The following is a 922746-nucleotide window of genomic DNA, read 5'->3' as shown; positions in this document are numbered from 1 at the left end:
GAAAAAGTAGATGAGATAGAACAACTTATCTTGGAGAATAAGGTAGATGAGATCTATATACAGTTCTCTATAATCCAAGGAGAGGATTATCATAGACTATTAGAGTTAGCAGATAATAACCTAGTAACATTAAAGTATGTTCCTACCCAGAAACAAATTATTACACATAATCTTAAGGTAGACTATTATGATTTGATAGCTATTGTCCCTAGACGTGTTATCCCTTTAGATAAACCATATAATAAGCTATTAAAAAGACTATTCGATATTGTCTTTTCATCTTTAGTGATTGTATTTGTGTTGTCTTGGTTATTTCCATTACTCGCTATTTTGATTAAAAGAGAATCTAAAGGACCTGTATTCTTTAAACAAAAGAGAACAGGAGTCAATGATGAAGAGTTTGTATGTTATAAGTTCAGGTCTATGGCTGTTAATGATGATTGTGATCAGAAGCAAGCGACTAAGAATGACATGCGTGTAACTAAGATAGGAGCTTTTATTCGTAAAACTAGTTTGGATGAGTTTCCTCAGTTTATTAATGTCTTTTTAGGAGATATGTCTATCGTTGGGCCTAGACCTCATATGGTGGTTCATACGAAGTTATATTCAAAGAGAGTAAACAAGTTCATGCTACGCCATCTTATCAAACCTGGAATTACAGGGATGGCGCAGACACACGGATATAGAGGAGAAATAGAAACAGATAGAGATATTATTAATCGATTTAAGTATGATTTGTTTTATTTAGAGAACTGGTCTATACTCTTAGATTTAAAGATTGTGTATCTTACTGTTTACAATGTTTTTAAAGGAGAAAAAAAAGCATATTAATAGGAAAGCATCTAAACTAAATTAGATGCTTTTTTCTTTAGAGTAACTTTCGTTATTGTGTTATTTATATTTATTTTTGGTGTTTAATAACAAACAACACAATTAATGAAAATTTTACTATTAGGTTCAGGAGGACGTGAGCACGCACTTGCTTGGAAAATGCTTCAAAGTTCTAAATGTGAAGAGTTATTCGTAGCACCAGGAAATGCTGGTACAGCGAAAATTGCTAAGAATATAGCGGTCAATCCAAATGATTTTGAAGCAGTAAAGAAGACTGTTTTAGAGCATAAGATTGATATGGTGGTGGTAGGACCTGAAGATCCTCTTGTAAAAGGAATTGTAGATTTCTTTAAAGGAGATGATCTAGTAAATCATATTCCTGTAATTGGCCCTTCAATGAAAGGAGCACAATTAGAAGGAAGTAAAGACTTCGCTAAAGAGTTTTTATTTAAACATAATATACCGACAGCTGGTTATGCTACATTTACAAAAGATACTGTAGAAGAAGGGAAGAAGTTCTTAGAGACAGTAAAAGCTCCTTATGTATTGAAAGCAGATGGATTAGCAGCAGGAAAAGGTGTAGTTATTTTAGAAGACATCAATGAAGCTAAGGCAGAGTTAGAGAATATGTTAGTAGATGCTAAGTTTGGTGATGCTAGTTCTAAAGTAGTTATTGAAGAATTTTTGTCTGGTATAGAATTGAGTTGTTTTGTATTAACTGATGGTAAATCATATAAGTTATTACCAACAGCAAAAGACTACAAGAGAATAGGAGAAGGAGATAAAGGGTTAAATACAGGAGGTATGGGAGCAGTTTCTCCAGTTCCTTTTGCTACTGATGACTTTTTAAAGAAAGTAGAAGAGAGAGTAGTTATTCCTACTGTAAGAGGATTACAAGAAGACAACTTAGACTTTAAAGGTTTCGTATTCATTGGATTGATTAAGGTTGGAGATGATCCATTCGTGATTGAGTATAATGTACGTATGGGAGACCCTGAGACAGAAGTGGTGATGCCTAGAGTAAAGACTGATTTAGTAGACCTTTTTGAAGCAGTGGCTAATGAAACACTTGATACAGTTGAGATAGAGTTAGATGAGCGTACAGCAACTACTGTAATGTTGGTATCGGGTGGTTATCCTGAAGACTATGAGAAAGGAAAAGTAATTACAGGTATAGATGACGTAACAGATTCTATTGTATTCCATGCTGGAACAGCGCTAAAAGATGGAGAAGTAGTGACTAATGGTGGTCGTGTATTAGCTGTTACATCTTATGGAAACAGTTACGATGAGGCATTAAAAAAATCTTATCAAAACATAGCTAAGCTAAATTTCGATAAGATTTATTACCGTTCAGATATAGGTTTCGATTTGTAAAAATCGAAACTATTTTAAAAATGAGTGGGCTGTAGTATCTTGGTCATCTTCATTATTTGCTTTGAAGATTTTTAGTTGTTTTAACCAAAAAGCAAAATAGTAGCAAGTAATAAGGATAAACGCCCAAGTAATAATATTTGCAGTCCACCAATTTGTTAATTCTAATTTTGCAAAAAGATCCATTGGAATAAATAGAACTTTTTCAAAAAGGAATCCTAATCCAAGAAAAAATGAAGTCATTGTACTTTATTTTAAATTAAATAAAATTATTTTATTAATCCGTTACTAAACTTATTCAACCGATAAAATGGAAGTATAGGCTTAATATGTACAAAAATATAAAATATATAAATGTTAGCAAGTATTTTTAGTAAAACAAAACCAATTAATTACATTATACTGACCATCTTAATTCTATTAATCAGTGTTTTGTACTTATTTATAGACCAAGATCAGTTGGTTTGGACTACTTATGAGTTTGGTAAAAGAACTGTTTTACTAGCTTTGCTAATGGTGATGATGTATTTATCACAGTTTATTGCTACTCGTAATCGATTAGTAAGGGACAATGCTTATGTACCTCTTTTATTTGTATCTTTTTTAATGCTATTCCCTACAGTTTTAGTACATAGTAAGGTTATTATAACCAACTACTTTATCATGTTAGCATTGAGAAGGATATTCTCATTACATTCATTGAAGCAGTCTAAGGAGAAGATGTTTGATACCTCTTTATGGATTTTTGTAGCAGGGTTATTTCACTTTTGGAGTGTATTATTTTTACTTCTATTGTTCTTTGCGATAACTTATTTTGGAGCAAAAGATTATAGAAACTGGTTTATTCCAATCATTGCTTTTTTCTGTGTTTCTATATTTTTAGAATTGTACTTAGTGATCACAGACGGTAGTTATTATGACTGGTTCTGGGAGAAGTGCAGAGTGAGCTTTGACTTTATGTATTTTGAGAACGTATATCAGAATATAGCTTTGGCAGTCTATGTACCTATCGCTTTATTGTTCTTTGTTAGCCAAGCAGCGAGTATTTCTTCGAAGCCTTTTAATATGCAAAGCACCTATAAGAAAATACTATTATCTTTCCTTATAGGCGTTGCTATTTATGTGATTTCTGCTGAAAAGAACAACGGAACTTTAATATTTACTTTCTTCCCATTAGCTGTTTTAGGAGCTAATTATATAGAAGATATTCCACAGAAGTGGAGAAGAGAAGCCATAGTATACAGCGTATTTGGACTAGGGGTATTCTTCTACTTCATGCAGTTAGTATTATAGTTTATGTCCGTATGCTAAATCTCCAGCATCACCAAGTCCTGGTACGATATAATTGTGATCGTCTAATTTCTCATCTAGAGTAGCTACCCATAGATTTACATTATCAGGAAGGTTTTCTTCTAAGTATTGTACTCCTTCAGGAGCAGCGATAACTACAGCTATATGTAGTTCTTTTGGCTTTTCTTCAGCCATTAGCTTATTGATTACGGCTACTAGAGATTGTCCTGTAGCTAACATAGGGTCAATAAGGATCAATATTTTGTCTTGGAATGAAGGTGCCGCTTGATACTCAACTAAGATCTCACTAGCTTCACCGTGTTTTCCATGACGGCGATAAGCAGATACGAATCCATTCTCAGCGTTGTCAAAGAAGTTCATAAATCCTGTGTGTAGTGCTAAACCAGCACGTAGGATAGAACATAATACTACATTGTCTTCAATGCATGTTGTGTGTTTTACTCCTAGAGGAGTTTGTACAGCAATATCTTTATAAGGTAACTTCTTACTTAACTCATAAGACATAATCTCTCCGATTCGCTCGATATTTTTTCTAAATCGCATGCTATCTTTTTGGATATTAACGTCTCTAAGTTGTGCTAAAAAGTGGTTTAGGATACTGTTTTCTGCTGAAATATAATGAATTTTCATCTCGGTATAATTAGTACGATAAAGGTATAAAAACTATATTTGTAAATAAAATAATTAGTATGTTTTCAGAATTAGCATTTCCAATATTCGAAGAGAGTATTCGTGACTATCATAAATTTGATAATGTTGACCAGCCAATCAACAACCCATATCCAAAAGATGATATTAAACATTTATTGTATTTAAAGAACTGGATTGACACTGTTCAATGGCATTTCGAAGATATTATCCGCGATCCACAGATCGATCCTGTAGCTGCATTAACTTTGAAAAGAAGAATTGATGCTTCGAATCAAGAGCGTACAGATATGGTAGAATATATTGATAGCTATTTCTTACAAAAACACAAAGATGTTCAAGTAAAAGCAACTGCTAAGATTAACTCTGAGAGTCCAGCTTGGGCTATTGACAGACTATCTATCTTATCTCTTAAGATTTATCACATGAATGAAGAAGCTACTAGACCTGAAGCTACTCAAGATCACAGAGATAAATGTCAAGCTAAATTGGATGTACTTTTAGAACAAAAGAAAGACTTAACTACTGCTATCGATGATTTATTAAATGATATCGCTAACGGAGATAAGTATATGAAAGTATACAAGCAAATGAAAATGTACAATGATGAGGAATTAAACCCTGTATTGTACCAAAACAAGAAATAATCATATCTTTGATAAAAAAATATAGAAAGCGTGAGTATTCACGCTTTTCTTGTTCATAACCTAATTTAACTAGTTGTGGCACAGTTGAAACATATATTGGTATTTAGATTGTCTGCTATGGGGGATGTCGCTATGACAGTGCCTGTAGTGCGTGCTTTAGTAGCACAGCATCCAGATGTACGAGTGACTGTAGTATCTCGTCCTTTTTTCAAACCTTTTTTTAAAGATATAGACAGGGTTGATTTCTTTGCAATTGACGTAAAGAAACGACACAAAGGATTCTTAGGTTTGATAAGATTATTTAGTGACTTAAAGAAGCTTAAGGTTGATTATTTTGCTGATTTTCACAATGTACTACGAGCGCAGATTATCAGAACTTTATTTAGTTTAAGTGGTACTAAAGTTGCCGCATTAGACAAAGGAAGAGAAGGAAAGAAAGAACTTACTCGAGCAGAGAACAAAGTCTTTAAACAGTTGCCTACGATGTTTTCTAATCATCAGAATACATTAGCTAAACTTGGTTTTAAAGTGGATTTAACTAATCCTCAATTCCCCGCTGTACCAGAGTTAGCTCCTGAGTTATTACAATATGTAAAGGAGAAAGATACCATATGGATTGGGATTGCTCCTTTCGCACAGTATGATACGAAAGTGTATCCTCTTAACTTGATGCAACAAGTGGTAGACTCCTTAGCAGAACGTGAGAAGTCTATTATATTCTTATTTGGTGGAGGAGAAAAGGAAATAGCTTTATTGAATCAGCTAAAACGCGATAACTATAATGTAATCGTGATGGCAGGTAAGGTGAAGTTTGATATAGAGATTAATCTTATACAGCATTTAGATGTAATGCTATCAATGGATTCAGGAAATGCACATATAGCAGCCATGCTTGGTAAGAAAGTTGTGACTCTGTGGGGAGCGACACACCCTTATGCGGGCTTTGCGCCGTTTAATCAACCTGCAGACTATTGTATCACTGCGGATAGGTCACAGTATCCATTATTACCTACGTCTGTGTATGGAAATAAGATTGTAGAAGGGTATGAAAACGCCATGCATACAATAGATCCACAAGTAGTGTGTGACAAGGTTATAGAAGTAATAAAATCAGATAAATAATTGTATTTTTACAGTATAAAATATTGACTATGAACATAGCAGATTATATTAGAGATATTCAAGATTTTCCGAAGGAAGGTATTGGTTTTAAAGATATCACTCCATTATTAAATGACCATGCAGCTATGGTAGAAGCTACTAATCAGTTATTAGCATTAGTAGGTGATAAGAAGATTGATAGAGTAGTAGGGATGGAGAGTAGAGGTTACTTTTTTGCTACTTTGTTAGCAGAGAAGCTTGGAGCAGGATTTATTCCTGTGCGTAAACCAGGTAAACTTCCTTTTGACACGATATCTGAAGCGTATGGATTAGAGTACGGAACAGATATCCTAGAGATACATACTGATTCGATTAAGCCAGGAGAGAAGGTATTAATCCATGATGACGTATTAGCTACAGGAGGTACAGCAGAGGCTGTATGTAAGCTTGTAGAGCGTTTAGGAGGTGAGATAGTACAAGTAAACTTCTTAATGGAACTATCATTCTTACACGGAAGAGATAAGTTATCTAATTATGACGTGAAAAGCTTAATTAGCTACTAATACAGTAAAAAACATACTTATAGCCCTATTCAGTGTCTTATTATAAGAGACATTGAATAGGGCTTTTTTTATTGTCTAAGGAGAGAATAATTCCTCTTTTTTAATCCATTTTATCACCGTTATTATAGGATAATTGAGTTCAATATTAGAGGTGAAAACAATGTTTTTATAGCGTTTATTTAGAGAATAAAACACCCTTTTTAATGGTGGTTTATATCCTATTTTAAATAAAGGGAGAGTGCAGAAATGACGTTCAAAATGAACTATTAGGTAAAATGAACTAAAAATATTTTGATTCAAATACTGTCAAACTCTTAGTATATAAGGTATTGAGCGATGTTTTATTTTTTTAATAAAAACCTTGCATAATCCAATTTTAATTAGAAAACTTTGTTCATGCTTATTTAAGCAGTTATAAAACTTATGAAGAGAACCGATTTAAATATTACTTTTATCTCTAACAACATTGCCTTAGCAACTGTTGCGGTTTTCTCATTGTCTACATCGCGGTCATCTCGCGCCCGGGCTTAATCTTTTTTAGCCTTTTTTTAGTATAATGCCTTTTTTGGCATTATATCTGTACATATATCATTGATTTTTAATGCTTTTCAGACAGTCTGAGGATGATTGTACCTATTCGGTATCAATATCTTGGCTCGTTTGATTCTTAATCACTTGTTTTGAAATGAATTCAAATCAGTTTATCGTAATTCCTGCGAATGAAACACACGTAGGATATGCGGAACAAATTTGTGAAGAAATGGCTCAGTCAGCTCTTGCTAGAGGGACTGGTATTGCTAGAAGAAAACCAGAGTACGTTGCCAATAAAATGGTTGAAGGTAAGGCTGTTATCGCCCTACATATTGATGGTACTTGGGCTGGTTTTTGTTACATAGAGACTTGGAGTCACGGTGATTATGTAGCCAATTCTGGACTGATTGTTAATCCTGTTTTTAGAAAAGAGGGACTGGCAAAAGCTATTAAAAAATGTGTTTTTGAATTATCTAGAAAGAAATATCCAAAGGCTAAAATATTCGGTCTAACTACAGGGTTTGCTGTTATGAAGATCAACTCAGATTTAGGCTATGAGCCTGTGCCTTACTCAGAACTTACTCAGGATGAGATGTTCTGGAAAGGGTGTGAGAGTTGTGTAAACTTCCAAATCTTACAGAGCAAAGAGAAGAAGAACTGTCTTTGTACAGCCATGCTTTGGAACCCAGAAGATAAAGAAAAAGAGCTTCGGAATAAAATAGACCAAAAGACCAAAGCAAAAGAGAGACTTAAAAATATGCAGAAAAAGTACTCATTGCTGAAACGATTGCAAATGCAATTGAAGAAAACAGTCAAAAAAACACATCTATTTTAATTTTAAAACACATCAATCATGAATAATAAGAAAGTTGTATTAGCATTTAGCGGAGGATTAGACACTAGCTTCTGTGTAATTTATTTAAAAGAAGAGTTAGGGTATGAAGTACACTCTGTAGTGGTAAACACAGGTGGATTTGATGCAGCAGAAGTGAAGGCTATCGAAGAGAAAGCGTATGCTTTAGGAGTTGCTTCTCACACGACTATCGATGAGACAGAGGACTACTATAATGACAGTGTGAAGTACTTGATTTTTGGTAACGTATTGAAGAATGCTACTTATCCATTATCAGTAAGTGCTGAACGTGTATGTCAGGCTACAGCTATTGCTAATTACGCTAAGAAGATTGGTGCCGAAGCGGTTGCTCACGGTAGTACAGGGGCAGGGAATGACCAAGTGCGTTTTGATATGATCTTTAATATATTGGTGCCTAGTATACAGATTATTACACCTATTAGAGATCTAAAATTAAGCAGAGAAGAAGAGATTGAGTTCTTACAAAAACACGGTGTCGAAATCAATGCAGAGAAAGCGAAATATTCAATTAATAAAGGTTTATGGGGAACTTCAGTAGGTGGAAAAGAAACCCTAACCTCTAATCTATATTTACCAGAAGAGGCATGGCCTACACCAGTGACTAAAGCGACTCCTGAGACAGTGGAGATTACTTTTGAGAAGGGTGAGCCAGTAGCTTTAAATGGTAAGCAACTAAAACCTACTGAGGTTATCCAACAGTTACAAGACTTAGCTCAACCATTCGGTATCGGTAGAGATATCCACGTAGGAGACACAATCATTGGTATCAAAGGGAGAGTTGGTTTTGAAGCAGCAGGGCCTATTATTTTAGTGAAAGCACACCACACTTTAGAGAAACATACGTTGACGAAGTGGCAATTGAGCTGGAAAGAGCAGTTAGCATCATTCTATGGTAACTACCTACACGAAGGACAGTTCCATGATCCAGTAATGAGAGATATGGAAGCATTCTTGAGTAGTACACAGCAGACCGTAAGTGGTAAAGTAATCGTAGAGTTACACCCACATCGTTTTGTAGTGATAGGTATAGAGTCAGAGCATGACCTAATGTCTAATAAGTTTGGTAGCTATGGAGAGATGAACAATGCATGGACAGGCGAAGATGTAAAAGGGTTCTCTAAGATCTTTGGTAACCAAGTCATGATTTGGCACAAAGTTAATAACCAAGACCAATAGAACTATGCAGACAATAAAAGCAGGAATAGTTGGAGGTGCTGGCTATACGGGAGGAGAGTTGTTGAGACTTCTCTTACCTCATCCCGCAGTAGAGATCACCTTTGTACACTCTAACAGTAGCGCTGGTAAGCCAGTATATGAGATTCACAGTGACCTATTCGGAGATACAGACTTACATTTTACGAATGTGTTGATGGAGGATATTGATGTATTGTTTTTGTGTATGGGGCATGGAGATTCTAAAGTATTTTTAGCAGAGAATGACATTGATAAGGAGATTAAGATTATAGACCTCAGCCAAGACTTTAGATTAAAAGATACAGCAGGAGAGTTCGTTTACGGCTTGCCAGAGTTGAATAAAGAGAAGATAAAGAAAGCGAATTATATAGCTAATCCAGGTTGTTTTGCTACAGCATTACAGTTAGCCTTGTTGCCTTTAGCACATGCAGCTAAGATGCCTGAGTCTATTTATATCAATGCTTTGACAGGGTCTACAGGAGCTGGACAGAGTCTATCTACTACATCTCACTTTAGTTGGAGAGCGAATAATATATCCGTATATAAAGCTTTCACTCATCAACACCTTAGCGAGATAGGAGAAAGCCTTGTACAACTACAACCTGACTATGTACAGAACATTAAGTTTATCCCAGAGAGAGGAGATTTTGCGAGAGGGATTTTTGCAAGTGTGATGTTTGAATCGGCTTTGACAGAAGAAGAGCTTTATACGATGTACAGCACATATTATGCATCGCATCCATTTACACACGTAAGCAAAAAGGGGATTGACCTAAAGCAAGTGGTAAATACGAATAAATGCTTGGTGTCTATCGTGAAGAACGGAGATGATGTATTAGTGACTAGTGCGATAGATAACCTACTAAAAGGAGCAAGCGGTCAAGCTGTTCAAAACATGAACCTGCTATTCGGATTAGACGAAAAAACAGGTTTACAACTAAAAGCTTCGGCTTTCTAACAACGATTTATTATGATGAAATTATATGATGTATACCCACTTAACCCTATCGAGATTGTAAAAGGATTAGGGAGTAGAGTATATGACAGCAAGGGTCAAGAGTATTTAGACTTATATGGAGGGCACGCTGTGATCTCTATCGGTCATACTCATCCGCACTATGTAGCGAGATTAACGGACCAATTAAACAAAATCGGATTTTATTCTAATTCTATAGAAATCCCTCTTCAGCAGCAATTAGCTGCCTTATTAGGGGAAGTAGCTGGGTTGGACAATTATCAATTGTTTTTGTGTAATTCAGGAGCAGAAGCAAATGAAAACGCTTTAAAATTAGCTTCTTTTTATAATGGTAAAAAGAAAGTTATCGCTTTTGATAAAGCTTTTCACGGGAGAACTTCTCTTGCCGTTTCTGCTACTGATAACCCAAAGATAGTTGCCCCAGTCAATCAAACAGAGAACATTGTGTTCTTGCCTTTTAACGATGAGCAAGCTCTTGAACAAGCTTTCGCGTCTTACGGTGATGAAGTTACAGCAGTGATTATTGAAGGAATACAAGGTGTAGGAGGAATACAAGTAGCTACAGATAGCTTCTTAGCGAAAATCAGAAGTCTTACTACGCAGTACGATGCGGTGTTTATCGCAGACGAAGTACAGTGTGGATATGGACGTACAGGTTCTTTCTACGCAGTGAATGACGGAGGAGTGAGTGCTGATATCTATACGATGGCGAAAGGAATGGGGAATGGATTCCCTATCGGAGCGATAGCGATAGGAGAGCAGTTTAAGCCTTGGCATGGACAGTTAGGAACTACTTTTGGAGGAAACCACTTAGCTTGTGCAGCAGCCCTATCTGTATTAGAGGTTATGAAGCAAGACAATCTAATGGCAAATACAGCACAAGTAGGGAACTACTTAATCAATGAATTAAAGAAATTAGACAAGATACAGGAAGTAAGAGGAAAAGGACTGATGATTGGAATAGACCTTGCTCCTGAGTTAAAAGAGGTTCGTAAAGAACTATTAGTGAAAGACCACATCTTCACGGGTAATGCAAGCCCTAATGTAATTCGGTTGTTACCAGCATTAAATCTGACTCAAGCTGATGCAGATTTATTCTTGGATAAATTCAACAACAGATTACAACAATTCTAAAAAGACAATTACAATGAAACAATTTTTTTCCGTTAACGATATACCTTCTCTATCTAAAGCAGTAAACAGCGCATTAGCGTGTAAGGCAAACCCTTTTGCAGAAGAAACTCTTGGCAAGCACAAAACAATAGGTTTAGTATTCTTAAATCCAAGTTTGCGTACAAGGATGAGTACTCAGAAGGCTGCTGCTAACTTAGGGATGAATGTAATGGTGATGAATATGACATCAGACGGTTGGGCTTTAGAGACTAAAGACGGCGTAGTGATGGACGGAAATACAGCAGAGCATATTAGAGAAGCTGCAGCTGTGATGGGAGAGTACTGTGATATATTAGGACTTCGTTCGTTCCCTGGACTAAAAGATGCTGAGGAAGACTATAGCGAAGAATTGTTTAGCAAGTTCGCTAAGTACTGTGGCAAACCTGTAGTGAGCTTAGAGAGCGCGACAAGACATCCTCTACAGAGCTTCACAGACTTAATCACCATAGTAGAGCACTTCGATTATAATTATGATGCTGCACAAGATAAATTAGTACCTCAAGGCAAAAAACCTAAAGTAGTATTGACATGGGCACCGCACGTTAAGGCACTTCCACAGGCAGTACCGAACTCTTTCGCAGAGTGGATGTGTAGAGCTCAGGCAGAAGGTCTTGTAGACTTTGTAGTGACTCATCCAGAAGGTTATACGCTGAAAGAGGAGTTTACAGCAGGAGCTACAGTGACTACTAATCAGGATGAAGCTTTAGCAGATGCTGACTTCGTATATGTAAAGAACTGGTCGAGTTATGAAGACTACGGACAGATAACGTGTACAGATAAGTCTTGGATGTTAACTCTTGATAAATTAGAAGCAACCAACCAAGCTAAAGTAATGCACTGCCTACCTGTTAGACGTGATTTAGTGATCTCGTCAGAAGTATTAGATAGCGAGCATGCTATCGTGATCCAAGAAGCAGGAAACAGAGTATGGGCAGCACAAGCTGTATTAAAAGAAATGCTTAAAAACCAATAAAATATGCAAAGCCTTACAGTTATTAAGATAGGAGGTAATATCGTCGATGACGAGTCTGCGTTAAACGCTTTTTTAGACATCTATGCTCGTATAGAAGGCCCTAAGGTCTTAGTACATGGTGGAGGTAAATTAGCTACGCGTATGGCTGCGCAGTTAGGGATAGAAACTCAGATGGTCAATGGGCGTCGTATCACTGACGAAGCGATGTTGCCTATAGCTGTAATGGTGTATGCGGGTTTAATAAACAAACAAATCACAGCTCAACTTCAAGCAAGAGGTTGTGATGCGATGGGAATCTCAGGAGCAGACGCTAAGCTGATACAGAGTCATAAACGCCCTACTGAGCCGATAGACTATGGTTATGTAGGGGACTTTGAAGCAAGCGATGTGAATGTGGTTCGATTACAACAATTGTTAGAGATAGGGATTAATCTTGTTTTCTCTGCGATTACGGCTGATAAGGAAGGCCAACTACTAAATACCAATGCAGATACTATTACCTCTAATATAGCCGTTGCTCTCGCTACTAAGTATAAAGTAGCCTTAGTATATTGCTTTGAGCGCAAAGGGGTACTGCAAGACATTAACGATGAGAACTCTGTGATCAATACCATTAATCAAGAGAACTTTACACAACTAAAACAACAAGGGGTGATAGCTGATGGTATGTTGCCAAAGATAGAGAATGCTTTGGCGGCTGTCAACCAAGGAGTAGATAAGGTATGTATCAAGAAAGCAGAAGATCTATTAGATATAAAAGCTGGTACTACGATTCAACTCTAATATAATATAACAAGACAACTACCCATAACTATATAAAACCACAATGAAAGACAACTTATCACAACAGGCAATAGCTTTATTAGAAAGCCTTATAGCATCTCCATCTTTTAGTAAAGAAGAGCACTTGACTTCTGATCTAATCGCTAACTTTTTAGAGTCTCATGGAGTAGCTATTCACCGAGAGCTTTTTAATGTATGGGCGTTTAATAAGCACTATGATCCGAGTAAGCCTACAATCTTATTGAACTCTCACCACGATACCGTGAGACCAAATAAAGACTATACTCGTGACCCGTTTAAGCCTGAGATTATAGATGGCAAGTTGTTCGGATTGGGGAGTAATGATGCTGGAGGGTGCTTGGTCTCTTTAATCGCTACATTTCTTCACTTCTATGAGAAAGAGGGGATGAAGTATAACTTCTGTATCGCTGCTACGGCAGAAGAAGAGATATCAGGGAATGATGGCTTAGAATTTGTAATACCTAAATTAGGTGAATTAGAATTCGCTATCGTAGGAGAACCTACACAAATGCACTTAGCTGTAGCAGAACGTGGACTAATGGTACTCGATTGTGTAGCTCATGGGCGCTCAGGACATGCAGCGCGTAATGAAGGAGACAATGCGATATTTAAAGCAATAAAAGATATAGAGTGGTTTAATACCTATCAGTTCCCTAAGGTATCTGAGGAGTTTGGACCGATCAAGATGAGTGTAACGATGATCAATGCTGGTACACAGCATAATGTGGTGCCTTCTACTTGTGATTTTGTAGTAGATGTACGTGTGACAGATGCTTATACAAACGAAGAAGTATTAGAGATGGTGAGACAGCATGTAGATTGTGAGGTCAATGCGCGCTCTACTCGATTAAAGCCTTCGTCTATAGCTAAAGATCACCCTATCGTACAGGCGGGTATAGCACTAGGTAGAGAGACCTATGGCTCACCTACTACGAGTGACCAAGCCTTGTTAAGTATTCCATCGCTTAAGTGTGGACCTGGCGACTCTGCTCGCTCACATACAGCAGACGAATTCGTCTATGTAAAGGAGATAGAAGAGGGAATAGCCTTGTATATAGAGATGTTAACGCAAATCGTGTAGCAAATGAAATTATGGCAAAAAAACACTACTGTAGATAGTAATGTAGATACCTTCACAGTAGGACAAGATAGAGTGTTAGATATGAACCTAGCGGCATTTGACGTTATGGGGTCACTAGCACATACACAGATGTTAGAAAGTATAGGATTATTAGAGTCAGAAGACTTAGTCCTTATTCAAAAAGAATTAAAACAGATATACCAAGAGATATTAGCTGGTCAATTCGAGATAGAAGATGATGTAGAAGACATACACTCTCAAGTAGAGTTATTATTGACTAGGAGAATAGGTGAGGCTGGTAAGAAGATACATTCAGGACGTTCTAGAAACGACCAAGTATTAGTAGATCTTAAACTTTATTTTCGCCATGAGATAGAGGAGATAGTCACTAAGACGAAGGAAGTATTTGATACACTACAGCAATTGAGTAATCAGTATAAAGATGTTTTACTGCCTGGCTATACGCATTTACAAATCGCAATGCCTTCGTCATTTGGCTTGTGGTTTGGGGCGTATGCAGAGAGCCTTGTAGACGATTTAGAGATGATGCTAGCTGCGTGGAAGGTTACGAATAAGAACCCATTGGGTTCAGCTGCAGGTTATGGTTCATCATTTCCACTAAACAGACAGATGACTACAGACTTATTAGGCTTTCAGTCTATGAATTATAATGTAGTCTATGCACAGATGGGCAGGGGGAAGACAGAGCGTATCTTAGCACAAGGGTTAAGTGCTATTGCAGCTACTTTAGCTAAGTTCGCGATGGATGGATGCTTGTATATGAGTCAGAACATGGGCTTTATCAAATTCCCAGATCATTTGACTACAGGTTCGAGCATTATGCCACATAAGAAGAATCCAGACGTTCTAGAGCTTATTCGTTCAAGATGTAATAAGATACAAGCCTTGCCTAACGAAATAGCCTTAATGACTACTAATTTGCCTTCTGGGTACCACAGAGATCTTCAGTTGTTAAAAGAGAACTTGTTCCCAGCTTTCACTTCATTGAAAGAATGTTTAGATATTCTGAAATTGATGTTGGACAATATAGAGGTGAATAAAGAGATATTAAGCGATCCGAAATACGACTATTTGTTTAGCGTTGAGGTAGTGAATGACTATGTACTAAAGGGGATACCTTTTAGAGAAGCATATAAAGAGATAGGGCTGTCGATAGAGGCAGGTACTTATCAACCGTCAAAAGAGGTAAACCATACACACGAAGGTAGTGTAGGTAACCTGATGAATGAAGCAATCGAAGGAGAGTTTGACCGTGTATACACGTCATTCAACTTTGACCAAGTAAATGAGAAACTAGTAAGTTTAGTGTTGTGATAGATTGAAAGAGGCTTTTCCACGCGGTGGGAGAGCCTCTTGCTATTTATTAATTTATCACTGTTAACTATAATTGATTTAGGGCTGTATGAAGTATAATGCTTCGTACAGCTCTTTTTTATTGTGTTATTGTAATGTGTTTTATATCTCGGTACGGATTTGCAATCTGCGTGTTATTTCTAAAATATTAAATGTGCTTTTATTACCTTTTTTTATGGGATGGTCGGCATGTGGTCGGCTAGTGATGGGCATTTGGTCGGCTTAAAAGTACCAAAAATAGCCTATCACTAGCCTATCATATAGGGAGCAATAGGCTATCACCTCGGAGTATTATCGCAAAAAAAAGCTCTCCACTGTGGGAGAGCTTAGATTATATCGTATATCTATTATATATCGTCGTAGTCTACATAGATTTCGTCTGATGTAACGATAGCTTGACATGATAGGATAAGTCCGTCTGCTATCTCATCATCTGTAAGGATGCTGTTCTTCTTCATCACAGCAGATCCTTTAACGATCTTACACATACATGAGCTACAGATACCTCCCTGACATGAGTATGGAGCATCTATACCTGCTTTAAGTACACCGTTTAGTAATACTTCACTCTTCGGCATCTCGAAGCTAGCTTCTTCATCATCTACTAGCGCAGTCACCTTAGTAGTACCTCCTTCTGCCTGTACAGGGTTTACACCATCTGTGTTAGGAGTGAAGATCTCAAAAGCGATTTTGTCTTTTGCAACACCTCTATCTTGTAGAGTAGCACTTACAGTATCGATCATGTCTTCTGGACCACATAAGAAGAAACGAGCGAACTCTTTTTCTTTGTGTTTGTTGTTTACTACGAAGTTGATCGCTGCTTTATCTATACGTCCGAAGATAGAATCGTTCTCTCTAATACGAGAGTAAACGAAGTGGATGAATAGACGCTCTGCGTATTGTTCTTGTAGTTTGTATAATTCGTCGTGGAAGATAGTCTCTTCCGCATTTTTATTACCGTATACTAGTACGAACTTGCTGTTAGGCTCTTGCTCTAATACTGTTTTTAGTATAGACATCACAGGAGTGATACCACTACCAGCTGCAAAGGCTGCATAGTTATTAGCTACTGAAGCGCTAGGCTCAAAAGTGAATCTTCCTTCTGGATTCTCTACTTCTAGTTGGTCACCTGCTTTCAGTGTTTCGTTTGCAAAAGTAGAGAACACACCGTGTTCTACTTTTTTTACTGCTACACGTACTTCTCCACTAGTAGGAGTAGAGCAGATAGAGTAAGCTCTACGGATCTCTTTCCCTTCGTGTTGGTGTTTAATATTAAGATATTGACCTGCTGTGAATGCAAATTCCTCTTTTAGGTTGGCAGGAATATCAAATGCTATTGATACTGCATTAGGAGTTTCTCTGCGAACTTCTTTTACAGTTAATAGGTTGAATCTTGACATAGGTAGTTTAGTTTGAACTGACAAAAATACAAAAGAGAATGAGTTAAAGGTGTATTTAATGTTATAATGACTAATTCTTTTACAGTTAATTAACGCTTTAGAACTTTCTCTACTTAGGTATTGTCTTATTCTGTGAGAGGATATAGTGGTATGAAGTCAATGAATATGAAGGTTAGCGATGTGATGAGGTATGAAGACTGTATGAGGTGTTCTGTTATTTAGTATAATATCATGGTCAAGGTGTAACAATGTAATAAATACAATGTCTAATAGTTACTATTAAACAAAACCTAACCAATGAAACAATTTGTTACACTTTTTATGCTTCTAGTTGGCTTGACTGTATTTGGCCAACTAAAAGGGAGTATAAAAGACACAGAGGGTAAGCCCATTAGTTATACTACGGTGTATCTAGAAAAAAGCCAACAGAATACAATAAGTAATGAACAAGGACTATATGAGTTGAGCTTACCTCAGAAGGGGGAGTATACAATCGTATATCAATTCTTAGGCTATAAGACGCTGCGAAAGAATATTACCTATACTGGTGCTGCCCAAGAGGTAAATGTAGTGCTAGAGTCTGAAGACTTCATACTAGAAGATATCGTGATCACAGCAGGTAAGAATCCTGCAGATGATCTGATCCGTCTAGCGATAAAGAACAAGCAGAAGAATACAGAGGGAATGTCTGCTTTCACTGCAGATTTTTACTCTAAAGGGATGCTGAAGACGCTGAAGATGTCTAAGTTTTTTCAAAAGAAGGTACAGGTGAATGGCAGTGGATTATCTGGTGTGGATTCACTAGGTAGAGGGATAGTGTATCTGTCAGAAACAGTGTCTAGCCTAAAGTACCAAAAACCACATAAACTAAAGGAGCATATCATCGCGTCTAAGGTGAGTGGGAGTAATAGTGGATATAGCTTTAATACTGCGGATGAGTCCTTCTATGACTTCTATGATAATCATATCGTGATCGGAGATATGGATACTAAACTAATTTCTCCGATAGCAGATGTAGCGTTCTCATACTATAAGTACACGCTAGCGGCTACCTTCAGAGATCAAGGGGTATTGATTAATAAAATCAAGGTAACGCCTAAGTCATCAGTTCAGCCTGTGTTCTCAGGTGATCTCTACTTAGTAGATGGGATAGGGGCTATCTATGGTATAGACTTAAAAGTAACAGGAGTAAGTGTACAGCAGCCACTAATAGAAGAGATCAATGTGAGTCAGAACTTTAGTTATAATGAGGAGAATAAGAGCTGGGTGAAGCGCTCGCAGAACCTTGACTTAGTCTTTGGAGCATTAGGAGTAAGGATACAAGCGGTTTTCTTAAGTGTGTTTAACAACTATAACTTCACACCTAATTTCACTAGAGCGAGCTTTGATAAAGAGATTTTATCCTTTGCGAAGGATGTGAATAAGAAAGGGGATGATTTCTGGAAAGAGAATAGATTATTTGCTTTGTCAGAAGAGGAGTTGAATGATTATCGCGTGAAGGATAGTATAAGATTAGTGAAAGAGTCTCCTGTGTATAAAGATAGTATCCGCAAAAAGCACAATAGATTTAAAGTAGGTGATGTGTTTGGGGGATATAACTATAGAGGAGAAGATAATAAGTATAGTATCGGCTACACAGGATTAATAGGGATGGATAAACCTGGATTTAATACTGTGCAGGGGTTCAATATGAAGACGGATATGTATGGTTCTATTTACGATAAGGATAAGATAGGGTATACGTATGGTAAAGCTAGTTTTGACTACGGGTTTGCCTCTGATAGGTTGAGAGTGTATGGAAAGCTATTGCGTCAGTTTAAGGGAGCATCTAAGTCAGCGGTATATATAGAAGGAGGAAGTAAGATAGAACAGTATAATAAGGAGAATATACCTGAGCTACTGAATACTGCATTCTCCCTATTAATGAGAAAGAACTATGCGAAGTACTATAATCACAATGATGTGTATGTGGGGTATTACGGTCAGTTCTTCAATGAAGCTCTAAAAGTACACAGTGCCATAGGGTATGAGGATAGAAGTCCGCTGTATAATAATGCGAATGGCTCATTTTATAAGGGTAGTAGAGCTTATACCTCTAATGATCCGTTAGCTCCTCTAGATATGAACAGTAGCCCGATCACGAATCATCATCTATACAAGTTTAGAGTAGGTACTACGCTATCCTTAGGCATGAACTATGTAAGCTATCCTGACAAGCGTATCTATATGCGCAATCCTAGTTATCCTCTGATAGAGATGAACTATGAAAAGGGATTCAGTGGTAGTGAGAAAGGATTAGAGTATGATAAACTAGAAGCTAGGTTTAGTCAAGGACTAACGGTGAGCAATAAAGGGAGATTCGAGTATAATGTATTGATGGGTAAATATTTTGGAGCTGATGGTATCTCTTATGTGGATAGAAAACACTTCACAGGTAACGAGACTCATCTGAATATAACGAATGATAGATTGACCTCGTTTAACTTATTGCCATATTATGCTCTGAGTACGAATAAGTCTTATGTAGAGAGTCATTTTGAGTATGATTTTAAGGGATTCTTGATTAATAAGGTTCCATTATTAAGAGAGACTGGATGGAATGTAGTATTGGGCTACCACAATGCGATGGTAAGCGATATAAAGCCATATCACGAGTTTACAGCAGGTCTGTCTAATTTCGGATTTGGTAAGATTAATTTCTTCCGTATAGACTATGTACGCTCTTATCAAGGAGGGACGTTTGCTAAAGACGGTATTATGATAGGAGTGAAGAAGAGCTTCTAGTTAATCATTCAGTATTGTTAGATATAAATAGCCCTTATAATCCATGTAGTGATTATAAGGGGCTATATGTAAAGGGATATAAAAAAACACCTCATCTAGATCAGATGAGGTGTTTTTAATATATATCGTTTTCTTATTAGAAGTTCGATTTAAATTGTTCTAAGAAACGTACATCGTTCTCAAAGAACATACGGATATCTCCGATTTGGTATAATAGCATAGCAATACGCTCTATCCCCATACCAAAGGCGAAACCACTGTACTCAGTAGGGTCGATATTACAGTTCTTAAGAACGTTAGGGTCAACCATACCACATCCCATGATCTCTAACCACCCTGTACCTTTAGTAATACGGTAGTCTGTCTCAGTCTTTAATCCCCAATAGATATCTACCTCAGCACTAGGCTCAGTAAATGGGAAGTATGATGGACGTAATCTAATCTTAGATTTACCAAACATCTCTTTAGTGAAGTATAACAAAGTCTGTTTTAAGTCAGCAAAAGAAACATCTTTATCAATGTAAAGACCTTCAACTTGGTGGAATATACAGTGTGAACGAGATGATATAGCTTCGTTTCTAAATACACGCCCTGGAGATATAGTTCTCAGTGGTGGTGTATTCTTCTCCATATAACGAGTCTGTACAGATGAAGTATGTGTACGTAATAGTTGTTCTGGATTTGTCTGAACGAAGAATGTATCTTGCATATCACGAGCTGGGTGATACTCTGGGAAGTTCAACGCAGAGAAGTTATGCCAATCATCTTCAATCTCAGGACCTTCAGAGATATTAAAACCAATGTTATTAAAGATATCAACGATTTGGTTCTTCACTAATGAAATAGGGTGTCTAGACCCGATCTCTAGAGGGTAACCTGGACGTGTTAAGTCTCCATAAAGACCTTGCACATCTTTAGATTCTAGTTCATCTTGAATAGATTTTACTTTATTCTCGACAGTGCTTTTTAATAGATTGATAGCTTGACCAAACTCTTTTTTCTGCTCATTAGGCACCGTTTTAAAGTGTGCAAATAAGTCGTTTAAAATTCCTTTTTTAGATAAGAATTTAATTCTAAATGTTTCAAGCGTCTCTTTGTTATCGGTGTTAAAGTGTTCCGCTTCACCGATGTATTCTTTTATTTTATCTATCATCTTAAGTAAAGTAAAAAGCAAATTTACTGCTTTTCAATTAGACATAAAATTATAAACAGCTATAATTTTTATAATTGTTTCTTATGTTAGTCAATAAACTTACTTTCTAAGAAGTAATTGACTATCGCTTCTTTCATTAAAACCGATTGTTCACCTGCTTTAAGGCTAGGTAGGTTTTCTTTTACATTATAGTGTGGCCATCCGTCTTGGTCAAAGTGATCAAACTCGTAATAACCATAAGGTTCTAATAGACGACAGATAGCGATATGCATTAAGTTCACTTTGTCATCTTTTTTATATCTCTTTTTGATTTTACCTAGTTCTTGTACTCCGATTAAATATATGATAGCTTCTAAGTCTAGTGTCTCTCCGTCTCCGAATCGGTCAGATACTTTCTGAACGACAGCGTCCCATCTAGCTTTTAATTGTTCATCTCTTGCCATATTGTTAGTTGTAATGGTGACAAATATACTACAGTTCTGCTCTATTGTAATTAATAGAATTGTAATATCTTCGCACAGAATATATTTGAGTATTTATGTTTTTAGATATTATATGCCTTATCGCCGTTATTTTTGCTATTATAAAAGGAGCTAGAGATGGTTTTTTTATTTCAGTAGTTTCTTTTCTATCTCTATTTATCGGAATAATAGGAGCATTGAAATTCTCAAATATTATCAAAGAATTTCTGATGAATTCTCTAGGATGGGAGTCACCTTCTATTCCTTTACTTGCTTTTATATTGGCTTTTGTGTTGGCAGTATTAGCTGCACGCTTCATCGCTCAGTTAGCAACTAAGTTTGTACAAGCAGTATTCTTAGGACTGTTCAACAGACTTTTTGGGGCTGTATTTCAGATCTTGATCGTGATACTAGTAGGAAGTATCTTTCTCTCTATATTCGATGAGGTGAACACAATATTTAAGTTCGTCAGTCATGAGACATTAATGAACTCAACTAGTTATAAAATATATGTATCTCTGTCTGAGTCATTATTGCCTAGCTTATATGACTTAGTTAAATCTCTGTTCTCTAAGAGTATTGATATGATACAAGATATAAAAGAACCGGAAACGATCTAGATATACTTAATCGTATTCTCTTCTATCCATCCTTCTTGTTGATCATCTAGTTTCACTCTGATCCACAATGCTTTTTTCTCTAAGATATACACTTTAGTACCCTCGTGTAGTTCTTTTAGTGTACGAGAGGTGTTCTTCGCTTCTTCTTTAAGGTTTACTTTTTCTGTAAATAGGATAGCAGCTGTAGTCTTAGAAGCATACTTCTGCTCAAAAGTAGCAGCGTATACGCTACCTCCTATCACTAGGATAGAAACAAGCATCAATACAAAGCTAATACGCTTAATAGTACTGCTGTGATTCAGATAGTATACCACAAAACATAATAGTACTACAAAGGCCATTACTGTGGCTAATGTAGCCCATTGGTCAACGGATAGCTTCCCTAATGTCTGATGTAGTATGTCTTCGTTATCATATTGCTTCACTATCGTAATATCGTCTATAAGCTCTTTGCGTGCATAGTTTAGATTCGTCTCTATAGCGGTGTCACTAGGATTAAGCTTTAAGGCCTTCTCATAGTAATAAACAGCATTGACATAATCACGTGTTTTATAATAAGCATTCGCTAGATTAAAGAATACTTCTGGTGAAGAAGCTTCTTGTTTCTCTATGGCTTTAAAGGCCGTGATTGCTTCACTATATTTTTCTTTTTGATACAAGGCATTCCCCTTGTCAAATTGTTGTTTCCAAGAATCCGTTTGTGCCCATGTATGAAAGCTCAAAACAAATATAAAAAGAGTGATGATGTGTTTCATGTTGGTCTATTTGAATTGTTTTTCTAGTTCAGAGATTACTGTAATCGCATTGTCATAATCCTTATTGATATTAACCTGATCAGTCGGAGCGTAACGAGCCCATTCACAAGCGTTCTTAATATCCATAAAGTTCTTAATAGCGTCTTCAGTAATATTTCTATCTGTTAGAATCTCTGTAATGTTTTCATTGCTCATCTCACTAGTCACCATGTCTAGCTTCGCTTTAAGGAAGTTGTGTAGACAGCGCTCTAGTGCTTCATAGAACAATTCTTTGTTATTGATATTTTTCTTTGCTTCTCCTAAGTATTTTCTAGCTAGTCTATTGTTGTTTCTCAATCGGATACCATCTGTGTCTGATGCATATTTACGACGCTGTATCACGACAAGTAAGAATAGCGGTATAGCTGCGAATGGCAGTACTGTAAGGACGTAGAATAACGTAGTGTCCCAATATGTGCTAGTAGAAGCTTCTACTACTGTAGGTGTAGCTTTATTCGGTTGGAACAATTCGCTCTTATCTACTACGTCTGTGTCTTTTGCTTCTGTATTAGTTGGCAGGGTAGGTCCCTCTAGTACATTAATCGCTAAACTGTCAATATGAATAGTCTTATACTTCTTAGTGCTTAAGTCAAAATACGAGAACTCCATAGGATCAATCATATAATCCCCTTTATACTGAGGGATAATGATGTAATCGTTCACTCTGCTACCTTGCATACCGTGTACTCCAGAAGTAATCTTATCTGAACTAGTAGGGTCATACATCTCTAGAGCTGAGTGTGCAGTAGGGGTAGGTATAGTCAATAAATTCAAGTTACCCTTACCTGCAACTTCAACTTTTAGGTTTAGTTGTTCACCTGATTTAAGGCTTGTCTTAGTAGGAGTTACTTTAAATGTAAATGTCCCAACACCTCCAGAGAAGTTGTCAGGTTTACCTGCTTCAGGAAGGTCTTTCGCCTTAATAGTTACTCTACCAGTACTGTATTCTTTCTCCATATACCCAAACTCAGGATATCCAAAGAAGTCACGTCTACCTGTAGGAACTTCTGCCTGTATCATTAACTCAAGAGGATCTATACTAAGATTGCCTGCTTCTTGGGCCATTAATACATCTTGCTTTAATACAATATAGTTATAATCTGTCCCTTTATACTTACCTAGCTTCACTTCAGGTCGTCTAGGGATATCTACATTGTGTACCCAGAACTTCTCATAAGTAGGTATTTTTCTTCCTGTATATCCTGCGATATTGGTATTAAAGTACAGTTTATACGTTATCGTTACAGGTTCGTTGATATAAGGATTCTGATTCGTTACTTCAGCGACTAGATGTATTTCATCTAGAGCTTTCTGCTGTACCTGATTATATTGCTGTCTAGGGTCTTGCTTTGCTACAGCATCAGATACCGTAATAGTAATCGGCTTGGTTTTATAGACCTGTCCTTCTATTTCTATAGATGCGGAACCTATAGATAAAGTTCCTTTCTTCTTCGGTTGTAAGAAGTACGAATAGGTTTTATTAAAAGACTTTTTACCATTTGTCCAAGCGTAGCTAACAGATTGGTTAGGCCCTCCAACTACAGTGAAATTGTCAAAACGAGGTGGAGAGAAGTTATCTCCATCTTGGTTCATAGCAAAGTCAACGCGAACATTGTCATTAAGCGGTATGTTATCTCTACTTACTGTTGCTTCAAAGCTGATTTGAGCTAAGATTGCTTGAGTGCAAATCAGAGCGAATAATAATATGTAGTAACGCAGTGTTTTCATTGTATTCTACCAGTCTTTTTTTCTTTGTTCATTTTGTCCAGCAGGTTGTCCTTTCTCTGGTTTACCACCTTTAGGACCTCTATTAATTAGTCTCTGCTGTACATCTTTTTCATTTTTATTCATCGCATCTAATATTCGATCCATCTGATCTTGATTAGGCGTTTTAGGGTTATTCTGTTTAGGTTGATCTTTCTTGTCTTGGTCTCCTTTATCGTCTTTATCTTTATCATTCTGACCATCTTTGTTCTTGTCATCCTGATCTCCTTTATCATTTTGATCTTGATCTTTCTTGTCTTGGTCTCCTTTATCTTTATTTTGGTCTTGATCTTTGTTGTCCTTGTTTTGGTCTTTATTCTGATCCTGATTATCCTTATTTTGGTCTTTGTTTTGATCTTGATTATCCTTGTTGTCTTGATTGTCTTGAGGATTCTCTTTGTTCATTTTCTTCGCTACAGCGTAGTTATAACGAGTCTCATCATCTTTAGGATTGTTTAATAAAGCCTTTTTGTAAGCCTGTTCTGCTGCTTGATAATTCTTAGATTTCATATAAGCATTCCCCAAGTTATGGTAGGCTTGGTGCTTAGCTTCTTTGGTTGTTGCTTTTTGTATGGCTCTAAGGTAGGCAGCTTCTGCTTCTTTGGTTAATTGTTGTTTGTATAAAGAGTTTCCTAAGTTATAATCAGCTACAGACTTACTGTCTTTAGAATTAGCTATTCTATAAGAAGATTCTGCATGAGTATAATGTTTGTTCTCGAATACTTCATTACCTGTGCTCAGCGCTCTCCCAGCAGACTGTGCAAATGAGTAAGCAGTAAACAATAAAAATATCGTGATGTAGAATGAGTTTTTCATAATTAATCGCATGCTATTCTTTTTCATTGAACAAATTAAGTTTCTTCATCCAGATAGTTTTTCTTTCTAGGATGAATAAATCGATAAAGATCAGTAAGAAAGCAAATCCTAAGAACCATTGATATTGAGATTGGTACTCTGCGATTTGTTGATCTTCAAAATCTGTTTTTTCTATTTTGCTAAGGTCGTTTTTAATAAGGTCTACAATCTCTTGTGTATTCGAGCCGTAATAATACTTTCCTCCAGTAGCATCAGCTATATATTTAAGCGTAGATGGATTGAGCTTTGTAGTAACGATCTCATTGTTCCAATCTCTTTTATATTCCACGCCTTTAGGTGTCTTAATAGGGATAGGTCCTCCTGCCTCTGTTCCTACACCAATGGTGATAATCTTTACTTTCTTTTCTTTTGCTATTTTGATAGCATTCTCCATTTCTTCTCCGTGGTCTTCTCCATCAGAGATAAGGATCATGACTTTGCTTGTATTGGGATTGTCATAGAAATTAGAAGCTACATAGATAGCGTCCTCAAATGCTGTACCTTGTGAAGAGACCATATCCGTGTTCATCGTCTGAAGATACATCTTAGCAACATAATGATCTGTAGTGATAGGTAACATCGGGAATGCCGTACCTGCATATCCTACTATACCTATTCTATCTGGTCCTAGATTATTGATAATCTGAGAGACTAGTTGTTTCATCTTTGCCAATCTATCAGGAGCCATATCTTGAGCTAACATACTCTTAGATACGTCTAATGTGAATACGATATCAACACCTTGTCTTTTGACAGTAACTACCTTTGTTCCTATCTTAGGATTGATTAAAGCGATTACAATAGATATTAGAGCTACTAGATAAATAGAAGCTTTAATGATTGGTTTATTCTTAGATTGATTAGGTGCCAAAGTTTTAATTGCTTTAGCTGTAGCAAATGATTGTTGCTTCTTTTTCTTCCACAAGATGTCCCCAATAAAGATTAAGATCAATATTGCTATGATTGAAAATAGAAAAAGATATTGTTTATTGTCTAACTCCCACATAATCTATTATATGAATCCTCTGAATAATGTTTTTTGTAATGTGAAATCAATACACAATAGAATAAAAGCAAGTAACACTAAGAATTGAAACTTGTCATCAGATTTAACGAACTTTTGTTCGTCAATCTTCGTTTTCTCTAATTGATTGATTTCTTCATAAATTGCTTTAAGCTTACTAGTATCTGTTGCTCTAAAGTATTTACCTCCTGTTGTTTTAGCGATAGACTTCATAAGCTCTTCATCTAGTTCTACAGGTACTTTCTCATATACTATTTCACCGTTCTCTCTTATTCCTACTGGAGATTCTGCTAACCCATTAGTACCAATACCGATAGTATATACTTTAATATTGTACTCTTTAGAGATCTCAGCAGCTAATGTAGGGTCTACTGTACCTGTATTATTGACACCATCTGTAAGAAGTATGATAATCTTACTTTTGGCAGGGCTGTCTTTTAATCTGTTTACTGATGTAGCTAAACCTACACCTATAGCAGTACCATCTCTTAGGACATTGTCATATTTTATACTCTTAAGGTCATTTAGTATCAGTAATTTATCACTAGTCACTGGCGTCTTAGTATATGCTTCAGCTGCATAAATAACTAATCCTATACGATCTGTCACACGCTGTGATACGAAGTCTGCTGCTACAGTTTTTAACGCTTCTAAACGGTTTGGTTTTAGATCTCGTGCTAACATACTTCCTGATACGTCCATAGCCATCACGATATCAATACCATGAGTAGAATGTATCTGTGAATCTACATTCACGATTTGAGGTCTAGCCATACCTACTATAATAGCACTAAGAGCTAGTACTCGTAAGATAATAGAAATAGGCAATAACTTTACTAATAGTGAAGTATGCTCTTGTACACCTTGTATAGTGCTTAGCTTGACAGTAGCACGCTGTTTCTTTCTGTTTTTATACCATACAAATAAGACTATTGGTAATAGTATAAATAGCCAGAAGAACTCAGGATTGGCAAAAGTTATATTCTGTATCATTGTTATTTCTCCTCTTTTTTATACTGTATTGAATCAAACATACGTTCTACTAGCTTAGGAGCTATCTCATCTTCTGCTAGATAGAATATCCATACTTGATCTTTGTTAGCACCATTGTCTGTTAATACTCCTTCGAACATTACTTTCTCTTCTACTTGATTAGTTGGATTCTTGAATGCAAACTCGCCATAAACAAGTGTCCCAAGAATACCATTTGCATTCTCAAAGCGTTCATCTTTATACTCTAAGTTTTCTATTTTATTGTTTTGTGTCAGCAATGAAATAGAATAAGTAATCAATTCCTTATCAGTATATTTATATTCCTTAGTGGTAACTACATTATTTAATACAATGTGAATAGGGTCTTCTAGTACACCATATTTAAATTGATTAAGTGATGATATACCATCAGGTTTTCCTTCTTGCAATAAAGGTTCATTCTTACGGATTAGAACTTCAGGAGTAGAGATAGTCAGTCCTGGAGCAGTACCATATGTACTAGTAATCCATTCTTTATTCATCAGTTTCTTTGTATTGTTGAATGTAAACCAATGATAATCTTCTTTAGCAGAAGTATTGATAATATACACTATCCCAGTCACAACAACTAAGAATGCTGTGATGGCTGTAGGAATCCATATACGTATTCTTTTCTTTTTCTTTTTATTTTCCTCTCTTCTTCTGATTAACTCTGTTTGTGTTGCAGCAGAGATAGGATAAGCTGTATTGATACTGTCTATAACATTCTGTATCTTAGAAGTATCTGCTGTTATTTCACCTTCAGTAGGTTGAGACTTAGCGAACTTAACTAAGTCTGCAGATTCTAGAACTCGTTTTAATTCTTTAATCACCACAGGATCTAGCTTTACCTTCTTATCATTTAAAGTAGCCTTAAGAATAGTGATAATTTCGAAAGTCGTCAATTCTTTTGCTGAGATTCCAAAAGTATCTTCTATAAACCCTCTAGTGATAATACTCATGTCAGAATAGTATGGTTTAGCATCACCTCTATTCCAGTTTTTCTTTTCTTCTAGTTTCTTAAGTTTTTTAACTGCTTTCTCATAAGGAGTTTTGTACTTATCATCCTCTGTAAGGTTCTTTTCTTGTTGTCTTCTGATATAGATATATATACCTATCCCTGCTAGTACAGCGATGAAGATAAACAATAGATAATACCAATCTGTAGAGAAAGAAGCTCCTTCTTTAGAGATTGACTTTATCTCATAAAGAGGTTGTTTTAATGTATCTACTGCTACATCTTGTACATGTATCTGTATAGAATCTGTATGAAATAGCTTAGCATCTACAATAACAGGTACAGCAGGAATACTAAAATCACCTGCATCAAACTGAGTCAAGTGATATTTCTTAATAAGCTCCTGTGTATTATCATTCTTAATCGTATCAATAGGGAATGACTCTACTACATCAAAGTTCCCTATTTGTTCTGTTGCAGGGAATGTAATTAAACTTCCTGTGTTAGAATGGGCCTTTATGGTGTATAGAAAGGTGTCTCCTATTTTTATAGCAGTAGTATCTACTTGTGTTTCTATTCTATTTTGAGCTAGAGTAGAGAAAGTAGCAACTAAAAAAATAATAGCGATATGTAGAAAATTAGATTTCATTGTCCTTATCTCGATTTAAAGTATCCTAGTAATTTTTTGACATAACTATCATTTACTTCAATATTGATAGTTCCTGCTCCACATTTTTGAAATACTTTGGTAAAGTTTTCTTCTTGCTTGTGGAAGTGAGAAGCATAGGCTTTTCTTACACTAGCATCAGAAGTATTGATTAACTGTTCTGTATGAGTCTCTGCATCGAATACATTGATAAGACCTACATTAGGTAGCTCTTTTTCTCTTTTGTCATAGATTCTTATGCCTGTAATATCGTGTTTTTTTGCCGATATCTTTAAAGTCTGTTCAAAAGAGTGTGTAATGAAGTCTGAAAGCACAAAGACAATAGCTTTCTTCTTGACTACCTTCGAAAGATACTCAAGAGCAAAGCCTACATCTGTCTTTAGACTTTTAGGTTTGAAGTCAATAAGTTCTCTAATGATTCTCAGTACATGTGTTTTTCCCTTTTTAGGAGGAATGAATAACTCTATCTGATCAGAGAACAGTATTAGACCTATTTTATCATTGTTCTGAGTAGCAGAGAAGGCAAGTGTCGCAGCTATTTCGAGTACAATATCCTCTTTAAACTGATCAGTAGACCCGAAGGCTTCCGAACCACTTACATCCACTAAGAGCATCATTGTTAGCTCACGCTCTTCTTCGAATACCTTGATATAAGGCTCATTATAGCGCGCAGTGACATTCCAGTCTATAGCCCTTACATCATCGCCAAACTGATATTGACGCACCTCTGAGAAGGTCATACCTTTCCCTTTAAAAGAAGTGTGATACTCTCCCGAAAAAATATGGTCACTTAATCGCTTTGTTTTTATTTCGATCTTCTTGACCTTCTTTAAGATATCTTTGGTTTCCATGACTATACAGCTTTCAAATTAACGAAATCATCAAAACCTATCTACACTTAACTATAAATAGGTTTTGTATATTAAAAGTTATCCTTATTCTACTAAGGAACTTCTATTTCATTTACGATTTGGTTAATAATATCTACAGAAGTAATATTCTCAGCCTCTGCTTCATAAGTAACCCCGATTCTATGGCGTAATACATCTATTACTACTGCTCTTACATCTTCTGGAATTACATACCCTCTCTTTTTGATAAACGCATAACATTTAGCTGCTAGAGCTAAGTTGATACTTCCACGAGGAGAGGCACCGAAGCTAATCATAGGTTTTAACTTCTCTAATTTAAATTGTTCTGGATAACGAGTAGCGAAGATAATATCTAAGATATACTTCTCTATTTTTTCATCCATATATACTTTCTTAACAGCTTCTTGAGCTCGTTGTATTTGTTCTAGAGTTACTACAGCATTAACTTGAGGTTTCTCACCAGCTAAGTTTTGACGGATAACAAGTCTTTCATCCTCTAATTTAGGATAATCAATAACTGTCTTAAGCATAAAACGGTCCATCTGTGCCTCTGGTAGAGGGTAAGTACCTTCTTGCTCCACTGGGTTTTGAGTAGCCATAACTAAGAATGGCTTGTCTAGTTTGAATGTGTCGTCACTGATAGTAACTTGTTTCTCTTGCATCGCTTCTAGTAATGCAGATTGTACCTTAGCAGGAGCACGGTTAATCTCATCCGCTAGAATGAAGTTAGCGAATATAGGTCCTTTTCTGATTGAAAAGTCATTTTCTTTTACGTTATAGATCATTGTACCGATAACGTCTGCTGGTAATAAGTCAGGCGTAAACTGGATACGGTTAAATGATCCATGTACTGCTTTAGATAAAGTATTAATGGCTAAAGTCTTTGCTAATCCAGGTACTCCTTCTAGAAGAATATGCCCCTGTCCTAACAAACCAATTAAAAGTCTATCGATCATATGTTTCTGACCAACAATAACTTTATTCATCTCCATGGTTAGGATATCGATAAATGCACTCTCTCTTTCTATTAATTCGTTTAGTTCACGGATATCATAATTAGATCCTGTTGTGTCCATATCTATAGTTTTTTTTCTAAAGTAATATACTTTTCTGATTCTTACCGCAAATTCAAAAAATATTCTCTATTAAGTTGTTAATGTATGGTTAAATATAACAATGGAGTTTCTGATTTAGGTCTGAATTGTGAGTTTCTTTTTATAATTTTAAGAACAAAACAAGAATGTTGTGATTAATAAGCGATTACTTATTAAAAATTTACTAGCGCATTATGATGAGAATAGCTTTTATGATAAGAAGAGGCAACTCAATCTGCACAGTAAATCGGGCAAAGCTAAGTTTTTAAAACATATCTGTGCTTTAGCGAATTCAAATCCAGACAATAGCTCCTATTTATTAGTAGGGATAGAAGATGAAGATAACGAAATAGTAGGTGTAGACTTCTATGATGACAGTAAGATTCAGAACTTAGTCAACGCTTATTTAGATAATCCTCCGCTTATTACCTATGATAATGTGGCTTTTAATGACTTACCTAAAGATAGGGTAGTAGGACTTGTGTCCATTCGATCAGGTATCGGACTAACGACGTTTAAGCGATCTATCAGTGAGATAGCAGAAGGAAGTTATTTTGTAAGAATAGGCAGTACCTCTGTTCCTGATGCAGTAGTACCTCGTAGCACAAATAGGGAAATAGTAAAAAGCATAGAGAAGAACTCTCAGAATGATCTAGCGAGTATCTTAGATAGTGTTATCACCTTTATGACAGATACACATCGAGATATGAAGCCGAGGTATAATGTCTTTAGAGAACAATTTATCATCTGTTGGGCAGGTAATAAAAAGATGGTTAGGGGAATGCCTTTTTATTCTAGAGTAGATATAGAGTTCGTCAATGAGCAGATTAAGTTGTTTTATTCAGATCTAGATTCTGTCACGATTGCGTATAATGGGCATAAGTTTGTGATAACTGAGTATTTAAATCTAGGGTTGAATGATAAGACGAGTTATTACCCATTCGAAGAAGTGATGATCTCTTTCTCAGAGAACGGGACTTATTCTATGACCAACACAGTCTTATTTAAAGCACCATCCTATAATAGGAATATCCTTGGACATATCTACGGATCTAGTCTTAATGTTATTTATAAACTTCAGAACAACCTTAAACTGACTTCTAAGGAAGAACGTGTATTAGGTAAACTATGTTTTAATATGATGTTGTGCTACCTAAACGGTTTTGAAGATGCTAAAGATGAACTAATCTCCGTTAAAGATTATCTAAAATATTCGAATGACCCTCAGCTCTTTATAGCCTTTAAAGAAGTAATGCGTATCTTGCGTAAACTGAAATACGAAACAGAAATAGATGAGTAGAACACTAGTTATAGGAGATATACACGGTGGTTATAAGGCGCTATTACAAGTAATGGAACGCGCAAAAGTAACCCCTTCAGATAAATTAATTTTTTTAGGAGATTATGTAGATGGGTGGAGTGAATCTGAGAAGGTAGTAGAGTATTTATTAGCTTTGAAGGAGACACATAATTGTACTTTCTTAAGAGGTAACCATGAGACGCTTTTAGTGAATTGGTTAGAAACAGGTAAGGAGAATAAACTATGGGAAGGCAATGGAGGAGACGCCTCTGTTAAGTCTTATTCTTTAGACAATATCACAAAAGAAATGAGAGAGAAACATCTCCATTTCTTTAGAAACTTACAGAACTATTATATCGATGAGAGCAATAGACTTTTCGTTCATGCAGGCTTTACCAATTTAAGAGGAGTGAAGGACGAGTATATTGAAGAAGGCTTTTATTGGGATAGAACGTTATGGGAGATGGTATTATCTATGGATACAACGATTAGTAAGGAAGACATTAGATATCCGAAGAGATTATTACATTATCATGAAATCTTTATAGGACATACACCTGTTACTAATTATGGTTTTAAGTATCCTATGAACTTTGCTAATGTCTGGAACATAGATACAGGAGCAGCATTTTTAGGGCGTATTTCTATTCTAGATATAGAGACGAAGGAGTATTGGCAGAGTGATGTAGTCGCTGAGCTATACCCAGATGAGGAGGGAAGGAACCATAAATAAAAAACACTTTTATTATATTTGTCACACACAATCTTGTTATATGAAGAAAATATATTTAGTACTATTACTCTTAGTAGGTACAGTAGGAGCTAGAGCACAGGCTGTTAATGAAGTAAAAGTGAATGTGTTTAATACACTTGCACTAGCATCAGTAGAGATTGGGTATGAGCACTTTATTGGGCACAACCAGTCGATAGGAGCTAATTTTAATATCAACGACCGTTTTTCTTACCACAAAGAAAAAGGAGGAAAGAACCAAAAGTTTAATACCAACAGTTTAGTTGTTAACTATAACTACTATTTTGGGTCAGGGAATGATGCACATGGCAGTGGTTATGTAGTATCTCCTTTCTTGAAATACCGCTTTGGAGATTTTAAAGAAAACCTATGGTCAGAAGCAGCTGATACATCTATCAGAACTAAAGTAGATATGAATAGCTTCATCTTTGGAGTAGGCTTCGGGTATAAGTGGGCTTTAGGAGATTCATTCACGATTCATCCTTTTGCAGATATCGCGAGAAACTTTAGTAGTGAAGTGAATGACAGATTCTCTGCTATTGAGTTTAATGCAGGGATTAACTTAGGATATAGATTCTAAACACCTAGATTATAGAATAAAATAGAGGGTGCTTACAGTTAGTAAGCACCCTCTATTTTTATAAGTATAGACTAGAAGTCAAATTTAATACCTTGTGCTAATGGTAGCTCTGTACCATAGTTGATTGTATTCGTCTGTCTTCTCATATAAGCTTTCCATGCGTCTGATCCAGACTCTCTTCCTCCACCAGTCTCTTTCTCACCACCGAATGCTCCACCAATCTCAGCACCAGATGTACCTATATTCACATTAGCGATACCACAGTCAGAGCCTGCATGAGATAAGAATAACTCCATTTCTCTCATACTATTCGTGAAGATAGATGAAGATAGCCCTTGAGGCACTCCGTTTTGCATAGCGATAGCTTCTTCGATATCTTTGTACTTCATGATGTATAAGATAGGTGCGAATGTCTCAGCCTGTATAATTTCGTAAGTATTCTTACCTTCTATGATACATGGTTTTACATAACATCCACTCTCATACCCAGCACCTTCTAGTACACCGCCTTCTACGATGACCTTACCACCTTCAGCTTTTGCCTTTTCGATAGCGTCTAAGTAATCTTTTACAGCTGCTTTATCGATAAGTGGTCCTACGTGATTAGTAGCGTCTAATGGGTTCCCTATTTTTAATTGAGCATATGCTTTTTGTAGTACATCTACTGTTTTATCATATACGCTCTCGTGTACGATCAGCCTTCTCGTACTAGTACAGCGCTGTCCTGCAGTACCTACAGCTCCGAATACAGCCCCTACTAATACCATGTTGATATCAGCATGCTCAGATACGATGATAGCATTATTACCTCCAAGTTCTAGGATAGTATTACCAAAGCGTTCTGCTACAGTTTTAGATACATGTCTTCCAATACGAGTAGACCCTGTGAATGACACTAGCGGGATTCTAGGATCCGTGTTGATTAGATCACCACATTCATTACCGATAACTAGGTTACATACACCTTCAGGGATATTGTTTTTCTTGAATACGCCTGCTACGATATTTTGACAAGCTACACCACATAATGGTGTTTTAGAACTAGGTTTCCAGATACACACATCACCACATACCCATGCGATCATGGTATTCCAACTCCATACTGCTACCGGGAAGTTAAATGCAGAGATAACACCTACCACTCCGATAGGGTGCCACTGTTCAAACATACGGTGCATAGGACGCTCAGAGTGCATCGTCAATCCGTATAACTGACGAGATAGACCTACTGCGAAGTCACAGATGTCGATCATCTCCTGTACCTCACCTTGACCTTCTTGAAGGCTTTTTCCCATCTCGTATGATACTAGCTTACCTAAGTATTCTTTTTTATTTCGAAGTTCTTCACCTATTTGTCTTACGATTTCGCCTCGTTTAGGAGCAGGCACTAGTCTCCAGCTTTTAAAAGCCTCCTCTGCAGTAGCCATTACTTTTTGGTAATCTTCTTTTGTAGAAGCTTTTACTTTTCCGATAAGTTGACCGTCTACAGGAGAATAAGATTCTATAATCCTACCATTAGAAAAAGAGTTAAGACCTGTAGAAGAACCATTGTTCTCTGCCACAAGACCTAATTTTTCTAATACTTCCGAAATACCAAATTGGTTATTAGATGTCGTCATTTGTTTTTTTATTTATAGTTTGTAATTGATTGTTACTTGCTAATATAAAAAAAAATATGACAGGGAATGTAATGTACAGTAATCTACTACTCTACGAATTTTGTATTAGTAGGCATCACAGTCTGACAACACTTACAGGTTCTCAGTTCTTCAGATGAGTAGAAATGTTTAAAATGAGGTAAGAAATCTTTCTCTATATCTGTCAATTCAAAATAGACTTCATATAGTTTATGATTACAATTTTCGCAGAACCACATTAATCCATCTTTTGCACCAGGGTCTTTTCTCTTTTTCTCTACCACTAGACCTACAGAGTTCTCTGTACGGATAGGTGAGTGAGGTACCTTAGCAGGTAGTAGATAGATGTCACCTTCGTTTAAGGTAATGCGCTTGCGTTCGTTATTCTCTTGTATATCGATATAGATAGTTCCCTCTAGTTGAAAGAAGAATTCTTCAGCTTCATTATAGTGAAAATCCTTTCTAGCATTAGGGCCACCTACGACCATAATGATATAATCAGACGCTTCAGGGTAAATGTTTTTATTGCCAACAGGTGGTTTTAATAAATCTTTATTCTCTTTTACCCATTTAAATATATTGAATGATGACTGTGTACTCATAGTATGATATATGAATTAATTACTTCTGCTCAACCAACTTTGTGGGTTATAGATATCAGTATTTCGAGACAGTAAGAACTTCAACACCGTCTGACCATTACTATTAGTACTGATAGACCCGATGTCTTGTTTTAGACTTACTTTATCTCCTTTTTTCACAGATACCTCACCTAAGTTTTGATAAACAGTTATATAATCTCCATGTTGTATTAATACAGCTTTATTACCACCAGGTAATACCTGTACCTGAAGCACATCCCCTCCGAATACCGCTCTAGCTCTAGAGCCTGCCTCAGTAGTGATCTCTACACCACTATTGTGTATCGTCAGCTGAGTCTGTACAGGGTGAGGCTGATCTCCATAAGGTAGAGAGATATATCCTTTAGCTACTGGCCAAGGAAGCTTACCTTGATTTGCTCTAAAGTTATCTGCTACGATTTTCCCTTCAGGAGTAAGCTCAAAGGCAGTAGCGGACTTCGTAGAAGCAGTAGACTTCGTCGTCTTCTTACCTTCTTTAGCTGCTTTTTCTCTAGCGATACGGTTCGCTTCTTCAATCGCTTCTTTGATCAATTGCTTGATTTTTCTATCGATTGCCTTTGTCTCCTCTTGCTTTTGCTTGATATGTTGGTTGTACTTTTGCTGATCTTTTTGTACGATAGACATTAGGTTCTTTTGTTCTCCTAGATCCTCCTGTAAGTTCTTTTCGTTCTGTTGTTGTTCAGTAAGTAGCTTTTGCTGTTTTGCTTTTTGTGTACTTAGTCTAGCTAGTGCCTCTTTTAGAGATTCAGCCTTAGCCTTAACCTCATCTGCTTGAGATTTTCTATAGTCAGCATATTGCTTCATATACTGTACTCGCTTATAAGCTTGAAGGAAGTTGTCTGATGATAATACGAACATCAGTCTACTTTGGCTAGACTTCGTTTTATATGATTTTAATACTAGATCAGCATAGTCTTTTCTAAGTTTAGCCAACTCTGCCTCTAGGGTATTAACCTCTTTTTCTGTTTTAGAGATATTGCTGTTTGTTACAGATATTTGTTTTTGAACATTGTTTATTAACTGTTTATTTAAGTTAATCTTACGGTTGTTCTCATCTATTTCTAATAGAATATTTCTCTCTTTCGTCTTTTCTTTTTTAAGTAAATCTTTGACAATATTTATCTCCACTAAGATTTGCTGCTTTCTACGCTCCAGTTGTTCTTGCGTTTCTTTCTTTTGCCCGTAAGCAAAAACAGTACATATTAATAATAAGGATAAATACGCTCGTCTCATTTGTAGATTACTTCTTGTTGATCTTATTGTTTTATTCCGACTTGTTTATAACCTGCTGGAACCTTGTAATTAAAGTTCAAGTTATCATTAAAAGTCACATTGTCATAACGAATGTTCAAATGTATGCTTTTTTCTTGTCTTGCATCTATATTTATTTCAGTAGGAGTCGTATATTTTCCCACTTTTTTATATTCTGGATAAGAAATAGTGACAATTCTATTGCTAGATGCCTGAGATATCTCTTCTTTTTTCAATAATCCATTTTGGTCTTCGAAGAAATAAGCAGATTGGATATCTTCTTCTACCTTAGCTTTGATTTTGTGCAATCCTTCTTCTATAGATGCTTCATACTTATTAGTTCCCGACTGAGCATCTAGAGCCTGACCTAATAGCAGATTCTGAAACTTAGTATAGTTAAGGTCTGTACCTAGCCATTGACTTAGCATACTGAAGTCTCCTTTGAAGAATACCTTATTCCACTTCTCATAGTACTGCACTCCTTCTGGAGTTACATATACCTTAGCTATCGGAATACCTATAAAGCGAATGTTCAGCAAGATCTGTTTATCCTTTTCGATAAAGATATCCATAGAGAACTTCTTAGAATCGTTATCCGCCTCATAAGACGCAGAAGAGCGAATAGCAGTGGTAGTGAAGTCTACTATTTGTTTATTGTGGTTGTTTAGAATCGTAAGCACAGTTTTAGCATTACTAGCCTCACTCTCGTCTAGTATACCATCCATGTTCTTCTTCTTACATCCTACAACTAGAAATAAAGTACAGATAATAAGTAGGGATATCTTTCTCATAATCGTCTAAAACTATTTTATAGTAGCAAGATAGATAAAAAAAATCCGTTTTAAATAAAGTTTAAAACGGATTTAATATTTTAGCGTCTGTTCCTGTATTAAATAAGGATGAAGATATAGTCAAATAGATATATCAACAGTATATACAGGAGACGTCTATATCATGATTTAGTCTAGTACAGAGTAGTCTCCGATACTGATACTCGTATGCTTACCGTCATAAGTAGCATGGTTACCCACCATAGCATTATCTAGATTTGCATTTCTGATTGTAGAGTTTGTTTGGATAAGACTGTTTTTGATAGTAGCATTTTCTACTTTACAGTTGTCTCCTAGAGATACATTAGGTCCTACAGTCGTATTCACTAATACTACATTCTCTCCGATATAACATGGACGGATGATCGTACTGTTCTCTAGCACTACATTATCAGATACATAGTTAGCGTTCTCTTGTTCTAAGAAGCCTAACATTCTGTTATTCGTATCTACAGTTACATTTTTATTACCACAGTCCATCCACTCATCTACCTGACCAGGTACGAAGCGCATTCCTTTTTGCTTCATATTCTCTAGAGCGTCTGTTAGTTGGTATTCGCCTCCTTTGATAATATTATTATCTAGTAAGTACTCTAATTCTTTGCGCAACGTTTCACCACTTTTAAAGTAGTAGATACCGATGATCGCTAGATCAGATACAAACTCTTTAGGCTTCTCTACGAAATCTACGATGTCGTTTTTATCATTTAGTTGTACTACACCGAATGCGCTAGGATCTTCTACTTGTTTTACCCAGATAACGCTGTCAGCGTCTTTCTCTAGGTTAAAGTCAGCGCGGAATAACGTATCTGCATACGCTACCACGATAGGCCCTTGCATAGCTTCTTTAGCACATAGGATAGCATGAGCAGTTCCTAGAGCTTCGTTTTGATAGCAGATTGTCCCTTTCGCTCCTAGTTTAGCAGCGATAGCGATTAAGTCTTCTTCTACTTTTTTTCCAAAGCTCTCGTGGATGATAAATGCAATCTCATCTATCGTATCGTTAAGAACTTTAGCGATGTCTTCTACTAATCGGTGTACAATTGGTTTCCCAGCGATAGGGATTAATGGTTTAGGTACAGTTAATGTGTGAGGACGAAGTCTAGACCCACGACCAGCCATTGGTACAATAATTTTCATTTTCTAATATCTTTATATTACAATATCTATTTTACTCCAGTGCTCCCAAAACCTCCAGCACCTCTCTCTGTATCAGTAAGTACTTCTACAGGTTGCCATTGGATTTGTTCGTATTTAGCGATTACCATTTGAGCAATGCGCTCCCCGTTCTCTATCACGAAAGGTTCTTTTGACAGATTGACTAAGATAATACCTATTTCACCTCTATAATCAGCATCAATAGTACCAGGGCTATTTAGTAAAGTGATTCCTCTTTTTGCAGCTAATCCACTTCTAGGTCTGATCTGTGCTTCGTATCCCTCAGGTAGTTCTATAAATAGACCTGTAGGTACGATGGCTCTCTCTAGAGAGTTTAGCGTGATAGGTTCTTCTAAGTTCGCTCTAAGATCCATACCTGCAGACTGATTCGTCTCATAATTCGGCAATGAATGTTTAGATTTATTGATGATTTTTACGGTAGTCATATCTATTTTTTAATGGATAACAAAGATAAAAAAGTTATACTGATTAAAAGAATATTATGCGATTAAGTATGAGTATGATATTGTGTTTTTTATGTTTTTATAGGGGTGGTCGGCTTGTGGTCGGCATGTGATAGGTATGTGGTCGGCTAAAAAGTACTATAAATAAGCCGACCACCTACCGATCAATAGCCTAGCAAATAATAATCACAAGGACTAGACTCAAAGAATGAAGTTGTAATTCTGTTGAAAAGGGGAGATGTAAGCAAGGAGTTGTTATAAATTATAGCAATTCTGCCCAATAGGGCACTTTAGACTTATTTCGGAGCTATTTTTGTGCTATTCATAAATGTAATAATGAGAAACGATGACCGTGAATTTCGTTTAGATATCTTAATAAAGATTGTATTTTTGGTCTAAAGAGTTTCTAGATTTTAAACAGATGTATATAGACAATAAGTATTATCGACTGAGCACTATCCTCTATAGAGTGAAGGATATAGTAGATAAGGCTATATCGAATAACTACTTTTGGCTAAGGGCAGAGATAGGTCAGCTAAAGGAAGACCGTAAGGGACATCTCTATCTAGAACTCGTAGAGAATAAAGATGGAGTAGTGTTAGCCAAGTGTCGTGCGAATATCTGGCAATCTAATGCCTATGTGATCAAAAAAACCTTAGGAGAGAATGCGAATGAGATACTGAAGAATGGGGCTGAGATCATGTGTTACTGCGAAGTCACGTTTAGTAATCTATACGGGATGTCTATTAATATACATCGGATAGACTTGTCTTACTCATTAGGGGAGGTAGAACGCATAAAGCAGGAGAACCTCAGAAAGTTAGTAGAGAAGGGGTATCATCAGAAGAATAAAGAACTGTATCTACCTGCTGTGCTTCAGCGCATAGCCTTAGTAAGTTCTAAGGGGACAGCGGGGCATGCCGATTTTATAAAACAACTAGAGGAGAACGAGTATAATTTCGTCTATCATATAGATCACTATGACTGTCAAGTGCAGGGTGATGGGGCTGTAGCGTCTATACAAGAGGCGCTGAGTCAGATAGAGTCAGATGCGTATGATGTGATCGTGCTGATTAGAGGGGGAGGATCTGCGCTAGACTTAGATGTGTTTAATCACTACGAGTTAGCAGTGACGCTAGCCATGAGCCATACACCAGTATTTACTGGGATAGGACATGAGACTGATAGTTCGTTAGCTGACTTTGTGGCTAATCACTATTTTAAAACGCCGAGTGCCGTAGCGGCTTATATCGTGGAGCGAACTGCTCTGTTCTATACGGATATCAGTAGGATGTATGAAGGTATTATACAGTCTTATAAACAGAATATCACTATAGAACAGCATAAGCTAGAAGTAGCGGAGAAGGAGATAAGGTTATATGGTGTGGCACAAGCCAAACAAAAAAAGCAAGAACTAGGTACGTTATCCAACAGACTGATAACAGAGGTGAGAAAACGCCTTCATACAGAAGAGTCGTTTATAGAGAGTGCAACGCAGTCTATCTCCTATCGGGCTCAACGCATAACAGGTAAAGAAAATCAGACGCTAAAAGAAAAAACGAAGCTAGTGGCTTATTTAGCACAACAGTGTATCGATGTGCATCAACAACAACTGAATACTTCGCTAGAGAAACTGGTCTATCAAGCAAAAGGACAGTTGAAGAAAGAACGTGTGCGATTAGTTACTTTCGAAGAGATTACAACAGCGTATGACCTGAGTTCTATTCTAAGGAAAGGGTTTGCGATCGTGATGCACAATGGACAACTGTTGAATGAACACAAAGAATTAAATATAGGAGATGAGCTAGAGATAGCAATCTATAATAAGAAGTATAGAATTATATTAGCAGAAATAAAAGAAGTGAAGCAATGGAACAACTTACTTATGAAAAAGCCGCTTTAGAATTAGAAGCAATTCTGAATGATTTAAAGAATGATGAAGTGACTGTAGATGAACTAGCGAGCAAAGTAGAACGCGCATCTAAACTAATAGTGTTCTGTAAAGAGAAATTGACAACTACAGAACAACAAGTAGAAGGCATTATAGAAAAACTAGGATTATAAAATAAGAACACGGCCATAAAGATACTCCATGACCGTGTTCATCGTATGTAGTGTGCTATACTTAAGTCTTTCTTTCATGTCTAAGAGAAGACAGGCTATAGCGACCTGTTATAATCATGGTAATAAGTATTCTTAGTTACCAAACGAATCATGATTAGTAGTACTGTTCTGTATGAAATGTCTTACGTCATCAGAAGAAGGCAATTCGAATACATCTAGGTGGAAATAATCTACAGCGGCTAATACGTGGTCGAATATATCTGCCATGATATTCTCATATACTGCCCATACAGTGGTATTCGTGAAGGTGTATATCTCTATCGGTAGCCCGTGCTCTGTAGGCTGTAGATGCCTTACCATCAGAGGATATTCTTTGTGAATATTAGGGTTCTGCTGTATGTATCTTGTTACATACGCTCTAAACATTCCTATATTCGTTATTCTACGTCCATTGATAGGCATAGATTGATCAGCTTGTGTTTTCTCGTTGTATTCTTCTATTTCTTTTTGGCGTTCTTCTATATACGGAGCTAATAGTTGTATCTTTTTAAGTAGTTCTATTTCATCCTTCTCTAGATAGCGGATAGAAGAGATTTTAATATTGATACTTCTCTTAATCCTTCTACCTCCAGAAGTCTGCATTCCTCTATAGTTTTTAAATGAGTCACTGATCAGAAGGTGAGTCGGTATGGTGGTGATTGTCTTGTCAAAGTTCTGCACCTTCACCGTACTTAGGTTCATCTCTAGTACTGTACCATCTGCGCCATACTTAGCCATCTCTATCCAGTCTCCTACACGCACCATATCATTAGAAGAAACTTGAATACTCGCTACGAATCCCATAATGGTATCTTTAAAGACTAATATAAGGATAGCAGAGGCAGCTCCTAATGAGATTAAGAATTTGATAGGGTCTGTACCTGTGATGATAGAGAATATAATAATTCCAGAGAAGAAATAGACTAGTATGCTAGATACCTGTGCATAGCTATCTAGAGGTTTGTCTGCTAGGCGTGGCTTGCTCTTTAGGTAGTCGCGTATACTGCGTATAGTAGATCGAATCACTAAGGTCAAGGCTACTGTGACTAAGATATCTGTCACTGACATCACAAACTTCGTTAGGTTCGGAAAGCCTAAAAAGAATATCGGAAATAAGATCTTCGCTAAGGCAATCGGAATTAAGTGTGTAACATTGTGAAAGAATTTATTCTCTACTAATAAGTCATCAAACGTCGTTTTAGTCTTAGAACTAAAAGTCTTTACTAAAACTATAAAAAAGTTCTTTAGAATATAATCTAAAATGAACATACAGATCGTAAAAGACGTTAGTAACAGAATTGCTGTCACTACATGGGTAGCATATTCTGATAGACTTAAGAAGTCCAGTAGATTATAGAACCATTGGTATAGTTTATTAAAATTTTGAGGGTCGATAATCGTATCAATATTAGTAACTAGATAGTTATTAATCATCATGTAATTATGGCTTTTATATTTATAGCTGTTTTAATATAAACATTATAGCAGACAAATACAAATAAGGACTGCTAATGTGTGTGAAAAGTAACTATTTTTTTAGAGAAATTACCTAAGAAAACTATAAACTGTTGAAAATTTAGTGAAGTAAAAAGAGAGGGTAGTGTGAGGGTATGAAAAAAGGTGAGATGTTCTACATCTCACCTTTTAGAGGGTACTTTATATCTTCTGTTATTACTATAACTGATTCAGCATAGAGTTGATTTTATCCAGATTAGGAGTTAAGATAACTTCTATACGTCTGTTCTTCGCTTTGCCCTCAGCAGTGTTGTTACTTGCTAGCGGAGCATATTCACTTCTACCAGCAGCTGTAAGATTTCTCTTATCTATATTGGGTGTTTGCTCTAGAATAGATACGATAGTTAAAGATCGTTTAGTAGATAAGTCCCAATTGGTCTTCACGCCATCTCCTAGATTACCTAATATCTTATCATTATCTGTATGTCCTTCTATCAGTACTGTGATATCGGGGTTGTCCGCTAATACCTTGCCTAGCTCTACTACTGCCTCTTTTCCTTCATCACTGATCGTCCAGCTACCAGATTTAAATAACAATTTGTTTTCCATAGAGACATAGACACGTCCATTTTTTTGTTCGATAGTCAGTCCTCTACCTTCGAATGCGTTTAGGGCATTAGATAGATTGTCTTTTAGAGTACGCATCTGTTTATCATTAGCCGCTAAGATACTTTCTAGCTCAGCTACACGTCTTGATTTCTCTTCTAGTTCCGTTTTGGCTTTAGCTAGTCTAGCAGCTTCTGCTTTTAGTGTTTCTTCACTGTGCTTCTCTAGATTGTTATAAGAACTTTCTAGGTCTCTTAGTTTGTTCTGTGCAGCAGCGATTTCAGCGTTAAGATTACTTCTCTCTTGTTGAAGTTCTTTTAACTGAGCAGCTAGTTGTCTTTTGATATTTTCTAAATCTGTATTAGAACTGTTCATAAGGTCTAATTCACTACTTAGCTGTTCGTTTTCGGCTAATGCATCTTTGTACTGTTGATCTAGTTCATTGTATAACTTGCGTGTCACACATGATGATAACATGGTAAGCGCTAATAAGCCTAGGCTAATCTTTTTAATTGACATAGTTTGTTGTTTTATTAAGGGGAAATAGGGGTTATGCGTCTATCTCTACAAGTATTGGGCAGTGATCAGAGTGCTTTACATCAGGTAGTATAGTCGCATGTTTTATCTTGCTTCTCATATTCTCTGTCACTAAGTGATAGTCTATTCTCCACCCTTTATTATTATTACGAGCATTCGCTCTGTATGTCCACCAGCTGTAGTTATGTGGCTCTTGGTTGAACATACGGAAGCTGTCTATAAAACCATTGTTGATGAACTTGTCTAACCATGCACGTTCTTCTGGCAAGAAACCTGATACTTTAGCATTGCGCACAGGGTCATGGATGTCGATAGCTTGGTGACAAATATTATAGTCTCCACAGATCACTAGGTTTGGAATCTCTTTCTTTAGGTTATCGATATAGCTGAAGAAGTCATCCATATACTGATATTTAAAGTCTAGTCTCTCTATATTAGAGGCAGACGGTAGGTATAGAGACATCACAGAGATATCGTCATAATCTACTCTTAAGTTTCTACCTTCGAAGTCCATATAGTCTATACCTGTTCCGAATACTACGTTTTTAGGCTCTTGCTTACACAAGACAGCTACTCCGCTATACCCTGCTTTCTGAGCAGAATAATAGTATTGGTATGGATACCCAGCAGCTAGAATATCTGCTACAGGTATTTGATCTTCTTTTGCTTTAATTTCTTGTAGACATATAATGTCAGGATTCTCTTCTTGAATCCATTCTATAAATCCTTTGTTTATAGCAGCACGTATTCCATTTACGTTATACGAGATTATCTTCATATAAAATGAGTATGTAGTTTAAAAAATCAAAAATATAAAAAATATATTTTTTGATTTAATATCTTATCTTTGTTTTAATCAGTTATTTATATATTTTGTAATTTCTTTTTTATGAATAATAGTACTAGTCTGACAAAATAAAATGGAATAGCTGAAGATTTTAGTATATTTGTATTACTTAATTTTGAATTTTAATGGGGTTAGTAACGGCGAAAGAAGTAGCAAAGGCAATTAACGTAGATAAGTATGGTTTTTTAGGAACCTTTACAGGGTGGATGTTGATGAAGACGCTTAAAATCACTACGTTAAATAAAATTTACGACCGCAATAAGCATTTGTCTAATCTAGATTTTTTAAATGCTATCTTAGAAGAATTTCAAATTGAATTTGAAATAGATCCAGAAGAACTTAAAAGACTGCCTAAGAAAGGGCCTTATATAACTATTTCTAACCATCCACTAGGAGGGATAGACGGTATTCTATTGCTTAAACTGATGTTAGAGCATGATCCTGATTTTAAAATTATCGCTAACTTCTTATTACATCGCATAGAGCCATTAAAGCCTTATATTATGCCTGTGAATCCTTTTGAGAACAATAAGGATGTTAAATCAAGCGTTATAGGATTAAAAGATACTTTAAGACATTTAAGTGATGGAAAGCCTCTAGGGATATTCCCAGCAGGGGAAGTGTCTACGTATAAAGATGATAAACTTATCGTAGATAAACCTTGGGAAGAAGGAGCTATTAAATTGATAAAGAAAGCAAATGTACCTGTAGTGCCTATTTATTTTCATGCAACAAATAGTAAGTTATTCTATTTCTTGTCTCAGATAAATCCTACGTTACGTACAGCTAAACTGCCTTCTGAACTATTGACTCAAAAAAATAGAGTGATCAAAGTAAGGATAGGTAGACCAATATCAGTAGAAGAACAAAGTGAACACTATGATATAAATGATTATGGTAACTTCCTGCGTTTTAAAACATACTTATTGTCTAATGCATATAAGGATGAAGATATACGTAAATGGATTAAAGTACCATCATTTAATTTCAAATTACCAAAAAGCGTGAAAGATATTATTGAGGCACAGCCAGTAGAGAAGATTTTAGAAGAGATTAATACGCTGAGAGAAGGTGATTATAGATTATTACAGAGTAAGAATTACGAGATATTCTTGTGTAAATCAGATCTAATACCAACAATCCTAATAGAATTAGGACGTTTAAGAGAAATTACGTTTAGACAAGTAGGGGAGGGAACGAATAATGAACTAGACTTAGACCAATACGATAAGTATTATCACCATATGTTCTTATGGGATAATGATACTCAACAGATTTGTGGAGCATATCGTATGGGATTAGGGACAGAGATTTATAAGAAATATGGAATCAATGGGTTCTATCTAAATGAGTTGTTCCGCTTCGAATCTGAGCTTTATCCGATGATGTCTCAGTCTATAGAGATGGGTAGAGCTTTTATTATTAAAGAGTATCAACAAAAACCAATGCCTCTATTCTTATTGTGGAAAGGTATTGTACATACTACATTGAGATATCCTGAGCACAAGTACTTAATCGGTGGAGTGAGTATTAGTAATCAGTTCTCTGATTTCTCTAAATCATTAATGATTGAGTTTATGAGATCACATTATTTTGATCCTTATATTGCCCAGTATGTTACTCCTAAGATGGAATATAAAGTAAATCTTAAGGATAGTGAGAAAGATTTAATCTTTAGTGAGACAGATTCTGATTTAAATAAATTCGATAAGATCATCGAGGATGTAGAACCAGGAAAGTTAAGATTGCCTGTATTGATTAAAAAATACATTAAGCAGAATGCAAAGGTGATTGCTTTTAATGTCGATCCATTGTTTAATAATGCTATAGATGGTCTGATGTATATCAAGATTGCTGATCTACCAGAAAGCACAGTGAAACCTGTAATGGAAGAATTCGAAGCAGAACTTGAAAGAAAGATTCAAGAAGAAAATAACAAAAGCGAAAAGCAACAGTCATAAAAAAAGGAGTTTCTATTGAAACTCCTTTTTGGTTTGTTATAGTAATTTGATTTTGTCTATAATTGTTTGAGCTAGTTTTTCTTTGCTCTCTATAGTCCATCCTCCGATATGAGGGGATAGTAATACATTCTTAGCTTGTATTAAGTATTGCATAGGTTCAGGAAGAGTGTTATCAGAAAACATATTCTCGAAAGAAGACTTCTCGTACTCTAATACGTCTAATGCAGCACCTCTTACTTTACCAGACTTTAAAGCTTCGACTAGATCTGTAGTATTGACAGACTTCCCTCTAGCAGTATTTATAAACCAGAAAGGCTTTTTGAACCCTTGGATTAGTTCCTTGTTGATGAGATACATGGTCTCCGGTGTCTGCGGAGTATGTAGACTTAGGATATCAGCTCTTTCTTGTAACTCTGCTAAGCTTACTTGTTTTGCATAGGCATTCTCTAGTCCTTCTCTGATATCGTGGAAGATTACTTCACAGTCAAACCCTTGTAGGCGTTTGGCAAAAGCATTTCCCATATTTCCATAGCCTATAATACCTACTGTTTTACCTTCTATCTCATGTCCTCTGTTTCCTTCTCTAATCCAGATTCCTTGTCTTACTTCTTGATCGACTAAGTTGAGTTTATTCATTAGGCTTAGTAGCATCCCTAAGGCATGTTCTCCTACTGCAGTTCTATTGCCTTCAGGAGCAGCGATAAGTGCTATACCTTTAGTCTCTGCATATGCACAGTCTATATTCTCTAGTCCAGCACCGACACGTCCAATGAACTTTAAATTAGTTGCTTTCTCTAAAAAAGATTGATCAATAGAAAAGCGACTTCGGATAATGATACCTTCATATTCGTTTATGCTTTCTGCTATTTCTTCTTTACTAGAAGTGTAGTTTTCTACATTTTCGTATCCTAGTTCTGCTAGTTGTGTAATCATTAAAGGATGATTACTATCTATATGTAATACTTTCTTAGTGTTCATTGTTGTGATTTAGCTTTAAATAATCTAGAAACCTAAAATAACCTTTGCAATTGAAAAGTAAATTAAGATTCCGAAGATATCATTACTTGTAGTGATAAAAGGACCTGTAGCTAAAGCAGGGTCTATACCATATTTATTCAGTAAGATCGGAACAAAGGTACCGATAAGACTAGCGATGATTATTACACTAATCAGTGCTATAGATACAGTGATACCTATGATATAATCAACTCCTAATAAGAAGTGACTTCCTAGCATCATCAGAATAGCAAGTAAGAAACCATTTAGTAGACTAAGCGTTACTTCTTTTCCTAATCGTTTCCATATAGATCCAGTGATGGAGTTATTAGCTAGTCCTTGTACGATAATAGCAGAAGATTGAACCCCGACATTACCTGCCATAGCCGCAATAAGAGGGGTGAAGAAGAATAGTACACCAAACTTCTCCATAGCTCCTTCAAAACTTCTAGATACATTAACAGCTACGAACCCACCTATCATCGCTAATATTAACCAAGGTAATCTAGCTCGTGTCAGCATAAGGATACTGTCATTAGCCTCTACGTCTTGAGAAATACCTGCTGCTAGTTGGTAATCTTTATCTGCTTCTTCTTTAATAACGTCTACGATGTCATCAATGGTAATACGACCTACTAACCTTCCCATTTCATCTATAACAGGAATAGCTTCTAAGTCGTACTTCTGCATAATACGAGCTACTTCTATATCTTTTGTGTCTACTTTTACTGAGTCTACATTTCTAATATAGACATCACTAATATGGGTAGTAGTAGAAGAGGTAAGAAGGTCTTTTAGCGACAGTCTACCTTTTAGTCTACCTTCATTATCTATTACATAGATAGAATGTACTCTAGATACGTGCTCAGCCTGTTTGCGCATTTCTTTGACACAAGTAAGTACTGACCAATTCTCATTAACAGAGACATACTCTTTGGCCATTAGTCCCCCTGCAGTGTCCTCGTCATAACGCAATAGTTCAACGATGTCCTTTGCATGCTCTAAATCTTCCAGCTCAGAAAGAACCTCTTCTTTCTTAGATTCTGGTAATTCAGAGATAATATCAGCAGCGTCATCCGTGTCTAATTCATCTAACTCCTCTGCAATTTCTTTTGGAGATAGCGTTTTTAAGATCTTTTCACGGACATCTTCATTTAATTCTAAAAGGATTTCTGCTGTTACTTCACTATCTAATATATCGAATATGTATATCGCTTCTTCTCCAGAAAGCTCATTCATTATCTCTGCTATATCGGCATAGTGTAAATCTTTAAGGATCTCTAATAATTCCTTTTCATTTTTTTCAGCGATTAAATCTTCGAATTGTTGTAAAGATTCTCTACTGATTTTAAACTCCATAGGCTTCTATTTTCTTTGTTAGTTCTATAAATTCTTTATAGTCTAATTGTTCTGGTCTTAAATTAAATACTTCTTCAGATCTTATTTCCTCTGGCAAGTTAAAGCTTTTTAAGCTGTTGCGTAATGTCTTTCTTCTCTGATTAAAGGCAGTTTTTACTACTGTAAAGAATAATTTTTCACTACATGGTAGACTGTAATCCTCTTTACGGATCATACGCATTACCCCTGATTTTACTTTTGGAGGTGGGTTAAATACGTGTTCGTCTACAGTGAATAAATATTCTGTTTCATAGAAAGCTTGTGCTAATACTGAAAGTATACCATAAGCTTTAGTTCCTTTTTTCTCACAGATACGTTCTGCTACTTCCTTTTGGAACATACCTGAGAACTCAGGGATATAGTCTCTTAGTTCTAATGCTCTAAACACGATTTGTGTAGAGATATTATAAGGGAAGTTACCGATTACAGCAAATGGTTCTTGATTAAAAGCACGTACTATATCGAACTTTAGAAAGTCTTGTGCGAATATATGGTCGTGTAGTTTGTTATAATGAGCATGTAAATAGTCTACTGATTCAGTATCTATCTCTACTACGAATGTTTCTATCGGTTTGTCTAATATATATTTTGTTAGAACTCCCATACCTGGACCTATCTCTAATACCTTCTTGTATCCTTCTAATGTCAAGGTATCAGCGATTCTCTTTGCGACACTTTCGTCAGTTAAGAAATGCTGACCTAAGTGTTTTTTTGCTCTTACTTTATCCATGGTTATCTTATTGATGTTCGCTGATTAATTCTAGTTCTGTCTTAAATGTTAGCATAAGCTCACCAAAAAGGCGTTTAGCTTCGATCTCAAAACGATCAAAGTCTTCTTTATAGAACTGATCTAGTAACTCTTTACTCTGTGTTTCGAATTGGATAGAATAAGTTTTTCCTCCCATTTCTTCTTCGATGAGTACTTTGACGATCTTAGCTTTGTCGAACTTTCCTGTTGCTAATATTCCTGGTATATAAGCATTTTTTGTCCATTGCATCCATACGTCATGTGCGCTTTCATGAATGTTGACTGTGATATTATATATGATCATAATTTTAAATACAGTGAATGAATTTATTTTGCAAAGATAAAAAAAGCACCAAATGTCTTATTTCGAATATTTGGTGCTTTTTATTTATAAGGTTATTGGTTTTAATTAGTCGATAATATCAAATCCTGTGTAAGGGCGTAAAACTTCTGGAATTACGATTCCTTCTGGTGTTTGATAGTTTTCTAAGATACCTGCTAGTACACGAGGTAATGCTAGTGAACTACCATTTAAAGTGTGTGCTAATTGGTTTTTACCATCTTTATCTCTGAATCTTAATTTCAATCTATTCGCTTGGAATGTCTCGAAGTTAGATACAGAACTAATTTCTAACCATCTGTCTTGTGCTGTAGAGAACACTTCGAAGTCATAAGTAAGAGCTGATGTGAATCCCATATCTCCACCACATAATCTTAAGATTCTATATGGAAGTTTAAGGTCGTTCAATAGTCCTTTAATATGTTCTACCATTCCGTCTAATGCTTGATAAGAATTATCAGGGTGTTCGATACGTACGATTTCTACTTTGTCAAATTGGTGAAGACGGTTAAGACCTCTTACGTGTGCTCCATATGATCCTGCTTCTCTACGGAAACATGGTGTATAAGCTGTACACATAATTGGTAATTCTGTCTCTTGTAAGATAACATCTCTAAAGATATTAGTCACAGGTACCTCTGCTGTTGGGATTAAGTATAGATCGTCAACTGTACTGTGATACATTTGCCCTTCTTTATCTGGCAATTGTCCTGTACCATATCCTGAAGCCTCATTGATTAAGTGAGGAACTTGATATTCTCTATATCCTGCTTCTGTATTCTTGTCTAAGAAGTAAGAGATTAATGCACGTTGTAGACGAGCTCCTTTACCTTTATATACAGGAAAACCTGCTCCAGTAATTTTATTCCCTAGTTCAAAGTCAATGATGTCATATTTCTTTGCTAATTCCCAGTGTGGTAAAGCTCCTTCATGTAGTGTAGGTACTTCTCCTGCTTCGAATACATTTAAGTTATCATCAGCGTCTTTACCAGCAGGTACGATATCTGTTGGTACGTTTGGTATAGTATATAACTTCTCTGTTAATAATGCAGATACATTATTAAGTTCTTCCGTTAATTGTTTGCTTTGGTCACGTAAGTTTGATGTTTTTTCTTTGATGATTTCAGCTTTTGCTTTTTCACCACTTTTCATCAACTCCCCGATGCTTTTGGATAGTTTGTTCGATTCTGCTAATACATTGTCTAATTCCACCTGTGTGCTTCTTCTTTTCTCATCTAATTCAAGCACTTCTTTTAGCAAATCGGCAACATCAAGATTTCTTTTGGCTAATCCTTTAACCACTTGCTCTTGATTTTCTCTAATAAAAGCTATCTGTAACATATTATAAATATTAATTGTAAAGCAAAGTTAGAAAATACTTTTCTATTAACAGCTATTTTACGTACCTCTTTATAAGTTTTGTAGAACATTATGCACTTTATTTGGTAGTTTATTAGCTTTTCTAAATAATAATTTAATTAATAGAGTAGCTTTGAAATAATATGTAAAGTGCTTTTTAGCTTTATTACACTTTGTTTATCTTGTTATTTATGTGAAAGAATTGATAATTTAAGCCTTGATTTAAAAAAAAGTGAGATTAGTTAAAGTAATATTTTACTTTTGTCTGAATAATATTAGAGTCTGTAAAAAATAAAAATGGATATACTTATTAAATTATCTCAATTCTTATTGAGTTTGTCGTTGTTAATTATCTTACACGAGTTAGGGCATTTTATCCCAGCTAAACTTTTTAAAACACGTGTCGAGAAGTTTTACTTATTTTTTGATGTTAAGTTTTCTTTGTTTAAAAAGAAGATAGGAGATACTGTTTATGGTATTGGGTGGTTGCCATTGGGTGGATATGTAAAAATATCTGGTATGGTGGATGAAAGTATGGATACAGACCAATTAGCAGGTGAGCCACAACCATGGGAGTTTAGATCTAAACCAGCTTGGCAACGTTTGATCATTATGTTAGGTGGAGTTACTGTAAACTTTATTTTAGCTTTTGTTATCTATATTGGGATGGCTTATGCGTATGGTGAGTCATATATTGCTAATAAAGATGTGAAGAGCGGAATCTGGGTTCAGAATCCTATCTTAGAAGACGCTGGTCTTAAAACAGGTGATAAGGTATTGACTGTTGATGGGAAGGAGATTGTGAAGTTTAATAGTCTACCAGAGGCAATCCTTATGGGGAAAGATATCGAGGTAGAACGTGCTGGTGTAGTTGAACATGTACAGTTGCCAGTTGATTTTCTTGGACAAATTACTGAAAATAAAGGAAATGGTTTCATAGGATTGCGTATTCCTTTTATTGTAGCAGGATTTGGAGAGAACTCTATTAATGAAGGTACATTAATGGTTAAAGATATTGTGAAGTCTATTAATGGGGTAGAGACACCTTTCTTTGATATGGTAAGCAATGTTTTAGAAGAGAACAAAGGAAAGACTGTTGCTGTTGTAGTGAATCGCGATGGAAAAGATACGACTGTTGATGTAAAGGTAAATCAAGAAGGTAAGATAGAGACATACTATGCTCCTGCTTTGCCATTTGATAATTTACAAAAACTTGGACTATATGAGATAAGTAGAGAGCAGTATTCCTTAGCTGAGGCTATTCCTGCGGGGTTGCACATGGGGAAAGATAGAATCATGAGTTATTTCGGACAGTTAAAGAAAATTGTACAACCTGAGACAGGTGCATATAAAGGAGTAGGAGGGTTTAAAGCTATTTATGATATCTTCCCTCAGTTTTGGAGCTGGCAAGTATTCTGGAGTATTACAGCGATGTTATCTATCATGTTAGGGGTTATGAATTTATTACCGATCCCTGCTTTAGATGGTGGACATGTAATCTTTTTATTGTACGAAATGATCTCTGGAAGAAAACCAAGTGATAAATTCTTGGGTAACGCTCAGATGGTAGGATTCTTCATACTTATTGCATTATTGTTATTCGCTAATGGGAATGATATTTATAAGGCAATTTTTAATTAGATGAAAAAAATATAAAAAAAATGCTTGTTGTGTTTGCAGAAATGAAAAATCGTATTATATTTGCATCGCAATAAAGGTAAGACATCACCTTCCTCCTTAGCTCAGTTGGTTAGAGCATCTGACTGTTAATCAGAGGGTCCTTGGTTCGAGCCCAAGAGGGGGAGCAGAGAAGCCAGTCATTGACTGGCTTTTTTCTTATAACCTTTTAGGTTATGGAATTTTAAAAACAAGAATACAAGTAAAGAAATTTACTTTTTAAGGGGATTTGAAAAGCGATATCGAATAGGTATCGCTTTTCGCTTTTCTAGAATATCTGTGATATATTATATATTAAGGTATATAAGAGAATGATTGTTTAATGCTTGAATTCTTTAAAGAAAAGAAATAATTATAGAGTAAAGCTCTTGTCGGTAGGCAAGAGCTTTTTTTTGGTCTTAGAGAAATGTTTACAACCTTAGGTTTGTGTCATCTTTTTTTCTTTCTTCAAAAAAAGCATACCTATATAAGTAGATCAACTATAAAAAGGAAGATAAAACACCTTTATATAGGATAAAGTAACATCTATACATAGACAGAAAGGCTATATGAAGGCGTATTCTCAATTATTACACATATATAATAGAGTACAATATTAAGTACTGCTCTTTACGTATATATAGTATAGAAATGCCATAAGGCTATAATCTCTAAAAAAGACAAAAAAACTTTCACTCGTAAAAGGTGATATAATAGAGAGTTATGAAATACTTTTCAAAAACCTTTAAAAAAAGGCAAAGATAAGTTTGGAAGTAATGGAAAAGATACTACTTTTGCATCCGCATTAGAGAAGTGATAACGACTCTAGAGGCAGACGATCATAAACAAAAAGTGAAGCAAGAACGACTAAAAAATAAGCTTTAAAAAATTTATAAAAATAAATTTGGATAAGTAAAAAATAAGGTAGTATCTTTGCAGTCCGCTTCAGTAAAAATGGGAGTTGAGCGAAAAAATAAAGAAAAATATTTTCAAAATAAGTTTTGCTAATTCAAAATAAGTTTTTACTTTTGCACTCGCTTTGAAAAACAAGTGAGACTTAGAAATAAGAAGACAACGTTCATAAACATATTGGATTGACAGCATACAAATAAGAGAGTAAGGCAAATCGCAAGATTTGGGATTATACTTTTTTAATTTACGAAATTAAAAATATACGATGAAGAGTTTGATCCTGGCTCAGGATGAACGCTAGCGGCAGGCCTAACACATGCAAGTCGAGGGGTAGAAAGAGCTTGCTTTTTTGAGACCGGCGCACGGGTGAGTAACGCGTATGCAACCTACCTTATACAGGGGAATAGCCCGAAGAAATTCGGATTAATGCTCCATGGTTTATCGATATGGCATCGTATTGATAATAAAGATTTATCGGTATAAGATGGGCATGCGTATCATTAGCTAGTTGGTGTGGTAACGGCATACCAAGGCGACGATGATTAGGGGTCCTGAGAGGGAGATCCCCCACACTGGTACTGAGACACGGACCAGACTCCTACGGGAGGCAGCAGTGAGGAATATTGGTCAATGGAGGCAACTCTGAACCAGCCATGCCGCGTGCAGGATGACGGTCCTATGGATTGTAAACTGCTTTTGTACAGGAAGAAACCTCTCTACGTGTAGAGACTTGACGGTACTGTAAGAATAAGGATCGGCTAACTCCGTGCCAGCAGCCGCGGTAATACGGAGGATCCGAGCGTTATCCGGAATTATTGGGTTTAAAGGGTTCGTAGGCGGCTTTGTAAGTCAGTGGTGAAATTTCCTAGCTTAACTAGGACACGGCCATTGATACTGCAGAGCTTGAATAATATGGAAGTAACTAGAATATGTAGTGTAGCGGTGAAATGCTTAGATATTACATGGAATACCAATTGCGAAGGCAGGTTACTACGTATTTATTGACGCTGATGAACGAAAGCGTGGGGAGCGAACAGGATTAGATACCCTGGTAGTCCACGCCGTAAACGATGGATACTAGCTGTTCGGTTTTCGGACTGAGTGGCTAAGCGAAAGTGATAAGTATCCCACCTGGGGAGTACGTTCGCAAGAATGAAACTCAAAGGAATTGACGGGGGCCCGCACAAGCGGTGGAGCATGTGGTTTAATTCGATGATACGCGAGGAACCTTACCAGGGCTTAAATGTAGATTGACAGATTTGGAAACAGATTTTTCTTCGGACAATTTACAAGGTGCTGCATGGTTGTCGTCAGCTCGTGCCGTGAGGTGTCAGGTTAAGTCCTATAACGAGCGCAACCCCTATTGTTAGTTACCAGCGCGTTAAGGCGGGGACTCTAGCAAGACTGCCGGTGCAAACCGTGAGGAAGGTGGGGATGACGTCAAATCATCACGGCCCTTACGTCCTGGGCTACACACGTGCTACAATGGCAAGTACAGAAAGCAGCTACCTGGCAACAGGATGCGAATCTCCAAAGCTTGTCTCAGTTCGGATTGGAGTCTGCAACTCGACTCTATGAAGCTGGAATCGCTAGTAATCGGATATCAGCCATGATCCGGTGAATACGTTCCCGGGCCTTGTACACACCGCCCGTCAAGCCATGGAAGCTGGGGGTACCTGAAGTCGGTGACCGCAAGGAGCTGCCTAGGGTAAAACTAGTAACTAGGGCTAAGTCGTAACAAGGTAGCCGTACCGGAAGGTGCGGCTGGAACACCTCCTTTCTAGAGAATAATTAATAAGTATGATACTTTACTCTCGCTGTTAATACCAAAAAAAAGAATAAAAGAATTAAGTAATACAGAGTCTAGTAGCTCAGCTGGTTAGAGTACTACACTGATAATGTAGGGGTCGGCAGTTCGAGTCTGCCCGGGACTACTAGTTTACTAGTTCAAAAAGGAATATTTTAGAGGTTGCGTTATCCACAACCCACAAGGCACAGATAACACACTATCTAACTTATGGGGGATTAGCTCAGCTGGCTAGAGCGCCTGCCTTGCACGCAGGAGGTCATCGGTTCGACTCCGATATTCTCCACAAGGACAAAAGTCCATAAGTTCATTGACATATTGATAAAACTTAACTAACAAAACAGTTAGAAAGAATAAAAAGATATAGAAATATATAGAAAGTACGATTCGAAAGAATTGTAAGCACATAAGCAAAATAAGGGCGTATGGGGAATGCCTAGGCTCTCAGAGGCGAAGAAGGACGTGATAAGCTGCGAAAAGCTACGGGGATTGGCACACACGAGTTGATCCGTAGATATCCGAATGGGGCAACCCACTATATTGAAGATATAGTATCCTAATAGGAGGCGAACCCGCTGAACTGAAACATCTAAGTAGGCGGAGGAGAAGAAAACAAAAGTGATTCCGTAAGTAGTGGCGAGCGAACGCGGAATAGCCCAAACCAAAGTTGTTACGGCAATTTTGGGGTTGTAGGACCACGACATTTCTTGCGGATTTAATGAGAATTACCTGGAAAGGTAAACCGAAGAGGGTGATAGTCCCGTATTGGTAAGAGAAGATAAGAATAGTGGTATCCTGAGTAGGTCGGGGCACGTGAAACCTTGATTGAAACTGGCGGGACCATCCGCTAAGGCTAAATACTCCTGAGAGACCGATAGTGAACCAGTACCGTGAGGGAAAGGTGAAAAGAACCGTGAATAACGGAGTGAAACAGATCCTGAAACCATACGCCTACAAGCGGTCGGAGCTTCTTTGTGGGGTGACGGCGTGCCTTTTGCATAATGAGCCTACGAGTTACCGTTGCTGGCAAGGATAAGTGATTAAGTCATGGATCCGTAGCGAAAGCGAGTCTTAATAGGGCGCTTTAGTCAGTAGTGGTAGACGCGAAACCGTGTGATCTACCCATGGGCAGGTTGAAGTTTAGGTAACACTAAATGGAGGACCGAACCGTTTAACGCTGAAAAGTTTTCGGATGACCTGTGGGTAGGGGTGAAAGGCCAATCAAACTCGGAAATAGCTCGTACTCCCCGAAATGCATTTAGGTGCAGCGATGATCGATAGTTACTTAGAGGTAGAGCTACTGATTGGATGCGGGGGCTTCACCGCCTACCAATTCCTGACAAACTCCGAATGCTAAGTAATGATAATCATCAGTGAGGGCATGGGTGCTAAGGTCCATGTCCGAGAGGGAAAGAACCCAGACCATCAGCTAAGGTCCCCAAATGTATGCTAAGTTGAAAAAACGCGGTTTGATTGCCCAGACAGCTAGGATGTTGGCTTGGAAGCAGCCATTCATTTAAAGAGTGCGTAACAGCTCACTAGTCGAGCGATCGAGCATGGATAATAATCGGGCATAAGTATACTACCGAAGCTATGGATTTGCGCAGTAATGCGTAAGTGGTAGGGGAGCATTCTAACGGCGCAGAAGGTGATTTGTGAGAATTGCTGGAGCTTTTAGAAAAGAAAATGTAGGCATAAGTAACGATAAGGGGTGCGAGAAACACCCCCGCCGTAAGACTAAGGTTTCCTCAGCTATGCTAATCAGCTGAGGGTTAGTCGGGACCTAAGGCACACCCGAAGGGGGACGTCGATGGCCAACGGGTTAATATTCCCGTACTACTAATAATTGTGATGGAGTGACACAGTGATGAAAGCACCGCGAACTGACGGAATAGTTCGTTGAAGCACGTACCTATAGGTTTGATAGTAAAATGCGTCAGACTTGGAGAAATGCGATAGTACTTTGAGTCTTCGGACAACGAGATAGTGTGCCTAAGGGCTGTCAAGAAAAGCTTCTAAACTTAGATTATTAGTACCCGTACCGTAAACCGACACAGGTAGTCGAGGAGAGTATCCTAAGGCGCTCGAGAGATTCATGGCTAAGGAACTAGGCAAAATAGACCTGTAACTTCGGGAGAAAGGTCGCCAGCGCAAGCTGGCCGCAGTGAAAAGGTCCAGGCGACTGTTTATCAAAAACACAGGGCTCTGCAAAATCGTAAGATGACGTATAGGGCCTGACACCTGCCCGGTGCTGGAAGGTTAAGAGGAGATGTTATCGATGATTTATTGTTGAGAAGCATTGAATTGAAGCCCCAGTAAACGGCGGCCGTAACTATAACGGTCCTAAGGTAGCGAAATTCCTTGTCGGGTAAGTTCCGACCTGCACGAATGGTGTAACGATCTGGACACTGTCTCAGCCATGAGCTCGGTGAAATTGTAGTATCGGTGAAGATGCCGATTACCCGCAGTGGGACGAAAAGACCCTGTGCACCTTTACTATAGCTTAGTATTGTTCTTGGATAAGTGATGTGTAGGATAGGTGGGAGACTGTGAAATGGCGTCGCTAGGCGTTGTGGAGTCATTGTTGAAATACCACCCTTTGCTTATTTGAGATCTAACTCCTTGATTGAGGAGGACATTGCTTGGTGGGTAGTTTGACTGGGGTGGTCGCCTCCAAAAGAGTAACGGAGGCTTCTAAAGGTTCCCTCAGCACGCTTGGTAACCGTGCGTAGAGTGCAATGGTATAAGGGAGCTTGACTGAAAGACTAACAAGTCGAACAGGTACGAAAGTAGAGCATAGTGATCCGGTGGTTCCGCATGGAAGGGCCATCGCTCAAAGGATAAAAGGTACGCCGGGGATAACAGGCTGATCTCCCCCAAGAGCTCATATCGACGGGGGGGTTTGGCACCTCGATGTCGGCTCGTCACATCCTGGGGCTGGAGAAGGTCCCAAGGGTTGGGCTGTTCGCCCCATTAAAGTGGCACGCGAGCTGGGTTCAGAACGTCGTGAGACAGTTCGGTCTCTATCTACTGTGGGCGTTAGAAATTTGAGTGGATCTGATTCTAGTACGAGAGGACCGAATTGGACCAACCTCTAGTGCATCTGTTGTCTCGCCAGGGGCATCGCAGAGTAGCTACGTTGGGAAGGGATAAGCGCTGAAAGCATATAAGTGCGAAACCCACCACAAGATGAGATTTCTTTAAAGGGTCGTTGGAGATTACAACGTTGATAGGCTATAGATGTAAAGACAGTAATGTCAAAGTCGAGTAGTACTAATAACCCGTAAGCTTATGTGAATCTCCCCTTGTTTTTAACAAGGGGAGGGCAACTTTCTAAAATATAGTTAAGTTTAAAATATCAATATAGTTAAAAATATTAGTTACGTTAAAGTAACAACCGATTTAAGGTGGTTATTGCAGCGGGGCTCACCTCTTCCCATTTCGAACAGAGAAGTTAAGCCCGCTAGCGCAGATGGTACTGCTAACCAGTGGGAGAGTATGTCGCCGCCTTTCTTTAGAAATCCCCAATCTCGTGTGAGGTTGGGGATTTTTTTGTTTATATAGGGTAGGTGTATTTTGTACTTATAAACGTTTTACAGGAAGAAGTATCGTTGTTTATAATAACTTTTGAAATATGTTCTAATGCTATAAAAAAGAGCCCTATAGGCTCTTATTCTTTTTGAAGATCATTTACTTTATCGAGTATATATTCCATTTCATATCCTTTTCTGTGTAGGAACCCAATTAGTTTTTGTTTTTTTTTATTTATGTCTTTATCTGTTAAAGATTGCCAACGTTGTTCTGCTAGTTTATTTAGCGTTTCGAAGTACATAGTATCGTCTATTTCAGTCATCGCTATTTTTATTAGGTTAGCTGATATTTTTCTGATTTTAAGTTCTCCAAGTATTCTATTTTTTCCCCATCCACTAATTCTATGTTTGCCTCTTGCAAAACTACGAGCAAAGCGTTCTTCGTTTAGAAATTTATTATTAATTAAATAAACTAGTATTTCATCGTGTAGATCAGAGGAAACTTTTAAATTAAATAATTTAGATATAACTTCAGTATGACATCTGTCTTGATAAGCACAAAAATGTTCTAATTTATTTTTTGCTTGTTCTAGTGTTAAGGACATGTTCTTATTCTTTATCAATTTATTTTATTCCTAGTCTTTTATGAGTATTGATTATAGCTTTTTTGTTTTTGTAATCAATCCAATCTTGTCCTTTTAATCTTCTCATGAAATTATCAAAATATCTCATTACAGTAATATTATAGATTGCTTTTCCAAGGTTACTATATTTAGAAGGGAATGCTCTTAAGCTCATAGATATACTTGGCGTAAGGTATTTCATATAGTGCCAATAACCTTCAGGCATATAAAGCATTTCTCCATGTTTTAGATTACAGATATATCCTTTTACATATTTTAAAGCAGGCCATTTATTAAAATCAGGATTGTTAAAATCAATGTCTTCTCTGGATATTAATGAATGAGGTATTTTATACATGTATTTTGTTTGGTCTGGTGAAAATAGCATACATTGCTTTTCTCCATTGAAATTAAAATGTAGTATATTAGAATAATCAATATCAAAGTGCATGAATACTTTTGAGTTTGTTCCTCCAAAGAATAACATTGGAAGTTGTTTTACTAGCCGAAGTCCTAATTTTGGCCATTTAAAATCACTCTTAAGACTTGGAACTTCTTTCATTATATTATAAAGAAAGATTCTATAATTTGTTGGGCCTTTTTCAAGTAGATCTATGTAATCAGCCATCTTCATTGTTGCATGTGCTTCATTAAACCCATCTTTATGTGAAACAGGTCTATCATCATATAGGGGTACTATTTTCTCACCTGCTATTTCCTTTATATAATTTAAGCGCCATTTTTCGTAAGCAGGCCAATCTTCAGTTAAGTTTTCTATTACAACAGGAATCTGTTTTTTAAAATATTTTTCAATAAAGTCTTTTTCAGAGATAGATTTTACTCTTTCTATTTCTTGAAGTTGTAATTCTTTCATACTATTTTACATTAATACTTCTTTTAAGTGCTTTTACATTAAATATATGTAACTTCAAATTTAATAAATCATTACTAGTTTTTAATATAAGTTATTCGTTTATTAAGTTTAATGGCTATAGAAGTTATTAGTTCTTCTGTAAGAATAAGTTCTAGGTTATTTAAAGTAGAATATGTTAGATTTATTTGTAATAGTTGTATATTTAAAATAAAAATTATGAGTATAACTAAGAGTTATTTATTAGAGTTAGGACATGAGGTAAATAGTACAAAAAAGATAGTAGCTTGCGTACCTACTGATAAATGGGGCTGGAAGCCTCATGAAAAATCTATGAGCTTAGGCGATTTAGCAAAGCATATTGTAGAATTAATAATTTGGACTGAGAATATCTTAACAAAGGATGGTTTGGATTTTCAAGTAGATTACAAGCCTTTAGAAGCCAAAACTACTGAAGAGCTATTGGTTCTTCTAGACAAGTATGAAAAGGCTGTTATATCAGCTTTAAATATGTTTGATGAAGAAAAATGGATGTCTGAGTGGAAGTTAAAATCAGGAGATCATATAATCGTTGCTATGCCAAAGGTTGGAGCTAATCGATTTATTGTAAATAACCATATTTATCACCATAGAGGACAATTATCAGTTTATTTACGTTTGTTAGATATACCTATCCCTGGTATGTATGGGCCTTCAGCCGATGATGTTAAATAAAAATATATAAATTAAAAAAGCCTAACTCTATGAGTTAGGCTTTTTTTGTGCCCGGAGTGGGAATCGAACCCACACTCCGAAGAACACGAGTTTGAGTCGTGCGCGTCTACCAATTCCGCCATCCGGGCTGATGACTTATTGTTTGTGAGTGCAAATGTAGATAAAAAAAATTAGGTACAAAGAAAAAATATAAAAAAAATCGTTTTCTCAATTTATATTTTATAAATTTGCACCGCTTAATAAATATAGTTAAGCTCTAACTCGCAACATAACAACTAATTATATAATGTCATATTTCGAACCAGACGCTAAGATTTTTGCATGTGCTCAGAGCGTTGAGCTTGCTGAGAAAATTGCAAAAGCATACGGAGTAGAATTAGGAAAAGTAACTCTATCACATTACAGTGATGGAGAGTTTCAACCTTCTTTTGAAGAATCAATTAGAGGACGAAGAGTTTTCTTAGTATGTTCTACATTTCCGTCATCAGATAACCTGATGGAATTGTTACTAATGTGTGATGCTGCTAAACGTGCATCAGCAAGACATATTACGGCTGTAATTCCTTATTTTGGATGGGCTAGACAGGATAGAAAGGACAAACCAAGGGTTCCAATTGGAGCGAAATTAGTTGCTAAATTGCTTGAATCAGCAGGGGCAACTCGTATCATGACTATGGATTTACATGCAGATCAAATCCAAGGATTCTTTGAAAAACCAGTAGATCATTTATATGCATCTACAATCTTTTTACCTTATGTAAAAAGCTTAAAACTTGATAATTTAACAATTGCATCTCCTGATATGGGAGGATCTAAGAGAGCTTATGCTTACTCTAAGTTTTTAGAGTCAGATGTTGTAATTTGTTATAAACAACGTAAGCAAGCTAATGTTATTGATAAAATGGAGTTAATAGGAGATGTTACAGGACGTAACGTAATCTTAGTTGACGATATGATTGATACAGGAGGTACTTTAGCTAAAGCAGCTGATATGATGATGGAGCGTGGAGCATTAAGCGTTAGAGCTATATGTACACATGCTATTTTATCAGGTAGTGCTTATGAGAAAATAGAACAATCAGCTATTCAAGAATTAATCGTTACAGATTCAATTCCTTTGAAGAAGCCTTGTGATAAAATAAGAGTATTAAGTTGTGCTCCATTATTTGCAGAAGTAATGCACAATGTACATGCTAATGAGTCTATTAGTAAGACTTTTGTAGTTTAGAATTTATTAATTTTTTAAATATATTTAAATGAAATCAATTACGATTAAAGGATCTGAAAGAGAAAGCGTAGGTAAAGTATCAACTAAAGCCTTACGTAATGCTGGAATGGTACCTTGCGTGTTATACGGAGGAACTGAAGCAGCTGTGCATTTTTCTGCTGAAGAAAAAGCATTCAAAAATTTAGTTTACACTCCAAACGTACACACAGTGGTAATTGAGTTGGAAGGTGGAAAAAAATTCAACGCTATCTTACAAGATATCCAATTCCACCCAGTAAGCGATAAAATCTTACACATCGATTTCTATCAATTACATGACGATAAAGAAATTACATTAGATGTTCCAGTGAAAATCGTTGGAAACTCTAAAGGAGTAATGGCTGGAGGGGTATTAAACCTAAACTTACGTAAATTGAAAGTTAAGGCTTTACCAGCTAACTTACCTGACTTCGTAGAAGTAAACATTTCTAACTTAGAAATGGGGAACAAATTATATGTTACTGATGTACCTGTTAACAATTACAAATTGTTACACACTGATAACACTGTAATCTGTCAAGTAAGAATTTCTCGTGCAGCTATGAAAGCAGCTCAAGAAGCAGCAAAAGCAGCAAAAGCTACTCCAAAGAAAAAATAATTCTTTTGAGAAGATATTTATTAAGAGCATCTGTGTTTACACAGGTGCTTTTTTTATGTCTTAAAATAAGGTTACTTCTTTCCTTTAATGTACTTTTGTAACACAATTAATTATGTCATTAATAGAAGGATGAAGAAGTTTTTAATTATAGGATTAGGAAATATCGGTGCTGAGTATATCAACACTCGTCATAATATCGGTTTTAAAGTAGTAGACGAAATAGCTAATGAGCTTGGAGGGGATTGGCAAACTGTAAAACTAGGAAGCTTAGCAGAAGTAAAGATAAAAGGTAGAACACTTTTATTATTAAAACCTAATACATATATGAATCTAAGTGGTAAAGCGGTTCAGTATTGGATGGAGAAAGAAAAGATACCAGTAGAGAATATTTTAGTGATTACAGATGATTTAAATCTAGCTTTCGGAACCATTAGAATAAAACCAAAAGGATCTGATGGCGGACACAATGGATTAAAAAGTATTCAAGGTACTTTAAACTCTGCTGCATATCCTCGTTTTAGATTTGGTATCAGCGATGAATTTAAGAAAGGACAGCAAGTTGACTATGTTTTAGGGGTATGGGATGAGAAAGAGAAAGAACAGTTGCCAGAACGTCTTAAAATGGCTTCCAAAGCAGTACAAGAGTTTGCTCTAGGAGGGTTAAATAATGCTATGAATACTTATAACGGAAAGTAGATTAAGTAAAACTTATAAAGTAAAAAAGGAGTTACTCATTGAGTAACTCCTTTTTTTATCATTAAACCTGTGGTTTTACCACATTGATATGTAATTCTTCTAATTGTTCTGGAGTGATAGTTGACGGAGCGTCAATCATTACATCTCTACCAGAGTTGTTTTTAGGGAATGCGATGAAATCTCTAATCGTCTCTTGCCCTCCTAAGATAGCTACTAATCTATCTAAACCAAAAGCTAGACCTCCATGAGGTGGTGCTCCATATTGGAACGCATTCATTAAGAAACCAAATTGTTTTTCAGCTTCTTCTTTGCTAAATCCAAGGTGTTTAAACATTAACTCTTGAGTAGCTTTATCGTGAATACGAATAGAACCTCCTCCGATTTCGTTACCGTTTAATACCATATCATAAGCATTAGCACGTACCTTACCTGGGTCTGTATCTAATAATGGAATATCTTCTACTTTAGGTGAAGTAAATGGATGGTGCATAGCGAAGTAACGCCCAGCTTCTTCGTCATACTCGAATAGAGGGAAGTCGATAACCCACAATGGTGCGAACTCATCAGACTTTCTTAATCCCATACGATTACCTAATTCCATACGTAGAGCACTTAATTGAGCTCTTGTTTTATTTGCAGGACCAGAAAGCACTAAGATTAAGTCACCAGCTTTAGCACCAGTCACCTCAGCCCATTGCTTAAGATCTTCTTGATCATAGAATTTATCTACAGAAGACTTAAATGATCCATCTGCTTCACATTTACAGTACACCATACCAGAAGCACCTACTTGTGGGCGTTTTACCCAGTCAATAAGAGCATCTATCTCTTTACGAGTGTACGAAGCAGCACCTGGTACAGCTATACCTACTACTAACTCCGCACTATTAAATACACCGAATTCTTTATGTTGAGCTACAGCATTTAACTCACCGAACTCCATCCCAAAACGGATATCTGGTTTGTCATTACCGTATTTGCGCATTGCTTCTTCAAAAGTCATACGAGGGAACTTATCAACTTCAATTCCATGAACTGATTTTAATAAATGCCTAGTCATTCCTTCGAATGTATCCATAACATCTTCTTGGTTTACGAATGCCATCTCACAGTCTATCTGAGTAAACTCAGGCTGTCTATCAGCACGTAAATCCTCGTCACGGAAACATTTTACTATTTGGAAGTATCTATCCATACCACCTACCATTAACAACTGTTTGAATGTTTGTGGTGATTGTGGTAAAGCGTAGAATTCTCCAGCATTCATACGAGAAGGCACTACGAAGTCACGAGCTCCTTCAGGAGTAGAACTAATTAAGTAAGGAGTTTCTACCTCACAGAAATCTTGAGCAGAAAGATAATTTCTTACCTCTTGAGCTACCTTGTGTCTAAACAATAAATTGTTCTTCACTGGATTTCTACGGATATCTAAGTAACGGTATTTCATACGGATATCTTCTCCACCATCAGTATCATCTTCGATAGTAAATGGAGGAACAGCAGATTCGTTTAATACTGTTAGCGTGTCTACTAAAATCTCAATATCTCCAGTAGGGATATTTGGGTTTTTAGAAGCGCGTTCGATTACTTGTCCTTTTACTTGAATTACAAACTCTCGTCCTAGGTTTTTAGCTGCTTCGAATACTGCTTTATCAGTTCTCTCTGCATCAAAGATTAATTGTGTAATCCCGTAACGGTCACGTAAATCAACCCAAATCATAAAACCTTTATCGCGATGCTTGCTTACCCATCCTGATAGGGTAACTTCTGTATTTATATCCGAAGCTCTTAAGGCTCCGCAATTATGCGTTCTGTACATTGCTAAAAATTATTTCCTACAAATTTATAAACTTATTATGAATGATAGAATAAAAGCCAAAACAATATGCCTTAGATTTTATAAATATCTATTTTTAAGCTGTTTCCCTTTTTTTCATTTTGATAAATACATAAGCCAATATCGCTCCACATAGTGCTAATCCTGCACCTACCCATTCAGGAGAATTATAACCTAATCCCATGGTGATAGGAAGTCCTCCTAATGAAGCTCCTAATGCATTACCGATATTGAAGGATGCTTGTCCAGCAGAAGCGGCCAACATTTCAGAACCTTTCGCATTATTGATTAACAACATTTGTAAAGGCGAACCGATCGTGAACGCTACTAATCCTGTGATAAGTGACATTGCATAAGCCATCCATTGAATATGTACAGTGTAATATACGATAATTAAACAAGTTGCCATGGCACAGAAAGAGAAAATAACTGCTTTAGCAGGCGGAAAGGTATCTGCTAATTTTCCTCCTACGAAGTTTCCTAAGAACATACCTAACCCTACTAAGGTCATGACTAAAGGTATCTTTGCTTCTGATATTAGAGCGATATTAGTCATCATCGGTGCGATATAACTGATCCAAGCAAAAAGTCCTCCTGTACCAATAGAGATTAACGCTACCAATACCCAGGCTATAGGTGTTTTAAAGAAAGCGGTTTGTTTCTTTAGATTTGTTTCTTTGTCTGCTTCTAGTTTAGGTATCCAAAATGCGATAGTGATAGCAGATACGATTCCTAAAGAAGCGATTAACATATAGGCTGTTCTCCATGAATATTCTTGTCCGATGTATGTACTCAACGGCACTCCTACTAGATTAGCCGTAGTAAGCCCTGCGAACATAATGGCTACTGCTTGTGCCTCTTTTCCTTTTTGAGCTAATCGTGTTGCTACCACAGATCCTACCCCAAAGAATGCTCCGTGAGGAAGTCCTGACATAAAACGCGAGATAATTAGCGTTGTATAACTTGGAGACAATACGAATAGTAAGTGAAAGAATGAGAACATCACCATTAGCGCCATCAATACTTTATGAGGAGCGTATTTATTAGAAGACATTACTAGTAATGGAGCTCCTACTACTACTCCTAATGCATAAGTAGAAATGAAGTTACCCGCTTTAGGTATGCTTATTTGTAAGTCTTTAGCGATGTCAGGTAGTAGTCCCATCATTGAGAATTCTGTCATTCCGATGGCTAATCCACCTACAGCTAATGCTATTAAACTTTTGTTCATTGTTGTTTTACTGAGTTTGATTTTATGTAATATTATTGTGTTTCTTTTCCTCTTTCGTATTGATTCGCCCATGCTAAACTCACACCTAGTTCATTAGCCGCTCTCATGACGAAGTGAGGATCTCTTAGAAATTCTCTACCGAGTAGGATACAGTCAGCTTGATTAGCCATTAGTATATCTTCTGCTTGTTGTCCTGTTTTGATTAGACCTACCGTACCTACTAGTATATTAGACTGTTGTTTGATTGCTTCAGCAAAAGGAACTTGATAATTAACCTCAACCTTTATTTGCTGATGTCTTACTAGTCCTCCTGTACTTACATCTATTAGTTCTACTCCTTTTTCTTTTACTATTTTAGAGAGTTCGATACTATCTTCTAGTGTCCATCCTCCATCAGCCCAGTCAGTAGCTGATATTCTTAACCAAAGGCTTTGAGTAGACAAGACTGATTTAACCGCTTCTATTACTTCTAGCACAAATCTAATCCTATTCTCAAAAGTACCTCCATACTCATCTGTACGTAGATTGGTTAGTGGAGATAAGAACTGATGTAGTAAGTAACCATGTGCACCGTGTAGCTCTATGATTTCATAACCTGCTTTTACAGCACGCTCAGCCCCTTGTTTAAAAGCTTCTACTATTCTCTTAATCTCTTCTCTATCCATTGCTATAGGAAGGTTTTCTCCTTCGTTGAAGGAAATAGCAGAAGGAGCTATAGTTTGCCACCCGTTCTCATTATTGGGAGCTATCTGTGCTCTATTTATCCATGGCTTGTCACAGCTTGCCTTTCTTCCTGCATGAGCTAGTTGTATACAAGGTACAGAACCTTGACTTTTTATAAACTCTGTTATCTGCTTTAGTTTACTGATATGTTTATCAGACCATATTCCTAGATCAGCATAAGTTATTCTTCCTTCCGGACTTATGGCTGTCGCTTCTTGTATAATAGCTCCCACTTTTCCTATAGCGAATTGGCCATAGTGTACGAGGTGCCAGTCACTCGCAAAACCATTATGTGCAGAATACTGACACATTGGAGAAACAATAATTTTATTGTGTAGAGTATTGTCCTTTAGTTTTAAAGGAGAAAATAGAGTTTTCATAATTTGTGTGTTGTTTGGTTGTGCAAAATTATTAAATACTAAATAAAATAGAAGGTCTTTTGTCCTAAAAGGTTGTTTTTCTTTCAATTTGTTTATACTTCATACGCAGATGTTTAAATAGGAGTTTTTATCTTTGTTTGGAATTGTTTTAAATAAAAAGGAAATGAAAAAGACCTCTAAGATTTTAATGAGTTTACTATTAACTACAGTTTTGTTTACGAGTTGTAAGCAAGAGAGTAGTAAACCAACTTCTGATGAAAAGATCTCTATCGAGAATATGGGAAGAACGATTACTTTTAATAAAGAGTTGAAGGATGTAGTTGTTTTAGATGTGGGTGCGATAGATAATATGGTAGAATTAGGTATCCCTTTTAAGGGAATGGCAAAGCTGTATAGTCCAAAGTATTTATCTAAGTATACAGATAATCCTAATATTGCTAATGTAGGAGCTGCCATGCAACCTAATTTTGAGGAAGTGAGTAAAGTGTCTCCGGATCTTATTATTATGAGTAATTGGTTTGAAAAAGACTATCCAGAGTTCTCTAAGATTGCTCCTACAGTTTCTATAGGTAGCTCAGGAAGTAACTATCTTGATAGCACTAAGGAGAATCTAAAGGTAATAGGAAGTATATTTCAAGTAGAAGTAAAAACAGATGCTCTGATTAAGAATATTGATGATAAGGTGGCCGAGATAAAAGATTTATTAAGTAAGAGTGATGAGAAGGCTTTACTTATTATGTATAATTCTAAGTCATATAGAGAGTTCGGTGTAGATTCTAGATATGGATTTGTCTTTGATAAGTTAGGAGTGAAGTCTGTAGCACCAGAGCTTAAAAGTACAAGTGATTACGGAAACTTAGTGTCAAGTGAATTTATTCTAGAGCACAACCCTGATATTATCTTCATTATCGATAGAGGAGCAGTGATAGAAGGGATTGTAGCTGATAAGGGGGAACTAGAGAACCCATTGATTCAGAAGACAAATGCTTATAAAAATGGAAAGATAGTATATCTAAATCCGGATATATGGTATCTAGCAGGGGGTGGGTATATCTCATTGAATATCATGTTAGACGAAATACATAATGCCTATAAGAAGTAAGTCAATAAAGTCTCACGTAAGTGGGACTTTATCGGTTTAGTTATAACGCTGTATGTATTAATCTTATGTAGGGAAGGCCTGAGTATGTCTAGGGTATGCTAGATTATTTAATGATTAGTTTATAGAGAAAAATCGCATTATGTTAGTGTGTTCTCAAAAAGGAAGTATATCTTTGTTATTTATAATTAATTTAAATAAATATATAATGAGAATGACTTCTAAGGTTATTACTAGCACAGTACTAGCAGCCATGCTTTTTGTAGGTTGTAAGAAGGAAAACACTAAGGCTTCTTCTGAAGAGACGATTACGATAGAGAATATGAATAGATCAGTTAGTTTTAATAAGAAACTAGAGAATGTAGTTGTATTTGACGTGGGAGCTATGGAGAATATGGCAGAATTAGGCATACCATTTAAGGGAATGGCTAAGGTATACAGCCCTAACTTCCTATCTAAATATGCAGATGATGAGAGTATCGTGAATGTAGGATCTTTTATGCAACCTAATTATGAGCTAGTAAGTTCTGTAGATCCAGATCTAATCATTATGAGTAACTGGTTTGATAAAGACTATCCAGAGTTTGCTAAAATAGCACCTACAATCTCTTTAGGTATCTCAGGAAGTAATTATTTAGCAAGTACAAAAGACAATCTTAAAACAATTGGTTCTGTTTTTCAAGTAGAAGATAAGGCAGATAAATTGATCGAAAATATCGATGCAAAAGTAGCTGAGATGAAAGAAGTGATTAATAAGAGCGATGCTAAAGCTTTATTAATCCTTTATAACAATAAGAGTTATAGTGCCTTCGGAGAAGATTCTCGTTATGGATATATCTTTAATGACTTAGGTGTGAAGTCTGCAGCTGCTGGTCTAATGGGGGGAAGCGATCACGGTAATGTAGTATCTAGTGAGTTCGTACTAGAGCACAACCCTGATATTATCTTTATCATCGATAGAGGTGCTGTAATGGAAAATGTAAATGCGGATAAGAAAGAAGTTGAGAATCCATTGATTCAAAAGACTAATGCATATAAGAATGGTAAGATTGTTTATCTAGATCCTAATGCATGGTATCTTGCAGGTGGAGGGTATATCTCTCTAAACATCATGTTAGATGAAGTAATGAAAGCGTACAAATAATAAAGTAAAAAGCTTCTCGAAAGAGAAGCTTTTTTTATGTCTATTGTTTTTTAACGAACAGATTACTTGCTATTTTTTTGGTGATGGTGATCGTATGGTCGTCTACTCTGATGGTGTACGACTGATCAAAAGGCTCTATATCTAATATCTCTAGTTTTGATCCTAATGATATTTTCTGTTTATCTAAGTATTGTAAGAACTCCGTAGAAGAGTCTTTCACCCCTACACATACTACTTCTTTATTAGCCTCTACTTCAGATAATAACTTCTTATCTATCTGTTTTATTTCTCCTTTTTCGTTAGGAATAGGGTCTCCATGAGGATCTTCTGTCGGGAATCCTAGAAATGCATCTAGTTTATTAATTAACTTTTCTGACTTTATATGTTCTAGTTCTTCTGCGACATCGTGAACTTCATCCCAATTAAATCCAAGTTTATCCACTAAGAATACCTCCCATAGTCTGTGCTTTCTCACGATCATCTTAGCAGCCATAACTCCCTTAGGAGTAAGTGTAACTCCTTGATACTTTTGATATTTAATCAGCTCCTTATCATTTAGCTTCTTTATCATATCTGTCACAGATGAGGCTTTGGTTTCGATTTTTGCAGCAATAGCATTAGTCGAAATTCCTTGAGTTTGCCCTAGTGATAAATGGAATATAGTTTTTAAATAATTCTCTTCTGAATAGGTAAGCATGGATTGTTTTTTTGTTTAAATACAAAGTTAGTGTTTTTTTAATTACAAATTAATTTTTAGCTTTGCCTAAATTTAATTAAAAGCCATGTGTAAAAGTATTTTTAAACTTGTAACAATAAATATTTTCCTTTGTCTCCTTTTTGCATTGAATTCTTATGCTCAAAATATCAAAGGAAAAGTTCTTTCTAATGGTACTGTGCTTTCTTATGCTACAGTTACCTTAGTAGGGACAGATAAGGGAGTAGTCACTGATGAGCAAGGTGGTTTTACTTTCGAGTCATTAAAAGAAGGAACCTATACTGTGAAGGCAGACTTCGTAGGTTTTGCAGCTCAGACTAAAAAGGTAACTGTAAAAGGAACTCAGACCAGTACAGTATCTTTCGATCTAAAAGAAGATGCTAATCTAGATGAGATTGTTATTTCGGGTACACTGAAGCCTGTGCTAAAGTCAGAGGCAGTAGTACCTGTAGAGATATATACGCCAGCATTCTTTGAGAAGAATCCTACTGCTAGTTTATTTGACGCTGTACAGATGATCAATGGGGTACAACCTCAGCTAAACTGTAATGTATGTAATACGGGAGACATCCATATCAATGGTATGGAAGGGCCGTATACTATGATCCTGATCGATGGTATGCCTATCGTATCTTCTCTATCGACTGTATACGGGTTATTCGGTATTCCGACGAATATGATCGAGAGAGTAGAAGTAGTTAAGGGGCCAGCCTCTTCACTATACGGAACAGAAGCGATGGGTGGTATTATCAACGTGATTACTAAAGATCCAGAGCACGCAGCGAAATTAAGCGTAGATGCGTTCAGCACGACTTGGTTAGAGAATAATATCGATTTAGGAGCTAGTTATAAACTAGGGAATAAAGTAAAAGGACTTTTCGGAGGGAACTACTTTAAGTTCGGAGAACGAAAAGATAAAAACGGGGATGGTTTTACAGATGTAACACAACAAGACAGAGTATCTCTATTCAATAAAGTATCTCTAAAGAGAAAGGATGATAAAGTAGCTAGTCTTGCACTGCGCTATGTATATGAAGACAGATGGGGAGGAGAGACTAACTGGAAGCGCAAGCAACACCGTGGAGGAGAAGAGGTATATGCAGAAAGCATCTTCACTAACCGCTTCGAAGCGATAGGGATGTACCAGCTACCGACTACAGAGAATATCTATACACAGTTCTCTTACATCTATCACAAGCAGAACTCTATGTATGGGCCAGAGTCTTATGATGCGAAACAACAAGTAGCTTTCGCTCAAGCTTATTGGGATAAGACCTTAGGAAACCACAGTCTTTTACTAGGTTCGTCATTTAAGTATACTTATTATGATGACAATACTCGTGCTACGGGTATCTATGATGAAAACGGATTAGTAAAGAATCAACCAGAAGAAACACCGATACCAGGTATCTTCATCCAAGATGAATGGACGCTTAATAAAAAGAATAAATTATTATTAGGATACCGTTTTGACTATGATAAGACGCATAAGGGGATTCACTCTCCACGAGTAGGGTATAAGTACACACCTCATCCACACCATACCTTAAGAGGAAGTTTTGGTACAGGGTTCCGCGTAGTGAATGTCTTCACAGAAGATCACAGAGCGTTATCAGGAGCTAGAGAAGTAGTATTCGCTGAGAAACTAGACCCAGAGAAATCATACAATGCTAATATCAACTATACAGTGAAAGTACCTTCTAATTTCGGAGTGTTTAATTTCGACTTGAACGGGTTCTATACTTATTTCACGAATAAGATTGATGCAGATACAGATACAGACCAGACTAAGATTATCTATGCTAACCTAGATGGGCACGCTATCTCTAAAGGAGTATCTCTTAACGTAGATGTGACATTTGACTTCCCACTGAAGTTGATGGCAGGAGCTACTTATATGGATGTATTCAGAAAAGAGGATGGAGTACGAGAGCAAATATATCACTCTCCTAAATGGTCAGGTAACTTTATCGCAAGTTATAACTTCGGTAGTGGATTCACAGCAGATTTAACATCAGACTGGAAAGGACCGATGAGATTGCCACGCGTAGAGAATGACTATAGACCAGAGTACTCACCATGGACAGTATTAGCGAATATCCAAGTGACTAAGAAGTTTAACAACGGATTCGAAGTATACGGAGGAGTGAAGAACTTATTCAACACGCTACCAAAAGAAGACCCTATCTCTAGATGGTGGGATCCATTCGGAGAGCCAGGTAATGGTGTAGCACCACCTCCAGGTAGAAATGATGTAATCTTCGAACCAAACGATTATAGTTATACTCCATTACAAGGAATAAGAGGATTCTTAGGAGTGAGATATAATATTTTTTAGTTAGCACATAAGCAGAATGACGAGATTTTATTTTTTTTTCATGTTTAGTTATTTCTTTGGGTTAGCGCTCTATGCTCAACCCAAAGAGATAATGTTTTCGGAGTTAGAGCAAGTGATGGCTACTAACCCTAAACCCGTTGTCGTATTTATGCATACAGACTGGTGTAGCTATTGTGCTCTGATGGAAAAGAAGACATTGAACAATGATAAAGTGATGCAGAAGTTAGATGAAGACTTTTATTTCATCTCTTTTAATGCAGAACAAGAAGAAGCTATAGAGTATAAAGGAAAGCGCTATGAGCTGAGAAAGACTGGTGTCCAAGCGAAGCAGCACGAGTTAGCAAAAGAATTAGCGCAGTCTAATGCTTATCCCGCTGTTATATTTCTGAATGAGAAACTAGAGATCATGTATCGACATTTTGCGTATGTACGATCTAATGATATGTATAAACTACTGAATGCTATAAAACCTTCTTAGCATTTAGAATCATAAGACTAGATACAGTACAGAACGTTAAGCGTATATGTATTGGCGATTTAATAGTTGCAGTACTAGTACATCTGTACGTATACATTTGTATTAGATACATAGTTAGTTAGAATTATGTTGCAGGCCTTACACAGTATATCACTGTGTAAGGCCTTTTTTTGTTTAGTAATATTAGATGTGTTGTGTGTTGTACAGCAGGTATTACTCCTAGTTTTCTTTTTGCTTTCTTACTTACATAAAGCCATTATGGTGTAGTTAATGCCGATTTGATTTCGATGTGCTAGGCTAGTGGTCGGCTTATTTATGGTGTTTTTAAGCCGAGCATATGCCCATCACTAGCCGACCACAAGCCGACCACCCTGTCTAAAAACATAAAAAAGACTATCTTTTGATCGTTTTGTTGGGATTAATAGGTTGGGAATGTTGTTTTTTATTGAGGTTAATGAATATTGTATGAGGAGGGAGTTTACTAGTATATATAATATAGAGTAGATAAGACGTTGGTCATACTGACAAGAAATTTAGAAAACAAAAAAAGGAGTGATAAGCATCACTCCTTTATATTGAACACGGTTTATTATTATTTTTCTAAAGCTACTTCTTGTGCTTTCACATAGCTTTCTATTAATGCTTGGTAGTTAGGCATTACAGAAGACATTCCCTTAGCGTATACAGCCGCATCTTTATGTCTCCATGTTTTTAGGATTTCACTTAATACAGCAGTCGTTGTGATAGGAATTACTCCAGCCATCATCAGTCTATTCATCGTTACTTGTGTAGACATTGGACTCATATCACCAGAAGCATCGATAACAGCGAATACTTCAAATCCTTCTGCCGCAGCTGAGATAGCTGGGAAAGCCACACATACACTTGTCAATACTCCTGCGATCACTAGTTTTTTCTTTCCTGTAGCTCTTACTGCATCTGCAAACTCCTTCGTATCCCATGCGTTTACTTCTCCGTTTCTCCCTATGTATTGTGCATGAGGAGCTAGTTGGTGAATCTCTGGCATTAGTGGCCCATTAGGTCCTTTTGGCTCAGATGCTGTTGTGATTACTGGGATGCTCTCTACAGCTGCGATTTCTGCTAATACTTTTACATTTTCTCTAAGTGTAGCTACTTCGATATCTTTTACTGTTTGGAATAATCCACTTTGGTGATCGATTAATAAAAATGCTACGTCGTCTGCGTTTATACGTGTTAACTTGTTCATGGTAATTTATATTTTAATTAATTTTCTGTATCAAAAATACATTGATACTTAGCCAAGTGCACTTAATCTAAATTAAGAAGAGATTGAGCGTATCGCTTTATTGATAAGGGATTAAAGACTGTTTAGGTATTCAGATTAGCTTATAGACCTTTATTATTTTAATTAAAAACTAAACAATTAGTTTGATAACTAATAAAATAGTTATATGTTTGTGTATATCAAATCAGGATTATGGAAAAATTGACCAATAAAGAAGAAGAGATTATGTGCATCCTTTGGAAGTTAGAAAAGGGATTTGTGAATGATATTCTAGAGCACATGCCAGAGCCTAAGCCGCATTATAATACACTCTCTACGCTAGTGCGTATATTAGAAGAAAAAGGGGTGGTGTCTTATAAAGCTTATGGCAAGTCGCATCAGTACTATCCTCTGGTAAAGAAAGAAGACTATCGAAAGATGTTTATGGAAGAGACTATGGAGAAGTACTTTGATAATTCGTTTAGCAATCTAGTGAGTTTCTTCGTGAAGGATAAAAAATTATCTAAGACAGAGCTAGAAGAGCTAATGGATATTATAGAAAAGAATAAAAAATAGTTTGATTATCAACCAACCAATCAACTGAATTATGACACCTATTCTTATATATATATTAAAGGTAAATGGACTACTGCTGGTAGTGTATTTATGCTATAAACTGTTTTTACAGAAAGAGACCTATGTCAAGACGAACCGACTGTACTTTATAAGTGGGATTTTTTTGAGTTTAATATTGCCTTTGCTTACTTATACGAAGGTAGAAACGATCAACTTAGCGCCAATGCCTCTCCCGATTATGGATGTAATGGAGGATGTGGAGCTAGTACAAGAGAAGAGTCTATGGACGATGAATGATGTGTATCAGTATACATCTTATCTTTATTTAACGATCACCCTATTGAGTCTTTTGTGGTTTGGGTATAAACTGATCAAGTTAACTAGACGTATTAGTAATATGCCTCAGACGGCTATTCATCAGAATATACGAGTAGATAGAGCGAGTAGTGATGCTTATTCGTTTCTACACTATATCGTATTGCCAAAGGATTATGAAGAGCTGAGTCAGCTAGAGGTAGTGTTGCTTCACGAGGAAGTACACGTACAGCAGAAGCACAGCTTAGACCTTATCCTCTTAGAGGGGTTAAAGCACGTATTCTGGTTTAATCCGATGATACGACTACTACAGAAAGAGGTAAACCTAAATCTTGAGTATATCGTAGATCAAGAGATTGCGAAACGAGAGGATAGTTATACCTATCAGCGTGCACTCGTACTATACGAATCTAATAAGATAGCGTGTGTACCTGTGGTGAATACTTTTGGCTCTTCAGATCTGAAGAAGCGTATATTAATGCTTAACAACCCAAAATCAACTAATATGAAACGTTTAAAATTATTATTAATCACTCCTGTATTAGCAGGGTTCTTTTTCCTTTTTCAGATAGAGGTAAAAGCGAAATATATAGAGACTCCAGCTTTTGAAGTAGATCATGCAGAAGACACTTTATTAGATGAGTATACAAGTATGACTACTGACGCAGAAGAGGATCAACTAGATCAATCTGGTAAAAAGAAGGCTCCTAGTCATGATGATATGGCAGCAATAGCGGAAGAAGCTATAAGAATAGGAGAGGAAGCGTCTAGACTAGTGGATGAAAGTGAGCGTATAAGAGAAGAGGCTGAGCGCGTAAGCAAAGTGATACTAGAAGAGAGAAAAGTAATTCTGGCTAAAGCAGAAGAAGTACGAAAAGAAGAGCTAGCTAAAGCAAAAGAAGCACTAAAAGTAGCTTTAGAAGTACGAGAAGAAGAGTTAACTAAAGCACGAAAAGTAGTTTTAGAAGTACGAGAAGAAGAGTTAGCTAAAGCAAAAGAAGCACGAAAAGTAGCTTTAAAAACACGAGAAGAAAGCCTAGCTAAAGCGGAAGCTGTTCGTTCTAGAATGCTAGAAGAGAGAAAGAAAAGGGAATCTGCAAAAGGTGATCTAGATTTTCGTTTGGAAGAACGCAGAAAGAAGTTGTCTGAAGACGCGGTAATAGATGGTAAGAATGTAGTTATCATTAAATCAGGTAAGCGCAGTAAAGGGGAGTTTGTGTATTATGTAAACGGTAAGCTATATGACGAGAGTAATAAACATGAAGCAGAGGCGCTAATAGAGAAGTATGGTACTAAAGGTATACGTGTTTATAGTAGAGCAGCTGCAGCTGATGAACTAGGCTATACGGGTAATGGTAGTGTGTATGGCTTTACATTAATGACAGATGAGGATCGTGCGAATGAAGCTAGAGTAGAAGCGATAACTAAAAAATATAAAGAAAAGGTCATCAAGGATATGACTCAAGTACAGAATAGCGACTATAAAGGACTAGTATATGTCAATGGTGTGAAGAAGTCTGCTAAGGATTTAAAAAATATGAACACAGATAAGGTTGTATCAGTGGATGTATTTAAAGGAGATGCAGCAGTCGAAAAATATGGTGAAGAAGGAAGAGAAGGGGTTATCCTAATACGTGTAAAACCTTAAGTGAGATTCTTATATAAGATTATGTTAGCGAGTGCGATCTCTATAAGAGGTCACCACTAAAAAGAGATAAAGCCAGATTACGATCTGGCTTTATTATTTAAGTAAAGTATCTGTTTAGAAAATACGTTTAATCACGTGGAATATTTGGTATACACTATTAATAGGGTATTCAAATGGTTCGTATATTTTATTACGGCTAGATAAGGTGATGACACCTTTTTTCTCGTCATAGTTCGTAATGTCTTTTAAGAAGGTAGCATCCTTAGTGATGACGATAAACCCATAAGTAGTGTTTCTAAAACCGCCTTCCCATAGGTGACGTCCTACTTCACGTCCTAGTACTTCTGCTCCATCAGGGGTATCTTCTATATTCCCTCCATTCATTGAGTCTCCTACTACATCAAATGCCTTATAATGACCAAGTCCGAACTTATCTACTCTGAACTGTACTGTGTCAAACTCTTGTATAAGTTGAGCATCATCTTGATAACAGGTAATATAAGAAGCATGAGCTGATGAAGGGATCTTCAGTACTTCTATATAGATACGCCCATCAGGGTAGAAGGTAAACTTGTTTCCGTGGTTATTATACATAATCTCAGGTACAGTATCCTTCGTGATATTAGTTGCTTCGAAGTTATAGAGCTCCTGAGTAGGAGTATCTCCAGTTAGTTCTTGTATCGCTGGAGATGTATGTGATGTTAATAACATACTCCCTTCTCCTGTTAGTAACCAATGCTTGCTCAAGCTTAGTGCAAATTTGGTTAGATTCTCTATAAAGTTATCGCTGATGTTTACACGTCCATTTACTATCTGAGAGAAAGAAGACTTAGTATACCCTAGTTTTTGAGCTAGATCTGTTTGGTTCTTCGCTAATCCCTCAAAGAAAATCCACTTGATGGCATCATTTACGCGTTGAATTCTATCCATAATAGTAATGATATTTTAAAAACTATGTTTCTAATTGTTTTTATAATCGAAACTTTGTTTGTATATTTGTAAAGGTAATAGGAACAAAATTAGTCAAAAAAAGCATAGGTAGCTAATTTTAAAGGGATAAACTGAAATAATAGCGGTAGAATACTTCGACTGATTCGAGTAAGATATTCTAAATAAGCAGTAAACTCTCCTTTATAATACGAACGATGTTTATATTTTGGGTATGTATTGTTCGATATATCAACACCAAAAAATAAATTGTTATGAAAGCAGTGATGAGTACATCAACCGTATTTGAAGCAGGAGAGCCAGCTATTCTGACTTTAAAAGAGAAACAGAGCATAGAGCGTGAACTGTATCTATACAGCGCTTTATACAGAACGAATGGCACTGGATACTTTACTTCAGGGGAGCGTATCTGCATAAACCAAGAGAGAGGATATCACCTGAGCGTAGGTGGAGAAGAAGAGCTAAAATCTTATCAAATATCTGGTGAGTTAGAACAGAAAATAGCTAGGCTAGGGAATAGAGGATAGTGGATAAGGAATAGATGTTTGTAAATAAAGTTTCGATTATTGAGTTGTTTTATCATTAAAAATAAAAGTTATGACAAAAAGAGTAGCAGGTAGTCAATTAAATAAGTTGAGAAGATATAAACTGATCTTGGATTTATACAATCAATACAAGACAGAAGACATTCCAGTGACGGTGGTATGGAAGAAATATATCTGTCCTGTGTATCCTATCTCTCGTACGACTCTATATGAAGTGCTGAATACGCCAGTGTATAAAGAACTCGCAAAAATAGAAGCAACCATGAAAGACCTAGATTAGAGTTATTAACAGCGTTTATAAGATGTGAACAGAGTTGTTCAGTCTCTTGACAACAAATAGGTTATGGTGTTGATAAGTGAGATCTTTGTAGAGTAATAATCAGGTTATCAACAGTGATTATAAGAAGTGAACAGAAGTGTTCAGTTGCTTAACAGAAAGTTGAGTTAGGGTATTAAAAGAGCGATCTTTGTAATGTAGAAATACAGCAATAAGGAGTGTTTCGAAAGACTGAACAAAAGTGTTCAGTTACTTAACAGAAAGTTGAGTAGGGGTAGTAAAAGAACGATCTTTGTAAAGTAGAAATGCAGAAATAAAAATTAGGAATATAGGAGTAGTACTTGAACAATTGGCGCCTACGTGCAATGTCTTTCCATCAGTATATTCTTTCAATTACAGATGAGAGTAATTTCATCTCAGTATTCATAATCCAATAAAAATAGAGTAAAGTGTACTTGCTGTGAATAAGCGAGCAAGGATAACTATGTCTTTATTGTTTAGAAAAATATTAACCAATCAAAAAATAAAATTATGTCAACAACAAATGAACAAAAAACAGAAACAACATGCAACCCATGTGATTCAGTAGTAACAATCCATGTAAATAAGGATGCTATCTGTGGTGATGGTGGAAAACCTAATGTAGATAAAAAGACAATCTCTTACAATGATAAGGGGGAGTTACAGTGGGGAGGAGATTTTGGGGATTACCCTAATAAGAAATTCTTGGTTGAAGTAAAGAAGGAAACTGATTTAGGTGTAAGAATTACAACATACGAAGAAGTTGTAGAAGAGAGTTCTTATCATAATAATATAGATATTGATGAGATAGATGCCAAAATGAAGTATAAAAAAATTATAACTAGTCCTACTGTATCTGAGTATGTTGATTCATTTAGTGAAAGTCAAAAGATACGTTATACTAAAGCAGATGTTAAAGGATGGTATATATATTCTTATAATGAATCTGTATCTAAAGATGATGTAGGACGTATAGATAAAAATGAATATATGTCTTATTTGGATTATAGATATAGTGTATCAGGTGCTAATAATAATTATCAATTAAGCTTAGATAATGAATCAGGAGGCTTATTAGAATTTTCTACTAAAGAAAGCTCTGTAATTATTGCAACTCCAGTCTATGGAAATGCTAGATTACAAGTAGATAATAAGAATGTGGTGCGTAGTATTAATGGAATATTAGCTAATGAAGCTGGAGAAATAGTATTCGAAGAATTCCCTAATGGAGTAGTGATGTTAAGTCCTGATAAATCTAAGTTTAGAGTAACAGTAGGTAATGATGGTACTCTATCAGCAATTAAAGTTAACTAATCAATTTTGATAAACTGAACAGAAATGTTCAGCTATCGAACAGCTAATTGATTAGGACTTGCGAAAGTCGGATCTTTGTAGAGTAGAAATGCAGAAATAAAAATTAGGAATATAGGAGTAGTACTTGCACAATTGGCGCCTACGTGCAATGTCTTTCCATCATTATATTCTTTCAATAACAGATGAGAGTAGTCTCATCTCGGTATTCATAATCCAATAAAAAATAGAGTAAAGTGTACTTGCTGTCAAAAAGCGAGCAAGGATAACTATGTCTTTATTGTTTAGGTGTAATCCAATATAAATAATTGAAAATAGGATAATTAAAGTATAACTAATCCAAAACCAGTGTGCTAATGAATGAAACAATAATAGTGACGGTAGTAGGCTTAGTTTCATCATTAGCGACATGGTGGGCGGCTAGACGTAAGAGTAAAGCTGAGGTACAAAGCTCAGAGCTCGATAATGTAGAGAAATCTCTAAAATACTATAGGGATATAGTAGATGACTTAGGGATTAAATTAAAAGAAGCTACCAATGAGCTTTATAAAACGTCTAATCTGCACCGCGAGGCTATAGATGAGCTAACTGCTGCTAAGAAGGTAATCATCAATCTAGAACAGAAACTAGAGAAATTGGCTCTACAGAATAAAGAGTTGATCGATGAATTAAGGAAATATAAACAGCTAAATGGCAAGAGAGAATGAGAACACAATTAGTTAAACAAGCTCAGAGTCAACTCCATGTACAAGAATGGCCTATCAAGAATAAGAAAGGACCTGGAGTGAAAAAGTATCTGAACAGTGTAGGGATAGGTGAGGGGTATGCGTGGTGTATGGCTTTTGTGTACTGGTGTGTACAAGAGGTGTGTGCTGATTATAAACTGTCAAATCCTTTAAAGAAAACAGGAGGAGTTCTGGCTCAATGGAATGCGAGTAAAGAGCTTCGTGTTATGAAACCTGAGGTAGGAGATATCTTCATCATGGACTTTGGGAAAGGATTAGGTCATACAGGTATCGTGATAGCTGTGAATGGTGATGTCATCACAACTATAGAAGGAAATACAAATGACCAAGCAAGTAGAGAAGGGTATATCGTGGCTGAGAAGAAACGTCATATCCAAACGATAGATAAAGGATTTATCAGCGTGTTTAGTAACTCGTGATGTTACACAGTCTACCCAATCACGTAATCAAAAAAACTATATGAATATGAAAAAGCATGATCGATATAGGCTCGTTTTTTTAGTGTTGTTGTTAGCACTTCTATTGATGAGCTGTGGTAGTTGCAAGACAGCGATTAATATGCAACCGACAACCACTGAGCAGGTAACCCAGACGGTAGAAGAAGTAAAGAGGGATACGGTATTGGTGATCTCTGCTGATAAGAGTCAGTATGTAGCTGAATTAGCTGTACAAGGAAATAAAATAGTTGTGAAAGATACGAATATAAAGCGCAGTAAAAACAAGGTGTTACAACCGCCTAGAGTACAGCTCCAAAATAATAAGCTAATCGTAGACTGTGAGTCAGAAGCTCAACGACTGTTCTTTGAGTGGAAGGATAAGTTTATCAAAGAACAAAAGATAGTGGAGACAAGAATACCCGTAGCTGTACCCCTGAGCCTATCATGGTGGCAACAGACACAGATATGGCTAGGAAGAGGGTTTATGTTGCTGGTGTTCCTTGGTACAGCAGGCTTTATCATTAAGTCAAGAATTTAAAATATTAACCAATCAATAAATGACGCATAGTTGAATAGACGCTATATGAGACTAAGTGTATAAATCAATTAATTAACCAATAAAAAAAGTAAATTATGGCAACAAATGAACAACCAGTAAAAATTAAAGGAGATACATCAACTATTGTTGAATATGAAGGAGAGAACTTTAAAATTTTAAAAAAAGAGTCTTTTAATGAATTAGACTATGAAGCAAAAATAGAAGCTACCTTTGGGATAGATGAACAGGTAGGTGAGTATGCAAAACATAGGCAGATTAGTGCCACTGGAGTTATAAGTCATGAAGAGGAGTTGAAGGATGGAGATAATTCGATTAGTTTTAGCACTGCAATAACTTCAGATAGGGTAGTCAGTAATATTGTACAAGCTCTTAAGTTTGAAGAAAATGTAATAGAGACAGGGAGTGTGTCTTATGGCTTAATGGGAAGTAATCATACTTTTTTAAATATTATATCAACTGCCTCAGATGGTGTAGGAAGCTTAAATTTAGAAGTTTCTGCATTACAAGGAGCGAGACTTACATTAGATGATAAAAATGTAGTAAGATCTGTTAATGGTGTTTTAGCAGATGAGTCTGGAGAGTTACCATTAGAACTGAATGTATTAACTAGTGCTGATGGTACGAAGTTTAAATTAATGGTTTCTAACGAAGGCTTCTTAGGAGTACAGAAGATTCAATAGAACTTATTTACTAATGTCCTAAGTTCGCTTAGGGCATTGCCTTTAATATTCCGTTCTCTAGAAGTAGTGATTTAGTGGCGATAGTGTCGACTAGATCAGTGTTTTGATCTGTGAGGATGATGATTTTATGTCTAGCAGTAGTTCTAATAGCGTCTGCTATAAACTCTTGTAGCAGGGGAGAAATACCAGCGAAGGGTTCGTCTAATAGACAGATAGGCTGAGGTAAGTTTAGAATGTAAAGTGTCTGGATGAGTTGTTGTTCACCTGTTGACAAGTCTCTAATCTTAGTTTCTAGATATTGATGAAGGGATGTGCTTCGAATCATATCTTCTTTCACAACATCTTTTACTGTAAGATGCTTAGGAAAGATATTGAATTGTGGTTTATAGCAGAAATACTGATTAAGTTTATGTCTATTGGATATAATGGTCTTGCCTATTCGGATGTAAGCATGATTTGCTTGAAGTGTACCAAATAAGATTTTCATTAATGTACTTTTACCAGCGCCATTGCGTCCACGAATATTGAGTATGTCTCCTGTGGAAGCAGTGAAGTATATGCCCCTGAGTACTGGGGGTACTATCAATCGTGTAGCTAAGGCTATCAATATATAGGGTATGGTTATAGGACATATAATAAATATTGAATGAGACATGTGATGACTAAACAGCTTAAAGCGGTTAGGAGTAAGGTTTTTATAATCGGCGTTTGATTGTTGCGATGATAGAATAGTTCGTTCTTCTTGAAGGTCAGAAAGTAGATGCTGTATAGACCTAACGTGATTATAGGGATAAAGAAAAACAGAACATTGTGCATCACTATACTTAGGATGATATTTAAGGCGAGTATAGATAGTATATTTCTCCAAGGGATAACCATGTTAGGATGCATAAATGTATAGTGGTTAGATTAATAAGGTGTAATGTACCTCTTTTTATTTATTAGAAGGGAATTAAGATAATTTTAATTTAGGAAGAGACTGATTTATTAGATTAGAGGAACAAGTAGGTTATGTTTATAAATAAAGATGATGTTTTCGTTAGAGTGTAAATTAATTGTAAAACTTCATTGTGTCCGTTGGCATTCGATAGTTTTAAGTATATTTGCCTCTAAACTAATAACATCAATATGAATTTCGGTACTATTATTAAAGAGGCACACTCAGGTGTAGCTTATTTAGCCTTGATTTTCTTAGCTATAGTAGCAGTGAATGCTTTTATGGGATTATCAGGGAACAAAGAGTTTAAAGACAAAGACAGAAAATTAGGATTGTTTGGATTGATATTCACTCATATTCAGTTATTATTAGGTCTTGTACTTTATTTTGTATCTCCAATGGTTCAAGGATTTGGAGTAGCAATGAAAGATTCTACATTAAGACTTTATGCTTTAGAGCACCCATTGATTAATATTATCGCGATAGTATTAATTACTATTGGATGGTCTAAACACAAGAAAGCGACAGATAGTAAATCTAAGTTTAAGAAATTTGCGATTTTCTATACATTAGGATTAGTGTTGATTTTATCAAGACTTCCATGGAAAGTATGGATGCCAAGTTTATTCGCTTAAGCTTATAAAAATATAGAGTAAAAAAGGATCTTCGAAAGAAGGTCCTTTTTTTATTGGTATGCTTATTGCAAATATTCGTCTGTTCTATTTTATAAAACATGAAAACATATCAATATTTACTAGCTATATCTTTTGTAATTTTCTTATCGAGTTTCGGTGGGACTACAAGAATCGTAAAAGAAAATAATGTGAAAACATTATTGACGAAAGTGACTCCGGATTCTCTAGAGTTAGACAACGATTCTATCGTAATGGGAGAAGAAGAAACAGAAGACTTTATCGTAGTAGATGATGATACACAAGCATCTTATTATCACGATAAATTCACTGGAAGAAAGACAGCTAGTGGAGAGGTGTTTGACAACCAAAAATACACTGCAGCCCATAAAACACTGCCGTTTGGGACAAAAGTGAAAGTGACTAACTTAAAGAATAAACGCTTTGTGATATTGACTATTACGGATCGTGGACCGTTCGTAAAAGGTAGAAGTATAGATATCTCTAAAAAGGCTTTTGGTGAATTGACAGACAATGTTGGTCGTGGTGTTCTAGATGTAAAAATAGAAAAGTTTATAGGAGAAAATGAAGAACAATTATAGTATAAAATATTATTTCATTGTAATCATATTAACCCTGTTTTTAGGAAGTTGTTCTTCTGTAAAAAATGGACAATACACTTCTAAAGGTAATTACAAATCGAATGTAACTGCCTCTTATTATCATAAAAAGTTTAATGGAAAGCGTACAGCGAGTGGGGAAAAATTCCACAACTCGGGGATGACAGCCGCACATAAAAGCTTGCCTTTTAATACAAAAGTAAAAGTTACGAACGTAAGTAATAAAAAATCTGTAAAAGTTCGTATTAATGATAGAGGGCCTTTTGTTAAAGGGCGCGAAATAGATCTATCTAAAAAAGCCTTTATGAAACTAGCGGATCACAAAGGCGAGGGATTACTACAAGTAGATATTAAAATCATTAAATAATACTACCATTTCTTATAAGGATGATTAGCGATATAAGAGTTATAATACTTTAGATCGCCTGTCACTTCCTCTCCTAACCATATAGGTTTCTCGAATTGTTCATTTTCAGCAGTTAATTCTATTTCAGCAAGAATTAAACCTTCATTATCTCCGTGAAAGATGTCCACTTCATAAGTGTGTTTACCAACTTGGATAAGATATCTCGTTTTAGATATTACAAAATCTTCACATAAGGTTATAAGTTGATTCGCTTCGTCATAGTTTATTTCTTTTTCCCATTCTAGACGAGAAGTACCTGCGTCATTACTCTTTCCTTTAATAGTAATATAGGCTTTACTGTCTTTTAATCTGATACGAACAGTTCTTTCTGGATGAGAGTTTAGATAACCTTGAGTTATTTTATTAGACTTAAAGGATTGCTCTATGAATTCTAGAGAGTTGACTAGAAATTTTCTTTCTATTTCGATCATGATTGTTAAGAATAAAATGTAATTTTATGCCAAAATAAACGTTTTTATTTTACTAACTATTTAAAAGTAGATTTTTTTTCAAATGAAATTACGACATATGTTACGCTCACCTCATGGGGTTGAGGAATTATTTAATAAATATGTTATTGACGGGAAGGTTTATGCTACAGAGGATTTACTTTTTATTGTTGATTTAGTACATATTTTTAGACCTAAGAATAATAAAAAAATAAATAGAGTATCTATTGATGCGCTTTTAGCTTATCTAAAGACACATGAGATAGAAAGAATAGCCTTAATGGAATACTTAAAAGAGCTGTTATCTAATCGACACTTTAGTCGTATGGTATCAGATGCTGGTATACTACAAGATGCTGATTTCTTCGATGAGGTTAAAAAGAGACTATGGGCAAAGGTACTTCCTTATCAACCAGAGAAACAGACTTATGAATACGTTTTAAATCAGGTGTTCTATAAGCATACTGATGCTGAGTGGGTAGATATGATACCTGAGGAGCAGTTAATAGAATTGTTTACCTTATTAGACTTCAATACTATCTTCACTGAAGAGAAAGATGGAGGGGCTCTTAATGAATTATTAACTTCTATAGATATCATTACTCAACGTATGAGTGGTAGAGCGATGGAAAGTTCTATTATCAATATGGTACCTGAGTATTCTCATTTAGAAAGTCCTTTTAGAGCTTTAGAACAAGAGTTTTCTATTGTACTGCAGAGCTTTCATAAAGGAGAAATGAGGTTCTTGTTAGAGAATGATATTAACTATAAGCAAATAGTGGTGTTGCATAAGCAATGTCAGGAATTTGTAAACCAAGCTTTCAAGAATAGTTCTAAGTATGGTATCTCTATGAAAGTGAATCAGAGTTTGCTTAGACTGAGACAACAGCTAGCTAGGGTGAATGTACTTATATCTGTATTAGTGATGCCAGAAGGTTCCTTACTAGAGAAAAGACAGAATACTTTAAAATTAGCTCGTAAGCTGATAGAGTACAACTGTTATAAGTATAATGTAACAGGGTTAATAAAAGAGAGTACGCAGTTGATTTCTTATGAAATTACTCAACATACCGCAAAGACTGGAGAACACTATATAACCAATACAGGAAAAGAGTATTGGCATATGTTTAAAGGAGCGATGGGAGGAGGTATTATTGTTGGGTTTATGTGTATACTTAAGGTATTTGCTCATGAGACTGATGTTAGTGGCTTTGGGCATGCAATGCTTTACAGTTTAAACTATGCATTAGGATTCTGTGTGATCTATCTATTAGGTTTTACTTTAGCTACAAAACAACCTGCAATGACTGCAGCTACGATTATTAAAGCAATAGAAGATGGTCGTAAGCAACATATGGATGATGCGGATAAACATATTGGCTTTGCTAAGTTGTTTGCTCGTTTATTTAGATCACAGTTTATCGCTTTTATTGGTAACGTTATATTAGCATTCCCTATGGCTATGTTATTAGTTTGGGGAATTGATATGTTATTTGATGTGAATATAGCAGAGCATGATTGGTCAAAAATGCTAGTTGATGCTGACCCTATCGAATCTAGAGCATTATTCCATGCTGGTATTGCTGGTATCTTCTTGTTTTTATCAGGTATTATCTCTGGTAATGTATCAAATAGAAATAAGCACAACAAAGTGTTTTATAGAATCCAAGAACATCCATGGTTAAAAAGAAATATAGGTGTTGCTAGTACAACTAAATTGGCAAACTGGGTAGATATTAAGTGGCCAGGTATTGCTTCTAATATTTGCTTTGGTTTCTTTATGGGTACTTGTGGTGCTATTGGAGTATTCTTAGGACTTGGAATAGATATACGACATATTACTTTTGTAAGTGGTAATATCGCATTAGGACTTTATGGTTCTGGATTTGATGCTCCTGTAAATATGCTTGTTTGGGCTTTTGTAGGGATGTGGTTAATAGGGTTAATGAACTTCTTAGTGAGTTTCTCTTTATCTCTATTCTTAGCATTCAGATCTCGTAATATACCTCTTAAGGAAACTAAGGATTTGATGAGAGCCACTTGGAAACACTTTAAGAGCTTTCCGATGGAGTTCTTTTTACCAACTTCAAGTGTAGTTGTTGATAAAACTGTACAACAGGCAAATGATAAGAAGGAAGATAAGGCAAAGTAATTAATTTGTATATATAAAATAAAAGAGGGGCTATTACATGTAATAGCCCCTCTTTTATTAATTGATATCATTAGAATCAGTCCCTGTTTTAGGTTGATTATGATGACTTCGAGTATTCTTTAAACTGTTTTTCAACATTTCTGATTGTTCTGCAAACTCTAATCTAGAGACATTGATGTAGTCTTCTAAATTATGTATGTTTTTGGCTAGCTTTCTGAGTGACGCTCTATCGCTTTTGATAAAAAGCTCACTTTGCATATTTGCTTCTTCATGGCTAAAGCCTAGTTTTTCGAGCATTACTCCCCCTACATATACAGCAGAGAAGAACGTCTCTCTATATACTTCTGTAAGACCGTCCTGTAAGTATTCATACGCATTCTTACGGTTCTTCGCTCTTACAATAACTTCTACATTCGGGAAGTTCTTACGAAGTACAGCTACTAATTGTTGATTTAGTTCGGGAGGATCCATTGCTGCAATAACGTAATCGGCTTGATCCACACCAATAGACTTAAGTATATTAATAGAAGTAGCATCTCCATAATAAACATTAAAGCCTAGCTTGCGTAAATGATCTACACGTTCTGCGTCATTATCAAGGACTAGTGTAGGTACATCATTGGCTTGTAATAGTCGTCCGATCGTATTTCCAAAGTCTCCGAATCCTGCAATTACAATTTTCTTTTCAGCAGTAATATGTGATAGATCGTCGTATTCTTGTTTTTCTGTAGTAGAAGGGCTTAATCCTAAGTAAGGAGCAATCCATTTCTCATTAAGAAGTAATAAGATAGGCGTCACTACCATAGACAAGGCTGTTGTAGCTAGTAAATAATCATACCACTGTTGGTTGATTAGATTAATTGTTTTTCCTAATGCCAAGATAACGAATGCAAATTCTCCAACTTGTGATAGTAAGATAGCAAATAGGAAGTTTTGATCTTTTGGGAACTTCTTCCACTTTCCAATAGCTAGTAAAACAATAGTTTTAATTGCCATAGTACCTACTAGTAAGCTAGCGATGATAAGTGGTTCATTAATTATGATCTGGAAGTTGATAGTAGAACCTACTGCAATAAAGAAGATACCTAAGAGGAGGGCTTTAAAGGGTTCTATATCACTTTCTAGCTGATGCTTATATGGGTTATTCGCTAGTACTACCCCTGCGATAAACGCTCCTAGAGCAGGTGATAAACCTACCATCTGCATTAATAGTGATACTCCAATCACTAGTAATAAAGCAGAAGCAGTATAGATTTCTCTAATCTGTAAACGACCTACTGATTTAAATAAAGGGTTTACAATGTAATTACCTACTAAGAAGATAATAGAGATAGCTCCAAGGATAGCTAGTGTTTTCATAAAAACAGGTGCTCCATCTAACCAACTATTCGCTTCAGTAGAAATAGGTGTCTTAGTCGAAACGGCTAGTAGTGGAATAATAGCCATCATCGGGATAACCATAATATCTTGGAAGAGAAGTACGGCAAAACTTGATTTACCTGCATTGGATTGGTTTAATCCCCGCTCAGATATGGTCTGTAAGATAATCGCGGTAGATGACATGGTGATTACAAATCCCATAGTCAAAGAGGTTCCGATACTTAAACCAACACCCCAATGGGCAATGGCTGCGACGATAGCCGTAGTTCCTACTGCCTGGGCGGTACCAAGTCCAATAATCTCATTTTTAATTTTCCAAAACTCTTTAGGGTCTAGTTCTAACCCCACAAGGAACAGCATCATCACAACACCGAATTCGGTAGCATGCATGATGTCAGCACTGTCATTTCCAACAAACTTTAGTACAAAAGGGCCAATTAAAACACCTGCAAAAAGATATCCTAATACAGACCCCATTCCTAATTTCTTAGAAATTAGAACACATACAACAGCTGCAAATAGAAAGACAAATGCTTGTGCCAAAAAATCATTCATTACGTATAGCTATTTTTTTAGTTAATCAATAATGATATAATTATCATTATATGTTTTCATAGTTCTTACAAAATTAAAAAAAGAGAATAGGATTATTAAGAATATATTTAAAAAAAAGAAGATTATTTTTGTACTAGACGTTTTTTAGGTCTGAATAGATAATTAGTTGATTAGATGAATCGTAAGATTATACATGTCGATATGGATGCTTTCTATGCTTCTGTAGAGCAATTAGACTTTCCTGAACTAAGAGGAAAGGCACTAGCTGTGGGTGGTAGTGAAGAAAGAGGTGTTATCGCGGCAGCTAGTTATGAAGCTAGGAAATATGGAGTGCGTAGTGCAATGAGTGCGATGATGGCAAAGAAAAATTGTCCTCATCTTATTTTTGTCAAACCTCGATTTGAAAGATATAAGGAAGTTTCTCGGATTATACGTTCTGTTTTTTATGAATACACTGATCTTGTAGAGCCTTTAGCATTAGATGAAGCTTTCTTAGACGTAACAGAGAATAAGATAGGATGTCTTAGTGCTACACTTATAGCTCATGAGATTAGGATGAAGATATTAGAACGAACAGGCTTAACAGCTTCGGCAGGTATTTCTATTAATAAGTTCTTGGCGAAAATAGCAAGTGATTATAATAAACCTAATGGACAGAAAACAATAGAACCTGATGAGGTGATTAGTTTCTTAGAAGAATTAGAGATAAAGAAGTTCTTTGGGATTGGGAAAAAGACTGCGGATAGGATGTATCATTTGGGGATTTTTACAGGTAAAGATTTAAAGGCAAAGTCAGTAGAGTTCTTAACAGAGCATTTCGGAAAGGCAGGACAAATATATTATGATATTGTAAGAGGACTTAGTAATTCTCCTGTAAGGCCTAATCGAACTATAAAATCAGTAGGAACAGAACGGACGTTCGATGAGAATCTTTCTTCTGAAGTTTTTATTGAGACAAAGCTTGATATATTAGTAGAAGAGCTCAGTTTGCGTTTAAAGAAACAAAGTCTAGGAGGTAAAACGATTACGTTGAAGATTAAGTACTCTGATTTTGTACAACAAACACGTAGTACTACCGTTCCTTATTTTGTATCAGATAAAGAGATTATTCTTGATTTAGCGAAGGTGTTATTATATCAAGAAAAACTAAAGGATTCAGTCCGATTAATAGGTGTGTCTCTTTCTAATCTTAACACAGATGAAAAGAAGAAGCCTATAGCAGTACAATTAAGTTTTGATTTTTAATTTTGTATATATCTGAGAGGTACTTTAGTATTTTGAAGATCGTAATTTTAATGTGTTTAAAAGAATGATAAAACCAGCATATTTAAAGAAAGGTGATAAAGTAGCTATTGTGTGTACTGCGAGAAAGTTTAGTCATGAAGAAGCGAAACAAGCAATCGCTCTGTTAGAATCATGGGGACTCGAAGTAGTATTAGGAGATACTATAGGTTTAGATAATTATCAACTAGGAGGAACAGATCAACAAAGGGCAAATGACCTTACAAAACAACTAAAAGATCCTAGTATAAAAGCGATATGGTGTGCTAGAGGTGGATATGGTACAGTGCGTATTATTGATGATATTGACTTTAGTGGTTTTGTTGATAATCCGAAGTGGGTAATAGGTTTTAGTGATGTTACTGTATTACATAGTCATATTCATAATCTAGGAGTAGAGACTATTCATGGACTTATGGCTTTTAGTGTAGAGAAGTCTTTAGTAGAGTCTAGAGATTCGTTATATAAAGCTTTATTTGGACAAGAACTTATTTATGAGATAGAAAGTGATAGTAGTAATAGATTGGGTATTGCAGAAGGGCAGATAGTAGGAGGAAACTTATCTATATTATATAGTCTTTTAGGCTCTAAGTCTTCAGTTGATACAAAAGGGAAAGTATTATTCATAGAAGATCTAGATGAATATTTATATCATATTGATCGTATGATGCATAATCTAAAGCGAAATGGTATGCTTGAAGGACTTGCTGGTTTAGTTGTTGGAGGGATGACAGATATGCATGATAACGCAATACCTTTTGGTTATGATGCAAAACAAATTATACTATCTATAACAGCAGAGTATGACTATCCTATTGTTTTTGACTTTCCTGCAGGACATGGAGTTAGCAATTTAGCATTAAACTTAGGAAGTCAGATTCATTTAGAAGTTAATTCAGAGAAGACTCAATTAAAGTTTATATAATATGGCTAAAAATCATGAGGTAGGTAAAGAGGGAGAGACTGCTGCTGTCGATTTTTTGATTAAACGAGGGTATGAGATTCTCGCTAGAAATTATTTTGCTGAGAAAACAGAATTAGATATTGTAGCCCTAAAGGATAATATTCTTGTTTTTGTTGAGGTCAAGACGAGAAGCTCTTTTGATTTTGGTACCCCTCAAGATTTTGTAAATAATCGGAAGATAAAATTATTGATTAAAGCCGCTAATCTGTTTATTACCGAATTTGAAAGAGAAGAAGAAGTTCGTTTTGATATTATCGGTATCCATAAGAAAGGAGACGTCTTTGATATAGAACATATAGAGGATGCTTTCTATTTTTTTTAAATACTATTAATGATAATTTCCTAAAAAATTCCCTGTTTTATAAGACCGAAATATAGGTTTTGTAAGGATTATACTCATTTGGTATAGAGTTATTTAAAAAAAGTCTTAATAAGGTTTGTTTCTTATTTAGAATCATTTTATTTTTGCACTTGTTAAATGAGTCTAAATAACATAATAAAGTATGAGATTAATCAATACTCTTTTGTTTACTATTGGTGGGGTAATAGTAAGTATAGCACAAACGTCGACAATTAAAGGACGTGTTGTGGATGAAACTAATAAACCAATTCCTTTTGCAACAGTTTTTGTAGGGGAAGGAAATGTGGCTACACAAGCTGGTGAGAATGGAGAGTTTAAACTTATTGATGTACCTAGAGGTAAAGCTTTAGTAAAAGTGTCTTCAGTTGGTTTTGTTGATGCTCAACGTGAATTAAATGTTGCAAAAACGGATGAAGTACTTAACTTCGTTCTATCTTCAGATAGTCAGTTAAATAATATTACTGTTTATGGTAGAAGTAATAAGGATGTAAAAAAACTACAATATTTAACTAGACTTCCATTAGGATTACAAGACCAAGTTCAGTCTATTAGTATTGTATCAGGACATATTATTAAAGAACAAGGGGCATTAACTATTACTGACGCTGCACGTAACGTAGCTGGTGTGGTACAGTTCTCTAACTATGGTGGGCCTGCTGAGAGTATGTCTATTCGTGGATTTAGAGGTACTCCTGTATTACGTAATGGTGTAGGTATGGACTCTGACTTTAGAACAGCATCAGCTATGGCTGATATGCAAGGAGTAGAAAGTGTTGAGGTAATAAAAGGATCAGCAGCTGTATTACAAGGAATTGGTAATGGTCTTGGAGCTGCGGGTGGTGTTATTAACTTAGTTACTAAAACACCTAATTTTCAAAATAAAAGAGAAGTTAGCTTTCGTACAGGAAGTTATGGACATGTGAGACCTGCTTTTGATCTTGAACAAGTATTAGATAAAAAAGAAACTGTATCATTCCGTTTGAACGCTGCTTATGAGAGAAATGATGGGTGGAGAACACATACTGGAAATGATCACTTTTATATTAACCCATCGTTAGCTTGGAAAATAGATGATAAAACCAAATTAACTGTTGAGATGGATTATTTATCTGGAGATTATACACCAGATAGAGGAACTGTAAATTTAGCACCTGATTATGTTGAAGCATTATATGAAATGCCTCACAATAAATTCTTAGGATTTAAAGGAGATAATCAGAGTATTAAAATGCAGAATTATGTTGCTCGTTTTGAAAGAAAACTTACAGATAAGTTGACATTCAGAACTTCATATACTGCTTCTATTTATAATGAAGATAGTCGTACTACAAGTGTTGGTACAGTGAAGAAAAAGAATGATATTACTGATTGGAATGACTTCCAGAATATTAGACGTACTGTGTCTAGAGGTGAGACAGGTGATTATAACTCAGTATTCCAAGCTGATTTAGTTGGAAAAGATATCTTTACAGGAGTTCTTAAACATACATTCCAAATAGGGTTTGACTATAGACAGACAAAAACGAATAGCGGAAGTGTAACAGGGCAAGTATGGGGGAAAGACAAAAATGGTAATCCTGCTTTAGTAAATTATACTAATGATATAAATGTTTTAGGACCGATTGACAATACATTCCCAGAGGACATTATCTTTGGTGATATTAATAAAACTAGAACGATGAGTCCAACTATTGGATTTATGGTACAAGATTATGTTGCAATTGGTGATAAATTAAGTGCAATGTTAGGAGTGCGTTATAGTAGATTAAATGGAAGTACTACTGAGAATGCTACTATTGATCGTTGGAACCCTATCTTTGGTTTAATTTATAAACCTGTTGAAAATGTTAGTGCTTTTGCTTCTTATACTACAACTTCAAGCTTAAGACAATCTAATAAACTTATTCATGGAGGAGGTACAGCAGGTGCTTCTGATACAAAACAATATGAGTTTGGATTTAAATCTAATTGGTTAAATGATCGTTTAGGATTTAACTTTAGTTACTTCTTTATTAACCAAGATAATTTATTAGCTCCTTATATTGATCCTATTACTAATGAACAATCGAAAACTGAAAGTATCTTAGTAGGTAGTTTAAAACGTAATGGTTTTGAAGTAGAAGTTAATGGAAAGATTACTAATAACTTAGAAGTAATGTTAGGGTACGCATATTTAGATGCTAGATATAAAGATAGTCCTAACTATGTAGATGGATCAGCTCCAATGAATGCACCTCATAATGTAGCTAATGGATGGGTTAATTACAAGTTCGATCAAGGAACATTAAATGGACTCTCATTAGGATTAGGAGTTTACTATGTAGGTAGTAGACCGGTTAATGAATTTACAATGACACCTGATGGACATGGTTCAAATGTAAATAAACGTCCATTTGATATGCCAAGTTATATCACAGCTAATGGACAGATATCTTATACATATAAGAATGCTACTTTAGGAGTTTATATGAATAATATATTTAATGAGTTAGGTTACACTTCATATTATAGAGGAGGATACATCAATGAGATTGCACCTAGAAATTTTGCAGCTCAATTAACTTATAGATTCTAATTATAACAGTTGAATTAGTAAACAAAAACACGACTTTACTCGCAGAGTAGAGTCGTGTTTTGTGATTATAGACCTTTTTATGAAGACAAAAAAGAAGAGCACCTTTCGAAAATTAATGAACGACTTACATTTATGGCTTGGTATAGCTAGTTCATTAATACTATTTGTGGTATGTCTAACAGGGACAATCTATACTTTTAAAAGTGAGATTCAGAAACTGTTAGCACCAGACATGTATAAGTTGACTGTTGTTAAGGATGAGGTATTACCTATTGATGAGATGAAGACTTATGTTGAATCCACTTTTCAAGGAACAGTACAACGTGTAAGTATAACCCATAAGAAGGATGCTCCTTATGTATTTTCTGTAAGTTTTGCAGAGAAAGAGAAGAAGAACGAAACGGTATATCTTAATCCATATACAAATGAAGTTGTAGGCAGTGGTAAAGGACCTGCAGACGAATTTTTTATGACTGTATTTAAGTTACACAGATGGTTATTATTAGAGAGTGAGATAGGGCGTCCTATAGTTGGAATAGCGACTATTATTTTTGTGTTTTTGTCTGTTTCGGGATTGATTCTTTGGTTGCCAAAGAAAATAAAAGGAAGGAAGAGCTTTAAACCTGGCTTTAAGATTAAGTTTAATGCAAATTGGAAACGTATTAATCACGACTTACATAATACACTTGGTTTTTATACTCTTATTATTGTGTTGATTATGTCTTTGACAGGATTGTGTTGGTCTTTCGAGTGGTATAGAGATGGGTTGAGTAAAGTGTTAGGGACAAAGGTATTCGGTGGGCGCAACGAGGTCAAACCTGAATCAGTTATTCAAGATGATAAAACGATTAGCCTAGCTCAAGCAATCGATATTGCAAATAAAGAACTTCCTTTTATGGCGAGAACTATTACGATATCTATTCCTAAAGATTCTGTAGGGAGCTATGAAATAAACAAGAATGACTTAGCACGTTTTAATGAGACTGTGACTGACAGAGTGTTTATAGATCAGTATTCAGGTGATATCATTAAACAAGATCTGTTTAATGATAAGAGTGTAGGAGAGAAGATAGCTAGTTCTATTCGTGCTCTACACTTTGGAGATATTTATGGAATGTTTTCTAAAGTTATTTACTTCATTGTCTGTTTGATAGCTACAAGTTTACCGATAACAGGTATTTTTATCTGGATAAATAAGATGAAGAAGGGTACTTCTAATAAAGTATAACATTTCTTTATAATTCAGATGTTTTTATGTTTAATAAAAAATGTAACTTTGCTTTATAACCTAATTTTAGATTTATATTATGTATCCAGAAGAAATAGTAAAACCGATGCGTCAAGAATTAGTTGATGCAGGATTTGAATCATTACATACAGGAGCTGATGTAGAAGCAGCTTTACAAAAAGAAGGGACTACATTAGTAGTTGTAAACTCAGTATGTGGATGTGCTGCACGTAATGCACGTCCAGCAGCAGTAATGAGTTTAGGAGGAGAGAAAAAACCTACTAATGTGATCACTGTATTCGCAGGAGTAGATAAAGAGGCAGTAGATGTTGCTCGTCAGCACATGTTCCCATTCCCTCCGTCATCTCCTTCTATGGCTTTGTTTAAAAATGGTGAATTAGTTCACATGTTAGAGAGACATCACATTGAAGGAAATACTGCTGATGCTATAGCAGAGAACTTAATGGATGCTTATAAAGAATTTTGTTAAGAATCAAGACCACCTTTTGGTGGTCTTTTTTTTGTCCTTTCTTCACTATTATAGTGTTAATTGATTCTGTCTAATTTGTTTATAAATAACTTTTAAGAGAATACTTTTAATACAAATTCCTATATATAATACCTTATATAAGAGTTAATTTGCGAGGTATGTTTATTGTTGTATATATGTTTAAGTGTATATTTGCGATAAACTAATCGATTAATGCAAAAAATAATATCATATCCTATATCTATACTATTTGTGATTATTATGCTAATAGTATTATGTGTATTTCACGCATTACAGTGGATTGCATTCAACCTGTTTGGATATAAAGCTCATAACGTTACTGTTAATGGACTTGTATGGTGGCTAATGGCTTGTACAGGTATCCTGGGTACAAGTTATAAGTTCCGTCAAGAAGAAGAACTTCCTACAGATCGTCCGATCATATTTGTTTCTAATCACCAGAGTATGTTTGATATTCCGATGATTATTTGGTTTTTTAGAAAGAATCACCCAAAGTTTGTTAGTAAGAAAGAACTAGGAAAAGGTTTCCCTAGTGTTTCATATAATCTTAACCATGGAGGTTCTGTATTAATAGACCGTAAGGATGCTAAGCAAGCATTAACAGCTATTAAAGGATTAGGACAATATATCACTAAGCATAACCGATCTGCAGTAATCTTCCCAGAAGGAACACGTAGTAGAGATGGTAAGCTGAAGAGATTCTCTGAGAATGGAGTTAAAATGCTTTGTAAGTTTGCACCTGATGCATTAGTTGTACCTTTGACTATTAATAATTCTTGGAAGATATTCCGTTTTGGAAACTTCCCTTATGGATTAGGAGCGAGAATAAGCTTATATGCTCATCAACCTTTTGCTGTGAAAGATTACTCTTTTGAGGAAATTATGCAGAGGTGTGAAGACAAGATTAAATCAAAAATAGAATAGAATAAATTTCTAAATATAAACTAGCCTTTTACTACTATCAAGCAAACTAAACCAAGAAGTAGTATAGAGGCATAAACATAACTGTATGTCTATAAAGAATGTTCGCCTAGAAGTAATGCAATTCTTAGAAAAGAATATTGATAGCTTCGTAGAGAGTTATCTGATCCCCGTAGAGAAAATATGGCAACCATCAGACCTATTACCAGATTCAGAAGGTGAAAACTTTTTGGAAGAAGTAAAGGAATTAAGAGAATACGCTAAAGAATTACCTTATGATTTTTGGGTTGTTTTAGTAGGTGATACAATCACTGAAGAGGCATTACCAACGTATGAATCATGGTTAATGGATGTAGAAGGAGTGAACCAAAAAGATGGTGAAGGTGGTAATGGATGGGCTAAATGGTTACGTCACTGGACTGGTGAAGAGAACCGTCACGGAGACCTTCTTAATAAGTACCTTTATTTATCTGGTAGAGTAGATATGAAAGAGATAGAGATTACTACTCATCACTTGATTAATGATGGTTTTGATCCAGGTACTGATAGAGACCCTTATAAGAACTTTGTATTTACGAGTTTCCAAGAGTTAGCGACTTATATTTCTCATAACCGTGTAGCTAAATTAGCGAAGCAGTATGGAGACCATAAGTTGTCTAAGATCTGTAGATTGATTGCAGGAGATGAGATGAGACATCACCATGCATATAGTGAGTTTGTTGACCGTATCTTTAAAGTAGATCCTAGCGAGATGTTATTAGCATTTGTGGATATGATGAAGAGAAAGATCACGATGCCAGCTAACTTAATCCGTGAATCAGGAGGTAAGATGGGAGATGCTTTTGAGCTATTCTCTGATTCTGCACAACGAATAGGTGTTTATACAGCGCATGATTATATTGATATTATGCAGAAATTAATTGACCGTTGGCAAGTAGCAGAGTTGAATAATCTTACTGATGACGCAGAGAAAGCAAGAGATTATTTAATGAAGTTACCAGCGCGTATGGCTAGAGTTGCTGACCGTATGACTATCGGTAAAGAAGAACACATATTTAAGTGGGTTAAGCCAGCCCTTATTAAATAATAAAACAATACAACACAATAGATATGGACAAGCGTATAGATCAAGTCATCCTTTATGTAAAGAAAGAGTTACAGCAAGCTGAGAGCGGTCACGACTGGTTCCACATTGAACGAGTTTATAAGAATGCTTTAAACATCGTAGAAGGAGAGGGAGAAGTGAATCTAGAAATAGTGAAGCTAATAGCTCTACTACACGATATAGCAGATAGTAAATTTCACAATGGAGATGAAACAGTAGGCCCAACGAAAGCTAGAGTATTACTAGAAAACTTAGGGTATGATGAAGATACTATTGAACATGTTGTAAAAGGAATTGAAAATATATCTTTTAAAGGAGGTAACTTTAATCAAGCTTTTCGTTCTAAAGAATTAGACATTGTACAAGACGCAGATCGATTAGATGCTATCGGTGCTATCGGTATCGCTAGAACATTTAATTACGGAGGGTATAAGAATAATTTGATTCATGACCCTAGTATTGATCCTAAGATTGGAATGTCTAAAGAAGAGTATAAGAAGAACGTAGGAACTACGATTAATCACTTCTATGAGAAACTACTTCGTTTAAAGGATTTAATGAATACCGAAACAGGAAAACAATTAGCAGAAGGAAGACATCGCTTTATGGAGTCTTTTCTTAGCCAGTTCTACGATGAGTGGGAGGGTAATGCTTAATACGTTTTATAAGAATAAGAAGAAGCCATTCGTAAGAATGGCTTTTTTTATGCCTTCTAAAGTGGTTATTTCTGATAGAAATCAAATAATAAAGCGTTTTTCTACACAATAGGTATTGTAAATTTATTTTTTTGTTAACTTTAGTTAAAATTATTAAACACGACTGAATATGCGTTTAGACTATGAGCATGAAAATCGACCACTAAAATCAAAGAGAAATTACCTTATTATTCTTTTTAATGTTATTACATTATTACTTCTTATCAACTATTTGCCTTATGAGCCACAAGTAAATAAAGGATTAGCTCTTTTAGTCTTTGTAGCTGTGTTATGGTTGACAGAAGCAATACATGTGACCACCACAGCCGTATTTGTACCTGTGCTTGCCATAGGACTCGGATTGACGGACACTAAGCCCGCTTTAGCCTCTTTTGCAGATCCTACTATATTTCTATTTTTAGGAGGTTTCGTATTAGCAGGAGCGCTGCATGTACAGAAACTAGATATGATTATAGCCAATAAGATTATGTACCTCGCTAAAGGAAGGTTGTCTTATGCTGTGTTTTATCTCTTTTTAGCTACAGCTGTATTATCGATGTGGATTAGCAATACTGCTACAGTAGCGATGATGTTGCCTCTAGTAATAGGAGTATTAGGTCAGTTAGATAAAGAGCAGTATAGAAGTACCTATGTATTTGTACTCTTAGGTATAGCATATAGCGCTAGTATTGGAGGGATGGGAACAGTAGTAGGTAGCCCACCTAATGCTATCGTAGCTTCTCAGTTAAATATTTCTTTTGCAGAATGGATGAAGATGGGAATTCCTATGGTCTTGATATTATTACCATTGATGATAGGGGTGATTTACTTTGTGTTCAAGCCTAAACTAGACTTTGAATTTAAAGCTGATACAGAGAGAATTCCAATGACTTCTGATAGATGGTTAACATTGGCTATATTTATTACTACAGCACTATGTTGGATCTTTAGTGATCAGTTAAATCCGTTAGTAGCTTCCTTAGTAGGCTTCGAAAGTAAGTTTAGTAATTTTGATACCTTTATTGCCTTAGCTGCCTTTATGTTGATCTGTGTGAGTCAGGTTTCTAAATGGAAAGAATTACAGCACAATGTAGATTGGGGAGTTCTTCTTTTATTTGGAGGAGGTTTGACTTTGAGTATGGTACTTAGAGATTCTGGTGCAAGTGAAGTTTTAGCAGACTTATTAGTATCAGTGATTAAGGATAGTAGTTATTTCACTATTGGGCTAGTAGTATCATTCTTTATTGTATTCTTGACAGAGTTTACTTCTAATACAGCTAGTGCTGCCTTGTTAGTTCCTTTGTTTATTACGATATCAGACCAGTTAGGCTTACCGCCATTAGGATTGTCTATGATTATAGGTCTAGGAGCTTCGTGTGCCTTTATGTTGCCTGTTGCTACCCCACCTAATGCCATTGTATTTGGTACAGGTGATATTCGTCAGAAGGATATGATGAAAGCCGGTTTTGTATTGAATATTATCTGTGCGGTATTAATTGCTATTATCGCGTATTTCTTTTGGTTACAATAACTAAATACAAGTTATATTATATAAAGTAAAAGGGCTGTTATCTTTTGATAACAGCCCTTTTATTATTTAGTCTCTCGTGATGAGATATGCCTTATTCTGTATTCTAGTATGGTTTTTCGTCTCTTCCTTCGTAGAAGTTAATAAAAGCTCTATTTACCACTCTATTTCCTCCTTTAGTAGGATACTCACCAGTGAAGTACCAGTCTCCTAAATTCTTAGGACAAGCGATATGCAAGTTCTCTACAGACTGGAATACGATCTTAACTTCAGACTTTATATTCACATCTTTTACCATTACAGCGATTTTATTAGATATCTCTTCATCTGTAAATGGCGCATAGATATCTTTCACATAGTTAATGACTTCACTATCTTGTAAATGCTCCTGTGCTTTAGACTTTTTATACACTTCATCCACGATATGATATAAGTTGCGCTCTTTTAATAACTCTATAGCCGCTTGGAAAGCGATTAATCCCTCTAGCTTAGCCATATCGATACCATAGCAGTCAGGGTATCTCACCTGTGGAGCAGCAGATACCACTACGATACGCTTAGGGTTAAGTCTATCTAGCATACGGATAATACTCTTTTTAAGTGTAGTACCACGTACGATACTATCATCGATGATCACTAAGTTATCAGTAGGTTTAATCACACCATAAGTCACATCGTATACGTGAGCTACTAAGTCATCACGACTACTGTCATCTGTGATGAATGTTCTCAGTTTAGCATCTTTTACAGCGATCTTCTCTGTTCTTAGTTTTACAGATAAGATCTCTTGTAACTTCGCTTCAGATAAGTCTTCTTTATTCTTTAGAATATCACTTATTTTACGTTGATTAAGGAAGTCTTGTGCTCCTTCTACCATCCCGAAGAATGATGTCTCAGAAGTATTCGGGATATAAGAGAACACAGAGTTATCCGTATCATCTCCTATCGCTTTTAATACCTCAGGGAAGATTAGCTTACCTAAATCTTTTCGCTCTTGGTATATATCTGCATCATTTCCTCTAGAGAAATATACTCTCTCAAAAGAACATGCTTTAAGAGGAAGTGGCTCTAAGATTTGTTCAAATTTTACTGAAGCATCTTTGCGGATAATAATAGCCTTACCAGGATCTAATTCTTTAATCTCTTCAAAAGGAACATTGAATGCAGTCTGTATCACAGGTCTTTCACTAGCTACTACCACGATCTCATCATTCTCGAAGTAGAATGCAGGACGTATACCAGCAGGATCACGTAATACGAATGTATCACCATGTCCGATCATACCAGCCATCGCAAAACCTCCATCCCAGTTCTTAGAAGCACGGCGTAAGATACGCGCTACATCTAGACGTTCTCCGATTAGTGGAGACGCTTTCTTTTTAGTATATCCTTCTTGTTTTATTTTATAGTATAAGTCATTTACTTCATCATCTAAGAAGTGTCCTATCTTCTCCATTACTGTAATGGTATCAGACATTTCTTTAGGATGCTGACCTAGTTCTACTAAGTCTTGGAATAAATCACGTACGTTAGTCAGGTTGAAGTTACCCGCTACGATTAGGTTTCTGTGCATCCAGTTATTCTGGCGCAAGAATGGGTGAACACTCTCGATATTGTTCTTTCCGAATGTTCCATATCTTACGTGACCTAAGAAAACTTCTCCTAGATAAGGAATATGTTTTTTCTGAAGATCTACGTTGTTTTGGTATTCAGGGTGTGCTTCCATCTCTTCATTGATACGCTCATTGATCTGCATGAAGATATCCTGAATAGGTTGTGCTTTGTTTGAACGAACACGACTAATGTATCGCTCCCCAGGTTCCATATCAAGTTTAATACTTGCTAGTCCAGCTCCATCTTGTCCTCGGTTGTGCTGTTTTTCTAGTAATAGATACATCTTTTGTATCGGGTAGAAAGCACTTCCATACTTCTCTTTGTAGTAGGATAACGGTTTTTTTAGTCTTAGAACCGCTATACCGCATTCGTGTTTTAAAGCGTCGCTCATGTTAGTTGTGTGTTGTTGTTGTTGAATAAAAAAAGCCCCATAACGAGGCTTATAATTTTACATTATTGTTTTAATTCGATATCGAATTGAGTTAACATTTTAAATTGTTGTAGTCTTCCCACCACTTCTTTGTCGTTTAATTTTTCCATCCTTGATGTTCCAAATTCTTCTACACAGAATGATGCAAGATTAGAGCCATATATAATAGCGTTCTTCATATTTCTGAACGAAACATTGCTGCTCTGTGTCAAATAACCTGTAAAACCACCTGCAAAAGTATCTCCAGCTCCTGTCGGATCGAACACTTCTTTTAACGGTAATGCAGGTGCGAAAAATACGTCTTTATCTTCAAATAATAAAGCACCATGTTCACCTTTTTTAATAACAACGTATTTTGGTCCCATAGTATGAATAACTTCAGCAGCCTTCACTAGAGAATACTCTCCAGATAGCTGACGTGCTTCTTCATCATTGATAGTGATAACATCGATTCTTTTTAGCACTTCCTTTAATTCATCTAGCGCACAATTCATCCAAAAATTCATGGTGTCTAGAACGATAAGTTTAGGCTTAGCGGTTAATTGATCTAATACTTTGATCTGAATGTTTGGGTGTAGATTACCTAGCATTACTACATCAGATTCTTTAAAATCTTCTGGTACGATAGGATTAAAATCAGCCAATACATTAAGTTGTGTATCTAAAGTATCTCTAGAGTTTAGATCATTATGGTATCTACCACTCCAGAAGAAGGTTTTTCCTTCTTTTACTACTTCTATTCCAGTAGTATCGATGTTTCTACTATTTAAAAGATCCAAGTGTTCTTGTGGGAAATCATTTCCAACCACAGACACTATAGCAGATTTAATATTAAAGTGTGAGGCAGACAATCCGATGTATGTCGCTGCACCACCTAATATCTTGTCTGTTTTTCCGAATGGAGTTTCTATTTCATCAAAGGCCACCGTCCCCACTATCAGTAATTTATTCATATTTTTTGCAAAGAAATAAGCTACAAATATATGGCAATACTCTTTTTACTACCAAATTTAAAAGCTATAATTAACTATTTTGCTAACACTGAGTGTTTTAGTATAGATTGTTGTTTTTAATGCAATTATCTAGTACTTAGTCAGTATTATTCTATAAAAAGATGATGTCGTCATCTTTATCACATGCTGTTATTTAACACAGAATTAAATAATTATAAAGTCTTTTCTCTGAAGCTTCTCTGGCTTCTTTTTTAGAAACTACCCGATGCATAATACAGCATACACAGGAGTCTATACACTAGCTTAAAGATAGTGAAATAATCATAAAGATAGCTATGTAGAAGCTTCTAAAAAGCGCCTTCTTCAAGAGTGCCACAACACCTCTTCAATATTCCTTCAAGAAAAGCTTTGTCAGCTAGAGTAATCTTGGAGAAATGTTGAAGAAGTGTTGAAGGAAATGCTTCTATTGCTTATAAATACTAAGGTTAGAGTGTGTTAAGGTTTATTGAGTGATTTGAGTTGGGTTGAATTAATTTATTGATAATTAGTGATTTGTGTTTGTTTTCTCAATAAATTAGGTATAAAAAAGAGTACTGTTTTTTCTGCTAAAAGAGGGTAAATATCCCCTAATCTCATCAAAAAATAGAAATAAGGTGTTGTAGTTAGCCTTTTATAGGTCTAGAAAGTGTTTTTTAAGGGGATAGAATAGAAAAAAGGGAAATGTTTTTTAGATTTACGATAACGAACTAACTAATAATCTTATTAATTATGAAAAAGAGCTTAATGCTTTTAATGGTGTGTGCTATGGGAACTCTCGCTAGTGCTCAGTTGCGTATTCCTTTTAGACTGACTAAGTACAATAATCTAATACTGAAGACAGTCGTGAATCAGAAGGATAGCCTAGACCTGATGTTTCAGGTGGCGATGGACGATGGCGCTATCTCGCCTGTGCGTATGAATAAGGTAGAACATATCCTATTCGATAAAGAAGATTATAGCGCTTCTAATACAGTAGAGATTAGTGGGTATGTGTGGGATGGTATTTCTTTTGTAGATAATCAGTATAGTGGATTAGAGTCAGATGGTAAGATCGGTATGGCGTTGTTTAAAGATAGTGTATTAGAGATAAATTATGATAAGGAAGAATTAGTCTCTTATACGAGTATGCCTAGTGTAGAAGGGTACCAGTCTGTTTCTGTTCATTATCGAAACGGTGCGATGTTTATCGATATGCTGAGTGAGATAGCTGGGCAGGAGTATGTACATCCTTTTTATCTTCAGTCTGGTTATTCGGGAGGGATACTATACGATGACAAGTTTGTGGAGGAGAATAGATTAAAAGACAAATTAGTTACTATAGATCATAAAGAATTAAAGAACTCAGCAGGCAAAAGTGTGATCACGAATACTGCTGAGGTGAGTAAAGTGAGTTTGGGTAGTGCTGAACTACAGCAGGTGAGAGTGGCGTACTTCTCAGGAGAATTAAAGAATCAACCTTTTAGTCTGTTTGGAGCAGATATGATGAAACGTTTTAATTGGATTATTAATGCTGATAGAACTAGGGCTTGGATAAAGCCGAGTAAGCATTATAAGGATGAATTTATAAAACTATAGAAGAGTTATGAGAGGGGTAAGTATAGTGTGGTTCATATTTTTTTTTCTTGTGCCTTCTTTAGTGTCAGCACAGGGATCACATATTATAAAAGAACCTATCGTATTATTAATGAATGCAGCAGCAGGAGAGAAAGAAGTAAGAGACGCTAAACAGCTTAGATTTATTGGTAATCCGATACGAGAGGATGGTCTGCTTAAGGAATTTCAAGTGAAAGTATATGAAAACAGTGGTGTATACTATGTGTTTAATTTCTCTGTTGTAGCGTCAGGCGTGGTATTAGATACGAAGGCAATGGGGCAGGAGATGTCGATTAGTGAGTTTTTTAAATTCGCTGAGTTAAAAGCTACTCAACATAATAAAGCTAATAAAAAAGTAGGTAGACCTTATTTCTCTTTGGCATCTGATTTGATATTTGAAAGTGTAATTCTTAAAGAAGCTAAAGAAGATGGTACATCAGTTTATTATACAACTGAGAATAAGAACAGAAGTGGAATACTTTGTTACAGAGAGGTTTAATAAAATGATTAAGAAGAGAGATAAATAGTATGAGGGAATTGACTTTAGAGAATGTGATATCTTTTTTGAATACTGATACGAGTCGACAAGAAAAGGTGATTACTGAGAACAGTGATATTGCTTATAATTTTGGATACGGTCTTGATATTGATGATTTACTTATTTCGCTAGAAGATGAGTTTGGGGTGAGTTTTGAATATTTTGAATTTGACCGTTATTTTTATCCCGAAGGCTTTGAATATAGTTTAAAGGGATGTGTGATGATGATGGTTAATGGGGTTTTGTTACCTTTTAATATTGTAACGGCTATTTTAAGATGGGTATTTAATGTTCCAGAGCAGTATAAGCCTGATCCTAATAAGGAACTGTGTACGCCTAGAATACTTTATGAGTATATGATTAAGAATAAAAAGAGGGGGTAGTCTGTTTTGCAATCATTAATATGTTTATTTTTGTTAAAAAAATATAATTAATGAAAAAAGAATACTTTATCTCTATTAATGGCGAAAGTCAGGGGCCATATCAGTTCTCTGAGTTAGGACAGTTTATAATCTCTCCAACTACGCTAATCTGGCATAGTGAATTGCATGATTGGACAGAAGCAAGATTTTTACGAGAGTTTGAGGTGTACCTTCAGAGACCGATGTATAGCACGCCAAATTATGGGTATAATCAAAATGTTAGTTTGGTTTATACTAGGGATAATCAATATGTGATTTTAACTACGCCTACAGAACGAATACACTATCGATACGCTGACTTTGGAGAGCGTTTTGTGGCAGGGTTATTAGATGGTTTGATTCTTTTGATACCGAGCCTCTTTTTTCCATTTATAGCTGGGTGGCTCTATTTTTCTTTAATGCAGAGTAACGATGGGCAAGCGACTATAGGGCAAAAGACGATGAAGATCATGTTGCTTGACTGTCAGGGACAGCGAGTGACTTTTGGTCAGGCTACAGGGCGATTTTTTGCTAGATTCCTATCTGGTTTTATATTCTGTATTGGATATTTTATGTTTTTCTGGTCAGATAAGAAGCAGACTTTACACGATAATCTGGCGGAGACTCTAGTAGTAACAGAGATTCGCAGAGAGAGGCTGTAAGCACAAAGGGTATAAATCAATAACTATAATGCTAAATTAAAAGGAATAAGATGAATGAGTTTTCTAATGATAATAAACAACTAATCCATAATGTGACGAATATTGTTGGGCTTTCTCCGAGTGTAGATACATTTCATAATCACGAACATGCTGTGCGTATAGATGTACTAAAGTGTCAATATCCTTTAAATAAAGATATTGATATTTACTGTACTGTTGGGGTGTCGGATAGTGAGAACCTTATAGAGATGAGGGATGGTAGTCTGGTGAATATACCTGTGGAGATACTAATGGAGGGGAATGTGAATTCTGATAAGTGGTATTCTATCATTTTGGCAGCAGGCTTTAGTATAAAAGTGGATAAAAATCCATGTCAACCCTATACTGTATTTAAAGATCTCATTAGAACTTATATAAAAGATACTCATTTACCTCACTTATTATTTGTTCACCCGTATTTATGGGAAGATAGGTTAGGTCAAATGGAATTAGAAGATAAGACAGTATATTTTTTACTAGCTGTACCAATATCAGATAATGAATTAGCATACTTCACAGAATATGGAGCTAGTGAGTTATGCGATAGGTTATTTAGTAGTGACTTAGATTTTTCGGATATAGAGAGACCTTCTCTTATGTAGTATAACGACAAAGAGCATCCCTTAAAAAGATGCTCTTTGTTGTTCTATTAATTTTCTTCAGACTCGTAATACTCGTCTATTAATAATTTAGTTCCTGTTGCTGCTTTTACTGCAAGGACGTCACATCGTTCGTTCATAGGGTGGTTGTTATGTCCTTTTACCCATTTAAACTGGACGTTGTGTTTGCGGTATACTTTTAAAAAGCGTTGCCATAAGTCGGGGTTCTTTTTGTCTTTAAAGGCTTTTTTCTCCCATCCGAATACCCATCTCTTTTCTACAGCGTCTACCACATATTTAGAGTCCGATACGACTAGGACATTAGTGCCTTCGTTCTTTAGCATTTCTAAGCCTACGATCACCGCTAGTAGTTCCATGCGGTTATTGGTAGTTTTGCGATATCCTTGGGATGCTTCTTTATAGACATTATGACCTGCCCACTCTAGTATCAGTCCGTATCCACCAGGACCAGGGTTACCTCTAGAGGAGCCATCGGTATATAGTATTACTTGTGGCAAATTCATTTATAATATTAAAATAGTAGTTTCTCGATTACTTGTGGGAAGTGTAGGTGTTCTAGTTTAAGTACAGCTGCGCCTACTTCTTCTGGTGTATAGGAAGGTTCTATCGGAGTAGAAGCTTGGAATATAACAGCTCCTTCATCGTAGTTTTCGTTTACATAGTGAATAGTGATTCCAGACTCTTTTTCTTTATTTTCTACGACTGCAGTGTGTACGTGATGACCATACATTCCCTTACCGCCATATTTCGGCAATAATGCTGGATGTATATTAATTACTTTATTCGGATATTTTTTAACAAGGTCATCGGGAAATTTCCATAAGAAACCTGCTAATACAATTAAATCAGGTTGAAATTGTTCTAATTTTTGAGATACAACACCATCATTTAGCATATTTCTGTCAAAAATCAGAACTGGAAGATTTCTTTTTTCAGCTTTTTCTATTACCTTAGCATTTTGGTTGTTAACCAATATAAGGTATTGATTAGAAATAGACTTGCTTTCAAAGTAGTTGATAATGTTTTCTACATTAGTCCCTGAACCAGAGGCGAATAGAGCTATATTTTTCATGTAGTTAGTTGTGTTATGAAGTTGAAAGTACAATAAATAAGTACAAAAAAAAGAATAATAACTGACAATAAATAGAAAAATAGCGATAAGTATTAATAATTTTTATAATTTCGCACCGACAATTAACATGGAAAATCAGGATTTAAAATAAAGTTTTTTATTTTTGCCTACGAAATTAAATTTAAAATTAAAGATTATGTCAGACATTGCATCAAGAGTAAAAGCGATTATCGTTGACAAATTAGGTGTTGACGAGAACGAAGTTGTAGCAGAAGCAAGCTTCACTAATGATTTAGGAGCTGATTCACTAGACACTGTTGAGCTTATCATGGAGTTCGAAAAAGAATTCGATATTCAAATTCCAGATGACCAAGCTGAAAACATTGCTACAGTTGGACAAGCTATCTCTTACATAGAAGAAGCTAAAAAGTAATAACTATATCCCGCGTGTTTATTCCATAAACATGCGGGTGTTATTATTTTTTTGAAAATGACTGATTTTTAGAAGAAACAAAAAAGGACAGATTGGCAACAATCTAACATATACAATCAAACAAACACCCCAATGTTTCCTTTTTTTACAAAAGTGAAGATTGGGATTTTTTTTTATAGTACAAACCATATAAGTTATTTTATGAAATTAAAGCGAGTTGTTGTAACCGGTTTAGGTGCCCTTACGCCAATTGGAAATAATATTCAAGAGTATTGGAACAACCTAATTAATGGAGTAAGCGGAGCTGCACCCATTACATATTTTGACGCTACCAATTTCAAAACTCAGTTTGCGTGCGAAGTAAAGAATTTTAACGTAGAGGATTTTATCGAGAGAAAAGAAGCACGTAAGATGGACCGTTATGCACAGTATGCTATGGTTAGTGCAGACGAGGCGATCAAAGATTCAGGATTAAATTTAGAGACTATTGATTTAGATAGAGCAGGAGTTATTTGGGGTTCAGGTATTGGAGGATTAGAAACATTCCAAAACGAGGTGACAAACTTTGTAGAAGGAAATGGAATACCAAAGTTCAATCCTTTCTTTATCCCTAAAATGATAGCGGATCTTGCTGGTGGACATATTTCTATGAAATACGGTCTGAGAGGACCTAACTTCACTACAGTGTCTGCATGTGCATCATCTACTAATGCTATTATCGATGCATTTAACTATATTCGTTTAGGTATGGCTGATATCTTCGTAACTGGAGGTTCTGAGGCTGCTGTAACGATAGCAGGTATCGGTGGATTTAATGCAATGCATGCACTATCTACTAGAAACGATGATCCTAAGACTGCGTCTAGACCAATGGACAAAGACAGAGAAGGATTCGTATTAGGAGAAGGAGCTGGAGCTATTATCTTAGAAGAATATGAACATGCTGTAGCACGTGGTGCTAGAATCTACTGTGAGATCGGTGGAGGAGGTATGTCAGCTGATGCTCACCACTTAACAGCGCCACATCCAGAAGGATTAGGAGCTACTAATGTGATGATCAACTGTCTTAAGGATGCTGGATTAGAGGCTAAAGACGTAGATGTGTTAAATATGCACGGTACTTCTACACCACTAGGAGATATCGCAGAATCTAAGGCTATTCTTAATGTATTCGGAGAGCATGCTTATGAGATGAACTTGAACTCGACTAAGTCGATGACAGGTCACTTATTAGGAGCTGCTGGTGTTATCGAGGCTATCTCTGTGATATTATCATTAGAGCACGGTATCGTTCCACCAACAATCAACCATTTTACAGATGATGAAGCGATAGATTCTAAGCTAAACTTCACGTTTAATAAAGCACAGAAGAGAGATGTTAAAGTTGGAATGAGTAATACATTCGGCTTTGGTGGACACAATGCTTGTGTGTTGGTTAAGAAATTAGAGAAGTAAAATCATCCTATAAAGATGAAAAAGTTACTAAATAGAATATTCAATAATTCCCGTTCCTTCAATAATGAAGACGGGAATTTTTGTCGAAAGGTGACTGAGATAGTTGGTGTAAAACCTGTAGAGCTATCTTATTATAAAATTGCATTCACTCATCGATCAATGAATAGATGTGATGAAGCAGGTCATCCCATTAACTATGAACGCTTAGAGTTCTTAGGTGATGCAATGTTAGGGTCTGTTATTGCTTCTTATTTATTTATAGAAGTTCCGAGTGGAGATGAGGGCTATTTGACTAAAATGCGTTCTAAAATCGTTAGTCGAGAAAATCTGAATCAGTTAGGTAAAGATTTGAAACTAATCTCGCATGTAGAAAGCAAGATGGGCAATCAGCAGTTCGGAGAGAATATACATGGTAATTTATTAGAAGCCATTATAGGGGCTATTTATCTAGATAGAGGTTACCCTGCGTGTGAGAAGTTTATCCATGAACAACTATTGAGTAAGGTATCTGATATCCAAGAGTTGGAAACAAAGATAACTAGCTATAAGAGCTTGCTAATCGAATGGTGTCAGAAGAGAAAGCATACGTTTAAATACGATACTTTTGAAGAAGACACGGCAGAAGAATTAAAGTACTTCGGTGTACGTCTGTTTATAGACGATAAACTCGTAGCTAAAGCGAGAGCTACATCTAAAAAGAAAGCAGAAGAAAAGGCATCACAACGTGCATACTTCGCATTTCAAGAACAGATAAAGCAATAATTTTTGTTAATTCCTTAACGTTTATATAATCTATTATGGTGAGGTTATACAAATATAGCTCGATAAAAGTTGTATATTTGTGTAACTAATTTCTTATATGGGTATAATAAAATATAAGCTTGAAGACTTTGATAGTGAGGATTATCGCTTGATCGCTATACATACTTCCAGAAAAGAAGATTATAAAGTAGTGTATTTTATTAATTCAATACTTGAAATTAATCTAGAACGAAGTAAGAGGGATGTAGACATCTTTACAGATGTGGGACATGCTTTTTTTTCATTCTATGAATATGATGACTTCGATCATCATGTGTATTGGAAGGTGGTAGCGAATAAAGCTTTTTTAATACCTGAGTCAGGATTAGATTCTCCCTTATTTGTCTCAGCCAATCATCCAGTAACAAAACAAGGGTATTTATTGCCCGAATTAAAGTCAGTCGATTATTTGATTAAGATAGAAGAAACTGATAGTCAGTTTGAAATTGGTACAATCATTGATCGGTTGAATTCAGTAAAAATTATATCTGCAGCTTATGAGATAAAGCAAGAGATATTAAAAAATAAAACGAACTTAATTTTTTAAAAATATGTTAGCACAAAAAAAGACGAAAATCGTAGCAACGTTAGGACCAGCATCTAGTACGAGAGAGGTATTACATGATATGATTAAAGCTGGTGTAAATGTTTTTAGAATCAACTTTTCACATGCTGATTATAAAGATGTTCAAGAGAAAGTAAATATAATCCGTGATCTAAATAAGGAATTTGGATATACTACTTCTATTTTAGGTGACTTACAAGGTCCTAAATTAAGAGTAGGTGTGATGTCTGAAGACGTTATCGTGAATCCTGGTGATGTGATTACATTCTCTACGAAAGAAGAGTTTAAAGGTGACGCAGAACGCGTATACATGAATTATAAAAAATTCCCAACTGACGTTAACGCAGGAGAGAGAATTTTATTAGACGATGGTAAACTTATCTTTGATGTAGTAGAAACTAATGGAGAAGATGAAGTAAAAACTGTAGTTGTACAAGGTGGACCACTTAAATCTAAAAAAGGGGTTAACTTACCAATGACGAAAGTATCATTACCAGCGTTAACGGAAAAAGATATTAGAGATGCTATTTTTGCTTGTGAGTTACAAGTAGACTGGATCGCATTATCTTTCGTTCGTACACCTGAAGATTTAATGGACTTACAGAACTTGATTAAAGAACATTCTGATCACAAGATTCCAATCATTGCTAAAATTGAAAAGCCTGAGGCAGTAAAGAATATTAAGAAGTTAGTAGCGTACTGTGATGGTCTAATGGTAGCACGTGGAGATCTAGGTGTTGAGATTCCTGCTCAAGAGGTTCCATTGATCCAAAAAGAATTAGTTCACGTAGCTAAGAATGCTAGAATCCCTGTAATCATCGCTACACAGATGATGGAGACGATGATTTCTAGTCTTACGCCTACTAGAGCTGAGGTAAATGACGTAGCAAACTCTGTAATGGACGGTGCTGATGCTGTAATGTTATCAGGAGAGACTTCTGTAGGAGCATACCCAGTACAAGTAATCGAGAAAATGACACAGATTATTCAAAGTGTTGAGACTTCTCCATTAATTAAAGTACCACAAAGTCCACCTACAATCAAAACAAATCGTTATATCACTAAAAATATTTGTTACCACGCTGCTTTAATGGCGAATGATATCGAAGCTAAGGCTATCTGTACATTGACAAATAGTGGTTATACAGCCTTCCAAATTTCGGCTTGGAGACCAAATAGTAATATATTAGTATTCTCATCTAATCGTCGTATTATTACTCAATTAAACTTGTTATGGGGAGTTCAGGCTTTCTACTACGATAAATATGTGAGCACTGATGAGACTATTGAGGATATCAATGCTATGGTAAAAGATAAAGGATTAGCAGAGACAGGAGATATGGTTATCAACTTAGCAGCTATGCCAATTATCGAAAAAGGTATGGTGAATACACTAAGAATATCTGAGGTACAATAATTATCGTACTTCCACAATATAGAAAGCTCAGGACATGGTTCTGAGCTTTTTTGTTTGCCCAAGAGCACTATAGTGTATAATGAATAAAGAAGCTGGGATTAAGGCATAAAAAAAGCTCCATTGCTGGAGCTTTTAATAGTTTGTAATGAGGTGCAAAAATTAATTATTTTGCCTCTGCGTATCTTCTTGCTACTTCCGCCCAGTTGATAACATTAAAGAAAGCATTAATGTAGTCAGGACGACGGTTTTGGTAGTTTAAGTAATAAGCGTGTTCCCAAACATCCATTCCTAAGATTGGAGTTCCTCCACAAGCAACACCAGGCATTAATGGGTTGTCTTGGTTAGGAGTACCACATACTTCTAATTTACCATCTTTAACACATAACCAAGCCCATCCAGACCCGAATTGTGTAGCACCAGCTTTAGCGAAAGCATCTTTAAAGTTTTCGAAAGATCCGAAAGCAGTATTGATTGCGTCAGCTAACTCACCTGTAGGTAAACCACCTCCGTTAGGAGTCATTACTGTCCAGAATAAGTTGTGGTTATAGAAACCACCACCGTTGTTACGAACAGCTCCATTAGACATGTCTAAGTTAGCAAGGATATCTTCGATAGTTTTTCCTTCTAAAGCTGTTCCAGCGATAGCTGCGTTTAAGTTAGTAGTATAAGCATTATGATGTTTTGTATGGTGGATTTCCATCGTACGTGCATCAATATGTGGTTCCAATGCATCGTATGCATATGGTAATTTTGGTAATTCGAAAGCCATAATTCGTATTATTTAAAGATTAATATTAATTTTATTTCAAATTTAAACAAATAAAGCCTAATATGGAAGGTTTGTAATGTTTAATATAAGTTAATAAATAGAACCTACTTCATGCTTGATAAGCCTTCATTCTCAATATATAACGCGTCTGCTGGGTCTGGAAAAACCCATACTTTAGTTAAGGAATATCTTAAGATTTTACTCCTTGATAAGCAAGATGACGCCTATAAAAAGATACTTGCTATTACTTTTACGAATAAAGCTGTAGCAGAAATGAAGACTCGTGTTGTATCTTGTCTAAATGCTTTTTCTAAAGAAGAACTAGATCCTAAATATGGAAGTATCTTTAATCAAGTACAAGAAGAAACAGAATTAGAGGAAGGATTTATAAGAGCGAAGTCAGGACGTATTATCAGAAGTATTATTCACAACTATGCTTCTTTTGATATCTCTACGATAGACAAGTTTACCCATAAGGTTATTCGCTCTTTTGCTTTTGATTTAGAACTGCCGATGACTTTTGAGGTTTCGTTAGATTCAGATGAATTGTTACAAGAGGCAGTGGACGCAGTAATCGCAAAAGCTGGTGTGGATAGTGAATTGACAGATTTGTTGATTGATTTTTCTATTGATAAAGCAGATAATGATAAGAGCTGGGATATCACGAGAGAACTTAAAGAAGTAGGAGCTTTACTATTAAATGAAAATAATAGAGAAGAAATAGCGTTGTTCTCTGAGCATACTTTACAAGACTTTGTAAAGGTGAGAGATTTTCTTCGCGAAGAGATTAAAAAGATTACAGCAGAGAGCATTGTTCTAGGGCAGAGTATAATGGACTTAATAGAGTCTAAAGGAATGGATAAAACTTCGTTCTCAGGACAGTATTTCGTCAAGCATATAGAGAATGTGATTCAAGATACTGTTGGTACAACTAAGCGTTATCACGAATTTGATGATATTAAAATAAAGAAGACTGCTAAAGATGTTGAGTTAATCGAAGCTTTTATACCAGATTTTCTAAAGGTGTTAGCGCAGGTATATGATTTGTATTCTCGTAGAGCTTTTTATACAGCATTCTTGAAAAACCTTACTCCTCTATCACTGTTAAGTACTATAGGACAAGAGATGGATAAGATTCAAGAAGAGCAGAATATATTGTCGATCACTCAGTTTAATGCGATTATTCACAATGAAATACAGAATCAACCAGCCCCATTTATTTATGAGCGTTTAGGAGAGCGATATCATCACTTTTTTATAGACGAGTTTCAGGATACATCAGAAATGCAATGGCAGAACTTGGTACCACTGATTGATAATGCATTAGCAGGAGAAGATCATACAGGAACTAAGGGAAGCCTGATGATAGTAGGTGACCCTAAACAGTCTATCTATAGATGGCGCGGAGGAAAGGCAGAACAATTTATCGCCTTGAGCAAGGATGAGAATCCCTTTGCTAATCCTGATAAACAGACTGTGAACCTTGGTCGTAATTATCGAAGTTATGCTGAGGTCATTCAATTTAATAATAGATTTTTTAAGGATGTCTCTCGTAACTTTATTAACGAGGATTATAAAGATCTATATGAGAATAATAGTTATCAAGAGGTTAATAGTAAAGCTGGTGGGTATGTAAATATTGAATTCTTACAAAAGGATGAAGGAGAAGAGGCTGAAGAGAAGAATATGCAATATGCGCAAGCTACGCTGAATACTATACAAGGTGTTTTAGAGCAGGGGTTTGATCTGAAAGATATTGTTATTCTAACACGTAAGAGAGATCACGGTGTGCTATTAGCAAATTACTTAACGGAGAATGGACTAGAGATACTTTCTTCTGATTCGTTATTGATTAACAATGCTAGTGAGGTAAGGTTAATCATTAATGTACTGAAGTTCTTAAAGACAGAGCGCGATCTAGAAGCAAAGATGATGATGCTGTACTATGTAAGTGGTAAGCAAAGTGATTTGACAAAGAAACACGACTTTATAAAAGCGGGACTTTCTTTTGAGACTGAGTTAGAATTAGAAGCTTGGTTAGTAGACCACAATGTGCCTATCTCATTTGAGGCTTGTCGCTCGAAGTCATTGTACGATGCTGTAGAGGCTATTGTTTTAGCTTTTTTACCAGATAAGAGTGCTAGTTCTTATGTTTTGTATTTCTTAGACTTGGTATTAGAAAAGTCTTTAAAGAATCAATTTGGGATTAGTGACTTCTTAGAGTATTGGAATACAAACTATCACAAGTTTAGCATACCGACACCTGAAGGTAGAAATGCTGTGCAGATTATGACGATACACAAATCTAAGGGGTTAGAATTTCCAATCGTTATATTTCCTTTTGCAGAAGAGGATTTCACACGCCCTAGTCGTGATAAACTATGGGTGAATATAGAGACGGATAAAGATCAGATAATGTTCCCCAAAGCTTTGGTTGACTCTAAGAAGGAAGTGGTGGAATATGGTGAGTATGCTCAACTTCTGTACGAGAAAAAAGAACAAGAGATGTTGCTGGATAATGTAAATGTTCTTTATGTAGCATTGACTAGAGCTGAAGAACAGTTATATATTATTAGTTATAAAAACGTAACAAGTAAGGGAGAGTTTAGAAATAATTTATCTAAACTATTCTTAGAGTTTTTAGTAACAGAAGGTGTTTATAGTGACGTAGATTTAGTCTATGGATTTGGAGAGAAGGTAAAGGTTTCTAAAAGTAAAGAGGTTATTACGGATGAAGTGAATAAAATGATTCTTCCTGTAAAGAGTGTATTGGATTTTGAAGCGATCAAAATTGCACAGAGGGAAGCTTTGATGTGGGATTCTCATAACCAAAAAGCGATAGAGTATGGTAACTTAGTCCATAAACTGATGTCGTTTATAACAGATTATCGCGATGTAGATGCTGTGGTAAGAGAAGGACTAGAAAAGGGATTGATACAGGAGGATGCAAAGGAGCGTTTTAAAGAAATTATTCAACGTATCGTGAGTAACCCTGATTTAGAGATTTTCTTTAGAGAAGATAATATTGTATTTAACGAACGAGTAATCATAGGGCCTTATCAGCGCAATACTATACCTGATAGAGTAGTGGTAAGAGGGAGACAGGCTTATATATTAGATTATAAAACAGGTAAAGAAGAAGAGAAATACAAAGACCAGGTGAAGGCTTATGGACAGTCTTTAGTGGAAATGGGTTATGAAGTCGTTAAAATGGTGTTGCTATATACAGGGGAGAACTTAAATATAATACATTTGTAGAAGAGTATAAATTGTTTAAAACTTAAAATATTATGTACGGAAAGATTAAAGATCATCTTCAGAATGAATTAAAGTCAATAGAGGATAACGGATTATTTAAAAAGGAGAGAATTATTACTTCGCCACAAGGTGCAGAGATTACTGTTTCTACAGGGGATAAAGTTTTAAACTTTTGTGCAAACAATTATTTAGGATTGTCATCACATCCAGAAGTAATTCAAGCAGCAAAAGATACATTAGATACCCATGGATTCGGAATGTCTTCAGTGCGTTTTATTTGTGGAACACAAGATATACACAAGAAATTAGAAGCTACTATTGCTGATTTCTATGGAACAGAAGATACTATTCTTTATGCAGCAGCTTTTGATGCTAATGGAGGAGTATTCGAACCATTATTAGGAGCAGAAGATGCAATTATCTCTGATAGCTTAAACCACGCTTCAATTATTGATGGAGTGCGTTTATGTAAAGCAGCTCGTTATCGTTATGAAAATAACAATATGGCTGAATTAGAAGAACAATTAATCAAAGCGAATGAGGCTGGTCACCGTTTTAAAATCATTGTAACGGATGGTGTATTCTCAATGGATGGTCTAGTAGCACCATTAGATAAAATATGTGATTTAGCTGATAAGTATGATGCTTTAGTAATGGTAGACGAATGTCATGCTGCTGGATTTATCGGAGCTACAGGTAAAGGAACATTAGAAGCTAAGAACGTAATGGGACGTGTGGATATCATCACAGGAACCTTAGGTAAAGCTTTAGGTGGTGCAATGGGAGGATATACTACAGGTAAAAAAGAAATTATTGAATTATTAAGACAACGTTCTAGACCATATTTATTCTCTAACTCTTTAGCACCAATGATTGTTGGAGCTTCTATTAAAGTATTTGAAATTTTAAAACACGATACTTCATTACGCGATAAGTTAGAGTGGAATACAAACTACTTTAAAGATGGAATGAAAAAGGCAGGTTTTGATATTATTGATGGTGATTCTGCTATTGTACCAGTAATGTTATACGATGCTAAATTATCACAAGTAATGGCAGATAGACTTTTAGAAAAAGGAGTTTATGTAACAGGATTCTTCTTCCCTGTGGTGCCAAAAGATAAGGCGAGAATCCGTGTACAATTATCAGCTGCACATACTCAAGAACATTTAGACAAAGCTATCGCTGCATTTACAGAAGTAGGTAAAGAGCTAAAAGTTATTCAATAAAAAAGGTTAATTCAATAAAAAGTACTATTCTTAACGAAATTTTTTGTAAATATTGATTGATAATTGTACTTTTGCTAGATTATTACGGTAAAGTAAAAAATAAAAGTTATGAAACATTTCAACAAATTATTTGCAGCAGCAATTCTTTGTGCAGGGCTTTCAGCTCACGCGCAAGACGCTGACCATCCGTGGGCTGTAACTGTTGGAGCAAACGCAGTTGACACAAAAGTAAGTTCAGCTAAAGGTTTTGCACACAGAACAGGAGGATATTTTAAAACTGATAACTGGAATATCTTACCATCAGTATCTTACTTAAATGTAGCTAGATACTTAGGTGATGGATTCTCTTTAGGTTTAGTTGGGTCTGTTAATAAAATTGACAAATTCATTAAACCAGAAGCAGAAGGATATGAAAAGTACAACCCTGGAGATTTAACTTACTACGGAATTGACGCAGAAGTTAAATATAGCTTCAAAGAGATTTTGAAATCGAAAGTAGTTGATCCATTCATCTTAGTAGGTGGAGGTTATACTTTTATGGGAGATGCAAGTCAAGGAACTGTTAATGGAGGAGCTGGATTAAACTTCTGGTTTACTAAAAACGTTGCTTTAACTGTGCAATCTACTTATAAGCATTCATTCTCTGATTCTAGATTACCAGACGTAGGAGTTGCTTCACATATGCAACACTTTGCAGGTATTCGTTTCCAATTTGGAGGAAAAGATACTGACGGAGATGGAGTTTTAGACAAATATGACGAATGTCCAGAGATCCCTGGTTTAGCTGAGTTCAACGGATGTCCTGATACAGATGGAGACGGAATTCCAGATCATTTAGATGAGTGTCCAGACTTACCAGGTTTACCAGAATTCAACGGATGTCCTGATACAGACGGAGATGGTATTCCAGATAATAAAGACGAATGTCCAGAGATCCCTGGTTTAGCTGAGTTCAACGGATGTCCTGATACAGACGGAGACGGAGTGCCAGATAATAAAGATGAGTGTCCAGAAGTTCCTGGTCCAAAAGAAAACAATGGTTGTCCTTGGCCAGATAGAGACGGAGACGGAGTGCCTGATCATTTAGATAAATGTCCAGACGTACCTGGTCCAGCTTCTAACAACGGATGTCCTGAAGTTAAAGAAATTGAGCCTGAGAAAGTAAAACAGCTTAATGACTACGGAAAAACATTATTATTCCACACTGGAAAATATACTTTCCAAGATGGTTCTTACGCAGTGTTAGATAATATGGTTAAAATCATGAAAGAATACCCAACTGCTAATTTCCACATCGCTGGATATACTGACAGTACAGGATCTGACAGAATTAACTTACCATTATCTGATAACAGAGCTAACGCTGTAAAAGTTTACTTAATTGAAAAAGGAATCGATTCTGCTAGATTAACTTCTAAAGGATACGGATCTAAAGATCCAATCGCTTCTAACAAAACAGTTAAAGGACGTGAGTTAAACAGACGTGTTGAAATCCAATTAGCTAAATAATTGATTTAAAACACATAATCTATAGAAAACGCTTCGAGTAATCGGAGCGTTTTTTTTGTACCTTTATTTTATGAAATCAAATACTTTTTTAGATAAGCTGAGTGCGCAGATTTATGCCGATTTTCCTAATTCCATGGACAATTTGGTGATCGTTCTTCCTAATAAAAGAGCTAAGGTCTTTTTGTTAGAAAATTTAAAGAAGTATTACAGAAATAGTGTCTTCGCTCCTGAGATTATTAATATTGAGGATTTCATTCAACAAGTGTCTAAGATTAGAGGGATAGATTTGATAGAATTACTTTTTAAGTTTTATGTAGTTTATCAAGAAATAGAGGGGGGTAATGCACAGGATTTTGATCGCTTCTCGAGTTGGGCTAATATGTTGTTAAGTGACTTTAATGAAGTCGATCGTTACTTGTTGAATCCTGATTACGTGTTTTCATATTTAAAGAATATTGAGGACATTAAACACTGGTCTTTAGACCCTGAACAAAAGACAGACTTAATTGTAAATTATTTAGCTTTTTGGGAGCAGATACCTGTGTATTATAAAAAGTTCTATGAGGTTCTATTAGAAGAGGGTATCGGTTACCAAGGATTGATATATCGAGAAGCTGTTAAGTCTCATAAAGAGTACTTGAATAGCAATAATAAGGTGTTTTATTTTGCTGGGTTTAATGCATTAAATGCAGCAGAGGAGAAAATTATTCAACATTTTTTGTTAGAGAAGAGAGCTAAGGTGTTTTGGGATATTGATAAACATTTTATGGAAGATCCTTATCACGATGCAGCACTCTTTTTGAGACGTATAAAACGCAATTGGATACATTATCAATACAACCCTTTTGAGTGGATAGTAGATGAGTTTGGCAAAGAAAAGAATATACAAGTAATACAAACTCCTAAGAGTGTAGGGCAAGCAAAGATTGCTGGACAAATAGTAGAGGGACTTGGAGAGGAAGCTTCGAGATTAGAGAAGGTTGCCATTGTTTTAGGAGAGGAGAATTTGCTATTACCAGTATTGCATAGTCTGCCTTCTTCAGTATCAAGTTTGAATATCACAATGGGGTATAGTGGTAAGAGTAACCCTATTCAGATCTTATTGAACAAGATTTTTAAGATGCATTTGGCTGCTATACGACGCTCGAGTAAGCAATATGTGGTTTACTACAAGGAAATTTTAGATGTGCTGACTAATCCTGTATTAACGCAAATTATTGTTCCTGAAAAAGTTATTAAAGAGATTAATGATCGAAACCTTAGCTTCTTTAGTATAAATCGTTTTGCAGAGTGGATAGAGGATAGTGACTTTCCTGTTCGTAAGCTTGTTTTCGGTAGATGGAATGAACGGTCATCTGTTGAGGTTTTACAAAACCTTATTGAGATTGTACTGGCTATTAAGGATAGTTTAGATGATGAGGTACACAGTGATCGAATTAGTAAAACATTCTTGTATTCTACCTATCAGATGTTGAATAGGTTAGTTTCTTATTGTCAGAAATATGATTTTATACAAAGTTATGATACTTTATATTCGTTGTATAAACAAGTGATGGATATGTCTGAAGTATCTTTTGAGGGAGAACCTTTAGAAGGGCTACAGATAATGGGGGTGCTAGAGAGTCGTGTTTTGGATTTTGACACTGTTATTGTGACTTCTGTTAATGAAGGAAAGTTCCCGGCAGGTAAGTCAGTTAATTCCTTTATACCTTATGATGTAAAGAGAGAAATAGGTTTGCCAACGTATAAAGAGAAGGATGCTATTTATAGTTTTCACTTTTATCATCTCTTGTTAAGAGCAAAGAATATTTATCTTTTGTATAACTCTCAATCAGAGGGAATGGATGCCGGAGAAAAGAGTAGGTTCTTAACGCAGTTAGAAGTAGAACAGTTAGAGGCTCATGATGTGAAATATGTTACCTATTCAGCGGATTTACCCGAAAAAGCTAATGAGTTGATTCAGATTCCGAAGTCAGACCTTTTAAAAGAAGAGCTAAAGAATATTGCTACAACTAAAGGGTTTTCTCCATCAGCTTTATCTAATTATCTCCGCAATCCTATACAGTTTTATTTGCAACGTGTCTTAAGGATTAGAGAAGTGGAGGAAGTAGAGGAGAGTGTGGCTTTAAATACACTAGGGACTATTATACACAATTCTTTAGAGAATTTGTATAAACCCTTTAAAGGCGCTAGGCTTACAGTGGAGATTATTAACACCATAAAAACAAAAGCTGATGCAGAGGTACAATTACAGTTTGAAGAAGTGTACAACAGTGATAAGGAGAAGATAGGAAAGAACTTATTAGCTTTTGAAGTAGCCAAACGAAATGTGTATCATTTTCTAGAAGGAGAGATAGAAAAGATAAAAGAAGGAGATGATATTTTATTATTGGAGTTAGAGACGGAGCTTACTTTTACACTTGAAGATCCTAGATTACCTTATCCTATTAATCTATTTGGATTTGTAGATAGAATAGAGGAACGAAATGGTATAATCCGAGTTATTGATTATAAAAGTGGTAAAGTAGAGGCAAATGATGTTAAGTTAAGTACATGGGATGGACTTACACTTGATTTGAAAAATGATAAGATTATTCAGTTATTGTGTTATGCTTTAATGTATACGAAACACAATACAAGTCAATCTGTAGAAGCTGGTATTTATTCATTCAAGAATAGAAAAGGCGGGTTCTTATTTTTTGGAGTGAAAGAAGGAAGAGAGGTTGATCATGCTATTACAAATGATACATTAGCTCTATTCAAGGATGAATTAGTTGCCTTGTTGTTAGAGATACTAAATCCTGATGAGGATTTTATAGAAAAAGAGTTATAAAATAGGGAAGCTTTTGCTTCCCTATTTTTATTTTATCGTATTTTTTAGTGCTTCTAGTAGCTCTTCTTTAGCTTCAATCTGAAGTAGGTGTCCTCCGGTGATAACAGTTAAATCTGATTCGGTATTTTCAACTTCTTTAGTAATTTCTTCAATAGAAAGAACAGGATCAGCATTACCTACAATCATACTTATAGGATATGGGGCAAAATGGAGTAGAACTTCTCTGTCATTTCTTGATTTCATTCCTTCTACAGCTGCTAGTATACCTTGTTTAGGTGTTCTAAGAGCAGTGTCTAAGTGTTCTTGTACTTCTTTAGCGTGAGTAATTTTAGTATCTTCTAAAAAGGTATTGTTAATTGCCATGGTAACAAAGAGCTCGCTATTTTTTTTAATTACTTCAGTTGCTCTGTCTCTATTAATTTGCCTTTCTGGGCTGTCAGCTCTGGTAGTAGATGAAACTAATATTATTTTCTTTACATTATCAGGATATAATTCTCCGAAGGCTAGTGATACATAACCTCCCATAGAATGACCTATTAGTGTTACCTTTTTTAGATTTAAAGAATTTGTTATTGTAAAAACAGCATCAGCCATATCTTCCATACTGTGTATGTAACCAATACAGCCTGATTCACCATGTCCTAAAAGATCTATAGCAATAACTCTATATTTCTTTGAAAAATAGTCAAGGTAATAGTTCCACATTTTACTATCCTCTAGAAATCCGTGTAGAAAGATTAAGGCACTTCCTTTTCCTTTGTCAGTATATGATAAATTGGTGTTTTTATATAGAATTTTTGTAGTAGCCATTCTTTAATTTTGTTGCAAATGTATGATATAGTATGACTTTGTCAAATCTTTTAACATTCAACAGAGCTATAGGTATTACAGTTATATTAAACCAGTCTAAATAACATAAAAGATTATCTTTGCATTTCTAATTTCAAAATATTTATTAAAATGAAAAAAATAGTTGGTGCGTTTTTGTTGTTATGCGGAATAACTTATGGACAATCAGGATTGCCTTATCAGATCTATACTAATAAGGGTAAAAAGGTTTCTTATGAGAAGATGATAAAATCACTTAGTAAAAGTGAGGTTGTTTTATTCGGAGAGTTTCACAATAATTCATTAGGACATTGGTTACAATTACAAGTAACAGAATCTTTAGGAGATAAAAGAGAGTTGACTCTAGGAGCAGAGATGTTTGAAGCAGATAACCAAGAAGGGTTGACTAAATATGTAAAAGGAAATAGTACAGAAGAGCAGTTTCAAGAAGAAGTGAGACTTTGGAATAATTATAAAACTGATTATAGACCATTAGTAGAATATGCTAAAGAAAATAAAATAGATTTTATTGCGACTAATGTACCTAGACGATATGCGAGTCTATTGTTTAAAAAAGGGACTGCTGCATTAGATACTTTAAGTGTACAAGAGAAGAGTTGGATTGCACCATTGCCATTTCCTTATGACGCTAATTTGCCTGGATATAAGAATATGATGGCGATGTTTGAGGATCATAAGGATGAGAATTTACCGAAGGCGCAAGCAATTAAGGATGCTACTATGGGACACTTTATTGTTCAAAATTTAAAACCAAACCATTTATTCTTGCACTATAATGGTTCTTATCACAGTAATAATTATGAAGGGATAGTATGGTATCTAAATCAATATAGACCTTCATTGAAGATTGCTACTATTACAATGGTAGAGAGTGATAATGTAGGTCATTTCGAATATGATAATTTAGACTTGGCTAACTTTATTATTGTTATAGATGCGAATATTTTAAAATCATTTTAACGCTTTACTATAAAAAACCTTTTTTTTTCTTAAAAAAAATCTCAATTGGTCTATTTTAGTGAATTAGCATTGTTTTATTCTTTGTTTATATCGAGTATAAATAGAAGGGCAGGCTTTGTTGATAACGTTAAGAAGGTGTATTTTTGAGAGATTTTTTCAAGAAAAACAATTAAAATTACATTATGGCAAAATCTGCACTTTTAAAGTCATCCTTAGCTAAGAAATATTGGATGGCTCTTACAGGGTTATTTTTATGCTTGTTTTTAGTAGGTCACTTGGCGGGAAACCTTCAATTGATATTTGGTGACGCTTCTGCATTTAACGAGTATGCGTTATTTATGACTACTAATCCAGCAGTAAAAGTATTATCTTATGTTACGTATATTTCAATCCTTTTCCACGCGATTGATGGTATCGTTTTAACGATTCAAAACAAAAAAGCACGTCCAATCGGATATGCAAAAAACAATGCTGCTTCTAATAGCTCATTTTCTTCAAGAAATATGGCGGTATTAGGAACTTTACTTTTAGTATTCATCGTGACTCACATGGCTAACTTCTGGGCTAAAATGCACTTTAGTGAAATGCCTTTACAAACTGTAGAAGTAAAAGTAGAGGGTCAAGATCCTGTAGTAGTATATAAAACAGTACAAGAGCAAGCTATCCCAGTAAACGCTGTTGAAATGGGACAGATAGAAGTAAAAGGTACTAAGTTTTATCAAGCAGGTACTGACTTAAAGATTGCTGATGGATATAAAGATTTACATAAAATTACAATTGAGTTCTTCCAAAACGAAAGTACTGGATTAATTGCTACAATTGCTTATGTACTTGCTATGGTGGTTTTAGGATTCCACTTATCTCATGGATTTGGTAGTGCATTCCAATCTTTAGGAGCTAATAATCCTAAATATAAGGGAGTACTTAAAGGGCTTAGCTTCTTAATTGCGTATGTTGTACCTGCGCTATTTGCTATCATCCCATTATATATTCATTTTATTAAATAGTCCTAAAGAAATTGATCATGAAATTAGATTCTAAAATACCTAATGGACCACTTGATAAAAAATGGTCTGACTATAAAAATCATATTAAATTAGTTAACCCAGCAAATAAACGTAACATTGATGTTATCGTTGTAGGAACTGGATTAGCAGGTGGTTCTGCTGCTGCTACATTAGCTGAGTTAGGATATAACGTAAAAGCTTTTTGTTATCAAGATTCACCTCGTCGTGCGCACTCTATTGCTGCTCAAGGGGGGATCAACGCTTCTAAGAACTACCAAGGGGATGGTGACTCAGTTTACAGATTATTTTATGATACTGTAAAAGGAGGAGACTACCGTGCACGTGAAGCAAACGTTTACCGTTTAGCTGAAGTTTCTGAAAATATTATTGACCAATGTGTAGCTCAAGGTGTACCTTTTGCACGTGAGTACGGAGGTTTATTAGATAACCGTTCTTTTGGTGGGGTGCAAGTATCTCGTACTTTCTACGCTAAAGGACAAACTGGACAACAGTTATTGTTAGGAGCATATTCTGCTATGAACCGTCAAATCGGTCGTGGTAAAATCCAAATGTATAACCGTCATGAGATGTTAGACATCGTTAAAGTTGATGGTAAAGCAAGAGGTATTATCGCTCGTAACTTAATCAATGGAGAGATAGAACGTCACTCTGCTCACGCTGTAGTTATCTGTACAGGTGGATATGGTAACGTATTCTTCTTATCTACAAATGCAATGGGTTCTAACGTTACTGCTGCTTGGAAAGCACACAAACGTGGAGCATTCTTCGCTAACCCTTGTTATACACAAATTCACCCAACTTGTATTCCTGTAACTGGTGACCACCAATCAAAGCTTACTTTGATGTCTGAGTCATTACGTAACGATGGACGTATTTGGGTTCCTGCAAAAATGGAAGATGCTGTAGCAATTAGAGAAGGTAGATTAAAACCAACTCAAATCGCTGAAGAAGATAGAGATTACTATTTAGAAAGAAGATACCCATCATTCGGTAACTTAGTACCTCGTGACGTTGCGTCTCGTGCTGCTAAAGAAAGATGTGATGCTGGATATGGAGTTAATGCTACAGGTGAAGCTGTATACTTAGACTTCGCTTCTGCTATTGACCGTTATGGTAAAGAGCAAGCTCGTATTCAACACTTAGATGAAAACGATGCTAAGCTAGTTTACAAATTAGGTAAAGATGTAGTTGAAAATAAATATGGTAACTTATTCCAAATGTACGAGAAGATCGTAGATGAGGATCCATATACAACTCCGATGATGATTTATCCTGCAGTTCACTATACAATGGGTGGATTATGGGTAGATTACAATTTAATGTCTACTATCGAAGGATGTTATATCCTAGGTGAGGCTAACTTCTCTGATCACGGTGCTAACCGTCTTGGAGCTTCTGCATTAATGCAAGGTTTAGCTGATGGATACTTCGTATTACCATATACTATCGGAGATTATTTAGCTAATGATATTCGTACTGGAACTATCCCAACAGATTTACCAGAGTTCGAAGCTGCTGAGAAAAATGTTCGTGATATCATTGACCATTTAATGAACAATAAAGGAACACATTCTGTTGACCACTTCCACAAGAAGCTTGGAAAAATTATGTGGGATAAAGTAGGAATGGCTCGTAACGCAAAAGGTTTAACTGAAGCTATGGCTGAGATTGCTGAGTTAAGAGCAGAGTTCTATAAAGATGTGAAAGTATCAGGTACTGCAGAGAGCTTTAACCAAGAGTTAGAGAAAGCTTTAAGAGTAGCTGACTTCTTAGAATTAGGTGAATTATTCGCTAAAGATGCTTTACACCGTGAAGAATCTTGTGGAGGTCACTTCCGTGAAGAGCACCAAACTGAGGATGGAGAAGCAAAACGTGATGATGAGAACTTCGCATACGTTGCTGCTTGGGAATACAAAGGAAACCCAAGTGATGCAGTGCTTCACAAAGAAGACTTAGTTTATGAAAACATTAAATTGGTAACTCGTAGTTATAAATAATATTGAGACTTAGGTCTTCGGACCTAGTCTTTTTGTAAAAATTCGACACAAATGAATCTTACACTTAAAATATGGCGTCAATCAAACGCTAAAGTACAAGGAAAAATGGTTGATTATAAAATCAACGATGTTTCTCCTGATATGTCTTTCTTAGAAATGCTTGATGTATTAAACAATGAGTTAATCGAGAAAGGTGATGATCCAGTAGCTTTCGACCATGACTGTCGTGAGGGTATCTGTGGTATGTGTTCTTTATTTATTAATGGTGAAGCTCACGGACCAGACAGAGGTATTACTACATGTCAGTTACACATGAGAAAGTTCAAAGATGGTGATACGATCTATATCGAGCCATTTAGAGCTAAAGCTTTCCCAGTAATTAAAGACTTAGTAGTTGACCGTACTGCTTTTGATAAAATTCAACATGCAGGTGGTTTCGTATCTGTAAATACTTCAGGTAATACACAAGATGCTAACGCTATTCCAATTCCTAAACATGATGCTGACCGTGCATTTGACGCAGCTACTTGTATTGGATGTGGTGCTTGTGTGGCTACATGTAAAAACTCTTCTGCTATGTTATTCGTATCTGCAAAAGTTTCTCAATTTGCTTTGTTACCACAAGGTAAAGTAGAAGCAGCTGATCGTGTACTTAATATGGTAGCTGAGATGGATGCTTTAGGATTCGGTAACTGTACTAATACAGGAGCATGTGAGGTAGAATGTCCTAAAGGAATTTCTTTAGAGAACATCGCTCGTATGAACAGAGAATACTTAAAAGCAAGCTTGAAATAATAGTTTTTCTTGAAATAAATGAAAAAGCAGATATAGAGATATATCTGCTTTTTTTATTTTTGTACTCTAATTTTTGGGCAAGAGAATTTGAGTTATGAAGAGAAATATTTCGATAAAACGCAGAGTATATAATTTACTGAATAATGATTCTAATTCATTTGAAAGTAAGATTGTTCAGGGAGGAATCATTATCTTGATATTACTGAATGCTATCTCATTAATCTTTGAATCAATTCCTGAATTTAGAGAAGAGTATAGTTCTTTTTTCTCTTCGTTTAATTTGTTCTCGGTTGCTTTCTTCTCGATAGAGTATGTACTGAGAATGTGGTCTATTACCTGTGATAAGCGATTTAACCAACCTTTTTTAGGAAGGTTAAAATATGCTTTTACTTCTATGCATTTAATAGATTTATGTGCGGTGTTACCTTTTTATCTAGCCTTTGTACATGTGGATCTCCGTATCATAAGATTAATGCGTGTGTTTAGATTATTACGAGTATTCAAGATTACCCGTTATGTATCAGCATTGGCTCTTGTGGTCAATGTATTTAAGAGAAAAGCGAGTGAGTTAGCGATTGCCGCATTTATGTTGATCTTTTTATTGTTGATAGCTTCTACGGCTATTTATTATGCAGAGAACCCTTCTCAGCCCGAAGCTTTTTCTAGTATACCAGACTCAATGTGGTGGTCTGTTATTACGATTTGTACTGTAGGTTATGGAGATATCTATCCTGTAACTGTGATAGGAAAGCTAATAGGAGGGGTGCTTGCTGTTATTGGAATAGGCTTTTTTGCTTTACCTACAGGTATTATCTCATCAGGCTTTTCAGAGATCTTGGCAGAAAGGAAAGAGAAGAAGTTATTGGCATTACAAAAAACGAATGTTTCTAGTTGTAATTGCCCGTGTTGTGGTAGACCTCAAGAAGAGAAGTAAGAATTATTGCTTATTTTTGGAGTATAATCTAAATATCGTAGTGTAATGAAAGTTGCCATGTTACAATCGCCATTGGTATGGGAGGATATAGAAGCGAATAAAGAACATTTTTTAGAGAAGCTTAATGCTATAGAACAAGATACAGATTTGGTAGTTTTACCTGAGATGTTTGTGTCAGGCTTTACAATGAAGCCTGAGCGCGTTTTCTTGACTATGGAAGACGAATATATCACCAAGTTACAATCGTTGTGTAAAAAGCATCTATATGCGCTTACAGGAAGTATTGTTATTAAAGAAGGAGAAGACTACTATAATAGAATGTTCTTTATCTCTGATGAAGGTGAGATCAGTACTTATGATAAACGACACTTATTCTCATTAGCAGGAGAAGAAAAGATATATAAAGCAGGGGTAGACAGATTAATAGTTAACTATAGGGGTTGGAATATATGTCCTTTAGTTTGTTATGACCTAAGATTCCCTGTTTTTAGTAGAAATAATGACGGAGTATATGATTTATTAATCTATGTAGCTAGTTGGCCAGATCAGCGTATTTATGCATGGGACTCTCTGCTAAAGGCACGTGCTATCGAGAATATGAGTTATTTGGTGGCTGTAAATAGATGTGGAAGTGATGAAAATGAAAATATTTATTCAGGTCATTCACAAACTTTAGATATGTTAGGAGGCTACTTAGTAGAACCATTGAAGGGGGAACAAGTAGTATATGTAACCTTAGATAAAGCAAAACAAGATAAAATAAGAAAGAGTTTCGGTGTACTTAGAGATGCTGATTCATTTACTATCCTATAAATAAAATAAGGCTCTTAGTTTTTATGCTAAGAGCCTTATTTGTTTATAAGTTGATTTGTTCTTTAATATCCCAGTTGGCACGGACATCTATCTGTTCAGGGAAGTAGACCGATTCTTCAGGCTGTCTTCTGTCCCAATAGTATCCTTTATCCCATACGCCATTTTTATTGTCATCATAGATAACTCTTATGTAGTACATTCTAGGTGGTAATGCTAAGAATTCAAATGTATTAGAGCTTTCACTATATTGACTAACGATTACTTTTTCTTTATCGTCTAGTAATTCAACGATGACAGGGTAACGCTTTAATCCATTTAGTGTAATGGTCAAGTTTCCATAATCTGTATAAGCTGTCGTTTTATTGTTCAGCACGATTGTATCATTTGCTTTACCAAAGAAGTCTGTAATAGCACCAGGCCATAATGTTACTTTATAATTATCTAGTTCTTCTTTTTTAAACTTTAGATAGAACTTTTGTTCTCTTGCTTTGTTCTCTATTGTAAAAGGAACAGCTACAGAATCTTTGTTAAAGATGGTGATTAGTTCTTTATTAATAGACTTAACTGGTGTAGTTGTTTCTACTAATAAATCAGATAGAAAATCAAGTGTACCTGATTTTCCTGACACGGATAGCGAATCTATTTCTTTCATCTTAGGTCTTGGTTTAACCATAAATGTCTTTGTAAACTCACCTTTAGTAGCTGTGAAGTGCAGAGAGTCTGCTTCTATCTTTGGGAACCAAACTTGTAAACTATCTTTATCTGCTAGTTGTGTATAAGCACTAGGGATTACTACCCCATCTTTTTTAACTTCTACAGTAGCACCCTCAGCATTCCCTATATACGGTAAGTACCATTTGTTTTGGGTAATCTGAGCAGGTCTAGAAGCCTCGAATTTCTCATCAGACTTGAACAGTGTCAAATCATAAGATTGATCTGTTGGAATCTCAATCGGTTCTTTTATAAAAGCTATTTTATCCTCAGTAGGATTAAACATAAAGTTACTGTTCTTATCCTTTAATGCCACTAAGTAATACTTTCCTGCTTTAATATTCTCTATAGAGAAAGTCGTAAGGCTGTCTAGTGTATTCGTTACATAAAGAGGTTTTTCTCTATAGATAGTAGAGTCTTTAAATGTCTCAGCATCGTATAGCATTACATTTACGAAGTTATCCGATTTTAACTGATGTGCAGTTCTGATCGTTCCACTTAGTTTCAGAGAGTCGATATAATCTCCTGTAGAGAAGATATATTTAAACTGCTTTAGGACATTACCTTCATTGTTATCCGTAATAGCATCCCCGAAGTTAAAACTATAAGTCGTATTCGGTTTTAAAGTGTCTATAAGATTGATCGTAACTGTCTTTCTAGCATTTCCCATTGGTAATACTTCAGGCATTCTATCCATAGGAGGAGAGATAATCAAGTTTTGATTTACGTTTTTGATCTTAACGAATTCGTCGAAATCAATAGTAATTTGCTTTTTGTCAAAATGTATAGAGTGGTTCTTAGGACTACTTCCTAGTACTACAGGTGGAATAGTATCTTTAGGTCCTCCTGAAATAAACCCTCTTTTAGCACAGTTCGAAAACGTTATAAAACAAAATACTGTAAAACAAACAATAAAGTATATACGAAACTTAGACATAGTTTTAATTTAAAAGACAAATTAACGACTATATTTTTTAGTTAGAAAATATGTATTATTAAAACTTTTAAATGCTACGAGCCAAACAGAGAATCGTGATTTTAGTATTCGGTATTTGTAATAATTTTTTACAGCATGCCTCTAAGGTATTCCCCGTAGTGAGGATATCATCTAGAAGTAAGAAGTGATTGTATTCCTCGTCTTTAAAGTTTAGGTCTAGATCAAAAACTTCTTTTGTTTGACTTTTTCTCTGAAAACGTGATTTAGTTGTCTGTGAAGAGGTCTGAAGCGTTTTGATTAGAAGTTGATTATTTATTTTGATGTGAAAGTGCTCACTTAGTGCTTTCGCGAAACCATCTACTTGATTATACCCTCTTTTCTTTTGTTTCTTTTTATGCATGGGGACAGGTATGATAGAAGTGATCTCCTTTAGACGCGTTGTTTTGGCTAATTGATGTGCATAGATAGTACCTAAGAAATAACTAAGTTCAGGATGATTTCTATATTTGAGATTATGGATGATCTGCTGCACTTTGCCTCCTTTAGAGAAGAAAAGTAAACTAGCAGCAAATTCTATGGGTATTTTGCCATAGAACTTAGCCATAGAATCATTTTGATCTATAAGATGTTCTTGTGTATAAGGTATGTCATCTCTACAATTTAGGCATAGATATTGCTCGTTTCTCAGTAATATGGAATTACAAGCCATACAGTTCTTGGGAAATAGGAGATTTAATATATCAATGATACTCATCTGTTATAGGATTAGATTAATCTTATTTCTACACAATGCTAAAATTAATGAGAACTTTCTCTACGTAATTATTAATAACAAATATCTTTGTGTTGAAATGAAGATATAGAAATGAAAATAGAAGAAGTACAACAGCAAATCATGCAATTAATGGTATTAATTGCTCAAAATAAGAAAGAAGAAGCCTCTGTAGCAATAGAGAAAATAGAAGAGAGTATCAATGATGGACTTGACTACGCACAGACAGATGACGAAGTAGTTCGTTGGGGTAAATTCTTGAAGATTATCGAAGAGTTAAAACAGAAGATAGGATAATGGAGCAGCACCAACCTTGTTATTGTTGTAGCGGTAAGGAGTATAGTGAGTGTTGTGAGCCGTATGTGACGAATACTACAGCTCCTTCTACTGCTGAGCAGCTGATGCGCTCTAGGTATACAGCCTATGCCTTAGCGAATGCGATATACATCATTAATACTACCCATCCTAAGACTAGACACTTTCATAGTAAGAAGGCAATTCTACAATGGGCAAAAGAAAATACATGGCAACGCTTAGAAATTCTTGTCAGTGAGGAGAGTCGTGTAGTCTTTAAGGCGTATTATAAAGATGCAGAGGGCAATGTGTGTGAACACTATGAAGATTCTTTGTTTGAAATGTTAGGAGGGAAGTGGTATTATGTATCAGGAACATTTAAGGAATAATCCTTGTGTTTTAGAGAGGGTAAATAAAAATTACTTCGTAACTTAGTGAAAATATAAAACTGTATAAGTATGAAACCAACCAGAATTGAAAGCGACTTAATAGGTGAATTAGAAATTCCTCAACAGGCTTATTATGGTGTACAGACACAAAGAGCAATCAATAACTTTAAGATATCGACAAGTAAGTTGTCTGATTACCCTGAGTTTGTTAAAGGATTAGCTATTGTAAAATGGGCGGCAGCTAAAACCAACTTTGAATTAAACGTTTTAGACGAAAAAATATATAAGGTTATCGCTGATGTATGTCAGGAGATAATAGACGGTAAGCTACATGCTGAGTTCCCTGTAGATATGATACAAGGGGGAGCAGGTACTTCTGTTAATATGAATGCAAATGAAGTTATCGCAAATAGAGCTTTAGAAATCTTAGGTTTCGAGAAAGGTGATTATCAACATTGTTCTCCAAACGATCATGTAAACTTATCTCAATCTACTAATGATGCATACCCTACTTCTCTTAAGGTAGCCGTATTCGAAATGAATAAGAAAGTAGTAGATAAGCTAGAGAAATTAGTAAAGGGATTTGAGGCTAAGGCTGTAGAGTTTGAGAATATTATCAAGATGGGAAGAACTCAACTTCAAGATGCAGTGCCAATGACTCTAGGACAAGAGTTCGGTGGTTTTGCTTTCACTTTGAAGAGAGAAATAGCAGTTCTTAACCAAGCTAGCCAAGCGTTCTTAGAGATTAATATGGGAGCTACTGCTATCGGTACAGGATTAAACGCTGTACCAGGTTATGCAGATCTATGTGCTAAGAACTTAGGAATGTTGATGAAACAACCTGTTACTTCTGCTGAGAACTTAGTAGAGGCTACATCTGATACAAGTGGATTTGTTGCTTATTCAGGAATCTTGAAGAAAGTAGCTATTAAGCTATCTAAGATTTGTAATGACCTTAGATTATTATCTTCAGGACCACGTACAGGACTTAACGAGATTCAGTTACCTCCTATGCAGCCAGGTTCTTCTATTATGCCAGGTAAAGTAAATCCTGTTATCCCAGAAGTAGTTAACCAAGTGTGCTTTAAAGTAATCGGTAACGATATGACTATCACAATGGCTTCTGAGGCAGCTCAGTTACAGTTAAACGTGATGGAGCCTGTATTAGCTCATACTCTAATGGAGTCTATGACATGGTTAGAGAATGCTATGGAAACATTAGTAGAGAAATGTGTAGTAGGTATTAAGGCTAATGTAGAACATAATAAGGAGTTAGTATTAGGAAGTATCGGTATCGTTACAGCGCTAAACCCTTATATCGGATATAAAGCAAGTACTAAAATCGCTAAAGAAGCATTAGAATCTGGTAGAGGAGTTTATGAATTAGTATTAGAACACAATCTATTAACTAAGGAGAAACTAGATGAGATTCTAGACCCTAAACATATGCTAGCACCACATTCGATCTAATCGATACGTGTTATTAAATATAAAAAGTCTCCTACTAGGAGACTTTTTTATTGTTTATAGATGTAACTTTTCTAAAATCTGTTGTCTCAATACAAATTGGTAAGTTTATTGTAGTGATATAATAGCTTTAAAAGGTTTGTTATGAAAGCATTAGTCATCGGAGGTACTGGAGCAACTGGTAAAGTACTCGTACGTCAACTACTTTGTGACGATGATTTTCACGAAGTAGTCATATTTATTCGTAAAGAATGGGATATTCAGCATCCTAAGTTAGTCGTTCATTTAGTTGATTTTGAACAAATCGACCAATGGAAGCATCTAATAGCAGGAGATGTCGCTTTTAGTTGTTTAGGGACTACGCTGAAACAGGCAGGCTCTAAACAAAAGCAATGGCATATAGATTATGGTTATGTCATGCAGTTCGCTCAATACGCAAAAGGGAATGGAGTAACTAACTTTGTATTATTATCAGCTAAGGCTGCTTCTGATAAGAGTGCATTCTTCTATAGTAGACTAAAGGGAACTTTAGAGCGCTCTGTATTGAATTTGAGTTTTGAGAATACTATTATTCTACGTCCAGGACTTTTATTACGTCCAGGGACTAATCGTATGGGAGAACGAATAGCTGCTAAGATTTTGTTTTTCTTTAATAAGCTGCGATTGTTTATGAAGTATAAACCGATAGAGGTGGTTAAAGTTGCCAATCGCATGCGTAGAGAAGCGAAGAATTATTGCTGTCGTCGCTTGATTATCGAAAGCAATGAGATATAATAAAAAGGCTTATCTCTTAGAGACAAGCCTTTCATTTATCTTGTATAGTATTATTTAAAGCTAGTAGCTATCTTAAGTAGAGCCTCAGGATCGCTGACACCCTCTTTTACATCCATCAGTTTTATCGTATCATCATCTCCTAGGCCAGTGCTCAGTGGTAGTTGCTGTGGAATCTTAGGAGTCTCACCGAACAGCGTTTGATATAGCACTATAGAGTTTACGAATACAGCATCATTAAGCATGTGACGTGATCTATCGGTATGACGTAGCATATCTTTGCCATCCTTAGTCGCAGTATAACCTTCTTTGCCAGCATAGGCAGCACCTAATACCGCTGAGAAGTTTAAGAATCCTGTGTTAGGTAACGCTTTAGCTACTGTGACACCATTCTCTACTAATAGAAGTTGATAATCTTTATAATCTGCACTATTGTACTCAAATGGAGCCGTCAGACCGTAGATATATGTAGCTACTTCAGGGCTATTTTTGGCTATCTGATCATGTACTTCTGCTGTGTTAGATTTATACTTGCCTAGCTCTTGTATGGCTATAGGTGTTGATTCTTGTAGAATCACATAGTCTAGATAGTTTCCATCTTTATCTGTTTGCTTAAATAATTTTTCAGCATTTTTCTTGTTTGAAGAGATGATCTGATCAATGCTTACCCCCATTTCTAAAAGGGATTTTACCTCTACTTGTTTATTGTTTTCTTTAGCTAATGCGTCTAACATTTTTGGAAAACTTGCGAAGTACTCCGTATGGCTATTCCCTACGAATAGTACTCGTATAGGGCCTTCTGCTTTAGGTGGAGTAGGTTTTGCGACTAGTTCTTTCATAGTCCCTCCGTCTCCCTCACCATTCTTGTTCTTATCTCCACACGATGTAAGAACTAATACTCCAATAAAAGCACTCAATAGAATCTTTTTCATAGCAATTATATTTGTTAATATAAATAAAAATAAGCAATATAAACGAGATAGTGTTCTTGTTTATAGTTTATTATCTTTAATTAGTTAACGATTATAGTTGCTATGTCTAAGTGCGATAGTGAATAGCTATAATGTAAAATAGGCTTCACAATAATGCGAAGCCTATTTCAGAAATTAAGTATGTGTAAAAGGATTATTTTACTTTATTGAACTCTAAGTTCACATTTATTTTTACATCTTTAGCGATAGCTTGTCCTGATGGATCATACGCTACTCCGAAGTCAAAACGGTTGATCGTAGTAGATGCTTGGAATCCTAATTTAGTGTTTCCTTGTCCATCATCTTTTAATAAACCACCATAAGTAAGGTCAAATGTTACAGGCTTAGTGATATCTCTGATAGTTAAGTTACCTTCTAATTTGTATTGATCTTTACCTACTTTTTTGATTGATTTACTCTCAAAAGTCATTGCAGGGAATTTCTCAGCTGCGAAGAAATCATCTGTTTTTAAGTGGTTGTCACGCATCTCGATAGATGTGTTCACACTGTTCATATCTACTGAGAATTTAAATGTTCCTTTCGTTAAGTCTTCAGGTGTTCCTTCGAATGTTCCCTCGTATTTATCAAAACGACCATCTACGAAAGAAATTCCTAAGTGCTTCACAGAGAAGTTTAAAAATGAGTGGTAGTTATCTACATTCCATTTTGTTTGGGCGAATGATGCAACAGAGAATAATGTTGCTACGAATAATAATGCTATTTTTTTCATGATAATAATTTTAATTGTTTTGTTATTTATTACAAATGTAGTACCACATTTAGCTCTAAGCACTTAACCTACATTAAGAAGTATTTGTATCTTGTGCAATTGTGGATTTTTATTTCTTTTGTTTAATCATAATCTTCTCTTTTATAGTAGGATAGAGGGGTTTATTATAATTGAAAATCTTTATCTGTATATAGTTTAGTGCTTTGTATTTCTTTGATGTTTTTTGCTCCACCTAAGAACATATTGATGGTCAATTCCTTATTTAACTGATCGATTACAGACGTTACCCCTTGACTACCTCCTAGGTGTAGTGCGTATAGTATAGGACGTCCTATCGCTACGATATCTGCTCCACTAGCTATAGCCTTAAAGATATGAGATCCTCTTCTCACTCCACTGTCAAAGATGATAGGTACACGCTTATTCACTGTCTTAGCTACTAGCGGTAGTACATCGAATGAAGATGGACCTGCATCTAGCTGTCTTCCTCCGTGATTAGATACCCATATCGCATCTGCTCCTGCTTGGATGGCGATTTCGGCATCTTCAGGTGACTGTATTCCCTTGATGATAACAGGTAGTCCGGTTAAGTCCTTTACATACTTAATGTCAGAAGGTTTAAAGTCTTGTTTGGCTTGAGCATATATTTCTGTAATACCAGCCCCTTTACCAGTCTTGTTGCCATCTGCTTGTTGTGCTGCGAATAATTCTAAGTTGCCCATTCCTAGTGGGAAAGTGAAGCCTGTCTTAATATCTTCTTCTCTGTACCCACCTACTGGCGAGTCTACTGTAAGGATGATAGCCTTAGCTCCGTATTTCTTAGCTCTGTCAAGCGTAAACTTGTTGAAGTCATCATTCTTACTCATGTATAACTGAAAGAAGAAAGGTGCTCCATTAATACCCTCTGCTACTTCCTCTATTGTTTTGTTACCATAAGTACTAAGTGAGAATAGTGATCCTGCTGCTATCATACCTTTAGCAGTAGCTATCTCTCCATCTACGTGTGATAGTCCTTGAGCTGCCATTGGTGCTTGTATGATAGGTGTTTTTAGAGGAATACCAAATAGAGAAGTAGATAAGTCTATATCCTCATGTTTAATCCCTTTTAGTACACGAGGCATGATGTATTTCTTATCGAAGTTCTCCGTGTTGATCTTTAAGTTATTTTGGTCTTCAGCTCCACCTACGATATACCCAAAGGCACCCTGATCCATCTCTGCTTTTACTTGTCCTTCTAGCTCATGTAGGTTTACTATTTTTAGTTTTTTATCAGCTGTACTCGCTTGGTAGCCTTTACCTTTTTTGTTTTTATCTTGAAATACAGTTTTTGTTGTAGAATCATTTGTTACTACATCAGCAAAGGCACTTGTCATTAGTGTTATTGCAGTTAATGTGAATATTGTCTTTTTCATAAAAAATCTGTTTTACATTTATTTATACGACAAAGTTACGGTGAGGGAGAGGAGTTAGTGGTTAATATAGATTAAGAACGTATTTGGTTGAATAAAAACAATATGTAGTATATTAAATTCATTATTTTTTGTTTTTTATGAGAATGTGGTAATGGTAATTGTTTTTAAAGGATTGTATATTTTATTTATTAGGGAGTGTTTTTTGTTTATTTAAATCTATTTATAAGAATGTATTTGAACATTTTTGACCTCATTTGGAGTTACTGACCTTAAAAGATCTTTTTAGGTTATTATGGAGTTTGATAGTTAGTTTAACTTGTTGTAAATTAGATGTCTGTGTGTTTTTAGATTAATATTGTTCGGAAGTTGTTCGGTAATACCCTGTGTTTACTCAGGCTAGAGACTTTTTTACCGAACTAAATCAAATCTGTACCCGAACAATCTCCTACTAAAGAAGAACTAAAAATGGGTTAAATTGTTTGTAAAGTACAGGTAATGTTTGAATTATGATATTTAAAGATAAGAAAAAATACAGATATCCGAAAGAAAAGAAATACCTTTGTGATAGGAAATAGGAGAAGAAGAAGATAGAATAACAACGATTATGAACAAGTATAGAAGTGATATGAACAATGAAGAAGAAAACGAAAACAATAATCAACATATAGATCATAATCAATCTATAAATTCTAATAATAATAAGTGTCAAACACACCCTCTTCAAGGTGATGAAGAACCTATAGACCCCTTACCACTAGTATCAGAACCAAGGTTATTATACAATAATCTTTCTAGTGATTATAAATCATGTGTCTCTCTAAATAATAAAGATATGTTAGTAACTCCAATAAATAAGATAGATTCAAGTCTACTAAATGTAGCTTCAGTAGAACTGACTTCTTTTTTTAAGAAGTTAGACAGTATTAGTGACCCTGTAGATCAGCTAGTATGGCAGACAGAGTTTATGGTAGCTTTATTTAGAGCAAAGGAGTTTAGTACAGCTAGACAACTTATGCAGGCGATGCTAGATCGTGATTTCTCAGAATCCTTTATAAAGACCATGCTCAGAGTCTCTAAATCCTTTAGAGAACACGACATGATAAAAGACGTATTTGAGAGCGGGATGGCTAAGCTACGCACATTCGGGCCAGTATATTAAGAATGAATGATCATAAGGTACCTACTGTAATGTTTAATAGCAAGGCTATATGTGCTAATGATTCTTTTGTCGGTATCTATAATGAGCTTACTTCTGATCGTGAGTGTGTACATGCAGGGCTTATCATCTGCTATGCGGGATCAGTATACCTATTTCATTCCCTATTTAATCGTATCTGTCTAGACGAACTAGAAGATGATGGTGTCTGTCGATACATCATCAAGCTCCATATCTATAATACGGAAGAACGTGTGCGCTCTTTTTTAGGGCACTGTAAGAGTCTGTATTCTGTGATTACAAATGATCTAGTGAAGAGTTGTTTCTATTTTGATAACTCTTATTTCACTAAAGACGGAGCATATTTCTTAGAAGGAAGTAGTACAGGTCTTGTATTGACTACATGTGTAGGGTTCTGTCTAAAGGTGTTAGATGGTGACCTATTAGAGAATAGATATTTAGAACTAGCAGATTGGGATAGTACTTCTTTAGATAAATGCTATTATGATCGATCAGTGACACGAATACGATATATAGTAGATAGTTATGGACTAGACTTCGATGCATTGATAGATTTGAATAATATAAAACGTGTATCACCTATAGAGCTATTGACATCAGGTCTATTCGTAAGTTATCCGATACGCAAAGTAAGTATAGATAGTAGGATAGATGAGGTAAGCATGCATCTATCTAGTATAAGTGAGTAATAAGTATGTTTTATGAGTAAGAGAAAATTGACTAAATGTGAGTGCTTTATATTGTTAAATATAGTGAGCATGTATCTGTTACATTTTATAGTATTACTTTTAATGGCGTTTGAAAAAGGAAATCGTAGTATAGATTTTGAATTTATATACATGATGCTTATAACTCCTTTCGTACTGATGGGAATGTCTTATATGACAACTATTCCTACATTGGTAATGATGCTAGTATTAACGTTGTGCTTGAAAGGTAGGTTTATACTTTCATATTGGTTATCATTAGGGTTTTACTTATATCTGACGTATTTTATGTTCGATTCTAATTTACATATATCATGTGTTACTTCTACTGTCTTAGCAGGAGCAATGGTGACGGGGATATTCTGGAAGGTTTGTAAGAGAATAGATGAGGATATAAAGTATGAAGCATGGTTAGAATCATAGTATATACATTTAAAAACATAAAAAAAGCCACTCTGATACAGAGTGGCTTTTGTGTATAGGGTAGATGATGGGTTACATCATTTTCTTTAACCAGTTTCTCATAGATACTTCGTTCTCTATGATGTTTTTAAGGTCAGCGATTGCTACACGGTCTTGTTTCATTGTGTCACGGTGACGGATAGTAACCGTTTTATCCTCTAATGACTGATGATCTACAGTGATACAGAATGGTGTACCTAGTGCATCTGCACGACGGTAACGACGACCTACTGCATCCTTCTCATCATAAGCTACATTAAAGTCCCATTTAAGCTCTTCGATTATCTCTTGAGCCAACTCTGGAAGACCATCTTTTTTCACTAATGGAAGTACAGCTGCCTTAGTCGGAGCTAATACAGATGGTAATCTTAATACTGTACGAGTAGAACCGTCTTCTAATGTCTCTTCTACTAATGATCTAGAGAATACAGATAAGAACATACGGTCTAGACCTACTGAAGTCTCTACTACATAAGGTACATAAGAAGTGTTAGTCTCGTTATCGAAGAACTGTAGTTTCTTACCTGAGAACTTCTCATGTGCTTTAAGGTCAAAGTCAGTACGCGAGTGAATACCTTCTAATTCTTTAAATCCGAATGGGAAGTTAAACTCAATGTCAGTAGCTGCATTAGCATAGTGTGCTAATTTCTCATGGTCATGGAAACGGTAGTTCTCTGCTCCCATTCCTAATGATAAGTGCCACTTATGACGAGTCTCTTTCCAGTATTCGTAGTACTTCATCTCTTCACCTGGTTTCACGAAGAATTGCATCTCCATCTGTTCAAACTCACGCATACGGAAGATGAACTGACGAGCAACGATCTCGTTACGGAATGCTTTACCTGTCTGAGCGATACCGAAAGGAATCTTCATACGACCTGTTTTCTGTACGTTTAGGAAGTTTACGAAGATACCTTGTGCAGTCTCAGGACGTAAGTATAAGTCCATAGCAGAGTCTGCAGAAGCCCCTAACTTCGTACCAAACATTAAGTTAAACTGACGTACTTCAGTCCAGTTTTTAGAACCTGTATCAGGGTCAGCGATTTCTAGCTCTTCGATAAGTGCTTTCACATCTGCTAAATCTCCTGAATCAAGACCACGAGCCATACGCTCTAAGATCTCTTTTTTCTTCGCTAAATATTCTACTACACGAGGGTTAGTAGCTACGAATTGTTCTTCGTCAAAAGATTCGCCAAAGCGCTTTTTCGCTTTCTCGATTTCCTTTTGAGCCTTTTGGTATAATTTTTCACAGTAGTCTTCGATAAGAACGTCAGCTCTGTATCTTTTCTTACTGTCTTTATTATCAATTAATGGGTCATTAAACGCATCTACGTGACCAGAAGCTTTCCAAGTGGTAGGATGCATAAAAATCGAGGCATCAATTCCTACAATATTTTCGTGCATTTGTACCATGGATTTCCACCAGTACTCTCTAATGTTTCTCTTTAACTCCACACCATTCTGAGCGTAGTCATACACTGCGCTTAGACCATCGTATATTTCACTAGAAGGGAAGATGTATCCATACTCCTTAGCATGCGAAATAACGTTCTTAAAAATATCATCTTGTTTTGCCATAGTGCAAAAGTAATAAAAGACTTTAAGATTAGGAACTCTGCCATTGGCATTTTAGTGTTAATAACCTAAAGTTTATTGATTTACTATATTAATTAATCGTTTTTAGTTGAATGTTGTTGATTGTATTCTGATAATATACGCTCAGTATTCTCGATATGCCCTGTCATATCCCATTCATCGTGTCCTGGTATAATGACTTTAGCATTCTTAAATTTTTGTTTTACGGCTTCGATAGTCTTAGGCCAAGCTATTACATCGCTATCGGATATATTACCTAAAGTCGTAGCTTCTGCACTCTTAATCAGGCACCCTCCGAATAATACTTCTTCTTTTAGAAACCAGACTACTGTATTATCTAGTGAATGTCCTTCTCCTAAGAAGTATACAGCCAACTTCTCATTGCCAAAGGTAAACTGTTTTTCCTTATTAAAAGAATGTTGAGCTTGTGGTTCATTGCGTTCTTTTAATATTTTATTGGTCAATGCGTAGGTATACGTCTGTGCTCCTGTACTATTAAAGTAACCTAAGCCTCCTGAACGATCTTCGTGAAAGTGGGTAGTGATAACCCATTTAATCTCTTTGTTATGATTCGTTCTGATGTACTCTACTAGAGGCTCGTACTGATCTTTATCCCAAGGTGTATCTATTAGAATAACACCTTCGTCTGTCAGCACATACATCGAATTACATGAGTATGTAACCCCTTGAAACTCTTGATAAGTAGTGTATATATACATATTATCATTGAGCTGTTTGATTTTTAGCTTGTCAGATTGAGCGTGTACTAATGTAGTACAGATTAACATCGCTATGGAACTAAGTATTTTTCGCATGGTTTATTTATTTCGTATTGAAATTAGTGATGAGGTTATACCCATGCTTTCTTCTTGAATTTTTGGATAACAGCTAAGAATTGGTTCATCTCTTCTGGTGTACCTAACGTTACTCTACTCCACTGTAATAGGGGAGGGAAAGGACGACCTACGATAATACCTTCTGATGCCATGCCATCTATATATTGCTGTTGATCACATTTTATCTTGTGGAATAAGAAGTTTCCTTGGCTAGGTAGATATTCTATTCCTAGTGCATCAAAGGTCTCAGTCGTGATACCAAGAGAGTTAGCATTCACTGCTCTACTGTGTACGATGAAGGCATTATCCTTTAAAGAAGCTGTACCTGCTACTGCAGTAAGTGTACTGATATTCTCTACTGCCATATAAGGAACTAATTCATTTGCTAGACTTTCTGTAGATAGACTATATCCTAATCTCATACCTGCCATGGCAAATATCTTAGAGAAGGTACGCAATACGATAACATTCTCTCTTCCTTCTCTGATAAAAGAAGTCCCACTCACGAAGCTTTTGTCAGTGATGTATTCTGCATAGGCTTCGTCCACCATAAAGAAGTTCTTCTTAGCGTCAACAGTAGTCACCCAATCTGCAATAGCACTAGAGTTAGTTAATGTCCCTGTCGGGTTATTAGGGTTGCATAAGTAGATGATAGAGATACCGTCAAAGCTATCTGCAGCTTGCTTCATCTTAGCTAGATCCATACAGAAAGCCTTGTCTAACGGAACATTAATGACAGGAATACCCATCCCCTCTGCATGACTAGCGGCTAAGAAAAATGAAGGATCTGGTGAGATAAGCTGTACTTTCTGCCCATTCTTGATTGCTTTATATACTTGTAAATTCACTGTGGCTCTGATCAAGTCAGAAGAGCCTGCACCAATGGTAACTTGGGCTGCTGACATCTTAAAGGTATCAGCTATGGTGTTTTGTAATTCTTTTATATAACTGTCAGGATATCGATTTACATTAGATAAAACGTCAATAATTGCATTTTTAGCTTTAGGAGATATACCTAAGCTATTTTCGTTAAAGTGTAAAAATAACGGGTCATCAACTGATGTTGGTAAACCTAAATCTGCAATAGATCCTAATGCTTGTGTTGTTGCAAATCCTTGTGTAAGGATACTTCCTGCGAACAACGTTCCTGATAGTTTTAATAAATCACGTCTGTTCATAGTGAATAGAATTACTGTATTATGTAAATAAAAAATGCCTCAATCGGAAGATAAGGCTCTTAGAAAAACTAAAGTTAGGGGATATCTATTGAATAATCGATACTTAGATTAGAATATTTTGGTATAATTTTATGAATTACACCAGAATTATGACGTTTGGTTGATGGTAGTGCAATAATCAAGGGGAAATAAGAGGTTGATTTATAAATAAGTAAGAATACACTAGGGGTATGTTAGTAGTGAAGAATAACATCATAATATCGCTATCCCTTATGAATAGTGGATTAGGTGTTATTATGGTAGTGTGAATATTTTGCGAAATAGTGCTACTTATTGTCAATGAGAGTGATAAATAAAAAATATTCTACTAAATATTTTGTTGTAAGTTAATTTGTGTTAATTTTACATAGACTTTAATAAGGTATATATCTTTATGATAATTAAGTAAATAAGGTATTACCTAATAATTTAAAGGTTGTTTAATTATATACAAAATTAACTATGAAAAAAATCACGTTTATGGTATTAGGAATGGCTGCTATGGTAGCTGTTGCTTGTGGTGAGAAAAAAGAAACTGCAAAAGAAGGAGAAGCTACTACAACTGAAGTAGAAGCACCTGCAAAAGAAGAGGCTCCTGCTGCTTCTGGATACGATGCAGTATTAGACAAGTATGAAAAAATCGCTGATGAGCACATCGCTTTGATGAAAAAAGTACAAGCTGGAGACACTGCAGCTCTTACTGATGCTACTAAAGTAAGCGAGGAATTAATGAAAATCGCTGAGGAGTTACAAAAAACTGATCCATCGACTATAACTAAAGAGCAAACTGCTAGATTCCAAGCTATCGCTGAGAAATATCAAAAAGCTTTAATGCCTTAATTAGGTGTTATCACGATATAATATGAATGCTATCCTTTATGGGTAGCATTTTTTTTATAATTAAGGTTTTAATGTTATAGTGTCCCATTAGTTGCGACCATTATCGACCATATAAGGTCAGGTATAGTCATAAGAGTCTATATCATCGAAGCGGTATCAATAGAGTAGTAGCTTTGTGGTGTAGTTCTTTGACATATTGTTTATTAGTGATTCCTTATTGTGTAAAAAGCAAAAGGGAGTATTATCTAGATAATACCCCCTTAGGTAGTGGATGAAAAGTGAAGTTATTCTTCCTCTTCTGTATTTTTTAGCTTCATTAGTAATGTGTAGGCTCCTTTAGCGACTATCTTCTGATTAGCTAATTGATCTGCGTTTATTATTTGTACATATCCATCTTCTTTAGGGCCGATTTGTACTGGAGTCATCTCATAAGTCTGTTTTGCTGTTTCTATAAAAACATAGTTTTGCTTTTCAAAATAGACAACACTTTCTTCAGGCAAAGCTTGTGATACAGCTGCGTGTGTATCTATGTCAGCATTCATGTACATCCCAGGAACTAGTTTCTTATCAAATGCTTCAAAGTGACAATGTACATCAGATACACCATCCGTGTTTACATCCATGCTGATCAGTATAATCTCTCCTTCATATTTCTTATTAGGTGCACCGTTAGTATAACTTACTACACGCTGTCCAACCTCTAGTTTATCAAGGTCTTTTTCGTACACTTTTAGGTTTAGATGTATATCTGTAGGGTTAATTAATTCAAACATGACATCAGAAGGGGTTACATACTTACCTACATTGACAAAAACGTTACTCACAAACCCATTAATAGGGCTGTATATATTAATAGTTCTACTAATGTTAGTATGAGTCAGTGAAGCAGGGCTAATGTTGATTAAACTTAACTGCTGTGCTAGGGCATTCATCGTGATGCGTTGATTATTCATCTCTGCTTGCGCGATTTGCATTACCTTATCACTACTTGCTTGACTTGCGTTTAGGTCTTTCTGACGGTTGTAATCTAGTTTTGCAAACTCATATTTGTCCTTAGCGATTAAGTAATTCTGTTGTAATTGAATATACTGAGGGTCTTCCATCGTAGCGATTAGTTCACCCTTTTTGATATGCATACCAGGTAATAACTTAGTACTTTTAAGGTATCCCCCTAGAGGGTTAATTATGGAGATGAGGTTCTGTGGAGGAACATCTATTTTACCATTTAGCTTTAGTGTTGTCGCTATTTTGCGCTCAGTCAGAGAGCCCGTTTCTATAGTTGTATTCTTCATCTGTGCATCAGTTAGATGTACAGTGGTTGTGTCTTTGTCTGTTGCAGAGATAAGATCTTCTTCTTTTGGCTCTGTCTTACATTGGGTGAATAGTGTGATACTCGCTAAGGCAAGTCCTAGAACAAAGTATTTGGTATTGATATATTTAGATAACATGATCATTAATTATTAGAAGTTAAGTAGTTAATCTGGATGATATTGTCATTGTACATTTTTAGGGTATCTAAGTACTTATTAACAGTTTCTAGAGCTTGGTTAATCAGCATTACATATTCTAGATAGTTGATATCTCCGTTGATGAATTGTAATTGGGCTGTCTTTGTAATTGTATTAGAGTTATCAAAAGAGAAACTTTCATATTTATTTAGAATACCTTGGTTGTTCTGATGTGCTATTAACAACTGTTGATAACGTGAGTTCATAAGGTCTCTAGTCATCGTGTATTCTGCTTCTGCTACCTCTTCAGCTACTTTAGCACTCTTAACACGACCTCTCTGCCCACTAGTGAATAGGGGTAGTGAGATACCTACTTGAAAAGAATGGAAACGATTATTCCTGTCGTAATACACATCGTTAGCCGCCATGCCCATAAAGCTACTGTTATTATAAGCAGCTTGTAGGTTAGGGAGTTGTTTAGAGCGTTCTAGTTTAGTTTGTTCTTGTGCAATTATCTTTTGATTTTCTATCAATTGTAGCACAGGGTTATTCTCTAAATCACTTTCAAGACTAGACAGTTCTAACTTCTTCTGTTCTAAAGAAGGAACGATGTTCTCAGATGTATTTAGTAAATACTGAAGCTGAAGTTGGATTAACTGTTTTGTTTTTTGTACTTCACCTAATTGTGCTTGAATACTTAGTTGTTGATTCTGAGCCATTGTTTTCTCTAAAATATTGCTCTCTCCTTTTTGTAGACGAAGAGTAGCCTTACTGTAGAAATTAGCGTACAGACTGTCTGCACGTAGTAATAGTGCCTCTTTTTCTTGCCAATAGATAAAGTCATAGAAGTTCTGAGTGACTGTTTTCTTTAGCTCATATCCCTTTAGGTTAAGGTTATAAATGCTTTGTTGATGTTCAGCTTTGTATACGTTCTTCTGTTTATTATATACCGTAGGAAAAGCAAAGTCCTGAGCAATAGAGAATTTATTGTCCGTATAAGGACCGTTTATTTGTCCAAACTCTCCTGTGATAGTTGTTTGTTGTATATCTGTGGCTGTTCTAATAAATGCTTTAGCATATTCTGTTTTTAGTTTTTCTGCACGGATAGTACTGTTATTCTCTATCGCTTGGGCTAGGGCATTCTCTAGACTTATAGGTGTCTGCGCTTGAGCAGAAAGACCTAGTCCTAAGAAGATAGCAATAGCTGTTATCGCTTTTTTCTTTTTCATAAAGCTGAAGTGTAATTTTTGTTCAAATGTGATATACAACAACGGTAGTATAAATAGGGTAAGGAATGTAGCTAACATTAAACCTCCGATTACTACTGTTGCTAATGGGCGTTGTACTTCTGCTCCTGCACCGTTACTCAATGCCATAGGTAAGAAACCAAAGGATGCAACACAGGCAGTCATTAATACTGGACGAAGTCTAGATTTAGCTCCTCTAACTACGATGAATACAATGTTTTTTATTCCAGATTTCTGAAGTCTATTAAACTCAGCAATAAGCACAATCCCGTTTAGAACAGCTACACCAAATAGAGCTATAAAGCCTACTCCTGCACTAATACTGAATGGCATGCCTCTAAGTGCTAATAAAAATACACCTCCGATGATAGAAAGAGGGATGGCAGTAAAGATCATTAAACACTCTCTGATATCTCTAAAGGCAAAGAACAACAATAGGAATATCAAGACAAGCGCTAAGGGAACTGCTATGGCTAATCGCTCTTTTGCTTCGTTTAAGTTTTCGAATTGTCCTCCATAGGTGATTTGATAACCTGTAGGTAGTTTGATTTGTGCTTCTACTTTCTCTTGTAGCTCTTCTACTATACTCTGTACATCACGATCTTTTACATTAAACCCTACGAATATTCTACGCTGTGCATTTTCACGTTGGATTTGATTAGGACCTTCTTTTATTTCTACATTCGCTAATTGATTTAGTGGAACTTGATTACCTAAAGGTGTTGGGATTAAGAGATTCTCGATATCAGATAATTTTTTTCGATTGGTCTCGTCCATACGAACAACCATGTCAAAGCGCTTTTCTCCTTCATACACCATACCTGTGCTCTGACCGGCTAATGAAGAATTGACTATTCTATTAATCTCAGCTATCGATAATCTGTAACGTGCAATAGCAGGACGGTTATACTCAATCATTAATTGTGGCATTCCTGTTACAGGTTCTACATATAGGTTAGTAGCTCCTTTTACACCATTCGCTATATTGCCTATCTTACCTGCTATTTCTGCTAATTGATCAAGGTCTTCACCGAATACTTTGACTACTACATCCTGTCTAGCTCCTGTCATTAATTCGTTGAAACGCATTTGTACAGGGAATTGGAACCCTACAGTTACCCCAGGTACTTCTTCTAATGCTTTAGTCATCTTCTCTGCTAGTTCTGGAAAAGTCTTTGCTGATGTCCATTCCTTCTTATCTTTTAGGATAACCATCATATCACTAGCGTCCATAGGCATAGGATCTGTAGGTACTTCTGCACTACCGATCTTAGTCACTACTTTCTCTACTTCAGGGAAGCGTGATTTAAGGATATGTGCAGTCTTTTGTGTACTTTCTATAGTCGTGGTTAATGTACTTCCATTTAATACTTTTGTATCTACTGCAAAGTCTCCTTCTTCAAGAGAAGGGATAAACTCTCCTCCTAAAGTAGATAAGATGTATAGGGCAATAGCAAATAAGACTCCTACAATAGCATAGATTGTTTTTGGTATTTCTAATACTTTGACAAGGCATTTTTGATAGAACTTTTCTAGTTTAGCTATTACTCTTTCAGAGAAGTTTGGTTTATGAGTTACTTTTCGGCTCATAATTAGAGAGCTCATCATTGGTACATACGTTAATGATAATAAGAATGCTCCTAATAAGGCGAAGGCTACTGTCTGAGCCATCGGTTTGAACATTTTACCTTCGATACCTTCTAATGTAAGAATAGGGATGTATACGATAAGAATGATAATCTGACCAAAGACTGCACTGTTCATCATCTTAGATGCTGAATGTACTACAGTCTTATTCATATCTTCTTGAGACAGTCTATTCATTGATTTATACCTGGCGTTATGGGAGAACTGATGGAGGACGGCTTCTACAATAATAACTGCTCCATCTATTATTAATCCAAAGTCTAGAGCTCCTAAACTCATTAGATTACCACTTACTCCGAAAAGATTCATCATACAAATAGCAAATAACATCGCTAGGGGTATAATAGAAGCTACTAGTAGTCCTGCTCTCATATTTCCTAAGAATAGAACTAGTACAAATACTACGATAAGGGCTCCTTCAGTTAGATTGGTCTCTACAGTACCGATGGCATTATTAACCATTTTAGTACGATCAAGGAAAGGTTCTATAACAACGCCTTCAGGCAAAGTCTTTTGGATTTCAGCTACTTTTTCTTTGACATTCTTGATGACATCATTACTGTTTTCTCCTTTAAGCATCATTACGACAGCTCCTGATACTTCGCCTTTATCATTATAAGTCATGGCGCCATATCGTGTAGCATGTCCTATCTGTACTTTAGCCACATCTCTTATTAAAAGAGGCAGTTCAGTATTTTTAGAAGTAATAGCAATGTTTTCTATATCTTCTATAGAGGCTACTAATCCTTCTGTGCGTATATATAATACAGTTGGTCCTTTTTCTATATAAGCCCCACCTGTATTCTCATTGTTGTTTTCTAAAGCAGAGAACACATCGTTAATGGTAATGCCATAGGCGTCTAGTTTGTTGGAATTAACAGCTATTTCATATTGTTTTAATTTCCCTCCAAAACTGCTTACTTCAGCTACTCCCTTTACAGATAGTAATTGACGGCGAACAACCCAGTCTTGTATTGATCGCAATTCTGTAAGATCATATTTATCTTCATAGCCTTCTAAGGGTCTTACTACATACTGGTATATTTCTCCTAGTCCTGTAGAGATAGGACCTAGTTCTGGTTGTCCAATATCTTGTGGAATATCTGCTTTAATTTGATTTAAGCGTTCTCCTACTTGTTGTCTTGCCCAATAGATATCTACGTCCTCGTCAAATACAATAGTTACTAGAGATAATCCGAAACGAGAGAAACTTCTCATATTCTTAATCCCTGGAATATTACTATTTGCTTGTTCTATAGGGAAGGTTACTAATCGCTCTATATCTGTAGCTCCATAAGAAGGCGCAACAGTAATAACTTGTACTTGGTTATCTGTGATGTCAGGTACGGCATCAATAGGTAGTTTAGATGTCTGGTAGATACCAACACCGATTAGAGCTAATACAAATAGCCCAATGATGAGTTTATTCTTTACAGAAAACTCAATTATTTTATTTAACATGATTTCAGTCTGTTAATACGTTAAAATTGCGTGATAGGTATAGCCAACTTCTCCATGTATAAATACACAGAAAGTTAACTTATTCTTTGCGATAAGGTATTAACAGTATTTAGGCGGTTGCCAAATAGAGGATAGGTAATTACTCTCAACTTCATCTTCGTTGAAAGCGTGTATTTTATTGTCAAGTGTATTGAACTTAATACGGTCTATTTTTAGAATTGGAGCAGGGGTAACGATACCTACTATACTTACAAAGTGTGTGTGCGTAACGAAAGGTAGTTTCTCATCCATAGGATCTCCTTCTTCTTTATGACTTTCACTGTAATGTATTTGTAAGAATCCCCAAATAGATAAATCTGGATTACTTGTCGTATGCTCAATATAATGTTCAACCAATAGAGGAAACTTCAACACCTGACCTAGCTCAGTTGTCGAAATTAAAAAGAGTGCCATAAGAAATATTGCTATTTTTCTTTTCACTTTAATTGGTTGTTTATGAATTGACTAGTACAAAGTTACTAATTCCTTGTATAATTATGACGCAAGATAGTAATTTGTATTTATTCAAAGTAAATATACTATTAAGTTCTAATGAGATTTTAATAATGAGGTTGATGTTATGTAGGTTGAATAAAAAAGCACCTATCTATTAAGAGTAGGTGCTTAGTATCTCTATGATAAAAAACTATCTTCGTCAAAGTCATATTCCTTATTGAAGAAAACAGAATCACTGTGAATAGCTTCAAAGTGTTCTTCTATTTTTTCTAAGGTATAGATAGTTTCTAATTGTCTCCAATGTTCTCTAGTTAATGGTAAGAATGCTAATGTATCTGACCCATCTGATATTTTGCAAAAGCGAATTTCATACTCAGGCTGTAATATACTGTTAAGCCATATAATCGTATCATCTCTATCTACAATGATATGAGTATGAGTCTTATTGTCATAATTTACCTTTAGTTGTAGTTGTTCATTTGGTAGGTCTTTTATAGATGCTGATAGATGCCCTGTCTGAAGACAAGTTTCTATATATTCTACTATTGCATCATCGTAATCACTCCAATCTACCCAAATCACTAAATCGCTCTGTAAAGAGTGAAAATCTTCGTATAGACCTGTTTCGAAGTACTTCTCTAAAAGTGTTATTTTGTCTTGCATATATAATGGTTAAGCGTTTATATCATCCCTAGAATACCTAACTAAATTACTGTAAATTAAGTAAAAATAAAAGGCTTAAAAGTTAAAATAAACCTTTGTATAGTTTAATACTGACACAAATATTATACTACGATTGTGGTTAATAATTCTTATTCATTAAAAGGTTCAAACTCTCTTTCTGAAAACGCCTCAGTTAGTATTCCTTTTGTACAAAGCCATTCTATAGCTTCGTATAAATTATTTCCTAAAACATAGATGTCCTCTTCATGTCTAGGCAATACAAAATAGGTGTTGTTATAGAATATAATCTCATCTCCATCAAAAGTATCTCCTATGCAAATCCCTTCTAATACCTGTTCTTTAGTTAATACATCTTTACCATCATCCCAGAAGTAGTATTGCGTTACTCGTTCTAACCATTCTTTTCTCTCTGTTATAATTCGATTAGGAGCATAGATACGGATATATGTGCCTCCTAGTACACCTACCCCATATTGTAAAATATAGGTCTTATAATCTTCTTCAAAATTAAAGTTTAGTACTTGTTCACAATTGTTAATATCCTCAACAGATGGTAATACTAGTTCTGATGATTGTGTATGGATATTAGGTATGACTGTATAGTGATTGAATTTACTCATTTATATATATTTATCTTCTATATTATTTAAACCTTCTTTAAAGTCTTTATTGATTTGATACAACTCTTCAATCGCAATAGGATTGATAGATGTAGAATCAATGTGCTTTCCTTCTTTAGTCCACATAGGAGGGAAAATATGAAAAGCCTTGTCTAACGGAAGTTGTGCCGTATCTTCTTTCCATGTATTCCATCTAAAATCTTGATAAAACTGATCTATATTACCTGCTATGAAAAAATAAATTAAGTCTGAATAACTGATATCAAGTGGCTCAAAGTCTAATGTGTCTGGTGCAAAGTAATATACTTTACCTATGTCCTCTCCTAGACCTCCACTATTGATACAGAAGTAGCCACCTAAGACATCTAATGCGATAATATAGTAACCACTAGATTGATTGTTTTGATCTATTGTTTTGCCTTTGTTCCATTGATAACTAGAAGGTAGTGTTTCTGTTCCTCCACCTAGTACTCTGATCCATCCATTGTCTATCAGTATTCCTCCAGTCTCATATACTATAGCACCTAGAGGAGAACGTGTCGTTACTTGAAGTTGTAAGAGAGCTTCTTCAGCTACCTCTTTATTGTATTGAGACAATAATGCTATTGGTCTTACTGCATCGTTTAGCCATTCATTGATAAGAGCAATTCCTGGTTCTTCTAAGTTTATTAAATCAGTAAGTGTTTTCATCCTTTATTTTTTGGCAAAATACAAAAAAAAAGGTTGTCTATTTAGACAACCTTTTTATAAAGTATGTGGGTATGTTATATGTTTAACTACCTAAGACTGCTGCTGTAGCAAAAAGAGTTAATGTCAATATAAAGAGAACAACACCTATTAGTGAAATCACTAAACCTGCAATTGCTAATCCTTTTGGTTTTCTAAATACTCCGATAGCAGAGAAAATTAATCCTAATAACCAGCATATTCCGTTTATAAAAGGAAGCCAAAATAGAAGAATTGCAACAATTGATAAAATAAATCCTGCTAATCCAAGATTATTCTTTTCTGGAACTACAGGAGGATAATAAGCTTGTTGTTGATTGTATCCTTGTTGTGGAGGAGGAGGTGTAGATCTAACTTCTTGCTCTATTTCTCTCTCAAGTTCTTTTGCAGCCTCTACTACAGGCTCAACAACTTCTTCTTTTATCGTCTCAACGATTGGCTCAACAACTTCTTTCTCTATGTTGTCTACTGTCTCTTCAATAGAAGACGTTACTTTATCAACAATAGATTCTTCGTGTTTAGTTTCTTCAGATGAAGGTACTGGAGGAGGAGTATGCTCCGTATTTTCAGGAACTTTCTTCCCTTCTAGGTTTTTATTATCTTCCATAGTGGTTTTATTTTATTAGATCAAATATAGTTTTTATTTAACAAATAAAATATACTTATATGTTTAAAAATCAATATTTAATTAACTCTTTTTGGCTAAAATAGTATTGAGTGTTCTTTTTTGCTTCTTTGGTGTTAATTTGTATAGGTGTTTTTTTAAGAAAATGAAGGCTGATTTTAAGAAATAAGAGAATAAGGATTAGGGAATAGAAAGCCTTTGAGTAGGGAGGGAGAAGTAGATAAAAAAAGCCCTTTAGTTACATATCTAAAGGGCTATTGAATTTATTAAAGAGGAATGTTTCCGTGTTTTCTGTTTGGCATATTTACTTCTTTATGTTCTAACATAGAGAATGCCTTAAGCAGTTTTCTACGAGTCTCATGAGGAAGAATTACTTCATCAATGAATCCTCGTTGTGCTGCTCTGTATGGAGTAGCAAATTTGTCTGCATATTCAGCTTCTTTCTCAGCTAGTTTTGCTACAGGATCTACTGCTTCTGCTATTTCTTTTTTAAAGATAATCTCACTAGCTCCTTTAGCTCCCATTACTGCGATTTCGGCATTTGGCCACGCAAAGTTCATATCTGCTCCGATGTGTTTAGAGTTCATTACGTCATAAGCACCTCCGTAGGCTTTACGAGTAATCACAGTTACTTTAGGCACTGTAGCTTCACTTAATGCATACAGTAACTTAGCACCGTGTACGATGATACCATTCCACTCCTGATCTGTACCAGGTAAGAATCCAGGTACGTCTACTAAGACTAATAGAGGAATATTAAAAGCATCACAGAATCTAGTGAAACGAGCAGCTTTAATAGAACTGTTTACATCTAAACATCCTGCTAAGAACATAGGATTATTAGCCACAATACCTACACTTTTACCTCCTAGTCTAGCGAAACCTACTACGATATTCTCAGCGTAGTCTTTGTGTATTTCGAAGAAAGAATCCTCATCTATGATATGATTAATTACCTCTTTCATATCATAAGGCTTATTAGAGCTCTCAGGTACTATCTCATCTAGTTCATATCTATACTCTTCGCCTGCAGTATAAGGAAGACTCATCGGCTTCTCCATATTGTTTTGAGGCATATAAGACAATAGCGTTTTTACATCCTCTAGACAGGCTACATCGTTAGGAGACGTCGTATGAGCTACTCCAGATTTCGTAGAGTGAGTACTCGCTCCTCCTAATTCTTCTGAAGTTACCTCTTCATTAGTTACTGTTTTTACAACGTTAGGTCCTGTTACGAACATATAACTAGACCCTTCTACCATCATCGTGAAGTCAGTCATCGCAGGAGAATATACTGCTCCTCCAGCACATGGTCCCATAATAGCAGATAGCTGAGGTATCACACCAGATGCTTGTACATTGCGGTAAAAGATATCTGCATATCCACCTAATGATCTTACACCTTCTTGTATACGTGCTCCTCCAGAATCGTTTAGACCTATCATTGGCGCACCCATTTTAAGTGCCATATCCATTACTTTACAGATTTTCTCTGCATGCGTTTCAGAAAGTGCTCCTCCGAATACGGTAAAGTCTTGTGCGAATACATAGACTAAGCGACCATTGATCGTTCCATATCCAGTCACTACACCATCTCCGTGATATACTTCTTTATCCATACCGAAGTCGGTCGTACGGTGTGTCACTAACATACCGATCTCTTCGAATGAACCTTCGTCTAGTAGGTATTCTACACGTTCACGAGCAGTAAGCTTTCCTTTGCTGTGTTGTGTATCTATTCTTTTTTGCCCTCCGCCTAATTTAGCTTGGGCTTGTATTTCTTGTAATTTATTTATTTTCGGATTCATAGGATTCTTAGTTTGGTAATCGAAGTTGTTTTTGGTCTTCTAAATACATTTGTAGCGCAAGGTATGCTGCTATCTCTGCTTCATCTTTATACTCTTCTTTGATTAAATCAGCATTGTAGTATTTTTTCACGAAGTTCGTGTCAAAATGACCTTCTCTAAAAGCATTGTGTTCCATTACGAACTTACCGAATGGCAATGTCGTACTAATACCTTTTACCTTATATGCTTTAATGGCTTCGATCATAATCTCTATAGCCTCCTCACGTGTCTGCCCATAAGTAATTAATTTGGCTAACATCGGATCGTAGTAGATAGGTACATCCATACCTTCTTCTATACCGTTATCTACACGGATGCCTTCTCCTTTAGGTAGTTGATAGATTTCTAAATTCCCTACACTAGGTAAGAACTCATTCAGAGGGTCTTCTGCATAGATACGAAGTTCCATAGCATGTCCTTTGATCTCTAAGTCTTCTTGTGTAAAAGGAAGCTTCTCTCCACGAGCTACCTTGATTTGCATCTCTACTAAGTCTAATCCAGTGATTAATTCTGAGACTGGGTGCTCTACTTGAAGACGAGTATTCATCTCTAAGAAGTAGAAGTTAAGGTGCTCATCTATTAAGAACTCCACCGTACCAGCTCCTACATAATCACAAGACTTAGCTACCTTAATAGCTGCTTCTCCCATAGCTTTACGCACTTCAGGAGTTAGTACAGCAGAAGGAGCTTCTTCTATTACTTTTTGGTGACGACGTTGTATACTACATTCTCTTTCAAATAAGTGAACTACGTTACCATGTTTATCCGCTAACACTTGTATCTCAATGTGTCTAGGTGAACCTATATATTTTTCAATGAAAACAGAACCATCGCCGAAAGCATTGGTTGCTTCAGAAATAGCACGTTGCATTTGACTTTCAAATTCTTCTTCTTTTTCTACGATACGCATCCCTTTTCCACCACCACCAGCAGCAGCTTTGATTAAGATAGGAAAGCCTATTTCTTTCGCTACTTGTTTAGCTTTGGCTACGTCAGTGATAGCCTCGTCTAGACCCGGTACCATAGGGATGTTATAGTCTTTTACAGTTTCTTTAGCAGCCAGTTTATTACCCATTACTTCTATAGCATGCGTATCTGGGCCGATAAAGGTAATCCCAGCAGCATTACACGCTAAAGCGAAGTTAGAGTTCTCACTTAAGAATCCATATCCTGGGTGGATACCATCTACATTTAATGATTTTGCTACTTCTAATATTTTATCTCCTAATAAATAAGATTGGTTAGAAGGAGCCTCTCCGATACATACAGCTTCATCAGCCATACGTACGTGTGGAGCATTACGATCAACAGTAGAGTACACAGCTACTGTCTTAATCCCCATTTTTTTAGCTGTAGTCATAATACGTACAGCTATTTCGCCACGGTTGGCAACTAATATTTTTTTCATCTTTATTCGAATTCAATTAACACTAATCCTTTATCAACAGTGGCACCTTTAGTCACGTTGATAGACTTAATAATCCCAGCTCTAGGAGAAGATAAGTTGTTCTCCATCTTCATAGCTTCTAAGATTAATAAGTTGTCATTCTCAGCTACTTCTTGCCCTACAGTTACCAAAATATCTAGGATAAGACCAGGCATAGGAGCCTTGATAGAATTAACCTGCTTAGTAGAGTTTAAGGAGAAGCCTAATTGATTGATTAGCTTATCGAGTTCGGTTTGGATATTAACAGAATAGTTATTTCCGTTGACATTTACAGTATAGTTTTTGTCTGTAAAGTGGTTCTCAAGTATTTCCACGTCATAAGATCTGTTGTTTTTGAGTACGTGATATGTAGATTCATTTACACGAGATACATTGATGTCTCCTTGTAATAAATCTTCACTTTCAAAAACAGTATCAGCATTCACTTTTAATTGATACGTTTTATTCATTATATTTTTAGTTTTTGGTATTCGTAAATATAATTAAATGTGTGATATATAAATAATATTTATTGATAATTTAATTTTTTACTACACTATGGCAGAAATATTGTTTTTTTACAATAATTTTGGTTGATTCTGATTGTAAATAAATAAGATAAAAGAGGTTACAAGGTATTCAATCGGAATTTTTTATACTATTCTCGTTAAGTAGAACAGACCTTCTCTGATAGCTAAACGGCTTTAATCAGCATTGAGATTTATTGCATTTGAGTCCGTAGTGAGTCCGTAATGAGTCCGTAATGACTCCGTTATTTTATACAAAACAACGGAGTCATTACGGAGGGATAATATACGTAGTTAGCTAAGGTGTAAAACTAGTCTAGAGGAGGCGTGAAGGGAATGTGGAGGGAGAATAGAGAAGGGGGGAAAAAGAAAAAGGTAATCTCTAGTTAGAAATTACCTTTTATAATAGTTATTATTCTTCGTCTTTGTTTTCTAAAGGATTCCATCCTCTTGATTTTAAAGGAATTTTAGTGTTTGCTCTTGAGATAAGATGAACACCTTCACTCTCTTGTGTTGTGTGACCTATCACTGTTAAGTTTGGATTACCCTTGATTTTGTCAAAGTCTTCCATTTTAATAGTGAATAACAGTTCATAGTCTTCACCACCATTGATAGCCATCGTAGTAGCATCGATATTAAACTCTTCGCAAGTATTCATAAACTGAGGGTCTAATGGGAGTTTCTCTTCATATAGATTACATCCTACTTTAGAACTTTTGCATATATGCATAATCTCAGAAGACAATCCATCAGAGATGTCTATCATCGCTGTTGGTTTTACACCTAGATCTGCTAATAGCTGTTTGATATCTGTTCTTGCCTCTGGCTTTAATTGTCTTTCGATGATGTATTCGTAGATAGATAAGTCAGGCTGATTATTAGGGTTTACTAAGAATACTTGTTTTTCACGCTCTAGGATTTGTAATCCCATATAAGCAGATCCTATATCTCCTGTTACCACTAATAAGTCGTTATCATTCGCTCCACTGCGGTATACTAATTCTTCTTCTTTAGCTTTACCAATAGCTGTTACGCTTATAATCAACCCTTTTTGTGATGAGGTAGTGTCTCCACCTACTAAGTCTACTTTATAATACTTACACGCTAAGGCGATACCTTCGTATAACTCATCTAAAGCTTCTAGAGGAAAACGATTAGATACTGCGATAGATACTGTGATCTGTGTAGGTACGGCATTCATCGCACAGATATCAGATAGGTTAACTACTACGGCTTTATATCCTAAATGCTTAAGAGGAGAGTAGGCAAGGTCAAAGTGTACTCCTTCTATTAATAAATCTGTAGAAACAACTACTTTATCTTCTCCAAAAGACAGTACTGCAGCGTCATCTCCGATGCCTTTAGTTGTACTCTCGTTTTCTATTGTAAAGTTTTGTGTTAAATGTTCTATTAATCCAAACTCACCTAAATGTCCTATATCTGTCTTAGATTGATTTTTATTCTCGATCATCGTATATCTGCTTTATTTTAAAGTAATGCAAAGGTAAAAAGAAAAGGCGATAGATTTATTTCTATCGCCTTTTAAACTATAAGTTAGCTCTTTTAAAATATTTAAAATAGCCATTATATGTATTGAAGTCTGGTACTAGACTAGCGTAGTAGCTAGGGTCTTCTTCTTCTATTATTTGTAACAGAGAGCGCCATATTTCTATTTCAGTAATGATCTCTCTTGCATAGTATTCGATATCATTTATCTCAAGACCTTTATAGTAAGTAAGTGATTCTTGAGATTTTTGAATTAATTCTTTAGCCATTTGACGAGCATTTTCTTTTTCGCCAACTTTATAAGAACCTTCTACAAATGGATGTACTACTTCGTATAAACCATAGTATTTGATAGGCATATTCGTCATCGCTATATCGATAACTTTCTTCGCTTTCTCATCTTTACCCTCTATTAATAGCTGCTCCATTAATCGAGCAAGGTTGATACGGTAGCTCAGTGCATTACGTCTAGTCTGAGGATCGTGATAGATTTTATCACTTCCCATATTACCCCAGTACCACTTCGTTACGATATCGTACATTCTATCTGCGTCTATAGAACCTCTATCTAGTGCATGAGAACTCTCTGTATCAGATTTCAGAGGAACTAATTTATATACTAAACCACTTAACTGTAAGTAGTCTTTCATCCAAATGAAATCATCATCTCCCCAGCTACCTCCAGAGAAGTATATAGGTCGTTCCCAGTTATTATTAGCCACTATATCTAACATGATAAGGCGGTGCTTATAGATAGCTTGGTCAGTAATGTTAACGTCTAGATAAGGTAATATATCTTTTCTTAAGTGAGGAGATACAATATTGTGTTTCGCTACATTAGCACTATCTACAGGTATTCTGATCTGATTAGTAGGAGCGATATACAATGTAGTTCCTGCCTCTGTTTTAATCTTCGTTCTATCATCATCAGATTTAATGAAGTTAAGAAGAGAGTTGATGTCTATTCTTTCTTCGATCATCTTGTTTACGATGATAGCATCTCTTTTATTACCTACATATTGATCATGTGTGAATGAGATCGGTAGAGGTTCTGAGTCATACGCTTTTGCTCTCATCTGATCAATATACCAATCTAATGGTAGTAAACTCGTACATACTACTCTTACATCTGTTCTGTATCCTTCTACGTCTTGTAAATACCACAGAGGGAATGTATCGTTATCTCCAATAGTAAATAAGATAGCATTCGGATCACATGAATCTAAGTATGCTCTAGCATTAGCAAGGGCTGTATAACGATCTGAACGGTCGTGGTCATCCCAGTTTTGTTGTGCTAATAATACAGGAGCAGCAAATAATGATACAACTAGAACAGCTGGACCAGCTATTTTTGGCTGTACATATTTTTTAAGTCCGTCGAAGATAGCATATACTCCAAATCCGATCCACATCGCGAATACATAGAATGCTGGTACTACAGCATAGTCACGTTCACGAGGTTCGAATGGGCGTTCATTCAAGAATATTTTAAGTGCAAAGCTTGTAAATAGGAATAACACTAATAATACCCAGAACATCTTAGGGTCTTTACGATAGTGGAATACAATACCGATAAGCCCAAGTATAAAAGGTAAGAAGAAATAAGTGTTTCTACCTTTGTTTTCTAATGTATCTGAAGGTAAGTTATCTTGAGAACCTAATCGTATTTCGTCTAAGAATTTGATACCACTAATCCAGTTACCATGTTGTAAGTCACCTTGACCTTGTACATCATCTTGTCTTCCTGCAAAGTTCCACATTAGGTAACGCCAGAACATATATCCGAATTGGTACTCAAACATAAAGCCGACATTACTAGAGAATGAAGGTACTTCGATTTCTAGGTATTCTCCATATTGATCTAAGAACTTGTCAAGTCCGTCATAATCAATTTCACCACTAGCAAGACCTTGTTTTACTCCAGATACTAATTCTTCTAACTCTTTTGTTCCAGCATATTGAGAAGATACTCTGAAGTCTAACGGTTTAGTGTAACGCATATAGTTGACACGGTGATTCTTGTCTGTACTCCACAGTCTAGGAAGGAATCCTTTATGAGTACTGTCGAAGTTTTGTCCTGCGTTTTTATATTCGTTTACGATTTCATACTTACCTGTTTGGTAGTTTCTTTCGTAGTTTGGTTTTTCGTCTTTCCAAGGATTGTTTTTGTCTAATCCTACATATTTTTTAGTGAAGTAAGAGTCGTAATAGATACTTTCTTCTCCATACTGTTCACGTTGGTAGTATGCTAATAGCTCAGAAGCATCAGAAGGTGTGTTCTCATTGATCACTACTTTTGCATTAGCACGGATAGGCAACATTATCCAACTTGTCAATCCAACAAATACAAAAAGAAGTGTTAGAATAAGCGTGTTCGCCATTATCTTGTTTTTCTTCTCTGTATATCTCAATCCGAATACAAAGAAGGCAACAATCAATAGGAAAGCAACAATAGTCCCACTGTTAAAAGGCATTCCTATCGAGTTCACCATAAAGATCTCTGTCTTACCAAATAAGGCTAAGGTCTTAGGGAATAAGAAAGCAAAAAGGAAGAATAAAACTCCTACAGCTGCTACATTGGCAATGATGAAGTTTTTGATAGTTACTTTTTGATATCTTTTAAAGAAGTATAGTAATGCAATAGATGGAACTGTCAATAAAGCCATTAGGTGGACTCCAAATGAAGCTCCAATAACTAATCCTATCAATAATAGCCAACGATTACCTTTAGGAGTGTTGATATCATCATACCATCTCACACCTAAGTATAATAGAAGTGATGTCAGAAGCATCGCAGAAGCATATACTTCAGACTCTACAGCATTAAACCAAAAACTATCTGTGAATGTAAAGGCTAATGAACCAACAGCAGCACTACCTAAAACGACAATAGCATTAGGATTTGTCCACTCACTTTTCGCAACGACGATTTTCTTAAGTAAATTAGATAATGTCCAGAACATAAAAAGAATGGTAAACGCGCTGGAAATAACAGCAACCATGTTTACCATTAGGGCAACTTTATCTGGAGAGGTAGCAAACATCGAGAAGAAAGCTCCTAACATTTGATAAAAAGGAGCCCCTGGAGGGTGTCCTACTTGTAGTTTAGCAGAGGTAGCAATATATTCTCCTGGATCCCAAAAGCTTACTGTAGGCTCTACTGTTAGTGTATAAGTCAATAGGGCAATAGCAAAACATAGCCATCCTCCTATAACATTCCACTTCTTGTAATTGAATGTCAACATATTTGTAATTACTAGATATTTTATCAGATTGTATATACAAAGAAAAGATTTTTTTTGTGTTGCGTGAAGGAATTAGAAAAATTTAATTTTTTTGAAAGAAAAGTTTGGAGATTATAAAAATAGTTATACTTTTGCATCCGCATTGATGAAGTAATTACGCTTTACGGTATGTAAAAAAGGTATTGGCCTATGGTGTAATGGTAACACAGCTGATTTTGGTTCAGTCGTTCTAGGTTCGAGTCCTAGTAGGCCAACAGAAAAGCCTCTTGATTTTTCAAGAGGCTTTTTTTATTTTAATTGTACGTAAAAATAAAATGTTAAATTTTTCAATACTCTCTCTTGACTATGAGTATCTTAGCAAAATAGCGGGTTGAGAGTGATTAAAAAAGGCATTTTATATTTGGAAGAATCAAAAAATGTGCTAATTTTGCATCCGAATTACTGAAGTAATTATGCCGAAGTAATGAAATGGTACTGGCCTATGGTGTAATGGTAACACAGCTGATTTTGGTTCAGTCGTTCTAGGTTCGAGTCCTAGTAGGCCAACAAAAAACCTCTTGATCACTCAAGAGGTTTTTTTATTTCAAGAATAAGGAATTGAAATAAGAAAGGTCAGAGCTTGCTCTGACCTTTTTTTGTTATTAGTTTTGACCTTTGAATTCAGGTTTTCTTTTTTCTAAGAAAGCAGTAGTTCCTTCTGTGAAGTCTTCTGTTTCGAAGCATTCTCCAAAGTTTTTGATTTCTTCGTGATATCCGTTTACACCATCTTTAAAGTTAGCATTGATAGATTTTATTGCTCTTCCGATTGCAGAAGCAGAGTTAGCAGCTATTTTGTTTGCTATTTTCTTTGTGAATGCTAATAGTTCTTCTTGTTCTACAACGTGGTTCACTAATCCATAAGATAGAGCCTTATCAGCTGTTATCATTTCTGCAGTCATGATTAGTTCCATTGCTCTTCCTTTTCCGATAAGTTGAGGTAAGCGTTGTGTTCCACCATATCCAGGGATTAGTCCAAGTGTTACTTCTGGAAGTCCCATCTTAGCGTTAGTAGAAGCAACTCTAAAGTGTGCTGACATGGCTAACTCTAATCCACCTCCTAGGGCAAATCCATTAACAGCAGCGATTACTGGTTTGTTGTAATTTTGAACATAGTCGAATAGAAGCTCTTGTCCTTTAGCAGCTAACTGTGAACCTTCACTAGTGTTGAAGCTAGAGAACTCTTTAATGTCAGCACCTGCAACGAAAGCTTTTTCTCCACTTCCAGTAAGGATGATAACACGTGTTTCACGGTCTTTTTCAAAGTGTTTAAGGGCTTGGTGAAGCTCTTCAATTGTTGGCTTGTTTAAAGCGTTTAATTTAGTTGGTCTATTAATGGTTATAATGGCCAGACTTCCCTCTTTTTCTACTAGAATATTTTCAAAATCCATAATATCTTTTATTTGATTAATTATTTATAATAGGCAAGGTAACAATAAATGTGGTGCCAAGACCTTCTTCTGTTTCGAAGACTATTGTACCGTTGTAATTTGTAATTATATTTTTTATGATTCCCAATCCTAATCCCATTCCACTTGTTTTGGTAGTGAACTTAGGTTGGAATATTTTGTTTAGATCTTCTTGCTTTATACCTGTCCCGTTATCAGCTACTTTGATGATAGCGCTTTCTTCTGTTCTAGATATGCTCACTTTTATTTGTGGGTTCTTCTGTTCAGAAGGGATAGCTTGTATTGCATTTTTGACTAAGTTAGTAATAATTCTGATTAGTTGTGTTCTATCTATTTTAGAGATGATCTCTTGATCAGTACTTTCGAACCAGATATAATCTTCATTAAAGATGTCGAGTGTTAGCCTTACAGTATTGACAATGTCAAGTGTTTCGTCTTGCTGAGCAGGCATTGCAGCAAAGCTAGAGAAAGCTGTTGCAACAGAAGTCATCGTATCTATCTGTTGTATTAATACTTGTGAGAAGTCCTTTAATTTTGTTTTGATTTCAGGATCAGTAGGATCAAATCTTCTTTCGAAGCTTTGAACAGTTAGTCGCATTGGAGTAAGAGGATTCTTTATTTCATGTGCAACTTGTTTAGCCATTTCTCTCCAAGCTTGCTCTCTTTCTGTTTGAGCTAGTTTTTCGTACGAATCATCGAGTTTCTCCACCATATCATTATATGCAGTGATAAGAGCAGAAATCTCCTTGCTTGTGTTAGTGGAATCGATTTTTTCGTTTTTTTGCCCAAACTTAGTACTTGTAATCTTGACACTGATATTGTTTAGGCTTTGGGTGATGTAGTTTGATAAGAAGTAAGAGATAGCAATAGACATAATTAGCATAATGATATATACTTGTCCAAACTTAACCATGAAGTTCTGAATCTCGTTCTCGTAAAACTCTGTTTTCTCCTCATACGGTATTTTAAGTATACCTAAGGGTTTGTACTTTAAATCTTTTAAAAAACTATATGCAATACGTATGCGGTTGCTATCGACCGTTTTTATATCTACAAAGCGTTTGTTGGGAGAGGATTGTATTGTCTTTAAGACTAAGGGAGAGATATTTTTAGAGATGCTGTCTACAGAAAAGGTACCTCTTGAGGTTATCAAGAGGCGTCCTTGTAGATCGTGTATATTGATCTCTGTATTATGTATGGCTGCGAGCTCATGTATTTTGTCTCTAAAAATGCGAGGTATATTCTCTGTTGTTAGAGGGTATTCTGAGGTTGTTAAGATGTAGTTTATATTCTCGTTGATAGAGTTTTCTGTCCTTTCTAATCTATATTGATGGTAGGTACGTGCTTCTTCTCTGAATTGATACACTGATACAGCTGATATCAATACAGATGAGATAATACTCAAAAATATAAGTGAGAAAAATATCCTATTTCTCAGAGAAAAGTTCTTTAATATAAAGTCATCTTTCATTATTTTCTGCTATCGCGAATTCGTTTGTATAAGCGTATTCCTAGCATTAATAGTATTGATAATCCTACTAGACCTACAACTCCAAATATCCAATTAAAAGTACTTTTTAAAATTACTAAAAATACTACAGAAAATAAAATCAAGGTTGCTCCTTCATTCCAAATTCTAAAAAAGGAAGATGTTTTAGTCATCGTTCTATTGTTGATTTGTTTGACGAACTGATGGCATTTTAGGTGATAAGCAATTAATAATACTACAAATAATAGTTTTACATGCATCCATGGTTGACTTAACCAAGCAGGTATTACTATCAGCATCCATATTCCAAAAACAGTTGCCAATACTGCCGCAGGCCAAGTGATGATGTTCCACAAGCGATTAGTCATAATCGTGTATTGATCTCTTAGGATGTTGGATTGTACTTCAGGCATATCCTTCGTCTCAGAGTAATAGACAAAGAGACGTACGATATAGAATAATCCTGCAAACCAGCATACTATAAAAATAACATGAAGGGCTTTTAGATATAGGTACAACATAATGTTATTTGTTTTGCCATTCTTTAATCCAAGTTACCATTGCATCTATCCACATATCATCATCATTCATACAAGGGATTGTTCTAAACTCTTCTCCTCCGTGTTTTAAGAATTCGTCATGTGCTTCCATGCCTATTTCTTCTAGAGTTTCAAGACAGTCAGCTACAAAGGCAGGAGTAACTACTGCTAGCTTTTTAATTCCCTTCTCTGCTAATCCATTTACAGTAGCATCAGTTGGAGGCTGTAGCCATTTGTCCATTCCTAATCTAGATTGGAATGAGTTAGTGTATTTATCAGCAGGGATGTTTAACTTCTCAACTACTTGTCTTGTTGTTTCTAGACATTGATGTCTATAGCAGAACTCATGTGCTTTAGAAGCTGTCTGACAGCAAGATCCGTCTATAGTACAGTGTCCCTTTGTTACATCTGATTTGCGGATATGTCTTTCAGGTACTCCATGATAAGAGAATACGATATGGTCATAGTCATACCCTTCTAAATGACCTTGTATAGTATGAGCTAGAGCATCTACATATTCTTTCTTGTTGTAGAAAGCAGGGAAGCTCGTAACTTTCATCTGAGGAAAGTGTTTTTGTCTTACTTCTTCAGCTAATACATCGATAGTCTCTGTAGTTGCCATAGCGAACTGTGGGTATAGAGGAATCATTAGTACATCATCTATGCCTTTGTCTTTTAGTTCTTGTAAGCCTGTCTTGATAGAAGGTTCTCCATATCTCATAGCTAATGCTACTGGGATATCTACTTTTGCTTGTACTTTCTTTTGTTGTCTTTCAGAAATTACGATTAGTGGTGAACCTTCTTCCCACCATATTTTAGAATAAGCTTCTGCTGATTTCTTTGGTCTAGTATTAAGTATGATTCCTTTAACTAATAAACTTCTTAGGATGTATGGCATGTCTATTACTCTTTCATCCATTAAGAATTCTCCTAAGTATGGTTTTACGTCTTTTGCTGTAGGGCTTTTAGGTGAGCCTAGGTTAACTAATAATATACCTTGCATGTTGTTAATTATTTGTGTTGAGAGACATTAAGTATTTTTTCGGTGTAGTGCCAAACTTCTTTTTAAAGGCAGCAATGAAATGACTAGCAGAACTATAACCAATCTTTAGTCCTACTTCGTTTACATTATAACTACCGTTGTCTAAGAGCTTGCGTGCGTATTCCATCTTATAGTCAAACAAGAAGCTGAATACAGAGTCACCGTAAATCTGCTTAAAGCCCATTTTTAGTTTTTTAATGTTAATACCTACTGAGTCTGCTAATTCTTGAAGAGTAGGTGGTTCTGCCATTTTACTGATGATGATATCTTTCGCCTTTTTGATTTTAACGACATCGTCTTCATCAGATAAGAATGGACAATTTTCTATATTTTGATCTTCATTCTGATTAAATAGTAAGCTAAGTAACTCGTAGGTCTTACCAGTGTAGTATAGCTTCTTGATAGTTGGATTCATATAGAAGTTAAATAACTGATTCAGGACTATAGCCATAGAGGGAGTGATTTCTTCTTCAGAGTAATACTTTTTGTCTCTATTCTCGCCAGTTAAGAAACCTATAAACTCTGCTTCTGTCGAAAATAGAGCATGAAACTTCTTAATTGAGATTAAAACGCTAATGACCCATGTATTAGGGGATATCTCTAAGTGTACGGGAAGTTCTTTTTGTGGGTTGTATAAGATCAAGAATTTCTCCTCGTTTAGAGGAAGAGAATAGGCTCCTTGATTAAATATAAATTTAGCAGATCCCTTTAATCCAAAGTAAAATTGGATAACATCTGTTCCCATTTCTCGTTGAAAAGTAATATTCTCTGTCAAGTTATTTTCAAACCTTAACATCGAAAAATTATCATCAATTATTATTTCTTCCGTAGGACTCATAGCGATACTTTTTAAACTTAAGTTAGAAACTTATCTAGTTACTTTTTATTTAGAATGATTCTATATAGGGTGTCTTTTAACCCTTGTCATTGTTGCAAATGTACTGTATTATAATGAAATGCAATGCTTTTTTTTTGAGAAATCCCTTAGCGATATAAATAGTCCTTCTAGCGTTACTTTTGTCGATTCTTTAATATTAAATTTGTTTACTTTTTTGAATTAACTCTGTGGTATGGACAAAATAGATAAGACTAAACCTGCGACTTTTTATGCAGTGGGATTAAGTTATAAGAAAGCGGACGCTGAAATGCGCGGTAAGTTTAGTCTAAGTGATGAGGCCAAAGACAATTTATTAACTCAAGCTAAAAATGAAGGAATCGAGAGTTTAATCGTGATTTCTACATGTAATAGAACGGAGATATTTGGTTTCGCACAACACCCTTTCGAACTGATTAAATTATTATGTGATAACAGTAATGGTACAGTGGATGACTTCCGCAATGTGGCTTATGTATATAAGACTAAGGAGGCGATAGAACACTTATTCCGAGTTGGAACAGGACTAGATAGTCAGATATTAGGTGATTTTGAAATTATCAGTCAGATTAAGAATGCTTTCTACTTAGCAAAGGAGAAAGAACTGACAACGAACTACTTCGAGAGATTAGTCAATGCTGTTATCCAAGCAAGTAAACGTATCAAGAACGAGACTGAGCTTAGTTCTGGAGCTACTTCTGTATCATTTGCTTCTGTACAATATATTATGGATCATGTAGAAGATATATCTAATAAGAATATCTTGTTATTCGGAACGGGTAAAATCGGTAGAAATACATGCGAAAACTTAGTGAAGCATACTAAGAATGATCATATCACACTTATTAATAGAACAAAAGAGAAAGCGTTAGAGGTAGCAGGTAAGTTTAATCTTATTGTAAAGGATTATGCAGATTTACAAGCTGAAATACGCAAATCAGATGTGCTTATCGTTGCGACTGGTGCACAGAAACCTACAGTAGATAAGGCGTTGCTTAACTTGACAAAACCTCTTGTTATTTTAGATTTGTCTATTCCTAAGAACGTGAGTGATGATGTGACTGAGATAGAAGGAGTAGAATTAATTCATCTTGATTATTTATCTCAAATGACAGATAAGACGATCGAGAGAAGAAGAGAGTTCATTCCACAAGCAGAAGAAATTATAGAAGAGATCATGTCTGAGTTTATCGCTTGGACGAAGATGAGAAAATTCGCACCTACTATACATGCTCTTAAATCTAAGTTAGAGCAGATAAAAAATGGGGAATTAGATTATCATAAAAAGAAATATGATAACTTTGATTCTGAGCAGGCTGAACTAATCAGTATGCGCATCATACAGAAGATCACTACGCACTTTGCAAACCATCTTCGTCATGAAGATACAGTAGTGGATCAGAGTATAGAATGGATAGAAAAAGTGTTTCATATAGAATCAAATTAAAATGGGTAGAATTATTCGTATAGGTACACGTGATAGTGAACTAGCAATGTGGCAAGCAAAAACAGTTGAACAATCTCTTCAGAAATTAGGGTACAAAACAGAGTTAGTACCTGTTAAATCTACAGGAGATTTAGTGTTGGACAAGCCATTATATGAGATGGGAATCACAGGAATCTTTACTAAGACTCTAGATGTGGCAATGATAAAAAAAGAGGTAGATATCGCAGTGCATTCTATGAAAGATGTACCAACAGCTCTACCACAAGGGATCGTACAAGGAGCAGTACTTAAACGTGCTAATACTGTAGACATCTTATTACATAAAGGAGATACATCTTTTATGTCAGAAGAGGTTGAGGCAGTAGTAGCTACAGGAAGTTTAAGACGTAAAGCTCAATGGTTAAACCGTTTCCCAAAGCATACAACAGTTGACCTACGAGGAAATGTAAATACTCGTATGGAAAAACTACAAAACAGCGATTGGAATGGAGCAATCTTCGCTTCAGCTGGATTAGATCGTATTAAAAAGAAACCATCGAACTTCATTAATCTTGACTGGATGATACCAGCACCTGCACAAGGAGCTATGGTAGTAGTCGTAAATGCAGATGATAATCATGCTTTAGACGCAGTAGCTCAGTTAAATGATTATGAAACAGAGATGACTACTTATATAGAAAGACAGTTCTTAAGAACGTTAGAAGGTGGATGTACAGCTCCTATCGGTGCTTTAGCTACTTATAATGATCACGATGATACGATTAATTTTAAAGGGGTACTATTCTCTTTAGATGGTCAACAGAAGTTCGAAGTGAACAAAGTAGTGGATATCGCAGAGTGGAAGAAGCTTGGATTCTTTGCAGCTAAAGAAATTCTTGAGAATGGTGGTAGTGAATTAATGGAAACACTACGTCAACAATTAAAAAAATAAAATGTCTTTTAACCCAACTATTTTATCTACACGTAAGATTAGAGCGAGTGTATTAGATGCTGTAGCTTTAGGGAAGGTGCATTTAGTAGAACAAGATTATATCTTGACAGAACACTTAGTATTCGACTTGGATGCTGTACATGAGTATGTATTGTTTACGAGTCAGAATGCAGTGAAGAGTGTGATTAGTCAAGGGTATAGAGAAGCTCTGAATAAGAAACCAGCGCTATGTGTGGGGATAAAAACAAAAGAATTGTTGGAGGAGAACGGTTGGGAAGTTAAGGCTTGGGCACATTATGCAAAAGAATTAGCTCCTATCATTGTTCAGGACTATAAAGATAGAAATATAACATTCTTTAGCGGAAGTATCAGAAGAGATCTGTTGCCAGATGCTTTTAGAGCAAATGGCTTGGTCTTTAATGAGTTCACAGTATATCAGACTGTGCTTAACCCAGTCAAGAATGAACAGAAAGTAGATGGATTGTGCTTTTACAGTCCTTCAGCGATAGAGAGTTATCTTCAGCAGAACAGCATCACGACAGAAGTGTGCTTCTGTATAGGAGATACTACAGCAGAACCATTAAAAGGAGTTACACAGAATATTGTAATAGCGAAGCAACCTACCGTGGAGGCTACATTACAAGCTTGTGTGGATTATTATAAATAGAGTCAGCTAAAAATTGACGTATTAAAATCGAATAGAAATGATTAAAAATGATTTATTCTTAAGAGCGTTAAAAGGTGAAACAGTAGAGAGACCACCTGTATGGATGATGCGTCAAGCAGGTAGATACTTACCAGAGTTTCGCGAATTAAGAGATAAGTATGATTTTTTTACACGTTGTAGAATGCCAGAAATCGCAGCTGAGATTACAGTACAACCGATTCGTATTGTAAAACCAGATGCTGCTATTTTATTCTCAGATATTTTAGTCGTACCGCAAGCTATGAACATTGATGTAGAGATGAGACCAGGAGTAGGGCCATGGGTACCTAATCCTATCCGTTCTGCTAAAGATGTAGAGCAAGTTATCGTACCTAATATCGAAGAGACATTAGGATATGTAATGGATGCTATTAAAGTAACGAAAGAGATGTTAAACGATGAAGTACCATTGATTGGATTCGCTGGTTCACCTTGGACTATCTTTTGTTATGCAGTAGAAGGAAAAGGTTCTAAGAGCTTTGACTTAGCCAAAGGAATGTGTTTTTCTGACCCAGTAGCTACACATACGTTATTACAAAAAATTACAGATACAACTATTTTATACCTTAAAGAAAAGGTAAAAGCAGGTGTAAATGCTGTACAAATATTCGATTCATGGGGAGGAATGTTATCTCCAGTAGATTACCAAGAGTTCTCATGGCAGTATATTAACCAAATAGTAGAAGCATTAGCTGATATCACTCCAGTTATCGTATTTGGAAAAGGATGTTGGTTTGCATTACCTGAAATGGCGAAGTCAAAAGCTTCTGCATTAGGAGTAGACTGGACTTGTAGCCCACAGAACGCTCGTCTATTCACAGGAGGAGATATCACATTACAAGGTAACTTTGACCCAAGTCGTCTAATGTCTCCGATCCCTACTATTAAGAAAATGGTACACGAGATGATCGATGCTTTCGGTAAAGATAAATATATAGTGAACTTAGGTCACGGTATCTTACCTCATATCCCAGTAGATCATGCTAAAGCATTTATCGAAGCGGTAAAAGAATACGAACACAAGTAAAATATTGACAGAAAAGCCTGCCGAAGTATGACGTAGGCTTTTTTGTTTTACTATATCATTTGACCTATGTTAAACAAAGGAACAAAAAGTGAAGAAGAAAGACGTATAGAGTCTATTGTTCAGAAGTTGTCTTCTATTGGATTTACTCCAGAGGACAAGAAATTTATAGAAGATCTAGACGTAGAGCTTCAAAAGATAGGCTTGAGTTATGAACAACTGTTGATAACAGAGGGTAAGGACTTAGCCTTGCACTTACATAAATTCAACTTCCCTTGGGACAAGATGGAAGAGTTCACAGATCTATTAGTGAAGTGGTCTTCTCAAGAGCCTTCATTAAAAGCAAAAGCAAAAGCTGTCTATCAATATATCCAAGATGAGAGTAAAGCATTCTCATTTAATATCATGACTAAGATTAGTCGCCTTTAAGAGAGCACTATTTACAGCAGAAACAGGTTGAGGCGTCATACGCACTATGATAGTGATATGTAGGACTAGAGGAGTCTGCTTACTATTGTTTATTTAAAGATAAGGTAGAGAGGCGCAATATAATGTATTGGCTGAACTACGGAACAATAGTTTTTTTAATGATGAGTATCCTTACAGAGAGAGGGTATGTACTATTTATAATATGAAAGAACAATTTTATCAATATATACAACAGCTTCAAGATACCATAACGAAAGGACTTGAAGATATAGATGGAAAAGCAAAATTCCAAGAAGACCTTTGGGAACGTCCTGAAGGTGGAGGAGGTCGCACACGCGTAATCGAGAATGGAGCAGTATTCGAAAAAGGAGGAGTAAATATCTCTGCCGTACACGGACCGTTACCAGTAGCGATGCAAAAGTACTTTAATGTAGGAGATGTAGATTTCTTCGCTTGCGGATTATCGTTAGTGATTCACCCGAAGAGTCCTATGGTACCTACAGTACATGCTAACTGGCGTTACTTCGAAATGTATGACAAAGATGGTACAGTAGTGCGTTCTTGGTTTGGTGGAGGACAAGACCTAACACCATACTACTTATTCGATGAGGATGCTGCGCATTTTCATACTGTATGTAAGACAGCTTGTGATAAGCATAACCCTGCGTTTTATCCATTGTATAAGAAGCAATGTGATGAATATTTCTGGAATGCACATAGAGAAGAGGCACGTGGTATCGGAGGATTATTCTTTGACCGCTTAGAAGCAACAGAAGAAATGTCTATGCAACAGTGGTATGACTTCGTAACCGAAGTAGGAGATAGCTTCTTAGAAGCTTATGCACCTATCGTAGAACGTCGTATGGATACCCCTTATAGCAATGAACATCGTACATGGCAAGAAATCAGAAGAGGTAGATATGTAGAGTTTAACCTTGTTCATGATAAAGGAACTCTATTTGGATTAAAAACCAATGGACGTATCGAATCTATCCTAATGAGTCTACCACCACATGTACAATGGGTATATGACCACCATCCAGAAGAAAACAGTTGGGAAGAAAAACTGTTGAAAGTATTGGCTAATCCTGTTGATTGGATAAAGTAGAGACGCAATATTTTGCGTGTCACAGTTAATGTTTACAGAATATATCACGGATTATAAATCCGTGCCAACAGTAGAGACGCAACACATTGCGTCTACCATAATACGTTACAACGATTGCCCGGATTTGTAATCCGTGCGTTAACAATAGTATATAAACATATAAAACCAAAAATAATTATGTTTCCATTACAAAGAGGTAGAAGATTAAGAACAAATGAGTCTATTCGTAGTTTGGTAAGAGAGACTATCGTGACTCCACAAGATTTTATGTTCCCTATGTTTATAGCAGAAGGGACTAATGTACAAGAAGCTATTCCTTCGATGCCAGGTATGTTTAGACGTTCTGTGGATTTGACAGTAAAGGAAGTAAAAGAGCTTTATGCATTAGGTATTCGCGCAGTGAATATCTATGTAAAAGTAAGTGATCACTTAAAAGACAATGCAGGTACAGAAGCATGGAATCCTAATGGATTAATGCAGACTGCTATCAAAGCGATAAAAGATGCATGTCCAGGTATGATCGTAATGCCAGACGTAGCATTAGACCCATATTCTATATACGGGCACGATGGTATTATCGAGAATGGAGTAGTAGTGAATGACCCTACAGTAGATGCACTGACGAAGATGAGCGTATCTCATGCAGAGGCAGGAGCAGACTTCGTAGCACCTAGTGATATGATGGACGGACGTATCTTGCGTATGCGTGAAGCATTAGACCAATCAGGATTTACTAATGTTGGTATTATGAGTTATTCTGCTAAGTATGCATCTGCATTCTACGGACCATTCCGCGATGCACTTGACAGCGCACCGAGAGCAGATGTAGAGATACCAAAAGACAAAAAAACATACCAAATGGACTATGCTAACCGTATCGAAGCTGTAAAAGAGGCGTTATACGATGTAGAAGAAGGAGCAGATATCCTTATGGTAAAACCTGGTATGGCTTATTTAGATATCGTACGTGAAGTGAAAGACGCTGTGAATGTGCCTGTAGCTGTGTACCAAGTATCTGGAGAGTACGCTATGGTAAAGGCTGCATCAGAGAGAGGATGGCTTGACCACGATCAGATTATGATGGAACAATTAACTTGTATCAAACGCGCTGGAGCAAGTATTATCTCAACATACTTCGCTAAAGAAGCGTCTATTCTATTGAATAAATAGTTAGAATAAGTACTATAAATAGAAGAAGCTCGTTGATTTTGTCAACGAGCTTTTTTCATTATAAACTATTGATAACTTTTTTTCTAAATAGTAGTAAGAAGTGTTTTAACTTTATCCACTAGTAAAATTATAGAATATATGATGCCTGATTTTAAAAATAAAACATATCGATTAGCAGAGTTTATCTTACTTGTTAAAGATCGAAAAGAAAGAACTACGGAGTATGATCCAGCCTATCAGTATGCTATTTATGCTGTAGAAGATGAGGCAGATGTAGAATTAGAGATTTATGTTGGTGATCCTGTTGAGGTGACTGAGGATGATGAAGAGATATATCCAGATGCTGTTACAGAACTAGATATGTGGTATCTGTGTTCTGATGAAGATATACAAGATGTAGTAGACTTAGCAGTGAGCCAGAAACCCACAGTGACGGTAGAAGAGCTCATCATGGCATTAGATTACTACCTGACGATAGATGATTTTATTGATTTTGACTAAAAGATATAAAGTCTGTTATATGTTATTTGTCCGTTTATTGCACTAAAAGGACTGTTTTGTATACTATAATGTTCATTTTGTTTCTCTATTTTTGATGGAAATAAATAAACAACAACAATGACAAAAATTATAAAAACTAGTTTACTACTTCTTGCTGCTATTAGTGTAGTAGCATGTGGTGGTAAGGATGAGAAAACACAACCTGAAGCTGTGTACGAATCAGAAAGAGGAGAAGTAGCTGAAATGACTATGTCTGAAAAAATCAAACTAGGTGAAGACATCTTTAAAGGAAAAGGGAACTGTGCTTCTTGCCATCAGACAGATAAAAAAATAATAGGACCTAGTGTCAAAGAAATATTGCAGGTGTATGATAAACACAACGCGGATCTAGTTTCTTTTTTGAGAGGAAATGAGGAACCTATAGTAGATCCGTCTCAGTTTATCATTATGCAAGCTAACTTAGAGATCACAAAGAAGTTTAGCGATCTAGAAATGGAAGCACTTATTGTCTATATGCGTAGTTTATAAGTAACAATTAAGTAGTAGGATATCGAAAAGCCTTGAGTCAATAGATTCAAGGCTTTTTTATATTCAGTAAGAGATAGATTTTACCCATTAATGTAAAATGCAATTCAAATTATATTGAATGATAAATGGGAATAAAATACTATTTTTTAGGGGGTGGTCGGCATGTGGTCGGCTAGTGATAGGCATTTGGTCGGCTTAAAAGTACCAAAAATAGCCTATCACTATCCCATCATATAGGTATCATATAGCGAGCAAGTGGAGTGGAAGTAAAAGTGTGTAAAAGGAAATTAGAATAGAAAGTATAGTAATGTGCTTAATATTAGTGTGATAGGTGGTGAAGGGATTAGGTATTGCTACATATTATAAAATGAGAATATAAAATTGTTGTCTAATATGCGAAGAAAGTGCTCATTCTTAGAGAAATAAAATGAAGAGTTCTAATATTAATCTGTAAAGTGTAAATGATCTATATCCCCTATAAACACTGACTATTTAGAAGCATTCTACGATTTTATAAGGACTTTAATTAGTAATTTTACTAAACAAAAATAAACTAACAATTCAATGGACTTCATATATCAAGATCCGTATCCGATTCAGAAAGATGATACGCAGTACAAAAAGATTTCTTCTGACTATGTAAAAGTAGAAAAATTAGGAGATAGAGAGATATTAGTGGTTGATCCTAAAGCGATTGAGATGATTGCTGAGACAGCGATGACAGATGTGTCATTCATGTTAAGAACATCGCACTTAGAAAAATTAAAAGCTATCCTAGACGATCCGGAAGCGACAGATAACGATCGTTTTGTGGCTTATAACTTATTACAAAACGCAAAAGTAGCAGTAGAAGGACAATTACCTTCTTGTCAAGATACAGGTACTGCTATCGTAGTGGCAAAAAAAGGAGAAAACGTATATACGGGATCGAATGATGCTGAGAGTTTATCTAAAGGTATCTTCGAAACATACCAAAAGAAAAACTTGCGTTACTCTCAGATCGTACCTATCAGTATGTTTGAGGAGAAAAACTCAGGTTCTAACTTGCCAGCACAGATCGATATCTATGCTACACAAGGAGCTAAATATGAGTTCTTATTCTTAGCGAAAGGTGGAGGGTCTGCTAACAAGACATTCTTATACCAAAAAACAAAATCTCTTCTTAATGATAAAAACCTAACGGAATTTATCAAAGAGAAAATCATGGACCTAGGTACTGCTGCTTGTCCTCCATATCACTTAGCATTAGTGATCGGTGGTACATCTGCTGAGGCAAACTTAGCAGCTGTAAAGAAAGCATCTGCTGGATACTATGATAACTTACCTACTTCTGGTAATATGGGAGGTCAAGCGTTCCGTGACTTAGAGTGGGAGAAAAAATTACAATTAATCTGTCAAGAGTCTAAGATTGGAGCACAGTTCGGGGGTAAATACTTTACTCATGATGTACGTGTGATCCGCCTTCCTCGCCACGCTGCTTCATGTCCTGTAGGATTAGGAGTATCTTGTTCGGCAGATAGAAATATAAAAGCGAAAATCACTGCAGAGGGATTATTCGTAGAACAATTAGAGACTGATCCAGGACGCTTCTTACCTGCTGTAGCTCCTCACTTAGAAGAGCCTGTGGTAATCGACTTGGACAAGCCAATGAAAGAACAATTAGCAGAGTTAACGAAGCATCCTATCAAAACTCGTGTAATGTTAAACGGAACTGTTATCGTGGCGCGCGACATCGCTCACGCTAAGATCCAAGAGATGTTAGACAATGGACAAGAGATGCCAGAATACTTCAAGAATCACCCAGTGTATTATGCAGGGCCAGCTAAGACTCCAGATGGTATGCCATCAGGAAGCTTCGGACCTACTACAGCAGGGCGTATGGATCCTTATGTAGATAGTTTCCAAGCGGTAGGTGGAAGTATGATTATGCTTGCGAAAGGTAACCGTAGTCAGGCGGTAACTGATGCGTGTAAAAAACACGGTGGTTTCTACCTAGGTTCTATTGGAGGACCAGCTGCTATCCTTGCAAAAGAGAATATCTTAAGCGTAGAGGTAGTTGACTTCCCAGAATTAGGAATGGAAGCTGTACGTAAGATTGTAGTGAAAGACTTCCCTGCCTTCATCATCACTGATGATAAAGGAAATGACTTCTTCGCAGATCTATAGTAATCAGAATAAACTAACAATTTATAGACGACAATGAAAAGCCGATACTAGCGACAGTATCGGCTTTTTTTAATTAGGAATTTAGAATTAGGAATTAGGAATGTCCTATTCGCTAACGGTGTCAAACAGATGGTTTTTTAAGGCTCTGTTCTGTGTCTCCCAACAGGCAAAGGAGATTACTTTACAACCAAGGTAAGTAGTCTAATGATTTGTGTATGTAAATGCTAAATGTTTGAATTTTAATGTTTTGAAAATAATAATTGTCGTAGATTTGTAGGGTAAATGAGAAGTTATGAAGAAGACAGAGGCTATTAATACAGTAAAGAACTTGGCAGAGAATAAAAATCAAGTTAGGGCTTATATGAAAGGAAAAATCACTAGAATGGAATTAGTAGAAAGAGGGGTTAAGTTGGTTAAACCTTTTTAGTAAGATTGATGTAATATTAAAAGGTATCAAGGAATAGAACAGAGTTTTAAACCTGAAGAATAATATAAGTAGCCCTATTCTTTATTAGAATAGGGCTGTTTTTTTAAAACTTACTTCTTATGTCTCAAGAGTAGTAATAAGCTAATTAGGAGTAATAAAGCTGCTATGGCAAAGGCTATACCAGGTAAGTATGGTAAGGTATTGTCCTGAGTGTATAGGTAGAAACAATAGGTAAATACTGGTGGAGCCACAATAGTCGTTAATCCATTAAGGCTTCCTAATACACCTTGTAGTTCTCCTTGATGTTGCTGATCTAGTGACTTAGATAGCATAGACTGAAAACCTGTCTGTTGTATACTTCCTAGTAAGTATAATGTGATACCTACCCAGAGTTGTATTTCAGTAACACAATAACTCAATAAGAGTAATCCTATAAAGCTGGTTAATAAACCGATGTAGACAAGTCTTTGGTCTGATAGTTTAGTAGACAAGTATTGCAATAGGTATGCTTGTACTAAGAAACCTATGATGCCTATAATGGTTAGTGAGATTCCAACTTGCTGTTTACTCCAATCAAACTGTATCATAGTATAGAATGACCACGTACTCTCCATGCTATGTGATGCAGCCGAAAGTAAAAAGAATACAATAAATAGTAGACTTAGTTGTTTAAAGCGTTTGATACTTTTTAGAGATTGTAAAGGGGAGATTTCTTTTAGTGATAATCGCTTCAGTGAACGTGAAGTATTGGTTTCTGGAAAGAAGAAATACCCATAAAGAACATTTAATAAACCTAATATTCCCGCAAAGTAAAAAGGGTAAGTAAAATGATATTCTCCTAATAACCCTCCTACTAAAGGGCCTACGATAAAACCAATATTAAAAGCTGCATTTAAGTAACCGAAGTATTTCGTTCTGTTATCTTCATCCGTAACATCTGTAATGGTAGCTGATGCTACAGCAAAGGTGGCACCTGTCAATCCTGCGATAAGACGACTGATGAATAGTATCCAATAACTATGAGCAACTGCCATAATAAAACAGTCTATAGAGAATCCAAAAAGAGAAAGTAATAATACTCGTCTACGTCCATAACGATCGCTAATAATCCCTAAGATCGGTGCAAAGATAAATTGCATAAAGGCATAAGCTAATGTAAGTACACCTCCGTACTTCGCTGCTGTGCTGAGGTCAGCATGTAGTACGTGTTCTAATAGTTCTGGTAATACTGGAAAGATAATACCGAAGCCAGCACTGTCTAATATAATGGTGATCGTAATGAATATTACGATGCTGTTAATCTTGTTTGATTGCATAAGTATATATAATAAAATAACGGTACCCTAAAGAAGGGGTACGCTTAAATAAACTGAGTCACTTACTACGCTGTAGGGTGCGACTGTGATTCGGAATGTTATTTTACTATTGCTGCATAATGGACAAAGATAATGTGTAATGGGTTTATTATCAAAGAGTAATTGCCTTTTTTTAAAATAAGAGAATAGATGTGTACAGTTCTAGAAGGTTATATTTCTATGAATTTTAGTACCTTGCTTACTCATTTGTAAGTACCATGAACGATCTATTATCTTATATATACAATAATCCTTCTAGCTTAACGAAAGGCAAGGGAGGGGACGAATTATTCTTAGCGAAGTACAGTGAGATACAGAAGAAGACTGATGCTCCATGCTTTTTTTGGGGTAATGTGAAAGACCCTTTTATGATGGCACGTTGTTTAATCACGTTGTCTAATGTGGTGAAGTCTAGTTTTAATTTATCTCCTGCTGATCTGGCTAAGCTAAAAGACCCTATTGCTACAGCTGGGGATGGTAGAGTGCGATTTGAGGGATTCTCTCACTGTGCAGGAGTGTACGCTCGTGTAGATGTATTGCCTGATGGATTAGATGGGGAGTTCTTAGAGAATGGGACTACGAATGTAGACTTTAACCAACCGATGCTTACTGCGCTGAATAGCATTAAGCAAAAGGAGAATGTACTGCTGTCAATAGGTCAGAAGGAGGTTAGTATTCAGACTGAGGATAAGAAAATAGTGGAACGCAAAGTACCTCTTCCGATTAAGTGGATTAAGGGACTGAGTACGGTACAGATCTATCTGTCTAAGGCAGAGAAAGTACATACGTTTAATAAAATACAGACTCAACAACTGTTTAGAGGTATTCCGAAAGGGGTAGTAAAGAATGATTATTACTTGATATTGAGAGGTAATATGCCTTCTTTTTCCCCTGTTAAATCAAACAATGGTATTTGTGTAGGTGCTATTCATCGTTTACGATTATTAGAACCTTTATTGCCTTATATGGATTATATGCAGGTCTTTCCTCATCCGAATATGCAGAGTACCACGTGGCAGTTGTATTTCGGAGATATTCGATTTAGTTTGTCTTTATCTCGTGAAGCTTTTAGAGGTTTCTCGGGAGAGGGAGCAGCATTAGAGTCGTTAATAGAGGATGTGGATGACGAGTGGATAGATGCGATGGATAAGTATGCTTATGCAAATCAACGCTTTAACCCGACGATGTTTGCAATGGAAGAAGGGATGAGTTTCACTGATGCAGATAGTCTGACAGGGCGATTAGCAGCTATGGGATTATTAGGGTTTGACTTAGATGACAATGCTTTCTTTTATAGAAGATTGCCCTTTAAGCTAGAGCGTATCCTAAGTCTAAATCCTCGCCTAAAGAATGCTGAGAAACTACTAGCTGAGAATAAAGTAGAGATTATTAGTGATGCTAATGGACGGATAGAAGCTCGTGTAGAGGGAACTGGTGGTGTGAGACATACAGTAGTCTTAGATAGTGACCAAGAGCGATGTACTTGTGAGTGGTATGGTAAGTATCAGGGAGATAGAGGGATGTGTAAGCATGTGCTGGCGGTGAAGAAGATGACGTCAAAGAGTTGATTTTGAGTTTATACGGCATGGCACGGATTACAAATCCGCGCCAACGTAATCCGTGCAAACACAATCTGTGTTAATGTAATCTTTGTAGACAGAAGGTTTACTTTAGCTTCTTTACATTATTGTTATAATTTTATTACAGTATTTGGCAGTCGGATAATTTGAGATTAACTTTGCGCCATGCAAATAGACAAAAAAGACATCAGAAGTTTATCTAAGGAACAATTAAGGGATTTCTTTGTTTCTCAGGGAGATAAGGCATTTAGAGGAAACCAAGTATACGAGTGGTTATGGAGTAAAGGGGCTCATAGCTTTGAGGATATGAGTAACTTATCATTGGCTACCCGTGAGATGCTAGATGCTAACTTCGTAATTAATCATATCAAAGTAGATAGTATGCAGGTAAGTACTGATGGTACTATCAAGAATGGTGTGAAGTTACACGATGGTCTTATTGTAGAGTCTGTTTTGATTCCTACAGAAACACGTACTACAGCTTGTGTATCTTCTCAGGTAGGGTGTAGCTTAGACTGTGAGTTCTGTGCTACTGCACGCCTTAAGCGTATGCGTAACTTGAATCCTGATGAGATTTATGATCAAGTATTAACAATCGACCAACAAAGTAGACAGAATCATGGACACCCGTTGTCTAATATCGTGTTTATGGGAATGGGAGAGCCGTTAATGAATTATAATAACGTACAGAAAGCCATTGAGAAGATTACTTCTGAAGAAGGGCTAGGAATGTCTCCTAAGCGTATCACAGTGTCTACTTCAGGATTGCCTAAGATGATTAAGAAGTTGGCAGATGATGGGGTGAAATTTAAGTTGGCAGTGTCTTTACACTCTGCTATCGAAGAGACACGTAATCGTATTATGCCTTTTACTAAGAACTTCCCATTAACGGAGTTGAGAGAATCACTTCAGTACTGGTATAGTAAGACGAAGAGTCGCGTTACGTATGAGTATGTGATTTGGAAAGGAATTAACGATGATAAAGCTTCTGTGGATGCATTAGTGAAGTTCTGTAAATATGTACCGTGTAAAGTAAACCTGATTGAATACAACCCTATCGATGATGGAGAGTTTCAACAGGCGGATGAACGTGCTACGAATAGCTATATAGCGGCTTTAGAGAAGAATGATATCACTGTAGTGGTACGTCGTAGTCGTGGTAAAGATATTGATGCAGCTTGTGGTCAGTTGGCTAATAAATCATAAGTTTAGTTTAGAGGAAATTACGTAAAGAATTGTTTAGCAATTTCTTAATGATTTCTATTTGAGGGAAACTATCGAATGATATAAAAAAGTCGTATTTTTGGGTGCAATGAACATAGTACAGCAAATAAAACAGCCTATACAGAATGAGATGGAGCTTTTTGAAAAGAAGTTCCGCAACTCAATGACTACTAAGGTAGCCTTACTAAACAGAATCACTTACTACATTGTAAATAGAAAAGGGAAGCAGATGCGCCCTATGTTTGTATTTCTAGTAGCGAAGATGGTGGCAGGTGAGGTTAATGAGCGTACTTATCGAGGAGCTTCTGTTATAGAGCTAATTCATACTGCTACTCTAGTACACGATGATGTAGTAGATGATAGTAATAAGCGCCGTGGCTTCTTCTCACTTAATGCTTTATGGAAGAATAAGATAGCCGTGTTAGTAGGTGATTACCTATTAGCAAAAGGGCTTTTATTGTCTATTGATAACGGTGATTTTGATTTACTTCGAATTATCTCAGTGGCTGTACGTGAGATGAGTGAGGGAGAATTACTTCAGATAGAGAAAGCTAGACGATTAGACATTACAGAAGAGGTGTATTATGAGATCATTCGTCAGAAGACAGCTACATTGATTGCAGCTTGTTGTTCATTAGGAGCTGCTGCTGTAGATCCAGATAATGCAGAACTTATAGAGAAGATGCGTAAGTTCGGGGAGTTAATCGGTATGGCATTCCAGATAAAGGATGACTTATTTGATTATACGGATGGACCTATTGGTAAGCCGACAGGGATTGATATCAAAGAACAAAAGATGACACTTCCTCTTATTTATGCTTTGAATACCTCAGAACCTAAAGAGAAAAAGTGGTTGATAAACTCAGTAAAAAATCACAATGAGGATAAAAGACGTGTGAAAGAAGTCATCGCATTCGTTAAACAAAAAGGAGGTCTAGAATACGCTACTACTAAGATGGTAGAGTATCAACAAGAGGCTTTAAATATACTACAGGAGTTTCCAGAATCTACTTATAGAGAAGCTCTGTTCACGATGGTGAATTATGTTATAGAAAGAAAAAAGTAATTTTTTTCACTTTCCTTACAACCTTTTTATTTAGAATTGCGTCTATGTATATAGATAAGCAATTCTAAGTATTATGAAAGGTATTATTTTATTTGTCACTTCAGTTATAATCCAGTTTATTATGTACATTTTAAACTTCTTTCAGTAAAGAGGTTAGATGTTGTATTTAAGTAATAGAAGATTACAACTATGAAGTTGATAAGGCTACACAAAAAGAAATTAGAAGATTATATAGATGATCTGTGTGCTCATAAAAGAGTTGCTCAGAAGGAGGTCTATGACCTTGTGTCTGGTAAGATGCTCTCTGTTTGTAGACAGTATATTAAGGACATTCACTATGCTGAGGATGTGATGATAGCAGGGTTTATGAAAGTCTTTACGAATATAGATAAGTTCGAAAGAAAAGGGAACTTTGAAGGGTGGATAAGACGTATCATGGTGAATGAGTCTATTTCTTTTTTACGTGCTCAGAAGAGCTTTCATTATATAGAGGATGTTGAGGTAAGAGAAGAAGTTGTAGAAGATGATATAGAACTGTCTATTGAGGATATACAATTATTAATAGATCAGTTACCAGAAGGGTGTAAAGCGGTGTTTAATTTATATGTAATAGAAGGATATAAACATCAAGAGATAGCAGAATTATTAAAAATACAAGAGGGGACATCTAAATCTCAGTTAGCACAAGCTAGAAAATTACTACAACAGCAATTAGCAATCTTAAAAACACAAGGAGTATGGAATGGAATAAAATAGATAAACAGTGGAAAGACCGTTTGGCAGATAGAGAGATCACTCCTTCTTCTCATGCATGGGATAAACTATCTTCTCAACTAGATCAGCAGACTAAAGTGAAGAGTAAGTCTAATGTGAAGTGGTGGATAGGATTAGCAGCTAGTTTATTGATAGGAGGATTCTCAGTAGTACAATTTATAACTACTGATGTAGATAATCAGGTAACGCCTTCTATAGAGTTGCCTACTGTGGAAGAGATTGAAAATACATTAGTAGAACAAGAAACACCCAAAGCAGATACAATCTATAATCAAGAGAAAATAACTGCGCCTAGGACATCTCCTGTGATAACAAAGGAAGAACTTAACACTTTGAAACAAGAACATAAGCAATTAGCAAATGACAATATAATGGTAGATACAATAAATCCATTAAAGCCACAAAACCTACAAGAGGTATTCATAGGACCGGTAATGAATAAGCCTTCGAAGAGAATAGTGGTGAATAGTGATGATTTATTAAATCAAGTGGAAGGGGAGATAGAGATTGAGTACAGAGAATCTGTAATCAAGAAGATTTATGACAAAACCAAAAAAGTGATTGTAGAACGATCTAATTAGTCAATTATGAAACAAAAAAACACATTAGTTATGACTCTTGCACTATTTGCTACTTTAAGTATGTATGGGCAAGTGAAAAAATTCAATAGAGAGGTAAATAGTATTGCTGTAAAGATTCAGAATAGTACAGTATCTGAAAAAGAAGATTTAAAGATTAAAGTAGATTCTCTAAACGTGTTAGTTGAAAAAAAGAAGCTTACGGAAGAAGAAGCACAAGAGCTCAAAAGTAAATTAGCTTTAGAGTCATCTACTCGATTAGAAAACACTATAAATGATCTGAATGATAGTTTATCTAATACTGTTCAGAGCCATGTACAGTATTCGATTAAATCAGGACAACTCTATGGGGTGGCTGATGAAGATCAGTCAGGCTCTGCTATTGTGATGGGGAGAAAAAACTACATACAGAGAGGTAATAGAATACTAGGCGATAGACGCAATAGATTTCAGATACAGTTTGCTTATGGGATGAGTAATCTAGCAACAGAAGGAGCTTTTGCTAATTCAGATATTCGCTATGTATCTTCTAATTTTATTCAATGGGGATTCAATATTAATAGACGTTTATTGAAAGAAAGTAACTTACTGCATCTGAGATATGGAGTTTTATTAGAGTATAATAATCTAAAGCCAACAGAGCACCGTTATTTTGAAAAACAAGCTGATGGTCAAGTAGCTATTGTAGAACATGATAAAGATTTTCGTAAGAATAGACTGGCAATACGTTCTGTACAAATACCTGTTTATCTAGAGTTTGATTTTTCAAAACCTAAGGTAAATGAGAAGACAGGTAGAACTTATTTTAGAAGCCAAGAAACTTGGAGAGTAGGTATAGGAGGGTTTGTGAATCTTAATCGCAAAGATACTTATCAAGTATACAGATATACTGATGAAGGCCATGAGTTTAGAACTAAGGAGAAGACAGACTTAGATATTAATAAGGTGCGATATGGTTTAGGTGCTTATGTTGGTAATGGAGATTGGAGTTTATTTGCTCAATATGAATTGACACCAATGTTTAAACACAATGATATTAAGCAAAATATGTGGTCATTTGGTGTAAGAGTAGATTTATAAATTACATACAAAATGAATAGTTAGGTTATAAGGAGTTGTTTTTAGATGATTTATTCTAGAAACAACTCCTTTTCTTTTACCTTTGCACTTGCCATAAATGAGTGTATATCGCAATAATTCTATATATTGAGATATAAATGAACTAAAGTAAGTATATGATTTCCAAAAGTACCATAGATGCTGTATTTGACGCTGCTCGTGTAGAGGAGGTGATAGGCGACTTTGTAACTCTGAAAAAGTCAGGGAGTAATTACAAAGGCTTAAGCCCTTTTGTAAACGAGAAGACTCCGTCATTTATGGTGTCACCTGTGAAGCAAATATGGAAAGACTTTAGTTCTGGAAAGGGAGGTAATGCGATTAGCTTTATTATGGAACATGAGCACTTCTCTTATCCTGAAGCAATACGATATTTAGCAAAGAAGTATGGTATCGAAATAGAAGAGACAGAACAGAGCGATGAGGAGAAAGAACAACTGAATGAAAAGGAGAGTATGTTCATCGTGTCTGAGTTTGCGAAGAAGTATTTCGAAGAGACATTGTTCAATGCGGAAGAAGGTAAGGCAATAGGAATGACTTACTTTAAAGAGCGTGGCTTTACTCAAGAGACAATTAAAGAGTTCGGATTAGGATATTCTCCAGATCAGTGGAGTGCTTTCACAGATGCAGCTCTTCAGAAGGGATATTCTTTAGAATACTTAGAGAAAACAGGGCTTACCATCGTAAAAGAAGACCGTAAGTTTGACCGTTTTAAGGGAAGAGTTATGTTTCCTATTCAGAGTATGTCTGGTCGAGTATTAGGATTCGGAGGACGTATTCTTATTACTGATAAGAAAGCTGCTAAATACCTAAACTCTCCTGAGAGTGATATCTATCACAAGAGCAAAGTACTATATGGTATCTATCATGCTAAACAAGAAATTGCCAAACAAGATAACTGTTTCTTAGTAGAAGGGTATACTGATGTTATACAGATGCATCAGACAGGTATAAAGAATGTCGTGGCTTCTTCAGGTACTGCATTAACGCCTGACCAAATACGTTTGATTAGTCGATTGACTAAGAATATTACGATGTTATTTGATGGGGATGCTGCAGGTATTCGGGCTTCTCTTAGAGGGGTAGACTTGATATTAGAGGCAGGGATGAACGTACGCGTATGTCCTTTGCCTGATGGAGAAGACCCAGATAGTTTTGCTCGAAAGCATTCTAAAGAGCAGCTAGACGAGTATTTCAAGAATAATGCTACTGACTTTATCCGTTATAAGGCTAATCTATTAATGGGGGAAGCGAAGAATGATCCTATTAAGAAAGCAGAGTTAATTAGAGATATGGTACAGAGTATCTCTAAGATTCCTGATCAGATACAGAGAGAAATCTATGTGCAGGAATGTGCTCGTATAATGGATATTTCTGAGGATGTAATCTTTAATTCTTTAGCTCAAATTGGTCGAAAAGAATTAGCTGAGGCAAATAAGAAATATACACAGGAGAGGAAGCAGATGGAGGTGGTGCATTCAGAGCAACAACCAAAAGAAGCAATTGATCCACAATATAATTTAGAACGCAAGATCATCGAGATATTACTATTGTATGGTAATATGGAAGAGTTGTTTATAGAGCTCTTATTAGATGTGAATGAGGACAATGAGGTAATAGAGGTAGAGCATAAAGTAGAACAGAAGGTATATGAACGTATTTACCTTAGTTTGCAGGAAGATGAGGTACAGCTAACCAATCCAATGTTCAAAGTGATTTATAAAGATATTATGGATTACTATCATCACAATACTTGGGATCTGGAGAAGTATTTAAAGACATTGGATCCAGAAATGGCTCAGGAAGTAACTAATATTATCATGGAGGATGAGAAGGAAGCTTTGCACAATTGGGAGTCTCAGAATATTATAGTGAAACAGAAGGAGCAGGGGGTATCTCAATATGTGACAGAAACGATATTGACATTAAGAATGTTCTTATTGAATACCATGATCGAAAAGTATAAGGTAAAGCTGAAAGATAGTGATGAGAAGAGGTCTTATGAGATGCTTACGCTAATTATGGATTACACAAGTCTGATGAATATGTTCTCTAAGCGATTAGGTCAAGTAACATCAAGATTTAAAACGATAGAAGACTAAAAAAGAGGCTATTGCCTCTTTTTTAATTTTTTATAATTACGTTAGTAATAACGTCATACTGATCTACTTTTGTTTTAGGGACAATAGTGTGGTAAGTGACATAATCATTTATTCTACCTTTATTTAGGAGTATATCTACCTCTAGAATATTTTTGTAGTTGTAATTACAACTCTCTTTATAGGTAGGAATAATATCAATTATGTATCTATCATTAAATTGGTTTACCCATTTTTGTCCAATGATTAAATCTTCATGTCGAAAGTCAATGATGTTTCTATAAAAATTTGCTCCTTTTACTCTTTCTTGAAATTCTCTTTCACTGCGTATTACAGTATATGAGTCTCCAACAACACCTCGTATCTCCATTCTATATGTCGGAAAGCTTGGGTTTTCTTTTAATTGTGGAGATCTATAAAATCCGTTGTTACAATAATCATCATTTGATGAACATCCTGCTAGAGATATTGATAATATTGTAAGTAAAAACAATAAATACTTTTTCATAACTAATATTTTTTTAACAAAGGTATTTGTTTTTAAGATATAGATGATAAAAAAGTATTTATTGGATAGTGATTATTTGAATTCTATAGGAATTATACAAACAGGTATAGGGTTAATCTTATGCTGGTTGATTCTATTTAATCTACTATATATTTCAAAAACTTCTTTTTCTCTTCCTGTGAAGTCTTCTGCTTTAGCTCCTTTTTCGTGTGCTAGCATAGCTATTTCTAATTCGTCATAATTAGCTCCTAGTTGGTCTTCGTCAGATCGCTCATCACCAAATAATCCATCTGTTGGTTTAGCTATTATAATACTACTAGGAACTCCTAGGTACTCTCCGATAGCACGTACTTCTGATTTCATTAAGTCTGCTATAGGGCTTACATCTACACCACCATCGCCATATTTAGTAAAGAAACCAACTCCAAAGTCTTCTACTTTATTTCCTGTTCCTGCTACTAGACTTCTGTGTAGTCCGGCATAGTAGTATAACGTTGTCATGCGCAATCTAGCACGTGTGTTGGCAAGTGTAAGATTTAAGATAGCTTCATCATTTGAAGAAGGAACAGCTGTTTTTAATGTTTCAAATGTAGACGTTAAGTCGGCCACAGTAGAGGATACATTAGTAAACTTTTCTTTTAAGAAAGAGATGTGTTCTTTTGCTCTTGATACTTGTGAGGGATCTTGATGGATTGGCATTTCAACACATAATAGCGGTAGTCCCGTCATAGCGCATAGTGTTGAGGTTACCGCAGAATCAATACCACCTGATATTCCTATTACATATCCACTTACTCTTGCATTCTGCGCATATTCTTTTAACCAATTAACGATATAATCTGTTACTGCTGAAGTATTCATTTTAGTGTTGTTTACCATGACTTTAAATATTTATGGAATAGGTTGATATCTATCTTATTATATTTGTACATTGAAAATAAAAAAAGATAGAATGACTTTTTCCAAATTTACTAATTTATCTAGTGTTGTATTACTAGTGAGCTGTGTTTTTTGGTCTAGCTGTGGAGATAAGCAGAGTGAACTTGATAAAGAGATTAATGCTATTCCTATAGATATGACTGTTACTCGTTTTGATCAAGAGTTCTTCAAGTCGAAAGATGCTGATCTTGCAAGTATTAAAAAACAGTATCCGTATTTCTTTAATGAGAATTTATCTGATGAGTTTTGGATAAAGAAAAAACAAGATACCATATTCATTGAGTTAAATGAAGAGGTAGAGAAGAAATATCAAGATTTAGGTGAATTGCCAAAGCAATTAGAAGATTTCTTTAAACATGTGAAGTATTATTATCCACATGAGACTTCGAAGAAAAAGGTAATCACATTAATCTCGGAAGTGGATGTGACTGCAAAAGCTATTTATGCAGATTCGTTAGCATTGATTGCTTTAGATACTTATTTAGGGAAGGATCATCATTTCTATGTTAGTTTTCCTGAGTATTTAAGACCATCTTTTGAGCCTACACAGATATTACCTGATTTAGCAGAAAGCTTTGTGTTACAAAAAATAGGAGGCAATAGAGATCGTACTTTCTTAGGAGGTATGGTACAATACGGTAAGGTATTATATGCTAAGAAATTATTGTTGCCTAAGGTTAATGATGCTTATATCATGGGGTATACTTTAGAACAGATGCAGTGGTGTCAGGAGAATGAACAAGAGATGTGGAGATATTTTATAGAGAATAATTTATTATTTGACACAGACAGTAAGTTGAGTAGTCGCTTTCTTACAGCTGCTCCTTTTTCTAAGTATTATTTAGATATTGATGGTGATAGCCCAGGGAGAACTGGAGCTTGGTTAGGTTGGCAAATTGTCAATGCGTATATGCAAAATAATAATGTAACTTTGCATGATCTGTTTAATACGGATGCAAAAGAAATATTTGAAAAATCAAAGTATAAACCAAAGAAGTAATGAGTAAAAATCACGTTTCTGATATAAATATTAGAGTAGAGTTAGACGAAAATAAAGTGCCAGATAAATTGTTTTGGACTGCTAAAGATGGAGGTGTAGAGAAAGCTAGTTCTAAAGCAATGTTATTATCTATCTGGGATCACAAAGCAAAAGAAACACTGCGTATCGACTTATGGACAAAGGATATGCCTGTGGATGAAATGAAGAAGTTCTTTCATCAAACATTAGTAGCAATGTCAGACACATTTGAGCGTGCTACAGAAGATGAGAAGATGGCAGCAACAATGAAAGACTTCTGTGATTATTTTGCAGAGAAATTAGATCTTTTAGAAAAGTAATTATAAGAAAAAGCCTCATACGTTTAAACGTATGAGGCTTTTTTATTATACAACCATAAGATTACAACCTCTTATGTCAGAATGGTCAAATCTTCCTAAGATTTCAAATGAACCATTACTGTATTTTTTTCCTAAGTCTTGCGTAGCGATAAAGGAGCAAGAGTTAATATTTGCTAAATCGATTACATTGACCCCGCCTGTTTTACCTTCTTCTACATAGGTCAAGGCGTCTTCTGGATCACGAGTTAAGATATCCATCCATGGAGGACATTCAAAGATACCATCACCAAAAGAATAACCTTGAGATAATAGCTCAGTCATTCCGTATTCAGAGTGTATTTTAGATACTCCGAAACCTTCACATAATACTTGGTGTAGTTCTTCTCGTATCATTTCTTTACGTCTACCTTTCATACCTCCAGTTTCCATAATAATAGTATTGCTAAGGTTAAACTTTTGCATTTCTATCATATCTAGTAAGGCATAGGTAACACCTATTAATAAGACGTTTTTACCCTCTTTATCTAAGTTTATTAGCATCTTAGCCAGCTCTTCATAGTTGTGTAGGTAGAATCCACTTTCAGGCTGATTAGAACCTTCTATAAGATCTTCTACCATATAGATTAGAGAAGAACCTTCTCTTTCTAAATAAGCTGGTAAAAGAGCTAAGACAACATAGTCTTCTATATTTCCATAGAAGTGTGAGAATGCTGCTCTAAAGCTATATTCATAATAGTCTAGATCAGTCACATGGTGCTTACTAGTTATCATTCCGGTAGTACCACTACTAGTGAATGTTATTTTTATAGGATCTATTGAAGATAAAACATCTTTGCTCTTAAAGAACTCGATAGGTAGAAAAGGTACATCAGTTAATGTCTTGACTTGCTCAGGAGTTTTATTTAGAAGATTACAGAACTGTTGATAAACAGGATTATGTTCATACTGGAATCTAAAGACTTTCATAGCTACTCTATGAAAATCTTTTTTTGTTTGTATTTGGATGATTTCTTCAGGTTTAAACACGGTCTATTATATTTAAGTACAAAAATACAAATAAAAAAAGAGCATCACTTTAGTGATACTCTTTTAAGAATATAAAATCATTAAAATGTATTTCTTATTTTACTACTATTTTTCTAGTAGCAGTAGCATTACTTTCTCTTATCTTCATAATGTAAATACCAGCATTAACACTATATGGTAAGTTCAACTCTCTGTTATTAACAGTAGTTGTGAATACTTTTTTTCCTACAACATTGTATAGCTCTACTTCTTTTGGTTCATTTTTAGTAGATTCAATGTACAATTTACCATTTGAAACCGCTGGGTTAGGGTAAATAGATAGCCCTTCGATATTCTGATTCGTAGAATATCTAGGTTCATTATTATAGCGCAAACCACTTTGCGCAAATGCTGTGCTTCCGCCTAGCATTGCAATGAACATCGTGATATAAAAGTATTTTTTTGCCATCTAACTAAAATTATGGTATAAAAGTAATTATTTAAAACGAGATAAAAAAACAAAAAAGTGCCTATTTTTTTAAATAAGCACTTTTTTTTAACATTTTTATCTTAGTATTACTATAGACCTACTGTCCAACCTTTAGTCCACTCTGGAACACCAACTCCATTTCCTGCTCCTTTAGCTTCTCCAGCAGTAAATACTTTAGATACATCTACTGCATCTCCTTTAGTGTTTTTACCAGAAGTAGCTTTACCTACATTGATAAGTTTTACATTACTTAAGATTAATGAACCATCATTAACGTTAGCAATAGTCTCATCATGCTCTACGTCGAATGCAGTTGCATAAGCTCCGATTACTACATCAGAAATATTTCCTTTAGTTCCTTCACGTAATTTCATTGCAGTTCCTTTTCCGTCTACTGCAGGTAGTAATGTAACTCCTACGATAGTTGGATTAGAGTAAGGATTTGCAGCTCTGTTTTTAGCATTGTTATCAGCTTCGAATCCTTTATCTGCTGTACCTGATTGTTTTGAATACCAGAATTTGTTTTCTTTTCCTGACCATCCTTCTGTCCAGTCAAACTGATCATCATCATTATTAGTAGACACTAAGTATTGTGCACTAACTGTTCCTCCAAACCACTCAAATCCGTCATCAGAACCTTCGTGTGCTTGTACATATTGGATTACAGTACCACTTCCTACTCCGAATAAAGAAAGTCCATTGAATTCTTTTTCAGCGTTGTAGTTAGCTCCTGCGTATTCGATTCTTAAATATTTAATAGAACCTGAGTTATCATTAGCTACTTTTCCACCGTATGTTAAGTCTGATACTTCAGCTGTTGCTGTTTCTGCCTTGTTAATAGGTGCTTTTCCACAGATTACTAGACCTCCCCAGTTTCCTCTAGTTTTTTCTACACCTGTCATTACTACAGGATTGTTCTGTTTTCCTTCTACAAAGATCTTTCCTCCTTGTCCTACTGCGATATAGGCAGAAGTACCACCTTCTCCAATAATTTTAACTCCTTCTGGAATGTTTAAAGTAGCTCCATCGTTTACTACTAATTTAGAAGTTAATTTATATGTTTTGTTTGCTTCTAAGCTTAGTTTATCTCCTTTTTTAAGTTCTCCACCTAATATGTCTCCTTTCAAACCTGGAGTAGTTGTTCCAGGATCTGTTGTTCCTCCTCCGTTATTATCATCACTTGATGAACAACTTGCTAATGTTAATGTAACTAATGCAATACTGAATCCTGCTCTTAATAATTTTTTCATGTGTAATATAGTTTTTTATATTGTTTGATACAAAGATGTCTAGAAAACAGAAAAAGTATGTTAACTCATTGTCATTGAATAATTAATAGTTTGTTTCCTCAATATTAAATAGGTGTTAAGTAGGTTAATTATAATAGTATATGGATTTGTAGTTTAAGCGAGTGTAAATAGGAAGGAAATCTGAGTGTTTTGTAAGTAATTAATAAGGATGTTTTTTTTAAAATTGCCCCTATTGAATGTAATTGTACTTCACCCATTTTAGGTAAATAAATAAAGCGAGAGCCTTATTAGAAGACTCTCGCTTTGCTTTTGGGGTATTATATGATATTTAGATTCTAGAATGAATAGTTTAGGCTTAAGCTAAAGTTTCTTCCAAGTTTATATGATCTTACTAAGACATCTTGAGTCTTGTTTTGTTGTTCTCTTTCGATTTTTGGGTCTAATAAGTTTTTAGCATTTAAACCAATACCGAATCTTTTATTGAACTTCATTTTGAAAGTAAAATCTAACATACCAAATGCTTTGTCTACTAGGTTACCACTTTGCTCTGTTCCGATAGAGTATAGCTTATCAGAGAAATGAGCATAAGATACAGTAGCCATTAAGTTTTTCTCACCCCATTCTTTGATATAAGATAAGTCAGCATTTAATAAGAAATCTGATGCACCTGTGAAGTCTGAATTGTCATGAGTAAATGAGGTAGTGATATATTTATTCTCTCTATTTACTTTTTCATTATCTAATTTTTGGTACGTCTTCATTATAGAAGCGTTTAATCCTCCTGTAAGTTTATTTGTATTTACATCATCGAAGCTGATTAAGTTTTTGCGCACTTCTATTTCTAGTCCTGCAGCGTATCCATAGTCACCTGTATTCGCATACGTGATATCATTAGAAGAAGAAGCAGAAACAATCTCGTTGATTGGGTTTTTAATATATTTACCAAATACAGAAGCAGAGAATACTTCATCATTAGTAGGGAAGAATTCCCACTTAAGATCTACATTATAATCATCAGATGCATATAAGTCTGGGTTACCTACTTTAATCTCAGTTACATCCTCATAGATAAATCTAGCTCTTTCTTTAAATTGAGGTAAAGTATATGTTTTAGATGCAGCAAAACGAAGGTTGTTTCTATCATCAACAGCATACTTTAAAGACAAGCTTGGTAAGAATGCATTTTTATCTAATGTATTAGAGCTTTTATCAGCGTCTAATTGTGTTTGCCAAGTTACTTTTTGAGTGATTGTCTCAAATCTAGCTCCGATAGTACCTGATAATCTATCTGATAATTTGTATTCTACATTTGCAAAACCTGCATGTACTGTCATATCTCCGTCATACGTTTGAGGTAATAATGCATTAGGTGTATTCGCACCTCCTCTGAACGTATATGTTTGGAAGTATCCGTTATTGAAGTTTTGTTGATTAAAGAAGTTGTCTAGTGCGTACGGATTTATATTGTTGTTATAATCAGCATTGATCTGAAACACGTATTGTGTAGCCTTAAACTCTCTGTTCTTTTGACGCAAGTTATATCCTACTGTTAACTTTCCGTTGTATAGATTCTCACTGTTTTTACCGAATTTATATGATGCAGCGATATTTGCACCTACTTCGTTTTCGATTAGATCCTCGAAGTATCTGTTATTATCAGATCTAGAGTTAGTCGAGAATTCGTAGTTATCCTCTCCTTTAACTTTGTTTAAAGTGTACATCTGTCTGTCAGGAGTCTGAGCAGAAATGTTATTAAGAGCTAACCCCCAGTTTAGGTCTATTTGATCATTTAGTTTATGATCTCCTAATAATTGGTTTACGAATAGACGATCTTGTCTGTAGTTTTGTCTTGATAGAAGTGTATTTTCATAATAGTCTTTTCTATCTGTAATATCTCTGATAAAACCAGTGTATTCATCTAGTTTTTCTTGAGTACCATTGATTAAAAGAGAATTGTATTTGATACTATTTCTAGAGTTGATATTATACTCAGCATTTAACATCGCAGTAGTATTCGTATTATACTCATAAGACTTCATGTATAAATCTTTTGTAAAACTGTTTTGAGCTTGAGCAGTACGATTAATTCCTTCTTTGAATTTGTAATTATTGTCAAATGATACAGTAGCAAAGATGTTTAATGAAGACTCTGCTCCGAAGTAGAATGATTTACCACCATTCAGTCCTAAACTCATTCCATAAGGAGATTTGTTTTTTGTCTGTGCAGAGTTTTTAAAACTAAAACTTTGAAGCGCATTGCTAGGTTGCTTTGTATTAGAGAATCCTAAAAAGTTTCTGTCTGATAGAGATCTAAATTTATCCTCTCCTACAGCATTAGAATTAATGTTTGACCCTAAGCTAATGTTGAAGAATCCCTCTCCACTGTGTTTTTTAGAGATAATATCTATATTTCCTCCTGCGAAGTCTCCAGAGTTTCTTGCACTGTATGCTTTATCTATTGAGATGTATTCTACGATATCAGTAGAGAATAAGTTTAAGTCAATATTCTTTTTCTCTGGATCATTTGAAGCTAGAGGCAATCCATTTAGCGAAGTACTGTTATATCTATCTCCTAATCCACGTACAAATATTGTTCCTGTACCTTCTTGCTTGGCTACACCTGTTGTCTTAGCTACTGCAGAAGCCACATCGCTTACCCCTTTACGAGATAATTCTTGTGAACCTATATGTTGTTTGATCTCACTAGATCTCTGTTGTTCTATAAGTAGAGCCGATTCTCTAGATTTAGAGCGTGTAGCTTCTACTACTACTCCTTCTAGTTCTACATGTTCAGAGGCTAATGTTATATTTATTGTTTTTGATTCTTTTTTTGCAACTGTGATTGATTTTTCTTGAGTTACATACCCCATATATTGAAACTGTAATATATAAGTACCTGCTTCTACCGAGATACTATAACTACCATCTAATTCTGTGTTTACTCCTTCAGAAGTATTTTTAATTGCCACGGTAGCATAGGCTAGTGGTTCATGCGTAGAGTCATCTGTTATTTTTCCTTTAATTTCGGCCTTTTGTCCATAAAAAGTGGCTGATACCATTAAGGTTAAGATCACTAAGAAATTTTTCATATAAATAAGTGTGTTGTATTATTGGTGCAAAGAACCTAGATGAATGTATAGTGAAGGTTAATCAAAGTTTAATTTTTTGCGTATATTAGGTTATCAAATTGTTAACATATTAAATTATTGTAAAGTCTATATTTAGTAATGTATTATGCTCTATATTTGGCCTACTAAAACACACAACACAAGTATGAAAAATTCTGAAATTAAGATCCTTTTAGCTGATGATGAGCAAGATATTATCGATATCATTGGATATAATTTAGAGCAAGAGGGGTATCAAGTATTTACTGCAACAAACGGTAAGCTAGCAGTTGAGTCTGCAACTCAAAACAAACCACACCTTATTATATTAGATGTAATGATGCCTGAGATGGACGGTATAGAAGCATGTGAGTTGATTAGAAAAAACAGTGGTCTATCTAATAGCGTAATCACCTTTTTAACAGCACGTGGGGAAGATTATTCACAGGTAGCAGGTTTTGAAGCAGGGGCGGATGATTATATCACAAAACCTGTCAAACCAAAGGTGTTAATGAGTAAGGTAAAGGCATTACTTAGACGTGCACGCTTCAGTGATGATACTTCTACTAATACTATAGAGGTAGGAGATATTAGAATCGATAGAGATGAGTACAGAGTATTTGTTCGCAAAGAAGAAATTGTATTCCCTAGAAAAGAATTTGAACTACTTTATTTATTAATGGCTAAGCCAGGTAAAGTGTTTACTCGTGACGAGATCTTAGATGCAGTATGGGGAAATGAAGTGGTAGTAGGCGGAAGAACTATCGATGTACATATCCGAAAACTAAGAGAAAAAATCGGAGATAGTTACTTTAAGACAATAAAAGGAGTAGGGTATAAATTTGACCACGCAGAATAGTTAATGGCTACAAAGTTTAAAAACTCTTATAAGTTTGCAATAAAGTCTTCATCTTCTATTACCTTGATAAGCTTTATTGTAACCTTTCCTATAGGTGTATTTTATCTAAACATCCCAGTTTGGATAGTGTTAGGATATCTTTTAATCTTATTTACGATGTCCTTTTTTATTCTTCAGTATCGCGTAGAACACTTTATCTACAGAAGAATAAAAAAAATATATGACAATGTCTCTCTGTTAGAACATGCTGAGCTGAGAAGTAAAGCCGTGACGACTGATATGCAGACCTTGACAGAAGAAATTCAGAAATTTGCTAAAAACAAGAAGATTGAGATTGAGTCTCTTCAAGTGAGAGAAGAGTATAGAAGAGAGTTCTTAGGGAATATATCTCATGAACTAAAGACTCCTCTATTCACAATACAGAGTTATTTAGAGACTTTACAGGATGGTGCGATTAATGATCTTAAGGTCAGAGATCGTTATATAGAGCGCGCCGCTCAGAGTGTAGATCGTCTTATCTATATCGTTAATGACTTAGATATGATTACTAAGCTTGAGTCTGGTGATCTACATCTTAATATCGTGACTTTTGATATTGTAGAGACGATTCGACATGCCTTTGACTTTTTAGATTATAAAGCCAAGAAAAGAAATATATCTCTAATCTTCGATCTGAATTATAACAAACCTATTTATGTAGTAGGGGATAAAGAACGCATAGGACAAGTCATCACTAACCTAATAGATAACTCTATTAAATATGGTAAAGACAAAGGAACTACAGAAGTAACTATCGAAGACCTAGTGAAAAACAAATTGATTATCCGTGTTACGGACAATGGTCTTGGTATTAAGAAAGAGAATGTCTCTCGTCTATTCGAGCGTTTTTATCGCATTGATAAGAGTGGAGCTAGAGCAGTGGGTGGTTCTGGATTAGGATTGTCTATCGTGAAGCATATCGTAGAGGCGCATGAAGAGCATATTTACGTAGAGAGTAGTTTCGGTTATGGATCGGAGTTCTCTTTCACTTTAGAGAAAGCTTTAGTAGACCCTACTGATAATTAATTATTATCCAATAAGGTATCTATTTGTTGCGTATAAAATTAAAATAGTATAGTTTCACTATAATTACTTAATTTTGCGCAAATTTATAATGAAGTATATCACGTGGGAAGTAAAAATAAACTAAAGCGATTCAGAGAGAACGAAACTTTTGATATTGTATATCAGCCGACTAGAGAAGACATGATAGGAGAGTTACCACAAAAAGGTAATTGGAATAAAGATGTTTTTAAGAATGATAATCCTATTGTATTAGAACTAGGATGTGGAAAAGGAGAATATACAGTAGAGCTAGCGAAGCGTTTTCCTGAGAAAAACTTTATTGGTATTGATATTAAAGGTGCTCGTTTTTGGCGTGGGGCTAAGACAGCTGTAGAGTCAGGAATGACTAATGTAGCTTTCTTACGTACACAAATCGAATTAATAGAGCATGCTTTTGCAGCAGGTGAAGTGAGTGAAATCTGGATTACTTTCCCAGACCCTCAGATTAAGTATAAACGTACTAAACACCGTCTAACGAATAGTGAATTCCTTAAGCGTTATAAGAATATCTTATCAGAGGATGGTATTATGAACTTAAAGACGGACAGCGAGTTCATGCATGGATATACATTAGGGCTTCTACATGGAGAAGGGCACGAAGTTATTTATGCTAATCACCACATTTATAAAAATGAAGGTGCACCTGCGGTAGTAACAGAAATTCAAACTTTTTACGAATCACAGTATTTAGAACAAAATAAACCTATAACTTACATTCAATTTAGAATTAAGTAAGATGGGAGTAGAAGTTGTCACACTTTTATTTTTCGGTTTTTTAGCAGCTACCTTGGGAGTTTCTCTTCCAGGGCTGCTTAATATGACAGCTGTCAAGATTGCTAAGGAAGAAGGAGGGCGCAATGCTTTTTCGTACGTCTTAGGAGCTTCAACAGTTATTTTTATTCAGACATTTATCGCCATATTCTTTTCTAAGCTTATTGATTCTAGCCCGAGTATTACAGAGGCATTACACGAAATCGGTCTAGTTATTTTTGCGATATTGACGATTTACTTCTTCTTTTTTGCAAAGAAAAAAGAGATGAAGAAAAAGAATAATCCTAAGAAGAGTAAGTCGCCTTTTGTATACGGGCTTTTCTTAGCTTCGATCAATGTATTCTTAATTCCCTACTACGTTTTTTTAAGTATCACTTTAGCTACCTATGACTATCATATCTTTGATTTGATATGTACTATATTCTTCTCATTAGGGGTAGTGATAGGGTCAGCGATGATGTTTTATCTCTATATCTCCTTTTTTAAGAAACCCTCTAGAGAAGATGCTTTTATCCTGCGCAATATTAATTACGTAATTGGGACTATTACGGGGATTATCTGCTTGATCACGATATATAAGTTATTGAAGTAATGGACAAGCAGGCTAATTTCTTTGAACGAGTTTTCTCTGTTGCGAGACAGATACCAGTAGGTAGAGTGACCACTTACGGTGCTATAGCTAGAGCTATCGGTGCAGCGCGTTCTGCTCGTATGGTAGGTTATGCGATGAATGCATCTCATGATGATGATACAGTACCTGCACATCGTGTAGTCAATCGAAATGGATTATTGACAGGTAAATTTCATTTTGATGGAACGAATCTAATGCAACAATTATTAGAGAATGAAGGTGTGGAGGTAGTAGATAATAAAGTGGTCAATTTTAAAGAACTCCTTTGGGAACCTACTGTGTACGAAGGAGAATAAATAACCTTATAAATCACTTATTTTCTCTAGTAGTGTATTTTAATCCAATTATTTAGATATTATTAGTTCATATTTTGAATTAGTTTGTTTGCTTCTTATTTTCACAGAAAGAGGTCTATTTTTCTCTTATAGACATCTGTTATTTCCTTTTTAAGAGCTTTAGAAGACTCTTTATTCACTATTTTTTTATGTATTTAGGCTATTGAAGCCTTTTTTTGTGTCTTTTTTTTAAAAACAGGCATAGTTTTTCTGCATTCATATTGAGATTTTAATAGTTTAAACTAGTGATTTTTAATTGTTTGTGGTTATTTTTGTTTTTATAGATTAAAAACCAGAATAGCCTTTAATCCTATATATAGCGTACTTTTGAGTGAACTCCTTCAAGACTTCTTCAACATTTCCCCAAGATTGCTCTAGTAGAGGGCTTATTTCTTGAAGAAGTATTGAAGATGTGTTGGTGCAGTGTTGAAGGGGGTAGAAAAAACGAATGATTAGTTAGTTGTTACTTATCAGTATAGGCTTTGTTTTTCTGATATCATTATATTTACTAAAAAATATCTGAATGAAAGAAGAGAAAGTATATTATTATGGTTCTAGTATGGGGAGAAGCCTTGTGATCATAGGTGCTATAGGTTTAATATTCGGATTAGTGCTGTGTTATTTTATACTTAGAGATGTGGAGGTGAGTATCGCGTTATTTATATCATTCTGGCAGATGACTTTATTGTTATCACTATTCATAGGGGTAGGGATAATCTGGATAACCTCAGGCATTATCTTGTTAAGAAAATCAGCAAATAGACAAGTTCTATTAAGACTTACACCCAATGAGATTATTAATTATGAGAGAGGGATTACACTCAAGTGGAGTGATATAGAAGAAGTGATATACATTGGCTTTCGCAACAAGCATGGGATAGGGGTTAAGATGAAGAATAAAGATCTTGTGTTTAATCAATTGCCTTTGTACAGTAGTGTATTTAATCGAATATTTGGATTGAGTTTATTTGATGCTCTCTCTGGAGAATATATTGAAGGTGATGGTAGAGCTATACATCAGGAGATCAAAGAATATCATGAAGAGGTGAGATAGGAGTGGACTGTAAGTAGAAGCTAATATGGTTGTAAAAAGTCATGACTCAATTTTCAGGTTCTTACATCTTACATTATCTTTATAAGAAAAAAGATTAATATTATGGGGTATACTAAAAATTTTAAAGATTTAATAGCAATAAATAAAGACGAACTTTATATTGGAAAAGGTAACCCTATGGGGAAAATATTGTTTATAGGTAAAGAAGCTGCAATTGATGTTGAAAGTAGTAGAGAGGAATATAGTAGTGAAATAAAAGGGAATTATTTGAACTGGGTAAATAATATTGATAATAATTTATCTCAAGAAGAGGTTCAGAATTGGTTTGAAGATAATACATCGTTTAATCCACTTTATCCATATAAAGGGCAAAAAAACACAGTCTATTCTATAGATGCAACTGGTAAAGTTAAAGGAGAAGGAGGTGCAAGTAAAACTTGGTTTAATTATCAAAAGTTATATGATAAGATTTATAATAAAGGAGTTAAAAGTGAGTATATTAACTTCTTAGAGAACTCTTTTATTACAGAATTAAGTGAAGCTTCTGGAAAAAAAAGTGCTAATGTAGATAGTAAGGAAAGAATAGCTAGTTTAGAAAAAAGAAAAGTATTCTTATCAAATACTTTTTATTTAGATTTTCCTATTATTATAGTGGCTGCTGGTCATTACGTTAGAGATTTTGATATAGATATTGAGAAAATATTTAATGTGAAATTTGATACTGAATGCAGTACTATTGATGTAACAAAAACAAATTATATAAATGTGCATTATGATAGTCTAAAAGACCCTAAAAGGGTTGTGATTCATACAAATCAATTAAGTATTGGAATAACAGATGAATTATTAGAAGAAATAGCTTTGAAAGTTAAACAGTTTAAATAATAACAAAACTCCACCTAATAAGTGGAGTTTTGTTATTTATAATAACCTCTTTTTGATAGTATTTATGGTCAAAAAGGTGGGGTATTAAGAAAATGTCTAGTAGACATTTTTAGTGATGTCCATTGTGTGACACGCATGATAATGCGTCTGTACTTTGACGTAGTCAGGAGGCGTGTGGGCTAAATGCGTTTGTGGCTTAGTGGATATGTTAGTGTGATTCCTCCTATCGTCGGAATGACAAGATACTGGATATTATGCCCTAGGTGTAATTCCTAACTCCAAATACCTAATTAATTTAATACAGTGGGAAGTTAAGACTGAAGACTGTTCTGTCTTCTCGTCTGTGATACGTTAGGTACCCATTGTGCATCTCTACGATATTCTTAGATAGAGGTAGTCCAATACCTGCACCTTCTTCACGGGTGGTGTAGAAAGGAATAAATATTTTTTCTTTAATCTCAGGGATGATTCCTAGTCCACTGTCTTCTATATCTATGTAGATACGATTGTTCTTTTCGTATAAGTTGATATGGATTTCTTTTACCTCTTGTTTGGCAGTGGCGTGTATCGCATTAGTCAATAAGTTGATAAATACTTGCTCCATCTGTTTAATGTCCCACTCTAGATTGATCTGCAGATTTAAGTTTGTTTGTACTTGGATACCGTTATTTTTGAATAGAGGCATCAGAGTCTCTATACTCATCTGTATGATGCGATTAACAGGGACTAACTGCTTTTTAGGAGAAGTCAGCATGGTTAACTTCCTATAGTTGTCTATGAATTGCTGTAAGTGATTAGTACGGTTAACAATCGTATTGATACTTACTTTGATATCATCCATATCTTCTTCTGACAACTCTTCCTCTTCTAGTATCTCCTGTGTATTATGAGCAAGTGAGTGAATAGGTGTAAGAGAGTTCATGATCTCATGAGAGATAATCTTCATTAGATTCTCCCAAGTGTCTTTCTCTTTTTTCTCTAATACTTTCTGGATAGAATCTAATAATACGATGAAGTACTCTTGATTTTGACTTATTGTATTAGAAGTTTGGAGCATAAAGGTTTGTTTCTCCTCATGCTCTATTTTGATATCGATAGACTCTTTAGATTCTTTAAAGTTTAGCTGTTGTAGATGATGGGTTAGTGTAGGGAGTAGCCGTTCTAGGTTTGTCCAAGACTTAATCTTCGGTATGTCGAATAGGGAAGAGAAGTAATCATTGATAAGGAATACTTCCCACTTATCACTCTTCTTCTCTAGGATTAGAATACCTGTTTCTATATTGTTTAAAATATTTAGATAGACCAGCTCGCGTATTTCGTTTTGTTGTTGTTGTGTTTGTAGTTTATGGTAGAGCTTCTGTAAGTTGTTTAGTGTCTCATTAGGTTGCTCTTTTGTTGTCTTAAGTGAATAGTCATCATACATCATCGCTAGTACGATACGGTCTATGGCTGTGTAATATTTCTTCTGAAAAAAGAAAAATTCAATGAATAAAGCGACTATCAGTATACATACCAAGACAAAGGAATACACAAGATCCTTAGTGAATAAGAACATGCCTAACAATCCTAATAGAAGGATGACTATAATGCGCAAGAAGGCTTTAAAGTGAAATGACTGCATAGGATTAAACTTAGTTTTTGATATTGTACTTTTCTAGTCTTCTATATAACGCGGCTCTAGATAACCCTAGTTCTTCAGCCGTCTGAGAGATATTGCCATCGTACTTCTCTAGTGCTTTAAGGATAGAGATACGCTCCATATCTTGTAAGGTATTCTCTTCTGTAGAGGTATCGTTAATCATAGTTGGTGAAATACCGAAATCATGAAGGTTTAGTTCATCCTCTTCTGTTAGGATTAATGCACGCTCTACACGGTTTTGCATTTCGCGTATATTCCCTTTCCAGTCGTAGTAAGTTAAGGCTTGCTGAGTAGATTCGCTAATACTCGGTACAGTACGATCATATTTATGTGCATACTCTTCCACAAAGAATTGTAGTAGAGGTAAGATATCTTCTAGGCGATCTCTTAATGGCGGTAGCTGTAGTGTCACGGTGTTGATACGGTAATACAAGTCTTCTCTGAATGACTTCTCATTGACCTCTTGTTCTATATTAGCATTCGTAGCTGTGATGATGCGGATGTCTACAGGACGAGCTTTAGACTCACCTAGTCGAATCACGCTTTTAGATTGGATGACTTGAAGAAGTTTGGCTTGTAAGTGAAGAGGTACATTGCCGATTTCGTCTAAGAATATAGTACCACCATTGGCAGCTTCGAAGCGACCTTCCGTATCTTGCTTAGCATCTGTAAAAGCTCCTTTAGCATAACCAAATAGCTCACTCTCAAAAAGATTTTCGTTTAAAGACCCCAAGTCTACATGGATGAATGGTTGCTCTTTTCGAGGAGAATTGTCATGTATATGTTTTGCTAATACATATTTACCTGTACCATTCTCTCCTAATATTAGTGCATTAACATCTGTTTTAGCTACACGACTAGCCATCGTATATACTTTCTGAATGCTAGGAGCCTGACCTATAAATACGTTATCTTCTTTTTGTGGTTTGTCTACTAGTGTTTCTTTTTTGCGCAGTTGTTTGACTACTCCTTTTACGGTTTCTATAAGTGCTTCGTTATTCCATGGTTTTAGGATATAATCTACTGCTCCGAGTTTGATACCTTCTACAGCAGTCTCTACATTACCATAAGAAGTCATCAGTATGATCTGTGTATTCGGTGCAATATTTTTAATCTCTTTAAACCAAAATATCCCTTCTTTACCATCTTCAAAGCCTACTCGATAATTCATGTCTAGAATAATCACATCTACTTCTTGTTGAGAAAGTATTTCTGCTATTTTTTTTGGGTTATTATTCGTCAATATGGTTTCAAAGTGTCTTTTTAGCAACATTTTTGCTGCGATAAGAACTTCAGAATTGTCGTCTAATACAAGAATTGTAGCGTTAGTTTTTCTCATAGTGTAAAGGTTTATTTCAAAAGCGAACGTTTTAGTGTCCGAAACTGAACAGTTTATTTTTTGATCAAATATTAAGTTGTTGATTTGTAATGAATAATGTGCTTATTAATGATTGGCACATTATTGTTATTATATCTATAAAACAATTAATAATGGATCGTACTATTCCTCGTAAAAATAGAAAAAAAGTTAAGATAATACTTGCTTCAGTTGGTATTATCGCTTTGCTATTGATCAGTTATATCACTTTTTTTCAGCATATCGCTTTAAACGTTTCTAAGAAAGAGATACGTATTCGTCCCGTAGAAGAGAACTCTTTCGAAGAGTATATTTCTTTTCAGTCTCAGGTAGAACCATTGCATTCTTTGTTAGTCAATATCACAGAAGGAGGAGCGGTGATGGAGAGATTAGTAGAGAATGGAAGTATGGTAGTACAGGGACAACCTTTAGTAAGACTGTATAACCCGAGTTCTGAGTTTAACTTTATGTCTCAAGAAGCTTCTCTGATCGATCAAATGAATAATTTGAATGTGAATAAGATGAATATTCGTAATCAAGAGTTAAATTTAACGAAAGATTTGATAAGCATCGAGTACGATTATAAGAATGCAGAGCTACAGTATGATCTAAATAAAAAATTATATGATCAGGAGATATTGTCAGAGAGTGATTGGAACAAAACAAGAGAGGCGCTAACGTATCAAAAAAAGCGTAAAGCATTGATGGAAGAGAGTATCCAAAAAGAGAAACAAAGCAATGTGCTACAAGTAAAACAGATAGATCAATCGATAGCTGTCATCAATAGAAGCTTGGAGCAGCTAAGAGAGAATAAACAGAATTTCTTATTAAAAGCGCCTGTATCAGGGAGGCTGTCATCGTTCGAGGCTATATTAGGAAAGACGTATAACGGAGGAGAGAGTATTGGTAAGATAGATGTGATGGAAGGGTATAAGCTAGTCGCACAGGTGGATGAGTTCTATCTCGATAAAATAATGCTTAAGCAGAGAGGACAGATCGATATGAAAGGGCAGATCACAAATGTAGAAGTGATAAAAGTGTTGCCTGAGGTGAAGAGCGGTAGATTCGAAGTACACCTGGCTTTCGATACAGAAAAGGAATTAAAACTACAGGAAGGGACAACCTTCGGAGTGAAGTTATTCTTGTCAGGAAAAGAGAAAGCGCTGTTATTACCTAAAGGTAATTTCTTTCAAGACACAAAAGGAGAATGGGTATATGTAGTAAAAAACAATAAGGCTACAAGAAGGAATGTAGAGATAGGACGCGAGAACCCTGCTTACTATGAAGTGATATCGGGCTTAGAAGTAGGGGAGGAAGTGATCGTATCGAGTTATAAAGATTATTTAAGAGTAGAACATTTAAACATAGAAGAATAATTATGGTAATAACTATTAATCAAATGTCTCGTGTATTTCAGACAGAAGAAATAGAGACAACAGCTTTAAATCAGGTTTCTTTAAATGTGAAAAAAGGAGAGTTTATCTCTGTTATGGGACCTTCAGGATGTGGAAAGTCAACGCTGTTAAATATCATCGGACTATTAGATAATGCGAGTAGTGGAAGCTACCTGTTATTAGACAAGGAGATGGTGGGATTAACAGAAGGTCAGCGAGCACAGATTAGAAAAGAAAACATCGGATTTATATTCCAAAACTTTAATCTAATCGATGAGTTGACAGTGTATGATAATATAGAACTTCCTCTAATCTATAATAAAGTGCCTAGCAGTGAGCGCAAGAAGAGGGTAATGGAAATAGCAGAGCGCTTAAATATAGTACATAGATTAAAACATTATCCACAACAGCTATCAGGAGGACAACAACAACGTGTGGCTGTAGGGCGTGCCTTGGTAACGAACCCTAAGATTATCCTAGCCGATGAGCCTACAGGTAACTTAGATAGTAAGAATGGTAACGAAGTAATGGAATTATTAACAGAACTGCACCAACAAGGAGCTACAATCATCATGGTGACTCACTCGAATCACGATGCTTCGTACTCAGAACGCACGATTTTAATGAAAGATGGAATGATCTTATCAGAGAAAATGAATACTAAAATCGTAGATGTTTTTGCAGAATAAAAACACAGAATTATGATACGTTTTTTATTAACACTTGTAGCTGCGTTATTGTCCTTCATTATGTATGGACAAGGTAAGCAAACGGTTACTATAGCAGGTGGAGTACAGAGTATAGAAGTATCTTCTATAGTGATAGTTAATGTTGATGCAACTAGGGATTCTAATACAGTAGAAATAGTCACTGATACGGAGAGCCCAGAAGAGTTAGTGCAAATCAGACAGGTAGGAACTAAATTGTCTATTGAATCCAAGTCTCCAAACAGAAGGTATAAAAGTATAGGAAAGATTACAGTGAATGTTTCTCAGAAGTCAGTACTTACTTATTACGCTAGTGCTATGGCTAGAATAGTGGTGTCTGGGAGAGTATCTGGTGATAGCGCTAAGATCTCTATTGATGGGGCTGGATCTGTAAATGCTAATTTCTCTGTGAATACAATCAGTATTAATGTAGACTCAGCCTCTAAGTATGTTGGTAATGTAACAGCGAAGACAATGAAGGCTAATGTAGACTCGGCAGGTCGTGTGGAAGTGACAGGAGATGTCGAATCCCTCGTAGTCAATGTGGATAGTGCAGCGACATTCGCAGGAAAAGGCTTAAAAGCAAAAATGGTAAAAGCTGAGGTAGATTCTATGGGGAAGGCAGAAGTGTATCCTACAGAAAGTCTAAATGCTTATGCAGACTCTATGGGTAAAGTGGTGTACTATAATACACCAAAAGAATTAAAGAAATATACAGATTCTATGGGATCAGTTAAGGCAGGTAATTAGTGTTATGCTAAAGAATTGGTTTAAAATATATATTAAAAATATCAGTAACTCTAGATTGTTCTTTTTGTGGAATATCATAGGGCTAGCTATTGGTATGGCGTCTGTTATCCTAGCGGTGACTTACTATAAGAGTGAGTATAGCTATAATAGATGGATACCTAAGGTAGGTAATATGTATGAAGTAGACCTAGAAATGGGAAAACAATCCAATTCTATCTATATCCCTGCCGGGGTAGGGCCTTATTTATTAGAGAATCAATTAGCTGAAGACTACTGTTACTATGCATTAGAATATTTAGATTTCTATGGGGAGAGTAGATCAGAACAGGGAGTTGTAAGTAAGATATTGAATACACAAAAGTCGTTCTTCCACTTTTTTCCTTTTGAATTTAAGCATGGGGATAAAGAACAATTGTTCGTTGATGACTATTCTATTGCGATATCTTCTAATCTTGCTACTCGTTTTTTTGGAGACACAAATCCCGTAGGTGACACACTGTCGTTAGCACATCAGAAGTATGTGATAAGAGGGGTGTATGAATTAAATCAACGGGCTACGATAATGCCCGAGGTAGTACTTGCTTCTATAGACTTTGATGAAATAGAAGAGTATGAGTTATGGCAAGAGAATGTAGGTGGACTCGTGTTTAAGAAAGCAGATGGAGTAGACCAAGTTAAGTTATTAAAAGAGCTAGAAGAGGTTTACTACAATAAGAAAAAGAAGAATAAATACTTCGATGATAGGGGAGATGAGATTACTTCTAAGTTAGTTCCATTAGCAGAAGCTCGATTTGAATCTAAGCAGACTACTCTATTAGAAGGAAATACGAAGAGAGAAACAATAGGGTTAATCAGTGGGTGTTCGTTCTTAATCTTTTTACTGACTGTAGTGAACTATATCAGTCTGAATCAGTCTAATGTCTTAAGTAGAGCAAAGGAGTTGTCTCTAAGAAGAATTATAGGAGCTTCAAAAGGACAGTTGGTATTACAATTACTTTTTGAGACGGTACTGAATGTCTTAGTTGCGTTAAGTATTTCTTTGGTTTTAGTAGAATTGAGTTTACCTATTTACAACAGTTTTTTACATCAACACTTAGTGTTCTCTTGGGAAGCTATGGGGATTGTGATTTTACTGATAGGTGGAGGAATTATTTGTTTAGGAGGTTTATTAACTGCTTTATACGGTAGTATTATCGCTAGACAACACACTAAGGGAGGACAAGTACAGCTTCATTTAAGTATCTCTAAGTGGAGAATGGCATTCGTGGGAATACAGTTGGTGATTGCTTTCTTTTTCTTAATCGCTGGATGGCTAGTGTATAATCAAGTGGATTATATGCAAAGTAAAGAATTAGGATTTAAGGGAGAGCAGGTATATCAAGTCAAGCTATATACACAACAGATTAGACGTAAGATGTATAGATCCTCTAAAGTCATAGAACAAATAGCGGATATAAAAGGGGTGAAAGGTGTAGGGCTGTCTACAATCTCTTTTAAAGGAAGTAGTATGAATACGAATCATACGGCTTATTATCAACAACAGAAAATAACGGACTTCATCATGGATGGGGTAGATGAAGGGTATATACAGATGATGGGATTCAATATGCTGGCGCTTCAGGAGGATATAGATGAAGATCTCCCAACCGTATATGTCAATGAGAAGTTTGTTACTCAACTAGGTAAACAACCTAGTGATGTAGTAGGAGAGGTCATAGCGTATGACAGTAATACATTTATCATAAAAGGGGTAATAGGAGACTTTAACCGAGACGGGTTTGAAGAGAGTATAAAGCCAATGCTTCTGTTTCACTGGAGAGATATAGAGTTTTTGCCTTATGGTATAGAGTCTCTATCTGTGCAGATAGATCCAGAGATAAGGGAAGAAACTCTAGAACGTCTACAAGCATTCTGGATAGTGAATGTCGATTATGAGTATCCGTTTGAGGTGATGGCTGTGAAGAAACAGTTTGCTCAGACTTATCAGAAAACATTATCACAGCGCAATATGTTTATGTTGTGGAATGGAGCGGTAGTGTTAATCGCTCTGTTTGGACTCTACGCGGTGATGTCCTTTGCAATAGAACAACAATTAAAGGAAATCGTGATCAGAAAAGTATTAGGGGCTAGTGAGAAAGAACTCTATCTGAAGTTACTAAAGCCTTTTATATATGCTCTGGGGATTACTTATGTATTAGTACTATACCCTACATATTGGTTGATGAGTAAATGGTTAGATAGGTTTGTAGATCATACAGATATTGCGGTTTACCCATTTGTACTTTCTTTAGTACTACTCTCTGTTTTAGTCTTTGTGGTTTTAGCAAGTAAGCTGTATAAGGCTGTTAAAATCAATATTATTAATTATATCAAATACGAATAAAAATGTTAAAGAACTGGTTGAAAATATATTGGTACAATACGATGAAGCACAAGATGTATTTCTTGTTGACAGTAGTAGGATTGACATTAGGTATTGCGTCAGTTGTATTAGCATCATTATACTATCTAGAAGAGTCTAGTTATGATCAGTGGAATCCGAATAAGGATGAGGTGTATCTCGTAGAGACTGTAGCTCCGAATTTCTCTATGACAGATCAGTTCCGTCCTATGGGAAGATATCTAAAGGATAATTATAAGGAACTAGATGATTATATGTACTATGGATATAATGGTTCTCTAAACTTCATTTATAATGAGAAGAAAATAGATGCAAAAGATATATATGCCGTACAAGATAACTACTTTGAGTTTTTTCCATTCGAGTTTGTATATGGTAATGCTGAAAAAGCGTTAGTTAACCCTAATGATGTAGCGATAGATATTAAGATCTCTGAAGCACTATTTGGGGAAGGAGTAAACCCAATAGGTAAGACAATAGAAGCTATTAATCCAGACTATGATAGTCAGGGTAACACTAATTTTATAATCTCTGGTGTATACAAAATAGGAGACCTACGTAGTTCTTTTGCTCCTAATGCAGTTATGAATAATTTGACTGAAAAGCCTAGTGAAAGTGATGATTGGGGAGATTTTGGATTAATTCTATGTGTGAAGACTAAACAGCCTGATAGAATTAAAAAGGCTATAATGGAGCTTAGAGATAAATATGTTGCCATTCCAAATGCAAAGAAGGATGGTCTAACATTAGAGCAATATAAAGAAGAAGAACCTTTTAAATACTATACAGGAGATATCGTATTAAATAAACTTGCAGATGCTCGTATGCTACCGAATCAAAGGTTATTCCCAGAAGGTAGTGCAAATGTGCAAATGCTAAACATTAGTATTTTCTTATCTATGACGATACTCTTACTTTCTATTTTTAATTATGTTAATCTATCATTAACGCAAGTAGTTAGCAGAGGAAAAGAAATAGGAATGAGAAGAGTGGCTGGTGCAGGTAAGAGAAGTTTTTATCAGCAGAGTATTTTTGAAACTGCTATTGTTGTTATCTTTTCTTTAGTATTAGCTATTTGTATCATTGAGCTCATTCTACCTTATATCAATGTTTATTTAGAGACGAATATCACATTTTCGTTTATCAATGATTTAGCTGTTCTTATCGTTATTGCCACTTTAGTGGTTCTGATATGTGGTGGTATTCCTGCTTTTTTTGTTTCAAGATTTGAGACTGTCAAACTATTAAAAGGAAATGTAATAGGGACTAAAGGAGGTAAGTGGCTTAGTAATGGATTTTTAGTTCTTCAATTTACAATAGCTTGTTTCTTTATTATTGGTTCTATCATCGTCAATGAACAAGTAAGTTATATGCTCAATAAAAGTCTGGGTTTTAAAGGAGATCAAGTTATTAATATAGAGTTTCTAAGTAGTAGTAAGTATACTGGAAAGCGCGCTATTAAGTATGCAAGCTTTAAAGCCGAACTAGAGAAGATTAAAGGAATAGAGTCGATATCTACTAGTAATGTAAGTTTTGTAGGTAATCGAGGAGGTGTATTTGGTACTTATCACAACAACGGGAAAGAAAATGTGATGATTAATAATGCTATGATTGATTATGATTTTTTCGATGCATTAGAGATTAAGCTAAAAGAAGGTAGGATGTTATCTGCTCAATTATCTTCTGATAGTTTAGATAATGTGGTGGTGAATGAGACTTTTGTTCATACGATGAATTTGGCTAAGCCTCTTGATACCCCAATAGAATTGCTAGGCAAGAAGAAAACAATAGTGGGAGTAATTCAAGACTTTAATGTTGAAGGGCTTGAAGAGAAAATATTGCCATTTGTATATTCTTATATGCCAGAGACTAAGCATAGCTATGGGATGTATTCTGTCATATACATAAAGATTGTTCCAGAATATTTTAGTAAGACTATTGTTGATATCGAGAAGCTGTGGAAGCAGTATAATATAGAAGAAAGGGATGTGTTTCAATACAAATTCGTAGATAAGCAGTTTGCAGAGACTTTCCATAAAGTACAGATGGAGAAGAGAATATTTAATATTCTAAGTATTGTAGTTGTATTCATTGCTTTATTTGGACTGTTTGCTGTATCGTCTTTTACGATAGGAACAAAGCTAAGAGAAGTAGCTATCCGCAAGGTATTAGGAGCAGATACTTTTGGACTGTTAAGACAGTTGTCATTTCAGTATGTAATCTATTGCTTAGTTGGATTTGGAATAGCAGTATTCCCTAGTTATTACTTTTTAAATAAGTGGTTAGAGAATTATGCGTATCGCATAGAGATAGGATGGAGTGTATACGCGTATAGTTTGTTGTTAATTTTAGGATTGACATTGTTGATTGTTATTAGTCGTGCTTATAAAGCGACTAGGGTAGATGTATTAAAGTATATCAAATACGAATAGAGATAGAGATGTTAAAGAACTGGTTAAAGATTTATTGGTACAATACGATGAAACACAAGATGTATTTCTTGTTGACAGTAGTAGGATTGGCGATAGGTATTGCGTCAGTTACATTAGCATCGTTATATTATCTAGAAGAGTCTAGTTATGATCAATGGAATCCTTATAAGGATGAGGTTTTTGTCTTAGAGTCTAAAAGTGATCAGATCTCTAGTAATAGTCAGCCCTTTGCACTAGGGTATTTCTTAAAAGAGAATTACCCTATAGTGGAAGATTATATGTACTATAATGGGGTGTATTTTAGAGGAAATGTAAAAATAGATGAGAAGGAATATGCTATTGAGAAAGTAATATATGCTCAGAAGAATTTCTTTTCTTTTTTTCCTTTTGAGTTTGTTTATGGCAATGAGAAAACAGCGTTTAATAATCCAAATGATATTGCTATAGAACTAGAATTAGCTGAATTATTATTCGGAAAGAATGTTAATCCATTAGGAGAAGAAATTGAGATAAAGGATGTTAAGTATAGTGTATCTGCTGTCTATAGGATAGGACATGATATAAGAAGTTCTATGAGTCCTAATATTGTAATAGATAAGTTAAGTACTGAAGAGATAGCGTCTAGAGGAGATTGGTTTAATAGTAATTTTAATTTATTGGTTAAAACCAAAGATAAAGAACAGACTAGAGTCGCTATTGATAATTTATTCTATAAACATTTTTATTCTGTTTTAGCAGAGCCTAAAGGAGTTTCTGTAGAAGAATTTGTAGAGACTACTTTTAAAAGCTTCTATGCTAAGAGTTATTTATTACCCTTGAATGGCGCTAGGATGAATGCAATAGGTTATTTTTTTCCTGAAGGGAATACTAATTTATTGATGTTGAAAATTATAGTGGGACTTTCTGTTATGATTCTATTGTTGTCCATATTTAATTTTATCAATCTAGCACTATCTCAATCTCTGAATCGAACTAAAGAAGTTGGGGTGAGAAAGGTTTTAGGCGCAAATAGAAGTTTAATTATTAGTCAAGGGCTTTTAGAGTCCTTTATAACAACTGGAATAGCTTTATTATTAAGTGTTATTATTTTAGAATTATTAGTGCCGTTCATAAATGTATTTGTGGGTACAACGATTGAGTTCTCGTTTTTTAAGTTTATAGGCTTATTATCGAGTGTATTAATAGTTGTCACTCTCTTGGTGGGTATCTTACCAGCACTATATCTCGATAAGATGGATACGTTATCAGCACTTAAAGGTTTTATCTATAAAAGCACTAGTGGAAGAGTAATAAAGAATAGTTTTTTAGTTCTACAGTTTGTTATTGCTAGTTTTTTTATCACAAGTGGGATATTGATACATCAACAGGTTAATTATATGCTTCATAAAGATCTCGGCTTTAAGGGGGATCAGGTAATAGGTGTATTATTTAAGGAAAATAGAGAATACGATGGGACTTCTGATCGATTAAATCAATACTATAATTTTAAAGAGGAACTTCTACAAATAAAAGGAGTGGAGGATGTGTCAACAGCTTCTTCACACTTTGGAAGTAATGCATTATCTAATACGTTTACTTATCATTCCTATCAATCAGAAGAGTTCTTAGTAGAACAAATAGGAATGGATTATAACTACTTTGATTTATATGATATAAAGATGAAACAAGGGAGGAATATATCTTCTCAGTTTGCTTCAGATAGTATTAATAACATCATTGTCAATGAGGCCTTCGTTAGAGAAATGAAAGAGAAAGAACCACTAGGGAAGTTTATAGAAGGCAAAGGTTTTAAGTACACAATCATAGGTGTGGTAGATGACTATAATAATGAAAGATTAGCAAACGAAGTAAAACCTAAGATTTACTACCACTTTCATACTAATCAAAGGATAAGAAATAACTTTCTGTATGTCTCTATTAAATTAAGTAAAGATAAGATAGAGCCTACTCTAGATGCTGTTGAAAAAATATGGAAGAAATATAATATAGATAGTAAAATTCCTTTTGTTTATGAATTTGTAGATCAACGTTATGCGAAAACTTTTGACCGTGTGTTATTAGAGAGAAAAGTATTTAGAGTATTAAATTATACAGTTGTATTCATTGCTTTATTTGGATTGTTTGCTGTATCGTCTTTTACGATAGGAACAAAGTTAAGAGAAGTAGCTATCCGCAAGGTATTAGGAGCAGATATTTTTGGGCTGTTAAGACAGTTGTCATTTCAGTATGTAATCTATTGCTTAGTTGGATTCGGTATAGCAGTGTTTCCTAGTTATTACTTTTTAAATAAGTGGTTGGAGAATTATGCGTATCGCATAGAGATAGGATGGAGTGTGTATGTGTATAGTTTATTGATGATTTTAGGATTGACATTGTTGATTGTTATCAGTCGTGCTTATAAAGCGACTAGGGTAGATGTATTAAAGTATATTAAATACGAATAGAGATGTTAAAGAACTGGTTAAAGATTTATTGGTACAATACGATGAAACACAAGATGTATTTCTTGTTGACATTAGTAGGGTTGGCGATAGGGTTATCAGCTGTGATTATTTCTTATTTATATTATACTGAAGAAATGTCTTATGATACTTGGCACAAGGATAGTGATTGTGTATTTATGGTAGAGACTAAGTTTAGTGAAGAGGAGAGTTGGCCAATGTTATCTTATCCATTTGGATCTAAATTAAAAGAAATATCTCCTGAAGTAGAAGCATATTCTTATGTAGATAATAGCTATGATGATGGAATGTTAGTGCATAATGGAGAACTGCTTTCTTATACCAAGGCTATTAGTGTACAGTCTAATTTCTTTACTGTATTTCCTTTTGAAATAGTAAGTGGAAGTCAACTACAACCTTTTGATGCTCCAAATCAAGCATATATAAAAGATACATATGTAGACTATTTATTTAAAGATAAAGACCCTATAGGGCAGACTATAGTGATATGGGATGTCACTTATGTAGTAAAGGGAATATTTAAAGAAGCAAATACATTAAGCTCTATCAATCCTAATATCATAATGAATGATTTAGATGAAAGGGAGAAAGAAGCAGTAGAGAAAGGGTATTGGGGAAATTTTAGTTCTGCTTTATGGGTAAAACTCAAGGATACACAGTCTAAAGAAACTATAGAGAAAAGGTTACTCGCTATATATGATGAGTATGTCATGTTGCCTGAGGCTAATAAAAAAGGTATATCTGTAGACGAGTATAAAAGAAGTAGAGGGGAGCGTTATTTTGGTTATTATCTACATGATTTAAAGGGACAACGTTTTGAGAAAAATATTGATATAAATGCATTACCAGAAGGGAGTGCTAATGTTAATAGAATATATATTGCCTTAGGTTTATCCGTGTTAATCATATTATTATCTGTATTTAATTATATCAATATTGCTACAGTACAGGTAATGAATCGAGGTAAGGAAGTGGGGATGCGTAAGACTTTTGGTGCGAATCGTTTAAGTCTGATATATCAAAACTATTTTGAATCAACTATAACGGTACTAATATCTATAGTATTGTCTTTTGCAATAGTAGAATTCTCTTTACCTAGTTTAAGAGTGTTTTTTAAGGCACAGTTAATCTTCGATTTGTTTGATTTTATACTACAATTACTAATTTTCTTAATATTAGTAGTTTTTTTAGTGGGAACTATACCTGCTCTGTATGTATCTAGTTTTAAAACAATAGAAGTTTTAAAAGGTAATATAAAGAGAAGTAAGAAAGGGGTGTGGTTTAAAAATCTTCTATTAACAGTTCAGTTTATTGTTGCTTGTTTTTTTATTATAGGATCTTTTATTATTTATCAGCAAGTGAGTTATATGTTGAAAAAAGATTTAGGATTTCAGGCTGAACAAATAGTAGGGGTGACATATAATTTTAAGAAGGGTATAAACAATAAATATGACGTGTATAAGAGATTAAAAACAGATGTTTTAAATCTAAGTAATGTGGAAGGAGCGAGTGCGTGTTTATTAGATATTGGCGGTAGTAGATATGTGTCTTCAGGCTTTAGTTATAAAGAAAAAGATGTGCAGCCTGGTATAGCTGCAATAGATTATGATTTCTTGGAATTATACCAGATTGAAATGAAAGAAGGAAGAATGTTATCAAAGGATTTAGCTAATGATAGTATTCAAAATATTTTGATTAATGAGAAAGCAATGTCCATAATGGGAGAGTCACAGCCTATAGGCAAGAATATAAAATGGAATGGAGGGGAATATACTATAGTAGGAGTAGTAAAGGATTTTAATCTAGTAGGACTTAGAGAAGATTATAGACCATTATTATTTGTTACACTGTCTAATAATCAGTGGGGAAACAATATGAAAGAGATGTCTATTAAGATAAAAGCTGACAAGGCTGAGGAAACAATGAAGGCTATTGAAGAGGTGTGGAAGAAACATAATATAACTGATTTACCATTTCAGTATGAATTTGTAGATAAGCGATTTGCTAAAAGTTTTGAACGGTCTTTACAAGAACGAAATGTGTTCTTAGTATTGAATTCTTTGGTTGTTTTTATTGCTCTTTTTGGATTGTATAGTTTGGTATCATTTACGATTAACTCTAGGTTAAAAGAAGTAGCTATACGCAAAGTATTAGGCGCAAGACCTAAAGATTTGATACAGAAGCTAACAGGTCAGTACATTGTGTTTTGTTTAATAGGCTTTGGAATAGCTGTATTTCCTAGTTATTACTTCTTGAATAAATGGTTAAGTGATTATGCTTTTAGAATAGATATGAGTGTATGGCCATTTATATTTTGTTTTGTCATTATTATGATATTGACATTACTGATTGTTATCAGTCGTGCTTATAAAGCGACTAGAGTAGATGTATTAAAATATATTAAATACGACTAGAGATGTTAAAGAACTGGTTAAAGATTTATTGGTACAATACGATGAAGCACAAGATGTATTTCTTGTTGACAGTAATAGGATTGGCGATAGGGTTATCAGCTGTGATAATTTCGTATTTATATTATACTGAAGAAATGTCTTACGATACTTGGCACAAGGATAGTGATCGTGTATTTATGGTAGAGACTAAGTTTAGTGAAGAGGAGAGTTGGCCATCATTATCTTATCCTTATGGAGAGGTTTTGAAGGATATTTCTGACCGTGTAGAAACGTATACTTATTTAGATGCTCATTACCAGGGAGGTGTAGTATTAGTTAATGGAGAGTCTAAAGCTTTTGAAAAAGCTAGTTTTGGTCAATCAGCGTTTTTTGACGTATTCCCTTTTGAGATTGTACAAGGAAATAAAATAAAACCTTTTGATGGGCCTGATCAAGTATTTATCAAGGATACTTATGTGAAGTATTTATTTAAGGATGAAGAACCTGTAGGGCAAGTAATCCTTTTGTGGGGAAAGACATTTACAGTGAAAGGAGTGTATAAGGAAGCAGAAACATTGAGTTCTATAAATCCTAATATGGTATTTAATGTTTTGGATGAACGAGTAGAAAATGCTATAGGAAGTAATGGTTGGGGAAATTATAGTTCTGCACTTTGGATTAAATTAAAAAGTCCAGAGTCAAAAGAGTTGATAGAGAAACAATTATTAAGTATATACGACGACAAAGTGATTGCTCCTGTAGCAAAAAGTAAAGGACTCACGATAGAGGAACTAAAAAAAGAAAAAGATTATGTATTGACATTTTATTTACATGATTTAAAAGGACAACGGTTAATTAATTCGAATCAAAAAAACGCTTTACCAGAAGGAATAGCGAATAGAAATAGAATTTATATTGCTATAGGTCTTTCAAGTCTTATCATGTTATTGTCAGTATTTAATTATATCAATATTACTACAGTACAAGTAATGAATAGGGGTAAAGAGTCAGGTGTACGCAAAGTATTAGGAGCTAATAAAGCAAGTACAATGCTGCAAAACTATTTTGAATCAGGAGTAACAGTACTTATATCTATTATCATTTCTTTAGTTATAGTCGAATATGCTCTTCCTAGTCTGAGAGTGTTTTTTAAAGCTAAATTGTTGTTTAATGTTTTGGAATTTGTGCCTCAGGTTTTATTGTTTTTAATAACTGTGATTTTTTTAGTGGGAACAGTACCTGCGTTCTATATTTCTAGTTTTAAAACAATAGAAGTTTTAAAAGGAAATATAAAAAGAAGTAAGAAAGGAGTTTGGTTTAAGAATACATTACTAACAGTTCAGTTTATCGTTGCTTGTTTTTTTATCATCGGTTCTTTGATTGTCAATCAGCAAGTGAATTATATGCTTAATAAGGATTTAGGTTATAATGCAAATCAGATAGTAGGAGTACCATATAATCTTAAAAGAGATCTTGTAGAGAATACTCTACCTATCTATAAAAGACTAAAGGCAGATATTCTTAAAATAAAAGGTGTTGAGGGAGCAAGTGCGTGGTCATTGGCAATAGGCGGAAAAAATTATTCATCTGTAGGATATTCTTACCAAGGCAAACAAATACAGGCAGGTGTAGCAGCTATGGATGATGATTTTTTAAAACTATTTGATATTAAATTAAAAGAAGGAAGAGCACTATCTCAAGATTTTGCTTCTGATAGTATAAAAAATGTATTGTTAAATGAAAAGGCAATAGCAATGATGGGTATTACTGACAATGCTTTAGGAAAAGAGTTTGAATGGAATGAAGAGAAAGTCACTATTGTTGGGGTTGTAAAGGATTTTAATTTGTTTGGATTGCATGAGGATTATCGCCCAATGATATTTATGTCATTAGATTTTGAACAAGGATGGGGAAGTAATATGAATGAGATGTCTATTAAGATAAACACAGAGAATGTTAAAGAGACGATGGAAGCTATAGAACAGATTTGGAAAAAACATAATATCTCTGATTCTCCTTTTACTTATGAGTTCGTAGATAAGCGTTTTGCACAGAGTTTTGAACGTTCTCTACAAGAGCGCAAAGTATTTTTAGTTTTGAATTTATTGGTTGTTTTTATTGCTCTTTTTGGATTGTATAGTTTGGCATCATTTACGATTAACTCTAGGTTAAAAGAAGTTGCTATACGCAAAGTACTAGGTGCGAGACCTGAAGATCTGATACAGAAGCTAACAGGACAGTACATTGTGTTTTGTTTAATAGGCTTTGGAATAGCTATATTCCCGAGTTATTACTTCTTGAATAAATGGTTGAGTGATTATGCTTTTAGAATAGAGATGAGTGTATGGCCATTTATATTTTGTTTTGTTATCATTATGATATTGACATTACTAATTGTTATCAGTCGAGCTTATAAAGCGACTAGGGTAGATGTATTAAAATATATTAAATACGAGTAGTATGATAAAGAACTGGTTAAAAGTATATTGGTCTAATGTGTTGAAGAATAAAGTTTATTTTATTCTAACATTAGTAAGTTTAGGAGTGGGATTTGCTTCTGTTATCTTGTCATTCGTGCATTATAGAGAAGAGTCTTCTTATGATCAAGCGAATCCGAATAAGGATAATATATTCACAGTAGAGTCTATTCTGAATGCAGATACGAGCTGGATGAAGTTACCTTATCCTTTTGGTTCTAAGTTAAAAGAAGAGTCTTCACATATCATTGATTATACTTATTGGGATAATTACTATGGTGGTGGGACAATGACTATAGATGGGGTGAAAAAAGGAGTGGAAAAGATAGGATATGTAAAGTCTAACATCTTTGAGTTTTTTCCTTATGAGATAGTAAAGGGAGATAAGAACAAGCCATTTAATGGGCCAAATACTGCTGTTATTACTGATGAGTATGCTAAGCAATTATTCAATGGAGAAGATCCGATAGGTAAATCTTTTGAGTATAATAAAGATACTTATGTAGTAAGTGCTGTGTATAAGCTAGGGAAAAACAGGAATTCAATAATGGCAAATATACTGGTTAATGCAGTAGATCAATATGAGAAAGAGGGAATAGAGCAATGGGGTAATTATAACTCAACTATTTGGTTAAAGTTAGACGATGCTAAGTATACTAAGGAAGTGGAAGGGCTAATAAAGGATATCTTGATTAAACAAGTGTATGTATCGCTAGCGAAGGATGAAGGATTGAGCCTAGAGGAGTATATGAAAAAAGAAGAAGGTGTGACACTGGAGGAGTTTAAGAATCTAAAAAATAAAGGATATAAACTACATGTCTTAGCAACACAAAGAATGCAGAAGAACTCTGACTTAAATGGTACTCCTGAGGGAGCAACTAATGTCGGGAGATTGAATATCATGATAGGCCTTTCTTTATTGATATTAGTATTATCTGTATTTAATTATATCAACTTAAGCACTGCCCAAGCGATAGGTCGTACACGAGAAGTTGGAATAAGAAAAACATTAGGTGCGACTAAGAGAAACTTGATATTACAAGGGTTAATCGAGGCTCTAGTTACCTCTATACTAGCTTGTATTATTGCTTTTGTACTGATTGAGTTTACGATGCCATGGTTAAAAGTATTCTTAGATTCACAGATGGAAATAGAAGTATTCTATATACTACCTTGGTTACTATTGTTCATTGTGATCATTGTTTTATTAGTAGGTATTATTCCTGCTTTATTTACTGCTAGTTTTAAAACGTTAGAAGTTCTGAAAGGAGAAGTAAATAAGAGTAAGAAAGGTAAGACATTAAAGAACGTCATGTTAATAGTACAGTTTACAGTGGCTTGTTTCTTTATGGTTGGAAGTTATATTGTATATGGGCAGGTAATTTATATGTTAAATAAGGATCTTGGGTTTAAAGGAGATCAAGTGGTGGTCATTCCTTTTATTAGTAAAGGCCCTTATGAAGAGAAGATTAATGTATATCAATCTCTGAAAGAAGAGATCATGAGGCTCAGTGGAGTAGAGAATATGTCTATCGCTTCGATCAGTATAGGGAGTAGTTATGGTAGTTCCTCAGGTTTTATACATAATGGAAATAGAATACAGGGTATTAATGTAGGAATGGACTATAATTATCTAAATACTTTAGATATAAAGCTGAAAGAAGGAAGAAGTTTATCACCTGAATTTGCGTCTGACTCTATCTCTAATATATTGATTAATGAACGTACTGCTTATGAAATGAAAGAAGAGAATCCTATAGGGAAAACAATAGAGTGGAATGGTAATAAACTGACAATAGTAGGTGTGGTAAAGGACTTTAATCTATATGGTCTTAAATCTAATTATGCTCCTCTAGTCTTCTTTAGTTTAAAAACAATTCCTTGGGTGGGATTAAATAGTAGACAGATCACAGTTAAGGTTAAAGGAGATAATGTAGAAAAGACAATGAATGAGATAGCGAAGATATGGGCGAATAGGGATATCTCTGACGAGCCATTTAGTTATGAGTTTTTAGATAAGCAATATGCAAAGACATTTAATAATGTAAAGAAAGAGAGAGATGTTTTCTTAACACTGAATGGAATTGTTGTGTTTATCGCTTTATTTGGATTGTATAGTCTAGCTTCTTTTAATATTAATAACCGCCTAAAAGAGGTGGCTATTCGCAAGGTGTTGGGGGCTAGTTCATCTAGCTTATTAAAACAATTGTCTGTACAGTATGTAGTGATGTGTCTGGTAGGTTTTGGTATTGCTATATTCCCTAGTTATTATTTCTTAAACAAATGGTTGAGTGATTATGCTTTTAGAATTGATATTAGTGTAGAACCATTTATCATTTGCTTGATTGTGATACTAATATTAACAGGCGTAGTTGTATTCTTAAAGGCTTGGTCAGCGACGAAGATCAATGTACTGAAATATATAAAATATGAATAACCATAAAACAAATTTAAATATGAAAAAAATAGTAATGTTCTTCCTATTAGTAGGAGGAAGTGTGTTCGCACAATCAAAAGAAACACGTCAAGTAAGTGATTTTAAATCCGTAAAAGCTTCTCAAGGAATAGAAGTGAACTTTATTTATGGAGGAGCTAAGAGTGTAGTAGTGGAAGTAGAGAAGTCTGAGAATATGAAAGATGTCAAGACAGAAACGACAATTACTGGAGGGTTAGATATCTTCATTGATCAAAAAAGCAATAAAAAATGGAAGAACGGTATCAATATAAGAGATTTTGGGAAAGTAGTAGTTACTATAAATAACCCTAGTTTAGAAGAGGTAAGATTGTCTTCTTCTGCTAAGTTTAACTTATTAAACAAAGTTGTAGCTAAATCATTTGATGTAAAAACGAGTAGTTCAGCAAGGTTTAGAGGAGAGTTAGTGCAAGCAGATAACTTATCTATAGAGGCAAGTTCTTCTTCTAAAATAGAAGGTAGTTTTGAGGTGACAAAGAAATCATCTGCAAGTGTTAGTTCTTCAGCAAGTGTAGATATCTCATTAAAGACTAAAACTGGAGACTTTGGAGCTAGTAGTTCAGCTAGGTTGAGTTTATCTGGGAATGCTGATTCTGTGAGCGCTTCTGCTTCTAGTAGTGGTTCTATTAAAGGATCTAGCTTCACAACTAAAACACTAGAAGGTAAAGCTAGCTCATCAGGTTCTATGGTGTTTAATGTAACTGATGAGGTATCTGGTAGAGCGAGTTCTTCAGGACGTGTTCAATATACAGGAGGAGCTAAGATAGTGAGTTCAAACACTTCTTCTTCAGGACAAGTAAAAAATATAGATTAATTCTTATAGTTTCTAGACTAGTGATAGATATGTTTATAATGACTATCTATCACTTATCTTAGGATATATGCATTGGGCAGTGTAATACTTCATCCGAATACTTATGATTAATAATTGGTTTAAATTATACCTGAAACATTTCTGGAAGAATAAGGTGGTTTCAATTCTAAATATTTTAGGGTTAGCTGTTGGTATGACAGCTGTTATACTTGTATTGTTGTTTTGGCATAACGAGCATAGTTATAATCATTGGAATCCTTTTAAAGAGAGAGTTTATGAAGTTGAAGGATCATCAGAGTCTTTCTTTAAGAATTGGTTTCCTGCACCTGTAGCTAACAATTTAGACAAGTTATCAGATATTGTAGAGGCATATAATTTTAGCTTTACATTTGACGATATTTCAAGTGTTGAGGTGGATGGACGTAAGGAATTTCTCTATGATATTGATGAAAAGCAAGCTAATTTTTTTGAATTCTTTCCTTTCGAGACTATTTATGGTAGTGCAGAAGAGTATAAAACGAATTATAAAGATGCTTTAGCAATAGATATAGACCAATCAGAACGTTTGTTTGGTAAAGGTATTGATCCAATAGGAAAGACAGTTATATTGGAAAATGGAAAGGTATTATCTATTCGTTTTGTTTATCGTATTCCTGGAAAAAGTTCAGTTAATTTTAAAGGATTGACTTCATTTGTTACAGAAAATCAGATTGCTTATAATAGAGAAAATAACTGGGGGGATCATAATTACACTCTATTGCTAAAGTTAAAAGAAGGTGTTCAGATTAAAGATGTTCACGAACGTATAAGAGATGTGATTTATGACGATGTCTTCCAGATGTATATGAAGAAGGAGTCCATGACTTTAGAAGAGGTGAAGAAGAACTTTAACGCTAATGCTATACTTAACTTTAATTCATTAGATACAATTCATTTAAACCCAATTTCAAAAGGGTTAGGAGGAGGAGCAGCAGCTTCTAAGGTATTGAATATAATGATGACATCTTCTGTGTTATTGCTAATGTTGAGTATTATAAATGCAGTTAATTTAGCTTTAGTAAACAGTTTTAAACGTGCAAAAGAAATTGGTATAAGAAAGGCAATTGGTGTTACAAGATGGCAACTATTTCTACAGTTTATCTTCGAATCTATTATTTGTGTATTACTAGCTTTAGTGATTGCCTTAGTGCTTGTTGAGATATTATTACCCTATTTTAATTTGTTGGTTAATAGAACTATGTCCTTCCATGTTTGGGTAATTGCTTTGCCTATTCTAGGAATTGTCTTAGGAGTTGTTTTATTATCAGGTACATTACCAAGCTTGTTCTTATTGTCGTTTGATACATTAAAAGTGTTGAAAGGAAATTATTTAAGAGGAAAAGCGGGTGTTAGTCTTCGAAATATGTTTCTGATTCTACAATTTGTAATCGCCTTTTTCTTTTTGTCAACGGCTGTTTTTATAGATAAACAGGTAGAGCATATTCTTCAAGAGGATTTAGGTTTTGATGGTGATCAGGTTGTTAATATTAATTTTAAGATTAAAGATATCCAGAGGCGAAATGATCTTTATTATGATATTGAGTCTGATTTAAAAAAGATTAAAGGTGTAAAAGAAGTAACACTTCATTCAATGGTTATTGGAGGTGGGTATAGTAGTGCTTCAGGAAATAGAATAGGAGAGGCTTCGGTACAAAGTAACAACGTTCCTGTAGGATATGATTTTTTGAAAGTATTTGATGGAGAATTGAAAGAAGGACGTTTTTTTGATCGTGGTTTGGCGACAGATAGTATTAGTAAAGTTGTTGTTAACGAAACATTTAAATCAACTTTTAATTTTTCAGATGGAATACTAGGAAAAAAGATTAAATGGAATGGAAAAGAGTTTGAAGTTATTGGTGTTGTAAAGGATATGAAGGTAGAAGGAGTTAGTCAGAATACTAATCCTGTAACTTATTTTATGCCTAATTCAGTGGATTGGTTTTATCATTTAATAGATCATATAGCAGTAAAAATAGATACTAATAATACGCAAATAACCTTACAAGCTTTAGAAGAGTTTTGGAATAAGAGAATTGATTCTACCTATCCAATACAATACAAATTTGTCAATGAAGACTTTGCTAAAAGTTACCAAAAGACATTATATCAACGTACATTATTTGTGTGTTTGATGGGGGTCTCAGTATTTATAGCTTTGTTCGGTTTGATGGCAATCGTGTCCTTTAGTATTGAAAGTAAATTAAAAGAAATTGCTATTCGAAAAGTGTTAGGAGCAAACTCAATTAGTTTGATTCTGAAATTATCTGTGCGTTTTGTTATGTATTGTCTAATTGGATTTATCATATCGATTTACCCTGTGATTTATGTGATGAATATATGGTTGGAGGACTTTGTTTATCGTATTTCGATTACCGTGTTACCATTTGTTATTGCTTTTGTAAGTTTAATGCTTTTCTCAATGTTGTTAGTGTTTTGGAAAGCTTATAAAGCGACACGTATTGATGTTTTAAAATATATAAAGTATGAGTAAGAGTTGGTGTTTAGTATTGACTATTTTGTTTAGTATTGTAGGAGTAGCTCAAGAGCAGTGGACTTTGGAGGACTGTGTAGCGAAAGGAAAAGAGAATAGTTTAAGGTTGATGGTGTCTGCCTTAGAGACTAAAGTTGCTGAAAGTAGAAAGCAAAGTGTGGCATCCTATTATTTACCTGATATAGGGTTGAATGGGACACAGTCTTATAACTTTGGTTCTGCTATTGATCCTGCTACGAATAGCCGTGTGAGTTCTAATATTCAGTCTACAAGAGCTTCATTAGATGTTGGAGTTACGCTATTTGACTTTAGTAATTTTATACAACATAAGAAAGATAACCTATCTATTGATTATGCTACGTTGGAGAGTGAAGAAGTCCTATTTCAATATCAGACAGCTATTCTTGAGTTGTTTTATGAAATTATAGGTTCTCAATCCTTTTTAGAAATACAACAACAGCAACTAATTAATAGTAAAACAAACTTAGAGCGTGTACAGAAGGAGGTAGAAGCAGGCGCAAAACCTAAGAGTGATTTCTATGATATAGAATACATATATCACAGCGAGACTATTAGTATAGAGCAAACGGAGAATACTCTATATAATCAGAAGTTAAAATTACTTCATTTATTAAATATAGAAGATTTAGGAGTGAATGAGTTTAGTGTGGTACAAAAGGAGGAATCTATAGCACAAATAGAAGGGTATGAGTTTAATCCAACACTAGAAAAGAATCGATTAAGACAACGTGTTTTAGAACAAGAGAAGAGACTAATTAAGTCTAAGAATTTACCTCGATTAGTAGGGAATTATCAATATGGTTCTTTCTATTCAAAACCCTTTAATAGTGATATAGAATTGCGTACTAATTCTTTCTCAAAACAGATGGGAGATAATAAAAGTCAGTACGTTAGTTTTGGGTTGAGTATACCTGTGTTTCAAGGTGGAAATATACGTAGACAAGTAAGAGTGAAAAATGAAGAAATTCGTTTAAATACCTTGCGTATAAAGGAAAGTGAAGTTAATCTGAACAATCAAATTGAGGAGTTGAGAACTGAAATTACACAGTTAGAGAATATAGCAAAACAACTTCAAAAAAGTATTGAGCTATCAGAAAAATCATTTAGTACAACACAAGCAAAATATGAGAATGGAAAGGTAGATATCTTCTCATTTAATGCTGCAAAGAATCAATTATTGAGCTCTCAGTTTGCTTTGATTAAGAATGATTATAATCGTTCTTTTATGGAGCGCAAGCTTAAACTTTTCAATACAAATACACTATAAATATTAGTTATAACATTATTTGTATTTAGAATATATTAACATTAAAAGTTCAAATATTCCCACTATATTTGCGTTAGTCAGAATTTATATTAAATTGTTGAAAACGAATCGCATATAATGAAATTAGATAGAAAAGAAATCCTTAAGGCTTTAGAGAGCATTTCTCTAGCTGGAGAAGGAAAGAATATGGTGGAGAGTGGAGCTGTAAGTAATGTAATGACTTTCGGAGACGAAGTAGTAGTAGACTTAGTACTGAGTACACCAGCTTTACACATTAAGAAAAGAGCAGAAGTTGACGTGATGAAAGTAATTCACGATCAAGTATATGACAAGGCGAAAGTAAAAGTAAATATAAAAGTAGAGGCTCCTGAAAAGCCTGAGATTAAAGGAAAAGCTATTCCTGGTATTAAAAATATTGTTGCTATCTCTTCTGGTAAAGGAGGAGTAGGTAAATCTACAGTTACTGCTAATTTAGCTGCTAGTTTGGCTAATATGGGCTTTAAAGTAGGAGTATTAGATGCCGATATTTATGGACCATCTATGCCAATTATGTTTGACGTAGAAGGAGCTAAACCTATTTCAGTAGAAGTAGAAGGACGTTCTAAGATGAAGCCTGTATCTTCGTATGGAGTAGAGATCCTTTCTATCGGATTCTTTACAAAAGGAGACCAAGCAATAATCTGGAGAGGACCTATGGCTGCAAAAGCATTAAACCAAATGATTTTTGATGCAGACTGGGGAGAACTAGACTTCTTATTATTAGACTTACCTCCAGGTACAGGAGATATTCATTTATCTATTATGCAGTCTCTTCCTATTACAGGGGCTGTAGTGGTTTCTACACCACAAGCAGTAGCGCTAGCTGATGCTAAAAAAGGAGTATCAATGTTTATGTCAGAGAGTATCAATGTTCCTGTTTTAGGTATCGTTGAGAATATGGCGTACTTCACTCCAGAAGAATTACCAAATAATAAATACTATATCTTCGGTGAGAATGGTGCTAAGAATTTAGCAGCAGACTTAGATGTTCCTTTCTTAGGAGAAGTGCCTATCGTACAGAGTATCCGTGAGGCTGGTGATTATGGTCGTCCAGCAGCATTACAGAATGATACTATCATCGCAAAGGTATTCGAAGATTTAAGCAGAAACGTAGTAGAACAAGTAGTGTTGAGAAATGAGTCACTACCTGCTACTGAAGCTATCAAAATTACAACTATGGCAGGATGTTCATCAGTTGCTAAAAAATAAGACTTAATACAAGAAAAATATATGGCATCACAAACTATAAAACAGAATGTAGAAAAGGCGTTAGATGAGATCCGTCCATTTTTACAAGCAGATGGTGGGGATATCACTCTTATTGATATTCAAGATGACAAAGTTGTACAAGTTCGCTTAGAAGGCGCTTGCACAGCTTGTAGTGTTAATCAAATGACCTTAAGTGCTGGAGTAGAAACTACGATTAAAAAGTATGCTCCAGAGATCGAATCTGTAGTTAATGTGGGATAAAAATAACATAGTCAATCTTGAGTAATTTATGGCTTTACTTGCACTAGTTACTTAAGATTGACTTTTATCATTTTTAATAAATTTCGCAAAGGATAACTTTGCACAAAAGAACTACATCATGATTGAGACCGATATAATAATTATTGGAGCGGGCCCTACTGGTCTGTTCGCTGTATTCGAAGCAGGATTATTAAAACTAAAATGCCATCTTATCGATGGACTTCCACAACCAGGAGGACAGTTAACAGAATTGTATCCTAAAAAACCAATCTTTGATATCCCTGGATATCCTAGTGTTGGAGCTGGTGAGCTAGTAGATAATTTAATGGAACAAATAAAGCAGTTTCAACCTGGCTTTACATTAAATGAAGTAGCGGAGAATATTGAGAAGTTGGAAGATGGTACGTTTATCGTTACAACTAACAAGGGGACAAAACATCATGGTAAAGCAGTTGCTATTGCTGGTGGTTTAGGGTCTTTCGAGCCTCGTAAACCAGAGATAGAGAATCTTGCATTCTATGAAGATAAGGGAGTAGAATACTTCGTTAAAAAACCAGAGATGTTCGCTGGTAAGAAAATAGTTATCGCTGGTGGGGGTGACTCTGCTCTAGATTGGAGTATTTTCTTAGCAGATGTAGCTGCTGAAGTAAGTCTGGTACACAGACGTAATGAATTCCGTGGAGCATTAGACTCTGTAGAGAAAGTACAGGTTCTTAAAGACCAAGGAAAGATCAATATGTTAACTCCAGGAGAAGTTGTTGAATTAAAAGGAACAGATAAATTAGAAGCAGTCGTTGTGGAAATCGAAGGAGAGAAACGTGAGATAGCTTGTGATTATTTTATTCCATTATTTGGTTTAACTCCTAAGTTAGGACCTATTGGAGATTGGGGATTAGAGATTGAGAAGAATGCTATTAAGGTTAATAATGCATTGGATTACCAAACGAATATACCTGGTATTTACGCGATTGGTGATATCAACACTTACCCTGGTAAATTAAAATTAATTCTATGTGGATTCCACGAAGCTACTTTGATGTGTCAGAGTGTGTTCAATATGTTGAATCCAGGTAAGAAATTTGTATTAAAATATACTACTGTATCTGGTATCAACGGATTCGATGGTACACGTAAAGAAGCAGAAAAAGCAGTAGTGAAATCTATAGACTAGTTATGGCTGAGGATATTAAAGTAACCATTATCGATCGCGAAGGTGAGACTCACGTTATAGATGCCCCAACAGATATGGGGATGAATATGATGGAAGTTGTTCGTGCTTATGAACTAGCAGAAGACGGAACATTTGGTATATGTGGAGGTATGTTGATGTGTGCTTCTTGTCAATGCTATATGATTAATGGAGATGAAGTAGAATTACCAGAGAAGGGTGACGAAGAAGACGCTTTGTTAGATTCAGATGCTCGTAATGTTAAACCTACTAGTAGACTTAGTTGTCAGATACCTGTAGATGAGAGAGTAGAAGGATTAGTCTTCGAGATCGCACCGATAGGATAGAATAGAGATTTAATATATCTTAATAAAATAAGGCTTGTATCGTACGATACAAGCCTTATTTTATGGTCTCATGTTAAGAGACCTTTTCTTATTAAAAGTAGCTGTAAAGGATTAAAAAAAGGAAGTAAAGTACATTGTACTTTACTTCCTTTATATATTATATTTCTTCGCTTTCTTCTTTATCCTTTTTCTTGCTTTTGATCACTTTCATTACGATAGGTAATGTAGTCACTAATACTAAGAATAAGATAATGTATTCGATGTAGTGTTTTAGGTCTATATCATAGCTATCTAATAACCATACTTGTAGGTAGTGACCCGCAAAGATTAATGTAGTAGCCCATAAGAAAGAACTAATCACATTGTATAACATGAATCTCTTGATGTCCATGTGTACAATACCTGCTATAATAGGAGCGAATGTTCTTACTACTGGTAAGAAACGAGCGAATATAATTGCTCTTCCTCCATGTCTTTCGAAGAATACCTTAGATTCGTATAAGTATTTCTTCTTGTAGATAAAGTTGTCTTTGACATTGTAGAGATAGTTTCCACTCTTTTTACCGAACCAATACCCAAAACTGTTACCGAGGATACCTGCCAAGGCGACTAGAGTAGATAATAAGGCTACATTTAAGAAGTCACTTTCTATCGGTACTACTTCAGCCATTAGAGCTGTGCTGTATATTCCTGATAAGAAAAGTAAACTATCTCCTGGTAAAAAGAAACCTGCGAATAAGCCTGTCTCTGCAAATACAATAAATAATACGACATATATACCTATTGAATGTCCTGCTATCTGTAAGTTTATATAGAATTCAGGGTTTATAAGTTGTGCTATTGAAAATTCGTCCATAGTGCTTTTATGTTCTGTAATCTAACTTAATTGTTTAGTTTGTTCATTGTTTGTTTCAAATTTATCTATCGCAGCAGTTGATAAAGCATTTCCTAATACATTAGTCATACTTCTTCCCATATCACAGAAGTGATCGATCGGTAAAATAAACGCAATTCCTTCTGGTGGGATATTAAACATAGCACATGTAGCTACGATAACGATTAGCGATGCACGAGGTACACCAGCTACACCCTTACTCGTAACCATTAGAACTAGTAACATCAAGATCTGATCTGCTAAGCTCATATGTACATCATATATCTGAGCAATGAAGATAGAGGCAAATGTTAGATACATCATACTTCCATCTAGATTAAATGAGTAACCCAAAGGTAAGGTAAATGATACGATTTTTGGTGAACAACCGTAAGCTTTTAATTGCTCTACTAATTTTGGGAATACTGCTTCACTACTTGTAGTAGAGAATGCGATTAATAGAGGCTCTTTGATTGCTTTTAATAGTCTCCATACATCTTTACCGATGATTAGATAACCTACTAAGATTAAGACAGCCCATAAGATAGCTAATCCTGATGCGAAAGCTAGTAGGTACTTACCATACGTTAAGAAAATAGAAAGACCGTACAGTGCTACTGCACTAGCGATAGCTCCTAATACCCCTAGAGGTGCAGTCCACATGATATAAGTTACCATCTTTAAGACTACCTCTGATATTTTGTCAAATAATTTGATTACTGATTTTCCTTTTTTACCTAATGTAGATAGCGCGATTCCAAAGAATACAGAGAATACTACTATCTGAAGAATTTCATTATGAGCAAAGGCTTCGAATATACTTTTTGGAATTAAGTGCTCTACGAATGATTGTAAGCTTAATGAGTCTGTTTTGGTCAATAAGTCATTCGCCCCAGAGACATTATTTAAATCAAAGTTAGCTCCGACACCTGGCTTGAACCAGTTTACTAATACTAAACCTATCGTTAGAGAGACTAACGAGGCTGAGATAAACCATCCCATAGCTTTAGCACCTACTCGCCCTACCATACTCATATCTCCCATTTTGGCAATACCTACTACTAGGGTACAGAATACTAGTGGAGCAATAATCATCTGTACTAAACGGATGAAGATAGTACCTAGTAATTTAATGTTTTCTGCAAATCCTAATTTGTATTCTGGGAATGAATAGTGATAAATACTTCCAACGATTACACCAAGTACTAGCGCAATGATGATCGCTATAAAAAGTTTATTGTTTTTCATGTAAATCAAATTTGAGCGTGAAAATACCTCTTTTTTTTTCAAATCAAGACGATTTTAAAAAAAAATAACGTACTATAATGGTGTGAAATTCAATTATTATCGTTTAGGTTGTTTTTTTACTTTTTTATTATCAATAATACTATTAATTAAATATACACTCAGTATTATAGAAGTGCATTATTTATTAGAGTACACTATTTGTTGTCGTTTGTATAAGAAAGAATGTCTAGACTAAGAGAATTAGTTAACTTTCGAGCAAAATCAAAAGAAAAGCCTATTTTTACGCTTTAATAAAACCCTAACAATGAAAAAAATATTCTTATTTGCTTTAAGCTTAGCGAGTTTATCTGCTTTTTCTCAAGAAGTAATGACTAAAGAGCTTCTGTGGAAATTAGGTAGAGTAAGTCCAGTAGGAGTTACTAAGGATGGTAAAAACTTAATCTACAAAGTAAGCCACGCTAATATGACAGAAGATAAGTTTGATTCTAAGACTTATCAAATTCCTGTAACTGGAGGTACTCCTGTTGAAATTAAGGAATACAAACACTTACTTAATGATAAAAACATTTCTCCTGATGGAAAATTAGTTTTATTCGATGAGGCTGTAAAAATCAATAAAGTATTAGGTAAAGACCTATATCCTACGATGGAGAAGTCTGATGCGTATGTATATGACGGATTAGACTATAGACATTGGGATACGTGGAACGATGGTACACATAACCACGTATTATATGCTCCTACAGATAATAAAGAAGCGAAGATAGACATCTTAGGTAATGAACCTTATGATGCACCACAGAAGCCATTCGGTGGAGACGAAGACTATGTGTGGACTCCTGATGGTAAAGGTATCGTATATGTGTCTAAGAAGAAATTCGGTACAGAGTACGCTACAAGTACGAATACTGACTTATACTTATACGACTTAGCTACTAAACAGACTAAGAACTTAACAGAAGAAAATAAAGGATACGATACACATCCTACATACTCTCCAGAAGGACACCTAACTTGGTTACAGATGAAGCGTGATGGGTATGAGGCTGATAAGAATGATATCATTGTAGACTACAATGGAATCAAAATGAACCTTACTGCAGGATGGGATGGTACTGTAGATAGCTATAGATGGAGTAAAGATGGTAAGAAGATTTACTTTATCGCAGCTGTAGGAGGTACTGTACAGTTGTTCGAAGTGAACTTCCCTGGTAGAATACGTATCGCTATCAACGTAAGACAAATCACTGATGGTAACTTTGACGTGACGAGTATCGTAGATGTGACAGGAGATGTAGCACTAGTGACTCGTACGGACTTTAACCATGCTTCTGAGGTATATGCTTATAATATGGCTAAGAAGACTTGGAATCAAGTGACTAAAGTGAATAATGACGCTTATTCTAAGATTGCATTGAGCAAGAGTGAGAAGAGAATCGTGAAGACTGTAGATGGTAAAGATATGGTTACTTGGGTAGTATATCCACCTAACTTTGATCCAAACAAAAAATATCCAACATTGTTATATGCACAAGGAGGACCACAGTCGGCATTGTCTCAGTTCTATTCTTTCCGTTGGAACTTCCAGTTAATGGCTGCAGAGGGATACATTATAGTAGCTCCTAACCGTAGAGGGATGCCAGGACACGGTGTAGAGTGGAATGAAGCAATCTCTAAAGACTGGGCTGGAAAACCTATGCAAGATTACTTAGCAGCTATCGATGACGTAGCGAAAGAGAAATATGTAGATAGAGATAGATTAGGAGCAGTAGGAGCTAGTTATGGAGGATATTCGGTATTCTACTTAGCAGGAATCCATGAGAACCGTTTCAAATCGTTTATTTCACACTGTGGAGTATTTGATTTAGTAAGTATGTATGGTACTACAGAAGAGGTATTCTTCCCTAACTTTGATACAGGTGGAGCATACTGGGAAAAAGATAATAAAGATGCTCAAAACGCTATTACTAACTTTAACCCAATTAATAATGTAGATAAGTGGAATACACCTATCTTAATTATCCAAGGTGGTAAAGACTACCGTGTGCCAATTGGACAAGGACAAGAAGCGTTCCAAGCTGCTCAATTAAGAGGAGTGAAAAGTAGATTCTTATATTTACCAGATGAAAATCACTGGGTAGTAAGACCGCAAAACGCACAAGTATGGCAAGGTGAATTCTTCCGTTGGTTGAAAGAAACGTTGTAATATATAGTATATTAATAGTTAAGAACAGTGTATCTCTAATATCAGAGGTACACTGTTTTTTTATGTCAATATTTTTATTTTATCGTTTTGGTATAATTATTTGATTTATGTTAAAAACCACTTTTAAATATGTGATTAGTATAAATGTGCAGTTATTTCAATGATAAAAATGGAATAATTATTTCATCTGTATAAAGTAGCTGCTTGTTAACTTAAATTTGCATAAAAATAAAATAGCTATGAAAAAGATTATTTTTAGTGCTTTAGCAGCACTTGCATTTGTTGGAGTATCATCATGTAGTTCTGATGATAATAGTACACCTACCACAACAGAACCTAATAAAGTCATTAAGAACATCGAGAAGATAGATGTAGTTGTTTATGAAGATGGAGATAAGGAAGAAGACAAAACGTTTAACCTGAGTTATGCAGAAGATGGTAAGCTTACTTCTATTGAATATATTGAACGTGATGAGGATGGTAGCATCTTTGAAAACAGTAAAGGAGATATAGCATATGGTAGTAATAAGAAAGTAGAGAAAATCACTACTCCTAAAGAGGTGATATTGATAAAAGATTTATTGCTATACCAAAACTCGGCTTATAAATATGGTAAAGTACTTAAGTATGACAATAAAAAGAATCCATCTGAAATCCTTGTTTATAATGAGAAGATGGAAGAGTATGTAATTAGAATTACTTATGATGATAAGCCTTTCTATGGATTCCATACATTAAGAGCTGCAGGAGTTATTGATTTATTAGATGGTGTTGAATTAAATCTTGCTAGTCCAAGCGTACCAGCAGAGTTAAAAATGGCTAAAGAATTGTTGCCTAATAACAATCCTATTGCTTATACTTATACGAATAAAGATGGAATTGTACTGGATGACTTAAAAATAACTTACTCTTATGATGAGAGTAATTATCCTACTAAAACAATTTTAAAAGGAACTAGACAAATGGATTTCTATGATTACGTTGATGGTAAATATGTTTCGAACTGGACCCCTTTTGACATAGAAGTTGTAACTACTTATACTTATTCGAAGTAAAAAATAGATGTACTCTTTCTATTAATTGAAAAGAGCCCTTATACTATTCAGTTAGTATGTTAAGACAGTGTATTCTAGAATATAGATACACTGTTTTTTTATTATACGACTTTTCGTTTAAGATAGTGATATTTACCTTTCTTATATAGGTTAATCAAAGAATGTATGTAGGGTGTTTTTTACCACTTTTTTAGGGGTGGTCGGCTTGTGGTCGGCTAGTGATAGGCATTTGGTCGGCTTAAAAGTACCAAAAATAGCCTATCACTACCCGATCACATTGGGAACATATTACTATCACAGCAACTATAGTTCAATTTAGAATGGTGCAATAGTGTCGTATAATAATGATGAGTTAAGGGGGAATGAAAGGAAAATGCAGTTTGAGAATAAAGCAGTTAATTAATGGATTTTGTGCAGTAGCGCTAAAGAAATGTAGTTTTGTGCTATAAGGTAAGGCTGTTTAAATCACTTTTTTTATCTTTACGATTCTAACAAACCTAACGATATGTATAAAAATCAATTAAAAGCATGGGTTTTAGCCCTTGTGCTGTCGGCTGGATATTCTGTTACTACTGTAGCTCAGGATAATTTAGTAAACTCATTAAAATTAAATGCAAGTGCAAAGAGTAAAGAGCTTTACACGTTTACAGATGTTGTGAATATTGAAAACACTTCTGTGAAAAATCAAGGTTCTTCTGGGACATGTTGGTCTTACTCAGCGAACTCATTTATCGAGTCAGAAATGATGAGAATGGGAAAACGTCCTGTAGAGATTTCTCAAATATTCTCTGCTCGTAATGCATATATCGAAAAAGGGAAAATGTATGTAAGAATGCATGGTGCTGTAACACTAGGAGATGGTGGTGCGTTCCACGATGTGATGAATATGTATAGAATGTATGGAGCAGTACCTCAGTCTGTATATGATGGTCTGAACTATGGTACGACTACTAATAAATTTGGAGAGATGGCTGCGGTACAAGAAGGTATCTTAAAAGCAGTAGTCTCTAACCCAAATAGAAAATTAACTCCGAACTGGGAGAAAGCGTATACTGCTGCTATCGATGCTTATTTAGGAGAGGCTCCTAAGGAGTTTACATGGGAAGGTAAAAAGTATACTCCACAGAGCTTTGCGAAAGATGTAGTAGGGATCAACGCTGATGATTATGTAGAGATAGGATCAGACCTAAACTACCCTATGTATGAGAAGTTCGTATTACTAGTACCAGATAACTGGGCTTTTAATCAAGTGTATAATGTACAGATGAACGAGCTAACAGAGATCATCGATCACGCTGTTAATAACGGATTCACTGTAGCATGGGCTGGTGACGTGAGTGAGAAATACTTTAGCTGGAAGAATGGTGTAGCTTTCGTTCCTGAGAAGGATTGGGAAGATATGTCTGCTGAAGAGAAAGAAGAAATGTTTAACGGGCCAAAACCAGAGAGAAAAGTAACTCCTGAGATGCGTCAAGAGGCATTCGATAACTATACGACTACAGATGATCACGGGATGCACATCGTAGGTATCTCTAAAGATCAGAAAGGTAGAGAGTACTATATCATCAAGAACTCTTGGGGAACTACGAATGACTATAAAGGATATATGTATATGAGTAAAGAGTTCGTGAAGTATAAAACGACGGATATCATGATCCATAAAGATGGTATCCCAAAAGGAATAGCTAAGAAAATGAAATTGTAAATAAAAATTAAAAAATTGTTATGGAAAAGATTGTAAGTAGTTTAGAGAACTTTTTAGAGAGTATATTATTATCACTTCCTAGATATGCCCTAGGGTTAGTTGTGTTATTAGGAGGGATATATATAGTTAAGTTAATTCTAAAAATAATTGGTAAAAGATTCGATAAAAGAGATTTAGATAAATCGCTGAAAGGATTTTTGCTAAGTATGATTCGAATTGCTCTATATATAGTGTTGATTGTGATTGTAGCTTCTATTATGGGCTTTAAGTCAATGAGTCTTACAGCAGTTTTTGCGTCAACAGGTTTAGCTATTGGTTTAGCACTTCAGGGGAGTTTATCTAACTTCGCAGGAGGAGTATTGATTTTACTGTTTAAACCTTTTAAGGTAGGAGAGTATATCTCTAACACAGGAGGAGTAGAAGGTACTGTAGAAAAGATAGATTTATTATATACGACGATAACAGGGGCTACAGGATTAAAGTTATATTGTCCTAATGGACCGTTAGCAAACTCAGTGATTACGAACTATACAGATATTACAGCACGTAGATATGACTTCGTAGTTGGTATCTCATATGATACTAATATTAAGACAGCACAGAATGTAATCCAAGAAGCATTAGCGAAGCATAAAGAGGTGAAGCAAGATCCGAAGCCAATCATTTTTGTGAACAGTTTAGCAGATAGCTCTGTGAACTTAAATGTACGTGTATGGATGGATAAAGCTAATTACTGGGATACAGTATTCGTGATTCAGCAGATAGTGAAGAATGCTTTAGATGATGCTAATATCGAGATTCCATTTCCACAGAGAGATATACATGTTATCTCAGATAAAGAAATAAAATAAATAAGAATAGTAGAAAACTCCTTTCAAATCGAAAGGAGTTTTTTTTGCTATGATTTGTAGCGACTGTTTTATTTAAGTTGATACAATATTGCTATATCTTTGAGAAAAAGAAGAAGATGGAAGCAAATCATATTTACATTTACTTATTTGATGGGTATTCAGATTGGGAGATTGGATATCTGATGCCTGAATTAATACAAGATAGTCGATACCAGGTATTAACTGTCTCTGATACAGGTGCTGATGTTACTTCGGTAGGAGGGTTAAAGGTTAAGGTAGACTGTAGTCTAGAGGATATAGACATCTCTACACTGAAACTTTTAATACTGCCAGGAGGAGAGATGTGGGAAAAGAGTACAAATAACTTTAATGCTATTGATAGGGTAGTTTATGGGATTTATAAATACCAGTTACCAATAGCTGCTATTTGTGGAGCTACGCTTTATTTAGCTCAGAAAGGTATGCTTGACTACGTGAAGCATACGAGTAATGCCTTGTTCTATATGAAAGGATTAGTACCTACTTATCACGGAGAGAAGAACTATGTAGATCAGCTCGTGGTAAGAGATCAAAATGTAGTAACAGCTAGTGGTATAGGAGCTACAGAGTTTAGTAGAGAAGTGATGAAGGTGCTAGACTTTAACAGTGAATATGTAGATAGATGGTTTCAGCTGTTTAAATATGGTATTTTTCCAGCAGCGTAATACTAACGGAACAAGAAATGCGTTTATAGATAGAAACCAATAAAAATAGTTCACTTCAGAGAACATTTTGGTCTAGTTAGTGATAACATAATTATGCGCTAGTAATTATGTAAATAATTTCATTTAGTAAGTCTGTGAATCAGAGATTACAGTATAGAAATTGTTTTGAAAAAGAGAAAAAACCACCTATTATTAGGTGGTTTTTTTATGTGTATGATTTTACTCTATTACGTAATCTTTATATTCTTCTGCTATTCTATCGAATAGAGATAATAGCTCGATAGGGTCATCAGTAGTCACTAATTTTAAACGATGTGGTTTAAAACCGTGTATTCCTTTAAAGTAGTTAGTGTAGTGACGTCTCATCTCTACGATACCTAATCGCTCTCCTTTCCACTCCATAGACCAAATCAAGTGATTCTTAGCAGCTTCTAATCTATCCTTGATAGTAGGAGGAGGTAATATCTCTCCTGTGTTAAAAAAGTGCTTGATCTCATTGAATATCCAAGGATATCCGATAGCAGCACGACCGATCATCATACCGTCTAATCCAAAAGTCTCTTTGTACTCTAAGGCTTTCTGTGGACTGTCTATATCTCCATTACCGAAGATAGGAATCTGGATACGTGGGTTATTCTTGATACGCTCTATATGTGTCCAGTCAGAATGACCTTTATACATCTGTGCTCTAGTACGTGCATGTATAGTCAATGCCTGAACTCCTACATCTTGTAAGCGCTCTGCTACTTCGTCAATATTGATAGACTCCTCATCCCATCCTAGACGTGTCTTTACTGTCACAGGTAAGTGAGTACTCTGTACTACAGCCTTCGTCAGGCGAATCATCAAGTCAATATCCTTTAGTACACCCGCACCTGCTCCTTTAGACACCACTTTCTTTACAGGACAACCAAAGTTAATATCAACTAAATCTGGCTGTACAGTCTCTACGATTCGAGCAGATTCTGCCATCGCTTCTTCATCACCACCGAATATCTGTATCCCTACAGGGCGTTCGTAGTCAAAGATGTCTAATTTCATTTTACTCTTCATCGCATCCCTAATCAGTCCTTCAGAAGAGATAAACTCTGAGTACATTAGGTCTGCACCATGCGTCTTACACAGACGGCGAAAAGGTGGATCACTAACATCCTCCATTGGAGCTAATAACAATGGATGATCTGGTAGTTCTATATTGCCTATTTTAATCATATTCGTTCTAGAAATTTGAGGCAAAAGTACGATTTTTTTAGCTTTTAGGTTTTTAGTTTTGATATTGTTGTGAAATAGAAAAATTAGAGGATGTGATAAGTGCAATGTCAAAGTGAGAATTTCGTATCTTTATCTCCTAAAGCACCTAACATATTATGAGACTCGCCACTTTTGATTATACCCCGTTTGATATCAAATTTTCTTTTCACCGTCTGGTGGAAGCTATGCAAGCTTTTATAGATGATCCTGAGAAGAATGAAATGAAGAAGACGTATTTTAGAGACTTGTTAGGTCGTATCAATGATGTGCCGTGTTTACTTCAGATTATAGAAGATTATGATCTATTAGTAGAACACGAGGCATTGATAGGGGAGCTACTAGAGATATTGTTTCCGATAGCCTTGACGGATAATGAGATTAAGGCAGTAGGAATGCCTCTGCAGAAGCTAATGTTTAATCACAGTAGAAGGTTTAGAAAGATTATCGAAGAGAGTGGTGGAAACTATAATATTGAGATTAGAGATTTTAACCAACAGCAGTATTATATAGCGTGCTGTTGTATAATCATGAACCATTATTTTAAGACAACATTTGATTTGACTCGTCCTCTGTTTGTAGACTTGCCAGATGCTAAGGGAATTATCCATCATTATAGAGTGCTGTATAATGCAGACTTTGTAGAGGTAGTACCTACAGAAGATGCGGTCATGCTGACTAAGGAAGATATCGAGCTACTAGAAGATAACTTTGATAATCTAGAACTGTGGAAAGAGAAATTTCCTCAGAAGAGTTGGGTGCTGAAAGGATTCGGTATTATCAGTCTAGTAGATGCTACGATAGAGAATGCGATGTCTTTATTAAAAGAGAATTTCTTAAAAGCAGAGTTGCAACGCGAGCCAATAGGTACCATCTTAGGGCAACTATTCAGCTCTATATTCAGAGTGCCTAATCTGCGTATAGGGTATACTCCTTTAGTAGTAGATACATTGATACAGAAGGAGACTAATGAGATGATGGCTATGCCTAGTTTTTTACTAGATGAGGAGAACTCTTCTATTCTCTTATCTGAGAAGGCGTATGCGACTGTAGTTGATCAAAAAGGATATTATAGTATATCTGACGTAGATGTAGTATTAGCTAACGATAAGGAGTGCGAGATGTGTCTACATCTTAAGAGACAAGGGGTACGCAGTGGACTGTTTAGCCCTGTAGTGTTGTCCAGTGGTGTAGAAGGTGTCTTCGAGATAGTATCAGAAGACCCTAGAGTGCTGAATAGTGTGAATGCACAGAAGCTAAATGCATTGATGCCGATTATTTCAGAGACTTTCCAACGAGTGAAGTCAGATATGCTTAATCAGGTAGAGGCTATTATTCAACGAGAGTTTACGACGATACACCCTAGTGTTTATTGGAAGTTCTTAGAAGAAGCTCGACGCAACTATATCGATAGTGTAGCAGATAAAGATTATTTTATTAATCCTATCGCATTTCAGAACGTATATCCTTTATATGGAGAGATAGATATAAAAGGATCTGGAGCACTGCGCAACGAGGCTATTCTAGGCGATCTTAGAGAGCAACTAGAGAAGCTAATCACAGTGTTTCGCAATTGTACTTTTAGTGAGAATGCATTAATCTTAGAAAGGCATATTCTAAAGTTACAAGCGTATTTGAGACATTTAGAAGAGGACTTCGTAACGGGGTTAGAACAACGCATTCAGAACTATGTGACGAATGAGGTACACCCTTATTTATTAAAGGACGAACACTTATTCTATAGACCAAGATTAGACGAGTACTTTTCTTATATAGATCCAGAATTAGGGATCTATTATAGATATAGAAAGATATATGATACTCAAGTAGGTAAGATGAATAAGACCTTCACAGATCTATTAGATCAGAGACAAGAGTCTGTACAGAAGGTTTATCCTCATTACTATGAGCGATTTAAGACAGATGGGGTAGAGCACAATATTTATATAGGTAGCTCTATCAGTCCGATGAAGTCTTTTGACTTTACGTATCTACACAATCTTCGTTTGTGGCAATTACAAGTGATGTGTGAGCAGATGTGTATGCACTATCGCAATAATATACAAGATCCACTGAAGATGGATGTGACTGTGCTAATCTTAGTATATGATTCTTCTCTAGGTATTCAGTTCAGAATGGACGAGAAGCGTTTCGATATCGATGGTGCATATAATACCCGATATGAGATTATCAAAAAGAGATTAGATAAAGCGAATATAAAAGATTCAACTGAACGCATCGTACAACCCAAAAAGATTACAATTGCCTTTGCGTCTACTTATGACTTAGAAGAATATCTAGGCTATATAGAGTTTGGTCAAAAGGTAGGTCTTCTAGATCACAATCTAGAGCAGTTCCTAATCGAAGATATGCAGAGTGTATCGGGTCTTATAGGACTACGTGTAGGTGTGAATCTAGACTTTGATATAGAATCATTAGATTATGATACACTGATGCATAATTACCTTAAAAACCAATACCTCTAAACGCTAATGTAAATGTGATAACAGATAGAATAATACCTAATGTGAAAACAGCATAAGTGATACGCAAGAACTTATACTTCTTGTTTAAGACAATACCTAGGCTATATAAGTCCTTCGTCAGGGCGTGGTGTAGGTATTGTTTGTCTTTCATGATTTCACTTAGTGACTCTTCATATTCTTCAAAAGGCATTTGATGGAAAGTACCGAAGAATAATAAGTTTACTTCTCTGTTTTCTACCTGTTCTTTAGTGAATTTGCCTGATGTTAATTTAGGTCTTGTAGACTGTATCGCAAAAATGATAGTCGCTACACTAAAGATTAATAATACAAATGTAGGCACAATCAAATGAGCATTACTCGGACTGTCTAGTTTAGGTATTAATGTCGATAGACAGATAGAGATAATAATCGCGTTGACAGATAATAAGATATTTGCCTTTCTATCTGCTATGGCACTAAGTTGAGTATGGTTACGCAAAGTAGTTCTGAATAGAGTATCGATTGTTCTATTCGATTCTATCTTCTCTTTTTTCTTTTTGTTAGAGTTGATCTTATCTATTTTAGACAGTACATCTAGCAGGTTCTTTTGCTTAGTAGGTTGCCAATTTTGTTGAGCATAGTTGGTGTAATAACGGTGTCTATACAGCATTACATCTCTATTCTGCTCTAACCATTCTAGTCTAGTAAATGTTTTAGAACACAGACTTTCTATTTCTTTCTTTAGAAGATTACTAGTCGCAACATAGTTCTCATCAGAGAAATGTGCGAAGTCTGCATCTTTAATAATACACTCTAAGTCATTATCTGGTACATAGTCTAGCTTAGTAGCACGTATTAATTGCATAACGGTTAATACGTCATCATGAGGTACTCCATTCTCTAATAAGTAAGTTTGTGCCATCTGCGCACCTCTTTCTTCATGTCCTTCCCAAGAATTAATATAACCTATATCGTGAAACCATGCCGCATATCTCAATAAATTAGCATTATGACTATCTACTGTTAAATGATTTAAAATTTCTTCTAAACCATTAACAACACGTACTGTATGGTTAAAATTGTGGTACGTATATTGATGTGATAGTGTATCTTTGTGTATCTGAAAGATGTGTTCTTCAATCTTTTGTAGAATCGTCATAGTCATAACCTTTATAACCCCTAAAATATGAAAATATTTTTTGAAACACCGTTAAAGCTTTCAAAAATCGCTGTTGCACTTTCTTTAACCTCTTTAGTAGGTCTAGTATCTTGTGCAACATTAGAGCCTCAATATGGCACCAAAAGCGGAGCGTTATCTAAAGAACGCAGTAGTGATCAAAAAATTGTACATACTTATTATTTGGTTGGAAACATAAGCCAAGCGAATAATACGGAGGAACAAGAGCATTTAGAAGCTTTTAAACAGATGTTGGCTCAAGAGAGTGATAAGAACTCAACATTAGTGTTATTAGGGAATAATACTAAAAAAGGGATGCCTGGTAATTCTTCTAAAAAAAGAAAGAAAGCTGAAGAAAGCTTAGCGAGTCAATTGGGGTTAATGGAGAGTAATAAGGGAACGACAGTATTCATTAACGGAGAATCAGATTGGCAAGGTAGTTATGAAGGGATTAAGAATCTAGATAAATATTTAGTCGAAAGAACAGGAAATAAGAAAGCTCTACTACCGCGTAAGGTATGTGGGTTAGAAAGACTTAAGATAAATGATGAGACTGTGCTAATCGTGATTGATAGCCAGTGGTATATTGAGAATTGGGATAACCATCCGAATATCAATGAAGACTGTGATATAAAGACGAGAGAAGATTTCTTCGAAGAAGTTAGAGGAGAGATTAATAAGAATCAGAATAAGGTGGTGGTATTAGCAATGTATCACCCTGTATATAGCAATGGTAATCACGGAGGGAAGTTCTCTGTACAGGATCATTTATTCCCAATAGGCAATAATATTCCACTGCCTATTATAGGAAGTGTATATAATTATACTAGACAGATGTCAGGTATAAATCCTCAAGATCTTCAAAGCAAAAAATACAATGAGTTAAATAAGCGTATTAGAACAATCGCCCAGATGTATACGAATGTAGTGATAGCATCAGGTCATGAGCACAATCTACAGTATATCGATAGAGGGGGTGTAAAGCAGATAATAAGCGGAGCAATGAGTAATCTTACACCTGCTAGAGCGGTTGTAGAAGGAGATTTCTCTGCTGGTGTGTTTGGGTATTCTAAGTTAGAGATTAGAGAAGATAAGAGTGCTAAGCTTTCTTTCTATGGTTATAAAGAAGGAGGATATACGTCTTTATATAGCACTGTGATGTTAGATAACTTTGGAGGTGGTAAAGAAAACCGAGATATAGATAATAAAGAGCTTGAACAACAAACAGCACAAGCTAGTGTTTACCCAAAACAATGGACAGAAAAGAGTAAGTTCTATCGATTCTTATGGGGGGAGCATTATCGCAATGTATATGGTACACCAATAACAGCTCCTGTAGCAGATTTGACTGTTTTAAAAGGAGGACTTACACCTACTATATCTGGTGGAGGTAATCAGTCTATGTCTCTAAGACTTGTAGATAAAGAGGGTAAAGAGTATGTGATGCGTGGTGTGCGTAAGAGTGTATCTCGTTTCGCACAGACTGCTGTGTTTAAGGATCACTATGTAATGAATGCTTTTGACAATACTTGGACAGAGCGATTTATATATGACTTCTATACTACTTCTCACCCTTATACACCATTTATACTTGATGGTTTAGCAGATAAGATAGGGATGTATCACACTAATCCAGAGTTGTACTATGTACCTAAGCAGTCTGTATTAGGTAGGTTTAATGATAACTATGGGGACGAACTGTATATGATAGAAGAGAGACCCTCGTCAGGATATGAGGATGAAGTAAGCTTTGGGAATGTTAGTAATATCATTAGCACAACTGACGTTATTGCGAAGTTGAGAAAAGATGAAAAGTATGAGGTGGATCAGACTGCTTATATGCGTGCTAGAATCTTTGATATGCTTATTGGCGACTGGGATAGACATGGAGATCAGTGGAGATGGTCAGAGTTTACAGAAGGAGATAAAGTAATCTATAGACCGATACCTAGAGATAGAGATCAGGCTTTTGCTAAGATAGATGGTGCTTTGTTATCATTGATAAAGAAGCTACCACCACTTAGACATATGCAGAATTATACAGAAGACTTTGCTAATCCGAGATGGATTAATAAAACAGCTTTTCCATTAGATCAATACTTATTAAAGAGTACTTCTTTAGAAGATTGGTTGAGAGAAGCTAAGGATATTGTTGAGAAGTTAGACGATGAGGCTTTAGACGAGGCGTTTAGTAAATTACCTCAAGAAGTACAGACAAAAGAGGTAGAAGAGATCAAAAGAATATTCAAAGCAAGACGTAATAAGATAGACGCTTTCTTGCCAAAATATTATAAACAACTACGTGAGTATGTCATCTTATCTGGAACTGATAAGAAAGAGGTGTTTGATATTGAGAGATTGGCTGAAGGAAATGTTCGTGTAAAACAATATAGAGCTAAAAAGACTGGAGAAGAGCTAGTATTCGATAAGGTATATAATGCTACTGAGACTAAAGAGATTTGGGTATATGGACTGAACGATGAAGATACTTTTAAAGTAAGTGGAGATGAGAAAGCAAAGATTAAGATTAGATTAATAGGTGGCAAGAATCAAGATACTTTCTTAGTAGACAATTCTTCTAAAGTAATCGTGTATGATTATGCGGATAAGAAGAATGAAGTAAAGATGGAAGGTGCTAATGGAAGAACAGTACTAACTAATAAGTACGATATTAATAACTTTAATTATGAGCGTGTACCTCTTAACTTGAATATGTTATTGCCAAATATTGGTTTTAACCCAGAAGATGGTGTTAAGCTTGGTTTTTTATACAGTTCTACACGTTCTAAGTTCATTCAAGATCCTTATACAGCAAAGCATGTGTTGAAAGGTTTCTACTCTTTTAATACCAAAGGGTTAGAGGCAGAGTACAAAGGGTATTTCCCTAATGCTACTAATGACTGGATGTTTACGATAGGCGGTAGAGCGACTAGTCCTAATTTTGCAGTGAACTACTACGGATTGGGAAATGAGACCTATTACTTTGATAAAGAAAAAGGTAAAGATTATAAGAGAGTGCGTATTGAGAGCTATTCTGTTTCTCCTGGGTATAGATATGAAGGAAAACAGGGAGCTAGCTTTGAAGCAAACTTAGAATATGATGCCTTAAAGGTAAAGCATCAAACGGATAGATATATCACTGATGATATCAATGGTGTAGATGCTAAGGTTTTTGATTTTCAACAGTATGGAGGTCTTAAGGTAGAGTATAATTATGAGCAGTATAATTATCCTGCTAATCCAACAGTTGGTTTTGGTTTTAATTCAAAACTTGGGTGGAGAATGAACTTAGAGGAGACTAAGCAGAACTTTGCGTATCTAGATCTTAAAGCGAGTTTCTTACACTTTATTGATAGAGGAGAAAGATTAGTACTTGCGACTAATTTTACATACCAAACAAGGTTTAATGAGAACTATGACTTTTATCACGCAGCCACTATAGGGGGTAATGCTAACTTAAGAGGCTTTAGACCAGAGCGTTTTACAGGAAAGACATCTTTTGTACAAACAACAGATTTAAGATTTAATGCAGGTCAGTTTACAGCAGGGTTTCTTCCTATGAGTTATGGTTTCTATGGAGGCTTCGATTACGGTAGAGTATGGCAACCAGGAGAGTCTTCTAATAAGTGGCATAACTCTTATGGAGCAGGACTGTGGATAAGCGCTGTAGAACAAGCGACTCTACACTGTTCTTTCTTTAACAGTGTAGATGGAGGTCGCTTTGTATTTGGATTAGGGTTTGGGTTTTAATGTACCCAAATCCACTTTATAAATTTTACCACCTTTTTTGTCTTTTACTTCATCCGCTAGATAGATAGTGTTGTTATCTCCAAAAGTCACAGACTCTTTTTGAGAGACGTGGTGTAGTTTGTGCTCACTAATCTTTCCATCCATAATAGCATTAGGATTAAAACCGTCTATTATCCAAAGTTTAGAATGAGATAAGAGTACAAAAGTCTTTTCGTCAGGACTGATGGCAGCACCTGTGATAGCACAGTGTTTATATACATTACATCCATTGAATGTTTGGACATGTTCAGCTTTGTGATGCCCCGCTTGATTAGGCACTTTATATACTAATGACGTACCATCGAAGCCCTTACTTCTGTTTTTAGTAAATATGTAGAAGTTGTTATTGTATAAGATAAAAGCTTCTGCATCGTATAATAATTCAGTCTCTTTAGGAGGGAAGGCTTTTTGTTCAGGATACTCAAATGAGATTACTGCAGCTACCTCTGTCTTATCTTTTTGCAAATCGTCTTTGTTTATCTTTAAGATACGTAGATCTTTTCTAGTATTCTTATTATTTCCAAAGTCTCCGATATAGAGATTACCCTCTTTATCAGCAGTTAACTCTTCCCAATCTATATTCTTCTGATCTTTTATTTTTAGAGTATGGTTTATTTTACCATCTGACTTTATTTGATATAACTCATTCTTATTGCCACTATCTTGTAGTGCCCAGAATGAATTAGAAGTAGTATCATAGTATAGTCCTGATACCTCTTTAAGGTTGTTCGGGAGTATAATATGATCTTTTGTGATATCACTCTTTTGTCCACAACTTACTAAGGTTGCTAGAGAGAATAAGGATATTGTAAATAATGATTTCATAGTATATTCTTTTATGAATATAAAGTTACTAAATGTGTCTTTATAAAACATAGAATAGACTACTAAATCTAATGCAATAGATATTATAAACAGTTTCTTTAAAATAAAGGGAGATTGTAAGACAGAAAAATAACTAAAAATTGAAACTTTAAAGTATATTTGCAAAATATAGGCTAGGTAGATTCTTTAATTAAAAGAATGTAAGAGCCTTAGAATCTAGATTATATGATTATTGAAAGTGGTTTCAATACTTCTAATGGGCATATAATCCAATAAACTTTGATATAACGAAGATGAAGAACATTAGAAACTTTTGTATTATTGCTCATATTGACCATGGTAAAAGTACGTTAGCAGATAGATTACTTGATGCTACACAGACTGTAACTGCTCGTGAGCAACAAGCTCAGCTTTTAGACAGTATGGACTTAGAGCGTGAAAGAGGTATTACTATTAAATCTCACGCTATCCAAATGGAATATACTCATAAAGGAGAGAAATATATACTTAACTTAATTGATACCCCAGGACACGTAGACTTTTCTTATGAAGTTTCTAGGTCTATTGCAGCGTGTGAAGGTGCGTTATTGATTGTTGATGCTGCTCAGAGTATCCAGGCTCAGACTATTTCTAACTTATATTTAGCATTAGAGAATGATCTAACGATTATTCCTGTATTGAATAAGATTGACTTACCAAGTGCTAATCCAGAAGAGGTAAGTGATGATATCGTTGATTTATTAGGATGTGACTATGAAGAGATTATTCCTGCATCAGGTAAGACTGGATTAGGAGTAGAGGATATCTTAGAAGCTATTATCGAGAGAGTTCCTGCACCTAAAGGAAATCCTGAGGAGCCATTACAAGCTTTAATATTTGACTCTGTATATAACCCATTCCGTGGAATTGAGGTAATCTTCCGTGTGGTTAACGGTACGATTAAGAAAGGTCAGAAGATTAAGTTCATGGCTACTAATAAAGAGTATTTCGCAGATGAGATCGGAACACTTAAACTAAACCAAGTAGCTAAACAAGAGATTAAAACAGGTGACGTAGGTTACTTAATCTCTGGTATTAAAGAAGCAAGAGAAGTAAAAGTAGGGGATACCATCACTGATGCAAAAGAACCTACTCAAAATATGATCGAAGGGTTTGAGAACGTAAAACCAATGGTATTCGCGGGTATCTATCCTGTAGACACAGAAGATTATGAAGAGTTGCGTAACTCTATGGAGAAGTTACAACTTAACGATGCTTCATTAGTATTCGCAGCTGAGAGTTCTGCCGCTTTAGGTTTTGGTTTCCGTTGTGGATTCTTAGGAATGTTACACATGGAGATTATCCAAGAGCGTTTAGAGCGTGAGTTTAACATGACTGTTATTACTACTGTACCTAACGTTTCTTACTTAGCATATACTAAGAAAGAACCTGATACACCTATTATAGTTAATAACCCGTCTGACTTGCCAGAGCCTTCTAAATTAGAAAGAGTAGAAGAGCCGTTTATTAAAGCGACTATTATTACTAAAGCTGACTTCGTTGGACAAGTAATGAGTCTTTGTATTGATAAGCGTGGTATTATTACTAACCAAACTTACTTAACAGAAGATAGAGTTGAGTTAATGTTTGATATGCCATTGGCAGAGATTGTATTTGACTTCTATGATAGATTGAAGACAGTATCTAAAGGATATGCTTCGTTCGATTATTCTCCTATCGGAATGCGTACTTCTAACTTAGTGAAAGTAGACGTAATGCTTAATGCTAATGTAGTGGATGCATTATCAGCATTAATGCACGCTGATAACGCTTATCATATCGGTAAGAAGATGTGTGAGAAATTAAAAGAACTTATCCCACGTCAACAGTTTGATATTCCTATCCAGGCAGCTATCGGAGTAAAGGTAATTGCTCGTGAAACAGTAAAAGCTCTTCGTAAAGACGTAACAGCTAAATGTTATGGAGGGGATATCTCTCGTAAACGTAAATTACTTGAAAAACAAAAAGCAGGTAAAAAGCGTATGCGTCAAGTAGGAAACGTAGAAATCCCGCAAGAAGCATTTATGGCTGTATTAAAATTAAATGACTAAACGCAGCTTTTAAAATATTTAATGAAAAGACTATCAACATTGGTAGTCTTTTTTTTTGATTCAAAATGTAAATATAACAGACCAATATACGATATGAAAAAAACCTTGTTCATGTTCACACTACTTGCATTAGTGGGGTGTAAAGAAACAAAAGAGGAAGAAGTGATTCCTGAGGTTAAACCTTCTACAGAAGAAGTAATAACGGAGACAGAAGAAGAAAAACCTGCTCTAACAATATATGGTAAGGAAGAAAACATCATTCTAGATATTCTTATTCCTAGATATTACGACAAGGATTTTCACCAAGAGGAATTCAATAAGGTCAATGATAAATGGCTAGCTTTTGAGGAGAAGAAAGGACTTTTTCAAGTCATAAAAGCAGATTACGCTATTAGTGAAGAGATGAATGAGTGTACAGAAAGTGAGCAACTAGGTATCTTCTCTACAGGCCCAGTGGAGCCTATTTTCTTCTTAGGCCCAAATGCAATGATTAAGAAAGGGACTAAGACTGCTCTGAATATTAAAGAACAACCGCTATGGCCTGATGCTCCACAAGAATATCTATTTAATGGTAAACAGTATATTCTGAGAGCTGAAGGTAAGCAAGTAGACTCTTATGATTATACAGATGATAGTGGTAAGACTAAGAAATATAAGCGATTTAAAGATTATAAGCTATATCTTACAGTTAATGGAGAGGCAGAACAGTTAATCCTTGATATCCCAAGCTTTAATGAGACATTTGTACAGCTATTGTTTGTAGGGGATTTAGACGGAGATGGCAACTTAGATTTTGTGTTTGATACTTCACCTGAGTACGAAATACAGTCTGTAGAAGTATATTTATCTAAAGGAGCTCAATATTTTATCTACTTAGCAGGAGCTATATCTGTAGACTTTAGTTGTTAGTAAATGGACTAGTGTATATAAATGTAAAAGCCGATTGAGTAATCAATCGGCTTTTTATTTAAAGTTTATTTGCTTTATTTTTTAGTAAAATCACCTGCATATACTGAAGTGAATTTAGAAGGCTGTAAGTACTTTTTAGCAGCGTCGTTCACTTGTTTGACAGTTAGTTTGTCTATCTCAGCATTTAACTTCTCGAAGTCACTAAATGGAATGTCATATAATAAGAAAGTAGAAGAAAGGTTGATTAGATAGTTGTCAAGGCCTAGATTAGTCTGTCTAGTACTTTTCCAACTTGTCTTATTAGCCAATAGTTCCTCTTCTGTAATACCTGTAGTAACTAACTTATTAAACTCTTCACCTATTGCTTTCTCTACATCAGCGCGCTTAGTAGGATTCATAAACGCATAGATCATCCAGCTAGCATTTTTGCTATTCGGGTCAGTAGCCACATTTAACGAAGTTCCTGCACCATAACTTATACCTTCTTTCTCACGAAGACGTTGAGGAATACGAGCAGTCATGAATCCACCACCCATTACTTCATTAGCGAATACTAAAGCAGCATAGTCAGGGTTGTTTTTATTCATCTCGAAGTCAAGTTTACCTACAGCTACAGCATTCTCTTTGTCAGGTGTTTGGAATACCTCTTTAGATTGTTTAGTGTTAGCATACTTAGGATAAGCTTTCTCATACTTCGCCTTACTATTAAAGTTGCCAAAAGTATCTTCAAATAACTTATCTACTTGCTTTTTATCTTGGATACCCACCGTAGTAGCGATACCATTATTCGCACCGAAGAAGTTAGTATAGAACTCTTTAATCTCACTTACCTTAACACTTTTTATCCCATCTATAGTTTCTTGTACAGAAGGAGTGTAGTAGATACTACCTTTATCCTCTTTTTCTGTCAACTGTGCTATTTTAGTAAAGGCTAACGACTGGGGATCGTTTAATTGAGATTCTAAGTAAGTGATGTTCTCTAGCTTAAGCTTTTCTAATTCAGACTCAGGGAATAGAGGGTTAGTCAAGACATCCTTAAGCACCTTCATCGTCTCATCTATTGTATTTCTATAAGCAGATACGTTAATGTTAATATGTTGACCATTAAAGTTGATATAAACAGAAGCCTTTAGTTGGTCAAGCTTATCTTTTATCTGTTGTTTAGTCATCGTCTTAGTACCTGCTGTTATTAACGACGCAGTCATACTTCCGATGTATTGTTTATTAAGCAAGTTTTGTTGATTACCTACAGGTAGAGAGATGTTCATTATAACTTTTTCTCCTTTGATATCTTTGTCTATCACACCGTACTTAAAGCCATTCTTCAACTTATTAGTAGAATAGTTCTTCTGTAGGTTAGCGATACTAGCTTCGAAAGGACGTAACTCAGCCGTAGCCTCTCTTCCTTTATAGTTCTCTACTAAAGCCTTGATATCTTTGTTTTGGAACTCATCAGCTTTCACTCTTACTTCGTCTTTAGAAGGGACGAACATACCTACAGTACGGTTATTATCTTTAAAGTACTTGTTCGCTACTCTATTGATATCCTCTAGTTTTAAGTTCTCTATATTGTCTCGATATAGATTAGCTAATCTATAATCACCTGCACCGATTATCTCTGTCAAGTTAATGGCTGTACTAATAGAGTTGTTCTTAATGTTCTCTAATTTCTTAAGTATTGTAGTTTTAGCTCTGTCTAAGTCTTCTTGTGTATATTTAAAAGAACCTACTTTAGCTAGAGAAGCTTTAATCTCCTGTAATGATTGTTTTTGGTCTTTATCATTTGGTAAGTCAAAATTAAATAAGATGAAACTAGCATCCCTTACTGTAGGACTAAACGCCCATAAACTTGATACTTTCTTAGTCTCTACTAGCTCTTTATATAAATACCCTGAAGGATCATTATTCAAGATAGATTCTAATGCAGTTAATGCCGCAAAGTCTTTATCTGCATAAGATGCTGTGTGATATAGCACCTGTATGTGCTTCGAGTCCCCTGCACGTCTTACCTCTATGAACTTCTCACCATCCTGAGCAGGCTCTACAGTGAAGATTTCGTCTAATACACGTTTCGGCTTAGGAATTACAGAGAAGTAGTCCTCTACGTATTTTAGAGCTTTCGCTTCATCGAACTTACCTGCTATCACTAGAGTAGCATTATCAGGCTGGTAGTATTTCTCATAGAATCGTCTTAATTGAGGTGTTTTAACGCGTTCGATGTCTTCTTTTGACCCGATAGTACTTAGTCCGTAGTTATGCCATAAATAAGCTGTATTTATAGTTCTTTCCATAAGTACGCCAGTAGGACTGTTCTCACCTATCTCAAACTCGTTTCGAACTACAGAGAATTCCTTGTCTAAATCAGATTGAAGTATAGTAGCATTGATCATACGATCTGCTTCCATCTCTAATGCCCAAGCTAAATTCTCATCGGTCGCAGCGAATACTTCATAATAGTTAGTACGGTCATACCAAGTAGTACCATTGGCTCTCCCGCCTTTATCAGATAACATCTTCTTAATATCACCTAGTTTAGTAGTGCTTTTAAAAAGCATGTGCTCTAATAGGTGAGCCATACCTTTCTCACCATACCCCTCATGTTTAGACCCTACATTGTACACAATATTAACTATCACATTATTCTGAGTAGCATCAGGAAGTAATAGAACCTTGAGTCCATTAGATAGTTTGTATTCTTTAATGTCTTCAACAGAGGTGACGAAAGTTGGTTTCTCTTTCTGTTGCGCATAAGCGCAATCTGCAGCACTTATTGTCAATGCGAACATAAGCGTGTAAACTATTTTTTTCATAAATTAGTAATTAAGGTTAATTGTTATAAATATATAATATTAATTATAATAAATTGAAAATCTGATAAATAGTAGGGTTTTAATATTTGAATAGTATTAGAAAAAATAAGGCTACTCTTGATAGAGTAGCCTTATTTTAATAATTATGTTTATACTGATCGATATGACCTAGTAGCGTCTGTTTATCCATATATCCAGACTGTTTCCACAGCAGTTTACCTTTTCTAAAAAGCATTAGTGTAGGTACACCTCTCATCTGGTATTGTGTGCTATATTGTGTGGTAAGAGCCGTATTCTTATCTACGTCTATTTTGATAATAGAGATATCATCTTGTAGCTCTTTTTTTACTTCCTCTAGCACAGGGGCTAGCATCTGACATGGACCGCACCATGTAGCGAAGAAATCAACTAAAGTTAACTGATCTCTATCGATTAACTCTTGAAAATTACTCATTGTATTATTGTTTAGTTGTTGGACATGTTGCTGTACAGCTACCTCCTTCTAATAATGGGATAGAAGTGTTCTTGATAGCGCCAAAACCTCCGATTACATCGATCATATTGTGGTATCCTCTAGCTTTTAGAATAGAAGACGCGATTAATGAACGGTACCCTCCAGCACAGTGGATAAAGAATTTACCTTCTGTTGGGAAGTCAGCGATATGCTCATTGATATAATCTAATGGGGAATGAGTCAAGTTTTTATAGTCGATATGAGCAGAATTGTATTCTCCAGGCTTACGTACATCTACTACTTTTATATCCTCATTCGCTATTTTATCAGCTAGTTCTTCTGCTGTTACTTGTTGTACAGTATCGTATTCAAATCCTTCTGTTTTCCAAGTAGAGAACCCTCCTTTTAAGTACCCTAGTGTATTGTCATACCCTACACGAGATAGACGGATCACAGCTTCTTCTTCACGTCCTTCTGGAGTGATTAATAAGATAGGCTGTTTAATATCTGTGATTAATGCACCTACCCAAGGAGCGAATTGACCATCTAATCCGATAAAGATAGCTCCTGGTATATGTCCACTAGCGAAGTCTGAAGCAGAACGCACATCTAATAATAAGGCACCAGACTCTTCTGCTAAAGCTTGAAACTCTTTTGGAGTAAGCGCTTTGTTGTTACTGATGATCGTCTCTACATTCTCATATCCTTCTTTATTTAACTTCACATTTAATGGGAAGTATGCAGGAGGAGGTAGTAGACCATCAGTTACTTCTTTTACGAATTCTGCTTCTGTCATATCAGCACGTAGCGCATAGTTCGTTTGTTTTTGATCTCCTAGTGTACCAACAGTTTCTTTGCTTAAGTTCTTTCCACACGCAGACCCAGCACCATGTGCAGGATATACGATAACGTCATCTGCTAATGGCATAATCTTCGTGCGTAAGCTATTGTATAGTGTAGCCGCTAATTGCTCTTGAGTCAAGTCAGCCGCTTTCTGAGCTAAGTCAGGACGACCTACATCACCTAAGAATAATGTATCTCCACTGAAGATAGCGTGATCTTTTCCATTCTCATCTTTTAGTAAGTACGTAGTACTCTCCATCGTATGACCAGGAGTATGTAATGCTGTGATTGTGATATTTCCTATTTTAAATACCTCTCCATCTGTAGCAATATGTGCCTTAAATGTTGGGTTAGCATTTGGTCCATATACGATAGGAGCGTTTGTTTTCTCAGCTAATGTAACGTGTCCACTCACGAAGTCTGCGTGGAAGTGTGTTTCGAAGATATATTTAATCGTCGCATTATCTTTAGCCGCTCTGTCTAAGTAAGGCTGTACCTCTCTTAGTGGATCGATGATTGCAACTTCTCCGTTGCTCTCTATATAGTAAGCTCCTTGAGCTAAACATCCTGTATAAATTTGTTCTATTTTCATATTGTAGTTTATTTCTTTGTTTGAAGTAAAAGTAAGAAGATGTTTTTAAAATGACAGTAACTTAGGTTACAAACTATAAAAACACTTCCTTAATTAGGATATAAATAGCCATGATTAGTACGAAATAACCAAAGCTCTTTTTTAAATTTTTATCAGGAACGTACTTTGTTAAATAGATCCCGATGAAGATTCCTACCATAGATATTCCACTAAAAGTAAGTAGCATCGCCCAGTCCATAGCGGTATGACCTAGATCACCTAAGAATCCTATTAAGGACTGTATAGCGATAATGCATAGTGAGGTACCGACAGCTTGTCTCATAGGCATCTTGGCAAATAAGACTAAGGCAGGTATGATTAAGAACCCTCCTCCAGCACCTACTGTACCTGCTAGTAGTCCGATTAGGATACCTTGTAATACTAACCCTGATAAGGCTGGCTTAGTATCTTGTACCTCTATCTCTTTTTTGGGTCTGATCATTTTAGTCGCCGAATTGAACATCACTAGGGCAAATAAGATCATCAGCACAATATTCTTATCTATACTCCAGCTACCGATGGATATTACATCTGGTACAAGTGGGAGTAAGTAGGCTCTCGTGATATATACTGTGATGACAGAGGGTATCCCGAAGAGTAATACTGTTTTTAGATCTACTTTTTTGTCTATATAGTTTTTTATACCTCCTACTAGGGAAGTAGATCCTACTATGAATAGTGAGTATGCTGTAGCTACGAAGGGCTCTACCTTCATGATATACACGAGGATAGGCACGGTGAGTATAGACCCACCACTACCGATAAGACCTAGTGATATCCCGATAAGTAAGGCTAGAGCATACCCTATTAATGCTGTATAATCCATATCTGTACTTAAGGCTTAAGTAGCTCGATATATTTTCTATTGAGCTGTATAATACCTTCGTTTTCTAAAGTTTTTAGTATTCTAGAGATTACTACTCTAGAGGTATTTAGTTCGTCAGCTAATTCTTGATGTGTATTGTTGATAAATCGACTGTTGTATATTTTCGCTTTACTTCTCAGTAAGTTACATAGACGTTCTTCCATATTCATGAAGGCAAGACTATCTATGGCAGTCAGCATCTCGTTCATACGGTTGTTATAACTGTTGAGTACGAAGTTTCGCCAAGTCTTGTATTTTACCAGCCATTCATCCATTTTCCCTACAGGAACTAAGACCACACTTCCATCGCGTTCTGCTATAGAGCGCACCTGACTCTTCGTCTCACCTAAGCAGCAGGTCAGTGTCATCGCGCAGGTATCGCCTTCTTCTATATAGTATAGTACGATCTCTCCCTCTCGCTGATCTTCTCTGATGATTTTGATAGCACCTTCTAGGAGTAGAGGAATCTTCTTGATGTATTCTCCTATCTCCATCAACTTTTCTCCTTCTTTAAAGTCTTTTATAGTAGATACTTCTATGATTTCTTCTAATAACTTTTCCTCAAAGGTAGAGCGGTACTTGTTTCGTATGATATGTTCCATAAAAGAATAAACAAATGAATTAATGGTTCTAAGTTACTTTATCGAGACAATATATCAAAAGTATTAGCTCCTTTAATCCATATTGATTATTAATGAGGAAGCCATTTTCTGATCAGTCCATAGAACCAAGTCCCTAATAATGCTCCGATGATCGCAATCAGAATAGGTAAAAAACCTGCTCCAAATAAGGCAAACATAGGCCCAGGACAAGCTCCTCCTAATGCCCATCCTAATCCGAAAAAGATACCTCCTATTAGATAGCGGGGTACACTCTTCTCTTTTGGGGTGAACTCTATTGGGTTACCAGAGAAGTCTTTGATATTCTTTTTCTTGATAATATAGGTTGCGATAACAGCGATAGTTAATGCCGTTCCCATAATCCCATACATGTGGAAGCTGTCGAATTGGAACATTTCATATATTCTGAACCAGGATGCCGCGCCAGACTTAAACATTCCTATCCCGAAAAGCATCCCGACTAATAAATAGGCTAATTTTTTCATTGTATCTTATTGATATAAATATTGTTAATCACTTGTGTTAGAAAATAAAAGGGAACAGTAGGTGTACCATAATTAACCCTCCTATAAAGAAGCCAATTACTGCTATTAAAGAAGGTAACTGTAGATTACTCAGTCCGCTGATCGCATGCCCTGAAGTACACCCTCCTGCATATCTAGAACCAAATCCTACGAAGAACCCTGCTAATAGTAGTAGTCCGATAGACTTAATAGAACCGAATACTTCATTAGAGAATAGCTCTGTAGGTATATATGCCTTGCCAGCACTTTCTATACCTAGTGTATGTAACTTCTCTATCGTCTGATCGGCTAGTGGTATCGCTGCAGGCTCGACACTCAAGAAGTGGTGTGCGATGAACCCTCCTAGGATAGTACCTACTAAGAAAAGTAAGTTCCACGTCTGAGCTTTCCAGTTAAAGCAGAAGAAATCACAACTCTTACCTGCTCCCATCATCGAGCACATGGTGCGTAGGTTAGAAGAGAACCCAAAAGATTTACCCATTAATAAAAGTAATATAAGTGTAGTAGCGATGAATAATCCTCCTACATACCAAGGCCATGGGCCATATATCCATTCCATAACATTTAATTTAATAAGACAAAGTTCTCGATTAAAATTGAGAAGAAATGTAACCTAGGATACACAGCACTTCTTTTTTGTTAGTATACCATTTATAATGAAAGATGATTTGATATAAGAATGGAAGTGAAAATTAATACTACGTAATACTGAGATAAGAGGAGAATGATGGGTGTATAAAAGGTGTCTTGTTGGACAAAAGTAGTTCTACGTCCATCATTCTCGGGGTATTGTCCATGTATTGTCGAAGGAAATGCCTGTAAAGCCTTATTTTACTAGGTGTAAGGGGGGTATTGTGATTGAGGTGGTGTAGGGGTTTTTTAGGGTTATTGTATTGATAACTAGTGTGTTGTTGTTTTTTGGTGGTAAAAAAAGTAAATCGTTTTTTTAGTAAGATTGCTCCTATAAATGGTTTTTGAGGTAATTTTTTAAAAAAAGAAGGTATTAAAAGTGAATTTAGGGTATAAATAGGAACTTATTTATGCTAAAAACAAAAAAAGAAATTCCTTTTTTTGAAAGGATAGATTTAGGTCTGAATAAAATTTTGAACAGAATAGTAGCAAAAGTTTGTGAGAGTTTATTAGTCGATATGAGCGGTTTTTAGTAGTTTTATAGAACTTAAAAAATAGAACCCAAAACTTAAAAATAGATATACTTATGAAAAATACAAAGCACAACGTTGTATTTCAATTAAACACAGACAACATTAACGAACAGAATGCACTAATGACTTATGTAACTAATGTTAGAAATCACTGGAAAGAGGATGTAACAATACAAGTAGTCGTGCATGGGCCTGGTATCGGAATGCTTAGAAAAAGCAAGACGATGGTAGGAGAACCTCTTAAGGCAGTGATGCAAAAAGGTATACAATTCTTTGCGTGTGAGAATACAATCAATGCTCGCAAAATAGAGAAATCAGATATTATCGAGAATGTAGGATTCGTACCTTCAGGATTAGTTTATATCATCGAAAAACAAGAAGAAGGTTGGTCTTATATAAAATGTAATTTTTAAGATTTTATATAGATAGAGAGTGGTATGACTCTCTTTACCTTTGTGTATCAAATAAGGCAAAGTAATGAAATTTAATACGGATGCGTTCTGTTCATTCATTGGAGCAGACATTATAGGAAACAGTAAGAGTGAATATGTAGATATTTCGAATATATCCGTAGACAGCAGGTCATTGCAGAATGATCAGCACACTTTATTTTTTGCATTAAAAGGAGGTAATCATGATGGACATGATTATATCGAAGAATTGGTAAATAAAGGAGTCAGATATATCGTCATCTCTGACCAGACTAAGGTATGTCCTATAGAAGGAGTACTTTTCTTTAAAGTTAATAATACATTAGCTGCACTTCAGGGTGCGGCTATTTTTCATAGAGATCGTTTTGATTTTCCAGTTATCGGAATTACAGGTAGTAAAGGAAAGACGGTAGTAAAAGAATGGCTTAACTATCTACTGAGCGAAGAGTATAAGATCATCAAGAGCCCTAAGAGTTATAATTCTCAGACGGGTGTGCCACTATCTGTATTTGGGATAGAGGAGAAGCACAACTTAGGTATCTTCGAAGTTGGAATTTCTACTGTGGGTGAAATGGAGAGACTTACTAAGGTGGTCAAACCTACTATAGGTGTTTTTACTGCGCTTACAGAAGAGCATGGAGAAGGGTTTCGCTCATTAGAAGAAAAAGTGAGTGAGAAAGCTAAACTATTCCAGGATGCTGAGGTGGTTATTTGTGAGCAGAATGAGTTGTTATTACAATATTTTAGTTCTGTTGCCTCTGTATATACTTGGAGTCTGATAGATAAGTCAGCTAATGTCTATGGACAGCTTCATTCCTCTAGTCTTACCGTATCTATTGATCAAGGTGATTCGTATTCAGTAGAACTTCCATTCACAGATGATAGTTCTGTGCGTAATATAATGACTTGTATTAGTACGATGTCTTACTTAGGATATGACTCAGAGAAGATTGCACAGCGTATCCAAGGACTTTATCCTGTAGAACTGCGTATGCAGGTAAAGAATGGTGTGAATAACTGTACGATAATAGATGATGCGTATAATGCAGATTATCAGTCGCTATCTATCGCTCTTGACTTTCTTGATAAACATAAGGTAAGCGCGTCTAAGACTGTGATACTATCCGATATGTTTAAGAGTGGATATGAAGAAGAGGAAATATATGGTCAGTTAAAAGAGCTGTTGTCTACACATCAGATAACTCGTGTGATCGGTATAGGAGAACATATAAGTAAGTATCTAATCGGGACGACGAATACTTATCTATATAGAGATACTGAGGAGTTCTTACAGAAAGTATCGGTAGAGGATTTTAGTGATGAGAATATCTTAGTCAAAGGAGCTAGAGGATTCCGCTTTGACAGAATCGTCACGATGCTAGAGAAGAAGACACATGAGACTGTACTAGAAGTTAATCTTACTGCGATGTGTCACAATCTTAATTTTTATCGTTCAAAACTAAAGCCAGAGACTAAAGTAATGGTCATGGTGAAGGCATTCGGATATGGGAATGGTAGCTATGAAGTAGCGAAATTATTAGCTCATGAGAAGGTAGATTATCTAGGAGTAGCTTTTGCAGATGAGGGTATAGAATTGCGCAAAGCTGGTGTGAATACTAAGATTATCGTGATGAATCCTGAGATTAATGCATTCTCAGCGATGATAGCGTATGATCTAGAACCAGAGGTTTACTCTGTACGTGAGCTCAATGCATTCTTAAAAGTAGCTAGAGAACGCAACTGTTATGAATATCCTATCCATATCAAGCTAGATACAGGTATGCATAGACATGGCTTTTTGACAGAGGATCTAGATGAGTTAATAGAAGTGCTTAGACATACTAATGTGGTCGAAGTCAAATCTATATTCTCACATTTATCATCAAGTGACATGCCTGAATATACAGACTTTACGCTTGGGCAGATAGAGATGTTTACACATAACTCAGATAAATTAATACAAGAATTAGGGATTAATCCGATACGCCATATTCTGAATACATCCGGTATTTTTAACTTTTCGGAGCATCAGTTTGATATGGTTCGATTGGGAATAGGACTGTATGGAGTTGGTAATGATAGAGAAGAAATGCAACAATTGGCTAATGTCAGTACGCTTAAAACTCGCATTATGCAAATCAAAGAAATCAAAGATAAAGACAGTGTAGGATACGGTCGAAGATTTCGCGCAGAAGGTAAAACACGTATTGCTACAGTACCAATAGGATATGCTGATGGAGTACATCGCTCATGGGGTCCTGTGGGATATGTCTTAGTAAATGGGCAAAAAGCAGAGATCACTGGATCTATCTGTATGGATATGCTAATGATCAATGTAACAGAAATAAAATGTCAAGAAAATGATGAAGTTATTATTTTTGGTAAAGATCTGCCAGTCACTATTATAGCAGATAAAATAAAAACAATACCATATGAGATTTTAACGAGTATCGCACTTCGCGTTAAAAGAATTTTTTTTATAGAGTAAAAAAGTTATATTTTTAACTATTCAAAACTTAAACAATAAAGACTATGGGATTTGTAAAAGAATTTAAAGAATTCGCTGTCAAAGGCAATGTAATGGACCTAGCGGTAGGGGTAATCATCGGGGGAGCATTCGGTAAAATTGTAACGAGTGTTGTAAACGATGTTATTATGCCATTAGTATCTGCTATTATCGGAACACCTGATTTCACTAATATGTATGTAGTGTTAAAAGGTGATGCACCTGATGGGGCACCTCTAGCAGCAGCAAGAGGAATAGATGGTAATGTTGTATTTGCTTATGGTAGCTTTATTACTGAGGTAATCAACTTTACATTATTAGCTCTATGTGTATTCCTTTTAGTAAAAGGAGTTAACTCATTAAGAAAGAAAGAAGAGGCTGCACCAGAAGCACCTGCAGGACCACCAGCACCAACTCAAGAGGATCTTTTAGCAGAAATCAGAGACTTGTTAAAGAAACAATAATAATTGGATTCAATTAATAATTTAGAAGCCGCTCACCCGAGCGGCTTTTTTTGTGGATTAAAAAGTCAGTATTTACCATTGAGTAAAATGTTTTTTTAAGAGTTTTTATTATTCAAGTATATTTGTCTGCATAATTAAATAGATAAGATGCCTTTAGTAAAAGAAATCAAAGGAATAACCTATAAGGTATTAGTTTGGAAAGTAGAAGAGAATCTTGAGGAATTGATGAATGGTGTTGTTCTACAAGAGCGCTCTTCTGAGCGATTAAAAGGAATGAAATCTGAAGTACACCAAAAGGGATTTATGGCAGTCAGACAGTTGCTGCATTATGGAGGATATAGCGATAGCGATTTGTGTTATGATATAAATGGTAGACCTAGTCTTAGTGATGGTTCATTTATCTCTATTTCGCACTCGTTTGAGTATGCTAGTATTATCATTGGCAAGGAGAATGTGGGTATAGATGTAGAGATGAAACGCGATAAGATAAAGCGTATTGCAAATAAGTTTTGCAATGAAGATGAACTAAACACAGTTTTCAATTCTTCGAATGAGATTGATACATTAACAGAGATATGGTGTGCGAAAGAAGCTATGTTTAAGATGTGTGAGTCACGTAGCCTGAGTTTTAAAAGTGATATGCAGGTAGAACTTAAAACGAAAGAATGTTTTGTTAATAATGAAGTTTTTAATCAAAAATTCGAATATAAAACGATAGAATTAGATAACTTTGTGTTGGTTTATGCATTAGAGTCTTAATGCAATAGTAATTTTAAAAAGATAATTAGTACTTTTGAGAAAAATATAGATGATGAAAAACAATTTTGAAAATGTTGATTACACGCTTCCTGTAGCTATGGAGTCTGAAGTAGTAAGAGCACAGTTTTATAAAAAGACTTATGCTACTTTAGCAGCAGGAGTATTAGCTTTTATTGTATTAGAAGCTATTATGTTGAACACGCCTTTCATTGTAGAAGGGATGTTTACTATTATTGGGATGGGTAAGTTCTCATGGTTGATCGTGCTAGGTGCCTTTATGGGGATCACTTGGTATGCACAGAGACTTGCTGATAACTCAGTAGATAAGAAGGTGCAGTATGCTGGACTGTTTTTATACGTATTAGCAGAGGCATTTATCTTTGTGCCTATTTTATATATCGCTATGTCTATGACTAATGACCTTACTCTGATTTCTCAGGCAGGTATTATGACATTGGCTTTATTTGGAGGATTGACAGGAGTAGTATTTAGCTCTAATGCTAACTTCTCTTTTATGAGATCTATCCTTAGTATTGGATTCTTCTTAGCGTTAGGTACTATTATTTGTGGTATGATCTTCGGATTTAACCTTGGGTTATGGTTCTCTTTAGCGATGGTAGCTTTAGCTTCTGGATCGATCTTATACTCTACATGGCAGATTAAAAATGAATACGCAGCTAACCAACACGTACCAGCTGCTCTATCATTATTTGCTTCGTTAATGTTACTTTTCTGGTATATTCTGAGAATTGTAATGAGTAGAAACAACTAATTAGAAAGATATATTATACTTTTGAACCGCATTCCATGAAGAGTGCGGTTTTTTATTTTAAGTGTATTTGTTATGATTGACTTTTTTTTTGGAGCATATAGAGAGGCTAGTACGCTTCAGATAGTGTTAGAATCTATAGTATTTATCTTTGGGATTATGAGTGTATGGTATGCGGGTAAGGAGAACATCCTTGTCTATCCTACAGGCATTATTGCTACGATTATCACTGTTTACTTACTCTATGTGATAGGATATTATGGAGACATGATCTTGAATGGATATTACTCTATCATGAGTGTATATGGTTGGTATAACTGGTCTAGACAGAAAGACGGAGATACTCTTCTAAAGATTAGTCGTACGAACACCAGTGAGAAAATGAAAGGACTTATCATATTCGCAGTTACTCTTGTGATCATCTATGGCGTTTATCACTTCTCTGGCAAAGAGATCCTACCTGAGAACTATATAGACATTATCACATCAGGTATCTTCTTCACAGGAATGTACTATATGGCACTAAAGAAGATAGAGAACTGGACACTGTGGATCATAGGAGATATTATCTCTGTTCCGTTATATGCTTATAGAGGATATGGGATATTAGCAGTACAATTTGCTATCTTTACAGTATTAGCTACGATGGCTTATATATCGTGGTATAAAACAATAAATAGAGAAAAATGCTTAGAGAAATAATAGAAAGAGAATTGACATTTAAGGCTGTACGCAGTAGTGGAGCTGGTGGTCAGAATGTAAATAAAGTATCGTCTAAAGTGGTTCTATCTTGGGATTGTCTAAACTCTCAAGGAGTAACAGAAGAAGAGAGAACACTGCTATTAGAACGTCTGAAAAATAGATTTAATAAAGAAGGTGTACTTATTCTAGACGCAGATAATACACGTAGTCAGGTTAAGAATAAAGAGATTGTTATTGATCGTTTCTTTCAGTTATTAGCGATAGGACTACACATCGAGAAAGAACGTAGAGAGACGAAAACTCCTCGTAGAGTATTGCAAAAAAGAAAAGACAATAAACAACAGAATTCTTTAAAGAAAGCCTTGAGAAAGAGAGTGTTTTAACCAAAAAGGTGTTAAACATCTCTTCTTCTTAGATATAGTTGTTTTTCTCTTGAAAAACAGCCTATATTTGTACCATAAATCTCAAAGGGGTGCCGTACGGCTGAGATCATACCCATAGAACCTGGGCGGGTAATGCTGCCAAGGGAGTATATACAGTTCATTCTAGAACTGTTGTGGACTAGTGTAATTATTAATTAATAAGAATAATTGCCCCTTTTATTTGTAGATATTTTTTTTACGAATGAAAAAAACATTACTTCAATCTTTATTTTTAACTGCTGTTTGTGCAAGTTCGACCTATGCACAAGAGAAACAAGTTAAAGATTCTGTTCAACAATCAACACTTAACGAGATCGTATTATCAGCTGTTCGTGCAGATGAGAAGACGCCTATCGCTTATGCTAACTTGTCTAAGAATGAGATCGGAAAGCGCAATCTCGGACAAGATATCCCTACCATCATGTCTTATATGACCTCAGTAGTGACTACTACAGATGCTGGTAACGGGATAGGTTACTCTAGCTTCAGAGTACGAGGATCAGACGCTACACGTGTCAACGTGACCTTAAACGGGATTCCCTATAATGATGGAGAGTCACAAGGTTCGTTTTGGGTAAATATGCCAGACTTTACATCATCTGTCCAGAATCTACAGTTACAGCGTGGTGTAGGTACTTCTACTAACGGATCAGCCGCATTCGGTGCGAGTCTTAATCTAAAGACAGATGACTTCTCACATGAGGCGAATGGAGAAATCTCTAATTCTTTTGGAAGTTATAATACGCGTAAGTCTACTGTGAAGTTTAGCACAGGATTGATCAATGATAAGTTTGAGATTGCTGGTCGTCTATCAGATATGAAGTCTGATGGGTATATAGATCGTGCGTCTTCTAGGATGAAGTCATACTACTTACAAGGAGTGTATGTAGGTGAGACATCGTTAGTAAAGGCTGTGGTATTCGGTGGTAAGCAGAAGACTTATCAAGCGTGGAATGGTGTATCTCAGGAAGACATAGATAAGTACGGTCGTCGCTATAACCCTGCAGGGAAGTATAAGGATGATCAAGGTAATACGCAGTTCTATGACAATGAAACGGATAATTATATTCAGACACACTATCAGCTACATTGGAGCGAGAAGTGGTCACCAGCATGGTCATCTAACGTATCACTTCACTATACTAAGGGCGATGGATATTATGAGAACTATAAGACGAACCAGAAGTTTAAGACTTATGGATTCCAACCTATCATCGTAGACGGTAAGGAGGTAAATAAGACAGACCTTATCAGACAGAAGAGTTTAGCGAATCATTTCTACGGTATGGTGTTTAATACGAACTATACTACGGATAAGCTTAATGTAATAGTAGGGGGAGGAGCGAATAAATATGAAGGAGACCACTTCGGTAATGTGTTGTGGACTAGAGAGCCCGTGAAGATAGCACCTAACTATGAGTACTACAGAGACGATGCTGTAAAGACAGACCTTAACTTCTATGCGAAAGCTACTTGGCAGTTCGCTGATCAGTGGAGCTTATATGGAGATATGCAGTATAGACGTGTTACTTATGAGGCTAATGGTATCGAGACAGGGTTAGTAGATGATAAATTTAACTTCTTTAACCCAAAAGGAGGTATTACTTATCAGCTGAATGATTCGAACCAACTATATTTCTCTTATGCTAAAGGGAATAGAGAGCCGAATAGAAAGGACTACGAAGGCGAAGGAAAACCTAAGTCTGAGAGCATGGATGACTATGAGCTAGGATGGAGATTTAAAGGAGACCGTGCTACTGTGAATGTGAACGCATACTATATGAAGTATAGAAACCAACTTATTTTAACAGGAGAAATAAACGATGTAGGAGCTATGTTAAGAGCAAATAGTGGTGATAGTTATAGAGCGGGTATCGAGATCGATGCGAATGTGAGAATATTAGATAAGTTATATTGGGCACCTAGTATGACTATTAGTGCTAATAAGAATAAGAACTTTATGACGACTGTAGATGGACTACCTATAAATCTAGGTACTACGAATATCGCGTTCTCTCCTGATTTTATCGCATCTAATGCCATTACGTATTTACCTGTAGAGGGGATGAGTGTATCTCTTCTAACGAAGTTCGTAGGAGAACAATATATGGCTAACTTAGATGCTAAGGAATCAAAGCTTGATTCATATTTTATCAACGATCTAAGTGCTACTTATGAGTTCCCGATTAAAGGATGGGTACGATCAGTAGGTGTATCTGTATTGGCAAATAATATATTTAATGTAAAATATATGTCTAATGGATATTATGACCCAGAATGGGGACCATCATATTATCCACAGGCAGAGTTTAATATCTTGGCAGGACTGACTATTAAGTTCTAATCCATATTAATAAACAATCTAATAGGCTAGATTATTTATAGAGACCACCATAGCGATATGGTGGTTTTTTTTGGTTTTGTTTTATCGTAATGTTGCTGTTAGTAAGATGCTGTAGGTCTTATGAGGTATAATGAACTGATATGGAGAGAATGACTCTATTTGCTCTTTTTGACTTATAATGGAGAATTTTTTTTGTTTTAAATGATTGAAATACAGGTGTTTATTCTTTTTTGTTTTTATGTTGTTCGGAAGTTATTCGGTAATAACTAGTATTTACTTGGGTTGAGAGGATGTTTACCGAACTGTACTAAATCTCTACCCGAACCATCTCCACAAGAGAGTAATGTACAAAAAAAATACTCCGATGAAGGAGTATTGATATAGATTGATAGGATTTACTTATTAGTAAGTTACGAAGATATTATCACCACTTTTCCTTACAGGATAAGGCTTCAGTTGGTTGTATTGTAGCCCTGGTTTTATAGACTGTCCGTTGCCTAGATAGAAGGCAGGTTCTTCTCCATTATGCTGAAGTTTATTGGTACAGTATACATACGGATCGTTAGGCTTTTTTTGTACTAATCTAGACGTGACAGGGTCAAACGCATGATCAGGACAGGTTAGATCATAAGCGAAATATTGTGAGCCAGCGTTGAATATTGCTACACCTATAATACCGTGATTATAGGTTACATAAGTTCCGTTCTGATATCTTAGGAAGTCTGCATCTGCTTGGTACAGATTTACCATAAGATTGACTTTTACATTAGGTAGATAAGGGTTGTGATACCCACTACCACTTTTACTACATGCTGTAGATATTAGTAAAGTAAATAGGATTAGAAATAATTTCTTCATTTTAATAAACTATTTGAAAAACAAATTTAATTATTTAACTTTGACAAATATAGTAGAACAGTTAATTATTGATTTAACGATAAAAATAAAAATATCTTTATAGCGAAGAATCCCGTTTTTATGGGATTTTTTCTATTTATATAAACGTGTTAATTATGAGTAAGATTTCGTATTATACTGCGGAGGGTCTTAAAAAACTAAAAGACGAGTTAGAGCAGTTGAAGAGTGTGGAGCGTCCAAAGGCATCTCAAGCTATTGCAGATGCGAGAGATAAGGGAGACTTATCTGAGAATGCAGAGTATGATGCCGCTAAGGAAGCACAAGGTTTATTAGAACTAAAAATAGCAAAAGTAGAGGAAGTAGTAGCTAATGCTAGGTTGATAGACGAATCTCAGTTAGATATGTCTAAAGCTTTAGTATTATCTAAAGTGAAAATAAAGAATCAAGCTAATGGAATGGAGATTACCTATACATTAGTAGCTGAAAGTGAAGCAGACCTAAAAGCTGCAAAAATTTCAGTAACTTCACCTATCGGAAGAGGACTTCTAGGCAAATCTGTTGGAGATGTAGCGGAAATCCAAGTTCCTAATGGAATCATGAAGTTCGAGATTCTAGAAATCACTAGAGACTAATTTTAAAAAATATAGTATGAGTTCTATTTTCACTAAAATCATTACTGGAGAGATCCCTGCCTATAAGGTAGCAGAGGATGATAATTTCCTTGCGTTCTTAGATATTAATCCGAATGCGAAGGGACATACGCTATGTATTCCAAAAAAGGAAATCAATAAGATTTTTGATATGGAAGAGGATCATTATATGGAATTGATGAGGTTCTCTCGTAAGGTGGCTAAGGCTTTAGAGTTAGCTGTACCGTGTAAGAGAGTAGGGATGGCAGTAGTAGGGTTAGAAGTACCTCACGTACATGTGCATTTAATCCCTCTTCAAGAAATGGATGATATGCGTTTCATTAAGAAAGAAAAGCTAACTCCAGAAGAGTTTGAGAGTGTAGCTAAAGCTATTAACAGTCATTTATAAGACTGTATGGATAATGTAACAAAGGCTGTCTAGATTATAGGTCAGCCTTTTTTTTGTGATATGTGATACAGAATGTAGTTCCTTTACCTATTTCTGATTGCGTTACTTTAATCTTTCCATTTTGGAATTCTTCTACAATTCTCTTTGTTAGAGATAGTCCTAGCCCCCATCCACGTTTCTTAGTCGTGTATCCCGGCTCGAAGATTTTATTAAACATCTTCTTTGGTATCCCACTTCCTGTATCTGTTACATAAATATTGACAGTCTTCTCAGTATCTTGGATCAGGATAGCTAGTTTCCCTTTTCCTTTCATGGCATCGATAGCATTTTTGATTAGGTTCTCTATGGTCCAGCTGTGTAATTCCTTGTTTAGAGGAATATTAATTTCGTAGTCAGGACAGTCTAGTGTGAAGATAATCTGCTTAGAGTTTCTCAGGGAGAAGTAATCAAATGACTTTCTCGTTTCTGATACGATATCTACATTCGTTAACTTCGGTATAGACCCGATCTTAGAAAAACGATCCGCTATTATCTGAAGTTTTTTGACATCTTTTTCTATCTCTTCAGTGATCTCAGGACTTATATTATCTAATCTCATGATCTCTACCCATCCTAGTAGTGAGGATAGAGGTGTACCTATCTGATGGGCTGTTTCTTTCGCCATTCCTGTCCATAGCTTGTTCTGAGTAGCGATTTTATTACTTCTATAGAAGTAGAATAACAGTACTGTGAAGAATAAGAATATCAGTACTAGTGTTACAGGATAGTACTTTAGCTTGGTCAGTAAGGAAGAGTTACCATAATAGACATACTGAGTTTGTTTACCTACCTTTAGGATAATAGGTGGGTTCTGAAACTTCAGTTTGCGCAATAGGGCTTGTTTTTTCTCAGGCGTATTGACTATTTGTTCATCTATATTATTTAGAGAGATGATTTTATCATGCTCATCTGTCTGGATGATAGGGATAGTCTTATTCTCCATAATGATCAGAAAAGGTAGAGAAACGTCAGCTTCTATAGAAGTGGCTATATCAAGTGTATTCAGCGCTTCTGCCCAGATTTTCATCTTGGTTCTCTCCTCTGTCTTATAGGTTTGAAAAAAGGAATACGTGTTCCAAAGGATGACTAATAAGGTGATTAAGGCTGCAGTAATTACTGACCAACGAAATATTTCTTTTTTACTTCTCAAGTTCTGATATGGGTTTTATGAACATTTAAAAGTAATTAAAATAAATGAATTGAATTTAGTTTAATGAAGTATTAAAAATTTTATCGTTCCTAAAAGCTTTTGTAACTTTACTTTTCGTCAACTAAATATATATATGAAATCTATAGAACCTAAAGATATATCTGTAGTAGAATTACAGAGATTAATGCAAACGTCTATCGGACCTCGTCCTATAGCACTAGCAAGTACCGTAGATGCTGATGGTAGACCTAATCTGTCTCCGTTTAGCTTCTTTAATATGGTGAGTACTAACCCGCCTATATTGGTATTCTCTCCGTCTAGACGTGTTAGAGATAATACGAATAAGCATACCCTATTTAATGTACAAGCTAATCTACAAGTAGTGATTAATGTGGTGACTTATGATATGGTACAGCAGACTTCTCTATCTAGTACAGAGTATAAGGATGGGGTGAATGAGTTTGTCAAATCAGGATTGACTATGGTGCCATCTGATATCGTGAAACCATTCAGAGTTAAAGAAAGTCCAGTGCAGTATGAATGTGTTGTACAGGAGGTAATCGGACTGGGTAATGATGGAGGTGCTGGTAATCTAGTGATCTGTGAGGTGGTAAAAATACATGTCAATGAGGATATATTAGATGAGAACGGACAGATAGATCAGCATAAGATAGATCTAGTAGCACGTATGGGAGCGAACTGGTATACTCGTGCGAATGATGGTATATTCGAAGTAGAAAAACCATTGACTACACTAGGCCTAGGAGTAGATGCACTACCAGAAGGAGTAGTGGAGAGTGGAGTATTTTCTGGTAATGACCTTGGAATATTAGGTAATGTAGAGCAGCTGCCTACTGAAGAGGAGGTTGCTTCTTTTGTGAATGCAAATGAAGAGTTAAAAGAAATTTTGGTTGCTAAGAATCAAATCAATAAATTTAAATTAGCAAAAAAATATTTAGAAGAAAATAATGTACCTTTGGCTTGGAAAACAATTTTAGCCAAATAGATTGTAATTAAAAAAAGAGATTAAAATGGAAGTTACAGGAAGAATCAAATTAATTGGACATACACAAGATATCAGTTCATCATTCAGAAAGAGAGAAGTAGTAGTGACTACTGAAGAGCAATATCCTCAGCACATTATGATTGAGTTTACACAAGATAAAGTAAGTTTATTAGACTCTTATCAAGTAGGTGAGCAAGTACGTGTATCTATTAATTTGAGAGGTAGAGAGTGGCAAAGTCCACAAGGAGAAATCAGATACTTTAATACAATCCAAGGGTGGAGAATAGAGCACATGATGCCAGCTCAACAAGGTGGTAATATGGGACAAAACCAACAACCATATATGGGACAACAAGATAATATGCAGTCTCAATACGGAAATGCTGGTATGCAACAACAATCTAACCAACAACAAGGTTTCGCTCAGAACAATCAAGCTCAACAACAAGGTGGGTTTAATCAAGGGCAACAAGGTGGTTTTGCTCAAAATAACCAAGGACAACAAGGAGGATTTAACCAAAATCAACAACAAGGTTTTGCTCAGAATACTCAATCTCAACAAATGGGAGGGTTCAATCAAAACCAAAACCAACAAGGTTTTAACCAAGGACAAAGTAATATGGGACAACAGTTTCCTCCTGCTTCAAGCTATATGGAGGAAGATCACGATGATTTACCATTCTAAAAAATATTCTTTTAAGATGTCCCTAAGATTATTCTTAGGGACTTTTTTATGCTTATGATAACAGTCTTAGACAGTGATTACTTATACTTTCCAGCAGTAGATAATACGCATGAATCTGGAATTTTAGCCATAGGAGGTGATTTATCAGCTAATAGATTGATATTAGCGTATAAGTCAGGTATATTCCCTTGGTTTGAAGATGGAGAGCCTATTACATGGTGGTCTCCTAGTATGCGTATGGTGCTAGAGCCTGAAGAGGTATATATCTCTAAGAGTATGCGTAGTATCTTAAAGAAAAATATATTTACAGTTACTTTTAATACTTGTTTTGCAGATGTAATTAATAATTGTCAGAACGCTAAGCGCGATGGGCAGTTAGGTACTTGGATTACAGATGATATGATCAAGGCATACTGCAATCTACATGACTTAGGCATCGCTAAATCTGTAGAGGTTTGGCAAGATGGAGAACTGGTAGGTGGTCTCTATGGTGTAGATATGAAACCTGTGTTCTGTGGAGAGAGTATGTTCTCCTTCGTACCAAATGCTAGTAAAGTAGCTTTTATCTACTTATGTGAATATCTAAGAGATAAAAAATATAAGCTACTAGACTGTCAAGTATATAATGATCATCTAAGTTCTTTAGGTGCTTATGAGATACCTAGAGAGGTATTTCTAGAATATTTACCTAATAGGTAACGCTACCATACTTCAGTTTGTTTATTTCCCAGGTCAATGTGTTTAGGATAAGAAGTTGACCAGAAAGTGAGGGAAGGTCTAAGATAACTTTCAGTGTCTCATGAGCCATGATAGTCCCTATTATACCAGGGAATGTACCAAGTACCCCATTAAGACTACAGTTAGGAACATCTTCTGGAGCAGGTGGTTCAGGGAAGAGATCACGGAGGTTGGCATTGTTATGATGATTAAACACACTCACCTGACCTTCAAATCCCATAATAGTTCCGTAGACTAGTGTCTTGTCTAAGGTTACACATGTGTCATTCACTAGATAGCGTGTGCTAAAATTATCACTACCATCTACGATAATATCGAATGAACCCAGAATAGATACTGCATTATCAGAGGTTAACTGTTCATCGTATATTGTAAAGTGGATATGTGGGTTTATTTGTTCGATGCGTTGTTTGGCTATACTAGTTTTGTTTTTGTTGATGTCAGCTTCCGTAAATAGTATTTGTCTGTGAAGGTTGTGATGTTCTATAGTATCAAAGTCTATTACCCCTAGTGTACCTACACCACAACTAGCAAGGTAAGTTAGCACTGGAGAACCTAACCCTCCAGCACCTATTACTAATACCTTAGCTTGTTTTATCTTCATCTGACCTTCTATACCTACTTCAGGTAGATTCATCTGTCTGTTATATCGTAAGAAATCTGTTGTATCCATACTACAATTGTTTTGTTATTGATAGGCTTTATCCCAGTCTTTCCATATAGGATCATATCCTGCTTCTTTTATCAGGTGATATATCTCTGATGTACTTCTAGTATCACAGATCTCAAATTGTTCTAATGAGTCTTCTGCCACACTATATCCTCCTGGATTCGTTTTTGAACCAGCACTCATGGTAGTAGCCCCTAGTTTAAATACATTGTTTCTCAGTATCTCACTCTCACGGGTAGAGATAGATATCTCTAGGTCTTCATTCCATATTCTGTATGCACATAAGAGCTGTATGAGGTCTCTATCTTCCATGATGAAGTTAGGTTCTATAACGCCTTCTGCAGGTCTTAGTCTAGGGAAGGATACAGAGTACTTCGTTTGCCAATAAGTCTTTTGTAGATAGTCGATATGTAACGCATTAAAGAAGCTATCTACTCGCCAGTCTTCTAGACCTAGGAGAACGCCTAGCCCTATCTTATGTATGCCTGCTCTCCCTATTCTATCAGGAGTATCTAATCTATATTCAAAGTTAGATTTCTTCCCTTTTGGGTGGTATTGTTTATATACCTCTTTATGGTAGGTCTCTTGATATACTAGTACAGCATATACACCTAGATCAGCTAGCTGTTCGTACTCATCTTGTTTTAGGGGTTGTACCTCTATAGAGATGGTAGAAAAAGACTGCTGTATCTGTTCTATACTCTGTTTGAAGTAATTGATATTGACTACGTGATTAGCTTCTCCTGTTACGAGTAGAATATGATCATACCCTTGCGCTTTAACTACTTTGACTTCTTGTTCTATTTCTTGTGGAGAGAGAGTCTTTCTACGAATGTTGTTATCTAAGCTGAAGCCACAATACGTACAGATATTATTACACTCGTTACTCAGATACATCGGAGCATATAGTGATATCGTCTTGCCAAATCTTTTCTGAGTAAGCTGTTGACTCTGCTGAGCCATCTCTTCTAGATAGGGTGTAGCAGCAGGAGAGATAAGATGGATAAAGTCTTTGAGGGTCTTCTTATTCTTAGCTAAGCTCTGTTTTACTTGTGTAGAGGTTGTCTCATAGATTGTTTTCTTAATCTCTTCCCAGTCGTATTGTTCATAAGTTTGTATAAAGGACATAGTTTATTCTGTTAGAAATGCAGTTAGTGGACTAGAAGCTTGAGCGTGATTTACTACAGTAGCTAGCTTAGCCTCATACGCTAGGCGACCAGCTCTGACAGCGAGTTTAAAGGCAGTAGCCATTTGTTCAGGGTTACCAGCTACTGCTATGGCAGTATTGACAAGTACAGCATCAGCGCCTATCTCCATAGCCTTAGCTGCGTCCGAAGGCGCTCCGATACCAGCGTCTACAATAACAGGAACTTTACTATTCTCAATGATAATTTCTAAGAAGTCCATTGTTTTCAACCCTTTATTGGTACCTATAGGTGCTCCTAAAGGCATGACTGCTGCTGTACCTACTTCTTCTAGTCGTTTGCACGATACAGGGTCTGCGTGTATGTAAGGCAAGACAATAAAACCTAGTTTGGCTAGTTCTTCTGTAGCTTTTAGGGTTTCGATAGGGTCGGGAAGTAGGTATTTAGGGTCTGGGTGTATTTCTAGTTTAAGCCAGTTGGTCTCTAGTGCTTCTCTAGCTAGTTGTGCTGCGAAGATTGCTTCTTTAGCATTTCTTGCTCCTGATGTATTAGGTAGAAGGTGGATATGTGGGTACTGTAGATGAGTGAGTATAGCATTGGTGTCAGTGGTCGTGTCTATTCGCTTCAGAGCGACTGTAACTAGCTCGCTTTCGGATGCTAATGTAGCGATTTCCATATCTGCGTTAGAACCATATTTACCAGTTCCTAAGAATAGGCGTGACTGAAAGGTCTTATCCGCTATTGTAAGTGGTTGTGTATTCATTTGAGTATATTGTTTAGTTGTTGTAGTAATGTTTTTTTATCAGTGCTGTTTTGAAGTAAACCAGATATCGCTATGCCATGTAGCCCTGCTTGTTTTAAGTCTTCTACATCTTCTAGTTGTATTCCTCCTATAGCTACTACGGGGATGTTGATATTTAGTTTCTGCATCTGTTTTAAGAGCTGTTGATAACCTGCTAGACCAAGTATAGGACTCAACTTCTGTTTAGTAGTGGTAAATCGATAAGGGCCTAGACCGATATAATCACAACCTTCTGCATGTCTAAGTTGGATATCTTCTATTGTATTAGCTGTACCTCCTATGATCTTGTTAGGTAAATAGGTTTTGGCTTGTGTGATGTTTAGGTCAGTAAGTCCTAAGTGAACACCATCAGCCTCTATGGCTTTAGCTAAGTCTACATGATCATTAATGATCAGAGTAGCTTGATATTGTTCGCATAGCTTCTTGACCTGTTCTGCTGTTTGCCACAGGGTAGTATTCGTCGTATTCTTGAAGCGATACTGTATCCACTGTTGTCCTGCTCCTAATACAGTTTCTATGTGATATAATTGTTCTTGTGGAGTATCTCCATGACTGATGTATTGTATTTTATTTAGCATGATATCCGAGTAAGGTGTGATTAGAATTGAAGAATGTCTCTATATAAGTTTTAGCCTTCTGAATAGCTGTCAATGTGTGATCTCCTTTTGCAATATTAGCTGTTATCGAAGAGGATAATATACAGCCAGAACCGTGTTTAGGATAATCAGATAGCTGAGTTGGAGGTATAGTTTGTATCACCTCTTTACTCACATAGTAGTCAAAGCCCAATGCATTAGGATTATGTCCTCCTTTTAGCAGTACATCACAGTATTGACTTAATCGCTGTGCTTTTTGAAGAGCATCGTCATTCGTAGTGACTAATTGATGTATCTCTAGGCAGTTTGGTGTGATAAGATCTATCTGTTGTAATACAGTAGTTAAAGAATCTATTAGTTCAATAGTCTGAAAGTCAAAACCACTAGATGAACGCAATACAGGGTCCCAAATAACTTTGGTCGTTGGAGACAAGCCTTTGATAGTATCCACATATAGCTTCAATGTGTCTAGATCTTTGACAATACCTATTTTTACAGCTACTATAGTGTAGTTCTCAAGTATAACAGATAATTGGCGGATAGTATATTCTTCTTCCCATCTTACATGGATAAAGTTATCTTCTGTCTGTATCGTATTAGCAGATAGCACCGCCATGGGGTATACTTGATGATGTTCAAATGTTTTGATGTCTGCCATAACCCCAGCACCACTAGTAGGGTCAAAGCCAGCTATTGCCAATGCAATTGGTCGTAATATTGACATAATTCAAATTGTTTTAAGGGTTGCTTAGCTTCCCATATTGTTCCTAATAAGGCATAATCATCAAATCCCATTGTATGAATGGATTCGATGTGAAAAGGAGTGATACCTCCAAGAGCAACTAAGGTTACTCTGTTGTTAGTTCTTTGCTTTAATTCTTCTGTCCAATCAATAGTGGAGACATACCCTCTCTTAGATATACTAGGATAGATAGGACTGATGAATGTTCTGTCTATGTTTGTTGATAACTTATTAACCTCACTTATACAGTGAACAGATGTTGATAACTTAGGTAATTCTACACTATAGTTATTAACATATAAACAATTGCTTGTTGATAAGTGTGTGTAAGTACTGTTTATCTTGTTGATAAGTGCTTTATATTGTTTAAAAACGTGTTCATTGTTGTTAATAACTATTGTTGGTATGTGTATAACTAAGTACTGATGGTAGTAATTATTGATATTATTCACCCATTTTACTAGCTCTTCATAGGACATATTCGGTTTGCGAACATGAAGTAGAGGCAAGCCTTTCTCAAACATTTTGTTGATAAGACTTGTCTCGTTTTCTATAGGAGTAGGGTAGGTTATGACCACCATCTCTGTTCTCTTTTATAGATATATTTCTTTTCCTAATTCTATAAACTCTTCTGACTTCTCGCGCATTCCTTGTTCTGCCGTATCTCTAATCTCTTGTGATATTTTCATAGAACAGAATTTAGGTCCACACATAGAACAGAAGTGAGCTACTTTAGCACCATCAGCAGGTAGTGTTTCATCGTGAAACTCTCTTGCTGTGTCTGGATCTAGTGATAAGTTGAATTGGTCTTCCCACCTAAATTCAAAGCGGGCTTTACTCAGTGCATTATCTCTGTATTGTGCTCCAGGATGTCCTTTCGCTAAGTCTGCTGCATGAGCAGCTAGTTTATAGGTGATCACTCCATCCTTCACGTCTTTTTTGTTAGGTAGGCCTAAGTGTTCTTTTGGTGTTACATAACATAGCATAGCCGTTCCGTACCATCCTATCATAGCTGCTCCGATAGCTGAAGTGATATGATCATAACCTGGAGCTATATCTGTAGTCAAAGGGCCTAATGTATAGAAAGGGGCTTCACCACAGTCGCGTAATTGCTTTTCCATATTCTCCTTAATCATGTGCATAGGTACATGTCCTGGCCCTTCTATCATGACCTGTACATCGTGTTTCCACGCGATTTTAGTTAGTTCACCTAGTGTTTCTAACTCTGCAAATTGAGCTGCATCATTAGCATCTGCGATAGAACCAGGTCTTAGTCCATCACCTAGAGAGAACGCTATATCGTATTGCTTCATAATCTCACATATCTCTTCAAAGTGAGTATATAAGAAGTTTTCTTTGTGATGGAATAGACACCACTTCGCCATAATAGATCCTCCACGAGATACAATACCTGTCACTCGATTAGCAGTCAAGTGAATATAACGTAGTAGTACTCCAGCGTGTATGGTAAAATAAGAAACTCCCTGTTCTGCTTGTTCAATCAGGGTATCTCTAAATATCTCCCATGTCAAATCTTCGGCTATTCCTTTTACTTTTTCTAATGCTTGGTAGATAGGTACTGTTCCGATAGGTACTGGAGAGTTGCGTATAATCCACTCTCTTGTCTCGTGAATATTTTTACCTGTTGATAAGTCCATAATCGTATCTGCTCCCCAACGACATGCCCATACTGCTTTCTCTACTTCTTCTTCTATCGATGAGGTCACAGCACTATTTCCAATATTAGCATTGATTTTCACTAAGAAGTTACGGCCTATAATCATAGGTTCGCTTTCTGGGTGGTTGATATTATTAGGAATGATAGCACGTCCGCTAGCAATCTCTTCTCTAACGAACTCCGGAGTAATAAAGTTTTTAGGAGTATTGGCACCGAAGCTATTGCCTTGATGCTGTTGCTTTATGGCTGAGGTTGCGTTGTTCAGCTGTTCTATTCTTTGGTTTTCTCTGATGGCTACATATTCCATTTCAGGAGTTATGATTCCCTTTTTAGCATAATGTAGTTGAGTAACATTAGCTCCTCCTTTAGCAACCTTTGGGTTATGTCTAAATTCAAAGCGCAAGTGATCTAGTTTTTCATCTGCTAATCTAGCTTTACCATATTCTGATGTGATAGAAGATAATGTATTTACATCCTCTCTATTTAGTATCCATTCTTCGCGTAGACGCGGAATACCTTTGCGTATGTCTATCGTAATATTTGGATCTGTATAAGGACCTGATGTGTCATATACGGTTACAGGAGGATTCTCTTCTGTACCGCCATTAGTTAGTTTAGTGTTGCTAAGAGATATCTCTCTCATCGCTACTTCTATTGGGAAGAGCTCTCCCTTGATGTACACTTTTTTTGAGTTAGGGAAAGGGGTTTGTGAGATACTGTGTTGTTCCATTGTCTTTTAGTTTTATGAGTTATTTAGTTTTTTAAACGAATGGAATCAACCACCTTGTGTAGCAGTTATAATTAAGATATCATCACTAGTAGATAAGTGATGAGTAGACCATAGGGTTTTAGCAATAACAGTTTGGTTCACAGCTACCGCTATCCCTTTTTGTTTCTGTGGATGATAAATATCCAACATAGCCTGAATACTCAAGGTATCCGTGTCAAATAGTACTTGTTGATTGTTGATTTTTAGTTCCATTCCTTTTCGTTTAGATATATAACTTTAGGAATGGCTACAATAGGGTACGAACGTACCTATTTAATGAAGTCATCTTACTTTTCCCTACGCTAGTATTAACTAGATCAGGTTCCAAGGGTGAAGTCTCAGCCTACAAAGTCTTGTAGACACCCCTAAAGCTTGAGGCAAATATAGGTCTTTTTTTGAACTGTGCAAATTAGGTGTAGGGATAACATGATATAATAAAAAAACGCTGAGGGAATTCCTCAGCGTTTGTATACTTATATTTTTTCAGCATAAACGATATAATACCTAGGGGTAAACCATCTAAATATAGGGCGTATCCCTAGTTTTTTGATAGGGTGTGTCCACATATCTCTATCTACGATTTTATACCCTGCTTTTTCTACTAGCCAATCTAATTGCCAAGCTTCAAATTCGTGATAATGCCTGTCTAGCATATCTGTTTTACTTCTATATGCAGTACTAAACCACAAACGCAAAGGAACAGAAATCATTATTTTAGAAGCTTTACACGACTTTAATACCGTATAAGGATTTAGTAAATGCTCTACAATTTCAAAAGCTGTTAGTACATCATAATCAGTATTTAGAAGTACACTCTGATCTTCGTCTAAGTCCTCACCAGAAGTATTGATTACTGTATAGCCATCTTCTTTCATTATTTTGGCTAGTGGGTTAACTACACCTAAATCTAATATTTGTGAGTCTTTTGAAATGTGCTTATTGACAAATTCCATTGTCTTTTTAAATCTCTTACTCGGATATGTTTTCTCGTACATAATTATGAATTCGCTAGAACATTATGCTTCTGTTATAGCTGTGTTTTTAGATATTCTGTTTACTATAATAGCGATAGCTCCATCCCCCATAACGTTACAAGCTGTACCGAAGCTGTCCATAGCGATATATAGTGCAATCATTAAACTTTGTTGTTCTGTATCAAATCCTAAGATAGAACTTAGTACTCCTAAAGAAGCCATAATAGCCCCTCCTGGTACACCAGGTGCTGCTACCATAGCAACTCCTAACATACAGATAAAACCAACCATTAACATAAAGTCTACAGCTTGTCCTTGTACTAACATTAATGCAACAGCACACGCTACAATTTTTAATGTACTACCTGCTAAGTGTATTGTCGCACACAAAGGTATAGCAAATCCAGCTATTTTAGGATCTACATTATTCTTTAATGTTTGTTCTAATGTTACAGGTATTGTTGCTGCAGAAGATTGTGTCCCTAGAGCTGTAAAGTACGCAGGTAACATATTTTTCATTAGCTTGATAGGGTTCTGCTTGCTTATCGTACCTGCTATTACGTATTGGAATAGTAAGACGAAGATGTGTAGTAAAAAGATCACTCCTATGATTTTTATAAAGGTATCTAGTACTATGAATACTTGTCCGTTATAAGTCATATTCAAGAATATACCGAAAATAAAGAGCGGTAAGAAAGGAATAATAGCCTTATTGATTAATGACATGATAATACTCTGAAAGTCGTTAAAAACACCCTCTAAGTATTTGAAATTACCTTTAGAGATTCCTATCCCTAATATAAATGATATGATTAATGCACTCATGACATCAAACATTGGAGGCATTTCGATATTAAAGTAAGGAGCTAGGTTCTTTGTTGATTCTGTTATATCTCCCATTTGTTCTGTCGCTAGTATACTTGGGAATGTCGATATACTCACTCCATAAGATATAAAACCTGCGAATAGGGTAGAACCATAAGCAATAGCTGTGGTAATGATAAGTAATTTACCTGCATTTTTACCAATGTTACCAATCGCAGGAACGATTAGCCCTAAAATGATAAGCGGGATAGAGAAGCCTAGAAAGCCTCCGAATATACTATTAAAAGTACTGAATATTCTACCTATTGACTCTGGTAGATAGTTTCCTAACACACTACCTAATGCGATAGCGATAATGATCTGAATTAACAGATTGTTCTTTAGTAATTTCATAATAAAATTAGTTGTGTCAGGTAAAAGTAATAAAAAAAAGCCTCAGAATTAACTGAGGCTTTTCTAAATATTGCTAAAAGGTTATTGATTAACCTAAAGAAGCTCTTTTGAATCCAGTGATTTCTACGTTGAAACCTTTTACATAGTCAGCAACTTTTTTAGACTCATCTTTAATGAAGTTTTGGTCTAATAATGCTTTCTCTTGGTCTAAAGTAGTGTTGTCACTGATGAAACGTTGGATTTTACCTGGTAAGATTCTATCCCAAATGTTTTCTGGTTTACCTTCAGCTTTTAATTCAGCTTTAGCATCTTCTTCCGCTTGTTTTAATACTTCTTCAGTAAGTTGAGCGTAAGAAATATATTGAGGTACATTTTTAAGAGTTTTTCCTAAACGTACTAATTCTTCGTTTTCTTTTACGATAACAGCGATACGAGCTTCAGTTTCTTTAGCAACGAATTCTGCGTCAAAATCTTTGTAAGATAATGTGTCAGCACCCATTGAAGCAACTTGCATAGATACGTCTTTAGCAATCTCGTCAGCTTTAGCAACAGCTTCAGATAAAGCAGTGATAGCAGCGATTTTGTTTCCGTGAACGTAAGAACCGATGAAAGCACCTTCTAATACTTCGAAAGAACCGATCTCGATTTTCTCACCGATAACTCCTGTTTGCTCAACACATTTTTCAGCAACAGTCATTGTATCATCGAATGGAGAAGCTAAGAATTCTTCTTTAGTGTTAAAGTTGATAGCTTTCTCAGCTAATTCTTTTGCTAAAGCTTGGAATCCTTCGTTTTTACCTACGAAGTCAGTCTCACAGTTTAATGTGATAACTACACCTCTAGTTTTGTCTGCATTAACTAAAGCTACAGCAGCACCCTCGCTTGACTCACGGTCAGAACGGTTAGCAGCAACTTTTTGTCCTTTTTTACGTAAAACTTCGATAGCTTTATCGAAATCTCCTTCAGCTTCAACTAAAGCTTTTTTACAGTCCATCATTCCGGCACCTGTTTGTTGTCTTAGTTTATTTACTTCTGCAGCAGTAATATTTGCCATTTTAAAAGAGTATTAATGAGTTAATAAAAAAAAGTCGTTATCGACAGTGTATACAAAGGTAGACAACTATCAGCATAACGACTTTATGATATTGTTAAAAAATTATGCCTTAGCAGCAGGAGCTTCTACTTTAGTAGCTTCTTCTTTTTCAGACTTTCTTTCTGCATTACCTTCGATAATAGCAGAAGTCACTAATGATAAAATTTTATCGATTGATTTAGAAGCATCATCGTTTGCTGGAATAACAAAATCTACTTGACGTGGGTCAGAGTTTGTATCAACCATAGCGAAGATCGGAATGTTTAATTTTTGAGCTTCTTTTATCGCAATGTGTTCAGCTTTAATATCTACAACAAATAGAGCTGCTGGTAGACGAGTCATGTCAGCAATAGAACCTAAGTTTTTCTCTAATTTTGCACGAAGACGTTCAACTTGTAAACGCTCTTTCTTAGAAAGAGTCATAAATGTACCGTCTTTTTTCATTCTATCGATTGAAGCCATTTTTTTAACAGCTTTACGAATAGTAACGAAGTTTGTTAACATACCACCTGGCCATCTTTCAGTGATGTAAGGCATGTTAGCAGCAGCTGCTTTTTCAGCTACGATGTCTTTCGCTTGCTTTTTAGTTGCAACGAAAAGGATTTTTCTTCCTGATGCAGCGATTTTTTTCAAAGCTTCATTAGCTTCTTCTATTTTAGCTGCAGTTTTATATAGATTGATAATGTGAATACCATTACGCTCCATATAGATATAAGGAGCCATGTTTGGATCCCATTTTCTAGTCATGTGTCCGAAATGAACACCTGCTTCTAGTAAATCTTTTACTTCTACTTTGTTTGCCATTTTCTAATAGTTTACGTTCTGTTACTTTAGCAATAATCGAGTAGCAATAAATTGGTCTCAATTATTTAGATGCTAAACTACCTCTTACAGCATGTTGTAAGTGGGGCAACAAAAACCCAGATTTTTAATAATAAATAAATATTAACGTTTAGAGAATTGGAATCTCTTACGAGCTTTCTTCTGACCGAATTTCTTACGCTCTACCATACGAGGGTCACGAGTCAATAATCCTTCTGGTTTAAGAACTGCTCTGTTCTCAACATCAAGTTCACACATTGCTCTAGCGATAGCCATACGCACTGCTTCAGCTTGACCTGTTGTTCCTCCACCGTATACATTTACTTTTACGTCAAAGTTCTCAGCGTTCTCAGTCATTGTAAGAGGCTGTAATACTTTGTACTGTAATGTACCAGTTGGGAAATAAGTTTTAAAATCTTTTTTGTTAACTGTGATGTTACCTGATCCTTCAGAAACATAAACACGAGCAACAGCGGTTTTTCTTCTACCGATTTTGTGAATAACTCCCATTACTTAATTTCGTTTAAATTAACGGCCTTAGGTTGTTGAGCTTCATGTTTGTGCTCAGAACCTACATTAACATTTAAATTACGGAATAATTGTGCTCCTAATTTGTTTTTAGGCAACATTCCTTTTACTGCTTTCTCGATTAATAATGCAGGGTTTTTTTGTTGCATTACTTTAGCAGTTAATGATCTTTGTCCTCCTGGGTAACCTGTGTGACGGATGTAAGTCTTGTCATCTAATTTGTTACCTGTTAGGTTGATTTTCTCTGCGTTGATAACGATTACGTTGTCTCCACAGTCTACGTGCGGTGTGTAATTTGTTTTGTGCTTACCTCTTAAAAGTACTGCAACTTTAGAAGCAAGACGTCCCAAATTTTGACCTTCAGCGTCAACAATTAACCACTCTTTTTGAGCAGTTGCTTTGTTAGCCGATACTGTCTTGTAGCTTAAACTTTCCACAATAAATTTGTATTTAATTAAACATTCCATTCCCAATTAAGGGAGTGCAAAAGTACAATTATTTCTGTACTTTACAAATTTCTACTCCCTTTTTTAGAAAATATTGGCGCTCAATTGTTTGACTAACAATTGTATCGCTACTCTCATTACAATATCCAATACCTGATTTAGGACAGTAATTTTTGCAACTCGTTTATAAACCTAAATTCATTGATTTGTTTAATTATAAATCATTTGTTTTGAGTAAATTAGTAAATAAAAATAAAAGATATGAACAAAAAGATCACATTGCCTGTAATGGCAGCATTAGCTTTAATGATGGCTGGATGCCCTAAAGCGAAAGAACCAGAAGTACAAGAAGAAGTTATTGAAGAAGTAGTAACTGAAGCTCCTAAAGAGAAAGAGTCTCTTGAAAAAGTGAGTAATGAAGTTACCTTAGTATTAGATCAAGTAGCTTTCGATAAAGTACCAGAAAGTATACACTTAACGATAACTAATCAGTCTGCGTCTGATATCAACACTGGATCTGACTACACAATAAGTGTGCTTAAAGGAGATTCTTGGGAACTGATGGATATGGAAGGAATAGGATTTGATCGTATGATTCATCCTATCGGACCAGGTGAAGGAGTTGGTTTTGATATCAACTTATTCACAAAAGAATTAAAGTATGAAAAAGGTACTTATAAAATTACAAAACAACTAGGTAACGATAGCGGTAGCTTTACTAAAGAAGTAGAGTTTGTGATTAAGTAGACTTAGAAGTATGCTCTATCGCAATAAAAATATATTTGTTTTTTATAAGTAAAGGGTGTTTTTGTAATAGAGTAACTGATTTGAACTGTATATTCTAGTATAACGAATGATCTATTATGAGGTTGTCTATATAGTAGATGAAAGGACTAGTCCTATCAAGATAAATTCATAATCTAGTGCGGTAGATATGTGATTCATTTGATTAACGATTTTGCTTCGGTTACCTCTTACTTTTGATAGAGTAGGAGTGCGCCTGACCCGTCCTAAAAAAACTGTACAGTTTTTAAAACATTAAAAGATGGGAAGAGAACCAAAAAACAAAGAGCGTTATCATTTAAAATTCATAGAACAAATAGTTCAAGAAATAGAGAATGGAGCAAGTCAAAATTCGGTAATTCGCGAGTATAGCCTAAATAAATCTACGCTAAATCGTTGGGTTAAGAAATATGCAAGTCCCGAGTATCATGCTACACGTAAGAATAAAGTTTATTCAGAAAGCCTTAAACGTCAAGTAGTTCATAGTATTACAGAACACCATATGACAGCACAAGAAGCCTGTATAATGTATGGTGTAGAAAGTATAAGTACAATAAATAACTGGTTGTTAGTTAATTATAATAAAAACATAGATATTTGTAATGAAATTGTTATTCCGTCACTTATGGAAGAAAAAACATCCAATACAGAATCTTTAGAAATTAAAGCTTTAAAAAAGGCTTTATCAGAGGCACAATTTAAGATAGTAGCTTTAAATACATTGATAGATGTAGCAGAGAAAAGTTTGGATATTGATATCAGAAAAAAGTCTGGTTCCAAGCAGTTGAAGAAGTAAAACTCTTATACCCTAATAAGGGAATAAAAAAAATATGTCAACTGTTTGGTAAAACTCGAAGTGCTTATTATCAGTCAATAGACAGATACGCAAGTCAATCTATTAAAGATGAGATTATTCTTCAAGAAGTTTTAAATATTAGAGCTACTCTACCAAGAGTAGGTACTCGAAAACTTCAACATATGTTACAAGAACGCTTAGGTTCGCACAATATAAGCGTAGGAAGAGATTATCTGTTTGATTTATTAGACAGTCATAAAATGTTGGTTAGGCAACGAAAGCGCAAAGCATATACAACAGACTCCAGAGCTTGGAGAGGACAGTATTTAGACTTGTATAATGGAGTAAAAGTTACTAGACCAGAACAATTTTGGGTAAGTGACATCACCTATATCAGGTTAAATAATACTTGGGGCTATTTAAGTTTAATCACAGATGCTTATTCTCATAAAATAATGGGCTATAGTTTTAGCTTAGATTTAACCACTAATGGATGCTTACAAGCCTTGAAAATGGCATTAAAGAACAGGATTTATACAGAGAAACTTATTCATCATTCAGATCGAGGATGTCAATACTGCAGTAGTGTTTATACTAAAATACTGATAGAAAACAACATATCTATTAGTACAACACAAGGTGGTGAACCAAGAGATAATGCAATAGCTGAGCGTGTAAATGGTATAATTAAAGGTGAATTTGATTTAAACTATTCAAGTTTAGGTTATCAAAAAACGATTGATAAAATTAAGAATAGTATAGAAGCTTATAACCAAATTAGACCTCATGATAGTTGTGATAGGTTAACTCCAAATCAAGCTCATTTAAAGACAGGTATTCTAACTAAGAGATGGAAGAATTATTACAAGACTAATAAACAAAAACAACAACCTGTACAGTAATAAAAGGATTAATAAAAATCTGTACAGTATTAAGTAGGATTATTAACTATAACTGTACAGTTATAGTAGGACGAGACAGCCTTAGCTTTGAATGAGTCCGTAGTGAGTCCGTTATGAGTCCGTAGTGACTCCGTTATATCGATTAAAATAACGGAGTTACTTCGGATTTAATATTGAAATAATAAGGTCGTATGCCAAATCTATCTGCTATCGAAGTGATAGATGAGTAATAGAAGACGAGAAGTACCTAAATATTTTAGAATATTCTTTTAGGACTTTACTCTGTCTTTAGTGCTGTTTAGTATAATTTAGAATTGTAGTTCTCTGGATACTTTGCCATCTCTGCATTATAGTGAGGGCCGATTTCGTCTAGTACTTGTTCGAATGTTTTATCTTCCACATGTACAAGTTTAATGATACCACATTCTTTCTTTTTATAATCTGCATATCCTAATACGATAGGTACATTAGCAGATTTAGCAATGTGATAAAACCCTTGTTTCCATTGGTCAGAATAACCTCGAGTACCCTCAGGAGTATTGATGATCGCTATATCATCAGTAGTATTGATGACATTGACTGCGTATTCTACTAGATTTTGCCTTTTGGTTCTATCTACACCGATACAGCCAAGTGCTTTAAAGAAAAAACCAAACCAAGCCTTAGTATAATAATCTTTTATAAACATACGTATAGGTACTCCCATAATCCAGAAGCAGGCTAATGCATAGTAGAAGTCCCAGTTAGAAGTATGAGGAACACAGATAAGTACAGTCTTCCTTTCTTTTTTTGGGTCAAAGTTATTAGGAGCGTATTTCCATCCCGTGATTCCTAACATTATTTTGCCTAGTAACTTTTTCATCTTGTTTATCTTAATATTTGTTTAGGGCAAATATAGAATAATTTAGTTAGGTCTAGATTACATGTTTATTGTAATAAAATGCTAATGTTTAATAATACAGATGATTAGCTCTCTGATATTTTCATTTTTTGTTTGCCTGTCAATCAAAGTAATCGTTAGTCACTAGGTCTGAAAATAAATAAATGGACAGAATACTTAGGCTAAGACCTATCGTTATGAATATTTCTATATTTAATAATGTGCTAAGTGCTAGTAGGGTTACTAGAGTTTTCATGTGTTTTTATAATTGTTTTTTGATATGATATAAACGTCTAATTTGTGATAGATAGTGTTGTGCAAAAACAATGACTAAGAATAGATATAATATATTAAGTGTTTTCTTTTTAATTCTTATAAGAGAGGAGTTGACTTTGAAGGTATTGATGAGGAGATAAGTGTGTATGAGTCATTGAAGTGTTTAGTTGGATTTTATTATTAGATTATCTATTGTTTTTTGTTAAATTTATTCGTTGTTAATAAAAGATCTTAAATACAATAGAACAAGAGAAGTATAAAGACTACTAAAGAGTTAGTCGAAAATGTCTTCATAAATAAAAAAAGAGTGTAACAAAAAAGATGAATATGACTTTAACTGATATAGAGAAGAAGTGGGACTTTAAATACCCTCGCATTTTTTACCAATTATGGGAAGATGGTATGTTTAGTTATGGAGATCTTTCGGAGGGATGGAATACTGTAGTGTATCCCAAAATTAAGGATTACCCTCCATTATTTCTACATTGTTATGATTTTGAATTGCATTTTTCTACCGAAATTATTGAAGAAGAATTAGAGTTGTTTTATCGTGTAGATGAGTATTGTCATGTATTACCAGATATTAAGTTAGTGCCATTTGGTATGACTGGAGCACATGATTTGTATTGTTTTTATTTTAATGGACAGATTGGTGAAGATATTCCCATAGTATATGTTGAGAATGTTGAAGATGAAGGTGTTTATTTGGCAAAGAATCTTAATGAATATATCTTTATACGTATGCTTTATGAATTGAGTGAAATAGAAGTTCCAAGTGATGAGATAGAGTTAGCTGAATATTGGGATAATTATAAGGCAACACTACGTAGTCATAGTAAGTATATGACTACTGAACAAGTTCTGTTCTTAGAAAGTTTAGACTCTAAGGAAAGTAAAGAGATTATCGTTTATAACTATAAAGGAGAAGAATCATTTAGATACAATAGTGTGCTAACTGAAGAAGAATTTAAGAAGTATAGAGATCTTTATTGTCCTTATGATAAGTATGAAGAACGTTTTGTGTTTATGGTGATTTCTTAGTTACTGATACAATATGTTAACTTGTAGTGGATATGAGTAATATCTTAGAGCTTATATCTTGTGTTATTCTCTTTTTTAAAAAACAAATCCAGTTAAATATTCGTTTAACTGGATTTGTTTATATGTTATTAATTAATGTGCTTCTAACCAATTATCACCAGTACCTAGATCTACTATTAATGGTACATCTAGTTTATAAGCGTTTTCCATTTCAGATTTGACCATAGTCTTCAGTGCTTCAAGTTCTTCTTTATGAGCATCAAAGACAAGCTCATCGTGTACTTGTAGTAGCATCTTAGATTTCCAATTCTCAGCAGTCAACTTCTTGTTGATATTGATCATCGCTATTTTTATAATGTCTGCCGCACTACCTTGTATAGGAGCATTGACAGCATTACGCTCAGCTGCACCTTTCACGACAGCATTATGAGAGTGAATATCCTTTAGATATCTTCTACGACCTAAGATAGTCTGTACATATCCATGCTCACGAGCGAAATCTATCTGAGTAGCGATATAACTCTTCAGTTTAGGATAGGTAGCATAGTAAGCATCGATTAGCTCCTTGCTCTCTGCGCGAGATAGATTAGTCTGATTACTTAGTCCGAAAGCAGATACTCCATAGATAATACCGAAGTTAACAGTCTTGGCATGACTACGTTGTTCTTTAGTTACTTCTTCTAAAGGTACATTGAATACCTTAGCGGCAGTAGAACGGTGAATATCCTCTCCACGTTGGAACGATTCTAGCATATTAGGCTCTTGACTTAGTGCTGCTATAATGCGCAGTTCTATCTGAGAGTAATCGGCTGCTAGTAGTACATAGTTCTCATCACGTGCTACAAAGGCTTTTCTTACCTGACGACCTCTCTCTGTACGAATAGGAATATTCTGTAAGTTAGGGTTGTTAGAACTAAGACGACCTGTAGCAGCTACAGCTTGCATATATTCTGTGTGTACTCTATTCGTTTTTATATTCACTTGGTCAGGTAGTGCATCTACATAAGTATTTTGTAGTTTTACTAACTGTCTCCATTCTAATATGTCTCGTACTATCTCGTGCTTAGGTGCTAAGTCACTTAATATTTCTTCACCAGTAGCGTATTGACCTGTTTTTGTTTTCTTAGGTTTAGGACCTCCTATCTGAAGTTTTTCGAATAGAATGTCACCTAATTGTTTTGGTGATGCAAGATTAAACTCTTCTCCAGCTTCTAAGAATATGCGTTGTTCTAATAGCTTAATGTCAGTAGAAAGGGTGTTAGATAACGACTTTAGATATTCAGTATCTAAGCGTATACCTTCTGTCTCCATATCTGCTAATACATTTACTAGCGGTATTTCGATATTGTCAAATAACTCTTGTGTATGTGTAGCAACTAATTGAGGCGCAAAAGTTTCTTTTAGTTGGTAAGTGATATCAGCATCTTCTCCTGCATATTCTTTGACTATCTCGGCTTCTATGTCACGCATAGTCTTTTGATTCTTTCCTTTTTTACCGATTAGTTCTTCGATAGGTTGCGGTGTATATTTAAGGTAAGTCTCTGCTAATACGTCCATATTATGGCGCATATCAGGATTAATTAAATAATGAGCAATCATCGTGTCAAATAGAGGACCTTTTACTACAATGTCATATTGTTTTAGAATCTTGATATCATATTTAAGGTTTTGTCCTATTTTCTCAATATTTTCTGCTTCAAAGAAAGGAGCGAATTGCTGTGCAAGCACCTTTGCTTCGTCTTGGTTCTCTGGGAAAGGTACGTAGAATGCAGTCCCTTTCTCAAAAGAGAAAGCAATACCTACTAGCTCTGCTGTAAAAGGGTCTAGGCCTGTCGTCTCTGTGTCAAAGCACACTGACTTTTGGTTTAGTAAGTTTTGGATTAATAAACGAATAGCCATACCACTATTACACAGTTGGTATACGTGATTAGTTGTATTTAGATTACCAAAATAAGCTTCAGTAGAAGAAAAGGTATTACTCGAATCATCTCCAAAAAGAGAGAATTGTTCATCAGCTCCACTTGTAGTTGTAGCAGTAGCTGTTGGAGTAGGGATAGCCTCTTTTCCTTTGTTGAATAGTTTGTCGAATTGTTCTTTCATTCTTCTGAACTCAAGTTCAATAAACAAAGCTTCTGATTTCTCGATATCAGGACATTCTAGTACATAGTCTTTTTCATTGAATTGTACAGGACAGTCTAGGATGATAGTAGCCAGTTTTTTAGAAAGTAATCCTTTCTCTTTATTCGCTTCTATATTCTCTTTCATTTTACCTTTTAGCTCATGTGTATTGGCTAATAGGTTTTCCATAGAACCGTATTGCTTGATAAATTTCTTTGCTGTTTTTTCTCCTACACCAGGTAGTCCAGGGATATTATCTACAGCATCTCCCATCATTCCTAAGAAGTCTATCACTTGTTCTGGATAGTCTACTTCGAATTTCTCTTTTACTTGGTCTACTCCCCATATTTCGATACCATTCCCCATACGAGCTGGTCTATACATAAAGATATTCTCAGATACTAACTGAGCATAATCTTTATCTGGAGTCACCATATATACTTCGAAGCCTTCTTTCTCTGCTTGTTTAGACAATGTTCCGATAAGGTCATCAGCTTCGAATCCGCTAACTTCTACGATAGGGATATGCATGGCTTCTAAGATTTGCTTAATATACGGAACAGCTATTTTGATGGCTTCAGGAGTCTCATCTCTATTAGCCTTGTATTCTGGAAATAAATCTAGTCTTAAATCACTACCACCTCTGTCAAAAGCAACAGCTAGGTGATCAGGAGATTCTCTTTTTATAACGTCTATTAGTGAGTTCATAAACCCTAGAATAGCAGAGGTATCAAGACCTTTAGAGTTAATTCTAGGATTTTTTATAAATGCGTAGTATCCTCTAAATATTAAAGCATAAGCATCTAGTAAGAAAAGACGATTTTTATTAGCCATCTATAATGTGGTTTTTTATTAAGGGTAATTATTTATAAGTTCAAAGATAATGAATTTGTAGTAGGACTTAGGAGAGAACCAAAGTTTTGTGATTTAGATGTTTGATAAATATCATTAAATATTGTTAAAGATACTTTGAAAGCATTTGGAAAAAATTAAATTTGTTATTTATAGATTATTGAAATGGGGAGATTTATAGTATTACTGTTAGTATTTATTATAATAGAGTTTTATTGTTTCCAGGCCGTTCGTCAGGTGACTAAAAATAAGCTAATGAGATGGGGCTATGTGGTGGTCTCTTTATTGGGTATTATATATATTATATATGGTTTTTCACAGTTTGATCGCAATCACGCTAGGAATCATCAGTCGCTAGTAGCAGGAGCTTTAGTTATCTTATTCTATTTGCCTAAAGCGATTATTACCATATTACTAATTACTGAGGATGTAGTAAGAATAGGTAGAGGTATCTGGAATTATAGTAAAGGCGTTAAAGTAAAGAAAGAGGATATAGAATCTTTCGTGCCAGGGCGAAGAAAGTTTGTATCTCATCTTGCTTTTGGGATAGCGTCTATACCTTTTATCTCTGTGCTACACGGTATCACGATAGGTAGATATAAATTTGAGGTTAGAAAGAATATTATAGAGTTTGAGGATTTGCCAGAGGCGTTTGATGGATTTAAGTTTACTCATATTTCTGATATACACAGTGGGAGTTTTGACAATGAAGAGAAGATTAGATATGCAGTAGAGTTAATTAATAGTCAAGAATCAGATGCACTGTTATTTACTGGAGACTTAGTGAATAGTCTAGCAGATGAGATGATTCCGTGGTATGATGTGTTCAATAAAATACGCCATTATAAGTATGGGAAATACTCTATATTAGGAAATCATGATTATGGAGATTATGCACATTGGGATACAGAAGAAGAGAGACAAAAGAACTTTAAGGGTATCTGTGAAATCAGTCCAAAGTTAGGTTTCAGATTATTGAGAAATGAGCATGTGTGGTTTGAGAAAGATGGTCAACGTATAGCAGTGGTAGGAGTAGAGAACTGGGGAGTACGTGGACACTTTCAGAAACTAGGAGATTTAGATAAGTCTACAGAAGGAGTGAGCTCTAAAGACTTTAAGATCTTAATGAGTCATGATCCATCACACTGGGAAGCTAAGATATTAGAACATAAAAAGAACTTTCAGTTGACTTTAGCAGGTCATACACATGGTAGTCAGTTCGGTATAGAGATACCTGGATTTATAAAATGGAGTCCTATACAGTACGTGTATAAGCAGTGGGCAGGACTTTATGAGAAGATGGGTAAGTATATTTATGTAAATAGAGGATTTGGATATCATGCTTATCAAGGACGTACAGGAATCTGGCCAGAGATCACAGTGATAGAATTAAGGCGAAAAAAGTAAAGAATATTGCTAAAAAGTGATATTTTTGTATATTAAAAGAAGTTTATAGTAAAGTTAATTTATATTATATGTCAAAATTCGGAGAGTTAGTAACAGCAGATGTTCCTGTTTTAATCCACTTTTATGCACAGTGGAACGAAGCATGTACTACTATGAATCCTGTCTTAATCGATGTGGCGGCAGCCATGGGGGATAGGTTGCGTATAGTAAAAATAGATGTTGAGAAAAATGGTGAATTAGTAGAGGCTTTAAGAATAAAGCAAGTGCCTACTATGATGCTGTATAAAAGAGGTAGTATGATCTGGCGCCAAAGTGGTGTTATGGATGCAAACTCTCTTATCAATGTCACTAAGACACTATAACGTAGAGAAGGTATACCCTTTAGATAATAAGTAGTCGATAGTCTTAGGTAAGGCATAGTATAAATTATGACTAGCCTTGATACTATCATGAAATACAATAATACTTCCAGGAGCCATATTCTTTATGGCTCTTTTATAACATTGTTCAGGAGTGGTGTTCTTATCATAATCTTTGGTAAGATTTGACCACATGATGATCTCATATCCTTCAGATATTACAGTTTTAGCTTGTTGCTTTTTTATTTTACCATAAGGAGGTCTGAATAGGCGTGTTCTGTTCTCAAAGCTAGTGTGTTTAGACATTTCTTCCGTTGATAAGTAAAAATTGTTTATATATACTTCATTTGCATTTTTCCATCCATTTAAGTGATTAAAAGTATGGTTTCCTACCTGATGTCCTTCTTGTAAGATTCTATTGAATATAGCAGGGTGTTTTCTTACATTATCACCTATGCAGAAGAATGTAGCTTTTACCTGATACTGCTTCAGTATATCTAATACCCATTCTGTGACTTCGGGTATAGGGCCATCGTCAAAAGTTAAGTAAATGTGCTTTTGAGTATTTGGCCTTTTCCAAGTGTATTTTGGAAAAAGAAGAGGAAGAAGTAATCTAGAGATATTCATAAGTCAAATGTATAAAAAAAGAGTAGTTAACTAAATAACTACTCTCTTTTAATGAATAACAATTAACTATAAAATTATTTTATACCACCTCCGACAGCTCTATAAAGCTGTACGATAGAGGTAAGTTGTGCTAATTCTGTATTAATGTAACTTAATTCTGCAGCAAGTGCACTCTCTCTAGCTGTCAATACATCTAGGTAGTTAGCCATACCTTGTACTAATAACTCTTCTGAGTATTCAGTAGCTAGGTTATATGCTTCGTATTCTTGCTTTTTAAGTTTTAACTTATCTGAAGAACTATGGTAAGTATACAATGCATCAGAAACTTCTTTTGATGCATTAAGAATAGATAGTTTATAACTTAGGTAAGCAGATTCTTGTTTTGCTTTAGCTACTTCATGTGCCGTTCTAACTTTTCTACCATTTAATAAAGGTTGAGTTAAACCACCGATGAAGTTTGCAAATAGAGAGCTTGTATTGAATAAGTTATCAAAATCTAAACTCTGTAAACCACCATTAGCTGTAAGTCTGAAAGCAGGATAGAAGTTCGCTCTAGAAACATTAGTCATTTCAAAAGCGTTAATTAATCCATACTCAGCAGCTCTTACATCAGGTCTATTGCTTAATAATTGAAGTGGAACACCAACAGAAAGGTCTGCATTAAGTTTTTGACTCTTAAGTTCTCCTCTAGTGATCGTACCAGGATTATTACCTAATAGAATACTGAATGCGTTCTCTGTTAGTTTGATATTGTTTTCAAGATCAACTAAAAGAGCTTTTGCATTGAATAACTGTGCTTGAGTTTGCTTAACAGCTACCTCATTCACTTGTCCAGATTCTTTTAAAGCTTCAATTGTTTCTAAACTGTTAGTTCTGTTTACGATAGTTTGTTCTGTTACACGTTTTTGTTCATCTAAAGCTACTAATTGAAAATACGTTGTAGCGATAGTAGAGATTAACTGAGTTTTTACAGCCTGGTGAGCAGAAAGAGTTTGTAGGTAACTAGCACCTGCAGCTCTTTTATCACTTCTGATTTTACCCCATACATCTAGTTCCCAAGAGAACTGTCCTGTAACATCATACATGTCATTTTTAACTCTAGTATCTCCGAAAGCGATTCCTTGAGGTCCGTTTTTAGATAATACTGAGTGAGTATAGTTAGCACCTAGGTTTAATGTAGGAGCGTATCCCCATTTACCTTGTTGCATATAAGCGTGAGCAGCATTGATATTCTCTAATGCGATTCTGATATCTAAGTTGTTCTCTAATCCGTGTTCAATGTATTGAATAAGCGTTTGATCAGAGAATAGCTCTTTCCATGACATATTTGCCATAGAAAGAGTATCTTGAGATATGTTATCAGTACGGAATTGCGCTTCGTTAGTTACTTCAGGTCTCTCGTAATTCTTAGATACGATACAAGACTGCATAGTAACAGCTAAAACAGCAATAGGTAAAGCTCTATATAAAGTTTGTTTTTTCATATTATTCTGACTTGTGCTCTACGAATTTAATCGGTTTAATTTTTTCTTGTATGTACTGGAAGATAGCGTAAAGTACTGGGATTACGAATACTCCAAGTATAGTACCAATCAATAGACCAAATGCCGCACCAGTACCAATAGATCTGTTACCTACATCTCCAACACCTTTAGCGAATACTAATGGCATCATACCTAAAATGAAGGCAAAAGAGGTCATTAAGATCGGTCTTAGACGAGCTTTAGCACCGTTGATTGCAGACTCTGCTATCGACTCTCCATGCTGACGTCTCTGTAAAGCGAACTCCACAATAAGAATAGCATTCTTAGCAAGAAGCCCGACCAGCATCACCAGTGCAATCTGGAAGTAAATATTGTTTTCTAATCCTGCATATTTCTGTGCGATGAACGCTCCCATGATACCAGTAGGTAATGATAAGATTACAGCCAATGGTAATAAGTAACTTTCATACTGAGCAGATAATAAGAAGTAAACGAAAATAATACATAAAGCAAAGATCATCACAGTTTGGTTACCAGAGCTAATCTCTTCACGAGATAGACCTGTAAAGTCAATACCGTAATCAGTGCTCAATGTTTGAGCAGCTACTTCTTGTACCGCTTTAATTGCATCTCCAGAACTGTATCCTGGTTTAGGAGCTCCTGTGATATTCGAAGATGTAAATAAGTTATAACGGTTCACTGACTGTGGACCATATACTTTTTTCAAATCAACAAACTGAGTTACTGGAGCCATTTCTCCTGAAGCAGTTCTTACATAAATCTCGTTTAAGCTATTTTTGTCTGATCTGTACTCAGGTAAAGACTGTACCATTACACGGTATTGTTTACCAAAACGAGTAAAGTCAGCTGCATAGATACCTCCGATATACCCTTGAAGAGCAGAGAAAATATCACTTACTAATACTCCTGATTCTTTTGCACGAGGAATATTAAGATCTAATTCATACTGAGCATAGTTCGTATTAAATGATGATTGAGCATATAAGATTTCAGGACGTTGCATTAATGCACCTAAGTACTCTTTTGATTTTTGGTCAAAGTCAGTAAGCGCACCTCCAGTTTTATCTAATAATTTCATCTCAAAACCTGAAGACATACCGAAACCAGGTATACTTGGCGGTTGGAAGAAAATCATTCTAGCATCTTGGAACTGTGTAGCAGCGATACCAAACAGTTTACCAATGATTGCATCAGTAGCTAATTCTGGTGTAGTTCTATCTTTAAAGTCATCTAACTTAATCATCGCCATACCGTAGTTAGAACCTTGTCCGTTGATGAATGAGAATCCTGATACGATAGTTACCCCTTCTACTCCTGGGATTTGCTGTACTACTTTAGAGAACTGTTGTTGTAAACTCGTTACACGGTCTTGAGAAGCACCTGCAGGTAATTCGATATTACCCATGATGAATCCACGGTCTTCGTTAGGTACGAATCCACTAGGCATTGTTTTAGCAGCATAATATGTGATACCTAAACACGCAAGTAAGATTGCAAACGTAGTCCATTTATGTTTTAATAAGAACTTAAATGAGTTACCGTATTTGTGAGTTAATTTGTTGAAAGCAACGTTGAATGCATCAAAGAAGCGTTGAACAAAGTTTCTTTTCTTTCCTTCGTGGTGATCATGTTGTCTTAAGAATAAAGCACATAATGCTGGACTCAATGTCAAGGCATTAACAGCCGAGATTAAGATCGCAACAATAAGTGTAATACCAAACTGCTTATAGAATACTCCCGTAGGACCTGGAATAAAGGTTACAGGTATAAATACAGCAGACATTACTAATGTAATCGAGATAATAGCACCTGAGATTTCACTCATGGTGTTTAAACTCGCTTCTTTTGCATCTTGGCCTGTCTCTTCCATTTTCGCGTGCACGGCCTCTACCACTACGATGGCATCATCTACCACAATACCAATGGCCAGTACAAGAGCAAACAGTGTTAACAAGTTAATTGAGAACCCGAATACACTTAGGAAGAAGAATGTACCTACAATAGCAACTGGTACAGCAATCAAAGGAATTAACGTAGAACGGAAATCCTGTAAGAAGATATATACCACTACGAATACTAGTAAGAATGCTTCTATAAGTGTACTGATTACTTTACTAATAGATGCATCTAAGAATTCGTTCGTATCCATCAGTACTGTATAGTTAATACCATCAGGGAACGTAGTCTTCATATTCTCAAGTTCAGTATGTAAGTTCTGAATAATTTCTTGAGCGTTAGAACCAGGTGTTTGGTAGATAGCCATTGCTACTGCAGGGTTACCATTTTGTTCAGAACTACCTACGTAAGACATTGCGCCTAATTCTATTTTAGCTACATCTTTAAGGTATAGTACTTGTCCATTACCCAATGACTTTACTACGATATTTTCGTATTGGTCTTGAGTTTTATATTTACCACTATATTTAATTACATATTGGAATGCTTCAGCATTGTTTTCACCTAATTGACCAGCAGCAGCCTCTAAACTTTGTTCGTTTAGTACTCTTACTACGTCAGAAGGAACTAATCCATAAGCTTTCATCTTAGCTGGATCAATCCAAATACGCATAGAATAGTTACGAGAACCAAATGCTGTTGCATCTCCAACACCACTTACACGTTTAAGTACAGGAATAACGTTAATATTCATGTAGTTTTGGATGTAGATAGCATCGTAGTTAGGACTTGTCGAATAGAAAGACAAGAACATTAATGCACTCGTTTGTTGTTTCTGAGTAGTTACCCCTGAACGTGTTACCTCTGCAGGTAAAAGTGGTGTAGCACGTGCCACACGGTTTTGTACGTTTACAGCAGCGATATCTGGGTCAACTCCTTGTTTAAACACAACTTGTATACTAGCACTACCATCATTCGATGCTGTAGAGGTAATATAGTCCATGTTTTCAACCCCGTTCACCTGTTCTTCGATAGGAATAACTACAGATTGCATTACTGTCTCAGCATTCGCTCCAGGATATGAAGCTGCAATCTGTACAGTAGGAGGAGCAATATCTGGGTATTGCGTCACTGGAAGTACTGTTAAGCCCAGTACCCCTAGTATTACTATAAGTATAGAAATAACTGTAGATAGTACAGGTCTTTCAATAAATGTTTTTAACATACTTTAGAATGTTGATTTGATGTCTTCGTTAATTTTTTCAAATTTCTCTGGTACTGGAGTAATTGGTGATCCACTACGTAATGTACCTAATCCAGTTCCAATGATTTTTTCTCCTTTTTTGACACCTTCTTTTACGATTGCCAACTTATTGATTCTATCGATTACTTCGATCTTAGTAGCCTTAGCTGTATCGTTTGCCACAGTATACACATATACTTGACCTTGTTGTTCGAATGTAGCTGATTCAGGAACTACTAATACATTAGTATATTCATTAGGAAGTAATAATGTACCACTATTACCATTTGCTAGCAATCTGTTAGGGTTATTAAAAGCAGCTCTTAACTGTACTGTTCCAGTAGTTGGATTAATCTGCCCTGAGATAGTTTCGATCTTTCCTGCTTGCTCATATATTTGTCCATTAGCTAACTGTAATTTTACAGTAGGTAAGTGACTTAATTTTTCTTTTAATGATTTTCCTTCTATTTTCTCTAAGAAATCGAAGTACTCTTTTTCATTAAGAGTAAAGTAAGCAAACACATCACTGTCGTCTGATACTACAGTTAATGGTTGAGGGTCACTTGGACTAACAAGTGCTCCTTCACGGAAGTTAATTTGTCCTACAATACCGTCAATAGGGCTTTTTACTACAGCGTAGTCAATATTAGCAACTATACTTTTGTGTTGTGCCTTAGCATTAGCTACTTGGCTTTTTGCACTAGCTAAGTTAGCTTCAGCAGTTTCTAACTGGATTTTACTGATAATCCCTTTGTTTACTAAAGGCACCAATTTGTCAACGTTTACTTGAGCAACATTTACTTGAGCTTCAGCTGTTCTGATTGCTGCTTTAGCTGCATCAGCACTTTCGTTTAAAGTGTTAGTCTCAAGTCTGAATAGAGGTTGTCCTTTTCTAACGATAGCCCCTTCGTCTACATAAACTTCTTGAATGTATCCAGCTATTTTAGCACGAACGCTACTAGCAACTTTCCCTTGAATGTTAGTTGGGTAGTTTTTATAACCTGTTACATTTTGAGTAGGTACTTCGATTACTTTGTAAGGTAATGCTTGAGGCCCTCCTTGTTGTTGATCTTTGTTTCCGCATGACGCTACAGTGATAGCGATTGCAGCGAAAGTGATCGATTGTAAATAACGTTTCATATAATTACTTAATTTGTACTTTTTAATTTTTCTATTGTATCTGCTAAATGGTTTTTACTTTTTGATAAATGCTCTATATAAAGTTCTACTTTATTATTGCAATTGTCTGTTTTTAAAATACCTTCCTCAACGAATTTACGCATTTTAAGACATAATGCATGCTCGCGTTCTAATACATCCCTGATTATTTGTAATCTAAGAGTCATGTAGTTAGGATTTAGTCTGAAGTATCTCTTTCTTTCGTCAATCTTGTTGAAATGCTCAATCTGATTATTTGAGATCAGTAGATTTAAACTTGTAGAAACAGAACTTTTACTTGCATTTAATTTTTCAACTAATTCATCAAAAGTCACGCCATCTCTGTTATTATTAAACATAATATATGTATAAATCTGTGCAGTCAATGGTGAGAAATGGTGCACCAGTTCATGGTGAGCGCAACAATCTTGGAATAAGTCTACTAAATCTTGGTCGTATTGCATTTTACTTTAATGTTTTGAGAGAGGCAAATATACAGTTAGTTTTGTAATTACCGAACCAACCAAACTTAAAAGTTTCTTAATTATTTATATGGCGTCTATATAAGGTGTTTTTTATAGGGTATTCATTTTTGCATCTATTTGATATTATGATAGAAAACATTTAGTTGTAGAATTATTTTAAAAAAATCAACAAAAATGCTTGCATCAAAATTAAAAATAGCATTATATTTGCATCCACAAAAGCGGAAGTAGCTCAGTTGGTAGAGCTCCAGCCTTCCAAGCTGGTTGTCGCGAGTTCGAGCCTCGTCTTCCGCTCTGCAAACCTGATGTAGGTTTTAAAATAACATCGTCTGCGGAAGTAGCTCAGTTGGTAGAGCTCCAGCCTTCCAAGCTGGTTGTCGCGAGTTCGAGCCTCGTCTTCCGCTCTATAAACCCGGTGTAGGTTTTAAGATAACATCGTCTGCGGAAGTAGCTCAGTTGGTAGAGCTCCAGCCTTCCAAGCTGGTTGTCGCGAGTTCGAGCCTCGTCTTCCGCTCTATAAACCCGGTGTAGGTTTTAAGATAACATCGTCTGCGGAAGTAGCTCAGTTGGTAGAGCTCCAGCCTTCCAAGCTGGTTGTCGCGAGTTCGAGCCTCGTCTTCCGCTCTATAAACCCGATGTAGGTTTTAAAATAACATCATCTGCGGAAGTAGCTCAGTTGGTAGAGCTCCAGCCTTCCAAGCTGGTTGTCGCGAGTTCGAGCCTCGTCTTCCGCTCTATAAAAAAAGCCCTAACATTTGTTAGGGCTTTTTTTGTTTAGTTAAGATGGCTTAAGTCTGTATTCGTTTTTACTTCGTAAGCTTCTTTATTTTGTTCAAATATTCTAGCGTCTAATTCACCTTTTAGCGTGATTTGGTCTCCTTTTACTTCTAACCAACTACCTTCTCTAAGTCCTACTACAGGTTGTGTATTAAAAGCGTGGAACTCATTGATACGTGTTTCTCTGGTTTCTCCCATGTGAGTAGAGCCTTCGATCGGATCTAGATAATGAGGGTTTAGATTAAAGGGTACAAAACCAAATGTCTTGAATGAAGGTGGGTATACGATAGGCATATCATTAGTCGTTTCCATTGTAAGCCCACAGATATTACTTCCTGCACTACATCCTAGATATGGAGTTCCATTATTTACTACATCTATTACCGTATTAAGAACATTGTTTTTATAGAGTTGTTGTACCAATAAGAAGGTGTTTCCTCCTCCTGTGAAGATTCCCTCTGCTTGTTGTACAGCTTCTACAGGGTTAGTGTACTCATGTATTCCTTTGACATCAATATTGATAGTAGCAAAAGCGGTTCTTACTTTTTCTGTATATTGATCATGCGTGATGCCTCCTGGACGTGCATAAGGGATAAACAATAAAGTAGATATGTTCTTAAAATGTTCTTTTAAAGTTGGTAATAAGTACTCTAGATAAGTTCCATTATATATGGTAGAAGTACTCGCAATAATTAGATTTTTCATGTGGATAAATAATTTTTGTAAAAATAAGTCGTTTAAATAGAACATTTGCCTTTTCACCTGCAAATGTTCACCTAACTAAAAAACACTATCATGAACCATGCTCAAAACGCCTTGAGTATAATCCTGCTTATGATAAGCAGTATTTGTTTTGCTCAGGACTCCCCATCCGTTCTTAATGGAAAGATTGTGACTAGAGACGGAATATTTGAAGGAATAGTTATTCTAAATACTTCAAAAGAGATTTCTGTACTATCTGATAACAAAGGGTATTTCTCTATCCGTAGTCACGTTAATGATACGATAAGATTTATCAGCCCTAATCATACAGAATATCAGTATGTAGTCAACGAATTTGATATCAAGCGTAGCCCTGTGCTATTTCCTCTAGAACCTCTATACAGTATCAATAGACTTGACGAGATTGTCATCACGAAGATAGATAGTGATGCACTAGGCTTTACAGATAAGTATACAAGGAGGTATACTCCTGCAGAACGCAAGCTTAGAACTGCTAAAACTGGGGGAGGAATGATCCCAGTAGACCCCTTTATCAATATGTTGTCAGGGAGAATGAGTATGCTAAAGAAGAACCTAGCTTATGAGAAGACAGACCACAGAGTAGAGAAGCTGTTAGAGACAATTACGAATGAGCGATTAGTAGATTATTATCAGATACCTGTAGATTATGTAGAAGGATTTGCGTATTATGCAGTAACAAAAGAAGGAATCAAAGATTTGCTTAATGCTACAATAGTTGATCTAAAAGAATTAGAAAGAGATCTAACGCCTGTGGTGTTTGAGTTTTTAGAAATGATTAAAAATAAAAAAGGAGAAGAAATATAATAGGTATAATATGCCTTATTTAGGATTGTATAAATAAGGTGGTTATTGTAGAATATTATCTTCTGATAAATAGAAGTATTATAATGAATGTAATTCAGAAGTTATTGACTTTATTGCTATTGTTAGCAGGGATAGGACATGCTTGGGCTCAAGAACAAGGCGGGATGATAAGTGGTAAGCTAGTCACTCGTGGAGGAGAGTTAGATGGGACTGTGGTCACTAATATCAATAGAGACAAAACGACATTAGCGGATAAGAAAGGTTATTTTGAGATATATGGAGAGCCACGAGATACTATACGATTTAGTAGCGTATATCACATAGAGTATACTTATATCGTAGCAGAAGGAGATACTAAAAGAGGTGTTCTCTTATTCCCATTAGAACCCTTGCCTGATTTAAGCACGAGATTAAACGAGATTCTGATCACTAAGATAGATGCTGGCGCACTAGGCTTTACGAATAAGTATACCAAGAGATATACCCCCGCAGAACGAAAGCTGAGGACTGCTACCACTGGAATATTAGATCCACTAGTGAATTTGTTATCAGGTAGGACTGCCATGCTTAAGAAGAATCTCGCGTATGAGAGAGAAGGCTTTAGGGTCAATAAACTATTAAGAGTGATAGATGAAGAAAGATTAGTTGAGTATTATAAGATACCACCTGATTATGTAGAGAGCTTTGCATACTATGCTGTATCTAGAGAAGAGATAAAAGATATCGTGAATGCTACTGTGATAGACACAAAGTTCTTAGAAAGAATGATAGCACCTGTAGTGTTAGACTTTTTAGAAATGGTCAAAACGAAGATAGAATAATCTATTATAACTTACTTATATTTCTTCCTAGTATTGTATTATTTGCTAGTTCTAAAAGAATAGAGGAGGTGTAACTTCTCTTCTCTTTATTACCTCTGAGTTATTAGAGACTGAAGTAGCGTGGGGTGGCATTGAGGTAATAGAGATAGATGGGGGTGGTTAGATGGAAGTTTTATTGAATACTTATTTTGAGTTTTAGGCATGTTAGGAGAGTAGATCAATGCTTTGCTTGCTTAAGAGTGAACACTTTATAAACTAGTATATGAAGAATATAAAATACATTGCCATTATAGTAACTCTTCTTTTGGGAGAGCTTGTATTAGCTCAAGAAGGTTTAAAAACATTGAATGGAAAAATTCTTTTTAGAGAAGGAGATAGAGATGAAGTATTGGTCATTAATACTTCGAAAGGGATTTCTGAGTTCTCTGATGATAAAGGCTACTTTAGTGTGAAAGGGGAAGTGAATGATACGTTGAGATTCGTTAGTTTATCATACCTATTACACGTGTATATAATTAATGAAGTAGATATAAATAGAGACCTTGTTCTGTTTTCTTTAGAGAGAAATACGACAGGAGAGGTATTGGACGAAATAGTCGTTACGAAAAAGAATAAGTCTCCATATCCTAAATATACTTATAAGTCTAAAGGACCTAGTCCTATGGAACGACAGCTAGCTTATGCTACTTCTGGACTTATCGCGCCTTTAATCAATATGCTCAACGGAAGGACTAAGATGCTTAAGAAAGCGCTAGTCTATGAGCGAGCAGGGTTTAGAGCAGATAAGTTTTTAGACCATGTAAGTGATGAACTTTTGGTTGATAAATATAAGATACCTTATGACTATGTAGAGAGTTTTGCTCTTTATGCTGTGAACGATGAGAAGGTAAAGGAAGCGCTAAAGGTAACGCCTGTAGATACTACTTATTTAGAAACGGTGATTGCTCCTTTAGCAGTCGACTTCTTAGAGGTTATTAAGGACAGGCCTTTTAAAGAACTTGAATAGATCGATTAGAACCGTGATGATTTAGAGTGTATTACTTAAGAGACAAGTATTGTTATTAGTCAGTGGAAGAGATAGTGATAAGGGAGAGAAGATTATATTTAACATAAGTTTGCGAGGGTAAAATTTGTGTATCCTATAGAATGGAATATTTTTACAACTATAATTAAGGAATGATGAGAATATTTATAGCCTTTCTATTAATATTGAACTTTTCTGTTGTTTTTGCACAAGAAAGAAAGATGGTAGATGGTAAGATAGTGTCTAGAACGAAGAGATTAGATGGGGTATACGTAGCGAATATTAATACAGGGGAGTCTACTATGACTGCACCTGGAGGATATTTTAAACTGAAGGCACAGGAGAACGATACGATTATGTTCTCAGGAGCTTTTTTTCTAGGATATAGACATCAGTTAGATGATATAGATTTAAAGAGAGATATTATTTTAATACCACTAGAGCCTAATTCACTCTATTATGAACTAGACGAGATCGTCATCACGAAGATTACTTCAGAGTCTCTAGGGCTAATCCCTAAAGGGACTAAGATACGTACTCCAGCGGAACGTAAGTTATACACAGCAACTACGGGTAGTGGGCTGATCTCTGTAGATGCGATAGTGAATATGATCTCGGGACGTACTAAGATGCTGAAGAAAGCACTAGCTTATGAAAGACAAGAAGGACGTAAGGATAAATTCTTAGTCTATATGAGTCCTGAGAAGTTAACGAAGGATTACAGTATCCCTAAAGACTATGTCAACGGTTTTGCTTATTATGTGGCAACAGATGAGCTGATGACTTCTATTCTGAATACAAATATAGTAGACGAAAAGAAAGTCGCTAGTAGAACAGGAGAATTAGCGCTAGAGTTTATAGAGTTGATTCATGAGAAGTTAAATCTAGAGGTTAAGCAGACTAAGATAGAATAGTTTAACAAATGGTTTTAGATAAAATCTATGTGAGAATTTAATAAACTTCGTAGATTTGTAATCTTATAAATAGAAAAACGAATATTTATGTTTGGAATCGGAGGGGGTGAAATATTTTTCATCATTATTATAATTTTAATGTTGTTTGGTTCTGATAAGGTTCCAGAGATGGCACGTACCTTTGGTAAGTTTATGGCTCAGTTAAAGAATGCAACAAACGATATCAAACACGAAATCAATAAAAGCGCAGAAGAGTCTGGTATTAAAAAAGATATAACAGAGACCTTCGATATAGATATTAATCCTATGAAGGATATTCAGAATGAAGTAGAGAAGCACAAGGAGGATATTGAGAATATTACAGGGCCAATAAAAAGACAACTTTAATGTTAGAAACAATTGTGCAGTGGGATAAGGAACTAATGCTGTTCTTAAACAACTTAGGTACTCCTACATTTGACCCATTTTGGTTATTTATCACGAAGCAGTTTAACTGGCTTCCGTTCTATCTCTTATTACTTTATCTAGTATATAAGAAAGTATCGCTAAAAACATTGGGTATTATCCTACTGTTCATAGCAGGACTTATCGCGTTCACAGATCAGTTTACTAATCTAGTCAAAAGTGCAGTAGCTCGCCCTAGACCGTGTAATACGGAGGACATCAGAGCTATGCTTAGAGTAGTGAAGTGCAGTAGCTCACTGAGTTTCTTCTCAGGACATGCTTCTAACTCTACTGCGACGATGCTGTTCTTATTCTTAATATTGAGAAGATATTATAAGTACGCGTTTTTAGTATTTATATTCCCACTCGTATTTGCATATAGTAGAATCTACTTGTCATTGCATTTCCCTATAGACATTTTCGTAGGAATGTGTGCAGGACTTATCTCAGGAACATTATTCTACCAAGGATTTAAATGGGTAGAGAAGAAATATAAGTTAGTCTAACTGACATTAAAAAAAGGCTTAGAATATAGATTCTAAGCCTTTTTTGTTATCGTACTCTTGATACTGTAAGTCCATCTCTGATCGGTAATAGTATCGTCTCTACACGAGGATCATCTTTCAGTAATTTATTATACTGATCGATCTCTAGGGTAGCTCTATCATTCCATTTGATATCTTCTACTACCTTACCTGACCACAGAACATTGTCAGATAGGATGATTCCTCCCTTATTCATCTTCTCGATGATTAGGTGAAAGTAGTTTGTGTAATTCTTTTTATCTGCATCTAGAAACACTAGATCAAACTTCTTATCTAAAGTAGGAATGATGTCCAATGCACTACCTAAGTGTTGGGTGATCTGATGCCCATAGTCAGACATATCGAAGTATTTTCGTTGAAAGTCTACTAACTCTTCATTTACATCTATCGTATCAATAGTACCATCAGCTCTCAGTCCTTCTGCTAGTGATAGTGTAGCATATCCAGTGAATGTACCTACCTCTAATATGTGCTGAGGGTTAACTAGCTTAGAGATCATACTCAAAAAACGACCTTGGAAGTGACCACTCAGCATTCTAGGCTGTAGTACTTTTTGGTACGTTTCTTTATCTAGTTTGGCTAATAACTCAGGCTCATTTTCTGAGTGTCTTGCCGCATAATCCTCTAACTCTGGTGATATAAAATGCATAATCGAAATTCAAGTAATAATTAAAGGCACAAATATAATCCTAGATTGAACGTTGACCAAATACTCCTATAATTTTATGATTATTAGTCTATTTAGAGTTTGCTTAGACTGTAAATAGCGATATGTACTGTAGTTCTACTGTATAGATGGTTCGGGTAGAGAATTAGTACAGTTCGCAAAAACATCTCTTAACCCTTGTATTTGCTAGGTGTTTTCGAACACTATCCGAACAGAATTTATATTAATAAATAAGAAGTGTTGATATAGAGTGGATTGTGTTATTTGTAGAACTCCATAATAGGTCAAAAAGGTAATTAATAGCCAAATACTCCAAATAGAGTCATCGTGATGTAATCATATTAAAAGGTGTTATTAAAAATAACCGTTAAAGAAGTGATTTATTTTTCTAAATTTATAGGAACCAATTATTTAAACTATTATGAAGGTATTAAAGAAAGTTCTGAAGTGGCTAGTGATTTTGATAGCACTGGTAGTAGCACTGATGTATATATTTAAAGTGGATTACCTCTTTACGGCGGTACGTACCATATACTTTAATGGATATAAGACAGCATTCTTAGATGATTATAAATATTTTCCGACTAGGGAGATTAAGAATAATGTAGGACAGCCGTGGGCATTCACGAAGGATTATAATACTATAAAAGCAAGTGATAACTTAGAGAATACCCATAAAGAACTAGAGTCTATAGCTTATTTAGTCATCAAGAATGATAGTATCTTCTACGAGGCTTATTATGACGGGTATGGAAAGGACTCTTATACCAACTCCTTCTCGATGGCTAAGAGTATCGTATCTGCTGCCTTAGGTAAGGCATTACAGAGAGGTGAGATCAAGAGTTTAGATCAGAAGGTAATAGAATTTTTACCAGAGTTAAAAGGGAAGTATAAAGATGAATTAACTGTAGGAGATCTGTCTTCTATGGCATCAGGGTTAGATTGGGATGAGGCATATTACAGTCCATTCTCAGTGGTGACGAGAGCTTATTTTGATAAAGATCTGAGAAATGTAATGCTAGGCTTAGAGATAAAGGATAAGCCTGGACAAGAGTTTATTTATAAAAGTGGAGATACAGAGCTATTGACGATGGTGTTAGAGAAAGCTACTGGTAAGTATATGACGGATTATATATCAGAACATTTCTGGAAGCCTATGGGAGCAGAGAATCCAGCGTTATGGCAGATAGACCATGAAGGAGATGGGGTAGAGAAGTCATACTGTTGTTTTACGAGTAATGCACGTGATTTTGCTAGGTTTGGTAAGTTGTATAAAGACGAGGGGTTGTGGAACGGTGATAAGATATTAGATAGCGCATTTATTAGAAAGTCTGTTACCCCACGTTTTAAAGATGCGCCTGAGTATGGCTATGGTTGGTGGTTAGTGAATCACAAGGGACAAGATTTCTTCTATATGCGAGGTCATTTAGGACAGTTCGTGATCGTGTCTCCTAAGGATAATGTAATCATTGTGCGTCTAGGACACTTGAAAGGATTACAGACTGAGGAAGACCCTCATAGTAACGATCTATATACTTATATCGATGAGGCTTATAATATGTTGAACCAAAGGAAATAAGTTATGCTTAGAAATGTGATGCTAGATAGCCTACTCTTTTTTGATATTGAGACAGTGCCTGAAGTGCCTGCTTTTAATGACCTAGATGAGGAGATGCAAGATCTATTTGATAGTAAGACAGCATATCAGAGAAGGGATGGACAGACTGCAGCGGAGTTTTATGAACGTGCAGGTATTTGGGCAGAGTTCGGTAAGGTGGTGTGTATCTCAGTAGGTTATTTCACCTATAAGAATGGAGATAGACAGTTTAGGGTCAAATCCTTTGCAGGAGAGGAACGCCATCTGTTGCAAGAATTTTCTAATTTAATAGACGAATATTTTAATGATCCTACTCGCGTTCTATGTGGGCATAATATTAAGGAATTTGATATCCCCTTTGTTGTGAGGCGGATGTTGATAAATGAGGTAAAAATCCCCAACAAACTGTGTATTATTGGGAAAAAACCGTGGGAAGTAAATCATCTAGATACCATGGAAATGTGGAAGATAGGAGATTATAAAAATTTTACATCTTTAAGGCTTTTGACTAGAATATTAGGTATACCCTCGCCTAAAGACGATATAGACGGGAGTGAGGTGGCTAAGGTGTATTATGAAGATAAAGATATTGACAGAATTATCGTGTATTGTGAGAAAGATGTGGTAGCAGTGGCACAGGTTTTGCTGAGATTTAAGCGTGAGGAACTATTAAGTCAGAGCGAGATATTTTCTGTTTAAGTTAAAGAAATATTAAAAAACATTGGTTAGTGCTTGTTGTTAAAATAATTTTTTTCTAATTTTGACTTCAAATAAGGAAATAGTAATGCAGAAAATTTATTCAAATATGGTTTATTCAACAAAATGTGTATTCTCTAAGAAGAATGCATCGTTTATGGTATAGAGCTGTCTTTTGGATAATGATAAAGATATATAATAAGCCTCTGTACCTCACAGGGGCTTATTTTTTTTAAGAAAGAAACATATAAAAATAAAGTAATGAATTTAGTCTATAATCTATTAACGTCAACATCGTATAAGGAAATTTGTTTTCCTAAGCGTTCGATGTATACATACGTAGCCAAGAGAGATAGCTTGTTTTGATTATACTATTTTTATAGTTAAGAATAAATAAGAAGGTCCTTTTGGCAGATAGCTGAAGGGACCTTTTTGTATAATGTCAATTTTATAAATAATTAAAAGAATGGAAAGTAAAGTTTTAAAAGTGTTGGGCTTCTCAGTAAGAGAACAACAATTCGCTGTAAAAACAGCCAACTACTCTTTCACAGTGAAAGATGGAAGAGAATTAGTAAGAGACGTGAATGCGAACTCTGCAGAGTTATTATTAGCTAAGCTAGCAGGTAGTATCCACGCAGTGGGGAAATTAATCGGTAATACATTGGGGTTAGATCTAAAATCTATTCAGATAGAAGTGTCTGGTGTGATAAAAGGAGAGGGCTTCGAAAAGGATAGCTTAGACCACTTCAACAGAGTAGATGTAATCGTAAAACCTACTTCTGAGGCATCTATAGTGTTGCTAAAAGAATGGCTAGATGCTGTGAAATCAGCTTGCCCAATGTTTGCAAATTTTAAAGAAAAAACTCCTACTATCGTTACGTTAGTCAAGGAATATGACCAAGTAAAAGTAGCGTAGTATGTCCGTATATTCTGTAAAAATTGTGGTATAGTATAGATGTTTAATTAGTTTATTAGATAGCTTATACTATATCACAATTATTATATATTTTTGTTATTCTAGTGATCGTACTGAATATAAAAAATGAAAGAAGATATACCTATATTATCTGTAAAGGATTTACAAATCGATTTTCTGAAAGAGAAATCTTGGAATACTATTATCAAAAGGAGTTCTTTTGATATCTATGCTAACGAGATTCTTGGTGTAGTAGGAGAGTCGGGTTCTGGTAAGTCAGTTGCATCACTTGCATTAATGGGGCTATTGCCTCGAGAGATATCTCGTATTAGCTCGGGTAATATCGTGTTTGAAGGAAAAGATATTACGCATAATACAGATAGTGAGTTCCGACTGTTGCGTGGAGCTCTGATATCTATGATATTTCAGGAGCCGATGAGTGCTCTAAATCCTTCTATTACTTGTGGCGAACAGGTAGCTGAGATACTTCGAGAGCATACTTCGCTCAGGGGAAAGGCTTTAAGAGAAGAGGTGTTGCGCCTTTTTGATAGAGTTAAACTGCCTAATCCTAATCAAGTTTATACTAAATATCCTCACCAAATCTCTGGTGGACAAAAGCAAAGAGTCATGATCGCAATGGCTGTAGCGTGTAAGCCTAAGCTACTGATAGCGGATGAGCCTACGACAGCATTAGATGTTACTGTGCAAAACGAAATCATTAATCTACTAAAAGATTTACAGCGCGATAATAAGATGAGTATCTTATTTATCTCTCATGATCTGAATCTAGTGTCGTCTATCAGTGACCGTATTCTAGTGATGTATAAAGGGGATATCGTAGAACAAGGAAAGTCAACAGAAGTGTTTAACGATCCAGAAGATATGTATACTAAAGCCTTAGTAGCGTCAAGACCTTCTCTTACAGAGCGATTAAAAAGACTGTCTACGATAGGAGACTTTCTGAACAATAAGGTGGTTAGAGATGTGGTGACTACTGAGGATAGAAAAGATAGATTAGAAAAGTTATATAGTAATGCTCCGTTGCTAGAGATTAGGAATGTGTTTAAGGATTATGTCATTAACGGAGGACTATTTAAAAAAGGTGTATTCCACGCATTACAAGATATTAGTTTTAATGTATATGAAGGTGAGACACTTGGACTAGTAGGTGAGAGTGGATGTGGTAAATCTACATTAGGCAATGTCATCCTACAACTCGATAGAGCTACTAAAGGGCAGATATTCTATAAAGGTCAAGACATCACGAAGCTTTCTTCTAAAGCGTTTAGGGTGTTTAGAAAAGATATACAGATTATATTCCAAGATCCGTATTCGTCTTTAAACCCTCGTCTGACTGTAGGAGAAGCTATTCTAGAACCTATGAAAGTACACAAGATAGGAAGTAGTGATGCGGATAGAAAGGAGAGAGTAATAGAAATACTATACCGAGTGGGGTTAGACGAATCTGTATTTAACCGTTATCCACATGAGTTCTCTGGAGGACAGAGACAGCGTATCGGTATCGCTAGGACGATAGCGGTACAACCTAAACTGATTATCTGCGATGAGTCTGTGTCTGCATTAGACATATCTGTACAAGCTCAGGTGCTGAATCTACTAAACGATTTGAAGGATAAGTATAACTTTACTTATATATTTATATCTCATGATCTGTCTGTAGTCAAGTATATGTCTGATCAGGTGATGGTGATGAATAAAGGTAAGATAGAGGAGATAGGCGAGGCAGATGAGTTGTATGCTCACCCTAAGACTGCGTACACAAAAGGATTAATTAGTTCTATCCCGAAATAAGATATAGTAAAAAAAGCTCCACTATCGGAGCTTTTTTAGTTAGTTATATCCTGAATATGGAACTTCTTCTTCTATAAAGTGAATGCCATTCTCTTCTAATTCTTTTAGAATAGGAGTATATACTTCCTCTTCTATTGGCATCTGTACACCTGGTGTAGTGATGATTCCTTTTAGAATCTTTAGAGTAGCGATGGCTACGGGAAGACCTACTGTCTTAGCCATAGCAGTGTAGATCTGATTATCTCCTATGCAGACCATACGAGAGTCTATCTGGTGATTCTGTCCATGTAGTTCGTATCCTATCTTGTGATACATCACGATCATGTCTTTATCTTCTGGACTCAGTGACCAAGAGTCACTCAGTATCTTTTCTAAGATTTGCGCAGGAGTCGCTTTCTTTAATCCTATTTTTTTAGTTGGGTTGAATAAGTCTAGCTCTAGCAGCTTGTCCCATATAATATCATCTTGGTCAATACCTAGCGCTAACCTTAGTTTGGTCTCTACAGTATCTGTAGGGTGGTAGGGTAAGTATGAGTTGATAAACTCTCTGTAAGACATCTCCTCAGAATTATCAATTGTGTAGCTATCATCTGTTATTCCTAATTCTACAAAAAGATTCCAAGCTCTAGAGTATCCCACTCTTCTGATTGTACCTCTAAAGATGGTCTTAGCATCACGAAGTCCATAGACATCTTTGTATTTTAGAGAATCTCTATTAGCGTAAGCTTCGAACTTTCCATATCCTTCTACATCTAAAAACTCAGTACGTCTAAATACTTTGTTGTAAGGGATGTATTTATATTGACCTTCTTGTAAGAATTTAGCTGCACCACCTTGTCCTGCCAATACTACATTACGAGGGTTCCAAGTGAATTTGTAATTCCATAGATTGTTGTCAGATTCAGGAGCGATTAGTCCACCACAGAAAGATTCAAAAGAGATGACTTTACCTCCTTTTCTTTCGATATCGTGTATGATTTTCATTGCACTCATGTGGTCTATTCCTGGATCTAAGCCTATTTCGTTCATGAAGATGAGGCTGTTCTTAGTTACTTCCTCATTGAGTTCTTGCATAGTAGGGTTGATGTAAGATGCCGTAACCATGTGTTTTTTATACCTCACACAGTCTTTAGCTAGTTCTAAGTGATGTATGGCAGGTAACATAGAGACTACAATGTCTGCTTTCTGTACTAAGGTTTGTCTTTCTGTTTCGTTGAATAGGTCAAATGCGATAGCCGTAGCATTAGGATGATTCATCGCTTTTTGTTGAGCGGATTCTAGAGATAAATCCCCTATAGTAAGGTGTAAGTTCTCTGAGTCTGATTTGTCCAAGAGATACTTGATTAATGAAGAGCTGGATCTACCTGCTCCTACTATTAAAATTTCTTTTGTCATAATATTCTAGTTGGTTTTTCAAGATACAAAAATTAGTAGTTCAATAAATGGATAAAATTCTACAAAATTTTTAATGTGCTATTTGTCTGATAAGTTGTATATTTGAAAGAAAAATAAATGGGACGAAAAGTTATATTTATAGCTGCTATAATCGGCGCAATTGGTATTATGCTAGGGGCTTTTGGAGCTCATGGTCTAAAGAAAGTTGTAACAGAGGCTCAAGTAGCTACTTTTGAAATAGGCGTTCGTTATCAAATGTACCACGCACTTTTTTTACTTTTTATAGGTATATGCGGAATATTTTCAGACAAGGCTAAAAAAATAGTTATGTATCTGGTTTTGTTTGGAATATTGTTTTTCTGCGGTTCTATATACCTTCTTACCTTTAAAGATATGATAACCATAGACTTAAGAGTTATTGGTCCAATTACTCCTGTAGGAGGAGTATTGTTCATTGTTGCATGGCTATATGCTGGAATTCAGGCGTATAAAAGTAAAAACATGATTAAATAATTCTTTTGTATATTTATATTTTAAATTTATTTCTAAGTTTGCAAACAAATTAATACACAACCTAAATAATGAAAATGGATATTTCTGAATCAATTTCACTGGAAAAATATGGTATTAAAGATGTTGTAGAGGTAATCTATAATCCTTCGTACGACGTTTTATATAATGAAGAAACTAACCCTAACTTAACAGGGTATGATAAAGGAGTTGTAACTGAGCTAGGTGCAGTTAACGTAATGACAGGAGAGTTTACAGGACGTTCTCCTAAAGATAAGTACATCGTTAAAGATTCAGTTACAGAAAACACAGTATGGTGGAATTCACCAGAATCTCCAAATGACAACAAACCAATCGATAACAGAACTTGGAATGCTTTAAAAGAGAATACTGTTGATCAGTTATCTGGAAAAAGATTATTCGTTGTTGATGCGTTTTGTGGAGCTAACGAGAATACTCGTTTAAAAGTTAGATTTATTATGGAAGTAGCGTGGCAAGCGCACTTCGTAACTAATATGTTTATCCGTCCTACTGCAGAAGAGTTAGCTAACTTCGGTGAGCCAGACTTCGTAGTAATGAACGGTTCTAAAACTACTTTCAAAAACTATAAAGATTACGGATTAAACTCTGAAGTTTATATCGCGTTCAACTTGACTGAGAAGATTCAAGTTATCGGTGGTACTTGGTACGGTGGTGAGATGAAAAAAGGTATGTTCGCAATGATGAACTACTACTTACCTCTTCAAGGAATGGCTGCTATGCACTGTTCTGCTAACAAAGGTAAAGATGGTGATGTAGCTGTATTCTTCGGATTATCAGGTACAGGTAAAACAACTTTATCAACTGACCCAAAACGTGAGTTAATCGGAGACGATGAGCACGGATGGGATGACGAAGGTGTATTTAACTTCGAAGGAGGTTGCTACGCTAAGACAATCAGCTTGAGCAAAGAGAATGAGCCAGATATCTATGGTGCTATCCGTCGTGATGCTTTATTAGAGAACGTTACTGTTGATGCTAATGGTATTATTGACTTTAATGATGGTTCTGTAACACAAAATACACGTGTATCTTACCCAATCGAACATATCGAGAATATTGTTAAGCCTGTGTCTAAAGCTGGACATGCTACTAAAGTTATCTTCTTAACTGCAGATGCTTTTGGTGTAATGCCTCCAGTTTCTAAGTTAACTCCAGAGCAAACTAAATACTACTTCTTATCAGGATTTACTGCTAAGTTAGCGGGTACTGAGCGTGGAGTAACTAAACCAGAGCCTACATTCTCTGCTTGTTTCGGTAAAGCTTTCTTATCTCTACACCCAACTCAATACGGTGAAGAGCTAGTGAAGAAAATGGAAGAGCACAATGCTACTGCTTATATGGTAAACACTGGATGGAATGGTACTGGTAAACGTATCTCTATTAAAGATACTAGAGCAATCATTGACCGTATCTTAGATGGTTCTATCGAGAACGCTGAGACTACTATTGTACCTATCTATAACTTCGCTGTACCAACAGCTTTAGAAGGTGTAGATACTACTATTCTAGATCCTCGTAATACGTATGCTGATGCTTCTGAATGGGAAGAGAAAGCAAAAGAATTAGCTGGATTATTCGTAGAAAACTTTAAGTTATATTCTAATAATGACGAAGGTAAAGCTCTAGTAGCTGCTGGGCCTCAATTATAATGTAATATATAGCTATATAAAAAGGAGATGATTATATCATCTCCTTTTTTTGTACTCTTAATTAAACAGTGAATACTTGTTTAACTTGTATAAAAAAACCACCTCTTTATAGAGGTGGTTTTTTATGATATAAATAGATATTATTTATTTACTTGTTGAATGTACTTTTCTAATGCCATAGTCATAGACGGTGTTCCTGGTGCAGGAGCCATGATGTCTACTCTTAAGTTATTGTCTAAAGCTTCTTTCTGCGTTGTAGTTCCAAATACAGCTATTCTCGTATTGTCTTGACTAAAGTCAGGGAAATTTTTGAATAGAGATTTAATACCTGTAGGGCTAAAGAATGCTAAAACATCATACTTCACATCTGCTAAATCTGATAAGTCACTCATAACAGTACGATAGAATGTACCTGGAGTCCAATTTACTTTTAAATCGTTTAAAGTAGTTGGTACATCGTGATTTAATTGATCTGATGCAGGAAGTAAGAAGGTCTCATCTTTATACTTCTTAATCAAAGGAGCTAATTCTGCAAAGTCTTTCTGACCTACATAAATCTTTCTTTTACGGTATACTACATATTTTTGTAAATAGTATGCTACCGCCTCTGATTGACAGAAATACTTAAGCGTTTCAGGAACTTTATATCTCATTTCTTCTGCTACGCGGAAAAAGTGGTCTACAGAGTTCTTACTTGTTAAAATAATAGCAGTGTAATTGTTTAAATCAATCTTTTGGTGTCTTACCTCTTTGGCTGGTACACCTTCTACGTGGATGAAGGGTCTAAAGTCAATTTTTACTTTGAATTTCTGCTCTAATTCGAAGTAAGGTGAGTTTTCTACTTTAGGCTCTGGTTGAGAAACCAAAATTGTTTTCACTTTCATAATTGTACTTTTTCTTATAATGCTCCGTAATCTTTTAACCAGAAATATAATAATAGATAAGGAGCTATTTCAAGGGTGCAAAGATACAAAATAAAATAGAACACCTTATTCATTATTGATTTTTGGTTGTTTTTTATAAAAAGAACGTATAAAAGGATATTTGTTGCGATTAATGCAATCAACATGAACCCAATTATAAGTTTGTTGGTTATATTGTTGTAGAATAAAAGAACGTCTACTGCTAGCAGTAACATTCCGATATAATTTCGATAGGTAGCTTTTTGTAGATTTAACGCATCCGAAAATTCGTCTATACCAAATGTTGTTGATATAATCTTATCTATTAAATACTTTCCGATGATAAACGTTGTAACAAAGTTTAAAATCATAAGGTACGAACCAAAGCTGTAGTCAGGTATTAGTTCAAATGCTTTTAAAGCGATTTGTATAAAGAATGTAATAGATAAAAGTTGTACAAGTAGAAAAGACAGTGTAAAACTATTTCTTAAGTTGGTATTGTCTTTATAAATCTTTAAGTACTTATTCGATGCTGCTAGTTTTGTAAACTCAGAAAAGCGTACTCCGAAGATAGTACGGTTAACAGCAATAATAGAGAATCCGATAAAGAATAGGACTGTTGCCCAATCTTTACTAGGGAGTACACGCTCGATAAGTATTAGATTCTCCATAATATCTGCAAAATTAGCAAAAAAACCTTTTAGATTGACTTTGTATTTTATTTAAGTGATAACTTTCTAGAAAAAGGTTATTTTTGTGGCAAACGTTTTAAAAAATGGAGTCAGGACTTGTCATTATACCAACGTATAATGAAATTGAAAATATAGAATTGATTATCGATGCTGTCATGGCATTGCCTCAGCATTTTCATGTTCTGATTGTTGATGATAATTCCCCTGATGGTACAGCAGCTGTAGTTGAAGAGTTGCAAAGTAAGTATCCAGAATCTTTATTTTTAGAGAAGAGAGAAGGCAAGAATGGTCTTGGTACTGCTTATGTACACGGTTTTAGATGGGCTTTGGCGCGTGACTATGACTATGTATTTGAAATGGACGCGGACTTCTCTCATAATCCGAATGACCTTCCTAAACTTTTAGAGGCTTGTAAAGCGAATCAAGGCTTAGCTATAGGCTCTAGATACGTCACTGGAGTAAATGTAGTGAATTGGCCGTTAAACCGTGTTCTGTTGTCTTACGGAGCTTCTATCTATGTTAGAATGATAACAGGGATGAAGATTAAAGATACGACAGCAGGCTTTGTTTGTTTTTCGCGCAAAGTATTAGAGAGTTTTGATTTTGATAAGGTGCGCTTTGTCGGGTATGCTTTTCAGATCGAGATGAAGTATCGTACTTATGTGAAGAACTTTGCGATTACAGAAGTGCCTATTATTTTTACAGATAGGACGAGAGGAGAATCTAAAATGTCTGGAGGAATTATTAAAGAAGCTGTTTTTGGCGTTATTAATCTACGTATACGTAAACTACTAAACACACTATAATGACACACTATTTAATTAAAAACGGAAAAGTCGTAAACGAAGGGACTATTGTAGGAGCGGATGTTCTAATTGAGAATGGCTTTATTGCGAAAGTAGCTTCTAATATCGAAGTTTCTAATGATGTAACTGTTGTTGACGCAAAAGGGAATTATGTTATTCCTGGAATGATCGATGATCAAGTGCATTTTAGAGAACCAGGTTTGACTCATAAAGGAGATATAGAATCTGAGTCTAGAGCAGCTATTGCCGGAGGGATTACTTCTTTTATAGAGCAACCGAATACAGTACCTAATGCTGTGACTCAAGAATTACTAGAACAGAAGTACGAAATAGCTTCTACTAAATCATTTGCTAACTATTCATTTATGATGGGAGGGACAAATGATAACTTAGAAGAACTGCTAAAAACAAACCCACGTAATGTAGCTGGTATTAAGCTTTTCTTAGGTTCATCTACAGGTAATATGTTAGTAGATAGACAGGATGTATTAGAGAAGATCTTTTCGAATACTTCTATGCTTATCGCTGTACACGCTGAGGATGAAGGGACGATTAAGGCTAACTTAGCGAAGTATAAAGAAGAGTTCGGAGAAGATATCCCTGTGAAGTATCACCCGATTATCCGAAGTGAAGAGGCTTGTTATTTATCTTCTTCTAAAGCGATAGAACTAGCGAAGAAAACGGGAGCGAGATTACACGTATTCCACCTTTCTACAGCGAAGGAAACAGAGTTGTTCAGAAACGATATTCCTTTAAAAGATAAAAAGATTACTGCAGAGGTATGTGTTCACCATTTATGGTTCACGGATAAAGATTATGATAAGAAAGGTAACTTTATTAAGTGGAATCCTGCTGTAAAAACAGAGGTTGATAGAGATGGTCTGTGGAAGGCGTTATTAGATGATAGAATAGATGTTATCGCTACTGATCATGCCCCTCATACTCTAGAAGAGAAGAGTAAAGCGTATTCTTCTGCTCCTTCTGGAGGGCCACTTGTGCAACATGCTTTAGTTTCGCTATTTGAAGCTTCTAAACAAGGGAAGATCAGTATAGAGAAGATCGTAGAGAAAACAGCACATAATCCTGCTATTCTATTCCAAGTAGAGAAACGCGGTTATGTAAAAGAAGGATATCATGCTGATATAGCCATCGTAGATGTGAATCATGACTGGGAAGTAAATAAAGACAATATTTTATATAAATGTGGGTGGTCTCCATTCGAAGGAGAGAAATTTAGTTCTAAAATTACTCATACTTTTGTAAATGGTTTCTTAGCTTATGAAAACGATAAGGTTAAAGAAGAACATAAAGGGCAACGATTATTATTCGTGCGTTAAAACTAAATACTAGATGAATAAATACTTAGTAATATTAGCTGTGTTTTTACTTATGTCATGTAAGGATGATGTAGTAAAACCGTCTCCATTTATTGAACAACAAAGAATGGAAGATATCTTGTATGACATATCATTATTATACTCTATCGAGAGTGTAAGTGCATATAGTAGAGAAGATACTCTGAAAAGGCTTAACGTTAACTCTATCTTTAAAAAATACGATATAGACAGTCTTACTTTCGTATCGAATAATAGATATTATGTAGAGTTAGGCGATGGTGTGTATCACACTATGCAGAACAATATTCTAAGTCGTCTAGAAGCTGCTAAGGTTGTAGCAGACTCTTTATTGTCTAAATCTCAAGATGAGCCTAAAGACGAATTAAGTAAAGAAGATATTAAAGTTGATGATACTGTGAAATTGGATCGAGAAAAGATCGATAGTCTTCGAAATCAAATTCAATAGTGTTTTTAATTTTTGAACAATCATAAATATAAGAAGAATGAGAAGCTTGCGCGATTGATCGTGTAAAGCTTCTTTTTTTTCTCGTTATCAGAGAGACGAAATTGTCTAACTTCCATGCAAATAGACTTGATGTACGCGATACATGGATACTAGGATGTTTCTTACCCATTAAGTCTGCGATATGATTGATAAGCTCTTGGTAAGTAATATTATTAGAAACTAATGCAAATCTCTCGTTTTTAATATCACTGATCATAAGGAGATGCATAGCTCTTACCACATCATTTACTCCTACGATTCCTGCAATACCTGTGGTGTAGAATGGAAAGTCTTTTTTTACTTTTTGGAAGAAAGCTCCACTACCTTCATAACCGAAGCCACGTCCGAATACAATACCAGGATTGACGATGACTACATCTAGTCCTTCTTGAGTCCCTCTCCATACCTCCATTTCGGCTCCATACTTAGTGATAGCATAGTCTCCATGATATAGCTCAGGGTTCCAATCTGTCTTTTCTGTAATGATTTTATCTTTGGCTAATGTCTCACCTAGAGCGGCGATAGAACTTACATAGCACAGTTTTTTTACATTAAAGGCGATAGATAGGTTCACGATATTAGCGGTACCTTCTATATTCGTCTTGCGAAGTTTTTTTTCATCTTTAGGCTCGAAAGAGACTAAAGCTGCACAATGATATACGTAATCAATTCCAACAAAGGCTTTTTCTAAGGTAGGTACATCTATTAGATCTGCTTTTACCCATTCTATTTTTAAGAATAGAGCTTCTTGATTGTTTAAGACGAAGAGGTTCTTCGTTTTTTTAATACTATCCTCATTTCTATAAATAGCACGAACTGCACCTTCTGACTGAAGAAGATGTAATAATAAATGTGCTCCTACTAAGCCTGTACCTCCTGTTACTAGTATCATATTTAGACAAAAGTAAGTTATATGTTTTACATAGTGAAAAATTATGAAATAAAGTTGAATTCTAACGCCCCTATTATTAGTTCTTAAAGGATAAATGTAGAAAACGTATAAAAATGCAGTGTTTGAGAATTTTTATTCCATAAGCTAAGGTTTTGAGCTATCTTTGTGTAAAATTTATTTAAATGAAGAATTTTATTGAAGAAGTGACTTGGAGAGGAATGCTCCACGACGTAATGCCAGGCACTGAAGAACATTTGTTGGAGCAAATGCGTGCTGCGTATGTGGGAATTGACCCAACAGCCGATTCATTGCATATTGGACATTTAGTAGGAGTAATGCTATTGAAACACTTTCAATTAGCCGGACATAAACCTTATGCTCTTGTGGGAGGTGCTACTGGTATGGTAGGTGACCCTTCAGGAAAGTCTAATGAAAGAAACTTATTAGACGAAGAGGCTTTACGTCATAATCAAAATGCGATTAAAGAACAATTAAGTCGTTTCTTGGATTTTAATTCAGGTGCTGAGAATGCTGCTGTGTTAGTAAATAACTATGACTGGATGAAGGATTTCTCTTTCTTAGAGTTTATCCGTACAGTAGGTAAGCATATCACAGTGAACTATATGATGGCTAAAGATTCTGTGAAGAAACGTCTAAACGGTGAGTTTCAAGATGGAATGTCTTTTACAGAGTTCTGTTATCAGTTAATGCAAGGATATGACTTTTTGCATTTATACAAAGAGAACAATATTACATTACAAATGGGAGGATCTGACCAATGGGGAAATATCACTACTGGTACAGAGTTAATCCGTAGAACAATTAGCGAGAAAGCGTATGCGCTTACTTGTCCATTGATTACTAAAGCTGACGGAACTAAATTCGGTAAGTCAGAAGGGGGTAATATTTGGTTGTCTGCAGAGTACACTTCTCCATATAAATTCTACCAATACTGGTTAAACGTGGCTGATGCTGATGCTGAGCGTTATATTAAGATCTTTACATTCATCTCTAGAGAAGATATTGAAGCATTAGTAAAAGAGCATTCAGAGGCTCCACATTTACGTGTGTTACAACGTCGTCTAGCAGAAGAAGTAACGATTATGGTACACGGTCAAGAGCAATTAGATAATGCTATCAAAGCGTCTAATATCTTGTTCGGTAACTCTTCTACAGAAGATTTAAAACAATTAGACGAGAAGACTTTCTTAGAGGTATTCGATGGAGTGGGACAGTCAGAAGTAGCAAAAGCAGATATCGAAGCTGGGTTAACTATCGTAGATGCCTTAGCTGCTAATTCTAATTTGGCTTCATCTAATGGAGATGCTCGTCGTTCGTTACAAGCTAACTCTATCTCTGTAAACAAAGAGAAAGTAGCTGAAGACTACGTAGTGACTACAAACGATTTGATTAATGATCAATTCGTATTACTACAAAAAGGAAAGAAAAATTACTTCGTTTTACATGTAAAGTAAGATCATAAGTACACTTATATAAGGGCTCTCAGTAATGGGAGCCCTTTTTTTTGGTCTATAATTTATCTGGTCATAAGGTAATGGGGTATTGATGGCATAGTGATCGCATAAAAAATGGGTAAAACTATGCGAGCAGTATGCCATCACTATGCGATAACTATGGGACCAGTCGCGTTTTTGTTGTAAAAAAAAGAGTAGTTCCTCCTTGTATTTACTAGGTTTTTGGCTCTAATTAAAAGGTTGCCTAATTAGTCGTTTTGAATGATTATGGTGTCTTTCTTCTCTGAGTATTATGAGAGAGAATTAAAATATACCATATACATGGTATTTCATAGAATGAGGTGTTGAAATACCTTTGTATTACAAAAGTAGGGAGTGCTATATCCTTAATCTGTTGTGTATAATTATTGTTTGTTTTGTAAGAAAATAATTACATATAAGGGTTTCCCTACTTTGCTTTTTTCACTGATAAGAAAAAATTATATAACCTAAATATTATGCAATCAATTCAACAAAAGCGAGAACTTGACACTCGTATTTTTAGATTTACTGATTTCTTTTCTTCTAGCGCATCTTCTATGATGTGCATGTGTTGCTGCCTATAGTTTATTCTTTTTAGGTCAGCTCATGGTGGCTGTACCGATACTACATTTCAATATTTCTAGACATAATGAATCAGTCTTTCAAAGATAGTTCATTTTAAACTAATTGTTTTATGCAAAAAATTTACGCAATCTTATTTGTGTTTGTTAGTGTTTTAAACTTACAGGCGCAAGAAAAACTTGTGACAGGATCTGTTACAGATATAAGTGGAGCATTACCAGGTGTGAGTGTTCTGATTCAGGGAAGTGATGAAGGAACAATGACAGACTTAGATGGTAATTATTCTATAAAAGTTAATAATGGACAGGTATTAGTCTTTTCATTTATAGGGTATACCACAAAGAATATTACATATAAAGGACAGGAAGTTCTGAATGTAAAACTTGCAGACGAAGCGAGTGAATTAGGAGAGGTAATAATCAATGTGCCTTATGGTACTGCTAATAAAAAGACATATACAGGGTCTGTTGGATTGATACAAGCGAAAAGTATCGAAAAATCTCAGGTTAGTAATGTGACAAAAATATTAGAAGGATCAGTAGCAGGGGTACAGTCGTTCTCAGCTAGTGGACAGCCTGGGTCAGAAGCTACTATCCGTATACGTGGAGTAGGATCTGTGAATGCGAGTAGTAAACCTCTATACGTAGTAGATGGTGTGCCTTATGAAGGAGAGTTATCAGCTATCGCAGCATCAGATATTGAGTCTATGACAGTATTAAAAGATGCTACTGCAGCGACGTTATATGGATCTCGTGCAGCTAATGGGGTAGTGATGATTACTACAAAACAAGGTACAAGAGATACTGCTCCTCAAATAGAAATTACTGCGAAGCATGGTATTTCTAGTCGATCTAGAAGTGATTATAAACAGCTAAGTACTAATCAATACATGGAGTTGCAGTGGGAAGCTATTCGCAATGGACGTATGGATAATGCTAAAATGAATGCTGCTGATGCTGCTGAGTATGCAACAAAAAACTTAATTGGTTCTATTGGGATTAACCCTTATGGATTAGATAATCCTATGCCTGTAGGTGTGGATGGTAAGTTGTTACCAGGTTTAAACCCTTTATGGAATGATAACTGGGAAGATGCTTTATCTCAAAACGCGCGTTATACTGATGTTAATTTAAAAGTAAGTGGTGGGGGAGCAAATTCAAGATACTTTATTTCGGGTGGTTTTCTTAATGACCAAGGGTATGTGTTAGAGTCTGGATTTAAGAGATATAATTTACGATCTAATATTGTTGTGGATGCAAAAAGTTGGTTAGAATTAGGGTTGAATGTGTCGGCAGCTAGTTCTGAGCAGAATTATCCAAAACAAGATGATAGTGCGATTAGTAATGTAATTGGTTTTGCGAGAGGATTACCTTCTTTTTATCCGATTTATCAAAGAGACTTAACTACTGGTGCTTATTTATTAGATGAGGATACTGGTAATAGATTATATGATTATGGTGCTTATAGAAAATCTTCTTATGCGAGATATAATCTAGTAGCAACGTTACCTGAGGACTTAAGTTCAATTAAGAAGGATGTAGCTACTGTGCGTACATACGCTCAAGTTAAGTTACTAGATAATTTGAAATTTAAATCATCTCTTAATGTTGATTATAATAGTACTAATAATCATAATGTAATAAATCCAGATTTCGGACCATCTGCAGAATCAGGAGGAAGTATTAGTCGTAAGAATACTCGTACAGTAAGTATGACATTTAATAATATATTAAACTATAATGTAGATTTAGATGATAAAAATAATATCTCTGCGATGGTGGGTCAAGAGTATTATCAATTTGATTCTAATGCTTTCGGTGGAGCTCGTCAACAGATTATAATGAATGGTTATTTAGAGCCAAGTGCTGCTTCTAAATTATTAGATTTTTATGGAGATGCAGATCAATATAAGATGTTGAGTTTCTTTGGTAATGCACAGTATTCTTATGACAGAAAATACTATTTGTCAGCTTCATACCGTGCAGATGCATCATCTAGATTCCATCCTAGTACACGATGGGGAGGTTTCTGGTCTTTTGGGGCATCATGGAAAGTTATAGATGAGGACTTTATGAGTGCTTATAGAGATACTTGGTTGAGTAACTTATTATTTAGAGCGAGTTATGGTGCTCAGGGTAATGATAATATTGGGTATTATGCTTATCAGGCTTTGTTTAATATTTATAATAACCTAGGAGAATCAGGATTATATGCTTCTAGAATAGGTACTCCAGATTTATCATGGGAGAGTAATTTAAACTTAAACATAGGAGTAGATTTTGGTCTGTTTAACGATAGATTGACTGGTACTGTAGAGTATTTTGAGAGACGATCTAAAGACTTACTATTTAATAGACAATTGGCTTCTTCTATAGGATTCTCTTCTGTACAAGAAAATATTGGAGCAATGAAAAACTATGGATGGGAATTTACATTAGATGGATACCCTATAGTGACGGATGATTGGAAGTTACACCTTGGGATGAACTTGACAACGTATAAGAATAAAATTACAGCATTGCCTTCTAAAGAAATGTGGAGTGGAAATAAAAAATGGGTAGAAGGTGGTTCTTTATATGATTTTTATTTAGCTGAGTGGGCAGGTGTTAATCCAGAGAATGGTAATGCACAATGGTATCTTCAGAATGAAGATGGAAGTAAGACAGTTACTGAGGATTATAGTCAAATCACAAAGAAAGATAGAATACACAAAGGAAATTCGTTACCAGATGTAACAGGAGGTTTCTTAACTGAAGTTACTTATAAAAATTGGCAGTTAGCAGCAAACTTTGTTTATACAGTAGGTGGGAAAATCTACAACAGTGATAAGACAAGTTTGTATAGACAAGCAGGAAATGGTAATACATGGAGTGCTGATATGATGGATAGATGGACACCTGAGAATACGGATACTGATGTAGCACGATTAAGTACTAATCCTAGAAGTTCGTGGACAAATCAGTCTGATCGATTCTTAGTAGATCGTTCTTTCTTGAAATTAAAAAACCTTACAGTATCGTATAATTTACCAAAAGAGTGGTTGAGAAAAATCAACTTAGGTTCAGCGAGCATATTCTTCCAAGCAGAGAATTTATTTACTTGGACGAAAGAACAAGGGCTTGATCCAGAGCAGACTTTTGATGGTAATACATATTATAGATATCCTGCAATGAAAACACTTTCATTAGGAGTAAATATTAAATTATAAGAATTAGAGTTATGAGAAATAAATTTATAAAATATATAATAGGTACATTTTTAATTTCAAGTACTTTGGTTTCTTGTGATTTAGATACAACACCATCAACTGCAGTTGAAGATCAAACTGTATTTAAAACTACCGAAGGTAATGAAAAAGTGCTTATTGGAGCGTGGGGGTATTTAATGGAGACATTTTATACTTATGCTAATCCTGGTTATAGTTCTTTTTTAAGAACTAATGATGCCATGGGGAATGATGTAGTTCTGAATGGTAAGTATGGTTTTGCAAGTCATTATGCTTTTAATGCCTTGTATTCTAGAGGAGGTACTAATACTCATAGTTGGGATTTGACTTATAAGACAATTAATAATGCAAATCATGTTATCACTAAGGTATATGGTTCTGAAGGGACTGTGAGTGACAAACAACGAGTAAGAGGTCAAGCGTTAGCATTAAGAGGATTTATGTATCTGCATTTAGCATCTAGTTATGCTTTAGCAATAGATGTAGACCCAAATGCAAAAACGGCACCTATTTATTTAGAACCTACTACTAAGGAAACTGAGGGGCGTCCAGCAGCTACAGTTTCAGAATTATATAAACAAGCGATCAATGACTTGGAAGAAGCATTGTCATTGATTCCTCAGAGTTATAGAAGAAATGCGAAATACAAATTTGACAAACAAGTTGTTTTAGGGTTGTTATCAAGAGCTAATCTTTATTCTCGTAATTGGGAGAAAGCTAAGAAGTATTCTGACGAGCTATTAAGTATGAATAGTTATTTAATGACACAGGAGGAGTATAAGTCAGGATTTAATGATGTTAATAATAATGAGTGGATATGGGGGCAACCTCAGACAGCAGAGCAAAGCAATGCTTCTTATTCATTTAACTATTTAGACGTTACTTCTACAGATAGTTATTATTTTAGTTTTAATGCAGATCCATATTTCAGAGATTTATTTGATGAAGGCGATTATAGAAAAAGCATGATTTATTGGGCTCCAGATCCGTCTAATAAAAAACCTAATCAAGGTGATTTAGCTTATATGCGTTATACTAAGTTTAAATTTAGAGAACCACAGGTAGCGGATATCGTGTTAATGCGTACTTCTGAGATATACTTAATAAATGCAGAAGCTAAAGCTCAATTAGGAGATGCTGATGCTATTAATAAATTGAATGCATTAAAACAGGCTAGAGGGGCTAAAGAAGTGTCAGGATTATCAGGGCAGTCATTGTTAGATGCTATTTGGATTGAGAGAAGAAAAGAGCTGTTTGGTGAAGGATTTAGTTTAGTTGATATTGTAAGAAATCAGCAAAAAGTAGTTAGAAAAGATTTTCCTCAGAATCTAGTTCCTTATACTTATGAAGTGATGGGAAGTGGTGGGGTTATTTCTAAAGTGAATGTTGGTTTGTTACCTCAAGGACATCATATTCTTAACTTTCCTGATAAAACAGACTTTGTTAAGAATAGTAAATATTATCTATACCGCATTCCAGAAGTAGAGGAGATCGAAAATGGAAACCTTTATAAATAAGGAAAAAGATAAAAAAATTAGTTAGCGTTTATTCATATAAAAGGTTGCTCTTAATATTATAATTAAGAGTAACCTTTTTTGTTATAAGGCTATTTAGCGTTGTATTAATACTAGAAAAAGTTATGTATTTTTGTACTAGAATATTAATAAGATACTCTATTCTAGTACTAGAGGAGTGGAGGAGTTAACTTAAGGAGATAAGGATGTTAAATATAGGGATAGTAGAGAGTCAAGAAATAACGCGTTATGCTTTGCAAGGGCTTATTAGAGAGGTTTGCTCAGGCGAGGTAAGTATTGTTGTGCTTGATGATTTGACGGGCTTAAAAAGCTATCTTTTGAAGAATCCTGGCGCAGTCATCATTGTAGATCCTTTTAGTAGATGTCTAGAGAAGCAAACGGAGTTGTTATTACTGTTGCGAGAGCAAAGTGAGAAGTCACAATGGTTGTTGTTCTTTAGTGAGTTAAATGAGCAATGGTTAAAACAGTTTTTGTCTAATCGTATCTCTGCCTTTAATATTGTCTTCCAAAATGATAAACTAGAACATATCAAGGAAGGTATCTATAAGACTATTTCTAAGGAGACCTATCTCGCACCTTGGATAATGAAGAAGCTAGAAGAACATCAGGATAGTATTCTAAAAGTGGAACAGGTGCTTACTAATGCTGAGCGTGAGATACTAAAAGAAATAGCTTCTGGAAAAATGACTAAGGAGATAGCTGCAGATCGCAATATTAGTGCTCATACTGTGATAACACATCGTAAGAATATATTTAAGAAACTAGGTGTTAGCAATGTATATGATGCAACGCGATATGCTATTAGAGCAGGTATTATTACTGTAAATGAGTATTATATCTAATGATAGAAATAAAAAAAAACTGCTATTAAGCAGTTTTTTGTTTTATATAAAGTTTTGATTTTTAAACATCTCAACGTTTATTTCTTCGATATAGTTTAAGACTTCGTCTCTACCAGTTTTGTCTTCTGATGAGGTAACAAAGCATGGTGGCATTTCTTCCCAGTTATCAGCTAACATTTTCTTTCTGTAGTCAGCGATAAGGCTAGCTACTTTTTGTTTACCTACTTTATCAGCTTTAGTAAAGATGATAGAGAAAGGAACTTCTGTCTCTCCTAGATACTGCATGAATTCTAAGTCAATCTTCTGAGCTTCATGTCTTATATCTACTAATACAAAGGCACTTACTAATTGTTGTCTATTCTCGAAGTAATCTGTGATAAACTTCTGGAATACAGCTTTAGTCTTTTTAGATACTTTTGCGTACCCATAACCTGGTAAGTCTACTAAATACCAATTAGAATTAATTTTAAAGTGGTTGATTAGTTGTGTCTTTCCTGGTCTAGAAGAGGTTTTGGCTAAGTATTTTTGATTAGTAAGCATATTGATCAGAGAAGACTTACCTACATTAGATCTACCGATGAATGCATATTCAGGGATAGGTTCATTAGGACACTTCTTAGCGTCAGAGTTACTAACAACAAATTCAGCTGTATTTATTTTCATTTTATTTGATATTTCTTTTGATAAACCACGCGTTTAGTAATTCGTTGAATTGATCTGGGTGTTCCATCATAGCAGCATGTCCACACTCATCGATCCAATATAGGTCAGAGTCAGGTAGTAGTTCATTGAACTCTACAGCTACTTCAGGAGGAGTTACTTTATCATTCTTTCCCCAGATTAAACACGTAGGTACTTTTATTTTAGGTAAATCTTTAGACATATTGTGTCGTATCGCACTTTTGGCGATAGTAATAGTCTTGATTACTTTCATTCGATCATTAACTGTAGCAAAGACTTCGTCTACGATTTCTTTAGTAGCTATTTCTGGATGATAAAATACATCTTCAGCTTTCTTCTTGATGTATTCATAGTCCCCACGTTTAGGGTAGCTGTCTCCCATAGCACTTTCGTATAAGCCAGAGCTTCCTGTTAATATCATCGCTTGAAGATATTCAGGATACATTTTTGAAAAGTACAAAGCGATATGTCCTCCTAGAGAATTCCCTAGCAAGATCACTTTTTTATAACCTCTTCTATCTATAAAATCTTTTACAAATTTTGCGAAAGCCTTTACATTCGTTTTTAAAATGCTGTTCGTGTAAAGTGGAAGTTCTGGAAGAACTACTTTGTAACCTTCATTTGGGAAAAAATTTGTAACACCATCAAAATTGCTCAGACCTCCCATTAATCCGTGTAAGATAACAATTGGTGTACCTTCGCCAATTTCTATAAAACGGAATTTACCATCTTCTTTTAAAGTTCGCTCCATGTAGTTTCTAAATGCGATTTTTAAATTCCCACAAATATACGTTTTTAAATATGAGAAAAATTCTAAAAGGAGTAATAATTTATTGTAAAAGTGTGAATTTGTCCATTTCAGCGCTTCTGGCCTTGTCGTAAATGCTAATTTATGGGTGTTGATAAAAGCGTTTTTATGGTCAAAAGCTAGGGTTCGAATTGTGATTTGTATTTTAAAATTAAGGACTATTAGTCAGCTGATTACCCTATTTACTTGAATTATTTAGTTTAACACTCAAAACTTATCAACAAAGTGGGAAAAAGTGGTAAATTGTGGTAAAAAATTGACTACATTTGCTAAGATTATATTTATAGGTGTACATAGATGGCAATAATCGGAACATATGAATGCAAAATAGACGCTAAAGGAAGGGTGCTTGTACCTGCTTCTCTAAAGAAGCAGTTGCCTGGTATTGGCGATGGTTTTGTATTAAAACGTTCTGTTTTTGAGAGCTGTTTAGAGTTATGGCCGATGGCGGAATGGGATAGAATGATGAGTAAAATAGGAAAGTTGAATCCTTTTGATAAAAAGAATGATGCTTTTATTCGTCGTTTTATGGCTGGTGTGAAGAATGTTGAAATAGATGATGCAGGACGTCTTTTGATAGCGAAAGACTTGATAGATTTTGCACAAATAAGCAAGGATCTTGTTTTTTCGTCTAAGGTGAATATAATGGAAATTTGGGATAAGAAATTGTACGAGGCAACGCTAGAGGTGGATGATTTTGATTTCGGAGAGTTGGCTCAGGATGTAATGAGTAATATAAGTTTTGATGAGTAAAGAAGAATACGGTTATCACAGACCTGTTTTGTTGACAGAGAGTATTGATGGATTAATTACTGATCCGAATGGTGTCTATGTAGATGTGACATTCGGAGGAGGAGGACACTCTAGAGAGATACTTAACCGTCTAGGAAGTGAAGGGAAGTTGTTTGCATTTGATCAAGATGAGGATGCATTAGCAAATGCGTTAGATGACCCAAGGTTTACTTTGATCAATCAAAATTTTAGATATCTAAAACGTTATTTGCGTTTTCATGGAGTGAAAGAAGTAGATGGGGTGTTAGGAGATTTAGGAGTGTCATCACATCAGTTCGATGTGCCAGAGAGAGGATTCTCGACAAGATTCGATGGTGAGCTAGATATGAGAATGAATCAGTCAGGAGATATTTCTGCTTTTAACGTGGTGAATGAATATGAAGAAGCGGATCTTAGAAATATGTTTTATATGTATGGGGAATTAAAAAATGCTGGAGCTATTGCGAATACAATCGTAAAGGCGAGAGTAGACAACCCTATCAGGAATACAGATGAATTAAAAGAGGTATTGGCTAGATTCTTGCCTGCTCATAAGAGTGCTAGGATTTTGGCTCAGATATATCAAGCGATTCGAATAGAAGTGAATCAGGAAATGGATGTGTTAAAAGAAATGTTGGTACAAAGCCAAGAGGTCTTGAAGCCGAAAGGGAGATTAAGTATTATCTCTTACCATTCATTAGAAGATCGTTTAGTGAAACGATTTATGAAAAACGGAATGTTCGAAGGAGAACCTGAAAAAGACTTCTTCGGAAGATTTGAAGTTCCGATGAAACAGTTAGGGAAGTTGATCTTGCCAACTGATGAAGAAATTGCAATAAATAATAGAGCTCGCTCTGCGAAATTGAGAATTGCCGAGAAAAAATGAAAAATAAAGTAAGTAGCCCAGGAGATATTATCAAAGCTAAGATTCTCGTTAATGAGAATTCGGCTAAGACTTGGGCATTTATTATTTATGTAATCATTTTAAGTTTATTGTTGATTGGTAATACTCAGTCGTATGAGGCGAAAGTATTTAAAATAGCAAAACTAACTCATGAAGTGAAGATGTTGCGTGCAGAGTTTGTTGATACACGATCAGAGTTAATGGAGTTAAAGATGGAGTCCACTATCACTAAGAATTTAGAAGAAGATGGAATATTTCCTTCAGAGACACCGGCGACAAAGATCAAAGTAACAAGAGAAGTAGAAAAAGAAAGTTTTTGGGATAAGTTATGGCGCTAAATAATAAGAATATTTATGTGAATATATATCTTATCTCTGCTTTGGTTTTACTCTTTGCGGGAGGGATTATCTATAGATTAGTACAGATCCAGGGGATAGAAGGAAAGGAGCTAAGAGCTAAGGCTCAAGATAAAACTAGAGTAAAGATAGAAGAGATTCCTGCTAATAGAGGGAATGTGTATTCGTCAGATGGAAGTCTATTAGCGACTTCTGTACCGGTCTTTGAAATTCGTTTTGATGGTTTAGCACCTAGTGAGAAGGATTTTTACGAGAATGTGAAGCCGTTGTCTGATTCTTTAGGAGTGATGTTTCAGAAACCTTCTAGCTATTATGAAAATATGCTTAGAAAGGCTAGAAAGAATGGAAACAGATATGTATTCATAGCTAAAGATCTTAGTTATACACAATATGTAAGAGTTAAAAGCTTTCCTCTTTTAAAAAGAGGGCCTTATAAAGGAGGGCTTATTTCTCTGCAAAAAACAATTAGGCAACATCCTATAGGTAAGATTGCACAACGTACAATCGGGTATGAAAGAAAGAATGAGGATAATTCTTTCACTCGAGTAGGAATAGAAGGAGCATTTACATCCTATTTAAGTGGAGTAGATGGTCGTAGAAAGATGCAAAGTCTTGGTAAGGATCAATGGAAGCCTATTAATGATGAAAATGAGATAGAACCTATCGATGGACAAGATATCGTATCTACCATTGATGTTTATATACAAGATATCGCTCACCATGCACTACTAAAACAATTAGAGTATTATAGTGCAGATCATGGATGTGTGGTAGTGATGGAAGTTGGAACTGGTGCTATTAAAGCTATTTCTAATTTAGGACGATCTGAAAGTGGTAATTATTATGAAACAATTAATTATGCTGTAGGAGAGAAACACGAGCCTGGTTCTACGTTTAAACTAGCATCATTACTTGCTCTTTTAGAAAAAGGGAAAAGTGATACTGCTAGGATATATGATACGAATGATGGTGTGGTAAAGTTTTATAATGCAAGAGTGAGGGATTCTAAATGGGGAGGATATGGAAAGATTTCGCTAGCGAGAGGGATAGAGGTGTCATCAAACACTGTGATCACTCAAGCTGTGAACGAAGGATTTAAAGATAAGCCTAGTGAGTTCACTAATTATCTATCTACTCTAGGTATGGATAAGGCATTAGATATACCTATTAAAGGAGCAAGTGTACCTTATATACCAAAACCTGGTAAAAAAGGGTGGAGTGGATTAGCGTTGCCTTGGATGGCTTTTGGGTATGGGATTTCGATAACACCTTTACATACTTTGACATTGTATAATGCAGTGGCAAATAATGGGGTGATGGTAAAACCAATGTTTGTCTCAGAAGTAAAAGAGTTTAATAAAACAGTGGTGAAGTTTGAACCAGAGGTTTTAAACCCTCAGATTGCTTCTCCAGAAGTTATTAAACAGGTACAAGGAGTATTGACTAATGTAGTTATAAAAGGGACAGGTAGAAAAGTAGGTTCTCCTAATTTCTCAATGGCGGGTAAAACGGGAACTGCTCAGGTAAATTATGGGAAAGGAAAAGGAAAGGATATGTATTATTCTTCTTCTTTTGCGGGATACTTCCCAACGGAGAATCCGAAATATTCATGTATAGTGATTATACATAAACCAGATAGAACGAAGAGTTATTATGGGGCGGATGTGTCTGGGCCTGTATTTAAACGTATAGCACAGAAGATATATACGGATGTGCCTACAACAACAAGTTTGAGCAATATAGATGAAGTACCGTCTAATGTGAGAACAAGTTACCAAGATTATCATGAGAAAGTAATGGATAATCTTGAAGTTATGCCTGATGTGAGAGGAATGTATGCAATGGACGCAGTACCTCTATTAGAAAACTTAGGTTTAAAAGTAGAAATAAAAGGAATAGGAAAAATAAAGAAACAGTCTGTAATAGCTGGACAAAAAATAATTAAGAATCAAAAAGTAGTATTAGAACTATCGTGAAAAAGTTAAACGAATTATTATACAAAGCAAAAATGATATCTGTTACAGGAGGTGATTTAGAACTTACTGTGACCAAGATTGCATTTGATTCACGTGAAGTTTCAAAAGGGACTCTATTTGTAGCTATACCTGGTACTGTAGTAGATGGTCATGACTATATCTCACAAGCGATTAAAGATGGTGCTAGTGCTGTTATATGTGAGAGATTGCCAGAGGATATCCAGTCAGGAGTTACCTATATATTAGTGGAAGATAGTAATAAGGCACTAGCCATCGTTGCTAGTAATTTTTATGACAACCCTTCTTCTAAATTAAAATTAGTTGGAGTAACAGGTACAAATGGAAAAACAACTATAGCTACTCTTTTGTATACGTTGTTTAAAAACTTAGGATATGAGGTAGGTTTATTATCTACTGTAGTTATAAAAGTAGGAGATGTAGATTATAATGCTACGCACACTACACCTGATTCGCTTACGATCAATCATTATTTAAATGAGATGGTTGAAGCTGGATGTGAGTACTGTTTTATGGAAGTTAGTTCGCATGGTATTGTACAGATGCGTACACATAGTCTAGAGTTTGATGGAGGGATATTTACTAACCTAACACACGATCATCTAGATTATCACAAAACGTTCGCTGAATATAGAAATGCGAAAAAAGCTTTCTTTGATCAATTGCCTAAAGGTGCTTTTGCAATAACAAATGTAGATGATAAAAATGGGTTGATTATGACCCAAAATACAGGTGCAACTATCAAGACTTATGGTCTTAAGAATGTAGCTGATTATAAAGCTGAAGTATTAGAAAGTCAGTTCTCTGGGATGTTAATGAAAATTAATCAACGTGAGATTTGGGTTCAATTAATAGGCTTGTTTAATGCTTCTAATCTATTGGCTGTTTATGCAGCAGCTATCCAATTAGGAGTGCGTGAAGAGGATGCTTTATTAGAAGTAAGCAAGTTAACTAGTGTAGCAGGAAGATTCCAATACGTAGTATCTTCTAAAAAGGTAACTGCTATAGTAGATTACGCTCATACACCTGATGCATTAAAGAATGTAATAGAAACAATTAACTCTATTCGTACCTACAATGAGAAACTAATCACTGTAGTAGGATGTGGAGGTAATAGAGATAAAACGAAAAGACCAGAGATGGCACAGATAGCGTCAGAACTGAGTAATAAAGTAATATTCACTTCAGATAATCCACGCTTCGAAGACCCTGTTGTAATCTTAGAAGAAATGGAAAAAGGAGTGGAGCCTCAGAATACGATGAAGACTATAGTAGTGGAGGATCGTAAGCAAGCTATCAAATTAGCTTGTCAGCAGGCAGAAGCTGGTGATATTATTTTAATCGCTGGTAAGGGACATGAAACTTATCAGGAGATTAAAGGGGTAAGAAATCATTTTAATGATTTAGAGATTGTAACTGAATTTTTAGAACAATAGAATAAGGGAGATTTAAGGTATGTTATATTATTTATTTGAGTACTTAGATGATTATTTCAAAATTCCTGGGGCGGGGATGTTTCAATACATCACTTTCCGATCAGGTATGGCTATGATATTCTCATTGCTGATTTCGATCATCTACGGTAAGAGAATTATCAAATATTTACGAAAAATGCAGATTGGTGAGACTGTTCGTGAGCTTGGATTAGAAGGGCAGAAGGAAAAAGCAGGTACACCAACTATGGGAGGGCTAATTATTATTGTAGCTACTCTTATACCAGTTCTATTGTTTGCAAAACTTGACAATACTTACGTTCTATTACTTTTGTTAACGACAGTATGGATGGGGACTATCGGATTCTTAGATGATTATCTAAAGATGAAGAAAAAGGATAAAGAAGGACTGAAAGGACGATTCAAAGTAATAGGACAGGTAGGACTAGGATTAATCGTAGGAGCAGTACTTTATTTTAGCCCTACTGTAACGGTTAGAGAAATGCCTGCGAATAGAGCATTAGTTGAAGATGTAGCTAGTAGATATGATGTAAAGTCAACAGCAACGACTATTCCTTTTTTAAAAGACAATGAGTTTGACTATTCTATCTTAATCAGTTGGTTAGGAGAGGGTGCAGAGAAATATACTTGGTTAATCTTTATACCTGTTGTAATCTTTATTGTGACAGCTGTATCTAATGGAGCTAACCTAACAGATGGTATCGATGGACTGGCCGCCGGTACGTCAGCAATCTCAACATTTGTGTTGGGAATTTTTGCGTTTATTTCAGGGAACGTTGTGCTATCAGCTTATCTGAATGTAATGTATATACCTCATTCAGGTGAGATGACTATTTACATAGCCTCCTTTATGGGTGCATTGATAGGGTTCTTATGGTATAATACCTATCCTGCGCAGGTATTTATGGGAGATACAGGTAGTTTAACTATTGGTGGTATTATAGCAGTATTAGCTATAGCAGTAAGAAAAGAGTTAATCATTCCAGTATTATGTGGAATATTTTTAGCAGAGAACTTATCAGTAGTATTACAGGTAGGTTACTTTAAATATACTAAGAAGAGATATGGGGAAGGAAGAAGGATATTTTTAATGTCTCCACTTCACCACCATTTCCAAAAGAAAGGATATCATGAAAGTAAGATTGTAACTCGCTTTTGGATTATCGGAATATTGTTAGGAATATTCTGTATTGTTTCTTTAAAAATAAGATAGTATGAGAGTAGTTGTATTAGGAGCAGGAGAAAGTGGAGTTGGTACAGCTGTGCTAGCTATGACTAAAGGATATGATGTATTCGTTTCTGATTTTGGACAGATTGAAGATAAATATAAGTCTGTTCTGAATGAATTCAATATACGTTGGGAAGAGGGAAAACATACAGAGATAGAAATATTAAGTGGTGATATAATCGTGAAAAGCCCTGGGATACCAGATAAAGTAGCTATTATTCAAAAAGCATTAGCAGCAGATATCGATGTGATTTCGGAGATAGAGTTTGCTTATACTTTTAATACAGAACCATCTGTCGCTATTACAGGTAGTAATGGGAAAACAACAACGACTATGCTTACTTATCATTTATTGAGTAAGGGAGGATTGAACGTTGGTATTGGGGGAAATATAGGAGATAGCTATGCTAAACAGGTAGCTGTGAATCCTGAAAAGTGTTATGTGTTAGAATTGAGTAGTTTTCAATTAGATGGCATACGCAAGTTTAGACCTCATATTGCTGTTATTACTAATATTAGTCCAGATCACTTAGATAGATATGATTATAAATATGAAAATTATATCAATGCTAAGTTTAGAATTACATTGAATCAGACTAAAGAGGATTATCTAATCTATGATGATGATGATGTGGAGATTCAACGTTGGTTAACTAATAATAAAACTGCTGCTAAAAGAGTACCATTCTCTATTACTAAAAAGTTAGAGTACGGAGCTTATTTAGAAGGGCAAAATATTGTAGTGGCTATGGACAAGGAAACACTGATATTACCAATTAGCGAATTGGGTGTTGAAGGAAAGCACAATGTTAAGAATGCTATGGCAGCTACTGCTGTGGCACAATTAAAAAGAATAAGAAAGCAAAGTATTAGAGAGAGCTTGTCTGATTTTCAGGGCGCTGAGCATCGCTTAGAGAAGGTGATGAAAGTAGAGAATGTTCAGTATATAAACGATTCTAAAGCGACTAATATCAATGCTACTTTTTTTGCGTTAGAAAGCATGAAGACACCAACAGTTTGGATTGTTGGAGGTGTGGATAAAGGAAATGATTATGATGAGTTAATGCCTTTAGTTCGTGAGAAAGTAAAAAGTATTATCTGCTTAGGAGTAGATAATAGTAAGATAAAAGCGGCTTATGAACAGGTGGTAGATACACTAATCGAAGTTCAGAGTATGGCTGATGCTGTGAAGATGGCACAACGCTTGGCTGAGAGTGGAGATACAGTATTGTTATCACCAGCCTGTGCAAGTTTTGATTTGTTTAAAAATTATGAAGATAGAGGACATCAGTTTAAGGCAGAAGTAAATAATCTATAAATAGAAAATGAAAAAGTTAGTTGCTAATTTATATGGGGATAAACATATATGGACAGTAATATTTTTACTGGCCTTGTTTTCGTTTGTACCTGTATATAGTGCGAGTACTAACTTAGTTTATACGATTGGTACAGGGAAGTCTACATTCTCTTATTTGTTTAAGCATTTTGCTCACTTATCTATTGGTTTTGTGTTATTGTATTTAGCACATAAACTAGAGTATAGGTATTTTAGGCAATTGTCCATTCTTATGATGCCAGTAGCCATTGTGTTACTGTTCTTTACTTTGATTCAAGGTAAGACTATAGGTGGAGCAAATGCAAGTAGATGGTTAGACTTAGGCGTTATTCAGATACAACCATCTGCGATAGCAGCTGTAGTTGTACTTGGATATGTAGCGCAGTACCTGGTCAGTATTCAAGATAAGAAAGTTGAGTTTTGGCCTTCAGTATTAGAGTTATGGTTGCCGGTTATGGTTGTAGTTGGATTAATCTTTCCAGCTAACTTTTCGACAGCAGCTTTGATCTTCTTGATGGTTGGTATATTGGTATTTGTAGGGAAGTATCCTTTTAAATATCTAGCAGCTATTTTTGGAGCAGGAATGTTGTTTGTAACCTTGTTTGTTTTGGCTGCAAAAGCTTTACCTGAAGGAACGATGCCTAACCGTGTAGATACATGGATAAGCCGTATAGATAGATTCGCTAATGCAGATGAAGGAGGAAAAGATCTTTACCAAGTTGATAATGCTAAGATAGCTATAGCATCAGGTGGACTAATGGGAAAAGGCCCAGGGAAAAGTGTTCAGAAGAACTTTTTACCACAGTCTTCATCGGATTTTATTTATGCTATTATAGTGGAAGAGTATGGAATGGTAGGAGGACTATCAGTATTGTTTCTTTATCTGTATTTGTTCTTTAGGTTTTTGATTGCAGCACATAAGGCTCCGACTTTATTTGGGAAGTTGTTGGTTACTGGGTTAGGGTTTTATTTTATATTCCAAGCCTTGATCAATATGGGAGTAGCTGTGTCATTACTGCCTACAACAGGACAGACATTACCTCTGATTAGTAGTGGAGGAACATCGATCTGGATGACTTGTATTTCGTTAGGAGTGATTCTAAGTGTTACCAAAAAAGAACAGGAGATACAGAAGCAGGAAATGGAAAGAATGGAAGAGGAAGAGCGTATGCAAGAAGAGCTGGGTAAACAAGAAGAGTTTAGACAAAATCAAGAATTAGTAAAATAGAGTTTAGGAAATAATATTATAAATGAAACGCGCACCGAGAGTCATATTAAGTGGAGGAGGAACAGGAGGACATATCTATCCTGCGATAGCTATTGCCAATGAGATTAAAGCAAGATATGCTGATGCTGAAATCTTGTTCGTAGGAGCTGAGAATAAAATGGAGATGCAGAAGGTGCCACAGGCAGGTTATAAGATAGAGGGATTATGGATATCTGGTATTCAGAGAAAACTGACTGTAGATAATCTTGCGTTTCCGTTTAAACTGATCAGTAGTTTATGGAAGTCTGGTAAAATAATTAAAAAGTTTAAACCAGATGTAGTAATTGGGACTGGTGGTTTTGCTAGTGGAGCTGTAGTGAAAGTTGCTGCTGGTAAGAATATACCTACATTAATTCAAGAGCAGAATTCTTTTCCAGGTATAACGAATAAGTTATTAGGAAAGAAAGCAAATAAGATATGTGTGGCATATGATCATTTGGAAAGGTTTTTTCCTGCGTCAAAGATTATAAAGACAGGTAACCCTGTTAGAAATGATTTGTTAGATGTTAGTTCTATGAAGGAAGAGGGTATTCGTTCTTTTGGATTAGATAGTTCTAAAGAAATTCTTTTAGTTTTAGGAGGAAGTCTTGGAGCTAGAAGAATAAATCAATTGATTGAAGAGAATTTAGAAGAAATAAAGAGAAAGAATATACAAGTTATATGGCAATGTGGTAAGTTGTACTATGAGGAGTATAAAAAGTATCAAACAGAAGGAGTATTAGTAACTGCTTTTGTGGAGAAGATGAACTTAGCTTATGCAGCAGCAGATTATGTGATTTCTAGAGCAGGAGCTTCTTCTATTTCTGAATTAGCATTGGTAGGTAAGCCTGTTATATTTATTCCTTCTCCTAATGTAGCTGAAGATCATCAGACTAAAAATGCGATGAGTATCGTAAGCGAGGAAGGAGCTATATTGCTAAAAGAAGCAGAGCTAGCAGAGCAGTTCTTGCCAACATTTACTACGTTAGTAGAAGATAAAGAGTTGCAAAATAAGTTAGGAACTAACTTTAGAAGGTTAGCCTTACCTAATGCAACAAAAAATATAGTAGATCAAGTAGAAGCTATAATGAATATTTAAGTATGGAATTAAGTAAGATAAAGAGCGTATTTTTTATAGGAATAGGAGGCATAGGTATGAGTGCCTTAGCTCGTTATTTTAAATTTATAGGAAAGAATGTTGCAGGGTATGATCGTACTGCAACACAATTAACAGATGAATTAAAAGAAGCTGGGATTGATATCCACTTTGAAGATAATTTAGAGTTAGTAAACGAGGTGTATAAGGATAAGGAAACTACTTTAGTTGTAGTCACTCCTGCGATACCTAGTACACATACAGAATGGAATTATTTTATCGATAATGGTTTTGATATTCGTAAGCGTTCTGAAGTATTAGGTTTGATAACTAAGGATACCTATTGTTTTGCAGTAGCAGGAACACATGGTAAGACTACTACAACAAGTATTCTAGGGCATCTATTATTTCAAGCAGGTGTTGATGTAACAGCATTTGTCGGAGGTGTGGTTGAGAATTATCAGACTAACCTAATAGGAAGTGGGAAGACAGTAACAGTAGTAGAGGCAGATGAATTTGATCGTTCTTTTTTAAGATTGTATCCTGATACAACTTGTATCACTTCTACTGAGGCGGATCACTTAGATATATTTGGTACTGCAGAAGAAATGTTAGTAGCGTTCCAAGACTTTGCGAATAAGATTGAGGATAAGACTAAATTCTTTAAAACAGAACAAGTAGACTTAAATGGTATTAAAGTTGGTTTTGGAGAGGACTGTACCTATAGAATAGAGAACATATCTATTGATAATGGATGGTATGTTTTTGATATAATAACTCCTAATGAAAGAATTGAAGGTGTTCGCTTTGGATTACCAGGTAGACATAACCTATCTAATGCATTAGTAGCCTTCGCTATGGCTTATAATTATGGCATAGATGCAAAGGTATTAGTGGATGGTTTAGGAAGCTTTAAAGGCGTTAGAAGGAGGTTCTCTTATAAGATTAGAAGAGATGATCTTATTTATATAGATGATTATGCTCATCACCCAACAGAAATACGGGCAGTAAGTCAGGCGGTACATGAGTTGTATAGTAATAAGAAGATAGTAGCTGTGTTCCAGCCTCATTTATATAGCCGTACAAGAGACTTTATGAGTGAGTTTGCTACAGCATTATCTACTTTTGACCATGTAGTGTTATTAGATATTTACCCAGCAAGAGAGTTACCTATAGAAGGAGTTACATCAGGAGCATTGTTAGATCAAATGACATCAGCGGATAAAGTGGTCTTGCAAAAAGAGGAATTATTACCTTATTTAAAGGCTTCCAAGGCTGAATTAGTTCTGACTATTGGAGCAGGTGATTTGGGTGAAATGGTAGAAGATATCAAGAAAGGATTAGAATAATATAGAAAGTTTTAGTACGTGAAAAAGTTGTTTAAGAAAATAAAGTGGTCAGATGTTCGCATATTGCTATTATGTGGACTGTTACTGTTTTTATATTCTTTTACTAATAAACGTAGTAATGATCGTGAAGTTAAGGATATCGATGTAGTTTTTAAGGAAAGTGAAGAACACTTTGTAACCAGTAGTGAAATTCGCAATTTGCTTAAAAATAAATTTCCAAAAATTTCCGAGATTAATAGAAGTGTTTTAGATTTGAATAATCTAGAGAAAAACGTACTAAAAAATGAATTAATCAGAAATGCGGACGTTTATTTGACGATAGATAATAGAGTAATCGTTGATATTTGGCAAAAAAAAGCAATCGGAAGGGTGATAGATGGGGATAATAATTATTATCTTGATGAGTTAGGAAAAAAGATGCCATTGTCTAGTAATTTTTCTGATAGAGTTCCCATGGTGCAGGGAAAAGTGAGCAAGAGTAATGAAAGAGAAATTAAGGAAATACTTGAATTAATCAACAAGGATGAATTCTTAAGAGAAGATATCACGGGGATAGTTATAGAACCAAAGGGAACTTTAATGTTGATTAGTCGTACAAACCGTTTTGACATTTTGTTTGGAGGGTTTGATGAAATGGAAATAAAGTTACAAAACTATAAAGCCTTTGTACAGTATTTGATAAGAGGGAATGTTGAACAAGAGAAATACAAGTATATAAACCTTAAGTTTACCCAACAAGTGGTATGCACGAAATAGAAAAAGAGTATGGAAAAAGAAAATATAGCTGTAGGTTTAGACATTGGGACAACTAAGATTGTCGCAATGATTGGAAAGAAAAACGAATACGGTAAACTAGAAATTTTAGGATTAGGTAAAGCTAAAAGTCTAGGTGTTAAACGAGGTGTTGTTAACAATATCACGCAGACCATTCAATCTATTCAAAACGCTGTTACTGATGCTGAGTCAGCAGCAGGGTATAAGATTAAGAATGTGGTAGTAGGTATCGCTGGACAGCATATACGTAGTATTCAACATAGTGATTATATAAGTAGAGATAATCCTGATGAAGTAATAGGAGATAAGGACATTGAGCAATTAATTACTCAAGTTCAGAAGTTGAGTATGCTTCCAGGTGAAGAAATTATACATGTACTTCCACAAGAGTTCAAAATAGATGGGGAGCCTGGTATTAAGGAGCCTATTGGAATGTATGGAAGTCGTTTGGAAGCTGTATTCCATGTAGTAGTAGGTCAAGCTGCATTAATAAAGAATGCGGGGAGATGTATTAAGGATGCAGGTTTAGAGCTTTCAGGTATTACGTTAGAGCCTTTAGCATCAGCTGAAGCAGTTCTAAGTCAAGAAGAAAAAGAAGCAGGAGTAGCACTTATCGATATCGGAGGTGGTACAACAGACTTAGCTATCTTTAAAGACGGGATTATTCGTCATACTGCTGTAGTACCTTTCGGAGGAAATGTTATTACAGAAGATATTAAAGAAGGATGTTCTATTATAGAACGTCAAGCTGAGATTCTAAAAGTAAAGTTTGGGTCTGCTTGGCCAGGTGAAAATAAAGATAATGAGATTGTTTCTATTCCAGGATTAAGAGGAAAAGAGCCAAAGGAAATATCTTTAAAAAACTTGTCTAAGATTATTCATGCTCGAGTAGAAGAGATTATTCAATTAGTATTCTCTGAGATTAAGAGCTATGGATATGAAAGCCCACAGAAGAAATTGATTGCAGGGATTGTTTTAACAGGAGGAGGTTCTGAATTAAAACACATTAAGCAATTAGTAGAATATATCACTGGTATAGATACTCGTATAGGATATCCTAATGAGCACTTAGCTGGAGACTCTAGTTTAGAGATTTCTAGTCCATTATATGCTACTGCGGTAGGGTTAGTAATGGAAAGTGAAAGACATCATATAAAAGGAGCTGTTTCGATGGCAGAGACTGCTGTTGAGAACAAAGTTCCAGAAGTGGAGGCGCCTGTTGTTAATCGCGCAGAGCCTGTGGTACAACAACCAGTTGTGTCACAAGATCCAATAGAAACAGTAAGTCAAGAAAGACCTAAAGTTTCTGAAGAACCAAAAGAGACTGAATTTAGATCGCCAACGGCAGAAAAATTTGAATCAAATTTCTTTGGTACTTTTTTTAGAAAAATAAAAGATTTTATTGAAAAGCAAGAATAAAAAGGCTACGTATATGGAGAATACAGATTTTGGAGGAATAAAGTTTGATTTACCGAAAAACCAATCAAACGTTATCAAAGTAATAGGTGTAGGAGGCGGTGGAAGTAATGCTATTAATCACATGTTCCAACAAGGAATTAAAGGTGTAGATTTTATAGTGTGTAATACTGACTCTCAAGCATTAGAAAATAGTCCAGTTCCAACTAAAATTCAGTTAGGGGTTAACCTTACTGAAGGGTTAGGAGCAGGAGCTAATCCAGAAGTGGGCCAACAGTCTGCTTTAGAAAGTATAGAAGAGATAGAGAAGATGCTAGATACCAACACTAAGATGGTATTTATCACTGCTGGTATGGGTGGTGGTACTGGTACAGGTGCTGCTCCGGTTATCGCTCAGTTATCTAAAGAACGTGATATCCTTACAGTAGGTATTGTTACTATTCCTTTCCAATTCGAAGGTAAGGTGAGACAAGACCAAGCTTTAAAAGGGGTTGAACGTCTACGTAAACAAGTTGACTCTTTAGTTGTTATCAATAATAATAAGTTACGAGAGGTATATGGTAATTTAGGTTTCAAAGCTGGTTTCTCCAAAGCCGATGAAGTCTTATCTACTGCAGCTCGTGGTATCGCAGAAGTTATTACGCATCACTATACTCAGAATATTGACTTAAAAGATGCTAAGACTGTATTATCTGATAGTGGTACTGCTATAATGGGATCTGCTACAGCTTCTGGTGAAACTAGAGCTAAAGATGCTATCGTAGATGCATTAGATTCTCCTCTATTAAATGATAATAAGATTAGCGGTGCTAAGAATGTATTGTTATTAATTGTGTCTGGTGCAAATGAGATTACAATTGATGAGATAGGTGAAATCAACGACCACATCCAGACAGAAGCTGGACATAATGCTAACATCATTATGGGGGTTGGTGAAGATGAGTCTTTAGGAGACGCTATCTCTGTAACAATTATTGCTACAGGTTTCAATATCGAACAACAAAAAAGTATTGTTACAACAGGTGAGCCTAATAAGATTATTCACGTATTAGAAGGTGATCAGAAGTTAGAGCATAATTTAATGCAAGCTTCATCTGTAGAGTCTTTCGGTTATTCTTCTCCAGATGAGCCATTATCTAAGGTTACTACTATTATTTCTTCTCCAGAAGAAGCAGTAGAAGAAACAGAAAAAATTACTATACATCAGTTAGGTGATTTTGAAGATGAAGATCTTGATGAAGGTATCTCTGTAGAGGCAATGAATGAGGAAGACGTTCAAGTAAAACAAGTGACAGCCGAAGCTACTGAGAAAGCAAGTGACGCTAATGGATTAGATGTTTTTTTTGAAATCGTAACGCCTTCTGAGGAAGTAAAAAAAAATACTAGTATTTCAGAAGAGCAAAATTTAGCAAAAACAAAAGATATAAGAGATATAAATGTTGTTGATCCTGAGTTTGTTATTGTAAATGTAGCAAAAAGACCAGAAACACAAGTGTCTCAACAACCACAAGCAAATGCTCCTGTTGTGTATCATTTAGAGGATGATGTGGTAGAAGCAAAAAGCAATATTGCTTATGGTAATGAAGCTAAATCAGTTCAAAATATGGCTGCTCCTAAAGAAGAAATTATCATGTTCTCTTTAGAAGATTATACAGATAAAGAAAGTGAGTTAGCATCAGCAAAACCGATTAATAAACATCAAGATGCAATAGAAGATGAATTTAGATTTTCTATTAAATCAGAGGAACCAACTCCAGCTGTAGTAGAAGCATCTAATGCAGTAGTAGAAGAGGAACTAGATGAAGTAAACCCTATAGAAATGAGTATCGAGGAGTTTACACTTAAGAGTCGTGCTGCTGAACGCAGAAAAAAGATGAAAGAGTTTAACTACAAGTTTAATAATACGAACAGTCAGTTAACAGAGTTAGAGCGTGAGCCAGCTTATAAAAGAAGTGGAGTAGACTTACACGAGTCAGACGAGACAACTAATAAGTCACGTATTACTTTCGGATTAGATAGTAATAACGATGGGCAGTTAAGATCTAACAACTCATATTTACACGATAATGTAGATTAATTATAAGTATATTATTTAAAAGGACTATCGAAAGATAGTCCTTTTATTTTTTGCCTTATTTTGATGCTAGAACTGGATAGAGTTAAACTTTTTAGTTTGTACTTCTTTATCCTTGATTTTAATAGTGAAATTATTTATCTGCGGTTGATTAATATGCGTGCTTACTTTGATAGCATTTTTTATAACATCTACATAAGCACTATTCTCTGGGTATAGTGTTAGTATATAGTCGCCCTTAGGGATGTATAGAATGTAGTTACCACTATCTGACGTATAGGTAGTGTAGCTTTCTCCAGTATGACTTTGAGCTACGATACGTTGTCCAGAGAGATTCCTATTGATAAGATGTGAGTTCTCAGAGAATTCATAATTAATACTACCAGATAACGTAGTTGTCTGTCTTAAGTGAATGCTATGTGTGGTATCTGATTTTAATACAATCTTATCTGTATTAGCAAACCATTCCTGATCATTTTTGACTTGTATGGTATAGCTATCAAGAGGTAACTTTTTATATTCTATTGCTCCTTCTTTATTCGTGATAAATGATTTATTGTTGATATAGACTATTCTATTAGATGCTGGATAATTATTATTTGCTTCATCTTGGTAGTAAACGATTATCTTTAGAGTATACGCTTTCTCATAAGGCTTATAAGGCATTAATTGTTTGACTACCCCTATTTGTACATAATTTGTTTTATTGTTCTTAGAAAAGCCTCCATAGTTGTTATAACTACTAACATAGATATCAAAGTCCTTTGTCAACTTATATTCTAAGCGACTGTTTAATTGCCATAAGTCATCTGTTGTCGATGTCTTCGTATAATAAGCGTTAAGTACCACTCCTACATGATTATTGAAAAAACGTTGTCTATAGTTTCCCATAATCATTAGATTAGTATAGGTACTTGTATCTATAAAACCTAAGTAACTCGAGTTGATGACTTCACTTAGATTGCTATAATTGTACTGATAACTTACGCCAAAATCAACACTTTTATAGTTGACTCCGGCATTTAAGCGGTAGTGTAGTTTATCAGTTAGACTTACTTTAGAGAGATAGTTCCCTAAGTCAAGTGATACATTATATCCTAAGCCATTAGTGAAACTATTGTGATTGAATGAAGTACTTAATCTCAATGCATCTAAGTCATCCATTAATTGAGTTTTGTAATTGAATCGTTGTTCATTTACATAACGTGGACTAAGCAGAAGCATATTGGTCTGCATTCTATAGGAATAGTTTAGTCCTATGGTATTAGATTGTTGTTTTGAGTTATTATAGTCTGTATAACTGTATTTAGGAGCATAGTGGACAAAACTTTGTGTCAAGCCAAAACTATGCTTATCAAAGTTTCTTCTGATACTACTAGACACCTGAGAAGCACCTTGTCTAATACCTGCATAATAAGGGCTACTGTAGAAGCTATTAGTTTGGAATTGATACTTATCCCACCTTGCATAAGCATTTATCCCTATAAAGGCTCCTAATTGATTATTCTCCTTGCTATCTATATTAGAGACACCTTCCATCATTTCTAAATTAAATGTAGGCGTATTCCATAGGCTAAATGTATTATACCACAGTGTCTTTTTCTCATCATAACGATGGTTTAGGTCATAGTACAGCTGTGATTGTCTCCATTTATGTTTAAGTGAAGTAAACCCAATCCATGTATTGTAGCCAATAGAGCGATCACTTGCATCTGTGATTAAATAGGTTTTATCTAAGTATCCACCTTGTATAGAGATGGAGTCTTTTATATTAATATTAGTTTGTATTCCTCGTCCTTGTAATGAGAATTCCCCTGTTTGGTAAATATTACCAGCTAGGACCTGTACTTTTTCGGTCTTGATGTCAGCTAGGAAGTGACGTAGATTATATTTGTTCTCCTTGTCCCAATAGATTAGATCTCCAGTTAGTCCTACTTTAGTCTTTTCGCTTAAGTGAACTTCTGTAGAACCTATCAGCTGAAATGAGTTCATTACATTATTACCACTAACACGGTTGAGTTCTATCGTGTTTCTCTGGTAATAAGGATCTGTATTCGAATTATCTATTTTATATCGTCGTTTAGATTTTAAAGAACTGACACTATAGTTAGTACGTGATATAAAATCTCCATTTTCATATAGTAGTGTAGCAGTGATATCAAAATCCTCTAGTTTAACAGCTTCTTTCGAGATGATTTGGTTGATAGTAATAAGTGTATCTCGCTGTGGAGCTAATGTGATATGAGAAGTATGAGTACGTTGTTTATTGACCTGATTGGGAAAGGTTATGATATAATGAAGCTTTTCTGATGTATTACCTCTATTTTGAATTAAAGCTTTTAAGTGAATAGTATCTCCTATTTTTTGGAACTGTAAATGATTGTTCTGATTTTGAAGTAAGATACGTCTGTTCCTTTGTATTAAAATCTTTTGTTCAGCTACTTGTATGATTTGATTTAAATTGTTGCTTAGACTAGCTCTTATGAACAAATCTATCTCACTACTAGCAGACTGGTCTATATTCGCTATGATAGGGACATAGACTCTCTGTCCAGGATGGATCTGAATGAATTTATTAGCGTTACTAGATATACGTAAGTTAGTAGAATTACCTTCTATCTTTATATTCCCAGACCATTGTGTATTACTGACATTAGATACTTCTATGGCTGATGAGATATTACCATATTCATCCGCAGGAGTTTCTATATCCGTAAACTTTAAGTGTATAGGTGTTTGTTGTGCGTTAGAAAGAAAAAACAAACAGATAAACAGTAATGTATAAAGCTGTTTAAGCATTAATTAGGGACAATTACAAAGTATAAATAAGTTTCGTATCTACCACTGGCTTGTTGTAATTCCTTCTGATTAGGAGGAATACTCAGTTCAAGGTTATAAGACATCGATTGACTCCATCTAGAGAAGGAGGCAAGAGGCTGTTCATTAGCAGATAGTGATAATGGACCGAATACCTTTACATCTCTAGCATCTGAAGGACTACCTCCTTCAATGTTATTTAAAGTCGCCTTTAGTTTTAGTATAGAAACAGGTAAGCTATTAGTCATCGTATTATTATACATCATATTGTCTGCCGTCTTTACGAGTACTTGATGACCTTGATAGCTCTTGATGTAAAGAGCATTGTTAATCGTGATTGTCTTTCCTTTTACAATATCATCTGGTGAATCAAAGTTAAAGACAAATTCACTAGCACCATTTCGCAACTCTGCTATTTGATCACCATGATTTCCTACATAGTTAATCTGAAATCTTGCATTACCAGTACCAGATGTTTTACGCAGAAGTAATTGATCTCTACCTGACGAAGTATCATATAAAGAGAACTCGTATGTACTCATATAAGTATTGTTAGGGATAGTCAGTAAATGTACCCCTCCTCGAATAGTCAAGTCAAAGTTTAAGGTATAGTAGTTACCTTCTGGTAGAGGTGTTGTGCTCTCTATGATCGTATTTTCTTGATATTTGCTTAGAGGTAAATCTCTTCCCACGACACTGAAGGCAAGTTGATTAAAATTACCCCCTTGTTTATTCGTACTTAATGTTGACATCTCAGCAGGTACCATATAGTTACCTGCATAGTAATCATCGAGTAGTCTTACTGTTAACTTCCATTTGGTAGGAGAAGGCGTTCCGTAGAATCTGCGAAACTGTACAGAGATCTGTTTATCTTCTGTCTTCCCTACTTTTAGATCATTATATGAATTTAATACAGACTGTCCGCCTCCATAAATATTTAAGTCATACTGTGCTAATACCGTATTGCTCAGTAGTAATAAAAATAGGCTGATGTATATATTTAACTTTAGGTTCATAGCGTGAAGTCTAGTTCTGCCACTTTTACAATATTATCCTTGCCATAAGTTAGTTGGATAATAAAGGTATAAGTGCCTGATTTTAGTTGATTCGGTAGTGGTATAATATGTTTTCTTACGTCAGTAGGTAGACTGTAAAAATCTAGTGTATTTAATGTTGTTTTCTCTCCTGTTTGTTGATTGAAGATACTCGCTGTCATCTTTCCGTCACTCCATAGTTTCCCATCGTTCTGAAAGTTAACTTCTATCGCTTTTTCCCCCTCAGCAGTCTTGGCAGGTTTGATATCTACTATTTCTACAGACTCTGTATTATTTTGATTTGCATGATATACTTTTAGTCCCATACGCACTGTCACTTTGATAGCAGCACCATTTTCATCCACTGCATTCCCAGGGTTTAACTGAGTGAAGAACACCATCGCTGTATGTACAGGTATATTAGTAGGTAGGTCTTGAGGAACATTAAGTATAATCTCTACTTCTTTTACTTCATTTGGTTCAATTACAAAATAAGAATTAGGTAATACTTGAATCCATTGAGAAGCCGAAGTTTCTAATGTATTTGCTTCTACTACGTTATTACTACCTTTCTCATCATAATTCCAATCTCCGATAGAGACTCCCACTTCGACAGCTTTGTCATTTGGATTGGCAATACGAACTTTTTGAGTAGCTATAGTTCCAGCAGCATTTCTAAAGTACATCTTACCAGGAGAGATAGATAGTCCTGCTTGTGCGAATATTGGAAGAGAGCTTAGTAAAAGGAATAGTAGTATTAGTTTTTTCATTATGATGTGGTGCTTTAATTTTAGTGAGGCAGTAGCGTGTATATAATCTCTGTTTTATATGTTCCTGCTTTTTTATTTAATATACTTACAATGTTTTGTTTCGGAATCGTGTAATTGACATCTATTTGTTGACTGTTACTTCTGTTCTCAGATTGTAAGATTATCTGAGGCTTATCAGATAAGTTGATTGTACTTAATCTCAACGGGAAGCTTAATAGGGTAGATGTTGCTACACTTGGCTTGATATGAATGATAGACACAGGCAGTGATGACAATGTTGACTCATATTGAAAATATGGATTTATGGTGCGTACAGACAATTCGTATGGAGTAGAACACTTTATGATCACATGATTTTTCAGAATACCTGTTTCTGCCCCTTGAGTATATACTTCTCCTCTATTTAAGTTTAAATCTACAGTAGAATGTGAGATAACCAAGGATTGTTGTTCCTTAAAGTTTAATACTATCCTAGCCCTTGTAGATCCTATCTGAGCCATAGCGATGCTGGTGACACAGAAGAGGAGCGTGATGAATAATGATTTTTTAAACACGTGTACTATTACAATGATAAGATAGTGTAAGTAATTACAGTACTATAAGTACCTACTGGTTTATTTAATAATTCTTCGGATGCATCCATTTTATAAGATACATTGAATGTTCTTTTCACATCACCTAGATTAGAACTAATCATATTGTGTTCTTTCATAGATAGTGATACAGGTATCATGGTTATATTTTCTCTAAAATCACCGATAGTCCCTAATGTAGGGTTTAGACTAATGTTTTCTAAACTTATTTGTTCATTATTACTAGTCAGCGGAGAGCTAGCAGCCACCCTTACTTCATAAGTACCACTGCTCATTACTTCTATATGATCTGCTTGGTCGCTGATCTTTCCTTTAGTATAATCTTCTACTGTTTCGAAAGACAGATTGATATTAGATTGTTGATCATTAATCTTTATAGACTGTATTGGTTTTAGAGTCACGATAAGGTTAGTTTGCGCAGTATTCTGAGCATGCATTACCACACTGACTAAGATCAAAAAGAAGGTAAAGAATAATTGTCTCATATCATCTGTTTTAGATATTCTAAATTTAGTAAAAAAAAGCGTACAAAGTCAATAATCGTCAATGTTTTTAGCTGTTTTGGGTAACAAATAATTGGAATAGAAGCAGAGGGTATTAATTCGCTTTTTAGTCCAAAAAAAAAATCTACTGAAGTGAATGATATCACTACAGTAGATTTATATTGTATAAGGCTATATCTTATTATAGAGCATATAAGTTATAAGTAACTGTAGTGCTGTATGTACCTGCTTTTTTGTCTGTATAAGCAGAAGTTTGGCTTGCTGGTATAGCGTATTCGATAGCATATCCCATCTTAGCACTTCCTGCAGATGTAGTGATTAAAGAGCTGCTCTCTGTAGTAGCTAATGGAGTGATGTTATGAGTAGCATTAAAGTTAGCTGGTGCAGCACCTTCTGCTAAGTTATTGTTACCTTTTACTCTTACTTCTACTGTGTTTACAGGGATGCTAACTCCATCATTCGTTAAATCACTGCTAGCGATCACTTTTACTTCATATTTTTGAGTAGCTGTTACTTCTAAGTGGTTTTGTAATTCACCTGAAGTACTACCTTTTTGAAACTGTTCTACAGTGTTCATTTGGATATTTACATTAGGATTCTTAACAGTCAATTCATAAACGTCTGATAAGTTAACGTTTAAGTTTGTGCTTCCTGTACTTTTTTTGTCTTGTGCGAAAGTTGAAGTACTTGCGAAAGCTAAAACTGCTACTAATACTAATTTAAATGTTGTTTTCATTTGCTTATTTCTTTTTAATTGTGGGAATACTTGATTTGTTATTTTGTTTGGCAAAAGTATAGCAGCTTTGATTCTCAAATAGTGTCATTTATCTTTAAAGAATTGTCATTTATCACATAATGTGATAAAATATTCTTAATAAAAGCCTTGATTTTAAAGAATTGTGAATTTGTTTTATGTAGCCTAAGATGTGTTTATGTGTGTTATTGATATTTTAAATAGTGGTAGATTATTGTTATTTAGGTTTTTAAGTTTAAATGGTATCAAAATCTTTTTTTATTAGCACTATTTGGTCGGAGAGAGAATAGACTGTGATGGATATAAAAAATCCCCTTGTAAATGATGATTACAAGGGGAGATAGGATAAACGATATTATAATAGTTCTCTATATTCTTTAGGGCTTAATCCTGTAGCTTTTATAAAGAAACGGATGAAGTTACTTACATCTTCAAAGTTTAGCTCAAAAGCAACTTCTTTAATGGTCATTGGAGTATGCTTTAATAATAGCTTTATTTCGTTGACCACTGCACTTGCTATAATTTTTTTAGGTGTAGTCCCAAATACTTCTTTACACACTTCAGTTAACTTAGCAATAGAGATATTCATCTGTTCTGCATAGAAATGAACGTTTCTTTCTTTTCTAATGTTGTGTTTAATCAATTCATTAAATTTGACAGTATGTTGTATTTGTAGTGGAGTAAGTTTCTCTTTATTAAAGCTGACAAACTTCTCTATATGTCCTGCCATAATGTAGAGAAGAACTCGCTCTATAATATTATGAGCTAACATATAATGTACTTCACTATATTCTTTTGACTTCAGTTTTAGTAAGGTGGTGAAATAACACTGTACAAAAACTTCATGCTCTGGCTTAAGCGTGATCGAATTAATAGCATTCGTATTATCAAAGAAGAAGCATTTGCTTAGAAAGTGACTGTCAAGTTCTGTTCTACAGTAAAAATTATCTGTAAACTGAACATAGTATAAGGTGTAACTCTCAGAAGCCGTTAAGCGAAATAGCTCGTTCTTTCCTAAGAATAGACAGTCTCCTTCTTTAATTTCTTTTTTGTTCGTAGTGAGGGTGACAGTTACTTTTCCTTTTTGTAACCAGAGTAGTTGGTAGACATCTTTGTGTTGTTCGAACGGCACAGTGTCTTCTGTAAGGTAAGTAGCTCTACCTACCTCTATACCATAGGTAGATTTTAGTTCGATAGAAGTTAGCATATTTTGTAAGGTAGTAATAGGTGTTTATAATGTTTTATTGCTTGTTTACGTTATATCGCTTCTTATGTTTGTTAGTTTTGGTTTGATGCTTTAGTTGACCGTCTCTATCTTGAGTTCAGACGAGTTTTGACAAATATCAAATTTTATAATGATTATGAAGATTTTTAAAAGTTAATTTTTAAAACTTTTTATTCTGATTCCCAACAGAAAAGAGGTACATTATTCGGATAAATATGTTGATTATTGTATAATATAAAGAATTTAGTGAACTTATAACTATATGATTTTGTTAGTTACAAGGGCTTTTTTATATATTTGCAAAAAATAAAAATATTTGATATGAGTTTACAATCAAAGATTATGGATGCTATAAAAACTGCAATGAAAGCGAAGGATACAGTAGCTTTAGAAGCATTAAGAGCAGTAAAGTCAGAGTTATTATTAGCTCAAACTCAATCAGGAGCACAAGCTGATCTTACTGAGGAAGAAGAAATTAAAATCCTTCAAAAATTAGTGAAGCAGAGAAAAGATAGTGCTAATATTTTTTCAGAGCAAGGTAGAAATGATTTAGCTGAGCCAGAAATAGCACAAGCTGCAATCATAGAACAATTCTTGCCAGAGCAATTATCAGAAGAAGAAGTTCAAAAAATAATAGGTGAGATAATTACGAATGGTGGTTTCAGTGGTATGTCTTCAATGGGACAAGTAATGGGAATCGCTACTAAAGAATTGGCTGGTAAAGCTGATGGTAAGACCATCTCATCTGCAGTAAAATCTCTATTGTCTAAATAGTAGATTTAATGTCCGTGTAGTTCAACTGGATAGAATATCAGATTTCGGCTCTGAGGGTTGGGGGTTCGAACCCTCCCGCGGACGCAAGTAGATAAAAAAACTCACAAAGCATTTTTTCAATGTTCTTGTGAGTTTTTTATTATCAAGGAGTTAGTGTTTCCTTTTTGAAAAAAAATCATACAAAAACTTCAAAAAAACCATATTGTATTTCCAAAGATGTCCCACAAAAAAACAGTGGGAAGTTTATCAGTAAATACGAGAAAAAAGTCATAATCAAAAGAGACTATATTTGACTAGGTGATACTAGTGCATGGCATCTACAAGTATTTTTGACAATGCCATTAAATAGATGGGAAAGTATATAAATAAGTACAGGAGATATCTAATTAATCGAAAGAAATTAGTAGAGTTGAATAAGCCATAAGTCGTTTATTGTTTGTTGAAAAGATTATTGAATTTAGCTCAATTAATGCAGTATTATAAAAACTCATCAGTACAGAATGACTCTTTGATTTTTTGAAATTGAACTCAAACGAGAGAGGGGGTGTTCTTGTATAAAAAGCTGTTCTTAAAAACAGTTCGCATCTTTAGATTCTAACCAAAAAATAACCCTTTCCATGATACAAAAATGGAAAGGGTTAGTATGTTTAAAAAGGACAGGTTGTTTAACTTAATTTGTTTATTATTTTCTCTGTAAATTCTATAGCTGTTTTAAGGTCTTCAAAATAGTTTTTTGCTTTTTCTTCTGTCTCAGCAAATAGAGATTGAATATTTGATATAGTTATTTTTTTGACCAATCTTTCTTCTTGTTTAAAAATATTACTATCAGGTTCATGCATTACATGTAAATCTTTTAAATTAGATTGGTTTGTAATTGTAATTTTCTCATATTCATTCATATAATTGTCATATATAAAAGATGGGCTTTCTTGAGATAATCTTTCATAAAAGTTTAGTATACCATATAGAATAGATATTTCGATCTTTTTTTCTTGGAATATTTTAATCAAATCATCTTTATCAAAGAAAGAAAGTAAGCTTGTTTTCATGAAATATACACTACTAAAACTTAATTGTTCACTTTCAATTGTTTCATCTTCATGTTCAAAATTAGTGTCAATGTTAAATTGAAATCTTAATTTCTCTTTATCAATAAACTTACCAAGATCTTGACTACTAATTTGTAAACTGGTTAAATTTGGAATGTACTCATTATGTAATAAACTAATTAAGGAGTCTTTTATAATCAGGAGATGATCCTTTTTTTGTCTTCTTTCTTTTCGGTCTGTAAGCTGTATTGTTGTATAAGCTGCTCCAAAACCTGCAATTAAGGCACCAATAACTCCTATAAATGCTGCTTGTATAGTCGGATCTGTAAGGTTTATATTCATATGTCCAATGTAGAGTAAAAATATTATTAGTAATAAGGAATATTTAAGTAGAAATAAATCTGTTTTGGTAAACATATGAAAAACCTATTTTAAATGTAGTATTATTTCATCAACCATTTCTATAGTCACATTTAGTATATCATAGGAAGAATCTAATTCGAATTTAGTTTTAATTCTTAAATTATTTATTTCAAGTTTTTTTTTATCTAATTGAAATTTTATTTCTGAAGACTTAGTATTCGATACAAGTAAGTTTAATTGACTTATCTTATTATTGTAATTATCTATTATTATATTTTCTTCTTTTTGAAAATTAGCCATAATAGTTTTAGCATTTTGATTTTTTAGATAAAGAAGATTTTTATTGATATTATATAATAAACTAGATTTAATTTTTCTCTTTCCTAAAATAGCTATTACTTTATTTTTATCAAGATAATTTTGAAAATCAATATCTAAAAAATGAATGAAGTTATGAGAAATAATATTTGTAACATTTTTGTCATTAAAATTGGTTGCGGCATCTTTATATACAAATGAAAGGACTTTTAAGGCAGGAGATATATTTACTATGAAAATATCTAATAGGCTTAATCGTACAAGCTCTAGCTCTTTTTCTTCTTTATCTTTGTCATAATAATATTTTAGATATAGTGCTAATACAGCACTTATGAAACCTGTAAGTATAGTATTTATCATAATATTTATAGAAGTTGCAATTCAAATATACCTAAAAAAAATCCTTTTCATTCTTATATTATGGAAAGGATTAGTATGTTTAAAAAGAAAAATTAGAGTTTTGATAAAAAATCGTTATTTATCATTGTAATTAAATCCTCAATTGCAATTTTAGTTTGATTTAGATTCGTTTTAGTCGTAAGTTTAAAAGTATTAATATTTTCGTCATAAATACGATCAATGTTTTCTCTTGACTCTTGAATTATAACGGAATCAACTTTTGTTTCCATTTCAATGGTTTTTTGCATATTATCTCTTCTGTCAGTTTTATTTTGTAATATGCTATTATTGAAATTAGCAACTAAATTCTGTGGTGATCTTTTATAAATAAGATCCATTTTTATTTGTAAAAAAATTAAATACTTTACTTCTATGTTTTTTAATATTAGTGCCTTGGATAAAATATTTTGATCTAATAGATTAGATATTTTTGTTTCTAAAAAAATATTATCTGTAAGCCCAATAGATAATATATCAGCATTTGGAATATCTTTAATGATAATATCACAATCTTTAACCATTTCACCTAAGTTAGGTAAAAGCAATTCAGAAAGAATATCTTTAAAATTAATTAGTGTTAGTTCTATACTGTTCTTTTCATTTCTTTTCTCTTTTAGAGTTGTTAAGTATACAGCTCCAAATGCAGCTATGAGTGAACCTGCAAAACCTATTATTGGGGTTAGTATTCCTTCAATCATATTTATACTGTCTATATAATTATATAATATTAAAATTGATGTCAAAGATAGCGCCGTAAATAATACGGCTTTATCTGTTTTAGTAATATACATTACTATACAGGTAAATCGATTTTACCTTCATTATATAATTCTATGATTTCTATATAATCAGCTAAATTATCTAAGTAAGGAATTGCAAGTTTAATTGCTTGTGGATTGTTAATAAATGGAGTTGGTTTATTGATACTAAGCAAATATTGTATATTATTTCTATATCTCTCAATTCTATCTTTAATCTCTTTTACTGTAAGTTTCTGAGCCTTTATTAATTGCTTTAAAGAATCAATATTATCTTCTTTGTTGTATTCTTTGTTTATCATTTGGATCGATTTTATTATATCAAATGTACGTTAAAACAGCTATAATAAATAACAGATGTACCACATTAACATGCGTGAATGTATTTTTATCTTTTTAGAATACCAGTATTAATGTAAAAAAAGAGGTTATGTTAACTACTTCCATTTACTCGGATTTATCACCATCGTCTGCTTATTGCTAATTGTATAGATAACATTCCATCCGAAAATATTATCGAATGTAGGTCCGACCTTCTCTATCTTGGGAATATATCCCAGATAGCCATGAACTAGAGTCATTATTCATGGTCTTTAGGTATGCTTATATCTGCAGTGTGATAGCTTCTGTATTGTTAAGTACATCTTCCTATTTTGTAAAGTCATTGATTCTATCTGCATAATCTAATACTAAGAATGATATCCGTAGATTTTTTAAAAGCCTGTTTTATACTTTGATTGTGTATCTATTATGCTACTGTCTCTATATTATCGGATATTGATGGGGATGTGATCGGGTAGTGATGGGCTTATTTATAGTACTTTTTAGCCGAGCACATGCCTATCATATGCCGACCACAAGCCGACCACCCCTATTTTAGTAATAAAAAAGACTGTTGAAGAGGGAGAAAATATTCCTTTTTTGTATTGGGGAGAGATTATTCTGTTTGGGTAGATTTCTTTTGTGTGAAGTGATAAGTATTGATAAACGCTAGGGGAGGATGCAGTTGGTGTTGTGTTAGACTGAAAATAAAATTGCCTTTTTTTAAAAAATAAATGAAAAAAGCTGGAATCTGATAAATATCATATTTTTAGATATAGTGTTAGGTTACATTTGTCCTAACAAAATAAGTTATGATATGAGACAGAATGTACCAATTTCTAGTATTATGGCTTCAAAACTTGTCAAGTTAAATCTAACAGATTCATTGACAAATGCTGAAAAGTTATTTAAAGAGAACAAGATTAGACATCTTCCTGTGTTATCTGGAGGAGAGTTAGTAGGGATTCTCAGTTATACTGACTTAGTAAGAATTAGTTTAGCAGAGACGGTAGGAGATAATGATGATATTATCGATACCACTATATATAATATGTTCTCTATAGAACAAGTAATGGTTAAGGACGTTGTGACTATACAAGCAGATTGTAGTATTAAGGATGCAGCCGAAATAATTATCGAAAGAGGATTTAGATCATTGCCTGTTATGGATGGAAATATATTAGTAGGCATGCTTACTAGTACTGATTTGATAAAGTATTTGATAAAGCAATACGAATAAGGAATAAGAAGAATTGCTATAAAAAAGATTATTATATTTTGTAGTTTGTGAGTTTGGCTACGAAATTACATATTGTTGTTTGAAAAAAGCATTAGAGGTGAGTTCTAATGCTTTTTTGCTTTTATACCTATGTGTAAGTTTTTTTGAAATACTTCTATTGATAGAATGAAGTGATTGTTATATTTGTTTTTCTATAAAACCATAATTAAGATGAATAATTTATATCAAGAGCTTTTAGTGGCAACTAAGGCAATATTAGAATCTAATGTATTAGATAGAACAGAGAAGTTAAAGCAAGTATGTGTTCTGTTAAATGAGAAAATAGCGTACTATGATTGGGTTGGGTTCTACTTTGCAGTGCCAGAAGAGAGAGTACTTCATTTAGGGCCTTACAGCGGTCCTGAGACAGACCATACAGTGATTCCTTTTGGTAAGGGTATTTGTGGACAGGTGGCTGTTAGTAATGAGACTTTTTTAGTAGAAGATGTGACTGCTCAAGATAATTATATTGCTTGTAGTATTACTGTTAAGTCTGAGATCGTAGTTCCGTTATTTGTTGATGGAGTTAATATCGGGCAAATAGATATTGATTCTAATACGATTAATGCATTTACAGCTGAGGATCAATCATTTTTAGAATTACTAAATGTAGAAATAGCTAAATTGTTTATTTAGTTCCTATTATAAAGAAGACTTGCGTTATGTTTAGATTATGCTGTTATTAATTGAAGTATTGGTAATCAATGTACTAGCGGGTAGATAAGAACCTAAAAAAAAGTATATTATTTATAGTTGTATTTTGAAAAATAAAATTACCTTTGCAAACGTAAATACGGATACACCGTATTTCATGCATAAAAATCATTAAAAATAATATTGGCATGTATTTATCAAAAGAGAAAAAAGCTGAGATCTTCGCACAACACGGTGGAGCTGCAGCTAACACTGGATCTGCTGAAGGACAAATCGCTTTGTTCACATACAGAATCACGCATTTAACTGAGCACTTGAAAAAAAATCGTAAAGATTATAATACAGAGCGTTCATTAGTTCTTTTAGTAGGTAAAAGAAGAAGACTTCTTGACTACTTAAAGAATACAGAAATTAACAGATATCGTGAGATTATCAAAGTATTGGGTATTAGAAAATAATCAATATAGAGAAGAGGTGCCTTTGTGCGCCTCTTTTTCTTTTTAGCCTTTTTGCAGAAAAAGACTGGTTTTTCATTGGGTTTCATACAACTACACAACAACACACACAACACAACACACAATTATTAATGTCTCTCTTCGGAGAGACAGAAACCCTAAAGTATTAATTTATTATGATTCCTAAGGTAACTAAAGAGATTATCGATTTAGGAGATGGCCGTAGCATCTCGATCGAAACTGGGAAATTAGCGAAACAAGCAGATGGTTCTGTAGTTGTTCGTATGGGAGACTGTATGCTTTTAGCTACAGCTGTATCAGCGAGAACTGCTAACCCTGGTGTAGACTTCCTTCCTTTAACTGTAGATTACAGAGAAAAATTTTCTGCTGCTGGACGTTTTCCAGGAGGCTTTTTTAAACGTGAGGCTCGTCCAAGTGACCAAGAGGTGTTAACAATGCGTCTAGTAGACCGTTGTTTACGTCCATTGTTCCCAGATGACTATCACGCAGAAACACAAGTTATGATTCAATTAATGTCTCATGACGAAAATGTAATGCCTGATGCATTAGCTGGATTAGCTGCTTCTGCAGCATTAGCAGTATCAGATATTCCATTCTATAATTCTATTTCTGAGGTAAGAGTTGCTCGCGTTGATGGGCAGTTCATCATCAATCCATCTAGAGAACAACTAGACGCATCTGATCTTGATATGATGATCGGTGCATCTAAAGACTCTGTATGTATGGTGGAGGGTGAGATGAAAGAAATCTCAGAACAAGAAATGATTGATGCAATTAAGTTTGCTCATGAGGCGATTAAACTTCAGATCGAAGCTCAAGAGAAGATGCGTGCTGCATTAGGACTTACTTACCGTGAGTACGAACCAGAAGCAACTGATGCAGAGGTGGAGAAAATCGTACATGATGCAGCGTATGCTAAATTGTATGAAATAGCTTCTCATGCTAGTGCTAAAGCTGAGCGTGGAGAGAAATTCGCTGAGGTGTATGAAGAAGTTAAAGCTTTATTCTCTGAAGAAGATTTAGTAGAGAAAGCTGAACTGATCAGTACATACTTTAAGAAAACTCAAAAAGAGGCTGTACGTAACCTTATTTTAGATCAAAACATTCGTCTTGATGGTCGTAAGACTACTGAGATTCGTCCTATCTGGAGTGAAGTAGATTACTTACCTTCAGTACATGGATCTTCTATCTTTACACGTGGTGAAACGCAAGCGTTAGCTACTGTAACATTAGGTACATCAAGAGATGCGAATATTATCGACTTACCAAGTGAGCAAGGTGAAGAGAAGTTCTACTTACATTATAACTTCCCTCCATTCTCTACAGGTGAGGCAAAACCATTAAGAGGTACTTCTCGTAGAGAGGTAGGTCATGGTAACTTAGCACAACGTGCTTTGAAAAACATGATCCCTGCAGACTGTCCTTATACTATTCGTTTAGTATCTGAGGTATTAGAGTCTAACGGTTCTTCTTCTATGGCTACTGTATGTGCTGGTACTCTAGCATTAATGGATGCAGGTATTCAAATTGAAAAACCAGTTTCAGGTATTGCAATGGGACTTATCTCTGATGCAAAAACTGGACGTTGGGCTGTATTGTCTGATATCTTAGGTGATGAGGATCACTTAGGAGATATGGACTTTAAAGTTACTGGTACTAAAGATGGTATCACTGCATGTCAAATGGATATTAAGATCGAAGGATTAGCTTATGATATCATGGAGCAAGCGTTAAAACAAGCTCTTGATGGTCGTATGCATATCTTAGGATTATTACAAGAAACTATCGCTGTGCCTAATCCTACTGTTAAACCTAAAGCTCCTAAGATTGTTACTGTTACAATTCCTAAAGACTTTATCGGTGCAGTTATCGGACCAGGTGGTAAAAACATCCAAGCGCTTCAAGCAGAAACTGGTACTACTATCGTTATTAACGAAGAAGGTGATTATGGTATCATCGAAGTATTAGGTACTGATCAAGCAGGTATGGATAGAGCATTAGCAGCTATTAGTAATACTACTTTCTCTCCAGTAGAAGGTGAGACTTACCATGTGAAAGTGGTTAAGATGCTTGACTTCGGTGCAGTAGTAGAATTTGTACCAGGTAAAGAAACTTTACTTCACGTATCTGAATTAGATTGGAAACGTATTGAGAATGTATCTGACGTTCTTAAAATGGGAGATGAATTAGATGTTAAGTATTTAGGTATAGACCCTAAAACTAAAAAAGCTAAAGTATCTCGTAAAGCTTTAATGCCACGTCCTCCTAGAGAAGAGAAAAAAGACGCGGCTCCAAAACAAGAAAATAAATAAGAGTAATTCTTTTTATTATATAAAGGACATCTAGTAATAGATGTCCTTTTTTTGTATTCATTTTTATGAGATAGCTAGTCAGGTAGTGGCTATCCTAGATATATGTTAGTATATCTGACCTCCTCTTTCCATATCGATATTATATACTGCTGATTATTGTCATTGTGGTAGTTGTGTTTTTGCGGTTAATAATGGTGTTTTTTGGTTAAGTCATTAATTTGTATTATATTAGCAATTAACGTTAATAGGGGGTGGCATGCTTATATATTTTTAGCATGTGTATTCAACTCCTATCCAAATTCAAGTTTGATATACTTGACCTTATTTTCAGCATATAATTATGCTGCCTAATGTACATCGCTTATTAGATGTATCTATTATAGAATACGAACATGTGGTATTCTATCTCGGCTGAGCAATCAGTGATAATCATTTTATTAATTTCTTCACTTTATAGTGAGGACAAATTCGTTATGTAGTTATGTTAAATTTAAAAGTTGGAATTATTGGTGCTGGTCCGAGTGGATTAGCCATGTTACGTGCGTTCGAGTCAGAACAAAAAAAAGGTAACCCTATTCCAGAGATTAAATGTTATGAAAAACAAGATAATTGGGGAGGAATGTGGAACTATACTTGGCGTACAGGTGTAGGGAAATATGGTGAACCAATACACGGGAGTATGTATAAATACTTATGGTCTAATGGGCCTAAAGAGTGTTTAGAGTTCTCTGATTATACTTTTATGGAGCACTTTAAACAACCTATATCTTCATACCCACCGAGAGAGGTGTTATTCGATTATATCCAAGGGCGTATTAAGCAGAGTAATGCAAGGGATTTTATCAAGTTTAATACTGTGGCTAGATGGGTAGATTACCTAGAAGATAAGAAGCAGTTTAGAGTTATATTCGATGACTTAGTAAAGAATGAAACTTTTGAAGAGTACTTCGATTACTTAGTTGTTGGAACTGGACACTTCTCAACGCCAAATATGCCTTATTTTAAGGGAATAGATAGCTTCCCTGGGACTGTGATGCATGCGCACGATTTTAGAGGCGCAGATCAGTTTATAGATAAAGATATTTTATTGATAGGAAGTAGTTATTCTGCAGAGGATATTGGTGTACAATGTTTTAAACACGGTAGTAAATCAGTTACTATTTCGTATAGAACCAATCCTATTGGGGCTAAATGGCCTAAGGGGATTGAGGAGAAACCTATTGTAACGCACTTCGAGGATAATGTGGCTCACTTTAAAGATGGTTCTAAGAAGGAATATGATGCAGTAATTCTGTGTACGGGGTACCAACATAAGTTTCCGTTCTTACCAGATAATTTAAGGTTAAAGACAAAGAATAATTTATATCCAGATAATCTGTACAAAGGAGTTGTATTCAATGAGAATGAGCGACTAATCTTTTTAGGGATGCAAGATCAGTATTATACGTTCAATATGTTCGATACGCAAGCTTGGTTTGCTAGAGATTATATGTTAGGGCGTATCGCTTTACCTAACAAAGAAATTAGGGATAAGGATATCGCTAAGTGGGTAGAACTAGAAAAAACATCTGTAACAGGAGAGGAGCATGTAGACTTCCAGACTGATTATATCAAAGAATTGATAGAGATGACAGATTATCCTACATTTGATCTAGATAGAGTGGCAGAGATGTTTAAAAGTTGGTTAAATGATAAAGAAACTAATATTCTAAATTATAGAGATAAAGTATATACTTCTGTGATGACAGGTGTCACTGCAGAAGAGCATCATACACCATGGATGAAGGAATTAGATGATAGCTTAGAAAGGTATCTGGATGAAGTAGAGGTAGATGAGTTAGAATTAAGTAAAGAGAATTACTACTAAGATAAAAGAGTTATATTTTTTATAAAATAGAGTTAGCGCTACAGGATTTTGATTTTGTGGCGCTTTTTTTGTGTAGATAATAGGAGGTTAAAAAATATTTTTAAAAATGTTGTAACCTTTTAGTAATAGTATACGTATAACTAATGTGTGAAGAGCACATCATAGCAAAAATAAGGATAGAAATAATATGAGACAACTTAAAATTACCAAGCAGGTAACGAATCGTGAGACCGCTTCTCTAGATAAGTACTTGCAAGAAATTGGTAAAGTAGATTTAATTACTGCGGATGAGGAAGTAGAGTTAGCGCAACGAATCAAAGCAGGAGATCAAAGAGCACTAGAGAAATTAACGAAAGCAAACTTACGTTTCGTAGTATCGGTGGCAAAGCAATATCAAAACCAAGGATTGACATTACCCGATTTAATTAATGAAGGAAACTTAGGTCTGATCAAAGCTGCACAGCGTTTTGATGAGACACGAGGATTCAAATTCATTTCTTATGCAGTATGGTGGATTCGTCAGTCGATTTTATCAGCTTTAGCAGAACAATCTCGTATCGTACGTTTACCATTGAATAAGATCGGTTCTATTAATAAAATTAATAAGATGTATGCTTTATTAGAGCAATCTAATGAACGTCCACCTTCAGCAGAAGAAATCGCTGTAGAACTTGATATGACTGTAAATGATGTAAAAGAGAGTATGAAAAACTCTGGTCGTCATTTATCAATGGATGCTCCGTTAGTAGAAGGAGAAGATTCTAACTTATACGATGTATTGCGTTCAGGTGAGTCTCCTAATCCAGATAGAGAGCTTATTCATGAGTCTCTTAGAACAGAAATCGAGAGAGCATTAGAGACTTTGACTCCTAGAGAAGCTGACGTTGTACGTTTATACTTCGGTTTAGGTGATCAACATCCTATGACATTAGAAGAAATAGGAGAAACATTCGATCTTACAAGAGAGCGTGTTAGACAGATTAAAGAGAAAGCTATTCGTAGATTAAAACATACGTCTAGAAGTAAAATCTTAAAAACTTATTTAGGATAATATAGATTAGAAGCGTTACTATTTAGGTAACGCTTTTTTTTATACCTTAGGTTAGCGTATATTTGTATTGTGAGAAAGTTTTTGTTTATAATCATATCCTTATTAGTATTTAGACCAGTAGTGCCGTTGGTAGACTATCTGGTAGACTATGATTATATCGCTACTTTTTTATGTGTGAATCAAGACAAACCTGAGATGCATTGTAATGGACAGTGTTATCTAATGCAAGAATTAGCTAAGATAGCTAAGGAAGAACAAAAGAAAGATGCCGTTAAGCAGGTATATAATATTGCTTTTGTTTTGATGTATGTTGATTATAAATCTGAACTGCCTACTCCTAATTTCGATATAAAAGGTGTTCATAAGGTTTATGATAGATATAATAATTTATATTCCTCTTTATTTATCCGTCAGGATCTACGTCCTCCCCTCGTTTAATTAGTATTTATAATGTGATTATTTGATCGACTATTTTATAATAGTGTGGTCAGTGAGCTTATGTATAATATTAATTAAAGATTCTTATGTCTACTAAGATTATAAAATCCTTTTCAATCAATTATTTTACACAGGATCAGTCTTCATTTTTTATTAAGTCAATAAGTGCCTTAGGCAATGCTTATCCTTTATTAAAAGATAGTTTTAGGGCTAACTTCTATATGATTGTCTTTGTGTATAGGGGAAACTATTCTATTAAGATTAATGGGGTTGATTATGTTGATTATCAGTCGAGTGTTTATTTTATTAAGCCAGGTGATATTGTACAGATGCAGTTCAATACTGAATGTACAGGTATATTCATAGGTTTTGAGGATTCTTTCTTTTCTCAACGCTATCATGAGAACATATTGCGTTATTTTGATTTTTTTCAATTAGATAGTGCCTCTCAGCAGATAGTAAGTGAGAGTGTACGTACTAAGGTTGTGTTATTGGTGGATATGATGTTGGGGGAGTATAGTACTGATAGAGTATATCGAATGAAGGTTCTGCGTTCTTATTTAAATATATTGTTATGTGAGTTGCAGAGTGTGGATGAAGATGATCAGCATTTTGCGATAGAGTACAATAAGGTTGGTTATAACGATCGTATTCTTGCTTTTATGGATTTGGTCGAAGTTCACTTTAAAGAGGCTAAAACGCCTTCTTTTTACGCTGAGAAGCTCTGTGTGACTCCTAATTATCTAAATAAACTTTGTAAACAGGAGCGAGGCATTACTGCAGGACAATTAGTTCGTCAACGCATTGTGGTAGAAGCAAAGAGATTGTTGCAGTTTAGTACATTTAATGTCAATGAGATTGCGCAGGAATTGTGCTTTGATAGTACGTCTTACTTTGTTACATTCTTTAAAAAACAAGAAGGGATTACACCAGATCATTATCGCAAGTCATTTTCTTGAATAAAAGATAGTGGTTAGTTAGAGAACTTGAGCATATCCTTCAGGAAGAATAGATGATACTTGAATATAGATATAAAAAAAAACGAGACTTAATAGTCTCGTTTTTTATTTCTTAGTGTTGGTACACTACATATTTTGTGTCACCTTCAGTTTCTACTTTAGTAAGATTGTGAGAAGCAAGTCCTTTCATTGCTTTATCCCATTTCTTACCACTTAAAGCAGCTTGTTCTTTTAGAGAGCCTAATTCTACTTTATTGTCATTGTTTTCTAATATCTGAATAATGATTTTCTCTTCATCTGATAACTCTACTGAAGGAGCTGCTTTCTCTGGTCTCATTTGAGGGAAGAATAGCACCTCTTGGATAGAAGGATTATTGGTTAAGAACATAATTAAACGGTCCATACCGATACCTAATCCTGATGTAGGAGGCATACCATACTCTAATGCACGTAAGAAGTCTTGGTCGATAAACATCGCTTCATCATCTCCACGATCAGCTAAAGCCATTTGAGCTTCGAAGCGCTCTCTTTGGTCGATAGGGTCATTAAGCTCAGAGTAAGCATTCGCAATCTCTTTACCACAAACCATTAGCTCAAAACGTTCTGTCAATTCTGGATTATCTCTATGAGCTTTTGTCAATGGAGACATTTCTTTTGGATAGTCAGTAATGTATGTTGGTTGGATATAGTTTCCTTCACATTTCTCTCCAAAGATTTCGTCGATAAGTTTTCCTTTACCCATTGTTTCATCTACTGGAATACCCATGCCTAAAGCAGCTTGACGAATCTCATCTTCTGATTTACCAGTGATATCAAATCCTGTAAACTCTTTAATAGAGTCAGCCATCGTGATACGTTTGTAAGGAGCTTTAAAGTCGATTTCGTGTTCTCCGAAAGTAGCTTTAGTAGTTCCATTAACAGCGATAGCACAGAATTCTAATAAACGCTCTGTAAACTCCATCATCCAGTTGTAGTCTTTATAAGCTACATAAATCTCCATAGCTGTAAACTCAGGATTGTGTGTTCTGTCCATTCCTTCGTTACGGAAGTTTTTAGAGAACTCATACACACCATCAAAACCACCAACGATTAAACGTTTTAAGTACAATTCATTAGCGATTCTCAAGTATAGAGGAATATCTAATGCATTGTGGTGAGTGATGAATGGACGAGCAGAAGCTCCACCAGGGATAGACTGTAATACAGGAGTTTCTACTTCCATATAACCAGCTTCGTTGAAGAACTGACGCATAGCGTTGAATAACTTCGTACGCTTAATGAAGATATCTTTATTTATAGGGTTTACCACTAAATCAACATAACGCATTCTGTAACGCAATTCTGGATCTGTAAAAGCGTCAAATGTATTTCCTTCTGCATCCGTTTTTGGTAATGGAAGTGGACGTAAAGATTTACTTAATAGTTGTAATCCTTGTACACGTACTGTTTTTTCTCCTACTTGTGTAGTGAATAACTCTCCTTCGATACCAACGAAGTCACCTAAGTCAATAAGTTTTTTGTAAATCTCATTGTAAAGAGTTTTGTCCTCTCCTGGGCATAACTCATCACGATTGATATATAACTGAATCTTTCCTTCGCTATCTTGAATAGTTGCAAAAGAAGCTTTTCCTTGAATTCTTGAAGACATTAATCTACCAGCCACGATAACCTTCTTACCTTCTTCAAAATCGTTCTTTATCTCCTTCGATGTATGGTCTACTGGAAATAGATTAGCAGGATAGGGATTCACACCAAGCTCTTGTAACTTGCTCAGCTTTTCTCTTCTGATGATTTCTTGTTCTGAAAGTTGCATAATAACTGTAAATTAATTTAAAAGGCAAATATAGTTAATCTTTGAAAATGCGACAATTAGTATTCGCTATAAAACGACTTAATTTGCAATACTTTGTAATAAAACGCGGTAGGTCTCATCATTTTAACTTCATTAACGAGGGAGTTGACTAAAAAATGCCGAAATTTGTATCAGACAAAATTATTTAGCCATGAGTTTAGGAAGAGTATTATTATCTATTTTTTTACCACCTTTAGCCGTTTTAGACAAAGGATGTGGATCTATTTTGATTGTGACACTATTGACTATCGCAGGTTGGGTACCAGGGGTTATTGCGGCATTAGTCATACTAAATAATCCTAAATACAATAAATAACAAACAACACAATGAATAAACAAGTAAAGCTTATTGATTTAGGCGAGAAAGATTATAAAGATACTTGGGATTACCAAGAAGAGATATTCCAATCTATTTTAGATGTCAAAATTAGAAATAGAAGAGAAGAACGTACAGATGATACAGATAACTATTTGCTATTTGTAGAGCATCCACATGTTTACACATTAGGAAAAAGCGGAGATGTACACAATATGCTTTTAAACGATGAACAGTTAAAGGCAAAAGGAGCTACCTTCTATAAGATTAATAGAGGAGGAGATATTACTTATCACGGACCTGGTCAGGTAGTAGGATATCCTATCTTAGACTTAGAGAACTTCTTTACAGATATACATAAGTATCTGCGTTTATTAGAAGAGACTATCATTTTAGTTTTAAAAGATTATGGAATAGAGTCTGGTAGAAGTGAAGGGGAGACAGGAGTATGGTTAGGAGTAGGAACGCCTTTTGCACGTAAGATATGTGCGATGGGAGTAAGAGCCTCACGTTGGGTAACGATGCACGGTTTTGCCTTAAACGTAAACTCGGACTTAGGTTACTTTGACAATATTATCCCTTGTGGTATTCGTGGTAAAGGAGTTACTTCTCTGAATGTAGAACTAGGTGTAGAGCAGGTAGATGAAGATGAGGTAAGAGCTAAGATTATCCAATATTTTTCTGAATTATTCGAAGCAGAAGTTATTAAACAATAAGCAATATACGTCCCAAGAGCCTTCGCTGTTGGGATTTTTTTTATCTTTGTACAAACAACACAATTATATGAAAAATACGATTATAGCACCTTCAGTATTAGCAGCAGACTTTGCTAATCTTCAGAGAGATATTGAAATGGTGAACAACAGCCAGGCAGATTGGTTTCATATTGACATTATGGATGGAGTATTTGTGCCAAATATTTCTTTTGGAATGCCAGTATTAGCTGCTATTAATAAGCATGCTAAGAAGACCTTAGATGTTCACTTAATGATAGTAGACCCTGATCGTTATATTAAGACGTTTAAGGAGCTAGGAGCAGATATCTTGACTGTGCATTATGAAGCGTGTACACACCTACACCGTACTGTACAAGCTATTAAAGCAGAAGGTATGAAAGCTGGAGTAGCACTTAATCCACATACACCTGTAAGTGTATTAGAAGACATCATTCAAGACTTAGATTTAGTACTTATCATGAGCGTTAATCCTGGTTTTGGCGGACAGAGCTTTATTGAGAATACGTATGAGAAAGTGCGTAAACTAAAAGCAATGATAGATGCTAAAGGAGCGAAGGTAATGATAGAGATAGATGGAGGAGTTAATAATAAAAATGCAAAAGCTCTAGTAGATGCTGGAGTAGATGCATTAGTAGCGGGTAACTTTGTGTTCAGTGCTGCTGATCCTATCGCAACTATTGCAGACTTAAAAGAAATTACTTCTAAGTAAGAAGTTTAAAATAAGTAATCTAAAAAAGGCTTAGTGTACTGAATACACTAAGCCTTTTTTGTTATTTCGGATGAGTAGAGAACTGTCTAAAGTTCATTATCACATTCATCTTTTATACAGCTTAAAAACTTTTGACAAAGTTTAGCTTGTTCTTTATGTACTATATAGCTCTTATATCGTGCTGTGAAGCTACAATTCATTAGATAGCTATATTTCTCTGCAATAGAAGGTAATCCTACTTTTACTAATTCACAAGTAGCTTCATGTTTACCTTTGGTGTTTAATGCTATATATACATTGTCTATGCTTTCACAGTAGACACCATTATATACATTAGGGAGTAGTTTGCTTTGAACGTAGTGTAGTGCAGCATAGAACGCTGTTGTGTTTGCCCAATCTAAAAACTCACCTTCTTGATAGAGTTTTTCAGACAGGAGATGGTTGCGTTTAGCATGTTCAAGGCGATTATTCATAAGGATCAAATATTAATAAAGCCATCAGCTTTTAGTTCTTCTGTATTTAATCCTTCATTCTCTACGAATAAGTAATGTGCCTCTGTCCCAAAATCATCTTTAAATCGCTTTTGTTTATCGTAGGCTATAGTAAAGAAAGTATTGATATAACCCTCATTAAAGGTGTTTTCTAATTCTGTAACGACAATGAATTTATAAGTATAAGGATTAACATAGAAGTCAACTGTCTTGTATCCTTTTTCTTCTAGTAAGTGAATCAAGTCTAAACCATATAAAAACATTTGTGTTGTAGTTCTTACGAACTTATCCTTGAGTTTTTCTAAAGTCTTTTGACTCCCCATCTCTTCTCCTTTTTGAAAAGCATCTATCACATGGTCTACATGAAAGTAACCTTCTTTCAGTGAATCTATTGATTTGGTTTCAATAAATTGTAAGTAGTTCTGTAAATCTTTAGATGTATTACTTGTGATCATGAGTCTGCGAGAATTATGAATACAAAGATATAAAATATATTATAAGTATTTAGTATTCAAATTGTAATGGGAGTAAATCATATAGATTACTAAGAGAGATGTAAACAAAAAAAGCCAGTTTATATAAACTGGCTTTTTTAATATTGAAATAAGATAAGGTATTACATCATACCTGGCATACCACCACCCATAGGCATAGCAGCAGCGCTGTCATCTTTAATGTCTACTAATGCACACTCAGTGATTAAGATCATACCAGCTACAGAAGCAGCATTTTCTAAAGCTACTCTAGTTACTTTCTTAGGATCGATTACACCAGCGTTAAGCATATCTACATACTCGTTTGTTTTAGCATTGTATCCGAAGTTTTCTTTTCCTTCTAATACTTTAGAAACAACTACAGAACCTTCTAATCCAGCATTCTCAACAATAGTTCTCAATGGAGCTTCTACTGCTTTAGCGATGATAGCAATACCTGTTTCTTCATCAGCATTATCCGCTTTGATATCAACTAAAGTATTTTTAGCTCTTAATAAAGCTACACCACCACCAGCTACGATACCTTCTTCTACAGCAGCTCTAGTAGCGTGAAGAGCGTCATCTACGCGATCTTTTTTCTCTTTCATTTCTACTTCAGATGGAGCACCTACGTATAATACAGCTACACCACCAGCTAATTTAGCTAAGCGCTCTTGTAACTTCTCTCTGTCATAGTCAGAAGTAGTAGTTTCCATTTGAGCTTTGATTTGGTTGATTCTGTTTTTGATCATATCAACTTCACCATCACCACTCACGATAGTAGTATTGTCTTTATCGATGTTAACTCTCTTGCAAGTACCTAACATTTCTAAAGTAGTATTTTCTAATGTATATCCTTGCTCTTCAGAGATAACCACACCACCTGTTAAGATAGCGATATCTTCTAACATAGCTTTTCTTCTATCTCCGAATCCAGGAGCTTTAACAGCAGCGATTTTTAACGCTCCTCTTAATTTGTTTACTACTAATGTAGATAACGCTTCTCCATCCACATCTTCAGCGATGATTAATAGAGGTTTTCCTGATTGAGCGATTGGCTCTAATACTGGTAAAAGTTCTTTAAGAGAAGATACTTTCTTGTCGTATAATAAGATATATGGAGTATCTAATTCTACTTCCATTTTTTCAGAGTTCGTAACGAAGTATGGAGATAAATAACCTCTGTCAAACTGCATTCCTTCTACTACATCTACATAAGTCTCAGTACCTTTAGCTTCTTCTACAGTGATAACACCTTCTTTACCTACTTTTTCGAATGCTTGAGCGATTAACTCACCGATGAAGTCATCGTTATTAGCAGAGATAGATGCTACTTGTTTGATTTTATCCATAGAACCACCTACTTCTTGAGATTGTTTTCTCAAGTCTTCTACGATGATTTCTACAGCTTTATCTATACCACGTTTTAAGTCCATAGGATTTGCACCAGCAGCTACGTTCTTAAGTCCTTCTTTTACGATAGCTTGAGCTAATACAGTAGCAGTAGTTGTACCGTCACCAGCTAAGTCGTTCGTTTTAGAAGCAACCTCTTTCACCATCTGAGCACCCATGTTCTCTAATGTGTTCTCTAACTCAACTTCTTTAGCTACAGACACACCATCTTTAGTTACTGTAGGCGCACCAAATGATTTACCGATGATTACGTTTCTTCCTTTTGGTCCTAATGTTACTTTTACTGCGTTTGCTAAAGCGTCCACTCCGCGTTTTAAACCTTCGCGAGCTTCGATGTCGAATTTAATATCTTTTGCCATTTTATTCTTTTGGATTTAGTTGTTAATGATTCAATTTTAAACGATTGCTAAAATGTCGTCTTCTCTCATGATTAGGTAGTCTGTACCTTCTAATTTTAGATCAGTACCAGCATATTTACCGTATAGTACAGTATCTCCTACTTTTACTGTCATTTCATGATCTTTAGTCCCATTTCCTACAGCTACTACAGTACCTCTTTGTGGTTTTTCTTTTGCTGTATCAGGGATGAATAATCCTGAAGCAGTTTTAGTTTCAGCTGGTAATGGTTCGATAAGAACTCTATCTGCAAGTGGTTTAATATTTACTGCCATAGTTTTATAGTTTATGAAATTGAATTATTATTTTTAATTATTATAGATAATCAAAAGGCATAAAGTGTGCCAAAGCTAAAAAGTGACATTATAGGCAAAAAAAAATGCCAGCTTGACAGCCGGCATTTCGTGTATTGTTTAAAGCTAAAATTATTCAGCTTGATTTTGAGTCTCTTGAGTTGGAGTAGCCTCTTCTGTTGTCACAGGAGCTTCTTGCTTAGCAGGCGCTTCTGGTGTCAGATTTTGAGTAGGTACTACTGCGTTAGGATCTAATAATTTAGAATCTCCAGCAGCTCCACCACTAAAACTAGTAGATGATAACAGAATTAAGATGATTAATGCTGCACCTAATGTCCAAGTACTTTTATCTAAGAAATCATTTGTATTTTTCACTCCTCCAGCTACTGTAGATCCACCGAAAGAAGAATCTAATCCTCCACCTTTAGGATTCTGTACCATAATTACTACGATTAGTAAAAAACATACAATTGCGATTAAGATTAAAAATATTGTAAATGTGTTCATGGTGTTAACTATTATGTTGTTGTAACGCTTTTATATCTAATATTTGGTTTGCAAAGAAACTACTTTTTTCTGGATATTTCAAAATTAATATTTCATAAGCTTGTATTGCTTTCTGATATTTCTTTTGTTCTAAGTATATTTTTGCCAACGTTTCTGTCATTAAACTACTGTTCTCTTGTACTGAAGTGTCAATGTTTGCAGGGGTTACGGTAGGTTTCTTAGTAGGAACTATCTTTGGGTTAGTTTCTATAAATTTATCTATTAATTCTATTTTTTTTTGTTTTTCGATATCTGATTTTTGTTCTAAATCTGTTAAAATAGAATCATTTTCTCTATCTATAGGCTTAATTTTAGATAATTGTAACCACTCTTGGAAAGACAATTTCTCGTTTTCTGAGAAGTTTAATGGCTTTCCTATTTCTAATTTCTCTTCTAGCTTTTCTATTTCTTGCTGTACAGTCTCTTTTTCTTCTAGAGTAGTTTCGATAGGATCTTCTGTGATGACCTCAGTAGTCTCTATAGTGACTTCTGTAGGTACTTCTTCCACAGCATCTTCAATTTCTTCCTTATCGTCTGTCTCATGGAAGGTGATAGACTGTAGTAAGCTCTTAATAGCCGTAGAGGTTAGCTTAGGTTCTGGAGCCTCTTGTTGAGGTTTTTCTTCTGTTGGTATTTCAGTCTCCTCAGCAGCTGTAGGCTCTGTCATGTCTATCATGATAGGAGTATACGTAACGAACTCTGGAGAAACGATAAAATCAAAAAGAATATCCCTATCTAGCGTATGTGCAGCAGTCTTCTTTAACTCTAGGTTATACTCTGTGCTGTTTTGTACATATAGGCTCTTCAGATAAAGACTTCTCACAGACTGGAAGTAAGGATACTTCTCTATGAGTTGTTTTAACTGAGGACTGTCACTCTCTTGGATTTGTTGAGGTTGACGGAGCAATATGTCTAATTCGTTTAGAGTCAAGATATTTATTTTTATATAATTACCACTTAGCTAATGATTCATTGAACACATCCTGTGTGATACGCTCATAGATAGTCTCGATAGCTGTGTTAAGACTAGCTCCTGCTAACTGTACGTTCGCATCATAGTCATAGTAGAATGAGAATCTCTTTTCGAAGTCGTCATCAGGTTTCTTCTTGTTGAAGAAACGCACATTCACAGACACATATAGTCTGTTCTGAGCCGCTCTCTGATCAGCTGTAGCTGTCATCGGGCTGATACGATATTCTACGATTTCTCCTTCATATACTAAGTCTGCATCAGCATTAGTAAGACTTAAGCTAGTTTGGTTTTGGATTAGATCTTGTAAGGACATCGTGAAGGTGCGCTCTATACCTGGCTCTACTAAAGGAGCATTGTTCTGGAATGAGTTTACCTGAAATGAGTTAGCATCTATCTTACCTGTTCCCGTAAAGTTATAATATTTACAGCTAGTAAAAAATAAAGATATAAATATTAGAGCAAATAATTGTTTGATTCTCATGTCTATAAGTCGTATTGTTTTATTTTTCTATACAATGTTCTCTCTGAGATGTTTAATTCTTTAGCAGCAGCCTTTCTCTTACCACTATGTCTTTCTAGTGCTAGCTTGATCAGCTTTATCTCTTGATTTGCTAAGTTTAGAGGTTCATCGTCTACTGTCTCAGCCTCTAGATAGTTAGAAGTATCCTCATCGTCATCTACAGTCTCGTGAAAACCTAGATTAGTACTAGGAGATACCGGAGTATCCATCGCGATGATGTCTAGATTAGTACTCGGTGGAGCCATCAGTTCTGGTAGCTCAGTCTTCTTCGTACCATAGATTTTTTGGATAAGAGATTTGTTGGTTTCGGATACTGTCCCTTTATCGTGTTGTAGTAGCTCTAGTGTCAGCTTCTTTAGATCAGTTAAGTCACTCTTCATGTCGAATAAGACTTTGTACAGTATTTCTCGTTCATTGCTGAAGTCAGACTCTGCCTTTGGCCCATTCACGATAGAAGGTAACTGTCTGTCATGGTTAGGTAAATAACCCTGAAGTACAGGTAGAGAAATATCTCTTGTGGTTTCTAATACCGATATCTGTTCTGCCACGTTTCTTAACTGACGGATATTACCATTCCAGCTATAGCGCATAAGGTATGCAGCTGCAGCAGGCTCTAGCTTTATCGGAGGCATCTTATACTTATGTGAGAAGTCAGAAGCAAACTTTCTGAACAGTAGATGGATATCTTCACCTCGCTCTCGTAGAGGAGGTAAGGTGATCTCTACCGTACTCAGTCTGTAGTATAGGTCTTCTCTAAATTTGCCCTTATTGATAGCGTCCATCATATTGACATTAGTCGCAGCGATGATGCGTATATCTGTTTTTTGGACTTTAGAAGACCCCACTTTTATAAACTCTCCATTCTCTAACACACGCAATAGTCTTACCTGAGTAGTCAGAGGTAGTTCTCCTACTTCATCTAAGAAGATCGTACCGCCATCTGCCTCTTCGAAGTAACCTTCACGAGTGCTTATAGCACCCGTAAAAGCCCCTTTTTCGTGTCCGAATAACTCACTGTCTATCGTCCCTTCTGGGATAGCACCACAGTTCACCGCGATGAATTTACCGTGCTTTCGATGAGACATAGAGTGTATAATCTTAGGAATACTTTCTTTACCCACACCACTCTCTCCAGTGACTAAGACTGAGATATCAGTAGGAGCTACTTGTATAGCTTTTTCCAATGCACGGTTTAGTTTGACATCGTTACCGATAATTTCGAAGCGTTGTTTTATGACTTGAAGGTTTTCCATTCTTATATTTTAAATATTGCTATTTACTATCCTTGCATAGGAGAGTATCCTACCGCTTTACCGATTAATGTAGCAGAAGTACAGTCAGCGATCTCTACCATCACGAAGTCTCCTACGTTATAGTGCTCCTTAGGGAATACTACTGTAGTGTTCTGAGAGTTACGCCCAGACCACTCGTCTTCATTACGCTTAGATGTTTTCTCGATAAGTACCTCTACCGTTTGACCTACAAAGCGTTTTGTACGCTCAAGGCTGATTTTATTTTGTACAGCGATGATTTCTGAAAGACGACGTTTCTTAACTTCTTCAGGGATGTCATCCTCTAACTTACGAGCAGCTAATGTACCTGGTCTCTCAGAGTAGGCGAACATAAACCCGAAGTCATATCTCACGTGTTCCATTAGTGATAATGTGTCCTGGTGATCCTCTTCAGTCTCTGTAGGGAATCCAGTGATCATATCTTGTGATAACGAGATGTCTGGTATCAATGCATAGATCTTATCTACTAGTTCGATGTACTCTTCTCTAGTATGCTGACGGTTCATCTCCTGTAAGATACGTGTGCTTCCAGACTGTACTGGTAAGTGGATATACTTACAGATGTTCTCATGTCTAGCGATAGACTCTATCACCTCGATATGCATATCTTGAGGATTAGAAGTAGAGAAACGGAAACGCATCTTAGGGAATGTAGTAGCACACTGATCTAATAACTGAGCGAAATCTACAGCTGTCGCTTTCTGCATATCGCTAGCTTTTTCGAAGTCTTTTTTAAGACCTCCACCATACCATAGGTAGCTATCTACGTTCTGACCTAGTAACGTGATTTCTTTAAATCCTCTCTCTTGTAAGTCTGTGATTTCTTCTATGATACTCTGTGGGTCACGGCTACGCTCACGACCTCTAGTGAATGGTACCACGCAGAATGTACACATATTATCACATCCTCTAGTGATAGATACAAATGCTGTCACCCCATTACTCTGTAGACGCACTGGAGATATATCACCATAAGTCTCATCTTTAGATAAGATCACGTTGATAGCATCTCTACCTTCTTCTACGTCTTTAAGTAAGTTAGGAAGATCTTTATAAGCATCAGGACCTACTACCATGTCCACGATTTTTTCTTCTTCTAAGAACTTTGCTTTAAGACGCTCAGCCATACATCCTAGAACACCTACTTTCATACCAGGGTTCTTTCTTTTTACTTGGTTGTATTGGTCTAAACGTTTTCGAACAGTTTGTTCTGCTTTATCTCTGATCGAACAAGTGTTTACTAACACTAAGTCCGCTTCTTCTAAGTTGTCTGTTGTATTATACCCTTCGTTAGATAGGATAGATGCTACAATCTCACTGTCAGAGAAATTCATTTGACAACCGTAGCTTTCGATGAATAGCTTCTTGTTGTTGTCTTGTTTTTGTTCTAAATGTAAGCTTGTACCTTGTTTATTTTCGTCAATTACCTTTTCCATAAGATACTTTAAGGATGTTTTACTTTAAGGGACAAAGATACTTTTTTTTGTCTAACTGACAAGATGACAGTGTTAGTTTTAAGGTTTTTTTGTAGCCCATTTTATTTAACGCCCTAGAACACCTTTTTTGCTCATAATCTTTGAGTTGTAATCCTAAGTCGTTGAGTTGATTATTGCAAAATGGACATTAATGAAATGATTTGGCGTTTATGGCTCTATAATCCCTTTTTGACTTCGTTTGCGCTTTTGTTTTTGTTTTATTTTATTGATATTCAGTATTTAGTGTTGTTTTGGTTTATTTTCGTTCGGAAGCTGTTCGGAGATAGTCAGTGTTTACTTGAGATGAGACGTATTTTCTAAAAGCGTACCCTATCTCTACCCGAACCATCTACTATCAATATAAAATGGAGTACAAGGAGATTTCTGATAACGAGACAGTGAATAGTGCGATACACTAGTCCAATAAATGAACTAGTGATAGGGTCCACTACTTGTCCCAAAAGTGGGACACATATATAAAACTATAAACATTAAACAAAAACATATAAATAAAAAGTGATTTTAAAAAAATGGAAATTGTTTAGTTGTTAAACAACACATTCACTATTGACTTTTTTACTTCTAAAGGTTTAGAAAACTTTAAGCATTGTGCGAAATAAAAGGGGTATAAAAGCATTGAGAGAGGTAAAAATTAAAAAATTTAGAGAATTGTTATTAAATTGTGTAATTTCTTGATTTTGTTTGTAAAAAAAATCAATATATCGGTTTATTACTAGAATGTTGGTTTATTTTACGAATAACTAGGTAATTATTACAATTTTTATATGCTGGCATATTAGTTAAAAGAAGCATTAATAAGTAGTGGCACGGATATATTCAAAAAAATCATATATTTTTGCTTCACAAAATAATGAAGTATGGCAAAGAATTTAGTGATTGTTGAGTCACCTGCAAAGGCAAAAACCATTGAAAAATTTTTAGGACAGGATTATCAGGTAGAGTCTAGCTATGGACATATAGCGGATCTGCCTTCTAAAGAAATAGGAGTAGATGTAGAGAATAACTTTAAGCCTAAGTATGAAGTATCGAGTGATAAGAAGGCGGTAGTTAAGAAGTTAAAGGATCTTGCGAAGAAAGCTGAAATGGTTTGGTTAGCATCCGATGAGGACCGCGAGGGAGAGGCTATTGCATGGCACTTAGCGGAAGAACTAAATTTAAAGAGTGAAAACACAAAGCGTATTGTATTCCACGAGATTACAAAGAATGCGATTATAAAAGCGATAGATAACCCACGTCAGATAGACTATAATCTAGTGAATGCACAACAGGCTCGTCGTGTACTAGATAGATTAGTGGGGTATGAACTGTCTCCTGTATTGTGGAAAAAAGTAAAAGGAGGATTGTCTGCTGGACGTGTACAGTCTGTGGCTGTACGTCTTATCGTAGAGAGAGAAAGAGAGATTAATGACTTTAAGGTAGAGTCATCTTACCATATATCAGCAGAGTTTAAGACTGCTGAAGGAAAAACATTAAAAGCTAAACTACCTAAGAACTTTGCGACTGAGAAAGAAGCAAGAGACTTTTTAGCAGTTAATATTGGAGCAGCGTATAGAGTAGCAGATTTAGAGACTAAACCTGCTAAGAAATCTCCTGCAGCTCCATTTACCACTTCTACACTACAACAGGAAGCGGCTAGAAAACTTCACTACTCAGTAGGTCAGACGATGATGTTAGCACAGCGTTTATACGAGAGCGGACTGATCACGTATATGAGAACGGATAGTGTGAACTTATCTAAAGAGGCAATGAGTGCAGCAGCAGCTGAAATCACGAAGTCTTACGGAGCAGAATATTCTAAACCACGTACTTATACGACTAAGAGCAAAGGAGCTCAAGAGGCGCACGAGGCTATCCGTCCGACGAATATGGCTCTGCACAGTGCTCCTGTAGATAGAGATCAGGCTCGTCTATATGATCTGATCTGGAAGCGTACTTTGGCATCTCAGATGAGTGATGCTCAGTTAGAGAGAACGAATGTGCGTATAGAAGCAAATAAGTTTAAGGAGTTATTTGTGGCTACGGGTGAGGTATTGCTTTTTGAAGGATTCTTAAAAGTGTACTTAGAAGGGCATGATGATGAGGATGAAGAAGTAGAAGGAATCTTACCAGCATTGAGAATAGGAGAAGGATTAGAACAAAATGCGTTAGTAGCTACTCAACGTTTTACTAAGCCTGCTGCTAGATATACAGAAGCGTCATTAGTGAAGAAGTTAGAGGAGCTAGGTATCGGTCGTCCGTCTACTTATGCACCTACTATCTCTACTATTATCGCTAGAACGTATGTAGAAAAAGGTGAGACTGAAGGTAAAGAGCGCAACTATAAGATGATGATGCTTAGAGGTGCTGAGGTGAAAGAGAAGGTGCTGACAGAGAAAACAGGATCTGATAAAGGGAAGCTAGTACCTACAGATATCGGTATGATCGTGAATGACTTTTTAGTGAAGAACTTTAAGACAATCTTAGATTATAACTTCACTGCTAAGGTAGAAGAGGACTTCGATGAGATCGCAGCTGGTAATGAGGATTGGGCTAAGATGATGAGAGAGTTCTACGATCACTTCCACCCAACAGTGAAAGATGTGGAAGAGAATGCAGAGCGCGAGTCTGGAGAGCGTATATTAGGTATTGACCCTAAGAGTGGACGTACAGTATTAGTGCGTTTAGCTAAGTTTGGCCCTGTGGCGCAGATTGGTAATCCTGAGGATGAAGAGAAGCAATATGCTAGCCTTACTGCTGAGCAGAATATCGGTACGATTACATTAGAAGAAGCATTAGCATTATTCCTATTGCCAAAGGTATTAGGAGAATATAAAGGAGAAGAAGTAGAGGTAAACAATGGTAGATTTGGTCCTTATGTGAGAGTAGGTAAGTCATTTATCTCTCTGCCTAAAGGTGAAGAGCCTGCTGATGTGACGCTAGATAGAGCATTAGAATTAATCAAAGAGAAAGAGCAAGCAGATGCTCCTATCGCTACATACCAAGGATTGCCTGTACAGAAAGGTGTGGGACGCTTCGGACCATACTTAAAGTGGAACAGTATTTTTATCAACGTGAATAAGAAGTATAACTTCGACAATCTATCTCAAGCGGATATCAACGAACTAATCGAAGATAAGATCCAAAAAGAGAAGGATAAAGTAATTCACGATTGGGCAGAAGAAGGTATCCGAGTAGAGAAAGCAAGATGGGGTCGTTCTGTAATCTTAAAAGGAAAAACGAAGATAGAGCTAGGTAAGGATGTGGATGCTGCAGCGTTATCTCTAGATGAGGTAAAGGCAATGATCGAAGCAAAAACGCCTGCTAAAAAGACAGCTGCTAAGAAAACAGCAACTAAGAAGACGACAAAAAAATAAGAAAGAATGATCTACGAACTGCTAAGACCGATAAATAACGAATTAATCACTTATATAGATGGTTTACAGAGTCAGTGTATAGGGAAGAAAGTAACGTTCTTCTCTGGAGGTTCTTTTGAGAATGAAGGTCGATATAATATCGCTATTATCGGAATAGGAGATAATCGAGGTAATGGTGAAGGAGTAAGTATAGTAGATATCACTAAAATAAGAAAGGCTTGGTATTCGTTATATCCTGGTAACTGGGGAGTGAATATTATAGACTTAGGTGATATAATGGCTGGGGAGAGACTAGAGGATACATACTATTTAGTAAAGACTCTAGTAGCAGATCTAGTGAGACAAGGGGTAATCCCTGTATTCGTAGGAGGATCTCAGGATATGACCTATGCGATGTATAGAGCGTATGATGCGTTAGAGCAGTCAGTGAATCTGGTGTCTATAGATGCTAAGTTAGATCTTTCTAAGACAGAAGGTGATGTGGCGAATAGTTATCTGACGCGTATTATATTAGAAGAGCCTACGAATCTGTTTAATTTTTCTAATATCGGGTATCAGACTTACTTCAATGCGCAGGAGGAAATAGACTTAATCGCTAGTTTATATTTTGAGGCGTATAGAGTAGGAGAAATATCTGGTAATATAAAATTAGCTGAGCCAGTACTTAGAGATGCTGATATCGTAAGTATTGATATGACTTCTGTTAAGTCTGCTGATTCTGGTAATTTTGAGTTCTTTAATCCGAATGGATTTGATGGAAGAGAGATATGTGCCTTAGCTAGATATAGTGGGTTGAGTGATAGAGTTTCATCTTTTGGAATATTTAATTATAATAATAATAAAAATGAAACGTTATTAATAGCACAAATCCTTTGGTATTTTGTGGAAGGTGTTAATTATAGATCGAATGAATATCCTTTTGTTAGTAAGGCTAGTTATATGAAGTATATCGTGCCGATAGAGGGATATGACGACTTGATATTCTATAAGAGCGATGTCTCTGAACGCTGGTGGATAGAGGCTTCTATAGAAACGATGGATGCCGAAAGAAAAGTGTTGTTGCCTTGTAGTTATGAGGATTATGAGTTGGCTATTAGCCAAGTTATACCTGAAAGATGGTGGCGAACAATAAAAAAAAGTGTGGTATAAAAATTAATTTAACAAAAATAAATAATTAAGTTAAATTAATTTTTAGCTTTGTTTTGTGAAATAAAAAGAAAAAAAATTACTTATAAGTATTTTATAGTAGTACATAAAAACCTAAAATTATATGAAGAAGATCATTACGTTAGGAGCAGTTTTAGCTTTGATGACCAGTTGTGGAACTGGAGATCGAGGTGAATTGATGCATGGTGAGGCTGGAAAAAGATGGAGCAGTGATAAACCACAAGGGATGTCACTTATTCCAGGAGGTACTTTTACCATGGGTCAAGCCAATGAGGATTTCTTAGGAGCCCAAGATGCGCCAACAAAAACAGTTACTATCGGTTCATTTTATATGGATGAAACTGAAATTTCGAATAACCAGTACCGTAAATTCGTAGAGTGGGTTAAGGATTCTGTTGTTCGAACAAAATTAGCTATTGCAGCTGATGAAATGGGTGTGGCTAAAGAATCAGGTGGTATCGGTGCGTATGCATTCGTAGATGCTGAAGAGGATTTAGAAAGAATGACTCCATACCAACGATATATGTATGAGAACTATTACAGCTTTCAGGTGAGTGATGATATCTACTCTGGTCGTCGTTTAAATAAAAAAGTTCCTTTAGTGAAAGATACTAGAAAGTATCCAGACGCTAATTACGTGGAAGTAATGGATTCATTATATATCCCAGCTAGTGAGACATATAATGGTATGACTACTTTCGATAACTCTAAGTTGAAGTTTAAATATTCTTATGTAGATGTAGATGCAGCTACTAGAGATAGATCAACAGAAAATAGAGGAAAGAGAAATAGACACTTAAAAACTGAGACACTATTAATCTATCCTGATACAACACGTTGGATTAAAGAATTCCAATATTCTTACAACGAACCAATGCACAACGATTACTTCTGGCACGAAGCTTTTGGTGATTATCCTGTAGTAGGGGTAAACTGGCACCAAGCTAAAGCATTCGCTGCATGGAGATCAATGTATAAAAACATCTATTTGAAAGATAATAAGATGACTCTTGAGATCAACGAATTCCGTTTACCAATGGAAAGTGAGTGGGAGTACGCTGCTAGAGGTGGTCTAGAAGGAGCTATGTATCCTTGGGGTGGACCTTATGCTACAGATGAGAAAGGATGCTTTATGGCAAACTTTAAACCAACTCGTTTTGATTATGCAGCAGATGGAGCTCTTTATACAGCTAATGTTCGTTCTTACCCTCCTAATGGATATAACTTATACAATATGGCAGGTAACGTAGCAGAGTGGACTAGTTCTACTTATGATGCATCAAGTTACGATCACATGTCAGCTTTAAAGCCTAGAAATAGACCTAGCGAAAGCCCACTAAAAGTAGTAAGAGGTGGTTCTTGGAGAGACCCAGCATATTTCTTACAAGTTGCTACTCGTGATTCTGAGTACGCAGATTCAGCAAGAAGTTACATCGGATTTAGAACAGTACAGTCTGTGTCAGGTTCTTTATCACGTGTTAACCAAGCAAAAATGGCTCGTTAATAATCAAACAAAAAAATAAAAGAAGAAAAAGGCTATGGCAATATCTAAAAAATTGATGAACTTCTGTTATGGAATGGGAGCTTCAGTAGTAATCATCGGTGCATTATTTAAAATTACGCACATGGAATTTGGACCTTTGAATGGTAACAATATGTTAACTATCGGTCTATTAGTAGAGGCATTTATTTTTGCAATCTCTGCATTCGAGCCAGTTGATGAGGAATTAGATTGGGCAAAGGTATATCCAGAATTAAAAGACGGGAAAGCTAGAGAAGTAAAAGTGGCTAAACAAGCTGTTGTAGAGCCTCAAGATACGGAAGGTATGCTTTCTAAAAAATTAGATCAAATGTTGAAAGACGCAAAAATTGACGGAGAGTTGATGAATAGCTTAGGAAACAGTATTCGTAATTTCGAAGCTGCTTCTAGAGAGATGGGACCTTCTGTGAATTCTGTTGCTTCAACACAAAAATATGCGCAAGAAATGACATTAGCTGCTCAACAGTTAGAGTCTCTAAACAAAGCTTATAAAGTACAATTAGAAAGCGCAACAGCGAATGCTGAAATCAATAAAGCAGTAGCTGAAAACAATGCTCAATTAAAAGAGCAAATGCAAGCATTAACAAACAATTTAGCGTCATTAAACAACGTTTATGGTGGAATGCTTTCTGCTATGGGTGGTGGAAGAAATGCTAATTAGTTTATAATTTTAAAATTATTATAAGGTAATGGCTAAACAAAAACTGACCCCAAGACAAAAGATGATTAACCTGATGTATCTGGTGTTTATCGCGATGATGGCACTTCAGGTATCTACAGAGGTTTTATCAGCTTTTGGTGTAGTGAACGAGAAGTTCGAGGCAGCTAATGAAGGTGCAAAAGCAAATAATGAAGGTTTGCTAGGGGCTTTAGAGAAGAAAGCTGAGGAGAACCCAGCTCAATTCGCTGACCCTGCAAAAAAAGCAAAGCAAGTAGAGAAAATTACTCAGGAGTTCTATGACTTCGTGGGTAAATATAAAACTCTAATTACTAGCGAATTTGAAGGTGAACGCACAGAGAATGGTAAATTACCAGCTGAGCGTATGAATAAATCTGATATTATCAATGATGCTTGGTTCACAGGTGATAATTATTCAGCAGAAGGACAGGCTTTTATCGATGGTATTAATAAGTACAAAAAAGCACTTCTTGATATCTTAGAAAAAGATGCTAAGTTCCAACCTATCGTATTAGATATAAATAGTAAATTTAATCTAAGCGATGTGAAAGATAGCCAAGGAAAAGAGAGAGCTTATTTAAATTATAATTTCTATGGGTTCCCAGCAATTGCTTCTTTGACTAAGTTATCTACCATGCAAAATGATGCGAAGATAGTAGAAGCAGAGATTTATAACAGCTTAATGGGTAATACACTTAGTAAAGCTGCATCTATGAAGAACTATCAAGCTATCGTAGTAGCTGACAAGTCTACTCTTTTTGCTGGTGAAACTTATAAAGGTAGAGTAGTATTAGGTCGTTATGATAAATCAACTGTTCCTACTAAAGTAGTTGTTAATGGTCAAAATATTGATTTATCTAAATCATTAGTTGATGGACAAGTTAACTTAGGATTTACTGTTGGTAACGTAGGTGAGCACCAAATCGGAGGTAAGTTTACTTTCGTAGAGGATGGTCAGCCAGTAGAGATTGATATTAAAGGTAGTTATGTAGTAGTACCTAAACCGAACTCAGCTAATATATCTGCTGATAAAATGAACGTAGTATATCGTGGTGTTTCTAACCCTATGACTATTTCGTTTGCTGGTATTGCTAATGATAAAGTACAAGCTTCTGCTCCAGGACTTACAAGTCAAGGAGGTGGTAAATATACATTAAGACCACAAGCAGGAAGAGAAGTAGTTATCAATGTGACAGGAACTTTACCTGATGGACAAAAAGTATCTGATAGAAAAGTTTTCCGTATTAAAGATATTCCTTCTCCAAGAGGAACAGTACGTGGGGAGTTCAATGCTAAAGGACCTAAGTCTAACTTAGAGATTGTGACTATCGGTGCTAAATTAGAAGACTTTGACTTTGATTTAAATCTTACAGTTACTAGTTTTGTATTGCAAATACCTGGACAACCTAGTATCGTTGTTCCTGGAAATAGAATGAATGAAAGAGCAAAAGCGGCTATTCGTAGAGCTCAGTTAGGTGATGTAGTAGTAATTTCGGATATTAAGGTGCGTTTAGAAGGGGCAGGAGACTATGCTTTGAAAAAAACATCACCATGTACGTTTGAGATTATGTAATTTCACTTAAATTTATAAGAAGAAAATTTTGAAGAATATGAACTGGAAGAATTTTTCACTATATATAGTGTTTACGATGTTTTCAATAGCATCATTCGCTCAGACGAATCTATTGAATGCAAAATCTGCTGCTGATATTGGTATTATGCCAATCTCGGAGATTCTAATCAAAGCAGAAGGACCAATACCTTACGGAAACGTTCGTGAGAAAGATATCTTATTTGGTATTAAAGTATGGGAGAATATTTCGTTAGCTGAGAAAGCGAATGAGATGTATCTATATCCTATTGATGAGTATTCATCTGAAGGAAGAAAACCTCTGTTCCAAGTTTTAATCGATGGTATTAAATCTGGAGAGATTACAGAAGTGTATGATAATAGTGATTTTAAAAATCAACGTACATTAAAAGATATTCAAGACTCTTTCGTGAGAATTGATACTACAGATGCTGGTATCGAGTATTACAATGCTGGAGAAGCTATTCCTGAGGAATATATTCAGAAAGTAGAGTTAAGACCTTCTGACGTTAAAGAGTATCACATCATGGGTATGTGGTATTTCGATAGAAATGAAGGACAGTTAAAATATAGATTATTAGGTATTGCTCCAGTAGTAGCAGACTTGTATACTAAAGGATCAGCTAATGAGAACTATGTAGAGTTATTCTGGATATTCTTTGCTGATGCTCGTAATACATTGTTCCAAAACTATGCATTCAATGCTAAGAACCCACTTAATCCAATCAACTTTGACCATTTGTTAAACTCGAGAAGATTCAGTGCTACTATTTATAAAGCAGATAACCAATATGGTAATCGTAAAATTGATGATTACATCAAGAGTAATGATTTAAAACGTTTATTTGAGGCAGAAAGAATTAAAGAATTGATTCGAAACCTTGAAGATGATATGTGGAATTACTAATTTTGTAGTTTCTAATTTATTAAGCTCTTATCTATTAGAATAGATAAGAGCTTTTTTAATGGCTTTAAGTATGGTAGATTATATTGTAGTAGGTACTGGTTTAGCAGGAATCTGTTTTACAGAAAAACTAGCTAGTGAAGGGAAGTCCTTCGTAGTGATAGACAATGAGAAGCGCTCTTCTTCACTAATGGCAGGTGGAATGTATAACCCTGTCGTATTAAAGCGTTTCACAGATGTGTGGAAGGTCGGAGAACAATTAGATATTGCTTTGCCTTTTTATGCAGAATTAGAAAAGAAATTAGGAGAGAAGTTTATCTTTGAAATGCCTTTGTACAGAAGATTATTATCTGTGGAGGAGCAGAATAATTGGTTCCATGCAGCTGATAAACCTAATTTAGAAAAGTATCTATCACCTAAGTTGGTTCGCGATGAAATTAATGGAGTGAAGTCTCCTTTTGGTTTTGGAGAGGTGAACTATACTGGATATGTAGAAACTAAAACCTTGATTAAGGCTTATAGAGCTTATTTGAACGAAATCAATAGTTATAGACAAGAGGAGTTTGATTACGATAGTTTAAGCTATACAGATGATGAAGTAACTTATAAGGATATAGTGGCTAAGCATATTGTTTTTGCAGAAGGTTTTGGGATGTTGCAGAATCCATTCTTTAAAGATCTGCCTTTAGACGGTACTAAAGGAGAGGTGCTTTTAGTGAAGATTCCAAATCTTAGTATAGATATTATATTGAAGGCAAATGTGTTTTTAATCCCAGTAGGTAATGATCTATATAAAGTAGGCGCTACTTACGATTGGGAAGATAAAACAGATACAACTACAGAAGAGGGTCTAAGAGAGTTGTTAGAAGGGTTAAGAGATGTTGTGGACTTAGACTTTGAAGTAGTAGCTCATAATGCTGGTGTACGACCTACTGTAAAAGATCGTCGTCCATTGTTAGGAAGAAGTAGAGAGTCTGCAAGAATCCATGTATTGAATGGATTAGGAACGAGAGGGGTGTTATTAGGGCCTTTCTTAGCAGAGAAATTATATAATAATATAGAAAAAGCTATGGAGCTAGAGGAGAATATCTCTATTCATAGATATAAGAAGTTTAAATTTTAGTACAATCTAAGTATGTTAAATATACACAATCTATCAGTTTCTTTTTCTGGTGAGTATTTATTTGAGAATGTGACATTCCGCATCGGTGCAGGTGACCGTGTGGGGTTAGTTGGGAAGAATGGAGCTGGTAAGTCCACAATGTTGAAATTATTATCAGGAGATTTAGAGCCTGATACTGGAAGTATGGCTGTTGAAAAAGACCTCCGTATCGGATTCTTAAGACAGGATATTGATTTTATACCTGGTAGGACTGTACTAGACGAAGCTTATCAAGCTTTCGTAGAGATTAAGAAGGTAGAAGCAGATCTTGAAAAGGTTAATGTTGAATTAAATGAACGTACAGACTATGAGTCTGAAAGTTATAGTGAGTTAATCGAAAAGTTAAGTGATTTGACACACCGCTTTGAGATTATCGGAGGATATAATTATGTTGGTAACACAGAGCGTATCTTATTAGGACTTGGTTTTAAACGTGAGGATTTTAATAATCAGACAGATACTTTCTCTGGAGGATGGCGTATGCGTATCGAGTTAGCGAAATTGTTACTACAAGATAACGATTTGTTACTTCTGGATGAGCCAACGAACCACTTGGATATCGAGAGTATCATTTGGTTAGAACAATTCTTAAAGTCGTATGCTGGTGCAGTAGTGATTATTTCGCATGATAAGATGTTCTTAGACAATGTAACGAATCGTACGATAGAAATATCATTAGGGAAGATATATGACTTTAATAAGCCTTATTCACAGTATTTAGTATTGCGTGAAGAACTTCGTGAGATGCAGTTAGCTTCTCAAAAGAATCAGGCGAAGAAGATAGAGGAGACGGAGAAGCTTATCGAGAAGTTTAGATATAAAGCGACGAAGGCTTCTATGGCACAATCTCTTATCAAGAAATTGGATAAAGTAGAGCGTATCGAAGTAGATGAGGATGATAATGCGGTAATGAATATCTCTTTCCCTGTGAGTATAGATCCAGGTAAAGTAGTTTTAGAAATTGATAAAGTAACGAAGCGTTATGGTGATAAAGTGATCTTTAAAGATATCGACTTATTAGTAGAACGCGGGATTAAAGTAGCATTTGTAGGACAGAATGGTCAAGGTAAATCTACGTTGATCAAAGCTATAATGGAGGAGTTTGAATACGAGGGGACTATTAAGCTAGGACACAATGTTCAGTTAGGATACTTCGCTCAAAACCAAGCAGACTATTTAGATGGTGAGAAAACGGTATTAGACACAATGTTAGACGCAGCTACTGATGGTAATCGTGTGAAAGTACGCGATATGTTAGGGTCTTTCTTGTTTAGAGGAGATGATGTTGAGAAGAAAGTGAAAGTACTGTCAGGAGGAGAGCGTAACAGACTTGCATTGTGTAAAATGTTACTTCTTCCTATCAACGTATTGCTGATGGATGAGCCGACGAACCACTTAGATATTAAGTCTAAGAATGTATTGAAGAAAGCACTAGAGAACTTTAAGGGAACTTTACTATTAGTATCTCACGACCGTGACTTCTTACAAGGGTTAACGCAGTTGGTTTATGAGTTTAAAGATCAAAAGATAAAACAATACTTAGGTGATATCAATTACTTCTTAGAAGAACGCAATGCGCAGAATATGCGTGAAATCGAGAAAGTAACTGTTGCTCCTGTGGTTAAAGCAGTAGTAGTGGAGGAGAAAAAAGCACCTGCTTTATCTTATGAAGACCAAAAGAAGCAGAAGACACTTCAAAATAGATTGAGTAAGATTGAGAATGAAATAGCTGAACTTGAGAAGAAGGTAGCTAAGGATGATGAACGTTTAGCTGTAGACTATGAAAAGCTAATGGCTGATGCGAATTTTTTTAGTGAGTATGAGAAGAAAAAGAATAAGATTGATGATTTGATGATTGAGTGGGAAGAAATCCACGAACAATTACAATAGATAATAAAAAAGGGATTACTTAACGTAATCCCTTTTTTTATAAAATAGGCGTAATAAAGTTATATTATTTCAAGAAAAAACCACTTCAAGTGATTGAAGTGGCTTTTACTTAGTAGCGGGAACAGGACTCGAACCTGTGACCTTCGGGTTATGAGCCCGACGAGCTGCCTACTGCTCTATCCCGCGCTATTGTGGTACAAATGTACAACCAATATTTGGGTTGACAAAATCAGACAATTGAGTAAAACAGTGTTTATCGGCTTTAATGTTAAATGTTTTTCACTCTTAGGAGTCTTTTTTACTTAATTATTATTGATAATATATTTTATAGAAGTAATATTACTAGAAGGTTATATTCTTTTTAATAAACTTGTTTGATAGGTGCGTAACTGTTAATTAAAAAAGAGACGATTCATTTATTTTGTGAATATTTTAGTATTTTTGACTGTGTTAGTCAGGGTAATAATAGTACTTATTCTGTTTCTGAGACTTATTATGAATTAATACTTCCCTATTATATGAAGAATATTGAGAAAACATTTCAAATTATTAGTTACCTACAATACCCTTTTCTATTAATAGCTTTATTCTATAGCTTTAAACCGATCTACTATAGAATAGCTTTCGGTAATATGGATACTTATTTATCGTGTATGAATAATGCGTTGATGTTTATAGGAATTGGAGTCAGCTTTTCGGCATTGCAGGATTCGACCAAGACGCAGAATAATTTCTCTAAACGTATATGGCAGAACAAGAAGAAAGGTGCAATAGCCTTGTATATTATAACGCTAATGGCTGTACTTTCTTTTATTGGAGGTGGAGTAGGATATTATTTTGCTGTTTCTAGTATTTTGGAAGAGATAGCAGTTGGCTTACTTGTGCTGGGTATTGGTTTACTAGGATTGCTAAGTGTTGCCATAAATATGTATAAGTACCAACAGAGTATTATAGTAAAATGATATTTAGATAAGAACTATTAGGTAAAACACTATAGTTTATTTTGCTCCTTAAGTATAGACATAAAAGTTTCAAATAGATTTAATGTAATCGTAAATTTAGATACATAAGGTAGATATTTATGGCGAATCAGTTCTTCTGTAAAACCATCTGCACTAGTTTTATTGGTATCGTTGATATTTCTAATACAAGAGTCTAGGCAGTCGACTGCTTTAGCAAATTGTGATTCTAAATCTAAACGTGATTCATATTGGTCTAATATGTTGAGTAATCTAGATTTATTAGGATAGAAAGACTCAATAGTTTTTAATGCATCCCTTTCTTTCTGTTCTTTTAAAAGTAACTCTTGAGGATTATTAAACTTAGCATCTCCAGCATAGACTTCTGCTATATCGTGGTATAGTAAGTATTCGAAGACTTTTAGTCTATTAAGTGGTTTATCTATATATTCTATTAATACATCGGCAATCATTAAACAACTCCAAGAGTGTTCTGCAGTACTTTCTTTTCGATTTTTTACAGATGTACCTCGTTCAACATATTTTAGTTTTTCTAATTCTAATAAAGTTTTGATTAGGTTATTCATTTTTGACAATGTATTATTTGTTCTTGATAAAAATCTGAATTAAACTAAAGTAGGGATATAAAAAAAGCCACTTCGTTAGAAATGGCTTTTACTTAGTAGCGGGAACAGGACTCGAACCTGTGACCTTCGGGTTATGAGCCCGACGAGCTGCCTACTGCTCTATCCCGCGTTATTGTGGTGCAAATATAGAACGAATATTTGGAACTCACAAATGAGTCCCTAAAATAATTCGCTCTTTTTTACTTTTATTTTGATTGTAAGCCTTGTATATACTCAGAATGAGCTAATTCTAAAGCCTTAATATCATTGTTACATAGGTGTTTAAGGAGATGGTTTAGTTTTTCTTCTGACCAATCATAAATTTTTAAATCCAATAACTTTTTTATTATTTCTTCTGAGAAACGCTGTTTTATTGGTTTTGCAGGGTTACCAGCTACGATAGTATACGGTTCGACATCCTTTATAACGACAGCACCTGAAGCAATAATAGCTCCTTCACCTATAGTGATACCAGGCATGATCATAGATCGCATACCTAACCATGCGCCATCACCTATCGTCGTATCTCCTTTTGCTTGATACGCTTCTTGTATCACATCTAGATAAGGGTATAGACTAAACCAATCTGTGCGATGTGTATTATTCCCTCCCATTAAGATAACGACTTCCGCTGCTATACAGACATGGGATCCTATGTATAGCTGATCTATATGCCATAGTGGTTCCCAAGCTTGTAGACTGTATTCGTCTCCGTATAGATAACGTACTACACTATCTTCAAAGCTGCCCGTCCAGGCATTGCTGTAATAACTTGTTGTTCCCTTGATATGTATATTAGGATTCTTGACTGTTTCGTGTAGGTATTCTACTTTAGACCAATGTTTTTTGTTCTCTTCTATCATTTGTTCTCTTCTATTTTTAAGTATATAACCTCAGATAGGTTAATTGTTTATCTATATTTCAAAAGCTAAATATATATAAAGTGTTGTTATAAATAATATTTAATTTTTCCTATGTCATTGATATAAGCTACCTTTGCTACCGAAAAAATTAAATAATATGACGCATAAAGCTGGTTACGTTAACATTATTGGTAATCCAAATGTAGGTAAATCAACACTAATGAATGCTTTAGTAGGAGAGAGATTGTCTATCATCACTTCTAAAGCACAGACTACTAGACATAGAATATTAGGAATCGTAAATGGAGATGATTATCAGATCGTTTTCTCAGATACTCCTGGTATTATTAAGCCTGCATACGAATTACAAGAATCAATGATGGATTTCGTTAAATCTGCTTTTGAGGATGCGGATGTATTGATTTATATGGTAGAGATAGGGGAGAGAGAGTTAAAAGATGAAGCGTTCTTCGCTAGGATAAACAACTCTAAAGTACCTGTAATGTTGCTTCTAAATAAGATAGACAAATCTAATCAAGAACAACTAGAAGAACAAGTAGCCTTATGGAGTGAGAAGGTTCCTAATGCTGAGATATTCCCAATATCTGCTTTAGAGAAGTTTAATACTCAGGCTGTATATGATCGCATCATAGAACTATTGCCAGTATCTCCACCGTATTTCCCTAAAGATGCCCTAACAGATAAGTCAGAGCGTTTCTTCGTAAACGAGATTATTCGTGAGAAGATATTGCTTAACTATGATAAGGAGGTGCCTTATGCTGTAGAGGTAGAGACAGAAGAGTTTAAAGAAGAAGAGAATATCATTCGTATCAAAGCTGTCATTATGGTAGAGCGAGATAGTCAGAAGGGGATTATCATCGGACATAAAGGTGCTGCTTTAAAGAAAGTAGGGATAACATCTAGAGAAGAAATGGAACAATTCTTTATGAAGAAAGTTCACTTAGAACTATTCGTAAAGGTGAATAAAGATTGGAGATCGAGCGACTATCAACTACGTCGTTTCGGATATAATCAAAAGAAATAAGGAATAATAAAATAATCATTAAAATATCGCATTGAAATACTAACTTTGCGACATATTTAAAATATTTATGAGTAATATAGTAGCCATAGTTGGTAGACCAAACGTAGGGAAGTCAACTTTTTTTAATCGATTGATTCAAAGAAGAGATGCCATCGTAGATTCGGTTAGTGGAGTGACACGTGATAGAAACTACGGCAAGTCAGAGTGGAATGGAAGAGAGTTCTCAGTGATTGACACTGGAGGATATATAAAAGGATCTGACGACGTTTTTGAAGGTGAGATTAGACGTCAAGTATCTTTAGCTATTGAAGAGTGTGATGTAGTAATATTCGTAGTAGATGTAGAAGAAGGTATCACACCTATGGATGCTGAAGTAGCTCGTTTATTGCGCAAGGAGACTAAACCTGTATTCGTAGCTGTTAATAAAGTAGACAGCTCGAAGCGTATGGATGATACATTCGAGTTCTATAACCTAGGTTTAGGAGAGATATACCCTATCGCAGGGATGAGTGGAAGTGGTACTGGAGATCTATTAGATGCTGTAGTAGCTGCATTACCAGAAGAAGAAGTAAGAGAGACAGAAGAAGAAGAGTTACCACGTTTTTGTGTTGTAGGTCGTCCTAATGCTGGTAAATCTAGTTTTATCAATGCACTTATCGGTGAAGATCGTTATATCGTTACAGATATTGCTGGTACTACACGTGATGCTATTGATACGCGTTTTACACAGTTTGGTTTTGACTTTAACTTAGTAGATACTGCGGGTATCCGTAGAAAATCAAAAGTAAAAGAAGACTTAGAGTTTTACTCAGTGATGAGATCTGTGAGAGCTATCGAGCACAGTGATGTATGTATCCTTATGGTAGATGCTACACGCGGGTTCGAAGGACAGGATCAGAATATATTCTGGTTAGCAGAGAAGAATAGAAAAGGGGTTGTTATCCTTGTAAACAAGTGGGATTTAGTAGAGAAAGATACTATGACTACTAAACAATTTGAAGATAGAATCCGTCAAGAGATCGCGCCATTTACAGATGTGCCTATTATCTTTACATCTACAGTGACTAAACAGCGTTTATTAAAAGCGTTAGAGACTGCTGTGGAAGTATATGAAAATAGAAAAGCAAGAATTTCGACTTCTAAATTTAATGAAGCGATGTTGCCTATCGTAGAGAATACGCCACCTCCTGCAATTAAAGGAAAATATATCAAGATAAAATACTGTATGCAATTGCCTACAGCTACACCTCAATTCGTATTTTTTGCTAACTTGCCACAATATATCAAAGACCCTTACAAACGATATATTGAGAATAAGTTAAGAGAAATGTACAACTTCAGTGGTGTGCCTATCGATATTTATTTCCGTCAGAAATAGTAAGTAATATATTCTATATATACTAGCGGTCTTTGTGTAATAACATTGACCGCTTTTTTTATGAGAAACTTATTGACGTTACTACTATTAATCTCCTGTGTGAATATGTACTCACAGAGCACTGTGAATATTACTGGGACAGTAGTAGATAGTTTAAAACAACCGATAGAAGCGGTGACGGTATATCTATCGAAAGAGAAAGATTCTACGCTAGTGGAGTACACCATGACGGATGTCAAAGGTAACTTTAAGCTTGCCTTCAGTAAGCTATCTGACCCTTCAGTGCTCAAGCTTTCTATGGTAGGGTACCAAGATTATGCTAAGAAGTTTGAAAATGGGGTACAAGATAATATAGACCTTAAAACACTTATCCTTAAAGAATATGGAAATCAGCTAGACGAAGTATTGATAGTGGCTGATGCTCCTCCTATTCGAATGAAGAAAGATACTTTAGAGTTTAATGCCGCTTCGTTTAAGGTAAGACCTGATGCTAATCTTGAAGAGCTTTTAAAGAATCTACCAGGGGTGCAGCTAGATGAGAATAAAAAGATTACAGTCAATGGTAAGCCTGTCAATGAAATCTTAGTCAATGGTAAACCTTTCTTTAACGAAGATGGAGCAGTAGCACTAGAGAACTTGCCTGCTGAGATTATCAAGAAAGTACAGGTCACTGAAAAAAAGACTAAGAAAGAAAAATTCACAGGTGAACGCAGTAGAACAGATGATGCGAGTATCAATATCACGATAGACGAGGATAAGAATAAAGGGCACTTTGGGCGAGTATCAGGTGGATATGGAACAGATGAGCATTATGAAGCAGGAATGTTCTTAAATGCCTTTAATAAGCGTAGAAAGATTAGTTTGATTGGATCTGCTAATAATATCAATGCTGTTGGATTCTCTATGGACAAGGTGTTTGATAATATGCGTACGGGGCGCTCTAGAGGAGGGCTTACAGAATCGCGTATGTTAGGGCTAAACTTTGTAGAGGATGTATCTGATAAGCTCAAGGTTAATGGTAGTTACGATTATAATTTTGCAGAGACAGAACAAGCTAATAAGTCGTCTAGTACTAAGTTTTTGCCTTCAGGGCAGTTTAGCACAGATTCTAATTCTTCTTCACTAGGAGGGAATGAAGGGCATAGAGGGAATGTATCTGTAGATTATATGGGAGAAAAAGACGCTTTCTATTTTAGCCCTCATTTTAGTACAGATCACACCTATTCGACTAGTGAGAGCAATCAAGTATCTTATGATGAGAATGGAGAAAAACTGAATAGTAGCAATGCTCATTCATCATCTAGAGGGAATTCTGATAGTTTTGGTTCGTCTGCACAGTATACGCGCAAGTTTAAAAAAGAAGGACAATATTTAAGCATCGGTTTTAATAACAGTAATAGGAGTGCTACGAATAATGCATTGAGCGAGTCTCTGACGCAGTTTTTTCAATCAGATACAGAAGAAGATTGGCGTAGACAGTATAGAAAGAATTATACGACTACGGATAGTTATGGTCTATCTGTAAAGTTCACACAGCCTATCACAGATTCATTAAGAGTATCTGTAGGGGTGGACTGGAGTAGAGATCAGAGCATTAATGATCTCCAAGTATTTAACTATAATGAGACAGAACAGGGCTATACTGATGTCAATGTACTAGAGACAAATAGATATACGGATATTGGGAATAAGGTGTCTCCTTATGTAAACTTTGCGTTGAATAAGAATAAGTACAATATTAATATTTCAACGAGAACTCAGATCGTTAAGAATACAGCTACTGCTCTTTATAATGCGAAGTGGTATAGTCTAGATAAACACTATATCGACCCGAATATTAATGCAATGATTAATTATAGACTGACGAAGGATAAGAGTCTATTCGGTATCTATCGATATAATGTCAATTATCAAAGCGCAAGCCAGTTACTTGACATCACAGATATCTCTAACCCATTAACGACTACGATCGGTAACCCTGATCTAAAACCTACTGGGCAGCATAACGTTAATTTGAGCTACCGTTCGTATGACTTTCAGACTCGTGCTGGATATAGTATTTCGGCTAATGCAGGAATATTTGACAATAGTATAGTAGGATCTGTAATCTATGATGAGGATAAGAAGGCTATCTCTACGTATAAGAATATACAGGGGAACTATCAATGGGGAGTTACGGCTGACTGGTTTAAGAATAGTAAATGGGGTGAGCATGCGCTGAGATACGGTATTATGTTTAGATATAATCAGACCATTAATAATGGGTATATAGACGGAGAGACTTATACCGCTAGAGGGAATACGATGGGGCCACGTGTGTATCTAACCTATGATTACGGAGAATGGGTGTCTATAAAACCATCGTATAACTATAATTATAATACAACGAGTTATACTAATTTTTCAGTAGATAAGGCTTCTAACTTTACACATAGATTCAATATACAGACTACAACATATTGGCCGAAGAAGTTTACATTTGGTAACGACTTTGCTTATAATTATAATTCACAGATTGCTAAAGGATTTAAGAAGGATTTCTATATGTGGAATATTAGTCTAGCGTATGATTTCTATAAAGACAAATTCAGTGCTAAGGTGAAAGTGTATGATGTATTAAATCAGAATACAAGTAGTACACGTACGATAGACCCAATGCAGATAGTGGATTCTGAGAGTTTAGTACTGAAGCGATATGTGATGTTCTCACTGACTTATAAGCTTAATGAGTTCGCTGGAACTAAAAAAGGAGGGAATAAAGGAAGAGGAGGAGTCTCTAGACCGATGCGTGTGATGAGTTATTAAAAACAGTACATAAGTAAAATACAAGAAAATATAATAAAGGCAAGTCGAGTATAGCTAGAATAGGAGTTATACCCGACTTGCCTTTTTGATTTATGCGGACTGAGTCCGTAGTGAGTCCGTTATGAGTCCGTACTGACTCCGTTTTATTTAGTGAAATAACGGTGTCAGTATGGAGGTGTAAAGTAGTTGTGTTTTAATGAAAGCAAGCGTGAGTGCATAAAAAAAGCAGGTAATGTAGAAGCGACTAGCACTTACTATATTACCTGCTTATATGTTTAGAATGACGTATGTCTACCAGCTACCGCTAGATCCTCCTCCGGAGAATCCACCGCCGCCAAAGCCTCCACTGAAGCCTCCGCCACCGCCTCCACTTCCGAAGCCACCACCGCCACCGAAGCTTCCACCGCCTCCGCCACCACGGCCAAGACTGCTTAATACGAGGATGTCTAGTAGGCTACTTCCAAAGTCACGTGAGCGATGATTACCTCCGCCTCTTCCATTGTTATCTTTCTTACCGAATACGATAGTCAGTACGATGATCAGTATAATGATTCCTAAACACGCTAGACCACCGATACTATTATCACCATCTGTTCTAACAGTCTTGTCTGCCTTATAGGTACCAGTCAATAGCTCGAAGATAGCATCTGTCCCTTTGTCTAATCCTGCGTAATAATCATTGCGCTTAAACTCTGGGATAATGATATTACGGATAATCTCTCCTCCTTGTCCAGCTGTGATAAGGTGTTCTACTCCGTAACCTGGGTAGATACCGATCTGACGTTCTTTTGCCGCCATTAGGATAACGATACCATTGTCCTTTCCTTTCTGTCCGATGCCCCATTCTTGTCCCCATTTAGGTCCTAGTATACCAATATTTTCTCCTTTTAGAGAAGGAATGGTAATTAGTACTATTTGAGTTGAAGTAGAATCACTATAAGCAATGAGTTTGCGCTCTAATTGCTTCATTTGATTCTCTTCTAGTATGGTAGCATAGTCGTATACAGAAGTTTGGAAAGAGGGTTTCTTTGGAACGTCTAATTGTGCATAAGTTACCTGTGACAATAATAGAATTATAATCAGGGTTATAAAATGATATGCTTTTAGTAATAGCTTGATCATTGATTTATGCTTTTGAAATTTCGTTTGATAATTCGTTCTTATTTTCTTCTAGAGAAGGGAAGTGTACTTTTAGTTGACTTCCTGCTTTTAGGATACCGTAGACTAATCCTTCTTTGAACAGACCTTGTCTGAAGTGATTAATGACTAGTTCTTTGGTTCCTTCCCAGAAGTTGTCTGATTTAACTTTATGGTCTATTCCTTGATCACCTAGTATCACGAATGCTTTAGAGTTAATACAGATGTAAAACAGCACACCATTTCTAGCAGCTGTCTTATCTATGCCTAATTCGAAGAAGACCTCCTGAGCTCTTTCAAAAGGATCTTTCTTAGAAGTCGTTTCGATATGAACTCTAATCTCTCCAGAAGTATTCTTCTCTGCTTGAGTAATAGCAAGAACAATTTCTTCTTCATCCGTTTTGGTTAAAAACTCTCTTAGTCTATCCATTTTATAGTTTTTTAGAATTCTACTTTAGGTGCTTTTTCAGCTCCAGCTTCAGCTTGGAAGTGCGCTCTAGGTTGGTATTTTCCTAAAAAATAAGTTTGTGGTTCTCCACCAATATAAGTGTTGTATGCTTTTACAGTCTGATTAAAACGACTGCGTTGAGTAAAGATCTGATTCTCTGTACTAGCTAGTTCATCCTGTAGTTTTAAGAAGTTTTGATTTGTTTTTAAATCAGGGTATTTCTCTACAGTTACTAATAGTCTTCCTAAAGCACTAGATACACCAGATTGAGCTTGTTGGAATTCTTGGAATTGTTCAGGAGTTACATTAGATGGATCTATATTAATAGAAGTAGCTTTTGCACGCGCATTTACTACAGCTTCTAATGTTGATTTTTCGAAATCTGCAGCCCCTTTTACAGTGTTTACTAAGTTTCCGATAAGGTCGTTTCTACGTTGGTAAGCCCCTTGTACATCTGCCCATGAGGTATTAACTTCTTGGTCAAATGCTAATGCTTTGTTGCGTACACTCATTGAATACATAAAGAATCCTCCGATTAATACTACAAGTACGATGATAATTGGTAAAGCTTTTTTCATTTTGATTTTATTGTTATTTAGAGTTCATTTTTAATATTCAGTAGCGCTGTTTTGATTCCTTCTAGTTTTTGTATGATTTCGAAGTTATCCATAATGTCTTTTGCATTTTTCTTCATGTGTTCTTTAGCACCGTCTAGTGTGAATCCTCTTTCTTTCACTAGGTGATAGATGAGTTGAAGATTTTGCACATCCTGAGGTGTGAACATTCGATTTCCTTTTGCGTTCTTTCTAGGTTTGATAATGTCAAATTCTTTCTCCCAGAATCGCAATAACGAAGCATTTACATCAAATGCCTTGGCAAGTTCGCCAATGCTATAGTATCGTTTATCAGGTAAGTTTAGTTCCATTAGTCAAGTGATTGGTTTTCTTGGTTAGCTTCTTGTGATAGAAGTTCAAATTCTTTAGCAGAGATTTCCCCGTAGTAGTAATTCAGTGGATTGACTACATTACCTTGGTAGTGTACCTCATAGTGTAAGTGAGGACCAGAGCTACGCCCAGTACTACCTACATATCCTATGATATCTCCACGTTTAACAGATTGTCCAGCGCGAGCTTGGTACTTGCTTAAGTGAGCATATCTAGTTAGGTATCCGTATCCGTGATCTATTTCGATTAGGTTACCATACCCAGATAGTTCATTATTAGCACGGATTACTTTACCGTCTCCAGTAGCGTATATCGGAGTACCTACCTCTGCAGAGAAGTCCATACCAGCGTGGAACTTCTTGATTTTAGTAAAGGGGTCACTACGATATCCGTATCCAGATGCCATTCTCTTTAGATCTTCATTCTTCACTGGCTGTATCGCTGGGATAGAAGATAAGAATTCTTCTTTCTTCTTGGCTAGTGCGATAATGTCATCTAAAGATTGGGACTGTATGGCTACCTGTTTCAGTAGTTGATCCATCTTCACATTCGTTTCTGTCAATAGCTTTTCGTTGTTAAGCCCTACGAATGATCTATATCTATTAATACCTCCTAGACCGGACTTGCGTTGTTCATCAGGGATAGGCGCGGTATTAAAGTAAGCTCTATAGATATCGTTATCTCGTACCTCTAATTCGTCTAGTACCTCTGTGATCAGGTCAAGTTTCTTGTTTAGAAGAGTATAGTTAGTTTTGAATTCTGCTATTTCTCTAGCTTGTTTCTTTTCTTTAGGAGTTTGTAGGATATCACTATTAATTAAAAAGATTAATCCAAGCACTCCAAAAATAGCTGCTGTCAGTAAAAACAAGAGTATATTACCTATCTGTCTAAACTTTTTAGGGCGTATTTTAAGGAACGCTAATTTTTCAGGGTCGTAATAATATTTTACCTTAGCCATATTTTTAAAAAAACACTATTTTTGCACTATCTTTTTTGTATCTTATAAAAAGTGCTGTCATTGGTTAGCTAACAAATTTAAAAAATGTTTTCGTTATAATGATAGTTTAAGTGCCAAAGAGAATAAAATAAAAGCTAGTTATTCGTTAATTTATAATATGTTTAACAACTAACCGAATAACTTAATAATAAGAATATAAAAGAATAAATTAGTTTCCAAAGGATATGAAATCACAAGAAATTCGTCAGAAGTTTTTAAACTTTTTTGAAGAAAGAGGTCACATGGTTGTACCTTCTGCGCCGATCGTTCTTAAAGACGATCCAACTTTAATGTTTAATAACTCTGGGATGGCCCAGTTTAAAGAGTATTTCTTAGGAAACGCCAAGCCTAAAAGTAACCGTATCACTGATACACAGAAGTGTCTTCGTGTGTCTGGTAAGCACAATGACTTAGAAGAGGTAGGTATCGATACATACCACCACACGATGTTCGAAATGCTAGGGAACTGGAGTTTCGGAGATTACTTTAAGAAAGAAGCTATCAATTGGGCTTGGGAATTATTGACTGAAGTTTATAACATCCCTAAAGATATTTTATACGTTACTGTATTTGAAGGTAGCGAAGAGGAGAACGTTCCTTTTGACCAAGAAGCTTATGATATCTGGTGTACCCTAATTGATAAGGATCGTATCCTGATGGGGAATAAGAAAGATAACTTCTGGGAAATGGGAGATCAAGGACCTTGTGGACCATGTACTGAGATTCACGTAGATATCCGTAGTGCTGATGAGAAAGCTAAAATAGCGGGTAGAGAATTAGTGAATGGAGATCACCCACAGGTAGTAGAGATCTGGAATAACGTATTTATGGAGTTTAACCGTAAAGCGGATGGTTCTTTAGAGAAGTTACCTGCTCAGCACGTAGATACAGGTATGGGATTTGAGCGTCTATGTATGGTGCTTCAAGGAGTACAGTCTAACTATGATACAGATGTATTCTCTCCACTTATCGCTAAAGTATCTGAGCTTACAGGTGGTAAATACACAATGAAAGCAAAAGATGATGAGGAAGAGAAGATTAATATCGCTATCCGCGTTATTGTTGACCACGTAAGAGCAGTTGCTTTTGCTATTGCAGATGGACAGTTGCCTTCTAACAATGGAGCAGGATATGTGATTCGTCGTATCTTACGTCGTGCTATTCGTTATGCATTTACATTCTTAGATAAGAAAGAACCATTCATCTACGAATTAGTAGAAGTATTAAGTGCACAGATGGGAGCATTCTTCCCTGAAATCACTAGTCAAAAAGAATTAGTGAAAAACGTGATTAAAGAAGAAGAAACTTCTTTCTTAAGAACGTTAGAGCAAGGGTTACATTTATTAGACAATGTGATCAAACAAACAGAAGGTAAAGTAGTATCAGGAGTGAAGGCTTTTGAACTATACGATACTTTTGGTTTCCCTATTGACTTGACAGCTCTTATCCTTAGAGAGAAAGGATATGAACTAGACGAAGCTGGATTTGACGCAGCAATGTTAGAACAAAAAACACGTTCTCGTGCGGCATCAGAAGTGTCTACAGATGACTGGACTGTATTGGTATCAGGAAATGTAGAGCAGTTTGTAGGATATGATCAGTTAGAGAATGAAGTGAAGATCACTCGTTATAGAAAGATTGATAGTAAAAAAGATGGTAAGTTATTCCAAATCGTATTAGACGCTACTCCATTCTATCCAGAAGGAGGAGGACAGGTAGGAGATACTGGAGTATTAGTATCTGCTAATGACACGATCCAAGTAATCGACACGAAAAAAGAGAATAACTTAATATTACATATCGTAAGAGAGCTTCCTGCTAATGTAGAAGGAACTTTAGTAGCGAAGGTAGATGTAGATGCTCGTAAGCAATCTATGGCTAACCACTCTGCTACTCACTTACTACACCAAGCATTGCGTACTATCTTAGGTACTCACGTAGAACAAAAAGGTTCGTTAGTAGCTCCTACGCACTTGCGTTTTGACTTCTCTCACTTCTCTAAAGTGACAGAAGAAGAGTTAGCACAAGTAGAGGCATTTGTGAATGATAGAATTCACGATCACTTGCCATTAGTAGAGCGCAGAAGTATCCCTATGGCTCAGGCTATCGCTGAGGGTGCTATGGCATTATTCGGTGAGAAGTATGGTGATGAGGTACGTGCTATTAAGTTCGGAGAGAGTATGGAGCTATGTGGAGGTACTCACGTAGGGAATACTAGTGATATCTGGCAGTTCAAGATCGTAAGTGAAGGAGCTGTAGCTGCTGGTATTCGTCGTATTGAGGCGATTACGAATAAAGCTGCTCGTCAGTTCTACGCTGAACAAGAGTTGACACTTAAAGAGATCAAAATGGTATTAAAGAATCCACAAGATACTCTAAAAGCGGTAGGTGCTCTTCAAGATGAGAATGCTAAGCTTAAAAAGCAAGTAGAGCAACTATTAAAAGAGAAAGCGAAGAACTTAAAAGGAGACTTAAAAGGTCAAATCCAAGAAGTAAACGGTATTGCTTTCTTAGCAGTAGAAGTGGACTTAGATGCTTCAGGAGCAAAAGACTTAGCGTATGAGTTAGGTAATGAGTTCTCTAATCTATATGTACTGTTCGGTAGTGTAGCTAATGATAAGCCAATGTTGACATGTTATGTATCTAAAGATATAGTAGAGAGCAAAGGTCTTAATGCAGGTACTATCGTACGTGAGCTAGGTAAACACATCCAAGGTGGTGGTGGTGGACAAGCATTCTTCGCTACAGCAGGAGGTAAGAACCCAGCTGGTATGGCAGAAGCTATTGCTCACGCAAAAGATTATTTGAAATAGTATTATATTTGTAATAATAATAGATAAAAAAAGATTCTCATGTGAGAATCTTTTTTTATACAAGAATAAATTTAGGAGGATGAAGTTTAGTACAGTAGTACCTACTAAGGTAGCCAAGGACAGAATTAAGTATGAGGATAAGATCTTATCTATGGGGTCTTGCTTTGCTGTGAATATCAGTGATAAGTTAAAAGAGTATCAGTTCCAGAGTGTGGTGAACCCATTCGGTATTCTGTTTCATCCTATTGCGATAGAGCGTGTATTAGAATATGCTGTGAAAGGGCATGAGTTTACAAGTGCGGATGTGTTCTGTCATAACGAGGTGTGGAGTAGCTTTATCGGACATTCTGATTTGAATGAGTTAGAAGAAGAAGATATCGTGACGAAGCTGAATGTAAAGTTGTTTGACCTACAGGTAGCGTTAAAAGAAAGTGCCTTTATGTATATCACTTTAGGAACGGCTTGGGTATATGAGCATATCGAGAGTGGAATGGTTGTTGCTAATTGTCATAAGGTACCACAGCACAATTTCAAAAAGAGATTATTAAGTTACGAGGAAATAAAGGCTAGTCTGTTTAAAATCATTAAATTAGTACAAGCTATTAATCCTGATATACAGATTGTGTTTACAGTATCTCCAGTGAGACATTTTAAAGATGGTATCGTAGAGAATCAGAGAAGTAAGTCAGCATTATTTACTGCCTTACACGATGTGTTAGATGCACAAAAAGATGAGCAGGGAGCAGAGATTAATTACTTCCCTTCTTATGAGATAGTGATGGATGAGTTAAGAGATTATCGCTTTTATAAAGCTGATATGTTACATCCAAATGAGTTGGCGATAGACTATATCTGGGAACGCTTTGTGACAACTTGGGTTCATCCTGATATGTATCCAATCATGCACAAAGTAGATGAGGTGCAAAAAGGACTGAACCATAGACCTTTTAACCCAACTGCAGAACAGCACTTAGCTTTCTTAGATACATTGGTAGCCAAGATAGATTACTTATTAGAGAAATATCCATTTATGAGCTTTAGATAGTTATGAGAAAGTTATTGCGCGTACTCTTCGGTATATTTATAGTACTCTTCTTTATGTTTGCAGGAGTTGTTTTGTATAACAGTTCTGTGAAAGAGCGTAAAGATGATATGCAATACAATACAGCTCTAATCCAAGAGCAGTTAAAAAATGTGAGTAAACTAGTAGTGACAGAAGCTACCTTCTCACAAGTAATGACATATAAGGATCAGCAGAAGTACTTTTTAAATATGCTTTCTTTTGACAAGAAGGCTGTTGTTATTATTAATGCAAAGGCTACTGTAGCATATGATTTGAGTCAACTTCAATATCAGATCGATGAGAAGAATAAGGTAGTGCAATTAATATATATCCCAGAAGCGGAAGTAAATATCTATCCTGATTATAAAATATTAGATGTAGAGCAGAGTACTTTCAACCCTTTTAAAGGTGATGATTACAATAAGATTAATGCGAAAGTGAAGAAAGACTTAGAAGATAAAATAGAAAAGTCCACTTTAAAATCGAATGCAGAGAATCGACTTATCAGTGAACTTTCTAAAATATTAATAGTTACCAATACTCTAGGTTGGAAACTAGAGTATCAAGGTAACGTTATTCAAAGTGATAAAGACTTAGTATTAGATATGGCTTTATAAGCTTTTTAGAATAATATCTATACCGTCTTTGATTAAATGAGCTACTTCAGGTCTGTTTGTTTGAACAGATTTAAGGTGGCTCATTGCTTTTTCAGCTAATGCTGTATTTGAAGCTTTTTTAGCAAGTTCTAGTATTTCTACTGTCAGCAACCAATCAGAAGGGTAGTCGTTGATTAGAACATCTAATACGTTGTTTAAATCAGTTGATTTATTCTCTTCTCTCATGGCTCTAACTTCTTGGTAGAAGTTTTCGAGCTTTATTTTACTCTCGTCTCTTTTTGCTTTGATTGTTTGGCTAGAAGGAACATGATTGATTAGATCAAAACTGTGGTAATCAGCAGGTCCTGAGAAAGCAGAAATCACATGAGCACCAACAGCCATATCATACGTACCCCATTCTGGTTGGAATAGTATTTCGTCATTGTGCTTCACTGTACAATCACTAAAACTAATCAGAATAATCTTTCCATGTATATTACGAATACCTGTGATATTGGTTCCAGATACGGTGATACCTCCTTCGAACTCTAAGGTTACTGGCTTGCCTTCATATAAGTTATAAGCTTTAAGGTCTCTAGGACTCATGTCTTCGATAGCAAGGTTGATTCCCTTTAAACGACCTAATGCAGTACCAAATCCGTGTGGATGTGTCTCTGTACCATGTCCTACTAGCTCTTTCTCCCTATATGCTAGAGCAGTGTTTCCTGTTGTCTGTACATAAGCAGGTTTACCTTCGTGTTCAATTACACGTGTGAATACACCAGATATCTGTAGTCCTGTATTCAGTTCTATTGTACCTAAGGCTTTAGAATCTATTAGTTTGTTTATTCCCATTAAACCTCCTTTTCTTAAAGCCATCTTATTCGCAAATTCTTCTAATACTTCACTTAGGTAAGCAAAGTCAGGAGTCACGTATAGCTGAGGTTGAGGTTTAGTGATATCAAAGCCTTGGTATGCAGCTTCTATACTGTAAGGAAGTTTCTTTACATTATCAGTCATACACCACGCACTCTCTCCGATAGAAGATAGTAAGCCTGCTCCGTATATCTTAGGGTTATCCGTAGTACCGATTAATCCATACTCTACTGTCCACCAGTGTAGATTACGGATAAGTGCCATCTCAGAAGGTTCTTCTGTTATGCCTTGTAAATAATCTACTTGCTCTTCTGCTTTTTTGATTTCTTCTGGATCTACACCTTCAGCTTCTTTCAAAATAGACAGTAAGCGGATAGCCTCATATATCTCATAATCTCTACCTGAAGAAATAGCCTTACAGCCTATCTCTCCGAAGCGTCTTAGATACTCAGCATACTCTGGATTAGCGATAATAGGAGCATGTCCTGCCCCTTCGTGTATAATGTCTGGTGCAGGTGTGTATTCTATATTCTCTAGTTGTCTAATATCTGATGCAATAACAAGTACTTTATACGCCTGAAACTCCATAAAGGCATTCGGTGGTATAAAGCCATCTACTGCTACAGCAGCCCAACCAATTTCTTTTAATATTCTATTCATTCCATACATACTAGGAATGCTTTCTATAGAAATACCTGTTTTAGCTAGACCGTCAAGATATGATTCGTGAGCAACTTTAGATAGATAATCAACATTTTTACGCATAACGTAGCGCCACACAGCTTGATTAATAGGTGTATAATCCTGATAACTCTGTGGTTTGATAAATTGTTTTAAATGCTGTGGTAATCTTTCGATCAAGTCGTTACTTTCATATTCTTGTGTTTTCATAAATGAAATTTGTTATTGTTTGTCGTAAATATAATAAAAACAATGGACGATAGGCACTCAGAATACCTTATTGTTGTGTTTTTAATCAAATCATTAAGATAATTCTTTAGGAAACTATAAACGAACAGAGGCTCTCCTTTAAAGGAAAGCCTCTGTATATATCATCTATAGGAAGAATTATTTCTTCTCTAGAGTAGGAGGGAACTTAGTTAATATCTTTTCGATAAACTCGTGTATTCTCTCTTCTTTTTTCTCTGGAGTAGGTGCATTGTCTAAGTATCCTGTTCCTATTCCTTGCCAGATTAACGCTTTTTTCTTTGTGTCTAGAACGTCTATATAAAGTGTTCCTTCTATAGAAGTTGACACTGTCGTATTATTAGGTCCCCAATATGGTCCCCATCCCCAACCATAATATCCATAAGGAGAATAGAAGTTGTTATGAGTTGTCACATTGACTTGTTTTGACGCTTTAGTGAAAATATTAATAACAAAATCAGGATTGCTACTAGCTTTTGTAAAACCCTTCGCAGTAAGATTGTTATCAATAGCAGTTAGAATTCTCTTCTTGTCTAAGTCATTAATCTTTGCTTGATCAATACCTTCTTTAAAGAAAGCATACGTTTTGTATTGTTTGAAGTCCACAGCTTTGTCATAATCAGCTGTTACTTTAACGCTACTACATGATGCTATAAATAACATCAATAGAGCTAGAGGTAATAGTTTAATAGCTTTCATGAGTGAAATTGTTTTAATTGTTATTTCAATAAGTTTTCATCTACTATATTCGGAATAGTCACTTTTAGAAGTGGCTCTACTTCCATTGCTCTTTTTATTGCAAAAATAGCTTCGTCATTTCTTGCCCAGCTTCTTCTAGCGATTCCATTATTAACGTCCCAGAATAACATTGACTCTAATCTTTTTTGTGCTTCAATAGTACCATCAAGTAACATACCAAAACCTCCGTTGATTACTTCTCCCCAACCTACACCACCACCATTGTGGATAGATACCCAAGTAGCTCCTCTGAAGCTGTCTCCGATAACGTTATGGATAGCCATATCAGCTGTGAATTTAGAACCATCATAGATATTAGACGTTTCTCTGTATGGAGAGTCTGTACCAGATACATCATGGTGATCTCTTCCTAATACTACAGGGCCTATCTTACCTGCTTTAATAGCATCATTAAATGCTCTTGCGATATTAATACGTCCTTCAGCATCCGCATATAAGATACGAGCTTGTGACCCTACTACTAGTTTATTTTCTTGAGCTCCTTTTATCCAGCGAATATTATCAGCCATCTGTTGTTGTATTTCTACAGGAGAGTTTTTAATCATCTCTTCTAATACCTCACAAGCGATCTCATCTGTTTTCGCTAGATCTTCTGGATTTCCAGATGTACATACCCATCTAAATGGCCCAAATCCGTAGTCAAAACACATTGGTCCCATAATGTCCTGTACATAACTAGGGTATCTAAAGTCGATATTATTAGCTGCCATAACATCAGCACCTGCTCTAGAAGCTTCTAATAAGAAGGCATTTCCATAGTCAAAGAAATAAGTTCCTTTAGCGGTATGTTTATTAATAGCAGTAGCTTGTCGTCTTAGTGACTCTTGTACTAGTTCTTTAAACTTAGCTGGGTTATTAGCCATTAAGTCATTTGCCTCTTCAAAAGCAACACCTACTGGATAGTATCCACCTGCCCAAGGGTTGTGAAGAGAAGTCTGGTCAGAACCTAAGTCTATGTATAAATCTTGTTTGTCAAATTCTTCCCATATATCGACTACGTTACCTTGGTATGCGATAGATACGATTTCTTTATTCTCTTGTGCTTTCTTAACGCGAACGACTAAAGCATTGATATCAGTTACTACTTCATCTACCCAGCCTTGAGAATGTCTTGTGTGTACTGCTTTAGGGTTTACCTCTGCACATACTGTAATACATCCTGCGATATTTCCTGCTTTTGGTTGAGCACCACTCATCCCTCCAAGACCTGATGTTACAAATAACTTACCTGCTAATCCTTCTCCGTTTTTAGCTATTTTTCTACCACCGTTTAGCACTGTGATAGTTGTCCCGTGTACGATACCTTGAGGGCCTATATACATATAGCTACCTGCGGTCATCTGACCATACTGTGTCACACCTAACGCATTGAACTTCTCCCAATCATCCGGTTTAGAGTAGTTAGGGATCATCATACCATTAGTCACTACTACACGAGGCGCATTTTTATGAGAAGGGAATAGTCCCATAGGATGACCAGAATACATTACTAACGTCTGCTCGTCAGTCATCTCTCCTAAATACTTCATCGTCAGTAGATATTGAGCCCAGTTAGAGAACACAGCCCCGTTACCTCCGTAAGTAATTAACTCATGTGGATGTTGAGCTACAGCATAGTCAAGGTTGTTTTGGATCATCAGCATGATCGCCTTCGCTTGTAGACATTGTCCAGGATACTCATCTATCGGTCTAGCATACATCTTGTAGTCAGGGCGTAGACGGTACATATAGATTCTTCCGTACTTTTCAAGTTCTTCTTTGAACTCAGGGATAAGTGTGCTGTGATTCTCACTTGGGAAATAGCGTAGCGCATTCTTAAGAGCTAGTACTTTCTCATCATCTGATAAGATTTCTTTTCTCTTAGGAGCGTGGTTGATAGATAAATCATACTCTTTCTTAGGAGGTAACACAGTCGGTATCCCTTGTAAAATATGTTCTTGAAAAGTCATTTTTATAATTTTTTGTTTGTTATTAATTTTTATTTAAATACTAGTGAATTAGCCAAATCATTAACTATTTTTGCTACGTTGACGCTTTATTACACTAGCTGTAGTAAAACTGATGGGAAGATAGTAATAAACTTGGATAAAATTAATATCTCGATTATTAAAAAGTTCTAAAAAAAGCGAGTGGTAGTTGTTTGTAAATATTTAGTTCCTAAAGGATATCAAGGGATAACATTGTTTCCCTTTATTATTTTAAGATCAGCAGAATCTAAAGGAGATCGTTATTTGCTAAACCATGAGCGCATCCATCTAAGACAACAAGTAGAGCTGTTGATCGTGTTCTTTTACCTTTGGTATGTTTTAGATTTTGTATGGCGTTATTTTCAGACTAAGGATGTGAAGAAGGCATATAGAAAGAACTTGTTTGAGAAAGAAGCGTATCAATATGAACACAATCTAGAGTATTTAAAAACGAGAAGACTTTATTCATTCTTAAGAAATAGAAACAATGTTTGAGAACGAGAATGTATATAATGAACAATTAAAAGTAGAATTGCCTAGCGGGATTACTATTTTTGTCAAAAGAGAAGATTTATTACATGAGGAAGTATCAGGTAATAAGTTTAGAAAATTAAAGTACAATATTTTAAAAGCGCAAGAGTTAGGATATAGTAAGCTTTTGACATTCGGTGGCGCATATTCTAACCATATAGCAGCTACTGCCGCAGCAGGGCGTATCTGTGGAGTAGAGACGATAGGCATCATTAGAGGCGAAGAGCTAGAGAATAACTACGCAGGTAATTCAACACTAACGAAGGCAGTAGAGGATGGAATGACATTAGGCTTTCTGACTCGTACGGATTATAGAAATAAAGGAGCGGTAGAGATCATCGATAGACTAAAAGCTAGGTATGGAGATTTTTACTTAGTGCCAGAAGGAGGAACCAATGAAGAGGCGATAAAGGGGACTGAAGAAATATTAAAAGAAGGTGACGAGGCTTTTGATTATATCTGTACAGCTGTAGGAACAGGGGGGACGATAGCAGGTATTATTAACAGTTCTCATCAGAATCAAACAATATTAGGCTTTCCTGCCCTTAAAGGAAGCTTTTTATATGAGGATATTCGTAAGTTTGTTACTAACAATAATTGGGACCTAGTCTTAGACTATCACTTCGGAGGATATGCTAAGTATAATGAGAAGTTGTTATCATTTTTAAGAGAGCTCTATAAACAAACAGGCGTTTTGTTTGACCCTATTTATAATGGTAAGATGATATACGGGGTATTAGAAGAGATTAAGAAAGGAAGATTTAAGGATAATAGTAAAATACTTGTAATACACACTGGTGGCTTACAAGGTTGGAACGAAAAGATTAAAATTTAGTAATAGTAATGTATGTATAGAAGAATCATTTTTTTTATTTGTATGGTCTTTCTTGTTGGGTGTGCTAGCAAGAAAACTCCAATGCCTAAGAGTAAGGCTCTAACTACGAAGAGATATCCTGCTCCTACTGGGAAAAAAGTAAAAGAAAAAGAACTCGTGTCTAAGTCTGAGTATAGAGATAAGCTTCAGAAGAATGAAGTAGATAGAAAAAAAGAAGAGAAGAAGAGAAGCTCTAGTGAGGTCTTAGAAGCTACGTCTAGACTAAGTGTGACTACTGATATGATACGTGACTATATCCTTACGTATAAAGATGCTGCAAAAGATAATATGAAGACATACGGAATCCCTGCTAGTATTAAGTTAGCTCAGGGGGTATTAGAATCTGGATCAGGACAAGGTACACTGAGTAGAAATGCTAATAACCACTTCGGTATTAAATGTCATCAAGGATGGGACGGTGAGTCTGTGCGCCATACAGATGATGCCCCAGACGAATGCTTTAGAAAATATAGTAATCCTAATGAGTCTTATACAGACCACTCTCTATTCTTAACGAATAGAGGACGTTATAGTGATCTGTTCTTATTAGAAAAAGATGACTATGAAGGGTGGGCAGTAGGGCTAAAGAGTGCTGGGTATGCTACTGATCCTAGATATGCTGATAAACTGATCAGTCTTATCGAACGATATGAACTGTATAAATACGATGCTGAGGTGCTAAACAAGACTGTGACAGGGCCAAGACCTAGAACAGTAGCGACAACGACTGATAAGCCGATTACAGTAACAGAAACTAAATCTACATCGAAGTCTACTCAGTCTAGTACTAAGAGTAAAGGGACTGTACATGTAGTGAAAAAAGGTGATACATTATACTCTATCTCTAAGAGATATAATACGACTGTAGCACAGGTGCAGAAAATGAATAAATTAACAGGAACAAACCTTTCAATAGGTCAAACTTTAAAAATAAAATAATATGTTATACCAAAGAAGTAGTAAGCTTTTTGCAGAAGCTGAGAAAGTGATACCAGGAGGAGTAAACTCTCCAGTACGTGCTTTTAAATCTGTCGGAGGAACTCCTATCTTCGTTAAAGAGGCTAAAGGAGCATATTTATACGATGAAGATGGTAATAAACTTATAGATTATATTAACTCTTGGGGGCCTATGATCTTAGGACATGCTTATGAGCCAGTAGTTAATGCTGTAGTCGAAAAAGCAAAATTAGGTACTTCTTTCGGGATGCCTACAGAAATAGAGACACAGATAGCAGAGCTAGCTGTATCTATGGTGCCTAATATTGATAAAATACGCTTTGTGAATTCTGGTACAGAAGCTTGTATGAGTGCTATCAGATTAGCTAGAGGGTATACAGATAGAGAGAAGATTATTAAATTTAAAGGTTGTTATCACGGACATTCAGATTCGTTCTTGATCTCTGCTGGAAGTGGAGCTGTTACTTTCGGATCTCCTAATAGTCCTGGGGTAACTGCTGGTACAGCAAAAGATACATTACTTGCTGACTATAATGATTTAAGTAATGTAGAATCTATCCTAGAAGCAAATAAAGGAGAAGTAGCAGCGATCATCATCGAGCCAGTAGCCGGTAATATGGGATGTGTACCTCCAGCTAAAGGATTTTTAGAAGGATTAAGAGCACTATGTGATAAGCATGGTACACTATTGATCTTTGATGAGGTGATGACAGGATTCCGTTTAGCAAAAGGTGGAGCACAAGAATTATTCGGTGTGAATGCTGATATCGTTACTTTTGGTAAAGTAATTGGAGGAGGATTGCCAGTAGGAGCTTTTGCTTCTCGTAATGAAATTATGAATTACCTTGCACCAGTGGGGCCTGTATACCAAGCAGGAACACTATCTGGGAACCCATTAGCTATGGCTGCTGGTCTTACGATGTTACAAGAAATTAATAAAGATGCTGATCTATTTAAACGTCTTGAAGAAAAGACAGCTTATTTAGAAAAAGGTATGCGCAAGGTATTAACAGATAATAACGTAGCTTATACGATTAACCGTGTGGGATCGATGATCTCTGTATTCTTTGACAAAAGAGAAGTAGTTGATTTCGAAACAGCAGGGTATGGTAATAACGATACATTTAAGAAGTTCTTCCATGGACTATTAGCAGAAGGAGTATATATCGCTCCATCATCGTATGAAACATGGTTTATTACAGATGCATTGACTTACGAAGATTTAGATTACACGATTAATGCAGTGAATAAGATCTTCTCTTAAGCGATTTATTGCAATTTCAAAATATGAATCAATAACCTATTCTATCTACAGAATAGGTTATTTTTTTATCTGCTATTTTGGGAGTTATCGCATAGTGGTCGCATAGTTATGGGATAGTGCTCGCATGTTTTTGCCTATTTTTTATGCGATCACTATCGGATTAGTATCTTATCAGTATATTATCAGTATATTATAATAGGTATCTTAAACCTAGAATAAGCGTTAGTCAAATACTACAAAGTAATTCTACTTCATATCTCTTTCATTAGCTCTACAACCATACTATAGTATGCTTGTATCACTAATTCAGAGCTATTTTGTATAATTACTTTTCGTTTATCTGTCTATCACTGATTCTGGGTTAAATACATTATGACGAATTAAAAGAGACAGTGTGTAGACTGTAGTGAAATGTTGTTAATAAAAAAGCACACCGAAGTGTGCTTATAGTATATAGCGTATAGGCTATTATATGTCTAGTTTTAATTGATCAGGTAGAAGTTTAAAAGACATTCTATGGTATTTACAAGGACCATATTTCGCAATAGCTTCTCTGTGTTCTTTAGTAGGGTATCCTTTGTTTTTTTTCCAATTGTACATTGGGAATTCCTCATGGATTTTATCCATATAGTCATCTCGATACGTCTTCGCTAATATAGAGGCAGCTGCTAAGCTTAGATATTTCATATCCCCTTTGACAATACACTGATGAGGTAAATCTGGGATAGGAGTGAACTTATTACCATCTATGATAAGAAACTCTGGTTTAGGGTCTAAGTCAAGTACAGAAAGAGTCATCGCCTTAATAGAAGCGTGTAAGATGTTTAGTTCTTCGATCACATCTTCGTGCAGATGAGTTACTTTATAAGTTAATGCTTGATCTTCTATGATATCTCGGAGTTTGTATCGTATCTTAGAGGTGATTTTTTTAGAATCGTTTATTTCTTCATTGATAAAGTCTAGTGGGAGTATAACAGCAGCAGCCGTTACAGGGCCAGCGATACATCCTCTACCAGCTTCGTCAGTACCAGCTTCTAAGCTAAACTCTGAGAAATTTTTTAATAACATCTGAAGTTTCGTTTTTAATTATCGCAAATGTAAATAATATAAGCTGGATAGTTACAGAGAATCTTATGATAAATTTTATAGTTCTTAGTTCAATGTTTTGTTAAAAAATGGTTAGTTTATTAGTGAATTATTTTAGGTAACAAGGCGTATTTACTAGTATTGTAGGTTTTAATTGTTAAAAAAAATAAGTCAATTTTGTTTTTTTTAGCAATGAGTTAAAAAAACAATTGTTTTGATATAGTGTTGTTGTTGATTTATTTGATTTAATATATTTTTTAATTGTTAATATTTTGAATATTAATTAATGTATTGTGAATAAGGTTGGCTTGTATTGTTAATAATTGGTATTGAGGTTAGGTTATCTAATTACTTTTTTAGATTTGTGAACTAACTAATTCAATTTAATAATGATTTCTAAGTTAAGATGGACTTTAGCTCTGGCAGCAGGGCTAGCTGTGCAAACTTCTTTTGCACAAGAAAAGACTCTATCTGGAGTAGTATCAGAAGGTGGACTTCCATTACCAGGTGTAAGCGTGGTAATCAAGGGGACTAACGAGGGTACTCAAACAGATCTAGATGGAAACTACTCTCTTAAGGTAAAACCTGGAGATGTATTAGTATATTCTTTTATCGGAATGAACGATAAGGAGTATAAAGTGTCTACAGCTTCTAAGTATGACGTAGTTATGGCTGCGGAAGAAGAGATGCTAGATGAGGTTGTCGTAACAGCTTATGGTACGCAAAGTAAAACATCTATTGCAGGATCTATTGCAGTAGTTGATACAAAGCAACTTAAAGACGTTACATCTGCTGATGTTACTCAAGGGTTAGTCGGTAAAGTAGCTGGGGTTCAGATTATGAATAACAGTGGTTCGCCAGGTGAGAGTGCTACTATTCGTTTTAGAGGTATTGGTTCTATCTCTGCGAGTTCTGAGCCATTAATCGTATTAGATGGTGTTCCTTTTAATGGTACGTTAGCGTCTATTAATAATGCTGATATCGATAATATTTCTTTCTTAAAAGATGCTTCTGCTGCAGCTTTATATGGTAATAGAGGGGCAAACGGGGTAATTATCGTTACGACAAAAAAAGGTCAATCAGGGAAAACTAGAGTTTCTGTAGATTCTAAAGTAGGTATTAATAGCAAAAACTTTAGAGATTATGATAAGATGACTAATCCTGCTAAGTATTACGAGTCTTATTATGCAGCTATGAGAAATAACTCTATCAATACTGGGTCTTCTATTGCTGATGCTTCTTTAATCGCTAGTAATAACTTAATCACAGGTGGATTAGGATTAAGATATAACATCTATGATGTTCCTAATAACCAATTAATCGACCCTACTACTGGTAGAATGAACCCTAACGCTCAGTTGAAATATCACGAGCTTTATGATGATTTCTTCTTTAGAGATGGATTATTTACACAGAATAATATTAGTGTTTCTGGAGGTACTGATGATACTACGTTTTTATTGTCTTTAGGACATGATAAAAACGAAGGTATCGTTGAGACTAATAATTATGAGAAAACTACTGGTCGTTTAAATATTGATTCTCGTATCAATAAAACATTCAAAATCGGTGGAAGCGTAAGCTATGCTCATATTGAAAATAAAAACCCATTAGGAGGTGAATACGTAAGAGGTAATAATACAGGATTAAGCAACCCATTCTATTGGTCTGCAAGAATTGCTCCTATATACCCAGTACATGCTTATGATGCTAGTGGAAACATCATGTATAATGAAGTAGGTAATGCTTTATATGATGATGGATCAGGGAAATTAACAGGAACAGTAAGACCTTTTGGTAGTAACTCTAACCCTTATGCGCAAGGATTAAATGATTACAGAAAGACAGTAACTGATCAAGTTTTTGCTTCTACATACTTAGATATGAAAATTGCAGACGGATTAACATTTAAATATGTTATTTCTGCTGATTATCAAAATGATGTTATTCGCTATACAATGAATCCAACTTATGGTTCTGGAGACGTTGTAAAAGGACGTGTAAATCAACGTGATAATAAAATGTTTGCAGTGACTAACCAACAGTTATTAAACTATAACAAATGGTTCGGACAACACTCTGTTGATATCTTATTAGGTCACGAGACTATGAGAAGAGATAAAGACAGATTATACGTTCAACGTTCTAATATGTTATTCCCAGATAGCCCTTATATCAACCATGCAGGTGTTATACGTAGTGCTGAAGGAGGAAAAGAAATTTATTCATTAGAAGGATACTTCGCTAAACTTAATTACGGATATAATAATAAGTATTTCGTGAATGCTAGTATTAGACGTGATGCTTCTTCTTATTTCCACCCAGATAATAAATGGGGTACTTTCTTTGGAGTTGGTGGAGCTTGGGTAATCTCAGCAGAAAACTTCATGAAAGATATTACTTGGATTGACCAATTAAAATTAAAAACTAGTTACGGTGAGCAAGGTAATGATAACCTGTTACGTATGAACCCATACGAAGATCAGTGGATTATTAACCCATCTGTAGATCCTAATGCTCCTTTAGAGATTTTATTAGACTTTAAAGGAAACAAAAATATTACATGGGAGAAAAATAAAAACTTCAATGCTGGTTTTGAGGGATCTTTCTTAAATGGTAGAATTTCTGTTGATGCTGAGTATTTCGTAAGAAGAGTGGATGATATGTTATTCATGGTTCCACTTCCTGCTTCTACGGGGGTATTAGAAACTCCAATGAATGCTGGTAATATGAAAAATACAGGGGTAGAGGTTAACCTGACTGGAGAAATTGTTCGTACACAAGATTTAAAAGTTAGTTTAAATATCAACGGAACTCACTATAAGAACAAAATTACTTCTTTACCTGAAGGGCAAAAAGAAATCGTAGCTGGACAATTTATCCGTACAGAAGGTGGATCTATCTATGATTACTACTTAAAAGAATATGTAGGTGTTAATCAAGAAAATGGTAATGCGCAGTTCATTAAAGTAGATAAGAAAACAGGAGAGAGAACTATTGTAGAAGATTGGAATGCTGCAACTTACCAGAAAATGGATAAGTCACCATTACCATCAGTATATGGAGGTTTTGGATTAAATGTTGAGTATAAAAACTTTGACTTTGGAGCTAACTTTGCTTACCAATTAGGAGGGTATGGATATGATACAAAATATACTAGCTTCTTCGCATTAAAACCAGGTCAAAATTTGCACAATGACTTTAGTAAAACTTGGGATCCAGTTACAAAACAAGGATCTATGCCACGTGTAGATGTTAATACTCGTGCATATAATGGTTCTACTTTAGCATTAATTAAATCTGACTACTTAAGTTTACAAAACCTTACTTTAGGTTATACATTCCCTAAAGAAGTAACTTCTAAGTTAGGTTTAGATCGTCTACGTATCTATGGAGTTGCTGATAACGTGGCTTTATGGTCAAAACGTAAAGGATATGATCCAAGATTAAGTGTGACAGGTTTATCTGGAACAGGATATAACTTGTATTCTACTTATGCATTTGGAATTAACCTTCAATTTTAATCACAAGAAACAATGAAAAAATATTTATATTCTAGTTTAGTTCTAGGTAGCTTACTTATGTTAGGTGCCTGTTCTGATGATTTTACAGAGAATAGCCAAACTGATGGTGTATCAGGAGAGGTTATTGAGCAGATGGGAGTTAATCCTGAGTTAGCATTATCGATGGCTAATAATATTGGAAACTCTACTCAACTTATACAACGTAAATCAGGTGTAGGTAGTAGTACAGGACATGCTGATTTTGGTCAGAAGTCAATAGAGATTATGATGGATGGTATGAGTAACGATGTTATGTACAAACGTTATAACTGGTTTACATATTCATATAATTATGATGATCGTTTAGAGTCTTATGATACAAGTATTATTTACAACTATTTTACAAGAGTTGTAAATACTGCTAACCGAGCTATTAGTTTAGTTGTTAAATCTCAGCCAACCAAATTCCAGGATAATCCAGTTTATGCTCGTGCATTGGGTATTAGAGGATATGCTTATTTGTATTTAATACAATTATACGGTTATGATGGTGATGGTGTTCCAACTCAAATTGTAGATGCGGACGGTAATATTGTTGATACATTTAGTCGTGCTTCTATTGTTGATGTAAATAAAATGATTGAACGTGATTTATTACAATCTTATGATGTACTTAAAAGTATTCCAAATGCAGCAACAAAAGAACAATTAAATAAGAATATTGTTGCTGGTATTTTATCTAGATACTATTTATACGTTGAAAATTTTGCTGAAGCTAAAAGATTTGCGGAATTAGCTTTAGATGGTAATTTAACTCCTAATAGCTTTGAAGTTGTTAATAATGGAACTTTTGCTGAGTTAAATAACTTAGATTGGATGTGGGGTGCTAATATAGATGGAGGTAGAACAACTACTTATGCTTCTTATTTCTCTCATATGGATTCATTTAATGTAGGTTATGCAAAACCAAGTGATACTGAAAAATCTGTGGATAGACGTTTATATGATGGTATGAATGCTACTGATAAACGTAAAGTAGAGTGGTTTGCTGATGGAACTACAAGATATTATAGTGTACACTGGAAAGAGGTAGATTCTAATGGTAAGCCTGTAGGAAAAGTATTACCTAAGTATTTAAATACTAAGTTTAGAGATGTTACTGCTTTCTTAGGTGATTATTCTTATATGAGAAAGACAGAAATGTTCTTTAACTATATGGAAGCTGCTTATAGATTAGGTGATGAAGGTACTGCTTTGAAAATGTTAAAAGAGTACATGCAATCTCGTGATGATAAATATGCTGCTAACTTATCAGGAGAGGAGTTATTTAAAGAAATCCAAAAACAAAAACGTATTGAGTTTTGGGGTGAAGGATTTGGATTACTTGATATGAAACGTTGGAAAGTTGGTTTAGAACGTGATTATGAAGGTACAAACCATACATTAGATGGAGGAGTACTTAATATCAAATATCCAAGTGCTAAGTTTACTTACCAATTCCCGATTCATACTTTTAATGCTTCTAATGGAGCTTTAAAACAGAATCCAGTAGGATAATTATAAAGAAAAGGTTGTTGAAAAACAACCTTTTTTTATTCAACAAAATGAGTTATTTTGCGCCTAATAAAACCAAATATTATGAAAAAAGTAAAAATAGCCTTGTTCACAGTGATACTGGGGAGCATTGGTGTGTCGTGTAACTCTAGTGATAATGAGCCGTATAAACCAGATCCTAATAAAGGGGACTTCGTTAAGGTCGCTCGTATGACGGTAAGTAGTGACGGAAATAAAGAGCATTTAGTAGAAACTAGATATGATATTGAGTATAATAATTTCTTAAAATTAAGAAAGATATCTGAGTATAAGAATTATAATGAATTAGAAGCACCTTCTAAACCATTGTTAAAATATGAATTTGATTATTTGAAGAATAATGCTTTAAATTCAATTGTTATAACAACAGATGAAGGAGTTGAGTATGATAAATTAATAGCTTCTTATAAAAATGATTATTTGAATGATTTGACAGGTAAGAAGAGTTCCTTTGTGTATGAATATTCAAGCGGTAATGTAGTTAAGGCATCTAGTAGTGATAAAGTTTATACTTATAGTTATGATAACCGTGGTAATGTGACTTCTGTGTCTGATCAAACAGGGGAATTGTTTACTTATACTTATGGAGTTGGAAGTAATCCTTTTGTTTACAGTGAGTATAATTTGACATTGGATTATGTCCCAGGTGGTGAGTTTATTCGTTTTATTCAAAGTTCTAAGAATATTATGGATACGGCAACTAATAGAAAGACAGGAGTAGTATATACATTTAAAACGACTGCCTCTCATGAGTTTGGTTTACCTACACGTATTGAAGTTAAAGGGAAAGATACTTTTAAGTTGTTTAAGTTTGATTATGTTATTCTTAGAGAACCCGAGAAATAATTCATTTTAATTTTTAAAATATCAAAACCTATAAGAATTTCTTATGGGTTTTTTTTGTATTAATCTTTATTTATTGTTTTCTGTTTGTATTAATTAGTTATTTTTTATGTTAAATATTTTTGTTTATTTGTTGTATTTAGGTTTTTAAGTAGTTATTTTTCTTGTTTGAGTTTGTGTTTTCTTAAAATTAACTTAACTAATGTGAAATATTTTGTTAGATTTGTCATACTAACTAATCAATGTTATTAATGAAGAAATCTAGACTTAATTGGTTTTATGCTAGTTTGCTATTACTTTCGGTAAGCGCAGGTTATGCACAAGACAAGAAGCTTACGGGAGTTGTAAGTGAGGGAGGATTACCACTTCCAGGAGTTACAGTAATGATCAAGGGATCAGATAAAGGTACTCAGACAGACTTAAATGGTAATTATAGTTTAAATGTACAAAAGGGAGATGTTTTAGTATTTTCTTTTGTTGGTATGAATGATGTTACTCATAAGGTGGGTGATGCACCTGTATATAATGTTTCTATGACAGGGGATTCTGGCAATGAGTTAGATGCTATTGTGGTAACTGCTTACGGTACACAAAGTAAAGCGTCAGTTGCAGGGTCTATTGCTACAGTTAAAGCCGAGGAAATTCAAAATGTCGTAGCTACTAACGTTACTCAAGGTTTAGTTGGTAAAGTAGGAGGAGTTCAGATCTATAATGCCTCAGGAGCACCAGGTCAAGCACCAGTTATTCGTTTTCGTGGAGTTGGATCTATCTCTGCATCTGCAGATCCTCTAATTGTATTAGATGGTGTTCCGTATAATGGAACAATGAATTCTATTAATACGGCGGATATTGATAATATATCTTTCTTGAAAGATGCTTCAGCAGCTGCTCTGTATGGAAATCGAGGGGCTAATGGGGTTATCATTATAACAACAAAAAAGGGAGCAAGTGGTAAAGTTAAAGTAACAGTTGACTCTAAGATTGGAATAGCTGATAAGAATTATCGTGAGTATGATCGATTAACAAGTCCTTCAGAGTATTATAAAGGTTATCATCAAGCATTAAGAGGAACTTATTTACGTGCAGGTGCAGAAGACTGGAAGGATGCAGGACGTTATGCTTCTGCGAATTTAATAGGTCGAAATGGAAGTATAGCTGCCTCATCGCGTGGTTCGGGATTAGGTTATAATATTTATAATGTTGCGAATACTGAAGTGGTATTGCCAGATGGTACTTTTAACCCTAATGCGTCTTTACTATATCATGAAAATTGGGATGATTATGTTTATAGAAGTGGAGTTGTAAGTCAGAATAATATAAGTGTAGCTGGTGGTACAGATGATACTAAGTATTATTTATCTTTTGGACATGATTCTAATGATGGTATTGTTGATACACAATCATATATTAGAACAATGACTCGTATGAATATTGATTCTAAAATAAATGAGACATTTAATGTAGGAGGTAGCTTAAGTTACTCAAATATAAATCAGAAAGATCCAATGGGTGGAGGTTATGCTACAGGTGGTAGTTCTGCTTTTGTTGATCCTTTTTTCTGGACTAATATAATTGCTCCTATTTATCCGGTTCATGCTTATGATAAGACTGGAAATATTATGAGAAATGAGTTAGGAGATGTTTTATACGATGATGGAGCGGGAAAAATTTCACCATTTAGTAGACCATTTGGATCTGGATCTAGTCCGTATGCTGAGGGTATAAATAATCATAGAAAAAACACTATTAATCAGTTGTTTGGTACAGGATATATTAATGTAAACTTATATGATGGTTTATCATTTAAATATGTGTTGTCTGGAGATTTTTACAATTCTATGTTGAGACAAACTCAGAACCCTACATATGGTTCAGGAACTATTCCTAATGGACGAGTTTATCAAACAGATAGAACAGTTTTTTCTGTTACAAATCAGCAGTTATTAAGTTATAGTAAGTGGTTTGGACAGCATTCTGTTGATATCTTGTTAGGACATGAGACAATGATTAAGAATGATGATGATATGTTTGTACATAGAACAAACTTATTATTCCCTGATAGCCCTTATATAAATCATGCAGCTGTTGTAGCAGAGGCAACAGGTGGTAATAAGGAGTATACATTAGAGGGGTACTTTGCTAGATTAAACTATGGATATGATAATAAATATTTTGTTAATGCAAGTATAAGACGAGACGCTTCTTCTTATTTTCATCCAGATAATAAATGGGGAACTTTCTTTGGAGTTGGTGGTGCTTGGATGGTTTCAAAAGAAAATTTCATGAAGGATGTTTCATGGTTAGATAACTTAAAATTTAAAATTAGTTACGGTGAACAAGGTAATGATAACTTAGGTACCATGAACCCATATCAAGATAAATGGGAAGTTATGCCTTCTTTTGATGGCGGAGCTCCTATAGTTATTACACAAACATTCCAAGGAAATAAGAATATTACTTGGGAGAAGAACAAAAACTTTAACGTTGGATTTGAGGGGACTGTATTAAATGGAAGATTGACTGTAGATGCTGAATATTTTGAACGTAAAGTTGATGATATGTTGTTTTATGTACCCAAGCCTATGACAACAGGTGTATCAAGTATGCCATATAATGCGGGTAATATGACAAATAAAGGGTTTGAGGTTACTTTAACAGGAGATGTTATTAGAACAAATGACCTTAGAGTTTCGTTAAATGTAAATGCTACTCATTACAAAAATAAAATCACAAAATTACCTGCTGAACAAGAGCGTATTATTGCAGGACAATTTATTCGTGAAACAGGTGGGTCTATTTATGACTACTATATGAAAGAATATGTTGGTGTCAATAAAGAAAACGGTAATGCTCAATTTATTAAGATTGGTAAAGATGGAGAGAGAATTGTTGTAGAAGATTGGAATGCTGCAACTGATCAAAATATTGGAAAAAGTGCTTTACCTAAGTTATATGGTGGATTTGGATTAAATGTTGAATATAAAGGATTTGATTTAAATGCAGCATTTGCTTACCAAGTAGGTGGGTACGGTATGGATGCAAAATATTATAATTATTTTGCTTTAAAAGCAGGACAGAATTTGCACAAAGATTATACAAATGCTTGGACTCCTGAAAATGTAAATGGAAGTATGCCTATGTTGTATGTTAGTGATGCTAATAGTGCATACAGTCGTTCAACTATGCATTTAATAAAATCTGACTATTTGTCTTTACAAAATGTTACTTTAGGGTATAAGTTTAAACCAGAGGTTACTAAAGTTCTTGGTATTAGTAGTTTAAGGGTTTATGCTTTAATCGATAACCCAGTACTTTGGTCTAAACGTAAAGGGTATGATCCAAGGTTAAATCTTAATGGAACTAATGGTTCAGGATATAGTTTATACTCAACCTATATGTTTGGTGTGAATTTATCACTTTAATCTTTTTAATTATGAAAAAAATATTTTATTCTATAGCTGTTGTTGGGTTAATAATGACGGCATCATGCAGTGACGATTTTACAAAAACAGATCAAGAATCTACATTTTCAGATGAAAAAATAGACAAACTTGCTAGGTTTCCTGAAGCAGCTTTATTATTGCCAGAAAGTATAGAGGCTGGAGCATATTACACAGCAAGAGCATCAAATATAGGTGAGACTGGTACACACGAGGACTTTGGACAAAAATCTATAGATATAACTATGGATGCAATGGGACAAGATATGGTCTTTGGAGGAAACGCTTGGTTTGTATTTCATTATACATATCAAATGCGTGTAGAAGGTTTAAGAGGAACTAAAATGCATTTCTATTATTATAGTAAATTGGCACATAATGCAAACTTAATAATGCAGTCTATTGCTAAATATGATGATAATTTTAAGAATAGTACAGTATATGCTCGTGCATTAGCATTGCGTGGTTTTGCGAATTTCAATTTGATGAAGGTTTTTGCTAATGGAGATATGGGAATACCTTACGAGTATTATGATCACGAGGGAGATAGAAAATTAAAGCAAAAGCTTAATAGAGTCCCTTCTAAAGAGGTGTACCAATTAATAGAGAGTGATTTGTTAGAAGCTTATAAATTATTAAATGGATATGTAGCTCCAAATAAAGGTATCATAGATAAATATGTTGTTAGTGGTATGTTGTCTAGAGTATACCAACATACTGGTGATTGGGTGAAATCGAAAGATTATGCATTTAAAGCATTAGGAGAAAATTTAAGTGCTGTAGACTTTGGTGTTGTAAATGATGGATTCTCAAATATTAATAATCCTGATGTAATGTGGGGATCTGATATTGATGGTAGTAGTACAACTATCTGGGCATCTTTCTTCTCACATATGGATACTCAGAATCAAGGTTATGGATCATTTAATGATATTACAAAGATGGTTGACGCTCGTTTATATGCACAGATTAATGATAAAGATAAGCGTAAGGATTGGTTTTATGATGGAAAGAAAACTCTAGTAAGTCCATCTCTTGGAGTGACTTTGGATGCAAATAATTTAGCAATGTATTCAAATTTGAAATTTGTTGATCCATCGCGTTTTATGGGGGATTATATCTACATGCGTAAGTCTGAGATGCTATTAAATTATGCAGAAGCTGCATTTGAAAGCGGAGATGAGGGTGGAGCTAAGACCGCGTTAGATAACTTAATGAAAACTCGTCAAGAAGACTATAATGTTAATGCATTTTCTGGAGAATCTTTAAGACAAGAAATTCGTTTACAACGTAGGATTGAATTGTGGGGTGAAGGATTTGCTTTTACAGATATTATTAGATGGAAAGTAGGTTTGGATAGAACTAAAGCTGTTACAGTTAACGGAAAATTAATAGAAAGTAATCATGGAATTGTTCCTGGTACTAAATTTGATATTCCTGCGGGGTCTGATAGATTAAGATATCAATTCCCAATCTCAGAGATTAATGCAAATAGTCAATTGAGACCACAAAATCCATAAGATTTTAGATATTAAGCCCATCCAAATTTTGGATGGGTTTTTTTATTTAGAAAAATTGAGATACTATACTTACAGAACTTTTATGGAGATATTGTAGTTGCTATAGGTAGCTCTTGAGTAAAGTGACTTTGGAAAGTATTTTATATAAAATAGTAGACTAGTTTTATTTTACGATATTTTTTCTTTTATAATTAGTAAATTAGATGTCTTTATGTAGTCTTTTTTTAATATTATTTTGTTTTTTTAGTCTATATTTTAATAATAATGTTTTATTTCGTTTTCATTTGTAAGGTTAGTTTAATGTTTGATTTTTTAAAAAACTTAAAATAAACTTAATGAGTTTAAAATATTTTGTTAGATTTGTCATACTAACTAATCAATAATTAAAATGAAATCAAAGTTTAAATGGATCTTAGTAGGGTCTCTTGCTTTTTTAGTGCAAGTAGGTTTTGCTCAGGAAAAGACTTTTAATGGGATTGTAAGTGAAGGTGGACTTCCTCTTCCAGGTGTTTCCGTTACGATTTCTGGTACTTCAGAAGGTACTCAGACTGACCTTGACGGAAAGTATTCGTTAAAAGTTAAAAAGGGAGATGTGATTATTTTCTCTTTTGTAGGAATGAAAGACATTAAACACACTGTAGGCGGTGAAGCTGTTTACAATGTGACTATGGCGAGCGATGAAGAAATGCTTGACGAAGTGGTAGTAACAGCTTTAGGTATTAAGCGTGATAAGAAAAAGTTAGGTTATTCTTCACAAGAAGTTAAAGGAGATAACTTATCTGGATCAGGTCAGACAAATGCTGTTAATGCTCTTTCAGGAAACGTTGCTGGTCTTCAAGTGACTTCTCCTTCTTCAATGGGTGGTTCTGCGCGTATTGTATTACGTGGAGTAAAATCTGTAACAGGGAATAACCAACCGTTGATTGTTGTTGATGGAGTGCCGTTGGATAATAGTAACTTTGCGGATACAAATATGCAACGTGGGTCTGGTGGACGTGACTATGGTGATACTTCTGCGGATATTAACCCAGATGATATTGAATCTGTAACAGTATTAAAAGGAGGTCCTGCTTCTGCTCTTTATGGGAATAGAGGTGGTAATGGTGTAATTATCTATACTACTAAGTCTGCAAAAAATGGACGTACAGATATTGAGGTTAATACAGGATTAAGTTTCGAAAGTATTAATATCATGCCTAAGTTACAAACATTATATGGAGGTGGTTCTGCTAGTAAGTTACCAACAGCTGTTATTGGAGGTAAAACATATAATATTGCAGAATACAAAGTAGATGAAAGCTGGGGACCTAAGTTTGATGGAACTCCATATTTACCATGGTATGCTTTTGATCCAGAGTTTGCAAATGATTATATGAAGGAAGTGCCTTGGGAGAAAGCTAAAAATGATGTTAAGTCTTTCTTTGATACAGGAATCACACATAGTCAATCTGTAGCTATTGGTAAATCATTCAAAGATAGTAATGTTAGAATGTCTTTTAGTAACAATGTTACAGAAGGTGTAGTACCTAATTCAAAATTACAACGTAATAACTTCTCTGTAAGTGCCTCTACTCAGTTAACAGATAAATTAAAAGCAGAAACTAATTTTAATTACGTATATACTAAAGGGTTTAACCGTCCTGAGGTAGGATACGGTGATAACTCTGTTGCACAAAAGTTCTTTCAATGGGGACAACGTCAAGTAGACTTTAAACAATTAAAGGATTATAAATTAGCAAATGGAGATCAACGTTCATGGAATAGAAATAGATGGGACGATGGTAGACCAGCTTATTCAGACAACCCTTATTGGGTGGTTAATGAGAATACTTCTCAAGATATACGTAATAGAACGTATGGGAATGTTAAGTTAACATATAATTTTACTGATAAGATATATGCAGTAGGAACTGTATACGGTGATCGTTATAGCTTTACTGTTGAAGAAAGAGTGGCTGTAGGTTCACAAGCGACTTCTAAGTATAGTATCATGAAACGTGATGTTTCTGAATATAACTATGAAGGACGTGTGCACTATGATGATCACTTTGGAGATTTCGGACTTAACGCTTTTGTTGGAGTTAATAGAAGTGAAAAACGAAGAGATTATGTTTACGGAACAACTGTTGGAGGTTTAGATATACCTAATTTATATAATTTAAGTAATAGTTTATCAGATCCAAAGGCGAGTAATGAGAAGTTCCATTCACGTACAAATTCAGTTTTTGGGTCTGTTAGTGTGAACTATAAAGAGTTTTTATTCTTAGAAGGAACAACACGTACAGATTGGTTCTCTACTGTTAAAAAATCGGTTACTTATCCTTCTGTGACAGGAACATTTATTTTTTCTCAACTAATGCCTGAAGTTGATTGGTTGTCTTTTGGTAAAGTTCGTTTAGGATGGGCTCAAGTAGGAAATGATACTGAAGCATATAGAACAGCTGATTACTACAACTTAGACGGTCCATTTAATGGTAGTCCAACATATTCATTAAGTAATACTGCTAATAATCCTAATCTAAAACCTGAGATGATGACTACTAAAGAGATTGGTTTAGAAGCTGGTTTCTTAAATAATAGAGTAGGATTTGAGGTTTCTTATTATCAAATAGATACCAAGGATTTAATTACACGTGTACAGTATGATGCTGCAACAGGATTTGCATATCAATGGCAAAATGCTGGAGATATGAAGAATAAAGGTATAGAAGCTACAGTTAATTTAGCTCCGATTCGTACAAATGATTTTTCTTGGGATATTACGTGGAATTTCTCTAAGAATAAGAATGAGTTAACTCGTTTAGCTGAGGGTGTTGAATCAGTAGAAATAACAAGAGCTCCATTCCAAGTATCTTTACAAGGTAAAGTAGGTGAGGCATATGGACAAATTTATGGAACTGATTTTGTTTATGACGATAATGGAAATAAAGTTGTTGGAGAAAATGGACTTTACTTAAGTACAGGGATACAGGCTTTAGGTTCTTATCTTCCAGATTATAATATGGGACTTAGAAATAGCTTTAAGTATAAAAACTTTAGCTTAGGTGTTTTAATCGATATGCAAAAAGGAGGTAACTACTTCTCTACTTCTCATATGTTTGGAATGTATACAGGTATGCTTGATAAATCTGCTGAGAATGGTATTCGTGAGAATGGACTTATTTTAGCGGGAGTTAAACAAGATGGATCTAAAAATGATAAGGTAGTATCTGGCCAAGAATGGTCACAATCACATTATGGTGGAGTTGATGCTTTAAACGTATTTAGTTCTGATTATATTAAGTTAAGAGAGATTTCTTTAGGATATGATTTGCCTAGTAAATGGATAGGTCCATTTAAAGGAATTACTATTTCAGCTTATGGTCGTAACTTATTTACTTGGAACTTAGACTGGAAAGGTATGGATCCAGAGATGGCATCTTACGGAAGTGGAAATATTCAGGCTATTGAAGGGGCGTCATTGCCTTCTACAAGAACTTATGGTATGAATGTTAAATTTAAATTCTAGAAACTCTCATGAAAAAATACATTTATAAAATATCTCTATTAACATGCTTTATTGCTCTAGTAGGGTGTGACAAAGAATTAGAAGATATTAACGTAAACCCAAACAAACCTTTAGAGGTTCCTACTGGAGGTTTATTTAATAAATCTAATAAAGATTTAATGACTAATACTCGTGGAGGATTCCCTTCTGCAAGAATGGCTTTACCGTGGGTACAATATTCTGCGCAAAGAAACTATACAGATGAAGATTTATATTTATTCCGAACAGGTGTAAATAACAGTCTGTACACAGATATTTTTCTTGCAGCAAAGGGATATAAAGAGATTATTGATATAATTACAGATGAGGCTAATCAGGTTAAAGTACTTACTTATGGACATCCTGGTAATATGCTAGCTGCTTCTCGTATTATGTTGGTATATAGTCAGCTGCAAGCTTTGGAGACTTATGGTGATATTCCATATTATTCTTATGGTAGTGACGACCCTGATTTTGAAGGTATGACAGTAGGAACTGCTAATCCTATAAGAACTCCTAAATTTGCACCACAAGATAAAATTTATAAAGATATGATGAAGGAGCTAAAAGAGGCTTCTGAATCTATTGAACTTGATTCTGGTATTTTTAATAAAGGAGATTTTTTATTTGGTAGTGCAGGTAAGATGAAGAAGTTTGCAAACTCTCTAAGATTAAAAATTGCAAATCGTGTGAAGAATGTAATTCCTGAAGCACAAAATCATATAACAGATGCTATAAAAAGCGGTGTTATGAGTTCTAACGACGATTCAGTTGGTCTTAAATACCAAAATGATAAAGTTAATCCAGCACCATTGTATAGAGCTGCTTTTATCGATAATCGTAATGACTTTTCTCCTACAAATACTTTTGTTGAGTTATTGAAAGGAGAAGAAAAAATGGTAGGTAAAAAGAATCCATTTAAAGATATAGTTGATCCGCGTTTGTTTAAAATGGTTGCACCTAAAACGAATATTGTCAAAGATAAGGATGGTAAAGATGTCGAAACGGTTGTTTCTTTTAGTGCTAGTAAAACTGTAGGTAGTATTGAGCAAGGAAATTATGTTGATAGAACGGCGGATTTTTATGTTGGTATGCCAATTGGTATTTTAGGGTCATTTACAGGTTCACAAACGGGTAGTGTTTCTCAATTTGGAGCTGCTATATATAAAGCTGATAAAGTTGAGGTTTTAATGGAGTATGCTGAAGTAGAGTTTATTCTGTCAGAGGTAAATGGATGGAATGATACCAATTATAAAAACGGTATTAGAGCATCTATGACTAGCTGGGGTATTACTCAAGCTAAGATTGATGAGTATCTAAAAAAGGTTCCTTCTGCTAATGAAGAAAATGTAATGACTCAGAAGTATATTGCATTATATATGCAACCTTATGAAGCTTGGGCTGAGTATCGAAGAACGAAGTTCCCTAAAACATTCTTGTTACCAGGAGAAACACGTGATCTAGTTGCAACAGGACCTGATGGAGAAACTCAGTATACATTTGTTCCGAAAGTAGATTTAAAGGATTTACCTGAGAGAATTACATATCCATCCGACATGGATCTTGTTAACAAAGCTAATAAAGATGCTGCTGCTGCTCGTATGGGTGGTGACAAAATGGATACAAAACTTATTTGGGCTAAGAAATAATTAGCTTATTAAGTATAAAATAGAAAGCCATCTTCGGATGGCTTTTTTTATTTAATTCAAAAATAAATTTACCTTTGTCCAAATTATATTTTTATGAGAAAGTACCTAGGTGTTTTTCTATTGTTTTTTTGTTGTGTGACTATCCATGCACAGTTTCAAACTTTAGATATGCAAGGAAGTTATAGACCTGATGGAGACCAAGATAAAAAAGAGAAGAAAGAAATAGGAAGCCTTAGACAGAAGGTAAAGAAAGACTCTGTGGCACCTATCAGTGACTATAAGATAATCTCGATTAAGAATGATACGATAGCAGTAGATACAGCTCTATCTGTAAAGAAGCACTATGAGTTTAATTATTTAAGAAAGGATCCTTTTGGGTTAGTTCAGTTTGCTAATGAAGGTCAGACTTATAACGTATTAAAATATAATTATAAAGCAAATCATGTTTTACCAGGTTTTGGTTTTGAAGCAAAACAATTTGCATACTTAAATGTAGAAGATATTAAGTATTATTCTGCACCTACTCCTTATACTGATTTATACTATAGATCAGTGATGAAACAAGGGCAGAACCTAGATGCCTTTATTACTTTAAATACAAGTAAGAACTTAAATTTCTTTGTAGGGTATAAAGGATTGCGTTCTCTAGGAAAGTATATTAATCAACTGTCTTCAACAGGTAATTTTAGAATAGGATCTAGTTATCAATCTGAGAACAAGAAATATCTGATGAGAGCTCACTTTACAGCTCAAGACATCATGAACAAAGAGAATGGGGGGATACGTGACTTAGATCTTTTTGAAAGCAGTGTTAAACCATATAATAAGCGTGAACGTCTTAATGTGTATTACAGAGATGTTGAAACAATGTTGAAAGGAAAGCGTTTATACTTAAATCATCAATATCAATTAAACAATTCTTTTAAGAATGGTATTTTACTGACTCATGAGTTTACTTACGAGGATAAGTTTTTTGAATATAAACAAGCTGATATTAATAATCAATTTACAGATAAGACACACTTTGGAGAAGCATTTAAAAGTAGTATAAACAATAAGACTAGATACTACAATGTTTTTAATAGAGTAGGGGCCGCGTATCAGTCAGATGTGGCAGGACGTTTTGAAGGATTTGTTGATTTCTATAAATATAGATACCATTATAAGAGTATTGCACATATTGAAGGAGGTCTTATACCTGATCAGTTAGAGAAGAATATAACAATGTTAGGTGGTAGATATATTTACCATAAAGAGAATTGGAAAGCAAATGTTTTAGCCAGTACATCTTTAGGGAATGACGAAACAAGAAACTTCGAAGCTAATTTAGATTATAAGTATTCAGAAGATATTGCATTTCAATTAGGATATCAAAACCTAAATAGAATGGGAAATTTAAACTATTATTTATATCAAAGTGATTATGTTAATTACAATTGGTATAATGAGTTTAAGAACGAAAAGATTAATCAATTCGATGCCTCTGTTACAACACCATGGGTAAAGCTGTCAGGGACATATTCAGTATTAAAAGATAAGCTTTATTTTTCTAATGATGCTACTGAGTTTGATAAGTTTGGTATACCACAGCAAGTGTTAGTTACCCCTAAACAATATGGAGGTACGATTAACTACTTATCTATTCAAGCTGAGAAAGACTTTAGATTTGGTAAGTTTGGTTTAGATAATACATTCTTGTATCAGAAAGTTGACCAAAAAGATAATATCTTAAATGTACCAGAGTTTGTGACACGTAATACTTTATATTTCACAGATGCATTCTTTGATAAGGCTTTAAAGTTTCAGACAGGTATCACTTTGAGTTATTTTACGAAGTACTATGGAAATGATTACAATCCATTGATAGGAGACTTTTTTGTACAAGATAAAGTTGAAATAGGGAATTATCCAGTATTAGATTTCTTTATTAATATGAAGATTAGAACAGCTAGAATATATTTAATGTTAGAGCACTTTAACTCTAGTATGACAGGATACAAATATTATTCAGCACCTAATAACCCATATAAGGATTTTACCTTTAGATTTGGGATAACATGGAACTTCTTTACATAAGAATTTATAAATAAAAAAAGCGCAGTTTTACTCTTTGTAAAACTGCGCTTTTTTTTATTCCCCAAAGAGAACACCTGAGACATTCCAATAACTAAAGCTATTGCCTTCTCTTTTTCCTTGAGGTATTTTGACTTCTAATGTATGTGTACCTTTCTTTATATCTCCTAGCGGAACCCAAATAGGTGGTGTGATAGTACCAGGGCACCAGTTAGAACGACTAAGATCAGATGAAGATAACCCCGTCTCAAAATTACCAGAAGCAGGGTTGTATTCTCTATAAGAGCCACAGTCTTGTCTCCATGGAAAGTAGTCTAAGACTTTAGTAGTATCTAAGCTAATTGTATTAAGCTTAGGGTTAAACTCATCTCCATTCTCCCATCCGCCATGACCTGTCGTGATATACCTTAATCTAGCATTTTTGATATCAGTAGTTGTCGTAAAGGTTATTTTTAAACCTGTTGGAGAAGTAAACATAATAGGGTAGTTCTGACCTGCCATTTCCATTAGATTAGTAGTGTTAAAGATAGGCATCATCGTTGTCGTTTTATTAGCATTGCTTAGTCCGTCAGGATGGATAGTAATATCAGCGCTTATTTTATGACCACCTTTATCATAATTGCCTATATATACCCCTACATACCATTCACTATTGCTTAATAAAGGTTGAAACTCAGAAATCTCTTGTCTATAATACACCTTCTCTTGCCATTTATAATCAAGTACATCGATATGATTAAAGCCTTTGACTCCGAATGGGGTGAAGAAGCGCATTAACTCTATCGGAGGTGTATAGTTTTGTGTAGCGATAACACCTTGAAATTTCTCTGTCGAATCCTGATTCTGATAGATAGGGAGTACCTCTATACCTTGTTCTAATGCATCCATAAAAGAAATTTCGTGATAGTGCGGTATTAAGAATACACTACCTGTTCTATCATAAGCATCACCATTAGATTGTTCTGTTAAGTTGACGAATATTTGATCAGTCGGTTTTATTGCAGGTATTTTTACTTTAGTAACGATAACTGTCCCTTTAGCAAAGCGCATTAAGTTTGGCTTATTAATAATAGAGTCAGAGAAATTCACTAAGTCATCTTCGAATAACTTAATAGTAGTGAATCTACTTTTCCACAGTTCACTTTTATAAGTTTTAGTATCTACCTCACGGCTATCTTCTAGCTGTATATAGTCTTGTATATTCAGTTTTAAATCTTTGTTTATTTTATTAGCTATCGTTTTGTATGTACCATTGCGATCTATTTCTAACACTACCCCTAGATTAGCACCTAATGACATAGGGCTTCCTTTCATCTTCAGGTCATTAGTATACCATAAGGTGATTTTATTAGAATTAATTGTTATGGTTGCTTTATTACACTTATAGCCTAATATTGTTTTGGTCTCTTTATGATGTGTGAAGGATTGGTCGGTGTTTGGAAGTACCATCTTTATTTTATTCTTCTTTGTTAGATGGGCTACACTATATTGAATATTGTTTTTATAGTCGATATAAGTCTGTTCATAAGGATATTTTTCTAATCCTACATCGAGTTGTTTTTTCTTAGCGATAAAAGCATTATCCCCATTTGATATCAGAATTATAGGGTCTTCTACATTCACTATTTTATTGTTGGAGTAAGTATAGTATTCTATAAGTGTATTTTGGTTAGGTTTTTGTGCGTATATAATACTAGAAGACAAGGTCATAGTAATACCGATGATGTAGAATAGTATTCTCATAAGATTGGTTAGTGTGATTATAGTTTTTTATAAAAATAGAGAAAACGAATTGAATATAATCAATAAGAGAATACTTTTATGAAAGAAGCTTTTCTACATTATGTTTGGGCAAATCAGTTGTTTAATGCTGAGGACTTGTATACCACCACTAATGAATCTCTTCGTATACTTTCTACAGGGATTTTTACAGGTCTAGATGGACCTGACTTTTTTAATGCAAGAATATGTATTGCAGATCAGGAATGGGCGGGAAATGTAGAGATACATATTAAGGCTTCTGATTGGTATGCACATCATCATGAGCGAGATCAGCGCTATGACAGTGTGATATTACATGTGGTCTGGGAGTATGATATTCCAGTTTTTAGATTAGATGGTAGTGAGATAACTGTTTTCGTTTTGAAGAACTATGTAGATCAACAAGTATTAGAGAAATGTACTCAACTCTTTTTGCGTAAGAATCACTTAAACTGTGAAGATAGCATAGGAGCAGTTGACCCATGTATCTGGATATTCTGGAAAGAGAAGTTGTTTCTAGAACGGTTGATAGAAAAAACCAAACCAATGGAACAATTGCTTTTAGAAACCAATAACCATTGGGAACATGTATTCTTTTGTTTTCTAGCTAAGAGTTTTGGCTTAAACGCGAATGGCGAAGCATTCTATGATGCAGTAAGACATTTACCTGTACTGTCTATTTATAAACAATCCCAATCCTTGTTACAAATAGAAGCCCTCTTGTTTGGAGTAACAGGTTTGTTAGAAGAAGAACAGGAGCTAGAGGATGACTATGTAAAAGATATAAAAAGAGAATGGACCTTCTTAAGACATAAGTATAGTATTTCAGTATCATCCCCATCCCCTATACGATTCTTTCAGCTTAGACCACCTAATTTTCCTACTATTAGATTAGCACAGCTGAGTAGTTGGTTATATCACCAGCAGATCCCTGTTGTAAAGATACTGACAACAACAGATCTAGATTATTTCTATCAATTATTTGATATCAAAGTGAGTTCATATTGGGAGACACATTATGTATTTAATAAAGTGAGTAAGAAACAGGCTAAGAAGCTGACTAAAGACTTTATTGATTTAGTAATTATCAATGTCATTTTACCAATGCAGATTATTTATCAGAAGTCTATATCGCATGAAGATTACGATATTAGTGATATTATAACACTAGCCGAAAGCATAAAAGCGGAGAAGAACAGTATCGTCAGTTTATTCTCTAATTATAATATAACAGCGATTAATGCTGTAGATAGCCAAGCTCTAGTTCATCTAAAGAAGAAATACTGTGATAGTAATCGATGTATAGAGTGTGCTATAGGGAAAGAATTTCTCAAAAAAAGTTAATCATACACCATAGTTCACTTCGCTGTGATGGATATTGTTTATCTTTGTCTAGTTAATATGATATAGATATGGTTACTAGTTTAAGACACTATTTCGAGAAAAGAGGATTCAGAGTATCTAGCCGTCTAGGGGATAGACTAGGGATGCGTGCAACTAGTGTACGTCTGTTTTTTATCTATTTATCATTCTTTACCTTAGGATTAGCTTTTGCTTTATATCTTACTTTAGCGTTTTTAGCTCGTATTAAAGACTTAATCTATACAAAGAGAACATCAGTGTTCGACCTATAAATCTCTTTGAATACTGTATGTGAGTTAGATTGTAATCTTGTAATTTTCCTATAAAAAGAGGAGATGTTATCTAACTACAGAAAAAGATTTTACTACTACACGAAGTCACAGAAGCGGGGCCTTTTCTTTTTAGTGCTCCTTGTGATTGGCATTCAACTTTATATCTATTATCCTAGGTCATCCGATCAGTATATAGTTGATCAGTATTCCACCCTTTTTAATGATGAGTATCAGAAGCAGATTAGTCTATTAGATAGTATTAATACTATTGCCATAGCTAAGCGAGATACAATTTATCCTTTTAACCCCAACTTTATTACAGATTATCGAGGCTTTGTTTTAGGTATGTCTACAGCAGAGATAGATCGGTTATTGTCATTCCGAAAGGAAAATAAATATGTCAATTCTGCTAAAGAATTTCAACAAATTACTCAAGTATCAGACGAATGGCTGAAGACCTATAGTGCTTATTTTAAGTTCCCAGATTGGGTGAATAACCCTAAGGTGAAACGAGAATATGTAGATTATAGTAAGCCTAAAGTAGAAGTCCCCATAGTAGCAATATGTATAAATAGTGCAACTTTAGAGGACTTACAGAAAGTCAGAGGAATAGGGCCATATTATGCAGATAAGATTATGAAAGAAAGGGAGAAGTACGGTGGTTTTGTGTCCATACAGCAGTTGAAGTTTGTGTATGGGCTTTCAGAAGAAGTTGTAAATGAATTATATAGACATTTTAAAGTGATGAATGCACCAACTGTTACAACATTAAATATCAATGAAGCATCTATAAATCAATTGAAAGAATTACCCTATATGAATTATTATATCGCAAGAGAAGTAGTCAAGCATAGGAGTATGAACGGAGATTTTGTTAATAAAGAAGGATTACTACAAATTGAGAAATTCCCTATTGACAAAATTGATATAATTAGTTTATATTTGAGATTTACGAATTAAAACTATCAACCATGAATTTTGAATACAATGAAACTCAAGCAATGATTGCTCAATCTATAAGAGACTTTGCAGAACAACATATTCGTCCACATATTATGGAATGGGATGAAGCTCAAATCTTTCCTGTAGATTTATTTAAAAAACTAGGAGAGATGGGATATATGGGAGTTTTAGTTCCTGAAGAGTACGGAGGATCGGGACTAGGTTACCACGAATATATCACTATCGTAGAAGAAATTTCTAAAGTAGACTCATCTATTGGTTTATCAGTAGCAGCACATAATTCACTATGTACTAATCATATTTTATCATTTGCCAATGAAGAGCAAAAGAAAAGATGGTTACCTAAGCTAGCGACAGCTGAGTGGATCGGTGCATGGGGATTGACAGAGCACAACACTGGGTCTGATGCTGGAGGTATGAGTACTACAGCTGTGAAAGATGGTGATCACTGGATCTTAAATGGAGCGAAGAACTTTATCACTCACGCTATATCGGGTAACGTTGCAGTTGTTATTGTTCGTACAGGAGAGAAAGGTGATTCTCACGGAATGACAGCTTTCGTAGTAGAGAAGGGTACACCAGGATTCTCTAGTGGTAAGAAAGAAAATAAATTAGGAATGCGTGCATCTGAGACTGCAGAACTTATCTTTGATAACTGTCGTGTACCTGATGCTAACCGTTTAGGAGAAGTAGGAGAAGGGTTCATTCAAGCGATGAAAGTATTAGATGGAGGGCGTATCTCTATTGGGGCATTATCATTAGGTATTGCTAAAGGAGCTTATGAAGCAGCATTAAAATACTCAAAAGAGAGAGTTCAATTCGGAAAACCAATTAGCCAATTCCAAGCTATCGGTTTTAAATTAGCGGATATGGCTACAGAGATTGAGTGTTCTGAGTTATTATTACACAAAGCAGCTTTCTTAAAAAACAATAATAAACCAATGACTAAGATTGGTGCTATGGCGAAGATGTATGCGTCTGAAGTATGTGTGAAAGTATCTACAGAAGCGATTCAAATCCACGGAGGATATGGATATACTAAGGACTTCCCAGTAGAGAAGTTCTTCCGCGATTCGAAGTTGTGTACTATCGGAGAAGGAACTACAGAGATTCAAAAATTAGTTATCTCTCGTAACATTTTAAAAGACTAATCAGATTAGACGATATAGAAGAAAGGGAAGCTACTGAGCTTCCCTTTTTTGTTGTCGTTCATGAAAGGCTGTTGCCATAAGACTTAAGGCGCCATCCCCCACTATATTACACGCAGTACCAAAACTGTCTTGTAGTGCGAATATGGTTAATACTAATGCTATCCCTGTATCATCGAAGCCTAGCATAGAGGTTATTAATCCTAAGGATGCCATTAGTGCTCCCCCAGGTACACCAGGTGCTCCTAGAGCGAATACACCTAGTAATAGCACAAAGAGAATCAAAGTACTAACATCGGGTAAATGTCCATAAAGGACTAAGGATACTGTCATCACAAAGAAGGTCTCTGTAACCATAGCACCACATAAGTGTACGTTAGAAAAGAACGGAATAGTGAAGTTCGTAATCTCCGGCTTCAGTACCTTGCTCTTATGTGCTGATTGTAGTGCTACACCTAAGCTAGCCGCAGAAGACATCGTTCCTAGCGCAGTTAGATAGGTAGGTCCATAATGTTTGAGTACTTCCCATGGGTTCTTTTTAGCGTACAGACCTGCGATCGTGTATAAGATGGCGATCCATACGATATGAGCTAAGATCACGATGATAATCACGATTAAGAATATAGGTAATTGGGACTGTATGCTACCTACATAACTAAGCAAAGCAAAATTACATGAAATGTATAGAGGCAATAAAGGCACTAGTACTCTATTGACCAATAATAACACAATCTCTTTAAAATGATCGAAGGCTATTTCTAGTGGTTTAGATTGTGTCCATAGAATACCTAAACCTATCATGAGTGCAAGTACTAAGGAAGTCATCACATCGAATATAGGCGGAATGTCTAGTTTAAAAAGCATCTCAGGTAATGCTCTTCCCGTAGCAGCAGTAGAGGGGATATCTAGCCAAGGTAATATGGTATATCCTAATGAACCACTAAATAGCCCTGCTCCGACACTCGATATATAGGCTATAGCTAGGGAGAACCCTATAATCACCGAGGACTTCTGATCTAACTTAGCAATAGATGATACGATAAATCCTAAGATGATTAAAGGAACTAAAAATAAGATTAGTTGCCCTAAAATATGTTTCGTTGATAAGATGATTTGAAGTAGAATATCATTTAGATAAGGCCCAACTAATAGCCCGATGATTACTCCGGATATTAATCTAACGATAGTATTGTTTACTAATTTCTTTAGCATAGCGTAGAAGGTATAAAAAAGGGAAAGCACAGGCCTTCCCTCATTATCTTTATTTATCACTGTATTTTGTTACCATAAGGCTAAGTGCTCCATCTCCTGTAATATTACATGCGGTACCGAAGCTATCTTGTAATGCAAATATCGTTAAGGTTAATGCAATACCAGCATCGTCAAAACCTAGTACGGAAGCAATGATACCTAATGAGGCCATCACAGTACCTCCAGGTACACCAGGTGCTCCGATAGCGAATATACCTAGCAGTAGTACGAATAAGATCATCGTACCCAGTGTAGGTAATGTACCATATAACACTTGAGATACAGTCATCACGAAGAATACTTCTGTCAATACTGATCCACATAAGTGTATATTAGAGAAGAACGGAATAGTGAAGTTCGTGATCTCAGGTTTTAGCACTTTACTTTTGTGTGCAGACTGTAGAGCTACACCTAGAGAAGCTGCTGAAGACATCGTACCTACTGCTGTTAGATAAGCAGGAGGATAGTGTTTAATAACTTCCCATGGGTTCTTACCAGAGTATATTCCAGCTATCGTATATAACACACCTAACCAAATGAAGTGTGCCACTATCACGATAAGAATCACAGTTAAGAACACAGGTAGCTGTGACTGTATAGACCCTTCATAACTAAGTAATGCAAAGTTCGCCATAATATAGAATGGCAATACAGGTACTAATACTCTATTCACTAATAATAGTACGATATCTTTAAAAGAATCAAATGCACGCTCTAGTGGTTTAGACTCTGTCCATAGAATACCGATACCAATCATTAAGGCAAGTGTCAGAGAAGTCATCACTCCGAATACAGGAGGTATATCTAGCTTAAATAACATCGCAGGAAGCTCTTTAAGAGTCTCCACATTGTTCTCTATCTGTAAGTGAGGGATAATGTTAAAACCTAGTGTACTACTAAAGAATCCTGCTCCGATACTAGATAAGTAAGCAATAATAATAGAGAAACCGATTATACCAGTTTGTCCTTTGTCTAGTTTAGCGATAGAAGATACTACGAATCCTAGAATGATCAGCGGTACTAAGAACAGAATGATCTGACCTAGTATATGTCTCGTTGATAAGATGATTTGTAGTAAGCTGTCTGTAAGATATGGCCCTATGACTAGACCGACTATCACCCCTAGTAAAAGTTTTACTATTGTATTACTAAAGAATTTCTTCATGTTCTGATACCTGTATTTTTGATTAACGTACTAAATTATTCAAAGCAAAGATATTTATAAATCTTGTTTTTTATTAGTCATTTTCAGAATATACCATATATATGGTAGTGGAGGGGACGAGGTATAATATAGGATGTTAGTAATGATATGTTTTTGTTGATATAGTTTGGTTCGGAGACAAATTTAGTATCGTTCGGAAAAGAGCTCTTTATCCTGCGAAATACTGAGGTTTTTCCGAACAACTTCCGAACAAAGTACTTGGTAAAGCGTAACCGATTTCTTGTAAGCTTTGTCAATAAAGAGATGATAACGATTATCGTTTTTTCATAAATACCTATTTTAACCAAATCAGATCATTTTCTCCAAAGTAGGTCAACTGTAAAATGAATAGGATGTTTATAAGGAGTTTATGAATTGTTACTTCATTAAATATTCGTAATATTAACCTATTAGAAATATGACTAGGCATGAAGAGCGTTTTAGAAACAGATCGATTAGTACTAAGAGAATTAACTACTGCAGATGCTGAACACTTTTATCAGTTAAACCTTAATCCTAATGTGATGCGCTATACAGGAGATGATGCTTTTGAGAGTGTGGATGATGCGTATACTTTCTTAGCTAATTATATTGATTATAAGAGAAACGGATATGGACGATGGGCAGTTATTCGAAAAGAAGATAATGCGTTTTTAGGATGGTGTGGATTGAAGTACAATACTGATATAGACAAGACCGATATAGGCTTTCGCTTCTTTGAGGAGTATTGGAATAGGGGGTATGCTACTGAGAGCGCAAAGGCTTGTTTAGACTATGGGTTTACAACTTTAGGACTACGCTGTATTATCGGTAGAGCGATGAAAGAGAATATTGCATCAATCAAAGTATTAGAGAAGATAGGACTAGTCTATCAGAACGATTTTGACTTCGATGGTCATATAGGTGTATTATATGTAATAACACAGTAAAGGTGGCAATACTTTATGTCTAACATAATACAGTTTTAATATTGACTCTTGTTTGATGTAAGATACTAATGAGTTGTGTCTCATAAGCTTTTTTTAAAAGGATAAGTTCTATCTGTCTAGTATGTCATACCGATGCAGGAGGAATCTCATATTATAAAACTTGTAATATATAGTTACTGAGTGTTATGTTTCTCACATACCTTGTTTAACATGATTACTTATTTGAACTCGTATAAAAACGGTTAATAGTATAAAAGCTATTAACCGTTTTTTTATGGCTATAAGTCAACAAGAATAAATAAACACCTCAATGTGCTAGAGTTTTATCCACATTACTAAAACTGTGAACTGATAACAGTAAACCGTTAACCAATCCCCATTCGCGCAGTAAATACTCCCATTCGCGCATTCGTTTTTTCAGAAGTTGTGTTGTCAGATTACGTTTGTGATAGAATTAATCAAGAAGAAAGATGAGAACACTACTATGTTTGTTATTAACCTTATGTGTAGGTGCTGTACAGGCACAACAGATTCAGCTATCGGGTACAGTGGTAAACGATAAGAATAAACCAATCGAGAATGTGAATGTGTACCTTGAAGATAGCTTTGAAGGAGCATTGACCGATACGAAAGGGTATTTTAGTTTTATAGTTACAGATACAGTAGTGAGTGGAGTGCTGAAGTTCATGCACCCTCAGTATGGAAATCTTGATGTAGAGATCAATACAAAGGAGAATTATAATGAACATTTTGTGTTAAGTGGACAAGATGAGGTGATGGGAGAGATACTTATTACAACGAATAGCAAGAATAAGAGAGGACGCGCAGAGAGTATAGGACTAAATGCGATGGATGTAGTGAGTACTGCAGGGAGTCCAGGTAATATTATGGGAGTACTAAGTACGATGCCTGGTGCGCAGACGAATGGAGAGGATGGACGACTACTGATACGCGGAGGTAGAGCGGAGGAGAGTGGTATATTCGTCAATGGTGTAAGAGTGTTTCAGCCTTATACGGCTTCTGTGGGTAATGTACCTGTGCGTTCTAAGTTTAATCCGTTTCTGTTTAAAGGAATGTCTTTCTCAGCAGGAGGATATAGCGCAGAGTTTGGAGATGCGTTATCAGGAGTATTGCAGTTAGATACATCGGATGAGATAGATCCTTCACGTAGAGATTACTCTATCTCTACTGTAGGAGGGAGCTTCGCACAGACACATCAATGGGGCAAAAACTCGCTGTCATATAGTCTAAACTATCTAAACTTAGGAGCTTATACTGCAGTGGTAAAACAGCGATATAATACTAAAAAGCCTTTCTCTACAGCTTCTGGAGAGATGATGTATAAGCGCGAGATTAAGGACGGAGGATATAAACTATATACCGCTGTAGACTTCTCTACGATTAAGTATGAGCAAGAGATACAACCAAGTAATCGAGTAGATACACTAGGTTTTAAGTCAAGTAATGTGTATATGAATAGTGTGTTCTTTAAGAAGCTTACTTCTTATATGAGATTAGATATCGGTACAGGGTTAGGGTATATGGATTATACGGGAGATAGCAATGATTTGAGCTTAAAGAAGGTTAGTTGGGATGTGAATCAGAAGGTGAAGTTGTCTTATCAGTGGAATGGGCAGTTTCAGTCTTTTGTTGGGGTAGATGTGCAGGCTTCTAAATTAGATTTGACGAGAAGTAAAGGAAGTAGAGCAGAAGACTTAGGTACGGATGCGAATAGATGGGCACTGTTTTTTGAGAACAATTGGAAAATAACATCAGACTTGTCATTGAGAGCAGGAGTGAGAACGAGTAAGTATTCAGCGATAGCAGATTGGACAGTAGAGCCACGTGCGATGTTGACTTACCAGATGACTCCTAAGCATCAAATGTCTTTCTCGTATGGGGTGTTTAATCAGGCTATGAACTTAGAGCAGTCATTAGCTGTGAAACAAGAAGACTGGATGCAGGCTAATCATTATATACTGAACTATACTTATGAGTTTAGAAAACGTCTATTGAGAGCAGAGATGTTCTATAAAGATTATAGTAAGTTGCTCTTAACTCCATTGGGTAAGCCAAGTGAGTATGCTCAGTTAGGAGAAGGATATGCAAAGGGATTTGATTTGTTTTGGAAAGATAATATCACGTTTAAGAATTTTAGCTATTGGGTAACCTATACTTATATAGACTCTCAACGCAAAGAGATGTATTGGAACGAATGGATACAGCCGTCTTATGTAGTGAAGCACAATTTCTCTGTGGTGACGAAGTACTGGATAGAGCAATGGAAGTCTCAGGTGAGTATGACGTATAACTACAGTAGTCCACGTCACTTCCATGATATGAATACAACTAATAAAGCTACTTATGAGAGTAGTCCCATACACAATGTCAGTATGAGCTGGGCTTATCTATTCAGTGGGCAAAAGATAGTGTACTTATCAGTAGATAATTTGTTAGGTAGAAACCCTGTATATGCTTATCAGTTTAATCAGCGTGGGGGACAACCTGATATCACGAATGTCTCTGCGAAGCGATTTATATATGTAGGGTTTATGTGGACAATAAGTGCGGATAAAAAGAAGAACCAATTAGAGAATTTGTAAAACAACTTAAACATTAGAAACAACAGTTCGCGCAGTTCGTTTTTTTAAGGTTTGATAGTCAGCGTAGATTTGTTGTGTAATTAAATAATTAGAAAGATGAAAAAGTTATTGATTTTATTATTTGGTGTATTTAGTGTATTTAGTTTCGGACAATCTAAATACGAGGTAGGAATGCAAAAAGCGATGCAACAATGGCAAAGCGGACAATCGAAAGAAGCAGTGGCTATGCTAGACCGTATAGCGATGTCTGATAAAGAGAATTGGATACCAGTGTACTATAAGGTGTTTATCAGTATCACAGAAGGGTTTGGTAATTCACAGGCTGATAATATAGAAGATATCGTAGTAGCTAACCGTGTACTAATAGACCAATGGTTAGAAAAGGGAGGAAGTGAGTGGTATGTATTGAAGGGAATGAATGAAACACTAGAGTTGATTACTGATCCGATGAATAAAGGAATGGTACAGACTCCAATTATTAATAGAGCGTATGATAAGGCGATAGAGTTAGATCCTACTAATCCGAGAGCAGTGTATTCTGTAGCAAGTTTTCAGATTAATAGTGCTAAGTTTATGAAAGTAGACATGCCTTATTATTGTAAGATGTTAGAGAAGTCGATAGAGCTATTTGATAAACAGAAGAGTGATGTGCCATTCTATCCATCATGGGGGAAAGATTGGGCATTAAAAACACAAGAATTGTGTAAAGGGAAATAATTGTTACTGTCTTTGTTGTAATTTAGATTTTTATACATGAGAACTATGGTTGTTAATTGGCGTCGACATATTCTATTGGCTACAAGCTTTGGAGTGATTTTAAGTTTAATGATATCTTACTTTTCCTTTCAGGATAAAGGGATGAGTTTTTTTGAGTTGTTTGGCAATGCTCGTTTTCAAAAATCTACATTCTTCTCGTTTGTATTATCAGTACTGATCTATCTGTCAAATTTTATCACAAGTACTTTAGTTTGTTGGAGGATAGAGAAGCATGAGAAAAAGATCAAAGGACAACTGAGTAAGAAGGTTCGCAATATAGTGTTCTTTATAAATGGAATAATAACTTCTGTTGTTGCCTATTATTTGTTCTTAGCCATCATGCTCAATATTTTTTATGGACTATCGTTTAAAGACTTTTACAATGGAGACCATATGCGTTTTGGTAACTTCTTAGCCATTGTGTTGATTAGTGTATTTATTTTACTTGTTGTATTTGTCTTTGCTTATAATGATCAGTTAAGATTGTTAGAGTTGAAGAATAAGGAAATAGAGATAGAGTTACAGAAGAGTCAGATAGAGAGTATGAAAGAACAGCTATCACCGCACTTCTTATTTAACAATATGAATGTGCTGATAAGTACGATACAAGAAGATCCTGTCAAGGCAGAACAGTTCGCACGCTCGTTCTCTAAGATTTATAGATATGTATTAGAACGGCTGGACAATACCTCATGTGCTCTATCTGATGAGGTGGTTTTTATAAGGGACTATATCTATCTACTCAATGTACGTTATGATAATGCTATTGATTTCAGAGTTAGTGATGAGGTGATGCACTATAACGCTACACAAGTACCTACACTATGCCTACAAATTTTGATAGAGAATGTGGTAAAACACAATATAATTCCTTCTGATGGGAAAATAAAAGTAATGCTAGTTATAGAAGATGATGGTTTAGTGCTGTGGAATGAAAGATGTGCAAAGCCTAAACAAGTAGATTCAACAGGATTAGGACTTCAGAATTTGTCTAAGCGAAGTCTGTTGTTGTTCCAACAAGATATTGTGATAAAAGATTTAGAAGATAGTTTTAGTGTTAGAATACCTTTAGTTAGAAAAGACAGCTGATGAAAATAGTAATTATAGAAGACGAGAAACCTGCAGCAAGGCTGTTAAGTAGAGAATTAGAAAAACTTGGGTTAGAAGTACAGCATACGCTGTATTCTGTAAGTGAGGCTATCCCTTGGTTTGTCCAGCATGAGCACCCAGATCTGATATTTGCTGATATACAGTTAGCAGATGGGCTGTCCTTAGAGATATTTGAACAAGTAGAGATTAAGAGTGCTATCATCTTTGTCACAAGTTTTGATCACTATGCGATTAAGGCATTTAAACTAAACAGCATTGATTATCTACTAAAACCCATAGAGCTAACAGAATTATTAAGTGCTATTAATAAATACAAGGCACAACAACGCAGTACAACACAGACTGTGGAAAGTCTTAGGCAAAGTATGGGTGGGAATAGTTATGCAAAACGGCTGATGATAAAAGTGGGGATGCAGATAAAGGTGGTGTTGGTAGATGAGGTAGTATGTTTTTACAGAGAGGATAGGGGAGTGTATATCTCGACAGTGGAAGGTAAGATTCATTTGTTAGAAGAAGGTTCTATAGAAGCAGCTATTAAAATGGTTAACCCAGAGAAGTTCTTTCGAGTGAATAGATCTCAAGTAGTGTGTATCGATTATATAGAACAGATCGTACAACTGTCTACTTCTCGATTAAAACTAACGATGAAGAATTATACAGATGAGGTGATTGTGAGTAGAGAAAGAGTGGGGGAATTTAAGAGTTGGTTAGCGGAGAATTAGTTAGAAGTAAAAAGGATAATAGTAGTCCTAGATTTATTTAGTAATTTGGTAAGTATAAATAAGGGGTATTATTAATGAATGAAGGTTACGAACAAATCACAGAGAGTAATATAAAAGTACTTACTTCTATGCATAGTGGTTTAGGACTATTAGGAACTTATATGAATCGGGTAAGTTATGTGACGATGTTACTTTCTTTAGGAGGAGTAGGATATACATTATACTATATGATGTATAAGGTAAAATCTCCAATGTTTGATAACCCTACGTTAGATGATCGACTAATGACAGAAGATACCTGTTTAATATTAACAGGGGGCTGTGTGATTTTCTTTTTGATTAATGTACATCTGATGAATAGTAGTGAGAAATTGAGAAAAGCTGTGGATGTGAATAATGTGGAGTTATTAGAGAATGGATTAATGAGCGTGAGCTGGAGTATGAGGATTATGGGGATATTTATTATGCTGTTAGTATCCTCTTTTATCGGCTGGATTGCTTATTCAGTAGTGACAATTGACTTACCTTAATTTGATTGAATGATGACAAAAGAATTTGTGTTTACTCAAAAGATACAGTCATATTTGAGAAGTATAGGTAGATGGGGAGCGTTTATAGCTGTGTGTAATTTGATGTTAAGTGTCTTATTAGTGATTATGTTTGGGATAGCATATTCAGATAAGATGATAGTCGTTTTCACTTTAGCCATTTTGTTTTTTCTTCAATTAGTTTCTGTAATCGGAATGTTAAACTATAGTATAGGCTTAAAGTCAGCCATTAGAAATCAAGATGGAGAAGGGTTAAAGTATGCGATAGAAGGGATTAAAGGTTATTTTAAATACTTGTTCTTCACACTGTGTTTAGCATCTTTAGCTTTAGGAATAGGTTTGCTTTTAGTAAGATAGTAAGTGTATAGAAGTTGGTTGTTTGGTCAACTTTTTTTATGTGCTAATGCTTTAGTATATAGTATAAGAAACAATGTAATCTTAAATATTCGTATAGAATTTTTGATATGCTGCTGTTGAAATTGTTGTTTTTTAGAGGGCAACCTCGAGGAGTAGGTAATAATTAGGTAAGTGGCTCCAAGAATCTTTATACTTGTGTCTTTTGCTGTTAGTTTTCTATATATATTTCTTAGATAAATGATAAGTATTTGTCTTTAAGAATATGTTTTTTAAAAAAAGTTGTTTTTTTATTGTGATGAATAAAAAAAGTTTTACTTTTGCACCACTAATGAGAGGAGGTGTATGAAAACATGTTAATCATTCCAATTAAAGACGGAGAAAATATCGATAGAGCACTTAAGCGCTACAAAAGAAAATTTGACAGAACAGGAACTTTACGTCAGTTAAGATCTCGTCAGGCATTCTTAAAACCGTCTGTACTTAAAAGAGACAAAATGCAAAAAGCTGCATACGTTCAACACTTGAGAGATTCAGTAGAAATCTAATAAGTATTGAATATTAAAAAATAACCGTTGTAATAAAGTATTAACTTTGTTGCAACGGTTTTTTTATGTTTGAAAATTTAGAAAAGTTTATTGAGTATATACAGAAAGAAAGAAAGTATTCTGACAAGACAGTTTTAGCTTATCAGAACGATATTGGAGATTATGTTTCTTTCTTAGAGCAGCTGTCATTAGATTATCTAAAGGCGGGATATGACGGTGTGCGCCTCTGGATAGTGAAGTTATCTGAAGAGGGGTTGACTAATCGGTCTATAAATAGAAAGGCTAGTGCGCTGAGTTCTTTTTATAAGTTCTTGTTGAAGATAGGTGAGGTGGAGACTAATCCACTTTACTTACATCGATCTTTAAAAGTGGAAAAGAAGTTACAATTACCTTTTTCTATAAAAGAGATTGATGCAGTGCGAGCGATGTTTGAAGGTAAGGAGGATTTTAATTCTCTGAGAGATTTGCTGATTGTGGAGATGTTGTATTGTCTTGGGCTTCGTAGAGCAGAGTTAGTGGCTTTAGAAGTAGAAGATATTGATTTTTATTTGCATCAAGTACGTGTCTCGGGTAAAGGATCTAAGGAGCGTATAGTGCCTTTGCTAGGTAGTGTAGAGGTGTTACTGAGAAGTTATCTTGATTCTAGAGGTGTTGTGCTGAGTTCTGTGAAGGGGATTAAGACACTTTTGGTAACAGAATCTGGTAAGAAAGTTGATGAAATGTTTGTTTATCGAGTAATAAATTCATACTTTAGTAATGCAACAACGAAGGAGAAGAAAAGTCCTCATATGTTGCGTCACTCTTTTGCTACGCACCTTTTAGAGGGAGGAGCGGATATTAATTCAATCAAAGAATTAATGGGACATGAAAGCTTATCAACAACACAAGGATATGCACAGATCAATCTAAGTGAGTTGAAGAAAGTGTATCAAAGTTCGCATCCAAGAGGGAAGAATAAAGAAAAATAACCTTTTAAAACCGTTAATTATGAAAGTAAACATTCAAGCTATTAATTTCAATGTGGAACGTAAGTTGGTAGATTTTGCAAACGAGCGTTTGTCAAAAATCGAAAAGTATTATGATAAGATAGTTTCAGTAGATGTTTTTTTTAAATTAGAGAACACAAATGAAAAAGAAAATAAGATTACAGAAATAAAAGTATTGGTTCCGGGTGACGAGATGATTGTTAAAAAAACGTGTAAGACTTTCGAAGAAGGTGTGGATGCTGGAGCAGATGCACTAGAGCGATTAGTGGTAAAACATAAAGAGAAAATCAAAGCTCATTAATTTAAAAAAATAAGTAAATTGTTTTTTTTAATCAATAAAATATATACATTTGCAGTCCGTTAGAAATAGCGGACTTTTTCTATTGAGTCATTTGCCGGTGTAGCTCAGCTGGCTAGAGCAGCTGATTTGTAATCAGCAGGTCGTGGGTTCGAGTCCCTCCATCGGCTCAAAGAAAAGTAATATCAAACATAGTTTGAGGGGAGATACTCAAGCGGCCAACGAGGACGGACTGTAAATCCGTTGGGAAACCTTCGCAGGTTCGAATCCTGCTCTCCCCACAGAGAATAAGAAGCATCAAGCCGGTGTAGCTCAGGGGTAGAGTGCTTCCTTGGTAAGGAAGAGGTCACGGGTTCAAATCCCGTCATTGGCTCAGGTTTTTTTATTATATTTGAACACTAATTATATAACTAAGATTAAATTATTAAATCATGGCAAAGGAAACTTTTGATCGTTCGAAACCGCACTTAAACATCGGTACTATCGGACACGTTGACCACGGTAAAACTACTACTACTGCTGCTATTACTAAAGTATTAGCTGACGCAGGATTCTCAGAAGCTCGTTCATTTGATTCAATTGATAATGCTCCAGAAGAAAAAGAGCGTGGTATTACAATTAATACTTCTCACGTAGAGTACCAAACAAAAAACCGTCACTATGCACACGTTGACTGTCCAGGTCACGCGGATTACGTGAAAAACATGGTTACTGGTGCTGCTCAGATGGATGGTGCTATCTTAGTAGTTGCTGCTACTGATGGACCAATGCCACAAACTCGTGAGCACATCCTTTTAGGACGTCAGGTAGGTATTCCAAGAATCGTTGTATTCTTAAACAAAGTTGACTTAGTTGATGATGCTGAGTTATTAGAACTTGTTGAGATGGAAGTAAGAGATTTATTATCTTTCTACCAATACGATGGTGATAATGGACCAGTAGTTCAAGGTTCTGCTTTAGGAGCATTAAACGGAGAGCAAAAATGGGTTGACGCATTATTACACTTAATGGAAGAAGTTGATGCTTGGATCGAAGAGCCAGTACGTGACAACGAGAAACCATTCTTAATGCCAGTAGAAGACGTATTTACAATTACAGGACGTGGAACTGTTGCTACAGGACGTATCGAAACTGGAGTTGCTAATACAGGAGATGCTGTTGAAATCATCGGTATGGGAGCTGACAAATTAACTTCTACAATTACAGGAGTTGAGATGTTCCGTAAAATCTTAGACCGTGGAGAAGCTGGAGATAACGTAGGTTTATTATTGAGAGGTATTGACAAAACTGATATCCGTCGTGGTATGGTTATTTGTAAGCCAGGTTCAGTAAAACCACACGCTAAATTCAAAGCTGAGGTTTATATCTTGAAAAAAGAAGAAGGTGGACGTCACACTCCATTCCATAACAACTACCGTCCACAGTTCTACGTACGTACAACTGACGTAACTGGAACTATCCAATTACCAGAAGGAGTAGAGATGGTTATGCCTGGAGATAACTTAACTATCACTGTTGAGTTATTAAGCCCAATCGCTTTATCAGTAGGTTTACGTTTCGCTATCCGTGAAGGAGGTAGAACAGTAGGTGCTGGTCAGGTAACTGAAATTATTGACTAATTATTTAGTATAAATAAGTTCCAAAAGTCAGTGGTTACGGCCACTGACTTTTATTAACAAACGGGTGTAGTTCAAGGGTAGAATAGCGGTCTCCAAAACCGTTGATGGGGGTTCGAATCCCTCCACCCGTGCAAAAACAATATTAACATGGCAAAGGTTTTTAATTACATATCAGATGCTTTCACTGAGTTGAAAAGTAATGTTACTTGGTCTCCGTGGTCAGAAGTTCAACGATACACTATAATAGTTGCTATTTTTGCAATTTTGTTTTCTTTAGCAACGTGGGGTGTAGACACTGCGTTCGGAAGAGTTTTAGGAGTATTTTATAATTGGGCTACTGCATAGAGAAAATTAAAGAAAGATTATGGCTGATACAAGTGTCAAAAAATGGTATGTGGTTCGTGCGGTAAGTGGACAAGAGAATAAGGTTAAGAATTATATCGAAACTGAAATTACTCGTTTAGGTTTATCAGATTACTTATCACAAGTATTAGTACCTACTGAAAAAGTAGTTACTGTAAAAGATGGTAAGAAGAAAACTACAGAACGTGTTTACTTCCCAGGTTATGTTATGATTGAAGCTAACTTAACAGGAGAAGTTCCTCACGCTATTAAATCGATAACAGGAGTTATTGGTTTCTTAGGAGGTGAAAGAGGTGGAGATCCACTTCCTTTACGTGAGTCAGAAGTAAACAGAATGTTAGGTAGAGTTGATGAACTAGCTGTAAAAGTTGAGTCGGGATCTATTCCTTATGAAGTAGGTGAGTCAGTGAAAGTTATCGACGGACCATTCAATGGATTCGATGGGACAATCGAAAACATTAATGAAGAAAAACGTAAACTAGAAGTAATGGTTAAGATTTTCGGAAGAAAGACACCATTAGAATTAAGTTTTACACAAGTAGAAAAATTATAATGTTACAATAGTCACATCTTGGCTTCCAAATGAGATGTGCCAAATTTTTTTAAGAAATGGCAAAAGAAATTAGTAAAGTAGTTAAACTACAAGTTAAGGGAGGTGCTGCGAACCCATCGCCACCGGTTGGACCTGCTTTGGGGGCTGCTGGAGTTAACATCATGGAGTTCTGTAAGCAATTTAATGCTAGAACACAAGATAAACCAGGCAAAGTTTTACCAGTACAAATTACTGTTTACAAAGACAAATCATTTGACTTTGTTGTTAAAACGCCACCTGCTGCTGTTCAATTATTAGAGGCTGCGAAAGTGAAATCTGGATCTGGTGAGCCTAATAGAAAAAAAGTAGCTAGCGTAACTTGGGAACAAGTTCGTGCTATTGCGGAAGACAAAATGCCTGATTTAAATGCATTTACTGTTGAGGCAGCTATGAGTATGATAGCTGGTACTGCAAGATCTATGGGAATATCAGTAACAGGAACAGCTCCTTTTTAATTGTAAAAGAAAGAAGAAATGGCAAAATTAACGAAAAAGCAAAAAGAGGCTGCTGCTAAAATTGAAAAGAATAGATTATATTCTTTGAAAGATGCATCTGCATTGATTAAAGAAGTTGCTTCTGCAAAATTTGACGAGTCTGTAGATATCGCTGTACGTTTAGGAGTTGATCCACGTAAAGCAAATCAAATGGTTCGTGGTGTGGTTACGTTACCTCACGGAACAGGTAAAGATGTAAGAGTGTTAGCATTGGTTACTCCTGATAAAGAAGCTGAAGCTACAGCTGCTGGGGCTGACTATGTTGGACTAGATGAGTACTTACAAAAGATCAAAGACGGTTGGACAGATGTTGATGTAATCATCACTATGCCTGCTGTTATGGGTAAATTAGGTCCTTTAGGTCGTATTTTAGGACCAAGAGGTTTAATGCCAAACCCTAAAACAGGAACTGTTACTATGGACGTAGCGAAAGCTGTTCAAGAAGTGAAAGCTGGTAAAATCGATTTTAAAGTTGATAAAACTGGTATTGTTCACGCATCTATCGGTAAAGTTTCTTTCGAAGCTGATAAAATTACTGAGAATGCAGCTGAATTAATCCAAACATTAATCAAATTGAAACCAACTGCAGCTAAAGGTACTTATATCAAGTCTATTAATATATCTAGTACTATGAGCCCTGCTATTGCTTTAGATCCTAAAGCAGTATAATTGGTAAATAAAAAATTATTCGTATGACTAGAGAACAGAAAGCAGTAGCGATAGAAGAATTAAAAGCTAAGTTAGCTGACGCTAATATCTTCTATATCGCTGATATATCAGGATTGAATGCTGAAGTTACTTCAAACTTAAGAAGAGCTTGTAACAAAGCTGGAATTAAAATTGAAGTAGTTAAGAATACATTGCTTGCTAAAGCAATGGAAGCTTCAGATAGAAATTATGAAGAGCTACCTTCTACTTTAAAAGGGAACAGTGCTGTTTTATTTGCAGATGTTGCAAATGGACCTGCTAAAATTATCAAAGACTTTAGAAAAAAATCTGATATTCCAGCTTTAAAAGGAGCTTATATCAACGAGGAAATCTATATCGGAGATAACAATTTAGATGCATTAGTTGCTATTAAATCTAAAGAAGAAGTTATTGGAGAAATCATTGGATTACTTCAATCACCAGCTCAAAGAGTTATTTCAGCTCTTAAAAACCAATTTAAAGACGAAGAATAGTCAACGACTGGATCTAGTTTTTAAAGTTCATTAGAACGCACATTAATAAATTATATTTTTACAAATCATTAAAAGATAGAAAAATGGCAGATTTGAAACAATTCGCAGAACAATTAGTTAACTTAACTGTAAAAGAAGTTAACGAATTAGCAACTATATTAAAAGATGAGTACGGAATCGAACCAGCTGCTGCTGCTGTAGTAGTTGCAGGAGGTGCTGCAGGTGAAGCTGCTGAAGAGCAAACTGAATTCACTGTAGTATTAAAAGAAGCTGGAGCTTCTAAATTAGCTGTAGTTAAAGCTGTTAAAGAATTAACAGGTTTAGGATTAAAAGAAGCTAAAGATATCGTAGATTCTACACCAGCTAACATCAAAGAAGGAGTTTCTAAAGATGAGGCTGAAGGTCTTAAAAAAGCATTAGAAGAAGCTGGAGCTGTAGTAGAGCTTAAATAGTTTTTTTCTAAAAAATATTTTAGGTTTAGGTCTTGGGAAGCTTCCCACAGGCCTAAACCATTTTGCGTATAAAGAGATTTTGCGTAAAAACAATTCAAATTCTAATCAAAATTTTTTGTCCATTGATGATCACAAATCAGACTGAAAGATTAAATTTTGCCTCTACAAAGAACATACCTGCGTATCCAGATTTCTTGGATATTCAAGTTAAGTCTTTTAAAGATTTTTTTCAATTAGAAACGAAATCTGAAGAGAGAGGTAAGGAAGGTTTATACAATACCTTCATGGAGAACTTCCCGATCACTGATACAAGAAACCAGTTCGTATTGGAGTTCCTTGATTACTTTGTTGATCCTCCTCGTTATTCAATCGAAGAGTGTATTGATAGAGGATTGACTTACAGTGTTCCGCTAAAAGCGCGTTTAAAATTGTACTGTACTGATCCTGAACACGAAGATTTTGAAACAATAGTTCAAGATGTTTATTTAGGAACAATTCCGTATATGGCGCCAAGTGGTACTTTCGTAATCAATGGAGCAGAGCGTGTTGTAGTTTCACAATTACACCGTTCACCTGGTGTTTTCTTTGGACAGTCATTCCATGCAAATGGAACTAAGTTATATTCGGCGAGAGTAATTCCTTTTAAGGGATCATGGATTGAGTTTGCTACCGATATTAATAGTGTAATGTACGCTTATATCGATAGAAAGAAAAAGTTACCTGTTACAACATTATTCCGTGCTATTGGATTCGAAAGAGACAAGGATATCCTAGAGATTTTCGACCTTGCAGAGGAAGTTAAAGTATCAAAAACAGGACTAAAAAAATATAGCGGAAGACGTCTTGCTGCACGTGTGTTAAACACTTGGCATGAGGATTTCGTAGATGAGGATACAGGAGAAGTTGTTTCAATTGAGAGAAATGAGATTATCTTAGACCGTGATACAGTCCTAGATAAAGATAATATCGAAGAAATCATTGAGGCTAACGTTAAGACGATCCTTTTACATAAAGAAGATAATAATCAGGCAGATTATGCCATCATACATAATACATTACAGAAGGACCCTACTAACTCTGAAAAAGAGGCAGTAGAGCACATCTACCGTCAGTTGCGTAATGCAGAACCGCCAGATGAGGAAACTGCACGTGGTATTATTGATAAATTGTTCTTCTCAGATCAACGTTACAATCTAGGTGAAGTTGGTCGTTATAGAATGAACAAGAAACTTAATCTTGATACTCCAATTGACAAACAAGTTTTAACAAAAGAGGATATTATCACTATTGTTAAATACTTGATTGAATTAATTAACTCAAAAGCTGAGATTGATGATATTGACCACTTATCTAACCGTCGTGTTAGAACAGTAGGAGAACAACTATCTGCTCAGTTTGGTGTTGGTTTAGCTCGTATGGCTAGAACTATTCGTGAGCGTATGAACGTACGTGATAACGAGGTGTTTACTCCGATCGACTTAATTAACGCTAAGACTTTATCGTCAGTTATTAATTCATTCTTCGGAACGAACCAGTTATCTCAATTCATGGATCAAACGAATCCATTAGCTGAGATTACACACAAACGTCGTTTATCAGCTTTAGGACCTGGAGGTTTATCTAGAGAAAGAGCAGGTTTCGAGGTACGTGACGTTCACTATACTCACTATGGACGTTTATGTCCTATTGAGACACCAGAGGGACCAAACATTGGTTTGATTTCATCTTTAGCAGTTTATGCTAAAGTAAATAATATGGGATTCATCGAAACTCCTTACCGTCCAGTTACTGAGGGGCAAGTAGATATCGTTAATGATCCTATTTATTTAAGTGCAGAAGAGGAAGAAGGTATGTTAATCGCTCAAGCGAACATAGCTGTTGATGAAAAAGGATTTATCACTGAGCAAAAAATAGTTGTAAAAGAAGAGGGTGACTTCCCTGTAGTTGAACCAAATGATGTTCACTATACTGACGTTGCACCAAATCAGATTGCTTCTATTTCTGCTTCGTTAATTCCTTTCTTAGAGCACGATGATGCCAACCGTGCGTTGATGGGATCGAACATGATGCGTCAAGCAGTTCCTTTATTACGTCCAGAATCTCCAATCGTAGGTACTGGATTAGAGAGACAAGTAGCTTCAGATTCTCGTGTTTTAATTAATGCTGAAGGTGAAGGTACTGTTGAGTATGTTGATGCTCAAAAGATCATCATTAAGTATGATCGTACGGATGAAGAGCGTTTAATCAGCTTTGATCCAGATGAGAAAACATACAACTTAATTAAGTTTAGAAAAACGAATCAAAGTACAAGTATCAACTTAAAGCCAATCGTAAGAAGAGGTGATAGAGTTACTAAAGGTCAAGTACTTTGTGAAGGATATGCTACTCAACAAGGAGAGCTTGCTTTAGGTCGTAATATGAAAGTGGCGTTCATGCCATGGAAAGGTTACAACTTCGAGGATGCTATCGTTATTAGTGAAAGAGTAGTACGTGAAGATATCTTTACATCTATCCATATTGATGACTATACTTTAGAAGTTAGAGATACTAAGTTAGGTAACGAAGAGTTAACTAATGATATTCCTAACGTTTCTGAAGAGGCAACAAAAGATTTAGATGAAAACGGTATGATCCGTATTGGTGCTGAAGTTAAGCCTGGTGATATTCTTATCGGTAAGATCACTCCAAAAGGAGAGTCTGATCCTACTCCAGAAGAGAAATTATTACGTGCTATCTTTGGTGACAAGGCAGGAGACGTTAAAGATGCTTCATTAAAAGCTTCTCCATCATTAAGAGGGGTTGTTTTAGATAAGAAACTGTTCGCAAGAGCAGTAAAAGATAAACGTAAACGTTCTAAAGATAAAGACGAATTGGCTTTATTAGAAACTAGATTTGAAGTTAAATTCAACGAGTTAAAAGAGCGTTTAGTTGAAAAATTATTCTTCATCGTGAATGGTAAAACATCTCAAGGTGTATTGAATGATTTAGGAGAAGAGATTTTACCAAAAGGTAAGAAATTTACTCAAAAAATGTTATTTGCAGTAGATGATTTCGCTCACTTAACTAAAGGACAATGGACAACTGATGAGGATACAAACGGTATGATTACTGATTTAATCCACAACTACAAAATCAAATTAAACGATCTTCAAGGAGTTCTAAGAAGAGAGAAATTCATGATTACTGTAGGGGATGAGTTACCATCTGGAATTTTGAAATTAGCGAAAGTATATATTGCTAAAAAACGTAAATTACGTGTAGGAGATAAGATGGCTGGACGTCACGGTAACAAAGGTATTGTAGCTCGTATCGTTAGAGATGAGGATATGCCTTTCTTAGAAGATGGAACACCAGTAGATATCGTATTGAACCCATTAGGGGTACCTTCTCGTATGAACATTGGACAGATTTATGAAACAGTATTAGGATGGGCTGGTCAAAAACTTGGTAAAAAGTATGCGACTCCAATCTTTGATGGTGCTGAATTAGATCAAATCAATGCTCTTACAGATGAGGCAGGTATACCACGTTTTGGACACACTTACTTATATGATGGAGGAACAGGAGAAAGATTCCACCAACGTGCAACTGTTGGGGTTATCTATATGCTGAAACTTGGTCACATGGTAGATGATAAGATGCACGCGCGTTCTATTGGTCCTTACTCATTGATTACGCAACAACCATTAGGAGGTAAAGCTCAGTTTGGTGGTCAACGTTTCGGAGAGATGGAGGTTTGGGCATTAGAGGCTTATGGAGCATCTAGTACATTACGTGAAATCTTGACGGTAAAATCGGATGACGTTATTGGTAGAGCTAAAACTTACGAAGCAATCGTTAAAGGAGAGACTATGCCAGAACCAGGATTACCAGAATCATTCAATGTATTAATGCATGAATTAAAAGGTCTTGGACTAGACATCAGATTAGAAGAATAAACTAAGATTATAGGGTAAGCAGTGTTGCACTGCTTACTCTTTATCATACACTTTAACAAGTAAGTTTACCATGAATAAAAATAAAGAGAAAAATACCGTAAAAAGGTTTAATAAAATCTCAATAGGTTTAGCATCGCCAGAGTCTATTCTTGCAGAATCGAGAGGTGAGGTTTTAAAACCTGAAACAATCAACTATCGTACTCATAAACCAGAACGTGATGGTCTTTTCTGTGAGCGTATTTTCGGACCTGTAAAGGATTACGAATGTGCGTGTGGTAAGTATAAGAGAATCCGTTATAAAGGAATCGTGTGCGACCGTTGTGGTGTTGAAGTTACTGAGAAGAAAGTACGTAGAGATAGAGTTGGTCACATCAATTTAGTTGTGCCAATTGCTCATATCTGGTACTTCCGTTCATTACCAAACAAAATTGGTTATATCTTAGGTCTTCCTTCTAAGAAATTAGATATGATCATTTACTATGAGCGTTATGTGGTAATCCAAGCTGGTATTGCTAAAAACGTTGATGGTGAACCTATCAATAGATTAGATTTCTTAACTGAAGAAGAGTACTTGAACATTTGTGATACTCTTCCGATGGAAAATCAATATTTAGATGATAATGATCCAAATAAATTCATCGCTAAAATGGGTGCTGAGTGTATTATGGACTTATTAGCTACTACAGACTTAGATCAGTTATCTTACACTCTACGTCATGCTGCTAATAACGAAACATCTAAACAAAGAAAAACAGAGGCGTTAAAACGTCTTCAAGTAGTTGAGTCTTTCCGTGATTCTAATCTGAATCGTGAGAATAGACCAGAGTGGATGATCTTGAAAGTTATTCCAGTTATTCCACCAGAATTACGTCCATTAGTTCCACTAGATGGAGGTCGTTTTGCTACATCTGATTTAAATGACTTATATCGTCGTGTAATTATCAGAAATAATCGTCTGAAACGTTTAATGGAAATTAAAGCTCCTGAAGTAATCTTACGTAATGAGAAACGTATGCTTCAAGAAGCTGTTGATTCATTGTTCGATAACACTAGAAAATCTTCTGCTGTTAAAACAGAATCTAACCGTCCATTAAAATCTCTTTCTGATTCATTAAAAGGTAAACAAGGACGTTTCCGTCAAAACTTACTTGGTAAACGTGTTGACTATTCAGCTCGTTCAGTAATTGTTGTTGGACCAGAATTAAAATTATTCGAGTGTGGATTGCCAAAAGATATGGCAGCTGAGCTTTACAAACCATTCGTTATTCGTAAGTTAATCGAAAGAGGTATTGTTAAGACAGTAAAGTCTGCTAAGAAGATTATAGATAAAAAAGAACCAGTTGTTTGGGATATTTTAGAAAACGTAATTAAAGGACACCCAGTTTTACTTAACCGTGCTCCTACGTTACACAGATTGGGTATTCAAGCGTTCCAACCTAAGTTAATCGAAGGTAAAGCGATTCAATTACACCCATTAGTGTGTACGGCATTCAACGCCGATTTCGATGGTGACCAGATGGCAGTTCACTTACCTCTAGGACCAGAGGCAATCTTAGAAGCACAATTATTAATGTTAGCTTCTCACAACATCTTAAACCCTGCAAATGGTGCTCCTATTACAGTACCATCTCAGGACATGGTACTGGGGTTATACTACATGACTAAGTCACGTAAATCTACTCCAGAACATATCATCAAAGGTGAAGGATTGACTTTCTACTCTGTAGAGGAAGTACATATTGCATTAAATGAGGGTAAACTTGATCTTAACGCTAACGTTAAAGTTAGAGCTAAAGATTATAATGCTGAAGGAGAATTAGTATATCAAATTATTGAGACTTCTGCAGGTAGAATTTTGTTTAATGAAGTAGTACCTGAAGTTGCAGGATATATCAATGAGGTATTAACTAAGAAATCATTAAGAGATATTATCGGTCGTATTTTAAGTATTACTGATGTACCTACTACTGCTGCATTCTTAGATGATATCAAAAACATGGGATACGGTTACGCATTCCGTGGAGGATTATCTTTCAGTTTAGGTGATATTATGATTCCTGAGCGTAAACAAGAATTAATTGATGATGCGAACCAACAAGTAGATCATATTACTATGAACTATAACATGGGACTTATCACAAATAATGAGCGTTACAACCAAGTTATTGACGTTTGGACTTCTACAAATGCTATGTTAACTGAGTTAGCAATGAAAAACATTCGTGAGGACAAACAAGGATTTAACTCAGTATATATGATGCTTGACTCTGGAGCCCGTGGTTCTAAAGAGCAGATTCGTCAGTTAACTGGTATGCGTGGTTTGATGGCTAAGCCTAAGAAATCTACAGCTGGTGGTGGAGAGATTATCGAAAACCCAATTCTTTCTAACTTTAAAGAAGGTCTTTCGATTTTAGAGTATTTCATCTCTACTCACGGTGCTCGTAAAGGTCTTGCGGATACGGCGTTAAAAACAGCGGATGCTGGATACTTAACTCGTCGTCTACACGACGTAGCTCAAGATGTTATCGTTAACTCTGTTGACTGTGGTACATTAAGAGGTATTGAAGTTAAACCACTTAAGAAGAATGAGGAAGTTATCGAATCATTAGGAGAAAGAGTCTTAGGACGTGTTGCTCTTAATGCAGTGATTAACCCACTTAATTCTGATGTGTTAGTTGGAGCTGGTGAAGAAATTACTGAAGCTATCGCTAAAGCAATCAACGCTGCACCAATTGAATCAATTGAGGTACGTTCGCCATTGACTTGTGAGGCTAAAGTTGGTATCTGTGCTAAATGTTACGGACGTAACTTAGCTACTGCTAGAATGGTTCAAAAAGGTGAAGCTGTTGGTGTTATTGCTGCTCAATCTATTGGGGAGCCTGGTACACAGTTAACATTGAGAACATTCCACGTGGGAGGTACTGCTGGTAATATCTCTGAGACATCTAGTATTACAGCTAAATTTAAAGGTCGTTTAGAAATAGAAGATCTTAAAACAGTAAAAGGTGAGGATAATGAAGGTAATGCTATCGATATCGTTATTTCACGTTCTACTGAAGCTAAGTTATTCGACACTAATACTGGTATCTTATTAACAACAAATAACATTCCTTATGGTTCTACAATCTATGTGAATGATGGTGATGTTGTTGAAGAAGGAGCTACATTATTTAAATGGGACCCTTATAATGGTGTAATTGTTTCTGAGTTTACTGGTAAAGTTGCTTATGAGGATATCGAACAAGGACAAACGTTCATGGTTGAGATCGATGAGCAAACAGGATTCCAAGAAAAAGTTATTACTGAATCAAGAAATAAAAAATTAATTCCTACTTTATTAATTTATGGTAAAGATGGTGAGTTAATTCGTTCATACAACTTACCTGTAGGTTCTCACTTAATGGTAAATGATGGTGATAAGATTAAGGCTGGTAAAGTTTTAGTTAAGATTCCTCGTCATACATCTAAAGCTGGGGATATTACTGGAGGTCTTCCAAGAATTACTGAGTTATTAGAAGCGCGTAATCCTTCAAACCCTGCAGTAGTTTCTGAAATTGATGGTGTTGTATCGTTCGGTAAGGTTAAGAGAGGTAACAGAGAGATCGTTGTTGAGTCTAAAACTGGAGATGTTAGAAAATACTTAGTTAAGTTATCTAACCAAATTTTAGTTCAAGAGAATGACTACGTGAAAGCTGGTATGCCACTTTCTGATGGGGCTATCACTCCAGACGATATCTTAAGAATCCAAGGACCTTCTGCTGTTCAACAGTATTTAGTAAATGAGATTCAAGAGGTATACCGTCTACAAGGGGTTAAGATTAGTGATAAACACTTTGAGGTAGTTATCCGTCAAATGATGCGTAAAGTTAAAATCGAAGATCCAGGAGATACTTTATTCTTAGAAGATCAATTAGCACATGCTGCTGACTTCATCGCTGAGAATGATAGATTATATGGAATGAAGGTTGTAGTTGATGCAGGTGAGTCTGACAATTTGAAAGAAGGACAGATTATTACTATGCGTGAATTACGTGACGAGAATTCATTATTGAAACGTGAGGATAAGAACTTAGTAGTTAGTCGTGATGTTATGCCTGCTACTGGTACTCCAATGTTACAAGGTATTACTCGTGCGTCTTTACAAACGAAATCATTTATTTCTGCTGCGTCGTTCCAGGAAACAACGAAAGTGTTAAACGAAGCTGCTGTAGCAGGTAAAGTAGATGGATTAAACGGATTAAAAGAAAACGTTATTGTAGGTCACAGAATCCCTGCAGGTACAGGTATGAGAGAGTACGAAAGTATCCTTGTTAGTACTTCAGATGATGAAGGATTTGCAAATAAAGAAACAGATTTAAACTTCTAGTATTATGGAAAAAGAACAAGATCAATTTAGCCTTGAATTAGACGAGGCAACAGCAGAAGGAGTGTATTCTAATTTAGCGATTATTAATCATTCTAATACTGAATTTGTGGTTGATTTTGTTACCATAATGCCTGGAATGCCAAAAGGTAAAGTAAAGTCTAGAATTATTTTGACGCCTCAACACGCAAAAAGATTAATGACTGCTTTACAAGAGAATATCCAACGCTATGAAGGTAGTAATGGAAGTATAGTTGATGTTGAAGCTACTGGCGAATTGTCAGCTATAAAGTTTGGTACTAAAGGAGAAGCATAAATCCGATAGAATAGTTGATTTAAGATCAACAAAATGAAAAAGGTCTACATTTAATGTAGACCTTTTTTGTTTAAAAAGAGTTTTTTATTCTTATCATTTTAGAATTATGGCTTTACTAATTAATGGAATAATCTCTTTTAGTTTTAAATATTGTTAAGTTTCAGTTTGAAGTTAGCTAGTGTAATTGACATTTCATGATCTTTGTTTATAAGCTCTTTGACATTGTCAATATAGCTGTTAAGCTTAGAGACTAGTTTTTTATACTTATCAGTCTCTTGCTCTTTCCTATATAAGGTGACTAACTTAATAGATATATCTATGTATTGTAGATAGAGTTTAGGGCCTGTTTTTAGATATGCTTTATAAGAAGCACATAATACCTCTAATCGACTTATGGCCTCGATATAATAGTTAATAGCTAAATCGTTATTCCCTTTTTGGAGCTGCTCGTTGGCGAGTTCTTGCTTTAGTTGGCAGCTTTTCTCTATGTGCATAATACATTCTATACTCATTTTGCTAAATTTTTATTGACAAATTCCCAGTTGATTGCATTCCAAAATAATTGGATAAAGCTCGGTCTTGCATTTCTATGGTCTATATAATACGCATGTTCCCATACATCTATAGTTAGTAATGGTGTATTTCCATAAACTAAAGGCGTATCAGCATCTTTTAGACTCATAAGTTCCAACTTATTTTCTGGAGTTAGTACTAACCATACCCATCCACTTCCAAATAATTTAGTCGCTTTGTCAATGAATTGAGTTTTTAGCTCTTCTAGTGATCCGAAGTATTTTCCTATCATATCTAGTAGCTCATCATTAGGCTGTCCACCTTGGTTTGGAGTGATAGACTTCCAAAAAAAAGAATGATTATAATGTTGAGCAGCATTGTTAAATATAGCAACTTCTCCTTCTGCTTGAGTGCCTGTGATAATGTTCTCTAAACATTCATCTTCCCATTTTGTGTTTGTTATTAAATGGTTAAGGTTGTTTACATACGTTTGATGATGTTTTCCATAGTGATAATCGAATCCTTCAGTAGATATAAAAGAATTGAAAGAATTTTTATCATATGGTAAATCAGGAAGTTTGAATTTCATTACTTATAGTTTTGTTTTTATTAGACATGGCTAAATTAATAATTTAGATTAGACTAAAAAATAATTTAGATATTTTTTTGTTTACAATTATATAACAATGATTAACTGTTTGGTAATCGTTAAACGTTGTGCCTACTAATGGCATTTCATTCTTTTGTGACTGTATTAAGTGAGGTATTTAGTACAACCAACAACAACACAATTTTAAGTAATGAAAAAAGTTAGACGTAATTGTCATCAAATTTGTTTGATTATAGGAAGTGTTTTATTGCTACAATCAAATTCATTATTCGCTACTAATGTTTCAATAGATGCATTAGATAGTATGACTACTAAATCTTCTTCAGAGCAAAGTAGTGGCTCAATCGTAAAGGGAAAAGTAATTGATAACCTTGGGTTGACTTTACCTGGTGCAGTGGTTCAGTTATCTGGATCTAAGCATATCACATCGACTGATCTCGATGGTAACTTCACATTAGCTGTGCCTGATACTTTCTTAAAAGGTGAGATCATCATTTCTTTTATGGGATTTGAAGAGAAGAAAATGATTGTTAGTAAAGGTGATTTTGTGAATGTGACCTTAGTTGAGTCAAGTAGTATGCTTAATGAAGTTGTAGTAACAGCCTTAGGAATTAAGAGAGAAGAGAAGCAATTAGGATTTTCTCAACAGACTTTGAACAGTGAACAACTTGATAATACTCGTTCTAATACTTGGTCAGATGCATTGAAAGGAAAAGTGGCTGGTATGACTATGACCTCTGCTAGTTCTGGTCCAATGAATTCAACACAAATTAAGTTGCGTGGTGATCGATCATTAAATGCTGATGCTAATGGGGCATTAGTGGTAGTAGATGGTGTGATCGTTAATAGTACTTTATGGAGTAGTGGTGCTGGAGATTCTTATATAGGTACTGATGCTCCTGTAGATTACGGTAATGGTATAGCTGATATAAATCCTGATGACATCGAAAGTATCTCTGTGCTTAAAGGACCTGGTGCAGCTGCATTATATGGTTCTAGAGCTAGTAACGGAGTATTAATGATTACCACTAAGTCTGGTAAAAAAGACAAAGGATTAGGTATATCATTTAATTCTAATGTTAGTTTTGATGTGATTCAGAGATGGCCAAAATATCAATACGAATATGGTCAAGGTAGTGGAAATAGCTTTGACAAGGAAGGGAATCCTTATTACTCTTACGGTTTATCAGATGATGGTGCGAATACGGGAAGTACGAGTAGTGCATTCGGACCTAAGTTTGAAGGACAATATTACTATCAGTACGATCCTACAACAGAGACTCAAGGCGCAGAAAGAACCTTGTGGAGACCATATAAGAATAATATAAAAGACTTCTGGCGTACTGGTATTACTACTACTAACACTTTAGGTCTATCAGGAGGAAGTGATAAAGGGGATATTAGAACAACGATAACGCACTCTAAGAATGAGTGGATCATGCCTAACACGGGCTTTGATAGAACTACATTGTCTACTAAGGCGAAGTATAATATCTCTGATGCAGTTACTTTAAATGCTAATGTTAGTTATACGAACAGAAAGAGTGACAACCTACCAGGTACAGGATATGGTAACCATACGATAGGATATTTTATGATCTTTCAGAATCCTAATGTTGACTTAGAATGGTATAGACCTATCTGGAAAAAAGATTATAATCAGACACAACAAATACATCCGTTTAGCTCATATATAGAGAATCCTTATCTAATCGCTTATGAGACGACTAATCCAGTAAATACAAACACTATAACAGGAAGCCTATCGACTGATATTACTCTTGCACCTAAATTAAAATTAATGTTGCGTGCTGCGTTGAACTCTCGTAATGATAAACGTGAACAACGTAGACCTTATAGTACCACTAAGTTTGGTAAAGGATACTTTAGAACACAACAGATAAACTTCCAAGAGATCAATACTGATGTGTTATTAACTTATACAGATAATGACTCAGATATATTTACCTATAGTGGATCTATAGGAGGAAATATGCTTGATTCTAAATATCACAGTGTGACATCTTATGTAGACGGACTAGTTACGCCTGGTGTATATATGTTAGCGAATGGTATCAATAATCCTATCACTAATGTTCTAGATGACGACTATAAAGTGAACTCTGTCTATGGAATGGCTTCATTTGGGTATAAGAATATGGTATTCTTAGATGGAACTATTCGAAATGACTGGTCGAGTACATTGCCTAAAATGAACTGGTCATTTTTATATTCTTCATTAAATGCAAGTTTTGTGTTGAATGATATTTTTAGAATGCCTGCGAGTATTGATTACTCTAAATTGAGAGTGTCTGTAGCAAAAGTAGGTAATGGTACTAAACCATATCAAACGTTGAAATATTATTCTAATAGTGCTTTTGCGAGCTCTGCTACGTCTGCTACGACTTTACATAATGGTGAATTAAAACCAGAAGGGACTAATTCGTTTGAGATCGGATATGAGCACAAAATGTTTGGCAATAGATTAGGTCTTGATGTGACAGTCTATGAAACCAATACAAAAAATCAAATTATTACCGTACCATTAAATTATGTGACAGGATATAATAAGGCTGTAATTAATGGAGGAGATGTACGCAATAGAGGTATTGAACTAATGTTAAGTGGTACACCTATTAAGACAAAAGATTTCTCTTGGAATACCTCAGTGAACTGGGCTAAAAACAAGAATAAAATCTTAAGCCTAGCAGAAGAGTTCGAAGGAGGAGATCAGCAAGTATTAGCTACATCTGGTACAGCATCTATTATAGCTAAAGTAGGAGGAACCACAGGAGACTTATATGGATATAAATTTGTGAGAGATGATCAAGGGCAAATAGTATATACTGATAAAGGACTTCCTGAACAATCTAAAGAAATAGAATATATCGGTAGTGCTTATGCAGACTGGACGATGGGATGGACTAATACGTTTAAGTATAAAGGATTTAAGTTTAGCTTTACGATAGATGGGCAGTACGGAGGTAATGTGTACTCACAGTCCCATCATAAGATGAGTGAACAGGGGAAACTAGAACACACTTTATACGGTAGAGAACAAGGATATATCATCGGAGATGGAGTAGTGAGAAATGGAGATGGTACATTCTCTCCTAATACGACTAAGGTAGACCCAGCAAGTTACTATAAAGAGTACTATAGAAGAGCTAATCTAGAGTCTAATACATTCGATGCTTCTTACATCAAATTGAGAGAAGTAAGTTTTGAATACAATTTCTCTAAGCAGATACTAAATAAGTTACGCTTGAAGAAACTAAGTGTGTCTGTATATGGGCGTAACCTAGCGATGTTGTCTAACTTCCCATTATTTGATCCAGAGACAGCAGCGTTAAATGGAGGTTCTATGATGCCAGGAGTAGAGATGGGGCAGATGCCATCAGCAGCTACTTATGGTTTTAGTATTAAACTAGATATCTAATATTAAGAAAACGACAGATGAAAATCAAAAATATATTTTTAGGATTATCAGCAACAGTATTGCTGACTGTGAGTTGTACTTCTGATTTTGAAGAGAAGAATATTGATCCTAACCGTTTACAACAGATTAGCCCAGCAACGTTATTAAATCCTATCATCTATGAGATGACTAGTCATAATATGTATCGCAGTTGGTCTCATAATAATCATTTAATGCAAGATATCGTGGTTTATCCTAGTGATGTACCAGGTATGCAACGATATGATTTAAGTGATGATGTAGGAGCGTCATCGTGGAATGCTTATTACAGATGGTTAAAGAATGCTCGAGATATGGAGTATGAGGCTGTGAAGGTTGCAGATCCTAATTATGAAGCGATGGCTTTAACTCTAAAAGCGTGGATCACTTCTAACTTAACTGATTTATTCGGAGATGTACCTTATTTTGAAGCGTCTAAGGGAGAAGAGAAGATTCTATATCCTGCATTTGATTCACAAGAGAAGATCTATGATAGTCTTTTAGCAGATCTAGAGAGAGCGAATAGCTTATATGATTTAAATAGGAAATTATTATATAATCCTGATATTTTATATATAGACTCAAAAACATATTGGGATGACTGGCAAAAGTTTACGAATAGTTTGCATTTGCGTTTATTGTTGAGAATATCAAATAAAGAAAATAAAAATGCATATCAACGTATGCTGACGATACTTAACGATCCAGATAAGTATCCTATTATTAATGATGTGAAGTCACAGGCTAACCTAAAGATAACAGGGGTAACACCTAATATCTCTCCATGGAGTCGTATTCAAGATTTTACATTAAGTCGTAAGATGGCTTCTTTTTTTATTGATAATTTAAATGATTTTAACGACCCGAGACTTCCATTATATGCAACTGAAGCCTACAGAGTAGAAGGAAAGAAGAAAATATATATAGGGTATAAAGGAATACCTAGTGCCTTTGATGGTTCAGATTCACAGTTTGATTACGAAGCATCTACATTGAATAATGTTATGGCGGCTAATCCTACAGAAGCACCTATACTAACGTATGCTGAAGTATTATTTATAAAGGCGGAGTTAGCTCAGAAGGGATACTTATCAGATGCTAAGAGCTATTATGAGCAGGCGGTGAAAGAGGCTATTACATCTAAGGGATTAGAGATGCCAACTAATTATTTTACTTTAGAAAGTACTAGGTATAATGGTACATTAGAGCGTATTATGTTACAGAAATATTATGCATTGTATATGAACGATTATCAACAGTGGTTCGAATACAAGCGTACAGGATACCCTAAACTACCTAAGACGGAGTCAATGCTAAACGATGGGAATATGCCTAATAGATTCCCATACCCGATCAATATACGTACTCAGAACAAAGGTAATTATGAGAAAAAAGTAGCAGAGATGGGAGGAGATAATATTAACTATAAGATGTGGTGGCAAAATTAGTTTTGTGTAACACTACTGTGTTTATTCACTATTATAGACTATTAAGTTAGAGAGTGTTTATAGTGTATTATATATTTTATAATGTAGAAGAGAGTCTGTGAGAACAGGCTCTCTCCTTTTTTATGTATTTCATGTAAACTTAGTGTGAATTGATATTAAAATGACGCGAGTTGAGTCCGTAGTGAGTCCGTTATGAGTCCGTAGTGAGTCCGTTAAAACAAGGATAAAAACGGACTTAGTATGTAGGTAAGATGGAAGTACGATTAACTGATCTGAAATAAGAAACGATGGATGGTTAGCTATTACTTAATGTATATCATATCACAATTAGGAATAAGATGGTATAAATTAGCTATTGTAGGGCTTTTTAGATGATTTCGTAGGCTACTTATTCCTTATTGGATAGATGGCATAATTTATGTGCCTTTAAATGAGGTTGGTATTATCAATATTAAGGATGTTATAATAAAATTAAAAAAGTAAAAGAGGGATTTTTAGGTTTAAGTTTTAAAAAATAGAAATGTAAGTAAACGATCTAATTATAAGGTATTGTTAAATTAATTGTCTAAAATATTATCAAATCTAAAATACTTCAAATAAATTTTTCAGTCTAGTGTAGATATATTATTTTTGCTTCTCCACAGTAGTGTGGTTAAACGAGAAAGTCTGTATTTTAAACGGGAGACCGTTTATGAAAAGTAAAGTCATATGAGAGAAATTACAAAAGAAGTTTATCTAAAGTGGTATGAAGACATGCTATTTTGGAGAAAGTTTGAAGATAAGCTTGCTGCTTTATATATTCAACAAAAAGTGAGAGGATTCTTGCATTTATATAATGGGCAGGAAGCAGTATTGGCTGGAGCTTTACATGCAATGGACATGTCTAAAGACAAGATGATTACAGCATATAGAAATCACGTTCAGCCAATCGGATTAGGAGTAGATCCTAAGAGAATTATGGCTGAGTTATTAGGAAAAGGTACTGGTACATCACAAGGATTAGGTGGATCTATGCACATCTTTTCTAAAGAGCACCGTTTCTATGGTGGTCATGGTATCGTAGGGGGACAAATTCCTCTAGGAGCAGGATTAGCATTCGCTGATAAATATTTCGATAGACAAGCTGTTACAATGTGTTACTTCGGTGACGGAGCTGCTCGTCAAGGGTCTTTACATGAGACATTTAATATGGCTATGAACTGGAAATTGCCAGTAGTATTCATCATTGAGAACAATGGATATGCTATGGGTACTTCAGTAGAGCGTACTGCTAACCATACTGATATTTGGAAATTAGGTTTAGGATACGAAATGCCTAGTGGACCAGTAGATGGTATGAACCCTGTAAAAGTAGCAGAAGCTATGTACGAGGCTATCGAAAGAGCTCGTCGTGGAGATGGACCTACTTTATTAGAAATGAAAACGTATAGATATAGAGGTCACTCTATGTCAGATGCTCAACACTACCGTACAAAAGAGGAAGTAGAAGAGTACAAAAAAATAGACCCAATTACACAAGTATTAGATGTAATTAGAGAAAAAGGATATGCTACTGAAGCTGAGATCGAAGCAATGGATCAAAGAGTAAAAGATTACGTGGCAGAGTGTGAGAAATTCGCTGAAGAGTCTCCATTCCCAGAGAAAAACGTAATGTATGACGTAGTATACGAACAAGAGAATTACCCTTTTATCCCTCACAGATTATAATAAAAAGAACATGGCAGAAGTAATTACAATGCCACGCTTAAGCGACACGATGACAGAAGGTGTTGTTGCAGCATGGTTAAAAAAAGTTGGAGATAAGATTTCTGAAGGAGATATCCTTGCAGAAATTGAAACAGACAAAGCAACAATGGAGTTTGAATCATTTAATTCAGGTACATTGTTATATATTGGATTACAAGAAGGTGAATCTGCTCCTGTAGATTCGTTACTTGCTATTATAGGAAATGAAGGTGAAGATATTTCTGCTTTAATCAGTGGTGCGGGTAATGCTGCTCCTGCTGCTGAGGCTGCTGCTCCTGTAGCAGAAGCTAAAGTTGAAACACCAGCTCCTGCTGCGGCTGCTATGCCTGCTGGAGTTAAAATCATTACTATGCCTCGTCTTAGTGATACTATGACTGATGGTACAGTAGCTACTTGGATTAAAAAAGTAGGTGATAAGGTTCAGGAAGGTGATATCCTTGCAGAAATCGAAACTGATAAAGCTACTATGGAGTTCGAAGCTTTTGAGGCTGGAACTTTATTATATGTTGGTATTAACGAAGGTGAGTCTGCTCCTGTTGATAGCGTATTAGCGATCTTAGGACCAGAAGGAACTGACGTATCAGCTGTAGTTGCATCTGCTCAAAATGGTGGTACTTTCGCTGCTGAGGCTCCTGCTACGGAGGCTCCTAAAGCTGAAGAACCAAAAACTGTAAACGTGGAGGCTGCTACTTCTACTAATGGGAGAGTATTCATTTCTCCATTGGCTAAGAAAATTGCTGAAGATAAAGGAATAAATATTACTGAGGTGAAAGGTTCAGGTGAGAATGGACGTATCATCAAACGCGATATTGAAAACTATACACCTGCTGCTAAAACTGCTGCTCCTGAAGCTGCAGCTACTGCTGCTGTACCTGCTGTTAAGGCATTCGTACCAGCTGGAGAAGTAAGTGTAGAGGAAGTGAAAAACTCACAAATGCGTAAAACTATTGCTCGTCGTTTAGCTGAGTCTAAGTTTACTGCTCCTCATTACTATTTAACTATCGAGTTAGATATGGATAATGCTATTGAGTCTCGTAAGATTATCAATAACTTACCTGATACGAAAGTGTCGTTTAACGATATGGTAGTGAAAGCATGTGCTATGGCACTTCGCAAACACCCTCAGGTGAATACGCAATGGACTGATAATGTAACTATCTATAACAACCACATCAATATCGGTGTAGCTGTAGCTGTAGAGGATGGATTAGTAGTACCAGTATTACCATTCACTGATCAAATGTCATTAACTCATATCGGTGGTAAAGTAAAAGAATTAGCTGGTAAAGCTAAAACTAAAAAACTTACTCCTGCTGAGATGGATGGAAGTACATTCACTGTGTCTAACTTAGGTATGTTTGGTATTCAGTCATTTACTTCTATTATTAACCAACCAAACTCTGCAATTCTATCAGTAGGTGCTATTATAGAAAAACCAGTAGTGAAGAATGGTCAAATCGTAGTAGGTAATACAATGACAGTAACTCTAGCATGTGACCACAGAACTGTGGACGGTGCTACAGGTGCTCAGTTCTTACAAACATTTAAAGATTATGTAGAGAACCCAGTGACTATGTTGGCGTAATCTAAATAATAATATACTTAAGCCCTTATTCTTTTGAATAAGGGCTTTTTTATTGGTGATAATTTATTGTGTATGCTTGATATACGGTAGAATTTATTTTCTATAGTTGATTACCTTTTTGTATTTTTGATAAAAATATTTATAAATGAGAATTTTAAGCCTATTGGCAGCAGTCTTATTAGTTGGATGTGCTACTACTAAGACACCATCTGTTGTTAAAGCTAATGCTGAACAAAAGAATATTAAAGAAACATTATATTATTTAGCTTCTGATGAGTTACTAGGTAGAGATACTGGTACAGAAGGAGGTAAGATGGCTGGTGAGTACTTAGCTAAACGATTAGAAGAGTACAAGATTAAGCCTTACTATAGTTCTTATAACGATACGTTACAGAATGTAGCAGATGCTTGGAATATCGTAGGAGTTATACCAGGTAGTGATGAGACTTTAAAAAATGAAGTAGTGGTATTAGGTGCTCATTACGATCATATCGGAATAGAAAAGCCTGTGGATGGAGATTCTATTGCAAATGGAGCGAATGACAATGCTGCTGGTACAGCTATCCTGTTAGAGTTAGCACGTAACTTGAAGTTGCAGAATAATAAACGTACAGTACTTGTGGCGTTCTTCACTGGAGAAGAGAAAGGACTATGGGGGTCTAAGCATCTAGCAGAGCGCCTTAAAGCAGAGAATGTGAATGTAGTGTCTATGCTTAATTTTGAGATGTTAGGGCTACCAATGAAGAGAGATTATATGACTTATCTAACAGGGTACGATTTATCTACTATGGCAACTAAGTTAAATGAATTGGCTGGGAAGCCTATTGTAGGTAAGTTAGAAAAGGCTGAGGAGTTTAATTTGTTTAAACGTTCTGATAATTATCCTTTCTACCAAATGTTTAAAGTACCATGTCAAACGTTTAGTTCTTTTGACTTTGAAAATTATGAATATTACCACCATGTAAAGGATGAAGCTCATTTAATGGATTTAAATTTTATGACTTCTTTTACACAGGATATAATACCGGTTGTGAACAAACTTGTTAATTTAGCTCCGGGAGAAATAAGAATGTATTAAGATGAAAAATGTAATTGTTACAGGGACAAGTAGAGGTATTGGACTAGAGTGCGTACAATGGTTGTCAAAATTAGGTCATAATGTATTGGCTGTGTCTAGAAAAATATCAGATAAGCTTATTGATTTAGATAATGTTACTTGTTTAGATGTTGATATAACTAAAGAAGAAGACCTTCAGAAGGTAGTTGCCTTTGTACAGGATAATTGGGAGCATGTAGATATCCTAATTAATAATGCAGGGGCTATTGTGAACAAACCTTTTGAGGAGATTACACAAGAAGATTTTCAGTATGTATACAATGTGAATGTATTCGGTGCTGCTCGTCTAATGCAAGTTACTATACCATTTATGAGAGTGAATAGTCATGTGGTATCTGTAAGTAGTATGGGAGGAGTACAAGGAGTATTAAAGTTCGGAGGATTAGCTGCGTATAGTTCTAGTAAAGGAGCTATCACTATCTTAAGTGAGTTGCTAGCTGAAGAGTATAAGGATAAGGGAATATTCTTTAATGTAGTAGCTTTAGGAGCAGTACAGACTGAGATGTTAGCAGAGGCATTCCCTGGATATCAAGCTCCACTTATGCCAGATGAAATGGCTGAGTATATCGTGAATTTTGCGATACATGGGAATAGATTTTTTAATGGGAAGGTATTGCAAGTGTCTACTACTACCCCTTAAATTAAAATATAATTGATAGAGAAGCTTAAGCCATATATACCAGAACAAGCAGTTGAACCTGTATTTGAATTGATAAAACACTATCATGTGCATCTAAAGATTGTACACGAGAGAGTTACACGTCATGGAGATTATACTCGTAATCACGATGGGAAACATATTATAACGATAAATTCTAATCTGAATCCTTACCGTTTTTTAATGACCTTGATTCACGAGATAGCTCATTTAGTGGCTTATCAAAAGTATAGAGGGGGGATAAAGCCTCATGGAGTAGAGTGGAAAAGTACTTTTCAATTATTAATGTTACCCTTTTTAAGAGAAGAAGTATTTCCTAGTGCATTATTACCTTTGTTAGCAAATCATTTTAGAAACCCTTCTGCTAGTAGTGATACTGATGAGAAGTTATCTATAGCGATGAGAAGGTATGATGTGCAGGATATAAATAATAACAATTGTTTTATATATGAAATCCCTTTAGGGAGTCATTTTAAAACGTATAACGGAAAGATATTTAAGCGTGGCCCTATACGGGTAAAGCGTTTCGAGTGTTTAGAAGTTTCAACGGGCAGAATGTATACTTTTAAAGCAAATGCTGAAGTAGAGTTGTTGACCCATTATGTTGTAAATAGATAAAGATATATGAGTTCAAATTATTACGCTGTGATTATGGCAGGTGGAGTAGGGTCACGTTTTTGGCCTGTGAGTACACCTGAGTTTCCAAAACAGTTTCACGATATGTTAGGATCAGGAGATACCTTGATACAAAAGACTTTTAAACGTCTGTCTCAGGTAGTGCCTAAAGAGAATATTCTAATCTTAACGCATGAAAACTATCGTGAGATAGTAAAGGAGCAATTGCCATCTGTAGAGTTAAATAATATCATATTAGAGCCAGATATGCGTAATACAGCACCATGTATACTATATGCGGCGATGAAGATTAAGAAGATGAATCCTGAGGCAGTAATGGTAGTAGCACCTAGTGATCACTGGATAGAAGATGAGTTACAGTTCGTGTCTAACTTACAACGTACCTTTGATGTATGTGAACGTGATAAGGTCTTGATGACTTTAGGTATCTTACCTACTTTTCCTAATACAGGGTATGGGTATATCGAGTTTAATAAACTAGATTCTCGTCCTATTAAGAAAGTAGTACAGTTTAGAGAGAAGCCTGATTATGTTACAGCACGTAAGTTTGTACAGAGTAGACACTTCTTATGGAACTCAGGGATCTTTATATGGAGTGTAAGCTCTATTTTAGACGCTTTCTCAGAGTTTCAACCAGCTATGACAGAATTGTTTGATCAAGGGTATGATCATCTAAATACAGAAGGTGAGAAAGCTTTTATAGATGCGAATTATTCTAAAGCTGAGAATATTTCTATAGACTATGCTGTGATGGAGAAGGCTAATAATGTATATGTATTACCAGCTACATTTGATTGGAATGATTTAGGTACATGGGGGTCTTTATACGATAAGCTTCCTAAAGATGATAATGACAATGCAGTGGTGAATGCTACAGCTTTCTTTAATAATGCTACAAATAACATTGTTAGAACTGCGAAAGGTAAAGTAGTGGTAGTGGATGGTCTGAATGACTATATCATCGTGGATAAGGATGATATCTTACTATTATACCCTAAGAAGAAGGAACAAGAGATTAAGGTTGTAAGTCAGCAAGTGACTGATAAACTTAAGTAAGAATACAAGAAAAGAAAAAGGAGTAAAACAATCAGTTTTACTCCTTTTTTTATGTTTATTTCTTTTCGTTTCCGATTTGTCTCATGGCTTGGCGTACCATTCTGAATAACTCTGATGAGTAGACAAAGTCAACTACATCTTCATTATCTGTCTGAATGATTTCTTTATGATTACCAGACCATGCTAATACTCCGTTCTTTAAGAACACAATGTGCTCACCGATCTCTAATACAGAGTTCATATCGTGTGTATTGATTACTGTAGTAATGCCATACTCATGAGTGATCTCTTGGATTAGGTTATCTATAACGATAGCCGTCTTAGGGTCAAGCCCTGAGTTAGGTTCATCACAGAATAAGTATTTTGGGTTGTTAACTATCGCTCTAGCAATAGCTACCCTCTTTTGCATACCTCCTGATATTTCAGAAGGTTTCTTTTTATTAGCATTGATAAGATTTACTCTATCGATTACTTCGTTTACTCTATCAGCTATTTCAGCATCAGACTTATTTGTAAACATTCGCAGAGGGAAAGCAATGTTTTCTTCTACTGTCATAGAGTCAAATAAAGCACTTCCTTGGAATACCATTCCTATTTCTGTTCTTAAATCTCTTCGCTCTGTAGAAGTAAGTTCTGTAGATATTCTTCCGTCAAAACTAATAATTCCAGAATCGGGAGTGTGAATACCTAGTAGTGTTTTTAGCATTACTGTCTTACCAGAACCACTTTGTCCGATGATAAGGTTTGTCTTACCTGTTTCAAATGTAGTACTAATACCTTTAAGTACTTGAGTACCATCAAACGATTTTTGTATGTCTTTTACTTCGATCATTTCTTAGTTGCTTAAAAGTAGAGAGGTTAATATATAGTTCGTTAAGATAATAGCTACACTCGTCCATACGAATGAAGTAGTACTTGCTTTACCTACTTCTAGTGCTCCACCTTTCATATAATACCCAAAATACGAAGGTATAGTGGCTAATAAAAAACCGAATATAAAGGTCTTAATAAAAGCATACGTCACGTGGAACGGTGTAAAAGAATCTTGAAGCCCTATGATGAATTGTTCTGAAGTAACAAAATTACCCATAACTCCACCAAACCATCCCCCTACAATACCTAAGAACATACTGATACCAATAACAAAAGGATATAATAATACAGCGATAAGCTTAGGAAATACTAAGTAGTTTAATGAACTAACTCCCATTACTTCTAAAGCATCAATCTGTTCTGTTACACGCATCGTACCAATACTAGAGGTAATAAAAGACCCCATCTTACCCGCCATAATGATAGAGATAAACGTAGGTGCGAACTCTAATATCACAGATTGTCTAGTAGCAAAACCGATAAGATATTTAGGAATAAGTGGGTTGGTTAAGTTTAAAGCAGTTTGGATAGCAACTACACCTCCAACGAAGAATGATAGGAATGCTACAATACCTAAAGAACCAATGATCAAGTCATCTATTTCTTTAAATATAAGTACTCTCATCACCTTCCATTTGGTCATTTTGCTAAACATTTCTTTTAGCATTATAAAGTACTGTCCTATATGTGTTAATCCAGATTTTATCATAAAAATTAAAATATCGGCTAAATTACCAATTACAAATGAGTTTTAAGTTTATTAAAGCAAAAAAGTGATTAGAGCAACTTTGATTTTATCTTATTCCAACGGTATTTACGTATAAAAATGCCTTGCTCTTCAGTGACTAAATACGGTTGTTTTTCTCTTTTTGCTTTGTAGTAGCCACTGATATAATCGATGAATAAGAAAGGTCTTTTCTTTTTCATTGCCAGTTTTAATGCAGCTATACTTGTTATTGTTATTCCATAGTGAAGTCTGAAGAAAGCTTCTCCTTGTTTATACCTAGCCGCTTTATTATACATTGCACCAGTAGGTTTGAGGTGTTTCACTTTTAAAGTATCTATCGTAACGATCTTCCAGTTGTAAAATCTACACAAGAGTTCATCTACTGTATCCCATCCCATAGCAGGTTTAAGTCCTCCTATCTGTTTAAAACAGTCTAGTCGATATGCTTTAAATGCGCCTCTAATATGATCTTTATCTGTAAGGCTTTCGATTACCCATTCCTTGTTTTTCTCTATGTAGGCAAAGCCTCCCACCATACCTATATCTTTGTCTTGCGCAAAAGTACTTGCAATAGTAGCAAAGTAATCACTAGGTAGGATAAGATCAGCATCTAGCTTTACAATGAAGTCGTATTGTTCTAAGGTTTTTATTTGTTCTAAACCATAGTTAAAAGCCTGTACAACTTTACTACCAGGTAGGTGTATAGTTTCAGATGCTTTGTTGACTAGTGTGATATAAGGAAGATGAGCATAGTTATTCATAATGATATTAGCTGTGTCATCTGTGGAATTATCGTTTACAACTATTACATCAGTAGGTAACAATGTTTGAGAAATTATACTATCTAGAGTATGACCGATAAAAGCCGACTCGTTATAAGCAGGCATGATAATTAGGTATTTCATGTAATAGTGTTTGTGCGAATAAGCTTTCTTTTATAAGTCAGTATATTCACATAAGAATTACAAATTTAAAAAAAATAGTAGTTAAGGACTTATTAGCAAGTATATTTGTAATTGATTAACAGATTTACGCATCCTCATGCAAGATAAAATATCTACAAAACAGGCATTTCTTTTTACTCTTATCAATTATATAGGTGTGTTGATAGGAGTGGTGTCTACTGTGTTAATTTATCCTCAGGACAAAGAGCTGTTAGGTATTATCCGTTTTGTAGATGCATGTGCGCAGATTATATTTCCGATTATTGTATTAGGGAGTACACATGCATTGATTAACTTTTACCCCAAACTTAGTGAGCATTTACAAGGCAAACTGTTTAGCTATAGTATGCTCTCTATGATTAAGCTCACGATAGGAGTGGGGGTAGTATTGCTATTAGGATCCTATGTGTATGATGGAGCTGAGCTGAGATATGTGGTTATGGGGTTTGTACTTGCTATTTCAATGGCTTATATAGAGCTATTCAGACGACAAGCAACTAATCTACAACGCCTTTCTTTTCCTACTTTTTTTGAAAAGATTATCCCTAAGATAGCTTTACCAACAGTGTTCTTAATAGTAGTGTATGGTAGCTTTTCGGTAGATAAGGCAGTGTGGTATTATATTGTTTCTTACTATATTATCGCCATAGTAATAGGAACTTATATATATAGACACTTTAAGTTTAATTGGCATTGGAAGTACGACGACTTATTTACTTATGTAGGAAAGAAGGAGTATTATGCATATAGCTTATTCGCCTTTGCAGGAAGCTTTGGATCTTTCTTTGCGTTTAGGGTAGACTCTTTGATGATTCCTTACTTTATCTCTTATGAAGCGAATGGTACGTATAATATTGGAGTGACCTTAGCGTCTACACTCGCTATACCAGCTACAGGAGTATTTGCACTATATGCACCTATTATATCTGATTTAATAAAGAGAGCGGAATTGCGTACACTGAATATGAAATATAAAGAAGTAGCACGTAATCTTTTCTTTATCGGTATGCTTCTTTTTAGCTGTGTTGCCGTAGGTATAGAACCTCTATTTCAGTTGTTGCCTACTTATGATAAGTTAGCCCCTTCATTGCCGATTATCTATTTACTAGGTATTAATGTGGTGATTAATATGTCTACGGGTTTTAATACAGAGATTATTTCTTATTCTAAGTATTACCGTTTTAATTTAGTTTCTATCTTAAGCTTGATGGTTCTTAATGTTGTTTTGAACTATGTATTATTAGCCTATACAGATTTAGGAATATTCGGTGTGGGACTAGCCTCACTATTATCACTAACGTTGTTTAATATAGCTAAGACCTACTACATTTATCAAAAGATGAGGCTATGGCCATTCGATACTAACTTCTTTAAGCTATTGCTATTGATGGTCGCTTTTGTAGTTGTTATTTTTTCTATTCCTAATAGTTCTCACCCTCTATTAGTCTTAGTCTTAAAAGTAGGATTAGTGATTATCTTAAACTTCATTGTTTTATTAAAGACAAATTGGGTTATAGGAATAAAGTCAATGTTAGATAAGTTGCTTCGCAAATTAGGTTTATAACCTATATAAAAACAACAACGCGATATACCTTACAGGGATATACCGCGTTGCTTATAAAAAATGGATATTCTCGTTGTTTAATTTTCAGGAATAACTTTCTTCTTGATTTTAGTCAATAGGAATATCGTTGTTATAATACAAAGACTTCCTATATAGTCCATCAATTCAAAGTTTACCCCAAAATATACTACAGCTATTAAAGTAGCAGATAGAGGTTCAGCACAAGCTAATAAACTAGCTCTTTGTGGTCCAATATTCTTTATCGCCATTAAGAAGATATAGAACGGTATCAATGTACCTAAGAAGATAATGAATAATACTGCTAAATATGTATCTGTATCCCATATACCTTCTAGCTTATGGGGAGGGTGTATAATACTCATCGCTATACCTGCGATAAGCATGCTCCAACCTATGATAGCGATAGGGCTATATCTATTCAGTAAATGTACAGGCATCAGTGTATATACGGCTAGTGCTATAGCAGAAGCTATACCCCATATTAAGGCTGTAGGAGTGATATTCAGTGTATTAATATCTCCATGTGTTACCAATAAGAATGTACCTAACATTGCCATTCCTATAGCTAAGAATTCAATAGGCTTAGGCCATTTGCGCAATCTTAATGCTAGATAGATAGCGATGAACACAGGGCCAGTGTATTGTATTACTGTTGCTGTTGCCGCATTAGAGTGAAGTATCGTCACAAAGTAAGTGTACTGCACTGTCAGCATTCCTAGTATACTGAAAAGAATCAATTGGACAGCATCTTTCTTGTCCTTCCAGATATTTACGACATCAGGATTCTTTCTGACTATCCCAAATAATAACATTAATACTCCTGAGATAAGAAGACGAACGGTAACTAACCATTCTGCGTTAAACTCTTTTTCTCTAAAAAGGAACTGAGCAAAAGCCCCAGATACTCCCCATAACATCGCTGCAAAGATTGCGGATGCAAAGCCTAAAAACTTATTGTTTAATTGCATTTTTAAAAACGTACCTCTAAGTACATTATTAGTTGAATATATTGTGATAAAAAGGATTCTTTTTACCTAAAGACTAATGCAAAATTACTGATAAATATGACTGTAAAACAGTAAAAAATACTACAGTATACGAATTGTCTACTCTGTATAAAATAGCTGGTTTTAAGAGATGTTTAGTAAGTATTTATCGCGATGTGATGCATATTCGATAAGTTATTTTTAGTTTTATAATTACAGCGATGTTCTATTTTATCCTGTATTGTATAGAAATATGTAAAGCTTAGTTATTTTTCTTCTAGTTTATTGTTTTTTCTTTATTGTATAGTTTGATTATATAAAGTATAGCTAGTAGTAATGCTACAGCTGTAATGAGGTATCTTATTCCTAATGCAGTGGGAGTGGTAATAGCTCCTGTAGACGAGATTATTAATGTGACAAAAGAGGTAAGTACATACACCAATCCGCCCATTAGACCACCTGCTGTACCTGCATTATTAGGGAATTGTAACATGGTCGTGGTAAAGAAATTATTAAATAGTGTACCAGAACAGATATGTATAAGAAATAGAAAACCAATTAATAAAGGTAAATTCTCTATCCATATTGTAGTAATTAATAGAACTGCAATAAGAGATAGTTGAACTAATGAAGGCTTAAGAGCTTTAGGCTTTAAGTCTAAGTGCATTCTTTTCTTTCCTATTATACCTCCAAGCATCCATGAGAATCCAAGTACTAATGTACAGTAACCAATAACTACAGAACCATAGTTAAATGTGTTTTCAATTAGAAAAGGCCCTGCTATATTAAAGATCATTACGATAGAGTAGCTAAGTCCTAGTATTAGCGTACCAATCATAAATCTCTTTTCACTTAGCATCATTTTATATAAGCTTAATGTGTCTGATAAGTTAAACTTCTTCTTTTCAGGAATACTCTCCCCACTGATACACAGGTCTAAGATTAATAAAACCCCTGAATAGATAGCTAAGAAATAGAAGTTGGCATGCCAGTTAAATAGCTTCTCTAAGTATCCACCTAAGAAAGGCGCTAATATAGGACCACATGACCATACGATCGTAAAGTAGCTTAAGTAATACTGTCTCTTCGTTTCATCATAGATGTCTATAAAGATAGCACGCGTAGCAACTACTAGTGTAGAGATAGCCATCCCTTGTATAATCCTCATAATACAGATGTAGAAGACGCTATCCATCTGTGTGATACTAAGATTGGTAATGATTAATATCAGTAACGCGACTAAACGCGGTTTGTATCTTCCTATGTTGTCTAAAAGGCTACCTACGAATATCTGTGATATACCATAGCTTAATAGATAGCAGGTAAGGGTAAGCTGTATGTCTTGTTCTGATACAGCTAGTCCTTTAGCCATAGAAGGGAATGACGGTAAATATATATCGGTCACAAAACCAGAAAGGGGTATAGAACAAAAGGCAAGTATTGTGGCTAGCTTTTTTCTTTGTTCACTTGCTTCTCTTAGCATATATTATAATTGTTGTTTGAGGAGCAAAATTAAGTAGGCAATCATTATCTTGAATTAAATATCTCAAAGGTATAATTGCAAAAATCAAAGATTGGTTATATAGGGTTTTTATATTTTAATGGTGTTACTCCTGCATTCTTTTTAAAGAAATTATTAAAATGAGAAGGTTGATCAAAGCCTAGTGTATACCCAACTTCTGCTATGTCCCAACTCGTATTCTTTAATAGGTTTTTAGCCTCTTCGAATAATCTTTCTTTTATCAGCTGAGTAGTAGTCTTACTTGTTGCAGACTTAATAGATGCATTCAGGTGATTGACATGTACATTTAGGGCTGTAGCATAGTCAGACGCTGTCTTGAGGTTTAGAGGATAAGCAGGTGAGTCTAGTGGGAACTGTTTGTTTAGCAACTCATCAAATAGTCTGTATAATCTAGTGTTATTAGGTGTTTCATCTAGTTTAAGATCTTCTACTTTTAACTGTAACGCTTGATGTAGTAATAGAGCAAGTAAGTTACGGATAATCTCAAACTTTAAGGGATAATCACTCTGTGCCATGGCATACATCTGTTTAAAGTAGGTAGAGGCTAACTCTAATTGCTCTTCATCTAAGAATATAAATGGCTTACTCCACTCTTTAAAGAGAGATGTTTTTTTAAAGAACTCTATTGTACTGTGTTCCACTAAAAACTCTTGGTTGAAAAGGCAGAAAAATCCTTCTTGTTGATTACTCAGACATTCCCATTCATAAGGTATCGTAGGACATGGAAGGAATAAAGCTGGTCTGTCTAGTATCAGTGTGTGTTCACCATATTTAAATACACCTTCTCCTATAATTAAGCACACCTTGTAATAATCTCGTCTGTTATAAGGCGTATTAAAATTACAATATTTACGAATATTAATATTGAAGTGTGATTTACCACATTGGTAGTCAGAGGCATCGAAGGCATAGTGACTAATCGTGTTCTCTCTATAGTGGTCACCGATTGTTTCTAGATGTTTGCTCATAGTATTAAGAGAATAAGTAAATTAGAGCAAAGTTACTAAAATCAAATAAAGTTCTGTTTCTTCTTTAATGTTGTTTTAACGTACAGATACAAAAAAAGAGCTAATTATTAGCTCTTTGTCTTGATTGATTAGAAGTAAGCAGTCAGTCTAATTCCCATACTTAAATAATTAAGAGGGTGTTTGACTGTATTGACTTTGATGTCATCTTCGTCTAGTACGATATCATTTATTTTATAAGTAATCTTAGATTGGCTGTGATTAAAGTCCGAGTAGGCAGTTAGTCCTAAGTTATCAGTGATATTATAAGTCAGTGCTAATCCACCTGTAAATTGAAATACATTAGCAGGTTTATATTCTGCTAGCTGTACTTTTCCATCTTCTAGTTCAGGGATATGAACTTCGTGAGACAACACTTTTAACGAGATATTTCCATCTGCCCCTATGCTATAGCCTCCTAATGCTTTTATCATCAGATTCCATCTATCAGAGAAATGAATAGCATAGTATGGACCTAGAGAGAAAGTTAAATTACCCATTGATTCAGATAACACTTTTCCATTGATGTTTGTGTTATCAGGATCGTTGACTTTGTCTTCAGAGAATGGGAAACTAGCCACAGCTATTTGACCGCCTAGTCCCCAGTGTTTATTGAAGAAATAAGCTCCTTCTAATCCCGCTTCCCATCCTAGCTTAGCTAATGGTTCTTTGTTTTCTGTTTCTACTATGCTTTCTAGTCCGCTGGTGAACCCTAGTTTAATAGCCATAAAAGAAGGGTTTTCATTTCCTTCAAATCTAGAGATTAGGCTGAGGTTATCGCCTTTGTTTCCATATATTTTATCTACAAAGAAATAGGCTAGTTGAGTAGATAATATACCAATACCTGCCCCAGCTAATATATCGGGCACCCAATGCCTATTATTAAGGCTACGTCCAAGACCTGTCATAGTAGCGGCTCCATACCCACCTATAGAATACATAGGATTGACTAGACCGTATTCTTTGTCTAAGAAACTAGCGTTAGCAAAGGCCATTGCAGTATGACCAGACGGAAATGAGTTTTTAGAAGAGCCATCAGGGCGTTCTACTTTAGCTGTGTATTTAATACTATTGACTAGGATAGCCATGATAGCCATACTAGCACCATACGATATAGCAGAGCGCTTGAAGTCATTACGCCCTTTTACACCAGCTGCTTTCAGACCGAAGGTGGCTGCTGCAGGAGCATATTGTAGCAAGTCATCATATTTGTATTGAAACGAGGGTACATATCTATTGCGTTGTTCTCTGATTTCCTCTTTGTTTTTCCACGTGATGGCTGAGGCTGTCAAAAAAAGCGCAGGGACCAAGCCTACCTGTACAGCTTCTTTCTCAAAAAAAGACTTTTTAGTATGAGGTGTTAAGGTATAGTTGGAGGTTGTTATAGAGTAAGAGGATTGATTTGTTGAGGAAAATTGTCCCCAGCTAAGCGTTTGATACAATGTTAATAAACAAGTGAAATAAAAGATCTTTTTCATTTATTATTTTCTTTTTGTCTGCAAAATTATTGATTAGTAGAATTTTACGAATCAAAAAGAGTTTTATTATACTGATGGCGTTGGTTAAGATAATTCGTTATTTATATAATAAAAATTGAATTACTTTTCTTCTAATAAAGAATAAGAAGAATGATTAAAAATAGAAGTTACCTACTTTTATTATTGCTTTTAATGTAAATATTTTTAGTAAAGTGTCTATTTAATTAAAATTACTATATGCGAACTTGTTTTTTAAGCCTATAATTTCTGAGAAATTGGCATTACTATTGATGATTGTTAGAAGTAGTTTTTACTGTGTTTTTATTGATTTAGATAGATACAGTAGAAAGAGTGTTATAATAGAAAGTATTGTAGAGTGAATAGTTTGGACCGGATTTTAAAGTTTATAATAGCAGTAGCTACTTTGTTATTAATTGTCGATTTGTTTGACTTTTTTAGTAATAATGTAGTCAGTTATGTATGTTACAGCGCACTAGGTGTGTGTACTGCTATTCTCGTTTACATAAGTAAGACTTGTGAGAAAGAGAGAAGAGAGAATAAATAATAGAGATATTACTATAGCCTTTTTATAAAAAAAGAGAGCACTGAGCTCTCTTTATAATTCATGTCTTATACTTGATAAGTAAAGGCATTTATATTCATACCCGCCCCTACAGAAGCAAAGAGAATGACATCTCCTTGTTCTAGTTGATGTGGGTCTAGTTGTCTGTTGATAATCATATCATATAGAGTAGGTAATGTCGCTACACTACTATTTCCTAGTTTTTGGATATTCATAGGCATGATATGCTCAGGCATTTCCATATCGTATAGTTCGAAGAAACGTTTTACGATAGCTTCATCCATTTTTTCATTAGCTTGGTGTATCATCACCTTCTTGATTTTGCTGATATCGATTCCACTTTTATCTACACAGCTTTTCATCGCTAACGGTACATTAGTTAGTGCAAATTCATAAATCTTGCGCCCAAACATCTTGATGTACTTAGTGTTCTCATCTAATTCAGGGTTATATGATTTGCCATAATGAATGAAGAAAGCCTCGTCTAGTGTATAACTAGCAGACTCTACAGATAGTATTCCCCCTTCTTCATTAGTCAGTTCTAATATAGTAGCTCCTGCACCATCTGCATAGATCATAGAGTCTCTATCGTGTAAGTCTATCACACGTGATAATGTCTCTGCTCCGATGACTAAACATCTCTTAGCCATACCTACTTTCATAAATGCATAAGCTTGTATCACCCCTTGTAACCAACCAGGACACCCAAAAAGAACATCAAATGCTACACATGATGGATTTGCGATTTTCAGATTGTGTTTTACTCTAGAGGCCAAGCTAGGAACTATATCAGACTGTAGTGTTCCATGTTTTACATCTCCGAAGTTATGCGCAAAAATAATGTAGTCTAATGTCTCAGGATCTATATCTGCATTTTTGAGGGCATTCTCAGAAGCGATAGTACCGATATCACTAGTAGTTAATTCATTTTCTACATATCTTCTTTCTTCGATACCTGTTATCTGTTGTAGTTTATAAGCTGTACGTTGGTTAGTATCCTTTAGGGGTTGACCGTGTTCGTCTCTGAAGTCAAATTGATCAAAGGTCGTATTATCTATTACTTTAGTCGGGATGTAGCATCCTGAACTCATTATCTTAATATTCATAATATCGTTTTTGGGTTAATTGTAAGGTAAACTTAGAGTTTTATATTTATTAATGATAAGTTTTTTTCTCTTTTTTTGAAGTATTCTGAAATACTGTTTTGATTTCATATTACTTTTCGAGTAGGTATATAATAATAATGCCAATAAGTAATATTTATTGTGTGTTATTACTTATTGGCATAAAAAGGGTACATAAAGGATACTGTTGTATTACTTCTTATATAGTGTGTCTTTGTACTTAGTCACTTCGTTTACTGTATTTGTATCACCAGTAGAAGAGAAGTATTTAATGACTGTGTCTAAGAATTTCTCAGTCGGTTTAAAGTCATAATGCATCTGTTTATTCAGAGCTTTGAAGGTTTCCTGTAGTAGTGTTGGGTTGTTTTTTAATTCTTTAAAGTTGATTCGATATCCGTCGAATATATATCTCAGTCCATCTAAGTTTCCTTTTAGTGGTATACTACCATGGTCTTCTCCTTCATAGGCTACATATTTATAACTCAGTGTAGCAGGAGTATGCTTACTTAATAAGGTATCAAACTCTTTAATCGCACTGTAGTGATCACTTAGATGATCTTTGTTTTCGCTTTCGCCTACTTGTGTTAAGAATAGTCTTCTGTGTTTAAAGTCTTGGTTTATCCCATCAGTATATTCTCTAAGTATAACCTTATTATCCCACCATATACTAGGGTCGTGTACGATATAAGCGTTAAACATATTTGTATAGTTCAGTAGATTATTTAGAGCAGTAATCCCTCCGAATGAGTGACCGATTAGTATTTTGTAATCAAGCGTTCTATAGTTGGTGTCTACATAAGTAAAGACCTCTTCTTTTAAGAATTTAAAGAAGGCATCATTCCCTCCATTTTCACCTTTTATTTTTTTAGCCTGCTCAGTAGACATCTCCTCACTACTTACTTTAGTAGGAGTCAGATCTCTTGTTCTATTGGTATTAATGACTCCTACTATAATCATCTCCGGTATAGAAGGGTATGGATATCTACTTAGCTTATCTAGATAGGCTGTTAGATAATTAAAGTTACTTTCTCCATCTAGTAAGTAAATGACAGGATACAGTTGATTAGGATATTGAGCTTCATTATATCCCGCAGGTAGGTATACTTGTATCTTTCTATCTTCGTTAAGTACTTTAGATTTGATTGTATATGTTTTGCCTATTTCTATTGCTTCTTGAGCTGTGATAGGATGAGCAAATAGCAGGGTTAGAGGGACCAATAATGTATAGAGAAATTTCTTCATGATATAGATAATGATTGTTTTGTGTTTGGATACAAATATAAGTCCTTATTTATATTTGTTCTAATTTGTAAAATTATAATTCCTTTTAGAGGTCAAATAATATGTAGTTATTATCTTGTGTGGATTAAAGAGACGGTTGAAAATGAATAGATTAATTATTGTTTTTGTTGCACTTATTAGTGCATTTTGCGCTTTTGGCCAAAGCGCAAAAAAGCCAATAGAAGTGAAGGTATTAGACTCTGCTGTGAAGGATAATAGCCTAGCTACTATTGTAGTAATGAATAACTCCAATGATACATATTGGTTTCCGTGGGATACATCAGAGTTAGCTTATGGAGCTAGTGTAGGTAGTACATACGAGAATCAAGTATATGTATTGAGACAAAGAGTGTATAATAAGGCTAGTCATATCGATGAGCCGATGCTGATGAGTGGTGATTATGATTCGGATGGTTTATTAGCGAAGTGGCAAGAGAAGCTAAAAACAAAGAAAGTAACTGACTATGTGATCATCAAGCCGAAAAGCTTCGTACAGTTAAGACTTCCTTTTAAATCTGAACTAGTTGTAGCTCCTACTTGGTATGCGTGTAAAGATAGTATCAGTGATGGTGGGTATAAGTACTATGTAGCCTATGTGTATAATACGAAGGCTGTAGAGCAGGTACTAAGTCCTAAGCTACTAGAAGATGTGAAGAAATTAGGGTATAAAATCTATGAGGCTCCACTAGAGTCTAACAAGGTTCCTATCGTGAAATAATAAAAAGAGAAGTATATCCCATATACTTCTCTTTTCGTCTAAAAAACAGCTGTATAAAAACTTTATACGAATTATTGGCATTGGTAAAAGTACTTATATCTAAATGGATATTATATGATAGTTATCAGTTTGTCTAAAAACAATATCACTGTAGAGAAGTTTACTTTTACTTCATGAACACTATGATTATAAGAGAGTAGATCAGGTAAGGATATTGTCTATAAATAGAGTGTGTTATGTTTAACTAAAGAATATGGGGAAGTAGTGGTTCTTCTATGCATTTAGATAGCTTTTAGTCTTATAGCAGTTATGTTGCTTTTGATTCTACACTCGAAAGGATGTGTCTCCATCTTCAGTCCGTTGTTTTGTTTAAAATAACGGAGTCGGTACGGACTCATAACGGACTCATAACGGACTCAAGACAAGAAAGACTGAATGAAATGTGATAGGATACTGAAGTAGACTTAGTAGAAAATAGAGTGGTACAGAAGATTGTACTTTTTGATTATATAGACAGATATTTTACTTAGTAATAAAGGATTCTAGTAAAGAAATCTATTGATAGTATAAATATACATGATCATATATTGTAATAAGAGGTGATTAAGTCAGATATTTGATTTATTGACGTATTAGTTATTTTTACTTTGAATAGTGAATAGCTCTATTGGATATTGTAATTTAAATTTGCTTAAGAGGTTACAATTATAGTTTATAAGTTATTAAATGTTTTTTAAAGAAGAATTGTCTTAGTTGATAGGGCAATTCTTTTTTTATGTATAGGTGTGATATTTTACTAACTGTAAAATCTAGATTATCTTTGAGATCTAAAACAGATACTGCACATGCTTGATAATAAATATACTTCCTTATACTTTACCTCATTAGTAGATATTATCAATAATACAGAACTGACTACTCGTGCTAAGTACAGACTACTTAGAAATCTACTAGAGAAAATATGTAAGTATGTAGTAAAGGATGAGGTAATCAGTCTTTCTAATCTATTCTCTCGTCTATCCTTTATCTGTAATAAGTATAATGCGAGCCGTGTTATCCACAGTTTTAGAATGATTAGTAATGATTTGACTAAGCATGATTCTGCAGAGCTAGAGCTATATCTAGCGACCTACTGGATGGATGTAAATGATTTTATATCTTACGTATTTCAGGTGCCTGTACCTGATGAGAATAGATCATATTACCCATTTCCTATTCAGAGGTTAGCCTTGAAGCATAACGAGTTTGAGCAGATCATTGATAAGTTGAGAGTTAATGTATTGGGTATTAAGGATAATTTACTCTTATGTGATGTAGAGAATGCAGAAGATGGACAGCCTATACGAGTACAGATTAATGAAGAAGGAGTGAATGCTACATTTAGTTCTATAGAGAAAATATGGAAGGGAGCTACACTACACTTGATTAATGTAGGAGTAGATGATCATCAGATACATCATCCGAAGATATTTATACTAGAACCAGATTACTTAATAGATGTGTCTGCTATAGCAGAGTGTTTTCAAGACTATGGGACTTCTTCATTGAGCTTTATAAAGTCGAAGTTCGATGAGATACCTAATAATAAGTATCTACTCATCGGTAACTTTGCTAATGCTGTAATGGATGAGTTAGTAGGTGCAGAAGACGCGCAGACAGTAAACTTTGATACAGTCTTTGTGCACCACTTTGAGAACTATCCTTTTGAGCATACGGCTTGTCCTGATATATTAGATATAGAACAGTTTAAACAATATCGATATGACTGTGAAACTCATTTTAATACGATCAAGAGAGTATATCTTGAAGAGTTCGTACATTATGGTATCACGAATGAGGGAGATATTAACCTAGAACCGAGTTTTTTGTGTAATACTTATGGGGTACAGGGACGTTTAGACCTTCTTCATAGTATAAAGAAAGATAATCTAAAGACAACTATCGTGGAGCTGAAGTCTGGTGGGACGGTCTATCCTGATGACGGGGTAGGGGTGAAACCTAATCACACTGTACAGCTGTATTTATATCACCTCATGCTATCTGTGGTATATGATATACCCTATCGAGAGATAGGTAATGAGAAGTATCTGAGTGGCTTTATTTTTTATAGTAAACCAAGAACTAATAATCTTCGTAAAGATCAGATTAACCTTCGTCGAGTGCAGGCGATATGTGAGTTGAGAAATAGAATAGTATTAAATGAACATATCTTAAAGTCAGATGATCTGGAGAAAGTAGCGCTGTTACTCCACTATGTAAAAGGGGAGAATATAGTGCGTAACCCTAATCTGAATACCAAGTTTAAGGATATGCTCTATAAGCAGATAGATATGTTTACATCTGTGCTAGAGAAGTGCTCAGAGTTAGAGCGTACCTATTTTTATTCTTTTGTCAGCTTTATCGCAAGAGAACAATACATTAGTAAGTTAGGAGCGAGTGACTACGAAGGAAGTCACGGGTTGGCAAGCTTATGGATAGATAGTGCTGAGGTCAAAAAAGATAAGTATAGTATCTTATATGATTTAGAGATTATAGAGAATAAAATCTTCGAAGAAGAGAAGCAAATTATCTTCAGGCGAACATTAGTAGATGACTTTGTCAACTTTAGAAAGGGAGATGTCTGTGTATTATATCCTCGAGATCATGATACGGATACAGCAGTGAAGCATCAGATATTTAAATGTACGATACAGAGCATTACCAAAGAAACGGTGGCAGTAGTGTTTCGTCATAAGCAGAGAGGGATAAATTATTTTAATCAATATCGCTTATGGGCGCTAGAACGGGACTCTATGGATTCTTCTTTTACAAGTATGTATAAGAGTCTATATGCGTTTATGAACGCACCGAAGAATAAGAGAGAGGTAATCCTCAATGTACTACCTCCTAGACAAGGGATAAATTATGGGTTCTATAAGCCTACTCTTTCTGTAGAACAGAATAGGATATTAAATAATGCGTTGTCAGCAGAAGATTACTTTGTGCTAAATGGACCTCCTGGTACAGGTAAGACTTCTCATATCATTAAGGAGCTCGTAGAAGAATTATATACCAATACCAATCAGAATATATTACTTCTAGCCTATACTAATAAGGCTGTGGATGAGCTATGTGGTGCGGTGACGGATGCGCTAGAGCATGTATCTGCTATAGATAAGTTTGTGCGTATAGGTAGCCCGTTATCTAGTAGTCAGAAATATGCTGATTATCTAGTCAGCACGATTATTAAACGTGAGAGTGATGCGTTAGAGAAATCGGGTAGGAGATTTACTAGAAATGTTTTGTCTAATATTATTCGTAATAATAGAGTGTTTCTGTCTACAGTGGCTACTATGTCTAGTAAGAATGACGTGTTCAAACTAAAGAAATTTGATACAGTTATCATAGATGAAGCTTCTCAGATATTAGAGCCTCAGATTATAGGGCTACTACCTAAGTGTAAGAGGTTCATTATGATCGGTGATCACAAACAGCTTCCGGCGATAGTGGTACAGAGTGATACGTTATCTAAGACTAATAATCCCCTGCTAGAACAGATCGGGTTAGCGGATAGACGCAATTCATTATTCGAACGATTATATAACTTCTGTGAACTGAATAAGCTTAATTATGCACATGATACATTGACCTATCAAGGGCGTATGCATAGAGAGATAGCTGCATTTCCTAATATAGCATTCTATGAAGGCAAACTAAAAGAGGCTTATACATTAGAGAACTTAACTACGGTAGCTAAAAGTAGTCTACAGAGACAAGTAGCTCCGTTAAACTTAAAGTCTGTAGATAATGATCTATTAAGTACAATATTAGCACAGAAGAGAGTCTTCTTTGTCAATGTGGAAGAACACCATGCAGGACAACAAAAGAAAACAAGCGAGAAAGAAGCTGATTTTGTTGTTTGTCTATTGCAGAAGATAGAGCAGCTTAATCAACTAAATGGATGTAGCACAGATTTGACAAAACAGGTTGGAATTATAGCTCCATTTAAGAATCAGATAGCACTGATTAAAAATAAACTAGAAGGTAGTGATATTCTAAATGCTGAAGATATAGTAGTCGATACAGTAGAACGCTTTCAGGGAGGACAGAGAGATATTATTATTTGTTCGTTTACCATTAATGAAGTACTTCAGCTAGATGGGGTAGTGAGTCTTAATGATGATCAGTCAGTAGACCGTAAGTTAAATGTGGCTCTGACTCGTGCAAAAGAGCAAATGATTATCATCGGTAATGCTGAGGTGCTTAGTCATAATAGTATTTATAAAGAGATGATTACTCATATTAAAGAACAAAGAGGTTATTTCGAATACGATAGTTTATAGTTAACAACAGTGTTTATAACTATGTTGATAACCCTGTTGATAAAAATTATTTATGGAGTAAAAATGTTGATAACTCTAGAGAGATATTATTCTTTATAATTACTATTTATTTTGTAAGTTATTGTATTAGTGGTGTTTATTTTTTATTTAGTGTTGAGGTTATCACTGTTTGTAATGTGAATAAGATGAATTATAGTTATGAACAATATTGTTGATAACTATAGAGGTGCTACCTAGTAGCTTTAGTTAAAAAGAACATAGTAGAGCATAAAAAAACGCCATCGTAATGATGGCGTTTTCTGTATAGATAAATCTGTTAAGATTAGTTCTCCATATAAACTTCGATAGGAGCACAAGAACAAATTAAGTTTCTGTCACCGTAAGCATCGTCAATACGACGTACAGTAGGCCATAATTTGTTTTCAGCTACATAAGGAAGTGGGTAAGCAGCTTTCTGTCTTGAGTATGGAAGATCCCAGTTATCAGCAGTTAATAATGCTAATGTGTGAGGAGCATTCTTAAGCTCGTTTACAGGGTTCTCGATAGTTGCATTCTCAATTTCTTGACGGATAGAAGCCATTGCATCACAGAATTTGTCAAGTTCTTCTTTGCTCTCACTTTCTGTTGGTTCGATCATTAATGTACCAGCAACAGGGAAAGATACTGTAGGAGCGTGGAAACCGTAGTCGATAAGACGTTTAGCGATATCTGTTACTTCAATACCTTTTTCTTTAAACTCACGTACATCAACGATCATCTCGTGTGCAGCACGTCCTTTCTCTCCTGTATAAAGGATAGCGTAGTGCTCTTCAAGACGAGTCTTCATGTAGTTAGCATTTAAGATTGCTTGTTGAGTTACTTTCTTCAATCCTTCAGTTCCTAACATAGTGATGTATCCGTAAGAGATTAAACATACTAATGCAGATCCATAAGGAGCAGCAGAGATAGCAGTGATTCCTTTCTCACCACCTACTTTAACGATAGGGTTAGTAGGTAAGAATGGTACTAAGTGCTCAGCCACACAGATAGGTCCTACACCAGGTCCACCACCTCCGTGAGGGATAGCGAAAGTCTTGTGTAAGTTTAAGTGACATACATCTGCTCCGATATTAGCAGGGTTAGTGATTGCCACCTGTGCATTCATATTAGCACCATCCATATATACTTGTCCTCCGTTATCGTGGATGATTTGAGTAATCTCCATGATAGCAGACTCATATACACCATGTGTAGATGGGTAAGTAACCATAAGACAAGATAAGTTGTCTTTATATTGTTCAGCTTTAGCTTTTAAGTCAGCCACGTCTATATTACCTTCTGGAGTAGTTTTAGTTACTACTACTGTCATACCTGCCATTGCTGCAGAAGCAGGGTTAGTACCGTGTGCAGAAGCAGGAATAAGTGCGATATCACGTTGGAAGTCTCCTCTAGAGTGGTGGTATGCACGGATAGCCATAAGACCAGCGTACTCTCCTTGAGCTCCAGAGTTTGGTTGTAATGTAGTACCAGCAAAACCAGTAATCACATTTAATTTCTCTTCTAATCCGTGTAACATCTCTAAGTATCCTTGTGCTTGGTCAGCAGGTACGAATGGGTGAACGTTGTTCCACTGTGCGTTACTCAATGGTAACATCTCAGCAGCAGCATTCAATTTCATTGTACAAGAACCTAAAGAGATCATAGAGTGGTTAAGAGCTAAGTCTTTACGCTCTAATTTTTTGATATAACGCATTAACTCAGTCTCAGAGTGGTAGCTGTTAAATGCAGCGTGCTCTAAGAACTTAGAAGTACGTTTTAGTTTATCTTGGTACTTAACTTCAGTGCTTAATGCAGTTACCTCAGTAGCTGTCTTACCAGTAGCTTGAGCGAATACATTAACGATAGCGTTAATATCAGCTAATTCTACAGTCTCGTTTAATGAGATAGAGATAGTGTTTGCATTGATATAGTTGAAGTTAATAGAGTTTGCTTCAGCGATAGGTTTCACTTTAGCAGCATCCGCTTTCACTAAGATTGTGTCGAAGAAGTTAGCGTTCACTTGCTCGATACCTAATTTACCTAATTCAGTAGCTACAGTTACTGCTTTAGCATGGATTAAAGAAGCGATATTAGTCAATCCTTTAGGTCCGTGGTAAACAGCGTAGAAACTAGCCATAACAGCTAATAATACTTGAGCCGTACAGATATTAGATGTAGCTTTCTCACGTTTGATATGTTGCTCGCGAGTTTGTAAAGCCATACGTAGAGCGAAGTTACCATCAGCATCTTTAGATACTCCGATGATACGACCTGGCATACTACGTTTATATTCTTCTTTAGTAGCGAAGAAAGCAGCGTGAGGACCTCCGAATCCTAATGGAATACCAAAGCGTTGAGTAGTACCTACTACTACGTCAGCTCCCATTTCTCCTGGAGGAGTTAATAATACTAATGACATAATATCAGCAGCTACAGCTACTTTAATGTCTTTTGCTTTTGCTTGGTTGATAAAGTCAGCGTAGTCAGCTACGATACCATGTTTACCAGGGTATTGTAAGATCGCTCCGAAGTATTCTTCTGAGAAGTTAAACTCTTCGTGGTTACCTACTACTAACTCTACACCAAATGGAGTAGCACGAGTCTGTAATACTGATAAAGTCTGTGGTAATATCTCTTCAGAAACGAAGAACTTCACTACGTTGTTTTTCTTTTGATCTCTTGTTCTTACGTCGAATAATAAGATCATTGCTTCAGCTGCTGCTGTAGCCTCATCTAATAATGAAGCATTAGCAATCTCCATACCTGATAACTCGATAACAGTAGTTTGGAAGTTTAATAAAGCTTCTAAACGACCTTGAGCTACTTCAGCTTGGTAAGGAGTGTAAGCTGTATACCATCCTGGGTTTTCAAATACGTTACGGATAATAGCTGCAGGAACTACTGCCTCATTATATCCTAAACCGATGAAAGAACGGAATATTTTATTTTTGTTTCCTAATGCTTGAATGTGAGATAAGTACTCATACTCAGTCATTGCAGGAGCAAGGTTTAAGTCTTCTTTAAGACGGATTGCGTCTGGGAAAGTTTCGTTGATTAATTGTTCGATGCTATCAGCTTTCACTGTTTTAAGCATTTCTGCCATATCCTCAGGACGAGGACCAATGTGTCTTAATGCAAATGCGTTTGTTTTCATTTGGACAATAAATAAAAGTTGTGTTTAATCACACAAAAATAACCATTAATCTGACAATTGTATGTTTATATCGATTAATTTTGAAAAGTAAATAAGCATTACACTAGTTAGATTGATAATTAATATGGATTTGTTAAAAAACAGAATAGTTGCTCTTTATTTAAACGGAAGTGTTCACGTTTCGTTAGCAGTCTTTGCTTTAGTGCAGATGACATTTTATTTCTGTCACCTTCCATTTGATGCAGTCGTGTCTACTTTAGCTTTTACAGGAACGCTATTTTCTTATAACTTTATTAAGTATGCAGAAGTAATCTATAGACATAAGAACCCATTTACACTACGTCTGAAAGTTATTATCGGGATAAGTATTATCGCGTTGCTGATAGGTACTGTTGCCTTCTTTATGTTGAATTGGAAAGCACAATTCGTTACTTTGAGCTTATTGGTGTTGTCAGTACTATACGCTATACCCATCAGTAGCAACCGAAGTAATCTGCGCAATCTAGCAGGACTTAAAGTGTATATCGTATGTCTGTGTTGGGCTACTGTAACGCTTATAGTACCAGTGATGAATGCTGATATACCAGTCAGTTGGGATATTGTAGTTAAGTTTATACAGCGTTTTATCTTAGTGTTTATTCTAATTGGAATATTTGAAGTCGTTGATTTACAGTATGACGATAAGTATTTGAAGACCTTACCTCAGATGCTTGGAATAGCTAATACCAAATGGCTATTAGGATTATTACTAATTCCTTTTTATGTTATTGAATTCTTTAAAGTAGGCTATCAGCCTATACAGGCATGGAATAATATGTTGATCGTATTATTAACGCTGTTTTTTATTGTATATGCTTCACCGAAACGAACCAAATTCTTTACGCTATTCTGGGTAGAGAGTGTACCTATTGTATGGTGGTTAATTGTTGTCATTCAAGGGAATGCAAGTATTTGGAAATAAAAAGACCAAGCATTTAGCTTAGTCTTCATTTACATATTCTAGTATATCAGCTGGTTGACAATCTAATTCTTTACAGATTGCTTCCAATGTACTAAAGCGTATGGCTTTCGCCTTATTGGTCTTGAGTATGGATAGATTACTCACGGTGATACCTACACGCTCAGCCAACTCATTAAGCGATATCTTTCGCTTAGCCATCATGACATCAAGGTTTACTATTATTGGCATATCGTGGGGTTATATGGTTAGTTCTGCATCTTCTTTTAGACGCAAATGTTGTTTCAATACTTCTACAATCATCAGCAAAATTAAAGGAATAAAGAACATTGTGAAATTAAAGTTACCTTTTACAGCTTCTAGGTTATATAGTGATGCTATTCTCGATGCTTCATAATTATCTATGAAAGCTACTAGATTGCCTAGTATTCCACATAACAATAATGCGTATGCAAGTTGCCTCAGACGAGTAATTTGTTCTAGACTAAGATAGTTACCTTTAAAAAGTTTCTTTAAGTACCTAATCGTTTTGCTAAAGGAATAGACTAAAGCGATTGTGAATAGAAACATAATAAAGAATTTGCTAGTTGTCAATAATATATTAGAAGTGTTGTCTTCTATTCTTAATATGCTAGTAGAATCTTCTACCTCTATACTATCATTGTTTAATGTATTTATAAACTCTGAACTCTCTCTTTTAGGAGATTTGACAGTTATATAATGAATATTACTTTCTGTGCCACTCCCTTGTTCACGTCCTCTATTAAATGCGCCTGTGATATCTGCTGTATTAAATTCGTTAATAAAGGATAGTGTGTATATAAATATTAATATGACTGTTAGTATTTTTAATTTCATAATACATTGATTAGATAATTAGTTCTGCATCTTCTTTTAGACGCAAATGTTGTTTCAATACTTCTACAATCATCAGCAAAATTAAAGGAATAAAGAACATTGTGAAATTAAAATCACCTTTTACAGCTTCTAGGTTATATAGAGATGCTATTCTTGATGCTTCGTAAGTAGATAGATATTCGAGTATATTCTCATAAATAGCAAGACCTAAAAGTATAGAAGCTAGTACTTTTATACGTTTAATTTGAATACGGCTAACAGTTTCTCCTTTGTACAAAAACTTTAGAATAGTAAAGCTATTGTATAAGGCATAGACTATAAAGCCGATAAAAATAAATGAACTCATTATCATAACAGTTCTAAGAAATGAATAACTAAAAGGAACATCATCTACACGAATTCTACTTGTTGAATCAGTTACTGCTATCTTAGGTGAGTTATGATTAGTAGTTAATTTTGCATTGTATTCTGTACTGTTTTTGATTGTTATATAGTAAGGATTTGTTGAAATGCTTCTTGCGCTGTCATATCCTTCATCAAAACCTATTTTCATATCTTTAAAGTGGTTGTTAAAGGAAAATAAGTATGCAAAGATTAATAATATAGTTAGAAATTTTAGTTTCATAAGATCAAGTTATATGGTTAGTTCAGCATTTTCTTTTAAAGTTAAATGTTGCTTTAATACTTCAACAATCAATAACAGAATTAAAGGAATAATAAATAACGAAAAATCATAGTCATACTTAACTAGGTTGAGGTTATAAATATTAGCTACTTCTTGTTGTTCTTTGTTTGAATAATAAATAAATATATTCCCTAATACAGGTAGAAGTAGTTGAAAATAAGCTAGAATTTGTAGTCGTCTTATTTGACTATTAGATGCTATATTACCATTATATAAGTTTTTAAAGAATTTTATAAATACAATAATGATAACTGGGAAAAGGAGTATAGTAAGGATACCTAATAAACCTATGAAGAAATTACTAATCCCGTTCGAATATTGTTTAGGAACTTCTACTTCAATAGTCTCTTTTATTTCACGTATTTGTATACCAGTAGTTTTTTTATCTGTTAGAGATAAATGAAGGTCAGAGGTTTCACTAGGAGTCTGTTTAACGATCAAAGTAGTATACACTTTATCATCATGACATTCTGGAGCATTATTATACCCTTGTTGAAAATCTCTAAAGTGTACACAAAGATTGGCTATATATAATACAATAAATATAACTGTAAGTAATTTCAGCTTCATAATCTAGGTTTAAAATAATACGTTTATTAATCGTTCACATAATGCTATTAAAAGTATAGCCCAATGGATTAGTAATTTTATCATCGTTAGTAATTTAGTTGGTTAATTGTAATTCAAAAGTATATTTAATTTTTTATAAAACAAATAAAATTTATTGTTATTCGATAAATACTTGTCTAAAAACGTAAAATATATCTTTTTTGGATACTTATAGATTATAGCAGAGTTTTAAGAAAAGCTCTTTTTTAGTTGCGTCTAAAAATGTTATATTTGCAGTAATATAAAAAGACAAAGATGATACAACTAGTAAATAACATGAAAGAAAACGGGAACGTTGTTTTCGTTTTAAGTAGTGAGAACAAAGGAATTGTTGAGGTTCCTGCATTCTTAAATGATTTTGTAAAAGCATTCGAAGAAGGGAAAAAAGAAGAAGACTTTGCTAAAGTGGGAAGTCAGTATTTCTTTTTCGTAAAAGAGAATGAGAACTTAGAAAAAATGCGTTTAGCTGGTAATAGCGTTCGCAAACAATTAGATAAAAAAGCTGACAACCTTACTATCGTAGGTAATGGAGCTTCTACATTAGCTTTAGTAGAAGGATTTATGTTGTCAAACTACCAATTCTTAAAGTACTTCAAAGAAGCAGAAGAAATGAAGTTCGCTTTGAGTAATGTTGAGGTAAAAGGAGATTTTACAGCTAAACAAATCAGCGACTTAAACAATACTGTAAAAGCGGTGTATTGGGCTCGTACAATGGTAAACGAACCTGTAAGCTTCTTAAATGCTACTCAATTAGCAACTGAAATAGAAGCTTTAGGTAAAGAGGCTAACTTCTCAGTGAAAGTATTAGGTCGCAAAGAGATTGAAGACTTGAAGATGGGTGGTTTATTAGCTGTTAATAAAGGATCTATTGATCAACCTACTTTTACTATTATGGAGTACAAGCCAGCTAATCCGATCAATAAAAAACCTATCGTATTAGTAGGTAAAGGAGTAGTGTACGATACAGGAGGATTGAGCTTAAAACCAACTGCAGGTTCTATGGACTCTATGAAGAGTGATATGGGAGGTGCAGCATGTATGGCAGGTACTATCTATGCAGCAGCTTTAAACGATGTGAATGTTCACGTTATCGGATTAGTTCCTGCTACAGATAACCGTCCTGGAGGAAATGCTTATGCTCCAGGTGATGTGATCACTATGTTTGACGGTACGACTATCGAGGTATTAAACACAGATGCAGAAGGACGTATGATCTTAGCAGATGCTATTGCTTATGCTACTCAGTATGATCCAGAGGTTATTATTGATGCAGCTACACTTACAGGTGCAGCTTTAGTAGTAGCTGGAGATATGGCATCTTGTATTATGGGGAATGATGAGCAGACTATCGATGCTATTATCGCTTCTGGATACAACGTACACGAGCGTTTAGCTAAGTTACCTTTCTGGGATGACTATAAAGATTTGTTGAAATCTAACGTAGCAGATATGAAGAATATCGGTGGACGTTTTGCAGGTACTATCACAGCAGGTAAGTTCTTAGAGCACTTCGCTAAAGCACCTTATGTACACATGGATATCGCAGGTCCAGCTTGGATGGATGCTCCTAGAGATTATAAAGGTAATGGTGGTACAGGAAGTGGAGTACGTACTCTAGTTGACTTCTTGACTAACTATAAAGGATAATATCTGATTAGGATATAAAGTAAAAGGCGTTCGAAAGAACGCCTTTTGTTATTTTTTTACTTTTACTATTTTATAAGTATATGTAGTTACTGTTTTTGTCTCTATAGATCCTGTTTTTAAGTCTTTTTCAATAGTAGTTTCTTTTATAGGATAACCTTCTTCGTTAAACTCGTATGTAGAAATGTATTGACTATAGAGATCTGTGATACTATGTATATTCTTCTTAGGGTTGTATATTAGTTCAAGTTCATATAGATATTCACTATTTCCTAATTGAGGGTTATGTATACTATTTTCAAATAGTGTTTTTCCTTTGTCATAGTATGTTATTTCAGCTGAATATTTATCATTTTCACTATCAATAACATGAGTAATTAATTCATCAGAGTTATATTTATACTTTGTATATGATTTATTTGCGATAGGAGTTGTAGAGTTTTTATCTTGATTATATCCTATTATTTCGATAACTTTATTTGAAGAATCATATTTGTACTCTGTGATATTATTAGTAGTAATATCGTCTTCAATAGATTTAATTAAAAGGTTATTCTCATAGAAGAATTGATATTGTATCTGACCTTTATATTCTAATGAGGTTAATTGTAACTTATCATTATAAATGTATTTTGTATCTCCAATGTTGTCTCCAGCATTTGTATTTCCAAAAGGAATAGACAAGGTTGTACTTGTAAGAAGATATTGTTCATTATAATTGAACTTTACAATGTTTGTACTTTCTAAAGTTTCTTTATTGTCTTCTACATTAAATACATTTTCTTCAGATGATAAAACAAGTACTATGGATTTGTACTCTTCTTTACCTGGATCTACTTCTTCTTTGCCTGGCTCTGTAATTGAATTGTCATCAGAGGAACAGTTTACCGCAAACATACCTACTAAGCATAGAGCTAGTATTCTTAAATTGTTTTTCATAGTTAAATTTTTTTAACAAAATTACTTAAAATATTGTTATTGTCAAGTGATTGATAATTATTGTATGGAAAGCTTGAATTCAGTGCATTTATCGTATTTTCGTCATCTTATAAAGAATCATAACAATGAATAACTTAGCAGAAACAACCACTTTTATACCTGTAGATAAAAGTAATATACACTTAATTCTTCCTTTAGCAGAGAAGATCTGGGAGGATACATATCTTCATATTATCGGACAAGAACAGATAGACTATATGCTACCAATGATGTATAGTGATGAGCGTATCTTAGGTGAACTAAAAGAAGGGTACCAATGGGAACTGTTAATGCAAGGGGACGAGTTATTAGGCTACACAAACTATAAGCTTATGGAGGACAACCGTGTGTTTCTTTCTAAATTATATACTAATGTGTATAAACAAGTAAAGGGATTAGGTGCGTTTATGTTTCAGCATGTAGTAGAGTATGCTAAACGAGAGGGAGCTACTGCGGTATATCTTACTGTGAATAAAAATAACCAACGAGCTATAGACTTTTATATCCGCAATAATATGAAGTGTATAGAGTCTAAGACTTTTGATATCGGACAGGGATATGTAATGGATGATTATATCTATCAGTTAGATTTATAATAACAAAAAAGGTTAGCCATCGGCTAACCTTTTTTCTATTCTGTGATTTCTATTTCTTTATAGTAATACTCGTATTCATATTCGTAAAGAGGGTAAACAATGTTTTTAGTGTTTTTATACCTTCTTGTTATTCTTACTGTTTGTGGTAGGTCTTTATCATTATAAGTATATGTGATTTTATCTGTGTAGTCGGTATTTTGTACTTCAGTTATATTGTTCTGTTGTATGTAGTTGGTACCTATCAACGGATAGGGGAGCAACGAGTAGTTTAAGGTAAACGCAAAAGGGAAATAGTGAAATGGATACTTTTTTTTGTCATATTTAAACTTGCGTGTATTTCTTTTGGTTTTTATTGTTTTTATGTTGTTGTGTGTATTATATCTTATTACATAGTCTATTTTACTACTGTTTAATGGATAGGCACATATATTATCATCGTAATGTATTTTACGAGGTAGGTTGTTCTTTATTTCCTTTATTGTTATAAAAGTATTAGGATTATTATACGAGCCTGACTGGATTTTTTGTAAGCTATTATTGGTATATTCCAAATCAGTCGAGTCATCCCAAAAGATGGTATTTCTTAGACTGTATGAATTATTAGAGGGGTAGATGGTTTCTAACAAGCGATTAGGCGAATATATAAAGTGAAGGTTGTTCATCATCATTATTTCTTCTGAGGCAATCTCCTCCGATTTTAGGGTAGATAGCAATCCATCTTTATTGTATTCAAATACGTGTTTATTGGTTCTAAACTTGATACAGTGATCTATTTTATTACCTATAGAGTCATAATCGTCGTGTTTGTAATACTTTCTTTCTATTATATAATCAACAAAAGTGGTTTTCGTCTTCTCTTTTTGTTTATCGATTAATTGACCATAGCTGTGTCCATTAATCAGTAGTAGAAGTAGTGAGGCAAAGTATATTTTAGTACTCATCAATCTTTCTGTTTAGGTATTCCATTGATTCTGACAGATATATTATCTTACCTGATTTATCGTAAGTAAAAAATGTTGTTGTTGACCTTAACAATTCATATACTTCTTCACTATCATCATCATCTTCGAAAGAGTAGTTGGAGTCATGCGTTTTTTCTGTAATAGCTTTTATTAAAGTCAGCTTTTTAGTTTGTTGTGCAAGTGATGTAGTTGTGGTCAATAATGTTATTAGAAATACTATTGTTTTCATATTTTCTGTATTACAACATCAGCTCTATTATTCTATAAGTAAACTCATATTCATAGATACTTGGTTGCTCATTAGGCATAGACTTGACTATTGTTTTTACCTTAGCAGTCAGAGGTAGATCTTGAGCATTATAAGTGTACTCTATCGTAGTTAGAAGATCATCACCTTCTATTTTAACGATATTGTTTTGTTGACTATAATTAGTGTACATCAGTTCGTTAGCACTGAGGTAGTTTGACACATTATACGCATAAGGCAAGTAAGCAAATGGGTAGTTTTTTTGGTCATAAGTATAGATTGTCTTATTGTTATCTAGGTTGACTAACTTTAGATTATTATTAGGGTTATAGATAAAGTCAGTTACTTCAGGATCAGAATACTGAGGCTTAGAAGATATCTCTATAGAGCTAGGCAGGTCTAGTCTATTATACACGATCTTACTTACTCTAGACTCGTCATAGTATAAATCCTTAAACTCTGTGTACTGCAGTATTTTATTGTCATATACGAGGTCTAAGCTCATTTTATTTTCTCCATAGATGACCTTGCGCAGTAGATTATTCTCATCTAACTCCATGGTAGCAGTGAAGGAACTAGTAGGTGCTCCATCCTCTACTAAGTATGATTCCACAGAAGTCAGTTGACCTAAATCATTATAATTAAAGTCATATTTAGTGATAGATACCTCTGTACTAGATGTACTTCTGTCTACGACATTCACATCATCAATAAGAGTTGTACTATCTACAGGAACATAGTTCTTCTCAACAACTTGGCTTACTACAGTTAGTTTCTTTATCTGAACAGCAGGTATAGGACTTGCTGTACTATAACTATTCCAACTAATTACGAATAGTAGTAGTGGGGTGAATAACAAACTTCTTTTCATAGTATTTTTATAATATATTACTTCATTATTGGTATATGTAATTCTTTATAGATGAATTCATACTCATATAAAAGCCTTTTGTTGTTCTTATCCTCCTTATCTATACTTGTGATTCTAGCAGTAATAGGGAATCCTTTCTTGTTATATGTGTAGTCTATAGAAGTTATAAATTTAACATTTTCAATTCTAATTACATTGTTTTGTTGAATATAATTTGTAAATATTAAAGATTCACTCCCTAAGAAACTAGATATAGTATATCCGTATGGCAGATAGCAGAAAGGATATTTTTTATTGTCATAAGTATAGTCAGTGTATTGACCGTTATATATTTCTCTGTTCAAGCTTAACTTATCGTTATACTCCAAACTTATTTCAATAGCATTCGTCTGTTCTGGTATAGTGCTAATCGTAATCTGACTTGGTAATAAGTTCGTGTTATAGTTATATGTACTAGTTCTCGTTTCTCTAAAATTACTGTTAGTAAATATAAACGAACTAAGTAGTTTATCTATGTATTCTAGTTTGTAAGAGCTCGTATCAGATCCTAAATCAATATTTTTAATAGTATGCTTATCCTTCATCTCTATGTATGTAGTAAAGGGATAACTAGGCATATCATTTTCTATAGTGTAACTACTAGTCGATATTAAGACACCTTGCGTATTGTATGTAAAATCATAGTGTCTTATAAATACCTCAGTATCTCCATCAGTTTGATCTGTGGAAGGATTAGGGGTGATAGATATAATATGCGCTTTCGGTATATGTTGTTTCTCTATTACTCTTTCTACTACTGTGATTGGTTGTCCCCAAGCAATAGGAAATATAAGTAGTAGTAGAAGGACTAAGCTGATAGACTTCATGGTTTTATCTTTTCTTCTTTTTTAAACGGATTAGCTCTAGCTCTTTATAATAAAACTCATATTCACACGTCACTCTACTATCTTGAGCATTTGTTTTAGAGGTCTTTCTAACCCTTGCTGTGATTGGCAGATTCTCTGTATTATAGGTATAGTCTATCGTAGTGATGTGTTCATCATCTTCGAACCCCACAATGTTGTTTTTAGGAGCATAAGACGTGAAGGTCAGCCAATCTATAGACATATAGTAGAACGGATTATAGTAATAAGGTTGCCCTGCTAGCATATACTGCTTATCATCATAGTTAAAAGAGAATAGCTCTAGAGGATTCTTATAGGTACGTACATTCTGATTAAGGTCATACGTGAAGTCAAGATCGATGACTTCATTAGGTTTGCTTTGATTTCCTAATCGAGCATGCACAGGCAGCTGATGCTTATCATATGTAAATGTACTAACGACTAGCTCTTTAAACTCTGGCTCGTAATGTGTGATTTGGTGAAGGATATTGTCTTTATAAATAGCCTTTAACTTATCAGTATCCTCGTCTAGCGAAATGGTTGTTAATTGCTTTTTAGCATTTAGAGCCACTCCTAAGTTAGAAGGGTTAGCAGCTTTCTCATTGATGATATTACTAGAGTGTGTATTGACTAATTGACCATTCTCATCATAAGTAAATAAGAAGTTGCGTACCTCTGTCTCTGTATTCTCTTTTTCTTTATTTATTGTATTTGATTTTCCATCTGCATAAGTTTCTGTGATTAGTAAGTAACTTTTCTCTACAGCATGGTCTAATACTGTTACTTTATATGTTTTTCCTTTTCGTTTTGTAGTAGAATTAAAACTACCACAATTCATTAATAGTAATAATAGTGGTGCTATTAAAAGTGTTCTTTTCATTGTTGTCTTGACTAGGCGATAAAAATACAATTATTTTTAAACACACGCTTCTAGGCAATTTATTTAAACCTAGTACGGATAGTTAGTACATTTATTTGTGTCTTTATGGTATAATGTTGTTAAAGCTACTTTCTTATTCTTATTTAGTTTAAATAATTTATTATCTTCGCTTCATTAAAATTTATAAGAGATGAGTACAGATACAATAAACCCAAATTTCGATCAACATAAAGTAAAGCCTAAGGCTCCTAAAATCGAAGAATTAATCAATGAGTGTAAGTCAGTAATGATGGCTACTATCAGCGAGGACGGAACACCATTAGTAAGTACAGCTCCTTATTCTAGAGTAGGAAATGAGTTTCAGATATTAGTTTCTTTTATGGCAAAACATACAAAGAACTTACGTGATCGCAAGCAAGTATCATTCATGTTTGTAGAAGATGAGAGCGTATCTAAACAATTATATGCTAGACACCGTTTAACTTTAGATACTCAAGCGGAATTAATCGAGAAAGAAAACCCATTATACGAGAAAGCAATCGCTGACTTAAGAGAAAGACATGGTAAGGTAGTAGAAGTATTAGATAACTTAGAAGACTTCATCATGTTTAACTTTAAACCAGTTAAAGGTTCTTATGTGAACGGATTCGGTAGTGCATACTTCGTAGATGAGAATCTAGAAGTGATGGAACACAGAAGAGGTGCTCATGGACAACATAACGTAGATCAAAAGTAATAACTATATTTTTATTAACGGAAGAAGCCTTTATTTCCTTATTGGAGTAAAGGCTTTTTTTATTGTGTTATAAAATAGTAGTTTTGAAGACAGAAGATTATTTTGATTTATGACTAAAGGACAAGTACATATTCGCTGTTCTAAATGCGGAACATTTAATGTAGATACAGATAACTGTATATCGTGTGGACAGGCATTGAATATGGTACAACAACGTGAAGAAGAACGCAAGCATCTAGAACGCGAACGCATCGCTAAGGCGTTAGCCGAAGAGCCTTCTGCGATAGAGAAGTTTCTACTCCGTATGACGAAGCACCCATGGCTGCTAGTACGTTTATTTTTTAAGTTAGTCTATGGCGTTTGGTTTACTGTGATGGCAGTGACGATGTTTATAGCTTGGCTAATCGGGATGATAGTAGCATGAGTGTATTGAAGCATTGGACTTTTATCACTATGCTAGTAGTGGGTGGAGCTATCTATACAGCACAGCGGCTGGAGGTAGAGTTGCCATCCTTTATTAATAATTATGTCAACGATATTCTTTCTATTCCCCTTACGATGGCAGTGATATTAGTCATTCTACGCCTGTGGAAAGGGAGTACATATCAGTTGTCACCTTTGATGATCACTAGTGTAGTCTTATACTACACCTTTTATTTTGAATATTACCTTCCTCAGCACACTTCTCGTTATACAGCAGATCTATATGATATAGGCTGTTATATCTTAGGAGGTATCCTCTTTTATCTCTTACAACTATATGTATGGAGCGCAAACAACTCCCTTCAGAAGAAAGTATCACACAAATAAATAGCATTACTTTTTTTGTTTTCATCTAGTTATTAGTCGTTTTTTTCTCTCATTTTAGAAATTTTGAACACCTTTTTTTTAGAAATCCCGCTTTTTTGGAGGTTTATGGGTGTTTAATAGAAAAAAATTGTACGTTTTTTTTGAGTAGTTTTTTTGTTAAGTATTTGATATATAGTTTATTGTTGTTTTTTGTATTAAGTTTAATATTATCATACACCTGTCTTAAAGCCAGTATTCATGGGGTTTTATCGCAGATCGCTCGACAATAGTGGGACAATACACCGATAATGGTGGAGCTAAGAGGTTGTTTGTCGAAGGAATATCCTTTTATACTCCACGTATTCTTCATGTATTTGCTCTTGAGGTTGTGATAGGTTCTTTTGACGGAGGAGTATTAATTACAGAGAAGGTTCAGGAGGATAAGGCAAAAAATGAAAAAAACGATACCTTTGTACTTCCACTGAGATAGCGTTGTCTAGAAGGTGTTATAACAATTAAAGCGCAGTATGATTACAGTATTTTATACAGATTATTATGAGAATCTATCTGAAGAGAATCTAGAGTTAACACTAGAAGAATGTATAGAGATATTCTCAGAGACGATAGATTTAGTGGATAACTTCGTCGGTATTACGGTAGGTGCACACACGATGCAGTTTCACTGTGATGAAGACCGTATCTTAGTAGAGGTGTTAAATCCTCCTACATTAGTCAACCCACAGATGTATGCTGATAAAGCACAATGCTTAGCCATCATTAAAGATATTTATGCAAAACAACAACTGTTTGTCTATCCACAGATGAAATTAGTAGATGTACGTAAAGAGAGTCTTGATGATGTATTAGAAAGAGAAGCTTAATAAAGAAGAATAGAAAAGCCTGCTAGACATACTAGCAGGCTTTTTTTATGAAATCGTTTTTTTGTTTTTTTGTGAAGGTGTGAAACCGTTTAGTCTTATTATATCAATATATTATGCCCATTAGGCAAGGCTGTTAACCGTAAACCGATAACTGTTAACCAATAACTATTTCTTCTGATTAGCAATAATAACTAAGGTTACAGCACCTAATACGAATAGTAGACCTATAGCAGACATCCAGTCGAAGTGCTCTGCGAAGAATAAGGTACCTACTAGTACAGCTACTACAGGCTCCATAGATCCTAAGATAGAGGTAACTGTACTACCTGCGTGCTTCACTGCTAATACTAGACATAAGTCAGAAATGAAGGTAGCGAATACTCCTAATAGGATAAGATTAATCCAATCACTCGTTAGTGTCACCGTCTGTATTCCTGTCGTGAAAAGACAGTAGAATAAGAAGATTAAACACCCCATTAACAATACATAGAAGGTCAATGAATCAAAGTTCATCTCTGATATTCTAGATTTATTTAAGCCTACGATATACAGTCCATAAGTGAATATTGTCAGGGCAGAGAGTACTAGACCTGTGATCAGTGAAGGCGAAGCCTCACCGTGTATACACATCATACCCACTCCCACTAGAGATAGAATAGACGCTACTAAGAGTGCGATAGATTTCTTCTCCTTATAGAACATAATCATGACAATACTGACGAATATAGGGTATAAGAAGTGTACAGTAGTGGCTAGTCCACTATCTATATACTCATACGCATCGACTAAGAATTTGGCTGTTGCGGCATACAATAACGCCAAGAAAAAGACGACTGCTAGATCTTTAATAGAAATTTTTAAGCTTGTTTTTTTGTACAAACATACTGCGCCCATAGTCACAGATGAAAATAAGAATCGATAAAATAGAATGGTCGGTATGCCTATAGTAACCACTCCTTCTGGTCGCAAGTTCGGCAGTATCAATGGTAAGGAGAACAAAGGCACCAAACCAAATGTACCCGAAGAAATCAATGCGAATAGAATTCCTTTAAGGTTTTTCATTGTTTTAAAAATCTTTTAATTAAAAATCTGCGCAAAGGTACATTTTCAAGACGGGGTATAGAAGTAGGAGGTATATTATTGTTAATCTCTTGTTTTACCTAGGATAGGACTGTTTATTTTGATAAGAGATTTGGTAGAGAAAAATTAAGATGATAACATTTTTCGTAATAATTTTAGAATAAGATAATTAAGGAATAGTGTATCTTTAACATAAAATTCGATATGAAAAGATATATACTATTGCTATTGGTAATCATGCTGATAGGATGTAATAAAAAAGAAAGACTAACCCCTATACCTGATACGCAGTTAGGAGGATTAAAGGGAAAGGTGAAGAGTAGAGTGGCTACTAGTTTCGTTGCTTTATTAGGAGCAGCAAGTAAGCAAATCACTCTGTATGATGAGCAAGGATATAAGATATCAGAAGAGGTGCTCTTAGATGAGACTGAGACTGGAGAATATTCTTTATTGGTTAGAATGGAATATATACCTTATCAAGATAGTGCTAGAATTAGCAAAGCGTATGGGGCAGATCACAAGTTATATGATGTGACAACGACTAAGTGGCTTACTAGTCAAGATTATACTCTAATTAAAATGAATGAAGAAGAAAAAGGAGAGATACATAAGGAGGTAGTAAAAGTAGATAATAAAGGGAGACAATTATATATAACATCATTAAGGGAATATGTTGGGAGAAGTCAAGTGGATACTATATCTAGGAGTATATTCGAGTATGATGAGAAGGGGTACAAAGTATTGGAGAAATCAAGACTTACGAGTGAGTCTTATGGTAAGATTAAAGTAACTAATTTGACATTCGATAAGTATGCTAATATAAGAAGGCAAAAAATATCTAGTGAGGATATAGATGCCAATGAAGAAGTAGAGTATACGTATGAATATTATGAATAATAAAAAAAGGCTAAAGAAAAGGAAATGATTAAGCAGTTAATGTTGGTGCTAGCAATGATGCTAGTGGGATGTAAGTCAGAGGGAAGTAATACCCCCTATAGTGATGCGAAGTTAGAGGGAATCAGAGGAAAGGTAAAGACTGTAACAGAGGTTGTACGACTGTCTGATTCTAATGTCGTTTCACAAAGAATAAGTCTATATGATGAGAACGGATATAAGATATCGATGGAGTCTCTAGACAATGAGTTAGATACTGAGTTATTAGAGTTTAGTAGTAATGGTATCCTTAAATACGAACCGTATAATGGACAACAACGCGTATTAAAAGGATATGACTATGAAGGAGCTGTGATAAGTGAAGCAATACAGAAGTGGTCTTCTCCTGCTGCGTATACTGTAGTTACATCTTATACTAATACTCCCTCAATGAGTAATACTATAAAAGGGGCAGTAGATAAAGAAGGAAAGACAAGTTCTATGCAGATGATAGCAAAGGATGGAGAGAGTGAACAGATAAACTCATTGACGAAGTTTATATATGATGATAGTGGATATCAGAATGGGTATATACAAAAAGATGTGTTAGCCTCTACAGATACTAAATATACTGTAGTGAATAAGGGATACGATAGTTTTGGGAATATTACGAAGCAGGAAGTATATGTGGAGCAAGGTGTACTGGTAAGTGAGAAGGAGATCACGTATGAGTATTATGATTAGTATAGCTCTAATTATGTAAAGAAAATAGGATAAAATTAAATGATGAGCATTTATAGAAGCCGATTATTGTGAATTTATTTGTATAATCTAGTGTTTATGGTGAAATAGGCGATTAATAGCCTTGGAAGTATGGTTAAAATGTGTAATTTGCCCATCTTAAACTAAACACTAACCAATATGAAAATCACAAACGTAATCAGTAAGACGATTGCACATAGTGTACTAGGGGTGACCTTACTGTCTAGTGCGCTAGTATTAGCACAAAAACAAGATCCTATAGTAGAGGCTATCGTAAAAGAAGGAACTACTAATTCTCAGTTAAAAAAATATGCATTTGAACTAATGGATGTCATCGGACCTCGTTTAGTTGGAACACCACAGATGATGCAAGCACATAACTGGGTAAAGGATCAGTATTCTTCTATGGGCTTCGAGGCGCGTAATGAAGAATACGGAACATGGAAGGCATGGGAGCGTGGTACAACACAGATTACGATGACTTCACCTCGTACTAAATCATTAGAGGGAATGCAACTAGCATGGAGCCCTGCTTCTAAAAAAGGAGGAGTAGATGGAGAAGTAGTGATATTAGCTGATGTAGCTTCTCAGGCTGACTTTAATGCTTGGTTACCTTCTGTAAAAGGAAAGTATGTCATGATCTCTATGCATCAACCTACAGGGAGACCAGACTACCAATGGCAAACTTTTGCTACAGAAGAGTCTTATACTAAAATGAAAGAAGAGAAAGCTGCAGCTGAGAAAGCGTGGGCTACTCGTATCAAAAATACAGGATATACAGCTAAGGAATTGCCTAAAGTATTAGAAGACGCAGGTGCTGTAGGTGTGGTAATGTCATACTGGACAGGTATCATGGGATCTAATAGAATCTTTGGAGCAGAGACTAAAAAAGTGCCTACTATAGATATCGCATTAGAAGATTATGGAATGCTATATCGATTAGCAGAGAATGGTAAGAAACCTCATATCCATGTGAATGCACAGTCAAAAGATCTTGGTACTGCGAAGACGTATAATACAGTTGCTGAGCTTAAAGGTGGAGAGAAAGGAGATGAGTACGTAATCTTATCTGCACACTTAGACAGCTGGGATGGTGGAACAGGTGCTACGGATAACGGAACAGGTATTATCACGATGATGGAGGCTGCTCGTATCTTAAAAGCGGTATTGCCAAATCCTAAACGTACTATCCTAATCGGTAACTGGGGAAGTGAAGAGCAAGGATTAAATGGGTCTCGTGCTTTCGTAGCAGATCACCCAGAACTACACAATAAGATACAAGTAGTATTCAACCAAGATAACGGTACAGGACGTGTGGCTAATATCTCTGGACAAGGGTTCTTAAACTCTTATCAATATATCACAGACTGGCTATACGCAGTGCCTGAGAAATATAAGAAAGAAATTAAGACTCACTTCCCAGGATCGCCTTCAGGAGGTGGTTCAGATCACGTATCATTTGTAAGTAAAGATATACCTGGGTTTATGATGAGCTCATTGAGCTGGGGGTATGGTAACTATACTTGGCATACGAATAGAGATACAGCTGATAAGATCGTTTATGACGATGTACAGAACAACGCTATTCTGATCGCTATCATGGCTTATAAAGCAAGCGAGGAAAAAGAGTTAGTATCTAGAGAAAAGATTGTTCTTCCATTTGACAATAAAGGAGAACGTCAAGAGTGGCCAGAGTCAAGAGGACCAAAGCGTACAAGTAACTAAGATATAAAGAAAGAGCATTGCTGAGGTAATGCTCTTTTTTTGTTGTTAAAAGTTGCGTAGAGTTGTTTAATTTTGGAGATATAAAGAGATAGATATGATAAAGTTGTTTTACTATGACGCACTTACTGATCAAGGTCAAGAAGGAGAAGAGTCTAAGGTGGCTACAGAGCTAGAGGTAATCACGTGTTTTAAAAAGTTATCGACAGAAGAAGGTACTTTTATTGGAATATTTAAGGGAGAGGATGATACGCTACAGTTCGGTTGGTTACGAGATGATATGTGGATTATAGATATTCCGATAGTGAGTAAAAAAGGTTCTTATCAGAAGGAAGGGACTCGAGAAGAGTGTATAGAATTAATCAAAGAGCAATATCAGAACTTTGATTTGAGCTTCAGTCATAGTTATACATTTGAGGAGTGGTAGTGAGTTTTATATTAGTGTAAACTAGTTTTTATATTTAGTTTCTAGTATTGGTGGTTGGTTTTTGATGGCTATTTTAATAAACTATATTTTTTAATCTTAATTTTATTGTTTTCTGTTTTGTATTTACGTTAAATAATATTTTTTTGGTATAAACTTTTGTTGTTTTTATTTTACTTTGACGCCCTAAAATAATAATAACATGAAAAATATAAGTTTGGTTATCATGATGTTAGTCATGGTTTTTGTTACTGGATGTTCAAAAGAAGATTTAGAAGTAAACAATAAAGATGTCAGTATTCAGTACAATGGTACATCTGTAGAAACTAGAAAAGCTAAGGAGTACACTAATTTTTATTTTACTATTAGATCTAAAGTGCGTACACCTATGCAAGGGTATGTAGAAGTAGTTACTATAAATAATGAGAAGATAAAGTCGGATAGATTTTCTCTTAATATGGGAGAACATAGAGAAGTTTTAGTGAAGAAAGAAGGAGTAGTAGTTGAAAGAGATTATGTAAAGAGCTATAAAGTGTATGCTACCCCTATCAACTTTGATGCATTTCCGAATAAGGGAATGCCTTCAAGAGATTTCTTTAATCCACCTATGTATAAATTTCCAAAGGCAGGATAGATCATCTACAGGTTATATACAAATGGGATACTTAATGTTGGTGTAGTGTTAAAGCATTGTGTCTTGTTTTGTTTGTGCAGTTTCTTTGTAATAAAAATTGCTTTATGAATAAGATATTGATGTCTATGATCATGATGATGCTATTATTAGTTAGTTGCTCATCAGATGACAATGGACTTAAGAGTAATGATAAAGATGCTTATACAGAATATGTGATTCATACTGTTATACAAAGAGATTCAAAAATGTATAGTCAGTTCATGTACAATGTGAAGTCTGTTACTACAAACCAATTAAAGGGATATCTAGAACTAACTACTGTAGAGGATAAAAAGTATAAGTCAGAAGACTTTAATGTAAGTCCTGGAGGAGTAACATCAGTGAAAGTACTTGTAGAAGGACAAGTGAGTGATGTGGGCTTTATTAGGGATAGAAAGCTATATGTTAGACCTGTTATTGCCTTTGTGGATCCTTTGTTACCAATAAAATAAATTATTACTTATAACTAAAAAAAGAGCTATTGGAGATTCTCTCTAATAGCTCTTTTTGTTGAAATAAAGTATAGACTTACTTAAAGATATCTTTTATCACTTTTCCTTTACTGTATTCTAGTTTTATACCTAATAGTTCAGCCATTGTATTAGCTACATCTATTTGCTCATAACTACCTGTACTGATTGTTGTATTTTGTTTAAAGTCTGGCCCCATAGCGAAGAATTCGATATGACGACATCCTAGACAAGCATCTCCATGGTTAACAAAAGAATCTTTTACTCCATCTAAGTGACGACCATGGTCATTTGATACCATTAGTGTTGTTTTGCCTTTATAGTCAGGTTGAGATTGTAAGAAATCCCATATATCTTTAATGCTTTGATCCGTGGTTTTGATAGCTTGTATATATTCATTCCATTTGTTAGCATGCCCATAGCTATCTACATCTTTTAAGTTGATAACAACTACATTAGGCTTGTCAGTTGTGATTACTTTTTTGAAGTTCTCGATAGTTACTTCATCTGTTCTATAACCTGTACCATTACCAGCTACTCCTGCATCTGCTTTAGGCATGTACTTATTATTCCAATCTGGGTTCTTAGTATTGTTTAGTACTTCTAGTTTGTCTTTAGATACGACAACCCAAGCTTTGCTACTGTCTTTGTTGGTTTGTTTTAACCATTGTTGTAACACAGAAGGATTGGTAGGAAGTTCTTTACCGTTATTCTTAATACTGTCATATACACCTGTGATAAGAGCTGTATGTCCTGCGTTAGTATTCGTTAGTCCATTGTTTCTAAAGTTGCTGATAAAAACACCTTCTTTTAATAGAGCAATACGGTTAGGAATATGTGCTTGTGTAGCTTCTTGCCATGTTTCTGTCATTCTAGGTCCGTCGATTACTAATAAAACGACATTCTCAGTTTGATACTTTTTGTTTTCTTTTTGTTCTACTTTATTGTCATCGCTAGAGCATGATACTAGTGATACACATAAGATAAGGCTTAGAATAATTCTTTTCATAATGATGTTTTTGTATATCACAAAGTAACTTCGATTACGCCTCATTATACAAGTTATTCGCATTATGCGTTTGTGAAGCTTAGGTTATATAAACGTTTAGAAAAAAGTAGAACCGTAGGCGTTATTTAATGTAGAGTTAACGACTATTTTGTATCATTTGCTGTACAAGTTTTTAGAAGTAATTTATAAAAACTCTATCTTTAAGGATTCAATTATAAAACTATGAAGAAGTTAGGTTTGTATCTTATGATTCTTGCTCCGATGATCGGCTTTGGACAAAGCTCGAATGGGAGAATACAGGAGTTGTGGAATATTATTCAGAAACAAGAAGAGAATGCTGAGGTAAAGAGCATGTTGCCAAATATACAGGAAGTAAAGAAGTTGTCTAAAAGACACAATGACTATCCTAGTATGATCAAAGCAATGTTCTATGAGGCAAGAGTAAATATCTTAGTCAGTGAAGATGATAAGTATGATGTCAATACAATCATTAAACAATTCGCTGAAGAAAGAAGAAACGCTAAAGGAATTAATAAGGCTATTATTGACACATATATCGCTGAGATATTTAAGCTTTATTACACTGCGAATAAGTATAAACTCAGAGGCAGAACAACTTTAGAACAAAGTACAGCTTCGGGTATCGCGTACTGGACTGCTGAAGAGTTTAAGAAAGAAATAGAAAAGTATTATCAAAGTGGTCTTGCTCTAGCTTCTAAAGAGCAAGGTGAGTCTATTGGTAATTGGGGAGATATGTTTAGCTCTAATGTTTCTAACTTAGGTGTTAATAGGACTAAACTGACAGTGTATGATGCATTGCGTCTAAATTATTTAGATAATCTACAGTATAACTCATTTGATTTGTCAGATGAAGAACGTAGAACACTAGAGCAAAAGAAGGAAGAGTTAAAAACATCTCTTCTAAAAGATGTAAAAGTAAAGAATGATCCTACACTCTATGTGTATGTAGAGATGTATCTAGCAGCTACTATAGAATCTAGTGAGGATAGAAAAGAGAAGTTTGAAAGCTTATTAGCAGCGTATCCTAATGAGCCTCTTGTGTACGAGGGGTATGCTAATTATCTAAATGGAGTAGAACTAGTAGCTCTAATAGATAAGGCTTTAAAGTTATTTCCTAATACCAAGACGGCAGAGAACTTAAGTACACTGAAGAAGTATACAGAACGCAAACAATACACTTATAATATCAATAAGTATGTATTAGATAATCAGGCTATACCTGTGAGCATAGGACATCAGAATGGGGATAAGGTATATGTACGCGTGTATAAGAACAACCAGGCTAAGAGAAGTAACAACGTACCCTTTCATAAGGGGATAGAGGCCTATAACAGATTAGATAAGGAATATACTTCTATAGATACTTATGCATTGCAGTTGAGTACCTTCTCTGATTATGAAATGCACAAGACTGTGGTGGCACTACATCCGTTAGAGGCAGGTAGGTATTTTATAGCATTTTCTAATGTTCCTTTTGACCAAATCAAAGAAGGAGAGTCTGATGTACAAGTGAGCCTTGTCAATGTGACACCTAATATTATAGAAATAAGCGAAGGGAAATTACGTGCTTATAATAGAAGAACGGGTAAGCCATTAAGCAATATTAGTATTCACATCGCTAATGAAGACGAGAAGCGAACTAATAGTAATTATTGGGAAACGGTGATAATGACAGACTCGAATGGAGAAGCTAATCTTGATTTTGCTAAATATGATCGATATCTCTATGCTAATATAAAAGGGGAAGAGGTATATTATTCTTCTTATGTCTATAATCGTTATCAGCAAGAAGAAAAAGAAGATAATGTACAGTATAAAGCGACTGTACTAACAGATAGAGGTATCTATAGACCAGGACAAGTCCTGTATTTTAAATCTATAGTTTCTAAAAAGAGTAAACTAAGTGAACAAGTCGTAGCTAAGGCACAAGTATCTATAAAGCTATATGATCCTAATGGAAAGGAATTGACTACACAACAACTGTTGACCAATGAGTTTGGTTCTGTCAATGGACAGTTTGTATTACCATCTGTAGGTAGATTAGGTAATTATAGTGTAGAGGTCATATTAGGAGAGGAGACTGTTGGATGGAGCCATCTATCAGTAGAAGAATATAAGCGTCCGAAGTTTGAAGTAGAGTTCGAAAAACCTAAAGAGATCTATAAGCTAAATGAGGAGGTAATAGTAGAAGGAAGTGCAAAGGCTTTCTTAGGGGCTAATATAGATAAGGCAAAAGTAGTCTATAGAGTAGAACGACAAGAGATATGGCCTTATTGGATATGTGGACCTTACTATCCAAGTAGATATTTGAATCCTGAGACAATGATTCAGGGAGAGACAATAACGGATGAGAAAGGAAAGTTTACTATCAGCTTTAAGGCGTTGCCTAAAGAAGAAAAAGAAAGTAAGCTGCCTCGTACCTTTACTTATTATATCTATGCAGATGTAATAGACCAGAATGGAGAAACACATAGCAGTAGTATAGATGTTGTAGTAGGAGAGAAGAATATAGAGCTAGCTGTTAATCTTCCTTTTATTTCTACAGTAAAGGATTTGAGTAAGTTTACGATTAGCACGAAGAACCTAAATGGGATAGACTATGCTTCTCAAGGGGAGTTAAGTATATTCCCTTTATTAGCTCCTAATCCTGAGCGTATCTCTGATAATTTTGGTTTGGATAAAGGAGATTATAAGTTGTATGATTACAATGAGTTTATCTCTTTATTCCCTCATTTAGATTACGGAGATGAGAAAGACACTGCACAGTGGGGAATAGGTAATTCTGTGTTTAGTACATCATTTAATACAGCAGATACAAAAGAGGTTGTATTTAAGGGAGCTAAACAATTGTCTTCAGGTGCTTATATTGTTAAGGGATATGTATATGAGAACGGTGAGAAGAATGAGATAGAGAAACGCTTTACATTAAGAAATGAGGAGTCAAAAGAGTCTTCAAAGGTCTTAGTGGAATTAAAAGCAGAGGACAAAGTATATAAAGTAGGAGATAAGGCTAGTGTAGAGATACGCAGTGCTGAGAATAATACGTATGCATTCGTAGAAGTAAAAGCAAACGGTAAACAGGTTTATCAAAAAGTGATGAAGATCAATAAGAGAGGTTCGTCAATAGATATTCCTATTAAACAGGATTATAAGGTAGTAGATGTTTATGCCTTAGCATTAAAACACAATATAGTAGCACAAGACGCGGCTAGTGTTGCTCTAAAAGGAGAAGAGAGTAAACTGTCTTTAGTTATTGAGTCTTTTAGAGATAAGGTAGAACCAGGAGCTAAAGAAAAGTGGTCTTTAAAAGTAAAAGGGAAAGAGAAGGAGCAAGTGGTGTCTGAAATATTGGCTACTATGTATGATGCTTCTTTAGATCAGTTCGTATCACATAGTCTAAATACTACTCTTAAGGTTCCTGTACATTATTACAACAGACCTTCGTTTAGTATGTATGATTTTAGTAATATCAAGGGAATAAGTTACTTTAATTCATTAGCAAGTGAGACAGTAGATTATATTAAGTTTATAATAGATAGACCAATCGTATTTAATACTTACGGCTTAAACTTCCAACCTAAAGTTAGAATTGGTTCTGGAACAATGCGAGTGAGAGGGATGAGTAAGGTGAGTGCTACGAGTGGAGATGCAATGGCTGAAAATATTGTTGCTCCTAAACTTTCATCTCAAGAGGAGTTTAAAGAAAGTGCTCCTATGATTGAGTCTAAGGACGTAAGTAATGGTGGTAACAGTGTAGAAAAAACAGATGCTCCTGCACCGACTGTTCGTAAAAACTTACAAGAGACAGCTTTCTTTTACCCTACACTAAAGACAGATGAGAATGGTGATGTGAAGTTTGAGTTCACAATGCCTGAAGCTTTGACTAAATGGAAGTTTATGGCATTTGCTCATACTAAGGATTTGCGTAGTGACTATGCAGAAAAAGAAGTAGTAACTCAAAAAGAGTTAATGGTAGTGCCTAACTTACCTCGTTTCTTACGACAAGGAGATAAGCTAACTTTATCTACTAAAGTAGTTAATCTATCTGATGCTAATAGAAAAGGTAAAGCTACTCTTCAACTGTTTAATGCTTATACGAATGAGTTGTTGGTAGAAAAAACAGGAGAGTTCTCTGTCAATAAGGAGGAGTCAAGTGCTGTAAGTTGGGATATAGAAGTTCCGAATAGCGTAGATGTAGTATCGTGTAGAATAGTAGCTGTGTCAGATAATTATAGTGATGGAGAAGAGTCTGTACTACCAGTATTGACTAATAGAATGCTAGTAACAGAGACAATGCCTATCTATATCAAAGAAGGACAGAATAAGATATTCAAGTTTAAAGAGTATGAAGCGAATAGAAGCAATACACTGCAGAATCATAAATTGACATTAGAGTTAACGACTAATCCGATTTGGAATGCTGTGTTTGCTTTACCATATTTACAAGAATATCCTTATGATAGTTCAGAGCAAGTGTTTAGTAAAGTGTTTGCTAATGCTGTTGCAACGAAGATATTAAATGACAATCCTAAGATTAAGACTGTCTTTGATCAATGGAATGTAAAAGGAGAAATGTCTTCTAAGTTAGAACAGAATCAAGAGTTGAAGAGTATACTGTTAGCTGAGTCACCATGGGTGAGAGAAGCAACAAGTGAGGCTGAACAAATGAAGCGTATGGCAGTCTTGTTTGATTTGAATAAAATGCAATATGATCTTCAGTCGGATATTGATAAGTTAATCGAGCAACAAAACGAAGATGGGGGATTCTCTTGGTTTAAAGGAGGAAAATCAGATAACTATATTACACAAACTATTGTAGAAGGTTTTGGTAATCTGAAACGCATAGGTGCAATGGATGCGCCTTGGGCAAGTGATGTGAATTATATTTCGATGCTAAAGAGAGCAATAGAATATATGGATCAAGCACAATACAAAGATTATGAAGAGCAAGTGAAGTTTGGTGTGAAGGGTAAAGTACCTAGTTTAGGTACACATTATTTATACGCACGTAGTTACTTTATAGGAGACTTCGGTATTAATGAGAAATACTCTCCTATGATAACAGCTATTCGTCAAAGTATCGAGAGTGAGAAACCTGCTAATAATCTTTATCAAGAGGCTATACGAGCTGTGATAGCTAAGAGATTTGGTTCTGATAAAAAGGCAGAGAGTATTGTTAAGGGGATTATGGAGACAGCAGTAGAGTCTGATGAGATGGGAATGTATTGGAAGAATAATACTGCAGGATGGTTATGGTATCAGGCTCCTATCGAAACCCAAGTAGCAATTCTAGAAGCTACCAACGAGGTAAATAAAGAGAAATACGCTAATGCGATAGAACAGATGAAAGTTTGGTTACTAAAGAATAAACAAACTACTGGATGGAGATCTACTAAAGCAACTACAAAGGCTGTATATGCCTTATTAAATACAGGTAAGTCTTGGTTAGATGCAGAGCAAGGTCTTGAAGTAAAAGTAGGAGGATATCCTATAGACACAGAAGCAAATGCTCAGGCAGGTAGTGGTTATATCAAACAGAGTTGGACTAAAGCAGAGCTGACAGCTAAAAAAGGTGTTGTAGAAGTAAATAAGACATCTCCTGGTATTGCTTATGGCGCGATGTATTGGCAGTACTTCGAAGATTTAGACGCTATTAATGCTGCAGAGACAGGTATTAAGTTAACTAAAAAGTTATATATAAAAGCGAATACAGAGAAAGGTCAAGTACTACGTGAAATCACTAAAGAGTCTCCAATTAAAGTAGGTGATGTAGTGACAGTACGTTTAGAGATAAGTGCAGATAGGGATATGGACTATGTTCACTTAAAAGATATGCGTGCTAGTGGCTTTGAACCTACGAATGTATTATCAGGGTATAGATGGAAAGGAGAGTTCGGATACTATGAAGAAACGAGGGACGCATCTACGAACTTCTTTATATCGAGATTGAGAAAAGGAAGTTATGTGTTCGAGTATGAGTTAAGAGCTAATGTAAGTGGTCAATTCTCGAATGGTATTACAACCATGCAGAGTATGTACGCACCAGAGCTAAGTACTCATAGCGAAGGTATACGAGTAGAGATTAAGAACTAGTGTAGCTAGATAAATAAACAGAAGGAGGTTTGCTGAGGTAAACCTCCTTTTTTATGAGGTATACTTCTTGTTGTAGGTTAAGTGTTTAAGGGGTGATGAGGTTGTAAATTTGTAATACAAAAAACAAAGAGATATGAAAACAAGAAATATTAAACAAGTAGTAAAACCACAACCAGCACACTTTGTAGGAGATGGTTTTAGAGTGCACAACTTTATTCCAAGTATGCCTAATATGAATATGCAACAGATGGATCCTTTCATCATGTTTGATTATAATTCTAAATACACATTTGGACCTTCAGAAATCCCAAGAGGAGTAGGAGTACACACACATAAAGGATTTGAAACTGTTACAATAGCATATAAAGGACGTGTAGAGCATGGAGATAGCAGCGGTGGTGGAGGTATCATAGGAGAAGGTGATGTACAGTGGATGACTGCAGCGTCAGGAGTTTTACACAAAGAGTTTCATGAAACAGAATGGAGTAAAACAGGTGGTGAGTTTCAAATGGTACAGTTATGGGTAAACTTAAAGAGAGAGGATAAAAAAGGGCCTGCTAAATATCAAGCAATAGAACATGATAAAATGGCCAAATATACATTGCCTAACGGTGAAGGGGTAATTGAAGTGATAGCAGGAGACTATAATGGAACTAAAGGTACAGCTTCTACATTCTCACCTATTCATATGTACAATTTAAAAGCAAAAGTAGGTACAAGTACTAACTTTAGCTTTCCTTCAGGGTACACTACTTTATTGTTAGTGTTAGAAGGTGAAGTAAAAGTAAATGGAACAGTAGTAGCTACAGATCATGTGGCTCATATGGAGAGAGAAGGAGAAGAGTTTACAGTAGAAGTTACTAAAGATGCTGTAGTCTTAGTAATCTCAGGAGAGCCTTTAAATGAACCAATCGCACATTATGGACCATTCGTAATGAATACAACAGATGAGTTAGTACAAGCAGTAGATGACTTTAACTCTGGGAAGTTTGGAGATCTAGCATAATAATAAATTTCATAATAAGTAAGGAGACTATATTTTTATAGTGGTTTTGTTTTGGTGAAGGGAGAGGTATTGATTATCTCTCCTTTCTTTTTTGGAGTGTAAAATAGCTGTTTATAGCTATTGTATATTTACTTGGTATATTTTTACATTTGTCGTATTAATCAATAGGTATGAAAAAAGTAGGAATTACATTATTTGCACTAGCACTTTTAACAGTTAGTTGCAAGGATAAAGAGGTGAAAACAGAAGTAGTAGAAGAGACTCAAATCGTGACTCCTCAAGTACAGTCAGAGACAGCTGACTTAAAGTTAGCCGCAGACAATATGGATGCCTACATGGAGTCAGAAGATAAGATGATGACTTCTTTAGGAGATGCAGATCAATTGCGTCTTCAAAAGGCAATACAAATCATCGGAAATATGAATGTCATCTATACAGAAGACGATGGAATAGATCATGATAAGACAGATGCAGCTTTCTTAAAAGAAGTAGGAGGTAAAACTTTTAAAGAAGTATGTAAAGTAGCAGAAGCATATCTTAAAGCTGATCAACAACGCGAGTTTGACCGTATCAATGGAATATTAGGAAGTATAAAGGATCCTAAAGCAGATGCTGATGTAGAGCGTTATAATGAGGCACAACACGATCTTAAAGAAGCTAATAAAATACCTATTACACTAGATGCTTATACCTATAGTGAAGAGTGTTTTTTATAGTTTACAATTGATGATTAGTAGTTTGCTGTAGAGACGGCAATACATTGCGTCTACCACCTAGTAACCACAATATAGATAATTCTTAATAAAACAACTAAGCCCATTGCAACGCAATGGGCTTAGTTGTTCAATGTAGCTAACAGCTAAACGGTCTACAGCTGTTAACTGTAAACCGTCCACCGTTAGTCTATAACAATCCCGCTCTTTTTAATAAAGCATCAGGAGTAGGTTCTTGACCTCTGAATTTCTTGTATAATGTCATTGGGTGATCAGTGCCTCCCTGAGATAATACATAATCTTTAAACTTAGTAGCTACTTCTTTATTGAAGATACCATTGTCTTTGAAATATGCGAATGCATCAGCATCCAATACCTCTGCCCATTTATAACTGTAGTATCCAGATGAGTAACCACCTTGGAAGATATGAGAAAATGAAGTACTCATTGCATTCTCTTTTACATCAGGATATTGTTGAGTAGAGGCAAATTGTTTTGTTTCGAAGTCTTTTAGACTTGTGATTGTTGTAGGGTCTTGACCATGCCATCCCATATCTAATAAACCGAAGCTCAACTGACGTACTGTAGCTATTCCTTCTAAGAAGCTCGCACTCTCTTTGATCTTTTCTACTAATTCCATAGGGATAGTCTCTCCTGTCTGATAGTGTTTAGCGAATAGCTCTAAAGCTTCTTTCTCATAACACCAGTTCTCCATCACTTGACTTGGCAATTCTACGAAGTCCCAATACACATTAGTCCCAGACAACGATGGATAAGTTGTATTTGCTAACATACCATGTAATGCATGTCCAAACTCGTGGAATAGAGTCGTCACTTCGTTAAATGTAAGTAGCGATGGCTTAGTAGCGGTTGGCTTAGTGAAGTTACACACGATAGAGATATGCGGTCTTTCATTGATACCATCTTTGATGTATTGGTTCTTGAATGAAGTCATCCATGCACCGTTTCTCTTTCCTTTGCGTGGGAAGAAGTCTGTATAGAATACCGCTATGAAATCTCCTTGTTCGTTCGTTACTTCAAATGTACGCACATCTGCATGATACTTCTCTATAGAGTGTACTTCAGTGAATACTAATCCGTATAGCTTATTCGCCACTTGGTAAGCACCGTCTAATACATTCTCTAACTGGAAGTATGGTTTAAGTAATTCGTCATCTAAGCTAAAACGCTCTTGCTTTAACTTCTCAGAATAATATGAACCATCCCATTTCTCTAATACATCTACTTTGTCTGCTTTTTGAGCAAAAGCAGTTAATTCAGCAAACTCTTTATCCGCAGCAGGCTTAGCCTTTGCTAATAACTCCTCTAAGAAAGCATTTACCTTATCAGGGCTCTGTGCCATACGCTCTTCTAATACGAAGTGAGCATGTGTAGCATATCCTAGTAGATTAGCTCTCTCATGACGTAGGTTTACGATCTTTAAGACATTAGCCTCATTGTTGTGTTCGTTATCTTGAAAGGCTTTTTTACCTGAAGCGATAGCCATCTCTTTACGCAACTCACGATTATCAGCATAGGTCATAAAAGGGATATAACTAGGATAGTCTAATGTGAATATCCATCCCTCTTTACCTTCTTGTTCAGCTAAAGCTTTTGCCTCTTCTACAGCACCTTCAGGAAGACCAGCCAAGTCTTTCTCGGCTGTGATGTGTAGTTGGTATTTATGTGTTTCTGCTAATACGTTTTCTCCAAACTTTAAGGCTGTAGTAGACAGTTCAGCATCTATTGCTCTTAATCTTTCTTTTTTATCTTCTGATAACAATGCACCATTGCGGACAAAGCTTTTATAATTCTTTGTCAATAAGGTTTCTTGTTCTATAGTAAGGTTTAGTGTCTCTTTTTGTTCATAAACTGCTTTTACGCGTTTAAATAACTCTTCGTTTAAAGAGATATCATTGCCTAATGCAGATAACATTGGAGCTACCTCTTGCGCTATTTTCTGCATCTCATCATTGGTCTCAGCCGAGTTCAGGTTAAAGAAGATATTAGATAATACATCTAATTCCATTCCTGAGTAGGCTAATGCCTCTAGCGTATTCTCAAAGGTAGGTGTTGCAACGTTAGCAGTAATAGCGTCTATCTCTGCTTTTGTATCTTGTATTGCTTTTTGGAAAGCAGGTATATAGTCTTCCGTTTTAATTTGGGTAAATGGTGCTGTACCATGTACGGTGTTAAATGGATAGTTCAATGCCGACATATTTTCTAATTTATTTATATAGTATAAAAGTAAGTTTTTTTTAAATAATGGCTTGTTAATAATATTGGAATGTTTTTTGCACTAGGTGTGAATAATCACATATTAATAGTTTTTTAGAATTAATATGTTTGTTATAATAAGTAATTAATCAATATGTTATGATGCAAATATCATCCAAGGATATAGATATTCTTAGAAGTGAAGTAGGTGAATCTATTAAATTAGGAACATTAACGGATAAGCAATTACAAGTTATCTATGATAATAAGTTGTTTAATATGTTTGTGCCAGAATATTTAGGTGGACTAGGAGTAAGTCTGATTGAGGCTTTGCAAGTGGAAGAACAGTTAGCTAGAGTAGATGGTAGTCTAGGATGGACAGTGACCATGTGCGCAGGGGCTAATATGTTTGTAGGGTATTTAGAGAGCTTTCTTGCTAAAATGATTTTTCAAGATCCGAAGGTGTGTTTTGGAGGAAGTGGACAGATAGATGGTATCGCTAAGGTATCTAGAGATGGGTATATTGTGAACGGTACTTGGGATTATATCGTAGGGTTGCCCCATTGTACTGTATTGACTTTAAACTGTCAGATAGAAGAGAAAGGAGAATTGCTTTATAATGAAGACGGTTCGCCTTATTTTAAAACGTTTTTCTTTTTCCCAAAAGAAGTAACTGTTATTGAGGATTGGCAGTCTATTGGGCTGAAGGCTACTGCGAGTCATAGCGTTAAGATTAAGGAGTTTAGGGTGAGTAGCAATAGAGCCTTTGAGATAGATAGTAATCATCCTGTTATTAATGAACAGACCTATCAGTACCCCTTTATGTCGTTTGCATTATTAACTTTGACTGCTAACCATTTAGGAATGCAAGAGCATTTTATGGATGAACTGAAAAAGTATTTTACAGGAGAATTATATAATAAGTACTTCGAATTTAAAGCAGAGTTGTTCTACCAATATGAAGAAAAGTTTATAGAGAGAAGAGCCGCTTTCTATAGCTTGGTCCAGTCTTCTAGTGAAGAGATTCTATTGAATGGGAAATTATCAGATCAGACGAGTGCAGCTATAGATAAGATGTGTAAAGATCTTGTTTATAAAGGGCGTAACGCTGTTCTGAAGGTTGTACCTTATTTAGGAATGGGGGCTATGGACTATACCACAGAGATGAACCGTATCATAGGAGATATTCTTACAGCGAGTCAGTTTAGTTTATTGTTACCTGATAGTTTAGAATAGAGAAAAATAGGTCAATAGAAGAGATCTCATCAGTATTACTGATGAGGTCTTTTTTGTTTAAAGTGTTTTAATGCGGTAGCTTTGTTGTAGACAAAACAACATATTATGAAACAGTATCTAAGTGATGCCGATGTGCAAATACTTAAAGACAATATAACTACAGCAGAACAATTAGGTCATCTAACAGAAGAACAACTAGAAGTGCTGTATAGAAACAATTTATTCAACCTATTTGTGCCTAAACAATATAATGGTTTAGAAGTAGACTTTATCGATGCGTTAAGAGTAGAAGAGCAGTTAGCAGTTATAGATGGGAGTTTAGGATGGACCGTGACACTATGTGCAGGAGCTAATATGTTTGTAGGATTTTTAGATGCTAATGAAAGTAACAAAGTTTTTCAGGATACAAAAGTGTGTTTTGGTGGCAGTGGTAAGGTGAGTGGAGTAGCAAGAGAAGATGGAGAGTATTATCTTATCAATGGGACTTGGGATATCGTAACAGGATTACACCATTGCACAGTTTTTACAGCGAATTGCCATCTCGAAGTCAACGGGGAATTGCAGTATGATGTAGAGGGTAGACCTGTATACAAGTCATTTTTCTTTTTGCCTTCTGAAGTAATAACTAAGAATAGTTGGGATACTTTAGGACTAATAGCTACAGGGAGTCATTCTATCGTAGCAAAAGAATTACGCGTACCTAAATCACGCAGTTTTAGTATCACAAGTGAGGCGTGTACTATTGACACCCCACTTTATAAGTTCCCGTTTTATCCGTTTGCAAAGTTTACATTAGCTGTGAATCAGTTGGGAATGCAATACCACTTTCTACAAGAAGTAGAGGTATATTTTAATAAACTCAAAAGAGGCGCTTATGAACAGTTCCAAACAGAATTGTTAGTGAAACTACAGGCAGCATATCACGCGCGTAGAGAAGCTTTTTATGATTTAGCATCTACGTCATGGCAGAAAGTACAAGAGGGTACTGAGCTAACAGAAGTAGAGTGTAATGCTATAGATAAACTGTGTAAAGAAGTGGTGTATCAAGGGAGAGATGAGGTGATACAGAACTTACCTTATTTAGGTATGTACGGGGTGAATAATAACTCTCCTATAAGTAGAATCGTCAGAGATATCTTAACCGCATGCCAACACAGCCTGTTTCTTTAATTACGATTTTCAAATTACGAATTAAGAATTACGAAAGCTTAAATACCTATTTATTCTGTGTAACTCTTTCTTTATTTTGTATAGTAATTCTGATACTACCAATGATTTTTAGAATCTCATCTAAATCCTGAAGTAAGCTGTTTTTCTCACGAATAGTCAAAAAGTCTGTGTCTGCTAATAATCTAATCCAGTAATGAGTTTCACGAGCTTCTTTATAAGCAATAGATAATTTAGCGTAGAAGTCTTTTTCTGTCTGTGCACCAAGGGCTTCTTCAACATTAGCACCTATAGAAGTACCAGAACGAAGAAGTTGTTTGCTTAGTACATATTCTTTTTTAGTCGCAGATAGATGTTTATATAGGCGGATGGTTCTTACAGCAAAATCATAAGTTTTAGTCTGTATTATATTTTCTTGTTTCATAAAGTAACAAGGTAGTTATAGGTTTTAAAGTAATAATAACCGAAATATGAAGTAATATACTTACTCCATATTTCGGTTATATCTAAGTTGCTGAGTCATCCCTCACCCGTAGGGTGATGATTCTTAATTTTTAATTTATAATTCTTAATTTAAATAAAAGGTCTAAAGACCTTTTATTTCGGTTGCTGCTTTAAGCACCGCTTCTCTTAATCCATTTTTATAGTCTACCATCTTATTGCGAAGGTCCTCGTTTTGACTACCTAATATCTGTATCGCTAGAAGACCAGCATTTTTAGCACCATTAAGGGCTACTGTAGCTACAGGTACACCACCAGGCATCTGTAAGATAGATAGTACACTGTCCCATCCGTCGATAGAGTTACTAGATTTAACAGGTACTCCGATCACAGGAAGTGGAGACATAGAAGCTACCATACCAGGTAAGTGTGCTGCTCCTCCTGCTCCTGCGATGATCACATTGATACCACGCTTATGAGCATTAGAAGAGAAGTCTACTAGTTTCTCAGGTGTTCTGTGAGCAGATACGATATCCACTTCTACTTCTACACCGAATTCTTTAATAATATTGATTGCATCTTGCATTACAGGCATATCAGATGTACTGCCCATTACTACTGCTATTTTCATAAGATTTATTTGCTGATTACTTTAATAGTTTCTTTTACTTGCTGCGCTATTTCTCTAGCTTTAACCATATCACTATTCACGATTGTTACATGTCCCATTTTTCTAAAAGGACGAGTCTCGCGTTTACCATAGATATGAGGAGTCACACCTTCTATCGCTAAGATATCTTCCATTCCTTCATAGTAAACTTGACCCGTATAGCCTTCAGCACCTACTAAGTTTACCATGATACCAGCCACTTTGCTATCTGTATTCCCTAATGGCAAATCTAGAATAGCACGGATGTGTTGTTCGAATTGAGAAGTATAGCTTGCCTCTATAGAGTAGTGCCCAGAGTTATGAGGACGAGGAGCTACTTCATTCACTAGTACATCGTCATCTTGCGTTTGGAACATCTCCACAGCCAATAAACCTACATGATTAAATTTCTCAGAAACTTGAAGAGCGATAGCTCTTGCCTTATCTGCTACAGCGCTATCGATACGCGCAGGACAAATCACATATTCTACTTGGTTAGCCTCTGGGTGGAATTCCATTTCTACTACAGGATACGTTTTGATTTCTCCAGAAGCAGAACGAGCTACGATAACAGCTAATTCATTTTTAAAAGGAACCATCACTTCAGCGATACACTCTACATTAGGTAGTGCATCTAAGTCAGTAATCGTGCGAACTACTTTTACTCCATTACCATCATACCCAAACTGAGCTGACTTCCATACGAATGGCATCGTTACTTCATTAGCTGTAGCTGCTGTTTTTAGAGCTTCTATATCAGAGAATCTCTTATAAGGAGCAGTTGGGATATTATGAGTAGTATAGAAATCTTTTTGATTTCCTTTATTTTGGATTAATCGAAGTGTCTTAGGAGAAGGGAATACTTTAAGCCCTTCTTCTTCTAACTTATCTAGTGCATCTAAGTTGACATTTTCTATTTCGATCGTTAAGACATCCACTGTTTTACCGAAGCGATAAACAGTTTCAAAATCCATTAAATCCCCTTGGAAGAACTGATGTGCTCCATACTGAGAGGGTGCATCTTTACTAGGGTCTAGTACATTGGTAGCGATGTCAAATTTACGAGTGTCATATAGGAGCATTTTACCTAATTGACCTCCTCCTAATATTCCCAAACGGAAATCAGTAGAAAAGTAATTCATTGTGTAGTTGTATTGTTATTGAGCAAAGATAATTTAAAAATATAAAAGAGTAAGTCTAAAATTCACCTCATGCCTAGTTTGGTTTTATATTTAAGGGTAAGATGTAATGAACATTGATTTTGAAAAGAGCTTATTCTGTTTTAAAAAGGTTTTGAATAGCTTACTCTGGTTATCTAGAGTATGTTATTGGATGGAGCTGATATAAAATATAGGTGTAAAGATTATAGGGGAAGATGTGTCTTTTTTACCTTTTTGGAAGGGGTGGTCGGCATGTGGTCGGCTTAAAAGTACCAAAAATAGCCTATCACTACCCGAGCAGATTGATATCACTTACTGATCAAGGTATATATGAATGGAGAATAGTGGAATAGTTCAAGGGGTATGAATGTATTAATGATGGATTGGGATATTGTTTATGTGGAAGTAAGAGTTTTATACATTATATCTAAGTATAAGAGGATATCGTAGAAGAGATAATGAGAGTTTGATAAGAATAGAATTATATTCTCGTAAGAAATAGCGTGAAAAGTTTTTTTACAGAAGTACTATTTGTATAGTTAAGAAAGGAGGTTCTTGTGATTAATTTTTAGTTAATATGTTGTTTGTTTGATGATAGTTATAGTTTTGTGGGGTATTGATTGGTTATTTTTTATTTCGGTATGGTAATAAAATATTAAATAAATATTTTTTAGTTAAAAAAATTAACTTATATTTGGTAGGTTATGAGTTGTGAATTGGCTCATTAAAATTGAAATTACGTTTTAAGTAGTGAAAATAATCTCAACGATAGAACTATAAACTTTGGTTTTAGAGTTAGATTGAATTAGTTTGTTTTAGACGTAGCGTGTAATAGCGCTACGTTTTTTGTTTTTAAAAACAAATGGCCAAAAAGTAAATTATAGAGGTTTATTTTTTGGTTATTTAGGTTAAATCCTTTGCATAGAAACGAATAAACCTGTATTCTTTTTGTATATTTGCAAATTACGAACAACTTCGACACAATGGAAATACAAGTATTGGATAAAGTGTTTGTTCCTTTTATTTCTAGGGAACAGATTGATACTAGATTGCGTGAAATCGCAGAACAAATAGAAATGGATATGAACGGAGATGTTCCTGTATTTATAGGGGTTTTAAACGGTTCGTTTATGGTTATTTCTGATTTGGTGAAGCACTATAAAGGCTCATGTGAAATGAGTTTCGTTAAAATGGCTTCATATATAGGAACTCAATCAACTAATCAAGTTAATCAGTTATTAGGACTTGATATAGATGTTACTGATAGAAGAGTAGTTATTATAGAAGATATCGTAGATACTGGGAATACACTAGTAGCGTTAAAGAAATTATTTGATCAGCATAAGCCTAGTGAAGTACGTATATGTACGCTATGTTTAAAGCCAGAGGCTTATACGAAAGATATTCATTTAGATTATGTAGCTTTTGAGATTGAGAATAAGTTTATCGTAGGATATGGAATGGACTATGATAAGTACGGTAGAAATATACCAGAGATATACCAAATTAAAGAATAAAGATTAGACTAACAGAATAAACAATAAATAATGATTGCAATAGTTTTATTTGGAAAACCAGGTGCTGGGAAAGGTACACAGGCTGAGTTTTTAAAAGAAAAGTATAATTTAACACATATCTCTACAGGAGATGTATTCCGTTTTAACTTAAAAAACGATACTGAGCTAGGTAAACAAGCTAAAGTATATATGGATCAAGGAGAACTAGTTCCAGACAGTGTTACAATTAATATGTTGGCAGAAGAGGTGAGCAAGAATATGGATAAATCAGGATTCTTATTCGATGGTTTTCCTCGTACAATCGCTCAAGCTGAAGCACTAGAAAAACTATTGAATGAGAAAGGAATCACTTTTGCAGGAACTGTAGGTTTAGAGGCTGATGATGATGTATTAGTAGCACGTATCCTAGAGAGAGGTAAGACTAGTGGTAGAGCTGATGACCAAGATGAGGCTAAGATCCGTACACGTTATACAGAGTATAATGAGAAGACAGCTCCTCTTATCGCGTTCTACGAAGCAAAAAATAAATTCTACGCTGTAGATGGAATTGGTTCTATCGAAGAAATTACAGGACGTTTAAGCAAAGTTATAGATACTTTAATATAAGGTACTTTATAACATTCGCTAAAAAATATTACATTTGCCGCCCAATTCCTATTGTATGGTGCAATAAGGACGAAAAAAATTAAAGGAAATGACTGAAGGGAATTTTGTCGATTACGTAAAGATATATGTAGCTTCTGGTAAGGGAGGTAGAGGATCTACACACTTACACAGAGAAAAATTTATTGAAAAAGGTGGGCCTGATGGTGGTGACGGAGGTCGCGGAGGTCACGTATACATAGTCGGAAACGAAGGCTTATGGACTTTATTTCACCTTAAATTTGCACGTCATATTAAAGCAGGTCACGGTGGTGATGGAGGAAGTTCTAGAAGTACAGGGTCAGATGGTGACGATAGAATTATCGAGGTGCCATTAGGAACTGTAGTGAAGGACAAAGAGACAGGTGAAGTATTATTCGAAATTACTGAACACGGCGAAAAGAGAATTGTAGCTGAAGGAGGTAAAGGAGGATTAGGTAACTGGCATTTTAGATCATCTACTAACCAGACTCCTAGATATGCACAACCTGGAATGCCTAGTGAAGAGCTAGATGTTATATTAGAATTAAAAGTATTAGCTGATGTCGGATTAGTAGGATTCCCTAATGCAGGTAAATCTACATTACTATCTGTACTTACTTCAGCTAAACCAAAGATAGCGGATTATCCGTTTACAACACTGAAGCCTAATTTAGGTATCGTGTCGTATAGAGATTTTAAATCTTTTGTGATTGCAGATATTCCTGGTATTATCGAAGGAGCTGCAGAAGGTAAAGGTTTAGGTCATTACTTCTTAAGACATATCGAGAGAAACTCTACTTTATTATTCATGGTGCCTGCGGATGCTGATGATATTAAAAAAGAGTATGACATCTTAATAGATGAGCTAAGAAGATATAATCCAGAAATGCTGGATAAAGATCGTCTTTTAGTAGTTACTAAGTGTGATATGCTAGATGATGAGCTTAAATCAGAATTAAAAGAACAGCTAGATGCTGAATTAGATGGAGTACCATATATGTTTATCTCTTCTGTGGCTCAACAAGGGCTAATGGAGTTAAAGGATAAATTATGGGAAATGTTGAATAAATAAGATTAAATTAAGGGAATTGCCTTTAATTCCCTATTGGCAGGGTGAAGGTGAGAAAAATGTGGATGTTATTTGTTGTTATACGGCAAGTTATAAGTTAAAATTTATTTTTTTTGTATATATTTACATCAAACTGAAAATATATATTTAGAGAAATAAACAAAATATGCTAACATTAATTTTTCTCACTTTTGTACTTGCTTTTGGAGTATTATTTCTAAAGAAGTTTGTACAAACTAAATTTGTAGCATTAATATCCCTACTTCCATTTTCAATTTTTTTATATCTATTATCTTTTTTACGTTCTGTAAAAGACGGATTTAATAGTGTCCTATTTAGCACTGAATGGATTCCTTCATTAGGAATCAATTTAGACTTTAAAATAGACGGTCTATCACTTTTGTTTGGATTATTGATTTCTGGAATTGGAACATTGGTATATTTATATGCTTCTTCTTATTTAAGAGGGCATCCTCTGTTACACCGTTTTATTTGCTACCTCACTGTTTTTATGGGAGCAATGTTAGGAGTAGTCACTTCTGACAATTTAATTACCTTGTTTATTTTTTGGGAGCTTACGAGTATAAGCTCATTCTTCTTGATTGGTTTTAATAATGAAGAAGAAGAATCTAGAACGAGTGCATTATGGGCTTTAGCCATTACAGGATTAGGAGGGTTCTTCTTACTGTCCTTTGGTGTAATCGTAGGAACTATATCCGGAACATATTCTATCCACGAATTATTAGGACAGAGTGATGTGTTACGAGAGAGTCCTTTCTATTTATTAATTATCATTTTCTTATTCATAGCAGCTTTTACTAAGTCTGCACAATTCCCTTTTCACTTTTGGTTGCCAGGAGCGATGAAGGCTCCTACACCAGTATCAGCTTATCTACACTCTGCTACGATGGTGAAGGCGGGTGTGTATCTAGTGGCTAGATTCACTCCTATACTAGGAGGTAAGATGGAGTGGAACACAATCTTACTAGTAGTAGGTGGCGTGACGATGCTATTCGGCGCTTTTCACAGTGTCTTTAGAAAAGATATGAAAGGAATATTAGCTTACTCTACTATATCTGCCTTGGGACTATTAATGTTCTTGTTAGGGATAGGTACTCAGATAGCGCTATATGCTATGGCGGTATTCGTATTAGCACACGCATTGTATAAAGCAGCTTTTTTCTTGATCACAGGTATTATAGATCATGCTTTACATACTCGTGATATTAATGAGTTGGGAGGACTGCGTAAGTATTTCCCTCTGTTAAGTGTTGCAGCCGTTGTTGCTGCATTATCATGTGCAGGTATTCCTCTGACTTTTGGGTTTATTGGGAAAGAGTTGATCTATGAGAGTGGACTTCATTATATGGATGAGACTTTAGCGATGATATTAGTAGGTGCCTTATTCTTCACAAATGTGTTTTTGACGGGCTCAGGTTTCTTAATTGGTATAAAGCCTTTCTTTGGCAAAGCGACTAAGAACGTCTGTATCTCTCATCAACCTGATTGGGCACTTATAGCTCCTCCTGTAGTATTAGGATTCTTTACCTTACTATTAGGAGTATTACCAGCGATAGCGTATCACGAAATCATCTTAGCGACTTTTAGTGCTATGTACGGTTCTGTCGTAGAGATGCCTCTAGCGATATGGCATGGTGTAAATACTAGCTTATTATTAAGTGGATGTACGATAGTGCTAGGTACGATAGTGTATATCATCTTTAAGAGATGGAAGAATCCGTTATGTGTAGTAGAGAACTTCGAGAAGGTATCACCTAAGAATATATTCTCTATCATCGTAGAGTTTTTCAGAGTACTAGCATACCGTTATACTTGGATCTTCCATAACGGATATCTAAGATCTTACCTAGCTGTAATCATTGTTTTCTTTGTGGGATTAGTAGGATATAAGTTATTTGCAGATGTACCACTACGTGTGAACACGACTGGACTGTCTGAGTTCAGAGCTTATGAGTTAGTCGTATTCTTAATTGCTGTTGTAGCAATTGTCTTTGCAATTAATACATCCTCTAGATTGACTGCAATAGCTGCTACTGGAGTAGTGGGATATTGTATCTGTTTAATATTCGTATTCTACGGAGCGCCTGATTTAGGAATGACGCAGTTCGCTATTGATACTTTGACTACTGTACTATTTATTTTGGTACTGTTTAAGTTACCTCCATTCTTAAAATTAGGTAATAGAAAGATACAGTTTAGAGATGCCGTTATTTCTATTGCATTTGGTATTCTGATTTCTATTATCACTTTACAAGCTTTAGTATCTCCAGCAGATAAAGATATCAGTAGATATTATGCAGAGAATGTATATGTACTTGCTAAAGGTAAGAATGTGGTGAACGTTATCTTAGTAGACTTTAGAGGATTTGATACTATGATAGAGACGATAGTATTATCTATCGCGGCATTAGGAGTATTCAGTATGTTAAAATATAGAGAAGATGAAGAACAAAAATAAGTACGATATAAAGAAGCTGGACTCAACGATATTGAGGACAGCGACTAACTATTTATTACCTCTGTTATTATTATTCTCTCTTTTTGTATTACTGAGAGGACATTATTTATCTGGGGGAGGTTTTGTAGGAGGGTTGATAGCGTCTATAGCATTTGTATTACATGCTTTTGCTTATACGACTAGAAGAACGTTAAGACTGTTTCAGATTCCACCGAGAATGTTAATCCCGATAGGCTTGACACTTTCTTTTATAAGTGGTTTTTTGCCTGTAATTTTGGGAAAACCATTTATGACAGGAGTGTGGTTTGCAGATAATGTAGCTGTTATAGGCTCTGTGGGAACTGCCTTGTTTTTTGATATCGGGGTTTATTTAGTAGTGGTTGGTGTAGTGCTGACTATATTATTAACTATTTCAGAAAGTGAATAAAAGAGATAAGTATGGAATTACTATTAGTATTATTAGTTGGAATCTTATATTCTGCAGGGATATACTTGATCTTGCGTAGAAGTATGGTTAAGTTACTTTTAGGATTTATGATGCTAGGTAATGGAGCCAATATATTAATCTTCTTGATGGGGGAATTAACCAAAGGTAAAGCGCCTATCATTAATGGAGAGAGTAAGCATTTTACAGATGTGTACGCAGATCCTGTACCTCAAGCATTAATCTTGACAGCCATAGTTATCAGTTTTGGGTTGACAGCTTTTGCTATTATTCTATTGAAAAAAGTGCATGAGACAACTGGAACAGATGATTTAGATTCACTTAATATCCAAGATTTAGATATATGATTTCGAACTTTATATTAGCACCTATATTTGCGCACATGCTGACGGCTATAGTCCTGTTGTTCTTCTGGAAGAATGTACAGGCACAAAAGACGGTGAGTGTGATAGGTAACATTATCGGCTTCTGTGTGAGTTTGCGATTGTTTACCTTAATATGGGAGAATGGAAATATGACTTTACAAATGGGAGGCTGGGAAGCCCCATTTGGAATTACTTTCGTAGGTGATACCTTGAGCGCTACGATGGTGATGCTTACAGCTATTGTGTCATTAGCTGTAGGTATATACTCAACAGCTGCGACTAATATTAGTCGTATACGATATGGGCACTTCTTTATCTATCACTTCCTAATTATGGGGTTGATGGGAGCCTTTTTGACAGGAGATATATTTAATCTTTATGTGTGGTTTGAAGTAGTGATTATTTCTTCTTTTGTTTTATTGACATTAGGAGGAAAAAAGAGACAGATGGAAGGTGCTGTGAAGTATGTAACTATGAATATGCTAGCTTCAGTAATCTTCTTAACCGCTATCGGGATTCTATATGGGATAACAGGTAGCTTGAATATTGCAGACTTGCCTGAGCATGTAGCAGCAGTGGAAAATAGAGGATTAGTAACAGTGACCGCATTGTTATTCTTTGTTGGTTTTGGTATTAAGTCAGCGGTGTTCCCAATGTACTTTTGGTTGCCATCATCTTACCATACGCCACCATCAGCTATTGGTGCTGTGTTTGGAGGATTGTTGACTAAGATGGGAGTGTATTCTATGATAAGAGTATTCACAGTAGTATTCGAACCTGATGACTTTGTATTACAAGTATTTATAGTTATTGCTATTCTTACGATGATAAGTGGAGCACTAGGAGTAATCAATAAGCGAAATATTAGAAGAATATTATCTTACTTTATTGTTTGTCATATAGGGTATTTGATAGCGGGTATTGGTATATATACAGAGCTAGCTTTTGTAGGAGTAGTGTTTTATCTAATCCATGATGTCATTGTGAAGAGTAACTTCTTTATGATGAGTGGTCTGATACAAAAGATACGTGTAACGCAAGATATTTATCGATTAGGAGGGTTCTATAAGGACTACCCTAAGCTGTCTATCGTCTTTGCGATTATCTTATTCTCTCTAGCAGGTATTCCACCATTGTCTGGGTTCTGGCCAAAGATTCTTTTGTTTCAGGAGGCCTTTAAGCAGGAGAGTTATGTGTTATTAGGAACCTTGATATTTGCGAGCTTTATTACTTTATTTATTGTAGCTCGTATTTGGTCAGAAGTGTTTTGGAAAGATTTGCCAAAACCGAATGCGGAAGAGGTAGATTATTTCGCACCGTTCCATACTAGAGGTAAAATAGCCTTAGTATTACCAGTTATTGGATTAGCTGTAGTATCCTTGTTGATCGGGTTTAATGCTTCTTTTGTATTTAAAGTAGCAGAACGTGTAGCATACGAATTAATGAACCCATCAATCTATATAGAATCAGTAATGCATCATTTAAAATAAGCAGATTATGTTGAAGTACTTTTTACTTAATTTATTATTGACATTTGTCTGGGTTGCTTTAACAGGACAGTTAAATTATTCTAACTTCATCTTTGGAGGTGCAGCAGGATTCTTTATTTTATGGATGCTAACGAGACGATCTAAGCAAGCAGATAAGGAATATTTCTATCGTGTACCGAAGATTATGATCTTTATCCTCTATTTTCTTTATGATATGATGGAGGCTAACTTACGTGTAGCGATAGATGTAATGACACCTAATTATCATACAACACCTGGTATCATTAAGTACAATCTAGATGCTAAGACAGATTTTGAGATTACGATGTTGACCAATATCATTGCCTTAACTCCAGGTACTATGGTGATTGATATTGCAGAAGATAAAAGTTATGTTTATATACATACTATGTATTTAAGAGATAAACACAAGTTTATTAAGAATATGAAAGAGAGAACAGAAACTAAACTATTAGAGATATTGCGATGACAGTAGAAGATTATTTAATATATGTAATTATGCCTATCATCAGCTTGTCTTTAATCTTCATATTTATAAGATTTCTGAAAGGGCCAAGTGTATCAGATAGAGTAGTTGCTCTAGACTTACTGATTACAGTAGGAGTAGGGGTTATTGGAGTGTTTAGCTTGATTGCTAATGATCCAATATTCTTAGATGTGGCAATGATATTAGCGTTAATAGCATTCTTGAGTACAGTGGCTTTTGCCTATTATTTATTAAAAAGGAATAGAGATGATTGATATTGTGATAATGATATTAAGTACTGTAGGAGCAGTATTTGTGTTAATAGCTTCTATAGGAATTGTACGTATGCCTGATTTCTATACAAGACTGTCTATTACGATTAAGGCAGCGACTTTAGGCATTGGTTGTATTCTTACAGCGGCAGCTATACATTTTGCAGAGTTTTCAACAACGACTAAAGTGTTAGCTATTATATTTTTCTTGTTTATCACTTCACCGGTTGCAGCATTCTTAATTGCAAGAACTGCTTATATTACAGGGATAAAACTATGGGATAAGTCTGTAGTAGATGAGTTACAGAATCGATATGATAACCATAATAATATTCCTTTAGACGCTTGTAAAGAGGAAAAGCTAACAGCTGATAAACAATCATCAGACAAAGAATAATTACAACAATTGAGGAGGATTTATAGAATTAAATTTATCTTCGCATTTCTAACATACTAATTAATATGAAAAAAATCGTTTTATTTTTAACCGCATTCATATTAGCGATACCTACGACGGTAAAGGCTGATGAAGGAATGTGGTTCTTAATGTTCATAGAGCGTTTAAACCAGCGCGATATGGAAAAGATGGGACTACAGTTGACATCTGAAGAAATATATAGTATCAATAATCATTCGTTGAAAGATGCTATTATACAATTTGATGGTGGATGTACAGCAGAGATTGTATCTAATCAAGGGTTGGTACTAACTAATCACCACTGTGGATATGATAAAATAGCTAAATTATCTACACCAGAAGATGATATTTTAACGAATGGATTCTGGGCAAAAGATAAAGCTAGTGAGAGAGCTGCTAAAGGTCTTTCTGTTCGTTTCTTTGTAAGAATGGACAATGTAACAAAGCGTATCTTAAGCGTTGTTAATGATAAGATGTCTGAAGTTGAAAGAGAGAAAGCAATCAACCAAGAGATCGCTAAGATTCAAAAAGAGAATGATGGTGATGGTAAATATACTGTTTCTGTAAAATCATTCTTTCAAGGTAATGAATTCTATTATTTCGTATATCAAGATTATAATGATGTTCGTTTAGTAGGAACTCCTCCTAACAGCATCGGTAAGTTCGGAGGTGATACTGATAACTGGGAATGGCCACGTCACACAGGTGACTTCTCTTTATTCCGTGTGTATACTGATAAAGATGGTAATCCTGCAGAGTACTCTGCAGATAATGTACCAATGGTTCCTAAACACCACTTACCAGTATCTATCACAGGTATAAAAGAAGGTGACTTCTCTATGATATTAGGATATCCTGGTAGAACAAATAGATGGATGCCTGCACAAGGAGTAGAGCAAAACATTAAGTTCGCTTATCCAGCTTGGGTTGAAGGATCTAAGTTAGGAATGGATGTAATGAAGAAATACATGGCTACAAACGATGCAGTACGTCTTAACTATGCATCTAAATATGCAGGTGTAGCTAACTACTGGAAGAACCGTCAAGGTATGATTGATGCATTGACTCAACATCAGACTGTAGCAACTAAAACAAAAGCTGAAAAAGATTTCCATAAATGGGCTTCTAAAAAAGAGAACGCTGCTAAATACGGAAATGTAATAGCTGATATTAACGCATGGTACAAAGCGACTAATGAGAAGTCTCGTCATGACAATTATTTAATGACAATGTTGCGTACTTCTAATTTAGTAGCTGCACCATATCGTTTAGCTGGAGGTATGGAAGCGTATGCTGCTGGTGATGATAAGAAACGTGCTGAGATGTTACCTGAGTTTAAAGAGTACATTAAGAGTATCTATGGTAGTACTTATGAGCCATTAGAAAGAGAAATGTTAGCTAAACAATTAGCTCTTTATGCTACTAAATCTACAGGATATGCAATTGCTCCTTATGTAGCAGAAATCAACAAAGAGTACAATGGTGATTTTGAAAAGTATGTAGATGAGATTTTTGAGAAGAGTGTATTTGCTAACCAAGAGGCTATCGATGCATTCTTAGCAGATCCTAAAGGAGTGACTATTTCTCGTGATCCTATGTTGAAGTTATCTATAGCTATTATGGAGCACTATAGAGCTATGCCTGATAATGTAACTGCATTAGAGGATAAGTTCCAAAAAGCATATAGATTATTTGTAGATGGAGTACAAAAAAGTAACCCTACAGGTAAATACTATCCAGATGCAAACTCTACTTTACGTTTAACTTACGGTACTGTAAAAGACCTACCAAGAGGAAATAAAGTAAATGATGCAGCAGAGAACTGGTTTACTACTTTAAAAGGTACAGTTGCTAAACATAAAGTTGGTGACGAAGAGTTCGAAGCACCACAAAAACTAATCGACTTATATAATAAGAAAGATTATGGTGTATATGCTGATAAAGCTGGGCACATGCCTGTAAACTTCTTGACTAACCATGATATCACAGGAGGTAACTCAGGTTCTCCAGTATTAAATGGAAAAGGAGAGTTGATCGGACTTGCATTTGATGGTAATATCGAAGCTATGGCAGGAGACGTTATTTATGATCCTAAATTACAACGTACAATTAACGTAGATATTCGTTACGTACTATTCATTATAGATAAGTTCGCTGATGCTAAACATATTGTAGATGAGATGACTATTGTAAAATAGTACGTTTAGTTAAAATTCACAAAACGCCTAAATTATTTAGGCGTTTTTTTTGTGCATAAATGTTTCGTGAATTAAGTTTACATCATGAAAAAGTATGTGTTATTTATCTGTTTAATATTCTTAGTTAGCTGTGTCTCTAAAGGAGATAAGGACTTGCAGACCAAGTTGTCTTTTTACTATTGGAGAACTAACTTTCAGTTAGACTCACTAGAAAGAACTACGCTTAAAGAGTTAGAAGTGGACAAGCTTTATATTCGCTATTTTGATATTGGATTACAAGGAGATTCTCCTATACCTATACGACCTATACTGTTTAAAGACTCTATTCCTGATCTAGAGATTGTTCCTGTTGTATATATAAAGAATGAGGTATTAGTGAATAGTAAGGTAGATAGAGAATTGTCAAAAAAGATAGTAGACTATATCAATCAGATTAATAAACACAACCATATACAGATAACAGAGATACAGCTAGACTGCGATTGGAGCTTGAAGAGTAAGGATTCTTTTTTTGAATTAATAGAGTCGATTAAGAAAGAAAGCCAGTGGAAGGTGTCATCTACGATTAGGCTACACCAAGTGAAGTACGCTGCTAAGACAGGAATCCCTAAAGTAGACTATGGTGTACTGATGTATTATAATATGGGGACTATCTCAGCAGATTCATTGAACTCTATTTACGACCGTAATATAGGGGGCAAATATATAGGCGCATTGGCTGATTATCCTTTAGAGCTGAAGTATGCTTTTCCTATTTATTCATGGGTAGTACATACTAGAGAAAATAAAGTTGTTCGTTTAATCAGTAGAGTCCGTACAGATGAAGTGGATAAAATAAGTGCTTTTAAAAGAATAGACGAGACTAGATATAGTGTGACAAAAGAAGGAATGTATTTTGGACAATTGTTTTTAGTGGGCGATCAGATAAAAGTAGAAACGACTACTAGTGAGCAGTTGTTAGAGATGAAAAAAGACTTAGAGAAGGCAAGTGGGAAGTGCCCCTCTGAAATTATACTATATGATTTAAATTCAAGAAATATCCCTTATTATGAAAAAGAAGTTTGGAAAAAGATTGTTGTATGCGAGTAGCTTATCACTGCTGTTAGGAGCAGGTGTGTACTCATACGGATGTGCTGATGGGTGGTGGAGTTATTCCTCTGTTTCAAGTTTTACACCAGAAGCATTTGTAGATAACTCATATAAGCCTTTGTTTTTTGCACCTTATGAGAAGTTCTATGATGGTGCATATATGTATAACGCAGGTATGTATAATGAGGATATTGTTAAGGAGTGGACACAATATTTAAGTAATGCTGTACCAGCTGATGTAGTGAAAGAATGTTTAGTGTCTAATGAGTTTGAGATAGACACGATGTATTCTATATATAGTGAACTGCGAAAAGGAAAGAAACGAAGTAGTATCTATGACTTAGACTTAAAGAATAAGAGAGTAGAGAACTTTATTAACTTTCTAAACTTTGCTAAAACAGTAGAACAGTATTCAGCTCAAGAGTTCGAATATTGGAACTATGAGCAACAAGTCAAAGAGCAGTTACCAACAGACTATGCTAATAAAGTACAGAGCTTCTATGAGAAGATGGATAAGAAGGATACTTTTTTTGCAAACAGAATGTGGTTTCAGGTGATGAAAGCTAAGTTCTACTCAGCAGACAAGAGTAGTGTGATTGCTTATTTTGAATCTACAGCGAGTAGCCAACCTCAGAATACATTGTATTATAGAGCAATGTCTTATGTAGCAGGGGCGTATTATGAGCAAGCTAATTTTGCGAAGTCAAACCTATTATACGCAACTGTTTTTGATAGAGAACCTTCTATGCGTCAAGTTGCTTTGTATAACTTTAAGCCTCTTGATAAAGCTGCTATTACAAAAATAGTGGAGAATACAGATGATAGAGATGTGAAAGCTGCTATATGGTCTATAATGGGATACTATGATGACCTAGGTGAATCTATGAAGCGTGCTTATGATGTTAACCCTAAGAGCCCACATATAGACTACATCTTGACGAGATGGGTGAATATGCAAGAGCAAGCAGTCAATGTATTTGCAGAAAGTAGTTTTAAGTCTCGTGATGAGTATTTCAAGGCGATTAAGAAGAAGATAGATCAGAATACACTGAAGTGGATAAAGTCTGTAGCGGATAAACCACAAGAAGTTGCTAATCCAGTGTTGTGGAAGTTAGCAGCAGGGTATATGGATATTTTCCAAGGAGAGTATAAGAGTGCTACTAAGCAAATAGAGGAAGCAAGTGATTATTCTAAAAAAGGAGATAAGTTATTAGCAGAGCAAATCAGATTATTTGCCTTGATTAATACAGTATCTCAAGTCAAAAAGTTAGATAAGAATACAGAAGAAAAACTATTGCCAGAACTGAAATGGGTTTATACAGAGCTAGTGAAGAATGACTATAGTGATCCTTTTAGATATGAGTACGCAGCAGGTTGGATTAGACAGTTTTTATCAGCTACTTATAAAGAGCAAGGCAATGCTATCATGGCAGAGATATTAAACTCTCAAGGTGTAGCTTTTTATAAGGATAAGAAACAGTCTAGTGCTATGGAGAGTTTCTTGTTAAAGACGAATCATTCAGAGATAGAAAAGTTGTTCACTTCTTTATATCAGTATAATCTTAGTGATATCTATGAGAGCAGAGCGATTCATTTGTTCTATGAAGATAAGATAGATGAAGCTATTGTAGAAATGAAGAAGGCAGAACCTATCAAGAAGAAGAATACCTATGATGATGAGTACACGGTGTTGATGTATAACACAGCTACACTTTTAGGTAACCCATTTAACGGAAAGATCAAGGACTGTAATGATTGTGATCATGCAGCTAAGCAGACTACGGTATATACGAAGCTATCATTCTTAGAGAAACTAAGAGATATGAAGGCGAATATTGCTAATGGTACAGATGTATTTAGCAATGCACTTTTAGTGGGTAATGCTTATTATAATGCTACATATTTTGGTAATGCACGCGTGTTGTATTACAACAGTATTTGGGATGAGTATGGCAGTAATAGTATCGGTATGGAGAATAAGTCTAGCATCTTGAATATGAATAATGCTAGAAAGTACTATACGATAGCTAAGCAATATGCGACTACAAAAGAAGAAAAAGCAAAGCTAGCTTACTTCGATGCTAAGTTAGAGCGAAATGAATTTTATGTACAGACCTATCATAATAAGGATTATTATATGGGAGCATGGGGTGATGATGTCATGTTTAAGAAGTGGAATGGCTTCTCAGAATTAGCTGCTAAGTATAGTGATACGAAATATTACCAAGAAGTAATTAAAGAATGTGGTTACTTTAGAAAGTATTTAGGACTGAATTATTAAGAATGAAAAAAGCTCAAGGTCACTTGAGCTTTTTATATTTATAAAGTATCTATTTATTGATATAGATGAGTAGTACCGATGTAGTGCCTATAGAGATTACTAGTGGAAACAGTGAAATAATAATAGCAACTAAGGGCATAGTATTACTGACAAGAGCTTTTTTAGCTCTTCGATAGGCTGCGATTCCGAAGGCAAGACCTATAAGGCTAAAAAAGATAGAGATAAAATTGACAAAAGGAATCCAACAGATAAAGAATGCAATAACCGAACAGACAAAGGAGATAATGTAGTAAACAAGACTCGTATCTCTGTTGTTGTTTATTTCGTAATAGGATTTATCATGTTGCATGGTATATTAGCTAAAAATTGAATGTAATATAAAGAAAAAGAATTTCATATTGTTATTTAAATTGTAATTTTACAACTAGTAGAATTGACAGTAAAAAACTTATATAATGCGTATACATTTTATCGCAATCGGAGGAAGTGCAATGCACAATTTGGCATTAGCCTTACATGCAAAAGGAGATATTGTAACAGGTAGTGATGACACTATATTTGAACCTTCTAAGTCTAGATTAGAAGTTAAGGGATTATTACCAAAAGAAGAAGGGTGGTTCCCAGAGAAGATAACAGAAGAGATAGACGTTATTATTCTAGGGATGCATGCTAAAGGGGATAACCCAGAATTGCTAAAAGCAAAAGAATTAGGACTAACTATTTATTCTTACCCTGAGTTTATCTACGAACATTCTAAGAATAAAACACGTGTAGTGATAGGTGGGTCTCATGGTAAGACTACCATTACCTCTATGATATTACATGTGATGCATTATCATAATGTAGAAGTAGATTATCTAGTAGGAGCACAGTTAGAAGGTTTTGATAGAATGGTGAATCTTACTTCTGATAATGAATTTATGTTAATAGAAGGAGATGAATACCTATCATCAGCATTAGATCTTCGTCCTAAATTTCATATCTACCAGCCGAATATCGCCTTGTTAAGTGGTATAGCATGGGATCATATCAATGTATTCCCAACTTTTGAAAACTATGTAGAGCAGTTTAAGATTTTTATTGGAAAGCTAGTGAACGGTGGAATCTTAGTTTATAACGAAGAAGACGCTGTGGTAAACCAATTGGTAGAAGAAGCTACTAATCCGATTAGAAAGATACCTTATACTACACCATCATATACTATCGAGAATGAACAGACTTACCTAGATACGAATGACGGGCCTATGCCGTTAGAAGTTTTTGGTAAGCACAACCTTAGTAATATAAGTGGAGCGAAGTGGATCTGTCAGAATATGGGGATAGATGAAGAAGATTTCTACGAAGCTATCGCATCATTTAAAGGAGCATCTAAGAGATTAGAGAAGTTAGTAGAGACAGACCAGACAGTGATCTATAAAGACTTTGCACATTCACCAAGTAAAGTGATCGCTACAACAGAAGCGGTGAAAGCACAGTACCCAAATAAGAAAGTAATTGCATGTCTAGAACTACATACCTACAGTAGTCTTAACTCTGCCTTCTTATCACAGTATGAAGGTGCGTTAGCTAAAGCAGACGAAGCAGTTGTATTCTATTCTTTAGATGCGCTAAAGATTAAGAATATGCCAGAGATCTCTCAAGAGCAAATGCAAACTGCATTTAATAGACCAGGATTAGCTACGTATACTAACGCTGCTGATTTCAAACAATATTTAGAGCAGTTAGACTTAAGCAATGCTGTATTGTTATTCATGAGTTCAGGTAACTATGGTGGATTAGATATGCAAGCTTTTAGTGAGAAAGTAAAGAATAAATAGACGGCATACGTCATTATTATAATACTATTAAAGAGGTTATTAAGTACAGTTGTATTTGATAACCTTTTTTTGTTTGAATACTGACTGCTTTTTAATACAAGCTTTATATAGAATAGCTTCATTAGGTTTAGTTTTTGTACGATAGAATAGTATAAAACAATGACTATGGAACACCAAAAGATCACGATCAAACAATGGGCAGAAGATGATAGGCCTAGAGAAAAGCTAATGCTGAAAGGGAAGACATCCTTAAGTGATGCCGAACTATTAGCGATACTCATAGGATCAGGGCATAGAGAGGAGTCTGCAGTAGAGCTGTGTAAGCGTATATTAGCGATGTATAATAATAATCTAAGTGTATTAGCGAAACAGAGTATCTCTAAGCTCACTGCGTTTAAAGGAATAGGAGAAGCGAAGGCCATTGCGATTATTGCAGCTTTAGAGATAGGGCAGAGAAGGAGATTAAGTGAGCGTATAGAAGAGCCTATCATCACTACTAGTAGTGATGTGTTTGAACTTATTAATCCTATTATAGGTGATCTAGAACACGAGGAGTTTTGGGTGTTATATCTGAACAACTCTAATAAAGTTAAGTTTAAATCGCCATTGAGCAAGGGGGGAATCACAGGTACTGTAGTAGATATAAGACTGTTATTTCAGACAGCACTAGAGCAGAAGGCTGTCGGGATAATCTTAACGCATAATCACCCTAGTGGTAAGGTCAAGCCAAGTGATGCAGACATACAGATTACTAAGAAGATAAAAGAAGCAGGGCGTATTATGGACATACAGTTACTAGATCATTTGATTGTTACGGAGTATAGTTATTACAGCTTTGCAGATGAGAGTATTTTATAAGTAGTTTTAGTTCTAAAATACCTACTTTTGTAACTCAAACAAAAGATTATAAAAAATGGGAGTAAAAAGCTTAACGAGTAAGACAGATATCTTTTTTGATTTAGACCATACCTTATGGGACTTTGAGAAAAATTCTGCTTTAGCTTTTAATGATGTAATTGAAGAATTAAAATTACCTTTTAGTACAGAGGCTTTTCTAAGCCACTATGTTGCGATCAATAATGAGTATTGGGACAAGTATAGTTTAAATCAAGTTACTAAAGAAGAACTTAGAATAGGTAGAATCAGAGATACCTTTGCTAAGTTAGGGTATCAGTCTACTACTGAAGAGATGTTGCTATTAGGGGATAATTATTTAAAGGCTATGCCTAATCATAATTATTTATTTGATGGTGCGATAGAAGTACTTGACTATTTACAAGATAAGTATAAACTTCATATTATTACCAACGGTTTTAATGAAGTACAAGGCAAAAAGTTAGATCGATCAGGAATATCAGGTTATTTTCAGACAGTGACTAATTCTGAAATGGCAGGAGTGAGTAAGCCAAATCCTGAGATATTTAACTACGCTTTAGATAAAGCAAAGGTAGGAGTGAAAGACTCCGTGATGATAGGTGATAACTTCTTAGCAGATATAGAAGGAGCATTAGGCGTAGGAATGGATGCAATCTACTACAGCCAATCAAAAGAAAAAGTAACACCTCAGATCTACCACGTACAGAAATTAATAGAACTAAAAGACCTGCTATAAGCAGGTCTTTCTATTTAATAGTTGTATTTAAATTGCCATCTGTTTCGCAAGAACTCTCGAGTGCTGTTCTCTCTATTGTTCACACCAGGTTCATAGAGTACAGTACCTTCTAGTTCGTCTGGTAGAAACTCTTGTTCTACGAAGTTATTTGTATAGTCATGTGAGTATAAGTACTCTTTGCCATAACCTAGTTCTTTCATTAGTTTAGTAGGTGCATTTCTTAAGTGTATAGGTACAGATAAGTCACCTGTTTGTTTGACGAGTTGCTGTGCTTTACCTATTGCTAGATAGGTAGAGTTGCTCTTAGGTGATGTCGCTAGATAGATAGCACACTGGCTAAGTAGTATTCTACTCTCAGGATATCCTATGACAGATACTGCCTGGAAGGTATTGTTAGCCATAATGAGCGCAGTCGGATTAGCATTACCGATATCTTCTGATGCAGCTATAAGTAGTCTTCGTGCGATGAACTTCACATCTTCACCCACCTCTATCATTCTCGCCAACCAATACACAGCTCCATTAGGGTCACTACCTCTGATAGATTTGATAAAAGCAGATACGATATCATAGTGCTGTTCGCCAGTCTTATCATATAGTACAGTATTCTTTTGTACTACTTGCATTACGCGTTCATTGGTGATTTCTATTTCGTCATCATGAGTAGCATTGATGATAAGTTCGAAGGTGTTTAGTAGCTTACGACCATCTCCACCTGATATTCTAAATAGAGCTTCTGTCTCTGTCAGGGTTATCTTTTTCTTTTTTAAGAATAGATCTTTATTCATCGCACGCTCTAGGAGGTGCTGTAAGTCTTCTTTTGTAAATGCATTAAGTGTGTAAACCTGACATCTAGAGAGAAGAGCAGGGATAACTTCGAAGCTCGGATTCTCAGTAGTGGCACCGATTAACGTGACCCAGCCACGCTCTACTGCAGCTAATAGAGAGTCTTGTTGAGATTTACTAAAGCGGTGTATCTCATCGATAAATAGGATAGGGTTTCTAGCAGTGAATAGACCACTGTTAGACTTTGCCTTTTCGATTACTTCTCTGATATCTTTCACCCCTGAGTTAATTGCGCTCAATACATAGAAGGGTCTCTCACTTTCTTTTGCGATAATCTCTGCCAGAGTAGTTTTACCTGTACCTGGAGGTCCCCAAAAGATTAAGGAAGGGATAAACCCAACTTTTAACTGATTCGTTAAGATACCATTCTCTCCCACGAGGTGTTCTTGACTGACATAGTCACTCAGTGTATGCGGGCGTACTCGTTCTGCTAAAGGTGCTTCCATTATCGTAATTAAATCTCTTCTCACAAAAATACAATCTCTTTTTTAGATAATGATGTTTTTCAGTAATGGAATGTTTAAGGCGCAGTAGTTATTGATTAGAGCATGAATATCTGTGTATAAGCTTATGTTGATGTTTATGCTTATTTGAAGGAGAATGCGGGGAGTATAGAAGAAGTATTCTTGGACAAAGGGCTTCTCTAGTCCAGTATTCAGTGCTTATTGTCCCACTATTGTCGAAGGAATTCAAAGGAACCCCTTATTTTACTAGGATGAGAGTATATTTTAAATATCTTGTTTTTTAAGAGTGTTTTTTTAATTGGTTGATATTTAGATGTTTGTTTGTTTTGTTGAATAAAAAAAATAGTTTATTTTTTCTTTGATTTAGGGATTATGAGCTTGTTTTAGACCCTTTTTTCAAAAAAAAGAGGTAATGATATTGCTAATTGTTCTTTTTAGGCCTGAATTTGTGATTGTAAATAAAAAAATGAATTGCTTTTTTTTATATGATAACTACTAAATAGAGATACTTTTAAGGAGAGTGATACTCGTCTCAATGCTAAAATGGTGTGAATGAAAAAACAATCCGTTATAAAATGAGTTATATTTAACCTATATAAAATTTGAGTACATTGTATAATAGCTTTTCATAACGAGAGGTGTTTATGGATAAGTTTTGTATAGGGAGTAAATATGAACCTTATATAATAAGATGTACTTAGGAAGAAAGGAAAGAATATATGAGTAAAGAGAAATTACCTCCATTATCTATTAATCTAATTTTACTACCCTTATTCGTCATTGTACTGATATGGGGAGTGTATTGGATGGATTGGAATAATTTTTATGAGTTACACGAGTATGGCGTATTGCCGAGAACAGTAGTGGGGTTGAGGGGAATTGTGTTTAGTCCTTTTATACATGGTGGGATAAAGCATTTGTATAATAACTCTATAGCCCTTTTTGTTCTACTATTAATGTTGCAGTATTTCTATAAGAAACAAGCGTTGGTGGTACTGATCTTAGGGATTCTGCTATCAGGCTTTGGTACTTGGTTGATAGGTAGAGATAGTTATCATATCGGAGCTAGTGGATTAGTCTATGTGTTAGTGAGCTTTATGTTCTTTAAGGGGGTACAGACGCGATATTATAGACTGATGGCATTATCACTGGTTATCGTAGTGCTATATGGTGGTACGGTGTGGTATATGTTTCCTCATGTAGAGAGTGGTATTTCGTGGGAAGGGCATTTGAGTGGCTTTTTGACAGGATTGATTCTTAGTTTTTTAGTCTCTTTTCCTGAACATATAGAGCAGGGGTATAAGTATGAGTGGCAAGACCCTAACTTTGATCCTCAGTCAGACCCTTTTATGAGGTGCTTCGATGAGCAAGGCAACTTTATTATCATACCGAAACAAAAGAAGAGTAAAGATCCTTATAGAAAGACATTACCAGTACTGATCTCTCAGTATCAAATCAGATAACGATATAAACTATAAAAGCACCTTAGAAGGTGCTTTTATAGTTTTTGACTACGAAGTCTATTGCTGTTTCGAGTATCTCTCCCATATTGTTACAATATTTGAAAGACTTCTCGTGAGTTAATTTGTGTAATGACATTTTTAACTCTTCTACATTTTCTGGAGTAGAGACTGTATCCTGTATCATCACGTGGATCAGTTCGTCTAGTCTCTCTTTGTTACTCAGTACTCTTCTGACGATCACAGATCTCACTTCTCGTCGATACTGTTCTATCGAAGTATGTTTCAGTTTCTCTAATACCATCTTCACGATAGTGTAGTTCTCTTTAAAGAACTGAGGAAGGTAGAACTTGAGGTTGCCTTCATAGTTCTGCTGATCGAAGTCGATAGCTCTGATTCTATAGACCACCTGATCGAAGTCATGAGTAGGTATGATGACGAAGTTATAAGATCTCATATCACCCAGCAGACCGATCATACAGCGTTCATTAAACTTGACAAACTCTTTAGCGATCTGAGATTTTTCACTTTCAGTACATTTAGGTAGGTGATCTGTGATAAATACATCAGCAGGTATACCTAATATGTGTTCTTCTATTAAGGTGTCATTGTGTACGAGATAGTTCATCGTATTCGGTGACAGCATCTCTTCTAGTTCTAATCCATATATACGAGAGGCATCAGCTCTCTTTACATAGAAGTTGGTGATATTGTCATTGAGTATATTTCGGACTTTCACTCTGAATGGTTTAGAATTTCCAAACGAACAGAAGTCAATATGATCAATAGTTAGATACTGTAGTGTCTCAATGTCACCATCAGAGTGAAGTAAGGTATATATCTTAGTAAGGCTAGCTTCTATCTCTTTATACTCGAACTCTGGATAATATACACGCAACCATAGCGTGTCATTACCATTGCTGTCCTCGATATTGATATAACCACTGAAGCGCAATAAGTCATCATAGATCACACTAGTCTTAGTAGTGCGCTTATACTTGGTTAAGTATTCCATGAACTCATCGCTGACAGGGTAGTTAGGCTTCTTTAATAATACCTTTACGTCTTTCAAATCTTATCTTCTTTGTCTGATTGTTTCGTATAAAAATGCTCCACAAGCTACAGATACATTTAGTGAATCTATCGTGCTAAACATCGGTAACTTTGCTTTCTCGTCTATGATTTTAAGTACAGATGGGTTGATACCTTTATCTTCACTTCCCATAATGATCGCTACAGGTACATTTAGATCTACATCATAGATTTCTTTTTCTGCTTTCTCTGTTGCACCTAGTGTTATTACACCAGACCCTTGTAGATAGAATACAGCATCTTTAATATGGTCCACTTTACAGATAGGAATATTAAATACTGCTCCGGCAGATGTTTTTACTGTATCTCCGTTTACAGGAGCAGCTCCATTCTTAGATATGATGATACCATCAGCACCACAGCATACAGCAGTACGTATAATAGCACCGAAGTTACGAGCATCTGATATCTGATCAAGGATAACGAAAAGAGGTTTCTCTTTTTTCTCTAATACACCTTCTACTAATACTTCTAATGAAGTAAAAGAGATAGGGGAGATATTCGCTACAGCTCCTTGATGGTTTTTATTAGTTAGTTTATTTAGTTTCTCGATAGGTACATAAGAGAAGTTTACGTTGTTCTTCTTTAGTGTCTTAAGAAGAGAACTCATTAACTCTCCAGAAGCTTCTTTCTGAATGAATACCTTATCTATATCTTTTCCTGCTTCTATGGCTTCGATGATTGCACGAATACCAAATATCTGATTGTCCTGTTCCATGGGGCAAAGTTACTTATAATATAATTTAAAAAAACGTGCAAAGATAGATTTTAAGTATTTGGATTTAATGGTATTTATAAAAATATTAGATAGTATATACTATAATGTATAATAAGAGGTGTGCTGTTGTGTCATAAAGCTGTAAAGAGGAATGTTTTTTGTGGTGATGTATAAAAGGGAGAAGAGTGCTAAGGTTTATTTTTTTTTTGGTGTTATTGAATAGTGAAAGAGAAGATTGGGCACAAAGGCTGGATTACTAAAAAGGGAGAGAAATAATGTTGATAACTTTTGAATAACTATCGCATAAAGAGAAAAAAAGAGGTAAAAGGAGAATTGTTGATAAAAAAAATTAATTATGTTGAAAATTAATGCTTTGAGGTTTGAATAAATAAAAAATAGTTATACATTTGCAACCCCGTATATAGTGCGGAATAATATATTGTAGAAATTATTAATAAACATTATGCCAACAATTCAACAATTAGTAAGAACAGGGAGAACCCAATTGACTAAGAAGAGTAAATCGGTTGCTTTGGATTCTTGTCCTCAAAGAAGAGGAGTTTGTACGCGTGTTTATACTACTACACCTAAAAAACCAAACTCTGCAATGCGTAAAGTTGCAAGGGTACGTTTAACAAATGGTAATGAAGTAAACGCATACATCCCAGGAGAAGGACACAATTTACAAGAGCACTCGATAGTATTAGTTAGAGGTGGAAGGGTAAAAGATTTGCCAGGTGTTAGATACCACATCGTACGTGGAGCTTTGGATACTGCCGGAGTAAACGGTAGAACTCAAAGAAGATCTAAATACGGAGCAAAACGTCCTAAAGACAAAAAATAATCGTTTAAACGTTTAAGAAGAAGACATGAGAAAAAGACAGGCGAAAAAGAGACCTCTTTTACCAGATCCAAAATTTAATGATCAATTAGTTACGCGTTTTGTAAACAACTTAATGTGGGACGGTAAGAAATCAACAGCTTTCAAAGTATTCTATGATGCTTTAGAGATCGTTGAGGAGAAAAAACAAGATGAAGAAAAATCTTCATTAGAAATTTGGAAAGAAGCATTAACTAACGTTATGCCACACGTAGAAGTTCGTTCTCGTCGTGTAGGTGGAGCTACATTCCAAATCCCAATGCAAATTCGTCCAGATAGAAAAATTTCTATGGCGATGAAATGGATGATTTTGTATGCGAGAAAAAGAAATGAGAAATCTATGGCTGGAAAACTAGCGTCTGAAATCTTAGCTGCTGCTAAAGAAGAAGGAGCTGCTGTTAAAAAGAGAATGGATACTCATAAAATGGCTGAAGCTAATAAAGCATTCTCTCACTTTAGATTTTAATCCATACAGAAACTATATACAATGGCAAGAGATTTAAAATATACAAGAAACATTGGTATTGCTGCGCATATCGATGCTGGTAAGACAACAACTACAGAACGTATTTTGTTCTATACAGGTAAAAACCACAAAATGGGAGAGACTCACGAAGGATCTTCTACTATGGACTGGATGGAGCAAGAGGCTGAAAGAGGTATTACTATTACATCGGCAGCTACTACATGTACTTGGAATTTCCCAACAAACCAAGGGACAGTTTTACCAGAAAGTAATGAGTACCACTTCAATATTATTGATACTCCTGGACACGTTGACTTTACTGTAGAGGTAAACCGTTCTTTACGTGTATTAGATGGATTAGTATTCTTATTTAGTGCTGTTGATGGTGTTGAGCCTCAATCAGAAACTAACTGGAGATTAGCTGATAACTATAAAGTTCCACGTATGGGATTTGTTAATAAGATGGACCGTCAAGGATCTAACTTCTTAGCAGTATGTCAGCAAGTTAAAGATATGTTGAAATCTAACGCTGTGCCAATCGTTTTACCTATTGGTGATGAGGCTGATTTCAAAGGTATCGTTGACTTAGTTAAAAACCGTGCAATTGTATGGCATGATGAGAATCATGGTTCTACTTTTGACGTTGTTGAAATCCCTGCAGATATGATTGACGATGTAAAACAATACAGAGGTCAATTAATCGAAGAGATTGCTGCTTATGACGAAAATCTTCTTGAGAAATATATGGAAGATGAAAACTCAATCACAGAGGACGAAATCCACGTAGCTTTACGTGCTGCTACTCTTGATATGAGCATCATCCCTATGACTTGTGGATCTTCATTCAAAAATAAAGGTGTTCAGTTCATGTTAGATGCTGTATGTCGTTACTTACCTTCTCCAATGGATAAGGAAGCTATCGAAGGTACAGATCCTGATACTGAAGAGCCAATTATACGTAAGCCATCGGTAACTGAGCCGTTCGCTGCATTAGCATTTAAAATTGCTACTGACCCATTCGTAGGTCGTTTAGCATTCTTTAGAGCTTATTCAGGACACTTAGATGCTGGATCTTATGTATTGAATACTCGTTCTGGAAACAAAGAGCGTATTTCTCGTATCTACCAAATGCACGCTAACAAACAAAACCCAGTTGAATACATTGAGGCTGGAGATATTGGAGCTGCTGTAGGATTTAAAGATATCAAAACTGGAGATACTTTATGTGATGAGAAAAATCCTATCGTATTAGAAAGTATGATATTCCCAGACCCAGTAATCGGTATCGCTATTGAACCAAAAACAAAAGCGGATATGGATAAAATGGGTACTGCTTTAGCTAAATTAGCTGAGGAAGATCCAACTTTTACAGTTAAAACTGACCAAGCGTCTGGACAAACTGTAATCTCTGGTATGGGTGAGTTACACTTAGACGTATTGATCGACCGTATGAGACGTGAGTTCAAAGTTGAAGTTAATCAAGGAGAGCCACAAGTTGAGTACAAAGAAGCTCTTACACGTGATGCACAACATAGAGAAGCTTATAAAAAGCAATCTGGTGGACGTGGTAAGTTTGCTGATATCGTATTCAAAATGGGACCTGCTGATGACGTTGATGGAAAACCATTCGTTGGATTACAGTTCGTGAATGAAGTTAAAGGTGGTAACGTTCCTAAAGAATATATCCCTTCTGTAGAGAAAGGATTTAGAGAGGCGATGAAACAAGGGCCTTTAGCTGGATTCGAAATGGATTCTATGAAAGTAACTTTAATTGATGGTTCTTACCACGCGGTTGACTCGGATGCATTATCGTTCGAATTAGCTGCTAAAATGGGATACAAAGCTGCTGCTAAAGCTGCAGGTGCGATCATCTTAGAGCCTATCATGAAGTTAGAAGTATTGACTCCTGAAGAAAACATGGGTGATATCGTTGGAGATTTGAACCGTCGTCGTGGACAAATCAACAGCATGGATGATAGAGCTGGTGCAAAAGTTGTTAAAGCTTCTGTTCCATTATCAGAAATGTTCGGATATGTAACTACATTAAGAACATTATCATCTGGTAGAGCAACTTCTACAATGGAGTTCTCTCACTACTCTGAAACACCATCAAACATTTCAGAGGCAGTAATCACTAAAGCAAAAGGTAACGCTTAATTTTAGAGTAAAATGAGTCAAAAAATCAGAATAAAATTAAAATCTTACGATCATATGTTGGTTGATAAATCAGCAGAGAAAATCGTAAAAACTGTAAAAAGTACAGGAGCAGTAGTAACTGGACCTATTCCATTACCTACTCATAAAAAAATCTTTACTGTTCTTCGTTCTCCTCACGTGAACAAAAAAGCAAGAGAGCAGTTTGAGTTAAGTTCATACAAAAGATTGTTAGATATCTATTCTTCATCTTCTAAAACAATTGATGCTTTAATGAAATTAGAGTTACCAAGTGGAGTTGAAGTTGAAATCAAAGTGTGATAAATAACGAGATTCAATAAGAATATCAGAGACTAAGTATTGGTGTTATAGTCACCAATACTTAGTTCTTTTAGAAAATAAAATAAAATTTTATAATTAATAATTAATATTTATGTCTGGGTTAATTGGTAAAAAAATCGGCATGACTAGTATTTTCGATGAGAATGGAAAAAACATTCCATGTACAGTAATCGAAATGGGTCCTAATGTCGTTACCCAAGTCAGAACCATTGAGGTTGACGGGTATGAAGCGTTACAACTTGGTTTCGATGACAAGACAGATAAACATGCTACTAAAGCTGAGTTAGGTCACTTTAAAAAAGCTGGAACATCTGCTAAGAGAAAAGTTGTTGAAATCAAAGAATTCGCTGGAGAGTATAAATTAGGTGATGTAATCACTGCTGATTTATTCATTGAAGGAGAATATGTAGATGTACAAGGTGTATCTAAAGGTAAAGGATTCCAAGGGGTTGTAAAACGTCATGGTTTTGGTGGAGTAGGTCAGGTAACTCACGGTCAAAAGAACCGTTTAAGAGCGCCAGGATCTATTGGAGCTTCTTCTTACCCATCAAGAGTATTCAAAGGAATGCGCATGGCAGGAAGAACTGGAGGAGTAAATGTAACAGTACAAAACCTTAGAGTTTTAAAAGTAGTAGCTGATAAAAATCTACTTGTGGTTAAGGGAGCAATTCCAGGACACAAAAACTCTTATGTAATCGTTCAGAAGTAATGGAAGTAAAAGTTTTAGATATCACAGGAAAAGATACTGGTAGAAAAGTTGAGCTTTTAGATTCAGTATTCGGTATAGAACCAAATAATCACGCAGTATATCTTGATGTTAAACAATATTTAGCAAATCAAAGACAAGGTACTCACAAAGCTAAAGAAAGAGCTGAGATCTCTGGAAGTACGCGTAAGATTAAAAAACAAAAAGGAACTGGTACTGCAAGAGCAGGAAGTATTAAATCGCCAGTTTTCCGTGGAGGAGGAAGAATCTTCGGGCCAAGACCAAGAAGCTACTCTTTCAAATTAAACAAAAGTTTAAAACGTTTAGCGAGAAAATCTGCTTTCTCTATCAAAGTGAAAGAATCAAATTTAATCGTAGTTGAGAACTTTAATTTCGAGGCTCCAAGTACTAAGAATTTCATCAACGTATTGAAAGGTTTAGGATTGGAAAATAAAAAATCTCTATTTGTGTTTGGTGAATCAAATAAAAATGTATATTTGTCATCACGCAATTTAGGGAAGGCTGCTGTTGTAACTAACTCTGAATTAAGTACTTACAGTATTTTGAATGCTGGAAGTTTAGTGTTAACTGAGGGTTCTGTAGCAGGAATTGTAGAAAATTTAAGTAAATAATAGGAACATGAGTGTTTTAATTAAGCCTATAATTACAGAAAAAATAACTAAAGACGGCGAAACTTTTGGCCGTTTTGGGTTTGTTGTTGATAGAAAAGCGAACAAAATTGAAATTAAAAAAGCAGTTGAGGCTGCTTATGGAGTTTCTGTTGTTAACGTGAATACTATGAACTATGCTGCAAAGCGTTCTGTTAAGTACACGAAAAGTGGAATGATCAACGCTAAAACTAATGCTTACAAGAAAGCAATAGTTGAATTGAAAGAAGGAGATAGTATAGACTTTTATTCAAATATCTAATAAATAATGTCAGTTAGAAAATTAAAACCTATTACCCCAGGTCAGCGTTTTAGAGTTGTAAATAGTTTTGACGCTATAACAACTGATAAGCCGGAGCGTAGTTTACTAGCACCGAAAAAAAAATCTGGAGGTAGAAATAGTCAAGGAAAAATGACCATGCGCTACATGGGTGGTGGTCATAAACAAAGATACCGTATAGTTGATTTTAAAAGAACTAAAGTTGGTATCCCAGCTACTGTTAAGTCAATTGAGTATGATCCAAACCGTACAGCATTCATCGCTTTGATTGCTTATGTTGATGGAGCTAAATCATACGTTATTGCACAAAGCGGTATGAAAGTTGGACAAACTGTAGTTTCAGGAGTAGATGCATCACCAGAAGTTGGTAATGCTATGCCTTTAAGCAAAATTCCTTTAGGAACTGTTATATCTTGTATCGAATTACGTCCTGGACAAGGAGCAGTTATCGCTCGTTCAGCAGGTACTTTCGCTCAGTTAGTTGCTAGAGATGGTAAATATGCTACTATTAAAATGCCTTCTGGAGAGATCCGTTTGATTTTATTAGAATGTATGGCTACTATCGGAGCAGTGTCTAACCACGATCACCAATTAATCGTTTCTGGTAAAGCAGGTAGATCAAGATGGTTAGGTAGAAGACCTAGAACTAGACCAGTAGCAATGAACCCAGTAGATCACCCAATGGGAGGTGGAGAAGGTCGTTCGTCAGGAGGACACCCACGTTCTAGAAACGGGATGCCTGCTAAAGGGTACAGAACTCGTTCTAAAGTTAAGTCGAGTAATAAGTATATCGTTGAACGTAGAAAGAAATAAAAGATTAAGACATGGCACGTTCGTTAAAAAAAGGACCTTATGTTCACTATAAATTAGAGAAGAAAGTTCAAGTAAACGTAGAAAGTGGAAAAAATGGAGTTATCAAGACTTGGTCAAGAGCTTCAATGATTACACCTGATTTCGTTGGACAAACTATCGCAGTACATAATGGTCGTCAGTTTGTTCCTGTTTATGTAACAGAGAACATGGTAGGACATAAATTAGGGGAATTTTCACCAACAAGATCGTTTAGAGGTCACGCTGGTGCAAAGAATAAAGGTAAAAAATAATAAGAAGCTATGGGAGTTCGTAAAAGAGAAAGAGCTGAGCAAATTAAAGAAGCTAACAAGCAAGTTGCTTTTGCAAAGCTAAACAATTGCCCTACTTCTCCTAGAAAAATGCGTTTAGTAGCGGATTTAGTAAGAGGACAGAAAGTAGAAAAAGCTCTAAATATATTAAAATTCAGTTCAAAAGATGCTTCTCGTAATTTAGAGAAATTACTTTTGTCTGCAATTGCTAACTGGCAAGCGAAAAACAGCGACGCTAACATTGAAGAAGCTGGATTGATCGTTAAAGAAATCAGAGTAGATGGAGGAATGATGTTAAAAAGACTTCGTCCTGCACCTCAAGGTAGAGCACACAGAATCAGAAAACGTTCTAATCACGTAACAATCGTATTAGGATCTAATAATAACACACAAAGCAATTAATAAGCAGTATGGGACAAAAGACTAATCCAATCGGGAATCGCCTTGGTATTATCAGAGGATGGGACTCAAACTGGTATGGTGGAAATGACTACGGTGACAAAATCGCTGAAGATCACAAGATCAGAAAGTATATCCATGCTCGTTTATCAAAAGCTAGTGTATCTAAAGTAATCATCGAGAGAACTTTAAAACTTGTAACCGTTACTATCACTACTGCTAGACCTGGTATCATTATCGGAAAAGGTGGACAAGAGGTAGACAAGTTAAAAGAGGAATTGAAAAAGATTACTGATAAGGAAGTTCAAATCAATATCTTTGAAATCAAACGTCCTGAATTAGACGGATACTTAGTGGCTGCTAGTATCGCTCGTCAAATAGAAAGCAGAATTTCTTACCGTAGAGCTATCCGTATGGCTATGGCTGCAGCGATGAGAATGAACGCTGAAGGAATCAAAGTTATGATTTCTGGTCGTTTAAACGGTGCTGAAATGGCTCGTTCTGAGACTTTCAAAGAAGGAAGAATTCCGTTGTCAACTTTCAGAGCAGACATCGATTATGCACTTGCTGAAGCTCACACTACTTATGGTAGAATGGGGATTAAAGTGTGGATCATGAAAGGTGAGGTTTACGGTAAGAGAGATCTTTCTCCGTTAGCTGGAATGGATAAAAAACAATCTAAATCAGCAGGATCTCCAAAAGGTAAATCTAACCCACGCAAAAGAAAGTAATTTTTAAACTGAAGAAAAATGTTACAGCCTAAAAGAACAAAATACCGTAAGGTACAGAAAGGTAAAATGAAAGGGATTTCTCAAAGAGGGCATGAACTTTCAAATGGTATGTTTGGAATCAAATCTATGGACTCTGCATTTATCACTTCACGTCAAATCGAGGCAGCGCGTATCGCTGCTACTCGTTTCATGAAACGTGAAGGGCAGTTATGGATTAAAATTTTCCCAGACAAACCTATTACTAAAAAGCCTCTAGAGGTACGTATGGGTAAAGGAAAAGGTGCAGTAGAATACTGGGTTGCTGTGGTAAAACCAGGAAAAATTATGTTCGAAGTTGGTGGAGTGCCAATTTCAGTAGCAAAAGAAGCGTTACGCTTAGCTGCTCAAAAACTTCCTGTAAAAACTAAATTTGTAATTGCTAGAGATTTCGAAGCATAATAAAATTTTTATCATGAAACAATCAGAAATAGTAAATCTATCTGTAGCTGAATTACAAGAGCAACTGGTACAGTTGACTAGCACATATAATAACTTAAGATCTGCTCACGCAATCTCTCCAATCGAGAATCCATTACAGTTGAGAAACGTAAGAAGAAGTATTGCAAGAGTGAATACAGAGTTAAGTAAAAGAGAGTTACAATAATTGTATTCTGCCGAAAGATGGAAAATAGAAAATTAAGAAAAGAGAGAATAGGTGTTGTTACTAGCAATAAAATGGAGAAATCTATTGTTGTGTCTGAAGTAAAGAGAGTAAAACACCCATTATATGGTAAGTTCGTGTTGAAAACGAAAAAATACGTTGCACACGACGAAACAAATGATTGCAACATTGGTGATACTGTAAAGATCATGGAGACACGTCCATTATCTAAATCAAAATGTTGGAGATTAGTTGAAATCATTGAAAGAGCGAAATAATTATGGTACAACAAGAATCTAGACTTAAAGTAGCAGATAATACGGGTGCAAAAGAAGTTTTGACTATCCGTGTTTTAGGAGGAACGAAACGTCGTTATGCCTCTGTAGGTGATAAAATTGTAGTTTCAATTAAAGAAGCAACTCCAAACGGAAGCGTGAAAAAAGGTAGCGTTTCAACTGCAGTTGTAGTTCGTACTAAAAAAGAAGTGAGAAGAGCTGACGGATCTTACATCAGATTTGACGATAACGCATGTGTATTGTTAAATGCTGCTGGAGAGATGAAAGGAACTCGTGTTTTTGGTCCGGTTGCGAGAGAACTTCGTGAAAAACAATTCATGAAAATTGTATCATTAGCACCAGAGGTGTTATAATTCGTTCTAAACATGATTAAGCTAAAGATAAAAACAGGAGATACTGTACGCGTTATCGCTGGTGACCATAAAGGTACTGAAGGTAAAGTTGTACGTGTATTACGTGAAAAGAACAAAGCTATTGTTGAAGGGGTGAATATCATTTCTAAACACGTGAAGCCTAGTGCTTCTAACCCTCAAGGTGGAATTGTTAAAAAAGAGGCTCCAATCCAAATCTCTAACTTAGCGATCGTAGATCCTAAGACTAACGAAGTTACTAGAGTAGCTATCGTGAAAAACGAGAACGGAAAAAATGTTAGAGTTTCTAAAAAATCAAATCAAGTATTATAGTTATGGCTTATATACCAAGACTTAAAGAAGAATATAAAAGCAGAGTTATCTCTGCTCTTACTGAGGAATTCGGTTATAAAAACGTAATGCAAGTTCCAAAACTTGAGAAAATCGTTGTTAGCCGTGGAGTTGGTGCTGCTGTTTCTGATAAAAAATTAGTTGATTACGCTGTTGAGGAATTAACTAAAATTACAGGACAAAAAGCAGTAGCTACTATCTCTAAGAAAGACGTTGCTACTTTTAAATTAAGAAAAGGAATGCCAATCGGGGCAAAAGTAACGTTACGTGGAGAGAGAATGTATGAATTTTTAGATCGTTTAGTAACTTCAGCTTTACCACGTGTAAGAGACTTTTCAGGTATTAAATCTGATGGTTTTGACGGAAGAGGAAATTATAACTTAGGTGTTACTGAGCAAATCATTTTCCCTGAAATCAATATCGATAAAGTTAACAAAATCGCTGGTTTTGATATCACTTTCGTAACATCTGCTCAAACAGATAAAGAAGCGAAATCTTTACTTGCTGAATTAGGATTACCTTTTAAAAAGAATTAAGTATGGCTAAAGAATCAATGAAAGCCCGTGAGGTTAAAAGACAAGCATTAGTAGATAAATATGCTGCTAAGAGAACAGCTCTTTTAGAAGCTGGTGACTATGAAGGATTACAAAAGTTACCTAAAAATGCTTCTCCAGTTCGTTTACACAACAGATGTAAGTTAACAGGAAGACCAAGAGGGTATATGCGTCAATTCGGTATTTCTCGTGTTACATTCCGTGAAATGGCAAATAATGGATTGATACCTGGAGTAAAAAAGGCAAGTTGGTAATTAAGATTTAAAGGTAAAAACATGTATACAGATCCAATAGCAGATTTCCTTACAAGAGTTAGAAACGCTGTGAGAGCTAACCACAAAGTGGTTGAAATTCCAGCTTCGAACTTCAAAAAAGAAATCACGAAAATATTATTCGATCAAGGATATATCTTAAGCTATAAATTTGATGATAGTTCAGTTCAAGGAACAATCAAAATAGCTTTGAAATATGATAAAGACACAAAAGAGTCTGTAATTAGAGATATCCAAAGAATTAGTAAACCAGGTTTGCGTAAATACGCTTCTGCAGCAGATCTTCCTAGAATCCTTAACGGATTAGGAATCGCTATCGTTTCAACATCAAAAGGATTGATGACTGGAAAACAAGCGAAACAATTGAATGTTGGTGGAGAAGTTGTTTGTTACGTATACTAATTTAAAAAGACTAAGAGATGTCAAGAATAGGTAAAAGTCCAATAGCAATCCCTGCTGGAGTAACGGTTGACGTTAAAGAAGGAGAGATTGTTGTAAAAGGTAAATTAGGAGAGCTTTCTCAAAAGTTTGATACAGTTAGTATTAAAGTTGAAGAAGACCAAGTAATCGTTGAGCGTTCTTCTGATGATAAGATTGAAAGAGCTAAACACGGATTATACCGTAGTTTAATCAACAATATGGTTAAAGGAGTTTCAGAAGGATTTACTATCAGTTTAGAATTGGTTGGGGTAGGATACCGTGCTGCTAACCAAGGACAAAAGTTAGATTTAGCTTTAGGTTTCTCTCATAATATCGTAATGGATATTGCAAAAGAAGTTACAGTGGAAACTATATCTGAAAAAGGTAAAAATCCAATTATTAAATTAACTTCATTTGACAAACAGTTAGTTGGTCAAGTAGCAGCAAAAATCCGTTCATACCGTAAACCAGAACCTTACAAAGGAAAAGGTATCAAGTTTGTGGGTGAAGAGTTAAGAAGAAAAGCAGGTAAATCAGCTTAAAAATTAAGACTATGTCATTAACAAAATCTGAAAGAAGACAACGTATTAAATTCAGAATTAGAAAGATTGTTAGCGGTACTGCTGCTAAACCAAGACTTTCTGTATTCAGAAGTAATAAAGAAATCTATGCGCAAATCATAGATGACGTGAATGGAGTAACTCTAGCTGCAGCATCTTCAAGAGAAGCTGGGATAACAAGAGGAACCAATATTGAAACTGCTGCATCGGTTGGGAAACTAATTGCAGAGAAAGCTTTGAAAGCTGGTGTAGAAACTGTATCTTTCGATAGAGGAGGTTATTTATACCACGGTCGTGTTAAATCATTAGCTGAAGGCGCTAGAGAAGCTGGATTAAAATTCTAATTAGTTATGTATCAAAATTATAAAAACGTAGAATTTGTAAAACCAACTGGTCTTGATCTTAAAGATCGTTTGGTTAGTGTAAACCGTGTTACTAAAGTTACTAAAGGGGGAAGAGCTTTTGGATTCTCTGCTGTAGTAGTAGTAGGTGACGAAAACGGTGTAGTGGGTCATGGTTTGGGTAAATCAAAAGACGTTTCTGAAGCAATCGCTAAAGCAGTAGAGGATGCAAAGAAAAACTTAGTTAGAGTTCCTTTAAATGGTCATACTATTCCTCACGAACAAAAAGGAAAATTCAGTGGAGCTAGAGTATTATTGATGCCTGCATCTTTAGGTACTGGAGTAATCGCTGGAGGTTCTGTGAGATCGGTTGTAGAATCTGTTGGGATTAAAGATTTATTATCTAAATCTCAAGGATCTTCAAATCCTCACAACGTGGTGAAGGCTACTTTTGACGCTTTATTACGTTTAAGAAGTGCTTCTACAGTTGCAAAACAAAGAGGAATTTCTTTAGAAAAAGTATTTAAAGGTTAATTTGAGAGAGTTATGTCAAAAATTAAAGTAAAACAAGTAAGAAGCCAAATTAATTGTCCTCTTGTACAAAAGAGAACGTTAGAGGCTTTAGGACTTCGTAAGATTGGTCAAGTTGTAGAACATGATGCTACATCTGCAATCTTAGGAATGGTAAGTAAAGTTCAACACTTAGTTTCTGTAGAAGAGGCTAAATAATATTGTAGAGTATGAATTTAAGTAATTTACAACCAGCAAAAGGTTCAGTACACAACCAAAACAAACGTGTTGGTCGTGGTGAAGGGTCTGGTAAAGGAGGAACTTCTACAAAAGGACACAAAGGTGCTAAATCACGTTCAGGATATTCAAGAAAAATCGGATTTGAAGGAGGGCAAATGCCACTTCAAAGACGTGTTCCTAAATTTGGTTTTAAAAACATCAATAGAGTAGAATATGATGTTATCAACTTAGAAAAATTACAATCTTTAGTTGATAGCGGAGTAGTAAAAGACACTGTTGATTTTGCTCTTTTAGTTGAGTTAGGATTAACTTCTAAAAATAGTTTAGTTAAGGTTTTAGGGCGTGGAGAGATAAAAGCAAAATTAAAAGTTTCTGCACACAAGTTTTCAGCATCTGCTAAAGAGGCAATCGAGGCAGCTGGTGGAGAAATTGTAACGTTATAAAATCTTAATAAACAAGATGAAGAAGTTTTTTGAAACATTAGCCAGTATTTGGAAAATTGAAGAGTTAAAGAACAAAATCTTGATAACTTTAGGGTTATTGCTTGTGTACCGTTTCGGTACACAAGTTACCCTTCCAGGTATTGACGCAACGAAATTGCAAGCTTTAACTGATCAAACTGATCAAGGTATCGGTTGGTTAATAAATGTTTTTACAGGTGGTGCATTTGCGCAAGCATCTGTATTTGCATTAGGTATTATGCCTTATATTTCTGCTTCCATAGTAGTTCAGTTGATGGGAATCGCGGTTCCTTATCTACAAAAGCTACAAAATGATGGAGAAAGCGGTAGAAAGAAGATGAACCAAATAACAAGATGGTTGACAATCGGTATTACTTTATTACAAGGACCTAGTTACATCTATAACTTGTATGTGCAATTACCACCGGATGCATTTTTGTTAGGTTTCAATTCTTTCTCATTCTTGTTTTCTTCAGTAATTATACTAGTGACCGGAACTGTTTTTGCAATGTGGTTAGGTGAAAAAATTACTGATAAAGGTATTGGAAATGGGATTTCATTATTAATTATGGTTGGTATTATTGCAAGACTTCCAATGTCTTTCATCCAAGAATTCCAATCAAGAATTACTGAAAATAATGGAGGACCTATGTTGGTGGTTATAGAAGTAATTTTATGGTTGTTAATCATCGTTGCTTGTATCTATTTAACTCTTGCTGTGAGACGTATACCGGTTCAGTATGCAAGAAGAAGTGCTTCAGGAACTTATGATCAATCTATGTTAGGCGGTAATCGTCAGTGGATTCCATTAAAGTTAAATGCATCAGGAGTTATGCCAATCATCTTCGCTCAAGCGATCATGTTTGTGCCAGCTGCAGTAGCAGGTTTATCAACTTCAGATACTGCTAAATCAATCAGTACAACATTTCATAATGTGTTTGGTTGGGAGTATAATGCACTTTTTGCTTTATTAATCATAATTTTTACGTACTTTTACACCGCAATTACAGTACCTACTAATAAGATGGCTGATGATCTAAAGAGAAGTGGCGGTTTTATACCAGGTGTTAAGCCAGGTAGTGAGACAGGTGATTTCTTAGATAGAATCATGTCTTTAATTACATTCCCAGGTTCTCTTTACTTAGCATTAATCGCAGTTTTCCCTGCAATCGTGGTAAGTTTATTAGGAGTTCAACAAGGTTGGGCAATGTTTTATGGAGGAACATCGTTATTGATTATGGTAAGTGTTGTAATCGATACAATTCAACAAGTCAATGCTTATTTACTGAACAAACAGTATGATAGTATGATGACAAGTGGTAAAAATAGAAGAGCAACAGCTTAGTTTTTATGGCAAAACAATCAGCAATAGAACAAGACGGAGCAATCATTGAAGCATTATCAAATGCTATGTTCCGTGTGGAATTAGAAAATGGACACGTAGTAATCGCCCATATCTCAGGTAAGATGCGTATGCATTATATCAAATTATTACCTGGTGACAGAGTAAAATTAGAGATGAGCCCTTACGATTTGACCAAAGCAAGAATTACTTATAGATATTAAAGAGGCTATTAAAATGAAAGTAAGAGCATCAGTTAAAAAAAGAAGTGCCGAGTGCATTATAGTACGTAGAAAAGGTAGACTTTACGTTATTAATAAAAAGAATCCTAGATTTAAACAAAGACAAGGATAATTATGGCAAGAATCGCAGGGGTAGATATACCTAAACACAAAAGAGGAATCATTGCTTTAACTTATATTTTTGGAATTGGTTCAAGTAGAGCTAAAGAAATTCTAGAAAGAGCTAAAGTTGACGAAAATAAAAAAGTTCAAGATTGGAATGACGACGAGATCGGAGCTATCCGTGAAGCTGTAGGTCAATTCACAATTGAAGGAGAATTACGTTCAGAGATTTCATTAAACATCAAACGTTTAATGGATATCGGATGCTACAGAGGTATCCGTCATAGAGCTGGTCTTCCATTAAGAGGACAAAGAACTAAGAACAACTCTAGAACAAGAAAAGGTAAAAGAAAAACTGTTGCTAACAAGAAAAAAGCAACTAAATAATAAGTAGTAATATGGCTAAAGCGAATACAAAAAAACGTAAAGTACTTGTTGAGTCAACAGGTGAAGCTCATATTAATGCGACGTTTAACAATATCATCATTTCATTAACTAACAAAAAAGGTGAAGTGATTTCTTGGTCATCAGCAGGTAAAATGGGATTCAGAGGTTCTAAAAAGAACACTCCTTACGCTGCTCAAATGGCTGCAGAAGATTGCGGTAAAGTTGCACTTGAGGCAGGATTGAAAAAAGTAAAAGTTTATGTAAAAGGACCTGGAAACGGAAGAGAATCTGCAATCAGATCTTTACATAACGGTGGAATCGAAGTAACAGAGATTATCGATATTACTCCAATGCCACACAACGGATGTCGTCCTCCAAAGAGAAGAAGAGTTTAATTTTATAGTATAACCAAAGGTAGGAATAGATTATCGGAGGAAAGTGACCTGAATTCATAATCCCTACCTTTTTTCAATTTTATTAAGAAATGGCAAGATATACTGGTCCACAAACAAAAATCGCACGTAGGTTCGGTGAAGCAATTTTCGGAGATGACAAGTCTTTAGAAAAAAGAAATTACCCTCCAGGACAACATGGTTTAGCAAGAAAAAGAGGTAAGAAATCTGAATATGCTATCCAGTTATTGGAAAAACAAAAAGCTAAATATACTTACGGTATTTTAGAAAAACAATTCAGAAACTTATACAAAAAAGCTGCTGCAGCTCGTGGAGTTACTGGTGAGGTATTAATTCAATTATGTGAGTCAAGATTAGACAACGTAGTATTCAGAATGGGAATTGCTCCATCTCGTAGAGCTGCACGTCAAATCGTTTCTCATAGACATATTACTGTAAATGGGGAATTAGTAAATATTCCTTCATACCAATTGAAACCTGGTGATAAAGTTGCTGTTCGTGAAAAATCAAGATCTCTAGAGACTATCGAACGTTCATTATCTAATTCTAGCGCTGTTTACGAGTGGATTACTTGGAATCCTGAAACGTTAGAAGGAACATTTGTTTCTGTACCTCAAAGACTTCAAGTTCCTGAAAACATCAAAGAACAGTTAATCGTAGAGTTGTACAACAAATAATAATTGACATTCAGTCGAAACAAATATGGCAATATTTAATTTTCAAAAGCCCGATAAAGTTATCATGATTGATTCGACCGATTTTAAAGGCAAATTCGAATTTAGACCTTTAGAACCGGGATATGGATTGACAATAGGTAATGCATTAAGAAGAGTTCTTCTTTCTTCTCTTGAAGGATATGCAATTACTTCAGTTCGTATTGAAGGAGTAGATCATGAGTTTTCTACTATCGCTGGTGTAGTTGAGGATGTTACTGAAATCATTCTTAACCTAAAACAAGTTCGTTTTAAACGTCAAATTGAAGATGTTGATAATGAAACTGTTAGTATCTCTTTCTCTGGTAAAGAACAGTTGACTGCAGGTGATTTCCAGAAATTCATTTCTAGTTTCCAAATTCTGAATCCAGAATTAGTTATCTGTAATATGGATAGTAATGTAACTATTAATATGGATCTTACTATTGAGAAGGGAAGAGGTTACGTACCAGCTGAAGAGAATAGAAAACCTAATGCTCCTATTGGTACTATCTTTACTGACTCAATTTATACTCCAGTTAAGAACGTTAAGTATGCTATCGAAAACTATCGTGTTGAGCAAAAAACTGACTATGAAAAGTTAGTTTTTGATATCATTACCGATGGTTCTATTCATCCAAAAGATGCGTTAACTGAAGCTGCAAAAACATTAATACACCACTTTATGTTATTCTCAGATGAGAGAATTACTTTAGAGGCAGATGAGATTGCACAAACTGAATCATATGATGAGGAATCTCTACATATGAGACAGCTTCTAAAAACTAAACTAGTTGATTTAGATCTTTCAGTTAGAGCATTGAATTGTTTGAAAGCGGCTGAAGTAGATACATTAGGAGACTTAGTGTCATTTAACAAAAACGACTTGATGAAATTCAGAAACTTCGGTAAGAAGTCTTTATCTGAATTAGAAGAGTTAGTAGCTGTTAAGGGACTTAATTTCGGGATGGATCTATCAAAATACAAATTAGATAAAGAATAAACTAGACTGCAAAGTCTAAATTCTAGTAAGAAATGAGACACGGAAAGAAAATAAATCACTTAGGTAGAAAAGCTGGACATAGAAATTCTATGTTGGCTAATATGGCTTGTTCTTTAATCGAGCACAAGCGTATCAATACTACTGTAGCTAAAGCTAAAGCTTTAAAGCAGTTTATTGAGCCATTAGTAACTAAAGCTAAAACTGACGATACTCATAACCGTCGTGTTGTTTTCTCTTATTTGAGAGACAAAGACGCAGTTACTGAACTATTTAGAGAAGTAGCTCAAAAAGTAGGAGATCGTCCAGGTGGATATACTCGTATTATTAAGTTAGGTAATCGTTTAGGAGATAACGCTGATATGGCTATGATTGAATTCGTTGACTTCAACGAATTATACAATGTTGCTAAGAAAGAAGCTAAAAAATCTTCTACTCGTAGAGGTAAAAAGAAAGCTGCTGAAGCTCCTGCGACTGAGGCAACTTCTAATGAAGCTGAAACTAATGAATAGTATCAACAAAATTTATTTTTGTTATTTATAATATTAAGGACATTCTTTATAAGGATGTCCTTTTTTTTTTATTTTTGCTAAAAATTAATACAACACAACAATACAATGGAATATTCAGAAAGAAAGAAGGCGGTTTTAGTTTTAAAAGATGGAACTGTTTTTTTTGGTAAGTCGGTTGGCGTAGAAGGTACAGCATTCGGAGAGATTTGTTTTAACACTGGAATGACAGGTTATCAAGAAATCTTTACAGATCCTTCTTACTTTGGTCAAATAATGTTGTCAACAACAGCACATATTGGTAATTATGGGGTTAATGTTGACGAAGTTGATTCTGATGGAATTAAGATTTCTGGTTTAGTTTGTAAAAACTTTAGTTATTATCATTCACGTCCAAATTCAGAATCGGATTTATTGACTTATTTAGAAAAGGCTAATCTTATAGCTATTTCTGATGTTGATACACGTGCTCTTACAGCTCATATTAGAGATAATGGTGCTATGAATGCTATCATCTCAACAGATGGTAAATCAATTGAAGAGTTAAAAGTGATGTTAGAGAACGTTCCTTCAATGGAAGGTTTAGAGTTATCTTCTAAAGTATCTACTAAAGAAGCTTACCACTTTGGTAATCCTGATGCGTCTCATAAAATTGCGGCAGTTGATTTTGGTATAAAAACAAATATTTTACGTTGTTTCGAAGAGAGAGATTGTTATGTAAAGGTGTTTCCTTACAATGTTTCTTATGATGAATTAGTAGCATTTGGTGCTGATGGATATTTTCTTTCTAACGGACCTGGTGATCCACAAGCTTTAGCAAAATTAGGAGTTCTTGATACGGTTAATAAAGTTATAGATTCAGGGCTTCCAGTTTTCGGTATTTGTTTAGGTCATCAATTGATTGGTTTATCTCAAGGTGTGAGTACATTTAAGATGTTTAGTGGACATCGTGGAGTAAATCATCCTGTTATGAATTTAGGTTCTACTCAAGGAGAGATTACATCACAGAATCATGGTTTTGCGATTAATAAAGAAGAGTTGGCTAAACATACTAACCTTGAGTTAACTCATGTGCATTTAAATGATGGTACTGTTGCAGGTATGAAGATGAAGAGTAAGAATGTTTTCTCTGTACAATATCATCCTGAATCAAGTCCTGGACCACATGACTCAAGATATTTATTTGATGAGTTTGTCGAGAATATAAAAAATAATAAAGGAGCTACAGTGTAGTTCCTTTCGTTATATATAAACTTTATTTCTTATCTGTATTAAGTAAGTTCAATTAAAGTTGTAAATTTGTTTATACTAAATTTTAAGACACAATTTATGAGTACAATTATTAGTGTGCATGCACGTCAAATATTAGATTCTAGAGGGAATCCTACAGTAGAAGTAGATGTTATTACTGAAAGTGGTATGTTAGGTCGTGCTGCAGTTCCATCTGGAGCTTCTACAGGTGAGCACGAAGCAGTAGAGTTACGTGATGGTGGTAAAGCTTTCTTAGGTAAAGGAGTATTAAAAGCTGTTGATAACGTAAATAATATAATTGCTGAGCACATCGTAGGTGTTAGTGTTTTCGAACAGAACACTATAGACCAATTGATGATTGAATTAGATGGTACTAGTAATAAAGGGAATTTAGGAGCAAATGCTATTTTAGGTGTTTCTTTAGCTGTAGCTAAAGCAGCAGCAAATGAGTTAAGAATGCCATTATATCGTTATGTAGGTGGTGTTTCTGCAAACACGCTACCAGTTCCAATGATGAATATTATTAATGGTGGGTCTCACTCTGATGCTCCTATTGCATTTCAAGAATTTATGATCATGCCTGTAAAAGCAATAACTTTTACACATGCTATGCAAATGGGGACTGAGATATTCCATCATTTGAAGAAAGTTTTACATGAGAGAGGATTAAGTACTGCAGTAGGTGATGAAGGTGGATTTGCTCCTACATTAAAAGGAACTGAAGATGCTCTTGATTCTATTAAATTAGCAGTTGAGAATGCAGGCTATAGATTTGGCGATGAGATTATGATTGCTTTGGATTGTGCCGCTTCTGAGTTCTATGTTGATGGTAAATATGATTATACTAAATTCGAAGGTGAATTAGGTAAAGTACGTACTTCTCAAGAGCAAGCGGATTACTTAGCTGAATTAGTTGAGAAATACCCAATAGTATCTATTGAAGATGGTATGTATGAAGATGATTGGGATGGTTGGAAGTATTTAACTGATAAGATTGGTAATAAAGTTCAGTTAGTAGGTGATGATTTATTTGTTACTAATGTAGCTAGACTTGAGCGTGGTGTTAATGAAGGTATTGGTAACTCTATCTTGATTAAAGTAAATCAAATAGGTACTCTTACTGAGACTATAGCTGCTGTTAATATGGCTAAAAATGCTGGATTTACTTCTGTTATGTCTCACCGTTCAGGTGAAACTGAAGATAGTACTATTGCTGATTTAGCTGTGGCTCTTAATTGCGGACAAATTAAAACTGGTTCTGCATCTAGATCAGATCGTATGGCAAAGTATAATCAATTATTGAGAATAGAGGAAGAATTAGGTGATATCGCTTATTATCCTCAAGGTAATGCTTTTAAAGTAAAAAGATAATCCTTTATAAATTTAATGGCGGTAGATATATTATCATATCTACCGCTTTTTTATTATATAGTACTTAGGTTAGATTACAGTGGTATTTTTGAAAAATAATTTATTATGAATAATGTTTTTTTTTAACTGTTCTGTTGTGTTTATGATTATTTAGTGTGTCTTATTTTTCTATTCGTTTTAATAGTCTCTAAAATGAGGTTTTTTGTTCATTTTTAATGATTAGTTTATGAATATGACTTGTATGTATGCATAATAATTCCTATCTTTCCTTCTGAAAAATTACTAGAATATTTATACTAGTAGTGAGTAAAACTTGTAAAAAAAATAAAATAATAACAATATGTCTAAAACAGCTTATATAGAGGTTGACGGTAAAAGACATGAGTTTCCTGTATTAGTTGGTACTGAGAATGAAGTAGCAATTGATGTGTTGAAATTACGTGCTTTAACTGGAGCTATTACTTATGACCCAGGTTATAAAAATTCTGGTGCATGCAAGAGTGCAATTACATTCTTAGATGGAGAAGAAGGAATCTTGAGATACAGAGGATATTCTATTGAAGAATTAGCAGAATATTCTAACTTCTTAGAAGTTTCTTATTTGATTATCTTTGGAGAGTTACCAACTCAAGAACAAATAGAAAAATTCGAGAATGATATTAGAAAGTATTCATTAGTGAATGAAGAAATGAAAAATATCATTGACGGTTTTCCTAAGACTGCACACCCTATGGGAGTGTTAGCTTCTTTGACTAGTGCTTTAACTGCATTTAATCCAAAAGTAGTAGATGCTGATTGTTCTAAGTCATTATATGAGGCTGTGTGTAAGACAATGAGTAAATTCTTAGTAATAGCAACTTGGACGTATAGAAAAGCTAAAGGATATCCTTTAAATTACTATGATAACACTAAGAGCTATGTTGATAACTTCTTAAGATTGATGTTTGCTTTGCCAACAGAGCCTTATGAAATCGATCCAATCATAAAAAATGCAATTGATAAGTTATTTATCTTACATGCAGATCATGAACAAAACTGTTCTACATCTACAGTACGTATGGTAGGTTCTTCTCATGCAGGATTATTTGCATCTGTATCTGCTGGTGTTTCTGCTTTATGGGGACCATTACATGGTGGAGCTAATCAAGCTGTATTAGAAATGCTTGAAGCAATTCAGAATGATGGTGGTGATGTTGAAAAGTATTTAAACAAAGCTAAAGATAAAGACGATTCTTTCCGTTTAATGGGATTCGGACACAGAGTTTATAAAAACTTCGATCCAAGAGCTAGAATCATCAAAAAAGCAGCTGATGAAGTATTAGGGAAATTAGGAGTTGATGATCCTGTTTTAGATATTGCTAAAAAATTAGAGGAAGCAGCGCTTAAAGATCCTTATTTCGTAGAAAGACACTTATATCCTAATGTTGATTTCTACTCAGGAATTATTTATAGAGCTTTAGGTATCCCTACTGAGATGTTCACAGTTATGTTTGCTATTGGACGTTTACCAGGATGGATTGCTCAGTGGAAAGAAATGAGAATTAATAAAGAGCCAATCGGACGTCCTAGACAGTTATATGTTGGTGAAGCTTTAAGATCATTCGTTCCAATGAAAGATAGAAAATAATAGTTTTCTTTATATAGAGGCACCTTTTTAAGGTGCCTTTTTTTATTAGTAACTTAGTAATTTCTATATAGAGTATTTTGTTATATTTGTGGAAAATCAATATTTATGCTTAAGTTAAACGTTAAGAATGAAACCTCGAGATTGCGGGCTGTGGTCCTAGGTACAGCTAATAGTATCGGACCCACACCTACAGTAGAAGAAGCTTACGACCCAAAGTCGTTGGAGCATATTAAAGCAGGTACTTATCCTGTAGAATCTGACATGATTCAAGAAATGGATGCTTTTAATAAAGTATTCGAAAAATATGATGTAAAGGTGTATAGACCTGAAATCATTGAAGACTACAATCAAATTTTTACGCGTGATATTGGATTTGTGATTGAAGATAAATTCATTAAAGCGAATATCCTACCAGATAGAGATCGTGAATTACATGCAATTCAGTATGTGTTAGATCAAATTAATCCTGCATCTATAATCTCTGCTCCAGAAGAAGTACACTTTGAAGGAGGAGACGTAATGCCATGGAATGATTATATTTTTATAGGAAGCTACAAGCGTCCAGATTATAAAGAATATATTACAGCTAGAACAAATCAACTAGGTGTTGATTTTATTAAAGAATTATTCCCTAATAAAACAGTTTTATCATTTGACTTGGTGAAGTCTAGAACAGAACCACGTGATAATGCATTGCATTTAGATTGTTGTTTTCAACCAATCGGAAATGATAAAGGAATAATCTATAAAGGTGGTTTTTATGATGAGAAAGAATACTATCAATTAGTTGAAATTTTCGGTAAAGACAACTTATTCCACATTGAAAGAGAAGAAATGTATCATATGTTTTCGAATGTATTTTCTATTAGCCCAGAAGTTATTGTGTCTGAACGTAATTTCACAAGACTGAATAATTGGTTAAGAGAAAATAATTTCGTTGTAGAAGAGATTCCTTATGCAGAAATTGCAAAACAAGAGGGGTTATTAAGATGTTCTACATTACCTTTGATACGTGATTAAAATATATGTTATGAATCAAACTACTAATACAATATTAATGATTCGCCCTGTGGCGTTTCGTATGAACGAACAAACTGCGGTAAATAACTATTATCAAAAAGTACTTGATAATACAACTCCTGCTACAGTTAATGCAAAAGCGCAACAAGAATTTGATGCTTTCGTAGAAAAATTAAGAGCTGTTGGAGTTAATGTTATTGTAGTAGAAGATACTGTAGATCCTGATACGCCAGATAGTATTTTTCCAAATAACTGGATTTCTTTTCACGAAAGTGGAGAAGTAGTTCTTTACCCAATGTTTGCTGAGAATAGAAGACTGGAGAGAAGAGAGGATATATTTGATATCTTGGAGAAAGAAGGTTTTGAAATCGATGATGATATATGGGATTATACATCGGCAGAAGAAGATGATTTATTCTTAGAAGGTACAGGAAGTTTATTGTTAGACAGAGCTAATGAGAAGACGTATTGTGCATTATCACCACGTGCTGATGAAGGTTTAGTTATTGAGTTTTGTGAGGATTTTGAGACAGATCCAGTAATTTTTGAAGCGTTTCAAACAGTAGATGGAGAAAGAAAGCATATCTACCACACTAATGTTATGATGTGTTTAGCTGAAACATTTGCCGTAATTTGTGCAGATTGTATTGATGATAAACAAGAGAGAAAAACTGTTTTAAATAGTTTAAAGAGCACAGGAAAAGAAGTTATTACTATTACTGAAGAACAAGTTAATAATTTTGCTGGTAATATGTTACAAGTAAAAGGAGCAAACGATCAACGTTATTTAGTAATGTCTACTCAGGCTTTTAATAGTTTAGACGCTAATCAGATTAAGGCAATCGAAAAGCATTGTCCGATTTTACACAGTAGCTTAGATACAATTGAAGCTTGTGGTGGAGGAAGTGCTCGCTGTATGATGGCAGAGGTGTTTTTACCAAAAAAATAAGGATACATTGGTTGTTATATAAAAAAACGAAGCATTCGCTTCGTTTTTTTATTCTGAAAATAATTATTTAAATTCATTTTAAATAAGATATTTTTCTATCTTTGCAATCGAGAATCTATCTAAATAAAAAATAATTAAAGATAAATGAAGCGTAATACCATATTTGTACTGAGTGCTTTTTGTGCATTGCCACTTTTGAGTATTGCTCAAGTACAAGATACAATCGCGCCACCTAATGCTAATCTAGGAGAAATTGTGATCTCTGGACAGTACAGTCCACAGTCTATTAATAAAGCAGTTAATAATGTAACTGTTTTGAATAGACAACGTTTAGAGAATCTCGGAGCTGTGACTTTAGCAGATGCTTTAAATCAGGTAATGAATATATCTATTTTACCTAATGCAGGTACTGGTAGGTCTTCTGTGAAAATGTTTGGTTTAGATGCTCAGTATTTTACAATATTAGTTGATAATGTTCCTATGATATCTGATGAGGGATTTGGTAATAATACGGATCTTACTCAGATTAATCTAGATGATATCGAACAAGTAGAAATTGTCGAAGGGGCAATGGGGGTTGACTATGGAGCGAATGCAGTGACTGGAATTATTAATATTATTACCAAGAAGAATAATATTCACGATTGGAATGTGAACTTCTTTACACAAGAAGAGACTGTTGGTAATGAGTATGATTTAAAAAATAAAGGAAAGCATATCCAAGGATTAACGATTGGACATAATATAAATGATAATTTATACGCAAGTGTAAGTTATACTCATAATGACTTTAAAGGTTGGTATAATGATAGAAAAGGACTAACCTATTATGGAGACGAAGATAAAAGAGGACATGAATGGTTGCCAAAGAATCAAAATAATGTAAAGGCTCTTTTGAATTATCACCATAAATCTTATCGTGTATTCTATAAGTTTGAATACTTTGATGAGAGAATGAAAGATTATAACAAGACCTTTAATATCAATGAAGATCCTGTATTTGAAACTATAGATCCTATAGCTAAAGATCGTATAATAAATACAAAAAGATGGTCTAATATATTAAATACATCAGGGAAGCTTAAGGATATTCTTCGTTTTGATTTATCTTTTTCTTATCAGAAGCAAGAGCGTGAGAATGACTCTTACAGGTATCGTATTAAGTATGATGAGAAATTTGATAGAAATAAATTCAAAAGTGAGAGTAGAGAAGTGTTTTTCTCACGTGGTACCTTTAGTGATTTTATAAAATGGGAACGTGCTAAATTCCAAGTAGGGTATGAAGTAGCGAATAGTAAAGGATATTCTTCGATGAGTGAATCACTTGGTGAATCTTCTCAAAGTAAATCTTTAGGGAGTTATGATTTTTATGCATCTTCAGAGATAGATGTACTTCCTAAGTTTATGATTCGACCAGGATATCGTTTAATGACTTCTAATACATTCGATAGTCAGCATGCTATGAGTTTAATGCTTAAGTATGTATTACCTGGTGATTATGAAGTACGTGCTACAGTGGGAACTTCACCTCGTTTGCCAAACTATGAAGAACTATACACTTATTTTGTAGATGTAAATCACGACTTACAGGGGAATCCTAATTTGAATCCTGAAAAAGGAAAGACGTTCTTTTTAAATATTAAGAAAGCAGTAGAGTTAAGTGATGACTTAGAGTTTAACACAAGCATGACAGGACGTATTCTTAATGTTCAAGATAAAATTGATGTAATTCAGGTTGTTGATCCTGATGGATTAAAGTTTAAATATCACAATGTAAATCGTTATAGAAATATTGGTTTTACATTTTTAAATCAAATGCGTTGGAGAACATTAGATGTGGGATTAGGATTTACATACTCTGGATCAGCTCAGCAAATATATGGAGCTCCTAATGATACAGACAAATTCTTATACACTCCTGAGGTGACAGCTAATGTTAGTTATAAATTACCTTCTCTTGGGACTATTTTCTCTCTTTATTATAAGTTTAATGGAGAAGAATATAAGTATAAGATGGAGACCGATTTATTTGGAGAGTATTATATTAAAGGTAAACAACAGAGTTATTCTTGGATGGACATTAGTGTTCGTCAGCCATTCTTAAAGAATATGTTATTTGCTACTATAGGTGTTCGAAATGTATTTGATGTAAAAGCATTGACTTCTACGACTAGTTCTGGTACAGCACATAGTTCTGGTAATGCAACACAACCTTTAGGGTATGGAAGAAGCTTCTTTGTGAAACTACAATATAAATTAGGATTTTAATAATGATGAAGAGTTTAAGACATATAGGAATTATTCTTTGTTCTTTTTTTATGATGACTTCATGTGAAAAGGATTCTAAGAATGGTAATGGGGATGTAAGAGATTTTATTGTTGCATTTGAAGAACAGTCAATCAGCTACGGAGAGATAAAAGATAATAAAGAGTTATTTATAATATTTTCTGAACCAGCTACAGTTGACGGAAGTATTGAGTTAAAGGTGTCAGGTATTAATGCTAAGTATGATGTAGATTTTAATACGCTGCCTGGTGCTAAAGAAGGAATTGTAACAGTTCCTTTTGCAAAAGGGGAACGCAAGGTTTCTTTTATGTTCAATAACTTAATCTATCCTTATGATAGTTCTGATAAGACAGTTCAGTTTGATGTATATAAGGTGAATTATAGTGCTAAAGAACCTAAGATACAAGGATATAATGTGATGGTGGTTAGTTTTGATACTGCTATTGGAGGAGTGTTAACACCTCCTATTGGTGGACCAAGCCAACCAAAGCAAGTATATGTTGATTTAGGAGGAAAGGCAATGTATCCTGTACAACGTGATTCTTGGGACTTAGCATTTTATGCAGATAAAGAGTTTAGAGTTAAATTGAACGGATCTATTTATATGGCTACAAGTGCTTTATCAAGTACAGATATTGATAAAGTGAGAGAAAGTGATGTAACGAGTTTAAAAACTCAAGTACAGATAGGAACGTTTGACCCTGCCAATGTTGCTTATATTGATGCTCCTATTGGAGATCTTACAGCTACAGCGATTAAGGAAGTTAAGCTTAATGCAGATGATAATAAAGTTTATTTAGTAAACTTAGGTTTTAAACCTGGTACTTCTAGTGTTGCTGCGGGTTCTGTAAATGTAACTGGTGATACAAGAGGATGGAAGAAGATTAGAATACTAAGAAAAGATCAAGGTTACCTACTGCAGTATGCAGATTTAAATGATAGTACACATAAAGAAGTATATATAGAGAAGAAGCCAGCTTATAATTTTGTTTTCTTTAGTTTCGATACTAACAATATTGTTAATGTTGAACCAACTAAACAAAAGTGGGATTTGAACTTCACAGTATTTACAAATACAGTTGATCAAAATGGAGATCCTAAAGGTTCTTATGGTTATTCAGATTTTATTGTAAATAATAGATATGCGGGTGTTACTGCTTATAAAGTTACAATACCTGAGAAGGATAAAACAATGTATAAGAATTTCTCTTTAGCTGATGTAGATAAAGGAGCACTGTCTTTAGACTTGCGTACTATAGGTGGTACATGGAGAGATGTAGCGAATGATAAAAAATTATTTACTAATATCTTTTACGTAATTAAAGATTCAAAAGGCAACTACTATAAGATGCGTGTATTGAGCTTTATGAATGAAAAAGGTGAACGTGGATACCCAAGATTTGAATATAGCCTATTAAGGTAATTAATAATATTACATAACTATTTGTTGTCGCAGGTTATGTATGTGATTCAATGTAATCATACAGTACTTCAAGTATTTGTTGTTTATTGAGTTGTTAGTTTATTTTTGTTAGAAAACCCCAAGATTGTCGCTCTTGGGGTTTTTTTATTACTTTTAAGTTTTTAATCTGTCTATGATGCCTATAGTAACACATTCTAATAAGATTCTACATCCTTTATTTTTAGTATGCTTAGCCTTGCTTCTGTGTAATGATTTTTGGCTGAAAGAACAGTTTTCTAATGTGATAACGGGCAAACTATCAGATTTTACAGGACTATTTATCTTCCCGTTTTTTTGGTCTGCCTTTTTCCCAAAATATACTAAAGGTATTCATATAAGTACAGTGTTATTGTTTATATGGTTTAAAAGTCCTTTATCTACCCCTGTGTTATCATGGCTTAATGGTTTTGGATTATCTATCGGACGGGTAATTGACTATACTGACTATATGGCTTTAGTCAGTGTGTTGTTGTCCTATTATGTATTTAATAATATAACTATCCATAGATCATATCGCAGTGCCAAAGTAGGAGTGATTTATCTTTCTATTTTTTCTTTTATGGCAACTTCTCAGATTCCTAAAGTATCTACTTTTTATCCTATTCAGAACAAAGAGTATTATTTTAAGGGAACGAAGAGAGAACTGATTCAAAAATTAAATGAAGTTCAAGTAGAAAAAGTGCAGGAGTGGAATAATAAACTTACTCCTGTTCAAAGACCTATTGTAATTGACTCGGTTAATAATTTGATACATTATGAACTAAATGATCAATATGTACTAGGTAGATTACTAGATATAGAAGAGGAGAAGAGAGATAGTGTTTATTATCAGTCTAATTTAGTTAAGTTTGTCATCACACAAGATAACACTAGAGCCAAAATTACTCTTCTTGAGATTATGGTTAGAGTTCAAGGGGTAGGAGATGTTGATATCACTAAACTACCATATCCTAAAAAGGAAATCAGAGCTTTCAAAAGAAATTTGATAAGCCCCTTAAAGAAGAAATTCTAAGCCTCTCTGTATTTAGCTGGCGTAGTTTGATACATACGTTTAAAGGCCGAAGTGAAGTGTTGTACATGCTCATATCCACAGTAGTGAGCTATTTCTTTGATAGGTATAGTTGTGTTGCGCAATAATTTATGAGCGTATTCCATTCTTAATTGATACACATATCCGAATACTGTAGTATTGTAGACCTCTTTGAAGCCTTTCTTTAGTTTATAATCATTTAATCCCACTTCTAGTGCAAGTTCTGATAAACTCAGAGGGTCTTGATAGTTTTGTTCTATGTGTTCTTTAGCTTCTGCCAGTTTTTGTTTATCAGATAGAGATATTTTTGTCAAACCTTTATTGGACTTTAAGCGTATATATTGCTCGAATTGTAATAAGAGTAATTCTTTACTCTTTACATCTAAGTATAATTGTTTCATGACACCAGTTCTATTTGTATTATAGATTTCGGTAAGAACTGTTTTTATCTCTGTGTTTACTACAGCATTATTTTGAAACAATTGGTTATTTGTTTTATTGATAGAAGGGATCAGACCTTCATATTGATTAACTAAGGAGTCCACATGCTCTTGAGGGAATAGTACTTCCAGATATTCATTGCTGTTTTCATTTTGTTTAAAAGTACCTTGTAGTTCTTTTTGTAGATATAGGTTGTGTTGATTTTTATTAAACTTTACATTGTTGTAAGTCGAATTAAAAGCTGATCTACCATTTAGACAAAAGTGCATTTCATAGAATGGTTCATCTGTATACATCTCTATAGAGATATCCTTTTTTATATTCATCATCCCGAAGATTAGAATAGAATTCTGATTATAGTACTCCGTTACTTTATTTTCTACTATATCATTTTGGATACGTATGGTCTTACATTTATCTAGATTAGCTGTTTCTGAGTATAAAGTTTGATATCTTTTCTCTAGTAAGATCTCTTTTGTATTGATGTCCTTAATGATCATTTCCATAATAATCCGTTTTGCGTAAAGTTTATTCCTTTTAAGGTAACAACTATTTTAGTTACATGAAGGAAATTTGCACAAATATAATTATTAAGATTAATTCTAAATAACTATATTTGGTCAAAATTTATAGTATATGGAGCCAATGGATAATATTGAATTAGCAAAACAGCTTAGATGTCCTAGTGGAGATGATGGAGTTAGGGTTGGAAATAGGATGTATGCATCCAATAGCAATATGATTTATAAAACTATTGACCGCTTAAACATTAAAGCAGGGATGCATATTCTAGAATTAGGATTTGGTAATGGTCGCCATTTGCCATATTTGTTTTCTAAAGAAAAAAGTTTGAGTTATGAACGGATTGAGTTATCTGATGTCATGTTAAGTGAAGCAACCGAATTCAATAAAGAGCTAATAAAAGAAAGTAAAGTCAAATTGTCTTTAGGGAATGATACAGGAAGAATGGATTTTGAAGACAAATCTTTTGACGGTTTCTTTTCGATCAACACTATTTATTTTTGGGAAGAGCCAAATAAGTATTTTCAAGAGATATATCGTATTTTACGTTCAGAAGGCCAATTAACTTTATCGTATATTCAGAAGGACTTTGCTTTAAAACAAGCTTTCGCTACAGAAGAAGTCTTCCATTTTCATAAGACAGAGTGGCTTATTCGTTTATTGACTAATATCGGTTTCTATAATATAGAACAATGGCAGTATATGGAGAATACAACTAATAAGCTGGGACAAGCTGTTGTGCGTCCATTTGTTATTCTAAAAGCGACTAAGTTGTAAAGAGAGAGAGCTTCTTATCCTTGTTTCTAATGTTTATCAGTGAGAATTATTAAATCATTCGCTTATAAATATGGATAAACAGAAACAATTGATTTTAAAAGGCAATTTGCCTAATGTGATGTGGCAGATGTCTTGGCCAGCTATTATAGCGATGGTCTTATTTGGGTTAAATAACTTTTTAGACGGTGTCTTTGTTGGGCACCTGATTAATGATACAGCATTGGCAGCTGTTGGGATAGCTTTTCCTTTAGCACAGATTGGACAAGCTATCGGTAGCCTTATAGGCACGGGTGCAGGTGCCGCTATTAGTATTTGGATAGGAGCAGATGATCAGAGTAATCTGGCTAGATGTTTAGGTTCAGTTAATTTTCTTAGTATTTTATTCTCCGTGGCTTTTATGCTTCCTGCCTATATTTTTGCTGATGAACTAATCTATTTAATGGGAGGCAGAGGAGAGATAGCTATTTTAGCTTCTCAGTATTATAAGGTTATTCTATTAGGTACTTTCTTTTGGGTACATGGTTTAGCATTGAATATGATGATTCGCGCAGAAGGAAAGATGAAGACTGCGGCTCTAATGATAGCGATAGGGTTAATAATCGATATAGTACTTAAGCCTATTTTTATTTCTACATTAGGAGGTGGGGTAGTAGGTGCTGCTTGGGCTACTAATGTATCGATGATTATTTATACTATTCTAGGTGTAGGGTATTATCATTTTTCTAAATCATCTTTTAAGACTAATGTTTGGTCATTTTTTAATGATAAGCAGATTACTAGACTTATTATTAAGCTAGGAATGCCTGCCATGATTATGATGGTTATGGTTGTCATTCAGAATATAGTCATTTTTAATGCCTTGTCTAAGTATGGTACAGATAGTGACATTACCTTCTTTACTGCTGTTAATCGTTTTTATTTATTATTGTGTACACCTATGTTCGGATTGATGCGTGCACTTCAGCCAGTAGCAGGGATGAATTATGGTGTCCAGAATTATGTTCGTACTAAGCGATCGTATGTGTTATTTACTTGGACTGGAGTAGGACTATTATTACCCTTCTGGTGTTTAGTAATGTTTTTCCCTCAGGATGTCTTATCCTTAATGATACCAAACCAACTATTTTCAATAGATCAATTGATGAATTTTCGTGTCTATATGAGTGTTTTGTTAGTGTTGCCAGCTATATTCATGGGGATGGTTTGGTTTCCATCTGTAGAGAATGCGAGGCCAGCTAGTTTGGTTGCGCTTTTTAGACAGCTAGTGTTGTATGTTCCTATTATGTTAGTTGTGCCCCGTATTTTTGGGATTAATGGTATTTATTGGGCAAGTGCTTTGATTGATTGGGCTATTTTTATTGTAGTGATTTTTGTGTTAAGACGTAGTTTTAAGAGGATGGTATAAATTAATATAAGAATAGAGGCTGTTTTTTCTTGCTTGAGTAAAGAATTTAAAGGAACTAGGATAGGGATAAAAGGATTATGCGTAAATTCGCTTGCAATTTTCAAAGGAAGTTTAGTCGTCCTTTTCATTTTATAATTATACAACACAACATATATGGAATTATTAAGAGAGAGAATTTTGCAAGATGGAAGATGTTTTGAAGGAGGAATTTTAAAAGTAGACAGTTTTATCAACCATCAGATGGATCCTGTACTAATGAAATCTATTGGAGTAGAATTCGTAAGAAGATTTGCAGGAACTAATGTGAATAAAATTATGACTATTGAGGCTAGTGGGATTGCTCCAGCTATTATGACAGGATATTTATTAAATCTTCCTGTGGTATTCGCTAAGAAGAAAAAACCTAGCACAATGGAGAATATGTTACATACACAGATACACTCTTTTACTAAGGATAGAACGTATGATGTAGTTATAAGTAATGATTTTCTTCAGCCTACAGACAATGTTTTATTTGTAGATGACTTTTTAGCGTATGGTAATGCCGCTTTAGGAGTACTAGATTTAATAAAACAGTCTGGTGCTAATTTAGTAGGAATGGGATTCATTATAGAAAAAGCATTTCAAGATGGACGTAAGTTAATAGAAGAGCAAGGAGTAAGAGTAGAATCTTTAGCAATAATAGAAGATCTGTCTAACTGCACGATTACGATTAGATAATATTTTAGAATAGTTTTATATTCATATACAGCCCTAGACTATATAGTCTAGGGCTTTTTTATTGCCACTATAAGTTAACCCTCTTCAAGAGTGCGACAAGACCTCTTCAATATTGTTTCAAGAAAGAGGTGCTCAGGTAGAGTAATCTTGGAGAAATGTTGAAGCGGTGTTGAAGAAGTAGGCATAAAGGCTTGTTATTACTGGGATTGGGAAGTGTTGTGTTTTTATAAAGAGAGTATAGATAATATGCTTTACTTATTGATAAACAGTTATTTGTGTTGTTTTTTGCTCAATATGAGAATAAAAAAAGTGTGCCTGTTTTTCTTCAAAACAAGGATATAGGTACTTTATAAGGGGCTTTTCTTCTAAAAATACATACCTATATAAGTATAGAGACTATAAAAAGGAAGATAAAACACCTTTATATAGGATAAAGTAACATCTATACATAGACAGAAAGGCTATATGAAGGCATATTCTCAATTATTACATATATACAATAGAGTACAATATTAAATACATTCCGCCATCCAACCTTACGTATATATAGTATAGAGATTGTATAAGGCTATAATCTTTTAAAAAAGACAAAAAAACTTTCACTCGTAAAAGGTGATATAATAGAGAGTTATGAAATACTTTTCAAAAACCTTAAAAAAAAGGCAAAGATAAGTTTGGAAGTAATGGAAAAGATACTACTTTTGCATCCGCATTAGAGAAGTGATAACGACTCTAGAGGCAGACGATCATAAACAAAAAGTGAAGCAAGAGCGACTGAAAAATAAGCTTTAAAAAATTTATAAAAATAAATTTGGATAAGTAAAAAATAAGGTAGTATCTTTGCAGTCCGCTTCAGTAAAAACGGGAGTTTAGTGAAAAAATAAAGAAAAATATTTTTTAAAAAAGTTTTGCTAATTCGAAATAAGTTTTTACTTTTGCACTCGCTTTGAAAAACAAGTGAGGTTTAGAAATAAGAAGACATGTTCATAAACATATTGGATTGACAGCATACAAATAAGAGAGTAAGGCAAATCGCAAGATTTGGGATTATACTTTTTTAATTTACGAAATTAAAAATATACGATGAAGAGTTTGATCCTGGCTCAGGATGAACGCTAGCGGCAGGCCTAACACATGCAAGTCGAGGGGTAGAAAGAGCTTGCTTTTTTGAGACCGGCGCACGGGTGAGTAACGCGTATGCAACCTACCTTATACAGGGGAATAGCCCGAAGAAATTCGGATTAATGCTCCATGGTTTATCGATATGGCATCGTATTGATAATAAAGATTTATCGGTATAAGATGGGCATGCGTATCATTAGCTAGTTGGTGTGGTAACGGCATACCAAGGCGACGATGATTAGGGGTCCTGAGAGGGAGATCCCCCACACTGGTACTGAGACACGGACCAGACTCCTACGGGAGGCAGCAGTGAGGAATATTGGTCAATGGAGGCAACTCTGAACCAGCCATGCCGCGTGCAGGATGACGGTCCTATGGATTGTAAACTGCTTTTGTACAGGAAGAAACCTCTCTACGTGTAGAGACTTGACGGTACTGTAAGAATAAGGATCGGCTAACTCCGTGCCAGCAGCCGCGGTAATACGGAGGATCCGAGCGTTATCCGGAATTATTGGGTTTAAAGGGTTCGTAGGCGGCTTTGTAAGTCAGTGGTGAAATTTCCTAGCTTAACTAGGACACGGCCATTGATACTGCAGAGCTTGAATAATATGGAAGTAACTAGAATATGTAGTGTAGCGGTGAAATGCTTAGATATTACATGGAATACCAATTGCGAAGGCAGGTTACTACGTATTTATTGACGCTGATGAACGAAAGCGTGGGGAGCGAACAGGATTAGATACCCTGGTAGTCCACGCCGTAAACGATGGATACTAGCTGTTCGGTTTTCGGACTGAGTGGCTAAGCGAAAGTGATAAGTATCCCACCTGGGGAGTACGTTCGCAAGAATGAAACTCAAAGGAATTGACGGGGGCCCGCACAAGCGGTGGAGCATGTGGTTTAATTCGATGATACGCGAGGAACCTTACCAGGGCTTAAATGTAGATTGACAGATTTGGAAACAGATTTTTCTTCGGACAATTTACAAGGTGCTGCATGGTTGTCGTCAGCTCGTGCCGTGAGGTGTCAGGTTAAGTCCTATAACGAGCGCAACCCCTATTGTTAGTTACCAGCGCGTTAAGGCGGGGACTCTAGCAAGACTGCCGGTGCAAACCGTGAGGAAGGTGGGGATGACGTCAAATCATCACGGCCCTTACGTCCTGGGCTACACACGTGCTACAATGGCAAGTACAGAAAGCAGCTACCTGGCAACAGGATGCGAATCTCCAAAGCTTGTCTCAGTTCGGATTGGAGTCTGCAACTCGACTCTATGAAGCTGGAATCGCTAGTAATCGGATATCAGCCATGATCCGGTGAATACGTTCCCGGGCCTTGTACACACCGCCCGTCAAGCCATGGAAGCTGGGGGTACCTGAAGTCGGTGACCGCAAGGAGCTGCCTAGGGTAAAACTAGTAACTAGGGCTAAGTCGTAACAAGGTAGCCGTACCGGAAGGTGCGGCTGGAACACCTCCTTTCTAGAGAATAATTAATAAGTATGATACTTTACTCTCGCTGTTAATACCAAAAAAAAGAATAAAAGAATTAAGTAATACAGAGTCTAGTAGCTCAGCTGGTTAGAGTACTACACTGATAATGTAGGGGTCGGCAGTTCGAGTCTGCCCGGGACTACTAGTTTACTAGTTCAAAAAGGAATATTTTAGAGGTTGCGTTATCCACAACCCACAAGGCACAGATAACACACTATCTAACTTATGGGGGATTAGCTCAGCTGGCTAGAGCGCCTGCCTTGCACGCAGGAGGTCATCGGTTCGACTCCGATATTCTCCACAAGGACAAAAGTCCATAAGTTCATTGACATATTGATAAAACTTAACTAACAAAACAGTTAGAAAGAATAAAAAGATATAGAAATATATAGAAAGTACGATTCGAAAGAATTGTAAGCACATAAGCAAAATAAGGGCGTATGGGGAATGCCTAGGCTCTCAGAGGCGAAGAAGGACGTGATAAGCTGCGAAAAGCTACGGGGATTGGCACACACGAGTTGATCCGTAGATATCCGAATGGGGCAACCCACTATATTGAAGATATAGTATCCTAATAGGAGGCGAACCCGCTGAACTGAAACATCTAAGTAGGCGGAGGAGAAGAAAACAAAAGTGATTCCGTAAGTAGTGGCGAGCGAACGCGGAATAGCCCAAACCAAAGTTGTTACGGCAATTTTGGGGTTGTAGGACCACGACATTTCTTGCGGATTTAATGAGAATTACCTGGAAAGGTAAACCGAAGAGGGTGATAGTCCCGTATTGGTAAGAGAAGATAAGAATAGTGGTATCCTGAGTAGGTCGGGGCACGTGAAACCTTGATTGAAACTGGCGGGACCATCCGCTAAGGCTAAATACTCCTGAGAGACCGATAGTGAACCAGTACCGTGAGGGAAAGGTGAAAAGAACCGTGAATAACGGAGTGAAACAGATCCTGAAACCATACGCCTACAAGCGGTCGGAGCTTCTTTGTGGGGTGACGGCGTGCCTTTTGCATAATGAGCCTACGAGTTACCGTTGCTGGCAAGGATAAGTGATTAAGTCATGGATCCGTAGCGAAAGCGAGTCTTAATAGGGCGCTTTAGTCAGTAGTGGTAGACGCGAAACCGTGTGATCTACCCATGGGCAGGTTGAAGTTTAGGTAACACTAAATGGAGGACCGAACCGTTTAACGCTGAAAAGTTTTCGGATGACCTGTGGGTAGGGGTGAAAGGCCAATCAAACTCGGAAATAGCTCGTACTCCCCGAAATGCATTTAGGTGCAGCGATGATCGATAGTTACTTAGAGGTAGAGCTACTGATTGGATGCGGGGGCTTCACCGCCTACCAATTCCTGACAAACTCCGAATGCTAAGTAATGATAATCATCAGTGAGGGCATGGGTGCTAAGGTCCATGTCCGAGAGGGAAAGAACCCAGACCATCAGCTAAGGTCCCCAAATGTATGCTAAGTTGAAAAAACGCGGTTTGATTGCCCAGACAGCTAGGATGTTGGCTTGGAAGCAGCCATTCATTTAAAGAGTGCGTAACAGCTCACTAGTCGAGCGATCGAGCATGGATAATAATCGGGCATAAGTATACTACCGAAGCTATGGATTTGCGCAGTAATGCGTAAGTGGTAGGGGAGCATTCTAACGGCGCAGAAGGTGATTTGTGAGAATTGCTGGAGCTTTTAGAAAAGAAAATGTAGGCATAAGTAACGATAAGGGGTGCGAGAAACACCCCCGCCGTAAGACTAAGGTTTCCTCAGCTATGCTAATCAGCTGAGGGTTAGTCGGGACCTAAGGCACACCCGAAGGGGGACGTCGATGGCCAACGGGTTAATATTCCCGTACTACTAATAATTGTGATGGAGTGACACAGTGATGAAAGCACCGCGAACTGACGGAATAGTTCGTTGAAGCACGTACCTATAGGTTTGATAGTAAAATGCGTCAGACTTGGAGAAATGCGATAGTACTTTGAGTCTTCGGACAACGAGATAGTGTGCCTAAGGGCTGTCAAGAAAAGCTTCTAAACTTAGATTATTAGTACCCGTACCGTAAACCGACACAGGTAGTCGAGGAGAGTATCCTAAGGCGCTCGAGAGATTCATGGCTAAGGAACTAGGCAAAATAGACCTGTAACTTCGGGAGAAAGGTCGCCAGCGCAAGCTGGCCGCAGTGAAAAGGTCCAGGCGACTGTTTATCAAAAACACAGGGCTCTGCAAAATCGTAAGATGACGTATAGGGCCTGACACCTGCCCGGTGCTGGAAGGTTAAGAGGAGATGTTATCGATGATTTATTGTTGAGAAGCATTGAATTGAAGCCCCAGTAAACGGCGGCCGTAACTATAACGGTCCTAAGGTAGCGAAATTCCTTGTCGGGTAAGTTCCGACCTGCACGAATGGTGTAACGATCTGGACACTGTCTCAGCCATGAGCTCGGTGAAATTGTAGTATCGGTGAAGATGCCGATTACCCGCAGTGGGACGAAAAGACCCTGTGCACCTTTACTATAGCTTAGTATTGTTCTTGGATAAGTGATGTGTAGGATAGGTGGGAGACTGTGAAATGGCGTCGCTAGGCGTTGTGGAGTCATTGTTGAAATACCACCCTTTGCTTATTTGAGATCTAACTCCTTGATTGAGGAGGACATTGCTTGGTGGGTAGTTTGACTGGGGTGGTCGCCTCCAAAAGAGTAACGGAGGCTTCTAAAGGTTCCCTCAGCACGCTTGGTAACCGTGCGTAGAGTGCAATGGTATAAGGGAGCTTGACTGAAAGACTAACAAGTCGAACAGGTACGAAAGTAGAGCATAGTGATCCGGTGGTTCCGCATGGAAGGGCCATCGCTCAAAGGATAAAAGGTACGCCGGGGATAACAGGCTGATCTCCCCCAAGAGCTCATATCGACGGGGGGGTTTGGCACCTCGATGTCGGCTCGTCACATCCTGGGGCTGGAGAAGGTCCCAAGGGTTGGGCTGTTCGCCCCATTAAAGTGGCACGCGAGCTGGGTTCAGAACGTCGTGAGACAGTTCGGTCTCTATCTACTGTGGGCGTTAGAAATTTGAGTGGATCTGATTCTAGTACGAGAGGACCGAATTGGACCAACCTCTAGTGCATCTGTTGTCTCGCCAGGGGCATCGCAGAGTAGCTACGTTGGGAAGGGATAAGCGCTGAAAGCATATAAGTGCGAAACCCACCACAAGATGAGATTTCTTTAAAGGGTCGTTGGAGATTACAACGTTGATAGGCTATAGATGTAAAGACAGTAATGTCAAAGTCGAGTAGTACTAATAACCCGTAAGCTTATGTGAATCTCCCCTTGTTTTTAACAAGGGGAGGGCAACTTTCTAAAATATAGTTAAGTTTAAAATATCAATATAGTTAAAAATATTAGTTACGTTAAAGTAACAACCGATTTAAGGTGGTTATTGCAGCGGGGCTCACCTCTTCCCATTTCGAACAGAGAAGTTAAGCCCGCTAGCGCAGATGGTACTGCTAACCAGTGGGAGAGTATGTCGCCGCCTTTCTTTAGAAATCCCCAATCTCGTGTGAGGTTGGGGATTTTTTTGTTTATATAGGGTAGGTGTATTTTGTTTCATTGGACAATATGTTGTACTAGATTTCTGTTTAAGTTTGTTAAAGTTGCGAAAAAAAGATGTTACTTTGTACGCATATTGAAGATTAGGTAAGCTATGTTGAAAACTGTAAAAAAAGTTCTTATTAGATTAGGAATAGGCATTGGAGTATTATGTGTATTAGTATTAGCACTAATGTATATTGTACCAGTATTTTATGCAGATCAAATAAATGTTAAGGTAAAGGAATTAATGAAAGAATCCATCAAAGGTGATGTAGATTTTGAAAAAATTGATCTATCATTTTATAATAGATTCCCTTTATTAACAGCGACAGTAGTTAACCCTAGTATAGAGGGAGTACAATTGGATTCATTGTATTCTGATCATTTATTTGAAGCTAAATCGGTTAGTTTAGGTGTTGATATCTTTAGTATAGTAAATGGTAAATTGTCTTTTAATAGAATATATGTAGATAGCCCTATTGTGCACATAAATGTTACAGAAAAGGGAGAAGCAAACTATGATATTTTTGTTCCATCTGATGAGAAAGAAGAAAGTGATGAGAGTCTTGAATTAAAGATAGATGAACTTCATATAGATAATGCGGAAATAGTATATAATGATTTAGCGAGTAAGTTGAGTTTTATAGCTTCTGATTTTGATTATATTGGACAAGGTAATATGAGTGATGATGTATTTGATTTACTTAGTAAAGCAAGTATTCATTCTTTTGACCTGAACTTTGATGGTGTGCACTATGTGAAAGAAAAACCTATTTTAGCTAAACTTCAAACTAAAGTAGATACAAAGTCTTTGACTTTTGTCTTTGAAAAGAATGATTTACGTATTAAAGGTTTACCTGTTGATTTTAAAGGACATTTTGGTTTTATAGAGAATGGTTATGATATGCTCTTTGATATTAAAACAGAGAATGCTACTCTAGAACAGCTATTATCAGTTATACCACCAGAGTATCAGTATTGGTTGGATGATACTAAGTTTGCTGGAGATGTTAATGGTAAGTTTTTATTAAAAGGTAAATATGTTATAGTTGATACTTTAAGTCCTAATGTTGATTTGTCTTTGAAATTAAAGAATGGATTTATACAAAATAAACAAGTTAGTAAACCTCTAGAAAATGTAGAACTTGACTTTGCTTATTCAATGCCAAAGTTAGATATAGAAAAAGGGATAGTATCTATTAATAAGTTGGCTTTTGATTTAGATAATAAACATACTGATATCAATGCAGAAGTCGAGGGCTTGACTGTTATTAATGCAAAAGGAAAGATCAATTCAATAGTTAACCTTGATTTATTTCAAAAAGCAATAGGTATTGAAGGATTTGCTATGCGAGGTGAATTAGCTTTGGATGGTGCTTTTGATGGAACTTATTCTAAAGGTGTTGTTGAAAGAAGAACCTTACGTAAGGTATATAGAGATAGTACTATCACTAGTATTCCTCAATTCGATTTAAAAGGATCTATAAAAGATGGATATTTTAAATTAGAACAATTACCAGAAGCATTAGAAGCTATTAATTTTAACTTTGACGTAGCAGCTAAAGATTCTAATTATAAAAATACTTCTGTTAGAATTTCTGATATTTCATTATCTGCTATGAGTAATTTTATAAAAGGTAATGTCTTTTTAAAAAATTTACATGATTATAATATCGAAGCTGATGTAGACGCTAAAGTTGACTTAGAGAATATAAAGGAATTTATACCTATAGAAGATATTGTACTTAGAGGAGTGATTGATGCAAAGGGGAGTATAAAGGGAACATATGAACCTAAGAGAAAACTATTCCCTGTTATTGATTCTGAGATTAAGTTTGTCAACGGATATGTTCAATTTAAACGTATACCAGACTTACCAATAGAGAATATTCAAATCCACACTATTATTAAGAGTAAGCGTGGATCTTTAAATGACCTAACAATTAAAGTCTTACCAATTGACTTTAAAATAGCAGGAGAGCCTTTCCAATTAGCTGCTAGTTTGTATAATTTAAATAACTTAAATTATAATGTGAAGTCAAAAGGGACATTGAATATTGGAAACTTGTATAAGTTGTTTAAGATAGACGGTATAGATGTACGCGGTAGATTATTAACAAGTCTTTTCTTAAGTGGATTACAAAGTGATGCTGTTAAAGGAGACTTTGATAAACTAAACAATGGTGGGAAATTTGAAGTAGACAATATAACTGTGACTTCTGATATGTTTCCTAAACCATTACACATTAAGAAGGGAGTGTTTAAGTTCTATAAAGAAAAGATGAAGTTTGAGAAATTTGAAGCTACTTATGGTAGTTCTAAGTTTTCTATGAATGGGTACTTGACTAATGTAATCGGATATATGCTGAAAGGTGATACCCTAAAAGGGAACTTTGATCTGCAGACTCCTTATATGAATGTTGATGAATTTATGATGTTTGCAAATAATAAAACTAGTAATGTCACAACAGCAAATACATCTAATGCAGGTGTTATTCAAGTTCCAAAAGATATCAATATTACCTTTAATGCAGTAGCTGATAAGATTAAATACACAGAATACAATATTGAAAACTTTACAGGTAATCTAGTTGTTTCTAAAGGTGGTATTGATTTGAAAGATACTAAGTTTAATCTGATAGGAACAAATGTTGCTATGAATGGAACTTATGAACCAACAGGTTATAGAAGTGCATTATTTAGTTATCATTTAAAAGCTTCTGAATTTGATATTCAAAGAGCATATAAAGAAATTACTTTGTTTAGAGAAATGGTGACAATGGCGAAGGATGCTTACGGAACAGTTTCTTTAGATTATAGCTTGAAAGGGAAATTAAACAGTAGTATGTTCCCTGTAATGAAGAGTATTGAAGGACAAGGTACATTGTCATTAGCAAATATTAGTTTTAAAGGATTTAAACTTTTAGGAGCTATTGCGGATAAGACGGATGCTAAATCTTTAGAAAAAGGAACATTATCTGATGTAAATATTAAATCATCTATTAAAGATAATGTAATGACTATTGAACGAACTAAAATGAAGATGGCTGGTTTTAGACCACGTTTCGAGGGACAGGTAAGTTTAGATGGAGATTTAAATATTGGATTTAGATTAGGATTACCTCCATTAGGTATTATAGGAATACCAATGAGAATAACTGGTAATGCAGAAGATTTTAAAATTAAGTTAGGTAGATATAAAGCAAGTGAAGTATTTGGACAAGGAGCAAAGGATGATGACGAGGATGAAGATGAAGGATCAGATGTAAAATCTGTGAATGATTCTATCCCAGCTCTACCAGAGGTAATACCAATACAAGCCCCTTCTAGTCTTCCTAAGACGGCATAAGTAAAAAGCTCAGAGATTCTCTGGGCTTTTTTTATTTATATGTGATTTAAGTTATATTTTTGACTGGTCAAATAAAATAAAATGAATACTTACAGCAAGTTAAACGATATAGAAAATCTTCTTATACAACAAAGTACTGTAGAAGAACCAATGCATGTCTATCAAGTGGATAGCCCTGTGGAAGAACAAGTGCTTAGAATGAGATGTGAAGAAGTACTTCCAACAGATGAGAACTTAAAATATCTGATTGCGAGAATGTATAAAACTGTTCGCAATGAAGAGAAACCTGGAGTAGGGATAGCAGCACCACAAGTAGGTATTAATAGAAGAGTTTTTCTAGTGCAACGTATGGATAAAAAAGGAGAACCATTTGAGTTCTTTATTAATCCAGAGATTGTATGGTATTCTAAAATATTGAGAAGAGGAGAAGAAGGGTGTTTATCTATTGCTAATGAATATGGAGAAGTTTACAGAAGCTTAGCTATTCAGATTACTTACTATGATTTAAGTGGAGAACATTTCCAAGAAGTGATAGAAGGTTTTACAGCTGTCATTATACAACATGAATTTGATCATCTGAATGGTGTGTTGTTTACTGATCGTATTAAAGAACAAGAAAATAATGAATATTATAATGCATCTCCTACCAGTGAGATTGTTTACCAGAGATAAACTACAGATTGTAGTATTTCTACTTATTAGTATTTGGTGTCTTACATATAACTGTGTTTATGCCCAGAATACCGTTTATAAGTATTCTTATGAGGATTTAGCGCTTAGTTGTCCATCTGATGATGTGGAAGTAGAACGATTATATAAAGTAGGCTTAGAAGCTCTTAATTCACCTAAGTATTATAATATCGCAGGCAAAGTGTTTTTTAGTTTAATAGAAAGAGATAAAACACTTTGTGATGCATATTTCTTCACAGGGGTAGCTTTAACTAAACAAGATAAACACGAAGCTGCAGTAACGTATTATTACTACGCTGATAGTTTAGCTAGTAAGAGTAATTCAGTGTTTAAAGAAGAGTTAGCAGAAGCAGCTTTAAGAGTCGGAAATATTGGCTTAGCGAGAAAGAAATATGAAGAATTGATCAAGGACTTTCCCAATGACCCTGATGGCTATTATGGAATAGGACTTACTGCTACTTCTTTAGGAGATATAGCTAATGGATTGCAAAAGCTAAGTATTGCAGAAGAGTTATATATAACAGAGAATACTTGGACGGAGCAACGACAGCAAGAAGTATATTTAATGAAGGGAATACTCTTTATAGCGGATACCCAGTATGAAGCAGGATTAGAATATTTAGATAAGTGCCAAACTACCTTTAATACGCTAGATGACTTTAATGCCAATTATGCACTTGCTTCAGACGAATTATTTAAAGATACTAAGGATGAAAGTTATAAAGCGAAAGCCTTAGAAGCTTTAAGCAGAATCAAAGATAAAGGAAAACTGAACGAGACTTTTCTCAAACGTTTTCAAGATAAATAGCATAAGTAAAGGGATTGTGATCTTACTCGCAGTCCCTTTTTATATTGCTACTATAGTACCAAGCTTATTTAAGGGATAAGTTCACCTCAAAACCAACCCCTCTTAAACTCAGGATACTTATTGATTCATCGTGTTGAAAGTATTTTCTCAAGCGAGTGACGAATACATCTAAGCTACGTCCATTGAAGTAATCAGCAGATGGCCAAAGCTTCTGTAATATCTCTTCACGAGAGATAATATCACCATTATGACTGATTAGTAGAAGTAATAGATCTCTCTCTCGTTCTGTCAGACGTATTGTTTCAGAGGGATGACTAAGCTTTAGCTGTATAGGATTAAAAGTATAGCTGCCTAATAAGTACTGTTCTGTCTTTGGTACAGCAGTTCGCTTTAAGATATTCTCTATTCGAAGCTTTAGTTCTTCAGGATCACATGTTTTAGAGATATAATCATCAGCACCTAACTTTAACCCCATTAAGCGGTCAATACTTTGGTTCTTTGCTGTTAAGAATAAGAAAGGTAAGTTAGGTAATACCGTATTAATCTCTTTCGATAAGGTAAAACCATCTTTCAGAGGGAGCATAATATCTAATATCGCTAAGTCAAAGTGTTCTTGTGTTACAGTCTCTATAACTTCTTCTGGAGTAATGAACCACTTCACCTCAAAACCACAAATACCTAAATACTGTTGGATAACAGTACCATAATCAATATCGTCCTCTACTAATAATAATTTATACATAAGGTATTGTGATTTTAAAAGTAGTCCCTACTTGTAGTTTACTATTTATATTAATACTTCCGTGAAGTGATTTTACTATTTGTTGTACTTGGTATAAGCCGATACCTAGTCCTTGGGTGTTATGGATATTGCCTTCACGTATTCTATAGAATTTTTTGAAGATATCACTCTGTTTATCCTTAGCGATTCCCATTCCGTTATCCATAACTGTGATAGTATACTGATTAGCTTCTGAAGAGATAATACATTTAATCTCTGTCCCACCATATTTAATACTGTTTTCTAATAGATTAAGAAGTACAGTTTCTATTTTAGTTTTAGATAGATTGAGTTCGTCTTTAGCACTCCATTCTATTGATATTAATACTTCAGGATAAAGGTTTTGAAGATCCTCTATCAGTACTAAAGCATCTTCTTTTATATAGTTCTCTTCTTCATCTGATAGGATAGGGTTAAGGCTATTCTGTAATCGGTCTAATCGATCTACTTGACGGAGTAGAAGATTAATAGTAGGAGACTCATATTCTTTGGACAGATTCTTACAACCGTATTTTAAGGTAGCGATAGGTAGTTTAAACTCATGAGAGACATTGTCTACCATATTGTAGAGATTAGCCACCTCTTTTTCTTTGTGTTTTATGGTACGATAAGTGATATAGTAAAGCACTAAAATAAAGATACAGATAAGGCTAGAACCTATAAATAAAGGAAGTAATTGCTTTAGTACAATACTTAAATAATTAACTACCTCGATCTCCTTTTCTTGATGAACAGTGATATGTAAATCCTTATCGTTTTCTACTTCTATATGATTGTCATTTTGATCATGAGTACTCGTCTCATTGATTTCCCATTCAGAAGTATTTATTTTTTGAGGACGAACTACTTTCTCATTTGTTTCTAAGAAAGTAAAAGGTTCGTCTAGTAAGTTTATATTTTTATCATTAAGGGTAATCTGCGTTATTGTGAATTTAGCAGCTACTTTATAACCTAATTCTTTAAAGGTACTATCTACTTTAGTAGTAAATAATTCACTATTATGATTATAATTTTCTTTGATAATATCTATACTTGTTTCTTGTTTTTTTAGAGCTAAGAAATGTTTATATAATTCACTCTCTTTATTCAGGTTCATATTCTTATATGAGCTCTGCTCTAATAAATCATCTATTTTCTCATGTGCTAGACTATTTATAGCTTTTTGTTTAAGACGGATAGCTTGGTTAAAATAGAATCCCATTAATCCTAATAAGAGGATATAGAATACACAAAAGATAATTAAGTAATATTTAGAATTTAGCTTTTTCATATACACAAATATACTTTAAAAGAGAGTAATACATCAAGAGGCTTTTGCTGTTAACCGTTCATTAACCGTTCATTAACCGCCTTCTTTTTCTGAATACAGCACCTTTGTTTAAAATTAATGAAATTATGGTACGCATACTTATTTTATGGAGCATATTATTGTTAAGTGTATTAGTAAATGCACAAACAACAAACTCTCAGATCAAAGGAAAAGTAACAGACAATAAAAAGGAACTATTGGCTTTTGTTACTGTTGTAGCAAAAGATGCAGATGGCAAGATAGTACAGTCTGTTTATACGGATGAACAAGGTGTTTATGATTTAGACGCTAATGCATCTATTACCCAATTAGAATTTAGTTATGTAGGGTTTAAATCTCAGACAATAGCTTTGGGTACGGCTCCAGCTGTAGTAGAGTTAGCAGAAGATAACGCTATTTTAGAAGAAGTAATGATTACTGCCAAGCGTCCTACTATAAAAAGAGAGATAGACAGACTAGTGTTTAATGTACAAGATACACCATTAGCGACTACGAATGCGTGGGATATTCTGAAACAAACACCTGGGGTCAATGCGATAGGAGATAACCTAAGTATCCGTGGGAGCTCTAGTATATTAGTGACAATTAATGATAGAAAGGTGATGTTGACAGGAGAACAGTTAAAAGAGATGCTTGAGTCTACAGATGGTACACAGGTAGAGGCCGTAGAAGTTATCACGACCCCTCCTGCGAAGTATGATGCTCAGGGTGGAGCAGTATTGAACATTAAATTAAAAAAGAACGTAAACTTAGGATATAAAGGGAGTGTAACAGATCGTTTTAAACAAACTACCTATGCAATTAACACCTTAGGTACACAACATTTTTACTCTGGTGATAAAGTGAATTTATCTGGAAATTATTCTTATACAAAAGGATCAGGAGTACGCTATAATGAAGACAACGTTATCTATGAGAACGGAGAGCGTTGGAGTACAGATTTGACACGTAAGAATAAGCTGAGAGGAAGACATAACTTTAATGCGGAGATGGATGTAAAGGTAGATACGACACTGACACTGACAGTAGGAGGAAGTGGTTATATTAATGAACAAACCAAAGGAGATTTTGTCATCCCTACATTGATTTATAATAAAGAGGGGATTGTAGAATCTAACTATACTACTTTTAATAAGAAGCGTGCTAATATGGATACGTATACAGGGTATTTTATGTTAGACAAGAAGTTTAGTCAAGAGAAGAAATTATTGTGGTCTTCTTATTTTACGTATGAAAATCAAAAAGATAATCAAGATGTGTTAACTGAACTAAACTTTAAAGATCAGTTACCATCAGAGCGCTTTTTTGCAACTAAGGATAATCAACGCACTCGATTAGGGGTGACAGGTATAGATTATTCAGTGGATAAAGAAACGACGAATTGGGAAGTAGGAGGGAAGTATAGTATTGTCAAAGCTTTATATTCATTAGACTTTTTTGATACTAAAACTAGTAAACCTAATATAGATAAGAGTAATTTATTTGATTATCAAGAAATCAATTGGGCTGGATATACCTCATTTACTAAAAAATGGGATAAATGGCAGGTTAAAACAGGATTGAGAGGAGAGTACACAGGTATTCAGACGAAGAGTACAGGAGTAGGGAGTAATACGCAGTCATACTTTAAGTTATTCCCTACAGCTTATGTGAAGTACGATCTAACAGAACAAGAACAATTGAGTTTTTCGTATGGAAAGCGCATTGACAGACCTTCGTATTCTTGGATGAATCCTGCGAAGAGTTACTATAATCTGTTTTCATATTTCCAAGGGGACCCTGATTTAAAACCAACTATCAGTCATAATTTTAGTTTAAGTTATAATTGGAATCAGTTAAATATTGAACTGTTCTATAATCGTGAGAGCAATCCATCTATGGAAATCTCTTATCAAGAACCTGAAAATAATATGTTAATCTATCATTATACGAATATAGATAAACGACAACTAGCAGGTATGATTGTAAACTATTCTCACCAGATTTTACCTATTTGGTCAGTGAGTCCTTTTCTTTACTTGCAACAGCAGGAAGATTATTTTTATGGTGTAGATAAGAAGTTGTATAAGAATGATGCTTTAATATTTGGAGGGCGATTAAGTACTTCTGTTGATATTGAAAAGAAAAGTAACTGGAAAGCGATGTTAACCTATAACTTTTATACTCCTACTGTTCAAGGGACTTTTAGAATAAGTGGTTATCAGCGTACAGACTTTATCATGAGTAGAGAGTTCTTGAAGAATAAGTTATCTGCTAATCTGTATGTGTATAATGTTTTTGGTAGTGATAGACAGATCATTAGTACTAACTATGCGAATCAAAATAACTACTTTAAAGACTATAGCGATACACAAGGTTTTGCTGTTTCTTTGAAGTATAATTTAGGAAACCAAAAGGTGAAATACAGTTCTAAAGAAATAGATATGACAGAGAAAAACAGACTTTAGTATAAGATGACTATGAGTTAACACTTTAATAATAACTCTTTGAATTCTTGAATTTAAAAATGACAATTTCTTTACGCACTAAACATCTGGAGATAATAATGGAGGAATAGATTTGACTTCATTAATCAACTAGTAGTAACGTAAATGAAAAAAAAAATACAATTAGCAGGTTTGGTATGTGCGACTTTATTTAGTGCACAAGTTTTTGCTCAAACCACACAAGCTTCTATCCAAGGGATCGTATTACAAGATAATGCGATCCAACAGGGAAAAGAAGTTATGATTAGAAATACATCTACAGGATTTACCACACGTACTAAGACGAATGCTAATGGGGAGTTTGTCTTTAAAGAAATTCCATTAGGGGGGCCTTATATCGTTGTTACACAAGATGAGACTGGTGGAGAAGTTAAGAAAACGGGGTACTACGTAAACCAAGGTGATAATGTATTCGTAGATATTGTTATTGGATTAGATGATCAGCATTTAGAAGAAATCGTTATTGATGGAAAGAGCTTAAAGAATCAGAAGGAGTCATTGGGGGCAGCGACTACTTTTACAGCGAGCTCTATAAAGAACCTGCCGATTAACGGACGTAATTTTGCTAACCTAACGGATTTATCTCCTTTATCGAATGGAGGGTCTATAGGAGGACAGCTAGGGTCTTCTATTAACTTTACGATAGATGGTACTACTGCTAAGAATCCTACATCAGGAGGGGCAACTACTAGTAGAAGTGGTGCTCCCTATTCTGTGTCTATGGAGGCAGTACGTGAGTTTCAGGTAGTGACAAATCAGTATGATGTGACATTAGGGCGAAGTGGAGGAGGAACCGTTAGTGCGGTTACTAAGTCTGGAACTAATGAGTTCTCAGCTTCGATGTTCTCTTATATGCGTGCAGATTGGTTATCTAGTCCGTATGATATTAACGGAAATAAGAAAGGGGATAGAGATTACTCTACTTATCAATATGGACTATCTTTAAGTGGCCCGATTATTAAGGATAAACTACACTATTTTGTAGCATGGGATCACCAGTTAGACACTCGATCACTAGTGATTGCAGATATTAATGGACCAGCAGATGAGGATAGATACGGGATTACTAACCAGACTTTAGATAAGTTCGTAGGTATTGCTCGTGATAAATATGGCGTGTCTAATAATCCTCAGTATGGAACATTTGACAAGAGAAGAAACTCTGATGCAGCCTTCTTGCGTTTAGATTGGCAGATTAACGAGAACAACTTATTGACGGTTAGAAATAACCTTACGTATGACTATAATCCACTAGGATTAGGAGATAATACACAGATTAATCTATACGAATCTTATGGTACAGATAAGAGTGTTGACAACAGTTTATTAGCTACATTAAGAACGAATATCAGCCCTAAACTGACTAATGAGTTAAAAGTACAGTACCTATATACATTCCAGGATAGTCATCAGAGTGCAGAGTTGCCAGGGTGGTATATATCACGTGCTATTGTGGAGAATGTAACTTCTAATGTTGGAGGTGGTGTGCGTTCAGCTAATATACAGTTGGGAGGACACCGTTTCGCACAAGAGAAGTTCACCAACAATGTTTTTCAGGTTGTAAATAATTTATACTATAACACAGATAAAGTAAACTATACGTTCGGTGTTGACCTGATGCAGACTAATTCTAAGTCAGTATATGGTAGTGAAGTGAATGGACGTTTCCATTTTAATAATGATCCTGCTCTAGGATATTCGTCTATGGATAGCTTTGAGAACCTAAGACCTTATAGATATTATAGAGAAGTACCTTTAGTAGATGATCTTACTGTCGATGGAAATATATTAAATGCGGGTATCTATGGACAAATGAAGACTTCTTTATATCCTGGTTTAGATATGACTTTAGGGCTTCGTTTAGATTATGCGAAGTATCCGACAGCTAAGTTTAACCAGTTAGTATATGATGAGCTAGGGTTAAGAACAGACAATAAGTTTAAGTCTTTGATTGTACAGCCACGTATTCAGTTTGATTGGAATATCAATGAGAACAATACAGACTATATCCGTCTAGGTGGAGGTATCTTTGGTTCGGATGTGAATAACTATGCATTGATTAACAACCTTACTTTTGATGGAAGTAAGTTAGCTACTGTAGATGTAATGGGAGCTGATGTACCTACTCCAGACTTTGAAGCTTATAGAAAAGATAAAAACACTATACCTTCTTTGACTCAACATCAGTTAAGCACAATCAACTTCACAGGAAAAGACGCAAAAGTACCAATGGTGTATAAGGCTAACTTATCGTATACACACTTCTTCAGTAGTAGATTTAAGGTGAGTGTGACAGGGTATATGAACTTAGCTCGTAATAACTACTTCTATAAAGATAGAAATATGGTGGATAAACCATTCTTTACTTTAGACAATGAAGGAGGAAGAGGAGTATTCGTCCCTGCAGAAACTATTTTAGCGAACGGTGCTTCTGATTGGAAACAAGGTAGAAAATCAAATCAACTAGGTCGTGTATTAGAATTAGTAAGTGAAGGAAAAGTAAATAACTATGCTTTAGTATTTGACACGAACTATAACTATTATAGAGATGGACAGATAGCAGTAAGTTATACTTGGAACTCTACTAAGGACAATACTTCTTATAATGGAAACGTAGCTAACTCGGCTACACTAGGACTACCAGTAGCAGATGATCCTAGAGATCTAAGCAAGATGAGCTATTCTGATAATCACTTTAGACATAAGCTAGTAGTGTATGGTAATGCACCTAGTTTCTACGGAGTGAATGTAGGAGTGAGATTCTCTGGTATTGGAGGAACGAGATATAGCTTATTATCAGGGGGTAATACCAATGGAGATTTTGTTAGTGGTAATAATGACTTAGCGTATGTATTTGATATCAATGATCCAAAGACTCCACAGCATATTAAGGATGGATTACAAGCGATTATGGATAACCCAGAAGTAAGCAGTAGTCTTAAAAATTATATCCAAGATAGCTATGGTAAAATAGCAGAGAGAAACGGAGGAAAGAATAGCTTCTATGGTGTATTTGATTTGCGTATAGCGAAGACTTTCCATGTTAAAGGGAAACACAAGTTTGAGCTATCAGCAGATGTATTTAACGTAGCGAACTTATTGAATAAAGATTGGGGAGTGAATAAATCTATGAGAACGCAGTCTCTATATGCTTTAGGTGTACCTAAGAAAGGTGAGACAGCTGCTTTACCAGGTTTTGATCAAGCTACACAACAATTTAATTATAGAGTAAATACAAAAGGGACTCCTGTCAATAGAGGAAACCCATACCAAATACAAATAGGGTTAAAATATAGTTTTAATTAATGCTTTCATAGTTAATAGATTATAAGGTTAATGCACTAATTCTTAAAAGTGGGACTCGTCAGAGTTCCACTTTTGTTTTTATTATACAATAGTAAAAGTGGCTTGATGTACTAATTTGTTGTAATTTTAAAGGTTAAATACAAGAATATGGAATTTGATTACTTTGACAAGATTAGGAAGATTAGAACGGGTATCCGATTCTACAGTGAGCTTCTAATAGAGGCCTCGTGGAATATGTGGAATATCAAAACGAGGGTAGGTATTTTCTTCTTTTCTTTAGTCGCTGCGCTGTTAGGTACTTATTTCTTAGCTCCTGATGTTTTTAGTGAAGCTCAGAAATACACCATGTTTATTTTAATATTCTCTATATTACTCTGGGCGACAGAAGCCATTCCTCCCTTTGCGGTAGGGATTATGATTATAGGTTTTCTCGTCTATACCATGGGGAATATACAAGGAGCCACGATTTCGCCCCAGGAGATATCAGATACCTGGTCAGACAGTGTGATCTGGATATTCTTAGGAGGTTTCTTCTTGAGTGAAGGAATGCGGAAGACCAATCTTGACTTGTCGTTGTTTAAGAAGACCATTTCTATTTTTGGTTCTAATCCTAATATGCTAGTATTAGGTATTATTATTGTTACTTCAGTTCTATCCTTGATTATCTCGAATACAGCGACTGCAGCTATGGTATTAGCTTCAGTGATGCCCTTGATAGATAGAGAGGGGAAAGACTCTAATATGTCTAAGGCGATCTTAGTCAGTATTCCAGCAGCTGCTACCTTTGCAGGGATGATGAGTATGGTATCTACACCTCCTAACTTGATCGTAGTGAACGTATTGAAATCTAAAGGATTCGATGTTACGTTTTCTCAGTGGTTGTTATTAGGGTTCTTACCAGCGGTGGTTTTATTAGGGACATTCTGGTATGCCGTAGTGCGCAAGTATACTTCTAAGGTGAAAGGATTAGATGTTTCGTTCGCAAACAAAGCTTTAGAAATGACGAATAGTATGCGTTTACAGCGTTTAGCCGTTATTATTATCCTAGGAGTGACAGTATTGATGTGGATGTTAGGAAGTAGATTACATATACCTACAGCAGGAGCCGCTATGGTACCTATTATGTTCTTGCCGATGTTGGGGATTATCACAGCAGAGGACGTGCGTAGATTGCCTTGGGATACCTTGATGTTAGTAGCAGGAGGATTATCTCTAGGGATGGCTATTAAAGAGCTACTAGCGCCATATTACTCTCAGTTCTTAGCAGGGATGGAGTTTAATATGATCGTGATGATGATTATTTTCGCAGTAGTGACAGTGTTATTTTCTAATATTATGAGTAGTACTGCTACAGCTACTATTGTGATTAATATTGCCGCTATTGTACTACCTACAGATCAGTTATTACCTGTAGGGTTAGTGGTAGGACTTTGTTCTTCGTGTGGATTATTCTTACCAGTATCTACACCGCCTAACGCCATCGTCTTTGGTACAGGGATGTTGAAGCAAAAGGACTTCGTACTCGGTGGATTATTTGGAGCGATATTAGGTACTACGATTATCATCTTATGGGTGCTATTCTTACAGTATTTCACAGGTTTCTTTGAAGCAATATAAAGTATAAATAGCGAATAAAATAAAAGGCGTATTCACACTGAATACGCCTTTCTGCTTAAAATAACCTAACCAAAATGTATTATATTCTCTCTGGGAAGTTGGTGATGATACCGTCTACTTTTAAGTCTTTTAGACGTTGGATATCTTTCTCCTCATTCGCAGTATATGGATATATTTTTAACTTAGCTTGTTTGATTTTACTCACGTTTTTCTCATTCAATGTTTTGAAGTAAGGATTGATCGCTACAGCCTTGATCTTATGTGCAAATTCGATAGCATCAGCTGGCTCTTTAGAAGTCAGTACAGCGATGTCTAAATTAGGATCTAGAGCAGCTATTTTTTCTAATTCATCCCATTTAAAACTAGAGATGATAAAGTCTGCATTCGTCCATCCTTTTTGTTTGAACTGTTGGATGATAGCGTATGTACCTTCTGCAGTATTCGCTCCTTTTAGTTCTATATTTAATACTGCCTTTCTATTGATAGCAGCAATAATATCTTCTAGGGTAGGCATTTTATATTTGCCATCTACTATTAGCGCTTGTAGTTCTGCTTGAGTATATTGTTCAATATTTCCTTTACCGTTCGTTAGTCGTTCTAAAGTATCATCATGGTGTACCATTAGAGCTCCATCTTTTACTTTAAATACGTCTATTTCGATCGCATCAGATTTCATCTCTACAGCTTTCAGTACAGATTCTACTGTGTTCTCCGTTACGTGTCCCATAGCACCTCTATGTGCGATACGCAATACTTTATTATCTTGTGCAAATGCAAATGAACTCATAGCTAAACATAAAACTAATAGTCTCTTTTGAAATCTCATGGTATCTGTTTTAATTGATTAGGACAAAGATGAATGTTTTATGTATTGTCAACTTTACCTTAATATTATTGTTGTGTAAACAAACTAAAATAAACACCTTGATCGAAGAGTAGCCAGAGACTAAATGATTAAATAATTTTTTAGATTCTAAAAGAAAGGTACAAAAAAAGCTGTTCAGTGAAGAACAGCTTTTAAATATTATTTTACTGGTGTACCGAATAAGTCAAACTCATAAGCACTATCGATGTGGATATCTGCATATTCACCTATTTTTAGATAGTGTTTAGTAGCATCTATTCTTACCTCGTTATCTACGTCTGGGCTATCGAACTCAGTACGTCCGATGAACTCAGTACCTTCTTTTCTATCAATGATACAACGGAATGTCTGTCCTATCTTCTCTTGGTTTAGATCAAAAGAGATTTGCGCTTGGATTTCCATGATTTCATTAGCACGAGCTTGTTTTACCTCTTCAGGTACATCGTCTTCTAATTTATAAGCATGTGTATTCTCTTCATGAGAGTAAGTAAAACATCCTAAGCGTTCAAACTTCATTTCTTGTACCCAATCTTTCATGATTTGGAAGTCTTCTTCTGTTTCTCCTGGGTATCCTACGATTAATGTCGTACGAATAGCCATACCTGGTACAGCTTCTCTAAACTCTTTTAATAGCTTAGTTGTCTTCGCTTGTGTAGTACCACGGCGCATAGACTTTAAGATATTGTCAGAGATATGTTGTAGAGGAATGTCTAGGTAGTTACAGATCTTAGGTTCTCTCTTCATTAGTTCTAATACATCCATAGGGAATCCTGTAGGGAATGCATAGTGAAGACGGATCCATTCGATACCTTCTACTTTCGCTAAGTTCTCTAATAGCTCTGCTAAGTTTCTCTTTTTGTATAAATCTAATCCGTAGTAAGTCAAATCTTGAGCGATCAAGATTAACTCTTTTACTCCGTTTTTAGCTAATCCCTCAGCTTCTTTTACTAATTTCTCGATAGGTTGAGACACGTGTGCTCCTCTCATTAATGGGATAGCACAGAAGCTACAAGGACGGTCACATCCTTCAGCGATTTTAAGGTAAGCGTAGTTTTTAGGAGTAGTCGTCAGACGCTCTCCTAATAATTCGTGTTTATAGTCAGCTCCTAATGCTTTTAATAATAAAGGTAAATCTGTCGTACCGAAGTATTGATCTACATTAGGGATTTCAGCTTCTAAATCAGGTCTGTATCGCTCAGATAAACATCCAGTAACGAAGACCTTGTCAACAATACCTTCCTCTTTTTTCTCTACGTATTCTAAGATTGTGTTTACTGATTCCGCTTTTGCGTTATTAATAAAACCACAAGTGTTGATCACCACAATATTAGCTTCATCATTAGCAGCCTCATGTGTTACCTCTTTTCCACTTGCTTTTAATTGTCCCATTAACACTTCACTATCGTAAACGTTTTTTGAACAACCTAAAGTAATTACGTTGATTTTATTCTTTTTTAAAGTTTTGGTTCTCATTGATTTAAAAAAATTGGACTGCAAAATTACATTTTTTTTAGCTACAAACTAAGCGCTTTAGTATAATTATGTGAATCTAGTAGTCTAATTATAAGCATTCTGTTTTAGAACCTTGATTTTAGGAGGGATATAAATCAATCGGTGTGAGAGATAAAATTTGATTGTACAATGCCATCGTTGCCTTTTAATTTTGGGTGTTTACAAAACACTTTAAGATTTTGATGAGCCCTGTTTCTTAAGGATAGTATTTACCTCTTCAACAGTGCGACAACACCTCTTCAATATTCCTTCAAGAAAAGGGCTTTAAACTAGAGCAATCTTGGGGAAATGTTGAAGAAGTGTTGAAGGAATAGGTATGAAGGCTTGTGTTTAGTAGGATAGAGAGGTGTTGAGGTTAGAGGATAATAAAGAGATTTTTTTTGGTAATGAATTGATATATAGGTTTTTGTTGTTATTTGTTCTCGATATGAGTATAAAAAAAGATATAATGTTTTATAAGAAGAGGAGAGTGATAGTAGGGAAAAAACGGTTTTTGAGTAAAAAAAGGAGTTAATAGAAGGGGAAAATGACTATAAATCGATTTTTAAGGGGCGAAATAGATAAATAAATAGAAGTAAAATAGAAAATGAAGAAGAATAGGTTTAGCTTTCGTTTTGGACTATATCACAAGATAGAGTAGGGGTTATAAATAAACAAATAGTGCTGAGGTTCTATTTATACAGCATGGAAGGTAAATAATGAGAATAAAAAAGAGGCTATCAAATAAATGATAGCCTCTCGGTATATTGTTTGTTTATGTGTCTTTATTATAATCTAAAGATACCACCGAATACGATGATTGTTTCTCCGAACCAGAAGTTGTGCATTGCTCTATCTGATTTGCTAGCTGTAGTACGTACATCATACATATCGATGTATCCACCTTTTAACTCTGCTTGAACGAAGAAGTGTTTAAAGAAAGTCACGTTAAGACCTGCTTTAGCTGATAGACCAAATCCAGAAACGTGGAATTCGTCATATCTTTCTTTACCTAATAAAGTAGTATTCGTTTTTGGGAATACAATACCAGCTCCAACACCTTCAGTTAAGTTGATCTGAACTTTATCTGTGTTCCATACTCCAAAAAGTTTAGAGATGTCATCCACACGGTTTAACTCTACGTTGATGTAGTTTAACCCGTCTGTGTGTTCGAACATTAAGAAATCTTCAGTTAGATTTACTTGGTTAGGATGTCCAGGAATAGTTTCTCCGTAAGAACCTTGACCAGGGTAGTATCCTAAGATACCTACTGTTTGGTTTTGATCCATTACATATTTCATGTGATCAACTCCTAAAGAGATATTATATTTATCAGAGATAAAGTAACCTACTCTTAAGTTCGTTTGTGGAATAGTCATACGAGTAGGGTTAAGGTAGTCGATATGCCATCCTTTAGGTTTGTCAGACGCTGATACATTCTGTAAGATGAAGTCATAGTCATCACCTCTAAATCGAATGTCAGAATTACTGAAAGTACCGCGGTTACCTCCCCAGTAAATGTAGAATTTACCTTTGTTAGAATCTGTATAACGCAGTGGAGTAGTTACACCTTCTTGAGCAAAACTTGTAGCAGTAGCAAGCAAGCATATTGCAGCGAAAAGTTTAAAAATATACTTCATTATTTGCTTATTATTATTTTTATAAAAATCGAACTGCAAAGGTATAATAAAAAAATCTCTTTATCAGTTTATCCGATAAAGAGATTAAGTATTTAAACTTCTAATCTAATTAGAAATTAATGTTGTATGTCAAACTTACAAAGTTATCTGTCGTTTTAATATTAGCAGCCTGATAAGGGTTTGTACCTGTAGTGTCTACTAAGTACGAATTATAAGACTGTGAAGTTCTAGAGTAAGATAAATCTAAACGAGAACTACCGAAAGTATATCCGATACCTGCAGAGTAGCCATTTAGATCACCATACATTTTATAATCCTTCTTATAAGGACTCTGTTCGAAGCGATATCCAGCTCTTAAACTTACTTGCTTGATGATGTATTCCCCTCCGATACGCACTTCACTTGCTCCTGTCATCATGGTATTGATTCCTTGGTTTAAGCCGTAGTAAGTATCATTACCTTTAGGTCTGAATTCGTTATTGCTATAGTCTTTAAATGTGTAGTCAACACTGATCAGTCCTTTATCTTTAAAGATATAAGCTAAACTCCCTGTATATTTAGAAGGAGTTCTCAGCCTATAACGATCAAATACATTCACTACTCTAGGATCTACTATAGCGTCATTTTCACCTACACGAGATGTAGAAAGCCCTTGGATTAATTCATCCTTAAGAGAGTACCAAGTAGGTGACTCGTATGCCACACCTGCTCTTAAAGATTCAGTAATCTGTCCAATAGCTCCTATATTAAATGAGAATCCTGTCCCATAAGTATAGACTTCATTAAAATAGCCCATAGACTGAATAGAGCCTCTTCCTCCTGGTGTAGCGATAGTCTCCTGAGCTAAGCTACTCTGAGTATAATCTACTACGTGGATATTCAGGTTTGCACCTACATAGAAACGTTGCCCCAGTTGTGCTGCAAAGTTAGCAGCAAACTTGTTTGTAAATCCACTGTTGCTAAATGATCTAGCTTGGTTATACTGACTATTTTGATTATAGTTCGCTGTATATGTTCCGTCTTGTGAACCTTTATTGATTAAGAATGCTTCGTGTGCTAAGTAGGTCTGTTGTCCTATGAAGCCTGCTTGTTGGCCAGCATACATATAGTCTTGCTCTGCAGAGCTACCTTTTGGTTGTGCGACATTATGAGGTATTTTAGACTCATTAGCCATGTTTAAAAAATAGTCTCCTAAGCTATTATGTGTATTCGTTCCTCTGAATAATATGTCGTTTCTTAGATTCTTAGTGCTCTCATAGTTAAGTCCTATGGTGAACTTCTTCATTGTAGCCTTGTCATTGTAGTTGTTAAAAACAAATACTGCTCCCATCTGACCTAAGTCTAGACCATCATATTTTTTGGAAGTATTAGTACCATAGTAGTTAGCTTTATTGTTTCTAGCTAAATAAGATAAACTGAAGGCAGCTGTATTATAATTAAATATAGCTCCCCCCGCAGGGTTAATATTCGTGGCAGATAAATCTCCCCCTACTGCACCAAAAGCTCCACTCATTCCTCTAAAACGAGCTGTACCATTTAGATCCGATTGATTATATCTCATGACATCTGTAGGTGCAGTTTCTTGAGCATAAGCTGCTGCGGATAGTAAGATAGAACTTACTAATGTATAAAAATACTTGTTCATTTTTTTCTGTCTTGTTTACTTATATATTATCTACTGTAACTACTACGTGAACTACCTCCACCGCTAGAAGAGCTTCTAGATCCTCCACTGTAACTACTTCCACTACTGCGCGAGTATGAAGAAGAAGAAGGTGTAGAGTAGCTGCTACGTGAATAAGAACTTCTAGAGTTATTATTATAGTTGCTATTGCTACTATTAGAAGAGCTATTGTTATAGCGAGAGTTATTATATGAACTAGTGCCATAAGAAGATCTTGAGTAAGAACTTCTGCTGCTATTGTTATAACCTGAGTTACTGTTTCCTCTATTATTAGTTTGGTAGCTTGATCTGCTATAACTTGATCTATTATTGTTAGAGTAGTTGCTACTACTTCTTCCAGAGTAGTTACTTCTCGTATAAGCAGAGTTGCTATTCCCTCTATAAGCGTTATTAGAGTTATACGATGATCTAGTATAGCTAGATCTTCCTCCTCTAGAATAAGATACATTATTATAGTAGTAATTAGGTCTGTGTGAGTAATAACCTCCATAATATGGATATCCATAATAACCACCCCAAGGATGACCATAGTATCCACCGCCCCAGCCAAAGCCAAAGCTCATGCCGAATCCTCCACCCCAATAGTATGGACTATAGAAAGGATCGTAATAACCACCCCAATAACTACCGTAGTATGGATAGCCGTAGCGACCATGTCCATAGTAAGGGTATCCGTAACTATTATTATAGTAATTAATACTTACACTGCTAGGTTCTGTCCCCCAAGAGCCGTAAGATACAGCTTGTTTAGGTTTGTGTTGAATAACACTGTCATTGACAGGTGAAGTATATTGATTTACATCAGTGAAATATTCGAACTCGTCACTTTTTGACTTGAAATACTCCGCATAGTAATTAGCGTCAGGATTTTGATTGTTGCGATATTGTTGAGTATTCTCACCTTGACTATATATACCATCGTGATAAGAGGTATTATAATACGAACCACAAGAAACAGTTAATCCTCCTATAAGCAAAAACATTCCTAATTTGCTTAATAATCTAGAAGTTTGGATAATTGTTTTCATTTCGTTGTTTTTTTAATTGTCGGTCAAAACAAATTTAGTTAGTTTTGTGGAATTATTATAGTTAATTAAGAGTTAAACAATTTTAACTGCTAATATATTAAAAATGAGCAAGAATATTACTAAAAGAAGTGAGGACTACTCTAAATGGTACAATGAATTAGTTGTCAAAGCAGATTTGGCAGAGAATTCAGGTGTACGTGGATGTATGGTTATCAAGCCTTACGGGTATGCTATCTGGGAGAAGATGCAAGCAGAGTTAGACAAGAAATTTAAAGAAACTGGTCACCAAAATGCTTATTTCCCCTTGTTTATCCCCAAATCTTATTTTAGTAAGGAGGCAAGTCACGTAGATGGATTTGCTAAGGAGTGTGCAGTTGTAACTCATTACCGATTAAAAACAGGAGAAGACGGAAAAACGATAGAAGTAGATCCAGATGCTAAGTTAGAGGAGGAGTTAATCGTACGTCCTACATCAGAAACAATTATTTGGGATACATATAGAAAGTGGATTGAGTCATACCGTGACTTACCAATCTTAGTGAATCAATGGGCGAACGTAGTTCGTTGGGAAATGAGAACTCGTCTATTCTTAAGAACAGCTGAGTTTTTATGGCAAGAAGGTCATACTGCGCATGCTACTGAGAAAGAAGCTGTGGCAGAGGCAGAACAAATGTTAGACGTATATGCAGACTTTGCAGAGAACTTTATGGCCATTCCGGTTGTAAAAGGATTCAAAACAGAGAATGAGCGTTTCGCAGGAGCTATTGAGACTTACTGTATTGAGGCATTAATGCAAGATGGTAAAGCATTACAGGCAGGTACATCACATTTCTTAGGACAAAACTTCGCTAAGGCATTTGATGTTAAGTTTACTTCACAAGAAGGAAAACAAGAGCATGTATGGGCTACATCTTGGGGTGTGAGTACTCGTCTAATGGGAGCATTAATCATGACTCACTCTGATGACAATGGTTTAGTATTGCCACCAAACTTAGCACCTATACAAGTAGTTATCGTACCTATTCATAAAACAGACGAGCAGTTAGAAGCTATTCGTGAGGAAGTGAAAAAGATTACAGATAGATTTAAGAAATTAAATATTTCTTTCAAATTTGATGATCGTACAGCTTATAAGCCAGGATGGAAATTTGCTGAATACGAACTAAAAGGAGTGCCTGTGCGTGTAGCTGTAGGACCTAAAGATCTAGAAAATGGAACTTTCGAGGTTGCACGTCGTGATACGCTTACGAAAGAGGTAGTGTCTAAAGAGGGTATCGTAGAATATATCCAAGATCTATTAGAGACTATCCAAAGTAACTTATTTAAGAAAGCTTACGATTATAGAGCTGAGCATATCACTGAGGTGAATTCTTTTGAAGAATTTAAAGAAGTGCTAGAAGGTAAGGGAGGATTTATTTCTGCACACTGGGATGGTACTGGTGAGACAGAAGAAAAGATCAAAGACCTTACAAAAGCTACAATTCGCTGTATTCCAATTGATAGAAAAGAGGAAGAGGGAATATGTGTGCTAACAGGCAAGCCTTCTAAGGGTAGAGTATTATTTGCAAAAGCATATTAATTTCAATTTTTTTTGTTTTTCTCTTGCGGGATAAAAAATTTATTGTAGTTTTGCATCCGCATTAGAGAAACAAATGGTCCGTTCGTCTAGGGGTTAGGACGCCAGGTTTTCATCCTGGTAACAGGGGTTCGATTCCCCTACGGACTACAGAGTTCTTTAACGAGAATTTATCTAATGCAAATTGGTCCGTTCGTCTAGGGGTTAGGACGCCAGGTTTTCATCCTGGTAACAGGGGTTCGATTCCCCTACGGACTACAAAAGTTCTTTGACTAAAAAATATATAAATAATTATTGGTCCGTTCGTCTAGGGGTTAGGACGCCAGGTTTTCATCCTGGTAACAGGGGTTCGATTCCCCTACGGACTACAGATTCTCTTTTTGAGAGTTTATAGATTATAATTATTGGTCCGTTCGTCTAGGGGTTAGGACGCCAGGTTTTCATCCTGGTAACAGGGGTTCGATTCCCCTACGGACTACAGATCTTCTTTAGAAGATTTATATATTACAATTATTGGTCCGTTCGTCTAGGGGTTAGGACGCCAGGTTTTCATCCTGGTAACAGGGGTTCGATTCCCCTACGGACTACAGATTCTCTTTTTGAGAATTTTATTTATTACAATTAATTGGTCCGTTCGTCTAGGGGTTAGGACGCCAGGTTTTCATCCTGGTAACAGGGGTTCGATTCCCCTACGGACTACAGATTCTCTTTTTGAGAATTTTATTTATTACAATTAATTGGTCCGTTCGTCTAGGGGTTAGGACGCCAGGTTTTCATCCTGGTAACAGGGGTTCGATTCCCCTACGGACTACAAGAGAAAAATAGTATAGACTTAATAAAATATTTAAGAAATGGCAAATCATAAGTCAGCTTTAAAAAGAATTAGAAGTAACGAAAAGAAAAGAGTATTAAACAGATATCAGCACAAAACAACTCGTAATGCTATCAAAGCTTTACGTTTGATCGAAGATCAAAAAGATGCTGCTGCTAAATTACCTGTAGTTGTTTCTATGATTGATAAATTAGCTAAGAAAAATATCATTCATGACAACAAAGCTTCTAACTTGAAATCAAAATTAACAAAACACGTTGCTGCTTTATAGTATTATAGAGACAACGATTTGGTTTGTAAGTAAAAAATATCAAGCTCTCAATACTGAGAGCTTTTTTTGTTGATACTATTCATTTTTAAATGAATATATTTGCAGCGAGAAAGAAATTCTAATTTTAAAATCCCTATATGACACCAATTAGGAATATTGCTATTATAGCACACGTTGACCACGGTAAAACTACTATGGTTGATAAAATTTTACACCACTGTCAATTATTTCGTGAGAATGAAACATCAGGAGAGTTGATTTTAGACAACGAAGATATCGAAAGAGAAAGAGGTATTACTATTACTTCTAAGAACGTTTCGGTAAGCTATAAAGGAACAAAAATTAACATTATCGATACTCCAGGTCACGCGGATTTCGGAGGAGAGGTAGAACGTGTTTTAAATATGGCTGATGGTGTTCTTTTGATTGTAGATGCTTTTGAGGGACCAATGCCTCAAACTCGTTTCGTACTTCAAAAGGCGATTAGTTTAGGTTTAAAACCATGTGTGGTTGTTAACAAAGTAGACAAAGAAAACTGTACTCCAGAGGAAGTACACGAGAAAGTGTTTGACTTAATGTTTGAACTTGGAGCAGAAGAATGGCAGATGGATTTCCCAGCTGTATATGGTTCTGCTAAAAACAACTGGATGTCTGACGATTGGAAAAAACCAACAGACTCTTTCGAACCATTATTAGATATGGTTTTAGAGCATATTCCAGCTGCTAAAATGAATGAAGGTACTCCTCAGATGTTAATCACATCTTTAGATTACTCTACATTTACAGGACGTATTGCTATTGGTCGTTTACATAGAGGAATTTTAAAAGAGGGAATGAATGTTTCTTTAATTAAGAGAGACGGTAAAACTGTTAAATCTAAAATTAAAGAGGTTCATACTTTTGAAGGATTAGGACGTAAAAAAGTATCTGAAGTACACGCAGGTGATATCTGTGCTGTAGTAGGTATCGAAGGATTTGAAATCGGTGACGTAATCGCTGACTTCGAAAACCCAGAAGCATTACCAACTATCACTATCGATGAGCCAACAATGAGTATGTTATTTACTATTAACGACTCTCCATTCTTCGGTAAAGAAGGTAAATACGTTACATCTAGACACATCAAAGATCGTTTAGCTAAAGAGTTAGAGAAAAACTTAGCTCTACGTGTAAACGAAACGGATAGTGCTGATAAATTTATGGTATTCGGACGTGGTGTATTACACTTATCTGTATTGATCGAGACAATGCGTCGTGAAGGATACGAATTACAAATCGGACAACCACAGGTAATCATCAAAGAAGTTGATGGTGTTAAATGTGAGCCGATAGAAGAATTAACTATTGATATTCCTGAGAACTTATCTGGACGTGCTGTAGAATATGTTACTTTGAAAAAAGGTGAGATGTTAAGTATGGAGCCTAAAGGTGATCGTATGATTATTAAATTCTTAATCCCTTCTAGAGGTATTATCGGTTTAAGAAACCAGTTATTAACTGCTACTGCTGGTGAGGCTATTATGTCACACCGTTTCTTAGAATACCAACCATACAAAGGAGAAATCGCTGGACGTAACAATGGTTCATTAATTTCTATGGAGAATGGTAAGGCTATTCCTTATTCTATCGATAAGTTACAAGACCGTGGTAAATTCTTCGTTGATCCTAACGAGGATATCTATGAAGGACAGGTAATCGGTGAGAATACGCGTAGTGATGATATGACTGTTAACGTTACTAAAACGAAAAAACTATCTAACGTACGTTCTTCAGGTGCTGATGATAAAGCTAGAATTGTTCCAGCTATCAAATTCTCATTAGAGGAAGCATTAGAGTACATCCAAAAAGATGAATACGTTGAGGTGACTCCTAAGTCATTACGTATAAGAAAAATCTTCTTGAAAGAGACAGATCGTAAACGTAATACTATCAAATAATAAAAAATATTATTTTTAGAGATAAGAAAAACCGACCAGTGATGGTCGGTTTTTTTGTTTTGTACAGTTTTAATAGTAAAGAAAGTTTTTGGTACTTTGTTTTTTTGTATATTTCAGCAACTATCCTTATGAGAAGAGCTTTTTTGACTTAATTCGACATTTTTATTTAAAAAAATGAATTGCGTAGTTTGGAATAAAATTCAAAAGAAAATATGTAAAAATGGATTATTTAAATAGATGTAATGAGAGAAATAAGGATAGAGAAGTATAGTTTTTGATAGAATGATAATTTTATAAATGGCTGTAAAAAGTCTGAAATATTATTAAATTTGTAATTTGTATAAGAAAACACAACCTTAGGTTATAAATATGGCAAAGTTCGAATTGAAATTACCCAAAATGGGAGAGAGTGTTGCAGAGGCAACAATTACAAACTGGTTGAAGAATGTAGGGGATCATATTGACGCTGATGAAACAGTATTAGAAATTGCTACAGACAAAGTTGATAGTGAGGTTCCATCAGAGGTTGAAGGAACTTTAGTAGAGATTTTATTCCAAGTAGATGATGTTGTTCAAGTAGGACAAACTATCGCAATCATAGAAACAGAAGGTGATGTTCCTGCATCAGCTCCATCAGCAAGCAGTGCACCTGCAGAAGTAAAAGCTGTAGCGGAGACTGTAGCAGTAGCACAAGATACAGTAGCTACGCCTGTTGATTTTTCAGACTCTGATAAGTTCTTTTCTCCATTAGTTAAAAATATAGCTAAGGAAGAAGGGGTATCTGTAGCTGAATTAGAAGCTATAGCGGGTACTGGTAAAGATGGAAGAGTAACTAAGAATGATATCTTAGATTATATTAAAAATAGAGGGAACCAACCTCAAGCTGCAGCTGTAAAAGTAGAAGCGCCAAAGGCTACTCCTGCTCCAGCAGCTCAAACTGCTTCTAAAGCAGCTCCAGTATCTGTAAACGGTGCTGACGAAATCGTAGAGATGGACCGTATGCGTAAGCTGATCTCAGGATATATGGTGAAATCTGTACAGACTTCTGCTCACGTACAATCATTCATCGAAGTAGACGTGACTAATATCGTGAACTGGAGAAATAAAGTGAAGAATTCATTCGAGAAGAGAGAAGGAGAGAAACTTACGTTCACACCTATCTTTATGGAGGCTGTAGCGAAGGCATTAAAAGACTTCCCTGGAATGAATATCTCTGTAGAAGGTGATTATATCATTAAGAAGAAAAATATTAACTTAGGTATGGCTGCTGCATTACCAAACGGAAACTTAATTGTACCAGTAATTAAAAATGCTGATCAGTTAAACTTAGTAGGTATGGCTAAAGCGGTTAATGATTTAGGTAATCGTGCTAAAGCTGGTAAATTAAAACCAGACGATACTCAAGGTAGTACGTATACAGTAACTAACGTTGGTACTTTTGGAAGTGTATTTGGTACGCCAATTATCAACCAACCAGAGGTAGGTATCCTTGCATTAGGAGCTATCCGTAAAGTACCTGCTGTTATCGAAACTCCAGAAGGAGACTTTATCGGTATCCGTCAGAAAATGTTCTTATCTCACAGCTATGACCATAGAGTAGTAGATGGAGCGTTAGGAGGACAGTTCGTACAGAGAGTGGCTCAAATATTAGAGGCATTCGATCCTAATAGAGAGATTTAATTCTTGATAAAATAAATATAGAACGGTTTCACAGTAGTGAGACCGTTTTTTTATATCTTGTTTTGACCAAAAAACAACAAAAGAATGAAGAGTGCTTTTTTAAACTGGAGTAGTGGTAAGGATGCTGCTTATGCCTTATATCAGATAGAACAAAGTAAAGAACTAGAAGTAGTGCGTCTAATGACTACTGTTAATGAACATTTCGGGCGGGTATCTATGCATGGGATAAGAGAAGAAGTATTAAAACGACAAGCAGAATGCATAGGAATCTCTTTAGATATAGTACACCTTCATGAAAAGCTCTCTCTACAAGAGTATGAAGCTATTATAATGAATCAATTGGAAGAGTATAAGCGTTTGGGTATACTCGATAGTATTTATGGAGATATTCTCTTAGAAGACTTAAAAACGTTTAGAGAGGCACAATTAGCAAGGTTAGGAATCACTGGTGTATTCCCACTGTGGAATAGAGATACAACAACATTAATTCACGAAATGGTAGACTGTGGATTGAAAACAATTGTCGTTTGTGTTAATGAGCAATATCTCGATAAAAGTTTTGTTGGGCGTACAATAGATAAGCAGTTTATAGAAGATTTGCCTAATGGGGTTGATCCTTGTGGAGAGAATGGAGAGTTTCACACCTTTGTCTATGACGGGCCAATGTTTAAAAAGCCTGTTCCTTTTGAAGTAGGTGAGATGGTCTATAAAACTTATGATGCCCCTAGACAATGTCATCAAAAGGAGATATTGCACTATGGCTTTTGGTTTTTAGATATTTTGTAACTCTATCTATTCTTGTATAGTAGAGATGGAACTTCTAAGGTTCTATTGAATTTAGTGAGCAATGGTATTTATTAGAGCATTAATATAAGGATTTAACTTTCCCAATTAATATCTATCAAATGACCCTGTAAGTCTGTTCTTATTACAATAACGGCATCTGCGTATTCTTTACCAATACTGTAGTCAAATACTAAATAATACTTCTTGTTTAGCTCATCTACTGGATACAACCAAATATGAACTAGTTTGAGTTTTTGATATAAGATAGTATTGCCTTCTTTAGATAGGTCATTTATCCCCAATGACGCTAGCTCTTCTCTCTGTAATTCTTCTAAATGAAAGGTGATGTATTTTTGTACAAGACTTGTGTCAGAATTATAATCTTGTTGGAGATATTCTTTGTTTCTATTGTTAAATGCAGGAATAGCTTTTATAAACTCTTCTTCATTGAGTTGAATCCTATTGAAGTCAATATTGATACTTATTGTGTCTTGTTGAACTACTATTCTTTTAAAATAAGAATGGTCAGGAGAGGTGTTATTATATTGTACAAATAAGAAAATACCTAATATTGAACCTATCATAATTACAAATAATAATATTCTTTTGGTCATAGGAAGTGCTTTCTTTTTTGAGAGTATAAATTTACGTATTTTTATGTAAGTGATTCATAATCATTCGCGATTATTGTTTTTTGAAATGAATTTGTATTAAAGTAAAAAGCCTAGATAATATCAATTACCTAGACTCTCAGGATATTTTAATAAAATGATTATTATATAAAGAATTCTCCTGTATCACTCATACCTATAGGTAGAGCTGTTCTATCTATCCATTCTTGATTTTGTAAGCATGGTATAGGTTGTGTATTTCGTTTAGCTTCAAATCCTTCTCTTGCTTTCTGTACAATCTGATCTTCTATATTAGAAGAGTTGGTTGCAAAGAATTCTTTGGTTTCTTCAGCAATATGCAGTAATACAATTTGTGTTTTGTTATCAATAGTGTGAATATCCAATACTTTAAAGTAAGCACCTGACTGTATCATCACTAATCCATATTCTTCCATCTGAGGTACAAGAGCTGCTACATCTTTAGCATGAGCAGAGGCAATAAGGTAACGCAAGTTCGTAGCAATACCTCCTCCTTTATAAGTAGCATCTGTGAAACCGCGTTCCTGTATAATCTGCCCAATATGATATTTATTGATTAATTCTTGACTTAGCTCACAGTCACGATAGAATAGTGATAATCCTGCGAAAGTCATATTGAATATTTCTTCTATTTGTTGTCTGTCCATTAGGTATGGGGTTTGGTATATTGTAAAATAAAAAACGAAGGTAGTTATTTTAGAAAGTACAACATAGCTTTATATTTCTTCTTTCTCATTTGTAGATATATACTGTTCGTTCATTTTCATCACTCGTTTCATTATTCGTTTTTGTAATATTTTAGGAGCAATGACTTTCAACGTTTCACCGAAGCCAAGTATTTCTCTTTCGAGTTCGAAGTTAAGGACTACATCTATGCGTATCTTCATACCTGCCTCATCTTCCTCTAATACTTGCTGAGAATGGTGTAGGGGTTTGGTCTTTACGTAAGGAACATTATAGGCATTCACCCATAGTATTACTTTCTGAGCTCGGTCCTGTTCCGTCTTAGTCACTCCAAGGGTATCGTTATAATATCGGTCAAAGTCTACTCCTTCATATTCTTTATAAGGTTCGTTTGCTAAGGCATATACGTTGATGATACGGTCAAGTGCTAACGTCAGTAAATGCTTATGAGTACTACTGCGTACGACTACAAACCATCTATTGCGATACTCTTTTAATAAGTAAGGATAGTAGATATTCTTAGTGGCTTCCTTAGACTTAAAAGATTTGTATTCTATCAGTAAGGTTTGTTTGTTCTTAATCGCATTATATAGTGGACTGATGAATTTAATTCCCTTTAGCAAACTATTGCCTTCCATCTGTATATAGTTGGGCGCTTTCGTACTACGGGTCAGTAAACTATTATCCAACTTCGCAATGACTTCACTCATCTCATCTACTTGACTGAATCCGTTGAGGTGCTTTAGTATAGCGACTACTTCTTTTAGCTTTTCTGTATCTGCATCGTTGATAGGAGAGTTTTTGATACTGTAGTTAGCATCCTCATAGGTATAGTATTTTCTATCTACTACGATGATAGGAGCATTATATCCTAGACTATCACTGCGCATCGCTTGTATGTCGAGCTGTATTGTACGCTTGCTGATACCAGTGTCTATACCTTCGTATTCGTATAGTCCATCAGCTACTTTTTCGATAAGGTCGTTAAGCGTCCATTTTCTGAATCTGTTTCGTAGACATTCATCGATAATTCGATAGCGCAATAATGCTAATTTATTCGTTGCCATTACTTTTTAGCGTTTTATTCACTTCAAATATACATATTCTTCTCTTTACGTACGCAGTGTAATTGCGTAGTTGTTTTTTGTTTGAATTATTTGTGATTGTAATTAATTGATATTTAGTGTTTAATAGAACATTTTACAAATATTTATTAGTGCGCAATTTGATTGCGTAGGTAGGTGTGCATCTTTGTACTGTTCGAAAGATACAAACCTTGGAAGCGTTTCGGTATAGCGCAGAAGTGAGGGACAGTAGTTTACCTTATCCTGTTTGTAATCAGAAGAACAACTAATATGGGATTAGTAAAATGTTCATGTCGTAGGTTCGAATCCTACTATTACCTCAGGGTAATATAGATTAGCGGTTAGATCAGAACAATTGCCTTTTAAGCAATTTTGGGAGAAGAAGAGGAACTTCATTAAAAATCCTCTCCATATAAAAAAGGTTCAGTCAAATAGTGTTTCTGTCTTTTCTTCTTACAGTCTTAGACTAAGGGAATAAAAGACAACTTATCAAAGCCTGTAAAAACAAGTTATGTTGTAGAAGAGGAATAGGGGATGATATAGAGTGAATGACTTGCTCAGTGAGTCATTCAGGACTATACACAAACTATTCTATTGTACAGTTTACTTCATTTTCCGCCTGAGATAAGTGAAGCCTATTTAGACTGTTCTTTATGATAAAGACGTAAAATATTAAAAATATACAGTTATGAAAAAGTTACAAGTAAAAACAAATCACGTTGCCTTAGTGTTTAAACAAGGAGAATTACAGAGAGTATATACTGCTGGTGAATACTGGTTATGGGGTGAGAAAGAGGTGATGGAATACAATATGTCTGAGTACTTCGGTATGCGTAGAGATATAGATGCTCTGTTATTAAATACAGAGTTAAGAGGAATGTTAGAGGTGATCGATGTGATGGATAACGAAGTGGTGTTGGTGTATAAGAATAAAGTGTTCAACGTAGCATTAGGTGCTGGTAGACATATCTACTGGAAGGCAGCTACTGAGTACTCTTTTGAGCGATATACTACAGATGAATTAGAAGTGAACAAGGCTATCGCACGTAATATCATGGGGAAAGGCAATATGTCAAACTTCGTGAGAATGTACACGGTAGGGGCTAATGAGAAAGGATTGTTATTCGTGGATGGACAGTTCCAAGAGATTTTGAATGCAGGTGAATACAGATATTGGAAGAATGATATCAAGGTACAAATTACTCTTGTCGATGTACGTCAGCAAGTGATGGATATGAATGGACAAGAGATCTTGACGAAAGATAAAGTACAGCTGCGTATCAACTTCAACTTGGTGTACCAAGTAAAAGATTTGTTGAAAGCTTATGTGGACAACAAAGAGGTGGAGAAACAGATGTATAATGTGGTGCAATTGATGTTGAGAGAGAAAGTCGGTAGAATGTCTTTTGACGAATTGATGGAGAACAAAGAGAACTTGTCTTCTGAAATCTTGAATGGGGTGAAAGAAGAGATAGTATCTTTAGGTATCGAAGTGAAAAACTGTGGTATCAAAGATATCATCTTACCAGGGGATATAAGAGAGATTATGAATCAGGTGTTAATCGCTGAGAAAAAAGCTCAGGCAAATATGATCACTCGTAGAGAAGAGACTGCTGCTACACGTAGCTTGTTAAACACAGCGAAGCTGATGGAAGAGAACGAGATGCTAATGCGATTAAAAGAGATGGAATACATCGAGAAAATCGCTGATAAAGTAGGAGAGATTAGTTTGTCTGGTGGTGGGAATGTCTTGAAACAATTGAAAGAGGTGTTTTCGAGATAGTTAACAGTTGACGGTTCACAGTTTACGGACTGTGAGCTGGTATACCATGAATCATTGTTTACCTTTCATCAGATTCGTAATAAATACCCTTGTCGTTGATTAAGCAACACCATTTAGCAATGTGGTTAGGTATTGGGTTAAGGATAACAATACCTTCAGCGAGTAAGTTATCAGGGGTGTCATATTCATCAGAATCATCCATATAGATTAGCACAGTGTTGCCTTCCTGTAAATAAATAGCGTTACCTAAGGAGTTAGTTTTATAGTCCGTTTGGGAGAGTAGTACTATGTTGAAATCTATCATTTCATTGAAGTCAACATATAGACGGGGTTCTTTCATTCATTCTGAGATTAGAACGATAAAGATAAGAGGATTTTATTGAATAAGTGAGTTAATTCACTGCTTAGTGAATTGTGAAAAATAATATATTTGCGAGCAGTTTAAAAAACAACAAAACAATATGAAAAAACTCTTAGTATCACTTACAGCGCTATTTGCCTTCTTTGGATGTCAGAATAAACAGACGCAAGATACTGTCGTTAATGTACCAAATCAGACTGTTGTATTCAGTTTTAATGGCAAGGTAGTCAATTTTGACTTAGACAATAAAAAAGTAGTGTGGGAATATACCTCTACACAAGATGGAGAAGGAAACAGAAATAAGTTTGACTTCGATGAGACTACTCTATATATGCCTTTCGAGAGTGGTAAGTTTGTCGCTTTAGATATCCTAACAGGGAAAGAAAAGTGGATGTATGAAGCAGGGCAGATAGGTATGATGGATGTGGCAGTAGATGATACTTCAGGTGGCTTTGATACAGAAGCTGGTAGTGAACCATACTTTATGGGACAACCTTTGCAATACCAAGATAAGGTTTATACAGTAACTACAGGTGGAGGTAGTTATCCTTACTTTGTTATATTAAATAAAGAGGATGGTACGGAGTTTAAAGCGGAAGGTATAGAGACAAAATTCAATATGTATCAACCTGTGTTATGTCAAGAGAACATATTCGTTAATTCTGCTATTTACTTAAACAAGTATTCATTACGTGGTACACCTACGAGCTATGGAATGTATGAAGGAATTACGTTTGATAGTCCACTTTATACACAAATGCGAAGTGATGATGAGACATTGTACTTCGGAGAAGAAGATGGTAAGTTCTATGCAATACCATTTAATCAAGATGGAAATGTGAAGGGAGATAATGATGATATTATGGATCCAAAGAACAACTTTAAGGATAATCTATCTATTTATAAATGGAGGTATCAGTCTAAAGAATACCCAAGGTTAGCAACTAATTTTGATAGTAATACAGTATTGTACGGAAAAACGTATGTTATACATGTACGCAAATCAGATAGTGATGCTCAAGCTCTAATAGGGCTAAATGCTAAGACAGGTGAAGAGCAATGGAGTTACGGTTCAACAGAAGAAATTGTGAATTGGCACAAATCAGGAGAGCATCTTGTAGGGTACACTATGACTAAGGTGTTTGTATTAGACTTTCAAGGTAAAGAATTAGCAACTTACCCAATCACAGAGGAGTTTAAACCATTGACCAATATTGAAGAAACAAAAGATGGACAGTTGGTGTTCTTAACAATACGAGGAGTAACAACAATAGATAAAACAAGTAAACAGGCTAAGGTACTCATTGCTTATGAAACAAAAGAGGAGTATCACAATACAGCTTATATAAAATATTTTAAGAATTAGTTAATTGGTTAACGGTGGACGGTTTACAGTTCACAGCGTAAACCGTTGACTGTAAATTGAGAAACTATGAAAGATAATACACCAATTAATGGAAATGATTTAATTGTTTTAGGATACCCACAAACAGAGTTATTGGGTATTGCTCTAAAAGCGAATAAGAAAAGAACAGGTTATACGAAGGTGGAGATGTTAGCACATTATAAAGCTGTGCTGACTAATGCAGAAGATTACTTAAACGATAAGGTATTCGGGAAGTTGGCTACTGCTATTATAGAAGGCGTGGGACAACGTGTAGAAGAAGAGGTTATTCCACTGAGAGAGGAGGCTGTAGGGTATACTGTATACGGTGCCGATCATATAGAAGACGGAGCGATTAAGCAGATGCAAACTGCAGTGAAGCTACCTGTGGCTGTAGCAGGTGCGTTAATGCCTGATGCACATCAAGGATATGGATTACCTATCGGAGGAGTATTAGCTACTGAGAATGCTGTGATACCTTATGGTGTAGGAGTAGATATTGGGTGTAGAATGGCGTTGTCTATTTTTGATATTAAAGGTGTGGAGTTCTACGGTATGGAAGATTTACTGAAAGAACAGTTGGTTAAGCATACTAAGTTTGGAGCAGGGCATGGATTCCAAGGACAATATAAAGCACAACATGATATCTTAGATAGAGGAGAGTTTAATCTCAACCCTTTTATTAAGAGCTTACAAGATAAAGCTTGGGAACAACTGGGGTCTTCAGGTGGAGGTAACCACTTTGTAGAATGGGGATTGATGGAGTTCATGGAGAGAGATGAGGTATTGAATATAGATAAAGGAACTTACTTAGCTTTATTAACACATTCAGGTTCACGAGGAATGGGAGCGACTATAGCAGGTAGATATACGCAAATCGCTAAAGATATCTGTAAGTTACCTTATGAAGCAAAGAACTTAGCTTACCTTGATTTAAACTCAGAGGCAGGGCAAGAGTATTGGACGATGATGAACTTGGCAGGGGATTATGCTTCAGCTTGTCATGAGGTTATTCATGATAAACTAACTAAAGCAATAGGTGCTGAGGTATTAGCTAAAGTGGAGAATCACCATAATTTTGCGTGGAAGGAGATGTACCAAGGTAGAGAGGTTATTGTACACCGTAAAGGAGCTACTCCTGCGAGTAAAGGAGTGATGGGGATTATACCAGGCTCTATGACTGCGCCAGGATTCTTAGTGAGAGGTAAAGGAGAAGAGGAAGCTTTAAACTCTGCTTCACATGGTGCTGGACGTCAGATGAGCAGAACACAAGCTATCAAGACTCTGAAAGCAGCTGATATAAAAGCAGTATTGTCAGATCATGGTGTAGAGTTAATAGGAGCAGGTAAAGATGAAGCTCCTATGGCTTATAAAGATATTCATCAGGTGATGGCTGCACAGGGAGAGTTAGTCGATGTAGTAGCGATGTTTACACCTAAGATTGTCAGAATGGCTGATGATGGGAGTAAAGAGGATTAATAGATTATAAAAATATGTATAACAAGGTTACTGACAAGAGTTAGTGGCCTTGTTTTGTTTAATTATAAAGTGAACATTAGAAAAGGTTGTTTTTTTACTAAGAAAGAGAATATATTGATTAAAATGTATTTTTCTGTAAATGATAAGAATTGTACATCTTTCGGAGTGGGTTTAGGTTGTTGTTGTGTAATATTTCATTATTATCATTGAAGTGTTTTTTTTATAGACTACATTGTGTTAAAAGTGAATATTATATATAATGAATGTCGTTTTTTAGCGTTTCTTATTGTAATTATGATTACTTTGTTAGAAATAAAAAATGGAGATCTATGGAGAAGAGAAAAGATATAAGAAGTTATTTAACTATATTTCTTTTGGTATGTAGTATAAGTGTATTCGCAAAAGAGAGGAAAAATACAGTAAAGCAAGATTGTAATACTCAATTAGCTCAAATAATAAAACACAGTGATTTTGAGTATCCCAATAAGGATTATTATGTTAGAATAGAAGATACCACCGGAGGGACTGTGATCATTAAAGCTTATGTTCGAAATAATCTATCTGATAATCCTAAACAACCACAGATGGTAGAAAGTGTAGTGTCTTGGTTTATTATACAGCCTCAGCGAGATGGAATATATCAATCTATGAATGCTCTAGATCCTGAAGAACCAGACTTTAAAAAATTAAAAATAGATACTAAAGCTTTTGAATCTTTAGTAAAATGTATTGATAAGAAATAATCAAAGAAGCCTACTAATAGAATATTCAGTAGGCTTTTTTAGTTTAATTGATAAATGTAATTACAGCCTCATTGTTTTTTGCAGCAGTACTATAAACCTCTCGTATTGTATTGATGTTAGCAGATAGGTGTTCCCATATTTCTTCTTTATCTGCTTCTGACCAAAATGAAGGATATATTTCTTCTTCATTAAGTTTTTGAGGAGAGAACCTCTTTCTCAATTCTTCATTTGATAGTTGAGTCAGTAGATTGTGAATTTCTTTGACTTGTTCTGTTGTCACAAAACTAGCAGGGCCATAACCTATATCCTGATTCTCATCTAAAGTATGTGAACCAAATATTGCAGTAGCTAACGGATGATCTAAGTAGTCATCTGCATTGTTTCCAAATAAAAAAGCAATTGCTTCCCAAGACTTATCTATATCTACCAAAGCTTCATCTATATCGTTCTCATCGTAATCTTTGTAGATTCTTTCTTCAAATAAATTGCTATCCTGTACATAGCTTGTTAGTTCTGCTTGACTTACTCGAAGCAGGTTTCCAATCATTCCCATAGTATATTTTTTAGTAATTAAAAATGTTCTGAAGCGTTCGTTGTATTCATAAAGATAAAACCATCGAAGTGTTCTCTTAGTTTCACATTAGGAATAGTCATGTATTTTGTTTGTTCTTCTTCAGTCATTATTTTATACCCTATCCAATTCATTTTTTTAGGTGTATCAAATATACTTGAAGGAGTATTTTTAAAGTTGACAAAATAGTTCTTCTCAGTGTACTGCTCCATCTGTTGTTCTAATGAATTATCTTGCACAGTAGGTAAGTCATATGAAGCGTATTTACTTTCTTTTACATCTATATTATCGTTCATAGCACTAAAAGTACCATGTGCAGTAAAAGTTGCTAAAGAGTAAAACTGGTCACCATATTGCTTTTTGATGTATTCTCCCATTGGGTCAATAAAAGATGGAGTAAGACCAATATGGGCATTATGAGCGATGATAATCATCTTCTGATTAAGTAGAGATTGTGTTCTCTTTGCTATCTCAGCCATAGCATAATCTCGAGTATAACTCTCATTTCTTTGACCAACTTCATAGAACATTCTAAATCCTAGTTCTAAATTGTATAATGCAATCTTTGCGTGTTTAGAAAGTTTATCACCGTATTTAGTAGTCATTTCTTTTGTTAATTGAAATGCTTCTGTTCCCACTTTGATTAAGTTGTCATAATCTTTTTCAAAGGTTTCATCATTAGATTTTGCCCAATTGTAATCCATTACTTTAGCGGCTTCAGCTAGCTTTAAGCAGTTCTCATAGTAAGTTTTATTGCGTGCTAAATCTTTTTCACTTAATAGAATCAAGGCACTATTGTGAAGAAAGTTGGTGTCAACACCAGTTAGAATAACCTTTTCTTTATTCTTTTTATTATAAGATCTTATCCATAAGAATAGATTCTCTATCTCTTTGGTTTGCCATACAGAGACTAAGTTTGTTTTCATCTCTTTTTGTAGATCTCCATTAGAGTTAATAGCCTTATTAATCATATAAGTATCTCCATAAGCATTTTCAAAAGAGATAATTCTAAAATTATGATTAGTGACTAAGTCTTTGATTAATTCTATTCTTAGCGTATTGAACTCTTTAGTACCATGAGTCCCTTCACCTAGCGCTACTATTGTATGATCTTTTATAGCATTAGTGATAGGAGAGAGTCCCTTGTATTGATTGATGTTCTTGTTATAAGAGAAAGGGATAACTTCTTTATCTTGTGCTATACTTGTTAAGGAAGCCAGTATAAACAAGCTTAATAAAGCTCTTTTTATTGTCATAATTTGTTGGTTGATTTAGCCTTAAAGATAATTTATTTTAACAAGGAAATATCTTTAAAGTTGTATTTACTTTTCTATTTTGACTCTCCTTTTAAGACTGTGCCCAATAGAATTCGCAGTTGTCAAAGTTTAGGTTTTTTAAGTCCTCTTCTTTGATCAGTACACTGAACACCCCATCGTCATTAAAGTTATTCTCACCTATCTGCCACAGTACTAGTTTATCTGAATGAATAAACTCTTCTATCTCTTCTTTCCCTAATTGGCAATGAGTGAATATACCGAATATTTTAGACAGATATGTTCCTCCGAAATAATCCCAGTACATTCCATCCTCATCTACATCGTCTTCTTCATATTCATCCTCAGGCTCTCTATATCGATCAGAGAAAGGCTCTGTATCAGCAGTGACTTCATTGATCAGTACCCCATAGAAGAAATTGTCCTCATGCTCTACGATATGCCTTACCAAATGATGATTAGGTACGTCTGTATAGATGACTTTACCCGTATCAGTCATAATGTCTGCGAAGAAGATGAGTTGCCCCGTTTTGGGTAACATCCCTGTTTTATCATGTGGAGAACATACTGCCAAATCTATTTGACCTGCATAGTATAGTCCTTGAGGATGATCTACTCCAGGAGGTAAGTCGATGACTGGGCCGCCATAGCGAGATTGACCTAGTGGAATATCTATCTCTGTGTGTAATACATCTGTTTCTTTCATCCAACTTTGTCTCCCTAGTGAAGCTGGTATATACTGACGTTTATCAGCAGAAAATTTTATAATATCAAAAGGGTTATCGTACATTGGTTTCGTTTTTAAAATATGCAGCAATATAGTAAATAGTCATTGTAACAAAGATGAACCAGAATAAACAAAAAACAATAAAAAAGTGGCGTTGCCTAATGTATTATGGACTATTGTTTCTCATCACTTCTTTTGCACAAACTAGTATTGCGATGTATCGTTTTAAAGATCAACCTTCAGGAGATCTTACGTTTAATTTCTTTCAAGATGTATTTGTAGGCTCTTTATTCGTTAGCCTATTTTATATTTTACTGTTGTATTTTATTCATAAGATTTCACGCTTTAGTATTCAGATTATTGTTCATAGTATTCTACTAGTGGGGTTATGGTTTCTACAGAACCTAAGTGTTTTTATAGACCGTGAAGCTTCATGGAGTACTTACTCTATTAGAGAATCTGTTTATTATACTTTAGATTATAGTCTGATCCCTATAGTAAGTACATTGCTGATCTATATTTTTATTTCTTTTAGACTGTATAAGTATTGTCAGGAGTAAGCTTAAGGCTAGATATGATTAAACCTGAATCTTGATAGAATAACCTTCTTTTTCCCCTTTTCTCTTACTGCTATCATGGAGCAAATAGTTATGCTATGGAATAAAGTATAGCTCTATAAACGCAAATGAATAGATTTATTTAAAGTAATGAAGTAATCTAGATGTAAGTGTTAAAAAATTATTTAGGATTATATGGTTTTAGCTTATTGAAAACGTATATATTTGTTAAATTAGTTAATTGATGTTGTATAGGTGTCTAATTTAAGTTAATGAAGGTTTTTAGTCGTATTGCTTTTTTTCTTTTACTTATCAGTATAAATCATATTTATGCTAGGCAAGAGCATGTATATATCGATAAACAGATGGAGACTATAGCTTCTAATGAACTACAGCATAGTGTAGAGCTCATCATGACTCATTTAGATATTGACGCTTATTATCAATACGTAGATTTTGATAATATTGCTCTTAAGGAGAGCACACTTACAGCCTCCCATTTTGTTTATCTTATTCCCTATCAGACTTCGAGCACCTCATCTTGGAATGTGTGTATAGCTATATTAAATGAAGGTGGTGAGATTATCCTCTCAGGAGTAGCGAAGCAGGCTTGGGATTATCAAGCAGATGTTTCGTTTTATCCAGTTATTAGCTTTGACCAACCTTATATCTATAATAAGAATATAGAACTGAATATCACAGTAGATATTCTCAAGACAGGGGAGGTAGATCATAAAGAAGTAGTCTCTCATCAGAAATTAGTCTTTGTACCTAATGAGCATAAGGATAGACTGATCAATATTCTTCAATATGAATATAATACTGTACTAAAGTATGATGATCCTCGTAATTATAGATACAGTTTTAGTGTCAATAATAATGATAAACTAGCGATAGACTCTGAGATGACAGAACAGTTCTATAACTTAAAATTAGTGAGAGAGAACAATGTCAGTATTAGTATGCTACCAGATATCAGACAGAAATGCTCTACAGCAAATCAGAAAGCAGCTCCTTTTTTAGTAAAAGAACAGAAAGAAGACTTTTTCTTAACAGCTTATTTTGTCCAGCAATTCACTGAGGCTTATATTTATTATAAAGAAGAGGAAAAGTATAAACCTCTATCTGCTGTAACTCCACGAGCGAATATCCTTAGCTTATATGAGAAGTGTATGATACAACATCGACCATAGATAAAAGTAAAAATGCCTCTATAAAGAGAGGCATTCTAATAGGCTAAATCAGTGGTGTGTTTTGTTGAGAGTTTTTAATCACTCCCTAATTCGTTAAAGCAAATGTATCATAAGCTTCTATTGCGAATATATTAATTTTTTAGAAGTAAAACTTCTAAAGGATGCAAATGTATCAAGTTTAAATAGAATAAACTTGTCTTTAAAAGACTTTTAGATGAGTTTATTGGACATTATGCTGAAAAGTACATGTTAATTTGTGCTTTTTTTGTTTTAATACTATTGATTAATGTTAAATGTTGTAATAATGATGTTGAAATATAGTAAATAATGAACTGCTTATGCCTAAGGAGACATTCTTGAGTATTCATTTTGCCAGGGTTGAGAAGCATCTTGAGCTAAGTCTTGCCAGTCTAGTAGTACTTTAAAAGCAGCTGTATTCTCTACCTGAGTCATAGGAATTAATTGTTCTGACTTTTTCTTCTTCATTTGGTCAAGTATAAAAGAGTCGTCAAAACCTATGGTAGCAGCATCTTCGTTACTACAAGCGTAATACACTGTTTTAATCTTAGCCCAATAAATCGCACTGAAGCACATAGGGCAGGGCTCAAGCGTAGTGTATAATTCACAACCCTCTAATAGAAGTTGGTTTAGGTTCTGACACGCATTTTCGATCGCGACCATTTCTCCATGAGCAGTCGGTATCATTCTACTAAATATCTCATTGTGGCCTTCACCTATAATTTTGCCATCTTTTACGATAACACAGCCTATGGGCAATCCTTTTTGAGAGTGATAAGCTTGCTGAGATAGTTCTATCGCACGTGACATAAAGTGTGGATTGTATGTATTCATAGGTCCTTATTCTGATTTTAGCCCGTGAATCTACATATATACTATACTACAGCTTAGCTAAATAGTGCGAACTATCATAAAACGCAGTTGAACTTACAGATTGTTATCGTGAACTTCCCCATTCATCAGCCTATTGTTTAGCAAATAAGACTAAGTATTAATCAAGTTTTTTTAGAAATAGAATCGCTTTAGACTGTTTATTAGAAGGGTTAGGATTGGCCATTTCTAGAGTTAATTGCCTAGAGGTATAATAGGATATCTTTAACAACATTTCTTTTCTTTTGCTTTTAATGATAAGCCTATTTTTATCTAAAGACCATAACTGTAGGTACGAACTACCTTCTTCTGTAATTAAGCCACTATCTATTACCTTGACTTTATGATTAGGGAGAATCTCTATGATACTAGGTTTTATTTCTGAAGAAGTTTCAGGAGAGATTGTTTCTAGTAATGTATTGTCCTTATCGTATAAGTTCACCTTGTCTAATCTCCATTTTCCGATGAGGATGGCCTCCGATAGAGGGAGTGATGGTAAGACAGGAGATTGATAAGCTGTAAAGCTCATTAGGCATAACATAAGTCCTAATAATAGAATTAATCTTTTGTTCATTGTCAATGATGATCTAGATGATTAAGGTAGAGTTCTTTATTCTTAGCTGATAAAGAACTCTATCCTAGTCAATACGTTTTAGTACCTTATTTATTGCATCGCTTATTGATTTATGACTTTAGCAGCTTCATATCATTTTCGGATTAACTCTATAGGTGCGTGATATACACTAGTGCTGTGCATAGCATGATTAGCAGATCTCCACACACTCCAGAAGTGAATAGTACCCGTCTGCCAATTAGCAGGAAGCTCAAAATGCGTGTATTTATCCGCTCTTTTGCCAATATTCTCAGCGATATAGAAGGCGTTAAGTTCATCGTTAAAAGCAATCATCGTCAATTGATCATCAGTATTCGTCAACGAATTAATGAATGAATCATCCCATTTGACTTTGACCTTATTCTCTTTTAAAAAGCTAATCTTCTGTATCGCCGCTGGAGTTAGTACCCCTATGGATAATAATACTCTCTGAGGAATTATATGAATCATATTATCAATCAGAAATACTCCGTTCTTCATGATCTCAGAGCGAATCTGATCATAGCCCGTTTTAGTCTTATCCTCGGTCTCCAATACAGGGTAATGCATATTGACGAAGTCCTTTATCCCTTTCAAGAATTTGACTACTATCGTTAATTTACTTCGCTGTATAATTTGTTTTTCGCTAGCCTCCTTTGTGCTTTTTGGGGCTAAACTTCTGATTATATTCTTTCCTCTGTATTTATACCCAACTACTGTACCTACCTTACCCTGTACACCACCTAGGATACCTTCTTTAATTTCTGCCATAATTATCGTTTTTTAGTTTTATACAAGGTATAGATAATCAGCTGTTTATAAAATAAAGGAATCAAACATATTATCTGTAAATAAGGAGGTTATATCGCTTTAAAACTTTGATTTGTGATACTATCGCCTCTGAAGATCGTATCTAATTTCTTCAACACTGCCTCAATACTTCTTCAAGATTCTTTCAATAAACTACCTCTCTCCTAGAGCAATCTTGGAGTATTGTTGAAGAAGTGTTGAAGGACTTCGCTTAAAGCTAGACACAGTCTACCTTCATCCATACATAACTGCTTAGTATAAAAGAACGTATTATCTATGTAATGTTTTGATATGGTGAAAGGTAGGGTGTTTTTTTGAAGAATAAAATAGGGTGTAATTTTTGAATTGGTGGGAGGGAGTTGATGTTGGTTACGGAAAACCCCATATAAGAAGATAATAGTTTAGTTAAGTTCGAATGAAAATATAAGAGAGTATTGAACTATTTATTGTATTTTGATAAGAAACATATGGAGTTAAGGAAACGGATAAATGAGTTTCTTTTGATAAATATGATTAATTTTGATTTTGGGGGTAAATAGAATCCTAAGTTATTTTAGGGTATTAAGAGATAACTTGAAAAATATTTTTACTAAATATTATAAGAAAGTATGAACTTAGTCATTAATATATTGACAGTAAAAAGTATTGGATGCAAACAGGAATATACGAGAGTTTAATCACAGAATCTTTAAAGAAAAGGTTATCGACTTTAGGTCCTAACTATTATGTAGAGAACAAGCAATTAGATATAGAAGAGGCAACTTTTTATTTGGCTCAGCATTTTACATCTGCTTTGTCTAAAGCTTTTGATGTTATTAAAGGTGTAAAAAAAGAAGAGCATGTTTCTTGTCAAATTGAAATGGTTAATAAGTTAATTACTTATTTGCATCAAGAGATAGAGGCTTATGATTTTACATCTGATATAATTAATGCAGATGGACAAATATTGACAGGTGTAATAGATAGACTAGAATGTGATTATAAGGATGTATCAGAATACTTAAAGGAAGTAATACCTGTTTCGCGATTAACGCAAAGTGAACTATTTACTGGAGGGAACTTAGGTTTGTCTTTAGATAGTGAGTTGAAGAAAGAAATTTTGTCTTCTGATAGAGTTGATCTTTTAGTTTCGTTTATTAAGTGGAAAGCTATTGTGTTACTACGACCTGCTTTGGAGGCATTCACAAGTAAAGGTGGTAAGTTGAGAGTATTGACAACAACTTATATGGGGGCAACTGATGCTAAGGCTATTGAAGAACTGTCTAAATTACCAAATACAGAAATAAAGATTTCATATAACATAGGTAATGAACGTTTACACGCTAAGGCCTATATGTTTTATAGAAATACAGGTTTTCATACAGCATATATTGGTTCTTCTAATTTTTCTAGGTCAGCATTAACTGATGGTTTAGAATGGAATGTAAAAGTGACTACTAAAGAAATACCTCAGATAATTAATAAGTTTAAGAAGACTTTTGAATCTTATTGGAATAGTGAAGAATTTGAGAGTTATAGTAGTTCTATTGATTATATAAAAATAACTGAGGCATTAAAACAGAGTAAAATAGGAAAATCTGATAACACTGAAGTGATGACATTTTTTGATCTGAAACCTTATTATTATCAGAAAGAGATATTAGAAAAATTAAATGTAGAAAGGTCACTTCATAAGTCTACTAAAAACCTAGTTGTAGCTGCAACAGGAACTGGTAAAACTATGATAGCAGCATTTGACTTTAAAGCTTATTTAAGAAGTAAACCTAATGCAAAGATGTTGTTTATAGCACATCGTATAGATATTTTGAAACAAGCAAGAACAAAGTTTAGACAAGTGTTGCGAGATAATAATTTTGGTGAACTGCAAGGTGATGGATATGAAGTGGGAAATAAGAAGCATGTATTCTCTACTATTCAAACTTTAAATAATGAAATACAGAAGGGAGAAGGAGTTACTTTAGATTATTATGATTATATCGTTTTTGATGAAGTACATCATGTTAAGGCTTCTACCTATCAAAAAGTACTTAATTACTTTAAGAGTAATATTTTGTTAGGGCTAACAGCTACACCAGAACGAATGGATGGGGGAAATATAGTAGAGGATTTTAATAATAGAATAGCAGCAGAAATACGTTTACCAGATGCTTTAAACAATAAATTGTTATGTCCGTTTCAATATTTTGCTATTTCAGATAGTATAGATTTGACAGATGTGATATGGAAACAAGGTAAATATGATACTAATCAATTAACAAAGGTATATACAACTAATGATATCCGAGTAGGCGAGATTATTTATAATATTGATAAGTATACAAAAGGTTTAGGAGATATTACAGCTTTAGGATTTTGTGTAAGCAAGGAGCATGCAGAGTTTATGAATAGAAGATTTCAAGAAAAAAACTTGAAGTCAGAAGTTTTAACATCAGATCAATCTAATAAACGAGATGAATTAATAGGGAAGTTAAAGAGAAGAGAAATTAATTATCTATTTGTTGTAGATATTTTTAATGAAGGAATAGATGTCCCTGAAATAGATACAGTCCTGTTTTTAAGACCAACAGAGAGTTTAACAATTTTCTTACAACAATTAGGAAGAGGATTGAGATTAAATGAGGGAAAGGAAGTATTAACAGTACTGGATTTTATTGGGAACTCCCGTTCAGAATATGATTTTGAACAAAAGTTTAGAGCATTGATAGGTAAAACGAATACAACCGTGTTAAATGAGATAGAACAAGATTTTCCACATCTACCTTTAGGTTGTTCTATTGTATTAGAAAAACAAGCGAAGGAGTATATACTTAATAATATCAAACAAGCTACTAATTTTAATAAGGGAAGTTTATTGAAATACTTGAAACGCTTTGGGCAGGATACTACTCTTCCATTAACTATACAGAATTTCTGTACTTTTTATTGTATTGATTTACAACATCTGTATAAGAATTGTTTATTTAGTATTTTAAAAGAAGATGCTTTAGGAGTTGATTTAAGGCTGAATAAAGAGTTAAGTAAACACTATATTTCTATGTTTACTAATAAATGGGCGGTTACTGAATCTTATCATTACTTTCAATTTGTATTACAGTTAATAGAGCAAGGTTTTGATTTAAGTAAAGTAAAAGGGAATAAAAAAGAAATTGAGTTAATGGCTTTAATGCTTCATTATGATTTTTGGAAGAAAGCCTCAACTACTATGTCTATACAAGAATCATTGTATATTATAGGTAGTGATAAAACTATGGTAGGAGAAATGAAAGAGTTTCTTTTGTATAAAATTGAACTGTTGACTTTTGAAGAAATAAAGTATGATGGATTGTCTTATGTGCTACCGTTGAGGATTCATAGTAGATATACAAGAGAACAGATTTTAGTTGCTTACCAATTGAGTACATTAGAAAAAAAGTCTCCTAATAGAGAAGGTGTAGCTGAAAATCCAGATCTGAATACAGAAGTATTGTTTATTAATTTACAAAAAACTGAAGAAGACTTTTCTCCAACTACAATGTATGATGATTATGCAATTAATGAAGTATTGTTTCATTGGCAATCACAGAGTATTATAGGAGAGAATACAAGCAAAGGACTTTCATATATAAACCAAAAAGAGAATGATAAGAAGATAGCTTTATTTGTACGTGAGGGAAAGTATAATGAGTTTAAAAAAACACAAGGTTATGTGTTTTTAGGTTATGCAGATTTTGTAAAACATGAAGGTTCTAAACCTATGTCTATAGTATGGCAATTAGAAGAACCTATTCCAAATTATATGTGGAAGGAAACTTTAAAAATGCGAATAGGTTAAATAACTAATTTAACTACAACAAAAGGATGTCACTTGCGCATCCTTTTGTTGTTTAGAATAGTATACCATTGTATAAAACTTCAGGGCTTATTTTTTCTCAGAATATTATCTAAATAGTATACTACATGATTTTTTAGGATGAGGGATAATTCTTAACTTCGCCTGCCGAAAAGAAACAGTTCATAAGAAGGTTGTTTTTGTAGTAAACAATAGGACTTAGAGGGCTGTTTAGCTATTTGTATTTTGTGCTAAATAAAGGGTGTGAGATTAGAAATAGCGAGGTTATATACGCTGGATTTTATAAGATAAATAGAATCAGGTATATAGATTTAAATTAATCAGTGAAGATGACTTATACAGAGGTAAAAATAAAGATAGATAACTTACAGCAACAGGTAGAGGCACTAGGAGGATTGAATAGTGAGCAATTTGTAACGCTGTCAGAGAAGTATAGATTAGAGTGTAACTATTACTCTAACGGTACAGAGGGAAATACACTGACTAAAGAAGAGATACGCAGCATGATTGCGGGAATGGTGAATGTGGAGAATAAGCCTCTTCGTGATTTGATGGAAATCAAGAAGCACGATGAGGTCTTAAAAGATATGTTAGGTGGAGGATTAGTAGAAGTACATCTGTCTGAGAAGTATATCAAAGAGCTTCACGCTAAGCTGATGTATGAAGAAGATGCAGAGAAGAAACTAACGATAGGACAATGGAAGCAATCTCCTAATGAGATGGTTACTTATAAGGGGGATAAATATCCTTATACGGGAGTGGCAGAGGTCAAAGCTGAGATGAAGGAACTGATCAATCGTACGAATGAGGCTATCGATTACATACTGAAAGGAAAGAAATATGCACCGCACCCTATCGATGTGGCATTAAACTTTCATGTTGATTTCTTGAAGATTAGCCCTTTTGATAGAGGGAATAGAGTTATCGCACGTATGCTGAGTAATCAGATTTTGATTGCATTCGTATATACTCCGTTTTGGATTACAGATAAGGAGAACAAAGCGTATGAGCAATACCTTGCGGATGTATTATGTTATGAGGGAGCTAAAGATGATTTGTTTGGTCATATCGGTCAACAAATTCTTCGTTCGCAACAGATGGTGGTGGATATTCAAGAAGGGAAGTCTATTGAAGAATCTGAGAAGTTCTACAACCAAATAGAAATGCTTAAGCGTCAATTAAAAGCGAAAGAGGAAGAGCAGAGTAAGGTGAAATCAGCTGCATGGTTAGAGTCTGTATTTATACATTCGATACGTCCTTTATTTACAGAAGTAGAGAATAACGTAAAAGATAGTTTTGGAGACTTATTCGATGAGATCATAGGACAGTATACTTTAGATGTTTCAGAAGAAGAGCTAGAAGAATTACTTTCTGATACTATAGAGCACCAAGAAGAGGAGTCTATCACTAATGAAGAGCAAGCAGTAGAAGAAGAGCCTATGACTAGTGAGGAGGAAGTGGTAGTAGAGGAAGAAAGTGTTGCTACTGAAGAGGAGATTAACGAAGATGAGGTATCAGAAGAGGATGAAGTAGGAGAAGAGATTTCTAATGAAATAGATTTAGACAATCCAAGTATTGTATGGAATAGAGCAGAAGGAATACAATCTATTATCCGTTTAGATGGATTCAAACTAATAGAAGGAGCAGAAGCTATAGAAGTAGGTTTAGCTTGTGTATTTACTGAATTGACTTATGTGATAGACTTAGGCAATGGTACAGTATTCGAAAAAGAGTACGATCAGCAATTAGAAACGCAGGATATAAAAGCTATTAGTGATTATACTTGCGAATTGATTGTCAAAAAAATCAATGAGATATAAGTATCTTTAGAAGATATAGTAGAAGAGAAGCGCTGTTTATGACAGTGCTTTTTTTGTGGGTAAAAGATAATTATTTTGATATTATTCATTGATTTGGAATGTTCTTTGATGATGAATAAGTGTTTAGTTTTAAAGTACTTAGTTATGGATATAGAAGCTCACTTACATCCTAATTACAGGATTTGTAGTATGTCTCCAGTGGAGATAAAAGAAGAATTGTCTACCTGGACAAGAGAAGAAATGATCGCATGGTTGTGTTGGAGTAATCCTACAGGAATTTTTATAGATAGTGAGGCTATCGTAGAGTATGGAGATATTATTTGGAGAAATGAAGCAATAGATTTGATTATGTATAAGATAGAAATAATGAATAAAGACGAATAAGTAGTTTAAAAAGAGTATTTTTAAATAACTAATTTAGATGTAGATAGTTATGAAATACCTTTTTATTGTCTTTGGATTATTTGTATTAGTAGGATGTCAATCATCTATAGAAAAGAATAAATATATTGAAGAACTCCAACTTAGTGAGGCGCAAGTAGTGAAACAAGATAGTATTATCACTCAATATGCTACTAATGGAGCTCATCAGTATCATTATTACTTAGATATGAATAAGTGGCAAACCAATTTAGATGAAGGGTTGAAGCAGGATAGTACAGTAGCTTATCTATGGCAACAGAAAGCAATGCCTTATTTTAAAAATAGGAAGTATGAGGTAGGTATGGAGTACCTAGATAAAGCTGTACGCTATGATGTGAAGCGTTATTTGTCTTATAGGGCTTTTATTAAGTGTGTATTTCTTAAGACTTATAAAGATGCAATTGCAGATTTTGAAGAATGTCTAATTCGCTGGGGAGACAGGTATGAAATGGATCATACGTATACCTTCTATATTGGATTGTCTTATTTACAATTGAATGAATTTGATACAGCAGAACAATACTTTTTACGAGCAGTAGAGAAACAGAAAGAAGTGTTTCAAGATATACACCATGTTGATTTGTTTTATTTAGGTATTATCAAGTATGAACAAGAACTATATCAAGAAGCAATTGACTATTTTGATAAGGCAATTAAGGAGTATAAAGAGTTTTCGGATGCCTATTATTATAAAGCTCTTTGTCAAGATAAGCTAAACGATAATGTAGCAAATGATACATTTAAGTTATTCGTGGAATATAATAAGATGGGATACTCTATCAATGAAGCGAATGCTATTTATGAATTATATCCTTATCAGATAAAGCCCAAGAGCCAGCGTTAATTAAATAGTACTTAATAGTTCTAGTACTAAAGTGTGTTTTATTACTAATTCAGGCCTGTTTTGTATAGTTACTGCCTATCGTTGATTCTGGGTTTAGAGAAAGTATTCAAATTAGTTGTTTTTAGGGATGCTGTTTAGTGGTAATAATATCTACATTTGCTGAAAATATAGAAGGTATGAAAAGAGCGTTAATGCTTATATGTATAGTAGCTATAACGATGAGCTGCAAACAGAATAATACAACTGAGGAGAAAACTGTAGAACAGACTGGTGCGGAGACGATAGTTTCTGTTCATGAGAGTGAGAAAGTAAAGCAGTTACAAAGCGAGTTATTGGTTCCAATGGAGATTAGTGATAAAGAGGCTAAAGAAGTGACTAAGAAGTATGGATTAGAGTTTGGAGGAAGTTGCTACGCTTGTGATGTTGCTAATATTATCATAGATGGAGAAATGATAAACTTGATGAACGCATGTGATTTGCAAACACAAATCTCTTATAAGATTACTAAAATAGAGGAGAAGGATAAGACAATAACCATACATACTCCATTAAATGAGTTCGTTTTTGAAAGAGTAGATGATTATCCTGTGTATCAATTAACTGTAAAAGGACAAGTAATCGATCAAGAACTGTATAGACCTGCAGGCTTTTATACTTTAAAGAGCTTATTAGAGTCTTTTGATGTTCATGATTGTGGTGATTTTGAGGGATAAGAATTGGTCTACAGTGTACTGTTAATAGTTCACAGGGACTAATGAAAAGATATAAAAAAAGTCGAAGTTAGTGCTTCGACTTTTTTGTTTGTTATCTGTAATAAATAGATCATTTTAATACCTATCTTGTGGTATAAATTAAAAGATATGCTAACTCTCTTGAAGTATTTAATAGAAATACGATTTAGGAAATATGTGTCTAAAGGAGATTACGTAGCGATGATGCTAATCTGTGGACTTTATATAGGTACTGCGGTATTAGCCTATTTTAATTACGCCATAGTAAAAGGTATATTTTATTTTGTGTTTCTAGATGCTATTCTATATCACATGAGTAGAATAGATATAGAATTATTAAAAGTATATAAGCATTATCGGATATTACTGTGGTTTGAATATCTGTTGTATAGTTTTCCTTTTTTAGTTGTGCTGATAGTAAACCAAGAATATATAGGATTAGGAAGTGTAGTCGTGTTATACTACCTCTTATCTTTTATCCCCAAGAAACAGTCAACTGTGGTTAAGTATCCTTTTTCTTTAGTCGATCCATTTTGGAGGATTAGTTTTAGGAAGTTTAAATTGTTGTGGATATTGCCTATTGTGATTTTGTTTAGTGTAATGGGAGTGAAACACAGTAACGAAAACTTGGTTATAGGGAGTTTGATATTAGCAGGAATCTTAACAATGATACCAACTTTTGAAAGAGAAAGGGAAACAGAGATTATGACAAGTGTATTAAATGGGGGAGAGTATTTAGAGCAACAGGTAAAAGTTCAGATGTTTAATTCTTTACTAGTTATAATGCCCGTTTTACTATTGGTTTTAGTATTGTCATTTGATTGGAATTATGTGTTTTGGGGAGTATTAGTTCTAGTTTTACCAATGTGTAATGCGGTATTAAAGTATCGTTTTTATAAGAGTGAATTAAAACATCAATTGTTTATAGCAAGTTGCTTTATAGGAATAGGTTTACCGCTAATAGCAATGCCTTTTTTGTATAAACGAGCAATTCGTCAATTAAATCAGATAAAGAATGTTGAAAGTAAATATTAAAGAAAAGAGTTATGGTAATCATCTTGTTCTAAAAGACATTCAATTTACTACAGATAAACCAGGTATTTATGGGGTAATGGGAAAAATGGAGAGGGAAAGACCACACTGTTTAAATGCATGCTTGGTTTAGAAAAATATACAGGAACTGTTGAATTAAATGACAAGATTCTTTCTCTGCAAGCGGTAGGATGGTGTGGTGCCGAACCTGCTGTATATGATGAGTTAACAGCAGAGGAGTTTTATACTTTTTACCAACATTTAATACAACAAAAAGGACAGGGTAATCAATTGTTATTTGAGTTGCCTACAGATAAGTTAATAAAAGAATTCTCTACAGGGATGAAGAAAAAGGTCTATCTGAATGCTGTACTTCAGAAAGAGTATAAGATGTATATACTAGATGAACCTTTTAATGGGCTAGATATAGAGGCTAATTATTATTTGATGAAGTATCTAGAGCATTTGTCTCAAGAGAGTATTGTATTTATTTCTTCTCATATAGCAGATGTGTTATATAAACATTGTCAAGCTATTTTTATGATAAAGGATAAAGGTATCAAACGCTATGAGCAAGAGGAGTTTAAAGAAATAGAAGAAGAATTTTTTAGATAGAAAGAAATGATAAAATATAGTTATACCATTATGTATGTGGTAGATGTGGAGACTACTGTAAGGTTTTATGAAGAGGCATTTGGGTTTGTACGTAAGTTCGTTACTCCGGAGGCTGATTATGGAGAGTTGGTATCAGGAGATACTACGATTGCTTTTGCACAAGTAGAGTTGGCAAGTAGTAATTTGAGTAAAGGATATCAACAGGTGAATAAAGAGAAACCTTTTGGGATCGAGTTAGGCTTTGTAGTGGAGGATGTAGCATTAGCAATACAGAAGGTAGAAAAGGCAGGAGGTACAGTATATGAGCCTATGACAGTAAAACCTTGGGGACAGACAGTAGGGTATGTTTTAGAAAATAATGGCTTCTTAATAGAGCTGTGCACAGCGATGTAAAGTATCCAAAAGAGATAAACTTGTTTTGCAATTTTGCTATACATTTGTGTTCTAATTCAGTTGTTTAGAAAGTGTTTATTGTTGAAATACTAAATTAGATAAAAGAAGATTAAGGATGGTGTATCAAGGTGTTTATACACATAAGAATAAGAGTATTCCTATAGAAATACATAATGATGGAGAATATCTCTCTGTAGAAATAGATGGATTACTGTTTAAAGGAAGAGAGTTTACTGATTTGGGTTATCAAGGGGATTTAGAAGAGGAAACTATTGATAGTACATGGATAACTATCGCCTCAGATTTAGATAACTGTTTGACAGATTGTCAATTTGAATTTACGGTATCTCAATACTTATTGTCATCAGATGGGATTACAGAACCTGTAGAGTTAATGATGTGCTTTAGTCATGGTAGCAATATAGAATCCAATACTACAAGTTTTCATGAAGAAGTTAGGACTGAATTGACGTGGAAGGAAAAGGTTTTGGTAGGGAAGAGTGGATTTGTTGAGGTAGCATTTGATCAATTGAAGGCTCAATTGCCTCAGGGATATTCATTAATGAACTGTTATGGTTGCTTATATGGAGATTATAGTATTTATGGGAATAGCTCTTTTGGAACAATGATGTGCTTTAAGCATATTAAGCAAAAGTATACTGAAGTAGGTAATAAAGAAGATTATAGTGATTTATGTGTAGATGAAAGTGATCTTATCGAGTGGGTACAAGAGATAAATTGTTGTGATGAGTTTGAGGTAAGAGGGAATGGTGGAGCTTATAGATAGATGAGGTGATTGAATAGAAATTAATATTACAATAAATACTACAGAATGAAAAAAGAAGTAGGAGTAAATGGGGAGAATTGTTTATTGTAATAGGTTAAGTTAGAGGAACAAGTTTAAGTTTTTGGTAATGATATATCTGTTGTTTATTGTTTTAATTATAGGAGGTATAGTTTTTTATAAAAAAAGCGCAGATAAGAAACGTATACCTATCAAAGAGTATACTTTAGTTTCGGAAGAATTAATTATTGCTTTTTTAGATAATGCAGAAGTAAGACAACATCGTTATCATTATGATTCTGCTAAAGATAAAGATGCTTTTTTAAATAAAGACTTTAGATATAGCCTTGCTGAACAGCGCGCTGGAATTGATAATATTTGGTTTCAAAAGAAACATACTACTGAGTATGACCTAAAGCAAAATAGAATAAACTATATTGAAAGTTTAGAATTAAATGAAGTACGTATACCGCTGTTGTTTGATGGTAAAGAGATGCAAGCTGTTGCTGCAATGGATATAGATCGATCTACTCTAGAGATACATTTATTTAATGAGAAAGAAGTCAAGGTACTGGCTCAGAAATACGAAGCAAAATCAGGAGAAGTTAAGTATGATTGTATTTTTGGTTTTGATTTTTTGCTAAGTGATAGTAAGTATGGAGAGATGTACTATACTACTTATATGCTTTATAGTAATATAAGCTAAGTAAGAGATTAATAGTCTTTATCTATCTAGATATAAATAAATGATGAGGAATTAATATGTAAGTATGAGTCTGTTTAAGGATATTTGTTTTATAAAAAAGAATAGAAGATGTATATAGTAAATTTAGATATAGAGACAAATCAATTAAAAGAAACAAGAGCGTTTTATACAGAGGTATTAGACTTTGATATTATTGAAGAGGTGAAAGGGAGCTTTGCTGTACAAGCAGGAGAAACTATTCTTACGTTTAAAGAGGTAGATACTCCTGTCAATGTATATCACTTTGCTTTTAATATTCCTTCTAATCAGATAGAAGAAGCATTAATCTGGTCAAGAAAGCATGTTGATTTAATAGAGAATGTGGAAGGGAATTTGGTTACTCATTTTGAAGCATGGAAGGCAAAGTCTATTTATTTTACAGATAATAACGGGAATATCTTAGAGTTTATAGCGAGAGAAGATATTTTACTTTCATTGAATGGACCTTTTGATCCTGTACAGATTACGTGTATTAGTGAGATAGGTGTAGTGGTAGAGAAGCCAATGGAGTCGGCAGAGAAGTTAATTCAAGAATACAATTTAAGTTACTTCAAAAAGGCAGAACCTACAGAACAGTTCTTGGCACTCGGAGATGATCAAGGGTTGATTATTATGGTAACACCTGATCGCAACTGGTATCCTACTAATATCCCTGCTAAGTTTACTAACACCGAGATGATCATAGAGGATAATGAAATGATGATTTCTTTAAAGAGTAAAGAGCTATATTAATAAAAATAATAAAAGAGACTATTCAGTAGTCTCTTTTTCTTTTAATAAGGTCTCGCCCCAAGCATTTAATTTCCATAATACTTCTACCAATTGTTCTCCTAGTGGAGTAAGGAGGTACTCTACTCTTGGAGGAAGTTCATTATAGCTTATTTTATACAGAACACCATCTTGTTCTAATTCTTTTAGTTGTTGATTAAGCACGCGGCGGTCTACTTTCATAATTCCTTTAAGCATTTCGCTTGGGCGTTTATGTCCTTGGTTAATTTGCCAAACGATGGGAATTTTCCACTTTCCACTGATGGCATTCACTGCAAATTCAAGTGGACAAATTTTTTCTTCTATTGCTCGTGCCTTTGTATTCATAAAAGTGACTTTTTTATCCCTATGGGGTGAATATATGCGGTATTGTATGATAATAAAGTGATTATCATCTTTGCAAAAATAAGACTTTAATATGAAAGAAATAAAACAAGCTTTAGATACAATGACTCAAGGGATGCAGTCTCAAGTGCCTGTAGAAACTATGAATGCTTTTGGTAATTCTATTATGGATTTGCACACAAAAAGTTTTGGAACAACATCAGAAGTAGGAATGATGTTTCCTTCAGTAGAGGTAGTGACAGAAAGTAATCAGCAGATTCCTATTGTTGATTTGTTTAAAGGTAAAAAGACTTTAGTTAGTTTTGTAAGAGGAAATTGGTGTCCTTTTTGTAATATAGAGATGGCTCATTTAATGAGTTATTATCCAATGTTACAGGATAAAGGCGTTGAGGTAATAGTAGTGTCACCAATGAATATAGAGCTCCTTAAAGATTGGAAGAGTGAGAATAAGATGTCTTTTCCAATTGTTCAAGATAAAAACTTAGTATTAGGTAAGGCATTAGATATCAAATTTGAATTACAAGATTTTGTACAGCCTCATTATGAGATGCTTGGAATAGATCTAAAACATTTGAATCAAACAGAAAAGACAGAATTAAATATACCTGCTGTTTATATAATAGATGATGAGGGAAGAATCAGCTTTAGATATATGGATGTGAATTATGGTAATCGTTTAGAATTGAAAGAGGTAATTAATGTTTTGTAACATTTAGACTGTATATTTATCTTTACAGTAGAGTCCTATTATTATATAGATAAGGAATAAAGCTCGTAAGAGCTTTATTTTGTTTTAAGAATGTTCATTATGGAGAATAGAAAAGGAGCAAGGTCAATTAAAGATATTCCTGAAGGTGTTTTAGCGATGTTAAATAAAGGTGAGTTGTCAAGTGTGAATTTGACAGAGTGGTTGGCGATTGATCAAAGGCAACTCGTCCAATATGTATTGTTGGATTTAAAAAAAGATATGTATACGAGCATCGTATTAGATGCTATAGAAAGCATAAAAAAGCCAACTGTAAATTCTATTAATCAATGTATAGGTTATACTTTGTATTGTTTAGCAAAGGAAAATGAAGATAGAGAATTGTTTGAATTATTAAAAAAGCATAAAAGTGATTTAGTACGATGTTGGGCGACTTATTTTATAGGTTATAATGATGCATTAAGTATAAATGAGAAGCTAGAAGAAATTAAATACTTTGCAGGGGATGGGCATTTTGGAGTTAGAGAGATTTGTTGGATGGCTGTACGTGCTGATATTATAGATAAGTTAGACGAAAGTATAACAATATTACTTACGTGGACTAAGGATGAGAATGAATATATAAGAAGATTTGTGACTGAGTCTACAAGACCTAGAGGAGTATGGTGTAAGCATATTGATAGGTTAAAAGAAAATCCAGAAGTAGGCCTTCCTTTATTAGAAGCTTTAAAAGAGGATTCTTCTAAGTATGTGATGGATAGTGTAGGTAATTGGCTAAATGATGCTGCTAAAACACAACCTGCTTTTGTGTTAGAAGTCTGTGATAAATGGGAAAAACAAAATAATTCTAAGGGAATTCAGTATATTATAAAGAAGGCTAAACGAAGCCTATGAATTAGAAATAAATAAGTTTTTTTAATAAAAATGCATTGTTTCGCTCTTTTATGAGATTTCTTTAATGTCAATAATTGACGTAATGTGAATTGTTAGTGTTGTTTTTTACTTTTTTGTTATCTTATTTTAATACTTTTTATTCGGATGTGAATTTAAAAGTGAAATTATATTGGTTTATTGATTCGGTTATTGTTTGAAAATAAACTATTGTGTATATTATATGTTTATTTTTTGTGTTTTTGATAAAAATAGGAGTTTGACTTTTTTAAAACGTATTGCTGTATATTAAAAAAATGAAAATAATTTGAATTGTTTAAGATATAATTGATTTTAATGTTATTTTTTATCTAAAAAAATAAGTTATACAGTCTCAAAGTTTCTTAAAAATGGATAGTAATTTAAAAATAATATATAATGTTGTGAGAACTAATGTTTTACTATCTTTATCAATGAAAAGAAAATTAAATTTTGTTGTTTTATGAAAGCAGAAGTACAATTCAATGACTTCACAGGAAGTATCGCGGCTGATATATCAGATATCATCGCTGCAAAAAAAGGGAATTACATCAGCAGTATTGGGGAGTACTTTGATGTGGATCAAGAGAGATTTAAAGTTGTAGGATTATCTTTAACAGGAATCAGTGACTTTAAAGTAACTCTAATCTGTGTAGATAAAGAAAAAAGCACAGAGAGTAAAGAGCATATTGTAAAATTGACCTTAGAGTTGGACGAAGAAGGACAAAAAGAAATGTTGCATTTATTGTTTAAACGTTTAAATCTTGTTTTATTTGATGCTGGTGAGAAGCATTACTCAACTTTAGAATGTGACGAAGAAGTTGCATTCAATGAATATCATGTATATGACTATTATGATGTAAACTAACTCTTTTAGTCTATTAAAAACTTAATGAACCTCTAGTGATAAACTAGAGGTTTTTTTATTAATATTGTTTCGTGATAATTAATTGTTTAGCTATAGTGAGATATTTAAAAGCGCTAGTATTCTTTCTTTTTTCAATCTCTGTTTTTGCACAGGTTGATTCTACTTATGTGAAAGATCATATAAAACCTTATGGTGTTAAGTTTGCTATAGGTAAAGATGTATTGGCACTAGATTATACTCTAGAAGATAAAAAGAGTACACAGACATTTGAGTCTAATAAACCAGTGAGCATAGGTGTAGGTTTTTTATGGGGAAGTTCTTCTTTTAGTTTTAGTCATGGTTTTTCTTTTATGAGAGAGAAGGAAAAGGGTAAGACAAAAGCAACAGATTTCCAATACCATCATTATGGAGATAAATTTCTGATAGACTTATATTATAAACGCAATAAGGGATTTTATAGATATAAAGAAAATCATAAGGATGACACTCCTACAGCAGAAGATATTTTTCCAGATTTTAAAATTCATATGTATGGAGCTTTATTTCAATATGTGTGGAATAATGAGAAGTACTCATTAGGTGCAGCATACGATTTAAGCAAAGTACAAATGAAGTCAGCTGGATCTCTACTATTAGGAGGAGGGATGTTTTATTCATCGCTTCGAAATATTCCGGTTCTTTCAGAAGAGTTAAACGATTATGATAAGCGTACTTACCATTTTGGTCCGAATATAGGGTATGGGTATAACTGGGTGCCTTATAAAAAAGTATTGGTAGCAGGCGCGTTTACATTTGGTGTGAATGGTGCAATAGAAGAGAATTTATTAACGAACAAGACTGTTTTTACAGTTAACCCTTCTGTGGTAGGAAGATTCTCTCTTGGTTATATAGGGGAGGAGTGGATTGTTAGTGCATCTGCAGTAGCTAATGGGTTGTTCTTAAACATGAAGAAGGATTATCAAACGGGGTTGTTGGCAAGCACATTTAACTTTACTGTTATCAAAAGATTTAATTTAAAAAAGGAAATTAAATTTCTTAAGAAAGATTACAATTGGAAGGAAGCGATATTTGGAAGTAAAAGAAATGATGTGAACAATGCTATAAATGAAGAATAATATCCATACACTTTTGAAAAAAACTTTTTAGTAGGAGTTTAGATATTATGCAGAAAGTAGAGTTGTGTTTTAATATGTTTTTTATATCTTCAATCTCTAACTTTAGATGAGTAAATATGGATTTTAATAGTAATGATTTTAGGTTTTTCCATCCTTTAGAGATTAGATGGAGTGATATGGATGCTTTGGGACATGTTAATAATGTGATGTATATCGACTATTTTCAGATTGGTAGAGGGTATTATATGAATGAAGCTAGTAAGACATGGGATTGGTTTAAACATATGTTTGTGATAGCTAATATCTCGTGTAATTATATTAAGGAGATTAAGTTAAATGTAAGGCATCCTAAGATAGGGGTAAGAATATCTAAAATGGGAGGTAAGAGTTTTGAGATTGAATATGCTATTGTTAGTGAAGGGGAGAATAGAGATCTAATCTTACATGCCATAGGTACAAGTACGCAGGTGATGATGGATATCAAAGAGAAAAAAACAATAGAGATTCCGACTTGGTTAAGAGAAGAGATAGAAAACTATGAACCAGGATTATAAGAAAAAAGCAACTATATATGGAACTATAGTTGCTTTTTTTATAAATGAATATCATTAGTATCTGTCATTTTTCCATAAAGCGATATCCGCTAGTATTCGTTGCGTATCAGCATTAACTTCTTTTAGATGCTCTGATGTATAGAGTGTGTATCTGGCTTTGTCTAGTTGTAGCCTCACTTCATAATCGCTAATTATTTTAACTGTGATTTGTTTAGTCTTATCTGTGAACTCTTGAAACCTCGTATTTTCTTTATTTTCTCTTAGGGTCAAGTATACAGGCTCTGTCTTTTCATTTAGTTTAGCATCTTGTTGATATACTAAAGTAGCTTCACCGTTCTCATAGGTGAAAAAGTAATTTTTAAACATAAAGGTTTTAGCAGAATAGACTACTGTTTTTTCATTCTTTAGTTTATAAGGTGAAGATACTATTGTTTCTGTGGTGTGACAACTCGTGCAAATTATCGCTAAAGAGAAAGGGATAAGAAGAGAATAAATTGTTTTCATAGTATTTTATCGTTGTTGGTTATAGCCAAAATAGAGTAAATATTTAATAAAACAAAATGTTAATTGGTTAATGTTTGTTTTTTGATATCATTTTTTGAGTTTATGATTATTCTATTGGATTAAAGTTGAGAAAATAGTAAAACCATAAGTAGTGATGTAAGGTGATATATGTCATTCTTCTTATTCTTTATACTAAGTAACTTGATATCATAAATCAAAGAAGTATTAAATATGAAAAAGCGACTAGTTTTATTGACTGTTTTATTGGCATTGGTAAGTTGTAAAAAAGAGCAAAAAAGTAATTCTGATGATAAAGGGGAAGTAAAGTCTGAATTACTAACAAAAGCCTCAGCTTACTTTCAACCTATCTCTTCTGTAGAGAATACAAATTTAGATCCAGAGAAAGTAGCATTAGGGAAATATTTATATTTTGATACAAATCTATCTAAGGATGGAAATATCAGTTGTAATTCATGTCATAATTTAAATACTTATGGAGTGGATAATTTAGCATTCTCTCCTGGAGATGATGGATCATTAGGAGGACGAAATTCTCCTACAGTGTTTCACGCAGCCTTGCACAGTATGCAGTTTTGGGATGGTAGAGCAAAAGATGTAGAAGAACAAGCTGGAGGGCCAATTCTAAATCCTGTAGAACACAATATTAAAGACGAAAAGGAACTAGAAGATAGATTGCGTAAAATAGATATGTATAAGGAGAAATTTGCTGCAGTATATAAATCAGATAAAGAACCTATTACATTTAAGAATATTACGAATGCCATTGGTGCATTTGAGCGTACATTAATGCCTGAAAGCAGATTTGACAAATTCTTAGATGGGGATATAACGGCTTTAACTGCACAAGAACAAAAGGGATTAGAGACTTTTATTTCTGTAGGATGTATTACTTGTCATAATGGAGTAGCGCTAGGAGGACAGATGTTCCAAAAATTCGGAGTGTATGGTGACTATTGGCAAGAAACTAAATCTGCGAAGATTGATAATGGATTAGCAGATTTAAGTAAAAAGGATACAGAGAAATATTTGTTTAAAGTACCTGGGTTAAGAAATATAGAACATACAGGTCCTTATTTTCATGATGGTTCTGTGAAAGATCTAAAAGAGGCTGTGCGTATCATGGCTAGTCTACAAACAAATGTAAAATTAAGCCAAGAGCAAATAGATGATATTACAGTATTCTTAGGAAGTTTGTCTAGTGATATAAAAGATGAGGTAAAAAAATCACCTTTTGAGTCATAGGTTTGGTTAAATATGTTATTTTAAATGTTTTATTTAAAGGCTGTTCTGTTTAAGAATAGCCTTTATTATTTGTGATAATTGTTATATATTCATGAAGATAATAAAAAGTAAATATGTTGATATTAGTTATTAATGTTAAAAAAGTTAGCATTGGTTTTTAATTTGCTAAAGTTTACATTTATTATATTTGTAATTAAATAAAAATAGAATAATGGAGTTGAAATTACATAGACCGATTTGTTTCTTTGATTTAGAGACAACAGGTATAGACGTAGCAAGAGACAGAATTGTAGAGATATCGATATTAAAAGTGTTTCCAAACGGAAATAATGAGAGTAAGACATGGCTAGTTAATCCAGAGAGAGCTATACCAGCGCAGTCTACAGCTATACATGGTATTACGGATGAGAAGGTAGCGAATGAGCCAACGTTTAAAGAATTAGCTCCGCTAGTGTATAATATGATTAAAGATTCTGATTTAGCTGGATTTAATTCAGATCGTTTTGATATTCCATTATTAGCAGAAGAATTATTAAGAGCAGGAGTAGACTTCGAAATGGGGAATAGAGTATCTGTAGATATTCAGACTATATTCCATAAAAAAGAGGAGCGTACATTAAGTGCTGCTTATCGTTTTTATTGTAATGAGAGTCTAGATAATGCTCACTCAGCAGCAGCAGATACTAATGCTACTTATGAGATATTAAAAGCACAATTAGATAGATATGAGGATTTAGAGAATGATATGAAATTGTTGTCTGAGTATACTACTCGTAAGAAAAGTGTTGATTTTGCAGGATTTATTGCTTTAAATGAAGAAGGTAAAGAGATATTTACTTTTGGAAAGCACAAAGGAGCATTGGTAGATGAAGTATTAGAGAATGAACCTGGATATTATGGTTGGATTCAGAATGCAGATTTTCCATTGTATACTAAGAAAGTATTGACTGGTCTAAAATTGAGAAAATTAAATAATAAGTTGTAATTACGTCTTTATGAAGATAGTTTGTATTGGAAGAAATTATGTAGAGCATATTGAAGAGCTGAACAATGAAAGACCTTCAGAGCCTGTATTATTTATTAAACCTGATTCTGCTTTATTGGGTAGAGAGTGTCCATTTGCTATTCCTGAGTTTTCTGATGATATTCATTATGAAGTAGAAGTAGTGGTGAAAATTACTAAAGTAGGTAAGCATATTGAACCTAAGTTTGCTCATAAGTATTATGACGAGGTTACTGTAGGGATTGATTTTACAGCTAGAGATATGCAGAGCAAATTAAAAGAAAAAGGATTGCCTTGGGAAAAGGCGAAAGCTTTTGATGGATCTGCTATGTTAGGTGAGTTTATTGACAAGCAAGAATTAGATAATCTTTATGATACTACATTCTCATTAATACAAAACGGTAATACAGTACAGGAAGCTAGTACTGCACAGATGATTTGGAATATAGATGAAACTATAGCAGAAGTATCTAAATACTTTACTCTGAAGAAAGGAGATTTAATCTTCACAGGTACTCCAAAAGGAGTAGGAAAAGTAAATGAGGGAGATGTGCTAGAAGGAACTCTAGCAGGTAAAAAGTTGTTTCGTCTAAATGTGAAATAAGCGTATGGCACTTCATTATGATTTAGGACCTATATTACAGACTTATAACGATGATCAGGCGTTAGTGAATGCTGGTTTAATTGTTTTTGTTGAAGAGTCTAAAGATTTGGTCAAAAAAATAAAGATAGGAATCAATGAAAAAAACTATGATGACGTAGCAGAAAGTATGAATATACTGATGCCTTCATTAGAGTTTTTAGGAATGGAACAAGCTATCGAGGAGGCTTCTTTAATAGAAGAATGGGCAAAAGAAAAAGGAAAAACTAAAGCTGTAAAGGAGACTTTTAAAATCTTTAAAGAAAGAGTAAAGAGAGCTCGTAAAGAAATACAGAAAGATTTTAGCTTATAGAAATAGTATGAAAGCAAGTATAATCACTATAGGAGATGAGATTCTCATCGGTCAGATTGTAGATACTAATTCGGTGTATTTAGCTAAGGAACTTGATTTGTTAGGGTTCGAAGTGTCAGAAATTATAACTATTTCTGATAAAAAAGAATCAATAGAGAAGGCTATGTCTTTTCAGATAGGACAGGTGGACTTAGTTATAATGACAGGAGGATTAGGACCGACTAAGGATGATGTGACTAAAAAAGTGTTTTGTGACTTTTTTGAGGATCATTTAGTCGTAGATGAGCAAGTTTTAGCTCATGTTACAATTCTTATAGAGGATTACTTTAAAAGGCCTATTTCAGAGGTCAATAAACAACAAGCTTTAGTGCCTTCTACTTCTACTGTTTTATTTAATACAGTAGGTACAGCTCCAGGAATGTTAATGCAAAAAGGCAACACTACTTTTGTTTCTTTCCCAGGAGTTCCTTTTGAGATGAAAACAATATTTAGCGAGCAATTAGTCCCTTATATTAAAGATCACTTTAAGGGGATATTTAATATCCATAAAACGATAATTACTTATGGTATTGGAGAAAGTTTGTTAGCAGAATATCTTGAAGATTGGGAGAATAATTTACCGTCAGATATAAAATTAGCTTATTTACCAAGCCCTGGTAAAGTAAGATTACGTCTGTCAAGTAGAGGTTTTAATCAGGATTTTTTGTCTCAAAGTATTGAAATGCAAATCGATAGGATGCCTGAGTCAGTAAAAGAACATATTCGAGCTTATGAGGATATTGACTTTCCTGAAATTATCACAAAAGAGTTGCAAATTAGAAATAAAACTATTTCTTTTGCAGAAAGTTGTACAGGTGGACGGTTAGCTGTTATGTTTAATGCTAAACCTGGGTCTTCTGCTTACTTTAAAGGAGGAATGGTATGTTATGCAACCGAGAGTAAAGTAAATATATTAGGAGTCAATCAAGATACAATAAATAAATATACAGTAGTTAGTGAAGAAGTAGCTATGGAAATGGCTGAGCAAGCACGATTAAAATTTAATAGTGACTATGCAATTGCTACTACTGGAAATGCTGGACCATCTAAGGGAGATTCTGATGTCGAGGTAGGAACTGTATGTATAGGAATCGCAACGCCAACAGGAGTGTTTACAAAAAAATACGAATTAGGCCAACCAAGAGAAAAGGTTATAAACAGTGCTATAGCAAAGGGTTTAGAATTGATATATAATGAAATATTAAAAAAATAACCTAAAAGAATTTGTAAGATAATTTTCTTTTTCGTTACTTTGCACCCTGATTTTGAATATTGAAATAAAAGATAAGAAATAATGTCAAGAGTTTGTGAAATTACTGGTAAAAGAGCAATGGTTGGAAACAACGTTTCTCACGCGATGAATAAAACTAAGAGAAAGTTTTCTGTGAACTTAGTTAAAAAACGTTTCTACATTGCTGAAGAAGACAGATGGGTAACATTGAAATTATCAACGTCTGCATTAAAAACAATTAACAAAAAAGGTATTACTGCTGTATTGAAAGATGCAAAAGCAAAAGGATTAGTAAAATAATTCATACCATTAAAAAATAGAATACGATGGCAAAGAAAGGGAACAGAATTCAAGTAATCTTAGAATGTACTGAACACAAAGCATCTGGTTTACCAGGAACTTCAAGATACATCACGACTAAGAATAAGAAAAACACACCTGATAGATTAGAGATTAAAAAATTTAATCCTATCATGAAGAAAGTAACAGTTCACAAAGAAATTAAATAATTATTAGTCATGGCAAAGAAAACCGTAGCGACTTTAAGAACATCTTCTAAAAAGTTGACGAAAGCAATTAAAATGGTTAAATCTCCTAAAACTGGAGCTTACACATTCGTTGAAGCTGTTATGGCTCCTGACTTTGTGGATGATTTCTTAAACAAGAAGTAATTTTACCATTATAAAGATCTTGAAAAGCTGTCTATAATAGACAGCTTTTTTTGTGTATATATTTATGATACCAAATTTTATTTGAAAGCACCTTTTATGGCTGCTTTTTTCATTTATAATAAAAAGAACAAAAGTTGTTTATTTTTTTATCCTGTGATTTGGGTAAATTGATTCACTTTTTATTCTTTATATTTGCAGTAGTTAATAAAAGTAATATGAGTTTTTTTAAGAAGTTATTTTCTTCGGAAAAGAAGGAAACTTTAGATAAAGGTTTAGAAAAGTCTAAATCTTCTTTTTTCTCAAAACTGACTAAAGCAGTTGCTGGTAAGTCAAAAGTAGATGATGATGTACTTGATAATCTAGAAGAAATACTTGTGTCATCTGATGTAGGTGTTAATACTACATTGAAAATTATTGAGCGTATTGAAGAGCGTGTTTCGAGAGATAAATATGTTGGAACAGATGAGTTAAATCAGATTCTTAGAGATGAGATAGCAGGATTGTTATCAGAGACTCAATCTGGTGAAGCAACAGAGTTTGAAATTCCGAAAGATAAAAAACCTTATGTGTTGATGGTAGTAGGGGTAAATGGTGCTGGAAAAACAACAACTATAGGAAAATTAGCTTATCAATTTAAGAAAGCAGGATTGAATGTTGTATTAGGTGCGGCAGATACATTTAGAGCAGCTGCTATTGATCAATTACAAGTGTGGGCAGATAGAGTAGGTGTGCCGATTGTAAGACAACAAATGGGAAGTGATCCAGCTTCTGTTGCTTTTGATACTTTACAGTCTGCGGTAACTCAGAACGCTGATGTTGTAATTATAGATACAGCAGGTCGTCTACACAATAAAGTAAACTTAATGAATGAGCTTACTAAAGTTAAACGTGTTATGCAGAAAGTTATTCCAGATGCACCTCATGATGTAATGTTGGTATTAGATGGTTCTACAGGACAAAACGCCTTTGAACAAGCTAAGCAATTTACAGCAGCAACAGAAGTAAACTGTTTGGCTGTAACTAAATTAGATGGAACTGCTAAAGGTGGTGTAGTTATTGGTATATCTGATCAATTCCAAATACCTGTTAAGTATATAGGTGTAGGAGAAGGAATCGAAGATTTGCAAGTGTTTAATAAATTTGAATTTGTTGATTCATTTTTTAAATAGAAGTACTAATTATGAGTAGATTATATAAAGTGTTTTTCATAGGTATACTTTTTTTAGTAGCAAGCTGTGGGAAAGAATTTACACCTGAGGATTTAAAGATAATTAATGGTTATTGGGAAATAGAGAAAGCAAAATTGCCAGATGGTGAGGTGAAAGATTACACTATTAATTCATCTATTGATTTCTTTGAGATAAATGATAAAGGAGTTGGTTTTCGTCAGAAGGTAATGCCACAAGTGAATGGTGAGTATTTAACGAATGAGGTGCAAGAAAACCTTACTATAGTTAATGAAGAGGGGAAGACTTGGTTAATGTATAAGACTGAGTTTGCTGAATGGAAAGAAGAGTTAATAGAATTGGATGAGGATGAGTTTGTTGTTAAGAACGAAAGTGATATTATCTATTATTATAAGAAGGCAGTACCTTTTACCTTAAAATAATGTAAGCATTGAAAAAGTATGATGTAAATAAACGATTAAGAGAGGAGAGCAGTATTCAGGATCTTTTAAAGATTTTTATAAAGGAGAATAACTTAGATAAAGGGATTGATAATCTTGATGTTCGTGCCGCTTGGAAGAATCTATTAGGACCAGGAATAGCTAATTATACATTAGATATACTCTTAAAACGTGATGTACTTTATGTAGCTTTATCTTCTCCTATCGTACGCGAGGAATTAACTTATGGTAAGAGTAAGATAATTAGAATGATAAATGAAGAGTTAGGGAGAGAGGTAATAAAAGAAATAGTTTTTAGATAAGTTATAATGTATAATTATCTATATAGGAAGCAATATTAGTCTATTAGACTAATATTGTTTTTTTATTTTATATATAAAGGACTTTATTGTCTTTTATATGTAGAATTGTTTTATATTTGTACTATTAAAATAAATGATATGTTTTCTAAAGCTTGTGAATACGCTATTCGTTCAGTTGTTTTTATCTCAGTATCTTCACTGAAAGGGGAGCGTGTAGGTTTTAAAGAAATAGCAAAAGAGATAGATGCTCCAGAAGCTTTTACAGCTAAGATACTTCAAAAGCTGTCTAAGAGTGGAATAATCGACTCGGTTAAAGGAGTAGGAGGAGGATTTGAAATTCCGATAGCAAGCTTAGACAATATTAAGTTATGTGAAGTGGTGAATGTGATCGATGGTGATTCTATCTACAAGGGATGTGGATTAGGATTAGCTCAATGTTCTGAGACGCACCCATGTCCTGTTCACTTTAAATTTAAAGCAATCCGAGAAGGGTTGAGAAATATGTTAGAAACTACTACTTTGCGAGAGTTAGCCAATGGTACCAAGTCTGGTGATACTTTCTTGAAGTTGTAACTATACGTGGGGAGTAACTTCCCTTTTTTTACAAAACAATAAAGGATAAAAAAGTCTTCTATTTAAAAGTATGAAAAATAGACAAAGAAAGTTATGGATAGCATTTACGATAGTAATGTTATTCTCATTTGGGGTACTCGGCTATTTCGGTATTGAAATTTATCAAGAGGCGCCACCTGTGCCTATAGAAGTTAGAACAACTAATGGTGAAACTGTATTAACTGCTAGTAATATAAAAGACGGTCAGAATGTCTGGCAGAGTATTGGAGGACAAGAAGTTGGCTCTGTATGGGGACATGGAGCTTATGTCGCTCCTGATTGGACTGCTGATTTTCTGCATAGAGAGGCATTGTATTTATTGGAGTATTATGCTCAAGAGAAGTATAATAAGTCTTATGAAGATAGTTCATTAGAAGAACAGGCTTATTTAAAAGCACATCTACAAGCTAATATTAGAGCTAATACTTATGACAAAGCAACTGGTGTTCTGACGATTACAGAGGAACGAAATAAAGCTCGTTTATATCTTCAGGAGTATTATACTAAGTTATTTACAGATGACCCAGAATTTACGCAACTGCGTAAAGATTATGCAATACCTAATAATGCACTAACAGATCCAACAAGACTGAAACAAATGAATGCTTTCTTCTTTTGGGCTACATGGGCTACTGTAACTAATAGACCAGATAGTGATGTTAGTTATACGCATAACTGGCCTGCAGAAGAGTTAGTAGGTAACGTAGCTACTACACCTCTTATCGCTTGGTCTGGAGTGAGTGTTATCTTATTGATTTTTGCTGTAGGGGTACTCGTTTATTATCATGTAGCCTCTAAGCAAGAGGAAGAGGATATGGTACCAGTGGAAGACCCTGTATCAAATGGAACTGTAACTAAGAGTATGACTATCTTGAAGAAATATTTCTGGGTAGTATGTTTATTGATGCTATTACAAGTAGGGTTAGGAATTGTAACAGCTCACTATGGAGTAGAAGGACAAGGGTTATATGGTATTCCATTAGATCAAATTTTACCTTACTCTGTTACGCGTACATGGCATACTCAATTAGCTATTTTTTGGATAGCTACTGCTTGGTTAGGAACAGGATTATATATCTCACCAGCAGTAGGGGGTAAAGACCCTAAGTTTCAAGTATTCGGAGTGAACTTCCTATTTATAGCCTTATTGATTATTGTTTTGGGGTCTATGATTGGTCAGTGGTTTGGTATTATGCAAAAACTAAACTTAGTACAGAACTTCTGGTTTGGACATCAAGGATATGAATATGTAGATTTAGGGCGTTTCTGGCAGATCTTCTTATTTGTAGGGTTATTTGTATGGTTAGCTTTAATGATTAGACCGTTATTACCTGTATTGAAAGAAAAAGGAAGCCATCGCAATTTGATTATACTTTTCTTAATCTCATGTGGAGCAATTGCTTTATTCTATGGAGCAGGGCTAATGTGGGGAAGACAAACCAATTTAGCCATTGCAGAATATTGGAGATGGTGGGTAGTGCATTTATGGGTAGAGGGCTTCTTTGAAGTGTTTGCTACTGTCGTTTTAGCGTTCTTATTCGTACGAATGGGGTTGATTAAAACCAAGACAGCTACTAATGGTGCATTGTTCTCTACTATTGTATTTATGTCAGGGGGAATTATAGGTACATTCCATCACTTATATTTCTCAGGAACGCCAACTGCAGTAATGGCATTAGGAGCAACGTTCAGTGCTTTAGAAGTGGTGCCTTTGACTTTGATAGGTTATGAAGCTTATGAGAACTATAAAATATCTACACATAAAGGATGGTTACAAGATTATAAATGGCCTATATACTTTATGATAGCAGTGGCATTCTGGAATTTCTTAGGAGCAGGTGTATTTGGATTTATTATTAATCCACCAATAGCACTGTATTATGTACAAGGACTTAATACAACACCTCTTCACGCACATACTGCTTTATTTGGAGTATATGGAATGTTGGGAATTGGACTTATGCTATTCGTATTAAGAAGTATATATAGAGATATCAAATGGAATGAGAAGTTGTTGAAAATAGGCTTCTGGGGATTGAACTTAGGGTTATTATTAATGGCACTTTTAAGTTTATTACCTATTGGTATATGGCAAGCGATTGAAAGTATCCAACATGGTATGTGGTATGCGCGTTCTAGCGAACTTATGCAGCTACCAGCTATGAATACCCTGAAATGGCTACGTACCATCGGTGACGTAATCTTTACAGTAGGTATTTTCGCTATCGTCTTATTCGTATTCAAATTAACATTTAAAAAAAGCAATCATGATAAATAGAACAGTAGGCTCATTTGTAGCAGAAGATTTTAGAACAGCAGCAATATTCAATAGATATGGAATTGATTTTTGTTGTAAAGGAGGACGTACTATTGAAGAGGTATGTGAAAAGAAATCAGTCAATAGAGAAGAGTTAATCGGAGAGTTAGAACGATTATTGACACAACAAGCAGAGAATAATATCGATTTTAGACATTGGCCTTTAGATTTGTTAGCTGATTATATTGAGAAGACACACCATCGATATGTAGAGGAGAAGATTCCAGTATTATTACAATTTTTAAATAAACTGAGTAGAGTACATGGAGATAGGCACCCAGAGTTAATTGAAATAAATGAATTGTTTATTGGATGTGCAGCGGAGTTAAGCCAACACTTAAAAAAAGAAGAGCTTGTTCTGTTTCCATTTATTCGTAAGATGGTGTCTTCAACTATCTCAGGACAACCTTTAGAAACGCCTCATTTTGGTACAGTACAAAATCCAGTTGCCATGATGATGCATGAACATGATGGAGAAGGAGAGCGTTTCCGAAAAATAGCAGAGTTGTCTAATAATTATACACCACCAGCAGATGGATGTAATACATATAAGGTTACTTACGCTATGCTAAAAGAGTTTGAAGATGACCTACATAAACACATTCACTTAGAAAATAATATTTTGTTTCCAAGTGCAATAGTATTAGAACAAAAATTCGAGTAATCTTTTTCAAATTTCATAGAAGTGCCTTACCTTTAAGTTTAAGGCACTTCTTGTATAACAGCTTATGAAACCAGTCTATTATATCATTCCTTTGGTCAACTTTCTTACAGCAGCCCTATTAGGACTTTTGCTGAGAAGTATGTTCGTCTACCCGATAGAAGGAGTGACATTTTTGTATATTTTACATACACACTCTCATATTGCTTTATTAGGATGGTTGTATTTATTGGTTTATGTATTGTTTGTTCAACAGTTTGGTATAAAAACTCTTAAAGAAGAGAAGTTTTATGCCCGACTTTTTTGGATGACTCAATTAGCTGTGCTTGGAATGGCACTGACATTTCCTTTTATGGGATATGCCGCAGCATCTATTGCTTTTTCTACTTTACACATTATTTGTTCTTATGTATTTGTCATTCATTTATGGAAGAACAACACTGCCTCAGAGACACAGCAAGGTACATTACTAAAAACCTCTTTGTTCTTTATGGCATTTTCTACCATAGGAGTTTGGTGCTTAGGACCAGCAGTAGGCATGATGGGGAAGGCTAGTGCCTTCTATCAGATATGCATACAGTTCTTCTTACATTTTCAGTTTGATGGATGGTTCTTAACTGCCTTTTTAGCCTTATTGTTTGACATTGTGTTTAAGGGATACTCTTTATCTAAGTTTAAACCTTTTTATTACACTTGGATAGTATCTGTAATACTCACTTATGCTTTACCCGTGAGTTGGTATGTAGAATTACCTATACTACATTACTTAAATGCTGTAGGCGTTTTATTGCAATTGTATTCAGTGGGATATTTAATTAAACCCTTTTTTAAAGTATTTAAGCAACGAAATAATAATGAAAGCATCTTTGTCTGGCTTTTATTAGTGTTAGCAGGAATATGCCTTATAATGCGAATAGGCACACAGTTATTAGCTATATCAGAATCAATAGCGATTCAATTACAAGCTCTGCGCAGTTGGATCATTGGTTTTATCCATTTGAATATGTTAGGAGTCTTGAGTGGTTTTGGAGTTTGGTTAATGGTTCAAGAAAAAAGAATAGTTGTAAATACTTGTTTAAAGACAGGAATACTATTCTTAGTAGTAGGTTTTGTATTGACAGAAATAATTTTGTTTATACAAGGATTACAAGGTTTTATAGGAGTTGTTTGGATAGCTAATACACCTGTACTCTTATTTTGGGCATCTGTATTACTTCCTATCAGTATCTTGTTTTTATTATTATCATATATTAAAATTAGAAAGTCATGAATGAATTACACCTTTTATTAATATTACACCTATTAGGGGCTACTATATGGGTAGGAGGACATATCTTATTAAGCGTGGTGATATTACCTCAAGTATGGAAAGAGAAGTCAGTAGAGAAGTTATTTAACTTTGAGAGTAGATATGAGTGGTTTGGTATGCCAGCTTTATTTGTGATGTTGCTGACAGGTGTGCGTATGGCCTATATTTACAATGTAAAGTTAGCGAGTTGGTTTGCTTTTGAAACTCCAATAGAACGTGTTGTTTCTTTAAAATTAGCATGTCTATTCACTATAGCTTTATTTGCGCTAAGTGCTCAGTTTTACGTACTGCCTCGTCTAAAGACTGATATTAAGAAACTTCCTTTAATGACATTCCATATTTTATCTGTTACGACTATTAGTATTGTGATGCTTATATTAGGTAGCTTTATTAGATATGGAGGAATATAAAGAGGAATGAATTTATAACTGAAAGGTATTGAATGGTTTATTTATTTAACTATTAAAATATCTGTTAGTATTATTATATATAAAGCTATTGTTTGATTATACTTTTGAAGTGATCAAGTAATAGCTTTTTATTATTGGAACTATTTTATATTCTTAAATAAGTAACTAGAATTAAAGGCACTTTATGTACAAAAAAAATACTGCTCTACTTCTATTATGAAGCAGAGCAGTATATTATCAAACTAATAACTAACTTTCTTATTTAATTAAAGCGAGTTGTCGCTCTATTTCTTTTACAGTAGGGGCATAGTCTATACCAAGTCCCTCTTGTTGATAATCCAATTCTCCTTTGGTATTAAACACACTAATGATATTAGAGTGAGAGAAGTCTATTGGAGAGATCTTTTTGTAATTCACAGCAAGAGTAGCCGCAAATTCTCTTGTGTCTTCTTCAGTAGAGCGTAAGAATATCCATTGAGGGCCATCCATTTGATTCTCTTTAGCAAATGCTTTTAGACGTTCAGGAGTATCTACTTGTGGATCAATGCTGACTAATACATATCTTACTTTATCTTCGTTTTTACCTTTTACTCTCTCCTCGATATTACGCATATCAGCTACTAATCGAGGACATGCAGCTTTACAAGAAGTATAAATCATGACCATAACTAGTACATTACCTTGTAAGTCTTTTAGCTCAATATCTTTACCATCTTGTGTAGTCCAGGTAGAAGGTAGATTGTAAATAGACAAATCAGAAATCTCTTGTGACTCTGCAGTCTGTTCTGTAGCTTGAGGTTGTTCTTCTGTAGCTTTTGTCTCTTTACAACTAGTTAGTAGTAAAGTAGAACAACTTAGTAATGCTATCAATGTCTTTTTCATAATGATGTTCTTTTTTTAAGGGTTTTGTGCACATCTAAAACCTAAGTTTTTTGTTGTAAAATTAGCTCTAAGACTACCTCTAAAACCGTATCGCATAAAGGCAGCATAGTCCATCAGGTCAGAAGCATTAATAGAAGCACTTCCACAGAATAAGTTCTCGTCATTGCCCTTGTCTTTACGGCTTTCTCCAGACAAGAAGATTGAATTATAGTCTGCTACCCACTCCCATATTAAGCCATGCATATCATATACACCCCAGTAATTTTTAAAGGTGCTCCCTACAGGATTGACATAAGTCTTAGGAGTTTCGTACCAAGCGAGGATATACTTATTATATTCTTCTTTTTGGCGAGCATCCATATTCTTAGCATCAGCCATGGCTACATATTCCCATTCATCCATAGTAGGTAATCTTTTGCCTTGTAACTCACAGTATTTTTTAGCTGCGAACCAAGATACATTGGTCACAGGAGCATTAGGTTTTAAATCGCCATAGTCTAAATCACTTTTCCAATGAGATAAATAACTTTTATTAGCGAATAACGCTTTGATTTGTGAGCGTTGGTAATTTGGGTTTTTCTTTAAGAACTCTACATACTGTTCATTGGTCACAGCGTATTGATCCATTTTGAAAGAAGCTACTTTTACATAGCCTTCTTCTGTACTACCGTAAAGTGGAACAAAAGTTCCACTTTTGATAGTGACCATCGGTGTCGTTTTCTGAGCATATATTCCTGTTAAGGTTACTATGCTCAGAAGACACACAATGAAGTTTGATTTATCAAGAAAAAACATTTTATCTATTTTTTTGAACCATTTGAGGGCTCACTACAGTTTTATTATTTCCCCAACTATTGTACACATAAGTTAATACGTCAGCTATCTCTTGGTCACTTAAGTTTTGACTCGTCATGATAGAGTTATATTTTACTTTATTAACTGTAATCTCTCCTTGTAGTCCGTTTATAACTGTTTTTATCGCTCTATTCACATCTGCATTTAAGTAATCAGATTTTGCTAGAGGAGGGAATATTTTCTCTATACCTTGTCCTTCAGATTGGTGACAAGCAAAACATGTTCTAGTAAACACACTCTTACCATCAGCTATTTGTTGTGCAAGCGTTTTGTTTTCTATTACTTCTTTTTTAGCCGGTTCTTTAGGCATATTTTGTATAGTACCTCCTTCAGGTAAGTATATTCCTTCTTTTATTTTACCTGCAAATACTTTCTGATTTTCGTCTCCTTCTACTTTCAGCATTCCCAGTGCTCCTTTATTAAAGGCTCTAAAGATAGAGTGGTCTACTAATACAAATGTACCAGGTGTATTTACTTTAAATTCTACTATCGCTGCACCTCCTGCAGGTATAAGTGTAGTCTGTACGTTTTCGTTGATTAGATCAGCTCCTTCTACATGTACTCTATCGAAGATCTCTCCGATTACGTGGAAAGAACTCACTAAGTTAGGTCCACCATTACCTACGTATAATCTTACTGTTTCTCCTACTTTAGCAGTTATTGCATTTTCATTGACTAATCCGTTTACATGCCCATTGAATACTACATAATCAGGCTGTTCTTTTAATGCTTTATTCATGTCGAATGGTTGTAGTCCTTTCTCTCCATAGTTCCCTTTCGTATAAAAGTCCCCTTGCATCACATAGTATTCTTTGTCTACAGGTGGTAGTCCACCTTCAGGCTCTACTAAGATTAGACCATACATCCCATTAGCGATATGCATCCCTACTGGAGCAGTAGCACAGTGGTATACATATAGACCAGGATGTAGTGTTTTAAAAGAGAACGTTACCTCGTGTCCAGGCGCTACTAATGATGATGCAGCTCCACCTCCAGGACCTGTCACAGCGTGAAGGTCAATATTGTGAGGAAGTTTATTGTCAGGGTGATTTTTAAGAGTGAACTCTACTTCATCACCTACGCGGGTACGGATAAAGCTACCAGGTACAGTACCACCGAAAGTCCAATACATGTATTTTACTCCATCTACCATTTCACCTTCTTGTTCTAAGATCTCTAGATTAACAATTAGTTTCGTCGCATCCCTTTTTCCTACAGGTTTAGGTACTAGGGGAGGTGCAGTTAGTTCAGCTTCAGCTTCTCCTTTGACTACTATTTGTTCAGCCATCTCTGGAGTCATCTTTGTAGGAGCCTTGTCCTTCTGTTGACAACCTCCAATTGTTAGTAAACCTAGAGATAATAGTAGTACTCCAAGTTTGGTTTTTAGTGTTTGTACCTTTGTATTCATAACTGTGTTCTTTTGTTCATTTTTGTATACCAAAGATAAAAGACCTTGTTGTCTTTTATTGTGATAAATATCAGTTTTTAAAAATGGAATGAGCTTTTTTTACTCGTTATGAAATAATTATAGGATTGGAGTTATTTTAGCTAAATAGCTGTATATTATAGAGGTGTATTGCTAATCTTGCGTGTGAAATAAAGGATGGTAAATAAAAATAATACTAATATTTTTAAAGTCACTTCACATACTGTGATTATTAGAAGCGAAAATTTATACCTAATTATAGGGTATTATAGTTTGTGAAGATTAGATAGAGAAGTTTTGATCTATCTGTTTAAGGATAATCTCTGCTAATAGTTTTTTAGCACGCATAATCTTGACCTTGACATTGTTTAAAGGTTCATTTAAGGCTTCTGCGATTTCGTTATAAGACATTTCTTGGAAGAAACGCATATCTATTACTTCTTGATAATGGGGTTTAAGTAAGTTGATATAACTTTTAAAGATCACTAGATTCTGTTCTTGTATCAGTTCATCTTCTTTGTTCATCGTATCATCTATGATATCGTGATACTGTTGATTCTCCTCGTCATTGATATCTAAGAAAGACATATTCTTACGTTTTCTGATCATATCAATATGCACATTTTTAGCAATGCTGATCAGCCAAGTATTAAAGGCGTAAGTAGGATCGTACTTACTGATGCTGGTAAATGCCTTCGAAAAAGTTTCAATAGTAATATCTTCAGCATCCACTTCATTTGCTGTTCTTTTAAGCATAAAGTTATATACTTCAGACCAATAATGGTTTAGCAAGAAGGTAAACGCTATCTGGTCTCCCTTTTGAGCTGCTAGGATATTTTCTTGAACTAAGTTTTTCAAATTTTTTTACGTGTAATAAAATGTAGTATTGAGTAATACGTAGTGATAAAAATATGAATAATTTCTAAGAATGGCAGTGTCCACACCAAATCTTTATCATCAAATACTTTAAATAACTTATAGTTATAGATGTATATAATCAAATAACGGAATACAAATAACCCTAGTACAATCTCCCAGTTAAAAAGAAAACTAATCAGCGTAGTGAATAGCCCGAAGAACAGAAGGTGACATAGACTAAAGAATCTAATTTTAAATTGTGTAAAGATAGATGAGGTTCTAAGAAGTAAGTCATACTTCTTTATATTACCTGTCCATGTACTAGTCTTGCTCTCCACTTGTAAGCAAACGAAGCTGTCGCGGTCATGTGCGGTTGTTGTATTACTACTTGTCCCTATTTGATTGATGAAGGCATACTCATCTCCATAAGGAGTTTTCATATGGTCTATAAACCCGTTTACTTTAAAGAACAACTCTTTATTGTATCCTTGATTATAAGCATTGCCGTGGATAGGTCTACCATACGACACCCATGAGAATAGGTTTATTGTCTTATACGTATTTTGGAAACGGATTAATTGATTGATAAAAGACCTTTTCTTTTTTTCGATTTTAGTATGTCCTAGTATTACTTTCTTAGTAGAAGAGAATCCTTTGCTTATCGCTAGCAACCATTTATCAGATATAGGAGTAACAGCAGGTTCTGTAAAGATGAAGCGCTCATACTTAGCCACCTTCATCCCTAGAGTTAAGGCATACTTCTTATTGCCCCAGAAGGCCTCTATATTTTCTACATTGACTAGTCTAGTATTAGGATAAGTTAAACAGAATTTCTCTAATATTTCTAAGCTTTCGTCATCAGATGCACTATAGACTAGTATAAGTTCGTATTCAGGATAATCTTGTTGTATAAGAACAGATAGAAAGTTCTCTAACTTCTCTTGTTGGTCTTTTACATAGGCAATGACAGAAATAGGTTCTAGATCAGCATATCGTTTAGTCGGAAGGCTATTAGACATAGCTAGTGGTCCATAGATGATAATATACTGTAATATTTCTATAACTATAACAGCAATGAAAATGTAAAATAAAAGTGTTAGCATAGTGAATATCTATTCCCGTAAGGTCTGCAAATGTACGATTAATCTGTTAAAAGAATATAGAAGCTTGTTTAAAAATAGTTTATATATTTTGAATACACTGCTTTTGGGTTATAACTGTATTGTATTTTATTAGATAGATATAATTATCTAAAAGAAAATATGCAGTAATTCACCTCAAAAAGGGATATATATTTACCTATAAAAGTATTTTAAACAAGCTAAATACATTTTTAAAAGATATTGACTTCTGCGTGAATAGAAATGCCAAATAGATTAAAGACTTCTCGTTGTACAGTCTCTGCTAATTTCTTGATTTGCTCGCCTTCTGCTTTTCCATAATTAACTAGCACTAGAGCTTGTTTCTCATGTACACCAGCATCACCTAGTCGGTATCCCTTAAAGCCACTGGTCTCGATTAGCCATCCTGCAGGTATTTTTACCTCCTGTTCATTGATGACATAATGAGGCATGCTAGGGTATACTCTATACAGTCTCTCGAAGGAGTCTCTGTCTACGATAGGGTTTTTAAAGAAGCTACCACTATTACCGATTTCTTTAGGATCAGGCAGCTTACTCTGTCTGATAGAGATCACAGCATTACTAATATCTCTAATACTAGGAGAGGTAATATTATCAGCATCTAATTGACTTTTTATAGCGCCGTATTCTACTTTAAGATTGTGATTTTGTTTAGTTAGTTTGTACGTTGCAGATAGAATGATGTATTGATTCTTTAGCGCATTTTTAAATACACTTTCTCTATAGTCAAACTCACATTCAGCATTCGTGAAGTCTACCACCTGTAGTGTCTCCATATTAAGAGCTTTACAGCTGTGTAGCACATCTTTAATTTCTACTCCATAAGCACCAATATTCTGGATAGGCGTAGTCCCTACATTACCAGGTATAAGAGATAAGTTCTCTACACCTCCATAGTTGTGCTCGATACACCATAGGACGAACTCATGCCAATTCTCTCCAGCCTCAGCCTCTACATATACATAGTCGTCATCCTCATTGATGATATTGATTCCTTTTAGATCTAGCTTGATGACGATCTTATTGATGTCTTGTGTTAGTAGCATATTACTACCTCCTCCTAAGATGAATAGCTTGTCACTTTTATTAGCCTTGACTATTTCTTTTAGATCATTTATCTGTTTTATTTCAATAAAATATTTAGCCATTACATCTAATCCAAACGTATTATATGGTTTTAGCGATACATTCTCGTGAATATTCATTGTCTTAGGGGTATTATTAGTTTATTCTTCGTTTTGTTGAATTTTAAAAATCTCGTAACCTTGGTTTACACTATTTAACAGGCTTTCTGTTCGATCAGCGTGTGTATCCGAAATAAAGAGTTGACCAAAGGTATCTAAATTAACTAGCTCTAAAATCTTGCGGACTCTATTCTCGTCTAATTTGTCAAAGATATCGTCAAATAAGAGGATAGGAGCTACGCCTCGCTGTGTTTTTAAAAACTCAAATTGAGCTAATTTTAGTGCGATTAAGAATGACTTTTGCTGTCCTTGTGAACCAAACTTTTTAATAGGATGTCCTGTCAGTTCGAATGCCAAGTCATCTTTATGTATTCCGACAGAAGTGTACTGTAGCATACGGTCTTTGGCAAGATTCTCTGCGAATAGGTCTAACATAGATTTATCATCTAACTGCGTCTCATATTCTAGAGATACATCATCTTTATTCTCTGTGATCAGACTGTGATAATGAGAGAATATAGGAGTGAATTCTTTGATGAAATCTCTTCTTTTCTCGTGAATAGGGTGTGCCAGTTCTGCAATCTGCTCATTATAGACTGCCAACGTCTCTCCGTCGAAATAGTGATTCTGAGCGAAACTCTTAAGAAGCGCATTACGCTGACTGATTAGCTTCTGGTATTGTATAAGCAGTTGTAGATAGTTGCCATCCATCTGAGAGATCACACTATCGATAAACTTACGTCTAGTCTCACTTCCTTCTGTAATTAAGTCGCTGTCAGAAGGAGAGATAATCACTAGGGGAATAAAGCCAAAGTGATCAGAGAATCGTTCGTAGTTTTTATTGTTTCTCTTCAGGATTTTTTTCTGTCCTTTTTTTAGGCTACATACGATGTGCTCTTCCTTTTCATCTCTAATGAATGTACCATCGATTACAAAAAAATCTTCGTTGTGTTTGATATTCTGTACGGCTATAGGGTTGAAGTAACTCTTCCCGTAAGCCATATAATATATAGCATCTAAGATATTGGTTTTACCAACTCCGTTTAACCCAATAAAACAGTTTATTTTCTGGTCAAAAGAGAAAGTATTATCGCTAATATTCTTGAAATTTAATATGTTTAATTTTTTTAAATACACGTGGTTACTAGTTATTTTAACGTTTTAGAGAGTGCTTTATCAAATTTTGGTGCAAATTATCAAAAATATAGATAGAAAGCACTTTTATATTACAATAAAAATCCTATTTTTGCGACTCATTAAACTTTGTATAAATGGCAACTTATAATAAAAGAGGTTATAAAGCCCCTAAACCTGAACAAGAAAAAGAAGATAATGAGTTTGAACAATATAACAATATTGATTCATCTAACAGTAAGACAGCTGAGGTATTTAACTCTTTAGATCAAGGAGCAAATAGAATGGAAAGCTGGGTAGTGCGCAATCAAAAAGTAATTTTTGGTATCGTAGGTGCTGTTGCTTTGGCTACTTTGGGGTATGTTGGTTATGACAAATTTGTTGTTGAGCCAAAAAATGATGACGCTGCGAACGAAATGTTTCAGGCACAGAGTTATTATAACGATGCTTTAATGAATGGTACTGCTAAAGACTCTTTATTTAACTTAGCACTTAACGGTGGAGAAGGTAAACTAGGATTCTTAGGAATTATAGAAAATTACGGTGGTACACAGTCTGCGGATTTAGCAAACTACTATGCGGGTACAGCATATTTACATAAAGGAGATTTCGCTAAAGCAATCGAGCATTTAGAGAAATTCAAAGGAAATGATGCAGTATTAGCACCATTAGCTTTAGGAGCTATTGGTGATGCTTTCTCTGAATTAGGGCAACAAGAACAATCTTTAGAGTATTATCAAAAAGCAGCTGCTAAGCAGAAAAATGATTTTACTACACCTAGGTATTTAAATAAAGCAGGTTTAGTTGCTTTAGAATTAGGTAAAAAAGAAGAAGCGCTTAAGAACTTCAACGAGATTAAAAATAACTACCAAGGTTCTGTAGAATACAGAGGAGTAGATGCCTTGATAGGTTTAGCACAATAAGTATGGCAACAGCAAATAAAAACTTATCTGAATACGATAAAACTACACTTCCTGATGGGAAAGATTTTAGAGTAGGTATCGTAGTTTCAGAATGGAATGACCAAATCACTAATGGATTGTATTCTGGTGCAGAAGCAGCCTTATTAGACTGTGGTCTATTAGCTGAAAACATAGTTCGCTGGAATGTACCAGGTAGCTTTGAATTAATTTTCGGAGCAAAAAAAATGATAGAAGTAGATGAGACCTTAGATGCAGTTATTGTAGTAGGGTGTGTGATTAAGGGAGAGACGATGCATTTCGACTTCGTATGCGAAGGAGTAACACATGGTATTAAAGACCTTAACCTAATTTCTGATATCCCTGTAATCTTCTGTCTACTGACAGATAACCATATCGAACAATCTATTGCTCGTAGTGGTGGAGAACACGGAAACAAAGGTACAGAAGCAGCTATCGCAGCTTTAAAAATGATAGATTTAAATAGAAAAGCGTAAGCGCAATCTATTTATAGGATATAAGATAGAGGATTTCTAGCAATAGAAATTCTCTTTTTTTGTTTTATATTTTTCTGTAAGAGGGGGTGTCAGACTATTAATACTGTTTAGTGAGTACCCCTTTTCTTTATATTTTTTCTTTTCTAAAATAATCCTTCTTATTTTTTTTAAAAATGGATATATTTCAACACTTTTTTTAGCGATTTAAAGAGAACTAATCCTACTTTTTTACTCTTTACCCTCTATTTTCCTTCTTTTTGGGCTTTAAATTAAAAAAAGTATATGCTTTTTTTTAGTCTTGTGTTTTTATTAAGTTATTGATTTGTAGTTATTTATTTGTTTTTAGGTCAAATTTGTGTTTTACTTGTATAGGCTTTCAGCCCATATAAATAGGGGGTTCTACTGAAATCCTTCGACAATACATGGACAATACTCCGTATTTAGTGGAGGAGAGCGCGTGTTTGTCCAAGGATGTTCCTTTTATTCTCAGAGCATTCTCCTCTAAACTACTATGCTGACAAAGTCTGCGAAAACAGAGTATGTGAGGAGCATCTCGCTAATAACTCCACAAACATATAGGATGAGATTCTTCGCAAGCTCAGAATGACAAGTGGAGTGGAAGTACTATCATCATAATTAGTCTAGAACTTATCAGCAATGTTATTTACTAGATAAGTATTTAAAAAAAGGTTGTCATAGGATGAAGTAAATAGTGTTTAATTCTATAATTCAGAAAGTGTCCTCTATATTTTAGAAATAAATTACAATAGAGAAATAGTAAAGGAATTTTTAATTCTTTAAATTTGTCCTTTAAGTGGAATTTATCTAAACAATTAGATTAATAATAGAGGAGCAAATAGATGTCAGATATTATTCGTTTACTACCAGATCACGTAGCGAATCAGATAGCAGCAGGGGAAGTAGTACAACGCCCTTCGTCTGTGGTTAAGGAATTGATAGAGAACTCTGTCGATGCTGGAGCTACAGAGATTAAGTTGATTCTAAAAGAAGCTGGTAAAACTTTAATACAGGTTATTGATAATGGAAAGGGTATGAGTGATGTCGATGCGCGTATGTCATTCGAGCGTCATGCTACTTCTAAGATTTCCAAAGCAGAGGATTTATTTGCGTTAAGTACTAAAGGATTTAGAGGAGAGGCCTTGGCTTCTATCGCAGCGATTGCTCATGTGGAGTTAAAGACTCGTACACATGAGGCTGAGCTAGGTACCCATATTGTTATAGAAGGGACTAAACTAGTGAGTCAGGAAGTAGCTGTTACTCCTGCAGGGACTTCATTTTCAGTAAAGAATTTATTTTTTAATATACCCGCACGACGCAATTTCTTAAAGTCCGATAATGTAGAGTTTAGAAATATTATTGATGAGTTTGAGAGAATCGTATTAGTGCATCACAATATACATTTCTCTTTAATACACAATGGTAGCGAAGTGTTTAATCTATTGCCTACGAATGCTCGTCAGCGTATAGTCAATGTATTCGGTACTAGAACAAACGAAAAGTTAGTACCTATTAAAGAGAATACAGAGATCGTAGAGGTGACAGGATTTGTGGGGAAACCTGAGTTTGCTAAAAAGAGTAGAGGAGAGCAATTCTTCTTTGTGAATGATCGCTTTGTTAAAAGTGGTTATTTACACCATGCTATTATGGCGGCTTATGAAGGACTTTTAAAAGAAGGAACACACCCTAGCTATTTCATCTACTTTAGTGTACCACCAGATAGTATAGATATCAATATACATCCAACGAAGACTGAGGTAAAGTTCGACGATGAACAGGCCTTATACAGTATTCTTCGCTCTATCATTAAGCATAGTCTAGGACAGTTTAATGTAGCGCCGGTATTAGATTTTCAGAGAGATGCTAGTTTAGATACTCCGTATGACTTCGAGGGAAAAGAAGCATCAACTCCTACTATAGAAGTAGATAGGAACTTTAACCCTTTTCACAGGGAGCTACTTACAGAGTCAGATAAGTTTGAATATAATCCATTTGATAATAATGCGGCTATGTTTATCGGAGCTACAGATAGTAGTATAGAGAACACTCGCTTTATAGATGATCTGGAGAATAATGAGACGTATGTATCCATGAATCCGTTCGGGGATAAGGTGACGAATAAGGGGAATGATATAGAGAATAACCGCTTTATAGATGTTCTAGAAAGTAAAAGTAATACGGAAGAAAATATTTCTTTAGGTGAGACGTTAGAGAGTAAAAGTAATCATAGCTTTTTAAGTTATACTGATGATCTAGGTGAAGTACTAGAGAGCAAAGGAAATAATACCGTAGAGGATAGATATGAAGAGGAAATCACACTGGGATCTAAAGTAAATAGAGAACCAGATGTTATAGAATCTAAGTTTAATAAACCTTCTGTGAAGAAGAGTTCGTCATCCTCATTCTCTAAAGGAGCCTTGTCTTCTAAGAGTAATATAGAAGGATGGGAGAATCTCTATGAAGGACTTCGTTCTTCTGGAGAAGATTTAGATGTTTCTGGCATAAAATTAGAGAGTGATTTTGTGACAGGGAATCTGTTCGAAAATAAACAAGAAGAAATCACGGGAGTGAAACGCTTCCAGATTAATAGAAAATACATTGTCAGTCCGATAAAGTCGGGAATGGTAATCATCGATCAGGGGAGAGCGCATCAGCGTATATTGTATGAGAAGTTTATGGAGAGTATACAGAATCATACAGCTTCTTCTCAACAGTTATTATTTCCATTGACGTTGTATTACTCTCCTTATGAGGTAGAAATACTAAGAGAGTTATACCCGATGTTACAACAGACTGGTTTTGGGTTTGAACACATGACACAAGATTATGTGGTTATCTCAGGACTGCCTGTTAATATATCAGAGAGTGAGGCTTCTATCGTATTAGAAGATTTGATTAGTGACTTCCAAGATGGAGTACCTAAGACAGCAATGGGACAGAGTGATCGCATTGCCAAATCATTAGCACATAGCTTATCTGTGAAGACAGGAACTGTGTTAAATGATGAAGAACAAGAGAATATTGTGAACTCATTATTCGCTTGTCAAGAACCAAGTGTATCACCTTTTATGAAACCTACTTTTGTAACGATGAAAGTAGAGGATATAGAAAAAAAATTCGCATTATAATGAGAATATCAGAGACAGTAAAGCATTTAATTATAGTGAATGTAATCTTCTTCGGAGCTAGTATGTTTATACCAGCGATCAAAGAGTTATTCGCAATGTATTATTTTGAAAGTCCATCATTCTATGTTTGGCAACCTTTAACTCATATGTTTATGCATGGGAGTATCATGCATATTCTGTTTAATATGTTTGCTTTGTTCTCTTTTGGTAGTACGTTAGAGACGATGTGGGGAGGTAAGAAGTTTCTTACTTTTTACTTACTATGTGGATTTGGAGCGGCTCTGTTACATACAGGAGTGAATTATTTTAGTGTTCACTCTGCTGTGTCTACTCTTACAGATAATGGGTATAATGCTAGTGATGTAATGGCGCTATTAAAAGAAGGAAAGTATGATCTAAGATGGGGAGGTATACTAGGAGATGGTCAGTTACATAATTTTCTATCTGCATATAATACGCCTGTAGTAGGGGCTTCGGGAGCTGTGTATGGGTTGTTAGTAGCCTTTGCGTTTATGTTCCCTAATGCAGAGTTAATGATGATGTTTATTCCTGTGCCTATTAAAGCTAAATATTTTGTACCAGGTATTTTATTGATAGATTTATACGGAGGTGTTGCAGGTAGCTTCAGTCTATTCGGTGGAGGTGGAGGTATCGCTCACTTCGCTCATATAGGGGGAGCATTGATGGGGTATTTATTAATGATGTATTATAAGAAGACACAGTTTAACAATAACCGTTGGGATAGATAATGAGTAAGCTATTAGATGATTTGAAGTACCAGTATAGAGCTGGTGGTATTGTACAAAAGTTGATTTACTGGAATGTAGGTATTTCAGTAATCATTATGTTGTTGCAAGTATTCTTTTCTTCCTTTAGCGCTAGTTTATTATCTTGGTTAGCTCTTGGGAGCAACCCTATGTCACTATTGTATAAACCATGGACGTTATTGACGTATTCATTCGTACATGCAGGAGTGATTCACCTTCTATTTAATATGATTGTCTTGTTTTTTGTAGGAAGATTATTTGCTACTTTCTTTACAGACAAGCAGTTTTTAACTTTGTATTTATTAGGTGCTTTATTAGGTGGAGTGATCTTCTTGCTAGGAGGAATGTTTATGTCGACAGGGTCTATACTAGTAGGCGCTTCAGCAGCTACTATAGCTCCATTAGTAGGGGTGGCAGTACATGCTCCTATGATGCAAGTACGATTAGCTTTAATCGGAAATGTAAAGATGTGGCATATTGCTACTTTTATTATTATTTTAGATATTATCCAGTTGAATACAAGTAACGTAGGAGGACATCTGGCTCACTTAGGTGGTGCACTAATGGGATTGATCTATATTAAAATGTTAGAAGCAGGAACCGATTTAAGCATTATCTTTGATAAAATAAGTAATTTATTTAAACGAAATCAAGGAACTCGTTTTAAGAAAGTATATGTAAATAATAAGGAGAATCGCCGAGAAGCAACAGTCAGTGAAAACAAGGATGAGAGACAACAGAAAATAGATAAGATATTAGATAAAATCAGTAAATCTGGATATGAAAGCCTTACCAAAGAAGAGAAAGACTTTCTGTTTAGAGCTGGAAAAGAGTAAAATATGAAGAACCTATCTTGGTTTAACAAGTTTGTATTTGGGACTAATATACTAATGGCGATTATGTCATTAGTAGGGTATTTTTTGCCTTTTTTAGCGCCTAAGTTATTTCCTTTATTATCTGTATTTACGCTAATATTACCTTTCTTTTTGATTATTAATCTAGCGTTCTTTATCTATTGGTTAATTCAATTAAAAAGGCAAATATGGTTGTCTTCTTTAATTCTAGTACTTGGGATTACTTTTGCTAATAAGTTTTATAAGTTCTCAGGTAGAAATGAAGAGGTCGGAGAAAAGGAGTTCACTTTAATGAGTTATAATGTTCGTCTTTTTAATTTGTTTAATTGGATTCCAGATGAGCATGTTCCTGATAAGATAAAAGAGTTCGTAGATCTTCATGATCCTGATGTATTGTGCTTTCAAGAATATTCTAAGAATACAAATATAAAGTTCAGTCAATATCCTTATAAGTTTATTACCTCACATGGGAATAAGATAAAAACGGGACAGGCTATCTATTCTAAGTTTAGAATTATTGATAAAGGGGAGATTAACTTACCTAGCTCTAATAACAATGTGATTTTTGCAGATATTCTGAAAGATCAGGATACGATAAGAGTGTATAGTATTCACCTACAGTCTATCAGTATTAGCCCTGATATCCATGAGAGTATTGATGAGGCTAAGTCTAAGCTAATCGTTAATCGTATAGCAAAGGCGTTTAAAGAACAGCAGATGCAATCTGAGTTAATAGAATCTCATATGAATGATGTGTCTATCCCTAAGATTATCTGTGGAGATATGAATAATAGTGCATTCTCGTATGTGTATAGAAATATTAAAGGAAATCTGAATGATGCATTTGTGGAAGGGGGAACAGGATTTGGGAAGACGTATGACTTCGCTTATCCGATGCGTATCGACTATGTGTTCGTAGATCCTCGTATTCATGTAAAGTCATTTAAGACTTATCCAGAGTTTAAAAATTCGGATCACTTCCCGTTAATTACAAGACTGGAAGTCGATAGCCAAGAAGACAAATAAAAAAGAGCTTAAATAATTATTTAAGCTCTTTTTTTGTTATATTAAGTCTAAGGTTCTTTCTAGTGCTATTCCTCTTGATCCTTTAATCAAGATTAGCTTATTCTTAAATACTTCGTTAGAATGGTCAAGAATATGTTGTTTAAACAAGTCAAACGTTTCGAAGAAGTGTATGTCTTTTTGTGTGACATTAATAGATGCTTTAAAGAACTCTCTTCCTATAAAGTATGCTGTTTTGTTTTTGACATCACTTAATCTAGTTACAATATCTTTGTGCTCTTTATAGCCTTCTTTTCCTAGCTCAAGCATATCTCCTAAGACGAATACTTTATCACGTTGATCATTTAGTTGATCAAAGTTAGTCAATACAGCGTCCATACTGCTAGGGTTAGCATTATAAGCATCTAATAAGATCATAGAGTCTTCTTTAGTAATCCACTGTGATCTATTATTAGTAGGGATATAGTGTTCTATGGCTTCTTTAATATCGTTTAAATCCACATTGAAGAATTGACCGATAGTTAATGCAGCAGCTATATTAGTTGCGTTATAGATTCCTGTAAGGTTAGAGTTAATTATCTCTCCTTTATAGTATACTGTAGCGTTAGGTTGAGCTTCTAATTGTTCAATAACGATATCAGCAGAAGAATCTCTACCAAAAGTATAACGACTAAAGGTCATAGTTTTTGCATCTTGTCTAGGGTCATCTAAGTTGACAAAAGCTGTTTTATAGTTATCTTCTAAATAGTCGTATAATTCGCTTTTAGCCTTAATAACTCCTTCAAAGCCCCCAAAGCCATCTAAATGTGCTTTTCCAAAGTTAGTAATGTACCCGAAGTCAGGATCAGCTAATTCACATAAGAAAGCTATTTCTTGTTTGTGGTTAGCCCCCATTTCTATAATACCTAAGTCTGTCTCTTCTGTAAGTGAAAGTAATGTAAGCGGTACACCAATATGGTTGTTTAGGTTTCCTTTAGTAGCCGTTACTTTATATTTTTTGCTTAGTACTGTAGCGATAAGTTCTTTAGAAGTAGTCTTTCCATTACTACCTGTTAGCGCTATAATAGGTAAGCCTAGTTGTTGTCTATGGTGTTTAGCTAACTGTTGTAAAGCTCCTAAGGCATCTGGTACATAAAGCATTTTAGCTGGATCAGTAATCAGCTTTTTATTGTCCATAATCACAAAGGCAGCACCTTTATTAAGTGCGTCTTGAGCAAACTCGTTAGCATCAAAGTTATCTCCTTTTAATGCGAAAAAAAGAGAGTTAGGATGTATGTTTCTAGTATCAGTAGATACACCATCACACTGTAAAAAACATTGGTAAATTTCAGTAATATCCATGAATCAAAAGTATAAAAAAAAGCCCTAATACAATTAGGGCTTTTGAAAAAAGAATATTTTAAAATATGTTAATTCTTCGTTTTACGTTTATCTGATTTAGGACCTACTTTAGTCATTACTAATCTGAATCCAATATAATCTGTAGCTTGATCTTCTGGGAAGAATCTTCTAGTAGCAGGGTCTAACCAATATGCTCTATCTTTCCAAGAACCTCCTTTAATAACACGAGATTTCTCATCATAAAGAGTAACCTTTTTAAGTGCTTTAGGACCTTCACCTTTTATTTTACCACCTAAACCTGTCTGGATATTGTCATCAAATATAGAAGGATCTAATTCTTCTTGAGCAATTTGTCCAGGTAGATTGCGAACTCTTAATTTACCAGTGCTTAATGTATCAAACTTCACAGTTTCATTTGTTGTGATTTCAATTTTACCATCAGCACCTATTTTGTTTTTATAGTAAACATTTCCTTTATAGAAGTTGAAGTCAGTATCGTTTAGATCAATATTCGGATCATAAACGTCAGCTACCCATTCAGCAACGTTACCAGACATGTCATATAAACCGAAATCATTAGGAGGATATGATTTTACTGCATTAGTGATATCACCATTGTCAGTAGCCCATCCTGCTATACCACCATAGTCACCACGACCTTGTTTATAGTTAGCATATTTAGTGTTCTGAACGATTGGTCTTCCTTTTTTGCGTTTGCTACTTTTATCCCAAGGGTATTTTTTACGGCCTTTATAGTTGTTGTACTCTCTGTTACCTACTAATCCTATAGCAGCGTATTCCCATTCAGCTTCTGTTGGAAGTCTAAACTGTGAAGTGAATAAACCAGAGTTTTGTGTAGCATATAAGTTACGATCACCTTCTTGTGCTTTGTTTCCTTTTCCTTTATAAGCGATATCGCTATTCCCTCCATAAACAGACTCTGGAGAAATAAGGTAAGTATCTGTGCTAAAGTGAGCATCAGATCCTGCTTCAAGAATTTTAGCATCTTTCTTTAAATAACCTGCTTTTTCTAGAGCTAATTCGTTAACACGGTCAGTTCTCCATTTAGCATAGTCATTTGCTTGCACCCAAGTAACACCTACTACAGGATAGTTAGCATAAGCAGGGTGTCTTAAATAGCTAGTGATAAGTGATTCGTTGAACCCAGAAGGACCTCTCCATACTGTCGTATCAGGAATAGCACTTTTATAAATCTCTTGATATAATTCATTGTTTTGAGGATATACAGTACGCAACCAGTATAAGTATTCATTATACATAATATTGGTAGTTTCTGTTTCATCCATATAAAACGATTGTACGTACATTTCTTTAGGATTGTTATTCCAATCAGCAAGGATATCCTCTTGTATACGTCCCATTGTAAATGTACCTCCTTCTACAGCAACCATTCCTTTAGGAGTACGTTGTTCGTATTTGGTGTTGTATTGAAAACCACCTTTACTATCATTGATTTTCCAACCAGTAGCCGTTGATACGTTGCTGTTTGAATTTCCACAACTCGTAATACTAGCAGCAACTAATATACCTGCCAGTAATCGAAAGTTTAAAAGTTCTTTAATCTTCATCTCGTTATAAATGGATATAAAATTGTACGCAATTTAATAATTAACGTTTAATTAGCAATGTGAATACTTTCATTTAATCGAAAAAGTATCAATAATTTTTATTTTTTAATAAGCAATTACACTTATAACGTCTAAAAGTATTTTGTATTGCTTAATGAAAAAATAATTGTTCTGTATAAAGCATGAATTTATACGCAGTGCAAATGTAGCTCGAATTAGTTAAATGAGGCGAATAATAATTGATTATGTAGGTGGAAAACCTCGTGTTGTCTCTTGCGAACTTGAATCTATTTCTATGTTTAATTAAATGAATATAATACATTAATGAGGTTAGGAGAGCATTAATAATAAGAATATAGAGTAGATTCTTTTAATAGTATAAAAATGACTTTAGAATCTTTGAATTATACAAGGAATAGACCTAAGATTGAATAAAAATAGTATTATGTTTACTCTGTTTTAGACAAATGATTAATAGTCAAAAGTAAAGAGTCTTTATTTCTTGTATAGTAAAGTATTATATTTCGTTTATAATGAAGATCAAAATAATAATTGTTGTTTTTGTAAGTTATAATAATAGCTAGAGTGAGATTTTAGTAATGTTAAAAAGATTATATTTGTGAATCTTAAAAAAATAAAGATGAAAAAAGTTACAGCCTTATTTCTTACTGTTTTAGCGGGGCAGTTTATATACGCTCAGAAAGTAGTAAGACCTATAACTACTGGAGTACCTTTCTTATTAATATCTGGAGATGCGAGATCATCAGGAATGGGGGATATCGGGGTTGCAACTTCTAGTGACGTGTTTTCTCAACAACACAATGCCGCGAAGTATGCATTTGCTACACAAGCACAAGGATTTTCTGTAAACTATAGTCCATATATGTCTAAAGTGAGTAGTGATATGGCTTTAGGTCAATTAACCTATTTTAATAAATTCAATGAACGTAGTGCTATTGGAGCGAGTTTACGTTATTTTGGAATGGGAGAAATGGAGTTTAGAGATAGTTACCAATCAAGTTCAATTATAAAAAAGCCTAATGAGTTCGCTGTTGATATTTCTTATTCATTGAAATTAAGTGACCGCTTTGGTATGGCAGTAGTAGGACGTTTTATTAACTCTAATCTTAGAATGCCTGAAGTAGATGGTTCTAACTCTATGGCTAGTCAAGTGGCAGTAGATATAGCAGGTTTCTACGAATCAGATATAGTCCGTTTTAGTACTTTTGACGGTAGATGGAGAGCTGGTTTTAATATTCAGAATCTAGGTCCTAAGATAAAGTATGAAGATGAGCAGTATGGATCTTTTCTTCCTGCTAACTTAAAACTAGGAGGTAGTTTTGACTTTATTATTGATCAACAGAATACATTGACTATCTCTGGAGAACTTAATAAGTTATTAGTGCCAACACCACCAGAACATAGAAATGATCCAAATGCATTAATAGAGTATAATGATACTGGGTGGCTTAAAGGAGTGATTAAATCATTCGGTGATGCGCCTAATGGATTCAGTGAAGAAATGAAAGAGGTAGCATGGTCTCTAGGGGCAGAGTATTGGTATGACAATAAATTTGCTTTTAGAACAGGATACTTCCACGAAAGCCCAGAAAAAGGAGCTAGACAATATGCAACTTTAGGAGCAGGATTTAAATATAATATGATGGCTATAGATCTATCGTATTTATTTTCAACATCAAAAATAAATAACCCAATGGAGAATACACTGAGATTCTCATTAACATTCGATTTAGGTAGAAAAACTTATCGAAGAGGTTAAAAAAAATAGTATATTTGTATTGAATCCAAACCATCCCCAACAAGATGTGTTTGGATTTTTTATCTCTAATAGTCAAGGATTATGAAAAAAATAGAAATCGTAACAACGTTCTTAGAATATGATTCAATAGCAGAATTAGAACAAAAAGATCAAGAGTTAATGAATAGGGCTGTAGAAGTGAGAAAGAAGGCTTATGCTCCTTATTCTAAGTTTAGAGTAGGTGCAGCTATCTTATTAGAAGACGGAACTATCGTAGTGGGATCTAATCAAGAGAATGCAGCTTTCCCTTCAGGGTTATGTGCAGAACGTACTGCTATATTCTATGTAGGGGCTAATTATCCAGATCAGAGAATCTTAAAGATAGCTATTTCTGCATCATCAGATTTAAAAGTTACGAGTACTCCAATCCCTCCATGTGGAGCGTGTAGACAAAGTATTTTAGAATATGAGACAAAACAAGACTCTGCTATAGAAATGTTCTTTATGGGAGCAGAAGGTAAAGTGTGTTATTCTCCTTCGTTAGTAAATATCTTGCCTTTCCATTTCGATAAAGACTCGATGTAAAAGATGTAAAAAAAGAGCTAATCGCATTTATTTTGTTAAGTGAGTTTCGATTTGTACTATAACATTAGTGCAAAGTTGACTATATTTATAAGCATTGTGATATTTTTTAAAAATTAGTAAATATTGATAGATACTGTGTCAATTAAATTATTAATTTTGATACGAGATTTATATCACAATGATATAAACCTTAAGCCATTAAAAAATATTTAACCATTGGCTTTTTTTAATTCTTAAAATGGATACATACGCCCAGATCATTACAATGTTGGCTGGTTCTAACATTGTACACGAAGAGATTTCAGTAGGTAAATTATTACTTACTTTATTTTTAGTTTTCTTAAACGGTTTTTTCGTTGCAGCAGAGTTTGCAATTGTGAAAGTTCGTACTTCTCAAATAGAAGTTCATCAAGAACTAAATTCTAAAGTAGCAGGTATTGCTAAGAATATAGTGACTAATCTTGATGCATATTTAGCAGCTACACAATTAGGTATTACCCTTGCTTCACTAGGGTTAGGATGGGTTGGAGAAAGCTCATTAACACCTGTAATTATGTATTTGTTTGAAGCTTTTGGATTCACTGGACCTGAGTGGTACGGTATAGCTAAAAGTGTTTCTTTTCCAGTAGCCTTTGCTATCATTACAATATTACATATCGTTTTTGGTGAGTTAGCGCCAAAGTCTTTGGCTATTCACTTTCCGACGAAGACTACATTTACAGTAGCTCTACCATTGCGTATATTCTATTTCGTTTTTAGACCTATTATTTGGTTGATGAACGGTTTAGCTAATGGGATATTACGTATTGTAGGTATTAGCCCAATTCACGGTGCTGATATCCATACAGAAGAAGAGCTAAAGATGATTATTACAGAGAGTCAAGAGGGAGGAGCTATTGAAGAAACAGAACGTGTTCTGATTCAGAATGTATTCGACTTTGATGATAGACGTGTAAATAATATTCAAAGCTTGCGTAAGAATGTCTCAGCTATTGAGATTAATACAAGTGTAATGGATGCTATCGATTATGCAATCAATGAAGGATATTCTCGTTTTCCAGTATATGAAGATAATTTAGATAATATTAAAGGTGTTATTTATACCAAAGACTTGATGAAAGCAATGATTCAAGATAAGAGTAACACTGATCTAGCGTCATTACTACGTGAACCTATTTATATCTCAGAGAACGCACTTATTAAAAATGTATTAAAACAATTCCAAGCAAAACACTTACAGATGGCCATTGCTACCAATGAAGTAGGAGAGTTTACTGGTATTGTGACTATGGAGGATATTCTAGAGGAATTGGTAGGAGAGATCCAAGATGAATACGACAATGAAGAACCTGTAGTACTGAGTATGGGAGAAGGTAGATATGTAGTTAGTGCACATTATAACTTATCTGATATTAATAGACTGGTACCTGTTAAGTTTGAAGAGAGTGAACACTATGATACACTTGCAGGATTAATCAGTGAAGAGTGTCCTGATGACGAGTTTAAAGTAGGAGATATTATTAGACTTGAAGACTATGAAGGAAAGATACTTAAGATGTATCGCAACTCAGTAGAGCAAGTGGAGTTAAGTCTTTTAACTAAAGAACAGAAGGAAGAACAATCAGAAGATAAATAATTATAAAGGACAGTATTCGTACTGTCCTTTTTTTGTAGGTTATCTTTTGAGTAATTCATTTAGTCATCGTATTGCTACAATTTATCACATTCTAATCAAACGATTAGGAAGAGAATAACAGCAATTATATATTTGTTTATCTAAAAGATTAAAGAAGATATGAGATATAAGATTTGTTATGATATAATAGAACCAGAAGACTATATCAATATGCGTATAACCTGTGGTCTATCTGAAAAGAGAATTATGGCAGCTGTGATTGGTCTTGCTAATTCTCTATGCTGTGTGTCGATACTAGATACAGAGAATAATGATAAGTTCGTAGGGATGGGGAGATTAGTAGGTGATGGTGGATGTCATTGTCAGGTTGTGGATATTTGTGTATTACCAGAGTATCAAGGACAAGGATTAGGTAAGTTAGTAATGACTACATTGACAGAATTTATTAATGATAATCTACCAGAGTCATGCTATGTAAACTTAATAGCAGATGGTGAAGCTTATAAGTTATATGAGCATTATGGTTTTAAAGAAGTATGGCCTGTATCTAGAGGAATGGGGTATGTCAAGAAGAATTAAGAAAGAGAAAGACGACTTTACAGCAAGGCTATAAAGTCGTCTTTTTGCTTTTAATAAGTAGTGAAACTAAGATCGCTATAGTAGCAAAACTAATCATTACGACAGTGATATTAGGCATGGTACTACTAATGTATAAACCTGTACCAATCAAGATATAATACAATAACCCGAATAAAGCACTAGCTGTACCTATGGACGATTTGTACTGTAGTAAGGCTTGACTAAGGATATTAGGAATCGCTATCCCGAATGCAGTTACAATAAATACCATTGGGATTAGAAAGTAAAGTGTATTTCCTATTAAGATTAGTACTAAAGCATTTATAATAGCTATAGTTGCTGCAATCTTCATTAAGGTAATTGGTAAATATCCTCTCTCTAGTAATTTTTTGTTTAGAGAGCTTCCTATAAAAGAACCTGCTGCTAGTACAATACCACTATATCCATATACTGTTGGACTTAATCCTTCTTGTTCAAATATAAAAGGAGCAAATGAGTAATAACTAAATAGCAGTACATTGTAAGCCATGACTAGCAAAGCATATTTCCACAATAGAGAGTCAGTGTACATCGTCTTAGCTAAGGCTATTATTTTATCTAATGTGATCTTGTCAGTATGTTGTTTAGTTTCTTTTAAGGAGAAGAAGGATGTGCTGAATAGTAGTATTGCCAACGTTGTTAGTACTGTGAATACTCCCCAATAGCCAAATTGATTAGATAGAATTCCTCCCATTAGTAATCCTATAACAGGGCTTACTGATAAGGCGATTCCCATGATAGAAAATACTTTAGCTAGTTCTACTCCAGTATAACTGTCTCTCATCATTGTTTGTGTAATCACTGATCCTACAGCTATACCAAAGGCAGCAATAAACCTTGCGATAAGTATTGTTTCAAAATTAGTGGCAAGCAAGGCTAGTACAGAAGCAAGTGTATACGTTACTAGTCCGCTTAGCATCGCTTTTCTTCTACCGATATAATCACTTAATATTCCCCAAAAGATAACACCAAGTGCAAAGGCTATAAAGTATATACTTATCGTTAGCAATGTAGTCTCCTTCGTTACATCAAATGCTTTAGCTAAATGCGTTAAGGCAGGACTGTAGATGGTCTCAACGAATTGGGGGAACATCATCAGTACAATCATTAGCGCTAAACTATTTTTTGTCTTCATTGTTTTTAATTTGTGACAAAGGTCTTTAGAATTTGTAGTACCTTTATAATACTATAAACTCATTAAATACCAGTTTACGGACAAATGGCATATCTGCATTCAGAACAAGAATTTCATCCAGAAGAAATAGACTTACCTGTCATAGGCTTAGCATCTGATTTAGTTCAGCATGATTCTGGCTTTCATCAGCACGATGAGCACCAGCAACTTCTCTATGCTCCTAGTGGATGTATGACTCTATTGACTAATGATACACAGGTGATTCTGCCACCTACACGTATGTTGATTATACCTGCAAGGCTATCACATCGCGTGTTCTTTAGAAATGTAGTTGCTTATCGTTCTATCTACTTTACTGCAAAAGAGCAGTTGTGGACAGCAGATACAATCAAGGTGTTAGAGGTCAACCCTCTATTAGAGCAGTTGATAGAACGAATATGTTTTTGGGAATGGAAGGCTTATACTGATGAGCAGCTCGCTATAGTTAAGGTGTTTAGCAATGAATTAAAAGCAGCCCATATAGAAGATTATCATCTGAAGATACCCGAAGATACGAGACTGAAAGATATTATTCAACAGTTTATTATAGAGAAAAGAGTTCCTCCATTTCTCAAGGAGCTAACCCAAGAGGTGGGAGCAAGCGAGAAGACGATTTCTCGTATCTTTAAGAAAGAAACAGGGATGGTTTATCAAGATTGGCGATTGCAGTGGAAGTATTATCGCTCTTTGGAGTTGTTGGCAGAGGATATGTCTATCTCAGTAGTGGCTGATATATTAGAGTTTTCGTCAGATAGTGCGTTTATAGAGTTTTTTAAAAAGCATGCTGGTATTACCCCACATCGTTATTTAATAAAACAATAAATAGAAGAAGGTATGGATCGTTTTGATGAATTGTTAAGTAATATTAGGGCTTGTAAGATATGTGAAGAAGAACTACCTCTAGGAGCGAATCCTGTGGTATTATCTAGTGTACAGTCTAAAATCATTATTATAGGTCATGCACCTGGACTAAAAGTACATCTATCAGGTATTCCCTTTAAAGATAAAAGTGGAGAGCAACTGCGTCAATGGTTAGGAGTGACAGAAGAGGAGTTCTACGATACAGCTAACTTTTCTATTATTCCTATGGGGTTTTGTTATCCAGGTAAGGGAAAGAGTGGTGACTTACCTCCTAAGAAGATATGTGCACCCACATGGCATGCTCAGTTGTTAGAACAGTTAACTTCTGTCAAACTTATCTTGTTAATCGGGAAGTACGCACAAGATTATTATTTAAAGACTAATGATTCACTGACAGAGAATGTAAATAACTTCCATAAATATCTACCTACTTATTTTCCATTACCTCATCCTTCTCCTAGAAATAATATCTGGAAAGCAAAGAATAGATGGTTTGAACAGGAGGTTATACCTATATTACAGCACCAAGTCAAATTAATCTTAAAGAAGTAGTATTTCCTTATGCCTTACTTGTGAAGGAAAGTTGTGTTCTAAACATCATATAGACTAAACTTAAGATAATAACTACTGCACTAGCATACATAATGGTAGGGATATTAGTGATATTATCTTTATAATACCACCCTGCTAAGAAAGCACCTCCACCGACACCTGCTTCTAGAGCGATATACATAGTAGATACAGCACGTCCTCGCTGATCAGGTTGGCTGAAGTCTATCGTCCAGGCATTTAATGCAGGAGATAAGATACCTAAAGAGATACCATATATAAATGCCCCTAAGTATAATCCATTAGTAGATTCGTAGAATGCTATAATAGCTAGTGAGATAATCAGAAGTACTAACCCAATATTGATGATTAAGACACGTCCATATTTGTCTGAAACTTTACCAGCGACAAATCTTACTAGTAGAGAAGAAATAGTAAAGATCATAAAGAAGATCCCTTTATTCTCTAAGCCTAAGTGTCCTGTCCAGTCAGGGATTAGCGTAAGAATAACTCCATAAGCGATATAAGACATAAAAGTCACAAAGGCTGCAGGGAATACCCCTAAGTCAAAGATGTCCTTGCCTGATATTTTTAGTAATTTAAAAGAGAACTTTTCTTTTACTTGTAAGGTCTCTTTCATATTCATCAAGATCACAATAGACAATAGAGCAAAAGCAGATGAAGTATAGAATAGAAAGTCTATAGAGGTGTACATCTTTATGGTACTACCGATGGCTGGGCCTATAGCCATACCTGTACTAAAGCTAATGCCGTGTAGTCCTAATGCTTCACCCCATCGCTCTCTAGGTACGATATCAGCTACATAAGCTGCCGTAGCTGTAGGCTTGAACCCTGTAGAGAATCCGTGTAATAATCGCAAGAATAGAAAGCCTGATACTGTAGTAAGAATAGGGTATAATAAGCTACACACAAAACATACTATCGACCCTATAGCCATAATGGGCACACGTCCTATCTTATCTGTTAGTTTGCCACTAAAGGGTCTAGAGATACCAGCAGTGATTGTAAATAGACCGATGATTAGCCCTTTGTATTCTGCTCCTCCTAGTCCTGATAGGTAATCAGGTAGCTCAGGTATAAGCATATTAAAACTAGCTGAGAATAGTAAAGAACTTAAACATACTAGTATAAACTGAGTATTGTATATAGGGTGTGAATTAAATCTAGACACGTATTATCGTTTTTATGAGGTGCAAAGTTATTGGTTTACATTTTCTTGTACAATGTTAATCTTAGGTTGTTCATATAAACCCAGAATCAACATTAGCCAAATACTACAAAGCAATTCTATTTCATAGCTCTTTCATTAACTCTATAACCTATAGTATGCTGAAATCGCTAATTCAGACCTATCTTGTATAATTACTTTTCGTTTATCTACCTATTGCTGATTCTGGGATAAACAAAAAAACTCTAGGTATATAACATCTTTTATCGTTGTTATATACCTAGAGTTTAGGGTACAATAAATAGGTTTTATCTAATTATTTTTCTTTGTGATATAAAGCATCAGCAGTGTCAAACTTCTCTATCATCTCAGTAGATGCTTGTTTTCCATAGTTAGATACTAAGTAGATCGCAATCGAGCTAAATAAGAATCCTGGAATGATTTCATATACCGTATCTCCGAACAGAATAGGCCATACGATTACAGTTACCGCTCCTACTAATACTCCTGCGAAAGTTCCCATACCTGTTGTTTTTCTCCAGAATAGAGTGAATAAGATAGCAGGACCAAATGCAGCTCCAAAACCTGCCCAAGCATGTGCTACTAAAGCAAGAATTTTACTATCTGGATCGTATGCGATTATGATTGCGATTAAAGCGATTAATAGTACAGCGAATCTTCCTGTCCATACTAGCTCTTTTTGGCTAGCACTTCTTCTGAAGTAAGCTTTGTAGAAGTCTTGTGTAAGTGTACTAGACGACATTAATAGCTGTGCACTTAATGTACTCATTACTGCAGCTAGAATAGCAGAAAGTAAGATACCTACTACCCAAGGGTTAAATAATTGTTTGATTAGCTCTATGAAGATCATTTCATTGTCTTTATTTACTACACTAGCTATTTCTGGATGTTTATAGTAGTAGCTAATTCCTAAATAACCGATCGTTACAGCTCCTCCTAGACATAGTGTCATCCATGACATTCCTATACGTCTAGCATTCTTCATTGTCTTCACACTATCAGCAGCCATAAAGCGTGCTAAGATATGTGGCTGTCCGAAGTACCCAAGTCCCCATGCAGCAGCACTAATAATAGCGATAAAGCTTACATTATGTGTTAGACTTGAATATGAAATATTAGTAGCAATAGCAGCTTCATTAGTATAAGTAGTGATAGCATCCCATCCTCCCATATATAGGATAATCATCACAGGAGTCAAGATCAACGCGAATAACATTAAAGTAGCCTGAATCGTATCACTCCAGCTTACTGCTAAGAATCCACCGATGAAGGTATACGCTATCGTAGCTAAAGCCCCTAGGTATAGGGCATTGATATACTCCATGTGGAATAGCGTTTCGAATAACCTAGCACCAGCTACCATACCAGACGCACAGTATATCGTGAAGAAGATTAGGATAGTTACAGCAGATACTGTTTTTACTAATTGACCATCTTTTCCAAATCTGTTGTGGAAGAAGTCTGGTAATGTCAGTGCATTATTATTGATTTCTGTGTGTACACGCAGACGACCTGCTACTAACTTCCAGTTGTAGTATGCTCCGATAATTAAACCGATCGCAATCCAGCTCTGAGATAAACCTTTACCAAAAATAGCACCTGGTAATCCCATTAGTAGCCATCCAGACATATCTGAGGCTCCTGCTGATAAAGCTGTTACTACTGGGCCAAAACTACGTCCTCCTAAGATGTAGTCAGAAAAGTCCTTTGTGCGTAAATACGCAATTACACCTATTCCTAACACAACCACTAAATAAATGGAAAATGTTATAATAGTTGGATCTATATTTTCAAACATATTGTTGTTATTTTTTTGCTAAATTTATTTAATTATTTTAAATAATACAATGAACGACCAGATTATTTAGTTTAATTACGAATAGTGTATTTTACTATTCCTCTTTTTTGAATCAATTTTGTAAATATAATTAATCTGAAAATGAAACTATTATACTTTTTAGATACTAAAATGTATTATAGTATTCTTTTTTAAAAAGAAGAAAAGTTACAAGAAGTCATTATGTCTTGTTCATCAATAGTAATAATGTATGTCGTTATACCTTTTCTTTGTTGAATTCTGAGAGAATAGGCTTTTATCTGGATAGTGTTATCTAAGGGGTAGTTGTAGGATAGCCTGTCATATCCGTTAGTTGCCACTTTACACATAGTGTCTCTATAGGGGTATTATTTGATAACAATTGTTATCGTGTCCTTATACGTAGAGTTCTACTTTCGTATTTCTAATTTAAACAAGGAAATATGACAAATAAAGAATTGATAAAAGACTGTTTTATAAACTTATTAGAGAGTCCTCAGTATCGTCCAGAAGTGATAGCTACCTATTTTTCTACTGATTATATCCAATGTGTTGATGGGAAGAGATTAGATTATACCATTTTTAGCGATCATATTAAAAAATTAAAAGAAGTAACTGATAAGCTATCTATCACATTTAACTATATAGCAGAAGAAGGAAATCTAGTATTTACTAACCACAGTGTATTAGTACATAGAAATGATGGATCTATAAGTAAGGTGAAAGTGATTGCAACCTTTGTAATAAAAAATGAGAAGATAGTGTTCTGTGATGAATTAACTCTTCATGAAGAAGGAAGTCATGATGATGCTAACCTCGGTTCTATTGTATAAAAAGAACAATAAAAAAAGCCCTATACGGAGGGGGTAAGGTGTATAGGGCAAAAAGTAGTATGAAAAAAAAGTTTGTAATAAACTTTTCAATAAGTGTGCCAATGACTGGTATTTTAAAGGTAAACTAACTGTTTTATAGTCAATTGCTCATATTGTGAATATTATCATTTTAGATAGTTATATAAATGAGAATAATTATTATTCAGTAAAGAATTGGCATAAAAAAAATGCAACATAGTCATAGTGATGAAATATTGCACTTTTTAGATATAGACCAAATGAAAAACGCTATCTAGAGAGATAGCGTTTCTTATTTTTAGTTAGCAGTTTGCTTTTTTGTCATATTCATGATGATAGATAGTAAGATATATACTAGTATAATAATAGGTATAGCTAGATATAACAAGGTAATCAGTAGTACTAATGATAGTAACATAAATCCTATCTGAAGTTTATACGCACCTAGATTGTTTGGCTTTATTTTTAATGAGAACAATGGAAGTTCAGCATTCATAATAATAGCACTTAAGATACTGATCACTACTAATAAGTAAGGATTGCTTAGTAGGGTGATGATCTCTTCTGAGTTCGTTGTAGAGATAATCATCGGGATACTTAAGATGAACAAAGCATTACCAGGTGTAGGTAATCCGATAAACGAATCAGTCTGTCTAGTATCAATATTAAATTTGGCTAATCTATATGCAGCTCCTAATGTGATGATAAATCCTAAGTATGGAACTATCCCCATATAGTAGGTCTCTGGTGTAAGGTTATAGATTTCTTGGTTTTCTTGAATATTAGCAAGCATTTTATAAACTACTAATCCTGGAACTACTCCACTAGTCACCATATCGGCTAGTGAGTCTAACTGTAATCCCATTTCACTTTTTACATTAAGGATACGAGCTACGAAGCCGTCCCAATAGTCAAAAAAGATTCCTATACATACCCATAAGAAAGCCATGTGTATATTGTCATCAAATGCATACACTAACGCAATTAATCCTGAAAGTAAGTTTAATAAAGTGATAGCATTAGGAATGTGTTTTTTCATAACTGAAATTTGTTTGTTTATATAAACTCTATAACGGTTTACTTGTATTTATTGATACAAATGTATCATAAAGTTACTAATTTTTATAGTGTTTATAAGGATTACTTTAGATAATGCCATTTATCTTTATAGATGTTTTATTATTTGATGTACTCTATTTAGGTAACTAAACGTTTATTAGATATTTAATATCTTTGATATATACAGGACAGGCTACATTAGATAAATATAATTATAGGATAAATGCAGTGATCATTAGTACTATACTTATAGTAGGACAAGACAGGTTGACCCGTCCTAAAAAAACTGTACAGTTTTTAAAACATTAAAAGATGGGAAGAGAACCAAAAAACAAAGAGCGTTATCATTTAAAATTCATAGAACAAATAGTTCAAGAAATAGAGAATGGAGCAAGTCAAAATTCGGTAATTCGCGAGTATAGCCTAAATAAATCTACGCTAAATCGTTGGGTTAAGAAATATGCAAGTCCCGAGTATCATGCTACACGTAAGAATAAAGTTTATTCAGAAAGCCTTAAACGTCAAGTAGTTCATAGTATTACAGAACACCATATGACAGCACAAGAAGCCTGTATAATGTATGGTGTAGAAAGTATAAGTACAATAAATAACTGGTTGTTAGTTAATTATAATAAAAACATAGATATTTGTAATGAAATTGTTATTCCGTCACTTATGGAAGAAAAAACATCCAATACAGAATCTTTAGAAATTAAAGCTTTAAAAAAGGCTTTATCAGAGGCACAATTTAAGATAGTAGCTTTAAATACATTGATAGATGTAGCAGAGAAAAGTTTGGATATTGATATCAGAAAAAAGTCTGGTTCCAAGCAGTTGAAGAAGTAAAACTCTTATACCCTAATAAGGGAATAAAAAAAATATGTCAACTGTTTGGTAAAACTCGAAGTGCTTATTATCAGTCAATAGACAGATACGCAAGTCAATCTATTAAAGATGAGATTATTCTTCAAGAAGTTTTAAATATTAGAGCTACTCTACCAAGAGTAGGTACTCGAAAACTTCAACATATGTTACAAGAACGCTTAGGTTCGCACAATATAAGCGTAGGAAGAGATTATCTGTTTGATTTATTAGACAGTCATAAAATGTTGGTTAGGCAACGAAAGCGCAAAGCATATACAACAGACTCCAGAGCTTGGAGAGGACAGTATTTAGACTTGTATAATGGAGTAAAAGTTACTAGACCAGAACAATTTTGGGTAAGTGACATCACCTATATCAGGTTAAATAATACTTGGGGCTATTTAAGTTTAATCACAGATGCTTATTCTCATAAAATAATGGGCTATAGTTTTAGCTTAGATTTAACTACTAATGGATGCTTACAAGCCTTGAAAATGGCATTAAAGAACAGGATTTATACAGAGAAACTTATTCATCATTCAGATCGAGGATGTCAATACTGCAGTAGTGTTTATACTAAAATACTGATAGAAAACAACATATCTATTAGTACAACACAAGGTGGTGAACCAAGAGATAATGCAATAGCTGAGCGTGTAAATGGTATAATTAAAGGTGAATTTGATTTAAACTATTCAAGTTTAGGTTATCAAAAAACGATTGATAAAATTAAGAATAGTATAGAAGCTTATAACCAAATTAGACCTCATGATAGTTGTGATAGGTTAACTCCAAATCAAGCTCATTTAAAGACAGGTATTCTAACTAAGAGATGGAAGAATTATTACAAGACTAATAAACAAAAACAACAACCTGTACAGTAATAAAAGGATTAATAAAAATCTGTACAGTATTAAGTAGGATTATTAACTATAACTGTACAGTTATAGTAGGACGAGACAGGTTTTAGTTGCATTGAGTCCGTAGTGAGTCCGTTATGAGTCCGTAGTGAGTCCGTTTTATAGTTAGTTTTAACGGAGTCATTATGGAGGTGTTGTGTTGATATAATTTAGTGCTTGCGAAGAAGATAGGAAGATGAGAGGAGCAGTAGCAGATGAGAAGCTCCGTTTTAACTGTGGTACAAGAAGGTTATTCATAAATAGTTTAGAGTGTATGTTTTTATTGTAAATCAAAGATTAGTAAAGTATTTTTGTAAGAATCAAATAGAACGCTTAGTTATAAATCAAGAAGAATAGATGACAAAGAAAATGATATATCTGCTTTTCTGCCTTTTTATTGGGCAGATGGCTTTCTCTAAAGAACGACCACTCTCTGATAGAGCAGAGATAAGTGTACTTACTTGTGGTACGGGTGATGAGTTGTATTCACTATTCGGGCATACAGCGATACGTGTAAGTGATCCTTTTGAGGGAATAGATAGGGTATATAATTATGGTATGTTTGATTTTAGAACGCCTAATTTTTATGGAAAGTTCGTGAAGGGAGATCTTTTATACTATGCAGATTATTCTACATATAGAAACTTCATTGGGAGTTATGTATATGATAATAGAGCAGTGTATGAACAAGCATTAGACTTGACGCCAACTCAAAAAGAAGAGATATGGCAAAAACTGAATGAATCATTAGAAGAAGAGAATAAGTTCTATGTCTATAAGTTTATAGATCAGAACTGTACTACTAAGGTAGTGGATATTATTAATAGTAGTATAGCTACACCTGTAAAAGTAGATGTAGAAGGGAACACAGCTACTTATAGAACCATCTTAAACTCGTATCTGAACAAGAGATACTTCGAGATGCTAGGGATTAATTTAATATTTGGTTCTAAGGTAGATGCTCATTCTACTTTACTGTTTTTACCAGATAAGTTTATGCAAGGATTAGCAGAGACTAAAGTCAATGGGAAACTTTTAGTTCCTGAGACAGTGACTGTTTTTGAGCCAGAAGTATCTACGGAGAAATCAGGTATAAGTGTGAACTCTATGTGGTTCTTTAGTCTTGTCGTTTTAGTGTTAGCAGGACTAATGACTCAGAGAGGCGTTAGAAGTGCATATTTTGTCATCTTAGGGCTTTTAGGTATTTTCTTCTTTGTCGTAGGGTTTTATTCTCTTCATGGCGAATTGTTAAGTAATAATACAGTGCTACTGTGTAGTCCTATATTTTTAATCTTACCTTTTATAAGAAAGAATGTCAAGATAGCTAAGTTACTTCAGTTGTTAACTTTAGTTTGTGTAATTTTGTATATCGTATTGAATATTACTAGCGAAAAGTTATTAGTGACCTTGCCATTAGTATTGTTGACACTTGTGAGTTTGGCTATAGAAATGCGTATCGCTAAGAAGTATAACAAGTAGACCTAATCAGAAAAAATAATATAAAGATATGTTCGGATTATTTAAATCTAAACCAGAGCTTAAAACATTAATTCCAAATAATTATGTAGATATTCACTCTCATTTAATGTTTGGTATTGATGATGGGGCGCAGACTAAAGAGGATACAAAGACTATTATAGAGTCGATGAAAGCGATGGGCTTTGACCAAGCGATTACTACTCCACATACTACACCGCTAGTATGGGATAATACTAAAGAAGGAATATTATCTAAGTATGATGAGGTGTTAGAGGTACTACCTACAGAGGCGGAGTCTCTTCAGCTGAGAGTGGCTTCTGAGTATATGATGGATGAGAGTTTCTTACAGCGCATTCATTCAGAGAAGCTATTGACATTAAAAGATAACTATGTATTAGTAGAGATGTCTTATATCAACCCACCTATACAATTAATGGATATTCTATTCCATTTAAAATCGAATGGGTATGAGATTATTTTAGCGCATCCAGAGCGTTATAACTTCTATCACAAGAATACAGAAATGTATAAGAAGCTTAAAAAATCAGGGTGTAAGTTTCAGATGAATTTATTGTCTACTACTGGATATTACGGTGGTCATGTATTAGAGGCTGCAAACTATCTGTTGAACAATGATATGATAGATTTCGTAGGATCTGATATCCACCATACTAAACATATCAAAGGCTTTGATGCTAAAATACAGATTAAAGAAGTGAAGAACTTCGAGAAAGCAATCGCTAATAATATCTTCTTTAAGAAATAAAGAATTGCTTATCGTATAAAATAAGAAAGGGATTGCATGAGCGATCCCTTTTGTTTTTCTGTCTATTTTCTGATTAGTTGTTTACAACTTCACCTTTAATGCGTAGTGCTACTACACCGTTAGTGTAGTTCACAGCATTAGATTCTACAGTGATAGTTCTACTGATTTTACCAGGAGCCATATTATACTGTACGTCTATTTTACTTTTTTGACCTGGTAAAATAGGTTCTTCAGGTTTAGAAGGTACTGTACATCCACATGTAGATCTTACAGCTGTAATGATTAATGGCTCATCACCAACGTTAGTAAACTCAAAAGTTCTAACTCCATTATCTTTCCCTCTTACAACAGTACCGTAATCGATAGTATTGTTCTCTGCTTTAAACTCGATTTTTGGTCCTTTTTGTGCGAATGTTACTGCACTTGTCAAAACCAAAACTAATAATGCTAAAATGTTTTTCATTATTTTTCTATTTGTTGTTTTGTAAAATTAAAAACTTTAGGAATACTCGCAAATAAAAATAAACATTTAAAGTAATGTGTTATCTTTTGTAATTACATAGTAATCCATATTTTTGCATAATACAAAGGTACGTAAAAAGAAAGAGTGCTTAGATTAAAATTTGATTAAAGTATTGTTATCTTTGGATGTGTCTTTAAAAAATGTTAAAAACAAGTAAAATTAATAAGTAAATGACAATTCCTGCACAATTTGACGCGAAGCAAGTAGAGCAAAAATGGTATGAGTACTGGATGGAGAATAATTTCTTCCACTCAACTCCTGACCACAGAGAGCCTTACACGATTGTAATACCACCACCGAACGTGACGGGTGTATTACACATGGGACATATGTTGAACAATACGATTCAAGATGTATTAATACGTCGTGCTCGTTTAAAAGGGCTTAACGCTTGTTGGGTTCCTGGAACGGATCACGCCTCTATCGCTACTGAAGCTAAAGTCGTCGCAAAATTGAGAGAGCAGGGTATCAATAAAAACGATTTAACACGCGAAGAGTTCTTAGCACATGCTTGGGAGTGGAAAGAAGAGTACGGAGGAGTAATCTTAGATCAGCTTAAGAAATTAGGTTGTTCTTGTGATTGGGATCGTACGAAGTTTACCATGGATCCAGAGATGTCTGAGCAAGTGATAAAAGTATTTGTTGACCTATATAATAAAGGATTAATCTATAGAGGGTACCGCATGGTAAACTGGGATCCTGAAGCGAAGACTACTTTATCTGATGAGGAAGTAATCTATGAAGAGCGCCAAGGGAAGTTATATCATCTAAAATACCAAATAGAAGGATCTAATGACTATTTAGTAATAGCGACTACACGTCCAGAGACTATCTTAGGAGATTCTGCTATCTGTATTAACCCTAATGATGAACGCTATACACACCTAAAAGGTAAAAAGGCTATCGTACCGATCTGTAATAGAGTGGTGCCTATCATCTTCGACGAATATGTAGATATGGAGTTCGGAACTGGATGTCTTAAAGTGACTCCTGCTCACGATGTGAATGATAAGGATCTAGGAGAGAGACATAACTTAGAGATTATAGATATCTTTAATGCTGATGCTACACTGAACGAATTAGGATTACACTATGCTGGTAAAGACCGTTTTGTAGTTCGTAAAGAGATAGAAGCAGAGTTAGAGTCTATCGGAGCTTTAGACAAAGTAGAAAACTATATTAACAATGTAGGTACTTCTGAGCGTACAAAAGCTGTTATAGAACCAAGGCTTTCTGATCAGTGGTTCCTTAAAATGGAAGAGTTAGCTAAGCCTGCTTTAGATGCGGTATTAGAAACAGAAGATGTAAAGTTATACCCAAGTAGATATAACAATACTTATAGAAGCTGGTTAGAGAATATCCGCGATTGGAATATCTCTCGTCAGTTATGGTGGGGACACCAGATACCTGCATTCTACTATGGAGCTGGTAAAGAAGACTTCGTAGTAGCTGAGAATATCGAAGCTGCTGTAGAATTAGCTAAAGTAAAATCAGGTAATGCTGCTTTGACTGCTGCTGATTTAAAACAAGATGAGGATGCACTAGATACATGGTTCTCTTCTTGGATTTGGCCAATGTCTGTATTTAACGGAATTACTCAGCCAGAGAATGAAGAGTATAACTACTACTATCCAACGAATGACTTAGTGACTGGTCCAGATATTATCTTCTTCTGGGTAGCACGTATGATTATGTCTGGATATGAGTACACAGGTAAGAAACCATTTACGAATGTGTACTTCACAGGTATCGTAAGAGATAAACAACGTCGTAAGATGTCTAAGTCATTAGGAAACTCTCCTGATGCATTAGGGTTAATCGATAAGTTCGGTGCTGATGGTGTACGTGTAGGATTATTATTATCTGCTGCTGCTGGTAACGATATTATGTTCGATGAGGAGTTATGTGCTCAAGGTAAAGCCTTCACAAATAAGGTATGGAATGCATTCCGTCTAATCAAAGGATGGGAAGTGTCTGAGACATTAGCACAACCAGAATCTGCTAAAGTATCATTAGCTTGGTACGAAGCGAAGTTACAGAGTGCATTAGTGGAGATAGAAGATCACTTCTCTAAATACAGAATTTCGGATGCGTTAATGACGATCTATAAATTAGTATGGGATGATTTCTGCTCTTGGTTCTTAGAAATGATTAAACCAGGATACCAACAGCCAATAGACAAAGCTACTTTTGACAAGACTATCGAGTTATTAGAAGCGAACCTGAAGTTGTTACATCCATTTATGCCATTCTTATCAGAAGAGATTTGGCAACATATTAATGAGCGTACTGCTGCTGATGCATTAGTAGTATCTGCATGGCCAGAGATGAAATCATTCGACGAGAACTTGATTAAAGAGTTTGAATTCGCTACTGAAGTTATCGCTGGTATCCGTACAATCAGAAAAGACAAGAATATTTCGTTTAAAGAAACGATAGATTTAAAAGTAATCAACAACGAGAAAACATCTACATACTTCGACAGTATCATCTCTAAATTAGGTAACGTAGTTGCTATAGAGTATGTAACAGAGCAAGTAAGTGGTGCGCTATCTTACCGTGTGAAATCTAATGAGTACTTCATTCCTGTAACAGGAAGTGTGAACTTAGAAGAAGAAATCGCTAAGTTAGAAGAAGAGTTGAAATACTTAAAAGGATTCTTGAAATCTGTACAAGGAAAACTATCAAATGAGAAGTTCGTTGGTGGTGCTCCTGCTCAGGTTATCGAGAACGAAAGAAAGAAAGAAGCAGATGCTTTAGCTAAAATAGCAACTATCGAACACAGCTTAGCTGGATTAAAATAGTGTAGTATCTCTTAGATATAGAAGCCTCTAGTTAGTTTACTAATTAGAGGCTTTTTTTTATCTTCGTATCTATGAAAATAAATGTACACACTCATCATATTACAGGACAGCAGGGAATCATAGAAATCATCAATCAGTGTCCTCTGACAGTTGATAATACCCTTCCTACCTATACTGTTGGGATACATCCATGGTATATCCAGGAAGAACGTCTAGAGGAAGAGTTTGCTTTGTTAGAAGAACAGCTACAACAGCCAAATTGTTTAGCGATAGGAGAGTGTGGATTAGATAAGAAGATCAATATTTCGTTAAATCTACAGATAGAAGTATTTAAGAGGCAATTACTACTTGCAGAAAAGTATAAAAAAGCAGTAATTTTGCACGTCGTTTCAGCTTATCAAGAAGTTATACAGATAAAGAAAGAGTTACAGATTACAGTTCCTTTGGTTATACATGGCTTCAATAAAAAAGAGCAAGTAGCAGAGAGTCTGTGGAAGAATGGGTTTTATTTGTCTTTTGGTAAACACCTTATCTATAATGAGTCATTGATAAGTACCTTTTTGAAAGTACCAAAAGAACAGTTGTTTTTAGAAACAGATGATGCTAAGGAGATAACAATAGAGGATGTATATACTGTGGCAAGTGCATTAGATACTAATATAGAAGCGATCATAGAACAGAATTATAAAACAGTTTTTAATAGATAACATCAGTCTTAGATTGATATAATAAGTAGAATAAATGGCAATTTGGCAAGAAAGAGCAGAATTACTTTTTAAGGAAGAAGGATTGCAAAAACTAAAAGATGCGAAAGTATTAGTAGTTGGATTGGGAGGAGTTGGATCATTTGCAGCTGAGTTTTTAGCTAGAGCAGGAGTAGGAAATATGACTATCGTAGATGGAGATACTGTAGATATTACGAATATCAATAGACAGTTACCCGCTTTACACTCTACGATTGGTATGCCAAAAGTAAAAGTTGTAGGAGATAGATTGATGGATATCAACCCAGAGCTTAACTTAATTCGTATAGAAGAGTTTATTTCTCCTGAGCGTGCTCATGAGATTGTGACAGAGGACTTCGATTATGTATTAGATTGTATTGATAGTATTACACCTAAGATTAACCTTATTTTGGCAGCTAAACGTAAGAAGGTAAAAGTAATCAGTGCGATGGGAGCAGGAGGAAAGATGATGGCGAATAAGATTGTTATTAAAGATATCAGTAAGACAGATGTATGTCCACTAGCGAAGCAGATCAGAAAGCGTCTAAAGAAAGAAGGAATATCTTCTGGCGTGAAAGCAATCTTTTCTACAGAAAAGCCTGATGAGAGTAGCTTAAAGATGACAGATGGTACTAACTTTAAAAAGTCATTCTTTGGAACGAATAGTTGGATGCCAGCCTTGTTTGGTTTGAACTCAGCAGAACATGTAGTAAGATATATCTTATCGAAATAGTAAAGTAAAAAGGCTGTAAATCAATTAGATTTACAGCCTTTTTTAGTAAGGGAAGAATTGCTATTATTTTGTTGTTGAACTGTTGTTTCCCTTATGGGGACTTATTATGAAATTTAGTAACCTATTGTAAACTGTGTGTTTTTAAACTGTTCATTCTCTACTTCATCTACTATAGCGACAGCTACATCCTCTACAGATATTCTGCTTCTACATTCACTATCATAGACAGGAGTATTATTACTTAGCCTAAAGTGTCCTGTGCGCTTTCCTGGGTTCTGTGGATTCATTTCTATAGCAGGGCTAAAGTATGTCCAGATAAAACCGTTTTCTTTACTTAATACTTGCTCGAAATAGTCTCTTACAGCTGTAGCACCTGGTTTAATAAAATCAGGGAAATCTGCTGAGTCTACTAATTGTAATCCAGGTTTGATATACAGTGTACCTGCTCCACCAATGACAATTAAGCGCTTTACTTTAGCTTCTTTTACAGCATTGTGAATAGTATTTATTCCTGTTGTGAAGTCTTCATAAAGATTAGGATTTGACCATCCTGCATTGAATGCACTGATGACTACATCTGCACCTGTTATCACCTTTACAAGTTCTTTTTGATCTGTTATATCTAGTGCTACTTTTTTTACTAAAGCGCTATTAGATATTGTTGAGGTATTTCTAGCGATTGCTGTAACGTTGTATTGACGTTGTATCAATTCGTTTAATATAGCACTACCTACATATCCAGACGCTCCTATCAAAACTATATTTTTCATACGTTGTTGTTTTTATAGGACAAAGGTACTGAGGAGTAGTGGTTTAAAAATAGAAAGCCGACTTAATCTAGAAATTTCTTAATCTAGGTTAAGTCGGCTAATATTGTATAAAGGCTGTTTCTTGTTTAGTAAGCTGGTATAACTTCAGCAACCATAAGGCCTTGTAATATAAAAATTAAAAGAGATAGTCCCCATAAAAATACGAAAGCGAGTTTCTGTAAAAAGGGTTGTTTAACTCCTGCTTGCTTTTGTGCTTTTTGTAACATTAACATCGGCATGATTAAAGCAAGAACTACTAATGGTATAGAAGCATATCCTAGTGCTATTACGAATCCATCAGGATAAAAGATAGCAAATACTAATGGAGGAATAAAGGTCAATAGCATAGCAGACATATTATTCTTGATTAGCGGTTTGTTCTTTCCTAAGTCTTGGATATAATCCTTTAAAGCCATGGCTACTCCCCAGAAAGAAGTAAGTAATGCTGCAGAAGCAAATAGTGTAAAAGAAACACCAATCATCTTTGAGTTGTGTACTTGTTTTACTGCTTTTAATAAGCCTTCCATTTTAGAGTTCTCTTGTAGTATAGCAGTAAAGGTATTACTATCTAAGTTTCCTAAGAATGTAAGTTCCCATACTAAGTATAATATAAGAGGAGTGATACTTCCGATTAAAAATACGAGCTTTAGTTGTTTGATATTTCCGTCTAAGTATTTTACCAATGTTGGAATAACTACATAGAACCCAAAGCTAGTAAATATTACAGGAATAGTGGCTAATACAGGAATACTAGAAGTAGGTAAATGTTGTAAGTGGATCATTTCTACTTTAGGTAATAATAATGCCATTACAATACACAAGAAGATTAGCTTCGTTGTAAATACAATTTTATTACTAAAGTCAACAACACGTGTACCGAATGCTATGATACTTCCGAATACTGCTGTAAATAGAAAAGCAGAAGTATGAGATGATATTTCTACTTGTAACCAATTCTCTAAGTTAGTTCTGAATATTTCACCTCCTCCTGTGATATAAGCACTTACTAAAGCATACATCAATATCAGCATACTTAGCGCTGTAGCAACAGCTCCAGAGTTACCTAGATATTTTACCGTTAAGGTATTTAATCCATCTGTAGGAGGGTTGTATTTATATACATCCACCAGAAGTATAGCAGTATAATACATAGCAAACCAGATACAGAACAAGATAAAGGCCATAAAGGTAAAGCCTACACTTGCTGATATAATGGGCATTGCTAACATTCCTGCTCCGATTGTCGTTCCTGCGACAATAAGGATACTTCCGATAATTTTTTGCATTTCTTTTTGTTTAAATTTATTTAATTCGTCGAATTTATTTTTTGTTTCATTAGTCTAAAATAGGGAGTACTCCCGCTGTCATTAAAACTTGTATTACTAAGATGCTTGTTCCAAAAGCAAAAATCAGGCTAAAAGCTATCTTTTGTAAAAAAGATATTGGCTCTTGTCTTTCTTTTTTGACTTTGATGTACATCAGTACAGGAATAAACAAAGAGGTTATCACTACAGAGATAGCGGCATAGCTTAGTGCTATCACAAAACCTTTAGGATAGTAAAGTGCGAATAATAATGGAGGTATAAAAGTAATTAGGTAAATAATTACACTGTTTTTTCCAAAAGCTTTCTTTTTACTTAAATCCTTTACATAATCAAATAGGGCTAATGCCACTCCTAAGAAAGAAGTAAGGATAGCTGCAGCAAAGAAAATGTTCAAAGGAATATTCATCCACTTAGACTCAGATACACCATTTACAGCTATGATAACAGCTTCTAAGCCTTGTGTTTCTTTTATAATTGTGAAGAAGGTATTAGAGTCTATACTTCCTAAGATAGATAGTTGCCAAATGATATACACGATTAGAGGTAATAGACTACCGTAGATAAATGCTTTCTTAAGCAGCTTAATATCTCCGTCTAAGTATTTTACCATACTCGGTACCACAATATGAAAACCAAATGAAGTAAAAATAACAGGAATAGAGGAGAAGAATAGTTTACTCTCTATAGGCATCTGTAAGAGATTGTCTATTCTGACATAGCCAAACATCACAATGATAACAATCAAGAGGAAGATTAGCTTGATAATAAATATCCATCTCGTAGCGATATCTACAACTCGAGCACCTAAACCAACTATACCTCCAAATAATATTGTAAAGATAAAAGCAGTCACCTGTGGACTGATATCAGTCTCTAACCAATTACTTAAGTTCAGTCTTAGAATATCACTTCCTCCTGCTATATACGCACTTACTAGAGCGTACATCAGGGTTAGCATACTTATCCCAGTGACTATAGAGCCTGCCTTACCTAAGTATTTATAAGTCATCGTGCTCAACCCATCTTCAGGATTATTATCTTTATATGTCTCTACTAATAGAATAGCAGTATAACACATCGTTAACCATATTAAGATCATTACTATTGTAATGCCTGTAAATCCTACTCCAGACGAAATAATCGGCATGGCTAACATTCCACCTCCGATTGCTGTACCCGCTATAATAAGGGAACTACCTATAAGTTTACTATTCACTTTGAGTTTATGTTTTTAGTTTGATTGTTGTAAAAAAAATAAATATATGTTTTTATTATTTACTACAACACTCATATATGTTTATTTATATTAAAATATTTTGATTGTTTTTAAGCTAAAAAGTTGTTAAATAGAATCTGATTACGTAAAAACGAGTTGATAAACAAACATTGTTTATCTTTGTTTATACACAAAATGAGAGATTATGAGTACCCTAAATTTAGAGCAAGAATTAAAAGCTAAAAAGATTAATCCTACTGCAATGCGTTTATTGGTTCTAAAATTCTTGAAGCAACAAAAAGGTGCAGTATCACTTGCTGATATAGAGGCAAGCTTTGAACAATCTGATCGAGTGACATTATATAGAACCGTAAAGACTTTTGAGAGCAAAGGATTGCTTCATAGTATTACGACTAATAATATTACTCATTATGCGCTATGTGCTCAGGGGTGTGATGAAAAGAATCATCACGATACTCATCTACATTTCGTGTGTAATAATTGTAAAAAGACAATCTGTTTAACACAAGTGTCTATCCCTAAAATAGAAGTACCAGCTGGTTTTCAGCTAGATGATATAGACGTAGTAGCTAAAGGGGTGTGTAAGGAGTGCAAGCCCTAAAATCGACGATATCGATACTTAGAGATGATGTGGGTAAGAATGGTAACAGCGTGAATTCTAGAGTTCTCAATAAACCAAGTGTGCGTGTTTAAACCACCGCATACTACACCTGCTAAATATAAGTTCGTCACATTTGTTTCCATAGTTTCTGTATTGTAAGTAGGAGTCTGATTAGCATCATTAGATATTGTAACTCCTAATTGTTTTAAAAAGGCAAAGTTAGGACGATATCCTGTAAGTGCAAGGACAAAGTCATTTTTTATTGTTATTTCTTCGTTATTTGTGTTGATTATAACCGTATTATCGGTTATTTCTTTAATAGTACTGTTGAACAGTGCAGTGATACTTCCTTCTTTAATTCTATTTTCAATATCAGGTTTTACCCAATATTTTACATGAGAACTAATTTCTTTATCTCTTACAACCATAGTGACATTTGCTCCTTTGCGATAGCATTCTAAGGCCGCATCTACAGAAGAGTTACTTGCACCGACCACCACTACATCCATACCTGCATAATAATGAGGATCTGTGTAGTAATGAGAAACTTTAGGCAATTGTTCTCCTGGAATGTTTAATGGATTTGGAATATCATAAAAACCAGTCGCTACGATAATGTCCTTAGCTATATAGTTATCTTTAGAAGTTTTAACGTCGAATAAACCTTCTGAGTTTTTAGTCGTCTCTAAGACAGTTTCGAATAAGTTTATTGTTAGCTCATTTGTTGTTACTACTCTACGGTAGTATTCTAAAGCCTCACTTCTACGAGGTTTATTCTCTTTACTAATAAAAGGAATCTTGTCTAGCTCTAATAGTTCTGACGAAGAGAAGAACTGCATATTGACAGGATAGTGATATAAAGAATTAACTAGACATCCTTTCTCTATGATTAGATAAGAAAGTCCGTTCTTCTTAGCTTCTAGTCCACAGGCTATACCTATAGGGCCACCTCCTATAATTATAATGTCAAAATGCTTCATTGTATCTATTTTCTATTCGCAAAACTCAAAGTTACGGCTTTATTCTTGTTCCTCTTTTAGAATGGAGGTAAAAAAATAAGAGCTACTCGTAAGAGTAGCCCTTATAGGATATATTGTGAATGAAATTATTCAGTTACTTTATCAGCTACTAAATGAATTCCTATTTCCATATCTTTACTAATAGCCCAGTCAGCAGGGTTAAGAGCAGCACCTGAATCTTTATCAGTAGTACCGAATACTAATCCCCATTCTGTACGGTCAGCTACGAATGCAGCATCCATAACAGCTTTACCATTCTCTACAGTTACCTTAGCAGGGAAAGTGATGTTTACAGTTTTTCCTAAGATAGTTAAGTTTCCACTTACTACTTTATTAGCTCCTTCTATTTTGCTAGTGTGTTTAGCTGCGTCGAAATCTTCTACATTAGTAATTTTGAAATCAACAGTAGGGTTAGCCTCTACGTTAAAGAAGTCAGCACTTTTTAAGTGTCCTTCTAAATCACCTTTTTTAGTAGCGTCATTGTCAACAGAAGCAACATCTGCATTGATTGATGCCATATCAATAGTATAAGAACCTGCGTTTAAACCACTTGCATCGATAGCGATATCACCAGCTTTTAAAGTTAAAGTTCCATAACGAGGATTAACTCCACCTTTATGTCCTACTTTCCAAGTAACGTTACTTTCAGTTAAGTTTACTGAATATTTGTCTCCTTGTTCTACAGCTACTTCTTGTTCTGTTGTAGTTGTTGCTTTATCTGCATTTTTGTTTCCACAAGATGCAAGAGTTAACGTAGCAATTACAGCTAACGATAATACAATTTTTTTCATTTTATATGCTAATTTGTTGATACAAATATACATGCTTAAATAAGAATAAACAATCAGTCAGAAAAAAATGACTACCAATTTTGAGCTAAAAAGCTTTAAAAATGTCATATTTAACACTTTTTGTACTTTTTATTTGGCATTATTGATGAAATTAAATGACAATTCTTTCTTTTGCATTGTTAGAGTGTGAACTTCTTTAGTATGAAAGATATAAAAAAGGGGATGTTTATTAAAAACATCCCCTTTAAAGATTTGCATTAAAATATATTACTATTCAGCAATTAATTTACCTTGCATTAAAGCGAAGTGAGCTGGGAATGTACATAAGAAATCGTATGTACCAGCTTCAGTGATAGTAAAAGTAATTGTTTCTGATTGACCTCCACCTAAAGTTTTAGTATGAACTAATACTTTATCAGCATCTTTAGCTGAAATGTAATCTGTATCAGCAGCTTGAGATGAAGCTTCTGCGAAAGCAGCCATATCAGTACCTTGTTTTAATAGTACCCAGTTATGTCCCATAATTGCTTTGTCCATTTTACCAGTATGTTTGAAAGTTAAAGTTACTTGCTCTCCTACAGGAACTTTAATTTCATTTTGGTCAAACTTCATATCGTCTCCAGCATTAAGAGAAATTTGTATACCTGTAACTTCTTCTGGAGCAGCTGGTGTCTCAGCAGGAGTTTCTGTTGGAGTAGTTGTTGTATCTGCTTTTTTCTCACCACATGAGAATAACATAGTACTTGTTGCTAAAACAGCTAGAGCTAAGTTTAATTTTTTCATAATTCTTTTGTATAATATTATTTATTTAGTAAGCGCTTTTAAGCGCTCATTTTGAGTACTATAAAGGTACAATAAATAACATCGTTGGCTGTTTTTTAATGTTTAAAATTTGTTAAAAGTATTACTGTTCTTTAAAAGAAGCTAAAGTGTTTAAGAAGTTGTCTTTTTGCGCTTCTTTATTTTGTCCTGTAGTCCATGTAATGTATTGATAATTAACTTTTTTGCCATCTAGTATTACTTGGATCATATACATCATGTCTTTTTCTTGAGACATCATTATTTCATATTTCTTTCCAGATATTCCGTTTATACGGACATCCTCTTGTACTATTATCTCATAGTTCTCTCTTTTGTTATAGCTAGCTAGAGATTGTTTAACATATTCTTCGAAGTTTGCCGTCTTATTTTTGTCTTGATGTGTAGTCACTAAATACATCTGTTTAAACGTATTTCCATATTGAATATCAGCATCAGGATACAATTCTTGCATAGGAGCAAATGTACCTGGTACTTCTATTGTATACAGATCTAAGACTTTGACATTTTGTGTTGGGGCTACTTTTTGGTTACAACTGATTAGTGTAAAGAATGCAGCGGCTACTAAGGCGATTTTTGTTCTCATAGTCAAAATAAATAGGATTAATTAGATTTTTAAAGTTACTAAAAAGTATTCGGAGCAGATGTTATTTTATGGTTATTTTTTAAGATACAGTTTTTGGACTACTCATAATTGTTTACCTTAGAAGGGTATTAACTTAAATAAAAACAATATGGCAAAATCAGTTTTAATGTTAGCAGGTGACTTCGTAGAAGATTATGAAGTAATGGTTCCTTATCAAGCACTATTATCAATTGGAGTACAAGTAGATGTGGTATGTCCTGGAAAGAAGAAGAATGAAGTGATTGCAACTGCTGTACACGACTTTGTAGGGTATCAAACTTATGCAGAACTAAGAGGACATAATTTTGTAATCAATAAGTCATTTGATGAGGTGAATGTAGCAGGTTATGATGGACTGTATATCTGTGGAGGTCGTTCTTCAGAATATATCCGTCTAAATAGTAAGGTAATTGACTTTGTGAAGTACTTCTTTGAAAAGAATTTACCAGTAGCTGCTATCTGTCACGGTATTCAGGTATTAACTCCTGCAGGTGTATTAAATGGAAGAACACTAACTGCTTATCCAGCAGTAGGACCTGATATCACTTTAGCGGGTGGTCATTATAAAGAAGTAGGAGTAGATAAAGCCGTGGTAGACGGTAATTTAGTTACTTCTCCTGCATGGCCTGGACACCCTGATATCCTTAGAGAATTCTATAAAATGTTAGGTGTAGTGATAGGGTAAGCTTGTCATTATAACTCATAGTTTGCGATGTTCTATAATAAGATTTGCTAAAACATTTCTTATTTTAGCATCGCAAATTTTTTTTAAATATGATTTCAGAAGCACAATTTCAAGCAGAATTAGATATAATTATTAAGAACGCTATACGTGAAGATGTAGGAGATGGAGACCATAGCTCATTAGCTTGTATTCCTTCTACAGCTACAGGTAAGGCAAAATTACTAGTAAAAGAAGCAGGGTATATAGCAGGAGTAGAGTTTGCCCAACAAGTATTGAACTATGTAGACCCTACTCTAGAAGTAGAAGTGTGCATTCAGGATGGAGCTAAAGTAGAAGTAGGAGATATAGTCTTATATATCTCGGGGTCTTCTCAGTCTATTCTAAAGGCTGAGCGACTAATGCTTAATGCTATGCAACGCATGAGTGCTATCGCTACGAAGACTCGTGTATTCGTAAACTTATTAGAAGGTACCGGTACTAAAATATTAGATACACGTAAGACTACACCAGGTATACGTGCGATAGAGAAGTGGGCAGTAAAGATAGCTGGAGGAGAGAACCACCGTTTTGCTCTTTATGATATGATTATGTTGAAGGATAATCACATTGACTTCGCAGGAGGTATCAAAGAAGCGATTGAAAAGACAAACCAATATTTAAAAGACAATAATAAAGAGCTAAAGATCATCGTAGAAGCTAGAAGTATCGATGAGGTGAAGCAAATCCTAGCTTGTGATAATGTTCACCGTATCTTGTTAGATAATTTTGACTATGCGATGACACGTGAGGCTGTTGCATTGATAGGTGATCAATGCCAAACAGAGTCTTCAGGTAATATCGATGAGAGCACGGTTAGAGAGTATGCATTATGTGGAGTTAACTATGTTTCTTCAGGAGCATTAACACACTCAGTGTACAATATGGACTTAAGCCTTAAAGCAGTATTGTAGTAAAAGAGAAATATGGCAAAAACAATAAAGAAAATAGTATGTCCTCAGTGTGGGAGTAATCAGGTTGATGAGACTAAGAAAGACCACTATATCTGTAGAAGCTGTAATACACAGTTCTTTCTAGATAATGATGATATTACTATTAACCATAATTATAATACGGGTAAACTGAATAATGAACAAGGAGTGCAGATTGCTAAAAAAGCCATTATAGGCTTCTCTGCTGTTATCTTTATCTACTTCGCTTACCAAATCAGTAGATTCATATTTGCAGATTCTACACCACCTCCTGTTACTACTACAGAGTATAACACCACCCCACCTCCTAAGCGAGATGTGAGATATGTCAATGCTAGTTATTCAGAAACAGCCTTAATGATCGACCCAAAAGGGAAGAACACCATCGTCTTTACAGGGTGGTTTAATGACATCTTTGCTGAGAAAGGTAAGGAAAATGAGGTGTACACCATCTTACTAGACGCGACTACAGGAGAAGAAATCAGTAGAACACTTCTAGAAGTAGACCTATCTATAAAAGGAGCAGGTACGCATAGCAGTAAATTAGATTATTATAGAGGAGCTAATGATGAGCTATTCCTTATTGTGAATAGTTACTATTTATTCTTGTATAACCCTTCTCAGAAAGTTTTTGAGAATGTGACAGAATCTTTCTTTGTCAAGTATCCTGAGTTTGCAGGAGGAGTAGCAGCGATAGAATCTAGAACTTTCGATCAATGTCTGACAGTTACAAATAATAAAGGAAAACAATATGCCTTATTTGCAGATATAGGTGTTGTATTACCTATAGATAAAATCTCTAATATATACGATAAGAAATTAACGGATCCAGTTAAGACTACATCCTATAAATTTACGCGTATAGGTTTTGATTTTCCAGAAGAAGAAATACAGTTGATTCAATACGAACATTGGACTCAAAAAGGTTTTCCACAATACAATGTAAGTTTTAACTGGAGCAAAGATTACGGTAGATCGGGTATATTCACAGAGAAGTCTCCTTATAAGAAAGTTTTAGTGATGCCGTATACTAAATCTAAAGCGAAGATAGTTTCTATTAAAGACCTCACTCCTAATCATACTTATGTAGATGGAGCACGTGTACTAGTGGGAGATGCAGAGTCTGTTATCATCGCTATCAAGATGTCTGTATTGGAGAACGAGACTATAACACTGCAGAAGATAAGCGGGGTAGATGGTAGTGTGTTATGGACTAAGAAAACAGACTGGAAGGAGATCCGCAGTATTGATGTAGAAGGAGATTATATATTAGTAAGGTTAGACAGTACTAATATTGTTATAATAAATAAGGATGGAGAGATCAAGATGACTTCAGACCTTTATGAACTAAAGACAGTAGGAAAAGAGATATAACTATGGGATTATTCAATATTTTTAAGAAACAGCTAGCTTCTGTTATAGAATGGAAGGATCAACCACAAGATGTCGTATGGTATCAATTTCCGTCGCCAACAGATGAGATCAAGAATGCATCTAAGTTAATCGTAGCACCTAGTCAAGGATGCGTATTAGTATACGATGGAAAAGTACAGGATATACTCCTAGAAGAAGGAACCTTTAGTCTGAGTACAGCTAACCATCCTTTTATTACGACTTTGATTAATATTCGTCAGAATTTTGAAAGTGAGCATAAGTTAAAAGTGTTCTTCTTTAGACAATCTCAGATTATTAATCAGTCTTGGGGTACACCTAGTGCGATTAAGTATGTAGATAAGCATTATGATATTCCGATAGAACTAGGAGTGAATGGGACATTCTCGTTTAAGATACAGGATATTAACTTTCTTTATAGAGAGGTTATTAGTAATGCGAATGTGTATACAGTGATGGACTTAAAAGATATCCTTATTCAACGCATTCCTCAGGCTATCACTACTTATCTATCAGGAGCCTCATTTGGCTATACTGAGATAGATGCACAGCTAGAAGTAATTTCTACCGAAATCAAGAATAAACTAAATGAAGAGTTTGCTGCTTTAGGACTTGCATTGACAGACTTTAAGGTGTTAGGGACAGTCTTCGATACCAAGACCCAACAGCGTATTGCCACTGTATCTAATATAACTTCTGATGTAAAAGCAGCAGAGGCAGCAGGAATGACGTATGCAGAGTTAGAGAAGCTAAAGGCTCTGAGAGATGCTGCTCGTAATGAAGGTGGACTAGCAGGGGCAGGAGTACAGATGGGAGCAGGACTAGAGTTAGGTAAGCAGCTGGGTATCGCTTCTAATCAAGTGCTGGAGCAGTCTGGAGATGATGGACTTCAAGTTTTAAAGAAATTAAATTTATTATTGCAAGAAGGAATAATTACACAAGAAGATTACGATCAAAAAAAGAAAGAAATATTATCAAAACTATAGCGTATGAAGTATATTATCGGTTTTATAGTTTGTATCTTAGTATTAATAACAGCATTATATGTTATTTTAGGTTTTTGGGGAATTGAGATGTTTGATTCAGAACATTTAGTAAATACCTATAAGACCATTGGAATAGTAATAGTAGTAGCCTTATTTTTGATTATGGCAGTGGGCTTTTTCTTTAAGCGTGATCATAAAGGTTATGATACGACTAAGGGGAATATAGCACATCCTAAAAAATAGCTTGATAAAAAGAAAAGAGATTAAATGTCGCAGGAAATAGAAGAAAGATTAGACAGAATACCTGTCATACGTACAATAGTCCGGACTTTAAAATGTATTCGTTTTAAGGTGTTAGAAGGGTATTCTCTTTATGATTTAATAGAATTATATGTCTTAGGGATTATAAAAGGAGCATTCTCCTATAGGGCAGGGTCTATCGCCTTCAGTTTCTTTATGGCGTTATTCCCGTTTGCACTTTTTATACTGAACTTGATTCCTTATATCCCGATAGACAATTTTCAGGTAGACTTTATGCAGTTTATCGAGAGTTCTGTCCCTCCGAATACCTTTGGTGCGATAGAGTCTATTCTGAGCGATATTATGAATAACAGTTATCGCTCGTTACTATCATCCGGATTCCTGCTATCTATATTTTTAATGACTAATGGAGTCTTTGCGATCATAGGAGGGTTTGAGTCTTCGTATCACATTATTGTTTCTCGCAATCTGATTAGACAGTATCTTGTCGCATTAGTCTTATCTGTATGTCTAGCGATATTAGTCATTTTCTCTGTTGCATTCTTTGTGACACTAGAGGTTGTGATGTATAAGTTTAACCTAGATTCTATGTTGATACAGTGGTCTAGAAGTATATTCTTATTGTTAGTAGTACTGATGACTACTTCTATATTATACAAGTTCGGAGCCAAGCAGACCAAGCAAGTATCCTTCATCTCTATAGGGTCTGTATTTACCACTATTCTTTACATTCTTACTTCTTATCTCTTTGGGGTATATGTATTGAGATTTGCCCGATATAACGAGTTATATGGCTCTATTGGGACGTTATTAGTAGTGATGTTCTATTTGTGGATTAACTGTATGATTCTATTGTTAGGTTTTGAATTAAATTTAGCTATAAATAAATTAAAGTCAAAAAAATAGCTATATTTGGGTTATAACCTTAAAATTAAACGCTGAACTATGAGAAATTTTTTAACGATAATTGTGTTGGTGTTAGCTGTGTCTTTATCAGCACATGCACAAAGTATAGTAGGTAAGTGGAAAACGATAGATGATAGTACAGGAAAAGAGAAGTCTATTGTTGAAATTTACGAGAAAGACGGTAAATATTACGGACAGGTAAAGAAACTTTTAAACCCATCTAAACCTAACCCAAAATGTGATAACTGTGAAGGAGATGAGAAAGGAAAACCTATTGAAGGGCTTGTTATCATTAAAGACTTACAGAAAAAAGGAAGTGAATATACAGGTGGTAAAATCACTGACCCTGAAAGTGGTAAACAGTATAAATGTACTGTGAAACTAAATGGAAAGGATAAGCTAGATGTAAGAGGGTATATCGGATTATCTCTGATAGGAAGAACACAGACGTGGAAAAAAGCAGATTAAAGATAGGTGAAGTATTTATAACCGTTATTTTATAATACTGAGACAGATTATCTAAAATAATATTAAAAGATATAAAGGTCATTAGCATTCGCTAATGGCCTTTTTTATTAGCTAGAAGTCTTGTACGGTATATAATCGATGTGAGAAGAGGGAGTAAAGCGAGTTATTATAGTTGTCTAATCACTAGTAAGTATATCATTATTCATAGACTCTATCTCTTCAACACCCCTACAACACTTCTTCAACATTGCTTCAACAAACAAGCCTTCTAGTAGAGCAATCTTGGGGTATTGTTGAAGAAGTGTTGAAGGAAATGCGATAACTGCTTATGCACACTGCTGTTAGGAAGTGTTGGGCAATTAGTGTAAGAATGCTTGTTTTTGGTTTATGTTGTTGATTAATAATGATTTGTGTTGTTTTTAGGGAGTAAAAAAAGTGATGCTTTTTTTATGTGTTATACATCACAGATTAGAAATCTGCGGCAACACCAATAGGGGGTATTGCGTATACCTACAAGGAGCAAGGAGATGTTATATGTTGTGGATTAGAAGGATTTATTTTTTGGAAAAAGGATTGTGTAATAATCTTCATCAACATTTGGTAGGAATTATGTTTATATACATTTTCAAAATGTATATAGTCTGTAGTAGAGAAAGTAGTTTTAAGGATAAGTGTTTTTAATAATGATGATATTTGGTTTTAAAAAGTTGAAAATTATGTGATTAGTTTGTTTTTAATCCTCAATATATTAACCGTGAACTTGATTATGATCTTTACTCAGTTTTTGGTGGTGTTGGCTAAATAGTTTTAGTATTGATGTTAAAATGAAATTATTTTCGTTGTGTAATGATTTAAAAATAATTTTATGGATAGTGATATAATTAAGGATATAATTAAGGATATAATTAAGGATATAATTAAGGATATAATTAAAGATTTAAACTTCTTTAATGAGTTTACAAAAGGAGATGTTGATAGTAGTGGGTTTGCTACTTATGAAAATTTAAATTCTAAGTTTCAAAGTGGGACTATTAATTTGGTTAGTCGTCAACATGCTATAACTACAAGTGAAACTATTCTAATGATATTTAATAATATATATTATGAATATGGAAAATTAGCTTGGTCTAATAACTCCTTACCAATATCACTAATCGGGGTTTCTGTTGGTTTGTTTTTAGCAGACAATAAAAAAAATAAAAATTATGAGTATTATTCATTATTAGTATTAAGTGATAGAATATCGCTTTTTAGGAGAGAATTTAAACAAGGAGAAACTTTAGCTAAAAACTCATATGAAGAAATATATTATGACGATATAGAAAGTTTTGAATTTAGTAAAAGTAATACTATTGATTTTAAACTTAAATCAGAAAATAGAATAATATGTGTATCTGCAAATTTTTTTGGGAGACAGGATTTTAGCAATTACAATGAAAAGAGATTATTAGAAGAGTTTTTTGATAGTATAATTAAAAAAGATCAAGAAGGACTTGAAAAACTGGAACAGTACAGAGCTCTTTATAATGAGGCTATTGAGAAGGAAGATTACGAAGATGCATTAAGAATAAATGAGGAGTTTGAAAGTTTATTAAAACATTTCTACAGTCATATGTATGATAAAGCATATGCGTTATTTTGGTTAGATAAAGATAATTTAGCGATACCTATTTTAGAAGATTTAATAAATAGTACAGGGGAGAGTGAAGATGAATATTGGTATGGAAGAGCTAGTTTGTTATTAGGAGATTGTTATTATTTTAAAGGTGAAGTTTATAAAGGAAATATGCTTTTTAAAGAAGGTTTAGAAGCTTACCCTTATAAGGAAGTTACGGGATATTATAGTTTTGAGACAGTAAATACAAGAGAGAGTGAATATCTAGAGAATTTTACGAATTTAAACTATAAAGACAGAAAGTTGATTTTTGTTTCTGATAGTGATGAGAAGTTTCAGCACGATGATCTAACTGTATTGAACATAAAGAAACTGCCAGATATTGTTTTTCCTCAGAATCACCCTATAAAGAATACTGTTTATATAGGACATCCTACTAATAGTAAGTTATATTTACCTGTAGAGAATTTTGAAGATCATTTGTTGGAAAGTAAAATTGGAGAATTTATCTATTTATTACAATGCCTTGGAGCTACAAGAATTTCTATTCTTGATGCTTGTGAAGATAGTAGTTATAGTAAGAATAGAACGAATACTAATGTGGGGGTGGAAGCGAAGATTATGAAGCAGGGAGGAAGTGTTAATTACAATAAGAATCAAGAGGATTACGAGAGAAATAAAAATAGTTTAGCGGCATTTAAAGAGCAAGTATTAGATCCTATACACTATCCACATGTACCTAATGATTTAGTATGGTATGATCAGGAGTCTTCATGGCAAAGATTAGCAAAACAAAGATTGAATGGGAATTTACTAAGTTTCACAGAAGAACTATCTTCAGAAAGAGATCAGTTTTTAACAGCAAATCAAATGACTCAAGTAAATGTAAGTGTTAATCTCTTTTTAGGTAAAATAAAAGCGAATGTAGATTACTCTGATTTTAAAAGTACAGAATCAGGTAGAAATACTAAAAAAGTTTACAGGATAGATGTACAATTTAAGTCTATAGATCTCTTTTCTGAGGATATGAAAGTATTGGAAAATGATGAAGAAGATTTTACAGATGAGGAACTTGAGTTTTTAGAAGAGGTTGAAATATTTCTAGATGAAGGAGAAGGTAAACTATCAGAACGTGATATTAAGACATTATATAGAATTGGAGGGAAATTAGATTTGTCTGAGGAATGGATAAATCAAGTTATTGATTTGGCTAAAAGTGGAAAGTTTTCTGAAAATTTCACAGAAGAAGAGTCAGAGTTTCTAGAAGAGGTTAAGATATTTTTAGAAGAAGGGGAATTGTTAGAGCGTGATATTAAAACACTCTATAGAATTGGAGCTCGCTTAGATCTGTCAGAAGAGAGATGTCTTGAGTTGATAGAAGAAGCTAGTAAATAGTATAACTTTATAAGTATAATGAGCTCAGTTTTTACTGGGCTCATTTTTTTAATTGATGTATTTGACTGTATCTTGCGATAAATAAGAGCGAATATAGTACTGATGGGATGAGATAAAAATAAAGCGATTATCTTTGTAACTATTGATTTCTAAAAAATAGTACTATTAGTATGAATTACTTTGTTGAGGTTATTGTTCCATTAGCTTTAGACCCTACGTTTACTTATGCTGTAAGTGAGACAGAATACGAGTTTATCCAAGTAGGGATGCGCGTAGCTGTTCCTTTTGGTCGTTCTAAAGTATATACGGCCGTGGTAATCGAAAAACACAATAGAATACCTCAGTATTATGAGGCAAAAGAAATCAATGAGATTATAGATCTGACTCCTGTTGTCACTGAGAAACAGATCAGCTTATGGAAGTGGATAGCAGACTACTATATGTGTACGATAGGGGATGTGTATAAGAGTGCTATGCCATCACAGTTACTTTTAGAAAGTGAGACACTTATACAGTATAATCCGGATAGTACTATTAAAGCAGAAGAATTAGATGATGCAGAATATTTAATATATGAGGCACTTCAAGTACAGTCTATTCTTAAAGTAGAAGAGATTATAGCAGTACTGAACCGAAAGAAGGTCTTCCCTGTGATTAATTCTCTTCTAGAAAAGAAGATGATATTCTTACAAGAAGAGATGGTGGAGAAGTATAAGCCGAAACAGATTAGATATGTCAAACTAGCGGAGCAATACTTGGCTGAGAATGGTCTGGCAGATTTGATGGAAGTAGTCTCTCGTGCTGAAAAGCAAAGAGAGATGATCTTAAAATATTTTCAATTGCAGGCTGTACATAAAAAGCCGATTACAGTCAAACAGTTAGTAGAAGAATCAGAATCTACATCTGGAGTAGTCAAAGCGCTTATTGATAAAGGCATATTTGAAGATTATTACTTAAACCAAGATCGTGTGATCTTCGGGGATGCAGTACAAGATATTATCGAGTTAAGTGATGAGCAGAGTAAAGCTCTTTGGGAGATTGGACAGTCATTAGAAACGAAAGATGTCGTCTTACTACACGGTGTAACTGCGTCTGGTAAAACAGAAGTATATATCAAGCTTATAGAGAAATACTTGGCAAATGAAGGACAGGTATTATTTCTGTTGCCAGAGATAGGGCTTACAACACAATTAGTGATGAGGTTGACTAGTTATTTTGGAAATGAAGTAGCGGTGTATAACTCAAAGTATTCTCACAATGAACGATTAGAAGTCTGGGATCAGGTATTGAATAAGTCTGAAAAAGCAAAAGTGGTTATCGGTACAAGGTTATCTGTCTTCTTGCCTTTTCAAGATTTACAATTAATAGTGGTAGATGAAGAACAAGAAGGAAACTATAAACAGCACGATCCAGCTCCTCGATATCACGGAAGGGATGCTGCTATCGTATTGGCAAAACAGCATAATGCTAAAGTAGTCTTAGGATCTGCAACACCGAGCTTAGAAACGTATTACAACGCTACACAAGGCAAGTATGGTTTAGTGGAATTAAAGAAGCGCTATACCAATGTAGTCTTGCCAGAGATTGTTTTGGTAGATGTAAAAGATAAATATAAACGCAAACAGATGACAGGGCATTTCTCAGATCAGTTGATCGATGAGATAAATATGGCGTTGTCGTTAGAGGAGCAGGTCATTCTGTTTCAGAACCGAAGAGGTTTCTCTCCTGTCGTAGAGTGTATGACTTGTGGAGCCGTACCAGAATGTCCTCATTGTGATGTGAGTTTGACATATCACAAGTATAAAAATGAGTTGAGGTGTCACTATTGTGGTTTTACGCTACCGATGCCCAAACAGTGTTTTAGATGCCACAGTGTGGATCTGAATACAAAAGGATTTGGTACAGAGCAAGTAGAGGAAGAATTAAAAGAGTTGTTTCCGAATAAGCGTATTGCGCGTATGGATCAAGATACAACTAGAGGAAAGTATGGCTTTGAGAAATTAGTAGAGTCCTTTCAAGCGAGACAAATCGATATTCTAGTCGGAACGCAGATGTTGGCGAAGGGATTTGATTTTGATAATGTGAATTTGGTCGGAATAATGAATGCGGACAACAGTTTGTATCATCCTGACTTTAGAGCGCATGAGCGGGCATATCAGATGATGACGCAGGTAGCAGGGAGAGCAGGGAGAAAGGATAAAAAGGGTAAGGTGATCATTCAGACATTTAATCCGTATCACAATATCATACAGCAAGTGACTCATTATGATTATATGGGAATGTATAAAGAGCAGATGTATGAGCGATATAACTTTAAGTATCCTCCATTCTATAGATTAGTTAAGCTGACACTAAGACATAAAGAGTTCGAGAAGTTAAAAGAGGCTTCATTTTGGTTGTATAACAACCTGAAGGAGCAGTTAGGTGTACCTGTTTTAGGGCCAGAAGAGCCTGCGATTAATAGGATACGTAATCAATATATACGAGTGATTTTAATTAAAATTCCTCAGAATGTACCTCTGATAAAGACAAAAGAGAATGTTCGAAAAATATTGAAAAGTTTTGAAGCGATAGGACAGTATCGCTCTGTGAAAGTAGTCGCTAATGTAGATTTCTATTAGCGGTCTTTTTAGAAGGTAAAAGAAGTGTTATAAAAAAGAAATAATAGTATGGAATTAAAAATTGTAGTATCACAAGATTCATTTAATAGTCAAGAGGCTTATGATATCGTTTATTCAAATATCACATTTATTAACTTGGTAAGAGAAGAAGGAGGATTAATGGAAGAGACAGTTCACCCAGATGCAATCCTAAGTTATTATCTTGATTATTATTTAGCTCAATATAAGAATGGAAACTTCTCTCAGATTGTTTGGAATACTCAGGCAGATTATGAGTTTTTTGCTATTATAGCTGATGGGCTAGAGAAAATAGGAGCTACACAAAACTTAGCTCTTTTAAAGAAGCAACTTGAGGTTTTAAATAATATTGACGAAACTGTATTAGAGGCTTTCTGTGAGTCGGATTACTTCGGTACTAATCCTACAAGAGATCTGTTGAAGAATGATGACTTCTATAATCTAGAAGAGGATATCGTAGAGTTAAATGCGAAGTGGTTGAGAAATCACCCTGATTTAGATGTATTATCTATAGAAGGAATGTATCAGAGAGCAGAGGCATTATTAGACAAGAAAATAGAAAGATAAATAAGAGGGAGTGAAAAAAACTTTATTAAAGATCAAATTAGTTTTGGATAGTATGTATAAAGTTGTATTTTTGCACCCAATTTTGTAACAAATAAAATTTAGTATTTATGAATCATTATGAAACTGTTTTCATCTTGAATCCCGTTTTATCTGAAACTCAGATAAAGGAAACAGTAGTGAAATTCGAAGAATTTCTTACTTCTAGAGGAGCTGAGATGGTAGCTAAAGAGGACTGGGGCTTAAAAAAATTAGCTTATGAAATCCAACACAAGAAAAGTGGTTTTTATCACTTATTCCAATTCACAGCACCTGCTGATATCATCATCAACTTAGAGACTGAATTCAGACGTGACGAAAGAGTTATGCGTTTCTTAACTGTAGCTTTAGACAAACACGCTGTATCTTGGGCTGAGAGAAGAAGAGAGAAATTAAAATCTAAAAAAGCTTAATTGTTATGTCAAGTATAGAGCAATCTGCAAAAGGAAAAAAAGACGGAGATATCAGATATTTAACGCCTTTAAACATTGAAACAAACAAAACTAAAAAGTATTGTCGTTTCAAAAAATCAGGAATCAAATACATCGACTATAAAGATGCTGATTTCTTATTAAAATTCGTTAACGAGCAAGGTAAAATTTTACCACGTCGTTTAACAGGAACTTCTTTAAAATACCAAAGAAAAGTATCTGTAGCGATCAAAAGAGCACGTCACTTAGCTTTAATGCCATACGTAGCTGATTTATTAAAATAATAACAAATCATAAAGTTGTTGGTTTTCATTCGTGAAACCTAACTTCTTATAAAAAGGACATCAACAATGGAAATTATCTTAAAACAAGACGTTCAAAAGTTAGGATTTAAAGATGACGTAGTAACTGTTAAACCAGGATACGGACGTAACTATTTAATCCCTCAAGGGATGGCTGTATTAGCTACTCCATCTGCTAAAAAAGTATTAGCTGAGAACTTAAGACAAAGAGCGCACAAAGAAGCTAAATTAGTAGCTGATGCTAAAGTTATCGCTGAGGCGTTAAAAGCTTTAGAAATCAAGATTGCTGTTAAAGCTGGTGGTGAAAAATTATTCGGATCTGTAACTAATGCAGATATCGCTGACGTTTTCGCTAAAAATGGTCAAGAAGTTGACAGAAAATTCATCACTTCAGGAGTTATCAAACGTTTAGGTAAATATACTGCTAACGTTCGTTTACACCGTGATGTAATCGTTGAAGTTGATTACGAAGTAATCGCTGAGCAAGAATAGTCTTAAAAGATTATATATAGAAAAGGCCTTCCATTAGGGAGGTCTTTTTTTTTGCTATATAATTTAGCTAAATTATGTGTGAGAGGTTGGTTGATTACTAGTGTTTTTTTGTATCTTGGAAGTGTATAAAACTAAGCTGTGAAAAATAGCTTAATACTTCATTTATAGGGAGTAAGTAGTCGATTTAGTAGTGTTTAAAAGAAAAAGTAGTTATGAATAGATTAGTGAGAGTTTTAGGTATAGTTGTTATTGGGTTATCTTTATTTGCTTGTAAAGAGGATAAAGATACTTCTGGAACAGAAGGAGAGGTGATAGAAACAGTGGTAACAGATGAGAATACTAATGAAAATATGGTAGAAGAAGAAGATACAACTACACCATGGCAGAACTTATACGAGCAAGAACCTGCTATTCTAAAGAGTACTGAAAAGATATTTAAGATCGACAATAAGAAAGCTGTTACACTAATGGATGAGTCGAATAAGATAACTGTTAGTAAAGATGGGCTAGAGACAGTATTAGCTGCGTTAAAGACTACTGCGGCTAAAGACTATTTAGGTGAAGACTTCAATAAGGCTGTAATTGCTAATGGAGGTACGGGAGTAGTGGTGAGAGTAGATGTGTCTCCGAATGCAAAGAATGATGGTTCTAATAAAAGAGGAAATTACTATCAACTCACTATTTATGAGAATTATGAAGATAGGATAGTAACAGTGGGTACATTCATTTTTGATGTAAGAACGTTGTCATTTTATGAAATGGATATTGTGGAGGCAGATTATGTGCCGTTAAAGTATGCAGTGTCTATGAAAAAGTCTTTAGCAGAGATAGTACAGAATTAATTTATCACATTATACGAATTGAAATGAAGGTATTATCTTTGTTTCAAATGCAATTTATATTATGAAATACAGTAGGCTTACGAAAGAGCAGTTTGAAGAATTACACCCAGAGTTTATTAACTTCTTAGCTGCACAGCAGATAGATAAGAATGAATGGGATAAGATAAAAGAAGAAAAGCCAGAAGTAGCAGAACAAGAGTTAGATATTTTCTCAGATTTAATTTGGGAAGGGGTACTGACGAATGCTAAATACTTAGAACATTATTCTAAGAGCCATATATTTTTGTTCGGTTTCGACGATAAAGAAATCAAGACTATCGTAATTAAGAGTAAACAATCTGATATAGATCTTTTAAGTAAAGAAGGACTGCAATGGTTATCAGATGCAGTGTTTACAGAAGATGTGGAAGTGAGACATGGAGGAAAAAGCTTTGGAGAGAATCGCAATGAAGAGATCTTTAGTCTAATCCAACAAGGAGCTATTCTGAGTGATGGTCATTTATATGGTCAATTTAAAGAAATGTTGAAACTGTAATCGTTTTAAAAAATGGATATTAAAGCACAATTAGATTTACTTCGCAAAGAATTAAATGAACATAATTATAATTATTATGTGTTGGATAATCCAACGATTTCAGATTTCGATTTTGATCAGAAATTAAAAGAATTAGAGAAGTTAGAGTTAGCTCATCCAGAATATTTTGATATTAATTCTCCAACACAAAGAGTAGGAGGTACGGTGACTAAAAACTTTGATACTATAGTACACCGTTATAGAATGTATTCTTTAGATAACTCTTATTCTAAGGAAGATTTGTTAGACTGGGAACAACGTGTACAGAAGGTATTAGGTGATGTGCCAGTAGAGTTTACTTGTGAATTAAAGTATGATGGAGCTTCTATTACGATTACGTATGAAGATGGAGTACTAGTAAGAGCAGTGACACGTGGTGATGGAGTACAAGGGGATGATGTGACTAATAATATTAGAACAATTAGATCAGTTCCTATTCGATTAAATGGAGATTACCCTCAGAGTTTTGATATTCGTGGAGAGATAGTATTGCCATTGGCAGGGTTTGAAAAAATGAATCAAGATTTGATAGAAATCGGAGAGACGCCTTATTCTAATCCAAGAAATACCGCTTCTGGTAGTTTGAAATTACAAGATAGCGCTGAGGTTGCAAAACGTCCTTTGGATTGTCTACTTTATAATATAGTAGGAAGTGATCTAGGAGTAACAACACAATATGAAAGTTTAGACAAAGCTAGAGCATGGGGATTTAAAGTTCCTACTATCTCTAAGTTAGCTAAGAATATTGATGAAGTATTAGAGTTTATAAATTATTGGGATATTCATAGACATGAACTTCCTTATGAGACAGATGGTGTGGTGATCAAGGTTAATTCATTGCATTATCAAGATGAATTAGGATATACTTCTAAAGCACCGAGATGGGCTATAGCATATAAGTTTAAAGCTGAACAAGCAGAGACTGTATTGAACTCTATTTCTTACCAAGTAGGTAGAACAGGTGCTATAACTCCTGTAGCAAACTTGGAACCTGTACAATTGGCAGGAACGATAGTGAAACGTGCTTCTTTACACAATGCTGATCAGATAGCGAAGTTAGATATTCGTGTGAATGACTCTGTATATGTGGAAAAAGGAGGAGAGATTATTCCGAAAATAGTAGGTGTGAATTTAGAGGCTAGACCAGCTGATTCTGAACGTACAGTATATATTAAGGAATGTCCTGAATGTGGTACTAAGTTAAAGAGAAATGAAGGGGAGGCACAGCATTATTGTTCAAATGTGTATGGATGTCCACCTCAAATAGCGGGTAGAATACAACACTTTATCTCTCGTAAGGCGATGGATATAGATGGTCTGGGAGAAGAAACTGTGGTACTGTTATACAAGAATGAATTAGTAGAGAATTACGCTGACTTATACGAGTTAAAGAAAGAGGATGTTCTAGGTTTAGAACGCATGGGAGAGAAGTCTGCAGATAATCTGATAAATGGTATAGAAGCTTCTAAACAGATTCCTTTTGAACGTGTATTATACGCATTAGGGATCCGTTATGTAGGAGAGACTGTGGCTAAAAAGTTAGCGAATCATTATAAGACAATAGATGCTCTGGCAGAAGCTCCATTAATGGAGTTGATAACAGTAGATGAGATTGGTGAAAGAATAGCACAAAGTGTAATAGACTTCTTTAGTAGTGATGTTAATAAAGAAATAATTGCTAGATTAAAAGAGTATGGTCTACAATTTGTGTTAGAAGAAAAGGAGTCTACAGTAGTGTCAGATGTTCTACTAGGACAGACATTAGTGGTATCTGGGGTGTTTGAACAAATGTCTCGTGATGAGATTAAACAAGCTATCGAAGATCATGGAGGAAAAGTAGGAAGTTCTATTACTTCTAAGACTCACTATGTCGTAGCAGGAGATAAAATGGGACCATCTAAGTTGGAAAAAGCGAATAAACTAGGTATTAAAATATTAACAGAAGCGGAGTTTATTGCGTTAATTCAATAATTCGATGTTAAAAGTAGTATTGCGTAATTAGCTATTTGTTTATCTTTACAAAAACAGTAACTTATATGTGGTTTAATACTTTAAAGAAAAGATCACTTCAAAAAGTAGTAGAAAAGTCAATATTAAAAGCAGTACCGGACGATTTTAAATATGATTTTAAAGAAGTAGGTATTGTAGTAGATAAAGCAGAGGCTAAGGTTATTCCAGATTTGATTAAAAGTTTAGAAAGAAAAGGAATACCAAGTACAAAAATACATTTCTTGGTTTATGCAAAAGATAGCAAGAAGAATAATGAGGAACACCTGTATGGGATGAGTGAATTCACATTAACAGGGAGTACGGAGAATAAGGAAGTACTTGAATTTGTTGAAAAGAAATGTGATTTATTGATTAGTTATTATACAAATCAGGCTTTGCCTTTATTATGGGTGACATCAAAGTCCAATGCTATTTTTAAAGTGGGAGTTTCCTCAGAAAATACACAATTGAATCATTTTAGTTTAGCTTTAGAGCGATTAGATGTAGAGAATTTTGTAGACAATTTATTTAAATATATTAACGTTTTTAAAAATTAATAATTAAAAGAACTATGCAATCACTTATTGGTACGGGAGTGGCATTAGTAACGCCATTTAACAGCGATTTTTCTGTAGATGTAGTAGCATTACAGAATTTGGTAGAATTTACAATAGAAAGAGGGGTAGAATACCTTGTAGTATTAGGAACTACTGGGGAATCAGCGACTCTTAGTAAGGAAGAGAAACAGTTAGTCAAACGTACCGTAATAAAGGCTAATAAGAAAAGATTGCCATTAGTATTAGGAGTGGGAGGAAATAATACACATGCTGTATTAGAAGAATTAACACAGGAGAATTTAGAAGGGTTTGATGCTATATTATCGGTGTCGCCATATTATAATAAACCAACGCAAGAAGGAATTTATCAGCACTTCAAAATGATTGCAGAGAAAAGTCCATTACCTATTATTTTATACAATGTACCTGGTAGAACAGGAAGTAATATGGCAGTAGGCACTGTGGTTCGTTTAGCAAATGAGTTTAAGAATATCATTGGTATCAAAGAGGCAGCAGGAAGTATGGTACAAGGGATGGAATTAATCCGTCAAAGTACTCGTAAAGACTTTTTAGTAATATCAGGGGATGATGCAATAGCACTACCTTTAGTATTAGCTGGTGGAGCAGGAGTTATTTCGGTGATAGGACAAGGTGTTCCTCAGAAGTTTACAGATATGATTCGCTTAGGATTAAAAGGAGATATCAAAGAGGCATTTAAATTACAATATGAGTTAATGCCAATTATTGATATGATCTTTGAACAAGGAAACCCTGCAGGAATCAAAGAGATCTTAAAGTTAGAAGGAGTGATGCAAAATACACTTCGCTTGCCATTAGTTAATGTAGATACAGACTTGGCTTCAAGAATCGAAAAAGAAATTAAAAAACTGAATTAAAAAAAGAAAGTTATGTTATCAGAAAAGTTAGAAAAAGCGCTTAATGAGCAGATTAAAATAGAGGGGGATTCTTCTCAGATTTATTTAGAAATGGCTTCTTGGGCAGAGATTCAAGGGTTTGAAGGGATTGCTACTTTTATGTTTGCACAGTCAGACGAAGAGCGTCAACATATGCTTAAGTTGGTTAAATATGTTAACCAAAGAGGAGGGCAAGCTGTTATCCCAGCTGTAACAAAGCCTGAGTTAGATCATACTTCATTTAAAGCGTTGTTTAAGCAACTGTTTGATCATGAGGTTTTTGTTTCAAAAAGCATCAATGATTTAGTACATATAGCTTTAGAAGAGAGAGATTATGCGACTCATAATTTCTTACAATGGTATGTATCAGAACAAATAGAAGAAGAAGCTACAGCGCGTACAATTCTAGATAAGATAAACCTTATTGGAGATGATAAAGGAGGTTTATATTTATTCGATAATGATATTAAAAACTTTAACCAACAAGCGAATAATAACCCAGTAGTTTAATCGTTTAAGGAATAATGATTTATATGAAAAGATGTCATTTTAGACATCTTTTCTTTTTAATATAAAAAGCTTTTTGTATAATGCAATTATTAATTTAAATTTGCATTTGCTTTTACAGGACTATCTTGGAAATGCTTTTGTCAAAAACAACGAAAAACATTTATGAAAAAATATATCGGTTTATCTATTCTTATGCTTTCAATAGCGAGCTGCGGACCAATGCAAAAGGCTTTGAAATCAGAGGATTATGAATACAAAAAAGAAGTAGCAAATCAGTTTTTTGAGAAGGGGAAATATAGAAATGCTATTCGTCTTTATGAGCAATTAGAGACTGTCTATAGAGCGAATCCTAAAGCAGAAGATATGTTTTTTAACTTCGCTGAAGCGACTTATTTGACAAAAGACTATGAATTATCAGGGCACCGTTTTAAAAACTTTGCGGCTACATATCCAAGAAGTGAGAAACGAGAGGAAGCTCTTTTAAAAGAGATTAAGTCTGGTGTTGCATTATCACCTGTTTATTCTTTAGATCAAAGAGTAACATATGATGTAATAGATAAATTACAAAAGTTTATTGATCAATATCCAGGTTCTACTTTTGTTTTTGAAGCTAATTCAATTATGCAAGAGATGAATGAGAAGATTGAGAGAAAGACTTATGAGAATGCAAAGCAGTTAAATACGATTGGAGATTGGACTAGAAATTACAATGCTGCTATCGTAGCATTAGATAATTTTATCTATGATTATCCAGGTACAAAGTATAAAGAAGACGCGTTGTTTTATAAGTTTGATTCAGCTTATAAATTAGCAATGAACAGTGTGCATTATAAAATGGAAGAACGTCTGAATACAGCAAAATCAATGTACGATGTATTAGTTCGTTTTAATGCCGAAACAAAATACAAAAAGCAAGCAGATGGTATGCTTGAAAATATACAAGAAGAATTAGCAAAATTTTCAAAATAACTTAAGCGAAAGAGATGGATTTAAAGAAAACAAATGCTCCAGTAAACACAATTACTTATAACAAAAGTAAGATTGAAGAGCCTACAGGAAATATTTATGAGGCTATTACTATAATTGCTAAGAGAGCAAACCAAATCAACACAGAGATCAAGAATGAGTTGGTTGACAAGTTGGAAGAGTTCGCTACTTACAATGATAGTTTAGATGAAGTATTTGAAAATAAAGAACAAATAGAAGTATCTAAATTTTATGAAAAACTTCCAAAAGCTCAAGCATTAGCTGTAGAAGAGTGGTTAGAAGGTAAAGTTTCATACAAAGAACAATAGAACATAAATAATACTTAGTGATGTCAAGTTTAGGCGGTAAAAAAATAATACTAGGTGTAACTGGTGGAATTGCCGCGTATAAGACGGCACACTTAGTACGTTTACTTATAAAAGCAGGTGCCGAGGTCCAAGTGATCATGACACCTGCTTCTCATCAATTTGTAACTCCTTATACTTTATCTACTTTATCAAAGAATCCAGCATATACAAATTTCTTCAATGATGCTGGTGAAGGAGGGACATGGAATAATCATGTTGATTTAGCACTTTGGGCTGACTTAATGGTCATAGCTCCTGCAACTGCCAATACATTAGCGAAGATGGCTAATGGATATTGCGATAATCTCTTAATGGCAATCTATCTATCTGCTAAGTGCCCCGTTATGGTAGCTCCTGCAATGGACTTAGATATGTATGTGCACCCTACTACAGACCGTAATTTAGCTTTGTTAGAAAGTTATGGTAATCTTATTATTCCTGCTGAGGAAGGTGAACTAGCAAGTGGTTTGGTTGGTAAAGGCCGTATGGCTGAACCTGAGACAATTTTGCAGACTGTAAAAGATGTGTTGTTAAATAATTTGCCCCTAAAAGGAAGAAAATTATTAATAACTGCGGGGCCTACATACGAACCTATAGATCCTGTGCGTTTTATAGGTAATCATTCTTCTGGGAAAATGGGGTATGATATTGCTCGAGAGGCTGCTAAACAAGGTGCTGATGTAGTATTAGTATCAGGTCCTAGCAATCAGAAAATAGCGCATGAACGAGTAAAGGTTATCTCGGTTATGTCTGCTATGGAGATGTATGAGGCATGTCATCAGTATTATGCTGATGTGGATGCTGTGGTTGCCGCTGCTGCAGTAGCAGATTATCGACCTAAAGAAGTAGCTACTGAAAAGATTAAAAAGAACAGTGAAGAGTTTATAATAGAAATGGATAAAAATCCTGATATATTAGCTTCACTAGGTGCTATAAAGGAAAAACAGTTCCTAATAGGTTTTGCATTAGAAACTCAAAATGAGATAGAACATGCAAAAGCTAAAATCAAGAAGAAGAATTTAGATTTAATTGTTTTAAATTCTTTAAAAGATGAAGGAGCAGGTTTTGGAAAACCAACGAATAAGGTTACCTTTATAGATAAAGATTTTAATATAGAACCTAAGGAATTAAAATCTAAAGAAGAAGTAGCTCAGGATATTATATATAAGATAATTAAACATTATGAATAAACTTATTTGGCTTTTTGGTTCGTTTTTTATAGTTCTAAGTAGTTATGCTCAAGAGCTTAATGCAACAGTAACAGTAAACCATAGCCAAGTAGGAAATAGTAATCAAGCTTACTTTAAGTCTCTAGAGAAATCACTTAAAGACTTTATAAACAATACAAGTTGGACATCTAAAAAGTTTTCTCCAGTGGAGAAGATAGATTGTATGTTTTTTTTGAATGTAACTACTTACGGTAATAATACGGTATCAGGTACACTTCAGATAAAATCATCTAGACCTGTGTATGGATCAGGATATTCTACTCAGGTTTTGTTGTTTAATGATAAGGATATTGTTTTTAATTATATTGAGTTTGAATCTCTTTATTACAATCCCAATTCATACGATTCGAATTTGACTTCTTTGATTGGTTTTTACGCTAATTTAATTATTGGATTAGACGCAGAGACGTTTAGCAAAGGTGGTGGAAGTAGTTATTTGCAAACAGCAAATGGTATAGCGTCTATTGCTCAGCAAGGAAATTATAGAGGATGGAAGCAAGGGGATGGTAGCAACACTAGATATTCTTTTATTAGTGATCTTACATCAGGTGTAGGGGATGCTTATAGAGATGCTTTATATAAATATCACCGTTTAGGGTTAGATCGAATGAGCGATAATGTTGCGGATGGAAGAGATGGTATTCTACAAGCGTTAACGGCTTTAGAAAGTTTTAATTCTACTCGACCAAATTCTTTTCTTACACGTGTTTTCTTTGATTCTAAAACGGATGAGTTGATAGGAATATATGGTGGAGTGACAGATAAAAATAAGAAACGTGTAGTGGAATTATTGAATAAATTAGCTCCATTAAATGGATTAAAATGGAATAGTCTTTAGTTCTAAAATTAAGTTATATGCTTATATCATTAACAATCAAAAATTTTGCACTTATAGATACCTTAGAAATAGATTTTTCTAATGGTTTTTCTATTATTACTGGAGAGACTGGAGCTGGTAAATCTATTGTGTTAGGTGCATTAGGCTTATTACAAGGAAAACGTGCAGATCTATCTTCTCTAAAAGATAAAGAAGTAAAGTGTGTTATAGAAGGTCACTTTAGTATTGGTAAATACGGATTGAAAGACTTATTTAGTGTATTAGAACTAGAGTACGAAGATATAACTATCATAAGAAGAGAAATATCACCTTCTGGTAAATCTAGAGCCTTTGTAAATGATAGTCCTGTTAACTTATCTGATTTACAACGATTAACTGAAAATTTGATAGATATACATTCTCAACATCAGACTATGGAGTTGTCTGATGAAAATTACCAAATGCAAATTGTTGATGCAGTCGCAAATAATAGTGTTATTTTAGAGGAGTATAAAGGACATTTAGTATTATATAAGAAAGCTCAAACTCAACTAAAAAGCCTACAACAACAGCAGGCGGATTTAATTAAAGAACAAGATTATAATGCCTTTCTTTTAGAGGAATTAATGCAAGGAAATCTTGATGGATTAAATCAGCAAGAGTTAGAACAAGAGTACGAAAAACTGAATAATGTTGAGTTTGTAAGAGAAAGCTTTGGACAATCAATTAATCTTTTGACAGATGATGAAGTAGGAGCGGTTTATAGATTAAAAGAGGTAAAGCAATTATTACAGAAAACGAGTACTATTTCTAAAGATTATGAAGAGTTATATACTCGTATTAGTAGTGTAGAAATAGAGTTAAAAGATCTGTCTGATGAAATAGAACGTCAACTAGATAATGTGTCTGTTGATCCGGAACAATTAGATTTAATTAATGATCGCTTACAATTACTATATAATTTACAGAGAAAACATCAAGTAGCTACTGTTGAAGAATTATTAGCTATTAGAAGTGAACTGGAAGAGAAAGTAGATCTAGCTAGTGGAATAGACGATAAAATAAGCTCATTAGAAAGAGAAATTGATAAACTGAGTGTTGTTTTACATGAAGTAGGAGATAAGCTCTCAGAATCGAGAATAAAGGCTGTTCCTGTTTTAGTAAAACAACTATTAGAGATATTGTCATTAGTAGGAATACCTAATGCCAACTTTAAGTTTGACTTCACTGTATCCAAGAACTTTTTAGCTAATGGGAAAGATGAGTTACAATTGTTATTCTCAGCTAATAAAGGAATGGACTTCGGTGTGCTAAAGAAAGTTGCTTCAGGAGGAGAATTGTCTAGAATTATGTTAGCGATAAAAGCAATATTAGCTAGGTATTCTAATTTGCCTACTATCATTTTTGATGAGATAGATACTGGGGTTTCTGGAGAAGTAGCTGATAAGATGGGGGTGATTATGAAAGATATGAGTAATCATATGCAGGTGTTTGCCATTACTCATTTACCTCAAATAGCGGCAAAAGGGAAGCAACATTATAAAGTATACAAAACATCTGATGACGAAACGACTACTTCACAATTGACATTATTAGACTATGAGAGTAGAGTGAAAGAGATAGCACAGATGTTATCAGGAAAAGATATTAGTGATTCTGCTTTAGTTCATGCTAAAGAGTTATTATCAAAATAGAAAAAGCCATCTTATGATGGCTTTTTATTTTATGGTTTAGGTTGTTCAAATATCGTATGATATATAGATTGCTTCTCAGTTACTCTAAAGTACCCTAGTGCTTCTTTATCAGGTGTAGTAAGGTTTTTGACATTTCCTTTTATTTTAGAAATAGGTGTCTGAAAAGGACCTCCTCCATTGTTTAGCGCATCATTTATAAGCCACATATAATCATAATAGTTTCTAGAGATCTGATGTAGGTCTATTTGTATTTTGTCACCAGGCTTATAGTCTTTATCTGTAGAAATGTCTTCTATTAGTTGGCCTTTAGAAAACTCGTTAGAACGAACACTTAAGGCAGGTCTTTTATTTTCCCAAAGTAAATTAGTGTAATAATAGTTTAGTTTGTTATCCCCTTTATCAGTATCTTGAAAGTATATTCTAATTGTATAATAGTAATCATTAAAGAATTTTTCTCTTCTTTGTTCTAACCTTTCTATTTTTGGAGTTTCAACTAAACTTTCTGTTGCTTCATAAATATCATTGTCATATTCTATATGTAATTTATATTTATTTTTCACAAAGTCTTTTTTAATAGAGGTAGAGATATATCTCCCAGTATTATTAAGTTCTTTAAACGGGTGTTTATTCCCATTACCATCTTCTACCCATACTGTTGCATTATGGACTTTAGGTGCTTGGGGATTATAAAAATCTGTAGTCAAAGAGAGATTGATGCTTATAGTATCTTGTTTATTTTCGGCATCAAAATCGAGATTACCTTCAACAACTAATCTCGGAGGTGCTGTTGGTAAGTCTATATCTATTACGTGCTCACAAGAAGTTAGGTATAATAGAATAGAGAGTATACTTATATATTTGAGAATATTCATTTGATTAGAATTTAAAGTTATAGGTCACACTTGGAACCATTCCGAAAATAGACATTTTAACAGCTTCATTCTGTCCTCTGTGATCTTTGTGTTCACGGAATGATATAGAAGCCGCATTAGCTCTTCCATAAAGATTGTATATACCAAATACCCATTCACTTTGCCACTTTCTAGTTGTGTTTTTTGTAGGAGTATAAGTTGCAGATACATCTAGGTGGTGATAAGCAGGTAGGCTATAAGCTCCTCTTTTCCCAAAATTAGGAACACTCTGACCTAAATAGTCATATCTTCCTTCAGGGTAAGATGTTGGTCGTCCTGATTGTAAGGTAAAGCTAGCGCTAAGATCCCACTTCTTATTTAATTGGTACATAGCCGTAACAGAAAAGTCATGTGTTTTATCATAAGCAGTTCTGTACCATTGACCATTATTTATTCCTGGTTCATCTGGTGTTCTACCAGGTGTTCTCTGCTCTGATTTTGCTAAGGTGTAGGATACCCATCCTGTAAGTCTGCCTAGATTCTTGCGTACTAATAGTTCTAATCCGTATGCTCTAGATTCACCAGTCAGAATTACGCGTTCTAAAGCATCATTACCTATTAGTTGAGCTCCCTCTATATAATCTACTCTGTTATCTCCTTTTTTATAGTAAACCTCTGTTTCTAAACTATATTTCCCTTCTTTAAAGTTTCTGAAGTATCCTAATGCAACTTGGTCAACGAGTTCTGGTTTGATATATTTACCACTAGGTGTCCAAATATCTAATGGAGTAGGAGCAGCTGTATTAGACATTAAATGAAGATACTGAGCCATTCTGTTATAGCTAGCTTTAATAGACTGATCATCATTAATAATGTAGGCAATACCAAATCGTGGTTCAAAATTATTGTAGTTTTGAATACTCTTTCCTTTGCTATAAGATTCGGTACCTATGATATCTGCCATTTTGTAAACGCCTAGTTCACTATCGTATCTTACAGGTTGATTGTTTTGATATAGATTAATGTTCTCTTTTCCTAGATTGGTAAATGTGGAGAACCTAGCTCCATAGTTTAAATTAAAATGCTGACCAATACTTTGTTCTGCTTCTAAATATACACCTCCTTCAAAAGCGTATTTAGAATCTATTTTTTTATAAATAATAGATGAGTCTGGTTTTGTTGGCTTAATTACTCCTGGTGAAAAATCATAGTAAAGCCCACTTATTCCATATTTTAATTGAAGATTACTATTGATATCATGAGTTAGATCATATTTTAATGAGTAACTTTTAATATCAGAATCCCATTTAAAGCTAGTTATTTCCATATCTAGGCCATATACATAGTCACTGTATGAAGTGGTAAGTTTACTACTTAGGTTATCTGAGAATAAATGATGCCATTGAAGATTTAAAATTGAGTTACCAAAGGTGTTCTTTAATAACTGACTAAAACTAAATACATCTCGTCCGAAATAACCTGATAAGGTAAGTTTATTGTTTTCGTTTAAATCAAAGTTCAATTTAGTGTTTAAATCATAAAAATAAGCAGAGTTTTTGTTGTCTGTTAGTTTTAGGAATAAATGTGCATACGAAGCTCTTCCTGCTACAAGGAATGAAGATTTTCCTTTTTGCATAGGGCCTTCAGCCATTAATCTACTAGAGATAACTCCTATACCTCCCGTACCATGAAACTCCTCAGTATTACCGTTTTTTTGGAACACTTCTAATACAGAAGAAGCTCGTCCTCCAAATCTAGCTGGTATTCCTCCTTTGTATAGCTTGATGTCTTGAAGTGCGTCTGAATTAAATACTGAGAAGAAACCAAATAGGTGAGAAGAGCTAAATACATTTGCATCATCTAAAAGTACTAGGTTCTGTCCTGCACTTCCACCTCGCACATTAAATCCTGACGCTCCTTCTCCAGCATTTGTTACACCAGGGAGTTGTAAGATAGACTTTAAAACATCTGTTTCACCTAGTACGACAGGCATTTTCTTAACTTCTTCTATAGATAATTTATTGACACTCATCTCAGGTGTTCTAATATCTGCTTTTGTAGAGTTCTTTACTATGACTACTTCGTCTAATTGTGCAGTGTCAGGTTTTAGGATAATCTTTAATGTATTATCTTTAGTTGTGTCTATCTTAGAATGGTGAGTAGTATAACCTAAATAAGACACCTGAACGGTATATTGTCCAGAAGGAAGAGAGATTGTGAATTCTCCTAGTTCATTGGTTATAGTTGCTAGATCTAGTTCTTTTATATAGACAGTAGCTCCTATAAGGGGAGAGTTGTTATCTAATACCTTTCCTTTTAGTGTAGTCTGTACTTGTTCATTAATGACATTAGCCATTGTATGTTGTACATGAAGGGGGATAGTAGATACATAGAAACTCAGTCCCAATAAATAATTGGTAAACTTTTTGTGATTAATCATTCGTTTATCTTATTATGTTTCAATGCAAAAATAGGTAAGTAATTATTGCTGCTCGTTTAATTAAACGTGGATGAAGTAGTTATTATTTTAATGGCATTCAAATAAATAGTAATGAAACAAGAATGTTATTATTTATGATTCTTTACATTTGTTTTTATGAAGTCACTATGGAAATTTTATTCTAATTTTTGGTTGAGGAATGCGTCAGTTATCATTCTACTTCTTAGTGTATTTACATTCGTCGCTTCTGTAGATAAGAGTGATCGCTCATTATCTGAGATTTGGGAAGAGTTAGTGCCTTCCTTCTTTATAGTATATGGCTGTATTTTAATTAGTAATATCTTACTGATTAAGCGTTATATGATTACTAAGCGATATAATATTTTCTTACCATTATTCACTATTTATTGGATTGTTGTTTTAATAGGTACAGGACTGTTGAATATGTTTATCGACAGTTTTGATTCTTGGTTAAGCGAAATACTAAATACTATTTTTTTAATGTTTTTAGGCTCTGGAACTTATTTTATTCACTTATGGGTATTCAATGATATTACAGTTCGTGAAAAACGTTTGGTAAATACTGTAGCTGAATTAGACTTCCTCAAGATGCAGTTAAATCCACACTTTCTTTTAAATGCAATGAATAATTTATATGGTGAGGCTTTAACTAATCCTAGTGAGACGCCAGAGCGCATTTTACAATTATCTCATTTATTGAGATATCAATTAGAAGCAACCAAAAGAGAGTTTGTTTCTTTAGATCAAGAAATAGAATTTTTAAAAGAATATTTTAATTACTATAAGTTTAGGACAAACGATTTAGTAGTTGATATTAAATACGAAGGTGAGATTGAGAAGTTTCAAGTACCTCCTCTTTTGTATTTTAGTTTAGTAGAAAACGCTATTAAATTCGCCTTACAGACAGAATTCCCTTTTATAAAGTTAAGGGGATATGCTAGAGAGAATCATTTGTTATTCGAATTAGAAAATAGTTGTTTACCTGACGAAATGTTACAAAGTGGAACAGGAGTAGGTCTTTTAAATCTTGAGCGAAGATTAGAAGTGTCTCAGTTGAGATATAAATTTACAAAGAACAAATCAAAAAATTATTATAAAACCACTTTAGAATTATGGGAATTACCTACCAATGTTTAATAGTTGATGATGAGAAGCCTGCACATCAGGTGCTTTTAAGTCATATTAAACAATGTGATGATTTAGAATGTATAGGGCATGCTTATAGTGGAAAAGAAGCTTTAACTTTTTTACAAAATACAGAAGTTGATATTTTGTTTTTAGATATCAATATGCCTTTAGTATCTGGTTTAGAGCTTTTACAAATGTTACCTACTAAGCCTACTACGATTGTTACTACAGCGTATTCAGATTTTGCTTTAGAATCTTATCAGAATGATGCAGTTGATTATTTACTAAAACCGATTTCTTTCAGTAAGTTTTTAAAAGCTGTAGAAAAAGCAAAGGTGTTTTGTAAAGATAGAAGAGAGACTATACGTAAGAGTGAAGCTCAGAAAGTATTGATAAAAGAAGATGGTTTTGATTATTTTATTGAACTATCAGATATTATTTACATTGAGAGTGCTGGTAATTATATCAAGATATTTACTAAAAGCAGACGCAAGAGCTATTTTGTATATGGGTCTTTAGTAGGGTTTAAAACTGAATTAACGGGAGATAACTTCGTTCAGGTACATCGTTCCTTTATTATAAATAAAGAGTGTATAAAAGAGCGATTTATGACTAAAGTTATTCTGGTGAATGGCGATGAAGTGCCAATAGGGCGTAAGTACCAGATTTTACTAGATCAATAAAAGAGAAAATAAAAAAAGGTCATCAGTTAACTGATGACCTTTTTTAGTATATCGATGCTATATTAGATAGTGTCAATAATTTGGTTTAAAGTAGCGCTTGGACGCATAGCTTTAGCTGTGTCAGCTACATTTGATTGGTAATACCCACCGATGTTTTGAGCTTTACCTTGAGAAGCGATTAACTCCTCATTGATTTTAGCTTCAGCTTCAGTCATTGCTTTTGCAATAGGAGCAAATTTAGCTTGTAACTCAGCATCTTTAGTTTGGTTAGCTAATGCTTCAGCCCAATACATTGCTAAGTAGAAGTGTGAACCACGGTTATCGATAGATCCAACTCTACGAGCAGGTGATTTATCATTGTCTAAGAACTTAGCAGTAGCTTCGTCTAATGTCTCAGCTAATACCATCGCTTTAGGGTTGTTTTGAGTTTGGCTTAAGTGTTCGAATGAAGCACCTAGAGCTAAGAACTCTCCTAAAGAATCCCAACGTAAATATCCTTCTTCGATGAATTGCTCGATATGTTTAGGTGCAGAACCTCCTGCTCCTGTTTCGAATAATCCACCACCATTCATTAATGGAACGATAGATAACATCTTAGCTGAAGTACCTACTTCTAGGATTGGGAATAAATCTGTTAAGTAATCACGTAATACATTTCCTGTTACAGAGATTGTATCTAGACCTTGACGGATTCTTTCTACAGATACTTTAGTAGCTTCTACTGGGTTTAAGATTCTGATGTCTAATCCAGTTGTATCGTGATCTTTTAAATATGTATTTACTTTAGCGATGATTTCTCTATCATGAGCTCTATTCTCATCTAACCAGAAGATAGCAGGAGTATCAGATAAACGAGAACGGTTAACAGCTAGTTTAACCCAGTCTTGGATAGGAGCATCTTTAGTTTGACACATTCTGAATATATCTCCAGCTTCTACATTTTGTTCAAAGAAGATATTTCCTTTATCATCAGATACGCGGATTACTCCATTTGTATCAGCTTGGAATGTTTTGTCATGAGAACCATACTCTTCTGCTTTTTGAGCCATAAGACCTACGTTAGGAACAGATCCCATAGTAGTAGGGTTATAAGCACCATTAGCTTTACAGTCTTCGATTACAGTTTGGTATACACCAGCGTAGCAACGGTCTGGAATGATAGCTAAAGTATCTTGTGATTTTCCTTCAGCATTCCACATTTGTCCTGAAGTACGGATCATAGCTGGCATAGAAGCATCTACAATAACATCAGAAGGAACATGTAAGTTAGTGATACCTTTATCAGAGTTCACCATTGCGATAGCAGGACCATTAGCAATAGCAGCGTCGATAGCAGCTTTTACTTCAGCTTCTTGTGCATGTCCAGCTAATTTAGCGTATAAATCACCTAATCCATTATTTGGGATAATACCTAATTCTGCAAATAAAGTAGCATATTTAGCATACACTTCTTTGAAGTAAACTTCTACTACAGCACCGAAGATGATAGGGTCAGACACCTTCATCATAGTCGCTTTTAAGTGAGTAGAGAATAAGATACCTTTTGCTTTTGCTTCTTCTTTACATTCAGAAACGAAAGCTTTTAATTTATTTACATTTAGTACAGATGAGTCAATGATTTCACCTTTTAATAAAGGAGCGTAATCTTTTAATAATTTAATAGCACCATCAGTACCTACAAATTCGATTTTATATTTACAGTTATCAGCTATAGTAACTGATTTCTCACTACCATAAAAATCTCCTTCAGACATAGAAGCTACTCTTGTTTTAGAATCAGCTGACCATGCTCCCATTGAGTGTGGGTGTTTTTTAGCATAGTTTTTAACTGCTTTAGGAGCTCTACGATCTGAATTTCCTTCACGTAACACAGGGTTTACAGCAGAACCTAAGATTTTAGCATATTTAGCTTTAATCTCTTTTTCTTCTTCAGTCTTAGCATCTGCAGTATAGTTAGGCACTGCATAGCCATGAGCTTGTAATTCTTTAATAGCAGCATTCAACTGAGGAATAGAAGCAGAGATGTTTGGAAGTTTAATGATATTAGCTTCAGGGGTCTTAGCTAATTCTCCTAATTCTGCTAATGCATCACCGATTCTTTGCTCTTCTTTTAAGAACTCAGGGAAGGTTGCAAGAATACGTCCTGCTAAAGATATATCTCTTGTTTCAACATCTATACTTGCTGTTTTAGCAAATGCTTGTACAATAGGTAAGAACGAATACGTAGCTAACATTGGAGCCTCGTCTGTAAACGTGTAAAGGATTTTAGATTTTTGTGTCATTTTTTATTTACTTTAAATGAAAACAATATTATCGTTAAATATATTTTGTTTAAAACTTGAAATTTATATAGCAAATATACTAAATATGTATGTTATTGTTTAGGCTTAATACCCTTTTTAGAGTTGAATTACGAATTTGATAATTCAGACTTTTTATATTTCTGTTTTAGTACATTTTGATATAATATTTTATCATATTAATGAAAAAGGTCACCCTATAAAAGAGTGACCTTTGTTTTTATTTTAGATTTATTAGTTTTTTCCACCAAGGGCGTTTGTCTACTTCTAGATCTTGGCCATATCCATAACCATATCCGTATCCATAACCATATCCTTTGTTTGTCTCAGTATCATTTAAGATAATTGACATATTCGGAAGTTTACCTTCTTTGTGTAAGTCATTAGGTAATTTAAGCATACGTTTGTCTAGGTAGTTTGCTCTCGCTACGTAGATAAATGTATCAGCATATTTTGCAATTAACAAGGTATCTGTAACTAAACTAACTGGAGCTGTATCTACAATGATATAGTCATATTGTTTTTTAAGAGTCTCAAACATATCTCCTATTCTATCTCCCATTAATAATTCTGCAGGGTTAGGTGGAATAGTACCTGCTGGTAAAGCATACATGTTTTCGTAACCATCTATTTTTACAACATACTGGTTGATATCGTCCTCTTTTCTTAATAAGTAGTCAGATACCCCTTTAGTAGGAAGCATGATATAATCATCTAATCTTGGGTTACGAATATCTAATCCGATAAGAAGAGTTCGTTTACCTGATAATGCAATTGTAGCTGCAATATTTACAGATGTAAATGTTTTTCCTTCTTTAGGGAATGTAGAAGTTAAGAATATCATCTTAGCATTACCTTCTTGTACACCACTTAACATAAACTCAAGGTTCGTTCTAATGATACGAAGAGCTTCAGCTGTACTCGTTCTACTCGCAATATTAACGATTTTAGAATTATCGTTAGAGTGTGGTATATCTCCTAAGAATGGAACTTGAGTATTTTCCTCAATGTCTAATCTAGTCTTAACCTTAGTATCTAATAAGCTACGTAAGTAGATTAAAGCAAATGGTATTAATCCTCCCATGATAAGAGCGGCTAATAAGATAATTGCTTTTTTAGGAGCTACTGGTTTATCACTACTCTTAGCTACATCGATTATTTTAGCATTTTGTTCTGTTGCTGCTAAAGCGATAGCAGTTTCTTCTCTTTTTTGGAATAAGTATAAGTAGATAGCCTCTTTTACTTTTTGCTGTCTATCGATGATTCTGAACTCTCTTTCTTGTTTGGGTACAAGAGATAGTTTAGATTTTAATTCAGATTCTTTAGACGCTAACTCTCTACGTGTAATTTTTAGATTGCTCTCTGCTCTTAAAAGACTTTCTAATACAGAAGCTTTCATAGAGTTGATTTGGTCGTCTAATTTTACGATAGCAGGGTTAAGTTTAGTTGTACTAGTACTTAATTTATTTCTTTCTAATACTAACTGGTTGTATTGATTGATTAAGCTATTAGAGCTAACATCTGTCGATACTATATTACCAGGAAGTAATTCATTCGGTTTGCTGTTTTTTAAGAACTCAATTAATGAAGAGATAACTTTTAGTTCAGTTTCATTTTCAATAATCTGTTTTTCATAAACGTTAGCATTCTCTAAGTGAATTTTTAATTCAGTAGGAATATCAGTAATGCTATTTCTAGCTTTATATCCTTCTACGTTTTTCTCTACATCACCTAATTCGTCAGTGATAAGAACTAAACGTGAGTCGATAAACTCTGAAGTTTTCTCTGAGATAAAACGTTTGTCAGCAATAGCACCATCATTGTATAAAGTAATCAAGGTATTTAAGTACTCTTTTGCTTTAGCTGGTGTAGCGTTTAACAATGATAACTCAAGAACAGTAGAGAACTTATCCGTAGGAGCTATTTTTACTTCTTTTACGTAGTAATCAACAACTTTTTGTACAGGTTTTATTTGTACTAATATTTCATTTACAGTTTCTTCAGATCCTTCTTTTTTAAGAGCATCTAATGTACCTGTTTTTTTAGGAGCGTTTTTAGTTACGATAAGTTTACCTAATATAGTAGTTATAGGCTCATCGTATTTAAAAGTACCAATTTCTTCTTCCTCTTCATTTAATAATAGAAAAGATGATTCAGTTCTATCTTTAATGATAAATGAATACTCGATATCATCAAAGTCAAAAACACGCTCTACAAAGTTGATAGCAACAGGACTATTACCATATAAATCCTTTTTTACAAATCTATCGTTATTGATTAAAGCTATATTTAATTGTAATCTTCTAACTGTTCTTTCTGCAAGGCTTCTTGATTGTAATACTTGTGTCTCGTTTTCTACATTACTTTTACCACCAGAGAACATCCCTAAGTCAGCGAATGCTGCCATTTCAGAAGCTATTCCACCACCTCTTTTCTCATCTTTTACGATGATAGAAGTACTGATAGAATATATCTTCTGGCTATAACGTAAATAAACGAAAGCTAAAGCTACAGTAATAAAAACACTTAATACAAACCATCTCCAGTGAACTAAATATTTCTCTAGTTCTTCTCGTATGTTAATATTAGAGTTTTCTTGATTGTCAAATTTGTTTTCCATTTTTCTATTTTGTAGCAAGTGCTATTACAGTTACTAAAAGTGATAATGCAGAGATTCCTAAACTTAAGTTAGGTCCTACTACAGAAGAGTTTACTCTTGTTTTGTTAGGCTCTACATATACAATATCGTTTTGATTTAAATAATAGTATGGAGATACCATAAAGTCCGCTTTAGTCATATCTACGCGGATAGGAACTCTTCTTCCATCTATTTCTCTTATCAATAATATATTGTCTCTTTTTCCATATACTGTTAGGTCACCAGATAGTGCTATCGCTTCAGCTAATGTAAGTCTCTCACTATTGATAGTGTGTACTCCTGGCTTATTTACCTCCCCTTGTACTGTCACTTTGTAGTTCATGATTCTCATGTTGACAATAGGGTTGTTGATATATTGGCTTATTTGTTTTGTCAGTATTTCTACAGCTTCTTTCTTGCTTTTACCACCTACTTTAATAGTTCCTAATACAGGGAATTCTATATTTCCATCACTATCTACTAAGTATAAGTGTTGAGTCATAGTACCGCTACCAGCAGGATTGTTAGGATTTGTAGTCATTGTATTAGCTAAGTTAAACGGAGCAGCTGCTTCAGGATCTTCAGCAGATACAATGATCATTAGTAAATCATCTGATCTTAAACGAGTCTCAAATTTATTGTCATTAGACTCTTTTAATAATACATCCTCAACGTTTTGGTAGTATACAATGTTCTCTCTAGATGCACATGAGCCTAGCAATAGCATAGTGCAAAAGAAAAGAGATAGTTTTAGCGCAATTATATTTTTCATTGTTATTTTTTTGCAAATATATAGTTTCTAAATAGTCAAAAAAAAGAGTTTTACCATTTAAAGTGTCAAATATAGTTTTTTCTGAGTAGAGATAAAATGCTGCTTTCGCAAAAAGTACAGTGTTTTTGGGATAATTCACCTTTTTTCTAATTATAAAAAACACAATAATCTCAGAAATTAAAAGAACTATAAATAATAGTTGTTAAATATGTAAAAGTGGTTTTTGATTCTTATTTAGAACGTTAATTTCTTTTTACGTAGCTCGAAGTTCTGCCCTAAGTACACTTTTCGTACCATTTCGTCTTCTGCTAACTCTTCTGGAACACCTGCTTTTAAGATTCCTCCCTCGAACATCAGGTAGGTTTTGTCTGTAATAGCTAGTGTCTCCTGAACATTGTGATCTGTAATAAGAATACCAATGTTTTTGTTTTTTAAGTTAGCAACGATCTTTTGGATATCTTCTACCGCTACTGGGTCAACTCCCGCAAATGGTTCGTCTAGAAGAATGAACTTAGGATCAGTAGCTAATGCTCTCGCGATTTCTGTACGTCTTCTTTCTCCTCCAGATAATACATCTCCTCTATTGGTACGTACATGGTTTAAGTTGAACTCTTCTATTAGTGATTCCATCTTAGCCTCTTGTTCTTTTTTAGAGAGCTTTGTTAGTTGGAGTACACTAAGGATATTGTCTTCTATACTTAGTTTTCTAAAGATAGAAGCCTCTTGTGCCAAGTACCCAATACCATGTTGTGCACGCTTATACATCGGAAAATCTGTTATATCCGTATTGTCTAAGTATATATGTCCACTATTAGGCTTTACTAATCCTACGATCATATAGAATGATGTAGTCTTTCCAGCACCATTAGGTCCTAGTAGTCCTACGATTTCTCCTTGATTAACCTCTACCGATATACCTTTAACGACTTTGCGTTTTTTGTACATCTTAATTAAATTATCAGCTCTTAATTTCATGATTTTAAAAATATGAGATTAGTCAATTTGTTTTGTTTTACTTGCTTCTATCTTCTTATTCTTTTTGTGTACGAAGAGAGAGATATAGATACTCACTTCATATAGTATAAGTAGAGGAATAGAAACTATAATCTGGCTCACTACATCTGGTGGTGTAATGACAGCAGCGATGATTAATATTAATACGATAGCGTACTTTCTATAGTCTCTTAAGAACTGTGGAGTGACTAAGTCTAACACAGATAAGAAGTAAATAATAATCGGCAATTCGAATACTAAACCACATGCTATAGAAGTAGTCTTTACAAGACCGATATAAGAGTTGATATCGATCTGGTTTTTAACGATATCACTTACCTGTAAGTTCGCAAGGAAATTAATAGATAGAGGAGTGATAACGTAGTATCCAAATACTACTCCCATAAAGAATAATAAAGAAGATACAACGATAAATAGTTTAGCGTATTTCTTTTCTTTTGTATAAAGTGCTGGACTGATGAACTTCCATATTTCCCAAAGAATGAAAGGAACTGCAATAATAAAACCTGCTGAAATACAAGTCCAAATTAATACAGAGAACTGTCCATCCATCGTTCTGTTCTGAATCTCGAAGGGTAAGTCTTGTAAACAAAAACTTCTATCAAAATCAAAACGTTGTGCTATTTTACAAAAGAATTGATAGGTAACGAAATCACTTCTTTTTGGTGCGAAGATGATTTTGTCAAAAATAAAATCACTAAAAATAAAAGCGACTGCCCCTCCTCCTAGTATAAATGCTGAAGATCTAACTAATAACCATCTTAGTTCTTCTAAGTGGTCTAGGAAAGACATTTCCTTTTTTGATTTATCTGAGTTTGCCATATTTATACGATCCCTTCTTTTAATATATCATGTAGGTGGATTACGCCTACGTATTTGTTGTTTTGTGTCACTAGTAATTGCGTGATAGAGTTGTCCTCTAATATAGACAGTGCCTTAGATACGTGCTCAGAACTCTCTATTGATTTAGGGTTGATAGACATAATATCTTTTGCCTTATAATCGTTTAGATTACTACTTTTTTGTAGCATACGGCGCAAGTCTCCATCTGTTATGATTCCTATGATTTGCTCATTATCTACTACAGCAGTTACTCCTAAGCGTTTCTCTGATATCTCTACGATTACTTCTTGGATAGAAGAGTCTGGAGATACCGCAGGTTTGTTTTCGCTTTTTAGTATGTTTTGCACCAAAAGTAACAATTTTTTACCTAATGCTCCACCTGGATGGTACATTGCGAAGTCTTCTGCTGTGAAGTTTCTCAATTCTATAAGACATGCTGCTAAAGCATCTCCTAAAACTAGCTGAGCAGTAGTGCTATTCATAGGTGCTAGATTATTCTGTTCTGCTTCTCTATCTATTTTAGATAGTAGGATATAATCAGCACTCTTTGCTAAAAAAGAATTCTCATTAGCTGTGATAGCGATAAGCGTATTGTCGTGTCTTTTTAGGATAGGGGCTAATACTTTTATTTCTGGGCTATTACCGCTATTAGAGATACAGATGATACAGTCTCCTGGTTGGATTAAACCTAGATCTCCATGCATTGCTTCTGCGGCATGCATATAGATAGACGGAGTACCTGTAGAATTAAATGTAGCTACTATTTTCGCTCCAATTAGTGCACTTTTGCCTATTCCTGTCACAATTATTCGCCCTTTGCAGTTGAAAATCGCTTTAACAGTTTTTTCAAAATCATCCGTTAGATAATCGATTAGTTTTTTAATGCTTTCACTCTCAGAAAGTAAAGTATTCTTGGCGGTGTTTAATATGTTAATTGATGTATTCAAAATGAGCGAATGTTAAATATTATGATTGAACTAAAGAAATTTTGTACCTTTAGGTACTGCAAATTTATGTAAAATACCATACAAAAATAATGAAATCAACTGAAATTGACTTGCACAAAGAGTTAAAGAGATTTTTTGGATTTTCTCAATTCAAAGGTCTTCAGGAAGATGTGGTCAAAAGTATTATTTCTGGACACAATACTTTTGTGATTATGCCGACTGGAGGAGGGAAGTCTCTTTGTTATCAATTACCTGCATTGGTGTTAGAGGGAACTGCTATTGTTGTTTCACCGTTAATTGCTTTGATGAAGAATCAAGTAGATGCTATTAGAAGTTTATCTTCAGAGCATGGTGTAGCTCATGTGCTTAATTCATCTCTTACGAAGACTGAGATAGCTCAGGTAAAGGAAGACATTAAAAGTGGGATTACAAAGTTGCTATACGTAGCACCTGAATCTTTAACTAAGGAAGAGTATGTTAGCTTTTTACAAGGGGAGAAATTATCTTTTGTAGCTATTGACGAGGCCCATTGTATTTCTGAATGGGGACATGACTTTAGACCAGAGTATAGAAATCTGCGCAACATTATTAGAAGTCTTGGGGATATACCTATTATAGGACTGACTGCAACAGCCACTCCTAAAGTACAAGAGGATATCTTAAAAAACTTAGAAATTCCAAACGCGAATACCTTCAAAGCATCGTTTAACAGACCTAACTTATTCTATGAGATACGTCCTAAAACGAAAAATGTAGAGACGGATATCATTCGCTTTATTAAACAACACCAAGGGAAATCAGGAGTGATCTACTGTCTTAGTAGAAAGAAAGTAGAAGAAATCGCAAATGTACTTCAGGTAAATGGTATCAGTGCTGTGCCTTATCACGCAGGACTAGATGCTAAGACCCGTGCTAAACATCAAGATATGTTCTTAATGGAGGATGTAGATGTAGTAGTAGCTACTATCGCATTCGGTATGGGGATAGATAAGCCAGATGTACGCTATGTAATACACCATGATATTCCTAAATCATTAGAAAGTTATTATCAAGAGACGGGTAGAGCTGGACGTGATGGAGGTGAAGGACACTGTCTAGCCTATTACTCATATAAAGATATAGAGAAGCTTGAGAAGTTTATGGCTGGTAAGCCTGTAGCTGAGCAAGAAATAGGATATGCCCTATTACAAGAAGTAGTAGCGTATGCTGAAACATCGATGTCTAGAAGGAAATTTATCCTACACTATTTCGGAGAAGAATTTGACGAAGTCAATGGTGAAGGAGCTGATATGGATGATAATATTCGTAATCCTAAAACGAAGGTAGAAGCTAAAGATGGTGTGGTTCAATTATTAAAAGTAATTAGAGACACGAAACAATCTTATAAGACAAAAGAAATAGTATTCACTCTACTAGGGAAAATCAATGCACTGTTAAAAGTAAATAAGACAGATACATTGGACTTTTTCGGTTGTGGTAAAGATCACGATGAGAAGTACTGGATAGCTCTTATTAGACAAGTATTAGTAGCAGACTTATTGCGCAAAGATATCGAAGCTTATGGAGTGTTAAAACTGACAGAGGCTGGGCTACAGTTTATAGATAATCCTAAGTCATTTATGATGACTGAAGATCACGAATATTCTGATGCTGAAAATGATTTGGATGTGATCGCTAGTAAAGCTAGTCTAGTGATAGACGAGGCTCTGATCGGTATCCTAAAAGATCTGCGTAAGAAAGTAGCGAAGAAATATGGTGTACCTCCATTCGTAGTATTCCAAGACCCTTCATTAGAGGAGATGGGACTTAAGTATCCAGTTACTCTTGAAGAGATGTCTAATATTATAGGAGTAAGTGAAGGTAAAGCTAAGAAGTATGGTAAGGAGTTCGTAGATGTGATTAGTAAGTATGTAGAGGATAACGATATCATCAGACCTGATGACTTAGTAGTTAAATCTACAGGAGCTAATTCTGCATTAAAACTTTATATTATTCAGAACGTAGATAGAAAGTTATCTTTATCGGATATAGCGAGTGCTAAAGGATTAGATATGGATGGTCTGCTAAAAGAGATGGAGCAGATCGTATATTCTGGTACGAAGTTGAATATATCATATTGGATAGATGATGTCTTAGACGAAGATCAGCAAGAAGAAATTTATGATTACTTTATGGAATCAGAGACAGATAATATTAAGGCTGCGATGACTGAGTTTGACGGAGATTATGATACTGAAGAGTTGCGATTAATGCGTATTCAGTTTATTAGTAAAGAAGCGAACTAGTTCATAGTAGATATAGAACAATTAAAATCTTCAGTAGGTGACTACTGAGGATTTTTTTATACATTCTTTTTAAAAATATGGAAAAGATATTTAAATCGTGTTTTAGAAGATCTTCTTTAGTTAAGATTAGTATCGCTACTATGGTGCTTTTAATGATAAATATTTTATTTATAATCTTAATATTAAAGGCAAAGAGAGGTGATATCGGGGTGAGTAATATCGAGAGTGCTATAGCAAGTGGAGTAGTGATGGCTTCTATATTAGTCTATTTTGTAGTTAAAATATATCCGTATCTCAACAAAATAACGATTGATGGAGAGAAGATATATTATAAGAAACTATTTGGGCAGGAGAGAGTCATAGATATAGCTATAGAAAATGTGCAGATACATATAGATACATTATATATGCGGTGGACTAACCAAGATGGTTATATAGAAGTGAATAGTGGAAAGAAAAAAATCAAGATTATAGAAAGTTATTATAAAAACTATGTAGTGCTAAAAGAAACTTTGATCGCTTTAGCTTAACGAAAGATATATAGATAAAAGGTGTTCTTATAGAGCACCTTTTTTTGTGGATATTAGACACTTTGTTTAGGTAGGTATTTAGTAATCATACAGTTTAGATAGAAGGAGAATAGGTGATGAGTAAATGGAGAATTGTTCGACAAAGTCACCTCTAGCTCCACCAATCTCGAGGAATTGTCCATGAATTGTCGAGCGAATTGCTTATAACACCTGTATTATAAGGGGATATGCTATAGAGGGTGTTTGTGCTTATATAGGGATGTTTTTGTTTAACGTGTTGTTTGTTAGTGTTTTATGTTGTTTTAGGGACTAAAAAAAGCATGTCTTTTTTTCTTATAAAACAGGGTTTTGCTCATATTTAGGAGATAGAATAGAAAAAAAGACCTTTCAGAATATGAAAAAGTGCTTATAAAAGTGAAATATAGATTCGAATATTAAAAAAATAGTGTCCTTTTTCTTAATAGTTAAAAGATGTACTGAGTTGTAAAAAAGAAAGAGGTAACCTATGTAATAAGTTACCTCTTGATATATGTATTCACAGATGCGGTCTATTCGTATAGCTCTCCTCGATGTGGTTTTAGGATATCTCTTAGTTGTCTCATTTGCTCATCATTGACTACCATATACGCGATAGTATGCTCTGGTGCTAGTACTGTATAGTCTATGATAGAGATAGGTAGTTGTTCTATAGCGACATACTCTTTAAGATGTATTACGTGATGTTCGGCTGTTTTTTCTCCAGCAGGCCCTTTAAAATCCCAAATAAGTTTGATTTGTCTTTCCATTTTCTAATTGTCATTTGTACAAAAGTAGTCAAAAAATAAGTAGAAATAGTTGAAGAATCAGTAGAAGTAGCTAGAAGGAAAAGCACTGCGTATGAATAGTATTGAAAGATAAAACGAGGGAGTAGATAACAAAAGAGGCAGTGTAGTCGTTTATAAATGAATATTATAGCAGAAAGACAGGTTTATAACGATGCTATCTGATAAAGAGATTAGTTTAACCGTATCTTTTTTGTATTTTTGAGGTTGATATAAATTATTAGGTATGAAAGAAGAGTTAGTGGTATTAGTAAATGAACAAGATGAACAAGTAGGAGTAATGGAAAAGATAGAAGCTCATGAAAAAGCTTTGTTACATCGTGCATTTTCTGTTTTTATTTTGAATAAAAATAATGAAGTAATGTTACAACAACGTGCTTCAGAAAAGTATCACTCGCCTTTATTGTGGACTAATACTTGTTGTAGTCATCAACGTGTAGGCGAAACAAATATAGAGGCTGGTAGACGTAGATTAATGGAAGAAATGGGATTCGAAGTGCCCCTAAAAGATGTTTTTAGTTTTATCTATAAAGCCCCATTTGACAATGGTCTGACAGAGCATGAGTTTGATCATGTGATGATTGGATATTACGATGATGAACCAAATATCAACCTAGAAGAAGTAGAGGCATGGAAATGGATGTCTATAGAAGGGATAAAGGAAGATATGGAGGCTAATCCTAATATATATACAGCTTGGTTTAAAATCATTTTTTCTAAGTTTTATAATTTTATAGAAGCTCAAAAAAAATAATAGTATGAGATTAACTGTTAGTAGAAAAGCTCACTTTAATGCAGCACATCGCTTGCATAGAAAAGAATGGTCAGAAGAGAAGAACCAACTTGTTTTTGGTAAATGTAACAATCCTAACTATCATGGACACAATTATGAATTAATTGTTCAGGTAACAGGAGAGTTAGATCCAGAGACAGGATTTGTGATGGATTTAAAAGAACTATCAGATTTAATAAAATCGGAGATAGAAGAGAACTTTGATCATAAAAACTTGAATTTAGATGTACCAGAGTTTTTAGAGTTGATCCCTACGGCAGAAAATATCGCAGTAGTGATATGGCAAAAATTAAGACCTTTTATTAATGATGATAAAGAGTTAGAAGTGATATTGTATGAAACTGCTAGAAACTTTGTTTCTTTTAAAGGAGATTATTAATTATAGGGTATGCTAATGGGAAAAGTTGTAACTTGCACCCTCGTTTTTTATAGCGATTGGGAAAAGATAGATAAGCAATAGCTTATTTTTAATAGAAGTGATTAATATATGGGTTTTAAACAATATCCGATACTATTTCAACCGATTCTGAAAGACAGAATTTGGGGAGGAACGAAGTTAAAGTCAATACTTGGTAAAGATATTGATTCAAATGAGGTAGGAGAGAGCTGGGAGATTTCTGGCGTATCTTCTGATGTAAGCGTTGTCGCAAATGGGGTATATGAAGGATTAAGTTTAAATGATTTAATTCAGAAGTTTCCTGAAGAAATCTTAGGTGATTATATTATAAACCGTTTTGATAAGAAGTTTCCTCTTTTGTTTAAGTTTCTAGACGCAAAAGAAGATTTATCTATACAGTTACATCCGAATGACGATTTAGCTCAGAAGCGCCATGGGTCTTTTGGAAAGACTGAGATGTGGTATGTGATGCAAACGGATGAAAATGCAAGAATAGTAGTAGACTTTAAAGATGGAGTGACTCAGCAGGACTATCTACATCATTTAGAGGCTAAGACATTGCCTTCTATATTAAAAGAGATACCAGTAAAGAAAGGAGATGTATTCTTCATCGAGACAGGTACTATTCATGCTATCGGAGCAGGTGTACTATTAGCGGAGATTCAGCAGACTTCAGATATTACTTATAGAGTATATGACTGGGATAGACTAGATGCTTCTGGTAATTCTAGAGAACTGCATATCGATATGGCACTAGATGCTATCAACTATGATAAGAAAGATGTAGAGTTGACTTATACTAAAGATGCGAATGTATCGAATGAAATAGTAGCGTGTCCATTCTTCTCAGTGAATTATATTCCTCTAAAAGGAAGTTATCAGAAAGTGAAAGATGCTTCTAGATTCTATTTATATGTGTGTACTGAAGGAGAAGGAGAGATTATATTAGGTGAGGAAGTATATCCTATACAATGTGGACAAACTGTGCTAATACCGGCAGCAGTATCACAAATACGGTTAAGTGGTGAAGCTACAATCTTAGAGATATTTGTTTCTTAAAAGAGTAGTATACCCCATTTTTATATTGTAGATTTGCGTAAAATTAATAATAAATAAAGGAAATTATGGCAAGCGTAAAAAACCTAAAAAAAGATATTCACTATGTATTAGGTGATATCATCCAAGCAATTTATATTCAAGAAATGACAACTGGAGGACCAACTGCAGAGACTAATGCATTACTTGAAGAAGCGTTTGTTTCTTTCGATGAATTAATCGGAGCAGTGAATGCAAAAGACGTTGAGAATAAAAAAGCACATTTTAAAGGAGTTTATAAAAAATTAGAAGATGTTGCTGGTCAATTAGTTGAGAAAATCAACGCAATGTAATCGAAAAAAAGATTTAAAAAAGATACATTTTGTGTTGCAAGATTGAAAAACCATGCTATCTTTGCACTCGCAAAATGAGTCGCCGGTGTAGCTCAGCTGGCTAGAGCAGCTGATTTGTAATCAGCAGGTCGTGGGTTCGAGTCCCTCCATCGGCTCAGATGTTTTTTGAAAAATTGATATTGTAATACTTTGAGTCGCCGGTGTAGCTCAGCTGGCTAGAGCAGCTGATTTGTAATCAGCAGGTCGTGGGTTCGAGTCCCTCCATCGGCTCAAAAGTTTTAAAAGAGATTAGTATTACAATAATATTGAGTCGCCGGTGTAGCTCAGCTGGCTAGAGCAGCTGATTTGTAATCAGCAGGTCGTGGGTTCGAGTCCCTCCATCGGCTCAATAATTTTTCGAAGATTAAATATTGCAATACATTGAGTCGCCGGTGTAGCTCAGCTGGCTAGAGCAGCTGATTTGTAATCAGCAGGTCGTGGGTTCGAGTCCCTCCATCGGCTCAAATGTTTTAATATTGTATTGCAGGCATTCATTTTGCCGGTGTAGCTCAGCTGGCTAGAGCAGCTGATTTGTAATCAGCAGGTCGTGGGTTCGAGTCCCTCCATCGGCTCAAAAGTCTCCCCTTAAAGGGAGACTTTTTTGTTTTTAAGTACTTTGTGTACTAAATGCTCTTCTAACTGCTTTTTATTTTTTACTTTTAGATAACCTAAATCTAACTTAAATAAGGCGTTTATTATTAAAAATACATTGAGGTATGTTTTTGAGAGTTCAAGCAGATTGGTTTATCTATTTGGAGGTAGTATATTTTATTATAGCTATTGCTGTGGCTGTACGCATTATCTATGATACAGATTCTATCTCGAAGACATTAGCTTATCTGTTGTTAGTCTTCTTTGTGCCTATCTTTGGTATCTTATTTTATTTTTCGTTTGGAATTAATTATCGACGAAGAAAGATGTATTCTAAGAAACTTAAGGTAAATGACGAGTATAGCACTAAACTAACAGAACGCCTAAATGACATTCACCTAGATCAGAGACAGCAAGGAAACCCTATTGTACAAAGGAATCGTTCTTTCATTAAGATGTTGTCTAGTGCGACTATGGGAGAAGGGCCATTATTAGTGGATAATAAAGCCGAAATATTAGAGAATGGAGAAGAGTTTTTCCCAAGGCTAATAGAGGACTTAAAAGCAGCTAAAAGTACAATTCATATCGAGTATTATATTTATGAGAATAATGATATCGGTAAGGAGATAGAAAGTATCCTGATCAATAAAGTAAAGGAGGGGGTTAAGGTACGTTTTATCTATGATGATTACGGCTGTAAGAGCATTCGAAAGAATATTGTTCGCAATCTTCGTGCGAATGGGGTCGAAGCCTATCCATTTAATAAGATTATTCTATTAGCCTTTGCTAACCGTATGAATTATCGAAATCACCGCAAAATAGTGGTGATAGACGGAACGATAGCTTATACAGGGGGGATAAATATATCTGATCGCTATGATAACCGTAAGAAAGATTCTAATCAGTATTTTTGGAGGGATACGCATATTAGAATAAAAGGATCGGGAGCTTATGGACTACAATATATCTTTTTGGCAGATTGGAATTTCTGTAGTAAGCAAGACTTAGCCTTTGATGAGAAGTATTTTCCTATTCATGATAATGATGATATAGGAGTGCCGTTACAAGTGATTTCGTCTGGACCTGACTCAGATGTACCCTCTATCTTATATAGTGTCTTAAAAGCTATACAAACAGCAGAAAAAGAGATCTGCATCACTACGCCGTATTATATACCTGACGAATCATTACAACTAGCTATCAAAATGGCTGCATTAAGTGGTAAACGCGTTAGAATGATACTGCCTGGGATAACAGATTCTAATATTGTGAAGTGGGCATCAGAGTCCTATTTTCAAGAACTGTTAGAGTTCGGTGTAGAGATTTATTTATATAAGAAAGGATTTATCCACGCGAAGACCTTTGTGACTGACTCAGGAGTGAGTTCCATAGGGACATGTAATTTAGACCATCGTAGCTTTGACTTGAACTTTGAGGTGAATGTCGTGGTTTATGACGAGGCTTTTGCTCGTAAAATGAAAACGATGTTTGATAGAGACTGTAGAGATTCTATTAAATTAGAGTTACATAGGTGGAATAAGAGATCTTGGAAACAACGTCTTAAAAACAGTTTTATTCGTTTGTTTTCTCCTTTATTATAGTATGTATAGACATCAAATAAAGTGAGTAATGAAGGATAAGTAAACTTTAACTAAGGATACTATGAATTTACATTTGACATTTGATAAATATATAACACATCAACATCCCTTTGAGAATGATTATGAAGGGAAGGTAATCACCACATTAATAGAATCAAGAGGAAATAAGGAAGAGCATAAGCAGACTATTTTGTATATACACGGATTTTGTGATTACTTCTTTCAGATACACTTGATGGATTATTTTAATGAGCATGGAGTAAACTTCTATGCAATAGATTTGCGTAAGTATGGTCGTTCGCTATTGCCTCATCAGCATCCGAATTATTGTAAGTCGATGCGAGAGTACTTTCCTGATATTGATTATGGAATAGAGTATATTCTAAAGGAAAAGAGAGATACTCAACTATTCTTATTAGGGCATAGTACAGGAGGATTATTAGCAACATATTATGCTATGTTTGGGTTGTTAAAAGAAAGGTTGTCAGGACTAATATTAAATTCTCCTTTCTTTGATTTTAATGTACCTTTCTATGTAAAGCCTTTTATGGGGAGTGTTGCTAGGAGTAAAGTTAGTAAGGATATGTTTGCTAATGCAGAGCAGATGCCTGAGTTATATGGTAAGACATTGCATAAAGATTATGAAGGAGAATGGGAGTACAAGAAAGAATGGAAACCAATAAATCCTTTTGCTGTATACTATAATTGGATATTAGCAGTGCAACATACACAGGAGTTAATTCAGGAGGTAGTATTACATGAAGATTTTCCTATTCTACTGATGTATAGTGATAAGTCTGGAAATACTTCTAAGTGGACTGATACTTCTATGACATCGGATATCGTCTTGAATGTAAAAGATATTGATAAGATAGGGAGTAAGATAGGACATCGTGTAGAGAAAGCCGTGATAGAGGATGGAATGCATGACTTATTTCTCTCGAAAAAAGAGGTTAGAAATAAAGCACTGTCTAGTGTATTACAGTTCTTAGAGAAACATCAATAGATATTAAAAGTAAAAAGCTGTTACCTTAAATGGTAACAGCTTTTTTAGCAATAATTGAAAAAAGTTGTTGTTGATTGGTTGGTAGGGGAGCTTTTTAGAATAATCCTCCAGCACCTCCACTTTCTTTTGTATTCGAATCTCTGTTCTTTCTTTGTAATGCACGTCCTTTTCCTCCTCCGAACATATAGTTTACTCCGATGTAAACTGATCTACTTTCCCATGTAAATTGTCCATTAGAAGCATAAGGGTACTGAGAACTGTATTTGAATTTCATAGTATTGAAGATATCATTGAATCTTGCACTGATACTTAATTTGTTTTCAAGTAAAGAGTATCTAGCTCCAGCATCTATTTTATACATCTCTTTAGAGTCCATTGTGATACCATCTACAGGACCTCTATAGAATCCGAATAAGTTAAATCTTAAGTTTTTAGTCGCTTTGAAGTTACTGTTTAAACGAGCATTGAATGCACTAGCAGTAATATCGCGTTCAATAAAATCCATTTGATTTGTAGTACTGTTTAACTGAGATACAAAACCAGTCTGTTTAATACTAGAGAAATCAATACCAGGTTGCATATCCCACCATGGAGTTAATTTGATATTAGCAGAAAGTTCAAATCCATAAGCATCATTAGACTTATAGTTATCAAAAGTCATTAATAAAGCATTTGGGTTATCATTGTCTGGGTCATCGTAGATAACGTGGTTGATTTCTTTATTGATCTTTCTATAGTACACTCCAGCAGTTACACTACTTTTGTTATTAAACATTCTTGTGTAATTTAATTCTACAGAGTTAGTAAACTGAGGTTTTAATTCAGGATTACCTACCATTGTCATTAATGGAGTAGAGAATTGTCTAACAGGGTTAGTCTGAGAAATACTAGGTCTATCTACACGTCTACTATAACTTAAGTTAAACATATCGTTATCTGTCATAGAATACCCTAAGTATACAGACGGATATAAGGTAACGTAGTCATCTTTAAAAGTAGTTGTTCCTCCTAATTTAGATTCTACTTTATAGCTTTCTAATCTTGTCCCTACTTGGTAGTTAAACTTACCATAAGTTTGACCAAAAGTTACATAAGCAGAGAAGATATCTTGGTTGTATTTATTGTTGATTGTTTTATTCTTCTCAGGAATCAAAGGATTATTAGAATCAAAGTTGTTATCCGCTCTAGAGATTCTAGCTTCTGCCCCAACTTCTAGTTTAGTATGATCGTTTAAAGGATTTACATAATCAATGTTGATTGTTGTTAAATCACTTTTATCATTGTTTCTATCTTGATAAACTTGGTTAGGATTTTTACCTATAATCGTATTGTAGTCTCCGTCATTCGTAGATTTGTTACGACTAAAGTTTCCTTCGATATCTAAAGTATGACCTTTTTTCTCAAATAGATGTTTATAAGCTAAGTTATACGCACTATATCTATTATCTCCATCATAAACAGTTTTTTGGAAGATATCTTCGAATAAGTTTTTAGGATATGTAGTCGCGTTATCCATATCTGTTGTTCTATCATTTGTACTTTGGTTAGTATAGAATGACAATGTATTGTTATCGTTGATATAATAATCCATACCTACTTTATAGAAGTAGTTCTTATTCTTATTATTCATACGAATCTCTGTAGGAGACATAATATCCGTACGTAGCATATCACCATCATTTTTATACTTTCCATACGAGTAGCTACCATTAGCGAAGAAGTTTAACTTACCTTGTCTATAGTTAGCATTGATAGAGTTAGTATTCTTAACAGTATGAGCAAATGTAACTCCTGTGTCTACAGAACCATTAAAGCCATCCATTGTGTTTTTGTGTAACACGATATTGATAATACCTGACATTCCTTCAGGATTATACTTAGCACTAGGGTTAGTAATTAACTCAATGCTCTTAATAGAAGTAGAAGGAATTTGTTTTAATACCTGTTCAGAAGACATATTAGTAGGACGCCCATCGATAAGGATACGTACATTCTCATTTCCTCTTAGAGATATCTTACCATCTTTATCCACATTTACAGAAGGGATATTATTCATAATCTCACCAGCAGTAGCACCAGCAGTAGTTAAGTCTTTACCTACATTGATTACTTTTCTATCTATCTTTTGTTCTATTGTAGATGATTCAGCGATAATATTAACTCCTTCTAAAGTTGTCGCTTCAGGAGTTAAGTTAATCGTACCGAAGTTATAAGTAGCTTCAGTTAACTCAAAATCTTTAGTATATGTTTGGTAACCGATAAACTGTACTTCTAGTGTATATTTTTTTTGAGGAACAGTTAATTCGAATTTTCCATTGTCATCAGACATAGCACCTGTTACAATAGTCTCTCCATCTTTAATAGAGACAGTTGCATAAGGAACGGATTGATTAATTGATTTGTCAAAAATCGCTCCTATAATTTTTCCTTTCTGTTGCGCATAAATAGAGCAAACCATGGTAAGGAAAAGCATGACACTTAATTTGAATTTCATAATAGTTCTTTCGTTAAGTTTATTTCTAATAATTGATTAAGGTTTCTATAATAGTCATACTTTTGAATAAAATGTTACAACAAAAAATGTTTGTTTTTTTATAAAATATTTATTTTTATTTGTAACTTATTGATATTTAGTTTTTTATTTCGCTATTTAAAATTATTATAAATGAGATATACGGTGTTTTGTGGTTCTAGTTCAGGTACTAAGGATATTTATTATAAACAAGCTTTTGCATTAGGAGAACAATTAGCTAAGCATCATATCGGACTTGTATACGGTGGTGCTAAAGTGGGGTTAATGGGAGCTGTAGCTGACGGTGTTCTTAAAGGGAATGGCGAAGTTATCGGTGTATTACCTAGTTTTTTGGCAGATGTAGAATTAGGTCATAAGGGATTAACAGAGTTAATTATGGTCGAAACAATGCATGAACGCAAAGCTAAAATGGACGAATTATCTGATGGTGTAATCACAATGCCTGGAGGATATGGTACTTTAGAAGAATTCTTTGAAATGCTAACATGGGCTCAATTAGGATTACACAAAAAGCCTGTAGCATTATTAAATATAGATGGATTCTATAATCCACTATTAGAAATGATAGATACGATGGTCGCTATGGGGTTCTTAAAAGAGATAAACAAAGATATGATTGTGGTAGCTGATAAGATAGAAGAGCTTTTAGAAAAGATGAAAGCCTATAAAGCACCTAAAGAAGGTAAATGGATTCAAAAATAAATAATATGAATAAAGCCTCATTAATAGATAATTTTGAACGCAAAGGTGTTACATTAACTCAAGAAGAGAAGGAATTATTACTTTCTGCTTTTCAGACTGTTTATGTAAAGAAGAAAGACTATCTATTAACAGCAGGTGCTGTATGTGACTTCGAAGCCTTTGTAGTACAAGGATGTTTTAAAGAATATTGTTTGGACGAAAAAGGAGAAGAACACATCATACATTTCTCTATAGAAGATTGGTGGTTAGCAGATCTAGAAAGTTATAATTATGAACGACCATCTAAGATATTTATACAAGCATTAGAAGATAGCGAAGTTTTACTGATAAGGAAAGAACGCAAAGAAGCTCTATATGATGAAATACCTGTCTTAGAAAAGATATATAGAAGGATGACTCAGCAGGAGTGTATCGCTCTTCAGCGTCGTATTGTAAATAAGTTGTCAATGGATGCTACAGCAGAGTACGAAGATTTCTGTAAGCGATATCCATCCTTAGTACAGCGTCTAACTAATATTCAGATAGCTTCTTATCTAGGTATTTCTCAAGAGTTTTTGAGTAAAATACGCAGTAAGAAAAAATAATAATTATTGAACTAGTTCAATGTTTTTGATTTCAAAGCAATTTAATTTTGCCTTATAATTATAGAACAATGAACAACAAAATAATAATAGCTTCATTGGCAATAGCGTTGTCAGTAGGAGCATGTCAGTCAAAGACAGAGAAAGAATCTACTTCATCAGAAATATTAGAAAGTACTAGTGCTAGCCACACTAGTACCTTAATTGGACATAAAGCAGAAATACAGTTCCCAGAGATGAAAGCTACTATCGAGTACACGAGTACAGATACCTTACACTGGAGTACAGTAGGTGAGAATGGAGCAGTAAATGAAGGCGATGAGAAAATGAGCTACAAAGCACTTGGCGAGGACTTACACTTTCTGAACTGGATAGAACAAGACGGTTTTACAGTTAGTCAAATCATCAATACGAAGACAGGAGAAGTAACTGCTTTTTGGTCTTATAACGGAGCTGATCAGAAACGTGAAAGTCAGTTTGTAACAGGAACTTTTAGATTAATTGATTAAAGAAATCAATTATTAACAGATGTTTTGGACATCAATGCTCTTTACGTAGTTCTATTTTTTGTATTTTAGAGCTTTCGAAAAGGAAAATATGATGGAAAAACAAAATAACAACATTGCAATCTTAGTGGATGGGGACAATGCTCAAGCTAAGTTGTTGGATAAGATTTTAGAAGAAGTTTCTAAATATGGGAAGGTGACTGTCCGTCGTATTTATGGAGATTGGACAACACCGCAAATGAATAGCTGGAAGGAATTACTGAATGACTTGTCATTTTCGCCTATACAGAAGTTTAATTATACTAGTGGAAAGAACTCCACTGATAGTTCTCTAATCATAGATGCTATGGATATTCTGCATGCTAAGATGGTAGATGGATTCTGTATCGTATCTAGTGACAGTGACTATACTGGTTTAGCTAAGCGTATCAGAGAAGAAGGTATTTTCGTGATGGGAGTAGGAGAGAAGAAGACTCCGAATGCTTTCGTTCAGTCATGTGAGATATTTACTTATTGTGAAACCTTAATGCCTAAAGCAACTACAGCAGTCAAAGAAGCGAATGGCAATGCTAAAAAAGTAGAAGCTACAGATGATGACGATACTAAATCATTAACTAAGAAAGAGTATAGACTGATAGATAAAGCATTCGATATGTCTGTAGATGAGGAGGTAGAAGCTTATATCGCTACAGTAGGAGGTAACCTTCGTAAGCTTAATCCTAGTTTTGATGCCAGAGATTATGGCTTTAGAAACTTGACAGAGCTTTTTAAACATCTAAAGACTTATGATGTAATTAACAATAATGTTAAGGGGTTAAATCATCCCTTAGTAAAGAAAAAATAACCTTCGGGTTATTTTTTTTTGCTCATAAACGAATGGTATCGTCTATAAACTTTAAATTGCAATAGGTCAAATATTGACTACAACAAAAAATATCAACTCAATACAATTTATATTATGACTATACAAGAATTAGAAGGTATTCGCAAGCAATTCGAGTACTATAGAATGATCGTAGATAAAACGGTTTTAGTTCTATCTCAAGATGAGTTAAATCAAAAGGTCAATGTAGAGAGTAACTCTATAGCGATGTTAATGCGCCATATCACAGGTAATTTGCTTTCTCGTTTTACTAACTTTTTTACAGAAGATGGAGAGAAGTCATGGAGAAACAGAGATGATGAGTTCGCAGATGGAGTTTATGACAGACATGAACTTATAACGAATTGGGACAAGGCATGGAATGTTCTCTTCAGTACCATAGATAGTATTAATGAAGAGAATATTAATACAGTAGTGAAGATCAGAAACCAAAACCATACGGTAGCAGAAGCTTTATACCGACAGTTAGCACATTACCCTTATCATATAGGACAGATTGTATTTATTGGAAAGATGATACGCAATGAAGAGTGGAAGTCTTTAACCATTCCTAAAAATAAATCAAAAGAATACAATCAGAACAAATTTGAAAATCCTAATTCAGAGACTCATTTTGTAGATGATTATCTAAAGAAGTAAGAGATAATTTTTTAGATTCCTAATTTTGAATGAGAATTAGTAGAGTCGTTCAGTGCAATATTTTATATATTTGTCAAAAGACGGTAAAAAACTACAATATGAAATTAAATACAATGGCCTGTATCGTATTGGCTTCCGCTATGTTATTATCATGTGGAGACAAGAAAGAGGCAGAAAAAGGAGCAAGCGAAGTGACTACAACAGAAAAGTTTGATTACAGTGTGGATCAGTTTGGAGATATCGAAGTATTGAGATATCAAGTACCTGGATGGGACGATCTAACATTAAAAGAAAAAGAATTAGTGTATTATCTAAGTCAGGCAGGGTACGCTGGACGTGATATCATCTGGGATCAGAACTATAAACACAATTTGACTATTCGTAAAGCATTAGAGAATATTTACGAAAACTATAAAGGAGACAAAGAATCAGAGGATTGGAAAGAATTCGTGACGTATGTGAAGAGAGTATGGTTCTCTAATGGTATTCACCACCATTATTCTAACGAAAAGATAAAACCTGGATTCTCTCAAGCTTATTTCTCTATTTTATTAAAAGAGACTAATACTACATTAGATCAGAATGTAGCGAATGTTCTATTTAATAATGTAGATAGTAAAAAAGTAAATCTTGATTTAGCGAAAGGTCTTGTAAAAGGATCTGCAGTTAACTTCTATGGAGAAGGGATTACAGAAGATGAGGTAGAGGCATTCTATAATGCGATGAAGAGTCCAGACCCACATCGTCCATTATCTACAGGACTAAACTCTAAAGTAGTAAAAGAGAATGGTAAGTTAGTAGAGAAAGTATGGAAGAGTGGTGGAATGTATGGAGCAGCTATTGATCAAATCATCTTTTGGTTAGAAAAAGCTGTTACAGTTGCAGAGAACCAAGAGCAAGCAGATGCGCTTAAGTTATTAATCAAATATTACCAAACAGGAGATCTTCAGCTTTGGGATGATTATAACGTTGCATGGGTGAAAGCTACTAAAGGAAATATTGATTACAACAGTGGATTTATCGAAGTATATGCAGACCCATTAGGACATAAAGGATCTTACGAAAGCGTTGTTCAAATCAACGATTTTGATATGTCTAAGAAGATGGCTGTTCTTTCTAAAGAAGCTCAGTGGTTCGAGGATAACTCTCCATTAATGGCAGAGCATAAAAAGAAAAATGTAACAGGAGTATCGTATAAGACAGTGATCGTAGCGTCTGAGTCTGGTGATGCATCTCCAAGTACACCTATCGGAGTGAACTTACCGAATGCAGATTGGATTAGAGCAGAACACGGTTCTAAGTCTATCTCTTTAGGTAATATTATCGATGCATATAATCATGCAGGTGGTTCGGATAAGTTAAAAGAGTTCGTTCACGATGAGGAAGAATTACAATTAGAGGAGAAATATGGTGAGTTAGCAGATAAGCTACACACAGCTCTTCACGAGGTAATCGGACATGCATCTGGACAAATCAACAAAGGAGTAGGACAACCAAAAGAAACACTGAAGAGTTATGCTTCTACATTAGAAGAAGGACGTGCTGATTTAGTGGGGTTATTCTATTTATACAATCCTAAGTTACAAGAGTTAGGATTAGTTGACGATTGGAAGTCAGTAGGTAAAGCAGCTTATGATGGATATATCCGTAACGGATTAATGACGCAGTTAGTGCGCCTAGAGCCAGGTGCTGATATCGAAGAAGCTCACATGCGTAACCGCCAATGGGTGAGTGCTTGGGTATTCGAAAAAGGGAAGAAAGATAATGTAATTGAGAAAGTAGTTCGCGATGGTAAGACATATTATAATATTACGGATTATGATAAGTTACACGATCTATTCGGACAGCTTTTAAAAGAGACTCAACGTATCAAATCTGAAGGTGATTATAAAGCAGGACAAGCGTTAGTAGAGACTTATGGTGTGAAAGTAGATCAAGCTATCCACAAAGAAGTTTTAGAGCGTAATGCTAAGTTTAACTCTGCTCCATATAGAGGATTTGTAAACCCATACATTGTACCAGTGAAGAATGATAAAGGAGAGGTGACTGATTATGTAATCGAACAACCTAAATCATTTGAAGAGCAAATGTTGCGTTATACTAAAGAATATGGTTTCTTACCACTTGTAAACTAATTACAAGAAGATTATACAAGAAAGTCGGTTTATTACAAACCGACTTTTTTTATTTCTTGACTATAATGATATCTCCCATACACATCTCTATAGGACGATTATGAGGAGTATATTCTACCCAATCTACAGGATCACTACTTTCACAGTCTATCATCAGGTGATAATAAGACATACCATGAGTAGTATCAGGTAGAGCATGTATATCATAGTGCTTAACCGTGTCTAACTGATGATCTTCTACGATCGTTAGCCAAGAGATAGACTTGTCTAATTGGGCTATTAGGTATTGATTAGTGGTATCACCTTGTTTTAGTTCTACGATTATGTCTTGTTTTTGTTTTTGAAGTAGAGAGATAATATCTTTCATATACGATAGGATATAAGTTATAGCGTGAATGTATGTTGTATAAACTCAGTAGGGCGTTGTCCCATCAGTTTAGTGAATACATTACTGTAAGACTGGGCACTGTTATATCCTACGAGTAATGCTATCTCATTGATAGTATATTGCCCTTCACTCAGCAGTTCTATTGACTTGATGATACGTGCCATCTGTATATATTTAGCGATACTGATACCCGTTTCTTTTTTGAACTGACGTTCTAAAGTACGAATACTCATAAAGGACAGTTGAGCTAACTCATCTATAGTGATAGTAGATCGATAATGTTTATGTATATAAGCAGTTACTTCTAGCAGTGCATTGGTACGTGGTACGGGAGTGATAAGAGGTACAGCATTCTGTACAAAAGAAGGTAATTCTAATAAGATAGCTCTTAAGAACGTCTGTTCACTCTCCTCATATTCCATATTCATAGACCACTTCTCAGTATACATAATCATTTCTCTAAGTACACTAGGTATAGAGAATAGGTATAACTCATCATAAAACGGAGGTAAGTCATCCACATCGAAGTATAGTGTATGTAGAGAGATATGCTCAGACGCATGCGTAGTCTTATGCGGCATATTGGATGGGATATAGGCTACATGATTTTGAGGTAATAAGAATTGGCACGACTCTACATGTAGATGTTGATATCCTGATTCTACATAGACGAGTTGAGCTTTCTTATGATGGTGAAACTCATTGTTGTGTTTCCAAAGCTCAGCATGCCAAGAAAAACCTTTCTTTTCAACTTGATCGACTAATTGTGATGTATCCATTCTTGTCGTTTTAGTTATGATTTATGGCGAATATAAACATTTATAATCATTTAATTTTGCACCTAGAAATAACAATGTGTAAATAATAAATTAAATAACAATGGAAAATAAGATAGAAGAGATATCTAAAATGAAGAAATTACTGATGTTGTTAGGTATCATATTTATTGCTTCTAATCTAAGAGCTCCACTTACATCTGTAGGGCCTGTTATATCAGAGATAAGTAAATCACTGGCTCTGTCTAACACTACAGCAGGATTAGTAACGACGATACCCTTAATGGCATTCGGATTCTTATCTAGTATGGTGCCAAAGATCTCACGTAGATACGGTATGGAGCTTGTATTATTAGGATCATTGATTCTATTGAGTATAGGATTAGTCATTAGACCTTATGGTAGTTTAGTTACTTTGTTTTTAGGGGCAGCCTTAGTAGGGATAGCGATTACAGTAGGTAACGTATTGATGCCAGCTTATATCAAAAGTAATTATCAGAAGAATGTAGGTACCATGATGGGAATATATTCAGTAGCTATGAACCTGACAGCAGCGTTAGCAGCAGGGTTTAGTATCAGCTTGGGTAAATTCACAGAGATGGGATGGAAAGGTTCGATAGGAGTATGGTTAGTACTGAGTATCGCGACTATATTGATTTGGCTTCCTCAAGTAAAAAAGAAACAAGCAATCGAAGGAAGTAATAGAGGCTTCACAGAAGAGAAAAAAGTAAATATGTACTCGTCTAAGTTAGCTTGGGCAGTTACAGTATTTATGGGAGTACAGTCTCTACTGTTCTACTGTTTAGCAGCATGGTTACCTAAAGTGGCTATCACATGGGGTATACCTAAAGAAGATGCAGGATGGTTATTGTCTTATATGCAGTTCGCACAGTTGCCTATGACATTCATCGGTGCTATCATAGCGAGTAAGTTATCTAATCAGAAACTGCTAGCTATCGGTACAGGAGTATTGTTTGCTATTGGGATAGCAGGTTTATTGATCTTTAAGGTAAATATGATCGCGCTATGGTGTGTATTAATCGGTACAGCGAGTGGATTAGCCTTTAGTTTATCGATGCTATTCTTCGTATTGCGTACAAGTAGCACTACCCAAGCAGCAGAATTATCAGGTATGGCACAGTCTATCGGATACCTAATCGCAGCATGTGGACCACCAGTATTTGGAGCATTATTCGATGTGACACAGTCTTGGTCTATGTCCTTGATGTTTTTATTAGTGATGTCTATTACTTTGATTGTATCAGGAGGTATCGCAGGTAAGAACGACTGGGTGAAGTAATCCTTTATCAGCTAAAGAACTTTCTGTATAACCATAGTAATCCTGTGCCTACTACAGATACAATAATCATAGAGGTAATCGGCATAAAGAATGAAAAACCTGGACGCTGGATACGGATATCACCAGGCAATTTGCCAAACCAATCCAGATTAAACGAAGTGAACTGTATCAATATACCTATGATGACGATGATACAACCGATAAATATGACTGTTTTTCCCATAAGAGTAAAGGTATAAAATTACATCCACTTCCCTTTAGGAAACTATTTAATTATTGTTAAGGAGACAGGTATTAGGGTGTTTTAATAGTATCTTTGAGTATAGAGTTATTGAGGTAGCTCCTCATTTAAAAAGATAAGATATGAAAGTAGAGATATGGTCGGATATTATGTGTCCGTTTTGTTACGTCGGAAAGAAGAATTTTGAGAATGCATTGGTACAGTTGCCTTTCGCAGATAAGATAGAAGTAGAGTGGAAGAGCTTTCAGCTAGATCCAGACTTACCAGTAGAAGGGTTAGATATGTCTACTAAGGAGTACCTAGCTAAGCGCAAAGGTATGCCAGAGCAACAGATACAAGGAATGCTAGAGAACTTAAAACAAGCAGGTAAAGCAGTAGGTATCGAGTTTAACCAAGACCAATCTATTCCTGTGAATACGATTAGAGCTCATCGCTTTGTACACTTCGCACAGTTACAAGGAAAAGGGAATGAGGCTAAAGAAGTAGTGTTTAAAGCTCACTTTACAGATGGTAAAAATGTAGGAGATATAGCAGTATTAGTAGCACTAGCAGAGCAGATAGGACTAAATGCAGAAGAAGTAAAAGCGTTCTTAGCTACAGACGAACAGCTAGATGAGGTGACAGCGGATATTACAGAAGCACGTGCTCTAGGGATATCAGGAGTGCCATTCTTCGTATTAGATAGAAAATATGGTGTATCAGGAGCTCAACCTACAGAGTCTTTTGTAGAAGCACTGACACAAGCATTCCAAGAAAGCCAACCTAAATTCGAAATGAAAGGTGGTAGTGATGCGGGAGCTTGTGGTCCAGAAGGATGTGAGATATAAGTACCTATAGTTGATTTATAAATATGAACAGCCCATTTATACAGTGTATGAATGGGCTGTTTTATTATTAGATATATTTTAATCAAAGTCTATATGAACAAAGTAATCATACTTGTTTTTAGGTTTTTCGTTTTTCTCTAAACCGTCTAAGTATAGCTTTGCAGGAGTGCCTTTATTGAGAAATTGCTCATGAAGTTTATATAACAACTCTAAGGCAAGAAAGTTTTGGTTATTATCTGCTTTTAAAGTTGCGTGAATAGTACTATAAAACTCTGGTCTATCTGATCCTGATTCTTCCCAATATGGTAGTAATTCAAATTTGATAATTTCTTCATTATTGTATTTGTCGTCTTTAGAATACATGATTGCATCGTAACAAATTACTACTTCTGACTGATCTATTATAATCTCAGTAGGATTCCAATTGTCGGAGTTTCCGAAGTTTCTAATTTGCTTAGCAATTACTTCTTGGTTTAATTCTTCTCGGGTTTCAGGTAATTCTTCTGAGAAGTCCCATATCACATTGTGAAATATTCTCTTTTCCATCTTTTTATTTTAAAGATAGTGAAATAGTAACCTCTATTAAATTGAAGTAGAATAATGTTTGAATAGTGTAAGGAATTTATTCTACTCTAATAAGAGCATTCTACTGAGGAAGTCTTCGATCCTTGGTAGGAGTATCATTGTATTGCATATATGCCCATTCTCCTCGGTATAGATTATTGAACACAAGGTCTTTGTACTTGTTATTGATACTGAACAGTCTTACCTGTACACGAGAGGGAGTATATACTTCTTGTTCTTCAGCAGAGATGTGTTCTGCTATAAACGGAGGTTCTGTTATCTCGTGGTAGCGCACTACTAAGGCTAATACCCTGTCCTCTTTTTGCCAAGTATAGACGATACAGTCATACACCATAAAAGCGATTTTCTCTACAGGTTCTCCTTCTTTAGAGATGATATAGTCACGGAGTTGTATAGCCTTGTTTTCGTCACCTTTTAGGTCAGAGCAGGCTACCCCGATCAGGTCTTTATTTAGACTCTGTAGCATATCCACCTTATCGAAGTAATAGTCCCCATACTTCGCCACGCTGTCAGATTCTACCCACATCCTCATACTATACTCTTTACCGATTATGTCTCTAAGAGAATCATTATGCTTCTTAGGAGGTACTCTATAGTGTGTGATCTCTATAGGTTTTAGTTCTTTAACTACTGTCATCACACTAGCATCTGCATCAGCCGTGATACTCCCATCGTTATTGCCATTAAAAGCGTAAAAGTCTTCTACTGGGAAGTCATAATCGAATGTCTCAATATCCATCTTAAGGTCTCCAAATTTCTTAGGCTCTTGACAAGAGAGAAGCACTATAGGAAGTGTGAGGTATAGTAAGATTCTTTTTATCATAGTGTTTTAAGTAAAGTTGTTAGATAGGTGAATAGGTATTAGAATCAATATTAAATTGAAAACGAATTGTTTAATTTAAAATTGTGTGTGAGTATGAATGTCTTTTTACTGCCATTTTAGATAGGGTGGTCGGCATGTGGTCGGCTAGTGATGGGCATTTGGTCGGCTTAAAAGTGCCAAAAATAGCCCATCACTAGCCTATCACAAGGGTAGCAGTATGGAATCACGTGAAAGAAAGTTGCTATAATTCTTTTGTATCATCGGTTTTGAGACAAAAAAAATGAGGAAGCTAATCCTAAAATAGACTGAGAAACCTCTATATAGTTAGTATCTTTGAGGCACTAGAAAACAAAGAAAGATACATGGGATTGAAGATTCTACATACAGCCGACTGGCACTTAGGGAAGAGATTAGATAACTTTAGCCGTCTAGACGAACAGCGTATAGTACTAGACGAAATATGCGAGATAGCAGAACGCGAAGCAGTGGATGTAGTCTTAGTAGCAGGAGATTTATTTGATACGTTTAACCCTCCAGTAGAAGCTGTAGAATTATTTTATAAAACACTTAAACGCTTAGCGAAGAACGGGGAGAGACCTGTCATCGCTATAGCTGGTAACCACGATAGTCCTGAGCGTATAGACGCACCAGATCCGTTAGCACGAGAGTGCGGGATTATCTTAGTCGGACTGCCTCATGCTGAGGTTATTCCTTTTGAGATTGAAAATCAGTTTAAAATATCGAAGTCAACAAATGGTTTTTTTGAATTGAGATTAGATCGATTTAAACAACCGATACGCATATTACACACTCCTTATGCGAATGAGGTAAGGCTAAAGAAAGCATTAGACACAGAAGATAAAGGAGCAGCTCTTAATGAGGTGTTAGGAGAGAGTTGGCAAGCTTTAGCAGATAAGTACTGTAAGACTAAAGGGGTGAATCTATTGATTTCGCATCTGTATATGATGAACCGAAATGGAGAGTTGTTAGAAGAATCTGATGGAGAGAAACCGCTGAAGGTAGGTAATGCAGATATTATATACAGCGATATTATTCCTGAGCAAGTGCAGTATACTGCTCTTGGGCACTTACATAGAGCACATCAGGTGGGAGTAGAAGATAGACCTGTGGTTTATTCGGGTAGCCCATTGAGTTATAGTTTTAGTGAAGCAGGTCAGCAGAAGTATGTGATGATCTTAGAGGCAGAGGCTGGTAAGCCTATTACCTATACGAAGGTGGCACTAGAGAGCGGAAGACAGCTGTCACGTGTGAAGTTTGATAGTGTAGATGATGCAGTGGAGTGGTTAGTAGCAAATCCATATCATCTAGTAGAGTTAACCATAGTAAGTGATACCTTCTTAAATGGGGATGATATCAAGAGGTTATACACTGCGCATGATGGTATTATTACGATTATCCCACAAGTAACATTGGGGGATAAAGGAGAACAAGCGAATGTAAAACAGGTGAACTTAGAGCAAGATATGCAAGGATTGTTTAGAGATTACTTTAAACAGCGCAATAAAGGGCAAGAGCCTAATGAGGAGTTGATGGATTTGTTTAACGAGATTTTAGATTAGAGCAGTATGATACCAATTAAGTTAACGATAGAAGGACTGTATTCTTATCAAGAAAAACAAGTTATTGACTTCACTAGTCTTATAGAGGCAGGGTTATTCGGTATATTCGGTAAGGTAGGATCGGGAAAGTCTTCTATTTTAGAAGCTATTTCTTTTGGGCTTTACGGAGAGACAGAGCGTATGAACTCTCGCGATAACCGTGCATATAATATGATGAACCTAAAGTCTGACCGTTCGGTAATAGACTTTGAGTTTTATAATTTTAAGGATGAGAAATACCGCATCTATAGAGAGTTTAGAAGAAACTCTAAGCGCTTCGATGATGTAAAGAGAGGTGAGGCAACACTGTATAAGGATGAAGATGGTATCTGGGTACCTCAGAAAGAGTTGAATATACAGGAAGTAGTGGGGCTGAGCTATGAGAACTTTAAGCGTACTATCATTATCCCACAAGGGAAGTTCAGAGAGTTTATAGAATTAGGAGGAAAGGACAGAACGAAGATGATGCAAGAGATATTCGGCTTAGACCGTTTTGATCTCGCAGATAAGACTAAACGATTATATAGCTCGACGAAGGAGAGTCTGAATTTAGTAGAAGGAGAGCTAAAGAGCTTTAGCCAAGTCACAACGGAGCAGATAGCAGAGCAAAAAGCGCTACATCTTCAAGAGACGGAGAAGTTTAACCTACTGAATAAGACTTTTAAAGAAGAGAACGACAGTTATCAAAAGGTCAAAGCAGTGAAGGATGACTTCGAAGCCTTGGCGATAAAGAAAGTAGAGTTAGGTACATTAGAAGTGAAGTTACCTGAGATAACTGCTCAGAAGAACGAATTGTCTCAGTATGAGCAATTAGATAAAGCATTCTCTACTGTACTGTTAGAACAACAAAAGACAGCAGATAAGGCGGTGAATCGAGAGGCTCGATTAGCTACATTGACAAAAGAAACTACAGAGCTACAAAGTCAGTTTAAGAAAGTGACAGATGAGCTAAAGGTAGCAGAACAACAGTATGCAGGTTTAGAACACCTCAAAGCAGAGTTGTATGAGTTGAATTTGATCAAAGAAATCAAGAAAGCCAATCTCGCTAAGGAGACCTTATTAGAGCGTTATCACAAAGGGAAGTCTTTCGTGGTAGATGCTGAGAAGGCATTAGAAGGGAGCAAACTTGCTTTAGCACAAAAGGAGATGGAACTAAATACTGCCAAAACAGCTAGAGTAGATACAACAATGCTGATGGCTATAGAGGCATGGTTCAGTCAGCAATCTTTTATTCACAAAGGGATTCAAGATGTGCAACAGCATATGAATGCACTACAGACAGAGTTGCAAATAGTAGAAAAGGATATCTTAGGTCTAAAGTTAAAGGATATCAATCATTGGGAACAAGAGATAGAGAAGTACAGAAACCTATTTGAACAAGAGATCAATGCGATAGAAGTAGAGTTGCGCAATCATAGAGTAGCTCAACAGTTAGCACAGTATGCTAACGAGCTTCACGAAGGGCAACCTTGTCCTTTATGTGGTTCTGCACATCACCCTCATATTCTTCAGGGAGACGATGTGTCTTCTGCTATACAGCAGTGTGAACTTCGTCTAAGTGATATAAAGGATAAACAGGAGCGACTAAAGAAATACGAAAGGAAAGCAGCTGGTCTTTTTGATAAAAAGAAACTCTTAACAACACAGTGGCAAGAAAGCCAACAGAGAGAACAACACTTGCAACAGGAGTTAGTCTCTCATCAGCAGAACTTTGTTTGGACAGTGATAGAAAAGGGGAATGAAGCACAGTTTATCAAGTTAAAACAAAGAGCTGAGCTAGCGAATAAGCAAGTAGAAGCTCTAGAGATACAATATACTACAGTAGGAAAAGAAGTAGAACAGCACAGAGGTCATGTAGATAAGTTTACCAAAGAACTAAATGCAATAGAGGTAGAAGGTGTTAGTCTAGATAGTGAGATCAAGTCTAAGAGCACGCAGATTATAAGACTGCAGATAGAGACCTATCTAAGTTTAGAGGAGACTTTATTAGTACAACAAGTACAACAACGAGAAGCGAATGTAACCTTAGTAGAACAACGCTATAAAGATCTAACGAACCAATATCAGATGATGTCTCCTAAGTTGGCAAGTTTACAGACAGAGAGCAATAGTGTACAGGTAGAATTAAATGAATTGAAAGTAGCTGTTGATCAGTTTAACGAGCAGATTAAAGCTTTATTAATCACTCATCAAGTACAATCTGTAGAGGAAGTGCGTAGTGTGTTAGATAGACAGATTAATGTCGTAGAACGCAGAGAACAAATACAAGCATTCGAAGTTCAACTAGAGGTAGTCCGTAATGCTGTGAGTACTTTAGAAGTGAAGTTAGAAGGTATTTCTTTTGATCAAGAGAAGTTCGCTAAACAGCAAGAAGTAATAACGAAGTTAGAACTCCAGGTCAAAGAAGCGACAGAAGCTGTGGCTAAGTTGGCAGGAGAGATAGATCGTTTAGAAAAAGACTATGCGAAGAAGCAGAACTTACAGAAGCAGTATGACGCAATAGAAAAACGGGTGAAGAATCTGAATACGCTATTGACGATGTTTAGTGGAGCTGGTTTTGTAAACTATGTGTCAGCTATCTATCTAAAGAACTTATGCGATATGGCGAATGCTCGTTTCCATCGATTGACGAATAACCAATTGAGCTTACAGTTAAACGAAGCGAATGAGTTTGAGATCATAGATTATTTAAACAATGGGAAAGCGAGAAGTGTGAAGACCTTATCTGGAGGACAGAGCTTTCAGGTGTCTTTATCTCTAGCGTTAGCCTTAGCAGAGAGTGTACAGAGTCTGTCTAAGTCAGATAGAAACTTCTTCTTTATAGATGAGGGGTTCGGTACACAGGATAGTGAGTCAGTTAATATTGTATTCGAGACGTTGAGCAATCTGCATAAAGAGAATAGGATAGTAGGTATTATCTCTCACGTAGACGAACTACAAGAACGTATTCCTATGTCTCTATCCGTTGTAAAAGATGAAGAACGAGGTAGTGAAGTAGTTATAAATTATTAGTAAATCTTATTAGATAATACAGCCCAATCATTGATGATTGGGCTTTTTTTATGGTATAGTTTTAGTGGCTTAATATGTTGATTTATAATTTGTATTGTTTTTAAGTAACTTTTAAATTACCTTTGTAATGAAGATAAGAGAAGTAGTGATGTATAAGAATTACTTTAATGAGTTTTTAAGTAAACAACCATTAAAGGTTCAAAAGAAGATTGTTAAAATAATTGAAGCAGTTGAAATTCTAGATAGAATACCTTCTAATTACATGAAACATATTGTGGGAACAGTAGGTTTGTATGAAATAAGAATACAATTAGGAAGTGATATTTGGAGAGTGTTCTGTTTTTTTGATGGAGATAAATTAGTGGTTTTATTGAGTGGCTTCCAAAAGAAAACTCAAAAGACTCCCTTAAATGAGATTAAAAAGGCTGTTAAGTTAATGAATGAGTATTATGAAAGAAAATAGAGATGTGAAGACTTGGTCACAAGTAAAAGATGAGGTGTTTGGTGTAGTTGGCGAACCGAAGAGAGATGAGATAGAGAGAGAAGTAGAGACTTTTAAAGTAGGACTATTGCTTAGAAAGGCAAGAGAAGAGAAAAAACTAACTCAAGCAGAACTAGCTAGTTTAGTGAATAAGAAGAGAGAATATATTTCTCGAGTAGAAAATAATGGAAGTAATATGACTTTAAAGACGTTATATGATATTGTAGAAAAAGGATTAGGCGGAAAGGTGACTATATCCATTGAACTATAAATATGCAGCCCAGTCGGTGATGATTGGGCTTTTTGTTTATTTTGATGAGGTAGATTCGATAACTATAAATCTACTCAGTAGAGAGATAGCTAACCCAAAAAAGGCTACTATAGCAAAAGCGGTCTTAAGAGAAGAGTGCTGTGCAATAAACCCTATAACTGGTGGCCCTAAAAAGAAACCGATAAAACCGATACTAGTAATTAACGTTAAGGCCTGCTGAGGTGGCATTGTTTTAGTATGTCCTGCTAAGTTATAACACATGGGTACTACTGCAGATACACCTAAACCTACAATCATAAAAGAGATAATAGTAGTATATACTCCAGGAAATAATACTGAGGCTCCTAATCCTATAAAAAGGAGGATACCACAGAAGAGTAAAGTTCTCTGCTCTCCAAATCGCCTTACTGTGAAGTCTGATATAAAACGACCACTAGCCATTGCAAACATATAAGCTGTCAGCCCATACCCGATAAGTTGTATAGGAGCATGCGTAACATGCTTCATATATTCACTTGACCAATCTGTCATCATTCCTTCTGCTACCATAGCGAAGAAGGCTAATAGCCCTAAAAGGACTAAGTTCTTATCAGGTAATTGAAAGCCTTTCTTTTCTGCTAGTATAGGATTATCACTAGTAGTGTCGTTCGTTTCAGGAATAAGGTATTTAAAAAGCAGTAGAGAAATAATAATCCCTACGGTAGAGTAATAGATAAAATGTTCTAAAGGTGGGACATAACTACTGATCATCTCTGCGCCTAACCATGAAGCAGCAAAGCCTCCTATACTCCAAGTTCCGTGTAGAGAGCCTATGATTTGCCCTTTATATAGTTTAGAGACTTTAATAGCCTGTGTGTTAATAGAAATATTAGTGATATTACTAATCGCCCCGAATAAGACTAAGTTTACTTTTAGTTGCCATAATATCTCCCAATATCCAATACCGACTAATAGTACTAAATAAGTTAATAGGAAGAGTAGGGTTGCTTTTTTACTGCCTAATTTCTCTATTATTTTACCTGCTATAGGAAGAGTTATTAAGGTTCCTATAGAGATGTATAATAAGACAAATCCCCAAGCAGAGTCATTTACTCCAAAAGCTTCTTTAATAGTAGGAATACGCGATGCCCATGAGGCAGATATTCCTCCGAAGATGAAGAATAATGCAGTAACGGCTATACGGGCTAAGTGTTTTGACATAAGGTTTTAGATTGAAGGCAGTAAATGTATAAATAAAAAAACGGTCTGTTGTTTATACAGACCGTTTAGGTAATTTTATTTTTTGATTGCTTTAGCAATGCTTTCTAAGTTTTGGTTGAAGTCCATCAGCTGACCTAATACTTGAGCCACTTGATTATCCTTACCTGCCATACCTAATTTGTTTTGTTTAACAAAGATATCTTTAATATCCTCCCAACGTTTGCGCTCTACATCTGTCAGTCGGTTAGCCAGTTCTTTTAGTTTAAGTAAGTTTGCTTCTGTGTCAGATGTCAAGGTCTGTGATTCGTTCTCATAGTGTGTTAAGATTAACTCATCTATTTCACTATCGTTCATCAGTGGAACTATCCTACTCATCATCTTATTCATATCACGGTAAGAACCTTGTAGCTTAAAGGCAGGCTCTGTTCTATAAGCATTGTCCATACTTGCACTTAAGATATACTGTTGGTTTACCTTTAGCACAATATCTCTTACTGTGATTGATTTCTTTAATACAGCAGTGAACTCTTCTATCTCTTGTCCACTAAAGTTTCCTTCTAATGATAGTGACTCCTCGGACTTCGTTTCGATATGGTTAATCAGTTTATAGAAATCGTCTAATGAATTACTACTCAACTTCTGTAAATAGGTGTTTTCAGCAATAGCGTTCTCTAATAAACTTAACTTAAACAAATGCTCTGTACTACCAATCACATCCCCTAAGTTATAGGTATCAGCACGGTTAGCTAACATGTCAGGTATCTGAAACTTCTCTCCTGATTCTGTGTACGGGTTACCTGCCATAATGATACAGAATCGCTTACCTCTTAAGTCATAAGTTTTACTCTCTCCTTCGAAGATACCATCCATCTTACGCTGTCCATCAGCAAGAGATATAAACTTCTGTAAAAACTCAGAACTACAGTGCTGTATATCGTCTAAGTATAGCATTACGTTATCCGCCATTTCGAACGATAAGTTTATTTTCTTTAGTTCTTCTCTTGCACCAGAAGTCTTAGCTTCCGTAGGGTCAATCGATGTAATAGAATGCCCAATAGTAGGTCCGTTAATCTTAACGAAGTGAAGACCTAGAGCATTGGCTAAGTATTCCATTAAGGTAGTCTTACCATATCCTGGAGGAGATACTAATAATAACATTCCCATACGTGCTGTACGTTTGTTATCACCATAAACTCCTATCTGTTTGGCTAAGTTGTTTCCAATTAATGGAAAGTAAACTTCATTAATCAGTTTATTACGAACAAAAGAAGTCAGTACACGAGGTTTTAGTTCGTTTACTTTTAATGATTTCTTGTATTCGCTTAACAACATATCTTTAGTAGCAATAAAGTCTGTAAACATTGGGACACGCTCAGTCTCGAATACTTCAAGCTTACGCATATATTCGTGATAGTCTAATGTATAAGTATCTTGTACTATTAAAGTGTGGTTCCCTTTCAGGTTGTTTAAGATTATAGTATCAGTACTCTCTTTTAAAGTATAGTTATATTGTTTTTCAAATAACAATAAACAACATGCTTCATCAATATACTTTTTATATATAGCAGCTTTAGGTTCATTATCTATATAAGAATACAACCAGTTCTGTATTAAATAAAAAGCATCTAATGTAGATAAGGTGGTATCGTTAATATCATTCTCAAAGGTTACACTAGCATTCTTTTGTTGTAAGAAAGTAACAAACTGTTTCTTTAATAGAGAAGCTTGTTCTGCTTTTGTAAAGAATACTCCTGATGAGAACTCTTCAAAAATATAATGTGCTATGTCTTTCTTGTATGTTAATTCACGCAATGGAGATTGCCATTGTGTATATAGCTCTTCTAATTGACTAATTATATATTGATAGTTAGTACTGTTAGGGAATATCTTTTGTACAGCAGCTGCACTATTGATATTCTTCAATAAAGACTCTCTTACTTCCACTTCTAATTTATACCAGAATACTTGTGCCGAAACACGGATAGCAGGAGCATAGGTCAATATCCCTAACTCTGATTTTAGCTTCAGTAAGGCTTGTGTAATCTCTAATCCGTCAAAGTCGTGTACTCCTTTTAGATACCCTTCAGAGTAGTTCTGTTCTGTTCTAAACTTAACTGCCTCATTAATATCTAATGAAGGATTAGTACGTAGTTCTTGTATTATTTGATAAGCTAAGTATTCTGCTCTATATACTTCGTTATTTTCAGAGATGATGTCTTGATTCCATATCTCCTTATAGGCATAGATCTTATCATTATGAATAGGATAAGTAAAGCTAGTACCTGTTAAGTGATAATACAGAATATCATTACGTCTAACGATAGTAAGGTCTAATGGCTGTTTGTTGACTAAGAATTTATGAGTACCTAAACTGATTACATTTTCTCCATCAGCGAATAGGTCTTGTTTATCTCTCAGTGTACGCAGTGCATCTTCTTGACTCGTCTTAACGCTGTTCTCTAAATTCTCAGCTTTAGATACATCTCCTAAGTCATTTAATTCAATAACTAATTGACGTACCTTATCAACCATAAGGTCAGTAGAGAAAAATGCAAGTATCTCCTCTTTCGTTTTGAAAGAAGAAGACTTATTCTCTATATTTTTTAATATACGTAGACCTATCTGTTCTAACGAACTTGTACGTCTATTGATCTGTTCAACTAATTGAGTCTTGCGCGTATCAAAAGCTTTAGAAACTTCTTCTCGCTTATCGGCTATCTTTAAGATGAAATCATCGAAGTCAGCAAACTTACTCTCCAGCTCTTCTACCTGTACACTTACTTTAGAGTGGTATTCGTCACACTTTTCAGGTGAATTAGATAGCTCTAAGAAGTTGATGATACTTTGGTCAAGTAAGGTTAATTGAGCATGAAACTCAGCTATAGACTCATTCGTACGAAGAGAGTCTATCTTTCTTTTCAGTTGAGAACGCACCTCATTAAGCGAAGCAAATATTACAGATATCTTCTCTATAATCTTTGTCGCTTGAGTAGTGTCTTCTATTTTTAAACTGTTTAGAATGTCTATCAGCAGTTCTAATTCAGCTGATATTGCTTTACAGTTTTCATCTATTGCATTAGCATCGATTACCTTGACTACCTCATTTACTTTAGCTTTTTGGTCTACTACTTTTTGTTCATAAGGAACTAGAGCTTGCTCTTGTAGTAAGAAAGCAATTGTTTTATCAGATAGTGATTCATTGGTCTTACCCAATTGCTCTTGATAATTCTCTAAGATAGATAAGTCAACATATTTAGTCTGACGAGCACTGATGACTTCACCTAATAGTTTTCTGTTTTCTGCTAATAGATGTACTAATCCTTCTAAAGTATCTCCTTTAGCATTCTTAACATTAAAGAGCTGTTTATCTACTTTCGCTTTTAAGTCAGTTAATAGACCAGCTGCTCTCTTGCGTTGCTCTTGTACTTTTTCAAACTCATCTATAGCAGTATTAGCAATACTTCTTATCTGCTCTAAAGGTTCGTCTAAGCTTTTAGTTTCTTTTGTTCTTATCCAGAAATAAGCATCTATAATGTCATTTGCTTTCTTAGCTATATCACCGTACAGTCCTTCATACGAATCTTCTTTATCGATGAGGTGGATGATCTCTTGACATTCAGCCATCGCTTTTACGATGTCTTTATTTCCTATTTTGTATAAGTGATTCTCTTTTTGCTCCTTATTTTCTATCAATGTAGCAGCATAAGGAGTTTCCCATATTTGTACTACGTGATGTCTTACTGCCTCATTCTCTGAGCGGAAGTAGATTAACTTACCATCGTTAAACAAGGTGAAACCACTACATACGATAGGAGTTTCTACTTGTTGTTTGATGATGTTATAAGACATCAAGGTATAGATATTGTTCTCTGCTTGATAGAATAGGTATAAGTAGTCCTCCCCATTATGAGAAGGGATAGTTCTTACAAACTCTAAGTTGTGAACACTGTTATCAAATATTTTATAATCTCCATTCTGTAAATAGTATCCATTAGAGAATAAGATACCTTGGCCATCCGGAAGAAGTATACCTGTTTCATTTAGGGCAGGTACATTGATAACTTGTTTTGTTCTATTATTAAAGATAAAAGCACGGAAATCCTCTTGGTAAGGTTTTATGCGTATAGCAATAAAATTACCTAAGTCAGCGTAGAAGTAATCAGCATCATCTAACTGCTGATCGGCATTCTTTACAGGTTCAGAGTATATCCCTTGTCCATTATCTGTGTTGTCTTCTATTTTAAAAGTAATATCACCACCTACAGCTTCTATAAACACTTTGTCTTGTATAGATACGTGAGGGTGTACCCCTAAGCGTCTGTTCTCAAGATTAGTCTTAATCCAGTTGAACTCAAACTGAGGGCTCTTTACTACTTCGTGAATGCTACGGTCATCTTGATAGATCAATTGATTATCTTTGATCAACCACTTAAATGCTTTTAAGTTATCTGCATTCTTACTTGTTTGGAATACCATATAGAGGTAATTCTCTGTCTTCTTAAATCTGCTGAAGATAGAGTCTCTATAGTATTTATATAAGTTTTTATAATCACTGATGAAGTTCTCATCATAGATAAAATCTAAAGGTTGAGGTAAGAACTGATCATTTTCAAAGCGGTATATACTAAATACATCACTTAACTGAATATCAGTTTTTAACCCAAAGTGTACGTTATAAGCAAAAATACAAGTCGTGTCAAAGGCAATAATACCTCTGGCAGTACAGTTGTTTTCTGTCGTAATACGTTGATTGGCGATAAGTTTTAGATCAACAGAAGTAAAGACTTCTTTACGGTCGTCATTCAGTGCATTTAATCGTTGGATTAATTCACTCTTCTGACTCTGTAGTCTCTTCTGTATAATCTCATAAGTGTTAGAATCTAATGATTCTATATTTTGGTTTTCTAATTCAGCCATATATAAAGGATACTTTGTATTAGAACGATAAGACTAATACGTAGGTAAATTAAAAATAGAGTAGGGGTAAATAGGAGAAAATCACTCTTCTCTACAGAGAAGAGTGATTAGTATATATTAAGATAACTTCTTATTCCCTATACCGAAACTCTGAACAGCATCAGCTATATTGCTTAATAAGCCCATATTGTCCTCAGTTGCGTTTTGTTGCATCTTAAGTACTAATGATGCAATACTAAGATTCTTTAAATCTTCAGTTGTGATATTAAACTGACTCGCATAGTGCTTAATATTATTAAATAACTCACCTTGGCTGATAGTAGAACCATCACCTAATAGAGCAAGTTTAATATCTTGAGCATTCTGACTTTTGTCGATTAATTGGTCAAATCCTTTTGCACGACTAACTTGATTGATAATGTTTTCGAAGAACATTGTTTCTCCTCCTACGATATCAATCTTAGCAGTCTGAAGCGCAGAAGATAATACGTTAGCTTGTGACTGAGCAATGTCTTTTTGGATTGTGATAGCAGCCAATTCCACTTCTTTTTCTTTCTGAAGTTGAAGTTTGAACTCTTCGTGTTCTTTACCAACACCATCCATTTGCTTCATAGCATTTGCTTTCTCTTTTAATCCTTCAGCATCAGCTATTGCTTTTTCTTTCATCACTTCAGCTTCAGCTAATCCTTCTTTTCTCTTAGCTTCTGCTTTCGCTTCGATACCAGCCGCTTCAGCAGTTGCTATACGTTGTATTTTAGCAGCATCTACGATACTTTGTTGTTCTACAGCCTCTGCTTTTGCTTTGATTACTTCTGCCTCAGCTAATCCGATAGTAGCATCTTCACGAGCTTTTGCATCTGCAAGTATCTTACGTGCCTCAGCTTGTTTAATAGAAGCTTCTTTCTCTGCTTCTGCTTCGATCAGCATTTGTTGAGAGATTTGCTCTTGAGCAGATTTTTTAGCTTCTGCTTCTTTCACTGTTCTGATTAAGTTCTCTTCTGCTTGTCTGCTAGCTTGAGTGATACCTACTTGTTTCTCTCTTTCTACAGCGCGAAGTGCTTCAACGTCTTTGATGTTTTGTTGTTCTTCCACAACTCCTTTTTCAAGCTGTACTCTTTCGCGAATAACATCTTGTATCGTCTTTTTCTCTTCCTCTACAGCACGCTCTTTATTAATCTGAGCTAGTGTTACGATACGCTCTCTTTCTGTTTGTTCTAACGCTCTGTCTTTTTCTACTCTTTCTGTTTCTACAGCATCAGTACGCTCTTTATTTTTAGCAGCGATGATTACTTGACGTAGTTTATTCTCTTCTAATACAGCCAGACTCTCTTCTGTAGAGATGCGTACACTTTCTGATTTAAGACGTTCTTCCTCACGTACCTTTTGAATCTCAGCTTCTTCACGAGCGCGGATATTATCCACTTCTCTGCGTTGTTTCTCTTCTTTTTCTGATAACTGTCTTTCAAGTTCTAAGATAGCTTCACGAGCTTCTACGTCTTGCTTCTTGATTACCTTTTGCTCATCTCTACGGATAAGGTTAGCATTGATGTTTTGTAATGCAGTAAGTTCAGTAATCTTTTTGATACCTTCAGAGTCAAGAATGTTCTGAGGATCTAAGTAAGAGATATTTGTTTGTTCTAAGTAGTCGATAGCACAGTCATCTAAGATGTACCCGTTTAAGTCTCTACCTATGATATTAATAATCTCTTCTCTAAACTCTCTACGCGCTTCGTATAATTCGATAAATTCAAATTTCTTACCTACTGTTTTTAAAGCTTCAGAAAACTTCGCTTCGAATATGTTTCTTAGCGTTTCTACATCACTTGCACGTTCACAACCTAATGTTTGTGCCACATTAATTACGTCTTCTATAGACTTGTTAACTCTAATAAAGAAAGCTACTTTAATATCTGCACGAATATTGTCTTTACAGATAAGACCTTCGTTTTGCATTCTATCGATTTGTAGTTTTTTTACAGAGATATCCATAATCTCCATTTTATGGAATACAGGGATCACGTAAATACCTTTGTTAAAAGCTACTTTAGTCCCTCCAACCCCTGTTCTTACTATAGATTTACCTTGTGGTATCTTCTTATAGAAAGATGCAAGTATTGCAAAAAATAATAATACTAATAGAAAAAGTGCGCCTATAATAATAGCTATTAATGTCCCTAGACCAAACTCACCCATAGATTTTAGTGTTTATAGTTAATAATTAATGTATTCTTCTTACTTGGAATATATTTTCTTTATCACATTTTTTAATGATAATGACTTTCTCTCCATATTTTATTTGGTTACCATCTGTACTCTGTACCAATATCTTGATTGGATCTTGATCGATGACTACCTCCATATTTCCTTGTTTATCCGCTATGATACTTGATAGCATAACACCTTCTTTTCCGATGAAGTCTATTGCCTTCTCACCGTGATAGCCAGTATTCTTTAAAAACTTAACTAACGGAAGTGTAGCATAATGTGTTAAGATAATCGCTATAAAAGAAAGTGGAATTAATATCACAACAGACCAAAAGCCTAGATTCACTACTTTAGGAATTGTAGTAGTTAATAACGTACCTGCCCAAGTAAAGAATTTAAAGATGGTTAATACAATCATGAAAGGGATCTTCCCTACATTCATAAACTCAAGTATCTGCATAAAGATACTTGGCTGACGTACATCTACATGGTCTGCTACATCCACCTCTTTATCATGAGCAATGTCTAGATGACTCTGTTGTAAATCAAAGTCTGTATCTACATTTGCATCAATGTCTATGTCAACATCTATTTCAGGATTGACATCCATATCAATATCAAAACCATCAAAACCTCCTAGTACAGCAGAGAATATCCAATAGATAAAGGTTATTCCCATTAATACGCTCATAATAGCGTTCGGAAGCGGATTGAATAAATGATGAATTATTTCTGTCATTTATGAATAGCGTATTATATTAATATGTGTTTAAAATTTACCAAATATAACTTAATTTTAAGAAAGTGTTCTGCTTTATTTTGTCAATATTATAACATAGAAGCACAATTTATCCTTTTAGGATACCGCTTTTAGAAAAGATGACTAGGATACACTTATTTCTAAGATCCCAAATAGAATAATAACAATCTTATGAGTGATTATTTATCTGTTTTATTAAAAGGAGTAAGTCGCATGGATTGACATTGTAGTTCCAACTCCTCTAGTGTAATCAGCGTGAATACCTCTGTATTGACTTACTGGTGGATAGTAGGTTGTATTGAATAAATTGTCAATACCAAGTGTGAGTGACCAATGGTTATTAGGTTTATAATTTGCACTAAGGTTAAATAGATTGACTTCACTTATGGGGCCTTGTCCGTTTTTATATTTTCCATTGTTATTTGGACTGAAGTGTTTTCTACTTCCTGTGTTTATCCAGAATAAAGATAGAGTAGCTTTACTGAACGGAGTATATGTAATAAATGCAGTTGCTTTATTAGGCGGTATTCTATCTCCTCCTAGATATTCTAAGATGCCTTTTTTATTCTCTGTTTTTCCTTCTATAGAGGTGAATGTACCACCCATTTTTAATCTCTCTATTATTCTTGCCTCTAAAGCTATTTCAAAACCTTTAATCTTTTCGGGTTCTCTACTAGGCATCAGATATCCTCCGACGTCTATAAGATTAATACCATATTTAGAAGTGCTGATATAGTATGAGGTTTGTAGTGAGAAAATGCTGTATTTACTAGAGAAACCTATTTCGTAATTATTAGTAATCACAGGAGAAGTCTCTAAATTATTCAGCGTATTAGCATCTGCTCTTCTCAATATCTTACCTACTTCATTGAGGGAAAAACCTTGTGAGTAACTGATAAATGGATTGAAGTAATCATATTTAGCGTATCGGATACCTGCGTTAAATACTGTCGCTCTGTAAGATAGTTTACCTCCATTGACAGCTATAGAGCCTTCGTTATTTGGGCCTGTTGCTATAGTGGTGTAATCATTGATTCTTACGTTCGAATTTTCATAACGAATCCCTCCTTTAAAGATAAAGTCATCTAGCAAATCTATCTTTAACTGTGCATAAGGAGCTATGCTTAGCATTTTCATTTGAGGAGTTAATATTCTACCATCTGTGAGGTCTTGCATAGTCATATCACTGAGTAGATCAAAACCGTAAGTGATTTCAATAGGGGTGTTATAAAGCATGAAAGGAGTATTAAAGTTCGCTCTTAGCCCTTTCTTTTTTGAGATTATCCTAGTCTGACCTGGGCCATACCAGACTGTTCCTTTCGGTACATAGCGATTCATAGATTGGAAGGAGGTGAGGTAAGCACTAATGTCTAATCGGGTATTAGCATAAAGAGCATTGTTAGTATAGGTTAACATAGCATTGTGATTGTATGGTGTGCCTACTGGCTTTCCACCTTCACTACCTCTTATACCTATAGCAGGCTCCTGTCCATAACGTCCTGGTTTCGTTTTGTACTTCTCATCTTGTACGGTAGTGTAATAATTGTAGAGTAATTGTAGTGATGAGGAATCATTGAGCTGATAAGATAGTTTTGTGAAGATGTTTCGCTCATAAGAATTAGATAGACCACCCAGTTGTCCTAATGGCAAGCCTTCACCATCTCTTTGTAAGCCATTGTATTTAAGATGACCACCTATAGCGTAGCTGAAGTTATTTATTCTACCTGAGAAATATTGTCCTATTTGATAGCCTAAGGTTCCACTACTGTGATAAGGGTTAAAGGTAGTACCTATTTTAGTTTGTCCACTTAGTGGTTTGTTGCCAACGTCTTTTCTAGTAATATAATTGATAATACCACCCGCAGATCCATTGCCATAGATAGATGTTGCCCCTTTTATTACTTCTATTTTTTCGATAACATAAGGATCTAGAGAACGTATACTCCGGGCTCCATTCATTAAAGGAAGAGATTGAGGGATACCATCTATTAAGACTAATAAAGGTCTTCCTCTCAGTGTCTGTCCTGTATTAGCTACTTTATTAGTAGCTGTAGCGAGTCCTGGTACTGTATTACCTAAGATATAGCTGATGTTACTATTAATATCACTCTGTGTTTCTATTTCTTGTTTGGTGAGTATCGTTACTGAAGAGGGTACTGTAGAGATGTGTTCTGGTTTTCGACCAGCAGTAATGATAATTTCATTTATAGTTTCAGGATTATCAGCAAGTGTAATTGTAAAGTTGTTAATTGTATCTTTTTGTAACTCAAGAGTCGTATAGTAATCAGCGTAATCAAAGGCTTTTAACCTTAAGTCAACAGTAGTAGAATGAGCATCTGTTAGGGAGAATATACCAGTATCGTCAGTGATACCTACATTTTGATTATTTATCTCTACAACTACATTAGGAACAGCATGACCAGAAGGATTTTTTACTCGAAGATTTAAATGCTGTGCCTGTGAGAGCATTGATAATGAGGAGAATAGTGTGATGTAGAGTTTCTCTTTTCGGGAGGATAGTAATTTCATAACTTATTTATTTAGAATTATTCTAAACAAATTTATGCAAAAGCATCACTTTATTAAAAAAAACAGACCGTAAATTGAGAGGCATATGTAGTTAAAGTTTTGAATAGTAGATGTTTAATTTTGATTATTTCACAATTATTATAAAATGAATAGGGTCACCTTTATAAGGCGACCCTACTATTATAGTATATGATATCAGCGATTAGCTCAATCCTTCTATTAATCCATCTACTAAGTCAATTCTTAGCGCTTGTGGAGATTTAGGCAATCCAGGCATACGCATAATATCTCCTGCTATAGCCACGATAAACTCAGAACCTCTATTAATCACTAAGTCATTGATTACAATGTCAAAATCTTTAGCTACACCGTATGCTGTTGCGTCTGCAGAGAATGAATATTGTGTTTTGGCAATACATACAGGATATTGATCCATATCTGTGTTTTTTAGTTGGGCTAATTTCTTTTTAGCAGCAGAGGAGAACTCTACTTTATTAGCTCCATATATCTTCTTAGCGATATTCTCTATTTTTACAGCTATTGTTTCACTGTCTTGATAAGGGAACTGAAGAGGTTTACTTGGGTTGTTTGCTATTGTGTTTACAACTACTTCCGCTAGGGTTTTAGCGCCTTCACCACCTTCTACGAATGCATTGTTAATCGCAAATCCAATGTGGTTATCCTTACAGTATTGCTCCACGATTTGTAGCTCCTCTGCGTCATCAGTTGCATACTTATTGAAGGCAACTACTATGCTTTGTCCATAAGATTTAATGTTCTCTACATGCTTAGCTAAGTTCTCTAATCCTTTGCGGATACCATCTGTATTTTTAGCTTTAATATCTTCGATAGCTACACCACCGTGCATTTTTAATCCTTGTGCAGTAGCTACTACCACTGTCAGTTTTGGTTGTAAACCAGATTTACGACACTTGATATCAAAGAATTTTTCGGCACCTAAGTCTGCACCAAAACCTGCTTCAGTGATGACATAGTCTCCATAGCTCATAGCCATTTTAGTAGCGATAACAGAGTTACAACCATGTGCAATATTAGCGAATGGTCCACCGTGAATAAAGGCAGCAGTGTTTTCCGTAGTTTGTACTAAGTTAGGATTAAGTGCATCTTTTAATAGTACCGTAATAGCTCCAGCTACACCTAGATCTTTTACTGTAAACATACTTCCGTCATAGCGATATCCTAATAAGATATTTTCGATTCTGCGTCTAAGATCTTCTATGTCTGTCGCCAAACACATAATAGCCATAATCTCAGAGGCTGGAGTAATGTCAAATCCTGATTCTTGTGGTACTCCATTAGCACTACCTCTTAGCCCAGTGTTGATATAACGCAAGCTACGGTCGTTCACATCTAATACTCTTTTCCACAATATTTCTTTAATTCCGTTTTCATTAGCTCTATTCTGATAGATATAGTTATCAAATAAAGCGCTTATCGTATTATGGGCTGATGTGATAGCGTGAAAATCTCCTGTGAAGTGTAGGTTGATATTCTCCATAGGCAATACCTGAGCATATCCACCTCCTGCAGCTCCACCTTTCATCCCAAAACATGGACCTAATGAAGGCTCGCGTAGGGCTACTACAGCTTTCTTGCCTATTTTATTTAATCCCAACGCTAGACCTATAGATACAGTAGTCTTACCGATACCTGCTTTAGTAGGAGTGATTGAAGTAACTAATATTAAATTTGACTTATTGATGTTCTCTGTATTCATAGCATCTAGAGGAACTTTAGCCATATACTTTCCATAAGGGATAAGCTCTTCTTCATTTACACCGATAGAGTGTGCTACATCTTGTATTCTCTTTAACTCACATTCGCGAGCAATTTCGATATCTGTTTTCATTTATAATGATAGTTTGTGTTATTGAAGAGTAAAGATAAGGTTTTTTGTAAGGGCAATTATCGCTATTGTGCTTAATTAAAGAAGGTGTAGGTATTATGGCGAATTGTGTAATGAAAACCAAGACATATAAGTCGAAACCATAATTCTAGGATTCAATTTTTAGATTGCTTCTAAAAAATTAAGTATTTTATTAAATTCATATCTGTGTAGTGTAAATGGTTTAATTACTGAAGTGTTTTATTATTTTTTATATCTAAATAATAACATATATCTTTACAACTTTAATAATATATTGTTTTATAAATGAAGACTGAAGCACAATTAATAGAAAGAAGTGGTAATAAATGCGAACTATGTGAGGCAACTGGACATTTAAATGTATATGAAGTACCACCTGCAGCAGCTAATGAAGCAGATAGAGAAATCTATATTTGTGATACTTGTTTAGAGCAAGTAGAGAAGAAAGCTGAATTAGATGCTAATCACTGGCAATGTCTGACTACATCAATGTGGAGTGAATTTCCAGCTGTACAAGTAGTAGCTTGGCGTATGCTGAACCGTTTCCGTAACGAAAGTTGGGCAGCAGATAGTTTAGAGATGATGTATTTAGACGATGAACTTTTAGAGTTTGCTAAACTTACAGGAGATCATACAGGGGATGGAAGTGTAGATCTTCATAAAGACTGTAATGGTAATGTATTAGTAGGAGGAGATACTGTGACATTAATTAAAGACCTTGATGTAAAAGGATCTACTATTAATGCTAAGATCGGTACTGCTGTTAGAAATATCCGTTTAGTACACGATAATACAGAACAAATCGAAGGAAAGATAGATGGTCAACAAATCGTTATCTTAACCAAGTTCGTAAAGAAACAAGCATAATTAGCATATACTGATATAACAGCCTCTTTGTTTTAGACGTAGAGGCTTTTTTATTGGCTTGACCCGTCCTAAAAAAACTGTACAGTTTTTAAAACATTAAAAGATGGGAAGAGAACCAAAAAACAAAGAGCGTTATCATTTAAAATTCATAGAACAAATAGTTCAAGAAATAGAGAATGGAGCAAGTCAAAATTCGGTAATTCGCGAGTATAGCCTAAATAAATCTACGCTAAATCGTTGGGTTAAGAAATATGCAAGTCCCGAGTATCATGCTACACGTAAGAATAAAGTTTATTCAGAAAGCCTTAAACGTCAAGTAGTTCATAGTATTACAGAACACCATATGACAGCACAAGAAGCCTGTATAATGTATGGTGTAGAAAGTATAAGTACAATAAATAACTGGTTGTTAGTTAATTATAATAAAAACATAGATATTTGTAATGAAATTGTTATTCCGTCACTTATGGAAGAAAAAACATCCAATACAGAATCTTTAGAAATTAAAGCTTTAAAAAAGGCTTTATCAGAGGCACAATTTAAGATAGTAGCTTTAAATACATTGATAGATGTAGCAGAGAAAAGTTTGGATATTGATATCAGAAAAAAGTCTGGTTCCAAGCAGTTGAAGAAGTAAAACTCTTATACCCTAATAAGGGAATAAAAAAAATATGTCAACTGTTTGGTAAAACTCGAAGTGCTTATTATCAGTCAATAGACAGATACGCAAGTCAATCTATTAAAGATGAGATTATTCTTCAAGAAGTTTTAAATATTAGAGCTACTCTACCAAGAGTAGGTACTCGAAAACTTCAACATATGTTACAAGAACGCTTAGGTTCGCACAATATAAGCGTAGGAAGAGATTATCTGTTTGATTTATTAGACAGTCATAAAATGTTGGTTAGGCAACGAAAGCGCAAAGCATATACAACAGACTCCAGAGCTTGGAGAGGACAGTATTTAGACTTGTATAATGGAGTAAAAGTTACTAGACCAGAACAATTTTGGGTAAGTGACATCACCTATATCAGGTTAAATAATACTTGGGGCTATTTAAGTTTAATCACAGATGCTTATTCTCATAAAATAATGGGCTATAGTTTTAGCTTAGATTTAACTACTAATGGATGCTTACAAGCCTTGAAAATGGCATTAAAGAACAGGATTTATACAGAGAAACTTATTCATCATTCAGATCGAGGATGTCAATACTGCAGTAGTGTTTATACTAAAATACTGATAGAAAACAACATATCTATTAGTACAACACAAGGTGGTGAACCAAGAGATAATGCAATAGCTGAGCGTGTAAATGGTATAATTAAAGGTGAATTTGATTTAAACTATTCAAGTTTAGGTTATCAAAAAACGATTGATAAAATTAAGAATAGTATAGAAGCTTATAACCAAATTAGACCTCATGATAGTTGTGATAGGTTAACTCCAAATCAAGCTCATTTAAAGACAGGTATTCTAACTAAGAGATGGAAGAATTATTACAAGACTAATAAACAAAAACAACAACCTGTACAGTAATAAAAGGATTAATAAAAATCTGTACAGTATTAAGTAGGATTATTAACTATAGCTGTACAGTTATAGTAGGACGAGACAGCTTTTGGTAGCAGTGAGTCCGTAGTGAGTCCGTTATGAATCCGTAGTGACTCCATTAATTCTCGATAAATAACGCAGTCATTACTTAGGTGTTATAGTAAGGTAATGCTGATATTGCAAAGAAAATAGGTACAGTACTAGATGAAACTAGAAACCTGAGAGGGTCTTTGTAATGATGTTGAGAGTACGTTGTAGTACTATCAGAGGATTAGAATAAACTTAACCAAATAGGAACACTAAATTCTTCTAATAGATGTGCAAGTTTAGTTTCTTTATAAGTTTCTCTTGTGAGCCACTTGGCTTCCGCTATTTCTGAAGCTACTTCTAGCGTTTGATGAGTGATTATAATATGATAGATATGAGCTTTCACTATAGTATTCTTTTCATTCACAGCTTCTGTACTATGTGTACCCAATAGGGTTAGTTCATTTGTGTTTACTGTTAAGTTTAGCTCTTCTTTTAACTCTCTTATTAATGCTTGTTCAGGAGTTTCTCCTTTTTCGATTTTACCACCTGCCATCATATAATAGGTAGACGTTTTTTTGCGTACAGTCAGTAATCGGTTATCTTGATCTGTTATTAATGCTGATGCTAAATATAGAATAGTAGGAGTTGTCATATTGGACAATTTTAAGTTACAAAGATACTATTATTAAAAATAACTGTTTAGTTGATAGGTGTTTTTGAGTTTTTTTAGAACAAAGAATATTGTCCTAAATCAGTTTAAGTAGGTGAGGTGCTAAAATTAGTTGGTTAATATTTAAATAATTAGCGTTGTATTTAGTAAAGTTTAGTACTTTTACCACCAAAATAAATGAATTACATATATCAATTGACTTAAATGATAAAAAAAATATAAGTTTGTTGTGAAAATATGTTTTTCAATTAAAAAATATTTTATCTTTATTCTATTAAAGTGATACCTAGTATAGAATAAGATTTAGTGTATTACATTAGTTTTAATTTTTAAAATCCGTAAGCCTGATAAGAGGCGAAAATGAACATCACAATGGTAAAAGAAGAATTTACTGCATTATTTAAAGGGTATAAAGTACCTAATGAAATTAAAAGTTTATTGGAATTTCAGACATCTGAGACTATTCCATCTTATTATTCTAACGCTATCTATTTAATAGACGAAGATCCAGGAATCATCGAATCTATTTCAGAAGAAGAAGAATTTGTAAATTCGTTTGTTCCTTTTGCAGAAGCCAATAGTACTGGTAGTATTTACGCTTTTTGGGTACAGGATAAAGCGGTAAAAAGTTTGGATAACTGTCCTATCGTTGTTTTTGGTGATGAAGGAGGAGTGTTTATCGTTGCTAAAAATATCAAAGAGCTACTACAGATCTCAGCTTATGATGTGGAGGCAGTTGTGTTTATGGAAGAATTCTATTTCCCTGATAAAGAGGAATTGATAGAAGAAGGAGAATTCGATGCTGCAGAGTTCAATAAAGAATTCTTAGATTGGCTTCGTACTGATGCGAAATTAAAACCAATTCTTACAATAGAAGCTATAGATGAAGTGATTGCAAATGCACAAGATCAATCTGCTGAAGAGCTAGAGCAATTTATAGCAAAGTTTGCATAAGTATAAAAGAAAAAAATAAGTATAAAGAAAAGAGAGGAATTTCCTCTCTTTTTTGTTATATATATGTTAAAAAAAATAGCTATCTTGCTCAACAAAATAAAAATAAATATGGAATTTAATCAATTTGAAAATCAAGTTACAGAACAACGTGAGAAGCCTAATAACTATATGGGGCTATCTATTACTTCTACAGTATTAGGTCTGTGTTCTTTCTGGTGTATTGGGTTAATATTAGGTATTATTGCTATCGTAATGTCTAGTCAGTCTACTAGTAAATATAAAAATGGTGAGTATGAGGCTTCTGTTAAAGCAGCTAGTACAGCGAAGAAATTAGCTTTAGTAGCTATTTTATTATTTGTAATTGCTATTGGTAAAGCTGTTTTTGATATTGTGAGTGCAGGTGGTATTAATGCATACTTCGAAACAATTATGGAGCAAGTGAGAGCAGCTCAAAACATGTAATAGACTATAATGAAGAATTGGATACTTAGAATCATATTTCTAATAATTCCTCTTTTTGGATTATATTATTACTATCAGTTTTTTGGGAGTGGTGATAATGGTGGTCTATCGTGTATGTTCTATCGTGAGACAGGATGGTTATGCCCTGGATGTGGAGGACAGCGTGCCTTGCATGCTTTATTACATGGACATTTTAGAGAGGCTATAGAATATAATGTAATGATATTAGTATACTTTCCTCTACTTGCTTTTTTATATATAGCATTAGTGGAAGTGTATATTGTAAAGAATGATAAGTTTTTGCAGAAATATGCTATTCCGAATTGGTTTGCCTATTCTTTTCTAGTACTTATTATTGTATTCTTTATAGTCAGAAATATATGGTAAAGTAAAAAGCCCCTTAGTTAATCTAAGGGGCTTTTTTATTTATAAGAAGATTAGGTTCTTATTTTTCTTTAAAAGTGCGTAGCTCATTTTTATATACATAGTATATACTACTAGTGATAGGGTCTATTTCGTATAGAGGTCTATTGTTGTCAATAGCTATTTTATCTACTTCTTTACCGTCTTTCTTTCTCACTTTGACTAGTTGTGTAGTTTCTCCTTCAGTACCTCTAGCGAATACATAAGCATATTCAGCAGTTTGTTTAAGAGCATTAAATCTACTTTGTACCAATGGAGTAATAGTACTATTCAGGTCATTCATAAGGGACTGTTGAGTATTTAGTGTTTTTTGTGCTTTAGCACGATCTTTCTCGCTGAATACATAGTCTTTGCTTTCTACTACTTGACCATTAGCATTGCGATAAGATACAGAATAGGTCGCGCTTGTTATGGCTTGGTTTTTAGCATTCATAGCCCCCATATAAGCATTACCAGCTATAGATGCTGATTTTAGTAAGCGTCTTCCTGCTTCTCCTGGTTCTTTATACGTGTTGTGGTATATAACATTTCCATCTTGCCCAACTCCGATAACATCGTTTTGTCCAATGATACAGATTACACCATCGATGACTTCTAGACTAGTAATTAGCTTGTCATTTTGTACATCTATTTTGTCTCCGATAGGCTCTGGTGCATCTGCAGAGTTAGGGTCAAACTTGTATATTTTCTTATTGTTATAAGCTAAGAATACTTTTGTGTTTTCATCTTGTCCTACTGCTAATGGTCTGTTTTTATTGAATTTTACATTTCGTTTCCAGATTTTTTTACCACTAGTATAGTCTACCATATTACCATAAGTATCTGTAAGGTATAGTACTCTGTTGTTGTCCACTTTATCTAAGAAGTAGATTTCATCATCTGATTTATCAGCTATTTCAATAAATTTCTTCCATTTAGGTTGTCCTTCTTGGTTGATTAAATTCATTTCTGTATCTGCTATATATAGGTAGTTATTGTCAATAGGGATCACTCGTTTAATAGATTTACCTTTGGCATCTTTTTTCCATATCTTTTTTCCATCCCCATAAGAGTAGAAGTTAAATCCAGTATTGTGTGCGATTAATATCCTGTCATTCCAGTCTTCTATGTAAGACAAAAACTTAGTTGTAATATCACTTTTCCACAGTTTATCTCCTGTATTAGCATTTAGGATGTTCAGAGAACTTTTTGTACTTAATAAAGACTTTTCTTTATTGATAATGATAATGTTTTCTAAGTTTTGAGATAAGTAAAAATCATTGATTTGATAATCTGTTTTCCATTTTATCTCACCCGAATTTAAGTCAAGGTTAAATAGAAAGCCTTTGACTGTGATATATAGTTTATTATCTACTTTTAGAATAATATCTTCTGCTTGTGTTAGCTTAGAGAGTTGTTCTTTAACGCTAAGAGAAGAAGTGATTGTTTTAAAAACCGACATTTTCTCTTGAGTACCTACTTGAGTACTCCATAATGTTTTTTTGTCTGTTGGCGATAAGTACTCAAAGTTGAATGCACTTTCGTTAGCTGTTAATAATAGAATAGCATTATCTTCTATTATATAGTTTGTTTTGATTATTCTTGATTTACTTTCTTTTGTGTTGAATATAACATCTCCATTGAAGATATTAATTATTAAATCATTGTCATCTAGTTTGATTTTTGCATAAGGAGATTTTGGAAGTATTTCGATTTCTGTAGCTACTTCTTCGAAGTGCATTAGGATACTTCCTAAAGCTGTAGATTTAAAATCACTTTGATAATCTTTTTTTACAATCTTCCAAGTAGTTTGATTAGTAGTAGGATTATAACTAGAGATAATGTCTTTATCCTTAACAATTATATCTCCTGTAGCAGGAACTAAACTAATAGATTCGATATTATTGTCAAATTTAGTAACAACATCAGCTTGTCGTTGTGCGTAATTAATGGACGTAGCTATTAAAAGAGCACTGAGTAAAAGTTTTTTTATTGTATTTTTTTTAACAAAAGTAAGCCAAAAAAATGATTGTGTTATTTTTTCTTTAATTATTTGATATTTATCAAATAAATGCAACAAAAAAGGAAGATGTTAAGATGATGGTGTTTTTTGGATATATTGAGATATCTGCAATAATCAAAGGTAATTTGAGATATTATTGCTGAATATTTATTTATTCTTTTTTACTTTTACTTATTTGATATTGTTAATTATTATTGTAGTTTTATATATTATTTAGATGGGTATTGTGTTAAAGTGACTTTATTTGACATTTTTTTGATTATATTTTTTTGTTTTAAAATAGTTGAAAATTAGAGGATAAGGAAGGTTAGTATTTCTATTTAAAAGTTTGAAAAATAAATTGATACGGTACATTGATAATTTTTTAAGAGAAAATATTCGTGAAAGTTCTGAGATTTAAGTATATAGTTTTTTTATTCTTTTTTTAAGAAAATTAAAAAAGGGAATGAAAGTTGTAGTGTATAGTACAGAATGATATGAGTAGCCTATCTCTGATATAGAATAGAAGATTGTTTTAAAAAAGTAGAAGTTGATTAATTATAATTATAGTAACCATGAAAAAGGTATTTAGTTTAATGTTCGGTGTATTATTAGCATTTCAAATGCAAGCTCAAACTAAAGGAGCTACAAATACATCTAAGGATGAGTCAAGAGTAATCATCCTTGCAACAGGAGGAACAATTGCAGGATCAGGAGAGTCAGCAACCAAAGCAGCTTATACTGCTGGTAAAATTCCGATTGAGAATCTTCTAAATGCTGTACCAGAGATGCATAAGTTTGGTAAGATAAAAGGTGAGCAAATCGCTCAGATCGGTAGCCAAGATATGAATATAGAGACCTGGTTAAAATTAAGTAACCGTATTAATGAGATATTCGAAAAAGATGAGGCTGATGGAGTAGTGATTACTCATGGAACGGATACACAAGAAGAAACAGCTTATTTCTTAGAATTGACTATTAATTCTAAGAAACCTGTGGTATTAGTGGGAGCGATGAGACCTGCGACTGCGATGAGCCAAGATGGAAATAGAAACTTATTAGATGCTGTGATGGTGGCTGCATCTCCAGAGAGTAAAGAAGCTGGAGTAGTGATCGCAATGAATGAAGCAGTATTTGCAGCTAGAGATGTTACGAAAACAGTGACAACTAATATGGCTACATTTCAGTCTAGAAATTTTGGACCAATAGGATTAATCTTTGATGGGAAAGTGAGTTATTACTATAAAACATTAAGATCTCCAGAGAAGAAGTTTAATGTAAAAGGATTAACTAAACTTCCTCAAGTAGAAATCGTTTACGGTTATGCTGATGCTAGTCCTAGAGCTGTTACAGCTGCAAAAGAAGAAGGGGTAGCGGGTATAGTATACGCTGGTATGGGGAATGGTAACTTTAATGCTCCTGTAGGAGATGCTTTAATAGCAGCTGCAAAATCAGGTATTATAGTTTGTCGTTCAGCAAGAGCGGGTGCAGGTAGAGTGACTTTATTTAATGAGGTAGATGATAATGCCCTTGGTTTTGTTGTAGCAGATGATTTAAGTCCTCAGAAAGCTAGAATCTTATTGATGTTAGCACTTACTGAGACTAAGGATAGAGCTGCGATTCAAGATATGTTCTTCAAATATTAAGAGAAATAAATTATAACCATTAATATAGGAGGAGCGCTTACTGAATCTATATGCAGTGTTGCGCTCCTCTTATATAGAATGTAGACTAAAGGTATAATTAAAAATTTGTGGCTATGTTACTATTACAGTTCTGTATCCTGATAGGAATGATTCTTATCGGATCACAAATGAAAGGAATTGGTCTTGGAGTTATGGGAATGGTTGGCTTAAGTATATTCGTATTTGTATTCGGTATGCGTCCTGGTGATCCACCTATAGATGTGATGCTCGTGATTATGGCTATCGTTTCTACAGCGGCTACTCTTCAAGCATGTGGTGGACTAGACTATTTAGTGCAATTAGCTGAGAAAGTAATTCGAAGTAATCCTTCTAATATTGTGTTTATCGCACCATTTACGGTTTATTTCTTTTGTCTTTTTGCAGGGACAGCGCACTTACTATATTCTTTATTACCTATTATTTCTGAGGTAGCAGCTAAAAAGAGAATTAGACCTGAGCGTCCTTTAAGTATCTCAGTGATCGCTTCTCACTTAGCAATAACAGGAAGCCCTATGAGTGCTGCAACAGCTGCTTTTGCTGGAGCTAGTATTTTAGCTTATCCAGGAGCTTTAATAGATATTATGAAGGTGTGTATACCAGCTTGTCTTATTGGTATTTTAATAGGCTGTTTATCTGTTCTTAAGAAAGGTAAAGAGTTAGAAGATGATCCTATATTTATCGAAAAGATGAAAGATCCTGAGTTTGCTAAAAGTCTTGATGCGGAAGAGGTAGGGGATAAAAAAGAATTAAGAAAAGGAGCGAAGACTTCTGTTGTGATATTCTCTATAGCAGTGTTGCTGATTGTTTTAGCAGGTGCTTTCCCTCAATTACTCCCTGTGTTTGAACCTGGTGCTGCGAGCTTAGTGCTTAAGGCTAGTGGTGAATTACAGATGGTGGCAGTGATAAGTATGATTACGTTGACTGCTTCTGCTCTGATGATGATTACAACCAAAACAAGTGCAATAGCAGTGACAAAGGTTAGTCTTTTTAGTTCTATGGCTACTGCTGTCGTTTCTGTGTTTGGGGTAGTATGGATGAGTTCTACTTTTATGGCACATAATGAAGTGGTGATAAAAGCATTTATGACAGATGTGGTTTCTGCATATCCTTGGACTTTTGCTATTGCTGTATTTATTTTAGGAGCCTTGATGTTTAGTCAGGCAGCTACAACGAAAACAATGATGCCTCTAGGGTTGTCTTTAGGATTGTCTAATCCAGCGTTGATTGCAATTTTCCCAGCAGTAAATGCAGATTTCGTATTACCTGGTTATCCAACATTGTTAGCGGCAATTAATTTTGATAGAACAGGAAGTACTAAAATCGGGAAGTTTGTAGTGAATCATAGTTTTATGATCCCAGGATTAGTAGCTATTGGTGTAGCGGTAGCGGCAGGCTTTTTATTAGGAGCTGTATTATTATAAAAAATGAAGTATTAAATAAAAAAATGAAAATGAAAAAGGCATTATTATTAATGACGATGTTTGTAAGTGCGGGAGCAATGGCTCAAGAACCGCAATCTTCTACAGACACGATTGTAAAACCTATTATCCCCGTCGAAAAAGTGGGATTGTTAAAGAATATAGACGTTCTATTTCATACTAGAGTAGGATTTGAGAGTTATTTTGATAACGGAACTTTTACGAACTCTGAGTTTGATAATAATCAAGCTCGTATTGAGATAAAAGGAAAAATACATGATCGAGTGTATTTTAGATTCAGAAATAGATATACTCAGAAATCTGAAATAGGAACGAAAGATCATATCGAAAGAGGTATTGATATGGCATTTGTTGGAGTTTATCTAGATTCTAAAACTAGATTAGACATTGGTAAGATGAGTGCTGACTGGGGAGGATATGAGTTTGATCTAAATCCAATCGAGATTTTACAGTATAATGATATATTGCAACATGCTGATAATTTCTTGACAGGAGTAGGTGTTACTCATACTTTAGATAATGGACATTCTTTTGGATTACAAGTGTTGAACTCTAGAACACAACAATTCGAAGATCAATATAAAGATTTTGATATCTCTAATTTAGAGAAAGCAAAGATGCCTTTGGCTTTTGTAGCGAACTGGAGAGGTAATTTTTTTGATGGAAAGTTCCAAACAAATTATAGTTATAGCTACTTTCAAGAAGCAAAAAGTAAAGCGATGAACTATGTGTCTCTAGGACATAAGTATCAAGATAGTAAGTTAACGATTATGTATGACTTCCAATATAGCAAGGAAGATCTAGATCGTAAAGGGATGGTGAGTTATATGGTAAATAATAAATTAGAAGGTGAAAAAGGTTATGTAAGTGAAAATGTATCTTATATGGATAACTGGATTAAGGCAGATTATCTTGTTACTCCTAAATTAAATTTATCATTAACATTAATGACTAGTAATGCTTATGGTAAAAATATAGAGAGTACTACAAGTGGTACAGATCGTTTGAGAACAAGTTACGGTTTTATACCAACAGTACAGTATATACCATTTAAGGATATTAATGTGAGATTCTATGTGTCTTATGTAGGAAGATATTATAACTACTCATCTTATGCTAAGAATAATTTAGGATTAGAAAATTATAATACAGGAAGATTGACAATAGGATTTGTTGCTCCTTTATTGATACTATAATAGATATCTATATAATAAGTATAAGCTCTAGGTCTTTTGACTTAGAGCTTTTCTTTTTTATAGAAGTAGGTTGGTAGTGTCTTATTATATACAATAGAGTACAATATTAAATACATTCCGCCATCCAACACTTAAATATATATAGTATAGAGATTGTATAAGGCTATAATCTTTTAAAAAAGACAAAAAAACTTTCACTCGTAAAAGGTGATATAATAGAGAGTTATGAAATACTTTTCAAAAACCTTAAAAAAAGGCAAAGATAAGTTTGGAAGTAATGGAAAAGATACTACTTTTGCATCCGCATTAGAGAAGTGATAACGACTCTAGAGGCAGACGATCATAAACAAAAAGTGAAGCAAGAACGACTAAAAAATAAGCTTTAAAAAATTTATAAAAATAAATTTGGATAAGTAAAAAATAAGGTAGTATCTTTGCAGTCCGCTTCAGTAAAAATGGGAGTTGAGCGAAAAAATAAAGAAAAATATTTTCAAAATAAGTTTTGCTAATTCAAAATAAGTTTTTACTTTTGCACTCGCTTTGAAAAACAAGTGAGCCTTAGAAATAAGAAGACACGTTCATAAACATATTGGATTGACAGCATACAAATAAGAGAGTAAGGCAAATCGCAAGATTTGGGATTATACTTTTTTAATTTACGAAATTAAAAATATACGATGAAGAGTTTGATCCTGGCTCAGGATGAACGCTAGCGGCAGGCCTAACACATGCAAGTCGAGGGGTAGAAAGAGCTTGCTTTTTTGAGACCGGCGCACGGGTGAGTAACGCGTATGCAACCTACCTTATACAGGGGAATAGCCCGAAGAAATTCGGATTAATGCTCCATGGTTTATCGATATGGCATCGTATTGATAATAAAGATTTATCGGTATAAGATGGGCATGCGTATCATTAGCTAGTTGGTGTGGTAACGGCATACCAAGGCGACGATGATTAGGGGTCCTGAGAGGGAGATCCCCCACACTGGTACTGAGACACGGACCAGACTCCTACGGGAGGCAGCAGTGAGGAATATTGGTCAATGGAGGCAACTCTGAACCAGCCATGCCGCGTGCAGGATGACGGTCCTATGGATTGTAAACTGCTTTTGTACAGGAAGAAACCTCTCTACGTGTAGAGACTTGACGGTACTGTAAGAATAAGGATCGGCTAACTCCGTGCCAGCAGCCGCGGTAATACGGAGGATCCGAGCGTTATCCGGAATTATTGGGTTTAAAGGGTTCGTAGGCGGCTTTGTAAGTCAGTGGTGAAATTTCCTAGCTTAACTAGGACACGGCCATTGATACTGCAGAGCTTGAATAATATGGAAGTAACTAGAATATGTAGTGTAGCGGTGAAATGCTTAGATATTACATGGAATACCAATTGCGAAGGCAGGTTACTACGTATTTATTGACGCTGATGAACGAAAGCGTGGGGAGCGAACAGGATTAGATACCCTGGTAGTCCACGCCGTAAACGATGGATACTAGCTGTTCGGTTTTCGGACTGAGTGGCTAAGCGAAAGTGATAAGTATCCCACCTGGGGAGTACGTTCGCAAGAATGAAACTCAAAGGAATTGACGGGGGCCCGCACAAGCGGTGGAGCATGTGGTTTAATTCGATGATACGCGAGGAACCTTACCAGGGCTTAAATGTAGATTGACAGATTTGGAAACAGATTTTTCTTCGGACAATTTACAAGGTGCTGCATGGTTGTCGTCAGCTCGTGCCGTGAGGTGTCAGGTTAAGTCCTATAACGAGCGCAACCCCTATTGTTAGTTACCAGCGCGTTAAGGCGGGGACTCTAGCAAGACTGCCGGTGCAAACCGTGAGGAAGGTGGGGATGACGTCAAATCATCACGGCCCTTACGTCCTGGGCTACACACGTGCTACAATGGCAAGTACAGAAAGCAGCTACCTGGCAACAGGATGCGAATCTCCAAAGCTTGTCTCAGTTCGGATTGGAGTCTGCAACTCGACTCTATGAAGCTGGAATCGCTAGTAATCGGATATCAGCCATGATCCGGTGAATACGTTCCCGGGCCTTGTACACACCGCCCGTCAAGCCATGGAAGCTGGGGGTACCTGAAGTCGGTGACCGCAAGGAGCTGCCTAGGGTAAAACTAGTAACTAGGGCTAAGTCGTAACAAGGTAGCCGTACCGGAAGGTGCGGCTGGAACACCTCCTTTCTAGAGAATAATTAATAAGTATGATACTTTACTCTCGCTGTTAATACCAAAAAAAAGAATAAAAGAATTAAGTAATACAGAGTCTAGTAGCTCAGCTGGTTAGAGTACTACACTGATAATGTAGGGGTCGGCAGTTCGAGTCTGCCCGGGACTACTAGTTTACTAGTTCAAAAAGGAATATTTTAGAGGTTGCGTTATCCACAACCCACAAGGCACAGATAACACACTATCTAACTTATGGGGGATTAGCTCAGCTGGCTAGAGCGCCTGCCTTGCACGCAGGAGGTCATCGGTTCGACTCCGATATTCTCCACAAGGACAAAAGTCCATAAGTTCATTGACATATTGATAAAACTTAACTAACAAAACAGTTAGAAAGAATAAAAAGATATAGAAATATATAGAAAGTACGATTCGAAAGAATTGTAAGCACATAAGCAAAATAAGGGCGTATGGGGAATGCCTAGGCTCTCAGAGGCGAAGAAGGACGTGATAAGCTGCGAAAAGCTACGGGGATTGGCACACACGAGTTGATCCGTAGATATCCGAATGGGGCAACCCACTATATTGAAGATATAGTATCCTAATAGGAGGCGAACCCGCTGAACTGAAACATCTAAGTAGGCGGAGGAGAAGAAAACAAAAGTGATTCCGTAAGTAGTGGCGAGCGAACGCGGAATAGCCCAAACCAAAGTTGTTACGGCAATTTTGGGGTTGTAGGACCACGACATTTCTTGCGGATTTAATGAGAATTACCTGGAAAGGTAAACCGAAGAGGGTGATAGTCCCGTATTGGTAAGAGAAGATAAGAATAGTGGTATCCTGAGTAGGTCGGGGCACGTGAAACCTTGATTGAAACTGGCGGGACCATCCGCTAAGGCTAAATACTCCTGAGAGACCGATAGTGAACCAGTACCGTGAGGGAAAGGTGAAAAGAACCGTGAATAACGGAGTGAAACAGATCCTGAAACCATACGCCTACAAGCGGTCGGAGCTTCTTTGTGGGGTGACGGCGTGCCTTTTGCATAATGAGCCTACGAGTTACCGTTGCTGGCAAGGATAAGTGATTAAGTCATGGATCCGTAGCGAAAGCGAGTCTTAATAGGGCGCTTTAGTCAGTAGTGGTAGACGCGAAACCGTGTGATCTACCCATGGGCAGGTTGAAGTTTAGGTAACACTAAATGGAGGACCGAACCGTTTAACGCTGAAAAGTTTTCGGATGACCTGTGGGTAGGGGTGAAAGGCCAATCAAACTCGGAAATAGCTCGTACTCCCCGAAATGCATTTAGGTGCAGCGATAATCGATAGTTACTTAGAGGTAGAGCTACTGATTGGATGCGGGGGCTTCACCGCCTACCAATTCCTGACAAACTCCGAATGCTAAGTAATGATAATTATCAGTGAGGGCATGGGTGCTAAGGTCCATGTCCGAGAGGGAAAGAACCCAGACCATCAGCTAAGGTCCCCAAATGTATGCTAAGTTGAAAAAACGCGGTTTGATTGCCCAGACAGCTAGGATGTTGGCTTGGAAGCAGCCATTCATTTAAAGAGTGCGTAACAGCTCACTAGTCGAGCGATCGAGCATGGATAATAATCGGGCATAAGTATACTACCGAAGCTATGGATTTGCGCATTTAGTTGCGTGAGTGGTAGGGGAGCATTCTAACGGCGCAGAAGGTGATTTGTGAGAATTGCTGGAGCTTTTAGAAAAGAAAATGTAGGCATAAGTAACGATAAGGGGTGCGAGAAACACCCCCGCCGTAAGACTAAGGTTTCCTCAGCTATGCTAATCAGCTGAGGGTTAGTCGGGACCTAAGGCACACCCGAAGGGGGACGTCGATGGCCAACGGGTTAATATTCCCGTACTACTAATAATTGTGATGGAGTGACACAGTGATGAAAGCACCGCGAACTGACGGAATAGTTCGTTGAAGCACGTACCTATAGGTTTGATAGTAAAATGCGTCAGACTTGGAGAAATGCGATAGTACTTTGAGTCTTCGGACAACGAGATAGTGTGCCTAAGGGCTGTCAAGAAAAGCTTCTAAACTTAGATTATTAGTACCCGTACCGTAAACCGACACAGGTAGTCGAGGAGAGTATCCTAAGGCGCTCGAGAGATTCATGGCTAAGGAACTAGGCAAAATAGACCTGTAACTTCGGGAGAAAGGTCGCCAGCGCAAGCTGGCCGCAGTGAAAAGGTCCAGGCGACTGTTTATCAAAAACACAGGGCTCTGCAAAATCGTAAGATGACGTATAGGGCCTGACACCTGCCCGGTGCTGGAAGGTTAAGAGGAGATGTTATCGATGAGTAATTGTTGAGAAGCATTGAATTGAAGCCCCAGTAAACGGCGGCCGTAACTATAACGGTCCTAAGGTAGCGAAATTCCTTGTCGGGTAAGTTCCGACCTGCACGAATGGTGTAACGATCTGGACACTGTCTCAGCCATGAGCTCGGTGAAATTGTAGTATCGGTGAAGATGCCGATTACCCGCAGTGGGACGAAAAGACCCTGTGCACCTTTACTATAGCTTAGTATTGTTCTTGGATAAGTGATGTGTAGGATAGGTGGGAGACTGTGAAATGGCGTCGCTAGGCGTTGTGGAGTCATTGTTGAAATACCACCCTTTGCTTATTTGAGATCTAACTCCCTGATTGGGGAGGACATTGCTTGGTGGGTAGTTTGACTGGGGTGGTCGCCTCCAAAAGAGTAACGGAGGCTTCTAAAGGTTCCCTCAGCACGCTTGGTAACCGTGCGTAGAGTGCAATGGTATAAGGGAGCTTGACTGAAAGACTAACAAGTCGAACAGGTACGAAAGTAGAGCATAGTGATCCGGTGGTTCCGCATGGAAGGGCCATCGCTCAAAGGATAAAAGGTACGCCGGGGATAACAGGCTGATCTCCCCCAAGAGCTCATATCGACGGGGGGGTTTGGCACCTCGATGTCGGCTCGTCACATCCTGGGGCTGGAGAAGGTCCCAAGGGTTGGGCTGTTCGCCCATTAAAGTGGCACGCGAGCTGGGTTCAGAACGTCGTGAGACAGTTCGGTCTCTATCTACTGTGGGCGTTAGAAATTTGAGTGGATCTGATTCTAGTACGAGAGGACCGAATTGGACCAACCTCTAGTGCATCTGTTGTCTCGCCAGGGGCATCGCAGAGTAGCTACGTTGGGAAGGGATAAGCGCTGAAAGCATATAAGTGCGAAACCCACCACAAGATGAGATTTCTTTAAAGGGTCGTTGGAGATTACAACGTTGATAGGCTATAGATGTAAAGACAGTAATGTCAAAGTCGAGTAGTACTAATAACCCGTAAGCTTATGTGAATCTCCCCTTGTTTTTAACAAGGGGAGGGCAACTTTCTAAATTATAGTTAAGTTTAAAATATCAATATAGTTAAAAATATTAGTTACGTTAAAGTAACAACCGATTTAAGGTGGTTATTGCAGCGGGGCTCACCTCTATCCATTTCGAACAGAGAAGTTAAGCCCGCTAGCGCAGATGGTACTGCTAACCAGTGGGAGAGTATGTCGCCGCCTTTCTTTAGAAATCCCCAATCTCGTGTGAGGTTGGGGATTTTTTTGTTTATATAGGGTAGGTGTATTTTGTTTCATTGGACAAGAAGGGATTAGTGACAAAGGTTTAGGGGATCAGTGACAAAAGTTGGGGACTACGCAAAAAGTCTAGTTAATCTAAAAAGGAAAAACTTCTTATCTTTAATACCTCTATACATCATATGGAAATAAGATGTTGTGCTATATTTGTATTTTATCTTTTTTTACTCCCCCACAATTCCATCTCTTTCTTTTTATTTGTATATAATTCTGTGATTAAAATAATTGACCGAATTATATTCTAAATTTATTTAAAATGTTTGTATATAATTCTTTTTGTATATATCTTTGTACTCGTTAAATAGATATGATGGAATATAAGTTAGACGAGATTGATTTAAAGATTCTGCGCATGATGCAGGATAATGCTAGAGTTAATAATTCTGATATAGCAAAGGAACTTGGTATGGCTCCCTCTGCAGTATTAGAAAGAGTGAAGAAGTTAGAGAATAAGGATGTTCTATTAGCTTATCACGCAAAAGTTAATCCTAAAGCATTAGATCAAAAGATGCTTTCTTTTATTTTTATTAAAGTTGATGAAATTATTGGAGATGAAGAGACAGGAAGACTTTTGGCAGAAATTCCAGAAGTTTTAGAAGTACATGATATAGCAGGTGATGATGGTTATATGATTAAAGTACGTACAACTGACTCATTAGCTTTAGTGCATTTAATGAGAAATTCACTGTCAAGGATTCAAGGAATTATTTCAACTAGAACAATTATAGTTTTACAAACAGTTAAAGAAGAAAATAAATTAATTATACCAGAAAGGTTAGAGTATTAGTTATGGGAGCAGTTAGTACAAATAGCACAAGTAAAAGCACTGTCGTTGCAGCTTATATCGTTGTATATTTTGTTTGGGGATCAACATTCTTTTTTATTCACAAAGCATTAAGTGATTTTTCGCCTTTTGTTTTAGGAACGTTACGTTTCTTTAGTGCAAGTATTCTTTTATTAACTTACTGTAAAATGAAAGGATATAAATTGTTTAATAAGAAAGTAGTTAAACAAGCATGTATTACAGGGTTTTTATTACTCTTTATAGACATGGGAGCTTTGATTTGGGCAGAACAACATGTGTCAAGTGGTATTGCCGCTATTATGGCAGCAGCAGCAGCTTTATGGTTTGTCATATTGGATAAGCCTCAATGGAAGAATAACTTTTCAAGTATACCAACTGTACTAGGTTTGATTCTTGGTTTTGTAGGTGTGATTATGTTGTTTGCTGAGCAAATTAATATTGCTAGCGATGAATCACAACGTCTGTTGAATATTTTCTGTATGGTCTTATTGATTTTAGGATCTATTGCTTGGACTGCTGGATCATTGTATTCGAAATATTCTAAAGATAAGAATACTGATGAAGGAGAAGATCTTCATGTGATGGTTAAAACTTCTTGGCAGATGATTACTGCTGGTATACTATTCTGTTTAGTAGCATTATTAAATGGAGAGTTTGCTGCATTTGATCCTGCAGAAGTGTCTGTGTCAGGATGGTTTTCATTAGGTTATCTAATAACTTTTGGTTCTATTTTAGCTTTTGGTTCGTATATCTGGTTAATTCAGAATAGACCAGTAGTAGAGGTTAGTACTTATGCTTATGTTAACCCTGTTGTAGCTGTGGCATTGAGTTATTTCTTTACAGATGATATTATCACTAGTTTACAAATTGGTGGATTAGTAGTTGTATTATTGAGTGTAGGCTTAATGAACTGGGACTTATATAAGAATAGTAAGTTTATTAAAATATTTAATAAGAAGTCGAAAGCATCTACTAGTGATAAAGAGAAATTGAATATAACGAATTAGAAGTTTATATCATATAATATATAAATTAAGGTCTATTGCTTTTAGCATAGACCTTTTTTTGTATCTAATGCATTTGATTAACAATGTATTGATGGAATAATAATGTCTTTAATTTTTTGTATATCAAATATATTATTATAATTTTGCACCGCTTTTAGTTCAGAGAAGTTTCGCTAAAAGCATTAATTTTAAATGTTAAACAACTTCTAGTATTTTATTCTGATATATAGAAACTTATAAAATCTAGAATACAAATTTTTTATCAGAGATGTCTGAAAATATTAAAACACAAGAAGAGTTCTTAAAGGATTTTAACTGGGAAAACTACGAAAATGGTATCGATGCAGTTGAAGAGACTCAATTAAAAGAATTCGAAAGCCTAGTAGAAAAAACTTTTATTTCTACTGATGACGAAGAAGTAGTAGAAGGAGTTGTAGTTAGAATTACTGACAGAGACGCTATCGTTGATATCAACGCTAAATCTGAAGGTGTTATTTCTTTAAACGAGTTCCGTTACAATCCAAACTTAAAAGTTGGAGACAAAGTTGAAGTATTAATCGACGTAAGAGAAGATAAATACGGACAATTAGTATTATCTCACAGAAAAGCTCGTACTATCAAAGCTTGGGATAGAGTTATCGCTGCTCACGAGTCTGGAGAGATTGTTAATGGATTCGTTAAATGTAGAACTAAAGGTGGTATGATCGTTGACGTATTCGGAATCGAAGCATTCTTACCAGGTTCTCAAATTGACGTTAAACCAATCCGTGATTACGATCAATACGTGAACAAAACAATGGAATTCAAAGTAGTTAAAATTAACCACGAATTCAAAAACGTTGTTGTTTCTCACAAAGCACTTATCGAGGCTGATATTGAAGTTCAAAAGAAAGAAATTATCGGTCAATTACAAAAAGGTCAAGTGTTAGAAGGTGTTGTTAAAAACATCACTTCTTACGGTGTATTCATTGACTTAGGAGGTGTAGATGGATTAATTCACATTACTGACTTATCTTGGTCAAGAATCAACCACCCAAGTGAAGTATTAGAATTAGACCAAAAATTAAACGTTGTTATCTTAGACTTTGATGATGAGAAAACAAGAATTCAATTAGGTTTAAAACAATTATACGCTCACCCATGGGATGCTTTAGATGCTAACTTAAACGTTGGTGACAAAGTTAAAGGTAAAGTAGTTGTTTTAGCTGATTACGGTGCTTTCATCGAAGTTGCTGAAGGTGTTGAAGGTTTAATCCACGTTTCTGAAATGTCTTGGTCTACTCATTTAAGATCAGCTCAAGATTTCGTTAAAGTAGGAGACGAAGTAGAGGCAGTTATCTTAACTCTTGATAGAGAAGAGAGAAAAATGTCTTTAGGTATTAAACAATTAACTCAAGACCCTTGGACTGATATCACTTCTAAGTACCCTGTAGGTTCTAAACATAATGGTATCGTTCGTAACTTTACTAACTTCGGTGTATTCGTAGAATTAGAAGAAGGAATTGATGGATTAATTTACATCTCTGACTTATCTTGGACTAAGAAAATCAAACACCCATCTGAGTTTGTAAACGTAGGAGATAAATTAGACGTAGTTGTATTAGAGTTAGACGTTGAAGGGCGTAAATTATCTTTAGGACACAAACAAACTACTGCTAATCCTTGGGATAAATACGAAGATGCTTACGCTGTTGGAACTGTACATTCAGGAGAAATCTCTGAATTAGTTGACAAAGGTGCTACTGTAGTATTCGAAGATGATGTTGTAGCTTTCATCCCAACTCGTCACTTAGAAAAAGAAGACGGTAAAAAGTTGAAAAAAGGTGAAACTGCTGAATTCAAAATTATTGAGTTCAACAAAGAATTCAAAAGAGTAGTTGCTTCTCACACTTCTATCTTCCGTGAAGAAGAAGAGAAAAACGTAAAAGCTGTTGAAACTGCAAATAATTCTGCAGAGAAAACAACTTTAGGTGATATCGACGCTTTAGCTGAATTAAAAGAAAGAATGGAGAAAGGAAAATAATTCCTAACCTATAAATTTCAAAAGCCCTAACATTTATGTTGGGGCTTTTTTTATGGTATTTGAGAAGTTTTTAAGTTGTTGTGCTTTTTGTTTAAATAAGTGTTAATTTTGAATTGTTAATATTTGTTTAAATAATCTTATTAATGGGTAGATATACTGATAGAAATCGTCTTTGGGAAATATTCCAATCTTTCCTGTTATTTTTAGGGATAGTTATTATAACCTATTTTTCATTTGGATTCTTTGGTCCTTTAGTTATTCTCTTGTTTTCTAAAAGAGTGAAATTTCCTAAGTGGACAAATCAATCTTTATTTGTGTTTGGCGTCCAATATTTGTTGTTTATTGTTTGTTTATTTTGGCTTATTAGAAGTCAAAATGAGGACTTTATTTATGTGTTGATTTTTATTTGTGTCTATTTGTATGTAATCTTTATGTCTTGCCATTTACGTGAGTATTTAGAGCGATTAGATTTAGCTAATTATATGAAATTAGAGAATAATGTTTCTTATAGTTATAGAGAAATTAAAGACTATTTTATGTCTTTAAATGAACTGGAAGATAATGAGAGAATGAGATTTATTAAGATGATAACTCTTTATAAAGAACAAATCAATAACTCAGCTATGGTTAGAGATTTAGAAGAGTTAGTAAGATTAGTCGATTACATTATAGAGAAAGATAGAGAAAGAAGTGATCTCTTTTTCTTAAAGCATTCTTCTTCTTTAGAAAGTATCCTTAAGCAATATGTCGAAATTCAGAATATTGGCTTTACTGATCCTGAAATGGACAGGTTAGCTAATAAGTTAGCTAATGTTATTTCTCTTTCGAGAAAGGCATTCGAGAATGAACTCATTAATATGTTTGATAACGAAGTATTATCTATGACTAGTGAGGCAGATTTTTATAAGAATTATTTACAATCTAAAGGTTTAATATAATGGGATGGTTTACTGTAAAATCTAATGGTTGGGAAGCAAAGAAAGGGTGGGGTATTATACTTAGTGTTATATGTCCTGTATTGACAATATTTAGTCTTGTTCATATGGCTATAGTCGCTAAGATGACTAGAGTAAAACGCGGAGTAGTGAGTATCCTATTATTTGGAACTATACTCTTACTGTACACATTATTATTACATATTTTTAATATTAAGGGTAGTAGTAACTTTTGGTTATTTGATTTAATAGGAGTGACTATGATGCTTAGTCTTATATTTTATCCTAGTATACTAATGGCAGCTAATATTCGTGAGTTTATGCAGAGACTACATCTTAGTGAGCTATTTGAGTTAGAGTGGAAGGAGTATGATTATCATAAAATAATTCAAGAACACAGAATGCGTAATATTAATACAATCAGTGACTTTATCTGTGAACTAGAGTATTGGGATACTTTAATAGTAGACGAAGTAGTATCTATGCAAGTACAGGAGCTAGTAACCTTAATGAAGAAGATAGATGAATTAAAAGAAGGTAAGACTCTGTTATTTTTAGAACGTCACTCATTCTCACTAAGTAATCTATTAAAACAGTTTCACCAAGTAGAACTAAGTAAATTAATGAATCCAAAAATCGTTGAAATAAAGAAAAAACTAGAAGACACTTTATTCATTGCTATTAAAGCGATAAGACAGGAGGTAGTTAATGAAATTAAACAACAGAATTTAACTGCTGAAATAGATGCAGACCTATATGTAGAAACTCTACGTAGAGATGGTTTGTTATAAAGTATTGGAATATTTAATACTTTTAGTCTTAGAATATTTTAATATCTTTAAAATATATATTAAACGAATATAAATGGGGTGGTTTACTAACCGAAATAAGACTTGGGAAATAAGGGAAGGGCTTGTACTATTAGGTACTGTAGGTATTATTAGCTTTTTAAGTTTAGGAGTTCTTACCCCTTTAGTGGTGATGATATTTGGCTATCAAGTAAAGATTACGCGTTGGATTAAGACCTCTTTCTTGATTTCACTTGTTTACTTATTAGTTTTGTTGATTGCTTTATTTGTTTATTTAGCAGGAGAAAGCCCCGTTTCATTGTTAACGTTGAACTATATAAGCTTTTATATTTATGTAGTGTATTTGGCTTTATATCTACCCGAGTATTTGCAGAGGTTAGATTTAAAAAACTATATTAAGTTAGAAAAGAATAGAGAATATAACTACTACATAATAATGGAGCAGCTAGTAGATGTACAGTCTTCTAAGTCGTTGAAAGAGTCTTTTATGAGCAATTTAAGGGCATTTAGAAGACAGATATCTAATCCTAGTATAGTTTATGAGATTGATGAGATTCTTCGCTTAATAGACGTTATAGTGCTAAAAGAATCTGCTAATACTGATTTGTTATTAGAGCGTCATGTGTCTACTATAGAGAATGCTTTAATCCAGTATATAGAGTTGAATAATAGCTATCATATAAATAATGAAGTAAAGCAATCTATATCTAAGTTAGAAAACTTAGTAAAGTATGCACGAATTGCATTAGAGAACGAGCTATCTAAGATCATAGAGACTCAAGTTCTAACAGTAGATGGAGAAGCTTCAGTTTATTTATCAGTATTAAAAGGAAAAGGATTGTTATAATGGGATGGTTTACACATCAATCTAAAAATTGGGAGTTAAAAGTAGGGTGGCTTAGTTATTTAGCTATTCTCTTTCCTTTTGTACTACCTCCATTGGCTATGCTTTATATGGGAGTGGTAGGTAAGATTAAGAATTTAGTTATTGCTAGTATATTATGGAGTGGTTTCTATGTAGGAGGTTATTTTCTGTATCTCTTTTATAAGGACTCTGGTAGATTAGACATTTTGTTGTTTGCTATTCTTTTGAGTGGTGCATTGGTTATCGCTATGTATTTAAAAGAATTCTTGAGGAGAGTGCATCTTAAGTCTATTATTAAAATAAGATGGAATACTGATTATGACTATTTAGACTTTATGCGCAGAAAGAAAATATCAGAAGTATTGTCTGTTAGTGATTTTATAGATCATTTAGTAACTTGGCAACAAGAGATAAAACAACAAGAAGTAAGAGGGAGTATAGCTAGCATGATTCAGTTGACTAAATCTATTACTAAAGATAATAAGCATATCAGCGAATTGTTTATTGAACGACACGCTTACTCTATAGAAAATATGTTACAACAGTATCATCAGATAGAATTATCAAAATTAGATAATGATATTATTCGATTAGCTGAAAGTAAAATAAGAACAACCCTTCTTAGTGTTATTAACGCATTCGAAAATGAACTAAGTAATAAAACGAGATATAACCATTTAACCATAGATGTAGATTCTGAAGTCTATATCCAAGATCTAAAAAACAGAGGTTTATTATAAAAAGAAGTTATGGAAAAAGATATTCAACAAATGCGTGATGAGAACGTATTAGCACCTTCAGTGAATGTAGAGTTCACGCCACAAGAACTAAAACAAATCGAATCATATAAGAAAAGTATTGACTTAAGTAATACGACTCAGGTGATACAGTATGGAGCTAATAGTCAGTTAAAAGCAAGTACTTTTGCTACCGAAATATTAAAACAAGTACAGACGAAGGATTTAGGAGAAACTTCTAGTGTATTAGTCAATTTAAAAGAAGAAGTGAAGTCTTTTGAAGGCATTGCGAATAAGAAAAGCTTATTCCCAATGTTTGATTCATTTAAGAAGAAGATAGCGCGTCTTCAGACTCAGTATAGTAAAGTAGAAACTAATATCAATGCTATAGAACTTCAATTAGAACGTCATTATAAGATCATGATGAAAGATGTAGCGATGTTCGATAAATTATTTGAAGAGAATAAGAATTATTTTAATGAGTTGTCCTTATATATAGCAGCAGGTGATGAGAAACTAAAAGAATTAAACACAGTAGAATTACCACAATTAAAAGCTGAAGCGGAGAAGGATAACGATCCTGCGAAGATACAAGAGTATAAAGATTTAGAACAACAAGTAATTCGATTTGACCGAAAGGTACATGATTTAAAGTTGACTAGAATGGTTGTTCTTCAGTCTTCTCCACAGATCAGAATGGTACAGAACAATAGCTTGATGCTAATGGAGAAGTTACAATCAAGTATTGTAAACACTATTCCGTTATGGAAGAATCAGATGGTCTTGACTCTTGGTATAGCTCGTTCACAGCAGGCACTAGGAGCACAACGTGCCGTGACAGATGCGACTAACGAATTATTGAGTCGCAATAGTGAGTTGCTTAGAGATTCTACCGTTCAGATTGCTCAAGAGACAGAGAGAGGTATCGTAGATATAGAGACTATTCGCAAGGTTAACTCTGATATTATTAACACTATTGATGACATAGTACGAATTCAAGAAGAAGGAAAAGAAAAGAGACGTGCTGTAGAAGTGGAGTTAAGAGAACAAGAGAATGAATTAAAGAAACATTTGCTAGGAAATAGTGATGCTGTAAAGTAGTATAAAATGTTATAAATGATAGATATAAAAAAAGGAGATTCTGATGAATCTCCTTTTTTTATATAGTCAAATAAGAATTATTTTCCTTTAGCAGCAGTAAGCTCAGCGATCTTAACGATTACTTGTGTTGCTTTAACGATGCTTTCTACTGGTACATACTCATATTTTCCATGGAAGTTATGCCCTCCAGCGAAGATATTAGGACATGGTAATCCCATATAAGAAAGTTGAGAACCATCAGTACCACCACGAATAGCTTTGATTAATGGTTTGATATCTAATTGTTTCATAGCTTCCTCAGCGATATCTACGATATGCATCACAGGCTCTACTTTCTCACGCATATTGAAGTATTGGTCACCGATTTCGCAGTTAACGATAGGTCCACCAAATTTCTTAGCATGTTTTTTATTAAACTTATCTGCTAATTTAGCAACAAGCTTTTTGCGTTTCTCATACTTCTTAAGGTTGTGATCACGGATGATTAGCTCTACCACAGATTCTTCTATACTACCTGTTACAGTATGTACGTGGAAGAATCCTTCATAACCTGTTGTTTTTTGAGGAACTTCGTCTTTAGGTAATTTAGACATAAACTTGTTTGCTAATAAGATAGAGTTAACCATCTTCCCTTTAGCATATCCAGGGTGAACACTCTTACCATTAAAAGTAAGTTTAGCATACCCAGCATTGAAGTTTTCGTATTCTAATTCACCGATTTGGCTACCATCCATAGTATACGCCCACTCAGCACCGAATTTTTTAACGTCAAATAAATGAGCACCTCTTCCGATTTCTTCATCAGGTGTAAATCCGATACGGATTTTACCATGTTTGATTTCTGGGTGTTGGATTAGATATTCCATAGCAGATACGATCTCTGTAATCCCTGCTTTATCATCAGCTCCTAATAAAGTTGTACCATCAGTAGTGATGATTGTTTGTCCTTTATATTGAAGAAGGTCTTTAAAGTAAGACGGAGATAAGACAACGTTTAACTCTTCGTTTAATACGATATCTCCACCATCATAGTTTTCTACGATTTGAGGTTTAACATTAGCACCACTAAAGTCAGGAGAAGTATCGAAGTGTGCGATAAACCCGATAGTAGGTACTTCGTGATCTACATTACTAGGTAATGTAGCCATGATGTAAGCGTTCTCATCGATAGTTACGTCTTCTAGACCTATTTGTTTTAACTCTTCAACTAATTTGTTAGCTAAATCCCATTGTTTCTCAGTACTTGGACAAGTATTTGAAGATGAATCAGATTCAGTATCAACAGTTACATAACTGATGAAACGGTCAATGATATGTTGCATAATGTATAATATTTTAGTGTAACAAAAATAATAATTAAAAGTTGATTAGAAGGATTATCACTAGGGTATTATTAAAAAGATAAACTAGAGGAAGTAAAAGAGTTTGTCTTTAAAGGATTTACGGACATTGTATTAAACCCCTCCTTTTTGAATTTGTTCATTGAAATTGATATACGGTCCTTTTTATTTGCTGGTTGATCTGTATTCTAGACGAATTGATGTTTTTTATTGTGGATGATTTAGGTTATTGATTACTAAAGATAGTAGCAGTTTTTTAAGTATATATCTGTGATTGTTGTAAATCTATCAAGGAGGGACGGGTATTTTATATCATGCAATATAATACCAAGTGAGTGGAGAATACGAGGAATATAAAAGGAGGTTTGTTGGACAAAAGCGCCTCTAGCTCCACTAAACTCGACTTATTGTCCATGTATTGTCGAAGGATCTGGCTGTAAAGCCCGTATTTGTTGGGTTTATAACTAGGTTTAAATTTGTTGTAAATTGATTAAATGAGGTTAATTTGTTGTTTATTAGTGTTTTATGTTTTTTGGATAAATAAAAAAAGAAGGTATTTTTTTAAATAATGAGCTTATAAAAGGACTAAAAGGAGTCAATTAGGAAAAAAAAGTAGTAAATTTTCTGAAATAGAAGCTTTTTGAACTCTCTTTTATCCTAAATAACAAAAAAATAAATGCTTCTTTTTTGGAATATCTGTACTATTGAAATTTAGAAGAAGGAAAAAGAGGTTGGGAACTTATTGTTAGAAAGTAAGTTTAATGGCGTTAGACTATTGTAAAATTGTATATTTGAGTGAAGAAACAAAATAAGAGTTGAGATGAGAATTGTTCTATCTATATTTTTAGTATTAATCAGTTATATGTCTTGGGCAGTAGAGCCGTTGAAGGAGTATGTGGATCATCCTGCTAATTCGACAGTGAATTTTGAAGCCTTAGAGATTGTAACGAAGGATGATTATAAATTGAAATCTTGGATTTGTTTTCCGCCTAAGGATAAGGACTTAAAGAAAGTATTGGTATTAGCCTATGGCGATGCAGGTAATATGTCTTATTATGTAAGACAAGTCTTAGAAGTAGCGAAGCATGGGTATACTGTCGTGATGTTTGACTATAGAGGATATGGAGAGAGTCAGGCATTCGATATGATAGAGACACAGCTGTATTACGACGAATTCGTCACAGACTTAAAAGCAGTAGTAGAGTATAGTCAGAAGAGATTTGAACAGCCTGTTGGTGTTTGGGCTCTTTCGATGGGTACGATAGCCAGTACACTATTATATACAGATTTGAAGTATGATTTCTTGATAGCAGAAGGGTTTGTATCTAGTCCGCAGGATATCATTAGTAAGCTAAAACAGTTTTTAGAGAAAGAATACACATTGCCTACTAGCGCTACACATTATGAGTTAGCGTTGAGTAAGCTGACCTTACCGGTCTTATATTTTGCAGGAGATAGAGATGGACTGACGTCTCCTAATGATAGTTATAGAGCTAAGTTTCTGAATGCTAAGAGTGAAGTCGTATTGTATAAAGGAGCTCATCTTCAGGGATTTCAGGCATTGTCTGATACCACGCATGGAGAGCGATATATTAAGGCTATAGATACCTTTATGACTAATATGAATGCTGTAGTAGAAAGTAAGTAAGGGAGATAGCATATTAGCATTAAATTATAATCAAATCCTAATAATCATACTCTATTTAATAACTAACTTTGTCCGCAGAATAAATCCCCATAGAGACATTAATAATGGAATCTACACATAGACATTTTTTGTTATATAAACCACACGGTTATATCAGCCAATTCATATACGAGAAGAAGAGAACGAAGCATAAGTTAGGAGAGTTGTATGATTTTCCTGAAGGGACTATGGCTATCGGTAGATTAGATGAGAACTCTGAGGGATTGTTGTTTTTGACTACAGACGGTATGACTAGTGAGCGCGTAAGAGGAGCACATTATGAAAAGGAGTATTATGCGCAGGTAGATGGTGTTATATCAGAAGAGGCTGTAGAACAAATGAGAAATGGAGTGCTTATCGGGGTAAAAGGAGAGAAATACTTGACTAAGCCTTGTGTAGCAGAACGATTAGAACAATTACCAGAGTGGGTAGGAGTAGGCAGACGAATTAGAGATGAGAGACATGGCCCTACGAGTTGGGTACGTATAGTCTTAACGGAAGGTAAGTTTAGACAAGTAAGAAAGATGACAGCTCATGTAGGACATGCGACACTAAGATTAGTGCGTGTGCGTATCGGAGAGATATCATTAGAGGGGATGCAAGTAGGAGAAGTAAAAGAAGTAGATCAATTATAATCTAAGCCAGTATGAATACTAAAGCAAAAGAGAATTATCAATTTCAGAAGATAGTAGCCATAGTAGGAGTATTATTATTTGTTATTAAAATACTTGCTTGGTCTTTAACGCATTCAGTAGCTATATTGACAGATGCCTTAGAAAGTGTTATTAATGTGATTAGTGGCTTTGTAGGACTATATAGTTTATATTTATCAGCATTACCTCGAGATAGAAATCACCCTTATGGGCATGGTAAGGTTGAGTTTATCTCAGCCACTGTAGAAGGGGGAATGATTATTCTAGCAGGGCTAGTGATTATCTTTGAAGCAGTACGTAATCTCTTACACCCACAACCTGTAGGACAACTAGATTACGGAATTATCCTTGTAGCGATAACAGCAGTAGTAAACTATATTCTAGGTTGGTACGCTATTAAAAAAGGAAAAACGAATAAGTCACTTGCTTTAGTAGCGAGTGGTAGACATCTTCAGTCAGACACCTATTCTACGATAGGTATTATTATCGGTTTGATCTTACTTTATTTTACAGGATATGGATGGTTAGATAGTGGTGTTGCATTATTATTTGCCGGAATCATTATTGTCACAGGATACAAGATTGTGCGTGGTGCGATATCAGGTATAATGGACGAAACGGATGAACTTTTATTAAAAGAAGTTGTCGAGTATCTACAAGAACACCGCAGAGCCAACTGGATAGATCTTCATAATCTACGTATTATTAAGTATGGAGCAGTATTACACTTTGACTGTCATATGACCATACCATGGTATTTTAATATTGTCGAAGGACATAAAGAGGTAGAACAATTAGAACAGGAAATAATCGAGAAGTTTGGAGCAGATATGGAGTTATTTGTTCATATGGATGATTGTAAGCCCTTCTCATGCGTAATCTGTAAAGTGGAGAATTGTGCTTATCGTCAGGCCGAATTTGAACATCAGATAGAATGGACGATAGAGAATATCTCTAAGAATAAGAGACATAATAGCTCAACTACTCCGCAAGGATAAAACGCTTTTGTGTTCTATCGAAGCTAAGGTTTTCATCTTCGAAGAAGTTGTCGAAGACCCCTTGTTCTATTAGTGTATCGGTTTGCCCTTGTATATTAGAATCTTTTTTGAGTACAATGATATCATCACTAAAAGCAATAGCTAAATCCATATCATGACATGAGAATAGGATAGCTTTCTGTTCTTCATGGGCTAACTTTCGCAGTAGTTTAAACAGGGCTACTTTATGATGTAAGTCTAAGTGATTAGTAGGTTCGTCTAAGATAATGATAGGCGTATCCTGAGCTATGGCTCTAGCGATGAGTACACGTTGTAACTGGCCATCACTGAGTTGGTTCATATTTCTATCGACTAGCTCTTGTATATCTGTTAGTTCTATAGCTCTATTTACTAGTGTATAGTCCTTGTCAGTTAAGGTACTGTAATGATTTAGATAAGGAGTTCTTCCTATCTGTATTAATTCTCTTACTGTTAGTTCAGAGACAGGTATTTTCTCTGTTAGTACTATACTGATGATAGTCGCTAATTTAGAGTTGCTGTAAGTGTGTAGTTCTTCTCCTAGTAATTGTATTTTTCCACTTATGATCTGTTGGTTAGAAGACAGTGTTCTTAATAAAGTGGATTTCCCTATTCCATTAATTCCTAAAAGAGAAGTCAGTGTACCTGGCTTTAATTCAATATTAAGCTGCTGTTGAACAATTTTATATTGTCCTTTCTTTAGCGGATACCCTATACTCAGCTCTTGTGTTTTTAAAATAGGTGTGTTCATGTACTATACTTACGTGATAATAAAGACTAAATGTAGTTAAATGAACTGTATTATGAAAATAATATGTTTAGACATACTCTTGAGGTTAAGATAGAGTAACGTTTTTTATGATATTGTTTCTTTATGGTTAAGTGATTATTTCAATACTATCATTTTGAAAATGAGAATATAGTGATTAGTTAGTATTGTGTTAATATTTAGATAAAATGGCTAGTCTAGATTTGAGTACATAATAATAACACGATCAAATGAAACAAAAACTACTTTTTGGAATTATTGTCCAATTCTTTTGTATAACCCTTACTTATGCTCAAGAAAAGCGTACACTTCAAGGAAGTGTAGTGGATGAATCAGGTGTTTCTCTACCTGGCGCACCTGTTTATATCAAAAATAAAACAGACGGAACTAGTACTGATTTAGATGGTACTTTTAAGATAGAAGTATTAGACACAGATGTACTCGTATTTTCATTCATCGGATATAATAATAAAGAGGTACCTGTAGGTGTGCAACAGAGTATAAAGGTGGCTCTAGACCCAGAAGGCTCTTCTTTAGACGAGGTTATTATTACTGCTTTAGGTATCAGTAAAGCTGAAAAAAAAGTAGGATATTCTACACAAAAAGTAGATGTAGCTAGAACTCAAGAAGTAGCTACACCTAATATGGGAAGTTTATTATCAGGACAGGTTTCAGGATTACAGGTATCTAATGCACCAGGACTATTACAAGGACCTAAGTTTTCTCTTAGGGGAAAAACTCCTTTAGTTATCGTAGATAATATCCCTGTAGATACAGATTTTTATGATATAGCACCAGAAGATATAGCGGATATTAATGTACTGAAGGGAACAAGTGCTTCTGCTCTATATGGATCTCGTGGACGTAATGGGGCTATTCTTATTACGACTAAAGGAGCTAAAAAAGAAGGACTAGAAGTGACACTGACACAGAATACGATGATAAGTGCAGGATTTACAGTATATCCAAAAACACAAAAGGAGTATGGTAACGGATCAGATGGTAAATATGAGTTCTGGGATGGAAAAGATGGTGGTATCAGTGATGGGGATATGAACTGGGGACCTAAGTTTGCACCAGGTGTAAAAATTGCTCAGTGGAATAGCCCTATTCGCGATAAGCAAACGGGACAAGTCATTAACTGGTATGGAAACGTTGAAGGAACAATGTACAATGATAAGTCTAGATATGAGCGTGTGCCTATAGCATGGGAATATCACGATAACTTAAAAGAATTCCTAGAGACAGGAGTGAACTCAAGAACAAGCTTTTCTGTTGCTAATAGAGGAGAGAAAACATCTTATCGACTAGGAGGAGAGTTTAACTATAATAAAGATCGCGTACCGAATACGAGTTTATATAGAGGGAACCTTTCTTTTAAATCAACAACTCAATTAACAGAGAAGCTAGCATTAGATGCTAAACTTACTTATGCTAATATTTATTCTCCTAATATTCCTAATTATGACTATAATCCGAGTGGGCATATGTATACTGTCCTAATATGGATGGGATCAGATGTGAATGGGAGAGACTTAAAGAATAATCTATGGGTACCAGGTATGGAAGGATATCGTCAAGCGAACTGGAACTATGCATGGTATAATAACCCTTGGTTTGGGGTTGAAAATTTTAAGAGGATTTGGAATAAAGATATTGTGACAGGTCAGATGGCGCTAAGATATGATGCTACGGATGACCTGAAGTTTCAAGGAAGAGCTTCTGTAGTCTCTTCAAGCAATAAAGAAGAGTTACAGAGTCCTAAATCTTACTTTAATTATAGTGCTAGTAGAGAAGGTGGTTTTAGTATCAATAATATTAAAAACTTAAAACTAGAATATGATTTCTTAGCAATGTATACGAAGGATCTGACAGACTTTATGAGTATAGATGTCAATGCTGGGGCAGCTTCTAGATATAGTCAGTACAACAGAAGTTATTCTGCAGCAGATGGGCTAACTGTACCAGGTGTATATAATCTAGGGAACTCTACAGGTCCTGTGACAGCTGAGAATCGTCTAGAAAAGAAAGCTGTAAATAGTGTGTACGGTACTGTAGAGCTAGATTTCTTTAATGCGTTCTTCTTTACATTTGCAGCTAGAAATGACTGGTCATCAAGTTTGATAAAAGAGAATAGATCTTATTTCTACCCTTCTACTTCTTTGAGTGTATTATTATCTAATCTGATAGAAATGCCAAAACAAGTAGATTATTTAAAACTATATACTTCATGGGCTCAGGTATCAAGTGACTTAGACCCTTACCAATTACAATCAGCTTATTCTCCAGTAACGCCTTCATTTAATGGTAATCCTATGGTATCATATCCTAACTCTATATTAGATTTAAGTCTTCTACCAGAGAAATCTAAATCTTTTGAACTAGGATTGTCATCTGCTTTCTTTAATAAGCGACTAAACTTTGATTTGACTTATTATAGAGTATTGGATTCTAACTTCTTAATAAAATTCCCAGTATCAGAGGCTTCAGGTTTTGATAATATGTTGCTTAACGGAAATGAGTATACAACTAAAGGATGGGAACTTAGTCTATCAGGAGCCGTGATTAAAAAAGATGATTTTCAATGGAACTCTACTGTAAACTGGAGTACGAGAGAACGAAGAATTACAAAGATACATGGAGGTGCTGCTAAATACGGAAATTTAAAACTGAATGATAGAGCAGATTCATATTACGATATAGAATGGATGAAGGCACCTGATGGACAAGTAATCTTAGATGCTAAAACAGGAATGCCAACAGGGAATAAGCAAGCTACTAAACTAGGAAACTTCGATCCTAAATGGACTTTAGGATGGAACAATAACTTTAAGTATAAAAAGTGGAATGTAAATATCGGAATAGATGGAATATGGGGAGGAGTTACTCGTTCTCAAGTAGTAGAAAAAATGTGGTGGGGTGGAAAGCATCCTAAATCAACTCAATACAGAGATCAGGAGTATGCTACAGGTAAACCTGTTTTTGTACCTGAAGGAGTTAATATAATTTCAGGAGAATTAATTACAGATGTAAATGGCAATGTAATATCTGATACACGTCAGTTCCAAAAACATACAGGAGCTGTAAGTTGGCAAAGTTGGGCACAGAATTATCCTTATCGTGCTCGAGTAACAGAGAAAGAGAATAAACTATTTGCAAACGTATTTGACCGAACTTATTTTAAACTAAGAACATTGGCTATCTCTTATGACTTTACAGAGATGATTAAATCTAAGAAGATTACTCAGTTATCTGCTTCCTTAACAGGGTATAACTTATTGATATGGAAAAAATCAAAAGGACTTTATTCTGATCCAGATTACGAAATCACTACTTCTAATGATATTCAAGATCCGTCAACTAGATGGGTAGGTTTAGGAGTGAATATTAAATTTTAATACTGATACAAATGAAAAAATATATAAAAATAGCGGCATTAGCTCTAGTAGTTATATCAATGGGGAGTTGTCAAGATTTAGATAAATTAAGCGAAGACCCTAACCGAGTAAAAGAGGCGGATCCTTATTTGATATTACCTAAAGTAAGTAAGTCTGCTTTTGCATTAAATGGAATTAGTAAAGAGTATGCTTCTAGAATGATTATTCAGACGGATGGAGAGAATACTAGTCAATACTTTAAGTGGAATAGTTCTAGTTTTTCAGCGTATCAGGAGTTGTTACAAGTACAAAAGATGATGGATGAAGCGAAGCGTACTAATAAAGAAGAATATATAGCAGTAGGTCATTTTCTTAAAGCTAGGTTCTTTTATGAATTAGCGATTACCTTCGGTGATGTACCTTACTCAGAAGCCTTATTAGGAGAGAAGAAAGTCCCTTTTCCGAAGTATGATAAACAAGAGGATGTTTTTGTAGGGGTTTTAAAAGAATTAGAATTAGCTGCTTCTATGATTCAAAACAAGCCATCTATCAAAGGAGATATAATCTATGGAGGAAATACTGATAAATGGAAAAAGCTAATAAACTCATATCAACTAAAGGTGTTGATGAGTTTGTCTAAGAAAAAAACAGTTGGTACTATCCAAGTAGCAGAACAATTTGCTAAAATATATAACGCAGGAAACCTATTAGAAAGTAATGCAGATAGTGGACAGCTTATGTATTTCGATCAAGCAGGTAGTCGTTATCCTCAATTTAATTCAAGTTCTTATGGATCAAGTATGTATATGTCAGGAACATTTATTAATTTACTACAAGATTTAAAAGATCCTAGGTTATTTTCTTTTGCACAACAAACGTCAACAGCATTAGAAAATGGTTTGCCTATTACAGATTTTAGTGGATATAATGGAGGGGATCCTACAGTGCCTTATGCAGAGAATGAAAAGTTAGTGCAAACCAAGAATATTTCTAAGATCAAAAACCGTTATTATTTAGATCCTACTAACGAGCCTACTTCTATATTGAGCTATTCAGAGTTGCAATTTATACTAGCTGAGGCAGCAGCTCGCAATTGGATAGGAGGAAGTGCAGCAGATTTTTATAATAAAGCGATAGAGGCAAACTTTAATTTCTATGGTACGTATGCAAAGGGAATGGCGAATTATTATACAAAAGATGCCTTTAGCAATTATATAAATCAGCCTAAGGTAAAGTATCAAATAGGAAGTCTGAATGTACAATTAAAACAGATTCTGACACAGAAGTATATTACTATGTTTCATCAATCGAATTGGACAATTTATTACGACCATTTGCGTACAGGATATCCAGAGTTTAAAATACAAGAAGGAATAACACCTCCTACAAGATGGATTTATCCACAAACAGAGTACAATAGAAATCAGGCTAAATTACAAGAAGCATTAAATAGCCAATTCGGTGGAGCTGATAATATTCGCGGTATCACTTGGTGGTTAAAATAAGATATATGAGTACAACAAGAAGAGATTTTATAAAGAAGTCCGCTTTATTTTCAAGCGGACTCTTTTTCGCAGAGGCTATGCCAGCATCTATTCAGAGAGCATTTGATATCAAAGCTCCTGAAGGATCTACATTCTTAGATGCAGAACATATTGTTTTCTTAATGCAAGAGAATAGATCTTTTGACCATTGTTTTGGAACTTTAAAAGGGGTAAGGGGATTTAATGATCCTAGAGCTATGAGACTTAAAGATGGTCTGCCTGTCTGGTTTCAGTCAGATATTCATAAAAATATTTATGGCCCTTTTAGACTTGATATAGAGAATACTAAGGTGACTTGGATGGGAGGCTTACCACATAGTTGGAAGGATATGGTAGAGGCTCGTAACGAAGGTAAAATGGATAATTGGTTGATAGCTAAACGACCAGGAAATGCTGAGTATAAGGATTTACCTCTGACTATGGGATATTTCTCACGGGCAGATATTCCCTTTTATTATGCTCTAGCAGATGCCTTTACAGTATGTGATCAGCACTTCTGTTCTTCTCTGACAGGTACTAGTGCTAATCGTTCTTATTTTTGGGCTGGTGCTATCCGCGAGAAACCAAGAGATCCCAACTCTATAGCTCATGTGGATAATGGGCAGATAAACTATAAAGATGTCAGTTGGACTACTTATCCAGAACGATTAGAAAAAGCGAATGTGTCGTGGAAAGTATATCAGAATGAATTAAGTATTCCTGTTGGGTTTGATTGGCATGCAGAGAGTTGGTTGGCGAATTTCACGGATAATAATCTAGAGTTCTATAAGCAATATAATGTGCGTTTTCACAAGGCTCATTATGACTATATGGTATTAAAGTTGGAGAGACTAAAGGGAAGCTTGAGTGACAAGACTCTCGCTAAAGATAAAATACAAGAAGTAAAAGGTAAGATACAACAACTAGAAAAAGATATTGATCTATACTCTCCTTCTAAATTTGAAGCATTAAGTGAATTTGATAAAGCTATTCACAAGAAAGCATTTACTACTAACACAAGTGATCCAGATTATCATAAGCTGGAGCAGATGACCTATATGGAGAAAGGCGTGGAGAAAACAATGGAGGTGCCTAAGGGAGATATTTTTTATCAGTTCAGAAAGGATGTAGATGAAAATAAGTTGCCTATGGTAAGTTGGTTAGTTGCACCGTGTAATTTTTCTGATCATCCTTCAGCGCCTTGGTTTGGGGCGTGGTACTTATCAGAAGCGATAGATATTCTAACGAAGAACCCAGAGGTGTGGAAGAAGACTATATTTGTGTTGACATACGATGAGAATGATGGTTATTTTGATCATATTGCTCCTTTTGTACCCCCACTGACGACAGATAAAACGATGGGAAAAGTGGCTAAGGGAATGGATACACAAGATGAGTGGGTCACTAAAGAACAAGAAAGAGTAAGAACAGGTAAACCTGATAGTCAATTAGCTAGTCCGATAGGATTAGGGTATAGAGTGCCTATGATTATAGCCTCGCCTTGGACTAGAGGAGGTTGGGTAAACTCAGAGGTGTTAGACTTGACCTCTACGATACAGTTCTTAGAATATTTTATCGAAAAAAAGACTGGTAAACAAGTTATCGAAGAGAATATATCTAGCTGGAGAAGAGAGGTGTGTGGTAATATGACGAGTGTATTCCAATCTGAACGTGACCTAAGAGAGGTAAACTTAGATTTCGTAGATCGCAATGATTATATCGCTAGAATCATGAATGCGAAAGAGAAGAAAGTACCTGGAGACTTTAATGCGTTTACAAAAAAAGAAGTGTTAGGAAGTAAGCATTGGACACTATTATCCAAATTTCCTAAACAAGAAGAAGGAATAAAGAAAGCATGTGCTTTACCTTATAACCTGAATGCAAATGTGAAATTGGCAGGAAGTAAAACGCAGTTACAGATGGATTTCACGGTTGAGTCTAATCAGTTAAAGAATAAGGTCTATGCTGCTCCTGTACAAGTATATGATATGTTAGGAGTTAGCCCGTCAAGAGGCATTTGGGACTTTGCGGTTAGAGATAATGAGCCTATGGATTATTACTGGAAGGTAGAAGATGGAGACAAGTATCACTATAATGTACATGGACCTAATGGATTCTTTAGAAGCTTTAAGGGAAGTAAGAGTAATTTAGATATTTATGTTGAGGTTTTTTTACACACAGATTTAAGTATTGCTGTAAAATTAAAAAATAATGGCGTGGATACTGTAAATGTTGCTTTAGACAATAGTTTATATCTGAAAAAGGCAATGATTATAGAGTTGCCTCCTAATAAAGAAGAGTTACTAAAATGGGATTATACTGGATCAAATGGTTGGTATGATTTAATGATAAGTTGTAAAGAAGATAAAGAGTGGAAGCAACATTATGCTGGTCATATTGAAAATGGTCAATCAAGTATAACGGATCCATTGATGGCAAGTCTGTCTAAATAACAGCAAGCTATATGAGATAGAAGAGGAGACTGATAAGGTCTCCTTTTTTTGTTTTTAGTAGAAATGATATTTAGCCTCAGTAAAGAGTTTTATAAGAAGACTTCTTGTAGTAAAGTTTTATGAACTATTTAGTGTTTTAAAAAGACAGTGATTACCGTAAAATAATCTTATATTTGTGTGTAAATATTTATTGAAAAAATAATGAAACCAAACACACAACAATTAACAGAGTTAACTACTCAAGTAAGAAGAGATATTCTTAGAATGGTACATGCTGTAAGTTCTGGACACCCAGGAGGATCTTTAGGATGTGCAGAGTTTTTAGTGACTTTGTATCAAAAGTTAATGGATAGAAAAGAAGGGTTTAATATGGACGGAACAGAGGAGGATATCTTCTTCTTATCTAATGGACATATTTCACCAGTATTTTATAGCGTATTGTCACGTAGTGGATATTTTCCAGTAAGTGAATTAGCTACTTTCAGAAAAATCAATACGCGTTTACAAGGACATCCATGTACTCATGATAGATTACCAGGAGTGCGTATGGCGTCAGGTTCATTAGGACAAGGTCTTTCAGTAGCAGTAGGAGCAGCTCAAGCTAAAAAATTAAATAAGGATAATCACCTTGTTTACGTTTTAATGGGAGATGGTGAGCTACAAGAAGGACAAAACTGGGAGGCTATTATGTATGCATCTGCTAAGAAGGTGGATAATGTAATCGCTACTGTAGATTTAAACGGAAAACAAATCGATGGGCCAACTGATGATGTATTAAATTTAGGTTCTATGAAAGCTAAGTTTGAAGCATTTGATTGGGAGGTTATAGAGATAGAGAAAGGAAACGATATTGATTCAATCGTGGCTGGATATGAATTAGCAAAAACTAAAACAGGTAAAGGAAAACCTGTATGTGTATTACTAAAAACAGAAATGGGTAATGGAGTAGACTTCATGATGAATACACATGCATGGCATGGTAAAGCTCCTAGTGATGCACAATTAGAAGAAGCTTTAAAACAAAATCCAGAAACATCATTCGGAGATTATTAATCCACTTAAATTGAATCAAAAATGAAAAAATATACAAATACAGGAAGTAAAGATACACGTTCAGGATTCGGTGCAGGACTTACTGAATTAGGACAAAAGAATGAGAATGTAGTAGCATTATGTGCTGACTTAATCGGTTCGTTAAAAATGGATGATTTTAAAAAGAATCACCCAGAGCGTTTCTTCCAAGTAGGAATTGCTGAAGCGAATATGATCGGACTAGCTGCAGGTATGACTATCGGAGGTAAAATTCCTTTTACAGGAACTTTTGCTAACTTCTCTACAGGACGTGTTTATGATCAAATTCGTCAGTCTGTTGCATACTCTGAGAAGAATGTGAAGATATGTGCTTCTCACGCTGGATTAACACTAGGTGAAGATGGTGCTACTCACCAAATCTTAGAAGATATCGGATTAATGAAGATGTTGCCTAATATGACTGTAATCAATACATGTGATTACAACCAAACTAAAGCAGCTACTTTAGCTATTGCTGAGTATGATGGACCTGTTTATTTAAGATTTGGACGTCCAGTAGTGCCTAACTTTATGCCTGCTGATGAGAAATTCGTTATTGGTAAAGCTGTAATGTTAAACGAAGGTACAGATGTGACTATCGTAGCTACAGGTCACTTAGTATGGGAAGCTTTAATCGCTGCTGAAGAGTTAGAAGCAAAAGGAATCTCTGCTGAGGTAATCAATATTCATACTATCAAACCTCTAGATGAAGAGGCTATCTTAAAATCAGTAGCAAAAACAGGATGTGTAGTTACTGCTGAAGAGCACAACTTCTTAGGAGGTCTAGGAGAAAGTGTATCTAGAGTATTAGCTTTAAATAATCCATTACCACAAGAATTCGTAGCTGTACAAGATACTTTCGGTGAATCTGGTACTCCAGAGCAATTAATGGAGAAATATGGTTTAAACGCTGCAGCTATCGTTGAGAAAGCACAGTTAGTAATCAATCGTAAATTCAAAAGATAATTAAGAGTATATCTAATATATAAAAACCTGCTTGAGCAATCGAGCAGGTTTTTTTTTGTATAGTAGTATAATGATTGGAGTAGGACAAAAAAAGAGGTAGAATCAATCTACCTCTTCTGTATATAATCTTATTTATTATTTTTTAGTAGGCCAAATTACCTCACCATCTTTTTGATCTGGGAAACATGCTCTGTCTAGGTATCTAAATACATTAGAACAAGTTTTTAGAATAGGATCATAGTATTGGTAATATGCTTTTTTGTTGTTTTTGTCTTTATACTGTAATTCAGTTTTAGTAAGTACACCATCACCATCATCGTCATCGTCTAAGAAGTTAGGTACACCGTCACCATCTGTATCAAAGTCAAAGTAATCTTTAATTGTTAATTTAAGTGCACGTATCTCATCATCTGTAAGTGCTCTTCCTAGTTCTGATGATTTTTCGATTACTTGTTTCGCTTCATATTTTGAAAGGATACCGTCACCATCGTGATCACGTTCTCTTTTCGCTATAAGCGTCATATCGATGATATGTGGTTGATATGCCTTCAGCTTAGATCCGTATCCAGCATTGAAGTACCCTACACCTGATGGAACAAAAGCAATAATTCTACCTGCTGATCCTTTTTCATAAGTAGGGATACCATTCTCTCCAAGAGCTGTAGTAGGAGCTGTTTTTACTTTTGTTAACAGTTGTCTTTCTGCTGTCTTTAGCTGAGCTGGTATAAGACCATAGTTCCCTTGTGACATAAGAGCGAACTCCTGTAATGTGATAGGAAAAGAATAATAACCACCTATATTTCCGTTATTGTCAAAAGATTCATTCTTTAAAGAATAAGATTTAGTCTTTACAAATACAGAATCTATAGTAGAGATATAATCACCTTTTCCTTCTTGTTTGTTTCCATCAGCATCAGGAACAATAAAATAAGCTATAGTATATTCTAATTCGTCTTTAGGTTTAGAAAACTTTAAAGAAGTAGTACCATTAGGGTTTCTAACAGCTTCGTATTCGTAGTTATCAGATGTAATGATTTGACGCTCTATTTTGATTCTTTTATCATCTTTAAGAGGTACTACATTAGGATTAGGTTTATTAGGATTACTAATACTATCAAAACGAATATTATCTCCCTCAATAATCAAATAGTTTTTAGCTAAGAACTCTTCTATTTGCTTTGCATTTTCATCACGAACTTCTTTACGGTCTCTTAGGTTTACAACTTGATTTCCACCATTACCGTCATCTTTATTACAATTGGCAGCTGTTAGTCCTAGAAAAGCAAGACCTAAAACTGTAAATAATCTATTCATTTTTTGACTTATTTTAGTAGTGCAAGATACAATTTTACTTTATTTTTGTGTACTTTGTTAGAGAAATTTAATACGAAATTATGCGAATTGATAAATATTTATGGTGTATTAGATACTATAAAACTAGAAATATAGCAACGGAAGCTTGTAAAAAGGGGCATATCACGGTGAATGGACAAGCGGCTAAAGCCTCTAGAGAAGTATTCCCTACGGATAAAATCACATTGAGAAAAGATCAAATAACTTATAAACTTACAGTATTAGATATACCTGCTAATAGAGTAGGAGCTAAACTAGTAGATATTTATCGCAAGGATGAGACTCCTGCAGAGGCATTTGAGCACTTAGAGTTGTTAAAGTTATCCAAGGATTATTATAGAGCTAAAGGAACTGGACGTCCGACTAAAAAGGATAGAAGAGATATAGATGATTTTCACGACTATGAAGACGATGATATTATAGAAGGAGAAGAGAATGTAGGAAGAGAGAATTCTTTTAAAGATAGTGAAGAGAATGTTTGATAAAGAGTTTTGGGAAAAAAAGTATGTCAGTAATGAGGCTCAATGGAATGCAGGAAGCATCACTACGCCTATTCAGGAATATATAGATCAATTGACAAAGAAAGATTTAGCTATTTTAGTACCAGGTATAGGCCATGGGCATGAGTTGATGTATTTATATGAAAATGATTTTACTAATATTAGAGGATTAGACTTTACTATTGTAGGAGCATTAGAAGCTTATGGCTTGATGAATAACTTTCCTTATGGAGATGTGATTTTAGAAGATTTCTTTGAACATGAGGGACAATATGATCTTATTATAGAACAAACGTTCTTCTGTTCGTTGCCTATCGATAAAAGAAATGATTATGTAGATAAGATGTATGATTTATTAAAACCAGGAGGAAAGCTAGTAGGTCTATTATTTGATTGTTATTTTAATCAAGATACCCCTCCTTTCGGTGGAAATAAGCAAGAGTACTTAGATTTGTTTAGTAACAAGTTTGAGATTAATGTATTAGAAACAGCACATAACTCAATTAAGCCTAGAGCGGGTAGAGAGTTATTTTTTATAATTAATAAACAACATGACTAAAAAAATTATTTTAACTAAGGAGCAAATCAAGTTTACTACTAAACGTATAGCTTATCAGATCTATGAGACATATATAGATGAGGATGAAATAGTGATCGCTGGTATAGCGAATAGTGGATATACTTTTGCTCAAAAGATTAGTGAGGCGTTGCAAGAAATATCTCCTATAAAGGTAACCCTTTGTGAAGTGCGTATCGATAAGCAAAACCCTATTAATCCAATAGAGACTTCATTAGAGAGTACAGCGTATACAGATAAGAGTGTAGTGCTAGTAGATGATGTGTTAAATTCAGGGGCAACATTAATATATGCAGTAAAGCATTTCTTAGATGTACCATTAAAGAAATTAAAAACGGCGGTACTAGTAGACCGTAACCATAAAAAATATCCCGTTAAAGCAGACTTTAAAGGGATATCATTATCTACATCACTATTAGAGCATATTCAGGTTGTCTTTGATGGAGACGAAGAGTATGCTTATTTAAGCTAATTAATATGCTTAAGGATGTCTTGAGTTACTTGCTCAGGAGTTTTATCATCTATAGATATAATAGTTTTAGCTTGATGGTAGAAATAACTACGATCAAATAAATGCTTAGCAATGAAAATTTCAAGAGTATCGTCTGAATTCTGATTAAGAAGAGGGCGATGCTCTTTTTCTTTTTCTAGACGATCTGCTAGTGTTTTAATAGAACCTTTTAAATAGAATGATGAGATATCCTCTCTCTGTAGAGTTAAATGATTATTAGCATAGCATGGTGTTCCTCCACCTAAGCTAAGAATAAAGTTATCTTGAGTATCTATTATTTCATGTAATAATAGGTGTTCTTGCTTCCTAAAATAGATTTCTCCTTTCGTTTCAAACAGGGTTGAAATCGACATTTGATGTTTTTTCTCTATTTCGTTGTCTAAATCTATAAAGTTTAGTTCTAGTTGTTCTGCTAGTATTTTACCAATAGTTGATTTACCAGAGCCCATATAGCCTAAAAGAATAATTTTTTTCATAAAAACAAGGGGTTGTTTATTAGAGTGTTAGGATGAATTGAAAAATAAAAGTCAAAAATAAAACAAATATGTGTCGGATTTCTAAAAAAAGCTTCTATATTTGCACCCGCAATCAGGAATTGAAATAACGACTCGATAGCTCAGTTGGTAGAGCACAACACTTTTAATGTTGGGGTCCTGGGTTCGAGCCCCAGTCGGGTCACTAAAAAGACTTAAAATTTCGATTTCAAAATTGCATGACTCGATAGCTCAGTTGGTAGAGCACAACACTTTTAATGTTGGGGTCCTGGGTTCGAGCCCCAGTCGGGTCACTAAGAAAATACATACATTATTATATCAATTTTTAGGAATTGGTATTTGACTCGATAGCTCAGTTGGTAGAGCACAACACTTTTAATGTTGGGGTCCTGGGTTCGAGCCCCAGTCGGGTCACAAAATAATACATACAGATATCAATTTTAGAAATAAATTGACTCGATAGCTCAGTTGGTAGAGCACAACACTTTTAATGTTGGGGTCCTGGGTTCGAGCCCCAGTCGGGTCACTAAAATAAAAAATCTATTTCAAAAACGATATCGGTCTCGATAGCTCAGTTGGTAGAGCACAACACTTTTAATGTGGGGGTCCTGGGTTCGAGCCCCAGTCGGGTCACTAAAATAAAAAATCTATTTCAAAAACGATATCGGTCTCGATAGCTCAGTTGGTAGAGCACAACACTTTTAATGTTGGGGTCCTGGGTTCGAGCCCCAGTCGGGTCACTAAAATAAAAAATCTATTTCAAAAACGATATCGGACTCGATAGCTCAGTTGGTAGAGCACAACACTTTTAATGTTGGGGTCCTGGGTTCGAGCCCCAGTCGGGTCACAAAAGCTATTCTAATAAGAGTAGCTTTTTTTGTTTCTGAATATTAATTTTCTTTACCTTTAGTAAGGTGTAAGTAATGGTATTCATTTAAGGCCATGTGGAGGAATTGGTAGACTCGCCATCTTGAGGGGGTGGTGTCGCAAGACGTATGGGTTCGAATCCCATCATGGTCACATATAAGATAAAAGCGCTGTAGAGGCCTTTAAAAGAAAAAGCTACTTAATTTGGTTAAGTAGCTTTTTTTTTTACTGTTGATTTGTCTCATCACTATTCTCGTCATTTTTCTTAGAAGGCCCCATTAGTAAAAATAAAGCCACAACTAGACCTACACAGACTAATCCAAAGATAATAATCATGAAGGTACCGTTGTTGAAGTTGTAAAGAGGTAGGTTTTGTAAAGTCATAATCTGTTTATTTTTGTTATTTTAACACTAAAGTATAGAATATTTTTAACATTTAAAATGATAATTGTCATCTTATTTATATGTGAGTTATTTGATGAGGTAGAAGTGAGGTTTTATCTAGAGTATGAAGGTTAACTGATTGTATATTAAAAGTGTATGTTCTTTTATTAAATGGGATATGATAAGTTAAATAAGATATTTATAGTCAAAAAACAGGAGAATGTTTAGAAGCTGTGTCTAATTGTATAGTTAGAAAGTCTATTTAGATTAATCATTATTCTTAAAAACAGTAGTAAAGTAGTCTGATAAAAAAGTTTGAAAATTTTTTTAAAGTGCTATTAATTCATTTTCTGTGTTTTACGTCTATCCCTTGATAAATCTAGGAAAAAAGGTTAGTTTGTAATTTGTGAGATATAAAAAAAGGACTACCTTTGCATAGCAATTGAGAAACAAACAGTTTGTCAATGACTCGATAGCTCAGTTGGTAGAGCACAACACTTTTAATGTTGGGGTCCTGGGTTCGAGCCCCAGTCGGGTCACAAAAAAAGCAGAGATTTTAATCTCTGCTTTTTTTATGCCTTATATTTTGATTACTTTATTTTGTTTAATGAATCTCCAATCGGTAAATTCATTTTAGATGTTAAAGACGATATCTCATTTAGTGAGAACTGTCCTGTCAAGATCATTACTATATTCTCTTTACTGTTTTCGTTGAAAAGAAGTAGGTTGCTTATGTTGTTAGCAGACCCATTTTGATTGATATATATCGTGATATTACCACCATTATCTTTATTGCTAGAGAACTCTTTTAAAGAAGCAGAAGAAACATGCTTAGATACTGCTGCTTTCATTTCTTCTTTTAAAGAAGCCGAAGCTGTATTAAATACTCTTAACGAAGTTAATTTTTTGATTAGATTTAAATATGCTTTTTCTTCTTGGCTTGTAGGTTCTACCTTTACATTGGCCATCATTTCGAACATCTTTTGATTTACAACTACAGCATTTACTTGTTTGTTCTTTTCGAATGCTTGAAATTCATCTTGAGCAAATGTATTGATAGTGCTCAAGGTAAATAAAAAGATAAATATTGCTTTTACTGTATTTTTCATGGTTACTTTGTTTTGTTAGTAGGGATCCCTTTATTCAGGTCATTAGAAAGTTGAATTAGTAATTTTTGACATTCTTTATAAGCCACTTCTGGATTATTAAAAGTTCCATACTCATTTTGTATTAAAGTAGGTTTCGTGTCACTTTTGGTTGGGAAGTATATAAAAGTCATAATAGCTCCTAATACTAGTGCTCCAAAAAAAAGTAAGTTTTTAATAGATGTCTTTTTCTTCATTTATATTGATCTATATGTACAAACATAATATAAATGTAAATAAGTTTTTGAATAATTCCTACGTAGTTTTCGAAAATCGTATTCGTCCAATCTATTACAGAGGTAGTCGATTTATATTTATAGTATTTAATAATGTTCTATTTTTGTATTTAAACCAATTAGATAATTATGAAAAACTGGAAGATTTATTCTTTATTCTTTTTAGTAACTACTGTATTTATATCTTGTAAGAAAGAGAGTAACACTGATACTAGTTCTGACGCTAAGGTAAATGCTATAGAGTATGCACAAGGATTTAGTATAGAAGCACATGAGCAATATTCTATTGTAAATGTAAAGCAAGCTTGGGTTGGAGCAGATAAAAGCTTTAAATATGTGTTATATAAGGGAGATAAACAGGATATACCTGATTCGTTAAAAGCACTTCCTAGTATAAAAGTACCCGTACAGTCTATCGTAGTTACTTCTACTACTCACCTTCCTTCATTAGTGGTGTTAGAAGAAGAAAAGTCATTGAAAGGTTTTCCAGGGTTAAATTATGTATCATCTCCTTCAATTAGAAAGTTAATAAATGATAATGAGATTAAAGAAGTTGGACAAAATGAACAATTAAATACTGAGTTGCTTTTAGATTTGAATCCTTCAGTTATTATAGCATTCGCTATGGACGGTTCTAATCAAGCTTTACAATTAATAGAAAAGAGTGGGATACCTATAGTGTATAATGGTGATTGGGTAGAACAGACACCTTTAGGTAAAGCGGAGTGGATAAAATTATTTGGAGCTTTATATGGTAAAGAAAAAGAAGCGAAGACCTTTTTTGATAAAATAGTTCAAGATTATAAGGATGCACAAGCTTTAGTAAAAGATGCTAAAAATAATCCGACTGTGATGAGTGGTGCTATGTATCAAGATGTATGGTATACCCCTCAAGGACAAAGCTGGATGGCTATATACTTTAAAGATGCTAAGTCAGATTATCTATGGAAAGAAACGGAAGGTACAGGGAGTTTATCTCTTTCGTTAGAGGTAGTGCTTGATAAAGCTATAGATGCATCTTTCTGGATTAACCCAGCTCAATATGAAACTCTTCAGCAATTAGTAGATGCTAACCCACACTATGCTAAGTTTAATGCTTTTAAGAATAAGAATGTATATTCATTCTCTCCAAGAAAAGGAGAGACAGGAGGAAGCTTATTCTATGAATTAGGGCCAACACGTCCTGATTTAGTATTAAAAGATTTGATCTATATTTTACACCCAGAGATATCTATACCTAATTACCAACCTGTTTTCTTTGAGCAATTAAAGTAATTATGAGTAAAAAAGTAGGAATCATAGGCTTGATCACAGTCTTATTACTTCTGTTTGTTCTCAATATATCGATGGGAAGTATACATATTCCATTTGGTAAAGTAGTAAGTGTATTACTAGGAGAAACAGAAGTAAAAGAGACTTGGCGTTATATTATACTTAACTATCGATTACCTAAAGCTATTGTCGCTGTTCTAGTAGGAGTAGCTCTTTCTATAAGTGGGTTGCTTATGCAGACGCTGTTTCGGAACCCTATGGCAGAAAGTTATGTGTTAGGAATAAGTTCTGGAGCGAGTTTAGGTGTTGCTATCCTAATATTAGGAGCATCTCTTTTACCAGTAACTATTGTTTCTATTTTTACTTCCACTTATGGTATAGCTATTGTATCTATCTTAGGGAGTTTAGGATTGCTTTTTTTAGTGTTATTAGTTTCTAATTCTGTCCGAAACACAGTTACTGTTCTTATTGTAGGATTGATGTTTGGTAGTTTTGCTAATGCGATAGTTGGTATATTGACCTATTTTAGTTCTGCAGAGCAGTTAAAGCGTTTTGCTTTTTGGTCATTGGGAAGTTTAGGTAATTTGAGTTGGGAAAGTATTACTCTTTTTGCTATTGTTGTTGGAATAGGAGTATTAGGAAGTATGTTACTTATTAGAGCTTTAGACGCAATGTTATTGGGTGATAATTACGCATCTTCTATGGGGATTAATGTTAAGAAGGCGCGTAATATGATTATTTTGGTCACTAGTCTTCTTGCAGGGATTTCGACTGCATTAGTAGGTCCTATTGCTTTTATTGGATTAGCAGTGCCTCATATAGCAAGGTTATTGTTGAAAGTGAGTAGTCATCGCTATTTGATTATTACTACAGCTTTATTAGGAGGAGTCTTAATGTTGATATGTGATATGCTTACCCAAATAAAAGGAGAACAATTCTTATTACCAATTAATGCTGTTACCTCTATATTCGGTGCTCCTATTGTAATATGGCTTATTTTAAGACGAAAAGTACAGTAAGAACTCGTTTAAGAGGATAATAGAAAAAAATATTAAAAATTAAAAGCATCCATAGTTTTGCTTTATCTTTGCGAGTTGTAAATAATAATTATGAAGTTCGATTTATTACATACAGACGTAAATTCTCGTGCACGTGCTGGGAAGATTACGCTTGATCACGGTGTTATTGAGACACCTATTTTTATGCCAGTTGGAACTGTAGCTTCTGTTAAAGGGGTTCACCAACGTGAATTATCAGAAGAGATTAATCCTGATATTATTTTAGGTAATACTTATCACCTTTATTTAAGACCTAAAATGGAGATCCTTAAGCAGGCAGGAGGGTTACATAAGTTTATGAACTGGGATCGTAATATCTTAACAGATAGTGGGGGATTCCAAGTATATTCATTGTCATCTAATAGAAAGATTAAGGAAGAAGGAGTGAAGTTTAAGTCTCATATTGATGGTTCTTATCACTTCTTTTCACCAGAGAGCGTAATGGAGATTCAACGTACTATCGGAGCGGATATCATTATGGCTTTTGACGAATGTACTCCTTACCCATGTGACTATAGATACGCTAAGAGATCTATGCATCGTACGCATAGATGGTTAGATAGATGTGTAGACCATCTAGCTAAGGTGCCTGAGATGTATGGATATTCTCAAACGTTATTCCCAATTGTACAAGGAAGTACTTTTAAGGATTTGCGTGAACAATCAGCTGAATATATTGCTAATATCGGAGCAGAAGGTAATGCTATTGGTGGATTATCAGTAGGTGAGCCAGCAGAAGAAATGTATGCAATGACAGAGCTAGTAACAAATATTCTGCCACAAGACAAACCTCGTTATTTAATGGGAGTAGGTACTCCAATTAATATCTTAGAGAATATTGCTTTAGGAGTAGATATGTTTGACTGTGTAATGCCTACACGTAATGCTCGTAATGGTATGTTATTCACAGCTCATGGATCTATGAATATGAAGAATAAGAAATGGGAAGATGATTTCTCTCCTATCGATGAGAATGGATATACATGGGTAGATACAGCTTATTCAAAAGCTTATTTACGTCACTTGTTTGCAGCTAATGAGTCATTAGGTAAACAAATCGCAACGATACACAACTTAGGATTCTATTTATGGTTAGTACGTGAAGCTCGTCGTCAGATTTTAGCAGGTACTTTTACAGAGTGGAAAAATAAGATGGTGAAACAAATGGATAACCGTTTATAATTTAATCAAAATATAAAGAAGCATCAAATAGTAATTATATGAAAATATTAGATTGGTATATACTCAAAAGATACTTAGTAACGTTCTTTGTGTTATTATTGCTTTTTGTGCCTATAGGAATCATAATTGATGTTTCTGAAAAAATAAACAAGATATTAGCAAATAAGGTTCCTTTGCCAGCAGTATTAATGTACTACCTGGACTTTACAATCTATTTTGCTAATATGTTGTTTCCTATATTGTTATTTATTTCCATTATCTGGTTTACTTCTAAGCTAGCTAATAATACAGAAATTGTAGCAATACTTAGTTCGGGAATTTCCTTTACTCGTTTTTTACGTCCATATATTATTGGGGCTACTTTCATTTCTATATTTGCTTTAGTAATGTCTGTTTTTATTGTGCCTAAAGCTAGTCAAGGGTATAATGATTTCCGTTATAAGTATATGAAAAGTGCTGAGGTAAGGGAGAGTCAGAATGTGTATAGACAGATTAGCCCAACAGAGTTTATTTATGTAAGTAACTTCAACTACAATAGTAAAACAGGTTATAACTTTTCATTAGAAGTATTTGATGGAAATAAAATGACTTCAAAAACGACAGCTAATCGTATAGTTTGGAATCCTGAAACCGAAACGTATACTTTATTTGGTTATTTCAAAAGAGAAATAAGTGAAACTGAAGATATATTCGAAAGAGCTGAAGAAAAAGAAATGAAGCTTGACTTCGATATAGATGATCTTACCCCTGTGGTGTATGCTGCAGAAACGATGCAATTAGGTCCTCTAAAGCGTTTTATAGAAAAAGAACAAATGAGAGGTTCTTCTAATATCAATGTCTATTTAGTAGTATTATATAAGAAATATAGCGTGCCTGTATCGGCGTTTATTTTAACCATTATTGCTGTATCTGTTTCTTCAATGAAACGAAGAGGAGGGATGGGAATGAACTTAGCCATAGGGATTGCTTTAGCATTTATCTATGTCTTCTTTGATAAGATATTTGGTACATTGGCAGAAGCGTCTAGTATACCACCTTTAGTGGCGGTATGGCTACCTAATGTTGTTTTTGGTATTTTAGCAATATTCTTACTTCGAAATGCTCGCAGATAATATAAAGAGTCAGATATATCTCCATTTAATTGTTTTTATATGGGGATTTACAGCTATTCTAGGACAATTAATCTCTCTAGAGGCTTTACCATTAGTGTGGTATAGGATTTTAATAGCAGTAATTACATTATTAGTATTTTATGCTTTTACAAAGCAATCTATAAAGGCGCCCAAACATCGTATTATACAGTTTTTAGGAGCAGGTGTAGTTATTGCCTTACATTGGCTAACTTTCTTTTTAGCCATAAAGGTGTCTAATATTTCGATCACACTAGCTTGCTTATCTACAGGAGCCTTTTTTGCCTCCATTTTAGAACCATTAATTTTAAAGAGGAAAGTGGTGAGCTATGAAGTCTTCTTCGGCTTTATAGTAATATGTGCTTTGACTTTAATCTTTAGTGTAAGTGGAGATTATATAGAAGGTATACTCTTAGGATTAATTGCAGCCTGTTTGTCAGCTTTGTTTTCTATTATTAATAGTAAACTAATCGTGCATACTGCTGCTCCAGTTATTACATTTTACGAAATGTTAGGAGGGCTTATAGTCCTTTCCTTAGTATTATTGATTACAGGAGGTTTCACTATAGAATTTTTTGAGGTTAGTCTAAATGATTGGATGTGGCTTTTACTTTTAGGTACAGTATGTACTGCATTCGCTTTTTTAGGTTCTGTGTATATTATGCGCTATTTAACGCCTTTTACAGTGATGCTGACTATTAATCTAGAGCCAGTGTATGGTATTTTATTAGCTGTGGCCATCTTTAAAGACAGTGAGAAAATGACCTTGGAGTTTTATATAGGAGCCCTGTTAATTTTGAGTACAGTGGTACTAAATGGTATTGTTAAAAATAGAAAAAAGAGAAAACTTAGCACGAGATAGCTTATCTATCCGAGTATTGTTTTATCTTTGTCATTCGTAATTGAAACTAAAACTTAATCATAAATGGAATATTTAGATTTTGAACTTCCAATTAAAGAGCTTGAAGAACAGCTGAATAAATGTGCTTTGATCGGTGAAGAATCTGATGTTGATGTATCAGCAACTTGTAAGCAAATTGAGAAGAAATTAGAAGAAACTAAGAAGAATATATACAAAAACTTGACTGCTTGGCAGAGAGTTCAATTGTCTAGACACCCTAATAGACCTTATACATTAGATTATATCAAGGCTTTATGTGGAGATACTTTTCTAGAGCTTTTTGGTGATAGAAATGTAAAAGACGACAAAGCAATGGTGGGTGGTCTTGGTAAAATCGGTGATCAAAGTTTTATGTTCGTTGGTCAACAAAAAGGTTATAATACTAAGACTAGACAGTATAGAAACTTCGGGATGGCTAATCCTGAGGGATATAGAAAGGCTTTGCGTTTAATGCAAATGGCAGAGAAGTTTAATATTCCTATTGTTACTTTAATTGACACTCCAGGTGCTTATCCAGGTTTAGAAGCAGAAGAAAGAGGACAAGGTGAAGCTATTGCTCGTAATATCTATGAAATGTTCCGTATTAAAGTGCCTATCATCTGTATTATTGTAGGTGAAGGAGCTTCGGGAGGTGCTTTAGGTATTGGTGTAGGTGATAAAGTAACGATGTTAGAGAATACATGGTATTCTGTGATTTCGCCAGAGTCATGTTCTTCTATCTTATGGAGAAGTTGGGAGTATAAAGAAAGAGCTGCAGATGCTCTAAAATTAACTTCTTATGATATGAAGAAAAACAAATTAGTAGATGATATCATTCCAGAACCACTTGGAGGAGCACATACTAATAGAGAAGAAACTTTCGCTACTGTTAAGAAATATATCGTAGATACATATAGTAGCTTAGCTAAGTTATCAACAGATAAGTTAATAGAAAAACGCATGGAGAAATATTTCGAAATGGGTGAGTATAAAGACTAGTTCTGAAAATATAGAAATACTAAAATCCGAGATCTCATCTCGGATTTTTTTTTCCCTACTTATTAGTTATCTTATTAACAAGGTAATTGTATAAATTAGGATTGAGTTATCATGAAAAAGGATTAATTTCGCATTATGGAACAAGCAAAAGAATTTAGACCAAAGCAATCTTTTTCTAGAGAAGTTGTGTCTTTAGAGAAAGGAAAACTGCCACCACAGGCTATTGATTTAGAAGAGGCTGTGTTGGGAGCTATGATGATTGATAAGAAAGGTATTGATGAGGTTATAGATATATTACAACCAGATGCTTTCTATAAAGATGCTCATAAACATATATTTGAAGCAATCGATCAATTATTCGTAAGTAATCAACCTATAGATTTATTAACTGTATCTACGCAATTGCGTAAGAATGGTAAATTAGATCAAGTAGGAGGTGATTACTATTTGGTTAGTCTTACACAAAAGATTACTTCTTCTGCACATATTGAATTCCATTCACGTATTATTTTACAGAAATTCATTCAACGTAGTTTGATTCGTATTTCGAATGAAATAATTGAAGATGCTTATGATGAGACAAGTGATGTATTTGACTTATTAGATAAAGCTGAATCTAGATTATATGAGGTAACTCAAGGAAATATTAAGAAAAGTTCTGAAACAGCTCAGTCTTTAGTTGCACAGGCGAAGAAGAGAATTGAGGAAATCAGTACTAAAGAAGGTTTGAGTGGATTAGCTACTGGATTCCATAAGTTAGATGAACTTACTTCAGGATGGCAACCAAGTGACTTGATTATTATAGCAGCTCGTCCTGGTATGGGTAAGACAGCTTTTGTATTATCTATGGCTAGAAATATTGCTATTGAGACTGGTGCAGGTGTTGCAGTTTTCTCATTAGAGATGTCTTCTGTGCAGTTGATTACACGTCTTATTTCTTCTGAGACAGGATTGTCTTCAGAGAAGTTGCGTACGGGTAAATTAGAAACACACGAGTGGGAACAACTAAACGTAAAGGTAAAAGACTTAGAGCGTGCTCCGTTGTATATAGATGATACTCCATCTTTATCTATTTTTGACTTAAGAGCTAAAGCTCGTCGTTTGGCTTCTCAGCACGGTATTAAGTTAATCATCATTGATTATTTGCAGTTAATGACAGCTGGTGGAAACTCTAAAGGAGGAGGAAACCGTGAGCAAGAGATTTCGACTATCTCAAGAACGCTTAAGGCATTGGCAAAAGAATTAGATGTTCCTGTTATTGCCTTATCACAGTTATCTCGTGCAGTAGAAACGCGTGGTGCTTCAAAAAGGCCTTTATTATCCGATTTAAGGGAGTCTGGGGCGATTGAGCAGGATGCAGATATCGTATCGTTTATTTATCGACCAGAGTACTATAAGATTGAAGAATGGGATGATGAAGAGAGAAGTCCTACTGCAGGACAAGCAGAATTTATCGTTGCTAAACACAGAAATGGTGGATTAGATAATATTCGTCTTAAATTCTTAGGACAGTTCGGTAAGTTTGATAATTTAGATGATGATATGATTGGATTTGGTAATACATTCTCATCTGCGATGAATGATCAAGGAGGAGGTGACTATAAACAGAATTTTGTAGGAAACTTACCTTCAGGTGATTCTATCTTTGGTTCTCCACCTAGTCAAGGAGGATACCAAGGAGGATATCAGAATGATGATGATGTTCCTTTCTAACTATATATACAAAAAACGCCTACTTTATAAAGTAGGCGTTTTTTGTATATATGATATCTTATTGTTGAACTTGTGTGACAGGGGGTGTTGTAATAACTTTAGGTCTATAAAGTTTATTCGCATAATCCCAATTTAAATGCTTAAAACACATTTCTAGATAAGCAGTGATATCTTCTTCGTAAGTTGGGTAATAAGCATGTTCCCATAAGTCTATACCTAGAAGAGGACTTCCTTTAGCTACCTCAGGCATCATAGGAGAGTCATTATTCGCTGTTGTAATGACTTGTAGTGTTCCATTTACCTGTACTAACCATAACCAACCTGAACCAATTAAAGCATTTCCTTGTGCTATAAACTCTTTCTTAAACTCAGCCATAGAACCAAAGGATTCTGTTATAGCATTTTTAAGGCTTTCATTAGGAGTTTTTTCTTCTAATGGAGAAATAGAACGCCAGTAGATATTATGATTGTAATATGCTCCTGAGAAGTTCTTTAGTTTAGGGTAATTATTATCAATTTTAGCCACTAAGCCAGATATACTATCTCTTTCAAATGGAGTACCATGTACAGAGGTGTTTAATTTATTAGTATAGCTTAGATGGTATTTGTCGTAATGTATATAAACGCTTTCAGGTTTTAATATATCAACATAATCACCAAAACCATGACCAATACCTTGCATTTCGAATGGTCCTTGTTTTGTTTTTATCGTATTAGGATCCGGAAAGTTAGAATTTTTAGTGATAAAAGATTCCCTTTCTGGTATCTGTACTTCTGTTAGTTCTTCCTTGTTATTACAAGAAGTAAGTAGAACGAAGTTCAGAGTGATTACAGTGATTAATGTTACCTTAAGCTTTTTCATTATCTAATATTTCTTTCGCTAACTTAATGTATTCTAATTTAGCTTCTTCTATTGTTAAATGACTTACTTGTGTCCAAGCATTAAATTTAAAAGCGCGTTTAAGATCACTAGACATATCTTCGAAATCTTGGTGGCTTAATCCATTTGTAGCTTGTTTGTAAAAAGCATAGATGCGCAACATTACATCAGGAGGAAGGTTCTTAGCCTCTCTTGAAATTCGCTCGTATGCTTCTGTAAAATCTAAATCTAAATTGCTCATTATTTATTTGTGCGCAATAACAGTTTTATTACCAATTGCTTTTTGATTTAATACCACATCAACTTTTGTGCCTAATGGTAAATATAAGTCTACTCTTGAACCGAATTTAATAAATCCAGCGTCAGTACCTTGTACTACTTGCATACCTGGTTTAGCATAGTTAACGATACGTTTAGCTAGTGCTCCAGCGATTTGTCTGTACATTACTTCTCCGAAAACAGGGTTCTCTACTACTACAGTAGTACGCTCGTTCTCTTCACTAGCTTTTGGATGCCAAGCTACTAGGTATTTACCAGCGTGGTATTGGCTGTATTTGATAAGTCCGCTTAAAGCATAACGTGTTACGTGTACATTGATAGGGGACATGAATACAGATACCATTAATCTTTTTTCTTTAAAGTATTCTGGTTCGTAAACTTCTTCTATAACAACAACTTTACCATCTACAGGAGCTAAGATTTTATTATCATCCGCTGTAACAGTTCTGTCAGGGTTTCTAAAGAATTGTAATATTAGAATTAAAAAGATTAGTACTATTGATTGCAGGACTACTCTTAGCCATGGAATACTAGCACATAGTACATCAGCTAAAACTACTAATACAGCAGCTATTACTAATGAAAAGAAAATGATTTTAGTTCCTTCTTTGTGAAACATAGTTATAAAATTTGATATATTAAATACAAAAATGGTGCTACAAATATAACACTGTCTAGTCGATCTAAGATCCCACCATGACCAGGCATGATAGAACCGCTGTCTTTTACGCCAGCCTCCCTTTTGAAATGAGATTCTACTAAATCTCCGATCGTTCCAAAAATGCTGACAAAAATAGCACTACTTATCCAAATTACAATATTAAAAAAGTCGAAATATTGACTTAAGATAGTTCCTGCGATAATTGTAAACAACATTCCACCTAGAAAACCTTCTATTGTTTTCTTAGGTGATATTCTTTCGAATAACTTATTTTTACCAAATTTCTTTCCAGTGATATAAGCAAAAGTATCGTTAGTCCAGATCATTATTAAAATACCAATAATGATTTGAGGAACATATACAGGCTGATTACCATCATTAACAAACGGTAAGTACTGAAGTGTAACAAATGATGATATTACATAACCTAAGAATATAATCATTTTGATAGGAAATGATCGATTAGGTTTTTTTGTAGTAAATAATTCAGCTAATAGTGCAAGTAGAACTACAGCTGCGAATATAGCTATCGCATTAATAGGTAATATATCTCTATACCACGCAAGACACGCAGAGGCCATAAGAGAGATAATCATAGCTAATGATTTTGGTAGCTTGATTAGTTTTGCAAATTCGTATGATGCAATGAACATAAATGCTCCGAAAAGAATTTCAAAGCTAGTAGGTGAGTACAACGTTGCTCCAATCAAAAGCGCAATGTATACAACGCCTGATATTGCTCGAGTAACTGTTTCTGACATATTATAGATCTTCTAAAAGTAATAAATACAAATTCTTGGGAGTTCTACCATAGCTTAAAAAATCGCTTTCATTGGTAGATTGTTTAAAGCAATTAAATGTTGTAATGTTACTAGGTAGTGCACTACCATATTTTCTTTTGATTTCTCTTAAGCCATCACTTTTTGTTCTAGTCATTTGACTAGTCTTAGCTAGGACTACAATATTATCTGGTAAATCGTGTGCTTTATTATTCTTGATTTGTTTATCACAAAATAGAATAGAACCGTCTTCGGCTATTAAGTTTTCGCACCCAGAGAAAAAGAAAGTTGGGTTCTTTACTTCGCCATATTTTATATTGTTCTCTTGTAGCATAGAGTACAGAGGACTTTCATACGTTTGTGCTTCAGTTTCAAACCAATCATTCTCTACGAGAATATTGATAAAAGATTCATTTAGTTCATCTAGCGTTTCACAGTACAAAAACTTGCCACCATTCTCTTTAAAGTTTAAAGTAAAAAGTTCATCCACAGGAAGTTTTTCTTCAGGTAAGTATTGACTTTTATGCACAGCAGGGCTTTCCTCTACTGGGTCAGAAGGTTGAAATACTTTTAATAACTTCTTGAAAAAACTCATATTAAAATAAACTCCGATGAAATAAATTGATTAAGTATTCAAAGATAAAAAAAATCTTAACTTAAAGTTGCCTTTAGGTTAAGATTTTTAATGTTTATAGAGGTTGAGTCTCTATTATTCTATGTTATCTTCAGTTTTTGTTTCAGTAGTTATATTAAGTTCTACTGCTCCTTCTTTATCAAAGGGTCTAGGACCGAAGATGTTCTCTAAATCTTGTTTGAAGATTACTTCTTTTTCACAAAGTAAATCTGCTAGTTGTACTAGTTTTTCTCTGTTCTCAGATAAGATAGAAATAGCTCTCTCGTATTGACCTTCTATTAGAGCAGAAATCTCTTGGTCTATTACACGAGCAGTTTCTTCTGAGTATGGTTTAGCGAAACTGTATTCACTTTGTCCAGACGAATCATAATAAGTAATATTACCTAGTTTTTCGTTCAGGCCGTAAATAGTAACCATAGCCTTAGCTTGTTTAGTTACTTTCTCTAGATCACTTAATGCACCTGTAGATATCTTGTCGAAGATGATCTTTTCAGCAGCACGTCCACCCATAGTAGCACACATTTCGTCTAACATTTGTTCTGTTCTTACGATTTGTCTTTCTGTAGGTAGGTACCATGCAGCTCCTAAACTTTGTCCTCTAGGAACGATAGTTACTTTCACTAGTGGAGAAGCGTGCTCACACATCCAGCTTACTGTAGCGTGACCTGCCTCATGTATAGCGATAGCATATTTCTCTTCAGGAGAGATGATTTTGTTTTTCTTCTCTAGACCACCGATGATTCTATCCACAGCGTCTAAGAAGTCTTGCATATCCACCTCTTTTTTATCTTTACGAGCAGCTGTTAATGCAGCCTCGTTACATACGTTAGCAATATCAGCACCAGAGAAACCAGGTGTTTGCTTAGATAAGAAGTCGATATCTAGGTTATCTACTTTCTTGATGTTGCGTAAGTGTACTTTAAAGATAGCCTCACGTTCTTTAACGTCTGGTAAGTCTACATAAATCTGTCTGTCAAAACGTCCAGCTCTTAGTAATGCTTTATCTAATATCTCAGCACGGTTAGTAGCGGCTAATACAATTACGTTAGTATTAGAACCAAAACCATCCATCTCTGTTAATAATTGGTTTAATGTATTTTCTCTTTCATCATTAGAACCAGAGAAGTTGCTCTTACCACGAGCACGTCCTACAGCATCAATTTCATCAATAAAGATAATTGCTGGAGATTTCTCTTTAGCTTGTTTAAATAAGTCTCTTACACGAGAAGCTCCTACTCCTACGAACATCTCTACGAAATCAGATCCCGAAAGAGAGAAGAATGGAACTTGCGCTTCACCAGCAACAGCTTTAGCTAATAAAGTCTTACCTGTACCTGGAGGCCCTACTAATAGTGCTCCTTTAGGTATCTTACCTCCGATAGAAGTATATTTTTCAGGGTTCTTTAAGAATTCAACGATTTCAACGATTTCTTCTTTCGCACCCTCTAATCCAGCTACATCTTTAAAGCTAACTTTAATGTCGTTTTTCTCGTCAAATAATTTTGCTTTAGATTTTCCGATAGAGAAGATTTGACCTCCACCACCAGCTCCTCCGCCACCAGTCATTCTTCTCATCATGAATAACCAGAATCCGATGATGATGATGATAGGTAGGAAGCTAATAAGGATATCTCCCCAGTTACTTTCAGGTTCAGATTTATATTCTTTAATCTTTCCTTCAGTAGCTGCTTTGTCTAATTTTTCTTGGAACATCTTTGCGTCTCCAATGTCAGTTAAGAATTGAGGTCCTGCATTTTCTCTTCCAAGTATATTATTTTTGTTTAAATCTTCAAACTCTTTGCTTTTTTGAGCTTCTGGTGTTAGATACACTTTAGCAACAGAACGGCTAAAGTCAATTCTTTCAACATATCCTTTCTCTACATATTCATATAGCTTAGAAAGTCCCAACTGTCTTGAGTTCCCAAAGCTGCTTCCATTAGTAAGGAAATTTATCACCAAGATAATCACCAAGATACTACCATATAATACCCATGGATTAAATCTTGATTTATTTTGGTTAGGTTTCATATTTTCCGACATGAAATTTTGGTTTAGTGGTTAATACTGGCTGTCAATAGTAGTGATTTTAGCGTCTCCCCATAAGCTTTCGATGTTGTAGAATTCACGGATGTGTTTTTGAAACACGTGTACAACAACGTTTACATAATCCATTAAAATCCATTCTGCATTATCTTCACCTTCTACGTGCCAAGGTTTATCACGTAATTCTTTAGAGACTAATTTTTGTACAGAACCTGAAATGGCATTAACTTGAGTGTTAGAGTTACCATCAGCTATGATAAAGTAATCGCAAGGAGTGTTGTCTATTTCTCTTAGATCGATTATTGTAATGTTTTCACCTTTAACTGATTCTATCCCTTTTACAATGTTTGCAATCAATTCGTCGTTATTAATATTTTTGTCTGCCATTTATTTTTTGTCTTATTTTATTCTAGTTTAAATGTAATGTTTGCTAATTTTGGATTCAAATATAATGAAATCGATCAGATTAGTCTATAATTATTTTACATGAATATTATCAAACTCGATGCCATAGGGTCAACGAATACTTATTTGAAGGAAATATTAACGCATTCCAATCTAGAAAATTTTACTGTTGTAGCTACTGAAAATCAATTTCAGGGTAAGGGACAGAGAGGTAGTGTATGGAAGGGAGAAGTGGGTAGTAGCTTAGCGTTTAGTGTGTTAGTGAAGGATCTGTTAGAGACTCCAGAGCATGTTTTTGATCTAAATATTCTTGTGGCATTAAGCGTTTATTCAGGGATTAAAAAGTTATATAATCTGCCATTTAGCATAAAGTGGCCAAACGACATATTGTCATATAATAAGAAGATTGGTGGCATTTTGATTGAAAATATTATCAAAGCTTCAGGAGAAACTCTGTCAGTAGTAGGTATAGGTATAAATGCTAACCAAGAAAACTTCGACCAACTGCCTCAAGCGACCTCTTTATTCAAATTATGTGGTGAAAAAGTGGATAAAGATGAAGTGATGCACGCTATATTGGCTTCACTGAAAGAATACTGTCAGAAGTATGTCACTTTAGGAAGCTCATTTATATGGGAAGAATATCATCGTAATTTATATCGTATTAATATTCCTAGTGTTTTTGAACTACCTAGTGGTGTTCGCTTTATGGGGATTATACAAGGGGTGACTAAGAATGGGTTATTAAGTGTGAAAAAGGAAGATGATAGTGTAGAGCTATTTGAAATCAAACAAGTAAAGTTATTGTACTAATAACTAAGGAGTAGATTGGACGACCGCTTATTGTCAGTATTGGCAGAAAGTATATTGTCACGCTCTATATGGCTATAAAGTAGTGAGGTCTAGCTAAACTATATGCATAGATAATATCGCTGTATTAGCTGTTTGTATAGTACTTTATGCCTCTTACCTCTATATCTTGTCTTAAGCTTATATGAGATATGTATTTAGTGATAGTACGGTGAGTAGGTGATGACTCCGTTATATTATACATTTTAACGGAGTGAGTACGGACTCATAACGGACTCACTACGGACTCATTCGCTACTAGATAGGTAATATGAGTGAAGTGAAATAGGAAGTATACAAACAAAAAAAGAGAATAATTAAATCATTATTCTCTTTATCTATAGTTATTCTTGTTTTTTGAATTTTAATGAGATGGAGTTCATACAGTATCTCATACCTGTAGTCTCAGCAGGTCCGTCTGGGAAGATATGTCCTAGATGTCCATTACAGTTAGAACATGTTACTTCAACTCTCTTCATTCCATGTGATAGATCTTCTATATAGTTAACAGCACCTTCTATCGCTTTATCAAATGAAGGCCAACCACAATGTGCATCAAATTTAGTATCGGAGTTAAATAATAACTGCCCACACCCTGCACAGTGATACGTTCCTTGCTCATTAAAGTCGTTGTATTCTCCAGTGAATGGACGTTCTGTCCCTTTCTCTCTTAGTACATAGTACTCAGCAGGAGTTAGGGTTTGTTGCCATTCTTGTTCTGTTGTTGTTTTATCTTTTTTCATCTTTGGTATCTTTTGATAGTTTACATCTTTACAGGCTAATATACTTAGAATGATACAACTGAATACAACTGTTTTCATTAATCTATTGTTCTATGAAAGCTTTGATGCGTTCTATTATTTTTTTATCTCCTAAGATCTTGCGGTGACCAAGACCTGATGTGATCATAATCTCTGCATTCTTACTATGTTTTTTAATTGCATAGGCAGCTCTTACATTTACGTCTAGATCATCTTCATCGTGCATAATTAGCAGAGGTATATCGATCTGTTCTGCTGCTAAGTGTACAGTGTAGCTCTCCATAGTTTGGTTAAACTGAGTTTCGAATCGTTCTTGAATCTTTTTAGAGATAATAGGTTTTAGCTCTATTTGTTTGACGAAGTCATCTACTACATCTTTCACTACGTCTCCACTTCCTAGTATAACAGCTTTTTTTGCCTTAAGACCATCTCTTAGGGCATTCATGGTAGTCATCCCACCTAGTGAGTGACCAATAACAAGCTCAAATGGACCGAACTGTTTCTCTACTTCGAATGCAGAAGCGATAAACTCAGTCATATTTGTTTTTGTTTTAGGAGACTTACCATGACCTGGAGCATCGAAGCTTACGATGTCATAGCCTGCTCTCATTAGCATATTGGCAATAGTTACTAGTTGTGTACCTCTACCGTTCCATCCATGTATAAGAAGTGCCTTTTTATCAGCAGCTTTATTCGTTCCATATTGATATACTACGATATCTTTGCGCAGTGCAGGGACAGTTATTTTAGTCACTACACTTTTGTCTAGCATCTCTCTCTCTCTCTTAGGTGGTTTAAATTTAAGAGGAGTGACAAATAAGTTTTGAGCATATCTAGTCGCTAGATTCTTTGAAAATAATTGTAATGTTTTTCCTATTACTATTATGCTTTTTGGTATTTCAAGCGATTGTTTTGGTTTTTGACTTTGCATTATAATAATGTTCTAAGCAGGTAAAATTACAAAATAAAAGAATCTAAAAGAATTATTATAAAAGTAAAAGTTTTTGAATTATGCGAATTCCTATTAATTTTGAAAATAAAAAATAATGAAAAAAATCGTATTCTCTATCGGAACTGTTTTGTTGTTAACTGCTTGTGCAACAAATCCTTTTACAGGGAAAAAAACTATGGCGTTTACTTCTAATGCAGAGTTGTTTCCAATGTCTTTTTCACAATATGATACTTTTTTAAAAGAGCATAAAGTGATAAAGGGGACAAAAGATGCACAACGTGTAGCTGATGTGGGTGTGAAAATTAAGAAAGCAGCAGAAGTTTGGTTGACAGCTAATGGGTATGGAAGTTATCTTAATGATTATAAATGGGAGTATAACTTAGTAGATGATAAGGAAGTGAATGCGTGGTGTATGCCAGGAGGTAAGATTGTGTTCTACACAGGTATTTTGCCATACTGTCAGACAGATGCTGGGATAGCTGTAGTGATGGGGCATGAGGTAGCTCACGCGTTAGCTAATCATGGACAACAACGCATGAGTGCAGGTATGCTACAACAGGCGGGAGCTGTGGCAATAGATGCAGCTACTGCTAAGTCTAGTGCGACGACTAAACAGTTAAGTGCAGGGCTGTATGGGTATGGTAGTAATGTAGCAGGTATGTTACCGTTCAGTAGATCACATGAGACAGAAGCTGACAAAATAGGATTGACATTAATGGCTATCGCTGGGTATAATCCAGAAGAAGCTGTTAGTTTCTGGAGTAGAATGGCTGCTAGAGATGGTAGTGGGGGAGGAAGCTCATGGATGAGTACTCACCCTAGTAATGAAGAGCGTATTGCTAATTTGAAGAAATTAATTCCTGAAGCGAAAGCTGAAGCAGCAAAATTTGGTGTATCTTTCGGAAGATAAAAATAGAGTAAGCTACCTTTTGGTAGCTTATTTTTTTAAATAGAATAGACTATGAAAAGTTTTGTAAAAGGGGATAAAAAACTTTTAAATGCATGGGCATTTTATGATTGGGCCAACTCAGTATATGCCTTAGTTATTTCGTCATCTATCTTTCCGTTGTATTATGGATCTCTATTTAGAGAGTTGAATATTGATAGTTTTGATTTTTGGGGAACCTCTATTAAGAGTGAATCAATTATCAGTTATATCACTGCGATAGGATTCTTAATAGTCTGTATACTATCACCTATATTATCAGGAATAGCTGATTATTTAGGAAATAAGAAGTTCTTTATGAAACTGTTCTGTGGAATAGGGTCTGTATCGTGTATGCTTCTTTATTTCTTTAGTCTAGATTATATGTTGTTGAGCTTATTGATCTATATGTTTGGGTTAATAGGTTTTTGGGGAAGTTTAGTTTTTTATAATTCATACCTTCCTGATATCGCACTTACAGAGCAGCAGGATAGAATAAGTGCAAAGGGATATGCACTAGGATATATCGGAAGTGTTATACTACTACTGTTAAACTTATTGTTAGTGATGAAGTATGACACCTTTGGTTTTACCACTGCTATGACGGCTATGCGCTTCTCGTTTATACTTGTAGGTCTGTGGTGGATAGGGTTTAGCTTATATACATTTAAGTATTTGCCAGACTTTAAAAATGAGAAAAAAATTACTCGATCTCTATTTTTTAAAGGCTTTAGAGAGTTAAAGAAGGTATGGGGAGAGTTGAGAGAATATGTTGCTCTAAAGAGATATTTAGTAGCTTTCTTTGTCTACAGTATGGCAGTGCAGACAGTGATGGTTATCGCAGCTTATTTTGGAGAAAAAGAAATCGCATGGGAAAACGATACTCAACGTACAACAGGCTTAATATTAAGTATACTGATGATACAGTTGGTAGCTGTACTAGGAGCTTATTTGACATCTCTATTGTCAAAAAAAATTGGCAATATTTATACGTTATGTGTCTTAAATGCGTTATGGATTATAATATGTCTATATGCATATACTATAATCACGCCTAATGAGTTCTATGTGGCAGCTAGTTTTGTAGGATTAGTAATGGGAGGGATACAATCATTATCTCGATCTACATATTCTAAACTATTGCCAGAGACTACGGATACGACTTCCTTCTTTAGCTTTTATGATGTGACAGAGAAGCTAGGTATTGTGCTAGGGATGTCTATGTATGGATTAGTAAGTGATATCACTGGTAAGATGCAGAATGCTATATTGTTTTTAATCCTGTTTTTTGCTGTAGGTTTTGTTCTGTTATTAAGAATACCTAATAAAAAGTAGAATTAGTATTAAAAAAGAAATAAGATTGTATTTTTGTTATTGAAATATTTTTAAAAATTGATTACTTTACGAATAGTAAGTTATAATATGAAAAAGACATTTAGAATATTAGCAATTAGTTTATTTTCTATCACCGCTATGACTGTAGCTTCATGTGATAATGAATCGTATGATACTATCATAGAAGGAGAGCAGGGAGTAGGTAAACCGATTATGACTATTCATAATCAAGGAGAGACTATCCTGATGCGTGAAGGTATAGTGGCTGAGTTAGATAAAAACGGACGCTTAGAAATAAAAGTGAAGTTAGCAGGAAGTGAGAATTTTGAAAATGATGAGTTGATACTTAGAACTTTGAAGTTTCAGTCTGGTAACTTCCCTACTAATGTGAATGAGAGTAATTACTATTCATGGGAGAATAAGCTTCTGTATACAACGAAGGATACGCTACGCCCTAATATCGTGACAGGGATTATGTCTATCGGTAATATTAATAGAAAAGCGAGAGTGGTATCAGGTGATTTTGACATTAAGCGTATGATGCCTAGTATTCAAGATAACCCAAACTTAAAGCCATTTCCGATAAGTGGAAGCTTTGTAGATATTCCTTTTGTTAGAAAAGAAGCGACGTACTTAGAAGCTTTTGCAGATAATGAACCTTTTACTAATCCTGAGGAATCTGTAGAAGTAAAGGGAGGAAGAGCGTATGTATCTAGTATAGATGGAGTAGAGAAGACACAGAAGATAGTGCTAGATTTCCCTTATAATGGAGATATCGTAGTCTCGAATGATCCTAAAGATTTTAAGAAACTAGGATGGTTTAATGTAGAGTATACTTCTCCTTATGGAGTTAAGTACACTTCTCAGGATGTAGCAGAGAACGAAGGTTTCTTGCGTTTTGATTATGCAGAGAAAGATAAAAAAGACCCTAATAAGTTTCTACTAAAGGGTAGATTTGAGGCAACTCTAGTAGGAGTGGAAGAGGAACATAAAGATAAAAAGGTAAAAATTACTTATGGAGATTTTTCTGTAATAATCATTTCTTCGCCAAGTAAATAATATTTTGTATTTTAACATAAAAGACAAAAAATCCTTGCCATAATAGTAAGGATTTTTTTGTGGCATAAAGATTGGAATATTATATAAGTAGAACAATTAAAAATTAATGTTTTTGTTGGTAATCAGTTGGTTATGGGTGTGGTTGTAGTTTGGCTATGTCGAGAAAAAATTGTTAACTGACAAAATGACGTAAAAATACATATGGCAAATCAAAAATTAATAACATTTGACAACTTGTCGTTGCAAGATTTAGGAGATGGAGATTCAGAGTTTATTCCAATTTTTTCGAGTGAAGATGAAGAAGAAATGAATAAAGAAGAGTTACCTACTTCACTTCCGATATTACCATTGAGAAATATGGTATTATTCCCAGGTGTAGTGATTCCTATTACAGCAGGTAGAGATAAGTCTATTGAATTATTAAATAGAGCAAATAAAGGAGATAAAACGATAGGTGTAGTAGCACAGATAGACGAAGGAACTGATGATCCTGGTATCAATGAGATATATCATACAGGAACAGTGGCTCGTATCATCAAGCTATTAAAGTTGCCTGACGGAAATATCACAGTTATCTTACAAGGTAAAAAACGCTTTGAGATTACGGAACTGACACAAGAAGAACCTTATATGAAGGCGAATGTGGTAGCTCGTGAAGAGAAACGCCCAAACAAGAAGAATAAAGAGTTCTCAGCTATTGTAGATTCTATTAAAGAGACTGCTTTAGAGATTATCAAGGAGAACCCAAATATTCCTTCAGATGCAGCATTTGCTATTGAGAATATTTCTAGTGAATCTTTCTTGATTAACTTCGTGTCTTCTAATATGAGTATGGATATTGCTGATAAGCAACGATTACTAAATATAGATGATCTAAACGCTAGAGGCTTAGAAGCTCTAAAGATGATGACTTTAGAGTTACAAAAACTTCAGTTGCGCAATGATATTCAAACGAAAGTTAGAGTTGATCTAGATCAACAACAAAAAGAGTATTTCTTACATCAACAAATGAAAACAATCCAAGAAGAATTGGGTGGTTTCTCAAATGAAGAGGAGTTTGAAGAAATGCGTAAGAAAGCTGCTAATAAAAAGTGGTCTAAGGAAGTACAAGAGCGCTTCGATAAGGAGTTGATGAAGTTCCAAAGAATGAACCCTCAAGTGGCTGAGTTTGGTATTCAACGAAACTATTTAGAGTTGTTCTTAGAGTTACCTTGGAATCATTATTCTAAGGATGTCTTTAACTTAAAGAATGCTCAGAAGCAGTTAGATAAAGATCATTATGGAATAGAAGAGGTGAAGAAGCGTGTCTTAGAGCACATGGCTGTTCTGAAGCTAAGAAATGATCTTAAGTCTCCTATTCTGTGTCTATATGGACCTCCAGGAGTAGGTAAGACTTCTATCGGTAGATCTATAGCTGATGCATTAGGTCGTGAGTATGTGCGTATTTCTCTAGGAGGGTTACGCGATGAGGCAGAGATCAGAGGACATAGAAAGACATATATAGGGGCTATGCCTGGACGTATTATTCAGAGTCTAAAGAAAGCAAAGACATCTAATCCGGTGTTTTTATTAGATGAGATAGATAAGTTATCTTCTAGTCATAATGGTGATCCTTCTTCTGCATTGTTAGAAGTATTAGATCCAGAACAAAATCACGAGTTCTATGATAACTTCTTAGAGATGGGATATGACTTGTCTAAGGTGATGTTTATCGCTACATCTAATAGCTTAAGTACTATACAACCTGCATTAAGAGACCGTATGGAGATTATCGAGATGACAGGGTATACGATAGAAGAAAAAGTAGAGATAGGTAAACAACATTTGTTAGAAAAACAATTAAAGGCACATGGAGTAACTTCTAAAGATGTAGTGATTGGTAAAAAACAGATGGAGTTTATTATCACAAATTATACAAGAGAGTCTGGAGTACGTGGCTTAGATAAGCAACTAGCACATATCGCTAGAGGTGTAGCTAAGAATATCGTGATGGAAGAGGAGTATAATGTGAAGATGACAGAAGAGGATATCAAAAAGATCTTAGGTACACCACGTTTTGAAAATGATAAGTATGAGAATAATGATGTGGCTGGTGTAGTAACAGGATTAGCGTGGACTAGTGTAGGAGGTGATATTCTATATATAGAGTCGATTATCTCTAAAGGTAAAGGTGAGCTATCTATCACGGGTAACTTAGGGACAGTGATGAAAGAGTCTGCTACTATCGCATTAGAGTATATTAAGGCTCATGCAGAAGAGTTGGGCATAGCTCAAGAAGTATTCGATAACTATAAGATACATATCCACGTACCAGAAGGAGCAACGCCTAAAGATGGGCCTAGTGCAGGTATTACGATGTTGACCTCTATGGTATCGTCATTTACTCAACGCAAGGTGAAAAAGAACTTAGCGATGACAGGTGAGATTACTTTAAGAGGTAAGGTGCTTCCTGTAGGAGGTATTAAAGAGAAGATTCTTGCCGCTAAGCGTGCTAATGTGAAAGAGATCATCTTGTGTAAAGACAATAGAAAAGATATCGATGATATTAAAGAAGAGTATCTTAAAGGATTGACTTTCCATTATGTAGATAAAATGGAAGAAGTCTTAGAGATCGCTATTACAAATCAAAAAGTTAAGAATGCTAAGAAGCTAGAAATAGCTAAAAAGTAAAACTTATTAGATAGGATAGAAAAAGCCTCACTTTTATAAAGTGAGGCTTTTTTAGTTATAAGAGGCTTTAGACTGTATTTTGTGTCCTTAAAATGATGGGAATTTTTACAGATTAACTTACTTTTGCTAGCCATTATTGTTGAAAATAGTTGTAATTTTAAGGAGCTTTTTTAGTATTTGTTTTACAATGAGTGTTTTAAAAAGGTATTTTGATTAAAAATAGCCAAGTATAAAGTATTTTAAAAAAGATACTATAGGTTATAAATACTGCTATATTTGACAAATCAATGAGTTTTAAACTAATTTTAAATTTTTCAATTTGAAAAAGATTACTATAGCGATTGATGGTTTTTCCTCTACGGGGAAAAGTACATTAGCGAAATCATTAGCGAAGTCTCTTAGCTATGTATATATAGACACAGGAGCTATGTATAGAGCAGTTACTTTGTCTGCAATGAGAAAAGGTTTGATAAAAGAAAATTACTTCAATAGAGAAGGATTAATAGAGTCATTACCATCAGTAGAACTGCACTTTGAGTACAATCCTGAAAAGGGGTTTGCAGAAGTGTTTTTAAACCAAGAGAATGTAGAAGGTGTGATCCGCAGTTTAGAGGTATCACAGTTTGTAAGTCAGATAGCAGAAGTACCTGAGGTAAGAAGAAAGTTGGTAGAACAACAACAAAACTTAGGTAAGTCTAAAGGAGTAGTAATGGATGGAAGAGATATAGGGACAGTTGTGTTTCCTGATGCAGAGTTAAAGATATTTATGACTGCCTCTCCAGAGATACGTGCTCAAAGACGCTTTGACGAATTAAAGGAAAAAGACCCTAATGTGAGTTATGATGCAGTGTTTCACAATGTAGTAGAAAGGGATAAAATAGACACAAGTAGAGCAGATTCACCACTAGTAAAGGCAGATGATGCAATAGAGGTAGATAATTCTAATTTAACTATAGAAGAACAGTTTAATTTAATTCTGGAGTTAGCGCAAAAAAGAATTAAATAAGCAATTTATACACACACTTATAAAATGAAGTTTAAGAGAGTAATTTCTTAAATGAATAACACAGAAATAATATCACACGTAATGAATGTAAAAGCAAAATTGACGTTGATGAGTTACCTCGAATTTGCTGTTTGGGGAGCTTATTTAACATCTATGGGGAACTATTTAGGATCAGTGGGGCTAGGGCCTAAGATTGGTCTTTTTTATGCTATGCAAGGTATAGTATCTATTTTTATGCCTGCTATCATGGGAATAGTAGCTGATAGATGGATACCAGTTCAGAGATTATTAGGATTGAATCACTTAGCTGCAGCTATTTTTATGATGGCTACAGGTTATTATGGTTTTATAGCAGGAGATCATGTTGATTTTACAACGATCTTTACACTTTACACTTGTAGTGTAGCTTTCTTTATGCCTACAATCGCTTTATCTAATTCAACTTCTTATGCAATATTAAAACAGAATCACCTCGATACGATTAAGGCCTTTCCGCCTATACGTACTTTTGGTACAGTAGGATTTATCTGTGCGATGTTGTTTGTTAACTTCTTTGGGTTCCACAGTGATGGTTCTTTAGGATTTAACTTTGGTGGAGATATCGATTTTGAAAGCTTCCAGTCTAATTATTATCAATTCTTTGTGTCAGGTGTTTTAGGAATAGTTCTTTTCTTATACAGTTTTGTATTGCCTAATTGTCCTATTAATAAATCTAATGAGAAGCAGAGTTTAGCAGACGCATTTGGGTTAAAGGCATTCAGTTTGTTTAAAGAGAAGAAGATGGCAGTATTCTTTATCTTCTCAATGTTGTTGGGAGTGTCATTACAGATTACGAATGGATATGCGAATCCTTTTATCACAAGCTTCTCTAAAGTACCAGAATATGCTGACTCTTGGGGAGCACATAATGCTAATGCGTTAATCTCGTTATCTCAAGTTTCAGAAACATTGTGTATCTTATTAATTCCATTTGTTCTTAGAAAATTTGGTATTAAAGTAGTAATGTTGATGTCAATGTTTGCTTGGGTTCTTCGTTTTGGATTCTTTGGTATAGGTGATCCAGGAAACGGAGTATGGATGTTTATATTGTCTATGATTGTTTATGGAATTGCATTTGACTTCTTTAATGTATCAGGATCTCTATATGTAGATAATGAGACAAGTGAAGATATTCGTTCTTCAGCTCAAGGGGTATTTATGATGATGACTAACGGTTTTGGTGCAACAATAGGTATGCTTATCGCTCAGTACATTGTGAATCACTTTGTATATAGTCAAGAAGATGTTACTTTGCAGTTAGAAGGTTGGAGACATTCATGGCTTATATTCGCAGGATACGCTTTAGTGGTGACTATATTGTTTGCTATTATCTTTAAGTATAAACACAATCCACAGGCTGTAGAAGAAAACATAAAAGAGTAAATGATGTATTCTTTCTTTTAAGAGATAAAAAGAGAATACGTTTAGATAAAAAAAAGCGTGCTAAATCAAGATTTAGCACGCTTTTTTTATGGTTTGATTATCTTATTTATTCTTGCGTTTAGCAGCTCTTTTTGCTTCTACTGCTCTGTTACGAGGTTTAGTTTTACGTGGGTTACGTTTACCAGGACCTCCAAGATTTACCTTTTGGTTTTTATCTTTTTTCTCGTGGAAAGCAGCTCCTTTTTCTATAGGCTTTTTAACCTTAGCAAGTTGTTTAGACTTTAACTTAGATTTTTCAAACTCCATAAGTGACTCAGAGATGACTACTTCTTCTGGGATTGTCATTGCTCTAAGTTCTTTCTCCATTAGAATCTCTGCAGCTAATTTTACTTCTTCCTCTTTAGGGTCTACGATAGAGATAGCCGTACCTTTTTTATCAGCACGTCCTGTACGTCCTATTCGGTGAATATACTGTTCTGGAGAGTCAGTGAACTGTAAGTTGATTACGTGGCTAATATCAGAGATATCAAGTCCACGAGCCATTATATCTGTAGTTAGAAGACCTCTTAATTCATTCGCTTGGAACTCAGCCATAGATCTCATACGGAAGTTTTGAGATTTGTTAGAGTGAATTACAGTGAACTCTTCAGGAAAGGCAGCCTCTAATTTCTCCATTACAACATCTGCAAGACGTTTACTGTTGATAAAGATAAGTACCCTATTAAACTCTTCTTTATTGCTAAGTAAGTGCATTAATAGATTTAACTTCGTGTTGAAGTTAGGTACATTATATATCTGTTGATCTATATTCTCTAACGGAGTTCCAGAAGGAGCAAGAGAAACTTCTTCAGGGAAGTCAAAATATTCGTCAAGTACTTCGTCTACTTCTTCTGTCATAGTAGCAGAGAATAAGATATTTTGACGTTTTCCTTTCATCATTGTAAGAATAGATGTAAGCTGTGTTCTAAACCCTAAGTTTAGTATTTCATCAAATTCATCAATGACTAACTTCTGTAAATTATCAAAACGCAATACTCCATCTAAAGCTAAGTCCATCATACGTCCAGGTGTACCTACTAGGATATCTACACCTTCATAAACAGCTTTTCGTTGTGTATTGATATTGGTACCACCATATACCCCTAATGTTCTTACAGACATATAGGCTGTAAGCTTTTCTACTTCATCTACTACTTGTACTACAAGCTCACGTGTAGGTACTAGTATCACTACTCTAGGAGACTCAGCATGGCTAAACTTCCATTGTTTTAAGATAGGTAGAAGGTAGGCGAATGTCTTTCCTGTACCTGTTTGGGCAATACCCATCATATCTCTTCCAGAAAGAATAACTGGAAATGATTTAGCTTGTATAGGAGTTGGTGAAATAATATTAAGCTCATTAAGAGCTTTTTCAAGGGCTTTCGGTAGATTAAATTGCTCGAAAGTATTCATATATATCGATATTTGCAGCAAAGATACGTTTATTTTTTTTGCAATATCAAATACTTTCTAGTGTCTTAACGAATAGTTTTTGAGCTAAATAGGATAAAATAGTCAATAAAAAAACGATTACATAAGTCCTTGTAATGAATTGTGATCTTATTAGAAAAGCCGATATATAAACTTACTATAGACTTAAATGATTTTCTTGATTACTCTTAGTTTATGAGTATGTCTACCAGAATCGATATTATAAATTCCTAAGTGATCCAGTCTGTCTATACGCACTTTTCCATGAGCATGTATGATATAGTTGTTCTCCATGATTATCCCTACATGGATGATATTACCCTCGGCATTGTCAAAGAAAGCTAAGTCACCTATTTCACTTTCTTCTATGAAACTTAAGGCTTCTCCTATAGCTGCTTGTTGTGAGGCATCTCTGGGAATTCTATATCCATTGATTCTGTAAACCATTTGGGTGAAACCAGAACAGTCTATTCCGAAAGGCGTTTTCCCTCCCCATAAGTAAGGAGTGTTTAAGTACATAAACGCAGTCTTTAGAAAAGTTTGTTTTGTAAATTGACCAGTGATAGTCAGTCCTTCATAAGTGAAGTTATCTGTGTTGATGCTATTCTTTTTTAACCCTGTAAGACAACTACCTAGAGGTACTGCCATTAAGTGATTGTTGTTAGAAGAAATAAAATCTACTAACTCCGCAGAGTGAATAACAGATGTATTTTGAAGGTATTTATAATCTTCTTCAGAGATTTCTTGATATTGTTTATTATCTATCCAACCTTGGTACTTGTCGAAAGCTAATTCTATTTTCGACCACTTCTCTGTTCTTTCTAAAATAGTAAAGTGTTCACCGAAAAGGACTTGAGATACCATTTCGCTTCTGTCGCTTGGTTCAAGTCTTAAGGGTACAATGGCAAGGTTGCAATATGCAAACATAATATAGGTTTGAATTAAAGTACAAAAATAAAAGATGAGTTTGAACTAATCAAACTCATCTTGAATATATTATTAAAAATTAAGCTCTTTCGATAACTAATGCTGATGCACCACCACCACCATTACAGATAGCAGCAGCTCCTATTTTTGCATTGTTTTGTTCTAATACACTTAATAATGTTACGATGATACGAGCACCAGAACATCCTAGAGGGTGACCTAAAGAAACAGCTCCACCGTTTACGTTTACCTTTTCTGGATCGATATTAAGTAATTTAGTATTTGCAATACCAACTACAGAGAACGCTTCGTTAAATTCAAAGAAGTCCACATCTTCAATAGCTACATTCGCTTTTTTAAGCGCTTTAGGCAATGCTTTAGCAGGAGCAGTAGTAAACCACTCAGGCTCTTGAGCAGCATCCGCATATCCTTTGATATAAGCTAGAGGTTTTAATCCTAAGCTTAATGCTTTTTCTTCGCTCATGATTACCACAGCAGCAGCTCCATCATTGATAGTAGAAGCATTAGCAGCAGTTACAGTTCCTTCTTTTGTAAAAGCAGGACGTAAAGAAGTAATCTTATCTAATTTTACATTCGTGTATTCCTCATCCTTAGAAACTACGATAGCATCTCCTCTTCGTTGAGGTACAGATACTGGAACTACCTCGTTGTTAAACTTACCAGCATCCCATGCTTTTGCAGAACGCTCATAAGATTTAATAGCGAAGTTATCTTGTTCTTCTCTTGAGATATTATGTGTACTAGCACATAAGTCTGCAGATACTCCCATAGCATTATTGTCATAAGCATCTACTAGACCGTCATTTTGTAAACCATCAATGATAGTTGCAGGACCAAATTTGTTACCATTACGCATGTGAACATAATGAGGAATCATACTCATATTCTCCATTCCACCTGCTACAACTATTTCTGCATCATCTGCCATAATAGCTTGTGTCCCTTGCATAATCGCTTTCATACCTGATGCACAAACTTTATTTATTGTAGTACAAGCTACCTCTTTAGACAAACCTGCTTTTAAAGCCGCTTGACGTGCAGGTGCTTGTCCTTCTCCTGCTTGAACTACATTCCCCATCAATACTTCATCTACTAGATTAGCATCAAGGTTGATCTTATCTAGTGCCCCTTTAATAGCAGTAGCACCTAATACTGTAGCTGGTACAGTTGATAAACTTCCTAAGAAACTTCCTATCGGTGTTCTAGCAGCAGAAACAATAACTACTTTTTTACTCATAATTTATAGAATTAATTAAGTTTGATTTTTGTTTTAAAACTTTAGACCTTCTGTAAGGCTCAATAAAGATGTGGGAAAATACATAAAATATCTTGATTTTGGATAATTATCTAAGAAATAAAAAAATAATGTTTTTTTTATTTGTGTTTACTTCCTTGACTATGAATAGGTTTGTTTTTATGTGGTAATTTTTTATTGTTTTTTTCTTTCAAAAGCTTGCATAGAACCAAAAGTAGTGCTAAGTTTGCATCCGCATTAGAGAAGTAATTCTCTTAGCAACGGAGAGGTGCCGGAGTGGTAACGGAGCAGATTGCTAATCTGTCATCGGGTAACCGATGCCAGGGTTCGAGTCCCTGTCTCTCCGCTTCTTTCGGGGTGTAGCGTAGCCCGGTCATCGCGCCTGCTTTGGGAGCAGGAGGTCGCAGGTTCGAATCCTGCCACCCCGACGAATGAAAAACATCTAATGTTTTTTGGTTAGGTCCAATAGCTCAGCTGGATAGAGCAACTGCCTTCTAAGCAGTAGGTCTCAGGTTCGAATCCTGATTGGATCACAGAAGCCTCAACGAAAGTTGAGGCTTTTTTGTTTTTTCAAATGTATATCTTTTTTATGATTAGTGTCAGATGGTGTAAATCAGACCAAATCTATCCTATAATCTAGGTCTGATAGAATAAGAATATCCTACAGAATCTTATTTGCACACCCCAGATATCCTTTTTATTTTTGAGACTAATGACAATAAAACTTACCGTAAATGATTACAGCTATTCAAGATTGTGTCTTAGTCAATCAAAAGAATATTTTTTATAAACACTTTTTTTATCAAGGAGAGAGTAAGTACACGCTAGTATTATTACATGATTCATTAGGCTGTGTTACCCTGTGGAGAGATTGGCCAGAATTGTTAGCAGAACGATTACAATGTGATGTAGTAGTATATGACAGAGTAGGGTACGGGCTATCAGATAAGATGGATACTACGAAGAGAGAAAAAGATTATCTAAAGCAAGAAGCTGCATTCTTAAAAGACTTGATGGAAGAATTAGAGTTAGAGCGCGTTGCTTTATTTGGGCATAGTGATGGTGCGTCTATTGCTTTATTATTTGCAGCAATGTATCCAGATCATACTTTAGCCTTAGTGGCTGAGGCCGCACATATCTTTGTAGAGAAAGTAACTTTAGAAGGAGTACAAGCAGCTAAGACAGCTTATGAGACTACAGATTTAGCTGAACGCTTAGTGAAATATCACGGAACTAAGGTAGATGATGTAGTCCGAGCATGGGTAGATACTTGGTTATCTTCAGAATACCAAGATTGGACAGTAGAGGAGGAGATGAAGGGAATACTGTCTCCACTGTTATTTATACAAGGAGATCAAGATGAGTATGGTAGTCTAGACCAAGTGGAGAAAACAATAGCAAAGGCTCAAGGAATTGCAGAGAAGGTTATTTTCCCTAATGTAGGGCATACTCCGCATAAAGAGATAAAAGAGCAGACACTAGAGGTTATAGTATCGTTCTTTCAAAAAAACATTTAATTACAGTGCTTTTAGCGCTTCTATTTTGTCATAGAATAGTTTTTCTAATCTTGGATCAACACTACTCAAATAAGCGCTCTTTAAGCTTTCTAAGTATTTGTTTAGATCGGGTACAGTACTTCCTGGGTCTAGGTGAAAAGGTGTACTTAGATTCTTAGAAAGAATAATTTCGAATGCGTTGTTGATGTATTGTTGTTTATCCATGATTCTACAGATGTAATTAGAGTACAAAGGTACACAGAATTCAGAAGCATTAAAAAAACAAAGAGCGCTTATTTAATGTATTAAATAAGCGCTCTTTGTTTTGGCTTTATATCTAGATTAGATTCCTTTAGTTGGAATCTCTATTTCATATACTTTACCTTTTACTTTTAAACTAGTGTTTACTAACCATGGGTTGTATAATTTTAGTAATTTGTAGTTGATACCTTGTTCTTTTGCGAATAAAGCTAAATCATCTATATCATAAGATACACTCACTTTTTTAGTAGGTACTATTGGATATTTTTCAGATTCAGGAACGTCAAAACCGTATTTTACAGGGTTAGACATAATCTCTTTTAAGGCTAATATTCTGAATACGTATCTAGAAGTCTCTTGGTTTAAGAATAAATCATAGTAGTCCTCTACATATTGACTTTCCATAGCGCGTGACATACCTGCCATTCCTCTATTATAAGATGCAGCAGCCATCGTCCAGCTACCAAAACGGTTTTTAGCACTTTGGAAGTATTTACACGCAGCTTCTGTTACTTTGATTAAGTCGTATCGTTCGTCTACGTATTCATCTATGTATAAGTTAAAGTCCTTAGATGTTCCTTTCATGAACTGCCAGAATCCACTAGCTCCAGCAGGAGATACCGCATTCGCTAGTCCACTCTCTATCACACATAAGTACTTAAAGTCATCAGGAATACCATTCTTTTTTAAGATAGGTTCGATGATAGGGAAGAATCTATTCGCTCTTTTTATCGTTGTTATCGTTGTACCGTGAAGATTCGTATTGATGATCATTTCTCGGTCAAATCTTTCTTTGACATCTATCTTGTCTAAAGGAGCTTTTTCTCCAGCGAAGTTAGCAGATAGCGGTAGAGGATGAGCGTGTAAGGCAGCTTCATTATGATCCTCTGTAGCGCTAGATATAGTAGTGGCAAACATAAACGAAGAAGCTACTGCTATAATAGCAGCGGTTACAAATACAGTTCTAAGTGTCTTTTTCATTATTTTTCTTAAGTATAATCGTTTCTAAATTTTCATTAAACCATTTGTGCTTGATGATAATCATCGCGTGAGTCCCCCCTTTTATCTCGATGGCAGATTGTATATTCTTGTAAGGGAATATTTCATCTTTAGTTCCGTGTATGTGTACTACGTTGGCTAATGGTTTGTCTTGTTTCCAATGCAGTACTTCTCTGATACACCAGTCTACATATTCTTTATCTCTTATCGGGAGATAACGGTCATATAGTGCTAATCTTTTCTTCTTTTTCTCTGAAGCTGTTTTTTTGATAACGTTCCAAAGAGTAGGGATAAGAGATGTAGGCAACCATTTATAGAGCCCTGTATTTCTAGCGATACGATAGAGATTAGGAAACTCTTTATTAGAACGTACACTCGAAATAATAATTGTCTTTCTTACAGAAATTAGTTTACTTATTTCTTGAGCTATTATTCCTCCAAAAGAAACTCCTATTAGGATAGGATTATCATGTGTGATGAAGGGGAGATAACGCTTGGTGTATTGTTCTAATGATTCAGATTTATTTATAGGCAACCATTCTAAAAAGACAATTTCAAACTTTTCATGATTCAAACAAAGATGTTCAAAAATCAAAGAAGTAGAGGACATACCTGGGAAGAAATAAATAGGTATTTTGCTCATTATAAATATTTTAAATCGTTTTTATAAGGTTATATGGAAAAAAATCCCGAACTTTGCTAAATATAGAGATTATAGTAACTCAAAAAAAGAAATACTAGATATTTTATTTTTTACTCAAGTTCTAACGAGAAATAGTCCAATAAGAATAGATTTTAGCGTATACAGATCACGTGGTGTATTGAAGACTATAGGTAGTCATTTTACATACCAGAGGCGTCGTTATTTGTTATCATTTGTCTTTTGGTTAGTATAGAATAAGAGTGCACACTTACCCTCCTAATTTTTTAGGAAGCACAGCAGTTATTATAATTTGTTTTGTAATCATAAAACTTGGAGATATAATGGAAATTAAAGACAATGAGTTACTACGTCAGTTCGAGTATGAGACTGAGCAAGGGTTGCTTAGTGTAGAGTATTCACTACAAGAGAGAAAGATTTTTCTTACAAAACTTACTGGACTAGAAGAAGCTTTACCAACACAAGCGTCTGACTTTTTAAAAGGTATTTTGGAGATGTTAAGAGAGAAAAGGTTAAGAGTAGTACCTACACATCCTAAGATTGTTTCTTTCTTTAGAAAGAATCCTACGTATAAAGAGATGTTACCTCCTGGTATCCGTATCTAAGTAATATTATACACTTTATAGCCTTTTAAAATAATAAGGACTAAAAAGTAATGATATAAAAAAGCCTGTTTAGAAGATTCTAAACAGGCTTTTTTATAATTTCTATTTTCTATGAGCTTCACACAGATTATAAATTGACATAAACTGTATAATAGTCTTTGTGTAGTGTATTGTAGTCTCCACACAGCTTACAAATCCATGCGAACTGTTCGTTCTAGATGCTCCACACAGCTTACAAATCCATGCGAACTATTAAAATGAAGTTGACTTTACTTAAAAAATACTCTTGCGAAGCGCCTTTGGTATTAACGTATAAGCGAGTGTCAATAGGTGCAAATTCCTCTGAAGCAAAATTCTGTTTGACCGAAGGAAGTTAATTTTGTTTCAGTAATTTGTGCCGTAATTGACCGTGTAGGAGTTATAACCTTGACTTTTTTGGTTACTTCCCCATATACTCTGCTCTCGCAGACTTTATCAAGACAAAAAAGTAAATAAATAAAAAAAGCCAACTAAAGATTAGTTGACTTCTTCTATATTTTATAAAGAGATATTGTTATTAGATAAACTCTAATCTTACGATACCATCCTCATCTATCTTTGTTAACTTCACTGCGTGTAATGTATTTACTAACGCTGGATCCCATGGTGTTTTTACCTTCACATAGTTCTCTGTGAATCCGTGGATATATCCCTCTTTATTCTCACCTTCGAACAGAACTGTTTTCTCTTTCCCGATTTGAGATTCATAGAACGCACGACGTTTCTTTACAGAAAGTCCTCTTAGCATTTTACTTCTCTTATTACGTACATTCATAGGTACTACTTCACCCATATCTACAGCCTCTGTATTATCGCGTTCAGAGTATGTAAATACGTGTAGGTATGAAATGTCTAAATCACTTAAGAAATTATATGTCTCTAAGAACTTCTCGTCTGACTCCCCAGGGAATCCTACGATCACATCCACCCCGATACAGCAGTCTGGCATTACTTCTCTGATTTTCTCTACTCTCTCTACATATAACTCGCGTAGGTAACGGCGTTTCATTTTCTTAAGAATGTCATTACATCCAGACTGTAAAGGAATGTGGAAGTGAGGAACGAATGTTCTACTCTTCGATACGAAGTCTATCGTCTCATTCTTTAATAAATTAGGCTCGATAGAAGAGATACGAAGTCTCTCGATACCCTCTACTTTATCTAATTCTTGTACTAATTCTAAGAAAGTGTGTTCGTGTTTCTTATTCCCAAACTCTCCTTTACCATAGTCACCAATATTCACTCCTGTCAGTACGATCTCTTTTATATTCTGAGCAGAGATCTCAGCTGCATTTTTCAATACATTATCCATAGTATCACTACGAGAGATACCACGAGCTAATGGGATAGTACAGTATGTACATTTATAATCACATCCATCCTGTACTTTAAGGAAAGCACGTGTTCTGTCCCCTATAGAATAACTTCCTACGTAGAAGTCAGCCTCTGATATTTCGCATGAATGCACTTGTCCCATTTCATTCTTAGACAAGTCATTGATGTAATCTGTTATTTTAAACTTCTCTGTCGCTCCTAATACTAAGTCTACACCATCTACAGAAGCGAGTTCTTCTGGTTTTAATTGAGCATAGCATCCTACTGCAGCTACGAAAGCTTTATCGTTTTTCTTCTGAGCCTTTTTTACTATTTGCTTAAATTGTTTATCTGCATTTTCTGTTACAGAACATGTATTGATAACATATATATCAGCCACTTCTTCGAAATCTACTCTATCGAATCCTTCCTCTGCAAAATTTCTAGCGATAGTGGAAGTTTCTGAGAAGTTAAGCTTACAACCTAATGTATAAAAAGCTACTTTTTTTCTATTTTCCATAATGATTACTTACTAAGTAGTAACTTTGAATTATATTTACTTTTTCAATATTGAAAAGGTTTGCAAATTTACGTACAAAAATCGGTTTGATGAAATCAATAATTCATTACGTTTCAATATTTTGTGTCTGCGCACTGACGTTTTCTTGTCAGAAAAAAACAGCTGATCAGGATAAAAATTTAGTTTTTAGATATAACGAGAATGCTAATATTCAGACACTAGACCCTGCTTTCGCAAGAAATATGGCTATCATCTGGCCGTGTAATCAACTCTTTAATGGATTAGTACAGTTAGACGATAGTCTGCATATACAAGCAGATATCGCCAAGTCATGGACGATCAGTGAAGACGGTAAGCAGTATGACTTTATGCTGAGAAGGGATGTCTATTTTCACAAGCATAGCCACTTTGGGGCAGATAGTACTCGTATAGTAGTAGCTAGTGATTTCGAATACAGCTTTAACAGGGTATTAGACGCAGATGTGGTTTCGCCAGGGGCGTGGATATTCCAGAAGGTAAAGAATTTTAAGGCAATTAATGATACCGTCTTTCGCATCGAATTAAAAGAAGCTTTTCCAGCCTTTTTAGGATTGCTGTCGATGAGGTATGCTTCTGTAGTGCCGAGAGAAATAGTAGAGGATAAGACGATAGACTTTCGTTCTCATCCTATCGGTACAGGGCCTTTCTATTTTAAATTTTGGGAAGAGAACATTAAGCTAGTCCTTCGCAAAAATCCAAACTACTTTGAGAAAGATGAACAAGGCAATGCATTACCTTATCTAGAGGCTGTAGCCATAACATTCTTGCCAGATAAGCAGAGTGGTTTTTTACAGTTTTTGCAAGGTAATCTAGACTTTATATCAGGCTTAGACCCATCTTATAAGGATGATATTATCACAGAGAATGGCGAGCTGAACCCGAAGTATAAGGAGAAGGTGCAGATGGTGACAGGCCCTTACCTAAATACGGAGTACCTAGGCTTTAACCTAGAAGCGCCTGGTGCTATACAAGATGTAAGAATACGCAAAGCCCTAAATATGGGGTTTGACCGAAACAAGATGTTATTGTATCTGCGTAGCGGTATGGGAGATGGAGCAGTAGGAGGAATTATACCACAAGGTCTAGGAGGGCATTTTAGTACAGATAAGCTTTATAATCCAGAAGAAGCTAAAGCACTAGTGGATGATTATAAGAAGACAAGTAAAGAAGGCAAAGTAGAGATCACCTTGTCTACGAATGCTAATTATCTCGATATCGCAGAATACCTACAACGCGAGTGGAAAAAACTAGGGATAGAAGTAATAGTAGATGTGACACCGCCTGCTTCTCTACGTCAGGGTATGGCATCAGGTAAGGTGTCATTCTTCAGAGGAAGTTGGATAGCAGACTATCCTGATGCAGAGAATTACCTTTCGTTATTTTATTCAAAGAACAAAGCTCCTAATGGGCCTAACTATACTCGCTTCACTAATCAAAAGTTTGATCAGCTCTATGAACAAGCTTTTAAAGAAGTGTCAGAAGAGAAGCGAAATAACATCTATCAGCAGATGGATCAGATTATAGCAGATGAGGTACCCGCGATCATCTTGTTTTACGACAGAGCAGCGAGGTTCTCTCATCAGAATGTAAAAGGACTAGGGATTAACCCTATGAACAATTTATTTTTAAAGAGAGTTTACAAAGAATAATATAGTCCCGCCGCAGTACCTACTGTGGGATGAGAGTATAAAAAGTCAGTTCACACAATCTTGTGTGGACTGACTTTTTTGTTTTTAGGAGTGTATAAGTCTTGTATTTATTTATGAATAGGTAGTAGGAGACTGTTTAGAGAAGTTTCGAAGTTGTTTACCATTATCCAGATAAGCTCATTAGAGGAGAATAGGTGGAATATAAAAGAAGCATTGTTCAACAAACAAGGCTCTAGCTCCACCATTCTCGAGGTATTGTCCATGTATTGTCGAGGAATCTGCAAATAACACTAGTGTTTATAGGGGTTGTAGGCATTTTAAGAGTAAGTGTATAATTAGGTGTTTTGTATTTAATGTGTTGATATTTAGTGTTTTGATTGTTTTTGGGTTATAAAAAAAATGAGTTAGTTTTTTTATTAATTGTTCTGTTTAGGAGGTTTTTTGGGGGAGAAGGAGGAAAAAAGAGATATAGAAGTGACTTTTTTAGTATTTATAAGTCTATATATTAGCTAAAAAAGAAAAAAGTAAGCTAGTTATTTTGAATATATCTTACGGGTTAGAAGCTAAGAGAACTGTGATAAGTAGGATGAATATTATTGTCTATTTATATCAGTAGATGTAGTGGGTATACGGATGTATTGTTTATTTTTGCGTATACCACCATTATTATAAAAATAAATACCTTATTAACATGATGAATGAACTAGTTGTTTTAGTTGTAGATGATGAACCTAAAGTAGCTGAAGTACTTAAAACGATTATAGAGAAAAAAGTAGTATACCACGAACGAATAGTCGTACATACTGCCCATTCTGTACAAGAAGCAGTAAAAGAAGTTAATGCTATTTTGCCTGATATTGTATTCTTAGATATTCATATGCCTGAAGAGGATGGGTTTGAACTATTTAATTATGTTGATCAAAGTACTTTTGAGGTGGTGTTTACTACAGCGTATGACCAGTATGCTATAGAGGCTATTAATAAATATGACTGTCTGAAGTATATACTGAAGCCGATAGGGATACAGGATGTACAGAACGTATTCGATAAGTATAAAGAGCTAGAGGGATATCATTATTTCTATAAAATAATAAAGAATAATCAGAAGCGCTATATCGTACGAGTAGAGGATATCGTGTACTGTAAAGCTGCGGATAACTACTGTGAGATTTATTTAAAAGATCAGAAATATTTAGTGTCTAAGACATTAAAGAACGTAGAAGATAAAATAAAACACAAAAATTTTAAGCGGGTAAACCGTTCCTATTTAGTGAATGTAGATCATATCGATTATATCGATAAGGATACGAATGTAATTTGTTTTAAAGAACAAATGGTAGTGAATCATGAAGAGGTAGATAATGTGATTACGGTGGCTTCTGCTATGATGAAGGAGCTTAATAGCCTTAATATATGAGATATTTACTAACTGTATTTTTTGTATTCTTTTATTTTATAGGATTCGGACAGGGGATTATCACGAAGCAGTATACCATAGAGAATGGTCTGATGGCTAATGATGTACGTGCGCTCTGTGTGGATTCTAAGGGAATAGTATGGATAGGATCTCGATCTGGTCTAGCACAAAAAATACAAGGATTAGTAAAAGCCAATGAGGACGCTGCTCGATATCGATATACTAATATAACAGATATCATAGAGGATGATAAGCAAGGTATCTGGGTAGGGAGTTATGGGCAAGGTGTCTTATATAGAGGTAAAGGTGAGGTACGCATCATCAGTGTACAGCAAGGGCTTATTTCTAATAGAATAAGACGATTATATCACAATGGTGACTATATCTATGTAGCTACCTCTGATGGGGTATCTCTGATCTCAAAGAAAGATTTTACGGTTATTACTCCTAGTTTTGTTACGAATAAGCATCACCCATTTGAGGTGAGTGATTTCTTTGAATATCGAGGAGAGGTGTATGTAGCTACGATTAATGATGGAATATTTAAGCTAGTAAATAATGAGTTAGTTCTAGTAGAAAAAGAGGGAAGAATATTTGCTGCTATAGGTTTTGATGATAAAGTATTTATCGGAGGTGAGGATGGTTTAGTAGTCAAAGACTTGTCTACTAAAAAAGTGATAGCCAAGTATGATATTCCACCAGTCAAGGATATAAAGAAAGCCAATAATCAGTTGTATATCGTCAGCGGTGGAGTAGATGATAATAATGGAAGACTGTATAGATGGGATGGAGTCTCATTAGATAATATCACAGAGTACTTAGGAGTATCTTCTACGGACTTCTATTCTGTGGGATATGATGAAAAGAATGACTTCTTATATATAGGGACTAAATCTCAGGGAGTGTTTCAGATTGATTTATTCTCTCCTCTGAGTTATGATAGCTCACACGGGGGAGTGTCTGTTATAAAAAAGTTGAAAGACAGAGTGTTCTTCTTTACTCAAAAAGGAGTGCTGATACAGAATAAAGATGAGGAAGTAGGAACTATACCTCTATCAGCATTTAAGCATTATCAAGAACAGCATTATCGCAAACATTTAGCTATAACCACGAAAACCAATCACTTTTTTGAGATTGATTATACGGTGCCTGCGGATAAGATTATATTCTACTCCGCAGTAGAGTATAATGGTGCGATTTGGGTTAGTAGTAATATAGGAGTATTTCAGATCGGGTATAACGGGTATATTTTATCCTATCATTCTATTCATACCTACCAGTTTGGTTATTATCAAAACCGATTTATTGAGACTAATCCTTTTGGAGGAATAAGGGTATATCAGGACTTGAATAAGATGGACTATCAGTACCACTTTAGGGTAGATAGTGATGATATACCGAGAGATATTGTAGATATAGAATATGTAGGGGACAAGATGTTTTTGGCAGGAGCTCTAGATGGATTGTATACTTTCGATGGAAAGAACTTTATGTCCTTGTCTAAGCGAAATTTGTTTCCTGAGAATAGATTAAAGAAGATAGAGAGAGGAGCTAATAATACACTTTATGTAGCTACGGACTTTAATGATATTTATATACTAGAGACGCAGAGTGGGAAGTATATGGTGAAAGACTTTATTTCTAATAAAGATATCACAGGGGCTAATATAACCTTATTAAAATGTATAGGACAAAGAATATTAATAGGGACTAGTAAAGGACTAACCGTTATAGATGGTAAGGATAAGTTTCATTTTGATAAAGAACAAGGTTTTGGCAATGATGAGATCCTATCTTATGAGCTTAAGGATAACTTACTATTTATAGGAACAGTAGATGGAGTGTATACTCTGGATATTACCTATTTTAAAAGAAGACATGTTCAATACGAAGTCAATATTTCAGATATTACGATCAATGGACATGAATTAGAAAGAAATGGTGAGGTGTATCATCATATACGAAAACTAGAACTAGATAGTAGAGAAAACAATATTCAGATAGGCTTTGAGGTACTAGGAACAAAGTTTCCGGGTAAGTTAGAGTTTCAGTACCGTTTAAAGTTAGGAGAGAATTGGATCAGTGTAAAAGAGAATAGATTAGACCTACACTATCTAGAGTCGGGTTCTTATCCTATAGATATTAAGGTATATGACTATGATAGCGGAAATGAGTTAATATATCCTCTCTTATTCGTAGAGGTAGATAAACCGTTTTATGCAAAGGCTTGGTTTATTATCTTATGTGCATTTCTGCTATTAGCGATATCTTCTTTGTTCTATTTGTTTAGATTTAAACAGTTGAGGAAAGTTCAAATAGCAGAGCGCAAAAAGTTAGAATATCAAAAAAGATTAGCAGAGGTGAAACTACAGTCTGTACGTAGTCAAATGAATTCTCATTTTATATTTAATGTATTGAGTTCTATTCAGTACTATATTATAAAAGAAGAGGTAGATGACGCACTCTTTTATTTAGAGCGTTTTGCTCAATTAATAAGAACAACACTAGATATGTCTACCAGAGAACGCATTACCTTAAAAGAAGAATGTGAGTACCTGAGTACATATGTCGAGATTGAAAATATGCGATTAGATGGAAGGGTGAGTTTCGAGATAGATGCAAAGGGAGTAGATCTAAGAGGTATATTAGTTCCTCCTTTATTACTACAGCCTTTCGTAGAGAATAGTTTAGTACATGCTTTTCCTCAGCATATAAAGAGTCCTCGTATTGTGATTTGTATTTATAAAACAGAAGAAGAGTATTTAGTCATAGAGATAAAGGATAATGGAGTAGGAGATACTACTGTGAATAATAAGAAACATGAATCTAAAGGTATGGCAATCGTGAAAGAGAGAATTTCGCTAATCCAATCTTATCTAGATGAAGATTTGATTATCAAACACGATAGTGAGGGGACAGTAGTAAGAATAGTATTAAAAAATGTTTTAAAGTAATCAATGAAGAGATTTCTTTTTTTAGGCATATTCATTATGTATATGCTGTCTAATGTATATGTGTTTTTTAATTATAGTGCATTAGTTAGAGATAGTGATTTTAGTATAAAGGTGTTGTTCGGTGCTATAGCATTGACGATGTCATTAAGCATACTTATATTCTATGGTGTAGGGAAGAGAATGCCTGTATACCTAGCATCATACTTCTATAGAATAGGTACGGGGTGGCTTATGTTAAGTATATACGCTTTTATGCTGTGTTTACTTTTTGATATAGGAGCATTGATTAATCATTTTACACAGCAGTCTACCTTATTTATCTATGATCATTACTCTTCTGCCCGTGGTTCTCTGTTGATACTGTTGACACTAATAATTGCGTTTATAGGACATATTACTTATCTTAAAAAGAAGAGAAAAGAAGTAGTGATAAAGGTGAATAAAAAGTTGCCTAAAGAACTACGTTTTGTCTTGTTGACAGATTTGCATCTTGGATATGCTATAGAACATAAGGAGTTAAATAAATGGGTAGATACTGTCAATGCTGAGCATGCTGATGCTGTGCTGATAGCAGGAGATGTGATAGATGTAAGTCTGATACCGTTACAATATTATAAGTTAGATGAGGTGTTAAAGAAGTTTAAGAGTGAGTATGGTACGTATGCGTGTCTAGGTAATCATGAATATCTAGCTGGAGTAGAGGGAAGTATTACGTTTTTAAAGTCAGCAGGTATAAATATATTACGCGATCAGGTAAAGGTACTAGAAGATATAAACGTGAATCTGATAGGACGAGATGATAAGACGAATCGACATCGTAAAGAGTTAGGTGAACTGATGAAGGGGATAGAGGAAGATAAACTGAATATTTTATTAGATCATCAGCCTTATGCTTTAGAAAATGCTGTGAATAATAGAGTGGATCTACAGTGTTCTGGACATACGCATAGAGGACAGATGTGGCCTGTGTCGTGGATAACAGATCGCTTATTTGAGAATTCGCATGGGTATCTAAAGAAAGAGGATACACATATCTATGTCAGTTCTGGTGTAGGAATATGGGGAGGTAGATATAGAATAGGTACTGTGTCAGAATACGTCGTAATCAGAGTACAAGGAATATAATAAAATAAAGGCTATTTTTGTAAAAAAATATTAGATTGTGAATTATTTATCGGTTGAGAATATAGCGAAATCCTTTGGTGCGAGAACATTGTTCGAGGATGTATCATTTGGGATTAATAAAGATCAGAAGATTGCTTTCGTAGCAAAGAATGGAACAGGTAAAACAACCATTTTAAAAATCCTGACAGGAGAAGACTTTCCAGATGCAGGACAAGTAGTCATGCGCAAAGGTATCCGTATGGCCTTTTTGCCTCAGGAGCCTGCACTGCAAGATGAATTGACAATAGAAGAAAGTATTTTTGCTTCAGACAATGATACTTTAAAAATCATAGAAGAATACGAAAAAGCATTAGAAAATCCAGAAGATGCAGATGCTTATCAGAAGGCATTCGAGAAGATGGATGCTCATAATGCTTGGGATTTTGAGACACAGTATAAACAAATCTTGTTTAAGCTGAAGTTAGAAGATCTGAAGATAAAAGTAAAAACATTATCAGGAGGACAACGCAAAAGGTTAGCATTGGCTATTATCTTAATTAATAGACCAGATTTGTTAATCCTAGATGAGCCTACTAACCACTTAGATCTAGAGATGATCGAATGGTTAGAGAATTACTTCGCTAAGGAAAATATTACGTTGTTTATGGTGACGCACGACCGTTTCTTTTTAGAAAGGGTTTGTAATGAAATTATTGAACTAGATAATGGTAAGATCTATCAGTATAAAGGAAACTACTCTTATTATTTAGAGAAAAAAGAGGAACGTCTAGCGATAGAGAATGCAAGTATAGACAAGGCGCAGAACTTGTTTGTAAAAGAGTTGTCTTGGATGAGAAGACAGCCTAAGGCACGTACGACTAAGTCTAAGTCTCGTATTGATGACTTCTATGTGATTAAAGAAAAAGCACATAGTAGAAGACGCGAACATCAAGTAGAGTTAGAGATTAATATGGAGCGTATCGGTAGTAAGATCGTGGAGCTTCATAAACTACATAAGAAATTTAAGGATAAGGTCATCTTAAATGACTTTAGTTATAATTTCAATAAAGGTGAGCGTATTGGTATTATCGGAAAGAATGGTAGTGGAAAGTCTACTTTCTTAAATATCCTTACTCAAGGTATACTACCAGATGCTGGTAAAGTAGTAGTAGGAGAAACTATAAAAATAGGATATTATACACAAGGAGGGATTAATATAAAACCAGAACAAAAGGTAATCGATGTGATTAAAGAGTTCGGTGAGTATATTCCATTGGCGAAAGGTAGATCTATATCAGCAGGACAGCTTCTAGAGCGTTTCTTGTTTGATAGAAAGAAACAACATGACTTCGTAGAGAAATTAAGTGGAGGAGAGCTAAAACGTCTTTATTTATGTACAGTATTGATTCAGAACCCTAATTTCTTGATTCTAGATGAGCCTACGAATGATTTGGATATCGTTACTTTAAATGTCTTAGAAAGCTTCTTATTAGACTATCCAGGTTGTTTAGTGGTAGTTTCTCACGATAGATACTTTATGGATAAGATTGTAGATCATCTATTCGTATTTAGAGGAGAGGGAGAAATAGAAGATTTCCCAGGTAACTATTCTGACTTTAGAACGTATGAAGATAGTATAGAACCAGTAAAAGAAGAATCAGCAAAAGAGAAGGTAAACTGGAAGGAAAGTCAAGTTAAAAAAGGATTGACTTTTCAAGAGCAAAAAGAGTTTCAAAAAATAGAAAGAGAGATTGCTAATTTGGAGCAAAAGAAGGTGGAAATAGAGAAATTATTTTCTGATGGAAAAGTAGGAGATGATGAGATCGAATCTAAAGCAAATGAACTTCAGAAAGTACTAGCAGAATTAGAGGATAGAGAAGAGAAATGGTTTGAACTTTCTTCTAAAATGGAAGAATAAAAAGCACCATAATTAATAAAAATAAAAAAGGTACAATATTGAGCAATATTGTACCTTTTTTTTCGTTTAGCAGCCTATTTTAGTGATGTGAGCTCTTTTAATTTATGATTTATTTATGAAACAAACAAGATTGAAAAAGTTAATTATTTATTTTTTAAGTCATTGGTTTTTAGTTGTTTGTTTTGTTTTTGGATGTTAAAATTTGAAAAGTGATATTAAAAAAATAGGAGAATGTGAAAAATGAAGTAACTTTGCAAACAGAAATTTCAAGTGGTGACAGGGCTTGAGAAATTAGTTTTAATGAGAAAAAAATGTTCTTTTTTTATTGGTATTGTCCTATTAACAGGGGTAGGAGTTTCAGGTTTTAAACAGTATGAAACTATGCTTTTAGAGGAGTATAAAATAGTTCCTGAAGGTCCCCTATCTTATGATTTTCCATACAGCGATTTGGCTAAGGAAGAGTCAGGAGAGTTATTAGCAATACCATTTATCGGAAAGACTTATGTCGGTTTTAAACAGGCATTGGCAGTACGCGAATCTTATGGATTGTACAGAATAGTAAATTCATATGGTTACATGGGCAAATACCAGTTTGGTAAAGTGGCATTACGTTCAATAGGAGTAACGGATACGACTAATTTTTTACATGATCCACTAATGCAAGAGAAAGCTTTTGATGCTTTGGTTGCGAAAAACAAATGGATCTTGAGAAAAGAGATTGAAAAATTTGATGGTAAACGCATCGGAGGAATTGCAATTACAGAGTCAGGAATCTTAGCAGCAGCTCACTTAGGTGGAGCAGGTTCTGTAAAGAAATTCTTGAATAGTAACGGAGCAAACGGTTTCCAAGATGGATACGGTACTTCGATACGTACATATCTAAAAAGTTTTAGTGGATACGATGTATCTGATATTACAGCTGAGAAAGATGCTGTAGTAGTATTATAACTCTTTAGAAAAGAAAAGCTTAAAGGATATCATTTAAAAAATGGTATCCTTTTTTTATTGTTTATTGAAAATAAGTTTTTACATTTGCAATTCAATAAGTAGAAAAACGAAATGAATTTAATTCTAACAAATACTTGGTGGTGGACTAAACTTACGTCGAATGTCGTGAGCAGTCCTTGCTATGTATATATGAATTAAGAGAAATAATATATAATACCTAGAAGAGGCTTGTCAAACGACAAGCCTCTTTTTTTTGTGCCTTATCGAAAGTAAAATTTAAAACAATATATAAAATGAAATATCAAGTTAATCAAGACGGTTATTATGGGAATTATGGAGGAGCATTTATCCCTGAAGCATTAGCTCCAATTATTGGTCAATTACAGAGAGAGTATATCTCCATTATTGAACAAGAGGATTTTCAACAAGAAATGAATCAGTTATTAGAAGATTATGTAGGTCGTCCTACTCCGTTATATTTTGCAAAGGGGTTATCAGAGAAGTATAATACTAAAGTGTATTTAAAGAGAGAAGATCTATGTCATACAGGAGCTCATAAGATTAATAACACTATCGGTCAGATATTATTAGCAAAACGCTTAGGAAAGAATAAAATAGTAGCAGAAACAGGAGCAGGTCAACATGGAGTAGCTACAGCTACAGTATGTGCACTTATGGGAATGGAGTGTATCGTATATATGGGGGCGTTAGATATAGAAAGACAAGCGCCTAACGTAGTACGTATGAAAATGCTAGGTGCTGAGGTTAGAGCAGCAGAGTCTGGTGCAAAGACATTAAAAGAGGCTGTAGATGAGGCTTTACTATACTGGATAGAGAATCCTGATGATACATTCTATTTGATAGGATCAGCAGTAGGCCCACACCCTTATCCTGATATGGTGAGTAGATTCCAATCTATTATATCTAAAGAAATTAGAAAACAACTATTAGCAAAAGAAGGAAGAGAAGAACCTGATTATATAGTAGCTTGTGTTGGTGGAGGTAGTAATGCAGTAGGAGCTTTTTACCATTTCTTAGAAGATGAACAAGTGAAGTTAATTGTAGCTGAAGGTGGAGGAGAAGGAGCTGATAGTCCAAAAACAGCGGCTACTTCTTTTGTAGGAAAAGAAGGAGTGTTACACGGAAGTAAAACGTTGTTTATGCAAGATGAAAATGGAGAGCCTCTAGAAGCATATTCAGTATCAGCAGGTTTAGATTATCCTGGTTTTGGGCCACTGTATGCACATATGAAAGAATTGGGAAGAGCAGAGTTTTATGCTATTAAAGATGATGAAGCAATGACAGCTGGGCTAGCCTTGTGTAAAGTAGAAGGAATTATCCCTGCGATAGAAAGTTCTCATGCTTTAGCAGTATTAGAACAACGCAAATTTAAACCAGAGGATATTGTTGTAATCAATTTATCAGGAAGAGGAGATAAAGATTTAGATAATTATCGCAGTTATTTTAACTTCTAAAATAGATAAAGTATGTATTTAAGAATTGTTATCTGAAGAGAACTGTTTAAAAGGTAAAAAGCCAATAACATATCATATGCTATTGGCTTTTCTATTTAAGATTCAGTATGTTTTAATCTTCGATATTCCCAATCATTAACTTAGGGTCAACCCATTTGTCAAAATCTTCAGGTGTAACATATCCTAATCGAACAGCTTCTTCTTTTAGCGTTGTACCATTAGCATGAGCAGTTTGCGCTATTTCAGCTGCTTTGTAATAACCAATTTTAGTATTTAAAGCCGTTACTAGCATTAATGAGCTATCTAATAATTCTTTAATACGTTTGTCGTTTGCTTCAATTCCTTGTGCACAATGCTCATCAAAAGAGATACAAGCTTCTCCTATCAGTCTAGCAGACTGTAAGAAGTTGGCTGCCATCACAGGTTTGAACACATTTAGTTCAAAATGGCCTTGTGTACCAGCAAAAGATATTGTTGTATCATTACCTATCACCTGTGCAGCTACCATAGTAAGTGCTTCACATTGTGTAGGGTTTACTTTACCAGGCATGATAGAAGATCCTGGTTCATTTGCAGGAATAATGATTTCGCCAATTCCAGAACGCGGTCCAGAAGCTAGTAGTCTGATATCATTAGCTATTTTATAAAGAGAAACAGCAAGTTGTTTTAATGCTCCATGCGTTTCCACAATTGCATCATGGGCCGCTAAAGCTTCAAATTTGTTTGGAGCAGTTACAAAAGGTAGCTTTGTAAACTTAGCGATATACTCTGCTACTTTTACATCATATCCTTTAGGGGTATTTAATCCTGTACCTACAGCAGTACCTCCTAGAGCTAATTCAGCAAGATGAGGTAAAGTGTGATTTAATGCTTTTAATCCATAATCTAACTGTGCTACGTAACCTGATATTTCTTGACCTAGTGTAAGAGGAGTAGCATCCATAAGATGTGTACGTCCTATTTTTACTACATCTTTTAGATCTTTAGCTTTCTTATCTAATGTGTTTCTCAATGCGGTTACACCTGGGATAGTATATTCTACGACAGCTTTATAAGCAGCAATGTGCATTGCAGTAGGGTAGGTGTCATTAGAGGATTGAGATTTGTTTACATCATCATTTGCTTTAAGCACTGGTTCATCTTCACCTATTTGAAGACCAGCTAATACTTGAGCTCTATTAGCAATTACTTCATTCACATTCATGTTAGACTGTGTACCAGAACCTGTTTGCCAAATAACTAAAGGGAAATGAGCGTCTAGTTTGCCTTCTAGTATTTCGTCACATACTTTAGCGATATGATCTCTTTTTTCTGAAGGTAGAACATTTAAATCAGCATTCGTAAAAGCTGCTGCTTTTTTAAGATAAGCAAAAGCTTCTATGATTTCGTGTGGCATAGATGCTTCAGGACCTATTTTAAAGTTGTTTTTAGAGCGTTCAGTTTGTGCTCCCCAATATTTGTCTTTAGCAACTTTTATCTCTCCTATAGTGTCTTTTTCTATTCTGTATTCCATTATTAATTTATTTAGAATGATTGTACCCTAAAGGTAAGGAGAATTATTTAGTTTCATTCTAAAGAAAGATTAAAAGTTAAGGTAGACTAGGTAGAAAAAATAAAAGTGAGTATATTTACAGCGTATATACAAAAATTAATCCGGAGAAAACATGTTTGAATTTCAACAGTATTTAGGTTTCATCGTTGCCATGACTGTAGTTACTATGGCATTTTGGCTTATGATGTTCTTAGTTGGTTTCGTATCTTACTGGGCAGTAGGTGGAGCTAGAGAACTAATAAAAGAGAAGAAAGCTAAAAGAGAGCAATTAGAAGAAAATCAGATCTAGTATTTGGTTTAAGAAATAAAGAGTCATAATATGTATTATGACTCTTTTTTTATGCCTATTTATGAGGGTTGATAGATTCGAAAAATAAGGGAACAAAAAAAGGGACTACCTAATGGTAGTCCCCTAACAAATAATAAATTTATAATAGTTTAGTAAAGGTTTCTTTGTTTGATTACATCATTTCTCCTTCTCCTTGTTCTTCACCACCACCAGCATTTCTTTGTTGTTTCTGTCTGTCCATTTTAGTTTGGTTAAAACGATAAGTAAATGATAAGTTTACTTGTCTACCTCTCCACTGCATTTCACTGTGTGAAATAGATGTTGGTAAGTATGTGTCAGATTCTCTTTTTCTAGAATTGAAGATGTCACTCACGTTTAATGTAATGGTAGCTTTATCTTTTAGGATATCCTTGCTTATAGAAGTATTAGCTGATAAGTTTCCTAATGCTTTTCCTTGTGACGTATCATAAGGTGCTCTATACATTCCATTTACTTGCCAATCTATTTTATAAGGCAATGATATCTTAGATGATAATCTAGTAAACCAAGCATAAGAGTTTTGATCAAAGTTTTGAGTTTCTACTGTTCCATCTAGTTTAGTGAAACTATAGTCTCCTTTTGTTTCTGTTCTAAAGAAGTTAAAGTTACCATTTAATTTCCACCATTTAAATGGAGTATAGTTTAAGGTAAAATCAAATCCATATCTGTATTCTGTAGCTAAGTTAATTGGTGAACTAACAATAATAGTTGTGCCACTCGCATTTGTACCCGCTTCTCTTCTTACGAATTGGAACGTATCATCAGTTTTATTTAAGTATGCAGATGCACTAAGCGTAAAGCCACTCCATCTCTTTAAATATCCTAAATCAAATGCATTTGTTTTAGCAGGGTTTAAATCAGGGTTTCCTTGAAAGAAGTTGATGTCACTTGTATAATTAGAGAAAGGGTTTAAGAAATGCCCTCTAGGACGCATAATACGTTTACTATAACTAATACTTACGTTACTAGATTCATCTAATTCATAGTTTAAGAATAAACTAGGGAAAAAGTCATCGTATTTCTTATTGTTGTAATCTTTGCTAGTTAATTGGTTTACATCAATATTACTTTTTTCCCAACGGAACCCAATCATATAATTAAGTTTGTCAGTTATTTTGTTTCCGTATTGAGCGTAGAACGCATTAACCTGTTCTTTATATTCTAGTACATTAGAAACTTTAGAGTTATTAACCCATTGGTTATTTGTTAAGTTATAAAGACCAAAGTTATTAGTAGTAGTCTTAAATGTCCCTAAGTAACCAGCTTCAAAGCTTCCACTTTCTCCTAATGGTAATGTGTAGTCTACTTTTACTAGTCCTGACTTATATTTATCATCACTTAGAGTTCTTTCGTAAGTCATTATGTTATGCTTATCATTAATATCAGAGATATTAGCATCATCATCACTAGTGTCTTTAGAGATACTAGCTTCTACTGTTAACTTATGATCTTCTTTAGCGAATTTCTTTTCAAATGACGTTGTATATTCTACACTGTTATAGTTTGACTTACGTCTTTCTTCTCTATATCTATTATAGTCTAAGTTGTGGTTACCATCGTAATATTGGTAATCAACAGAGTTAGGAGAAGTACCATTACTTCTACGTACATTCACACTATTAGACCAAGTTAGAGAAGGAGTGATATAATAGTCAAGACCAAACATACCATTGTAGCCTTGTCTTTCTCTATTGTTGTCTTTATACTCATCGATGTATTGTATAGGATTACCATCACTATCTAGATATTGGTTGTTGTTTCGCCCATATCCTTTTGTTTTAGTATCTCTATAAGATAAGGTAGTATAGAAGTTATATTTCTCTCCACGGATATTCACATTACTATTAAGCTCATAGTTACGAGGATCTCCTATAGTACCAGTGATATTACCATTGATACCTTGTGATTTACCTTTTTTAAGTACGATATTAATAATACCAGCCCCACCTTCAGCTTCATATCTTGCTGATGGATTAGTAATTACTTCTACTTTCTCAATTGATTCAGCAGATAGAATACGCATTGCTTCTTGGATATTATTAGCAAGGCCAGTAGGTTTTCCATCGATAAGTACTTTTACATTCTCGTTACCACGTAAACTAACAGCACCTTCGCTATCTACAGTTACTGAAGGAACGTTGTCTAACACATCTCCTGCAGTACCTCCTTTTACAATCATATCTTCACCTACATTATAAACTTTTTTGTCAAGTTTAATATCCACAGTAGATTTTTCGGCAATGACCATTACTTCGTCTAGCATTTGATTGTCATCTGTAACTTTCTTAATACCTATATTGGTATTTCCATTTACAGCTACTTTGCGTAGTTCAATAGTTTTAAAACCTAAGTATTCTATACGAATTAAGTATGACCCATCAGGTACTTCAAAAGAGTATTGCCCTTTTGAGTCGGTCATACCTCCTGAGACAATATTAGCATTGTTCTCATTTTGTGCGAATACACTCGCATATTCTAAAGGAAGATTTGTAGCAGCTTCTACTACAGTACCTATTACAGTACTTTTTTTAGAGTTCTGTGCTAATGCTGTTACCCCAAACATTAGAGTTAACAGCATTAGGAGAACTTTTGTAGTTTTTAATCTTTTCATTATAGTCGTTAGTTTTATAACTATTAGACTATAATTTGTGGCGAAGGTTTAAAAACTGAATAGTTAATAAATTGTTAATTAAACTTACAGGATTTCATGAATCTTTTCTGTAGGTCTTGCAATAACAGCTTTAGGGCCATTAACTACAATAGGTCTTTCAATAAGCTTTGGGTTTAAAACCATAGCTTCGATTATCTCGTCATCGCTCAATGTATTACTTCCAAAAGTATCTTTCCAAAATGCATCTTTTGTACGAACTAAATCAATTGGATTGTAATTGAGTTTTGTTAGTATCGTCTTTACATCATTTTCAGTAAGGTCTGCATCCAAATATTTTATAATTTTGTATGCTACGCCTTGCTCTTCCATGAAAGCAATACTTTCGCGTGATTTGCTACAACGCGGATTGTGGTAAATTGTGATCATAAATAAGGAATTTTATACCAAATATAGTACATTTTTTGAGATATGGGAATTATTGAACAGTTATTGAGAATAAACAAAAGTCAGAAACTTTGGTATTATTTACCTTTTTCGTTATTTTTTTTAGGGATTATGTTCCTGAATTGGATTTCTTTAAGATATTCAGCCGTATCTACTAACGAAATCATAAAAATGAATATTGATAAATTTGGTAAAAATATCAATTTTTTGATAACTATAGGGCCATTAGTATTCATGCTTGTGTTTCTAATAGCCTGGGTATTAGTAGTTCATAAGCAGAGCTTGCTAAGCCTTACTACCTCTAGGGCTAAGGTAGATTGGAAGAGAGTGTTATTTGCTTTTTCTTTATGGAGTTTTGTGATTATAGCTTTCTTTATCTATGGATATATAACTTCTCCAGAAGACTATGTCTTTTCGTTTAAGTTGTGGCCTTTTTTAGTATTCTTCTTGTTTGCGATTGTTTTAATCCCTTTACAAACTAGTTTTGAAGAATACTTTATGCGCTCTTATTTAATGCAAGGAATAGGTCTAGCTACTCGCAGTAGAGCAGTAGCTTTGTTTACAACCTCTATTTTATTTGGTTTAATGCATTTAGCTAATCCTGAGGTAGAGAAGATAGGATTCTCCATTATGATTTATTATATAGGGACAGGGTTCTTTCTTGGAATCATCACCTTAATGGATGATGGTGTAGAATTAGCCTTAGGCTTCCATGCTGCGAATAACTTAATAGGAGTACTATTAGTTACTTCTGATTGGACGGCTTTTCAGACAAACTCTATTTTTACCAATATTAATTCAGAAAGTGTTATCTCTCCGTGGGAATACATTATCCAAGTCGGCATTGTATTACCTCTAATGATTTTAGTCTTTGCTAGAAAGTATAAGTGGAAGAATTGGAAACATCAGTTATTTGGTAGAGTAAGATAAAAGAACAAATTATGGAATTAAATTATATACATCCCAACTTTAGATTGAATGGTAACTCTTATACGATTGAAGAGTTGATTGCACTAGCTAAAGAGTGGGAACTAGGAACTCAAGAATATTTGGTTGATTTAGGAAGGCTTATTATAGAATGGTTTAATACGAATGATTATGTAAGTTTGACTACGTCAGGTACTACAGGACCTCCTAAGATTATACATTTAAAGAAAGAAGCTATGATCTGTTCGGCTAAAGCGACTGCTTCTTTTTTTGAAATAACTACAAGTAGCACTGCTCTTTTGTGCATGTCTACGAAGTTTGTAGGTGGGAAACTTATGTTTATTAGATCTTTAATTATTGGTTGGTCTTTAGATGTTAAAGAACCTACTGCAAGACCATTAGAGCAGAATACAAAGTTATATGACTTTGTAGCAATGGTGCCTATGCAGGTAGAGAACTCAATAGAGGAATTAAAAAAGGTAAAAACTCTTATTATAGGTGGTGCAAAAGTGAACCAGAGTTTAGCAGATAAGTTAAAACAAGTTACTACTAAAGTATATGAGACTTACGGTATGACCGAAACAATCACTCATATAGCTGCTAAACGTGTAGGTGTAGCATCTTTCTCAGTGCTTTCTCATGCGACAGTTAGTCAAGATGATAGAGGGTGTTTAGTGATCTCAGCACCGACTGTTAATCCAGAGTTAGTTATTACTAATGATTTAGTGGAAATTATTAATAATAAGGAATTTAAGTGGTTAGGCAGGGTAGATAATGTCATTAATAGTGGTGGAGTAAAACTTTTTCCAGAGCAAATAGAAGAAAAGTTGTCAATGAGGATTCCTTATCGTTTCTTTGTGGCGAGTAAAGAAGATACTTACTTAGGTAATAAACTAGTGTTAGTTATTGAAAGTGAGCAGTATACTTTACCTGATGATATATATGCGGAGCTTGGTAAATACGAGAAACCTCGTGAAGTACAGTTTGTTTCTAAGTTCGTAGAGACAGAAACAGGCAAAATAATAAGAAAGAAGAATATTCAATAAACTAGATTAATAACATGAAGAAGAATAGTGTAAGTAACATTATCCTAAGCTGGGTTGTAGCATGTTTAGTTTCTTTTGGAGGAACTGCTTATGCTAAGAAGATAATTAGAAATGGTGATAATACCAATCTAATTACCAATGAGATGTTAGAACGTATTTTAGAGAAAAATAGAATACATGTAGGAGAAGGAAAAGTCGCAGACTATATCCCCGAACTGAGCAAGGTTAATGCCAGCGCTATCGCATTTTCTGTAGTAAAGCAGAATGGAGAAGTTGTTAATGTAGGGGATGTATCACAGAAGTTTACGATTCAGAGTATTTCTAAAGTAATAGCTCTGATGGTAGCAGTAGAGGAGTTAGGAGAGAAAGAGGTGTTTTCTAAAGCAGGGTATTATGGAACAGATAAGCCTTTTAATCATTATGCTAACTTAGAGACTAAAGGAAAGCCTCTAAATCCTTTAATGAATGCTGGTGCTATACTTACTACTGCTTTATTAGGTGGAGATAATGATGAAGCATTTCAGAAGATCTTAGACATGGTTCGTTATATCACGAAGAATGAAGAGATAGGTTATAGTCACTCTGTATATATGTCTGAGAGAGAAACAGGACATAGAAACAGAGGTATATTCCATTTATTAAAGAATAATGGCTTGATCGAAGGAGAAGAGAATAGATTAGACAATTATTTTAAACAATGTTCTATAGAGGTTACAGCAGAAGATTTAGCTAAGATTGGTTATTTCTTTGCTAATCAATGTACTCGTTTTGATGGAGATACGAAGTATAAAAACTCGGAGATGTCTAAGTTAGTACAGTCACAGATGTTAATCGCAGGGATGTATGAGTTTAGTGGAGAGTATGCTCGTACAGTAGGTTTGCCTAGTAAGTCTGGAGTAGGAGGAGGTATTGTTGTTTCTGTGCCGAATAGAATAGGGATAGGGACTTTCAGCCCAGGATTAGATACACAAGGTAACTCTGTAGTAGGATATCACATGATCTTAGATCTAGTAAATGAATTAAACCTTAGTATCTTTTAATAGATAAGAATAAGTGCTTATAAATAGAAAAAGCCAACTGATATCAGTTGGCTTTCTTTTTGGGTGCAAATAATCTATTGCAAATTCTTAGAATTGCTCTCTTCCTGAGAAGTGGAAAGCAGACTCGATAGCAGCGTTCTCGTCGCTATCAGATCCGTGTACTGCGTTTTCACCGATTGATTTTGCATATTTTTTACGGATAGTACCTTCAGCAGCTTCAGCTGGGTTAGTAGCACCGATTAATTTTCTGAAATCTTCTACAGCGTTCTCTTTTTCTAAGATAGCTGCTACGATTGGACCTCTAGACATGAATTCAACTAATTCTCCGTAGAAAGGTCTTTCACTGTGTACTTCATAGAATTTTTGAGCGTCTCTTACAGTTAATTGAGTTAACTTCATTGAAACGATTTTAAATCCTCCTTCAGTAATCATGTTGATGATTCCACCGATATTACCTGCTTCTACAGCATCAGGTTTAATCATTGTAAAAGTTCTGTTCGTTGCCATTATTCTTAAATTTAATTTATTGCAAAAATAGTCTTTTAAATATTACAAAAGTGATAATATTTATAAAAAAGTGTGGTTTAAATCACTTTTATTTAGAAACAGGAATCTCTAATAATCTCTGTGCTAATTCTATCATCTCAGGAGTTCCTGTATGCTTTTTAGGCTCATCAGATAATTTCACTACATCAGTCCAATATCCTCCCTCTGGAAGAGCTTGAGACATCTTGATTACGATATTCATAGCGTCTAGCCCCACATCATTAGTAAAGTCTGTACCGATACCAAATGACATTCCTATTCTTCCTTTGCAGTGATTAGCGATACGCTCTACTTTTTCAGGATTTAATCCATCAGAGAAGATAATTGTCTTCTGAGTAGGATCTATATTTAATGATTTGTAATGCGCGATGACTTGATCAGCGAAGTCTAGTGGATCCCCACTGTCATGTCTAACCCCGTCAAATAGCTTAGCAAATTTCTTATCAAACTGTTCAAAGAAAACTTTACTTGTATATGTATCCGTTAATGCGATTCCTAGATCTCCTCTATAAGTATCTACCCAATGTTCTAATCCCATTGAGTTCGCCATTTTAAAACCATACTTAGCTGCGTGGAACATAAACCATTCGTGTGCATGTGTTCCGATTGGTTTAGTGTTATACTTCATTGCTAAGTGTACATTACTCGTCCCGATGAAGCTGCCATCACCATATTGCTTTAAGGTGTCTACCACTAATTGGTGTACTGCATAAGAGTGTCTTCTTCTAGTACCAAATTCAGCAATAGTAATCCCTAATTCTTTGTATTTCTCTATTTTGTTACGCGTATTTGCAATAACCTTTTCAGAAGAGTCTCTTTCAGAATTAGTCATTTTATAATATAGCTCACAGATAATAGACATAAGAGGTACTTCCCATAAGATAGATCTATACCAATATCCTTTGATATGTACTTCTAGGTCTGGTCCATCTTGTGATATTTCTATTTCTGATGGATCATAGTGATACCCTTGTAAGAAGTCAAGATAAGTAGGGTCTAAGTAAGGACAAGTCTTTTCTAAGAATATCTTCTCTGCTTTTGTTAGTTTTAGTTTTGCCATTTCGTCTACGGCAGAGCGCAGTGCTTCAGCAAAACCTGGGGGGTATTTATGTTGTCCTCTATTGATAAAGATATAGGACGCTTTAGCATAAGGGAATTGTTTTATAGCAGCGTACTGCATCGTAAACTTATAGAAATCGTTATCTAATATAGATACGATAACCTGGTTAGTGTTCATTGCTTCCATAGTTTTTTAGATTAATATATCACTTTCTAAGTCAGATTTCTCCACATGAAATTTGAAGTTTAACTTATGCATTAGCTCTAATACTAAGTTTTTGTACCAATTCTCCGACTTAGGATGAATATAAATTTTTTCTATTAATTGTTCGATATCCACATGTATTTTAATACCCTCATTGACTTCGATACTCAGAGGGCTAACATCTGAGATAATACGAACCTCTTTTTCGTATTGAAAACTTTGTCTTTTGAACAAGAATGGGAAGAACTCATCGTCAAAAGGAATAAACTCTCTTTTGTAATCGATATAGTTTACTTCTCCGATGTATTGGTCTATTCGGTTTTCTACAGAGACCGCTTTTTGCAGTCGTTCTAGAGTAGATTGAATAGCGATACCTTCTTTGTTTTTGGTGAATATTTGCCACATTGCGAAAGACTCACATTCATTAAGATGCCAACTACTGATGACTATATTCTTTCTTTTCTGTTTATAGTGATGTAAGAAATCAGGATTGTCTTGACTGATTCTTTTTATCTCTTCAAAAGTTGGCTCGCTAAATGTCCCTTCATACTGATCTTCAAATTTGTCAGATCTAGACATGAATAGTTTATTAGACAGTAATAAATCTAAAAACTTAGATAAGTCTAAGTACTTCCATACAACAGTATTCGGATCGCTAGGGAGTGTTATATTTTTACCGTCTTTATACATTTATTCTAATGATTGTAGTGAAACTAATTTAGAGTAAGTACCATTTAACTGGATTAGCTCTTCATGAGTACCTTGTTCTACTATTTTACCTTTTTGCATGACTACGATTAAGTCTGCTTTTTGGATTGTAGATAAACGGTGTGCTATGATAATAGATGTTCTATTTTGCATCATATTATCTAAGGCAACCTGTACTAGTTTTTCGCTTTCTGTATCTAATGCAGACGTTGCTTCGTCTAATATCATGATTGGAGGATTCTTAAGTACTGCTCTTGCGATAGACAGACGTTGTTTCTGTCCTCCAGATAATTTATTTCCAGCATCACCGATATTGGTATCTATACCATGAGGTAGATCTTTTACGAACTCATACGCATTAGCTATTTTAAGTGCTTGCATGATTTCTTCATCTGTAGCATCTTCTTTACCTAGTTTAAGATTGTTCTTGATCGTATCATTGAATAAGATACTATCCTGAGTTACTAGTCCAATAAGATCACGTAGATCGCTCAGCTCTAAGTTACGAATATCTTCGTTATCTATTTTAATTGCTCCTTCATTGATATCCCAGAATCGAGTCAATAAGTTTGCTATCGTACTCTTACCACTACCAGACTGACCTACTAGAGCTACAGATTTTCCTTTTGGTACTGTAAGGGTAAAGTCTTTTAATACGTACTCTTCTTCGTATTTAAACGAGATATTATCTACCTCTATTTTATCCTCGAAGCTAGACTTCGCTATTGCATTTTCTTTGCTTTCGATAGGGTTATTTTCTTCTAACACCTGTAACACACGCTCTGCAGCAGCATTACCACGTTTTAATGAGTATGAAGCCTTAGACATAGCCTTAGCAGGTGTAAGGATATTATAAGCCATACCGATATAAGCAATAAATGCAGCCCCTGTCAGTGTACCTTCACCTAGTACTAGATGACCACCGTATACTAATAATACAGCGATAGTCACGATACCTAAGAATTCACTAAGTGGAGAAGATAAGTTCTGACGGTTAAGGATAGTATTGTTTAGTTCATAGAAACTATGTGTAGAGTCTTGAAACTTTTTATTGAAGTTTTTTTCTGAATTAAAGCTTTTGATCACTTTTAGCCCAGATAGAGATTCTTCTATAATAGATAAGAAGTACCCTTGTTCTTCAGAAGCTTTTTGTGAACTTTTCTTTAAGGTCTTACCTACTTTAGAAATGATCACACCTGAGATAGGAACAAATATAAATACGAATAAAGTTAGTTCAGTACTGATTGCAAACATAGCTACAATAGTAAATACGATAGTCAGAGGTTCTCTTACCACTACTTCTAAGATAGATAAGAAAGAGTGTTGTATCTCTAGTACATCTGAAGTGATTCGAGAGATCACATCCCCTTTTCTTTTTTCAGAGAAGAACGATAGAGGTAATTCTAATGACTTTTTATACATTGCATTACGAATATCTTTTAATACCCCATTTCTTAGGAAGGTAATAAAGTACATCGCCCAATAGTTAAATAAGTTTTTTAGTAAAAACAACGAGATAATTACAGCAGCCATTACCATCAAGGTATCTTGAGCTCCATGCTCTGCAGTATACTGCGTGATGAAGTAAGACATATAGTCTTCTAAGTAATTCTTGATATGTCCTATACCTGTATAGATAGGTTTCTCTGTAACTTTTTTGGCATCACCAAAAAGTACTGTCAACATCGGGATCAATGCCACAAAAGATAGTGCACTGAATAAAGCGTATAGTATATTAAAAAAAACGTTTAAGTAAGCATAGGTCTTATATGGCTTACCAAAGTGAAGTATCTTCTTAAAGTATTCGTTCATATTTGTTATAATGTAAAAAGCAAAAATAAAGAAAAAAAGACTGGTAGTACTACCAGTCTTTCTTATATGTTCTAATTCAACTTCATTTCGTTGATGATATCTTGAATTTTTTGGTCTAATACTTTCTCCGTTGCCTTTACTTCAGCGATATCGTGTAATGGTTCGTTTACGCTAAAGTAGAATTTAATCTTCGGTTCAGTACCACTAGGACGAGCAGCTATCTTCGTACCATCTTCTAGATAATAGATTAGTACATTAGATTTAGGCACATGGATAGGTTCTATCTCGTTAGTGAATAAGTTCTTCGCTTCACTAGATTGATAGTCTTCTACACATACTACTCTCTGTCCGATGATTTCAGTAAGTGGATTTTCTCTTAACTCGATCATCATTTGTTTAATCTCTTCAGCTCCAGAGATTCCTTTTTTCACTAGAGAAATAAGGTATTCTTTATAGAACTTATTGTCGATATATAGATTCATTAACTCTCTATAGAAAGAACTACCTGCAGCTTTAGCTACAGCTGCGATCTCACATACTAATAGAGCAGAAGCTACAGCGTCTTTATCACGTACAGCATCACCTACCATATATCCAAAACTCTCTTCACCACCACCGATAAATTTCTGAGTAGGACATTCATTGATAAACTTAGCTATCCATTTAAATCCTGTTAATCCTACTTTACACTCTACACCATAGCTTTCTGCTAAGTCTAGCATCATAGGAGTAGAAACGATAGTAGAACCAATAAATTCATTTCCTTTAAAACCGATATTGCGTTTGTACTGTTCTAGTAAGAAACCTGTCATCATCACCATAGTTTGGTTACCATTTAACAGAATCATATTACCATCTAAGTCACGTACACCTATACCGATACGGTCAGAATCAGGGTCAGTACCAATCACGATATCTGCACCTGTCTCATCTGCTAACTGAAGTGCCATAGTCAATGCTTCTGGTTCTTCTGGATTAGGAGATTTTACAGTAGGGAAGTCCCCATCTGGTTCTGCTTGTTCTTTTACGATGAATACATTCTTATATCCAGCAGCTTCGAATGCTCTAGGGATAAGTTTGATAGAAGTACCGTGTAGAGAAGTATACGCTATTTTTAATTGATCTTTTACAGACTGTGGAGTATCAAAGCTCGCATTCTCTACAGTAGATTGGATAAACGCAGCATCTAGTTCTTCTCCTACATAAGTAATCAGGTTATCATCTCCTTTGAAGTTTACTTCATTATAGGTTAACCTGTTGATTTCGTCTATAACAGCCGCATCATTAGGAGGAACGATTTGTCCACCATCTTGCCAGTATACTTTATATCCATTGTATTCTGGTGGGTTGTGAGAAGCTGTTAATACGATACCTGCATTACATCCGTAGTGTCTTACCGCGAAAGATAACTCAGGAGTAGGGCGCATCTCTGCGAATAAGTATACTTTAATACCGTTAGCTGTGAATACATCTGCTACTACTTTCGCTAACTCTTGACTGTTGTGACGACAGTCAAAGTTGATAGCTACTTTCCATTCTTGGTTAGGGAATGATTGTTTGATATAGTTTGATAATCCTTGTGTATTTTTACCTAGTGTATATTTGTTGATACGATTTGTACCAATTCCCATTATACCACGCATACCTCCTGTACCGAACTCTAAGTTTTTATAAAAACTGTCTTTAAGAGTTGCAGGGTCAGTATCCATCATTTTTTGAACAGAAGCCTGTGTTTCAGCGTCAAAAGGTTCTTTTAACCATAATTCTGCTTTTGCTAAGATTTCTTTTTCTATTTGCATAATATTGATATTTAGTGTGGATTAAAAACCGCTTTGTTCAGCGATTTTATATCTACTAATGTTTGTCTTTGTTTTTAGTATAAGTTCTCCTAAGAATCCTGCTAAGAATAACTGTGTTCCGATGATCATCGTTACCAGTGATATATAGAACCACGGATCTTGAGTCACTCGGATAGCTGGTAACCCATAATAAAGCTTATACAGCTTATTTGCTCCAATAAAGAAGGCTGCACAGAACCCAATCCCAAAGGTGATAACCCCAAGTGATCCGAATAAGTGCATCGGTCTTTTGCCAAATTTAGAGAGGAACCAAATGGTAATCAAGTCTAGAAAACCGTAGATAAATCTACTCATCCCAAATTTAGTAGTACCGTATTTACGTGCTTGGTGGATGACTACTTTTTCACCTATTTTATCATAGCCTTCATTTTTGGCTAGAACAGGGATGTAGCGGTGCATCTCACCAGATACCTCTATATTTTTAACGACCTCATTCTTATAGGCCTTCAGTCCACAGTTAAAGTCGTTTAACTGAACACCAGAAGTTTTTCTCGCTGCCCAGTTAAATAGTTTGGAAGGAAGGTTTTTAGATACGACAGAGTCATATCGTTTCTTTTTCCAACCTGATACCATATCATACCCCTCTTTAGAGATCATATCATACAGTGCTGGTATCTCATCAGGGCTATCTTGAAGGTCAGCATCCATAGTGATCACTACATCTCCTAGTGCCTGTGCAAATCCAGCGTGTAAAGCCTGTGATTTACCGAAGTTGCGTTGGAAGCGTATTCCTTTTACCTGAGTATCTCTAGCTGCTAGTGCAGTGATTATGTCCCACGATTTGTCTTTACTCCCATCATCGATAAATAGAATCTCATAGGTAAAGCCGTTCTCCTGCATAACTTTAGTTATCCACGTATGTAGTTCTGGCAGAGACTCTGCTTCGTTTAGCAGAGGAATTACTATTGATAGATTCATCTAGATTATTTGTGATCTTTATTAAAATCAGTGTCTACATCGTGATTAACTTCAGGATGAGGGTTTACGAATTCTGATTTATTTTTAAATATAGCAGCTAATAATATCCCTAGTATTGAATTTCTAAGTACACTACCTGCCCATAAAAACAATTGTGATTTAGGAGCAAATTGGTTGATATTTCTAGCTTTTTCTAATTGTTCATTGATTTGTTCTTGTGGAAGTCCAGACCCGTCTAATGTTTTGATTAACATCTCATAAAGAGATTTGCTGATTTCATCCTTAGCAGAAGGATCCACGATATTAAAAAGAATATTATAAATGATAATATTCACAGTCACTCCGATGATGACCATTAAAAAGAATGGAGTAAAGGCTTCTCTGAATGTAACATATCCTCCAGCTTTTTTACGAGCAAAATAGATAGTTAGTATTCCTAAGATAACCATCACACCCATATTAAAAAAACCAGCGAAAGTATTGGCAAATAAGGCTTTGTCTGTGAAAAATATTACACTGTTAAAAAGTGTGTAATAGATGGCTAATATGATTCCGAAAGTAATACCTACTTTATTTACTGGGTTCTTCATTGGTTATCTATAAATATGATTTACAAATATAATAAAATAACCCTTTTAGAACGGTATGTAATGGGAGTTTGTTAACAGAATGTGTACTAATCGCCTTATTTATCTATTCTTTTTATAAAACAGTAAACTTGTGAAGATACAGAAGGTCTTGGAGTGCTTTCATTTATTGGTTCTTTCTAGACTAGAACGCTATCTAATCGAATAATTTATAAGCATATTGAAAATGAGTATGGAGAGCGTCTTTTTATCAATGGGAATTAAAATTCATAATCCATTTTTTTTATTTTGATCTAAAAAGGAGGTGTAAATACCCTTATTTGAGATATAATCTTCTCTATTTTTAAAAATTTTCGGTTCGAAACGCTGTTTTTGCCCCTTTTTATAAAAAAATCATTCTATTTTTTTTAGAATTCTAAAAAGAGATATTTACTTCTAATCTCTTTATTTATAAGGGATAGAGACTATGTTGATACAAATAATGGTATGATTTACCTAATATGATACCCCCTTGTAATCCCTTGCAAACACTAGTGTTGGTTCTTATTTGCTCGACAATTCATGGAGAATAAGCCGAGAATGGTGGAGTAGAGAGGTCATTAGTCGAAGAATGATTCTTGTATTGATAGGGGATCTACGACTAATCTAAAATTAGGGTTCAGTGTGGAAGGAATTATAGGTTGATTAATTTAATTTTGAGTAAAGGGTCACTTAAATAGAATGAAGTATGGAGTATGTATGGTAGGGGTATAGGTTTGTTTGAAAAGTGTTTTTTCGATGTTTTTTTATATCGTATTTTAGTATTCTATTTTTATATAAAATGTTTATGCAAAAGAATAATATTGGGATAGGTGTAATGAAAAATATGATGCTAATCGTGATTTTTTTGGTTTCATATAACTCTTTAGCACAGAAATCGTATCTTAATTATGTACCTAAAAACTGGAAGATCATTAGTACAGCTAAAGGAGATTTGAATAAAGATGGAATAGAAGATTTAGTTTTGGTTATAAAAAAGACAGATGCTTCTAACATAATTAAAAATGAGTCATTAGGACAAAATCTATTAGATACTAATCCTAGAGAAGTATTGGTTTTCTTTAAAGATAAATCGAATAACTATCGTTTGGTAGAGAAGAATTCTGAAGGATTTGTTCCTAGTGAAAACTCTGTGGAAAATCCTTGTTTATCAGATCCTTTTGATGAAGTTAGTATCGTCAATAATATTCTTATTTGGAAGTTTAATTATTGGTCAAGCTGTGGTACTTTTTTTAGCAGTAATATGACTTATAAATTTAGGTGTCAGCATAATAATTTTGAATTAATAGGCGCTGATTATTATCAGTTTAGTAGAAGTACAGGAGAGGGGATGCACATGAGTATAAATTTCTCAATTAAGAAAAAGGAAGTAACAACTGGATTGAATGAATTTGATAGCGAGAATCCGGTAGTTGAAAAATCATCTATTAAAATTGGAGACTTATATAAACTAAGGAATTGTAATGAAAATACCTATTCAGAAGTATTAGAGTTTTAAAATTAAAAGCGCCTTTCTCTATTCATTAGAGAAAGGCGCTTTTGGCTTTATTTCTTCAAATTATTTTATGGGTTTTAATCCTGTCATTTTTTCTAACGTAGAGAAGAACTGCGTTCTCATCTCGGGGGTCATATTCTTCACACGCGCTTGTCCATGATCTTTTTTAGGAAGTACGTAAGATTTAGAGTTGACCTTAGCACTAGGTACTACCATAGAAGCGCTCCATGTATCTGTTTCACCATATACATAGATAATATTATTCGCATCATTCTCTAACCATGTTTTTACTTTTTGGATTAGTGCATCGTTAAAGCTGTTATATGTAGTTCCTTCAGGCATAAAGGTAGCTAACGGGTTAGACGTAAAGCTCACGTATTTCTTGAATGGAGTGATGTCATATCCATAGTATCCTAGCTGTGTTCCTGACTGATAATAGTGTGATTCATATCGCTTGATCGTTTGATCACTAAAGAAGTCTATATTACTTACGCTAAGGAAGTGTTCTGTTAGTTCATCAATGTTTTTTGTATTAGGGAATGTAGCACATGAGTGACCACTTTGCCAGAATCCGAAGCTGTATTCTAATACTGCGTATTCAAAAGCTTTTTCTAAAGAACCTAAATAGTTAAAAGTCAACCTAGCTCCTTTAGCGTACCATTTAAGCTTTTTTAGAATCTGTGTTTTATTTTCAAATAGTTTTACCTGGATATTGTAGATTTTGTCTCTACATGATTTGTCTCCTACATTTGCTAAAAATGGATATATACGAGGCTCTTCTAACGCTTGGTTAAAAGGAGCTACATACGGAATCGCTACGTCTACATCATTAGGATAGAAGTATTTATAGTAGATGCTAGTCTGTCCACCTTTGCTAATTCCTGTACTGATCCATTTATTGTTTGTATAGATTTCTTTAAACAGTTGGTTAATCTCATGTAAGTCAGCTGTTACTTGTTCCATTGTTAGATACTGCCATGGTTTGCCTTCAGGGATAGACTCTCCGAAGAATCTGTGTTCTATATTTAAGTAGTTACTCTGTAGATAGTTTACCATTTCGCTAGCTCTAACGTATAGGTCATAACCGTTAGTCTCCATAATCATAGGGTGATCAAAATCCTTGTGATAGAAGTGTACCTTTTGGTAAAAATAGCCTTTAGAAGGATCTGTGTGATCTACTTGTTGTCTTACCTTAAGTTCATACAATAGATATGAGTCATCTTTAGACTCTAGTTGTTTGAATCTTACATTCTTTAAGTTGTACAGGGCCTGTTCTACTTTTTTCTGATCAGGGTGTGCGACTGCCAGCACTGTAATCAATAAGAATACGAGTGTGATTAATTTTTTAAACATAATGTTTTAGTCTTAAATAGGGTTAGTGTTTTCAAAGATAGGATTGTTAAAGCTTAGCTAAAATATAAAAATGTTAAAATGCGAAAAATTTTGTATATTTAGTTTCAAAATAAAAAGAGTTATGAGCGATCAAAGTATGAGTATTCGTGTTTTAGAGGTAGGCGGCTTTAAAGCTACTGGAGTGATTAATATGTCTTATGCTAACTTTAGTGATAAGGATAAGTATCCTTATGCATTTGTTATAGAATTATCACTTGTAGAGACAGAGCGTGAGTACCCTACATGGGAAGAAAACGAACGATTAGAAGAGATAGAGAATAATATCATAGATATCTTAAGAAGAACTCAGTCAGATATACATTATGTAGGTAAAATGACGCGTAGAGGTGTAAGAGATATCTTTTGTTATTTAGCGAGTGATGATATAGATGGAGAGGCTATAGGAGCATATTGTGATACTATAGAAGATACTATAGATATACATATAGAGGTAGAAGAGGATAAGGATTGGGAGATAGTGTCTAAGCTTATTAGTTGATAACGAATAGGATATTATAAGTGATTGATAAAATCAGTAAATAAAGTAAAATAGTTATTTGATTTTTCAAATTATATTGTACATTTGCAATCTGAAATAAAATACATAAGTATAACTAAAAAGTTATCAGAAGTTTACACCTTTCTTGAAAATAGAAAGCTTCGAAATGGAAGGTAGCTCACAATTTAAAATAGAATTTATCATGAGAAAAGGTATTCACCCAGAAAATTACAGATTAGTAGCATTTAAAGATATGTCAAATGATGACGTATTCATCACAAAATCAACAGTAGAGACTAAAGAAACAATCGAAGTTGACGGAGTAGAATACCCAGTGTACAAAATGGAGATCTCTCGTACATCTCACCCATTCTACACAGGTAAATCTAAACTTATCGATACTGCAGGACGTATTGACAAATTCAAAAACAAATATGCTAAATTTGGTAAATAATTTTAGCTTATCATATACAAAAGCCTCTCAATCACTTGAGAGGCTTTTTTTATGTGCTTTAGTGAAGTAGAGAATATATTAGAATCCGATATATGTTTTTAAAGGATTTCCATGTTTATCACATAATAGGGTGATGCAATGTTCAGTATTAATAAATAGTCTTAGGCACAAATATAATGTGAATATCATAAGGAGTATCATAATAACCAAGGGCAATATCTACTGCGCCTAATTCATTAATAACTCGTTCAAGAGTTAATTCTTCATTACCCCATTCTTGTCTTATTTCTTCTAAAAGAAGCGATGCGATGAACTGTTTCCATAGTTGATCATAGTGATTTTTATTGTCTAGTATTGCTTTAATTAATACGGGAGTTTCTTCAGTTAACGCTCTTATAGCTAGATCTACATGGACAGTATACTCCATTATCCATTCATCAGTTTCTTCTGTGATCCATTCTTCTTCTTTATTATAAGAGTCGTGATATCCTGTACCATCTCCATTGAGTGTGTAGTCTTTTAGATATTGGACTAGGTTATTCTCCATATAATTTTTTATTTTAAAGATAAAGGATTTATTTTGAAGTAGATAGGTTGAGGAGGAGATTCGTTATGGTTGAATAGAGTATTATTTAATTGATAGTTATCACTGTTTTTTACTGTAGATTCGTTAACTTTAAACCTTTAAAATCTTGAATTATATACTATGAACTATATCTTATTTGATGGAGACGTAAGAACAGCCTTATTGCCGTTTACGTTTACTAGACCAGTAGCAGATATTCGTGTAGGGATATTGACTATCCGCGAAAAATGGGAGAATTACTTGCGTTATACAACTACAACTCTGACAGAGGAATATTTATCTACTAAGTATCCAATGATAGAGGTGGAGAATAATGTGATGATTAATGCGGCTTATCTACCTAATCAAGAGGTAGCTGATTTAATCAAGGAATTACAACCTATGCAGGCTGTTATCTATAATGAAGATATAGTGGCGTTCTATACACAAGACTCTCAAGAAGAAGTGAACTTCGATGACTATGAGTTATTGGTATGTGAGAGTGAATTGATGAAGATAGAGCATAAATGGGATATATTCGAGAAGAACGACGCTGCTATTCGTGCAGATTTTGCTTTAATTACAGAGGATAGAATATCAGAAGACATTCCGGAGAGTGTAAATGTAATCGCTCCAGAGAATGTATTTATAGAAGAAGGAGCTAAGTTAGAATTTGTGACTTTAAACGCTTCTACAGGACCTATTTATATCGGTAAGAATGCTGAGATCATGGAAGGTTCGGTTATTAGAGGGCCTTTTGCGTTATGTGAAGAAGCACAGGTGAAATTAGCAACTAAGATTTATGGAGCTACTACTGTAGGTCCTCACTGTAGAGTAGGTGGAGAAGTAAGTAACTCTGTGATGTTTGGATATTCTAATAAAGGGCATGACGGATTTTTAGGTAATTCTGTATTAGGAGAGTGGTGTAATCTAGGTGCAGATACAAATAACTCTAATCTAAAGAATAACTATAGTCCTGTGAAATTATGGAGCTATGAAACCCAATCGTATGAAAATACAGGTTTACAGTTCTGTGGTTTAATGATGGGAGATCACAGTAAGAGTGGTATTAATACCATGTTCAATACAGGAACTGTAGTGGGTGTGGGATGTAGTATCTTCGGAGGAGGATTTCCTAAGACATTTTTACCAAGTTTTACTTGGGGAGGAGGAGAGTCTTCTGAAACGTATAAAGTAGAGAAAGCTTTAGAAACGATGAAAATAGTGATGGCTAGACGACATGTAGAATTAACTCCTGTAGATGAGGAAATCATGCATAATGTAGCAGCAGAAACAGAGATTTATAGATTTCAACAATATCTAAAGAATAGATAAAAATAATCCCCAAAGTAGTCTAACTGCTTTGGGGATTTTTATTAATAATACGATACCGTACGTGGTCTATCGTAGTTAAAGTCTGGTAGATTCATATTGTACTGTCTAGAGTTAGCTCTGATGACGCTAGACCCTGAATCAGGCATAGTAGGGTAGAAAACTAGAGAGAGTGCTACTTTACTAAAAACTAGATAATCATTATAAGCAACAAGTCCGATGCTGAATCTAGAATAGAATTTAGAATCAAATAAGTTTTCACTTTTATTCGTAATAAAGGCGCCTTCAAAACTGAAATAAGGGTTAAAGCGGAATCCTTTCCACTCATAAGGAGCGTAAGATTGCCACTGGTAAGCGAAGGCTAGACGTTTTGATCCTGTTACTTTCTGGGCACGTATTCCCTGGATTACATTATCCAATCTAAGTTCATCTCCGATGTGATCATAACGATTATATCCATAGATAAACTGAGGAGTAAAGAAGTGTCTAAAACGCCAGTTTCCCATCATAAATAGCTTGGTAAAATAGGTTCCTTCTAATCGTAAAGCCCCTTGTTCTGAATTACTGCCATAGAAGTAACTTCCCCACTCAATATTGCCAGAGAAATAACCAAATCTAGTATATCCCCCCATAGCTAGTTTAGCTCCATAGTAGGCTCTTCGCTTGCCGTACTGATCTCTCATACCACCTGTCAATGCGAATACTTTACCAACTTGAACGTCCTCAATAATATTGTAATTAAAAATGTACTGATCTTGTACATAGTTAATAGAACTTAAACTGACAGAGGCTAAATAGGTACTCTGATCTCTATAGAATCCGTATGGATCATATTGTTCTTGTGGGCTTTCTATATAGTTTTGTTTTATATATCGCAGAGAGGTTCTAAGGTTTGTAATAACAGGTTTGTCCTTATAGCTTTTAAACAAGGGGATAGAATATCCTCCCCAAGTGTCTACTGTATTGTATTTGCGAGATTCGTAACTATAATTGTTATTAATATCAGGTAGAGAATCTCTTCTAAAGTTTTGAGAGAGCGTTACTCCTCCTGCCCACTTAGTATAAGGAGAGTAGAAAGGTCTGTCTACTACAATGCCTTTTACATAGTCTCCCCAAACTTGTTTATTATATAACAGATTAGCTCTTATGAAGGTATTCTGAATATTGTTTACAGTATAATCAAAGTACACCCCTTGCTTTCTCTCTTTATATCTATTAGTATATTGTAGAATCACGTCATGTCCTAAACCTGCAAAGTTTCTGTCTCGTAGTTTGATCCTATAAGAGGAGGTAGAGATAGAACCTGTTGGATATATACTCCAAGAGTCTAACTCTCTTATAAGCACATCTACAGAATCTGGGTGTGAGGTAGGGATAGGATACATCGTTACTTTTCTAACGAAGCTCTGAGTACGCAAAAGACGCTCACTCTCTTTTATCTTTAAGGAATCAAAACGATCTCCTTCTTTAAAAATCAAGAAGTTCTTTATGGTGAAGTTCTTACTTTTAAAATGGAGTTTATTTCCTATTTCTTCTACTTTGTTTTTTGGTTTCTTTAAAGAATCCGTGTCAGAGAATCCGAAAGGATCTAATGTCTTGATATAGATATTGCGTATAACTTTTCCTTCACCTAATTCTAGATGTTGGTTTGTTTTTATTTCGGGAGCATTTGCTATAAGTTTCTTATTATTCTTATAAACGAGTTTGTTGAAAAAACGTCCTACTTTTGTCTTCTTACTTTTTTGTTCTAAGTTTTTGAAGATTCGAGTAGTGTCTCTTTCTACTAGAGTAGGTGCTTCATGTTCAGAGTAATGCACCTTAACATAAGACAGAGAATCTTTCTGATAAGGTTGTTTTTCTTGTGCATTACTAGCTGTAAAGCATAGTATAAATAAGATAATAAAAAAGCTTAGATAACGCATTCTTGTTTAGAAACTTAGATATATAACGCTAAAATTACGTGTTTATTTCTAAATCTCTTATATAATCTTCGTGTTCGTAGAAAAATAATTCAAAAAGATTCATTTTATCATTAAAGAAATCATAGATCTCATTCCAAGTCTTTCTGTTATTGATACAAACATTAGGTTGTTCTATCCAAATACGGCTGATCAACTTACCGTTTTCTAGATAGAAGTTTCTTTCAAAAATAGCGTCAGGAAGATATTCTTCAAGTAAGATTGTTTTTAGAGATTCAATCTTTTCGAAATAGATTTTTCTTTTTTCTTCGTCTTTGTGTTCTATGTCTAATAAAACTTGTGCTTTTTTGTTATCAGCGTAGAATTTAAAAGAGAAATCTTTAATCTTAGTATTGTGTAATAACCATTTGCGAGGATATTCATCTGCAAAAGTTATCCAGAATTCTTTTTTTATTCGTTGTGCTTCTTCTTTGCTAAACATAGATAATAAAATTGTAATTTTAGTAGTTGTAATTTATACGTGTACAAAAATATGACTTTTGATTCTCTTTTACATAGAATACCTGAAATTAAAAGTGTTAATCTACTCGGAGTAGAAGCACAGCAAATTATGGTGCCTGAAGAAAGGCGCCCTTACTTAGCTGTAGATGATTTTATTAAGAAGGATCCGAGATACTCTGCTGTGATGATGCTTTTATACCCTAAAGGAGAGGATACATCTATCTTATTAATCGAAAGAGCTAGTTGTGGTGGGGTACATTCAGGACAAATAGGATTCCCAGGAGGGAAGTATGAGGAAGAAGACTTGTCATTAGAGAGGACCGCGCTAAGAGAAACGGATGAAGAAATAGGAGTGTCTCCTAGTAAAATACAAGTGCTAAAAGCATTTACGAGGGTGTATATTCCTCCTAGTAATTTTATCGTACAACCTTATTTAGGTGTAATAGACCATGCTCCTAAAATGACATTAAGTGTAGATGAGGTGGCTAGTGTGATAGAGATGCCACTTAAGACCCTGTTAGACGACAGCATTGTCAAAGAAGTAGGGCTGCAGACTAGTTATGCTAAGTTTATAGATGTGCCTGCGTATGTATATAATGATTTTACAATTTGGGGAGCTACGGCAATGATGTTAAGTGAGTTAAAGGAGACAATTAAGCAGATATATAAGTAGGTTATAGAAAAATATTGATTCTTTATCTATTCTGTTTTTCAGTATATTAGTGTTTATTTAATACTATTTAGTATTTAGAAGTATGACTTATTTCATTTAATTAACAAAGTAGAGGAGTAAAAGTTGTAATTTTGCAGTTCGAACCAATGTGTGTGAATTATGGGATTGTTTAAAAGAAATCCATTTGGTCATATTTTATTTTTAAAGAAGTGGATAATTAGAGTTTTTGGATTTGCAACGCATCAGCGTTTCCGTGGCTTTAATAGTTTACAAATAGAGGGGTCTGAAGTACTTAGACAATTGCCAGATAGGCATGTACTGTTTATTTCTAATCACCAAACTTACTTTGCGGATGTGGTAGCGATGTACCATGTATTTAATGCAAGTCTTAAAGGACGTGAGGATTCTATTAAGAATATATTCTATATCTGGAAACCAAAGTTAAATCTGTATTATGTAGCTGCGTCTGAAACAATGAAGGCTGGATGGCTACCGCGTATATTAGCTTATGTAGGAGCTGTGACGGTAGATAGAACTTGGAGAAGTCAAGGAAAAGAGTTAGAAGAAAAGAGAGAAGTAAATCAAGATCAGGTAGAGAATATTAAAGTAGCTCTAGATGATGGATGGGTAATCACTTTCCCTCAGGGAACGACTAAGTCTTTTAAACCTATTAGAAAAGGAACGGCTCATATCATTAAGAATTATAAGCCTATCGTAGTGCCTATTGTTATCGATGGATTTAGAAGATCTTTTGATAAAAAGGGATTACATCTAAAGAAAAAAGGTATTCTACAGTCTATGGTGATTAAGGAGCCTTTAGACATCGACTACGAGAATGATACTATAGAGCAAATCGTAGAAAAGGTAGAGATGGCGATAGAGCAACATCCTTCTTTCTTGAAAGTGATTCCAGAAGAATTTATAGAAGAGGAGAAGGTATTAAATGAAAAAAGAACTTATAAATATTATAAAAAAGACGAACGATAGTTCGTCTTTTTTTGTTTAGGGTTTAGGGTAAAATGTTTAGGTGTCTTTTTAGGGAATTAGTTAATGTATTATCTTTATCGTTTATTTATACAAAAAAGGAAAGATGTGCTTTATGGAGCAAAAAGATAAACGATTAGACGAAATAAAAGAATTATATGATCAGTTGGTGATGGGAGATGATTTGTCTAATGCCAATGAAGATCAGAAAATAGAATTATACCATAAAAATCAAGAACTGTCAGAACAGATATTATCGATCATAGAGGAGATTCTAAGAGAGGATGCTTTAGATAAGGATGCGTTATTCTGGAAGATACGCATCTATAATGGGCCATACTATGACGATGTCTCTGTGATGATGTCTACAGCGCAAGAGATTATAGATAAACTGCCTACTGATAAGAAGTCTGTGTTTAGTGCTTTTGATTGGTTGTCTTGGATCTATGAGACTAAATTAGAGCTTAAAGAGAAAGCAATTGAGGTACTACATGATAAGTTAATCGAAATATCGTTATTAAAAGACGATTATAGTCTACAAGATAAAGAGTTCGGAGAGACTTATTATATGATAGCTTATCTATATCGTGAATTAGAGGACTATGGTACAGCGGTGTCTTTTTATAAATTAGCTTATGATCACTTCCCTGATCATTATTACGCTACTTATCAAGGAGGACGATTATTTTTAGAAAGAGGAGAGTATAATGAGGCCTATGAGCTATTAAACTCTTTCTATATCTTTCATGGAAATGAGTATAGTGTCAATTTCGGAAAAGAAATAGAGGAACTGTATAAAGCTGGGAAATTAGAGGGGTATTGGAATCTAATCTCTTTATTATATCATATAGGTATTGATTATCCTGAGGAGTTTGGGGCGAAGAATACACGTGAATACGGAATGAGGTTCGCTGATATAATAGAGGAAGAGTTAAAAGCTAATCCTAAGAATGAAATAGTACTTCGTATGAAAATACGTTACTACCTCGTGGTAGAGAAGAATTCAAAAAAGGCTTTCGAAACTTTAGGTAAGTATTATTCTGTGGTAAAGGAAGTGACTAGCTCTCTATTTTTTACTTACTATGAATTAGCAGAGAAATTTGGTGTGTCAATAGAGGACTATCCTATTCGATGTGATAGTTTTTATGGGTATAACTTGATGACTCGTTTTTTAGAAAAAGCAGGAGAACTAAAAGGAGAAGATAATGAAAGAGCATTGAAGTATTATGAACAGTCAAAAGAAATAGGAGGATTAGTAATCCCTCAACTTGATGCTTATTTTGATAGAGGAGAAGGCCCAAAGGTGAATAATAATAGTCATGGCTATGCAATGCTGTGTAATAACCTGGGAATAGCGATTAGAAACGTATCTAAATTAAAGGAAGATACTTATGAGACTGATGACTGTAGATATGCTTTAACCCTTCATCGCAAAGGGTATGAGTTGTCTCCATTTATAGAGAACTTAGACAATGGATTGTTTTTAGCAGAGACATTAGGAGAGTTTAATGAAGTGTCTTATTTCTGTAAGGAGTTACTGACTTATCACGATGAGTTTAGCAGTGATTGGATGTCTGCACAAGGGCGTATTTTAAAGAATTATATTAACGCTGATCAATATGAGGAAGCAGAGTCATTTTATTACAGTTTAAAAGAGCGATTTGAACAAAAGGGAATAGAGGATGAGGACAGTGTATCAGAGATGATTTATATGGCAGCAGATTTCTTTACTTATGTGAGATATAAGAAGCATGATTTTCATAAAACTATTGCGTTAACGGAAGAGTTCTTTAGTAACATCATGTATTTTGATTTAGTAGATGAGGTTGCGAAGGCAAATTATTGGTTTAGTCTTGCCTGGTCATATCACGGTTTAAATGATAGGGATAATGCAAGTAAGTATTTTGATATGATGGTAGATGCTTTTGATGGGCATAGTCGTTTTCAGAGTACTGTAGATGAAATTCCAGAAGAATATAAGTTGCCAAGTGTAGAACGTGAGGCTGTTAATAGATTGTGGCATTTGGCACAGGTAAAAGTTAATATAACTCAGGACTACTCATTAATGGATCATACAGCTAATATTAAGTATCTGACAGATATCGTTGATTATGTACAACAAGGACAGAGTACAGCTGCTGAATATTGGGTAAATGAGGAATATCACTTAAAAGTATGTCCGAGAAACTTGAGAGAAAAAGCGAAAGAGGTTATTTATGATACTTCATTAGATTTTTATTTTAAGGAAGGGAATTATACGATACGATTTAATATCGATGAGCGAGAAGAGAAGGTTACAAAGTTATTGGGATTGATTTCTAAAAAGGTTTGGACAAAAGAAGTCTATACGTACTATTACTTCTATGAAGAAGGAGAAGATACTTCTAATGATTATGAGGTCTATGGAGGAGGAAAACATCCAGAGTTAGATGTTATTGCTCAACAATTATGGAATACATGGGTAGAGAAGATTAAAACAGTAAAATAAGGAAGGTACCTAGTAAGGTACTAAATAAGTTAAAACGACGTATCAGTACGATGTTCTAATAAAATGAAACATGAACAGTCATGTATAGTTAATATAGCTATATATGGCTGTTTTTTTGTTTCAATAAATGTGATGAAATCGTTTAAATAGAAACATAAATGAGGTGTTTTTTAAATAATTTGTTTTTTATGACTATTGTGTTTTTTACTTATTTTTAGTTGTTTTTGTGATTTATAGTTTGTTTTTTAGGTTAAATAGTTGTTTGTAATGGTGGTTATTGTTGTTTGTGTGTAAGGTGTAGTGTGACTATATGCGAAATATTCTTGTTCTATGTTTTTATATATGTGACTTTTTAGATGTCTTGTTGTCTTATTTACAGAAGTTAACCATTCGTTTTTGTGTAAAGTATACTTATAGGGTATATAATATATCTAAAAAAGAAAGTATGATATATGTCATATAACAAAAATAGGAGCTTGAATTACCTAATAATCGGATTTTGCGATAATATATTTAGTAATATTTACAAAATAAGGGTAATTTAGTTTATTATTTTCTTTACTTAAACATGAATGGTAAATAAAGTTTAATAATTTATTGTGTAATGGTTGTTTTTTGTTCGTCATTTTAAGTTTATATATATGATTTTCACAAAACTGATCTTGCATTGTTAAAAAATGTTTTTAAGTAAGAAATAAGTAATAAATTTGCACTGCTTTAGAGAAAAATATGAATATGCGAATATTTGTATTTAAGTCCCCACTTATCTAGGCATGTACCACATATTGTATCAATATGTGGCGTATGATCTTGTGCGTTGAGGGCAGCTTCCAAAGCATTGCATTAACACCACCAAACGCATGAAATTTTTGAGTAATCCTTATAACGCAAAAAGTGATAAAGCTATCTTCGAAACGATAGTGCAGCTAACTATTGTATTAGTGGCTTTGCAGTTTTTATTATCGCTAATCAATATTAATATCACGTTTGGATACTTCATCCTACCTATCATATACGTTATGATAAAATATGACCGTACAGAGGTCAATATCTTTAATAAATTACAATTGCATTTTATAGGTACTCTAGGTGTACTGTTATTAGCTTTTAGTGAAATGACAATGCTATATGAGATTGTTAACCTACTTTTCTTGACAGGATATCTATTTGCTATTTGTAAAAATATAAACTCAGTACACGCAAAGAACTTAAGTTATAAAGCATTTAATTTTATTAGCTTTTTTAGTTTTTATGCTGTTGCTGGTACTGTAATTTGTTTCTTTTATTTCTTAATGGATTTATTTGATAAGAGCTATGGAGTGACGAGTTCTTTCTTATTTGGCGGAATAGATTTCTTTGCGATTTTATTTTCAACGCTTACTTTGATTGTTAGCCGTTCAGAAGAAACTGTTGATAATGAAACTAAGGAGGTAACAAATAAGATTATAGAAACTCCTGTGTTGAATGTTGTTGTTACTGATGTATTAGAGACAGAAATGAGTGGTCAAGTAGAGAGTATTATTCAATACTTCGAAAACTCAGAAGAATATCTGGATACTAACTTCTCTTTAGATCATTTAGCTAAAGAAGTTGAGATGAGTAAACATCAAGTGTCAGAAGTTATCAATCACGATATGAATACTAGTTTCTATCAGTTGTTAGCAAAGTATAGAATAAACCATGCGAAATTTTTAATAGAAAAGAAACAGAATTTGACTATTGAGGCGATAGTAGATGAGTGCGGATTCAGTAGTAAGTCAACTTTTAATAAATATTTTAAATATTTCGTTGGTCAGACACCATCAGGTTATAGAAGTTTGGTAGCGTAAAGATAAGTTATGGAAGAATATTTATACATACTTATTTTATCGGCAGCAATCGTTTTTGCATGTATATCTTACTTTATCAACAATAGACTGGTTAGTCAAAGAAGTTCTCAAAGAGTTTTAAATTGGTTTTTATTATTCTTGATTATTCATTGTACCGTTACTATTCTAGTAAGGTTCTTTTTTGAAGAAGAAACCTTTGTCTATTTAGGAATGCCATTTGGGGTATTTTATGCTCCGTATTTCTATTGTTGTTTTAAAACATTTGTAGGAGAAGTTAAAGGAAATGATGATAAAACAAAAAGTGTAAGCGTTTTTATTAAAGAGAATTATATACACTTTTTACCTGGAGTTCTTTTTTTTATTGGATATATCATTACTTTATTTAATTTGGGAAGTGTTGATGTGGAGTTTTTGATTTACTACTATTTAATTAATTATGTAGTATTAGGAAGTCAATTAATTCTTTATGCCATTTTTGGTTATCTAGCAGTCAGCAAATTAAATATGTCAAGTCATGTACGCTTATTGGTGTTACGTGTTATTTGGATTATGGTCTTTGTAGGTATTGTATCAATAGGATTAGTATTGTATAATGCGATTCCTAACAACGATGGTAATGTATTGTATCTAGGAGTACTTTGTTTAGCAATGACTATTTTTTTCTATTATGTAGAAAGATTAAAAAGCGATGAGGTTTTTATTAGTTATGGAGAAGGTGAGAGAACTACTGAGGTGGTTGATGTAGAGTTAAGCAAGTATGAGAAATCAAAGTTTGCAAATGAATTTGTAGGAGAGTACAAAGAAAAAATAGAAAAAGTAATTCTAAAAGAGCAGTTATTCTTAAAAACAAATTGTTCATTGGATTTAGTAGAGAAATTAACACGTATACAGAAACACCATCTGTCACAGTTCTTCTCTACAGAATATGGTAAGAATTTTAATACTTACATCAATGAATTGCGAGTAGAATATGCTAAAGAAACCTTGAAAGCTAGAGAGTATAACGTATCTGTTAGTGAATTAGGAGAAGAATGTGGATTTAATTCACGTACCTCTTTTTTTAGAGCTTTTAAGAAATATGTAGGAGTTTCTCCTTCAGAATATATAGAGAATCAACAAGTCAGAACGACAAACAACAATAATTAATTACCTCGATTTTACATAGCCAGTGTAGAATCAATCGCTACAAAAAAGTCACAACGTTTCGCCAATGTTGTGACTTTTTTTTTGTTTTAAGCAGATCTGTTTTGTTCTCTAGAATGATATTTTACTTTCTATTTTGTGCGTTAAGAGTGTTGAAATACTGCCAAGATATCATAAAAATATCAGTGGTATCTGTTTTCTTTTTTGGTAAATATGAGAGGGTACTCTAGTTGTAAGATTTACTTTTTTTATTGCAGTATTTGTGATTCAAAAAACGATTTTTGCTGTTTCAAAAGTGTGTTTTTGAGACTGTTTTTTATTTCTTTCAGGTGTTTGCCCTTTTTTTAATGAGAAATACTTATTGATTTTGTAAGTATCTGTTAGCGTGGTGTTAATGGTTTTTTGTTTCATGTTTCATTTTGTTGGTACGTCTTTCGAGCTAATGTTTTGGAACATTTTATCTCTCCTTTTAAGAGAAATTTGTAGCATAAATAATGCGCGTATAGAATTAAGGTGTATGCGTGTAAAATGATGCTAATAAAACTATTATGAATAGAAAACTACTTATTAAAGTATTGATGCTTTTAGTATTCTTCCTAGGGATGGGAAGTAGTACCTATGCTCAGTTTTTAATTAATGAGAATTTTAGAGGGAAAACCACTGATGTTAAAAATAACATTGTTACTGGTGGTTCACCTACAAAAGCTTATCTAACAGCGGCAGGGACTAATGGAGATAGTGAAGGAGAAGGATGGATAAGGTTAAACAATGATGGTACTAATCAAAAAGGATTTTTCTTTGTTGATCAATCTTTCCCTTCTGATAAAGGTGTTTTTGTTGATTTTGAATACAAGACATGGAGAAGTAAAAAAGAAGGAAGCAGTGGATATACTGATGGTGATGGTATTGGTGTTTTTTTGTTTGATGGAAGTGTAAATGAAAAAAACTTTGCTCTAGGAGGTTATGGAGGTTCTTTAGGGTATGCACCTATGGGAAGTACAAAGGGACTTAATGGAGGTTATATTGGTTTAGGAATCGATGAATATGGAAATTATTCAAGTACTGCTGATGGAAAAGATGGTAATAGACCAAATAGAGAACGTCAATTTCAACATCGCTTAGCATTAAGAGGAAAGACTATTGGAAATGTTGCAAGTAATAAAAGTAATTTATTATTGTATTCAGAGGCATTAGTATCTGGAACACATGGAGCTGATAAGGTAGGTTATACAACTGTTACTAAAATTCGTCCAAATGACGATAGTTTCTATAGAAGAGTTCAAATTGAAATTAATCCAATAAAAGATGGGAAAAATAAGATTACTGGATCTCAAATTATAGTTCGTTGGGCAGTTAAAAAAGGAGGTGCATTCTATGAAGTAATGAATGAAACATATAATGAAGTACCTCCTCCTAATTTAAAAATAGGATTTGCTGCTTCTACAGGTGGAGCAATTAACTTCCATGAGGTACGTGATTTGTTTGCAACTACTCCAGGTGGTGTGATGATAGAGAAGGTAGCAGATAAATCTCTTGTTAATGTAGGTGATGAATTAACTTATACAATTAATTTAAAAGGGCAAAATGTTGATGCTTTGCCATTTAAATTTACTGATGATTTTACTGCAATAAGTGAGTTTTATGAAGTAACATCAATTACTTATGAAACTTATGGAAATGCAGGAAATAAAGTTACATTACCAGCAAATGCTAAGAATTTAAAAGATATAGCTGTTACTTTAGGTAGATTAGGGACAATATCTTTTACTATCAAGGGTAAAGTAAAGAAAGCTCCTAATAATGCAGTGTTAAGAAATACAGCTACTATTAGCAAAACTTCTTTACCTGCTGATATTCAAAAATTAGTTAGTGATGAACAGTTGACATCGAGTATTTCTACACAAATAATAGATCCTGATTTCTGTGGGTGCCCAGAAGGCGCGATAAGTTTACAAAATTCAGGTACAGCTCAAACTTTAAAATCGGGAAAAGTATATTGTGTGAATGGAGAAGTATCTATTGTTGGAGGTTTAACTGTTGAACAAGGAGCTGCATTGTACGTGCAGTCAGGCGCAAAGTTAAAAGTTAAAGGTACATATACTCAACAAGGAGGAGTAGTTAGTATTTGTCCAAAAGGAGGGTTTGAATTAGATGGTTCTGCAATGGTTGGATTTGGAGGTACTGGAGATTCACGTATCATTTTAAAAAATAATGCATATTTTACTATAACTGGATCATTTACCCAATATGAACCAACTAATGGAAAAGTATCTGTTGAATTGAATGATACATCTGTAGTAGAAATATGTGCAACTTTTGATCAGCATGCTAAAACATATCCTATTGTAAAATATACGGGTACAAGCTTACACAATGCTTACTTTATAGTAAAAGCACAAGCTAGTGGAGGAGGAACAAGTGTTTTAACTAATTCAGATAATGTAAATGTAATTGCTATGAATACAGTTACTAATTTGAATATAGGTAGTAACAATTATTGTGGACCTAATGCTACTCAAGCTAATTGTAAGATGTGGCCAAATGGTTTAACTGACCAGGTGGTTGGAGTTAAATGTAATCAAGCAGAAGGTATTACTGACAGAACAGAACCTGTAGGACCAGACTTTTGTGATTACCCAGGAGATAAGTTTATTTCAGGTTACCACTCAACAATAATTAAAACAGCGACAGGATTCCAAATATTTGGTGAACAAACTATGCCGAAAGGCGGTACAGGAGATCACTTCTTAGTGCCAACAGATATTACGTTTGCTAATGGGTTTAATTATGAAGGTAGTCCTTTAATGGCTACAATAGGTTCTCAGTATTATAGTAATAATCAGAACTTCTTATTAACTACGAAAGGATTATATGTTTGGGGAACAAGAGGTAGTAGTGCTAAATATGCTGTGATTCATCCTGATTTAGTTATAAGTAATGCTTTTCAAAAGATAGAATTACCTCCAGGAGTTTCTCCTAAGGATGTAAAGTATATGACTGCATCTAATAATGTGTTAGCTATTTTATTGAATAATGGTCAGGTGAAAATTAGTGGTACAAAGGCTACACTATATGGTGATGGTAATTCTGCTATTAATAAAGAGTGGCATACAGTAAGTACAGCGGGTAATACACCATTGCAAAATGTAGAAATGATGAAAATGCATGCTACAGGAGGATTTGCTTATACTAAAGATGGTAAATATTATGCATGGGGAACTACTGTGTTTAATGGTACAAAACGCATTAAAAATACAAATTATAGTTATGCAGAAGTGGTAAAAGCACCTTTTGCTACAAAACCTGTGATGATTGGAATAACAGGTATTGGTGAGGATGATTATGTAAGTTATTTTGCTCTTTCTGAAGAAGGTAAGATTTATTCAATTGGAAGTAATACAAGAGGGCAACTTGGCGTAGGTAATACGACAGAGCAATTAACTTGGCAAACAGTAAAAAAAGAGGACAAAACAGAATTAACAGATATTAAATACTTAAGTGCACAAGATAACTCAAGTTATGAAGCTGCGGCTGGAGCTATTAATAAGTATGGACGTGTTTATTTCTGGGGCGCTAATGGATACAATATGTTAGGGCAATCAGGTGGAGATTTACATTCAGCAAAAGAGCCTCAAGGATTAAATGATAATAGAGTAGTTTATGTAGAGGTTGGTGGACATACAAGTATGATTGTAAATGACAAGAATAAATATTGTTATGTAGGGCATAAGATATATGGTAGTATGGGAGATGGTATTGCTGCTGATTCAAGTGTGCATACTTTCGATTGTGAGAATACTCCTAATGTTGTTGATATGTGTGGTGTTATTGAGATTATACCGGAACCAGGATTAGTGATTGAGAAAACAGGTACTTATTCTGATGCAAATGGAGATGGAAAAGTAACTGTAGGAGACGTAATCAATTATACTTTTAAAGTAATAAATACCGGAAATACTGGATTAAAGAATATTACGATTACAGATGATAAAATTGAAATTGATGGTGGACCAATAAACTTACCACAAAATGCAGTAGATACAGAAACATTTAAAGGGACTTATAAAATTGAACAAATAGATATCGAAAGAGGAGGTGTATTGAATATTGCAACTGGTAATGGAGAAGGAGAAAAAGGTGGTAAGGTTACAACTACAACAGTAGATCCTAATCCAAACAAACCAAAACCAACTGATCCAAACTATCCAGTAGATCCAAGATATCCAGAGAAAGATGATAAGTATAAAAACTGTGAAACTTGTACAGTAACTATCTTAGAACAACAACCTTCTATCACATTAGTAAAAGTAGGAGTAGTAGATGAGGATGCAGATACAACAGAAGGGAATGGAGTAATCAATTATACGTTTACAATCACAAATACAGGTAACGTATCCTTGACTTTAAAAGATTTTAAAGATTCTAAGATACCAAACTTTACTCCAGTATTCACTGAAGGGCAAGGAACAGAGAGTTTAAAAGTAGGGGATACTTGGACAGCAACTGCTACTTATACGATTACAGACACAGATGTAGATGCTGAGAAAGTAGAGAATAGAGCAGAAGTAACAGGAACTGCTCCAAAAGGAAAAACAACAACAGCGGAGTCAAAAGATGATAAAGGGTTAGATAAACCAACAATCACTCCAGTAGAAGGTGGTGGACCATTAATTACGAATCCACACATTTATCACAAAGTACAATAATTAAGGCGTTAAAGACACAAATATAGAGTTATGAAAAAAAGATTATTATCAGTTGCATTATTGATGGGGACTATGGCTGCTAATGCACAAGTAGGTATTGGTACTGCTACTCCAAACAAATCAGCAGAGTTATTAATTGAATCTAAAAATAGAGGTTTGTTAATTCCTAATGTGGCATTGACTGACACTAAAGATAAAACTACTATTACGAATGGTAACGTACAGAGTTTATTAGTATACGCTACTAAAGAACAAAAAGATATCACACCAGGTTATTACTATTGGGATGTAAACGTATGGAAACGTTTAACTGCTGATGCAGATATTCCTGGAGTTGTTATCAATAAATTCGGAGACATCCTTAAAGGTGGTGATGTAACTAATTTAATAAAGAACATCGTTAAGACTACAGAAGGTAATGTTATTTATGAAGGAGATAAGTTATATCATATAACTAAAGATGGAGATAAAGTAGAGATAAACTTTGACGGTGTTATTAAAGCACATGAGACATTAACTGTATTAGCTTTTGATAAAGCTACAGGTGCTTTAACGTATTCTGATGAGAAGAAAACAGTTACTACTATAGATATTAAAGGAGCTGTTAAGTCATTTGAGACTGTTACTAGTATTACAAACAATGTAGATGCTGGGACACTTATATTTAAAGATGAAGCAGGTAAAGAAACTGTGGTAAGTATTAAAGATCTTGTGAAGAAACATGAGACGATTACTACTTTAGTTCGCGAAGAGGCTGGTAAGTATACTTATACAAATGAAGCTGGTGCTGAATCTAAGATTACTGTTATTGGTGATATTACTGAGGTAATCAAAGGGAAAACAGATATTGATTTATACAATGTATTAAAGCAATTAGTAAACGTAGAACAAACGTTAACTAAGTTAGTTTACAATACTACAGATAGACAATTAGCTTATACTGATGAGCAAAACACTACCCATAATATAGATGTAGATGCATTAGTAAAAGAGAATCAAACTCTAACTACTTTAAACGGTGGTACTAATATTAAAGTAACTGAAGTAAAAGGAACAAACTCTATTTCTTATACACTTGACGTACCTACAGCTACTAAAGAGGTAGCGGGTGTAGTAAAACCAGGTAGTGGTTTAGATGTTGACAAAGACGGTAACTTAACAGTTAACTTAGAAACAGCATTAAATGGTAAAGACCTTACAGGTAACGATATTATTGTGGTTACAGATGGTAAAGGAGCTGTATTAAAAACAACTGCTTTAAGCGTTAACGAAAAAGCAATTAAGTTAGAAAACTTAGGAGGCACATTAAATCTTACACAGCTTCAAGCTGGTAATGCAGGAGATGTATTAGTAGTAAATAAAGATGGAAAGATAGTATGGTCTGCTAAAGATGCAGTAACTTCTAATAGTTTAGTATTAAACGGTACGGAATTAATTTCTACAGTTAATGGAGTGCCTGCTACTCAAACATTAAAAGATAAATTAACTACTGAAATGCTTAAAGATGGATCAGTTACAGTTGAGAAATTAGAAGCAGGTGAAGGAAATGAAGGTAAAGTGCCAGTAGCACAAGCTGATGGAACAGTAGTATATCAAAATATTTCGTCTACTAATGTAGATGGTAAAGCATTAACATCTGCTAATGAGTTAATGACTGTGTCTAATACAGCAGGAGTAGTATTAAAAGATGTTGTATTAACTATTAACCAAACTAAGTTTGAGTTAAACAAAATTGGTGGTACACTTCAGTTGACTCAAATCGAAAAAGGTGGTGTAGATACTGTATTAGTTACTGAAAAAGACGGTACAGTAAAATGGGTAACGAAAGAAAGTGTTGTTAAAGCTAACGAAACAGTAACTTCTATTGTAGATCATGGTAACGGTACGTTTACATATACAAATGAGAAAAATGTTCCAGTAACATTCGATGCGAATACAGTTAAAGTAGAAGTTAAGGATGGAGTTTATGTTTTCAAGAATAAAAACAAAGAAGGTGAGAATGTAATTACTACTATTGATACAAATGCTATTGCTTCTGGATATAATAATGGTGTTTCTGGTTTAACAGCTGAGAATGTACAAGCTGCTATCGATGAATTAGTGAATAAAATCAATATTGTAGCAGGTACTAAAGGAACATTAAGTTCTACAGATATTACAGTAACTGAAGGAAAAGATGCTTTATTAAAGGATGTTACTTTAGAGATTGCAAAAGGAGCAGTAACAGCAGATAAATTAGGAGCAGATGCTATTGATGCAGGTAAAGTTGCTACTGTAAATAATGATGGAACAGTAAGTTATAATGAAATTAAAGTAGGAGATCTTAAAGAAGCTAAGAACATTACTTCATCAACAATTACTGTTGGTGGAGAAAAAGGTTCTACATTAAAAGATGTTACTTTAGAAATAACAGCAGGAACTAATAAAGGAGATGTTCTAGTTACTGGAGATAATGGTAAGGTAGAGTGGGTATCTAAAAAAGATGCTACATCTAATAAATTAGAAATTGATGGTAACGAATTAGTATCTACTGTAAATGGTGTTGAAGGTAAAACAGATTTAACTCAAGCTATCACAACTCCAATGCTGAAAGATGGTGCAGTTACTTCTGAGAAATTAAATGCAGGTACGGGTGTTGATAACAGAGTAGCTGTTGCTGATGCTAAAGGTAATGTAACTTATCAAGAAGTTTCAGGGAAATCTCTAAACGGTAAAGCTTTAACTTCTGGATCTATTACTGTATTAGGTGGAAATAAAGCATTATTAGATGCTACTCAAATCGATGTTACAGGTGGTAAAAACAAAGGTGATGTTTTAGTTACAACAGAAAAACCATTGAAAGATGCTGCTAATAATGATGTAGTTGTTGATGGTAAGACTGTATTTGTAACAGAGTGGGTTCCTGCTAATGAATTAGGAAATACAGTTACTGCAGGTAATGGATTGACTAAAACAACTGATGG

Annotated in this window: 810 protein-coding genes, 46 tRNA genes, 9 rRNA genes and 1 riboswitch (2 of these 866 running past the window's edge); of the genes, 572 read left to right on the top strand and 293 right to left on the bottom strand. The window is 34.9% G+C overall.

Going from position 1 to position 922746, the window contains the following annotated elements:
• Positions 1-831: the 3' portion of an exopolysaccharide biosynthesis polyprenyl glycosylphosphotransferase gene (locus MPR_RS17925; RefSeq protein ID WP_041894986.1), read on the top strand. Its footprint begins 519 nt before the window's first position; 831 of the gene's 1350 nt are visible here — the last part of the coding sequence; the start codon falls outside the window, past its left edge; the stop codon is at positions 829-831.
• 105 nt (positions 832-936) lie between these two features.
• On the top strand, positions 937-2208 hold the full coding sequence (purD, locus tag MPR_RS17920) for a phosphoribosylamine--glycine ligase (protein ID WP_041894982.1): 1272 nt from the start codon (positions 937-939) through the stop codon (positions 2206-2208).
• Positions 2209-2217: 9 nt separating this feature from the next.
• On the opposite strand, the gene MPR_RS17915 is transcribed toward purD, so the two are convergent.
• Positions 2218-2448: a DUF6341 family protein gene (locus MPR_RS17915; RefSeq protein ID WP_006257986.1), complete on the bottom strand. Its 231-nt coding sequence runs from the start codon at positions 2446-2448 to the stop codon at positions 2218-2220.
• A 111-nt stretch (positions 2449-2559) separates the two neighbouring features.
• On the opposite strand from MPR_RS17915, the gene MPR_RS17910 reads away from it, so the two are divergent.
• The gene (locus MPR_RS17910; RefSeq protein WP_041894979.1) at positions 2560-3498 is read left to right on the top strand and encodes a DUF6427 family protein; all 939 of its coding nucleotides are present in this window, start codon (positions 2560-2562) and stop codon (positions 3496-3498) included.
• On the opposite strand, the gene upp is transcribed toward MPR_RS17910, so the two are convergent.
• Entirely contained in the window at positions 3493-4146 is a 654-nt protein-coding gene (gene upp, locus MPR_RS17905) for a uracil phosphoribosyltransferase (protein ID WP_006257988.1), read from the bottom strand. The genes MPR_RS17910 and upp overlap by 6 nt on opposite strands.
• Before the next feature lie 59 nt (positions 4147-4205).
• Between upp and MPR_RS17900 the strand changes: the two genes are divergently transcribed.
• The 11 genes from MPR_RS17900 (at position 4206) to argH (ending at position 15416) form a co-directional block, all read left to right on the top strand.
• On the top strand, positions 4206-4811 hold the full coding sequence (locus MPR_RS17900) for a DUF4254 domain-containing protein (RefSeq protein ID WP_041894975.1): 606 nt from the start codon (positions 4206-4208) through the stop codon (positions 4809-4811).
• Between the two features lie 75 nt (positions 4812-4886).
• A complete protein-coding gene (locus MPR_RS17895; protein ID WP_041894972.1) occupies positions 4887-5933 on the top strand; it encodes a glycosyltransferase family 9 protein in 1047 nt (348 codons plus the stop codon).
• A gap of 29 nt (positions 5934-5962) precedes the next feature.
• On the top strand, positions 5963-6475 hold the full coding sequence (locus MPR_RS17890) for an adenine phosphoribosyltransferase (RefSeq protein ID WP_006257991.1): 513 nt from the start codon (positions 5963-5965) through the stop codon (positions 6473-6475).
• A gap of 685 nt (positions 6476-7160) precedes the next feature.
• Positions 7161-7841 (top strand): N-acetyltransferase, encoded by a 681-nt coding sequence (locus MPR_RS17885; protein ID WP_041894969.1) that lies wholly within the window; start codon positions 7161-7163, stop codon positions 7839-7841.
• Between the two features lie 18 nt (positions 7842-7859).
• Positions 7860-9056 (top strand): argininosuccinate synthase, encoded by a 1197-nt coding sequence (argG, locus tag MPR_RS17880; RefSeq protein WP_041894967.1) that lies wholly within the window; start codon positions 7860-7862, stop codon positions 9054-9056.
• Positions 9057-9060: 4 nt separating this feature from the next.
• Positions 9061-10032: an N-acetyl-gamma-glutamyl-phosphate reductase gene (argC, locus tag MPR_RS17875; RefSeq protein WP_041894964.1), complete on the top strand. Its 972-nt coding sequence runs from the start codon at positions 9061-9063 to the stop codon at positions 10030-10032.
• Positions 10033-10044: 12 nt separating this feature from the next.
• Complete coding sequence (locus MPR_RS17870; protein ID WP_006265975.1) at positions 10045-11184, top strand: aspartate aminotransferase family protein; 1140 nt, start codon at positions 10045-10047, stop codon at positions 11182-11184.
• 13 nt (positions 11185-11197) lie between these two features.
• The gene (locus tag MPR_RS17865) at positions 11198-12196 is read left to right on the top strand and encodes a Rossmann-fold NAD(P)-binding domain-containing protein (protein WP_006265974.1); all 999 of its coding nucleotides are present in this window, start codon (positions 11198-11200) and stop codon (positions 12194-12196) included.
• 3 nt (positions 12197-12199) lie between these two features.
• Positions 12200-12979 (top strand): acetylglutamate kinase, encoded by a 780-nt coding sequence (gene argB, locus MPR_RS17860; protein WP_041894961.1) that lies wholly within the window; start codon positions 12200-12202, stop codon positions 12977-12979.
• A 43-nt stretch (positions 12980-13022) separates the two neighbouring features.
• Complete coding sequence (locus MPR_RS17855) at positions 13023-14081, top strand: M20 family metallo-hydrolase (RefSeq protein ID WP_041894959.1); 1059 nt, start codon at positions 13023-13025, stop codon at positions 14079-14081.
• 3 nt (positions 14082-14084) lie between these two features.
• Positions 14085-15416: an argininosuccinate lyase gene (argH, locus tag MPR_RS17850; protein ID WP_041894956.1), complete on the top strand. Its 1332-nt coding sequence runs from the start codon at positions 14085-14087 to the stop codon at positions 15414-15416.
• Positions 15417-15802: 386 nt separating this feature from the next.
• Here the strand turns inward: argH and MPR_RS17845 are convergent, their stop codons facing one another.
• The gene (locus MPR_RS17845; protein ID WP_041894953.1) at positions 15803-16855 is read right to left on the bottom strand and encodes a ferredoxin--NADP reductase; all 1053 of its coding nucleotides are present in this window, start codon (positions 16853-16855) and stop codon (positions 15803-15805) included.
• A gap of 297 nt (positions 16856-17152) precedes the next feature.
• On the opposite strand from MPR_RS17845, the gene MPR_RS17840 reads away from it, so the two are divergent.
• Positions 17153-19639 carry a DUF5686 and carboxypeptidase regulatory-like domain-containing protein gene (locus MPR_RS17840; protein WP_041894951.1) on the top strand — a complete coding sequence of 829 codons (2487 nt, stop codon included), beginning with the start codon at positions 17153-17155 and terminating at the stop codon, positions 19637-19639.
• A gap of 136 nt (positions 19640-19775) precedes the next feature.
• Here MPR_RS17840 and pheS read toward each other — a convergent pair whose 3' ends face one another.
• On the bottom strand, positions 19776-20792 hold the full coding sequence (pheS, locus tag MPR_RS17835; protein ID WP_036471075.1) for a phenylalanine--tRNA ligase subunit alpha: 1017 nt from the start codon (positions 20790-20792) through the stop codon (positions 19776-19778).
• An 86-nt stretch (positions 20793-20878) separates the two neighbouring features.
• On the bottom strand, positions 20879-21235 hold the full coding sequence (locus MPR_RS17830) for a hypothetical protein (protein WP_006258004.1): 357 nt from the start codon (positions 21233-21235) through the stop codon (positions 20879-20881).
• Positions 21236-21330: 95 nt separating this feature from the next.
• Between MPR_RS17830 and MPR_RS17825 the strand changes: the two genes are divergently transcribed.
• Complete coding sequence (locus MPR_RS17825; RefSeq protein ID WP_041894948.1) at positions 21331-21873, top strand: CvpA family protein; 543 nt, start codon at positions 21331-21333, stop codon at positions 21871-21873.
• On the opposite strand, the gene MPR_RS17820 is transcribed toward MPR_RS17825, so the two are convergent.
• The 8 genes from MPR_RS17820 to MPR_RS17785 all read right to left on the bottom strand — a co-directional run bounded on the left by MPR_RS17820 (position 21870) and on the right by MPR_RS17785 (position 30894).
• Positions 21870-22628: a tetratricopeptide repeat protein gene (locus tag MPR_RS17820; RefSeq protein ID WP_041894945.1), complete on the bottom strand. Its 759-nt coding sequence runs from the start codon at positions 22626-22628 to the stop codon at positions 21870-21872. The genes MPR_RS17825 and MPR_RS17820 overlap by 4 nt on opposite strands.
• 6 nt (positions 22629-22634) lie before the next feature.
• Positions 22635-24395: a BatD family protein gene (locus MPR_RS17815; protein WP_041894942.1), complete on the bottom strand. Its 1761-nt coding sequence runs from the start codon at positions 24393-24395 to the stop codon at positions 22635-22637.
• Between the two features lie 6 nt (positions 24396-24401).
• Complete coding sequence (locus MPR_RS17810) at positions 24402-25259, bottom strand: tetratricopeptide repeat protein (RefSeq protein ID WP_041895650.1); 858 nt, start codon at positions 25257-25259, stop codon at positions 24402-24404.
• 1 nt (position 25260) lies between these two features.
• Positions 25261-26292, bottom strand: coding sequence for a VWA domain-containing protein (locus MPR_RS17805; RefSeq protein ID WP_025124083.1), 1032 nt, complete (start codon positions 26290-26292; stop codon positions 25261-25263).
• Positions 26293-26298: 6 nt separating this feature from the next.
• Entirely contained in the window at positions 26299-27303 is a 1005-nt protein-coding gene (locus tag MPR_RS17800) for a vWA domain-containing protein (RefSeq protein ID WP_006260420.1), read from the bottom strand.
• Positions 27304-27305: 2 nt separating this feature from the next.
• Positions 27306-28928, bottom strand: a complete 1623-nt coding sequence (locus MPR_RS17795; RefSeq protein ID WP_041894939.1) for a BatD family protein — start codon at positions 28926-28928, stop codon at positions 27306-27308.
• 5 nt (positions 28929-28933) lie between these two features.
• A complete protein-coding gene (locus tag MPR_RS17790; RefSeq protein WP_041894936.1) occupies positions 28934-29797 on the bottom strand; it encodes a DUF58 domain-containing protein in 864 nt (287 codons plus the stop codon).
• Positions 29798-29889: 92 nt separating this feature from the next.
• Positions 29890-30894 carry an AAA family ATPase gene (locus MPR_RS17785; RefSeq protein ID WP_041894933.1) on the bottom strand — a complete coding sequence of 335 codons (1005 nt, stop codon included), beginning with the start codon at positions 30892-30894 and terminating at the stop codon, positions 29890-29892.
• Positions 30895-31063: 169 nt separating this feature from the next.
• Here MPR_RS17785 and MPR_RS17780 point away from each other — a divergent pair, with 169 nt between their 5' ends.
• Genes MPR_RS17780 through MPR_RS17770 form a run of 3 tightly spaced genes read left to right on the top strand, consistent with a single transcriptional unit; the run spans position 31064 to position 33543 of the window.
• A complete protein-coding gene (locus MPR_RS17780; RefSeq protein ID WP_041894930.1) occupies positions 31064-32212 on the top strand; it encodes a DUF5929 domain-containing protein in 1149 nt (382 codons plus the stop codon).
• Entirely contained in the window at positions 32205-32945 is a 741-nt protein-coding gene (locus MPR_RS17775) for a metallophosphoesterase family protein (RefSeq protein WP_041894927.1), read from the top strand. Before MPR_RS17780 ends, MPR_RS17775 begins: the two co-directional genes overlap by 8 nt.
• Positions 32946-32985: 40 nt before the next feature.
• The gene (locus MPR_RS17770; protein ID WP_006258016.1) at positions 32986-33543 is read left to right on the top strand and encodes a DUF3575 domain-containing protein; all 558 of its coding nucleotides are present in this window, start codon (positions 32986-32988) and stop codon (positions 33541-33543) included.
• 71 nt (positions 33544-33614) lie between these two features.
• Here the strand turns inward: MPR_RS17770 and amaB are convergent, their stop codons facing one another.
• The 6 genes from amaB to dut all read right to left on the bottom strand — a co-directional run bounded on the left by amaB (position 33615) and on the right by dut (position 39506).
• Positions 33615-35162: an L-piperidine-6-carboxylate dehydrogenase gene (amaB, locus tag MPR_RS17765; protein ID WP_041894924.1), complete on the bottom strand. Its 1548-nt coding sequence runs from the start codon at positions 35160-35162 to the stop codon at positions 33615-33617.
• A gap of 86 nt (positions 35163-35248) precedes the next feature.
• A complete protein-coding gene (locus tag MPR_RS17760; RefSeq protein ID WP_041894921.1) occupies positions 35249-35782 on the bottom strand; it encodes a 3-hydroxyanthranilate 3,4-dioxygenase in 534 nt (177 codons plus the stop codon).
• Between the two features lie 15 nt (positions 35783-35797).
• Positions 35798-37054 carry a murein hydrolase activator EnvC family protein gene (locus MPR_RS17755; protein WP_041894919.1) on the bottom strand — a complete coding sequence of 419 codons (1257 nt, stop codon included), beginning with the start codon at positions 37052-37054 and terminating at the stop codon, positions 35798-35800.
• 23 nt (positions 37055-37077) lie between these two features.
• Positions 37078-37863 (bottom strand): lipoprotein insertase outer membrane protein LolB1, encoded by a 786-nt coding sequence (gene lolB1, locus MPR_RS17750; RefSeq protein ID WP_041894917.1) that lies wholly within the window; start codon positions 37861-37863, stop codon positions 37078-37080.
• A 168-nt stretch (positions 37864-38031) separates the two neighbouring features.
• Positions 38032-39042 (bottom strand): sugar nucleotidyltransferase, encoded by a 1011-nt coding sequence (locus MPR_RS17745; RefSeq protein ID WP_016649870.1) that lies wholly within the window; start codon positions 39040-39042, stop codon positions 38032-38034.
• A 26-nt stretch (positions 39043-39068) separates the two neighbouring features.
• Positions 39069-39506 (bottom strand): dUTP diphosphatase, encoded by a 438-nt coding sequence (dut, locus tag MPR_RS17740; RefSeq protein ID WP_006258022.1) that lies wholly within the window; start codon positions 39504-39506, stop codon positions 39069-39071.
• A 439-nt stretch (positions 39507-39945) separates the two neighbouring features.
• Here dut and xseA point away from each other — a divergent pair, with 439 nt between their 5' ends.
• Both xseA and xseB read left to right on the top strand, forming a co-directional pair.
• The gene (gene xseA, locus MPR_RS17735; RefSeq protein WP_041894913.1) at positions 39946-41427 is read left to right on the top strand and encodes an exodeoxyribonuclease VII large subunit; all 1482 of its coding nucleotides are present in this window, start codon (positions 39946-39948) and stop codon (positions 41425-41427) included.
• On the top strand, positions 41394-41588 hold the full coding sequence (gene xseB / locus MPR_RS17730) for an exodeoxyribonuclease VII small subunit (protein ID WP_006260411.1): 195 nt from the start codon (positions 41394-41396) through the stop codon (positions 41586-41588). The genes xseA and xseB overlap by 34 nt, the downstream gene beginning before the upstream one ends.
• Before the next feature lie 132 nt (positions 41589-41720).
• On the opposite strand, the gene MPR_RS17725 is transcribed toward xseB, so the two are convergent.
• From MPR_RS17725 to MPR_RS17715, 3 genes are all read right to left on the bottom strand, one after another.
• Positions 41721-43064 (bottom strand): mechanosensitive ion channel family protein, encoded by a 1344-nt coding sequence (locus tag MPR_RS17725; protein ID WP_041894911.1) that lies wholly within the window; start codon positions 43062-43064, stop codon positions 41721-41723.
• 237 nt (positions 43065-43301) lie between these two features.
• On the bottom strand, positions 43302-44207 hold the full coding sequence (locus MPR_RS17720) for an OmpA/MotB family protein (protein ID WP_041894908.1): 906 nt from the start codon (positions 44205-44207) through the stop codon (positions 43302-43304).
• A 31-nt stretch (positions 44208-44238) separates the two neighbouring features.
• The gene (locus MPR_RS17715; RefSeq protein ID WP_041894906.1) at positions 44239-45003 is read right to left on the bottom strand and encodes an exodeoxyribonuclease III; all 765 of its coding nucleotides are present in this window, start codon (positions 45001-45003) and stop codon (positions 44239-44241) included.
• 194 nt (positions 45004-45197) lie between these two features.
• On the opposite strand from MPR_RS17715, the gene MPR_RS17710 reads away from it, so the two are divergent.
• A complete protein-coding gene (locus MPR_RS17710; RefSeq protein ID WP_041894904.1) occupies positions 45198-47033 on the top strand; it encodes a GNAT family N-acyltransferase in 1836 nt (611 codons plus the stop codon).
• A gap of 36 nt (positions 47034-47069) precedes the next feature.
• Here the strand turns inward: MPR_RS17710 and MPR_RS17705 are convergent, their stop codons facing one another.
• From MPR_RS17705 to serS, 5 genes are all read right to left on the bottom strand, one after another.
• Entirely contained in the window at positions 47070-48011 is a 942-nt protein-coding gene (locus MPR_RS17705) for a 2-hydroxyacid dehydrogenase (protein WP_041894901.1), read from the bottom strand.
• A gap of 24 nt (positions 48012-48035) precedes the next feature.
• Positions 48036-49388: a magnesium transporter gene (gene mgtE, locus MPR_RS17700; RefSeq protein ID WP_016649864.1), complete on the bottom strand. Its 1353-nt coding sequence runs from the start codon at positions 49386-49388 to the stop codon at positions 48036-48038.
• Positions 49378-50157, bottom strand: coding sequence for a 16S rRNA (adenine(1518)-N(6)/adenine(1519)-N(6))-dimethyltransferase RsmA (gene rsmA, locus MPR_RS17695; RefSeq protein WP_006258031.1), 780 nt, complete (start codon positions 50155-50157; stop codon positions 49378-49380). The genes mgtE and rsmA overlap by 11 nt, the downstream gene beginning before the upstream one ends.
• 7 nt (positions 50158-50164) lie before the next feature.
• Positions 50165-50479 carry a DUF4286 family protein gene (locus tag MPR_RS17690; protein WP_041894898.1) on the bottom strand — a complete coding sequence of 105 codons (315 nt, stop codon included), beginning with the start codon at positions 50477-50479 and terminating at the stop codon, positions 50165-50167.
• Positions 50480-50584: 105 nt separating this feature from the next.
• On the bottom strand, positions 50585-51856 hold the full coding sequence (serS, locus tag MPR_RS17685) for a serine--tRNA ligase (protein WP_041894897.1): 1272 nt from the start codon (positions 51854-51856) through the stop codon (positions 50585-50587).
• Positions 51857-52171: 315 nt separating this feature from the next.
• On the opposite strand from serS, the gene rseP reads away from it, so the two are divergent.
• The 7 genes from rseP to rrf (MPR_RS17650) all read left to right on the top strand — a co-directional run bounded on the left by rseP (position 52172) and on the right by rrf (MPR_RS17650) (position 59762).
• Positions 52172-53515: an RIP metalloprotease RseP gene (rseP, locus tag MPR_RS17680; protein WP_041894894.1), complete on the top strand. Its 1344-nt coding sequence runs from the start codon at positions 52172-52174 to the stop codon at positions 53513-53515.
• A gap of 90 nt (positions 53516-53605) precedes the next feature.
• Positions 53606-53679: transfer RNA gene (locus tag MPR_RS17675), tRNA-Asn, on the top strand.
• 1025 nt (positions 53680-54704) lie between these two features.
• A 16S ribosomal RNA gene (locus MPR_RS17670) occupies positions 54705-56222 on the top strand.
• A gap of 80 nt (positions 56223-56302) precedes the next feature.
• Positions 56303-56376: transfer RNA gene (locus MPR_RS17665), tRNA-Ile, on the top strand.
• A gap of 85 nt (positions 56377-56461) precedes the next feature.
• Positions 56462-56535 (top strand) — tRNA-Ala (locus tag MPR_RS17660).
• Positions 56536-56653: 118 nt separating this feature from the next.
• Positions 56654-59546, top strand: a 23S ribosomal RNA gene (locus tag MPR_RS17655).
• 106 nt (positions 59547-59652) lie between these two features.
• Positions 59653-59762 (top strand): 5S ribosomal RNA (rrf, locus tag MPR_RS17650).
• Together the 16S, 23S and 5S rRNA genes with 2 tRNA genes alongside form the textbook arrangement of a ribosomal RNA operon.
• Before the next feature lie 157 nt (positions 59763-59919).
• On the opposite strand, the gene MPR_RS17645 is transcribed toward rrf (MPR_RS17650), so the two are convergent.
• Positions 59920-60384 carry a regulatory protein RecX gene (locus tag MPR_RS17645; RefSeq protein ID WP_041894893.1) on the bottom strand — a complete coding sequence of 155 codons (465 nt, stop codon included), beginning with the start codon at positions 60382-60384 and terminating at the stop codon, positions 59920-59922.
• A 19-nt stretch (positions 60385-60403) separates the two neighbouring features.
• The gene (locus MPR_RS17640) at positions 60404-61276 is read right to left on the bottom strand and encodes a cupin-like domain-containing protein (protein WP_041894891.1); all 873 of its coding nucleotides are present in this window, start codon (positions 61274-61276) and stop codon (positions 60404-60406) included.
• Positions 61277-61492: 216 nt separating this feature from the next.
• On the opposite strand from MPR_RS17640, the gene MPR_RS17635 reads away from it, so the two are divergent.
• The gene (locus MPR_RS17635; RefSeq protein WP_041895648.1) at positions 61493-61987 is read left to right on the top strand and encodes a DinB family protein; all 495 of its coding nucleotides are present in this window, start codon (positions 61493-61495) and stop codon (positions 61985-61987) included.
• A gap of 48 nt (positions 61988-62035) precedes the next feature.
• Here the strand turns inward: MPR_RS17635 and MPR_RS17630 are convergent.
• Positions 62036-62115: transfer RNA gene (locus tag MPR_RS17630), tRNA-Leu, on the bottom strand.
• A 158-nt stretch (positions 62116-62273) separates the two neighbouring features.
• On the opposite strand from MPR_RS17630, the gene MPR_RS17625 reads away from it, so the two are divergent.
• From MPR_RS17625 to pth, 3 genes are all read left to right on the top strand, one after another.
• Positions 62274-63215, top strand: coding sequence for a ribose-phosphate pyrophosphokinase (locus MPR_RS17625; RefSeq protein WP_006259932.1), 942 nt, complete (start codon positions 62274-62276; stop codon positions 63213-63215).
• A gap of 28 nt (positions 63216-63243) precedes the next feature.
• Complete coding sequence (locus tag MPR_RS17620) at positions 63244-63852, top strand: 50S ribosomal protein L25/general stress protein Ctc (RefSeq protein WP_041894888.1); 609 nt, start codon at positions 63244-63246, stop codon at positions 63850-63852.
• Positions 63853-63981: 129 nt separating this feature from the next.
• A complete protein-coding gene (gene pth, locus MPR_RS17615) occupies positions 63982-64548 on the top strand; it encodes an aminoacyl-tRNA hydrolase (protein ID WP_006259930.1) in 567 nt (188 codons plus the stop codon).
• A 61-nt stretch (positions 64549-64609) separates the two neighbouring features.
• Here pth and aspS read toward each other — a convergent pair whose 3' ends face one another.
• The 3 genes from aspS to MPR_RS17600 all read right to left on the bottom strand — a co-directional run bounded on the left by aspS (position 64610) and on the right by MPR_RS17600 (position 68719).
• Entirely contained in the window at positions 64610-66367 is a 1758-nt protein-coding gene (gene aspS / locus MPR_RS17610; RefSeq protein ID WP_041894886.1) for an aspartate--tRNA ligase, read from the bottom strand.
• A gap of 94 nt (positions 66368-66461) precedes the next feature.
• Positions 66462-67616 carry an MFS transporter gene (locus tag MPR_RS17605; protein WP_041894884.1) on the bottom strand — a complete coding sequence of 385 codons (1155 nt, stop codon included), beginning with the start codon at positions 67614-67616 and terminating at the stop codon, positions 66462-66464.
• 32 nt (positions 67617-67648) lie between these two features.
• On the bottom strand, positions 67649-68719 hold the full coding sequence (locus tag MPR_RS17600; protein ID WP_041894882.1) for an NADH:flavin oxidoreductase/NADH oxidase: 1071 nt from the start codon (positions 68717-68719) through the stop codon (positions 67649-67651).
• A 163-nt stretch (positions 68720-68882) separates the two neighbouring features.
• Between MPR_RS17600 and MPR_RS17595 the strand changes: the two genes are divergently transcribed.
• The gene (locus MPR_RS17595) at positions 68883-69821 is read left to right on the top strand and encodes a siderophore ABC transporter substrate-binding protein (protein WP_041894880.1); all 939 of its coding nucleotides are present in this window, start codon (positions 68883-68885) and stop codon (positions 69819-69821) included.
• A 211-nt stretch (positions 69822-70032) separates the two neighbouring features.
• The gene (locus MPR_RS17590; RefSeq protein WP_041895645.1) at positions 70033-70962 is read left to right on the top strand and encodes a siderophore ABC transporter substrate-binding protein; all 930 of its coding nucleotides are present in this window, start codon (positions 70033-70035) and stop codon (positions 70960-70962) included.
• Positions 70963-71002: 40 nt separating this feature from the next.
• On the opposite strand, the gene MPR_RS17585 is transcribed toward MPR_RS17590, so the two are convergent.
• A complete protein-coding gene (locus MPR_RS17585; RefSeq protein WP_006262412.1) occupies positions 71003-71659 on the bottom strand; it encodes a metal-dependent transcriptional regulator in 657 nt (218 codons plus the stop codon).
• An 85-nt stretch (positions 71660-71744) separates the two neighbouring features.
• Here MPR_RS17585 and MPR_RS17580 point away from each other — a divergent pair, with 85 nt between their 5' ends.
• A complete protein-coding gene (locus tag MPR_RS17580; RefSeq protein ID WP_041894876.1) occupies positions 71745-74015 on the top strand; it encodes a TonB-dependent receptor in 2271 nt (756 codons plus the stop codon).
• Between the two features lie 16 nt (positions 74016-74031).
• Positions 74032-74493, top strand: coding sequence for a thioredoxin family protein (locus tag MPR_RS17575; protein WP_041894874.1), 462 nt, complete (start codon positions 74032-74034; stop codon positions 74491-74493).
• A 592-nt stretch (positions 74494-75085) separates the two neighbouring features.
• On the opposite strand, the gene MPR_RS17570 is transcribed toward MPR_RS17575, so the two are convergent.
• A complete protein-coding gene (locus MPR_RS17570) occupies positions 75086-75721 on the bottom strand; it encodes an isochorismatase family protein (protein WP_006259922.1) in 636 nt (211 codons plus the stop codon).
• Positions 75722-75952: 231 nt separating this feature from the next.
• On the opposite strand from MPR_RS17570, the gene MPR_RS17565 reads away from it, so the two are divergent.
• Together MPR_RS17565 and MPR_RS17560 are read left to right on the top strand one after the other, a co-directional pair.
• On the top strand, positions 75953-76315 hold the full coding sequence (locus MPR_RS17565; RefSeq protein ID WP_006259921.1) for a BlaI/MecI/CopY family transcriptional regulator: 363 nt from the start codon (positions 75953-75955) through the stop codon (positions 76313-76315).
• A gap of 31 nt (positions 76316-76346) precedes the next feature.
• Positions 76347-78278: a M56 family metallopeptidase gene (locus MPR_RS17560; RefSeq protein ID WP_041894870.1), complete on the top strand. Its 1932-nt coding sequence runs from the start codon at positions 76347-76349 to the stop codon at positions 78276-78278.
• A gap of 114 nt (positions 78279-78392) precedes the next feature.
• Here MPR_RS17560 and MPR_RS17555 read toward each other — a convergent pair whose 3' ends face one another.
• Complete coding sequence (locus MPR_RS17555; protein ID WP_006259918.1) at positions 78393-79208, bottom strand: XRE family transcriptional regulator; 816 nt, start codon at positions 79206-79208, stop codon at positions 78393-78395.
• 272 nt (positions 79209-79480) lie between these two features.
• Here MPR_RS17555 and MPR_RS17550 point away from each other — a divergent pair, with 272 nt between their 5' ends.
• The 7 genes from MPR_RS17550 (at position 79481) to MPR_RS17520 (ending at position 83802) form a co-directional block, all read left to right on the top strand.
• Positions 79481-79753 carry a hypothetical protein gene (locus MPR_RS17550; RefSeq protein WP_041894868.1) on the top strand — a complete coding sequence of 91 codons (273 nt, stop codon included), beginning with the start codon at positions 79481-79483 and terminating at the stop codon, positions 79751-79753.
• A gap of 70 nt (positions 79754-79823) precedes the next feature.
• On the top strand, positions 79824-80051 hold the full coding sequence (locus MPR_RS17545) for a hypothetical protein (RefSeq protein ID WP_006259916.1): 228 nt from the start codon (positions 79824-79826) through the stop codon (positions 80049-80051).
• Between the two features lie 528 nt (positions 80052-80579).
• Complete coding sequence (locus MPR_RS17540; RefSeq protein ID WP_041894864.1) at positions 80580-81383, top strand: hypothetical protein; 804 nt, start codon at positions 80580-80582, stop codon at positions 81381-81383.
• A gap of 353 nt (positions 81384-81736) precedes the next feature.
• A complete protein-coding gene (locus tag MPR_RS17535; RefSeq protein ID WP_025125244.1) occupies positions 81737-82087 on the top strand; it encodes a hypothetical protein in 351 nt (116 codons plus the stop codon).
• Complete coding sequence (locus MPR_RS17530; RefSeq protein WP_041894860.1) at positions 82084-82545, top strand: CHAP domain-containing protein; 462 nt, start codon at positions 82084-82086, stop codon at positions 82543-82545. The genes MPR_RS17535 and MPR_RS17530 overlap by 4 nt, the downstream gene beginning before the upstream one ends.
• Before the next feature lie 46 nt (positions 82546-82591).
• On the top strand, positions 82592-83101 hold the full coding sequence (locus tag MPR_RS17525; RefSeq protein ID WP_235280474.1) for a hypothetical protein: 510 nt from the start codon (positions 82592-82594) through the stop codon (positions 83099-83101).
• A gap of 95 nt (positions 83102-83196) precedes the next feature.
• The gene (locus MPR_RS17520; RefSeq protein WP_041894855.1) at positions 83197-83802 is read left to right on the top strand and encodes a hypothetical protein; all 606 of its coding nucleotides are present in this window, start codon (positions 83197-83199) and stop codon (positions 83800-83802) included.
• A gap of 28 nt (positions 83803-83830) precedes the next feature.
• On the opposite strand, the gene MPR_RS17515 is transcribed toward MPR_RS17520, so the two are convergent.
• Positions 83831-84457, bottom strand: a complete 627-nt coding sequence (locus tag MPR_RS17515; RefSeq protein WP_235280682.1) for an ATP-binding cassette domain-containing protein — start codon at positions 84455-84457, stop codon at positions 83831-83833.
• Between the two features lie 473 nt (positions 84458-84930).
• Between MPR_RS17515 and MPR_RS17510 the strand changes: the two genes are divergently transcribed.
• The 3 genes from MPR_RS17510 (at position 84931) to MPR_RS17500 (ending at position 86358) form a co-directional block, all read left to right on the top strand.
• The gene (locus MPR_RS17510) at positions 84931-85374 is read left to right on the top strand and encodes a hypothetical protein (protein WP_006259908.1); all 444 of its coding nucleotides are present in this window, start codon (positions 84931-84933) and stop codon (positions 85372-85374) included.
• A gap of 98 nt (positions 85375-85472) precedes the next feature.
• Positions 85473-85973 (top strand): septal ring lytic transglycosylase RlpA family protein, encoded by a 501-nt coding sequence (locus tag MPR_RS17505; protein ID WP_006262407.1) that lies wholly within the window; start codon positions 85473-85475, stop codon positions 85971-85973.
• A complete protein-coding gene (locus MPR_RS17500) occupies positions 85957-86358 on the top strand; it encodes a septal ring lytic transglycosylase RlpA family protein (protein ID WP_006262406.1) in 402 nt (133 codons plus the stop codon). Before MPR_RS17505 ends, MPR_RS17500 begins: the two co-directional genes overlap by 17 nt.
• A 2-nt stretch (positions 86359-86360) precedes the next feature.
• Here MPR_RS17500 and MPR_RS17495 read toward each other — a convergent pair whose 3' ends face one another.
• Complete coding sequence (locus tag MPR_RS17495) at positions 86361-86828, bottom strand: CYTH domain-containing protein (protein WP_041894849.1); 468 nt, start codon at positions 86826-86828, stop codon at positions 86361-86363.
• 97 nt (positions 86829-86925) lie between these two features.
• Here MPR_RS17495 and MPR_RS17490 point away from each other — a divergent pair, with 97 nt between their 5' ends.
• A complete protein-coding gene (locus tag MPR_RS17490) occupies positions 86926-88998 on the top strand; it encodes a site-specific recombinase (RefSeq protein WP_041895641.1) in 2073 nt (690 codons plus the stop codon).
• 57 nt (positions 88999-89055) lie between these two features.
• On the opposite strand, the gene MPR_RS17485 is transcribed toward MPR_RS17490, so the two are convergent.
• Positions 89056-90933: a monovalent cation:proton antiporter-2 (CPA2) family protein gene (locus MPR_RS17485; protein ID WP_041894847.1), complete on the bottom strand. Its 1878-nt coding sequence runs from the start codon at positions 90931-90933 to the stop codon at positions 89056-89058.
• A 174-nt stretch (positions 90934-91107) separates the two neighbouring features.
• Here MPR_RS17485 and dinB point away from each other — a divergent pair, with 174 nt between their 5' ends.
• The 10 genes from dinB to MPR_RS17435 all read left to right on the top strand — a co-directional run bounded on the left by dinB (position 91108) and on the right by MPR_RS17435 (position 102105).
• The gene (dinB, locus tag MPR_RS17480) at positions 91108-92178 is read left to right on the top strand and encodes a DNA polymerase IV (protein WP_041894845.1); all 1071 of its coding nucleotides are present in this window, start codon (positions 91108-91110) and stop codon (positions 92176-92178) included.
• Between the two features lie 64 nt (positions 92179-92242).
• Positions 92243-93139, top strand: a complete 897-nt coding sequence (locus MPR_RS17475; protein WP_041894841.1) for a S66 peptidase family protein — start codon at positions 92243-92245, stop codon at positions 93137-93139.
• Between the two features lies 1 nt (position 93140).
• The gene (locus MPR_RS17470) at positions 93141-93500 is read left to right on the top strand and encodes a YraN family protein (protein WP_041894838.1); all 360 of its coding nucleotides are present in this window, start codon (positions 93141-93143) and stop codon (positions 93498-93500) included.
• Positions 93501-93681: 181 nt separating this feature from the next.
• Complete coding sequence (locus MPR_RS17465; RefSeq protein WP_041894835.1) at positions 93682-96114, top strand: TonB-dependent receptor; 2433 nt, start codon at positions 93682-93684, stop codon at positions 96112-96114.
• 79 nt (positions 96115-96193) lie between these two features.
• On the top strand, positions 96194-97342 hold the full coding sequence (locus MPR_RS17460; RefSeq protein WP_175469362.1) for a PepSY-associated TM helix domain-containing protein: 1149 nt from the start codon (positions 96194-96196) through the stop codon (positions 97340-97342).
• 79 nt (positions 97343-97421) lie between these two features.
• Entirely contained in the window at positions 97422-97832 is a 411-nt protein-coding gene (locus MPR_RS17455) for a BrxA/BrxB family bacilliredoxin (protein WP_006259897.1), read from the top strand.
• 213 nt (positions 97833-98045) lie between these two features.
• Positions 98046-98777: a lysophospholipid acyltransferase family protein gene (locus MPR_RS17450; protein WP_041894832.1), complete on the top strand. Its 732-nt coding sequence runs from the start codon at positions 98046-98048 to the stop codon at positions 98775-98777.
• 85 nt (positions 98778-98862) lie between these two features.
• On the top strand, positions 98863-99861 hold the full coding sequence (locus tag MPR_RS17445; protein ID WP_006259895.1) for an acyl-ACP desaturase: 999 nt from the start codon (positions 98863-98865) through the stop codon (positions 99859-99861).
• Positions 99862-99884: 23 nt separating this feature from the next.
• Positions 99885-100535, top strand: a complete 651-nt coding sequence (locus tag MPR_RS17440) for an HD domain-containing protein (protein WP_041894829.1) — start codon at positions 99885-99887, stop codon at positions 100533-100535.
• 169 nt (positions 100536-100704) lie between these two features.
• Entirely contained in the window at positions 100705-102105 is a 1401-nt protein-coding gene (locus tag MPR_RS17435; RefSeq protein WP_041894826.1) for an SLC13 family permease, read from the top strand.
• A gap of 103 nt (positions 102106-102208) precedes the next feature.
• Here MPR_RS17435 and MPR_RS17430 read toward each other — a convergent pair whose 3' ends face one another.
• Both MPR_RS17430 and MPR_RS17425 read right to left on the bottom strand, forming a co-directional pair.
• Positions 102209-104107: an amidophosphoribosyltransferase gene (locus tag MPR_RS17430; RefSeq protein ID WP_041894823.1), complete on the bottom strand. Its 1899-nt coding sequence runs from the start codon at positions 104105-104107 to the stop codon at positions 102209-102211.
• Positions 104108-104169: 62 nt separating this feature from the next.
• The gene (locus MPR_RS17425; protein ID WP_006264501.1) at positions 104170-105099 is read right to left on the bottom strand and encodes a PfkB family carbohydrate kinase; all 930 of its coding nucleotides are present in this window, start codon (positions 105097-105099) and stop codon (positions 104170-104172) included.
• 768 nt (positions 105100-105867) lie between these two features.
• On the opposite strand from MPR_RS17425, the gene MPR_RS17420 reads away from it, so the two are divergent.
• From MPR_RS17420 to MPR_RS18230, 5 genes are read left to right on the top strand one after another with little or no spacing between them, the layout of a single operon-like run.
• Positions 105868-106713, top strand: coding sequence for a hypothetical protein (locus MPR_RS17420; RefSeq protein ID WP_041894819.1), 846 nt, complete (start codon positions 105868-105870; stop codon positions 106711-106713).
• Positions 106714-106762: 49 nt separating this feature from the next.
• Complete coding sequence (locus MPR_RS17415; RefSeq protein ID WP_235280473.1) at positions 106763-107230, top strand: hypothetical protein; 468 nt, start codon at positions 106763-106765, stop codon at positions 107228-107230.
• A 29-nt stretch (positions 107231-107259) separates the two neighbouring features.
• Positions 107260-107652, top strand: coding sequence for a DUF1493 family protein (locus MPR_RS17410; RefSeq protein WP_041894813.1), 393 nt, complete (start codon positions 107260-107262; stop codon positions 107650-107652).
• 50 nt (positions 107653-107702) lie between these two features.
• Positions 107703-108332, top strand: a complete 630-nt coding sequence (locus MPR_RS17405; RefSeq protein WP_041894811.1) for an RDD family protein — start codon at positions 107703-107705, stop codon at positions 108330-108332.
• Positions 108333-108382: 50 nt separating this feature from the next.
• Positions 108383-108973, top strand: a complete 591-nt coding sequence (locus MPR_RS18230) for a suppressor of fused domain protein (protein WP_052472762.1) — start codon at positions 108383-108385, stop codon at positions 108971-108973.
• A 47-nt stretch (positions 108974-109020) separates the two neighbouring features.
• On the opposite strand, the gene rnhA is transcribed toward MPR_RS18230, so the two are convergent.
• Positions 109021-109494, bottom strand: coding sequence for a ribonuclease HI (rnhA, locus tag MPR_RS17395; RefSeq protein ID WP_006259886.1), 474 nt, complete (start codon positions 109492-109494; stop codon positions 109021-109023).
• 8 nt (positions 109495-109502) lie between these two features.
• A complete protein-coding gene (gene purN / locus MPR_RS17390) occupies positions 109503-110063 on the bottom strand; it encodes a phosphoribosylglycinamide formyltransferase (RefSeq protein ID WP_041894808.1) in 561 nt (186 codons plus the stop codon).
• A 196-nt stretch (positions 110064-110259) separates the two neighbouring features.
• On the opposite strand from purN, the gene MPR_RS17385 reads away from it, so the two are divergent.
• The 5 genes from MPR_RS17385 to pyk all read left to right on the top strand — a co-directional run bounded on the left by MPR_RS17385 (position 110260) and on the right by pyk (position 114734).
• A complete protein-coding gene (locus MPR_RS17385) occupies positions 110260-110496 on the top strand; it encodes an acyl carrier protein (RefSeq protein ID WP_002988156.1) in 237 nt (78 codons plus the stop codon).
• Between the two features lie 201 nt (positions 110497-110697).
• The gene (gene fabF / locus MPR_RS17380) at positions 110698-111951 is read left to right on the top strand and encodes a beta-ketoacyl-ACP synthase II (RefSeq protein WP_025125226.1); all 1254 of its coding nucleotides are present in this window, start codon (positions 110698-110700) and stop codon (positions 111949-111951) included.
• A 15-nt stretch (positions 111952-111966) separates the two neighbouring features.
• Positions 111967-112713, top strand: a complete 747-nt coding sequence (gene rnc / locus MPR_RS17375) for a ribonuclease III (RefSeq protein WP_041894805.1) — start codon at positions 111967-111969, stop codon at positions 112711-112713.
• Positions 112714-112810: 97 nt separating this feature from the next.
• Positions 112811-113299, top strand: coding sequence for an IPExxxVDY family protein (locus tag MPR_RS17370; RefSeq protein ID WP_006259881.1), 489 nt, complete (start codon positions 112811-112813; stop codon positions 113297-113299).
• 4 nt (positions 113300-113303) lie between these two features.
• Positions 113304-114734 (top strand): pyruvate kinase, encoded by a 1431-nt coding sequence (pyk, locus tag MPR_RS17365; RefSeq protein ID WP_041894801.1) that lies wholly within the window; start codon positions 113304-113306, stop codon positions 114732-114734.
• A gap of 163 nt (positions 114735-114897) precedes the next feature.
• Here the strand turns inward: pyk and MPR_RS17360 are convergent, their stop codons facing one another.
• Positions 114898-115503, bottom strand: coding sequence for a superoxide dismutase (locus MPR_RS17360; protein WP_041894799.1), 606 nt, complete (start codon positions 115501-115503; stop codon positions 114898-114900).
• Between the two features lie 111 nt (positions 115504-115614).
• On the opposite strand from MPR_RS17360, the gene MPR_RS17355 reads away from it, so the two are divergent.
• The 4 genes from MPR_RS17355 (at position 115615) to MPR_RS17340 (ending at position 124332) form a co-directional block, all read left to right on the top strand.
• On the top strand, positions 115615-118761 hold the full coding sequence (locus MPR_RS17355) for a UvrD-helicase domain-containing protein (RefSeq protein WP_041894797.1): 3147 nt from the start codon (positions 115615-115617) through the stop codon (positions 118759-118761).
• Positions 118762-118793: 32 nt separating this feature from the next.
• Complete coding sequence (gene kbl, locus MPR_RS17350; protein ID WP_006259877.1) at positions 118794-119990, top strand: glycine C-acetyltransferase; 1197 nt, start codon at positions 118794-118796, stop codon at positions 119988-119990.
• Positions 119991-120098: 108 nt separating this feature from the next.
• A complete protein-coding gene (locus tag MPR_RS17345) occupies positions 120099-121499 on the top strand; it encodes an OmpA family protein (protein ID WP_041894794.1) in 1401 nt (466 codons plus the stop codon).
• Between the two features lie 70 nt (positions 121500-121569).
• A complete protein-coding gene (locus MPR_RS17340; RefSeq protein WP_041894791.1) occupies positions 121570-124332 on the top strand; it encodes a PD-(D/E)XK nuclease family protein in 2763 nt (920 codons plus the stop codon).
• A gap of 27 nt (positions 124333-124359) precedes the next feature.
• Here the strand turns inward: MPR_RS17340 and MPR_RS17335 are convergent, their stop codons facing one another.
• The gene (locus tag MPR_RS17335; RefSeq protein ID WP_041894787.1) at positions 124360-125142 is read right to left on the bottom strand and encodes an alpha/beta fold hydrolase; all 783 of its coding nucleotides are present in this window, start codon (positions 125140-125142) and stop codon (positions 124360-124362) included.
• A 150-nt stretch (positions 125143-125292) separates the two neighbouring features.
• Between MPR_RS17335 and MPR_RS17330 the strand changes: the two genes are divergently transcribed.
• The 6 genes from MPR_RS17330 (at position 125293) to MPR_RS17305 (ending at position 131708) form a co-directional block, all read left to right on the top strand.
• The gene (locus MPR_RS17330) at positions 125293-126141 is read left to right on the top strand and encodes a ChaN family lipoprotein (RefSeq protein ID WP_041894785.1); all 849 of its coding nucleotides are present in this window, start codon (positions 125293-125295) and stop codon (positions 126139-126141) included.
• A gap of 182 nt (positions 126142-126323) precedes the next feature.
• Positions 126324-127148 (top strand): succinate dehydrogenase cytochrome b subunit, encoded by an 825-nt coding sequence (locus MPR_RS17325; protein ID WP_006259872.1) that lies wholly within the window; start codon positions 126324-126326, stop codon positions 127146-127148.
• Positions 127149-127165: 17 nt separating this feature from the next.
• Complete coding sequence (locus MPR_RS17320) at positions 127166-129166, top strand: fumarate reductase/succinate dehydrogenase flavoprotein subunit (RefSeq protein WP_041894783.1); 2001 nt, start codon at positions 127166-127168, stop codon at positions 129164-129166.
• 51 nt (positions 129167-129217) lie between these two features.
• Entirely contained in the window at positions 129218-129961 is a 744-nt protein-coding gene (locus tag MPR_RS17315; RefSeq protein WP_041894780.1) for a succinate dehydrogenase/fumarate reductase iron-sulfur subunit, read from the top strand.
• Between the two features lie 94 nt (positions 129962-130055).
• Positions 130056-130895, top strand: coding sequence for an ion transporter (locus tag MPR_RS17310; protein ID WP_041894778.1), 840 nt, complete (start codon positions 130056-130058; stop codon positions 130893-130895).
• 45 nt (positions 130896-130940) lie between these two features.
• Positions 130941-131708 (top strand): nitrilase family protein, encoded by a 768-nt coding sequence (locus tag MPR_RS17305; protein WP_041894776.1) that lies wholly within the window; start codon positions 130941-130943, stop codon positions 131706-131708.
• Positions 131709-131751: 43 nt separating this feature from the next.
• Here MPR_RS17305 and MPR_RS17300 read toward each other — a convergent pair whose 3' ends face one another.
• Together MPR_RS17300 and MPR_RS17295 are read right to left on the bottom strand one after the other, a co-directional pair.
• Positions 131752-133356 (bottom strand): Ig-like domain-containing domain, encoded by a 1605-nt coding sequence (locus MPR_RS17300; RefSeq protein ID WP_041894774.1) that lies wholly within the window; start codon positions 133354-133356, stop codon positions 131752-131754.
• Positions 133357-133423: 67 nt separating this feature from the next.
• Entirely contained in the window at positions 133424-134110 is a 687-nt protein-coding gene (locus tag MPR_RS17295) for a ComF family protein (protein ID WP_235280472.1), read from the bottom strand.
• Positions 134111-134221: 111 nt separating this feature from the next.
• On the opposite strand from MPR_RS17295, the gene MPR_RS17290 reads away from it, so the two are divergent.
• From MPR_RS17290 to MPR_RS17275, 4 genes are all read left to right on the top strand, one after another.
• Positions 134222-134425, top strand: coding sequence for a hypothetical protein (locus tag MPR_RS17290; protein WP_006259864.1), 204 nt, complete (start codon positions 134222-134224; stop codon positions 134423-134425).
• On the top strand, positions 134425-134811 hold the full coding sequence (locus MPR_RS17285; protein ID WP_041894771.1) for a YchJ family protein: 387 nt from the start codon (positions 134425-134427) through the stop codon (positions 134809-134811). Before MPR_RS17290 ends, MPR_RS17285 begins: the two co-directional genes overlap by 1 nt.
• Positions 134812-134880: 69 nt before the next feature.
• Positions 134881-136281, top strand: a complete 1401-nt coding sequence (gene aspA, locus MPR_RS17280; protein WP_041894768.1) for an aspartate ammonia-lyase — start codon at positions 134881-134883, stop codon at positions 136279-136281.
• A gap of 141 nt (positions 136282-136422) precedes the next feature.
• Positions 136423-137052, top strand: a complete 630-nt coding sequence (locus tag MPR_RS17275; RefSeq protein ID WP_041894765.1) for an NAD(P)H-binding protein — start codon at positions 136423-136425, stop codon at positions 137050-137052.
• A gap of 50 nt (positions 137053-137102) precedes the next feature.
• On the opposite strand, the gene MPR_RS17270 is transcribed toward MPR_RS17275, so the two are convergent.
• The 3 genes from MPR_RS17270 to MPR_RS17260 all read right to left on the bottom strand — a co-directional run bounded on the left by MPR_RS17270 (position 137103) and on the right by MPR_RS17260 (position 140162).
• Positions 137103-137981, bottom strand: a complete 879-nt coding sequence (locus MPR_RS17270; protein ID WP_041894762.1) for a hypothetical protein — start codon at positions 137979-137981, stop codon at positions 137103-137105.
• 193 nt (positions 137982-138174) lie between these two features.
• Positions 138175-138750: a YceI family protein gene (locus tag MPR_RS17265; protein WP_006262375.1), complete on the bottom strand. Its 576-nt coding sequence runs from the start codon at positions 138748-138750 to the stop codon at positions 138175-138177.
• A 164-nt stretch (positions 138751-138914) separates the two neighbouring features.
• Positions 138915-140162, bottom strand: a complete 1248-nt coding sequence (locus tag MPR_RS17260; protein WP_041894760.1) for a lactate oxidase — start codon at positions 140160-140162, stop codon at positions 138915-138917.
• A gap of 604 nt (positions 140163-140766) precedes the next feature.
• Here MPR_RS17260 and MPR_RS17255 point away from each other — a divergent pair.
• Genes MPR_RS17255 through MPR_RS17245 form a run of 3 tightly spaced genes read left to right on the top strand, consistent with a single transcriptional unit; the run spans position 140767 to position 142469 of the window.
• The gene (locus MPR_RS17255) at positions 140767-141321 is read left to right on the top strand and encodes a hypothetical protein (protein ID WP_041894758.1); all 555 of its coding nucleotides are present in this window, start codon (positions 140767-140769) and stop codon (positions 141319-141321) included.
• Positions 141322-141323: 2 nt separating this feature from the next.
• Positions 141324-142028, top strand: coding sequence for a hypothetical protein (locus tag MPR_RS17250; protein WP_041894755.1), 705 nt, complete (start codon positions 141324-141326; stop codon positions 142026-142028).
• Between the two features lie 12 nt (positions 142029-142040).
• Positions 142041-142469: a hypothetical protein gene (locus tag MPR_RS17245; protein WP_139177125.1), complete on the top strand. Its 429-nt coding sequence runs from the start codon at positions 142041-142043 to the stop codon at positions 142467-142469.
• A gap of 72 nt (positions 142470-142541) precedes the next feature.
• Here the strand turns inward: MPR_RS17245 and MPR_RS17240 are convergent, their stop codons facing one another.
• From MPR_RS17240 to MPR_RS17230, 3 genes are all read right to left on the bottom strand, one after another.
• On the bottom strand, positions 142542-144086 hold the full coding sequence (locus tag MPR_RS17240) for a glycine--tRNA ligase (protein ID WP_041894750.1): 1545 nt from the start codon (positions 144084-144086) through the stop codon (positions 142542-142544).
• Positions 144087-144178: 92 nt separating this feature from the next.
• Positions 144179-144919, bottom strand: coding sequence for an MUS family subclass B1 metallo-beta-lactamase (gene blaMUS, locus MPR_RS17235; RefSeq protein ID WP_041894747.1), 741 nt, complete (start codon positions 144917-144919; stop codon positions 144179-144181).
• A gap of 35 nt (positions 144920-144954) precedes the next feature.
• Positions 144955-146118: a pyridoxal phosphate-dependent aminotransferase gene (locus MPR_RS17230; protein ID WP_041894745.1), complete on the bottom strand. Its 1164-nt coding sequence runs from the start codon at positions 146116-146118 to the stop codon at positions 144955-144957.
• A 501-nt stretch (positions 146119-146619) separates the two neighbouring features.
• Between MPR_RS17230 and MPR_RS17225 the strand changes: the two genes are divergently transcribed.
• Entirely contained in the window at positions 146620-146997 is a 378-nt protein-coding gene (locus MPR_RS17225; RefSeq protein WP_006266722.1) for a DUF6591 domain-containing protein, read from the top strand.
• Positions 146998-147281: 284 nt separating this feature from the next.
• Here MPR_RS17225 and MPR_RS17220 read toward each other — a convergent pair whose 3' ends face one another.
• The 12 genes from MPR_RS17220 to MPR_RS17165 all read right to left on the bottom strand — a co-directional run bounded on the left by MPR_RS17220 (position 147282) and on the right by MPR_RS17165 (position 164501).
• Positions 147282-148445, bottom strand: a complete 1164-nt coding sequence (locus tag MPR_RS17220; protein ID WP_041895628.1) for an efflux RND transporter periplasmic adaptor subunit — start codon at positions 148443-148445, stop codon at positions 147282-147284.
• A 5-nt stretch (positions 148446-148450) separates the two neighbouring features.
• Entirely contained in the window at positions 148451-152800 is a 4350-nt protein-coding gene (locus MPR_RS17215) for a CusA/CzcA family heavy metal efflux RND transporter (RefSeq protein WP_041894742.1), read from the bottom strand.
• Positions 152801-152899: 99 nt separating this feature from the next.
• Positions 152900-153253, bottom strand: coding sequence for a hypothetical protein (locus tag MPR_RS17210; RefSeq protein WP_041895624.1), 354 nt, complete (start codon positions 153251-153253; stop codon positions 152900-152902).
• Positions 153254-153472: 219 nt separating this feature from the next.
• Positions 153473-153958: a hypothetical protein gene (locus MPR_RS17205; protein WP_041894738.1), complete on the bottom strand. Its 486-nt coding sequence runs from the start codon at positions 153956-153958 to the stop codon at positions 153473-153475.
• Positions 153959-154107: 149 nt separating this feature from the next.
• On the bottom strand, positions 154108-154599 hold the full coding sequence (locus MPR_RS17200) for an SMI1/KNR4 family protein (protein WP_041894736.1): 492 nt from the start codon (positions 154597-154599) through the stop codon (positions 154108-154110).
• Entirely contained in the window at positions 154600-155289 is a 690-nt protein-coding gene (locus tag MPR_RS17195) for a DUF2625 family protein (RefSeq protein WP_041894733.1), read from the bottom strand.
• 82 nt (positions 155290-155371) lie between these two features.
• Positions 155372-155932 (bottom strand): DUF4190 domain-containing protein, encoded by a 561-nt coding sequence (locus tag MPR_RS17190; protein WP_041894731.1) that lies wholly within the window; start codon positions 155930-155932, stop codon positions 155372-155374.
• Positions 155933-156216: 284 nt separating this feature from the next.
• A complete protein-coding gene (locus MPR_RS17185; protein ID WP_041894728.1) occupies positions 156217-157758 on the bottom strand; it encodes an acyl-CoA carboxylase subunit beta in 1542 nt (513 codons plus the stop codon).
• Positions 157759-157765: 7 nt separating this feature from the next.
• Positions 157766-159205 (bottom strand): acetyl-CoA carboxylase biotin carboxylase subunit, encoded by a 1440-nt coding sequence (gene accC, locus MPR_RS17180; protein WP_041894725.1) that lies wholly within the window; start codon positions 159203-159205, stop codon positions 157766-157768.
• Positions 159206-159207: 2 nt separating this feature from the next.
• A complete protein-coding gene (locus MPR_RS17175) occupies positions 159208-159693 on the bottom strand; it encodes an acyl-CoA carboxylase biotin carboxyl carrier protein subunit (protein WP_006262361.1) in 486 nt (161 codons plus the stop codon).
• A gap of 469 nt (positions 159694-160162) precedes the next feature.
• On the bottom strand, positions 160163-161221 hold the full coding sequence (thiL, locus tag MPR_RS17170; protein ID WP_041894723.1) for a thiamine-phosphate kinase: 1059 nt from the start codon (positions 161219-161221) through the stop codon (positions 160163-160165).
• Between the two features lie 76 nt (positions 161222-161297).
• Entirely contained in the window at positions 161298-164501 is a 3204-nt protein-coding gene (locus tag MPR_RS17165) for a glycosyltransferase family 117 protein (protein ID WP_041894720.1), read from the bottom strand.
• Positions 164502-164684: 183 nt separating this feature from the next.
• Here MPR_RS17165 and MPR_RS17160 point away from each other — a divergent pair.
• A tRNA-Gln gene (locus MPR_RS17160) sits at positions 164685-164755 on the top strand.
• Positions 164756-164976: 221 nt separating this feature from the next.
• A tRNA-Gln gene (locus tag MPR_RS17155) sits at positions 164977-165047 on the top strand.
• A 95-nt stretch (positions 165048-165142) separates the two neighbouring features.
• Here MPR_RS17155 and MPR_RS17150 read toward each other — a convergent pair.
• Genes MPR_RS17150 through MPR_RS17130 form a run of 5 tightly spaced genes read right to left on the bottom strand, consistent with a single transcriptional unit; the run spans position 165143 to position 169854 of the window.
• Positions 165143-165928, bottom strand: coding sequence for an enoyl-CoA hydratase/isomerase family protein (locus tag MPR_RS17150; protein ID WP_041894717.1), 786 nt, complete (start codon positions 165926-165928; stop codon positions 165143-165145).
• 16 nt (positions 165929-165944) lie between these two features.
• Positions 165945-167417, bottom strand: a complete 1473-nt coding sequence (locus tag MPR_RS17145) for a sensor histidine kinase (RefSeq protein ID WP_041894714.1) — start codon at positions 167415-167417, stop codon at positions 165945-165947.
• On the bottom strand, positions 167417-167956 hold the full coding sequence (locus MPR_RS17140; protein ID WP_041894712.1) for a CopD family protein: 540 nt from the start codon (positions 167954-167956) through the stop codon (positions 167417-167419). The genes MPR_RS17145 and MPR_RS17140 overlap by 1 nt, the downstream gene beginning before the upstream one ends.
• Before the next feature lie 4 nt (positions 167957-167960).
• Positions 167961-168977: a ferrochelatase gene (hemH, locus tag MPR_RS17135; RefSeq protein WP_041894710.1), complete on the bottom strand. Its 1017-nt coding sequence runs from the start codon at positions 168975-168977 to the stop codon at positions 167961-167963.
• 4 nt (positions 168978-168981) lie between these two features.
• Positions 168982-169854, bottom strand: coding sequence for a helix-turn-helix transcriptional regulator (locus tag MPR_RS17130; RefSeq protein ID WP_041894707.1), 873 nt, complete (start codon positions 169852-169854; stop codon positions 168982-168984).
• Positions 169855-170086: 232 nt separating this feature from the next.
• On the opposite strand from MPR_RS17130, the gene hemA reads away from it, so the two are divergent.
• The 11 genes from hemA (at position 170087) to MPR_RS19000 (ending at position 180327) form a co-directional block, all read left to right on the top strand.
• Positions 170087-171337, top strand: a complete 1251-nt coding sequence (gene hemA / locus MPR_RS17125) for a glutamyl-tRNA reductase (RefSeq protein WP_041894706.1) — start codon at positions 170087-170089, stop codon at positions 171335-171337.
• A gap of 1 nt (position 171338) precedes the next feature.
• Positions 171339-172268 (top strand): hydroxymethylbilane synthase, encoded by a 930-nt coding sequence (gene hemC, locus MPR_RS17120; protein WP_006259833.1) that lies wholly within the window; start codon positions 171339-171341, stop codon positions 172266-172268.
• A 1-nt stretch (position 172269) separates the two neighbouring features.
• Entirely contained in the window at positions 172270-172935 is a 666-nt protein-coding gene (locus MPR_RS17115; protein ID WP_041894703.1) for a uroporphyrinogen-III synthase, read from the top strand.
• Positions 172936-172972: 37 nt separating this feature from the next.
• Complete coding sequence (gene hemE / locus MPR_RS17110; protein ID WP_041894699.1) at positions 172973-174001, top strand: uroporphyrinogen decarboxylase; 1029 nt, start codon at positions 172973-172975, stop codon at positions 173999-174001.
• A 66-nt stretch (positions 174002-174067) separates the two neighbouring features.
• Positions 174068-174427, top strand: coding sequence for a hypothetical protein (locus MPR_RS17105; RefSeq protein ID WP_006262349.1), 360 nt, complete (start codon positions 174068-174070; stop codon positions 174425-174427).
• 127 nt (positions 174428-174554) lie between these two features.
• Positions 174555-175535, top strand: coding sequence for an oxygen-dependent coproporphyrinogen oxidase (gene hemF, locus MPR_RS17100; protein ID WP_082027839.1), 981 nt, complete (start codon positions 174555-174557; stop codon positions 175533-175535).
• Between the two features lie 177 nt (positions 175536-175712).
• Positions 175713-176705: a porphobilinogen synthase gene (hemB, locus tag MPR_RS17095; RefSeq protein WP_006262347.1), complete on the top strand. Its 993-nt coding sequence runs from the start codon at positions 175713-175715 to the stop codon at positions 176703-176705.
• Positions 176706-176843: 138 nt separating this feature from the next.
• Positions 176844-177206 carry a DUF7716 domain-containing protein gene (locus MPR_RS17090; protein WP_041894694.1) on the top strand — a complete coding sequence of 121 codons (363 nt, stop codon included), beginning with the start codon at positions 176844-176846 and terminating at the stop codon, positions 177204-177206.
• Positions 177207-177323: 117 nt separating this feature from the next.
• Positions 177324-177734, top strand: coding sequence for a c-type cytochrome (locus tag MPR_RS17085; RefSeq protein ID WP_041894690.1), 411 nt, complete (start codon positions 177324-177326; stop codon positions 177732-177734).
• Positions 177735-178298: 564 nt separating this feature from the next.
• Complete coding sequence (locus MPR_RS17080) at positions 178299-179900, top strand: fumarate hydratase (protein ID WP_006262344.1); 1602 nt, start codon at positions 178299-178301, stop codon at positions 179898-179900.
• 292 nt (positions 179901-180192) lie between these two features.
• Positions 180193-180327: a hypothetical protein gene (locus MPR_RS19000; protein WP_262491924.1), complete on the top strand. Its 135-nt coding sequence runs from the start codon at positions 180193-180195 to the stop codon at positions 180325-180327.
• A 110-nt stretch (positions 180328-180437) separates the two neighbouring features.
• On the opposite strand, the gene MPR_RS17075 is transcribed toward MPR_RS19000, so the two are convergent.
• Positions 180438-181643: a TCR/Tet family MFS transporter gene (locus MPR_RS17075; protein WP_041894686.1), complete on the bottom strand. Its 1206-nt coding sequence runs from the start codon at positions 181641-181643 to the stop codon at positions 180438-180440.
• Positions 181644-181900: 257 nt separating this feature from the next.
• Here MPR_RS17075 and MPR_RS17070 point away from each other — a divergent pair, with 257 nt between their 5' ends.
• From MPR_RS17070 to dnaG, 7 genes are all read left to right on the top strand, one after another.
• The gene (locus tag MPR_RS17070; protein WP_041894683.1) at positions 181901-183250 is read left to right on the top strand and encodes an SWIM zinc finger family protein; all 1350 of its coding nucleotides are present in this window, start codon (positions 181901-181903) and stop codon (positions 183248-183250) included.
• A gap of 177 nt (positions 183251-183427) precedes the next feature.
• Positions 183428-184468 (top strand): dual-specificity RNA methyltransferase RlmN, encoded by a 1041-nt coding sequence (rlmN, locus tag MPR_RS17065; RefSeq protein WP_006259821.1) that lies wholly within the window; start codon positions 183428-183430, stop codon positions 184466-184468.
• A 106-nt stretch (positions 184469-184574) separates the two neighbouring features.
• Positions 184575-185552: a polyprenyl synthetase family protein gene (locus MPR_RS17060; protein WP_025124552.1), complete on the top strand. Its 978-nt coding sequence runs from the start codon at positions 184575-184577 to the stop codon at positions 185550-185552.
• A gap of 189 nt (positions 185553-185741) precedes the next feature.
• Entirely contained in the window at positions 185742-186308 is a 567-nt protein-coding gene (locus MPR_RS17055) for an RNA polymerase sigma factor (RefSeq protein WP_041894679.1), read from the top strand.
• Entirely contained in the window at positions 186290-186907 is a 618-nt protein-coding gene (locus tag MPR_RS17050; RefSeq protein WP_041894675.1) for a hypothetical protein, read from the top strand. Before MPR_RS17055 ends, MPR_RS17050 begins: the two co-directional genes overlap by 19 nt.
• 6 nt (positions 186908-186913) lie before the next feature.
• The gene (locus tag MPR_RS17045) at positions 186914-187984 is read left to right on the top strand and encodes a hypothetical protein (RefSeq protein ID WP_235280471.1); all 1071 of its coding nucleotides are present in this window, start codon (positions 186914-186916) and stop codon (positions 187982-187984) included.
• A gap of 155 nt (positions 187985-188139) precedes the next feature.
• Positions 188140-190122 carry a DNA primase gene (gene dnaG, locus MPR_RS17040; protein WP_041894672.1) on the top strand — a complete coding sequence of 661 codons (1983 nt, stop codon included), beginning with the start codon at positions 188140-188142 and terminating at the stop codon, positions 190120-190122.
• A 22-nt stretch (positions 190123-190144) separates the two neighbouring features.
• Here dnaG and MPR_RS17035 read toward each other — a convergent pair whose 3' ends face one another.
• Together MPR_RS17035 and nadE are read right to left on the bottom strand one after the other, a co-directional pair.
• Positions 190145-190627 (bottom strand): hypothetical protein, encoded by a 483-nt coding sequence (locus MPR_RS17035; RefSeq protein ID WP_041894669.1) that lies wholly within the window; start codon positions 190625-190627, stop codon positions 190145-190147.
• Positions 190628-190699: 72 nt separating this feature from the next.
• Positions 190700-191506 carry an NAD(+) synthase gene (gene nadE, locus MPR_RS17030; RefSeq protein WP_041894668.1) on the bottom strand — a complete coding sequence of 269 codons (807 nt, stop codon included), beginning with the start codon at positions 191504-191506 and terminating at the stop codon, positions 190700-190702.
• A 73-nt stretch (positions 191507-191579) separates the two neighbouring features.
• Between nadE and gldB the strand changes: the two genes are divergently transcribed.
• Together gldB and gldC are read left to right on the top strand one after the other, a co-directional pair.
• The gene (gene gldB / locus MPR_RS17025; RefSeq protein ID WP_041894666.1) at positions 191580-192566 is read left to right on the top strand and encodes a gliding motility lipoprotein GldB; all 987 of its coding nucleotides are present in this window, start codon (positions 191580-191582) and stop codon (positions 192564-192566) included.
• Positions 192566-192904, top strand: coding sequence for a gliding motility protein GldC (gene gldC / locus MPR_RS17020; protein ID WP_006259815.1), 339 nt, complete (start codon positions 192566-192568; stop codon positions 192902-192904). Before gldB ends, gldC begins: the two co-directional genes overlap by 1 nt.
• Positions 192905-192949: 45 nt before the next feature.
• Here gldC and MPR_RS17015 read toward each other — a convergent pair whose 3' ends face one another.
• From MPR_RS17015 to MPR_RS17000, 4 genes are all read right to left on the bottom strand, one after another.
• On the bottom strand, positions 192950-193930 hold the full coding sequence (locus MPR_RS17015; protein ID WP_041894663.1) for a LuxE/PaaK family acyltransferase: 981 nt from the start codon (positions 193928-193930) through the stop codon (positions 192950-192952).
• A 94-nt stretch (positions 193931-194024) separates the two neighbouring features.
• On the bottom strand, positions 194025-194378 hold the full coding sequence (locus MPR_RS17010; RefSeq protein ID WP_235280470.1) for a T9SS type A sorting domain-containing protein: 354 nt from the start codon (positions 194376-194378) through the stop codon (positions 194025-194027).
• 110 nt (positions 194379-194488) lie between these two features.
• A complete protein-coding gene (locus tag MPR_RS17005) occupies positions 194489-195649 on the bottom strand; it encodes a hypothetical protein (protein ID WP_041894661.1) in 1161 nt (386 codons plus the stop codon).
• A gap of 335 nt (positions 195650-195984) precedes the next feature.
• The gene (locus MPR_RS17000) at positions 195985-198738 is read right to left on the bottom strand and encodes a TonB-dependent receptor (protein ID WP_041894659.1); all 2754 of its coding nucleotides are present in this window, start codon (positions 198736-198738) and stop codon (positions 195985-195987) included.
• A gap of 184 nt (positions 198739-198922) precedes the next feature.
• Here MPR_RS17000 and MPR_RS16995 point away from each other — a divergent pair, with 184 nt between their 5' ends.
• The 7 genes from MPR_RS16995 (at position 198923) to MPR_RS16965 (ending at position 204395) form a co-directional block, all read left to right on the top strand.
• Positions 198923-199615 carry a response regulator transcription factor gene (locus MPR_RS16995; RefSeq protein WP_041894657.1) on the top strand — a complete coding sequence of 231 codons (693 nt, stop codon included), beginning with the start codon at positions 198923-198925 and terminating at the stop codon, positions 199613-199615.
• A gap of 3 nt (positions 199616-199618) precedes the next feature.
• Positions 199619-200680 carry a sensor histidine kinase gene (locus tag MPR_RS16990; protein ID WP_041894655.1) on the top strand — a complete coding sequence of 354 codons (1062 nt, stop codon included), beginning with the start codon at positions 199619-199621 and terminating at the stop codon, positions 200678-200680.
• Between the two features lie 102 nt (positions 200681-200782).
• Positions 200783-201454 carry a tRNA (guanosine(46)-N7)-methyltransferase TrmB gene (trmB, locus tag MPR_RS16985; protein ID WP_041894652.1) on the top strand — a complete coding sequence of 224 codons (672 nt, stop codon included), beginning with the start codon at positions 200783-200785 and terminating at the stop codon, positions 201452-201454.
• A gap of 1 nt (position 201455) precedes the next feature.
• Positions 201456-202082, top strand: a complete 627-nt coding sequence (locus MPR_RS16980) for a hypothetical protein (protein WP_006259807.1) — start codon at positions 201456-201458, stop codon at positions 202080-202082.
• Positions 202082-202417: an MGMT family protein gene (locus MPR_RS16975; protein ID WP_041894649.1), complete on the top strand. Its 336-nt coding sequence runs from the start codon at positions 202082-202084 to the stop codon at positions 202415-202417. The genes MPR_RS16980 and MPR_RS16975 overlap by 1 nt, the downstream gene beginning before the upstream one ends.
• Before the next feature lie 562 nt (positions 202418-202979).
• Complete coding sequence (locus MPR_RS16970) at positions 202980-203510, top strand: hypothetical protein (protein WP_041894645.1); 531 nt, start codon at positions 202980-202982, stop codon at positions 203508-203510.
• 102 nt (positions 203511-203612) lie between these two features.
• On the top strand, positions 203613-204395 hold the full coding sequence (locus MPR_RS16965; protein ID WP_041894644.1) for a hypothetical protein: 783 nt from the start codon (positions 203613-203615) through the stop codon (positions 204393-204395).
• A 295-nt stretch (positions 204396-204690) separates the two neighbouring features.
• On the opposite strand, the gene MPR_RS16960 is transcribed toward MPR_RS16965, so the two are convergent.
• A complete protein-coding gene (locus MPR_RS16960) occupies positions 204691-206016 on the bottom strand; it encodes a sensor histidine kinase (protein WP_041894641.1) in 1326 nt (441 codons plus the stop codon).
• A gap of 10 nt (positions 206017-206026) precedes the next feature.
• A complete protein-coding gene (locus MPR_RS16955) occupies positions 206027-207373 on the bottom strand; it encodes a sigma-54-dependent transcriptional regulator (RefSeq protein ID WP_006259802.1) in 1347 nt (448 codons plus the stop codon).
• A 152-nt stretch (positions 207374-207525) separates the two neighbouring features.
• Between MPR_RS16955 and MPR_RS16950 the strand changes: the two genes are divergently transcribed.
• The 16 genes from MPR_RS16950 to MPR_RS16875 all read left to right on the top strand — a co-directional run bounded on the left by MPR_RS16950 (position 207526) and on the right by MPR_RS16875 (position 232536).
• Positions 207526-208767, top strand: coding sequence for an efflux RND transporter periplasmic adaptor subunit (locus MPR_RS16950; protein WP_158438880.1), 1242 nt, complete (start codon positions 207526-207528; stop codon positions 208765-208767).
• A 23-nt stretch (positions 208768-208790) separates the two neighbouring features.
• Positions 208791-209474 carry an ABC transporter ATP-binding protein gene (locus MPR_RS16945; RefSeq protein ID WP_006259800.1) on the top strand — a complete coding sequence of 228 codons (684 nt, stop codon included), beginning with the start codon at positions 208791-208793 and terminating at the stop codon, positions 209472-209474.
• Positions 209475-209486: 12 nt separating this feature from the next.
• Positions 209487-210242: a GIN domain-containing protein gene (locus MPR_RS16940; RefSeq protein WP_041894636.1), complete on the top strand. Its 756-nt coding sequence runs from the start codon at positions 209487-209489 to the stop codon at positions 210240-210242.
• 4 nt (positions 210243-210246) lie between these two features.
• Positions 210247-212625 (top strand): ABC transporter permease, encoded by a 2379-nt coding sequence (locus tag MPR_RS16935; RefSeq protein WP_041894634.1) that lies wholly within the window; start codon positions 210247-210249, stop codon positions 212623-212625.
• Positions 212626-212627: 2 nt separating this feature from the next.
• Positions 212628-215075 (top strand): ABC transporter permease, encoded by a 2448-nt coding sequence (locus MPR_RS16930; RefSeq protein ID WP_041894631.1) that lies wholly within the window; start codon positions 212628-212630, stop codon positions 215073-215075.
• Between the two features lie 8 nt (positions 215076-215083).
• Complete coding sequence (locus tag MPR_RS16925; RefSeq protein WP_041894628.1) at positions 215084-217519, top strand: ABC transporter permease; 2436 nt, start codon at positions 215084-215086, stop codon at positions 217517-217519.
• Between the two features lie 2 nt (positions 217520-217521).
• On the top strand, positions 217522-219951 hold the full coding sequence (locus MPR_RS16920; RefSeq protein WP_041894625.1) for an ABC transporter permease: 2430 nt from the start codon (positions 217522-217524) through the stop codon (positions 219949-219951).
• 2 nt (positions 219952-219953) lie between these two features.
• The gene (locus tag MPR_RS16915) at positions 219954-222389 is read left to right on the top strand and encodes an ABC transporter permease (protein ID WP_041894623.1); all 2436 of its coding nucleotides are present in this window, start codon (positions 219954-219956) and stop codon (positions 222387-222389) included.
• 1 nt (position 222390) lies between these two features.
• Positions 222391-224844 (top strand): ABC transporter permease, encoded by a 2454-nt coding sequence (locus tag MPR_RS16910; RefSeq protein WP_041894620.1) that lies wholly within the window; start codon positions 222391-222393, stop codon positions 224842-224844.
• Between the two features lie 19 nt (positions 224845-224863).
• Positions 224864-225694 (top strand): GIN domain-containing protein, encoded by an 831-nt coding sequence (locus tag MPR_RS16905; RefSeq protein ID WP_041895615.1) that lies wholly within the window; start codon positions 224864-224866, stop codon positions 225692-225694.
• Positions 225695-225797: 103 nt separating this feature from the next.
• Positions 225798-228224: an ABC transporter permease gene (locus tag MPR_RS16900; RefSeq protein WP_041894619.1), complete on the top strand. Its 2427-nt coding sequence runs from the start codon at positions 225798-225800 to the stop codon at positions 228222-228224.
• Positions 228217-229512, top strand: a complete 1296-nt coding sequence (locus tag MPR_RS16895) for a TolC family protein (protein ID WP_041894617.1) — start codon at positions 228217-228219, stop codon at positions 229510-229512. The genes MPR_RS16900 and MPR_RS16895 overlap by 8 nt, the downstream gene beginning before the upstream one ends.
• 117 nt (positions 229513-229629) lie before the next feature.
• Entirely contained in the window at positions 229630-230760 is a 1131-nt protein-coding gene (locus MPR_RS16890; RefSeq protein WP_006259789.1) for an Mrp/NBP35 family ATP-binding protein, read from the top strand.
• A gap of 21 nt (positions 230761-230781) precedes the next feature.
• Positions 230782-231021: a NifU family protein gene (locus tag MPR_RS16885; RefSeq protein WP_006259788.1), complete on the top strand. Its 240-nt coding sequence runs from the start codon at positions 230782-230784 to the stop codon at positions 231019-231021.
• A 118-nt stretch (positions 231022-231139) separates the two neighbouring features.
• A complete protein-coding gene (locus tag MPR_RS16880; protein ID WP_041894614.1) occupies positions 231140-232192 on the top strand; it encodes an NAD(P)/FAD-dependent oxidoreductase in 1053 nt (350 codons plus the stop codon).
• A 2-nt stretch (positions 232193-232194) separates the two neighbouring features.
• The gene (locus MPR_RS16875) at positions 232195-232536 is read left to right on the top strand and encodes a 2Fe-2S iron-sulfur cluster-binding family protein (protein WP_041894611.1); all 342 of its coding nucleotides are present in this window, start codon (positions 232195-232197) and stop codon (positions 232534-232536) included.
• A gap of 157 nt (positions 232537-232693) precedes the next feature.
• Here MPR_RS16875 and MPR_RS16870 read toward each other — a convergent pair whose 3' ends face one another.
• Both MPR_RS16870 and MPR_RS16865 read right to left on the bottom strand, forming a co-directional pair.
• Positions 232694-233392, bottom strand: a complete 699-nt coding sequence (locus MPR_RS16870) for a DedA family protein (RefSeq protein WP_006259785.1) — start codon at positions 233390-233392, stop codon at positions 232694-232696.
• A 21-nt stretch (positions 233393-233413) separates the two neighbouring features.
• On the bottom strand, positions 233414-234658 hold the full coding sequence (locus MPR_RS16865; RefSeq protein ID WP_041894609.1) for a dicarboxylate/amino acid:cation symporter: 1245 nt from the start codon (positions 234656-234658) through the stop codon (positions 233414-233416).
• 304 nt (positions 234659-234962) lie between these two features.
• Here MPR_RS16865 and MPR_RS16860 point away from each other — a divergent pair, with 304 nt between their 5' ends.
• From MPR_RS16860 to MPR_RS16840, 5 genes are all read left to right on the top strand, one after another.
• Positions 234963-236864, top strand: a complete 1902-nt coding sequence (locus MPR_RS16860; protein WP_041894605.1) for a S9 family peptidase — start codon at positions 234963-234965, stop codon at positions 236862-236864.
• A 239-nt stretch (positions 236865-237103) separates the two neighbouring features.
• Positions 237104-237919, top strand: coding sequence for a hypothetical protein (locus MPR_RS16855; RefSeq protein ID WP_041894602.1), 816 nt, complete (start codon positions 237104-237106; stop codon positions 237917-237919).
• Between the two features lie 505 nt (positions 237920-238424).
• A complete protein-coding gene (locus MPR_RS16850) occupies positions 238425-239624 on the top strand; it encodes a C1 family peptidase (protein WP_041894599.1) in 1200 nt (399 codons plus the stop codon).
• A 20-nt stretch (positions 239625-239644) separates the two neighbouring features.
• Positions 239645-240475 carry a mechanosensitive ion channel family protein gene (locus tag MPR_RS16845; RefSeq protein WP_041894596.1) on the top strand — a complete coding sequence of 277 codons (831 nt, stop codon included), beginning with the start codon at positions 239645-239647 and terminating at the stop codon, positions 240473-240475.
• 116 nt (positions 240476-240591) lie between these two features.
• A complete protein-coding gene (locus tag MPR_RS16840) occupies positions 240592-241179 on the top strand; it encodes a type 1 glutamine amidotransferase family protein (protein WP_041894594.1) in 588 nt (195 codons plus the stop codon).
• 219 nt (positions 241180-241398) lie between these two features.
• Here MPR_RS16840 and dusB read toward each other — a convergent pair whose 3' ends face one another.
• Complete coding sequence (gene dusB, locus MPR_RS16835) at positions 241399-242391, bottom strand: tRNA dihydrouridine synthase DusB (RefSeq protein ID WP_041894592.1); 993 nt, start codon at positions 242389-242391, stop codon at positions 241399-241401.
• A gap of 155 nt (positions 242392-242546) precedes the next feature.
• On the opposite strand from dusB, the gene MPR_RS16830 reads away from it, so the two are divergent.
• Positions 242547-244913, top strand: coding sequence for a hypothetical protein (locus MPR_RS16830; protein WP_041894590.1), 2367 nt, complete (start codon positions 242547-242549; stop codon positions 244911-244913).
• Here the strand turns inward: MPR_RS16830 and MPR_RS16825 are convergent.
• Positions 244894-246051: a Pycsar system effector family protein gene (locus tag MPR_RS16825; RefSeq protein WP_041894588.1), complete on the bottom strand. Its 1158-nt coding sequence runs from the start codon at positions 246049-246051 to the stop codon at positions 244894-244896. The two genes, MPR_RS16830 and MPR_RS16825, sit on opposite strands and share 20 nt — an antisense overlap.
• 27 nt (positions 246052-246078) lie before the next feature.
• On the opposite strand from MPR_RS16825, the gene MPR_RS16820 reads away from it, so the two are divergent.
• Positions 246079-249819 carry a BamA/TamA family outer membrane protein gene (locus MPR_RS16820; protein ID WP_041894584.1) on the top strand — a complete coding sequence of 1247 codons (3741 nt, stop codon included), beginning with the start codon at positions 246079-246081 and terminating at the stop codon, positions 249817-249819.
• Here the strand turns inward: MPR_RS16820 and MPR_RS16815 are convergent.
• On the bottom strand, positions 249802-250683 hold the full coding sequence (locus MPR_RS16815) for an esterase-like activity of phytase family protein (protein WP_041895613.1): 882 nt from the start codon (positions 250681-250683) through the stop codon (positions 249802-249804). The genes MPR_RS16820 and MPR_RS16815 overlap by 18 nt on opposite strands.
• Before the next feature lie 293 nt (positions 250684-250976).
• On the opposite strand from MPR_RS16815, the gene lepA reads away from it, so the two are divergent.
• Positions 250977-252773 carry a translation elongation factor 4 gene (gene lepA / locus MPR_RS16810; RefSeq protein ID WP_041894583.1) on the top strand — a complete coding sequence of 599 codons (1797 nt, stop codon included), beginning with the start codon at positions 250977-250979 and terminating at the stop codon, positions 252771-252773.
• Between the two features lie 111 nt (positions 252774-252884).
• A complete protein-coding gene (locus tag MPR_RS16805) occupies positions 252885-253682 on the top strand; it encodes a hypothetical protein (protein ID WP_235280469.1) in 798 nt (265 codons plus the stop codon).
• A gap of 74 nt (positions 253683-253756) precedes the next feature.
• Here the strand turns inward: MPR_RS16805 and MPR_RS16800 are convergent, their stop codons facing one another.
• From MPR_RS16800 to MPR_RS16770, 7 genes are all read right to left on the bottom strand, one after another.
• On the bottom strand, positions 253757-256492 hold the full coding sequence (locus MPR_RS16800) for a M16 family metallopeptidase (RefSeq protein ID WP_041894577.1): 2736 nt from the start codon (positions 256490-256492) through the stop codon (positions 253757-253759).
• A gap of 136 nt (positions 256493-256628) precedes the next feature.
• Positions 256629-256946 (bottom strand): thioredoxin, encoded by a 318-nt coding sequence (gene trxA, locus MPR_RS16795; RefSeq protein ID WP_006259770.1) that lies wholly within the window; start codon positions 256944-256946, stop codon positions 256629-256631.
• A gap of 4 nt (positions 256947-256950) precedes the next feature.
• Complete coding sequence (locus MPR_RS16790) at positions 256951-258381, bottom strand: MBL fold metallo-hydrolase (protein ID WP_041894575.1); 1431 nt, start codon at positions 258379-258381, stop codon at positions 256951-256953.
• Between the two features lie 73 nt (positions 258382-258454).
• Entirely contained in the window at positions 258455-259246 is a 792-nt protein-coding gene (locus tag MPR_RS16785; RefSeq protein ID WP_041894572.1) for a sulfite exporter TauE/SafE family protein, read from the bottom strand.
• Between the two features lie 8 nt (positions 259247-259254).
• The gene (locus tag MPR_RS16780) at positions 259255-259887 is read right to left on the bottom strand and encodes a Crp/Fnr family transcriptional regulator (RefSeq protein WP_025124570.1); all 633 of its coding nucleotides are present in this window, start codon (positions 259885-259887) and stop codon (positions 259255-259257) included.
• An 89-nt stretch (positions 259888-259976) separates the two neighbouring features.
• Positions 259977-260390, bottom strand: coding sequence for a DUF6691 family protein (locus MPR_RS16775; protein WP_041894570.1), 414 nt, complete (start codon positions 260388-260390; stop codon positions 259977-259979).
• 37 nt (positions 260391-260427) lie between these two features.
• Complete coding sequence (locus tag MPR_RS16770; protein ID WP_041894567.1) at positions 260428-260988, bottom strand: YeeE/YedE family protein; 561 nt, start codon at positions 260986-260988, stop codon at positions 260428-260430.
• Positions 260989-261645: 657 nt separating this feature from the next.
• Here MPR_RS16770 and MPR_RS16765 point away from each other — a divergent pair.
• The 8 genes from MPR_RS16765 (at position 261646) to MPR_RS16730 (ending at position 269989) form a co-directional block, all read left to right on the top strand.
• Positions 261646-262005, top strand: coding sequence for a DsrE family protein (locus tag MPR_RS16765; RefSeq protein ID WP_041894564.1), 360 nt, complete (start codon positions 261646-261648; stop codon positions 262003-262005).
• A gap of 64 nt (positions 262006-262069) precedes the next feature.
• The gene (locus MPR_RS16760; RefSeq protein ID WP_041894560.1) at positions 262070-264511 is read left to right on the top strand and encodes a bifunctional UDP-N-acetylmuramoyl-tripeptide:D-alanyl-D-alanine ligase/alanine racemase; all 2442 of its coding nucleotides are present in this window, start codon (positions 262070-262072) and stop codon (positions 264509-264511) included.
• A gap of 44 nt (positions 264512-264555) precedes the next feature.
• Positions 264556-264993, top strand: a complete 438-nt coding sequence (gene mscL, locus MPR_RS16755; RefSeq protein ID WP_006259762.1) for a large conductance mechanosensitive channel protein MscL — start codon at positions 264556-264558, stop codon at positions 264991-264993.
• Between the two features lie 147 nt (positions 264994-265140).
• Entirely contained in the window at positions 265141-265752 is a 612-nt protein-coding gene (locus tag MPR_RS16750) for a 4'-phosphopantetheinyl transferase family protein (RefSeq protein WP_041894558.1), read from the top strand.
• A 49-nt stretch (positions 265753-265801) separates the two neighbouring features.
• A complete protein-coding gene (locus tag MPR_RS16745; RefSeq protein ID WP_006259756.1) occupies positions 265802-266524 on the top strand; it encodes a Bax inhibitor-1/YccA family protein in 723 nt (240 codons plus the stop codon).
• A gap of 72 nt (positions 266525-266596) precedes the next feature.
• Positions 266597-267223: a nicotinamide riboside transporter PnuC gene (gene pnuC / locus MPR_RS16740; protein ID WP_041894555.1), complete on the top strand. Its 627-nt coding sequence runs from the start codon at positions 266597-266599 to the stop codon at positions 267221-267223.
• On the top strand, positions 267208-267606 hold the full coding sequence (gene arfB, locus MPR_RS16735; RefSeq protein ID WP_006259754.1) for an alternative ribosome rescue aminoacyl-tRNA hydrolase ArfB: 399 nt from the start codon (positions 267208-267210) through the stop codon (positions 267604-267606). Before pnuC ends, arfB begins: the two co-directional genes overlap by 16 nt.
• Positions 267607-267847: 241 nt before the next feature.
• A complete protein-coding gene (locus MPR_RS16730; protein ID WP_041894552.1) occupies positions 267848-269989 on the top strand; it encodes a TonB-dependent receptor in 2142 nt (713 codons plus the stop codon).
• 402 nt (positions 269990-270391) lie between these two features.
• On the opposite strand, the gene MPR_RS16725 is transcribed toward MPR_RS16730, so the two are convergent.
• Entirely contained in the window at positions 270392-270847 is a 456-nt protein-coding gene (locus MPR_RS16725; RefSeq protein WP_041894549.1) for a Rieske (2Fe-2S) protein, read from the bottom strand.
• A gap of 155 nt (positions 270848-271002) precedes the next feature.
• Here MPR_RS16725 and greA point away from each other — a divergent pair, with 155 nt between their 5' ends.
• Positions 271003-271479, top strand: coding sequence for a transcription elongation factor GreA (gene greA, locus MPR_RS16720; RefSeq protein ID WP_006259751.1), 477 nt, complete (start codon positions 271003-271005; stop codon positions 271477-271479).
• Between the two features lie 16 nt (positions 271480-271495).
• Positions 271496-271885: an HIT family protein gene (locus MPR_RS16715; protein ID WP_006259750.1), complete on the top strand. Its 390-nt coding sequence runs from the start codon at positions 271496-271498 to the stop codon at positions 271883-271885.
• Between the two features lie 34 nt (positions 271886-271919).
• On the opposite strand, the gene MPR_RS16710 is transcribed toward MPR_RS16715, so the two are convergent.
• The gene (locus MPR_RS16710) at positions 271920-273074 is read right to left on the bottom strand and encodes a sensor histidine kinase (RefSeq protein WP_041894547.1); all 1155 of its coding nucleotides are present in this window, start codon (positions 273072-273074) and stop codon (positions 271920-271922) included.
• Positions 273075-273207: 133 nt separating this feature from the next.
• Here MPR_RS16710 and MPR_RS16705 point away from each other — a divergent pair, with 133 nt between their 5' ends.
• The 3 genes from MPR_RS16705 to aat are packed head-to-tail and all read left to right on the top strand — an operon-like array spanning position 273208 to position 275464.
• A complete protein-coding gene (locus MPR_RS16705; protein WP_006262284.1) occupies positions 273208-274080 on the top strand; it encodes a flavin reductase family protein in 873 nt (290 codons plus the stop codon).
• 25 nt (positions 274081-274105) lie between these two features.
• On the top strand, positions 274106-274765 hold the full coding sequence (locus MPR_RS19070; protein WP_041894544.1) for a DUF3127 domain-containing protein: 660 nt from the start codon (positions 274106-274108) through the stop codon (positions 274763-274765).
• A gap of 48 nt (positions 274766-274813) precedes the next feature.
• Positions 274814-275464 (top strand): leucyl/phenylalanyl-tRNA--protein transferase, encoded by a 651-nt coding sequence (gene aat, locus MPR_RS16695; protein ID WP_041894542.1) that lies wholly within the window; start codon positions 274814-274816, stop codon positions 275462-275464.
• On the opposite strand, the gene MPR_RS16690 is transcribed toward aat, so the two are convergent.
• The 14 genes from MPR_RS16690 to rplM all read right to left on the bottom strand — a co-directional run bounded on the left by MPR_RS16690 (position 275454) and on the right by rplM (position 286977).
• Positions 275454-276176, bottom strand: a complete 723-nt coding sequence (locus MPR_RS16690; protein ID WP_041894538.1) for a HesA/MoeB/ThiF family protein — start codon at positions 276174-276176, stop codon at positions 275454-275456. The genes aat and MPR_RS16690 overlap by 11 nt on opposite strands.
• A 15-nt stretch (positions 276177-276191) precedes the next feature.
• The gene (gene thiH, locus MPR_RS16685) at positions 276192-277301 is read right to left on the bottom strand and encodes a 2-iminoacetate synthase ThiH (RefSeq protein ID WP_041894536.1); all 1110 of its coding nucleotides are present in this window, start codon (positions 277299-277301) and stop codon (positions 276192-276194) included.
• A 3-nt stretch (positions 277302-277304) separates the two neighbouring features.
• Complete coding sequence (locus MPR_RS16680) at positions 277305-278081, bottom strand: thiazole synthase (protein WP_041894533.1); 777 nt, start codon at positions 278079-278081, stop codon at positions 277305-277307.
• Positions 278078-278698: a thiamine phosphate synthase gene (locus tag MPR_RS16675; protein WP_041894530.1), complete on the bottom strand. Its 621-nt coding sequence runs from the start codon at positions 278696-278698 to the stop codon at positions 278078-278080. The genes MPR_RS16680 and MPR_RS16675 overlap by 4 nt, the downstream gene beginning before the upstream one ends.
• Positions 278688-279440: a hydroxymethylpyrimidine/phosphomethylpyrimidine kinase gene (locus MPR_RS16670; protein WP_041894527.1), complete on the bottom strand. Its 753-nt coding sequence runs from the start codon at positions 279438-279440 to the stop codon at positions 278688-278690. Before MPR_RS16670 ends, MPR_RS16675 begins: the two co-directional genes overlap by 11 nt.
• Entirely contained in the window at positions 279407-280039 is a 633-nt protein-coding gene (locus tag MPR_RS16665) for a thiamine phosphate synthase (protein ID WP_041894525.1), read from the bottom strand. The genes MPR_RS16670 and MPR_RS16665 overlap by 34 nt, the downstream gene beginning before the upstream one ends.
• Positions 280040-280051: 12 nt before the next feature.
• Positions 280052-281866, bottom strand: a complete 1815-nt coding sequence (gene thiC / locus MPR_RS16660) for a phosphomethylpyrimidine synthase ThiC (protein WP_041894523.1) — start codon at positions 281864-281866, stop codon at positions 280052-280054.
• A gap of 45 nt (positions 281867-281911) precedes the next feature.
• Positions 281912-282118, bottom strand: a complete 207-nt coding sequence (thiS, locus tag MPR_RS16655; RefSeq protein ID WP_041894520.1) for a sulfur carrier protein ThiS — start codon at positions 282116-282118, stop codon at positions 281912-281914.
• Between the two features lie 64 nt (positions 282119-282182).
• Positions 282183-282282: riboswitch (TPP riboswitch) on the bottom strand.
• Between the two features lie 96 nt (positions 282283-282378).
• Positions 282379-282858: a class I SAM-dependent methyltransferase gene (locus tag MPR_RS16650; RefSeq protein ID WP_041895611.1), complete on the bottom strand. Its 480-nt coding sequence runs from the start codon at positions 282856-282858 to the stop codon at positions 282379-282381.
• Between the two features lie 63 nt (positions 282859-282921).
• The gene (locus tag MPR_RS16645; RefSeq protein ID WP_041894518.1) at positions 282922-284097 is read right to left on the bottom strand and encodes a dicarboxylate/amino acid:cation symporter; all 1176 of its coding nucleotides are present in this window, start codon (positions 284095-284097) and stop codon (positions 282922-282924) included.
• Positions 284098-284185: 88 nt separating this feature from the next.
• Complete coding sequence (tsf, locus tag MPR_RS16640; RefSeq protein WP_041894516.1) at positions 284186-285151, bottom strand: translation elongation factor Ts; 966 nt, start codon at positions 285149-285151, stop codon at positions 284186-284188.
• Between the two features lie 102 nt (positions 285152-285253).
• Entirely contained in the window at positions 285254-285994 is a 741-nt protein-coding gene (rpsB, locus tag MPR_RS16635; protein ID WP_006259733.1) for a 30S ribosomal protein S2, read from the bottom strand.
• Between the two features lie 141 nt (positions 285995-286135).
• Positions 286136-286522, bottom strand: coding sequence for a 30S ribosomal protein S9 (gene rpsI / locus MPR_RS16630; protein WP_041894514.1), 387 nt, complete (start codon positions 286520-286522; stop codon positions 286136-286138).
• Complete coding sequence (rplM, locus tag MPR_RS16625; RefSeq protein WP_025124595.1) at positions 286522-286977, bottom strand: 50S ribosomal protein L13; 456 nt, start codon at positions 286975-286977, stop codon at positions 286522-286524. Before rplM ends, rpsI begins: the two co-directional genes overlap by 1 nt.
• 270 nt (positions 286978-287247) lie before the next feature.
• Between rplM and MPR_RS16620 the strand changes: the two genes are divergently transcribed.
• The 3 genes from MPR_RS16620 to MPR_RS16610 all read left to right on the top strand — a co-directional run bounded on the left by MPR_RS16620 (position 287248) and on the right by MPR_RS16610 (position 289467).
• A complete protein-coding gene (locus MPR_RS16620; protein WP_041894512.1) occupies positions 287248-287733 on the top strand; it encodes an immunoglobulin-like domain-containing protein in 486 nt (161 codons plus the stop codon).
• A 298-nt stretch (positions 287734-288031) separates the two neighbouring features.
• On the top strand, positions 288032-288565 hold the full coding sequence (locus tag MPR_RS18225) for a transposase (RefSeq protein WP_052472632.1): 534 nt from the start codon (positions 288032-288034) through the stop codon (positions 288563-288565).
• 23 nt (positions 288566-288588) lie between these two features.
• Positions 288589-289467: an IS3 family transposase gene (locus tag MPR_RS16610; protein ID WP_041888823.1), complete on the top strand. Its 879-nt coding sequence runs from the start codon at positions 288589-288591 to the stop codon at positions 289465-289467.
• A gap of 298 nt (positions 289468-289765) precedes the next feature.
• Here the strand turns inward: MPR_RS16610 and MPR_RS16605 are convergent, their stop codons facing one another.
• Positions 289766-290329 (bottom strand): 1-acyl-sn-glycerol-3-phosphate acyltransferase, encoded by a 564-nt coding sequence (locus MPR_RS16605; RefSeq protein ID WP_039328624.1) that lies wholly within the window; start codon positions 290327-290329, stop codon positions 289766-289768.
• Between the two features lie 621 nt (positions 290330-290950).
• On the opposite strand from MPR_RS16605, the gene MPR_RS16600 reads away from it, so the two are divergent.
• Positions 290951-291664: an SMI1/KNR4 family protein gene (locus MPR_RS16600; RefSeq protein ID WP_139177178.1), complete on the top strand. Its 714-nt coding sequence runs from the start codon at positions 290951-290953 to the stop codon at positions 291662-291664.
• A 132-nt stretch (positions 291665-291796) separates the two neighbouring features.
• On the opposite strand, the gene polA is transcribed toward MPR_RS16600, so the two are convergent.
• A complete protein-coding gene (gene polA / locus MPR_RS16595) occupies positions 291797-294616 on the bottom strand; it encodes a DNA polymerase I (RefSeq protein WP_041894506.1) in 2820 nt (939 codons plus the stop codon).
• A 183-nt stretch (positions 294617-294799) separates the two neighbouring features.
• On the opposite strand from polA, the gene MPR_RS16590 reads away from it, so the two are divergent.
• Both MPR_RS16590 and MPR_RS16585 read left to right on the top strand, forming a co-directional pair.
• Positions 294800-296041, top strand: coding sequence for a metallophosphoesterase (locus MPR_RS16590; protein ID WP_041894503.1), 1242 nt, complete (start codon positions 294800-294802; stop codon positions 296039-296041).
• Between the two features lie 68 nt (positions 296042-296109).
• A complete protein-coding gene (locus MPR_RS16585) occupies positions 296110-296403 on the top strand; it encodes a thioredoxin family protein (RefSeq protein ID WP_006259726.1) in 294 nt (97 codons plus the stop codon).
• On the opposite strand, the gene MPR_RS16580 is transcribed toward MPR_RS16585, so the two are convergent.
• The 5 genes from MPR_RS16580 to MPR_RS16560 all read right to left on the bottom strand — a co-directional run bounded on the left by MPR_RS16580 (position 296398) and on the right by MPR_RS16560 (position 303293).
• The gene (locus MPR_RS16580) at positions 296398-297027 is read right to left on the bottom strand and encodes a polysaccharide deacetylase family protein (RefSeq protein ID WP_041894502.1); all 630 of its coding nucleotides are present in this window, start codon (positions 297025-297027) and stop codon (positions 296398-296400) included. The two genes, MPR_RS16585 and MPR_RS16580, sit on opposite strands and share 6 nt — an antisense overlap.
• 74 nt (positions 297028-297101) lie before the next feature.
• Entirely contained in the window at positions 297102-298511 is a 1410-nt protein-coding gene (locus MPR_RS16575) for an efflux transporter outer membrane subunit (RefSeq protein WP_041894499.1), read from the bottom strand.
• Between the two features lies 1 nt (position 298512).
• A complete protein-coding gene (locus MPR_RS16570) occupies positions 298513-301653 on the bottom strand; it encodes an efflux RND transporter permease subunit (protein WP_041894496.1) in 3141 nt (1046 codons plus the stop codon).
• Between the two features lie 3 nt (positions 301654-301656).
• A complete protein-coding gene (locus MPR_RS16565) occupies positions 301657-302811 on the bottom strand; it encodes an efflux RND transporter periplasmic adaptor subunit (protein ID WP_041894495.1) in 1155 nt (384 codons plus the stop codon).
• 8 nt (positions 302812-302819) lie between these two features.
• The gene (locus MPR_RS16560) at positions 302820-303293 is read right to left on the bottom strand and encodes a GbsR/MarR family transcriptional regulator (RefSeq protein ID WP_041894493.1); all 474 of its coding nucleotides are present in this window, start codon (positions 303291-303293) and stop codon (positions 302820-302822) included.
• Positions 303294-303535: 242 nt separating this feature from the next.
• On the opposite strand from MPR_RS16560, the gene MPR_RS16555 reads away from it, so the two are divergent.
• From MPR_RS16555 to MPR_RS16535, 5 genes are all read left to right on the top strand, one after another.
• Positions 303536-303608: transfer RNA gene (locus MPR_RS16555), tRNA-Gly, on the top strand.
• Between the two features lie 37 nt (positions 303609-303645).
• Positions 303646-303718: transfer RNA gene (locus MPR_RS16550), tRNA-Gly, on the top strand.
• A 37-nt stretch (positions 303719-303755) separates the two neighbouring features.
• Positions 303756-303828: transfer RNA gene (locus tag MPR_RS16545), tRNA-Gly, on the top strand.
• A 37-nt stretch (positions 303829-303865) separates the two neighbouring features.
• Positions 303866-303938: transfer RNA gene (locus tag MPR_RS16540), tRNA-Gly, on the top strand.
• A gap of 37 nt (positions 303939-303975) precedes the next feature.
• A tRNA-Gly gene (locus tag MPR_RS16535) sits at positions 303976-304048 on the top strand.
• 40 nt (positions 304049-304088) lie between these two features.
• Here the strand turns inward: MPR_RS16535 and pepE are convergent.
• On the bottom strand, positions 304089-304841 hold the full coding sequence (gene pepE / locus MPR_RS16530) for a dipeptidase PepE (RefSeq protein WP_041894492.1): 753 nt from the start codon (positions 304839-304841) through the stop codon (positions 304089-304091).
• A gap of 45 nt (positions 304842-304886) precedes the next feature.
• On the opposite strand from pepE, the gene MPR_RS16525 reads away from it, so the two are divergent.
• From MPR_RS16525 to MPR_RS16500, 6 genes are all read left to right on the top strand, one after another.
• The gene (locus tag MPR_RS16525) at positions 304887-305639 is read left to right on the top strand and encodes a hypothetical protein (RefSeq protein WP_041894490.1); all 753 of its coding nucleotides are present in this window, start codon (positions 304887-304889) and stop codon (positions 305637-305639) included.
• A gap of 83 nt (positions 305640-305722) precedes the next feature.
• Positions 305723-306460: a hypothetical protein gene (locus tag MPR_RS16520; RefSeq protein WP_041894488.1), complete on the top strand. Its 738-nt coding sequence runs from the start codon at positions 305723-305725 to the stop codon at positions 306458-306460.
• A gap of 262 nt (positions 306461-306722) precedes the next feature.
• Entirely contained in the window at positions 306723-307466 is a 744-nt protein-coding gene (locus MPR_RS16515; RefSeq protein ID WP_041894487.1) for a hypothetical protein, read from the top strand.
• Positions 307467-307636: 170 nt separating this feature from the next.
• Complete coding sequence (locus tag MPR_RS16510; protein ID WP_235280468.1) at positions 307637-308398, top strand: hypothetical protein; 762 nt, start codon at positions 307637-307639, stop codon at positions 308396-308398.
• 87 nt (positions 308399-308485) lie between these two features.
• A complete protein-coding gene (locus tag MPR_RS16505) occupies positions 308486-308785 on the top strand; it encodes a Sec-independent protein translocase subunit TatA/TatB (protein WP_041894482.1) in 300 nt (99 codons plus the stop codon).
• Positions 308785-309348 (top strand): phosphatase PAP2 family protein, encoded by a 564-nt coding sequence (locus MPR_RS16500; protein WP_041894480.1) that lies wholly within the window; start codon positions 308785-308787, stop codon positions 309346-309348. The genes MPR_RS16505 and MPR_RS16500 overlap by 1 nt, the downstream gene beginning before the upstream one ends.
• A gap of 46 nt (positions 309349-309394) precedes the next feature.
• Here MPR_RS16500 and MPR_RS16495 read toward each other — a convergent pair whose 3' ends face one another.
• A complete protein-coding gene (locus MPR_RS16495; RefSeq protein ID WP_025125441.1) occupies positions 309395-310036 on the bottom strand; it encodes an O-methyltransferase in 642 nt (213 codons plus the stop codon).
• 439 nt (positions 310037-310475) lie between these two features.
• On the opposite strand from MPR_RS16495, the gene MPR_RS16490 reads away from it, so the two are divergent.
• The 4 genes from MPR_RS16490 to MPR_RS16475 all read left to right on the top strand — a co-directional run bounded on the left by MPR_RS16490 (position 310476) and on the right by MPR_RS16475 (position 315075).
• Positions 310476-311633, top strand: a complete 1158-nt coding sequence (locus tag MPR_RS16490; protein WP_041894477.1) for a serine hydrolase domain-containing protein — start codon at positions 310476-310478, stop codon at positions 311631-311633.
• A gap of 3 nt (positions 311634-311636) precedes the next feature.
• On the top strand, positions 311637-312350 hold the full coding sequence (locus tag MPR_RS16485) for a 3'-5' exonuclease (RefSeq protein ID WP_041894474.1): 714 nt from the start codon (positions 311637-311639) through the stop codon (positions 312348-312350).
• A 463-nt stretch (positions 312351-312813) separates the two neighbouring features.
• Positions 312814-313263 (top strand): OsmC family protein, encoded by a 450-nt coding sequence (locus MPR_RS16480; RefSeq protein WP_006259709.1) that lies wholly within the window; start codon positions 312814-312816, stop codon positions 313261-313263.
• A gap of 126 nt (positions 313264-313389) precedes the next feature.
• Positions 313390-315075 carry an ABC transporter ATP-binding protein gene (locus MPR_RS16475; RefSeq protein ID WP_041894470.1) on the top strand — a complete coding sequence of 562 codons (1686 nt, stop codon included), beginning with the start codon at positions 313390-313392 and terminating at the stop codon, positions 315073-315075.
• A gap of 39 nt (positions 315076-315114) precedes the next feature.
• On the opposite strand, the gene MPR_RS16470 is transcribed toward MPR_RS16475, so the two are convergent.
• On the bottom strand, positions 315115-316470 hold the full coding sequence (locus MPR_RS16470) for a saccharopine dehydrogenase family protein (protein WP_041894466.1): 1356 nt from the start codon (positions 316468-316470) through the stop codon (positions 315115-315117).
• A gap of 117 nt (positions 316471-316587) precedes the next feature.
• Between MPR_RS16470 and MPR_RS16465 the strand changes: the two genes are divergently transcribed.
• Positions 316588-316983: a DUF423 domain-containing protein gene (locus MPR_RS16465; protein ID WP_041894461.1), complete on the top strand. Its 396-nt coding sequence runs from the start codon at positions 316588-316590 to the stop codon at positions 316981-316983.
• A gap of 74 nt (positions 316984-317057) precedes the next feature.
• Complete coding sequence (pckA, locus tag MPR_RS16460; RefSeq protein WP_041894459.1) at positions 317058-318671, top strand: phosphoenolpyruvate carboxykinase (ATP); 1614 nt, start codon at positions 317058-317060, stop codon at positions 318669-318671.
• 140 nt (positions 318672-318811) lie between these two features.
• Here pckA and MPR_RS16455 read toward each other — a convergent pair whose 3' ends face one another.
• Entirely contained in the window at positions 318812-319555 is a 744-nt protein-coding gene (locus MPR_RS16455) for a uroporphyrinogen-III synthase (RefSeq protein ID WP_006259704.1), read from the bottom strand.
• A 14-nt stretch (positions 319556-319569) separates the two neighbouring features.
• Entirely contained in the window at positions 319570-320244 is a 675-nt protein-coding gene (locus tag MPR_RS16450) for a DUF4271 domain-containing protein (RefSeq protein ID WP_041894456.1), read from the bottom strand.
• A 104-nt stretch (positions 320245-320348) separates the two neighbouring features.
• Between MPR_RS16450 and MPR_RS16445 the strand changes: the two genes are divergently transcribed.
• From MPR_RS16445 to MPR_RS16435, 3 genes are read left to right on the top strand one after another with little or no spacing between them, the layout of a single operon-like run.
• Positions 320349-321071, top strand: coding sequence for a polyprenol monophosphomannose synthase (locus MPR_RS16445; protein ID WP_041894453.1), 723 nt, complete (start codon positions 320349-320351; stop codon positions 321069-321071).
• On the top strand, positions 321071-322408 hold the full coding sequence (locus MPR_RS16440; RefSeq protein WP_041894449.1) for a dihydroorotase: 1338 nt from the start codon (positions 321071-321073) through the stop codon (positions 322406-322408). Before MPR_RS16445 ends, MPR_RS16440 begins: the two co-directional genes overlap by 1 nt.
• Positions 322409-322421: 13 nt before the next feature.
• Complete coding sequence (locus tag MPR_RS16435) at positions 322422-322874, top strand: DUF4296 domain-containing protein (RefSeq protein WP_041894445.1); 453 nt, start codon at positions 322422-322424, stop codon at positions 322872-322874.
• Here MPR_RS16435 and MPR_RS16430 read toward each other — a convergent pair.
• The gene (locus tag MPR_RS16430; protein ID WP_041894441.1) at positions 322807-323805 is read right to left on the bottom strand and encodes an NAD-dependent epimerase/dehydratase family protein; all 999 of its coding nucleotides are present in this window, start codon (positions 323803-323805) and stop codon (positions 322807-322809) included. The genes MPR_RS16435 and MPR_RS16430 overlap by 68 nt on opposite strands.
• 182 nt (positions 323806-323987) lie before the next feature.
• Between MPR_RS16430 and tyrS the strand changes: the two genes are divergently transcribed.
• The 4 genes from tyrS to MPR_RS16410 all read left to right on the top strand — a co-directional run bounded on the left by tyrS (position 323988) and on the right by MPR_RS16410 (position 331486).
• The gene (tyrS, locus tag MPR_RS16425) at positions 323988-325280 is read left to right on the top strand and encodes a tyrosine--tRNA ligase (protein ID WP_006259698.1); all 1293 of its coding nucleotides are present in this window, start codon (positions 323988-323990) and stop codon (positions 325278-325280) included.
• Between the two features lie 715 nt (positions 325281-325995).
• Positions 325996-329091 carry a SusC/RagA family TonB-linked outer membrane protein gene (locus MPR_RS16420; protein WP_041894438.1) on the top strand — a complete coding sequence of 1032 codons (3096 nt, stop codon included), beginning with the start codon at positions 325996-325998 and terminating at the stop codon, positions 329089-329091.
• A gap of 11 nt (positions 329092-329102) precedes the next feature.
• Positions 329103-330626 (top strand): RagB/SusD family nutrient uptake outer membrane protein, encoded by a 1524-nt coding sequence (locus MPR_RS16415; protein WP_041894436.1) that lies wholly within the window; start codon positions 329103-329105, stop codon positions 330624-330626.
• A gap of 203 nt (positions 330627-330829) precedes the next feature.
• Positions 330830-331486: a response regulator transcription factor gene (locus tag MPR_RS16410; RefSeq protein WP_041894433.1), complete on the top strand. Its 657-nt coding sequence runs from the start codon at positions 330830-330832 to the stop codon at positions 331484-331486.
• 42 nt (positions 331487-331528) lie between these two features.
• Here MPR_RS16410 and yihA read toward each other — a convergent pair whose 3' ends face one another.
• Both yihA and MPR_RS16400 read right to left on the bottom strand, forming a co-directional pair.
• Positions 331529-332149 carry a ribosome biogenesis GTP-binding protein YihA/YsxC gene (gene yihA / locus MPR_RS16405; RefSeq protein ID WP_006264622.1) on the bottom strand — a complete coding sequence of 207 codons (621 nt, stop codon included), beginning with the start codon at positions 332147-332149 and terminating at the stop codon, positions 331529-331531.
• A gap of 1 nt (position 332150) precedes the next feature.
• Complete coding sequence (locus tag MPR_RS16400) at positions 332151-332918, bottom strand: alpha/beta fold hydrolase (RefSeq protein ID WP_006262250.1); 768 nt, start codon at positions 332916-332918, stop codon at positions 332151-332153.
• Between the two features lie 354 nt (positions 332919-333272).
• Between MPR_RS16400 and mraZ the strand changes: the two genes are divergently transcribed.
• The 13 genes from mraZ to ftsZ are packed head-to-tail and all read left to right on the top strand — an operon-like array spanning position 333273 to position 348976.
• Positions 333273-333728 carry a division/cell wall cluster transcriptional repressor MraZ gene (gene mraZ, locus MPR_RS16395; protein WP_041894429.1) on the top strand — a complete coding sequence of 152 codons (456 nt, stop codon included), beginning with the start codon at positions 333273-333275 and terminating at the stop codon, positions 333726-333728.
• Positions 333721-334632, top strand: a complete 912-nt coding sequence (gene rsmH / locus MPR_RS16390) for a 16S rRNA (cytosine(1402)-N(4))-methyltransferase RsmH (protein WP_041894426.1) — start codon at positions 333721-333723, stop codon at positions 334630-334632. The genes mraZ and rsmH overlap by 8 nt, the downstream gene beginning before the upstream one ends.
• Positions 334629-334988 (top strand): FtsL-like putative cell division protein, encoded by a 360-nt coding sequence (locus tag MPR_RS16385; protein ID WP_041894423.1) that lies wholly within the window; start codon positions 334629-334631, stop codon positions 334986-334988. Before rsmH ends, MPR_RS16385 begins: the two co-directional genes overlap by 4 nt.
• Positions 334979-336982 carry a penicillin-binding protein gene (locus MPR_RS16380; protein WP_041894419.1) on the top strand — a complete coding sequence of 668 codons (2004 nt, stop codon included), beginning with the start codon at positions 334979-334981 and terminating at the stop codon, positions 336980-336982. The genes MPR_RS16385 and MPR_RS16380 overlap by 10 nt, the downstream gene beginning before the upstream one ends.
• The gene (locus tag MPR_RS16375) at positions 336979-338436 is read left to right on the top strand and encodes a UDP-N-acetylmuramoyl-L-alanyl-D-glutamate--2,6-diaminopimelate ligase (protein WP_041894414.1); all 1458 of its coding nucleotides are present in this window, start codon (positions 336979-336981) and stop codon (positions 338434-338436) included. Before MPR_RS16380 ends, MPR_RS16375 begins: the two co-directional genes overlap by 4 nt.
• Before the next feature lie 19 nt (positions 338437-338455).
• On the top strand, positions 338456-339667 hold the full coding sequence (gene mraY, locus MPR_RS16370; RefSeq protein ID WP_041894411.1) for a phospho-N-acetylmuramoyl-pentapeptide-transferase: 1212 nt from the start codon (positions 338456-338458) through the stop codon (positions 339665-339667).
• Between the two features lies 1 nt (position 339668).
• Positions 339669-341000, top strand: coding sequence for a UDP-N-acetylmuramoyl-L-alanine--D-glutamate ligase (murD, locus tag MPR_RS16365; protein WP_041894409.1), 1332 nt, complete (start codon positions 339669-339671; stop codon positions 340998-341000).
• 7 nt (positions 341001-341007) lie between these two features.
• On the top strand, positions 341008-342246 hold the full coding sequence (locus MPR_RS16360; protein WP_041894406.1) for an FtsW/RodA/SpoVE family cell cycle protein: 1239 nt from the start codon (positions 341008-341010) through the stop codon (positions 342244-342246).
• Between the two features lie 22 nt (positions 342247-342268).
• A complete protein-coding gene (gene murG, locus MPR_RS16355) occupies positions 342269-343363 on the top strand; it encodes an undecaprenyldiphospho-muramoylpentapeptide beta-N-acetylglucosaminyltransferase (RefSeq protein WP_041894404.1) in 1095 nt (364 codons plus the stop codon).
• Between the two features lie 2 nt (positions 343364-343365).
• Positions 343366-344709: a UDP-N-acetylmuramate--L-alanine ligase gene (gene murC, locus MPR_RS16350; RefSeq protein WP_041894401.1), complete on the top strand. Its 1344-nt coding sequence runs from the start codon at positions 343366-343368 to the stop codon at positions 344707-344709.
• 18 nt (positions 344710-344727) lie between these two features.
• The gene (locus tag MPR_RS16345; protein WP_041894399.1) at positions 344728-345465 is read left to right on the top strand and encodes a cell division protein FtsQ/DivIB; all 738 of its coding nucleotides are present in this window, start codon (positions 344728-344730) and stop codon (positions 345463-345465) included.
• A 9-nt stretch (positions 345466-345474) separates the two neighbouring features.
• Positions 345475-346902 (top strand): cell division protein FtsA, encoded by a 1428-nt coding sequence (gene ftsA, locus MPR_RS16340; protein ID WP_041894396.1) that lies wholly within the window; start codon positions 345475-345477, stop codon positions 346900-346902.
• A 13-nt stretch (positions 346903-346915) separates the two neighbouring features.
• Positions 346916-348976, top strand: coding sequence for a cell division protein FtsZ (gene ftsZ / locus MPR_RS16335; protein WP_041895608.1), 2061 nt, complete (start codon positions 346916-346918; stop codon positions 348974-348976).
• Between the two features lie 66 nt (positions 348977-349042).
• Here ftsZ and MPR_RS16330 read toward each other — a convergent pair whose 3' ends face one another.
• The 7 genes from MPR_RS16330 to MPR_RS16300 all read right to left on the bottom strand — a co-directional run bounded on the left by MPR_RS16330 (position 349043) and on the right by MPR_RS16300 (position 356651).
• A complete protein-coding gene (locus tag MPR_RS16330) occupies positions 349043-351772 on the bottom strand; it encodes a porin family protein (protein WP_041894394.1) in 2730 nt (909 codons plus the stop codon).
• Complete coding sequence (locus MPR_RS16325) at positions 351772-352806, bottom strand: hypothetical protein (protein ID WP_041894392.1); 1035 nt, start codon at positions 352804-352806, stop codon at positions 351772-351774. The genes MPR_RS16330 and MPR_RS16325 overlap by 1 nt, the downstream gene beginning before the upstream one ends.
• Entirely contained in the window at positions 352803-353594 is a 792-nt protein-coding gene (locus tag MPR_RS16320) for a fimbrial biogenesis chaperone (RefSeq protein WP_041894389.1), read from the bottom strand. The genes MPR_RS16325 and MPR_RS16320 overlap by 4 nt, the downstream gene beginning before the upstream one ends.
• A 20-nt stretch (positions 353595-353614) precedes the next feature.
• Entirely contained in the window at positions 353615-354094 is a 480-nt protein-coding gene (locus MPR_RS16315; RefSeq protein ID WP_041894386.1) for a hypothetical protein, read from the bottom strand.
• 62 nt (positions 354095-354156) lie between these two features.
• Positions 354157-354672 carry a hypothetical protein gene (locus MPR_RS16310; RefSeq protein ID WP_006259675.1) on the bottom strand — a complete coding sequence of 172 codons (516 nt, stop codon included), beginning with the start codon at positions 354670-354672 and terminating at the stop codon, positions 354157-354159.
• Positions 354673-354871: 199 nt separating this feature from the next.
• Positions 354872-355426: a hypothetical protein gene (locus tag MPR_RS16305; protein WP_006259674.1), complete on the bottom strand. Its 555-nt coding sequence runs from the start codon at positions 355424-355426 to the stop codon at positions 354872-354874.
• Positions 355427-355799: 373 nt separating this feature from the next.
• Positions 355800-356651 carry a helix-turn-helix domain-containing protein gene (locus tag MPR_RS16300; RefSeq protein WP_041894384.1) on the bottom strand — a complete coding sequence of 284 codons (852 nt, stop codon included), beginning with the start codon at positions 356649-356651 and terminating at the stop codon, positions 355800-355802.
• Between the two features lie 339 nt (positions 356652-356990).
• Between MPR_RS16300 and MPR_RS16295 the strand changes: the two genes are divergently transcribed.
• Positions 356991-357443, top strand: coding sequence for a GatB/YqeY domain-containing protein (locus tag MPR_RS16295; protein ID WP_006264637.1), 453 nt, complete (start codon positions 356991-356993; stop codon positions 357441-357443).
• Positions 357444-357453: 10 nt separating this feature from the next.
• Positions 357454-357527: transfer RNA gene (locus MPR_RS16290), tRNA-Arg, on the top strand.
• 581 nt (positions 357528-358108) lie between these two features.
• On the opposite strand, the gene MPR_RS16285 is transcribed toward MPR_RS16290, so the two are convergent.
• The 5 genes from MPR_RS16285 to MPR_RS18830 all read right to left on the bottom strand — a co-directional run bounded on the left by MPR_RS16285 (position 358109) and on the right by MPR_RS18830 (position 360911).
• Complete coding sequence (locus MPR_RS16285; RefSeq protein ID WP_041894381.1) at positions 358109-358834, bottom strand: hypothetical protein; 726 nt, start codon at positions 358832-358834, stop codon at positions 358109-358111.
• Positions 358835-358918: 84 nt separating this feature from the next.
• Complete coding sequence (locus tag MPR_RS16280; RefSeq protein WP_041894378.1) at positions 358919-359533, bottom strand: hypothetical protein; 615 nt, start codon at positions 359531-359533, stop codon at positions 358919-358921.
• Positions 359534-359625: 92 nt separating this feature from the next.
• Entirely contained in the window at positions 359626-360270 is a 645-nt protein-coding gene (locus MPR_RS16275; RefSeq protein WP_139177116.1) for a hypothetical protein, read from the bottom strand.
• Between the two features lie 95 nt (positions 360271-360365).
• Positions 360366-360632 carry a hypothetical protein gene (locus tag MPR_RS16270; RefSeq protein WP_041894373.1) on the bottom strand — a complete coding sequence of 89 codons (267 nt, stop codon included), beginning with the start codon at positions 360630-360632 and terminating at the stop codon, positions 360366-360368.
• 135 nt (positions 360633-360767) lie between these two features.
• Entirely contained in the window at positions 360768-360911 is a 144-nt protein-coding gene (locus MPR_RS18830; RefSeq protein WP_175469359.1) for a hypothetical protein, read from the bottom strand.
• A 557-nt stretch (positions 360912-361468) separates the two neighbouring features.
• On the opposite strand from MPR_RS18830, the gene MPR_RS16265 reads away from it, so the two are divergent.
• From MPR_RS16265 to MPR_RS16230, 8 genes are all read left to right on the top strand, one after another.
• Positions 361469-361891 (top strand): CBS domain-containing protein, encoded by a 423-nt coding sequence (locus tag MPR_RS16265; protein ID WP_006262186.1) that lies wholly within the window; start codon positions 361469-361471, stop codon positions 361889-361891.
• 210 nt (positions 361892-362101) lie between these two features.
• Positions 362102-362566 (top strand): GAF domain-containing protein, encoded by a 465-nt coding sequence (locus tag MPR_RS16260; RefSeq protein ID WP_041894370.1) that lies wholly within the window; start codon positions 362102-362104, stop codon positions 362564-362566.
• Positions 362567-362772: 206 nt separating this feature from the next.
• The gene (gene rpsO / locus MPR_RS16255) at positions 362773-363042 is read left to right on the top strand and encodes a 30S ribosomal protein S15 (protein ID WP_006259669.1); all 270 of its coding nucleotides are present in this window, start codon (positions 362773-362775) and stop codon (positions 363040-363042) included.
• Positions 363043-363215: 173 nt separating this feature from the next.
• Positions 363216-365372, top strand: a complete 2157-nt coding sequence (locus MPR_RS16250) for a polyribonucleotide nucleotidyltransferase (protein WP_016650334.1) — start codon at positions 363216-363218, stop codon at positions 365370-365372.
• A gap of 481 nt (positions 365373-365853) precedes the next feature.
• Positions 365854-367239 (top strand): trimethylamine monooxygenase, encoded by a 1386-nt coding sequence (locus tag MPR_RS16245; protein ID WP_041894366.1) that lies wholly within the window; start codon positions 365854-365856, stop codon positions 367237-367239.
• 187 nt (positions 367240-367426) lie between these two features.
• Positions 367427-368290, top strand: a complete 864-nt coding sequence (locus MPR_RS16240) for a sigma-70 family RNA polymerase sigma factor (protein WP_002987652.1) — start codon at positions 367427-367429, stop codon at positions 368288-368290.
• 69 nt (positions 368291-368359) lie between these two features.
• The gene (locus MPR_RS16235) at positions 368360-368728 is read left to right on the top strand and encodes a hypothetical protein (RefSeq protein ID WP_235280467.1); all 369 of its coding nucleotides are present in this window, start codon (positions 368360-368362) and stop codon (positions 368726-368728) included.
• An 86-nt stretch (positions 368729-368814) separates the two neighbouring features.
• The gene (locus MPR_RS16230) at positions 368815-369687 is read left to right on the top strand and encodes a helix-turn-helix domain-containing protein (RefSeq protein WP_041894362.1); all 873 of its coding nucleotides are present in this window, start codon (positions 368815-368817) and stop codon (positions 369685-369687) included.
• A gap of 112 nt (positions 369688-369799) precedes the next feature.
• Here the strand turns inward: MPR_RS16230 and lysS are convergent, their stop codons facing one another.
• Positions 369800-371500: a lysine--tRNA ligase gene (gene lysS / locus MPR_RS16225; protein WP_041894360.1), complete on the bottom strand. Its 1701-nt coding sequence runs from the start codon at positions 371498-371500 to the stop codon at positions 369800-369802.
• Between the two features lie 190 nt (positions 371501-371690).
• Here lysS and MPR_RS18400 point away from each other — a divergent pair, with 190 nt between their 5' ends.
• The 3 genes from MPR_RS18400 to rpe all read left to right on the top strand — a co-directional run bounded on the left by MPR_RS18400 (position 371691) and on the right by rpe (position 373301).
• Positions 371691-371855, top strand: coding sequence for a YqaE/Pmp3 family membrane protein (locus MPR_RS18400; RefSeq protein WP_006259663.1), 165 nt, complete (start codon positions 371691-371693; stop codon positions 371853-371855).
• An 11-nt stretch (positions 371856-371866) separates the two neighbouring features.
• Entirely contained in the window at positions 371867-372571 is a 705-nt protein-coding gene (gene lipB, locus MPR_RS16220; RefSeq protein ID WP_006259662.1) for a lipoyl(octanoyl) transferase LipB, read from the top strand.
• A gap of 67 nt (positions 372572-372638) precedes the next feature.
• Complete coding sequence (gene rpe / locus MPR_RS16215) at positions 372639-373301, top strand: ribulose-phosphate 3-epimerase (protein ID WP_041894357.1); 663 nt, start codon at positions 372639-372641, stop codon at positions 373299-373301.
• A gap of 86 nt (positions 373302-373387) precedes the next feature.
• Here rpe and MPR_RS16210 read toward each other — a convergent pair whose 3' ends face one another.
• The 9 genes from MPR_RS16210 to miaB all read right to left on the bottom strand — a co-directional run bounded on the left by MPR_RS16210 (position 373388) and on the right by miaB (position 381134).
• Complete coding sequence (locus tag MPR_RS16210) at positions 373388-373774, bottom strand: hypothetical protein (protein ID WP_041894355.1); 387 nt, start codon at positions 373772-373774, stop codon at positions 373388-373390.
• Positions 373775-373779: 5 nt separating this feature from the next.
• Entirely contained in the window at positions 373780-374247 is a 468-nt protein-coding gene (locus tag MPR_RS16205; protein WP_041894352.1) for a hypothetical protein, read from the bottom strand.
• A 161-nt stretch (positions 374248-374408) separates the two neighbouring features.
• Complete coding sequence (gene groL / locus MPR_RS16200) at positions 374409-376037, bottom strand: chaperonin GroEL (protein WP_041894348.1); 1629 nt, start codon at positions 376035-376037, stop codon at positions 374409-374411.
• Positions 376038-376073: 36 nt separating this feature from the next.
• Entirely contained in the window at positions 376074-376349 is a 276-nt protein-coding gene (locus MPR_RS16195; RefSeq protein WP_006266878.1) for a co-chaperone GroES, read from the bottom strand.
• Between the two features lie 150 nt (positions 376350-376499).
• Entirely contained in the window at positions 376500-376874 is a 375-nt protein-coding gene (secG, locus tag MPR_RS16190) for a preprotein translocase subunit SecG (RefSeq protein WP_041894345.1), read from the bottom strand.
• A 4-nt stretch (positions 376875-376878) separates the two neighbouring features.
• Entirely contained in the window at positions 376879-377844 is a 966-nt protein-coding gene (locus MPR_RS16185; RefSeq protein WP_041894343.1) for a tetratricopeptide repeat protein, read from the bottom strand.
• Positions 377845-377863: 19 nt separating this feature from the next.
• Positions 377864-378367, bottom strand: coding sequence for an LptE family protein (locus MPR_RS16180; protein ID WP_041894340.1), 504 nt, complete (start codon positions 378365-378367; stop codon positions 377864-377866).
• Positions 378368-378369: 2 nt separating this feature from the next.
• Positions 378370-379659 carry a sigma-54 interaction domain-containing protein gene (locus tag MPR_RS16175; protein ID WP_041894337.1) on the bottom strand — a complete coding sequence of 430 codons (1290 nt, stop codon included), beginning with the start codon at positions 379657-379659 and terminating at the stop codon, positions 378370-378372.
• A gap of 26 nt (positions 379660-379685) precedes the next feature.
• Complete coding sequence (gene miaB, locus MPR_RS16170; RefSeq protein WP_041894335.1) at positions 379686-381134, bottom strand: tRNA (N6-isopentenyl adenosine(37)-C2)-methylthiotransferase MiaB; 1449 nt, start codon at positions 381132-381134, stop codon at positions 379686-379688.
• A 917-nt stretch (positions 381135-382051) separates the two neighbouring features.
• On the opposite strand from miaB, the gene topA reads away from it, so the two are divergent.
• From topA to MPR_RS16130, 8 genes are all read left to right on the top strand, one after another.
• Positions 382052-384547, top strand: a complete 2496-nt coding sequence (gene topA / locus MPR_RS16165) for a type I DNA topoisomerase (protein WP_041894333.1) — start codon at positions 382052-382054, stop codon at positions 384545-384547.
• Between the two features lie 6 nt (positions 384548-384553).
• Positions 384554-385696, top strand: coding sequence for a formimidoylglutamase (locus MPR_RS16160; RefSeq protein WP_041894329.1), 1143 nt, complete (start codon positions 384554-384556; stop codon positions 385694-385696).
• A 121-nt stretch (positions 385697-385817) separates the two neighbouring features.
• Positions 385818-387218 carry a T9SS ring complex lipoprotein PorK/GldK gene (porK, locus tag MPR_RS16155; RefSeq protein WP_041894325.1) on the top strand — a complete coding sequence of 467 codons (1401 nt, stop codon included), beginning with the start codon at positions 385818-385820 and terminating at the stop codon, positions 387216-387218.
• 34 nt (positions 387219-387252) lie between these two features.
• Positions 387253-387915: a type IX secretion system motor protein PorL/GldL gene (gene porL, locus MPR_RS16150; protein ID WP_041894323.1), complete on the top strand. Its 663-nt coding sequence runs from the start codon at positions 387253-387255 to the stop codon at positions 387913-387915.
• Between the two features lie 28 nt (positions 387916-387943).
• Positions 387944-389506: a type IX secretion system motor protein PorM/GldM gene (gene porM / locus MPR_RS16145; protein WP_041894321.1), complete on the top strand. Its 1563-nt coding sequence runs from the start codon at positions 387944-387946 to the stop codon at positions 389504-389506.
• A gap of 37 nt (positions 389507-389543) precedes the next feature.
• Entirely contained in the window at positions 389544-390431 is an 888-nt protein-coding gene (gene porN / locus MPR_RS16140) for a type IX secretion system ring subunit PorN/GldN (RefSeq protein ID WP_041894318.1), read from the top strand.
• 58 nt (positions 390432-390489) lie between these two features.
• A complete protein-coding gene (locus MPR_RS16135) occupies positions 390490-391551 on the top strand; it encodes an NAD(P)/FAD-dependent oxidoreductase (protein WP_041894317.1) in 1062 nt (353 codons plus the stop codon).
• A gap of 12 nt (positions 391552-391563) precedes the next feature.
• The gene (locus MPR_RS16130) at positions 391564-393480 is read left to right on the top strand and encodes an ABC-F family ATP-binding cassette domain-containing protein (RefSeq protein WP_041894315.1); all 1917 of its coding nucleotides are present in this window, start codon (positions 391564-391566) and stop codon (positions 393478-393480) included.
• Positions 393481-393593: 113 nt separating this feature from the next.
• Here MPR_RS16130 and MPR_RS16125 read toward each other — a convergent pair.
• Positions 393594-393666 (bottom strand) — tRNA-Met (locus MPR_RS16125).
• Positions 393667-393998: 332 nt separating this feature from the next.
• On the opposite strand from MPR_RS16125, the gene MPR_RS16120 reads away from it, so the two are divergent.
• Entirely contained in the window at positions 393999-394442 is a 444-nt protein-coding gene (locus MPR_RS16120; RefSeq protein WP_041894313.1) for a hypothetical protein, read from the top strand.
• 29 nt (positions 394443-394471) lie between these two features.
• Here MPR_RS16120 and MPR_RS16115 read toward each other — a convergent pair whose 3' ends face one another.
• The 3 genes from MPR_RS16115 to MPR_RS16105 form a co-directional block, all read right to left on the bottom strand.
• Positions 394472-395026: an HD domain-containing protein gene (locus MPR_RS16115; RefSeq protein WP_041894311.1), complete on the bottom strand. Its 555-nt coding sequence runs from the start codon at positions 395024-395026 to the stop codon at positions 394472-394474.
• Positions 395027-395122: 96 nt separating this feature from the next.
• Positions 395123-395195: transfer RNA gene (locus MPR_RS16110), tRNA-Met, on the bottom strand.
• 76 nt (positions 395196-395271) lie between these two features.
• A complete protein-coding gene (locus MPR_RS16105; protein ID WP_041894309.1) occupies positions 395272-395928 on the bottom strand; it encodes a CatB-related O-acetyltransferase in 657 nt (218 codons plus the stop codon).
• A 157-nt stretch (positions 395929-396085) separates the two neighbouring features.
• Here MPR_RS16105 and era point away from each other — a divergent pair, with 157 nt between their 5' ends.
• The 3 genes from era to MPR_RS16090 all read left to right on the top strand — a co-directional run bounded on the left by era (position 396086) and on the right by MPR_RS16090 (position 401156).
• A complete protein-coding gene (gene era / locus MPR_RS16100; protein WP_041894305.1) occupies positions 396086-396973 on the top strand; it encodes a GTPase Era in 888 nt (295 codons plus the stop codon).
• Between the two features lie 67 nt (positions 396974-397040).
• Complete coding sequence (gene der / locus MPR_RS16095; RefSeq protein ID WP_006264649.1) at positions 397041-398351, top strand: ribosome biogenesis GTPase Der; 1311 nt, start codon at positions 397041-397043, stop codon at positions 398349-398351.
• A gap of 105 nt (positions 398352-398456) precedes the next feature.
• Positions 398457-401156, top strand: a complete 2700-nt coding sequence (locus MPR_RS16090) for an outer membrane beta-barrel protein (protein WP_041895603.1) — start codon at positions 398457-398459, stop codon at positions 401154-401156.
• A gap of 291 nt (positions 401157-401447) precedes the next feature.
• Here MPR_RS16090 and MPR_RS16085 read toward each other — a convergent pair whose 3' ends face one another.
• Genes MPR_RS16085 through MPR_RS16065 form a run of 5 tightly spaced genes read right to left on the bottom strand, consistent with a single transcriptional unit; the run spans position 401448 to position 404643 of the window.
• Positions 401448-402278: a TPM domain-containing protein gene (locus tag MPR_RS16085; RefSeq protein ID WP_041894303.1), complete on the bottom strand. Its 831-nt coding sequence runs from the start codon at positions 402276-402278 to the stop codon at positions 401448-401450.
• A 4-nt stretch (positions 402279-402282) separates the two neighbouring features.
• Positions 402283-402723 carry a TPM domain-containing protein gene (locus MPR_RS16080; protein ID WP_006262160.1) on the bottom strand — a complete coding sequence of 147 codons (441 nt, stop codon included), beginning with the start codon at positions 402721-402723 and terminating at the stop codon, positions 402283-402285.
• Between the two features lie 11 nt (positions 402724-402734).
• Complete coding sequence (locus MPR_RS16075) at positions 402735-403319, bottom strand: LemA family protein (protein WP_006262159.1); 585 nt, start codon at positions 403317-403319, stop codon at positions 402735-402737.
• A 17-nt stretch (positions 403320-403336) separates the two neighbouring features.
• Positions 403337-403666, bottom strand: a complete 330-nt coding sequence (locus tag MPR_RS16070; protein WP_006259638.1) for a MerR family transcriptional regulator — start codon at positions 403664-403666, stop codon at positions 403337-403339.
• Positions 403666-404643: a M23 family metallopeptidase gene (locus MPR_RS16065; RefSeq protein WP_006259637.1), complete on the bottom strand. Its 978-nt coding sequence runs from the start codon at positions 404641-404643 to the stop codon at positions 403666-403668. The genes MPR_RS16070 and MPR_RS16065 overlap by 1 nt, the downstream gene beginning before the upstream one ends.
• 224 nt (positions 404644-404867) lie before the next feature.
• Here MPR_RS16065 and alaS point away from each other — a divergent pair, with 224 nt between their 5' ends.
• The 3 genes from alaS (at position 404868) to MPR_RS16050 (ending at position 409175) form a co-directional block, all read left to right on the top strand.
• Positions 404868-407495, top strand: a complete 2628-nt coding sequence (alaS, locus tag MPR_RS16060) for an alanine--tRNA ligase (RefSeq protein WP_041894297.1) — start codon at positions 404868-404870, stop codon at positions 407493-407495.
• Between the two features lie 79 nt (positions 407496-407574).
• Positions 407575-408540, top strand: a complete 966-nt coding sequence (locus tag MPR_RS16055; protein WP_041894296.1) for a GSCFA domain-containing protein — start codon at positions 407575-407577, stop codon at positions 408538-408540.
• A 2-nt stretch (positions 408541-408542) separates the two neighbouring features.
• Complete coding sequence (locus MPR_RS16050; RefSeq protein ID WP_041894294.1) at positions 408543-409175, top strand: DUF4230 domain-containing protein; 633 nt, start codon at positions 408543-408545, stop codon at positions 409173-409175.
• Here the strand turns inward: MPR_RS16050 and MPR_RS16045 are convergent.
• The 3 genes from MPR_RS16045 to hutU all read right to left on the bottom strand — a co-directional run bounded on the left by MPR_RS16045 (position 409170) and on the right by hutU (position 413665).
• Entirely contained in the window at positions 409170-410921 is a 1752-nt protein-coding gene (locus MPR_RS16045; protein WP_041894292.1) for an aromatic amino acid hydroxylase, read from the bottom strand. The genes MPR_RS16050 and MPR_RS16045 overlap by 6 nt on opposite strands.
• A gap of 177 nt (positions 410922-411098) precedes the next feature.
• The gene (locus MPR_RS16040; protein WP_041894288.1) at positions 411099-411656 is read right to left on the bottom strand and encodes a DUF4136 domain-containing protein; all 558 of its coding nucleotides are present in this window, start codon (positions 411654-411656) and stop codon (positions 411099-411101) included.
• A 20-nt stretch (positions 411657-411676) separates the two neighbouring features.
• The gene (hutU, locus tag MPR_RS16035) at positions 411677-413665 is read right to left on the bottom strand and encodes a urocanate hydratase (RefSeq protein ID WP_041894285.1); all 1989 of its coding nucleotides are present in this window, start codon (positions 413663-413665) and stop codon (positions 411677-411679) included.
• 180 nt (positions 413666-413845) lie between these two features.
• On the opposite strand from hutU, the gene MPR_RS16030 reads away from it, so the two are divergent.
• From MPR_RS16030 to hemL, 4 genes are all read left to right on the top strand, one after another.
• Positions 413846-414178: a hypothetical protein gene (locus MPR_RS16030; RefSeq protein WP_041894283.1), complete on the top strand. Its 333-nt coding sequence runs from the start codon at positions 413846-413848 to the stop codon at positions 414176-414178.
• Complete coding sequence (locus tag MPR_RS16025) at positions 414171-415049, top strand: 1-aminocyclopropane-1-carboxylate deaminase/D-cysteine desulfhydrase (RefSeq protein ID WP_041894280.1); 879 nt, start codon at positions 414171-414173, stop codon at positions 415047-415049. The genes MPR_RS16030 and MPR_RS16025 overlap by 8 nt, the downstream gene beginning before the upstream one ends.
• Positions 415050-415130: 81 nt before the next feature.
• Positions 415131-416027: a glucosaminidase domain-containing protein gene (locus MPR_RS16020; RefSeq protein ID WP_041895600.1), complete on the top strand. Its 897-nt coding sequence runs from the start codon at positions 415131-415133 to the stop codon at positions 416025-416027.
• Between the two features lies 1 nt (position 416028).
• Positions 416029-417309, top strand: coding sequence for a glutamate-1-semialdehyde 2,1-aminomutase (hemL, locus tag MPR_RS16015; protein WP_041894276.1), 1281 nt, complete (start codon positions 416029-416031; stop codon positions 417307-417309).
• A 468-nt stretch (positions 417310-417777) separates the two neighbouring features.
• Here hemL and rnhB read toward each other — a convergent pair whose 3' ends face one another.
• Positions 417778-418377, bottom strand: coding sequence for a ribonuclease HII (rnhB, locus tag MPR_RS16010; RefSeq protein WP_041894274.1), 600 nt, complete (start codon positions 418375-418377; stop codon positions 417778-417780).
• A gap of 407 nt (positions 418378-418784) precedes the next feature.
• On the opposite strand from rnhB, the gene MPR_RS16005 reads away from it, so the two are divergent.
• From MPR_RS16005 to MPR_RS15970, 8 genes are all read left to right on the top strand, one after another.
• Positions 418785-421919 carry a SusC/RagA family TonB-linked outer membrane protein gene (locus MPR_RS16005; protein WP_052472760.1) on the top strand — a complete coding sequence of 1045 codons (3135 nt, stop codon included), beginning with the start codon at positions 418785-418787 and terminating at the stop codon, positions 421917-421919.
• 12 nt (positions 421920-421931) lie between these two features.
• Positions 421932-423455: a RagB/SusD family nutrient uptake outer membrane protein gene (locus MPR_RS16000; RefSeq protein ID WP_041894271.1), complete on the top strand. Its 1524-nt coding sequence runs from the start codon at positions 421932-421934 to the stop codon at positions 423453-423455.
• Between the two features lie 81 nt (positions 423456-423536).
• Positions 423537-424337: a hypothetical protein gene (locus MPR_RS18975; protein ID WP_235280465.1), complete on the top strand. Its 801-nt coding sequence runs from the start codon at positions 423537-423539 to the stop codon at positions 424335-424337.
• 248 nt (positions 424338-424585) lie between these two features.
• Entirely contained in the window at positions 424586-427756 is a 3171-nt protein-coding gene (locus tag MPR_RS15990; RefSeq protein ID WP_158438877.1) for a SusC/RagA family TonB-linked outer membrane protein, read from the top strand.
• An 11-nt stretch (positions 427757-427767) separates the two neighbouring features.
• Positions 427768-429294 (top strand): RagB/SusD family nutrient uptake outer membrane protein, encoded by a 1527-nt coding sequence (locus tag MPR_RS15985; protein WP_041894268.1) that lies wholly within the window; start codon positions 427768-427770, stop codon positions 429292-429294.
• A 388-nt stretch (positions 429295-429682) separates the two neighbouring features.
• Positions 429683-432802: a SusC/RagA family TonB-linked outer membrane protein gene (locus MPR_RS15980; protein WP_041894265.1), complete on the top strand. Its 3120-nt coding sequence runs from the start codon at positions 429683-429685 to the stop codon at positions 432800-432802.
• Between the two features lie 8 nt (positions 432803-432810).
• Positions 432811-434469 (top strand): SusD/RagB family nutrient-binding outer membrane lipoprotein, encoded by a 1659-nt coding sequence (locus tag MPR_RS15975; protein ID WP_041894263.1) that lies wholly within the window; start codon positions 432811-432813, stop codon positions 434467-434469.
• Positions 434470-434562: 93 nt separating this feature from the next.
• On the top strand, positions 434563-436545 hold the full coding sequence (locus MPR_RS15970; RefSeq protein WP_041894260.1) for a putative porin: 1983 nt from the start codon (positions 434563-434565) through the stop codon (positions 436543-436545).
• 54 nt (positions 436546-436599) lie between these two features.
• On the opposite strand, the gene MPR_RS15965 is transcribed toward MPR_RS15970, so the two are convergent.
• Complete coding sequence (locus MPR_RS15965) at positions 436600-438285, bottom strand: PNGase F N-terminal domain-containing protein (RefSeq protein ID WP_041894258.1); 1686 nt, start codon at positions 438283-438285, stop codon at positions 436600-436602.
• 78 nt (positions 438286-438363) lie between these two features.
• Between MPR_RS15965 and MPR_RS15960 the strand changes: the two genes are divergently transcribed.
• From MPR_RS15960 to MPR_RS15945, 4 genes are all read left to right on the top strand, one after another.
• Positions 438364-439647, top strand: coding sequence for a DUF2851 family protein (locus MPR_RS15960; RefSeq protein ID WP_041894255.1), 1284 nt, complete (start codon positions 438364-438366; stop codon positions 439645-439647).
• Between the two features lie 68 nt (positions 439648-439715).
• Positions 439716-439937: a hypothetical protein gene (locus MPR_RS15955; RefSeq protein ID WP_006259613.1), complete on the top strand. Its 222-nt coding sequence runs from the start codon at positions 439716-439718 to the stop codon at positions 439935-439937.
• 141 nt (positions 439938-440078) lie between these two features.
• A complete protein-coding gene (locus MPR_RS15950) occupies positions 440079-440897 on the top strand; it encodes a ComEA family DNA-binding protein (RefSeq protein WP_235280464.1) in 819 nt (272 codons plus the stop codon).
• A gap of 11 nt (positions 440898-440908) precedes the next feature.
• Positions 440909-442051 carry an acyl-CoA dehydrogenase family protein gene (locus MPR_RS15945; RefSeq protein ID WP_006259611.1) on the top strand — a complete coding sequence of 381 codons (1143 nt, stop codon included), beginning with the start codon at positions 440909-440911 and terminating at the stop codon, positions 442049-442051.
• Between the two features lie 30 nt (positions 442052-442081).
• Here the strand turns inward: MPR_RS15945 and MPR_RS15940 are convergent, their stop codons facing one another.
• Both MPR_RS15940 and MPR_RS15935 read right to left on the bottom strand, forming a co-directional pair.
• Positions 442082-443260 carry a cation:dicarboxylate symporter family transporter gene (locus MPR_RS15940; RefSeq protein WP_041895591.1) on the bottom strand — a complete coding sequence of 393 codons (1179 nt, stop codon included), beginning with the start codon at positions 443258-443260 and terminating at the stop codon, positions 442082-442084.
• Positions 443261-443309: 49 nt separating this feature from the next.
• Entirely contained in the window at positions 443310-444464 is a 1155-nt protein-coding gene (locus tag MPR_RS15935; RefSeq protein WP_006264680.1) for a dicarboxylate/amino acid:cation symporter, read from the bottom strand.
• 467 nt (positions 444465-444931) lie between these two features.
• On the opposite strand from MPR_RS15935, the gene MPR_RS15930 reads away from it, so the two are divergent.
• The 24 genes from MPR_RS15930 to MPR_RS15815 all read left to right on the top strand — a co-directional run bounded on the left by MPR_RS15930 (position 444932) and on the right by MPR_RS15815 (position 466675).
• Positions 444932-445432 (top strand): GNAT family N-acetyltransferase, encoded by a 501-nt coding sequence (locus tag MPR_RS15930; protein ID WP_041894249.1) that lies wholly within the window; start codon positions 444932-444934, stop codon positions 445430-445432.
• Positions 445433-445902: 470 nt separating this feature from the next.
• Entirely contained in the window at positions 445903-448035 is a 2133-nt protein-coding gene (locus tag MPR_RS15925) for a TonB-dependent receptor (protein ID WP_041894246.1), read from the top strand.
• 96 nt (positions 448036-448131) lie between these two features.
• Positions 448132-448752, top strand: a complete 621-nt coding sequence (locus MPR_RS15920) for a tetratricopeptide repeat protein (protein ID WP_041894243.1) — start codon at positions 448132-448134, stop codon at positions 448750-448752.
• A gap of 45 nt (positions 448753-448797) precedes the next feature.
• Positions 448798-449880, top strand: a complete 1083-nt coding sequence (locus tag MPR_RS15915) for a sensor histidine kinase (protein ID WP_235280463.1) — start codon at positions 448798-448800, stop codon at positions 449878-449880.
• Complete coding sequence (locus tag MPR_RS15910) at positions 449880-450623, top strand: LytR/AlgR family response regulator transcription factor (protein WP_041894238.1); 744 nt, start codon at positions 449880-449882, stop codon at positions 450621-450623. Before MPR_RS15915 ends, MPR_RS15910 begins: the two co-directional genes overlap by 1 nt.
• 74 nt (positions 450624-450697) lie before the next feature.
• On the top strand, positions 450698-451153 hold the full coding sequence (locus MPR_RS15905; protein ID WP_041894236.1) for a hypothetical protein: 456 nt from the start codon (positions 450698-450700) through the stop codon (positions 451151-451153).
• Between the two features lie 9 nt (positions 451154-451162).
• Complete coding sequence (locus MPR_RS15900) at positions 451163-451528, top strand: hypothetical protein (protein WP_235280462.1); 366 nt, start codon at positions 451163-451165, stop codon at positions 451526-451528.
• A 350-nt stretch (positions 451529-451878) separates the two neighbouring features.
• Entirely contained in the window at positions 451879-452073 is a 195-nt protein-coding gene (gene rpsU / locus MPR_RS15895) for a 30S ribosomal protein S21 (protein WP_038987509.1), read from the top strand.
• A gap of 65 nt (positions 452074-452138) precedes the next feature.
• On the top strand, positions 452139-453041 hold the full coding sequence (locus tag MPR_RS15890) for a tyrosine-type recombinase/integrase (RefSeq protein ID WP_041894231.1): 903 nt from the start codon (positions 452139-452141) through the stop codon (positions 453039-453041).
• A 19-nt stretch (positions 453042-453060) separates the two neighbouring features.
• The gene (gene hpf, locus MPR_RS15885) at positions 453061-453360 is read left to right on the top strand and encodes a ribosome hibernation-promoting factor, HPF/YfiA family (RefSeq protein ID WP_041894229.1); all 300 of its coding nucleotides are present in this window, start codon (positions 453061-453063) and stop codon (positions 453358-453360) included.
• A 93-nt stretch (positions 453361-453453) separates the two neighbouring features.
• Positions 453454-453527: transfer RNA gene (locus tag MPR_RS15880), tRNA-Thr, on the top strand.
• 30 nt (positions 453528-453557) lie between these two features.
• A tRNA-Tyr gene (locus MPR_RS15875) sits at positions 453558-453638 on the top strand.
• Positions 453639-453658: 20 nt separating this feature from the next.
• Positions 453659-453730, top strand: a tRNA-Thr gene (locus MPR_RS15870).
• A 58-nt stretch (positions 453731-453788) separates the two neighbouring features.
• Positions 453789-454976, top strand: coding sequence for an elongation factor Tu (tuf, locus tag MPR_RS15865; protein ID WP_006259596.1), 1188 nt, complete (start codon positions 453789-453791; stop codon positions 454974-454976).
• 60 nt (positions 454977-455036) lie between these two features.
• Positions 455037-455107 (top strand) — tRNA-Trp (locus tag MPR_RS15860).
• Between the two features lie 16 nt (positions 455108-455123).
• Entirely contained in the window at positions 455124-455321 is a 198-nt protein-coding gene (secE, locus tag MPR_RS15855; RefSeq protein ID WP_006259595.1) for a preprotein translocase subunit SecE, read from the top strand.
• Between the two features lie 19 nt (positions 455322-455340).
• A complete protein-coding gene (gene nusG, locus MPR_RS15850) occupies positions 455341-455892 on the top strand; it encodes a transcription termination/antitermination protein NusG (protein WP_006259594.1) in 552 nt (183 codons plus the stop codon).
• Between the two features lie 56 nt (positions 455893-455948).
• Positions 455949-456386: a 50S ribosomal protein L11 gene (gene rplK / locus MPR_RS15845; RefSeq protein ID WP_006259593.1), complete on the top strand. Its 438-nt coding sequence runs from the start codon at positions 455949-455951 to the stop codon at positions 456384-456386.
• 18 nt (positions 456387-456404) lie between these two features.
• Positions 456405-457094 (top strand): 50S ribosomal protein L1, encoded by a 690-nt coding sequence (gene rplA / locus MPR_RS15840; RefSeq protein ID WP_006259591.1) that lies wholly within the window; start codon positions 456405-456407, stop codon positions 457092-457094.
• 23 nt (positions 457095-457117) lie between these two features.
• Complete coding sequence (gene rplJ, locus MPR_RS15835; RefSeq protein WP_006259590.1) at positions 457118-457606, top strand: 50S ribosomal protein L10; 489 nt, start codon at positions 457118-457120, stop codon at positions 457604-457606.
• 83 nt (positions 457607-457689) lie between these two features.
• A complete protein-coding gene (gene rplL, locus MPR_RS15830; protein WP_016650374.1) occupies positions 457690-458058 on the top strand; it encodes a 50S ribosomal protein L7/L12 in 369 nt (122 codons plus the stop codon).
• A 125-nt stretch (positions 458059-458183) separates the two neighbouring features.
• Positions 458184-461996: a DNA-directed RNA polymerase subunit beta gene (rpoB, locus tag MPR_RS15825; protein ID WP_041894225.1), complete on the top strand. Its 3813-nt coding sequence runs from the start codon at positions 458184-458186 to the stop codon at positions 461994-461996.
• Positions 461997-462066: 70 nt separating this feature from the next.
• Positions 462067-466362 (top strand): DNA-directed RNA polymerase subunit beta', encoded by a 4296-nt coding sequence (gene rpoC, locus MPR_RS15820; protein ID WP_041894221.1) that lies wholly within the window; start codon positions 462067-462069, stop codon positions 466360-466362.
• 4 nt (positions 466363-466366) lie between these two features.
• On the top strand, positions 466367-466675 hold the full coding sequence (locus tag MPR_RS15815; RefSeq protein WP_006259586.1) for a DUF3467 domain-containing protein: 309 nt from the start codon (positions 466367-466369) through the stop codon (positions 466673-466675).
• A 143-nt stretch (positions 466676-466818) separates the two neighbouring features.
• Here MPR_RS15815 and MPR_RS15810 read toward each other — a convergent pair whose 3' ends face one another.
• Together MPR_RS15810 and MPR_RS15805 are read right to left on the bottom strand one after the other, a co-directional pair.
• Positions 466819-467187, bottom strand: coding sequence for a hypothetical protein (locus tag MPR_RS15810; protein ID WP_041894218.1), 369 nt, complete (start codon positions 467185-467187; stop codon positions 466819-466821).
• Entirely contained in the window at positions 467184-467777 is a 594-nt protein-coding gene (locus tag MPR_RS15805; protein ID WP_041894214.1) for a superoxide dismutase, read from the bottom strand. The genes MPR_RS15810 and MPR_RS15805 overlap by 4 nt, the downstream gene beginning before the upstream one ends.
• A 211-nt stretch (positions 467778-467988) precedes the next feature.
• Here MPR_RS15805 and MPR_RS15800 point away from each other — a divergent pair, with 211 nt between their 5' ends.
• From MPR_RS15800 to MPR_RS15765, 8 genes are all read left to right on the top strand, one after another.
• The gene (locus MPR_RS15800) at positions 467989-471237 is read left to right on the top strand and encodes a SusC/RagA family TonB-linked outer membrane protein (RefSeq protein ID WP_041894211.1); all 3249 of its coding nucleotides are present in this window, start codon (positions 467989-467991) and stop codon (positions 471235-471237) included.
• Between the two features lie 17 nt (positions 471238-471254).
• Positions 471255-472703, top strand: a complete 1449-nt coding sequence (locus tag MPR_RS15795) for a SusD/RagB family nutrient-binding outer membrane lipoprotein (protein ID WP_041894209.1) — start codon at positions 471255-471257, stop codon at positions 472701-472703.
• A 708-nt stretch (positions 472704-473411) separates the two neighbouring features.
• Positions 473412-474410: a pyruvate dehydrogenase (acetyl-transferring) E1 component subunit alpha gene (gene pdhA / locus MPR_RS15790; RefSeq protein WP_006262102.1), complete on the top strand. Its 999-nt coding sequence runs from the start codon at positions 473412-473414 to the stop codon at positions 474408-474410.
• A gap of 10 nt (positions 474411-474420) precedes the next feature.
• A complete protein-coding gene (locus tag MPR_RS15785; protein WP_041894206.1) occupies positions 474421-476034 on the top strand; it encodes a dihydrolipoyl dehydrogenase family protein in 1614 nt (537 codons plus the stop codon).
• A gap of 145 nt (positions 476035-476179) precedes the next feature.
• On the top strand, positions 476180-477112 hold the full coding sequence (locus tag MPR_RS15780; protein ID WP_041894202.1) for a M20/M25/M40 family metallo-hydrolase: 933 nt from the start codon (positions 476180-476182) through the stop codon (positions 477110-477112).
• Between the two features lies 1 nt (position 477113).
• Complete coding sequence (locus MPR_RS15775; RefSeq protein ID WP_041894200.1) at positions 477114-477791, top strand: SDR family NAD(P)-dependent oxidoreductase; 678 nt, start codon at positions 477114-477116, stop codon at positions 477789-477791.
• Between the two features lie 12 nt (positions 477792-477803).
• Entirely contained in the window at positions 477804-478427 is a 624-nt protein-coding gene (locus MPR_RS15770; protein WP_041894197.1) for a SprT-like domain-containing protein, read from the top strand.
• Positions 478428-478433: 6 nt separating this feature from the next.
• A complete protein-coding gene (locus tag MPR_RS15765) occupies positions 478434-479501 on the top strand; it encodes a mannose-1-phosphate guanylyltransferase (protein WP_041894193.1) in 1068 nt (355 codons plus the stop codon).
• Positions 479502-479556: 55 nt separating this feature from the next.
• Here the strand turns inward: MPR_RS15765 and MPR_RS15760 are convergent, their stop codons facing one another.
• From MPR_RS15760 to MPR_RS15750, 3 genes are all read right to left on the bottom strand, one after another.
• Positions 479557-480333 (bottom strand): ABC transporter ATP-binding protein, encoded by a 777-nt coding sequence (locus MPR_RS15760; protein WP_041894191.1) that lies wholly within the window; start codon positions 480331-480333, stop codon positions 479557-479559.
• A gap of 3 nt (positions 480334-480336) precedes the next feature.
• A complete protein-coding gene (locus MPR_RS15755) occupies positions 480337-481083 on the bottom strand; it encodes an MlaE family ABC transporter permease (RefSeq protein WP_041894188.1) in 747 nt (248 codons plus the stop codon).
• A 68-nt stretch (positions 481084-481151) separates the two neighbouring features.
• A complete protein-coding gene (locus MPR_RS15750) occupies positions 481152-482006 on the bottom strand; it encodes a glycosyltransferase family 2 protein (protein ID WP_041894186.1) in 855 nt (284 codons plus the stop codon).
• 136 nt (positions 482007-482142) lie between these two features.
• Here MPR_RS15750 and MPR_RS15745 point away from each other — a divergent pair, with 136 nt between their 5' ends.
• Positions 482143-483609: a lipopolysaccharide biosynthesis protein gene (locus MPR_RS15745; RefSeq protein WP_041894182.1), complete on the top strand. Its 1467-nt coding sequence runs from the start codon at positions 482143-482145 to the stop codon at positions 483607-483609.
• 77 nt (positions 483610-483686) lie between these two features.
• On the opposite strand, the gene MPR_RS15740 is transcribed toward MPR_RS15745, so the two are convergent.
• The 6 genes from MPR_RS15740 to MPR_RS15715 form a co-directional block, all read right to left on the bottom strand.
• Positions 483687-484598, bottom strand: a complete 912-nt coding sequence (locus MPR_RS15740; protein ID WP_006259569.1) for a DMT family transporter — start codon at positions 484596-484598, stop codon at positions 483687-483689.
• Positions 484599-484893: 295 nt separating this feature from the next.
• Positions 484894-486099 carry an MFS transporter gene (locus tag MPR_RS15735; RefSeq protein WP_041894178.1) on the bottom strand — a complete coding sequence of 402 codons (1206 nt, stop codon included), beginning with the start codon at positions 486097-486099 and terminating at the stop codon, positions 484894-484896.
• A gap of 95 nt (positions 486100-486194) precedes the next feature.
• Positions 486195-487106 carry a helix-turn-helix domain-containing protein gene (locus MPR_RS15730; RefSeq protein ID WP_041894176.1) on the bottom strand — a complete coding sequence of 304 codons (912 nt, stop codon included), beginning with the start codon at positions 487104-487106 and terminating at the stop codon, positions 486195-486197.
• Positions 487107-487234: 128 nt separating this feature from the next.
• Positions 487235-488620, bottom strand: coding sequence for a phosphatase PAP2 family protein (locus tag MPR_RS15725; RefSeq protein ID WP_041894173.1), 1386 nt, complete (start codon positions 488618-488620; stop codon positions 487235-487237).
• A gap of 630 nt (positions 488621-489250) precedes the next feature.
• Positions 489251-490309, bottom strand: a complete 1059-nt coding sequence (locus MPR_RS15720) for a 3-oxoacyl-ACP synthase III family protein (RefSeq protein ID WP_041894171.1) — start codon at positions 490307-490309, stop codon at positions 489251-489253.
• Between the two features lie 210 nt (positions 490310-490519).
• Positions 490520-491569 (bottom strand): alpha/beta hydrolase, encoded by a 1050-nt coding sequence (locus tag MPR_RS15715; RefSeq protein WP_041894169.1) that lies wholly within the window; start codon positions 491567-491569, stop codon positions 490520-490522.
• A 142-nt stretch (positions 491570-491711) separates the two neighbouring features.
• Between MPR_RS15715 and MPR_RS15710 the strand changes: the two genes are divergently transcribed.
• Positions 491712-492326 carry a hypothetical protein gene (locus tag MPR_RS15710; protein ID WP_041894165.1) on the top strand — a complete coding sequence of 205 codons (615 nt, stop codon included), beginning with the start codon at positions 491712-491714 and terminating at the stop codon, positions 492324-492326.
• A gap of 845 nt (positions 492327-493171) precedes the next feature.
• Positions 493172-496648, top strand: coding sequence for a DEAD/DEAH box helicase (locus MPR_RS15705; RefSeq protein WP_041894162.1), 3477 nt, complete (start codon positions 493172-493174; stop codon positions 496646-496648).
• A 322-nt stretch (positions 496649-496970) separates the two neighbouring features.
• On the opposite strand, the gene gcvP is transcribed toward MPR_RS15705, so the two are convergent.
• On the bottom strand, positions 496971-499820 hold the full coding sequence (gene gcvP, locus MPR_RS15700; protein WP_041894158.1) for an aminomethyl-transferring glycine dehydrogenase: 2850 nt from the start codon (positions 499818-499820) through the stop codon (positions 496971-496973).
• Between the two features lie 124 nt (positions 499821-499944).
• On the opposite strand from gcvP, the gene MPR_RS15695 reads away from it, so the two are divergent.
• Positions 499945-500781 (top strand): UbiA prenyltransferase family protein, encoded by an 837-nt coding sequence (locus MPR_RS15695; protein ID WP_041894154.1) that lies wholly within the window; start codon positions 499945-499947, stop codon positions 500779-500781.
• A gap of 18 nt (positions 500782-500799) precedes the next feature.
• Here the strand turns inward: MPR_RS15695 and MPR_RS15690 are convergent, their stop codons facing one another.
• The 4 genes from MPR_RS15690 to MPR_RS15675 all read right to left on the bottom strand — a co-directional run bounded on the left by MPR_RS15690 (position 500800) and on the right by MPR_RS15675 (position 502891).
• Entirely contained in the window at positions 500800-501009 is a 210-nt protein-coding gene (locus MPR_RS15690) for a helix-turn-helix domain-containing protein (protein WP_006259555.1), read from the bottom strand.
• Positions 501010-501018: 9 nt separating this feature from the next.
• Positions 501019-501636: a DUF2975 domain-containing protein gene (locus MPR_RS15685; RefSeq protein WP_041894152.1), complete on the bottom strand. Its 618-nt coding sequence runs from the start codon at positions 501634-501636 to the stop codon at positions 501019-501021.
• A gap of 10 nt (positions 501637-501646) precedes the next feature.
• Positions 501647-502189, bottom strand: a complete 543-nt coding sequence (locus tag MPR_RS15680; RefSeq protein WP_235280461.1) for a DUF2975 domain-containing protein — start codon at positions 502187-502189, stop codon at positions 501647-501649.
• A gap of 81 nt (positions 502190-502270) precedes the next feature.
• Positions 502271-502891, bottom strand: coding sequence for a DUF2975 domain-containing protein (locus MPR_RS15675; RefSeq protein ID WP_006266936.1), 621 nt, complete (start codon positions 502889-502891; stop codon positions 502271-502273).
• Positions 502892-503185: 294 nt separating this feature from the next.
• On the opposite strand from MPR_RS15675, the gene MPR_RS15670 reads away from it, so the two are divergent.
• The gene (locus tag MPR_RS15670) at positions 503186-504577 is read left to right on the top strand and encodes a leucyl aminopeptidase family protein (protein ID WP_041894145.1); all 1392 of its coding nucleotides are present in this window, start codon (positions 503186-503188) and stop codon (positions 504575-504577) included.
• 48 nt (positions 504578-504625) lie between these two features.
• Here the strand turns inward: MPR_RS15670 and MPR_RS15665 are convergent, their stop codons facing one another.
• Positions 504626-505513 carry a hypothetical protein gene (locus MPR_RS15665; RefSeq protein WP_041894142.1) on the bottom strand — a complete coding sequence of 296 codons (888 nt, stop codon included), beginning with the start codon at positions 505511-505513 and terminating at the stop codon, positions 504626-504628.
• A gap of 125 nt (positions 505514-505638) precedes the next feature.
• Here MPR_RS15665 and MPR_RS15660 point away from each other — a divergent pair, with 125 nt between their 5' ends.
• Positions 505639-506148: a GNAT family N-acetyltransferase gene (locus tag MPR_RS15660; protein WP_041894139.1), complete on the top strand. Its 510-nt coding sequence runs from the start codon at positions 505639-505641 to the stop codon at positions 506146-506148.
• Between the two features lie 35 nt (positions 506149-506183).
• Here the strand turns inward: MPR_RS15660 and MPR_RS15655 are convergent, their stop codons facing one another.
• From MPR_RS15655 to MPR_RS15635, 5 genes are read right to left on the bottom strand one after another with little or no spacing between them, the layout of a single operon-like run.
• On the bottom strand, positions 506184-507089 hold the full coding sequence (locus MPR_RS15655; RefSeq protein ID WP_041894135.1) for a hypothetical protein: 906 nt from the start codon (positions 507087-507089) through the stop codon (positions 506184-506186).
• On the bottom strand, positions 507079-507339 hold the full coding sequence (locus MPR_RS15650; protein WP_041894133.1) for a hypothetical protein: 261 nt from the start codon (positions 507337-507339) through the stop codon (positions 507079-507081). The genes MPR_RS15655 and MPR_RS15650 overlap by 11 nt, the downstream gene beginning before the upstream one ends.
• A gap of 10 nt (positions 507340-507349) precedes the next feature.
• Positions 507350-508228, bottom strand: a complete 879-nt coding sequence (locus tag MPR_RS15645; protein WP_041894131.1) for a hypothetical protein — start codon at positions 508226-508228, stop codon at positions 507350-507352.
• Between the two features lie 17 nt (positions 508229-508245).
• Positions 508246-509094 (bottom strand): hypothetical protein, encoded by an 849-nt coding sequence (locus MPR_RS15640; protein ID WP_041894129.1) that lies wholly within the window; start codon positions 509092-509094, stop codon positions 508246-508248.
• A 4-nt stretch (positions 509095-509098) separates the two neighbouring features.
• Positions 509099-509992 (bottom strand): hypothetical protein, encoded by an 894-nt coding sequence (locus tag MPR_RS15635; RefSeq protein ID WP_041894127.1) that lies wholly within the window; start codon positions 509990-509992, stop codon positions 509099-509101.
• 190 nt (positions 509993-510182) lie between these two features.
• Here MPR_RS15635 and MPR_RS15630 point away from each other — a divergent pair, with 190 nt between their 5' ends.
• The 5 genes from MPR_RS15630 (at position 510183) to MPR_RS15610 (ending at position 512398) form a co-directional block, all read left to right on the top strand.
• On the top strand, positions 510183-510728 hold the full coding sequence (locus MPR_RS15630; protein ID WP_006259546.1) for a HugZ family pyridoxamine 5'-phosphate oxidase: 546 nt from the start codon (positions 510183-510185) through the stop codon (positions 510726-510728).
• Between the two features lie 109 nt (positions 510729-510837).
• Positions 510838-511152 (top strand): hypothetical protein, encoded by a 315-nt coding sequence (locus MPR_RS15625; RefSeq protein ID WP_016650388.1) that lies wholly within the window; start codon positions 510838-510840, stop codon positions 511150-511152.
• Positions 511149-511538, top strand: a complete 390-nt coding sequence (locus MPR_RS15620) for a hypothetical protein (RefSeq protein WP_041894125.1) — start codon at positions 511149-511151, stop codon at positions 511536-511538. Before MPR_RS15625 ends, MPR_RS15620 begins: the two co-directional genes overlap by 4 nt.
• 268 nt (positions 511539-511806) lie before the next feature.
• A complete protein-coding gene (locus MPR_RS15615) occupies positions 511807-512007 on the top strand; it encodes a hypothetical protein (RefSeq protein WP_041894122.1) in 201 nt (66 codons plus the stop codon).
• 37 nt (positions 512008-512044) lie between these two features.
• Positions 512045-512398 (top strand): hypothetical protein, encoded by a 354-nt coding sequence (locus tag MPR_RS15610; RefSeq protein WP_041894120.1) that lies wholly within the window; start codon positions 512045-512047, stop codon positions 512396-512398.
• 165 nt (positions 512399-512563) lie between these two features.
• On the opposite strand, the gene MPR_RS15605 is transcribed toward MPR_RS15610, so the two are convergent.
• The gene (locus MPR_RS15605) at positions 512564-513460 is read right to left on the bottom strand and encodes a DMT family transporter (protein ID WP_041894118.1); all 897 of its coding nucleotides are present in this window, start codon (positions 513458-513460) and stop codon (positions 512564-512566) included.
• Positions 513461-513682: 222 nt separating this feature from the next.
• Between MPR_RS15605 and MPR_RS15600 the strand changes: the two genes are divergently transcribed.
• The 6 genes from MPR_RS15600 to MPR_RS15575 all read left to right on the top strand — a co-directional run bounded on the left by MPR_RS15600 (position 513683) and on the right by MPR_RS15575 (position 518384).
• Positions 513683-514375, top strand: a complete 693-nt coding sequence (locus tag MPR_RS15600; protein WP_041894115.1) for a hypothetical protein — start codon at positions 513683-513685, stop codon at positions 514373-514375.
• A 24-nt stretch (positions 514376-514399) separates the two neighbouring features.
• Positions 514400-515095, top strand: coding sequence for a hypothetical protein (locus MPR_RS15595; RefSeq protein ID WP_041894113.1), 696 nt, complete (start codon positions 514400-514402; stop codon positions 515093-515095).
• A gap of 177 nt (positions 515096-515272) precedes the next feature.
• Positions 515273-516838: a M20/M25/M40 family metallo-hydrolase gene (locus MPR_RS15590; protein ID WP_041894110.1), complete on the top strand. Its 1566-nt coding sequence runs from the start codon at positions 515273-515275 to the stop codon at positions 516836-516838.
• A 94-nt stretch (positions 516839-516932) separates the two neighbouring features.
• Positions 516933-517262: a hypothetical protein gene (locus MPR_RS15585; protein WP_041894107.1), complete on the top strand. Its 330-nt coding sequence runs from the start codon at positions 516933-516935 to the stop codon at positions 517260-517262.
• Between the two features lie 199 nt (positions 517263-517461).
• On the top strand, positions 517462-517893 hold the full coding sequence (locus MPR_RS15580) for a hypothetical protein (protein WP_041894104.1): 432 nt from the start codon (positions 517462-517464) through the stop codon (positions 517891-517893).
• A gap of 104 nt (positions 517894-517997) precedes the next feature.
• Positions 517998-518384: a hypothetical protein gene (locus MPR_RS15575; protein WP_041894101.1), complete on the top strand. Its 387-nt coding sequence runs from the start codon at positions 517998-518000 to the stop codon at positions 518382-518384.
• A gap of 76 nt (positions 518385-518460) precedes the next feature.
• Here MPR_RS15575 and MPR_RS15570 read toward each other — a convergent pair whose 3' ends face one another.
• Entirely contained in the window at positions 518461-519411 is a 951-nt protein-coding gene (locus MPR_RS15570) for an alkaline phosphatase family protein (RefSeq protein WP_041894099.1), read from the bottom strand.
• A gap of 222 nt (positions 519412-519633) precedes the next feature.
• Here MPR_RS15570 and MPR_RS15565 point away from each other — a divergent pair, with 222 nt between their 5' ends.
• From MPR_RS15565 to MPR_RS15555, 3 genes are all read left to right on the top strand, one after another.
• Positions 519634-525525 (top strand): alpha-2-macroglobulin family protein, encoded by a 5892-nt coding sequence (locus MPR_RS15565; protein WP_041894096.1) that lies wholly within the window; start codon positions 519634-519636, stop codon positions 525523-525525.
• Positions 525526-525658: 133 nt separating this feature from the next.
• Positions 525659-526531, top strand: a complete 873-nt coding sequence (locus tag MPR_RS15560; protein ID WP_041894094.1) for a pirin family protein — start codon at positions 525659-525661, stop codon at positions 526529-526531.
• Between the two features lie 170 nt (positions 526532-526701).
• Positions 526702-527247: a hypothetical protein gene (locus tag MPR_RS15555; protein ID WP_041894091.1), complete on the top strand. Its 546-nt coding sequence runs from the start codon at positions 526702-526704 to the stop codon at positions 527245-527247.
• 187 nt (positions 527248-527434) lie between these two features.
• Here the strand turns inward: MPR_RS15555 and MPR_RS15550 are convergent, their stop codons facing one another.
• Positions 527435-529462 (bottom strand): M3 family metallopeptidase, encoded by a 2028-nt coding sequence (locus tag MPR_RS15550; RefSeq protein WP_041894088.1) that lies wholly within the window; start codon positions 529460-529462, stop codon positions 527435-527437.
• 158 nt (positions 529463-529620) lie between these two features.
• On the opposite strand from MPR_RS15550, the gene MPR_RS15545 reads away from it, so the two are divergent.
• Both MPR_RS15545 and MPR_RS15540 read left to right on the top strand, forming a co-directional pair.
• Positions 529621-530697: an acyl-CoA dehydrogenase family protein gene (locus MPR_RS15545; protein WP_041894086.1), complete on the top strand. Its 1077-nt coding sequence runs from the start codon at positions 529621-529623 to the stop codon at positions 530695-530697.
• 105 nt (positions 530698-530802) lie between these two features.
• The gene (locus MPR_RS15540) at positions 530803-531867 is read left to right on the top strand and encodes an acyl-CoA dehydrogenase family protein (RefSeq protein ID WP_041894084.1); all 1065 of its coding nucleotides are present in this window, start codon (positions 530803-530805) and stop codon (positions 531865-531867) included.
• Positions 531868-531913: 46 nt separating this feature from the next.
• Here the strand turns inward: MPR_RS15540 and MPR_RS15535 are convergent, their stop codons facing one another.
• The 3 genes from MPR_RS15535 to MPR_RS15525 all read right to left on the bottom strand — a co-directional run bounded on the left by MPR_RS15535 (position 531914) and on the right by MPR_RS15525 (position 534096).
• Positions 531914-532288, bottom strand: coding sequence for a four helix bundle protein (locus tag MPR_RS15535; protein WP_016650406.1), 375 nt, complete (start codon positions 532286-532288; stop codon positions 531914-531916).
• Between the two features lie 162 nt (positions 532289-532450).
• On the bottom strand, positions 532451-532936 hold the full coding sequence (gene purE / locus MPR_RS15530) for a 5-(carboxyamino)imidazole ribonucleotide mutase (RefSeq protein ID WP_006264727.1): 486 nt from the start codon (positions 532934-532936) through the stop codon (positions 532451-532453).
• Between the two features lie 5 nt (positions 532937-532941).
• Positions 532942-534096, bottom strand: a complete 1155-nt coding sequence (locus MPR_RS15525) for a 5-(carboxyamino)imidazole ribonucleotide synthase (protein WP_006262083.1) — start codon at positions 534094-534096, stop codon at positions 532942-532944.
• 1001 nt (positions 534097-535097) lie between these two features.
• On the opposite strand from MPR_RS15525, the gene hpt reads away from it, so the two are divergent.
• The 13 genes from hpt (at position 535098) to MPR_RS15460 (ending at position 548848) form a co-directional block, all read left to right on the top strand.
• Complete coding sequence (hpt, locus tag MPR_RS18970; RefSeq protein ID WP_006259520.1) at positions 535098-535631, top strand: hypoxanthine phosphoribosyltransferase; 534 nt, start codon at positions 535098-535100, stop codon at positions 535629-535631.
• Between the two features lie 30 nt (positions 535632-535661).
• The gene (locus tag MPR_RS18965; RefSeq protein ID WP_006259519.1) at positions 535662-536237 is read left to right on the top strand and encodes an adenylate kinase; all 576 of its coding nucleotides are present in this window, start codon (positions 535662-535664) and stop codon (positions 536235-536237) included.
• Positions 536238-536325: 88 nt separating this feature from the next.
• On the top strand, positions 536326-537327 hold the full coding sequence (gene obgE, locus MPR_RS15510; protein ID WP_006259518.1) for a GTPase ObgE: 1002 nt from the start codon (positions 536326-536328) through the stop codon (positions 537325-537327).
• 163 nt (positions 537328-537490) lie between these two features.
• On the top strand, positions 537491-539803 hold the full coding sequence (gene mbhE, locus MPR_RS15505) for a hydrogen gas-evolving membrane-bound hydrogenase subunit E (protein WP_041894079.1): 2313 nt from the start codon (positions 537491-537493) through the stop codon (positions 539801-539803).
• Positions 539787-540230, top strand: coding sequence for a Na+/H+ antiporter subunit B (locus tag MPR_RS15500; protein ID WP_041894075.1), 444 nt, complete (start codon positions 539787-539789; stop codon positions 540228-540230). Before mbhE ends, MPR_RS15500 begins: the two co-directional genes overlap by 17 nt.
• 11 nt (positions 540231-540241) lie before the next feature.
• Positions 540242-540595 (top strand): Na+/H+ antiporter subunit C, encoded by a 354-nt coding sequence (locus tag MPR_RS15495; RefSeq protein ID WP_006259515.1) that lies wholly within the window; start codon positions 540242-540244, stop codon positions 540593-540595.
• A complete protein-coding gene (locus MPR_RS15490) occupies positions 540592-542103 on the top strand; it encodes a proton-conducting transporter transmembrane domain-containing protein (RefSeq protein ID WP_041894072.1) in 1512 nt (503 codons plus the stop codon). Before MPR_RS15495 ends, MPR_RS15490 begins: the two co-directional genes overlap by 4 nt.
• A 7-nt stretch (positions 542104-542110) precedes the next feature.
• Entirely contained in the window at positions 542111-542593 is a 483-nt protein-coding gene (locus tag MPR_RS15485; RefSeq protein WP_006259513.1) for a Na+/H+ antiporter subunit E, read from the top strand.
• Positions 542590-542865, top strand: a complete 276-nt coding sequence (locus MPR_RS15480; protein WP_006259512.1) for a cation:proton antiporter — start codon at positions 542590-542592, stop codon at positions 542863-542865. Before MPR_RS15485 ends, MPR_RS15480 begins: the two co-directional genes overlap by 4 nt.
• On the top strand, positions 542858-543259 hold the full coding sequence (gene mnhG, locus MPR_RS15475; RefSeq protein ID WP_041894068.1) for a monovalent cation/H(+) antiporter subunit G: 402 nt from the start codon (positions 542858-542860) through the stop codon (positions 543257-543259). Before MPR_RS15480 ends, mnhG begins: the two co-directional genes overlap by 8 nt.
• 65 nt (positions 543260-543324) lie before the next feature.
• A complete protein-coding gene (locus MPR_RS15470) occupies positions 543325-545478 on the top strand; it encodes a S46 family peptidase (RefSeq protein ID WP_041894066.1) in 2154 nt (717 codons plus the stop codon).
• Between the two features lie 84 nt (positions 545479-545562).
• Entirely contained in the window at positions 545563-546567 is a 1005-nt protein-coding gene (locus MPR_RS15465; RefSeq protein WP_041894063.1) for a hypothetical protein, read from the top strand.
• The gene (locus MPR_RS15460; protein WP_041894061.1) at positions 546527-548848 is read left to right on the top strand and encodes a hypothetical protein; all 2322 of its coding nucleotides are present in this window, start codon (positions 546527-546529) and stop codon (positions 548846-548848) included. Before MPR_RS15465 ends, MPR_RS15460 begins: the two co-directional genes overlap by 41 nt.
• Positions 548849-548897: 49 nt before the next feature.
• On the opposite strand, the gene MPR_RS18390 is transcribed toward MPR_RS15460, so the two are convergent.
• On the bottom strand, positions 548898-549197 hold the full coding sequence (locus MPR_RS18390; protein WP_074761212.1) for a hypothetical protein: 300 nt from the start codon (positions 549195-549197) through the stop codon (positions 548898-548900).
• A gap of 106 nt (positions 549198-549303) precedes the next feature.
• On the opposite strand from MPR_RS18390, the gene MPR_RS15455 reads away from it, so the two are divergent.
• The 3 genes from MPR_RS15455 to MPR_RS15445 all read left to right on the top strand — a co-directional run bounded on the left by MPR_RS15455 (position 549304) and on the right by MPR_RS15445 (position 552277).
• Positions 549304-550665, top strand: coding sequence for a UDP-N-acetylmuramate--L-alanine ligase (locus tag MPR_RS15455; RefSeq protein WP_041894057.1), 1362 nt, complete (start codon positions 549304-549306; stop codon positions 550663-550665).
• A gap of 165 nt (positions 550666-550830) precedes the next feature.
• Positions 550831-551523, top strand: a complete 693-nt coding sequence (gene radC / locus MPR_RS15450) for a RadC family protein (RefSeq protein WP_041895585.1) — start codon at positions 550831-550833, stop codon at positions 551521-551523.
• 55 nt (positions 551524-551578) lie between these two features.
• Positions 551579-552277: a YjjG family noncanonical pyrimidine nucleotidase gene (locus MPR_RS15445; RefSeq protein ID WP_041894054.1), complete on the top strand. Its 699-nt coding sequence runs from the start codon at positions 551579-551581 to the stop codon at positions 552275-552277.
• A gap of 14 nt (positions 552278-552291) precedes the next feature.
• Here the strand turns inward: MPR_RS15445 and MPR_RS15440 are convergent, their stop codons facing one another.
• A complete protein-coding gene (locus tag MPR_RS15440) occupies positions 552292-553569 on the bottom strand; it encodes a replication-associated recombination protein A (protein ID WP_041894050.1) in 1278 nt (425 codons plus the stop codon).
• A gap of 737 nt (positions 553570-554306) precedes the next feature.
• Here MPR_RS15440 and MPR_RS15435 point away from each other — a divergent pair.
• Complete coding sequence (locus MPR_RS15435) at positions 554307-555050, top strand: rhomboid family intramembrane serine protease (protein WP_041894047.1); 744 nt, start codon at positions 554307-554309, stop codon at positions 555048-555050.
• Positions 555051-555072: 22 nt separating this feature from the next.
• On the opposite strand, the gene MPR_RS15430 is transcribed toward MPR_RS15435, so the two are convergent.
• Both MPR_RS15430 and rlmB read right to left on the bottom strand, forming a co-directional pair.
• A complete protein-coding gene (locus MPR_RS15430; protein ID WP_041894044.1) occupies positions 555073-556119 on the bottom strand; it encodes a hypothetical protein in 1047 nt (348 codons plus the stop codon).
• A gap of 3 nt (positions 556120-556122) precedes the next feature.
• Entirely contained in the window at positions 556123-556857 is a 735-nt protein-coding gene (rlmB, locus tag MPR_RS15425; protein ID WP_006259500.1) for a 23S rRNA (guanosine(2251)-2'-O)-methyltransferase RlmB, read from the bottom strand.
• A gap of 463 nt (positions 556858-557320) precedes the next feature.
• On the opposite strand from rlmB, the gene rpsL reads away from it, so the two are divergent.
• From rpsL to MPR_RS15230, 40 genes are all read left to right on the top strand, one after another.
• Complete coding sequence (gene rpsL, locus MPR_RS15420) at positions 557321-557701, top strand: 30S ribosomal protein S12 (RefSeq protein ID WP_002987523.1); 381 nt, start codon at positions 557321-557323, stop codon at positions 557699-557701.
• A 25-nt stretch (positions 557702-557726) separates the two neighbouring features.
• Positions 557727-558203, top strand: a complete 477-nt coding sequence (gene rpsG / locus MPR_RS15415; RefSeq protein WP_041894041.1) for a 30S ribosomal protein S7 — start codon at positions 557727-557729, stop codon at positions 558201-558203.
• A gap of 21 nt (positions 558204-558224) precedes the next feature.
• Positions 558225-560360: an elongation factor G gene (fusA, locus tag MPR_RS15410; protein WP_041894038.1), complete on the top strand. Its 2136-nt coding sequence runs from the start codon at positions 558225-558227 to the stop codon at positions 560358-560360.
• Positions 560361-560372: 12 nt separating this feature from the next.
• On the top strand, positions 560373-560678 hold the full coding sequence (gene rpsJ / locus MPR_RS15405) for a 30S ribosomal protein S10 (RefSeq protein WP_006259497.1): 306 nt from the start codon (positions 560373-560375) through the stop codon (positions 560676-560678).
• Between the two features lie 112 nt (positions 560679-560790).
• A complete protein-coding gene (gene rplC / locus MPR_RS15400; protein WP_041894036.1) occupies positions 560791-561408 on the top strand; it encodes a 50S ribosomal protein L3 in 618 nt (205 codons plus the stop codon).
• Positions 561408-562037: a 50S ribosomal protein L4 gene (gene rplD / locus MPR_RS15395; RefSeq protein ID WP_006259495.1), complete on the top strand. Its 630-nt coding sequence runs from the start codon at positions 561408-561410 to the stop codon at positions 562035-562037. Before rplC ends, rplD begins: the two co-directional genes overlap by 1 nt.
• A 7-nt stretch (positions 562038-562044) precedes the next feature.
• Positions 562045-562335 (top strand): 50S ribosomal protein L23, encoded by a 291-nt coding sequence (gene rplW / locus MPR_RS15390; protein ID WP_006259494.1) that lies wholly within the window; start codon positions 562045-562047, stop codon positions 562333-562335.
• Positions 562336-562341: 6 nt separating this feature from the next.
• Positions 562342-563166: a 50S ribosomal protein L2 gene (gene rplB, locus MPR_RS15385; RefSeq protein WP_006259493.1), complete on the top strand. Its 825-nt coding sequence runs from the start codon at positions 562342-562344 to the stop codon at positions 563164-563166.
• A gap of 11 nt (positions 563167-563177) precedes the next feature.
• Positions 563178-563456 carry a 30S ribosomal protein S19 gene (rpsS, locus tag MPR_RS15380; RefSeq protein WP_006259492.1) on the top strand — a complete coding sequence of 93 codons (279 nt, stop codon included), beginning with the start codon at positions 563178-563180 and terminating at the stop codon, positions 563454-563456.
• Positions 563457-563465: 9 nt separating this feature from the next.
• Complete coding sequence (rplV, locus tag MPR_RS15375; RefSeq protein WP_006259491.1) at positions 563466-563876, top strand: 50S ribosomal protein L22; 411 nt, start codon at positions 563466-563468, stop codon at positions 563874-563876.
• Between the two features lie 8 nt (positions 563877-563884).
• The gene (rpsC, locus tag MPR_RS15370) at positions 563885-564604 is read left to right on the top strand and encodes a 30S ribosomal protein S3 (protein WP_006259490.1); all 720 of its coding nucleotides are present in this window, start codon (positions 563885-563887) and stop codon (positions 564602-564604) included.
• An 18-nt stretch (positions 564605-564622) separates the two neighbouring features.
• A complete protein-coding gene (rplP, locus tag MPR_RS15365; RefSeq protein WP_006259489.1) occupies positions 564623-565042 on the top strand; it encodes a 50S ribosomal protein L16 in 420 nt (139 codons plus the stop codon).
• 13 nt (positions 565043-565055) lie between these two features.
• Positions 565056-565247 carry a 50S ribosomal protein L29 gene (rpmC, locus tag MPR_RS15360; RefSeq protein WP_006259488.1) on the top strand — a complete coding sequence of 64 codons (192 nt, stop codon included), beginning with the start codon at positions 565056-565058 and terminating at the stop codon, positions 565245-565247.
• Positions 565248-565264: 17 nt separating this feature from the next.
• Complete coding sequence (rpsQ, locus tag MPR_RS15355; protein WP_006259487.1) at positions 565265-565522, top strand: 30S ribosomal protein S17; 258 nt, start codon at positions 565265-565267, stop codon at positions 565520-565522.
• Between the two features lie 2 nt (positions 565523-565524).
• Positions 565525-565893 (top strand): 50S ribosomal protein L14, encoded by a 369-nt coding sequence (gene rplN / locus MPR_RS15350; RefSeq protein ID WP_006259486.1) that lies wholly within the window; start codon positions 565525-565527, stop codon positions 565891-565893.
• A gap of 12 nt (positions 565894-565905) precedes the next feature.
• On the top strand, positions 565906-566223 hold the full coding sequence (rplX, locus tag MPR_RS15345; protein ID WP_006259485.1) for a 50S ribosomal protein L24: 318 nt from the start codon (positions 565906-565908) through the stop codon (positions 566221-566223).
• Between the two features lie 2 nt (positions 566224-566225).
• A complete protein-coding gene (gene rplE / locus MPR_RS15340; protein ID WP_006259484.1) occupies positions 566226-566777 on the top strand; it encodes a 50S ribosomal protein L5 in 552 nt (183 codons plus the stop codon).
• A 2-nt stretch (positions 566778-566779) separates the two neighbouring features.
• Positions 566780-567049 (top strand): 30S ribosomal protein S14, encoded by a 270-nt coding sequence (rpsN, locus tag MPR_RS15335; RefSeq protein ID WP_006259483.1) that lies wholly within the window; start codon positions 566780-566782, stop codon positions 567047-567049.
• A gap of 21 nt (positions 567050-567070) precedes the next feature.
• Complete coding sequence (gene rpsH, locus MPR_RS15330; RefSeq protein ID WP_006259482.1) at positions 567071-567469, top strand: 30S ribosomal protein S8; 399 nt, start codon at positions 567071-567073, stop codon at positions 567467-567469.
• Between the two features lie 17 nt (positions 567470-567486).
• The gene (rplF, locus tag MPR_RS15325; RefSeq protein ID WP_041894031.1) at positions 567487-568029 is read left to right on the top strand and encodes a 50S ribosomal protein L6; all 543 of its coding nucleotides are present in this window, start codon (positions 567487-567489) and stop codon (positions 568027-568029) included.
• 11 nt (positions 568030-568040) lie between these two features.
• Positions 568041-568391, top strand: coding sequence for a 50S ribosomal protein L18 (gene rplR / locus MPR_RS15320; protein ID WP_006259480.1), 351 nt, complete (start codon positions 568041-568043; stop codon positions 568389-568391).
• Between the two features lie 6 nt (positions 568392-568397).
• Positions 568398-568922: a 30S ribosomal protein S5 gene (rpsE, locus tag MPR_RS15315; protein ID WP_006259479.1), complete on the top strand. Its 525-nt coding sequence runs from the start codon at positions 568398-568400 to the stop codon at positions 568920-568922.
• Between the two features lie 12 nt (positions 568923-568934).
• Positions 568935-569117 carry a 50S ribosomal protein L30 gene (gene rpmD / locus MPR_RS15310; protein ID WP_006259478.1) on the top strand — a complete coding sequence of 61 codons (183 nt, stop codon included), beginning with the start codon at positions 568935-568937 and terminating at the stop codon, positions 569115-569117.
• Between the two features lie 11 nt (positions 569118-569128).
• Positions 569129-569581 (top strand): 50S ribosomal protein L15, encoded by a 453-nt coding sequence (rplO, locus tag MPR_RS15305; protein WP_041894027.1) that lies wholly within the window; start codon positions 569129-569131, stop codon positions 569579-569581.
• Between the two features lie 16 nt (positions 569582-569597).
• Positions 569598-570944 (top strand): preprotein translocase subunit SecY, encoded by a 1347-nt coding sequence (secY, locus tag MPR_RS15300; protein WP_006259476.1) that lies wholly within the window; start codon positions 569598-569600, stop codon positions 570942-570944.
• A 5-nt stretch (positions 570945-570949) separates the two neighbouring features.
• On the top strand, positions 570950-571165 hold the full coding sequence (gene infA, locus MPR_RS15295) for a translation initiation factor IF-1 (protein ID WP_002987492.1): 216 nt from the start codon (positions 570950-570952) through the stop codon (positions 571163-571165).
• Positions 571166-571178: 13 nt separating this feature from the next.
• The gene (gene ykgO, locus MPR_RS18385) at positions 571179-571295 is read left to right on the top strand and encodes a type B 50S ribosomal protein L36 (RefSeq protein WP_002987490.1); all 117 of its coding nucleotides are present in this window, start codon (positions 571179-571181) and stop codon (positions 571293-571295) included.
• A gap of 2 nt (positions 571296-571297) precedes the next feature.
• Positions 571298-571672, top strand: coding sequence for a 30S ribosomal protein S13 (gene rpsM / locus MPR_RS15290; RefSeq protein WP_006259474.1), 375 nt, complete (start codon positions 571298-571300; stop codon positions 571670-571672).
• An 11-nt stretch (positions 571673-571683) separates the two neighbouring features.
• Positions 571684-572067, top strand: coding sequence for a 30S ribosomal protein S11 (gene rpsK, locus MPR_RS15285; protein ID WP_006259473.1), 384 nt, complete (start codon positions 571684-571686; stop codon positions 572065-572067).
• Between the two features lie 89 nt (positions 572068-572156).
• Positions 572157-572762, top strand: a complete 606-nt coding sequence (gene rpsD, locus MPR_RS15280) for a 30S ribosomal protein S4 (RefSeq protein WP_006259472.1) — start codon at positions 572157-572159, stop codon at positions 572760-572762.
• Positions 572763-572787: 25 nt separating this feature from the next.
• On the top strand, positions 572788-573780 hold the full coding sequence (locus MPR_RS15275; RefSeq protein WP_006259471.1) for a DNA-directed RNA polymerase subunit alpha: 993 nt from the start codon (positions 572788-572790) through the stop codon (positions 573778-573780).
• Between the two features lie 32 nt (positions 573781-573812).
• Positions 573813-574289, top strand: a complete 477-nt coding sequence (gene rplQ / locus MPR_RS15270) for a 50S ribosomal protein L17 (RefSeq protein ID WP_006259470.1) — start codon at positions 573813-573815, stop codon at positions 574287-574289.
• A 105-nt stretch (positions 574290-574394) separates the two neighbouring features.
• Positions 574395-575519 (top strand): glutamine-hydrolyzing carbamoyl-phosphate synthase small subunit, encoded by a 1125-nt coding sequence (gene carA / locus MPR_RS15265; RefSeq protein ID WP_041894023.1) that lies wholly within the window; start codon positions 574395-574397, stop codon positions 575517-575519.
• Between the two features lie 96 nt (positions 575520-575615).
• Positions 575616-576908: a phosphopyruvate hydratase gene (eno, locus tag MPR_RS15260; protein WP_041894021.1), complete on the top strand. Its 1293-nt coding sequence runs from the start codon at positions 575616-575618 to the stop codon at positions 576906-576908.
• Between the two features lie 340 nt (positions 576909-577248).
• Positions 577249-578535: a citrate synthase gene (locus MPR_RS15255; protein WP_041894017.1), complete on the top strand. Its 1287-nt coding sequence runs from the start codon at positions 577249-577251 to the stop codon at positions 578533-578535.
• 105 nt (positions 578536-578640) lie between these two features.
• A complete protein-coding gene (locus MPR_RS15250) occupies positions 578641-579555 on the top strand; it encodes a dimethylarginine dimethylaminohydrolase family protein (RefSeq protein WP_041894015.1) in 915 nt (304 codons plus the stop codon).
• A gap of 10 nt (positions 579556-579565) precedes the next feature.
• A complete protein-coding gene (gene ctlX / locus MPR_RS15245; protein ID WP_041894013.1) occupies positions 579566-580504 on the top strand; it encodes a citrulline utilization hydrolase CtlX in 939 nt (312 codons plus the stop codon).
• Between the two features lie 144 nt (positions 580505-580648).
• A complete protein-coding gene (locus tag MPR_RS15240) occupies positions 580649-582772 on the top strand; it encodes a TonB-dependent receptor plug domain-containing protein (protein ID WP_041894010.1) in 2124 nt (707 codons plus the stop codon).
• 2 nt (positions 582773-582774) lie between these two features.
• Entirely contained in the window at positions 582775-584214 is a 1440-nt protein-coding gene (locus tag MPR_RS15235; protein WP_041894007.1) for an HmuY family protein, read from the top strand.
• Between the two features lie 172 nt (positions 584215-584386).
• The gene (locus MPR_RS15230; RefSeq protein WP_041894004.1) at positions 584387-585265 is read left to right on the top strand and encodes a hypothetical protein; all 879 of its coding nucleotides are present in this window, start codon (positions 584387-584389) and stop codon (positions 585263-585265) included.
• On the opposite strand, the gene MPR_RS15225 is transcribed toward MPR_RS15230, so the two are convergent.
• The gene (locus MPR_RS15225; RefSeq protein WP_041894001.1) at positions 585262-586230 is read right to left on the bottom strand and encodes a helix-turn-helix transcriptional regulator; all 969 of its coding nucleotides are present in this window, start codon (positions 586228-586230) and stop codon (positions 585262-585264) included. The genes MPR_RS15230 and MPR_RS15225 overlap by 4 nt on opposite strands.
• A gap of 130 nt (positions 586231-586360) precedes the next feature.
• On the opposite strand from MPR_RS15225, the gene MPR_RS15220 reads away from it, so the two are divergent.
• The 11 genes from MPR_RS15220 (at position 586361) to MPR_RS15170 (ending at position 600186) form a co-directional block, all read left to right on the top strand.
• Entirely contained in the window at positions 586361-587023 is a 663-nt protein-coding gene (locus MPR_RS15220) for a class I SAM-dependent methyltransferase (protein ID WP_041893997.1), read from the top strand.
• 70 nt (positions 587024-587093) lie between these two features.
• A complete protein-coding gene (locus tag MPR_RS15215) occupies positions 587094-588428 on the top strand; it encodes an MATE family efflux transporter (RefSeq protein WP_041893995.1) in 1335 nt (444 codons plus the stop codon).
• A gap of 153 nt (positions 588429-588581) precedes the next feature.
• Positions 588582-589148 carry a xanthine phosphoribosyltransferase gene (gene xpt / locus MPR_RS15210; protein ID WP_006259458.1) on the top strand — a complete coding sequence of 189 codons (567 nt, stop codon included), beginning with the start codon at positions 588582-588584 and terminating at the stop codon, positions 589146-589148.
• Between the two features lie 1080 nt (positions 589149-590228).
• Positions 590229-591746, top strand: a 16S ribosomal RNA gene (locus tag MPR_RS15205).
• 80 nt (positions 591747-591826) lie between these two features.
• A tRNA-Ile gene (locus MPR_RS15200) sits at positions 591827-591900 on the top strand.
• A gap of 85 nt (positions 591901-591985) precedes the next feature.
• Positions 591986-592059: transfer RNA gene (locus MPR_RS15195), tRNA-Ala, on the top strand.
• Between the two features lie 118 nt (positions 592060-592177).
• Positions 592178-595070, top strand: a 23S ribosomal RNA gene (locus MPR_RS15190).
• A 106-nt stretch (positions 595071-595176) separates the two neighbouring features.
• Positions 595177-595286 (top strand): 5S ribosomal RNA (gene rrf, locus MPR_RS15185).
• Positions 595287-595451: 165 nt separating this feature from the next.
• Positions 595452-598688, top strand: coding sequence for an AsmA family protein (locus tag MPR_RS15180; RefSeq protein WP_041893992.1), 3237 nt, complete (start codon positions 595452-595454; stop codon positions 598686-598688).
• An 81-nt stretch (positions 598689-598769) separates the two neighbouring features.
• A complete protein-coding gene (def, locus tag MPR_RS15175) occupies positions 598770-599360 on the top strand; it encodes a peptide deformylase (protein ID WP_041893989.1) in 591 nt (196 codons plus the stop codon).
• On the top strand, positions 599311-600186 hold the full coding sequence (locus MPR_RS15170; protein WP_235280460.1) for a tetratricopeptide repeat protein: 876 nt from the start codon (positions 599311-599313) through the stop codon (positions 600184-600186). The genes def and MPR_RS15170 overlap by 50 nt, the downstream gene beginning before the upstream one ends.
• A gap of 64 nt (positions 600187-600250) precedes the next feature.
• On the opposite strand, the gene MPR_RS15165 is transcribed toward MPR_RS15170, so the two are convergent.
• The gene (locus MPR_RS15165) at positions 600251-600928 is read right to left on the bottom strand and encodes a response regulator transcription factor (protein ID WP_041893987.1); all 678 of its coding nucleotides are present in this window, start codon (positions 600926-600928) and stop codon (positions 600251-600253) included.
• On the bottom strand, positions 600921-602237 hold the full coding sequence (locus tag MPR_RS15160) for a sensor histidine kinase (RefSeq protein ID WP_041893985.1): 1317 nt from the start codon (positions 602235-602237) through the stop codon (positions 600921-600923). The genes MPR_RS15165 and MPR_RS15160 overlap by 8 nt, the downstream gene beginning before the upstream one ends.
• A gap of 125 nt (positions 602238-602362) precedes the next feature.
• Here MPR_RS15160 and MPR_RS15155 point away from each other — a divergent pair, with 125 nt between their 5' ends.
• The 3 genes from MPR_RS15155 to MPR_RS15145 all read left to right on the top strand — a co-directional run bounded on the left by MPR_RS15155 (position 602363) and on the right by MPR_RS15145 (position 609685).
• Entirely contained in the window at positions 602363-604723 is a 2361-nt protein-coding gene (locus tag MPR_RS15155) for an outer membrane beta-barrel family protein (RefSeq protein WP_041893983.1), read from the top strand.
• A 144-nt stretch (positions 604724-604867) separates the two neighbouring features.
• Positions 604868-608068 carry a TonB-dependent receptor gene (locus MPR_RS15150; RefSeq protein WP_041893980.1) on the top strand — a complete coding sequence of 1067 codons (3201 nt, stop codon included), beginning with the start codon at positions 604868-604870 and terminating at the stop codon, positions 608066-608068.
• 147 nt (positions 608069-608215) lie between these two features.
• Positions 608216-609685: an SLC13 family permease gene (locus MPR_RS15145; RefSeq protein WP_006260357.1), complete on the top strand. Its 1470-nt coding sequence runs from the start codon at positions 608216-608218 to the stop codon at positions 609683-609685.
• Between the two features lie 79 nt (positions 609686-609764).
• On the opposite strand, the gene MPR_RS15140 is transcribed toward MPR_RS15145, so the two are convergent.
• The 5 genes from MPR_RS15140 to MPR_RS15120 all read right to left on the bottom strand — a co-directional run bounded on the left by MPR_RS15140 (position 609765) and on the right by MPR_RS15120 (position 616393).
• Positions 609765-610511, bottom strand: coding sequence for a glycerophosphodiester phosphodiesterase (locus MPR_RS15140; RefSeq protein ID WP_041893977.1), 747 nt, complete (start codon positions 610509-610511; stop codon positions 609765-609767).
• Positions 610512-610709: 198 nt separating this feature from the next.
• A complete protein-coding gene (gene rimO / locus MPR_RS15135) occupies positions 610710-612023 on the bottom strand; it encodes a 30S ribosomal protein S12 methylthiotransferase RimO (RefSeq protein ID WP_006264477.1) in 1314 nt (437 codons plus the stop codon).
• 806 nt (positions 612024-612829) lie between these two features.
• Positions 612830-613681, bottom strand: coding sequence for a membrane protein (locus MPR_RS15130; RefSeq protein ID WP_041893975.1), 852 nt, complete (start codon positions 613679-613681; stop codon positions 612830-612832).
• A 109-nt stretch (positions 613682-613790) separates the two neighbouring features.
• The gene (locus tag MPR_RS15125; RefSeq protein WP_041893971.1) at positions 613791-615326 is read right to left on the bottom strand and encodes an OmpP1/FadL family transporter; all 1536 of its coding nucleotides are present in this window, start codon (positions 615324-615326) and stop codon (positions 613791-613793) included.
• Positions 615327-615352: 26 nt separating this feature from the next.
• Positions 615353-616393 carry a hypothetical protein gene (locus MPR_RS15120; RefSeq protein ID WP_041893969.1) on the bottom strand — a complete coding sequence of 347 codons (1041 nt, stop codon included), beginning with the start codon at positions 616391-616393 and terminating at the stop codon, positions 615353-615355.
• A gap of 103 nt (positions 616394-616496) precedes the next feature.
• Between MPR_RS15120 and proS the strand changes: the two genes are divergently transcribed.
• The 12 genes from proS (at position 616497) to MPR_RS15060 (ending at position 623475) form a co-directional block, all read left to right on the top strand.
• On the top strand, positions 616497-617972 hold the full coding sequence (gene proS, locus MPR_RS15115) for a proline--tRNA ligase (RefSeq protein ID WP_006264474.1): 1476 nt from the start codon (positions 616497-616499) through the stop codon (positions 617970-617972).
• 75 nt (positions 617973-618047) lie between these two features.
• A tRNA-Glu gene (locus MPR_RS15110) sits at positions 618048-618119 on the top strand.
• A 36-nt stretch (positions 618120-618155) separates the two neighbouring features.
• Positions 618156-618227: transfer RNA gene (locus tag MPR_RS15105), tRNA-Glu, on the top strand.
• 38 nt (positions 618228-618265) lie between these two features.
• Positions 618266-618337 (top strand) — tRNA-Glu (locus MPR_RS15100).
• A 38-nt stretch (positions 618338-618375) separates the two neighbouring features.
• Positions 618376-618447, top strand: a tRNA-Glu gene (locus tag MPR_RS15095).
• Between the two features lie 37 nt (positions 618448-618484).
• Positions 618485-618556: transfer RNA gene (locus tag MPR_RS15090), tRNA-Glu, on the top strand.
• A gap of 40 nt (positions 618557-618596) precedes the next feature.
• A tRNA-Glu gene (locus tag MPR_RS15085) sits at positions 618597-618668 on the top strand.
• A 40-nt stretch (positions 618669-618708) separates the two neighbouring features.
• Positions 618709-618780, top strand: a tRNA-Glu gene (locus MPR_RS15080).
• Positions 618781-618820: 40 nt separating this feature from the next.
• A complete protein-coding gene (gene rpsT, locus MPR_RS15075; protein ID WP_006260350.1) occupies positions 618821-619072 on the top strand; it encodes a 30S ribosomal protein S20 in 252 nt (83 codons plus the stop codon).
• Positions 619073-619209: 137 nt separating this feature from the next.
• Positions 619210-621009, top strand: coding sequence for a translational GTPase TypA (gene typA, locus MPR_RS15070; RefSeq protein WP_041893965.1), 1800 nt, complete (start codon positions 619210-619212; stop codon positions 621007-621009).
• Between the two features lie 369 nt (positions 621010-621378).
• The gene (locus MPR_RS15065; protein ID WP_041893963.1) at positions 621379-622689 is read left to right on the top strand and encodes a dihydrolipoamide acetyltransferase family protein; all 1311 of its coding nucleotides are present in this window, start codon (positions 621379-621381) and stop codon (positions 622687-622689) included.
• An 84-nt stretch (positions 622690-622773) separates the two neighbouring features.
• Positions 622774-623475: a Dph6-related ATP pyrophosphatase gene (locus MPR_RS15060; RefSeq protein WP_041893961.1), complete on the top strand. Its 702-nt coding sequence runs from the start codon at positions 622774-622776 to the stop codon at positions 623473-623475.
• A 92-nt stretch (positions 623476-623567) separates the two neighbouring features.
• Here MPR_RS15060 and MPR_RS15055 read toward each other — a convergent pair whose 3' ends face one another.
• The 3 genes from MPR_RS15055 to MPR_RS15045 form a co-directional block, all read right to left on the bottom strand.
• Positions 623568-624089 (bottom strand): DUF2004 domain-containing protein, encoded by a 522-nt coding sequence (locus MPR_RS15055; RefSeq protein WP_041893958.1) that lies wholly within the window; start codon positions 624087-624089, stop codon positions 623568-623570.
• 161 nt (positions 624090-624250) lie between these two features.
• Positions 624251-624772 (bottom strand): hypothetical protein, encoded by a 522-nt coding sequence (locus MPR_RS15050; RefSeq protein WP_041893956.1) that lies wholly within the window; start codon positions 624770-624772, stop codon positions 624251-624253.
• Between the two features lie 69 nt (positions 624773-624841).
• Complete coding sequence (locus MPR_RS15045; RefSeq protein ID WP_041893954.1) at positions 624842-625876, bottom strand: helix-turn-helix transcriptional regulator; 1035 nt, start codon at positions 625874-625876, stop codon at positions 624842-624844.
• Between the two features lie 706 nt (positions 625877-626582).
• Here MPR_RS15045 and MPR_RS15040 point away from each other — a divergent pair.
• Complete coding sequence (locus MPR_RS15040) at positions 626583-627677, top strand: slipin family protein (protein WP_041893951.1); 1095 nt, start codon at positions 626583-626585, stop codon at positions 627675-627677.
• A gap of 58 nt (positions 627678-627735) precedes the next feature.
• Here the strand turns inward: MPR_RS15040 and MPR_RS15035 are convergent, their stop codons facing one another.
• The gene (locus tag MPR_RS15035; protein WP_052472756.1) at positions 627736-628017 is read right to left on the bottom strand and encodes a hypothetical protein; all 282 of its coding nucleotides are present in this window, start codon (positions 628015-628017) and stop codon (positions 627736-627738) included.
• 121 nt (positions 628018-628138) lie between these two features.
• On the opposite strand from MPR_RS15035, the gene MPR_RS15030 reads away from it, so the two are divergent.
• From MPR_RS15030 to MPR_RS15020, 3 genes are all read left to right on the top strand, one after another.
• Entirely contained in the window at positions 628139-629404 is a 1266-nt protein-coding gene (locus MPR_RS15030; RefSeq protein WP_041893949.1) for a PQQ-binding-like beta-propeller repeat protein, read from the top strand.
• Between the two features lie 66 nt (positions 629405-629470).
• Entirely contained in the window at positions 629471-630901 is a 1431-nt protein-coding gene (locus tag MPR_RS15025; protein WP_041893946.1) for an RtcB family protein, read from the top strand.
• 329 nt (positions 630902-631230) lie between these two features.
• Positions 631231-631644 carry a hypothetical protein gene (locus tag MPR_RS15020; RefSeq protein ID WP_041893944.1) on the top strand — a complete coding sequence of 138 codons (414 nt, stop codon included), beginning with the start codon at positions 631231-631233 and terminating at the stop codon, positions 631642-631644.
• A 43-nt stretch (positions 631645-631687) separates the two neighbouring features.
• On the opposite strand, the gene MPR_RS15015 is transcribed toward MPR_RS15020, so the two are convergent.
• The 3 genes from MPR_RS15015 to MPR_RS15005 all read right to left on the bottom strand — a co-directional run bounded on the left by MPR_RS15015 (position 631688) and on the right by MPR_RS15005 (position 634279).
• A complete protein-coding gene (locus MPR_RS15015) occupies positions 631688-632197 on the bottom strand; it encodes a YfbM family protein (protein WP_041893942.1) in 510 nt (169 codons plus the stop codon).
• Between the two features lie 17 nt (positions 632198-632214).
• Positions 632215-633471, bottom strand: coding sequence for an erythromycin esterase family protein (locus MPR_RS15010; RefSeq protein ID WP_041893939.1), 1257 nt, complete (start codon positions 633469-633471; stop codon positions 632215-632217).
• Between the two features lie 91 nt (positions 633472-633562).
• A complete protein-coding gene (locus MPR_RS15005; protein ID WP_041893937.1) occupies positions 633563-634279 on the bottom strand; it encodes a DUF1963 domain-containing protein in 717 nt (238 codons plus the stop codon).
• Positions 634280-634332: 53 nt separating this feature from the next.
• On the opposite strand from MPR_RS15005, the gene MPR_RS15000 reads away from it, so the two are divergent.
• Positions 634333-634776 (top strand): hypothetical protein, encoded by a 444-nt coding sequence (locus MPR_RS15000; RefSeq protein WP_041893933.1) that lies wholly within the window; start codon positions 634333-634335, stop codon positions 634774-634776.
• 269 nt (positions 634777-635045) lie between these two features.
• Complete coding sequence (locus MPR_RS14995) at positions 635046-635966, top strand: hypothetical protein (protein ID WP_041893931.1); 921 nt, start codon at positions 635046-635048, stop codon at positions 635964-635966.
• Positions 635967-636308: 342 nt separating this feature from the next.
• Here the strand turns inward: MPR_RS14995 and MPR_RS14990 are convergent, their stop codons facing one another.
• The 3 genes from MPR_RS14990 to MPR_RS14980 all read right to left on the bottom strand — a co-directional run bounded on the left by MPR_RS14990 (position 636309) and on the right by MPR_RS14980 (position 638217).
• The gene (locus MPR_RS14990) at positions 636309-636818 is read right to left on the bottom strand and encodes a nucleoside deaminase (RefSeq protein WP_041893929.1); all 510 of its coding nucleotides are present in this window, start codon (positions 636816-636818) and stop codon (positions 636309-636311) included.
• Positions 636819-636975: 157 nt separating this feature from the next.
• Positions 636976-637428: a hypothetical protein gene (locus MPR_RS14985; protein WP_041893926.1), complete on the bottom strand. Its 453-nt coding sequence runs from the start codon at positions 637426-637428 to the stop codon at positions 636976-636978.
• A 132-nt stretch (positions 637429-637560) separates the two neighbouring features.
• Positions 637561-638217, bottom strand: coding sequence for a DUF6266 family protein (locus MPR_RS14980; RefSeq protein ID WP_041893923.1), 657 nt, complete (start codon positions 638215-638217; stop codon positions 637561-637563).
• A 688-nt stretch (positions 638218-638905) separates the two neighbouring features.
• Here MPR_RS14980 and MPR_RS14975 point away from each other — a divergent pair.
• The 11 genes from MPR_RS14975 (at position 638906) to MPR_RS14925 (ending at position 650204) form a co-directional block, all read left to right on the top strand.
• Positions 638906-642067 carry a DEAD/DEAH box helicase gene (locus tag MPR_RS14975; RefSeq protein ID WP_041893921.1) on the top strand — a complete coding sequence of 1054 codons (3162 nt, stop codon included), beginning with the start codon at positions 638906-638908 and terminating at the stop codon, positions 642065-642067.
• 347 nt (positions 642068-642414) lie between these two features.
• Positions 642415-643905 (top strand): Fic family protein, encoded by a 1491-nt coding sequence (locus MPR_RS14970; RefSeq protein WP_041893918.1) that lies wholly within the window; start codon positions 642415-642417, stop codon positions 643903-643905.
• A 144-nt stretch (positions 643906-644049) separates the two neighbouring features.
• The gene (locus MPR_RS14965; RefSeq protein WP_041895578.1) at positions 644050-644289 is read left to right on the top strand and encodes a hypothetical protein; all 240 of its coding nucleotides are present in this window, start codon (positions 644050-644052) and stop codon (positions 644287-644289) included.
• Between the two features lie 49 nt (positions 644290-644338).
• On the top strand, positions 644339-645172 hold the full coding sequence (locus MPR_RS14960) for a tetratricopeptide repeat protein (RefSeq protein WP_041893916.1): 834 nt from the start codon (positions 644339-644341) through the stop codon (positions 645170-645172).
• Positions 645173-645348: 176 nt separating this feature from the next.
• Entirely contained in the window at positions 645349-645885 is a 537-nt protein-coding gene (locus tag MPR_RS14955; protein ID WP_041893912.1) for a hypothetical protein, read from the top strand.
• A 147-nt stretch (positions 645886-646032) separates the two neighbouring features.
• Positions 646033-646938, top strand: coding sequence for a hypothetical protein (locus MPR_RS14950; protein ID WP_041893910.1), 906 nt, complete (start codon positions 646033-646035; stop codon positions 646936-646938).
• 117 nt (positions 646939-647055) lie between these two features.
• Positions 647056-647550, top strand: coding sequence for an ATP-binding cassette domain-containing protein (locus tag MPR_RS14945; protein ID WP_235280459.1), 495 nt, complete (start codon positions 647056-647058; stop codon positions 647548-647550).
• A 30-nt stretch (positions 647551-647580) separates the two neighbouring features.
• On the top strand, positions 647581-647943 hold the full coding sequence (locus MPR_RS14940; protein WP_082027836.1) for a VOC family protein: 363 nt from the start codon (positions 647581-647583) through the stop codon (positions 647941-647943).
• Between the two features lie 115 nt (positions 647944-648058).
• Positions 648059-648730: a DUF6304 family protein gene (locus MPR_RS14935; protein WP_041893906.1), complete on the top strand. Its 672-nt coding sequence runs from the start codon at positions 648059-648061 to the stop codon at positions 648728-648730.
• 127 nt (positions 648731-648857) lie between these two features.
• Positions 648858-649433 (top strand): hypothetical protein, encoded by a 576-nt coding sequence (locus MPR_RS14930; protein WP_235280458.1) that lies wholly within the window; start codon positions 648858-648860, stop codon positions 649431-649433.
• A gap of 108 nt (positions 649434-649541) precedes the next feature.
• Entirely contained in the window at positions 649542-650204 is a 663-nt protein-coding gene (locus tag MPR_RS14925; protein ID WP_041893903.1) for a VOC family protein, read from the top strand.
• A gap of 18 nt (positions 650205-650222) precedes the next feature.
• Here MPR_RS14925 and MPR_RS14920 read toward each other — a convergent pair whose 3' ends face one another.
• Positions 650223-650567, bottom strand: coding sequence for a winged helix-turn-helix transcriptional regulator (locus MPR_RS14920; RefSeq protein WP_041893900.1), 345 nt, complete (start codon positions 650565-650567; stop codon positions 650223-650225).
• A 91-nt stretch (positions 650568-650658) separates the two neighbouring features.
• On the opposite strand from MPR_RS14920, the gene MPR_RS14915 reads away from it, so the two are divergent.
• From MPR_RS14915 to MPR_RS14895, 5 genes are all read left to right on the top strand, one after another.
• On the top strand, positions 650659-651294 hold the full coding sequence (locus MPR_RS14915; RefSeq protein ID WP_041893897.1) for a peroxiredoxin-like family protein: 636 nt from the start codon (positions 650659-650661) through the stop codon (positions 651292-651294).
• 99 nt (positions 651295-651393) lie between these two features.
• On the top strand, positions 651394-652185 hold the full coding sequence (locus MPR_RS14910) for a DNA alkylation repair protein (RefSeq protein ID WP_041893895.1): 792 nt from the start codon (positions 651394-651396) through the stop codon (positions 652183-652185).
• Positions 652186-652663: 478 nt separating this feature from the next.
• Positions 652664-653068, top strand: a complete 405-nt coding sequence (locus MPR_RS14905; protein ID WP_041893892.1) for a hypothetical protein — start codon at positions 652664-652666, stop codon at positions 653066-653068.
• 71 nt (positions 653069-653139) lie between these two features.
• Positions 653140-654183 (top strand): DUF4421 family protein, encoded by a 1044-nt coding sequence (locus tag MPR_RS14900; RefSeq protein ID WP_235280457.1) that lies wholly within the window; start codon positions 653140-653142, stop codon positions 654181-654183.
• 116 nt (positions 654184-654299) lie between these two features.
• A complete protein-coding gene (locus MPR_RS14895) occupies positions 654300-654737 on the top strand; it encodes an acyl-CoA thioesterase (RefSeq protein ID WP_074761274.1) in 438 nt (145 codons plus the stop codon).
• Positions 654738-654791: 54 nt separating this feature from the next.
• Here MPR_RS14895 and MPR_RS14890 read toward each other — a convergent pair whose 3' ends face one another.
• The gene (locus tag MPR_RS14890) at positions 654792-655241 is read right to left on the bottom strand and encodes a hypothetical protein (protein WP_041893888.1); all 450 of its coding nucleotides are present in this window, start codon (positions 655239-655241) and stop codon (positions 654792-654794) included.
• A gap of 231 nt (positions 655242-655472) precedes the next feature.
• On the opposite strand from MPR_RS14890, the gene MPR_RS14885 reads away from it, so the two are divergent.
• From MPR_RS14885 to MPR_RS14815, 16 genes are all read left to right on the top strand, one after another.
• Positions 655473-656504 carry a cytochrome-c peroxidase gene (locus tag MPR_RS14885; RefSeq protein WP_041893885.1) on the top strand — a complete coding sequence of 344 codons (1032 nt, stop codon included), beginning with the start codon at positions 655473-655475 and terminating at the stop codon, positions 656502-656504.
• Between the two features lie 211 nt (positions 656505-656715).
• Positions 656716-657489 carry a 3'-5' exonuclease gene (locus tag MPR_RS14880; RefSeq protein ID WP_041893882.1) on the top strand — a complete coding sequence of 258 codons (774 nt, stop codon included), beginning with the start codon at positions 656716-656718 and terminating at the stop codon, positions 657487-657489.
• Between the two features lie 10 nt (positions 657490-657499).
• Positions 657500-658111, top strand: a complete 612-nt coding sequence (locus MPR_RS14875) for a fumarylacetoacetate hydrolase family protein (RefSeq protein WP_041893879.1) — start codon at positions 657500-657502, stop codon at positions 658109-658111.
• A 4-nt stretch (positions 658112-658115) separates the two neighbouring features.
• Positions 658116-658460 carry a hypothetical protein gene (locus MPR_RS14870; protein WP_041893876.1) on the top strand — a complete coding sequence of 115 codons (345 nt, stop codon included), beginning with the start codon at positions 658116-658118 and terminating at the stop codon, positions 658458-658460.
• 7 nt (positions 658461-658467) lie between these two features.
• A complete protein-coding gene (locus MPR_RS14865) occupies positions 658468-659712 on the top strand; it encodes a CinA family nicotinamide mononucleotide deamidase-related protein (protein WP_041893874.1) in 1245 nt (414 codons plus the stop codon).
• Positions 659713-659793: 81 nt separating this feature from the next.
• Positions 659794-660030: a 50S ribosomal protein L28 gene (gene rpmB / locus MPR_RS14860; protein ID WP_006260304.1), complete on the top strand. Its 237-nt coding sequence runs from the start codon at positions 659794-659796 to the stop codon at positions 660028-660030.
• A 26-nt stretch (positions 660031-660056) separates the two neighbouring features.
• Positions 660057-660239, top strand: coding sequence for a 50S ribosomal protein L33 (gene rpmG / locus MPR_RS14855; protein ID WP_006260303.1), 183 nt, complete (start codon positions 660057-660059; stop codon positions 660237-660239).
• 9 nt (positions 660240-660248) lie between these two features.
• A complete protein-coding gene (locus MPR_RS18380) occupies positions 660249-660401 on the top strand; it encodes a DUF4295 domain-containing protein (protein ID WP_006260302.1) in 153 nt (50 codons plus the stop codon).
• A gap of 215 nt (positions 660402-660616) precedes the next feature.
• Positions 660617-661570, top strand: coding sequence for a signal recognition particle-docking protein FtsY (gene ftsY / locus MPR_RS14850; protein WP_025124486.1), 954 nt, complete (start codon positions 660617-660619; stop codon positions 661568-661570).
• An 11-nt stretch (positions 661571-661581) separates the two neighbouring features.
• Positions 661582-662010 (top strand): hypothetical protein, encoded by a 429-nt coding sequence (locus tag MPR_RS14845; protein WP_041893871.1) that lies wholly within the window; start codon positions 661582-661584, stop codon positions 662008-662010.
• A gap of 8 nt (positions 662011-662018) precedes the next feature.
• Positions 662019-662330 (top strand): DciA family protein, encoded by a 312-nt coding sequence (locus MPR_RS14840; RefSeq protein ID WP_041893869.1) that lies wholly within the window; start codon positions 662019-662021, stop codon positions 662328-662330.
• A 138-nt stretch (positions 662331-662468) separates the two neighbouring features.
• Positions 662469-662903, top strand: a complete 435-nt coding sequence (locus MPR_RS14835) for an RrF2 family transcriptional regulator (protein ID WP_041893866.1) — start codon at positions 662469-662471, stop codon at positions 662901-662903.
• Positions 662904-662973: 70 nt separating this feature from the next.
• Entirely contained in the window at positions 662974-665220 is a 2247-nt protein-coding gene (locus MPR_RS14830) for a nitric-oxide reductase large subunit (RefSeq protein WP_041893864.1), read from the top strand.
• A complete protein-coding gene (ric, locus tag MPR_RS14825; protein WP_041893861.1) occupies positions 665210-665923 on the top strand; it encodes an iron-sulfur cluster repair di-iron protein in 714 nt (237 codons plus the stop codon). Before MPR_RS14830 ends, ric begins: the two co-directional genes overlap by 11 nt.
• A gap of 64 nt (positions 665924-665987) precedes the next feature.
• Entirely contained in the window at positions 665988-667190 is a 1203-nt protein-coding gene (locus tag MPR_RS14820) for a hypothetical protein (RefSeq protein WP_041893858.1), read from the top strand.
• Positions 667187-667639 carry a CopD family protein gene (locus MPR_RS14815; RefSeq protein WP_041893855.1) on the top strand — a complete coding sequence of 151 codons (453 nt, stop codon included), beginning with the start codon at positions 667187-667189 and terminating at the stop codon, positions 667637-667639. The genes MPR_RS14820 and MPR_RS14815 overlap by 4 nt, the downstream gene beginning before the upstream one ends.
• Positions 667640-667897: 258 nt before the next feature.
• On the opposite strand, the gene MPR_RS14810 is transcribed toward MPR_RS14815, so the two are convergent.
• The 7 genes from MPR_RS14810 to recF form a co-directional block, all read right to left on the bottom strand.
• Positions 667898-668521 (bottom strand): SCO family protein, encoded by a 624-nt coding sequence (locus MPR_RS14810; RefSeq protein ID WP_041893852.1) that lies wholly within the window; start codon positions 668519-668521, stop codon positions 667898-667900.
• Between the two features lie 15 nt (positions 668522-668536).
• Positions 668537-669316, bottom strand: coding sequence for a formylglycine-generating enzyme family protein (locus tag MPR_RS14805; protein ID WP_041893850.1), 780 nt, complete (start codon positions 669314-669316; stop codon positions 668537-668539).
• Position 669317: 1 nt separating this feature from the next.
• Complete coding sequence (nirK, locus tag MPR_RS14800) at positions 669318-670817, bottom strand: copper-containing nitrite reductase (protein ID WP_041893847.1); 1500 nt, start codon at positions 670815-670817, stop codon at positions 669318-669320.
• 267 nt (positions 670818-671084) lie between these two features.
• On the bottom strand, positions 671085-671660 hold the full coding sequence (locus tag MPR_RS14795) for an RNA polymerase sigma factor (protein ID WP_041893845.1): 576 nt from the start codon (positions 671658-671660) through the stop codon (positions 671085-671087).
• The gene (locus tag MPR_RS14790; RefSeq protein ID WP_041893842.1) at positions 671657-672763 is read right to left on the bottom strand and encodes a glycosyltransferase family 2 protein; all 1107 of its coding nucleotides are present in this window, start codon (positions 672761-672763) and stop codon (positions 671657-671659) included. Before MPR_RS14790 ends, MPR_RS14795 begins: the two co-directional genes overlap by 4 nt.
• Positions 672764-672993: 230 nt before the next feature.
• Positions 672994-674007: a UDP-N-acetylmuramate dehydrogenase gene (gene murB, locus MPR_RS14785; protein WP_041893840.1), complete on the bottom strand. Its 1014-nt coding sequence runs from the start codon at positions 674005-674007 to the stop codon at positions 672994-672996.
• A gap of 21 nt (positions 674008-674028) precedes the next feature.
• A complete protein-coding gene (recF, locus tag MPR_RS14780) occupies positions 674029-675123 on the bottom strand; it encodes a DNA replication/repair protein RecF (protein WP_025124489.1) in 1095 nt (364 codons plus the stop codon).
• A gap of 134 nt (positions 675124-675257) precedes the next feature.
• On the opposite strand from recF, the gene MPR_RS14775 reads away from it, so the two are divergent.
• The 6 genes from MPR_RS14775 (at position 675258) to MPR_RS14750 (ending at position 682330) form a co-directional block, all read left to right on the top strand.
• Positions 675258-676043, top strand: coding sequence for a tetratricopeptide repeat protein (locus tag MPR_RS14775; RefSeq protein WP_016650458.1), 786 nt, complete (start codon positions 675258-675260; stop codon positions 676041-676043).
• 2 nt (positions 676044-676045) lie between these two features.
• Positions 676046-676537 (top strand): 6,7-dimethyl-8-ribityllumazine synthase, encoded by a 492-nt coding sequence (gene ribH / locus MPR_RS14770; RefSeq protein WP_006260284.1) that lies wholly within the window; start codon positions 676046-676048, stop codon positions 676535-676537.
• 860 nt (positions 676538-677397) lie between these two features.
• The gene (gene mutL, locus MPR_RS14765) at positions 677398-679683 is read left to right on the top strand and encodes a DNA mismatch repair endonuclease MutL (protein ID WP_041893835.1); all 2286 of its coding nucleotides are present in this window, start codon (positions 677398-677400) and stop codon (positions 679681-679683) included.
• Positions 679683-680432, top strand: a complete 750-nt coding sequence (locus tag MPR_RS14760) for a rhomboid family intramembrane serine protease (protein ID WP_041893832.1) — start codon at positions 679683-679685, stop codon at positions 680430-680432. Before mutL ends, MPR_RS14760 begins: the two co-directional genes overlap by 1 nt.
• Positions 680432-681286, top strand: a complete 855-nt coding sequence (locus MPR_RS14755; RefSeq protein WP_041893831.1) for a rhomboid family intramembrane serine protease — start codon at positions 680432-680434, stop codon at positions 681284-681286. Before MPR_RS14760 ends, MPR_RS14755 begins: the two co-directional genes overlap by 1 nt.
• A gap of 3 nt (positions 681287-681289) precedes the next feature.
• Positions 681290-682330, top strand: coding sequence for an endonuclease/exonuclease/phosphatase family protein (locus MPR_RS14750; RefSeq protein WP_041893828.1), 1041 nt, complete (start codon positions 681290-681292; stop codon positions 682328-682330).
• Between the two features lie 36 nt (positions 682331-682366).
• Here MPR_RS14750 and MPR_RS14745 read toward each other — a convergent pair whose 3' ends face one another.
• Positions 682367-683668: a UDP-N-acetylmuramoyl-tripeptide--D-alanyl-D-alanine ligase gene (locus tag MPR_RS14745; RefSeq protein WP_041893826.1), complete on the bottom strand. Its 1302-nt coding sequence runs from the start codon at positions 683666-683668 to the stop codon at positions 682367-682369.
• A gap of 68 nt (positions 683669-683736) precedes the next feature.
• Positions 683737-685257, bottom strand: coding sequence for a gliding motility lipoprotein GldJ (gldJ, locus tag MPR_RS14740; protein ID WP_041893822.1), 1521 nt, complete (start codon positions 685255-685257; stop codon positions 683737-683739).
• Positions 685258-685897: 640 nt separating this feature from the next.
• Between gldJ and porV the strand changes: the two genes are divergently transcribed.
• From porV to MPR_RS14720, 4 genes are all read left to right on the top strand, one after another.
• Positions 685898-687037: a type IX secretion system outer membrane channel protein PorV gene (gene porV, locus MPR_RS14735; RefSeq protein WP_041893818.1), complete on the top strand. Its 1140-nt coding sequence runs from the start codon at positions 685898-685900 to the stop codon at positions 687035-687037.
• 81 nt (positions 687038-687118) lie between these two features.
• A complete protein-coding gene (locus MPR_RS14730) occupies positions 687119-687601 on the top strand; it encodes a cytidine deaminase (protein WP_006260273.1) in 483 nt (160 codons plus the stop codon).
• 238 nt (positions 687602-687839) lie between these two features.
• Positions 687840-689237, top strand: coding sequence for a hemolysin family protein (locus MPR_RS14725; protein ID WP_041893816.1), 1398 nt, complete (start codon positions 687840-687842; stop codon positions 689235-689237).
• Positions 689238-689396: 159 nt separating this feature from the next.
• On the top strand, positions 689397-689816 hold the full coding sequence (locus MPR_RS14720) for a GNAT family N-acetyltransferase (RefSeq protein WP_016650461.1): 420 nt from the start codon (positions 689397-689399) through the stop codon (positions 689814-689816).
• A 28-nt stretch (positions 689817-689844) separates the two neighbouring features.
• Here MPR_RS14720 and MPR_RS14715 read toward each other — a convergent pair whose 3' ends face one another.
• On the bottom strand, positions 689845-690990 hold the full coding sequence (locus MPR_RS14715; RefSeq protein WP_041893812.1) for a multidrug effflux MFS transporter: 1146 nt from the start codon (positions 690988-690990) through the stop codon (positions 689845-689847).
• An 84-nt stretch (positions 690991-691074) separates the two neighbouring features.
• Between MPR_RS14715 and MPR_RS14710 the strand changes: the two genes are divergently transcribed.
• Positions 691075-691851 carry an AraC family transcriptional regulator gene (locus MPR_RS14710; RefSeq protein ID WP_041893810.1) on the top strand — a complete coding sequence of 259 codons (777 nt, stop codon included), beginning with the start codon at positions 691075-691077 and terminating at the stop codon, positions 691849-691851.
• Positions 691852-691863: 12 nt separating this feature from the next.
• Positions 691864-692442 (top strand): uracil-DNA glycosylase family protein, encoded by a 579-nt coding sequence (locus MPR_RS14705; protein ID WP_041893808.1) that lies wholly within the window; start codon positions 691864-691866, stop codon positions 692440-692442.
• Between the two features lie 7 nt (positions 692443-692449).
• Here MPR_RS14705 and MPR_RS14700 read toward each other — a convergent pair whose 3' ends face one another.
• Complete coding sequence (locus tag MPR_RS14700; protein ID WP_041893805.1) at positions 692450-693631, bottom strand: MFS transporter; 1182 nt, start codon at positions 693629-693631, stop codon at positions 692450-692452.
• 313 nt (positions 693632-693944) lie between these two features.
• Positions 693945-695447: a sodium/proline symporter PutP gene (gene putP, locus MPR_RS14695; protein ID WP_041893802.1), complete on the bottom strand. Its 1503-nt coding sequence runs from the start codon at positions 695445-695447 to the stop codon at positions 693945-693947.
• 461 nt (positions 695448-695908) lie between these two features.
• Here putP and MPR_RS14690 point away from each other — a divergent pair, with 461 nt between their 5' ends.
• On the top strand, positions 695909-696298 hold the full coding sequence (locus MPR_RS14690) for a hypothetical protein (protein WP_041893799.1): 390 nt from the start codon (positions 695909-695911) through the stop codon (positions 696296-696298).
• A gap of 316 nt (positions 696299-696614) precedes the next feature.
• Here the strand turns inward: MPR_RS14690 and MPR_RS14685 are convergent, their stop codons facing one another.
• Positions 696615-697355 (bottom strand): CDP-alcohol phosphatidyltransferase family protein, encoded by a 741-nt coding sequence (locus tag MPR_RS14685; protein ID WP_041893796.1) that lies wholly within the window; start codon positions 697353-697355, stop codon positions 696615-696617.
• A 332-nt stretch (positions 697356-697687) separates the two neighbouring features.
• Here MPR_RS14685 and MPR_RS18220 point away from each other — a divergent pair, with 332 nt between their 5' ends.
• From MPR_RS18220 to MPR_RS14665, 4 genes are all read left to right on the top strand, one after another.
• Complete coding sequence (locus MPR_RS18220; protein ID WP_052472632.1) at positions 697688-698221, top strand: transposase; 534 nt, start codon at positions 697688-697690, stop codon at positions 698219-698221.
• 23 nt (positions 698222-698244) lie between these two features.
• Entirely contained in the window at positions 698245-699123 is an 879-nt protein-coding gene (locus MPR_RS14675; protein WP_041888823.1) for an IS3 family transposase, read from the top strand.
• Positions 699124-699495: 372 nt separating this feature from the next.
• Positions 699496-700617, top strand: a complete 1122-nt coding sequence (locus MPR_RS14670; RefSeq protein ID WP_041893794.1) for an Lnb N-terminal periplasmic domain-containing protein — start codon at positions 699496-699498, stop codon at positions 700615-700617.
• A gap of 28 nt (positions 700618-700645) precedes the next feature.
• Entirely contained in the window at positions 700646-701383 is a 738-nt protein-coding gene (locus tag MPR_RS14665; protein ID WP_041893792.1) for a tyrosine-protein phosphatase, read from the top strand.
• Between the two features lie 73 nt (positions 701384-701456).
• On the opposite strand, the gene MPR_RS14660 is transcribed toward MPR_RS14665, so the two are convergent.
• Positions 701457-701846, bottom strand: a complete 390-nt coding sequence (locus tag MPR_RS14660) for a DUF1573 domain-containing protein (RefSeq protein ID WP_006260260.1) — start codon at positions 701844-701846, stop codon at positions 701457-701459.
• A gap of 230 nt (positions 701847-702076) precedes the next feature.
• Between MPR_RS14660 and MPR_RS14655 the strand changes: the two genes are divergently transcribed.
• From MPR_RS14655 to MPR_RS14645, 3 genes are all read left to right on the top strand, one after another.
• The gene (locus MPR_RS14655) at positions 702077-704710 is read left to right on the top strand and encodes a valine--tRNA ligase (protein WP_041893790.1); all 2634 of its coding nucleotides are present in this window, start codon (positions 702077-702079) and stop codon (positions 704708-704710) included.
• Positions 704711-704781: 71 nt separating this feature from the next.
• The gene (locus tag MPR_RS14650) at positions 704782-705417 is read left to right on the top strand and encodes a TatD family hydrolase (protein ID WP_041893787.1); all 636 of its coding nucleotides are present in this window, start codon (positions 704782-704784) and stop codon (positions 705415-705417) included.
• A gap of 34 nt (positions 705418-705451) precedes the next feature.
• Positions 705452-706168: a tRNA threonylcarbamoyladenosine dehydratase gene (locus tag MPR_RS14645; RefSeq protein WP_041893785.1), complete on the top strand. Its 717-nt coding sequence runs from the start codon at positions 705452-705454 to the stop codon at positions 706166-706168.
• A gap of 113 nt (positions 706169-706281) precedes the next feature.
• Here the strand turns inward: MPR_RS14645 and MPR_RS14640 are convergent, their stop codons facing one another.
• The 3 genes from MPR_RS14640 to MPR_RS14630 form a co-directional block, all read right to left on the bottom strand.
• Positions 706282-706938, bottom strand: coding sequence for an NAD(P)-dependent oxidoreductase (locus MPR_RS14640; protein WP_041893782.1), 657 nt, complete (start codon positions 706936-706938; stop codon positions 706282-706284).
• A 125-nt stretch (positions 706939-707063) separates the two neighbouring features.
• Complete coding sequence (locus MPR_RS14635) at positions 707064-708263, bottom strand: aromatic amino acid transport family protein (RefSeq protein WP_041893779.1); 1200 nt, start codon at positions 708261-708263, stop codon at positions 707064-707066.
• Positions 708264-708312: 49 nt separating this feature from the next.
• Complete coding sequence (locus MPR_RS14630) at positions 708313-709518, bottom strand: aromatic amino acid transport family protein (RefSeq protein ID WP_041893776.1); 1206 nt, start codon at positions 709516-709518, stop codon at positions 708313-708315.
• 205 nt (positions 709519-709723) lie between these two features.
• On the opposite strand from MPR_RS14630, the gene MPR_RS14625 reads away from it, so the two are divergent.
• Positions 709724-710140, top strand: a complete 417-nt coding sequence (locus tag MPR_RS14625) for a Fur family transcriptional regulator (protein WP_006260252.1) — start codon at positions 709724-709726, stop codon at positions 710138-710140.
• Here MPR_RS14625 and MPR_RS14620 read toward each other — a convergent pair.
• From MPR_RS14620 to MPR_RS14605, 4 genes are all read right to left on the bottom strand, one after another.
• Positions 710137-711120, bottom strand: a complete 984-nt coding sequence (locus MPR_RS14620) for a YpdA family putative bacillithiol disulfide reductase (RefSeq protein ID WP_041893774.1) — start codon at positions 711118-711120, stop codon at positions 710137-710139. The two genes, MPR_RS14625 and MPR_RS14620, sit on opposite strands and share 4 nt — an antisense overlap.
• 125 nt (positions 711121-711245) lie before the next feature.
• Positions 711246-711950, bottom strand: a complete 705-nt coding sequence (locus tag MPR_RS14615; protein WP_041893772.1) for a YceI family protein — start codon at positions 711948-711950, stop codon at positions 711246-711248.
• Between the two features lie 270 nt (positions 711951-712220).
• A complete protein-coding gene (gene azu, locus MPR_RS14610) occupies positions 712221-712733 on the bottom strand; it encodes an azurin (RefSeq protein WP_025124504.1) in 513 nt (170 codons plus the stop codon).
• Positions 712734-712854: 121 nt separating this feature from the next.
• Positions 712855-713355, bottom strand: a complete 501-nt coding sequence (locus MPR_RS14605) for a hypothetical protein (protein ID WP_041893768.1) — start codon at positions 713353-713355, stop codon at positions 712855-712857.
• 148 nt (positions 713356-713503) lie between these two features.
• Here MPR_RS14605 and MPR_RS14600 point away from each other — a divergent pair, with 148 nt between their 5' ends.
• The 24 genes from MPR_RS14600 (at position 713504) to recN (ending at position 736997) form a co-directional block, all read left to right on the top strand.
• Complete coding sequence (locus MPR_RS14600; RefSeq protein ID WP_041893765.1) at positions 713504-714079, top strand: DJ-1/PfpI family protein; 576 nt, start codon at positions 713504-713506, stop codon at positions 714077-714079.
• A gap of 89 nt (positions 714080-714168) precedes the next feature.
• Complete coding sequence (gene nadC / locus MPR_RS14595) at positions 714169-715029, top strand: carboxylating nicotinate-nucleotide diphosphorylase (RefSeq protein WP_006260245.1); 861 nt, start codon at positions 714169-714171, stop codon at positions 715027-715029.
• Between the two features lie 12 nt (positions 715030-715041).
• On the top strand, positions 715042-716421 hold the full coding sequence (locus tag MPR_RS14590) for a TFIIB-type zinc finger domain-containing protein (protein ID WP_041893761.1): 1380 nt from the start codon (positions 715042-715044) through the stop codon (positions 716419-716421).
• A gap of 2 nt (positions 716422-716423) precedes the next feature.
• Positions 716424-717425, top strand: a complete 1002-nt coding sequence (locus MPR_RS14585; RefSeq protein ID WP_041893759.1) for an SPFH domain-containing protein — start codon at positions 716424-716426, stop codon at positions 717423-717425.
• Between the two features lie 3 nt (positions 717426-717428).
• Complete coding sequence (locus MPR_RS14580) at positions 717429-717668, top strand: hypothetical protein (RefSeq protein WP_041893756.1); 240 nt, start codon at positions 717429-717431, stop codon at positions 717666-717668.
• 24 nt (positions 717669-717692) lie between these two features.
• Complete coding sequence (locus MPR_RS14575; protein ID WP_006260239.1) at positions 717693-718592, top strand: YihY/virulence factor BrkB family protein; 900 nt, start codon at positions 717693-717695, stop codon at positions 718590-718592.
• Positions 718593-718631: 39 nt separating this feature from the next.
• Complete coding sequence (locus MPR_RS14570; protein WP_041893755.1) at positions 718632-719060, top strand: DUF2147 domain-containing protein; 429 nt, start codon at positions 718632-718634, stop codon at positions 719058-719060.
• 865 nt (positions 719061-719925) lie between these two features.
• Complete coding sequence (locus MPR_RS14565; protein ID WP_041893753.1) at positions 719926-722070, top strand: tetratricopeptide repeat protein; 2145 nt, start codon at positions 719926-719928, stop codon at positions 722068-722070.
• A 170-nt stretch (positions 722071-722240) separates the two neighbouring features.
• Positions 722241-724691 carry a replication restart helicase PriA gene (gene priA / locus MPR_RS14560; RefSeq protein WP_041893751.1) on the top strand — a complete coding sequence of 817 codons (2451 nt, stop codon included), beginning with the start codon at positions 722241-722243 and terminating at the stop codon, positions 724689-724691.
• Between the two features lie 48 nt (positions 724692-724739).
• Positions 724740-725276, top strand: coding sequence for a DMP19 family protein (locus tag MPR_RS14555; RefSeq protein ID WP_006260236.1), 537 nt, complete (start codon positions 724740-724742; stop codon positions 725274-725276).
• Positions 725277-725383: 107 nt separating this feature from the next.
• On the top strand, positions 725384-725725 hold the full coding sequence (rpsF, locus tag MPR_RS14550; RefSeq protein ID WP_006260234.1) for a 30S ribosomal protein S6: 342 nt from the start codon (positions 725384-725386) through the stop codon (positions 725723-725725).
• Between the two features lie 5 nt (positions 725726-725730).
• Positions 725731-726027, top strand: coding sequence for a 30S ribosomal protein S18 (rpsR, locus tag MPR_RS14545; protein ID WP_006260233.1), 297 nt, complete (start codon positions 725731-725733; stop codon positions 726025-726027).
• Between the two features lie 66 nt (positions 726028-726093).
• Positions 726094-726537 carry a 50S ribosomal protein L9 gene (gene rplI / locus MPR_RS14540; RefSeq protein WP_041893748.1) on the top strand — a complete coding sequence of 148 codons (444 nt, stop codon included), beginning with the start codon at positions 726094-726096 and terminating at the stop codon, positions 726535-726537.
• Positions 726538-726749: 212 nt separating this feature from the next.
• Positions 726750-727379, top strand: a complete 630-nt coding sequence (locus MPR_RS14535; RefSeq protein WP_041893745.1) for a hypothetical protein — start codon at positions 726750-726752, stop codon at positions 727377-727379.
• 61 nt (positions 727380-727440) lie between these two features.
• Positions 727441-727914 (top strand): DUF6495 family protein, encoded by a 474-nt coding sequence (locus MPR_RS14530; protein WP_006260230.1) that lies wholly within the window; start codon positions 727441-727443, stop codon positions 727912-727914.
• A 12-nt stretch (positions 727915-727926) separates the two neighbouring features.
• Complete coding sequence (gene ligA, locus MPR_RS14525) at positions 727927-729924, top strand: NAD-dependent DNA ligase LigA (RefSeq protein WP_041893743.1); 1998 nt, start codon at positions 727927-727929, stop codon at positions 729922-729924.
• Positions 729925-729989: 65 nt separating this feature from the next.
• A complete protein-coding gene (locus tag MPR_RS14520; RefSeq protein WP_041893741.1) occupies positions 729990-730499 on the top strand; it encodes a DUF6913 domain-containing protein in 510 nt (169 codons plus the stop codon).
• Between the two features lie 14 nt (positions 730500-730513).
• Positions 730514-731395 (top strand): 4-hydroxy-tetrahydrodipicolinate synthase, encoded by an 882-nt coding sequence (gene dapA / locus MPR_RS14515; protein ID WP_041893738.1) that lies wholly within the window; start codon positions 730514-730516, stop codon positions 731393-731395.
• Positions 731396-731407: 12 nt separating this feature from the next.
• Positions 731408-731923 (top strand): ferritin, encoded by a 516-nt coding sequence (locus MPR_RS14510; RefSeq protein WP_041893736.1) that lies wholly within the window; start codon positions 731408-731410, stop codon positions 731921-731923.
• A gap of 162 nt (positions 731924-732085) precedes the next feature.
• On the top strand, positions 732086-732892 hold the full coding sequence (locus MPR_RS14505) for an outer membrane protein assembly factor BamD (RefSeq protein ID WP_041893733.1): 807 nt from the start codon (positions 732086-732088) through the stop codon (positions 732890-732892).
• A 14-nt stretch (positions 732893-732906) separates the two neighbouring features.
• Positions 732907-733218, top strand: a complete 312-nt coding sequence (locus MPR_RS14500) for a DNA-directed RNA polymerase subunit omega (RefSeq protein ID WP_006260223.1) — start codon at positions 732907-732909, stop codon at positions 733216-733218.
• 20 nt (positions 733219-733238) lie between these two features.
• Positions 733239-734447, top strand: coding sequence for a bifunctional phosphopantothenoylcysteine decarboxylase/phosphopantothenate--cysteine ligase CoaBC (gene coaBC, locus MPR_RS14495; protein ID WP_041893730.1), 1209 nt, complete (start codon positions 733239-733241; stop codon positions 734445-734447).
• Positions 734440-735324, top strand: coding sequence for a type IX secretion system protein PorD (gene porD, locus MPR_RS14490; protein WP_041893728.1), 885 nt, complete (start codon positions 734440-734442; stop codon positions 735322-735324). Before coaBC ends, porD begins: the two co-directional genes overlap by 8 nt.
• Before the next feature lie 17 nt (positions 735325-735341).
• Entirely contained in the window at positions 735342-736997 is a 1656-nt protein-coding gene (gene recN / locus MPR_RS14485) for a DNA repair protein RecN (RefSeq protein ID WP_041893726.1), read from the top strand.
• Positions 736998-737026: 29 nt separating this feature from the next.
• Here the strand turns inward: recN and MPR_RS14480 are convergent, their stop codons facing one another.
• Both MPR_RS14480 and MPR_RS14475 read right to left on the bottom strand, forming a co-directional pair.
• Complete coding sequence (locus MPR_RS14480; protein ID WP_041893724.1) at positions 737027-737869, bottom strand: DUF4249 domain-containing protein; 843 nt, start codon at positions 737867-737869, stop codon at positions 737027-737029.
• 4 nt (positions 737870-737873) lie between these two features.
• Positions 737874-740288 (bottom strand): TonB-dependent receptor, encoded by a 2415-nt coding sequence (locus tag MPR_RS14475; RefSeq protein WP_041893722.1) that lies wholly within the window; start codon positions 740286-740288, stop codon positions 737874-737876.
• 156 nt (positions 740289-740444) lie between these two features.
• On the opposite strand from MPR_RS14475, the gene MPR_RS14470 reads away from it, so the two are divergent.
• On the top strand, positions 740445-741446 hold the full coding sequence (locus tag MPR_RS14470) for a sensor histidine kinase (RefSeq protein ID WP_041893720.1): 1002 nt from the start codon (positions 740445-740447) through the stop codon (positions 741444-741446).
• Positions 741422-742120, top strand: coding sequence for a LytR/AlgR family response regulator transcription factor (locus MPR_RS14465; RefSeq protein ID WP_041893717.1), 699 nt, complete (start codon positions 741422-741424; stop codon positions 742118-742120). Before MPR_RS14470 ends, MPR_RS14465 begins: the two co-directional genes overlap by 25 nt.
• Before the next feature lie 62 nt (positions 742121-742182).
• Here the strand turns inward: MPR_RS14465 and MPR_RS14460 are convergent, their stop codons facing one another.
• From MPR_RS14460 to MPR_RS14435, 6 genes are all read right to left on the bottom strand, one after another.
• Positions 742183-744402: an NADP-dependent isocitrate dehydrogenase gene (locus MPR_RS14460; RefSeq protein WP_041893715.1), complete on the bottom strand. Its 2220-nt coding sequence runs from the start codon at positions 744400-744402 to the stop codon at positions 742183-742185.
• A 238-nt stretch (positions 744403-744640) separates the two neighbouring features.
• On the bottom strand, positions 744641-747040 hold the full coding sequence (locus MPR_RS14455; RefSeq protein WP_041893712.1) for a GumC family protein: 2400 nt from the start codon (positions 747038-747040) through the stop codon (positions 744641-744643).
• A 4-nt stretch (positions 747041-747044) separates the two neighbouring features.
• Entirely contained in the window at positions 747045-747830 is a 786-nt protein-coding gene (locus MPR_RS14450; protein WP_041893708.1) for a polysaccharide biosynthesis/export family protein, read from the bottom strand.
• Positions 747831-748064: 234 nt separating this feature from the next.
• Positions 748065-748805 carry an LPS export ABC transporter ATP-binding protein gene (lptB, locus tag MPR_RS14445; protein WP_041893705.1) on the bottom strand — a complete coding sequence of 247 codons (741 nt, stop codon included), beginning with the start codon at positions 748803-748805 and terminating at the stop codon, positions 748065-748067.
• Between the two features lie 18 nt (positions 748806-748823).
• A complete protein-coding gene (tatC, locus tag MPR_RS14440; RefSeq protein ID WP_006260211.1) occupies positions 748824-749636 on the bottom strand; it encodes a twin-arginine translocase subunit TatC in 813 nt (270 codons plus the stop codon).
• Positions 749637-749668: 32 nt separating this feature from the next.
• On the bottom strand, positions 749669-750634 hold the full coding sequence (locus MPR_RS14435) for a KpsF/GutQ family sugar-phosphate isomerase (protein WP_041893702.1): 966 nt from the start codon (positions 750632-750634) through the stop codon (positions 749669-749671).
• Positions 750635-750723: 89 nt separating this feature from the next.
• Here MPR_RS14435 and MPR_RS14430 point away from each other — a divergent pair, with 89 nt between their 5' ends.
• Positions 750724-752919, top strand: a complete 2196-nt coding sequence (locus MPR_RS14430; protein WP_041893699.1) for an ATP-dependent DNA helicase RecQ — start codon at positions 750724-750726, stop codon at positions 752917-752919.
• 77 nt (positions 752920-752996) lie between these two features.
• A complete protein-coding gene (locus tag MPR_RS14425; protein WP_041893697.1) occupies positions 752997-753449 on the top strand; it encodes a hypothetical protein in 453 nt (150 codons plus the stop codon).
• 548 nt (positions 753450-753997) lie between these two features.
• Here the strand turns inward: MPR_RS14425 and MPR_RS14420 are convergent.
• Positions 753998-754234, bottom strand: coding sequence for a hypothetical protein (locus tag MPR_RS14420; protein ID WP_006261952.1), 237 nt, complete (start codon positions 754232-754234; stop codon positions 753998-754000).
• 262 nt (positions 754235-754496) lie between these two features.
• On the opposite strand from MPR_RS14420, the gene idi reads away from it, so the two are divergent.
• From idi to MPR_RS14365, 11 genes are all read left to right on the top strand, one after another.
• Positions 754497-755024 (top strand): isopentenyl-diphosphate Delta-isomerase, encoded by a 528-nt coding sequence (gene idi, locus MPR_RS14415; RefSeq protein ID WP_041893696.1) that lies wholly within the window; start codon positions 754497-754499, stop codon positions 755022-755024.
• Positions 755025-755028: 4 nt separating this feature from the next.
• The gene (locus MPR_RS14410; RefSeq protein WP_006264406.1) at positions 755029-755442 is read left to right on the top strand and encodes a 6-pyruvoyl trahydropterin synthase family protein; all 414 of its coding nucleotides are present in this window, start codon (positions 755029-755031) and stop codon (positions 755440-755442) included.
• A gap of 108 nt (positions 755443-755550) precedes the next feature.
• Positions 755551-756519, top strand: a complete 969-nt coding sequence (locus MPR_RS14405) for a type I phosphomannose isomerase catalytic subunit (RefSeq protein WP_041893695.1) — start codon at positions 755551-755553, stop codon at positions 756517-756519.
• A 65-nt stretch (positions 756520-756584) separates the two neighbouring features.
• Positions 756585-756848: a hypothetical protein gene (locus MPR_RS14400; protein ID WP_041893693.1), complete on the top strand. Its 264-nt coding sequence runs from the start codon at positions 756585-756587 to the stop codon at positions 756846-756848.
• An 81-nt stretch (positions 756849-756929) separates the two neighbouring features.
• Positions 756930-757003: transfer RNA gene (locus MPR_RS14395), tRNA-Thr, on the top strand.
• A 41-nt stretch (positions 757004-757044) separates the two neighbouring features.
• Positions 757045-757118, top strand: a tRNA-Thr gene (locus MPR_RS14390).
• 42 nt (positions 757119-757160) lie between these two features.
• A tRNA-Thr gene (locus MPR_RS14385) sits at positions 757161-757234 on the top strand.
• Positions 757235-757275: 41 nt separating this feature from the next.
• Positions 757276-757349 (top strand) — tRNA-Thr (locus tag MPR_RS14380).
• Positions 757350-757385: 36 nt separating this feature from the next.
• Positions 757386-757459, top strand: a tRNA-Thr gene (locus tag MPR_RS14375).
• Between the two features lie 144 nt (positions 757460-757603).
• Positions 757604-759079 (top strand): cardiolipin synthase, encoded by a 1476-nt coding sequence (gene cls, locus MPR_RS14370; protein ID WP_041893690.1) that lies wholly within the window; start codon positions 757604-757606, stop codon positions 759077-759079.
• A gap of 61 nt (positions 759080-759140) precedes the next feature.
• Positions 759141-760085 carry an alpha/beta hydrolase gene (locus MPR_RS14365; RefSeq protein WP_041893687.1) on the top strand — a complete coding sequence of 315 codons (945 nt, stop codon included), beginning with the start codon at positions 759141-759143 and terminating at the stop codon, positions 760083-760085.
• A gap of 94 nt (positions 760086-760179) precedes the next feature.
• Here the strand turns inward: MPR_RS14365 and MPR_RS14360 are convergent, their stop codons facing one another.
• Positions 760180-762579, bottom strand: coding sequence for a TonB-dependent receptor (locus MPR_RS14360; RefSeq protein WP_041893684.1), 2400 nt, complete (start codon positions 762577-762579; stop codon positions 760180-760182).
• Positions 762580-762750: 171 nt separating this feature from the next.
• On the opposite strand from MPR_RS14360, the gene MPR_RS14355 reads away from it, so the two are divergent.
• The 6 genes from MPR_RS14355 (at position 762751) to MPR_RS14330 (ending at position 768064) form a co-directional block, all read left to right on the top strand.
• Positions 762751-763320, top strand: coding sequence for an LOG family protein (locus tag MPR_RS14355; protein ID WP_041893680.1), 570 nt, complete (start codon positions 762751-762753; stop codon positions 763318-763320).
• 5 nt (positions 763321-763325) lie between these two features.
• A complete protein-coding gene (locus tag MPR_RS14350) occupies positions 763326-763904 on the top strand; it encodes a Crp/Fnr family transcriptional regulator (protein ID WP_041895571.1) in 579 nt (192 codons plus the stop codon).
• 68 nt (positions 763905-763972) lie between these two features.
• A complete protein-coding gene (locus MPR_RS14345; RefSeq protein WP_041893677.1) occupies positions 763973-764410 on the top strand; it encodes a MoaF-related domain-containing protein in 438 nt (145 codons plus the stop codon).
• A gap of 88 nt (positions 764411-764498) precedes the next feature.
• Positions 764499-765251, top strand: a complete 753-nt coding sequence (locus MPR_RS14340; RefSeq protein WP_006261944.1) for an NYN domain-containing protein — start codon at positions 764499-764501, stop codon at positions 765249-765251.
• A 114-nt stretch (positions 765252-765365) separates the two neighbouring features.
• A complete protein-coding gene (locus MPR_RS14335; RefSeq protein WP_041893675.1) occupies positions 765366-765929 on the top strand; it encodes a DUF1572 family protein in 564 nt (187 codons plus the stop codon).
• Positions 765930-766027: 98 nt separating this feature from the next.
• Positions 766028-768064, top strand: coding sequence for a dipeptidyl-peptidase 3 family protein (locus MPR_RS14330; protein ID WP_039328426.1), 2037 nt, complete (start codon positions 766028-766030; stop codon positions 768062-768064).
• Between the two features lie 49 nt (positions 768065-768113).
• Here MPR_RS14330 and MPR_RS14325 read toward each other — a convergent pair whose 3' ends face one another.
• Positions 768114-768431, bottom strand: a complete 318-nt coding sequence (locus MPR_RS14325; protein WP_041893670.1) for a hypothetical protein — start codon at positions 768429-768431, stop codon at positions 768114-768116.
• 17 nt (positions 768432-768448) lie between these two features.
• Positions 768449-769231 (bottom strand): AraC family transcriptional regulator, encoded by a 783-nt coding sequence (locus MPR_RS14320; RefSeq protein ID WP_041893667.1) that lies wholly within the window; start codon positions 769229-769231, stop codon positions 768449-768451.
• A gap of 100 nt (positions 769232-769331) precedes the next feature.
• Here MPR_RS14320 and MPR_RS14315 point away from each other — a divergent pair, with 100 nt between their 5' ends.
• Entirely contained in the window at positions 769332-770528 is a 1197-nt protein-coding gene (locus MPR_RS14315; protein ID WP_006264399.1) for a CynX/NimT family MFS transporter, read from the top strand.
• 7 nt (positions 770529-770535) lie between these two features.
• Here MPR_RS14315 and MPR_RS14310 read toward each other — a convergent pair whose 3' ends face one another.
• Positions 770536-770751 (bottom strand): DUF2905 domain-containing protein, encoded by a 216-nt coding sequence (locus MPR_RS14310; RefSeq protein WP_041893663.1) that lies wholly within the window; start codon positions 770749-770751, stop codon positions 770536-770538.
• 140 nt (positions 770752-770891) lie between these two features.
• Between MPR_RS14310 and MPR_RS14305 the strand changes: the two genes are divergently transcribed.
• The gene (locus MPR_RS14305; RefSeq protein ID WP_041893661.1) at positions 770892-771596 is read left to right on the top strand and encodes a DsbA family oxidoreductase; all 705 of its coding nucleotides are present in this window, start codon (positions 770892-770894) and stop codon (positions 771594-771596) included.
• A 78-nt stretch (positions 771597-771674) separates the two neighbouring features.
• Here the strand turns inward: MPR_RS14305 and MPR_RS14300 are convergent, their stop codons facing one another.
• Both MPR_RS14300 and MPR_RS14295 read right to left on the bottom strand, forming a co-directional pair.
• Positions 771675-772142, bottom strand: a complete 468-nt coding sequence (locus MPR_RS14300) for a hypothetical protein (RefSeq protein ID WP_041893659.1) — start codon at positions 772140-772142, stop codon at positions 771675-771677.
• A gap of 100 nt (positions 772143-772242) precedes the next feature.
• On the bottom strand, positions 772243-773004 hold the full coding sequence (locus MPR_RS14295) for a hypothetical protein (protein ID WP_041893657.1): 762 nt from the start codon (positions 773002-773004) through the stop codon (positions 772243-772245).
• A gap of 362 nt (positions 773005-773366) precedes the next feature.
• On the opposite strand from MPR_RS14295, the gene MPR_RS14290 reads away from it, so the two are divergent.
• The 4 genes from MPR_RS14290 (at position 773367) to MPR_RS14275 (ending at position 778387) form a co-directional block, all read left to right on the top strand.
• On the top strand, positions 773367-774584 hold the full coding sequence (locus tag MPR_RS14290; protein WP_041893654.1) for a metallophosphoesterase family protein: 1218 nt from the start codon (positions 773367-773369) through the stop codon (positions 774582-774584).
• A 6-nt stretch (positions 774585-774590) separates the two neighbouring features.
• Positions 774591-777635 (top strand): SbcC/MukB-like Walker B domain-containing protein, encoded by a 3045-nt coding sequence (locus tag MPR_RS14285; RefSeq protein ID WP_041893652.1) that lies wholly within the window; start codon positions 774591-774593, stop codon positions 777633-777635.
• A gap of 127 nt (positions 777636-777762) precedes the next feature.
• Positions 777763-778098, top strand: a complete 336-nt coding sequence (locus MPR_RS14280; RefSeq protein WP_016650493.1) for a type II toxin-antitoxin system RelE/ParE family toxin — start codon at positions 777763-777765, stop codon at positions 778096-778098.
• On the top strand, positions 778085-778387 hold the full coding sequence (locus MPR_RS14275) for a helix-turn-helix transcriptional regulator (protein ID WP_006260186.1): 303 nt from the start codon (positions 778085-778087) through the stop codon (positions 778385-778387). Before MPR_RS14280 ends, MPR_RS14275 begins: the two co-directional genes overlap by 14 nt.
• 36 nt (positions 778388-778423) lie before the next feature.
• Here MPR_RS14275 and MPR_RS14270 read toward each other — a convergent pair whose 3' ends face one another.
• The 6 genes from MPR_RS14270 to MPR_RS14245 all read right to left on the bottom strand — a co-directional run bounded on the left by MPR_RS14270 (position 778424) and on the right by MPR_RS14245 (position 791868).
• Positions 778424-779587: an MFS transporter gene (locus tag MPR_RS14270; protein WP_041893649.1), complete on the bottom strand. Its 1164-nt coding sequence runs from the start codon at positions 779585-779587 to the stop codon at positions 778424-778426.
• Between the two features lie 75 nt (positions 779588-779662).
• Entirely contained in the window at positions 779663-784504 is a 4842-nt protein-coding gene (locus MPR_RS14265; RefSeq protein ID WP_041893647.1) for a DNA repair ATPase, read from the bottom strand.
• Between the two features lie 117 nt (positions 784505-784621).
• Positions 784622-786697, bottom strand: coding sequence for a flotillin family protein (locus MPR_RS14260; protein WP_006267068.1), 2076 nt, complete (start codon positions 786695-786697; stop codon positions 784622-784624).
• 25 nt (positions 786698-786722) lie between these two features.
• On the bottom strand, positions 786723-787448 hold the full coding sequence (locus MPR_RS14255; RefSeq protein ID WP_041893641.1) for an OB-fold-containig protein: 726 nt from the start codon (positions 787446-787448) through the stop codon (positions 786723-786725).
• Positions 787449-787664: 216 nt separating this feature from the next.
• Positions 787665-789998 carry a TonB-dependent receptor gene (locus MPR_RS14250; protein WP_041893638.1) on the bottom strand — a complete coding sequence of 778 codons (2334 nt, stop codon included), beginning with the start codon at positions 789996-789998 and terminating at the stop codon, positions 787665-787667.
• Positions 789999-790200: 202 nt separating this feature from the next.
• A complete protein-coding gene (locus MPR_RS14245; RefSeq protein ID WP_041893634.1) occupies positions 790201-791868 on the bottom strand; it encodes a formate--tetrahydrofolate ligase in 1668 nt (555 codons plus the stop codon).
• A 303-nt stretch (positions 791869-792171) separates the two neighbouring features.
• Here MPR_RS14245 and MPR_RS14240 point away from each other — a divergent pair, with 303 nt between their 5' ends.
• The 3 genes from MPR_RS14240 (at position 792172) to MPR_RS14230 (ending at position 794292) form a co-directional block, all read left to right on the top strand.
• On the top strand, positions 792172-792753 hold the full coding sequence (locus tag MPR_RS14240) for a PhnA domain-containing protein (protein WP_006260179.1): 582 nt from the start codon (positions 792172-792174) through the stop codon (positions 792751-792753).
• Between the two features lie 103 nt (positions 792754-792856).
• Positions 792857-793390, top strand: coding sequence for a transposase (locus MPR_RS18215; RefSeq protein WP_052472632.1), 534 nt, complete (start codon positions 792857-792859; stop codon positions 793388-793390).
• Positions 793391-793413: 23 nt separating this feature from the next.
• The gene (locus tag MPR_RS14230) at positions 793414-794292 is read left to right on the top strand and encodes an IS3 family transposase (protein WP_041888823.1); all 879 of its coding nucleotides are present in this window, start codon (positions 793414-793416) and stop codon (positions 794290-794292) included.
• A 286-nt stretch (positions 794293-794578) separates the two neighbouring features.
• Here MPR_RS14230 and MPR_RS14225 read toward each other — a convergent pair whose 3' ends face one another.
• Entirely contained in the window at positions 794579-794989 is a 411-nt protein-coding gene (locus tag MPR_RS14225) for an NUDIX hydrolase (RefSeq protein WP_041893633.1), read from the bottom strand.
• A 378-nt stretch (positions 794990-795367) separates the two neighbouring features.
• Here MPR_RS14225 and MPR_RS14220 point away from each other — a divergent pair, with 378 nt between their 5' ends.
• The 3 genes from MPR_RS14220 to MPR_RS14210 all read left to right on the top strand — a co-directional run bounded on the left by MPR_RS14220 (position 795368) and on the right by MPR_RS14210 (position 796810).
• Complete coding sequence (locus MPR_RS14220; RefSeq protein ID WP_235280456.1) at positions 795368-795961, top strand: cell wall assembly protein; 594 nt, start codon at positions 795368-795370, stop codon at positions 795959-795961.
• A gap of 108 nt (positions 795962-796069) precedes the next feature.
• Positions 796070-796423, top strand: a complete 354-nt coding sequence (locus MPR_RS14215) for a CD225/dispanin family protein (protein ID WP_041895565.1) — start codon at positions 796070-796072, stop codon at positions 796421-796423.
• Positions 796424-796432: 9 nt separating this feature from the next.
• Entirely contained in the window at positions 796433-796810 is a 378-nt protein-coding gene (locus MPR_RS14210) for a DUF2752 domain-containing protein (protein ID WP_041893632.1), read from the top strand.
• Between the two features lie 58 nt (positions 796811-796868).
• On the opposite strand, the gene MPR_RS18430 is transcribed toward MPR_RS14210, so the two are convergent.
• The gene (locus tag MPR_RS18430) at positions 796869-798905 is read right to left on the bottom strand and encodes an outer membrane protein assembly factor BamB family protein (protein WP_139177182.1); all 2037 of its coding nucleotides are present in this window, start codon (positions 798903-798905) and stop codon (positions 796869-796871) included.
• A gap of 497 nt (positions 798906-799402) precedes the next feature.
• On the opposite strand from MPR_RS18430, the gene MPR_RS14200 reads away from it, so the two are divergent.
• The 16 genes from MPR_RS14200 to MPR_RS14125 all read left to right on the top strand — a co-directional run bounded on the left by MPR_RS14200 (position 799403) and on the right by MPR_RS14125 (position 817234).
• Positions 799403-800473, top strand: a complete 1071-nt coding sequence (locus tag MPR_RS14200) for a type II asparaginase (RefSeq protein WP_041893630.1) — start codon at positions 799403-799405, stop codon at positions 800471-800473.
• 113 nt (positions 800474-800586) lie between these two features.
• A complete protein-coding gene (locus MPR_RS14195; protein ID WP_041893627.1) occupies positions 800587-801933 on the top strand; it encodes an anaerobic C4-dicarboxylate transporter family protein in 1347 nt (448 codons plus the stop codon).
• Positions 801934-801962: 29 nt separating this feature from the next.
• Positions 801963-803147: a porin gene (locus tag MPR_RS14190; RefSeq protein WP_041895560.1), complete on the top strand. Its 1185-nt coding sequence runs from the start codon at positions 801963-801965 to the stop codon at positions 803145-803147.
• A 674-nt stretch (positions 803148-803821) separates the two neighbouring features.
• Positions 803822-805339: ribosomal RNA gene (locus MPR_RS14185) — 16S ribosomal RNA — on the top strand.
• An 80-nt stretch (positions 805340-805419) separates the two neighbouring features.
• Positions 805420-805493: transfer RNA gene (locus tag MPR_RS14180), tRNA-Ile, on the top strand.
• Positions 805494-805578: 85 nt separating this feature from the next.
• Positions 805579-805652, top strand: a tRNA-Ala gene (locus MPR_RS14175).
• A gap of 118 nt (positions 805653-805770) precedes the next feature.
• Positions 805771-808664: ribosomal RNA gene (locus tag MPR_RS14170) — 23S ribosomal RNA — on the top strand.
• A 106-nt stretch (positions 808665-808770) separates the two neighbouring features.
• A 5S ribosomal RNA gene (rrf, locus tag MPR_RS14165) occupies positions 808771-808880 on the top strand.
• Between the two features lie 382 nt (positions 808881-809262).
• Positions 809263-809739, top strand: a complete 477-nt coding sequence (locus tag MPR_RS14160; protein ID WP_041893621.1) for an Lrp/AsnC family transcriptional regulator — start codon at positions 809263-809265, stop codon at positions 809737-809739.
• A 2-nt stretch (positions 809740-809741) separates the two neighbouring features.
• On the top strand, positions 809742-810764 hold the full coding sequence (locus MPR_RS14155) for an EamA family transporter (RefSeq protein ID WP_041893618.1): 1023 nt from the start codon (positions 809742-809744) through the stop codon (positions 810762-810764).
• Positions 810765-811032: 268 nt separating this feature from the next.
• Positions 811033-812787, top strand: a complete 1755-nt coding sequence (gene rpsA, locus MPR_RS14150; protein ID WP_006258796.1) for a 30S ribosomal protein S1 — start codon at positions 811033-811035, stop codon at positions 812785-812787.
• Between the two features lie 431 nt (positions 812788-813218).
• Positions 813219-813725 (top strand): Na/Pi cotransporter family protein, encoded by a 507-nt coding sequence (locus MPR_RS18960; RefSeq protein WP_235280455.1) that lies wholly within the window; start codon positions 813219-813221, stop codon positions 813723-813725.
• A complete protein-coding gene (locus MPR_RS14140) occupies positions 813725-814513 on the top strand; it encodes a hypothetical protein (protein WP_041893604.1) in 789 nt (262 codons plus the stop codon). Before MPR_RS18960 ends, MPR_RS14140 begins: the two co-directional genes overlap by 1 nt.
• A gap of 73 nt (positions 814514-814586) precedes the next feature.
• The gene (locus MPR_RS14135; RefSeq protein WP_041893601.1) at positions 814587-815378 is read left to right on the top strand and encodes a hypothetical protein; all 792 of its coding nucleotides are present in this window, start codon (positions 814587-814589) and stop codon (positions 815376-815378) included.
• Positions 815378-816136 (top strand): hypothetical protein, encoded by a 759-nt coding sequence (locus MPR_RS14130; protein ID WP_041893599.1) that lies wholly within the window; start codon positions 815378-815380, stop codon positions 816134-816136. Before MPR_RS14135 ends, MPR_RS14130 begins: the two co-directional genes overlap by 1 nt.
• 9 nt (positions 816137-816145) lie before the next feature.
• Positions 816146-817234 carry a toxic anion resistance protein gene (locus tag MPR_RS14125; protein ID WP_041893596.1) on the top strand — a complete coding sequence of 363 codons (1089 nt, stop codon included), beginning with the start codon at positions 816146-816148 and terminating at the stop codon, positions 817232-817234.
• 77 nt (positions 817235-817311) lie between these two features.
• On the opposite strand, the gene pepT is transcribed toward MPR_RS14125, so the two are convergent.
• Positions 817312-818556, bottom strand: coding sequence for a peptidase T (gene pepT / locus MPR_RS14120; RefSeq protein WP_041893593.1), 1245 nt, complete (start codon positions 818554-818556; stop codon positions 817312-817314).
• Between the two features lie 838 nt (positions 818557-819394).
• On the opposite strand from pepT, the gene MPR_RS14115 reads away from it, so the two are divergent.
• From MPR_RS14115 to MPR_RS14105, 3 genes are all read left to right on the top strand, one after another.
• The gene (locus MPR_RS14115; protein WP_041893590.1) at positions 819395-820222 is read left to right on the top strand and encodes an alpha/beta hydrolase; all 828 of its coding nucleotides are present in this window, start codon (positions 819395-819397) and stop codon (positions 820220-820222) included.
• A 104-nt stretch (positions 820223-820326) separates the two neighbouring features.
• A complete protein-coding gene (locus MPR_RS14110; RefSeq protein WP_006258790.1) occupies positions 820327-820896 on the top strand; it encodes a pseudouridine synthase in 570 nt (189 codons plus the stop codon).
• An 11-nt stretch (positions 820897-820907) separates the two neighbouring features.
• Positions 820908-821912: a cation diffusion facilitator family transporter gene (locus MPR_RS14105; protein ID WP_006258789.1), complete on the top strand. Its 1005-nt coding sequence runs from the start codon at positions 820908-820910 to the stop codon at positions 821910-821912.
• On the opposite strand, the gene MPR_RS14100 is transcribed toward MPR_RS14105, so the two are convergent.
• Positions 821896-822681 carry an ABC transporter ATP-binding protein gene (locus tag MPR_RS14100; protein ID WP_041893587.1) on the bottom strand — a complete coding sequence of 262 codons (786 nt, stop codon included), beginning with the start codon at positions 822679-822681 and terminating at the stop codon, positions 821896-821898. The two genes, MPR_RS14105 and MPR_RS14100, sit on opposite strands and share 17 nt — an antisense overlap.
• 248 nt (positions 822682-822929) lie before the next feature.
• Here MPR_RS14100 and MPR_RS14095 point away from each other — a divergent pair, with 248 nt between their 5' ends.
• The 5 genes from MPR_RS14095 (at position 822930) to MPR_RS14075 (ending at position 832089) form a co-directional block, all read left to right on the top strand.
• On the top strand, positions 822930-826097 hold the full coding sequence (locus tag MPR_RS14095) for a SusC/RagA family TonB-linked outer membrane protein (protein ID WP_041893585.1): 3168 nt from the start codon (positions 822930-822932) through the stop codon (positions 826095-826097).
• Positions 826098-826108: 11 nt separating this feature from the next.
• Positions 826109-827581 carry a SusD/RagB family nutrient-binding outer membrane lipoprotein gene (locus MPR_RS14090; RefSeq protein WP_041893582.1) on the top strand — a complete coding sequence of 491 codons (1473 nt, stop codon included), beginning with the start codon at positions 826109-826111 and terminating at the stop codon, positions 827579-827581.
• 5 nt (positions 827582-827586) lie between these two features.
• A complete protein-coding gene (locus tag MPR_RS14085; protein ID WP_041893581.1) occupies positions 827587-830052 on the top strand; it encodes a phosphocholine-specific phospholipase C in 2466 nt (821 codons plus the stop codon).
• A 201-nt stretch (positions 830053-830253) separates the two neighbouring features.
• A complete protein-coding gene (locus MPR_RS14080) occupies positions 830254-831105 on the top strand; it encodes a transketolase (protein ID WP_041893579.1) in 852 nt (283 codons plus the stop codon).
• A gap of 21 nt (positions 831106-831126) precedes the next feature.
• Positions 831127-832089: a transketolase family protein gene (locus MPR_RS14075; RefSeq protein ID WP_041893577.1), complete on the top strand. Its 963-nt coding sequence runs from the start codon at positions 831127-831129 to the stop codon at positions 832087-832089.
• A gap of 135 nt (positions 832090-832224) precedes the next feature.
• On the opposite strand, the gene MPR_RS14070 is transcribed toward MPR_RS14075, so the two are convergent.
• Complete coding sequence (locus MPR_RS14070; protein WP_041893575.1) at positions 832225-833403, bottom strand: EF-hand domain-containing protein; 1179 nt, start codon at positions 833401-833403, stop codon at positions 832225-832227.
• A gap of 80 nt (positions 833404-833483) precedes the next feature.
• Here MPR_RS14070 and MPR_RS14065 point away from each other — a divergent pair, with 80 nt between their 5' ends.
• Genes MPR_RS14065 through MPR_RS14055 form a run of 3 tightly spaced genes read left to right on the top strand, consistent with a single transcriptional unit; the run spans position 833484 to position 834991 of the window.
• The gene (locus tag MPR_RS14065) at positions 833484-833924 is read left to right on the top strand and encodes an RNA-binding S4 domain-containing protein (RefSeq protein WP_041893571.1); all 441 of its coding nucleotides are present in this window, start codon (positions 833484-833486) and stop codon (positions 833922-833924) included.
• Positions 833917-834501, top strand: a complete 585-nt coding sequence (locus tag MPR_RS14060) for a class I SAM-dependent methyltransferase (RefSeq protein WP_041893567.1) — start codon at positions 833917-833919, stop codon at positions 834499-834501. The genes MPR_RS14065 and MPR_RS14060 overlap by 8 nt, the downstream gene beginning before the upstream one ends.
• On the top strand, positions 834494-834991 hold the full coding sequence (locus MPR_RS14055) for a phosphoribosyltransferase family protein (RefSeq protein ID WP_041893563.1): 498 nt from the start codon (positions 834494-834496) through the stop codon (positions 834989-834991). Before MPR_RS14060 ends, MPR_RS14055 begins: the two co-directional genes overlap by 8 nt.
• On the opposite strand, the gene MPR_RS14050 is transcribed toward MPR_RS14055, so the two are convergent.
• The gene (locus MPR_RS14050; RefSeq protein WP_041893561.1) at positions 834988-835506 is read right to left on the bottom strand and encodes a shikimate kinase; all 519 of its coding nucleotides are present in this window, start codon (positions 835504-835506) and stop codon (positions 834988-834990) included. The two genes, MPR_RS14055 and MPR_RS14050, sit on opposite strands and share 4 nt — an antisense overlap.
• 129 nt (positions 835507-835635) lie before the next feature.
• Between MPR_RS14050 and MPR_RS14045 the strand changes: the two genes are divergently transcribed.
• From MPR_RS14045 to MPR_RS14010, 8 genes are all read left to right on the top strand, one after another.
• Positions 835636-835708 (top strand) — tRNA-Lys (locus MPR_RS14045).
• 36 nt (positions 835709-835744) lie between these two features.
• Positions 835745-835817 (top strand) — tRNA-Lys (locus MPR_RS14040).
• A 48-nt stretch (positions 835818-835865) separates the two neighbouring features.
• A tRNA-Lys gene (locus tag MPR_RS14035) sits at positions 835866-835938 on the top strand.
• Between the two features lie 39 nt (positions 835939-835977).
• Positions 835978-836050: transfer RNA gene (locus MPR_RS14030), tRNA-Lys, on the top strand.
• Positions 836051-836083: 33 nt separating this feature from the next.
• Positions 836084-836157 (top strand) — tRNA-Lys (locus tag MPR_RS14025).
• A gap of 33 nt (positions 836158-836190) precedes the next feature.
• Positions 836191-836264 (top strand) — tRNA-Lys (locus MPR_RS14020).
• Between the two features lie 34 nt (positions 836265-836298).
• Positions 836299-836371 (top strand) — tRNA-Lys (locus tag MPR_RS14015).
• A 91-nt stretch (positions 836372-836462) separates the two neighbouring features.
• Positions 836463-836544: transfer RNA gene (locus MPR_RS14010), tRNA-Leu, on the top strand.
• Between the two features lie 72 nt (positions 836545-836616).
• On the opposite strand, the gene MPR_RS18780 is transcribed toward MPR_RS14010, so the two are convergent.
• Positions 836617-836775: a hypothetical protein gene (locus MPR_RS18780; RefSeq protein WP_006258775.1), complete on the bottom strand. Its 159-nt coding sequence runs from the start codon at positions 836773-836775 to the stop codon at positions 836617-836619.
• Positions 836776-837241: 466 nt separating this feature from the next.
• On the opposite strand from MPR_RS18780, the gene MPR_RS14005 reads away from it, so the two are divergent.
• Positions 837242-837314, top strand: a tRNA-Lys gene (locus tag MPR_RS14005).
• A gap of 51 nt (positions 837315-837365) precedes the next feature.
• On the opposite strand, the gene MPR_RS14000 is transcribed toward MPR_RS14005, so the two are convergent.
• Both MPR_RS14000 and MPR_RS13995 read right to left on the bottom strand, forming a co-directional pair.
• Entirely contained in the window at positions 837366-837884 is a 519-nt protein-coding gene (locus MPR_RS14000; RefSeq protein WP_006264369.1) for a DUF4252 domain-containing protein, read from the bottom strand.
• Positions 837885-837886: 2 nt separating this feature from the next.
• The gene (locus tag MPR_RS13995; protein ID WP_041893559.1) at positions 837887-838117 is read right to left on the bottom strand and encodes a hypothetical protein; all 231 of its coding nucleotides are present in this window, start codon (positions 838115-838117) and stop codon (positions 837887-837889) included.
• A gap of 168 nt (positions 838118-838285) precedes the next feature.
• Here MPR_RS13995 and MPR_RS13990 point away from each other — a divergent pair, with 168 nt between their 5' ends.
• The 7 genes from MPR_RS13990 (at position 838286) to dnaB (ending at position 846390) form a co-directional block, all read left to right on the top strand.
• Positions 838286-839431: an ABC transporter substrate-binding protein gene (locus MPR_RS13990; RefSeq protein WP_041893557.1), complete on the top strand. Its 1146-nt coding sequence runs from the start codon at positions 838286-838288 to the stop codon at positions 839429-839431.
• A gap of 2 nt (positions 839432-839433) precedes the next feature.
• Positions 839434-840447: an iron ABC transporter permease gene (locus tag MPR_RS13985; RefSeq protein WP_041893555.1), complete on the top strand. Its 1014-nt coding sequence runs from the start codon at positions 839434-839436 to the stop codon at positions 840445-840447.
• Positions 840448-840537: 90 nt separating this feature from the next.
• Positions 840538-841668, top strand: a complete 1131-nt coding sequence (gene tgt / locus MPR_RS13980; RefSeq protein ID WP_041893553.1) for a tRNA guanosine(34) transglycosylase Tgt — start codon at positions 840538-840540, stop codon at positions 841666-841668.
• Between the two features lie 38 nt (positions 841669-841706).
• The gene (locus MPR_RS13975) at positions 841707-842780 is read left to right on the top strand and encodes an LptF/LptG family permease (RefSeq protein WP_041893550.1); all 1074 of its coding nucleotides are present in this window, start codon (positions 841707-841709) and stop codon (positions 842778-842780) included.
• Positions 842767-843660 (top strand): DMT family transporter, encoded by an 894-nt coding sequence (locus MPR_RS13970; RefSeq protein ID WP_041893548.1) that lies wholly within the window; start codon positions 842767-842769, stop codon positions 843658-843660. The genes MPR_RS13975 and MPR_RS13970 overlap by 14 nt, the downstream gene beginning before the upstream one ends.
• Positions 843661-843723: 63 nt before the next feature.
• Positions 843724-844677, top strand: a complete 954-nt coding sequence (locus MPR_RS13965) for an acetyl-CoA carboxylase carboxyltransferase subunit alpha (protein WP_006258766.1) — start codon at positions 843724-843726, stop codon at positions 844675-844677.
• A 135-nt stretch (positions 844678-844812) separates the two neighbouring features.
• A complete protein-coding gene (gene dnaB / locus MPR_RS13960) occupies positions 844813-846390 on the top strand; it encodes a replicative DNA helicase (RefSeq protein ID WP_041893545.1) in 1578 nt (525 codons plus the stop codon).
• A gap of 58 nt (positions 846391-846448) precedes the next feature.
• Here dnaB and MPR_RS13955 read toward each other — a convergent pair whose 3' ends face one another.
• The 7 genes from MPR_RS13955 to rsfS form a co-directional block, all read right to left on the bottom strand.
• The gene (locus tag MPR_RS13955) at positions 846449-847252 is read right to left on the bottom strand and encodes a superoxide dismutase (RefSeq protein ID WP_041893543.1); all 804 of its coding nucleotides are present in this window, start codon (positions 847250-847252) and stop codon (positions 846449-846451) included.
• Positions 847239-847511, bottom strand: coding sequence for an acyl-CoA-binding protein (locus MPR_RS13950; RefSeq protein WP_006258762.1), 273 nt, complete (start codon positions 847509-847511; stop codon positions 847239-847241). Before MPR_RS13950 ends, MPR_RS13955 begins: the two co-directional genes overlap by 14 nt.
• Positions 847512-847514: 3 nt before the next feature.
• Positions 847515-848168: a phosphatidylserine decarboxylase family protein gene (locus MPR_RS13945; RefSeq protein ID WP_006258761.1), complete on the bottom strand. Its 654-nt coding sequence runs from the start codon at positions 848166-848168 to the stop codon at positions 847515-847517.
• A gap of 2 nt (positions 848169-848170) precedes the next feature.
• Complete coding sequence (locus MPR_RS13940) at positions 848171-848971, bottom strand: phosphatidate cytidylyltransferase (protein ID WP_041893540.1); 801 nt, start codon at positions 848969-848971, stop codon at positions 848171-848173.
• Position 848972: 1 nt separating this feature from the next.
• The gene (locus tag MPR_RS13935; protein WP_006258759.1) at positions 848973-849584 is read right to left on the bottom strand and encodes an LUD domain-containing protein; all 612 of its coding nucleotides are present in this window, start codon (positions 849582-849584) and stop codon (positions 848973-848975) included.
• 114 nt (positions 849585-849698) lie between these two features.
• A complete protein-coding gene (gene ftsH, locus MPR_RS13930) occupies positions 849699-851663 on the bottom strand; it encodes an ATP-dependent zinc metalloprotease FtsH (protein ID WP_041893537.1) in 1965 nt (654 codons plus the stop codon).
• An 18-nt stretch (positions 851664-851681) separates the two neighbouring features.
• Positions 851682-852053 carry a ribosome silencing factor gene (gene rsfS, locus MPR_RS13925; protein ID WP_006258757.1) on the bottom strand — a complete coding sequence of 124 codons (372 nt, stop codon included), beginning with the start codon at positions 852051-852053 and terminating at the stop codon, positions 851682-851684.
• A 99-nt stretch (positions 852054-852152) separates the two neighbouring features.
• Here rsfS and MPR_RS13920 point away from each other — a divergent pair, with 99 nt between their 5' ends.
• Positions 852153-852884: a biotin--[acetyl-CoA-carboxylase] ligase gene (locus MPR_RS13920; RefSeq protein WP_041893534.1), complete on the top strand. Its 732-nt coding sequence runs from the start codon at positions 852153-852155 to the stop codon at positions 852882-852884.
• A 380-nt stretch (positions 852885-853264) separates the two neighbouring features.
• On the opposite strand, the gene msrB is transcribed toward MPR_RS13920, so the two are convergent.
• Together msrB and MPR_RS13910 are read right to left on the bottom strand one after the other, a co-directional pair.
• Positions 853265-853741: a peptide-methionine (R)-S-oxide reductase MsrB gene (gene msrB / locus MPR_RS13915; RefSeq protein WP_041893531.1), complete on the bottom strand. Its 477-nt coding sequence runs from the start codon at positions 853739-853741 to the stop codon at positions 853265-853267.
• A 4-nt stretch (positions 853742-853745) separates the two neighbouring features.
• Complete coding sequence (locus MPR_RS13910; RefSeq protein ID WP_041893528.1) at positions 853746-854612, bottom strand: alpha/beta hydrolase; 867 nt, start codon at positions 854610-854612, stop codon at positions 853746-853748.
• A gap of 115 nt (positions 854613-854727) precedes the next feature.
• Between MPR_RS13910 and MPR_RS13905 the strand changes: the two genes are divergently transcribed.
• The 6 genes from MPR_RS13905 to MPR_RS13880 all read left to right on the top strand — a co-directional run bounded on the left by MPR_RS13905 (position 854728) and on the right by MPR_RS13880 (position 863050).
• Entirely contained in the window at positions 854728-855543 is an 816-nt protein-coding gene (locus tag MPR_RS13905; RefSeq protein WP_041893524.1) for a M48 family metallopeptidase, read from the top strand.
• Positions 855544-855594: 51 nt separating this feature from the next.
• The gene (locus tag MPR_RS13900; protein WP_041893521.1) at positions 855595-856893 is read left to right on the top strand and encodes an MFS transporter; all 1299 of its coding nucleotides are present in this window, start codon (positions 855595-855597) and stop codon (positions 856891-856893) included.
• An 87-nt stretch (positions 856894-856980) separates the two neighbouring features.
• On the top strand, positions 856981-857952 hold the full coding sequence (locus MPR_RS13895; protein ID WP_041893517.1) for a hypothetical protein: 972 nt from the start codon (positions 856981-856983) through the stop codon (positions 857950-857952).
• A gap of 201 nt (positions 857953-858153) precedes the next feature.
• Positions 858154-860622 (top strand): endopeptidase La, encoded by a 2469-nt coding sequence (lon, locus tag MPR_RS13890; RefSeq protein WP_041893514.1) that lies wholly within the window; start codon positions 858154-858156, stop codon positions 860620-860622.
• Positions 860623-860941: 319 nt separating this feature from the next.
• On the top strand, positions 860942-861628 hold the full coding sequence (gene cmk / locus MPR_RS13885) for a (d)CMP kinase (protein WP_041893513.1): 687 nt from the start codon (positions 860942-860944) through the stop codon (positions 861626-861628).
• A gap of 81 nt (positions 861629-861709) precedes the next feature.
• Positions 861710-863050, top strand: a complete 1341-nt coding sequence (locus MPR_RS13880) for an MFS transporter (RefSeq protein ID WP_041893511.1) — start codon at positions 861710-861712, stop codon at positions 863048-863050.
• 102 nt (positions 863051-863152) lie between these two features.
• Here the strand turns inward: MPR_RS13880 and MPR_RS13875 are convergent, their stop codons facing one another.
• From MPR_RS13875 to MPR_RS13865, 3 genes are all read right to left on the bottom strand, one after another.
• Positions 863153-864502, bottom strand: a complete 1350-nt coding sequence (locus MPR_RS13875) for a DEAD/DEAH box helicase (protein ID WP_006264367.1) — start codon at positions 864500-864502, stop codon at positions 863153-863155.
• 183 nt (positions 864503-864685) lie between these two features.
• Positions 864686-865447, bottom strand: coding sequence for a C40 family peptidase (locus MPR_RS13870; protein ID WP_006258745.1), 762 nt, complete (start codon positions 865445-865447; stop codon positions 864686-864688).
• A 79-nt stretch (positions 865448-865526) separates the two neighbouring features.
• Positions 865527-866705, bottom strand: a complete 1179-nt coding sequence (locus MPR_RS13865; RefSeq protein WP_041893508.1) for an acetyl-CoA C-acyltransferase — start codon at positions 866703-866705, stop codon at positions 865527-865529.
• A gap of 280 nt (positions 866706-866985) precedes the next feature.
• Between MPR_RS13865 and MPR_RS13860 the strand changes: the two genes are divergently transcribed.
• The 4 genes from MPR_RS13860 (at position 866986) to MPR_RS13845 (ending at position 868240) form a co-directional block, all read left to right on the top strand.
• Positions 866986-867069, top strand: a tRNA-Ser gene (locus MPR_RS13860).
• Positions 867070-867076: 7 nt separating this feature from the next.
• A tRNA-Pro gene (locus MPR_RS13855) sits at positions 867077-867151 on the top strand.
• A gap of 31 nt (positions 867152-867182) precedes the next feature.
• A tRNA-Arg gene (locus MPR_RS13850) sits at positions 867183-867256 on the top strand.
• A 201-nt stretch (positions 867257-867457) separates the two neighbouring features.
• Entirely contained in the window at positions 867458-868240 is a 783-nt protein-coding gene (locus MPR_RS13845) for an alpha/beta fold hydrolase (RefSeq protein ID WP_041893506.1), read from the top strand.
• On the opposite strand, the gene MPR_RS13840 is transcribed toward MPR_RS13845, so the two are convergent.
• The 3 genes from MPR_RS13840 to MPR_RS13830 all read right to left on the bottom strand — a co-directional run bounded on the left by MPR_RS13840 (position 868241) and on the right by MPR_RS13830 (position 870122).
• Positions 868241-868444, bottom strand: coding sequence for a hypothetical protein (locus MPR_RS13840; protein WP_006261845.1), 204 nt, complete (start codon positions 868442-868444; stop codon positions 868241-868243).
• 117 nt (positions 868445-868561) lie between these two features.
• On the bottom strand, positions 868562-869461 hold the full coding sequence (locus MPR_RS13835; RefSeq protein ID WP_041893503.1) for a lytic transglycosylase domain-containing protein: 900 nt from the start codon (positions 869459-869461) through the stop codon (positions 868562-868564).
• Complete coding sequence (locus MPR_RS13830; protein WP_041893501.1) at positions 869445-870122, bottom strand: alpha/beta hydrolase; 678 nt, start codon at positions 870120-870122, stop codon at positions 869445-869447. Before MPR_RS13830 ends, MPR_RS13835 begins: the two co-directional genes overlap by 17 nt.
• Before the next feature lie 341 nt (positions 870123-870463).
• On the opposite strand from MPR_RS13830, the gene MPR_RS13825 reads away from it, so the two are divergent.
• Complete coding sequence (locus tag MPR_RS13825; RefSeq protein WP_006258736.1) at positions 870464-870745, top strand: GNAT family N-acetyltransferase; 282 nt, start codon at positions 870464-870466, stop codon at positions 870743-870745.
• 556 nt (positions 870746-871301) lie between these two features.
• On the opposite strand, the gene mtaB is transcribed toward MPR_RS13825, so the two are convergent.
• A complete protein-coding gene (mtaB, locus tag MPR_RS13820; RefSeq protein WP_041893499.1) occupies positions 871302-872618 on the bottom strand; it encodes a tRNA (N(6)-L-threonylcarbamoyladenosine(37)-C(2))-methylthiotransferase MtaB in 1317 nt (438 codons plus the stop codon).
• Positions 872619-872707: 89 nt separating this feature from the next.
• On the opposite strand from mtaB, the gene MPR_RS13815 reads away from it, so the two are divergent.
• From MPR_RS13815 to trpB, 7 genes are all read left to right on the top strand, one after another.
• Positions 872708-874306: an ABC transporter substrate-binding protein gene (locus MPR_RS13815; RefSeq protein WP_041893497.1), complete on the top strand. Its 1599-nt coding sequence runs from the start codon at positions 872708-872710 to the stop codon at positions 874304-874306.
• 691 nt (positions 874307-874997) lie between these two features.
• Positions 874998-875723, top strand: coding sequence for a LytR/AlgR family response regulator transcription factor (locus MPR_RS13810; RefSeq protein ID WP_041893495.1), 726 nt, complete (start codon positions 874998-875000; stop codon positions 875721-875723).
• On the top strand, positions 875720-878677 hold the full coding sequence (locus MPR_RS13805) for a sensor histidine kinase (protein ID WP_041893493.1): 2958 nt from the start codon (positions 875720-875722) through the stop codon (positions 878675-878677). Before MPR_RS13810 ends, MPR_RS13805 begins: the two co-directional genes overlap by 4 nt.
• A gap of 3 nt (positions 878678-878680) precedes the next feature.
• Positions 878681-879802 (top strand): metallophosphoesterase, encoded by a 1122-nt coding sequence (locus MPR_RS13800; protein WP_041893491.1) that lies wholly within the window; start codon positions 878681-878683, stop codon positions 879800-879802.
• Positions 879803-879839: 37 nt separating this feature from the next.
• A complete protein-coding gene (abc-f, locus tag MPR_RS13795) occupies positions 879840-881699 on the top strand; it encodes a ribosomal protection-like ABC-F family protein (RefSeq protein ID WP_041893488.1) in 1860 nt (619 codons plus the stop codon).
• Positions 881700-881999: 300 nt separating this feature from the next.
• Positions 882000-882647, top strand: coding sequence for a peptidoglycan-binding protein LysM (locus MPR_RS13790; protein WP_175469360.1), 648 nt, complete (start codon positions 882000-882002; stop codon positions 882645-882647).
• Positions 882648-882940: 293 nt separating this feature from the next.
• The gene (gene trpB, locus MPR_RS13785) at positions 882941-884122 is read left to right on the top strand and encodes a tryptophan synthase subunit beta (RefSeq protein WP_041893483.1); all 1182 of its coding nucleotides are present in this window, start codon (positions 882941-882943) and stop codon (positions 884120-884122) included.
• A gap of 112 nt (positions 884123-884234) precedes the next feature.
• Here trpB and fumC read toward each other — a convergent pair whose 3' ends face one another.
• Positions 884235-885635 carry a class II fumarate hydratase gene (gene fumC, locus MPR_RS13780; protein WP_041893480.1) on the bottom strand — a complete coding sequence of 467 codons (1401 nt, stop codon included), beginning with the start codon at positions 885633-885635 and terminating at the stop codon, positions 884235-884237.
• Positions 885636-885786: 151 nt separating this feature from the next.
• On the opposite strand from fumC, the gene MPR_RS18775 reads away from it, so the two are divergent.
• Positions 885787-885963, top strand: a complete 177-nt coding sequence (locus MPR_RS18775) for a hypothetical protein (protein ID WP_167541467.1) — start codon at positions 885787-885789, stop codon at positions 885961-885963.
• Between the two features lie 172 nt (positions 885964-886135).
• On the opposite strand, the gene MPR_RS13775 is transcribed toward MPR_RS18775, so the two are convergent.
• Positions 886136-888613, bottom strand: a complete 2478-nt coding sequence (locus tag MPR_RS13775) for a TonB-dependent receptor (protein ID WP_041893478.1) — start codon at positions 888611-888613, stop codon at positions 886136-886138.
• 84 nt (positions 888614-888697) lie between these two features.
• Positions 888698-889039 (bottom strand): arsenate reductase (glutaredoxin), encoded by a 342-nt coding sequence (gene arsC, locus MPR_RS13770; RefSeq protein WP_006258722.1) that lies wholly within the window; start codon positions 889037-889039, stop codon positions 888698-888700.
• 42 nt (positions 889040-889081) lie between these two features.
• On the opposite strand from arsC, the gene MPR_RS13765 reads away from it, so the two are divergent.
• From MPR_RS13765 to glsA, 3 genes are read left to right on the top strand one after another with little or no spacing between them, the layout of a single operon-like run.
• Positions 889082-889987: a CPBP family intramembrane glutamic endopeptidase gene (locus tag MPR_RS13765; RefSeq protein WP_041893474.1), complete on the top strand. Its 906-nt coding sequence runs from the start codon at positions 889082-889084 to the stop codon at positions 889985-889987.
• An 11-nt stretch (positions 889988-889998) separates the two neighbouring features.
• Complete coding sequence (locus tag MPR_RS13760) at positions 889999-891030, top strand: AMP-binding protein (protein WP_041893473.1); 1032 nt, start codon at positions 889999-890001, stop codon at positions 891028-891030.
• Positions 891031-891044: 14 nt separating this feature from the next.
• Positions 891045-892070, top strand: a complete 1026-nt coding sequence (glsA, locus tag MPR_RS13755) for a glutaminase A (RefSeq protein WP_041893470.1) — start codon at positions 891045-891047, stop codon at positions 892068-892070.
• An 87-nt stretch (positions 892071-892157) separates the two neighbouring features.
• Here the strand turns inward: glsA and MPR_RS13750 are convergent, their stop codons facing one another.
• The 7 genes from MPR_RS13750 to MPR_RS13720 all read right to left on the bottom strand — a co-directional run bounded on the left by MPR_RS13750 (position 892158) and on the right by MPR_RS13720 (position 899767).
• Entirely contained in the window at positions 892158-892577 is a 420-nt protein-coding gene (locus tag MPR_RS13750) for a nucleoside-diphosphate kinase (protein ID WP_006258715.1), read from the bottom strand.
• Between the two features lie 88 nt (positions 892578-892665).
• Positions 892666-893853 (bottom strand): nicotinate phosphoribosyltransferase, encoded by a 1188-nt coding sequence (gene pncB, locus MPR_RS13745; protein WP_041895556.1) that lies wholly within the window; start codon positions 893851-893853, stop codon positions 892666-892668.
• A 15-nt stretch (positions 893854-893868) separates the two neighbouring features.
• Positions 893869-894570, bottom strand: coding sequence for a DUF2971 domain-containing protein (locus MPR_RS13740; protein ID WP_041893469.1), 702 nt, complete (start codon positions 894568-894570; stop codon positions 893869-893871).
• Positions 894571-896400 (bottom strand): ABC transporter ATP-binding protein, encoded by a 1830-nt coding sequence (locus MPR_RS13735; protein WP_041893468.1) that lies wholly within the window; start codon positions 896398-896400, stop codon positions 894571-894573.
• Positions 896401-896471: 71 nt separating this feature from the next.
• Complete coding sequence (locus tag MPR_RS13730; RefSeq protein WP_006258707.1) at positions 896472-898199, bottom strand: phospho-sugar mutase; 1728 nt, start codon at positions 898197-898199, stop codon at positions 896472-896474.
• 21 nt (positions 898200-898220) lie between these two features.
• The gene (locus tag MPR_RS13725) at positions 898221-899177 is read right to left on the bottom strand and encodes a glycosyltransferase family 2 protein (protein ID WP_041893466.1); all 957 of its coding nucleotides are present in this window, start codon (positions 899175-899177) and stop codon (positions 898221-898223) included.
• Positions 899178-899182: 5 nt separating this feature from the next.
• The gene (locus MPR_RS13720) at positions 899183-899767 is read right to left on the bottom strand and encodes a DUF4199 domain-containing protein (RefSeq protein WP_041893464.1); all 585 of its coding nucleotides are present in this window, start codon (positions 899765-899767) and stop codon (positions 899183-899185) included.
• A gap of 823 nt (positions 899768-900590) precedes the next feature.
• On the opposite strand from MPR_RS13720, the gene MPR_RS13715 reads away from it, so the two are divergent.
• The gene (locus tag MPR_RS13715; protein ID WP_139177119.1) at positions 900591-901301 is read left to right on the top strand and encodes a hypothetical protein; all 711 of its coding nucleotides are present in this window, start codon (positions 900591-900593) and stop codon (positions 901299-901301) included.
• 60 nt (positions 901302-901361) lie between these two features.
• On the opposite strand, the gene MPR_RS13710 is transcribed toward MPR_RS13715, so the two are convergent.
• Positions 901362-902651, bottom strand: a complete 1290-nt coding sequence (locus tag MPR_RS13710) for a S28 family serine protease (protein ID WP_041893461.1) — start codon at positions 902649-902651, stop codon at positions 901362-901364.
• 121 nt (positions 902652-902772) lie between these two features.
• Between MPR_RS13710 and MPR_RS13705 the strand changes: the two genes are divergently transcribed.
• Both MPR_RS13705 and MPR_RS13700 read left to right on the top strand, forming a co-directional pair.
• Entirely contained in the window at positions 902773-903189 is a 417-nt protein-coding gene (locus MPR_RS13705) for a DUF695 domain-containing protein (RefSeq protein ID WP_016648868.1), read from the top strand.
• Between the two features lie 202 nt (positions 903190-903391).
• Positions 903392-903643: a type B 50S ribosomal protein L31 gene (locus MPR_RS13700; protein ID WP_025125308.1), complete on the top strand. Its 252-nt coding sequence runs from the start codon at positions 903392-903394 to the stop codon at positions 903641-903643.
• 148 nt (positions 903644-903791) lie between these two features.
• Here MPR_RS13700 and MPR_RS13695 read toward each other — a convergent pair whose 3' ends face one another.
• Entirely contained in the window at positions 903792-904190 is a 399-nt protein-coding gene (locus MPR_RS13695) for a hypothetical protein (RefSeq protein ID WP_041893458.1), read from the bottom strand.
• Between the two features lie 159 nt (positions 904191-904349).
• On the opposite strand from MPR_RS13695, the gene MPR_RS13690 reads away from it, so the two are divergent.
• Positions 904350-905543, top strand: a complete 1194-nt coding sequence (locus MPR_RS13690) for a GlmU family protein (protein ID WP_041893457.1) — start codon at positions 904350-904352, stop codon at positions 905541-905543.
• Between the two features lie 41 nt (positions 905544-905584).
• Here MPR_RS13690 and MPR_RS13685 read toward each other — a convergent pair whose 3' ends face one another.
• Positions 905585-907462, bottom strand: a complete 1878-nt coding sequence (locus MPR_RS13685) for a BamA/TamA family outer membrane protein (protein ID WP_041893454.1) — start codon at positions 907460-907462, stop codon at positions 905585-905587.
• 34 nt (positions 907463-907496) lie between these two features.
• Positions 907497-907940, bottom strand: coding sequence for a DUF4268 domain-containing protein (locus MPR_RS13680; protein ID WP_041893452.1), 444 nt, complete (start codon positions 907938-907940; stop codon positions 907497-907499).
• A gap of 51 nt (positions 907941-907991) precedes the next feature.
• Here MPR_RS13680 and MPR_RS13675 point away from each other — a divergent pair, with 51 nt between their 5' ends.
• The 7 genes from MPR_RS13675 to MPR_RS13645 all read left to right on the top strand — a co-directional run.
• A complete protein-coding gene (locus MPR_RS13675) occupies positions 907992-908633 on the top strand; it encodes an NUDIX hydrolase (RefSeq protein ID WP_041893449.1) in 642 nt (213 codons plus the stop codon).
• Positions 908634-908792: 159 nt separating this feature from the next.
• Positions 908793-909620, top strand: a complete 828-nt coding sequence (locus MPR_RS13670) for a lysophospholipid acyltransferase family protein (RefSeq protein ID WP_041893447.1) — start codon at positions 908793-908795, stop codon at positions 909618-909620.
• A 112-nt stretch (positions 909621-909732) separates the two neighbouring features.
• Complete coding sequence (locus tag MPR_RS13665; protein WP_235280454.1) at positions 909733-912105, top strand: tetratricopeptide repeat protein; 2373 nt, start codon at positions 909733-909735, stop codon at positions 912103-912105.
• A gap of 860 nt (positions 912106-912965) precedes the next feature.
• Positions 912966-913934 (top strand): AraC family transcriptional regulator, encoded by a 969-nt coding sequence (locus MPR_RS13660; RefSeq protein ID WP_041893442.1) that lies wholly within the window; start codon positions 912966-912968, stop codon positions 913932-913934.
• Between the two features lie 9 nt (positions 913935-913943).
• The gene (locus MPR_RS13655) at positions 913944-915080 is read left to right on the top strand and encodes a helix-turn-helix transcriptional regulator (protein ID WP_041893439.1); all 1137 of its coding nucleotides are present in this window, start codon (positions 913944-913946) and stop codon (positions 915078-915080) included.
• Between the two features lie 545 nt (positions 915081-915625).
• Positions 915626-919783, top strand: a complete 4158-nt coding sequence (locus tag MPR_RS13650) for a DUF7507 domain-containing protein (RefSeq protein WP_074761222.1) — start codon at positions 915626-915628, stop codon at positions 919781-919783.
• Between the two features lie 30 nt (positions 919784-919813).
• On the top strand, positions 919814-922746 hold the start of the coding sequence (locus MPR_RS13645; RefSeq protein WP_139177121.1) for a beta strand repeat-containing protein. Its footprint extends 3961 nt past the window's final position; the window shows 2933 of its 6894 coding nt (coding positions 1-2933); the start codon lies at positions 919814-919816; its stop codon lies off the right edge, out of view.

Origin of the sequence: Myroides profundi, from assembly GCF_000833025.1 — a bacterium.
GTDB lineage: Bacteria > Bacteroidota > Bacteroidia > Flavobacteriales > Flavobacteriaceae > Flavobacterium > Flavobacterium profundi_A.
This window is presented reverse-complemented; position numbering and strand designations above follow the sequence as displayed.

What these genes read in the sequence shown, in the direction of transcription:
- purD (WP_041894982.1), top strand. Translation starts at nt 937, where the DNA reads ATGAAAATTTTACTATTAGGTTCAGGAGGACGTGAGCACGCACTTGCT.
- MPR_RS17915 (WP_006257986.1), bottom strand. Translation starts at nt 2,448, where the DNA reads ATGACTTCATTTTTTCTTGGATTAGGATTCCTTTTTGAAAAAGTTCTA.
- MPR_RS17910 (WP_041894979.1), top strand. Translation starts at nt 2,560, where the DNA reads ATGTTAGCAAGTATTTTTAGTAAAACAAAACCAATTAATTACATTATA.
- upp (WP_006257988.1), bottom strand. Translation starts at nt 4,146, where the DNA reads ATGAAAATTCATTATATTTCAGCAGAAAACAGTATCCTAAACCACTTT.
- MPR_RS17900 (WP_041894975.1), top strand. Translation starts at nt 4,206, where the DNA reads ATGTTTTCAGAATTAGCATTTCCAATATTCGAAGAGAGTATTCGTGAC.
- MPR_RS17890 (WP_006257991.1), top strand. Translation starts at nt 5,963, where the DNA reads ATGAACATAGCAGATTATATTAGAGATATTCAAGATTTTCCGAAGGAA.
- MPR_RS17885 (WP_041894969.1), top strand. Translation starts at nt 7,161, where the DNA reads ATGAATTCAAATCAGTTTATCGTAATTCCTGCGAATGAAACACACGTA.
- argG (WP_041894967.1), top strand. Translation starts at nt 7,860, where the DNA reads ATGAATAATAAGAAAGTTGTATTAGCATTTAGCGGAGGATTAGACACT.
- argC (WP_041894964.1), top strand. Translation starts at nt 9,061, where the DNA reads ATGCAGACAATAAAAGCAGGAATAGTTGGAGGTGCTGGCTATACGGGA.
- MPR_RS17870 (WP_006265975.1), top strand. Translation starts at nt 10,045, where the DNA reads ATGATGAAATTATATGATGTATACCCACTTAACCCTATCGAGATTGTA.
- MPR_RS17865 (WP_006265974.1), top strand. Translation starts at nt 11,198, where the DNA reads ATGAAACAATTTTTTTCCGTTAACGATATACCTTCTCTATCTAAAGCA.
- argB (WP_041894961.1), top strand. Translation starts at nt 12,200, where the DNA reads ATGCAAAGCCTTACAGTTATTAAGATAGGAGGTAATATCGTCGATGAC.
- MPR_RS17855 (WP_041894959.1), top strand. Translation starts at nt 13,023, where the DNA reads ATGAAAGACAACTTATCACAACAGGCAATAGCTTTATTAGAAAGCCTT.
- argH (WP_041894956.1), top strand. Translation starts at nt 14,085, where the DNA reads ATGAAATTATGGCAAAAAAACACTACTGTAGATAGTAATGTAGATACC.
- MPR_RS17845 (WP_041894953.1), bottom strand. Translation starts at nt 16,855, where the DNA reads ATGTCAAGATTCAACCTATTAACTGTAAAAGAAGTTCGCAGAGAAACT.
- MPR_RS17840 (WP_041894951.1), top strand. Translation starts at nt 17,153, where the DNA reads ATGAAACAATTTGTTACACTTTTTATGCTTCTAGTTGGCTTGACTGTA.
- pheS (WP_036471075.1), bottom strand. Translation starts at nt 20,792, where the DNA reads ATGATAGATAAAATAAAAGAATACATCGGTGAAGCGGAACACTTTAAC.
- MPR_RS17830 (WP_006258004.1), bottom strand. Translation starts at nt 21,235, where the DNA reads ATGGCAAGAGATGAACAATTAAAAGCTAGATGGGACGCTGTCGTTCAG.
- MPR_RS17825 (WP_041894948.1), top strand. Translation starts at nt 21,331, where the DNA reads ATGTTTTTAGATATTATATGCCTTATCGCCGTTATTTTTGCTATTATA.
- MPR_RS17820 (WP_041894945.1), bottom strand. Translation starts at nt 22,628, where the DNA reads ATGAAACACATCATCACTCTTTTTATATTTGTTTTGAGCTTTCATACA.
- MPR_RS17815 (WP_041894942.1), bottom strand. Translation starts at nt 24,395, where the DNA reads ATGAAAACACTGCGTTACTACATATTATTATTCGCTCTGATTTGCACT.
- MPR_RS17810 (WP_041895650.1), bottom strand. Translation starts at nt 25,259, where the DNA reads ATGCGATTAATTATGAAAAACTCATTCTACATCACGATATTTTTATTG.
- MPR_RS17805 (WP_025124083.1), bottom strand. Translation starts at nt 26,292, where the DNA reads ATGTGGGAGTTAGACAATAAACAATATCTTTTTCTATTTTCAATCATA.
- MPR_RS17800 (WP_006260420.1), bottom strand. Translation starts at nt 27,303, where the DNA reads ATGATACAGAATATAACTTTTGCCAATCCTGAGTTCTTCTGGCTATTT.
- MPR_RS17795 (WP_041894939.1), bottom strand. Translation starts at nt 28,928, where the DNA reads ATGAAATCTAATTTTCTACATATCGCTATTATTTTTTTAGTTGCTACT.
- MPR_RS17790 (WP_041894936.1), bottom strand. Translation starts at nt 29,797, where the DNA reads ATGGAAACCAAAGATATCTTAAAGAAGGTCAAGAAGATCGAAATAAAA.
- MPR_RS17785 (WP_041894933.1), bottom strand. Translation starts at nt 30,894, where the DNA reads ATGGACACAACAGGATCTAATTATGATATCCGTGAACTAAACGAATTA.
- MPR_RS17775 (WP_041894927.1), top strand. Translation starts at nt 32,205, where the DNA reads ATGAGTAGAACACTAGTTATAGGAGATATACACGGTGGTTATAAGGCG.
- MPR_RS17770 (WP_006258016.1), top strand. Translation starts at nt 32,986, where the DNA reads ATGAAGAAAATATATTTAGTACTATTACTCTTAGTAGGTACAGTAGGA.
- amaB (WP_041894924.1), bottom strand. Translation starts at nt 35,162, where the DNA reads ATGACGACATCTAATAACCAATTTGGTATTTCGGAAGTATTAGAAAAA.
- MPR_RS17760 (WP_041894921.1), bottom strand. Translation starts at nt 35,782, where the DNA reads ATGAGTACACAGTCATCATTCAATATATTTAAATGGGTAAAAGAGAAT.
- MPR_RS17755 (WP_041894919.1), bottom strand. Translation starts at nt 37,054, where the DNA reads ATGAGACGAGCGTATTTATCCTTATTATTAATATGTACTGTTTTTGCT.
- lolB1 (WP_041894917.1), bottom strand. Translation starts at nt 37,863, where the DNA reads ATGAGAAAGATATCCCTACTTATTATCTGTACTTTATTTCTAGTTGTA.
- MPR_RS17745 (WP_016649870.1), bottom strand. Translation starts at nt 39,042, where the DNA reads ATGAAAATTATTGTACCAATGGCTGGTCGTGGGTCTAGACTTCGTCCT.
- dut (WP_006258022.1), bottom strand. Translation starts at nt 39,506, where the DNA reads ATGACTACCGTAAAAATCATCAATAAATCTAAACATTCATTGCCGAAT.
- xseA (WP_041894913.1), top strand. Translation starts at nt 39,946, where the DNA reads ATGTATATAGACAATAAGTATTATCGACTGAGCACTATCCTCTATAGA.
- xseB (WP_006260411.1), top strand. Translation starts at nt 41,394, where the DNA reads ATGGAACAACTTACTTATGAAAAAGCCGCTTTAGAATTAGAAGCAATT.
- MPR_RS17725 (WP_041894911.1), bottom strand. Translation starts at nt 43,064, where the DNA reads ATGATGATTAATAACTATCTAGTTACTAATATTGATACGATTATCGAC.
- MPR_RS17720 (WP_041894908.1), bottom strand. Translation starts at nt 44,207, where the DNA reads ATGTCAATTAAAAAGATTAGCCTAGGCTTATTAGCGCTTACCATGTTA.
- MPR_RS17715 (WP_041894906.1), bottom strand. Translation starts at nt 45,003, where the DNA reads ATGAAGATAATCTCGTATAACGTAAATGGAATACGTGCTGCTATAAAC.
- MPR_RS17710 (WP_041894904.1), top strand. Translation starts at nt 45,198, where the DNA reads ATGGGGTTAGTAACGGCGAAAGAAGTAGCAAAGGCAATTAACGTAGAT.
- MPR_RS17705 (WP_041894901.1), bottom strand. Translation starts at nt 48,011, where the DNA reads ATGAACACTAAGAAAGTATTACATATAGATAGTAATCATCCTTTAATG.
- mgtE (WP_016649864.1), bottom strand. Translation starts at nt 49,388, where the DNA reads ATGGAGTTTAAAATCAGTAGAGAATCTTTACAACAATTCGAAGATTTA.
- rsmA (WP_006258031.1), bottom strand. Translation starts at nt 50,157, where the DNA reads ATGGATAAAGTAAGAGCAAAAAAACACTTAGGTCAGCATTTCTTAACT.
- MPR_RS17690 (WP_041894898.1), bottom strand. Translation starts at nt 50,479, where the DNA reads ATGATCATATATAATATCACAGTCAACATTCATGAAAGCGCACATGAC.
- serS (WP_041894897.1), bottom strand. Translation starts at nt 51,856, where the DNA reads ATGTTACAGATAGCTTTTATTAGAGAAAATCAAGAGCAAGTGGTTAAA.
- rseP (WP_041894894.1), top strand. Translation starts at nt 52,172, where the DNA reads ATGGATATACTTATTAAATTATCTCAATTCTTATTGAGTTTGTCGTTG.
- MPR_RS17645 (WP_041894893.1), bottom strand. Translation starts at nt 60,384, where the DNA reads ATGTCCTTAACACTAGAACAAGCAAAAAATAAATTAGAACATTTTTGT.
- MPR_RS17640 (WP_041894891.1), bottom strand. Translation starts at nt 61,276, where the DNA reads ATGAAAGAATTACAACTTCAAGAAATAGAAAGAGTAAAATCTATCTCT.
- MPR_RS17635 (WP_041895648.1), top strand. Translation starts at nt 61,493, where the DNA reads ATGAGTATAACTAAGAGTTATTTATTAGAGTTAGGACATGAGGTAAAT.
- MPR_RS17625 (WP_006259932.1), top strand. Translation starts at nt 62,274, where the DNA reads ATGTCATATTTCGAACCAGACGCTAAGATTTTTGCATGTGCTCAGAGC.
- MPR_RS17620 (WP_041894888.1), top strand. Translation starts at nt 63,244, where the DNA reads ATGAAATCAATTACGATTAAAGGATCTGAAAGAGAAAGCGTAGGTAAA.
- pth (WP_006259930.1), top strand. Translation starts at nt 63,982, where the DNA reads ATGAAGAAGTTTTTAATTATAGGATTAGGAAATATCGGTGCTGAGTAT.
- aspS (WP_041894886.1), bottom strand. Translation starts at nt 66,367, where the DNA reads ATGTACAGAACGCATAATTGCGGAGCCTTAAGAGCTTCGGATATAAAT.
- MPR_RS17605 (WP_041894884.1), bottom strand. Translation starts at nt 67,616, where the DNA reads ATGAACAAAAGTTTAATAGCATTAGCTGTAGGTGGATTAGCCATCGGA.
- MPR_RS17600 (WP_041894882.1), bottom strand. Translation starts at nt 68,719, where the DNA reads ATGAAAACTCTATTTTCTCCTTTAAAACTAAAGGACAATACTCTACAC.
- MPR_RS17595 (WP_041894880.1), top strand. Translation starts at nt 68,883, where the DNA reads ATGAAAAAGACCTCTAAGATTTTAATGAGTTTACTATTAACTACAGTT.
- MPR_RS17590 (WP_041895645.1), top strand. Translation starts at nt 70,033, where the DNA reads ATGACTTCTAAGGTTATTACTAGCACAGTACTAGCAGCCATGCTTTTT.
- MPR_RS17585 (WP_006262412.1), bottom strand. Translation starts at nt 71,659, where the DNA reads ATGCTTACCTATTCAGAAGAGAATTATTTAAAAACTATATTCCATTTA.
- MPR_RS17580 (WP_041894876.1), top strand. Translation starts at nt 71,745, where the DNA reads ATGTGTAAAAGTATTTTTAAACTTGTAACAATAAATATTTTCCTTTGT.
- MPR_RS17575 (WP_041894874.1), top strand. Translation starts at nt 74,032, where the DNA reads ATGACGAGATTTTATTTTTTTTTCATGTTTAGTTATTTCTTTGGGTTA.
- MPR_RS17570 (WP_006259922.1), bottom strand. Translation starts at nt 75,721, where the DNA reads ATGAACAAGTTAACACGTATAAACGCAGACGACGTAGCATTTTTATTA.
- MPR_RS17565 (WP_006259921.1), top strand. Translation starts at nt 75,953, where the DNA reads ATGGAAAAATTGACCAATAAAGAAGAAGAGATTATGTGCATCCTTTGG.
- MPR_RS17560 (WP_041894870.1), top strand. Translation starts at nt 76,347, where the DNA reads ATGACACCTATTCTTATATATATATTAAAGGTAAATGGACTACTGCTG.
- MPR_RS17555 (WP_006259918.1), bottom strand. Translation starts at nt 79,208, where the DNA reads ATGGATAGAATTCAACGCGTAAATGATGCCATCAAGTGGATTTTCTTT.
- MPR_RS17550 (WP_041894868.1), top strand. Translation starts at nt 79,481, where the DNA reads ATGAAAGCAGTGATGAGTACATCAACCGTATTTGAAGCAGGAGAGCCA.
- MPR_RS17545 (WP_006259916.1), top strand. Translation starts at nt 79,824, where the DNA reads ATGACAAAAAGAGTAGCAGGTAGTCAATTAAATAAGTTGAGAAGATAT.
- MPR_RS17540 (WP_041894864.1), top strand. Translation starts at nt 80,580, where the DNA reads ATGTCAACAACAAATGAACAAAAAACAGAAACAACATGCAACCCATGT.
- MPR_RS17535 (WP_025125244.1), top strand. Translation starts at nt 81,737, where the DNA reads ATGAATGAAACAATAATAGTGACGGTAGTAGGCTTAGTTTCATCATTA.
- MPR_RS17530 (WP_041894860.1), top strand. Translation starts at nt 82,084, where the DNA reads ATGAGAACACAATTAGTTAAACAAGCTCAGAGTCAACTCCATGTACAA.
- MPR_RS17525 (WP_235280474.1), top strand. Translation starts at nt 82,592, where the DNA reads ATGAAAAAGCATGATCGATATAGGCTCGTTTTTTTAGTGTTGTTGTTA.
- MPR_RS17520 (WP_041894855.1), top strand. Translation starts at nt 83,197, where the DNA reads ATGGCAACAAATGAACAACCAGTAAAAATTAAAGGAGATACATCAACT.
- MPR_RS17515 (WP_235280682.1), bottom strand. Translation starts at nt 84,457, where the DNA reads ATGTCTCATTCAATATTTATTATATGTCCTATAACCATACCCTATATA.
- MPR_RS17510 (WP_006259908.1), top strand. Translation starts at nt 84,931, where the DNA reads ATGAATTTCGGTACTATTATTAAAGAGGCACACTCAGGTGTAGCTTAT.
- MPR_RS17505 (WP_006262407.1), top strand. Translation starts at nt 85,473, where the DNA reads ATGAAAACATATCAATATTTACTAGCTATATCTTTTGTAATTTTCTTA.
- MPR_RS17500 (WP_006262406.1), top strand. Translation starts at nt 85,957, where the DNA reads ATGAAGAACAATTATAGTATAAAATATTATTTCATTGTAATCATATTA.
- MPR_RS17495 (WP_041894849.1), bottom strand. Translation starts at nt 86,828, where the DNA reads ATGATCGAAATAGAAAGAAAATTTCTAGTCAACTCTCTAGAATTCATA.
- MPR_RS17490 (WP_041895641.1), top strand. Translation starts at nt 86,926, where the DNA reads ATGTTACGCTCACCTCATGGGGTTGAGGAATTATTTAATAAATATGTT.
- MPR_RS17485 (WP_041894847.1), bottom strand. Translation starts at nt 90,933, where the DNA reads ATGAATGATTTTTTGGCACAAGCATTTGTCTTTCTATTTGCAGCTGTT.
- dinB (WP_041894845.1), top strand. Translation starts at nt 91,108, where the DNA reads ATGAATCGTAAGATTATACATGTCGATATGGATGCTTTCTATGCTTCT.
- MPR_RS17475 (WP_041894841.1), top strand. Translation starts at nt 92,243, where the DNA reads ATGATAAAACCAGCATATTTAAAGAAAGGTGATAAAGTAGCTATTGTG.
- MPR_RS17470 (WP_041894838.1), top strand. Translation starts at nt 93,141, where the DNA reads ATGGCTAAAAATCATGAGGTAGGTAAAGAGGGAGAGACTGCTGCTGTC.
- MPR_RS17465 (WP_041894835.1), top strand. Translation starts at nt 93,682, where the DNA reads ATGAGATTAATCAATACTCTTTTGTTTACTATTGGTGGGGTAATAGTA.
- MPR_RS17460 (WP_175469362.1), top strand. Translation starts at nt 96,194, where the DNA reads ATGAAGACAAAAAAGAAGAGCACCTTTCGAAAATTAATGAACGACTTA.
- MPR_RS17455 (WP_006259897.1), top strand. Translation starts at nt 97,422, where the DNA reads ATGTATCCAGAAGAAATAGTAAAACCGATGCGTCAAGAATTAGTTGAT.
- MPR_RS17450 (WP_041894832.1), top strand. Translation starts at nt 98,046, where the DNA reads ATGCAAAAAATAATATCATATCCTATATCTATACTATTTGTGATTATT.
- MPR_RS17445 (WP_006259895.1), top strand. Translation starts at nt 98,863, where the DNA reads ATGTCTATAAAGAATGTTCGCCTAGAAGTAATGCAATTCTTAGAAAAG.
- MPR_RS17440 (WP_041894829.1), top strand. Translation starts at nt 99,885, where the DNA reads ATGGACAAGCGTATAGATCAAGTCATCCTTTATGTAAAGAAAGAGTTA.
- MPR_RS17435 (WP_041894826.1), top strand. Translation starts at nt 100,705, where the DNA reads ATGCGTTTAGACTATGAGCATGAAAATCGACCACTAAAATCAAAGAGA.
- MPR_RS17430 (WP_041894823.1), bottom strand. Translation starts at nt 104,107, where the DNA reads ATGAGCGACGCTTTAAAACACGAATGCGGTATAGCGGTTCTAAGACTA.
- MPR_RS17425 (WP_006264501.1), bottom strand. Translation starts at nt 105,099, where the DNA reads ATGAATAAATTACTGATAGTGGGGACGGTGGCCTTTGATGAAATAGAA.
- MPR_RS17420 (WP_041894819.1), top strand. Translation starts at nt 105,868, where the DNA reads ATGAAAAAGAGCTTAATGCTTTTAATGGTGTGTGCTATGGGAACTCTC.
- MPR_RS17410 (WP_041894813.1), top strand. Translation starts at nt 107,260, where the DNA reads ATGAGGGAATTGACTTTAGAGAATGTGATATCTTTTTTGAATACTGAT.
- MPR_RS17405 (WP_041894811.1), top strand. Translation starts at nt 107,703, where the DNA reads ATGAAAAAAGAATACTTTATCTCTATTAATGGCGAAAGTCAGGGGCCA.
- MPR_RS18230 (WP_052472762.1), top strand. Translation starts at nt 108,383, where the DNA reads ATGAATGAGTTTTCTAATGATAATAAACAACTAATCCATAATGTGACG.
- rnhA (WP_006259886.1), bottom strand. Translation starts at nt 109,494, where the DNA reads ATGAATTTGCCACAAGTAATACTATATACCGATGGCTCCTCTAGAGGT.
- purN (WP_041894808.1), bottom strand. Translation starts at nt 110,063, where the DNA reads ATGAAAAATATAGCTCTATTCGCCTCTGGTTCAGGGACTAATGTAGAA.
- MPR_RS17385 (WP_002988156.1), top strand. Translation starts at nt 110,260, where the DNA reads ATGTCAGACATTGCATCAAGAGTAAAAGCGATTATCGTTGACAAATTA.
- fabF (WP_025125226.1), top strand. Translation starts at nt 110,698, where the DNA reads ATGAAATTAAAGCGAGTTGTTGTAACCGGTTTAGGTGCCCTTACGCCA.
- rnc (WP_041894805.1), top strand. Translation starts at nt 111,967, where the DNA reads ATGAAAAAGTTACTAAATAGAATATTCAATAATTCCCGTTCCTTCAAT.
- MPR_RS17370 (WP_006259881.1), top strand. Translation starts at nt 112,811, where the DNA reads ATGGGTATAATAAAATATAAGCTTGAAGACTTTGATAGTGAGGATTAT.
- pyk (WP_041894801.1), top strand. Translation starts at nt 113,304, where the DNA reads ATGTTAGCACAAAAAAAGACGAAAATCGTAGCAACGTTAGGACCAGCA.
- MPR_RS17360 (WP_041894799.1), bottom strand. Translation starts at nt 115,503, where the DNA reads ATGGCTTTCGAATTACCAAAATTACCATATGCATACGATGCATTGGAA.
- MPR_RS17355 (WP_041894797.1), top strand. Translation starts at nt 115,615, where the DNA reads ATGCTTGATAAGCCTTCATTCTCAATATATAACGCGTCTGCTGGGTCT.
- kbl (WP_006259877.1), top strand. Translation starts at nt 118,794, where the DNA reads ATGTACGGAAAGATTAAAGATCATCTTCAGAATGAATTAAAGTCAATA.
- MPR_RS17345 (WP_041894794.1), top strand. Translation starts at nt 120,099, where the DNA reads ATGAAACATTTCAACAAATTATTTGCAGCAGCAATTCTTTGTGCAGGG.
- MPR_RS17340 (WP_041894791.1), top strand. Translation starts at nt 121,570, where the DNA reads ATGAAATCAAATACTTTTTTAGATAAGCTGAGTGCGCAGATTTATGCC.
- MPR_RS17335 (WP_041894787.1), bottom strand. Translation starts at nt 125,142, where the DNA reads ATGGCTACTACAAAAATTCTATATAAAAACACCAATTTATCATATACT.
- MPR_RS17330 (WP_041894785.1), top strand. Translation starts at nt 125,293, where the DNA reads ATGAAAAAAATAGTTGGTGCGTTTTTGTTGTTATGCGGAATAACTTAT.
- MPR_RS17325 (WP_006259872.1), top strand. Translation starts at nt 126,324, where the DNA reads ATGGCAAAATCTGCACTTTTAAAGTCATCCTTAGCTAAGAAATATTGG.
- MPR_RS17320 (WP_041894783.1), top strand. Translation starts at nt 127,166, where the DNA reads ATGAAATTAGATTCTAAAATACCTAATGGACCACTTGATAAAAAATGG.
- MPR_RS17315 (WP_041894780.1), top strand. Translation starts at nt 129,218, where the DNA reads ATGAATCTTACACTTAAAATATGGCGTCAATCAAACGCTAAAGTACAA.
- MPR_RS17310 (WP_041894778.1), top strand. Translation starts at nt 130,056, where the DNA reads ATGAAGAGAAATATTTCGATAAAACGCAGAGTATATAATTTACTGAAT.
- MPR_RS17305 (WP_041894776.1), top strand. Translation starts at nt 130,941, where the DNA reads ATGAAAGTTGCCATGTTACAATCGCCATTGGTATGGGAGGATATAGAA.
- MPR_RS17300 (WP_041894774.1), bottom strand. Translation starts at nt 133,356, where the DNA reads ATGTCTAAGTTTCGTATATACTTTATTGTTTGTTTTACAGTATTTTGT.
- MPR_RS17295 (WP_235280472.1), bottom strand. Translation starts at nt 134,110, where the DNA reads ATGAGTATCATTGATATATTAAATCTCCTATTTCCCAAGAACTGTATG.
- MPR_RS17290 (WP_006259864.1), top strand. Translation starts at nt 134,222, where the DNA reads ATGAAAATAGAAGAAGTACAACAGCAAATCATGCAATTAATGGTATTA.
- MPR_RS17285 (WP_041894771.1), top strand. Translation starts at nt 134,425, where the DNA reads ATGGAGCAGCACCAACCTTGTTATTGTTGTAGCGGTAAGGAGTATAGT.
- aspA (WP_041894768.1), top strand. Translation starts at nt 134,881, where the DNA reads ATGAAACCAACCAGAATTGAAAGCGACTTAATAGGTGAATTAGAAATT.
- MPR_RS17275 (WP_041894765.1), top strand. Translation starts at nt 136,423, where the DNA reads ATGAAAGCATTAGTCATCGGAGGTACTGGAGCAACTGGTAAAGTACTC.
- MPR_RS17270 (WP_041894762.1), bottom strand. Translation starts at nt 137,981, where the DNA reads ATGAAAAAGATTCTATTGAGTGCTTTTATTGGAGTATTAGTTCTTACA.
- MPR_RS17265 (WP_006262375.1), bottom strand. Translation starts at nt 138,750, where the DNA reads ATGAAAAAAATAGCATTATTATTCGTAGCAACATTATTCTCTGTTGCA.
- MPR_RS17260 (WP_041894760.1), bottom strand. Translation starts at nt 140,162, where the DNA reads ATGAAAAAGACAATATTCACATTAACTGCAATAACACTAATGACAAGT.
- MPR_RS17255 (WP_041894758.1), top strand. Translation starts at nt 140,767, where the DNA reads ATGAACAAGTATAGAAGTGATATGAACAATGAAGAAGAAAACGAAAAC.
- MPR_RS17250 (WP_041894755.1), top strand. Translation starts at nt 141,324, where the DNA reads ATGAATGATCATAAGGTACCTACTGTAATGTTTAATAGCAAGGCTATA.
- MPR_RS17245 (WP_139177125.1), top strand. Translation starts at nt 142,041, where the DNA reads ATGAGTAAGAGAAAATTGACTAAATGTGAGTGCTTTATATTGTTAAAT.
- MPR_RS17240 (WP_041894750.1), bottom strand. Translation starts at nt 144,086, where the DNA reads ATGGCAAAACAAGATGATATTTTTAAGAACGTTATTTCGCATGCTAAG.
- blaMUS (WP_041894747.1), bottom strand. Translation starts at nt 144,919, where the DNA reads ATGCGAAAAATACTTAGTTCCATAGCGATGTTAATCTGTACTACATTA.
- MPR_RS17230 (WP_041894745.1), bottom strand. Translation starts at nt 146,118, where the DNA reads ATGAACAGACGTGATTTATTAAAACTATCAGGAACGTTGTTCGCAGGA.
- MPR_RS17225 (WP_006266722.1), top strand. Translation starts at nt 146,620, where the DNA reads ATGAAAAAAATCACGTTTATGGTATTAGGAATGGCTGCTATGGTAGCT.
- MPR_RS17220 (WP_041895628.1), bottom strand. Translation starts at nt 148,445, where the DNA reads ATGTTATCTAAATATATCAATACCAAATACTTTGTTCTAGGACTTGCC.
- MPR_RS17215 (WP_041894742.1), bottom strand. Translation starts at nt 152,800, where the DNA reads ATGTTAAATAAAATAATTGAGTTTTCTGTAAAGAATAAACTCATCATT.
- MPR_RS17210 (WP_041895624.1), bottom strand. Translation starts at nt 153,253, where the DNA reads ATGGCACTCTTTTTAATTTCGACAACTGAGCTAGGTCAGGTGTTGAAG.
- MPR_RS17205 (WP_041894738.1), bottom strand. Translation starts at nt 153,958, where the DNA reads ATGCAAGACAAAATAACACTTTTAGAGAAGTACTTCGAAACAGGTCTA.
- MPR_RS17200 (WP_041894736.1), bottom strand. Translation starts at nt 154,599, where the DNA reads ATGAGTAAATTCAATCACTATACAGTCATACCTAATATCCATACACAA.
- MPR_RS17195 (WP_041894733.1), bottom strand. Translation starts at nt 155,289, where the DNA reads ATGAAAACACTTACTGATTTAATAAACTTAGAAGAACCAGGAATTGCT.
- MPR_RS17190 (WP_041894731.1), bottom strand. Translation starts at nt 155,932, where the DNA reads ATGGAAGATAATAAAAACCTAGAAGGGAAGAAAGTTCCTGAAAATACG.
- MPR_RS17185 (WP_041894728.1), bottom strand. Translation starts at nt 157,758, where the DNA reads ATGAATCCGAAAATAAATAAATTACAAGAAATACAAGCCCAAGCTAAA.
- accC (WP_041894725.1), bottom strand. Translation starts at nt 159,205, where the DNA reads ATGAAAAAAATATTAGTTGCCAACCGTGGCGAAATAGCTGTACGTATT.
- MPR_RS17175 (WP_006262361.1), bottom strand. Translation starts at nt 159,693, where the DNA reads ATGAATAAAACGTATCAATTAAAAGTGAATGCTGATACTGTTTTTGAA.
- thiL (WP_041894723.1), bottom strand. Translation starts at nt 161,221, where the DNA reads ATGATCGAGAATAAAAATCAATCTAAGACAGATATAGGACATTTAGGT.
- MPR_RS17165 (WP_041894720.1), bottom strand. Translation starts at nt 164,501, where the DNA reads ATGTTGACATTCAATTACAAGAAGTGGAATGTTATAGGAGGATGGCTA.
- MPR_RS17150 (WP_041894717.1), bottom strand. Translation starts at nt 165,928, where the DNA reads ATGGATTTTGAAAATATTCTAGTAGAAAAAGAGGGAAGTCTGGCCATT.
- MPR_RS17145 (WP_041894714.1), bottom strand. Translation starts at nt 167,417, where the DNA reads ATGAAAGATGACTTTATATTAAAGAACTTTTCTCTGAGAAATAGGATA.
- MPR_RS17140 (WP_041894712.1), bottom strand. Translation starts at nt 167,956, where the DNA reads ATGTTGTACCTATATCTAAAAGCCCTTCATGTTATTTTTATAGTATGC.
- hemH (WP_041894710.1), bottom strand. Translation starts at nt 168,977, where the DNA reads ATGCAAGGTATATTATTAGTTAACCTAGGCTCACCTAAAAGCCCTACA.
- MPR_RS17130 (WP_041894707.1), bottom strand. Translation starts at nt 169,854, where the DNA reads ATGAGTCCTACGGAAGAAATAATAATTGATGATAATTTTTCGATGTTA.
- hemA (WP_041894706.1), top strand. Translation starts at nt 170,087, where the DNA reads ATGGACAAAATAGATAAGACTAAACCTGCGACTTTTTATGCAGTGGGA.
- hemC (WP_006259833.1), top strand. Translation starts at nt 171,339, where the DNA reads ATGGGTAGAATTATTCGTATAGGTACACGTGATAGTGAACTAGCAATG.
- MPR_RS17115 (WP_041894703.1), top strand. Translation starts at nt 172,270, where the DNA reads ATGTCTTTTAACCCAACTATTTTATCTACACGTAAGATTAGAGCGAGT.
- hemE (WP_041894699.1), top strand. Translation starts at nt 172,973, where the DNA reads ATGATTAAAAATGATTTATTCTTAAGAGCGTTAAAAGGTGAAACAGTA.
- MPR_RS17105 (WP_006262349.1), top strand. Translation starts at nt 174,068, where the DNA reads ATGTTAAACAAAGGAACAAAAAGTGAAGAAGAAAGACGTATAGAGTCT.
- hemB (WP_006262347.1), top strand. Translation starts at nt 175,713, where the DNA reads ATGTTTCCATTACAAAGAGGTAGAAGATTAAGAACAAATGAGTCTATT.
- MPR_RS17090 (WP_041894694.1), top strand. Translation starts at nt 176,844, where the DNA reads ATGATGCCTGATTTTAAAAATAAAACATATCGATTAGCAGAGTTTATC.
- MPR_RS17085 (WP_041894690.1), top strand. Translation starts at nt 177,324, where the DNA reads ATGACAAAAATTATAAAAACTAGTTTACTACTTCTTGCTGCTATTAGT.
- MPR_RS17080 (WP_006262344.1), top strand. Translation starts at nt 178,299, where the DNA reads ATGGACTTCATATATCAAGATCCGTATCCGATTCAGAAAGATGATACG.
- MPR_RS19000 (WP_262491924.1), top strand. Translation starts at nt 180,193, where the DNA reads ATGAAGAAGACAGAGGCTATTAATACAGTAAAGAACTTGGCAGAGAAT.
- MPR_RS17075 (WP_041894686.1), bottom strand. Translation starts at nt 181,643, where the DNA reads ATGCAATCAAACAAGATTAACAGCATCGTAATATTCATTACGATCACC.
- MPR_RS17070 (WP_041894683.1), top strand. Translation starts at nt 181,901, where the DNA reads ATGAACGATCTATTATCTTATATATACAATAATCCTTCTAGCTTAACG.
- rlmN (WP_006259821.1), top strand. Translation starts at nt 183,428, where the DNA reads ATGCAAATAGACAAAAAAGACATCAGAAGTTTATCTAAGGAACAATTA.
- MPR_RS17060 (WP_025124552.1), top strand. Translation starts at nt 184,575, where the DNA reads ATGAACATAGTACAGCAAATAAAACAGCCTATACAGAATGAGATGGAG.
- MPR_RS17055 (WP_041894679.1), top strand. Translation starts at nt 185,742, where the DNA reads ATGAAGTTGATAAGGCTACACAAAAAGAAATTAGAAGATTATATAGAT.
- MPR_RS17050 (WP_041894675.1), top strand. Translation starts at nt 186,290, where the DNA reads ATGGAATGGAATAAAATAGATAAACAGTGGAAAGACCGTTTGGCAGAT.
- MPR_RS17045 (WP_235280471.1), top strand. Translation starts at nt 186,914, where the DNA reads ATGAAACAAAAAAACACATTAGTTATGACTCTTGCACTATTTGCTACT.
- dnaG (WP_041894672.1), top strand. Translation starts at nt 188,140, where the DNA reads ATGATTTCCAAAAGTACCATAGATGCTGTATTTGACGCTGCTCGTGTA.
- MPR_RS17035 (WP_041894669.1), bottom strand. Translation starts at nt 190,627, where the DNA reads ATGAAAAAGTATTTATTGTTTTTACTTACAATATTATCAATATCTCTA.
- nadE (WP_041894668.1), bottom strand. Translation starts at nt 191,506, where the DNA reads ATGGTAAACAACACTAAAATGAATACTTCAGCAGTAACAGATTATATC.
- gldB (WP_041894666.1), top strand. Translation starts at nt 191,580, where the DNA reads ATGACTTTTTCCAAATTTACTAATTTATCTAGTGTTGTATTACTAGTG.
- gldC (WP_006259815.1), top strand. Translation starts at nt 192,566, where the DNA reads ATGAGTAAAAATCACGTTTCTGATATAAATATTAGAGTAGAGTTAGAC.
- MPR_RS17010 (WP_235280470.1), bottom strand. Translation starts at nt 194,378, where the DNA reads ATGGCAAAAAAATACTTTTATATCACGATGTTCATTGCAATGCTAGGC.
- MPR_RS17005 (WP_041894661.1), bottom strand. Translation starts at nt 195,649, where the DNA reads ATGAAAAAATTATTAAGAGCAGGATTCAGTATTGCATTAGTTACATTA.
- MPR_RS17000 (WP_041894659.1), bottom strand. Translation starts at nt 198,738, where the DNA reads ATGAAAAATTTCTTAGTGATCTTAACCTTAATGGTATCAGCCACTTTT.
- MPR_RS16995 (WP_041894657.1), top strand. Translation starts at nt 198,923, where the DNA reads ATGAAAAATTCTGAAATTAAGATCCTTTTAGCTGATGATGAGCAAGAT.
- MPR_RS16990 (WP_041894655.1), top strand. Translation starts at nt 199,619, where the DNA reads ATGGCTACAAAGTTTAAAAACTCTTATAAGTTTGCAATAAAGTCTTCA.
- MPR_RS16980 (WP_006259807.1), top strand. Translation starts at nt 201,456, where the DNA reads ATGGGAGTAGAAGTTGTCACACTTTTATTTTTCGGTTTTTTAGCAGCT.
- MPR_RS16975 (WP_041894649.1), top strand. Translation starts at nt 202,082, where the DNA reads ATGGACAAGCAGGCTAATTTCTTTGAACGAGTTTTCTCTGTTGCGAGA.
- MPR_RS16970 (WP_041894645.1), top strand. Translation starts at nt 202,980, where the DNA reads ATGAAAGAAGAGAAAGTATATTATTATGGTTCTAGTATGGGGAGAAGC.
- MPR_RS16965 (WP_041894644.1), top strand. Translation starts at nt 203,613, where the DNA reads ATGGGGTATACTAAAAATTTTAAAGATTTAATAGCAATAAATAAAGAC.
- MPR_RS16960 (WP_041894641.1), bottom strand. Translation starts at nt 206,016, where the DNA reads ATGCAGTCATTTCACTTTAAAGCCTTCTTGCGCATTATAGTCATCCTT.
- MPR_RS16955 (WP_006259802.1), bottom strand. Translation starts at nt 207,373, where the DNA reads ATGAGAAAAACTAACGCTACAATTCTTGTATTAGACGACAATTCTGAA.
- MPR_RS16950 (WP_158438880.1), top strand. Translation starts at nt 207,526, where the DNA reads ATGGATCGTACTATTCCTCGTAAAAATAGAAAAAAAGTTAAGATAATA.
- MPR_RS16945 (WP_006259800.1), top strand. Translation starts at nt 208,791, where the DNA reads ATGTCTCGTGTATTTCAGACAGAAGAAATAGAGACAACAGCTTTAAAT.
- MPR_RS16940 (WP_041894636.1), top strand. Translation starts at nt 209,487, where the DNA reads ATGATACGTTTTTTATTAACACTTGTAGCTGCGTTATTGTCCTTCATT.
- MPR_RS16935 (WP_041894634.1), top strand. Translation starts at nt 210,247, where the DNA reads ATGCTAAAGAATTGGTTTAAAATATATATTAAAAATATCAGTAACTCT.
- MPR_RS16930 (WP_041894631.1), top strand. Translation starts at nt 212,628, where the DNA reads ATGTTAAAGAACTGGTTGAAAATATATTGGTACAATACGATGAAGCAC.
- MPR_RS16925 (WP_041894628.1), top strand. Translation starts at nt 215,084, where the DNA reads ATGTTAAAGAACTGGTTAAAGATTTATTGGTACAATACGATGAAACAC.
- MPR_RS16920 (WP_041894625.1), top strand. Translation starts at nt 217,522, where the DNA reads ATGTTAAAGAACTGGTTAAAGATTTATTGGTACAATACGATGAAACAC.
- MPR_RS16915 (WP_041894623.1), top strand. Translation starts at nt 219,954, where the DNA reads ATGTTAAAGAACTGGTTAAAGATTTATTGGTACAATACGATGAAGCAC.
- MPR_RS16910 (WP_041894620.1), top strand. Translation starts at nt 222,391, where the DNA reads ATGATAAAGAACTGGTTAAAAGTATATTGGTCTAATGTGTTGAAGAAT.
- MPR_RS16905 (WP_041895615.1), top strand. Translation starts at nt 224,864, where the DNA reads ATGAAAAAAATAGTAATGTTCTTCCTATTAGTAGGAGGAAGTGTGTTC.
- MPR_RS16900 (WP_041894619.1), top strand. Translation starts at nt 225,798, where the DNA reads ATGATTAATAATTGGTTTAAATTATACCTGAAACATTTCTGGAAGAAT.
- MPR_RS16895 (WP_041894617.1), top strand. Translation starts at nt 228,217, where the DNA reads ATGAGTAAGAGTTGGTGTTTAGTATTGACTATTTTGTTTAGTATTGTA.
- MPR_RS16890 (WP_006259789.1), top strand. Translation starts at nt 229,630, where the DNA reads ATGAAATTAGATAGAAAAGAAATCCTTAAGGCTTTAGAGAGCATTTCT.
- MPR_RS16885 (WP_006259788.1), top strand. Translation starts at nt 230,782, where the DNA reads ATGGCATCACAAACTATAAAACAGAATGTAGAAAAGGCGTTAGATGAG.
- MPR_RS16880 (WP_041894614.1), top strand. Translation starts at nt 231,140, where the DNA reads ATGATTGAGACCGATATAATAATTATTGGAGCGGGCCCTACTGGTCTG.
- MPR_RS16875 (WP_041894611.1), top strand. Translation starts at nt 232,195, where the DNA reads ATGGCTGAGGATATTAAAGTAACCATTATCGATCGCGAAGGTGAGACT.
- MPR_RS16870 (WP_006259785.1), bottom strand. Translation starts at nt 233,392, where the DNA reads ATGGACGAATTTTCAATAGCACAACTTATAAACCCTGAATTCTATATA.
- MPR_RS16865 (WP_041894609.1), bottom strand. Translation starts at nt 234,658, where the DNA reads ATGAAAAACAATAAACTTTTTATAGCGATCATCATTGCGCTAGTACTT.
- MPR_RS16860 (WP_041894605.1), top strand. Translation starts at nt 234,963, where the DNA reads ATGAAAAAAATATTCTTATTTGCTTTAAGCTTAGCGAGTTTATCTGCT.
- MPR_RS16855 (WP_041894602.1), top strand. Translation starts at nt 237,104, where the DNA reads ATGAAAAAGATTATTTTTAGTGCTTTAGCAGCACTTGCATTTGTTGGA.
- MPR_RS16850 (WP_041894599.1), top strand. Translation starts at nt 238,425, where the DNA reads ATGTATAAAAATCAATTAAAAGCATGGGTTTTAGCCCTTGTGCTGTCG.
- MPR_RS16845 (WP_041894596.1), top strand. Translation starts at nt 239,645, where the DNA reads ATGGAAAAGATTGTAAGTAGTTTAGAGAACTTTTTAGAGAGTATATTA.
- MPR_RS16840 (WP_041894594.1), top strand. Translation starts at nt 240,592, where the DNA reads ATGGAAGCAAATCATATTTACATTTACTTATTTGATGGGTATTCAGAT.
- dusB (WP_041894592.1), bottom strand. Translation starts at nt 242,391, where the DNA reads ATGATTAAAATAGGCAATATAGAACTACCAGATCATCCATTGTTATTA.
- MPR_RS16830 (WP_041894590.1), top strand. Translation starts at nt 242,547, where the DNA reads ATGAGACTCGCCACTTTTGATTATACCCCGTTTGATATCAAATTTTCT.
- MPR_RS16825 (WP_041894588.1), bottom strand. Translation starts at nt 246,051, where the DNA reads ATGACGATTCTACAAAAGATTGAAGAACACATCTTTCAGATACACAAA.
- MPR_RS16820 (WP_041894584.1), top strand. Translation starts at nt 246,079, where the DNA reads ATGAAAATATTTTTTGAAACACCGTTAAAGCTTTCAAAAATCGCTGTT.
- MPR_RS16815 (WP_041895613.1), bottom strand. Translation starts at nt 250,683, where the DNA reads ATGAAATCATTATTTACAATATCCTTATTCTCTCTAGCAACCTTAGTA.
- lepA (WP_041894583.1), top strand. Translation starts at nt 250,977, where the DNA reads ATGAAGAACATTAGAAACTTTTGTATTATTGCTCATATTGACCATGGT.
- MPR_RS16805 (WP_235280469.1), top strand. Translation starts at nt 252,885, where the DNA reads ATGTTCACACTACTTGCATTAGTGGGGTGTAAAGAAACAAAAGAGGAA.
- MPR_RS16800 (WP_041894577.1), bottom strand. Translation starts at nt 256,492, where the DNA reads ATGAAAAAAATAGTTTACACGCTTATGTTCGCATTGACAATAAGTGCT.
- trxA (WP_006259770.1), bottom strand. Translation starts at nt 256,946, where the DNA reads ATGAGTAATTTTCAAGAGTTAATCGATAGAGATCAGTTAACTTTAGTT.
- MPR_RS16790 (WP_041894575.1), bottom strand. Translation starts at nt 258,381, where the DNA reads ATGAAAATAGAACAAATTTATACAGGATGTTTAGCTCAAGGAGCTTAC.
- MPR_RS16785 (WP_041894572.1), bottom strand. Translation starts at nt 259,246, where the DNA reads ATGGATTATACAGCATTAATAGGGTATGCTCTAGCCTTACTTATCGGG.
- MPR_RS16780 (WP_025124570.1), bottom strand. Translation starts at nt 259,887, where the DNA reads ATGGAACATATCATACGAAACAAGTACCGCTCTACCTTTGAGGAAAAG.
- MPR_RS16775 (WP_041894570.1), bottom strand. Translation starts at nt 260,390, where the DNA reads ATGAAAAAATTAGCCTATTTATTAGTCGGGATGCTTTTCGGGATAGGA.
- MPR_RS16770 (WP_041894567.1), bottom strand. Translation starts at nt 260,988, where the DNA reads ATGGAATGGATATATGGCCCATGGCCTTGGTATGTAGGAGGATTATTC.
- MPR_RS16765 (WP_041894564.1), top strand. Translation starts at nt 261,646, where the DNA reads ATGAAAAATACAAAGCACAACGTTGTATTTCAATTAAACACAGACAAC.
- MPR_RS16760 (WP_041894560.1), top strand. Translation starts at nt 262,070, where the DNA reads ATGAAATTTAATACGGATGCGTTCTGTTCATTCATTGGAGCAGACATT.
- mscL (WP_006259762.1), top strand. Translation starts at nt 264,556, where the DNA reads ATGGGATTTGTAAAAGAATTTAAAGAATTCGCTGTCAAAGGCAATGTA.
- MPR_RS16750 (WP_041894558.1), top strand. Translation starts at nt 265,141, where the DNA reads ATGCCTTTAGTAAAAGAAATCAAAGGAATAACCTATAAGGTATTAGTT.
- MPR_RS16745 (WP_006259756.1), top strand. Translation starts at nt 265,802, where the DNA reads ATGATGAAAAACAATTTTGAAAATGTTGATTACACGCTTCCTGTAGCT.
- pnuC (WP_041894555.1), top strand. Translation starts at nt 266,597, where the DNA reads ATGATTGACTTTTTTTTTGGAGCATATAGAGAGGCTAGTACGCTTCAG.
- arfB (WP_006259754.1), top strand. Translation starts at nt 267,208, where the DNA reads ATGCTTAGAGAAATAATAGAAAGAGAATTGACATTTAAGGCTGTACGC.
- MPR_RS16730 (WP_041894552.1), top strand. Translation starts at nt 267,848, where the DNA reads ATGAAAAAAACATTACTTCAATCTTTATTTTTAACTGCTGTTTGTGCA.
- MPR_RS16725 (WP_041894549.1), bottom strand. Translation starts at nt 270,847, where the DNA reads ATGAAGAAATTATTTCTAATCCTATTTACTTTACTAATATCTACAGCA.
- greA (WP_006259751.1), top strand. Translation starts at nt 271,003, where the DNA reads ATGAGTAAGATTTCGTATTATACTGCGGAGGGTCTTAAAAAACTAAAA.
- MPR_RS16715 (WP_006259750.1), top strand. Translation starts at nt 271,496, where the DNA reads ATGAGTTCTATTTTCACTAAAATCATTACTGGAGAGATCCCTGCCTAT.
- MPR_RS16705 (WP_006262284.1), top strand. Translation starts at nt 273,208, where the DNA reads ATGAAATCTATAGAACCTAAAGATATATCTGTAGTAGAATTACAGAGA.
- MPR_RS19070 (WP_041894544.1), top strand. Translation starts at nt 274,106, where the DNA reads ATGGAAGTTACAGGAAGAATCAAATTAATTGGACATACACAAGATATC.
- aat (WP_041894542.1), top strand. Translation starts at nt 274,814, where the DNA reads ATGCTTATGATAACAGTCTTAGACAGTGATTACTTATACTTTCCAGCA.
- MPR_RS16690 (WP_041894538.1), bottom strand. Translation starts at nt 276,176, where the DNA reads ATGGATACAACAGATTTCTTACGATATAACAGACAGATGAATCTACCT.
- thiH (WP_041894536.1), bottom strand. Translation starts at nt 277,301, where the DNA reads ATGTCCTTTATACAAACTTATGAACAATACGACTGGGAAGAGATTAAG.
- MPR_RS16680 (WP_041894533.1), bottom strand. Translation starts at nt 278,081, where the DNA reads ATGAATACACAACCACTTACAATAGCGGATAAGACCTTTCAGTCACGC.
- MPR_RS16675 (WP_041894530.1), bottom strand. Translation starts at nt 278,698, where the DNA reads ATGCTAAATAAAATACAATACATCAGTCATGGAGATACTCCACAAGAA.
- MPR_RS16670 (WP_041894527.1), bottom strand. Translation starts at nt 279,440, where the DNA reads ATGTCAATATTACGACCAATTGCATTGGCAATAGCTGGCTTTGACCCT.
- MPR_RS16665 (WP_041894525.1), bottom strand. Translation starts at nt 280,039, where the DNA reads ATGGTGGTCATAACCTACCCTACTCCTATAGAAAACGAGACAAGTCTT.
- thiC (WP_041894523.1), bottom strand. Translation starts at nt 281,866, where the DNA reads ATGGAACAACACAGTATCTCACAAACCCCTTTCCCTAACTCAAAAAAA.
- thiS (WP_041894520.1), bottom strand. Translation starts at nt 282,118, where the DNA reads ATGGAACTAAAAATCAACAATCAACAAGTACTATTTGACACGGATACC.
- MPR_RS16650 (WP_041895611.1), bottom strand. Translation starts at nt 282,858, where the DNA reads ATGGAATTTGTCAATAAGCACATTTCAAAAGACTCACAAATATTAGAT.
- MPR_RS16645 (WP_041894518.1), bottom strand. Translation starts at nt 284,097, where the DNA reads ATGAAATTACTAAAGAACAATCTGTTAATTCAGATCATTATCGCTATC.
- tsf (WP_041894516.1), bottom strand. Translation starts at nt 285,151, where the DNA reads ATGGCAAATATTACTGCTGCAGAAGTAAATAAACTAAGACAACAAACA.
- rpsB (WP_006259733.1), bottom strand. Translation starts at nt 285,994, where the DNA reads ATGGCAAACAAAGTAGAAGTAAAAGATTTACTAGAAGCAGGTGTTCAT.
- rpsI (WP_041894514.1), bottom strand. Translation starts at nt 286,522, where the DNA reads ATGGGAGTTATTCACAAAATCGGTAGAAGAAAAACCGCTGTTGCTCGT.
- MPR_RS16620 (WP_041894512.1), top strand. Translation starts at nt 287,248, where the DNA reads ATGAACAAAAAGATCACATTGCCTGTAATGGCAGCATTAGCTTTAATG.
- MPR_RS18225 (WP_052472632.1), top strand. Translation starts at nt 288,032, where the DNA reads ATGGGAAGAGAACCAAAAAACAAAGAGCGTTATCATTTAAAATTCATA.
- MPR_RS16605 (WP_039328624.1), bottom strand. Translation starts at nt 290,329, where the DNA reads ATGAAAAAGTTACTAGGCAAAATAATGTTAGGAATCACGGGATGGAAA.
- MPR_RS16600 (WP_139177178.1), top strand. Translation starts at nt 290,951, where the DNA reads ATGACTTTAACTGATATAGAGAAGAAGTGGGACTTTAAATACCCTCGC.
- polA (WP_041894506.1), bottom strand. Translation starts at nt 294,616, where the DNA reads ATGGCTAATAAAAATCGTCTTTTCTTACTAGATGCTTATGCTTTAATA.
- MPR_RS16590 (WP_041894503.1), top strand. Translation starts at nt 294,800, where the DNA reads ATGGGGAGATTTATAGTATTACTGTTAGTATTTATTATAATAGAGTTT.
- MPR_RS16585 (WP_006259726.1), top strand. Translation starts at nt 296,110, where the DNA reads ATGTCAAAATTCGGAGAGTTAGTAACAGCAGATGTTCCTGTTTTAATC.
- MPR_RS16580 (WP_041894502.1), bottom strand. Translation starts at nt 297,027, where the DNA reads ATGAATATCTCTAGATTACTTCTTCCTCTTCTTTTTCCAAAATACACT.
- MPR_RS16575 (WP_041894499.1), bottom strand. Translation starts at nt 298,511, where the DNA reads ATGAAAAAACAAACTTTATATAGAGCTTTACCTATTGCTGTTTTAGCT.
- MPR_RS16570 (WP_041894496.1), bottom strand. Translation starts at nt 301,653, where the DNA reads ATGTTAAAAACATTTATTGAAAGACCTGTACTATCTACAGTTATTTCT.
- MPR_RS16565 (WP_041894495.1), bottom strand. Translation starts at nt 302,811, where the DNA reads ATGAAACGTTATTTACAATCGATCACTTTCGCTGCAATCGCTATCACT.
- MPR_RS16560 (WP_041894493.1), bottom strand. Translation starts at nt 303,293, where the DNA reads ATGCAATACGACCAAGATTTAGTAGACTTATTCCAAGATTGTTGCGCT.
- pepE (WP_041894492.1), bottom strand. Translation starts at nt 304,841, where the DNA reads ATGTTCTATTTAAACGACTTATTTTTACAAAAATTATTTATCCACATG.
- MPR_RS16525 (WP_041894490.1), top strand. Translation starts at nt 304,887, where the DNA reads ATGAACCATGCTCAAAACGCCTTGAGTATAATCCTGCTTATGATAAGC.
- MPR_RS16520 (WP_041894488.1), top strand. Translation starts at nt 305,723, where the DNA reads ATGAATGTAATTCAGAAGTTATTGACTTTATTGCTATTGTTAGCAGGG.
- MPR_RS16515 (WP_041894487.1), top strand. Translation starts at nt 306,723, where the DNA reads ATGAAGAATATAAAATACATTGCCATTATAGTAACTCTTCTTTTGGGA.
- MPR_RS16510 (WP_235280468.1), top strand. Translation starts at nt 307,637, where the DNA reads ATGATGAGAATATTTATAGCCTTTCTATTAATATTGAACTTTTCTGTT.
- MPR_RS16505 (WP_041894482.1), top strand. Translation starts at nt 308,486, where the DNA reads ATGTTTGGAATCGGAGGGGGTGAAATATTTTTCATCATTATTATAATT.
- MPR_RS16500 (WP_041894480.1), top strand. Translation starts at nt 308,785, where the DNA reads ATGTTAGAAACAATTGTGCAGTGGGATAAGGAACTAATGCTGTTCTTA.
- MPR_RS16495 (WP_025125441.1), bottom strand. Translation starts at nt 310,036, where the DNA reads ATGCATTTTATATCACCAGAGTTAGAGGATTATGCGGCAAGACACTCA.
- MPR_RS16490 (WP_041894477.1), top strand. Translation starts at nt 310,476, where the DNA reads ATGAAGGTATTAAAGAAAGTTCTGAAGTGGCTAGTGATTTTGATAGCA.
- MPR_RS16485 (WP_041894474.1), top strand. Translation starts at nt 311,637, where the DNA reads ATGCTTAGAAATGTGATGCTAGATAGCCTACTCTTTTTTGATATTGAG.
- MPR_RS16480 (WP_006259709.1), top strand. Translation starts at nt 312,814, where the DNA reads ATGGAAAGTAAAGTTTTAAAAGTGTTGGGCTTCTCAGTAAGAGAACAA.
- MPR_RS16475 (WP_041894470.1), top strand. Translation starts at nt 313,390, where the DNA reads ATGAAAGAAGATATACCTATATTATCTGTAAAGGATTTACAAATCGAT.
- MPR_RS16470 (WP_041894466.1), bottom strand. Translation starts at nt 316,470, where the DNA reads ATGACAAAAGAAATTTTAATAGTAGGAGCAGGTAGATCCAGCTCTTCA.
- MPR_RS16465 (WP_041894461.1), top strand. Translation starts at nt 316,588, where the DNA reads ATGGGACGAAAAGTTATATTTATAGCTGCTATAATCGGCGCAATTGGT.
- pckA (WP_041894459.1), top strand. Translation starts at nt 317,058, where the DNA reads ATGGATATTTCTGAATCAATTTCACTGGAAAAATATGGTATTAAAGAT.
- MPR_RS16455 (WP_006259704.1), bottom strand. Translation starts at nt 319,555, where the DNA reads ATGAAAGTGAAAACAATTTTGGTTTCTCAACCAGAGCCTAAAGTAGAA.
- MPR_RS16450 (WP_041894456.1), bottom strand. Translation starts at nt 320,244, where the DNA reads ATGGAGAATCTAATACTTATCGAGCGTGTACTCCCTAGTAAAGATTGG.
- MPR_RS16445 (WP_041894453.1), top strand. Translation starts at nt 320,349, where the DNA reads ATGGAGTCAGGACTTGTCATTATACCAACGTATAATGAAATTGAAAAT.
- MPR_RS16440 (WP_041894449.1), top strand. Translation starts at nt 321,071, where the DNA reads ATGACACACTATTTAATTAAAAACGGAAAAGTCGTAAACGAAGGGACT.
- MPR_RS16435 (WP_041894445.1), top strand. Translation starts at nt 322,422, where the DNA reads ATGAATAAATACTTAGTAATATTAGCTGTGTTTTTACTTATGTCATGT.
- MPR_RS16430 (WP_041894441.1), bottom strand. Translation starts at nt 323,805, where the DNA reads ATGATACTAGTAACAGGAGGTACAGGCTTAGTAGGAGCACATTTATTA.
- tyrS (WP_006259698.1), top strand. Translation starts at nt 323,988, where the DNA reads ATGAAGAATTTTATTGAAGAAGTGACTTGGAGAGGAATGCTCCACGAC.
- MPR_RS16420 (WP_041894438.1), top strand. Translation starts at nt 325,996, where the DNA reads ATGCAAAAAATTTACGCAATCTTATTTGTGTTTGTTAGTGTTTTAAAC.
- MPR_RS16415 (WP_041894436.1), top strand. Translation starts at nt 329,103, where the DNA reads ATGAGAAATAAATTTATAAAATATATAATAGGTACATTTTTAATTTCA.
- MPR_RS16410 (WP_041894433.1), top strand. Translation starts at nt 330,830, where the DNA reads ATGTTAAATATAGGGATAGTAGAGAGTCAAGAAATAACGCGTTATGCT.
- yihA (WP_006264622.1), bottom strand. Translation starts at nt 332,149, where the DNA reads ATGAAAATAAATACAGCTGAATTTGTTGTTAGTAACTCTGACGCTAAG.
- MPR_RS16400 (WP_006262250.1), bottom strand. Translation starts at nt 332,918, where the DNA reads ATGGAGCGAACTTTAAAAGAAGATGGTAAATTCCGTTTTATAGAAATT.
- mraZ (WP_041894429.1), top strand. Translation starts at nt 333,273, where the DNA reads ATGGCAATAATCGGAACATATGAATGCAAAATAGACGCTAAAGGAAGG.
- rsmH (WP_041894426.1), top strand. Translation starts at nt 333,721, where the DNA reads ATGAGTAAAGAAGAATACGGTTATCACAGACCTGTTTTGTTGACAGAG.
- MPR_RS16385 (WP_041894423.1), top strand. Translation starts at nt 334,629, where the DNA reads ATGAAAAATAAAGTAAGTAGCCCAGGAGATATTATCAAAGCTAAGATT.
- MPR_RS16380 (WP_041894419.1), top strand. Translation starts at nt 334,979, where the DNA reads ATGGCGCTAAATAATAAGAATATTTATGTGAATATATATCTTATCTCT.
- mraY (WP_041894411.1), top strand. Translation starts at nt 338,456, where the DNA reads ATGTTATATTATTTATTTGAGTACTTAGATGATTATTTCAAAATTCCT.
- murD (WP_041894409.1), top strand. Translation starts at nt 339,669, where the DNA reads ATGAGAGTAGTTGTATTAGGAGCAGGAGAAAGTGGAGTTGGTACAGCT.
- MPR_RS16360 (WP_041894406.1), top strand. Translation starts at nt 341,008, where the DNA reads ATGAAAAAGTTAGTTGCTAATTTATATGGGGATAAACATATATGGACA.
- murG (WP_041894404.1), top strand. Translation starts at nt 342,269, where the DNA reads ATGAAACGCGCACCGAGAGTCATATTAAGTGGAGGAGGAACAGGAGGA.
- murC (WP_041894401.1), top strand. Translation starts at nt 343,366, where the DNA reads ATGGAATTAAGTAAGATAAAGAGCGTATTTTTTATAGGAATAGGAGGC.
- ftsA (WP_041894396.1), top strand. Translation starts at nt 345,475, where the DNA reads ATGGAAAAAGAAAATATAGCTGTAGGTTTAGACATTGGGACAACTAAG.
- ftsZ (WP_041895608.1), top strand. Translation starts at nt 346,916, where the DNA reads ATGGAGAATACAGATTTTGGAGGAATAAAGTTTGATTTACCGAAAAAC.
- MPR_RS16330 (WP_041894394.1), bottom strand. Translation starts at nt 351,772, where the DNA reads ATGCTTAAACAGCTTTATACATTACTGTTTATCTGTTTGTTTTTTCTT.
- MPR_RS16325 (WP_041894392.1), bottom strand. Translation starts at nt 352,806, where the DNA reads ATGAACCTAAAGTTAAATATATACATCAGCCTATTTTTATTACTACTG.
- MPR_RS16320 (WP_041894389.1), bottom strand. Translation starts at nt 353,594, where the DNA reads ATGAAAAAACTAATACTACTATTCCTTTTACTAAGCTCTCTTCCAATA.
- MPR_RS16315 (WP_041894386.1), bottom strand. Translation starts at nt 354,094, where the DNA reads ATGGCTCAGATAGGATCTACAAGGGCTAGGATAGTATTAAACTTTAAG.
- MPR_RS16310 (WP_006259675.1), bottom strand. Translation starts at nt 354,672, where the DNA reads ATGAGACAATTATTCTTTACCTTCTTTTTGATCTTAGTCAGTGTGGTA.
- MPR_RS16305 (WP_006259674.1), bottom strand. Translation starts at nt 355,426, where the DNA reads ATGAAAACAACATTTAAATTAGTATTAGTAGCAGTTTTAGCTTTCGCA.
- MPR_RS16300 (WP_041894384.1), bottom strand. Translation starts at nt 356,651, where the DNA reads ATGCTAACTTCTATCGAACTAAAATCTACCTATGGTATAGAGGTAGGT.
- MPR_RS16295 (WP_006264637.1), top strand. Translation starts at nt 356,991, where the DNA reads ATGAGTTTACAATCAAAGATTATGGATGCTATAAAAACTGCAATGAAA.
- MPR_RS16285 (WP_041894381.1), bottom strand. Translation starts at nt 358,834, where the DNA reads ATGAATATAAACCTTACAGATCCGACTATACAAGCAGCATTTATAGGA.
- MPR_RS16280 (WP_041894378.1), bottom strand. Translation starts at nt 359,533, where the DNA reads ATGATAAATACTATACTTACAGGTTTCATAAGTGCTGTATTAGCACTA.
- MPR_RS16275 (WP_139177116.1), bottom strand. Translation starts at nt 360,270, where the DNA reads ATGATTGAAGGAATACTAACCCCAATAATAGGTTTTGCAGGTTCACTC.
- MPR_RS16270 (WP_041894373.1), bottom strand. Translation starts at nt 360,632, where the DNA reads ATGATAAACAAAGAATACAACAAAGAAGATAATATTGATTCTTTAAAG.
- MPR_RS18830 (WP_175469359.1), bottom strand. Translation starts at nt 360,911, where the DNA reads ATGACTCTAGTTCATGGCTATCTGGGATATATTCCCAAGATAGAGAAG.
- MPR_RS16265 (WP_006262186.1), top strand. Translation starts at nt 361,469, where the DNA reads ATGAGACAGAATGTACCAATTTCTAGTATTATGGCTTCAAAACTTGTC.
- MPR_RS16260 (WP_041894370.1), top strand. Translation starts at nt 362,102, where the DNA reads ATGAATAATTTATATCAAGAGCTTTTAGTGGCAACTAAGGCAATATTA.
- rpsO (WP_006259669.1), top strand. Translation starts at nt 362,773, where the DNA reads ATGTATTTATCAAAAGAGAAAAAAGCTGAGATCTTCGCACAACACGGT.
- MPR_RS16250 (WP_016650334.1), top strand. Translation starts at nt 363,216, where the DNA reads ATGATTCCTAAGGTAACTAAAGAGATTATCGATTTAGGAGATGGCCGT.
- MPR_RS16245 (WP_041894366.1), top strand. Translation starts at nt 365,854, where the DNA reads ATGTTAAATTTAAAAGTTGGAATTATTGGTGCTGGTCCGAGTGGATTA.
- MPR_RS16240 (WP_002987652.1), top strand. Translation starts at nt 367,427, where the DNA reads ATGAGACAACTTAAAATTACCAAGCAGGTAACGAATCGTGAGACCGCT.
- MPR_RS16230 (WP_041894362.1), top strand. Translation starts at nt 368,815, where the DNA reads ATGTCTACTAAGATTATAAAATCCTTTTCAATCAATTATTTTACACAG.
- lysS (WP_041894360.1), bottom strand. Translation starts at nt 371,500, where the DNA reads ATGCAACTTTCAGAACAAGAAATCATCAGAAGAGAAAAGCTGAGCAAG.
- MPR_RS18400 (WP_006259663.1), top strand. Translation starts at nt 371,691, where the DNA reads ATGAGTTTAGGAAGAGTATTATTATCTATTTTTTTACCACCTTTAGCC.
- lipB (WP_006259662.1), top strand. Translation starts at nt 371,867, where the DNA reads ATGAATAAACAAGTAAAGCTTATTGATTTAGGCGAGAAAGATTATAAA.
- rpe (WP_041894357.1), top strand. Translation starts at nt 372,639, where the DNA reads ATGAAAAATACGATTATAGCACCTTCAGTATTAGCAGCAGACTTTGCT.
- MPR_RS16210 (WP_041894355.1), bottom strand. Translation starts at nt 373,774, where the DNA reads ATGAATAATCGCCTTGAACATGCTAAACGCAACCATCTCCTGTCTGAA.
- MPR_RS16205 (WP_041894352.1), bottom strand. Translation starts at nt 374,247, where the DNA reads ATGATCACAAGTAATACATCTAAAGATTTACAGAACTACTTACAATTT.
- groL (WP_041894348.1), bottom strand. Translation starts at nt 376,037, where the DNA reads ATGGCAAAAGATATTAAATTCGACATCGAAGCTCGCGAAGGTTTAAAA.
- MPR_RS16195 (WP_006266878.1), bottom strand. Translation starts at nt 376,349, where the DNA reads ATGGCAGTAAATATTAAACCACTTGCAGATAGAGTTCTTATCGAACCA.
- secG (WP_041894345.1), bottom strand. Translation starts at nt 376,874, where the DNA reads ATGAACACATTTACAATATTTTTAATCTTAATCGCAATTGTATGTTTT.
- MPR_RS16180 (WP_041894340.1), bottom strand. Translation starts at nt 378,367, where the DNA reads ATGAGAATCAAACAATTATTTGCTCTAATATTTATATCTTTATTTTTT.
- MPR_RS16175 (WP_041894337.1), bottom strand. Translation starts at nt 379,659, where the DNA reads ATGGAAAACCTTCAAGTCATAAAACAACGCTTCGAAATTATCGGTAAC.
- miaB (WP_041894335.1), bottom strand. Translation starts at nt 381,134, where the DNA reads ATGGAAAAGGTAATTGACGAAAATAAACAAGGTACAAGCTTACATTTA.
- topA (WP_041894333.1), top strand. Translation starts at nt 382,052, where the DNA reads ATGGCAAAGAATTTAGTGATTGTTGAGTCACCTGCAAAGGCAAAAACC.
- MPR_RS16160 (WP_041894329.1), top strand. Translation starts at nt 384,554, where the DNA reads ATGATCTACGAACTGCTAAGACCGATAAATAACGAATTAATCACTTAT.
- porK (WP_041894325.1), top strand. Translation starts at nt 385,818, where the DNA reads ATGAAGAAGATCATTACGTTAGGAGCAGTTTTAGCTTTGATGACCAGT.
- porL (WP_041894323.1), top strand. Translation starts at nt 387,253, where the DNA reads ATGGCAATATCTAAAAAATTGATGAACTTCTGTTATGGAATGGGAGCT.
- porM (WP_041894321.1), top strand. Translation starts at nt 387,944, where the DNA reads ATGGCTAAACAAAAACTGACCCCAAGACAAAAGATGATTAACCTGATG.
- porN (WP_041894318.1), top strand. Translation starts at nt 389,544, where the DNA reads ATGAACTGGAAGAATTTTTCACTATATATAGTGTTTACGATGTTTTCA.
- MPR_RS16135 (WP_041894317.1), top strand. Translation starts at nt 390,490, where the DNA reads ATGGCTTTAAGTATGGTAGATTATATTGTAGTAGGTACTGGTTTAGCA.
- MPR_RS16130 (WP_041894315.1), top strand. Translation starts at nt 391,564, where the DNA reads ATGTTAAATATACACAATCTATCAGTTTCTTTTTCTGGTGAGTATTTA.
- MPR_RS16120 (WP_041894313.1), top strand. Translation starts at nt 393,999, where the DNA reads ATGAAGAATATTGAGAAAACATTTCAAATTATTAGTTACCTACAATAC.
- MPR_RS16115 (WP_041894311.1), bottom strand. Translation starts at nt 395,026, where the DNA reads ATGAATAACCTAATCAAAACTTTATTAGAATTAGAAAAACTAAAATAT.
- MPR_RS16105 (WP_041894309.1), bottom strand. Translation starts at nt 395,928, where the DNA reads ATGATAGAAGAGAACAAAAAACATTGGTCTAAAGTAGAATACCTACAC.
- era (WP_041894305.1), top strand. Translation starts at nt 396,086, where the DNA reads ATGACGCATAAAGCTGGTTACGTTAACATTATTGGTAATCCAAATGTA.
- der (WP_006264649.1), top strand. Translation starts at nt 397,041, where the DNA reads ATGAGTAATATAGTAGCCATAGTTGGTAGACCAAACGTAGGGAAGTCA.
- MPR_RS16090 (WP_041895603.1), top strand. Translation starts at nt 398,457, where the DNA reads ATGTACTCACAGAGCACTGTGAATATTACTGGGACAGTAGTAGATAGT.
- MPR_RS16085 (WP_041894303.1), bottom strand. Translation starts at nt 402,278, where the DNA reads ATGATCAAGCTATTACTAAAAGCATATCATTTTATAACCCTGATTATA.
- MPR_RS16080 (WP_006262160.1), bottom strand. Translation starts at nt 402,723, where the DNA reads ATGGATAGACTAAGAGAGTTTTTAACCAAAACGGATGAAGAAGAAATT.
- MPR_RS16075 (WP_006262159.1), bottom strand. Translation starts at nt 403,319, where the DNA reads ATGAAAAAAGCTTTACCAATTATCATCGTACTTGTAGTATTAATCGGA.
- MPR_RS16070 (WP_006259638.1), bottom strand. Translation starts at nt 403,666, where the DNA reads ATGGAACTAAACTTACCTGATAAACGATACTATAGCATTGGCGAACTT.
- MPR_RS16065 (WP_006259637.1), bottom strand. Translation starts at nt 404,643, where the DNA reads ATGGCTAAGGTAAAATATTATTACGACCCTGAAAAATTAGCGTTCCTT.
- alaS (WP_041894297.1), top strand. Translation starts at nt 404,868, where the DNA reads ATGAAATCACAAGAAATTCGTCAGAAGTTTTTAAACTTTTTTGAAGAA.
- MPR_RS16055 (WP_041894296.1), top strand. Translation starts at nt 407,575, where the DNA reads ATGAAGTTTAGTACAGTAGTACCTACTAAGGTAGCCAAGGACAGAATT.
- MPR_RS16050 (WP_041894294.1), top strand. Translation starts at nt 408,543, where the DNA reads ATGAGAAAGTTATTGCGCGTACTCTTCGGTATATTTATAGTACTCTTC.
- MPR_RS16045 (WP_041894292.1), bottom strand. Translation starts at nt 410,921, where the DNA reads ATGAAAACACAAGAATATGAAAGTAACGACTTGATCGAAAGATTACCA.
- MPR_RS16040 (WP_041894288.1), bottom strand. Translation starts at nt 411,656, where the DNA reads ATGAAAGCTATTAAACTATTACCTCTAGCTCTATTGATGTTATTTATA.
- hutU (WP_041894285.1), bottom strand. Translation starts at nt 413,665, where the DNA reads ATGACTTTTCAAGAACATATTTTACAAGGGATACCGACTGTGTTACCT.
- MPR_RS16025 (WP_041894280.1), top strand. Translation starts at nt 414,171, where the DNA reads ATGTTTGAGAACGAGAATGTATATAATGAACAATTAAAAGTAGAATTG.
- MPR_RS16020 (WP_041895600.1), top strand. Translation starts at nt 415,131, where the DNA reads ATGCCTAAGAGTAAGGCTCTAACTACGAAGAGATATCCTGCTCCTACT.
- hemL (WP_041894276.1), top strand. Translation starts at nt 416,029, where the DNA reads ATGTTATACCAAAGAAGTAGTAAGCTTTTTGCAGAAGCTGAGAAAGTG.
- rnhB (WP_041894274.1), bottom strand. Translation starts at nt 418,377, where the DNA reads ATGTTATTAAAAAATTTCTCAGAGTTTAGCTTAGAAGCTGGTACTGAC.
- MPR_RS16005 (WP_052472760.1), top strand. Translation starts at nt 418,785, where the DNA reads ATGATTTCTAAGTTAAGATGGACTTTAGCTCTGGCAGCAGGGCTAGCT.
- MPR_RS16000 (WP_041894271.1), top strand. Translation starts at nt 421,932, where the DNA reads ATGAAAAAATATTTATATTCTAGTTTAGTTCTAGGTAGCTTACTTATG.
- MPR_RS18975 (WP_235280465.1), top strand. Translation starts at nt 423,537, where the DNA reads ATGAAAAAAGTAAAAATAGCCTTGTTCACAGTGATACTGGGGAGCATT.
- MPR_RS15990 (WP_158438877.1), top strand. Translation starts at nt 424,586, where the DNA reads ATGAAGAAATCTAGACTTAATTGGTTTTATGCTAGTTTGCTATTACTT.
- MPR_RS15985 (WP_041894268.1), top strand. Translation starts at nt 427,768, where the DNA reads ATGAAAAAAATATTTTATTCTATAGCTGTTGTTGGGTTAATAATGACG.
- MPR_RS15980 (WP_041894265.1), top strand. Translation starts at nt 429,683, where the DNA reads ATGAAATCAAAGTTTAAATGGATCTTAGTAGGGTCTCTTGCTTTTTTA.
- MPR_RS15975 (WP_041894263.1), top strand. Translation starts at nt 432,811, where the DNA reads ATGAAAAAATACATTTATAAAATATCTCTATTAACATGCTTTATTGCT.
- MPR_RS15970 (WP_041894260.1), top strand. Translation starts at nt 434,563, where the DNA reads ATGAGAAAGTACCTAGGTGTTTTTCTATTGTTTTTTTGTTGTGTGACT.
- MPR_RS15965 (WP_041894258.1), bottom strand. Translation starts at nt 438,285, where the DNA reads ATGAGAATACTATTCTACATCATCGGTATTACTATGACCTTGTCTTCT.
- MPR_RS15960 (WP_041894255.1), top strand. Translation starts at nt 438,364, where the DNA reads ATGAAAGAAGCTTTTCTACATTATGTTTGGGCAAATCAGTTGTTTAAT.
- MPR_RS15955 (WP_006259613.1), top strand. Translation starts at nt 439,716, where the DNA reads ATGGTTACTAGTTTAAGACACTATTTCGAGAAAAGAGGATTCAGAGTA.
- MPR_RS15945 (WP_006259611.1), top strand. Translation starts at nt 440,909, where the DNA reads ATGAATTTTGAATACAATGAAACTCAAGCAATGATTGCTCAATCTATA.
- MPR_RS15940 (WP_041895591.1), bottom strand. Translation starts at nt 443,260, where the DNA reads ATGCTAAAGAAATTAGTAAACAATACTATCGTTAGATTAATATCCGGA.
- MPR_RS15935 (WP_006264680.1), bottom strand. Translation starts at nt 444,464, where the DNA reads ATGAAGAAATTCTTTAGTAATACAATAGTAAAACTTTTACTAGGGGTG.
- MPR_RS15930 (WP_041894249.1), top strand. Translation starts at nt 444,932, where the DNA reads ATGAAGAGCGTTTTAGAAACAGATCGATTAGTACTAAGAGAATTAACT.
- MPR_RS15925 (WP_041894246.1), top strand. Translation starts at nt 445,903, where the DNA reads ATGAGAACACTACTATGTTTGTTATTAACCTTATGTGTAGGTGCTGTA.
- MPR_RS15920 (WP_041894243.1), top strand. Translation starts at nt 448,132, where the DNA reads ATGAAAAAGTTATTGATTTTATTATTTGGTGTATTTAGTGTATTTAGT.
- MPR_RS15915 (WP_235280463.1), top strand. Translation starts at nt 448,798, where the DNA reads ATGGTTGTTAATTGGCGTCGACATATTCTATTGGCTACAAGCTTTGGA.
- MPR_RS15910 (WP_041894238.1), top strand. Translation starts at nt 449,880, where the DNA reads ATGAAAATAGTAATTATAGAAGACGAGAAACCTGCAGCAAGGCTGTTA.
- MPR_RS15905 (WP_041894236.1), top strand. Translation starts at nt 450,698, where the DNA reads ATGAATGAAGGTTACGAACAAATCACAGAGAGTAATATAAAAGTACTT.
- MPR_RS15900 (WP_235280462.1), top strand. Translation starts at nt 451,163, where the DNA reads ATGATGACAAAAGAATTTGTGTTTACTCAAAAGATACAGTCATATTTG.
- rpsU (WP_038987509.1), top strand. Translation starts at nt 451,879, where the DNA reads ATGTTAATCATTCCAATTAAAGACGGAGAAAATATCGATAGAGCACTT.
- MPR_RS15890 (WP_041894231.1), top strand. Translation starts at nt 452,139, where the DNA reads ATGTTTGAAAATTTAGAAAAGTTTATTGAGTATATACAGAAAGAAAGA.
- hpf (WP_041894229.1), top strand. Translation starts at nt 453,061, where the DNA reads ATGAAAGTAAACATTCAAGCTATTAATTTCAATGTGGAACGTAAGTTG.
- tuf (WP_006259596.1), top strand. Translation starts at nt 453,789, where the DNA reads ATGGCAAAGGAAACTTTTGATCGTTCGAAACCGCACTTAAACATCGGT.
- secE (WP_006259595.1), top strand. Translation starts at nt 455,124, where the DNA reads ATGGCAAAGGTTTTTAATTACATATCAGATGCTTTCACTGAGTTGAAA.
- nusG (WP_006259594.1), top strand. Translation starts at nt 455,341, where the DNA reads ATGGCTGATACAAGTGTCAAAAAATGGTATGTGGTTCGTGCGGTAAGT.
- rplK (WP_006259593.1), top strand. Translation starts at nt 455,949, where the DNA reads ATGGCAAAAGAAATTAGTAAAGTAGTTAAACTACAAGTTAAGGGAGGT.
- rplA (WP_006259591.1), top strand. Translation starts at nt 456,405, where the DNA reads ATGGCAAAATTAACGAAAAAGCAAAAAGAGGCTGCTGCTAAAATTGAA.
- rplJ (WP_006259590.1), top strand. Translation starts at nt 457,118, where the DNA reads ATGACTAGAGAACAGAAAGCAGTAGCGATAGAAGAATTAAAAGCTAAG.
- rplL (WP_016650374.1), top strand. Translation starts at nt 457,690, where the DNA reads ATGGCAGATTTGAAACAATTCGCAGAACAATTAGTTAACTTAACTGTA.
- rpoB (WP_041894225.1), top strand. Translation starts at nt 458,184, where the DNA reads ATGATCACAAATCAGACTGAAAGATTAAATTTTGCCTCTACAAAGAAC.
- rpoC (WP_041894221.1), top strand. Translation starts at nt 462,067, where the DNA reads ATGAATAAAAATAAAGAGAAAAATACCGTAAAAAGGTTTAATAAAATC.
- MPR_RS15815 (WP_006259586.1), top strand. Translation starts at nt 466,367, where the DNA reads ATGGAAAAAGAACAAGATCAATTTAGCCTTGAATTAGACGAGGCAACA.
- MPR_RS15810 (WP_041894218.1), bottom strand. Translation starts at nt 467,187, where the DNA reads ATGAGTATAGAATGTATTATGCACATAGAGAAAAGCTGCCAACTAAAG.
- MPR_RS15805 (WP_041894214.1), bottom strand. Translation starts at nt 467,777, where the DNA reads ATGAAATTCAAACTTCCTGATTTACCATATGATAAAAATTCTTTCAAT.
- MPR_RS15800 (WP_041894211.1), top strand. Translation starts at nt 467,989, where the DNA reads ATGAAAAAAGTTAGACGTAATTGTCATCAAATTTGTTTGATTATAGGA.
- MPR_RS15795 (WP_041894209.1), top strand. Translation starts at nt 471,255, where the DNA reads ATGAAAATCAAAAATATATTTTTAGGATTATCAGCAACAGTATTGCTG.
- pdhA (WP_006262102.1), top strand. Translation starts at nt 473,412, where the DNA reads ATGAGAGAAATTACAAAAGAAGTTTATCTAAAGTGGTATGAAGACATG.
- MPR_RS15785 (WP_041894206.1), top strand. Translation starts at nt 474,421, where the DNA reads ATGGCAGAAGTAATTACAATGCCACGCTTAAGCGACACGATGACAGAA.
- MPR_RS15780 (WP_041894202.1), top strand. Translation starts at nt 476,180, where the DNA reads ATGAGAATTTTAAGCCTATTGGCAGCAGTCTTATTAGTTGGATGTGCT.
- MPR_RS15775 (WP_041894200.1), top strand. Translation starts at nt 477,114, where the DNA reads ATGAAAAATGTAATTGTTACAGGGACAAGTAGAGGTATTGGACTAGAG.
- MPR_RS15765 (WP_041894193.1), top strand. Translation starts at nt 478,434, where the DNA reads ATGAGTTCAAATTATTACGCTGTGATTATGGCAGGTGGAGTAGGGTCA.
- MPR_RS15760 (WP_041894191.1), bottom strand. Translation starts at nt 480,333, where the DNA reads ATGATCGAAGTAAAAGACATACAAAAATCGTTTGATGGTACTCAAGTA.
- MPR_RS15755 (WP_041894188.1), bottom strand. Translation starts at nt 481,083, where the DNA reads ATGATAAAATCTGGATTAACACATATAGGACAGTACTTTATAATGCTA.
- MPR_RS15750 (WP_041894186.1), bottom strand. Translation starts at nt 482,006, where the DNA reads ATGAAATACCTAATTATCATGCCTGCTTATAACGAGTCGGCTTTTATC.
- MPR_RS15745 (WP_041894182.1), top strand. Translation starts at nt 482,143, where the DNA reads ATGCAAGATAAAATATCTACAAAACAGGCATTTCTTTTTACTCTTATC.
- MPR_RS15740 (WP_006259569.1), bottom strand. Translation starts at nt 484,598, where the DNA reads ATGCAATTAAACAATAAGTTTTTAGGCTTTGCATCCGCAATCTTTGCA.
- MPR_RS15735 (WP_041894178.1), bottom strand. Translation starts at nt 486,099, where the DNA reads ATGCTAAGAGAAGCAAGTGAACAAAGAAAAAAGCTAGCCACAATACTT.
- MPR_RS15730 (WP_041894176.1), bottom strand. Translation starts at nt 487,106, where the DNA reads ATGAGCAAACATCTAGAAACAATCGGTGACCACTATAGAGAGAACACG.
- MPR_RS15725 (WP_041894173.1), bottom strand. Translation starts at nt 488,620, where the DNA reads ATGAAAAAGATCTTTTATTTCACTTGTTTATTAACATTGTATCAAACG.
- MPR_RS15720 (WP_041894171.1), bottom strand. Translation starts at nt 490,309, where the DNA reads ATGAATATTAAGATAATGAGTTCAGGATGCTACATCCCGACTAAAGTA.
- MPR_RS15715 (WP_041894169.1), bottom strand. Translation starts at nt 491,569, where the DNA reads ATGAAGAAATTTCTCTATACATTATTGGTCCCTCTAACCCTGCTATTT.
- MPR_RS15710 (WP_041894165.1), top strand. Translation starts at nt 491,712, where the DNA reads ATGAATAGATTAATTATTGTTTTTGTTGCACTTATTAGTGCATTTTGC.
- MPR_RS15705 (WP_041894162.1), top strand. Translation starts at nt 493,172, where the DNA reads ATGCTTGATAATAAATATACTTCCTTATACTTTACCTCATTAGTAGAT.
- gcvP (WP_041894158.1), bottom strand. Translation starts at nt 499,820, where the DNA reads ATGAAAACAAACGCATTTGCATTAAGACACATTGGTCCTCGTCCTGAG.
- MPR_RS15695 (WP_041894154.1), top strand. Translation starts at nt 499,945, where the DNA reads ATGGATTTGTTAAAAAACAGAATAGTTGCTCTTTATTTAAACGGAAGT.
- MPR_RS15690 (WP_006259555.1), bottom strand. Translation starts at nt 501,009, where the DNA reads ATGCCAATAATAGTAAACCTTGATGTCATGATGGCTAAGCGAAAGATA.
- MPR_RS15685 (WP_041894152.1), bottom strand. Translation starts at nt 501,636, where the DNA reads ATGAAATTAAAAATACTAACAGTCATATTAATATTTATATACACACTA.
- MPR_RS15680 (WP_235280461.1), bottom strand. Translation starts at nt 502,189, where the DNA reads ATGAAAATAGGTTTTGATGAAGGATATGACAGCGCAAGAAGCATTTCA.
- MPR_RS15675 (WP_006266936.1), bottom strand. Translation starts at nt 502,891, where the DNA reads ATGAAGCTGAAATTACTTACAGTTATATTTATTGTATTATATATAGCC.
- MPR_RS15670 (WP_041894145.1), top strand. Translation starts at nt 503,186, where the DNA reads ATGATACAACTAGTAAATAACATGAAAGAAAACGGGAACGTTGTTTTC.
- MPR_RS15665 (WP_041894142.1), bottom strand. Translation starts at nt 505,513, where the DNA reads ATGAAAAACAATTTAAGAATACTAGCTCTATGCTTAGTAGGTATGTTT.
- MPR_RS15660 (WP_041894139.1), top strand. Translation starts at nt 505,639, where the DNA reads ATGAATAACTTAGCAGAAACAACCACTTTTATACCTGTAGATAAAAGT.
- MPR_RS15655 (WP_041894135.1), bottom strand. Translation starts at nt 507,089, where the DNA reads ATGAGTACTAAAATATACTTTGCCTCACTACTTCTACTACTGATTAAT.
- MPR_RS15650 (WP_041894133.1), bottom strand. Translation starts at nt 507,339, where the DNA reads ATGAAAACAATAGTATTTCTAATAACATTATTGACCACAACTACATCA.
- MPR_RS15645 (WP_041894131.1), bottom strand. Translation starts at nt 508,228, where the DNA reads ATGAAAAGAAGTTTGTTATTCACCCCACTACTACTATTCGTAATTAGT.
- MPR_RS15640 (WP_041894129.1), bottom strand. Translation starts at nt 509,094, where the DNA reads ATGAAGTCTATCAGCTTAGTCCTTCTACTACTACTTATATTTCCTATT.
- MPR_RS15635 (WP_041894127.1), bottom strand. Translation starts at nt 509,992, where the DNA reads ATGAAAAGAACACTTTTAATAGCACCACTATTATTACTATTAATGAAT.
- MPR_RS15630 (WP_006259546.1), top strand. Translation starts at nt 510,183, where the DNA reads ATGAGTACAGATACAATAAACCCAAATTTCGATCAACATAAAGTAAAG.
- MPR_RS15625 (WP_016650388.1), top strand. Translation starts at nt 510,838, where the DNA reads ATGACTAAAGGACAAGTACATATTCGCTGTTCTAAATGCGGAACATTT.
- MPR_RS15620 (WP_041894125.1), top strand. Translation starts at nt 511,149, where the DNA reads ATGAGTGTATTGAAGCATTGGACTTTTATCACTATGCTAGTAGTGGGT.
- MPR_RS15610 (WP_041894120.1), top strand. Translation starts at nt 512,045, where the DNA reads ATGATTACAGTATTTTATACAGATTATTATGAGAATCTATCTGAAGAG.
- MPR_RS15605 (WP_041894118.1), bottom strand. Translation starts at nt 513,460, where the DNA reads ATGAAAAACCTTAAAGGAATTCTATTCGCATTGATTTCTTCGGGTACA.
- MPR_RS15600 (WP_041894115.1), top strand. Translation starts at nt 513,683, where the DNA reads ATGAAAAGATATATACTATTGCTATTGGTAATCATGCTGATAGGATGT.
- MPR_RS15595 (WP_041894113.1), top strand. Translation starts at nt 514,400, where the DNA reads ATGATTAAGCAGTTAATGTTGGTGCTAGCAATGATGCTAGTGGGATGT.
- MPR_RS15590 (WP_041894110.1), top strand. Translation starts at nt 515,273, where the DNA reads ATGAAAATCACAAACGTAATCAGTAAGACGATTGCACATAGTGTACTA.
- MPR_RS15585 (WP_041894107.1), top strand. Translation starts at nt 516,933, where the DNA reads ATGATAAAGTTGTTTTACTATGACGCACTTACTGATCAAGGTCAAGAA.
- MPR_RS15580 (WP_041894104.1), top strand. Translation starts at nt 517,462, where the DNA reads ATGAAAAATATAAGTTTGGTTATCATGATGTTAGTCATGGTTTTTGTT.
- MPR_RS15575 (WP_041894101.1), top strand. Translation starts at nt 517,998, where the DNA reads ATGAATAAGATATTGATGTCTATGATCATGATGATGCTATTATTAGTT.
- MPR_RS15570 (WP_041894099.1), bottom strand. Translation starts at nt 519,411, where the DNA reads ATGAAAAGAATTATTCTAAGCCTTATCTTATGTGTATCACTAGTATCA.
- MPR_RS15565 (WP_041894096.1), top strand. Translation starts at nt 519,634, where the DNA reads ATGAAGAAGTTAGGTTTGTATCTTATGATTCTTGCTCCGATGATCGGC.
- MPR_RS15560 (WP_041894094.1), top strand. Translation starts at nt 525,659, where the DNA reads ATGAAAACAAGAAATATTAAACAAGTAGTAAAACCACAACCAGCACAC.
- MPR_RS15555 (WP_041894091.1), top strand. Translation starts at nt 526,702, where the DNA reads ATGAAAAAAGTAGGAATTACATTATTTGCACTAGCACTTTTAACAGTT.
- MPR_RS15550 (WP_041894088.1), bottom strand. Translation starts at nt 529,462, where the DNA reads ATGTCGGCATTGAACTATCCATTTAACACCGTACATGGTACAGCACCA.
- MPR_RS15545 (WP_041894086.1), top strand. Translation starts at nt 529,621, where the DNA reads ATGATGCAAATATCATCCAAGGATATAGATATTCTTAGAAGTGAAGTA.
- MPR_RS15540 (WP_041894084.1), top strand. Translation starts at nt 530,803, where the DNA reads ATGAAACAGTATCTAAGTGATGCCGATGTGCAAATACTTAAAGACAAT.
- MPR_RS15535 (WP_016650406.1), bottom strand. Translation starts at nt 532,288, where the DNA reads ATGAAACAAGAAAATATAATACAGACTAAAACTTATGATTTTGCTGTA.
- purE (WP_006264727.1), bottom strand. Translation starts at nt 532,936, where the DNA reads ATGAAAATAGCAGTAGTAATGGGCAGTACATCTGATATGCCTGTAATG.
- MPR_RS15525 (WP_006262083.1), bottom strand. Translation starts at nt 534,096, where the DNA reads ATGAATTACTTTTCTACTGATTTCCGTTTGGGAATATTAGGAGGAGGT.
- hpt (WP_006259520.1), top strand. Translation starts at nt 535,098, where the DNA reads ATGGAAATACAAGTATTGGATAAAGTGTTTGTTCCTTTTATTTCTAGG.
- MPR_RS18965 (WP_006259519.1), top strand. Translation starts at nt 535,662, where the DNA reads ATGATTGCAATAGTTTTATTTGGAAAACCAGGTGCTGGGAAAGGTACA.
- obgE (WP_006259518.1), top strand. Translation starts at nt 536,326, where the DNA reads ATGACTGAAGGGAATTTTGTCGATTACGTAAAGATATATGTAGCTTCT.
- mbhE (WP_041894079.1), top strand. Translation starts at nt 537,491, where the DNA reads ATGCTAACATTAATTTTTCTCACTTTTGTACTTGCTTTTGGAGTATTA.
- MPR_RS15500 (WP_041894075.1), top strand. Translation starts at nt 539,787, where the DNA reads ATGAAGAACAAAAATAAGTACGATATAAAGAAGCTGGACTCAACGATA.
- MPR_RS15495 (WP_006259515.1), top strand. Translation starts at nt 540,242, where the DNA reads ATGGAATTACTATTAGTATTATTAGTTGGAATCTTATATTCTGCAGGG.
- MPR_RS15490 (WP_041894072.1), top strand. Translation starts at nt 540,592, where the DNA reads ATGATTTCGAACTTTATATTAGCACCTATATTTGCGCACATGCTGACG.
- MPR_RS15485 (WP_006259513.1), top strand. Translation starts at nt 542,111, where the DNA reads ATGTTGAAGTACTTTTTACTTAATTTATTATTGACATTTGTCTGGGTT.
- MPR_RS15480 (WP_006259512.1), top strand. Translation starts at nt 542,590, where the DNA reads ATGACAGTAGAAGATTATTTAATATATGTAATTATGCCTATCATCAGC.
- mnhG (WP_041894068.1), top strand. Translation starts at nt 542,858, where the DNA reads ATGATTGATATTGTGATAATGATATTAAGTACTGTAGGAGCAGTATTT.
- MPR_RS15470 (WP_041894066.1), top strand. Translation starts at nt 543,325, where the DNA reads ATGAAAAAAATCGTTTTATTTTTAACCGCATTCATATTAGCGATACCT.
- MPR_RS15465 (WP_041894063.1), top strand. Translation starts at nt 545,563, where the DNA reads ATGAAAAAGTATGTGTTATTTATCTGTTTAATATTCTTAGTTAGCTGT.
- MPR_RS15460 (WP_041894061.1), top strand. Translation starts at nt 546,527, where the DNA reads ATGAAAAAGAAGTTTGGAAAAAGATTGTTGTATGCGAGTAGCTTATCA.
- MPR_RS18390 (WP_074761212.1), bottom strand. Translation starts at nt 549,197, where the DNA reads ATGCAACATGATAAATCCTATTACGAAATAAACAACAACAGAGATACG.
- MPR_RS15455 (WP_041894057.1), top strand. Translation starts at nt 549,304, where the DNA reads ATGCGTATACATTTTATCGCAATCGGAGGAAGTGCAATGCACAATTTG.
- radC (WP_041895585.1), top strand. Translation starts at nt 550,831, where the DNA reads ATGGAACACCAAAAGATCACGATCAAACAATGGGCAGAAGATGATAGG.
- MPR_RS15445 (WP_041894054.1), top strand. Translation starts at nt 551,579, where the DNA reads ATGGGAGTAAAAAGCTTAACGAGTAAGACAGATATCTTTTTTGATTTA.
- MPR_RS15440 (WP_041894050.1), bottom strand. Translation starts at nt 553,569, where the DNA reads ATGGAAGCACCTTTAGCAGAACGAGTACGCCCGCATACACTGAGTGAC.
- MPR_RS15435 (WP_041894047.1), top strand. Translation starts at nt 554,307, where the DNA reads ATGAGTAAAGAGAAATTACCTCCATTATCTATTAATCTAATTTTACTA.
- rlmB (WP_006259500.1), bottom strand. Translation starts at nt 556,857, where the DNA reads ATGGAACAGGACAATCAGATATTTGGTATTCGTGCAATCATCGAAGCC.
- rpsL (WP_002987523.1), top strand. Translation starts at nt 557,321, where the DNA reads ATGCCAACAATTCAACAATTAGTAAGAACAGGGAGAACCCAATTGACT.
- rpsG (WP_041894041.1), top strand. Translation starts at nt 557,727, where the DNA reads ATGAGAAAAAGACAGGCGAAAAAGAGACCTCTTTTACCAGATCCAAAA.
- fusA (WP_041894038.1), top strand. Translation starts at nt 558,225, where the DNA reads ATGGCAAGAGATTTAAAATATACAAGAAACATTGGTATTGCTGCGCAT.
- rpsJ (WP_006259497.1), top strand. Translation starts at nt 560,373, where the DNA reads ATGAGTCAAAAAATCAGAATAAAATTAAAATCTTACGATCATATGTTG.
- rplC (WP_041894036.1), top strand. Translation starts at nt 560,791, where the DNA reads ATGTCTGGGTTAATTGGTAAAAAAATCGGCATGACTAGTATTTTCGAT.
- rplD (WP_006259495.1), top strand. Translation starts at nt 561,408, where the DNA reads ATGGAAGTAAAAGTTTTAGATATCACAGGAAAAGATACTGGTAGAAAA.
- rplW (WP_006259494.1), top strand. Translation starts at nt 562,045, where the DNA reads ATGAGTGTTTTAATTAAGCCTATAATTACAGAAAAAATAACTAAAGAC.
- rplB (WP_006259493.1), top strand. Translation starts at nt 562,342, where the DNA reads ATGTCAGTTAGAAAATTAAAACCTATTACCCCAGGTCAGCGTTTTAGA.
- rpsS (WP_006259492.1), top strand. Translation starts at nt 563,178, where the DNA reads ATGGCACGTTCGTTAAAAAAAGGACCTTATGTTCACTATAAATTAGAG.
- rplV (WP_006259491.1), top strand. Translation starts at nt 563,466, where the DNA reads ATGGGAGTTCGTAAAAGAGAAAGAGCTGAGCAAATTAAAGAAGCTAAC.
- rpsC (WP_006259490.1), top strand. Translation starts at nt 563,885, where the DNA reads ATGGGACAAAAGACTAATCCAATCGGGAATCGCCTTGGTATTATCAGA.
- rplP (WP_006259489.1), top strand. Translation starts at nt 564,623, where the DNA reads ATGTTACAGCCTAAAAGAACAAAATACCGTAAGGTACAGAAAGGTAAA.
- rpmC (WP_006259488.1), top strand. Translation starts at nt 565,056, where the DNA reads ATGAAACAATCAGAAATAGTAAATCTATCTGTAGCTGAATTACAAGAG.
- rpsQ (WP_006259487.1), top strand. Translation starts at nt 565,265, where the DNA reads ATGGAAAATAGAAAATTAAGAAAAGAGAGAATAGGTGTTGTTACTAGC.
- rplN (WP_006259486.1), top strand. Translation starts at nt 565,525, where the DNA reads ATGGTACAACAAGAATCTAGACTTAAAGTAGCAGATAATACGGGTGCA.
- rplX (WP_006259485.1), top strand. Translation starts at nt 565,906, where the DNA reads ATGATTAAGCTAAAGATAAAAACAGGAGATACTGTACGCGTTATCGCT.
- rplE (WP_006259484.1), top strand. Translation starts at nt 566,226, where the DNA reads ATGGCTTATATACCAAGACTTAAAGAAGAATATAAAAGCAGAGTTATC.
- rpsN (WP_006259483.1), top strand. Translation starts at nt 566,780, where the DNA reads ATGGCTAAAGAATCAATGAAAGCCCGTGAGGTTAAAAGACAAGCATTA.
- rpsH (WP_006259482.1), top strand. Translation starts at nt 567,071, where the DNA reads ATGTATACAGATCCAATAGCAGATTTCCTTACAAGAGTTAGAAACGCT.
- rplF (WP_041894031.1), top strand. Translation starts at nt 567,487, where the DNA reads ATGTCAAGAATAGGTAAAAGTCCAATAGCAATCCCTGCTGGAGTAACG.
- rplR (WP_006259480.1), top strand. Translation starts at nt 568,041, where the DNA reads ATGTCATTAACAAAATCTGAAAGAAGACAACGTATTAAATTCAGAATT.
- rpsE (WP_006259479.1), top strand. Translation starts at nt 568,398, where the DNA reads ATGTATCAAAATTATAAAAACGTAGAATTTGTAAAACCAACTGGTCTT.
- rpmD (WP_006259478.1), top strand. Translation starts at nt 568,935, where the DNA reads ATGTCAAAAATTAAAGTAAAACAAGTAAGAAGCCAAATTAATTGTCCT.
- rplO (WP_041894027.1), top strand. Translation starts at nt 569,129, where the DNA reads ATGAATTTAAGTAATTTACAACCAGCAAAAGGTTCAGTACACAACCAA.
- secY (WP_006259476.1), top strand. Translation starts at nt 569,598, where the DNA reads ATGAAGAAGTTTTTTGAAACATTAGCCAGTATTTGGAAAATTGAAGAG.
- infA (WP_002987492.1), top strand. Translation starts at nt 570,950, where the DNA reads ATGGCAAAACAATCAGCAATAGAACAAGACGGAGCAATCATTGAAGCA.
- ykgO (WP_002987490.1), top strand. Translation starts at nt 571,179, where the DNA reads ATGAAAGTAAGAGCATCAGTTAAAAAAAGAAGTGCCGAGTGCATTATA.
- rpsM (WP_006259474.1), top strand. Translation starts at nt 571,298, where the DNA reads ATGGCAAGAATCGCAGGGGTAGATATACCTAAACACAAAAGAGGAATC.
- rpsK (WP_006259473.1), top strand. Translation starts at nt 571,684, where the DNA reads ATGGCTAAAGCGAATACAAAAAAACGTAAAGTACTTGTTGAGTCAACA.
- rpsD (WP_006259472.1), top strand. Translation starts at nt 572,157, where the DNA reads ATGGCAAGATATACTGGTCCACAAACAAAAATCGCACGTAGGTTCGGT.
- MPR_RS15275 (WP_006259471.1), top strand. Translation starts at nt 572,788, where the DNA reads ATGGCAATATTTAATTTTCAAAAGCCCGATAAAGTTATCATGATTGAT.
- rplQ (WP_006259470.1), top strand. Translation starts at nt 573,813, where the DNA reads ATGAGACACGGAAAGAAAATAAATCACTTAGGTAGAAAAGCTGGACAT.
- carA (WP_041894023.1), top strand. Translation starts at nt 574,395, where the DNA reads ATGGAATATTCAGAAAGAAAGAAGGCGGTTTTAGTTTTAAAAGATGGA.
- eno (WP_041894021.1), top strand. Translation starts at nt 575,616, where the DNA reads ATGAGTACAATTATTAGTGTGCATGCACGTCAAATATTAGATTCTAGA.
- MPR_RS15255 (WP_041894017.1), top strand. Translation starts at nt 577,249, where the DNA reads ATGTCTAAAACAGCTTATATAGAGGTTGACGGTAAAAGACATGAGTTT.
- MPR_RS15250 (WP_041894015.1), top strand. Translation starts at nt 578,641, where the DNA reads ATGCTTAAGTTAAACGTTAAGAATGAAACCTCGAGATTGCGGGCTGTG.
- ctlX (WP_041894013.1), top strand. Translation starts at nt 579,566, where the DNA reads ATGAATCAAACTACTAATACAATATTAATGATTCGCCCTGTGGCGTTT.
- MPR_RS15240 (WP_041894010.1), top strand. Translation starts at nt 580,649, where the DNA reads ATGAAGCGTAATACCATATTTGTACTGAGTGCTTTTTGTGCATTGCCA.
- MPR_RS15235 (WP_041894007.1), top strand. Translation starts at nt 582,775, where the DNA reads ATGATGAAGAGTTTAAGACATATAGGAATTATTCTTTGTTCTTTTTTT.
- MPR_RS15230 (WP_041894004.1), top strand. Translation starts at nt 584,387, where the DNA reads ATGATGCCTATAGTAACACATTCTAATAAGATTCTACATCCTTTATTT.
- MPR_RS15225 (WP_041894001.1), bottom strand. Translation starts at nt 586,230, where the DNA reads ATGGAAATGATCATTAAGGACATCAATACAAAAGAGATCTTACTAGAG.
- MPR_RS15220 (WP_041893997.1), top strand. Translation starts at nt 586,361, where the DNA reads ATGGAGCCAATGGATAATATTGAATTAGCAAAACAGCTTAGATGTCCT.
- MPR_RS15215 (WP_041893995.1), top strand. Translation starts at nt 587,094, where the DNA reads ATGGATAAACAGAAACAATTGATTTTAAAAGGCAATTTGCCTAATGTG.
- xpt (WP_006259458.1), top strand. Translation starts at nt 588,582, where the DNA reads ATGGAATTATTAAGAGAGAGAATTTTGCAAGATGGAAGATGTTTTGAA.
- MPR_RS15180 (WP_041893992.1), top strand. Translation starts at nt 595,452, where the DNA reads ATGTTGAAAACTGTAAAAAAAGTTCTTATTAGATTAGGAATAGGCATT.
- def (WP_041893989.1), top strand. Translation starts at nt 598,770, where the DNA reads ATGAATACTTACAGCAAGTTAAACGATATAGAAAATCTTCTTATACAA.
- MPR_RS15170 (WP_235280460.1), top strand. Translation starts at nt 599,311, where the DNA reads ATGAATATTATAATGCATCTCCTACCAGTGAGATTGTTTACCAGAGAT.
- MPR_RS15165 (WP_041893987.1), bottom strand. Translation starts at nt 600,928, where the DNA reads ATGTATAAATTATTATTAGTAGAGGACGATATTGATTATGGTACTGTT.
- MPR_RS15160 (WP_041893985.1), bottom strand. Translation starts at nt 602,237, where the DNA reads ATGAAAAAGCTAAATTCTAAATATTACTTAATTATCTTTTGTGTATTC.
- MPR_RS15155 (WP_041893983.1), top strand. Translation starts at nt 602,363, where the DNA reads ATGGTACGCATACTTATTTTATGGAGCATATTATTGTTAAGTGTATTA.
- MPR_RS15150 (WP_041893980.1), top strand. Translation starts at nt 604,868, where the DNA reads ATGAAAAAAAAAATACAATTAGCAGGTTTGGTATGTGCGACTTTATTT.
- MPR_RS15145 (WP_006260357.1), top strand. Translation starts at nt 608,216, where the DNA reads ATGGAATTTGATTACTTTGACAAGATTAGGAAGATTAGAACGGGTATC.
- MPR_RS15140 (WP_041893977.1), bottom strand. Translation starts at nt 610,511, where the DNA reads ATGAGATTTCAAAAGAGACTATTAGTTTTATGTTTAGCTATGAGTTCA.
- rimO (WP_006264477.1), bottom strand. Translation starts at nt 612,023, where the DNA reads ATGAGAACCAAAACTTTAAAAAAGAATAAAATCAACGTAATTACTTTA.
- MPR_RS15130 (WP_041893975.1), bottom strand. Translation starts at nt 613,681, where the DNA reads ATGAAGTATATTTTTAAACTTTTCGCTGCAATATGCTTGCTTGCTACT.
- MPR_RS15125 (WP_041893971.1), bottom strand. Translation starts at nt 615,326, where the DNA reads ATGAACAAGTATTTTTATACATTAGTAAGTTCTATCTTACTATCCGCA.
- MPR_RS15120 (WP_041893969.1), bottom strand. Translation starts at nt 616,393, where the DNA reads ATGAAAACAATTATCCAAACTTCTAGATTATTAAGCAAATTAGGAATG.
- proS (WP_006264474.1), top strand. Translation starts at nt 616,497, where the DNA reads ATGAGCAAGAATATTACTAAAAGAAGTGAGGACTACTCTAAATGGTAC.
- rpsT (WP_006260350.1), top strand. Translation starts at nt 618,821, where the DNA reads ATGGCAAATCATAAGTCAGCTTTAAAAAGAATTAGAAGTAACGAAAAG.
- typA (WP_041893965.1), top strand. Translation starts at nt 619,210, where the DNA reads ATGACACCAATTAGGAATATTGCTATTATAGCACACGTTGACCACGGT.
- MPR_RS15065 (WP_041893963.1), top strand. Translation starts at nt 621,379, where the DNA reads ATGGCAAAGTTCGAATTGAAATTACCCAAAATGGGAGAGAGTGTTGCA.
- MPR_RS15060 (WP_041893961.1), top strand. Translation starts at nt 622,774, where the DNA reads ATGAAGAGTGCTTTTTTAAACTGGAGTAGTGGTAAGGATGCTGCTTAT.
- MPR_RS15055 (WP_041893958.1), bottom strand. Translation starts at nt 624,089, where the DNA reads ATGACCAAAAGAATATTATTATTTGTAATTATGATAGGTTCAATATTA.
- MPR_RS15050 (WP_041893956.1), bottom strand. Translation starts at nt 624,772, where the DNA reads ATGGACAGACAACAAATAGAAGAAATATTCAATATGACTTTCGCAGGA.
- MPR_RS15045 (WP_041893954.1), bottom strand. Translation starts at nt 625,876, where the DNA reads ATGGCAACGAATAAATTAGCATTATTGCGCTATCGAATTATCGATGAA.
- MPR_RS15040 (WP_041893951.1), top strand. Translation starts at nt 626,583, where the DNA reads ATGAAAAAGTTACAAGTAAAAACAAATCACGTTGCCTTAGTGTTTAAA.
- MPR_RS15035 (WP_052472756.1), bottom strand. Translation starts at nt 628,017, where the DNA reads ATGAAAGAACCCCGTCTATATGTTGACTTCAATGAAATGATAGATTTC.
- MPR_RS15030 (WP_041893949.1), top strand. Translation starts at nt 628,139, where the DNA reads ATGAAAAAACTCTTAGTATCACTTACAGCGCTATTTGCCTTCTTTGGA.
- MPR_RS15025 (WP_041893946.1), top strand. Translation starts at nt 629,471, where the DNA reads ATGAAAGATAATACACCAATTAATGGAAATGATTTAATTGTTTTAGGA.
- MPR_RS15020 (WP_041893944.1), top strand. Translation starts at nt 631,231, where the DNA reads ATGGAGAAGAGAAAAGATATAAGAAGTTATTTAACTATATTTCTTTTG.
- MPR_RS15015 (WP_041893942.1), bottom strand. Translation starts at nt 632,197, where the DNA reads ATGGGAATGATTGGAAACCTGCTTCGAGTAAGTCAAGCAGAACTAACA.
- MPR_RS15010 (WP_041893939.1), bottom strand. Translation starts at nt 633,471, where the DNA reads ATGACAATAAAAAGAGCTTTATTAAGCTTGTTTATACTGGCTTCCTTA.
- MPR_RS15005 (WP_041893937.1), bottom strand. Translation starts at nt 634,279, where the DNA reads ATGTACGATAACCCTTTTGATATTATAAAATTTTCTGCTGATAAACGT.
- MPR_RS15000 (WP_041893933.1), top strand. Translation starts at nt 634,333, where the DNA reads ATGAACCAGAATAAACAAAAAACAATAAAAAAGTGGCGTTGCCTAATG.
- MPR_RS14995 (WP_041893931.1), top strand. Translation starts at nt 635,046, where the DNA reads ATGAAGGTTTTTAGTCGTATTGCTTTTTTTCTTTTACTTATCAGTATA.
- MPR_RS14990 (WP_041893929.1), bottom strand. Translation starts at nt 636,818, where the DNA reads ATGAATACATACAATCCACACTTTATGTCACGTGCGATAGAACTATCT.
- MPR_RS14985 (WP_041893926.1), bottom strand. Translation starts at nt 637,428, where the DNA reads ATGAACAAAAGATTAATTCTATTATTAGGACTTATGTTATGCCTAATG.
- MPR_RS14980 (WP_041893923.1), bottom strand. Translation starts at nt 638,217, where the DNA reads ATGGCAGAAATTAAAGAAGGTATCCTAGGTGGTGTACAGGGTAAGGTA.
- MPR_RS14975 (WP_041893921.1), top strand. Translation starts at nt 638,906, where the DNA reads ATGCAAACAGGAATATACGAGAGTTTAATCACAGAATCTTTAAAGAAA.
- MPR_RS14970 (WP_041893918.1), top strand. Translation starts at nt 642,415, where the DNA reads ATGACTTATACAGAGGTAAAAATAAAGATAGATAACTTACAGCAACAG.
- MPR_RS14965 (WP_041895578.1), top strand. Translation starts at nt 644,050, where the DNA reads ATGGATATAGAAGCTCACTTACATCCTAATTACAGGATTTGTAGTATG.
- MPR_RS14960 (WP_041893916.1), top strand. Translation starts at nt 644,339, where the DNA reads ATGAAATACCTTTTTATTGTCTTTGGATTATTTGTATTAGTAGGATGT.
- MPR_RS14955 (WP_041893912.1), top strand. Translation starts at nt 645,349, where the DNA reads ATGAAAAGAGCGTTAATGCTTATATGTATAGTAGCTATAACGATGAGC.
- MPR_RS14950 (WP_041893910.1), top strand. Translation starts at nt 646,033, where the DNA reads ATGCTAACTCTCTTGAAGTATTTAATAGAAATACGATTTAGGAAATAT.
- MPR_RS14945 (WP_235280459.1), top strand. Translation starts at nt 647,056, where the DNA reads ATGCTTGGTTTAGAAAAATATACAGGAACTGTTGAATTAAATGACAAG.
- MPR_RS14940 (WP_082027836.1), top strand. Translation starts at nt 647,581, where the DNA reads ATGTATGTGGTAGATGTGGAGACTACTGTAAGGTTTTATGAAGAGGCA.
- MPR_RS14935 (WP_041893906.1), top strand. Translation starts at nt 648,059, where the DNA reads ATGGTGTATCAAGGTGTTTATACACATAAGAATAAGAGTATTCCTATA.
- MPR_RS14930 (WP_235280458.1), top strand. Translation starts at nt 648,858, where the DNA reads ATGATATATCTGTTGTTTATTGTTTTAATTATAGGAGGTATAGTTTTT.
- MPR_RS14925 (WP_041893903.1), top strand. Translation starts at nt 649,542, where the DNA reads ATGTATATAGTAAATTTAGATATAGAGACAAATCAATTAAAAGAAACA.
- MPR_RS14920 (WP_041893900.1), bottom strand. Translation starts at nt 650,567, where the DNA reads ATGAATACAAAGGCACGAGCAATAGAAGAAAAAATTTGTCCACTTGAA.
- MPR_RS14915 (WP_041893897.1), top strand. Translation starts at nt 650,659, where the DNA reads ATGAAAGAAATAAAACAAGCTTTAGATACAATGACTCAAGGGATGCAG.
- MPR_RS14910 (WP_041893895.1), top strand. Translation starts at nt 651,394, where the DNA reads ATGGAGAATAGAAAAGGAGCAAGGTCAATTAAAGATATTCCTGAAGGT.
- MPR_RS14905 (WP_041893892.1), top strand. Translation starts at nt 652,664, where the DNA reads ATGAAAGCAGAAGTACAATTCAATGACTTCACAGGAAGTATCGCGGCT.
- MPR_RS14895 (WP_074761274.1), top strand. Translation starts at nt 654,300, where the DNA reads ATGGATTTTAATAGTAATGATTTTAGGTTTTTCCATCCTTTAGAGATT.
- MPR_RS14890 (WP_041893888.1), bottom strand. Translation starts at nt 655,241, where the DNA reads ATGAAAACAATTTATTCTCTTCTTATCCCTTTCTCTTTAGCGATAATT.
- MPR_RS14885 (WP_041893885.1), top strand. Translation starts at nt 655,473, where the DNA reads ATGAAAAAGCGACTAGTTTTATTGACTGTTTTATTGGCATTGGTAAGT.
- MPR_RS14880 (WP_041893882.1), top strand. Translation starts at nt 656,716, where the DNA reads ATGGAGTTGAAATTACATAGACCGATTTGTTTCTTTGATTTAGAGACA.
- MPR_RS14875 (WP_041893879.1), top strand. Translation starts at nt 657,500, where the DNA reads ATGAAGATAGTTTGTATTGGAAGAAATTATGTAGAGCATATTGAAGAG.
- MPR_RS14870 (WP_041893876.1), top strand. Translation starts at nt 658,116, where the DNA reads ATGGCACTTCATTATGATTTAGGACCTATATTACAGACTTATAACGAT.
- MPR_RS14865 (WP_041893874.1), top strand. Translation starts at nt 658,468, where the DNA reads ATGAAAGCAAGTATAATCACTATAGGAGATGAGATTCTCATCGGTCAG.
- rpmB (WP_006260304.1), top strand. Translation starts at nt 659,794, where the DNA reads ATGTCAAGAGTTTGTGAAATTACTGGTAAAAGAGCAATGGTTGGAAAC.
- rpmG (WP_006260303.1), top strand. Translation starts at nt 660,057, where the DNA reads ATGGCAAAGAAAGGGAACAGAATTCAAGTAATCTTAGAATGTACTGAA.
- MPR_RS18380 (WP_006260302.1), top strand. Translation starts at nt 660,249, where the DNA reads ATGGCAAAGAAAACCGTAGCGACTTTAAGAACATCTTCTAAAAAGTTG.
- ftsY (WP_025124486.1), top strand. Translation starts at nt 660,617, where the DNA reads ATGAGTTTTTTTAAGAAGTTATTTTCTTCGGAAAAGAAGGAAACTTTA.
- MPR_RS14845 (WP_041893871.1), top strand. Translation starts at nt 661,582, where the DNA reads ATGAGTAGATTATATAAAGTGTTTTTCATAGGTATACTTTTTTTAGTA.
- MPR_RS14835 (WP_041893866.1), top strand. Translation starts at nt 662,469, where the DNA reads ATGTTTTCTAAAGCTTGTGAATACGCTATTCGTTCAGTTGTTTTTATC.
- MPR_RS14830 (WP_041893864.1), top strand. Translation starts at nt 662,974, where the DNA reads ATGAAAAATAGACAAAGAAAGTTATGGATAGCATTTACGATAGTAATG.
- ric (WP_041893861.1), top strand. Translation starts at nt 665,210, where the DNA reads ATGATAAATAGAACAGTAGGCTCATTTGTAGCAGAAGATTTTAGAACA.
- MPR_RS14820 (WP_041893858.1), top strand. Translation starts at nt 665,988, where the DNA reads ATGAAACCAGTCTATTATATCATTCCTTTGGTCAACTTTCTTACAGCA.
- MPR_RS14815 (WP_041893855.1), top strand. Translation starts at nt 667,187, where the DNA reads ATGAATGAATTACACCTTTTATTAATATTACACCTATTAGGGGCTACT.
- MPR_RS14810 (WP_041893852.1), bottom strand. Translation starts at nt 668,521, where the DNA reads ATGAAAAAGACATTGATAGCATTACTAAGTTGTTCTACTTTACTACTA.
- MPR_RS14805 (WP_041893850.1), bottom strand. Translation starts at nt 669,316, where the DNA reads ATGTTTTTTCTTGATAAATCAAACTTCATTGTGTGTCTTCTGAGCATA.
- MPR_RS14790 (WP_041893842.1), bottom strand. Translation starts at nt 672,763, where the DNA reads ATGCTAACACTTTTATTTTACATTTTCATTGCTGTTATAGTTATAGAA.
- murB (WP_041893840.1), bottom strand. Translation starts at nt 674,007, where the DNA reads ATGAATATTCACGAGAATGTATCGCTAAAACCATATAATACGTTTGGA.
- MPR_RS14775 (WP_016650458.1), top strand. Translation starts at nt 675,258, where the DNA reads ATGGCAACTTATAATAAAAGAGGTTATAAAGCCCCTAAACCTGAACAA.
- ribH (WP_006260284.1), top strand. Translation starts at nt 676,046, where the DNA reads ATGGCAACAGCAAATAAAAACTTATCTGAATACGATAAAACTACACTT.
- mutL (WP_041893835.1), top strand. Translation starts at nt 677,398, where the DNA reads ATGTCAGATATTATTCGTTTACTACCAGATCACGTAGCGAATCAGATA.
- MPR_RS14760 (WP_041893832.1), top strand. Translation starts at nt 679,683, where the DNA reads ATGAGAATATCAGAGACAGTAAAGCATTTAATTATAGTGAATGTAATC.
- MPR_RS14755 (WP_041893831.1), top strand. Translation starts at nt 680,432, where the DNA reads ATGAGTAAGCTATTAGATGATTTGAAGTACCAGTATAGAGCTGGTGGT.
- MPR_RS14750 (WP_041893828.1), top strand. Translation starts at nt 681,290, where the DNA reads ATGAAGAACCTATCTTGGTTTAACAAGTTTGTATTTGGGACTAATATA.
- MPR_RS14745 (WP_041893826.1), bottom strand. Translation starts at nt 683,668, where the DNA reads ATGGATATTACTGAAATTTACCAATGTTTTTTACAGTGTGATGGTGTA.
- gldJ (WP_041893822.1), bottom strand. Translation starts at nt 685,257, where the DNA reads ATGAAGATTAAAGAACTTTTAAACTTTCGATTACTGGCAGGTATATTA.
- porV (WP_041893818.1), top strand. Translation starts at nt 685,898, where the DNA reads ATGAAAAAAGTTACAGCCTTATTTCTTACTGTTTTAGCGGGGCAGTTT.
- MPR_RS14730 (WP_006260273.1), top strand. Translation starts at nt 687,119, where the DNA reads ATGAAAAAAATAGAAATCGTAACAACGTTCTTAGAATATGATTCAATA.
- MPR_RS14725 (WP_041893816.1), top strand. Translation starts at nt 687,840, where the DNA reads ATGGATACATACGCCCAGATCATTACAATGTTGGCTGGTTCTAACATT.
- MPR_RS14720 (WP_016650461.1), top strand. Translation starts at nt 689,397, where the DNA reads ATGAGATATAAGATTTGTTATGATATAATAGAACCAGAAGACTATATC.
- MPR_RS14715 (WP_041893812.1), bottom strand. Translation starts at nt 690,990, where the DNA reads ATGAAGACAAAAAATAGTTTAGCGCTAATGATTGTACTGATGATGTTC.
- MPR_RS14710 (WP_041893810.1), top strand. Translation starts at nt 691,075, where the DNA reads ATGGCATATCTGCATTCAGAACAAGAATTTCATCCAGAAGAAATAGAC.
- MPR_RS14705 (WP_041893808.1), top strand. Translation starts at nt 691,864, where the DNA reads ATGGATCGTTTTGATGAATTGTTAAGTAATATTAGGGCTTGTAAGATA.
- putP (WP_041893802.1), bottom strand. Translation starts at nt 695,447, where the DNA reads ATGTTTGAAAATATAGATCCAACTATTATAACATTTTCCATTTATTTA.
- MPR_RS14690 (WP_041893799.1), top strand. Translation starts at nt 695,909, where the DNA reads ATGACAAATAAAGAATTGATAAAAGACTGTTTTATAAACTTATTAGAG.
- MPR_RS14685 (WP_041893796.1), bottom strand. Translation starts at nt 697,355, where the DNA reads ATGAAAAAACACATTCCTAATGCTATCACTTTATTAAACTTACTTTCA.
- MPR_RS18220 (WP_052472632.1), top strand. Translation starts at nt 697,688, where the DNA reads ATGGGAAGAGAACCAAAAAACAAAGAGCGTTATCATTTAAAATTCATA.
- MPR_RS14670 (WP_041893794.1), top strand. Translation starts at nt 699,496, where the DNA reads ATGACAAAGAAAATGATATATCTGCTTTTCTGCCTTTTTATTGGGCAG.
- MPR_RS14665 (WP_041893792.1), top strand. Translation starts at nt 700,646, where the DNA reads ATGTTCGGATTATTTAAATCTAAACCAGAGCTTAAAACATTAATTCCA.
- MPR_RS14660 (WP_006260260.1), bottom strand. Translation starts at nt 701,846, where the DNA reads ATGAAAAACATTTTAGCATTATTAGTTTTGGTTTTGACAAGTGCAGTA.
- MPR_RS14655 (WP_041893790.1), top strand. Translation starts at nt 702,077, where the DNA reads ATGACAATTCCTGCACAATTTGACGCGAAGCAAGTAGAGCAAAAATGG.
- MPR_RS14650 (WP_041893787.1), top strand. Translation starts at nt 704,782, where the DNA reads ATGAAAATAAATGTACACACTCATCATATTACAGGACAGCAGGGAATC.
- MPR_RS14645 (WP_041893785.1), top strand. Translation starts at nt 705,452, where the DNA reads ATGGCAATTTGGCAAGAAAGAGCAGAATTACTTTTTAAGGAAGAAGGA.
- MPR_RS14640 (WP_041893782.1), bottom strand. Translation starts at nt 706,938, where the DNA reads ATGAAAAATATAGTTTTGATAGGAGCGTCTGGATATGTAGGTAGTGCT.
- MPR_RS14635 (WP_041893779.1), bottom strand. Translation starts at nt 708,263, where the DNA reads ATGCAAAAAATTATCGGAAGTATCCTTATTGTCGCAGGAACGACAATC.
- MPR_RS14625 (WP_006260252.1), top strand. Translation starts at nt 709,724, where the DNA reads ATGAGTACCCTAAATTTAGAGCAAGAATTAAAAGCTAAAAAGATTAAT.
- MPR_RS14620 (WP_041893774.1), bottom strand. Translation starts at nt 711,120, where the DNA reads ATGAAGCATTTTGACATTATAATTATAGGAGGTGGCCCTATAGGTATA.
- MPR_RS14615 (WP_041893772.1), bottom strand. Translation starts at nt 711,950, where the DNA reads ATGAAAAAAATTGTATTATCGTTAGCTGTAATTGCTACGTTAACTCTT.
- azu (WP_025124504.1), bottom strand. Translation starts at nt 712,733, where the DNA reads ATGAAAAAATTAAACTTAGCTCTAGCTGTTTTAGCAACAAGTACTATG.
- MPR_RS14605 (WP_041893768.1), bottom strand. Translation starts at nt 713,355, where the DNA reads ATGAGAACAAAAATCGCCTTAGTAGCCGCTGCATTCTTTACACTAATC.
- MPR_RS14600 (WP_041893765.1), top strand. Translation starts at nt 713,504, where the DNA reads ATGGCAAAATCAGTTTTAATGTTAGCAGGTGACTTCGTAGAAGATTAT.
- nadC (WP_006260245.1), top strand. Translation starts at nt 714,169, where the DNA reads ATGATTTCAGAAGCACAATTTCAAGCAGAATTAGATATAATTATTAAG.
- MPR_RS14590 (WP_041893761.1), top strand. Translation starts at nt 715,042, where the DNA reads ATGGCAAAAACAATAAAGAAAATAGTATGTCCTCAGTGTGGGAGTAAT.
- MPR_RS14585 (WP_041893759.1), top strand. Translation starts at nt 716,424, where the DNA reads ATGGGATTATTCAATATTTTTAAGAAACAGCTAGCTTCTGTTATAGAA.
- MPR_RS14580 (WP_041893756.1), top strand. Translation starts at nt 717,429, where the DNA reads ATGAAGTATATTATCGGTTTTATAGTTTGTATCTTAGTATTAATAACA.
- MPR_RS14575 (WP_006260239.1), top strand. Translation starts at nt 717,693, where the DNA reads ATGTCGCAGGAAATAGAAGAAAGATTAGACAGAATACCTGTCATACGT.
- MPR_RS14570 (WP_041893755.1), top strand. Translation starts at nt 718,632, where the DNA reads ATGAGAAATTTTTTAACGATAATTGTGTTGGTGTTAGCTGTGTCTTTA.
- MPR_RS14565 (WP_041893753.1), top strand. Translation starts at nt 719,926, where the DNA reads ATGGATAGTGATATAATTAAGGATATAATTAAGGATATAATTAAGGAT.
- priA (WP_041893751.1), top strand. Translation starts at nt 722,241, where the DNA reads ATGAATTACTTTGTTGAGGTTATTGTTCCATTAGCTTTAGACCCTACG.
- MPR_RS14555 (WP_006260236.1), top strand. Translation starts at nt 724,740, where the DNA reads ATGGAATTAAAAATTGTAGTATCACAAGATTCATTTAATAGTCAAGAG.
- rpsF (WP_006260234.1), top strand. Translation starts at nt 725,384, where the DNA reads ATGAATCATTATGAAACTGTTTTCATCTTGAATCCCGTTTTATCTGAA.
- rpsR (WP_006260233.1), top strand. Translation starts at nt 725,731, where the DNA reads ATGTCAAGTATAGAGCAATCTGCAAAAGGAAAAAAAGACGGAGATATC.
- rplI (WP_041893748.1), top strand. Translation starts at nt 726,094, where the DNA reads ATGGAAATTATCTTAAAACAAGACGTTCAAAAGTTAGGATTTAAAGAT.
- MPR_RS14535 (WP_041893745.1), top strand. Translation starts at nt 726,750, where the DNA reads ATGAATAGATTAGTGAGAGTTTTAGGTATAGTTGTTATTGGGTTATCT.
- MPR_RS14530 (WP_006260230.1), top strand. Translation starts at nt 727,441, where the DNA reads ATGAAATACAGTAGGCTTACGAAAGAGCAGTTTGAAGAATTACACCCA.
- ligA (WP_041893743.1), top strand. Translation starts at nt 727,927, where the DNA reads ATGGATATTAAAGCACAATTAGATTTACTTCGCAAAGAATTAAATGAA.
- MPR_RS14520 (WP_041893741.1), top strand. Translation starts at nt 729,990, where the DNA reads ATGTGGTTTAATACTTTAAAGAAAAGATCACTTCAAAAAGTAGTAGAA.
- dapA (WP_041893738.1), top strand. Translation starts at nt 730,514, where the DNA reads ATGCAATCACTTATTGGTACGGGAGTGGCATTAGTAACGCCATTTAAC.
- MPR_RS14510 (WP_041893736.1), top strand. Translation starts at nt 731,408, where the DNA reads ATGTTATCAGAAAAGTTAGAAAAAGCGCTTAATGAGCAGATTAAAATA.
- MPR_RS14505 (WP_041893733.1), top strand. Translation starts at nt 732,086, where the DNA reads ATGAAAAAATATATCGGTTTATCTATTCTTATGCTTTCAATAGCGAGC.
- MPR_RS14500 (WP_006260223.1), top strand. Translation starts at nt 732,907, where the DNA reads ATGGATTTAAAGAAAACAAATGCTCCAGTAAACACAATTACTTATAAC.
- coaBC (WP_041893730.1), top strand. Translation starts at nt 733,239, where the DNA reads ATGTCAAGTTTAGGCGGTAAAAAAATAATACTAGGTGTAACTGGTGGA.
- porD (WP_041893728.1), top strand. Translation starts at nt 734,440, where the DNA reads ATGAATAAACTTATTTGGCTTTTTGGTTCGTTTTTTATAGTTCTAAGT.
- recN (WP_041893726.1), top strand. Translation starts at nt 735,342, where the DNA reads ATGCTTATATCATTAACAATCAAAAATTTTGCACTTATAGATACCTTA.
- MPR_RS14480 (WP_041893724.1), bottom strand. Translation starts at nt 737,869, where the DNA reads ATGAATATTCTCAAATATATAAGTATACTCTCTATTCTATTATACCTA.
- MPR_RS14475 (WP_041893722.1), bottom strand. Translation starts at nt 740,288, where the DNA reads ATGATTAATCACAAAAAGTTTACCAATTATTTATTGGGACTGAGTTTC.
- MPR_RS14470 (WP_041893720.1), top strand. Translation starts at nt 740,445, where the DNA reads ATGAAGTCACTATGGAAATTTTATTCTAATTTTTGGTTGAGGAATGCG.
- MPR_RS14465 (WP_041893717.1), top strand. Translation starts at nt 741,422, where the DNA reads ATGGGAATTACCTACCAATGTTTAATAGTTGATGATGAGAAGCCTGCA.
- MPR_RS14460 (WP_041893715.1), bottom strand. Translation starts at nt 744,402, where the DNA reads ATGACACAAAAATCTAAAATCCTTTACACGTTTACAGACGAGGCTCCA.
- MPR_RS14455 (WP_041893712.1), bottom strand. Translation starts at nt 747,040, where the DNA reads ATGGAAAACAAATTTGACAATCAAGAAAACTCTAATATTAACATACGA.
- MPR_RS14450 (WP_041893708.1), bottom strand. Translation starts at nt 747,830, where the DNA reads ATGAAAAATATAATTGCGCTAAAACTATCTCTTTTCTTTTGCACTATG.
- lptB (WP_041893705.1), bottom strand. Translation starts at nt 748,805, where the DNA reads ATGAAATTAAGAGCTGATAATTTAATTAAGATGTACAAAAAACGCAAA.
- tatC (WP_006260211.1), bottom strand. Translation starts at nt 749,636, where the DNA reads ATGTCTTTCCTAGACCACTTAGAAGAACTAAGATGGTTATTAGTTAGA.
- MPR_RS14430 (WP_041893699.1), top strand. Translation starts at nt 750,724, where the DNA reads ATGAAATCAACTGAAATTGACTTGCACAAAGAGTTAAAGAGATTTTTT.
- MPR_RS14425 (WP_041893697.1), top strand. Translation starts at nt 752,997, where the DNA reads ATGGAAAAGATATTTAAATCGTGTTTTAGAAGATCTTCTTTAGTTAAG.
- MPR_RS14420 (WP_006261952.1), bottom strand. Translation starts at nt 754,234, where the DNA reads ATGGAAAGACAAATCAAACTTATTTGGGATTTTAAAGGGCCTGCTGGA.
- idi (WP_041893696.1), top strand. Translation starts at nt 754,497, where the DNA reads ATGAAAGAAGAGTTAGTGGTATTAGTAAATGAACAAGATGAACAAGTA.
- MPR_RS14410 (WP_006264406.1), top strand. Translation starts at nt 755,029, where the DNA reads ATGAGATTAACTGTTAGTAGAAAAGCTCACTTTAATGCAGCACATCGC.
- MPR_RS14405 (WP_041893695.1), top strand. Translation starts at nt 755,551, where the DNA reads ATGGGTTTTAAACAATATCCGATACTATTTCAACCGATTCTGAAAGAC.
- MPR_RS14400 (WP_041893693.1), top strand. Translation starts at nt 756,585, where the DNA reads ATGGCAAGCGTAAAAAACCTAAAAAAAGATATTCACTATGTATTAGGT.
- cls (WP_041893690.1), top strand. Translation starts at nt 757,604, where the DNA reads ATGTTTTTGAGAGTTCAAGCAGATTGGTTTATCTATTTGGAGGTAGTA.
- MPR_RS14365 (WP_041893687.1), top strand. Translation starts at nt 759,141, where the DNA reads ATGAATTTACATTTGACATTTGATAAATATATAACACATCAACATCCC.
- MPR_RS14360 (WP_041893684.1), bottom strand. Translation starts at nt 762,579, where the DNA reads ATGAAATTCAAATTAAGTGTCATGCTTTTCCTTACCATGGTTTGCTCT.
- MPR_RS14355 (WP_041893680.1), top strand. Translation starts at nt 762,751, where the DNA reads ATGAGATATACGGTGTTTTGTGGTTCTAGTTCAGGTACTAAGGATATT.
- MPR_RS14350 (WP_041895571.1), top strand. Translation starts at nt 763,326, where the DNA reads ATGAATAAAGCCTCATTAATAGATAATTTTGAACGCAAAGGTGTTACA.
- MPR_RS14345 (WP_041893677.1), top strand. Translation starts at nt 763,973, where the DNA reads ATGAACAACAAAATAATAATAGCTTCATTGGCAATAGCGTTGTCAGTA.
- MPR_RS14340 (WP_006261944.1), top strand. Translation starts at nt 764,499, where the DNA reads ATGATGGAAAAACAAAATAACAACATTGCAATCTTAGTGGATGGGGAC.
- MPR_RS14335 (WP_041893675.1), top strand. Translation starts at nt 765,366, where the DNA reads ATGACTATACAAGAATTAGAAGGTATTCGCAAGCAATTCGAGTACTAT.
- MPR_RS14330 (WP_039328426.1), top strand. Translation starts at nt 766,028, where the DNA reads ATGAAATTAAATACAATGGCCTGTATCGTATTGGCTTCCGCTATGTTA.
- MPR_RS14325 (WP_041893670.1), bottom strand. Translation starts at nt 768,431, where the DNA reads ATGAAAGATATTATCTCTCTACTTCAAAAACAAAAACAAGACATAATC.
- MPR_RS14320 (WP_041893667.1), bottom strand. Translation starts at nt 769,231, where the DNA reads ATGGATACATCACAATTAGTCGATCAAGTTGAAAAGAAAGGTTTTTCT.
- MPR_RS14315 (WP_006264399.1), top strand. Translation starts at nt 769,332, where the DNA reads ATGGAAAATAAGATAGAAGAGATATCTAAAATGAAGAAATTACTGATG.
- MPR_RS14310 (WP_041893663.1), bottom strand. Translation starts at nt 770,751, where the DNA reads ATGGGAAAAACAGTCATATTTATCGGTTGTATCATCGTCATCATAGGT.
- MPR_RS14305 (WP_041893661.1), top strand. Translation starts at nt 770,892, where the DNA reads ATGAAAGTAGAGATATGGTCGGATATTATGTGTCCGTTTTGTTACGTC.
- MPR_RS14300 (WP_041893659.1), bottom strand. Translation starts at nt 772,142, where the DNA reads ATGGAAAAGAGAATATTTCACAATGTGATATGGGACTTCTCAGAAGAA.
- MPR_RS14295 (WP_041893657.1), bottom strand. Translation starts at nt 773,004, where the DNA reads ATGATAAAAAGAATCTTACTATACCTCACACTTCCTATAGTGCTTCTC.
- MPR_RS14290 (WP_041893654.1), top strand. Translation starts at nt 773,367, where the DNA reads ATGGGATTGAAGATTCTACATACAGCCGACTGGCACTTAGGGAAGAGA.
- MPR_RS14285 (WP_041893652.1), top strand. Translation starts at nt 774,591, where the DNA reads ATGATACCAATTAAGTTAACGATAGAAGGACTGTATTCTTATCAAGAA.
- MPR_RS14280 (WP_016650493.1), top strand. Translation starts at nt 777,763, where the DNA reads ATGAAGATAAGAGAAGTAGTGATGTATAAGAATTACTTTAATGAGTTT.
- MPR_RS14275 (WP_006260186.1), top strand. Translation starts at nt 778,085, where the DNA reads ATGAAAGAAAATAGAGATGTGAAGACTTGGTCACAAGTAAAAGATGAG.
- MPR_RS14270 (WP_041893649.1), bottom strand. Translation starts at nt 779,587, where the DNA reads ATGTCAAAACACTTAGCCCGTATAGCCGTTACTGCATTATTCTTCATC.
- MPR_RS14265 (WP_041893647.1), bottom strand. Translation starts at nt 784,504, where the DNA reads ATGGCTGAATTAGAAAACCAAAATATAGAATCATTAGATTCTAACACT.
- MPR_RS14260 (WP_006267068.1), bottom strand. Translation starts at nt 786,697, where the DNA reads ATGGGTGAGTTTGGTCTAGGGACATTAATAGCTATTATTATAGGCGCA.
- MPR_RS14255 (WP_041893641.1), bottom strand. Translation starts at nt 787,448, where the DNA reads ATGACAGAAATAATTCATCATTTATTCAATCCGCTTCCGAACGCTATT.
- MPR_RS14250 (WP_041893638.1), bottom strand. Translation starts at nt 789,998, where the DNA reads ATGAAATTACTATCCTCCCGAAAAGAGAAACTCTACATCACACTATTC.
- MPR_RS14245 (WP_041893634.1), bottom strand. Translation starts at nt 791,868, where the DNA reads ATGAAAACAGATATCGAAATTGCTCGCGAATGTGAGTTAAAGAGAATA.
- MPR_RS14240 (WP_006260179.1), top strand. Translation starts at nt 792,172, where the DNA reads ATGAAGACTGAAGCACAATTAATAGAAAGAAGTGGTAATAAATGCGAA.
- MPR_RS18215 (WP_052472632.1), top strand. Translation starts at nt 792,857, where the DNA reads ATGGGAAGAGAACCAAAAAACAAAGAGCGTTATCATTTAAAATTCATA.
- MPR_RS14225 (WP_041893633.1), bottom strand. Translation starts at nt 794,989, where the DNA reads ATGACAACTCCTACTATTCTATATTTAGCATCAGCATTAATAACAGAT.
- MPR_RS14220 (WP_235280456.1), top strand. Translation starts at nt 795,368, where the DNA reads ATGAACATCACAATGGTAAAAGAAGAATTTACTGCATTATTTAAAGGG.
- MPR_RS14215 (WP_041895565.1), top strand. Translation starts at nt 796,070, where the DNA reads ATGGAATTTAATCAATTTGAAAATCAAGTTACAGAACAACGTGAGAAG.
- MPR_RS14210 (WP_041893632.1), top strand. Translation starts at nt 796,433, where the DNA reads ATGAAGAATTGGATACTTAGAATCATATTTCTAATAATTCCTCTTTTT.
- MPR_RS14200 (WP_041893630.1), top strand. Translation starts at nt 799,403, where the DNA reads ATGAAAAAGGTATTTAGTTTAATGTTCGGTGTATTATTAGCATTTCAA.
- MPR_RS14195 (WP_041893627.1), top strand. Translation starts at nt 800,587, where the DNA reads ATGTTACTATTACAGTTCTGTATCCTGATAGGAATGATTCTTATCGGA.
- MPR_RS14190 (WP_041895560.1), top strand. Translation starts at nt 801,963, where the DNA reads ATGAAAAAGGCATTATTATTAATGACGATGTTTGTAAGTGCGGGAGCA.
- MPR_RS14160 (WP_041893621.1), top strand. Translation starts at nt 809,263, where the DNA reads ATGGAATATAAGTTAGACGAGATTGATTTAAAGATTCTGCGCATGATG.
- MPR_RS14155 (WP_041893618.1), top strand. Translation starts at nt 809,742, where the DNA reads ATGGGAGCAGTTAGTACAAATAGCACAAGTAAAAGCACTGTCGTTGCA.
- rpsA (WP_006258796.1), top strand. Translation starts at nt 811,033, where the DNA reads ATGTCTGAAAATATTAAAACACAAGAAGAGTTCTTAAAGGATTTTAAC.
- MPR_RS18960 (WP_235280455.1), top strand. Translation starts at nt 813,219, where the DNA reads ATGTCTTGCCATTTACGTGAGTATTTAGAGCGATTAGATTTAGCTAAT.
- MPR_RS14140 (WP_041893604.1), top strand. Translation starts at nt 813,725, where the DNA reads ATGGGATGGTTTACTGTAAAATCTAATGGTTGGGAAGCAAAGAAAGGG.
- MPR_RS14135 (WP_041893601.1), top strand. Translation starts at nt 814,587, where the DNA reads ATGGGGTGGTTTACTAACCGAAATAAGACTTGGGAAATAAGGGAAGGG.
- MPR_RS14130 (WP_041893599.1), top strand. Translation starts at nt 815,378, where the DNA reads ATGGGATGGTTTACACATCAATCTAAAAATTGGGAGTTAAAAGTAGGG.
- MPR_RS14125 (WP_041893596.1), top strand. Translation starts at nt 816,146, where the DNA reads ATGGAAAAAGATATTCAACAAATGCGTGATGAGAACGTATTAGCACCT.
- pepT (WP_041893593.1), bottom strand. Translation starts at nt 818,556, where the DNA reads ATGCAACATATCATTGACCGTTTCATCAGTTATGTAACTGTTGATACT.
- MPR_RS14115 (WP_041893590.1), top strand. Translation starts at nt 819,395, where the DNA reads ATGAGAATTGTTCTATCTATATTTTTAGTATTAATCAGTTATATGTCT.
- MPR_RS14110 (WP_006258790.1), top strand. Translation starts at nt 820,327, where the DNA reads ATGGAATCTACACATAGACATTTTTTGTTATATAAACCACACGGTTAT.
- MPR_RS14105 (WP_006258789.1), top strand. Translation starts at nt 820,908, where the DNA reads ATGAATACTAAAGCAAAAGAGAATTATCAATTTCAGAAGATAGTAGCC.
- MPR_RS14100 (WP_041893587.1), bottom strand. Translation starts at nt 822,681, where the DNA reads ATGAACACACCTATTTTAAAAACACAAGAGCTGAGTATAGGGTATCCG.
- MPR_RS14095 (WP_041893585.1), top strand. Translation starts at nt 822,930, where the DNA reads ATGAAACAAAAACTACTTTTTGGAATTATTGTCCAATTCTTTTGTATA.
- MPR_RS14090 (WP_041893582.1), top strand. Translation starts at nt 826,109, where the DNA reads ATGAAAAAATATATAAAAATAGCGGCATTAGCTCTAGTAGTTATATCA.
- MPR_RS14085 (WP_041893581.1), top strand. Translation starts at nt 827,587, where the DNA reads ATGAGTACAACAAGAAGAGATTTTATAAAGAAGTCCGCTTTATTTTCA.
- MPR_RS14080 (WP_041893579.1), top strand. Translation starts at nt 830,254, where the DNA reads ATGAAACCAAACACACAACAATTAACAGAGTTAACTACTCAAGTAAGA.
- MPR_RS14075 (WP_041893577.1), top strand. Translation starts at nt 831,127, where the DNA reads ATGAAAAAATATACAAATACAGGAAGTAAAGATACACGTTCAGGATTC.
- MPR_RS14070 (WP_041893575.1), bottom strand. Translation starts at nt 833,403, where the DNA reads ATGAATAGATTATTTACAGTTTTAGGTCTTGCTTTTCTAGGACTAACA.
- MPR_RS14065 (WP_041893571.1), top strand. Translation starts at nt 833,484, where the DNA reads ATGCGAATTGATAAATATTTATGGTGTATTAGATACTATAAAACTAGA.
- MPR_RS14060 (WP_041893567.1), top strand. Translation starts at nt 833,917, where the DNA reads ATGTTTGATAAAGAGTTTTGGGAAAAAAAGTATGTCAGTAATGAGGCT.
- MPR_RS14055 (WP_041893563.1), top strand. Translation starts at nt 834,494, where the DNA reads ATGACTAAAAAAATTATTTTAACTAAGGAGCAAATCAAGTTTACTACT.
- MPR_RS14050 (WP_041893561.1), bottom strand. Translation starts at nt 835,506, where the DNA reads ATGAAAAAAATTATTCTTTTAGGCTATATGGGCTCTGGTAAATCAACT.
- MPR_RS18780 (WP_006258775.1), bottom strand. Translation starts at nt 836,775, where the DNA reads ATGACTTTACAAAACCTACCTCTTTACAACTTCAACAACGGTACCTTC.
- MPR_RS14000 (WP_006264369.1), bottom strand. Translation starts at nt 837,884, where the DNA reads ATGAAAAATACAGTAAAAGCAATATTTATCTTTTTATTTACCTTGAGC.
- MPR_RS13995 (WP_041893559.1), bottom strand. Translation starts at nt 838,117, where the DNA reads ATGAAGAAAAAGACATCTATTAAAAACTTACTTTTTTTTGGAGCACTA.
- MPR_RS13990 (WP_041893557.1), top strand. Translation starts at nt 838,286, where the DNA reads ATGAAAAACTGGAAGATTTATTCTTTATTCTTTTTAGTAACTACTGTA.
- MPR_RS13985 (WP_041893555.1), top strand. Translation starts at nt 839,434, where the DNA reads ATGAGTAAAAAAGTAGGAATCATAGGCTTGATCACAGTCTTATTACTT.
- tgt (WP_041893553.1), top strand. Translation starts at nt 840,538, where the DNA reads ATGAAGTTCGATTTATTACATACAGACGTAAATTCTCGTGCACGTGCT.
- MPR_RS13975 (WP_041893550.1), top strand. Translation starts at nt 841,707, where the DNA reads ATGAAAATATTAGATTGGTATATACTCAAAAGATACTTAGTAACGTTC.
- MPR_RS13970 (WP_041893548.1), top strand. Translation starts at nt 842,767, where the DNA reads ATGCTCGCAGATAATATAAAGAGTCAGATATATCTCCATTTAATTGTT.
- MPR_RS13965 (WP_006258766.1), top strand. Translation starts at nt 843,724, where the DNA reads ATGGAATATTTAGATTTTGAACTTCCAATTAAAGAGCTTGAAGAACAG.
- dnaB (WP_041893545.1), top strand. Translation starts at nt 844,813, where the DNA reads ATGGAACAAGCAAAAGAATTTAGACCAAAGCAATCTTTTTCTAGAGAA.
- MPR_RS13955 (WP_041893543.1), bottom strand. Translation starts at nt 847,252, where the DNA reads ATGAAAAAGCTTAAGGTAACATTAATCACTGTAATCACTCTGAACTTC.
- MPR_RS13950 (WP_006258762.1), bottom strand. Translation starts at nt 847,511, where the DNA reads ATGAGCAATTTAGATTTAGATTTTACAGAAGCATACGAGCGAATTTCA.
- MPR_RS13945 (WP_006258761.1), bottom strand. Translation starts at nt 848,168, where the DNA reads ATGTTTCACAAAGAAGGAACTAAAATCATTTTCTTTTCATTAGTAATA.
- MPR_RS13940 (WP_041893540.1), bottom strand. Translation starts at nt 848,971, where the DNA reads ATGTCAGAAACAGTTACTCGAGCAATATCAGGCGTTGTATACATTGCG.
- MPR_RS13935 (WP_006258759.1), bottom strand. Translation starts at nt 849,584, where the DNA reads ATGAGTTTTTTCAAGAAGTTATTAAAAGTATTTCAACCTTCTGACCCA.
- ftsH (WP_041893537.1), bottom strand. Translation starts at nt 851,663, where the DNA reads ATGTCGGAAAATATGAAACCTAACCAAAATAAATCAAGATTTAATCCA.
- rsfS (WP_006258757.1), bottom strand. Translation starts at nt 852,053, where the DNA reads ATGGCAGACAAAAATATTAATAACGACGAATTGATTGCAAACATTGTA.
- MPR_RS13920 (WP_041893534.1), top strand. Translation starts at nt 852,153, where the DNA reads ATGAATATTATCAAACTCGATGCCATAGGGTCAACGAATACTTATTTG.
- msrB (WP_041893531.1), bottom strand. Translation starts at nt 853,741, where the DNA reads ATGAAAACAGTTGTATTCAGTTGTATCATTCTAAGTATATTAGCCTGT.
- MPR_RS13910 (WP_041893528.1), bottom strand. Translation starts at nt 854,612, where the DNA reads ATGCAAAGTCAAAAACCAAAACAATCGCTTGAAATACCAAAAAGCATA.
- MPR_RS13905 (WP_041893524.1), top strand. Translation starts at nt 854,728, where the DNA reads ATGAAAAAAATCGTATTCTCTATCGGAACTGTTTTGTTGTTAACTGCT.
- MPR_RS13900 (WP_041893521.1), top strand. Translation starts at nt 855,595, where the DNA reads ATGAAAAGTTTTGTAAAAGGGGATAAAAAACTTTTAAATGCATGGGCA.
- MPR_RS13895 (WP_041893517.1), top strand. Translation starts at nt 856,981, where the DNA reads ATGAAAAAGACATTTAGAATATTAGCAATTAGTTTATTTTCTATCACC.
- lon (WP_041893514.1), top strand. Translation starts at nt 858,154, where the DNA reads ATGGCAAATCAAAAATTAATAACATTTGACAACTTGTCGTTGCAAGAT.
- MPR_RS13880 (WP_041893511.1), top strand. Translation starts at nt 861,710, where the DNA reads ATGAATGTAAAAGCAAAATTGACGTTGATGAGTTACCTCGAATTTGCT.
- MPR_RS13875 (WP_006264367.1), bottom strand. Translation starts at nt 864,502, where the DNA reads ATGAATACTTTCGAGCAATTTAATCTACCGAAAGCCCTTGAAAAAGCT.
- MPR_RS13870 (WP_006258745.1), bottom strand. Translation starts at nt 865,447, where the DNA reads ATGTTTGCATATTGCAACCTTGCCATTGTACCCTTAAGACTTGAACCA.
- MPR_RS13865 (WP_041893508.1), bottom strand. Translation starts at nt 866,705, where the DNA reads ATGAGTAAAAAAGTAGTTATTGTTTCTGCTGCTAGAACACCGATAGGA.
- MPR_RS13845 (WP_041893506.1), top strand. Translation starts at nt 867,458, where the DNA reads ATGATTACAGCTATTCAAGATTGTGTCTTAGTCAATCAAAAGAATATT.
- MPR_RS13840 (WP_006261845.1), bottom strand. Translation starts at nt 868,444, where the DNA reads ATGGATAAACAACAATACATCAACAACGCATTCGAAATTATTCTTTCT.
- MPR_RS13835 (WP_041893503.1), bottom strand. Translation starts at nt 869,461, where the DNA reads ATGAAAAAGACACTTAGAACTGTATTTGTAACCGCTGCTATTATAGCA.
- MPR_RS13830 (WP_041893501.1), bottom strand. Translation starts at nt 870,122, where the DNA reads ATGAGCAAAATACCTATTTATTTCTTCCCAGGTATGTCCTCTACTTCT.
- MPR_RS13825 (WP_006258736.1), top strand. Translation starts at nt 870,464, where the DNA reads ATGGAAATTAAAGACAATGAGTTACTACGTCAGTTCGAGTATGAGACT.
- mtaB (WP_041893499.1), bottom strand. Translation starts at nt 872,618, where the DNA reads ATGGAAAATAGAAAAAAAGTAGCTTTTTATACATTAGGTTGTAAGCTT.
- MPR_RS13815 (WP_041893497.1), top strand. Translation starts at nt 872,708, where the DNA reads ATGAAATCAATAATTCATTACGTTTCAATATTTTGTGTCTGCGCACTG.
- MPR_RS13810 (WP_041893495.1), top strand. Translation starts at nt 874,998, where the DNA reads ATGATGAATGAACTAGTTGTTTTAGTTGTAGATGATGAACCTAAAGTA.
- MPR_RS13805 (WP_041893493.1), top strand. Translation starts at nt 875,720, where the DNA reads ATGAGATATTTACTAACTGTATTTTTTGTATTCTTTTATTTTATAGGA.
- MPR_RS13800 (WP_041893491.1), top strand. Translation starts at nt 878,681, where the DNA reads ATGAAGAGATTTCTTTTTTTAGGCATATTCATTATGTATATGCTGTCT.
- MPR_RS13790 (WP_175469360.1), top strand. Translation starts at nt 882,000, where the DNA reads ATGAGAAAAAAATGTTCTTTTTTTATTGGTATTGTCCTATTAACAGGG.
- trpB (WP_041893483.1), top strand. Translation starts at nt 882,941, where the DNA reads ATGAAATATCAAGTTAATCAAGACGGTTATTATGGGAATTATGGAGGA.
- fumC (WP_041893480.1), bottom strand. Translation starts at nt 885,635, where the DNA reads ATGGAATACAGAATAGAAAAAGACACTATAGGAGAGATAAAAGTTGCT.
- MPR_RS18775 (WP_167541467.1), top strand. Translation starts at nt 885,787, where the DNA reads ATGTTTGAATTTCAACAGTATTTAGGTTTCATCGTTGCCATGACTGTA.
- MPR_RS13775 (WP_041893478.1), bottom strand. Translation starts at nt 888,613, where the DNA reads ATGAAAAGATTAAAAACTACAAAAGTTCTCCTAATGCTGTTAACTCTA.
- arsC (WP_006258722.1), bottom strand. Translation starts at nt 889,039, where the DNA reads ATGATCACAATTTACCACAATCCGCGTTGTAGCAAATCACGCGAAAGT.
- MPR_RS13765 (WP_041893474.1), top strand. Translation starts at nt 889,082, where the DNA reads ATGGGAATTATTGAACAGTTATTGAGAATAAACAAAAGTCAGAAACTT.
- MPR_RS13760 (WP_041893473.1), top strand. Translation starts at nt 889,999, where the DNA reads ATGGAATTAAATTATATACATCCCAACTTTAGATTGAATGGTAACTCT.
- glsA (WP_041893470.1), top strand. Translation starts at nt 891,045, where the DNA reads ATGAAGAAGAATAGTGTAAGTAACATTATCCTAAGCTGGGTTGTAGCA.
- MPR_RS13750 (WP_006258715.1), bottom strand. Translation starts at nt 892,577, where the DNA reads ATGGCAACGAACAGAACTTTTACAATGATTAAACCTGATGCTGTAGAA.
- pncB (WP_041895556.1), bottom strand. Translation starts at nt 893,853, where the DNA reads ATGAACACTAACCAGGTTATCGTATCTATATTAGATAACGATTTCTAT.
- MPR_RS13740 (WP_041893469.1), bottom strand. Translation starts at nt 894,570, where the DNA reads ATGTATAAAGACGGTAAAAATATAACACTCCCTAGCGATCCGAATACT.
- MPR_RS13735 (WP_041893468.1), bottom strand. Translation starts at nt 896,400, where the DNA reads ATGAACGAATACTTTAAGAAGATACTTCACTTTGGTAAGCCATATAAG.
- MPR_RS13730 (WP_006258707.1), bottom strand. Translation starts at nt 898,199, where the DNA reads ATGCAAATAGAAAAAGAAATCTTAGCAAAAGCAGAATTATGGTTAAAA.
- MPR_RS13725 (WP_041893466.1), bottom strand. Translation starts at nt 899,177, where the DNA reads ATGAATCTATCAATAGTAATTCCTCTGCTAAACGAAGCAGAGTCTCTG.
- MPR_RS13720 (WP_041893464.1), bottom strand. Translation starts at nt 899,767, where the DNA reads ATGAAGAACCCAGTAAATAAAGTAGGTATTACTTTCGGAATCATATTA.
- MPR_RS13715 (WP_139177119.1), top strand. Translation starts at nt 900,591, where the DNA reads ATGCAAAAGAATAATATTGGGATAGGTGTAATGAAAAATATGATGCTA.
- MPR_RS13710 (WP_041893461.1), bottom strand. Translation starts at nt 902,651, where the DNA reads ATGTTTAAAAAATTAATCACACTCGTATTCTTATTGATTACAGTGCTG.
- MPR_RS13705 (WP_016648868.1), top strand. Translation starts at nt 902,773, where the DNA reads ATGAGCGATCAAAGTATGAGTATTCGTGTTTTAGAGGTAGGCGGCTTT.
- MPR_RS13700 (WP_025125308.1), top strand. Translation starts at nt 903,392, where the DNA reads ATGAGAAAAGGTATTCACCCAGAAAATTACAGATTAGTAGCATTTAAA.
- MPR_RS13695 (WP_041893458.1), bottom strand. Translation starts at nt 904,190, where the DNA reads ATGGAGAATAACCTAGTCCAATATCTAAAAGACTACACACTCAATGGA.
- MPR_RS13690 (WP_041893457.1), top strand. Translation starts at nt 904,350, where the DNA reads ATGAACTATATCTTATTTGATGGAGACGTAAGAACAGCCTTATTGCCG.
- MPR_RS13685 (WP_041893454.1), bottom strand. Translation starts at nt 907,462, where the DNA reads ATGCGTTATCTAAGCTTTTTTATTATCTTATTTATACTATGCTTTACA.
- MPR_RS13680 (WP_041893452.1), bottom strand. Translation starts at nt 907,940, where the DNA reads ATGTTTAGCAAAGAAGAAGCACAACGAATAAAAAAAGAATTCTGGATA.
- MPR_RS13675 (WP_041893449.1), top strand. Translation starts at nt 907,992, where the DNA reads ATGACTTTTGATTCTCTTTTACATAGAATACCTGAAATTAAAAGTGTT.
- MPR_RS13670 (WP_041893447.1), top strand. Translation starts at nt 908,793, where the DNA reads ATGGGATTGTTTAAAAGAAATCCATTTGGTCATATTTTATTTTTAAAG.
- MPR_RS13665 (WP_235280454.1), top strand. Translation starts at nt 909,733, where the DNA reads ATGGAGCAAAAAGATAAACGATTAGACGAAATAAAAGAATTATATGAT.
- MPR_RS13660 (WP_041893442.1), top strand. Translation starts at nt 912,966, where the DNA reads ATGAAATTTTTGAGTAATCCTTATAACGCAAAAAGTGATAAAGCTATC.
- MPR_RS13655 (WP_041893439.1), top strand. Translation starts at nt 913,944, where the DNA reads ATGGAAGAATATTTATACATACTTATTTTATCGGCAGCAATCGTTTTT.
- MPR_RS13650 (WP_074761222.1), top strand. Translation starts at nt 915,626, where the DNA reads ATGAATAGAAAACTACTTATTAAAGTATTGATGCTTTTAGTATTCTTC.